This window comes from Halorubrum xinjiangense (genome assembly GCF_049604745.1).
GTDB lineage: Archaea > Halobacteriota > Halobacteria > Halobacteriales > Haloferacaceae > Halorubrum > Halorubrum xinjiangense_A.
This window is the reverse complement of the sequence record NZ_CP187140.1, coordinates 1,482,495-2,373,993: the sequence shown is the minus strand read 5'-3', so window position 1 is coordinate 2,373,993 and position 891,499 is coordinate 1,482,495. Positions and strand designations below refer to the sequence as shown.

At 69.0% G+C, this 891,499-nt stretch carries 879 protein-coding genes, 17 tRNA genes, 3 rRNA genes, 1 other RNA gene and 6 pseudogenes (1 of these 906 running past the window's edge); 480 read left to right on the top strand and 426 right to left on the bottom strand.

Annotation, left to right across the window (positions count from 1 at the left end):
- The 5 genes from ACOZ35_RS13125 to ACOZ35_RS13105 form a co-directional block, all read left to right on the top strand.
- Positions 1-2,301, top strand: the 3' portion of a protein-coding gene (locus ACOZ35_RS13125; protein WP_424013997.1) for a DUF7286 family protein. Its footprint begins 930 nt before the window's first position; only the last 2,301 of its 3,231 coding nucleotides appear in the window; the start codon falls outside the window, past its left edge; its stop codon occupies positions 2,299-2,301.
- A gap of 80 nt (positions 2,302-2,381) precedes the next feature.
- Positions 2,382-2,834, top strand: coding sequence for a DUF5791 family protein (locus ACOZ35_RS13120; protein ID WP_424013996.1), 453 nt, complete (start codon positions 2,382-2,384; stop codon positions 2,832-2,834).
- Positions 2,831-3,733, top strand: coding sequence for an NAD(P)H-binding protein (locus ACOZ35_RS13115; RefSeq protein ID WP_424013995.1), 903 nt, complete (start codon positions 2,831-2,833; stop codon positions 3,731-3,733). Before ACOZ35_RS13120 ends, ACOZ35_RS13115 begins: the two co-directional genes overlap by 4 nt.
- Positions 3,734-3,858: 125 nt before the next feature.
- Complete coding sequence (locus tag ACOZ35_RS13110; RefSeq protein WP_424013994.1) at positions 3,859-5,034, top strand: DHH family phosphoesterase; 1,176 nt, start codon at positions 3,859-3,861, stop codon at positions 5,032-5,034.
- 90 nt (positions 5,035-5,124) lie between these two features.
- Positions 5,125-5,256, top strand: coding sequence for a hypothetical protein (locus ACOZ35_RS13105; protein ID WP_007345815.1), 132 nt, complete (start codon positions 5,125-5,127; stop codon positions 5,254-5,256).
- Between the two features lie 73 nt (positions 5,257-5,329).
- Here ACOZ35_RS13105 and pan1 read toward each other — a convergent pair whose 3' ends face one another.
- Positions 5,330-6,547: a proteasome-activating nucleotidase Pan1 gene (gene pan1, locus ACOZ35_RS13100; RefSeq protein ID WP_424013993.1), complete on the bottom strand. Its 1,218-nt coding sequence runs from the start codon at positions 6,545-6,547 to the stop codon at positions 5,330-5,332.
- Positions 6,548-6,740: 193 nt separating this feature from the next.
- Here pan1 and ACOZ35_RS13095 point away from each other — a divergent pair, with 193 nt between their 5' ends.
- From ACOZ35_RS13095 to rad50, 4 genes are all read left to right on the top strand, one after another.
- Positions 6,741-7,004, top strand: coding sequence for a MarR family transcriptional regulator (locus ACOZ35_RS13095; RefSeq protein ID WP_049931722.1), 264 nt, complete (start codon positions 6,741-6,743; stop codon positions 7,002-7,004).
- 82 nt (positions 7,005-7,086) lie between these two features.
- Complete coding sequence (locus tag ACOZ35_RS13090) at positions 7,087-7,467, top strand: hypothetical protein (protein ID WP_424013992.1); 381 nt, start codon at positions 7,087-7,089, stop codon at positions 7,465-7,467.
- Complete coding sequence (gene mre11, locus ACOZ35_RS13085) at positions 7,464-8,882, top strand: DNA double-strand break repair protein Mre11 (protein ID WP_424013991.1); 1,419 nt, start codon at positions 7,464-7,466, stop codon at positions 8,880-8,882. The genes ACOZ35_RS13090 and mre11 overlap by 4 nt, the downstream gene beginning before the upstream one ends.
- Positions 8,879-11,572, top strand: coding sequence for a DNA double-strand break repair ATPase Rad50 (gene rad50, locus ACOZ35_RS13080; RefSeq protein ID WP_424013990.1), 2,694 nt, complete (start codon positions 8,879-8,881; stop codon positions 11,570-11,572). Before mre11 ends, rad50 begins: the two co-directional genes overlap by 4 nt.
- A gap of 295 nt (positions 11,573-11,867) precedes the next feature.
- On the opposite strand, the gene ACOZ35_RS13075 is transcribed toward rad50, so the two are convergent.
- The 3 genes from ACOZ35_RS13075 to ACOZ35_RS13065 all read right to left on the bottom strand — a co-directional run bounded on the left by ACOZ35_RS13075 (position 11,868) and on the right by ACOZ35_RS13065 (position 13,133).
- Positions 11,868-12,332, bottom strand: coding sequence for a DUF7346 family protein (locus ACOZ35_RS13075; RefSeq protein WP_424013989.1), 465 nt, complete (start codon positions 12,330-12,332; stop codon positions 11,868-11,870).
- 26 nt (positions 12,333-12,358) lie between these two features.
- Positions 12,359-12,838 (bottom strand): DUF7322 domain-containing protein, encoded by a 480-nt coding sequence (locus tag ACOZ35_RS13070; protein ID WP_424013988.1) that lies wholly within the window; start codon positions 12,836-12,838, stop codon positions 12,359-12,361.
- A gap of 121 nt (positions 12,839-12,959) precedes the next feature.
- Complete coding sequence (locus ACOZ35_RS13065) at positions 12,960-13,133, bottom strand: DUF7331 family protein (RefSeq protein WP_424013987.1); 174 nt, start codon at positions 13,131-13,133, stop codon at positions 12,960-12,962.
- A 102-nt stretch (positions 13,134-13,235) separates the two neighbouring features.
- Between ACOZ35_RS13065 and ACOZ35_RS13060 the strand changes: the two genes are divergently transcribed.
- The 6 genes from ACOZ35_RS13060 (at position 13,236) to ACOZ35_RS13035 (ending at position 23,511) form a co-directional block, all read left to right on the top strand.
- Complete coding sequence (locus ACOZ35_RS13060) at positions 13,236-18,584, top strand: DNA polymerase domain-containing protein (protein WP_424013986.1); 5,349 nt, start codon at positions 13,236-13,238, stop codon at positions 18,582-18,584.
- A gap of 146 nt (positions 18,585-18,730) precedes the next feature.
- Positions 18,731-19,654 (top strand): ABC transporter ATP-binding protein, encoded by a 924-nt coding sequence (locus tag ACOZ35_RS13055; RefSeq protein WP_424013985.1) that lies wholly within the window; start codon positions 18,731-18,733, stop codon positions 19,652-19,654.
- A gap of 52 nt (positions 19,655-19,706) precedes the next feature.
- Positions 19,707-21,137, top strand: coding sequence for a Fe-S cluster assembly protein SufB (gene sufB, locus ACOZ35_RS13050; RefSeq protein WP_004598699.1), 1,431 nt, complete (start codon positions 19,707-19,709; stop codon positions 21,135-21,137).
- Position 21,138: 1 nt separating this feature from the next.
- The gene (gene sufD, locus ACOZ35_RS13045; protein WP_424013984.1) at positions 21,139-22,353 is read left to right on the top strand and encodes a Fe-S cluster assembly protein SufD; all 1,215 of its coding nucleotides are present in this window, start codon (positions 21,139-21,141) and stop codon (positions 22,351-22,353) included.
- 185 nt (positions 22,354-22,538) lie between these two features.
- Positions 22,539-23,024 (top strand): ferritin-like domain-containing protein, encoded by a 486-nt coding sequence (locus ACOZ35_RS13040; protein ID WP_424013983.1) that lies wholly within the window; start codon positions 22,539-22,541, stop codon positions 23,022-23,024.
- A gap of 43 nt (positions 23,025-23,067) precedes the next feature.
- On the top strand, positions 23,068-23,511 hold the full coding sequence (locus ACOZ35_RS13035) for a metal-dependent transcriptional regulator (protein ID WP_424013982.1): 444 nt from the start codon (positions 23,068-23,070) through the stop codon (positions 23,509-23,511).
- Between the two features lie 31 nt (positions 23,512-23,542).
- On the opposite strand, the gene prf1 is transcribed toward ACOZ35_RS13035, so the two are convergent.
- From prf1 to ACOZ35_RS13010, 5 genes are all read right to left on the bottom strand, one after another.
- Positions 23,543-24,793 carry a peptide chain release factor aRF-1 gene (prf1, locus tag ACOZ35_RS13030; protein ID WP_424013981.1) on the bottom strand — a complete coding sequence of 417 codons (1,251 nt, stop codon included), beginning with the start codon at positions 24,791-24,793 and terminating at the stop codon, positions 23,543-23,545.
- Between the two features lie 105 nt (positions 24,794-24,898).
- On the bottom strand, positions 24,899-25,159 hold the full coding sequence (locus tag ACOZ35_RS13025) for a glutathione S-transferase N-terminal domain-containing protein (protein WP_424013980.1): 261 nt from the start codon (positions 25,157-25,159) through the stop codon (positions 24,899-24,901).
- 77 nt (positions 25,160-25,236) lie between these two features.
- The gene (gene argS / locus ACOZ35_RS13020; RefSeq protein WP_424013979.1) at positions 25,237-27,045 is read right to left on the bottom strand and encodes an arginine--tRNA ligase; all 1,809 of its coding nucleotides are present in this window, start codon (positions 27,043-27,045) and stop codon (positions 25,237-25,239) included.
- Between the two features lie 546 nt (positions 27,046-27,591).
- Complete coding sequence (locus ACOZ35_RS13015) at positions 27,592-28,527, bottom strand: NAD-dependent epimerase/dehydratase family protein (protein ID WP_424013978.1); 936 nt, start codon at positions 28,525-28,527, stop codon at positions 27,592-27,594.
- Positions 28,528-28,609: 82 nt separating this feature from the next.
- Entirely contained in the window at positions 28,610-29,050 is a 441-nt protein-coding gene (locus ACOZ35_RS13010; protein ID WP_424013977.1) for a DUF302 domain-containing protein, read from the bottom strand.
- Between the two features lie 162 nt (positions 29,051-29,212).
- On the opposite strand from ACOZ35_RS13010, the gene ACOZ35_RS13005 reads away from it, so the two are divergent.
- From ACOZ35_RS13005 to ACOZ35_RS12980, 6 genes are all read left to right on the top strand, one after another.
- Positions 29,213-29,647 carry a helix-turn-helix domain-containing protein gene (locus ACOZ35_RS13005; RefSeq protein WP_424013976.1) on the top strand — a complete coding sequence of 145 codons (435 nt, stop codon included), beginning with the start codon at positions 29,213-29,215 and terminating at the stop codon, positions 29,645-29,647.
- A gap of 101 nt (positions 29,648-29,748) precedes the next feature.
- Positions 29,749-31,041: a M20 family metallopeptidase gene (locus tag ACOZ35_RS13000; protein ID WP_424013975.1), complete on the top strand. Its 1,293-nt coding sequence runs from the start codon at positions 29,749-29,751 to the stop codon at positions 31,039-31,041.
- A gap of 221 nt (positions 31,042-31,262) precedes the next feature.
- Positions 31,263-31,865, top strand: coding sequence for a class I SAM-dependent methyltransferase (locus tag ACOZ35_RS12995; protein ID WP_424013974.1), 603 nt, complete (start codon positions 31,263-31,265; stop codon positions 31,863-31,865).
- A gap of 119 nt (positions 31,866-31,984) precedes the next feature.
- On the top strand, positions 31,985-32,221 hold the full coding sequence (locus tag ACOZ35_RS12990; protein WP_424013973.1) for a sulfurtransferase TusA family protein: 237 nt from the start codon (positions 31,985-31,987) through the stop codon (positions 32,219-32,221).
- Positions 32,218-33,363 carry an NAD(P)/FAD-dependent oxidoreductase gene (locus ACOZ35_RS12985; protein ID WP_424013972.1) on the top strand — a complete coding sequence of 382 codons (1,146 nt, stop codon included), beginning with the start codon at positions 32,218-32,220 and terminating at the stop codon, positions 33,361-33,363. The genes ACOZ35_RS12990 and ACOZ35_RS12985 overlap by 4 nt, the downstream gene beginning before the upstream one ends.
- A gap of 2 nt (positions 33,364-33,365) precedes the next feature.
- The gene (locus ACOZ35_RS12980; protein ID WP_424013971.1) at positions 33,366-34,004 is read left to right on the top strand and encodes a DUF1641 domain-containing protein; all 639 of its coding nucleotides are present in this window, start codon (positions 33,366-33,368) and stop codon (positions 34,002-34,004) included.
- 49 nt (positions 34,005-34,053) lie between these two features.
- Here ACOZ35_RS12980 and ACOZ35_RS12975 read toward each other — a convergent pair whose 3' ends face one another.
- Positions 34,054-34,647, bottom strand: a complete 594-nt coding sequence (locus ACOZ35_RS12975) for a DsrE/DsrF/DrsH-like family protein (RefSeq protein ID WP_424013970.1) — start codon at positions 34,645-34,647, stop codon at positions 34,054-34,056.
- Positions 34,648-34,649: 2 nt separating this feature from the next.
- Positions 34,650-34,895, bottom strand: a complete 246-nt coding sequence (locus ACOZ35_RS12970) for a sulfurtransferase TusA family protein (protein ID WP_424013969.1) — start codon at positions 34,893-34,895, stop codon at positions 34,650-34,652.
- A 247-nt stretch (positions 34,896-35,142) separates the two neighbouring features.
- Here ACOZ35_RS12970 and ACOZ35_RS12965 point away from each other — a divergent pair, with 247 nt between their 5' ends.
- From ACOZ35_RS12965 to ACOZ35_RS12940, 6 genes are all read left to right on the top strand, one after another.
- Positions 35,143-36,336 carry an MBL fold metallo-hydrolase gene (locus ACOZ35_RS12965; RefSeq protein WP_424013968.1) on the top strand — a complete coding sequence of 398 codons (1,194 nt, stop codon included), beginning with the start codon at positions 35,143-35,145 and terminating at the stop codon, positions 36,334-36,336.
- Between the two features lie 8 nt (positions 36,337-36,344).
- Positions 36,345-36,902, top strand: coding sequence for a YeeE/YedE family protein (locus ACOZ35_RS12960; RefSeq protein WP_424013967.1), 558 nt, complete (start codon positions 36,345-36,347; stop codon positions 36,900-36,902).
- Between the two features lie 127 nt (positions 36,903-37,029).
- Positions 37,030-37,491: a YeeE/YedE family protein gene (locus ACOZ35_RS12955; protein WP_424013966.1), complete on the top strand. Its 462-nt coding sequence runs from the start codon at positions 37,030-37,032 to the stop codon at positions 37,489-37,491.
- 12 nt (positions 37,492-37,503) lie between these two features.
- Complete coding sequence (locus ACOZ35_RS12950) at positions 37,504-38,679, top strand: anion permease (RefSeq protein WP_424013965.1); 1,176 nt, start codon at positions 37,504-37,506, stop codon at positions 38,677-38,679.
- Between the two features lie 617 nt (positions 38,680-39,296).
- Positions 39,297-39,461 carry a DUF7512 family protein gene (locus ACOZ35_RS12945; RefSeq protein WP_424013964.1) on the top strand — a complete coding sequence of 55 codons (165 nt, stop codon included), beginning with the start codon at positions 39,297-39,299 and terminating at the stop codon, positions 39,459-39,461.
- Positions 39,451-40,509 carry a sulfite exporter TauE/SafE family protein gene (locus ACOZ35_RS12940; protein WP_424013963.1) on the top strand — a complete coding sequence of 353 codons (1,059 nt, stop codon included), beginning with the start codon at positions 39,451-39,453 and terminating at the stop codon, positions 40,507-40,509. Before ACOZ35_RS12945 ends, ACOZ35_RS12940 begins: the two co-directional genes overlap by 11 nt.
- Positions 40,510-40,632: 123 nt before the next feature.
- On the opposite strand, the gene ACOZ35_RS12935 is transcribed toward ACOZ35_RS12940, so the two are convergent.
- Positions 40,633-42,243: an ABC transporter permease gene (locus ACOZ35_RS12935; protein WP_424013962.1), complete on the bottom strand. Its 1,611-nt coding sequence runs from the start codon at positions 42,241-42,243 to the stop codon at positions 40,633-40,635.
- 116 nt (positions 42,244-42,359) lie between these two features.
- On the opposite strand from ACOZ35_RS12935, the gene ACOZ35_RS12930 reads away from it, so the two are divergent.
- From ACOZ35_RS12930 to ACOZ35_RS12920, 3 genes are all read left to right on the top strand, one after another.
- Positions 42,360-42,929, top strand: a complete 570-nt coding sequence (locus tag ACOZ35_RS12930; protein ID WP_424013961.1) for a gluconate 2-dehydrogenase subunit 3 family protein — start codon at positions 42,360-42,362, stop codon at positions 42,927-42,929.
- Positions 42,926-44,584, top strand: a complete 1,659-nt coding sequence (locus tag ACOZ35_RS12925) for a GMC family oxidoreductase (RefSeq protein WP_424013960.1) — start codon at positions 42,926-42,928, stop codon at positions 44,582-44,584. The genes ACOZ35_RS12930 and ACOZ35_RS12925 overlap by 4 nt, the downstream gene beginning before the upstream one ends.
- 227 nt (positions 44,585-44,811) lie before the next feature.
- The gene (locus ACOZ35_RS12920; RefSeq protein ID WP_424016070.1) at positions 44,812-45,465 is read left to right on the top strand and encodes a dolichyl-phosphate hexose transferase; all 654 of its coding nucleotides are present in this window, start codon (positions 44,812-44,814) and stop codon (positions 45,463-45,465) included.
- A gap of 527 nt (positions 45,466-45,992) precedes the next feature.
- Here the strand turns inward: ACOZ35_RS12920 and ACOZ35_RS12915 are convergent.
- From ACOZ35_RS12915 to ACOZ35_RS12900, 4 genes are all read right to left on the bottom strand, one after another.
- Positions 45,993-48,287, bottom strand: coding sequence for an ArnT family glycosyltransferase (locus ACOZ35_RS12915; protein WP_424016069.1), 2,295 nt, complete (start codon positions 48,285-48,287; stop codon positions 45,993-45,995).
- 139 nt (positions 48,288-48,426) lie between these two features.
- Positions 48,427-49,584, bottom strand: a complete 1,158-nt coding sequence (locus ACOZ35_RS12910; protein ID WP_424013959.1) for an extracellular solute-binding protein — start codon at positions 49,582-49,584, stop codon at positions 48,427-48,429.
- A gap of 39 nt (positions 49,585-49,623) precedes the next feature.
- On the bottom strand, positions 49,624-50,805 hold the full coding sequence (locus ACOZ35_RS12905; protein WP_424013958.1) for an alpha-1 4-glucan-protein synthase: 1,182 nt from the start codon (positions 50,803-50,805) through the stop codon (positions 49,624-49,626).
- Positions 50,806-50,835: 30 nt separating this feature from the next.
- Complete coding sequence (locus tag ACOZ35_RS12900; RefSeq protein WP_424013957.1) at positions 50,836-51,969, bottom strand: lysylphosphatidylglycerol synthase transmembrane domain-containing protein; 1,134 nt, start codon at positions 51,967-51,969, stop codon at positions 50,836-50,838.
- A 121-nt stretch (positions 51,970-52,090) separates the two neighbouring features.
- Between ACOZ35_RS12900 and ACOZ35_RS12895 the strand changes: the two genes are divergently transcribed.
- Together ACOZ35_RS12895 and ACOZ35_RS12890 are read left to right on the top strand one after the other, a co-directional pair.
- Positions 52,091-52,393 (top strand): hypothetical protein, encoded by a 303-nt coding sequence (locus ACOZ35_RS12895; RefSeq protein WP_424013956.1) that lies wholly within the window; start codon positions 52,091-52,093, stop codon positions 52,391-52,393.
- 84 nt (positions 52,394-52,477) lie between these two features.
- Positions 52,478-53,038 carry a rhomboid family intramembrane serine protease gene (locus ACOZ35_RS12890; protein ID WP_424013955.1) on the top strand — a complete coding sequence of 187 codons (561 nt, stop codon included), beginning with the start codon at positions 52,478-52,480 and terminating at the stop codon, positions 53,036-53,038.
- An 80-nt stretch (positions 53,039-53,118) separates the two neighbouring features.
- Here the strand turns inward: ACOZ35_RS12890 and rpsJ are convergent, their stop codons facing one another.
- From rpsJ to ACOZ35_RS12870, 4 genes are all read right to left on the bottom strand, one after another.
- Positions 53,119-53,427, bottom strand: coding sequence for a 30S ribosomal protein S10 (gene rpsJ, locus ACOZ35_RS12885; protein WP_004048854.1), 309 nt, complete (start codon positions 53,425-53,427; stop codon positions 53,119-53,121).
- A gap of 3 nt (positions 53,428-53,430) precedes the next feature.
- A complete protein-coding gene (gene tuf, locus ACOZ35_RS12880; protein ID WP_424013954.1) occupies positions 53,431-54,696 on the bottom strand; it encodes a translation elongation factor EF-1 subunit alpha in 1,266 nt (421 codons plus the stop codon).
- A gap of 243 nt (positions 54,697-54,939) precedes the next feature.
- On the bottom strand, positions 54,940-55,950 hold the full coding sequence (locus ACOZ35_RS12875; protein WP_424013953.1) for a homoserine dehydrogenase: 1,011 nt from the start codon (positions 55,948-55,950) through the stop codon (positions 54,940-54,942).
- Positions 55,947-56,576, bottom strand: coding sequence for an amino acid-binding protein (locus ACOZ35_RS12870; RefSeq protein ID WP_424013952.1), 630 nt, complete (start codon positions 56,574-56,576; stop codon positions 55,947-55,949). The genes ACOZ35_RS12875 and ACOZ35_RS12870 overlap by 4 nt, the downstream gene beginning before the upstream one ends.
- A gap of 415 nt (positions 56,577-56,991) precedes the next feature.
- Here ACOZ35_RS12870 and ACOZ35_RS12865 point away from each other — a divergent pair, with 415 nt between their 5' ends.
- Entirely contained in the window at positions 56,992-57,474 is a 483-nt protein-coding gene (locus tag ACOZ35_RS12865; protein WP_424013951.1) for a DUF3592 domain-containing protein, read from the top strand.
- Positions 57,475-57,577: 103 nt separating this feature from the next.
- On the opposite strand, the gene ACOZ35_RS12860 is transcribed toward ACOZ35_RS12865, so the two are convergent.
- Complete coding sequence (locus ACOZ35_RS12860; protein WP_424013950.1) at positions 57,578-59,767, bottom strand: elongation factor EF-2; 2,190 nt, start codon at positions 59,765-59,767, stop codon at positions 57,578-57,580.
- A 293-nt stretch (positions 59,768-60,060) separates the two neighbouring features.
- On the opposite strand from ACOZ35_RS12860, the gene ACOZ35_RS12855 reads away from it, so the two are divergent.
- Positions 60,061-60,702, top strand: coding sequence for a bifunctional 4-hydroxy-2-oxoglutarate aldolase/2-dehydro-3-deoxy-phosphogluconate aldolase (locus ACOZ35_RS12855; RefSeq protein ID WP_424013949.1), 642 nt, complete (start codon positions 60,061-60,063; stop codon positions 60,700-60,702).
- 250 nt (positions 60,703-60,952) lie between these two features.
- On the opposite strand, the gene polC is transcribed toward ACOZ35_RS12855, so the two are convergent.
- The 9 genes from polC to ACOZ35_RS12810 form a co-directional block, all read right to left on the bottom strand.
- Positions 60,953-66,004: a DNA polymerase II large subunit gene (polC, locus tag ACOZ35_RS12850; protein WP_424013948.1), complete on the bottom strand. Its 5,052-nt coding sequence runs from the start codon at positions 66,002-66,004 to the stop codon at positions 60,953-60,955.
- Between the two features lie 40 nt (positions 66,005-66,044).
- The gene (locus tag ACOZ35_RS12845) at positions 66,045-66,464 is read right to left on the bottom strand and encodes a PPC domain-containing DNA-binding protein (protein WP_424013947.1); all 420 of its coding nucleotides are present in this window, start codon (positions 66,462-66,464) and stop codon (positions 66,045-66,047) included.
- A 238-nt stretch (positions 66,465-66,702) separates the two neighbouring features.
- Positions 66,703-67,089, bottom strand: coding sequence for a NifU family protein (locus ACOZ35_RS12840; protein ID WP_424013946.1), 387 nt, complete (start codon positions 67,087-67,089; stop codon positions 66,703-66,705).
- A gap of 75 nt (positions 67,090-67,164) precedes the next feature.
- Positions 67,165-67,494 (bottom strand): DUF5783 family protein, encoded by a 330-nt coding sequence (locus ACOZ35_RS12835; protein WP_424013945.1) that lies wholly within the window; start codon positions 67,492-67,494, stop codon positions 67,165-67,167.
- Between the two features lie 351 nt (positions 67,495-67,845).
- A complete protein-coding gene (gene hcsS, locus ACOZ35_RS12830; protein WP_424013944.1) occupies positions 67,846-68,070 on the bottom strand; it encodes a halo-CC-star protein HcsS in 225 nt (74 codons plus the stop codon).
- Complete coding sequence (hcsL, locus tag ACOZ35_RS12825) at positions 68,061-68,477, bottom strand: halo-CC-star protein HcsL (RefSeq protein WP_424013943.1); 417 nt, start codon at positions 68,475-68,477, stop codon at positions 68,061-68,063. The genes hcsS and hcsL overlap by 10 nt, the downstream gene beginning before the upstream one ends.
- Positions 68,474-70,426 carry an arsenical pump-driving ATPase gene (arsA, locus tag ACOZ35_RS12820; RefSeq protein WP_424013942.1) on the bottom strand — a complete coding sequence of 651 codons (1,953 nt, stop codon included), beginning with the start codon at positions 70,424-70,426 and terminating at the stop codon, positions 68,474-68,476. Before arsA ends, hcsL begins: the two co-directional genes overlap by 4 nt.
- A 3-nt stretch (positions 70,427-70,429) precedes the next feature.
- Positions 70,430-70,759 (bottom strand): arsenite efflux transporter metallochaperone ArsD, encoded by a 330-nt coding sequence (gene arsD, locus ACOZ35_RS12815; protein WP_424013941.1) that lies wholly within the window; start codon positions 70,757-70,759, stop codon positions 70,430-70,432.
- A 175-nt stretch (positions 70,760-70,934) separates the two neighbouring features.
- Positions 70,935-71,330: a cupin domain-containing protein gene (locus tag ACOZ35_RS12810; protein ID WP_424013940.1), complete on the bottom strand. Its 396-nt coding sequence runs from the start codon at positions 71,328-71,330 to the stop codon at positions 70,935-70,937.
- A 212-nt stretch (positions 71,331-71,542) separates the two neighbouring features.
- Here ACOZ35_RS12810 and ACOZ35_RS12805 point away from each other — a divergent pair, with 212 nt between their 5' ends.
- Entirely contained in the window at positions 71,543-71,938 is a 396-nt protein-coding gene (locus tag ACOZ35_RS12805) for an ArsR/SmtB family transcription factor (RefSeq protein ID WP_424013939.1), read from the top strand.
- 217 nt (positions 71,939-72,155) lie between these two features.
- Here ACOZ35_RS12805 and katG read toward each other — a convergent pair whose 3' ends face one another.
- The 9 genes from katG to rnz form a co-directional block, all read right to left on the bottom strand.
- Positions 72,156-74,285, bottom strand: coding sequence for a catalase/peroxidase HPI (katG, locus tag ACOZ35_RS12800; RefSeq protein WP_424013938.1), 2,130 nt, complete (start codon positions 74,283-74,285; stop codon positions 72,156-72,158).
- Positions 74,286-74,519: 234 nt separating this feature from the next.
- On the bottom strand, positions 74,520-75,947 hold the full coding sequence (lpdA, locus tag ACOZ35_RS12795; protein ID WP_424013937.1) for a dihydrolipoyl dehydrogenase: 1,428 nt from the start codon (positions 75,945-75,947) through the stop codon (positions 74,520-74,522).
- Complete coding sequence (locus tag ACOZ35_RS12790) at positions 75,947-77,599, bottom strand: 2-oxo acid dehydrogenase subunit E2 (RefSeq protein ID WP_424013936.1); 1,653 nt, start codon at positions 77,597-77,599, stop codon at positions 75,947-75,949. The genes lpdA and ACOZ35_RS12790 overlap by 1 nt, the downstream gene beginning before the upstream one ends.
- Before the next feature lie 45 nt (positions 77,600-77,644).
- Entirely contained in the window at positions 77,645-78,631 is a 987-nt protein-coding gene (locus ACOZ35_RS12785) for an alpha-ketoacid dehydrogenase subunit beta (RefSeq protein ID WP_424013935.1), read from the bottom strand.
- Complete coding sequence (gene pdhA, locus ACOZ35_RS12780; protein ID WP_424013934.1) at positions 78,632-79,735, bottom strand: pyruvate dehydrogenase (acetyl-transferring) E1 component subunit alpha; 1,104 nt, start codon at positions 79,733-79,735, stop codon at positions 78,632-78,634. It lies immediately after the preceding gene.
- Positions 79,736-80,067: 332 nt separating this feature from the next.
- Positions 80,068-80,472: a CopG family transcriptional regulator gene (locus tag ACOZ35_RS12775; protein WP_424013933.1), complete on the bottom strand. Its 405-nt coding sequence runs from the start codon at positions 80,470-80,472 to the stop codon at positions 80,068-80,070.
- A gap of 209 nt (positions 80,473-80,681) precedes the next feature.
- Complete coding sequence (locus tag ACOZ35_RS12770; protein ID WP_424013932.1) at positions 80,682-81,347, bottom strand: RPA family protein; 666 nt, start codon at positions 81,345-81,347, stop codon at positions 80,682-80,684.
- A 1-nt stretch (position 81,348) separates the two neighbouring features.
- Entirely contained in the window at positions 81,349-82,275 is a 927-nt protein-coding gene (locus ACOZ35_RS12765) for a replication factor A (protein WP_424013931.1), read from the bottom strand.
- A 741-nt stretch (positions 82,276-83,016) separates the two neighbouring features.
- Entirely contained in the window at positions 83,017-83,946 is a 930-nt protein-coding gene (gene rnz, locus ACOZ35_RS12760; RefSeq protein WP_424013930.1) for a ribonuclease Z, read from the bottom strand.
- Positions 83,947-84,063: 117 nt separating this feature from the next.
- Here rnz and ACOZ35_RS12755 point away from each other — a divergent pair, with 117 nt between their 5' ends.
- Complete coding sequence (locus ACOZ35_RS12755; RefSeq protein ID WP_424013929.1) at positions 84,064-84,342, top strand: DUF7538 family protein; 279 nt, start codon at positions 84,064-84,066, stop codon at positions 84,340-84,342.
- Between the two features lie 295 nt (positions 84,343-84,637).
- On the top strand, positions 84,638-86,581 hold the full coding sequence (locus ACOZ35_RS12750) for an ABC transporter ATP-binding protein (RefSeq protein WP_424013928.1): 1,944 nt from the start codon (positions 84,638-84,640) through the stop codon (positions 86,579-86,581).
- Between the two features lie 48 nt (positions 86,582-86,629).
- On the opposite strand, the gene ACOZ35_RS12745 is transcribed toward ACOZ35_RS12750, so the two are convergent.
- On the bottom strand, positions 86,630-86,968 hold the full coding sequence (locus ACOZ35_RS12745; protein ID WP_424013927.1) for a DUF5789 family protein: 339 nt from the start codon (positions 86,966-86,968) through the stop codon (positions 86,630-86,632).
- Positions 86,969-87,091: 123 nt separating this feature from the next.
- Here ACOZ35_RS12745 and ACOZ35_RS12740 point away from each other — a divergent pair, with 123 nt between their 5' ends.
- Positions 87,092-87,850 carry a creatininase family protein gene (locus ACOZ35_RS12740; protein WP_424013926.1) on the top strand — a complete coding sequence of 253 codons (759 nt, stop codon included), beginning with the start codon at positions 87,092-87,094 and terminating at the stop codon, positions 87,848-87,850.
- A gap of 23 nt (positions 87,851-87,873) precedes the next feature.
- Here the strand turns inward: ACOZ35_RS12740 and ACOZ35_RS12735 are convergent, their stop codons facing one another.
- The 3 genes from ACOZ35_RS12735 to ACOZ35_RS12725 all read right to left on the bottom strand — a co-directional run bounded on the left by ACOZ35_RS12735 (position 87,874) and on the right by ACOZ35_RS12725 (position 89,514).
- On the bottom strand, positions 87,874-88,290 hold the full coding sequence (locus ACOZ35_RS12735; RefSeq protein ID WP_424013925.1) for a DUF5790 family protein: 417 nt from the start codon (positions 88,288-88,290) through the stop codon (positions 87,874-87,876).
- Positions 88,291-88,418: 128 nt separating this feature from the next.
- Complete coding sequence (locus ACOZ35_RS12730; RefSeq protein ID WP_424013924.1) at positions 88,419-88,634, bottom strand: hypothetical protein; 216 nt, start codon at positions 88,632-88,634, stop codon at positions 88,419-88,421.
- Between the two features lie 73 nt (positions 88,635-88,707).
- Positions 88,708-89,514: an aldo/keto reductase gene (locus ACOZ35_RS12725; protein ID WP_424013923.1), complete on the bottom strand. Its 807-nt coding sequence runs from the start codon at positions 89,512-89,514 to the stop codon at positions 88,708-88,710.
- A 151-nt stretch (positions 89,515-89,665) separates the two neighbouring features.
- Between ACOZ35_RS12725 and ACOZ35_RS12720 the strand changes: the two genes are divergently transcribed.
- From ACOZ35_RS12720 to ACOZ35_RS12710, 3 genes are all read left to right on the top strand, one after another.
- A complete protein-coding gene (locus ACOZ35_RS12720; RefSeq protein WP_424016068.1) occupies positions 89,666-90,220 on the top strand; it encodes a DoxX family protein in 555 nt (184 codons plus the stop codon).
- 132 nt (positions 90,221-90,352) lie between these two features.
- The gene (locus ACOZ35_RS12715; protein ID WP_424013922.1) at positions 90,353-92,035 is read left to right on the top strand and encodes a methyl-accepting chemotaxis protein; all 1,683 of its coding nucleotides are present in this window, start codon (positions 90,353-90,355) and stop codon (positions 92,033-92,035) included.
- Between the two features lies 1 nt (position 92,036).
- Positions 92,037-92,807, top strand: a complete 771-nt coding sequence (locus ACOZ35_RS12710; RefSeq protein WP_424013921.1) for a bacteriorhodopsin — start codon at positions 92,037-92,039, stop codon at positions 92,805-92,807.
- A gap of 60 nt (positions 92,808-92,867) precedes the next feature.
- Here ACOZ35_RS12710 and ACOZ35_RS12705 read toward each other — a convergent pair whose 3' ends face one another.
- Positions 92,868-93,947: an Lrp/AsnC family transcriptional regulator gene (locus tag ACOZ35_RS12705; protein ID WP_424013920.1), complete on the bottom strand. Its 1,080-nt coding sequence runs from the start codon at positions 93,945-93,947 to the stop codon at positions 92,868-92,870.
- Between the two features lie 204 nt (positions 93,948-94,151).
- Positions 94,152-94,310 (bottom strand): DUF7317 family protein, encoded by a 159-nt coding sequence (locus ACOZ35_RS12700; protein ID WP_424013919.1) that lies wholly within the window; start codon positions 94,308-94,310, stop codon positions 94,152-94,154.
- Positions 94,311-94,612: 302 nt separating this feature from the next.
- Here ACOZ35_RS12700 and ACOZ35_RS12695 point away from each other — a divergent pair, with 302 nt between their 5' ends.
- A complete protein-coding gene (locus ACOZ35_RS12695) occupies positions 94,613-95,713 on the top strand; it encodes an anthranilate phosphoribosyltransferase (RefSeq protein WP_424013918.1) in 1,101 nt (366 codons plus the stop codon).
- A gap of 86 nt (positions 95,714-95,799) precedes the next feature.
- On the opposite strand, the gene ACOZ35_RS12690 is transcribed toward ACOZ35_RS12695, so the two are convergent.
- The 4 genes from ACOZ35_RS12690 to ACOZ35_RS12675 all read right to left on the bottom strand — a co-directional run bounded on the left by ACOZ35_RS12690 (position 95,800) and on the right by ACOZ35_RS12675 (position 98,595).
- Positions 95,800-96,186 (bottom strand): MarR family transcriptional regulator, encoded by a 387-nt coding sequence (locus ACOZ35_RS12690; protein ID WP_424013917.1) that lies wholly within the window; start codon positions 96,184-96,186, stop codon positions 95,800-95,802.
- Between the two features lie 431 nt (positions 96,187-96,617).
- Positions 96,618-97,457 carry an NAD+ synthase gene (locus ACOZ35_RS12685; RefSeq protein WP_424013916.1) on the bottom strand — a complete coding sequence of 280 codons (840 nt, stop codon included), beginning with the start codon at positions 97,455-97,457 and terminating at the stop codon, positions 96,618-96,620.
- Positions 97,458-97,567: 110 nt separating this feature from the next.
- On the bottom strand, positions 97,568-98,215 hold the full coding sequence (locus ACOZ35_RS12680; RefSeq protein ID WP_424013915.1) for an NUDIX hydrolase: 648 nt from the start codon (positions 98,213-98,215) through the stop codon (positions 97,568-97,570).
- The gene (locus tag ACOZ35_RS12675) at positions 98,212-98,595 is read right to left on the bottom strand and encodes a hypothetical protein (RefSeq protein WP_424013914.1); all 384 of its coding nucleotides are present in this window, start codon (positions 98,593-98,595) and stop codon (positions 98,212-98,214) included. Before ACOZ35_RS12675 ends, ACOZ35_RS12680 begins: the two co-directional genes overlap by 4 nt.
- Positions 98,596-98,730: 135 nt before the next feature.
- Between ACOZ35_RS12675 and ACOZ35_RS12670 the strand changes: the two genes are divergently transcribed.
- The 4 genes from ACOZ35_RS12670 to ACOZ35_RS12655 all read left to right on the top strand — a co-directional run bounded on the left by ACOZ35_RS12670 (position 98,731) and on the right by ACOZ35_RS12655 (position 102,371).
- The gene (locus ACOZ35_RS12670) at positions 98,731-99,687 is read left to right on the top strand and encodes a DUF5787 family protein (RefSeq protein WP_424013913.1); all 957 of its coding nucleotides are present in this window, start codon (positions 98,731-98,733) and stop codon (positions 99,685-99,687) included.
- 34 nt (positions 99,688-99,721) lie between these two features.
- Positions 99,722-100,129, top strand: a complete 408-nt coding sequence (locus ACOZ35_RS12665) for a cyclic nucleotide-binding/CBS domain-containing protein (protein WP_424013912.1) — start codon at positions 99,722-99,724, stop codon at positions 100,127-100,129.
- A gap of 127 nt (positions 100,130-100,256) precedes the next feature.
- The gene (locus ACOZ35_RS12660) at positions 100,257-101,621 is read left to right on the top strand and encodes an LLM class flavin-dependent oxidoreductase (protein WP_424013911.1); all 1,365 of its coding nucleotides are present in this window, start codon (positions 100,257-100,259) and stop codon (positions 101,619-101,621) included.
- 375 nt (positions 101,622-101,996) lie between these two features.
- Positions 101,997-102,371, top strand: coding sequence for a tautomerase family protein (locus tag ACOZ35_RS12655; RefSeq protein WP_424013910.1), 375 nt, complete (start codon positions 101,997-101,999; stop codon positions 102,369-102,371).
- A gap of 12 nt (positions 102,372-102,383) precedes the next feature.
- Here the strand turns inward: ACOZ35_RS12655 and ACOZ35_RS12650 are convergent, their stop codons facing one another.
- Entirely contained in the window at positions 102,384-102,857 is a 474-nt protein-coding gene (locus ACOZ35_RS12650) for a deoxyuridine 5'-triphosphate nucleotidohydrolase (protein ID WP_424013909.1), read from the bottom strand.
- Between the two features lie 275 nt (positions 102,858-103,132).
- Here ACOZ35_RS12650 and ACOZ35_RS12645 point away from each other — a divergent pair, with 275 nt between their 5' ends.
- The gene (locus tag ACOZ35_RS12645) at positions 103,133-105,118 is read left to right on the top strand and encodes an aconitate hydratase (RefSeq protein ID WP_424013908.1); all 1,986 of its coding nucleotides are present in this window, start codon (positions 103,133-103,135) and stop codon (positions 105,116-105,118) included.
- A 675-nt stretch (positions 105,119-105,793) separates the two neighbouring features.
- On the opposite strand, the gene ACOZ35_RS12640 is transcribed toward ACOZ35_RS12645, so the two are convergent.
- From ACOZ35_RS12640 to ACOZ35_RS12600, 9 genes are all read right to left on the bottom strand, one after another.
- Complete coding sequence (locus ACOZ35_RS12640) at positions 105,794-106,447, bottom strand: 30S ribosomal protein S7 (protein WP_017341882.1); 654 nt, start codon at positions 106,445-106,447, stop codon at positions 105,794-105,796.
- Positions 106,444-106,872, bottom strand: coding sequence for a 30S ribosomal protein S12 (locus ACOZ35_RS12635; protein ID WP_006111505.1), 429 nt, complete (start codon positions 106,870-106,872; stop codon positions 106,444-106,446). Before ACOZ35_RS12635 ends, ACOZ35_RS12640 begins: the two co-directional genes overlap by 4 nt.
- 212 nt (positions 106,873-107,084) lie before the next feature.
- Positions 107,085-107,954, bottom strand: a complete 870-nt coding sequence (locus ACOZ35_RS12630) for a DUF7537 family lipoprotein (protein WP_424013907.1) — start codon at positions 107,952-107,954, stop codon at positions 107,085-107,087.
- Positions 107,955-107,998: 44 nt separating this feature from the next.
- A complete protein-coding gene (locus tag ACOZ35_RS12625; protein ID WP_424013906.1) occupies positions 107,999-108,418 on the bottom strand; it encodes a NusA-like transcription termination signal-binding factor in 420 nt (139 codons plus the stop codon).
- Complete coding sequence (gene rpoA2 / locus ACOZ35_RS12620; RefSeq protein WP_424013905.1) at positions 108,418-109,632, bottom strand: DNA-directed RNA polymerase subunit A''; 1,215 nt, start codon at positions 109,630-109,632, stop codon at positions 108,418-108,420. The genes ACOZ35_RS12625 and rpoA2 overlap by 1 nt, the downstream gene beginning before the upstream one ends.
- A complete protein-coding gene (locus ACOZ35_RS12615; protein ID WP_424013904.1) occupies positions 109,625-112,552 on the bottom strand; it encodes a DNA-directed RNA polymerase subunit A' in 2,928 nt (975 codons plus the stop codon). The genes rpoA2 and ACOZ35_RS12615 overlap by 8 nt, the downstream gene beginning before the upstream one ends.
- Positions 112,553-112,558: 6 nt before the next feature.
- Positions 112,559-114,388 (bottom strand): DNA-directed RNA polymerase subunit B, encoded by a 1,830-nt coding sequence (gene rpoB / locus ACOZ35_RS12610; protein WP_424013903.1) that lies wholly within the window; start codon positions 114,386-114,388, stop codon positions 112,559-112,561.
- A gap of 1 nt (position 114,389) precedes the next feature.
- The gene (locus ACOZ35_RS12605) at positions 114,390-115,955 is read right to left on the bottom strand and encodes a DNA-directed RNA polymerase subunit B'' (protein ID WP_007995372.1); all 1,566 of its coding nucleotides are present in this window, start codon (positions 115,953-115,955) and stop codon (positions 114,390-114,392) included.
- Complete coding sequence (locus tag ACOZ35_RS12600) at positions 115,952-116,179, bottom strand: DNA-directed RNA polymerase subunit H (protein ID WP_007995375.1); 228 nt, start codon at positions 116,177-116,179, stop codon at positions 115,952-115,954. The genes ACOZ35_RS12605 and ACOZ35_RS12600 overlap by 4 nt, the downstream gene beginning before the upstream one ends.
- 277 nt (positions 116,180-116,456) lie before the next feature.
- On the opposite strand from ACOZ35_RS12600, the gene ACOZ35_RS12595 reads away from it, so the two are divergent.
- Together ACOZ35_RS12595 and ACOZ35_RS12590 are read left to right on the top strand one after the other, a co-directional pair.
- Positions 116,457-116,529 (top strand) — tRNA-Asp (locus ACOZ35_RS12595).
- Positions 116,530-116,559: 30 nt separating this feature from the next.
- Positions 116,560-116,632: transfer RNA gene (locus ACOZ35_RS12590), tRNA-Asp, on the top strand.
- Positions 116,633-116,944: 312 nt separating this feature from the next.
- On the opposite strand, the gene ACOZ35_RS12585 is transcribed toward ACOZ35_RS12590, so the two are convergent.
- The 3 genes from ACOZ35_RS12585 to ACOZ35_RS12575 form a co-directional block, all read right to left on the bottom strand.
- Entirely contained in the window at positions 116,945-117,949 is a 1,005-nt protein-coding gene (locus ACOZ35_RS12585) for a histone deacetylase family protein (RefSeq protein WP_424013902.1), read from the bottom strand.
- Positions 117,950-118,381: a histone family protein gene (locus ACOZ35_RS12580; protein ID WP_004599099.1), complete on the bottom strand. Its 432-nt coding sequence runs from the start codon at positions 118,379-118,381 to the stop codon at positions 117,950-117,952. It lies immediately after the preceding gene.
- A 98-nt stretch (positions 118,382-118,479) separates the two neighbouring features.
- Positions 118,480-119,991 carry a single-stranded DNA binding protein gene (locus ACOZ35_RS12575; RefSeq protein WP_424013901.1) on the bottom strand — a complete coding sequence of 504 codons (1,512 nt, stop codon included), beginning with the start codon at positions 119,989-119,991 and terminating at the stop codon, positions 118,480-118,482.
- 247 nt (positions 119,992-120,238) lie between these two features.
- On the opposite strand from ACOZ35_RS12575, the gene ACOZ35_RS12570 reads away from it, so the two are divergent.
- A tRNA-Arg gene (locus ACOZ35_RS12570) sits at positions 120,239-120,311 on the top strand.
- 699 nt (positions 120,312-121,010) lie between these two features.
- Here ACOZ35_RS12570 and ACOZ35_RS12565 read toward each other — a convergent pair.
- Positions 121,011-122,846, bottom strand: a complete 1,836-nt coding sequence (locus tag ACOZ35_RS12565) for a cation:proton antiporter (protein ID WP_424016067.1) — start codon at positions 122,844-122,846, stop codon at positions 121,011-121,013.
- A 463-nt stretch (positions 122,847-123,309) separates the two neighbouring features.
- Here ACOZ35_RS12565 and ACOZ35_RS12560 point away from each other — a divergent pair, with 463 nt between their 5' ends.
- Both ACOZ35_RS12560 and ACOZ35_RS12555 read left to right on the top strand, forming a co-directional pair.
- The gene (locus ACOZ35_RS12560) at positions 123,310-123,588 is read left to right on the top strand and encodes a hypothetical protein (RefSeq protein WP_424013900.1); all 279 of its coding nucleotides are present in this window, start codon (positions 123,310-123,312) and stop codon (positions 123,586-123,588) included.
- A gap of 130 nt (positions 123,589-123,718) precedes the next feature.
- On the top strand, positions 123,719-124,414 hold the full coding sequence (locus ACOZ35_RS12555; protein ID WP_424013899.1) for a hypothetical protein: 696 nt from the start codon (positions 123,719-123,721) through the stop codon (positions 124,412-124,414).
- A 42-nt stretch (positions 124,415-124,456) separates the two neighbouring features.
- On the opposite strand, the gene azf is transcribed toward ACOZ35_RS12555, so the two are convergent.
- The 4 genes from azf to ACOZ35_RS12535 all read right to left on the bottom strand — a co-directional run bounded on the left by azf (position 124,457) and on the right by ACOZ35_RS12535 (position 129,327).
- Positions 124,457-125,371, bottom strand: a complete 915-nt coding sequence (gene azf, locus ACOZ35_RS12550; protein ID WP_424013898.1) for an NAD-dependent glucose-6-phosphate dehydrogenase Azf — start codon at positions 125,369-125,371, stop codon at positions 124,457-124,459.
- Between the two features lie 121 nt (positions 125,372-125,492).
- Entirely contained in the window at positions 125,493-125,843 is a 351-nt protein-coding gene (locus ACOZ35_RS12545; protein ID WP_053770178.1) for a cell division protein SepF, read from the bottom strand.
- Positions 125,844-125,921: 78 nt separating this feature from the next.
- The gene (mutS, locus tag ACOZ35_RS12540) at positions 125,922-128,753 is read right to left on the bottom strand and encodes a DNA mismatch repair protein MutS (RefSeq protein WP_424013897.1); all 2,832 of its coding nucleotides are present in this window, start codon (positions 128,751-128,753) and stop codon (positions 125,922-125,924) included.
- Between the two features lie 160 nt (positions 128,754-128,913).
- Positions 128,914-129,327: a hypothetical protein gene (locus ACOZ35_RS12535; protein WP_424013896.1), complete on the bottom strand. Its 414-nt coding sequence runs from the start codon at positions 129,325-129,327 to the stop codon at positions 128,914-128,916.
- 214 nt (positions 129,328-129,541) lie between these two features.
- Here ACOZ35_RS12535 and ACOZ35_RS12530 point away from each other — a divergent pair, with 214 nt between their 5' ends.
- Positions 129,542-130,423 (top strand): methyl-accepting chemotaxis protein, encoded by an 882-nt coding sequence (locus ACOZ35_RS12530; protein WP_424013895.1) that lies wholly within the window; start codon positions 129,542-129,544, stop codon positions 130,421-130,423.
- 90 nt (positions 130,424-130,513) lie between these two features.
- On the opposite strand, the gene ACOZ35_RS12525 is transcribed toward ACOZ35_RS12530, so the two are convergent.
- On the bottom strand, positions 130,514-131,065 hold the full coding sequence (locus ACOZ35_RS12525; RefSeq protein WP_424013894.1) for a DUF7344 domain-containing protein: 552 nt from the start codon (positions 131,063-131,065) through the stop codon (positions 130,514-130,516).
- Positions 131,066-131,263: 198 nt separating this feature from the next.
- Between ACOZ35_RS12525 and ACOZ35_RS12520 the strand changes: the two genes are divergently transcribed.
- A complete protein-coding gene (locus ACOZ35_RS12520) occupies positions 131,264-132,160 on the top strand; it encodes a hypothetical protein (protein ID WP_424013893.1) in 897 nt (298 codons plus the stop codon).
- Positions 132,161-132,218: 58 nt separating this feature from the next.
- Here the strand turns inward: ACOZ35_RS12520 and ACOZ35_RS12515 are convergent, their stop codons facing one another.
- Entirely contained in the window at positions 132,219-132,749 is a 531-nt protein-coding gene (locus ACOZ35_RS12515) for a DUF7344 domain-containing protein (protein ID WP_424013892.1), read from the bottom strand.
- 390 nt (positions 132,750-133,139) lie between these two features.
- Here ACOZ35_RS12515 and ACOZ35_RS12510 point away from each other — a divergent pair, with 390 nt between their 5' ends.
- The 8 genes from ACOZ35_RS12510 to ACOZ35_RS12475 all read left to right on the top strand — a co-directional run bounded on the left by ACOZ35_RS12510 (position 133,140) and on the right by ACOZ35_RS12475 (position 143,119).
- Positions 133,140-134,618 (top strand): VWA domain-containing protein, encoded by a 1,479-nt coding sequence (locus ACOZ35_RS12510; protein ID WP_424013891.1) that lies wholly within the window; start codon positions 133,140-133,142, stop codon positions 134,616-134,618.
- A gap of 131 nt (positions 134,619-134,749) precedes the next feature.
- Complete coding sequence (locus tag ACOZ35_RS12505) at positions 134,750-136,090, top strand: SipW-dependent-type signal peptide-containing protein (protein ID WP_424013890.1); 1,341 nt, start codon at positions 134,750-134,752, stop codon at positions 136,088-136,090.
- A gap of 114 nt (positions 136,091-136,204) precedes the next feature.
- Positions 136,205-137,908 (top strand): SipW-dependent-type signal peptide-containing protein, encoded by a 1,704-nt coding sequence (locus tag ACOZ35_RS12500; protein WP_424013889.1) that lies wholly within the window; start codon positions 136,205-136,207, stop codon positions 137,906-137,908.
- A gap of 216 nt (positions 137,909-138,124) precedes the next feature.
- A complete protein-coding gene (locus ACOZ35_RS12495; protein ID WP_424013888.1) occupies positions 138,125-138,895 on the top strand; it encodes a hypothetical protein in 771 nt (256 codons plus the stop codon).
- Entirely contained in the window at positions 138,892-140,103 is a 1,212-nt protein-coding gene (locus ACOZ35_RS12490; protein ID WP_424013887.1) for a SipW-dependent-type signal peptide-containing protein, read from the top strand. The genes ACOZ35_RS12495 and ACOZ35_RS12490 overlap by 4 nt, the downstream gene beginning before the upstream one ends.
- On the top strand, positions 140,103-141,224 hold the full coding sequence (locus ACOZ35_RS12485) for a signal peptidase I (protein WP_424013886.1): 1,122 nt from the start codon (positions 140,103-140,105) through the stop codon (positions 141,222-141,224). The genes ACOZ35_RS12490 and ACOZ35_RS12485 overlap by 1 nt, the downstream gene beginning before the upstream one ends.
- Entirely contained in the window at positions 141,224-141,955 is a 732-nt protein-coding gene (locus ACOZ35_RS12480; RefSeq protein WP_424013885.1) for a hypothetical protein, read from the top strand. The genes ACOZ35_RS12485 and ACOZ35_RS12480 overlap by 1 nt, the downstream gene beginning before the upstream one ends.
- 366 nt (positions 141,956-142,321) lie before the next feature.
- On the top strand, positions 142,322-143,119 hold the full coding sequence (locus ACOZ35_RS12475; RefSeq protein ID WP_424013884.1) for a ZIP family metal transporter: 798 nt from the start codon (positions 142,322-142,324) through the stop codon (positions 143,117-143,119).
- Between the two features lie 399 nt (positions 143,120-143,518).
- Here ACOZ35_RS12475 and thiD read toward each other — a convergent pair whose 3' ends face one another.
- Positions 143,519-144,367, bottom strand: coding sequence for a bifunctional hydroxymethylpyrimidine kinase/phosphomethylpyrimidine kinase (gene thiD, locus ACOZ35_RS12470; protein ID WP_424013883.1), 849 nt, complete (start codon positions 144,365-144,367; stop codon positions 143,519-143,521).
- 125 nt (positions 144,368-144,492) lie between these two features.
- On the opposite strand from thiD, the gene ACOZ35_RS12465 reads away from it, so the two are divergent.
- Complete coding sequence (locus ACOZ35_RS12465; protein ID WP_424013882.1) at positions 144,493-145,152, top strand: DsbA family oxidoreductase; 660 nt, start codon at positions 144,493-144,495, stop codon at positions 145,150-145,152.
- A 24-nt stretch (positions 145,153-145,176) separates the two neighbouring features.
- Here the strand turns inward: ACOZ35_RS12465 and ACOZ35_RS12460 are convergent, their stop codons facing one another.
- The 4 genes from ACOZ35_RS12460 to ACOZ35_RS12445 all read right to left on the bottom strand — a co-directional run bounded on the left by ACOZ35_RS12460 (position 145,177) and on the right by ACOZ35_RS12445 (position 149,671).
- Entirely contained in the window at positions 145,177-146,043 is an 867-nt protein-coding gene (locus ACOZ35_RS12460; protein WP_424013881.1) for a phosphatase PAP2 family protein, read from the bottom strand.
- Positions 146,040-147,968 (bottom strand): ABC transporter substrate-binding protein, encoded by a 1,929-nt coding sequence (locus ACOZ35_RS12455; protein ID WP_424013880.1) that lies wholly within the window; start codon positions 147,966-147,968, stop codon positions 146,040-146,042. Before ACOZ35_RS12455 ends, ACOZ35_RS12460 begins: the two co-directional genes overlap by 4 nt.
- 127 nt (positions 147,969-148,095) lie before the next feature.
- Complete coding sequence (locus ACOZ35_RS12450; protein ID WP_424013879.1) at positions 148,096-149,286, bottom strand: hypothetical protein; 1,191 nt, start codon at positions 149,284-149,286, stop codon at positions 148,096-148,098.
- An 82-nt stretch (positions 149,287-149,368) separates the two neighbouring features.
- A complete protein-coding gene (locus ACOZ35_RS12445; RefSeq protein ID WP_424013878.1) occupies positions 149,369-149,671 on the bottom strand; it encodes a DUF7091 family protein in 303 nt (100 codons plus the stop codon).
- 115 nt (positions 149,672-149,786) lie between these two features.
- Between ACOZ35_RS12445 and ACOZ35_RS12440 the strand changes: the two genes are divergently transcribed.
- Both ACOZ35_RS12440 and ACOZ35_RS12435 read left to right on the top strand, forming a co-directional pair.
- A complete protein-coding gene (locus ACOZ35_RS12440) occupies positions 149,787-150,218 on the top strand; it encodes an HIT domain-containing protein (protein ID WP_424013877.1) in 432 nt (143 codons plus the stop codon).
- A gap of 75 nt (positions 150,219-150,293) precedes the next feature.
- Entirely contained in the window at positions 150,294-151,133 is an 840-nt protein-coding gene (locus ACOZ35_RS12435) for a ParA family protein (protein ID WP_424013876.1), read from the top strand.
- A gap of 24 nt (positions 151,134-151,157) precedes the next feature.
- On the opposite strand, the gene ACOZ35_RS12430 is transcribed toward ACOZ35_RS12435, so the two are convergent.
- Entirely contained in the window at positions 151,158-151,679 is a 522-nt protein-coding gene (locus ACOZ35_RS12430) for a hypothetical protein (protein WP_424013875.1), read from the bottom strand.
- A gap of 163 nt (positions 151,680-151,842) precedes the next feature.
- Here ACOZ35_RS12430 and ACOZ35_RS12425 point away from each other — a divergent pair, with 163 nt between their 5' ends.
- A complete protein-coding gene (locus ACOZ35_RS12425; protein WP_424013874.1) occupies positions 151,843-152,889 on the top strand; it encodes a transcription initiation factor IIB in 1,047 nt (348 codons plus the stop codon).
- A 326-nt stretch (positions 152,890-153,215) separates the two neighbouring features.
- Here the strand turns inward: ACOZ35_RS12425 and ACOZ35_RS12420 are convergent, their stop codons facing one another.
- Positions 153,216-154,064, bottom strand: a complete 849-nt coding sequence (locus tag ACOZ35_RS12420) for a DUF6293 family protein (RefSeq protein ID WP_424013873.1) — start codon at positions 154,062-154,064, stop codon at positions 153,216-153,218.
- Between the two features lie 128 nt (positions 154,065-154,192).
- Here ACOZ35_RS12420 and ACOZ35_RS12415 point away from each other — a divergent pair, with 128 nt between their 5' ends.
- The 6 genes from ACOZ35_RS12415 to ACOZ35_RS12390 all read left to right on the top strand — a co-directional run bounded on the left by ACOZ35_RS12415 (position 154,193) and on the right by ACOZ35_RS12390 (position 162,360).
- Complete coding sequence (locus ACOZ35_RS12415) at positions 154,193-155,842, top strand: GTPBP1 family GTP-binding protein (RefSeq protein WP_424013872.1); 1,650 nt, start codon at positions 154,193-154,195, stop codon at positions 155,840-155,842.
- Between the two features lie 221 nt (positions 155,843-156,063).
- On the top strand, positions 156,064-157,710 hold the full coding sequence (locus ACOZ35_RS12410) for an ABC transporter substrate-binding protein (protein ID WP_424013871.1): 1,647 nt from the start codon (positions 156,064-156,066) through the stop codon (positions 157,708-157,710).
- A 184-nt stretch (positions 157,711-157,894) separates the two neighbouring features.
- Complete coding sequence (locus tag ACOZ35_RS12405) at positions 157,895-158,890, top strand: ABC transporter permease (RefSeq protein WP_424013870.1); 996 nt, start codon at positions 157,895-157,897, stop codon at positions 158,888-158,890.
- A complete protein-coding gene (locus ACOZ35_RS12400; protein WP_424013869.1) occupies positions 158,890-159,876 on the top strand; it encodes an ABC transporter permease in 987 nt (328 codons plus the stop codon). The genes ACOZ35_RS12405 and ACOZ35_RS12400 overlap by 1 nt, the downstream gene beginning before the upstream one ends.
- Before the next feature lies 1 nt (position 159,877).
- Complete coding sequence (locus tag ACOZ35_RS12395) at positions 159,878-160,999, top strand: ABC transporter ATP-binding protein (protein ID WP_424013868.1); 1,122 nt, start codon at positions 159,878-159,880, stop codon at positions 160,997-160,999.
- Positions 160,996-162,360 carry an ABC transporter ATP-binding protein gene (locus ACOZ35_RS12390; RefSeq protein ID WP_424013867.1) on the top strand — a complete coding sequence of 455 codons (1,365 nt, stop codon included), beginning with the start codon at positions 160,996-160,998 and terminating at the stop codon, positions 162,358-162,360. Before ACOZ35_RS12395 ends, ACOZ35_RS12390 begins: the two co-directional genes overlap by 4 nt.
- Positions 162,361-162,422: 62 nt before the next feature.
- Here ACOZ35_RS12390 and ACOZ35_RS12385 read toward each other — a convergent pair whose 3' ends face one another.
- From ACOZ35_RS12385 to ACOZ35_RS12365, 5 genes are all read right to left on the bottom strand, one after another.
- Positions 162,423-162,920 (bottom strand): hypothetical protein, encoded by a 498-nt coding sequence (locus ACOZ35_RS12385; RefSeq protein ID WP_424013866.1) that lies wholly within the window; start codon positions 162,918-162,920, stop codon positions 162,423-162,425.
- Between the two features lie 70 nt (positions 162,921-162,990).
- The gene (locus tag ACOZ35_RS12380) at positions 162,991-163,389 is read right to left on the bottom strand and encodes a dihydroneopterin aldolase family protein (RefSeq protein ID WP_424013865.1); all 399 of its coding nucleotides are present in this window, start codon (positions 163,387-163,389) and stop codon (positions 162,991-162,993) included.
- Positions 163,390-163,769: 380 nt separating this feature from the next.
- Complete coding sequence (locus ACOZ35_RS12375) at positions 163,770-164,636, bottom strand: ABC transporter permease (RefSeq protein WP_424013864.1); 867 nt, start codon at positions 164,634-164,636, stop codon at positions 163,770-163,772.
- A gap of 3 nt (positions 164,637-164,639) precedes the next feature.
- Positions 164,640-165,545: an ABC transporter permease gene (locus tag ACOZ35_RS12370; RefSeq protein WP_424013863.1), complete on the bottom strand. Its 906-nt coding sequence runs from the start codon at positions 165,543-165,545 to the stop codon at positions 164,640-164,642.
- 7 nt (positions 165,546-165,552) lie between these two features.
- Positions 165,553-166,641, bottom strand: a complete 1,089-nt coding sequence (locus ACOZ35_RS12365; protein WP_424013862.1) for an ABC transporter substrate-binding protein — start codon at positions 166,639-166,641, stop codon at positions 165,553-165,555.
- 303 nt (positions 166,642-166,944) lie between these two features.
- Here ACOZ35_RS12365 and ACOZ35_RS12360 point away from each other — a divergent pair, with 303 nt between their 5' ends.
- Both ACOZ35_RS12360 and ACOZ35_RS12355 read left to right on the top strand, forming a co-directional pair.
- The gene (locus ACOZ35_RS12360; RefSeq protein WP_424013861.1) at positions 166,945-168,012 is read left to right on the top strand and encodes an ABC transporter ATP-binding protein; all 1,068 of its coding nucleotides are present in this window, start codon (positions 166,945-166,947) and stop codon (positions 168,010-168,012) included.
- A gap of 137 nt (positions 168,013-168,149) precedes the next feature.
- Positions 168,150-169,151 (top strand): D-2-hydroxyacid dehydrogenase, encoded by a 1,002-nt coding sequence (locus ACOZ35_RS12355; protein WP_424013860.1) that lies wholly within the window; start codon positions 168,150-168,152, stop codon positions 169,149-169,151.
- Positions 169,152-169,168: 17 nt separating this feature from the next.
- Here the strand turns inward: ACOZ35_RS12355 and ACOZ35_RS12350 are convergent, their stop codons facing one another.
- Positions 169,169-170,404: a PLP-dependent aminotransferase family protein gene (locus ACOZ35_RS12350; protein WP_424013859.1), complete on the bottom strand. Its 1,236-nt coding sequence runs from the start codon at positions 170,402-170,404 to the stop codon at positions 169,169-169,171.
- Positions 170,405-170,622: 218 nt separating this feature from the next.
- A pseudogene (locus ACOZ35_RS12345) lies at positions 170,623-170,721 on the bottom strand (dihydroneopterin aldolase family protein); the annotation flags it as partial.
- A gap of 116 nt (positions 170,722-170,837) precedes the next feature.
- On the opposite strand from ACOZ35_RS12345, the gene ACOZ35_RS12340 reads away from it, so the two are divergent.
- The 8 genes from ACOZ35_RS12340 (at position 170,838) to ACOZ35_RS12305 (ending at position 179,656) form a co-directional block, all read left to right on the top strand.
- A complete protein-coding gene (locus tag ACOZ35_RS12340) occupies positions 170,838-172,157 on the top strand; it encodes an amidohydrolase (protein ID WP_424013858.1) in 1,320 nt (439 codons plus the stop codon).
- A 688-nt stretch (positions 172,158-172,845) separates the two neighbouring features.
- Positions 172,846-174,204 (top strand): DNA primase, encoded by a 1,359-nt coding sequence (locus ACOZ35_RS12335; RefSeq protein ID WP_424013857.1) that lies wholly within the window; start codon positions 172,846-172,848, stop codon positions 174,202-174,204.
- A 119-nt stretch (positions 174,205-174,323) separates the two neighbouring features.
- Complete coding sequence (locus ACOZ35_RS12330) at positions 174,324-175,613, top strand: adenosylhomocysteinase (protein WP_424013856.1); 1,290 nt, start codon at positions 174,324-174,326, stop codon at positions 175,611-175,613.
- Positions 175,614-175,693: 80 nt separating this feature from the next.
- Positions 175,694-175,843 (top strand): hypothetical protein, encoded by a 150-nt coding sequence (locus ACOZ35_RS12325; RefSeq protein WP_424013855.1) that lies wholly within the window; start codon positions 175,694-175,696, stop codon positions 175,841-175,843.
- Positions 175,844-175,896: 53 nt separating this feature from the next.
- Positions 175,897-176,673, top strand: a complete 777-nt coding sequence (gene nucS, locus ACOZ35_RS12320; protein ID WP_424013854.1) for an endonuclease NucS — start codon at positions 175,897-175,899, stop codon at positions 176,671-176,673.
- Positions 176,674-176,803: 130 nt separating this feature from the next.
- Positions 176,804-177,334 (top strand): 50S ribosomal protein L16, encoded by a 531-nt coding sequence (locus ACOZ35_RS12315; RefSeq protein WP_424013853.1) that lies wholly within the window; start codon positions 176,804-176,806, stop codon positions 177,332-177,334.
- A gap of 141 nt (positions 177,335-177,475) precedes the next feature.
- Positions 177,476-179,530, top strand: coding sequence for a DEAD/DEAH box helicase (locus ACOZ35_RS12310; protein ID WP_424013852.1), 2,055 nt, complete (start codon positions 177,476-177,478; stop codon positions 179,528-179,530).
- Positions 179,531-179,585: 55 nt separating this feature from the next.
- Positions 179,586-179,656 (top strand) — tRNA-Pro (locus tag ACOZ35_RS12305).
- Positions 179,657-180,192: 536 nt separating this feature from the next.
- Here ACOZ35_RS12305 and ACOZ35_RS12300 read toward each other — a convergent pair.
- Both ACOZ35_RS12300 and ACOZ35_RS12295 read right to left on the bottom strand, forming a co-directional pair.
- Complete coding sequence (locus tag ACOZ35_RS12300; protein ID WP_424016066.1) at positions 180,193-181,410, bottom strand: DNA cytosine methyltransferase; 1,218 nt, start codon at positions 181,408-181,410, stop codon at positions 180,193-180,195.
- Between the two features lie 152 nt (positions 181,411-181,562).
- Positions 181,563-182,171 carry a beta-class carbonic anhydrase gene (locus ACOZ35_RS12295; protein ID WP_424013851.1) on the bottom strand — a complete coding sequence of 203 codons (609 nt, stop codon included), beginning with the start codon at positions 182,169-182,171 and terminating at the stop codon, positions 181,563-181,565.
- A 213-nt stretch (positions 182,172-182,384) separates the two neighbouring features.
- Between ACOZ35_RS12295 and ACOZ35_RS12290 the strand changes: the two genes are divergently transcribed.
- A tRNA-Phe gene (locus ACOZ35_RS12290) sits at positions 182,385-182,458 on the top strand.
- Between the two features lie 212 nt (positions 182,459-182,670).
- Here the strand turns inward: ACOZ35_RS12290 and ACOZ35_RS12285 are convergent.
- The 3 genes from ACOZ35_RS12285 to ACOZ35_RS12275 all read right to left on the bottom strand — a co-directional run bounded on the left by ACOZ35_RS12285 (position 182,671) and on the right by ACOZ35_RS12275 (position 183,842).
- Entirely contained in the window at positions 182,671-182,964 is a 294-nt protein-coding gene (locus ACOZ35_RS12285) for a DUF7577 domain-containing protein (RefSeq protein ID WP_424013850.1), read from the bottom strand.
- Positions 182,965-183,072: 108 nt separating this feature from the next.
- Positions 183,073-183,243 carry a hypothetical protein gene (locus ACOZ35_RS12280; RefSeq protein WP_424013849.1) on the bottom strand — a complete coding sequence of 57 codons (171 nt, stop codon included), beginning with the start codon at positions 183,241-183,243 and terminating at the stop codon, positions 183,073-183,075.
- Positions 183,240-183,842 carry a hypothetical protein gene (locus tag ACOZ35_RS12275; protein ID WP_424013848.1) on the bottom strand — a complete coding sequence of 201 codons (603 nt, stop codon included), beginning with the start codon at positions 183,840-183,842 and terminating at the stop codon, positions 183,240-183,242. Before ACOZ35_RS12275 ends, ACOZ35_RS12280 begins: the two co-directional genes overlap by 4 nt.
- A gap of 185 nt (positions 183,843-184,027) precedes the next feature.
- Between ACOZ35_RS12275 and ACOZ35_RS12270 the strand changes: the two genes are divergently transcribed.
- Positions 184,028-184,222: a cold-shock protein gene (locus ACOZ35_RS12270; RefSeq protein WP_004599158.1), complete on the top strand. Its 195-nt coding sequence runs from the start codon at positions 184,028-184,030 to the stop codon at positions 184,220-184,222.
- A gap of 185 nt (positions 184,223-184,407) precedes the next feature.
- Here ACOZ35_RS12270 and ACOZ35_RS12265 read toward each other — a convergent pair whose 3' ends face one another.
- Positions 184,408-184,722 (bottom strand): 2Fe-2S iron-sulfur cluster-binding protein, encoded by a 315-nt coding sequence (locus ACOZ35_RS12265; protein ID WP_017341817.1) that lies wholly within the window; start codon positions 184,720-184,722, stop codon positions 184,408-184,410.
- Positions 184,723-184,881: 159 nt separating this feature from the next.
- Here ACOZ35_RS12265 and ACOZ35_RS12260 point away from each other — a divergent pair, with 159 nt between their 5' ends.
- From ACOZ35_RS12260 to ACOZ35_RS12245, 4 genes are all read left to right on the top strand, one after another.
- A complete protein-coding gene (locus tag ACOZ35_RS12260; RefSeq protein WP_424013847.1) occupies positions 184,882-186,003 on the top strand; it encodes a DUF7093 family protein in 1,122 nt (373 codons plus the stop codon).
- A gap of 89 nt (positions 186,004-186,092) precedes the next feature.
- Positions 186,093-186,476 (top strand): DUF5611 family protein, encoded by a 384-nt coding sequence (locus tag ACOZ35_RS12255; RefSeq protein ID WP_149799575.1) that lies wholly within the window; start codon positions 186,093-186,095, stop codon positions 186,474-186,476.
- A 247-nt stretch (positions 186,477-186,723) separates the two neighbouring features.
- Positions 186,724-187,182, top strand: a complete 459-nt coding sequence (locus ACOZ35_RS12250; protein WP_424013846.1) for a universal stress protein — start codon at positions 186,724-186,726, stop codon at positions 187,180-187,182.
- A gap of 90 nt (positions 187,183-187,272) precedes the next feature.
- On the top strand, positions 187,273-188,250 hold the full coding sequence (locus ACOZ35_RS12245) for an ROK family protein (protein ID WP_424013845.1): 978 nt from the start codon (positions 187,273-187,275) through the stop codon (positions 188,248-188,250).
- A gap of 39 nt (positions 188,251-188,289) precedes the next feature.
- Here the strand turns inward: ACOZ35_RS12245 and ACOZ35_RS12240 are convergent, their stop codons facing one another.
- Complete coding sequence (locus tag ACOZ35_RS12240; protein WP_424013844.1) at positions 188,290-189,300, bottom strand: PrsW family intramembrane metalloprotease; 1,011 nt, start codon at positions 189,298-189,300, stop codon at positions 188,290-188,292.
- A 120-nt stretch (positions 189,301-189,420) separates the two neighbouring features.
- Between ACOZ35_RS12240 and ACOZ35_RS12235 the strand changes: the two genes are divergently transcribed.
- The 3 genes from ACOZ35_RS12235 (at position 189,421) to ACOZ35_RS12225 (ending at position 195,329) form a co-directional block, all read left to right on the top strand.
- Positions 189,421-189,813, top strand: coding sequence for a DUF7532 family protein (locus ACOZ35_RS12235; RefSeq protein ID WP_424013843.1), 393 nt, complete (start codon positions 189,421-189,423; stop codon positions 189,811-189,813).
- Positions 189,814-189,815: 2 nt separating this feature from the next.
- On the top strand, positions 189,816-191,273 hold the full coding sequence (locus ACOZ35_RS12230) for a DUF402 domain-containing protein (protein ID WP_424013842.1): 1,458 nt from the start codon (positions 189,816-189,818) through the stop codon (positions 191,271-191,273).
- 183 nt (positions 191,274-191,456) lie between these two features.
- Positions 191,457-195,329 (top strand): glycoside hydrolase family 97 catalytic domain-containing protein, encoded by a 3,873-nt coding sequence (locus ACOZ35_RS12225; protein WP_424016065.1) that lies wholly within the window; start codon positions 191,457-191,459, stop codon positions 195,327-195,329.
- Between the two features lie 36 nt (positions 195,330-195,365).
- On the opposite strand, the gene ACOZ35_RS12220 is transcribed toward ACOZ35_RS12225, so the two are convergent.
- The 3 genes from ACOZ35_RS12220 to ACOZ35_RS12210 all read right to left on the bottom strand — a co-directional run bounded on the left by ACOZ35_RS12220 (position 195,366) and on the right by ACOZ35_RS12210 (position 196,912).
- Positions 195,366-195,701, bottom strand: coding sequence for a NifU family protein (locus tag ACOZ35_RS12220; protein ID WP_007995449.1), 336 nt, complete (start codon positions 195,699-195,701; stop codon positions 195,366-195,368).
- A gap of 160 nt (positions 195,702-195,861) precedes the next feature.
- On the bottom strand, positions 195,862-196,200 hold the full coding sequence (locus ACOZ35_RS12215) for a hypothetical protein (protein ID WP_424013841.1): 339 nt from the start codon (positions 196,198-196,200) through the stop codon (positions 195,862-195,864).
- 97 nt (positions 196,201-196,297) lie between these two features.
- Entirely contained in the window at positions 196,298-196,912 is a 615-nt protein-coding gene (locus tag ACOZ35_RS12210; protein ID WP_424013840.1) for a 2Fe-2S iron-sulfur cluster-binding protein, read from the bottom strand.
- Positions 196,913-197,058: 146 nt separating this feature from the next.
- Here ACOZ35_RS12210 and ACOZ35_RS12205 point away from each other — a divergent pair, with 146 nt between their 5' ends.
- Together ACOZ35_RS12205 and ACOZ35_RS12200 are read left to right on the top strand one after the other, a co-directional pair.
- On the top strand, positions 197,059-197,541 hold the full coding sequence (locus tag ACOZ35_RS12205; RefSeq protein ID WP_424013839.1) for an RNA-binding protein: 483 nt from the start codon (positions 197,059-197,061) through the stop codon (positions 197,539-197,541).
- Between the two features lie 464 nt (positions 197,542-198,005).
- Positions 198,006-198,872: an endonuclease/exonuclease/phosphatase family protein gene (locus ACOZ35_RS12200; RefSeq protein ID WP_424013838.1), complete on the top strand. Its 867-nt coding sequence runs from the start codon at positions 198,006-198,008 to the stop codon at positions 198,870-198,872.
- A gap of 10 nt (positions 198,873-198,882) precedes the next feature.
- On the opposite strand, the gene ACOZ35_RS12195 is transcribed toward ACOZ35_RS12200, so the two are convergent.
- The 11 genes from ACOZ35_RS12195 to ACOZ35_RS12145 form a co-directional block, all read right to left on the bottom strand.
- Positions 198,883-199,650: a DUF1028 domain-containing protein gene (locus ACOZ35_RS12195; protein ID WP_424013837.1), complete on the bottom strand. Its 768-nt coding sequence runs from the start codon at positions 199,648-199,650 to the stop codon at positions 198,883-198,885.
- Between the two features lie 127 nt (positions 199,651-199,777).
- Positions 199,778-200,494 carry an alpha/beta hydrolase gene (locus ACOZ35_RS12190; protein ID WP_424013836.1) on the bottom strand — a complete coding sequence of 239 codons (717 nt, stop codon included), beginning with the start codon at positions 200,492-200,494 and terminating at the stop codon, positions 199,778-199,780.
- A gap of 1 nt (position 200,495) precedes the next feature.
- Positions 200,496-201,110, bottom strand: a complete 615-nt coding sequence (locus ACOZ35_RS12185; protein WP_424013835.1) for a VOC family protein — start codon at positions 201,108-201,110, stop codon at positions 200,496-200,498.
- Positions 201,111-201,320: 210 nt separating this feature from the next.
- Positions 201,321-201,527, bottom strand: a complete 207-nt coding sequence (locus ACOZ35_RS12180; protein WP_424013834.1) for a hypothetical protein — start codon at positions 201,525-201,527, stop codon at positions 201,321-201,323.
- A 76-nt stretch (positions 201,528-201,603) separates the two neighbouring features.
- Positions 201,604-202,428 (bottom strand): hypothetical protein, encoded by an 825-nt coding sequence (locus ACOZ35_RS12175; RefSeq protein ID WP_424016064.1) that lies wholly within the window; start codon positions 202,426-202,428, stop codon positions 201,604-201,606.
- 105 nt (positions 202,429-202,533) lie between these two features.
- A tRNA-Cys gene (locus ACOZ35_RS12170) sits at positions 202,534-202,609 on the bottom strand.
- A gap of 130 nt (positions 202,610-202,739) precedes the next feature.
- A 5S ribosomal RNA gene (gene rrf / locus ACOZ35_RS12165) occupies positions 202,740-202,861 on the bottom strand.
- A gap of 143 nt (positions 202,862-203,004) precedes the next feature.
- Positions 203,005-205,917, bottom strand: a 23S ribosomal RNA gene (locus ACOZ35_RS12160).
- 271 nt (positions 205,918-206,188) lie between these two features.
- Positions 206,189-206,260: transfer RNA gene (locus tag ACOZ35_RS12155), tRNA-Ala, on the bottom strand.
- A 167-nt stretch (positions 206,261-206,427) separates the two neighbouring features.
- Positions 206,428-207,897: ribosomal RNA gene (locus tag ACOZ35_RS12150) — 16S ribosomal RNA — on the bottom strand.
- The 16S, 23S and 5S rRNA genes sit together here with 2 tRNA genes alongside, the layout of an rRNA operon.
- A gap of 523 nt (positions 207,898-208,420) precedes the next feature.
- The gene (locus ACOZ35_RS12145; RefSeq protein ID WP_044965795.1) at positions 208,421-208,750 is read right to left on the bottom strand and encodes a non-histone chromosomal MC1 family protein; all 330 of its coding nucleotides are present in this window, start codon (positions 208,748-208,750) and stop codon (positions 208,421-208,423) included.
- Positions 208,751-209,090: 340 nt separating this feature from the next.
- Between ACOZ35_RS12145 and ACOZ35_RS12140 the strand changes: the two genes are divergently transcribed.
- Together ACOZ35_RS12140 and ACOZ35_RS12135 are read left to right on the top strand one after the other, a co-directional pair.
- Complete coding sequence (locus ACOZ35_RS12140; protein WP_004599199.1) at positions 209,091-209,294, top strand: hypothetical protein; 204 nt, start codon at positions 209,091-209,093, stop codon at positions 209,292-209,294.
- A 96-nt stretch (positions 209,295-209,390) separates the two neighbouring features.
- Positions 209,391-210,446 carry a quinone-dependent dihydroorotate dehydrogenase gene (locus tag ACOZ35_RS12135; RefSeq protein WP_424013833.1) on the top strand — a complete coding sequence of 352 codons (1,056 nt, stop codon included), beginning with the start codon at positions 209,391-209,393 and terminating at the stop codon, positions 210,444-210,446.
- 30 nt (positions 210,447-210,476) lie between these two features.
- Here the strand turns inward: ACOZ35_RS12135 and ACOZ35_RS12130 are convergent, their stop codons facing one another.
- Positions 210,477-213,176: a valine--tRNA ligase gene (locus ACOZ35_RS12130; RefSeq protein ID WP_424013832.1), complete on the bottom strand. Its 2,700-nt coding sequence runs from the start codon at positions 213,174-213,176 to the stop codon at positions 210,477-210,479.
- 105 nt (positions 213,177-213,281) lie between these two features.
- A complete protein-coding gene (locus ACOZ35_RS12125) occupies positions 213,282-213,536 on the bottom strand; it encodes a hypothetical protein (RefSeq protein ID WP_007995502.1) in 255 nt (84 codons plus the stop codon).
- A 421-nt stretch (positions 213,537-213,957) separates the two neighbouring features.
- On the opposite strand from ACOZ35_RS12125, the gene ACOZ35_RS12120 reads away from it, so the two are divergent.
- On the top strand, positions 213,958-214,200 hold the full coding sequence (locus tag ACOZ35_RS12120; RefSeq protein WP_007995504.1) for a ferredoxin: 243 nt from the start codon (positions 213,958-213,960) through the stop codon (positions 214,198-214,200).
- A gap of 406 nt (positions 214,201-214,606) precedes the next feature.
- On the opposite strand, the gene hemB is transcribed toward ACOZ35_RS12120, so the two are convergent.
- From hemB to ACOZ35_RS12105, 3 genes are all read right to left on the bottom strand, one after another.
- Entirely contained in the window at positions 214,607-215,587 is a 981-nt protein-coding gene (gene hemB / locus ACOZ35_RS12115) for a porphobilinogen synthase (RefSeq protein ID WP_424013831.1), read from the bottom strand.
- Between the two features lie 99 nt (positions 215,588-215,686).
- Positions 215,687-215,851: a DUF6757 family protein gene (locus ACOZ35_RS12110; protein ID WP_006114727.1), complete on the bottom strand. Its 165-nt coding sequence runs from the start codon at positions 215,849-215,851 to the stop codon at positions 215,687-215,689.
- Between the two features lie 25 nt (positions 215,852-215,876).
- The gene (locus ACOZ35_RS12105; protein ID WP_424013830.1) at positions 215,877-216,803 is read right to left on the bottom strand and encodes a PHP domain-containing protein; all 927 of its coding nucleotides are present in this window, start codon (positions 216,801-216,803) and stop codon (positions 215,877-215,879) included.
- A gap of 147 nt (positions 216,804-216,950) precedes the next feature.
- Between ACOZ35_RS12105 and ACOZ35_RS12100 the strand changes: the two genes are divergently transcribed.
- Entirely contained in the window at positions 216,951-217,235 is a 285-nt protein-coding gene (locus tag ACOZ35_RS12100; protein WP_008444580.1) for a DUF5789 family protein, read from the top strand.
- Positions 217,236-217,328: 93 nt separating this feature from the next.
- Here ACOZ35_RS12100 and ACOZ35_RS12095 read toward each other — a convergent pair whose 3' ends face one another.
- On the bottom strand, positions 217,329-218,378 hold the full coding sequence (locus tag ACOZ35_RS12095) for a DUF5784 family protein (RefSeq protein WP_424013829.1): 1,050 nt from the start codon (positions 218,376-218,378) through the stop codon (positions 217,329-217,331).
- 125 nt (positions 218,379-218,503) lie between these two features.
- On the opposite strand from ACOZ35_RS12095, the gene ACOZ35_RS12090 reads away from it, so the two are divergent.
- Positions 218,504-218,671 carry a DUF5786 family protein gene (locus ACOZ35_RS12090; protein WP_006629189.1) on the top strand — a complete coding sequence of 56 codons (168 nt, stop codon included), beginning with the start codon at positions 218,504-218,506 and terminating at the stop codon, positions 218,669-218,671.
- 94 nt (positions 218,672-218,765) lie between these two features.
- Here ACOZ35_RS12090 and ACOZ35_RS12085 read toward each other — a convergent pair whose 3' ends face one another.
- Positions 218,766-219,446 (bottom strand): DUF7530 family protein, encoded by a 681-nt coding sequence (locus ACOZ35_RS12085; RefSeq protein WP_424013828.1) that lies wholly within the window; start codon positions 219,444-219,446, stop codon positions 218,766-218,768.
- Complete coding sequence (locus tag ACOZ35_RS12080) at positions 219,443-220,387, bottom strand: NAD(P)H-binding protein (RefSeq protein WP_424013827.1); 945 nt, start codon at positions 220,385-220,387, stop codon at positions 219,443-219,445. The genes ACOZ35_RS12085 and ACOZ35_RS12080 overlap by 4 nt, the downstream gene beginning before the upstream one ends.
- Before the next feature lie 130 nt (positions 220,388-220,517).
- Between ACOZ35_RS12080 and ACOZ35_RS12075 the strand changes: the two genes are divergently transcribed.
- The 4 genes from ACOZ35_RS12075 to ACOZ35_RS12060 all read left to right on the top strand — a co-directional run bounded on the left by ACOZ35_RS12075 (position 220,518) and on the right by ACOZ35_RS12060 (position 223,344).
- On the top strand, positions 220,518-221,432 hold the full coding sequence (locus ACOZ35_RS12075) for an MBL fold metallo-hydrolase (RefSeq protein WP_424013826.1): 915 nt from the start codon (positions 220,518-220,520) through the stop codon (positions 221,430-221,432).
- 102 nt (positions 221,433-221,534) lie between these two features.
- Positions 221,535-222,140, top strand: a complete 606-nt coding sequence (pspAB, locus tag ACOZ35_RS12070; protein WP_424013825.1) for a PspA-associated protein PspAB — start codon at positions 221,535-221,537, stop codon at positions 222,138-222,140.
- Positions 222,141-222,172: 32 nt separating this feature from the next.
- Positions 222,173-222,715: a hypothetical protein gene (locus ACOZ35_RS12065; protein ID WP_424013824.1), complete on the top strand. Its 543-nt coding sequence runs from the start codon at positions 222,173-222,175 to the stop codon at positions 222,713-222,715.
- Positions 222,712-223,344 carry an IMPACT family protein gene (locus ACOZ35_RS12060; RefSeq protein WP_424013823.1) on the top strand — a complete coding sequence of 211 codons (633 nt, stop codon included), beginning with the start codon at positions 222,712-222,714 and terminating at the stop codon, positions 223,342-223,344. The genes ACOZ35_RS12065 and ACOZ35_RS12060 overlap by 4 nt, the downstream gene beginning before the upstream one ends.
- Positions 223,345-223,362: 18 nt before the next feature.
- On the opposite strand, the gene ACOZ35_RS12055 is transcribed toward ACOZ35_RS12060, so the two are convergent.
- On the bottom strand, positions 223,363-224,982 hold the full coding sequence (locus tag ACOZ35_RS12055) for a DNA-directed DNA polymerase II small subunit (RefSeq protein ID WP_424013822.1): 1,620 nt from the start codon (positions 224,980-224,982) through the stop codon (positions 223,363-223,365).
- Positions 224,983-225,114: 132 nt separating this feature from the next.
- Here ACOZ35_RS12055 and ACOZ35_RS12050 point away from each other — a divergent pair, with 132 nt between their 5' ends.
- Positions 225,115-226,188, top strand: a complete 1,074-nt coding sequence (locus tag ACOZ35_RS12050) for a S26 family signal peptidase (RefSeq protein WP_424013821.1) — start codon at positions 225,115-225,117, stop codon at positions 226,186-226,188.
- A gap of 38 nt (positions 226,189-226,226) precedes the next feature.
- Here the strand turns inward: ACOZ35_RS12050 and ACOZ35_RS12045 are convergent, their stop codons facing one another.
- Positions 226,227-228,185, bottom strand: a complete 1,959-nt coding sequence (locus ACOZ35_RS12045; protein WP_424013820.1) for an AAA family ATPase — start codon at positions 228,183-228,185, stop codon at positions 226,227-226,229.
- A gap of 903 nt (positions 228,186-229,088) precedes the next feature.
- On the opposite strand from ACOZ35_RS12045, the gene ACOZ35_RS12040 reads away from it, so the two are divergent.
- From ACOZ35_RS12040 to ACOZ35_RS12030, 3 genes are read left to right on the top strand one after another with little or no spacing between them, the layout of a single operon-like run.
- Entirely contained in the window at positions 229,089-230,366 is a 1,278-nt protein-coding gene (locus ACOZ35_RS12040) for a CaiB/BaiF CoA transferase family protein (RefSeq protein WP_424013819.1), read from the top strand.
- Positions 230,366-231,577 carry a thiolase C-terminal domain-containing protein gene (locus tag ACOZ35_RS12035; protein ID WP_424013818.1) on the top strand — a complete coding sequence of 404 codons (1,212 nt, stop codon included), beginning with the start codon at positions 230,366-230,368 and terminating at the stop codon, positions 231,575-231,577. Before ACOZ35_RS12040 ends, ACOZ35_RS12035 begins: the two co-directional genes overlap by 1 nt.
- Complete coding sequence (locus ACOZ35_RS12030; RefSeq protein WP_424013817.1) at positions 231,574-231,951, top strand: hypothetical protein; 378 nt, start codon at positions 231,574-231,576, stop codon at positions 231,949-231,951. Before ACOZ35_RS12035 ends, ACOZ35_RS12030 begins: the two co-directional genes overlap by 4 nt.
- 87 nt (positions 231,952-232,038) lie before the next feature.
- On the opposite strand, the gene ACOZ35_RS12025 is transcribed toward ACOZ35_RS12030, so the two are convergent.
- Positions 232,039-232,710, bottom strand: coding sequence for a TetR/AcrR family transcriptional regulator (locus ACOZ35_RS12025; RefSeq protein ID WP_424013816.1), 672 nt, complete (start codon positions 232,708-232,710; stop codon positions 232,039-232,041).
- A gap of 110 nt (positions 232,711-232,820) precedes the next feature.
- On the opposite strand from ACOZ35_RS12025, the gene ACOZ35_RS12020 reads away from it, so the two are divergent.
- Complete coding sequence (locus ACOZ35_RS12020) at positions 232,821-234,176, top strand: amidohydrolase family protein (RefSeq protein WP_424013815.1); 1,356 nt, start codon at positions 232,821-232,823, stop codon at positions 234,174-234,176.
- Between the two features lie 63 nt (positions 234,177-234,239).
- Positions 234,240-235,124: a fumarylacetoacetate hydrolase family protein gene (locus tag ACOZ35_RS12015; RefSeq protein ID WP_424013814.1), complete on the top strand. Its 885-nt coding sequence runs from the start codon at positions 234,240-234,242 to the stop codon at positions 235,122-235,124.
- 439 nt (positions 235,125-235,563) lie between these two features.
- Here the strand turns inward: ACOZ35_RS12015 and ACOZ35_RS12010 are convergent, their stop codons facing one another.
- Complete coding sequence (locus ACOZ35_RS12010) at positions 235,564-236,601, bottom strand: TatD family hydrolase (protein WP_424013813.1); 1,038 nt, start codon at positions 236,599-236,601, stop codon at positions 235,564-235,566.
- Between the two features lie 79 nt (positions 236,602-236,680).
- Between ACOZ35_RS12010 and ACOZ35_RS12005 the strand changes: the two genes are divergently transcribed.
- From ACOZ35_RS12005 to ACOZ35_RS11975, 7 genes are all read left to right on the top strand, one after another.
- Positions 236,681-237,742 (top strand): WD40/YVTN/BNR-like repeat-containing protein, encoded by a 1,062-nt coding sequence (locus tag ACOZ35_RS12005; RefSeq protein WP_424013812.1) that lies wholly within the window; start codon positions 236,681-236,683, stop codon positions 237,740-237,742.
- Positions 237,743-238,192 carry a DoxX family protein gene (locus ACOZ35_RS12000; protein WP_424013811.1) on the top strand — a complete coding sequence of 150 codons (450 nt, stop codon included), beginning with the start codon at positions 237,743-237,745 and terminating at the stop codon, positions 238,190-238,192. It begins immediately after the preceding gene.
- A 185-nt stretch (positions 238,193-238,377) separates the two neighbouring features.
- A complete protein-coding gene (locus tag ACOZ35_RS11995; protein WP_424013810.1) occupies positions 238,378-239,019 on the top strand; it encodes an Era-like GTP-binding protein in 642 nt (213 codons plus the stop codon).
- The gene (locus ACOZ35_RS11990) at positions 239,019-239,432 is read left to right on the top strand and encodes a DUF2073 domain-containing protein (RefSeq protein ID WP_424013809.1); all 414 of its coding nucleotides are present in this window, start codon (positions 239,019-239,021) and stop codon (positions 239,430-239,432) included. The genes ACOZ35_RS11995 and ACOZ35_RS11990 overlap by 1 nt, the downstream gene beginning before the upstream one ends.
- Entirely contained in the window at positions 239,433-240,065 is a 633-nt protein-coding gene (locus ACOZ35_RS11985) for an OapC/ArvC family zinc-ribbon domain-containing protein (protein ID WP_424013808.1), read from the top strand.
- 364 nt (positions 240,066-240,429) lie between these two features.
- The gene (locus ACOZ35_RS11980) at positions 240,430-241,611 is read left to right on the top strand and encodes an aspartate kinase (RefSeq protein WP_424013807.1); all 1,182 of its coding nucleotides are present in this window, start codon (positions 240,430-240,432) and stop codon (positions 241,609-241,611) included.
- Between the two features lie 172 nt (positions 241,612-241,783).
- On the top strand, positions 241,784-242,164 hold the full coding sequence (locus tag ACOZ35_RS11975) for a truncated hemoglobin (RefSeq protein ID WP_424013806.1): 381 nt from the start codon (positions 241,784-241,786) through the stop codon (positions 242,162-242,164).
- Between the two features lie 121 nt (positions 242,165-242,285).
- Here ACOZ35_RS11975 and ACOZ35_RS11970 read toward each other — a convergent pair whose 3' ends face one another.
- Positions 242,286-242,759, bottom strand: a complete 474-nt coding sequence (locus ACOZ35_RS11970) for a hypothetical protein (protein WP_424013805.1) — start codon at positions 242,757-242,759, stop codon at positions 242,286-242,288.
- Positions 242,760-242,848: 89 nt separating this feature from the next.
- On the opposite strand from ACOZ35_RS11970, the gene ACOZ35_RS11965 reads away from it, so the two are divergent.
- Positions 242,849-242,938: a hypothetical protein gene (locus ACOZ35_RS11965; protein WP_424013804.1), complete on the top strand. Its 90-nt coding sequence runs from the start codon at positions 242,849-242,851 to the stop codon at positions 242,936-242,938.
- Entirely contained in the window at positions 242,938-243,822 is an 885-nt protein-coding gene (locus ACOZ35_RS11960) for a DUF7089 family protein (RefSeq protein WP_424013803.1), read from the top strand. Before ACOZ35_RS11965 ends, ACOZ35_RS11960 begins: the two co-directional genes overlap by 1 nt.
- A 31-nt stretch (positions 243,823-243,853) precedes the next feature.
- On the opposite strand, the gene ACOZ35_RS11955 is transcribed toward ACOZ35_RS11960, so the two are convergent.
- Entirely contained in the window at positions 243,854-244,432 is a 579-nt protein-coding gene (locus ACOZ35_RS11955) for a DUF7090 family protein (protein WP_424013802.1), read from the bottom strand.
- A gap of 212 nt (positions 244,433-244,644) precedes the next feature.
- Here ACOZ35_RS11955 and ACOZ35_RS11950 point away from each other — a divergent pair, with 212 nt between their 5' ends.
- Together ACOZ35_RS11950 and ACOZ35_RS11945 are read left to right on the top strand one after the other, a co-directional pair.
- Complete coding sequence (locus tag ACOZ35_RS11950; protein ID WP_424013801.1) at positions 244,645-245,217, top strand: magnesium transporter; 573 nt, start codon at positions 244,645-244,647, stop codon at positions 245,215-245,217.
- Positions 245,214-245,789: a magnesium transporter gene (locus tag ACOZ35_RS11945; RefSeq protein WP_424013800.1), complete on the top strand. Its 576-nt coding sequence runs from the start codon at positions 245,214-245,216 to the stop codon at positions 245,787-245,789. The genes ACOZ35_RS11950 and ACOZ35_RS11945 overlap by 4 nt, the downstream gene beginning before the upstream one ends.
- A gap of 32 nt (positions 245,790-245,821) precedes the next feature.
- Here ACOZ35_RS11945 and ACOZ35_RS11940 read toward each other — a convergent pair whose 3' ends face one another.
- Positions 245,822-246,265: a DUF2391 domain-containing protein gene (locus tag ACOZ35_RS11940; protein WP_424013799.1), complete on the bottom strand. Its 444-nt coding sequence runs from the start codon at positions 246,263-246,265 to the stop codon at positions 245,822-245,824.
- Between the two features lie 66 nt (positions 246,266-246,331).
- Between ACOZ35_RS11940 and ACOZ35_RS11935 the strand changes: the two genes are divergently transcribed.
- The 3 genes from ACOZ35_RS11935 to cgi121 all read left to right on the top strand — a co-directional run bounded on the left by ACOZ35_RS11935 (position 246,332) and on the right by cgi121 (position 250,531).
- The gene (locus ACOZ35_RS11935; RefSeq protein ID WP_424013798.1) at positions 246,332-247,009 is read left to right on the top strand and encodes a class I SAM-dependent methyltransferase; all 678 of its coding nucleotides are present in this window, start codon (positions 246,332-246,334) and stop codon (positions 247,007-247,009) included.
- Positions 247,010-247,454: 445 nt separating this feature from the next.
- A complete protein-coding gene (locus tag ACOZ35_RS11930; RefSeq protein WP_424013797.1) occupies positions 247,455-249,917 on the top strand; it encodes an ATP-dependent DNA helicase in 2,463 nt (820 codons plus the stop codon).
- Positions 249,914-250,531, top strand: a complete 618-nt coding sequence (cgi121, locus tag ACOZ35_RS11925; RefSeq protein WP_424013796.1) for a KEOPS complex subunit Cgi121 — start codon at positions 249,914-249,916, stop codon at positions 250,529-250,531. The genes ACOZ35_RS11930 and cgi121 overlap by 4 nt, the downstream gene beginning before the upstream one ends.
- A 98-nt stretch (positions 250,532-250,629) precedes the next feature.
- On the opposite strand, the gene ACOZ35_RS11920 is transcribed toward cgi121, so the two are convergent.
- A tRNA-Gln gene (locus ACOZ35_RS11920) sits at positions 250,630-250,702 on the bottom strand.
- 185 nt (positions 250,703-250,887) lie between these two features.
- On the opposite strand from ACOZ35_RS11920, the gene ACOZ35_RS11915 reads away from it, so the two are divergent.
- Together ACOZ35_RS11915 and ACOZ35_RS11910 are read left to right on the top strand one after the other, a co-directional pair.
- Complete coding sequence (locus ACOZ35_RS11915) at positions 250,888-251,481, top strand: IMP cyclohydrolase (RefSeq protein ID WP_424013795.1); 594 nt, start codon at positions 250,888-250,890, stop codon at positions 251,479-251,481.
- Between the two features lie 111 nt (positions 251,482-251,592).
- A complete protein-coding gene (locus ACOZ35_RS11910; protein WP_424013794.1) occupies positions 251,593-253,698 on the top strand; it encodes a S9 family peptidase in 2,106 nt (701 codons plus the stop codon).
- A gap of 22 nt (positions 253,699-253,720) precedes the next feature.
- On the opposite strand, the gene ACOZ35_RS11905 is transcribed toward ACOZ35_RS11910, so the two are convergent.
- The 4 genes from ACOZ35_RS11905 to ACOZ35_RS11890 all read right to left on the bottom strand — a co-directional run bounded on the left by ACOZ35_RS11905 (position 253,721) and on the right by ACOZ35_RS11890 (position 255,530).
- Positions 253,721-254,095 (bottom strand): helix-turn-helix domain-containing protein, encoded by a 375-nt coding sequence (locus ACOZ35_RS11905; protein WP_424013793.1) that lies wholly within the window; start codon positions 254,093-254,095, stop codon positions 253,721-253,723.
- A gap of 55 nt (positions 254,096-254,150) precedes the next feature.
- Positions 254,151-254,390, bottom strand: coding sequence for a hypothetical protein (locus tag ACOZ35_RS11900; protein ID WP_424013792.1), 240 nt, complete (start codon positions 254,388-254,390; stop codon positions 254,151-254,153).
- Positions 254,391-254,507: 117 nt separating this feature from the next.
- The gene (locus ACOZ35_RS11895; RefSeq protein WP_424013791.1) at positions 254,508-255,194 is read right to left on the bottom strand and encodes a DUF5828 family protein; all 687 of its coding nucleotides are present in this window, start codon (positions 255,192-255,194) and stop codon (positions 254,508-254,510) included.
- A gap of 102 nt (positions 255,195-255,296) precedes the next feature.
- A complete protein-coding gene (locus ACOZ35_RS11890; RefSeq protein WP_424013790.1) occupies positions 255,297-255,530 on the bottom strand; it encodes a hypothetical protein in 234 nt (77 codons plus the stop codon).
- A gap of 179 nt (positions 255,531-255,709) precedes the next feature.
- Here ACOZ35_RS11890 and ACOZ35_RS11885 point away from each other — a divergent pair, with 179 nt between their 5' ends.
- Both ACOZ35_RS11885 and ACOZ35_RS11880 read left to right on the top strand, forming a co-directional pair.
- On the top strand, positions 255,710-256,090 hold the full coding sequence (locus tag ACOZ35_RS11885) for a cupin domain-containing protein (protein WP_424013789.1): 381 nt from the start codon (positions 255,710-255,712) through the stop codon (positions 256,088-256,090).
- Complete coding sequence (locus ACOZ35_RS11880; RefSeq protein WP_424013788.1) at positions 256,083-256,754, top strand: hypothetical protein; 672 nt, start codon at positions 256,083-256,085, stop codon at positions 256,752-256,754. The genes ACOZ35_RS11885 and ACOZ35_RS11880 overlap by 8 nt, the downstream gene beginning before the upstream one ends.
- Positions 256,755-256,815: 61 nt before the next feature.
- Here the strand turns inward: ACOZ35_RS11880 and ACOZ35_RS11875 are convergent, their stop codons facing one another.
- The 4 genes from ACOZ35_RS11875 to ACOZ35_RS11860 form a co-directional block, all read right to left on the bottom strand.
- Entirely contained in the window at positions 256,816-258,672 is a 1,857-nt protein-coding gene (locus ACOZ35_RS11875) for a carbon starvation CstA family protein (protein ID WP_424013787.1), read from the bottom strand.
- A 257-nt stretch (positions 258,673-258,929) separates the two neighbouring features.
- Positions 258,930-259,883 carry an ArsA family ATPase gene (locus tag ACOZ35_RS11870; RefSeq protein WP_424013786.1) on the bottom strand — a complete coding sequence of 318 codons (954 nt, stop codon included), beginning with the start codon at positions 259,881-259,883 and terminating at the stop codon, positions 258,930-258,932.
- Between the two features lie 28 nt (positions 259,884-259,911).
- Positions 259,912-260,208: a hypothetical protein gene (locus ACOZ35_RS11865; RefSeq protein WP_424013785.1), complete on the bottom strand. Its 297-nt coding sequence runs from the start codon at positions 260,206-260,208 to the stop codon at positions 259,912-259,914.
- Positions 260,209-260,331: 123 nt separating this feature from the next.
- Positions 260,332-260,532 carry a hypothetical protein gene (locus ACOZ35_RS11860; RefSeq protein WP_424013784.1) on the bottom strand — a complete coding sequence of 67 codons (201 nt, stop codon included), beginning with the start codon at positions 260,530-260,532 and terminating at the stop codon, positions 260,332-260,334.
- 126 nt (positions 260,533-260,658) lie between these two features.
- Between ACOZ35_RS11860 and ACOZ35_RS11855 the strand changes: the two genes are divergently transcribed.
- On the top strand, positions 260,659-262,008 hold the full coding sequence (locus ACOZ35_RS11855) for a CobW family GTP-binding protein (protein ID WP_424013783.1): 1,350 nt from the start codon (positions 260,659-260,661) through the stop codon (positions 262,006-262,008).
- A 186-nt stretch (positions 262,009-262,194) separates the two neighbouring features.
- Here the strand turns inward: ACOZ35_RS11855 and ACOZ35_RS11850 are convergent, their stop codons facing one another.
- Together ACOZ35_RS11850 and ACOZ35_RS11845 are read right to left on the bottom strand one after the other, a co-directional pair.
- A complete protein-coding gene (locus tag ACOZ35_RS11850) occupies positions 262,195-262,434 on the bottom strand; it encodes a hypothetical protein (RefSeq protein WP_424013782.1) in 240 nt (79 codons plus the stop codon).
- Between the two features lie 163 nt (positions 262,435-262,597).
- The gene (locus ACOZ35_RS11845) at positions 262,598-262,912 is read right to left on the bottom strand and encodes a hypothetical protein (protein ID WP_424016063.1); all 315 of its coding nucleotides are present in this window, start codon (positions 262,910-262,912) and stop codon (positions 262,598-262,600) included.
- 94 nt (positions 262,913-263,006) lie between these two features.
- Here ACOZ35_RS11845 and ACOZ35_RS11840 point away from each other — a divergent pair, with 94 nt between their 5' ends.
- The 4 genes from ACOZ35_RS11840 to thrC all read left to right on the top strand — a co-directional run bounded on the left by ACOZ35_RS11840 (position 263,007) and on the right by thrC (position 265,730).
- Entirely contained in the window at positions 263,007-263,243 is a 237-nt protein-coding gene (locus tag ACOZ35_RS11840; protein ID WP_424013781.1) for a hypothetical protein, read from the top strand.
- 125 nt (positions 263,244-263,368) lie between these two features.
- Positions 263,369-264,046, top strand: coding sequence for a uracil phosphoribosyltransferase (gene upp / locus ACOZ35_RS11835; protein WP_424013780.1), 678 nt, complete (start codon positions 263,369-263,371; stop codon positions 264,044-264,046).
- A 76-nt stretch (positions 264,047-264,122) separates the two neighbouring features.
- Complete coding sequence (locus tag ACOZ35_RS11830; protein ID WP_424013779.1) at positions 264,123-264,338, top strand: DUF7569 family protein; 216 nt, start codon at positions 264,123-264,125, stop codon at positions 264,336-264,338.
- A gap of 108 nt (positions 264,339-264,446) precedes the next feature.
- Positions 264,447-265,730 carry a threonine synthase gene (gene thrC, locus ACOZ35_RS11825; RefSeq protein ID WP_424013778.1) on the top strand — a complete coding sequence of 428 codons (1,284 nt, stop codon included), beginning with the start codon at positions 264,447-264,449 and terminating at the stop codon, positions 265,728-265,730.
- Positions 265,731-265,747: 17 nt separating this feature from the next.
- On the opposite strand, the gene ACOZ35_RS11820 is transcribed toward thrC, so the two are convergent.
- The 3 genes from ACOZ35_RS11820 to serA form a co-directional block, all read right to left on the bottom strand.
- Positions 265,748-267,061, bottom strand: a complete 1,314-nt coding sequence (locus ACOZ35_RS11820; RefSeq protein ID WP_424013777.1) for a hydroxyacid-oxoacid transhydrogenase — start codon at positions 267,059-267,061, stop codon at positions 265,748-265,750.
- Positions 267,058-267,864, bottom strand: a complete 807-nt coding sequence (locus ACOZ35_RS11815) for an N-acyl homoserine lactonase family protein (protein ID WP_424013776.1) — start codon at positions 267,862-267,864, stop codon at positions 267,058-267,060. Before ACOZ35_RS11815 ends, ACOZ35_RS11820 begins: the two co-directional genes overlap by 4 nt.
- Positions 267,865-268,019: 155 nt before the next feature.
- Complete coding sequence (serA, locus tag ACOZ35_RS11810; RefSeq protein ID WP_424013775.1) at positions 268,020-269,624, bottom strand: phosphoglycerate dehydrogenase; 1,605 nt, start codon at positions 269,622-269,624, stop codon at positions 268,020-268,022.
- Positions 269,625-269,793: 169 nt separating this feature from the next.
- Between serA and ACOZ35_RS11805 the strand changes: the two genes are divergently transcribed.
- Both ACOZ35_RS11805 and ACOZ35_RS11800 read left to right on the top strand, forming a co-directional pair.
- A complete protein-coding gene (locus tag ACOZ35_RS11805) occupies positions 269,794-271,092 on the top strand; it encodes a hemolysin family protein (RefSeq protein ID WP_424013774.1) in 1,299 nt (432 codons plus the stop codon).
- A gap of 94 nt (positions 271,093-271,186) precedes the next feature.
- Entirely contained in the window at positions 271,187-272,017 is an 831-nt protein-coding gene (locus ACOZ35_RS11800; RefSeq protein WP_424013773.1) for a DUF7504 family protein, read from the top strand.
- 35 nt (positions 272,018-272,052) lie between these two features.
- Here the strand turns inward: ACOZ35_RS11800 and ACOZ35_RS11795 are convergent, their stop codons facing one another.
- The 3 genes from ACOZ35_RS11795 to ACOZ35_RS11785 all read right to left on the bottom strand — a co-directional run bounded on the left by ACOZ35_RS11795 (position 272,053) and on the right by ACOZ35_RS11785 (position 276,345).
- The gene (locus tag ACOZ35_RS11795; protein WP_424013772.1) at positions 272,053-273,474 is read right to left on the bottom strand and encodes a HEAT repeat domain-containing protein; all 1,422 of its coding nucleotides are present in this window, start codon (positions 273,472-273,474) and stop codon (positions 272,053-272,055) included.
- A gap of 86 nt (positions 273,475-273,560) precedes the next feature.
- Positions 273,561-274,139, bottom strand: coding sequence for an RNA 2',3'-cyclic phosphodiesterase (thpR, locus tag ACOZ35_RS11790; RefSeq protein WP_424013771.1), 579 nt, complete (start codon positions 274,137-274,139; stop codon positions 273,561-273,563).
- A gap of 442 nt (positions 274,140-274,581) precedes the next feature.
- Positions 274,582-276,345, bottom strand: coding sequence for an excinuclease ABC subunit C (locus tag ACOZ35_RS11785; RefSeq protein ID WP_424013770.1), 1,764 nt, complete (start codon positions 276,343-276,345; stop codon positions 274,582-274,584).
- Positions 276,346-276,502: 157 nt separating this feature from the next.
- On the opposite strand from ACOZ35_RS11785, the gene ACOZ35_RS11780 reads away from it, so the two are divergent.
- The 4 genes from ACOZ35_RS11780 to ACOZ35_RS11765 all read left to right on the top strand — a co-directional run bounded on the left by ACOZ35_RS11780 (position 276,503) and on the right by ACOZ35_RS11765 (position 280,567).
- A complete protein-coding gene (locus ACOZ35_RS11780) occupies positions 276,503-278,119 on the top strand; it encodes a methyl-accepting chemotaxis protein (RefSeq protein WP_424013769.1) in 1,617 nt (538 codons plus the stop codon).
- A gap of 163 nt (positions 278,120-278,282) precedes the next feature.
- Positions 278,283-279,674, top strand: coding sequence for a cytochrome P450 (locus ACOZ35_RS11775; RefSeq protein ID WP_424013768.1), 1,392 nt, complete (start codon positions 278,283-278,285; stop codon positions 279,672-279,674).
- Positions 279,675-279,677: 3 nt separating this feature from the next.
- Complete coding sequence (locus ACOZ35_RS11770; protein WP_424013767.1) at positions 279,678-279,863, top strand: hypothetical protein; 186 nt, start codon at positions 279,678-279,680, stop codon at positions 279,861-279,863.
- 455 nt (positions 279,864-280,318) lie between these two features.
- Entirely contained in the window at positions 280,319-280,567 is a 249-nt protein-coding gene (locus ACOZ35_RS11765; protein WP_424013766.1) for a ribbon-helix-helix domain-containing protein, read from the top strand.
- Between the two features lie 37 nt (positions 280,568-280,604).
- Here ACOZ35_RS11765 and ACOZ35_RS11760 read toward each other — a convergent pair whose 3' ends face one another.
- The 3 genes from ACOZ35_RS11760 to mdh form a co-directional block, all read right to left on the bottom strand.
- On the bottom strand, positions 280,605-281,180 hold the full coding sequence (locus tag ACOZ35_RS11760; RefSeq protein WP_424013765.1) for a 2'-5' RNA ligase family protein: 576 nt from the start codon (positions 281,178-281,180) through the stop codon (positions 280,605-280,607).
- Positions 281,181-281,193: 13 nt separating this feature from the next.
- Entirely contained in the window at positions 281,194-281,382 is a 189-nt protein-coding gene (locus ACOZ35_RS11755; protein ID WP_424013764.1) for a DUF7554 family protein, read from the bottom strand.
- 65 nt (positions 281,383-281,447) lie between these two features.
- On the bottom strand, positions 281,448-282,362 hold the full coding sequence (gene mdh / locus ACOZ35_RS11750) for a malate dehydrogenase (protein ID WP_424013763.1): 915 nt from the start codon (positions 282,360-282,362) through the stop codon (positions 281,448-281,450).
- A gap of 132 nt (positions 282,363-282,494) precedes the next feature.
- Between mdh and ACOZ35_RS11745 the strand changes: the two genes are divergently transcribed.
- From ACOZ35_RS11745 to ACOZ35_RS11735, 3 genes are all read left to right on the top strand, one after another.
- A complete protein-coding gene (locus ACOZ35_RS11745; RefSeq protein ID WP_008585365.1) occupies positions 282,495-283,088 on the top strand; it encodes a DUF7474 family protein in 594 nt (197 codons plus the stop codon).
- A 49-nt stretch (positions 283,089-283,137) separates the two neighbouring features.
- Complete coding sequence (locus tag ACOZ35_RS11740) at positions 283,138-284,529, top strand: MFS transporter (protein WP_424013762.1); 1,392 nt, start codon at positions 283,138-283,140, stop codon at positions 284,527-284,529.
- A 65-nt stretch (positions 284,530-284,594) separates the two neighbouring features.
- The gene (locus ACOZ35_RS11735) at positions 284,595-286,439 is read left to right on the top strand and encodes a histidine kinase N-terminal 7TM domain-containing protein (protein ID WP_424013761.1); all 1,845 of its coding nucleotides are present in this window, start codon (positions 284,595-284,597) and stop codon (positions 286,437-286,439) included.
- Here the strand turns inward: ACOZ35_RS11735 and ACOZ35_RS11730 are convergent.
- The 4 genes from ACOZ35_RS11730 to ACOZ35_RS11715 all read right to left on the bottom strand — a co-directional run bounded on the left by ACOZ35_RS11730 (position 286,434) and on the right by ACOZ35_RS11715 (position 289,874).
- Positions 286,434-287,180: a hypothetical protein gene (locus ACOZ35_RS11730; protein ID WP_424013760.1), complete on the bottom strand. Its 747-nt coding sequence runs from the start codon at positions 287,178-287,180 to the stop codon at positions 286,434-286,436. The genes ACOZ35_RS11735 and ACOZ35_RS11730 overlap by 6 nt on opposite strands.
- Position 287,181: 1 nt before the next feature.
- Positions 287,182-287,925 (bottom strand): DNA polymerase sliding clamp, encoded by a 744-nt coding sequence (locus ACOZ35_RS11725; protein ID WP_049932029.1) that lies wholly within the window; start codon positions 287,923-287,925, stop codon positions 287,182-287,184.
- Positions 287,926-287,986: 61 nt separating this feature from the next.
- Complete coding sequence (locus ACOZ35_RS11720; protein WP_424013759.1) at positions 287,987-288,319, bottom strand: hypothetical protein; 333 nt, start codon at positions 288,317-288,319, stop codon at positions 287,987-287,989.
- Positions 288,320-288,458: 139 nt separating this feature from the next.
- A complete protein-coding gene (locus ACOZ35_RS11715) occupies positions 288,459-289,874 on the bottom strand; it encodes a phosphoglucomutase/phosphomannomutase family protein (RefSeq protein WP_424013758.1) in 1,416 nt (471 codons plus the stop codon).
- A gap of 499 nt (positions 289,875-290,373) precedes the next feature.
- On the opposite strand from ACOZ35_RS11715, the gene ACOZ35_RS11710 reads away from it, so the two are divergent.
- The 8 genes from ACOZ35_RS11710 to ACOZ35_RS11675 all read left to right on the top strand — a co-directional run bounded on the left by ACOZ35_RS11710 (position 290,374) and on the right by ACOZ35_RS11675 (position 298,104).
- Entirely contained in the window at positions 290,374-290,940 is a 567-nt protein-coding gene (locus tag ACOZ35_RS11710) for an NADPH-dependent FMN reductase (RefSeq protein WP_424013757.1), read from the top strand.
- Between the two features lie 76 nt (positions 290,941-291,016).
- Positions 291,017-291,388: a rhodanese-like domain-containing protein gene (locus ACOZ35_RS11705; RefSeq protein WP_424013756.1), complete on the top strand. Its 372-nt coding sequence runs from the start codon at positions 291,017-291,019 to the stop codon at positions 291,386-291,388.
- A gap of 161 nt (positions 291,389-291,549) precedes the next feature.
- On the top strand, positions 291,550-292,104 hold the full coding sequence (hjc, locus tag ACOZ35_RS11700; RefSeq protein WP_424013755.1) for a Holliday junction resolvase Hjc: 555 nt from the start codon (positions 291,550-291,552) through the stop codon (positions 292,102-292,104).
- A gap of 71 nt (positions 292,105-292,175) precedes the next feature.
- Positions 292,176-293,141 (top strand): serine/threonine-protein kinase Rio1, encoded by a 966-nt coding sequence (gene rio1, locus ACOZ35_RS11695; protein ID WP_424013754.1) that lies wholly within the window; start codon positions 292,176-292,178, stop codon positions 293,139-293,141.
- Positions 293,142-293,242: 101 nt separating this feature from the next.
- The gene (locus ACOZ35_RS11690) at positions 293,243-293,785 is read left to right on the top strand and encodes a KH domain-containing protein (RefSeq protein ID WP_017343573.1); all 543 of its coding nucleotides are present in this window, start codon (positions 293,243-293,245) and stop codon (positions 293,783-293,785) included.
- A gap of 574 nt (positions 293,786-294,359) precedes the next feature.
- Positions 294,360-296,012, top strand: coding sequence for a thermosome subunit alpha (thsA, locus tag ACOZ35_RS11685; RefSeq protein ID WP_424016062.1), 1,653 nt, complete (start codon positions 294,360-294,362; stop codon positions 296,010-296,012).
- Between the two features lie 428 nt (positions 296,013-296,440).
- Complete coding sequence (locus ACOZ35_RS11680) at positions 296,441-297,097, top strand: lactate utilization protein (RefSeq protein ID WP_424013753.1); 657 nt, start codon at positions 296,441-296,443, stop codon at positions 297,095-297,097.
- A 182-nt stretch (positions 297,098-297,279) separates the two neighbouring features.
- Positions 297,280-298,104, top strand: coding sequence for an alpha/beta fold hydrolase (locus ACOZ35_RS11675; protein WP_424013752.1), 825 nt, complete (start codon positions 297,280-297,282; stop codon positions 298,102-298,104).
- A 383-nt stretch (positions 298,105-298,487) separates the two neighbouring features.
- Here the strand turns inward: ACOZ35_RS11675 and ACOZ35_RS11670 are convergent.
- Positions 298,488-298,561: transfer RNA gene (locus ACOZ35_RS11670), tRNA-Lys, on the bottom strand.
- 105 nt (positions 298,562-298,666) lie between these two features.
- Here ACOZ35_RS11670 and ACOZ35_RS11665 point away from each other — a divergent pair.
- Entirely contained in the window at positions 298,667-300,034 is a 1,368-nt protein-coding gene (locus ACOZ35_RS11665) for a M20/M25/M40 family metallo-hydrolase (protein WP_424013751.1), read from the top strand.
- 65 nt (positions 300,035-300,099) lie between these two features.
- Here the strand turns inward: ACOZ35_RS11665 and ACOZ35_RS11660 are convergent, their stop codons facing one another.
- Together ACOZ35_RS11660 and ACOZ35_RS11655 are read right to left on the bottom strand one after the other, a co-directional pair.
- A complete protein-coding gene (locus ACOZ35_RS11660) occupies positions 300,100-300,762 on the bottom strand; it encodes a DUF7119 family protein (RefSeq protein ID WP_424013750.1) in 663 nt (220 codons plus the stop codon).
- Between the two features lie 122 nt (positions 300,763-300,884).
- Positions 300,885-301,583, bottom strand: coding sequence for an SdpI family protein (locus ACOZ35_RS11655; protein WP_424013749.1), 699 nt, complete (start codon positions 301,581-301,583; stop codon positions 300,885-300,887).
- A 110-nt stretch (positions 301,584-301,693) separates the two neighbouring features.
- Here ACOZ35_RS11655 and ACOZ35_RS11650 point away from each other — a divergent pair, with 110 nt between their 5' ends.
- The 3 genes from ACOZ35_RS11650 (at position 301,694) to ACOZ35_RS11640 (ending at position 303,308) form a co-directional block, all read left to right on the top strand.
- Positions 301,694-302,638, top strand: a complete 945-nt coding sequence (locus ACOZ35_RS11650) for a tetratricopeptide repeat protein (protein ID WP_424013748.1) — start codon at positions 301,694-301,696, stop codon at positions 302,636-302,638.
- On the top strand, positions 302,639-302,938 hold the full coding sequence (locus ACOZ35_RS11645) for a DUF424 domain-containing protein (RefSeq protein ID WP_424013747.1): 300 nt from the start codon (positions 302,639-302,641) through the stop codon (positions 302,936-302,938). It abuts the gene before it with no gap.
- A gap of 73 nt (positions 302,939-303,011) precedes the next feature.
- The gene (locus ACOZ35_RS11640) at positions 303,012-303,308 is read left to right on the top strand and encodes a hypothetical protein (protein ID WP_424013746.1); all 297 of its coding nucleotides are present in this window, start codon (positions 303,012-303,014) and stop codon (positions 303,306-303,308) included.
- 20 nt (positions 303,309-303,328) lie between these two features.
- Here ACOZ35_RS11640 and ACOZ35_RS11635 read toward each other — a convergent pair whose 3' ends face one another.
- The gene (locus ACOZ35_RS11635; protein ID WP_424013745.1) at positions 303,329-304,438 is read right to left on the bottom strand and encodes a pyridoxal-phosphate-dependent aminotransferase family protein; all 1,110 of its coding nucleotides are present in this window, start codon (positions 304,436-304,438) and stop codon (positions 303,329-303,331) included.
- Between the two features lie 195 nt (positions 304,439-304,633).
- On the opposite strand from ACOZ35_RS11635, the gene ACOZ35_RS11630 reads away from it, so the two are divergent.
- The gene (locus ACOZ35_RS11630; protein ID WP_424013744.1) at positions 304,634-307,030 is read left to right on the top strand and encodes an amino acid permease; all 2,397 of its coding nucleotides are present in this window, start codon (positions 304,634-304,636) and stop codon (positions 307,028-307,030) included.
- A 66-nt stretch (positions 307,031-307,096) separates the two neighbouring features.
- On the opposite strand, the gene ACOZ35_RS11625 is transcribed toward ACOZ35_RS11630, so the two are convergent.
- From ACOZ35_RS11625 to ACOZ35_RS11610, 4 genes are all read right to left on the bottom strand, one after another.
- Positions 307,097-307,354: a DUF7561 family protein gene (locus ACOZ35_RS11625; protein WP_424013743.1), complete on the bottom strand. Its 258-nt coding sequence runs from the start codon at positions 307,352-307,354 to the stop codon at positions 307,097-307,099.
- Between the two features lie 427 nt (positions 307,355-307,781).
- Entirely contained in the window at positions 307,782-308,954 is a 1,173-nt protein-coding gene (locus tag ACOZ35_RS11620) for an ABC transporter ATP-binding protein (RefSeq protein WP_424013742.1), read from the bottom strand.
- Positions 308,944-310,743: an ABC transporter permease gene (locus ACOZ35_RS11615; protein ID WP_424013741.1), complete on the bottom strand. Its 1,800-nt coding sequence runs from the start codon at positions 310,741-310,743 to the stop codon at positions 308,944-308,946. Before ACOZ35_RS11615 ends, ACOZ35_RS11620 begins: the two co-directional genes overlap by 11 nt.
- Positions 310,744-310,770: 27 nt before the next feature.
- Positions 310,771-312,021 carry a thiamine ABC transporter substrate-binding protein gene (locus tag ACOZ35_RS11610; protein WP_424013740.1) on the bottom strand — a complete coding sequence of 417 codons (1,251 nt, stop codon included), beginning with the start codon at positions 312,019-312,021 and terminating at the stop codon, positions 310,771-310,773.
- A 157-nt stretch (positions 312,022-312,178) separates the two neighbouring features.
- Between ACOZ35_RS11610 and ACOZ35_RS11605 the strand changes: the two genes are divergently transcribed.
- From ACOZ35_RS11605 to hisB, 4 genes are all read left to right on the top strand, one after another.
- Entirely contained in the window at positions 312,179-312,997 is an 819-nt protein-coding gene (locus ACOZ35_RS11605; RefSeq protein WP_424013739.1) for a hypothetical protein, read from the top strand.
- A 767-nt stretch (positions 312,998-313,764) separates the two neighbouring features.
- Complete coding sequence (gene hisA / locus ACOZ35_RS11600) at positions 313,765-314,505, top strand: 1-(5-phosphoribosyl)-5-[(5-phosphoribosylamino)methylideneamino]imidazole-4-carboxamide isomerase (RefSeq protein WP_424013738.1); 741 nt, start codon at positions 313,765-313,767, stop codon at positions 314,503-314,505.
- Positions 314,506-315,031: 526 nt separating this feature from the next.
- Entirely contained in the window at positions 315,032-315,916 is an 885-nt protein-coding gene (locus ACOZ35_RS11595; RefSeq protein ID WP_424013737.1) for an IS1595 family transposase, read from the top strand.
- 130 nt (positions 315,917-316,046) lie between these two features.
- Positions 316,047-316,643: an imidazoleglycerol-phosphate dehydratase HisB gene (hisB, locus tag ACOZ35_RS11590; protein WP_424013736.1), complete on the top strand. Its 597-nt coding sequence runs from the start codon at positions 316,047-316,049 to the stop codon at positions 316,641-316,643.
- A gap of 23 nt (positions 316,644-316,666) precedes the next feature.
- On the opposite strand, the gene ACOZ35_RS11585 is transcribed toward hisB, so the two are convergent.
- Entirely contained in the window at positions 316,667-316,888 is a 222-nt protein-coding gene (locus tag ACOZ35_RS11585) for a hypothetical protein (protein WP_424013735.1), read from the bottom strand.
- 117 nt (positions 316,889-317,005) lie between these two features.
- Between ACOZ35_RS11585 and ACOZ35_RS11580 the strand changes: the two genes are divergently transcribed.
- Positions 317,006-317,902: a YkgJ family cysteine cluster protein gene (locus tag ACOZ35_RS11580; RefSeq protein ID WP_424013734.1), complete on the top strand. Its 897-nt coding sequence runs from the start codon at positions 317,006-317,008 to the stop codon at positions 317,900-317,902.
- A 28-nt stretch (positions 317,903-317,930) separates the two neighbouring features.
- Here ACOZ35_RS11580 and ACOZ35_RS11575 read toward each other — a convergent pair whose 3' ends face one another.
- From ACOZ35_RS11575 to larE, 7 genes are all read right to left on the bottom strand, one after another.
- Positions 317,931-318,224, bottom strand: a complete 294-nt coding sequence (locus ACOZ35_RS11575; RefSeq protein ID WP_424013733.1) for a hypothetical protein — start codon at positions 318,222-318,224, stop codon at positions 317,931-317,933.
- Positions 318,221-318,874 carry an N-acetyltransferase gene (locus ACOZ35_RS11570; RefSeq protein WP_424013732.1) on the bottom strand — a complete coding sequence of 218 codons (654 nt, stop codon included), beginning with the start codon at positions 318,872-318,874 and terminating at the stop codon, positions 318,221-318,223. The genes ACOZ35_RS11575 and ACOZ35_RS11570 overlap by 4 nt, the downstream gene beginning before the upstream one ends.
- A gap of 71 nt (positions 318,875-318,945) precedes the next feature.
- On the bottom strand, positions 318,946-320,112 hold the full coding sequence (locus tag ACOZ35_RS11565; RefSeq protein WP_424013731.1) for a Brp/Blh family beta-carotene 15,15'-dioxygenase: 1,167 nt from the start codon (positions 320,110-320,112) through the stop codon (positions 318,946-318,948).
- Entirely contained in the window at positions 320,105-320,935 is an 831-nt protein-coding gene (locus tag ACOZ35_RS11560) for a lycopene cyclase domain-containing protein (protein WP_424013730.1), read from the bottom strand. The genes ACOZ35_RS11565 and ACOZ35_RS11560 overlap by 8 nt, the downstream gene beginning before the upstream one ends.
- 139 nt (positions 320,936-321,074) lie before the next feature.
- The gene (gene serB / locus ACOZ35_RS11555) at positions 321,075-321,725 is read right to left on the bottom strand and encodes a phosphoserine phosphatase SerB (RefSeq protein WP_424013729.1); all 651 of its coding nucleotides are present in this window, start codon (positions 321,723-321,725) and stop codon (positions 321,075-321,077) included.
- A gap of 72 nt (positions 321,726-321,797) precedes the next feature.
- The gene (locus tag ACOZ35_RS11550) at positions 321,798-322,001 is read right to left on the bottom strand and encodes a hypothetical protein (protein ID WP_424013728.1); all 204 of its coding nucleotides are present in this window, start codon (positions 321,999-322,001) and stop codon (positions 321,798-321,800) included.
- A 93-nt stretch (positions 322,002-322,094) separates the two neighbouring features.
- On the bottom strand, positions 322,095-323,018 hold the full coding sequence (gene larE, locus ACOZ35_RS11545; RefSeq protein WP_424013727.1) for an ATP-dependent sacrificial sulfur transferase LarE: 924 nt from the start codon (positions 323,016-323,018) through the stop codon (positions 322,095-322,097).
- Positions 323,019-323,149: 131 nt separating this feature from the next.
- On the opposite strand from larE, the gene ACOZ35_RS11540 reads away from it, so the two are divergent.
- Complete coding sequence (locus ACOZ35_RS11540) at positions 323,150-325,189, top strand: MutS-related protein (protein ID WP_424013726.1); 2,040 nt, start codon at positions 323,150-323,152, stop codon at positions 325,187-325,189.
- Positions 325,190-325,265: 76 nt separating this feature from the next.
- Entirely contained in the window at positions 325,266-325,514 is a 249-nt protein-coding gene (locus ACOZ35_RS11535; RefSeq protein ID WP_424013725.1) for a hypothetical protein, read from the top strand.
- 408 nt (positions 325,515-325,922) lie between these two features.
- Here ACOZ35_RS11535 and uvrA read toward each other — a convergent pair whose 3' ends face one another.
- On the bottom strand, positions 325,923-328,874 hold the full coding sequence (gene uvrA / locus ACOZ35_RS11530) for an excinuclease ABC subunit UvrA (RefSeq protein ID WP_424013724.1): 2,952 nt from the start codon (positions 328,872-328,874) through the stop codon (positions 325,923-325,925).
- A 108-nt stretch (positions 328,875-328,982) separates the two neighbouring features.
- Positions 328,983-331,214, bottom strand: coding sequence for a twin-arginine translocase subunit TatC (gene tatC, locus ACOZ35_RS11525; RefSeq protein WP_424013723.1), 2,232 nt, complete (start codon positions 331,212-331,214; stop codon positions 328,983-328,985).
- 230 nt (positions 331,215-331,444) lie between these two features.
- On the opposite strand from tatC (ACOZ35_RS11525), the gene tatC (ACOZ35_RS11520) reads away from it, so the two are divergent.
- The 3 genes and pseudogenes from tatC (ACOZ35_RS11520) (at position 331,445) to ACOZ35_RS11510 (ending at position 333,893) form a co-directional block, all read left to right on the top strand.
- Positions 331,445-332,824 (top strand): twin-arginine translocase subunit TatC, encoded by a 1,380-nt coding sequence (gene tatC, locus ACOZ35_RS11520; RefSeq protein ID WP_424013722.1) that lies wholly within the window; start codon positions 331,445-331,447, stop codon positions 332,822-332,824.
- Positions 332,825-332,911: 87 nt separating this feature from the next.
- Positions 332,912-333,190 (top strand): annotated as a pseudogene (locus tag ACOZ35_RS11515) (MFS transporter); the annotation flags it as partial.
- Positions 333,191-333,737: 547 nt separating this feature from the next.
- The gene (locus tag ACOZ35_RS11510; protein WP_424013721.1) at positions 333,738-333,893 is read left to right on the top strand and encodes a hypothetical protein; all 156 of its coding nucleotides are present in this window, start codon (positions 333,738-333,740) and stop codon (positions 333,891-333,893) included.
- 42 nt (positions 333,894-333,935) lie between these two features.
- Here ACOZ35_RS11510 and argF read toward each other — a convergent pair whose 3' ends face one another.
- From argF to ACOZ35_RS11445, 13 genes are all read right to left on the bottom strand, one after another.
- Complete coding sequence (argF, locus tag ACOZ35_RS11505; RefSeq protein WP_424013720.1) at positions 333,936-334,835, bottom strand: ornithine carbamoyltransferase; 900 nt, start codon at positions 334,833-334,835, stop codon at positions 333,936-333,938.
- 58 nt (positions 334,836-334,893) lie between these two features.
- Positions 334,894-336,057: a [LysW]-lysine hydrolase gene (locus tag ACOZ35_RS11500; RefSeq protein WP_424013719.1), complete on the bottom strand. Its 1,164-nt coding sequence runs from the start codon at positions 336,055-336,057 to the stop codon at positions 334,894-334,896.
- Entirely contained in the window at positions 336,057-337,184 is a 1,128-nt protein-coding gene (locus ACOZ35_RS11495) for an aspartate aminotransferase family protein (RefSeq protein ID WP_424013718.1), read from the bottom strand. Before ACOZ35_RS11495 ends, ACOZ35_RS11500 begins: the two co-directional genes overlap by 1 nt.
- Positions 337,181-338,119 carry an acetylglutamate/acetylaminoadipate kinase gene (locus ACOZ35_RS11490; protein WP_424013717.1) on the bottom strand — a complete coding sequence of 313 codons (939 nt, stop codon included), beginning with the start codon at positions 338,117-338,119 and terminating at the stop codon, positions 337,181-337,183. Before ACOZ35_RS11490 ends, ACOZ35_RS11495 begins: the two co-directional genes overlap by 4 nt.
- Entirely contained in the window at positions 338,116-339,165 is a 1,050-nt protein-coding gene (gene argC / locus ACOZ35_RS11485) for an N-acetyl-gamma-glutamyl-phosphate reductase (protein ID WP_424013716.1), read from the bottom strand. The genes ACOZ35_RS11490 and argC overlap by 4 nt, the downstream gene beginning before the upstream one ends.
- Positions 339,162-340,112 carry a lysine biosynthesis protein LysX gene (gene lysX / locus ACOZ35_RS11480; RefSeq protein ID WP_424013715.1) on the bottom strand — a complete coding sequence of 317 codons (951 nt, stop codon included), beginning with the start codon at positions 340,110-340,112 and terminating at the stop codon, positions 339,162-339,164. Before lysX ends, argC begins: the two co-directional genes overlap by 4 nt.
- 41 nt (positions 340,113-340,153) lie before the next feature.
- Positions 340,154-340,342 carry a lysine biosynthesis protein LysW gene (lysW, locus tag ACOZ35_RS11475; protein WP_004599337.1) on the bottom strand — a complete coding sequence of 63 codons (189 nt, stop codon included), beginning with the start codon at positions 340,340-340,342 and terminating at the stop codon, positions 340,154-340,156.
- A 222-nt stretch (positions 340,343-340,564) separates the two neighbouring features.
- Positions 340,565-342,088, bottom strand: coding sequence for an argininosuccinate lyase (argH, locus tag ACOZ35_RS11470; protein ID WP_424013714.1), 1,524 nt, complete (start codon positions 342,086-342,088; stop codon positions 340,565-340,567).
- A gap of 1 nt (position 342,089) precedes the next feature.
- A complete protein-coding gene (locus ACOZ35_RS11465; protein WP_424013713.1) occupies positions 342,090-343,319 on the bottom strand; it encodes an argininosuccinate synthase in 1,230 nt (409 codons plus the stop codon).
- Positions 343,320-344,056: 737 nt separating this feature from the next.
- A complete protein-coding gene (gene hemL, locus ACOZ35_RS11460) occupies positions 344,057-345,394 on the bottom strand; it encodes a glutamate-1-semialdehyde 2,1-aminomutase (protein WP_424013712.1) in 1,338 nt (445 codons plus the stop codon).
- A gap of 97 nt (positions 345,395-345,491) precedes the next feature.
- Positions 345,492-347,171, bottom strand: coding sequence for an ammonium transporter (locus ACOZ35_RS11455; RefSeq protein WP_424013711.1), 1,680 nt, complete (start codon positions 347,169-347,171; stop codon positions 345,492-345,494).
- A 497-nt stretch (positions 347,172-347,668) separates the two neighbouring features.
- Positions 347,669-348,700 carry a DNA repair and recombination protein RadA gene (radA, locus tag ACOZ35_RS11450; RefSeq protein ID WP_004599342.1) on the bottom strand — a complete coding sequence of 344 codons (1,032 nt, stop codon included), beginning with the start codon at positions 348,698-348,700 and terminating at the stop codon, positions 347,669-347,671.
- Positions 348,701-348,882: 182 nt separating this feature from the next.
- Positions 348,883-349,383: a hypothetical protein gene (locus ACOZ35_RS11445; RefSeq protein WP_004599343.1), complete on the bottom strand. Its 501-nt coding sequence runs from the start codon at positions 349,381-349,383 to the stop codon at positions 348,883-348,885.
- A 146-nt stretch (positions 349,384-349,529) separates the two neighbouring features.
- Between ACOZ35_RS11445 and ACOZ35_RS11440 the strand changes: the two genes are divergently transcribed.
- Positions 349,530-351,740: an ATP-dependent DNA helicase gene (locus ACOZ35_RS11440; protein WP_424013710.1), complete on the top strand. Its 2,211-nt coding sequence runs from the start codon at positions 349,530-349,532 to the stop codon at positions 351,738-351,740.
- Positions 351,741-351,776: 36 nt separating this feature from the next.
- Here ACOZ35_RS11440 and ACOZ35_RS11435 read toward each other — a convergent pair whose 3' ends face one another.
- Entirely contained in the window at positions 351,777-352,136 is a 360-nt protein-coding gene (locus ACOZ35_RS11435; RefSeq protein WP_424013709.1) for a DUF7473 family protein, read from the bottom strand.
- Positions 352,137-352,250: 114 nt separating this feature from the next.
- Positions 352,251-352,811 (bottom strand): TATA-box-binding protein, encoded by a 561-nt coding sequence (locus tag ACOZ35_RS11430; protein ID WP_424013708.1) that lies wholly within the window; start codon positions 352,809-352,811, stop codon positions 352,251-352,253.
- 84 nt (positions 352,812-352,895) lie between these two features.
- On the opposite strand from ACOZ35_RS11430, the gene ACOZ35_RS11425 reads away from it, so the two are divergent.
- Both ACOZ35_RS11425 and ACOZ35_RS11420 read left to right on the top strand, forming a co-directional pair.
- Complete coding sequence (locus ACOZ35_RS11425) at positions 352,896-353,987, top strand: TIGR01177 family methyltransferase (protein WP_424013707.1); 1,092 nt, start codon at positions 352,896-352,898, stop codon at positions 353,985-353,987.
- 105 nt (positions 353,988-354,092) lie between these two features.
- Positions 354,093-355,217, top strand: a complete 1,125-nt coding sequence (locus tag ACOZ35_RS11420; protein WP_424013706.1) for an ORC1-type DNA replication protein — start codon at positions 354,093-354,095, stop codon at positions 355,215-355,217.
- A 21-nt stretch (positions 355,218-355,238) separates the two neighbouring features.
- Here ACOZ35_RS11420 and ACOZ35_RS11415 read toward each other — a convergent pair whose 3' ends face one another.
- The gene (locus ACOZ35_RS11415; protein ID WP_424013705.1) at positions 355,239-355,499 is read right to left on the bottom strand and encodes a hypothetical protein; all 261 of its coding nucleotides are present in this window, start codon (positions 355,497-355,499) and stop codon (positions 355,239-355,241) included.
- Between the two features lie 117 nt (positions 355,500-355,616).
- On the opposite strand from ACOZ35_RS11415, the gene rpiA reads away from it, so the two are divergent.
- Positions 355,617-356,351: a ribose-5-phosphate isomerase RpiA gene (gene rpiA / locus ACOZ35_RS11410; protein ID WP_424013704.1), complete on the top strand. Its 735-nt coding sequence runs from the start codon at positions 355,617-355,619 to the stop codon at positions 356,349-356,351.
- Positions 356,352-356,443: 92 nt separating this feature from the next.
- On the opposite strand, the gene ACOZ35_RS11405 is transcribed toward rpiA, so the two are convergent.
- Entirely contained in the window at positions 356,444-356,611 is a 168-nt protein-coding gene (locus tag ACOZ35_RS11405) for a DUF1931 family protein (RefSeq protein ID WP_004047560.1), read from the bottom strand.
- Positions 356,612-356,915: 304 nt separating this feature from the next.
- On the opposite strand from ACOZ35_RS11405, the gene larB reads away from it, so the two are divergent.
- From larB to ACOZ35_RS11390, 3 genes are all read left to right on the top strand, one after another.
- A complete protein-coding gene (gene larB / locus ACOZ35_RS11400; protein ID WP_424013703.1) occupies positions 356,916-357,677 on the top strand; it encodes a nickel pincer cofactor biosynthesis protein LarB in 762 nt (253 codons plus the stop codon).
- 213 nt (positions 357,678-357,890) lie between these two features.
- Positions 357,891-358,043 (top strand): DUF7563 family protein, encoded by a 153-nt coding sequence (locus ACOZ35_RS11395; RefSeq protein ID WP_004599353.1) that lies wholly within the window; start codon positions 357,891-357,893, stop codon positions 358,041-358,043.
- 109 nt (positions 358,044-358,152) lie between these two features.
- The gene (locus tag ACOZ35_RS11390) at positions 358,153-358,419 is read left to right on the top strand and encodes a GIY-YIG nuclease family protein (RefSeq protein ID WP_424013702.1); all 267 of its coding nucleotides are present in this window, start codon (positions 358,153-358,155) and stop codon (positions 358,417-358,419) included.
- A 16-nt stretch (positions 358,420-358,435) separates the two neighbouring features.
- Here ACOZ35_RS11390 and hisG read toward each other — a convergent pair whose 3' ends face one another.
- Positions 358,436-359,326 carry an ATP phosphoribosyltransferase gene (hisG, locus tag ACOZ35_RS11385; RefSeq protein ID WP_424013701.1) on the bottom strand — a complete coding sequence of 297 codons (891 nt, stop codon included), beginning with the start codon at positions 359,324-359,326 and terminating at the stop codon, positions 358,436-358,438.
- Positions 359,327-359,805: 479 nt separating this feature from the next.
- A complete protein-coding gene (locus ACOZ35_RS11380) occupies positions 359,806-360,201 on the bottom strand; it encodes a hypothetical protein (RefSeq protein ID WP_424013700.1) in 396 nt (131 codons plus the stop codon).
- A 128-nt stretch (positions 360,202-360,329) separates the two neighbouring features.
- On the opposite strand from ACOZ35_RS11380, the gene uvrB reads away from it, so the two are divergent.
- The 5 genes from uvrB (at position 360,330) to ACOZ35_RS11355 (ending at position 366,946) form a co-directional block, all read left to right on the top strand.
- Positions 360,330-362,384 carry an excinuclease ABC subunit UvrB gene (uvrB, locus tag ACOZ35_RS11375; protein ID WP_424013699.1) on the top strand — a complete coding sequence of 685 codons (2,055 nt, stop codon included), beginning with the start codon at positions 360,330-360,332 and terminating at the stop codon, positions 362,382-362,384.
- A gap of 105 nt (positions 362,385-362,489) precedes the next feature.
- On the top strand, positions 362,490-363,020 hold the full coding sequence (locus tag ACOZ35_RS11370; RefSeq protein WP_424013698.1) for a hypothetical protein: 531 nt from the start codon (positions 362,490-362,492) through the stop codon (positions 363,018-363,020).
- Between the two features lie 75 nt (positions 363,021-363,095).
- On the top strand, positions 363,096-363,686 hold the full coding sequence (locus ACOZ35_RS11365) for a hypothetical protein (protein ID WP_424013697.1): 591 nt from the start codon (positions 363,096-363,098) through the stop codon (positions 363,684-363,686).
- A 540-nt stretch (positions 363,687-364,226) separates the two neighbouring features.
- Positions 364,227-365,255 (top strand): ribonucleotide-diphosphate reductase subunit beta, encoded by a 1,029-nt coding sequence (locus tag ACOZ35_RS11360; protein WP_424013696.1) that lies wholly within the window; start codon positions 364,227-364,229, stop codon positions 365,253-365,255.
- A gap of 2 nt (positions 365,256-365,257) precedes the next feature.
- Positions 365,258-366,946: a ribonucleoside-diphosphate reductase subunit alpha gene (locus tag ACOZ35_RS11355; RefSeq protein WP_424013695.1), complete on the top strand. Its 1,689-nt coding sequence runs from the start codon at positions 365,258-365,260 to the stop codon at positions 366,944-366,946.
- 3 nt (positions 366,947-366,949) lie between these two features.
- Here ACOZ35_RS11355 and ACOZ35_RS11350 read toward each other — a convergent pair whose 3' ends face one another.
- On the bottom strand, positions 366,950-368,179 hold the full coding sequence (locus tag ACOZ35_RS11350) for an SPFH domain-containing protein (protein WP_424013694.1): 1,230 nt from the start codon (positions 368,177-368,179) through the stop codon (positions 366,950-366,952).
- A 180-nt stretch (positions 368,180-368,359) separates the two neighbouring features.
- Between ACOZ35_RS11350 and ACOZ35_RS11345 the strand changes: the two genes are divergently transcribed.
- Positions 368,360-369,664, top strand: coding sequence for an O-acetylhomoserine aminocarboxypropyltransferase/cysteine synthase family protein (locus ACOZ35_RS11345; RefSeq protein WP_424013693.1), 1,305 nt, complete (start codon positions 368,360-368,362; stop codon positions 369,662-369,664).
- Positions 369,665-369,924: 260 nt separating this feature from the next.
- On the opposite strand, the gene ACOZ35_RS11340 is transcribed toward ACOZ35_RS11345, so the two are convergent.
- On the bottom strand, positions 369,925-370,734 hold the full coding sequence (locus tag ACOZ35_RS11340; protein WP_424013692.1) for a hypothetical protein: 810 nt from the start codon (positions 370,732-370,734) through the stop codon (positions 369,925-369,927).
- A gap of 462 nt (positions 370,735-371,196) precedes the next feature.
- On the opposite strand from ACOZ35_RS11340, the gene ACOZ35_RS11335 reads away from it, so the two are divergent.
- Positions 371,197-372,441, top strand: a complete 1,245-nt coding sequence (locus ACOZ35_RS11335; RefSeq protein ID WP_050033937.1) for an inorganic phosphate transporter — start codon at positions 371,197-371,199, stop codon at positions 372,439-372,441.
- A 108-nt stretch (positions 372,442-372,549) separates the two neighbouring features.
- On the opposite strand, the gene ACOZ35_RS11330 is transcribed toward ACOZ35_RS11335, so the two are convergent.
- The 8 genes and pseudogenes from ACOZ35_RS11330 to ACOZ35_RS11295 form a co-directional block, all read right to left on the bottom strand.
- The gene (locus tag ACOZ35_RS11330; RefSeq protein WP_424013691.1) at positions 372,550-373,689 is read right to left on the bottom strand and encodes an aminopeptidase; all 1,140 of its coding nucleotides are present in this window, start codon (positions 373,687-373,689) and stop codon (positions 372,550-372,552) included.
- A gap of 128 nt (positions 373,690-373,817) precedes the next feature.
- On the bottom strand, positions 373,818-375,098 hold the full coding sequence (locus tag ACOZ35_RS11325; protein WP_424013690.1) for an RNA-guided endonuclease InsQ/TnpB family protein: 1,281 nt from the start codon (positions 375,096-375,098) through the stop codon (positions 373,818-373,820).
- 204 nt (positions 375,099-375,302) lie between these two features.
- Positions 375,303-376,115, bottom strand: a complete 813-nt coding sequence (locus ACOZ35_RS11320; protein WP_424013689.1) for a hypothetical protein — start codon at positions 376,113-376,115, stop codon at positions 375,303-375,305.
- A 94-nt stretch (positions 376,116-376,209) separates the two neighbouring features.
- Entirely contained in the window at positions 376,210-376,692 is a 483-nt protein-coding gene (locus ACOZ35_RS11315; protein WP_424013688.1) for a hypothetical protein, read from the bottom strand.
- Between the two features lie 68 nt (positions 376,693-376,760).
- On the bottom strand, positions 376,761-378,560 hold the full coding sequence (gene pepF / locus ACOZ35_RS11310) for an oligoendopeptidase F (protein WP_424013687.1): 1,800 nt from the start codon (positions 378,558-378,560) through the stop codon (positions 376,761-376,763).
- A 90-nt stretch (positions 378,561-378,650) separates the two neighbouring features.
- Positions 378,651-379,157, bottom strand: a complete 507-nt coding sequence (rimI, locus tag ACOZ35_RS11305) for a ribosomal protein S18-alanine N-acetyltransferase (protein ID WP_424013686.1) — start codon at positions 379,155-379,157, stop codon at positions 378,651-378,653.
- Positions 379,158-379,264: 107 nt separating this feature from the next.
- Complete coding sequence (locus ACOZ35_RS11300) at positions 379,265-381,007, bottom strand: PAS domain-containing protein (protein WP_424013685.1); 1,743 nt, start codon at positions 381,005-381,007, stop codon at positions 379,265-379,267.
- A gap of 189 nt (positions 381,008-381,196) precedes the next feature.
- Positions 381,197-381,496: pseudogene (locus ACOZ35_RS11295) on the bottom strand (DUF7436 family protein); the annotation flags it as partial.
- Between ACOZ35_RS11295 and ACOZ35_RS11290 the strand changes: the two are divergent.
- A pseudogene (locus tag ACOZ35_RS11290) lies at positions 381,488-383,641 on the top strand (efflux RND transporter permease subunit); the annotation flags it as partial. The pseudogenes ACOZ35_RS11295 and ACOZ35_RS11290 sit on opposite strands and share 9 nt — an antisense overlap.
- An 11-nt stretch (positions 383,642-383,652) precedes the next feature.
- Here the strand turns inward: ACOZ35_RS11290 and ACOZ35_RS11285 are convergent.
- Both ACOZ35_RS11285 and tnpA read right to left on the bottom strand, forming a co-directional pair.
- The gene (locus tag ACOZ35_RS11285) at positions 383,653-384,810 is read right to left on the bottom strand and encodes an RNA-guided endonuclease InsQ/TnpB family protein (protein WP_424013684.1); all 1,158 of its coding nucleotides are present in this window, start codon (positions 384,808-384,810) and stop codon (positions 383,653-383,655) included.
- Positions 384,807-385,223: an IS200/IS605 family transposase gene (gene tnpA / locus ACOZ35_RS11280; RefSeq protein WP_424013683.1), complete on the bottom strand. Its 417-nt coding sequence runs from the start codon at positions 385,221-385,223 to the stop codon at positions 384,807-384,809. The genes ACOZ35_RS11285 and tnpA overlap by 4 nt, the downstream gene beginning before the upstream one ends.
- A gap of 198 nt (positions 385,224-385,421) precedes the next feature.
- Between tnpA and ACOZ35_RS11275 the strand changes: the two genes are divergently transcribed.
- From ACOZ35_RS11275 to ACOZ35_RS11240, 8 genes are all read left to right on the top strand, one after another.
- Positions 385,422-385,494 (top strand) — tRNA-Arg (locus tag ACOZ35_RS11275).
- A gap of 180 nt (positions 385,495-385,674) precedes the next feature.
- Positions 385,675-385,917 carry a DUF7563 family protein gene (locus ACOZ35_RS11270; protein ID WP_006114624.1) on the top strand — a complete coding sequence of 81 codons (243 nt, stop codon included), beginning with the start codon at positions 385,675-385,677 and terminating at the stop codon, positions 385,915-385,917.
- Between the two features lie 112 nt (positions 385,918-386,029).
- On the top strand, positions 386,030-386,335 hold the full coding sequence (locus ACOZ35_RS11265; protein WP_424013682.1) for a hypothetical protein: 306 nt from the start codon (positions 386,030-386,032) through the stop codon (positions 386,333-386,335).
- Positions 386,332-386,808, top strand: a complete 477-nt coding sequence (locus tag ACOZ35_RS11260) for a hypothetical protein (RefSeq protein ID WP_424013681.1) — start codon at positions 386,332-386,334, stop codon at positions 386,806-386,808. The genes ACOZ35_RS11265 and ACOZ35_RS11260 overlap by 4 nt, the downstream gene beginning before the upstream one ends.
- Complete coding sequence (locus ACOZ35_RS11255; protein ID WP_424013680.1) at positions 386,805-387,167, top strand: hypothetical protein; 363 nt, start codon at positions 386,805-386,807, stop codon at positions 387,165-387,167. Before ACOZ35_RS11260 ends, ACOZ35_RS11255 begins: the two co-directional genes overlap by 4 nt.
- Positions 387,164-387,712, top strand: a complete 549-nt coding sequence (locus tag ACOZ35_RS11250) for a DNA N-6-adenine-methyltransferase (RefSeq protein ID WP_424013679.1) — start codon at positions 387,164-387,166, stop codon at positions 387,710-387,712. The genes ACOZ35_RS11255 and ACOZ35_RS11250 overlap by 4 nt, the downstream gene beginning before the upstream one ends.
- On the top strand, positions 387,709-389,325 hold the full coding sequence (locus ACOZ35_RS11245) for a hypothetical protein (RefSeq protein WP_424013678.1): 1,617 nt from the start codon (positions 387,709-387,711) through the stop codon (positions 389,323-389,325). Before ACOZ35_RS11250 ends, ACOZ35_RS11245 begins: the two co-directional genes overlap by 4 nt.
- 481 nt (positions 389,326-389,806) lie before the next feature.
- The gene (locus ACOZ35_RS11240) at positions 389,807-390,646 is read left to right on the top strand and encodes a hypothetical protein (RefSeq protein ID WP_424013677.1); all 840 of its coding nucleotides are present in this window, start codon (positions 389,807-389,809) and stop codon (positions 390,644-390,646) included.
- A 12-nt stretch (positions 390,647-390,658) separates the two neighbouring features.
- On the opposite strand, the gene ACOZ35_RS11235 is transcribed toward ACOZ35_RS11240, so the two are convergent.
- The 9 genes from ACOZ35_RS11235 to ACOZ35_RS11195 form a co-directional block, all read right to left on the bottom strand.
- Positions 390,659-391,057, bottom strand: a complete 399-nt coding sequence (locus ACOZ35_RS11235; protein ID WP_424013676.1) for a hypothetical protein — start codon at positions 391,055-391,057, stop codon at positions 390,659-390,661.
- A 189-nt stretch (positions 391,058-391,246) separates the two neighbouring features.
- Entirely contained in the window at positions 391,247-392,338 is a 1,092-nt protein-coding gene (locus ACOZ35_RS11230; RefSeq protein WP_424013675.1) for a hypothetical protein, read from the bottom strand.
- Positions 392,328-393,098, bottom strand: coding sequence for a hypothetical protein (locus ACOZ35_RS11225; protein ID WP_424013674.1), 771 nt, complete (start codon positions 393,096-393,098; stop codon positions 392,328-392,330). Before ACOZ35_RS11225 ends, ACOZ35_RS11230 begins: the two co-directional genes overlap by 11 nt.
- Positions 393,095-393,664: a hypothetical protein gene (locus ACOZ35_RS11220; RefSeq protein ID WP_424013673.1), complete on the bottom strand. Its 570-nt coding sequence runs from the start codon at positions 393,662-393,664 to the stop codon at positions 393,095-393,097. Before ACOZ35_RS11220 ends, ACOZ35_RS11225 begins: the two co-directional genes overlap by 4 nt.
- 2 nt (positions 393,665-393,666) lie before the next feature.
- On the bottom strand, positions 393,667-393,846 hold the full coding sequence (locus ACOZ35_RS11215; RefSeq protein ID WP_424013672.1) for a hypothetical protein: 180 nt from the start codon (positions 393,844-393,846) through the stop codon (positions 393,667-393,669).
- Positions 393,846-395,501, bottom strand: coding sequence for a hypothetical protein (locus tag ACOZ35_RS11210; protein WP_424013671.1), 1,656 nt, complete (start codon positions 395,499-395,501; stop codon positions 393,846-393,848). The genes ACOZ35_RS11215 and ACOZ35_RS11210 overlap by 1 nt, the downstream gene beginning before the upstream one ends.
- A gap of 123 nt (positions 395,502-395,624) precedes the next feature.
- The gene (locus ACOZ35_RS11205; protein WP_424013670.1) at positions 395,625-396,140 is read right to left on the bottom strand and encodes a hypothetical protein; all 516 of its coding nucleotides are present in this window, start codon (positions 396,138-396,140) and stop codon (positions 395,625-395,627) included.
- The gene (locus ACOZ35_RS11200; protein WP_424013669.1) at positions 396,140-396,403 is read right to left on the bottom strand and encodes a DUF378 domain-containing protein; all 264 of its coding nucleotides are present in this window, start codon (positions 396,401-396,403) and stop codon (positions 396,140-396,142) included. Before ACOZ35_RS11200 ends, ACOZ35_RS11205 begins: the two co-directional genes overlap by 1 nt.
- Positions 396,400-396,810 (bottom strand): hypothetical protein, encoded by a 411-nt coding sequence (locus ACOZ35_RS11195; RefSeq protein WP_424013668.1) that lies wholly within the window; start codon positions 396,808-396,810, stop codon positions 396,400-396,402. The genes ACOZ35_RS11200 and ACOZ35_RS11195 overlap by 4 nt, the downstream gene beginning before the upstream one ends.
- A 113-nt stretch (positions 396,811-396,923) precedes the next feature.
- Here ACOZ35_RS11195 and ACOZ35_RS11190 point away from each other — a divergent pair, with 113 nt between their 5' ends.
- Both ACOZ35_RS11190 and ACOZ35_RS11185 read left to right on the top strand, forming a co-directional pair.
- Positions 396,924-397,133, top strand: coding sequence for a hypothetical protein (locus ACOZ35_RS11190; RefSeq protein WP_424013667.1), 210 nt, complete (start codon positions 396,924-396,926; stop codon positions 397,131-397,133).
- Positions 397,134-397,372: 239 nt separating this feature from the next.
- Positions 397,373-397,633: a DUF7386 family protein gene (locus ACOZ35_RS11185; protein ID WP_424013666.1), complete on the top strand. Its 261-nt coding sequence runs from the start codon at positions 397,373-397,375 to the stop codon at positions 397,631-397,633.
- A gap of 60 nt (positions 397,634-397,693) precedes the next feature.
- Here ACOZ35_RS11185 and ACOZ35_RS11180 read toward each other — a convergent pair whose 3' ends face one another.
- Together ACOZ35_RS11180 and ACOZ35_RS11175 are read right to left on the bottom strand one after the other, a co-directional pair.
- On the bottom strand, positions 397,694-399,049 hold the full coding sequence (locus ACOZ35_RS11180; RefSeq protein WP_424013665.1) for a helix-turn-helix domain-containing protein: 1,356 nt from the start codon (positions 399,047-399,049) through the stop codon (positions 397,694-397,696).
- 64 nt (positions 399,050-399,113) lie between these two features.
- Positions 399,114-399,365 (bottom strand): winged helix-turn-helix transcriptional regulator, encoded by a 252-nt coding sequence (locus ACOZ35_RS11175; protein WP_424013664.1) that lies wholly within the window; start codon positions 399,363-399,365, stop codon positions 399,114-399,116.
- A 380-nt stretch (positions 399,366-399,745) separates the two neighbouring features.
- Here ACOZ35_RS11175 and ACOZ35_RS11170 point away from each other — a divergent pair, with 380 nt between their 5' ends.
- Positions 399,746-400,006, top strand: coding sequence for a hypothetical protein (locus tag ACOZ35_RS11170; protein WP_424013663.1), 261 nt, complete (start codon positions 399,746-399,748; stop codon positions 400,004-400,006).
- Between the two features lie 99 nt (positions 400,007-400,105).
- On the top strand, positions 400,106-401,149 hold the full coding sequence (locus tag ACOZ35_RS11165; RefSeq protein ID WP_424013662.1) for a tyrosine-type recombinase/integrase: 1,044 nt from the start codon (positions 400,106-400,108) through the stop codon (positions 401,147-401,149).
- A gap of 500 nt (positions 401,150-401,649) precedes the next feature.
- On the opposite strand, the gene ACOZ35_RS11160 is transcribed toward ACOZ35_RS11165, so the two are convergent.
- The 3 genes and pseudogenes from ACOZ35_RS11160 to ACOZ35_RS11150 all read right to left on the bottom strand — a co-directional run.
- Positions 401,650-402,180, bottom strand: coding sequence for a DNA-binding protein (locus ACOZ35_RS11160; protein WP_424013661.1), 531 nt, complete (start codon positions 402,178-402,180; stop codon positions 401,650-401,652).
- Entirely contained in the window at positions 402,173-402,865 is a 693-nt protein-coding gene (locus ACOZ35_RS11155) for a nucleotidyltransferase domain-containing protein (RefSeq protein ID WP_424013660.1), read from the bottom strand. Before ACOZ35_RS11155 ends, ACOZ35_RS11160 begins: the two co-directional genes overlap by 8 nt.
- Before the next feature lie 107 nt (positions 402,866-402,972).
- Positions 402,973-403,248: pseudogene (locus ACOZ35_RS11150) on the bottom strand (tyrosine-type recombinase/integrase); the annotation flags it as partial.
- Positions 403,249-403,544: 296 nt separating this feature from the next.
- Here ACOZ35_RS11150 and ACOZ35_RS11145 point away from each other — a divergent pair.
- Complete coding sequence (locus ACOZ35_RS11145; RefSeq protein WP_424013659.1) at positions 403,545-404,366, top strand: SWIM zinc finger family protein; 822 nt, start codon at positions 403,545-403,547, stop codon at positions 404,364-404,366.
- A gap of 37 nt (positions 404,367-404,403) precedes the next feature.
- Here the strand turns inward: ACOZ35_RS11145 and ACOZ35_RS11140 are convergent, their stop codons facing one another.
- Complete coding sequence (locus tag ACOZ35_RS11140; protein WP_424013658.1) at positions 404,404-404,667, bottom strand: hypothetical protein; 264 nt, start codon at positions 404,665-404,667, stop codon at positions 404,404-404,406.
- 367 nt (positions 404,668-405,034) lie between these two features.
- Here ACOZ35_RS11140 and ACOZ35_RS11135 point away from each other — a divergent pair, with 367 nt between their 5' ends.
- From ACOZ35_RS11135 to ACOZ35_RS11125, 3 genes are all read left to right on the top strand, one after another.
- The gene (locus ACOZ35_RS11135) at positions 405,035-405,988 is read left to right on the top strand and encodes a DUF4268 domain-containing protein (RefSeq protein ID WP_424013657.1); all 954 of its coding nucleotides are present in this window, start codon (positions 405,035-405,037) and stop codon (positions 405,986-405,988) included.
- Positions 405,989-406,191: 203 nt separating this feature from the next.
- On the top strand, positions 406,192-408,297 hold the full coding sequence (locus tag ACOZ35_RS11130) for a DUF262 domain-containing protein (RefSeq protein ID WP_424013656.1): 2,106 nt from the start codon (positions 406,192-406,194) through the stop codon (positions 408,295-408,297).
- 216 nt (positions 408,298-408,513) lie between these two features.
- Entirely contained in the window at positions 408,514-409,044 is a 531-nt protein-coding gene (locus ACOZ35_RS11125) for a winged helix-turn-helix domain-containing protein (RefSeq protein ID WP_424013655.1), read from the top strand.
- Positions 409,045-409,065: 21 nt separating this feature from the next.
- Here the strand turns inward: ACOZ35_RS11125 and ACOZ35_RS11120 are convergent, their stop codons facing one another.
- Positions 409,066-410,286, bottom strand: coding sequence for an acyl-CoA dehydrogenase family protein (locus ACOZ35_RS11120; protein WP_424013654.1), 1,221 nt, complete (start codon positions 410,284-410,286; stop codon positions 409,066-409,068).
- Positions 410,287-410,485: 199 nt separating this feature from the next.
- Between ACOZ35_RS11120 and ACOZ35_RS11115 the strand changes: the two genes are divergently transcribed.
- On the top strand, positions 410,486-411,553 hold the full coding sequence (locus ACOZ35_RS11115) for a phosphotransferase family protein (protein WP_424013653.1): 1,068 nt from the start codon (positions 410,486-410,488) through the stop codon (positions 411,551-411,553).
- A gap of 29 nt (positions 411,554-411,582) precedes the next feature.
- On the opposite strand, the gene ACOZ35_RS11110 is transcribed toward ACOZ35_RS11115, so the two are convergent.
- Genes ACOZ35_RS11110 through ACOZ35_RS11080 form a run of 7 tightly spaced genes read right to left on the bottom strand, consistent with a single transcriptional unit; the run spans position 411,583 to position 418,900 of the window.
- Positions 411,583-412,431, bottom strand: coding sequence for an SDR family NAD(P)-dependent oxidoreductase (locus ACOZ35_RS11110; protein WP_424013652.1), 849 nt, complete (start codon positions 412,429-412,431; stop codon positions 411,583-411,585).
- Entirely contained in the window at positions 412,428-414,077 is a 1,650-nt protein-coding gene (locus tag ACOZ35_RS11105) for a long-chain fatty acid--CoA ligase (protein WP_424013651.1), read from the bottom strand. Before ACOZ35_RS11105 ends, ACOZ35_RS11110 begins: the two co-directional genes overlap by 4 nt.
- Positions 414,070-414,783, bottom strand: coding sequence for an ABC transporter ATP-binding protein (locus ACOZ35_RS11100; protein WP_424013650.1), 714 nt, complete (start codon positions 414,781-414,783; stop codon positions 414,070-414,072). Before ACOZ35_RS11100 ends, ACOZ35_RS11105 begins: the two co-directional genes overlap by 8 nt.
- Complete coding sequence (locus ACOZ35_RS11095) at positions 414,780-415,553, bottom strand: ABC transporter ATP-binding protein (protein ID WP_424013649.1); 774 nt, start codon at positions 415,551-415,553, stop codon at positions 414,780-414,782. The genes ACOZ35_RS11100 and ACOZ35_RS11095 overlap by 4 nt, the downstream gene beginning before the upstream one ends.
- Positions 415,550-416,665, bottom strand: coding sequence for a branched-chain amino acid ABC transporter permease (locus ACOZ35_RS11090; protein WP_424013648.1), 1,116 nt, complete (start codon positions 416,663-416,665; stop codon positions 415,550-415,552). Before ACOZ35_RS11090 ends, ACOZ35_RS11095 begins: the two co-directional genes overlap by 4 nt.
- Positions 416,662-417,555 carry a branched-chain amino acid ABC transporter permease gene (locus tag ACOZ35_RS11085; RefSeq protein WP_424013647.1) on the bottom strand — a complete coding sequence of 298 codons (894 nt, stop codon included), beginning with the start codon at positions 417,553-417,555 and terminating at the stop codon, positions 416,662-416,664. The genes ACOZ35_RS11090 and ACOZ35_RS11085 overlap by 4 nt, the downstream gene beginning before the upstream one ends.
- 16 nt (positions 417,556-417,571) lie before the next feature.
- Positions 417,572-418,900: an ABC transporter substrate-binding protein gene (locus tag ACOZ35_RS11080; protein WP_424013646.1), complete on the bottom strand. Its 1,329-nt coding sequence runs from the start codon at positions 418,898-418,900 to the stop codon at positions 417,572-417,574.
- A gap of 202 nt (positions 418,901-419,102) precedes the next feature.
- Between ACOZ35_RS11080 and ACOZ35_RS11075 the strand changes: the two genes are divergently transcribed.
- The 3 genes from ACOZ35_RS11075 (at position 419,103) to ACOZ35_RS11065 (ending at position 421,906) form a co-directional block, all read left to right on the top strand.
- A complete protein-coding gene (locus tag ACOZ35_RS11075) occupies positions 419,103-420,464 on the top strand; it encodes an NAD-dependent succinate-semialdehyde dehydrogenase (RefSeq protein WP_424013645.1) in 1,362 nt (453 codons plus the stop codon).
- Positions 420,465-420,742: 278 nt separating this feature from the next.
- Positions 420,743-421,354: a peptide-methionine (S)-S-oxide reductase MsrA gene (locus ACOZ35_RS11070; RefSeq protein WP_424013644.1), complete on the top strand. Its 612-nt coding sequence runs from the start codon at positions 420,743-420,745 to the stop codon at positions 421,352-421,354.
- A 105-nt stretch (positions 421,355-421,459) separates the two neighbouring features.
- Positions 421,460-421,906 carry an FKBP-type peptidyl-prolyl cis-trans isomerase gene (locus ACOZ35_RS11065; protein ID WP_424016061.1) on the top strand — a complete coding sequence of 149 codons (447 nt, stop codon included), beginning with the start codon at positions 421,460-421,462 and terminating at the stop codon, positions 421,904-421,906.
- Positions 421,907-421,940: 34 nt separating this feature from the next.
- On the opposite strand, the gene ACOZ35_RS11060 is transcribed toward ACOZ35_RS11065, so the two are convergent.
- A complete protein-coding gene (locus ACOZ35_RS11060) occupies positions 421,941-422,318 on the bottom strand; it encodes a YccF domain-containing protein (protein WP_424013643.1) in 378 nt (125 codons plus the stop codon).
- A 268-nt stretch (positions 422,319-422,586) separates the two neighbouring features.
- Here ACOZ35_RS11060 and ACOZ35_RS11055 point away from each other — a divergent pair, with 268 nt between their 5' ends.
- Positions 422,587-423,591 (top strand): Gfo/Idh/MocA family protein, encoded by a 1,005-nt coding sequence (locus tag ACOZ35_RS11055; RefSeq protein ID WP_424013642.1) that lies wholly within the window; start codon positions 422,587-422,589, stop codon positions 423,589-423,591.
- A 130-nt stretch (positions 423,592-423,721) separates the two neighbouring features.
- On the opposite strand, the gene kdgK1 is transcribed toward ACOZ35_RS11055, so the two are convergent.
- From kdgK1 to dgoD, 3 genes are all read right to left on the bottom strand, one after another.
- On the bottom strand, positions 423,722-424,678 hold the full coding sequence (gene kdgK1 / locus ACOZ35_RS11050) for a bifunctional 2-dehydro-3-deoxygluconokinase/2-dehydro-3-deoxygalactonokinase (protein ID WP_424013641.1): 957 nt from the start codon (positions 424,676-424,678) through the stop codon (positions 423,722-423,724).
- A 190-nt stretch (positions 424,679-424,868) separates the two neighbouring features.
- A complete protein-coding gene (locus tag ACOZ35_RS11045; protein WP_424013640.1) occupies positions 424,869-425,723 on the bottom strand; it encodes an SDR family NAD(P)-dependent oxidoreductase in 855 nt (284 codons plus the stop codon).
- A gap of 40 nt (positions 425,724-425,763) precedes the next feature.
- Complete coding sequence (gene dgoD, locus ACOZ35_RS11040; protein ID WP_424013639.1) at positions 425,764-426,915, bottom strand: galactonate dehydratase; 1,152 nt, start codon at positions 426,913-426,915, stop codon at positions 425,764-425,766.
- A 221-nt stretch (positions 426,916-427,136) separates the two neighbouring features.
- Between dgoD and ACOZ35_RS11035 the strand changes: the two genes are divergently transcribed.
- Positions 427,137-427,775 carry a bifunctional 4-hydroxy-2-oxoglutarate aldolase/2-dehydro-3-deoxy-phosphogluconate aldolase gene (locus ACOZ35_RS11035; protein ID WP_424013638.1) on the top strand — a complete coding sequence of 213 codons (639 nt, stop codon included), beginning with the start codon at positions 427,137-427,139 and terminating at the stop codon, positions 427,773-427,775.
- Between the two features lie 56 nt (positions 427,776-427,831).
- On the opposite strand, the gene ACOZ35_RS11030 is transcribed toward ACOZ35_RS11035, so the two are convergent.
- From ACOZ35_RS11030 to ACOZ35_RS11020, 3 genes are all read right to left on the bottom strand, one after another.
- The gene (locus ACOZ35_RS11030; RefSeq protein ID WP_424013637.1) at positions 427,832-427,987 is read right to left on the bottom strand and encodes a hypothetical protein; all 156 of its coding nucleotides are present in this window, start codon (positions 427,985-427,987) and stop codon (positions 427,832-427,834) included.
- A gap of 121 nt (positions 427,988-428,108) precedes the next feature.
- The gene (gene pheT, locus ACOZ35_RS11025) at positions 428,109-429,875 is read right to left on the bottom strand and encodes a phenylalanine--tRNA ligase subunit beta (RefSeq protein ID WP_424013636.1); all 1,767 of its coding nucleotides are present in this window, start codon (positions 429,873-429,875) and stop codon (positions 428,109-428,111) included.
- Positions 429,875-431,434, bottom strand: coding sequence for a phenylalanine--tRNA ligase subunit alpha (locus ACOZ35_RS11020; protein ID WP_424013635.1), 1,560 nt, complete (start codon positions 431,432-431,434; stop codon positions 429,875-429,877). Before ACOZ35_RS11020 ends, pheT begins: the two co-directional genes overlap by 1 nt.
- 122 nt (positions 431,435-431,556) lie before the next feature.
- Between ACOZ35_RS11020 and ACOZ35_RS11015 the strand changes: the two genes are divergently transcribed.
- Positions 431,557-431,862: a HalOD1 output domain-containing protein gene (locus ACOZ35_RS11015; RefSeq protein ID WP_424013634.1), complete on the top strand. Its 306-nt coding sequence runs from the start codon at positions 431,557-431,559 to the stop codon at positions 431,860-431,862.
- Between the two features lie 86 nt (positions 431,863-431,948).
- On the opposite strand, the gene ACOZ35_RS11010 is transcribed toward ACOZ35_RS11015, so the two are convergent.
- From ACOZ35_RS11010 to ACOZ35_RS10975, 8 genes are all read right to left on the bottom strand, one after another.
- Positions 431,949-432,635, bottom strand: a complete 687-nt coding sequence (locus ACOZ35_RS11010) for a peptidase (protein WP_424013633.1) — start codon at positions 432,633-432,635, stop codon at positions 431,949-431,951.
- Between the two features lie 69 nt (positions 432,636-432,704).
- The gene (locus tag ACOZ35_RS11005) at positions 432,705-433,355 is read right to left on the bottom strand and encodes a chromosome partitioning protein ParA (protein WP_424013632.1); all 651 of its coding nucleotides are present in this window, start codon (positions 433,353-433,355) and stop codon (positions 432,705-432,707) included.
- Positions 433,352-434,143 (bottom strand): hypothetical protein, encoded by a 792-nt coding sequence (locus tag ACOZ35_RS11000; protein ID WP_424013631.1) that lies wholly within the window; start codon positions 434,141-434,143, stop codon positions 433,352-433,354. The genes ACOZ35_RS11005 and ACOZ35_RS11000 overlap by 4 nt, the downstream gene beginning before the upstream one ends.
- Before the next feature lie 60 nt (positions 434,144-434,203).
- Positions 434,204-435,010 carry a hypothetical protein gene (locus ACOZ35_RS10995; protein WP_424013630.1) on the bottom strand — a complete coding sequence of 269 codons (807 nt, stop codon included), beginning with the start codon at positions 435,008-435,010 and terminating at the stop codon, positions 434,204-434,206.
- Positions 435,007-435,345 (bottom strand): hypothetical protein, encoded by a 339-nt coding sequence (locus tag ACOZ35_RS10990; protein WP_007995905.1) that lies wholly within the window; start codon positions 435,343-435,345, stop codon positions 435,007-435,009. Before ACOZ35_RS10990 ends, ACOZ35_RS10995 begins: the two co-directional genes overlap by 4 nt.
- A gap of 129 nt (positions 435,346-435,474) precedes the next feature.
- Positions 435,475-435,774 carry a hypothetical protein gene (locus ACOZ35_RS10985; RefSeq protein ID WP_424013629.1) on the bottom strand — a complete coding sequence of 100 codons (300 nt, stop codon included), beginning with the start codon at positions 435,772-435,774 and terminating at the stop codon, positions 435,475-435,477.
- Entirely contained in the window at positions 435,775-439,461 is a 3,687-nt protein-coding gene (locus tag ACOZ35_RS10980) for an LAGLIDADG family homing endonuclease (protein ID WP_424013628.1), read from the bottom strand.
- Positions 439,462-439,586: 125 nt separating this feature from the next.
- The gene (locus ACOZ35_RS10975; RefSeq protein ID WP_424013627.1) at positions 439,587-439,949 is read right to left on the bottom strand and encodes a TRAM domain-containing protein; all 363 of its coding nucleotides are present in this window, start codon (positions 439,947-439,949) and stop codon (positions 439,587-439,589) included.
- Between the two features lie 203 nt (positions 439,950-440,152).
- Here ACOZ35_RS10975 and ACOZ35_RS10970 point away from each other — a divergent pair, with 203 nt between their 5' ends.
- Complete coding sequence (locus ACOZ35_RS10970; RefSeq protein WP_424013626.1) at positions 440,153-442,495, top strand: DEAD/DEAH box helicase; 2,343 nt, start codon at positions 440,153-440,155, stop codon at positions 442,493-442,495.
- 426 nt (positions 442,496-442,921) lie between these two features.
- A complete protein-coding gene (locus ACOZ35_RS10965; RefSeq protein ID WP_424013625.1) occupies positions 442,922-443,707 on the top strand; it encodes a topoisomerase DNA-binding C4 zinc finger domain-containing protein in 786 nt (261 codons plus the stop codon).
- Positions 443,708-443,713: 6 nt separating this feature from the next.
- Here ACOZ35_RS10965 and ACOZ35_RS10960 read toward each other — a convergent pair whose 3' ends face one another.
- The 3 genes from ACOZ35_RS10960 to ACOZ35_RS10950 form a co-directional block, all read right to left on the bottom strand.
- Positions 443,714-444,700: a tyrosine--tRNA ligase gene (locus ACOZ35_RS10960; RefSeq protein WP_424013624.1), complete on the bottom strand. Its 987-nt coding sequence runs from the start codon at positions 444,698-444,700 to the stop codon at positions 443,714-443,716.
- Between the two features lie 84 nt (positions 444,701-444,784).
- Positions 444,785-446,842, bottom strand: coding sequence for a DUF460 domain-containing protein (locus ACOZ35_RS10955; protein ID WP_424013623.1), 2,058 nt, complete (start codon positions 446,840-446,842; stop codon positions 444,785-444,787).
- A 136-nt stretch (positions 446,843-446,978) separates the two neighbouring features.
- Positions 446,979-448,163: a CBS domain-containing protein gene (locus tag ACOZ35_RS10950; protein WP_424013622.1), complete on the bottom strand. Its 1,185-nt coding sequence runs from the start codon at positions 448,161-448,163 to the stop codon at positions 446,979-446,981.
- Between the two features lie 140 nt (positions 448,164-448,303).
- Between ACOZ35_RS10950 and ACOZ35_RS10945 the strand changes: the two genes are divergently transcribed.
- Positions 448,304-448,684, top strand: a complete 381-nt coding sequence (locus ACOZ35_RS10945; RefSeq protein ID WP_424013621.1) for a cupin domain-containing protein — start codon at positions 448,304-448,306, stop codon at positions 448,682-448,684.
- Between the two features lie 30 nt (positions 448,685-448,714).
- On the opposite strand, the gene ACOZ35_RS10940 is transcribed toward ACOZ35_RS10945, so the two are convergent.
- The gene (locus ACOZ35_RS10940) at positions 448,715-449,518 is read right to left on the bottom strand and encodes a succinylglutamate desuccinylase (protein ID WP_424013620.1); all 804 of its coding nucleotides are present in this window, start codon (positions 449,516-449,518) and stop codon (positions 448,715-448,717) included.
- A gap of 109 nt (positions 449,519-449,627) precedes the next feature.
- Positions 449,628-450,191 carry a DUF309 domain-containing protein gene (locus ACOZ35_RS10935; protein WP_424013619.1) on the bottom strand — a complete coding sequence of 188 codons (564 nt, stop codon included), beginning with the start codon at positions 450,189-450,191 and terminating at the stop codon, positions 449,628-449,630.
- Positions 450,192-450,277: 86 nt separating this feature from the next.
- On the opposite strand from ACOZ35_RS10935, the gene ACOZ35_RS10930 reads away from it, so the two are divergent.
- From ACOZ35_RS10930 to ACOZ35_RS10895, 8 genes are all read left to right on the top strand, one after another.
- Positions 450,278-451,159 (top strand): EamA family transporter, encoded by an 882-nt coding sequence (locus ACOZ35_RS10930; protein WP_424013618.1) that lies wholly within the window; start codon positions 450,278-450,280, stop codon positions 451,157-451,159.
- 106 nt (positions 451,160-451,265) lie between these two features.
- Positions 451,266-452,405: an ATP-binding protein gene (locus ACOZ35_RS10925; RefSeq protein ID WP_424013617.1), complete on the top strand. Its 1,140-nt coding sequence runs from the start codon at positions 451,266-451,268 to the stop codon at positions 452,403-452,405.
- Positions 452,406-452,435: 30 nt separating this feature from the next.
- Positions 452,436-452,519, top strand: a tRNA-Leu gene (locus ACOZ35_RS10920).
- Between the two features lie 516 nt (positions 452,520-453,035).
- A complete protein-coding gene (locus tag ACOZ35_RS10915; protein ID WP_424013616.1) occupies positions 453,036-454,361 on the top strand; it encodes a PQQ-binding-like beta-propeller repeat protein in 1,326 nt (441 codons plus the stop codon).
- Between the two features lie 109 nt (positions 454,362-454,470).
- Complete coding sequence (locus ACOZ35_RS10910) at positions 454,471-456,126, top strand: CTP synthase (RefSeq protein ID WP_424013615.1); 1,656 nt, start codon at positions 454,471-454,473, stop codon at positions 456,124-456,126.
- Complete coding sequence (guaA, locus tag ACOZ35_RS10905; protein ID WP_424013614.1) at positions 456,127-457,044, top strand: glutamine-hydrolyzing GMP synthase; 918 nt, start codon at positions 456,127-456,129, stop codon at positions 457,042-457,044.
- Positions 457,045-457,072: 28 nt separating this feature from the next.
- Positions 457,073-457,417 carry a DUF7126 family protein gene (locus tag ACOZ35_RS10900; protein WP_424013613.1) on the top strand — a complete coding sequence of 115 codons (345 nt, stop codon included), beginning with the start codon at positions 457,073-457,075 and terminating at the stop codon, positions 457,415-457,417.
- Positions 457,414-457,689 (top strand): glutaredoxin family protein, encoded by a 276-nt coding sequence (locus tag ACOZ35_RS10895; RefSeq protein ID WP_424013612.1) that lies wholly within the window; start codon positions 457,414-457,416, stop codon positions 457,687-457,689. Before ACOZ35_RS10900 ends, ACOZ35_RS10895 begins: the two co-directional genes overlap by 4 nt.
- A 48-nt stretch (positions 457,690-457,737) precedes the next feature.
- Here ACOZ35_RS10895 and ACOZ35_RS10890 read toward each other — a convergent pair whose 3' ends face one another.
- Entirely contained in the window at positions 457,738-459,441 is a 1,704-nt protein-coding gene (locus ACOZ35_RS10890) for an HVO_2922 family protein (protein ID WP_424013611.1), read from the bottom strand.
- A 129-nt stretch (positions 459,442-459,570) separates the two neighbouring features.
- On the opposite strand from ACOZ35_RS10890, the gene ACOZ35_RS10885 reads away from it, so the two are divergent.
- From ACOZ35_RS10885 to ACOZ35_RS10870, 4 genes are all read left to right on the top strand, one after another.
- The gene (locus tag ACOZ35_RS10885; protein ID WP_424013610.1) at positions 459,571-460,752 is read left to right on the top strand and encodes an amidohydrolase family protein; all 1,182 of its coding nucleotides are present in this window, start codon (positions 459,571-459,573) and stop codon (positions 460,750-460,752) included.
- 509 nt (positions 460,753-461,261) lie between these two features.
- Complete coding sequence (gene ligA, locus ACOZ35_RS10880) at positions 461,262-463,439, top strand: NAD-dependent DNA ligase LigA (protein ID WP_424013609.1); 2,178 nt, start codon at positions 461,262-461,264, stop codon at positions 463,437-463,439.
- 70 nt (positions 463,440-463,509) lie between these two features.
- Complete coding sequence (locus tag ACOZ35_RS10875; protein ID WP_424013608.1) at positions 463,510-464,625, top strand: ATP-binding cassette domain-containing protein; 1,116 nt, start codon at positions 463,510-463,512, stop codon at positions 464,623-464,625.
- Entirely contained in the window at positions 464,622-465,437 is an 816-nt protein-coding gene (locus ACOZ35_RS10870; RefSeq protein ID WP_424013607.1) for an ABC transporter permease subunit, read from the top strand. The genes ACOZ35_RS10875 and ACOZ35_RS10870 overlap by 4 nt, the downstream gene beginning before the upstream one ends.
- A gap of 543 nt (positions 465,438-465,980) precedes the next feature.
- On the opposite strand, the gene ACOZ35_RS10865 is transcribed toward ACOZ35_RS10870, so the two are convergent.
- Positions 465,981-466,054, bottom strand: a tRNA-Val gene (locus tag ACOZ35_RS10865).
- Positions 466,055-466,115: 61 nt separating this feature from the next.
- On the opposite strand from ACOZ35_RS10865, the gene ACOZ35_RS10860 reads away from it, so the two are divergent.
- From ACOZ35_RS10860 to ACOZ35_RS10850, 3 genes are all read left to right on the top strand, one after another.
- Positions 466,116-466,604 carry a DUF192 domain-containing protein gene (locus tag ACOZ35_RS10860; protein WP_424013606.1) on the top strand — a complete coding sequence of 163 codons (489 nt, stop codon included), beginning with the start codon at positions 466,116-466,118 and terminating at the stop codon, positions 466,602-466,604.
- A 97-nt stretch (positions 466,605-466,701) separates the two neighbouring features.
- The gene (locus ACOZ35_RS10855) at positions 466,702-467,118 is read left to right on the top strand and encodes an SHOCT domain-containing protein (RefSeq protein WP_424013605.1); all 417 of its coding nucleotides are present in this window, start codon (positions 466,702-466,704) and stop codon (positions 467,116-467,118) included.
- 132 nt (positions 467,119-467,250) lie between these two features.
- Positions 467,251-467,931 (top strand): hypothetical protein, encoded by a 681-nt coding sequence (locus ACOZ35_RS10850; protein ID WP_424013604.1) that lies wholly within the window; start codon positions 467,251-467,253, stop codon positions 467,929-467,931.
- A gap of 48 nt (positions 467,932-467,979) precedes the next feature.
- Here the strand turns inward: ACOZ35_RS10850 and ACOZ35_RS10845 are convergent, their stop codons facing one another.
- From ACOZ35_RS10845 to ACOZ35_RS10830, 4 genes are all read right to left on the bottom strand, one after another.
- A complete protein-coding gene (locus ACOZ35_RS10845) occupies positions 467,980-469,125 on the bottom strand; it encodes an ABC transporter ATP-binding protein (protein WP_424013603.1) in 1,146 nt (381 codons plus the stop codon).
- Between the two features lie 111 nt (positions 469,126-469,236).
- Entirely contained in the window at positions 469,237-470,178 is a 942-nt protein-coding gene (locus ACOZ35_RS10840; protein ID WP_424013602.1) for a carbohydrate ABC transporter permease, read from the bottom strand.
- Positions 470,175-471,221: a carbohydrate ABC transporter permease gene (locus tag ACOZ35_RS10835; protein WP_424013601.1), complete on the bottom strand. Its 1,047-nt coding sequence runs from the start codon at positions 471,219-471,221 to the stop codon at positions 470,175-470,177. The genes ACOZ35_RS10840 and ACOZ35_RS10835 overlap by 4 nt, the downstream gene beginning before the upstream one ends.
- A 10-nt stretch (positions 471,222-471,231) precedes the next feature.
- A complete protein-coding gene (locus ACOZ35_RS10830) occupies positions 471,232-472,464 on the bottom strand; it encodes an ABC transporter substrate-binding protein (protein WP_424016060.1) in 1,233 nt (410 codons plus the stop codon).
- A 385-nt stretch (positions 472,465-472,849) separates the two neighbouring features.
- Between ACOZ35_RS10830 and ACOZ35_RS10825 the strand changes: the two genes are divergently transcribed.
- The 4 genes from ACOZ35_RS10825 (at position 472,850) to ACOZ35_RS10810 (ending at position 476,655) form a co-directional block, all read left to right on the top strand.
- Positions 472,850-473,899, top strand: a complete 1,050-nt coding sequence (locus ACOZ35_RS10825; protein ID WP_424013600.1) for an AAA family ATPase — start codon at positions 472,850-472,852, stop codon at positions 473,897-473,899.
- Positions 473,896-474,582 (top strand): protein sorting system archaetidylserine decarboxylase, encoded by a 687-nt coding sequence (locus tag ACOZ35_RS10820; RefSeq protein WP_424013599.1) that lies wholly within the window; start codon positions 473,896-473,898, stop codon positions 474,580-474,582. The genes ACOZ35_RS10825 and ACOZ35_RS10820 overlap by 4 nt, the downstream gene beginning before the upstream one ends.
- Positions 474,583-474,681: 99 nt before the next feature.
- A complete protein-coding gene (locus ACOZ35_RS10815; RefSeq protein ID WP_424013598.1) occupies positions 474,682-475,332 on the top strand; it encodes an HVO_2922 family protein in 651 nt (216 codons plus the stop codon).
- A gap of 99 nt (positions 475,333-475,431) precedes the next feature.
- A complete protein-coding gene (locus ACOZ35_RS10810) occupies positions 475,432-476,655 on the top strand; it encodes a DNA primase (RefSeq protein ID WP_424013597.1) in 1,224 nt (407 codons plus the stop codon).
- Positions 476,656-476,750: 95 nt separating this feature from the next.
- Here ACOZ35_RS10810 and ACOZ35_RS10805 read toward each other — a convergent pair whose 3' ends face one another.
- The 5 genes from ACOZ35_RS10805 to ACOZ35_RS10785 all read right to left on the bottom strand — a co-directional run bounded on the left by ACOZ35_RS10805 (position 476,751) and on the right by ACOZ35_RS10785 (position 479,382).
- Positions 476,751-476,966 (bottom strand): DUF7472 family protein, encoded by a 216-nt coding sequence (locus ACOZ35_RS10805; RefSeq protein ID WP_424013596.1) that lies wholly within the window; start codon positions 476,964-476,966, stop codon positions 476,751-476,753.
- 61 nt (positions 476,967-477,027) lie between these two features.
- Entirely contained in the window at positions 477,028-477,219 is a 192-nt protein-coding gene (locus ACOZ35_RS10800) for a hypothetical protein (RefSeq protein ID WP_424013595.1), read from the bottom strand.
- 123 nt (positions 477,220-477,342) lie between these two features.
- Positions 477,343-477,684, bottom strand: coding sequence for a 50S ribosomal protein P1 (gene rpl12p, locus ACOZ35_RS10795; protein WP_424013594.1), 342 nt, complete (start codon positions 477,682-477,684; stop codon positions 477,343-477,345).
- A 16-nt stretch (positions 477,685-477,700) separates the two neighbouring features.
- Entirely contained in the window at positions 477,701-478,747 is a 1,047-nt protein-coding gene (locus ACOZ35_RS10790) for a 50S ribosomal protein L10 (protein WP_424013593.1), read from the bottom strand.
- Complete coding sequence (locus ACOZ35_RS10785) at positions 478,744-479,382, bottom strand: 50S ribosomal protein L1 (protein ID WP_424013592.1); 639 nt, start codon at positions 479,380-479,382, stop codon at positions 478,744-478,746. The genes ACOZ35_RS10790 and ACOZ35_RS10785 overlap by 4 nt, the downstream gene beginning before the upstream one ends.
- Positions 479,383-479,676: 294 nt before the next feature.
- Between ACOZ35_RS10785 and ACOZ35_RS10780 the strand changes: the two genes are divergently transcribed.
- A complete protein-coding gene (locus tag ACOZ35_RS10780) occupies positions 479,677-481,221 on the top strand; it encodes an acyl-CoA carboxylase subunit beta (protein WP_424013591.1) in 1,545 nt (514 codons plus the stop codon).
- The gene (locus ACOZ35_RS10775) at positions 481,221-481,529 is read left to right on the top strand and encodes a hypothetical protein (protein ID WP_424013590.1); all 309 of its coding nucleotides are present in this window, start codon (positions 481,221-481,223) and stop codon (positions 481,527-481,529) included. The genes ACOZ35_RS10780 and ACOZ35_RS10775 overlap by 1 nt, the downstream gene beginning before the upstream one ends.
- A 278-nt stretch (positions 481,530-481,807) precedes the next feature.
- On the opposite strand, the gene ACOZ35_RS10770 is transcribed toward ACOZ35_RS10775, so the two are convergent.
- Positions 481,808-482,059 carry a hypothetical protein gene (locus ACOZ35_RS10770; protein WP_424013589.1) on the bottom strand — a complete coding sequence of 84 codons (252 nt, stop codon included), beginning with the start codon at positions 482,057-482,059 and terminating at the stop codon, positions 481,808-481,810.
- A 292-nt stretch (positions 482,060-482,351) separates the two neighbouring features.
- Here ACOZ35_RS10770 and ACOZ35_RS10765 point away from each other — a divergent pair, with 292 nt between their 5' ends.
- Positions 482,352-484,220: an acetyl-CoA carboxylase biotin carboxylase subunit gene (locus ACOZ35_RS10765; RefSeq protein WP_424013588.1), complete on the top strand. Its 1,869-nt coding sequence runs from the start codon at positions 482,352-482,354 to the stop codon at positions 484,218-484,220.
- A gap of 554 nt (positions 484,221-484,774) precedes the next feature.
- Here ACOZ35_RS10765 and ACOZ35_RS10760 read toward each other — a convergent pair.
- Together ACOZ35_RS10760 and ACOZ35_RS10755 are read right to left on the bottom strand one after the other, a co-directional pair.
- Complete coding sequence (locus ACOZ35_RS10760) at positions 484,775-485,617, bottom strand: 3-keto-5-aminohexanoate cleavage protein (RefSeq protein WP_424013587.1); 843 nt, start codon at positions 485,615-485,617, stop codon at positions 484,775-484,777.
- Entirely contained in the window at positions 485,614-485,856 is a 243-nt protein-coding gene (locus ACOZ35_RS10755; protein ID WP_424013586.1) for a hypothetical protein, read from the bottom strand. Before ACOZ35_RS10755 ends, ACOZ35_RS10760 begins: the two co-directional genes overlap by 4 nt.
- A 118-nt stretch (positions 485,857-485,974) precedes the next feature.
- Between ACOZ35_RS10755 and ACOZ35_RS10750 the strand changes: the two genes are divergently transcribed.
- The 3 genes from ACOZ35_RS10750 (at position 485,975) to ACOZ35_RS10740 (ending at position 487,541) form a co-directional block, all read left to right on the top strand.
- A complete protein-coding gene (locus ACOZ35_RS10750; protein WP_424013585.1) occupies positions 485,975-486,322 on the top strand; it encodes a hypothetical protein in 348 nt (115 codons plus the stop codon).
- A gap of 136 nt (positions 486,323-486,458) precedes the next feature.
- Entirely contained in the window at positions 486,459-486,929 is a 471-nt protein-coding gene (locus ACOZ35_RS10745; protein WP_424013584.1) for a TRAM domain-containing protein, read from the top strand.
- A 126-nt stretch (positions 486,930-487,055) separates the two neighbouring features.
- Positions 487,056-487,541, top strand: a complete 486-nt coding sequence (locus ACOZ35_RS10740; protein WP_424013583.1) for a Tfx family DNA-binding protein — start codon at positions 487,056-487,058, stop codon at positions 487,539-487,541.
- A gap of 24 nt (positions 487,542-487,565) precedes the next feature.
- Here ACOZ35_RS10740 and ACOZ35_RS10735 read toward each other — a convergent pair whose 3' ends face one another.
- A complete protein-coding gene (locus ACOZ35_RS10735; RefSeq protein ID WP_424013582.1) occupies positions 487,566-488,681 on the bottom strand; it encodes a succinylglutamate desuccinylase/aspartoacylase family protein in 1,116 nt (371 codons plus the stop codon).
- A gap of 152 nt (positions 488,682-488,833) precedes the next feature.
- On the opposite strand from ACOZ35_RS10735, the gene ACOZ35_RS10730 reads away from it, so the two are divergent.
- Together ACOZ35_RS10730 and ACOZ35_RS10725 are read left to right on the top strand one after the other, a co-directional pair.
- On the top strand, positions 488,834-489,661 hold the full coding sequence (locus ACOZ35_RS10730) for an MBL fold metallo-hydrolase (RefSeq protein WP_424013581.1): 828 nt from the start codon (positions 488,834-488,836) through the stop codon (positions 489,659-489,661).
- A 59-nt stretch (positions 489,662-489,720) separates the two neighbouring features.
- Positions 489,721-490,824 carry a molybdopterin-dependent oxidoreductase gene (locus ACOZ35_RS10725; RefSeq protein ID WP_424013580.1) on the top strand — a complete coding sequence of 368 codons (1,104 nt, stop codon included), beginning with the start codon at positions 489,721-489,723 and terminating at the stop codon, positions 490,822-490,824.
- A 6-nt stretch (positions 490,825-490,830) separates the two neighbouring features.
- Here the strand turns inward: ACOZ35_RS10725 and ACOZ35_RS10720 are convergent, their stop codons facing one another.
- From ACOZ35_RS10720 to ACOZ35_RS10710, 3 genes are all read right to left on the bottom strand, one after another.
- The gene (locus ACOZ35_RS10720; protein ID WP_424013579.1) at positions 490,831-491,223 is read right to left on the bottom strand and encodes a PIN domain-containing protein; all 393 of its coding nucleotides are present in this window, start codon (positions 491,221-491,223) and stop codon (positions 490,831-490,833) included.
- Positions 491,220-491,432: an antitoxin VapB family protein gene (locus tag ACOZ35_RS10715; RefSeq protein ID WP_424013578.1), complete on the bottom strand. Its 213-nt coding sequence runs from the start codon at positions 491,430-491,432 to the stop codon at positions 491,220-491,222. Before ACOZ35_RS10715 ends, ACOZ35_RS10720 begins: the two co-directional genes overlap by 4 nt.
- Before the next feature lie 69 nt (positions 491,433-491,501).
- The gene (locus ACOZ35_RS10710; protein ID WP_424013577.1) at positions 491,502-493,967 is read right to left on the bottom strand and encodes a DEAD/DEAH box helicase; all 2,466 of its coding nucleotides are present in this window, start codon (positions 493,965-493,967) and stop codon (positions 491,502-491,504) included.
- 345 nt (positions 493,968-494,312) lie between these two features.
- Here ACOZ35_RS10710 and ACOZ35_RS10705 point away from each other — a divergent pair, with 345 nt between their 5' ends.
- Complete coding sequence (locus ACOZ35_RS10705) at positions 494,313-494,756, top strand: DUF5807 family protein (protein WP_424013576.1); 444 nt, start codon at positions 494,313-494,315, stop codon at positions 494,754-494,756.
- A 39-nt stretch (positions 494,757-494,795) separates the two neighbouring features.
- On the opposite strand, the gene ACOZ35_RS10700 is transcribed toward ACOZ35_RS10705, so the two are convergent.
- The 3 genes from ACOZ35_RS10700 to ACOZ35_RS10690 all read right to left on the bottom strand — a co-directional run bounded on the left by ACOZ35_RS10700 (position 494,796) and on the right by ACOZ35_RS10690 (position 499,625).
- Positions 494,796-496,448 carry a long-chain fatty acid--CoA ligase gene (locus tag ACOZ35_RS10700; protein ID WP_424013575.1) on the bottom strand — a complete coding sequence of 551 codons (1,653 nt, stop codon included), beginning with the start codon at positions 496,446-496,448 and terminating at the stop codon, positions 494,796-494,798.
- A 575-nt stretch (positions 496,449-497,023) separates the two neighbouring features.
- Positions 497,024-498,322 carry a homoserine O-acetyltransferase MetX gene (gene metX, locus ACOZ35_RS10695; protein ID WP_424013574.1) on the bottom strand — a complete coding sequence of 433 codons (1,299 nt, stop codon included), beginning with the start codon at positions 498,320-498,322 and terminating at the stop codon, positions 497,024-497,026.
- Position 498,323: 1 nt separating this feature from the next.
- A complete protein-coding gene (locus tag ACOZ35_RS10690) occupies positions 498,324-499,625 on the bottom strand; it encodes an O-acetylhomoserine aminocarboxypropyltransferase/cysteine synthase family protein (protein ID WP_424013572.1) in 1,302 nt (433 codons plus the stop codon).
- Between the two features lie 179 nt (positions 499,626-499,804).
- Between ACOZ35_RS10690 and ACOZ35_RS10685 the strand changes: the two genes are divergently transcribed.
- A complete protein-coding gene (locus ACOZ35_RS10685; protein ID WP_424013571.1) occupies positions 499,805-501,223 on the top strand; it encodes a DHHA1 domain-containing protein in 1,419 nt (472 codons plus the stop codon).
- Between the two features lie 44 nt (positions 501,224-501,267).
- On the opposite strand, the gene ACOZ35_RS10680 is transcribed toward ACOZ35_RS10685, so the two are convergent.
- Positions 501,268-501,567 carry a hypothetical protein gene (locus ACOZ35_RS10680; RefSeq protein WP_424013570.1) on the bottom strand — a complete coding sequence of 100 codons (300 nt, stop codon included), beginning with the start codon at positions 501,565-501,567 and terminating at the stop codon, positions 501,268-501,270.
- Positions 501,564-501,836 carry a winged helix-turn-helix domain-containing protein gene (locus tag ACOZ35_RS10675; RefSeq protein ID WP_424016059.1) on the bottom strand — a complete coding sequence of 91 codons (273 nt, stop codon included), beginning with the start codon at positions 501,834-501,836 and terminating at the stop codon, positions 501,564-501,566. Before ACOZ35_RS10675 ends, ACOZ35_RS10680 begins: the two co-directional genes overlap by 4 nt.
- Before the next feature lie 126 nt (positions 501,837-501,962).
- Between ACOZ35_RS10675 and ACOZ35_RS10670 the strand changes: the two genes are divergently transcribed.
- A complete protein-coding gene (locus ACOZ35_RS10670; RefSeq protein ID WP_424013569.1) occupies positions 501,963-503,186 on the top strand; it encodes an RNA-guided endonuclease InsQ/TnpB family protein in 1,224 nt (407 codons plus the stop codon).
- A gap of 151 nt (positions 503,187-503,337) precedes the next feature.
- On the opposite strand, the gene ACOZ35_RS10665 is transcribed toward ACOZ35_RS10670, so the two are convergent.
- The 3 genes from ACOZ35_RS10665 to ACOZ35_RS10655 form a co-directional block, all read right to left on the bottom strand.
- Complete coding sequence (locus tag ACOZ35_RS10665) at positions 503,338-504,855, bottom strand: molybdopterin-dependent oxidoreductase (RefSeq protein ID WP_424013568.1); 1,518 nt, start codon at positions 504,853-504,855, stop codon at positions 503,338-503,340.
- A gap of 48 nt (positions 504,856-504,903) precedes the next feature.
- Positions 504,904-506,160 (bottom strand): RNA-guided endonuclease InsQ/TnpB family protein, encoded by a 1,257-nt coding sequence (locus ACOZ35_RS10660; RefSeq protein WP_424013567.1) that lies wholly within the window; start codon positions 506,158-506,160, stop codon positions 504,904-504,906.
- Positions 506,161-506,432: 272 nt separating this feature from the next.
- Positions 506,433-506,996, bottom strand: a complete 564-nt coding sequence (locus tag ACOZ35_RS10655) for a HalX domain-containing protein (protein WP_424013566.1) — start codon at positions 506,994-506,996, stop codon at positions 506,433-506,435.
- Positions 506,997-507,140: 144 nt separating this feature from the next.
- Here ACOZ35_RS10655 and ACOZ35_RS10650 point away from each other — a divergent pair, with 144 nt between their 5' ends.
- On the top strand, positions 507,141-507,872 hold the full coding sequence (locus tag ACOZ35_RS10650) for an RAD55 family ATPase (protein WP_424013565.1): 732 nt from the start codon (positions 507,141-507,143) through the stop codon (positions 507,870-507,872).
- Between the two features lie 33 nt (positions 507,873-507,905).
- Here the strand turns inward: ACOZ35_RS10650 and ACOZ35_RS10645 are convergent, their stop codons facing one another.
- Positions 507,906-508,244 carry a helix-turn-helix domain-containing protein gene (locus ACOZ35_RS10645; RefSeq protein WP_017343751.1) on the bottom strand — a complete coding sequence of 113 codons (339 nt, stop codon included), beginning with the start codon at positions 508,242-508,244 and terminating at the stop codon, positions 507,906-507,908.
- 185 nt (positions 508,245-508,429) lie between these two features.
- On the opposite strand from ACOZ35_RS10645, the gene ACOZ35_RS10640 reads away from it, so the two are divergent.
- The 5 genes from ACOZ35_RS10640 (at position 508,430) to ACOZ35_RS10620 (ending at position 511,954) form a co-directional block, all read left to right on the top strand.
- The gene (locus ACOZ35_RS10640; protein WP_137707332.1) at positions 508,430-508,768 is read left to right on the top strand and encodes a hypothetical protein; all 339 of its coding nucleotides are present in this window, start codon (positions 508,430-508,432) and stop codon (positions 508,766-508,768) included.
- A 249-nt stretch (positions 508,769-509,017) separates the two neighbouring features.
- Positions 509,018-509,614, top strand: a complete 597-nt coding sequence (locus tag ACOZ35_RS10635) for an SHOCT domain-containing protein (RefSeq protein ID WP_424013564.1) — start codon at positions 509,018-509,020, stop codon at positions 509,612-509,614.
- Between the two features lie 326 nt (positions 509,615-509,940).
- Positions 509,941-510,522 (top strand): archaellin/type IV pilin N-terminal domain-containing protein, encoded by a 582-nt coding sequence (locus ACOZ35_RS10630; RefSeq protein ID WP_424013563.1) that lies wholly within the window; start codon positions 509,941-509,943, stop codon positions 510,520-510,522.
- A gap of 2 nt (positions 510,523-510,524) precedes the next feature.
- Positions 510,525-511,148 (top strand): archaellin/type IV pilin N-terminal domain-containing protein, encoded by a 624-nt coding sequence (locus ACOZ35_RS10625; protein WP_424013562.1) that lies wholly within the window; start codon positions 510,525-510,527, stop codon positions 511,146-511,148.
- 83 nt (positions 511,149-511,231) lie between these two features.
- Entirely contained in the window at positions 511,232-511,954 is a 723-nt protein-coding gene (locus ACOZ35_RS10620; RefSeq protein WP_424013561.1) for a DUF7500 family protein, read from the top strand.
- A 1-nt stretch (position 511,955) separates the two neighbouring features.
- Here the strand turns inward: ACOZ35_RS10620 and ACOZ35_RS10615 are convergent, their stop codons facing one another.
- Positions 511,956-512,402 (bottom strand): zinc ribbon domain-containing protein, encoded by a 447-nt coding sequence (locus ACOZ35_RS10615; protein ID WP_424013560.1) that lies wholly within the window; start codon positions 512,400-512,402, stop codon positions 511,956-511,958.
- A 196-nt stretch (positions 512,403-512,598) separates the two neighbouring features.
- On the opposite strand from ACOZ35_RS10615, the gene ACOZ35_RS10610 reads away from it, so the two are divergent.
- The 12 genes from ACOZ35_RS10610 (at position 512,599) to ACOZ35_RS10555 (ending at position 525,300) form a co-directional block, all read left to right on the top strand.
- Complete coding sequence (locus ACOZ35_RS10610; RefSeq protein ID WP_424013559.1) at positions 512,599-514,950, top strand: BGTF surface domain-containing protein; 2,352 nt, start codon at positions 512,599-512,601, stop codon at positions 514,948-514,950.
- 97 nt (positions 514,951-515,047) lie between these two features.
- Positions 515,048-515,404, top strand: a complete 357-nt coding sequence (gene cheY, locus ACOZ35_RS10605; protein ID WP_004597560.1) for a chemotaxis protein CheY — start codon at positions 515,048-515,050, stop codon at positions 515,402-515,404.
- On the top strand, positions 515,404-516,594 hold the full coding sequence (locus tag ACOZ35_RS10600) for a chemotaxis protein CheC (protein WP_424013558.1): 1,191 nt from the start codon (positions 515,404-515,406) through the stop codon (positions 516,592-516,594). The genes cheY and ACOZ35_RS10600 overlap by 1 nt, the downstream gene beginning before the upstream one ends.
- Complete coding sequence (locus tag ACOZ35_RS10595; RefSeq protein WP_424013557.1) at positions 516,591-517,178, top strand: chemotaxis protein CheD; 588 nt, start codon at positions 516,591-516,593, stop codon at positions 517,176-517,178. Before ACOZ35_RS10600 ends, ACOZ35_RS10595 begins: the two co-directional genes overlap by 4 nt.
- 150 nt (positions 517,179-517,328) lie before the next feature.
- Positions 517,329-519,275 (top strand): FlaD/FlaE family flagellar protein, encoded by a 1,947-nt coding sequence (locus tag ACOZ35_RS10590; RefSeq protein WP_424013556.1) that lies wholly within the window; start codon positions 517,329-517,331, stop codon positions 519,273-519,275.
- Positions 519,265-519,738: a flagellin gene (locus tag ACOZ35_RS10585; RefSeq protein WP_424013555.1), complete on the top strand. Its 474-nt coding sequence runs from the start codon at positions 519,265-519,267 to the stop codon at positions 519,736-519,738. The genes ACOZ35_RS10590 and ACOZ35_RS10585 overlap by 11 nt, the downstream gene beginning before the upstream one ends.
- Positions 519,739-520,236, top strand: a complete 498-nt coding sequence (locus ACOZ35_RS10580) for a flagellar protein G (protein ID WP_424013554.1) — start codon at positions 519,739-519,741, stop codon at positions 520,234-520,236.
- Position 520,237: 1 nt separating this feature from the next.
- Positions 520,238-520,987: an ATPase domain-containing protein gene (locus ACOZ35_RS10575; RefSeq protein ID WP_424013553.1), complete on the top strand. Its 750-nt coding sequence runs from the start codon at positions 520,238-520,240 to the stop codon at positions 520,985-520,987.
- 71 nt (positions 520,988-521,058) lie between these two features.
- Positions 521,059-522,732 carry a type II/IV secretion system ATPase subunit gene (locus ACOZ35_RS10570; RefSeq protein WP_424013552.1) on the top strand — a complete coding sequence of 558 codons (1,674 nt, stop codon included), beginning with the start codon at positions 521,059-521,061 and terminating at the stop codon, positions 522,730-522,732.
- Between the two features lie 5 nt (positions 522,733-522,737).
- A complete protein-coding gene (flaJ, locus tag ACOZ35_RS10565; RefSeq protein WP_424013551.1) occupies positions 522,738-524,474 on the top strand; it encodes an archaellar assembly protein FlaJ in 1,737 nt (578 codons plus the stop codon).
- A 119-nt stretch (positions 524,475-524,593) separates the two neighbouring features.
- Positions 524,594-524,971, top strand: a complete 378-nt coding sequence (locus ACOZ35_RS10560; RefSeq protein ID WP_424013550.1) for a MarR family transcriptional regulator — start codon at positions 524,594-524,596, stop codon at positions 524,969-524,971.
- The gene (locus ACOZ35_RS10555) at positions 524,971-525,300 is read left to right on the top strand and encodes a hypothetical protein (protein ID WP_424013549.1); all 330 of its coding nucleotides are present in this window, start codon (positions 524,971-524,973) and stop codon (positions 525,298-525,300) included. Before ACOZ35_RS10560 ends, ACOZ35_RS10555 begins: the two co-directional genes overlap by 1 nt.
- 52 nt (positions 525,301-525,352) lie before the next feature.
- Here the strand turns inward: ACOZ35_RS10555 and ACOZ35_RS10550 are convergent, their stop codons facing one another.
- Entirely contained in the window at positions 525,353-526,291 is a 939-nt protein-coding gene (locus ACOZ35_RS10550) for an NAD-dependent epimerase/dehydratase family protein (protein WP_424013548.1), read from the bottom strand.
- A 184-nt stretch (positions 526,292-526,475) separates the two neighbouring features.
- Here ACOZ35_RS10550 and htpX point away from each other — a divergent pair, with 184 nt between their 5' ends.
- Positions 526,476-527,348, top strand: coding sequence for a zinc metalloprotease HtpX (htpX, locus tag ACOZ35_RS10545; protein ID WP_424013547.1), 873 nt, complete (start codon positions 526,476-526,478; stop codon positions 527,346-527,348).
- Between the two features lie 488 nt (positions 527,349-527,836).
- On the opposite strand, the gene rnpB is transcribed toward htpX, so the two are convergent.
- An RNA gene (rnpB, locus tag ACOZ35_RS10540) (RNase P RNA component) lies at positions 527,837-528,188 on the bottom strand.
- Positions 528,189-528,376: 188 nt separating this feature from the next.
- On the opposite strand from rnpB, the gene ACOZ35_RS10535 reads away from it, so the two are divergent.
- Positions 528,377-528,979 carry a TIGR00296 family protein gene (locus ACOZ35_RS10535; protein ID WP_424013546.1) on the top strand — a complete coding sequence of 201 codons (603 nt, stop codon included), beginning with the start codon at positions 528,377-528,379 and terminating at the stop codon, positions 528,977-528,979.
- A gap of 15 nt (positions 528,980-528,994) precedes the next feature.
- Here ACOZ35_RS10535 and ACOZ35_RS10530 read toward each other — a convergent pair whose 3' ends face one another.
- Both ACOZ35_RS10530 and ACOZ35_RS10525 read right to left on the bottom strand, forming a co-directional pair.
- Positions 528,995-530,179 carry a nicotinate phosphoribosyltransferase gene (locus ACOZ35_RS10530; protein ID WP_424013545.1) on the bottom strand — a complete coding sequence of 395 codons (1,185 nt, stop codon included), beginning with the start codon at positions 530,177-530,179 and terminating at the stop codon, positions 528,995-528,997.
- Positions 530,180-530,254: 75 nt separating this feature from the next.
- A complete protein-coding gene (locus ACOZ35_RS10525; RefSeq protein ID WP_424013544.1) occupies positions 530,255-532,006 on the bottom strand; it encodes an Hvo_1808 family surface protein in 1,752 nt (583 codons plus the stop codon).
- Between the two features lie 169 nt (positions 532,007-532,175).
- Here ACOZ35_RS10525 and ACOZ35_RS10520 point away from each other — a divergent pair, with 169 nt between their 5' ends.
- The 16 genes from ACOZ35_RS10520 to ACOZ35_RS10445 all read left to right on the top strand — a co-directional run bounded on the left by ACOZ35_RS10520 (position 532,176) and on the right by ACOZ35_RS10445 (position 543,962).
- Positions 532,176-532,754 carry a cysteine hydrolase family protein gene (locus ACOZ35_RS10520; RefSeq protein ID WP_424013543.1) on the top strand — a complete coding sequence of 193 codons (579 nt, stop codon included), beginning with the start codon at positions 532,176-532,178 and terminating at the stop codon, positions 532,752-532,754.
- Between the two features lie 145 nt (positions 532,755-532,899).
- Positions 532,900-533,451, top strand: a complete 552-nt coding sequence (locus ACOZ35_RS10515) for a hypothetical protein (RefSeq protein ID WP_424013542.1) — start codon at positions 532,900-532,902, stop codon at positions 533,449-533,451.
- Positions 533,452-533,551: 100 nt separating this feature from the next.
- Positions 533,552-533,683, top strand: coding sequence for an HVO_2523 family zinc finger protein (locus ACOZ35_RS10510; protein WP_008441020.1), 132 nt, complete (start codon positions 533,552-533,554; stop codon positions 533,681-533,683).
- 159 nt (positions 533,684-533,842) lie between these two features.
- Complete coding sequence (locus ACOZ35_RS10505; protein ID WP_424013541.1) at positions 533,843-534,808, top strand: phytoene/squalene synthase family protein; 966 nt, start codon at positions 533,843-533,845, stop codon at positions 534,806-534,808.
- A 6-nt stretch (positions 534,809-534,814) separates the two neighbouring features.
- The gene (locus ACOZ35_RS10500; RefSeq protein ID WP_424013540.1) at positions 534,815-535,018 is read left to right on the top strand and encodes a hypothetical protein; all 204 of its coding nucleotides are present in this window, start codon (positions 534,815-534,817) and stop codon (positions 535,016-535,018) included.
- 108 nt (positions 535,019-535,126) lie between these two features.
- Positions 535,127-536,404 carry a histidinol dehydrogenase gene (hisD, locus tag ACOZ35_RS10495; protein ID WP_424013539.1) on the top strand — a complete coding sequence of 426 codons (1,278 nt, stop codon included), beginning with the start codon at positions 535,127-535,129 and terminating at the stop codon, positions 536,402-536,404.
- 247 nt (positions 536,405-536,651) lie between these two features.
- Complete coding sequence (gene phnD, locus ACOZ35_RS10490; RefSeq protein WP_424013538.1) at positions 536,652-537,872, top strand: phosphate/phosphite/phosphonate ABC transporter substrate-binding protein; 1,221 nt, start codon at positions 536,652-536,654, stop codon at positions 537,870-537,872.
- A 1-nt stretch (position 537,873) separates the two neighbouring features.
- Positions 537,874-538,770: a phosphonate ABC transporter ATP-binding protein gene (phnC, locus tag ACOZ35_RS10485; RefSeq protein WP_159369563.1), complete on the top strand. Its 897-nt coding sequence runs from the start codon at positions 537,874-537,876 to the stop codon at positions 538,768-538,770.
- A gap of 1 nt (position 538,771) precedes the next feature.
- The gene (gene phnE / locus ACOZ35_RS10480) at positions 538,772-539,572 is read left to right on the top strand and encodes a phosphonate ABC transporter, permease protein PhnE (protein WP_424013537.1); all 801 of its coding nucleotides are present in this window, start codon (positions 538,772-538,774) and stop codon (positions 539,570-539,572) included.
- A complete protein-coding gene (phnE, locus tag ACOZ35_RS10475; RefSeq protein ID WP_424013536.1) occupies positions 539,569-540,369 on the top strand; it encodes a phosphonate ABC transporter, permease protein PhnE in 801 nt (266 codons plus the stop codon). The genes phnE (ACOZ35_RS10480) and phnE (ACOZ35_RS10475) overlap by 4 nt, the downstream gene beginning before the upstream one ends.
- Positions 540,366-541,049 (top strand): HAD family hydrolase, encoded by a 684-nt coding sequence (locus ACOZ35_RS10470; RefSeq protein WP_424013535.1) that lies wholly within the window; start codon positions 540,366-540,368, stop codon positions 541,047-541,049. The genes phnE (ACOZ35_RS10475) and ACOZ35_RS10470 overlap by 4 nt, the downstream gene beginning before the upstream one ends.
- Before the next feature lie 60 nt (positions 541,050-541,109).
- Positions 541,110-542,312: a mechanosensitive ion channel family protein gene (locus tag ACOZ35_RS10465; protein WP_424013534.1), complete on the top strand. Its 1,203-nt coding sequence runs from the start codon at positions 541,110-541,112 to the stop codon at positions 542,310-542,312.
- A 144-nt stretch (positions 542,313-542,456) separates the two neighbouring features.
- Positions 542,457-542,831, top strand: a complete 375-nt coding sequence (locus tag ACOZ35_RS10460; RefSeq protein ID WP_424013533.1) for a HesB/IscA family protein — start codon at positions 542,457-542,459, stop codon at positions 542,829-542,831.
- A gap of 80 nt (positions 542,832-542,911) precedes the next feature.
- On the top strand, positions 542,912-543,157 hold the full coding sequence (locus ACOZ35_RS10455) for a DUF5816 domain-containing protein (RefSeq protein ID WP_424013532.1): 246 nt from the start codon (positions 542,912-542,914) through the stop codon (positions 543,155-543,157).
- 170 nt (positions 543,158-543,327) lie between these two features.
- Positions 543,328-543,666: a DUF7116 family protein gene (locus ACOZ35_RS10450; RefSeq protein ID WP_424013531.1), complete on the top strand. Its 339-nt coding sequence runs from the start codon at positions 543,328-543,330 to the stop codon at positions 543,664-543,666.
- A gap of 95 nt (positions 543,667-543,761) precedes the next feature.
- Entirely contained in the window at positions 543,762-543,962 is a 201-nt protein-coding gene (locus ACOZ35_RS10445) for a dodecin (protein WP_004597524.1), read from the top strand.
- Positions 543,963-544,080: 118 nt separating this feature from the next.
- Here ACOZ35_RS10445 and ACOZ35_RS10440 read toward each other — a convergent pair whose 3' ends face one another.
- Entirely contained in the window at positions 544,081-544,335 is a 255-nt protein-coding gene (locus ACOZ35_RS10440; protein WP_424013530.1) for a hypothetical protein, read from the bottom strand.
- A 536-nt stretch (positions 544,336-544,871) separates the two neighbouring features.
- Between ACOZ35_RS10440 and ACOZ35_RS10435 the strand changes: the two genes are divergently transcribed.
- The 4 genes from ACOZ35_RS10435 to ACOZ35_RS10420 all read left to right on the top strand — a co-directional run bounded on the left by ACOZ35_RS10435 (position 544,872) and on the right by ACOZ35_RS10420 (position 549,035).
- Positions 544,872-546,167, top strand: a complete 1,296-nt coding sequence (locus tag ACOZ35_RS10435; RefSeq protein WP_424013529.1) for an alanyl-tRNA editing protein — start codon at positions 544,872-544,874, stop codon at positions 546,165-546,167.
- Positions 546,164-547,171, top strand: coding sequence for an AIR synthase family protein (locus ACOZ35_RS10430; protein WP_424013528.1), 1,008 nt, complete (start codon positions 546,164-546,166; stop codon positions 547,169-547,171). Before ACOZ35_RS10435 ends, ACOZ35_RS10430 begins: the two co-directional genes overlap by 4 nt.
- Positions 547,172-547,245: 74 nt before the next feature.
- Positions 547,246-548,430: an acyl-CoA dehydrogenase family protein gene (locus tag ACOZ35_RS10425; protein ID WP_424013527.1), complete on the top strand. Its 1,185-nt coding sequence runs from the start codon at positions 547,246-547,248 to the stop codon at positions 548,428-548,430.
- The gene (locus ACOZ35_RS10420) at positions 548,427-549,035 is read left to right on the top strand and encodes an HAD family hydrolase (RefSeq protein ID WP_424013526.1); all 609 of its coding nucleotides are present in this window, start codon (positions 548,427-548,429) and stop codon (positions 549,033-549,035) included. Before ACOZ35_RS10425 ends, ACOZ35_RS10420 begins: the two co-directional genes overlap by 4 nt.
- Before the next feature lie 27 nt (positions 549,036-549,062).
- On the opposite strand, the gene ACOZ35_RS10415 is transcribed toward ACOZ35_RS10420, so the two are convergent.
- Complete coding sequence (locus tag ACOZ35_RS10415) at positions 549,063-549,443, bottom strand: DUF5822 domain-containing protein (RefSeq protein ID WP_424013525.1); 381 nt, start codon at positions 549,441-549,443, stop codon at positions 549,063-549,065.
- A 126-nt stretch (positions 549,444-549,569) separates the two neighbouring features.
- Between ACOZ35_RS10415 and panB the strand changes: the two genes are divergently transcribed.
- The gene (gene panB, locus ACOZ35_RS10410; protein WP_424013524.1) at positions 549,570-550,376 is read left to right on the top strand and encodes a 3-methyl-2-oxobutanoate hydroxymethyltransferase; all 807 of its coding nucleotides are present in this window, start codon (positions 549,570-549,572) and stop codon (positions 550,374-550,376) included.
- Positions 550,377-550,450: 74 nt separating this feature from the next.
- On the opposite strand, the gene ACOZ35_RS10405 is transcribed toward panB, so the two are convergent.
- From ACOZ35_RS10405 to ACOZ35_RS10395, 3 genes are all read right to left on the bottom strand, one after another.
- Positions 550,451-551,326 carry a lysostaphin resistance A-like protein gene (locus ACOZ35_RS10405; protein ID WP_424013523.1) on the bottom strand — a complete coding sequence of 292 codons (876 nt, stop codon included), beginning with the start codon at positions 551,324-551,326 and terminating at the stop codon, positions 550,451-550,453.
- Between the two features lie 82 nt (positions 551,327-551,408).
- The gene (locus tag ACOZ35_RS10400) at positions 551,409-551,999 is read right to left on the bottom strand and encodes an NUDIX hydrolase (RefSeq protein ID WP_424013522.1); all 591 of its coding nucleotides are present in this window, start codon (positions 551,997-551,999) and stop codon (positions 551,409-551,411) included.
- A 95-nt stretch (positions 552,000-552,094) separates the two neighbouring features.
- Complete coding sequence (locus ACOZ35_RS10395; protein ID WP_424013521.1) at positions 552,095-553,558, bottom strand: DNA polymerase Y family protein; 1,464 nt, start codon at positions 553,556-553,558, stop codon at positions 552,095-552,097.
- 143 nt (positions 553,559-553,701) lie between these two features.
- Here ACOZ35_RS10395 and ACOZ35_RS10390 point away from each other — a divergent pair, with 143 nt between their 5' ends.
- Together ACOZ35_RS10390 and ACOZ35_RS10385 are read left to right on the top strand one after the other, a co-directional pair.
- Positions 553,702-555,489, top strand: coding sequence for a PAS domain S-box protein (locus ACOZ35_RS10390; protein ID WP_424013520.1), 1,788 nt, complete (start codon positions 553,702-553,704; stop codon positions 555,487-555,489).
- A gap of 122 nt (positions 555,490-555,611) precedes the next feature.
- Positions 555,612-556,928 (top strand): MFS transporter, encoded by a 1,317-nt coding sequence (locus tag ACOZ35_RS10385; protein WP_424013519.1) that lies wholly within the window; start codon positions 555,612-555,614, stop codon positions 556,926-556,928.
- 129 nt (positions 556,929-557,057) lie between these two features.
- On the opposite strand, the gene ACOZ35_RS10380 is transcribed toward ACOZ35_RS10385, so the two are convergent.
- A complete protein-coding gene (locus ACOZ35_RS10380; protein ID WP_424013518.1) occupies positions 557,058-558,542 on the bottom strand; it encodes a PAS domain S-box protein in 1,485 nt (494 codons plus the stop codon).
- Positions 558,543-558,691: 149 nt separating this feature from the next.
- On the opposite strand from ACOZ35_RS10380, the gene ACOZ35_RS10375 reads away from it, so the two are divergent.
- Positions 558,692-558,970, top strand: a complete 279-nt coding sequence (locus ACOZ35_RS10375) for a zinc ribbon domain-containing protein (RefSeq protein ID WP_424013517.1) — start codon at positions 558,692-558,694, stop codon at positions 558,968-558,970.
- 81 nt (positions 558,971-559,051) lie between these two features.
- Positions 559,052-559,732 carry a phosphate ABC transporter permease gene (locus ACOZ35_RS10370; RefSeq protein WP_424013516.1) on the top strand — a complete coding sequence of 227 codons (681 nt, stop codon included), beginning with the start codon at positions 559,052-559,054 and terminating at the stop codon, positions 559,730-559,732.
- Between the two features lie 22 nt (positions 559,733-559,754).
- Here ACOZ35_RS10370 and ACOZ35_RS10365 read toward each other — a convergent pair whose 3' ends face one another.
- Positions 559,755-560,612 (bottom strand): 3-hydroxyacyl-CoA dehydrogenase family protein, encoded by an 858-nt coding sequence (locus ACOZ35_RS10365; RefSeq protein ID WP_424013515.1) that lies wholly within the window; start codon positions 560,610-560,612, stop codon positions 559,755-559,757.
- Between the two features lie 213 nt (positions 560,613-560,825).
- Here ACOZ35_RS10365 and ACOZ35_RS10360 point away from each other — a divergent pair, with 213 nt between their 5' ends.
- The 3 genes from ACOZ35_RS10360 (at position 560,826) to ACOZ35_RS10350 (ending at position 564,434) form a co-directional block, all read left to right on the top strand.
- On the top strand, positions 560,826-561,629 hold the full coding sequence (locus ACOZ35_RS10360) for a class I fructose-bisphosphate aldolase (protein WP_424013514.1): 804 nt from the start codon (positions 560,826-560,828) through the stop codon (positions 561,627-561,629).
- On the top strand, positions 561,629-562,522 hold the full coding sequence (locus tag ACOZ35_RS10355) for a class 1 fructose-bisphosphatase (RefSeq protein WP_424013513.1): 894 nt from the start codon (positions 561,629-561,631) through the stop codon (positions 562,520-562,522). Before ACOZ35_RS10360 ends, ACOZ35_RS10355 begins: the two co-directional genes overlap by 1 nt.
- A 100-nt stretch (positions 562,523-562,622) precedes the next feature.
- On the top strand, positions 562,623-564,434 hold the full coding sequence (locus ACOZ35_RS10350) for an acyl-CoA carboxylase subunit beta (RefSeq protein WP_424013512.1): 1,812 nt from the start codon (positions 562,623-562,625) through the stop codon (positions 564,432-564,434).
- A 35-nt stretch (positions 564,435-564,469) separates the two neighbouring features.
- Here ACOZ35_RS10350 and ACOZ35_RS10345 read toward each other — a convergent pair whose 3' ends face one another.
- Positions 564,470-565,018, bottom strand: a complete 549-nt coding sequence (locus ACOZ35_RS10345; RefSeq protein WP_424013511.1) for a DedA family protein — start codon at positions 565,016-565,018, stop codon at positions 564,470-564,472.
- Positions 565,019-565,166: 148 nt separating this feature from the next.
- On the opposite strand from ACOZ35_RS10345, the gene ACOZ35_RS10340 reads away from it, so the two are divergent.
- Together ACOZ35_RS10340 and gfo6 are read left to right on the top strand one after the other, a co-directional pair.
- Positions 565,167-565,700, top strand: a complete 534-nt coding sequence (locus ACOZ35_RS10340; protein ID WP_424013510.1) for a redoxin domain-containing protein — start codon at positions 565,167-565,169, stop codon at positions 565,698-565,700.
- A 42-nt stretch (positions 565,701-565,742) separates the two neighbouring features.
- The gene (gene gfo6, locus ACOZ35_RS10335; RefSeq protein ID WP_424013509.1) at positions 565,743-566,837 is read left to right on the top strand and encodes a D-xylose 1-dehydrogenase Gfo6; all 1,095 of its coding nucleotides are present in this window, start codon (positions 565,743-565,745) and stop codon (positions 566,835-566,837) included.
- A gap of 33 nt (positions 566,838-566,870) precedes the next feature.
- Here the strand turns inward: gfo6 and ACOZ35_RS10330 are convergent, their stop codons facing one another.
- Together ACOZ35_RS10330 and ACOZ35_RS10325 are read right to left on the bottom strand one after the other, a co-directional pair.
- Positions 566,871-567,713 carry an aldo/keto reductase gene (locus ACOZ35_RS10330; RefSeq protein WP_424013508.1) on the bottom strand — a complete coding sequence of 281 codons (843 nt, stop codon included), beginning with the start codon at positions 567,711-567,713 and terminating at the stop codon, positions 566,871-566,873.
- Between the two features lie 468 nt (positions 567,714-568,181).
- A tRNA-Gly gene (locus ACOZ35_RS10325) sits at positions 568,182-568,252 on the bottom strand.
- A gap of 97 nt (positions 568,253-568,349) precedes the next feature.
- On the opposite strand from ACOZ35_RS10325, the gene ACOZ35_RS10320 reads away from it, so the two are divergent.
- From ACOZ35_RS10320 to secY, 26 genes are all read left to right on the top strand, one after another.
- A complete protein-coding gene (locus ACOZ35_RS10320) occupies positions 568,350-569,609 on the top strand; it encodes a PQQ-dependent sugar dehydrogenase (protein ID WP_424013507.1) in 1,260 nt (419 codons plus the stop codon).
- A gap of 167 nt (positions 569,610-569,776) precedes the next feature.
- Entirely contained in the window at positions 569,777-570,643 is an 867-nt protein-coding gene (locus ACOZ35_RS10315; RefSeq protein WP_424016058.1) for a putative RNA uridine N3 methyltransferase, read from the top strand.
- A gap of 4 nt (positions 570,644-570,647) precedes the next feature.
- On the top strand, positions 570,648-571,664 hold the full coding sequence (locus ACOZ35_RS10310; protein ID WP_149797579.1) for a 50S ribosomal protein L3: 1,017 nt from the start codon (positions 570,648-570,650) through the stop codon (positions 571,662-571,664).
- A gap of 3 nt (positions 571,665-571,667) precedes the next feature.
- Positions 571,668-572,414 carry a 50S ribosomal protein L4 gene (gene rpl4p, locus ACOZ35_RS10305; RefSeq protein WP_424013506.1) on the top strand — a complete coding sequence of 249 codons (747 nt, stop codon included), beginning with the start codon at positions 571,668-571,670 and terminating at the stop codon, positions 572,412-572,414.
- Positions 572,411-572,665, top strand: coding sequence for a 50S ribosomal protein L23 (locus ACOZ35_RS10300; RefSeq protein ID WP_424013505.1), 255 nt, complete (start codon positions 572,411-572,413; stop codon positions 572,663-572,665). The genes rpl4p and ACOZ35_RS10300 overlap by 4 nt, the downstream gene beginning before the upstream one ends.
- Before the next feature lies 1 nt (position 572,666).
- Entirely contained in the window at positions 572,667-573,389 is a 723-nt protein-coding gene (locus tag ACOZ35_RS10295) for a 50S ribosomal protein L2 (RefSeq protein ID WP_049897897.1), read from the top strand.
- On the top strand, positions 573,386-573,811 hold the full coding sequence (locus ACOZ35_RS10290; protein ID WP_004599532.1) for a 30S ribosomal protein S19: 426 nt from the start codon (positions 573,386-573,388) through the stop codon (positions 573,809-573,811). Before ACOZ35_RS10295 ends, ACOZ35_RS10290 begins: the two co-directional genes overlap by 4 nt.
- A 3-nt stretch (positions 573,812-573,814) precedes the next feature.
- Positions 573,815-574,279, top strand: a complete 465-nt coding sequence (locus tag ACOZ35_RS10285) for a 50S ribosomal protein L22 (RefSeq protein WP_424013504.1) — start codon at positions 573,815-573,817, stop codon at positions 574,277-574,279.
- Positions 574,279-575,217 (top strand): 30S ribosomal protein S3, encoded by a 939-nt coding sequence (locus ACOZ35_RS10280; RefSeq protein WP_424013503.1) that lies wholly within the window; start codon positions 574,279-574,281, stop codon positions 575,215-575,217. Before ACOZ35_RS10285 ends, ACOZ35_RS10280 begins: the two co-directional genes overlap by 1 nt.
- Position 575,218: 1 nt before the next feature.
- The gene (rpmC, locus tag ACOZ35_RS10275) at positions 575,219-575,434 is read left to right on the top strand and encodes a 50S ribosomal protein L29 (RefSeq protein WP_004597441.1); all 216 of its coding nucleotides are present in this window, start codon (positions 575,219-575,221) and stop codon (positions 575,432-575,434) included.
- A gap of 1 nt (position 575,435) precedes the next feature.
- A complete protein-coding gene (locus ACOZ35_RS10270) occupies positions 575,436-575,894 on the top strand; it encodes a ribonuclease P protein component 1 (protein WP_424013502.1) in 459 nt (152 codons plus the stop codon).
- Entirely contained in the window at positions 575,885-576,229 is a 345-nt protein-coding gene (locus ACOZ35_RS10265) for a 30S ribosomal protein S17 (protein ID WP_004047221.1), read from the top strand. The genes ACOZ35_RS10270 and ACOZ35_RS10265 overlap by 10 nt, the downstream gene beginning before the upstream one ends.
- Positions 576,229-576,627, top strand: a complete 399-nt coding sequence (locus tag ACOZ35_RS10260) for a 50S ribosomal protein L14 (protein WP_004597429.1) — start codon at positions 576,229-576,231, stop codon at positions 576,625-576,627. Before ACOZ35_RS10265 ends, ACOZ35_RS10260 begins: the two co-directional genes overlap by 1 nt.
- Positions 576,628-576,629: 2 nt before the next feature.
- The gene (rplX, locus tag ACOZ35_RS10255) at positions 576,630-576,986 is read left to right on the top strand and encodes a 50S ribosomal protein L24 (RefSeq protein ID WP_004597427.1); all 357 of its coding nucleotides are present in this window, start codon (positions 576,630-576,632) and stop codon (positions 576,984-576,986) included.
- On the top strand, positions 576,983-577,708 hold the full coding sequence (locus ACOZ35_RS10250) for a 30S ribosomal protein S4e (protein WP_424013501.1): 726 nt from the start codon (positions 576,983-576,985) through the stop codon (positions 577,706-577,708). The genes rplX and ACOZ35_RS10250 overlap by 4 nt, the downstream gene beginning before the upstream one ends.
- Entirely contained in the window at positions 577,701-578,225 is a 525-nt protein-coding gene (locus tag ACOZ35_RS10245; protein WP_424013500.1) for a 50S ribosomal protein L5, read from the top strand. Before ACOZ35_RS10250 ends, ACOZ35_RS10245 begins: the two co-directional genes overlap by 8 nt.
- Positions 578,222-578,395, top strand: coding sequence for a 30S ribosomal protein S14 (locus ACOZ35_RS10240; RefSeq protein ID WP_004597423.1), 174 nt, complete (start codon positions 578,222-578,224; stop codon positions 578,393-578,395). The genes ACOZ35_RS10245 and ACOZ35_RS10240 overlap by 4 nt, the downstream gene beginning before the upstream one ends.
- A gap of 2 nt (positions 578,396-578,397) precedes the next feature.
- Complete coding sequence (locus ACOZ35_RS10235) at positions 578,398-578,790, top strand: 30S ribosomal protein S8 (protein ID WP_004047215.1); 393 nt, start codon at positions 578,398-578,400, stop codon at positions 578,788-578,790.
- A 2-nt stretch (positions 578,791-578,792) separates the two neighbouring features.
- Positions 578,793-579,326 carry a 50S ribosomal protein L6 gene (locus tag ACOZ35_RS10230; protein WP_004597416.1) on the top strand — a complete coding sequence of 178 codons (534 nt, stop codon included), beginning with the start codon at positions 578,793-578,795 and terminating at the stop codon, positions 579,324-579,326.
- Between the two features lie 3 nt (positions 579,327-579,329).
- The gene (locus tag ACOZ35_RS10225; RefSeq protein ID WP_424013499.1) at positions 579,330-580,040 is read left to right on the top strand and encodes a 50S ribosomal protein L32e; all 711 of its coding nucleotides are present in this window, start codon (positions 579,330-579,332) and stop codon (positions 580,038-580,040) included.
- On the top strand, positions 580,033-580,494 hold the full coding sequence (locus ACOZ35_RS10220) for a 50S ribosomal protein L19e (RefSeq protein ID WP_215086917.1): 462 nt from the start codon (positions 580,033-580,035) through the stop codon (positions 580,492-580,494). The genes ACOZ35_RS10225 and ACOZ35_RS10220 overlap by 8 nt, the downstream gene beginning before the upstream one ends.
- Positions 580,494-581,051, top strand: a complete 558-nt coding sequence (locus tag ACOZ35_RS10215; RefSeq protein ID WP_424013498.1) for a 50S ribosomal protein L18 — start codon at positions 580,494-580,496, stop codon at positions 581,049-581,051. Before ACOZ35_RS10220 ends, ACOZ35_RS10215 begins: the two co-directional genes overlap by 1 nt.
- On the top strand, positions 581,044-581,691 hold the full coding sequence (locus tag ACOZ35_RS10210; protein ID WP_004597408.1) for a 30S ribosomal protein S5: 648 nt from the start codon (positions 581,044-581,046) through the stop codon (positions 581,689-581,691). Before ACOZ35_RS10215 ends, ACOZ35_RS10210 begins: the two co-directional genes overlap by 8 nt.
- Positions 581,691-582,155: a 50S ribosomal protein L30 gene (locus ACOZ35_RS10205; RefSeq protein ID WP_424013497.1), complete on the top strand. Its 465-nt coding sequence runs from the start codon at positions 581,691-581,693 to the stop codon at positions 582,153-582,155. Before ACOZ35_RS10210 ends, ACOZ35_RS10205 begins: the two co-directional genes overlap by 1 nt.
- Positions 582,152-582,649, top strand: coding sequence for an uL15m family ribosomal protein (locus ACOZ35_RS10200; RefSeq protein WP_121600043.1), 498 nt, complete (start codon positions 582,152-582,154; stop codon positions 582,647-582,649). The genes ACOZ35_RS10205 and ACOZ35_RS10200 overlap by 4 nt, the downstream gene beginning before the upstream one ends.
- 1 nt (position 582,650) lies before the next feature.
- Positions 582,651-584,132: a preprotein translocase subunit SecY gene (secY, locus tag ACOZ35_RS10195; protein ID WP_424013496.1), complete on the top strand. Its 1,482-nt coding sequence runs from the start codon at positions 582,651-582,653 to the stop codon at positions 584,130-584,132.
- Positions 584,133-584,694: 562 nt separating this feature from the next.
- Here secY and ACOZ35_RS10190 read toward each other — a convergent pair.
- Positions 584,695-585,528: a hypothetical protein gene (locus tag ACOZ35_RS10190; RefSeq protein ID WP_424013495.1), complete on the bottom strand. Its 834-nt coding sequence runs from the start codon at positions 585,526-585,528 to the stop codon at positions 584,695-584,697.
- A gap of 189 nt (positions 585,529-585,717) precedes the next feature.
- Here ACOZ35_RS10190 and ACOZ35_RS10185 point away from each other — a divergent pair, with 189 nt between their 5' ends.
- The 3 genes from ACOZ35_RS10185 (at position 585,718) to ACOZ35_RS10175 (ending at position 589,303) form a co-directional block, all read left to right on the top strand.
- The gene (locus tag ACOZ35_RS10185; RefSeq protein WP_424013494.1) at positions 585,718-586,848 is read left to right on the top strand and encodes a tRNA (guanine(26)-N(2))-dimethyltransferase; all 1,131 of its coding nucleotides are present in this window, start codon (positions 585,718-585,720) and stop codon (positions 586,846-586,848) included.
- Positions 586,849-586,900: 52 nt separating this feature from the next.
- Complete coding sequence (locus ACOZ35_RS10180; protein ID WP_424013493.1) at positions 586,901-588,214, top strand: YihY/virulence factor BrkB family protein; 1,314 nt, start codon at positions 586,901-586,903, stop codon at positions 588,212-588,214.
- Between the two features lie 93 nt (positions 588,215-588,307).
- Complete coding sequence (locus tag ACOZ35_RS10175; protein WP_424013492.1) at positions 588,308-589,303, top strand: phosphatase PAP2 family protein; 996 nt, start codon at positions 588,308-588,310, stop codon at positions 589,301-589,303.
- A 132-nt stretch (positions 589,304-589,435) separates the two neighbouring features.
- On the opposite strand, the gene ACOZ35_RS10170 is transcribed toward ACOZ35_RS10175, so the two are convergent.
- From ACOZ35_RS10170 to ACOZ35_RS10160, 3 genes are all read right to left on the bottom strand, one after another.
- Positions 589,436-589,879 (bottom strand): hypothetical protein, encoded by a 444-nt coding sequence (locus ACOZ35_RS10170; protein WP_424013491.1) that lies wholly within the window; start codon positions 589,877-589,879, stop codon positions 589,436-589,438.
- A gap of 216 nt (positions 589,880-590,095) precedes the next feature.
- Positions 590,096-591,073, bottom strand: a complete 978-nt coding sequence (locus tag ACOZ35_RS10165; protein ID WP_424013490.1) for an aldo/keto reductase — start codon at positions 591,071-591,073, stop codon at positions 590,096-590,098.
- Between the two features lie 189 nt (positions 591,074-591,262).
- Entirely contained in the window at positions 591,263-591,457 is a 195-nt protein-coding gene (locus ACOZ35_RS10160; protein WP_004597383.1) for a hypothetical protein, read from the bottom strand.
- A 143-nt stretch (positions 591,458-591,600) separates the two neighbouring features.
- Between ACOZ35_RS10160 and ACOZ35_RS10155 the strand changes: the two genes are divergently transcribed.
- The gene (locus tag ACOZ35_RS10155) at positions 591,601-593,337 is read left to right on the top strand and encodes a cryptochrome/photolyase family protein (protein ID WP_424013489.1); all 1,737 of its coding nucleotides are present in this window, start codon (positions 591,601-591,603) and stop codon (positions 593,335-593,337) included.
- 3 nt (positions 593,338-593,340) lie between these two features.
- On the opposite strand, the gene ACOZ35_RS10150 is transcribed toward ACOZ35_RS10155, so the two are convergent.
- Positions 593,341-593,586 carry a hypothetical protein gene (locus ACOZ35_RS10150; RefSeq protein WP_424013488.1) on the bottom strand — a complete coding sequence of 82 codons (246 nt, stop codon included), beginning with the start codon at positions 593,584-593,586 and terminating at the stop codon, positions 593,341-593,343.
- A gap of 90 nt (positions 593,587-593,676) precedes the next feature.
- The gene (locus tag ACOZ35_RS10145) at positions 593,677-593,856 is read right to left on the bottom strand and encodes a DUF7470 family protein (RefSeq protein ID WP_424013487.1); all 180 of its coding nucleotides are present in this window, start codon (positions 593,854-593,856) and stop codon (positions 593,677-593,679) included.
- Between the two features lie 98 nt (positions 593,857-593,954).
- Between ACOZ35_RS10145 and eif1A the strand changes: the two genes are divergently transcribed.
- On the top strand, positions 593,955-594,245 hold the full coding sequence (gene eif1A / locus ACOZ35_RS10140) for a translation initiation factor eIF-1A (RefSeq protein ID WP_004597376.1): 291 nt from the start codon (positions 593,955-593,957) through the stop codon (positions 594,243-594,245).
- Between the two features lie 454 nt (positions 594,246-594,699).
- On the top strand, positions 594,700-595,611 hold the full coding sequence (locus tag ACOZ35_RS10135; RefSeq protein ID WP_424013486.1) for an ATP-grasp domain-containing protein: 912 nt from the start codon (positions 594,700-594,702) through the stop codon (positions 595,609-595,611).
- Between the two features lie 16 nt (positions 595,612-595,627).
- Here the strand turns inward: ACOZ35_RS10135 and ACOZ35_RS10130 are convergent, their stop codons facing one another.
- Positions 595,628-596,008 carry an Hsp20/alpha crystallin family protein gene (locus ACOZ35_RS10130; RefSeq protein ID WP_004597365.1) on the bottom strand — a complete coding sequence of 127 codons (381 nt, stop codon included), beginning with the start codon at positions 596,006-596,008 and terminating at the stop codon, positions 595,628-595,630.
- Between the two features lie 251 nt (positions 596,009-596,259).
- Between ACOZ35_RS10130 and gap the strand changes: the two genes are divergently transcribed.
- Together gap and ACOZ35_RS10120 are read left to right on the top strand one after the other, a co-directional pair.
- On the top strand, positions 596,260-597,312 hold the full coding sequence (gene gap / locus ACOZ35_RS10125) for a type I glyceraldehyde-3-phosphate dehydrogenase (RefSeq protein WP_424013485.1): 1,053 nt from the start codon (positions 596,260-596,262) through the stop codon (positions 597,310-597,312).
- 99 nt (positions 597,313-597,411) lie between these two features.
- Positions 597,412-598,635: a phosphoglycerate kinase gene (locus ACOZ35_RS10120; RefSeq protein ID WP_424013484.1), complete on the top strand. Its 1,224-nt coding sequence runs from the start codon at positions 597,412-597,414 to the stop codon at positions 598,633-598,635.
- A 44-nt stretch (positions 598,636-598,679) separates the two neighbouring features.
- Here the strand turns inward: ACOZ35_RS10120 and lrp are convergent, their stop codons facing one another.
- The gene (gene lrp, locus ACOZ35_RS10115; RefSeq protein WP_424013483.1) at positions 598,680-599,138 is read right to left on the bottom strand and encodes an HTH-type transcriptional regulator Lrp; all 459 of its coding nucleotides are present in this window, start codon (positions 599,136-599,138) and stop codon (positions 598,680-598,682) included.
- 126 nt (positions 599,139-599,264) lie between these two features.
- On the opposite strand from lrp, the gene glnA reads away from it, so the two are divergent.
- Positions 599,265-600,635, top strand: a complete 1,371-nt coding sequence (gene glnA, locus ACOZ35_RS10110) for a type I glutamate--ammonia ligase (protein WP_424013482.1) — start codon at positions 599,265-599,267, stop codon at positions 600,633-600,635.
- A 708-nt stretch (positions 600,636-601,343) separates the two neighbouring features.
- Here glnA and ACOZ35_RS10105 read toward each other — a convergent pair.
- Positions 601,344-604,505 (bottom strand): adenosylcobalamin-dependent ribonucleoside-diphosphate reductase, encoded by a 3,162-nt coding sequence (locus ACOZ35_RS10105; protein WP_424013481.1) that lies wholly within the window; start codon positions 604,503-604,505, stop codon positions 601,344-601,346.
- 422 nt (positions 604,506-604,927) lie between these two features.
- Here ACOZ35_RS10105 and ACOZ35_RS10100 point away from each other — a divergent pair, with 422 nt between their 5' ends.
- On the top strand, positions 604,928-605,170 hold the full coding sequence (locus ACOZ35_RS10100; protein ID WP_424013480.1) for a hypothetical protein: 243 nt from the start codon (positions 604,928-604,930) through the stop codon (positions 605,168-605,170).
- A gap of 53 nt (positions 605,171-605,223) precedes the next feature.
- On the opposite strand, the gene ACOZ35_RS10095 is transcribed toward ACOZ35_RS10100, so the two are convergent.
- Both ACOZ35_RS10095 and ACOZ35_RS10090 read right to left on the bottom strand, forming a co-directional pair.
- Complete coding sequence (locus tag ACOZ35_RS10095; RefSeq protein WP_424013479.1) at positions 605,224-607,491, bottom strand: CDC48 family AAA ATPase; 2,268 nt, start codon at positions 607,489-607,491, stop codon at positions 605,224-605,226.
- Complete coding sequence (locus ACOZ35_RS10090) at positions 607,488-607,739, bottom strand: Hsp20/alpha crystallin family protein (RefSeq protein WP_424013478.1); 252 nt, start codon at positions 607,737-607,739, stop codon at positions 607,488-607,490. The genes ACOZ35_RS10095 and ACOZ35_RS10090 overlap by 4 nt, the downstream gene beginning before the upstream one ends.
- A 263-nt stretch (positions 607,740-608,002) precedes the next feature.
- Between ACOZ35_RS10090 and ACOZ35_RS10085 the strand changes: the two genes are divergently transcribed.
- The 4 genes from ACOZ35_RS10085 to ACOZ35_RS10070 all read left to right on the top strand — a co-directional run bounded on the left by ACOZ35_RS10085 (position 608,003) and on the right by ACOZ35_RS10070 (position 611,768).
- Positions 608,003-608,773 carry an alpha/beta fold hydrolase gene (locus ACOZ35_RS10085; RefSeq protein ID WP_424013477.1) on the top strand — a complete coding sequence of 257 codons (771 nt, stop codon included), beginning with the start codon at positions 608,003-608,005 and terminating at the stop codon, positions 608,771-608,773.
- 76 nt (positions 608,774-608,849) lie between these two features.
- A complete protein-coding gene (locus ACOZ35_RS10080; RefSeq protein WP_424013476.1) occupies positions 608,850-609,584 on the top strand; it encodes a DUF2391 domain-containing protein in 735 nt (244 codons plus the stop codon).
- 132 nt (positions 609,585-609,716) lie between these two features.
- On the top strand, positions 609,717-610,091 hold the full coding sequence (locus ACOZ35_RS10075; protein ID WP_424013475.1) for an Hsp20/alpha crystallin family protein: 375 nt from the start codon (positions 609,717-609,719) through the stop codon (positions 610,089-610,091).
- Between the two features lie 3 nt (positions 610,092-610,094).
- Positions 610,095-611,768, top strand: a complete 1,674-nt coding sequence (locus tag ACOZ35_RS10070; protein ID WP_424013474.1) for an ABC1 kinase family protein — start codon at positions 610,095-610,097, stop codon at positions 611,766-611,768.
- Positions 611,769-611,798: 30 nt separating this feature from the next.
- On the opposite strand, the gene ACOZ35_RS10065 is transcribed toward ACOZ35_RS10070, so the two are convergent.
- The 3 genes from ACOZ35_RS10065 to ACOZ35_RS10055 form a co-directional block, all read right to left on the bottom strand.
- Complete coding sequence (locus ACOZ35_RS10065) at positions 611,799-612,947, bottom strand: site-2 protease family protein (protein WP_424013473.1); 1,149 nt, start codon at positions 612,945-612,947, stop codon at positions 611,799-611,801.
- Positions 612,948-613,168: 221 nt separating this feature from the next.
- A complete protein-coding gene (locus ACOZ35_RS10060; RefSeq protein WP_004597322.1) occupies positions 613,169-613,429 on the bottom strand; it encodes a DUF7123 family protein in 261 nt (86 codons plus the stop codon).
- Positions 613,430-613,776: 347 nt separating this feature from the next.
- Positions 613,777-614,658: a molybdopterin synthase gene (locus ACOZ35_RS10055; protein ID WP_424013472.1), complete on the bottom strand. Its 882-nt coding sequence runs from the start codon at positions 614,656-614,658 to the stop codon at positions 613,777-613,779.
- Positions 614,659-614,789: 131 nt separating this feature from the next.
- On the opposite strand from ACOZ35_RS10055, the gene pyrH reads away from it, so the two are divergent.
- The 4 genes from pyrH to ACOZ35_RS10035 all read left to right on the top strand — a co-directional run bounded on the left by pyrH (position 614,790) and on the right by ACOZ35_RS10035 (position 618,531).
- Positions 614,790-615,509, top strand: coding sequence for a UMP kinase (pyrH, locus tag ACOZ35_RS10050; RefSeq protein WP_424013471.1), 720 nt, complete (start codon positions 614,790-614,792; stop codon positions 615,507-615,509).
- Positions 615,506-617,239: a lysine--tRNA ligase gene (gene lysS / locus ACOZ35_RS10045; protein ID WP_424013470.1), complete on the top strand. Its 1,734-nt coding sequence runs from the start codon at positions 615,506-615,508 to the stop codon at positions 617,237-617,239. Before pyrH ends, lysS begins: the two co-directional genes overlap by 4 nt.
- Complete coding sequence (locus ACOZ35_RS10040; RefSeq protein WP_424013469.1) at positions 617,240-617,521, top strand: DUF7573 domain-containing protein; 282 nt, start codon at positions 617,240-617,242, stop codon at positions 617,519-617,521.
- Positions 617,522-617,619: 98 nt separating this feature from the next.
- A complete protein-coding gene (locus ACOZ35_RS10035; protein WP_424013468.1) occupies positions 617,620-618,531 on the top strand; it encodes a sensor histidine kinase in 912 nt (303 codons plus the stop codon).
- Here ACOZ35_RS10035 and ACOZ35_RS10030 read toward each other — a convergent pair.
- The 4 genes from ACOZ35_RS10030 to ACOZ35_RS10015 form a co-directional block, all read right to left on the bottom strand.
- A complete protein-coding gene (locus ACOZ35_RS10030; RefSeq protein ID WP_004597316.1) occupies positions 618,515-618,649 on the bottom strand; it encodes a hypothetical protein in 135 nt (44 codons plus the stop codon). The genes ACOZ35_RS10035 and ACOZ35_RS10030 overlap by 17 nt on opposite strands.
- A gap of 116 nt (positions 618,650-618,765) precedes the next feature.
- Positions 618,766-619,065, bottom strand: coding sequence for a DUF5808 domain-containing protein (locus ACOZ35_RS10025; protein WP_424013467.1), 300 nt, complete (start codon positions 619,063-619,065; stop codon positions 618,766-618,768).
- Between the two features lie 105 nt (positions 619,066-619,170).
- Entirely contained in the window at positions 619,171-620,925 is a 1,755-nt protein-coding gene (locus ACOZ35_RS10020; RefSeq protein ID WP_424013466.1) for a bifunctional N(6)-L-threonylcarbamoyladenine synthase/serine/threonine protein kinase, read from the bottom strand.
- A 9-nt stretch (positions 620,926-620,934) separates the two neighbouring features.
- Positions 620,935-621,240: a 30S ribosomal protein S24e gene (locus tag ACOZ35_RS10015; RefSeq protein ID WP_017343861.1), complete on the bottom strand. Its 306-nt coding sequence runs from the start codon at positions 621,238-621,240 to the stop codon at positions 620,935-620,937.
- A 148-nt stretch (positions 621,241-621,388) separates the two neighbouring features.
- Between ACOZ35_RS10015 and ACOZ35_RS10010 the strand changes: the two genes are divergently transcribed.
- A complete protein-coding gene (locus ACOZ35_RS10010; RefSeq protein ID WP_424013465.1) occupies positions 621,389-621,970 on the top strand; it encodes a hypothetical protein in 582 nt (193 codons plus the stop codon).
- An 18-nt stretch (positions 621,971-621,988) separates the two neighbouring features.
- On the opposite strand, the gene ACOZ35_RS10005 is transcribed toward ACOZ35_RS10010, so the two are convergent.
- Genes ACOZ35_RS10005 through ACOZ35_RS09985 form a run of 5 tightly spaced genes read right to left on the bottom strand, consistent with a single transcriptional unit; the run spans position 621,989 to position 625,163 of the window.
- Positions 621,989-622,624, bottom strand: a complete 636-nt coding sequence (locus ACOZ35_RS10005; protein ID WP_424013464.1) for a GTP-dependent dephospho-CoA kinase family protein — start codon at positions 622,622-622,624, stop codon at positions 621,989-621,991.
- Positions 622,625-622,652: 28 nt separating this feature from the next.
- Positions 622,653-622,850 (bottom strand): transcription elongation factor subunit Spt4, encoded by a 198-nt coding sequence (gene spt4, locus ACOZ35_RS10000; RefSeq protein WP_004597310.1) that lies wholly within the window; start codon positions 622,848-622,850, stop codon positions 622,653-622,655.
- Positions 622,850-623,425 (bottom strand): DNA-directed RNA polymerase, encoded by a 576-nt coding sequence (locus ACOZ35_RS09995; protein ID WP_006114408.1) that lies wholly within the window; start codon positions 623,423-623,425, stop codon positions 622,850-622,852. The genes spt4 and ACOZ35_RS09995 overlap by 1 nt, the downstream gene beginning before the upstream one ends.
- Before the next feature lie 21 nt (positions 623,426-623,446).
- Entirely contained in the window at positions 623,447-623,917 is a 471-nt protein-coding gene (locus ACOZ35_RS09990; RefSeq protein ID WP_424013463.1) for a twitching motility protein PilT, read from the bottom strand.
- A 1-nt stretch (position 623,918) separates the two neighbouring features.
- Positions 623,919-625,163: a translation initiation factor IF-2 subunit gamma gene (locus ACOZ35_RS09985; RefSeq protein ID WP_424013462.1), complete on the bottom strand. Its 1,245-nt coding sequence runs from the start codon at positions 625,161-625,163 to the stop codon at positions 623,919-623,921.
- Positions 625,164-625,721: 558 nt separating this feature from the next.
- Between ACOZ35_RS09985 and ACOZ35_RS09980 the strand changes: the two genes are divergently transcribed.
- The gene (locus ACOZ35_RS09980; RefSeq protein WP_424013461.1) at positions 625,722-626,180 is read left to right on the top strand and encodes a DUF5810 domain-containing protein; all 459 of its coding nucleotides are present in this window, start codon (positions 625,722-625,724) and stop codon (positions 626,178-626,180) included.
- Positions 626,181-626,216: 36 nt separating this feature from the next.
- Complete coding sequence (locus ACOZ35_RS09975; RefSeq protein ID WP_424013460.1) at positions 626,217-626,654, top strand: DUF5809 family protein; 438 nt, start codon at positions 626,217-626,219, stop codon at positions 626,652-626,654.
- Between the two features lie 103 nt (positions 626,655-626,757).
- Here ACOZ35_RS09975 and ACOZ35_RS09970 read toward each other — a convergent pair whose 3' ends face one another.
- The 10 genes from ACOZ35_RS09970 to ACOZ35_RS09925 form a co-directional block, all read right to left on the bottom strand.
- Positions 626,758-627,024 (bottom strand): elongation factor 1-beta, encoded by a 267-nt coding sequence (locus ACOZ35_RS09970; RefSeq protein ID WP_424013459.1) that lies wholly within the window; start codon positions 627,022-627,024, stop codon positions 626,758-626,760.
- Between the two features lies 1 nt (position 627,025).
- Positions 627,026-627,205: an HVO_2753 family zinc finger protein gene (locus tag ACOZ35_RS09965; RefSeq protein WP_017343870.1), complete on the bottom strand. Its 180-nt coding sequence runs from the start codon at positions 627,203-627,205 to the stop codon at positions 627,026-627,028.
- 133 nt (positions 627,206-627,338) lie between these two features.
- The gene (locus ACOZ35_RS09960; RefSeq protein ID WP_424013458.1) at positions 627,339-628,574 is read right to left on the bottom strand and encodes a tripartite tricarboxylate transporter permease; all 1,236 of its coding nucleotides are present in this window, start codon (positions 628,572-628,574) and stop codon (positions 627,339-627,341) included.
- A gap of 83 nt (positions 628,575-628,657) precedes the next feature.
- Complete coding sequence (locus tag ACOZ35_RS09955; protein ID WP_424013457.1) at positions 628,658-628,852, bottom strand: 30S ribosomal protein S17e; 195 nt, start codon at positions 628,850-628,852, stop codon at positions 628,658-628,660.
- A gap of 107 nt (positions 628,853-628,959) precedes the next feature.
- Positions 628,960-629,619 carry a DUF447 domain-containing protein gene (locus ACOZ35_RS09950; protein WP_424013456.1) on the bottom strand — a complete coding sequence of 220 codons (660 nt, stop codon included), beginning with the start codon at positions 629,617-629,619 and terminating at the stop codon, positions 628,960-628,962.
- Positions 629,616-630,602, bottom strand: coding sequence for a triphosphoribosyl-dephospho-CoA synthase (locus ACOZ35_RS09945; RefSeq protein WP_424013455.1), 987 nt, complete (start codon positions 630,600-630,602; stop codon positions 629,616-629,618). Before ACOZ35_RS09945 ends, ACOZ35_RS09950 begins: the two co-directional genes overlap by 4 nt.
- Positions 630,599-631,459: a tRNA-dihydrouridine synthase gene (locus tag ACOZ35_RS09940; RefSeq protein ID WP_424013454.1), complete on the bottom strand. Its 861-nt coding sequence runs from the start codon at positions 631,457-631,459 to the stop codon at positions 630,599-630,601. The genes ACOZ35_RS09945 and ACOZ35_RS09940 overlap by 4 nt, the downstream gene beginning before the upstream one ends.
- Positions 631,456-632,496, bottom strand: a complete 1,041-nt coding sequence (gene cofD / locus ACOZ35_RS09935; RefSeq protein WP_424013453.1) for a 2-phospho-L-lactate transferase — start codon at positions 632,494-632,496, stop codon at positions 631,456-631,458. The genes ACOZ35_RS09940 and cofD overlap by 4 nt, the downstream gene beginning before the upstream one ends.
- 610 nt (positions 632,497-633,106) lie before the next feature.
- Positions 633,107-634,369, bottom strand: coding sequence for an isocitrate dehydrogenase (NADP(+)) (gene icd / locus ACOZ35_RS09930; RefSeq protein WP_424013452.1), 1,263 nt, complete (start codon positions 634,367-634,369; stop codon positions 633,107-633,109).
- Positions 634,370-634,469: 100 nt separating this feature from the next.
- Positions 634,470-635,501, bottom strand: a complete 1,032-nt coding sequence (locus ACOZ35_RS09925) for a glycosyltransferase (RefSeq protein ID WP_424013451.1) — start codon at positions 635,499-635,501, stop codon at positions 634,470-634,472.
- 134 nt (positions 635,502-635,635) lie between these two features.
- Between ACOZ35_RS09925 and ACOZ35_RS09920 the strand changes: the two genes are divergently transcribed.
- Positions 635,636-636,529 (top strand): isoaspartyl peptidase/L-asparaginase, encoded by an 894-nt coding sequence (locus ACOZ35_RS09920; protein WP_424013450.1) that lies wholly within the window; start codon positions 635,636-635,638, stop codon positions 636,527-636,529.
- A gap of 44 nt (positions 636,530-636,573) precedes the next feature.
- Here ACOZ35_RS09920 and ACOZ35_RS09915 read toward each other — a convergent pair whose 3' ends face one another.
- Positions 636,574-636,987, bottom strand: coding sequence for an Lrp/AsnC family transcriptional regulator (locus tag ACOZ35_RS09915; RefSeq protein ID WP_137687187.1), 414 nt, complete (start codon positions 636,985-636,987; stop codon positions 636,574-636,576).
- 96 nt (positions 636,988-637,083) lie between these two features.
- Here ACOZ35_RS09915 and carA point away from each other — a divergent pair, with 96 nt between their 5' ends.
- On the top strand, positions 637,084-638,148 hold the full coding sequence (carA, locus tag ACOZ35_RS09910; protein ID WP_424013449.1) for a glutamine-hydrolyzing carbamoyl-phosphate synthase small subunit: 1,065 nt from the start codon (positions 637,084-637,086) through the stop codon (positions 638,146-638,148).
- Positions 638,149-638,330: 182 nt separating this feature from the next.
- Entirely contained in the window at positions 638,331-639,254 is a 924-nt protein-coding gene (gene surE / locus ACOZ35_RS09905) for a 5'/3'-nucleotidase SurE (RefSeq protein ID WP_424013448.1), read from the top strand.
- Between the two features lie 45 nt (positions 639,255-639,299).
- Here the strand turns inward: surE and ACOZ35_RS09900 are convergent, their stop codons facing one another.
- Positions 639,300-639,539 (bottom strand): hypothetical protein, encoded by a 240-nt coding sequence (locus ACOZ35_RS09900; protein WP_424013447.1) that lies wholly within the window; start codon positions 639,537-639,539, stop codon positions 639,300-639,302.
- A gap of 379 nt (positions 639,540-639,918) precedes the next feature.
- Here ACOZ35_RS09900 and ACOZ35_RS09895 point away from each other — a divergent pair, with 379 nt between their 5' ends.
- Positions 639,919-641,691: a glutamate--tRNA ligase gene (locus tag ACOZ35_RS09895; protein WP_424013446.1), complete on the top strand. Its 1,773-nt coding sequence runs from the start codon at positions 639,919-639,921 to the stop codon at positions 641,689-641,691.
- A gap of 78 nt (positions 641,692-641,769) precedes the next feature.
- Positions 641,770-642,099 (top strand): 4Fe-4S dicluster domain-containing protein, encoded by a 330-nt coding sequence (locus ACOZ35_RS09890; protein WP_006114386.1) that lies wholly within the window; start codon positions 641,770-641,772, stop codon positions 642,097-642,099.
- A gap of 367 nt (positions 642,100-642,466) precedes the next feature.
- Here the strand turns inward: ACOZ35_RS09890 and tmcA are convergent, their stop codons facing one another.
- The gene (gene tmcA / locus ACOZ35_RS09885) at positions 642,467-644,770 is read right to left on the bottom strand and encodes a tRNA(Met) cytidine acetyltransferase TmcA (RefSeq protein ID WP_424013445.1); all 2,304 of its coding nucleotides are present in this window, start codon (positions 644,768-644,770) and stop codon (positions 642,467-642,469) included.
- 134 nt (positions 644,771-644,904) lie between these two features.
- Between tmcA and ACOZ35_RS09880 the strand changes: the two genes are divergently transcribed.
- On the top strand, positions 644,905-645,351 hold the full coding sequence (locus ACOZ35_RS09880; protein WP_424013444.1) for a UPF0179 family protein: 447 nt from the start codon (positions 644,905-644,907) through the stop codon (positions 645,349-645,351).
- 24 nt (positions 645,352-645,375) lie between these two features.
- Here ACOZ35_RS09880 and ACOZ35_RS09875 read toward each other — a convergent pair whose 3' ends face one another.
- Positions 645,376-646,101, bottom strand: coding sequence for a nucleoside phosphorylase (locus ACOZ35_RS09875; RefSeq protein ID WP_424013443.1), 726 nt, complete (start codon positions 646,099-646,101; stop codon positions 645,376-645,378).
- 187 nt (positions 646,102-646,288) lie between these two features.
- Between ACOZ35_RS09875 and ACOZ35_RS09870 the strand changes: the two genes are divergently transcribed.
- From ACOZ35_RS09870 to ACOZ35_RS09855, 4 genes are all read left to right on the top strand, one after another.
- Positions 646,289-646,477 carry a hypothetical protein gene (locus tag ACOZ35_RS09870; protein ID WP_424013442.1) on the top strand — a complete coding sequence of 63 codons (189 nt, stop codon included), beginning with the start codon at positions 646,289-646,291 and terminating at the stop codon, positions 646,475-646,477.
- Between the two features lie 96 nt (positions 646,478-646,573).
- Positions 646,574-648,727, top strand: a complete 2,154-nt coding sequence (locus ACOZ35_RS09865) for an Ig-like domain-containing protein (protein ID WP_424013441.1) — start codon at positions 646,574-646,576, stop codon at positions 648,725-648,727.
- Between the two features lie 121 nt (positions 648,728-648,848).
- Entirely contained in the window at positions 648,849-650,192 is a 1,344-nt protein-coding gene (hmgB, locus tag ACOZ35_RS09860; RefSeq protein WP_424013440.1) for a hydroxymethylglutaryl-CoA synthase, read from the top strand.
- A 134-nt stretch (positions 650,193-650,326) separates the two neighbouring features.
- Positions 650,327-650,782, top strand: coding sequence for a 30S ribosomal protein S19e (locus ACOZ35_RS09855; protein ID WP_004597278.1), 456 nt, complete (start codon positions 650,327-650,329; stop codon positions 650,780-650,782).
- A 312-nt stretch (positions 650,783-651,094) separates the two neighbouring features.
- On the opposite strand, the gene ppc is transcribed toward ACOZ35_RS09855, so the two are convergent.
- Positions 651,095-653,797: a phosphoenolpyruvate carboxylase gene (gene ppc, locus ACOZ35_RS09850; protein WP_424013439.1), complete on the bottom strand. Its 2,703-nt coding sequence runs from the start codon at positions 653,795-653,797 to the stop codon at positions 651,095-651,097.
- Positions 653,798-654,021: 224 nt separating this feature from the next.
- On the opposite strand from ppc, the gene ACOZ35_RS09845 reads away from it, so the two are divergent.
- The gene (locus ACOZ35_RS09845) at positions 654,022-654,861 is read left to right on the top strand and encodes a ubiquinol-cytochrome c reductase iron-sulfur subunit (RefSeq protein WP_424013438.1); all 840 of its coding nucleotides are present in this window, start codon (positions 654,022-654,024) and stop codon (positions 654,859-654,861) included.
- 96 nt (positions 654,862-654,957) lie between these two features.
- Positions 654,958-655,293 carry a hypothetical protein gene (locus ACOZ35_RS09840; RefSeq protein WP_424013437.1) on the top strand — a complete coding sequence of 112 codons (336 nt, stop codon included), beginning with the start codon at positions 654,958-654,960 and terminating at the stop codon, positions 655,291-655,293.
- A gap of 36 nt (positions 655,294-655,329) precedes the next feature.
- On the opposite strand, the gene ACOZ35_RS09835 is transcribed toward ACOZ35_RS09840, so the two are convergent.
- The 4 genes from ACOZ35_RS09835 to ACOZ35_RS09820 form a co-directional block, all read right to left on the bottom strand.
- Complete coding sequence (locus ACOZ35_RS09835) at positions 655,330-655,803, bottom strand: hypothetical protein (RefSeq protein WP_424013436.1); 474 nt, start codon at positions 655,801-655,803, stop codon at positions 655,330-655,332.
- Positions 655,800-656,819: a DUF7490 domain-containing protein gene (locus tag ACOZ35_RS09830; RefSeq protein WP_424013435.1), complete on the bottom strand. Its 1,020-nt coding sequence runs from the start codon at positions 656,817-656,819 to the stop codon at positions 655,800-655,802. Before ACOZ35_RS09830 ends, ACOZ35_RS09835 begins: the two co-directional genes overlap by 4 nt.
- A gap of 69 nt (positions 656,820-656,888) precedes the next feature.
- Positions 656,889-657,419 (bottom strand): DUF5817 domain-containing protein, encoded by a 531-nt coding sequence (locus ACOZ35_RS09825; RefSeq protein WP_424013434.1) that lies wholly within the window; start codon positions 657,417-657,419, stop codon positions 656,889-656,891.
- Positions 657,420-657,943: 524 nt separating this feature from the next.
- Entirely contained in the window at positions 657,944-658,792 is an 849-nt protein-coding gene (locus tag ACOZ35_RS09820) for an inositol monophosphatase family protein (RefSeq protein ID WP_424013433.1), read from the bottom strand.
- Between the two features lie 117 nt (positions 658,793-658,909).
- Between ACOZ35_RS09820 and ACOZ35_RS09815 the strand changes: the two genes are divergently transcribed.
- Positions 658,910-659,167, top strand: a complete 258-nt coding sequence (locus ACOZ35_RS09815) for a hypothetical protein (RefSeq protein ID WP_424013432.1) — start codon at positions 658,910-658,912, stop codon at positions 659,165-659,167.
- Between the two features lie 69 nt (positions 659,168-659,236).
- On the opposite strand, the gene ACOZ35_RS09810 is transcribed toward ACOZ35_RS09815, so the two are convergent.
- From ACOZ35_RS09810 to ACOZ35_RS09800, 3 genes are all read right to left on the bottom strand, one after another.
- Positions 659,237-660,811 carry a hypothetical protein gene (locus ACOZ35_RS09810; protein ID WP_424013431.1) on the bottom strand — a complete coding sequence of 525 codons (1,575 nt, stop codon included), beginning with the start codon at positions 660,809-660,811 and terminating at the stop codon, positions 659,237-659,239.
- A 195-nt stretch (positions 660,812-661,006) separates the two neighbouring features.
- Positions 661,007-661,660, bottom strand: coding sequence for a hypothetical protein (locus ACOZ35_RS09805; RefSeq protein ID WP_424013430.1), 654 nt, complete (start codon positions 661,658-661,660; stop codon positions 661,007-661,009).
- Between the two features lie 58 nt (positions 661,661-661,718).
- A complete protein-coding gene (locus ACOZ35_RS09800) occupies positions 661,719-662,477 on the bottom strand; it encodes a hypothetical protein (RefSeq protein WP_424013429.1) in 759 nt (252 codons plus the stop codon).
- A 449-nt stretch (positions 662,478-662,926) separates the two neighbouring features.
- Between ACOZ35_RS09800 and ACOZ35_RS09795 the strand changes: the two genes are divergently transcribed.
- Both ACOZ35_RS09795 and ACOZ35_RS09790 read left to right on the top strand, forming a co-directional pair.
- Positions 662,927-663,514, top strand: coding sequence for a DUF7344 domain-containing protein (locus ACOZ35_RS09795; protein WP_424016057.1), 588 nt, complete (start codon positions 662,927-662,929; stop codon positions 663,512-663,514).
- A complete protein-coding gene (locus ACOZ35_RS09790; protein WP_424013428.1) occupies positions 663,511-664,404 on the top strand; it encodes a hypothetical protein in 894 nt (297 codons plus the stop codon). The genes ACOZ35_RS09795 and ACOZ35_RS09790 overlap by 4 nt, the downstream gene beginning before the upstream one ends.
- Before the next feature lie 23 nt (positions 664,405-664,427).
- Here ACOZ35_RS09790 and ACOZ35_RS09785 read toward each other — a convergent pair whose 3' ends face one another.
- The 3 genes from ACOZ35_RS09785 to priS form a co-directional block, all read right to left on the bottom strand.
- Positions 664,428-665,678 (bottom strand): MBL fold metallo-hydrolase, encoded by a 1,251-nt coding sequence (locus tag ACOZ35_RS09785; protein WP_424013427.1) that lies wholly within the window; start codon positions 665,676-665,678, stop codon positions 664,428-664,430.
- A gap of 64 nt (positions 665,679-665,742) precedes the next feature.
- The gene (locus tag ACOZ35_RS09780; RefSeq protein ID WP_424013426.1) at positions 665,743-666,879 is read right to left on the bottom strand and encodes a hypothetical protein; all 1,137 of its coding nucleotides are present in this window, start codon (positions 666,877-666,879) and stop codon (positions 665,743-665,745) included.
- Positions 666,880-666,889: 10 nt separating this feature from the next.
- Positions 666,890-668,053 carry a DNA primase small subunit PriS gene (gene priS, locus ACOZ35_RS09775; protein ID WP_424013425.1) on the bottom strand — a complete coding sequence of 388 codons (1,164 nt, stop codon included), beginning with the start codon at positions 668,051-668,053 and terminating at the stop codon, positions 666,890-666,892.
- A 608-nt stretch (positions 668,054-668,661) separates the two neighbouring features.
- On the opposite strand from priS, the gene ACOZ35_RS09770 reads away from it, so the two are divergent.
- The 7 genes from ACOZ35_RS09770 (at position 668,662) to ACOZ35_RS09740 (ending at position 673,949) form a co-directional block, all read left to right on the top strand.
- Positions 668,662-668,886 (top strand): hypothetical protein, encoded by a 225-nt coding sequence (locus ACOZ35_RS09770; protein WP_424013424.1) that lies wholly within the window; start codon positions 668,662-668,664, stop codon positions 668,884-668,886.
- A gap of 62 nt (positions 668,887-668,948) precedes the next feature.
- A complete protein-coding gene (locus ACOZ35_RS09765; protein WP_007345373.1) occupies positions 668,949-669,095 on the top strand; it encodes a hypothetical protein in 147 nt (48 codons plus the stop codon).
- 456 nt (positions 669,096-669,551) lie between these two features.
- A complete protein-coding gene (locus tag ACOZ35_RS09760; protein WP_004597247.1) occupies positions 669,552-669,827 on the top strand; it encodes a PadR family transcriptional regulator in 276 nt (91 codons plus the stop codon).
- Between the two features lie 163 nt (positions 669,828-669,990).
- Positions 669,991-671,286: a Glu-tRNA(Gln) amidotransferase subunit GatD gene (gene gatD, locus ACOZ35_RS09755; protein ID WP_424013423.1), complete on the top strand. Its 1,296-nt coding sequence runs from the start codon at positions 669,991-669,993 to the stop codon at positions 671,284-671,286.
- The gene (locus ACOZ35_RS09750; RefSeq protein ID WP_424013422.1) at positions 671,283-672,344 is read left to right on the top strand and encodes an N-acetyltransferase family protein; all 1,062 of its coding nucleotides are present in this window, start codon (positions 671,283-671,285) and stop codon (positions 672,342-672,344) included. The genes gatD and ACOZ35_RS09750 overlap by 4 nt, the downstream gene beginning before the upstream one ends.
- Positions 672,341-672,553: a hypothetical protein gene (locus ACOZ35_RS09745; protein ID WP_424013421.1), complete on the top strand. Its 213-nt coding sequence runs from the start codon at positions 672,341-672,343 to the stop codon at positions 672,551-672,553. Before ACOZ35_RS09750 ends, ACOZ35_RS09745 begins: the two co-directional genes overlap by 4 nt.
- 100 nt (positions 672,554-672,653) lie before the next feature.
- Positions 672,654-673,949, top strand: coding sequence for a DUF6498-containing protein (locus ACOZ35_RS09740; RefSeq protein ID WP_424013420.1), 1,296 nt, complete (start codon positions 672,654-672,656; stop codon positions 673,947-673,949).
- Between the two features lie 5 nt (positions 673,950-673,954).
- On the opposite strand, the gene ACOZ35_RS09735 is transcribed toward ACOZ35_RS09740, so the two are convergent.
- Positions 673,955-674,491 carry an HPP family protein gene (locus ACOZ35_RS09735; RefSeq protein WP_424013419.1) on the bottom strand — a complete coding sequence of 179 codons (537 nt, stop codon included), beginning with the start codon at positions 674,489-674,491 and terminating at the stop codon, positions 673,955-673,957.
- A 139-nt stretch (positions 674,492-674,630) separates the two neighbouring features.
- Between ACOZ35_RS09735 and ACOZ35_RS09730 the strand changes: the two genes are divergently transcribed.
- Positions 674,631-675,641, top strand: coding sequence for a prepilin peptidase (locus tag ACOZ35_RS09730; protein ID WP_424013418.1), 1,011 nt, complete (start codon positions 674,631-674,633; stop codon positions 675,639-675,641).
- Between the two features lie 408 nt (positions 675,642-676,049).
- Here ACOZ35_RS09730 and dnaG read toward each other — a convergent pair whose 3' ends face one another.
- Positions 676,050-677,642 carry a DNA primase DnaG gene (gene dnaG / locus ACOZ35_RS09725; protein ID WP_424013417.1) on the bottom strand — a complete coding sequence of 531 codons (1,593 nt, stop codon included), beginning with the start codon at positions 677,640-677,642 and terminating at the stop codon, positions 676,050-676,052.
- Between the two features lie 177 nt (positions 677,643-677,819).
- Here dnaG and ACOZ35_RS09720 point away from each other — a divergent pair, with 177 nt between their 5' ends.
- The 4 genes from ACOZ35_RS09720 (at position 677,820) to ACOZ35_RS09705 (ending at position 681,529) form a co-directional block, all read left to right on the top strand.
- Entirely contained in the window at positions 677,820-678,092 is a 273-nt protein-coding gene (locus ACOZ35_RS09720) for a DUF3311 domain-containing protein (RefSeq protein ID WP_424013416.1), read from the top strand.
- On the top strand, positions 678,089-679,573 hold the full coding sequence (locus ACOZ35_RS09715) for a sodium:solute symporter family protein (RefSeq protein ID WP_424013415.1): 1,485 nt from the start codon (positions 678,089-678,091) through the stop codon (positions 679,571-679,573). Before ACOZ35_RS09720 ends, ACOZ35_RS09715 begins: the two co-directional genes overlap by 4 nt.
- A 491-nt stretch (positions 679,574-680,064) precedes the next feature.
- Positions 680,065-680,943 (top strand): YqcI/YcgG family protein, encoded by an 879-nt coding sequence (locus tag ACOZ35_RS09710; RefSeq protein WP_424013414.1) that lies wholly within the window; start codon positions 680,065-680,067, stop codon positions 680,941-680,943.
- Positions 680,936-681,529: a cysteine hydrolase family protein gene (locus ACOZ35_RS09705; protein WP_424013413.1), complete on the top strand. Its 594-nt coding sequence runs from the start codon at positions 680,936-680,938 to the stop codon at positions 681,527-681,529. Before ACOZ35_RS09710 ends, ACOZ35_RS09705 begins: the two co-directional genes overlap by 8 nt.
- A gap of 24 nt (positions 681,530-681,553) precedes the next feature.
- On the opposite strand, the gene ACOZ35_RS09700 is transcribed toward ACOZ35_RS09705, so the two are convergent.
- The gene (locus ACOZ35_RS09700) at positions 681,554-683,020 is read right to left on the bottom strand and encodes an MATE family efflux transporter (RefSeq protein ID WP_424013412.1); all 1,467 of its coding nucleotides are present in this window, start codon (positions 683,018-683,020) and stop codon (positions 681,554-681,556) included.
- Positions 683,021-683,305: 285 nt separating this feature from the next.
- Between ACOZ35_RS09700 and ACOZ35_RS09695 the strand changes: the two genes are divergently transcribed.
- On the top strand, positions 683,306-684,748 hold the full coding sequence (locus tag ACOZ35_RS09695) for a HEAT repeat domain-containing protein (RefSeq protein ID WP_424013411.1): 1,443 nt from the start codon (positions 683,306-683,308) through the stop codon (positions 684,746-684,748).
- Positions 684,749-684,811: 63 nt separating this feature from the next.
- Positions 684,812-686,572 (top strand): phospholipase D-like domain-containing protein, encoded by a 1,761-nt coding sequence (locus ACOZ35_RS09690; RefSeq protein ID WP_424013410.1) that lies wholly within the window; start codon positions 684,812-684,814, stop codon positions 686,570-686,572.
- Between the two features lie 37 nt (positions 686,573-686,609).
- On the opposite strand, the gene ACOZ35_RS09685 is transcribed toward ACOZ35_RS09690, so the two are convergent.
- Positions 686,610-688,580, bottom strand: coding sequence for a DHH family phosphoesterase (locus tag ACOZ35_RS09685; RefSeq protein WP_424013409.1), 1,971 nt, complete (start codon positions 688,578-688,580; stop codon positions 686,610-686,612).
- 140 nt (positions 688,581-688,720) lie between these two features.
- On the opposite strand from ACOZ35_RS09685, the gene ACOZ35_RS09680 reads away from it, so the two are divergent.
- The 5 genes from ACOZ35_RS09680 (at position 688,721) to ACOZ35_RS09660 (ending at position 692,659) form a co-directional block, all read left to right on the top strand.
- Positions 688,721-689,236, top strand: a complete 516-nt coding sequence (locus ACOZ35_RS09680) for a Mov34/MPN/PAD-1 family protein (RefSeq protein WP_424013408.1) — start codon at positions 688,721-688,723, stop codon at positions 689,234-689,236.
- Complete coding sequence (locus ACOZ35_RS09675; RefSeq protein ID WP_424013407.1) at positions 689,233-689,685, top strand: adenylyltransferase/cytidyltransferase family protein; 453 nt, start codon at positions 689,233-689,235, stop codon at positions 689,683-689,685. Before ACOZ35_RS09680 ends, ACOZ35_RS09675 begins: the two co-directional genes overlap by 4 nt.
- 98 nt (positions 689,686-689,783) lie before the next feature.
- Positions 689,784-691,187 carry a heme o synthase gene (locus ACOZ35_RS09670; RefSeq protein ID WP_424013406.1) on the top strand — a complete coding sequence of 468 codons (1,404 nt, stop codon included), beginning with the start codon at positions 689,784-689,786 and terminating at the stop codon, positions 691,185-691,187.
- Between the two features lie 91 nt (positions 691,188-691,278).
- Positions 691,279-692,358, top strand: a complete 1,080-nt coding sequence (locus tag ACOZ35_RS09665; RefSeq protein ID WP_424013405.1) for a sensor histidine kinase — start codon at positions 691,279-691,281, stop codon at positions 692,356-692,358.
- 58 nt (positions 692,359-692,416) lie between these two features.
- The gene (locus tag ACOZ35_RS09660; protein ID WP_424013404.1) at positions 692,417-692,659 is read left to right on the top strand and encodes a SelT/SelW/SelH family protein; all 243 of its coding nucleotides are present in this window, start codon (positions 692,417-692,419) and stop codon (positions 692,657-692,659) included.
- A gap of 391 nt (positions 692,660-693,050) precedes the next feature.
- On the opposite strand, the gene ACOZ35_RS09655 is transcribed toward ACOZ35_RS09660, so the two are convergent.
- The gene (locus ACOZ35_RS09655; protein ID WP_424013403.1) at positions 693,051-695,516 is read right to left on the bottom strand and encodes a heavy metal translocating P-type ATPase; all 2,466 of its coding nucleotides are present in this window, start codon (positions 695,514-695,516) and stop codon (positions 693,051-693,053) included.
- A 263-nt stretch (positions 695,517-695,779) separates the two neighbouring features.
- A complete protein-coding gene (locus ACOZ35_RS09650) occupies positions 695,780-695,980 on the bottom strand; it encodes a hypothetical protein (protein WP_424013402.1) in 201 nt (66 codons plus the stop codon).
- A 97-nt stretch (positions 695,981-696,077) separates the two neighbouring features.
- Here ACOZ35_RS09650 and ACOZ35_RS09645 point away from each other — a divergent pair, with 97 nt between their 5' ends.
- The 7 genes from ACOZ35_RS09645 (at position 696,078) to ACOZ35_RS09615 (ending at position 700,982) form a co-directional block, all read left to right on the top strand.
- Positions 696,078-696,254 (top strand): hypothetical protein, encoded by a 177-nt coding sequence (locus ACOZ35_RS09645; RefSeq protein ID WP_424013401.1) that lies wholly within the window; start codon positions 696,078-696,080, stop codon positions 696,252-696,254.
- A gap of 6 nt (positions 696,255-696,260) precedes the next feature.
- The gene (locus ACOZ35_RS09640; protein ID WP_424013400.1) at positions 696,261-696,770 is read left to right on the top strand and encodes a cytochrome c oxidase subunit II; all 510 of its coding nucleotides are present in this window, start codon (positions 696,261-696,263) and stop codon (positions 696,768-696,770) included.
- On the top strand, positions 696,767-698,560 hold the full coding sequence (locus tag ACOZ35_RS09635) for a b(o/a)3-type cytochrome-c oxidase subunit 1 (RefSeq protein WP_424013399.1): 1,794 nt from the start codon (positions 696,767-696,769) through the stop codon (positions 698,558-698,560). Before ACOZ35_RS09640 ends, ACOZ35_RS09635 begins: the two co-directional genes overlap by 4 nt.
- Positions 698,557-698,772 carry a CbaC protein gene (locus ACOZ35_RS09630; RefSeq protein WP_137716686.1) on the top strand — a complete coding sequence of 72 codons (216 nt, stop codon included), beginning with the start codon at positions 698,557-698,559 and terminating at the stop codon, positions 698,770-698,772. The genes ACOZ35_RS09635 and ACOZ35_RS09630 overlap by 4 nt, the downstream gene beginning before the upstream one ends.
- A gap of 118 nt (positions 698,773-698,890) precedes the next feature.
- Positions 698,891-699,274: a thioredoxin family protein gene (locus ACOZ35_RS09625; protein WP_424013398.1), complete on the top strand. Its 384-nt coding sequence runs from the start codon at positions 698,891-698,893 to the stop codon at positions 699,272-699,274.
- A gap of 384 nt (positions 699,275-699,658) precedes the next feature.
- Positions 699,659-700,084, top strand: a complete 426-nt coding sequence (sufU, locus tag ACOZ35_RS09620) for a Fe-S cluster assembly sulfur transfer protein SufU (RefSeq protein WP_017343938.1) — start codon at positions 699,659-699,661, stop codon at positions 700,082-700,084.
- Between the two features lie 91 nt (positions 700,085-700,175).
- Positions 700,176-700,982: an Sjogren's syndrome/scleroderma autoantigen 1 family protein gene (locus ACOZ35_RS09615; RefSeq protein ID WP_424013397.1), complete on the top strand. Its 807-nt coding sequence runs from the start codon at positions 700,176-700,178 to the stop codon at positions 700,980-700,982.
- A gap of 88 nt (positions 700,983-701,070) precedes the next feature.
- Here ACOZ35_RS09615 and ACOZ35_RS09610 read toward each other — a convergent pair whose 3' ends face one another.
- Both ACOZ35_RS09610 and glmM read right to left on the bottom strand, forming a co-directional pair.
- Complete coding sequence (locus ACOZ35_RS09610) at positions 701,071-701,664, bottom strand: type IV pilin (RefSeq protein WP_424013396.1); 594 nt, start codon at positions 701,662-701,664, stop codon at positions 701,071-701,073.
- A 148-nt stretch (positions 701,665-701,812) separates the two neighbouring features.
- Positions 701,813-703,177 (bottom strand): phosphoglucosamine mutase, encoded by a 1,365-nt coding sequence (glmM, locus tag ACOZ35_RS09605; RefSeq protein WP_424013395.1) that lies wholly within the window; start codon positions 703,175-703,177, stop codon positions 701,813-701,815.
- Positions 703,178-703,336: 159 nt separating this feature from the next.
- Between glmM and ACOZ35_RS09600 the strand changes: the two genes are divergently transcribed.
- Positions 703,337-703,927, top strand: a complete 591-nt coding sequence (locus tag ACOZ35_RS09600; protein WP_424013394.1) for a hypothetical protein — start codon at positions 703,337-703,339, stop codon at positions 703,925-703,927.
- A 28-nt stretch (positions 703,928-703,955) separates the two neighbouring features.
- Here the strand turns inward: ACOZ35_RS09600 and ACOZ35_RS09595 are convergent, their stop codons facing one another.
- From ACOZ35_RS09595 to ACOZ35_RS09580, 4 genes are all read right to left on the bottom strand, one after another.
- A complete protein-coding gene (locus ACOZ35_RS09595) occupies positions 703,956-704,564 on the bottom strand; it encodes a DUF7504 family protein (RefSeq protein ID WP_424013393.1) in 609 nt (202 codons plus the stop codon).
- A 43-nt stretch (positions 704,565-704,607) separates the two neighbouring features.
- Positions 704,608-705,000 carry a hypothetical protein gene (locus ACOZ35_RS09590; protein WP_424013392.1) on the bottom strand — a complete coding sequence of 131 codons (393 nt, stop codon included), beginning with the start codon at positions 704,998-705,000 and terminating at the stop codon, positions 704,608-704,610.
- The gene (locus ACOZ35_RS09585) at positions 705,000-705,695 is read right to left on the bottom strand and encodes an RAD55 family ATPase (RefSeq protein ID WP_004597206.1); all 696 of its coding nucleotides are present in this window, start codon (positions 705,693-705,695) and stop codon (positions 705,000-705,002) included. The genes ACOZ35_RS09590 and ACOZ35_RS09585 overlap by 1 nt, the downstream gene beginning before the upstream one ends.
- A 114-nt stretch (positions 705,696-705,809) precedes the next feature.
- The gene (locus ACOZ35_RS09580) at positions 705,810-706,283 is read right to left on the bottom strand and encodes a chemotaxis protein CheW (protein ID WP_424013391.1); all 474 of its coding nucleotides are present in this window, start codon (positions 706,281-706,283) and stop codon (positions 705,810-705,812) included.
- Between the two features lie 102 nt (positions 706,284-706,385).
- Between ACOZ35_RS09580 and cheB the strand changes: the two genes are divergently transcribed.
- The 9 genes from cheB (at position 706,386) to ACOZ35_RS09535 (ending at position 716,462) form a co-directional block, all read left to right on the top strand.
- Positions 706,386-707,480 (top strand): chemotaxis-specific protein-glutamate methyltransferase CheB, encoded by a 1,095-nt coding sequence (cheB, locus tag ACOZ35_RS09575; protein ID WP_424013390.1) that lies wholly within the window; start codon positions 706,386-706,388, stop codon positions 707,478-707,480.
- Positions 707,480-709,819, top strand: a complete 2,340-nt coding sequence (locus tag ACOZ35_RS09570) for a chemotaxis protein CheA (protein WP_424013389.1) — start codon at positions 707,480-707,482, stop codon at positions 709,817-709,819. The genes cheB and ACOZ35_RS09570 overlap by 1 nt, the downstream gene beginning before the upstream one ends.
- The gene (locus tag ACOZ35_RS09565) at positions 709,816-710,634 is read left to right on the top strand and encodes a CheR family methyltransferase (protein ID WP_424013388.1); all 819 of its coding nucleotides are present in this window, start codon (positions 709,816-709,818) and stop codon (positions 710,632-710,634) included. Before ACOZ35_RS09570 ends, ACOZ35_RS09565 begins: the two co-directional genes overlap by 4 nt.
- Positions 710,634-711,848: a HEAT repeat domain-containing protein gene (locus ACOZ35_RS09560; RefSeq protein ID WP_424013387.1), complete on the top strand. Its 1,215-nt coding sequence runs from the start codon at positions 710,634-710,636 to the stop codon at positions 711,846-711,848. Before ACOZ35_RS09565 ends, ACOZ35_RS09560 begins: the two co-directional genes overlap by 1 nt.
- Positions 711,849-712,721 (top strand): CheF family chemotaxis protein, encoded by an 873-nt coding sequence (locus ACOZ35_RS09555; RefSeq protein ID WP_424013386.1) that lies wholly within the window; start codon positions 711,849-711,851, stop codon positions 712,719-712,721.
- Between the two features lie 78 nt (positions 712,722-712,799).
- Positions 712,800-713,513: an HAD family hydrolase gene (locus ACOZ35_RS09550; protein ID WP_424013385.1), complete on the top strand. Its 714-nt coding sequence runs from the start codon at positions 712,800-712,802 to the stop codon at positions 713,511-713,513.
- A complete protein-coding gene (locus tag ACOZ35_RS09545) occupies positions 713,510-714,202 on the top strand; it encodes a class II aldolase/adducin family protein (RefSeq protein WP_424013384.1) in 693 nt (230 codons plus the stop codon). The genes ACOZ35_RS09550 and ACOZ35_RS09545 overlap by 4 nt, the downstream gene beginning before the upstream one ends.
- A 77-nt stretch (positions 714,203-714,279) precedes the next feature.
- On the top strand, positions 714,280-715,251 hold the full coding sequence (locus ACOZ35_RS09540; protein ID WP_424013383.1) for a ribose 1,5-bisphosphate isomerase: 972 nt from the start codon (positions 714,280-714,282) through the stop codon (positions 715,249-715,251).
- Positions 715,248-716,462 carry a carbohydrate kinase family protein gene (locus tag ACOZ35_RS09535; protein ID WP_424013382.1) on the top strand — a complete coding sequence of 405 codons (1,215 nt, stop codon included), beginning with the start codon at positions 715,248-715,250 and terminating at the stop codon, positions 716,460-716,462. The genes ACOZ35_RS09540 and ACOZ35_RS09535 overlap by 4 nt, the downstream gene beginning before the upstream one ends.
- 66 nt (positions 716,463-716,528) lie before the next feature.
- Here the strand turns inward: ACOZ35_RS09535 and ACOZ35_RS09530 are convergent, their stop codons facing one another.
- Together ACOZ35_RS09530 and ACOZ35_RS09525 are read right to left on the bottom strand one after the other, a co-directional pair.
- A complete protein-coding gene (locus ACOZ35_RS09530) occupies positions 716,529-717,164 on the bottom strand; it encodes a hypothetical protein (protein ID WP_424013381.1) in 636 nt (211 codons plus the stop codon).
- Between the two features lie 131 nt (positions 717,165-717,295).
- A complete protein-coding gene (locus ACOZ35_RS09525) occupies positions 717,296-718,357 on the bottom strand; it encodes an asparaginase (protein WP_424013380.1) in 1,062 nt (353 codons plus the stop codon).
- 314 nt (positions 718,358-718,671) lie between these two features.
- Between ACOZ35_RS09525 and ACOZ35_RS09520 the strand changes: the two genes are divergently transcribed.
- The 3 genes from ACOZ35_RS09520 (at position 718,672) to ACOZ35_RS09510 (ending at position 721,732) form a co-directional block, all read left to right on the top strand.
- Positions 718,672-718,893: a hypothetical protein gene (locus ACOZ35_RS09520; protein ID WP_424013379.1), complete on the top strand. Its 222-nt coding sequence runs from the start codon at positions 718,672-718,674 to the stop codon at positions 718,891-718,893.
- 248 nt (positions 718,894-719,141) lie between these two features.
- Positions 719,142-720,800, top strand: a complete 1,659-nt coding sequence (locus ACOZ35_RS09515) for a DUF255 domain-containing protein (RefSeq protein ID WP_424013378.1) — start codon at positions 719,142-719,144, stop codon at positions 720,798-720,800.
- A gap of 125 nt (positions 720,801-720,925) precedes the next feature.
- Positions 720,926-721,732 (top strand): TrmB family transcriptional regulator, encoded by an 807-nt coding sequence (locus ACOZ35_RS09510; RefSeq protein ID WP_424013377.1) that lies wholly within the window; start codon positions 720,926-720,928, stop codon positions 721,730-721,732.
- A gap of 489 nt (positions 721,733-722,221) precedes the next feature.
- Here ACOZ35_RS09510 and mptA read toward each other — a convergent pair whose 3' ends face one another.
- Positions 722,222-723,148 carry a GTP cyclohydrolase MptA gene (gene mptA, locus ACOZ35_RS09505; RefSeq protein WP_424013376.1) on the bottom strand — a complete coding sequence of 309 codons (927 nt, stop codon included), beginning with the start codon at positions 723,146-723,148 and terminating at the stop codon, positions 722,222-722,224.
- A 275-nt stretch (positions 723,149-723,423) separates the two neighbouring features.
- On the opposite strand from mptA, the gene ACOZ35_RS09500 reads away from it, so the two are divergent.
- The 13 genes from ACOZ35_RS09500 to ACOZ35_RS09440 all read left to right on the top strand — a co-directional run bounded on the left by ACOZ35_RS09500 (position 723,424) and on the right by ACOZ35_RS09440 (position 733,924).
- Positions 723,424-723,717 (top strand): 50S ribosomal protein L21e, encoded by a 294-nt coding sequence (locus ACOZ35_RS09500; protein ID WP_006112901.1) that lies wholly within the window; start codon positions 723,424-723,426, stop codon positions 723,715-723,717.
- Position 723,718: 1 nt separating this feature from the next.
- Positions 723,719-724,075, top strand: coding sequence for an RNA polymerase Rpb4 family protein (locus ACOZ35_RS09495; protein ID WP_424013375.1), 357 nt, complete (start codon positions 723,719-723,721; stop codon positions 724,073-724,075).
- A gap of 139 nt (positions 724,076-724,214) precedes the next feature.
- Complete coding sequence (locus tag ACOZ35_RS09490; protein ID WP_424013374.1) at positions 724,215-724,823, top strand: DUF655 domain-containing protein; 609 nt, start codon at positions 724,215-724,217, stop codon at positions 724,821-724,823.
- 49 nt (positions 724,824-724,872) lie between these two features.
- On the top strand, positions 724,873-725,760 hold the full coding sequence (locus ACOZ35_RS09485; RefSeq protein ID WP_424013373.1) for a 16S ribosomal RNA methyltransferase A: 888 nt from the start codon (positions 724,873-724,875) through the stop codon (positions 725,758-725,760).
- Between the two features lie 2 nt (positions 725,761-725,762).
- Positions 725,763-727,028, top strand: coding sequence for a mechanosensitive ion channel family protein (locus ACOZ35_RS09480; protein ID WP_424013372.1), 1,266 nt, complete (start codon positions 725,763-725,765; stop codon positions 727,026-727,028).
- Positions 727,025-727,660 (top strand): HemK2/MTQ2 family protein methyltransferase, encoded by a 636-nt coding sequence (locus tag ACOZ35_RS09475; RefSeq protein ID WP_424013371.1) that lies wholly within the window; start codon positions 727,025-727,027, stop codon positions 727,658-727,660. The genes ACOZ35_RS09480 and ACOZ35_RS09475 overlap by 4 nt, the downstream gene beginning before the upstream one ends.
- A gap of 80 nt (positions 727,661-727,740) precedes the next feature.
- Positions 727,741-728,757, top strand: a complete 1,017-nt coding sequence (locus tag ACOZ35_RS09470) for a 5-methyltetrahydropteroyltriglutamate--homocysteine methyltransferase (protein WP_424013370.1) — start codon at positions 727,741-727,743, stop codon at positions 728,755-728,757.
- The gene (locus ACOZ35_RS09465) at positions 728,757-729,830 is read left to right on the top strand and encodes a methionine synthase (protein ID WP_424013369.1); all 1,074 of its coding nucleotides are present in this window, start codon (positions 728,757-728,759) and stop codon (positions 729,828-729,830) included. Before ACOZ35_RS09470 ends, ACOZ35_RS09465 begins: the two co-directional genes overlap by 1 nt.
- A 225-nt stretch (positions 729,831-730,055) precedes the next feature.
- Positions 730,056-731,447, top strand: a complete 1,392-nt coding sequence (locus tag ACOZ35_RS09460; protein ID WP_424013368.1) for a permease — start codon at positions 730,056-730,058, stop codon at positions 731,445-731,447.
- 123 nt (positions 731,448-731,570) lie between these two features.
- The gene (locus ACOZ35_RS09455) at positions 731,571-732,191 is read left to right on the top strand and encodes a helix-turn-helix transcriptional regulator (protein WP_424013367.1); all 621 of its coding nucleotides are present in this window, start codon (positions 731,571-731,573) and stop codon (positions 732,189-732,191) included.
- A gap of 168 nt (positions 732,192-732,359) precedes the next feature.
- The gene (locus ACOZ35_RS09450; RefSeq protein ID WP_424013366.1) at positions 732,360-732,677 is read left to right on the top strand and encodes a hypothetical protein; all 318 of its coding nucleotides are present in this window, start codon (positions 732,360-732,362) and stop codon (positions 732,675-732,677) included.
- Positions 732,678-732,740: 63 nt separating this feature from the next.
- Positions 732,741-732,986 carry a hypothetical protein gene (locus tag ACOZ35_RS09445; protein WP_424013365.1) on the top strand — a complete coding sequence of 82 codons (246 nt, stop codon included), beginning with the start codon at positions 732,741-732,743 and terminating at the stop codon, positions 732,984-732,986.
- Positions 732,987-733,174: 188 nt separating this feature from the next.
- Positions 733,175-733,924 (top strand): sugar phosphate isomerase/epimerase family protein, encoded by a 750-nt coding sequence (locus ACOZ35_RS09440; RefSeq protein ID WP_424013364.1) that lies wholly within the window; start codon positions 733,175-733,177, stop codon positions 733,922-733,924.
- 9 nt (positions 733,925-733,933) lie between these two features.
- Here ACOZ35_RS09440 and ACOZ35_RS09435 read toward each other — a convergent pair whose 3' ends face one another.
- From ACOZ35_RS09435 to ACOZ35_RS09425, 3 genes are all read right to left on the bottom strand, one after another.
- Positions 733,934-734,863: a DUF7547 family protein gene (locus ACOZ35_RS09435; RefSeq protein WP_424013363.1), complete on the bottom strand. Its 930-nt coding sequence runs from the start codon at positions 734,861-734,863 to the stop codon at positions 733,934-733,936.
- A 68-nt stretch (positions 734,864-734,931) separates the two neighbouring features.
- Positions 734,932-736,197, bottom strand: a complete 1,266-nt coding sequence (locus tag ACOZ35_RS09430; RefSeq protein ID WP_424013362.1) for a GNAT family N-acetyltransferase — start codon at positions 736,195-736,197, stop codon at positions 734,932-734,934.
- Positions 736,198-736,273: 76 nt separating this feature from the next.
- Positions 736,274-737,374, bottom strand: a complete 1,101-nt coding sequence (locus ACOZ35_RS09425) for an NADH:flavin oxidoreductase/NADH oxidase (protein WP_424013361.1) — start codon at positions 737,372-737,374, stop codon at positions 736,274-736,276.
- 113 nt (positions 737,375-737,487) lie between these two features.
- On the opposite strand from ACOZ35_RS09425, the gene ACOZ35_RS09420 reads away from it, so the two are divergent.
- On the top strand, positions 737,488-737,655 hold the full coding sequence (locus ACOZ35_RS09420; RefSeq protein WP_424013360.1) for a hypothetical protein: 168 nt from the start codon (positions 737,488-737,490) through the stop codon (positions 737,653-737,655).
- Between the two features lie 93 nt (positions 737,656-737,748).
- Here the strand turns inward: ACOZ35_RS09420 and ACOZ35_RS09415 are convergent, their stop codons facing one another.
- The 5 genes from ACOZ35_RS09415 to tbsP form a co-directional block, all read right to left on the bottom strand.
- Positions 737,749-738,342: a response regulator gene (locus ACOZ35_RS09415; RefSeq protein ID WP_424013359.1), complete on the bottom strand. Its 594-nt coding sequence runs from the start codon at positions 738,340-738,342 to the stop codon at positions 737,749-737,751.
- A 235-nt stretch (positions 738,343-738,577) separates the two neighbouring features.
- The gene (locus tag ACOZ35_RS09410; protein ID WP_424013358.1) at positions 738,578-739,855 is read right to left on the bottom strand and encodes an aminotransferase class V-fold PLP-dependent enzyme; all 1,278 of its coding nucleotides are present in this window, start codon (positions 739,853-739,855) and stop codon (positions 738,578-738,580) included.
- 165 nt (positions 739,856-740,020) lie between these two features.
- Positions 740,021-740,362, bottom strand: a complete 342-nt coding sequence (locus tag ACOZ35_RS09405; RefSeq protein WP_424013357.1) for a cupin domain-containing protein — start codon at positions 740,360-740,362, stop codon at positions 740,021-740,023.
- Between the two features lie 76 nt (positions 740,363-740,438).
- Complete coding sequence (locus ACOZ35_RS09400) at positions 740,439-742,130, bottom strand: YcaO-like family protein (protein ID WP_424013356.1); 1,692 nt, start codon at positions 742,128-742,130, stop codon at positions 740,439-740,441.
- 98 nt (positions 742,131-742,228) lie between these two features.
- The gene (tbsP, locus tag ACOZ35_RS09395) at positions 742,229-743,050 is read right to left on the bottom strand and encodes a transcriptional regulator TbsP (RefSeq protein ID WP_424013355.1); all 822 of its coding nucleotides are present in this window, start codon (positions 743,048-743,050) and stop codon (positions 742,229-742,231) included.
- 277 nt (positions 743,051-743,327) lie between these two features.
- Here tbsP and glyA point away from each other — a divergent pair, with 277 nt between their 5' ends.
- From glyA to ACOZ35_RS09365, 6 genes are all read left to right on the top strand, one after another.
- Positions 743,328-744,575 carry a serine hydroxymethyltransferase gene (gene glyA / locus ACOZ35_RS09390; RefSeq protein WP_424013354.1) on the top strand — a complete coding sequence of 416 codons (1,248 nt, stop codon included), beginning with the start codon at positions 743,328-743,330 and terminating at the stop codon, positions 744,573-744,575.
- A gap of 92 nt (positions 744,576-744,667) precedes the next feature.
- Positions 744,668-745,078 (top strand): DUF3054 domain-containing protein, encoded by a 411-nt coding sequence (locus ACOZ35_RS09385; RefSeq protein ID WP_424013353.1) that lies wholly within the window; start codon positions 744,668-744,670, stop codon positions 745,076-745,078.
- A gap of 184 nt (positions 745,079-745,262) precedes the next feature.
- Entirely contained in the window at positions 745,263-745,532 is a 270-nt protein-coding gene (locus ACOZ35_RS09380; RefSeq protein WP_424013352.1) for a hypothetical protein, read from the top strand.
- A gap of 94 nt (positions 745,533-745,626) precedes the next feature.
- A complete protein-coding gene (locus ACOZ35_RS09375) occupies positions 745,627-746,628 on the top strand; it encodes an ornithine cyclodeaminase family protein (RefSeq protein WP_424013351.1) in 1,002 nt (333 codons plus the stop codon).
- A gap of 741 nt (positions 746,629-747,369) precedes the next feature.
- Entirely contained in the window at positions 747,370-747,879 is a 510-nt protein-coding gene (locus ACOZ35_RS09370; protein ID WP_424013350.1) for a metallophosphoesterase, read from the top strand.
- A 587-nt stretch (positions 747,880-748,466) separates the two neighbouring features.
- Complete coding sequence (locus ACOZ35_RS09365) at positions 748,467-750,188, top strand: aldehyde ferredoxin oxidoreductase family protein (RefSeq protein WP_424013349.1); 1,722 nt, start codon at positions 748,467-748,469, stop codon at positions 750,186-750,188.
- A gap of 30 nt (positions 750,189-750,218) precedes the next feature.
- On the opposite strand, the gene ACOZ35_RS09360 is transcribed toward ACOZ35_RS09365, so the two are convergent.
- Together ACOZ35_RS09360 and ACOZ35_RS09355 are read right to left on the bottom strand one after the other, a co-directional pair.
- On the bottom strand, positions 750,219-751,871 hold the full coding sequence (locus tag ACOZ35_RS09360) for an ATP-binding protein (protein WP_424013348.1): 1,653 nt from the start codon (positions 751,869-751,871) through the stop codon (positions 750,219-750,221).
- Positions 751,868-752,701 carry a DUF5806 family protein gene (locus ACOZ35_RS09355; protein WP_424013347.1) on the bottom strand — a complete coding sequence of 278 codons (834 nt, stop codon included), beginning with the start codon at positions 752,699-752,701 and terminating at the stop codon, positions 751,868-751,870. The genes ACOZ35_RS09360 and ACOZ35_RS09355 overlap by 4 nt, the downstream gene beginning before the upstream one ends.
- A 90-nt stretch (positions 752,702-752,791) precedes the next feature.
- Here ACOZ35_RS09355 and ACOZ35_RS09350 point away from each other — a divergent pair, with 90 nt between their 5' ends.
- The 4 genes from ACOZ35_RS09350 to ACOZ35_RS09335 all read left to right on the top strand — a co-directional run bounded on the left by ACOZ35_RS09350 (position 752,792) and on the right by ACOZ35_RS09335 (position 755,434).
- On the top strand, positions 752,792-753,160 hold the full coding sequence (locus ACOZ35_RS09350) for a universal stress protein (RefSeq protein ID WP_424013346.1): 369 nt from the start codon (positions 752,792-752,794) through the stop codon (positions 753,158-753,160).
- Positions 753,157-753,729 carry an N-acetyltransferase family protein gene (locus ACOZ35_RS09345; protein WP_424013345.1) on the top strand — a complete coding sequence of 191 codons (573 nt, stop codon included), beginning with the start codon at positions 753,157-753,159 and terminating at the stop codon, positions 753,727-753,729. Before ACOZ35_RS09350 ends, ACOZ35_RS09345 begins: the two co-directional genes overlap by 4 nt.
- Before the next feature lie 50 nt (positions 753,730-753,779).
- Positions 753,780-754,403, top strand: a complete 624-nt coding sequence (locus ACOZ35_RS09340) for an adenylate kinase (protein WP_424013344.1) — start codon at positions 753,780-753,782, stop codon at positions 754,401-754,403.
- 122 nt (positions 754,404-754,525) lie between these two features.
- The gene (locus ACOZ35_RS09335) at positions 754,526-755,434 is read left to right on the top strand and encodes a DUF106 domain-containing protein (protein WP_424013343.1); all 909 of its coding nucleotides are present in this window, start codon (positions 754,526-754,528) and stop codon (positions 755,432-755,434) included.
- A 34-nt stretch (positions 755,435-755,468) separates the two neighbouring features.
- On the opposite strand, the gene ACOZ35_RS09330 is transcribed toward ACOZ35_RS09335, so the two are convergent.
- From ACOZ35_RS09330 to ACOZ35_RS09315, 4 genes are all read right to left on the bottom strand, one after another.
- A complete protein-coding gene (locus ACOZ35_RS09330) occupies positions 755,469-756,512 on the bottom strand; it encodes a carbohydrate kinase family protein (protein ID WP_424013342.1) in 1,044 nt (347 codons plus the stop codon).
- Positions 756,513-756,516: 4 nt separating this feature from the next.
- Complete coding sequence (locus ACOZ35_RS09325; RefSeq protein WP_424013341.1) at positions 756,517-757,779, bottom strand: DHH family phosphoesterase; 1,263 nt, start codon at positions 757,777-757,779, stop codon at positions 756,517-756,519.
- A gap of 84 nt (positions 757,780-757,863) precedes the next feature.
- A complete protein-coding gene (locus ACOZ35_RS09320) occupies positions 757,864-758,328 on the bottom strand; it encodes a universal stress protein (RefSeq protein WP_424013340.1) in 465 nt (154 codons plus the stop codon).
- Positions 758,329-758,905: 577 nt separating this feature from the next.
- Positions 758,906-760,546: a heme-binding protein gene (locus ACOZ35_RS09315; RefSeq protein ID WP_424013339.1), complete on the bottom strand. Its 1,641-nt coding sequence runs from the start codon at positions 760,544-760,546 to the stop codon at positions 758,906-758,908.
- 139 nt (positions 760,547-760,685) lie between these two features.
- On the opposite strand from ACOZ35_RS09315, the gene ACOZ35_RS09310 reads away from it, so the two are divergent.
- Entirely contained in the window at positions 760,686-761,882 is a 1,197-nt protein-coding gene (locus ACOZ35_RS09310; protein ID WP_424013338.1) for a lycopene cyclase domain-containing protein, read from the top strand.
- A 71-nt stretch (positions 761,883-761,953) separates the two neighbouring features.
- Entirely contained in the window at positions 761,954-762,538 is a 585-nt protein-coding gene (locus ACOZ35_RS09305) for a PadR family transcriptional regulator (protein ID WP_424013337.1), read from the top strand.
- A 34-nt stretch (positions 762,539-762,572) separates the two neighbouring features.
- Here the strand turns inward: ACOZ35_RS09305 and ACOZ35_RS09300 are convergent, their stop codons facing one another.
- Positions 762,573-763,376, bottom strand: a complete 804-nt coding sequence (locus ACOZ35_RS09300; protein WP_424013336.1) for an SDR family NAD(P)-dependent oxidoreductase — start codon at positions 763,374-763,376, stop codon at positions 762,573-762,575.
- Positions 763,377-763,517: 141 nt separating this feature from the next.
- Here ACOZ35_RS09300 and ACOZ35_RS09295 point away from each other — a divergent pair, with 141 nt between their 5' ends.
- From ACOZ35_RS09295 to ACOZ35_RS09280, 4 genes are all read left to right on the top strand, one after another.
- A complete protein-coding gene (locus ACOZ35_RS09295) occupies positions 763,518-763,739 on the top strand; it encodes a hypothetical protein (RefSeq protein ID WP_424013335.1) in 222 nt (73 codons plus the stop codon).
- 222 nt (positions 763,740-763,961) lie between these two features.
- Positions 763,962-764,987, top strand: a complete 1,026-nt coding sequence (locus ACOZ35_RS09290) for an ABC transporter substrate-binding protein (RefSeq protein WP_424013334.1) — start codon at positions 763,962-763,964, stop codon at positions 764,985-764,987.
- Entirely contained in the window at positions 764,987-765,790 is an 804-nt protein-coding gene (locus ACOZ35_RS09285; protein WP_424013333.1) for an ABC transporter permease, read from the top strand. The genes ACOZ35_RS09290 and ACOZ35_RS09285 overlap by 1 nt, the downstream gene beginning before the upstream one ends.
- Complete coding sequence (locus ACOZ35_RS09280; protein ID WP_424013332.1) at positions 765,778-766,572, top strand: ABC transporter ATP-binding protein; 795 nt, start codon at positions 765,778-765,780, stop codon at positions 766,570-766,572. Before ACOZ35_RS09285 ends, ACOZ35_RS09280 begins: the two co-directional genes overlap by 13 nt.
- A gap of 68 nt (positions 766,573-766,640) precedes the next feature.
- On the opposite strand, the gene ACOZ35_RS09275 is transcribed toward ACOZ35_RS09280, so the two are convergent.
- Both ACOZ35_RS09275 and ACOZ35_RS09270 read right to left on the bottom strand, forming a co-directional pair.
- The gene (locus ACOZ35_RS09275) at positions 766,641-766,817 is read right to left on the bottom strand and encodes a hypothetical protein (protein ID WP_424013331.1); all 177 of its coding nucleotides are present in this window, start codon (positions 766,815-766,817) and stop codon (positions 766,641-766,643) included.
- A 72-nt stretch (positions 766,818-766,889) separates the two neighbouring features.
- Positions 766,890-767,114, bottom strand: coding sequence for a hypothetical protein (locus ACOZ35_RS09270; protein ID WP_424013330.1), 225 nt, complete (start codon positions 767,112-767,114; stop codon positions 766,890-766,892).
- A gap of 163 nt (positions 767,115-767,277) precedes the next feature.
- Between ACOZ35_RS09270 and ACOZ35_RS09265 the strand changes: the two genes are divergently transcribed.
- Together ACOZ35_RS09265 and ACOZ35_RS09260 are read left to right on the top strand one after the other, a co-directional pair.
- Positions 767,278-768,426: a BMP family lipoprotein gene (locus tag ACOZ35_RS09265; RefSeq protein ID WP_424013329.1), complete on the top strand. Its 1,149-nt coding sequence runs from the start codon at positions 767,278-767,280 to the stop codon at positions 768,424-768,426.
- Positions 768,423-770,795: a methyl-accepting chemotaxis protein gene (locus ACOZ35_RS09260; RefSeq protein WP_424013328.1), complete on the top strand. Its 2,373-nt coding sequence runs from the start codon at positions 768,423-768,425 to the stop codon at positions 770,793-770,795. The genes ACOZ35_RS09265 and ACOZ35_RS09260 overlap by 4 nt, the downstream gene beginning before the upstream one ends.
- Here ACOZ35_RS09260 and deoC read toward each other — a convergent pair.
- The gene (gene deoC, locus ACOZ35_RS09255; RefSeq protein ID WP_424013327.1) at positions 770,792-771,439 is read right to left on the bottom strand and encodes a deoxyribose-phosphate aldolase; all 648 of its coding nucleotides are present in this window, start codon (positions 771,437-771,439) and stop codon (positions 770,792-770,794) included. The two genes, ACOZ35_RS09260 and deoC, sit on opposite strands and share 4 nt — an antisense overlap.
- A gap of 214 nt (positions 771,440-771,653) precedes the next feature.
- Complete coding sequence (locus ACOZ35_RS09250; protein WP_424016056.1) at positions 771,654-772,016, bottom strand: Hsp20/alpha crystallin family protein; 363 nt, start codon at positions 772,014-772,016, stop codon at positions 771,654-771,656.
- Between the two features lie 247 nt (positions 772,017-772,263).
- Here ACOZ35_RS09250 and ACOZ35_RS09245 point away from each other — a divergent pair, with 247 nt between their 5' ends.
- Complete coding sequence (locus ACOZ35_RS09245; protein WP_424013326.1) at positions 772,264-773,604, top strand: aminotransferase class III-fold pyridoxal phosphate-dependent enzyme; 1,341 nt, start codon at positions 772,264-772,266, stop codon at positions 773,602-773,604.
- A gap of 30 nt (positions 773,605-773,634) precedes the next feature.
- Here ACOZ35_RS09245 and ACOZ35_RS09240 read toward each other — a convergent pair whose 3' ends face one another.
- Positions 773,635-774,279 (bottom strand): non-canonical purine NTP pyrophosphatase, encoded by a 645-nt coding sequence (locus ACOZ35_RS09240; RefSeq protein ID WP_424013325.1) that lies wholly within the window; start codon positions 774,277-774,279, stop codon positions 773,635-773,637.
- Between the two features lie 108 nt (positions 774,280-774,387).
- On the opposite strand from ACOZ35_RS09240, the gene ACOZ35_RS09235 reads away from it, so the two are divergent.
- A complete protein-coding gene (locus ACOZ35_RS09235) occupies positions 774,388-774,801 on the top strand; it encodes an SHOCT domain-containing protein (RefSeq protein WP_424013324.1) in 414 nt (137 codons plus the stop codon).
- A 15-nt stretch (positions 774,802-774,816) separates the two neighbouring features.
- Here ACOZ35_RS09235 and ACOZ35_RS09230 read toward each other — a convergent pair whose 3' ends face one another.
- Positions 774,817-775,896: a zinc-dependent metalloprotease gene (locus ACOZ35_RS09230; protein ID WP_424013323.1), complete on the bottom strand. Its 1,080-nt coding sequence runs from the start codon at positions 775,894-775,896 to the stop codon at positions 774,817-774,819.
- Positions 775,897-776,053: 157 nt separating this feature from the next.
- On the opposite strand from ACOZ35_RS09230, the gene ACOZ35_RS09225 reads away from it, so the two are divergent.
- The 5 genes from ACOZ35_RS09225 to ACOZ35_RS09205 all read left to right on the top strand — a co-directional run bounded on the left by ACOZ35_RS09225 (position 776,054) and on the right by ACOZ35_RS09205 (position 780,258).
- Positions 776,054-777,130, top strand: coding sequence for a M20/M25/M40 family metallo-hydrolase (locus ACOZ35_RS09225; RefSeq protein ID WP_424013322.1), 1,077 nt, complete (start codon positions 776,054-776,056; stop codon positions 777,128-777,130).
- Between the two features lie 94 nt (positions 777,131-777,224).
- Positions 777,225-777,299, top strand: a tRNA-Glu gene (locus ACOZ35_RS09220).
- A 137-nt stretch (positions 777,300-777,436) separates the two neighbouring features.
- A complete protein-coding gene (locus ACOZ35_RS09215) occupies positions 777,437-778,861 on the top strand; it encodes an APC family permease (RefSeq protein ID WP_424013321.1) in 1,425 nt (474 codons plus the stop codon).
- Positions 778,862-779,680 carry a universal stress protein gene (locus tag ACOZ35_RS09210; RefSeq protein ID WP_424013320.1) on the top strand — a complete coding sequence of 273 codons (819 nt, stop codon included), beginning with the start codon at positions 778,862-778,864 and terminating at the stop codon, positions 779,678-779,680.
- Positions 779,681-779,793: 113 nt separating this feature from the next.
- Positions 779,794-780,258, top strand: coding sequence for a DUF302 domain-containing protein (locus ACOZ35_RS09205; protein ID WP_424013319.1), 465 nt, complete (start codon positions 779,794-779,796; stop codon positions 780,256-780,258).
- A gap of 21 nt (positions 780,259-780,279) precedes the next feature.
- On the opposite strand, the gene ACOZ35_RS09200 is transcribed toward ACOZ35_RS09205, so the two are convergent.
- A complete protein-coding gene (locus ACOZ35_RS09200) occupies positions 780,280-780,522 on the bottom strand; it encodes a hypothetical protein (RefSeq protein WP_424013318.1) in 243 nt (80 codons plus the stop codon).
- A gap of 93 nt (positions 780,523-780,615) precedes the next feature.
- Between ACOZ35_RS09200 and ACOZ35_RS09195 the strand changes: the two genes are divergently transcribed.
- Both ACOZ35_RS09195 and ACOZ35_RS09190 read left to right on the top strand, forming a co-directional pair.
- Complete coding sequence (locus ACOZ35_RS09195) at positions 780,616-782,520, top strand: helicase C-terminal domain-containing protein (protein WP_424013317.1); 1,905 nt, start codon at positions 780,616-780,618, stop codon at positions 782,518-782,520.
- A 291-nt stretch (positions 782,521-782,811) separates the two neighbouring features.
- On the top strand, positions 782,812-783,003 hold the full coding sequence (locus ACOZ35_RS09190; RefSeq protein ID WP_017344020.1) for a UPF0175 family protein: 192 nt from the start codon (positions 782,812-782,814) through the stop codon (positions 783,001-783,003).
- A gap of 101 nt (positions 783,004-783,104) precedes the next feature.
- Here the strand turns inward: ACOZ35_RS09190 and ACOZ35_RS09185 are convergent, their stop codons facing one another.
- Positions 783,105-784,250 (bottom strand): 60S ribosomal export protein NMD3, encoded by a 1,146-nt coding sequence (locus ACOZ35_RS09185; protein ID WP_424013316.1) that lies wholly within the window; start codon positions 784,248-784,250, stop codon positions 783,105-783,107.
- 141 nt (positions 784,251-784,391) lie between these two features.
- Between ACOZ35_RS09185 and ACOZ35_RS09180 the strand changes: the two genes are divergently transcribed.
- From ACOZ35_RS09180 to ACOZ35_RS09160, 5 genes are all read left to right on the top strand, one after another.
- Positions 784,392-784,745, top strand: coding sequence for a DNA-binding protein (locus tag ACOZ35_RS09180; protein WP_007345291.1), 354 nt, complete (start codon positions 784,392-784,394; stop codon positions 784,743-784,745).
- Complete coding sequence (locus tag ACOZ35_RS09175; protein WP_424013315.1) at positions 784,746-785,339, top strand: DUF7411 family protein; 594 nt, start codon at positions 784,746-784,748, stop codon at positions 785,337-785,339. It abuts the gene before it with no gap.
- A gap of 125 nt (positions 785,340-785,464) precedes the next feature.
- Positions 785,465-785,920: a DUF892 family protein gene (locus ACOZ35_RS09170; RefSeq protein ID WP_424013314.1), complete on the top strand. Its 456-nt coding sequence runs from the start codon at positions 785,465-785,467 to the stop codon at positions 785,918-785,920.
- Positions 785,921-786,046: 126 nt separating this feature from the next.
- Complete coding sequence (gene hisS, locus ACOZ35_RS09165) at positions 786,047-787,369, top strand: histidine--tRNA ligase (protein ID WP_424013313.1); 1,323 nt, start codon at positions 786,047-786,049, stop codon at positions 787,367-787,369.
- Between the two features lie 77 nt (positions 787,370-787,446).
- A complete protein-coding gene (locus ACOZ35_RS09160) occupies positions 787,447-788,523 on the top strand; it encodes a CNNM domain-containing protein (RefSeq protein ID WP_424013312.1) in 1,077 nt (358 codons plus the stop codon).
- 19 nt (positions 788,524-788,542) lie between these two features.
- Here ACOZ35_RS09160 and ACOZ35_RS09155 read toward each other — a convergent pair whose 3' ends face one another.
- From ACOZ35_RS09155 to ACOZ35_RS09130, 6 genes are all read right to left on the bottom strand, one after another.
- A complete protein-coding gene (locus ACOZ35_RS09155; protein ID WP_424013311.1) occupies positions 788,543-789,361 on the bottom strand; it encodes an ABC transporter ATP-binding protein in 819 nt (272 codons plus the stop codon).
- The gene (locus ACOZ35_RS09150) at positions 789,358-790,344 is read right to left on the bottom strand and encodes an ABC transporter ATP-binding protein (protein ID WP_424013310.1); all 987 of its coding nucleotides are present in this window, start codon (positions 790,342-790,344) and stop codon (positions 789,358-789,360) included. The genes ACOZ35_RS09155 and ACOZ35_RS09150 overlap by 4 nt, the downstream gene beginning before the upstream one ends.
- Complete coding sequence (locus ACOZ35_RS09145; protein ID WP_424013309.1) at positions 790,337-791,695, bottom strand: branched-chain amino acid ABC transporter permease; 1,359 nt, start codon at positions 791,693-791,695, stop codon at positions 790,337-790,339. Before ACOZ35_RS09145 ends, ACOZ35_RS09150 begins: the two co-directional genes overlap by 8 nt.
- On the bottom strand, positions 791,692-792,813 hold the full coding sequence (locus ACOZ35_RS09140; protein WP_424013308.1) for a branched-chain amino acid ABC transporter permease: 1,122 nt from the start codon (positions 792,811-792,813) through the stop codon (positions 791,692-791,694). Before ACOZ35_RS09140 ends, ACOZ35_RS09145 begins: the two co-directional genes overlap by 4 nt.
- A 165-nt stretch (positions 792,814-792,978) precedes the next feature.
- Entirely contained in the window at positions 792,979-793,917 is a 939-nt protein-coding gene (gene lipA / locus ACOZ35_RS09135) for a lipoyl synthase (protein WP_424013307.1), read from the bottom strand.
- An 80-nt stretch (positions 793,918-793,997) separates the two neighbouring features.
- Positions 793,998-794,999, bottom strand: a complete 1,002-nt coding sequence (locus ACOZ35_RS09130) for a hypothetical protein (RefSeq protein ID WP_424013306.1) — start codon at positions 794,997-794,999, stop codon at positions 793,998-794,000.
- A gap of 120 nt (positions 795,000-795,119) precedes the next feature.
- On the opposite strand from ACOZ35_RS09130, the gene ACOZ35_RS09125 reads away from it, so the two are divergent.
- Positions 795,120-795,515, top strand: a complete 396-nt coding sequence (locus ACOZ35_RS09125; protein WP_424013305.1) for a dual specificity protein phosphatase family protein — start codon at positions 795,120-795,122, stop codon at positions 795,513-795,515.
- 214 nt (positions 795,516-795,729) lie between these two features.
- Here the strand turns inward: ACOZ35_RS09125 and ACOZ35_RS09120 are convergent, their stop codons facing one another.
- From ACOZ35_RS09120 to ACOZ35_RS09090, 7 genes are all read right to left on the bottom strand, one after another.
- A complete protein-coding gene (locus tag ACOZ35_RS09120) occupies positions 795,730-796,206 on the bottom strand; it encodes a toxin-antitoxin system TumE family protein (RefSeq protein ID WP_424013304.1) in 477 nt (158 codons plus the stop codon).
- Positions 796,207-796,209: 3 nt separating this feature from the next.
- Positions 796,210-796,800, bottom strand: coding sequence for a DUF7342 family protein (locus ACOZ35_RS09115; RefSeq protein WP_424013303.1), 591 nt, complete (start codon positions 796,798-796,800; stop codon positions 796,210-796,212).
- A 56-nt stretch (positions 796,801-796,856) separates the two neighbouring features.
- A complete protein-coding gene (locus tag ACOZ35_RS09110) occupies positions 796,857-797,141 on the bottom strand; it encodes a type II toxin-antitoxin system RelE family toxin (RefSeq protein WP_424013302.1) in 285 nt (94 codons plus the stop codon).
- Complete coding sequence (locus ACOZ35_RS09105) at positions 797,134-797,412, bottom strand: ribbon-helix-helix domain-containing protein (protein ID WP_424013301.1); 279 nt, start codon at positions 797,410-797,412, stop codon at positions 797,134-797,136. Before ACOZ35_RS09105 ends, ACOZ35_RS09110 begins: the two co-directional genes overlap by 8 nt.
- Before the next feature lie 300 nt (positions 797,413-797,712).
- Positions 797,713-798,930, bottom strand: coding sequence for an RNA-guided endonuclease InsQ/TnpB family protein (locus ACOZ35_RS09100; RefSeq protein ID WP_424013300.1), 1,218 nt, complete (start codon positions 798,928-798,930; stop codon positions 797,713-797,715).
- A 134-nt stretch (positions 798,931-799,064) separates the two neighbouring features.
- Positions 799,065-799,136: transfer RNA gene (locus ACOZ35_RS09095), tRNA-Thr, on the bottom strand.
- A gap of 97 nt (positions 799,137-799,233) precedes the next feature.
- The gene (locus tag ACOZ35_RS09090; RefSeq protein ID WP_424013299.1) at positions 799,234-799,899 is read right to left on the bottom strand and encodes a DUF7114 family protein; all 666 of its coding nucleotides are present in this window, start codon (positions 799,897-799,899) and stop codon (positions 799,234-799,236) included.
- 59 nt (positions 799,900-799,958) lie between these two features.
- On the opposite strand from ACOZ35_RS09090, the gene ACOZ35_RS09085 reads away from it, so the two are divergent.
- From ACOZ35_RS09085 to ACOZ35_RS09075, 3 genes are all read left to right on the top strand, one after another.
- A complete protein-coding gene (locus tag ACOZ35_RS09085; protein ID WP_424013298.1) occupies positions 799,959-800,666 on the top strand; it encodes an enoyl-CoA hydratase/isomerase family protein in 708 nt (235 codons plus the stop codon).
- A gap of 89 nt (positions 800,667-800,755) precedes the next feature.
- Positions 800,756-800,826 (top strand) — tRNA-Gly (locus ACOZ35_RS09080).
- Positions 800,827-801,424: 598 nt separating this feature from the next.
- On the top strand, positions 801,425-802,591 hold the full coding sequence (locus ACOZ35_RS09075; RefSeq protein ID WP_424013297.1) for an anion permease: 1,167 nt from the start codon (positions 801,425-801,427) through the stop codon (positions 802,589-802,591).
- Between the two features lie 50 nt (positions 802,592-802,641).
- Here ACOZ35_RS09075 and ACOZ35_RS09070 read toward each other — a convergent pair whose 3' ends face one another.
- Positions 802,642-803,304, bottom strand: a complete 663-nt coding sequence (locus ACOZ35_RS09070; protein ID WP_424013296.1) for an undecaprenyl diphosphate synthase family protein — start codon at positions 803,302-803,304, stop codon at positions 802,642-802,644.
- A 79-nt stretch (positions 803,305-803,383) separates the two neighbouring features.
- Here ACOZ35_RS09070 and ACOZ35_RS09065 point away from each other — a divergent pair, with 79 nt between their 5' ends.
- The 6 genes from ACOZ35_RS09065 to ACOZ35_RS09040 all read left to right on the top strand — a co-directional run bounded on the left by ACOZ35_RS09065 (position 803,384) and on the right by ACOZ35_RS09040 (position 808,591).
- A complete protein-coding gene (locus ACOZ35_RS09065; RefSeq protein ID WP_424013295.1) occupies positions 803,384-803,929 on the top strand; it encodes a hypothetical protein in 546 nt (181 codons plus the stop codon).
- A gap of 60 nt (positions 803,930-803,989) precedes the next feature.
- Positions 803,990-804,460 (top strand): DUF5812 family protein, encoded by a 471-nt coding sequence (locus tag ACOZ35_RS09060; protein WP_424013294.1) that lies wholly within the window; start codon positions 803,990-803,992, stop codon positions 804,458-804,460.
- Between the two features lie 71 nt (positions 804,461-804,531).
- Positions 804,532-805,416: a protein translocase subunit SecF gene (gene secF / locus ACOZ35_RS09055; protein ID WP_424013293.1), complete on the top strand. Its 885-nt coding sequence runs from the start codon at positions 804,532-804,534 to the stop codon at positions 805,414-805,416.
- Entirely contained in the window at positions 805,416-807,008 is a 1,593-nt protein-coding gene (locus ACOZ35_RS09050) for a preprotein translocase subunit SecD (protein ID WP_424013292.1), read from the top strand. Before secF ends, ACOZ35_RS09050 begins: the two co-directional genes overlap by 1 nt.
- A gap of 180 nt (positions 807,009-807,188) precedes the next feature.
- Entirely contained in the window at positions 807,189-807,893 is a 705-nt protein-coding gene (locus ACOZ35_RS09045; protein WP_424013291.1) for a metal-dependent transcriptional regulator, read from the top strand.
- Complete coding sequence (locus tag ACOZ35_RS09040) at positions 807,890-808,591, top strand: TMEM165/GDT1 family protein (protein ID WP_424013290.1); 702 nt, start codon at positions 807,890-807,892, stop codon at positions 808,589-808,591. Before ACOZ35_RS09045 ends, ACOZ35_RS09040 begins: the two co-directional genes overlap by 4 nt.
- 35 nt (positions 808,592-808,626) lie before the next feature.
- Here ACOZ35_RS09040 and rnhB read toward each other — a convergent pair whose 3' ends face one another.
- The 3 genes from rnhB to ACOZ35_RS09025 form a co-directional block, all read right to left on the bottom strand.
- Positions 808,627-809,358: a ribonuclease HII gene (gene rnhB / locus ACOZ35_RS09035; protein ID WP_424013289.1), complete on the bottom strand. Its 732-nt coding sequence runs from the start codon at positions 809,356-809,358 to the stop codon at positions 808,627-808,629.
- A 50-nt stretch (positions 809,359-809,408) separates the two neighbouring features.
- Positions 809,409-809,780: a 30S ribosomal protein S8e gene (locus ACOZ35_RS09030; protein WP_424013288.1), complete on the bottom strand. Its 372-nt coding sequence runs from the start codon at positions 809,778-809,780 to the stop codon at positions 809,409-809,411.
- A gap of 143 nt (positions 809,781-809,923) precedes the next feature.
- Positions 809,924-811,558 carry a potassium channel family protein gene (locus ACOZ35_RS09025; protein ID WP_424013287.1) on the bottom strand — a complete coding sequence of 545 codons (1,635 nt, stop codon included), beginning with the start codon at positions 811,556-811,558 and terminating at the stop codon, positions 809,924-809,926.
- 98 nt (positions 811,559-811,656) lie between these two features.
- On the opposite strand from ACOZ35_RS09025, the gene ACOZ35_RS09020 reads away from it, so the two are divergent.
- The 4 genes from ACOZ35_RS09020 (at position 811,657) to ACOZ35_RS09005 (ending at position 813,814) form a co-directional block, all read left to right on the top strand.
- A complete protein-coding gene (locus ACOZ35_RS09020) occupies positions 811,657-812,055 on the top strand; it encodes an ArsR/SmtB family transcription factor (protein ID WP_424013286.1) in 399 nt (132 codons plus the stop codon).
- Complete coding sequence (locus tag ACOZ35_RS09015) at positions 812,052-812,330, top strand: DUF7521 family protein (RefSeq protein WP_424013285.1); 279 nt, start codon at positions 812,052-812,054, stop codon at positions 812,328-812,330. The genes ACOZ35_RS09020 and ACOZ35_RS09015 overlap by 4 nt, the downstream gene beginning before the upstream one ends.
- Before the next feature lie 97 nt (positions 812,331-812,427).
- Positions 812,428-813,129, top strand: a complete 702-nt coding sequence (locus ACOZ35_RS09010; protein WP_424013284.1) for a helix-turn-helix domain-containing protein — start codon at positions 812,428-812,430, stop codon at positions 813,127-813,129.
- A 139-nt stretch (positions 813,130-813,268) separates the two neighbouring features.
- Positions 813,269-813,814 carry a DUF1684 domain-containing protein gene (locus tag ACOZ35_RS09005; protein WP_424013283.1) on the top strand — a complete coding sequence of 182 codons (546 nt, stop codon included), beginning with the start codon at positions 813,269-813,271 and terminating at the stop codon, positions 813,812-813,814.
- A gap of 131 nt (positions 813,815-813,945) precedes the next feature.
- On the opposite strand, the gene dpsA is transcribed toward ACOZ35_RS09005, so the two are convergent.
- Both dpsA and ACOZ35_RS08995 read right to left on the bottom strand, forming a co-directional pair.
- Positions 813,946-814,494: a DNA starvation/stationary phase protection protein DpsA gene (gene dpsA, locus ACOZ35_RS09000; protein ID WP_424013282.1), complete on the bottom strand. Its 549-nt coding sequence runs from the start codon at positions 814,492-814,494 to the stop codon at positions 813,946-813,948.
- A 79-nt stretch (positions 814,495-814,573) separates the two neighbouring features.
- Entirely contained in the window at positions 814,574-815,440 is an 867-nt protein-coding gene (locus ACOZ35_RS08995; RefSeq protein ID WP_424013281.1) for a carbon-nitrogen hydrolase family protein, read from the bottom strand.
- A gap of 99 nt (positions 815,441-815,539) precedes the next feature.
- Between ACOZ35_RS08995 and ACOZ35_RS08990 the strand changes: the two genes are divergently transcribed.
- The 4 genes from ACOZ35_RS08990 to ACOZ35_RS08975 all read left to right on the top strand — a co-directional run bounded on the left by ACOZ35_RS08990 (position 815,540) and on the right by ACOZ35_RS08975 (position 818,339).
- Complete coding sequence (locus ACOZ35_RS08990; protein ID WP_424013280.1) at positions 815,540-816,208, top strand: DUF7384 family protein; 669 nt, start codon at positions 815,540-815,542, stop codon at positions 816,206-816,208.
- Positions 816,209-816,232: 24 nt separating this feature from the next.
- A complete protein-coding gene (locus tag ACOZ35_RS08985; RefSeq protein WP_424013279.1) occupies positions 816,233-817,189 on the top strand; it encodes an A/G-specific adenine glycosylase in 957 nt (318 codons plus the stop codon).
- Between the two features lie 75 nt (positions 817,190-817,264).
- Positions 817,265-817,663, top strand: a complete 399-nt coding sequence (locus ACOZ35_RS08980) for a DUF5778 family protein (protein WP_424013278.1) — start codon at positions 817,265-817,267, stop codon at positions 817,661-817,663.
- A 49-nt stretch (positions 817,664-817,712) separates the two neighbouring features.
- Complete coding sequence (locus ACOZ35_RS08975) at positions 817,713-818,339, top strand: alpha/beta hydrolase (RefSeq protein WP_424013277.1); 627 nt, start codon at positions 817,713-817,715, stop codon at positions 818,337-818,339.
- A 20-nt stretch (positions 818,340-818,359) separates the two neighbouring features.
- Here the strand turns inward: ACOZ35_RS08975 and ACOZ35_RS08970 are convergent, their stop codons facing one another.
- From ACOZ35_RS08970 to ACOZ35_RS08940, 7 genes are all read right to left on the bottom strand, one after another.
- Entirely contained in the window at positions 818,360-819,604 is a 1,245-nt protein-coding gene (locus ACOZ35_RS08970) for a glycosyltransferase family 2 protein (protein WP_424013276.1), read from the bottom strand.
- A gap of 280 nt (positions 819,605-819,884) precedes the next feature.
- Positions 819,885-820,214, bottom strand: coding sequence for a transcription factor S (locus ACOZ35_RS08965; protein WP_424013275.1), 330 nt, complete (start codon positions 820,212-820,214; stop codon positions 819,885-819,887).
- 447 nt (positions 820,215-820,661) lie between these two features.
- Positions 820,662-821,753 (bottom strand): putative sulfate/molybdate transporter, encoded by a 1,092-nt coding sequence (locus ACOZ35_RS08960; protein WP_424016023.1) that lies wholly within the window; start codon positions 821,751-821,753, stop codon positions 820,662-820,664.
- An 88-nt stretch (positions 821,754-821,841) separates the two neighbouring features.
- Entirely contained in the window at positions 821,842-822,588 is a 747-nt protein-coding gene (locus tag ACOZ35_RS08955) for a hypothetical protein (RefSeq protein ID WP_424016022.1), read from the bottom strand.
- Entirely contained in the window at positions 822,585-823,580 is a 996-nt protein-coding gene (locus tag ACOZ35_RS08950; RefSeq protein ID WP_424016021.1) for a hypothetical protein, read from the bottom strand. The genes ACOZ35_RS08955 and ACOZ35_RS08950 overlap by 4 nt, the downstream gene beginning before the upstream one ends.
- A 116-nt stretch (positions 823,581-823,696) precedes the next feature.
- Positions 823,697-824,533: an RAD55 family ATPase gene (locus ACOZ35_RS08945; RefSeq protein ID WP_424016020.1), complete on the bottom strand. Its 837-nt coding sequence runs from the start codon at positions 824,531-824,533 to the stop codon at positions 823,697-823,699.
- Between the two features lie 3 nt (positions 824,534-824,536).
- On the bottom strand, positions 824,537-825,625 hold the full coding sequence (locus ACOZ35_RS08940) for a beta-ribofuranosylaminobenzene 5'-phosphate synthase family protein (protein ID WP_424016019.1): 1,089 nt from the start codon (positions 825,623-825,625) through the stop codon (positions 824,537-824,539).
- A 168-nt stretch (positions 825,626-825,793) separates the two neighbouring features.
- On the opposite strand from ACOZ35_RS08940, the gene hemC reads away from it, so the two are divergent.
- The 5 genes from hemC to ACOZ35_RS08915 are packed head-to-tail and all read left to right on the top strand — an operon-like array spanning position 825,794 to position 829,214.
- Positions 825,794-826,948, top strand: a complete 1,155-nt coding sequence (gene hemC, locus ACOZ35_RS08935; protein WP_424016018.1) for a hydroxymethylbilane synthase — start codon at positions 825,794-825,796, stop codon at positions 826,946-826,948.
- Positions 826,941-827,837: a uroporphyrinogen-III C-methyltransferase gene (gene cobA / locus ACOZ35_RS08930; RefSeq protein WP_424016017.1), complete on the top strand. Its 897-nt coding sequence runs from the start codon at positions 826,941-826,943 to the stop codon at positions 827,835-827,837. Before hemC ends, cobA begins: the two co-directional genes overlap by 8 nt.
- Entirely contained in the window at positions 827,834-828,595 is a 762-nt protein-coding gene (locus ACOZ35_RS08925) for a uroporphyrinogen-III synthase (RefSeq protein WP_424016016.1), read from the top strand. The genes cobA and ACOZ35_RS08925 overlap by 4 nt, the downstream gene beginning before the upstream one ends.
- 5 nt (positions 828,596-828,600) lie before the next feature.
- Complete coding sequence (locus ACOZ35_RS08920; RefSeq protein WP_424016015.1) at positions 828,601-828,765, top strand: hypothetical protein; 165 nt, start codon at positions 828,601-828,603, stop codon at positions 828,763-828,765.
- 47 nt (positions 828,766-828,812) lie between these two features.
- Entirely contained in the window at positions 828,813-829,214 is a 402-nt protein-coding gene (locus tag ACOZ35_RS08915) for a hypothetical protein (protein WP_424016014.1), read from the top strand.
- On the opposite strand, the gene ACOZ35_RS08910 is transcribed toward ACOZ35_RS08915, so the two are convergent.
- The 3 genes from ACOZ35_RS08910 to ACOZ35_RS08900 all read right to left on the bottom strand — a co-directional run bounded on the left by ACOZ35_RS08910 (position 829,215) and on the right by ACOZ35_RS08900 (position 832,922).
- The gene (locus ACOZ35_RS08910) at positions 829,215-829,910 is read right to left on the bottom strand and encodes a DUF4382 domain-containing protein (RefSeq protein ID WP_424016055.1); all 696 of its coding nucleotides are present in this window, start codon (positions 829,908-829,910) and stop codon (positions 829,215-829,217) included.
- A gap of 593 nt (positions 829,911-830,503) precedes the next feature.
- The gene (locus tag ACOZ35_RS08905) at positions 830,504-831,829 is read right to left on the bottom strand and encodes a 5'-deoxyadenosine deaminase (protein ID WP_424016013.1); all 1,326 of its coding nucleotides are present in this window, start codon (positions 831,827-831,829) and stop codon (positions 830,504-830,506) included.
- Between the two features lie 592 nt (positions 831,830-832,421).
- Positions 832,422-832,922, bottom strand: coding sequence for an HPP family protein (locus ACOZ35_RS08900; protein ID WP_424016012.1), 501 nt, complete (start codon positions 832,920-832,922; stop codon positions 832,422-832,424).
- 113 nt (positions 832,923-833,035) lie between these two features.
- On the opposite strand from ACOZ35_RS08900, the gene ACOZ35_RS08895 reads away from it, so the two are divergent.
- Both ACOZ35_RS08895 and ACOZ35_RS08890 read left to right on the top strand, forming a co-directional pair.
- Entirely contained in the window at positions 833,036-833,530 is a 495-nt protein-coding gene (locus ACOZ35_RS08895; RefSeq protein WP_424016011.1) for a metal-dependent hydrolase, read from the top strand.
- 77 nt (positions 833,531-833,607) lie between these two features.
- The gene (locus tag ACOZ35_RS08890) at positions 833,608-833,874 is read left to right on the top strand and encodes a hypothetical protein (protein WP_424016010.1); all 267 of its coding nucleotides are present in this window, start codon (positions 833,608-833,610) and stop codon (positions 833,872-833,874) included.
- Between the two features lie 38 nt (positions 833,875-833,912).
- Here ACOZ35_RS08890 and ACOZ35_RS08885 read toward each other — a convergent pair.
- Positions 833,913-834,066: transfer RNA gene (locus ACOZ35_RS08885), tRNA-Met, on the bottom strand.
- A 203-nt stretch (positions 834,067-834,269) separates the two neighbouring features.
- Between ACOZ35_RS08885 and ACOZ35_RS08880 the strand changes: the two genes are divergently transcribed.
- Positions 834,270-835,613, top strand: coding sequence for a DUF7115 domain-containing protein (locus ACOZ35_RS08880; RefSeq protein ID WP_424016009.1), 1,344 nt, complete (start codon positions 834,270-834,272; stop codon positions 835,611-835,613).
- A 106-nt stretch (positions 835,614-835,719) separates the two neighbouring features.
- Positions 835,720-836,976, top strand: coding sequence for a mechanosensitive ion channel family protein (locus tag ACOZ35_RS08875; protein ID WP_424016008.1), 1,257 nt, complete (start codon positions 835,720-835,722; stop codon positions 836,974-836,976).
- A 73-nt stretch (positions 836,977-837,049) separates the two neighbouring features.
- Here the strand turns inward: ACOZ35_RS08875 and ACOZ35_RS08870 are convergent, their stop codons facing one another.
- The 3 genes from ACOZ35_RS08870 to mutS (ACOZ35_RS08860) form a co-directional block, all read right to left on the bottom strand.
- Positions 837,050-837,568, bottom strand: a complete 519-nt coding sequence (locus ACOZ35_RS08870) for a hypothetical protein (protein WP_424016007.1) — start codon at positions 837,566-837,568, stop codon at positions 837,050-837,052.
- Between the two features lie 104 nt (positions 837,569-837,672).
- Entirely contained in the window at positions 837,673-839,463 is a 1,791-nt protein-coding gene (gene mutL, locus ACOZ35_RS08865; RefSeq protein ID WP_424016006.1) for a DNA mismatch repair endonuclease MutL, read from the bottom strand.
- The gene (gene mutS / locus ACOZ35_RS08860; protein ID WP_424016005.1) at positions 839,453-842,296 is read right to left on the bottom strand and encodes a DNA mismatch repair protein MutS; all 2,844 of its coding nucleotides are present in this window, start codon (positions 842,294-842,296) and stop codon (positions 839,453-839,455) included. Before mutS (ACOZ35_RS08860) ends, mutL begins: the two co-directional genes overlap by 11 nt.
- Positions 842,297-842,428: 132 nt before the next feature.
- On the opposite strand from mutS (ACOZ35_RS08860), the gene ACOZ35_RS08855 reads away from it, so the two are divergent.
- Complete coding sequence (locus ACOZ35_RS08855; protein ID WP_424016004.1) at positions 842,429-843,004, top strand: DnaJ domain-containing protein; 576 nt, start codon at positions 842,429-842,431, stop codon at positions 843,002-843,004.
- Between the two features lie 27 nt (positions 843,005-843,031).
- Here the strand turns inward: ACOZ35_RS08855 and mobA are convergent, their stop codons facing one another.
- Positions 843,032-843,739, bottom strand: coding sequence for a molybdenum cofactor guanylyltransferase (gene mobA / locus ACOZ35_RS08850; protein WP_424016003.1), 708 nt, complete (start codon positions 843,737-843,739; stop codon positions 843,032-843,034).
- A 149-nt stretch (positions 843,740-843,888) separates the two neighbouring features.
- Between mobA and pdxS the strand changes: the two genes are divergently transcribed.
- Positions 843,889-844,797: a pyridoxal 5'-phosphate synthase lyase subunit PdxS gene (gene pdxS / locus ACOZ35_RS08845; RefSeq protein WP_424016002.1), complete on the top strand. Its 909-nt coding sequence runs from the start codon at positions 843,889-843,891 to the stop codon at positions 844,795-844,797.
- Between the two features lie 337 nt (positions 844,798-845,134).
- On the opposite strand, the gene ACOZ35_RS08840 is transcribed toward pdxS, so the two are convergent.
- From ACOZ35_RS08840 to ACOZ35_RS08820, 5 genes are all read right to left on the bottom strand, one after another.
- On the bottom strand, positions 845,135-845,611 hold the full coding sequence (locus tag ACOZ35_RS08840) for a hypothetical protein (RefSeq protein ID WP_424016001.1): 477 nt from the start codon (positions 845,609-845,611) through the stop codon (positions 845,135-845,137).
- 101 nt (positions 845,612-845,712) lie between these two features.
- Complete coding sequence (locus ACOZ35_RS08835) at positions 845,713-846,120, bottom strand: hypothetical protein (RefSeq protein ID WP_424016000.1); 408 nt, start codon at positions 846,118-846,120, stop codon at positions 845,713-845,715.
- Positions 846,121-846,769: 649 nt separating this feature from the next.
- A complete protein-coding gene (locus ACOZ35_RS08830; RefSeq protein WP_424015999.1) occupies positions 846,770-847,945 on the bottom strand; it encodes an ABC transporter permease in 1,176 nt (391 codons plus the stop codon).
- Complete coding sequence (locus tag ACOZ35_RS08825; RefSeq protein WP_424015998.1) at positions 847,942-848,805, bottom strand: ABC transporter ATP-binding protein; 864 nt, start codon at positions 848,803-848,805, stop codon at positions 847,942-847,944. Before ACOZ35_RS08825 ends, ACOZ35_RS08830 begins: the two co-directional genes overlap by 4 nt.
- Positions 848,802-850,259 (bottom strand): CARDB domain-containing protein, encoded by a 1,458-nt coding sequence (locus ACOZ35_RS08820; RefSeq protein ID WP_424015997.1) that lies wholly within the window; start codon positions 850,257-850,259, stop codon positions 848,802-848,804. The genes ACOZ35_RS08825 and ACOZ35_RS08820 overlap by 4 nt, the downstream gene beginning before the upstream one ends.
- Before the next feature lie 228 nt (positions 850,260-850,487).
- Here ACOZ35_RS08820 and psmA point away from each other — a divergent pair, with 228 nt between their 5' ends.
- Positions 850,488-851,321 (top strand): archaeal proteasome endopeptidase complex subunit alpha, encoded by an 834-nt coding sequence (gene psmA, locus ACOZ35_RS08815; RefSeq protein ID WP_424015996.1) that lies wholly within the window; start codon positions 850,488-850,490, stop codon positions 851,319-851,321.
- A 114-nt stretch (positions 851,322-851,435) separates the two neighbouring features.
- Positions 851,436-851,834 (top strand): helix-turn-helix domain-containing protein, encoded by a 399-nt coding sequence (locus ACOZ35_RS08810; protein WP_049897948.1) that lies wholly within the window; start codon positions 851,436-851,438, stop codon positions 851,832-851,834.
- 153 nt (positions 851,835-851,987) lie between these two features.
- Here ACOZ35_RS08810 and ACOZ35_RS08805 read toward each other — a convergent pair whose 3' ends face one another.
- From ACOZ35_RS08805 to ACOZ35_RS08795, 3 genes are read right to left on the bottom strand one after another with little or no spacing between them, the layout of a single operon-like run.
- A complete protein-coding gene (locus ACOZ35_RS08805; protein ID WP_424015995.1) occupies positions 851,988-852,206 on the bottom strand; it encodes a hypothetical protein in 219 nt (72 codons plus the stop codon).
- A gap of 16 nt (positions 852,207-852,222) precedes the next feature.
- Positions 852,223-852,402, bottom strand: a complete 180-nt coding sequence (locus tag ACOZ35_RS08800; protein WP_424015994.1) for a hypothetical protein — start codon at positions 852,400-852,402, stop codon at positions 852,223-852,225.
- Positions 852,399-852,644, bottom strand: coding sequence for a sulfurtransferase TusA family protein (locus tag ACOZ35_RS08795; RefSeq protein ID WP_424015993.1), 246 nt, complete (start codon positions 852,642-852,644; stop codon positions 852,399-852,401). Before ACOZ35_RS08795 ends, ACOZ35_RS08800 begins: the two co-directional genes overlap by 4 nt.
- A 161-nt stretch (positions 852,645-852,805) precedes the next feature.
- On the opposite strand from ACOZ35_RS08795, the gene ACOZ35_RS08790 reads away from it, so the two are divergent.
- The 3 genes from ACOZ35_RS08790 to ACOZ35_RS08780 all read left to right on the top strand — a co-directional run bounded on the left by ACOZ35_RS08790 (position 852,806) and on the right by ACOZ35_RS08780 (position 855,128).
- Entirely contained in the window at positions 852,806-853,063 is a 258-nt protein-coding gene (locus tag ACOZ35_RS08790) for a DUF7542 family protein (RefSeq protein ID WP_424015992.1), read from the top strand.
- Positions 853,064-853,194: 131 nt separating this feature from the next.
- A complete protein-coding gene (locus ACOZ35_RS08785) occupies positions 853,195-854,043 on the top strand; it encodes a universal stress protein (RefSeq protein WP_424015991.1) in 849 nt (282 codons plus the stop codon).
- A gap of 164 nt (positions 854,044-854,207) precedes the next feature.
- Positions 854,208-855,128, top strand: coding sequence for an acetamidase/formamidase family protein (locus ACOZ35_RS08780; RefSeq protein ID WP_424015990.1), 921 nt, complete (start codon positions 854,208-854,210; stop codon positions 855,126-855,128).
- A gap of 6 nt (positions 855,129-855,134) precedes the next feature.
- Here ACOZ35_RS08780 and ACOZ35_RS08775 read toward each other — a convergent pair whose 3' ends face one another.
- Both ACOZ35_RS08775 and ACOZ35_RS08770 read right to left on the bottom strand, forming a co-directional pair.
- The gene (locus ACOZ35_RS08775) at positions 855,135-857,177 is read right to left on the bottom strand and encodes an ATP-binding protein (RefSeq protein ID WP_424015989.1); all 2,043 of its coding nucleotides are present in this window, start codon (positions 857,175-857,177) and stop codon (positions 855,135-855,137) included.
- Complete coding sequence (locus tag ACOZ35_RS08770; protein WP_424015988.1) at positions 857,170-858,072, bottom strand: HNH endonuclease; 903 nt, start codon at positions 858,070-858,072, stop codon at positions 857,170-857,172. The genes ACOZ35_RS08775 and ACOZ35_RS08770 overlap by 8 nt, the downstream gene beginning before the upstream one ends.
- A 303-nt stretch (positions 858,073-858,375) precedes the next feature.
- Here ACOZ35_RS08770 and ACOZ35_RS08765 point away from each other — a divergent pair.
- Positions 858,376-858,736 (top strand): annotated as a pseudogene (locus ACOZ35_RS08765) (DUF5518 domain-containing protein).
- A gap of 371 nt (positions 858,737-859,107) precedes the next feature.
- Here ACOZ35_RS08765 and ACOZ35_RS08760 read toward each other — a convergent pair.
- Both ACOZ35_RS08760 and ACOZ35_RS08755 read right to left on the bottom strand, forming a co-directional pair.
- The gene (locus ACOZ35_RS08760) at positions 859,108-860,727 is read right to left on the bottom strand and encodes a tryptophan--tRNA ligase (RefSeq protein ID WP_424015987.1); all 1,620 of its coding nucleotides are present in this window, start codon (positions 860,725-860,727) and stop codon (positions 859,108-859,110) included.
- An 88-nt stretch (positions 860,728-860,815) separates the two neighbouring features.
- Positions 860,816-861,613: a TOBE domain-containing protein gene (locus ACOZ35_RS08755; RefSeq protein WP_424015986.1), complete on the bottom strand. Its 798-nt coding sequence runs from the start codon at positions 861,611-861,613 to the stop codon at positions 860,816-860,818.
- A gap of 105 nt (positions 861,614-861,718) precedes the next feature.
- On the opposite strand from ACOZ35_RS08755, the gene ACOZ35_RS08750 reads away from it, so the two are divergent.
- The 3 genes from ACOZ35_RS08750 to ACOZ35_RS08740 are packed head-to-tail and all read left to right on the top strand — an operon-like array spanning position 861,719 to position 864,230.
- The gene (locus ACOZ35_RS08750) at positions 861,719-862,702 is read left to right on the top strand and encodes a substrate-binding domain-containing protein (RefSeq protein WP_424015985.1); all 984 of its coding nucleotides are present in this window, start codon (positions 861,719-861,721) and stop codon (positions 862,700-862,702) included.
- A gap of 2 nt (positions 862,703-862,704) precedes the next feature.
- On the top strand, positions 862,705-863,454 hold the full coding sequence (locus tag ACOZ35_RS08745) for an ABC transporter permease (RefSeq protein ID WP_424015984.1): 750 nt from the start codon (positions 862,705-862,707) through the stop codon (positions 863,452-863,454).
- 23 nt (positions 863,455-863,477) lie between these two features.
- Entirely contained in the window at positions 863,478-864,230 is a 753-nt protein-coding gene (locus ACOZ35_RS08740) for an amino acid ABC transporter ATP-binding protein (protein ID WP_424015983.1), read from the top strand.
- Positions 864,231-864,713: 483 nt separating this feature from the next.
- On the opposite strand, the gene ACOZ35_RS08735 is transcribed toward ACOZ35_RS08740, so the two are convergent.
- The 3 genes from ACOZ35_RS08735 to ACOZ35_RS08725 form a co-directional block, all read right to left on the bottom strand.
- Positions 864,714-865,265, bottom strand: coding sequence for an HIT family protein (locus tag ACOZ35_RS08735; protein WP_424015982.1), 552 nt, complete (start codon positions 865,263-865,265; stop codon positions 864,714-864,716).
- Positions 865,265-866,173: a type II methionyl aminopeptidase gene (gene map / locus ACOZ35_RS08730; RefSeq protein WP_424015981.1), complete on the bottom strand. Its 909-nt coding sequence runs from the start codon at positions 866,171-866,173 to the stop codon at positions 865,265-865,267. Before map ends, ACOZ35_RS08735 begins: the two co-directional genes overlap by 1 nt.
- A gap of 82 nt (positions 866,174-866,255) precedes the next feature.
- Positions 866,256-866,492: a DUF2249 domain-containing protein gene (locus ACOZ35_RS08725; RefSeq protein WP_424015980.1), complete on the bottom strand. Its 237-nt coding sequence runs from the start codon at positions 866,490-866,492 to the stop codon at positions 866,256-866,258.
- Between the two features lie 130 nt (positions 866,493-866,622).
- Here ACOZ35_RS08725 and ACOZ35_RS08720 point away from each other — a divergent pair, with 130 nt between their 5' ends.
- On the top strand, positions 866,623-866,940 hold the full coding sequence (locus ACOZ35_RS08720; protein ID WP_424015979.1) for a CGCGG family rSAM-modified RiPP protein: 318 nt from the start codon (positions 866,623-866,625) through the stop codon (positions 866,938-866,940).
- A gap of 6 nt (positions 866,941-866,946) precedes the next feature.
- Here ACOZ35_RS08720 and ACOZ35_RS08715 read toward each other — a convergent pair whose 3' ends face one another.
- Positions 866,947-868,998: a histidine kinase N-terminal 7TM domain-containing protein gene (locus tag ACOZ35_RS08715; protein ID WP_424015978.1), complete on the bottom strand. Its 2,052-nt coding sequence runs from the start codon at positions 868,996-868,998 to the stop codon at positions 866,947-866,949.
- A gap of 74 nt (positions 868,999-869,072) precedes the next feature.
- Between ACOZ35_RS08715 and ACOZ35_RS08710 the strand changes: the two genes are divergently transcribed.
- The 4 genes from ACOZ35_RS08710 to ACOZ35_RS08695 all read left to right on the top strand — a co-directional run bounded on the left by ACOZ35_RS08710 (position 869,073) and on the right by ACOZ35_RS08695 (position 873,110).
- On the top strand, positions 869,073-869,540 hold the full coding sequence (locus tag ACOZ35_RS08710) for a peroxiredoxin (protein ID WP_424015977.1): 468 nt from the start codon (positions 869,073-869,075) through the stop codon (positions 869,538-869,540).
- 102 nt (positions 869,541-869,642) lie between these two features.
- Positions 869,643-870,785 (top strand): hypothetical protein, encoded by a 1,143-nt coding sequence (locus tag ACOZ35_RS08705; protein WP_424015976.1) that lies wholly within the window; start codon positions 869,643-869,645, stop codon positions 870,783-870,785.
- A gap of 142 nt (positions 870,786-870,927) precedes the next feature.
- Entirely contained in the window at positions 870,928-872,043 is a 1,116-nt protein-coding gene (locus tag ACOZ35_RS08700) for a S49 family peptidase (protein ID WP_424015975.1), read from the top strand.
- Entirely contained in the window at positions 872,040-873,110 is a 1,071-nt protein-coding gene (locus ACOZ35_RS08695; protein ID WP_424015974.1) for a hypothetical protein, read from the top strand. Before ACOZ35_RS08700 ends, ACOZ35_RS08695 begins: the two co-directional genes overlap by 4 nt.
- A 19-nt stretch (positions 873,111-873,129) precedes the next feature.
- On the opposite strand, the gene ACOZ35_RS08690 is transcribed toward ACOZ35_RS08695, so the two are convergent.
- From ACOZ35_RS08690 to ACOZ35_RS08680, 3 genes are read right to left on the bottom strand one after another with little or no spacing between them, the layout of a single operon-like run.
- Complete coding sequence (locus tag ACOZ35_RS08690; RefSeq protein WP_424015973.1) at positions 873,130-874,044, bottom strand: DMT family transporter; 915 nt, start codon at positions 874,042-874,044, stop codon at positions 873,130-873,132.
- Between the two features lie 45 nt (positions 874,045-874,089).
- Positions 874,090-875,136, bottom strand: coding sequence for a geranylfarnesyl diphosphate synthase (gene idsA3 / locus ACOZ35_RS08685; RefSeq protein WP_424015972.1), 1,047 nt, complete (start codon positions 875,134-875,136; stop codon positions 874,090-874,092).
- The gene (locus ACOZ35_RS08680; RefSeq protein WP_424016054.1) at positions 875,133-876,485 is read right to left on the bottom strand and encodes an RNase J family beta-CASP ribonuclease; all 1,353 of its coding nucleotides are present in this window, start codon (positions 876,483-876,485) and stop codon (positions 875,133-875,135) included. The genes idsA3 and ACOZ35_RS08680 overlap by 4 nt, the downstream gene beginning before the upstream one ends.
- A 278-nt stretch (positions 876,486-876,763) precedes the next feature.
- Between ACOZ35_RS08680 and ACOZ35_RS08675 the strand changes: the two genes are divergently transcribed.
- The 5 genes from ACOZ35_RS08675 to ACOZ35_RS08655 all read left to right on the top strand — a co-directional run bounded on the left by ACOZ35_RS08675 (position 876,764) and on the right by ACOZ35_RS08655 (position 880,776).
- Positions 876,764-877,444 (top strand): hypothetical protein, encoded by a 681-nt coding sequence (locus ACOZ35_RS08675; protein ID WP_424015971.1) that lies wholly within the window; start codon positions 876,764-876,766, stop codon positions 877,442-877,444.
- Positions 877,441-878,811 (top strand): hypothetical protein, encoded by a 1,371-nt coding sequence (locus ACOZ35_RS08670; protein ID WP_424015970.1) that lies wholly within the window; start codon positions 877,441-877,443, stop codon positions 878,809-878,811. The genes ACOZ35_RS08675 and ACOZ35_RS08670 overlap by 4 nt, the downstream gene beginning before the upstream one ends.
- Positions 878,812-878,861: 50 nt before the next feature.
- A complete protein-coding gene (locus ACOZ35_RS08665) occupies positions 878,862-879,104 on the top strand; it encodes an LSM domain-containing protein (RefSeq protein WP_424015969.1) in 243 nt (80 codons plus the stop codon).
- Positions 879,101-879,277 (top strand): 50S ribosomal protein L37e, encoded by a 177-nt coding sequence (locus ACOZ35_RS08660; protein ID WP_004596897.1) that lies wholly within the window; start codon positions 879,101-879,103, stop codon positions 879,275-879,277. Before ACOZ35_RS08665 ends, ACOZ35_RS08660 begins: the two co-directional genes overlap by 4 nt.
- A 464-nt stretch (positions 879,278-879,741) precedes the next feature.
- A complete protein-coding gene (locus ACOZ35_RS08655; RefSeq protein ID WP_424015968.1) occupies positions 879,742-880,776 on the top strand; it encodes an LLM class flavin-dependent oxidoreductase in 1,035 nt (344 codons plus the stop codon).
- Between the two features lie 431 nt (positions 880,777-881,207).
- Here the strand turns inward: ACOZ35_RS08655 and ACOZ35_RS08650 are convergent, their stop codons facing one another.
- Genes ACOZ35_RS08650 through ACOZ35_RS08635 form a run of 4 tightly spaced genes read right to left on the bottom strand, consistent with a single transcriptional unit; the run spans position 881,208 to position 885,241 of the window.
- Complete coding sequence (locus tag ACOZ35_RS08650) at positions 881,208-882,287, bottom strand: deoxyhypusine synthase (RefSeq protein WP_424015967.1); 1,080 nt, start codon at positions 882,285-882,287, stop codon at positions 881,208-881,210.
- The gene (locus tag ACOZ35_RS08645) at positions 882,284-882,607 is read right to left on the bottom strand and encodes a ubiquitin-like small modifier protein 1 (protein ID WP_424015966.1); all 324 of its coding nucleotides are present in this window, start codon (positions 882,605-882,607) and stop codon (positions 882,284-882,286) included. The genes ACOZ35_RS08650 and ACOZ35_RS08645 overlap by 4 nt, the downstream gene beginning before the upstream one ends.
- 22 nt (positions 882,608-882,629) lie before the next feature.
- Positions 882,630-883,976 (bottom strand): cation:proton antiporter regulatory subunit, encoded by a 1,347-nt coding sequence (locus ACOZ35_RS08640; protein WP_424015965.1) that lies wholly within the window; start codon positions 883,974-883,976, stop codon positions 882,630-882,632.
- On the bottom strand, positions 883,973-885,241 hold the full coding sequence (locus ACOZ35_RS08635; RefSeq protein WP_424015964.1) for a potassium channel family protein: 1,269 nt from the start codon (positions 885,239-885,241) through the stop codon (positions 883,973-883,975). The genes ACOZ35_RS08640 and ACOZ35_RS08635 overlap by 4 nt, the downstream gene beginning before the upstream one ends.
- Positions 885,242-885,360: 119 nt before the next feature.
- On the opposite strand from ACOZ35_RS08635, the gene ACOZ35_RS08630 reads away from it, so the two are divergent.
- Entirely contained in the window at positions 885,361-886,530 is a 1,170-nt protein-coding gene (locus ACOZ35_RS08630; RefSeq protein ID WP_424015963.1) for an NAD-binding protein, read from the top strand.
- A 30-nt stretch (positions 886,531-886,560) separates the two neighbouring features.
- Here the strand turns inward: ACOZ35_RS08630 and ACOZ35_RS08625 are convergent, their stop codons facing one another.
- From ACOZ35_RS08625 to sdhC, 6 genes are all read right to left on the bottom strand, one after another.
- Positions 886,561-887,196 (bottom strand): uracil-DNA glycosylase, encoded by a 636-nt coding sequence (locus ACOZ35_RS08625; RefSeq protein ID WP_424015962.1) that lies wholly within the window; start codon positions 887,194-887,196, stop codon positions 886,561-886,563.
- Between the two features lie 109 nt (positions 887,197-887,305).
- Entirely contained in the window at positions 887,306-887,533 is a 228-nt protein-coding gene (locus ACOZ35_RS08620) for a helix-turn-helix domain-containing protein (RefSeq protein WP_424015961.1), read from the bottom strand.
- 227 nt (positions 887,534-887,760) lie between these two features.
- On the bottom strand, positions 887,761-889,590 hold the full coding sequence (locus tag ACOZ35_RS08615; protein WP_424015960.1) for an FAD-binding protein: 1,830 nt from the start codon (positions 889,588-889,590) through the stop codon (positions 887,761-887,763).
- Positions 889,591-889,643: 53 nt separating this feature from the next.
- Positions 889,644-890,534 (bottom strand): succinate dehydrogenase/fumarate reductase iron-sulfur subunit, encoded by an 891-nt coding sequence (locus ACOZ35_RS08610; RefSeq protein WP_149797819.1) that lies wholly within the window; start codon positions 890,532-890,534, stop codon positions 889,644-889,646.
- 7 nt (positions 890,535-890,541) lie between these two features.
- A complete protein-coding gene (locus ACOZ35_RS08605; RefSeq protein ID WP_004596874.1) occupies positions 890,542-890,913 on the bottom strand; it encodes a succinate dehydrogenase hydrophobic membrane anchor subunit in 372 nt (123 codons plus the stop codon).
- 1 nt (position 890,914) lies between these two features.
- On the bottom strand, positions 890,915-891,340 hold the full coding sequence (gene sdhC, locus ACOZ35_RS08600) for a succinate dehydrogenase, cytochrome b556 subunit (protein WP_424015959.1): 426 nt from the start codon (positions 891,338-891,340) through the stop codon (positions 890,915-890,917).
- Between the last annotated feature and the right edge of the window lie 159 nt (positions 891,341-891,499).

Below are 891,499 nucleotides of genomic sequence, written 5' to 3'. Positions count from 1 at the left end.
TCCTGGACGGACGCCGTCCTCGGAGCGCCGACGCCGACAGGCACGGGGGACGGAGAGGGGGGAACCCCGGCCTCGACCGGCGACGAGACGGCGAGCGAGGACGCAGCCTTCGATCCGGGCGCGGATCCGACGAGCAGGACCGCGTCGGTCGAGGTCGGGCACGCGGCCGACCGGGCCGCGACCGAGGTCCACGACGACCTCGAATCGATCGTGCGGGCGAGCCACCGCGTCGAGGCGACCGCGGAGACGGAGACGACGCGGGTGGCCGATGGCGGCCCCGTGACGCCGGACCGCCCCCGATCGCTGCTCGACGAACCGTGGCGACGGGTCGACACGTCGCGGACGGAGCATGTCCGCGTGGTCGACGGGAGCGATCTCCGAACGGGGACCGACGGCGAGACGTTGTCGCCCGGCGAGTCGGTGTCGTTCGGCGGCGCGACACGAACGGTCGTCGTCGAGCGCGCCGCGACCGCGACGTGGGAACGGCGGGTCGTCGAGCGCGGACCGAACGGGACGGTACAGAACGTGAGCGTCGACCGCGCCGTGACAAGCGACGAAGCGACGGACCGGTACCGCGTCCGCGTGACGGTGACCGGGACGTACGCGCCGGGCGACGACGCGCCCGACAGGCCGACGGCGACGTTCGGCGCCGCCAAGGGCGGCGACGTCGACGGGCCGGACCTCGCGGACACCCCGGCGGCCGCGAGGGCGGATCTGAACGTCGAGAGTGACGGCGACGTCGACCGGCTGGCGCGCAACGCCGTCGAAGGAGTCGACGAGACGCGGTCGACGGTCGTGTACGGCGACCGGTCGGACGGAGACATAGACCGGATCGCGAGGGACGTCTCGTCGCTGTCCGAGCGCGTCCGAGAGATTGAGACTGAGGCGTCGATGGCCGACGCCGCCGTCGGCGAGTCGACCCCGTACCGGGATCTCGCCGCGACCGTGCGCGACCGCCGGGACGCGCTCCGCGACGCCCCCTCGAGGTACGACGGCGCGGTCGACCGGGGACGCGTCGCCGCCCGCGTCGCGTACCTCGACGCCGTGATCGCGGAGCTCGAATCGGCGTCAGAAGACAGGAAGGCGGCGACCGACGGCGTGCTCGACCGAGTGAACGACGCGTTCGGCGGACCGCCCGTGGGCGAGGTGATCGCCAGCCGCGAGGCCGCCCGCGATCCGGGGACCTACAGCGTCGGCGACGAAGGGCCGGGCGGCGCCGTCACGTTCGCCCCGGAGGGCTCGCCGGGATATCTCCCACGGACCGCGGTCGACGGCGAGCGCGTCGAGGGCGTCGACGGCACGACGACGCGACCGCTCGCGACCCGGAACGTGAACTACGTCACGCTCCCGTACAGCGACGTCTCCGGGGGGATCACCGACCGGATCCTCGGCACCGGCGACACGGTCCGTCTCGGCGTCGCCGGCCGGTCGCTCCTCGCGGCCGACGAGGCGCTCGCGGCGGCCGACGACGACGACCTGCGCGCCGACCGACGCGCGCTTGCCGGCCGGGTCGACGCCTCGCTGCGACGCGTCGACGACGCGCTGGCGGACCGGCTCGCGGCGCGGACCGACCTCTCACGCGAAGAGCGGAACGCGGTGGTTGAGAACGCCGCGGCCGAGTACGACTCGCTCGGCGACAGGGCCGTCGCGGTCGGCGACGGCGAGTATCCGGATCGCGTCGCGAGCGAGGCGGCGCGGGTCGGGTCTCTGTCGAGGGCCGAGCGGCTCGGGCTCGCGGCGCACCTCCGCGTCGAGACGCGCGAAGAGGCGGGGCGAGACGCGGTCCGTGTTCCGGCTCGGTTCGTCGACAAGACGACGGCCGCGTCCCGCACGATTCGCCGGAAGAAGGTCGAGTCGGCGATCGAGGGCCGCGCGAAGGACGCGGTCGCGTCGGTGCCGGACGAGCGCGTGCCGAAGCCCGTCCGGACCGTCGGGGCGGGACTTCCGGTCGCGCCCGTTCCCGGCTACTGGGTGGCGACGGTCAACGCGTGGAACGTCGAGGTGCGCGGCGAGTATCCCCGGTTCGCCCTCCGCGCGAACGTCGGGACGCCCGACCGCCCGTTCGAGTACGTCCGGGAGCCCGGCGCGGTCAGCGTCGAGGTGGACGGCGAGTCCGTCGCGCTCGGGAGGACCGAGCCGGTCGCGTTCGAGACGCGGACGGTCGTCGTCGTCGCCGTCCCCGCCGGGCCACCGGGCGTCGGCGACGTGGACGGGACGCGCGACGAGACTTCCGGCGGCTGGCCGTGCCCGGGAGCGATGAGCCCGACCCCGGGAGCGGGAGACGGCTGTATGGAGACGTGAGGACCCCGCCGATTGGAGCGTCGAACGGTCGGAACGCGGCCGACCGCAGGCGTTTTGAGACGCGGCGACCGAGTGGCGGTATGTTCCACGAGGTCGTCGACGACCGCAGTTCCGGACCCGACGTCGACGCCGACGAGCCGGCGGCGGCGGATCTGCTCGCCGCTTTCGAAGCGATGGTAACGGAGGCGGCGGCGAGCGTCGGGCCCGACCGACTCATCGGCGAGATAGGACTGACCGAGGCGGACGCGACCGCCGTCCGCGACGGGGATGTCGCGGCGCTCTCGCTCGCAGACGGAGCGGCCGTCCTCGCGGCGGCGAACCCGGACCGCGACGCCGACGCGATGGTGGTGGAGGTGCGCGATCACCTGCTGATGGGGATGGCGACCGCCGTCCTCGACGTCGACGCGCTCGCGGCGAAGATCGACGCCGACCTCACCGGCCAGGAGGTCCAGCAGGCGCTGGAGGGGCGGAGCGCGATGACGCTCGGCCAGCTCGCTGAGATCCTCGCGGTCATCGAGCGCCGGAAGCCATGAGGGTCGTCGTCGTCGGCTGCGGCTACGTCGGACTGGCGCTGGCGGCACAGCTCAGCGCCCGCGGCCACGCGGTGACCGGGGTCCGGCGGTCGGACGACGGGCTCGACGCGGTCGACGCCGTCACCCCCGACGTCGAGGCCGTCCGGGCGGACGCGACCGATCCGGCGTCGCTCTCGGCGCTGCCGGACGCGGACGCGGTCGTCTTCGCGGCCAGTTCCGGCGGGCGCGGCGCCGACGCGGCGCGGGAGGTGTACGTCGACGGGCTGGCGAACGTCGTCGACGAGTACGGCTCGCGGGCCGCTCCGCCGGACCGGCTGGTGTACACCTCCTCGACGGGCGTGTACGGCGACCACGATGGCGGCTGGGTCGACGAGGAGACGCCGGTCGAGCCGACCACGGAGAAGACCCGCGTCCTCGCCGAGGCCGAGCGGATCGCGACCGAGCGCGCGGCCGACGCCGGGATCGACGGGACCGTGGTTCGGTTCGCGGGGCTGTACGGCCCGGACCGGTACCGGCTGGAGCGGTACGTGGAGGGGCCGGTGACGGCCGGCTACCTGAACATGGTCCACCGCGCGGACGCCGCGGGATCGATCCGACACCTCCTGGAGGCGGACCGCGCGCGGGACCGCGTCGTCCTGGTCGTCGACGACGAACCGGTCGACAAGCACGCGTTCGCGGACTGGCTCGCGGACGCCTGCGGCGTCCCGCGCCCGGAGAAGCTGTCGAAGGACGAGCGGATCGCTGCCGGCGACCTCTCCGCGGCCGCCGAGCGCCGGATTCGAACGAGCAAGCGGTGTTCGAACGCGCTGCTCCGCGAGCTCGGCTACGAGTTCGACCACCCGACATTCCGGTCAGGGTACCGGGACGCCGTGCGCGCGTACCGGGCACGGAGCGAGTAGCGCGTCTCGACCGGACGCTCGGCCGTATCGGTGCGTAGAAGCCCGATAACCGCCTATTTTCGTCGGTTCCGTTCCGTCGGAACGGTAACGAACCTTCATGTGTCGGGAGCGATTCGCCACTACCCATGCGAGCGATGAGCGCGGTCGGCGACCGGTTCTCGCAGGCGGAGGCCATGGCCCGGGAGAATCCCGAACTCGCCGTCGCCGTGGCGCTCGTCGTCCTGATCGCCGTCGCGGCCGGAGCGGTGGTGCTGCGGTCCCGGCGGACGCCGGGGGTACGGTTCCGCCGACTGCTCGCCGACGAAGACGAGATAACGGTGTTGATGCACCCGAACCCGGACCCCGACGCGATGTCGGCCGCGGTCGGGGTCGCCTCGCTCGCCGCCCAGGTGGACGTCGACGCGACCGTCCAGTACCCCGGCCAGATCCGTCACCAAGAGAACCGGGCGTTCCGGACCGTCCTCGACCTCGAACTGGAGCCGATCGAACACGTGAGCGACCTCGCGGCGGAGTCGGTCGTCTTGGTCGATCACAACGAGCCGCGGGGGTTCGCCGGCGCGGACGGCGTGTTGCCGACGGCTGTCGTCGACCACCACCCGGGGGACGGCGCCGGCGAGTCGTTCACCGACGTGCGGACCGACTACGGCGCGACCGCGTCGGTCGTCGCCGAGTACTTCCAGGACAACGACGCCGTCCCCGTGCCCTCAGACAAGCACGCGAGCGAGACGGCGAGCGCCCTGACGCTGTCGACCGACACGGCGACTGGGCTGCTGTACGGGATCTTGGCCGACACCAAACACCTCACCGTCGGCGCCAGCGAGCCCGACTTCGCGGCGGCCGCCTACCTCTACCCCGGCGTCGACCAGGACCGGCTCGACCGCATCGCGAACCCCGCGGTCGACGCGGAGGTGCTGGAAGTGAAGGCCCGGGCGATCGCGGGACGCCGCATCGAGGGGTCGTTCGGGGTCGCCGACGTCGGCGGCGTGAACAACGTCGACGCGATCCCGCAGGCGGCGGACGAGCTGATCCAGCTCGAGGGGGTCAGCGCCGTCGTGGTGATCGGCGAGCGGGACGGGACCGTCCACCTCTCGGGGCGGTCGCGCGACGACCGGGTCCACATGGGGAACGCGATCGCGGCGGTGTTAGACGACGTCGACAACGGGAACGGCGGGGGCCACTCCCGGATGGGCGGCGGGACGATCCAACCGAACGTCGACCCCACCGGGGAGGGAAAGCCGGAGACCGTCGACCGCGACGCCCTCGCAGACGGGCTGTTCCGGGCGATGGCGGGCGACGTGTGACCGGGACCGACGCGGTGCGGCCGCGCGCGACAGGCGTCCGCGGCGGACACAAGCGTACGGATTTAAGTTCCGGGCGGCGGTTCCTCCGGCATGAACGTCGCTGACGCGCTCGACGACGGGTGGCTCGCGCTCGCCGGCGTCGGCGCCGGTTACGCGCTCGCGGTCGGACTGGTGTTCCTGCTGGTTTTCGTGGTCCCGTACCTAGCCGTCGCGGCGCTGTAGCGCGCGCTTCGGTCGGGAAAATCGAAAAGAGCGACCCGAGGACGGGTCTCAAATCGGAGCGACGCCGACCCGATCAGGCGAACGCCAGCGAGTCGTCGGCGCTCGTCTCCTCGTCCTTGCTGAGCTTCTCGTGGGCCTCGAGGAAGTCGTCGAGCGTGACCTCCGTGCGGTCGTCGCGGATGGCGAACATCCCGGCCTCGGTACACATCGCCTTGATGTCGGCGCCGGAGGCGTCGGGCGTCAGCTCGGCCAGCTCGGCGAAGTCGACGCCGTCGGCGAGGTTCATGTTGCGGGTGTGGATCTGGAAGATGATCTCGCGGCCCTCGGTCTCCGGCTTGGGGACCTCGATGAGGCGGTCGAAGCGGCCGGGGCGGAGGATGGCGGGGTCGAGCATGTCGAAGCGGTTGGTCGCGGCGATGATGCGGACCTCGCCGCGCTCGTCGAAGCCGTCCATCTCGGAGAGCAGCTGCATCATCGTGCGCTGGACCTCGGCGTCGCCCGAGGTCTTCGAGTCCGTGCGCTTCGAGGCGATGGCGTCGATCTCGTCGATGAAGAGGACGGCGGGCTGGTTCTCGCGGGCGACCTCGAACAGGTCACGGACCAGCTTCGCGCCCTCGCCGATGAACTTGTGAACCAGCTCGGAGCCGGCCATCTTGATGAACGTCGCGTCCGTCTCGTTGGCGACGGCCTTCGCGAGCATCGTCTTGCCGGTCCCCGGCGGGCCGTACAGCAGGACGCCGCTCGGGGGCGTGATGCCCACGTCCTCGAACATGTCGGGGTGTTCGAGCGGCATCTCAACGGTCTCGCGGACCTCCTGCATCTGGTCTTCGAGCCCGCCGATGTCGGCGTAGGTGACGTCCGGGGAGTGCTCGACCTGCATCACGCGGGCGCGGACGTCGGTCTCCTTCTCCAGCTTCTTGACCACCGACAGCGAGTTGTTGACCGCGACGCGGTCGTCGGGGTCGAGCTTCTCGCGCATCTCGTCGGTGATCTCGGTGAGCGCCTCCTGGTTGTTCCCGTGCTGTTTGATGACGGCGCCGTCGGGAGTGACCTCCTGGACTGTCGCCACGAACAGCGGGGACTGCTTCAGCTTCTTGTTCTCGTGGGTGAGCCGCTCGAGCTTCTGCTGGTACTTGTTGTTCTCCGCGTTGGCGTCGAGGAGCTTGTCGCGCATCTCCTCGTTTTGGGACTCTAAGACGTCGAGCCGCTCCTGTAAGGAGTCGATTTTCTCTTGTTTCGACGCCGCTCCCTCGTCGTAGGGCATATCGACGTCGTCGACCGTGTCGCTCATTGTGTTTATTAAAGCGTCTCGCGGATAAGAGGCTTCGGGTGGGGGCACGATGAGGGCGTTCCGCCAGCGAAACGGCGAGCGACGGCGGTCTGCGCCCGCGACTATCGGTACCGTTGGTCGCTGTTTTATAACTAGAAATAATTAAAAAGGATAGTAAATATTATCAACTGGCATGACGACGATTGAGACACGCATGAGCACGACCGATGCCGTCACCGCCGACGACGGGACCGCGGACCGCTGGGCGGCCGTTCGCGACCTCCCCCCGAGCGCGAAGCTGGTCGCGAAGGTGCTGGATTACAACGACACGCTGACCCAGAGCGAACTGGCCGAGGAGACGCTGCTCCCGCCGCGGACCGTCCGCTACGCGCTGTCGCGGCTCGAAGAGGAGGACGTCGTCGACTCGCGGTTCTCCTTCACGGACGCGCGAAAGCGGCTGTACTCGCTCGGTATCTAAGCGTCGGACTCTACTCATCTAACCGTCGCGTCGGAGACGACCGTCCGCGACGATTTATACCCGAAACCGCGCCAGTCTTCCCGTGGTCTCGACTACCGCCGTCAAGCGCGCTCTGGCCGCGCTCGCGACGCGCACCGACACCGCGAGACGCCCGTACGTCGCCGTGATCGACGAGGCGGACGCCGCGCGAACCGACCTGCGGCGCGCGGCCGGATTCGTCGACGCCGTCGGGCTGGACCGGCTGGCGGAGGCGGTCGACGCCGCGGACCGCGCGGGCGACGAGGCCGTCGCCGAGCGCGGACGCGACGCGCTCGCGGCGTACCGAGGGTTTCGACGGGCGGCGGGGGGCGACACCGACGAGGACGACCACGGGGGATCGAAGGCGAGCCCCACCCACTCCGACCACTTCCGCTCCGGCCCCGGAATCCCTAAGCCGGACACCGGCCAAGACGCGACCAGATGACACGGGTGATCCACACCGGCGACACCCACATCGGGTACTCGCAGTACCACTCGCCGGTCAGACGCCAGGACTTCCTCGACGCGTTCGAGGCCGTGGTCGACGACGCGGTCGACGACGGCGTCGACGCCGTCGTCCACGCGGGCGACCTCTTCCACGACCGCCGGCCCGAACTGCGGGACCTGATGGGGACCATCTCCGTCCTCCGCCGGCTCGACGACGCCGGCATCCCCTTCCTCGCGGTCGTCGGCAACCACGAGTCGACGCGGGGTGGCCAGTGGCTCGACCTCTTCGAGCGCCTCGGCCTCGCGACCCGGCTCGGCGACGAGCCGGTCGTGGTGGGCGACACCGCTTTCTACGGCCTCGACCACGTCCCCGTCTCGCGGCGCGACGAGCTCGACTACGCGTTCGCCGACCACGACGTCGAGTACGCGGCGCTCGTCGCGCACGGCCTCTTCGAGCCGTTCGGCTACGCCGACTGGGACACCGAGACCGTGCTGACCGAGAGCGATGTCGCGTTCGACGCCATGCTGCTCGGCGACAACCACAAGCCCGACACCGCCGAGGTCGCCGACACGTGGGTCACGTACCCGGGCTCGACGGAGCGGGCGAGCGCCAGCGAGCGCGAGGGGCGCGGCTACAACCTCGTCGTCTTCGACGCCGACGCGGCCGGGGGCGACGACCGCGTCGAGATCCGGCGCCGCGCGCTCGACACCCGCCCGTTCGTCTTCGTCTCCGTCGAACTGCGCGAGGGGGAAGGCGAGTCCCGAGTCCGCGAGCGCGTGCGTGAGCACGACCTCGCGGAGGCGGTCGTCCACGTCGAGATCACCGGCGAGGGCGACCCGGTGACGCCGGCGGCCGTCGAGGAGTTCGCGACCGACGAGGGCGCGCTCATCGCGCGCGTCACGGACAGACGCGAGGTCGACGCCGACGGCGAGGTCGACGTGAGCTTCGCCGACCCCGAGGACGCGGTCCGCGACCGGCTCGACGAGCTGCCGCTGTCGACCGCCGCGCGCGATGTGGAGCGCGCGGTCCGAGAAGACACCGTCCCCGACACCAACGTCCGCGAGACGGTGAAGCGCCGAGTGGAAGAGCGGCTCGACGAGGAGGAAGGCCTCGGCGCGTTCGAGCCGGTCAAGGCGGCCACGGAGGCGGTCGAGACGGACGACGACGCCGCCGTCGACGCCGATAGCGACGAACCGGCCGACGAATCGGACGACGACGAATCGGACGACGACGAATCGGACGACGACGAATCGGACGACGACGAAGCGGACGACGACGAATCGGACGACGACGAAGCGGACGACGACGAATCGACCACTGACGAGCCGGATGCCGAGTCCGATCCCGCGGAGGCGACGGACCCCGACCCGGCGTCGACCGACGGGCAGGTCTCCATGGAGGATTACCTGTGAAGTTCGACCGCGTCCGCCTCGCGAACTTCAAGCCGTACGGCGACGCCGACCTGCGACTGACGGAGGGCGTCACGGTCATCCACGGGCTCAACGGCAGCGGGAAGTCGTCGCTGTTGGAGGCCTGCTTCTTCGCGTTGTACGGGTCGAAAGCGCTCGACGGGACCCTCGAAGACGTCATCACGAACGGCGAGGAGGAGACGGAGGTCGAGCTCTGGTTCACCCACGACGGCGTCTCCTACCGGGTCGAGCGGCGGCTCAGGGCCTACGACGACCGGATCGACCACCAGTGTACGCTCGAATCGACCGACGGGAGCGACGTGACCCGCGACGGCGCACGGGCGGTCCGCGAGTTCGTCACGGAGCTGCTGCGGATGGACGCTGAGGCGTTCGTCAACTGCGCGTACGTCCGGCAGGGTGAGGTGAACAAGCTCATCAACGCCACCCCGCGGGAGCGGCAGGACACGATCGACGACCTGCTCCAGCTCGGGAAGCTCGAGGAGTACCGCGAGCGCGCCGGCGACGCACGGCTCGGCGTCGAAGACGTCCTCGAAAATCGACGCGGCCGGCTCGATCAGCTCGACGAGCAGATCGCCGCGAAGGAGGACCGCGACCTCCACGGGCGGCTCAACGAACTGGAGAGCGAGCTCGGCGAGGTCACCGACGAAATCGACCGGTACGAGACCCAGCGGGAGCAGGCGAAGGAGACGCGCGACGCGGCCGCGGAGACGCTCGAGACCCACGCCGAGAAGCGCGAGAAGCTGGAGGCGGTCGAGGACGAAATCGACGAGATCGAAGCGTCGATCCGGGAGGCCGAGCGAGAGCGCGACGAGCACCGCGACGCGATCCGCGAGGCCCGCGAGCGGATCGACGAGATCGAGGCCGCGATCGACGACCGGCTCGACGACGCCGGCCTCGACGCGGCGAGCGAGGAGGCGATCGCCGACCGCCGCGCGGCGCTCGACGATCAGGAGGAGACGGTCCGCGAGGAGCTCGACGACGAGCGGGTGGGCGCCGAGGCGTATCGAAATCAGGCGACGAACCTCGCCGGGAAGGCCGACGATCGCACCGAGCGCGCCGCAGAGATCGAATCCGAGGCCGACAACCTCGACGACGAGGCGGAGGCGGCGGCCGAGGCGGCCGACGAGCGCGAGGCCTCGATCGAGGACCTTCGCAAGGAGGCCGACGGGCTCCGCGAGCGGTTCGCGGCCGCCGACGCGGATGTCGACCGCGAGGGCGTCGCCGACGAGCGGGACGCGCTGCGCGACGAGCGCGGCGAGGTCCGCGAGCGGATCGCCGAGCTGTCGACGGAGCTGAAGAACGCCCGCGAGCGGGTCGAGGAGGCCGAGGAGCTGCTCGCGGCGGGCAAGTGCCCCGAGTGCGGCCAGCCGGTCGAGGACTCGCCGCACGCCAGCGGGATCGACGAGGACCGCGAGCGGGTGGCGGAGCTCGAAGCCAAACTGGAGACGGCCCGCGAGCGCGAGGAGGACCTCGACGAGCGAATCGCGGAGTTGGACGAGCTCGCGAGCGCCGCGGACCGGCTCGACGAGATCGACGAGCGGGTCGAGACCCTCGAAGAACGGGTCGAAGAGAAGCGCGCGGAGGCCGAACGGAAGCGGGAGTCGGCCGCGGAGAAGCGCGAGCGCGCGGCCGACCTCAGGGAGGAGGCCGAAGAGACCCGCGAGGTCGCCGCCCAGAAGCGCGAGGAGGCGGAGGCCGCCGCGGAGCGCGTCGAGGAACTGGAGGCATCGCTGTCGGCGATCGACGACGCCCGCGAGGCGGTGACGGCGATCGAAGAGCGCTTGTCGGCGATCGCGGACGCGGAAGACGAGATCGAGCGACGCCGCGAGAAGCGGGAGAACCTCGAAGAGGTGAACGACGAACGGCGCGACCGGCTCGCCGACAAGCGCGAGCGCCGCGACGAACTGGCGGACGCCGTCGACGAGGCCGCGGTCGAGAACGCGAAGGAACGGAAAGCCGACGCCGAGCGGTACCTCGAACAGGTCGCCGAGGAGCTCGACCGTCTCACCGAACGGCAGGAGGAGCTCCAGAACGCGATCGGCGGGGTGAAAGGCGAACTCAGCGAACTGGAGGGGCTCCGCGAGGAGCGCGAGGCGCTGGGCGAGCGCGTCGACGCGCTCGAGACGCTCCACGAGGAGACGAGCGAGCTGGAGTCGATGTACGGCGACCTGCGCGCGGAGCTCCGCCAGCGCAACGTCACCGAACTGGAGCGCACACTCAACGAGACGTTCGAACTCGTCTACGGCAACGACGCTTACTCGCACATCGAGCTCGACGGCGAGTACGTCCTCACCGTCTACCAGAAGGACGGCGAGCCGCTCGACCCCGAGCAGCTCTCCGGCGGCGAGCGCGCCCTGTTCAACCTCTCGCTGCGCTGTGCGATCTACCGGCTGCTCTCGGAGGGGATCGAGGGCGCGGCACCGACTCCGCCGCTCATCCTCGACGAGCCGACCGTCTTCCTCGACTCCGGCCACGTCTCCCGGCTCGTCCGGCTCGTCGAGGAGATGCGCGGGTTCGGCGTGCGCCAGATCATCATCGTGAGCCACGACGACGAGCTGGTCGGCGCGGCCGACGAGCTGGTCACCGTGGAGAAGGACCCGCGCTCGAACCGCTCGACCGTCCGCCGGGAGGACGCGGCGGACCTCGACGTCGCGGAACTTGCCGGCGACTGAGCACCACCGTTGCGACTGTTCCCTTTATAAATATCCGACGACGGCAGGAGCGGTAGAAGCCCGCGGGGACACCGCCGCTGAGAGGGACGGCGGCGACGGCTCGCACCTCCACGTCGGCGCGTGCCTGCGAGCGGCCGCCACCGGCGGCCGCGAGGAGCACGCGCGAGGGACGCGGCGACCGAAGCGAAGCGAGGGAGCCGCGAGGCTGGGGAGGCGTGAGGCTCACACTCGGCCGATCGAGGATTCAGACGCGAACGGCCGCAGACCGCCGCGGAGCGCACTTATGAATAGAGTATCAGTCGCCGTCGCGCTCACCAACGGCGCCCTCGTCCGCCGACCCGCCCCGCAACAGCCCCAGCGCCTCGGCCGCGACGCCGGTCGCCTCGTAGCCGCGTCGCCCGGCGACTTCGGCCTCGTCGACCAGTCCCGCCGCGCGGAACTCCGTGATCGTCCCGTGAAGGTCGGACTCGCACATGTCGGCGGCGTCGAGCAGGTCGATCGCGGCGATCGGCCCCTCGTCGACGACCACCGCGAGCAGGCCGAGCGACCGGTCGTCGCGGACCGCGCCGAGCGTCCGCCGGACCGGTTCCGGCACGCCGGAGGCCGCCGTCGCGAGCGGCGATTCCCCGTCGACGACCGAGATCTGGTCGTTGTCGATGTACCGCTCCTCGCCGGTGGCCGGGTCCCGCACGCGGCTCGACTCGGCGGACCGCTTCACGAGGAGGTACGTCTCGCCGTCGCCGTCGCGAACCGTCTGCATGGTCGAAAAGGGGCGGCCCGCGGACATTACGCTTCCGGGGGCGGCGCGTCGGGGTCGGGGTCGACGGCATCCTCGTCCTCCGCGTCGGCCTCGGCGGTTTCGACGTCCGACTCGGCTTCAGCATCTTCGGCGCCTGCCTCGGCTGACGCTGCGGCCTCGTTGGCCTCGTCCCGCGAGCGCTCCCACGCCCGGTACGTCTGGTAGGTCCGGACGCCCGCCAGGAATCCCCCGACGAGCAGCGCCGGGCCGACCCGCGACCAGCCCTCGAAGTACCACACCATCGGGCCGAGCGCGACGAGGAGGACGGCGGCGTTCGCGTAGATGACGGCGACGACGAACGCGCGGAGGGTCCCCTGGTCCACGTCGCTGGCGCCCTCGAAGTCGCCGCCGTCGTCGAACGACTTCACCGAGGGCGCCTTCGGGATGTCGGGCGTCATCTCCCGCTCGGCGTCGGAACTCTCGCCGACGGAGATCTCGCCCTCGTCGTCCTCGTCGAGGCTGAACACGCTCGGGCGTACGCGGCGTCAGGGCAAAGGGGTTCCGTCCGGGTGCGGCGCCGCGGCTACGGGACGAGCGAGATCGGAGCTGAAGAGCGGAGAGGTGAGAAGCCGGGGGCGGAACGCCGCCTCAGAGCGCGTCGGCGAGCCGCACCGTTCGGCTCGCTTCGACCCACGCGAGGGGGTTTGTGGCGTCGAAAATCACCACGTTCCCGTCGTCTTCGTACGACTCCACCTCGGCGTCGACCGCGTCGGAATCGGCCGGACGAGCCACCTGGGGTTCGGAACGTGGGTCCGAAGACATAGACCATGGTAAGTCGTCACACATTATATGCCTTTCCGTGGCGGGATAGCTCGCCGCACCCGAAAGCCGAGTTTTTTAGCCGGGTGACGCCGAAGAGCGGATATGACTCAGTCGGGGCTGTCGGACTTCTCGTCGACCGGGGACGCGGGCGACGGGGCCGACGGCGACACGGACACCGAGCGAGAGGACCTCGCCGCCCAAGAGGCGGCCGTCGTCGCCGGCGGCGGGCGGGGCCACGTCAGCGACGTGGTCGACGTCGACGAGGCGAAGTTCCCGGAGTCGACCGGGACCGTCGAACTGATGATCACCCAGATCGACTACGCCGTCGAGGGGTACGGCAGCGACGAGTACCCGGTCGTCCACGTGTTCGGCCGGCGGCCGGCCGAGAACGTCGAGGACGCCGACCACGACGTCGTCGAACACCTCCGCGTACTGGGCGTCGAACCGTACTTCTACGTTCCCACGGCCGACCTCGATCGCGACCCCGTCGAGGAGTACGACGTGGTGATCGGGACCCGCGAGGAGAATCCGGACGGCGAGCCGTACGAGAGCATCCGCGGCGAGCCGCTCACCCGGATCGTCACCCGCACGCCCCGCGACGTGGGAAACATCCGTGACGACTTCGCGACCAGCTTCGAGGCGGACATCCTCTTCCCGAACCGCTTCCTGATCGACAACGGGATCAACGGCGGGATCCGCGTCGAGGAGCGCCGGCTCGACGACGGGGAGGGGACGATCCAAGTCCACGAGGGGCACCTCGAACCGGCCGAGGTCGACGCCGAGATGCGGGTGAACACCTTCGACATCGAGGTCGACGACCGGCGGGGATTCCCCGAGGACGGCGAGGAGCCGATCATCTGTCTCACCAGCCACGACTCCTACGACGACGAGTACGTCGTCTGGCTGTACGACGCGCCGGAGGCCGAGATCCCGCCGCCCGAGGACCTTCCCGATTACGAGGGGATCGTCGACGAGGGGGCGGAGCTCGACTTCCGGGTCCGCACCTTCGAGGAGGAGGCCGCGATGCTCGACGCGTTCGTCGAGTATATCGCAGAAACCGACGTAGACCTTATGACTGGGTGGAATTTCGAAGATTTCGACGCGCCGTACCTCCTCGATCGGATGGAGGTCCTCGACGACGGGAGCGAGTACGACCTCGACGTCGACCGGCTCTCCCGCATCGGCGAGGTGTGGCGCTCCGGCTGGGGCGGCCCGGACGTGAAGGGCCGGGTCGTCTTCGACCTGCTGTATGCCTACAAGCGGACGATGTTCACCGAGCTGGAGTCGTACCGGCTCGACGCGGTCGGCGAGCGCGAACTCGGCGTCGGGAAGGAGCGCTACACCGGCGACATCGGCGACCTCTGGGAGCAGGACCCCGAGCGCCTCCTCGAATACAGCATCCGCGACGTGGAGCTGTGCGTCGAGATTGACCGGAAGCAGGACGTGATCGCCTTCTGGGACGAGGTGCGCACCTTCGTCGGCTGCAAGATCGAGGACGCGCCGACCCCGGGCGACACCGTCGACATGTACGTCCTCCACAAGGCGTTCGGGAAGTTCGCGCTCCCGACGAAGGGGCAACAGGAGTCGGAGGACTTCGAGGGCGGCGCCGTCTTCGATCCGATCACCGGCGTCAAGGAGATGGTGACGGTCCAGGACCTGAAGAGCCTCTACCCGATGTGCATGGTGACGATCAACGCCGGCCCGGAGACGAAGGTCGACCCCGACGAGTACGACGGCGAGACGTACGTCGCGCCCAACGGGACCCACTTCCGGAAGCAGCCGGACGGGATCATGCGCGAGATGGTCGACGAACTGCTCTCCGAGCGCGAGGAGAAGAAGGCGCTCCGGAACGACCACGAGCCCGGCACCGAGCCGTACGAGCAGTACGACCGTCAGCAGGCTTCTGTCAAGGTTATAATGAACTGCTTCACGCCGGACACCGAGGTCGTGACCCCCGACGGCGTTCGGGCGATCACGGAGTTGGAGGTCGGCGACGCCGTGTACTCGCTCGATCCCGACACGGAGGAGATGGCGGTCAAGACCGTCGAGGAGACCCACGCGTATCCGGATTACCGAGACGAACTCGTCGACATCGAGACTTCGAAGATCGACTTCCGGGTGACGCCGAATCACCGGATGCTGGTCCGGAAAAACGAGACGAACGGGATCACGGAGGACGGGTACAGTTTCGTGGAGGCCGGCGACCTCGATCGGGCGACCAACTACGAACTGCCTCACGACTGGGACGGACCGGACGGAGAACGGATCGACGAGGTCGATCTGACCAAACTCGCCGACGGCGAGTACGAGGTGTGGGTCCGCCCCAGCGTCCACGGTCACACGTTCACCGCCGAGCTCGGCTGGACGCCGCGGCGCGTGCCGAAGGCGGACGTCGGCGAGACCGGCTACGTGTTCACGGCGGCCGAGTTCGAGGAACATCGCGAGTACGTCGAGTCGGTGTGCGAGACGAGCTACGTTCACCGCGAGTCCGGCCGGAAGTGGGTTCCGCGGACCTACGACGGGGACGACTTCCTCGAACTGCTCGCGTGGTACGTCACGGAAGGGAACGTGTACACCTCCGAAGAGAAGCAGTTCGGCGACAACCTTCGCGGCTCCGCGACGACGGTGAAGATCGCGCAGGACGCCGTGGCGGACGGCGGGGACTCCGACCACGAGACGATCGGCGATCTCCTCGATCGGATGGGATTGGACTACTACGTGGACGACCGCAGCTATCAGTTCACCTCGGCCCTGCTCGGGGACCTCCTCCGGGACCGCTGCGGCGACGGGAGCTTCGAGAAGTCGATTCCGGACCGCGTCTTCGAGGCGACGAGGGCGCAGAAACGCGCGTTCTTGGAGACGCTAATCGACGGCGACGGCGACCGGCAGACCGGATCGTGGCGGTACACGACGTCGAGCGAGGAGTTACGGGACGACGTGCTTCGTCTGTGTGCCCACCTCGGGCTCACCGCGAGTTACAACCAGGACAGCGGGAGCTGGCGGATTTACGTCACGGAAGACGCGAAGAACACGCTTCGAATGCACCGGAGCGGAAGCCGAAGCGAGGCCGAAGACGGGGTCTATTGCGTGACCGTCGAGGACAATCACACGCTCCTCGCAGGGCGGAACGGGAAGTTCCAATTTGTCGGCCAGTCGTTATATGGAGTCACGGGGTGGGATCGGTTCCGGCTTTACGACAAAGAGGGCGCAGCAGCCGTCACAGCGACCGGTCGGGAGGTCATCGACTTCACCGAGGAGGCGGCGAACGAGCTCGACCACGACGTTGCGTACGGAGACAGCGTCACGGGCGACAGACCCGTCGTCGTGCGCGATCCGGAGGGTATCGTTCGAATCTTGCCGATCGCCGATCTCTTTGAGCGCTCGGACGCGACTGCGAGCCAGGATCTGATTGTTACCGCCGACGGCGGGCCTGTCGCTTCGGTGTCGGTCGAGAAGGAACGGGGTCGCGTGGACGGGTGGGAGGCGCTTTCGGTGACCGGAGACGGCGAACCGGAGTGGCAGCCGATCGAGCAGGTGGTCCGGCACGAGACCGACAAGCCGGTCGTCAACCTCCAGCATAAGTTCGGAGAGTCCACGACGACCAGAGATCATTCGTACGTCGTTGAAGAGGACGGCAGTCTCGTCGAAACGAAGCCGGAAGACGTCGAAGAGCCGCTTCGGGTACCGGGTCTCCCCGAGGTCGAAACGGTGGAGAAGATCGACGTATACGACGTGTTGAAGGGGTACACACGCGAGTACGAAGACGGTCGAAGCGTCGGCAGCGAGAGCGCGGAGACAAAGGTCAAGCGAGTCCACGCGAACGACGACTGGGTCTGGTTCGGCCACAGCCATCACAATTCGATAGAGAAGAGCATCAAGGTACAGCGATACGTCGACTTGGACTCCGAAGACGGACGGGCGCTCGTGCGGTTGCTCGCCGCGTACGTCACCGAAGGGAGCGCCTCGACGATCGAAACAACCGACACCAGGTTCGGCGCGAGCATCGCTGAGTCCAGAACGGAGTGGCTCGAAGGGCTTCAGGAGGATTACCAGCGTCTGTTCGACGGAGTGACAGCTAGTGTCATTGCGTCGGACACGTCCGGCGAACGGACCGTCGAGTACGGAACCGACGACGGGGATCAGTCGGTAACGTACGACGACGGCACCCACAAGCTCCAGATGATGAACGAACTCTCGGCGGTGTTCTTCCGTGAGTTCGCTGGGCAAACGTCGCGTGGGAAGCGTATTCCGGGGTTCGTGTTCAATCTCCCCGAAGATCTCCAACAGCTCTTCGTCGACGTACTCGTAGAGGGCGACGGCTCACGCGAATTCCCACGGTACTCGGCCGAGTACTGCGAGCGAAACTTCGACTTCGAGACGACGAGCCGAGAACTCGCGGCGGGACTCTCTACGCTTCTCACGCAGCGCGGGGAGAAGCACTCGCTGAAGTACAGGGATAGCAAGGAGAGTTACACGATTCGAACGTGTGATTACTACCGGAGCGGACGGGATCCAGTAGTCGAGGAGGTGGATCACGACGGGTACGTGTACGATCTCAGCGTCGCAGAGAACGAGAACTTCGTCGACGGCGTCGGCGGAGTCGTTCTCCACAACACCGATTCAGTCATGCTGTCCCTCGGCCAAGAGGTGGACAAGGAAGAGGCGATCGAGACCTCCTTCGAGATAGAGGACCACATCAACGAGCGGTACGACGACTTCGCGCGCGACGAGCTCAACGCCGAGTTCCACCGCTTCCAGATCGAATTCGAGAAGCTCTACCGGCGCTTCTTCCAGGCGGGCAAGAAGAAGCGGTACGCGGGCCACATCATCTGGAAGGAGGGGAAAGACGTCGACGACATCGACATCACCGGCTTCGAGTACAAGCGCTCGGACATCGCCGGCATCACGAAAGAGGTCCAACAGAACGTCATCGAGACGATCGTCACGGGCGACGACATCGACGAGGACATGGAGGAGGTGAAGGAGTACCTCGTCGACGTCATCGCGCGGGTGCTCGACGGCGACATGGACCTCGACGAGATCGGGATCCCGGGCGGGATCGGGAAGAAGCTCGATGCCTACGACACCCCGACAGCGCAGGTCCGCGGCGCGAAGTACGCGAACCTGATGCTCGGGACGAACTTCGGGAGCGGGTCGAAACCGAAGCGGCTCTACATCGAGAAGGTCCACCCCGACTTCTGGGCGCGGATGGAAGATGAGGAGGGGCTCGACCCCCAGCGCGACCGCCTGTACGGGGAGTTCAAGCGCGATCCGGACGTGATATGCTTCGAGTACGCCGACCAGGTGCCCGACGAGTTCGAGGTCGACTGGGAGAAGATGCTAGACAAGACGCTGAAAGGCCCCATCGAGCGCGTGATCGAGGCGCTCGGCATGTCGTGGGAGGAGGTCAAGACGGGCCAAGAGCAGACCGGACTCGGCTCGTTCATGTGACCGACGACGAGCTGGAACGCCGCCTATCGAAAGCAGTTTTCGATTGGAAGAAAATTTCTTGGTCGATCTGCGATTTTTGACGGGGAGATGCGTAACCATTAACCCCCTCAACCCCCACCGTCAACGTACGAGGCACGAGAATACACATGGCTACTCTCGAAATCAACGATCTTCACGCACGAGTGGCGGAAGAGGACGGCGAACGCATCCTTCGCGGGGTCGACCTGACCGTCGAGTCCGGGGACATCCACGCGCTGATGGGCCCGAACGGGTCCGGGAAATCGACGCTCGCGAAGGTTATCGCCGGCCACCCCGCCTACGAGGTCACCGGCGGCGAGATCCTGCTCCACCTCAGCGAGGCGGACGTCGCCGACGTCGACGTCGAGCTCGACGACGAGGACTACCACTGGGAGCTGCTGGAGCTTGAGCCGAACGAGCGCGCCGCGCTCGGCATCTTCCTCGGCTTCCAGTACCCCGCCGAGATCGAGGGCGTCACCATGACGAACTTCCTCCGCCAGGCCCTCAACGCGAAGGCCGACGAGCGCGAGGAGCTGTTCGAGGACGAGGACGAGGAGGAGGCCGAGGCCGACGACGACGAGGACGAAGGCTACGAGACCTCCCCGATGGAGGGGCCCGCGGACGACGGCGAGATCGGCGTCGCCGAGTTCCAGGAGATCCTCTCCGAGAAGATGGAGCTGCTCGACATGGACGAGAAGTTCATGCAGCGCTACCTCAACGCCGGCTTCTCCGGCGGCGAGAAGAAGCAGAACGAGGTCCTCCAGGCCGCGATGCTGGAGCCGAGCGTCGCCGTGCTCGACGAGATCGACTCCGGGCTCGACATTGACCGCCTGAAGGACGTCTCGAAGGGGATCAACGCGCTCCGCGACGAGCAGGGCACGGGCATCCTCCAGATCACCCACTACCAGCGCATCCTCGACTACGTCGAGCCCGACCACGTACACGTCATGCTCGACGGCGAAGTCGTCAAGAGCGGCGGCGCGGAGCTCGCCGAGAAGCTCGAGGACGAAGGGTACGACTGGGTCCGCGAGGACGCCTTCGAGGCCGCGTAACCACAAATGGTCACGCGACAGGAATAAACAGGCAAACACGTAACACAATATCATGAGTTCACAACAGGACGACCTCAAGGAGACAGACACCGAGGCCCGCTTCGAGTTCAAGAAGGAGGAGAAGTCCGCCTTCAAAAGCGAGAAGGGTCTCACCGAGGAGACGGTCCGCGTCATCTCGGAGGACAAAGACGAACCGGAGTGGATGCTGGAGCGGCGCCTGCGCGCTCTCGAACAGTTCCAAGAGATGCCGATGCCGACCGACTGGCCCGGCCAGCCGGACCTCTCGGAGGTCGACATCAACGAGATCGTACCGTACATCCGCCCGGACATCGACAAGCGCGGCGGCGCCGACAGCTGGGAGGACCTCCCGGAGGAGATCCAGGACACCTTCGACAAGCTGGGCATCCCGGAGGCGGAGAAGAACGCGCTCTCGGGCGTCGGCGCCCAGTACGAGTCCGAGATCGTCTACCAGAACATGCAGGAGCGGTGGGAGGAGAAGGGCGTCATCTTCTGTGACATGGACAAGGCCGTCCAGGAGCACGAGGAGATCGTCCGCGAGCACTTCATGACGAAGTGCGTCCCCCCGAGCGACAACAAGTTCGCCGCGCTTCACGGCGCCATCTGGTCCGGCGGTTCGTTCGTCTACGTCCCCGAGAACACCACCGTGGAGATGCCGGTCCAGGCGTACTTCCGGATGAACTCCGAGGGGATGGGCCAGTTCGAGCACACGCTCATCATCGCCGAGGAGGGCTCGGAAGTCCACTACATCGAGGGCTGTTCCGCCCCGAAGTACTCGGCGTTCAACCTCCACTCCGGCGGCGTCGAAGTGTTCGTCGGCGAGGACGCCCACGTCCAGTACTCGACCGTCCAGAACTGGTCGAAGAACACGTACAACCTGAACACCAAACGCGCCATCGCCGAGAAGGGCGGGCGCATGGAGTGGATCTCCGGCTCGATGGGGTCGAAGGCGACGATGCTGTACCCCTCGACGATCCTGAAGGGCCGCGGCGCCTCGGACAACCACATCACCATCGCCTTCGCTGGCGAGGGCCAGGACATCGACACCGGCGCGAAGGTGTACCACAACGCGCCGGACACCAAGTCCACCGTCGAGTCCAAGTCGATCGCGAAGGACGGCGGCCGCACCAACTACCGCGGCCTCGTCCACATCGCGGACGGCGCGGAGAACTCCTCGACCGCCGTGGAGTGCGACGCGCTGATGTTCGACAACGAGTCGACATCGGACACGATGCCGTACATGGAGATCAACGAGTCGAAGGTCGACGTCGCCCACGAGGCGACCGTCGGCAAGATCGGCGACGAGGACATCTTCTACCTCCAGTCGCGCGGTCTCGACGACGACGACGCCAAACAGATGATCGTCTCGGGGTTCATCGAGCCGATCACGGAGGAGCTGCCGATCGAGTACGCCGTCGAGCTCAACCGGCTCGTCGAGCTCGAGATGGAGGGTTCGCTCGGATAACATGAGCACGCAAGCAATCGAGAGCCTCTCGGAGGACACGGTACGACGCATCGCCGACGAACGCGACGAGCCCGAGTGGCTCTTAGAGACCCGTCTGAACGCGCTGTCCGCGCTGGAGACGGCCGAGCTGCCCGACGTCATCCAGACGCCGGGCCGCCGCTGGACCGACCTGGAGGCGCTGGACTTCGAAGCGCTCGTCGACCCGCTGAACCAAGCGGACGAGACCGAGCGGACCGCGGGCGACGACGAGGTCGTCGTCCTCCCGTTCACCGAGGCGCTCGACGAGTACGGCGACGTCATCGAGGCGAACTTCGGCTCCGTCCTCGACCCCGAACACAACTACCTCACGGCGCTCTCGGTCGCGCTGTTCACCACGGGCACGTTCGTCTACGTCCCCGAGGGCGTCGACGTCGAGGACGTGACGGTGCGCGCGGAGATGAACTCCCGCTCGCTGTTCAGCCAGACGCTCGTCGTCGCCGAGGAGTCGTCGTCCGTGACGATCCTCGAGTCGATCGAGTCCGGTGACGCCGAGGTCAGCGACGACCGGTACTTCTCGAACCTCGTCGAGGTCGTCGCGGGCGAGAACGCGAACGTCCAGTTCGGCTCGCTCCAGAACCTCGATTCGGACGCGTACACCTACTCGCTGAAGCGCGGCGTGACGGACACGTACGCGACGGTCGACTGGATCGAGAGCAACTTCGGCTCGAAGCTCACCCGCTCCGACATCGAGACCGAGCTCAACGGCGACGGCTCTGAGAGCCAGATCGTCGGGACGTTCTTCGGCACGGACGACCAGCACTTCGACATCAACGCCCGCGTGTGGCACCAGGCCGAGCAGACGACCGCCGACCTCGTCACCCGCGGCGTGCTCGACGACGTCGCCCGCTCCGTCTACGAGGGGGTTCAGGACGTCGGCGAGGACGCGTGGAACACCTCCAGCTACCAGCGCGAGAACACGCTGATGCTGTCGGACGACGCCGAGGCCGACGCGTCGCCGAAGCTGATCATCCACAACCACGACACCGAGGCCTCCCACTCCGCGACGGTCGGCCAGGTCGACGCCGAGGACCTGTTCTACCTCGAGAGCCGCTCGATCGACTCGCGGACGGCCCGGAACATGCTCGTCGAGGGCTTCTTCGTGCCCGTCTTAGAGGAGATCGCCGTCGACGAGTTCCGCGACGACGTCCAGGAGCTCGTCTTGGAGCGCCTCCAGTAGGCCGCACGGTCGTCCTCGCTCGCCCGCTCGTTTTTCACCCGCCCGCTCGTTTTTTACCCGCCGAACGGATTTGTACTCTCGACCCGCCGCGGAGCGGCCGGTGCGCGAGGGGAACGGCTTAAGACCGACGACGCCCGAGTCGGGAGTATGCGAACCCGCGTATCGCGCCGTCTCGGGTGGTCGCGGTGAGCGTGAGCCAGCGGGTCGCCTCCGACGACCAGCTCGCGCGGCTGCTCCAGATCGGAATCGTGCTCGAGGAGGTCGTCGAAGCGCGAACGCACCGCCACTACCAGCAGCTGGACGCCGAGCTCGACGAGGAGGTGGAGACGCTGCTCGCGGACGCCGCCGAGGAGTCCGCAGACCACCGCGAGCGGCTGGAGTCGCTCGTCGAGGGGCTCGGCGTCGACAGCGTCCCGTTCGGCGAGATCGAGTCGCTGGTCGACGCTCGCTACGGGCGGACGCGGCCGGAGGACTTCGACGACGTGTTGTACGACCAGCTGTGCAACGAAGAGACGGCGTACAAGTTCTACGACGACCTCATCGAGGCGATCGAGGACTCCGACGCCGCGTTCTCGATCGACCGCGAGGAGCTGCTCGCCACCCTGACGACGATCCGCGACGAGGAGGCCGAGGGCGTACGCGAGGTCACGGAGGTCATGGAGCGCCGATGAACCGGGCAGACGAGTCGCCGACGAGCGCCGACGGAGGACAGCCGTGAACACCGCAGATCAGTACCTCAAGACGATATACGTCGTACAGGACAGCGAAGACGGCCCCGCCTCGACCGGGTCGATAGCCGACGCGCTCGGCGTCAGCCCGGCTAGCGCCAACGAGATGATCGGCAAGCTCGAAGAGCGCGGGCTCGCGGAACACGAGAAGTACAAGGGCGTCAAACTCACCGACGACGGCATCGTCCGGGCACGGGACGCCCTCCAGACCTACTGCATCATCGAGCGGTTCCTCGCGAACGTCCTCGCGGTCGAGGATTTCCAGGCGGAGGCCCGCGAGCTGGAGGCCGTCATCGACGACACGGTGGCGGAGCGGCTCGACACGATCATCGACCGCCAGCCGGAGTGTCCGGACTGCTTCGACCCCGAGTCCGACGCCTGCGCGTGCCTGGAGGTCGCGGCGGCGCCGGTCGAGCCGGAACAGCAGTAGGAACGGCCGCAGAAAGCCCCGTCAGCGCTCTTTAGACGCCCGTTGAGTACCGCAAAATGCCGGCGATCCCGCCGAACGCGTCGAGCAGCTGTTCGCCCTTCTCGAAGTCCGTGGAGATGAACTTCGTGTCCGTCCCGCGCTGTTCCGCGATGGCCATCAGGTGTTCGATGACGTCCTCGCGTTCCTCGACGTCGGCCGCCTCGCCGCACTCGCTGCACTCGTGGTCGGGCGTCGAGTGGCGGGCGTCGAGCACCTCGTACTCCTCGTGGCCGTTGGGGCACTCGTAGACGACGACGTCGGAGCGGAGGTCCTCGGAGATGAGCAGCCGGTCGACGGAGCCCATGATGAGGTTCCGGCGGGTCTGTTCGAACCCGTAGGTCGCCTCCTCGCCGGTGTTGAGCTTCTCGAAGAACTCCTCCATGTTGCGTTTGTCCTCGACGATCTCCTGGTCGGCGAGTGCCTCGCTGGCGTTGTCGACGAGGTCCTTCAGGCCGGACTCGTCGGTGTAGGCGACGTCGAACTTGCCGAGCACCTTGTCTTGTAGCTCGTGGTGGAGGTAGTCGCCGTCGAGGAACTCGTCTTTCGTCGGCGAGGGGCCGCCGACGAGGATGCCGTCCAGCTCGTGGCGCTTGTCGACGAAGAGGTCGTCGGCCATCCCCGCGACCTCCTGATAGAAATTGTCGATGGCTTCGAGGCGCAGGCGGGCGAACCGCTGTGCGGACTGACCCCCCTTCCGCTGTTTGCCGGGGACGAGCGAGGAGGCGGACTTGACGGGCTCGACGCGTTTCCCCTTCAGCCAGCCGACGTTCGCCTCGCGGCGGTCCAAGACGATGAGCCCGAACAGCCCGGAGTCTTCGAGCATGTGCTCGAGCGGTTCCGTGAGGAACTCCGAGTCGCAGTGGTAGCGGAACGACTCGACGGGCTGCGGGGGCGACTCCAGCGTCCGGGTGACCATGTCGGTCTGCCCGCCACCCGCGTCGATGGCGCCCGAGAAGATCACGATGCCGTTCTCGGGCGGGAAGGTGTCGTAGTAGCGCAGTCGGTCCTTGATAGACGTCAGCGCGTCTTGGACGGCCGTCCGAGTCTGCTTGGACTTGATGTTCGACGCCTCGCTGTGTTCCTGCGTGACGTGGGCCACCACGTCGGAGATCTGCCTGTCTTCGGGGATGTAGATGGTGACGAGCTGGGTGCCGGAGCCCTCGTAGTCTTTGAGCTCCTCGATGACCTTGCGGAACTCGTACTTCCGGCGGTCCTCGTTCGCCTTCTGTGCGTCGCTGCTCATTACCTAGGGTTCGCTCCCGTGCGGGTAAGTAAGCTTTGACCTACGGGCTCTCCCCGGTGAAACGCCCCGCCTCGGCCGTGAGCAACCGCATCAGGGGGTTCGTTCTCAAGCGTAGTGCTCCTCGAGGTAGTCGACGATGTCGTCGCTCTCGTACATCGTGACGCCGCGGTCGGTGTCGACGAGGTACGGGATCTGGTCGTCACCGACCGCGGTGAGCTCGCCGTGGGTCACCTCGTTCGTCACGTCGCCCCCGACGTCGCCGGGAAGCCGCGGGTTGTGCGCGACGTAGGAGACGCCGAGCTCGGAGAGCGTCTCGCGGACCTTCGCGCTGTGCGGGCAGCCTTCCGACTGGTAAAGTTCGAGCATCGGTCGAGGATACGGTCGCCGGAAGAAAACAGTTTGCGGGCGGTGCGAGCGCCGGCGCGGGAGCGTCCCTCCCGGCGCTACATCGACTCCGGGGCCTCGACGCCCAGCACGTCGAGCGCGTTCGCCATCGTGTGTTTCGCGGCCGCGACGACCGCGACGCGGGCGTCGCGCAGCTCGTCGGTCTCAGCGGTCACGACCGGGCACTCGCGGTAGAAGGCGTTGTACGCGTCCGCGAACTCGCGGGTAAACGTCGCGATCGTGTGCGGTTCTAAGTCGTCCGCGGCGGCCTCGATCGCGGCGGGGAAGCGCGCGACCTCCCGGAGGAGGTCGCGGGCCGCGTCGGTTTCGAGCGCGCTCGCGTCCACGTCCAGCGCGTCGAGGTCGACCTCGCCGTCGGCGTCCGCGGTCACGCCCGGCACGTCGATTCCGGCGGCAGCGGCCTCGCCGAGGATGCCGGCGCAGCGCGCGTGGACGTACTGGACGAACGGGGCCGACTGCGCCTCGAAGTCCAAGGCGTCCTCCCACTCGAAGGTGATCGCCTTCGCGGGCTGCTTCGAGACGATGTCGTACCGGACCGCGCCGATCCCGACCTGGTGGGCGATGCGCTCGACGTCCTCGTCGGTGAGGTCGTCGTCGCGGATGCGGTCGTCCATCCGGGACTCGACCGCCTCGCGGGCGCGGTCGATCGCCTCGTCGAGCAGGTCGTCGAGCATCACGCCGGTCCCCTTCCGGGTCGACATCTTCCCGTCGGGGAGGTTGACGTACGAGTAGATGACGTGGCCGAGCCGGTCGGCGTCGTTGCCGAGCAGTTCGAGGGTCGCGTCGAGCTGGTCGGCCTGCAGCTTGTGGTCCTCGCCGAGGACGGTGACGGCGCGGTCGTAGTTGTCGAACTTCCACTCGTGGTGCGCCAGGTCGCGGGTCGTGTAGAGGCTGGTGTCGTCCGAGCGCAGGAAGACGAGGTTCTTGTCGATCCCCCACTCGTCGAGCTCCAGCTGCCAGGCGTCCTCCTCGTAGACGGCCTGGTCGGTCTCCTTGAGCCGCGCAGCGATGTCGTCCGTGGAGCCGTCGCGCATGAACCGCGTCTCCTTGACGAACTCGTCGAACTCCGCGGGGAGGCGGCCGAGGCAGTCTTTCATCCCGCCGAGGACAGTGTTGACGACCTCGCCGACGCGCTCGTACGTCTCCTCGTCGCCGGCTTCGAGCCCCTGAAGGATCGACTGAATCTCTTCCTCCGCGGCCTCGACCGCGTCGGCGTCGGCCTCCTCCAAGAAGGCGTTCCCCTTCCGGTAGTAGCGCACGAGGTCGTACTCGGCGCGGTCGCGCGCGGGCTCCGCGTCGAGGTCGGACTCGTCGAACCGCTCGTACGCCCACGTGAACACCGCCATCTGCCGGCCGGCGTCGTTGACGTAGTAGTGGCGGTCGACGTCGTAGCCCGCGTACTCCAGCAGGTTCGCCACGGCGTCGCCGACGATGGGGTTGCGCGCGCGACCGACGTGGACCGGACCGGTCGGGTTCGCGCTGGTGTGCTCGACCACGACCGAGGTGTCCCGGTCGGGGAGCGCGCCGTAGTCGGCGTCGACCGCGGCCGCGTCGAGCGTGTCCGCGAGGTAGCGCTCGTTCGCGTGGAAGTTGACATACGGCCCCGCGGTGTCGACGCTCGCGACGTAGTCGCTTCCCTCGACAGACACCGCCTCCGCGACCGTCGCCGCGACGTTCGGCGGCGCGTCGCCGACCTCGCCCGCGAGTCGGAAGGCGACGCTGGAGGCGAGCGTCGCGTCCATGTCGTCGGGCGGGCGTTCGATGCCGAGGTCATCGGTCGGGAGGTCGAGCGAGCCGAGCGCATCCGCGAGCGCCGCCTCGACCTCCGACCGGAACTGCCTGAACATACCGTCCGTTCGACGGGCGAGTTAAAAGGCCCTTCCGAAGCGGCTCGGCGGGCGAGACGTGGGATCGGAGGAGACAGAACACCGATTATGCTGAATTGCGGTGGCGCGTGCCGACGAGCGCCCGGAGGGCGCGAGTCGCACGCGCGAGGGAGTCGGTCGCCGAGCGAAGCGACGGCGACCGACGAGGCTGGGGAGGTGTGAGGTGCGGTTGCGGTGCTGTGGGGTGGGACTCAAAGGGGCAGCCGGGAGGCGGGCGCAGGCGACGTAAGCACTGGAGGGAGCGAGCACCGCGAGCGACCGAAGCGCGCAACGAGCGTGCGCCCGCCTCCCGGCTGGGGCTTTGGAGGCACTCACCGCCGATCTGTTCTCAGTTATTTATAAGCGAGCGACGGGAGCTTTGGAGGCACTCACCGCCGATCTATTCTCAGTCATTTATAAATGAGCGGCTGGAGCTTTGGAGGCGACCTCGGTCGGCCGCAGTCAACGATTTATAAATAGTCCTTCCGAACGGCGATTCGGGATGTCACAGCATCCGTCTGCCACTACTTATGAGACAATCTCGTCGATCAGCTCCCGCGCGCTGCGCCGCACGGCCGCGTCGCTCTCGATCGACGGCTCCCACCCCAGGGCAGACAGCTTCTCGATCGACAGGCGCATCTTCGGCACGTCGCCGGTCCAGCCGCGGTCGCCGCCGGTGTAGCTGTACTCGGGGTCGACGCCGAGTTCCTCGCTCACGATGTCGGCGATCCGGGTCACCGAGGTGGTGGTCCGCGTCCCGAGGTTGTACGTGTTCAGGTCGTCGTCCGCGTGCTCGACGACGTGCTGGATGGCGTCGACGCACTCGGAGACGTGCATGTACGACTTCTCCTGGCGGCCGTCGCCGAGGATCTCAAGCTCCGTCGGGTCCTCGTCTAACTTCTCGATGAAGTCGGGGATCACGTTGCCGCGCTGGCGCGGGCCGACGATGTTCGCGAACCGGAACACCCACGACTGAACACCGTAGGAGTGCGCGAACGTCGAGATCAGCGCCTCGTCCGCGAGCTTCGCGGAGCCGTACATCGAGATGGGCTCCATCGGCGCGTAGTCCTCGGGCGTCGGCCGCGGCGCCTCGCCGTACACCGTCGACGAGGAGGTGAACGCGAAGCGGTCGACCCCGACCTCGCGCATCCGCTCCAAGACGTTGTACGTCATCGCGGTGTTCTCCTCGAATAACGCGCGGTCGTCGTCGTAGTTCGTGTCGGTGTACGCCGCGAAGTGGAAGACGACGTCGAGGTCGCCCGTGACCGCGCGGGCGACGGCGTCGGGATCGGTCATGTCCGCCTCGACGAACTCCGCGCTCTCGGGCACCCGATCTCGGGTCCCCTTCGAGAGGTCGTCGGCGACGCGGACGGTCGCGCCGCGGTCGAGCAGCGCGGCGGCGAGGTGGCTCCCGACGAGGCCGGCACCCCCGGTGACGAGGACGCGCGAATCGGCGAGGTTCATACCGGTCGGTCGGCGGTCGCGGATAAGTACGTGTGGAATCGGAACGGGAGTCGAGCGGGACGGGAACAGCGGTGGAACGCGACTACAGGTTCTCGAACGCCTCGTCGACGATTTCACCGGTGTCGGCGACGATGTCCGCCATCTCGTCGTCGTCGGGCGCCATGCCCACGAGCCGGGCGATACGCATGATCGAGACGTGGTAGACGCGCTGGACGCCGGGCTCCTCCTCCCAGATGACGACGTTACACGCCATCAGCGCGCCGAGCTTGTTGTCGGTCGCGTCGAGCGCGCGGTCGGCGACGTCCGGGTTACACGCGCCCAACACGTAGTAGGGGTCGCGACCCGCGTCGACCTTCTCGTTGAGCATCTCGGACGGCGAGAACTCGACGGGGACGCCGAATCCGGCGTCGGTGAACACCTCGCGGACGTGTTCGATCGCCTCCTCGTGGCCCATCTCGAGGGTGGTCTGCTTTTCGCCGATGTCGTCCGGGTCGATCTGACTCGGGTCGATTGGAAGCGTCATTCGTGTACTGTCTTGGGCCTACGTAACAAAGACCCTTCGGATAGCACACCGAGAGATCGGAGAAGCGACCGAGCGACCTCGTCGGGACGGCTTCCGGCAGCAATAGTATTGTGCTATTCGGGAACAACTTTAACTCGCTCTGTCGCCCTACTGTCAGATATAATGACCGGTTCAGTGCGCGGGGACCTCGAACGCGACATGGAGTGTCTGGACCTCTTGGAGTGCGTTCACGGGCTCAACGAGCGGGACCGGGCGGTGTTTCAGGCGCTCCACGGGGCGAACGAGGAGCTCACCGTCGACGACGTGGCGGACCGGCTGGACTGCGAGCGCTCGACGGCGTACCGGTCGATCTCGCGGCTCGTCGAGGCCGGCGTCGTCGCACAGCGGCAGGTGAACTACGATCAGGGCGGGTACTACTACGTGTACCGGCCGCGGGCGCCCGAAGAGGCCGCACGCGAGATGCGGCGGCTGCTCAACAGCTGGTACGCGACCGTCTGCCAGCTCGTTCAGGAGTTCGAAGACCGATACGGCCGGGAGACGGCCGAGCGCGAGGACCGGCCGATTCGGCCCGGTTCCAAGCGCCGGCCCGGTTCCTAGCTCCCGCCCGGTTCCAAGCGCGCGAGCGTCGCCCCGACCGCCGCATCAGTATTGTGAGAAGTATACAAATAAATAAATCGCTGGGGATCGAAGGGACGGGCATGGCCGAAGACACGGGAGCGTCCCGACCGCCGACGACCGACGACGCGCCCGCCGAGTACGTGCGGGCCAACCGCGAGGAGCTGGTCTCGCTGGCCCTCGCAATGCTCGCGGTCGACACGTCGAACCCGCCCGGCGACACGCGCGAGATCGTCGCCGAGATCGAGCGGTTCCTCGACCCGCTTCCGGTCGACATCGAGCGGTTCGCCGTCGACCCGGCGAAGCCGAACCTCCTCGTGCGGGTCCCCGGCGCCTCCGACCGCACGCTGCTGTTCAACGGGCACCTCGACACCGTGCCCTTCGACGCCGACGCGTGGACACGCGATCCGCTCGGCGAGCGCGACGACCGTGACGACGACCGCGTCTACGGCCGGGGCGCGACCGACATGAAGGGCGCCGTCGCGTCATTGCTGTTCGCGATCCAAGCCTTCGCAGCGACCGAAACCGACCCGCCCGTCGACCTCCTGTTCGCCTTCGTGAGCGACGAGGAGGTGGGCGGCGACGCCGGGCTCCCGGCGCTGCTCGACGCGGGGCTGCTCGACGCGGACGCGTGCGTGATCGGCGAGCCGACCTGCGAGGCGGGCCGGCACTCGGTCACGGTCGCGGACCGGGGGAGCATCTGGCTGACGCTCGAGGCGAGCGGCGAGAGCGCCCACGGCTCTCGACCGATGCTCGGCGTCAACGCCGTCGACCGGCTCTACGACGCCGTCGAGACATTGCGCCGGCGATTCGGCACCGAGCGGCTCGACGTCGACGCCGAGATGGAGCCGATCGTCGAGGAGTCGGTCGAGTACTACGCCCCGTCGATGGGCGAGGGGGCCGCGCGGGACCTGTTCCGATACCCGTCGATCAACCTCGGCGTCTTCGAGGGCGGCGACGTGATAAACGCCGTCCCGGGCTCCGCGCGCGCCGAGGTCGACGTGCGGCTGACGGCGGGCGTCCACACGCCCGACGTGCTCGCGGGGATCCGCGAGTGCGTCGCCGACTGCGAGGGGGTCGCGATCGCCGACGTCTCTTGGAGCGTCGGCACCGCCGAAGCACCGGACAGCTCCCTCGTCGAGGCCGTCGCGTCGACGGCGGCCGCCGTCACGGGGGACCGCGTCTTCAGGCGGAGCGCCACGGGCGGCGGCGACGCCAAGAAGCTCCGGAACGCCGGGATCTCGACCGTCGAGTTCGCGCTGGGAACCGACACCGTCCACGCGCCCGACGAGTACGTCCCCGTCGACGCGCTCGTCGACAACGCGGTCGTGTACGCCCGGCTGCCGGCGGCGTGGCGCGCAGAGATCGACCGGTAGCGGGCCACGACGGACGAGACGGCTCGCTCACCACCGACCCGGAGCAGGTGGGAAAGAGTTAGATAGCGAAATAGTTTGCTTATGGGTATGAAAAACAATACTGATGCGACGGACGAACGGCCCCGCGGGGGCGACGGTCGGGATTCCGTAGTCGTCGGAATCGACCGATTCGGCGTTCCGCATCGCTCGCCGCGAGTGAGCGTGTCGGGTGGTCGGTGACGATGGAGCGGTTTCAGAACACCGGCCAGCCCGACTGGGACTGGTGGGGCAGGCTCTGGCCGACGCCGGGGGCGACGCTCCGGGACCTCGGGCTCGGGCCCGGTCAGTCGGTCGCCGAGGTCGGCTGCGGGAGTGGCTACTTCGCGCTCCCGGCCGCCCGGATCGTCGACCCCGCGCCCGTGTACGCGGTCGACCTAGACGAAACGCTGCTCGCCGAGCTCGAATCGCTCGCCGAGCGACAGGCGATCGAGAACGTCGTGCCGGTCCACGGCGACGCCCGGAACCTGACCGAGCTCCTCCCGGAACCGGTCGACGCGCTCGTCGTGGCGAACACGTTCCACGGCGTCGACGACCGCGCCGGGTTCGTCGAGGAGGCGTTCGAGGCGATCGAACCCGGCGGCAGCCTGGTCGTCGTCAATTGGCACGACCGCCCGCGCGAGGCGACGACGGTCGGAGACGAGCCTCGGGGGCCCCCGACGGAGCTGCGGATGACCCCCGAGGAAACGGCGGAGGCCGTCACCCGAGCCGCGGCGTTCGAACTCGACCGGCGGGTCGATCTGCCGCCGTACCACTACGCGCTCGTATTCCGTCGGGAAGAGGGGTGAAATACACGAGACGGCGACTACCGCCGGCCGGCGCGCCCCGAGCACCCACATTTTAGAATAGTGGAATTCTCGCACAAGACTAATAGGCCGCCCCCGTAACTGTCGGGTGTGAGACTGCCATGACCGACATCGAACCCGACGACACCGTCGACGCCAGAGGCGCAGCGTGCCCCGGCCCCCTGATGGACCTCATCGGAGCGATCCGAGGCGCCGAGTCCGGGGACGTCGTCCGACTCCTGAGCGACAGCGAGGGGTCGCTCACCGACGTCCCCGAGTGGGCCGAGGAGGCCGGCAACGAGCTGCTCGCCGTCGAAGAGCTCGACGACCACAACGCGTTCTACGTGGAGAAAGCATGACCGAACGCGTCGTCATCGTGGGCGGCGGGACCGGCGGGTCGGTGCTCGCCAACGACCTCGCCGACCGGCTCGAACCTGAACTCGACGCGGGCGACGTCGAGGTCACCCTGATCAACGACGGTCCCGACCACGTCTACAAGCCGGTCTGGCTGTACGTGCCGTTCGGGCAGCGCGAGCCGGCGGACGGTCGCCGCGCGCTCGACGAGCTGGTCGACGACGCGGTCGACCTCCGGATCGACCGCGTGTCCGAGATCGACACGGACTCCCAGCGGCTCCGGTTCGACGGTTCCGGGCCGTCGATGGAGTACGACCACCTCGTCTTGGCGACAGGGTCGACGCTGGAGCCCGAGCAGATCCCCGGCCTCGCGGAGGGCGGCCACGACTACTACAGCGAGTCGGGCGCGACCGCCCTGCGCGACGAGCTGCTGTCGTTCACGGAGGGCGAGCTCGTGTTGAGCGTGATCGGGACGCCCCACATGTGTCCGGCGGCGCCCCTGGAGTTCGTCTTCATGGCCGACGACTGGTTCCGCGAGCGCGGCCTGCGCGAGGACGTCGACATCACCTACACGTACCCGATCCAGCGCGTCCACGGGAACCCACACATCGCCGAGTGGGCCCGCCCCATCATGGAGGAGCGCGACATCAACGTGGAGACGTTCTTCAACGCCGAGTCGGTCGACCCCGACGCGGAGACGATCACGTCGATGGAGGGGACCGAGCTCGACTACGACCTCCTCGTGTCGATCCCGCCCCACGGCGGCGTCGACCTGATCGAGGAGGCCGGGCTCGGCGACGACGGCTGGGTCGACGTCGACAAGCACACCTTGGAGGCCGAGGCCGCGGAGAACGTCTACGCGCTCGGCGACACCGCCGACACCGGCGTCCCGAACGCGGGCAGCGTCGCCCACTACCAAGCCGGCGTCGTCGGCCAGCGTCTCGCCAGCGAGATCCGCGGGCGCCCGGCGACGGCGACGTACGACGGTAAGACCCTGTGTTTCATCGAGACCGGGATGGACGCGGCCTCGTTCGTCGAGTTCGACTACGAGAACCCGCCGTCGCCCGCGCCGCCCTCGGAGAAGCTCCACTGGTCGAAGCTGGCGTACAACGAGTCCTACTGGCTCACCGCGCGGGGGCTGCTCTGACCATGTCCGAGACGGAAGCCTCCGAACCGGCCGACCTCGAGGCGGCGATCGCGGAGAACCCCGAGGCGGTCGCCGCGTTCGTGGAGCGGCTCGACGCCGTCAACGAGCTGCTGGACGTGCTCTCCTTAGGCGAGAGCGCGCTCGACGACGAGATGGTCCGCGAGCTCTCGGCCACGGGGTCGACGCTCGCGGAGTCCGCCGACGGCCTCGCGACCGACGAGACCGTGGCGCTGGCCGAGACCGTCGGCGAGAACGGCGACGAGCTGCGGGCGGCGCTCGACACCCTGCTGGAACTCCAGCGGAGCGGCACGCTCGACGAGCTGTCCGAGATCGCCGAGGTCGGGTCGCTGGCGACCGCGGCCCTCGACGACGAGATGGTGACGTCGCTGGCCGGCACCGGCGCCGCGCTCGGCGAGGTGGCGCAGACCGCGGCCGACGACGACACGCGCGACGGCGTCGAGACGCTGCTGAAGGGCGTCGGCGAGGCGGAAAGCGAGCCGCCCGAGCGGGTCGGCCCAGTCGGCCTGCTCCGCGGCGCGCGCGACCCGGAGGTCCAGTACGGGCTGGGCTATCTGCTGGCGGTGGCGAGCGCGATCGGCCGCGAGCGCGCCGGCCGCGAGCGCACTGCTACGGAGTCGTAGCGGGAGAACGGGAGTTCGGGAATCGGAACAGCGATTCGTTTTTGTGCGGTTAGACCAGGAGCTGAATGTCCGCCTCGGCCATGTCCTGAAGGGCGGTCGCGGCGCCGACGCCCGTGGTGACGCCGTCGTAGAAGTCGTCCTCGTCGTAGCCCATCAGGTCGATGGTCATCTGGCAGGCCTGGAACTCCACGCCCATGTCGAGGCTCGTCTCGAGGAGCTCCTCGATCGTGGCGGTGTCGTTGTCCGCGATCTTCTTCTCCATCATCTTCGTCGTCACGCGGTCCATGCCGGGGAGCGCGGCGACCGCGTTCGGGACGGGCATGTTCGGGTTGCCGACGGAGCTGAGCTTGAGGTTCTTCGAGCGCTCCTCGTGGAGGATCTCGAGCCCCCAGAACGTGTGGAAGACGGTCACCTCGTAGCCGAACGCGGCCGCGGTGCTGGCGAGGATGAGCGGCGGGTACGCCATGTCGAGCGTCCCCTTCGTGGCGATGATGCTCATCTTCTTGCCGTCGTCCTCGTCGGCGGCCTCGGCGAGCGCGTCCTCGAGCTCGTCGACGCGCGCGGCCAGCTCCGCGCGCGTCGGGACGTCGCCGTCGGTTCCCTCGGGGGCGTCCTCGGCCGCGTCGGGTGTGTCCGACCCCATCGTTACTCCGTCTTGCGGACGTAGTGTTTGTACACGTCGTCGCCTTCCGTCTGGTCGACGAGCTCGACGCCCGCGGTGCCGTCGGCCCAGCCGTCGATGTCGCTCATGCTTCCGGGGTCGGTCGCCAGCACTTCGAGGACCTCGCCCGCGGCGAGGTCGTCGATGGCGGACTTCGTCTTCACCACTGGCATGGGGCACGATGCGCCTTTCACGTCGAGCGTCTCCGCGATGTCGAATTCGGAACTCATTGGGTATCTGCTCCGTCCGTCTGTATTGGAGCTATCGCACAATACCCTCCGGCGGGGTAAAAGATTGTTGGTTCTTGTGAAGGGCACCAACTACTGTATAACGTGAAACCGGTTTAGATGGCCTGTAATCAGTTTGAAAGGGAACTAGAGAATATCTGACGGATATATCCGAGCAGAGTATTGTTTAGAAAGGGAAATACTATGAAAATGCTTTTGTGCGTCGGTCCGGTAGAACCGAGTGCAAAACATGAATGCCGACGACTTTCCGACTCCGGACGTCGACGTCGACTCCGTCGACCCGGACTCGCTCAAAGACCGAATCGACGCGGGCGAGGACGTCACGATCCTCGACACGCGCATGACGTCCGACTACGAGGAGTGGCGCATCGACGGCGAGAACGTCACGTCGATCAACGTCCCGTACTTTCAGTTCCTCGACGACGAGATCGACGACGACGTCCTCGATCAGATCCCCGACGACCGCGAGGTGACCGTCCTCTGCGCGAAGGGCGGCGCCAGCGAGTACGTCGCGGGGACGCTCGCGGAGCGCGGCTACGACGTCGACCACCTCGAAGACGGGATGAACGGCTGGGCGAGGATCTACGAGGCCGTCGAGGTCGAGCGCTACGACGGCGTCGGCACGCTCCTCCAGTACCAGCGCCCCTCCTCGGGCTGTCTCGGCTACCTCCTCTATCACGACGGCGAGGCCGCGATCATCGACCCGCTGCGGGCCTTCACCGACCGCTACCTCGACGACGCGGACGACCTCGGCGTCGACCTGACGTACGCGCTCGACACGCACGTCCACGCCGACCACATCTCCGGGGTGCGCGACCTCGACGCGGCGGGCGTCGAAGGCGTCATCCCCGAGGCCGCGGTCGACCGCGGCGTCACGTACGCGGACGAGCTGACCACGGCCGCCGACGGCGACGCGTTCGCGGTCGGTGACGCGACGATCGAGACCGTCCACACGCCCGGCCACACGACCGGGATGACCTCCTATCTCGTCGACGGGAGCCTGCTCGCGACCGGCGACGGGCTCTTCATCGAGAGCGTCGCCCGCCCGGACCTCGAGGAGGGCGACGAGGGCGCGCCGGACGCCGCGCGCATGCTGTACGAGTCGCTCCAGGACCGCGTCCTCTCGCTGCCCGACGACACGCTGATCGGCGGCGCGCACTTCAGCGACGCCGCCGTCCCGGCCGACGACGGCACCTACACGGCGCCGATCGGCGAGCTCGTCGCGGAGATGGACGCGCTCACGATGGACGAAGAGGACTTCGTTGACCTGATCCTCTCGGACATGCCGCCGCGCCCCGCCAACTACGAGGACATCATCGCGACGAACCTCGGGCAGAACGCCGTCGACGACGAAGAGGCGTTCACCCTGGAGCTGGGGCCGAACAACTGCGCCGCCAGCCAGGACTCGCTCGCGGGTGACTAACGACGCAAATGGTCACTGACCCAGTACTGCTTCAGGCGTTCGCCGAGCTGTTCCCCAACGGGATCAGCCGGTACGCCGTCGGCGGGCTGCTCGTCGGCCTCGGGACCGTCGTCATCTACGTCGGAACCGGAATCCCGGCCGGGGCGAGCACGTTCCTCGAGTCGACGCTGTCGTACGTCTCCGACCAGTCGCGGTTTCAGCGGTACGTCGGCTCGCGGGACTGGCGGCTCGTGTTCACGGCCGGGATCGTCCTGGGCGGGCTCGCGTTCGCCGCGACGTTCCAGTCAGGGCTGGTCACCAGCTCGCTGTACGAGCCCGGAACGACCGGTCAGCTCTACGAGGTCGCCGGCGTGACGCTCTGGACGACCGACGTCCAGCCGTGGCGGCTGTTCTTCGGCGGCATCCTGGTCGGGATCGGGACCCGGATCGGCAAGGGGTGTACGTCCGGCCACGGCGTCTGCGGCGTCGGCTCGGCGTCGAAGACGTCGCTGGTCGGCGTCGCGACGTTCCTGACCGTGGCGATCGGGACCGCGCAGGTCGTCGCCGCGCTGGGGGTGAGCCCATGAGCGAGACGCGAGCGGACCGAGGCGCAAACGGAGTGAGCGCCTCGGAGAGCGAACGGCGAACGCCTGTGAGCCGTGAGGGGCGAGCGTCTCGAACTGCGCGAACGGGAGCGACCGGAGGGAGCGACACGTGAGCGACGACCGACATCCGCTGTTCAAGCCGCTGGTGTTCGTCGGCGGCCTGATCTTCGGGTTCGGGCTCGGATTCAGCCACATGGCGCGGCCGGAGGTCGTGTTGAACTTCCTCCAGTTCGACGATCTGGGACTCCCGTTCGTCATGTTCGGGGCCGCGATCGTCTCCGGGATCGCGTTCGCGCTGCTTCCCCGGATCCGGGACGCCGCGCCCCTCACGGGCGACCCCTACGAGCGCCGGCTGAAGCCGTTCGACCGGAACGTGCTCGTCGGCGGCGCCGTCTTCGGCGTCGGCTGGGGGCTCTCCGGGATCTGCCCGGGCGCCGCGTACGCCAGCCTCGGGGTCGGCAACGTGACCATCCTCTGGGCGCTCGGCGGGATGTTCGTCGGGGCGTACGCGCAGGGGTACTGGCGGAGCCGGAATCAGGCCCGCGACGCCGCCGCGGCGGGCGCGGACTGACACACCCTCCCGATGGACCCCGCTCTCATCGCCCTCTTCGTCGGCGCGGCGCTCGCCAGCCTGTTCATGGCGTGGGTGATCGGCGCCGGGTCGAGCGGCGCGACGCCGTTCGCCCCCGCCGTCGGCGCGAACGCGATCGGAACGATGCGGGCCGCCCTCCTGGTGGGCGTCTTCGGCTTCGCCGGTGCCGTGACGCAGGGCAGCAGCGTCTCGGAGGCCGTCGGCAGCGGCCTCGTCGGCGGCATCAGCCTGCCGATCGCCGGCGTCATCCTCGTGCTCGTCCTCGGCGCGGGGCTGATGGCGGCCGGGATCGCCACCGGGATTCCGATCGCGACCGCCTTCACGGTGACCGGCGCCGTCATCGGCGTCGGCCTCGCGCTCGGCGGGACGCCGGTCTGGGCGAAGTACCAACAGATCGGCGCGGTCTGGGTGCTGACGCCGTTCGTCGGCGGGGGCATCGCGTTCGGGCTCGCCAGCGTCCTCCCGCGGCCCGGCGTCCCCGAGCGGTACAGCGTCCCGGCCCTCGCCGGCCTCGTCGGGAGCGTCCTCGCGAACGTCCGATTCAGCTTCTTGGGTGACGGACCCGAGTCGGGCACGCTCCGTGGCCTCGCCCAGCACACGCTTGGGGTCGACGGGCTCGCGTCGGCGGTCGCGATCACCGGCCTCGCGGCGCTGGCCGTCGCGGCCGTCGTCTGGTGGGACGTGAGCCGCGACGAGGAGGGCGGACTGCGGCGCGTGCTGCTCGCGTTGGGCTCGCTCGTCGCGTTCTCCGCGGGCGGGAGTCAGGTCGGGCTGGCGGTCGGGCCGCTGCTCCCGCTGCTCGACGAAGTCGGGATGGTGTCGACGACCGCCGTCCTCGTCGGCGGCGGGTTCGGGATGCTGGTCGGCTCGTGGACCGGCGCGCCCCGGATGATCAAGTCGCTCGCGCAGGACTACTCCTCGCTCGGGCCCCGCCGCTCCATCTCGGCGCTCGTCCCGTCGTTTCTGATCGCGCAGCTGGCGGTGCTGCTCGGCGTGCCGGTCTCGTTCAACGAGATCGTCGTGAGCGCGATCATCGGGAGCGGCGCGGCCGTCGGCGGGCGGGCGGCGGTGGACGCCCGGAAGATCCTCGTGACGGTGGGGGCGTGGGCGGGCTCGTTCGCCCTCGCGTTCGTGCTCGCGTACGCCGCCGCGGCGCTCCTTTTATAAACAGAACACGCCGCGGCGTCGATTTCTTATAAAGTCCGAGTCTGATGCGGTGGCGCGTGCCTGCGAGCGGCCGATAGGCCGCGAGTCAGCACGCGCGAGGGAGTCGCTGGCTCCCGGAGCGAAGCGGAGGGTGCCAGCGACGAGGCTGGGGAGGCGTGAGGTGCTGTGCGGGGCGGTTCGGGGCGGGACTCAAAGGGGCAGCCGCGAGGTCGCAGTAGGCGACGTAAGCACCGCAGCGAGCGGAGCGAGCGAGGAGCGCAACGAGCGTACTGCGACCTCGCGGCTGGGGCTTTGGAGGCGTTCGCCGTCGATCCGCCATCAACGATTTATAAGCGAGTGACTGGGGCCTTGGAGGTGTTCGCCGCCGATCCACAGCCAGTCATTTATAAACAATCGCCGGAGCTTCCGAGTTTGGCGAGCGCAACTCCCACCGACGGTCCGCGGGCCCTGCGCACACGAAAACCTCCTCATAAGTTATCGGTACTCCGGCCGAGGTTACCGGAATATAGTATTGTACATCAACCCCAAAACCGTTATAGGCACGAGGCCGGTAGGAGAAAGTGAGCAGAAATGTGCCAGAAGCGAAATACCGAACTCGGAAGTGAAAGTGAGAGTCGATGGCAGGATTAGAGATACCCACATGGGACCCGGAGACGGCCCTGCTTATCGGCGCGATCCTCCTGGAAGCGTTCGTGTTGTACGTGGGGTACGGCGGCCTCGAACGGCTCGTCGGCCCCGCGCTGATGCGGCTCCTCGTCGGGGGTGACGCGGATGCTCGATAGCCTCCTCGCCGGCCCCGGAATTCTTGGGACGAGTCCGGAGATGGCGGCGCTGTTCGTCGGGTTCGGCCTCGTCGTCGGCGTCCTGTTCGGGTTCTTCGGTATGGGCGGGTCGTTCCTCGTCACCCCGGCCCTGCTTATGTTGGACTACCCCGCGCCCGTCGCGGTCGGCAGCGGGATGGCGTTCGTCTTCGGGACGGCCGTCATCGCGACGCTGAAACACCACGACCTCGGGCAGGTGGACTACAAGCTCGGCGTGATCATGATCACCGGGACGACCATCGGCATCGAGGTCGGCCGCGCCAGCGTCTACTACCTCGAATCGATGGGGCTCGCCGGCGGCGTCATCAGCGTCGCCTACGTCGTCCTGCTCGGCGGCGTCGGCGCGATGGTCACCCGCGACGCCCTGACGGGCGACGGCGGGGGCGGAATCGACCACGAGGCGGCCGACAAGGACCTCGAAGAGTACGAGATCCCCGAGATCGCGAAGACGATCCAGCGGACGGTCCGGATCCCGCCGATGGTGACGCTCCGCGGCGACGTCCGCGTCTCCGCGTGGGTGATCACGGCCGTCGCCTTCGCGACCGGCGTCCTGTCCGGCTTCCTCGGCGTCGGCGGCGGCTTCATCCGAATGCCCGCGATGATCTACGCGATCGGCGTCCCGGTGCCCGTCGCGGTCGGCACGGACCTCTTCGAGATCGTCTTCTCCGGCGGGCTCGGGAGCTACCTGTACGGGCAGGGCGGCGGCGTCGACCTCGGTATCGTCGTCCCGCTGCTGTTCGGCAGCGCGCTCGGCGCGCGCGTCGGCTCCGCCGCGACGGCCGTCGTCGACGCCGACGGCATCAAGGTGTACTTCGGCGGGATGCTGCTGGTCGGCGCGGTTGCGGTGGGCGTCGGCGAGGTCGGCTCCTACCTCGGCAACCCGACGCTCGAACTGATCGGACTGGTGCTCGTCATCGGCGCGGCGGTCGTCGTCGCGTTCGCGGTCCTCTACACGGCGATCAGCTCGCTCCGCGTGACGCAGCGACAACAGCCGTCCGCCGCGGACTGAGGATTTCTTTCCTCGATCCGGAGGAGCAGAATTGTTTCTATCACACAACAGCAGCGCGAATCCGGTCGCCGTCGCCGCCCTCACAGCCCCGCTTCGCTGTCCTCACAGCCCCGCTTCGCTGCCTCACAGCCCCTCTTCGCCGCCCTCCTGCGTGAGGATGACGACCATCGAGAGCCCGGAGATGACGAGCAGGATGAGCGTCGGGACGACCGCGTACTGGTAGAGCGCGGTCGACTGCGCGCGCCAGATCTGGGTGACGATCGTGTCGAAGCCCGACGGGCGGAGGACGAGGGTGACGGGGAGCTCCTTCATCGTCGTGAGGAACACGAGCGCGGCCCCGGCGACGATCCCGGACCGGGTGAGCGGGTACGTGACCCGGCGGAACGCGCCGGTCGGCGACTCGCCGAGCGTGCGTCCGGCCTCGACGAGCCGGCGGTCGACCTGAAGGATCGACGTCCGAGTGGATCCGACCGCCTGCGGGAGGAACCGGACGACGTACGCGAAGATCAGTAGCGGCAGCGTCTGGTAGATCCACGGCGCGTACCCGGAGCCGAAGTACACTAACGCGAGCGCCAGCACGATGCCGGGCACCGCGAAGCCGACGTACGTCGCGCGCTCGAAGACGACCGCGAGCGGCGAGTCGTGGTTCGCGGCGAAGTACGCGATGGGGATGGCAGCGAGCGCGGCGACGACCGCGGCGGCCGCCGAGACCGACACCGAGTTGAGCACCTGTATCGGCTCGAACGCGAGCGAGGGGCGACGCCCCGCCTCCGAGTTGACCAGCCACAGCCCGAGGATCCACAGCGGCACCAACAGCGCGAACGCGGACACGCCGGCGGGGAGCAGCGTCGCCGGCCAGCGTAACCGCCCGAGCGACACGCGGTCCTCGGTCCGGCCCGCATCGTCGCCGCTCGTCTCCCGGTCCGAGCGGACCGCCCACTCCAAGGTGAGCACGAGGACCACGACGACGAGCAGCTGGAGGGAGAGCAGCGCGGCGTAGTCACGCCCGAAGGCGTTGTACTCGACGTATATCTGCCGGGTGAACACCGGGAGCCGCATGATCGACGGGGTGCCGAAGTCCGAGACCGCGTACAGCGCGGCGAGCAGCGAGCCCGCGGCGATCGCGGGTCGGATCGTCGGGAGCGTCACGCGGTGGAACGCCGCGAGCCGGCCGTGGTTCAGCGTCCGGGCGGCCTCCAGGAGGGTCGTGTCGAACGACAGCAGCGCGGCCCGGGTCGTCAGGTAGACGTACGGGTAGGTGTACAGCGTGATGACGAGGATCGACCCCGAGAGGCCGGAGACCTCCGGGACGCGCTCGACGCCGAGCGGCGCGAGCACCTCGTGGAACTCCCCCTGCGGCCCGAACGCGGAGACGAACGAGAAGGCGCCGACGTAGCTCGGCACGACGAGCGGGAGGGCGGCCGCGACCGACCAGAAGCGGCGGAAGGGGAGGTCGGTGCGGGCCGTGAGGTACGCGAGCGGGACGCCGATCACGATCGAGAGGACGGTGACGCCCGCCATCAGGAGCAGGCTGTTGACGAGCACGTCGGCGGTCCCGGCGCTGAAGAGGAGGTCCGCGGCGCGCTCGCGCTCGACGGCGAGCGCCTCGATGACGAGCCACGCGAGCGGGAACACGAGGGTGGCGGCGATCGCCGCGCACAGCAGCGTGAGCCCGAGCGGGAGCCTGTCGTCGCCGTCGGTCAGCCGGTCGCGGATCCGGGTTCGCAGAGACATTGTGCGGGGATGAGGTCGGGTTGTCGACGCGAGGGCGCGCCGAGCGTTAGGGGTTCCGATCGCCCGGCGAGCGCGCTCCGACGGATATATGAATTTAGGGCCACCTAAACTCTTCCATGGAACTGACGCGACGCGACGCCGCGGCCGCGCTCGCCGCGATAGGCGCGACCGGCGGCGTCGCGCTCGGCGTCCGTCGGGCGACCGGCGAAGGGGGCAGCCGACCGGGAGGCGACGACTCCGACCCCGCGTGGGACGGCGATGGTCCCCCCGGCGACGAGGCGGTCCGGACGGCGATGAGGGCGGTCGCGGAGACGCTTTACCCCGGCGCGGTCTCCGGGATCGACGCGTTCGTCGCGGCGTTCCTCGATGGCCGGCTCGACGGGTCGTCCCACGACGAGGGGATCCGCGCGGCGGTCGCCGAGGTGGAGTCGGCGGCGCGGTCGTGGTACGACGCCTCGGTCGCCGACCTCTCGCCCGCCGACCGCGACGCGCTGCTCCGGGAGCTCGGCGCGGACGTGGCCGAGGAGAACCCGGACGGAACGACCGCGGAGCGGGTGCGCTACTACGTCGTGAACGAGCTGCTGCTCGCGCTGTACTCCTCGCCGACCGGCGGCGAGCTCGTCGGCATCGAGAACCCGCAGGGGCACGCGGGCGGCGCGGAGAGCTACCAGCGGGGACCGCGATGAGCGGCGCCGAGAGCGTCGGGGACGAGCGCTCGGCGGTCGACGGGGACGCCGGCGAGGCGATCGACCGCACCCCGGTCCCCGACGCGGACGTCTGCGTCGTCGGCGCGGGTCCCGCGGGGGCGCTCGTCGCCGACCGACTCGCGGGCGACCGAGAGGTGGTGATCCTCGACGCCGGGCCGCGGTTCGACCCGGCCGACCGCCTCGCGAGACAGGAGCGGGCGATCCGGCCGTCGTACGGCCGACCGGACGTGTGGGGCGTCGGCGGCGCGCGCGACGCCCACGAGAACGCCGGCGACCGGGTCTACCCGCTGAACCACGCCCGCGTAAAGGGCGTCGGCGGGTCGACCCTCCACTGGCAAGGGATGGTGATGCGGCTCCACGAGGACGACTTCAACTCCGCGAGCGAGCGCGGCGTCGGCGCCGACTGGCCCATCGACTACGCGGACCTCCGGCCCTACTACGCCGAGGCGGAGCGCGAGCTGGGCGTCGCCGGCGCCTCCGACAACCCCTACGCGCCGCCGCGCGAGGAGCCCCACCCGATGCCGGCGTTCGAGCCATCCTACAGCGACTCGTTGTTCGCCGAGGCCTGCGAGGAACTCGGGATCGACATGCACTCGGTGCCGAACGCGCGCAACTCCGAGCCGTACGACGACCGCTCGCCCTGCGTCGGCTACGGGACCTGCCAGCCCGTCTGCCCGAGCGGCGCGAAGTACGACGCGACGGTCCACGTGGAGCGTGCCGAGGCGGCGGGCGCGACCGTCATCGACCGCGCGCCGGTCGAGCGACTCGAACACGACGGCGACGACCGGGTGACCGCGGCCGTCTACGCGACGCCCGACGGGGAGCGACACCGGCAGGAGGCGGACGCGTTCGTCGTCGCCGCGGGCGGGGTGGAGACGCCGCGGCTCCTCTTGCTGTCCGCGTCCGACCGGTACCCCGACGGGCTCGCGAACGGCAGCGGCCACGTCGGCGAGTTCTTCATGGACCACCTGTTCGCGGGCGCGGGCGGCACGCTCGACGAGACGACGAGACAGAACCACGTCGGCTTCTACACCAGCGCCTGCGACCAGTTCTACGACGAGGCCGACGCGGAACAGGCCCCGTTCAAGCTGGAGTTCTTCAACTACGCCGGCCCCTCGCCGGTGGAGTCGGCCCTCACCGGCGACGACTGGGGCGACCCGCTCCGCGACCGCCTGCGCGACGAGTACGGCAACCACATCGCGATGGGCGGGCTCGTCGAGCAGCTCCCCGACACCGAGAGCCGCGTGACGCTCGCGGACGACCGCACCGACGACCGTGGGAATCCGGTCCCGCGGATCGAGTGGACCGTCGGCGACCGCGCGCTCGACACGATCGAACGCGCCAACGAGATCCAAGTCGAGATTCTGGAGGAGCTCGGCGCCGACGTGGAGTGGATCGCCGGCCCGGACGCCACCGGCCCCGCCTACCACCACATGGGGACGACGCGGATGAGCGACGACCCGGACGCGGGCGTCGTCGATGCCGACTGCCGGACCCACGACCTGACGAACTGCTGGATCGCCTCCAGCTCCGTCTTCCCCACGAGCGGCGCGATGAACCCCACGCTCACCATCGCCGCGCTCGCGCTCCGCGTCGGCGACAACGTCGCCGACTGGCTCGCAGACGGGTCCTGACGGCCGACTGCCACTATTTTAGGTAAACCTAAAAATTCAAGTGCGTGCGAACGGAGATGCGGGTAATGAGCGACTCAGCGCACGCGACGAACGGGTCCGCGGCCGCGGTCGAGAACGGCAGCGAGGCGGCCGCAACGGGAGATATCGACGCGACGGACGAGGCGGACGCGACGGACACCGCCGCCGACGGCTCGGGACCGTACACCTTCGACGACCTCAGCGTCGTGATGGGGACGTACAACGAGGAGGAGGCCATCGCGACGGTCCTCGAAGACATCGACGAGGTGACCGACGGAAAGGCGGAGATCGTCTGCGTCGACGGCTCCTCGGACCGCACGCCGGAGATCGCCCGGGAACAAGGCGCACGCGTCATCGAACAGGAACCCCAGGGGTACGGCGTCGCCGTCCGCGAGGCGATCCTGACCCCCGACCGCCCGGTCGTCGTCACGACCGACTGCGACGACACCTACCCGATGGAGGCGCTGCCGGAGTTCCTCGAAGCGATCAACGACGGCGCAGACGTGGTGAGCGGCGACCGGCTCTACCACGGCGCGAAGGCGATGCCCGCGTTCAACCGCTTCGGTAACCACGCGTTCGCGGCGCTCGCGAGCCTGCTGATGGGCGAGCGCGTCCACGACACCACCACGGGGATGCGCGCGTACCGCCGCGACGTGGTCGAGGAGATCGGCTGGACCGAGAACACCGGCCTCTCCGCCGAACTCCTGATCCGCCCGCTGATGCGGGGCTACGACGTGCGCGAGCGGCCGATTCACTACGCCGAGCGCCTCGGCGAGACGAAGCTCGACCCGATCGGCGGCGGCGCCGCCATCGCGAAGTCGATCGTCACCGTCTGTCTCGAAGAGCAGCTGCGGCGTTTCTGAGGGCACTTCCCTCCTCGACGCGCCGTCGGACGGCGGTCCGGACGTACACTGTGGGCACAGTGGACCGCCGCCGGCGACGTTTTTACACTCATGAGCGACAGCGCCGATTATTTATAAATAGACGCGGCGGTGGCGCGTGCCGACGAACGCCCGGAGGGCGTGAGTCGCACGCGCGAGGGAGTCGGCCGACCGGAGGGAGGCCGACGAGGCTGGGGAGGCGTGAGGCGCGGTCGCTGTGCGGGGCGGGACTCAAAGGGGCAGCCGGGAGGCGGGCGCAGGCGACGTAAGCACCGCAAGGAGGGAGCGAACGGAGTGAGCGACCGAGTGAGGAGCGCAGCGAGCGTGCGCCCGCCTCCCGGCTGGGGCTTTGGAGGTGTTCGCCGCCGATCTACTGACTGCCATTTATAACCAAGCGGCTGGGGCTTTGTGTTCACCGTCGATCCGCAGTCGGCTATTTATAAGCGAGCGACTGGGGCTTTGGCGGTGTCCACCGTCGATCCGCAGTCGACCATTTATAAGTGATCGATCTATGAATCGCTCGTTTCGGCATCCGTCTCGAAGACGACCCACTCGGGGTGGGCGTCGGGCTCGTTGGGGAGGTACGTCCCCTCATTGCCGCACTCCGTGACGAGCCGGCAGGTCGAGCGCTCGGGCGGCCAGACGACCTCGACGGCGCCATCCTCGGTCGTTCGCACCGTCACCTCCTGCCGGTAGGTGAACGTCGATCCCGCGGGGTCGACGAGCGTCACCGTCACGGCGACCACGTCGCCATCGGGGTCGAACGGCACGGGCTCGGCCGCGTCGGTCCCACCCGCGGCCGCGTCGGCGTCGCTCGCGTCGGCGGCGCCGGGCAGCCGGACGCCCTCGGGCGTCACCGCCCAGTCGACCGCGAGCGAGTCGCCGAGGTCGCTCACCGTGTAGGAGACGTGGTCGGGACCCCCCGGAGCGCCCCGGCGCGGGTCGATCCGGACCTGCGCACGGGCGACGCGGTCCGGCACGCCGACGGTCGTCTCGGCGTCGATCCGGGAGCCCGACCGCCGGTCGAGCACCTCCAGTTTCGGCGTGACCCGGGTCTCCGGGTTCGCGGTCCAGACCCCCTGGTAGCCGTACCGGTACAGCGTCCGATCCGGGTACGCGTCGAGCACCGCGAAGTTCTCGACCGGATCGCGGTCGAGCGCGTACACGACGTCGCCGTCGAGTCCCGGATCGTTCCGGAGGTACTGGAACGGGTGGTTCTGCCACTCGCCGTACGGCGTGGGGAGGAACACCAGCGCGTCCTCGAACGTCGTCTCGTCGAACGGCGCGTACGCCATCTCGTGTTTTTCATCGACCGCGGCGTTCCGCTCCATCGGGTCCGCGGCCGCGTCGACGGCGGCGACGCCCCCACCGGCGACCGCGAGCGCGACGACGACCGCCAGCGCCGCGCTCGCGACCGTCGGCGAGACGCCGCGGGCCACGACCTGGTTGCGGGCTGCGGAGAGCGCGCGAGCGACGGCGGCGACGCCCAGTCCGCCGAACACCGACAGCGGGACGAGCAGGTCGAAGTGGTAGAACGGCCCGAACAGCGACGCGAGCCCGTCGGTCGGGTCGGAGAGGTCGGCGAGCGCGTTGTGGGTCCCCCAGAAGTAGAGGTTCCCGACGACGACCGAGACCGCGACGCCGACGAGGAGCAGCGTCGCCGTCCGCCGGAACGCGGGCGAGCCGGCGGGGCTGGGCGCCTCGGAGGGCGCGCGCTCCTCGTCTACGGCACGGTCGCCGGTCGGCTCGGCGACCACCGGCCCGCGCGGGTCGCCGCTCGTGCGCCAGCCCCAGAGCGCGACCGCGACGCCGACGAGCGCCGCGACCGTCCCGAGCGGGCCGGCCACGAACCACCGGGTCGCAATCTCCTGGAGCGCGTACCGGTTCGACTCCAGCGCCAGCCCGAGCGTGTAATCGACCGAGTGGCCGAGGATGCGCCGCTCGCCGAAGCCGGGACCGTCCATCGGCGCGAACACCTGGTAGGGGAACGTGAGCGGCGACCCGGTCATCTGGACGTTGTACGCGAGCGTGACGCCGACAAACAGGGTGCCGAACAGCGCCGTGAGCCCGTGCCGGCGGATCGGGCCGGGAAGCCCGCGGGACCCGCCGACCGGGAGCGCGCGGCGGCCGAGGGCCGCGAGCGCGCGCGGCGTCGACTGCCCCGTCTCGGCGCCGAAGCGACGGACCGCCGACCCCACCTGCCACAGCGCGTGACCGATGAACGGGGCCGCGAACAGCACCGCGGTGTACGGCCGCGCGAAGAAGGCGAGCCCGATGGCGACGCCCGCGACGCCGGCCGCCCGGAGCGACCGGTCCCGGACGCTCCGGAGGTACGCGACCGCGAAGATCAGGTTGAGGAACGTCGTTGGCGCGTACGGGAGGAAGGCCGACGAGGTCGCGACTGCCATCGGTGACGCGGCGAAGAGGACGGCCGCCGCGAGGCCGGCCCGGCGGCCGACCGCCATCGACCCGAGCAGGTACACGAGGGCGGCGTTGCCGGCGGCGACCGCCGCCAGCGTGACGCGGGGCTCCCCGAACGCGCCCATCGTGACCGCGAACATCGCCGCCGGGACCGGGTTGTACTTCGGGTAGAGCCGCCCGCCGTCCTCGATGAAGAACCACGGGTGGACGGCGTCAGCGAGCGGGCCAGCGTGGAACGCCAGCTGGCCCTCGAGGAGGAGCGCGGCCTGCGTGAGGTAGACCCCCTCGTCGTGGTTCGCGGAGTGGTGCGAGAAGACGGTGGCGGCGATCGCGAACGTCAGGAGGCCGGCCGCGACGGCGACCAGCGCCGCGGCGAGGCTCACCCGGTCGGCGCGGTCGAGCCGCTGACTGAGGCTGGCGGCGAGTCGACGCGGGCGGACGCGCGGTGGAAAGGGTGACACGGGCGGGTGGAGTGTGGCGCTGTGGGCGTGACGGCGGCGTAGTGCGGAGCGCGGCGACCGCTCAGAGCTGGACGCCGGCCTCGCGCATGAGGTCGATCGTCGGTTCGAGGTTGGACAGCTCCGCGAGGTCGATGTCCGGGACGTCCAGCTCGTCGATCGTCGGGAGGTCGCCGATCGGTTCGACCTCCGGGATCAGCGGGTACTCGAAGGTGGAGCGCGCGAAGTAGTCCTGCGCCTCCGACGACAGCAGGTGCCGGACGAAGTTCGCGGCGAGGTCGGCGTCCGAGGCGGTGTCGACGACCGCGGCGCCCGCGACGTTGAACACCGCGCCCGCGTCGCCCTGGGTGAACGCGGTGGCGATCGGGGCCTCCGGGTTCCCGTCGAGCACGCGCTGGATGTAGTAGTGGTTCGTGAACGCGGCGTCGATCTCGCCGTCGGCGATCTCCTGGCACGTGCGGAACTCGTCGGGGTAGGTCGCGGCGCCGCGCTCGACCATCGCCTCCAGCCACTCGCGGGTGGCGTCTTCGCCTTCGAGGATCCGCATCGCGGTGATGAACGCCTGCGCGGAGCCGTACGACGGCGCCCAGCCGAGGTCGCCCTCGAACTCTTCCGGGAACGCCATGATGTCGTCCGGGAGGTCGTCCTCGGAGAACTCCTCCGTGTTGTACGGGATCGTCCGGGCGCGGCCGGAGGTGCCGACCCACTGCTCGGTGCGGAACTCCTCGCGGACCATCCCGGCCACGTCGTCGGGGAGCGCCTGCGTGCGTCCCGCGTCGGCGAGCGCGCCGAGCGCGCCGGCGTTCACCGAGTAGAACACGTCCGCCGGCGACCCATCCCCCTCGTTGACGATCTGGTTCACGAGGTCGGTCGAGTTGTTGTACCGGACGGTCAGGTCGAAGTCGTCGTAGAGGTCGTCGATGTAGTCGACGATCTCGCCGACGAGGAACTCGCCGCGGCCGGAGTAGACGGTGAGCTCGCCTTCGAGCGCCGGCATTTCGGCCATCGACGTGCCGCCGGGAGCGTCCCGGCCGGCGCGGCCGGAACCGATCTGGCCCACGGCCCCGCCGTCGGTGCCGTCGCCGCCGTCCTCGCCGTCGTCTTCCTCGCCGGTCCCGCTACAGCCGGCGATCCCCGCGACGCCGACCGAACCGGCGGCCGCGAGGAACTTCCGTCGTCGAACGTCGCGTCCGTCTCGTCCGTCGGATTCGTGGTTCGTCATGTGTTTTAGGCTTACCTAAACGGTTTTAGTCGTGTCGGTTCAGTCGTCCGCGACCGCCGGCGTCCGGCGGATCGCGTCGAGGCAGTCGAGCCAGTCGCGCATGTACTCGCCGCAGTGGTTGAGGAACGCGCCGTTGTTCCACTCGTCGAACTCGCCTTCCGCGAGCGCGTCGGCCATCTCGGCGAAGACCGCGGCAAACGAGTCGGCGTCTGCGCCGGCCTCGTCGACGACCTCCCAGACGTGCTCGTTCAGCTCCAGCCCAGCGACCTCGTTCGCGAGGTCGTCGAACGTCGAGCGCGGGGCCTTGTTGTGTTCACAGAGCGGACCGCCGTTATAGATCCGCTTGCCCAGCACGTCGCAGGCGCGCTTTAAGAAGAGGCCCGACCAGATGTCGTCGAAGCGGCCCACGTCCCACTCGTTGTCGTCCATCGGCAGCTGGTAGAACGCGGGGATCACCTCGCGGCGGAACGCGAGGTTCATCGAGCAGACGGTGAGGTAGTTGCCGCGCTCGGCGACGAAGTCGCCTTCGAAGTCGTCGGCGGCCGTCCGCGTCTGCGCCTGCCCCTCCAGGTCGCCGTCCATCAAGATTCGGACCGCGTCGAGGTCCGGGACGTTCGTCCACAGGCCCTGCGAGGCGACGACCTCGCCGGCCTCGACATCGACCGCGTCCGTCTCGACCGTCTCGTCCATCGCCGAGTACGGGTAGCCGCGCGGGTAGAGCCCGTGGTCGTCGGCGTTCTGGTAGAGCACGTTCACCCAGTCCTCGTCGGAGCTGACCGATTCGATCGCCCCGCCGAACGCGAGGTTCTCCATGTGACGGCCGAAGTAGTCGGCGTCGTCGTGCGGGAGCGTGTCGTCGTCGATGAAGACGCCGTAGTCGAAGGAGTCGTCGGCCCACATGTACAGCAGGCCGAAGCTCGTCTCGGCGTGGCTCGCGGCCGGGACGACGTGGCCGTACTCCGCGACGCCGTTGGCCTCGTACCACTCCTCGCGGCGGGTGCCGTCGAACACTTCCCCGGAGACGCCGAGGTCGTCCAGCATGTCGCGCATCTCCTCGACGTCGCAGAAGTCCTCGGTGACGAGGACGAAGTGGAGCCGCGAGACGTCGAAACCGTGCTCGCGGGCGTTCTCGACGTACGCGCGGATACACTCGTACTCCCGTATCGTCGGGACGATCACGCAGATGTCGGAGTCGGCCGCGTCGGGTGGAGCGTCGACCATACGCGATTATTTTTAGGCTAGCCTAAAATATTAGCGGTCCGCGGTCGGTCGAGTCGCGGCCGCGTCCGGCTCCCGCTCGGACTCGTCGGGAGCGCCCGTCACGGAGAGGTCGAACGCGGCCGCGACGGCGCCGCCGCCCGCCAGCGTGACAGCGTTTTTCAGCGCGTGGTCGAGCGCCGCCGCGGCGAGTGCGGTCTCGGCCGGAATCGGCGTCGCCGCGACGACGATCCCGGTGAACGCGGCCTCGTACAGGCCGATCCCGCCCTGCGAGAGCGGCAACACCTTCGCGAGGTTCCCGGCCGAGACGGCGAGCGTGCCGACGACGCAGAGCGCGACTGGGTCGACCGCCGCGCCGAACCCGCCGACGAGCGCCGCGAGGACGAGGACCGCCGTCGCGACGTCCGCCCCCCACACGACGCCGCTCGCGAGCGACACCCGGACGAGCGCGCCCGCGTCCGCGGCGACGACGCGGACGGCGGCCCCGAACCGGACCGCGACGTCGACGACCCGCGAGAGCCGGCCGCCGTCGAAGCGGTCGCGGAGGGCGGGCCCGAACCGGCGGTCGCTCCGGGCGACCGCAACGACGCCCGCGGAGAACAGCGCGGCTCCGAGCGCGAGCGCGGCGGCGGCCGCGACCGCTCGCTCCGAGCCGTTCGGCGCCACTGTCCGGCCGTCGAGGAGCAGGACCGCGAGCGCGGCGCCGCCGAGCGCGCCGAGCGCGACCAGGTCGAAGGCGCGCTCGACCGCCAGCGACGCAACCCCGGTCGGGTACGGCACCTCGCGGCGATCGTTCAGCAGGTACGCGCGCACGCCGTCGCCGGCCCGTGCGGGGACGATCAGGTTCGCGGTCTGACTCGCGAACACCGTCGCCGTGAGGAACGCCGTGCGGCATCGGTGGCCCATCGGCGCGAGCACGTCGCCGTACCGCCGGCCGCGGACCGGCCACGAGGCGAGGTAGACGGCGAGCGCCGCGAGGAGGAGCGCCGGGTCCGCCGCGGCCGCCGCCGAGACGACGGCCCCGAGGTCGAGGGTCCGCGTCAGCACTGCGCCGCCGACCGCGAGGACGAGGACCGTCCCCGCGACCGCGAGCGACCCCCGAGGCAGTCGCTCGCGGAACCGAATGAGGCGCTCGCGGAGCCGAGCGACGGCGACGCGCGGATTCATCTATTCGTTTAGGCCGGCCTAAAGAATAAAACGCTGGCGGTTCGGGGTGGCGAGTGGCGGCGGCGCGGTCCGGATCCGGGCCGACGTAACACGTTTGTTCGTGGAAATCGAAATACCGCACATGAACACGAACGAGGCGGCCCCCGGCTCCGCGAGCGACGCCGTACGGATGTGGCTCGTCGAGCGGACCTACTCCGACGACGAGCAGAATATGGTGATCCTCACGTACGCGACGCCGGACGGCGAGCGCTACTTCCGGAAGGAGCGCGCGCTCACCTCCTTCACCGACGTGCGCGACACCACGGCCGCCGTCGACGCGGCGCCGTCAAACGTCGGGGCCGTCGACGACCCCGAGGACCGTGAGCGGTACGCCGCCGAGGCGACGCGGATGGCGAACGCGCACGACCCCGACGACGTGATCTGAGCCGCGGCGGGAGCGTCCGCGACGACCGGCCCGCAACGGTCGGCCCGCACAGCCTTTTCACCGCCCGATTCCAACTCTCGTCCGATGCGCGCCACCCTCGAAACGCTCGGGATCGTTCTCCTCGTCGGCGCCGCGCAGGCCCTCCTCAGCCTCGTCGGCCTCTTCGGGCTCCTCGCGCTGTCCGCCCCCCTCTCCGTCGCCCCGTGGACGCTCGTCACGAGCGTGTACGCGCACGGCTCCGTCAGCCACCTGCTGGCGAACGCCCTCGGGCTGCTGCTCGTCGGGCCCCTCGTCGAGAGCCGGACGACCCGCCCGCGCTTCCACGCGTTCGTGATCGCGACCGGCGCTCTCGCGGGCGTCGCGCAGGTGACCGTCGGCGGCCTGCTCGGTCCTCCGGCAGCCGTGTTGGGGATCAGCGGCGCCGTCTTCGCGCTCGGCGGCTACCTGCTCGCCGGCAACGTCGTGAGCGCGACGCTGTTCGACCGGCTGCGGCTCTCCCCGCGGGTCCAACTGCTCCTATTTGGCCTCGTCGCCGTCGTCCTCACCGCGACGACGGCCGCGCCCGGCGTCGCGCTGATCGCGCACGCGACGGGCGCGTTCTGCGGGCTCGTCGCCGGGCGCGCGAAGCTGCTCGACGCGCGGTAAGGGAGGGTCGGAACCAACCGACGACGCCGTCGCTGGACGGGTCAAAAAACGAAAGGGGTGAAAGAGAAACGCCCTAGCGCTCAGTCTTCGAGAACGATCTCGATGCTGACGTCGTTCGGCACTTGGACGCGCATCAGCTGACGGAGCGCGCGTTCGTCGGCGTCGATGTCGATCAGACGCTTGTGGACGCGCATCTCCCAGTGCTCCCACGTCGCCGTCCCCTCACCGTCCGGGGACTTGCGCGACGGGATCTCGAGCGTCTTCGTCGGCAGCGGGATCGGGCCCGACAGGGCGACCCCCGTCGAGTCCGCGATCTCGCGGACGTCGTCGCAGATGTCGTCGAGGTCCTCGGGGCTCGTGCCGGCGAGGCGGACGCGTGCCTGCTGCATCGATTATCGCTCGTTGACTTCGAGCACCTTGCCGGCCGCGATGGTCTGACCCATGTCGCGGATGGCGAAGCTGCCGAGTTCCGGAATCTCGCCGGACGGCTCGATGCTGAGCGGCTTCTGGGGGCGCACGGTGACGACCGCGGCGTCGCCGGACTTGATGAAGTCCGGGTTCTCCTCGGCGACCTCACCGGACGACGGGTCGATCTTCTGGTCGATCGACTCGATCGTACAGGCGACCTGCGCCGTGTGGGCGTGGAAGACCGGGGTGTAGCCGGCCGTGATGACCGACGGGTGCTGCATGACGACGACCTGCGCCTTGAACGTCTCGGCGACGCTCGGCGGGTCGTCGGCCGGGCCACAGACGTCGCCGCGGCGGATGTCGTCCTTGCCGATGCCGCGGACGTTGAACCCGACGTTGTCACCGGGCTCGGCCTTGGGCACCTCTTCGTGGTGCATCTCGACCGTCTTCACCTCGCCGCCCACGTCGGACGGCTGGAAGGAGACGTTGTCGCCGGTGTTGAGGATCCCGGTCTCGACACGTCCCACGGGGACGGTCCCGATGCCGGAGATGGTGTAAACGTCCTGGATGGGGAGTCGGAGCGGCGCGTCCGTCGGCGGCTCGGACTCCGGCAGGTCGTTAAGCGACTCCAGCAGCGTGTCGCCGTCGTACCAAGGCGTGTTCTCGGACGCCTCGGCGACGTTGTCGCCCTCGAACGCCGAGATCGGCACGAACGTGGTGTCGTCGGTCGCGAAGCGGACCTGGTTGAGCAGGTCCTCGACCTCGCTGATGACCTCCTTGTAGGAGTCCTCGCTGTAGTCGACGAGGTCCATCTTGTTGACGCCGATGATGAGCTCGTTGATGCCCAGCGTGCGGGCCAGGAACACGTGCTCTCGGGTCTGGGGCGCGACGCCGTCGTCGGCCGCGACGACGAGCACCGCGTTGTCGGCCTGCGAGGCGCCCGTGATCATGTTCTTCACGAAGTCACGGTGGCCCGGGCAGTCGACGATGGTGAAGTAGTAGTTGTCCGTGTCGAACTCCTGGTGGGCGATGTCGATCGTGACGCCGCGCTCGCGCTCCTCGGCGAGGTTGTCCATCACGTAGGCGAACTCGAAGCCGCCCTTGCCCTTCTCTTCGGCTTCCTCGCGGTGCTGCTCGATTACGTGCTCGGGGACGCTCCCCGTCTCGAAGAGGAGGCGACCCACGAGCGTACTCTTGCCGTGGTCGACGTGGCCGATGATGGCCAGGTTCTGATGCGGTTTGTCACTCATGGGGTAATCACGCGCTAAGGCGCTCTGTGAGTAAGTTTCGGTTGATTCCACTAAAACGGTTTCGATACGGCCCACAGAGTATCGCGCCGCCGTCCGGCGATTCTCGACAACGCGGGACACGACAGAGCGACACACGCCCCGGTCCGCGGCGACGGAATCGACGGTCAAAGTGGCCTACTCCAGCCGGGCGGGCCGACCTACTCCATCCGGACGGGCCGACCTACTCCACCCGGACGATCCGACCTATTCCAGTCGCCCCACGTCGCCGAGGACCGCACTCGCGGTCTCGGGGCCGCCCGCGCCGCGGCCGGAGATGTTGAGCCGGCCCGCGTGGGTCGTCTCGATCTGAACGATGTTCTGCGTGCCGGACACCGCGAGCGTCCCGTTCTCGGGGACGAGCCGAGGGGCGACCCGCACGGTCTCGCCGGTCGCCTCGCCGATCAGCCGCACCGTTCGGCCGTCCTCGGCAGCGAGCCGGAGCGCGGAGCCGGGCACGTCGCGGATCCCCGAGACGTCGGCGTCGTCGAGCGTGAACTCCCGGGCGTCGGCCGGGTCATCGGCGGCGCCGAAGGATAGCACGTTCGCGAGGATGACGCACTTCAGCGCCGCGTCGGTCCCGTCCACGTCGAAAGAGGGGTCCGCCTCCGCGACGCCGAGGTCCTGCGCCTCCGCGAGCACGTGGTCGTAGTCGAGCCCCTCGGCCGCCATCCGCGTCAGGATGAAGTTCGCCGTCCCGTTGAGCACGCCCCGGACCGCGGTGACGTGGCCGGGCTCGATGTCCTCGACGGTCGACACCGCGGGGATGGCGCCGCCCACCGTCGCCTCGAACCGGATCTCCCCGTCGCTGTCGTCGACGGCCGCCCGCAGGTCGCCGAACCGCTCCGCGACCGGCCCCTTGTTCGCGAGGACCGCGTGGCGGTCGCGCTCCAGCGCGCGAGTCACGTGCGAGAAGCCGGGTTCGGCGTCGCCCAGCGTCGTCGGCGTCGCCTCCACGAGGACGTCGTAGTCGGCCGCCAGCGCGTCGTCGGGATCGTCGTCCCCGACGATCCCGCGTTCCGCCTTCCGCGCCACGACCGCGTCGGGGTCGACGCCGACGGTCCCGTCCGCGCCGCCGCGGGCCCCGCCCGAGCCGCCTCCGTCCGCGACGGTCGCTGAGGAGGAGTCCGCGACCGCGACAACTTCGTGGCCGTACTCGCCCGCCAGCTCGACGACGGAGCGCCCGACCGCGCCCGCGCCGATAACGGCGAGTCTCACGCGTCCACCCCCGTGAGCGGCTCGACGACGCGGAGCTCCTTCTCGTCGGCGAGCTCGCGGACCGCCGCCAGCGCCGCGTCCGTCTCGCCGGCGCGCGCTTCGAGCCGGAGCCGCGCGCTCGACACCTCCTCGGTGCCCTGCGGGGCCGCGAGCGACACGTCGGCGACCGACGCCGACTCGCAGGCCTCGATCCGCGAGAGCGTGTCGGAGAGGTCGGTGTCGATGAGGTGGCCGAACAGGAGGATCGTCACCTCCTCCGCGTACCGCTCGGTACCCGCCTGCATCACGTTCACGCCCTCGCTGCGGAGCGCGTCGACGATCTCCTCGAACCGCTCGGCGGTCGCCTCGAAGTCGACCTCAACCGGGATCCGCCCGCGGGGCGTCTTGTTCCCGCGCTCGTGGTAGATCGACAGGAGGTTCCCGCCGTTGTCCGCGATCGGGTGGAGCGCGGCGAGCAGCTGGCCCGGCTCGTCGACCAGCTCCAGTCGCACCGTGTGCGTCGAGGGGGTCGCGGCCGCGTGACCGCCGTCCGGGGAGGCCGCGTCCGCGCCCCGGGCGGCGGCCGAATCGGCCGCGTCCTCGGCGTCGAGCGCGGCCTCCGGCGTCCCGTCGCGACGGTCGCTCACGCCGCCACCTCCGGCGCCTTGCCGCGACGAGCCAGTCCGAGGCCACGGGTTCGCAGACACGTTCCTGTGCCCGGCGTGGAGCTGTCGCTCGGTGGCTCCGTCGCGGTGCGCCGGGGGGAAGTCGTGCCCGTCTGCATACACGAACGGAGTCGGACGATCGGGTATAAGCCTTCGGCGATGGCAGGCGTTGCCTCGCCCTCGCACCTGTCAACGCGGCGCACGGTCGTGAGACAGTCCGCCGCCGGGCGAGCGAAAACCGCTCGACTCCGAGGGGAAGGTGCGCGCGGGAACCCCCGCACAGTTATGTGTCGGGCGGCTGTCGCGCCGGTGTGAACTCCCTCCCCGCAGTTCGGCCACGGTCGCGACGCCACCGCTCGCGCGGAACCGCCCTCCGCAGCCCCGAGGTGAAGTAGCGATGGGTGACGACGGACTCTCCATCGGCGGTCCGAAGACGAGACGCGGCGCGGTCCTCATGCTGCTGATCGGCCTCGCGGCGACCGGGTACGGCGCGTACGACTACACCCAGCAGTCGAACGCCGTCGCGGACGCCGTCGAGGTCGACGCCGAGATAACCGAACTCGGCGTGGAGTCGACTTCGGCCGGCAGCAGCGCGGACGTCGACTACCGCCCGGTCGTCCGGTTCACCTACGAGTACGAGGGGACCGCCTACGAGAGCGCGAACGTCTTCCCGGCGTCGATCACACAGGACTACGACACCGAGTCGGCGGCCCGGTCGGTGGTCGAAGAGTACGCCGTCGGCGAGTCCGCGACCGCGCACGTCGACCCGTCCGACCCGGACGCCGCGTTCCTGAAGGACCGCACGTCGAACGCGCCGCTCGTCGCGGTCGCGGTCGGACTGGGCTTCGTCCTCGTCGGCGGGCGGTCGGCGATCAGGTAGTCGCGCCGCTGGCGAAGTGGCGTCGGAGCGTCGAAAGAGCGGAAGGAAGCCGCAGCAGGTCGCAGACCGTCGAGAACCGCAGACCGCGAACCGCGTCGTCGACTTAGAAGTAGTCGATCGACTGCGGCAGTTCCAGCTTCATTCCCTTGCGCTCGCGGATCTCCATGATCTTCTCGCGCTGGAGGTTGTCGACGAGCACGCGGAAGCCCGCGTTCTCGGTGTTCCACGAGGCGCGGCCCTCGGTGGCCGAGCGGATGTCGGAGGAGAACCCGATCATCTCCTCGACGGGCGCGATGCCCTCGACGACCATGAGGTCGCCCTCTTGGTACATGTCGTCGACGCGGCCGCGGCGGCCCTGAATCTCACCGGACGCGGCGCCCATGTGCTCCGAGGGGACGTCGATGCGGACGTCCTGAATCGGCTCCAGCAGGCGGACCTCGCCGTCGATCAGCGAGCGGTGGACCGCGTCGCGGACCGCCGGGATGACCTGCGCGGGCCCGCGGTGGATGGTGTCCTCGTGGAGCTTCGCGTCGTGCAGGCGGAACAGCGACCCCTGGACCGGCTCGGCGGCCAGCGGGCCGTCGTCGAGCGCCTCCTGAAGCCCCTCAAGCACGAGCTCCATCGTCTCGTTGAGGTGCTGGATCCCCTTCGTGTCGTCGATGAGGATGTTGGTCCGGTGGATGTCCTCCACGTTCTGGGAGGTGTCCTTGTCCATGCCGGCCTCCTGCAGCGCCTCCCGGCGCTCCAGTTCGGGCATGTCCATCGAGACCTCGCCGAGCTGGATGGCGTCGACGATCTCCTGGTCCATCGGCTCGACGGTGATGTAGAACTTGTTGTGGCGGTTCGGCGACTGCCCCTCGACCTCGCGGGAGTTCTCCTGGGGCTGCTCGCGGAACACGACGATCGGCTCCCCGGTGATGACCGGGATGCCCTGGTTGTCGCGGATCCGCTGGGTGATCACTTCGAGGTGGAGCTCGCCCTGCCCGCTGATGAGGTGTTCGCCGGTGTCCTCGTTGATCTCGATCTGGATCGTCGGGTCCTCCTTGGCGACCTGCTGGAGCGTCTCGATGAGCTTCGGCAGGTCGTCCATGTTCTGGGCCTCGACGGACTTCGTGATGACCGGCTCGGAGATGTGCTCGATCGACTCGAACGGCGTCATCTCCACGGAGGAGACCGTGGAACCGGCGATGGCGTCACGCAGGCCGGTGACCGACGCGATGTTCCCCGCCGGGACGCGGTCCACCTCCTCGCGCTCGGACCCCATGAAGAGGCCGACGCTCTGGATGCGGTTCTTGCCCGCGGTGCCGGAGACGTACAGCTCCTGACCCTTCTCCAGCGTGCCGGAGAAGACGCGGCCCGTCGCGATCTCGCCCGCGTGCGGGTCCATCGAGATGTCGGTGACCATGAAGACGACCTCGCCGTCCTCGTCGACCAGCCGCATCGTGTCGGCCAGGTCGGACTCGGGGTCGCCGCGCCAGATGCGCGGGACGCGGCGGGGCTGGGCGTCGACCGGGTTCGGGAAGTGCTCGCAGACCATGTCGAGCACGACGTCCGAAAGCGGCGTCCGCTCGTGGAGCTCCTGCCGCTGGTCGTTCTGTTCGAGCTCCATGATATCGGCGAAGTCCATGCCGGTCCGCTGCATCGAGGGCATCGAGACGCCCCACTTGTACAGCGCGGAGCCGAACCCGACCGTGCCGTCCTCGACGGAGACGGTCCAGTCCTCGGGGATGTCGTCCATGTTCTCGGCCATCCCGCGGATGAGCTCGTTGACGTCGGCGATGACGGACATCAGCCGCTCCTGCATCTCCTGGGGCCCCTCCTGGAGCTCCGAGATGAGGCGGTCGACCTTGTTGATGAACAGCGTCGGCTTCACGCCCTCGCGGAGCGCCTGCCGGAGCACCGTCTCCGTCTGGGGCATCGCGCCCTCGACGGCGTCGACAACCACTAAGGCGCCGTCGACCGCGCGCATCGCGCGGGTGACGTCGCCCCCGAAGTCCACGTGGCCCGGGGTGTCGATGAGGTTGACGAGGTGGTTGGTGTCCTCGTACTCGTGGGTCATCGAGACGTTCGCCGCGTCGATGGTGATGCCGCGCTCCTGCTCGTCCTCCTTCGTGTCCATCGCGAGCTGCTCGCCCGCGGTGTCCTCGGAGATCATGCCGGCGCCCGCCAGCAGGTTGTCGGAGAGCGTCGTCTTCCCGTGGTCGACGTGGGCGGCGATGGCGATGTTCCGGATGTTCTCCGGGTTGTCCATCAGCCGCTCACATTCCTGAACGATCTTCTTGCGTCGGCCCATTATACCGAGTGTTACCGAAAGGAGGGTCAAAAGGGTAGTGTTTCGTCGCGGCCGTTTCCCGGGCGAGTACCCCCGATCGCCGCCGATTTCGTGTCGATCGGTGTCACGGGGCAGGCGGCGAGGCGGGCGCTCGGTCGCGTCGCCGGCAGTGCCCGCAGTCGCCGGTACCCTCGTGGCCGTCGAACCGGCTGCGCTCGCCCGCACCGGTTGCGCCCGTCCGCATCGCCTGCGCTCGTCCGTACCGCCTGCGGCCATCGCCGCGGCTTTAAGGGCCGACTCGGGTAACTGGGAGTATGAACGAGACGCTCTCACGGCTCGACGACAGCGGCGTCGTCGCGGTGTTGCGCGGAGTGCCGGCCGACCAGCTCATCGAGATCACGGAGGCGCTGCGCGAGGGTGGGGTTACCGCCGTCGAGATCACGGCCGACACGCCGGACGTGGCCGAGAAGCTGGGCGAGGTCACCGGCTCCTTCGACGACGAGGTCGTCGTCGGCACGGGGACGGTCCTCGACAGCGAGACGGCCCGGACCACGCTGATGGCGGGCGCGGAGTTCGTCGTCTCCCCGAGCCTCCACGAGGACGTCATCGAGACGTGCAACCGCTACGGCGCCGTCAGCGCGCCCGGCGTGATGACGCCGACCGAGGCGGTCCGCGGCTACGAGGCCGGCGCGGACTTCGTGAAGGTGTTCCCCGCGAAGACCGTCGGGCCGGCCCACCTCGGCGCGATGAAGGGGCCGCTCGGCCAGATCCCGATGATGCCGACCGGCGGCGTGAGCCCCGACAACGCGGCCGACTACATCGACGCGGGCGCGTTCGCGGTCGGCGCCGGCGGCGCGCTGGTCGACTACGACGCCGCCGAGCGCGGCGACTACGAGGTCATCACCGAGACCGCCCGGGAGTTCACGCGGGTGGTCGAGGAGGCGCGCGGCGACTGACGCGTCGGCGGGGACTCGCGGCCGCGACGCAGCCTGTTTGAATGCTCTGGTATACCATGCCAAACGGCTAACCGCGAGCACCCTCGAGTTGGAGGTGGCTTCCAGCCCATCGACGAGAGGCACACGTGCTTGGAAGTCGTTCCGAGAGCGCTATCACCACCCAACCAGAGTCACTCACCATGACCTCCTGTGGCAAGGAGCCAGACCCCGTCGCCGCGGGACAGGCCACGGCGACGGGGGACTGGGAGCGTCACATGAAGTCCGCGATGCCGGACTGCTTGTTCGTGTCGTCCTCGAAGATCGACTCCAGCGACTGGTCTAACACCTTCAGACGCTGTTTCGTGTAGGGGCGGCAGCCGAACCGCTCGGCCACCTCGATGGCGGTGTCGACGTACTTGCTCACCGACCCCTCGTGGACCGTGAGGTTCACGCGGCCGCCGCACTCGCGACACTCGCCCGTCAGGGGCATTCGCCGGTACTTCTCGCCGCAGTCGAGACAGCGCGTCTCCTGCCGCGAGAACGCCCGGAGGTTGCCGATGATGTCCGGGAGGAAGTGGTACTCGATGACCCGCTCGGCCACGTCGGTCTCGTCGACCGCGCGCAGCTTCCGGGCCAGCTCCAGCTGCGCGTCCATCTTCTCCATCATGTCGCCGAGCGTCTTGTACGCCGAGAGATCCGGCCCCATCGCGATGTCCGTCGTGTCGTGCGTGTGGTCGAACCCGTGGTACTCGCCGTCGGTGCCGAGCGTGTCCTCGCCGATCTGGATCAGGTCTTCGACCTCCTCGGGGTCGGCCAGCTCGCGCGACGCCTCGTACAGCTCCAGCGGGTACTCCCGCACGATGTCGACGTTGTGCGCCTCGTCGTCGATCTCCGAGGGATCGATCCGCGAGGACATCACGAGGGGCGCGTCCATCCGCCCGCCGCGCTGGTCCGGCAGGAATTCTTTCGAGAAGTTGAGAAGCCCGTCCATCAGGAGCATCACGCAGTCCTCGTCACCGTCACACTGACCGGAGTACACGTCGTTCGCGACGAGCGTGTTTGTCTCCTCGACAGTCAGACAGTATGTGGATTCAATGTCGGACTGGACCGTCTCAACAGAGACGACTTCGTCAACCCAAACGTCGCCACCGTCACCGAAGAGTCGCTGTGTTCGGGTGTCGACGCGGTCCAGCACGTCAGTAAGCGTCTCCCCCTTGCGGTCGAGGTGGAATCCGACTCGGTCAGCGAACCGCACGGCGTTCTGTGATGTGACTTTGAGAACCCAGGATTCGAACGACTGCTCACCGTCGTAGAACTCGGCCACCGCACCCGTCTTCGGGGTACGCTCCTCGCGATACACTTTCGTAGCGATACCGAACCGCTTGAGGGCTGCGACTAGGTCGGACTGTAGGTCGTCGCTCACCGTATGTGCGCGAACCTCGACACGTTCGCTAGACGTACTTCCGTCGCCCGAGAAATACGCCGCGAGGAACGTTCGGAGAACCGAGTCCGGTGCGGAGAGCACGCAGTCCGGGATTCGTTTCGTCTCCGCACGACTCCCGGCGTCAAGGACATCCGAGAACAGCGTCGTGACGAGGCGGCTGGAGACAGTAATCTTCCATTCGTTCTCCTCGAACGCCTCAACGTCAAATACGTCGTCAAAGACGTCAATGATCTCGTCGCGTGGCACGTCGTCCGGCGTACAGATTGTCGTCTGGTAAAACGACCCAGCCTCCTGCCGGGTGAACCCTTCTGCAGCGTAGTATCCGAGCATCGTGCCGACTTTCTCGTCGACATCGAACTGACGCGAAATCGAAGCGCTGTCTCGACGGATCCCAAGTGTCACGTCGGTGGGAACGCGTTCGACGACAGTGTCGCGGTCGTACAGTTCGATCAGAACGCCTGCCGAGATGCTGTCGCGAGACACCCAGTTGTACACCGTCGACTGACTAACGTCGAGGAGTTCCGCAACAGGCTTCAGGTAGTTGTCGGCGTCTGTCGCATCATCGAGGAGTTGTTTGAGATTAGACTCGCCGAGCCCTCGGATCATCAGGTCGTCGTTCGAAACGGCGTCCGCGTCGAGGAATTCCGCGAGCAGGTCGAACGTCGCTGTTTCCCCGTCGACCGAGATCTGTTTCGGCGCAGGGAGCGCATCTTCCGTGGTTAACTCTCGGGCCGACACGCGCTCGACTCCATCGCCGGTCCACCGACGCATCGAGTGATCGGGCGTCACCGTCAGCTCCTGTCCACTCTTGGTTTCGACGCGGACGAGGTGGTCGGGCGAGGGATGCTTCGAGAGTGCTTCGACCCGTTGGAGCGTGTCCTCGCCATCCTCAGTTACGGACGGTACGTACACGTCGTCATCGAGTTTCTGGACAAGCGTCCCGAAGTCGTCCTCTTCAGCCGTTTCGGCGTCAAGTCGGTCCTCAACGAGTGTCTCGATGGGGACATAGTGCCACTTTCCGTCTTCGTCCTCGTACCAGATTTTCGTCTCCGGGTGGAAGCAATTCCGCCTTTTCGCGGCGTGAAAGTACGGATGAGCGTATCCGACCGCGGCCGATGTGAAACCTACCACCCTCCCGACAGTTGCGGCGCTCGTGTGCGGCGCCATCCCGAAGACCAGCTCGCCGACGAGGTCGTCGCGCTCGTTGACCTCGTAGAAGCGGTCGAGCCCGTAGAACTGTTCGAGCAGGTCGTCGACGAAGTCGGCGGTCTTGAGCATGTGCTCGGCCGCGCCGTCCGAGAGGACGATGTCCTGGACGCGGAGCTCGACCACCTGGTCGTCGTGGCGCAGCGGCTCGCCGTCGATGTCAGTCTCGTACCCGAGTTCGCGGAAGTGGTCCGCGGTGACGTCGAGCTCCTCGGGCCGGACCGCGGTGACCGGGAGGTCGGTCATGTCGTACCGGACCGTGCCGTCCTTGAACGACGTGACGCCGTTCTTCGCGCGGAGGACGCCCTTCTCGATCGGCTCGGGCGTCTTGTTCCGCGAGGTGAGCCCCTGGACCCCTTTGAGGATCTCGAAGGCGGACTCGCGCTCGCCGACCGTCTCCAGCGCGGAGCGGTACGCGTCGTTGACGTCGACCTCTTGGTACGTCGCGGCCGTCACCTCCCACTCGCAGTTCGGGCACTCGACGCGGCCGGCCTCGTCCGGCTCGCAGACGGTGCCGCAGTCGTTACACTCGTAGTGCGGCTCCGTGTGCGTCTCGCAGTCGGGACAGAGCGCGGCGTAGGTGTGCTCGCCGCAGTCCGGACAGACGCGGTCGGAGACCTCCAGTTCGTGTCGTCCGCGGTGGCCCGTGTCGTCCATGACGTTCGCCGCCTCGGCCACGTCGCGCTGGGGGCCGCCCGCCTCATTGATCGGGAAGAGGGTGTGGACCGCGGGAGACAGGTCGCGGCTCTCGGACTTCTCGGGGCGGCCCATCCGGTTGCCGATCCGGGTCGGGGCGCGCTCGCGGATCTCGAACGGGGCGACCTCGTTGACCGCGCGGATCGCGTTCTCGCCGTCGGCGTACTCGCGGGCCGCGGCCGAGAGGTCGTCCGCATCCCACTCCTTCCGGAGCCCATCGTCGATCCCGAGCGACCGCGCGAGCGGGCGCCACGTTGGGATCCGGAGCGCGTCCGGGGTCGCGGCGTGCTCGATCAAAAGCGACTCCAGCGCGTCCTGGACTCGCTCGGTGCGCTCGATGGCCAGGACGCCCTCGACGACCTCGCCCGCGGCGACCGCGTCGGCGAGCGCCTCGAACGCCTCGACCGACACGTCGTGCCAGAGGTAGGTGTACTCGGGGTGGAGCGGGCAGTCGTACTCGCGCGCCCACGCGAGCGCCTCGTCGACGTCGGGGTGTTCGAGGTCGACGTGCGGGTCGTCGCCCATGGCCTGAACGTCGGCGCCCGCCGCCTCGAACTCCTGGACCCACCACTCGGGGGCGTACGACGCGGGCGCGAGCGGGTGGTTGTTCTCGATGAACTCGCCGTAGTTGACGAGGTACTCGCCAAGGTCGAGCACCTTCTCGACCCCGTTGCGGACCGCCTTCGCCTCCTCGGGGTCGTCGATCCGCCGGACCTCGCCGTTCGCGAGCCGGACCGTCGGCCCCTCGATGGAGTCGACGGGGACGACGCCGTGCGCCTTCCCCGGCCGCTCCGTCTTGATCTGCGTCCCGGCCGCGAGGAAGTCGTCGACGATGTGCATCGTCGCGGGGTGGACGCCGCCGGTCGCGAACCCGTGGTTCCGCGCGCGACCGTACCGGAGGCGGAACCCGCCCGCCTCACTCGGGTGGGTGAACACGGGCCGGCCCGCGATGAGGTCCCGGAGGAACTTCTGTGAGGGCTCCGCGCGGAGCGGCCCCGTCGCGCCCTTGTCGCTGGGATCGTCGGCCTCGGAGGCCGCCTCGCCCGCCCCGCCGTCCGCCCCCTCACCGTCGCCGCCCTCCGCGTCGTCGGCACCCTCCTCGGCTTCCGCGGCGTCGCCGTCGCCCGCGCCGTCCTTGCCGATCGTGCCGTCGATCAGATCCTGGAGCCACGGCCAGTCGACCTCCTCCAGATCGCGGGTGTACCGCTGGATCTTCGGCGCCTTCAGCGCGATCCCCTCGGCGGCGACGAGGCACATCCCGCCGCGCGCGGAGTTGGTGTCGACGCGTTCGAGGTCGCGGAACCCCGAGACCTCCTCGTCGCTCGTCGCCTCCCCGTCGAGCATGATGGGGATGTGCTTGGCGATGAACTTCGACTCCTTGTCCTTCGGCGTGTACTGGAGCCCCGTCTCCTTGTCGTATAAGGCGATCTCCTCGGCGTAGCGCTCGACCTCCTGGTCGCGGGCCTTGTACTCGTCGACGCCGAGCAGCGATCGGGCGTAGTCCGCGACGAGCACCGACAGCGCCTGCGCGGTCCCGCCCGCGGAGCGGATCGGGCCGGCGTAGTAGACGTTGACGAACTCGGTGCCGTCGTCGTTCTCCAGCAGTTCGACCCGGTCGATCCCCTCGATCGGCGCGGCGACGACGCCCTCGGTGAGCAGCGCGACGGCGGTCCGGACCGCCCCCTCGATCTTCCCCTCGCGGGAGTCGTAGTCGCCGACGTTGCCGTCGACGAAGTCGGTGACCAGCTCTAAGGCCGCCTCCTCGCGGGACATCTCCCCTTCCAGGTCGCGGACGCGCTCTGCGACCCCGTCGATCCCGAGGATGTTCTCGACGCGGTCTGCCATGTCGCGCGCGACCGGAATCTCGATTTCGGGCTCCGGGTCGCGGCCCTGCTCTTTGGCCGTCTCCGCGACGTCCCACGCCTCGTCGAGGCGCTCCTCGATCCGCGCGAAGTAGCGCTCGTCGTCCGGTCTCATCGGGCCTCGATCGAGGGAGTCGCGCGGTGCGTTTGGCGGGTCACAGCCAAAGGTCGAGGTCGGTGGCCTCGTCGTGCGAGCGCTCCAGCGGCTCCGCGAACGCGCGCAGGTGGCACTCGCCGGCCCAGACGGTCGCGGAGTCGAGGTGGCCCGCGAGCGCCTGCCCGCTCGGCCGCGAGAGCACGACGTGGGTGTGCGCGAACACGTCGCCCTCCAGAAGCGAGACGTTGCCCACGCAGGCGGCCACCTCCAGCGGCTCGTCGAAGGTGACCGAGCGGTACTCGGTCTCCTCCTGGTCGTAGAACCAGACGTCCGCGTCCTGGACCGCGCCGAGCGCAGTGAACCAGCCGGCCTCGACGTCCTCCGCGCGGGCGAGGCTCTCTATCTCCTCGCGCCAGTCGGCGCCCGTCTCGAACCGCGCGACGTACTCCGCCGTGGGTTCGACCTCGCGATGGTACATAGCAACTCCCCACGGCTGCCGGGGAGAAAAAGGCTTCAGTCGGACCGAGCGAGACCGCCGAGAGAGATTCGATATAGCGATATACAATTTAAACAGCGTCGATGCGGAATCACAGAAGAAACGCCGGAAGAGACGTTAGGAAGCGTCTGACCTGCGAAAACGGCCGATTATCGATAAACAGCGATGCGACTGGCGGAGCGGAGCGAGGAAAGAGAAGAACGTCGCGAGTCGAACCGACTCAGAACGGGGCCTGCGGCCCTTCGTCGTCGCCGCCGTCGTCGCTCGTCTCGCCGGGGAAGGAGGGGGACATCCCGCCGCCGCTGCTGGTGCCGCCGAGGTCGCCGTCGGCGCCCGCGGCCGCGCCGGTGTCGGCGTGGACCGTCTCGATCTCGGGGATCTCCTTGACCATCCGGGACTTGATCGCCTGGATCGTCATCGGAGAGATACCGCAGCCGGAACAGGCGCCGCCGAGCTGGACCGTCACCTCGCCCTTCTCGCGGTCGAGGTGGGCGATGGCGGCGCTCCCGCCGTGCATCTGGATCTGCGGGAAGTTGCGCCGCAGGAAGTTCGTGATCCGCTCGCGGAGTTCGTTTTCCGCGTCAGCCGCGTCGGTGTCCGTGCTCATGCCCGCGAGTTGGCGGGCGGCGGGCTTATGCCTTTGGTTCGGGCGGATCCGGTCGGGATGACACGCCTCGTCGAATCACTCCGGCCGATCGACGCCGAGGGTCCGGTACAGCTCGGACTCGATCCGGTCGACGTACTCCTCGAGCGTTTCCTCGAACGTCTCGTCGTCGACCGCGACGGCGCCGCGAATGCGCTCGCGGGGGTTCTCCGGGAGTTCGACGCGGAACTCGCCGTCCTCGTAGAACGGTTCCGACTCGTTGAGCACGGTCTGGTCGATTCCGTGGATCAGCTCCGAGTCGTACCGGTCGTTCATCTGGTTGAAGGCGTTCTTGTACGCCCGCTGGAGCTCGTTGAAGTAGTGGGCGTACTTGTCCTCGAACTTCTCCGGGTCGAACTCGTCGGCCATGTCGCGAGCGAGGGTCCGGCGGGAAAAAAGCCGGTCGATCGCCGCCGAGACGCCGGATCGGACGGAGAGCCGGAGCGTGTGCTCCGACGAGGGATCCGAACGTGAGCAGCTAATAAATCATATATCGCGATATAGAATTCTCAAGGCGCAGCGATCGGTGATCCCGGAGAGAGGTCTGATGTCCCGCCTGCTCGATAGTATCTACTGTCTCGATGTCGGTCGTGCTCTTTCGCGCGGATTCGTCGCGTTCGCTGAAATACTGGGGGAGGATGTGGAGAGTACTCGTCGACAACACCGTCCGTGGAGCGACGCGATCGGCAGGATCGCCGGGGAGGACCCTACCGACCCCCGCTAACAGCAGCTATCGTCGTCGGCGCCGCAGACGCTGCCGTAGTCAAGCCCGGTCTCGTCGCTGATCGCCTCGTTACACTGCATCACCATGGTGGTGAACGCGAACTCCGAGGCCGACTCTTTCGCCGCCGCGAGTTCCTCGCCGAGCGCCTCGGCGGCCGCGACGACCTCGTCGTCCGTGACTCCGTCCTCGCTGGCGTCCTGACCGGAAGCGCTCAACAGCACCCACCTCCGGTAGACCGCGCGAACTCCTCGCCGATCTCGTCGCTAACCGCGTCGTTCGTCCGCTGGAGCAGTTCGACCAGCGCCGTCTGTGCGGCCTGCTGGCGCTGGATCGTCTCGTTGTTCGACATCTCGGTCTGGAGTTGCTTCAGCTGGGCCATCACCGACTCGTCGAAGCCGCCGCGTTGCATCTGTTGTTGCTTTCGCTGGTACTCGCGAAGCAGCGCCATCGCGTCGTCATCGTTCTGTAACGCCTCGTCAGCCGCGACGAACTGTTGGTACGTCTCCGACTCGGCGAGGGCGTCGAGGAACTCGCGGAGCGCCGCCTCGACGTTGGCTTCGACGTCTTCCTCACCGGGCACGCCCACGCTGTCCTCGGCCGCATCGTCCACATCCTGGGCGTCGCTCACGAGGGCGTCACCTCCGGTGCGTCCGCTTCGGCAACGTCTGCGAGTCCGGTAATCTCCTCGCCGAAGGCGCTGAGTTCGTCGAGCCCGATCGGTTCGTCCTGCCGGAGCGGCGCCAACATCAACGGCGCGTCGAACCGGTCGCGGATCTCCTCGAGATACTGGGCCTGCTGGGCGCGTCGGTTCGCGAAGAAGGCGTTGTCGCCGTACTCCTCGGGGAGGAGGTAGTTGGCGACGACCAGCGAGGTCTCGATGCCGACCTGATCTTCGAGGTCGGCGGCAGCCCGGTACGCTTCCATCATCGGCGTGTACTCGGGGTACATCACGAACGCGAAGGTGCTCTGCTCGGGGTCTTTCATCGTCTCGATGACCTCGTCGTACTGGTCGCCCTTCGCGGGGGCGGCGCCCTTCGTCAGCGAGCCGAGGTCCATGAACCCCTTCCAGTCGGAGGGGAGTTCGAGCAGGCGGAGCGTGTGTCCGGTGGGCGCGGTGTCGAAGACGACGACGTCGTAGCCGTCCTCGTCGAAGTAGCTCACGAACTTCTCTAAGGCGGCCATCTCCTCGGCACAGGGCGACTCCAACTCCTCCTCGACGTTCGCGATCGCGGCGTCGACATCGATCTGGGTGTCTTCTTTGTCCTCGTACATCTCGGTGACGTGGTCGAGGACCTGCTCGCGGTACTCTTCGAGCGCCTGCTCCTGGTCGATCCGCGCCGCGTCGAGGTTCTCTCGGCCGACCGAGGTAGGCTCGTGGCCCACGGGCTCACCGAAGATGTCCTCCAAGTGCGCGGCCGGGTCGGTCGTGACGACGAGCGTCTCGTGGCCCGCCTCGGCGAGCTTCGTCGCCGCCGTCGAGGCGACCGTGCTCTTGCCGACGCCGCCCTTGCCGGTGAAAAAGAGGTACTGCGTCTCGTCGCTTGGCGTCAGTTGATCGACGACTGCCTCGGCGTCCGCCATCGAATCGAAGTCGACCGCAGCGTTAGCGTCCACGTCAGTCGCGGTCCCGACGTCGACGGTCGCTTCCGCGCCGTCGTAGAGGACGCTGCCGACGTCAGCAAGCAGGTCGAGGCCGGCGATCTCGCCGGGCTGGAGCGGGTACGTCGCCGTCGCGTCGGCGTCGAACTCCTCGCGGGCGCGCTCGATGACGGCCTGCTCGTCCGCGCGTTTCCCCTCGAAGAAGGGGTCGTCACACACCGACTCGGGCAGGTAACCGTTGAGGACCAGCAGCTGCGACTCGATCCCGAGATCAGCGAGGTCGCTCGCGCTGCGTTCGACCTCGTCGATCGAGGAGTCCTCCGGCTTGCCGACGAAGGCGAACGAGGTACGCTCGCCGTCCTGGAGCGTGTCGATGGCGCGCTCGTAGTCCTGCTTTTTGTCCTCCATCGAGGCCGCCGGCCCGATACAGGTCGAGCCGCCCTTCTCTAGTTCGGCGTTCCAGTCGGAGGGGAGCTCCATCAGCCGGATGGTGTGGCCCGTCGGCGCCGTGTCGAAGACGACGACATCGTACTCGGGGCTGTCCATGAAGTCGACGAAGTTGTCGAAGGCGGCGATCTCCTCGACGCAGGGGCTGTTGAGCTGCTCTTCGACCGTCCGTATCTCGTCTTCGCCGAGCAACTCGCGCATCGGCTCGATCGTCTCCTGGCGGTACTCCTCGGCGGCGGTGTCCGGATCGATCTCGATCGCCGAGAGGTTGTCGACCCCGTCGATCGCGGTGACCTCGTGGCCGATGGGTTGCCCGAAGATGTCCGAGAGGTTCGGCGCGGGGTCGGTGGTCACCAGCAGCGTCTCGTAGTCGTTGTCGGCGAGCCACGTCGCGGTGGCACAGCTCACCGTGCTCTTGCCGACGCCGCCCTTCCCGCTGAAGAAGACGAACTCCGTCTCGTCGCCGCTCGGTTCGACGATCTCGCGCGCGCTCGTCGCCGTCGACTCCGCCGACCGCTCTATCTGTGACATGTATCAGGCCTCCTGGGGCGTGGCGCTCTCGCCGATAGCGGCGGTCAGTTCGTCGTACGAGAGGTACTCGCCCTCGGCGACGATCTCGCCGTCGACGACCGTGATCGGGAGGATCGACGGGCCGTCCTCCTGTACGCGGTCGTAGATCCGCTGCGTTTCGAGGAACTGGTCGATGTTGTGCTGCATGTTCGCCCGGTTGACTTCGAGGTCGTCGTACGCGTCTTCGAGCTGGTCGAGCGCCGCGCTGACCTCGACGAGTTCGTCGTCGGGGTCGGGACCGCAGACGCCGGTGGAGCAACACATCGCTTCTTCGTACAGGGTGAGTTGGGTCATGATTGGGTCGGGTCGCCGTCGATCGTCTGAGCTATCGTTCACAGCAGGACGCGTCGTCCCGTGCTTGCTGTATCCGATTCATTTGAACAAACTCTCATACAATTATAAACGCTTCGGTCGGATGGCTCCGCGGCGGTCACGTAGTCATGTCAGCTTGAACGGCCGAGAGTTCCGATCAGCCGATGAATCCGTTGGTGGCCCACGATCCCGGTTCGTCGGTACATGACGCGGTTCGGCACTGCGACGCCGGGGCGCTCACGAGGACGAACGCGCTCTCGACGTCACCGTTCCGGATCTGGCGCGTCGCAGTCGGCGGGATCCAGACCGCGTCGCCGGCCTCGAGTTCGACGGATTCGTCGTCGATAACGACGGTGGCTTCGCCCTCCAAGAGGACGTATATCTCCTCGTGGTCCTCCGCGGCGTGGTCGTGCGGCTTGTTCCGCCACCCGGGCTCACAGCGCGCGATCGACACGCCGACCTGCTCGCTGTCGAGCGAGTCGGTAAGCGGCCGCATCGCGCCCGAGACGGTCTCGACGTCGGTGTAGTTGACCCGCTTGTAGGAGACCGTCATGCCGAACACCCCGACCCCGGGGCGGCGAATTCGGCCGGATCGTCGCTCGCGCGTGCCGGGATAGTCGTTGCCGGTCGCCGGACGCCCGCCACGGTTTTCGTGTCCCTCATACGAGAGTTTATTTGAGAGATTACTATATTGTTTTCGCTGTCGGGCTACCCGTCGAGACGACGGTCCGCAACGTTTAATCTCGTCTTAGATCAATTGTCCGTATGTCATCCACCGAGCGTTTACAGCGGTACGTCGCCGACGAGTGCGGCTCCTGTACGGACCAGGATCTCGCCGACCGGTTGGCGGAGCTGGAAGAACTGAACGAGAGCGTTGGCGGGTCCGACTTAGAGACCGACGTCGAGCTGCTGTCGGCGCTCGGCAACGAGACGCGATACAAGATCGTCCGAATGCTTCACGCGGCCGACGACGAGGAGCTGTGCGTGTGCGAGCTCTCGCCGCTCTTGGACGTGAGCGACAGCGCGATCAGCCACGCCCTCTCACAGCTCACCGACGCCGGCCTCGTCACGCGCCGGAAAGAGGGGAAGTGGCGGATGTATCGCGCCACGCCGCGCGCGAACGCGGTCCTCGTGGCGCTCGACGGGTCGCGGTCGCTGTGAACCCGAGATCACGGGTACCGAGTCGCGGAGGGGAGAGTACACGTCGACAGACGGTGTCGACACGGCGCAGCGGGCATGGGAGGCGGTGAGTCGGGTCGACTCTTCTCACAGAATGTCTTCAGAGTGAATAGGAGAGACTGAGCCGAGTGACGAGCAGACCGAGCGGTGAGCAGATCGGCTCGAACGAAAAAGAAAACCGACCGCGACGGCGACCGCGTTACTCGAGGTCGAAGCGGTCGAGCGTCATGACCTCGCTCCAGACCTCGACGAAGTCCTCGACGAACTTCTCCTCGTCGCTCGCGTACACGTCCGCGATGGTGCGGAGCCGCGCGTTCGAGCCGAAGATGAGGTCGGCGCGCGTCGCCTCCCACGCGACCTCGCCGGTGTCGCGGTCGCGGACCTCGTAGAGGTCCTCGGCGTCGGTGACCTCGTCCCACTCGTACTCCATGTCGAGCAGGTTCGCGAAGAAGTCGTTGGTGAGCGTCCCCGGCTCGTCCGTGAACGCCGTGCGGTCGGCGTAGGTCGCGCCCAGCGCGCGCAGGCCGCCGGCCAGCACGGTCATCTCGCTGGCGGTCAGGTTCAGCAGGTCCGCCTTGTCGACCATGAGGTCCTCAACGTCCTCGTCGGCGTCGCCGAGGTAGTTGCGGAAGCCGTCGGCCTCGGGCTTGAGCGCCTCGAACGACTCCTCGTCGGTTTGCTCCGCGGTGGCGTCGACGCGGCCGGGCTCGAACGGCACCTCGACGTCGTAGCCGGCGTCGGCCGCGGCCTGCTCGACGGCCGCGGTGCCGCCCAGCACGATGAGGTCGGCGAGCGAGACGCGGACGTCGTCGGAGCGCGACTCGTTGAACTCGGCCTGAACGTCCTCGAGCGTCGAGAGGACGTCGGCGAGCTGTTCGGGCTCGTTGGCCTCCCAGCTGCGCTGGGGTTCGAGGCGGATGCGGGCGCCGTTGGCGCCGCCGCGCTTGTCGCTGTCGCGGTAGGTGGACGCCGCCGCCCACGCGGTCTTGACGAGCTCGCCGGTCGACAGCCCGGAGTCGAGGAGCGCCTCCTTGAGCTCCGCGACCTCGGCGTCGCCGATGGTCTCGTAGTCGGCCTCCGGCAGCGGGTCCTGCCAGATCATCGTCTCCTCCGGGACCTCGGGGCCGAGGAACCGCTCCGGCGGACCCATGTCGCGGTGGATGAGCTTGTACCACGCCTTCGCGAACGTCTGCTGGAACTCGTCGGGGTCGTCGCGGAACTCCTCTAAGACGGCCCGGAAGTCGTCGTCGTGCTTCAGGGCGACGTCCGTCGTGAGCATCATCACGTCCTCCTTGTCGCCGGGGTCAGCGACGCCGGGCGCGGCGTCGTCGAGCTCGTCGTTCTTCGTGGTCCACTGCCACGCGCCGCCGGGGCCCTTCTCCGGCTCCCACTCGTAGCTGAGCAGGTTGTTGACGTAGCTCAGGTCCCAGACAGTCGGGGTGGCGTTCCACGGCCCCTCGATGCCGCTGGTGATCGTGTCGGGGCCCTTCCCCTCGCCGAACTCGTTGTCCCAGCCGAGACCCTGAAGGTCGATGGGGGCGTCCTCGGGCTCCGGGCCGAGGTTGTCGCCGTCGTCGGCGCCGTGGACCTTGCCGAACGTGTGGCCGCCGGCGATCAGCGCGACGGTCTCCTTGTCGTTCATCGCCATCCGGCTGAACGACTGCCGGATGTTCTTCGCGGAGCCCTCGAGGTCCGGCTCGCCGTTCGGCCCCTCGGGGTTGACGTAAATGAGGCCCATCACGGTGTTGCCGAGCGGCGCCTTCAGGTCGCCGTTCTCGTCGAAGCGGTCGGGAGAGGTCGTCTCGAACTCACTCTCGGGCCCCCAGTCGACGGCGTCGTCGCCCCTGAAATCGTCCTCGCGGCCGCCCGCGAAGCCGAACGTCTCGAAGCCCATCGACTCCAGCGCGACGTTGCCGGCGAGCACGATGAGGTCCGCCCACGAGAGCTTCTCGCCGTACTTCGTCTTGACCGGCTCCAGCAGCCGCCGGGCCTTGTCGAGGTTCACGTTGTCCGGCCAGCTGCTGATCGGCGGGAGGCGCTGGTGTCCGCCAGCGGCGCCGCCGCGCCCGTCGAGCGAGCGGTACGTGCCGGCGCTGTGCCACGCCATTCGGATGAACAGCGGGCCGTAGTGTCCGTAGTCGGCGGGCCACCACTCCTTCGAGTCGGTCATCACGTCTTCGAGGTCGGATTTGACCGCCTCGAGGTCGAGCTCCTCGAACTCCGCCGCGTAGTCGAAGTCCGCGCCGTACGGACCGAGGTCGGCAGAGTTCTGATCGAGTAGCTCTAAGTCCAACTGGTCCGGCCACCAGTCTTGGGTATTACTAGCCATCAAGAAATGGTCGGCCCTCTTCGCAGATAATATTGTCTAATTCGGAGAGAGAAACATGGGGATACCAGAGGGTTTCTATCGAAATTATGAAGTTCTATTTGTGGATCTGCGAAATCGATGCTGGTGACCCTGGCGACGCGTCTCGGAGTTTATGAGAACAGGCGGCGACTGACGAACGGCCGAACAGTTCGGAGAGCGGACAGTTCAGCGGGCGCCCGCGGGAGTTCGGAGCGCTCAGCGGTTCAGCGTGTGGATGGCCTGGCCGCGCGCGTTCTCGGCAGCCTCCATCACGGCCTCCGCGAGCGTCGGGTGGGTGTGGACGGTGGCGGCCACGTCTTCCAGGGTCGCGCCCATCTCGATCGCGAGCGCGACCTCGGCGACCAGCTCCGACGCCTCGGGGCCGACAATCTGTCCCCCGAGGACGAAGCCGGTCTCTTCGTCGGCGACGAGCCGAACGAACCCCTCGGTGTGGCCGGTCGTCATCGCGCGGCCGGAGGCGTTGAAGGGCATCTCGCCGACCGCGGGGTCGAAGCCGGCGTCTTCGGCCTCGCTTTCGGTCATCCCGACCGTGCCGATCTCGGGGTCGGTGAAGACGGCCGCGGGGATCGCCTGCTGGTCCATCGCGGCGGGTTCGCCCGCGATCACCTCGGCGGCGACAATCCCCTCCTTCGAGGCCGCGTGCGCGAGCATCGGGTCGCCCGCGACGTCGCCGACGGCGTGAATATGTTCGACCGCGCTGCGGGTGCGGTCGTCGGTGTCGATGAACCCTCGCTCGTCGGTCTCGGTCCCGGCCTTCTCTAAGTCGAGGCCGTCCGTGACCGGCTTGCGGCCGACCGCGACGAGGATTTTATCGACGCCGTACGACGACTCCTCGCCCTCCTCCGTCTCCGTGTGGAGCAAGTAGCCGCCGTCGGGCGCCTCCGACCACTCGCTGGCTCCCTCGCCGAAGTGGAACTCGACGCCCAGCTCCTCGGCGCGGGTGCGGACGATCCGCTTCACGTCGTCCTCGTAGGGGTCGAGGATGTCGTCGAGCATCTCGACGACCGTCACGTCGGCGCCGAGTTTCGCATACGTCGTCGCCAGCTCCATCCCGATGTAGCCGCCGCCGACGATCCCGAGCCGGTCCGGGACCGTGTCGGCGTCGAGCGCGTCGGCGGAGCTCCAGACGTGGTCCTCGGCGAACTCGAAGCCGGGGATCTGGATCGGCCGCGAGCCGGTCGCGATAATCGCGTGTTCGAACGAGAGCGTCTCGGAGCCCTGCCCGTCGCCGCCGTGCGCGACGCGGACGGTGTCCTCGCCGACGAACGAGGCGGTTCCCTCGATCAGGTTCACGCCGTTCGCCTTGCAGAGCTTCTCGACGCCGCCCGTCAGCTGATCGACGACGCCCTCTTTCCACTCGACCATCTTCCCCATGTCGACGGCGGGGTCCGCGTGGACGCCCATGAACTCCGCGTTGCCCGCCTCGTGGGCGAGCCCGCTGCCCGTGATCAGCGCCTTCGAGGGGATACAGCCGCGGTTGAGACAGGCGCCGCCGTAGGCGTCCTTCTCGACGAGCGTGGTGTCGAGCCCCTCCTGTGCGGCGCGGATGGCGGCGACGTAGCCGCCCGGCCCCGCGCCGATGACCAGTACCTCCGTTCCCGTGGTGACGTCTCCGACGACCATTATTCGTTGAGTAGCAGCAGGGGGTTTTCTAAGTGTTCCATGACGGTGTTGGCGAACTGGGCCGCGATCGCGCCGTCGACGACCCGGTGGTCGATCGACAGGGACAGCGGCAGCGTCGGCGCCGGGACGACGTCGCTTTCTCCGTCGCGCTCGCGCACGACGGGGCGCTCCTCGATGGCGCCGAGGCCTAAGATTGCGGTCTCGGGGTAGTTGATGATCGGCGTGGCGTACTCGCCGCCGATGGCGCCGAAGTTGGTGATCGTGAACGTGCCGCCCTTCATCTCCGCGGGTTTGAGCTTGCGCTCGCGGGCGCGGGCGGCGAGGTCGTTCACCTCGTCGGCCAGCTCGAAGAGCCCCTTCTCGTCGACGTCGTCGACGACGGGGACCATCAGGCCGGCGTCGGTCGCGACGGCGATTCCGAGGTTGTACTCCTTCTTCAAGACGATCTCCTCGTCGTCCTCGCGGAGCTCGCTGTTGAGGTACGGGTGCTCCTTCAGGCCGGCGACGATGGCCTTCATCACGAACGGCATGTAGGTGAGCTTCACGTCCTTCGCCTCGGCCTTCGGCTTCAGCTCCGCGCGCGCCTCGACGAGCGCGTCGACCTCGGCGGTGTCGTGGTGGGTGACGTGCGGTGCCGTGAACTTCGACCGCTCCATCTGCTTGCCGATGGTCCGCCTGACGCCGCGGTAGGGGACGGTCTCGTCGCCCGGAGCTGCGGAAGCGGCGTCCGTCGCGGCCGGCTCCCCGCCCGCGTCGACGGCAGCCGGCTCCGTCTCGGCCTCGGAGGTCGACTCGGCCGCCGCCTCCAGCGCGTCCGCGTACGCGTTCACGGCCTCGGCCGTGACGAACGCCTCGCCGTCGCGGGTCTCGTCGGTCGGCACGTCGTCGAGGTCGACGCCGCGCTCGCGCGCGACCTTCCGCGTCGCGGGGGTCGCGAGCGTCGTCTCGCGGCCCGCGGGCTCGGGCCCGCCGGCGGCGCCGGTCGCCGACGCCCCGTCGGCGGAGCCGCCGGCGCCGCGCTTACTGACGGCGGACTTCCGCCCCTCGGACCCCGTGTCGGTCGGCGTCGGTGCGGGCCGGGGTTCCGGAGCCCCGTCGCCGCCGCCAGCGTCGCCGGATCCGACACCGCCCTCGGCGTGCGCCCGCACGTCCGCCTCGCTCACGCGACCGCCGGGGCCGCTCCCGTCGACCGCGGCGACGTCGACGCCGAGCTCGCGGGCGAGCCGGCGGGCCGACGGCGGCGCGAAGGTGCGCCCAGCGGGCGTGTCAGGTTCGGACTCGACAGACTCCGCGTCGCCCTCGTCGGCGGTCGCGCCGGGCTCCGGCTCGGGCTCGTCGCCCGCGGCCGAATCGGACGCCGATTCGGTGTCAGTTCCAGAGTCGTCGGCCGCCGCCCCGGCGTCGCCGTCCTCGTCGACGCGGAACGAGATGATCACGTCGCCGACGGGGACCATCTCCCCCTCCTCGACGAACAGTTCCTCGACGGTCCCGTCGTAGCTCGACGGGACCTCGACGAGCGCCTTGTCGGTCTCGACCTCGGCGACGGGCTGGTCCTCCTCGACCCGGTCGCCGGGCGCGACCAGCCACGAGACCAGTTCGCCCTCCGCGACGCCCTCGCCGACGTCGGGGAGCTTGAACTCCTTGACGGTCATTCGTTGGCCTCCTCCGTTGTCATAGGTGTATCTCCGGCGGACATCTTAAAATTCGACCGCCTCCAAGATCCCGTCCTCGATGCGCGCCGCGGACGGGAGGTAGTAGTCCTCCAGCGCGTACAGCGGGTACGGCACGTCGAAGCCAGTGACGCGGCCGATCGGCGCCTCCTGATAGAGGAGGGCCTCCTCCTGGAGAATCGCCGTGATCTCGCCCGCGAGCCCGCCGGTCTTGGGGGCCTCATGGACGACGACGGCGCGGCCGGTCTTCTCGAACGCCTCGACGATCGCCTCGCGGTCGAGCGGGGATATCGTCCGGAGGTCGACGACCTCGCACTCGATCCCCTCCTCGCCGAGCGTCTCGGCGGCCTCCAGCGTGGGGCGGGTCATCGCGCCGTAGGTGAACACGGCGACGTCGTCGCCCTCGCGGCGGGTGGCCGCCTCGCCGATGGGGACCGTGTACGGCTCCTCGGGCACCTCCTCGCGGAACGCCCGGTAGATCAGCTTCGGTTCGAGGAAGATCACCGGGTCGGGGTCGCGGATCGACGCCGCGAGCAGCCCCTTCGCCTCGTAGGGGGTCGAGGGGATGACGACCTTCAGCCCGGCCTCGTGGGCGTAGAACGCCTCCTTCGACTCGGAGTGGTGTTCCGGCGCGCGGATCCCGCCGCCGTAGGGCGCCCGCAGCGTCATCGGGAGCGTGAACCGCCCGCGGCTGCGGGTGCGGAACCGCGCCATGTGCGAGACGATCTGGTCGAAGCCGGGGTACATGAACCCGGAGAACTGGATCTCCGGGACCGGTCGCATCCCCATCGCGGCCATCCCGACCGCGGTGCCGATGATGCCCGACTCGGCGAGCGGGGTGTCGATCACCCGATCGCCGCCGAACTCGTCGAAGAGGCCCTCGGTGGCGCGGAAGACGCCGCCGTTCTTCCCGACGTCTTGGCCCATCACGACGACGTCGTCGTCCTCGCGAAGTTCGGTGTGTAATCCGTCTCGTATCGCCTGTACCAGCGTGAGGTTCTGTGTCTCGGTCATTCAATCCTCCAGGAACGCCGCGTCGCCGCGCTCGTCACGCAGCGCGGCGAACTCCTCGTACTGCCGCTCCAGTTCCGGCGGAAGCTCCGCGTAGGCGTGCTCGAACAGCTCCCGCGGCTCGGGGCGCGCCATCGACTCCGCCGCGTCTATCGCGTCCGCGACCTGCGTCTCGACAGACGACTCGATCTCCGCGACGCGCTCGTCGTCGAGGATCCCCTCGTTCCGGAGGTACGCCTCCAGCCGCGGGATCGGATCCTTCGCCTTCCAGCTTTCGACCTCGTCGTCGTCGCGGTAGACGGTCGGGTCGTCGGCGGTCGTGTGCGCGCCGAAGCGGTACTGGACCGCCTCGATGAGCGTCGGCCGCGGCCGGTCGGTCTCGGGGTCGCGTGCCTTCTCCAAGGCCGCCTCCGTGACGCTGTACACCGCGAGCGGGTCCATCCCGTCGACCTGAACGCCGTCGATGCCGTACGCCTCCGCCTTCTGCGCCAGCGTCGCGCTCCGGGTCTGCCGCTCGCGGGGGACGGAGATCGCCCACTGGTTGTTGTTACAGAAGAAGACGGTCGGCGTGTCGAACACGCCGGCGAAGTTGACCCCCTCGTGGAAGTCGCCCTCGCTCGTCGCGCCGTCGCCGAAGTAGCAGATGAACGCGTCGTTCTCGCCGCGGAGCTTCGAGGCCCACGCGGCGCCCGTCGCGTGGGGCACCTGCGACGCGATGGGGACGGCGACCGGGAAGACGTTGACATCCGGCGGCGCGTTGTTGCCGTCCTCGTGGCCCATCCAGTAGAGCAGCGTCTGTTTGAGCGGCAGCCCGTGGACCAGGGCGGCGCCGTGCTCGCGGTACGACGGGATCATCCAGTCGTCCGCGTCGAGCGCGTACGCCGACCCGATCTGGGCGCCCTCCTGCCCCGAGAGCGGAGGATACGTCCCCATCCGGCCCTGCCGCTGGAGGCTCACCGCGCGGCCGTCGAAGTGGCGCGCCAGCCGCATGTGCCTGTACATCTCGACGAGCGACTCGTCGTCGAGGTCGGGGAGATCGCCGACGACCTCGCCGTCCTCGTCGAGGACGCGAACCGTATCGTCGTACGCCCTGTCGAACACGGTCACGGTCGAACCCACCTTCGCATGTTCGATACGTCCACCGCCCGGGTAATATCGTTTTCGTAAATAATTTAGTATAATCAGAAATAGCGGCTTCGCGCTGAGAGACCGTCCATCAGACTGGGAGAGAATCGGACGTTTCTGAACAAACTCCGAGTCGTTCGGCAATATTTTCTCCAACATGGGCGTTTCGTCGGTCAGTAACGGACGAACAGGAAGGTTTTCGCGCGGGGGTCCGCTCGCGGGGAACGCCGGACGCGACTGACAGAGCCGCGGCTCGGGAAACGAAACCGAAACGGCAGAACCGGGGGAGGGGGCGTTCTGGATGGAACGAAACGCTACCCGAGTCGGAACGAGGGCTCGTCGGGCTCGCCGTCGAGGTCCTCCAGCTGGATCACGTCCTCGTCGCCGTCCTCCAGCTGCTCGCGGAGGTAGTTGACGTAGCGCTTGTGCTCTTCGAGCTGCTCGCGGAGGTGCTCGGCCTCGAGCTCCAGCCGCTCGTGCTCGCGGACGAAGCTCTTCGGGACCTCGATCTTCGGGGGGAACGACTCCCCGCTTTCGCCCATGCTGTCCAGTTCGGCCTCCGGGATGACCCGGACCTGACCGTCGTGGGCAACGAGCGTATCCACGTAGTCCCGGAAGACCGCCGACAGGGAGATGTCTCGCTCCTCGGCGATGTCGCGGAGGGTCTCGAACGCGTCCTCGTTGACGCGGAACGAGATCGTCTTGTTCTTGTTGCCCATTATCGGACCGTTCGTTCCGCGGATCACTTAAGCGTTTGTCAGACGGTCGCAAGAATGGAAATCGCGTTCGGGCGCAGAACCGCGCAGAACCGCGCCGAGCGTCGCGAAAAATCGGGAGCGGCGCGTCAGCGGTCCGGCGCGCCGACCGCGTCAGAACGCCGAAACGCCGGCCGCGTCAGGGTTCGGGCGTGCCGGTCGGGTCGGCCGCGTCAGGGTTCGGGCGTCCCGGCCGGGTCGGCCTCGTCCGGGGCGTCGTCGAGCGCGGCGTCGCCGTCGGCGGACTCGTCACCCGCGAGCTCGTCGCCGCTCTCGTCGAGGTCCTCAAGCGCCGACAGCGCGGCGGCCTTGTACGTCTGGGGATCCAGGTCGTACTCCTCGCGGGCCATTCGCGCGTACTCGTTGCCCTCGTCGTCGAACGCGGCGACGCGCTCGACGGTGCGCCGGGCGGTCTCCGCGACCCAGCGGTCGCGGGTGGCGGCGTCGACCTCGGTGATCGACTCGGGGCGGACGGAGACCCGGACCGTGCCGTCGTCGGTCTCGTAGGTCCGGGGTTTCCCCACGACTGCGACGTAGGCCGGGGGCTCCAAGTCCCGGAGTTTGGAAGCGGCTTCCGGCTGGTACTGGCCGGCGTACACGAAGAACGTGCCCGTCGGGTCGACGATGCGGCCGCGCCAGTACTCGCTGTCCTCGCCGACGTCCTCCTTCTCCGTGAGGGTGCCGACGAAGAACACGCGATTCGATGACTCGCCCGTCGGTAACAGCGCGTAGACGGGGGCGCGCTCGTCGTCGGACTCGGTGAACGTGTAGCCGGCGTCGTTGAACTCGGTGGCGAACACGCGCCGGGCGACCTCTCGGGTGGGGGCTGACTGGCTCATTTCAAATCGACCTCGCTTCGATCAGCGCGTTTTCAACGTCGACGGTGCCGGGATCCTCCATCTCGTCGACCAGGACGTACCGGCCGAACGTCGGGCCGGTGACGCGGTAGTAGCGCCCGAGCACGTCCTCGCCCATCTCCTCGGCGACGACGGTGGTGTCGAGCGCGTCCATCGCCATGTCCTTGGCCTCTTCGAGGGTCATGCCGGTGAGCTCCTCGGTGGCCTCGCGGTCGAAGATGACCTCGGTGACGGTCTCGCCGTCGTCGAGGACGCCTTTGATCCGGAGGTCGAACTCGCCTTCGACCTGGCCGTGTTCGGAGCAGCGCCCGTTCTGGAGGACGCGCGTACAGTCCTCCTCGGGGCAGCGCTTGATCAGCCCGGATCCGGACTGGATGTCCACGAGGGCGCCCTCGACGGTGTCGGCGTTGTCGCCGACCTCGATCTCCTCGTCGATCTCGGTGATGCCCGTCGTCCGGTTGAGCTTCACCGAGTAGCTGCCCTCGTACTCGTCGGTGACGACGTTCGAGAGCTCGTACGCCTGCCCCTCCGTCAGCTCGGGGAGGTCGGAGGTCTCGAAGGCGACGAACTTGATCGTGCCCGACTCGTCGCCGAGCAGGCCGACCTGCGAGATGGAGTCGCTCCGGGGCTCCCAGAGGTCGACCAGCTTCACGCGCAGGTCGACCCACTGCTCGTCCTCGTCGATGTCGTTGACGAGGACCTCCTCGCTGCCGCCGCGGCCGAGCTCGTCGCGCTCCATGCCGGCGTCTTCGAGGTAGCTGTTGGTGACGCTCCGGCTCGCCTCGTCGAGCGGCACGCGGTACTCGTCGACGAGCGTCGTCAGCCGCTCCTCAACGTCGTCGGGGTCGACGTCGGTGTGGTCCGAGAACTGTTCCGCTATCGCTTCCGCTTCCTGTCGCAGTTCGCTCATGGGGTGTCTCCGCCTCCGGTCTTGTTTTCAGTGGGAGGCGTACGACGGTTGGTTCCTCATCGTATTAAAACGACGGTGACCGCGGTGAAAGTGAATGAACGACTGGAAGCGGCCGTCTCCCGGTGGTTCGCGGATCGAGGGATCGTGCGGGTGCGACCGCGTCAGACGCGCGTCAGCCACGCGCGGGCTTCGTTTCGAGTGGAACGATCACACGGATCGCAGCCGCACGGGATGAGGACTCGACGAGGGTGCCGAGACGGGGCGGTGGCGCGTGCCTCCGAGCGCCCTGCGGGCGCGAGGAGCACGCGCGAGGGAGTCGGCGGCGACTGAAGGGAGCCGCCGACGAGGCTGGGGAGGCGTGAGGTGCGGTGCGGTCGCTGTGCGGGGCGGGGCTCAAAGGGGCAGCCGCGAGGGCGAAGGCGCGCGACGCAAGGACCGCAGGAGCGAGCGGAGCGAGCGACGAGGACCGCAGCGAGCGCACCGAGCCCTCGCGACTGGGGCTTTGGTGGTGTTCGCCGCCGATCCTCACTCAGTCATGTACAAGTGAGCGACTGGGGCTTTGGCGGTGTCGCCCGTCGATCCGTAATCAACCATTTATAAGCGAACGGCTGGGGCTTTGGCGGTGTCGCCCGTCGATCGGCAGTCGATTATTTATAAGCGAACGGATGAGAGTTTGGCGGCGGTCTCCGTGTCGGTCGCAAAGCCGTCCACGTCGTACTGACCGGTCGGACCGTCAACGTCTCAGTCCGCGTCGGGGAACGGCACCTCGATCAGGTCGCCGTCGTCGGGGAGGAGACACTCGCCGTCGAACTCTTCGCGGGCGTCGCGGCGGATCGGCCGCGCGTCGGCCGCATAGCGTGAGGAGATGTGGACTAAGGCGAGCCGCTTCGCGTTGGCGCGCTCGGCGATCGACCCCGCCTCGCGGCCGGTGGAGTGGGCCGTGTCGCGGGCGCGGTCGGCCATGTCATCGGCGAAGGTGGCGTCGTGGATCAGCAGGTCGGCGTTCTCAGCGGCCTCGACGGTCGATTCGCGCGGGCGCGTGTCCGCGGTGTACACAAGCTTGCGGCCCGGACGCGGCGGGCCGACGACCTGTTCGGGCTCGACGACCGTGCCGTCCTCGGCCTCGACCGACTCGCCCTCGTGGAGGCGGCCGAACTTCGGCCCGACCGGAACGCCGAGTTCCTCCGCCTTCGGGCGGTCGAACCGCCCCGGCCGGTCGTCCTCCTCCAAGACGTACCCCTGCGACACCGTCCGGTGTTCCGTCTCGAAGGCGCGCACGACGTACTCGTCGGTCTCGTAGGCGACCTCGCCGGGGGCGACGGGCTCGATCCGGACCGGGAACGCCGGGTCGTGGCCGACCGCGTGGACGAGGTCGTGGAGGTGGTCGTCGGTCCCCGGCGGGCAGTGGACCGTCAGCGGGTCGGTGCGGTCGTTGAACCCGAGCGTCTGGACGAGGCCTGGGAGGCCGAGGACGTGGTCGCCGTGAAGGTGCGAAACGAACACCCGGTCGACGGCGAACCCGGTGCCGGCGCGCATCATCTCGCGCTGGGTGCCCTCGCCGCAGTCGAAGAGGAAGCGGTCGCCCTCGCGGTTGACGAAGACGGCGCTCGCCGCGCGCTCGACGGTCGGGACGGCGCCGCCCGTCCCGAGGAAGGTGACGCGAAGAGACATGCCGAGTCGTCGGGGCGGCGGTTGTAAACCGGTGTCGATGCGGGGGAGGGAGCCGCCGGCTCGGCCTCGCGGGGAGCCGGCCGACACCCACATGAGTCCGGCCGCCCGAGGGCGACCATGCGAGATCCGATCGCCGCCTTGGTCAAACAGGAGGGGTGGCGCGCGGAGGGCGCGGCCGCCCGCGTCCACTACGAGGGGGGTAACGACCGATACGCGGTGGAGTTCTACGCCGAGACGGCCCGCGTCCTCTACTGGGCCGTCCCAACCGACGACGACGAGGGGGGGACGGCCGCGCCGGTCCCGCGCGACGGCGTCCCGGATCCGCTCCGGCGGCGCGTCCGGGAGGACCTCGACGAGGCCGGGATCGACACCGACGTGGAACAGCGCAAACTCTGAGCCCGTCGCGCGGTCGACAGGTCCGGGGTCATCGGGCAGTCGCCGGGCGGTCGCCGGGCGGTCGCCGGGCCCGCGGACGCCGGTCGGTCGACGGGTCGGCGGCCTCGTACAGCCGCCGGGTTCGACGCGGGCGAGCGCCGCCGATTCTACCCCGGCACGACCGAATGCGTCCCCGCCGTCGACCGCGGCTCGCGAGGGCGAGATCACCCGATCGACCGCTCTTACCGGCGTTTTCTGCCGATGTATTTCGGTTCGAAGGAAACCTATTTGCCGTCCTACCTGATACGACTTTGTGATGAGTGGCGTCGACTGGGAGGAAGACGATCCCTTCGAGGAGCAGCGGGACAAGATCGAGAATCCGATGAAGCGGCTGTTCGTCGAGTACGGCCGCGACTACGCCCCGCAGGTGACGGTGGGCGTCCTCGCCAGCGTCTTCGCGCGGCTGCTCGATCTGCTTCCCCCGCTGATGCTCGGGATCGCCCTCGACGCGATCTTCCGCGGCGAGGCCGCGTTCGACGAGCAGATCCCGCTCGTGTTGCTGCCGGACGCGTGGCTGCCGACGGAACAGGCGGCGCAGTTCTGGTTCACGATCGCGGTGCTGGCCGGCGCGTTCCTCTTCGGCGCCGGGTTCCACTGGGTCCGGAACTGGGGATTCAACGCCTTCGCCCAGAACATCCAGCACGACGTCCGGACCGACACGTACGACCAGATGCAGCGGCTCAACATGGACTTCTTCTCGGACAAGCAGACCGGGGAGATGATGTCCATCCTCTCGAACGACGTGAACCGTCTGGAGCGGTTCCTCAACGACGGGATGAACTCCGTGTTCCGCCTGTCGGTGATGGTGATCGGGATCAGCGTCCTCCTCTTCTGGATCAACTGGCAGCTCGCCCTGGTCGCGCTGCTGCCCGTCCCCGTCATCGCCGGGTTCACCTACCTGTTCATCAAGATCATCCAGCCGAAGTACGCCGAGGTGCGGTCGACGGTCGGGAAGATGAACTCCCGGTTGGAGAACAACCTCGGCGGCATCCAGGTGATCAAGGCCGCCAACACCGAGTCCTACGAGTCCGACCGCGTCGACGACGTCTCCTTCGACTACTTCGACGCGAACTGGGACGCCATCGAGACCCGGATCAAGTTCTTCCCCGCGCTCCGCGTCCTCGCCGGCATCGGCTTCGTGCTCACGTTCATCGTCGGCGGGCTCTGGGTGTTCCAGGGACCGCCCGGGCCGTTCACCGGCGAGCTCTCCGAGGGGATGTTCGTCGTGTTCATCCTCTACACGCAGCGGTTCATCTGGCCGATGGCGCAGTTCGGGCAGATCATCAACATGTACCAGCGCGCCCGTGCCTCCTCCGCGCGCATCTTCGGGCTGATGGACGAGCCCTCGAAGCTGGCGGAAGACCGGGACGCACAGGAGCTCGACGTCGACGATGGACACGTCGTGTACGACGACGTCTCCTTCGGCTACGACGACGAGACCATCGTCGAGGACATCGACTTCGCGGTCGAGGGCGGCGAGACGCTCGCCTTAGTCGGCCCCACCGGCGCCGGCAAGTCGACCGTGCTCAAGCTCCTCCTCCGGATGTACGACGTCGACGAGGGGGAGATCCGGATCGACGACCAGAACGTCAGCGACGTGACGCTGCGGTCGCTGCGCCGCTCGATCGGCTACGTCGGGCAGTCGTCGTACCTGTTCTACGGCACCGTCCGCGAGAACATCACCTACGGCACGTTCGACGCGACCGACGAGGAGGTCCGGGAGGCCGCCGAGGCCGCCGAGGCCCACGACTTCATCCAGAACCTCCCCGACGGCTACGACACGATGGTCGGCGAGCGCGGCGTGAAGCTCTCCGGCGGCCAGCGCCAGCGGATCACGATCGCGCGCGCCGTGCTGACCGACCCGGACATCCTCATCCTCGACGAGGCGACCTCCGACGTCGACACCGAGACGGAGATGCTGATCCAGCGCTCGCTCGACCGCCTCACGGAGGAACGGACGACGTTCGCGATCGCCCACCGGCTCTCGACGATCAAGGACGCGGACACGATCCTCGTGTTGGAGGGCGGGAAGATCGCCGAGCGCGGCACCCACGACGAGCTGCTCGACAACGACGGGCTGTACGCGCACCTCTGGGGCGTTCAGGCCGGCGAGATCGACGAGCTCCCGCAGGAGTTCATCGACCGCGCCCAGGAGCGCACCGCCCGGATCGTCGAGGACGCCGAGAGCGACGACGACTGATCGGGACCGGGGCCGACCGATCGACCCGCTGCCCCGTTCGACGGACTGTCACCGCGGGAGTTCGGTCCACTCGTCCGCGGGCGACTCCGGGGACGCGTCGGCGTGGCCGAGCGCGTCGAGGACCGCCTCGCGGACCTCCGACGGGTTCCGGAACTGCGTCTCCTCGCAGCCTTCGAGCACGCTGTCGAGTCGCGCCGTCGCCGTCGGAGTCTCCACGACCGCGGCGCCGTACTGCTCTATCAGCTCCGCCGCCGTGACCGGGTAGCGGTGCTCGCGGAGCGCCCGCTTCAGCGGACCGAACGTCACGGCGGGAGCCGGATCGTGCGCCTCCGGGTCGTGTTCCGCGTTGTCACCGCTCATGCGGTCGCGATCCACGGGGAGGGCCATAATACCCCGGGAGCGTTCGCTCGACGCTGACCGCCGCGAGCGGCGCGAGCGGCGGCAGACTTCGGCTGCCGCGGCGTCGACAGTGACCGCCGCCTATACGACGCCGGCCGCCGAGGTCCCGGTATGCGCCTCAGCGAGGTCGCCTGGACCGACGTGCGCGACGCCGACGTCGACGTCGCGTTCCTCCCGGTCGGCAGCACGGAACAGCACGGGCCGCATGCCCCGCTCGGCACCGACACGCTGAACGCCGTCGCGGTCGCGGAGGCGGCCGCCGACGCCTACGAGGGGGTTGGCGAAGGGCAGCGAGCGGACCGCGGGGAGGTCGCGATCGCGCCGCCGATCCCGGTCGGCGTCGCCGAGGAACACCGCGCGTTCGACGGGACGATGTGGGTCTCGCCGGAGACGTTCCGGGCGTACGTCCGGGAGGCCGCCGAGTCGCTGGTCTCGCACGGGGTCGACCGCGTCGTGTTCGTCAACGGCCACGGTGGGAACGTCGAGGCGCTCGCGGAGGTCGCCCGCCGGTTCTCGCGCGACCCGGACCACGACGGGTACGGCGTCGCGTTCACCTGGTTCGAGGCGGTCGGCGACCACGCGAGCGACATGGGCCACGCCGGCCCGCTGGAGACCGCGCTGCTTCGCGCGACGAATCCGGAGCTGGTTCGGGAGGAACGCGTCGACGAGGCGAGCGCGGGCGCCGCCGATCGGTGGGGCGAGTGGGTCGCCGGGGTGAACCTCGCGCACGACTCCGACGAGTTCACCGACAACGGCGTCGTCGGCGATCCGCGGGAGGGGGACGCAGAGCGCGGCGCGGAGCTGCTCGACCGCGCGAGCGCGGCGCTCGCGGAGCTTGCGGCGGCGGTCGTCGACCGGGACGCTGCTTAAAAACAGGAAGCGCTGCGCGGGAGCTACTCCTCGTCGTCGCCTTCGTCCTCGTCTGCTGCGTCCTGGAGCGCCCCGCGGATCGCAGGAACGGTGCCGGTGAGCGAGGCTACCTCCTCGGCGGCGTCCTCGATGTCGCCGACCAGCGACTCCAGCTCCTCGATCTCCTCTTTTAAATCGTCGGCGTCCTCGAAGGCGTCGGCGCGCTCGCCGAGGACGTACGCCTTCTTCGCCGAGCGGACGCTGTCGACCGCGTCGCCGGCGTCGAGCGCGGACTTCAGCCCGTTGAGCGCGCCGAGGACGTTGTCCGCGTCCGTCTCCCACACCGCGTCCGGGTCGGGGAGCTGGTCGCGCGCCGCCGCGAGGTGCTCTTCGACCTCCGCGCGGGTCTCCTCGGCCGCCTCGCCGAACAGGTCGTCGTCGTCGAACGTGGACTGGCCCATACCCGAACCGTCGTGCCCGCACCTTTTAAAAACGCGCCCGAAAGCGAAAGTGAAACCGGCGGTGAGGGCGGGTCCGTCGCCGGATCGGGCGGATCTCGCGTTCAGTTTCGGTCCGGCAGAGCGGTCGATCAGATCCGAACGAGCAGCTCCACCGTGATCAGCGTCACGAGGAGGGCGAGAAAGCCGGCAAGGACGGCGAGCGTTCGGAGCTGATCGAACACCGCGTCCGCGTCGGGGGTCGCCGCGAGAAGCGTCGGGCCGTCGCGGGAGGCGGACTCGCTCTCGGGGCCGAGGTCCGCGTCGGGGGCTGGACCGGCGTCCGTCTGGGAGTTCGGATTCGGCACGGTTAGCCGTTCGACCGGAAGCCCCGTTAAACCGACTATGAGGCCCCAATACAGGTATTGATCGCTCCGGAGATCACCCTTGATTCCACGACGCCTCTTCGAAGTCGACGATCCGCTCGTCGCGGTCCAAGGCGTCGATCCGGGCGATCTGGTCGTCGGTCAGGTTGAGCTCGCGGGCGGCCCAGTTCTCCTCGACGTGCCCGAAGTCGGCCGCCTTCGGGATCGGCGCGACCCGGTCCTTCGAGAGCAGCCACGCGAGGCTCACCTGCGCTGGCGTCGCGTCGTGGCTCGCCGCGATCTCTCGGAGGACGTCGACATCGGCGACGCGGTTGCGCGCGATCGGGGAGTAGGCGACGAGCCAGTGGTCGTCCTCGACGGCGTACTCGCGGAGTCGGTCCTGTTGAAGCAAGGGGTGACACTCGACCTGGTGAGCGAACACGTCATGGTCGAGCCGATCGATCGCCTCGTCGAGCTGGTCGGGCCGGAAGTTCGAGAGCCCGATCCGGTCTATCACGCCGTCGTCGACGAGGTCGTCGAGCGCGGGCAGCGTCTCCGCGGGGTCGTAGCTGTTGATCGGCCAGTGGACGTACAGCAGGTCGATCGAGTCGACGCCGAGCCGGTCGCGGCTGGCGCGCGCGGTCTCGACGGCGTCGTCGTACGAGAGGTTGTCCGTCGAGAGCTTCGTCGCGACGAACAGATCCTCGCGGTCGACGTCGCTTCGATCGATCCCGTCGCCGACCGACGCCTCGTTGTCGTATCCCTGTGCGGTGTCGACGTGGCGGTAGCCGGTCTCGATCGCGTGCGCGACGCCGGCCGCGCACTCTTCGCCGTCGGCCAGCTTGTACGTCCCGTATCCGAGTCGGTCGAAGGCGCTCGCCATGTGCCCGCGTGCGGACGGCGACGCCCTCAACGTACCGGTCGCCGCCGAACTGCCGGAGCGACCTCGAACGGATCGCGAGATCGGCCCCATACGGACTGCGCCCCGAGAATCCGCCGTCCTATTTAAGATACCTCCGAGTGTCGGGAGACGTATCTCAATGAAAGAAGTCGCGCTCCGAAGCACGATCGGCGGCGTTTCGGTCGAGGGGAAGCTCCACACGCTCAGCGTCTGGTTCATCCTGGCGCTGCGGCTGATGATCGGCCTCGCGTTCTTCCAGAGCGGCCTCAGCAAGGTCCTCAGCGGCGAGTTCAGCGCCGTGGGGTACCTCCAGAACGCGCCCGCCGCAAACGGTAGCCCGGCCGCCGGTCTGTTCGCCGCGATGGGCGAGAACGCGCTGTTCATCGACTTTGTGAACGTCGCGGTGCCGTGGGGCGAGGTGCTCATCGGCCTCGGCGTGATCGTCGGCCTCCTCACGCGGCTCGCCGCGTTCTGGGGCGCGTTCATGATGCTCCTCTTCTACCTCGGCAACTGGGACATCTCGCACGGCTACATCAACGGCGACTTCGCGTACATGCTCGTGTTCCTCTCGGTCGCCGCCTTCGGCGCCGGGCGGATCCTCGGGCTCGACTCGTTCGTCGAGGAGTACGACGTCGGCGGACAACCCCTCGTCGAGCGGTACCCGTGGACGCGGTACCTCCTTGGGTGAGGCGGGGTCGGTCTCCCGGATCGATTCGACCGCCAACCGCGCGCTGAACGGGCGCAGCGCCGATCGCAGTTATCACCGATAATATTCGGGGAGCAGTTATTATCCCGATACGATCCTTGGCATCCAGTACACATGCAAGAGGGATCGTCCTCCGGCATCCGATCGAGTTACGGCGCGAAGCTCGCGCTGTCGCTGATCGGAGTCATGGGGGTCTCAGTGTCATACGGTGTCATCGTCTACCTTCGCGCGGAGGAGGCGGGCGCCGCGGGCGCAGCGGTGCGCTCCGGGCTCGTCGGGATGACGCTGTTGACGGTGATCGGGCTCGCGCTCATCGGCGTCACCGTCGGATCGAACACGGTCATCTCCCTGCGACAGCTCACGGCCAAGGCCGAGCGGATGGCCGAGGGGGACCTCGACGTGCGACTGGAAACGGGGCGAACAGACGAGATCGGGCGGCTGTTCCGGGCGTTCGACGAGATGCGCGGCTCGCTGCGCTCTGAGATCGCCGACGCGGAAGCGGCTCGCGAGGAGGCGGAGCAGGCGCGACGGGAGGCCGACACGCGCGCCGAGACGGTCGAGCGGAAGGCGACCGAGTACGAGTCGGCGATGCGGGCGCTCGCCGACGGCGACCTGACCCAGCGAGTCGACTCCGACGTCGACAACGAGGCGATGGCGCGCGTCGGCGTCGCGTTCAACGAGATGGCCGACGAGCTGGAGGAGACGGTCGCGTCCGTCGCGACCGTCGCCGAGGACACCGCCGACGTGGCCGGGACCGTCGACGACCGCACGGAGGACCTGCGGGCGACGACCGGGACCGTGAGCGAGGCGGTCGAGGAGATCGCCGAGGGGGCGCGCACCCAGCGCGACGACCTACAGGCGGCGACCGACGAGGCCGAGAACCTCGCGTCGTCGGCCGAGGAGGTCGCCTCCACCGTCACCGACGTGGCGGAGACCGCGGAACACGCGGCCGAGGTCGGCGAGGAGGGCCGTGAGGCCGCCGAGGAGGCGCTCGCGGAGATGGACGCGGTCGAGGAGACGACCGCGGAGACGACCGCAGAGGTCGAGGCCCTCGCCGAGGAGGTTGAGGAGATCGGCGAGGTGGTCGACACCATCTCGGAGATCGCCGAGCAGACGAACCTGCTCGCGCTGAACGCCTCCATCGAGGCGGCCCGCTCCGGCGCCGAGGGCGCCGGCTTCGCGGTCGTCGCCGAGGAGGTGAAGGCGCTGGCCGAGGAGACCCAGAAGTCGGCGAGCGAGATCGAAGCCCGGATCCACTCCGTCCAGGAGCGCGCGGAGACGGGCGCCGACGCGATGGCGCGCACCGAACAGCGGATCTCCGCCGGCGTCGACACCGTCGAGACGTCGATCGACGCCCTCGAACGCCTCGCAGAGGCCTCCGAGCGGACGGACACGAGCATGACCGAGATCACCCGCGCGACCGAGACGCAGGCGGACTCCGTCGACGCGGTCGTCGGCCACGTCGAGGACGTCTCCGCGATCAGCGCGCAGACGGCCAGCGCGGCCGGCGACGTCACCGGGGCGGTCGACGAACAGGAACAGACCCTCGGGGCGGTCGAGACCGCGGCCGGGTCGCTCTCCGACCGCGCGCTCGCGCTGCGCGACGCGGTCGACGACTTCGAGTTCGCGGCCGACGACGGCCTCGGCGCCGTGCCCGGCTCCACCGCCCGCGGCGCCGCGGGCGACGGCGCTGCCGCGGTCTCCGACGGGGGGACGGCGAGCGGCGAGGAGACGGAGTTCGAGTTCTCGCGCGCCGACGGCGGCGACGACGCGCTCGCCGGGGAGGAGGTGAACTGAGATGCTCGTCGACACCGCCGTCTGGGCGTGGATCGGCGCCCTCGCGATGGGCGCCGGGACGGTTCCCCCGCTGTGGGCGTGGTTCTCCCGGTCTTCGGAGGCCGAGGAGTCCCACGCGATCTATTACGCGACGCTCGCCGGGGTCACCGGTATCGCGGCGATCGCGTACCTCCTGATGGCGCTCGGGTTCGGAAGCGTCTCGCTGTCGGCCGGAGAGCTCGACATCGCCCGGTACGTCGACTGGCTCCTGACGACGCCGCTGCTGCTCCTCTACCTCGGCCTGCTCGCGCGGCCGTCCCGGCGCGTGCTCGCCGGGCTGATCGGGGTCGACGTGGTGATCATCGCCGGCGGTATCGCGGCCGCCGCGACGACCGGAACGGTCTCGTGGGTCGCCTTCGGCGTCGCCGGGGTCGCGTACGTCGCGCTCGTCTACGGGCTCCTCGTCTCGCTCCCGCGGTCGGCCTCGGCGGAGGGCGACCGGGTCCGCGCGGTCTTCGGCACGCTCCGGAACATCACCGTGGTGCTGTGGACGCTGTACCCGGTCGTGTGGCTGCTCGCGCCGACCGGATTCGGCCTGCTGACGCCCGCGACGGAGATGCTCGTGTTCGTCTACCTCGACATCGTCTCGAAGGTCGGATTCGTCGTCGTCGCGGTCGCGGGCGCCGACGCGCTCGACCGCCTCGGCGCCGACAGCGGGCCCGACGCGGACGGCGAGTTCGTCGCCGCCGACCCGAGCGCCGAGGAGCGGACGACCGTCCTCGGCGACGACTGAGCCGCGGTCGTTTCTCCCTCTCGGCTTTTTCTGCCGCTGTTTCCTCGCCGCTTTTTCCTTCTACTCGCCGTCCGCGACGAGGTCCTCGTAGCGCGCGCCGGTCTGTTTCAGCGTCTCGGTCGAGTAGAGTCGCTCGTGGTCGAACGGGAGGTGGTCGGCCGCCAGCTCGTCGATCTTCGCGTCGACCGCCTCCGCCTCGCGGCCGTGGATCATCGTGAACAGGTTGTACTCCCAGTCCTGGTCGGGGCGGCGCGGGCGGTGGTAACAGAGGGTGACGTACGGGAGGCTCCCGACGGCCTCACCGCGCTCGTCGAGCTCGTCGTCGGGCACGTCCCAGACCACCATACAGTTGTTCGTGAACCCGGTGACGACGTGGTTGACGATACAGCCGATCCGTTTGATGCAGCCGTCCGCGAGCAGGCGCTCGACCGCCGCGAGGACGTCGTCGACGCTCGGGGCGACGCCGGCGTCCCCGTCGCCGATCTCCGCGGCCACGTCGGCGTAGGGCGTCGCCGACAGTGGGAAGCCGTCCTGGATCGCCAAGAGGAGGTCGGCTTCGAGGGGGCTCAGATCGCCGCGAGCGTTCTCGGAGATGCGGGTGGCGGAGACCGCGGTCTCGTCAAGCGATTCCCTCGCGAACCGGTCCGCGTTGACGACCGGGAACTCCAGGTCGATGTAGTAGTCCGTCAGCATCGGGAGGGCGAGCACCTCGCAGCCGGTGCGTTCCTCGATCTCCGCGAGAATTTCGTCGCGCGTCTCGCGGGAGCCCGCGGTGACGACGAACCACTGGTTCCACTCGTGGTCGCGGCGGTAGTTGTGGTTCACCTGCCGATAGCCGTTGATCACCTCCGCGACCTCGTCGAAGCGGTCCTCGGGGGCGCGCACGGCCGCCAGCGTCGAGGAGCCGATGACCGGGGGGTTGAGCACGGCGCCGAACCGCCGGAACACGCCGCGCTCACGGAGGTCGCGGACGCGGTCGAGGACCGCGTCGGCGTCGACGTCGATTCCCGTCTCGGCACTGATCTCGCGGGCGACCCGCTCGAAGGGGCGCTCCTCGACGGGGAAGCCGCTCTGGTACTCGTCGATGAGGGCCGCGTCGACCGCGTCGAGGTCGGCCCGCCAGTCGGCGTCCAGACTCATTGGCGTGATCAGGGGGCGCGCGTACCTACGGGTTTCGGAGGGCGTCGGTCGTCAGCGGGGAGTCGATCGTCAGCGGGACCGGTATCGGTCGTCGGTGGGGAGTCGATCGTCAGCGGGACCGGTATCGGTCGTCGGTGGGGAGTCGATCGTCAGCGGGACCGGTATCGGTCGTCGGTGGGGAGTCGATCGTCAGCGGGACCGGTATCAGTCGTCGGCGAGAGCCTCGCCCGGCGTCGGCGCGAACGCCCGGGCGCTCTTCTCCAACTGCGCCGTCGAGCAGCCGCCGACGGTCGCGGCCTGTTCGAGCGTCAGCGTGCGGGACCGATACAGCGTAAGCGCGGTGGCGACGGATTTGGACGTCATCGGGTACAATCAGCCAGTAGATGGACATACATATAACTCTAACGCTGTTTGCGACCTGATACAGAATCAAAAGAGAATAGAACAAGTGGACTGTGTTTTCTTTTGGCTAAGAAACGAACGCTCGTGGAGTTATTGATTGTGAACGAGTACCACGGATCCGGCGGGATCGACGCTGTCACCCGGCCTCGCCGCTCGCGCGCGTCGCCTCGGTCGCGCGTAGAGCGACCGGCACCGGCCCGACTCGTTCCCGGTGCGCGGGAGTCGAACGGGGGACTTTTCGTCGGAGAACCCGAACGGCGCGTATGGCTCAGGCGACCCAGGAGTTCGGCGACTGGCCCCTCAAGCGGCTGATGACCGAGGTCTGCGGCTCCGGCCACAAGTCGGCCGACGACCTCACGCGCGCGCAGGCGACCGAGGCGTTCGAGCGCATCCTCGCGGACGAGCCCGACCCGACGACGCTCGGGGCATTCTGGCTCGCGAACCGCTGGAAGCGGAACACGCCCGAGGAGCTCGGCGCATACGTCGACGTGATGTGCGAGCGCGTCGAGTACGCGGAGCCCGACGTCGACCCCGTCGACTGCGGCGCCAACTACGACGGGAAGGGGCGGACCGCAATCTTAGGCGTCGCGGCGGGCGCCGTCGCGGCCGCCGCGGGCACCCCGGTCGTCGTCCACTCCGGGGACCGCGTCCCCACGCAGAAGCAGGACGCGTACAAGCACGTCCTCGACGAGCTGGGCGTCCACACCGAGCTGACGCCCGCCGATTCCGCCGACATGGTCGACGAGACCGGCTTCGGCTTCTACTACCAGCCCGCGTTCAACCCCGCCATCGACGACCTGTTCGACCGGCGCGACATGATGGGCGTCCGCTCGTTCGTCAACACCGTCGAGACGCTGGCGAACCCAGCCGGTGCCTCCGTCCACCTCGGCTCCTTCTACCACCTCGCGTTCGCGAAGAAGGTGGTCGATACGTTCGTGGAAAGCGAGTTCCACGACCTCGACCGCGTCCTGATGTTCCAGGGCATGGAGGGGTACGACGACGTGCGCCCCGGCTACACGAAGGTCGCCGAGTGGGACGCTCACGGCGGCGACGAGGAGGACGACGCGGGCAGCGAGGGCGCCTCCTTCGACGACTTCGAGATCGAGACCGCGGAGTACGGGATGGACCTCGAAGAGGACGACCTCGCGGTCGACGACGTGGCGGTCGAGTCCGCGGAGATCACCGAGGAGGTGCTGGCCGGCGAGCGCGACAGCGCCTTCGCGGACGCGGTCGCGGTCAACGCCGCGCTCCGGATCTACGCGGGCGAGGACGCGGATTCGATCGAGGAGGGCCTCGACGCGGCCCGCGAAGTCATCGACGACGGCTCCGCGTACGACGTGCTGGAAGCGATGCGGGAGTTCTGAGACGGGTCGCTCCAACGACATCTCGTTTTAATCGTCGGCTTCGATCGGAGGATCGAGATAGGCGATCAGGGCGCTCGCGACGCCATCTACGCGTCCTCGTCGTCGAGCCCCTCGACGGGGTCGACCGCGGACTCCATCCACGCGTCGACCTCCTCGTCGGAGAAGCCGCCGTCTCGCGCATCGACCGCGGCGGCGCCGAGCCGGGCCGCCGACGCCGTCGCGTGTTCTGCGTCGGCGATTTTCCAGTATCGACCGCGGTGGCTGACGAGTCCGTGCCGTTCGAGGCGGCTGAGGGTGGGTCCGACGCTTCCCTTCGGGACGTCCACGCCGTCGACGATCTCGCGCTGACGGAACGCCTGATCGGCGTTTTCGAGCAGAAATCGGTGTATCTTCCCCTGCGTCGTGTCCGGTTCGAGGTCCACCGTCGCCTCCTGCTCGTCGATCGTTTGGAAGTCGTCTGCCGAGATCGGCATCGTGTATATCGAATTGTATCTAATTGTATTAAATCGTATCGGCCAACCGTGATCGAACCGGCTGACAAGGAAAGAGTGGATAACTCCCTCGTAAATCCCAGCTGGTCGTTTATAAATGGCTAATAACGGGTCGGCGGTGAACACTTCCAAAGCCCCAGCCGCGAGGCGGACGCACGCTCGCTGCGGTCCTCGTCACTCACTGCGTTCGTTCCTGCGGTCCTTGCGTCGCCTGCGTCCGCCTCGCGGCTGCCCGTTTGAGTCCCCACCCCGCACAGCACCGCGCCTCACGCCTCCCCAGCCTCGTCAGTCGCCCTCGCTCCGCTTCGGGCGACTGACTCCCTCGCGCGTGCGACTCACGCCCTTCGGGCGTTCGTCGGCACGCGCCACCGCATCAGTCCTTTATAAGTGTTCGTCGAGACGCGCTCGCTTCTTTATAAATCGCGTTCGGGTGCCGGCGGCATCGCCCGCTTGTGCGCGCTGCGCTCGTAGAGGTCGACCACGCGGTCGACGGCTTCCTCGGGCACGTCGAGCTCGCGGACCGTCGCCGCGCGCGAGAGGCCGCCGTCGACGTGGACGGCGAGGATGGCGTCGACGGTGTCGTAGTCGAGGCCCATCTCCTCGGCGTCGGTCTGGCCCTCCCACATGCCGGCGGTCGGTTCCTGCATCACGAGGTCGCGGTCGACGCCGACGTGCGCGGCCAGCTGGCGCACCTGCTGCTTGTAGAGGTTGCCGATGGGGTTACAGTCAACCGCCTGGTCGCCGTACTTCGTGTAGTAGCCGGTCATCGCCTCGGCGCGGTTACCCGTGCCGAGGACGACCCGATTCTCCGCGTTGGCGACGAAGTAGTTCAGCACGGCGCGGGTGCGGACGTAGACGTTGCCCGCGGCGGTGCGGTCGTCGGCCGCCTCCGGGAAGGCGTCGAAGAAGGCCTCCGCGATCGGCTGGATCTCGACCAGGTCGTACTCGATCCCGAGGTCGTGAGCGACGCGCTCCGCGTCGCTCATCACGTCCGGGTCGTTCACTGACGAGGGCATCGTGATCCCGTGGAGACCCTTCTCGCCGAGCGCCTCGACCGCGAGGTGGGCGGTGAGCGTCGAGTCGATCCCGCCCGAGAGGCCGAGGACCGCGCCCTCCGCGCCCGCGTCGTCGACGACGTCGCGGATGAACGAAACGATGCGCTCACGGATAGTCTCCAGCTCCTCGTCCGAGAGGCGGAGGTCGAGCGGGGGGTCGTCCGACAGCAACACCGACTGTTCCGGGGTCCGGCTCATGGGGAGACGCAGGGACCGAGGCGACTAATACCTCCCCGTCGGCTCGGGGAACTGGACGCGCGTCGGGTTCCCGGCTCGGACACGGCGGCCGCGGGGGCCGCCGCGGGCGCCTACAACAGGCCCTCGCGTTCGGCGAGGAGGAGTCCCTCCAGCGTCGCGTCGTTCGTCGGCGGCTCTCGAGCTATCTCCAGCGCCTCGTCGACCGGGACCGCACGCGGGGCGAGGAACTCGTTGCTGTCGTGGTCGACGTCGACCGGTTCCAGCCCCTCCGCGAACACGTAGCCGCGCGTGTGGCGCAACACGCCCGTCGAACACCACACCTCCTGGAGCAGCGACGTCGACGACGGCTCGAAGCCGGTCTCCTCGGCGAGTTCGCGCGCGCCCGCCTCGGTGTAGGACTCGCCGGACTCGACGATCCCCGCGGGGAGCTCCAGCTGGGTGTTCCGCACGGTGGGCCGGTACTGCTCGACGAACAGCACCCGGTCGTCCGCGACCGCGACGATCACCGTGGCCGGCGACAGCTCCGCCCAGTAGTACTTCTTCTCCGTCCCGTCGGGCTGCTCGACGCGATCGTAGCCGCCGACGAACCACCCCTCGTCGTACTCGACGACGACCTCTTTCACCGGCCACTCCGGCTCGCCCGGCAGCGAGTGGTTGCGGCCGTCGGCGAACGCGGGGAGGTCGCGGAGGTCGGCGGCCGGCGCGTCCGCATCGTCAGGTCGGTCGCCCGCGTCGGCGTCCGGTTTTTCATCGGTCACGGGCGGACCACCTCCGCGTGGTACACCTCGCCGTCGCGGCGCACCCGCACGCCGGTCTCCGTCGAGGCGTTCGGCACCTGCCGGGTGAGCGCGTCCACCTCGTCGAACGGCGTGTGTGTGAACCACTCCTTCATCCCGTACGGGCCGGTCTGGTACCCCGCGGAGCGCCCGTCCGAACTCTCTATGGCGCCGATCAGGTACGGGTACCGCCGGTCGGAGACGTTGTTCACGTCGGCGGCGGTGTCGTTCGTCTCGATCGGTTCGACCGTGAGGTAGTAGGGGTCGCCGCTGCCGAGGTAGCTTGGGAGCGCGCCGAGCGCGAGCAGCGCGACGACGACCAGGGCGATGGCGATGACGACGTTCCGGGTGACCCGGCGCATAGTCGAAGTTGGAGCCGGCGGGGAATACCGGTTTCGACCGGCAGCGAGGCGACAGCTCCGAGGCGAACGAGAGCGGGACTCGGCGGCGACCGTCGCGGACGACGCGCTTTAGCCCGCCGGGTTCTATCCTCTCGCATGGAGTACCGGTTCGAGCTGGCGCTTTGCGCCGCGGTCGAATCCTCGGACCGCGTCGTCGCTCGCCAGCTCGGCGCGGGCGTCGAGACGCCCGGGACGCGCATCGTCGACGTCTGCCTTTTGTCGCCGGGGCCCGGCTTCGACGACCGCGCCGCGATCAGCGCCGAGCGCATCCCGGATCCCGCCATCGAGGCCGCCGTCGGCCCCGGCGAGGCCGTGCCTGTCGCCGACGCGTTCGACCTCCCGCCGGACCGTGCCGCTGCCGTCGTCGAGCGCGCGGTCGAGGTCGGCTACCTCGAACGCGAGCGTCGGAACGGACGGGATGCCGTGCGCGCGACCGCGCGCTACCCCGAGGACTGGATCGGCGACCTCGTCGCCGTCGAGAACAAGCCCGATCTTGGGACGCCGGGCGACCTGGAAGCGCAGCTGCGCTACGACGCCGCGCTCGGCCTCTTCGACGAGGTGGTCCTCGCGACTGCCTCCTACGTCACCCGCGCGCACCTCAACCGAATTCCGGAGGCGGTCGGCGTCTGGCGGTTCGATCCCGAGACTGGCGAGCGCGAGGTGGTCCGCGAGCCGACCCCGCTCGACCCGGACGCGCCGGGCGTCGAGATCCGCGCGGAGCGCCCCTCCCGGACGGACGTCGCCCTGATCGCCCCCGAGGCGAAGGCCCGCAAGCGGCGGCGGATCGCCGAGCGCGCGTACGGGAAGGGGTGGCGTCCCGAGCCGCCGGCGTGCGCGCACGGCGAGGCGACCGCCGACGGCCGGCCGCGCTGCGCGCACTTCGACCGCGTGGTCGACCCCGGCCGCGAGTGCGGGAGCGGGTGTCCCGCCTTCGAGCCCGCCGACCCGCCGGCAACGGACCGCGAGGGGCTTCGGGACGAGCGGACGGCGTGGGTCGCAAACCCCGAGGGGGACGGCCCGCGCCGCCAGTCCGGGCTCTCGCGGTACCTGTGAGAACGCTTATACGGCGAGGGCGGGTGTTTCAGGTATGGACGAGATCGAAGACGTCTTCGTGGCGCGACTGATGTCGACGGACCTCCACACGGTGACGCCGGACACGCTGGTCGAGGACGCGGCCGCGGTGCTGCTCGAGAACGACATCAGCTCGGTGCTGGTCGTCGACGACGATGGCGACCTCGTCGGAATCCTAACCTCGACGGACTTCGTCGACATCGTCGCGAAGAGCCAGCCGAAGGCCGAGACGACGGTCGAGCGGTACATGACGCGGGACCCGATCACGGCAGGCGCGCAGGACGACGTCGCGGCCGTCGCGGCGACGATGCTCGAACACGGGTTCCACCACGTGCCGGTCGTCGACGGGGAGACGCCCATCGGCATCATCACCACCTCCGACTTTGCCGCGTACGTCTCCTCGCCGGAGTCCGTCTCGGCGTAGCGCGTTCCGCATCGAAGCGGTCGCGGCGGCGGTCGCCGCTGCCGCGGCGTCCCCGCGTCCGTCCGCGACAGCGACAAGTCCCGCCACTTCCTGTGCCCGTATTACTCCGGAGCGCATACCGAGGGCCGTGTCCGATCACCTACATCTCAACCTCTTCACCATGTCCTCGGTCGAGCACGTCTCGCCCGGGTCGTGGCGCTACCCCGGGGACCGGTCGGCGGACTACGCCGACCGCGAGTACTGGACCGAGGTCGCGCGCACCGCCGAGCGGGGCGGGTTCGACGCCGTGTTCTTCGCGGACGTGCGCGGGGTCTATGACGTGTACAGCGACGACCGCGAGACGGCCGTCGAGAAGGCGGTCCAGACCCCCGCGAACGACCCGCAGCTCGTCGTGCCCGCGATGGCGGAGGTCACCGACGACCTCGGCTTCGCGGTGACGCGCTCGACGACGTACACCCACCCCTACCAGCTCGCGCGGGAGTTCTCGACGCTCGATCACCTCACCGACGGCCGGATCGCGATCAACGTCGTCACCTCCTACCTGGAGTCGGCCGCCGAGAACCTCGGACTCTCGGAGCGGATGGACAAGGAGACGCGCTACGACCGCGCCGACGAGTTCCTCGACGTCTGCTACAAGCTGTGGGAGGAGTCGTGGGAGGACGACGCGGTCGAGGTCGACCGCGAGGCCGGCCGGTACTCGGATCCCGACAAGGTCCACGCCATCGACCACGAGGGCGACCACTTCTCGGTGCCGGGGCCGCACGGCTGCGAGCCGTCGCCCCAGCGCACCCCCGTCGTCTACCAGGCCGGCTCCTCCGACTACGGACGGTCGTTCGCCGCGCGCAACGCCGAGGCCGTCTTCGCCAGCCAGCCGACAGAGGAGGGCGTCATCGAGTACATGGCGGACGTGAAGTCGCGCGCGGCCGACGCCGGCCGCGACCCCGAGAGCCTCCGCTTCTTCATCGGCGTGGTGCCGGTCGTCGGCGAGACGCAGGCGCTCGCGGAGGCGAAGTACGAGGAGTACAAGCGGCACGTCGACGTCGAGGCGACGCTCGCGCTTTTGTCCGGCTTCCTCGACATGGACCTCTCCGAGCTCGACCCCGACCAGAAGGTCGAACACATCGAGACGGACGCGATTCAGGGGACGATGAACGCGTTCACGAAGGCCCAGCCCGACCGCGAGTGGACGGTCCGCGAGGTCGCGGAGTTCTGCGGGCTCGGCACCACCTCGCCGACGATCGTCGGCACCCCCGAACACGTCGCCGACGAGCTCCAGCACTGGCACGAGGAGGTGGGCGTCCACGGGTTCAACGTCAAGGAGGTCGTCCGCCCCGACTCGCTCGTCGACTTCGTCGACCTCGTCGTCCCGGAGCTTCGCGAGCGCGGCCTCGTCCCTCCGGCCGACGCCGAGCCCCCGGGCGAGACGCTCCGCGAACGGCTCCGCGGCGAAGGGCAGACGGGGCTCCGCGCGGACCACCCCGCCCGGCAGTAGCGCGCGCGGCCGCCTTCGCCGTCTGAAACCGACGCAGTCATTCGGTTTCGCGGCTCGTATTAGCGAGCTGTTGTGAACGAATTGCCGCTAACTAATACGACAACGCTGCCGCCCCCGGCACGCTTAAGTATCTACCACCGCTTGTTTCAGGTGACGCTTCGCTTGGAGGGCCGAAGCGTCAGCGGGGACCTACAGAACGACACGCCCGTGCCACCTTTTCCCGGCACGGGCGTGCCGTTCGTTCCTTTACTCACCGAGCGAGTCGCTCGCGCAGCCGCGGGCAACGACCGTTCCGCGCGGACGCGCCTCGGACGACCGGCAACCACCACCGACGACCGCCGACAGGGCGAAGTCGCTTCCGTTCGAGTCGTGAGTATGCCGCTCTTACAGTTCGCGACGACGCTGTCGCTGTCGCCCGCCGAGCGCGAGGCGTTCGTCGCGTTCGTCACCGATCGGTACACCGAGGAGATGGAGACGAGCGCCGGCCACGTCGCCGTGACGATCGCGGAACACGAGCCGTCCGCGATGGCGATCGGGCGGGCGGTCGAGGGGCCGCTCCTCTTCTTGGACGCCGAGATCCGCGAGGGCCGGCCCTTCGAGTACAAGCGCGCGTTCGCGCTGGCGGTGATGGAGCGGGCGGTCGAGGCGTTCGGCGTCCCCGAGCCGAACTGCAAGGTCGTGTTCACGGAACACGCCGGCGAGGACATGATGGGGATCGACCGCGTCGGCGGCGACTGGGAAGAAAGGTAGTTCGGACTCCGCTCAGAGGTTCTCCTCTTGGTACGCGCCGTCGTACGTCCCCTCGTGGTCGGCCTCGGCGAGGACAAGCTGCGCGATCCGTGCGCCCGGCTCGATCTCGATCGGGTGGCCCACGTCGAGTCGCCCCTCGCCGACCCCCTCGTAGCCCGCGTCCCACACCGCGGTGTCGAGGGTACAGGCGTTCCGCAGCAGCGTCGAGCGCGGGAGGACGAACCCGATCCGCTCCTCCGGAATTCGCACCGGCTCGCCGTAGCGGACGACGTAGCTCCCGCGTTCGAGCCGGTAGCAGTCGCCGCGGGGCTCCAGCTCCCGCCGCTCGCCCACGCGTTTCCCATCGCGCCCGAGCCGGCCCGGTTCGGTCTGTGCGAACACCGCGTCGACGGTGAGGTCGACGCCGTTCGGCTGTCGCTGCGCGTCGTCGAGGTCGGCGCCGGCCGCCTCCAGCGCCGCCGCGACCGCGGCTCCCGAGTCGTACATGCGCGTCCGGAACCGCGGGCGAGCCAAAACGGTGTCGCACGCGTCGCGCGACGAGGAGGGGCGAATCGGCCGGTTTTGCCGCGACCGTTGAGGCCCCCAATTTCGGGCGTTTCAGGCGTTTAATGTCCTATAATACTCCGCAGGGCTAGGTGTTTCACGGTGCGTGGTACCACGCACAGATAGCCGTGAATGTTGCCGGAGCGGAGGATCTAACACGGTCGATCTTCGGGAAACTCGCGGGTTTTATATCCACGGGAGAGCCATCTTCGGGTGATATGGGACAGACGATTACGGAGAAGATCCTCGATGAGCATCTCGTCGAGGGCGAGCTGACGCCCGGCGAGGAGATCGGCATCGAGATCGACCAGGTGCTGACGCAGGACACGACGGGGACGATGGTGTGGCTCCAGTTCGAGGCACTCGATCTGGACGAGGTCCAGACGGAGCTGGCCGCGCAGTACTGCGACCACCAGACGTATCAGTTCGACTTCAAGAACACCGACGACCACCGCTTCCTCCGCTCCGCGGCCGGCACGTACGGCGCGTACTTCTCCCGGCCCGGGAACGGGATCTGCCACCAGGTCCACAAGGAGAACTTCGCGGCGCCCGGCAAGACGCTGCTCGGCTCCGACTCGCACACGCCGACCCCCGGCGGGCTCGGCCAGCTCGCGATCGGCGCGGGCGGGCTCGACATCGCCGTCGCGATGGGCGGCGGCCCCTACTACGTCGAGATGCCGGAGGTCGTCAACGTCCACCTCGAAGGCGAGCTCCCCGAGTGGGCGACCGCCAAGGACATCGCGCTCCACCTGCTCGGCGAGCTGACCGTCAAGGGCGGCGTCGGCAAGATCTTCGAGTACACCGGCCCCGGCGCCGAGAAGCTCACGATCCCCGAGCGCACCACGATCACAAACCTCGGCACCGAGCTCGGCGCCACCTCCTCGATCTTCGCGACCGACGAGAAGACGAAAGACTGGCTCGCGCGCCAAGACCGCGAAGAGGAGTACGTCGACCTCCAGCCCGACGACGACGCGGAGTACGCGGAGACGATCGAGGTCGACCTCAACGAGCTCGAGCCGCTCGTGGCCGCGCCCTCGATGCCCGACAACGTCGCCCCCGTCAGCGAGTACGAGGGCACCGACGTCGAGCAGGTCATCGTCGGCTCCTGTACCAACGGCGCCTACGAGGACATCCTCCCCAGCGCGAAGATGCTGGAGGGCCGTGAGGTCTCGAAGGGCACCGAGATGATCGTCGCGCCCGGCTCGAAGCAGGCCTCCGAGATGCTGGCCCGCGAGGGCTGGACCGCGGAGATGATGGCGGCCGGCGTCAACTTCTCCGAGGCGACCTGCGGCGCGTGTATCGGTATCGGCCACGTGCCCGCCTCCGACTCCGTCTCGCTGCGCACGTTCAACCGCAACTTCGAGGGCCGCTCGGGCATCGAGGACGACTCCGTCTTCCTCTGCTCGCCCGAGGTCGCCACCGCGGCGGCCATCACCGGCGAGATCGTCGACCCGCGCGACCTTGCGGACGAGCTCGGCGACCTCGAGGCGCCCGGCCTCGAGATGGGGACGAAGTACGGCCCCGGCATGGGCGAGTCCGACTCGGACATCATCTCGCCCGACGAGGCGATCGACGACGGCCTCGTCAAGGGCCCGAACATCGGCGACGTGCCGCTGAAAGACGACATCGACGTGGACGGCGGTGAGGCCCTCCTCAAGATGGAGGATAACATCACCACCGACCACATCATCCCGGCGACGGCGGACATTCTCAAGTTCCGCTCGAACATCGAGAAGCTCTCCGAGTTCACGCTCTCGCGCGTCGACGACACGTTCGCCGACCGCGCGCTCGCCGCCGACGGCGGCGTCCTCGTGGCCGGCGAGAACTACGGCCAGGGCTCCTCGCGCGAACACGCCGCGCTCTGTCCGATGTACCTCGGCATCGAGGCCGTCTTCGCCCAGAGCTTCGCCCGCATCCACAAGGCGAACCTCTTCAACTTCGGGATCGTCCCGCTGGCGATCGACGAGGAGACGTACGAGAAGATCGACCAGGGCGACGACCTCGAGATCGTCGACGACGTGCCCGCGGGCGTCCGCTCCGGGCAGGAGGAGTTCACCGTGAGCGTCAACGGCGAGTGGGAGTTCACCGCCGACCTCGACGCCTCCGAGCGCGAGCGCGACATCCTCGCGGCCGGCGGCAAGCTCTCGTGGGTCAAACAGCAGCACGCCGACGGCGGCTCCGGTGCGGCGCCGGCCGACGACTGAGCGCGCTGTTCCGCGAGACTCAGCAACTCGATTTCCCGCATTTTTTGACGTGTCCGCGCTTTCAGCGGCGGCTGTGTGGATCGGCGAAGTTTCGTCGATCCCGATGTGATCGATTACGGGAGTGAGTATCGCAGATCGGGGGCAGCGGTTCGATATTTAAACGGACGCGACCGACACCGACGATCGCTTATAAGTGGCAGGCGGTGGCGCGCCTGCGAGCGGCCGCCACCGGCGGCCGCGAGCCAGCCCGCGAGGGAGTCGCTGGCGGCGATAGCCGCCAGCGACGAGGCTGGGGAGGTGTGAGGCTGCGGTTGCGGTGCTGTGCGGGGTGGGACTCAAAGGGGCAGCCGCCGAGGACGGTGTAGCCGACGTAAGCACCGGAATGAGGGAGCGAAGCGACCGAGTGAGGAGCACAGCGAGGGTACACCGTCCTCGGCGGCTGGGGCTTTGGAGGTCCTCACCGCAGCAGCGTCAAGAACTTATAAATATCTGACAGAAACATCGCACTCCGATTTATAAACGGCCTCACTCACAACGTACTACACCGATTCCTCTAATCGCTCGCCACCCTCACTCGATCCACACACCGACGCCGACCAGCGCTACAGCTCCGCGGGTGGGTCAAAACGGAAAACCGCGAAAACGCGTCCGGTCGGTCCGACGTCGGAACCGGCGTCAGCGGGCCGCGGCGGCGACGCGCTCGCGCTCCTCCTTCTGCGAGATGGAGTAGGAGCCCTCGACGTCGTAGTCGGCGGCGGCGACGAGTTCGTTCGCGAGCGCCTCGGCGGCGGCGGTCGTCGACTTATACGTCGCGCTGGCGACGGCGTCGGAGATGAAAAGCAGCGCCTGGTCGACGCGGCGCTGGGGCGCGACGTCGACCGCCTTCGGGACGGAGATGCCGCCGTACTTCAGGCGGACGGTCTCCTCGCGGGGCGCGGCGTTCTCGACGGCCCTCACGAGGACCTGGACCGGGTTCTCCTCGGTCCGCTCGTGGACGATGTCGAAGGCGTCGCGGACGATCCGCGTCGCCTGCTGCTTCTTGCCCGTGTTCTCGTCGGTCTGCATCAGGCGGTTGATCAGCCGCTCGACCAGCGAGATCTCGCTTTTCTTGAACTGCTTGGACGCGTGACGGCCCATCGTGTGCGCGATGGGCGTCACGGTCATGTAGCGCTTCGTCGAGGGGTCCTCGTAGGCGATCTCGGTGACGTCCCAGACGCCGAACAGCTTGGCGTTCTCGTTGGCGGCCTCGCTGGAGGCGGGCGCGTCCGGGTCCGGCTCGTCGGCGGCGACGTCCTCCTCAGACGGCGCCTCGGTCTCCTCGCCGCTCATCTGACCGGCTTCTCCGCGTTGCCGCGAACCAGTTCGATCATTGACACGCCGTTGACCTTCTCGACTTTGTAGTTGACGCCGGAGAGGTCGCCCATCGCGCGACCCTTCGCACCGCCGATCCCGGCGATAGTGACCTCGTCGTGCTCGTCGATGAAGGAGATCGCGCCGTCACCGGGACAGAACGCGGTGACCTGCTTCCCGTTTTTGATGAGCTGAACCCGAACGCACTTTCGGATCGCCGAGTTCGGCTGCTTTGCCTCGATGCCGACCTTCTCGAGGACGATGCCGCGCGCCTGCGGGGCACCTTCCAGGGGGTCGGACTTCGTCTTGAGCCCGCGCTCGCGCCGAGCGTACTCGGAGTCGGACCAGCGGCGCTTCTGCCGGTCCTTTTTGAGCTTACGGGCCGCGTACTTGCCGTTCGCCATCGTACGCCTACTTCCGAACGGAGCTACTTAAGCGTCGTCTTTCTCCGTCGCGAAACGCCCTCAGATCCCCCGAGCGGTCCCTCTCGACGGATCTGAGAGTGTTTCACGGATCGGCTCAGTCAAAAACGACGGGCGTTCGCTCCCGCTGAGCCGGTAAGCCGACGAGAGCGCCCGTCGTTTCGGCCGGAGACGCGCCGGAACACCGTCGGGCGTCAGGAGTCGGTCTCCTCGCGTGCCGTCTCGGCCCACTCCGGCTCCGACACCGTCGCGCCGAAGTTGCGGTAGTCGATGTCGACGTCGACGGTCGCCTCCCCGCCGTCGTGGTCGCCCGCCCACGACTGTTCGAGGCGGGGGACGACACCGGACTCGTACACGTGGACCGTCGCCGACGCCGTCTCGACCGTTTCGGGCACGTCTCGGTCACCCTCGAAGGTGTCGGCGGCGAACCGCGCGGTCTCCTCGCCGCGCACCTCGCCCGCCCCGTCGCTCGCGGGGTTCCACAGGTTCAGGCCCTCGTACTCCGTCTCGCCGCTCTCGGTCTCGCTCCCGACGCGGATCCCGGTGACCATCTCCGAGCGCATCGCCGACTCGAGCTCGCCCGACGACCGGTCGACCGCCCGCCGGTCGTACTCCACGCCCGACGGCCGCTCGACCCGAAACAACGCCTCGCCGTCGGCCACGTACAGTTCGGAGACGTCCGGCGTGTCGGTCTCGGTCACCGCCAGTCTGACGTACAGCCGCCGGTTTTCGAGATCGTACCGCGACTCATACTCCTGCGAGGGGAGCCACGGCGTGGGCTCCTCGTCGCCGTCGTGGGTCGTCTCCGCCGTCGAAAACAGCGTCGCCCCGCCCGCCTCGACCGCCGCGTCGGCGTGGCGCGTCGCCAGTGTCTCGACGTCGAGTCCGTCACCGTCGCGCCACGCGGCGTCCGGGAATGGTCGGTCGGCGGTGTCGCCGCCGGCGTCGTCGCCGTCGGCGCTTTCGGTGCCGCCGTCGCCGCTTTCGTCGCTGTCGCCGGAACAGCCGGCGAGTCCGACCGCAGCAGCGGTTCCGAGACCGGCGAGGAGGCGTCTGCGGTTCATGGGTCGACAAGCGGGCCGGCGGGCAAAAGTGCGCGGGTTCGGTTTTAGGTCAGCTGAACGTCGTCGATGTCGTAGTGCCGCTCCGCGAGCCGGCGGGCGGTCTCGATGTTCGCGCCCTCCGCGCCGATGGCGACGCCGCGGTCCGCCTCCGGGACCTCGACGTACGCCACGCGGTCGTTCTGCTCGGAGACGGTGACGGCGTTGACGGCCGCCGGCGCGAGCGTGCTGGCGACGAACGCTTCGGCGGTGTCTGCGTCCTCGACCAGTTCGATCGACTTGTCGAGGCGGCGCTCGGCCTCCGCGACGGTCTCGCCGCCTTGGCCGATCGCGGCCGCCATCTCGCCGGCGGGCACCACGAACACGAGCCGGTCGCCCTCCACGAGGCAGTCGGTCGGCGTGACGCCGGTCAGCTCGTCGAACCGACCGATGTAGCGCCGCGCCTCGTCGGAGAGCTCGACGTACATTAGTCGTCGCTCACGACGCGCGACCCCATCCGGAGGTCGACGTCGCCGGTCCCCATCGAGATGGGTTTGCCGGCGATGACGTTCTCGATGACGCCGTCGAGATCGTCGTACTCGCCGTGGATCGCGGCGTCGAGCAGGTGGTTGACCGTCACCTCGAACGCCGCACGCGCGAGCACCGAGTCCTTGTTGCCGGAGATGCCGTGCCGGCCGATCGACTCGATCTCGCCGTTGTTCGTCATGATGTCGGCGACGAGCATGAGGTGGCGGACGTTCACGTCGTCGAGCCCCTGCTCTTCGAGCGTGTTCTTCGTCTCGTCGATGATCGTCTCGCGGGCCGCCTCGACGCCGAGGTTGCGGTAGATCTCGTGGATGTTGTTACACGTCGTCCGCGAGGCGTCGACGCCCTCGATGTCGAGGGTGTCGCCGAACGCCGACCCCTCGGTGTAGAGGACGAACTCCTCGTCGCCGTCGATCTCCTCTTTGCGGATGACGACGCGCTCGATCTCCTCGATCCCCTTGAACACGATCTCGCGGAGCCGCTCGACCAGCTGGAGCAGCTCGCGGTAGCTCGGCTCGTTGGGGCCGAACTCGATGACCGTGCCGGCCTGTCGGGCGTCGACGCCCAGCGAGTCCTCGATCGTCTCGGCGATGATCTCCGCGACCTCCGTCGGGTCGGAGTGGGTTGGCCACCGCTCAAGCAGGGTGTCGTCGTTCAGATCGATCCGGACCAGCATGTCGGCGACGTTCGTCGACACGTCGCCGAGCGCGAGGATGCGCGTCGCCTCGATCGACCAGACGACCTCGTGGGCCTTCTCGCGGTCGGTCGCGTACTCGCCGTCGAGGTGGACCGTCATCATCGGCGTGTCCGGCGTCTTCCGGGCGTCCACCAGCTCGATGAGCCGGGGGAGCCCCTGGGTGACGTCGATCTCCGCGACGCCGGCGTAGTGGAACGTGTTCATCGTCATCTGCGTCCCGGGCTCGCCGATCGACTGCGCCGAGACCGTCCCGACCGGGTCGAGGGGATCGACACGCGTCTGCTCGTAGCGGTTCACGACGCCGTCGACGATGTCGGTCGCCTGTTCGATGGTGACCTCGCCGGCCTCCTCGGCCTTCCGGTCGAGCGCCTCGTACACCTTCGTCTTGAGCCGGCGGGGGAGCTCGGTCGCCTCCACGACCGCCTCCATGTCGTCAGTGACGCCGTCGTACTCAGTCATCGGACTCCACCCCCGGCCCGCCGGCCTTGTTAAGCCCCGGCCCGGCGTGCTCCGAGAGGTTCGTCGGCGGCTCGCGCTCGCCGAGGAACCGCTCTTTCTCCTCGTCGGAGGCGAACTCCGCGTCGACCACGCGGTCGACGATGCCGTCGACGTCGATGCCGTCCTCCTCGCCGGAGGAGACCTTCACCGGCGAGGTGCCGTCCTCGCCGAACTCGAACTGGACGATGCGGCCCGAGGTGTCCCGGACCGTGCCGTCGTACTGCGCCTCCAGCTCGGAGAGCGCGTTGATGAGCCGGCGCTGGAGGTAGCCGGACTTGGAGGTCCGGACCGCCGTGTCGACGAGCCCCTCGCGGCCGCCCATCGCGTGGAAGAAGAACTCCTGCGGGGTGAGCCCGCCGCGGTAGGAGTTCTCCACGAAGCCGTGGGCCTCCGAGGAGAGGTCGTTGGGCCGGTAGTGCGAGAGCGTTCGGTCCTCGTAGCCGCGGTTGATCCGCTCGCCGCGGACCGCCTGCTGGCCGACGGAGCCGGCCATCTGCGTCAGGTTCAGCATCGAGCCACGCGCGCCCGAGCGGGCCATCACGACCGCCGGGTTGTCGTCACCGAAGTGCTGGTCGGCGATCTCACCGGCCGAGTCGCGGGCCTTCCCGAGCGTCTGCATGATCTTCATCTCCAGCGTCTCGTCGACGCCGCGGCCGGGGAGCGACTCCAGCTCGCCGGCCTCGTACGTCTCGATGAGTTCCTGAACGCGGTCGTAGGCGCTCTCGATCGCCTCGTCGACCTGCTCTTCGGCCTCCGGCGGGATCGACTCGTCGTCGATCCCGATCGAGAACCCGAAGTTCATGATCGCGCGCATCGCCAGCGACGCGATCTCGTTGATGAACACGCGGGCGCGGGTCTCGCCGTACTCCTTGGTGAGCGTGTCGACGACCTCGCCGCCGAACGCGCCGACCGCGTCCTCGTCGATGGTCCCCTCGATCAGCTGGCCGTCCTCGATGACGACGCTGTCGCCGGCCGAGGAGGTAAAGGAGAGGTCGAGATCGTCCGGGAGCAGCTCCGAGAACAGCGTCCGGCCGGTCCAGAACTCGCGGCCGTCGTCGTCGACGCCGTCCGCCTCGGGCAGCTCGTCGACGCGGGTGGCGCGCAGCAGGTCCAGCGCCTGCGTCTCCGTGAACTCGGGGTTCGAGTGGGTGAGCAGGTAGGTGCCGGAGATGTGGTCCTGAATGGCGCCGATGATGTTCCCGCCGAAGCGGGGGCTCAGGATCTGCTCTTGGACGCGCATGAGGACGCGCGCCTCGGCGCGGGCCTCCTCGTTCTGTAGCGCGTGCATGTTCATCTCGTCGCCGTCGAAGTCGGCGTTGTACGGCGGACAGACGACGGTGTTGAGCCGGAACGTCTTGTACGGCATCACCACGACCTCGTGGGCCATGATGGACATCCGGTGCAGCGAGGGCTGCCGGTTGAAGATCACGATGTCGCCGTCGACGAGGTGACGGTTGACCTCCCAGTCGGCCTCGACCTTCTCGGCGAGCTCCTCGCAGTTCTTCTCTGTCACCTTCAGGCGGCGCCCGTCGGGGCGGCGCACGTAGTTGGCGCCGGGGTGGGCCTCGGGGCCGTTCCGAACGTACTGGCGCGCCTCCTCGACGTTGCGCTCGGTGACGTTGAGCGTCTGGGTCATCTCCTTCGCCACGCGGTCCGGGACGCCGACCTCGTTCAGCGAGAGGGTCGGGTCCGGCGAGATGACGGTACGAGCCGAGAAGTTGACGCGCTTCCCGGAGAGCGATCCGCGGAAGCGGCCCTCCTTCCCCTTCAGCCGCTGGCTGAGGGTCTTCAGGGGGCGGCCGGAGCGGTGTCGCGCCGGCGGCGTCCCGCTGATCTCGTTGTCGACGAACGTGGTGACGTGGTACTGCAAGAGCTCCCAGAGGTCCTCGATGATCAGCTGCGGGGCGCCGGCCTCGCGGTTCTCCATGAACCGCTGGTTGATACGGATGATGTCGACCAGCTTGTGCGTGAGGTCGTCCTCGGAGCGCTGGCCGTTGTCCAGCGTGATGGAGGGGCGGGTGGTGACCGGCGGCACCGGCAGCACCGTCAGGATCATCCACTCCGGGCGGGAGTGCTCGGAGTCGATGCCGAGAACCTCGAGGTCCTCGTCCGGGATGTCCTCGAACCAGTCGCGGATGTCCGAGGGCATCAGCTTGTTCATGTCCTCCTCGGTGAGGTCGACCGAGAGCGCCTTCTCGATGGCGCGGCGGTCCTCCTTGCGCGGGCGGAACTCGCCGGCCATGATCTCGTTGACCCGGTCGAGGGCGATGTCGGTCGCGTCGGCGAGCTCCTGCGGCGAGGTGCCCGGGTCGTCCTCCTCCTCGTCGGGCTGCATCGCGGCCGCGATGCGCTCGGAGTAGTCGCCCGAGAGCACGTCCTGGACCTCGTAGTAGGTCGTCGGCTTCTCGTGTTTGATGTCCGCCTGCGGCTCGCCGCAGAACGGGCACGTGGACGCCTTGCGGGCCTGCCGGACGGCGGCCTTCAACACGTCGTGCTCGTCGTCGCCGAGCTCCTTCGCCCGCTCGTAGCGGTCGCGGAACTCGTCGCGCTGGGCCTCGTCTAAGGCGAGCTTCCCGCACTCACGGCACGTCGAGCGGAGCAGCCGCCGGATGAGCTTGGTGAAGCCCACGTGGATGACGGGCGCGGCCAGTTCGATGTGGCCGAAGTGGCCGTTACAGGAGCCGGAGTGGGAGCCGCAGGTCCGGCACTCCAAGCCGGGGTCGATGACGCCCAGTCGCGGGTCCATCAGCCCCATGTCGATCGGATAGCCGTCGTCGTCGTACGTGTCGGCCGTGATCACCTTCGTCGCGGACATGTCCCGGTACGTCTCCGGGTCCATGAGGCCGAAGTCGATCCCGCCGAGCACTTTCGGTGTTTGCATTGACATCTAAATCGCGTCCTCCAGTTCGAGTTTCGGTCGGATGCCGAGAGCGATCATCTCGTCGAGCAGGAGCTTGAACGCGTAGCTGACCTCCAGCTCGTGGATGTCGTCCTCGTCGCCCGTCACCGGGTCGTACACGCGGCGCTGCTCGCGGTCCTCGACGGCGACGAGCCCGGTCTCCGCGGAGACGTGGACCGTCTCGGCGTCCGAGGACTCTAACAGCCGCTCGTTGAGCACCATCGACGCGCCGTGGCCGATGATCGTGTCGCGCTCCATCTCCCCGACGCGCAGCCCGCCCTCGCGGGCGCGCCCCTCGGTCGGCTGGCGCGTGAGCACCTGAACCGGCCCGCGCGAACGGGCGTGGAGCTTGTTCGACACCATGTGGTACAGCTTGTGGTAGAAGATCGTCCCGACGAAGATCTCGGCGTCGATCTTCTCGCCGGTGACGCCGGAGTACATGACCTCCTTGCCGGAGGACTCGAAGCCGTGCTCCTCCAGCTGGTCGCGGAGCTCCTCCTCGTCTTCGCCCTGGAACGGCGTGCCGTCGACCCGCGAGCCGCGCAGCGAGCCGACCTTCCCGCCGAGCATCTCCAGCACGTGGCCGACCGTCATCCGCGACGGCAGCGCATGCGGGTTCATCACGAGGTCGGGGACGACCCCCTCCTCGGTGAAGGGCATGTCTTCCTGTGGCGCGAGGTGCCCCACAACGCCCTTCTGACCGTGTCGGGACGCGAACTTGTCGCCCAGCTCGGGGACGCGCTGGTCGCGCACCTTCACCTTCGAGAGCTTGGAGCCGTCCTCGCCCTCCATCAGCGTCACCGTGTCGACGACGCCCGACTCGCCCGAGCGCATCGTGACCGAGGTCTCGCGGCGCTTCTGGGGGGAGAGCCCGCCCATGTCGTCGGGCTCCTCGAGGAAGCGCGGCGGGCTGGTCTTACCGAGCAGCACCGAGGACTCGTCCACCTTCGTCTCCGGGTTGACGAGGCCGTCCTCGTCGAGGTGCGTGTAGGCGTCCTCGCCGCGGGCGCCGCGCACGTCCTGGTCCGGGATCTCGAAGCGGTCCTCCTGACCACCGGGGTACCGGCGCTCCTCGCCCTCGTAGGTCCGGAAGAAGTGCGAGCGGGTGAGCGCGCGGTCGACGGAGCCCTGGTTCATCACCAGCGCGTCCTCGATGTTGAACCCCTCGTAGGACATCACGGCGACGACGAAGTTCTGCGCCGCCGGCCGCTCGTCGAAGCTGATCTGGTCGGAGGTCTGCGTCTTCACCATCGCCAGCTGCGGGTAGTGTAGGAGGTGCTGACGCGTGTCCGGGCGGATCCGGTAGTTCGCCGAGGGGAGTCCGAGCGACTGCTTCATCATCCCCGCGCCCATGGTAATCCGGGGGCTCGCGTTGTGTTCGGGGTAGGGGATCATCCCCGCGCCGATACCGAAGACGAGCTGCGGGTCGATCTCGAGGTGCGTGTGGTCGTCGGTCACGTCCTCCTCGTCGACGGCGACGAGGATGTCCTCCTCCTCCTCGGCGTCGATGAACTCGACGTAGCCGCGCTCGACGAGGTCCTCGAACTCGACGTCGCCGCGTTCGAGCGCCTCGATCTCCTCGTCGCCGAGGAGCGGTTCGCCGTTCTCGACGACGATGAGCGGGCGACGCGCCCGCCCCGCGTCGGCGTTGACGATGACCTCGCGGGTCCGGTCTTTCACCGAGACGTTCACCATCTCCGAGACGTCGCCGCGGCGGCGCGCCTCGCGGATCTGTTCGGCGAGCTCGTCCGGGTTCTCGTGGGTGCCCACGAGGCTCCCGTTGACGTACACCTTCGCTTCGCGTTCTGCTTGTGCCATGTTAGTCGTCCGCCGTCTGTCGTTCGACGCCCTCGATGCCGGGGATCCCCTCGACACCCATCGACGCCAGTTCTCGTTTCAGCCCCTGTTCGTCCTCGACCGTCTGCGAGAGCTCCATCGCCTGCGCGAAGTTCTTCACGAGCCCGCAGTTCGGCCCCTCCGGCGTCTCGGAGGGACAGATGCGACCCCACTGGGTCGCGTGGAGGTCCCGCGCCTCGAAGTGCGGCTGCGACCGCGACAGCGGCGAGCGCAGGCGCCGGAGGTGCGAGAGCACGCCCATGTAGTCCGTCCGGTCGACGAGCTGGGAGACGCCAGAGCGGCCGCCCACCCAGTTCCCCGTCGCGATCGGGTGTTCGAGCCGCTCAGTCAGCACGTCGGAGCGGACGACCGTGTTGACGGTGAGCTGCCGGTTCCGCATGTTGGCGCGTTCGAGCTGGTACTTCACGTCGCGCGCCAGCTTGTTCAAGGCGGTGCGGAACAGGTCGCGCATGAGGTCGCCGGAGACCTTCAGGCGCTTGTTCGCGTAGTGGTCCTTGTCGTCGGCCTCCCGGCGGTCCAAGGCGAGCTCGAAGCACGCCTCGGCCATCCGGCAGAGGTAGTACGCCTTGTTGATCCGCACGTCCTCCTCGTCGACGCCCTCCTCGTGGAGGTGCGGCAGGAGGTAGCGGTCGATGACGTAGTTCGCCCGCTTGAGCTGGTAGTTCTTCCCCTGGCCGGAGGCGACGCGCTCGCCGAGGGTCTCGATGGCCTCCTCGGTCGTCTGGACCGAGGCCTCCTCTAAGTTCTCCAGCATGAACTTCACGATCTCGGGGTCGTCCGAGACGCGGTGGACGATTTCCTCGTCGGATTCTAAGCCGAGGGCGCGAACCAGCGTCACGAAGTCGATAGAGCCCGAGACGGAGGGGAACGACACTTCGAGCAGCCCCTCGCGGTTGCGCTCGCACAGCACCAGCGCGCGGTAGCCGCGGCGCTGGGAGAACGTTTTGGCGACCTGGATCTCGTCGCCGTACTTCGAGTCGTACTCCGCGAGGATCTTGTTCGGCGCCAGGTCCTCCGAGGTCATCAGCACGCGCTCGGAGCCGTTGACGATGAAGTAGCCGCCGGGGTCGACTGGGTCCTCGCCGATGTCGATGAGCTCCTCGTCGGAGAAGCCCGCCATGTTACACTTGTTCGAGCCGACCATGATCGGCATCCGGCCGACCTTGGTCTCGGTCGTGTCGACGACCTGTTCGGGCTCGTCCTCGCCGCCGCGCACGATGGACATCTCCATGAACACGGGCGCCGAGTAGGTGATGTTGCGGAGCCGCGCCTCCTGCGGGTACAGCAGCTCCTCGGAGCCGTCGGCCTCGCGGACGCGCGGGGTGACCATCCGCACGTCGCCGAGCTCGACGTACACGGGCTCTTGGCCCTCCTTGTCGCCGATGTCCGTCTCGATGGTCTCCTTCTCGTCGACCACTTCCTGCATGCCGCGGTCCAGGAAGTTGTTGAACGAGCGGAAGTGGTGTTCTGCGAGCCGTTCGTCCGAGAAGTATTCGCGTGAAACCACGCGTCGGTCTTGCCTGTTCATGAGACGACCAGTCGGTACACGACCGCCTCGTCGGTCGTGCGGGAGTCGCGAACGATCTTCACCACGTCGCCGACCTCGGCCTCGTCGGGGAGCGCGGGATCAGTGCGTTTGATCTTCGGTAAATTCGTTTTCTTCACGTCGTACTCCGCCAGGACCTCCTCTATCTCATCGTCGTCGAGGAGGACGTGGTCCGGGACGAGTTCGTGTTGGCTTACGTCTACCATGGGTGGTGGTTATTGAAAGAAGCTATCACGAGATACTACAGATACGTATATACGCCAGCGGCATAAGACTTACCAAGCGCTGCCGTGCGCGGCTCACGGAACGGGGGCGTTCGACACTCCCACACACGCGAGGTCGACACAAAAGCATATCGGCCGCGACCCCGATTGCCCGCTCGGCCTCGCGGCCCGGACGCCCCAATTCCCTGTCACCGACCCGCACTCCCGTCAGGGATGACAAGCCTTATTTGCCAGACAGAGGTATGAACTGATGCGACAAGCCCGGATGGTGTAGTGGCCCATCATACGACCCTGTCACGGTCGTGACGCGGGTTCAAATCCCGCTCCGGGCGTCCCCGGTTTCGGGGCGCTGTCGCTTGTTTGCCCGGATGGTGTAGTGGCCCATCATACGACCCTGTCACGGTCGTGACGCGGGTTCAAATCCCGCTCCGGGCGTTTTCGACGAACAATACGGCGAGCGGAGCGAGCCGTTCGTCGAAAACGCTCGCACAGGGATTTGAATCTGAGGACGAGCGAACGCAGTGAGCGAAGTCCTCCGGGTTCAAATCCCGCTCCGGGCGTCTTTCGCTGCCGCAACAACGAACGAGGAGCGGTAGCGACGAGTGAGTACTGCGGCAGCGAAGCGTCGAGGGATTTGAACCAGGGAGTGAAGCGAGTGAAACGAGCGGAACGACCGAGGTTCAAATCCCGCTCCGGGCGTTTTCGACGAACAACACGGCGATCGACAGCCAGCCGCAACGCCGCGACTTACAGGTCCAGTTCCGCCAGCAGGTCGTCGACGAGCGTCTCGGTCTTCGCGTCCGGGTCCTCGTCGGCGTCGACGGGCGTCCGCCCGTCGTACGTCTCGTGGACCATGGAGACGCCCTCGGCGAGCGTGTCGAGGCCGTAGCCGCCCTCCAGCACGTACGCGTCGGCGGCGCCGACGTCGTCGGCGAGCGTCCGGATCCGGTCGGTCAACAGCGCGTACCCCTCCGAGGAGACGCGCATCCGCGAGATGGGGTCGTGGCGGTGCGCGTCGAATCCGGCCGAGACGATCAGGAGATCCGGGTCGAAGCGGTCGACCGCGGGCGCGATCCCTTCGTCGAGGGCGTACAGGTAGTCGGCGTCGCCGGCGCCGGCCGCCAGCGGGAGGTTCGCGGTGGTCCCCTCGCCGTCCCCCTCGCCGATCTCGTCGAGGTCGCCCGTGTCCGGGTAGAGTCCGTCCTCGTGGATCGACGCGTAGAACACGTCGCCGCGGTCGTAGAAGATGTCTTGCGTGCCGTTCCCGTGGTGGACGTCCCAGTCGAAGATCGCGACGCGGTCGGCGAGGTCCTCGTCGAGCGCGGTCTGGGCCGCGACGGCGGCGTTGTTGAAGAAACAGAACCCCATCGCGTCGTCGGTGACGGCGTGGTGGCCCGGCGGGCGACCGATCGCGAACGGCGTCTGTCGGCCGGTTGAGCCGTTAAGCGCCTCGCGGGCGGCCCACTGGGCGAGCCCGGCCGAGGTGAGCGCGGCGTCCCACGTCCCGTCGCTGGCGACGGTGTCGGGGTCCCAGCTCCCGCCGCCGTCCGCCACGAACGACTCCAGCTCGTCGACGTAGTCGGGGTCGTGGACCGCCGTGACCGCCGCCTTCTCGGCAGGGTCCGCCTCGACGTACTCGACGCCGTGTCGCTTCGTGAGCCCGCGACGGATCGCGCGGAGCCGGTCCGGGTTCTCCGGGTGTCGCTCGCCGGTGTCGTGGTCGAGACACCGGTCGCTGTAGCCGAACCGCATCTACTCGAACAACGCGAAGTACGTCTCGATGTCCTCGGCCTGTACCGTCCGTCGGTCCGCGTGGCGGGCCAGCGTTGCGGCCGCGCTCGCGACGTTGTCGGCGTAGTCCTCCAGAATATCGGCCAGCGCGACCCGCGCGTCGACGCCGACCCGGTACCGGTCGTCGATCCGGAGTCGGGCGATCCGGTCGATGGGCGCGACCGGCAGCGTGAGGTCCTCCCGGCTGACGACCTGCTCGACGCCGAAGTCCGCGGCCATCAGCGTCTTCCGGCCGTCCGCGGTCGCCCGCTCGGCCGCGTCGACGGCCAGCTCCGCGCCGTGCGACTGGATCCGTCGCGCGAGCTCCTCGGCGGCGTCCGCGCTGACGCGGAGTTCCCCCGCGTTCCGCCGGATGATCCCGTCGACCGGCGCGAACGGCAACTCGACACTCATACACACAGACGCGTCCGTGTATCGTATAACGCTTTCCGTTACCCGCATCGCCGCCGGATCCGGACGGAGACCGTCGGGGACAGAAGCTGTCGCCCGCGTCAGAAGACGTCGTCCGCGTCGATTGTGCCGTCGCGCTCCGGTCCTCGGACCGTGATCTCCTCCCCGAGCCGGAGGCTCGCGTCGGTGTCGACGGACTTCGTCTGCTGGCCGTCGTCGAGCACGACCGGATCGCCCGTCTGGACCACCGTCCCGGTGAACTCGACGTCCTCGCTCGACCGCTCCGCCGTCGCAGCCGCGGCGCCGCCGCTCGCGCTTCCCCCATCCTCGTCCGCGCCGCTCTCGCCGGCGACGGCCTCGGCAGCCGCCTTCTGTCCGTCCTCGGCGAAGGCGCCGAGCCCGGTCTCGTCCGCGCCGCGGTCGCCCCCGTCGCCGCCGGCGGCCTGGTCTCTCCCGCCGGCGCTCGATCCGGCCGCCCCGTCCGCGACGCCGGCGGCCGCGTCGCTCCCCTCGTCGAGGACCGTGACGGTCGAGCGCCAGTTCGCGGACGCCTCCAGGTCGTCCTGCCAGCCGTCCTGAATCTCGACGTCGGTGAAGACGACGCGGTCGGCCAGCTCGATCTCGCGGTCGGCCTTGTCGCCCCACAGCGCGACGCGGATCTCGCCCGTCTCGTCTTTGATCCGGACGTTGCGGACCTGTCCCTCGCTGCCGTCGTCGCGGTCGAACGTCCGCACCGGATCGGTCTCGATGACCCCGCCGCCGACGTCGACCGTCTCGCCGATCTCGAGGTCGGCGATGTCAGTCGTCTCCGGGACGTACTCCACGTCCTCGTCGACGCGCTCGACGGTGCCGCGGTCGCCGACGTGAAGCTCCAGGTCGCCGTCGCGCTCGCGGACGTAGCCGTCGCCGACCTCGACGACCTCGCCGGCCGAGAACTCCTCGGCGAGGTCGGCCTTGCCGTCCCACAGCGTGACGCGGACGCGGCCCGTCTCGTCACCGACGGTGAGGTTGGCCACGCGCCCCTCGCTGCCGTCGTCGCGGTCGAACGTCCGGATCGAGTCGGTGTCGAGCACCTGTCCGACGAGGTCGACGTCGGACGCGCCGAGCGTGAGGTCCTCGACGCGGTAGGTGTCGAGCACCTGCACGTCGACCTCGGCGTCCTCGTCCGGTTCGACCTTGTCAGCGCTCACTTCGAGCCCGCTGTACCCCTCCTTCGGGCGGCCCATGACGCGGAGGACCTGTCCGACCTCCAGCTCCTCCTCGGCCGCCGCGGCCATGTCGTCCCAGAGCGCGACCCGGACGGAGCCGGAGGCGTCCGCGACGTCGACGTTACAGACGCGCCCCTCCTCGGCCTCCTCGTCGTCGCGCTCGAAGGTCCGGACCTCGCCGATGGCGGTCACCTTCCCGAGGAACTTCACGTCGTTCATCCCCGGCTCGATGTCGGCGATGGTGTCGGCCTCCTCGTCGCGCAGCTCGTGCGCGATGAGCATCGCGGCGGTCTCCTCGTCGGCGAGCCCGCCCATCTGCTCGACCTTGTCCTCGACGGCGGCCTCGAACTCGTCGAACTCGACGTCGGTGTCGAGGTCCTCGTACACCTCCTCTATGGCTCCCATGCTCGTCCCTCCGTGGTCTGCGAGGTCGCGGATAAGCGTTGCCGTTGCCCGGGGTTCGCGCCGGAACCCGACCGGTCGGCGGGGCGACCGACGCGGGTCGCGGTCGCGGCTCGAAGGCGTCTCATAGAGGGTCATGGAGCCCGTCGATACAAAAGGTGTTCATCCCGGCCCGGGGTGCGTGCGGACCGCAGGCACGCGGCCGCCGGACCGTAACCGTCTTAAGTTCTACCGCGATACGTAGAGATGAGTCCTGGTAGGGTAGTGGACTATCCTCTTGGCTTGCGGAGCCAGGGACCGGAGTTCAAATCTCCGTCAGGACGTTCACTTTGCGGCTGTCTCAATTCGTTCGACAGCCGCTGCGTTCACGTCCTGACGTGCCTCACGCTCGCTTCGCTCGCGTGAGACTCCGTCAGGACGTTCTTTAGTCTCAATCTCGCGACGGTTGCGAGCAGTGTGTGGGTCCTGCACGACATACTCAGTCAATTCTTGTTTTGAAGAGCGGTGGCGCGTGCCGACGAGCGCCCTTTGGGCGCGAGTCGCACGCGCGAGGGAGTCAGTCGCCGGAGCGAAGCGGAGGCGACTGACGAGGCTGGGGAGGGTGAGGTGCTGTGCGGTCGCTGTCGGGTGGGACTCAAAGGGGCAGCCGGGAGGCGGGCGCAGGCGACGTAAGCACTGGAGGGAGTGAGCGAAGCGAACGACCGAAGCGCGCAACGAGCGTGCGCCCGCCTCCCGGCTGGGGCTTTGGCGGTGTTCGCCGCCGATCCGTAGTCGGTTGTTTATAAGTAAGTGGCTGGGGATTTGGCGGTGTCAGCCGCCGATGCGTGGTCAACTATTTATAAGAGACCGGCTGGGGGTTAGCCGGCTGTCACCGCCGTGTCTCGGTGCTCTACTTAGAATTGAGCAAGCGGAGAGTGAGCGGAACTCACCGAATCAGCACCGGCCATTTATAAATAGCCGACCGCCAGTTCGACGCACCATACCCTCAGTTCACGAACGGCCCGAACCACCCGCTCTCCGTCTTAATCGTGCGGGTGGAAGCGGTCCATCGCGCGGCGGACCGCGCCGGTGTCGCCGATGAACGTCACGTGGTCGCCGATCTCGAGGACGGTGTCCGCCGAGGGAACGTGGTTTTCGCCGTCGCGGCTGACGACGGCGACGAAGGTGCCGTCGGGGATCTGCGCGTTGAGGTCGCGGATCGTCTTGCCCGCGAGCTCCGCCGAGGTCACCTCGACCTCCTGGACGTCGTGGCTGTCGCCGAGCTCGTTCATCCAGTGGGTGAGCGCGGGCCGCTCGATCTCGTCGTCGATGGCGACCGCGGTCGCCGTCGAGGCGTCGATACCGGTGACCCCGATGCTGTCGAAGGCGTCGACGTTGTCCGGGTCGTTCACCCGCGAGTACACCGAGGCGACATCGAACTTGGTGATCGCGAGCTGACACGCGAGGAGGTTGATGTCGTCGTCGCTCGTCGTCGTGATGAACCGCTTGGCGTCCTCGATGTGGGCGCCGCGCAGCGTCTCCGTGTCGCTGCCGTCCCCCTCGTAGACGGTGTATCCCTCCGAGCGCGCGCGCTCGGCGACCTCCGGGTCCGACTCGACGATGACGACGTACTCGCCCCTGTTCTCCAGTCGCGTGGCGAGCGCCTGGCCGACCCGACCCCCGCCGATGATTATCGTGCGCATTGGTGACACTCCGAGGAACTCACCGATCTGCCGCGCGAGCCCCGCCTCGACGAGGACTGTCGCGAAGATGACCGCGAACACCGTGCCGACGAGCAGCTCGCCGGCGGCGATGCTGCCCGCGAGCTCCAGCTCGATGGCGAACAGCGTCGCCACACTCGCCGGGATTATCCCCCGCGGCCCGACGCTCGCGATGAACAGCCGCTCCGGTCGAGTGAACCGCTCGACGCCGGCGGTCGCGAGGAACGCCCCCAGCGGTCGGAGGACGAACATGATGACGGCGACGAGCGCGACCACGCCGAGCCCGAGCCCCGCGATCGCCTCGACATCGATCAGCGCCGCGAGCGAGATGAAGACGAAGGACAAGACGATCGTCGTCGTGTTCTCCGCGAAGCTCTCGATCTCCTCGCGGTTGTCCAGCCCGAGGTTCCCGAGGAGAATCCCGCTCGTCGCCGCGGCCGCGATGCCCGCCTCCGCGGCGACGGCCTCGGCGGCCGCGAACGACCCGATCGCGGCCGACAACACGAGGAACTGCGACGCCTGGACGTCGCGTTCGGGGACGAGGTCGCTCTCCAGTAGCGCGTAGATAATGACGGTGGCGAGCAGCCCCGCGGCGACCCCGACGCCGAACCGCTGGAGGAACGAAACCACCGTCGCGGGGACACCGAGGTCGTCGAGCAGCAGCGTCTCGAAGATCACGACCGCGACGATCGCGGCCGTCACGTCGTTGACGATCCCCTCGGTCTCCAGCGCGGTCGCGACGTGGTCGCGCACCCGGACCACGTTGAGGATCGGCGTGATGACCGTCGGACCGGTCGCCACCAGCAGCGCCCCGATCAGCAGCGCGATCTCCCACGTGCCGTCCGTGAACGCACGGACCGCCGCCGCGGTGCCGAGGAACATCACGACCGCGCTGATCGTCACCAGCCGCAGCGACACCGTCGACGCGCGTCGGATCCGGTCGATACGGAGCGCGAACGCCCCCTCGAAGACGATGATCGCAACGCTGAGTCCGACGATGATCTCCAGTCCGTCGCCGAACGTTTCCAGCGTGACCAGCCCCAGCAGCTCGGGCCCCAACACCACCCCGATCGCGAGGTAGAAGATGACGCTCGGCACCCGGAGCCGGTGAGCGAGCAGCTGGACCCCGAGCCCCGACACGAGTATCACCGCGATCACCGGCAGCAGGCTACTGGACACGTCTGTCGGCGATACACGCTCCGCCTCCCTTAGTGTACTGGTAGGGCGCCCCGGCCCGCCAGTTCGCCGCGCCGTTCGGACCGCGCCATTGCGTCGCACACACGAGCAACTATTAATTCGGTTCCGTTTCTCGGTGGTATCACGCCCGGCCGGTCCCCCACCGCCGGGTCGAACCCATGACCACCCGCGACCCCACCCCGACGTTCGCCCCCCGCCGGAGCGTCCGGAAACGGGCCCGCGGACCGGTCGCCGCTCTCCTCGGCGCCGTCGCCGCGTGACCCCGACGCGGGGACGGCCGACTCGTCCGCCGTGACGAGCGCCGTCTTCTCCCGGACGCTCCCGAGACCCCGCTCCGCCGCCCGGAGACCGCGCGTGCGGTCGCCGGCGGCCGAACCGATTCCGACCGCGAGGCGGACGCCTCGCTCCCGACCCACATCCAACGATGAATCCGGACCGATCCCCCTCCAGACGCACCGTTCACCCCGATCTGTACGCGAACCCCCACCGGTCGGCCGCCGTCCCGTCGCTTGGCACCGCGATCGCATTCGCGGCGCTGCCGATAGTGACGATTGCGGCCCTCTCGTTCCCGGTCGCCGCCGCGGTCACGCTGGCGGCCCTCTGCGGCGCCGTCGCCGGCGCGGCGCTCGCCCGACGACAGCCGAACGCGGTCAATCGGGCGTTGCGCCTGCCGAACGACGAGGGCGCCGTCCGAGAGGCCTGATCCGGCCGCCGCGGGCGACGACCGCGTTTCCTCGCTGGACTCCCCTCTCCGCTTCCCCGCTGACCTTCCCCCTCCGCTTTCCCGACCCCAGAACTCGCCATTTATCACTCGCCGCCGCCGACCGCGAGGCGTGACCGACTGCGATCCCGGGCAGAATCGAGGCGCGCGCGACGCCCCCGCCGCGTCTGTCGCGGTCACCACCGGCGCCGCGCTGTTCAACGAGGGGGAGTTCCTCGCGGCGCGCGACATCTGGGAAGGAGAACGACGGCCGTCCGACGACGGCGGCAGCGACGCCGAGCGCGACGACGGTGACACTCCCGATGACGTCGAGCGACTGCTCCGGGGGCTTGCCGCGACCGCGGCGGCGACGCACCGCGCGATCGACGGCGACCGATCCGGGGTCGCGGAGCGCGCGGACGACGCCGTGGCGGCGCTGGCGAGCATCACCGATCCGCATGGAATCGCCCTGAGCCCCGTCCGAGAGTGGGCGGAACGACTCGCTGCGGCCCCGGAAAAGGCGGATACGTCGACCGCACCGCGGATTCGGATCGACGACGAGACGCCGGAGTTCGACGATCTGTCGCTCGCCGCGGCCGGGGTCGCGGCGCCGGCGCTCGCGAGGGCGGGCGAGCCGGGCGACCCGAAGGTACTCGCGGCCGCGGCGGAGTTCGCTCGCGAGGAGCGCGGGACGGGACGGACCGAGTTCGCGGAGCTGCTGTTCGCGTACCTCCGGACGCCGGACGCGCGGCCGCAGGTGGCCGCGCGGCTGGGCGATCACGTCGATCGCGAGGAACGAAAGCGGCGCGACGTCGACGGGCTGTTCTAGCGGGGTCGGCGCGAGCGTGCGGACGACCGGTCGCCGAACCGGTCAGGCGTCGTCGCTCGGCGCGTCGGGGTCCGCGGGGAAGTTGGGTTCGGCGGGCGACTCGGGGGCGGGCCGATCGGCGTCCGCCGCGAACGAGTCGTCGTCGTAGCGACCGCCGTTCGTCTCGGTGTCGCCGTCGGATTTGGGTTTGCCCTCGAAAGTGTAGTCGGCGGAGTTGTCGGCGGGGTCGTAGCCGAGCGCCTCGCGGGCGCGCTCGATGGAGTAGTAGCGGCGGTCGTTGTTCGAGATGCCGTACACGATCTCGTAGCCGTAGTCGGCCTGGAGACAGCGGTCGAACAGGTGCGCGCAGTCGCGGTGCGAGAGCCACATCGCCTGCCCGCGCTCGTACTCGCGGGGCGGGTGGTCCTTGGTGAGGTTGCCGATGCGGACGCAGACGACGCTCATGCCGAACTCATCGTGGTAGAAGCGCCCGAGCGACTCGCCCGCCGCCTTCGAGACGCCGTAGAGGTTGCCGGGGCGGGGGAGTTCGCTGCCGTCGAGCCGGTAGTCGTCCTCGGGGCGGTACAGGTCCGGGGTCCGGTCCTCGGTCTCGTACCCGCCGACGGCGTGGTTCGAGGAGGCGAACGCGAACCGCTCGACGCCCGCCTCGGCGGCGGCGCGCATCACGACCTGCGTCCCGTCGATGTTGTTCCGGAGGACAGAGTCCCACGGCGCCGTCTTCCGGGGGTCGCCGGCGAGGTGGATCACCGCGCCGACGTCGGCAACCGCCTCGCGGACGGCGCGCTCGTCGGTGATGTCGGCGACGTACCGGTCGGCGTCGGTGACCCCGTCGGGCACCTTCGCGGCCGGGAGCGGCTCGCGGTCGAGGAGCCGCCAGTCGTACTCGTCGCCGAGACCGCGGAGGATGGCCTGCCCCACCCGTCCGCCGGCGCCTGTCAGCAGGACCGGCTCGTCCATTCGACTCTACGTGGGCGGGAGAACGGCATATATGACACGGTTCGACCGGTGGGACCGAATCGGGTGCGGAAAAGCGAGACGGCGAACGGAGAGACGAACCGAGACCGCCGGAACGCGGCGGCTATAGCTTCTGCCGCGAGACCTTCACGCCGGTCGGGGTGACGATGATCTGGTCGTCGCCCTTCTGGACGATGTCGCCGTCGACCTCCTGGACCACCTGACGGAGCTCGTCGTAGACGTGTTCTATCGTCCGGTCCGACGTGGAGTGGCGGGTGATGTCCGCGATGACGAAGTCGCCGTCGTACACCGCGTCCTTGATCGGGATGACGTCGCTCTGGTCGCCGATCTCGGCGAAGTGTACCTGCGTGCCCGTCTCCGCGTGCGCGTCGGCGAAGTCGTCCGAGTCGAGCTCGACGTAATCGTCGACGGAGCGGCTCCCACTTCCGCCGAGGATCTTGCTCATGATGCCCATACACACCACACGACGAGGTTAGACATTAGTTCTTACGTCAGACGCAGCCTCAATCGGGTGTCCTCGCGTCGGACGGGCTCAGTCGAGCCGCTCTTGCCACTCCTGGACCCGCGAGAGCAACTCCACCGGGGGGGTCTCCGCGATGTCGACGTCGGTCAGTTCCTCGATCACGGCGCGAGTTTCGGGGTCGAGCCGGGCGGCCGCCGCGGCCTCCGCGGTTTCGATGGAGTCGCCCGCGGTCTCCGCGGTTTCGCCGGAGCCGGGCGACCTCGACCCGGCGGTCGCTCCGTTTCGACCCGCCTCCGAGGCCGGGGCGTCTGCCTCCGAAGCCGAGGAGTCTGCCGCCGTCGCTCCGTCCCCGTCAGCGTCCTCCGAGAACGACCCGGACGAGAGGTCGAACACGACCTGCTGCGTACCCTCTGCGCCGTCGTCGCCCGGGCCTGCGCCGTCGCCGTTCCCCCCGCTCCGCGAGCCGCGGGCCTCGATGGCCTTCTCCTCGCGAAGCCGGTCGAGCACCTCGTCCGCGCGGGAGACGACGGGACCCGGGACGCCCGCAAGGTCGGCGACGTGGACGCCGTACGAGCGGTTCGTCGGGCCGTCGCGGACGGTGCGGAGGAACGTCACCTCGCCGTCGCGCTCGTCGACGGCGACGTGGACGTTCGCGACGCGCGGGAGGTGGTCGGCGAGCGTCGTCAGCTCGTGGTAGTGGGTGGCGAAGAGGGTGCGCGCGCGCACCTCGTTGTGGAGGTACTCGGTCGCGGCCCACGCGATGGAGATGCCGTCGTAGGTGGCGGTGCCGCGGCCGACCTCGTCTAAGATCACGAGCGAGTCTTCGGTCGCCGAGTGGAGGATGTTCGACAGCTCCTGCATCTCGACCATGAACGTCGACCGGCCCTGCGCCAGCTCGTCGAGCGCGCCGACGCGGGTGTAGATGCCGTCGACGAGCCCCACCTCGGCCGCGCGGGCGGGGACGAACGAGCCCGCCTGCGCGAGCAGCTGGATCAGCGCGGCCTGGCGCATGTACGTCGACTTCCCGCTCATGTTCGGCCCGGTGACGATGAGGAAGCCGCGCTCGGCGTCGAGCCGGAGGTCGTTCGGGACGAAGTCGGTCGTCCCCTCGACGACGGGGTGGCGCCCGGCCTCGACGTCGAGTCGGCGCTCCGTCGTCAGCTCCGGGCGCGTCCAGTCGTTGCGGGCGGCGTGGGTCGCGAGCGAGGCGAGCGCGTCGAGCTCCGCGACCGCCCGCCCGGCGTCCTGGAGCAGCTCGGCGCGCTCGGCGACGCGCTCGCGCAGCTCCTCGAACAGCTCATACTCCAGCTCGCCGCGAGCCTCCTCCAAGCGGAGGACCTCCCGCTCCTTCTCCGCTAACTCGTCGGTGACGAACCGCTTCGAGTTCTTCAGCGTCTTGATCTCGCGGTAGTGCTCGGGCACCTGGTCAGCCACCGACTTCCCGACCTGAATGTAGTAGCCGTCTGTCTTGTTGCGGTCGACGGTGACGTGGCTGAGGCCGTGCTTCCGCTTCTCGCGCTCGGCGAGCCCGTCGAGCCACGATTTTACCGAGTCGTGGCGCTCGATCAGCTCGTCGAGCTCGTCGTCGTACCCCTCCTTCAGCAGCCCGCCGCCCGTCTTCGCCTTGGGCGGGTCCTCGGCGAGCGCCTCCGCGAGTTCCTCTCGGAGGACGGCCGCGGCGTCGCGGTCGACGCGGTCGAGGACGGCCGCCGCGGGCGAGTCGGCAAGGGCGGTCCCCCCTATTGCGTCGGCGAGGTCCGGGAGCAGCGCGAGCGTGTCGCGGACCGAGAGCAGTTCGCGCGCGCCAGCGCTCCCGCTCGTCGTGCGCGCCGCGAGCCGTTCGAGGTCGTACGCGTCGCCGAGGATCTCTCGGATCCGGTCGCGCGCGAGCGCCGCGGACGCCAGCGCCTCGACCGCGTCGAGCCGGGCCGCGAGCGTCTCGCGGTCGCGCCGCGGGCGGGTGAGCCACTCGCGGAGCAGCCGCCCGCCGGCGGCCGTGACGGTGTGATCGACGGTGTCGAACAGCGAGCCGTCGGCGTCGCCGCGCATCGTCTCCGTGATCTCCAGGTTGCGCTGCGTGGTCGCGTCCACGTCGACCCGGTCGTCCGCGCCGTACGCCGTCAAGCGGGTCATCGAGGCGAGCACGCCCGCACCCGTCTCCTCGACGTACGAGAGGACCGCGCCCGCGGCGCGGACCGCGAGCTCGGAGTCGAGTCCGACGCTATCGGTCGTCTCGCGGCCGAACTGCTCGCGCACCGCGTGCTCGGCGCGCCCGGTCGCGAACGCCTCCGCGTCGAACGCGGTCACGCGCCCCGAGAGGTCCTCGCGGACCGCCCCGAGGAGGTCGTCGTCGTTGCGGACCTGCGGGCCGGGAAGCACCTCCGCCGGGTCGAACCGGTAGAGTTCGGCGCGCAGGTCGCCGCCATCGTCGACCGTCGTGGCCAAGAATCGTCCCGTGGTCACGTCGGCGAACGCGAGCCCGTAGGGTCCGTCGGCGTCGGCGTCCGCGGTCGCGCCGGTCGCGCCCTCCTCCCGCACCACGGCCGCGAGGTAGCGCGCGTCGTCGTCGCTCGTCTCGAGGACCGTGCCCGGCGTGACGACGCGGACGATCTCGCGGGCGTGGTCGCCCCCGTCGGTCTCGTACTGGTCGGCGACCGCGACGCGGTAGCCGCGCTCGACGAGGGCGTTCACGTACGGCGTCAGCTCCGAGAGGGGGACGCCCGCCATCGGGTACGACGAGCCGTGGGAGGACTTCTGTGAGATACTCAGGTCGAGCTCGTCGGCCACTAGCTCGGCGTCGTCCGCGAAGAACTCGTAGAAGTCGCCGCACTGCATCGCGAGGACGTCCGCGTCCGTCTCCGCCTTGAGATCGAGGAACTCCCCGACGATCCCCGTTGCCATATGTCCGTACTCCCGCCGTGCGCGGCTAAAACCCTGCGGGTCCGCGGGCGACGGCAGAGCGTCGGGCTGCGCGCCGCTGCGAGTCGCGAGGCGGCTCGGGGGTGTGAGCGTTCGCCGCGCCGACGGGAAAAGGGGGTGGAGCGTCAGTCGTCGCGTGCCGTTACTGGTCTTTCAGCCACGCCTTCGCCTCCTCGTTGCTCGCGAACGCGCGGAACTCGAAGTCGGGGTCGAGCGAGCTCAGCTGTTTCTCGACCTCCTCCATCTCCATGCTCGCGATCGCGGAGTCGGCGTACACGCCCGCGCCGCGCGTCACTCCCTTGTCGATGAGGTCCGGGACCCACTCCTCGGCGAGCCAGCGCTTGTCGGCGTCGTCGTGTGCGGTCACGCCCGCGGTGTTCACGATGTACTTGTCCGCGCTCCGGTCCGCGATTATCTCCTCCCAGCGGCGAGCGCCCTCGCGGAACGCCTCGCCGGCGGCGTACTCGTCCCACGTGAACACGGGGAGGTCGAGCGCCGCGTCCCACTCGACAGTGTAGATGTCGGTCTCCTCGATCGCCGTTGTCGATGTCGCCATACTTCCGGATCCTCAACACTTCTTGAAAAAGGTAGCCCGGTGATTATCACCCGAGATATTTCGGGGATATCTCCCGTCCGATCGAACGTATACGTTCGCCCACTTACGGCGTTCAGTTTCCGAGATTACTTCCGGATTTTCACGTCTTTCGTCGAGTTATCCGTTCTGGTATTTTCACCGTCAGATTAACCAGCGGCCTGTGGGAGGTGTCCGTATGGCGACCCGATCGGACGGACCCGAGGCGGACGGCCGCACCGAACCCGACATACAGGCGGAGATCGGCGAGACCGTAGAGCAGCTGCTCCGGATCTCGCAGATCGTCTCGAAAGGGTCGAACGAGGTAACGGAGCTGACCGACGAGCAGTCCGCGTCGATGCGAGAGATCTCCGAGGAAGTGTCGAACCTGTCCGCGACGGTCGAGGAGATCGCCGCCAGCGCCGAGGAGGTCGAGACGGTGAGCGAGCACGCACAGGAGCTGACCGAGGAGGGGTGTACGGTGGCCGAGAACGCGATCGACGCGATGGAGACCGTCGAGTCGGCCAACGACGAGGTCTCGGACACCGTCTCGCGGCTCGAAGACCGGATCGGGCGGATCGACGAGATCGTCGACGTGATCGACGACATCGCCGACCAGACGAACATGCTCGCGCTGAACGCCTCCATCGAGGCGGCCCGGGCGGGCGAGGCGGGCGACGGCTTCGCGGTGGTCGCCGAGGAGGTGAAGAACCTCGCGGAGGAGTCACAGCGGAACGCGGAGGACATCGAGGAGCTAGTCGACGAGATCAAAGCCGACACCCACGAGACGAGCGACCGGATCGAGAAGGCGAGCAACGAGGTGCGGACGGGTCTCGACCGCGTCGACGAGACCGTCGACGTGCTCCACGACATCGACGAGGCGGTCACCGAGGCCACGGAGGGCGTGGGCGAGGTGGCCGACGCGACGGACCAGCAGGCCGCCTCCACGGAGGAGGTGTCGTCGATGATCGAGTCGGCGGCCGACACCGCGGACGACGTCGCGGCCGAGGCGGAGCGGATAAAGGCGGCCAACGAGGAACAGGCCGAGAAGATCGACGAGCTGGGCGAACTCGTCGAGTGAGCGGCGGGCCGGGACGCCGGGCGAACGACGGACCGGGAGTCGGGTGAGTAGCCCCCGGGGACGGTGGCGAGGGGCGGCTCGCCGTCGCGTTCAGCCCAGCCGGTTCCGCTTCGTCGACGCCCGGTGAACGAGCCCGGACGCGCCGAACAGGAGCGCGAAGAGCACCGCGTACGCGTACCCGGAAACCGCGCCGAAGGGAACAGTGCCGGCCCACGCCGCCGCCGCCAACAGCCCGCACGTGAGCGCGAGCCCGACGTAGTACTCGCTCCAGAGGATCTCGTTGTCCGAAACGACCTCTAGGTACACCTCCAGTTGCCGGCTCTCCTCGGTGAGCGACACCAGCCCCCGGTCGGACTCGTAGTCGATGAACCCGCTGGACGCCAGCTTCGGCAGGTGCGACTGGTGGAGCGCGGTGTACACCCGCTTGCGCTGTTTGTACGTCACCTCGTTGACCTCGCGGTCGTTCTCCCACGCCGCCAGCTGCTCGGCGATGTCTCTGACGCGGGCGCCGTCGCCGTGCTGTTTCAGATACGTGATCACGTTCCGCCGCCGCCGGTTGCTCAGCGCGGTGAAGACCTCGTCGCGCGACGGCCCCTCTTCGTCGTCCGGCACCGAGTCTGGCGTTTTGAGTTGAAGCGTCATGGGGCCCTCATCGGAGTAATTACTGCGTTAATTGACACCAAAGAACATATCATTTTCTATAATTTTCGAGAATAATCGGACGGCGGGATATGTCGGGACATCGATACCGAGTTTTGAGAGACTCTACCCGCGTTTCTGTGGCTTTCACCGGACGGTAGGAGCTCCATACATACCATCGTTCGGCGCGAACATCGTACGATGACTACGTCACACGACACGAAGAGATCGGACCGGCCGTCGGAACGGCGCGGGCGCCGTTCGCTGGACCGCCTCCGTCGCCCCGATTACACCGGCGCGAACCGTTGTCTCCCCTGTACAGCGGTCAACGTCGGCATCGCCGCCGGGGCGTCGCTCGCCGCCGGCGGGCTGCTCGGCCCCGGCGTCGGCGGCGGGGTCTTCCTCGCCTCGCTCGCGGCGATCTGGCTCCGCGGCTACCTCGTTCCGGGGACGCCGGAACTCACGAAGCGGTACCTCCCGGAACGCGTCCTCGCGCTGTTCGGCAAGGCGCCCGACGGGGCGGGGCAGGGAGAGCGTCCGGTGGGCGACGTCGACCCGGAAGCGTACCTCCTCGACGCCGGGATCCTCGTCGAGACGCCGGCGGGCGACGACTCCGCGTTCGCGCCCGACTTCGCCGCGGCGTGGCGGGCGGCGGTCGAGGCCGACGAGCCGAGCCGCGGCGCGGACCGAAACGGCCCGGACGACCTCGCGGCGCTCGCGGGGCTCACAGGACTCGACCGCGACGCGCTGTCGATCGACTGGCGCGGCGGCGCGGCGTTCGCGTTCGCCGACGGCGAGCGGATCGGCTACTGGGAGTCGCGCCCGGCGTTCAGGGCGGACGTCGCGGCCGACCGCGTGCTGACGGCGACCCGCGACGACTGGTCGGCGCTGCCGCTCGCGGACCGGAGCGGGATCCTCGGCGCCCTCCGGCTGTTCGTCGAGGAGTGTCCCGCCTGCGACGGGACGGTGGCGCTCGAAGAGCGGGTCGTCGAGTCCTGCTGCTCCAGCTACGACGCGGTCGCCGGGCGCTGTGCGGGCTGTGACGCGCGGCTGTTCGAACTTCGGCTGCCGGCGTCGCTCGCGGACGTGAGCGAGTAGCGGCGACGGCGGGCGGAGAAATGCGGGGTGTACGGAGAGGGCTGTTTTTCGAGTCGGGTCACCGCGGCCGAAGCTGTCGCAGCACCGAGAAGCGGTTGACCCACAGCTGGACGGCGCTGGCAGCGGCGAAGGCGCCGAGCGCGAGGCTGGTCCAGAGGACCGGGTCGACGGCCGAGACGAGCGGGACATCGAGAAGCGCGGCGAGCACGACGAGCAGCGACCCCACCGCGAGCGCGCGGTACAGCTCCGACCACGTCGCGCCGCCGGGCGCGAGTATCTCCGTGTAGAGCCGCACGTCGCGCGCGCGCCGCGAGAGCTCGACCGTCTGCGAGTCGCGGTCGTACGTTATCACGCCCGCGTCCGCCAGCTTCGGAAGGTGCGTCTGGACCAGCGACGTGTACACGCTCTCGCGGCAGCGCGTCGGCGGCGGACTCTCCCCGGTCTCGTGACCGGCGACGAGCGTCGACAGCTCGTTGACCGAGACGGTCCCGCCGACGGAGCTGAGCTGTTCGATGGCGCGCCGTCGGCGCTCGTTCGCGAGGATAGCATACACCTGTTCGGCCGGAAGGACGTCGTTTCGGAGTTTCATGAAGTGACCTCCGGGCGGCCGCGCTCGCGGTGCCCGAGTTCTATCGCCGACTGCGTCAGACGGGGGTATATGTATGGGCGCGCTACCGCTCGCGGTCGCCGATCCGGGGGAGGAGGTACGAGATGCCTGTCGGATCCGACGCGGCGAGTACGGCCTTCGTGCCGCGTTTTCGGTCGGAAGTACGACTCTCATACCGTCGGAGATCACCGAGGTAGGGGCGTCGGACCGCCGGTCGAACGCGATCTTTGACCTGCGGCGTGAGTCCTTCTACCGTTTGGAATCTGCCGTTCGACGGTGACGTGGGAGCGCGTAACTAGGTGGGTATCCGTCGGAGGGGGAAGTAACCGATTCGGCTGACCGACGCGGACGGGGGCGAGTCGGGGGGAGACCATGAGCAAAGACACAAACGACACGATCGGACTTTCGCGGCGCAAGGTGCTCGCCGGCCTCGGCGCCGTCGGCGTCGCGTCCGCGGGCGCAGGACTCGGGACGACGGCGTACTTCAACGACACGGAGACGTTTCAGAACAACACGCTCACCGCCGGCGAACTGGACCTGAAGCTGGACTACAAGTCGACGTACTTCGGCGGTCCCGGCCGCTTGGACCACGTCCAGTCGATGGGCTACCCGGACGCCGAGGACCTCGGTGAGGGGACGTACCTGCTCGGACAGGCGCCCTCGCCCGGGGACATGGAGGCTTGGGAGGACCTCGTTCAGGGCGAGGGCAGGGAGTTCGACTTCTGTTCGCCCGAGGCGGACGAGTACCTCGTCAACGGCGACGGGATCCCGGTGTTCACGCTTGAGGACGTGAAGCCCGGCGACTCCGGCGAAGTCACTATCAGCATCCACATCTGTGACAATCCCGCGTTCCTCTACCTCTCGGGCGAGCTGACCGAGAACGCGGAGAACGGGCAGAGCGAGCCCGAGCTGGAAGACGAGGGCGAAGATGCCGACGGGATCGGCGAGCTCGCGGACGCGATCGAGGTCTGCGTCTGGTACGACGAGGACTGCGACAACGTGTACGAGCCCACGGGCACGGGCGAGCGGCAGGAGCTGGAGGTCGCGCTGGTTAGCGACGTCTCCGGCTCGATGAGCGGCTCGAACCTCACGGCGCTACAGGCGGCCGCGACGAGTTTTGTCGGTAACCTCTCCTCGCCGGACGAGGCCGCCGCGATCTCGTTCGGCTCCGGCGCCTCGCTCGACCAGGAGCTGACGACGACCTACCAGGACGTCATCAACGCGATCAACAACTACACCGCGTCCGGCAGCACGAACGTCGCTGGCGGGATCAACGTCGCTCAGGACGAACTCACGAACGGGACGAACGCGACGCCCGGCGCCTCGAAGGTCATGATCGTCTTGACCGACGGCTTCGAGAATATCGGCAACGCTCGGGCGGCCGCCACGGCGGCCAAGAACGCCGGCACGCGTATCTTCGGGATCGGGCTCGGCAGCAGCGTCGACGAGGACCTCGTGGAGGACATCTCCACGTCCCCCGACGACGCGTTCCTCGCGCCCAACCCGGCCGACCTCAACTCCGTCTACGCTGAGATTGCGCAGATCGTCTTGGAGGGCGAACAGAAGATCCTCTCCGGCACGATGAGCGAGGTCTTCGAAGAGCTCACCGAGGGCGTCGCGCTCGACGGCAACCGCCAGGAGGAGGATCGTCAGCCGTACCCCGGCGCGACTACCCAGTGCATCGGCTTCGAGTGGACGCTCCCGGCGGAGGTCGGCAACGAGGTCCAGACCGACTCGGTCATGTTCGACATCGGTCTCTACGCCGAGCAGTCGCGGCACAACGACGACCCGCAGGTGACGTTCAACGGCACGGAGGCGAACAGCACCAGCGCGGGCAACTCGTCGAGCTGAACACGCAACACCGAGCGGAGCCTCTCCGCTCTCCCCCGGGCGACGCGCCCGGTTCCCGGTTCGGCGCCTTCGGGCGGCCGACACGGCGGTTCGCGACCGCCCCCGGGAGTTCCCTTCGGGGATGATACACAATGAACGACGACACAATCGGACTATCGCGGCGCAAGATGCTGGTCGGACTCGGTGCGGTCGGCGTGGCCTCCGCGGGCGCGGGCCTCGGTACCACGGCGTACTTCAACGACACCGAGACGTTCGAGAACAACACGCTGACCGCGGGCTCGCTCGACCTGTTCGTCCACGTCGACTACTCAGAGGACCAAGGTAGCTACGCGCAGTACTCGACGCCCTCGGGGAGCTTCATCAACGGCAACGTCGTGGGACAGCTGGACGACGGTGAAGTCGTCACACAAGAGGGAGACGGCCTGAGCATCCAGGTCTCCGACCTGAAGCCCGGCGACTCCGGCGAGGGCGAGTTCTGCTTCTCGATCGTCGACAACCCCGCGTACATGTGGATGTGCGGCGAGCTGACCGCGAACGACGAGAACGGAGAGACCGAACCCGAGAGTGACGACGACGAGACCCCCGACACGGGAGACCTCGCGGACGCGATGGAGGTGACCGTCTCGTACTGTACGCCCGACGGCGACGGCGGCAACGTCATCGGCGACGAGATCGTCTCCGGCTCGCTGGCAGAAGTCATGCTCGCGCTCCAAGCCGGCGTCCCGCTCTCCGGCGACGGCGACGCGAGCGCGTCGCTCGCCGACCGCCCCGCGTTCGAGGGCGTCACCGAGCCGTTCGTCGAGGGAACGCCGAATATCGCCGAACAGTGCGTCTGCTTCACATGGGAGGTGCCGACGAGCGTCGGAAACGAGATTCAGACGGACTCGGTCATGTTCGACTTCGAGTTCTTCGCCGTCCAGTCGCGGCACAACGACGGGACCCACAACCCCTGCGTCGACGAGACCGTCGTCACCGCGTACGACAACGACTGGAAGGGCCAGACCCTGGGCAACCCCACTGACGGGAACGTCTACACCAGCGTCTCGTTCGGCCAGAACCAGACCGTTCTGAGCTTCGCGTTCGCCGACGACGGCGACGGCGTCGACTTCCTCGACACCGCGGACTACTCCAGCACGAATTTCCCCGTTGCGGTCGACGCGGACGCGGACGGCACCCACGATTGGCAGCTCATCTGGCAGCCCAACGCCGGGTTCCCGGACGCGCCGTTCGGATACCAGCCGAACAACGGCGGGAGCTACGGCGCCGCCGAACCGCTTCCGGCCGGCTTCTCGGCGGCGAAGGTCGGGAACACGATCGTGTTCGGGATTCCGAACAGCGACATCAACTCGACGTTCCGGCTGCTCGGGTACGGCAGCACCGGCGGCGAGGGGCCGGTCGCGAAGGTCAACGACGACCCCGCGGTCGGACCAGACTTCCTCGACAGCAGCGACGCGGTCGAGTTCAGCGACTGACGCGCTGACAACGCCGCTTCGGGCGGCGTGACCGCTCTCCCACACCGGACCACGCGGGCGGCCGGGACGACGGTTCGATTCCGTCGGTGGGACTCCCTTCGGGGATTTACACTCATGACAGACAACAAGAAATTCGACACGATCGGACTGTCGCGGCGCAAGATGCTGGCGGGCCTCGGTGCGATCGGCGTGGCCTCCGCGGGCGCCGGCCTCGGCACCACGGCGTACTTCAACGACACCGAGTCGTTCGAGGGCAACCAGCTGACCGCCGGCCAGCTCGACCTCTTGGTCGACTGGCAACAGACCTACGACTTCGGCGAGGGACGCCAGTTCGTCAGCGCGCACCCGGACCACGACGGCGACGGCGAGCAGTCGGTCAATATCGACGGCGACGTGTTCAGCTACAGCGACTTCCCGGACGAGACCGACCCGGACAGCAACGGGGCGAACCTCCCGGTGCTGACCTGCGAGAACATCCCGCCGCTCTCGGAGGCGGACTTCGGGACGGACCCCGTCACGGGCGAGGAGATGGAGAGCCTCGTCCAGCTCACCGACGTGAAGCCCGGGGACTCCGGCGAGATCACCTTCTCGCTCCACCTCTGTGACAACCCCGGCTACATCTGGATGCAGGCGGCCAACGTCGACGACGACGGCGGCACCGAAACCGAGCCCGAACTGATCGTCGACCCGGACAACATGGGTAACCTCGGCGACGCCATCGAGGCGCGCCTCTGGTACGACGAGGACTGTGACAACGTGTACGACCCGGCGGAGCCGGTCGACATCATGCTGACGCTCGACTTCTCGGGCTCGATGCTGTACGACCAGTTCGGCGGCGTCGTGAGCGAAGACGACATCGCGATCAACGGAACCACCTACAGCGAGACGACGAAGATCGACCTGGTCGAACTTGGCACCCGGCAGTTCATCGACTTCCTCCAGAACTCGAACGCGGACGTTCAGGTCGGTGTCGCGTACTTCGACGGCGAGAAGGGCGGCGACAACGAACCCCGGACCGGGATCTTACAGCCCCTGACCGGCGACCTGTCCGTGGTCGACGGCGCGCTGTCGGGCCTGCGGCAGAAGCTCGCGAACGTCGTGAGCGGCGGCGCAGGCTCGACACCGTCCGACGGCGACGGTGACCCGAACCCGTTCGCGGGCGGCGGTATCGCGACGGGGACGTACATCGGCGAGGGCGTCGACGACGCGCAAGGCGAGCTCGACTCGAACGGGCGGAGCGGCGTCGCGAAGCGGAACATCGTCCTCTCGGACGGCGAATCGTTCAACGGGACGGGCTCGACGACGTTCTCCTCGCCGACCGGCGCGGCCGACGACGCCCGCGCGGCGTCGCCCAACCCCGCGACCGACGTCTACACGATCAACGTGAACGGCAGCGCCAGCACGCTCCTCGCGATGGCCGGCCCCGCCGGCGGGGCGGGCGGCGATCCGCTGTTCTTCAACGACCTTGACGACCCGCTGAACATCCCGACGGTGTTCGGCAACCTCGCGGCGCAGGCGACCCAAGAGAAGATCATCATGGAGGACACGCTCGCGAACGTCCTCGCCGAGCTCGCCGACGGGGACGGGATCCCGCTCGACGGCAACCGCGCGACGCTGTACGACGAGCTCAGCGACCCGGCGGACGACCCGGACCGCGACGCGTTCCGCGGCGACGGTGTGATGCACTGCGTCGCGCTCGAGTGGGAGCTACCCCTCGAAGTGGGCAACGAGGTCCAGGGTGACACGCTCGCCTTCGACCTCGGCTTCTACACCGAGCAGGCGCGCCACAACGACGGTTCGGGGCCGCAGGCGGCCTGAGAGGGCGTCTCGAAGCCCGCTCCGGCGACGACGGCCGACCCTCGCCGGGCGGCCGGACGATCGGGCGACTGCGGGCGGGTACGACCCCCGTACCGTCGGGTACGGTCACCGGACCGGCCGGGTAGGTCGCGCATACATACGACCGCGGTGAGAGTAGAAGAGGCGAGAAGAGAGAGGGAACCGACGACACGGCCGTTCGGAGCCGCAACGACACCAATGACACAGAAAGAATCGAAACTCACGCGGCGGGAGGCACTCGCGGGCGTCGGAGCCGTGGGCTTCGTGACCCTCGGGGCCGCCTCCGGACGATCCACGGGGACTGACAACTGGGACGAGTACACGGACTACACGTACGCCCAGACGGACACGCCGTTGAATCTCCTCGTCGGGTGGCGGCGCACGGTGAACGGGACGGTCGTCGACTCGAGCCCGGTCGGCGCGGTGGACGACGTTGAAGCGGCCGGGATCCGGCTCGTCGACGTCGACAACGCGCTGCCGCACGATTACGGCACCGCGAGCGTCGGCCTCCGGCTCGAGGACCCCGAGGACACCGCCCGCGTGTGGCTGAAGATCGACCCCGGCCTCGACAACCTCGACGACGCGAGCGCCGCCCTCGCGGAGCGCATCACGCTCACGGTCCGACAGGACACCGGGATATTCGGCATCGGCAGCTGCGGCGGCGCCGAAGGCGAGTTCGCGAGCGCCGGCGAGCTGCTCGCCGACGAGACGCTCGCGGAGATCGACGAGTCCGAACTCGCGGACGGGGTCGAACTGCGCCCGGGGCTCCTCGGCGACGGCTGCCTGGGTCCCGGCGAGCAGCGCTGTCTGACCTTCGCGTGGGAGTTCGACGGCGAGGGCGGCAACGCCGGACAGGGCGGCGCGGTCGACTTCCTCGTGGAGTTCGCCGTGGACGAGTGCGGTTCCGAGGGAAACCCCTTCGAGACGAACGTCCTGACGGACGGCGACCCCGCCGGAGGGAGCGCATGACCCCCGGAAACGACGCGGGACGGCGCTCGGGCGGCCTGAGCCGCCGGCGGCTGCTCGCCGGGATCGGCGGCGTCGGCGCGGTCGGGATGGCGAGCGGCCTCGGCACGGGCGCGTACCTCTCGGACCGCGAGACGTTCCCGAACAACGCCTTCGGCGCCGGCGAGGTCGGACTGACGGTGGACGGCGAGCCCACGGACGGGACCGTCACCGTCGGGCCACTCGCGGTCGATCGGACGACGTTCGACGAGCGCCCCCGCCCCGAGCGGTTCGAGGTGGGCGCGTCGGCGAACCCCGTTCGGGTGTGGCTCGCGACTCGCTGCCCCGACGGCGACCCGCTCGGGGACGCCCTCGAAGTCGAGGTCGTCGTCGACAGCGAGTCGGTGACAGGCGGTTACCGCCCCCTCGCCGAGGTCGAGCGCCTGCTCGCGACCGGGATTCGGATCGACGACGGCTGCCTCGAGGCCGGCCCCGACGGGGGTTCGATCGCCGTCGAGGTCGCCCCGTACCTCCCGGCGGACTCGCCCGACGTGGGCGGGGAGACGACCGACCTGACGTTCCACCTGTACGCCGAGCAGTGCCGCCACGTTACGGAGGCGGAGGCGAACGCGCCCGGGGCGAATCCCTTCGCGGAGGTCGTCTGCGAGGAGTTCGAGGAAGAGTGCCTAGCATGCGTCGAGTTCGGGAAGGCGGACGACATCGAGGCGACACTCGCGGTCGGCGACACCCTCCCGCTGGTCGGCCTGCCCGCGGGCGTAGGCGCACACGAGATCGAGATCACTGCGGTCGAGACGAAAGGGGGCGAGGCCGGTGAGACCGTCGGCGCCGGGTTCGCCCTCCGCGGCCCCGACGGGACCGCCGGACCGTCCGTGTGTGCGGTCGAGATCAAGGGCGGGCAGGGGACCGAACGCCACGAGCTCGACCCGCCCGCCACGGAGACGGGAGAGGTCCTGTTCGCGCCGCTGAACCCGGACAACGGCGAGCGATACGGGATCAGTCATATCGTTGTCTTCGTCTGCGCCGGCGACGGCGAGGACGGGCTGAGTGACGAGCGTTCCGGTGACGCCATCAGCGGCGAAAACGTCGACGGCGACACAACTGACGAAAACAGCAGTGGGAAGTCCGGAAACGGGAACGGCGGTGGAAACGGTAACGACAAGCCCGGAAACGACGGCGGAAAGTCCGGAGACGGCGACACGGAGGAGAACTGATGATCAATCTACTCACAGCACCACGGACGAAGCGCGCGGCGAACGTACTCGGGATCGTCCTGCTGATCGCGCTCGTCGCGCCGTTCGCGGTGTACGCGGCCCCCGAGGTCGTCGGCGCCGACGAGAGCTTCGTCGTGCTCACGGCGAGTATGACGCCCGCCATCGCGCCGGGCGACGTGGTGATCGTCGCCGAGCGCGATCCGGCCGCGATCGCCGAGGGCGACGTGATCACGTTCATGCGGGGCACCAGCAACGTGCCGGTGACCCACCGCGTGATCGACGTGGTCGACGAGGGGGGCACCCTCGCGTTCGAGACGATGGGCGACGCCAACGAGGGGCCGGATCCGGGGCTCGTCCCCGCCGGGAACCTCGTCGGCGCCGTGACGCTGACGATCCCGTACATCGGGTACGTGATCCAGTTCGCGGGGACGAGCGTCGGGTTCGTCGCGCTCGTCTTGCTCCCCTTCGGGCTGCTCGCGGTCACTGAGATCTGGTCGATCGTCCGCGGTCGCGACGAGCCCGAGGAACGCGCCCCGACGACGGTCGGCTCGGCCGACGAGTCGGTCGACGTCGAGACCAGCGAGCTGGCGACGGCCGAGACGACCGAGGTGGCCGAAGCGGCCGACGTCGGTCCAGTTCCCGTCGGCACCGCCGCGAGCGGTTCCGGCGGCGTCTCGGTCGACGCGGTCGGCGGCGCGGCGGCAGTACTCGTTGCGGTCGCACCGTACACGGCGTACGTCGCGTTCGAGCTGCGGAGCGCGGTCGCGATCGCGGCCGCGGTCGCGGCCGCGACGCTCCTAGTCGGCGCGCTCGCGATGTGGATGCCGGCGAGCGGCGTCCTCGATCGGAGCGACCCAACCGCGGCGGCCCCGGCGAGCGAATCACCGCCCCCGGCCGCCGCTGACGGCGGGATCACAGCGCCCGGCGCGGAGACCGCGGAGACCGACGCCGAGGCCAACGGAGCCGACGCGGTGGTCGAAGAGTTCGACCAGGAGACCGACGAGACCCATGAGGTCGACTCGGAGGCCGTCGCCGCGGACGCGGAGGGCGTGCCAGCCGAGGACTCGGCATCGGCGCCGACGCCGGCCGCGCGTCCCGACGCCACCGGGGAGGTGGACTGATGGCCGCGAACCGCAGGTTGGTCGCGCTCGTCGCACTGGCCGTGTTGGTGTGGAGCGTCGCGTTCGCCGGCGGGGCCACGGTTGCGGTCCTCTCTGCCAGCGTCGACATGACGACGACGTTCGAAACCCCGGACGAACTGCGCGAGATCAACGAGTCGAGCGAAAGCGAGTTCGCGGTGGCGATCGCCCCCGTCGAGAACGGGACGACCGTTACGGGAGAAAACGGGACGGCACCAGCGGCGAACGGCACGGAGACCGAAGGAAACGCCACGATGCCGCCGACAGACGAAAACGCCACGATGCCGCCGACAGACGAAAACGCCACGATGCCGCCGACAGACGAAAACGCCACGATGCCGCCGACAGACGAAAACGCCACGATGCCGCCGACAGACGAAAACGCCACGATGCCGCCGACAGACGAAAACGCCTCGGTGCCGCCGACGGACGGGAACGCCTCGGTGCCGCCGACAGATGAAAACGTCACCGTGCCGCCGACGGACGAAAACGTCACCGTGCCGCCAACGGACGGGAACGCCTCGGTTCCGCCGACAGACGAAAACGTCACCGTGCCGCCGACGGACGGTACAGAGGTGGAGCAGAACGCCTCGGCGCCGTCGACGGACGAAACGGACTCGGCGCCAGCGACGAACGATACCGAGACGAACGAAAACAACTCGGCGCCGACGGAAGAGAACGGCTCCGCACCAGCGGACGAGAACGACACTTGAACGGAAGAAAACGACACCGCACCGACCGATCCGACGCGGGAGCAGTCGGACCCGTCGAGTGAAGAGACGGTGACGAACGAGTCAGCACCGTCGGGGTCCGGCCACGGAGCCTGAGCGTGCCCTCGCCGAGCCGGCCGCGGGAGCGTCTCGGGAGACGCGGCGTACCGTCCGACGGACGCTGCGCCGCGCCCGGCGCGAAACTCACCGCGCTGTTGCTGCTCGTCGCGTTGCTTCTCCTCGTGTTCCTCGCCAGCATCGTTCGGATGCTGGGCTAAACTCGCCGACTGCGCGGCCGGGATGAGGTTCTCAGCAGGTGACCGCGCCCGCCGGAGTTATGGGCGGTACCGGCGTACGACCACCCGACGAATGGTCGCACTCGACGCCTACGCGTTCGTCTTCGTCGCCGGCCTGATCACGGCGCTGGCGACCGGGATCGGCGCGCTACCGTTCTTCTTTTTCGACGCCATCAGCGACCGCGGGAACGTGGCGCTGTGGGGGTTCGCGTCGGGGATCATGCTCGCGGCGTCGCTGTTCGGGCTGATACAAGAGGGGCTCGCTGAGGGAACGGTCACCGAGATCGGGGTCGGGATGCTCGCTGGCGTCGTCCTCGTCGTCGTCGCGCACGAGGTGCTGATGGACGCCGAAATCGACCCGCGGGAGTACGAGGAGGCGGACTTCAAGAAGCTGCTGCTGATCCTCGGCGTATTAACGGTTCACAGCTTCCCGGAGGGGATCGCGGTCGGCGTCTCCTTCGCGGACCTCGGCCTGGCGGGGGGAACCTCGCTGTTCGGCTTCACGGTCCCGCTCTTGGCCGTGTTCATGACCGTCGCCATCTCGATCCACAACGTTCCCGAGGGGACGGCCATCTCGATCCCGCTGCGGGCGATGGGCGTCTCGAAGTGGAAGATGGTGTGGTGGTCAATCTTCTCTAGCCTCCCGCAGCCGATCGGCGCTGTGATCGCGTTCGCGTTCGTGCGGTACGCCCGCGAGTTCCTCCCGTACGGCTTCGGCTTCGCCGCGGGCGCGATGATCTACCTCGTCCTCACCGAGTTCATCCCCGAGGCGCTCGAAACGGGCGCCGACCTCCCGCACGGCGGCAAGCGGGTCCTCGCCGGCGGCGTCGCGCTCGGCGTCGCGCTGATGATCCCGTTGGCGTACTTATAAGGAGACGATGGTAGCGACGATTACTTATAAATAAAATGCGGTGGCGCGTGCCGACGAGCGCCCGCAGGGCGCGAGTCGCACGCGCGAGGGAGGCCGCGAGCGACCGAAGGGAGCGAGCGGCAGCGAGGCGCGACGCGCCTCTGGCAGCCGGCGGCGCAGCCGCCGGCGACGAGGCTGGGGAGGTGTGAGGCGCGGTTGCGGTGCTGTGCGGGGCGGGACTCAAAGGGGCAGCCGGGAGGGCGGCGCAGGCGATGTAAGCACCGCAACGAGAGAGCGAACGAAGTGAGCGACCGAGTGAGGAGCACAGCGAGCGTGCGCCGCCCTCCCGGCTGGGGCTTTGGTGGTGTTCTCCGCCGATCCGCAGGAGACGGTTTATAAATAGCCACCCGATTCGACGGCTTACTCCTCGCCCAGCGCCGTCGGGTTGACCGCGCCCGGGCCCTTCCCCACGTCGTAGCCGCGCCGGACTGCCTCGGTCATCTCCTCGACCGCGACGCCGACCGCTTCAGGAACCGACTCTCCTCTCGCCAGCCGCGCCGCGATCGCGCTCGATAACGCGCAGCCGGAGCCGTGGGTCGCGTCGGTGTCGATCCGGGGCGTCTCGAAGCGGTCGACGGTCAGCGCTGTCTCACCCCCGCCCGCCCCGTCGGCCCGAACGAGCGTGTCGACGACGACGCCCTCGTCGACCGACTCGCCGTCGAGGTGCCCGCCCTTCACGAGCGCCGCGTCCGCGCCGAGCGCGACGAGCGCCCGCCCGGCCGCCTCGGCGTCGGCCGGGGTCTCCACCGGCTCGCCGGTCAACACCGCGGCCTCGTCGGCGTTCGGCGTGACGAGCGTCGCGGCCGCGATAAGGTCCTCGTAGGCGTCCTCGGCGGCGGGCGAGAGCAGGCGGTCGCCGGTCGCCGCGACCATCACGGGATCGACGACGAGCGGCGCGTCGGCGTCCGCGACCGCCTCCGTCACGCGCGCGACGATCTCGGCGGTCGCCAGCATCCCCGTCTTGACCGCGCCCACGTCGAAGTCGTCGGCGACCGCCGCGTACTGGCTCGCGACGTGGTCGGCCGGGATCGGGTGGACGTCCTCGACGCCGCGAGTGTGCTGCGCGGTCGTCGCCGTCACGACCGACGCGCCGAAGACGCCGTGCGCGCGCATCGCCGACAGGTCTGCCTGAATCCCCGCCCCGCCGCCGCTGTCGCTGCCGGCGATCGTCAGCGCGACCGGCGGGTCGACCGGATCGTACTCGGGCATACGCGGTGGTACAACTTAGTAATATTAATTGGTGGTGGTTCGGTCACGCTCGGCGCCCCTGACTTCCCCCGACCGCCGCCTGCCGTCGCCGAACGACCTTTTCGGCTGCGCGGCGTAACGAGGACATGGCAACCGACTCCGACGCCGCGACCGGCGCCGACGAGAGCGAGGCGATCACCGTCTACTCCGACTACGTCTGTCCGTTCTGCTTCCTCGGGCGGCGGTCGCTCGCGAACTACCAGGAGACGCGCGAGGAGCCGCTCGACATCGACTGGCACCCGTTCGACCTCCGCGCGGGCCAGCGCGGGCCGGACGGCGAGATCGACCACGACGCCGACACCGGGAAAGACGAGGAGTACTACGAGCAGGCCCGGGAGAACGTCCGCCGGCTTCAAGAGGAGTACGGCGCCGACGAGATGGAGCTCGAGCTCGCGACCGACGTCGACTCGCTGCCCGCGCAGATCGTCTCGGTCCGCGTGCGCGAGACCGCGCCCGACGCGTGGCTCGCGTTCGACGAGGCCGTCTTCGACGCGCTCTGGCTGGCTGGGCGCGACATCGGCGACCGCGACGTGCTCGCCGACATCGCGTCGGAAATCGACGGGCTCGACCCCGCCGTCGTCGACGAGGCGCTCGGCGACGACGACCTCCGCGGGCGCGTCACCGACATGTTCGACGCCGCGAGGCGGCAGGGCGTCACCGGCGTCCCGACGTTCGCCTACGAGGGCCACGCCGCGCGGGGCGCGGTCCCACCGGAGCAGCTCGAACGGCTCGTCGAAGGGGTCTGAGGGCGACGAACTCGGAAGCGCCGATCAGTCGCCCGCGCCGGCGCCGGACTCCGATCGCGCCTCGTCCGCGTCGTCGCCCGCTTCGACGGCGTCCTCCCGCGGGTCAACGAACCGGTACGCGAGCGCGACGCAGCCGAACGCGAGGGCGAACCCGGCGACGACGTCCGTGAGCCAGTGGATGCCGAGGTACATCGTCGCTGCGACGACCGAAAGCGAGAGCGGGACCGCGACCGGCGTCCACCGCGGGTACTCCTCGCGGGTCAACACCGCGAACGTCCCCACGGTGACCGCCAGCGAGGTGTGAAGCGACGGAAAGACGTTGGAGGCCACGTTCACCTCGCTCGTCAGCGCCATCACCTCCGGCTGGTTGGTGAAGAGCAGCGGCGTCACTAGGTCCGGTATCCTGTTTCGTGGGCCGTGGGCGAACACCGCCGTGTACAGCGCCAGCCCGATCGCGTAGTTGAGCGCGTACGCGACGAGGACACGTCTGAGCGTCACGGTTCGGGGGAGCGCGAAGTACGCGACCGCCGGGAACGAGAGCAGGAACGCGTAGCCGTAGACGTACACCCACGAGAAATAGGCAGTCAACGCGGGGGACGCGAACGTCTCCTGTACCCACGCGACGAAGTTGCCCTCCAGCGCGTAGATGAACGCCGTCGCCTGGAACCCGAACAGCTCGGAGACGCCCAACAGCGACGGCCGCCCGATCCCGCTGGCTATCAACACGACACAGAGGATCGCGACGACCCGGCGCACGTCCCAGATCCGGTCGCGGAGTTCGCTCCACGTCTCGCGGAGCCGGGCGGGACCGATCACCGCGACGCTCGCGACGGCCAGCATCACCCCGACCCACGCCACGACCGACGTGAGGACGGACAGGAACGGCGTCATTGCCCCCGGGAGAGCAGCCGTCCCTCGTCGTCGAAGCGATACCCGATGTCCCGCAGCGCCGCGCGAGCGGCCTCGACGTCCAGCGACCCCTCGTCGTCGAAGAACGGGTGAACGGGGTCGGTCCCGTCGGTCCACGCCAGCGACGCGGGGACCGCGTCCGGCGACGCCGCGAGCGGGGAGGCCGCCGCCTGCGCGTAGCCGTCGAAGGTGTCCTCGACGATCGCGGACTTGTCGATCAGCCGCGCGACGATCGCCCGGAATCGGGGGTTCGACAGCGGGCTCCGTCGCACGTTGTAGCCGACGTGGTAGAACGCCGCCGACCGGCCGCTCACGAGCCGCGTGTCGTCCGAGCGGCCGATCCGCGGGACCGACTCGGGGCCGAGGTTCGAGACGGTCGCGTCCGCGAGCCCCTCGGCGACCGACTCCACGGCCGAGATGTCCGACGGCAACACCGCGACCCGGATCCGGTCGAAGGCCGGCTTCCCGTGGTACCGGGGCGGGATCCCCGCTCGCGGGTCAGTCGTCTCCTCCGAGCTCTCCGAGTCGCCGTCGGCCGCCGGACGGACGAGGAAATGGTCGGGGTTACGCTCGAAGACGACCGACTCCCCGGCGGTCGCCTCGACGAAGCGCAGCGGGCCGCTCCCGACCGGGTCGGCGTTGTTCGAGACGACCGCCTCCGTCGTTTCGAAGTCGAACTCGAAGCCCCCGATCGTCGCCGCGTTAGTCCGCTCGGACCAGACGTGTTCCGGGAGGATCGGCACCTGGAGCGCCCGCGCGGCGACCGTCTCGTTGACGTCGGGCACCGTGAGTCGGACCGTCGCGTCGTCGAGGACCCGCTCGTCTTCGACGAGGGAGCTCCGCCCGCGGAACCGCGGCGTCGGCACCGGCGTCTCGACGCTCCCCAGCGAGGTGTCCCGGAGGAACCGGTAGGTGAACGCGACGTCGCTCGCCGTCACGGGCTCGCCGTCGTGCCACCGGGCGTCGCGGAGCGAGACGTCGAGGGTGTTCGCGCCGGGGCGCTCCCAGCCGGCCGCCAGCCACGGGACGGTCGACTCGCCGTCCGTGCGGACGAGCGGGTCGTACAACAGGCCGGTGAACGTGCCGTACTTCCGGTACTCCGCGGCGATCGGGTTCCAGTTCTCCGTGATTCGGTCGTCGGTCGTCACCAGCCGGAGGGTGGCACCACCCTCGCCGTCCGCGCCGTCCGCCGTCGTGTTGTCGGCGGTCGTGTTTTCGTCGTCCGCCGTCGCGTTGCCGTCAGTCGTGTTGTCGTCAGTCGTGTTCCCGGCTCCCGACGCGTCGGCGTCGGGGACGGCGTCGAGGCCGAGGAGCCCGGTGACCGACACCGGCTGGCGGTCCTGGGTCCACCCCGCGAACCGGGCCCCCTGGACGGCGGTGAGCGCGTCGGGGAACGCGACGACGGAGAAGGGTTGGAGGTCACACACCGTCTCCTGAAGCGCGTCGACCGCATCCGACCGGTCGCTCCCGGCCGCTCGGCGCTGTCGCTCCAGCAGGTCGTCGACCGCGATCTCCGTGAGCCCGAAGGGGTTCTGCCACCCCGGCTCCGCGACGAACTGCGAGTGCGTCAGCCCGTACAGCGCGTCCGAATCGAACGGCTCCGTCTCCACGAACTGCCCGACGTAGAGGTCGAAGTTCTGGTTGACGAGCACCTTCCGCCACAGGTCGGTCTGCCCGACCGTGTTGAGTCGGACGTCGATACCGACCGCGGTCAGGTGCTCTTCGAGCTGTCTCGCGATCCGGATCCCGTTCGGGTCGCCGTCGGCCGGCGTGGTGTTGATCTCCAGGGTCAGCTGCGAGTGCAGGTCTCGTCCGGCGATGTTCTCCGTACGACCGAGACAGCCGGCGCTGGCGGCCGCGAGGCCGAGTCCGGCGAGCGCCGTCCGTCGACTGATCGGTCGCGTCATCCGTTCGTCTCCACCTGTTTTCCGCCACCGAATATATCTCTTCTGTGCTGTCGCCGCGCCGAGGAGTCGCCTCGCCGCGACGGATCCCGCGCACGCGGCCGGATCGACCGCATCAGATTCGACCGCATCAGATCACGTCCGCCAGCGGGAGCGCGAGCCCGACCGCCCACGCGAGCAGTCCGACGACGGCAACCGGTCGGTCCGCGGCCGCCCGCCCGATCGCGACGACGCCGAGCGCGGCGAGGAGCGCCACCCGGTGGACGATGAGGTCGGGGGGGACCGCCACCCCGAGCGCCGCGAAGTCGGCGACGAAGCCGCCGCCGAGCCCGACGGCGACGGCCAGCGCGGCCGCCTCGGGGGTAGACCGCGGCGCGCGCCAGACGACCAGCGCGGGCAGCCCGAGCGCGAGGACGAGGTACAGCGGCGCCGCGATCGCCTTCGGCGACACGCCGGGGAGCGCCGTCTCCAGCGTCACGCCCGCGAAGCGGACGCCGACGAGGACGACGCCGAGCGTGAGCCCCAGCGTCGCGGCCGCGGCGTGTCGCTCCGCGTCGGTCCGGAGTCGGCCGAGGAGGTCGAGGGCCGCCTCGCGGGTCCGCCGGCGGAGCAGCGCGCCGGCGAGCGCCGCGGTCGCCGCCAGTTCGATCACCGAGAGCCAGCCGTCGCTGCGGCCGCCGTCGATGCCGCGGTACTCACGTCGCACGTCGCTCGCGCGGTTCGACTCGATGAACTCGTCCTCCAGCCGCGTCGCGGGCGCGTCGATATCGGGGACGGTGTGGCGGAGCCGGAACCAGTCGTAGTACTCCTCGTGGGCCTGGACCGCGGTGTAGGCGCCGTCGGGCGACTCGTACGCGCGGAGGTGGTCGCGGACCCCGAGGTACGCCCCGTCGTGGAGCTCGAACGTCTCGGCGAGCCACACGCCGCCAGTCGGCCCCTCGACGTACGAGTAGCGGAGCGAGCTGTGGGCGTCCTGCCAGTCGCGGCCGACGAACTCGCGGATCTGGTCGTCGCCGGCCGTCGCCGCCGCCTCGTCGGGGTCGGTCTTCTGCCAGTCCGCCGCCGCGTCGCCCTCGATCGCGGCCCGGGTCGCCTCGGCGTCGGCGTGGAACAGAACGTTGATCGCGAGCGTTCGTCCCTCGACGGTCCTGGTTCGGCTGGTGTACGGCCAGAGCCGGTAGTCGCCGTCGACCTCGATGAGGCTGTCGTCCGCCACGTCGTCGACCGTCGGCTCCTCGGCAACACCGGCGAAGAACCCGGAGAGGACGAGGCCGACCCCGACGACGACGAGGAGAGCGACGACGACGGCGATCCGTTTCATGCGCCTCACCAGAGGCCCGGAGAACAAACCTGTTCGGGTGGGAGGCAGCGCTACCGCCGGAATATCTCGCGGGTTGCGGCGGTCACCACGTCTCGACGACGCCGTCGCGGACGTCCTCGGCGCACCCCTCGCAGTCGGGGTGGCCGGACTCGAAGCAGGTGGGGCGTCCCTCGGCGTCGACCGGCACGGTCCGGCGCTCCGCGTGACGGCGGCAGACGATGCGGGCCGCGCCGGCGTCGTCGGTCGGGAGGTCGAACCGGGCCGCCGCGGCCGCGTCGCCCTCGGGGTCGTCGCGCCCCTCCGCGTAGGCGCGTCTGGCCTCCTCGAACTGCTTGCCCGCCTTCCGGAGCTGCTGGCGGATGACGCGTTCGAGCCGGTCGTCCATACCGCTTGTTTCGGCGCAGCGGATATAGGTCCGTTGGCGGAGCGGGCAGCGGTCGCCTGCGGTGCCGCCGCCCCCCCGGGAAACCTTGATGAGACGCCCGAGCGATCGCTCGGGTATGTCCGACGACTGCATCTTCTGTTCGATCGTCGCCGGGGAGATCCCGGCGCGCACCGTCTACGAGACCGACGCCGTGCTGGCGTTCCTCGACGCGAACCCCCTCGCGCGCGGGCACACGCTGGTGATCCCGAAGTCGCACGCGCAGCACGTCGGCGACCTCGACGCCGCCCTCGCGAGCGACCTGTTCGACGCCGTCGCGTCGCTCACGCCGCGGATCCAAGAGGCGGTCGACGCCGACGGCGCCAACGTCGGCGTCAACGACGGCGAGGCGGCCGGCCAGGAGGTCCCGCACGTCCACGTCCACGTCGTCCCGCGGTTCGAGGGCGACGGCGGCGCGCCGATCCACGCGGTGGCGGGCGCTCGACCGGACCTCTCGGACGACGAGCTCGACGCCGTCGCCGACGAGGTCGCGGCCGCGATAGACGGGTAGACCGCGACCGAACCGCGGCCCTCGACGCCGCTCGGCTTCGCGATTTTTAAGAACTACCTCCGGCGAGAGCGGCACATGCAGGCGACGACGCTCGCGCTGGTCGGGGCGACCGGCGGCGCGGGGACGACGCGGACCGCTGTCGAACTGGCGGCGATGGGCGCGCGCGACGGCGACGACGTCGCGGTCGTCGACGCCGCGTTCACCACGCAGGGGCTCTCCGAGTACGTGCCCGGCCGGATCGACCCCGACCTCACCGCGCTCCTCACCGAGGATCCGGACGCGGCGCTGTCGGCGGCGGCCTACCCCGTCGCCGGGACCGGCGCAGGCGTCGAGCGGTCGGGGTTCGGCGGGGGGAGCGGAGGCGATGGGAGCGAAGACGATGCGCCGGATCTACCGGGACGCGTCGACGCAATACCCGCGAGAGCGCCCTTCGAACGCGTTGCGCGGGCGAAGACCGCGGAGGCCGGCCGGAAGCTGGAGCGGCGGATCGACGAGGCGGCGACGACGTACGACGCGGTGGTCGTCGACGCCGCACCGGTCGGGTCGAACGAGGCGGTCGCGGCCGCCACGACCGTCGACCGCGCGGTCGCGATCAGGCCGGCGACGGCCCACGGCCGCGACGCGGCCCAGCGGCTCCGCGGGCGGATCGCCGACGTCGGCGGGAGTCTCGACGCGACGCTCGCGGTCGAGCGAGCGGGGTCCGGAAGCGGTGGCGACGAGAACGAGCGCGACGACGACGGGTCCGGGGTCGTTCGCGTGCCGGCGACCGACCCCGAAGTGGCGGCCGCGCCGACAGCGGCGACGGGAGATGATGCGTACGCGCGGGCGATCGCGGCCGCCTACGAGACCGCGTTCGACGCGTCGCTCGGCGTCGAGTTCCCGGATCCGGGGCTCGTCGAGCGGTTCACGCCCTGAACCGGGTCGAAGAGAAATAGACGTTCAACGGAGCCCGTCGCCCGAACCCAGCGCGTCGCCGAGGGGGTCATCGGCGCCGAGCCCCTCGCCGAGCGGCGCGGAGCCGGCGACCTGCGCGTCGACCGCCTCCGCGACGGGCTCGACCGGGTCGTGCGTCTCGACGTACGTCGCCAGCGCGAAGTCGGCCTCGTCGCCGCCGGTGAGCTCGACGGCCTCGCTGCGGGCGGTCCGGCCCGCGAGCCAGTCACGGACGACGTCGCGTCCGGTCGGCGAGAGGGGACAGACGCCCGCGACGCCACAGCGGTGGAGCGCCTTTGCGGCCGTCATCGGGGAGACGCCCGCCTCCCGGGCCGCGTCGCCGACGCTCCGTCCGGCGGTGTAGGCGTCGACGAGCGTGGCGGTTGCCTCGGGCGTGCACGGGAGCGACTCGGCGTGATCCGACAGGCGGTCGACGAGCGGCGTCTCCGTGTCGTCCGCGAGCGCGACCCCCCGATCGCGCTGGCGCGAGGTCACCTCGACCCCGGCCGCGATCTCCGACAGCGTCATGCGAACAGATGGCTCGGGCGGAGGGTTAAAACCACCGTACTGCGGCGCCCTCGACCGTCCGATCACCGACCGATAACCGGTCGGTTGGAGCGGCGCGATCCGGCCGATCGACCGCCGATCCGCCCGGGTTTAAGTAAGGCATCGGGCCGGAGTTCGACGTGTGATGAGTGACGCACGCTCGACCCGCGTTCGTTCGCCCCGGACCGAGACCGACGACGCCGCGACGACGGATCGCGCAGCAACGACAGACCGCACCGCGACCGCCGACCGCGCCGCGACCGCAGAGCGCGCCGCGACGGATCGCTCCTCCGCGGCCGAGGAGTCCGAGACACCGGCGGCCGCCGAGGAGACCGGCGACCGCGAGACGTGTCCCGAGTGCGGCGGTCGCACGCGCGTCGACGGCGCGGAGCGCGTCTGCGCCGACTGCGGGCTCGTCGTCGAGGCCGACCGGATCGACCACGGCCCCGAGTGGCGGTCGTTCGACGACGACGACACGAATCCGAAGCGGACCGGCGCCCCCCTGACGCGTTCCCGACACGACCGCGGGCTCTCGACGGAGATCGGGCGGTCGACGAAGGTGAAGGGCCGCAAGCGCCGGCGGCTCGCCCGGATGCGGACCCAGCACAACCGCGCGCAGATCTCGACGAAGCGCGACCGAAACAAGGTGTACGCCTACACCGAGATCCGGCGGCTCACCGGCATCATGGGGCTGCCCGACAGCGTCCGCGACGCCGCCTGCGCGCTGTTCGACTCCGCGCAAGAGGAGAGCCTGCTCCGCGGGCGCTCGCTGGAGGGGTTCGCGGCCGCCTGCGTCTACGTCGCCTGCCGGACCGCCGACGTGGCCCGCACCGTCGGCGAGGTGTGCGCCGAGGCGAAGGCGACGGAGGAGGAGCACCAGGCCGCCTTCGACGCGATGAACCGCGAGCTCGGCCTCCCGATCGCGCCGAGTGGCCCCGCGGAGTACCTCCCGCGGTTCGCCAGCGACCTCGGCTGCGACCCCGCCGTCGAGCGCCGGGCGGGCGAGCTGGCCGAGCGCGCCGTCGAGGAGGGGATCGCGAACGGCCGCAACCCGGTCGGGGTCGCGGCCGCCTGCCTCTACACCGCGGCCCGCGAGCTCGACGCGGAGTGTACCCAGCAGGAGGCCGCCGACGTGGCCGACGTGACGCCGGTGACCGTCCGGCGGACGTACGTCGACCTGACGGAGGAGTGAATCGGAGAAACACCGACGGGAGAGCCGTCGGCCGTGACGATCCGTCGGGCGGGCGCGGCGGCGTCAGCGCGGGTCGTCGCCGGGCGGAAGCCGACGGCGACGACCGGTCGCCGCGAGAGGGAGCCGCGGCGACCGGGAGCTGATAGCGGACAGGCGGTGTGGAGGGCAGGGAGGGCGCCCCGACCGCCCGGCGGGCGTCACGCATCTGAATCGAGGTTCGGGGGATAATTCTACGTTAGCTATTGATAGTACGGATGGACCGAACAATTCGGTCGAATCGGACGTGTCGCGATTTGCGTCTCGACCGTTTCCTCGAGAGCGCTCCGTTACCGGCCCCCTATCTTGTGTTTGAACGCGAAGAAGACGCGGCGGCCGGTCTCCGTGAGCCGCACGGTGTCGGAGCGGCCGACGTCCTCCAGTTCGACGTAGCCGCGGTCGCGCAGCGGCGAGAGGACGTGCGTCTCTAAGGCGCGGTACTTCGCGGTCCGGCTCTCGCCCGCCTCGCGGAGGAACGTGAGGTCGCGCTCGCGCGCCCACTCGATCAGGTTCCACTTGTCCGTGGTGTGGTTCTCGTCGGTCCGCTCGCGCAGGCGACCGAGGACCGCAACCTGATCCGTCGTCGGCGCGTCCATCGGGTAAATCGGGAGGTCGACGGTGCGCTCGACGCCCTCCGTGAGCGGCTCCTCGCGCCGGTCGTGGCGGTGGCGCTCGGGCTCGACGCTGTACGGGCGCGCGCCGACGATCATACAAGCTAGCGCGACGCCGACCGCGGCGATCCGCGGGCCCGTTGAGACGTTGCCGAAGAGGCGGTCGCCGTCCGCCGCGCTCGCCTGGTGGCGGGCGGCGACCGTCGTCGTCACGCCGAGGGCGTCGTACACGTCCGCGAGCGCGACGGGGATCGGCCGGACGTCGGCGAACTCGGCGACGGTCGTCCACGCGTCGCGCTGGTAGTCGGTGAGCCCGTCGGGGTCGACGCGGGTAGCGTCCGGATCCGGGGCGCTCGCGGCCTCGAAGTCCACGTCGCCGCGGGCCCCCTCGCGGTCGGGGGCGTCGACGAGGAGGTACGCGACGTCGGCGCCGTGGCGGCGGAGGGGTTCGACGATCCGGTCGCGCTCGTGGCCGAGCGGGACCACGTGGACGCGGCGTTCGGCGACGCTGGGGACCGAGGTGTCCATACCCTCGTTGTCAGCGGGGATCGGATAAATAGCCCGCCGGAGCGTTTCCGGAGAGTTGCGAGCAACCACGGGTCGTGGGGTCACATACCACGAAAACCGTTAAGCCCGGCTGTCGCCTACGAGGGGACATGAGCGCTGACCGGTCCGCCCTCCGGCGGGCCATCGAGCGCGGCGAGCGGGACGGCGGCGCCATCGAGTTCAAGGAGCGGCTGACCCGCGAGGTCCACCTGGCCGACGGGCGCATGGAGTCGCTCGTGGCCCAGCTCCGCCACCGGGTCCTCTCCGGCGACGGCGAGGCGACCTACGTCCTCGGCGTCACCGACGACGGGGGGCTCGCCGGGATCTCCCCCGAGGCGTTCTCCGAGACGATGGACGTGCTCTCGCTTCTGGCCGACGAGGCGGACGCCCACATTGCCGACGTCGAGACGTGGAGCGCCGGCTCCGGCGGCGACGGCGACGAGGCGGGGCTGGTGGGGCTCGCGACGCTCCGCGACGGCGGCGTGTTCGAGGCCGACGAGGACCACCTCGTCGTCGGCACCGCGGGCCACGTCGACCACGGGAAGTCGACGCTCGTCGGCACGCTCGTCACCGGGCGCGCCGACGACGGGCAGGGCGGGACGCGCGGCTTCCTCGACGTCCAGCCCCACGAGGTCGAGCGGGGGCTCTCCGCGGACCTCTCGTACGCGGTGTACGGGTTCGCCGACGACGCCGACGAGCCGGTCCGGATGGACAACCCCCACCGCAAGGCCGACCGCGCCGGCATCGTTGAGGAGGCGGACCGGCTCGTCTCCTTCGTCGACACCGTCGGCCACGAGCCGTGGCTCCGGACGACGATCCGCGGGCTCGTTGGCCAGAAGCTCGACTACGGGCTGCTCGTCGTCGCGGCCGACGACGGCCCAACGAAGACCACCCGCGAGCACCTCGGGATCCTCTTAGCGACCGAGCTGCCGACGATCGTCGCGATCACGAAGGCGGACGCCGTGAGCGACGACCGGCTCGCCGAGGTCGAGCGCGAGGTCGAGTCGATGCTGCGCGACGCGGGACAGACCCCGCTTTTAGTCGACCGCCACGGGGTCGACACCGCGGTCGCGGAGGTCGGCGACGGCGTGGTCCCCCTGCTGCGAACCAGCGCGGTGACGAAGGACGGGATCGAGACGCTCGACCGCCTGTTCGAGCGCCTCCCGAAGCGCGCGACGCCCGACCGCGAGACCTTCCGGATGTACGTCGACCGCAGCTACAAGGTGACGGGCGTGGGGGCGGTCGCGTCCGGCACGGTGAACTCGGGGACCGTCGAGACGGGCGACGAACTCCTACTCGGCCCCATGCCCGACGGCTCCTTCCGCGAGGTGGAGGCGCGGTCGATCGAGATGCACTACCATCGGGTCGACAAGGCGACCGCCGGGCGGATCGTCGGCATCGCGCTGAAGGGCGTCGACGAGGCGGAGATCGAGCGCGGGATGGCCCTGGTCCCCCGCGACGCGGAGCCAGACCCGGTCCGCGAGTTCGACGCCGAGGTGATGGTGCTCAACCACCCGACCCGGATCCAGGAGGGGTACGAGCCCGTCGTCCACCTCGAGACCGTCTCCGAGGCGGCGGCGTTCTTCCCGGAGGAGGGCCGGCTGCTCCCGGGGGACACGGGCGAGGCGCGCGTCCGCTTCAAGTTCCGCCCGTACCTGATCGAGGAGGGGCAGCGGTTCGTCTTCCGCGAGGGGTCGAGCAAGGGGGTCGGGACCGTGACGGACACCGGCGGCGACGGGCCGTCGTCGGGCGGGCGCTGAGCGGTCGCCGGGACGCTGCGCGCGCGAGGATCGAACGCTCCGGCCGACGCGTCCGACCGCGGACCGACCGGCGTATTTCGGATCCCGGCAGTCGTTTCTTCCTGATTCGGACGACGTTCGTGGGAAAGAATACGCACAAAATGATGATAAATCAACCGGAGATGACCGTATGGGCAGGGCATCCCAAAATACTTATTAGAGTTAAACAAGAGGACCGTTGTATGCGTCGACAACACACACAACGCATTTCGCGACGAAAGGTCCTCGCCGGCGGCGCGGCCGGCACCTCGCTCCTGCTCGCCGGGTGTACCGGCGGAGGGGACGGCAGCGACGGCGGCGATGGCTCTGACGGGTCCGACGGCGGCGATGGCTCTGACGGGTCCGACGGGTCCGACGGCGGGAGCGCGTCGAGCCTGTACTTCGCGCAGGCGAAGGGACCGCTCGACATGGACCCCGTCGTCATGAACGACGTGCCGTCCGCGCAGATCGCCGGGCAGATATTCGACGGGCTCTACGAGTACAGCGACGGCGTCAGCCTGGAGCCGAAGATCGCCGCGGAGATGCCCACGGTCGAACGCGAGGGCACGCGGTTCATCGTGCCGATCCGGGAGGACGCCCAGTTCCAGAACGGCGACCCCGTCACCGCGGAGGACGTCGTCCACACGATTATGGCGCCGGTCGAGGAGCAGACCGAGAACGCCTCCGAGGTGGACATGGTCGACACCGGGGAGGCGATCGACGAACACACCGCGCAGTTCGACCTCAAGTACCCGTACGGTGCGTTCACGATCGCCATGGCCCGGAACGTGGTCAACGCCTCCGTCCGACAGGAGGACACCGAGGCGTACAACACGGACCCGGTCACCTCCGGGCCATACCAGCTCGCCGAGTGGGAGCCGGAGGGCTACGCGACGCTGGAGCGGTGGGACGACTACTGGGACAGCGACAACCTCCCGGAGATCGGCACGCTCGAGTTCGAGCCGATCGTCGAGCAGACGACGCGGGTCACTGAGCTTGAGACCGGGAACGTCGACATCATCGAGTCGATTCCGCCGCAGCTGTACGAGACGGTCGAGGCGAACCAGAGCGCCACGCTGACCGAAGAACCCGGTATCGGGTACTTCTACCTCGCGTTCAACTGTAACGAGGGCCCGACGAGCGACCCCCTCGTCCGCGAGGCGGTCGACTACTGCGTCTCGATGGACCAGGCGGTCGAGAACTTCGTCGAGCCGGCCGGCGTCCGCCAGTCCAGTCCCTACCCGTCCTCGATCTCCGAGGAGTGGGACTTCCCGACCGACGAGTGGTCGGACATTCAGCACGACCAGGACCTCGAGGAGGCGCAGGCGCTGTTCGAGGAGGCCGGCGTGCCGATGGACTACAACTGGCGGATCATCGTGCCGCCGGACAACAAGCGCGAGCAGATCGGCATCTCCATCGGTGACGGGCTCCAGAACGCTGGCTTCCAGAACGTCGAAGTCCAGCGTCTCGACTGGGGCACGTTCCTCGACACGTACAACACCGGGAGCGCGAGCGACTACAACATGTACACGCTCGGTTGGTCGGGCTCGCCGGACCCGGACACGTTCGCGTACAACCTGCTGAGCCAAGAGACGGAGGGTGTCACGAACGGGACGTTCCACGGCTACGACGAGGCCTCGCAGAAGCTGACGCAGGCTCGCGAGTCCGCCGACCGCGAGGAGCGCCGCCAGCTCTACGTCGACGCGACGACGTCGCTGCTCGAGGGGCGCGTCCACCTCCCCGCGTACAACCTGAACAACTCCTACGGCGTGCGCAACGTCGTGGAGGGCTTCAGCTCGCATCCGATCTCGACGGAGATCCAGCTGGACGGCGCCACCGTGTCCCGGTAACTCGGTCGCCTCGACGGAGCCCGGACCGCCCGCGCTCCGACGACCGGGATCAGCGTGAAACGCCCCTCCGAAGCGGTCGCGGTCACCCTGACCGGCTGCCTGCGGCCCGTATTGGTGTGTCGGCGGGAGCGAAACGGATAAGCGACAGCAAAAACCGAATCGAAGCAACGAGGAATCCACGACAGTGAGTTTACTTCGGTACACACTCCGGCGGCTCGCACAGGCGATACCCGTACTGATAGGTATCGTGACGATAACGTTCTTCCTAGCAAACCAGATCCCCGGCGATCCGGTCGAGATCATGCTGGGGCCGACGCCGGCACAGGAACAGGTCGAGGCGATCCGCGCGCGGTACGGCCTCGATCGCCCGATACACGTGCGGTACTTCGCATACCTCAGTAGCGTCGCGGTGGGCGATCTCGGCCAGAGCATCTACTACGACCGCCCCGTCCTCGAGATGATCATCCTTCGGCTGCCGGTGACGCTGCTGCTCATGCTGTCGGCGTTCGCGTTCGCGGTCATCACCGCGATCCCGCTCGGCGTCATCTCGGCGAAGCGGCGGAACGAGCCGGCCGACCACATCTCACGAATCATCTCGCTCATCGGCGTCTCGACGCCGTCGTTCTGGATCGGGCTGGTGTTGATCATCGTCTTCGCGTTCTACCTCGGGTGGTTCCCCGCGCGCGGGCTCGTCCTCCCGTGGGCCGACCCGTCGACCGTCCGCGGGGCGGCGACGCAGGTGGAGGTGATCCGGCAGACGGCGCACCACCTGTTCTTACCGATGATCGGACTTGGAACGCTTCAGATGGCGCAGATCACCCGCATCGAGCGCTCGTCGATGGTCGACTCGCTTCAGGGCGAGTACGTGAAGCTCGCTCGGGCGTACGGCGTGCCCGAATCGACCATCGTCCGCAAGCACGCGTTCCAGGTCGCACAGCTTCCGGTGATCACCATCATCGGACTCGGGCTCTCGACCGCACTCGGCGGCGCCGTCCTCACAGAGACCGTCTTCGGGATCCAGGGCATGGGGAGACTGATCATCACGGCAATCCAAAATCAGGACTACGAGCTGATCATGGGGACGACGCTCGTGTTCGGGTTCGTCTACGTGATCGGCGTGATCATCACGGACATCACGTACAGCTACCTCGACCCGCGGGTCACCTACGGTGACGAATAATGTCGATTAACAGCGCAACTTCGGACGACGACACGGCGGACGGCGGCGACGAGAGCGGCGGACCCGACGAGGTGGAAGCCCGGGTCGGCCTCCGGTACACCCTGAAACAGGTCCGGCAGGACACGACGGCGCGGATCGGGACCTACATCGTCGGGCTCATGACGTTCGTCGCGCTCTTCGCCGCGTTCGACTACTACGTCCTCGATTACGCGATCGCGGAGGCGGTGCTGTACAACCCCGAGACCGACCCGGGGAACGTCCGGCGGCTGCTCCCGCCGGTCGGCATGGAGAACCAGTTCGGGCAGGGCGTGCTCGAACACCCGCTCGGCACCGACCACCGGGGTCGCGACATCCTCTCGCGGACGATCTACGGGACGCGGATCGCGATGACGGTCGGGTTCCTCGCGACCGCCATCGGCCTCGGCGGCGGCACCGTCATCGGCGCGGTCTCCGGCTACTACGGCGGCTGGATCGACGACGTGCTCCAGCGCGTCACCGAGACCATCTACGCGATCCCGTTCCTCGTCTTAGTCATCGCGTTCATGACCGCGTTCGGACGCGACCTCACGTTCGCGATGATCGGCGTCGGGATCACGGCGATTCCTGTGTTCAACCGGCTCATCCGCTCGCGCGTCGTCTCCATCCGCGAGGAGGACTACATCGAGGCCGCCCGGGCCGCCGGGGTGAAAGACCGGAACATCATCTTCCGGCACATCATCCCGAACAGCTTCGCGCCGGTGCTGGTCCAGGCGACGCTTCAGGTCGGGGTGAGCATCCTCATCGTCGCCGGCCTCTCGTTCCTCGGCTTCGGCGCGCAGCCGCCGACGCCGTCGTGGGGGCAGATGCTGTCCGCCTCGCGCGGGTACATGCTCCCCGCGCCGACGTTCAGCATCTTCCCCGGAATCGCCATTCTGATCACCGTCATCGGCTTCAACATCCTCGGCGACGGTCTGCAGGACGCCCTCGACCCGCGGATAAACAACTGATATGAGCGAACCACTACTCAGCGTACGCGATCTCAAGACACAGTTCTTCACCGAGGACGGCACGGTCCGCGCCGTCGACGGGATCTCCTTCGACGTTCACGAGGGAGAGATCGTCGGCCTCGTCGGCGAGTCGGGCGCCGGAAAGTCCGTCGCGACCTCCAGTATCCTCCGGCTCGTCGACAGCCCCGGCGAGATCGTCGGCGGCGAGATTGAGTTCAAAGGCGAAACGATCTTCGGGCTCGAGGAGGGCGACGACGGCGAGCTGCGCCCGCGCGACGAGATGCTCACCGAAGAGGAGATGCGAAAGCGGATCCGCGGCCGCGAGATCGCGATCATCTTCCAGGACCCGATGGAGTCGTTGAACCCCGTGTTCACCGTCGGGGGACAGCTCCGGGAGTTCATCGAGATCAACCGCGACCTGGAGGCCAAGGAGGCGAAAGAGGAGGCGATCGACATGCTCAGGGAGGTCGGGATCCCGGCGCCGGAGTCGCGGTACGACGAGTACCCGCACCAGTTCTCCGGCGGGATGCGACAGCGCGTGCTGATCGCGATGGCGCTCGCCTGCCAGCCCGATCTGATCATCGCCGACGAGCCGACGACCGCGCTCGACGTCACTGTCGAGGGCGAGATCTTGGAGATGGTGACCGATCTTCAGGACAAGTACGACACGTCGTTCATCTGGGTCACCCACGACATGAGCGTCGTCGCGGAGATCTGCGACCGCGTCAACGTGATGTACCTCGGCGAGATCATCGAGCAGGCCGAGGTGGACGACCTGTTCTACGACACGAAACACCCGTACACGTCGGCGCTGCTCGACTCGATGCCCCGCCCCGACCGGACGGTCGACGAGCTCAGACCGATCCAGGGGGTGATGCCGGAGGCGATCGATCCGCCCGCCGGCTGTCGGTTCCACTCGCGGTGTCCCGAGGCCCGGGAGGTGTGCCGCGAGGTCCACCCCGAGCCGCGGGAGCTGAGCGAGGAGGGCGAGGCGCCGCACACGGCCGCGTGCGTGAAACACGACGCGTTCGACGTGGGGTACGACGAGAGCCCGCCCATCGAGACGCAGGCCACCGGCGGGTTCTCCGCCGGCTTCACCGAGACCGGGGGTGAGGCGGAATGACCGAGGTCGGTCCGCCGGAGTCTGACCCTGAGGCGCTGTTGCAGGTCCGCGACCTCTGCAAGTACTTCGACAACGAGAGCGGGCTGTTCGCCGGCGTCCAGCTCGACGACGAGTTCCCGTACGTCTCGCGGTCGACCTCCGACGTCCGCGCCGTCGACGGCGTGAGCTTCGACATCAAGGAGGGCGAGACGCTCGGGCTCGTCGGCGAGTCCGGCTGCGGGAAGTCGACGCTCGCGCGCACCGTCCTCCGGCTGCTCGAACCGACCAGCGGGAGCGTCTACTTCCAGGGCGAGGACCTCGCGTCGCTGTCCGGCGAGCCGCTGCGGCGGATGCGGAAAAACATGCAGATGATCTTCCAGGACCCGCAGTCGTCGCTCGACCCCCGGATGAAGGTCGGGCCCATCGTCGAGGAGCCGATGAAGGCCCACGACATGCTCGACGAGGAGGGCCGGGAGGCCCGTGCGAAGGAGCTGTTAGAGAAGGTCGGGCTCGACCCGCAACACTACAACCGGTACCCGCACGCGTTCTCCGGCGGGCAGCGCCAGCGCGTGAACCTCGCGCGGGCGCTGTCGGTGAATCCCGACTTCATCGTCTGCGACGAGCCCGTGTCGGCGCTCGACGTGTCGATCCAGGCGCAGGTGCTCAACACGATGGAGGAGCTGCAAGAGGAGTTCGACCTCACGTACCTGTTCATCGCGCACGACCTGAGCGTCATCCGCCACATCTCCGACCGTGTAGCGGTGATGTACCTCGGGAACATCGTCGAGCTGGCCGACAAAGAGGAGCTGTTCGAGAACCCGAAACACCCGTACACCCGGGCGCTGCTCGACGCCATCCCCGTCCCGGACCCGCGGAGCGGCGGGCGGAAAGAGCTGCTGTCCGGCGACGTGCCGTCGCCGATCGACCCGCCCTCCGGCTGCCGGTTCCGGACGCGGTGCCCGGAGGTGATCCAGCCGGACGAGTACGACATGACGGAGGACGCCTGGCGGAACGTCGTGGAGTTCCAGCGGGCGGTCGAGCGCCGGGCGTTCGAGGAGACCGACCCGGACGCCCTCCGGTCGCGGTACTTCGAAAACGCGGTGCCGAGCGGCGACGCCGGCACTCTGCTCGACGAGGCGCTCGGGCACATCGAACGCGACGAGTTCGAGGAAGCCGAGGATATCCTCGTCGAGCGGTTCGCGGACCAGAGCGTCTGCGCGACGACGACGCCCGCCTACGAGGTGCCGTCCGACCTCACCGACGGCCGTCACTACTCGGCGTGTCACCTGCGTCGCGACGAGGCGCTCGCGAGCGCCGTCGACGGACCCGCGGTCGACGACGCGGCCCGCCCCGGGGCGGGAGCGACCGAAGCTGACGACTGAGCGACCTCGTTTTTCGCCGTTCGGTTCGAAAAAGAAGCTGACCGCGGGCCGGCGACTGCCGGCTACCGGATCCGGATCTGCGTGGCGTCCTCGTGGCGCTCGTCGGCGTTGGGGACCGGCACGAACACGGAGATCGTGTGGTCGCCGCGCTCGGCCCGGACCGACCGGTCAAGCCCGTCATCGTCGGAGCGGCGGAACCGCCCGTTCCACGTGACCGTCGCGCGCTTCGTCTCGCCGGCTCGGAGCGACAGCGAGGACTCCTCGGCGGACACGTAGCGCCGCTCGTCGGTGGCCTCCAAGACGCCGTCGACCGCCCACCCCCACAGGCGGCGGGTCGTCGTGGGGACCTCGATCGGGACCGGCAGGCGGTTGCGGATCGCGACGGTGATCGCGACCGGCTCGTCGGGGGCGTACTCGGCGGCGTCGGTGCTGACGGTCACCTCGATCGCTCGCCGCGCCACCGACCGCGGCACGACGCGGCCGAGGGCCTCGGAGAGGTAGTTCTTCGTCTCGTCGAAGCCGGTTCGGTCCGTCCGACCGTCGTGTCGTCTGTCGACCATGTGGGGTCTCTGAAAGCGGGAAATCCGGAGGGTCGGCCGCCGTTCGGCTCGCCGTAGGCGGTTCGCGGTACTAAGCGTTCGGGTCGGCGCCGGGCGAGGAGTCGGCGTCGCCGGAGCCCGGCCGGCCGCCGTCGACCACCTCGACGAGTTTCATCAGGGGGTACCCGTCCTCCATCTCCATCCGTGTGCGGACCGTGACGCCCTCGTAGGCGATCCGCATCCGGACGTCCATCAGCGAGCCGGTGAGCTCGGTGTAGCCGTTCTCGTGGTCGATCGCGTCCGCGACGCGGTCGTCGTGGATCGTCACCTCGACGGCCTCGCAGTGCGGCTGGTTCTCGATCGCCTCCGCCATCGCGGCCTCCAGGCTCCGCGCGCTCGACGGGCTGACGGGCGTGCCGGCGAACTGGTGGTACAGCGAGCCGAACTTGATCCCCGCCTCGAAACACGCCTGCTGGGCGTCGGTTGCCATGGCGGAACGCGGCCGCGGGCGGGCAAGAAGGTTCGGACGGCGGGCGGGAGCGGACGCGGGCCGCGGGTAACCGTCGGCGGCCAGCGGGGACGGTCCGCCGTCGTCGTCCCTGGAGTCGTCGTCGCTCGCGTTGCCACCGTTGCCTAGACCATAGGAGGGGATGACGCACTCCTCACCGTCGACCCGAATCCCATCCCGACGCCGTTCATCGTCACGTCGTACCCGATCTCGGTGGCACCGTACGGTTGGGATTGTACGCGTCGGATTCCACCCCGGTCGGCGTCTCGGCGAGGGGGAGGAGCGGGTTATCGACGCGCGGCGCGTCGGCCGAATCGGTGACCGGACGTGGGCGCCGGAGCGTCGCCGGCACCCTGCCGTGGTCAGATGTACTCGAGGATGTCGCGGAAGTTGATCGCGACGGCCAACGCGGCGCTGATGACCAGCACGATAATCGTCGCCATCGGATCCATCGCCTCCGTGCCCTGGGAGTACACCACCATGCCGTACATCTCCTTCGTGAGCGCGTCCATCGTGCCGCCGACGAAGAAGACGCGGATGAAGTCCTCGAACGAGCGGAGCCAGGCGAACACGAAGCCGGCCGCGATCGCGGGGGAGATGATCGGGAGCGTGACGTCTCTCAGCACGGCGCGGCCGTCCGCGCCGAGGTCGCGTGCGCCCTCCTCGAGCTTGCGGTCGAAGACGGCGAGCCTGGCGACCACCGGCAGGACGATGAACGGCAGCCCGTACACGGAGTGAGCGAGCACGGTCGTCAAGAAGCCGGACGAGAGCCCGACGACGCGGAACAGGATCAGGAGCGAGATCCCCATGATGATCCCCGGCATTAACAGCGGGACGATAACGAGACCCCTGAGCAGCGACTTCCCGCGAAAGCTGTGCCGGGCGATGGTGAAGCCCAGCGGGACGCCGAGCAGCGTCGCGACCGAGGCGGACACCGTCGCCACGAACGCGCTCTGTCTGGCCGCCGTGAGGAGCGACCCGTTGGTGAAGAGGCTGACGTAGTTCTGAAGCGTGACGCCCCCGAGAGGGAAAAGCACCGAGTTCTCGGTGAACGAGAGGACGATGATCTGCGAGAGCGGGAGCCAGAGGAACAGGACGATTCCGATCGTCAGCGCCCACATGCCGTACGAGGCAAAGCCGGAGACGATCCTGTCGACGGAGACGGTCTCCGTGAGGCCGGGGCGGCCGACGAGACGCGATAGCCGGCTGTATTTCTCACGATCCGACATGAGTCACCCCATCGCCTCCAGGCTGGTGGTACGCATCACGATCGCGAACGCGACGATGGTCGGGATGATGAGGAACAGCGACCCCGCCGCGCCGAAGTCGATCGCGTACATCTCGTTTATCCTAGCCGTGAGCACCTCGGCGATCATGAGGAACTTCCCCCGAGCGAGGAACTGGGGCGTGATGAACGTCCCGAGCGCCGGGACGAACACGAAGACACACCCGGTGATGAGCCCCTGTGCCGACAGCGGGATCACGACGTCCTTCGCGATCTCCAGCCGCGACGCCCCGAGATCGCGCGACGCCTCGATGACGCCGTAGTCGATCCCTTCGAGGCTCGAGTACAGCGTCAACAGCATGTACGGGAAGAAGGCGTGGGTGAGCGAGATGATCACCGCCAGTTCCCCGTACTCGAAGGCCCCGACCGGTTCGGAGATGAGGGGCATCGCGACCAGCGCCGAGTTGATCAGCCCCTGGCTGCCGAACAGGGAGAGCCACGAGTAGATGCGCACGATGAAGATGGTGAAGAACGGAACCAAGACCGCGAAAAGCAGGATCTTGAACCGCCGCCCGGAGAGCCGCGTGAGCAGGTACGCGACCGGGTACGCGAGGACGATGGTCAGGAACGTGGTGACGGCTGAGATGCGCAGAGAGAGGATGAAGGAGTCGACAAACGGGGTCTGGAACAGCCCGCTCTCCCCGACGAACAGCTCTCTGTAGTTCGACACCGAGAAGGACCACACCACGTCGTACGAGCTGTTGATCTCGGCGAAGCTCACCATCACGAGGAACGCGGTCGGGACCAGTATCAGCGTGAGCAGCCATCCGACTCCCGGTCCCGCCATGAGCGCGAGCTTCGCCCGCTTGCTTTGCCGTCCGAACGCGTCGTCGAGCTTTTGGATGGTGCTCATCTCGTACTCACGCGTTCTTGACCCGTTGGAACATCTCGATCCACTCGTCGTCTTTCTCGGCGGGCTTGAAGGGGATCATTCCCGCGAGCACACCCGGTTCGATCTGGAGCGACTCCTTCTCGATGTTGTCCATCGCGTCCTGCGAGGTGTTCATGATGTTCCGGTTCTCCGAGAGCGCCGCGCCGGTCTCGGGGCTGATGTACTCGTTTAACACCTGGAAGGCAGCCTCCTTGTTCGAGGAGCCGGCGGTGACGACGGCCCCTTCGAACCATGTGAGCTCCTCTTCTTTCGGCTGGGAGAATTTCACGCTGTCGACGTCGTTCATGATCCCCACGTGGGTGCTGCGGTTCGCGAACGAGACGGCGATGTTCCCGTTCTGGTAGTCCTGCGTGAGCGTCTCCTCGTCGTGGATGAACCCGAGGAGGTTCGGCTTGAACTCGGTCAGCGTCTCCTCGATCGTCGTGAGCTGCTCGTCGGTGAACGAGACGGTGTCGCCCTCGAACGCCTCGGTGTAACCGAGCGCGAGCCCCGTCGCCATGATCGACTTGTAGTAGCCGTCGTACAGCGTGATGCTGCCGGTGAGGTCCACGCCCGAATACTCCTCGCTGAAGAGGACGTCGTAGGAGTGCTCGTGGTCCTCCGGGAGCTTCGAGCTGTCGTAGCCGTACGCGTACCACCCGAACTGGACGGGCATCCCGTAGACGTCGTCGCCGTCGGAGAACTGGCCCTCCGCCGCGCTCTGGAACGTGGGATACAGCGCGTCGAAGTTGGTCATGATGTCCATGTCTACCGGGGCGGCCAGGTCCGCGTCGATGAACCGCGGGACGTACTCGTTGTTCGGGATGACGATGTCGTACTGTTCGCCTCCGCCCGCGTTCACGGTGGAGAACATGTTCGCGGAGCCGTCGGCGACCGAGACCTCCAACTCGACGCCGTCGAGCGCCTCCTCGACCTGATCGTTGACCCCGTCGTATCCGGTCCACGTTAGGATCGAGACCGTCGTTGATCCGCCGCCGCCCATACACCCGGACAGGCCCGCCATACCGGTGACACCGGCCGCGCCCGCCGCTTTGATGAATTGCCGTCTGTCTACCATACGCATCATCGCCTTTTGCCCACATATGATAAATCTACCCCAAGTAACACTGTCATACTGGGTTAATGCCCTTATATTATTCTAACTATGACTTTCTGAGACAGATAAAATGATGTTTGTTTATTTTTATCTAGTGTTTGCTCTCGGCTTACCCGAACAATCAGATTTTATCGTATATGACATAATAATCCGGATATTTGCGACAGTATTTTGCTTATTACGTGCTTAAACCATATGTATTCTCGAATATAATCGTTTTAACTGGACAAAAAGTTAAATACTGTCGGTGTGTTCGGTCGCTGTATGACGACACCAACGACGGCAGTACAGCTCGACGGCGTTCGCAAGGAGTTCGGGGACACGACCGCTGTCGACGGGGTCGACATCGATCTCCGGCACGGCGAGTTCTTCTCACTCCTGGGACCGTCCGGCTGCGGAAAGACGACCACCCTCCGGATGATCAGCGGCTTCGAGACCCCGACCGACGGCTCGATCCGCATCGAGGGCGACGACGTCGTCCACCGGCCGCCGAATAAGCGGAACACGAACCTAGTGTTCCAGAGCCTCTCGTTGTTCCCGCACATGACCGTCGCCGAGAACGTCGGGTATGGACTCAAAAAGGCGGGCGTCGACTCGAGCGAACGCGAGCGTCTCGTCGAGAAGTACCTCGACATCGTGGACCTCTCCGGGTACGGAGACCGCAAGTCGCAGGACCTCTCGGGGGGACAACAGCAGCGCGTGGCCATCGCGCGTGCGCTGGTGAACGAGCCGGACATCCTGCTGTTGGACGAGCCGCTCTCCAGCCTCGACCGTAAGCTGCGCCAGCAGATGCAGGTCGAGCTACAGGAGATCCACGACCGCGTCGAGAGCACGTTCTTTTACGTGACACACGATCAGGACGTGGCGATGAGCATGTCCGACCGCCTCGCCGTGATGAACGACGGCGAGATTGAACAGATCGGGACGCCGAAGGAGATCTACCGCGAGCCGGCGACCGCGTTCGTTGCCGACTTCATCGGCGACACGAACCTCCTCAACGGCGTCGTGGAGAACACGACGCACCCGCCGCGGCTCGAACTTGACGCCGAGACCGACGTGAGCATCGACCTCGGTGACGCCCCGACCAAGGGCAACGTGGTCGCGTCCATCCGTCCCGAAGAGGTCGAGATCACGGAGGCCGGGGCCGGTGCCATCGACGGAACGGTCGTCAATCAGTACTTCCACGGCGACCGCACGAACCTAGTTATTGAACCGCACGACGACTCGCTCCCAGAGCTCGATGTCGCCGTACAGGGCCGGACGAGCGTCCCCGAGTCCGGCGAGGTTTCCGTCGACCTCAACCCCGACGCGATGAGCGTGTACGCCAAGTAGCCCCTCGCTTCGGCCGAGCGCAGTCGCGCGACCGGCGACTGCCGACGGATCACCCGCCGACCGATCGCCCCGGCTGCCGGAACACCGAAGGCAAACTCAGACACCACCATCGATCCGAACGAACGTATGGAACTCACATGAAGGGAAGCACCGACACGATCGCCGACGCCGAGGGGACGGACGTGCTGCTCCACCACAGCGTCTCGGCCGTCTTCGGCGGCGACTTCGTCGAGCGGCTGGCGTCGCGGGTCGACGGCGCGCTCCAGTCGACGGACCGGGTCGAGACGGCGACGACCGCCGAGGAGACTCGCGCGGCCATCGACGACGCGGACGTCGTCTTGACCATCCGGTCGATCAGCGACCAGCTCTCCGGCGGGGCGGCGCCCGACTGGGTCCAGACGCTCAACTCCGGCGTCGACTCATACGACCTCGACACGCTCGCGGACCGCGAGGTCGCGGTGACGAACGCTGCCGGCGTCGCGGCCGAACCGATAGCCGAACAGGTGCTCGGCTACCTCCTAGTCTTCGAACGTCGGATCCACAAGGGGATCCGCCAACAGGAGCGCGACGGCATCTGGCGGCGGTACTCCGCGGGCGAACTCGGCGGGAAGACCCTCGGGATCGTCGGCATCGGCGCCATCGGCACGCGCGTCGCGGAGCTGGCTTCGGTGTTCGACGTGGAGGTGATCGGCACGAAGCGCACACCGGAGACCGCCCCCGACGCCGTCGACGAGGCGTACCCGCCCGAGAGGCTACCTGAGCTGCTCGCCCGGTCCGACTACCTCGTCCTCGCCTGCCCACTCGTCGAGGCCACGCGGGGGCTGATCGGCACCGAGGAGTTGATGTCGATGCGGTCCGACGCGGTGCTCGTGAACGTTGCCCGCGGAGAGGTCGTCGAGGAGTCGGCGCTCGAGCTCGCCCTCCAGCAGAACCGCATCCGCGGGGCCGCCCTTGACGTGTTCGAGAAGGAACCCCTTCCCCAGGAGTCGCCGCTGTGGGACCTGTCGAACGCGGTCATAACCCCGCATATGGCAGGATCGACGCCGAAATACGCCGACCGGGTCGGGTCGCTGTTCGAGGAGAACTACCGGCACTACGCCGCCGGCGACCTCGAGGACCTCCAGAACCGGATCGTCTGACAGCCAAGCGGGGAGGCTCAGTCGTCCGCCTCGACTGTCGGGGCCTCGGTGCGGACCGCGGCCGCCAGCGCTGCGACCCCCTCGTCGATCGAGTCGGGCGAGGCGTGACTGAACGACAGCCGTGCGTTGCGCGTCCCCCCGTCCTCGTGATAGAAGAACGACCCCGGGAGGTACGCCACGCCCTCATCGATGGCGTCGGGGAGCATCCCTTCGGCGTCGACCCCCTCGGGGAACTGGACCCAGACGAAGAAGCCGCCGTCCGGTTCGCTCCACGTCGTTCCCGGCGGCATCCGATCGGCGAGGCTCTCGATCATCCGATCGCGCCGCTCGCGGTAGCCAGCGGTCAGCTCCTCTATCGCCCGGTCGAGCCGGCCGTCCTCGGCGTAGCGAGCGATGAGACCACGGGTGAAGCTCGGCTCACCGCCAGCGTTGATTCGGTCGAACTGTTCGACGAACGACGGCTCGGCGATGATCCATCCGGTCCGGACGCCCGGGGCGATCGTCTTCGAGAACGTGTTGACCCGGATCGCCCGGCCCGTCTCGTCGAGGGCCCGGAGCGGCGGCGGCTCCGTGCCGTCGTACCGGAGCTGCCCGTACGGGTCGTCCTCGAGGATCAAAAAGTCGTACCGCACCGCTAGCTCGAGCAGGCGCTCGCGCCGCTCCGTGGAGAGGGTCACCCCGGTCGGGTTGTGGAAGTTGGGGATAGTGTACAGCAGCTTCGGCAGCGGCTCGCCGGCCATCTCACGCGCGGCGAGGTCGGCGGCGAGCGCCTCGATGTCGAGCCCCGCCTCGTCCATGTCGACCTCCGCGATGTCGACCCCGTAGTTGCGGAAGAGGCGCAGCGCGCCCATGAACGTGGGCGCCTCGACGAACACCGTGTCGCCCGGGTCGAGGACGGTCTGACACACCGTGTCGATCGCGTTCGTCGCGCCGTTCGTCACGTGGATATCCTCGGTCGCGCAGTCGATCCCGCGGTCACGGGCCCGATCGGCGATCACCTCCGGGAGGGCATCGGCGTACTCGCCGCCGCCGTACTGGAGCGCTCGCTCGCCCTCGGCGTCGAAGAGGGATTCGGCCGCCGAGACTAACTCCTCGTTCGGGAACGAGTCCGGATACGGGAATCCGAAGCTCAGCGGGACGGCCTCGGGGTCGCGGATATCCCGCCACGCCCCGTACACGGAGCTATCCATCGTCTCCTGGACGGTCTCGGCGAACAAGTGGTCGAGCCCGTCCGACTGGTCGCGGTCACTCATTCGGGTCGTCTACTGACACCGGTGTGTAGATAATAAATCTATGGGCCGTTTCACCGACAAAACAATCACATATTGATAATATAGTGTCTACACTGAAATTTTATTTCCATTATCAGTGATCGAAGTACAATACTATTCCGATACCAACGTCACACGTGCCGATAGACGGGTCACTTCTCGACAGAGACTGGTTCCATCAGCCGGTAGCCGTTGGTCGTCGTCCGCGTGCTCGACGGACTGACGGGCGTGCCGGTGAACTGGTGGTACAGCGAGCCGAACTTGATTCTCGCCCCGAAACACGTCTGCCGGCCATCGATTCCCGCGGTGGAACGCGGCCGCGGGCGGGCAAGAAGGTTCGGACGGCAGACCGACCGGTCCACGCGCGAGGACGAGGAACCGAAGGCGTTTGGTGCGGCGGGCGGAACGAGCGGACATGAACCAGCTCCGTGTGGGCGGCGGACGAGTGCTCCGGCCCGACGGTCGGGTCGAGCGGGCGGACGTCACGGTCGACCGCGACGAGGGAACGATCCGGGCCGTCGGGGCACCGAGCGAGGTCGACGAGGCGCTCGGCGGGGCGGCCGCCGAGACGCTCGACGCGTCGGGGTCGCTCGTGATCCCGGGGCTCGTCAACGCGCACACGCACGTCGCGATGACGCTGCTCCGCGGGTACGCCGACGACAAGCCGCTCGACCCCTGGCTCCGCGAGGACATCTGGCCGGCGGAGGCCGAGCTGACGCCCGACGACGTCGAGGCGGGCGCCGAACTCGGCGCGCTGGAGATGATCCGGTCGGGGACGACCGCGTTCGCGGACATGTACTTCGCGATGGACCGGGTCGCCGACGTCGTCGACCGCGCGGGGCTGCGCGCGCGGCTCGGCCACGGCGTCGTCACGGTGGGGAAGGACGACGCGGACGCCCGCGCGGACGTCGAGGAGAGCCTCGCGGTCGCGCGGGAGCTCGACGGCGCCGCGGACGGCCGGATCCGCACCGCGTTCATGCCGCACTCGCTGACGACGGTCGGCGAAGAGTTCCTCCGCGAGGGCGTCGCGGAGGCGCGCGAGGCCGGGATCCCGATCCACCTCCACGCCAACGAGACGACCGACGAGGTCGATCCGATCGTCGACGAGCGCGGCGAGCGGCCGATCGCATACGCCGACGACCTCGACGCGCTCGGCCCGGACGACTTCTTCGCGCACGGGGTCCACGTCGACGACTCCGAGATCGACCGGCTCGCCGAGGCCGGGACCGCGATCGTCCACTGCCCGGCCTCGAACATGAAACTCGCCAGCGGGATGGCCCCGGTCCAGCGCCTGCGCGAGGCGGACGTGACGGTCGCGCTCGGCACCGACGGGGCGGCCTCGAACAACGATCTCGACGTGTTCGACGAGATGCGCGACGCCGCGATGCTCGGGAAGCTGGCCGCGGACGACGCGAGCGCGGTCCCCGCGGCGGCCGTCGTGGAGATGGCGACGCGCGGCGGCGCGGACGCCCTGAACCTCCCCGGCGGTCGGATCGAGGAAGGCGCGGCCGCCGACCTCGCCGTCGTCGACCTCGACGCGCCGCACCTGACGCCCGTCCACGACCCGGTCTCGCACCTCGCGTACGCGGCGCGCGGGAGCGACGTGCATCACACGGTCTGTGACGGCGACATCCTCATGCGCGACCGCGAGGTCCTGACGCTGGACGCCGAAGCGGTCCAGGACCGCGCCGCGGACGCCGCGAGCGACCTCGTCGACCGCGTCGAATCGGCGTAGCGCGAAGCGCGAGCGCGACCGAACGCGGACTGTGAAGCCGTCCCACGTCGGCAGTATTTAAATAAAGAACCCGGATCATACGTTCTGTTTATAAATGAACGCGCGGTGGCGCGTGCCGATGAGCGCCCGAAGGGCGCGAATCGCACGCGCGAGGGAGTCGGTCGCCCGGAGCGAAGCGACGGGCGACCGACGAGGCTGGGGAGGTGAGAGGTGCTGTGCGGTGTGGGGCGGGACTCAAAGGGGCAGTCGCGAGGGCGGCGCAGGCGACGCAAGGACCGCAAGGAGGGAGCGGCAGCGACCGACTGAGGACCGCAGCGAGCGTGCGCCGCCCTCGTGGCTGGGGCTTTGGCGGTGTTCTCGGCCGTTCCGTAGTCCGTCACGTACAGCCGAGCGGCTGGGGCTTTGGAGGTGTTCTCCGTCGATCGGAATTTTGCCGTTTATAAATGAACGCACACCTTGTCGAGAGTTATTACACCACCAGCCGATGCGTAAACGACGTATCGCGCGCGAGCGAGGTTCGACCCGAAACCGGGGGCGAACCCGGCACCGATCACGGCCGAAATCGCCACCGGACCCCCGATCTGCCAAAACAAACGCCTCAGCGCCGTTAACCCGGATACAAACCGGATTAAACCGCGTTAAGGGACGTCTCTATTTATACGGTAACAGGGATTGGACCCGAGTGGACATGAGCAAACGCACGACAGCCATCCTACTGATCGCAGTCGTCGCGCTCGGCGCGATGACCGGCGTTGCGGCCGCCGACAGCGGCCTCGAAGTGGTCGTCGACAAGGACGCGGACGGGACATCGACGGTCACGGTGACCGATAACGGCACCGCGGTCGAGAACGCCACGGTCAACGTGAGCGTCGTCGACGCGGAGAACGAATCGTACGCGGGAGCGGGCGAGTACGAGACGGACGCGAACGGCACCGTCGGCCTCGAAGCCCCCGCAGAGGACGTGACGGTCGAGATCACGGCCACCTCGGGGAACGACACCGGCTCGACGACGGCCGACCTCGAAGCCCCTGACGGCCTCGAACTCGACGTGTCGAACACCGACAGCGAGCCGGTCGTCACGGTCACCGACAACGACACCGCAGTGGAGAACGCCTCGGTGAACGTCACGACCGCCGACGAGAACGCCTCCTACGCCGGCACGGGCGACTACGAAACCGACGAGAACGGCACCGTCGGTCTCCCCGCCGCCGAGGAGGACGTGACTGTCGAAGTCACGGCCGAGTACGAGAACGACAGCGTCTCCGAGACGGTCGAGATCGAGGCGCCCGACGGCCTCGAGCTCGACGTGTCGAACACCGACGGCGAGCCGGTCGTCACCGTGACGAACGACGACGAGGCGGTCGAGAACGCCTCGGTCACCGTCGCGCTCGCCGACGACGCGGACGAGAACGCCACCTACGCCGGCGAGGGCGACTACGAGACCGACGAGAACGGCACGGTGACGCTCGCCGCCGCCGAGGAGAACGTCACGGTCGACGTGACCGCGACGTACGAGAACGAGAGCGTCTCGACGACCGCCGACCTCACCGTCGGCGGCGAGGGCGACGAGGCCGACGAGCAGGCGTTCGGCCAGCTCGTCCAGGAGTTCATCGACGGGCTCGAGAACCGCGACGGCGGCATCGGCAGCGCGGTCTCGGACTTCGTGACGGAGAACAACCCCGGTAACGCCCCGGACCACGCGGGCGGCCCCGGCGGCCCTAACGACGGCAACGCCAGCGACGAGAACGAGAGCGACGCGCCCGGGAACGGCAACGGCAACGCGCCGGACCACGCGGGCGGCCCCGACGGCGAGAACGACAGCGACGAGCGCGGCCCGCCGGCCCACGCCGGCCCGGGCGGTGACGACGTGGAAGACGACGACGCGGAAGACGACGACGCAGACGAGGAGGATGTCGAGGCAGACGATGCCGAAGCGGACGAAGCCGAAGAAGAGGACGAGGAAGACGACGCTGAAGACGACGATGAAGACGACGACGACGGCGAGAGCGGCCCGCCGGACCACGCGGGCGGCCCCGGCGGTAACTGACGACGCGGTCCGCAGTTCGGGACGGTAACGCGAGCAACGATCGCTGACGACCGAATTTTCCTTTTCCGGGCGCACTCCGTGTCGGCAGGGTTTAGTGCGCCGTGAGCGAACCGAGAGACATGAGCGAAACCGCGTATTCGCCGGTGTCACAGCACCTCTCGGACGTCGAAGCGGCCCGAGAGGAGGGGCGCCGGAAGATGGACTGGGCGCTCCAGCACATGCCGATTCTCAACGCCCTCCGCGACGAGTTCGTCGACGAGCAGCCGCTCGCGGGCGAGACGATCGCGATGGCGATGCACGTCGAGGCGAAGACCGCGAACCTCGTCGAGCTGCTCGCCGAGGGCGGCGCCGAAGTCGCGATCACCGGCTGTAACCCCCTCTCGACGCACGACGACGTGTCGGCCGCGCTCGACGCCCACGACTCGATCACCTCCTACGCGGTCCGCGGCGTCGACGACGAGGAGTACTACGACGCGATGCACGCCTGCATCGCCCACGGCCCCACCATCACCGTCGACGACGGGATGGACATGGTGAAGCTCGTCCACGAGGAGTACCCCGACCTCATCGACTCCATCGTCGGCGGCGCCGAGGAGACGACCACCGGCGTCGACCGCCTGCGCGCGATGGACGCCGACGGCGAGCTCCACTACCCCGTCTTCGCCGTGAACGACACGCCGATGAAGCAGCTGTTCGACAACGTCCACGGCACGGGCGAGTCCTCGCTCGCGACCATCGCGATGACGACGAACCTCTCGTGGGCCGGCAAGAACGTCGTCGTCGGCGGCTACGGCCAGTGCGGCAAGGGCGTCGCGAAGAAGGCGTCCGGCCAGAACGCGAACGTCATCGTCTGCGAGGTCGACCCCCGGAAGGCCCTGGAGGCCCACATGGAGGGGTACGAGGTGCTCCCCATGACGGAGGCCGCGAAGAAGGGCGACGTGTTCATCACGACGACTGGCAACCGCGACGTGATCACCCGCGAGCATTTCGAGGAGATGCAGGACGGCGTGCTCCTCGCCAACGCCGGCCACTTCGACGTGGAAGTTAACCTCGATCACCTCGACGACCTCGCGGTCGACCGCTACGAGGTCCGCGACGGCGTCGAAGGGTTCGAGATGCCCGACGGCCGCGTCCTGAACGTCATCGCGGAGGGCCGGCTCGTCAACCTCGCCGCGCCCATCGCCCTCGGCCACCCGGTCGAGGTGATGGACCAGAGCTTCGGCGTCCAGGCCGTCGTCGTCCGCGAGCTCGCCGCGAACGGCGACGCGTACGACGCCGGCGTCCACGACGTGCCCGACGAGCTCGACCGCGAGGTCGCGGACATCAAGCTCGCCGCCGAGGGCGTCGAGTACGACGACCTCAGCGACGAGCAGCGCGAGTACATGGGGAGCTGGGAGCACGGGACCTGATCCGGGCCCGACGCAGCCCGACTTACCGAGCGTAGCGCCGCCTTCGACCGGTTTTTGTGCGGCGCGGCCGTACCGATCCCATGAACCTGACCGCAGTGCTTCACGCCGGATTCGGCGTATCGGTTCTGGCCGGGATCCTCGTGTCGGACACGACGCTCCGAATCGCCGCCTTCGCGCTCGGCGCGGTCCTCTTCGTCGCCGGCATCGTCGTGTCGCGGCGAGACGACTGAAACCGCACGCCCAGCGCGCGCCCTTTTTCAGCGACGACCGCCTACGGGGCCCAGTGACAGTCACGAGCGTCCACGACCCGAGCCACCGCGAGGCTCTCTGGGAACTTGAGGACGCCTTCGAGCGCGGCGACCTCGTCAGCCTGTTCGGCCGCTGTACGGTCTCCTACGAGGGACGCGCGGCCTCCGATCTCGGGGCCGGCGACCGGCTGCTCGTGTTGAAGCCCGACGGCGCCGCCTTGGTCCACACCGACGAGGGACGCCAGCCGGTCAACTGGCAGCCGCCGGGGTCGGAACACCACGCCGCGGTGCGCGAGGGGCGGCTCCGCGTGCGCTCAACCCGAATCAACCCCGACGAGACGCTGACGGTGCGCTTCTCGGACGTCCACCAGCTCTCCGCGATGGCCGTGACTGGCGGCCGCGACCTCACCCTCCACGGCAGCGAGGAGGACCTCAGGACCCGAATCCTTGAACATCCCGACCTCGTCGAACCCGGGTTCGAACCCCGCGAGACCGAACGCCCGTCCAGCGCCGGCCCGATGGACATCTTCGGCGTCGACGCCGACGGGACCCCGGTCGTCGTCGAGCTGAAGCGCCGCCGTGTCGGCCCGGACGCCGTGGGACAGCTCGCCCGGTACGTGCGGGCGCTCCGCGAGGAACTGGGGATCGAGCGAGGCGACCTCGGCGACGGGAGCAAGCCCGACGGTGGGAGCAACGACGCCCCCGCAGTCCGCGGCGTCCTCGTCGCGCCGTCGGTCACCGACCGGGCCGCGGAGCGGCTCGCGGACCGCGGGTTCGACCACGTCGCGCTCGACCCGGCGCCGGAGGAGTGAGCCGAGCGGCGTGTCAACGCGACCCTCGATTCGAGGCGGAACGCCGCCGCTGCCCCCGGAGGAGTCGACGAAGCCGCCTCGCTATCGAAGGGTTTATCGCCGCAGCGGCGGCTACATCGGACAAGTAGCCATGTCTGACAAACCCGCCTCTATGTATCGGACGATCGACAAGCCGTCGTACACCCGCCGCGAGTACATCACGGGCATCCCCGGCTCGAAGATCGCCCAGCACAACATGGGCGACCTCTCCGCGGAGCCGGACGACTACCCCGTCCAGATCAGCCTCCGCGTCGAGGAGGAGCTCCAGGTCCGACACGGCTCGCTGGAGAGCGCGCGCCTCTCGGCGAACCGTCACCTGATCAAGGAGCTCGGCGAGGGCAACTACAAGATGACCCTCCGCAAGTTCCCCCACCAGGTCATCCGAGAGAACAAGCAGGCGACCGGCGCCGGCGCGGACCGCGTCTCCGACGGGATGCGCCAGGCGTTCGGTAAGCCGGTCGGCACCGCCGCGCGGCTCGACAAGGACGACGTCGTCTTCACCGCGTACTGCGACGTCGACCAGGCGTCCGTCGTGAAGGAGGCGTTCCGCCGCGCGTACAACAAGCTCTCCCCGCCGTGCCGGATCACGGTCGACCGCGGCGAGAAGCTGCTCGTCTCGTAGACCCCTCGACCCCGACCCCGTCCGTGAGGCGGGTTCTTTTCCCCGAATTCGCGTGATGTAGCCGCGGCGCCGCGCGTCTCCGAACGGGTTCCGGTCCCCGAGCCGAACACCTGAAATACCTCGCTCGCGTACCGCACGGCAGTGTCACAGCAGTTGGCCGAGGTCGAGACGCTGTTCCTCCACGAGGCGCGGAGCGACTACACGGTCGTCGCGAACCGCGACGGCAAGCGCGTGCTCCGCGGGCGGCTCGAACTCAAGGAGACCTCCGCGGGCCCGCGCCCGGGGAAGTTCCGGGTGATCCGCGACGGCGAGGACCACCCCCGACAGCCGGACGAGTTCGTCGACCTCGCCCGCGCGGCCGGCCGGATCCGCATCTCCGAGCAGACCACCCCCGAGAACCGAGCGCGGCTGAAGGAGATGCTCGACGGCTACCAGCTGGAGGCGACGGCGGTCCGGACCTGCCGGCGCTGCGCGAGCGACGGGCGCTACGGGCCGATCACCTCGGAGGACGCCATCGACCACAACGGCGAGCTGATCTGCCGGGACTGCGCCCGCCGGGAGTTAGAGCGGGAGCTGTCGTACAAAGGCGAGTTCACGGGCGCGGCCGAGGAGCGCCTCGAAGAGCTGCTGTACGAGTCGGGCGACTTAGACCGGATCGTGAGCCTGCTCCAGGGCGGACTCGACCCCGATCTTACCAAATACGACGAGGTGTCCGCGAACGTCGACGACGTCTCGCCGGTCCGAACGGAGGACCTCGACCTCCACCCGGACCTCTCCGCGCACCTCCAGGGCCGGTTCGAGGAGCTGCTCCCGGTCCAGAGCCTCTCCGTGCGGAACGGCCTGCTCGACGGCGACGACCAGCTCGTCGTGAGCGCGACCGCGACGGGGAAGACGCTCGTCGGCGAGCTGACCGGGATCGACCGCGCGCTGAAGGGGGACGGGAAGCTGCTCTTCTTGGTCCCGCTCGTCGCGCTCGCCAACCAGAAGCACGAGGACTTCGAGGACCGCTACGGCGACGTGCTGGACGTCTCCATCCGCGTGGGCTCCTCGCGGGTGAACGACGACGGGAACCGGTTCGACCCGGGCGCCGACGTGATCGTCGGCACCTACGAGGGGATCGACCACGCGCTCCGGACCGGCAAGGACCTCGGCGACGTCGGCACGGTCGTCATCGACGAGGTCCACACGCTGAAGGAGGGCGAGCGCGGCCACCGGCTCGACGGGCTCATCTCGCGGCTGAAGTACTACAGCGAGAATCGGATGGAGACGCACTCAGGGTACGACGGCACCCAGTTCGTCTACCTCTCGGCGACCGTCGGAAACCCCGAGTGGCTGGCGAAGAAGCTCCGGGCGACGCTCATCGAGTACGAGGAGCGACCGGTGCCCATCGAGCGCCACGTCACCTTCGCGGACAGCCGCGAGAAGGCGCAGATCGCCGACAAGCTCGTCAAACGGGAGTTCGACACGAAGTCGTCGAAGGGGTACCGCGGGCAGACGATCATCTTCACGAACTCCCGGCGGCGCTGTCACGAGATCAGCCGCAAGCTGCGCTACGATTCCGCGCCGTACCACGCCGGGCTGGACTACGGGCGCCGGAAGAAGGTCGAGCGCCAGTTCGGGAACCAGGACCTCTCGGCGGTCGTCACCACCGCGGCGCTGGCGGCCGGGGTCGACTTCCCCGCCTCGCAGGTGATCTTCGACTCGCTGGCGATGGGGATCGAGTGGCTCTCCGTCCAGGAGTTCTCGCAGATGCTCGGGCGCGCGGGGCGCCCGGACTACCACGACCGCGGCCGCGTCTACCTCCTCGTCGAGCCCGACGGCGTCTACCACGGCTCGATGGACCGCACGGAGGACGAGGTGGCGTTCACCCTCTTAAAAGGCGAGATGGAGGACGTGGCGACCCACTACGACGAGACCGCGGCCGCCGAGGAGACGCTCGCGAACGTCGTCGTGGCCGGCAAGAAGGCCAAGCGCCTCAACGACCGCATGATCGGCGAGGTGCCCACCAAGCACGCACTCGGGAAGCTGTTGGAGTGGAACTTCATCGACGGCTTCGAGCCCACGCCGCTGGGTCGGGGGGTCACCAGACACTTCCTCGCGCCCGACGAGGCGTTCTTCATCCTCGACTCGGTCCGGAAGGGGACCGACCCGTACGACATCGTCGCCGACCTCGAACGGCGCGACGACGAGGAGTGACCGGCGCGAAGCGCAACGAAACCCTTTAGCGGCTCTTCGGGGTACGTAGGAGTACGGGACCGTGGGTTAGTGGTATACTCCGAGCCTTGGGTGCTCGTGACCCCGGTTCGAATCCGGGCGGTCCCACTTCTGCGGCGCGAGCAATTCCGCGAGCGCCGCAGCCGTGGAGCGGATTCGAACCCTGCCGGGCGCGCACAGTGAGCGTAGCGAACGAGCACGTCCGGATCCGGTTCGAATCCGGGCGGTCCCATTCTACTGCTGCGAGCAATTCCGCGAGCGACGGCAACGACTATTTATAAATAACAACTGCGGTGGCGCGTGCCTGCGAGCGGCCGCCCTCGGCGGCCGCGAGTCAGCACGCGCGAGGGAGTCAGTCGCCGGAGCGAAGCGGAGGCGACTGACGAGGCTGGGGAGGCGTGAGGCTGCGGTGCTGTGCGGAGCGGGGTGGGACTCAAAGGGGCAGCCGGGAGGGCGGCGCAGGTGACGCAAGGACCGCAAGGAGCGAGTGAAACGAGCGACTGAGGACCGCAGCGAGCGTGCGCCGCCCTCCCGGCTGGGGCTTTGGAGGTGTTCACTGCCGATCTACCAGCGACTATTTATAAACAAGCCGCTGGAACAGTGGAATCCGTCACCGCACCGCCGATCACTACTTAAAAACGATCTCAGGCCAAATCTGTAAGCGACTGCTGTTCGTACACGTCGGGGTCGGCGGGCGGCGCGTCCCGGATCTCGGGGAAGTACTCCCGGAGTTGGTTCGCCAGCTCCTCGCCGAGGCGGACCGGGACCGCGTTGCCGATCTGTTTCATGACGTCGGTCTTCGTCCCCTCGAACGCGAACTCGTCGGGGAACGTCTGGAGCCGCGCCATCTCGCGGGGGGTGAGGTAGCGGTCCTCGGTCGGGTGGATGAAGACGTTCGTGCTCACCGTCAGCGACGGCTCGTCGGGGTCGAGCCGGCGGAGGTACGTGCCGTACCGCTTGACGATCTCCGGCTCGTGGGGACAGGTATCGGTGTCCTCGCAGTCGCACTGGTACTTCTTCGTCTTGAGGCGGTCGGGGAGGTCGCGGTAGTAGCCGCCCGGCGGGACGTGGCGAATGCGTTCGAGCGTCTTCTCGCCGGTGTCCGCGTACGTCATGTTCGGGAGGTCGTCGGTCGCGTCCGCAAGCGCCTCGCCAGCGGTGCGCCACTGGCCCTCGGGCGTCGTGGGCTCCGGGAAGCGGATCGGGACGTCGCGGTCGGTTCCCATGAAGAAGATCCGGCGGCGCTTCTGGGGGACGCCGTACTGCTCGGCCTCCAGCACGCGGTACTCGCACTTGTAGCCGTGCGCCGCGAACTCGTCGACGATGAGGTCCTTCACGTACCGGTCGTCGCTGGTCTGTCGGTTGATCAGGTCGCGGACGTTCTCCATCAACACCAGCTGCGGTTCGAGGACGGAGACGACGCGGAGGAACTCCTCGAAGAGGGTGTTCCGGCGGTCCTTCTCCATCTCGTCGAGCTCGATCTGCTCGTTGTTGAGCCGGCTGAACCCCTGGCAGGGCGGTCCGCCGATCACGACGTCGATTCCGTCGGGGTCGTAGCCGGCGTCCGCGACCGCATCGCGGATCGCCGGCGCGTCGAGCTCGCGGACATCGCCGTCGAGGAACTCCACGTCGTCGAAGTTGCGGCGGTACGTCTGCGCGGCCGGCCCCCACTCGTCGCTCCCGAGGGCGACGTCGAAGCCGGCTCGTTCGAAGCCTAAATCGAGGCCGCCACAGCCGGAGAAGAAGCCGGCGACGACCGGCGCGTCGGCGTCGTCGCTCGCGGCGCGCGCGCCGTCCGTGTCGGTTACGGCGTCGTCGCTCGCGTCGGCCGATTCAGAGACGGCGTCGCCGTCAGCGCCCACCGACACCACCTCGCCCGGCTGCGGGCGCGCGTGCTCGGTCCATTCGAGACGGGGTTCGCCGCGGGCGCATAAAAACGTCACACCTCGGCCGGCGGGGCCGAAGCTCGTCGCCGTCGCGCCGTCGAGCACCGGGAATCGTCCGACGCCGGCGATCAGGCCCGCCGCTCGCTGATCTCCTCGGCGATGCGCTCGTCGGGGCGGCGGAGCTCGCCGGACTCGACCTCGTAGACGTAGCCGGAGACGGTCGTGTCGTCCGGGATGAACGCGGACTCGCGGAGGTACTCGACCTGCGCGGCGCAGGCCGCGTCGATGTCGTCGGTCATCTTCACCCAGTCGAGGAGATCGGCGTCGCCGATGTTCAGCTCCGGCAGCGACGGGTCGAGGTCCGCCTCGTCGAGGTCGCCCGCCTGCGCTTCGAGGCCCTCGCGGACCGCCTCGTCGGGGGCGCTCATCATCCCGCAGTCGGTGTGGTTGATCACGACGATCTCGTCGGTGTCGAAGAAGTTCGTCGTGAGCGCGGCCGACCGGATCACGTCGTCGGTCACCTTGCCGCCCGCGTTGCGGAACACCTGCGCGTCGCCGAGGTCGATGCCGAGCGTCTCCTCGATCGGGATTCGCTCGTCCATACAGGCGATGACGAGGAGGTTCTCGTCGGTCGGAATCCCCTTGCGTCGCCGGCGCGCCCAGTCGTCGCGCTCGTCGACCGCGGCGTCGAGTTTCTCGTGGTGGGTGTCATGGTCGGCGTGGTCGCGAGATGCCATCAAAAGATCGGAGGGGCGCGAGAAACGGGGCCGTTGCGGAAACCACGATCCGCGCCGTCGCCCCGGATCGGCGGCGATATCGTCCGACGTCTGGGACGCGAATCGGACGCCGAACGGAGCGAGGGCGATCGACGGAAGCGAGCGGGCGGTGTCCGATCGGGGCGCCGCCTTTCGAAATCCTTTTGTCTCGAATCGGCGTTAGTGCGAGTGCGAGCCGCCTTAGCTCAGACTGGGAGAGCACTCGACTGAAGATCGAGCTGTCCCCCGTTCAAATCGGGGAGGCGGCATATTCTGAACCCGCGAGCGACAGCGAGCGTGTGAAGAAACGACGCCGAGCCGATTTGAGCAGACGAGTCGCGAGCCCGAGCGGAGTGAGGGCGAGCGTCTCGGCGAGTTCAAATCGGGGACGGCATGGCTTTTCGACGCGATCTGTATTCGTGAGCGTCGACTGAAGATCGAGCTGTCCCCCGTCCCCGCGAGCGTCGGCTGAAGGACCCGGTCACCCGTTCGGCCCCAGCGGCGCCGCACATTCCCGGCAGTACACGAATCCAGCCGCGTTTTCGGTGCCGCACTGTGGACACGTCAACGGCGCCGCTCCGTCGGCGTCCGAATCCGCCGGCTCCCGGTCGTAGACGGGGTCCTCCGTGTACTGCTCGATCTCGCCCTCGCGCCGCTTACGGCTGCGCTCGCGACCCTCTCGGAAGATCGCGACGAGGGCCCGAATCCCGACTCCCAGCGCGACGAGCAGCAGCGCGCCGGTCGCGACGAGGTAGACCGTGCCGGGGTCGAGCATGGGGCAACTACGGGCCCGAGACGTAGATACTGTGGGGTGACAACATGGGACGCGGACAGACAGCGGCTCCCGGCAGACTGGCCTCGGCTCCGGGCGGCCGACCGCGCCTCACTCGTCGCCGACGAAGACGGTCGCGAGTCGGTCGCCGCAGTGCGGGCAGTTCAGCGTCTGCCACGTGTCCGGGTCGAGGTCGCCGAACGGCTCCGAGCGCCGGGCGTCCGCGACGGCGACGCTCGCGCCGCACGTCCCGCAGTCGTAGGTGTCGGCGGCGTCAGTCATTCCCCGAGCGAGTACAGCGCGGTCGCCGCGAGGATGCCCGCGGTCTGCCCGGCGCCGACGAGTGCGATTCCCGCGACGGTGCCGGTCGGAGAGCCCGCGATCGCGGCGACGGCGGCGCCCGCGACCGAACACGCGGCGGCGACGTGGTGGACGATCGAACGCGGGACCGCCGGGTCGCGCAGGCCGGTGTAGACGAACGCGGGCGCGGGCAGCAACATCCAGCCGTAGAAGGCGACGGCGAGGAGGGCGTCGGCCGGGAGCGCGGCCGCGAGCGCCGGGACGGCCCCGTCGCGCGCGAGGAACCCGGCGACGCCCGCGAGCGTGACCGGGGTGCCCGCGAGGATGACCAGCTTCCACGCGCGGAGGACCCCCGACGCCATGTCGCGCCACGAGGCGACGACGAAGGCGACGAGCAGGACGCTCATGACGACGTGCGCGACGAACAGCGCGTGCGCGGAGACGACGCCGAGGACGGCCCCCGCGGCGACGCCCCACGCCGCCGGGACCAACAGCGCGGGACCGTTCTCGCGGAGCGTCAGGCCGAGACCGCCCGCTCGGTGCGCGTGAGACACACCCGCCGCTTTCGCGGCCGGAACCATAAACGTCGGCGTCGGACGGACCGAGAGAGAACTCGACGGATCGACCAAGCTCCCGATTTGAATCCGTCGTACGGTCAGTGTGCGGTCGTAGAACTGAAATTATTCGAAGACAAACGTTCAGCGAGCGTCGTGGTAACTGTACACTCGCAATTCTTATCCCCGGTCGGGGCTTCTCTATGAACGCAATGGCGACCGGAAAGGTTGATTTCTTCAACGACACTGGCGGCTACGGATTTATTGAGACTGACGACGCGGACGACGACGTGTTCTTCCACATGGAAGACGTCGGCGGCCCGGACCTCGAAGAGGGCCAGGAGCTCGAGTTCGACATCGAGTCCTCCGAGAAGGGCCCCCGCGCGACCAACGTCGTTCGGCAGTAAGCCGATCCGAAAAGGTGGGTCGGTCCGGCTGACGCCGAACGCGACTCTGACACACGGTACCAAACGTTTTCGTCCGCGTCGCGGGCTCACGCTCGCCGCGGCCGTATTTTACTCCCGACCAGCGAACCGCTCGTCGTGTGCGCCGTCGGTTTACAAAAGAATCCGCGAGAGCGTCGCGTCCGCGCTCAGATGTGCTGGCCGAAGAGCCCGCGGCCCTTCGTCACCTCGACGTCGCCCTCGACTTTGGTCTGACAGGCGAGGCGGACGTCGTGGCTCGGGTGGTGCGGCGGGAACCAGAGGCGGGCGCGCTCCTTCTTGCTCGGTTCGCTGACCTCGCCGTCGACCTGGACCGCACAGGAGCCGCACGAGCCAGCGCCGCGGCAGTTGAGCTGCTCCATCTTGCCGTTGTAGACGGAGAGACCGGCCTCTTTGAGCACGTCGCGCAGGTTGGCGCCCTTCTCGCACTCGATTTCCTCGCCCTTGTAGGATACAGTAGGCATGTGGATACACGGTACGCGAGCGATCCACAAAGAGTCTGTGTCCGCGGGCCGCGGCGCGGAACCGAGCGCGGCGACCGCGTCGTCCCGCGATACCGGTCGTGTGCCGAACGTCGGACGCCGACGGGGCGTTTTTTACCCTCGGCACCGCAGGATGGCACAATGGGACTCAGGTGTCTGCTCGGACACGACTTCGGCGAACCCGAACTCCAGCGGGAGCGCGAGGAGGACGGCGACGAGGTCGTCACGACCGTCAAGGAGGTGAAGACCTGCGCTCGCTGCGGCGAGACGCAGATCGTCAGCGAAAACACCGAGGTGACGACGATGGAGCAACTCGCAGACGAGGCGGCCGCCAACGCGGCCGGCGAGAGCGACGCGGGCGCGGCCGCGACGCCGGAAGGCGGCAGCGCTCCGGGCGCCGCCGAAGGGACTCCGCCGGGCTCGGCGTCGGCGACCGTCGACGCGGACGACGCGGGGACCGGCACCGGCGGAGTGACCCTCGACGAGGAGACGGGAGCCGGGAGCGACGACGCGGTGATCATCGACGACGGAGCCGACGACGGGGAGCCCGAGATCGCCGACGCAGGAGCGTCTCCGGAAGCGGGCGGCGCGCCGTCGGACCCCGCCGAGCACCCCGACGCCACGGGCGCGTCTGACGCGTCGAGCGGTCCGGACCCGGCGGACGAGGACGCGGAGCTGTTGGACGCGGGCGAGGAGTCGGCGTCGGATTCGTCCGCCTCCGCCGCGTCGTCCCCGACGGACGCCGCGCCGGAATCCGCGTCGAGCGACGAGCCCGACGCGGAGAGCGACGACGGCGTGATCCTCGACGAGGACGGGGAGGACGCCGACGACAGGGAGCGCGGCGCGTGGCCGTCGGTCGACGAGGGAGACGCCGACGCCGACGGGTCGACCGCCTGGCCCGACCACGGCGGCGAAGACGAGGGGTTCAGTGCGGAGGTCGGCGAGGGCGGCGACGCGGGCGTCGAGTTCGGCGGCGGGCTGACCCCGGAGGCCGCGGATCAGCAGGAGGAGGACGGGGAAGAGACGGAGTACGTCGAGGCCCCCGACGACGCGGAGAGCGTCGCGTTCGACGCCGGCGACGAGGGCGAGACGGGCATTACCCGCGGCGAGAGCCCCGAACTGGAGACGATCGGGGACAACGAGCCGACGGAGTACTACTGTCCCGAGTGCGGGATGGTCCGGGCCGCGCACGGGAGCTCGATGCGCGCGGGCGACATCTGTCCGGAGTGCAAGCGCGGGTACGTCGACGAGCGGCCGCGGTAGACGGAGCGAAAACGGCGTATCGACGGCCGAGCCCGCGCGGAGAGACCGTGACGAAACTGGTTTACGCCGGCCTGTCGAACGGTCGCGGCATGAAGGAGTACAAGATGCGCCGCGGCGAGCATCTGGACGACCGCATGCCGGACCTGAAAGGGTCCATCGAGGAGTACTTCGGCGAAGTCACCGGCACCGAGGAGTGGCAGGGCCACGAACTGTACGTCGTCGCGGACCCCGACAACCCGGTGTTCGACCGGATCGTCGCGGGCGCCGCCGAATACGGGAGCAAGAAGGACAAGCTGGCTGTCCACTTCGAGGAGCGCCCCGCCGAGGACGTCATCGCCGAGGGGAACGCCGACGCCGCCGCGGACGCCGTCGACGCGAAAAACGAGTTCCTCTTGGAGGCGACCGGCCGCGACGCGAAGTCCCGCCGCGACTCGCTGAAGCGCGAAGTCGAGGACGACGCGCCCGACTACTGAGCGGGTCCACCCGCCGTCGGCGCCGCCCTTCTCTCGTCGAGCGCCGCTCGCGACGCCCGTAGCGCCCAGCTCGTCGTATCGGACGCAGCTCGTTCGCGTTATCCGAAGCGCCCCGCTCGTCCGAACGGGGGCGTCCGAGAACGCCGTCTCGCAGGCGGGAGAGTGTCAGGATCGATCGGTTAAATATTTATTCGAATTCGAGTTAATACTTCGCTAGTCTTAACTCGGTGGGAGACGAAAGGCGTGTATGAGCATCGAGACAGTTGTGTTAGCGGTCGGGAGCGAAGACGAGAAACGAACCGAGCGGCTCGCGGAGGAGATCATCGCGCTCGCCGGGCCGGCGGACGCCGAGGTCGTGTTGACCCACGTGTTCGGCGAGGAGGAGTTCGACGAGACCCGCACGAAGCTGGGCTTCGACCCGGACGGCGAGAACTCGACGCCGGACGCGGTCGCGGAGCGACACCGGACCACACGGGATCTCTCGAAGGCGCTGTCGGCGGCCGGCGTGCGACACTCGATCCGCGGCGCGGTCGGCGACCTCGCGGACGAGGTCGTCGAGACCGCGGAGGGCGTCAAGGCCGACCGCGTCGTCGTCGGCGGCCGGCGCCGCTCGCCGACCGGGAAGGCGGTCTTCGGCAGCGCGGCCCAAGAGGTCATGCTCTCGGCGCCGTGTCCGGTGACCTTCGTCCGCGAGACGGCGTCGTAACGCGATTTCGCGAAAACGGTTCGATTCTTTACCCCCGCTCGACCGCCCGAAGCGTCCCGCTTAAGTGAGACGGGTCCGCGCTTACACCCCATGTACTACGTGGGCGTCGATCTCGGGGCGACGAACGTCCGAGCGGTCGTCGGCGACGAGACCGCGGCGGTCCTCGGCTCCGCGTCGCGAGGCACCCCGCGGGGACCGAACGGCATCGCCGTCACGGAGGCCGTCTTGGAGGTGGTCAGGGGAGCCTGTACCGACGCGGGAATCGCGCCGAGCGAGGCGGTCGCCGCCGGGATCGGCTCGATCGGCCCCCTCGACCTCGCAGAGGGGGTCGTCCAGGGGCCCGCGAACCTCCCGGACACCGTCGAGCGCATCCCGCTCGTCGGCCCGGTCGGCCGACTGCTCGACACCGACGAGGTGTACCTTCACAACGACACCATCGCGGGCGTCATCGGCGAGCGGTTCCACTCCGAGCGCAACCCCGACGACATGGTGTACCTCACCATCTCCTCGGGGATCGGCGCGGGCGTGGCCGTCGACGGCAACGTACTCTCGGGGTGGGACGGCAACGCCGGCGAGGTCGGCCACATGACCGTCGACCCGCACGGGTTCATGACCTGCGGGTGCGGGCTCGACGGCCACTGGGAGGGGTACTGCTCGGGGAACAACATCCCGAAGTACGCCCGCGAGCTGTACGAGGAGGACCCGATCGAGACGAGCCTCCCGATCGAGGACCCCGACTTCTCCGCGGTCGACGTGTTCGAGGCCGCGGGCGAGGACACCTTCGCCGACCACGTGATCGACCAGGTCGCCCACTGGAACGCCATGGGGATCGCCAACGTCATCCACGCGTACGCGCCGCTCGTCGTGAGCGTCGGCGGCGCGGTCGCGCTCAACAACCCCGACCGCGTCCTCGATCCCATCCGCGAGAAGCTCCCGGAGATGGTGTTCATCAACGTCCCGGAGGTGCGGCTCACCGACCTCGGCGACGACGTCGTGGTGAAAGGCGCACTCGCGAGCGCCCTGACGGGCGGCACCGGCGACCGCTCGCGGGTCGAGAACGCCCCCTGACGGTCGACGGCGGAACGCAGAAACGAGAGAGATTTCGCCCTACTGCTCGAACTCGTCGAGCTCCGGCTCGACGTCCTCGCCCACCGCGTCGCGCGTGTCGAGGAACGCGTCGCGGTACCGCCAGATCTTTCGGAGGAGGACGTACCCGAACGCGCCCTGGAAGACCACGACGAAGCCGAACAGCGCGACGACCTGCGGGAGGCCGAAGAGCTGCGAGGCGATTCCGGTCACGGGACCCACGAGCGTGTTGTACAGCGCGTGGATCGCCGCCGCGAGGACGAGCCCCTTGACGATGATGGGGCCGCGGTTCTCGGGGTTGAACTTTGCGAGCCCGAGGTAGTAGCCCGCGAACGCCGAGTAGACGACGTGGCCGGGGCCCGCGAGCGCCCGGAGCCCGGCGATGCCGTCCCCGGCGCCGAGCGCCGCGATCCCGACCGTCAGCTCCGCCATGTCGACGGTCTGGGCGATGTACACGAAGTTCTCGATAACGACGAAGCCGAGCCCCGCCATGGCGCCGTAGACGGCGCCGTCGATGACGGCGTCGAACCGGGCGTCGGTGTACGCGTACAACCGCACCGCGAGCAGCTTCACCGACTCCTCTATCGGGCCGACGACGACGAAGAAGAACACGACGAGCCCGAGGAAGCCGAACGGCCGGAAGTACGGCTGGAGCACGCTGTTCAGTATCGCCGCGAACGTCGCGGTGAGAATCGAAAGCAGGAACGTCGCCACGAGGAGCGACAGCGGCTCGGCGGTCGTCACGTCCGAGACGTACACGTACGCGGCCAGGCCGAGCGCGGGGATCACCGAGAGGCCGAGGAGGATCGCGATCGCCGGGTCGAAGAGGAGCCCGACCCCGAATGAGCCGAGGATCGCTAAGAGTCCGACGAAGGCGACGAAGACGACGAGCGCCTTCGCCGAGCGGGTGATGAGCCAGTGTAACGCAACCGACAGCCCGTCGAGGGAGGTCCGCTCCTCCCAGGTCGCGACGTCGTAGAGGTCACGCTCGTCGTCGGCCCGGGACGCGATCGGGTCCTCGTCGGATGGCATGGCTCCCGTTTACCTCCCGGGTGACTTAATTAGTGGGCGGCATCCGAGCGGCAGCCGGCGGTAAGCGGGCGGAAGCGGCGCGGTCGACAGAATTGAAACGGCGGCGCCCAAAGCCGGGGTATGCACTTCGATCCACGGGTCCAGCGCGCCCTCCGAGAGGCCGGGGTGGACGCGGACGCCGTCGCCGACGCCTCGGACCGCGTCGCCGAACTCGTCGCCCGCGACGCCGACCGACTCCGAGCGTTCTTCGACGCGGACGGACCGTTCTACTCGGACATGGAGATGGCCCACAGCGCGTCGGAGACGCAGGAACACGCGACCGCCGACGTCGACCTGTTCACCCACGGGAGCGACCTCCGCGGCTACCTCTCGCTCGACGGGTGGGGCGTTCCGGTCGAGGGCGGACGGATCCTCAGCGAGGGCGACGACGGCGAGCCGGTCGTCATCGAGCTCTCGCTCGGGGACACGGTGAACGACCGGGTGCGGTTCGCGCGCGAGCGCGAGGAGCTGTGACGATGGCGCGGGCCCGCGTCCGCGGCATCTACGCGACGGCGCTCACCGCGCGCCTGCTCGACGCCGGCCACGAGGTCGTCGACGCCTCGCCGCCGATCCGCCGGCGCTTCGACGCCGCGTTCGGAACCGACCCGCCGGACGTCCGGATCGAGACGAGCGGCGACCGGCAGGGCGTCGGCGCGTACGGCGACCCCGACGCGCTCGACGCGGTCCGCGGCCTCCTGACCGACGCCGGCCGCGACGCGCTCGCGTGGGCGGACCCGACGCCGCCCGGCACAGTCCTCGACGGAAAAGTGACGGAGACGCTCGGCGGCGGCGCCGTCGTCGACCTCCGAACCGACGACGACGATACCGCCGAGGGGTACCTCCCGTACGGCGACGTCGACGCCCGGGTAGAGACGGGAGACGCGGTCCGCGTTCAGGTGCGCGAGTCGGCGGCGCCGTGGACCGACCGGCGCCCCGACCTCTCCGGGGCACTCCGGGTCGGCGGTGACCTCGTCGCGCTCGAACCGGGCTCCGGGACGCGGGTCGACGTGCGGGACGACGAGGCCGCCCGCGAGCTGTCGGGGATGCTCGACCTGCTCGACCTCGACCCACCGGACGGGTGGCGCGCGGTGTGGCAGCCACCGGCCGTCGAGGCCGACACGGAGGCGCTGACCGCGGGGCTCGACGCCGCGGTCGACGCCGCCGAGGAGCTGCGCGCGGCGGTCGATCCGGGAGACGGAGACGAAACGGGCCTCGGCGTCCTCGACGACCCGAGCCGGCTCCGCGACGCGCCGGTCGCCGCGCCGAACGCCGGGGTCTGGGTCTGGTTCGGCCGCGAGAGCCGGTTCGGGCTCGACGACGCGCGCCGGACCGCGACCGCGACGATGCCCGGCCACCACCGGGTGAAGGCGGGCGCCGCGGACGCCTCGGCCGGGGTCGACCTCGCGGAGGCGCTCTGCGAGCCGGCCCCCGACGCCGAGTTCCCGTTCGCGGTCGTGGCCGACGCGTTCGGCCCGGCGGAGGGCGACGCGCTCCGGATCGACCACGGGAAGCCGGACGGCCGGCTGATCACCCTCGGCGAGGGGACGGTGACGGGGGTCGACCCCGACGGGACCGTCGCCGTCGAGCGCGAGATGACCGGCGGCGGGACCTACGACGGGCTCGGCGTCGACCGCGTGGCGGGCGACGTCGCCGAGACGAGCCTGAAGGAGGGACGCTGGTGGTACCCGACGACGTACCGCGGCCGCGACGGGACCGTCCGCGGGACGTACGTCAACGTCTGCACGCCGGTGGAACTCTTCCCCGACGCCGCCCGGTACGTGGACCTCCACGTCGACGTGGTGAAACGCCCCGACGGAACGGTCGAGCGCGTCGACGACGACGAGCTCGACGAGGCAGTCGCGACCGGAACGGTCCCCGAGCCGCTCGCGGAGAAGGCGCGAAGCGTCGCGTCAGCGCTGGAAAACGCGTTGTAAGGCGCCCAACGCCCCGAAGAGCGCTTCTGGACTAACTTGTCGACTCGGTCGTTTCGAAATTCAATCACTTCTCTGCGTGACAATAACATTATTATTCATCGCATAGACGGTGCGGACGGAATGAGTGAAAAACGATCACAGCAATCGTTAGGCGGATCGACGCGACGGGGGTTCCTCGGGAGCGTGGGGGCGCTGGTAGCCGCGGCCGCCTACTCGCGGGACGTGTCGGCCGATGACGCCGCGCGGGTGGCCAACGATGCGGACGACCCGGTTCAGACGGTGACGTCGCCGGACGGGTCGATCGCGGTCACGGTCGACGTCGCCAACGGGGTGCCGACCTACGAGGTCGCGCGCGGCGGCGAGACGTACGTCGGGCCGTCGACGCTCGGGTTCGACTTCCGAAACCAGTCGGCGTTCGGCGCGAGCGCCGGCGGCGAGGACGGGCCGGTGACGGTGACCGGCACCGAACGCGAGGCGGCGACCGAAGAGTGGGATCCAGTGTGGGGCGCCTACGACCGAGTTTCAGCCGACTACGAGGCCTTGAACGTCGGCCTCGCGGACGCCGCGGAGGACGGGTCCGGCGGCTCCGACGACTCCGGCGACTCCGACGACTCCGGCGACTCCGACGACTCCGGCACGGCGGAGAACGGCGAGGGCGGTTCCCGGAGCGCGACGCTCCAGATACGCGTCTTCGACGACGGGGTCGGCCTCCGGGTCGTCCTCGGCGAGGGATTCGCGAGTAACTCGGGGAAGGCAGTCGTCGACTCGGAGAACACCGGCGTCGACTTCGCCGACGACTACACCGCCTGGTGGATCGCGAACGCGGTGACGAACCCGCGGTTCGAACAGGAGTACGCGGAGACGCCGCTCTCGGAGATTCCGGGCGGGAGCGACGACCGACAGCCAAACGACACGCCGATGCGGACCGGGGCGCACACGCCGCTCACCGTCGACGCGGGCGACGCGTACCTCAGCGTCCACGAGGCGAACCTCGACGACTACGCGGCCGCGACGCTCGCGCCCCGGAGCGACGACGGCGGGACGGCGTTCGCGACCGAACTCACACCCCTCCCCGACGGGTCGCGGGCGTCGCTGGAGCTGCCGGCGGCGACGCCGTGGCGGACGATCCAGGTCGTCGACCGCCCGGGCGAGCTGATCGAGTCGCAGCTGGTCCCGCTGCTCTCCGACCCGCTCGACGAATCGGCGCTCCCGACCGCCGGGGGCGCGCCCGACACCGACTGGATCGAGCCCCGCAAGTACGTCGGCATCTGGTGGACGATGATCGCGGGCTCGGCCAACTGGGAGTACAAGACCGACGACGAGGTCGCGGGCGACGACGGCAACCCCGCCGCGTACATCCACGGCGCCCGCACCGAGCGGATGAAGCGCTACATGCGCTTCGCGAGCGAGAACGGCATCGACAGCGTGCTCGTCGAGGGGTGGAACGAGGGATGGGACACCTATCCCGGGGACGGCTCCGGCCTAGAGTTCGGCGTGGACGACTCCTACCCCGACTTTGACGTGCGCGAGGTGACCGACTTCGGCGCCGGCCTCCCGGACCCCGTCGAGATGACGATCCACAACGAGACCGCCGGCAACATCCCGAACTACGAGGACGCGGTCCTCGACGGGGACGTCTTCGCGGGCTACGACGACGTCGGCATCAACACGATCAAGAACGGCTACGTCGCGGACCGGGGGCTCGGCATCGACGGGGAGGGGATGGCGGCGACCCACAACCACCACAACCAGCTCGCGGTGAACGACCACCGGCGCGTGATCCGCGAGGCGGCCGCGAACCGCCAGCAGCTGGAGATCCACGAGGGGATCAAGCCGACCGGCGAGATCCGAACCTACCCGAACGTGGCGAACCGCGAGGTGGTGAAGGCGCAGGAGTACGACGGGTTCGGGCAGCTCGGCTCCAACGTCGGCCGCGACCACCACGTGACGCTGCCGTTCACGCGGAACCTCGCCGGCCCGGTGAGCTATCAGCCGGGCATCTTCGACATCACCTTCAACGACGAGCGCGGCGACCAGATCCAGACGACGCGGGCGAAGCAGCTCGCGATGTACCCGACGTACCTCAGCGGCCTCCAGATGGCCGCCGACCGCGTCGAGGCGTACGTCGACGAGACGTTCGCGGTCGGCGAGGCGCTCCAGGCCGCCGCCGGCGAGCTCAACGGGCTCGTCACCGACGACTCGTGGCGGGACGCGTTCGGCACCAACTTCGTCGCCGTCGACCCCAACCGCGCGCCGAGCGGGTCGTCGGTCTCGTTCACGGTCGAAGACGTGCCGAGCGCCGGAACGTACGACCTCCACCTGCGCTACGCGAGCGATGCCGAGGAGAACGCCGGTCGCGTGATCGACGCCGGTACCCCCCGAGCGACCCTGCGCGTCAACGGCGACCGCGAGACCATCGAGCCCGACTTCACCGAGTACTGGGACGACTGGCAGGTGTTCACGACGGAGGTCGAACTCGACGCGGGCGACAACGAGATCGCGATCGAGCTCGACTACGCGCAGGGCGAGAGCGGCTTCACCGGCGACGTCGGCGGGTTCAACCTCAACACGGTCGCCGTCACCGAGGCCGGCGAGCCGTCGCCGGTCCCGGCCGAGTACGAGGGGTACGTCCCCGAGAACGAGAACTTCGACGCCGAGCCGGAGTTCGCCTTCATCGAGTCGGTCCCGGCCGCCGGCTGGGACGAGACGCGCGTCGTGGGCTCCGCGATCGGCGACTACCTCGCGATCGCTCGCCGGCACGACGACGAGTGGTATGTCGGCGTCATGACGGACGGCGACGGCCGCGCGGTCGACGTGCCCCTCGACTTCCTCGCGCCCGGCGATTCGGGCGGGAAGGGGAACGGCAAGGGCAATGGAAACGGGAAGGGCCGAAACGGCCCGAAGTACGTCGCGGAGATCTACTCGGACGCGGTCGGCGCTGGCGTCGACGCGGATCCGACCGGAGTCCGCATCGACGAGGCGGTCGTCACGCCGAGCACGACGCTGCTCGCGTCGCTGGCGCCGAGCGGCGGGACCGCCGTCAGACTGCGCCCGGCGCGGGGCCGCGAGATCAACAGGACCACCGAGTATGAGCGCCCAGAGCAGACGATTTCAGTGTCGATTGCCGACGAGGCAGACCTCGGAGAACAGTTCATCAGCGGAACCGGCTCCAACGACGCCGCGTTCGTCGGCGGAACCACGGTCGAGATCGTCGTCGACGGCGAGGTCGAGGCGCTCGGTAACGTTCGGCTCCCGCCGAATGCGACGGACGAGACGGTCGACCTCGGCTTTAGTATCTCGCGGATCGGGACCTTCGACGTCGTCGTGCGCGAGGCGGATGGCGGGACGGAGCTCGGCTCCGGGACCGTCACGGTGGCGCCCGGCAATCTCGTTGCGGGGTTCACCGATCCCGCGGGCGACGACGACGGACCCGGGGAGTACGTCTACCCGACGAACGACGCGTTCCAGGAGGGAGCCTTCGACCTGCGCTCGTTCCGCGTCCTAGAGACCGACGAGGAGTACCGGTTCGCCTTCGAGGTGGAGAACCTGTACGACGCCTACGGAGGAAATGTCGCGCCGTTCTCGCCGCAGTACTTCGTCGTCTACCTGCGCGATCCGGCGGCCGACAGCGGGCGGACGACGGAGATTGGCGACCTGGGTATTTCGGCAGAGTTCGACGATCGCTGGCAGTACCGCGTTGGCGCGAACGGCTTCGGTGCCGCCGCCGTCGACGAGGCCGGGAACACGGTCGAATCACCGGAGGTTTTCGTCGATGACGGGTCCGGCATCGTAGTCGTCTCAGTGCCGAAAGAGTCTATCGGCGGCCCGGACCTCTCCGAGTGGGAGGTCTGTCCGATCGTCGGATCGGAGAACTTCGGCGCGTTCCGCGACGTACAAGTCGACGCCGGCGGAGATGTCTTCGGCGGCGCGCGCGAAGGCGCCGTCGACAACGCGCCGAGCGTCATCGACCTAGTGACTCCGGACGGGACCAGCCAGTCTGACGCGCTCAGCTACGACGCCGACACGCTCGCGTCGCTGCCGTTCACGCCGCTGTAGAGAGGAGAAGGGACGCGACGGGAGCCCCCGTCGCGTTCAGAAGTGGTTCGCGGATTCGGTCTCGTGTTTCAGCTCGCCGCCGCGGCCGCCCTCGACGGTGGAGGCCCCGTTGTCGCCGGAAGAAGCGGTCCGCACCGTCACGTTGTCGACCTCGTCGAAGTCCATGATGAGGTCGCGGCGGATGTTGTCGGCGGTGATGTTCGAGATGCCGCACCCAGAGCAGGTGCCGCCGAGCTCGACGACGACCTCGCCGGTTTCGGGGTCCGCCTCGCGCACGACGCTCGTGCCGCCGTGCATCTGGATGATCGGCATCTGTCCGACCATCCACTGCTCTACCCGGTCTGCGAGGCTTTCGTCGCTCTCGTCGCTCATTACCTCCAGTACAGCGCCGACGGTATGGAAAGTTGCGGTTTAGGAGCCTCAGAACGCGGCGAAAGGAACTGTATCATCGTCGATGAGACGGTACGGCGCCGGATGGGGCCGTGAGCGGTCGGCAGCGAGCGTCCCCGGTCGCTCCCGCTGGTCGGCGGCGCTACGGATCTCGCTCGTCGCTCCGGTCGGCCGTGTCGCCGGACTGGCTCGGGAGCCGCGTGGGGTCGGCCGCGTCGTCGCCGTTCATCGAGTCGTCGCGTTCGAGCAGGTAGAGGAGCGGGCCGAGCGCGGTCAACACGAGGACGCCGGGCAGGGGCGCGTCGGGCACGAGGATCAGCGTGACGAGGCTCGCGCCGCCGGTGAGGACAACGAGGGCGGCCCACGCCGCCGGCGAGCCGAGGTCGACGCCGACGCGGAGGGCGTCGCGGTAGACGGCCGCGGCGATCAGCGCGACGGCGACGCCCCCGCCGCCGGCGACGAGCGCCGTGGTGACGGACATACGATGGGTTGGGGCGAGACGCGAAAAAGGGTGTCGCGAGCGAGCGTGACCGGAAAAGGCGGAGGGAGGGAAAGAGAGCGCGAACGCGAGGGCGGAGCTACGGCGCTTCGCCGGTCTCGATGCTGAAGGAGTCGCGCGGGTAGGCGACGCAGGTGAGCGTGTAGCCGTCGTCGATCTCGGCCTCCTCGAGCATCTGCTGGTTGTCGTGCTCGACGAAGTCCTCCGAGGGGCCGTCCGTAATCTGGCCGGCACAGGAGACGCACTGGCCCTGGCGGCAGGCGTACGGGAGGTCCCACCCCTCGTCTTCGCCCTGTTCGAGGATGGGCTGGTCATTGGAGAGCTCGACCGTCTCGCCCTGCTTGACGAACTCGACCTCGAAGTACTCCACCTCGTCTTCGGGGATGTCGCCGGGGCCGGAGCTTGCGGTGCCGCCCTCTTCGAGTTCGCCTTCCTCGCCGTCGCCGCCGGCCGGGATGGCGCCGCCGCCGCCACCGCCGCCACCGATCGCGCGGTTACCGGGTTCCGGGAACTCCGTCTCGGGGACCGCGGACGCGCGGTGTTCGAGGACTTCGTCCGAGATGTCGGTCGTGGGCTCCCATCCCGTCCCCCTCACCGAGGTGACGAGGACCATGAGCAGCGTCGCGACCGCCGCGAGCACGATCGCGGGCGGGTTCACGATCGCCGCGAGCACGATCGCCAGTGGGTTAAGCATACGAGGGAATATGGAGAGGTGGATTAAGACCGTTTTGATCGGTCCAACGGGACGAGACCGGGATCGGGGCCGATACCGCGGCGCGATCGGCCGGAGTCACGCCGCGGAGCGGTCCATTTATCGGCCGAGCGGCCGACTGGACGCCCATGGAAGTGAAATCCCGGCACCACCTCCGGAGCGACGAGATCACGGCGATCCAAGAGGCGGTCGCCGACCACCTCGGAGTCGACATCGACGGGGACACCTTCGAGTTCGTCGAGTTCGTCGACGCCGGCTACGAGCTCGTCTTAGTCGACGGCGACCCCGCCGTCTTCTACGTCGACGACGACGAGCCGTTCCTCACCGTCCGGGGCGCGAACAACTTCGACCCGGAAACGGGTGTCGTCACGGTCGACTCCGGCGCGATATCCTTCGTTTCGGACGGCGCCGACGTGATGCGTCCGGGGATCGTCGAGGCCGACGAGGCGATCCGCGCGGGCGACCTCGTCGTCATCGCCGAGGAGACCCACGGGAAGGTGCTGGCCGTCGGGCGCGCGCTGGTCGACGGCGACGGGATGGTCGGCGACAGCGGAAAGGTCGTGGAGTCGATCCACCACGTCGGCGACGACCTCTACGAGTTCTCGGTGTGAGAGCGGGGCGCGACGGCGGCGACTATTTATAAATAGGTCCGCGGTGGCGCGTGCCGGTGAGCGGCCGGTAGGCCGCGAACCGCACGCGCGAGGGAGTCGGTCGCCGAGCGAAGCGACGGCGACCGACGAGGCTGGGGAGGCGTGAGGCTGCGGTTGCGGTGCTGTGGGGTGGACTCAAAGGGGCAGCCGCGAGGCCGCAGTAGGCGATGTAAGCACCGCAGCGAGCGGAGCGAGCGAGGAGCGCAACGAGCGTACTGCGGCCTCGCGGCTGGGGCTTTGGAGGTGTTCGCCACCGATCCACAGTCAGCCACTTATAAGCGAGCGGCTGGAGCTGTAGCGGAGTCCGCCACCGGGCCGCAGTCAACGATTTATAAACAGACACCGGAAGCGGCGTTGACGTCCCGATCGAACGCGTCCCATTCGCTCCGCGCCTTTTAATCGCCTCGCCCGCGACGCCAGACGTAATGACCGCGATCCGGGTGTTAAGCTACAACGTCCGCTACGCCAACCGGGGCGATCACCACGACGCCTGGCACGACCGCCGCGACGCCGTCGCGCGACTCGTCCGGTTTCACCGGCCCGACGTCGCCGCGTTTCAGGAGCCGCTACCGGACCAACGCGACGACCTCCGCGAGCGGCTCCCGAAGTACGAGTTCGTCGGACGCGGCCGAGAAGCGGACGGCGAGGGCGAGGGGTGTCCGGTCGCGGTCCGGAGCGACCGCTGGGAGGTCACCGAGAGCGACACGTTCTGGCTCTCCGAGACCCCCGAGGAGCCCTCGGCCGGCTGGGACGCCTCCTACCCCAGAATCGCGACGTGGGGGCGGGTCCGCGCGGTCGACGGCGACGCGAGACTCCTCGTCGTCAACACGCACTTCGACCACGTGAGCGCGCACGCGCGGCGCGAGTCCGCCCGCCTGCTCCGCGAGCGGGTGCCGGAGATAGCAGCCGCAGGCGAGGGCGGCTCCGACGAGACGCCCCCGGTCGTGCTCGTCGGCGACCTCAACTGTACGCCGGGGTCGGAGCCGCACCGGATCCTCGTCGAGGGCGACGGCTCCGAGACCGACGAGGGCTCCGAAATCGGCGACGGGGCCGCCGGGAAGCCGCCTGAAGACGCCCTCGCGCTTCGCGACGCCGCGACCGAGGCTGACCTCCGGTACGGCCCGGAGACGAGCCTCACCGACTTCGCCCGCCTCATCGACGGGCGCCGGATCGACCACGCGCTCGTCTCGCCCCCGGTGTCGGTCGACACGTTCGCGACGCTCGCTGACCGGGACGACCGCGGCCGATACCCCTCCGACCACTTGCCGATCCTCGCGCGGCTGTCGATGTAGGAAGCGGCCGCTACTCTGCGTCGGCGTCGTCGGCCGCCGTGCCGGCGTCGTCGGCCGCCGCGTCGGCATCGTCGGCTTCCGGCTCGTCTCCGACGTCTTCCTCCTCGGCGTACTTCGCTAAGATCGTCTCGTAGCCGCGCTTGGCGGTCTCGTACGTCTCGCGGAGGTCGGCGACCGGCGTCTCGCTCGCGTCGACCCGGAGGTCGTTGTAGTAGGGGTCGTCCGCGTCCTCCTCCGTGTTCCGCACTAGCAGCGCCGCGGACTGGACCTCGAGGTCTTCCCGTTTGTCGCCGCCCGCGGCGTGGCCCGCCGCGAGGGCGTCGATCAGCCGCTCGGCGAGCGGCGCGTCGCCGTGCGCGTCGGACTCGTAGGCGGCCGCGGTGTCTTCGATCACATCCTTGCCCGTCAGGAGGTTGCCCGCGACGGTGTAGTTCTGCCCCTCGCGGTGGCCGTACCAGTCGTTACACTCGTCGCCGGAGAACGCGAACGTCCCGTCGGCGTCGACGCCGTGGAGCTGGCGCTGGGCGCTCCCCTCGTCGGCGTTTAACAGGGCCTCCAGGGCGTCGTCGACCGCGAGCCCGTCGCCGAGGTACTCGATTCCCTTTCGCCCCAACTCGACGTTGACGAGCGACTGGGTCGCCACCGCGCCGTCCGACGACGCGAAGGGGCACAGCGTGCCGACGCCCGGCAGCCGAGTGGTCACCGCCACGCCGAACCGGATCTGGTCGCCGCCGTCATCGTCGGTGTACCGCTCGCGAACGCAGATGCTGAACGTCACACGCGTACTGGGTCGGCGTCCCGCAAAAGGATGGGTTCAGGGGCCGATGGTTCCGGTTCTCGAACGACACGTCCGGCCGCGCCGTCCCGCTCGCGACTGCGGTCGAGGCCGATAACAGCGAGGCCGACTACGCCAGCGACGCGACCAAATCGGAGACGGCCGCGACCTCGTCGTCGTTGATCCCGTGGCCCATCCCCTCGTAGATCCGCTCGTCGACCTCGGCGCCGAGCGCCTCCAACACCGCGGTCGTCTCGTGGACCCGCTCCTCGGGAATGTGCGGGTCGACGTCGCTACAGCCGAGGAACGCAGGCGTACCGGCGAGCGGCTCCTCGGTGTCCCCCTCCGCTTCGCCCTCGGCGTCAGCGGTCGCGTCCGCGAGGTAGTCGTCGACGGCGACCGTCTCGCCGATCAGTCCGCCGCTGAAGACGGCGAGCCCGCCGTAGCGGGTCGGGTTGCGGGCGACGAACTCGCTCGCGAGACAGGCGCCCTGCGAGAAGCCGCCGACGAGGACGCTATCGCGGGCGATCCCGGCGTCGACCGCGCGGCCGACCGCCGATCCGACCGCCCGAAGCCCCGAGCTCCGACCCGGCTCGTTGTCTTCGACCGGGGCGAGGAAGGAGTTCGGATACCAGGTGTTGCCGGCGGCCGCGGGCGCGAGCAGGGCGACCTCGTGGTCGCCGGCCAGCTGTTCGCCCAGGTCGACGACGCTGCGGGCGGTCGCGCCACGGCCGTGGACGAGCACGAGCGCCGCGTCGGCATCGTCAAGCGGCGTCCCGGCCGTGACCAGCGGCTCGTCGCCGTGGGGGTCGTCGCTCGCGTGCGCCCCCGGAGAACGGTCGGCCATCTCAGACCCCGACGCCGGCGTCGGCGTCGGGCAGGTCGTGTTTGTTCACGGGGAGCCCGAGCTCCTCGAGGGCTCCCTCCATGTGGCGGTCCTGCGCGAAGTCGGCGCCGTCCTCCTCGCGGAGCCGCTGTGCGGTCGCGAGCACCTCGCCCTTCCGGTCGTCGGGGATCTCGTACTTGTCGGCCGACAGCTCGATGACGAGCCCGTTGTTGTCCTGGGTGTAAATCGAGTGGAAGATACCTCGGTCGAACACGTTGTATCCTTTCCCCTCCTCTTCGAGCGCCGCCATTATCTCCCCGTACTCGTCGGGTTCGACGCTGAAACACAGGTGGTGGACGGCGCCCGTGTTGACGCGTTGGCCGCGCGCGGACGCCCGCTCGTCGCTCACGAACACCGTGAGGATCCGGCCGTCGCCGGTGTCGAAGAAGAGGTGCGTCTGCGAGGGGTCATCGAGGTTCGGCTGCCGCAACACGAGCGGCATCCCGAGCAGGTCGCGGTAGAAGGCGAGCGTGTCCTCCTCGTTGCTTCCCCAGACCGTGATGTGATCGGTGCCGCTGGTGTGGAACGGTGCGTCCGGGAGTTCCGACGTGACCGGAGCCGGCTTCTCTTCGCTCATACCGATCGAAAGGCGACCGAGCCGTATAAAAGCGAGAGGGACGGGACGGTGACCGGCTGACACCGGTGTTATCTGGCGGACCACCCCAAGGGGGAGGACTCCGCTCGGGAGCGCCCGGCGGGTCGCCGCCGCCGGCCGTTCGCGTCGTCGAGTCGCCGAGTCGCGAATCTCCGTGAGCGGAGCTGCGCCGTCAGCCGCGGCGGAGCGCCGTCACCGCTGCCAGACGGGCGGCGCGACACCGAGCGCCCGAACGACCACGGGATACGCGACGGCGATAGCCAAGACGATCAGCAGCGACGCTGGGAGCCCGAGCCCGCCGAGGACGCGCTCGACGGCCGCCAGCGCGACGAACATGGCGACGAACATCACCGCCCAGTGGGGGGCGAGCTGTCGCACCGTCTCCGTTGCCGAACTCATGGTGGCGATAGCGGTCCCGACGGGTAGTGACTGTCGGTAGAACGGAGCGAAACCGTACGAAAACGCCGGTCGGCGGTCAGTACCGCGACGGGATAAACGCCATCCCGGCAAGCATGATCGACGACAGGATGGCGAGGACGATGACGCGCGAGAGACCGCTGTTGTACTGGTTGAACCGCTCTACCTCGGTGACCTGCGCCTCGTAGGCCTCGATGTCGGTCGACATCCGAAGCGTCGACGCGTCGGGGAAGTGCGCGACGTACTCCGTGTCGCCGATCGTCACCGTCGACTGCTGTGCGACCTCGACCGTCTCGGTCTCGGTGGTCTCCCACACGAGGACGGCGCCGTCCGACGTCACGTCGTCGACCGTAACCGTCTGCCCGTCGTAGTCGAGCGTCTCACCCTCCGCGTGCGTCCGCTCTTCGGGCGCGGGGAAGTACTCGTCGACGGGCACCAGCGTCCGGTCACCGTTCTCGTCGGTCACCGCGACGTACTCGCCGTCCTCTAGCGTGACCGTCTCGTTTTCGGCATCGTCGTCGGCCTCGAGGATCGCCTGTCGGTCGAGCACCTCGACGAGCGTGAACTGGCTGGCGTTCTCCCCGGGAATCGAAACGCGCCACTCGCGGTCATCGACCGAGACGGTCGACTCGTTCGCCCAGGTTTCGGAGGTCTCCGCCGTGAACTCGCGTTCGAGCGTGCCCGAGATGACCGTCTGGCCATCGTCGTTCTCGCTTTCAGAGATGCCGGCAACGACGTACGTCTCGCCGCCGACATCGATCGAGTCGTTCACCGATGCGTCGACTTCCGGGTTTTCGAGCGCTATCTCCGGACTCTCGGCCGTCGCGGTCAGCGCACCCGCCACGCCCGCGACGGCGAGGAACAGCGCGACAAACACGGCCACAGCGCGTCGTTGCATAGTTCACGCATGGGTCACCCGGTGTTTAACGGTTACTAAGCGGGTCAGTTCGTGGGACCGACCTACCGGTCCGTGTCGAAGGGAATTGAAAGCCAAGGGCCGGATTTGAACCGGCGTTGGGCGGCTCTGCAGGCCGCTGCGTCTGACCGAACTCTGCCACCTTGGCGCCAGCCGAACGTACCGCTGTCGAGCGTTTAAGTTTAGCGGTCGGATGCGAGCGCTGCGGCTCGCTGGGTATGAAAAAAGCCCACGGACGCGCTGTCCGTGGGCTTGGTGGGATGATTCCCGTATGAGTGGGTAGGCGGCGACTCGTGGTTCCCAGAGGATCGCTCACTCCAGTACTTCACGATACGCTGGTAGGCTTAACTTCCGTGTTCGGAATGGGTACGGGTGTTTCCCTACCGCTCTGGCCGCCTTCATGCCGACTCCCGGATTCGAACCGAGACTCTCTGTATCCTCTACAGCGAGACGCCTGTGTCGGTCTGGTTCGATACCAACCGTGTAAATCGTGCGATCCAGTTACCGCCTGAACTCATGCGAGTCGTGGCGCGTCAGCGCCAATGAATGTGGCTCGGTCTGTTAGTGCTCGTGGGCTTAACACCTCGTTGCCTCGGTGCGTACACCCCGAGTCTATCGAACTCGTCTTCTACGAGTGACCTCTGTGGTACCTCTTTTCCATGTGGGTTTCGAGCTTAGATGCGTTCAGCTCTTACCCCGTGTCGCGTGGCTACTCGGCATCTGCCCTTCCGGACAACCGATACACCAGTGGCGACCAAACGTAGTTCCTCTCGTACTATACGTTCGTTCACGTCAGGTACCTCACACCCCCAATAGATAGCAGCCGACCTGTCTCACGACGGTCTAAACCCAGCTCACGACCTCCTTTAATAGGCGAACAACCTCACCCTTGCCCGCGTCTGCACGGGCAGGATGGAGGGAACCGACATCGAGGTAGCAAGCCACTCGGTCGATATGTGCTCTTGCGAGTGACGACTCTGTTATCCCTAAGGTAGCTTTTCTGTCATCTACGGGTCCCATTCCGGAACCTCGTAGGTTCGCTAGACCACGCTTTCGCGTCAGCGTTCCTCGTTGGGAAGAACACTGTCAGACCATCTTGTGCTCTTGCGCTCTTCGCCGGATTCCCGACCCGGCTGAGATGATCTTCGGGCGCGCTCGATATCTTTTCGAGCGCGTACCGCCCCAGTCAAACTGCCCGGCTACCGGTGTACTCCTCCCGGAGTGAGAGTCGCAGTCACCGACGGGTAGTATTTCAATGCTGACTCGGTGGCGTGCTAGCGCACGTACCTGTGTAGCGTCTCCTACCTATGCTGCACATCGGCGACCACGTCTCAGCGACAGCCTGCAGTAAAGCTCTATAGGGTCTTCGCTTCCCCTTGGGGGTCTCCAGACTCCGCACTGGAACGTACAGTTCACCGGGTCCAACGTTGGGACAGTGGCGCTCTCGTTTATCCATTCATGCAAGCCGCTACTGAAGCGGCAAGGTACTACGCTACCTTAAGAGGGTCATAGTTACCCCCGCCGTTGACGGGTCCTTCGTCCTCTTGTACGAGGTGTTCAGATACCCGCACTGGGCAGGATTCAGTGACCGTACGAGTCCTTACGGATTTGCGGTCACCTGTGTTGTTACTAGACAGTCGGAGCGCCCGAGTCACTGCGACCTGCTCCGTAGAGAGCAGGCATCCCTTCTTCCGAAGGTACGGGACTAACTTGCCGAATTCCCTAACGTCGGTTCTCCCGACAGGCCTTGCCTTGCGCTGGCAGAGCACCTGTGTCGGATCTCGGTACGGACATCGCGCTTGCCTTTTCACGGGCCCTATGTACGGCTGACTTTCGCTATCTCGCGTTTCGCTCGCTTCGTGCCGTGACGGCGTCCACGAGTTTCCACGATTTGACCGGGCGAATGCCCGGCTCAGCGTTCCACACGGCGTCGGCGTTTACTGCACGATGGCGCTGGAATATTAACCAGCTTCCCGTCGGTGTAGTCAAGTTGTGGTACACCTTAGGACCGGCTAACCCTCGGCTGAACGGCAGTGCCGAGGAACCCTTGCTCTTCAGGCCGTCGAGGTTCTCACCCGACTATCGCTGCTACTGTGACCAGGATTGTCGTTACTGGACGGTCCACACGAGCTCTCGCCCGGGCTTCCGTCCGACCAGTACGCCAACCTACGCGGTTGCCCCTGTCAAGGGCACGGCCAGGTCTCGGTGGTAGATTTGAGCCCCGATCATTTTGGGCGCCTCAAACCTCGGCCGGTAAGCTGTTACGCTTTTCTTAGCGGGTAGCTGCTTCTAAGCTCACCTCCCGGCTGTTTAGGGCTTGAGACCACCTTCGAATCGCACTTAATCTACACTTTGGGACCTTAACCCGGCTCTGGGTTGTTCCCCTCACGGTACACAGGCTTACCCCGCGCACCGGACTCCCTTCGTCTACAGCGCCTGCGGGTTTGGAGTTCGACAGGATGGCCGACTCCTCTCGGAGGCGGGTCATCCAATCGGTAGCTCTACCCCGCGGGCTACCTCGGAAGAGGTCATGCTTCGACATGTTTCGGTTGGAACCAGCTGTTGCCAGGCTCGATGGGCCTTTCACCCCTACACACGAGTCACGAGAGGATATTGTAGAATACCAACTCTAACAGGCCTCCACGTGGCTTTCGCCACGCTTCACCTTGCTCGCGCGTAGATCGCCTGGTTTCGGGTCGCACCCAATTGACTCCCCGCGCTTGAACACGGTGGCCCTCGCAATGCTGCGGCCGTATCGGTTTCCCTGCGCCTTCCCCGGTTCACGGGTTAGACTCGTCAATCAAGTGCACTCCCTGGGTCGTTTTTCAAAACGCACGACACGACGCCGGCTCGATTCTCTTCCTACTGGAGGATCGCTCCTCGGTCGTTTTGAGAATCGCCTTATACGCCCTGTCGCTCGATCGCCAGCTGATTTCAGGCCCTATTGCACCGCCCTTCTCGGGGTGCTTTTCAGCGTTCGCTCACGCTACTTGTTCGCTATCGGTCTCGAGGAGTGTTTAGCCTTCTCAGGGGATGCCTGAGATGTTCACAGAGGATATCCGACCCCTGCTACTCTGGATTTGACGCCAACGGTACTGTTCTCTCATACGGGGTTGTCACCCTGTTTCACGCTCCGTTCCAGGAGACTTCTGAGAGAGTGTCGCGTTTTGGTTGTCAACCCGAACACCACATTGGTCCGAAGACCTTCGGTTTGGGCTGTGTCGCGTTTACTCGCGGTTACTGACGACATCGCTGTTGCGTTCTTTTCCTGCCCTTACTGAGATGTTTCAATTCAGGGCGTTCCCTATTGCGCGTGGCAATTGTTGAACGGATTCCGATTGGGAGATCTCGTGTTCTTTCCCTCCATGCGGGTCCCACGAGCTTTTCGCAGCTTGGCACGTCCGTCGTCGGCTCTCGAGCCGAGCCATTCACCAGCTGGCACAGTAGCCAGTAGTGTGTCAGCCAACTCTCCGAAGAGAGTGCTGACGGTGTCAAGTGACATAGTGTCACCCGACTGTATATGGTTCACTGACGTTCCACGAACTCGGATGAGTTCAGTGGACGTCTGGATCGCACGTATACACGGTTGTCATTGAATCGCCCCGGGTGTGACGGGGCGTTCGTCGAACCCTTCCCATCCGCGGTTTCCCGGGATGGTGCATCGGTCGTCGTGTCCGAATCGAATCGCGTCTCCCACTTAAGGGGACGGATTCGCTTCGGACGGACATGGACTCACTGGGATTCGAACCCAGGGCATCCTCCTTGCAAGGGAGGCACTCTACCGCTGAGCTATGAGCCCACCTTCCCTGTGGGGAAGGTCTGGTGTGTGTGTGGTGTGAGCCGTGGTCGTTCTGCGGTGTCCAAGCCGGTGGGTGGGCGGACTGTCACAGGCCAATGCGAATGAGTAGTGACCGTCGTGGTGACGGTCGTAAGGTGAGCTCGCCCAGAGGGCGAGTCTCGGGTCGGTGGAGGTGATCCAGCCGCAGATTCCCCTACGGCTACCTTGTTACGACTTAAGCCCCCTTGCGAAGCCCAGATTCGACGTACGAGGTACGCCTCATCCGGACCTCACTCGGGTGCTTTGACGGGCGGTGTGTGCAAGGAGCAGGGACGTATTCACCGCGCGCTTGTGACACGCGATTACTACCGAATCCAGCTTCATGTGGGCGAGTTGCAGCCCACAATCCGAACTACGATCGAGTTTCTGAGATTACCGTCTCCTTTCGGAGTTGGAACCCTTTGTCTCGACCATTGTAGCCCGCGTGTTGCCCAGCACATTCGGGGCATACTGACCTACCGTTGCCCGTTCCTTCCTCCGTGTTAGCCACGGCGGTCCCCCTACTGTCCCCAGCTACCTCGCGGTACTGCTGGCAAGTAAGGGTGCGGGTCTCGCTCGTTGCCTGACTTAACAGGACGCCTCACGGTACGAGCTGACGGCGGCCATGCACCTCCTCTCTGAAACTCGGACAAGGTCATCAACCTGGTCGTCATTATTACAGTCGATGCTGGTGAGATGTCCGGCGTTGAGTCCAATTAAACCGCAGGCTCCTCCGGTTGTAGTGCTCCCCCGCCAATTCCTTTAAGTTTCATCCTTGCGGACGTACTTCCCAGGCGGCCTGCTTAGCGGCTTCCCTACGGCACAGCACCCACTCGTAGTGGGAGCCACACCTAGCAGGCATTGTTTACGGCCAGGACTACCCGGGTATCTAATCCGGTTCGAGACCCTGGCTTTCGTCCCTCACTGTCGGATCCGTTCTCGCGACGTGCTTTCGCCATCGGCGGTCCGTCCAGGATTACGGGATTTCACTCCTACCCCGGACGTACCCGTCGCGCCTTCCGGTCCCAAGCCACGCAGTTTCTACCGGGCGCCCACCTGTTGAGCAGGTGGATTTCCCGATGGACTTGCGCGGCCAGCTACGGACGCTTTAGGCCCAATAAGATCGGCCATCACTTGGGCTGCCGGTATTACCGCGGCGGCTGGCACCGGTCTTGCCCAGCCCTTATTCTGGTACCACCTTACGGTACCGAAAAGCACAGGCGCTATGCCTGTGCACTTGGGATCCCCCTATCGCACTGTCGTGCAGTGTAAAGGTTTCGCGCCTGCTGCGCCCCGTAGGGCCCGGAATCTTGTCTCAGATTCCGTCTCCGGGTTCTCACTCTCATGACCCGTACCGATTATTGGCACGGTGGGCCGTTACCCCACCGTCTACCTAATCGGCCGCAGCCACATCCTTCGGCGCCGGAGCGTTTGGCATACCACTCATTCCAGTGGTGGTATGGTATGCTCTATTAACCTCAGTTTCCCGAGGGTATGGAGCTCCGAAGGGTAGTTTGGCCACGTGTTACTGAGCTATTCGCCACGAGTCTGAACTCGTGCGACTAGCATGGCTAAATCGGATCCCAATAGCAATGGCCTCCGGCAGGATCAACCGGAATGAATATCCTTCGAGCCTGATTCCCGGCTCGAAGGGGGTGTTGGCGGGTGTCAATCTCGTCGAAGACGAGGGTTGACACACCATTGCATTGGTCTGTGTGGTGTCCGGCCCATCCAGCGACTTGGATGACACCGAACGACCACGGCTCACATCAGATCACCGCTTACGCCGGAGCGCAGGGGGCGTGATCCTCATCCTTCGCGGACCTGAACGTACCGGACGACGGGTCATAAACCCATCGGAACGGTACGGGTCCAGCGAAACCGGGCCGGGTTGAACGGCCCGAGTCCGCGTTGCGTTCTTCGCATTTCTTCGAATGCCCGGGTTGTACTTAACCCCGTCGAACTACCGGCGCCACGTCATGCGATTTCATGCCGAGAGAAGCGGGACAACTGACCGGATCGAGTCGAACCGGAGACGAGCCTACCCGGGACGGTATCTCTGTCGCGACAGGGTGATCAACTCCGAGGCGTTCGGGTCGGTCGACAGCGAAAACGAGAGATCGGAACCGGTGCGCCCGAGGGTTACTCGTCGTCGAGGTACTCGATGCCCTGCTTCGAGACGTTGGCCTTGGTGATGTCGTCAAGGTCGTTGAGCCAGAAGTCGTCGTCCGCGTCGTCGACCTCGGGAGCGCCGTCCTTCCAAGCCCACCCCTCGTACTCGTGGACCTTCTGGGTCCCCTTCTCCCGGAGCCGGAGCGTCGTTCGCTCCGCCTCCTCCTCGGAGGGTGCCGGCTCGAGAGTTCGAGCCGCTTTGAGCGCCGCCTGACGCGGCATGTTTCCCGAGAACTCGCTCGGTTCCGATCCGTCCTCCTCTCGCAGGGCAAAGTTTCGCTTACCGTCTTCACGTACCATGGTTTTGCCTCCGTGTGACTCCAGCACACAGTGTGTAATAAATATATCGGGGAAATGAAAGCTGCGCGCCACAATGTTTATATATCACCTCGGCGGCGGCTGGCGATTTGGGACCTCAAAGCGGGAGCGAAGCGGGTGATCGGCGGCGATTCGCGGGGCGTTCAGCGCGCGCGACACGTCGATTCGGGGTTCACGAGGCGATTGTGATCCCTCGAATCACTGGCGGATCGGCCTCGTATGTTCGGCTTTCACCGCGCAGGCGCGCGGCCAACCGGACCCCGAATACGCGTAAACAACACTTATGTGTCTGCTATGGCGAAGTGCGACAAGCACACCCGCGATGGTCCGCAAAAAGAAGCTCAGCCCCAGTGGCGCCAAGGACGACGACGGGGAGTACCACAACGTCCACGTGAACCTCCACGAAGACGAACTCGCCGTCGCCGGCATGGAGATCGGCGACGAGGTGTTCGTCCGAGTCCGAGACGGGAAGATAATCATCCAGAAGGCTGACGCCAACCCGGAGCAGCTCGAACACGACTTCTGACGCGGACCGCGGGATTCGACGTATTTTCGCCGCCGAGCGACCGCCACGCGGACCGCGGTCGGCGGATTGATTGTCGCTCGTGACGAGGCCCAGACGATGGGCGCGTACGACCTGTTGAAGCCAGCACTGTTCCGGCTGCCACCGGAGACCGCACACGGACTGATACACCGGCTGCTCGGCGGCGTTCAGGGGACGCCGGTCGCCGACCGACTCGCCGAGCGGTACGCGGTCGACGACGAGCGGCTCGCGGTCGACGCGTTTGGGGCGGCGTTCCCAAACCCCGTGGGCGTTGCGGCCGGGTTCGACAAGAACGCGCACGTCCCGCGAGCGCTGGCGTCGCTCGGGTTCGGGCACGTCGAAGTGGGCGGCGTCACCGCCGAGCGACAGCCCGGAAACCCGCGCCCGCGACTGTTCCGGCTGAAAGAGGACGAGGCGCTCGTCAACCGGATGGGGTTCAACAACGAGGGCGCCGACAGGGTGGGCGAACGCCTCGACCGCGACCCGCTCCCCGAGGTGCCGGTCGGGATCAACATCGGGAAGTCGAAGTCGACGGCCTTGGAGGAGGCTCCCGACGACTACCTGTACACGTACGAGCGCGTCGCGGACGCGGGCGACTACTTCGTCGTCAACGTCTCCAGCCCGAACACCCCGGGGCTCCGCGAGCTCCAGAACCGCGAGGCCTTAGAGCGCATCCTCGGCACGCTCGCCGACGCCGGCGCCGACCCGTTGCTCGTGAAGCTCTCCCCGGATCTCCCGGAGCCGGCGGTCGAGGACGCGCTCGGCGTCGTCGACGACCTCGGCCTCGACGGCGTCATCGCGACCAACACGAGCACGTCGCGCCCGGACACGCTGCGAAGCCACAACCGAGCCGAGCGGGGCGGCCTCTCTGGGAAGCCGATCGAGTCGCTCGCGACAGAGCGGGTGCGGTTCGTCGCGGAGCGAACCGACGTCCCGGTGATCGGCGTGGGCGGGATCTCCGACGCCACGGGGGCCTACGAGAAGATACGGGCGGGCGCCTCGCTGGTCCAGTTGTACACGGGGCTCGTCTACGAGGGGCCGGGGCTCGCGCGCGACATCAACGAGGGGCTCCTCGAACTGCTCGAACGGGACGGGTTCGACTCGGTCGACGAGGCCGTCGGCGCGGACCTGTGATCGGGTCGAAAACCGAAAGCAAAGAGCGGTCTACGCGTCGTTCCGGACGATGACGACGACGTCGTCCGCCTGAAGCAACTCGCCCTCGCCCTGGTACTGCCGCTCCTCTTCGACCGCGAACTCGTCGTCGACGAGCGTGACGCCCGCGACGTGAAGCTCGTCGCCGTCGATCTCATACTCCTCCTGCGCGAGGGCGGCCTCGATGTCGCCGACCTGGTCGCCGTACTTCGGGCCGACGGTGGCGTAGTCGAGGTCGATACCCGTGATCACCGTCTCGACGGGCGCGTCGCCGTCGGGGTGGACCGCGAGGTCGTCGACGTGCATCACGCCGGTGATGTCGTCCTCGAAGCCGCGCACGTCGGCGTACACCTCGACCGCGTCGAGCGCGGCGGTGAGCGGGAGCTGGTTCTCGCTTTTGTACTTCCGGAGGGCGCCGACGACGGCGGTCGCGGCGGTCCCGGCGTCGCGGTCGGCCTCGATCCCCAGCGGTTCGGGCCAGTCGGCGAGGTGGATCGAGTCGCTCGCGCCGTCGGCGAGGGCGGTCTCCTCCGCGTTTGCGGCGTCAGCACCGGCGGCGGCGTCAGCGGCACCGGCCGCGTCCGGGACGGCGTCGGCGTACATGTCGTGCCACAGCTCCTCGGTGACGTGCGCGAGCAGCGGCGCGAACAGCTTCAAGAACCGACGGTGGGCGGTCCGGAGCGTGTACGCGGCCGCGTCGTCTTCGCGCTGTTTCGCGATCTCGAGGTAGTCGTCGCAGAACGTGTTCCAGAAGAAGCTCCGGAGTTCGTCCCGCGCCTTCGAGAACGCGCGGTCGTCGAGGAGCTCGGTGAGCCGCTCGACCTCGGCGTCGAGTTCGGCGAGGAGCCAGCGGTCGAGCTCGCGCAGTCCGTCCTCGGGCTCGGCCGGGAACGGCTCCGGCGCGAGCGACTCGACGAGCTTCGAGGCGTTCCACAGCTTTCGGATCAGCTTCTCGCCCGCGCGGAGGTCCTTCTCCTTGAACGGGAAGTCGTCGCCGACGGCGGTGCCGGCGGCCCAGTAGCGCGTGGCGTCGACCGGGAACTCCTCGAGGACCGCCTCGGGCTCGACGACGTTGCCGACCGACTTGGACATCTTCTCGCGGTTCTCGTCGAGAACGTGCCCGTTGATCATCGTCTCCTCGAACGGGACCTCGCCGGTGTGCTCGTAGCACTTGACGAGCGTGTGGAACAGCCAGAAGCTGATGATGTCGTGGCCCTGCGGGCGGAGGTCGAACCGGTACAGCTCCGGGCGCTCCATCGTGAACTCCTCGGCCTCCTCGTCCCAGTCCCAGCCCGCATTGATGAGCGGCGTGAGGCTGGAGGTAGCCCACGTGTCGAGCACGTCGTCCTCGGGCTCGAACTCGTCGTGCCCGCACGCGGGGCAGGTGTCGACCGGCGGGTCGTCGGAGAGCGGGTCGACGGGCAGGTCGGCCTTCTCGGCGATGATCTCCTCGCCGCAGTCCTCGCAGTACCACACCGGGAACGGAATGCCGGAGGAGCGCTGGCGGGAGATGAGCCAGTCCCACTGGAGCCCCTCGACCCAGTGTTCGTACCGGGTGAACATCTTCTCGGGCGACCAGTCCATCTCCCGGCCGACCTCGAGGTACTCGTCCGTCTTGTCGAGCATCTCGATGTACCACTGCTCGGTGACGAGGAACTCGACGCTCGTCCCGCAGCGCTCGTGGACGTTGACGGTGTGGGTGATGTCGCGGCGGTCGAGCAGCGCGCCCGCCTCGTCGAGGTCCTCCACGATGGCCTCGCCGGCCTCGTCGGCGTGGAGCCCCTCGTACCCCTCGGCGACGTCGGTCATGTGGCCGGACTCGTCGATGGCGACGCGGAGGTCCAGGTCGTGGACTTGGTACCACTCGATGTCGTTCTGGTCGCCGAACGTACAGCACATCACGACTCCGGAGCCCGTCTCCATGTCGACGCGCTCGTCGGCGATGATCGGCACCTCGTGGCCGAACAGCGGGACCTCGGCGGACTCGCCGACGAGGTCCTGGTTCTCGTCGTCGTCGGGATGGACGAAGACGGCGACGCAGGCCGGGAGGAGTTCGGGGCGCGTCGTCGAGATGGTGAAGGTCTCCCCGTCGGTTCCCGCGACGGAGAACGCGATGTCATTGAAGTGACTCGCCTGCTCGTCGTCCTCGGTCTCGACCTGCGAGATGGCGGTCTCGCACTCGGGACACCAGATCGCGGGCGCCTTCTCGCGGTACTCCCGACCCTGGTCGTAGAGGTCGACGAACGAGAGCTGGGAGACGCGCTGGACGCGCGGCTCGATCGTCTGGTAGGTGTGGTTCCAGTCGACCGACACCCCGAGCGACTGGACGTTCTCGGTGAACTGCTCCTCGTAGTTCGCACAGACCTCGCGGCACTTCGCCTGGAACTCGCGGCGCTCGAAGTCTTGGTGGCGGATGTCGAGTTCGTCCTCCGTCAGGCGCTCGGAGGCGATCCCGTTGTCGTCGTAGCCGAACGGGAAGAACGTCTCCCCGCCGTTCATGCGCTCGAAGCGCGCGACGAAGTCCTGGAGGGTGAACCCGTAGAGGTGGCCCATGTGGAGGCTCCCCGATACCGTCGGCGGGGGCGTGTCGATGGAGAAGACGGTGTTCGGATCGACCGGGTCGTCGGCGGCGTAGGCGTACGTCTCCTCGTCGACCCAGCGCCGCTGCCAGCGCGGCTCGACGGCGTCGGGGTCGTACTCACCACTGGGCATTTCGGTCACACGTTCCGCCGGTTCCCCCTTAACGGCCTCGGTTGTGCGGGACGTCGCCGTGCGCGGGCGCGGTCAGCGGCCTTCAGACCGTGTCGTCGAGGGCCGTCAGACCGTGTCGTCGAGGTCGTGTTCGGCCGCCATCTTCGACGCCTCGGACGCGAACCGCTCGACCTCCTCTGCCGGGCTTTCCCCGAGCGCGTTCTCCTCGACCTCGCGGCCGGCGGTGATCCCGTCGCCCGTGACGAGCCGCTGTTCGGCCAGCTCCTTCGTGTGCATCCGCTCGCCGTCCTCCGTGGCGTAGGTGAGCCGCACGAGTCCCTTCGAGTCGAACTGCCGGTCGACGAGCCAGACCGTAGTCATACGCGGCGATGCGTGCCTGCGACGCTTAAAAAGGACGGTTAGGATATGGGAGATTGAGGCGAGTGGTCGATTCCGGAAAGTGGTTGCGGTGGCGCGTGCCTGCGAGCGCCCGAAGGGCGCGAGTCAGCACGCGCGAGGGACGCGGCGACCGGAGCGAAGCGGAGGGAGCCGCGAGGCTGGGGAGGTGTGAGGTGCGGTCGCGGGGTGGGACTCAAAGGGGCAGCCGGGAGAAGCTCGGAGGCGACGCAAGCACCGCAGCGAAGGAGCGGAGCGGCTGAGCGAGGAGCGCAGCGAGCGTCCGGGCTTCTCCCGGCTGGGGCTTTGGAAGTAGTTACCGGTGACAGGCCGTCGAGTCCGAACCAGCGGGAATCTCACACGTCTCGTCGTCACCGCTTTGTATCGGCTCACCAAACCGGTGGGCATGCACATCGAGTTCGACCGCGACACCTGCGTCGGGATGTACCAGTGCGTCGCCGAGTGGGACGCCTTCGAGAAGAACCTGAACGACGGGAAGGCCGATTTAGCGGGGAGCACCGAGGAAGACGAAGACCTGTTCGTCGTCGAGGTCCCCGACGGCGAGGAGCTCGACGCGAAGTTCGCGGCGCGGTCGTGCCCGGTCGACGCCATCGAAGTGTACGACGACGATGGCGAACAACTGGTGTGAGCGGCTCCGGTCGCTCGATTGGTTTCTTATAAACTAAAGCCGGTGTATCGATCCGGGCGAACGCCACCGAAGCCCCGGCCGGGAGGCGGGCGCACGCTCGCTGCGGTCCTCAGTCGGTCGCTCGCTTCGCTCGCTCCCGCCCTGCGGTCCTTACGTCGCCTGCGCCCGCCTCCCGGCCGCCCCTTCGAGTCCCACCCCGCACAGCACCGCACCCGCACCCTCATACCTCCCCAGCCTCGTCGGCCTCCCTTCGGTCGGCCGACTCCAGCGAGGGACCGAAGGTCCCTCTGGCAGCCGGCGCGTAGCGCCGGCGACCTCGCACGCGCTCCTCGCGCCCGACGGGCGCTCGGAGGCGCGCGCCGAGGTGGATAGTTGAAGAATCGCGTCGACTCCCACCTGATTCTATTTATAAATGGTCGGCCACGTCCTCGGCGAAGTACGTGATGATGAGGTCCGCGCCCGCGCGCTTGAGCGCCGTGAGCGACTCCAGCGCGGTCGCCTCCAGGTCGAGCCACCCCTTCTCAGCGGCAGCGTGGAGCATCGCGTACTCGCCGGAGACATTGTACGCGGCGATCGGGTGGTCGAACTCCCGCCGGAGGTCACTCACGATGTCGAGGTACGGGAGCCCGGGCTTCACCATCAGCACGTCCGCGCCCTGCTCGGCGTCGAGGCGCGCCTCCCGAAGCGCCTCGCGGCGGTTCGCGGGGTCCATCTGGTAGTGCCGGCGGTCGCCGAACGCGGGCGCGCCGTCGGCCGCGTCGCGGAACGGCCCGTAGAAGGCCGACTCGTACTTCGCGGCGTAGCTCAGGATGGCGACCTCCTCGTGGCCCGCGTCGTCGAGCGCCTCGCGGATCGCTCCCACCTGGCCGTCGGTCATCGCGGAGGGGGCGACCACGTCCGCGCCCGCGTCCGCCTGCGAGACCGCGGTGCGCGCGAGCAGGTCGAGCGTCTCGTCGTTCTTGACGGTGAGCGTCGGGTCCGACTCGGCGGTCTCCTCGATGACGCCGCAGTGACCGTGGTCGGTGTACTCGCAGAGGCAGACGTCGCCGATCACGGTGACGTCGGTTTCGGCGGAAATCCGGCGGATCGCGCGCTGAACGACGCCGTCGTCGGCGTACGCCCGGCTCCCGGACGCGTCCTTCGACTCGGGGACGCCGAAGAGGATCACGGCCTCGACGCCGGTCTCGCGGATCTCGGCGACACGGGCGACCGCCTCGTCGACGGGGACGCGCTCGTGGCCGGGCATTGTCTCGATGGGCACGCGCTCGTCGGTCGTGGCGTCGACGAAGACGGGCGCGACGAGGTCAGACGCCGAGAGGTCGGTCTCGGCGACGAGCGGACGAACGCCGTCGGTCCGGAGGCGGCGGGGCCGGTCCGTGAGGTCCATGGAGGGGGTTGGTCCCCCGCGGACTTTTAGCGTTCGTCTCGGTCGCGGGCGACGGGGGCGGGCTCGGAGGTCGCTCGGCGGAGAGGAGCCAGCCGCCGCCTACTCCGAGGACTCGATATCGATCCGGTCGCGGAGCTCCGCGAGCTCGTCCGACTCCGCGAGTTCCTCGACGCGCTGTTTGAAATGGGACTCGCAGAGGCCGACGACCACGCCGCGCTGCTCCGCCTCGTACGTGGCCTCCCGGTCGCAGTAGTGACACCGCATACGTGACACTCGGTTCGGCCCGGGCTTAATCCTGTTCGTCGGGCGCGGCGGCGGGGGAATCCGCACCCCCGAACCCCTCGACCGAGACCGGCTCGGGCAGCCGCTCGCGGACGGGTTCGAACGCCGATTCCGTCAGCCCGGCGACGCCGAGCGTCCGCTCGTGGGCGTCCGTCCCCCCCGTTCTGAGCAGGTCGTTCTCGGCGGCGAAGCGGTCGATCCGCTCGTCGTCGACGGCGCGGCCGTAGGGGTAGAACCGTTCGATCGCGTCAATCGCGGCCGACTCGCGCGCGACGTCGAGCGCCTCGTCGACGCGCCCGTACCGGAACGGATGCGCGAGCCCGACGAGCGCGCAGGCGTCCGCGAGCAGGTCGAGCCCCTCGTCGAGCGGTGTCACGTCGCGCGCGACGTAACACGGACCGTCGTTTCCGATCAGCTCGTCGAATGCCCCGGCGTAGTCGTAGGGCGCGTCAGACTCGTCGATTGCCCGCGCGATGTGCGGTCGGCCCAACCCCTCGCGGGGTTCCAGGTCGAGGTCGACCCCGAGCCGCTCCTCGACCGCGTCGAGGATGGCCGCGCCGCGCTCGCGGCGGTCGCGCTGAAGGCGATCGATCTCCGCGTCGAGCGCGTCGGTGTGTTCGACGCCGTAGCCGAGAAGGTCGAGGCGCTCGAAGCCGGCGTCGACGCGGAGTTCGATCCCGCGGACGATCCGGACGCCGTCGCGCTCGACGACCGGCGCGTCGAGGCCGGGGTGGATCCGGTCGTGGTCGGTGACGGCGACCCAGTCGACGGCCGCCTCGCGGGCGGCCGCGGGCACCTCGTCGAGCGTCAGCGTGCCGTCGGAGACGACCGTGTGCGCGTGGAGGTCGGCGACGACGGGATCGCTGGAGTCGGGGGAATCGTCGAGGACGGCGGAATCAGAAGATTCGGCCGAATCAGCGGAGTCAGCGGGCATAAAGCCGAATAATTGCGCCCGCCACTAAGCCGCGGCGGTCCCGGGAACCACCGGAGCCGGTTCGATATAAGGCGATATAAGGTATCCCCTCCGACTAAGGTCGTACATGGACAATCATTAAGAACCATCGGCGGTTTTCATCTGTTGATGCGCTTGAACGGCGTCGACGACCGACTCGAACGGCACCAGTACCCGACCACCTCTGAGGAGATCATCGCGGCTCACGGCAACGCGACCGTAGAGCTCGCGAACGGGTCCGAGCGGCTCGGCGACGTCTTAGAGCGGTTCGGCGACCAGACGTTCGAGGACGCGGAGGACGTGTTCACCACGCTCCGCGCCGGCGTCTGCCACCGCGGCGTCGGTCGCCGGTTCTACTCGGACCGCGACCCCACGACCGACGCGGAGGAGGGGCCCTCGCCGGTCTCGTTCTGACGCGCCGAACCGCACGGAGTCCGTACCCCTTTCTTTCGAAGCCTAACCGCAGAGCGACGCAACTACCGTCGACGGCGCCAGCGAGCCGCGAGGCTACGAGACCCCGTCGACGACCCCGGAGAGGTCGAGCGGGACCGACCCCTTGCGATACCCCTCTATCGAGCCGTCGGGCTCGGCGCGGTAGACGACCGCGGGCTTGTGTCGGACCGCGGGTTCGGCCTCGCGCACGGCGGCCCACTCGTCGGCGGGAAACGACGAGCAGTCGACGAACAGCGTGACGCCGCCGGCGTGGGCCGCGAGCTGCCCGCTCGTCTTCGTCTCGGCGGTGTCGCGGACGGCCGCCACAGGGTCGTTCGCGGAGCGGCCGGCGGTCGGCTGCGGGCGCGTCACCTCGACGAGGTGGCCGGCGCCCGTCTCCGGGTCCGTCGCGCGGAAGTCGAGCGAGTGGCCCGTCGTCACCTCGATCTCCGGGGTGACCTCGTACCCCGCGTCCGTGAGTATCCGGGCCGCGGTGAACTCGGCGATGGCCGCGCTCATCCGGACGAGGTCCTGCGAAGCGGAGGTGCCGAGCTTCCCGGCCATGACCTCGCGGTAGTCGTCGAGCGTCCCCGGACGGAGCGTCTCCTCGACGAACCCGGTCCCCTCCTCGCGGGTCGCGTCCGGGAACCCGGCCGCGTGGTCGCGGAAGAACGCCCGGCTCGTCTCCGCGCCGTCCTTCGAACAGAACACGGGCAGGAAGTACCACGAGACGTGCGGGTAGTCCGCCAGCCACGGCTCGTCGTCGTGGAGCCCGGCGAGCAGCTCCCGCTGGGCCCACCGCGAGACCGGGTACGGCGCCTCGTCGAACCCGTACTTGTCCGTCCGCCAGAGCTCGCTCGGCGTCTCCGTGTTGCCCAGCCAGTACCCGGCCGGACCGCCCTCGGCGTCCGACGGGGGATCCGCGTCCTCTTCGGTCCAGCAGAACAGCGCGAACGACCCGTCGTCCATGTCGAACCGACGCGCCTCGTAGCCGGGCGGCGGCGCGAACCACGGGTCGCCGGCCGTCGCTCCGAGGTTCTCGTCGAGGGGGCGACCGATCTGCGACCGGACGCGGTCGGCGGTCCACCGACCGGGCGAACGCCTGAAGCGGAGCGGTTGTGCCACGTGCGTTTGGTATCACACCGCGGGGTTAATTGATTCCGGTGGACCGACCCGATCGTTCACGGTTTATGATGCTTTTGCCGACAGGTATATTACAGGAACCGGCCAAGTGTGGGTGTACCATGTCAATGGGTGCCTATGACGAGGCCGAACACGAGCGTCGCGAGAAGAAGACCAGCGAAGTCGACGCCGACTTCGACGCGGAACGGCCCGAGTACTCCGGATCCCTGACCTACGACTCGGGCGACTCCACGGAGGCACTCCTCGACAAGTTCGAAGAGCTTCAAGGCGAGTGACGCGGCCGCGGCGACGCCGCGTCAGCTGACTCCGTTCTCAACGCCGGCAGTTGCTACAGCACTCACGAGCGACAGTACTCGCGAGGGACACCACTCACGAGAGCCAGATCGCCGCGGAACAGACGATCGCGACCGCGAGGACGTGACCGACCACCGCGCCGAGCAGCACGGGCTCCGTGAGCAGGAACGGGACGAGCGCCAGCTGGACGAGCGAGAAGCCGATGTTCTCGGCGTCAAGCCGCCGGACGGTCGCCCGCTCCTCGGGAGAGAGGTCGACGTGGACCGCGCGCCACAGCGCGACGACGGCGCTCCACCAGGAGGTGCCGATGCGGTACGTGAGGTCCCAGAGGACGAGCAGCGTGAGGTAGACGACGGGCAGCGGCGGCTCCGGACCGAACAGCCGGTCGATGAGCGTCGGGCCGGCGGTCACGTCCCACGCGAACAGGTACGTCACCAGCGCGATGAACGCCAGCACGCCCAACACGATCTCGATGCTCGACCCGAACAGCAGGCGCTTGTGCTCCGGCGGGGTCCCGAGCAGCCGGTTCTTCGCGCCCAGGCGGTGCATCTCGACGCTGCCGACCGCCGCGACGACGACCGCGACAGTGCCAGCCGCCACGGCGTCCCACGTCCCGTAGTACCAGCCGAGCCCCACCACGCCGACCTCGAAGATGAGAAACTGGAGCGCGACCGCCAGCGGCCGCGAGATGTTGAGCCCGGGGATCCCGCCGACGAGGCTCTCGTACACCCACGTCTCGCCGTACTCGCGGCTCACGGCGAGACCCCGGGGAGCGCGCTCAGGCGGGATTCCTCGGCCGTCCGCGACTCGGTCAGTGCCCGGGCGACCGCGAGTTCGAACGGCGTGCGCTCGACGGGCACGAACTCCCGGATCCGGTCGTCCTCGACGATCACGGTGTTGCGGAGCCCCTCGACCAGCGACCGAGCGAGGTAGGGGTTCACGTCGGTGACGAGCCGGAGCCACCGAGCCGACAGCTCCGGGCTCAACACCGGGACCCTGACGATCCGGAGCCCGCCGCCGAGCTGTCGCCGTGTGCGCCGGAGGATCTCGGCGTAGGTCAACACCTCGGGGCCGCCGATCTCGAAGGTCTCGCCCGCGGTCTCGGGGACGTCGAGGACGCCCGCGAGGTACGCGACCACGTCGGCTATCGCGATCGGCTGACACAGCGTGTCGACCCACTTCGGGGTGACCATCACCGGGAGCCGCCGCGCGAGCCCGGCGACCACCTCGAAGCTCGCGCTGCCTGCGCCGATGATGATCGCGGCTCGAAGCGTCGTGAGCGCTGGGTCGCCCCCGGCGAGGATCCGCTCCACCTCGCGCCGCGACCGGAGGTGCTCGGAGAGCTCCTCGCGGTCCTCGCCGAGCCCGCCGAGGTAGACGATCCGGTCGACCCCCGCGTCGGACGCGGCCGCGGCGAAGTTGGTCGCGCAGTTGCGGTCGCGCTCCTCGTACCCCGGGCCGCCGTCCATCGAGTGGACGAGGTAGTACGCGGCGTCGACGGTCTCGCCGTCGAGTTCGAAGGCGGGCGGGAGCGTCTCCGGTTCCAGCAGGTCCCCCTCGACCACCAAGACGCCCTCGGGCGCGTCGTAGCCGTCGGCGTCGCGGACGAGCGCGACCACGTCGTGGCCGCGCGCGAGGAGCGTCTGGACGAGCCGGCTCCCGACAAATCCAGTCGCGCCGGTGACGAGCACTCGCATACCGTCCCCTCGGGCGGAGCGACCATAAGCCCCGTCCCGGGCGGACGACCCTCCTCGGGGCCGCGGTCGTCGCGGGCGACGGGGGTTCGCGGACCGATCGCTAGAAGTGCCCCCGGGTCCCTCGTCCGGTATGCGCGCTGGCGAGTTCGAACCGGTCCGCGGCGTCGAGGACCTGTACGTCCACGACACCGGCATGTTCGACACCGACGAGTACGGCGCCGTCTACGTGTACGACGCCGAGCGACCGATCGTGATCGACACCGGAACGGGGGCGAACCGAGAGGCCCTCTTCGAGACGGTCGAGGAGATCGGAATCTCCCGCGAGGAGCTCGCGTGGATCCTCCCGACCCACGCCCACCTCGACCACGCCGGCGGCGCCGGCTACCTCGCGGAGCGCTACCCGAACGCCGAGGTTCGGGTGCCCGAGAAGGGCGTCCGCCACCTCGTCGACCCCGAGGCACTCGTCGCGGGCACCAAGTCGGCGGTCGAGGAGCAGTGGGAGTACTACGCGGAGCCGAAGCCGGTGCCCGACGACCGGATCGAGGGCGTCGCCGAGGGCGACCGGATCGACCTCGGCGACCGCGAGTTCGTCGTTCACGAGGCGCCCGGGCACGCGCCCCACCACGCGGTCTACCACGAGCCCGACGCGGACGTCGTGTTCGCCGCCGACGCCGCCGGCATCTACGTCCCCGAGATCGACGCGGTGACCCCGACGTCGCCGCCGCCGCAGTTCGACTTCGAGCAGTGCCTCGACGACATCCGACAGATCGAGGAGCTCGACCCGGACACGATCTGTTTCGGCCACTTCGGGCCGCGCGACTGCGACGGGGACCTGCTCGGCGAGGCGAAGCGGGCGTACGTCGAGTGGGTCGAGCGCGTCCGACAGAAGCGCGCCGAGCTCGACGACGACGAGGCGGTCGTCGACCACTTCGAGGAAGCGAGCCGCGACATCGACTACTGGAACCCCGAGCGCGCGAAGGCGAACACGAGCCTGAACACGCGCGGCGTGTTGACGTATCTCGATTACGTCGACGACGCGGAGTGAATCGCGGGCGAGACGCGGCGGCGGCGTTGAGCGGCCGGCGAAACGCGACGCGGACCCGCCGAGAGAAACGCCCTAAACCCCGCCGCCCGTAGGCCCGACCAGATGGGCATCTTCGACACGATCCGGGCCGTGCTCGGGACGAGCGCCGAGACCGACGCGACCCGCGAGGCGGACCCCGAGGACCTCTTCGGGATGTCGACCGCGTACATGACGATGGAGGCGGACCTCCGCTACGACCACTGCGGCGAGGCCGCCCTCTGTTTCTCCGGCATGGACAGCACCCGGTTCGATGAGGCGGTTGAGACCGTCGAGGCCATCTTAGAGGCCGGCGAGATAGACACCGGCACCGGCTTCCACCGCCACGAGGACGATCACGGCTACCAGTGGTTCGTCCTCGAGGACGACGACCCGGAGGACCTAGTGACGAGCGTCCACTTCGCGGCCGACCAGTTCATCGAGGAGGGGTTCGGATCGCGGCTGCTCGCGGCCGTGTTCGGCTTCGAGAACGACGACGGCCCGGTCTACTGGATCTACTCGTTCCGACGGGGCGCGTACTACCCGTTCGCGCCACGGGGGACGAACGACCGAAACCAGCGGGTCGAGTTCAAGCTCCAGTCCGTCCTCGACGGCGAGCTCGGCTTAGAGGACGACGAGTCGTACTGGTACCCGCTGTGGCCCGACGCGCCCGGGAACCACCCGTGGGAGTGAGCGGGAGTGAACCGCGAACCACCGGTGATCCGATGAGCGACGAGACGAATCCCGACGACGGATTAGACAGGTCGGACGGATCAGACGGGTCTGGCGGATCAGACGGATCGGACGGATCGGACGCGGTAGGTCGGAACACCCCAAAGAAGCGCCTGCTGCGCGGAATCGCCGTCCAGACGGCGGCCGTCGCCGCGGCGGTCCACCTGCTGTGGGCGTGGCCGCGACTCGGCTCGCCGCCGGACGCGCGCCCCTACTTCTTCCTCGCCGGGAGCGCGCTCGCGGTGGCGGTCGCCGTCGCGACGCTGCGGGCCGGCGAGTACCGGCGGTTGTACGCGCTCGGCGCAGGGACGCTCGGCGCGTTCCTCGGCGGGTTTCTCGCGTGGCACGGGGGCGACGCGGCCGCGGCGCTCGCGGCGGAGCCGCTCGCGGTCGTGGCGGTGATCGTCGAGGTTGTGGGCGTCGGCGCCTACCTCGCGCTGTACCGGCTCGCGCCACCGACAAGCGTCGCCGTCGAGCGTCGACGAGGAGAGGGGGGATCGGACGGAAACGAAGGGAGGGAGGAGGGAGCGCCGTGACCGACGCGTATCGGACGGTTGCCGAGCGCGCGACCGCGCGGTTCGAGGTCCAGGGCTCCGAGTTCCTCGGCCACGTCGCGCCCGTCGACACGGTCGAGGCGGCGGAGGCGTTCGTTGAGGCGGTTCGAGAGGAGTACGCGGACGCGACCCACAACGTGCCCGCGTACCGGGTCCCCGCGGGCGAGCCCTCTGAGCGCACGCCGGGCTCGGAGCCGATGCTCAGAGAGTATTCGTCGGACGACGGCGAGCCGACCGGCTCCGCGGGCAAGCCCGCGCTGAACGTCCTCCAGCAGCGCGAGGTCCGGAACGTCGCCGCGGTGGTGACGCGGTACTACGGCGGGACGAACCTCGGCGTCGGCGGCCTCGCGCGCGCCTACTCGCGCGCGGTGAAGGACGGCGTCGACGCGGCCGGCGTGATCAAGGAGCGACCGCACCGGAGTCTGGTCGTCGAGACGGAGTACGACGACTCGGGGACCGTTCGAGGCGTGATCGAGTCGACGGGCTTCGAGTTCGACGCGGAGTACGGCGAGCAGGTCCGGTTCGACCTTCGCGTGCCGGTCGAGGAGGTTGAGGAACTCCGCGAGCGGCTCAACGACGCGACGAGCGGGCGGGTCGAAATCGATCGCTAACGTCCGTTGACGGCTGAACTACGAGAACTTCCGGACGGTCATGTCGAGAGTGTCCAGATCGAGGATGGGCGCGTAGCCGGCGTCGGGGTCGATGTTGACGGACTTCTGGAAGTCGGTCTGAGCCTGCCAGCAGCCGGAGTTGACCGCGAGCACGTTGTGGTACTTCCCCCAGCCGAGCTTGTGAACGTGGCCGGTGTGGAACACGTCGGGCACGTCCTCGATGACGAGGTAGTCGCGCTCCTCCGGCGCAACGCGGGTGTGGCCGCCGAACTGCGGCGCGACGTGGCGCTTCTTCAACAGCTGGTACATCGCCTTGTGCGGCTCGTCGTAGCTCGCCTTCTCCTCGGGCAGCTCCGCGATCACCTCGTCGAGCGAGACGCCGTGGTACATCAGCACCTCGACGCCCTCGACCGAGACGGTGGCCGGATTCGAGACGATCTGCGCGTCATGGACGTCCATAATCTCCCGGATCTCGTCGTTGAACCCGGGCTGCGGCTCGGCGAGGCGGACCGCGTCGTGGTTGCCCGGGATCATCACGACCTCGGTGTCCGCGGGCACCTCCTTGAGGTGTTCCGCGAAGACCTCGTACTGCTCGTAGATGTCGACGATATCCAGCTCCTCGTCCTGGTTCGGGTAGACCCCGACGCCCTCGACCATGTCCCCCGCGAGCAGCAGGTACTCGACGGGGTCGGCCTCGGGCGTGTGGAGCCAGTCGGTGAAGGAGTGCCACGCGTCGGCCATGAACTCGTCGCTGCCGACGTGGACGTCGGAGATCAGCGCGGCCTGAACGTGGCGGTCGGCGCCGCCGGGGCGATGCGTGCGGGGGACGTCGGGGAAGTGGAGCGAGTCCGCGAAGAGGATGCCCGCGTCGTCCGCGAGCGTCCCCTCGACCGCGACGCACTCGTCTAAGAGGATCTCGTCGACGACGTCGGCGAGGCCCTTGTCCTTCATCACGAGGGCGGGGAAGGTTCCGGTCGTGTCTTCCAGCTCGACCAGCCAGTGACCGGACTTCGTGGAGCGCACGTCGTTGACGAGGCCGATCATCGCGGCGTCGCTGCCGCCCGGCATGTCCGCGATCGCCTCGGCGGGCCGGTGGTTGACGCGCCCGCGCAGGATCTTCGAGAGGCGCTCGTAGCGGTCCCGGAACGTCGTGACGAAGTCGGCGTACTCGCCGGTCCCGGTGCTGCGGCCGGTCATGTCGTTGCCGACCTCTAGGTCGCGCAGGTCTGGGTCCCGAGAGCGTTCGGAACCATCGGTCGCGGCGTCGGGGGTTTCGTTGTCAGCGGTCGGGGAGTCCGCGGGTGAGGAGTCGAGGGTTGCGGAGTCGGTGGCGTCGTTCGTCGCGGCTCCGGAAGCGGCCCCGGTCTCTCGAGATCCGGTGCCCGTAGACCCCTCCGTTTCGACTGGAGATTGTCCGGGTTCGTCCGGGGAGGCGGCGGATCTGTCGGCGTCGCCGATCGCCTCGCGGACGTGGTCGGCGGTGATCCGGAGGGCGTCGTCGGGGGTGCGGTCGACGGCGGCCGCGACAGCGGCGGTCGGATCGGGCGCGCCCGCAAGCAGGGTGACCGCCTCGCGCTCGGCGTTGTAGCCGCGCTCGGCGAGGGCTTTCGCGATCCGGGCGTTCGACTCCAGCGGCACGATACCCGAAAGGAGGGTCGCGGGCAAAACCGTTCCGGAGGCGTCGGGCGGGGGCAGCGAACGGACACGCGAACGAGGGCTGCGTCCGCGGGACCCGGAAGCTTATGAACGGAACTCCCCAAAGACGACGTAATGGACGAAGGGGATCGGCCGACGGACACCGACGGGTCGGCCGGTCGAGACGAGCGGGCCGAAGACCAATCTGGGGCGGCTCCTGACGAATCGGATGATGAGGTTCCCGACCGGTCGGACGACGAGGTTCCCGACCGATCGGAGAATGAAATTCCCGACGAAAACGACTTCGCGGCCTCCGACGGCTCGGAGGACGACCCCGATAGCGAGCGCGAGGTCGACCTCGGGGACGGCCCCGAACCACCCGGGGAAGCCGTTGATTCCGGCGAAGTCGACACCGGGAGCGAAGCGCAGGGCTCACCGGAATCGGTAGGGGGTCCCGCGTTCGAGACAGCGGAGACGACGACGGCGGACGAGTCGCTGTTGTACCGGTTCCGTCACGACCGGGAGGGTGCGCTGATGTGGGTCCGGGAGATGCTGGCGAGCGTCGGCGTCGTCCTCCTCGTCGGCCTGCTGCTGTTCGGCGTCAGCGGCGTGTGGCCCCCCATGGTCGCCGTCGAGTCGGGGAGCATGGAGCCGAACATGCAGGTCGGCGACCTCGTGTTCGTCACCGAGCCCGGCCGACTCGCGCCAGACGCGGCCGAAAACGGCGTCGGCATCGTCACCCACGAGGTGGGCGAAGAGGTCGACTACCGGACGTTCGGGTCCCACGGCTCGGTGATGATATACACGCCCCCGGGGCGGACCGGGTCGCCGATCATCCACCGGGCCATGTTCCACGTTACCGAGGGGGAGAACTGGTACGACCGCGCCGACCCCGAGCACCACAACGCGGTCGACTGCGGATCGCTCGCCAACTGTCCGGCGCCGCACGACGGGTACATCACCCTCGGCGACAACAACGGCGCGTACGACCAGGCCAGCGGCCTCTCGCCGCCGGTCAGGGCCGAGTGGGTGAACGGGGTGGCCCGTCTCCGGGTGCCGTATCTCGGCTACATCCGGCTGATCGCGACGGGGCAGGTGGAGCTGAACGAGGCGATAGCGGGTGCGGTTGGGAGCGGTCTTCCGGCGGCGATGGAGACCGGTCTTCCGGCGACGAGTTCGGCCCTCGCTTCGTCCGCGCCAGCGGTGTAACAGGCGCCTCGACGGCGCGCGTCGGTTTCGAGCTGGCGTCAGTTGTCAAACCGGGCCTGAACGAACGGCTGCGCGTTCTCGATGTCGCCGAGCCGGGAGTCAGAGAGGAGGACCGCCTCGGTCTCCTCGACCGGGACGGAGAGGCCCATTTCCTTCGTCCGGCCGTAGCGGCCCTTCGAGACGACGACCGCGTTGACGATCCCGAGCATGTCGAGCTCGCTGATGAGGTCGGTGACCCGCCGCTGGGTCAGGACGTCGGCGTCGATCTCCTCGCAGAGCCGCTTGTAGATGTTGAACACCTCGCCGGTGTTGATGTTGTGGACGCCGTTCTTTTCGAGGAGTATCACGGCGAATAAGACGATCTTGCTCTGGGTGGGGAGGGTGCGGACGACCTCGACGACGCGGTCGAGCTCGATCTTGTCTTGGGCCTGCCGGACGTGCTTCTCCGCGACGATCTCGGCCTGCGAGCGCTCGGCGAGCTCGCCGGCGGTGCGGAGGAGGTCGAGCGCGCGACGCGCGTCACCGTGTTCCTGCGCGGCGAACGCGGCGCAGAGGGGGATCACGTCGTCGGTGAGCGCGTCGGGCTTGAACGCGGTGTCGGCGCGGTGCTGGAGGATGTCACGGAGCTGGTTGGCGTCGTACGGCGGGAAGACGATCTCTTCTTCGCCCAAGCTCGACTTGACGCGGGGGTCGAGGAAGTCGGTGAACTTCAGGTCGTTGGAGATCCCCATGATCGAGATGCGCGAGCGGTCGAGCTCGGAGTTCATCCGCGAGAGGTTATAGAGGGTATCGTCGCCGCTCTTCTCGACGAGCTTGTCGATCTCGTCGAGCATGATCACGACCACGCGCTCGTGGTAGTCGACCGCCTCGAAGAACGTCGAGTAGACGCGGTCGGTGGGCCACCCCGTCATCGGCACCTCCTCCATCTCGTCGGCGTCGTCCTCCAACGTCTCGATGCGGTCGTCGAGTTCCGCGACCGAGTCGAACTCGGTGTCGGCGAGCGCGGCGGCCGCGTCGCCGTTCGGGGCTCCTTCGGCGTCCGTCGCGTCCGCGCGGAGCCCTTCGAGGCGCTCCAGCCGGTCGGCGATCACCGCCTGGTTCTCCTCGATGAACGTGTTCGCGAGCTGGGCGAGGACGCGGTACTGGGTGTCGGTCACCTCGCAGTTGATGTACTCGACCTCGCAGGGGACGTCGTACTTCTGGGAGGTGGATTCGAGCTCCTGAGAGACGAACTTCGCGGAGGCGGTCTTCCCGGTCCCCGTCTTCCCGTAGATGAGGATGTTCGAGGGGGTCTCGCCGCGGAGCGCGGAGACGAGGATGGTCGCCATCCGGTTGATCTGGTCGTTTCGGTGCGGGAGCTCGTGCGGGGTGTACGAGGGGCGGAGGACCTCCTTGTTCTCGAATATCGGCTCGCCGGAGAGGAGGTCGTCGAACAGCCCCTGGTTGTCCTCGTCGTCGTCGTCGAGGACGACGCCGTCGAAGTCGACGTCGGGCGACGACCGGTCGCGACCGCCGTTGTCGAGCCCCGCCGTTTCGGGTCGAGCGTCGGTCGAGAGGGAGGCCGTGTCGGCGTCCGATTCGATCGGGTCGACGTCCGGCGTATCGAAACCGGATCCGTCGTCGACGTCGGGGTCGGCATCGGGGTCCGTTTCGATTGGATCGTCGGAGTCGGCTTCGGTCGGGCTCTCGGGGTCGGCTTCGGTCGGACTGCCGGATCCGGTTTCGGTTGAGTCGTCGGATCCGGTCTCGGTCGAACCGGTGGGCACCGTTTCGGTTGGAGCGTCGGGATCGAAATCCTCGATGTCGGGGCTATCGGCTTCGGGAGCCTCCTCCCCGGACTCGTCGGTTCCGGAGCCCACGACGACGGAGCCGTCGGGGTCGGAAGTCGACGAGCTGCTCGGCGAGGAGTCCTCGGAGTCGCTACTATGGTCCGATTCGTCGCCGTCGTCCGGGTCGATGCCGCCGTCGGCCCGCGGTGTGTGATCGCCTTCGTCCATGTGAACCCCTCTGTTTCAGGTGGAAACGGTCTGGTATGTCGCTTGAGACACCGTCTCCCGGCGGAAATACGCATTCGCGGTCGGAGTCGAGACCGACCACGTCCAGTTGATACAGTCGAACCAGATGAAGAGACGGTACAAAAGTGTTCCTCTCTGGAGTTGAAACGCCCCCCTCTCACGAACTGTCGGGGCGATCGCGAGGCGGTTCGGGGCGATCAGTGAGACGATCGAACTAATCAAGTAGTCGAGAGGATAGGAACGACGATCGCGAAGGTCTCGTATCGCTTTAACGAGGTCTCACCGTTGTGGCGGGGTTCAACTGCTGATGCGGCTAATCCGTTGGTCAAATGATTCCGTCGTGACTACCCGAACTCGGGTTGGCAGTTCCGTTCGGTGGCTTCGGCTGACCGACTTCGGCGCTCGATTTCGGGCTTCGTCGAGTGGATGCGATCGGGGATACCCCCACACCCCTTTGTTTCGGGTGGAACGGTGAAACAGGGTGGTGGGGGTGTGAGGCGGGAGTTTTGATACCGGTGGATTTATATCATATAGGAAAAAACAGTACCCTCGACAATCCCCAGCAGATTATATTTGTATTGGTGTAGTTGTTTTATTTGTAGATCAGAGAGGAATTATCTGGGAGGATCCGAATCGACCTCGACGACCCGCCTCACCCCCCGACAGGGTACGGGGTTCCACCCGAAACGAAGGGGTGGGGGGCTCCCGAACGACATCCGGGAGACCGACGACCCGTCCTGTCGGTTGACACCCGAGCGCCGGACCGCTCCGATCGACACCGCTGAGCCACCAAATATCACGGTCGACGCCGATAGTTTTACCATCTGGTAAACAAACCGTTCACACAGCTATGAGACGATTCCGCATCCCGAACGAGGTGGTTCGATGACCGATACCGACGAGACCGGCAGCGACGATACGGGCACGGGAGGTCCCGCGAGCAGCGGACGAATCTTGGACGGCGTCACCGTCCTCGACCTCTCGACGTTCGTCACCGGCGGCTTCTGCTCGGCGATGCTCGCGAACCAGGGCGCGGAGGTCGTCAAGATCGAACAGCCCGGCTACGGCGACGCCGTCCGTCACTCCGGCCCGCCGTTCATCAAGGGAGAGTCGCCGTACTACTGGACGCTGAGCTACGGGAAGAAGAGCCTCGAGCTCGACTTGAAGAACGGCGACGCCAAGGAGGCGCTGTACGAGCTCGTCGAGGAGGCGGACATCTTCATCCAGAACTTCCGTCCGGGCACCGCCGAGCGGCTCGACGTCGACTACGAGACGCTCACCGAGTACAACGAGGATCTGATCTACCTTGCGATCTCGGCGTTTGGACAGACCGGCCCGTGGCGCGAGCGCTCCGGATACGACCTCCTCATCCAGGGGATGAGCGGGATCATGAGCGTCACCGGCGAAGCGGACCGCCAGCCCGTGAAGGTCGGCCTGCCGATGACGGACCTGATCACGGCCATGTGGGCCGCCTTCGGCGCGACCACGGCCCTCTACCGCAGAGAGCAGACCGGTCAGGGCGAGTACATCGACCTCGGGATGCTGGAGGCCACCCTGCCGTGGCTCACCAAGCAGGCCGGCATGGTGTTCGCGGGCGAGGAGACGAAGCGCATGGGGACGAAAGACCCCGTCCTCGCCCCGTACCAGACGTTCGAGACGAAAGACGGGTTCATCAACATCTGTATCCTCAACGAGAAGCTCTGGGGCGAGCTCTGCGAGGCGCTCGACCGACCGGACCTCCCGGAGGACGACCGCTTCGAGATGAACGCGGACCGCGTGGAACATCTCGACGAACTCGAAGCCGAGATCGAGGCCACGCTCGCCGACAAGACGACCGACGAGTGGATCGAGGTCATCGCCGAGGACGCCGGCGTGCCGGCCGGCCCGGTGTACAGCGTCGAGGAGGCGCTCAACAGTCCGCAGATCGACGCCCGCGGCACTATCACCGAGATCGAACACCCTGAGCTCGGCGAGGTGCCCGTGATCGAGCACCCGCTCAAGTTCCGCAACGCCGAGAGCGGCTTCGAACTCCCGCCGCCGCTGCTCGGCGAACACAACCGCGAGGTGTTCCGCGAGCATGGCTACTCCGAGGCCGAGATCGACCGCCTCGCGGAGCTGGGCGTGTTCGGCGACAAGGAAGAAGACGCGGACGGCGACGACTGATGGACCAGAGCGCGACCGACTCCGCCGACGTCCGCGTCAGCGGCGTCGGCATGACCCCATTCGAGAGCGACTCCCAGCGCCCGCTCATCGACTTGGCCGCAACGGCCGCCGAGGAGGCCCTCGCGGACGCCGCGGTCGACCCCGCGGACGTCGACGCGCTCCACTTCGGCAACGCCCTCGCCGAGGCGCTCGACGAGAGCGCGGGCCTCACGAACGCGCTCGCGGCCGCCCTCGGCCTCGACGGCGCGTCCGCGGACCGGATCGAGAACACGAGCGCGACCGGCGCGAGCGCCTTCCACCGGGGCGTTGACCGCGTTGAGAGCGGCGCCGCGAGAGGCGCCAAAAACGACGGCACCGACGTCGCGCTCGTCGTCGGCGCCGAGAAGATGTCTGCGGGCGACACGCGGCGCGTCACCGAGGCGATCAGCCGACTCGTCCACCGGCGCGAGTACGCGCAGGGGATCACGCTCCCATCGTTCGGCGGCCTCGCCGCTGGCGCGTACCTCGATCGCCACGACGCGCCCCGCGAGGCGCTCGCCACGGTCGCGGCGAAGAACCACGGGAACGCTGTCGACAACCCCGTCGCGCAGTTCCGCAAGCCGATCGACGTCGAGGACGCGCTCGACTCCCCGGTTGTCGCCGCACCGCTTCGACTGTACGACTGCTGTCCGATGTCCGACGGCGCCGCGGCGGTGGTTCTGACGCGGGCGTCGGACGGAGGGGCCGACGGCGACGAACACCAGGCCGCCCCCCGCGTCGCAGGTACCGCGAGCGCGACCGGCACCCACGCCGTCGCCGAGCGCCCGGATCCGCTCTCGATTGACTCCGTCCGGACCGCGGGGGAGCGCGTCTTCGACCGCGCCGGGATCGGCCCCGACGACGTCGACGTCGCCTGTATCCACGACGCGTTCACGGTCCTCGAACTGATCGAACTCGAAGAGCTGGGCTTCTACGAGCCCGGAACCGCCTGGGAGGCGACGCTCGACGGCGACACCGCGCTCGACGGGGAGCTCCCGGTCAACCCCGGGGGCGGGCTCAAGGCCCGCGGCCACCCGCTCGGCGCGACCGGCCTCTCGCAGATCGTCGAGCTCGTATGGCAACTCCGAGGCGACCTCCCCGAGAGCCGCCGCGTCGACGGCGCGGAGACGGCGTTCGCGATCAACGTCGCCGGGTTCGGGAACAACAGCGTCTGTACGGTGTTGCGCGCGTGATCGACTCGAACGGCGAAATCACCGCAGACCGCGACCTCCCCGCGGACCACGCTTTCGCCTGCGACGACTGCGGCCGACGCTGGTACTACGACCGGCGCCGCTGCCCGGAGTGCGGCCGCTCGGCGGCCGACGCCCCGACGGTTCGACTGGAAACGGGGGCCGTCGTCGCGACGACGACGGTCGAGACCACGCCGCCGGACGTCCGCGCGCCGAACCACCTCGCGCTGGTCCGGTTCGACGAGGTCCAACTGATCGCGCAGGCGGCCGACGCCGACCTGTCTCCCGGCGATCGCGTTCGATTCGACGGCTCCCACCGGCTTCGCGACGAGTGCGAACGGACCGACCCGCGGCTCGTCGCGGTCGAGGAATCGTAACGATCGCAAAAACGTCGCCGTGAATTCAGCTTCGACCGTTTTTGATCGGTTTTCGACCGGTTTCGACTGTTTCGGCTTTTTTCCGACCTACTCGGTCCGTTCCAGCGACTCGAAGATGAACTCGTCCATCGCCTTCCGGGCCTCCTCGGGCGCGTCCTCGTGACCGAGCGAGATCCGGCGCCCGCGCGCGGCGTGGATGACGTCGGTCACCAGCTGGCCCATCCGCTCGGCGTCGACGTCGCGGAAGACGCCCTCCTCGATCCCCTCCTCGACGACCTCGACGATGCTGCCGCGGAGGCGGTCGTAGTGCTCGTTGAACACCTCGCGGTGCTCCCCGTCGTTTTGCGCGTGCGTGTACAGCTCGTGGTACACCTTCATCCGGTCCCAGTGGCTGAACTCCTCGAACTCGGGGCCGAACAGGCACTGGTCGACGCGGGCGCGCAGCTCGGTCCGCGGGTCCGCGTCGCCCTCGACGACCACGCTCCCCTCGTACTGGTCGATGATGTGTTCGAGGAACGAGGACATGAGGTCGTATTTCCCGTCGAAGTGGTAGTGGATCACCTGCCGCGTGAGGTCCATCTCCTCGCCGATGTCGCGCATCCGGAGGTCCTTGTACCCGTGCTTGCTCAGCGCGCGGAACGTCGCCTCCATGATCACCTCCTTGGTATCTTTGGAGGACACCGTCTCCTCGCCGGTGTCGGCGTCGTCGGTCGGGGACTCGGCGGACTCGTTCGCCGATCCGCCCTGTGATTCGCTCATACGGGTACTCCACGTGTGAAGTACATAATACGATTGCTCCGTTTCGCGCTCTCGACCGAATTTACTGCCCGGTAAAGTTTTAACCTCTTGGTCAAATCCTATTATCGAACATGACACAGACGATCGTGCGAAACGGGACCGTGGTCTCGCTCGACCCGGACGTGGGGGAGTTCGACGAGGCCGACGTCCTGATCGAGGACGGGGAGATACTCGAGGTCGGTACCGGGTTATCGGCGTCGAACGCGGCGGAGATCGACGCCGCCGGGAAGATCGTCGTCCCCGGCTTCGTCGACTCGCACATCCACCTCGCGCAGACGCAGGTACGCGGGATCGCCGGCGACTGGTCGCTGATGGGCGAGTACTTCGATCACATGCTCGGCAACATCACCGGGCTGTATCAGCCGGAGGACATGTACCTCGGCGGCCTCTACGGCGCCTTCGAGAAGCTCTACACCGGGACGACGACGGCGCTCGACTGGTCGTACCCGAACACGCTCGAACACGGCGAGCGCGCGGTCGACGCGCTGCAGGACACCGGCCTGCGCGCGGTGTACACCTACGGCCCGCCGGGCGACGACGCGGCGAAGTGGTGGTACGAGAGCGACGTCGGCCTCCCGGAGGAGAATATCCGGAGCCTCCACGAGGAGAAAATTCGCGACGACGACCTGCTCAGCCTCGCGCTCGGGCTCCGCGGCCCCGACTTCTGTACCCCGGAAACCGCTCGCGCGGACCTCGAACTGGCCCGCGACCTAGACGTTCTCTCGACGATCCACATGGGCGCCGCGCTGTGGCCCTCCTCGGAGTACGGCGGCGACTACCAGGGGTTCGGCGCCATCGAGGACATGCTCGGCCCGGACGTCAACGTCGCCCACGGGAACCACTTCAAGCAGGAGGACATCGACCACGCCGTCGAGCAGGGCGTCTCCTTCTCCTCGACGCCGGAGGTCGAGATGCAGATGGGCCACGGCATCCCTGTCACCGGCAAGGTGCTCGAAGCGGGCGGGCGCCCGGCGTGGGGCGTCGACGTCTGCTCGAACGTCAGCGGCGACATGGGCAGCCAGATGCGGATCGGGCTGCAGCTCCAGCGCATGTTCGACAACCAGGCCGTCCTCGAGGGCGACGAGGAGGTCACCGAGGTGAGCATCTCCGCGCGCGACACCTTAGAGATGGCCACCATCGAGGGTGCGAAGGCGCTCGGCCTCGACGACGAGATCGGGACGATCACGCCCGGCAAGCGCGCCGACCTCGTCTTATTCGACGCGGACGACTTCATGACCGCGCCCTGCCACAACCCGGTCCAGACGGTCGTGTTCCAGTCCGATCCCTCGCACATCGACACCGTCCTCGTCGACGGCGAGGTCGTCAAGCGGGACGGCGAGCTGACGAACCCGAAGGTCGACGAGGAGTTCGACCGGTTCATCGCCTCCGGCGAGCGCCTCCTCGACGAGGCCGGGATCGACGTCTAACGCGCGCCGACGCACCTGATTCACCGACCGAACACACCCGTTCAGCGCAGTTCACTCACTCACATGCGAATCGGACAATACCGAACGACGGACGAACAGACACCGTGGACCGGCGTCGCGACCGACGACGGCGTCGTCGACCTCGCTGAGGCCGGCGCCGCCGCCGGAATCCACGTGCCCGACCGAACCAGCGACCTCCTCGCCGACTGGGAGTGGCGCCGCAAGGCCGACCTCGCGGTCGAGTACGCCGAGTCGACCGGCGTCGGTCTCCGCGACCCCGCCGACCTCGAGCGCGCCGCGCCCGTCGACGACCCCCAGAAGGTCGTCTGCGTCGGGCTGAACTACCGCGACCACGCCGAGGAGGGGGACAACGAGATTCCGGACGAACCGGTCCTCTTCTCGAAGTTCCCCACGTCGGTCGTCGGCCCCGAGGACGCGGTCCGCTGGGACCCGGAGTACACCGAGAAGGTCGACTACGAGGCCGAGCTGGTCGCCGTCATCGGCGAGCGCGCCCGCCGCGTCGACCCCGACGAGGCCATGGAGTACGTCGCGGGCTTCACCGTCGGCAACGATGTCTCCGCGCGCGACCTCCAGCACGGCGACGGCCAGTGGGTCCGCGGAAAGAGCCTCGACACGTTCGCGCCGACCGGCCCCGACCTCGTCACGACCGACGAGGTGGGCGACCCCCACGACCTCGACATCTTCGCGGAGGTCAACGGCGAGCGGCTTCAGGAGTCGTCGACCGAGAACCTGATCTTCGGCGTCGACGAGCTGATCTCCTTCTGTAGCCAGGCGTTCACGCTCGAACCCGGCGATCTGGTCTTTACTGGTACGCCCCCCGGTGTCGGCGTCTACCGCGAGCCCCCGGTGCTGCTCGGCGACGGCGACACCGTCACCGTCGGCGTCGAGGGCGTCGGCGAACTGACGACCGAGTTCGAGACGGAGTAGAACGCTCGCGTCGTCGGAGTTTATAAATAATTACTAGCGTCCTGACGCGATCCAAAACCTTCGTCGATCGCTTATAGGTTGTTGCCCGCGGACCGACGGTGAACGCCTTCGGAGTCCCAGTTGATCGCTTATAAATTGCTGACTCCGGATCGGTGACAAACACTGCCAAAGCCCCAGTCGCGAGGGCGGCGTACGCTCGCTGCGCTCCTCAGTCGCTCGCGCTGCTCGCTCCCTGCGGTGCTTACGTCGCCTACGCCGCCCTCGCGACTGCCCCTTTGAGTCCCGCCCCGCACAGCGACCGCGCCTCACGCCTCCCCAGCCTCGCGGCTCACGCTTCGCGGCTTCGCCGCTCGCGTTCGCCGCGTCCCTCGCGCGTGCGGTTCGCGGCCTGTCGGCCGCTCACCGGCACGCGCCACCGCACTACGGACTATTTAAATAGCTATTCGGCCAGCCCGAACACGTCCCGCGGGTTCTCGTACACGACGGTCCGGATGTCGTCGACGTCGATCCCGTAGCGGTACAGCTCGAAGATCGCGCGCTTCACCGCGTACGGGTCCGTGCGCAGGACGTTCGCGGTGTCGGTGTCGATCATGATCCGCTCGGGGCCGTACTCGTCGACCGCGTTCGCCACGTCGGCGGCGTCGACGCCGACGAGCCACGAGTGGCCGATGGTGTAGCTCAGGTAGCAGTCGGTCTCTTCCATGAGATATTGGGTGTTGTTCGCGTCCGCGTGCGAGGCCACGACGCGCTCCTCGTCGAGCCCGGCGTCGCGCGCGGCCTCGACGTCGCGCTCGACTGCTTCCAGCGCCGGGTTCTCGCCGTCGAGGACGGGCTCCGTGCCGAGTCCCGCGTTCTTCTCGTAGCCGGGGGTGACGCCGAGGTCGTCGCGGTACTCGCGTTTCGCCTCGGGGGTGGTGTTCGGCGTGTGAAGCAAGACGGGGAGGCTGTGGTCGGCGGCGAGTTCCATCTGCGCCTGGACGACCGCCTGCTGTTCGTCGACGTCCCAGCGCTCCACGTGCTGGCTCGGCGTCACGCCCGTCTCGCCGACCGCGACGACCTCGTCGAGCGCGCAGTAGTCGTCCATCGCCGCCAGCAGATCGTCGGGGTCCTCGATCCGGACGCCCGTGTGGACGCCGAGGCTCAGCTTCGCCTCGAAGAAGTGGTTGCGTTCGATCGCTCGGCGACGGTTGATCGCGTCGTCCCACAGGAATCGGATGTCGCTGGCCTCGACGGGCTTGTAGGGTGTCCAGTGGTACCCCGACGACACCATCACCATCGACCGGCAGCCGGAGAGGGCGTACCGCTCGCGGTCCTCCCACGAGAGCGTGTGTGCGTGGTTGTGCGGGTCGATCCACGGGATGTTCAGCAGCTCGGTCGGGAGGTCGGCGGCCGACTCGCGGTCGCCGGCTCCGTCCGCGGACGACTCGTCGAGATACGCGGCGTCAGTCGGGCGAACGGTGGCGTGGGGCGCGGGCATGGATTCCCCATCGTCCCCCGGTCACTTAGCGTTTTACAGATTGGTAAAACTTTATTATGCGCCCGACGCACTCTCGGCTATGACACTGTTGATCGGGACAGACTCCGGGCTGTACCGAGCCGACGACGTCCCCTTCGAGCGCGACGAGCTCGACCCCGTCCTCGACTGCGGGGTCGTCACCGCCGTGAAGTCGTGGGACCACACCGAAGGCGTCTTCGTCGCCTCCTCGACGGGCGCGTACCGCTCGCTCGACGGCGGCGAGACGTGGACTGACCTCGAAGTACCGCTCGGCGACCGCTTCTGGCACGCCGGGCAGAGCGAGGTGTGGTCGATCCTCGCGACCGCCGACGGCGCGCTGTACGCCGGCACCAACGACCCCTACATCTTCCGCTCGGTCGACGGCGGCGAGACGTGGACCGAACAGAAGGGGTTCCGCGAACTCCCCTCGCGCGGCCACTGGGAGTCGCCGATCGACCCGCACTACGCTCGCCTCCGCGCGCTTGAGGCGGTCCCCGGCCGTCCCGACCACCTCATCGCGGGCGTCGAGGCCGGCGGGATCCACGTCAGCCGCGACGGCGGCCGCACGTGGTCGGACCACCGCGACGCCATCGTCGACGACGTTCACCAGATCCTTCCGATCTCGGAGGACGTCTGGCTGGCGGCGACCGGCTACCTCGATCACGACTTAGAGAACCTCGGCCTCGGTCACGCGGTCGGCGAGGGCGGCCTGTGGCGCACCACCGACGCGGGCGAGTCGTGGGACCGGATCGACACCGGGAATGACTTCTCGTACATCCGCCGCGTGTTCGTCCACGACGGCCGGGTGATCTTCTGCGGCGGCGAGGAGGCGCCCCCGGCGTGGGTGAACGACGACCACGAGGTTGCCCTCTTCGAGTCGACGAACTTCGGCCGCGACTTCGAGCGCGTCGACTTCCCCGGCGAGCCCCACGAGATAATCGAGACGTGGGCGGTCCACGACGGCGACGTGGTCTGCGGCTCCGGGCTCTTCGACGTCCCCGACGAGCGCGACGACGTGGAGGGCCGGATCATGCGACGCCTCGACGGCGGGGGCGACGACGGACCGACCTACGAGACGGTGGGTCGCGTCGACGCAAACGTCAGCCGGATCGAGGTGGTCTGAATGGCGGACGAGACCGCGTCAGAAGCAAATGCGGACCGGAGTAACGACGCGCCGTCGCTGCTCGGCCGCTCGCTGTACGGCGGCGTCCTCGCGTACATGGCCGTCGACGGCTTCAAGAACAACGACAAGCGCGTTGCCGTCGCCGAGGAGAAGGGCGTCCCGATGCCCGACGTGCTCGTCCCGTTCGTCACCGGGATGCTGCTGTTCGCCAACCTCGGAATCGTCCTCTGGCGGCTCCCGCGGGCAGCAGCGGGCGCGCTCGTCGTCTTCTTCCTCGGGACGACGCCCGCCATCCACGACTTCTGGACGATGGAGGGGAAAGAGCGCCACGGCAACAAGATCAACTTCCTGAAGAACCTCGCGCTGCTCGGCGGCGCCATCGTCTTCCTCGACGCGGCGGGCGAGATCGACGAGGGGCCCGACGCCGCGAGCGAGAGCGACGAAACGTAATCCCGTCTCCGAATTTCGGGTTCGTCCGGCGCCGACGCTCCGGATCGGCGATGTCTGACGCAGTTCTTAAGTGACCGCGGCGAGGATGCTACCGTAATTCCCCGAACGGGCGTCGAGCGTCGGATCGAACGGCGTCGCGGAAACGAACGCGGTGTTCGGGAAAACCACACGGACTGGAGGTCAGGATGGGACTGCTCACGAATCTCAGAGACAGCATATCGCGGGTCACGGACGGCCTGTTCGCGGCCGACGAGCCCAAGCGGATCGGGATCTACGGACCGCCGAACGCCGGTAAAACGACCCTCGCAAACCGGATCGCACGCGACTGGACGGGTGACGCCGTCGGCCCAGAGAGCCACATCCCCCACGAGACTCGCCGGGCCCGCCGGAAGGAGAACGTGGAGATCGAACGCAACGGGCGGACGGTCACCATCGACATCGTCGACACCCCGGGGGTGACGACGAAGGTCGACTACAAGGAGTTCCTCGACCACGACATGGAGAAGGACGACGCCGTCCGCCGGTCGCGCGAGGCGACCGAGGGCGTCGCGGAGGCGATGCACTGGCTCCGCGAGGACGTCGACGGCGTCATCTACGTGCTCGACTCCACGACGGACCCGTTCACGCAGGTGAACACGATGCTGATCGGGATCATCGAGTCGCAGGACCTGCCCGCGCTCATCCTCGCGAACAAGACGGACCTGCCGGGGGCGGACGTCCAGCAGATCGCGAACGCCTTCCCGCAACACGAGACGATTCCGCTGTCCGCGCTGGAGGGCGACAACATGGACGAAGTGTACACCAAGATAGCGGAGTACTTCGGCTGATGCCCGGCCCGAAAGCCAACGTCGACGCCGAGGACGACCCGGACGACGGCGACGACGGCGTCCGGATCGACATGATAAGCGGCGCGCGGATGGAGGGGCTCACGAGCATGGAGAAGATCCGGCTCATCCTCGACGGCGTCCGTGACGGTAACATCGTCATCCTCGAAGAGGGCCTGTCCCCGGACGAGGAGTCGCGGCTCATCGAGGTGACGATGACCGAGATCAGCCCCGACGACTTCACCGGCATCGAGATCGAGACGTACCCCAAGGCCGAGGCGGGCGACCAGAGCTTCCTCGACAAGCTGATGGGCCGCGAGTCGACCCAGAAGCTCACGGTTATCGGCCCGGCGAACCGCATCGAGACCCTCCACAAAGACGAGAACCTCATCAGCACGCTCGTCTCCCGCAAGTAGATGCCCCATCAGTGTACCTCCTGCGGGCGGACGTTCCCCGACGGCTCCAAGGAGATGCTGTCGGGCTGTCCCGACTGCGGCGGGAACAAGTTCCAGTTCAAGCCCGCCGGCGCGACGGAGGAGGCCAGTTCCGGCGGTGACGGAGCCGGGTCCACCGGCGAGGCGGCCGACCCGTCCCCGCCGACTCCCGAGGATCGGCCGGCGCCGACGCCGGACGAGGGCGCCGCCGACCAGACTCCGAGCGACCCCCCGGACGCGACGCCGGACGACGCCGCGAGCGCCGACTCCGCGGCCAAGGCCGACGGCACGGAACAGATCGCAGACCGGAGCGACGAGGACACCGCGCAGGCGAGCGCGCGCTCCGAGGTGGTGTCGCCGGACGAGCTCGACCGCGCGAGCCGCGACGTCGACCCCGCCGAGACGCCGGCGGCCGAGGAGGCCCCCGAGCCCGGCATTGACGCGCTCCGCGACGAGCTGAACGACCAGTTCGAGAGCATCCGCATCGTCAGTCCCGGGCAGTACGAGCTCAACCTGATGGAGCTGTACGACAGACAGGAGTACATCATCTCCCTCCAAGAGGACGGCCGCTACGTCATCGAGATGCCCGACGCCTGGGGCATTCAAGACGAGTAACGCCTCCTCTTCGCTTCCCCTTCGCCTTCCCGCGTCCCCTCGTCTTCCCCGGCGCCTCCTCTTCGCCTCCCCTTCGCCTCCCCTGGCGCGCCCTCACCCACCCCTGACCTGCGATTCCGAAATGCGCTGATCGTTCGTTTTGTTTTCACCCGCTCGCGGCCGCCGCTTCGTGCGGTTCTGCGATTCGGGCGACCCTTGTCGAAGAAGATACTGTTATCCGGCTTCCTCCGCTACGGAGTCGCATGTTAGCCGATCGCTTCCGCAGACCGGGCCGGGACTCCGGCCTCGGTCCGGACCGCGCCGTCGCGCTCGCACCGCGCCGACCGTCTCTCGGAGACCGACCGCACCCCGACGAGGGAGCCGCATGCGCGTAGTCGCCAAGTTCGGCGGCACGAGCCTCGGGAGCGGGGACCGGATCGAGCGCGCCGCCGACTCGGTGGCCAACGCGGTCGCGGCCGGCCACGAGATCGCGGTCGTCGCGAGCGCGATGGGATCGACCACCGACGACCTCCTCGACGACATCACCTTCGAGACTGACGACGCCGACCGCGCGGAGATCGTCTCGATGGGCGAGCGCACCAGCGTCCGCATGCTGAAGGCCGCGCTCTCCGTCCGCGACGTCGACGCCGTCTTCCTCGAACCCGGCCACCCGGACTGGCCGGTGATCACGGACGAGCTCGGCGAGGTCGACGTCGCGGAGACGAAGAAGCGCGCGCGGGAGATCGCCGCCGAGATGGACGGCGTCGTCCCGATCATCACGGGGTTCCTCGCCGAGGACCACGACGGCAACGTCACCACGCTCGGGCGCGGCGGGTCGGACACGACCGCGGTCATGCTCGGCAACTACATGGACGCCGACGAGGTCGTGATCGTCACCGACGTGGAGGGCGTGATGACGGGCGACCCGCGGGTGGTCGAGGGCGCGCGCAACGTCGGCCAGATCACCGTCGACGAGCTTCGCAACCTCTCCTTCCGCGGCGCCGAGGTGGTCGCGCCCTCCGCGCTCTCGTACAAGGACGAGGGGCTCGCGGTTCGGGTCGTCCACTACCAGCACGGCGACCTGCTCCGGGGCGGTACCCGGATCGAGGGCGAGTTCGAGAGCCTGATCGACATGCGCGAGGAGCCGCTGGCGTGTCTCACCATTGCGGGCCGGGCGATCCGCAACCGTCCGGGGATCCTCTCCGAGCTGGCGAACGCGCTCCGCGCCGAGGAGATCAACATCGACGCGGTCGCCTCCGGGATGGACTCGGTCACCTTCTACGTCGACGTCGACGTCGCCGAGACCGCCGAGGCGCTGCTCCACGAGGCGGTCGTCACCGACGAGGCGCTCTCCTCCGTCACCGTCGCCGACCCTATCGCCGTGATCCGCGTCACGGGCGGCGAGCTCCCCAACCAGTCGGGGGTCATCCAGGACATCATCGCGCCCATCGCGGAGGCCGGGATCAACATCATCGATCTCATCACGAGCGCCACCTCCGTCGCGGTGTTCGTCGACTGGGACGACCGCGAGGAGGCGCTCGAGATCGTCCAGGACCGGTTCGACTGAGCGACCCGCCCGCGGGAGACGGTTCGGTCCGGCGAAACGTCGCCCCAGGCCACAGTGACTGCGTTCAGCACGCCACAGGAGACACCACGGCGGTTGACACGCGATCGACCGCTCGGCCGACGCGTAACGCGACTCCGTGAGCTATTTCGTATTTTAGTGTGATACGCCGAGTATGACCGAGGAGACCCTGTACGAACGTCTCGGTGGCCAAGAGGGGATTCGGAGCGTGGTGGACGACTTCTACGACAGGCTTCTCGACGACGACGAGCTGGGGCCGTTCTTCGCCGACGCGGACATGGAGACGCTCCGACGGACGCAAACCGACTTCCTCTGCGAAAAAGCGGGTGGCCCGGAGACTTACGACGCTGCGCCAGTCCGCGAAGCACACCTTCACGTCCCCTTCACACCAGATCACATCCAGAGAGCGATCGAGCTGTTAGACGAGAGCCTCGCGGAGTTCGACGTCCCCGAACAGGACGCGGAGGCAGTCGTACAGGCGGTCGCCGAATACGAACAGGAGCTGTTGGCAAGCCCGGACAGCACCGATCGCTGACGGGTGACAGATCCGACCCGATCGGCCGACACGCGCGCTGTGTCCCGAAGCACCGCTCCCGCGCGTCGGCACCGGCGGGTTTCGACCGAGCCTCGGATTCGGCGGTCGCCGTCTTTGACCTTCACACGCCCTCCTCCGGATCGAATCGGTACCGCGTCGTCGACGCGCCGTCGATCCGCGGTCCCGAACCGGCCGCCACGAACCCGACGGCCTCGGCCGCGTCGACCGCGGTCCCGTCGGTCGGGAGGACGGCCTCGACCGTCATTCCCTCCCGGGTCGCGAACCGCACCGGCTCCTCGAACAGCCGCCGGACGGCGTCCGGGTCGCCCTCGACGTTCGTCACGTGGACGACGCCGTCGCGCACGTCGAACGCGACGAACCCGGCAACCGCGTCGACCGGGGTGTCGGCGTCGTCGTCGGCGCTCCGGCCCGCCTGATCCGCCCCGTCGCCTGCGGCGTCGGCCGGCCCGGCGTCGTCCGTCACCCCGACGCGCACCGACCGGTCGTGGATCATGTCGCGGACGACGCTCTGAGGGCGTCCCGTCATCGACCCCAGGGCCGCGGCGTCGGCCTCGACCGCGTCACGAACTCGCATACCTCCGCACTCTCGCCGGGCGACATAAAATCGCCGCACGCTTGCCGCGGACCGGATGATTTTAACGACCGGCGGACGCAGGAACGCGCATGTCCAACTCAACGAAGATCGTGGTCGGAACGGTCGGCGTCTCGGCCGTCCTCTCGGTGCTCATCATCCTCTCGTACGTCCTCGCCTGATGTTCTCGCCCCGGTCGCTCGACGACGATCTCGCGGCGGTCCGCGACCGGTACGCGCCGGGATCGCCCGTCCTCGACGTCGACTCCGACTTCGAGACGCTCCCGCCGGCCGCCGCGGAGGATCTGGGCCTCTTCGTCGACGCGCTCGACCCCGCGTCGTACCCCGCCGACTGGCTCCCGGCGGAAGTGCCCGATCTCCTCCAAAAGCACGCGGGCCCGGCGTTCACCGTCGGGCTCCCCGGCGACGGGACGGTCGTCCGGACGACCCAGACCGACCCGGCCGCCGTCCTCGTCAAGCGGCGCGCGGAGGGGACCCCCGAGGACTTCCTCGCGTTCCTCGTCGCCGAGCGGCTGGTCCAGATCAGCTGCGAGCCGGCGCCGGGGGCCGTCGGTGGCGGTGACGCCGCAAACTGTGGGGAGTCTCTCGGTCTCCCCGAGTCGTTCCTCCCCTTCTTCGGCGAGCGCTACCGCGACCTCGACGCGGCGATCCGCCGGCCGGACCCGGAGACGGGCGAGTCGACGACGGGGTTCGGCCCGACCGACGTCTTCCAGGTCGCGAACGCCCTGTTCGACGCGTGGGTCGGGCTTCACACCCGCGACGCCTTCGCCTCGTGGGAGGCGGAGCACCCCCGGCTGTTCGACGCGTGGGTCGACGCCGGCGAGCGGCTCTCCGGGCGGCTGGGCGGCCTCTCCGGCGAGGTCGCACGCGGAGAGACCGACTTCCCGAGCGCGACGGAGTACGCCTGCTCGGCGGTGAAACACGACCTCGACCTCCCGGCGCCGTACGGCGCGCTCGACACGACCGCCTACCGGGAGCGCGGGGCGGCCTACGCCGTGGCGTGGGCGGAGAAGACGTTCGCGGCGCTCGTCGACGACGAGGAATAAGGAGTCGCGCGTCCCGCGGCGAAGCGGCCGCTCAGACGTCGACGACGACGTTGCCCTCGCCGTCGAGGTCGATGACGCCGTCAAACAGCTCGCGGAACCGGTCGAGCGTCGCGACCTCGTGGACCTCCTCGGAGAGGTGGAAGATGCCGACCGCGTCGTGCTCGTCGAGGAGTTCGAGGATCTCGGCGGCGGCCTCGTACACCGCGTCGTCGTCGGCGTAGTAGGCCATCTCGGTGAGCGAGTCGACCGAGACGCGCCGCTTCCCCTCGTTCTCGGTGAGGAATCGCTCCACGCGGTCGACGACGCCGTCGAGGTCGTCCGGCGCTGAGACGTAGTAGACGTCGTCGGACGTGCGCCGCGAGTAGCCGCGCTCGACGGAGAGCGTGTCGAGGATGGTCGCCTTCGTCTCGTCGACGTCGTAGTACTCCAGCTTCTGCTCGACCTCGCGCGCGGTGGTCCGCGTCGAGACGACGAGGAAGGCGTCGGTGTCGGTCTTCAGGAAGTCCGTGTCGATCCGGTCCGTCTCGCCGATGCTCGGGTGGACGAGGAGGAGCCCGGTCCCGCCCGGTATCGTCTCCGGCCCGTTCTCGACGGCGAGGGAGTAGTCCATGGGATCGGAACTCGCCCGACGGACTTAACGGTGCGGGCCGGCGCCGTCCGAGACCGTCGGACGCGGCCGGGTCGCTCCCGTCCCGGCCGGCCGGTGTCGTTCTCGTCTTCCACTGACTCCCCCTCCGTTTCGTTTGGAGATACTGATACGCACGGAGCGATCGCCGTGCGCGGCGGTCGGTTTTTTTGCCCCGCCCGCCGTCGGTGCGTTCGATGCCCGGGCACGACTCCGCGCGCGACATCTATCGGCAGGCGCTCCCGGTTATCTCCGTCAGCCTGATCGCCGGGCTGTTCGCGGGGACGATACTCGCCTCCGAGACGATGCGCGCGAACATCGCGGAGGTCCCCGGACTCCTGCTGCTGCTGCCGGCATTCCTCGCTACCCGCGGCGGGGTGTACGGCTCGCTCGGCGCCCGGCTCTCGACCGGGCTCCACCAGGGGCTCATCGAGCCGCGGTTCCGGCCGGATCGTCGGCTCACGAACGCGGTCGTCGCCTCCTTCCTCAACGGGATGACCGTCTCCGTGTTCATCGCGGTCGTCACCTACCTCACGCTCGTGTTATTCGGCGACGGCGGGAGCCTCTTCCAGCTGGTGGGCGTGATGGTCGTCGCCGGGTTCCTCTCGGCGGTGCTGATGATCACCGTGCTCATCGCGGTCATCTTCGTCGGCTACCGCCGCGGGCTCGACCCCGACAACGTCATCGGCCCGGTCGTCACGACGCTCGGCGACGTGTTCGGCGTGTTCTTCCTCCTTGTCGGGGTGGCCGCCGTGGGGGCCGTCTCGTGACCGAGCCCCGGTCGACGGCGGTCGACGAGTGGTCGGTCCGGCGGATCGTTCGGACGATGATCCCGCTTTTGGCCGCGCTGTCGGTGCTTCAGCTCGTCTCCGGGACCGTGCTGGAGACCTACGAGGAGGTCCTCCTGCGGTACCCGGCGCTGCTCGTCTTAGTGCCCGTCCAGATCGGGACGGCCGGCAACCTCGCGTCGATCACCTGCTCGCGGCTCACGACGCAGCTGTACCTAGGGACCTACGAGTTCAGCCCCTCGAACCCCGCGCTCCGGGCGAACGCGGGCGCGGTGTTCGCGCTCGCGGCGACCGTCTTCGGCGCCGTCGGCGTCGCCGCGTGGGCGATCGGGCTCGCGCTCGGCGGGTCGCTCGGGCTCGGCCGGGTGCTGCTGATCTCCTTAGTCTCCGGGCTGTGTCTCGCCGTCCTCGTCGTCGTCGCCAGCGTCGCCGCCGTCGAGGCCTCCTACCGGATCGGGCTCAACCCCGACGACACGACGATCCCCGTGGTGACGAACCTCTGTGACATCGCCGGCGTGTTGATCCTCTTCGCGGTCGTCTCGGTCGTCCTCTGACGCGGACTCGCCGTGCGCGTCTCGGGCCCGGATCAGAACACGCTGTCGGCGGTCGCGGCGCCGACGACGCTGAACACCGCCCCGAGCGAGACGGCCTTCGTGGTCGTCGCCACCACCGCGCCGTCGCCGATGCCTCCCTCGACGAGGAACGTGTGCGGGGCGTCGAACAGCAGCGCGAGCAGGAGGACGGAACCGAACGCGACGGCCATCAGCGAGACGAAGCGGGTTGGGATCCCGACCAGGTCCGGCTCCTCGTCGACGTCGCGGCCGGTGTCCGCCCGGTACAGCGCGGCGTACCCGATCAGGCCGACGAGCGCGGCCGTCACGGCGGCTTGGATCCAGTGCATCCCCGCGGCGAGCACCCACACCTCCTCGGTAACGACGAACGGCCCCGCGAGCAGGAAGCCGCCCACCGACTGCTGGGCGATGTCGGCCACCCGGAAGTTCGGGCGGCGGAGCGCTCGCGGTCGCTTCATACCCACGAGCGGGAGCGGAGCCGGTAAAACACCGCCGTTTTTCAGCGCTGTCCTCCTTCAGCCCGTATGAGCGTTCGCGAGGAGTTCGACGAGTGGGCCGCGAGCGGGAAGGACCGCGGCATGGAGGACCGCCACTGGCACACCGCAAAACACGTCTTGGCGCGGATGCCGGTCGAAGAGGGTGACGCCGTCCTCGATTTAGGCACCGGCTCCGGCTACGCGCTCCGCGCGCTCCGCGAGCGGGGCATCGGGCGGGGGTACGGCCTCGACGGCGCCCCGGAGATGGCCCGAAACGCCCGCGGGTACACCGACGACGACGCGGTCGGCTTCCTCGTCGGCGACTTCGACGAACTCCCCTTCGCCGACGACTCGCTCGACCACGTCTTCTCGATGGAGGCGTTCTACTACGCGGCCGACCCCGTCCACACCCTCGAAGAGGTCCGGCGCGTGCTGAAGTCGGGGGGCACCTTCTACTGCGCCGTCAACTACTTCGAAGAGAGCGAGACGACCCACGCGTGGCAGGAGAACATTTCGGTCGAGATGACGCTGTGGTCGCGCGAGGAGTACCGCGAGGCGTTCCGCGAGGCCGGGCTGTACGTCGCCGAGCAGGACGCGATTCCGGACCGCGAAGTGGAGATTCCGGAGGCTGAGGAGTTCCCCACCGAGGGGTACGACAGCCGCGAGGCGATGGTGGACCGCTACCGGACGTGGGGGACGCTGTTGACGGTCGGCGTGGCACCTTGATCTACGTTTATAAATAGTCGTTGGCGGCGCGGTGATTGCCTCCAAAAACTGAGCAGATCACTTATAAATCGTTGATCGCGGATCGGCGGAGAACACCTCCAAAGCCCCAGCCGTGAGGACGGCGCACGCTCGCTGCGGTCCTCGGTCGTTCGCTTCGCTCACTCCCTGTGGTCCTTACGTCGCCTGCGCCGTCCTCGCGGCTGCCCCTTTGAGTCCCGCCCCGCACAGCACCGCAACCGCACCTCACACCTCCCCAGCCTCGTCGCTCGCTCCGCTCGCGACTCCCTCGCGCGTGCTGCTCGGCCGCAAGGCGGCCTCGCAGGCACGCGCCACCGCGGATCTATTTATAAGAGTACGTCATCGCGGTTGGTCGCAGCCGCGCCTGTTCGCTCTCGCACCGCCCCGTTCCGACGGTTTAAATCGGGTCGGGACCCACGCTCCGGTAATGGAACCGAGTTCGCTCTCCGGGCTCCCCGCGGGCGTCGGCGAGGCGCTCGAAGCGGAGGGCGTCGCGGAGCTGTACCCGCCCCAGCAGGCGGCCGTCGAGGCGGGCGTCGTCGACGGCGAGAGCCTCGTCGCGGCCGTGCCGACCGCGTCCGGCAAGACCCTGATCGCCGAGCTGGCGATGCTCTCCTCGATCGAGCGCGGCGGGAAGGCCTTATATATCGTCCCGCTGCGCGCGCTCGCCAGCGAGAAGAAGGCCGAGTTCGAGCGCTGGGAGGAGTTCGGCGTCACGGTCGGCGTCTCCACGGGCAACTACGACTCCGACGGCGAGTGGCTCGCGAGCCGCGACATCATCGTCGCCACCTCGGAGAAGGTCGACTCGCTGATCCGCAACGGCGCCCCGTGGATCGACGACCTCACCTGCGTCGTCAGCGACGAGGTCCACCTCGTCGACGACTCGCACCGCGGCCCGACGCTCGAAGTGACCCTCGCGAAGCTCCGCAAGGTGAACCCCGGCCTCCAGACGGTCGCGCTCTCGGCGACCGTCGGCAACGCCGACGTCATCGCAGAGTGGCTCGACGCCGGGCTGGTCGAGTCCGACTGGCGACCGATCGACCTCCGGATGGGCGTCCACTTCGGCAACGCGATCAACTTCGACGACGGGAGCCAGCGCGAGGTGCCCGTCGAGCGCGGCGAGGACCAGACCGCCCGGCTCGTCGCCGACGCCCTCGACACCGAGGAGGACGGCCAGGGCGGCTCCTCGCTCGTCTTCGTCAACTCCCGCCGCAACGCCGAGTCGTCGGCCCGGAAGCTGGGCGAGGTCACGGCGCCCCGGCTCACCGGCGACGAGCGCGACCGCCTCCGCGAGCTGTCCGAGGAGATCCGCGGCGTCTCCGACACCGACACCTCCGAGGACCTCGCGGACGCGGTCGAGCAGGGCTCGGCGTTCCACCATGCGGGCCTCGCGAGCGAACACCGCAGCCTGATCGAGGACGCCTTCCGCGACCGCCTGATCAAGTGCGTCTCCGCGACGCCGACGCTCGCCGCCGGCGTCAACACCCCCGCTCGACGGGTGATCGTCCGCGACTGGCGCCGCTACGACGGGGAGTTCGGCGGGATGCAACCCCTCGACGTCCTCGAAATCCACCAGATGTGTGGCCGCGCGGGCCGGCCCGGACTCGACCCCTACGGCGAGGCGGTCCTGCTCGCGAACGACGCAGACACCCGCGAGGAGCTGTTCGAGCGGTATATCTGGGCCGAGGCCGAGCCCGTCCGCTCGAAGCTCGCGGCCGAGCCGGCGCTCCGGACCCACGTCCTCGCGACGGTCGCGTCCGGCTTCGCCGCCACCCGGGAGGGACTGCTCTCCTTCCTCGATAACACCCTCTACGCGGCCCAGACCGACGACGAGGGGCGCCTGGCCGCGGTCACCGACACCGTCCTCGACTACCTCGAAGTCAACGGGTTCGTGGAGCGCGACCGCGACGGCGGGAGCGAGGGCCTCGCCGCGACCGGGATCGGCCACACCGTCTCGCGGCTCTACCTCGACCCGATGAGCGCGGCCGAGATACTCGACGGCCTCCGGACCGTGGCGGACGGGGCAGATTCCGCGGACCCCGCCGAGGACGGCGATTTCGTCCCGGCGGACGGCGCCGACTCGAGCGCCGACGCCGACGCCGACGAACCGGGATTCACGACGTACACGCGAGCGGGCGACGACGAAGAGCTCGAGGCCGACGAGACGGCGGAACCGGACGCCGACGACTCCCCCGCGGTCACCCCGCTCGGCCTCTACCACCTCGTCAGCCGGACGCCGGACACCTACGAGCTGTACCTCAAGTCCGGCGACCGCGAGGAGTACACCGAGGTCTGCTACGAGCGCGAGACGGAGTTCCTCGGCGACGTCCCTTCCGAGTACGAGGACGTGCGCTTCGAGGACTGGCTCGCCGCGCTGAAGACGGCGCGCCTGCTGGAGGACTGGGCGAACGAGGTCGACGAAGACCGGATCGCGGAGCGGTACGGCGTCGGCCCCGGCGACATCCGCGGGAAGGTCGACACCGCCGAGTGGCTCCTCCGCGCGGCGGAGACGCTCGCGAGCGACGTGGAGGGGATCGACGGCGACGTCGTCGTTCAGGTGCGCGAGGCCCGCAAGCGGCTTGAGTACGGCGTCCGCGAGGAGCTGCTCGACCTTGCGGGCGTCCGCAACGTCGGTCGCAAGCGCGCCCGCCGCCTCTTCGAGGCCGGCATCGAGAGCCGCGCCGACCTCCGAGAGGCCGACAAGGCGGTCGTGCTGGGCGCCCTCCGCGGCCGCGAGCGCACCGCCGAGCGCATCCTGGAGAACGCCGGCCGCGAGGACCCCTCGCTCGACGGCGTCGACCCCGACCGGTCGGCCTCCGCGGCGGCGACCGCGGGCGCGGACGCCGACGGCGACGGCGACGGACAGGCGAGCCTGGGTGACTTCGGATGACTGAGCCAGCGGTCGACGCCGACGAGGAACCAGCGCCCGACCCTGACAGTGAGCCGGCGCCCGACCCCGCGGTCCGCCTCGTCCGCGGTACCTTCGCGATCGACGACCTCGACGCGTTCCTCGCCGACCTCGACGGGGTCGCGGAAGAAACCGGTGCGGTGGTCCAGGCGTTCGACGCCGGCCTCGTCGTCTCCGCGACGCAGCTCCGCGAGGCGGCGCGGCTCGCTGCACGAGCGATCGCCCGCGGGGAGGCGGTCGCGCGCGACCCCGGCGTCGAAATACTGCTGTACGCGGCCGGCCGCAGGCAGATCGACCGGGCGCTCGAACTCGGCGTCTCCGAGGGCGAGCGCGCGGCCGTCGTCCTCGTCGCGGACTACGGCGAGGTGCCCGGCACCGATCGCCAACCCGCGGACCTCGACGGAGCGGTCGAGGGGGTCGCGGAACTCGCGAGCGATTCGACCGCAACCATCGACGCAGACGACCTCGAGACTGCGTTCGACGAGGACCGCGTTCGCGAGTTCTACGGCGTCACCGACCGCGAACTCGCCGCCACGACCGGTGACCTCACCGACGTCGTCCGCGAGCGCGTCGCGCTGCTGGATGTCGAGAAGTGACGGGAGTCCGAACCGACGACGGCCACCCCTTCGTTTCGACTGGAAACCGCGGGACGGGGACGCCGCTCCGTTCCAGTCGAAGCGAGACGCGAGAGAAGTAGTCCATCCTGGATTCGAACCAGGGTCGTTGCCCCCAGAAGGCAACAGGATTGGCCACTACCCCAATGGACTGCGCACTTATTGGTAGCCAGTACGTCTTTGTAAGCGTTGCGCGTTGCGGCCGCCGTGCGATCGGTTGACGCTCCCGCGGACGACGGTCTCCGCGTCGCGGGGTCGCCGGACGCCTCGCACCACCTACGGATCGCGTTCGTGGGTACATCGACGCGTTTTACTCGACCCAATCCGCACGAAGCTGTATGTACGTCGGACGATTCGTCGTCGTCGCGCCCGGGATCGGTGGCTACCGCGTCTCCTCGCGCTCGTTCCCGAACCGCCGCATCACCGACCGCGGCGAGACGCTCACCGTCGGCCCGACCCCGGACGCGCCGGACACCGACAACCCGTACGTCTCGTACAACTGCGCGCGAGCGGTCGAGACGCCGGCCGGGGAGCCGCTGGCGGCCCTCGGCAACGGCTCGCATGTCGACCCGATCGCGGAGAAGCTGGAGCGCGGCTACCCCGCCCGCGACGCGCTCGCGTCGGCGCTGCTCGCGCTCGACTACGAGAAGGACGACTACGACACGCCCCGCGTCGCCGGCGTCGTTGACGCGGAGGAGGCGACGATCGGCGTCGTCCGCCGCGACGCGCTGCTTGTCGAAGCCGTCGACGAGCCCACCGTCGTCGCGACCTACGAGACGGACTCGCCGGAGCCGTACGACCTGACCGCGACCGACGCCCAGTCCGCCGCGACCGAACTGCTGGGCGCCGACCTCGAACACCCGGTCTGCGCCGCGGGCGCGACCGTCAACGACGACGGCGTCTCGCTCGCGTTCGACAACGGCGAGGACTGACCGGTCGCGGTTTCGCGGGAGGCCGTCCGGTACGGTGGCCGCGGGGCGCGGAACCGCCGCCCTCCTTTCCGGCTCCCGACGCCTTTTGGCTCCCCCGTCCGACTGACGCGCATGGAGCGCGTCACCGCCGCCGACTACCACGACGTCGCGGTCCCGTCCGACCCCCGGATCTCGCCGGACGGCGACCGCGTCGCCTTCGTGCGCCGACAGCCGAACGACGACGACAGCTACGAGACGACGGTGTACGTCGTCGACGCCACGGGCGAGGACGAGCCGCGCCGGCTCACCCTCCCGGAGGGCTCTGACGCCGAACCGCGCTGGAGCCCCTCCGGTGACCGGCTCGCCTTCACCTCCACTCGGGGCGCCGCCGACGACCGTCAGCAGCTGTGGGTCCTCCCGCTCGACGGCGGCGAGGCCCGTCGCGTCACCGATGTGGTCGGCGGCGTCTCACAGGTCGCGTGGTCGCCCGACGGCGAGCGGATCGCGTTCGTCCAGTCGGTGACCGCCGACGACCACGAGGCCGACCGCGACCTCGCGGTGCCGGACGAGTACGAGCCCGAGGACCATCCCGACCCGCGCGTCATCGACCGGACCGTCTACCGCGCCGCCGAGCGCTACTTCGACGGCCGGCGCCCCGGCGTGTACGTCGTCGACGCGGACGCGACCGTGGGCGGCGTCACCGATCCCGATCCGGCCGAGTCCGGGGCCGTCACCCGAGTAACGGACCGCGACGCCGACTTCGCCGCGCCGTCGTGGGGCGACGCCGACACGCTGTACTACACCGAGGCGGTCGGCGACGACCCCGACGACTCCGTGGAGATCGCGATCCGCGCTCACGACTTCGCGTCCGGCGAGGCCGAGCGCGTCCACACCACGACCGGCTGGGGTGCCGACCTCGCGGCGACCACCGACGGTCGCGTCGCCTTCACGCACGCGGAGCCGGACCAGGTGTCGATGCAGCCGACCGACCTCCGCGTCCTCGACGCGGAATCGGGAGCTGTCACCGACCTCACCGGCGACCTCGACCGCGGCCTCGGCCGCGGGACGACGCCGCAGTGGGGCCCGGACGACGAGACGCTGTACTTCGCGACGCCCGACGAGGGGAAGACGGCGCTGTGGCACGTCCCCGCCGACGGGAGCGCCGAGCCCGAACGCCTGCTTCGGCCCGGTACCGTCTCCGCCGCGACGGTCGGCGGCGAGGCCGGCGCGGGCCCCGAGTCGGTCATCGTCGCGTTCGCCGCCAGCGAGTGGGACCACCCGGGCGACGCGTTCGCCCACGACGCCGCGGCCGACGAGACGACCCGGCTGACCGAGCTGAACGCGGACTACCTCGACGAGCGGGCGATCGGCGAGCCCGAGGAGTTCCGCTTCGAGTCCGACGGCGTCGAGATTCAGGGGTGGCTGCTGACGCCGCCGGAATCAGCTACTGATGCCGACGAGCCGTACCCGCTCGCGGTCGAGATCCACGGCGGGCCGCACGCGATGTGGTCGACGTCCGGGACGATGTGGCACGAGTTCCAGACGCTCGCCGCCCGCGGCTACGCCGTCTTCTGGTCGAACCCGCGCGGCTCGACGGGCTACGGCGAGGAGTTCATACAAGCTATCGAGCGCGACTGGGGCGCGGTCACCACCCGCGACGTGATGGCGGGCGTCGAGACCGTCGCCGACCGCCCGGAGATCGACGCGTCGAACGCGTTCGTCACCGGCGGCTCCTTCGGCGGCTTCATGACCTCGTGGATCGTCGGCCAGACGGACTACTTCCGGGCGGCCGTCTCCCAGCGCGGCGTCTACGACCTCACCGGCTTCTACGGCTCGACGGATGCGGCCTACAAGCTCGTCGAGGGCGACTTCGACACGGTGCCGTCCGACGAGCCCGAGTGGCTCTGGGAGCAGTCGCCGACCGGCCACGCCGACGCGGTCGACACGCCGACTCTCCTGATCCACTCGGAGGACGACACGCGGACGCCGATCTGTACGGCGGAGCTGTACCACCGGATCCTGCGTAAGAACGGCGTCGACACGCGGTTCGTCAGGTACCCGCGCGAGGGCCACGAGCTCTCTCGGTCCGGGGAGCCGGCGCACATCGTCGACCGCATCGAGCGGATCGTCCGCTGGTTCGACGGCTACTCCGACCACCACGACGCCGACCGCGCGCTCGACCGCGACGAGGACGACGGGCTGACCGCGGGTGAGGAGTCGGACGAGGCCGAGGAGTAGGGCCTCGCCCCGCGAAACGGGCTCAGCGCTCGTCGGGCTCGAACGCGTCGATGGCGTCGTGGACGTCCGTCACCCACTCGTCGAGGGCGTCGTGGAGGCGGCGCTTGGCCTCGGGAACCGGGATTGCGGTGTACTGGTAGACGTAGCCGCCGGAGTCGAGCAACCGGCGGCGGCGCTCGACCAACCCCTTTTCTCGCAGGGTCGACAGCGACCGGTTCACGTTCGACCGATCGCGGTCGAGCGCGTCGGCGAGCTCCGAGACGGTGCTGCCCGGGTAGTCGAGCAGTTCGAGGTACGCCCGGCTCTCGTGGTCGCGTACGCCGAAGACGCAGGAGAGGACGTGCTCGAAAGAGGGAGAGGTGTCGCCGACGAGGTCCTCGATTTCGGGATCGCTCATGGCCGTCGATCCGCGCGCGGCGGTGTTAAACCTCCGTCATCCCCGCTCGACGCGGTCACTCCTCGGCGGCGTACCCCATCTGGTCGATACAGCCCCGCATTCCCGACTCGTCCGCGTGCCGATGGAGGTTCGTCGGCGTGTCGCAGTGGTACGTCTCCCCGTCGTAGCGGAGGGCGACCTCGTGGTTGGCGCCGGCGACCTCGACGTCGACGAGGATCCGCCGGCCGTCGTTGAGCGCGTCGATGAGTTCGTCGACGGACAGCTCGCCCGCCTCGACTCGGAGTACCTCGCTCATGGGTGCGATTCGACGGTGGGCGAGTTAAAGACGACCGATGTGTCTCGGCGATTGTAGCGGCCGCGCCGTCGGCGCGGGCGGTGCGCCGGGCGGAGTCGGCGAGGCTCGCGCCCGCTCTCACGTCGTCGTCGAGTCCGGCCCACCCTCCTCGGCCGGCGGCTCGACGCCCTCGGCGGCCGCGACGTCGTCGGTCCGCTTCTCGGTCTCGACGTGCCAGCGGTCGATCTCGGACTCGTACTCGCCGAGGACGTCCGACACCTCACCTTTCAGCTCGTCGTCGTTGACGTTCACCTCGAAGACGAACGTCTCGCCGTCCTCGGCGCGGGCGACCTCCTGGATGTTGGCGCTGACGAGCTCGTTGTCGAAGTAGTACGGCGCCATCTGGGTCATCACGTTCCGGTAGACGGCGTCCTCCACCTTCCGGAGCGCCTTCCGGCTCGCCGAGTCGGCGGCGCGGGCGACGTGCTCGATCGACTCGCCCCAGCGCTCGCGGGCGCTCTCCGTGTCGTTCTCCTCGACCTTCTCGTAGGACTCCGTGAGTTTCTCGCCGGCCGTCTGGAGGTCGTCGCCCGGCGACTGCCCCGCGCGCTCGCCTTTCCCCTCGTCGACGGAGGCCTGCGCCGCGGTCTTCTCCGAGACGTCCTCGTCGATGCGCTCGTGGGTCTTCGGACGCCACTCGTCGAACTCGTAGTAGGCGTCGCCGTCGACGCCGACCTCCCGGAGCGCTAAGGCAATCCGCTCGCCGTGTTCGACGACGTCGCCCCAGTCGCCGCGCACCTTGAAGCCGGAGATGCTCTCTTCCATCGCTTGCTCCCGTTACGACACGAACGCGTATAAGTCTCCCCGACCGCGCGTGAGCGAGCGTCGGTCGAGCGAACGGGACCGGGATGTCCGAGCCTGCGTGTGCTACTTCCCGTAGGAGAGCCGGCGGCCGAGCTCGTCGACCCGGTCCTTGAGGTCGCTGAGGAACCCGCCCGGCGAGATCTGTCGGAACGACGACTCGTCGACCTCGATTCGCTCGCCGGCGAACGGGTCGCGCTCGGCGCGCTCCTCCGAGTCTTGGTCCCCGCTCACGGCGCCCACGACGGTCGACATCGAACACCGTCCGCACGCCTCCGCTTGGATCTCTTCGTCGGACATGGGTATCTCTACCAAATGATCGTGTCCGACAAACTTAAACCCCGGCCTCGGCGTCGCTACGCCGTCTTCTTCGCCGTCGCCGCCGCCATCGGAACCGGCCGACGCCGGCCCGATGTCGGCTCGGTATCGACTCGCCCCGGCCCGACGAGCTTTTCAATCGCTCTGTGGAATTAGTTCACATGGGATACCGCGTCGTCGACGTCGACTCGGTCGACCCGGAGCCGGACCGACCGTGCGAGTGCCGGAAGCTCTCCGAGCCGGGCGGCCTCGACGCCGCGGCGATCAACCGGTTCCGCGCCGCGCCGGGCGAGCAGCTCCCGCTCGCGTACCACTACCACGAGACCCAACAGGAGGCGTTCTACGTGCTCGAAGGCACCCTCTCGGTGGAGACGCCCGAGGAGACCTACGAGGTGCCCGCGGACGACCTGTTCGTCGTCGACCCCGAGAGCCCGCAGCGCGCGTACAACCCGGCGGATGCCGACGGGCCCGTTACTGTACTCGCGATCGGCGCGCCGCCGGCCGACGGCGACGCGGTCGCCTACGATCCGGACGATGAGTGACGCGGCCGAGGGGAGCGACGACGAGACGCGCGAGGCCGCGTCGACCTCGGCGGAGGGCGACGACCGCCGTGACCCCGAGGAACTGCCGGCCGAGATCCGCGAGGCCGTCCCCGACTACGACGACGAGTACCTCGACCGGGTCTCCGACCGGCTGATGTACAGCTACGACCTCGACCGCGACGTCGTCGTCGACGGCGAGCGGTTCGAGCTGACCGCGGAGATGCGGGTACGCAACCAGAAGCAGTTCCTCCACCCGGCGCTGAGCTACGCAGACCACGACATGATGGAGTTCCTGTTCGCTCGGCGCGTCTCGACCCCGTCGGTCGCCGAGCTCGAACGGCTCGTGGAGTTCGCCCACGCGGTGGCCGACGACCGCGTCGAGGGCGACGAGGAGCACTACGGGACGGACGTCACTATCGCGCTCGTCGCGGACCGCGTCCCGGACGCGGTCGCCGAGTTCGTCGACGGGTTCCGCGACCGAACGCTCCTGAAGTTCGGCTACTACGGCCACTACGAAGTGAACCTGATCGTCGTCGCGCCCGACGACGAGGAGCTGGTCGCGAGCGAGGTCGCGGACGTCGCCGGCGCGTTCCGCCTGTGGGAGGCGGTCGCGGAGCCGGACGAGGGGCTCTTCTCGCGGCTCGCGAAGCGGTTCTGGCGGTAACGGTCGGAGCGCACCGAAAAAATACGCGGAGACGGTCCGGAGGCGGGGACAGCCGCCGGCGTCAGTCGTCGCTCGGTTCCGCCGCGGGGCGGTCGCCGCCGCGGACGCTCGTGATGTTGCCGTAGCCGATGCGCACGAGCGACAGCGCGAGGTAGACGAGGACCGCCGCGAGCACGATGCGGACGACCATCGATATCTGGCCACCGATGCCGGTGACGCCGCCCTGAACGAGGTTGACGAAGAACCACTGATACCCCGCCAGGAACGCCAGGGCGATCACGGTGATGACGACCATGATCGCCATCGGCACGCCAGTGCTGACGAGCTGTTTCGTCTCGTCCCAGTTGGCGAGCCAGACCGTTCCGGTGAGCAGCGCGAGCGCGGCGAGCAGCTGGTTCGCGCTCCCGAACAGCGCCCACAGGGTCGCCCACTCGCCGGAGATGACCAGCGCGTACGCGATAAGCCCCTGAATGACTGGGTTCGTGTACCGGCCGCGGGCGAACGAGCCGATGCCGCCGGCGAAGCCGGTCTCGCTCTGGGTCCCTTTCGTTCCGACGATCTCCTCCATCATGTAGCGGCCGAGCCGCGCGGCCGTGTCCGTGGAGGTGAGCAGGAAGCTCACGAGCACCAGCGCCATGAAGGGAGCGCCGTACGCGGTGGGGATGTTCAGGCTCGTGAGGATGATCCCGCCGCCGGTCGCGAAGTTCGGCAGCGCGCCGCCGATACCGCCGGCCGCGGCGTCGGACGCGAACCCGGCGATGGCGAGCGCGGACAGCGCCGTCGCGGCGAGCAGGCCCTCACCGAGCATGCCGCCGTAGCCGATGAGCCGAGCGTCGCTTTCCTTGTTCAGCTGCTTGGCCGTCGTCCCCGAGGAGACGAGCGAGTGGAAGCCGCTGATCGTCCCGCAGGCGATCGTCACGAACAGCATGGGGAACAGCGGGTACGGCGCCCGGCTGTCGACCCCCATGAACCCCTGGAACGGCTGGATACTGCTGTCGACGACGAGCGGCTGCGAGGACGTTCCGAGCACCGTGCCGACGATGATCGCAATCAGCGCGCCGCCCACGCCCGCGTACAGCAGGAACGACGACAGGTAGTCGCGCGGCTGGAGCAGCGTCCAGACCGGGAGCGCGCTGGCGATCACCGCGTATATCAGGATGACGGGCACCCACGCGGCCGTGTTGCCGCCGAGCGCGCCCGCGCCGGGAACCCACGAGCCCGTGCTCCCCTCGAAGAGGACGAACGTGCCCGCGGCGTGGGAGGCGTCGCCCGCCAGCTGGAAGAACGCAAACGGATACTGGATGCCGACCCAGACGCCGGCGAACACGCCGGCGACGAACACGACGGTCCCGGGAATAAACGGTCCGTCGAGCTGGTAGAGGTACACGCCGAACACGACCGCGAGCCCGATGTACACGAAGCTCGCGGTCGCCGCCGACGGGAACGCGTTCAACACGATCCCGACGACCAGCGCGAACACGGCGACGACGAGGATGATCGTGAGGAACGCGAACCACAGCAGCAGGTTCTTGCCACGTTCACCGACGTACTGCCCGACGATGTAGCCGATCGAGCGCCCCTCGTGGCGGATCGAACTCGACAGCGAAATGAAGTCGTGGACCGCGCCCATCAGCGGGTTCCCGATGGCGACCCACAGCAGCGCGGGGACCCATCCCCAGATCGCTCCCGCCGTGATCGGGCCGACGATCGGTGCGCCGCCCGCGATGCTCGAGAAGTGATGCCCCAGTAGTACCGGCTTCTTCGACGGTACGTACTCCTGTCCGTCTTCGTACTTGTGTGCCGGCGTCTCTCGCTCGTCGTCGAGTTCGACGAACTGCGAGAGGTACCGCGAGTACCCCATGTACCCCACGGTGAACGTGCCGAGCACGGCAACGACGATCCAAATTACACTTGTCATTGGTTCCCTCCCTCGTGGTATCGGTTCACTATGTTCAACTTAAACGTTACTTTCGTTCATGATGGTCCACGACAATATCTGCCGGTCGCGCCGAGGTCGCCGCCGAAATCCGGTTTTTTTCTCTGACCTTCTGGTAAAATTCGTGCTATCGGCGCGCCGATCGACCTCGCGCGCGTCCCGCGTCTCTCGGTTCGGTCCGGTGGAAACGCTCTGCCGTCAGCGTGGGCGAGACCGGCGCGCCGCCCGCGTTCCGCGCGTCACGGCTCCACGTCGAGGGAGGCGGCGACGTCGGCGAGCACGTCTCCGCGGACCTCTGTCGTGCGCGACTCGATCTCGGCGACGAGCGGCGGGTCGAACCCCTCGCGGACCTGGGCGAGTCGCTCGCGCTCGGTCTCGACCTTCTCGCGGAGGTAGCGCGCGCCGCGTCCTTCCTCCTCCTCGTCGGGCGAGGGCGTGAGCTTGTTCGCCACCAGTCCGCGGACTCGCAGGTCGCGCTCGGTGAACCCCTCGATCGCCCGCGCCGTCTCGTTGACAGAGAGCTGGTCGGGGTTGAACACGAGGAAGAAGGCGGCGTCCGACCGCATCGTCTCGCCGGCGTACTCGAAGAACTCCTTGCGCCGCTGGAGCCGCTCGATCACGGGATCGCCCTCCATCAGGCGCCGGGGCTCCATATTTCCGACCGCGGCCTTCTCGAACAGGTCGATAGACTGCTTGCGCTTGTACAGCAGGCGGTCGATCCAGTCCCCGAGGAACTCCGGGAGCCCGAGCAGTCGGAGCGTCGAGCCCGTGGGCGCGGTGTCGAAGACGACGCGGTCGTACGGCTCGCTCTCCGTCCGCATCACGTCGACGAACGCGTCGAACAGCGCCGACTCGTACGCGCCGGGCGTTCCGTGGGACATCTCCAGCTGGCGGTTGATCTCCGAGACCATCGCCGCCGACACCTGCTCCGAGAGCGCCTCGCGGATCTCGTCGAGATGCCGCTGCATCTCGTCTTCGGGGTCGATCTCCATCGCGTCCAGCCCGTCGACGCCGTCGACGGATTCCGGCTCGTCGCCGAACTGCTGGTCGAACACGTCCGACACGGAGTGGGCCGGGTCGGTGGAGACGACCAGCGTTCGCACCCCGTCGCGCGCGCAGCGGTGGGCGTACGCACACGAGACGGTGGTCTTTCCGACGCCGCCCTTGCCGCCGAAGAAGACGAACTGCTCCATCAGTCGCGGGATAGGTGTCGTCCCGTCATCAGAAGTGGTACTGCTGGCCCTTCCGCTCGATCAGCGTCTCGCGGTCCCACAGCCGCCGCTCCCACGCCTCGAACTCGTCTTCGAGGTACGGGAGCAGCTCCGCGGTGTAGTATGACACCGGCGAGGGGATCCCGAACGCGTCCGGGAAACACGCGAGCATGAACTCGTCTTCGGTGTCCTCGGCCTCCTTCTCGATCTTCTCGTAGGCCGGGTGCGTGATCATCCCGTGGTACAGGCCCCGGAGCCACTCCTCCAGCGCGGCCCGAAACCTCTCGATCCGGTCGGCTACTGTCATCATCTCTCATGATACTCTTCCCGCGTTAAAACCTGTCGCGGCCGGAGCGCCGCGGTCGCCGTCCACGGTTTGCGGTCCGCGGTATTCGTCCGCGGTGCGGATTCGTCCTTGAAGCGCGAGGCGTCAGGCGGTGTTCCCGTCCGTGAGTTCGCTCGACCCCTCGTCGGACTCGTCGTCGTCCAGTTCCGGTCGGTCCTCGGTGTCGGGGCTCGGCGTGTGGATGTCGTTGCCGAGCGCTCCCCAGACGAGATACAGCATCGCGGCGACCATCAGCACGGTCACCGCGACGCTGACGAACGACACGGCGGAGGCGGACAGAACCATACCGCGAGTTCGACGACCCCTGCCTATCAACGTATCGGCTCGGATCGCCCCGCGGCGGGTCCTCGGCGCCCGGTCGCTCCTGCGCCCCGCCCGGGGGTTCAAGAGCGTCGTGGCCGATCCGATCGTATGGACGACCGCATCCCGGTGACCGTGCTCTCGGGAAGCCTCGGCGCCGGCAAGACGACCCTTTTGAATCACCTGCTCCGGAACGCCGGCGACCGCGACATCGCGGTCCTCGTCAACGACATGGGCGACGTGAACGTCGACGCAGACCTGATCGCGGAGGAGTCCGAGGTCGACGTCGAGGGCGTCACGGAGCTGTCGAACGGCTGTATCTGCTGTGAGCTGCAAGACGACCTCGAAAGCGCCGTGGTGCGGCTCGCGAACGAGCGCTCCTTCGACGCCTTGGTCGTCGAGTCGTCGGGGATCTCCGAGCCGGCGCCGGTCGCGCGGCTGTTCACGACCGAGTCGCGCGCGGCCGCCCGGTACCGCGTCGACGCGCTGGTGACCGTGATCGACACGCGGCAGTTCCTCGACGCGTTCGCCGGCGACGAGACACCGGCGCGACGCGTCGACCCGGACGCGGTGACCGGCGACGAGATTGGGGACGAGAGCGACGAGGCCGACGCCGACCGCCCGCTCTCGGACCTTCTCGTCGAGCAGGTCGAGGTGTCGAACCTCGTCGTCTGTAACAAGGCGGACCTCTGTACCGACGCGGAGATGGACGAGGCGATCGACCTCGTCGGTGCGCTCCAGCCGGACGCGGAGACGATCGTCGCGGAGTTCTCCGCGGTCGACCCGGACCGGATCCTCGATGTCGGGCTGTTCGACGCGGGCGAGCTCGGCGACTTGCCGGGGTGGAAGCGCGCGCTAGCCGAAGCCGACTCGGGAGACGACCACGGGCACGATGGCGACGGTGACCACGGGCACGGCGGGGACGGCGACCACGCCCACGACGGGCACGAACACGACGAGGGTCACGCCCACGACCATCGTCACCCCGACGAGGTGTACGGCGTCACTTCCTTCACCTACCGCCGTCGGCGACCGTTCCACCCGGACCGGCTCGCCGCCGTCCTCCGGGACCTCCCCGACGACGTCGTCCGGTCGAAGGGGACGCTGTGGGTAGCCGGCACCGACCAGCGCCAGCAGGTCGGGCAGGCCGGGCGGTCGGTCCGCGTTGAGGCGCTCGGGCCGTGGATCGCGAGCCTCCCGTCGGTCGAGCGCGACATGCTGCGCTCGAACCGCCCGGACTTGGAGTGGGACGAGGACCACGGCGACCGCCGCACCGAGTTCGTCGTCATCGGCACGGGGGTCGACGAGGCCGCGCTCGTCGACCGGCTCGACGACGCGCTCCTGACCGACGAGGAGCTCGCGGCGCTCGGTGACCCGGGCGTCGGCGACGACCCCGCCGACGCCGATCCCGCGCCGTTTCCGACCGATCAGGGCGATGTGACTGTGCTCCGCGAGCCCTGATCGATCGGTGGGCGATGTGACTGTGCTCCGCGAGCCCTGATCGATCGGTGGGCGATGTGACTGTGCTCCGCGAGCCCTGATCGATCGGTGGGCGATGTGACTGTGCTCCGCGAGCCCTGATCGATCGGTGGGCGATGTGACTGTGCTCCGCGAGCCCTGATCAGTATTAAACCGAGGCGTTCGCGCTCAGCAAGCACAGCCCGGGCCGCTCGCGCGCTCGAACCGCATGGAGTCGCCGCAGTCCGGACACGCCGGCACCCCCTCGTCGTCGCGGTCGAGCCCCTCGTCGTCGACGGCGACGTCGCGGACCCGCACGCCGCAGTCGTCGCACCAGTACGACCCCTCGGAACCGTCGTCGCCGGCGACTTCCGGCGCGCTCCGCGTCGGTCCCGTCAGCGCGCTCGATAGCTTGTCAAAGACGCCCATACGCTCGTCCACGTCGTCACGCTCTATTACCTCCCGGCTGCTGTGCGATTGTGACGCATTAGCGTGGATCGGCGGCGCGGTGGCGCGGTGGCGCGGTGGCGCAGCGGCGTGGCGGCGGGGCGGCGCGGCGGCGTGGCTACGCGGCGAGGGGATCCGATCGGCGTCAAAGCAGCGGGAGCGTGAGCGCGGCCAGCACGACGCCCAGTCCGATCGCCGCGTAGAACAGCCGCTCGACGCGGGGTCCGGGCGGGAGGGGGCCCGCGTCGAGCGCGGGCGCGCCCCGGACCAACTGCCGGTACGCGACCGCCGTTGCGCCGGCGAACGCCGCCCCCGACAGCGCCAGCGCCGCCCGCAGCGCGAACCCGTACGCGAGCCCGTATATCGGGCCGAAGGAGAACGCGACCATGAACGCGAGCCCGACGGTGACGAGGAAGGGAACGGGGTCGATCCGGTTCCCGTGCTTGTTGTGAACACGCATCTCGATCGGCGTGGGGGCCGATACGGTCCGCACGAACAAAACGTCGCGGGCGTCGTGGCGAAGAGCTAAGTGATGCTCCGCCCGGCGTAGGCGTATGACCGACGACCAGCGGGAAACGGCGGAGGAGCGCGACGGGATCCGCGAGGGCGTCGAGGGGTCGGAGGGCGATCCGCGGGTGGTGTTGCTCCTGAACGCCGTCCTCTCGGGGATGTTCGCGTGGACCGCGTTCTGGGGGCTCCAGCTGCTCGACGTCGCCGAGGTCACCGCGACGAACGTCGCCTCCCTCGCGCTCGTCATCTTCGCGCTGACGTACGTCGTCGTGCTGCGGTGACCGCGGCGGCGTGCTCGACGCTCACGCGTCGCCACCCTCACGCGTCGCCCGCTTCCGCGCCGGCGCGCTCCTCGAACCGGCGATTTTCGCCATCTTTTAAGCCGAACGCGGCCAGTCTCCCGACAATGACGATCGAAGACCGCGACGACGCGTACCTCATCACGCACGCGCTGGCGACGGACACCCTCTCGCGGCTGCGCGACGTCGAGACGGAGCAGGTGGCGTTCCGGAAGGGGCTCGTGAAGCTCGGCCGAATCTGCGGCTACGAGATCATCGACGGCGCGATGGAGACGGAGTACGTCCCCGTCGAGACCCCCCTCGCGGAGACGACCGGCGAGCGCGTGAAGGGGCTCGACGACGTGGTGATCATCAACGTCCTCCGCGCCGCGACCCCGTTCGTCGAGGGGCTCCTGAAGGCGTTCCCGCGCGCGAAGCAGGGCGTCATCTCCGCCGGCCGCGACGAGGAGGCCGGAATGACCGCCGACGGCGAGTTCCCGATCACCATCGACTACGTGAAGCTCCCCGAGATCCGGCCGGAGGACACCGTCATCGTCGCCGATCCGATGCTCGCGACGGGGTCGACGATGGTCGCCGTCCTCGACCACGTTCTCGACGAGGCCGACGACTTCGAGGACCTGTTCGTGCTCTCCGCGGTCTCCGCGCCCGCCGGCCTCGTCCGCGTGAGCGAGGCCGTCCCCGAGGCGGACCTGCTGACGGTCGCCATCGACGACCACCTCGACGACGACGGGTTCATTGTTCCCGGCCTCGGCGACGCCGGCGACCGGGCGTTCCGGACCGTCTGAACCGGCGCTGCCGCCCCCGCCGCCGCCCCGGACTCGCCGACGTACTTTTAAGAGCCGGCGCCGCGACCGGTACGACATGAGCGACGCGCCGACGACCGAGCCCTGCGACGCCTGCGGCGACCCCACGACGGACGCGCTCTCGCGCACCGTCCGGCTGAGCGTCGATCGGGCGAACATCGACACCCAACGGCTCTGCCCCGACTGCTTTGCCGACTGGATCCAGCGCTACCAGGACCGCCTCGGCTCCGGCGGGGACGAGGGCGACGACACCTCGGAGATCATCGTCGACTGAGACCGAACCGCTTCGTTCCGGCCGGCGACGACCGAACAGCTTCGTTCCGGCCGGCAACGTCCGTTCCGACCGCCCGTCTTAAGCCGCGGCGGAACGGACCTCGACGTAATGGATCTCGCCATCGACGCCCCGGCCCCGGCGGCGCCTGACTGCGCCGCCGACGGGACGTGGCTCGCCTGCATCGAGTGCGACGAGACGTTCGCCCCCTTCGAGGACGTCCGATACACCTGCGACGAGTGCGACGGCCTGCTCGAAGTGCGGTACGACGACCCGCCGACGTTCGACGAGTTCGGCGCGGGCGCACCCTCCGACGGCCCCGAGCGCGGCGTCTGGCGCTACCGCGAGGGGCTCCCCTTCGACTTAGGCGTCACTCTCCCCGAGGGCGACACGCCGCTGCACCGCGTCCCGCGCATCGAGGAGTCGGTGGGCGTCGACACGCTTCGGATCAAACACGAGGGGATGAACCCCACCGGCTCGTTCAAGGACCGCGGGATGACGGTCGGCGTCCGGGTCGCCAAGGAGCTCGGCGTCGGCGCGCTCGCGTGCGCCTCGACGGGGAACACCTCGGCCGCGCTCGCGGCCTACGGCGGCCGCGGGAACATGCAGACGCTCGTGCTCCTCCCGGCGGGGAAGGTCGCCGCCGGGAAGGTCGCGCAGGCGAGCCTCCACGGCGCCCGCATTCTCGAGGTCGACGGCAACTTCGACGCCTGCCTCGACATCGTCCAAGAGCTGGCCGCGCGCGGCGAGGCGTACCTGCTGAACTCGCTGAACCCGTTCCGGCTGGAGGGCCAGAAGACGATCGGCTTCGAGATCCTCGAGGAGTTCCACGCCGACTACGGCGCGTTTCCGGACCGGATCGTCCTCCCCGTCGGCAACGCGGGGAACACCTCCGCGCTTTATAAGGGGTTCCGCGAGCTCGTCCAGTCGGGCGCGCTCGACGTCGACGAGGTCCCGAAGCTCACCGGCGTCCAGGCCGAGGGTGCGGCGCCGATGGTCGAGGCGATCGAGGAGGGCAACGACAAGGTCCGTCGCTGGGAGGAGGTCGAGACGCGCGCGACCGCGATCCGCATCGGTAACCCCGTCAACGCGCCGAAGGCGATCCCCGGAATCCGGAACACGGGCGGCACCGCGGTCGCCGTGAGCGACGCGGAGATCACCGCCGCGCAGCGCCACCTCGCCAGCGAGGGCGTCGGCGTCGAGCCCGCCTCCGCCGCGAGTCTCGCGGGCCTCAAGAAGCTCCGGCGTTCGGGCGTCGTCGACGACGACGAGCAGGTCGTCTGCCTCACGACGGGGCACCTTTTAAAGGATCCCGACGCCGCCTACGAGGCCGGCGGCGACCCCGAGCCGGTCCCGAACGACGTCGACGCGGTTGTCGACCACCTACGCGACTGATCGGCCGTTCGCGCACGCTACTCCCAGTTGTACAGCGCGTCCCGGAAGACCTCCTCGACGTCCTCCGTCGTCACGGGTCGCGGGTTACACCGGAGCAGTCGCTGCTGGCTCTCCACAGTGCTCTCGGCGAGCGCGCCGACGTCGTCGTCGGTGATCCCCGCGAGTTCGTTGAGCCCGCTCGGGAGCACGTTGAGATCTTGCTGGAGCCGCACGAACTCCTCGCGGGCCTCGTCGGCGGCCTCGCGGGTGCTCATCCCCGAGGTGTCGGCGCCGAGCATCTCTGCCACCTTCGCGAACCGCGGCGGGTCGCTGGCGACGTTGTAGCCGAGGGTGCTCGCGGGCGTGAGCGCCGCGATGGTCTCCCCGTGGTACGTGTGGTAGTTGTTGCCGACGGGGTACGCCATCGCGTGCGCGAGGCTCGCGCCGGCGGTGAGCCCGGCGATCGCGCCGAACAGGGCGCCCTTCAGCATCGCGCCGCGCGCCTCGATGTCGTCGCCGTTGTTGACGACGCGCCGGACGTTCGAGGAGAGCAGGTCGATCGCCTTCTCGCTGAACATCTCCGTGAAGCCGGTGCGGCCGGCGTACACCGGCCGGTCGGCCGGGTCCTCGGGACGGAGCAGGTCGTCGTACCGATGGGTGGTGTACCCCTCGATCGCGTGGCCGAGCGCGTCCATCGCGGTCTTCGCCGTGAGGTCCGGCGGCAGCGTCGTGGTGAGCGTCGGGTCGAGCACCGCGGCGTCGGCGCGGACGTGCGGGCTGGAGATCCCCTCCTTGATGTTCTTTTCCGGCACCGAGAGGATCGCGACCGGCGAGATCTCCGACCCCGTGCCCGCGGTCGTCGGGAGGAGGATCAGCGGCGCGCCGGACTCGGTGAGGTCCTCGCCCGCGCCCGTCGGCGCGGCCACGTAGTCGAGCACGTCGCCGCCGTTCGCGATGACGGCCCGGGTCGCCTTCGCGGTGTCCATGCAGCTGCCGCCGCCCAGCCCGAGGTAGAAGTCGTACCCGTCGTCGCCCATCTCCTCGCGGACGAACGAGATACACTCCCCGACCGCCTCGACGCTCGGTTCGCGCTCGACGCCGTCGTACACGTCGACGTCGAGGCCGTCCGCCGCCAGCTCGTCTGCGACGCGGTCGACGTGGCCGAGCGAGACGAGGTCCGAGTCGGTGACGATCAGCCCGCGCTCGTCGCCGGAGAGCCCGAGCTGCCCGAGCTGGTAGCCGAGCTCGTCGGCCGCGCCCGCGCCGACGCGGACCGCCGGCATCCGGACCTCCCAGACCGTCTCGGGGGAGAGCTCGTGCGGCTCGGCGGAGACGGAGCGCTCGTAGCTCACACCCCCCACCCCGGTTGGATCGCCTCGAACTGCTCGGGATCGTGCCCGAACACGACCTCGGCGTCGTGGCGGCGCTCCAGCTCGCGGATCCGGCTCATGCTCTCGGCCCACTCGGTTTTCCCCCACACGAGGGGGCCGCCGAGGGGCGTCCCCGCCTCGTAGTTCTCGTCCATGTACACCTGATCGCCGGTGAACACGACCGTGCCCTCGGAGTCGAGGTGGATCACGGAGCCGGTGAGCCCGGGCGTGTGGCCGGGGAAGCGGACGAACTCCAGGTCGGTGAAGTGCTCCTCGCGGTCGCGGTGGAGGACCCGCCAGTTCAGGTCGTGGTCGAAGTCGTCGAGGACGTACGCGGCGCTCCCCTCGTCGGTCTTCGCGCTGTAGTAGGCGAACTTCAGCTCCTCCTCGTGGACGTAGACGGGCGTGTCGGTGCCCGCGAAGAACTCCAGCCCGCCGGCGTGGTCGAGGTGGAGGTGGCTCTGGAACACCGCGTCGATGTCGTCGAGCGAGTAGCCCGCGGCCTCCAGGTCGTCGTCGAGGCGATGCTCGCTCGCGTCGTGCGGGTAGAACGCCTGAACGAGCCCCTCCGGCCAGTGGCCGTCGGCGGCGTCGTGGTGCGATCCGGTGTCCCAGAGGATCGTTCCCTCCGGGTGGTCGATGACGAGGTTCCACACCGGAATCTCCCCGTACTCGGTGTCGGGATTCGGCTCGTCGTGGCTCCCGATGGTGTTCGCCTCCATCATGTAGTTCATATCACAGTACAGCCCGCCGCGGTCGATGACGTGGACTTCAGCTTCCACCATACCGTTCGGTATTCATCATAATCGTTCATAAACATGTATGCGCGACGGGGTCGCACCCGACCATGCGGCCGTCACGTCTGCGGCGTGGCCGTCACGCACCCGACGCGGTCGCTACGCACGCGAAACGGCAGAACAGCAGAGTCTCGCGACCGCGACTACTCGTCCGCGCGCCCGTCGGCGCCGTCCAGCGTGATCTCGGTGATCTCGACGACGCGGTCGTCCGCGAGCAGCTCCTCGATCGCGGCGTCGGGAACGGCCGAGTCGAGGTTGTAGACGGTGAGGGCCTCCCCGCCCTGCGTCTCGCGGCCGTTGAACATCCCGGCGATGTTGACGTCGTGGTCGCCGAGGACGGTGCCGATGAGGCCGATGACGCCCGGCTCGTCGGTGTTGCGCGCGACGAGCATGTGGCCGTACGGGACCGCGTCGACGCGGAACCCGTCGATCCGGACGATGCGGGCGTCCTCGCCCGCGAACAGCGTCCCCTCGACCGCGATCTCGTCGTCGCCGTTGCGCACGGTGACGCGGACAAGGCTCTGGAAGTCGTCGGTCTGCCGGGTCTTCGACTCCGTCACCTCGATGCCGCGCTCCTCGGCGAGCCGGGGCGCGTTCACCGAGTTCACCTGCCACTCTAAGGGCTCGAAGACGCCCTTCAGCGCGCTCGCGGTGACGAGGTCGACCTCTTCCGCGGCGATGTCGCCCTCGTAGGTCGTCTCCACCTCGGTGATCCGGCCGTCGAGCAGCTGGGCGGCGACCTTCCCGGCGGTCTCGGCCACGTCGATGTACGGCTCGATCCGCGGGAACGCGCTCTCGTCGACCGAGGGCGCGTTGAGCGCCGTCAGGACCGGCTCGTCGTCGAACGCCGCGAGGACGGCCTCCGCGGTGTCGACCGCGACGTTCTCCTGGGCGGCCTCCGTCGAGGCGCCGAGGTGCGGCGTGAGGACGATCTCCTCGACGTCGAGCAGCGGCGAGTCCTGCGAGAGCGGCTCCTCGGCGAAGGAGTCGAGCGCGGCGCCCGCGAGGACGCCGTCGTCGACCGCCTCGGCGAGCGCGTCCTCGTCGACGATGCCGCCGCGGGCGCAGTTGATGAGATAGCCGCCCTCCAGCTGGGCCAGCTCGGCCTCGCCGATCATCCCCTCCGTCTCGGGGAGGAGCGGGGTGTGGATCGTCGCGAAGTCGCCCGCGGCGAGCGCGTCGTGGAGGTCCTCGACCAGTTCGGCGCCCATCCGGTCGGCGCGCTCCTCGGAGATGTACGGGTCGTAGACGACCAGGTCCATCCCGAGCGAGTCGAGGCGCTTGGCGACCTCCTGCCCGACGCGGCCGAGCCCGACGATGGTGAGCGTCTTGTTGTTCACCTCGGTGCCGAGGAACTCGCCTTTGGCCCACTCGCCGTCGACGAGACGGCCGTGCGCCTGCGGGATCGAGCGCGCGACGGCGAACGTCATCGCGACGGTGTGCTCGGCGGCGGCGCGGACGTTCCCCTCGGGCGCGTTCGCGACGATGACGCCGTGGTCGGTGGCGGCCTCGATGTCGATGTTGTCGACGCCGATGCCGGCGCGGCCGACGATGACGAGCTCGGAAGCCGCCTCGAAGACGGCCTCGTTCACGTCGGTCCCGGACCGCACGATCAGCGCGTTCGCGTCGGCGACGGCGTCGAGCAACGCCTCGCCCTCGCTCTCGTAGTCGGTGACGACCTCGTGGCCGGCGTCTCGGAGTCGGTCCAACCCCGCGTCCGCGATGGGGTCGGTAACGAGTACCTTCATGCCGAAACGCACCCGCGGCGCGGGGTTAACGCTTTCCGAATCGCGCCGTTTTGCCGCCCCGACGGATCCGCGATCGTGTGTGTCGACCCCTCCGTTTCCGGTGGAGAATGCGCGTTCGTGGGTATTCCCACGTCGGTACTCCCTTTTATACTCGGCCGCATGTGGTCGTATGGACTTCACGATCGCGTTCGTCGGCGTCGGCGCTATTCTCGCGCTGACCGCGGTGAGCGCCTTTTTCTCCAGTTCGGAGCTCGCGGTGTTCTCCGTGCCGACCCACCGGATCGACTCGCTCGTCGCGACCGACGTCCCGGGCGCCCGCGCGCTGTCGGCGCTGCGCGACGACTCGCACCGCTTCCTCGTCACGGCGCTTGTGAGCAACAACGTCGCCAACATCGCCGCGGCGTCGGTCGCGACCGCGGTGTTCGTCCGGTTCGGCTTCTCCGGCGGCGAGGCGGCCACGGGGTCGACGCTCGTCACCTCGCTTTTCGTCATCGTCTTCGGCGAGATCGCGCCGAAGTCGTACGCGGTCGCCAACGCCGAGAAGCACGCGCTCCGCGTCTCGCGGATCGTCGTCGCGATCCAGCGCGTCCTCCGCCCCGTCCTGTACGTGTTCGAGGCGCTCTCGGGCGTCGTCAACCGCTTCACGGGCGGCGAGTCCGCGATCGAGTCGTACCTCACCCGCGAGGAGATCGCGACGCTCGTGCGGTCGGGCGAGGCCGCGGGCGCGCTCGATCCCGACGAGGGCGCGATGATCCGCGGCGTCCTCGATCTGGAGACCACGACCGTCGACGCGGTGATGGTCCCCCGGACCGACGTGGTCGCGCTTCCCGACACCGCGACGCCGGCTGACGCGCTCTCGCGGGCCGCGAGCGAGGGCGTCACCCGGATGCCGGTGTACGGCGAGAACCGCGACGACGTGATCGGGGTCCTCGACGTCCGCGACGCGATCCGCGCCGAGGAGACGGGCGCCGACCTCGCGAGCGCGCTCAGCGAGCCGGTGTTCGTCCCCGAGACGAAGCCGCTCGACGAGCTGTTCGCGGAGATGCGCGCGAGCGAGGCGCGGATGGTGGTCGTCGTCGACGAGCACGGCGCAGTCGTCGGGATCGCGACGCTGGAGGACCTCTTCGAGGAGGTGGTCGGCGAGCTTGTCGGGCGGTGGGAGACGGACGCGGTCGATGTCGTCGCACCCGACGCCGCCGTCGTGCGCGGGTGGACCACCGTTTCGCACCTCAACGAGACGCTCGGGCTCTCGCTGCCCGCCGACGCGGGCGCCGAGACCGTGGCGGGCCTGATAACTCGACAGCTCGGGCGGCTGCCGTCGGAGGGTGACCGCGTCGCGGTCGGCGACGTCACGCTCGCCGTCACCGGTGCGACCGCGACCCGGGTCACTCGAGTGCGGGTCGAACACGCCGACGAGAACGGGTTCGTGGCCGGCGCGACGGTCGACGGATCGGTCGATTTTACGTGATCGCCCTCGCCGCGCTCGGTGCGGGTGGCGACGAGAAACAGGTAACACAACACACATGTGCCTCCAACGGGTCCCACGAGGTACGTTCTCGATCATGGTAAGCCGCTGGGCGTGTGGCCGGTGCGGGTTCGTCGCGTGGACGCGGGACCGCTCCGAGATGCGCGAGGTGACGGGGTCGCACCTACTCGCGCACCACTCGGACGCGCTCTCGAAGTCCGACTTCCGCGTGAGCTGGGACTGCCCGTACTGCGCCACGGCCAAGACCGCATACGACACCGACGGCGCGGTCGCCGAGTTCAAGGCGCACCTCCACGACCACGTGGGCGACCGGATCGCCGACGAGGTTCACGTGGCTGACCGGCTCGGGTGGGACGGGGTCGTCCGCGTCGACGCGTCGGCGGCCGGCGACGAGGCCGACCCGCTCCGGACGCACTTTCACGGCGCCGCGGGACTCGTCGTGGCCGTGACGTCGACGCCGGAGCGACTGGTCCGTACGCTCGACGAGCGCCTCACGTCGTGGCCCCGCCGGACGGTGATCGTCACCACCGGCGAGTACGACTTCGAGGCGACGCCCGATGTTGACTTCGAGGGCCTCAACGTCGAGATCGTCGAGCTCGATCCGCGCCTCTCCCCCGACGAGGTCGGCGAGACCGTCTCGCGGATCCTCGACGCCAACCACGAGTCCGGCGAGCGCGTCTCGCTGGAGGTGAGCGTCTTCCACCAGATCGTCGCCTCCTTCGACGTCGAACGGGCGGTGGCGTTCGTCCGCATGCTCGCCGCCCGCCTCGCGGACGCAGGGGGTGTGTTACAGCTGTACGTCGACGCCGACGCGGACCGAAACGTCGCCACCGTCCTGAACTTCCTCGACGAGACGATCGACCTGACGGTCGCGGTCGACGACGATCGGTTCGTTCGCCGTCCCTAAGCGCCGTTTTTCCGACTCACTGCCCCTCCGCCCGGCTACCCCTCGTAGCTCTCCGTGTAGTCCGCGGGCCAGCGAACGTAGACGTACTCGACGTGGCGGTCCGCGGCCGCCTCCACCATCGCCCGCTTGAACCGCCGCAACACCGCTCTGGCGCGCTCGCGCGCGGCCTCGGAGGCGGTCTGGTCGCTCGCGAGCGAGCGAAGCTTTCTCTCGACGTCGACGCCAAGCGTGGACTCGGTCGCGCCGTCCCGCGGGGCTTCTTCGACCGGATCCTCCCCGACTGCGTCCCCCGAGGCGATCCGCGGCAGGTACGCAGCGGCGAGGTCTGCCACCAACCGGTCCCGGTGATCGAGCGCGTCGATCAGCCACTCGACCGCTGGCGACCGGTCGGCCGCGGTCGGGTCCGCGGCTTCGAGGAGTTCGCAGTAGAGCCACGCCGCGTACCGCTTGGTCTCGGGGTCGACGTGCTCTCGCGACCCGGCGACCGCGCTCCTGCTTCCGCCCGCCCGGTCGCCGGCGGTTCGCTCCGTGGCGACCGACCGGAACACGGCGAGGAGGCCGTCGGCTTCGAAGGGCCGCTCGGTGAGGAGGCGGTCGCGCACGTCGCCCGCGGGAACGGCCTCCGCCTCGGCGATCACCGTGGCGATAGATCTCGCGGCCGCCCGCCGAACCGCCTCCGAGGGGTCTCGTAGCGACCCGATCAGCACCCCGGTCGCGTCCCGTCGGTCGAGCGCTCCCAATCGGTCGACGACGGAGAGGCGAAGCTGTTCGTTCCCGCGCCGCGCCGCGAGCGCGAGCAGCTCGACCGCGTCGTCGGTGTCCATCGCGACGAGCGCGTCGGCCGCGGCACCGCGCACGAGGTCGTTCGGCGCGTTCACCAGCGGCCGGACCGCCTCGACCGTCTCGCCGCCGACCCGCGCGTATCCCCTGACGGCCCGGGCGCGGACCCGGGCGTCGTCGTCGTCGAACGCCTCGCGGAGCCGGGGTGCGGCCCCCCCGTCGCCGACCGCCGCCAGTCCGGTCGCCCCGACCATCCGATACGCGGCCCGATCGTGTTCCAGCCACCGGGCGAACGTCTCGGCGGCGCCGCGTTCCGTCTCCCGGCCCGCGTCGTCGCCCGTACCGCTCCGCCGCCGCTGTGCGATCCGCCGCGACAGCCGGTCGACGTGGTCGTCGCCGTGGAAGTACAGCGACTCGATCGCCGCCGCGCGGACGGCCTCGTCGGGGTCGTCGAGCGCGGTCTCGAACAGCCCCTCGACGATCCGGCCCGCGTCGGCGCTCATCGAACTGGAGGGGTTGCCGAGCGCCTCGGCCGCCTCGCGCCGCGTTGACGCGTCGAACCGCCGGTCGAGTCGCGCGAGCGCCGTGGAATCACCGTCGGTCGGACGGTCGCGCTGCCCGGCGCCGCCGCTCTCCGCTGATCCCGTGGCGCTCTCCGACCGCGGCCTGTCGTCCATCTGTGAACCCCTCACCGATCCGGTACGTTAAACGTACGGCCGCGGCTATCACCGGTGAGAATCGACGCCGGTCCGCGAGCCGACCCTCATCGTCCAAGCCCGAACTCCCGGACGGTATCGTACTCGGGTCCCGACTCGGTCAGCGTCGACTCGACCAGCCGGATCTCGTCGACCGCGAATGTTCCGACTTCGGGCTTCCCGGCGTCGAGCGCCTCCCGGACCGCCTCGGCGCCGGTCGCGTTCTCGACGCGCGCCAGCGTGACGTGCGGGGTGAACTCGTGTTCCTCGGGGTCGACGCCGAGCGCAGTCGTCTCCGCTTCGAGGGCCTCGTGGAGCGCGGTGAGTTCGTCGCCACCCCGGTCGACCCCGGCCCAGACGACGGAGATGTACTCGCGGTTCGGGAAGACGCCGAGGCCGCTTACTTCGCATTTAAAAGGATCGACGCCTGCGCGGTCGACGGCGCGCTCGCCGGCCGCGATCACGTCGTCGACGGTTGGGGAGTCACCCTCGGCGATCTCCGCGACCTCGCCGAGAAATTTCATCGTCACGTGCGCCTGTTCGGGGTCGACCGGGTTGATGCCCGGTGCGTCCGCGAAGGGGGCCTGTGCGTTCGCGACGGCGGGCGCGAGGGAGTCCGGAAGGTCGACGGCGAAGAACGCTCGCATGACGAGTGGGTCGTTGTGGATGGCGATTTATAAATAATTGATCGCGGATCGACCGCGAACACCTCCAAAGCCCCAGCCGCTTACTTATAAATCAGCCACCGTGGATCGACCGCGAACGCCTCCAAAGCCCCAGCCGCTCGCTTATAAATCGGCCACCGTGGATCGACGGCGACCACCTCCAAAGCCCCAGCCGTGAGGCGGGCGCACGCTCGCTGCGCGCCTCGCTCAGTCGCTACCGCTCCTTCGCTGCGGTGCTTGCGTCGCCTGCGCCCGCCTCACGGCTGCCCCTTTGAGTCCCGCCCCCCACAGCACCGCAGCCTCACGCCTCCCCAGCCTCGCGGTTCGCTCGGGGCTCCCTGCGGTCGCCCTCGCTCACCGCGTCCCTCGCGCGTGCTCCTCGCGCCCGGTGGGCGCTCGGAGGCACGCGCCACCGCGGATTCGTTTATAAACGTTCGCGGAGCGTGTTGGCGGTCGCGTCGCCGACGCCGTCGACGTCGGTGAGGTCCTCGCGGGAGGCGTCGCGGACGTTCTCGACCGAGCCGAATCTGCGCAGGAGTCGTCGTCGGGTCTGGGGACCGACGCCGGGCACGTCGTCGAGGACGGTCGCCACCTCGTCGCGGACGGTCTGGTGGTAGGAGACGGCGAAGCGGTGCGCCTCGTCGCGCACGCGCTGGAGCAGGTGGAGCTCGGGGGCGTCGTCGGGCCACCGCTGGGTGCCGGTCGGGGTGACGACCAGCTCCTCGGCCTTCGCGAGCGCGACGACGGGGACGTCCCAGCCCGTCTCCGCAAGCGCGTCGCGGGCGGCGCCCAGCTGCCCCTCGCCGCCGTCGATCAGGAGGAGGTCGGGGTCGGGGCGGTCGTCTCGGTCTTCGACCGCGCGCTCGGCGCGCCACCGGACCAGCTCGCGCATGTTCGCGTAGTCGTCGTTGCGGTCGGTGAGCTTCTTCCGTCGGTAGTCGGCGGTCTCGGAGCTTCCGTCGACGAAGCACACGTCGGAGCCGACCACGGCGGTCCCCTGCGCGTGGCTCACGTCGAACCCCTCGATCCGGGCCGGGCGATCCATTCCGAGCCGGTCGCCGAGCGCGCCGACGGGGTCGTCGCGGCCGCCGCGCTTCCGGGCGTTCTTCAGGGCGAGCTCGACGAGCTTCGCCTCGCGGCCGGCGCCGGGGACGCGGACCGCGACGCCTTCGCTCTCCAGCCACTCGACCACCTCCGGGTCGGCGGGCTGCTCGGCGAGGAGGACCGCGTCCGGGAACTCCCGCTCGGCGTAGTACTGCGCGAGGAACGCGGCGAGGACGGCCGCGGGGGTGTTGGCTCCCTGCCCGGAGTCGTCTCTCTCGTCTCCCACTGCCGCCGCGTCCAACTGATGCCGGCTTCGGTCGACCAGCTGGCCGCGCTCGCTGTGGAGCCGGGCAACGCGAGCGGTGTCGCCCTCGACGGCGGCCGCCAGCACGTCGACGGTGCGGTCGTCGGTCCGGTCGCTGACGGCCTCGCCGCCCTCGCCGTGAAACGCCTCGACCGCTTCGAGCCGGTCACGGAGATTCGCGGCGCGCTCGAACTCGTTCGCCTCGGCCGCGGCCTCCATCCGGCGCCGGAGCGGGTCCGCGAGGACGCCGGTCTCACCCTCGAAGAAGCGCCGCGCGGCCGCCACGTCCTCGGCGTACTCCTCGACGGAGATTTCGCCGGTACACGGCGCCGAGCAGATGCCCATCTCGTAGTCGAGGCAGGGGCGGTCGCGGCCCTCGTACTTGTGGTCCGAGCAGCCGCGGAGGCCGTACACCTCTCGCACAGCCTTCACCACGGTTTCGACGCGGCCCACGTCGGTGAAGGGGCCGTACGCGACCGCGCCCGCCTCGGGGTCCCGGGTCACCTCGATTCTGGGGACCTCGTGGTCAGTGAAGGCGACGAGCGGGTACGACTTGTCGTCTTTCAGCCGGACGTTGTACCGCGGGCGGAGCCGCTTGATGAGGTTCGCCTCTAAGAGGAGCGCCTGCGTCTCCGTGTCGGTGACCGCGAACTCGATCCGGTCGGCGCGCTCGACCATCCCCTGGATGCGGCCCGAGCGCGGGTCCGCGTACGACCGCACCCGGTCGCGGAGGTCGAGCGCCTTCCCGACGTACAGCGTCGTCTCGCCGGCCCGGAACTGGTAGACCCCGGGCTCGGTCGGGAGGTCTCGGGCCCGCTCGCGCACCGCGTCGGCGTCCATCGGTCTCGGATCGCCGTAGCCGCCCGACGCCATTGAACGCTGCGGGGGCCGCCCGAGCCGCGTCTCGTCGCCCGCACCCCCCGGCGACAGTCGATTATCAATCGCGAGTACTGGGACCCGCCGTTTATCAACTCGGTTCAGAGAGTTGGAGTAGACTATGACGGGAGTTCGAGGGCTGCTGCGGCGCGCGCTCGGCCGAGACGGGGACTCCCGGTCGGTCCCCGACGGAGGCGTCGTCGTCGAGGACTCGCCGGGAGCGGACGCCGCGACGACCGGGGGCGTTACGTCCGGGAACCCGGACGGGGGAGAGTACAGCGTCGCGGAAACGGACGGCGCGGACCGAACCGGGACCCTGGCCGGCGCCGGCTTCGCCGAGGTGTTCAACGCCACGGGGGTCCCGACGTTTATTCTCGACACCGAGGGGAACGTCGCCGAGTGGAACGCGTCGCTCGCCGCGCTCACGGGCGTCGACCGGGAGGACGCCCTCGGTCACGGCTTCGCCTCGGAGCTGTTCTACCCCGACGGCCGGCGCGCGGACACCCTCGCGGACAAGGTGCTCGACGCGCCCGAGACCGCCGACGACGTGTACGACCTCGAGCGGTGCGGCGGCGCCCGGACCCGCTACCGCGACACGAGCACGATGGTCGACCGTCACGGCGACGAGAAGCACATCGAGTTCACCGCGACGCCGATGTACGACGGCGACGAGCTCGTCGGCGTGACGGAGGTCGTCATCGACCGGACCGAGAACGTGAACCAGCGGGACGCCACGAGCGAGCTGGTCGCCGAGGTCCGAGAGACCGCGGAGGCGATCGGCGAGGGGAACCTCGACGCCCGCGCGAGCCGCCGCGACTCCTTCGATCACCTCAGCGCCGACCTCGTCCGCGTCGTCGACGTCGTCAACCAGATGGCCGAGAACTTAGACCAGCTCTCCTCGGGCGTCCACGAGAAGGCGCGCGACCTCGACGAGACCGTCGAGGAGGCGAGCGAGGCGGCCGCCGACATCGCCGAGAACGTCGACGAGCAGAACGAGCTCTTAGAAGAGAGCGTCTCCGAGATGCAGTCCTTCTCCGCCGGGATGGAGGAGGTCGCCGCGACGGCCGACGAGGTCGACTCCGCCGCGGTCGCGGCGGCCGACGCCGCCGACGAGGGGCTCGACGCCAGCGAGGACGCCCGCGAGGCGACCGAGGACGTCGTCGAGATCGGCGACGAGCTCGTCGAGAGCGTCGGCGCGCTCTCCGAGCGCATGGACGACATCGAGGAGGTCATCGAGGTCATCTCCGACGTGGCCGAGCAGACGAACCTGCTCGCCTTGAACGCCAACATCGAGGCCGCCCGCGCCGGCGAGGGCGGCGACGGCTTCGCGGTCGTCGCCGAGGAGGTGAAGAAGCTCGCCGACGAGACCCGCGGCTACACCGAGGAGATCACGGAGAGCCTCGACAAGCTGCAGGCGCAGTCCGCGGAGACGACGACCGCCGTCGAGCGTTCCCACGAGCGCATCGAGGACGCGGGCACCGAGATCGAGACGGTTCTCGACTCGCTCGAAGAGATCGCCGACGCCGTCGACGAGGCGGCCGCGGGCGTCGCGGAGGTCGCCCGGACCACCGACGACCAGGCCGCGACCGTCGAGGAGCTCACCTCGTCGCTGGAGGCGGTGCGCGAGCGCTCCGACCGCACCGAGGACGCGACCGAGCGCATCGTCGACGCCACCGACGACCAGGAGGCGGCCGTCGACGAGCTGATCGCCCGCGTCGAACGGCTCGACGCGCGGTAACGCTCCGACGCCCCGCGCTCGCCGCGCTCCGACGCCCCGCGCTCGCCGCGCTCCGACGCCCCCCGATCCCGTCCGTTTCTCTCGCCGTCCTTTCTCGCCGTCTTCTCTCGTGCTTCGCTCTCCCCCGCCGAACGTTTAACCCCGCTCAACCCCCAGAAATCGTATGTCCGTTACGCCGCCCGGACCGCTGGGCGACCCCCTGTTCGGCAACGGTCGCCAGTTCGCTGACGACCCGTTCGGCTTCCTTCGCGCCTGCGCCGACAGCTACGGCGACGTGGTGCGACTCGACCTCGGCCCGAGGGAGACGTACCTTCTTACGAACCCCGCCGACGTCGAGCGCGTGCTCGTCTCCGACGCGGAGCGCTACCGCAAGCCGCAGTTCGACGACGCGATGGACGCGCTGCTCGGCGACGGCCTCCTCATGAGCGACGGCGAGACGTGGCGGCGCCAGCGCACGCTGGCGAACCCCGCGTTCCACAACCGCCGGATCGGCGCGCTCGCCGGGATGATGGCCGACCACGCCGAGTCGCACGTCGCGGATTGGGAGGACGGCGACGTCGTCGACATCCAGCTGGAGCTGGCGCGGCTCACCGTGAAGATCATCGTCACGGCGATGTTCGGCGCCGACATCGACGACGAGGAGGTGAAGACGGTCCAGGAGAACCTCGAACCGCTCGGCGCCCGGTTCGAGCCCGACCCCCGCCGGTACCTGATCCCGGACTGGCTGCCGACCCGCGAGAACCGCGAGTTCGACGCCGCCATCGACACGCTCGAATCGGTGATCGACGACATCGTCGAGCGCCGCCGCGGCACGGAGCGCGACCCGAGCGTCGACCCCGCCGGCCCGGACGGGACCGGGGTCCGCGGGCCGCCTGGCGACCCCGACGCCGACCTCCCGATGGACCTGCTCTCCGTCCTGCTCCGCGCCCGCGACCGCGGCGAGCAGACCGACGAGAACCTCCGCGACGAGCTGGTGACGATGCTGCTCGCCGGCCACGACACCACCGCGCTCGCGCTGACGTACACCTTCTACCTCCTCTCGAACCACCCCGAAGCCCGCGGGCGGGTCGAAGGCGAGGCGGAGGGAGCGACCGGTGGCGGCCCCCTGACCGCGGACGCGGTCCGCGACATGGACTACACCGAGCGCGTGCTCAACGAGTCGATGCGGCTCTACCCGCCCGTCTACACGCTGTTCCGCGAGCCCAAGCTCGACGTGAAACTGGGGGGGTACCGGATCCCTGAGGACTCGGCGCTGATGGTCTCCCAGTGGGTGATCCACCGGTCCGAGCGCTGGTACGACGACCCGGAGACGTTCGATCCCGACCGCTGGACGCCCGAGCGGCGCAACCAACGCCCGAGATTCGCCTTCTTCCCGTTCGGGGGCGGCCCGCGCCACTGTATCGGGAAGGCGTTCTCGCTGCTGGAGGCCAAGATCATCCTCGCGACCGTCTGCTCGCGGTTCGAACTCGACTACGAAGGGCCCGACCTCTCCTTACGCGGGTCACTGACGATGCATCCGAACCATCCAGTGCCGATGCGGATCCGCGAGCGCTGAGGGATGGCCGGCGACGAGGCGGAGTCGTACTGCGCCCGCTGCGGCGAACCCCTCTCAAAGGGCCTCGTCGCGGGCGAACAGCGCGCCTGCTGTCTCAACGCGACTCCCATCGCCGGCGTCTGCCCGACGCACGGTCCGGTGGGACCGCACCACGCGATCGAGGAGCCGAACGCGGTCGACGACGCGTAGCCGGTTGCGACCGCCGCTCAGTTATAAACAAGTACTCTTGCGGTCGGCGCGTGCCTGCGAGCGGCCGCCACCGGCGGCCGCGAGTCAGCACGCGCGAGGGAGTCGCGAACGCAGTGAGCGACGAGGCTGGGGAGGCGTGAGGCGCGGTTGCGGTGCGGTCGGGGCGGGACTCAAAGGGGCAGCCGCGAGGACGAAGCACGGCGTAGCAAGCACTGGAAGGAGCGAGCAACGCGAGCGACTGAAGCGCGCAGCAAGCCGCGCGAGTCCTCGCGGCTGGGGCTTTGGAGGTACCGCCAATCGACGGTTAATAGCTTATAACTGGTGGCTGGGGTTTTTGAATTAGTGGCTGCTGACCCACAGTCTGCCGGTCATTTGTCGCGCCACACTCTCCCGAAGACAGATCTGACACAGCCGCCAGTGTAACCATTATTCGTACACAATTTCAACACAGACGTATGTCAGAAGCGAGTTCGCCGCCGGAGAAGACGACGGTCAACACCCGAATGACGGAGTCGTTCCTCGCCGACGTTGACGCGACGTGGACTGATCTCGGCTACAACAGCCGGAGCGAGTTCGTACGCGACGTGCTTCGCGACGCGGTGAAACACCCCGAGTTCGATCGGGCCGACCTCAAGGCGGTCGCCGCGAGCGAGGTCGACATCCAGAAAGGGCGTACCCGCGACAGCGACGCGATCAAAGACTGAACGCCCGACGCGTTCGCCACGAGTGGATCATCTCGATTTATAAATCGACGGTCGCGGCCGTCTCCCGGTACTCCGGGTCCCACACGTCGAGCGCGTGGACACGCCACCGGACCGGGTCGAGCTCGGCGTCGACGAGGTCGGCGACCGCGCCCGGTTCCGGATTCCCACCACGGGCCAGCGTGATATGCGGCACGTACTCGTCGCCCTCGATCCCATCGATCGCGCCGAACGCGGCACAAAGCCGTCGATGAAGCGCAATCAGACCGTCGCTCTCGACCGCCAAGTAAACGACCGGCCGCGACCCCGACCGCGGCGCGTCGAAGACGTCGATTCCGGTCACGGCGACCTCGAAGGGGTCGGTCCCGGCGAGGGGGCGCCGGAGGCGCTCGCGCAGGCGGTCGACGGCCTCCTGTCGAGGTGGTACGTCTCGATCCCTTCCGTGTCCACCTCCCTCGCCCCCCTCGCGCTCCTCGCTTCCCACGTCCGCGACGCCGAACCGTTTACAGACGAGGGTGTGGCGGTCGCGCACGCGGTCGAAGCCCGTTAGTTTCGGGTGGAGATCGCCCGCGAGCTGGTCGACCGCGGGCGGAAGCGGGACGTTGAGGCTGAACACGTCGCGGCCCGCCTCAGATCCGATCGGTGAGGTGCAAGGCGATTACGACGACGAGCGCGATCCCGATCAGCGTCGGGATGGCGTCGAGCAGCCAGAAGGCGATATCGAGGACGGCCCCGACGATCTCCAAGAGAAGCCACACGACGACGAGCAGCAGCACGACCTTCAGGAGGTCGTCGGTGTCGATCTCGGCGCGGTTCATGCTCTGGAGAGCGCGGGCAGCGGTAAAAATCCGATGGCTGGCGGCGAGCGAGTCCGAGAGACGCCTTACGCGATCTTCTCGTACTGCTCGGAGAGCTTCTCGGCGGCCTCGTCGAGCAGCTCCGACTCGTACTCGTCGAGGTCCCACTCGACGACCTCCTCGACGCCGTTCGAGCCGAGTTTCGCGGGCACGCCGAGCGCGGTGTCCTCGTAGCCGAACTCGCCGTCGAGCACGACCGAACAGGGGAGCACCTCGCCGGTGTCGTTGAGGATGGCCTCGACGGTGTGGGCGACGCCGGTCGCGGGCCCCCACTGCGTGGCGCCCTTGCGGCTGATCACGTCCATCGCGGACTCTTGGAGGTCCTCCAGAATCTGCTCTTTCTCGTCGGCGTCGAACGACGGGTCGCGGCCGTTCACGCGCACCTTCGAGAAGACGGGCGCCTGCGCGTCGCCGTGCTCGCCGAGGATCGTCGCCTCGACGTTCTTGACGGGGGCGTCGAACCGCTCGGAGAGGACGTAGCGGAAGCGCGCGGAGTCGAGCCGCCCGCCGAAGCCGACCACCTTGTGCCGGTCGCGATCGCCCGCCTCGTAGAGGTGGCGGTTGAGCAGGTCGACCGGGTTGGAGGTGGTGACGGTGACGAAGTCGTCGTTGTGCTCGGCGATGGAGGCGCCGATATCCTCCATGATCGGCGCGTTGTCGCCGGCCAGATCGATGCGGGTCTGGCCCTCCTTGCGCGGGATGCCGGCCGTGATGACGACGACGTCCGAGCCGGCGGTGTCCTCGTACTCGCCCTGCCGGACGGTCGTGTTCGAGTCGTAGGCGACGCCGTGGTTCGCGTCGGCGGCCTGGCCGATCGTCGTCTCGCGCTGGTCCGGGATGTCGACGAAGACGAGTTCGTCGACCACGTCGCGCAACGCGAGGTTGTAGCCGGCCGCGGCCCCGACGGTCCCCGCCGCACCGATAACGCTGACCTTTGTCATACCGTGTGAAGCCGCGGTCGGACACCGAGTAAACGTTTCGGAACCCCACGAACGTCCGTGCGTATTCCGGCGCGTCGCGCTCGCCGCCCCGTCGCGAAAACTCTAACTCCGGCGGCCGCACACACCCACCCAGTGCCGACGTTCCGCTACCCGTGTCCCGGCTGTCGGACGACCAACAGCCTTCACGACGCCGACTGCGAGTTCGAGGGCGTGAGCTGGCCGACCGTCGAGAAGGCGTACACGGACCTCCTCTCGGTGCTGTCCGCGGAGCCCGACGGCCTCTCGGAGGCGGCGCTGCGGGACGCGATTCCGGCGGACTGGGGCGGGCTCCACAAGGCGGCGCTCGGCGCGCTCCGCCGCGACCAGCGCGTCGTCGAGGACGGCGACCGCCTCCGCCTGCTCACCGCCGCGGAGTTCAAGGAGCTGGTCTCCGAGCCCACCCGCGAGCCAATGCGCACCGTCTACGAGCACGGCTCCGTGCCGGGCTGTCACGACAACGCCGTCTTCGCGATGGTGGCGTGGTACGAGATGGTCGGGCTCTCGTGGCCCGAGACCCGCGAGAACGTGATCGAGTGGCTCCGCGAGTCGGGCGCGTGGGACCGCGGCGGCTTCGAGGAGTCGACCCCCGAAGAACTCGTCGACGCCAAGCGCCACGTGTACGACGAGGGCTACGGCTGGAAGGAGAAGGGCCAGTCGGCGAAGCGCGTCATCGAGCGGCACATCTGAGCGCCCCTCGCGGCCGCCCGCTTAAGTCCCCCCGCACCGTCCCACCGCCGTGGCACACCCGGAAGCCGGTGCGGCGTCGAGCGGGGACGCCGACACCCCCGCCGGCGAGGACGACTCCGACCGACCCCCGGCCGTCGCCAACCCTCGGCGCGCGCTCGCGGTCGTGATCGGCGTCGTGTTCATCGATCTCGTCGGCTTCGGGATCGTGATCCCGATCTTGCCCTTCTACGTGCGGTCGTTCGGCGTCAGCGACGCCTTCATCGGCCTGCTCGCGGCCTCGTACTCGCTCGCGCAGTTCCTCGCGGCGCCCACGCTCGGCCGGCTCTCCGACCGGATCGGGCGCCGGCCCGTCCTCCTCGCGTCGCTCGCGGCCGCCGGCGTCGCGTGGACGGTGTTCGGCTACGCCGGGACGGCGGGGGCGCGGTTCGGCCCCGTCGCGGCGCTCGCGACGCTGTTCGCCTCCCGGACGCTCGCGGGCGCGATGGGCGGCAACATCGCCGCCGCGCAGGCGTACGTCGCCGACATCACGCCCCGGGACCGGCGGGCGGGCGCGCTCGGCCTCGTCGGCGCGTCGTTCGCGCTCGGGTTCGTCTTCGGGCCGGCGATCGGCGGGCTGCTCGCCGCCGACGCCGTCGTCGCCCGCGCCGACGCGCTCCTCCCGGCGTTCGTCCCGGCCACCGCCTACTCCCTCCCGAGCTTCGCGGCGGCGGGGATGAGCTTCCTCGCGGTCCTCGTCGGGTTCGCCTTCCTCGAAGAGCCGACGCGGACGCGACCGGCGGGCGGCGCGGAGGGGTCCCGCGGCCGCCGGACGACTGCGATCGGCCAGTTCCGCGACGCCTTAGCCTCCGCGTCGCTCCGCCCGCTGACGGTCACGTACTTCGTCGTCGCCGTCGCGTTCGCGGGCGTCCAAGTGATGTTCATCCCGTACGTCGCGGACGCGTTCGGCTACGACGCGACGGCCGCGGCGTTCCTCCTCACCTACGTCGGCGTCCTCGGCGCGATCAATCAGGGCGTCCTCGTCGGACGGCTCTCCCGGGTCGTCTCCTCGCGGACGCTCGTCGCGGCCGGATCGGTCGTCCTCGCCGCCGCGCTCGTCGCGATCCCCGCAACCGGCCTCGTCGACCGCGTTGCTGGGGGCGTCGCCCTCGGCGGCCCGGCGTGGCTCACGCTCCCGCTCGTCGCGCTGCTCGCCGCGCTCGCGGCGCTCTCGCTCGGCAACGCCCTCGTCAACGTCTCGCTGGCGACGCTCGTCTCCGCCTCGGCCGACGACGCCGACCAGGGGGCGGCCTTCGGCGTGACCCAGGGCGCGTCGAGCCTCGGACGCACCGTCGGTCCGCCGCTGATGGCGGTGCTGTACACGGTCGCCGTCGCGTCGCCGTTCCTGATCGGCGCGCTGCTGCTCGCGCCCGTTGCGGTCGCGTTTGCCCGGTCGGCCGACTGAGCGCGGGCGGATGACGCCGCCGTCCGCGACAGTTTTACCTCGCGGCTCGCCCTCCGGGCCGACACATGTTCGACGCCGTCCCCGCGTGGCCCGTCGTCGGTTCGTTCGCGGGCGGCGCGGGCGCGGTCTGGCTCGCGTGGGCGATCCGCGAACGCCGCGGTCGCCCCGGCGTCGACTGGTTCCTCGCGGTGTTCGCCGCGCAGGCGACGTGGTGTTTCGCCTACGGGACCGGGCTGCTAGTCGCCGACCCGGCCCTCCGTGCCCTGCTCGAGACGGCGACGTGGCTCGGCATCATCTGGACCGGCGTGACCTTCCTGGGTTTCGCCCTGGAGTACACCGGCCGGAGCGACGTCGTCCGGAGCCGCCTGTTCGCGACGATCGTCGGGTTCGGCCTCCTCTCGACGGCTCTGCTGGTCACGAACTCCCTCCACGGGGCCTTCTGGACCGACTTCGGACGCGCCCCGGCCTTCGGCGTCGAGACCGTCTCGTACGGGTTCGGCCCGTGGGCGTACCTGACGGTCGCCGCGGAGACCGTCCTCGTCGCCAGCGCGGTGTTCCTCCTCGTCGACACCCTCCTGAGCTACGGCCCCCTCTACCGCCGGGAGAGCGCCGCGGTCGCTTTGAGCCCCATTCCGCCGGGGTTCGCCCTGGTCGCGTGGGCGCTGGCGCTCGGGCCGGCCCCGCAGCTCCAGCTCGCGCCGATCATGTTCGTCCCGCACGTGTTCCTCGACGCGTACGCGTTCGACCGCGCGGAGATGTTCGAACGGAACCCGACGACCAGCCGCGCCGCCGAGCGCACCGCCATCGACGACCTCCGCGACCCCATCGTCGCGCTCGGGCTCGACCGTCGCGTCGTCCGGCTCAACCCCGCCGCCGAGGCGGTGTTAGGCGTCGACGCCGAGACCGCCCGCGACCGGCCGCTCGCCGACTTCCTCGACCTCCCGATCGGGGTCGGCGACGGGAGCGCGGACGAACCGAACGGCGGCGAGTCCGGCCACGAGGCGGACGCGAGCGGCGGGTCCCGCGAGACGGTCGAAATCGACGCCCCCGACGGCGCGGGCCGCCGCACGTACGCGGTGTCGGTCTCCCGGCTGACCGACCCGAACGCAACCCACGTCGGCTACACGGTCGTCCTCTCGGACGTCACCGAGCGCGAGCGCCGCCGCCAGCAGCTAGAGGTGCTCAACCGCATCCTGCGCCACAACCTCCGCAACGACGCCGGCGTCGTCCACGGCTACGGCGAGATCCTCCGCGATCGCCTCGACGACCCGGAGCTGGTCCGGATGGCCGACGCCGTCGAGCGCCGCGCGGGCGCGCTGGCCGCGCTCGGCGAGAAAGCTGGAACCGTCGAGCGGCTGCTCGCCGACAACGATCCCGAGGCGACGGACGTCCGCGACCTCTTGGAATCGGTCGTCGGGGACGCCCGCGAGCGCGACGACGCGGCGACGGTCGAACTCGACGTCGAGGTCGCGGCGTCGACCGACGACGCCGGGGACGCCGCCGGAGCGGTCGACTGGACCACGCGCGTCAGGCCCGACGCGCTCCGCGCGGTCGTCGAGAACACCGTGGAGAACGCGCTCGACCACCACGACGGCGAGGGGACCGAGCGCGAGGACGGCGGGACGTGGGTGCGGGTCGCGCTCCGCCGGGAGAGAGACGCCGGCGAGGATGAAGCCACGGGCGACAACCGCTTCGTCCTCACGGTCGAGGACGACGGCCCCGGCATCCCCGACCACGAGGTCGAGGCGGTCGAGTCCGGGCGGGAGACTGCTCTCGAACACGGCTCCGGGCTGGGGCTGTGGGTCGTCGCGTGGGGCGCCGCCGCGGTCGGCGCCGAGGTCGAGTATGAGGATCGAGAACCGCGAGGGACGCGAGTGACGGTGTCGATTCCGGTTGTGGACGATCTATAAGGCGCGCTCCTCGCCGTACGCCTGTGCCTTCAGGCGATCGTAGCGCTCTCGCGAGTCGAGTACCCACTTGTACTCGAAGCCGGGCGGTGGGTTGCCCATCCAGTCGAGGAAAGAGCGGGTCTCTTCGACCCCGAAGCGGATCGTTTCGCGGCCGTACGACGGTGAGAGGCCGACCTCCTCGAATAGGTTTAAAAGGAAATCCTGACGATCGTCTCGGTTTCGTATCCGTATCGATGCTCTGGGTTCGCCGTGTTCCTGAACATCGAGACACCCGTCACAGATGTACCACATCTTCGCGATCCGTGGCGTCAGCGATAGGCTCTCTGGGAACCGCTTCTCTCCGGATCGGTACCATCGACGAAGCGACCGCATGAACGGGTGGGATCGCGATATGACGGTGTACATATCGTGATAGTTCTCAGCCCTCGCATTTGGACTGAACCCCGATTCACGGTTATTCTGTGCCAGTTCCGCTGCCGTCTTTTTTAAGACAACACCGGTACTCAATATCCCCATCTCGTGGTCGAACCACTCCAAAAATTGCTTGTTAACCATCGGGAGACGGAATAGGCCGTGAGAACCGTCGTTCGTCTTTGGAACGGATCCGTCACCCATGAGACAGCCGATGAGGATCTCGCGAAGGTACGTGGGTATCTCGGGGTAGTAACAGCTTCCGCGTGCCCAGTGACTACCGACCCGCTTGAACGACTTTCCGCATCCTGGGCACGTTTCCCTGGGCAATTTACTCGCTCTGAATGCGGGGGGCTAACATATACGTTGCCTGTCCGAGCCCCTCCGCGAACCCGTAGTGGAGCTTGACGGGGAACTCCTCGCCGAGCTCGACGGTGACCTCGGCGTCGGAGGGGATCGCCTTGTTCATGTCCTTCAGGTAGTCGAGGCTGAACAGCGAGTCGGCGGGGCCGGCGGTGAGCGCGATGAGGTCCTCGCGGTCGAGCTTGAGGTTGACGTCGTCGGTGTCGCCCTCGGCCTCGATGAAGAACGCCTCGTCGGTCTCGTCGACGCGGAGGCGGATGTGGTCGGAGACCATGTCTGCGGCCTTGATCCCGCGGTCGAGCTGGGCGCCCTCGACGACGATCTCGGAGGCGAGATCGAGGTCCGGGATGTCCGGCTCTTGGCGGATCGAGTCGGGGTCGATGAGCGCGAGGGTGTAGCTCAGGCCGTCGATCTCGATGTGGAGCTTTCGGGTCTCCTCGTCGAGTTCGAGGTGGATCAGGTCGCCCGAGTTGGCCATGCCGGCGATGTCCTCTAAGCGGGCGAGGTTGACGCCGATGACGCCGCCGTCGGCGTCGTACGACTCGAACGCGGCCGCCTCCAGCGTGAGGTCGACCATGCCGACGTTGGCGGGGTCGACGGCCCGGATGGAGAGCTCCTCCTCGTTCAGGCGGATCTTACACTCGTCGACCAACACGCTCACCGAATCGAGCGCGTCCTGAAACGTCGACGCGCCCACGATGGCCTTGAACATATACGTTCAGCTTGGGCGGTATCACCTAAAAAGGCACCCGATCGGAGCGGCGACCGGCGGCTCAAAGCGTCCGGATGAGACGGGCGACGACGACCGCGAGCGTGACGACGGTTCGCCACGGTCGGAGCCGTTCGAGCCGGTATTCGCGCGCGTCGGATTCGTCCGTCTCGTCGCCCTCGCCGTCCGGTTCGCGGTCGCAGTCGCAGGCCGCGTCGCCGTCGGGCCGGTTGGGCGGCGGGTCGGTGGCGCGGTCCGGTTCCTCCCGCGGGTCCCGGTCGGGCGTCGCCGGCTCGCGGGACGGGTTGGTCGCGTTCTGGTCCGGCGGCTCGTCGCGCTCGGTCGAGTTCGATTCGATGTCGATGCCCTCGGGTGCTGGCAGTGGCTCGTCGAACATATTGTCTCTCGGCCGGGGGAGGCCGTACGCGACGATATGAGGTTAATTTATAAATAAACGAGCCGAACGCAAGGTGGAACTGAAACTCGTCCGGGCCGACGGAGGGATCCGACCGGTCACCGCCCGTCGTTCGTCCCCCTCAAATCAGCGGTTCGACGAGCTCGCGCCCCTCTGCGAGGAGATCGTCGACTGCGCTCTCGGAGTCGGCCTCGGCGTACACCCGCAGCTTTGGCTCGGTACCCGAGGGGCGGACGAGCAGCCACGAGCCGTTCTCCAAGAGGAGCTTGAACCCGTCGAGGGTGACGACCTTCGCGACGGGGGAGCCGCAGACGGACTCCGGGATGTGGTCCTCCAGCTCGTCGAGGACGCCCGCCTTCCGGTCGTCGGGGCAGTCGAGCGACACCTTCCCGGCCGCGATGTGCCCGTGCTCGTCGAGCAGGCGGTCGACGCGTTCGTCGAACGGCTCGGCGGCGTGCGTCGCGGCCGCGAGCAGCGCCATCAGCACGCCGTCCTTCTCGCGGACGTGGCCGCGGAGGGTGAACCCGCCCGACTCCTCGCCGCCGAACAGCGCGTCGTGCTCGCCCATCGCCTCGGCGACCCACTTGAAGCCGACCGGCGTCTCGTACACCTCCTCGCCGTGCGCCTCCGCGATGCGGTCGACGAGGAACGTCGTCGAGACGGTGCGGACCGCCGGTCCGGAGTCGGTCTCTAGGAGGCGGTCGTAGCAGGCGGCGTAGAAGAGGTTCGCGTCGAGGACGCCGCGCTCGGGTGTGACGACCGCGATCCGGTCGGCGTCGCCGTCGTTGGCGATTCCGAGGTCGACGTCGCTGTCGGGGTCCGTGACGCGCTCGGCCAGTTCTTCGAGGTGTTCGGCCGAGGGCTCGGGGGAGTCGCCGCCGAAGGTCACGTCGCGCTCGCAGCGCAGGCGGACGACCTCGGCGCCGGCGGATTCGAGCAGTGCGTCCGTGACGCCGCGCCCGCTCCCGTGCATCGCGTCGTACGCGACGGTGAGTCCGGAGAGGTCGACCTCGTCGCCGCCGTCGCCCCCGGTGCCGGCGACGCGCCCCACGAGGTCGCGGGCCGCGTCGGCGTGGTCGCTCACGAGGTCGACGCGCGAGATCTCGCCGCGCTCCGCTTCGGGCAGGAGGTCGGGCTCTGCGAGCCGGTCGACGACGTCCTCGGTCATATCCGGGAGCGCGGGGGCGCCGTCGCTCGGGATGAACTTCACGCCGTTGTACTCGGGCGGGTTGTGGGAGGCGGTGACCATACACGCGCCGGCGAGCCCGCGATTGACGATGGCGTACGCGATGACGGGCGTCGGCGCGTCGCGCTCGGGGAGGAGTACGTCGAAGCCGTTGCCGGCGAGCACCTCGGCGAGGCTCTCCGCGAACCCCTCCGAGGTCTCGCGGGCGTCGTACCCCACGGCGACCGGTTCGTCGTGGCCCGCCGCGTCGAGGTGGTCGGCGACCGCCTGTCCGACGATCCGCACGCGCTCGTCGGTGAAAGTGTCGAGCGTCGCGCGCCAGCCGTCCGTGCCGAAGGAGATCTGATCCATGTCGACCACGTCGGCGGCGGGGACAATAATGCCCGGTGTCGGTCGCGAGGATTGCGCGAGCAAGCCGCCACCTGCTATTTATAAACGGACTGCGGTGGCGCGTGCCGGTGAGCGGCCGGTAGGCCGCGAGCAGCACGCGCGAGGGACGCGGCGACCGAAGCGAAGCGAGGGAGCCGCGAGGCTGGGGAGGCGTGAGGCTGCGGTGCCGTGCGGGACGGGACTCAAAGGGGCAGCAGGGAGGCGGGCGCAGGCGACACAAGCACCACAGGGAGCGAGTGAAACGAGCGACTGAAGCGCGCAGCGAGCGTGCGCCCGCCTCCCGGCTGGGGCTTTGGCGGTGTTCGCCGCTGATCCACGTCGGTGACTTATAATCCACCGACTGGAATTTAAAAGCACGAAGCGATCCCGAGTGCTGGTAGTAAGCTGACGACAACTGTGATTTCGTCTCTGGATCGCTTCGATCGCCTCCGTTTTTATCATTTGGCTCCCAACCCGGATTATGACCCGAATCGCGGCCGTCTCCGGCAGTCGGAGCGCGGACAGCACCACGCGGGCCGCGCTCCGCGTCGCGCTTCGCGCCGCGGCCGATGCCGGCGCGGAGACCGACCTGATCGATCTCGGCGCCGTCGACCTCCCGCTATACCACCCGGACGAGGACGCGCAGGGCGACAGCGAGGCCCTCAAACGCCGCGTCCGCGAGGCCGACGGCGTCCTCGCCGGCACCCCCGTCTACCGCGGCTCCTACTCGTCGACGTTCAAAAACTTCCACGACTTCTGCGGCTCCGACGAGTACGCGAACACGGCCGTGGGGCTGCTCGCGACCGCGGGCGGCGGCTCCTACGGCGGGACGCTCGAACACCTCCGGTCGACGTTCCGGAACGTCCACGCCTGGACCGTGCCCCACGAGGTCGGGATCCAAGGCGCCTCCTCGAAGATCGAGACGAGCGGAGCCACGGACGCGGCCACCCCGGACGGCGAACCGCGGATCACCGACGAGGACCTCCGCCGCCGCACTGAGCGGCTGGGCCGAGTGGTCCTCGAACACGCCGAACGAATGCGGGAGTGAGGGCGGCGGCGACCGCCGAGCACCGTTCGCGGCCGCAGGCGGCAGGGATTTCCCCCGCGAGCCCGACCCTCCGCCGATGAGTCGCATTCGCCCGGACGAGCTGGACGAGCGCCTCGGGACCGACGACGAGCCGTTCCTGCTGGACATCCGCCCCGCGTCGGACTACGGGAGCGGCGCGATCGAGGGGAGCCGGAACGTCCCCGTCTACGACGACCTCCGGAGCGGCGACGACGCCGCGCTCCGCCGCCAGCTCGACGAGATCCCTGACGACCGCGAGGTCGTCACCGTCTGTAAGATGGGGATCGTCGCCAAGCGCGCGACTCGCGTGCTCGACGAGGCGGGCTACGAGGCGTCGACGCTCGCCGGCGGGATGAGCGGCTGGAACGGGTACGAGCGCGGGTCGCTCGGGTACCGAATTCGGTCGCTGTGGTGGCGGCTGCGCGGGTGACGCGAGGCGCGACGGCGCCGCGGGTGACGCGAGGCTGGCGGCTGCGCGGGTGACGCGAGAACGCGACCCCGCCGCGCGCATGGAGTCGCTCCGCGACCGGGGGCCGCCGACCCGCCGGGCTTTTGCCCGGCTCGCGTCTACGACGCCCATGACCGAACCGGGTGACGACGACCGTGTCCGCTAACCGGAAGGGGGACCGCCGCGAGCGCGAACTGGTGAACGCTTTGGACGACGCGGGGTTCGCCGTGATGCGCGCGCCGGCGAGCGGCTCCGCCACGGAGCGGGAGCTCCCCGACGTGCTCGCGGGCGACGGCGAGACGTTCTACGCCATCGAGGCGAAGTCGAGCGCTGGCGACCCCATCTACCTCACCGGCGAGGAGGTGGAGGCGCTTTTGTTCTTCGCGCGGAACTTCGGCGCGAAGGCCCGGATCGCGGTGCGGTTTGACCGCGAGGACTGGTTCTTCTTCCATCCGGGCGACCTGTACACCACCGACGCGGGCTCGTATCGGGTGAAGAAGGAGAAAGCGCTCGCGGACGGCACCGACTTCCCCGAGTTCGTCGGCGAGACGGAGAAGGTGACGCTCGCGGAGGTCGGCGACGGCGGGACCGGCGACGACGCGGACGCGACCGACCCGGAGACCGAGGAGCGCCGAACGATCTTAGAGGCCGTCCGCGACGGCCACATGCCGGTCGACGACGCGCTCGACGTGCTGTAGCGAGGTCCAAACCCGCTCTGCCGTCCGCCGACCCCCTCGCTTATCCCTCGCGGCACCGAACCCTGCCACGAATGAGCGAGGACTTCGGCCTGCTCGAACCCGCGGACCAGCCCGGCGACGAGTGGGAGCAGCTCGACGTCTCCGACACCGAATCCGACCGGATCGCCCGGCGGCAGGACCGCGAGTTCGACGAGTTCCGCAAGCGGATCAAAGACACCGAGCAGTTCAAGCTGCAGGAGTCGGTGTTCGACGACGCCACGCTCGCGGCCGTCTACAAGCTGGTCCAGGACGGCTACGTCGACGCCTTCGGCGGGCCGGTGTCGACGGGGAAGGAGGCGAGCGTCTTCGAGGCGCTCGGCGGGCAGGCGGGCGAGCGGCCGGAGCCGGGGTCGGAAGCGGCCCGCGGCGGCCCCGAGGGCGTCACGCCCGAGCGCGAGGTCGCGGTGAAGGTGTACCGGATCAACTCCTCGAACTTCCGGCAGATGCGCGACTACCTGGAGGGGGACCCGCGCTTCGACGGGATCGCGAGCGACAAGAAGGCGGTCGTGCTGGCGTGGACCCGCAAGGAGTTCGCGAACCTCGAACGCGCGCGCAAGGCCGGCGTCCGGGTGCCCGAGCCCATCGCGGTCCAGCGCAACGTCCTCGTGATGGAGCTCGTCGGCCACGCCGAGGAGCGCGCCCGCCGGCTGAGCGAGGTCGACGTGGAGAACCCCGAGACTGCCTACGAGGTCGTCCGCGAGTACATGCGCCGGCTGTACGGCGCCGGGCTGATCCACGGCGACCTCTCGGAGTACAACATGATCATCCACGAGGGCGAACTGGTGATCATCGATCTCGGACAGGCGGTGACGGTTCACCACCCGAACGCCGGGGAGTTCCTGGTGCGCGACTGCGAGAACGTGGCGGCCTTTTTCACGCGACAGGGGATCGATGTCGACCCCGACGACCTCCGCGCGTACGTGACGGAACCGGAAGCGGACCCGAGCGGGGAGCCGGGTGGGGAGGCCGACGGGGCTGAAGAGTCCGACGAGGAGTGACTCCGGCGGCGGAGAGCGAAATCCCCGGCGAGAAGAGTCATACTGGCACACACCGCCCGCGGCGGAACACGCTTAAAGGGCTCCACCGGGTACTCCGTGGTATGCAACACGTGACGGTTCCGCAGGACCGGATCGGCGTCGTCATCGGCGCCGGCGGCGAGACGATGCGGGAGATCGAAGAGCGGGCGAACGTGCGGCTCGACATCGACTCGGAGTCGGGGAGCGTCGCCATCGAGGAGCGCGACGACCCCGTGGCGGCGATGGTGGCCCCGGATATCATCAAGGCGATCGGCCGCGGCTTCAAGCCGGAGACCGCGCTGTCGATCCTCGACCACGACCTCCGGACGCTCGATCTGATCGACCTCTCCGAGCACACCCGCAACGACAACGACCTCCAGCGCAAGAAGGGCCGGATCATCGGCGAGAACGGTCGCACGCGGGAGCTCATCGAGGAGCTTTCGGGCGCCAACGTCGTCGTCTACGGGTCGACCGTGGGCGCCGTTGGCCAGCCCGAGGAGCTCGAAGTGGTTCGCCGGGCGGTCGGGATGCTGCTCGACGGCGCCCCGCACGGCGCGGTGTACTCGTACTTGGAGCGCATGTCGAACGAGCTCGACGACGACGTGAGTTTTAACGCACCGCAATAAGTGGAGTTCTGTGCTGGCGTCGCCGCCGTCGTTCGTATATAACTCGTTGTTACTAGCGATGTGGTAAACGCCTCCAAAGCCCCAGCCGCTCGCTTATAAACAGCTGAGAACAGATCCACCGCGAACATCTCCAAAGCCCCAGCCGTGAGGCGGGCGCACGCTCGCTGCGCTCCTCGGTCACTCACTTCGTTCGCTCCCTGTGGTGCTTGCGTCGCCTGCGCCCGCCTCACGGCTGCCCCTTTGAGTCCCGCCCCGCACAGCAACCGCACCTCACACCTCCCCAGCCTCGTCGCTGGCACCCTCCGCTTCGCTCCGGGGCCAGCGACTCCCTCGCGCGTGCGGTTCGCGCCTTGCGGGCGCTCACCGGCACGCGCCACCGCGGTCCGTTTATAAGCAATACACGTCCAGCAGTTGATCTGGAGTTCTATATAAAGGCCCGTGTGAACGCACCGCATGCCGGCCGATACTCCCCCACCGTGTTGCGGTTTCTCACGACCCGAGCGAAGGGTTTATATAGAATCACAAACAATCAATGGTCGTAATGTCACAGCGCCAGCGGATGGGCAATCAGCCCATGATCGTACTTTCCGAGGAGTCGCAGCGAACATCCGGAAAGGACGCTCAGAACATGAATATCACGGCCGGCAAGGCGGTCGCGGAGTCCGTCCGCACCACGCTCGGCCCGAAAGGGATGGACAAGATGCTCGTCGACTCCGGCGGGTCCGTCGTCGTCACGAACGACGGCGTCACCATCCTGAAAGAGATGGACATCGACCACCCGGCGGCCAACATGATCGTCGAGGTCTCCGAGACGCAGGAGGAGGAGGTCGGCGACGGCACCACCTCCGCGGTCGTGGTCGCCGGTGAGCTCCTCGATCAGGCCGAGGAGCTCCTCGACCAGGACATCCACGCGACGACCCTCGCGCAGGGGTACCGTCAGGCCGCCGAGAAGGCCAAGGAGATCCTCGACGAGGAGGCCATCGACGTCTCCGCGGACGACTACGATACGCTCGTCGAGATCGCCGAGACGGCGATGACGGGCAAGGGCGCGGAGAACTCCAAGGACCTCCTCGCCGAGCTCGTCGTCGACGCCGTCCTCGCGGTTCAGGACGACGACGGCATCGACACGGAGAACGTCTCCGTCGAGAAGGTCGTCGGCAGCTCCATCGACGAGTCCGAGCTCGTCGAGGGCGTCATCGTCGACAAGGAGCGCGTCGACGAGAACATGCCCTTCGCTGTCGAGGACGCGAACGTCGCGCTGTTCGACGGCGCCATCGAAGTGAAGGAGACGGAGATCGACGCCGAGGTCAACGTCACGGACCCCGACCAGCTCCAGCAGTTCCTCGACCAGGAGGAGGAGCAGCTCCGCGAGATGGTCGACCACCTCGTCGACATCGGCGCGGACGTCGTCTTCGTCGGTGACGGCATCGACGACATGGCGCAGCACTACCTCGCGCAGGAGGGCATCCTCGCCGTCCGCCGCGCCAAGTCCGGCGACCTCAAACGCCTCGCCCGCGCGACCGGCGGCCGCGTCGTCTCCAACCTCGACGACATCGAGACGGACGACCTCGGCTTCGCCGGCTCCGTCGCCCAGAAGGACATCGGCGGCGACGAGCGCATCTTCGTCGAGGACGTCGAAGAGGCGAAGTCCGTCACGCTCATCCTCCGCGGCGGCACCGAACACGTCGTCGACGAGGTCGAGCGCGCCATCGACGACTCGCTCGGCGTCGTCCGCACGACGCTGCTCGACGGGCAGGTGCTGCCCGGCGGCGGCGCCCCCGAGGCCGAGCTGGCGCTGCAGCTCCGCGACTTCGCCGACTCCGTCGGCGGCCGCGAGCAGCTCGCCGTTGAGGCGTTCGCCGACGCGCTGGAAGTCGTCCCGCGCACCCTCGCCGAGAACGCGGGTCTCGACCCCATCGACTCGCTGGTCGACCTCCGCTCCCGCCACGACGGCGGCGAGTTCGGCGCCGGTCTCGACGCCTACACGGGCGACGTGATCGACATGGAGGCCGAGGGCGTCGTGGAGCCGCTCCGCGTCAAGACCCAGGCCATCGAGTCCGCCACCGAGGCGGCCGTCATGATCCTCCGCATCGACGACGTCATCGCGGCCGGCGACCTCAAGGGCGGCGGCACCGACGACGGCGGCGACGACGGCGGCCCCGGCGGCGCGCCCGGCGGAATGGGCGGCGGCATGGGCGGCATGGGCGGCATGGGCGGCGCGATGTAAGCGAGGTTCTGAAAGAACCTCGATTCCGAGCGGGGAGCGAGCGAGGTCGACCGCAGGGAGACCTCGAAGCGAACGGGGCGCGTCGCCCCGTGAGCGCACGCGACCCGCGAGGTGTGAAGTTCGGCGAGAACTCACACAACCCCCCGATTCCGACCTGACGCCGAACCGCATCGCCTTCCGACCGACCGTCACGTGCCCCTTCGGGCCACGACGACACGCGACTTTTATCGACGACTCGACCCGGGTAGCGTCCCGCTCGTCGCCCGATCGCGTTTCCCGTTTACCCCTACCCCGGACCGCGTTACCGACCCTCACATTCGGCTCGCGCGACACGAGGGTAACACCGGCGTAACCACGGGACGGCGGTGTCCGCGAGCGGTTAAGTGACTCCCGACCCTCCAATCCACGACGAGGTTCTTACGTTCACCATGCCACAGCAGAAGGCCGACTACGCAGACGACACCGAGATCGACGCGGAACTGGACGAGCTTCCCGACGACGCGACCGTCGAGGAGACGGTCGCCAACTTGGAGGAGCGCGGCTTCGACGTGGTCGTCGTCGACGACGCCGACGAGGCGCTGGAGGCCGTGAAGTCCCAGATCCCCGCGGGGGTCTCGGTGATGAACGGGCACTCGACGACGCTCGAAGAGATCGGGTTCGACGAGTTCCTGAGCGGGGGCGACCACGAGTGGGAGAGCCTCCCGGACCAGATCTGGAGCATCGACGACGACGCGGAGCGACAGACCGCGCGGCGCGAGTCGCAGACGGCGGACTACTTCCTCGGCGGCATTAACGCGGTCGCGCAGACGGGCGAGCTCGTCGCCGCCGACCTCTCCGGCAGCCGCATCGGCGCGTACCCGTTCGCCGCGGGCAACGTCGTCATCGTCACCGGAGTCAACAAGATCGTTCCGACGCTCGATGACGCCTTCGACCGGCTGGAGTCGGTCGCGTACCCGCTGGAGAACGAGCGCGCGCAGGAGGCGTACGGCGTCGAGTCCGCGATCGCCAAGCAGCTGGTCTACCGCCGCGAGACCGAGGAGGGCCGGACGACGGTCGTCCTCGTCCGCGAGCAGCTCGGCTACTGAGCGGATCGGCTCACGCTGACGCGACACACGCAGACGCGTCACGCGAGGACACGTCACACGCCGACGCGTCACACGCTTTCTTCCCCCCCTTTCGTCGACCGCGAGCGGCGCCGCTCGCAATTCTGGGTCCCGAACCGCAACCCGTTTTCCCCTCCTCCGAGAACCGCGGCGTAGGTCCCACCATGACGCCCGATCCAGCGGATCTCTCGACGGACGCGTGTACCCTCCCCGACGGACGCACCCTCTCGTACGCGATCGGCGGCGACCCGGACGGCTTCCCGGTCATCGTCCACCACGGCACGCCCGGATCGCGGCTGTTCGGCGCGCTGCTGTCGGCGCTCGCGGCCGAGGTCGGCATTCGAATTCTCGTTCCCGACCGCCCCGGCTACGGCCGTTCCTCGTCGCCGCCGGCGGCCGAGTGGTCGTGGGAGGAGTGGCCGGCCGACCTCGGTGCGCTCCTCGACGCGGAATCGGTCGACCGGGCCGGATCCCTCGGCTTCTCCGGCGGCGGCCCGTTCGCGCTCGCCGCCGCGAGCGACGACCGAGTGACACGAGTCGGCCTGGTGAGCAGCGTCGTCCCCCCGGCCGAGAACGCCCTCGCGACGCTCGCGTCGGTCCCGTTCGCGCTGCGCGCGATGTTCCGAATCTCCGACGTGGTCGCGTCGATCTCCGGACCGAGCACGGTCGTCTCCCAGTACACGGACCGCTCCGTCTCCGACCCGGTCGCCGAGGCGGTGGCGGCCGACTTCCACGAGGCCCTCGCCCCCGGGGCGCGGGCGGTCGAACGCGAGAATCGAGCGTTCGCGAGCGCCCCGCTCGACCCCGACTCGGTCAGTGTCCCGGTCCGCGCCTGGCACGGAACGCGCGACGAGAACACGCCGCTTTCGCCCGTGCGCTCGCTCGTTCAGGAGATGGACGGAACGCTGGAGACCGTCGATGCCGACCACCTCGGCACGCTGCTCGACCGTCGGCGGGCGGCGCTGGAGTGGGCGAGCGGAGCGGAGTGACCGCGGTTTAAATTCGTCTCGCACAGCGCCGCGGCTCGCGATATTGCTCGCGGCGGTGGCAACGGGCCGGGAGGGATCCAGGTGAGCGAAGCAAGCGTGGGTTAGTCGGGCCCGTAACCGAACGAAGTGACGGGAACGGATGCGACGGGATTCGAACCTAAGCCAGAGGTTCCTGCTCGCTTCGCTGCGCGGGCTGCCTCTGGCAGGGTTCGAATCCCTCCCTCGGCACAGCGCCGCCGCTCGCGATATTGCTCGCTGCGAGGACACGGGCCGGGAGGGATTCGAACTACGCCCGGACGTGCTCGCTCACTCCGTTCGCTGCGCACGACCGGTCTCTTCGAATCCCTCTGGCGTTTTCACTGCTCCCGTTGGTCGCAGGAAAACGGGCCGGGAGGGATTCGAACCCCCGACCGTCCGGTTAAAAGCCGGACGCTCTCCCTAACTGAGCTACCGGCCCAGGCGAATCGCAGTAGGGTCAGCCGAGGGATAAACGTTTAGAACCGCGGCAGGGGTCGGCGCCGCCACCCGAAACGGTTTCCCGCCCCCCGCCGTCGCCGCGAGCATGGAGTTCGACATGCGCGCGTTCGCCGCCACCCTCTGCCGGCACCGCTCGACTGCCGGCGAGGAGGCGCCCGCGGCCGCGTTCGTCGCGGAGCGACTCGCCGACCTCGGCTTCGAGACGTACGCCTGGGACGCGGACCCCGCCGTTCTCGCCGACCATCCCTCCTTTCCGGACGACCTCGACGCGGCGGCCGTCGAGGGACGGCGCAGCGTCGCGGGCGTCCTCGAACTGGGCGACGCTGGCGACGGTGACGACGCGGGCGACGCGGTCGGCGAGAACGGCGGCGGCGATCCGGTCCCCACGCTCGTCTTGAACGGCCACCTCGACGTCGTCCCCGCCGAGCCGTCAGAATGGTCGAGCGACCCTTTCGAGCCGGTCTGGCGCGACGGCGCGGACGGAGGCCCGGACGGGGGAACGGGAGCCGACGGCGACAAGTCAGGAGAGACCCTCACCGCCCGCGGCGCGGCCGACATGAAGTGCGGGCTCGCGGCCTGCGTCGGCGCCGCGGTGGCGGTCCGCGAGGGGGTCGCGGACGGCTCGATCGACCTCCCGCCCTCGGGCCTCCGGCTCGTCGTCGAGGCCGTCGCGGGCGAGGAGGACGGCGGCTACGGCGCGGCGACCGCCGCGCTCGCGAACCCGTACCCGTTCGAGCGCGACGCGGCGATCGTCGCGGAGCCGACCGAACTGCGCCCGGTCGTCGCCTGCGAGGGGTCGCTCATGGCCCGGCTGGAGATCGACGGGCGGAGCGCGCACGCGGCCACGCGCTGGCGCGGCGAAGACGTGCTCCCGCGGTTCGAGGCGATCCGGGAGGCGTTCATGGAGTTGGAGGCAGAGCGTAGCGAGTCGGTCGAACACCCCTTATACGGGGAGTTCCCGGTCCCGTGGCCGGTCGTCTGCGGCCGGGTCGAGGCCGGCTCGTGGGCGTCGACGGTCCCGGCGACGCTCGACGCGGAGTTCCGGATCGGCGTGGCGCCCGGTGAGACCGTCGACGAGGTGGAGGCGGCGTTCCGCGAGCGGCTGGAGCGAGTCGTCGCGGACGACCCCTGGCTGCGCGACCATCCGCCTCGGTTCGAGCGGTTCTCGGTCCAGTTCGAGCCCGCGGAGATCGCCGTCGACGAGCCGGTTGTCGAGGCGATCCGCGCCGGCCTCGTCGCAACCGGCCTCCCGGACGTCGAGCCGCGCGGCGCGACCTACGGCGCCGATTCGCGACACTTCGTCGCGGCCGGGATCCCGGCGGTGCTGTTCGGCCCCGGTACCATCGACGAGGCGCACTACCCGGACGAGACGATCGCGTGGAGGGAGGTCGTCCGGGCGCGGGACGCGATCGCGGCCGCCGCGGCGCGGTTCGCGAACGACTACGCGGCGTAGCCGCCGGCGGCTCGGCGGCGGCTCGGCGGCGGCCCGCCGGAGCCGGTCGAGGGGTCGCCGTTCGTCTACCGGTCGTCCGCGAGGTATTCGTCGACCGCGTCGGCGACGATCGCTCCCGGGTCGACGTTCTCCATCGACGCGCGGCGCCGCAGTTCCACGTACGTCTCGGGCGGGAGTTGGACCTGAAGCCGGCCGAGCTCGACGCCCGCGTCGCGGACCGCGGCCTCGATGTCCGCTCCCTCGTTGACCGCGGACGCGACGGCGCGCACCTCGCGGACCGTCAGGTCGCCGTCTATCGCCGCCCACGCGAGCAGGTAGCGGTCCCGCCCGCCGAGCCGCGCGACGTGTTTCGCGGCGCTCGGCGCGATCCGCCCGTTGGCGACCTGCCGGCGGATCGCCTGCGGGAGGTCGTGGACCCGCGCCCACTTGCGGATGAACGCGACGGAGACGTCCTCGCCCGCCCGCTCGGCCGCCTCCTTGTACGAGCCGACGCCGCGGACGAGCGCCGCGCAGGCGGCGGCGCCGCGCAGCATCAGGACGTTGTCGCCGTCGCCGACGTCGCCGGCCGCGAAGCGGGCCACCGTCTCCGCGGCCTCGGCGACGCTGTCGGGGTCGTTCGGGTCGAACCCCACCGCGTCCGCGGCCCGGTCGCCCGTCACCGCCGGGTCCGACCGGACCACCGGCTCGCCGACGGGGGACTGCCGGTCAGCGCGTGACTCCTCGGTCATACACTCCTCTTCGGGGCCGCGGGTATAAACGCCGGGCACCGGGGCGGAATTCGCCCGAGCGCCGGACGGTCCTCGTCGGACGCTCCTCGCCGGCGGTCGGCGCTGGGCGTCTCGCCGGGCTCCTACTTCGCGGTCCGGGGCGCGGCGTCGCCGTCGTCCCCCTCGTCCGCTCCCCTCGCGTACAGGACGTACGAGTACCCGACCGTGATTACGGCGGTCGCGAGCACCGGTCCGACGAGGAAGTAGACGGCGTACTCGCCGGCGAAGAGGCCGGCCACCGCGATCAGCGCCGAGAGCTTGAACAGCCGCGCGCCGAGCGCGTGGGTCCGCTCCCAGACCGCGTCGTCGCTGAGCGTCCAGGGCGTCCGGATCCCGACGAACCAGTTCGGCTCGACGTGCGGGAGCAGCGTCCCGACGTAGTAGAACAGCGCGGCCGCGCCGGCGCCGGCGACCGTCGTCACGTCGACCGCGTAGCCGAGGTTGACGGCGAGCACGGCGAGGTGGAGCGCGACGAGGAACGCCGTGAACACCACGACGAACCGGTCGTAGTGGACCCGGAACGCGGCGATATTTTCGCCAAGGGGGTCGATCCGCGGGAGCAGCGCGAACAACCCGATCAGCCCGGCCGCGAGCCCGGGGACGAGCCACATCCCGGCCGTCCGGGAGAGCGTCCCGGTCGGCTCGCCGGCGGCGTTCCACCGCGTCACCATCCGCGCGGGGAGGTCCGGCGCGACCGCGAGGCTGGCGGCGGCGCCGACGGCGACGAAGAGGGCCGCGACGCCGAACCGGAGCCGCGTGGAGAGTCGGGATTCGGAGGGCATGCGCGTCCAGACGCGCTCCGCGGTGGTAAAAGGTGTTCTCCCGTGAGAGTCTCCCCCGTGGGACGCGGTGCGACGCAACCCTTACGCGTCGTGACCGCCAATCCGCGGGTATGACCGACGAACGCGACGACGACGGCCACGAGTTCTCCTCGGGGCAGGGCGTCGACGCCGACTACGACGCGTTCACGCTGGACCCGCCGGAGCTCGGCGAGGACCCGAGCCGCGTCGACCCCGTCGACTCCCGCGTGCTGACCGAGGAGCTGGACCGCCGGAACATCGGCAGCGAGGACGTCGACGTCGAGCAGCTGATCGACGTCGGCCTCTCGTACATGGGGATCAACCGCTTCGAGGAGGCGACCGAGACGTTCGAGCGCGCCGCCAACTTCGCCGAGGAGGACTCGCTTGAGGCTCAGGAGGCGTGGGTGAACAAGGGCGCCGCCCACGCGCAGTTAGAGGAGTTCGACCAGGCGATCGGCGCCTACAAGGAGGCGCTGCGAATCGACGAGGAGTCCGAGCACGCCGCGACCGCGGAGACCAACCTCGCGTACGCGCTCTGGGAGTCCGGGCAGGGCGAGCAGGCCCTCGAACACGCCGAGCGCGCCGTCGAGACCGACCCCCGCTTCGCGGAAGCGTGGTACAACCGCGGGTTCCTGCTGGTCGAGCGCGGGCTCGCCGAGGACGCGGTCTCCTGTTTCGACAACGCGATCCGGCTCGGCTACCGCGACGCGGGCGTCTTAGAGGAGAAGGCGCGGGCGCTCGAAGAGGCCGGCGAGCACGAGCAGGCCGAGGAGGTCGCCGATCAGGCCGAGGAGCTCCGCCGCGAGACCGAAGAACAGATGATCGAAGAGCAGACCGGCCAGGCGCCCGGGCCGGGCGGGCACCCGCCGCAGGGCGGTCGCGGCGGGCAGGGCGGTGCCGGCGGCCCCGGTGGCCAGCCCGGCGGTCGCGGCGGGCGGGGCGGTGCCGGCGGCGGACAGGGCGGCCGCACCGGGCAGGACGGCGAGGCTGAGGGCCCGGAGCGAGAGCTTCAGGGCGAGGGTCCCGAGGGCTTCTGAATGCTCCTGCGCGAGCGCGAGACCGCCGAGGGACGGCTCGTCTCCGTCTGCGACCCCGACTGCCTCGGCGAGACGTACGACAACGGGCGCGCGACGCTCACCGTCAGCGAGGCGTTCTACGGCGGCGACGACGCCGTCGAGGCGACCGCCGAAGAGGTGGTCGCGGGGCTCCAGCGCGCGCAGGTCGCGAACATCGTCGGCACCGAGGCGGTCGGCGTCGCGGTCGAGGCCGGCCTCGTCGACGAGGAGACGGTCCTGGAGTTCGACGGGACGCGGCACGCGCAGCTGCTCTGGCTGTGAGCGCGGTGCGGCGCCTCCTTCGATTTCGCCGGATTCCGAACCGGCTAAGGGCGCGCGCGACGAGGCGAACCCGATGAGACGACTCACGCGGAGCGAACTGGCGTCGCGGGTGGGGCCGCGGCCGCCCTCGGACGCCTTCTGGCGGCGCGCGATCGACCGGGGAGCGGCCGCGCTCGCCGTCGGCGCGGACGCGGTCGGCGGTGAGGCGGAGAGCGATGAAACCAACGGGGACGAACCGACCGAACCGCTCGCCACTGGCGACATCATCGACGTTGGCGACCGCGCGTTCGTCGTCGTCGGCGCGGAGCGGACGGAGCGTGGTGGGCGGATCTACCGAATCGAACTCGTCGCCGACCGCGACGAGAGCTGAATCAGGGTTGGCTGGCCGGCTTAGAGGTCCGCCACGTCCTCGATGGCGTCGGTGAGCTCCTTTACGCTCTCGACGGTGTGCTCGCCCATGTGGCCGATCCGGAACGTCTCCTCGCCGAGGTCGCCGTAGCCGTTCGAGAAGGCCATGTCGTACTCCTCGTTCACTTCCTCGATGGTCGCGCTCACGTCGATCCCCTGCGTGTTCTCGATGCAGGCGACGGTCTGCGACTCGTAGCCCTCCTCGGGGAACATCGCGAAGTGTTCGTCGGCCCAGTCGTGGACGTACTCCATCATCTCGCGGTGGCGCTCGTCGCGGGCGCGGTGGCCCTCCTCGAGCATGTGTTTCATCTGCTGGCGGTACGCCAACATGATCGGGATCGCGGGCGTCGAGTGGGTCTGGCCCTTCCGGTCGTAGTAGTCGATCGTGCGGCGGAAGCCGCCGTACCACGAGGAGTCGCCCTTCTCGACCTCGCGGTCGTAGGCGTCGTCGCTGACGACGCAGACGGCGAGTCCGGGCGGCATCGCGAACGCCTTCTGGGTGGACGCGAAGATCGCGTCGATCCCGTGGGCGTCGATGTCGACGTAGTCGCCGCCGAGCGAGGAGACGGCGTCGACGGCGAAGTAGGTGTCCGGATATTCTTTGAGGACGTCGCCGATCTCCTCGATCGGGTTGCGGACGCCGGTCGAGGACTCGTTCATGACGCCCGCGACCATGTCGTACTCCGCGTCGGCGGCCTCGACCGCCTCGCGGACGTCCTCCGGCTTGACCGCCTCGCCCCACTCGTACTCCAGGCGGTCGACGTCCTTGCCGAGGCGCTCGGCGACGTTGGCGTAGCGCTCGCTGAAGGCGCCGCAGGTCGGGACGAGGACGCGCTCGTCGACGAGGTTCAGCGTCGTCGCCTCCCAGAACTCCGTGCCGGAGCCGGTGAGGATCACGACCTCGTTGTCGGTGCCGAGGAACTCCTTCGTGTCCTCCACGATGGTGGTGTAGAGGTCGGTCATCCGGTCCATCCGGTGGCCGAACGTCGACTCCGTCATCGCCTCGATGACGTCGTCGCGGACCTCGGTCGGGCCGGGGATGTACAGCGTCTTGTCGTCGTAGTCGTCGCGGTATTCGCGTTTCTTCGTCACGGGATCCACCTGTTGGATCGTACCGGGACGCGTGAGGGTATGGACCTTGTGTTCCGTTCAAAAGGCGCGACCCGCGATCGACTTCGCCCACGGAAACGGCGGTATCGCCGGGATCAAACGCCTTTATAGGAACGGAGATAAGAAAGAGCGTATGACACACGCCCGAAGAGTTACAACCGTCCGAGGTGGCCCGCCGTGAGCGGCGACGAGGAGCTCGCGAAGGACCTGGGCCCGCTCGCGGCGCTCACCATCGGGATCGGGACGATGATCGGCGCCGGGATCTTCGTGCTCCCCGGCACCGCTGTCGCCCGGGCCGGGCCGCTCGCGGCGTTCACCTTCGTCCTCGGCGGCGTGATCGCCTTATTCACCGCGCTGTCGGCCTCCGAGCTGGGGACGGCGATGCCGAAGTCCGGCGGGGCGTACTTCTACGTTAACCGCGCGCTCGGGCCGATGTTCGGCTCCGTCGCGGGGTGGGCGAACTGGCTCGGCCTCGCGTTCGCCTCCGCCTTCTACATGTACGGCTTCGGCGAGTACGTCAACGCCCTCGTCGGGCTCGGTCCGGTCGGCCTCGGCCCGCTGACGCTCGAAGCGGCGCAGGTGATCGGCCTCGCGGGCGCGCTGCTTTTCATCGCGGTCAACTACTTCGGCGCGAAGGAGACGGGCGGGCTCCAGATCGTCATCGTGATGTCGCTTCTGGGCATCCTCGCCGTCTTCACCGTCGTCGGTCTGCTGAACGCCGAGATGTCGTCGCTTCGACCGCTCGCGCCGCCGGGCACGGTGAGCGAGGTGTTACCGGTGACCGGGATCATCTTCGTCTCGTATCTCGGCTTCGTCCAGATCACCTCGGTCGCCGAGGAGATCAAAAATCCCGGGCGGAACCTCCCGCTCGCGGTCCTCGGTTCGGTCGTCATCGTCACGGTCGTGTACGCGATGTTCCTCCTCGTGCTGCTCGCGGCGGTGCCGAACGACCTCGTCGCGAACAACGAGACCGCGGTCGTCGACGCCGCTCGGCTCCTGTTCGGGCAGTACGAGGTGTTCGGCTACTCGCTGGGCGCCGTCGGCGCCGGCATGCTGCTGATCGGCGGGCTGCTCGCGACCGCCTCGTCGGCGAACGCGTCGATCCTCTCGTCGTCGCGGATCAACTTCGCGATGGGCCGCGAGAAGATCGTCACCCCGAAGCTCAACGAGATCCACGAGCGGTTCGGAACTCCTTATAAATCGATCGCGCTCACCGGCGCGCTCATCCTCGTCTTCCTCGTCGCCGGCGGCGTCGAGTCGCTGTCGACGATGGGCTCCGTCCTCCACCTCATCGTCTACGGGCTGCTCAACATCGCGCTGATCGTGATGCGCGAGTCGGAGGTCGAGGGGTACGACCCCGACTTCGAGGTCCCCTTCTACCCGTTCGTCCCGATCATCGGCACGATATCGTCGTTCGCGCTGATCATCTACATCGAGCCGACGATCATCCTGATCTCGTTCGGGCTCGTCGTCTTCGCGGTCCTCTGGTACCTGCTGTACGCCCGCGGGAAGGTGGAGTCCCGCGGCGTGCTCGGGACGTGGATCCTCGACCGCTCCGACGAACTGCCCGAGCAGGCCGTCTCGGCGGCGACGTCGGTCCAGCCGAGCGGCGGCGACTACCGGGTGATGGTGCCGCTCGCGAACCCCAAGACCGAGGAACACCTGATCACGCTCGCGTCCGCCATCGCCAAACAGCGGAACGGGACCGTCGTCGCGGTCAACATCGCGAACGTCCCCGACCAGACCTCGCTGGAGGCCGCGCGGGACCGCGGCGCCCACGAGGCGGCCCACGGCCTCCTCGATCAGGCCCGCGAGGACGCCGAGACGTTCGGCGTCGACGTGGAGACCCACGTCGTGCTCTCGCACCGCGTGTTCGAGGAGGTGTTCGACGCCGCGCGCACCTACGGCGCCGACATGACCGTGATGGGCTGGGGCGAGGACTCCCACGGGGCGCCCGGGCGCGCCGAGTCCGCCGTCGACGAGCTGGCGTACTCGCTCCCCTCGGACTTCCTCGTGTTCCGCGACCGCGGGTTCGACGCCTCGCGCATCCTCGTGCCGACCGCGGGCGGTCCGGCCTCGGACCTCTCCGGCGCCGTCGCGAAGATGCTCCAGACCGAGTTCGACGGCGAGGTCACGCTGCTGCACGTCGCCGAGGACGGCGAGGAGGAGTCCGGCCGCGCGTTCCTCGCCGAGTGGGCCGACGCGCACGACCTCTCGGACGCGACGCTCCGGATCGAGACGGGCGACGTCGAGAACAGCATCGAGCGCGCCGCCCGCGACGCGACGATGCTCATCATCGGCGCCACGGAGAAGGGGCTGCTCTCGCGGCTGGTCGGCGGCTCGCTTGTCCTCCAAGTGCTCGAAGACGTCGAGTGTTCCGTGCTGCTCGCCGAGCGGAAGAGCGAGCGCGGGTTCCTCGACCGCCTGTTCGGCAGCGGCGCGCGGTCGAACGACGTGACCGACACGGCTCCGACGCCCGCCGAGACCGGCGTCGAGCCGGAGCCCACGACACCCGAGATTGACGAGGGATCGGGGTCGGGAGAGGAGTCGGGCGCGGACGAGAAGTCGAACTGACGCAGCGGTTTTCCTTTTAACCGGTCGAGCGCCTAGCGGTGCGGAAGCCGGCCGAACTGCTCCGCGTTACCCCCAGTGCCAGAAGTGGTTGCCGTCGTCCTCGACCGGGTCGGTGCGCTCCCGGAGGTCGGCGACGTCCTCGGCGGTCGGCTCGTGGTCGTCGGGGAGCCGCTCCATACAGTCGAAACAGAGGAAGAACTCCGAGCCGTCGGTGAGTTCGAGCGTGAGTCCCTGCGTCGACTCGAACGCGAAGTTCCACAGGTCGCCGATCCCGCCGGCGATCCGGACGGACCGCTCGCAGACGTCGCACGCCTCGGAGGCCATATGTGTGTTCTACTGGGTCCGTGGGGTAAGGCGTGTCGCCTCGATACGTGTACGACGTTGTTGGTTGGGCAGACGTGACCGGCCGCTACTCGATGAGTGCCGCTTCAGCACCAGTCGTTTATTTATAAATGGCTTCCAGCAATCTCACGGACGACAGCTCCAAAGCCCCAGCCGGAGAGGCGGGCGCACGCTCGCTGCGCTCCTCGGTCGCTCACTCCGTTCGCTCCCTGCGGTGCTTGCGTCGCCTGCGCCCGCCTCCCGGCTGCCCCTTTGAGTCCCGCCCCGCACAGCACCTCACACCTCCCCAGCCTCGTCAGTCGCCTCCGCTTCGCTCCGGCGACTGACTCCCTCGCGCGTGCGGTTCGCGGCCTGTCGGCCGCTCACCGGCACGCGCCACCGCACCGCATTTATAAATAAACGTCGTCGCTCACCGCGATTCGATTTCAATCACGTGCGCGTCTGCCGGGTCGAATCCGACAGTGACCGCGCCGTCGAGGGGGTCCACGGCCCGGACGAGCAGTTCGCGGTCGCCCCAGTCGAGCGTGACACGCGTCGTCTCGCCGAGGAACTCCGCGCTGGCGACGGTCGCGCGGAGGGCGTTCTCGCCCGTGGGGGCGGCGGGCTCGTCGCCCGGCGCTCCTTCGTCCGCGCTCGCGACGCGGAGGTGTTCCGGGCGGACACAGAACGCGATCCGGTCGCCGACTTCGGGGGATCTCGTCGCGGTCGCGTCTTCCTCTCCCTCCTCGTCGCCTCCGATCGCGACGCGGAGCGTCTCGTCGCCGCCGTCGACGTCGACCGCGAGTTCCCCTGCTGCGGGCGCGTCGACCACACTCCCGGCGAACACGTTGTTGTCGCCGACGAACTCGGCGACGAACCGGGTCGCGGGATCGCGGTAGACGGTCCGCGGGGGCGCCACCTGCTCGGGGGTCCCGTCGTTCATCACCGCGACGCGGTCGGAGACGGCCAGCGCCTCCTCCTGGTCGTGGGTGACGTAGATGGTGGTGATTCCCAGCTCGGACTGGATCCGCTTCACCTGCGCGCGGAGCCGCTCGCGGAGGCGCGCGTCGAGCGCGCTCATCGGCTCGTCTAAGAGGAGCACGTCGGGGCCGGGCGCGAGCGCCCGCGCCATCGCGATCCGCTGCTGTTGGCCGCCCGAGAGGCTCTCGGGGTCGCGGTCGGCTGCGTCGGGGAGGTCGACCAGTTCGAGCAGCTCCGCGACGCGCTCGTCGCGCGTCATTCCTTCGGGCGGGTCGGCGAAGTTCAGCCCGTACGCGACGTTCTCGCCGACGGTCATGTGCGGGAACAGCGCGTAGCTCTGGAAGACGACGCCCACGTCGCGGGCCTCGGGCGGGACGCCGGCCATCGACTCGCCGCCGAACCGGACCGTCCCGCTCGTCGGCTCCTCGAACCCCGCGATCAGCCGGAGCGTGGTCGTCTTCCCGCAGCCGGAGGGCCCGACGAGCGTGAAGAACTCCCCCTCGCGCACCCGGAGGCTCACGTCGTCGACGGCGGCCGTCTCGCCGTAGCGCTTCGTCACGCCGTCGAGCTCGACGGCGACGGGTGGGTCGTTCGCAGAACCTGTTGGCCGCTCAGAGCCCACGATGCTCACCTCCCAGCCGCTCGATGACGACGAAGCTGAGGCCGGTGACGACCAGCAGGACGACGCCCATGGCGGTCGCCGGTCCGAGCCGCCGCCCGATGAACCGTTCGATCGCGACGGGCATCGTGTACGCGTCCGCGCCCGTCGCCAGCACGACCGTCGAGGTGAACTCCCCGATCGAGATCGCGAACGCGAACGCCGCGCCCGCGACGACCGCGGGCCAGACGAGGGGGAGCTCCACGTCCCGGATCACCCGCGCCCGCGAGGCGCCGAGCGCCCGGGCAGACTCGACGAGCGAGCGGTCCAGCCCGGCGAGCCCGGGCGACACGGTGCGCACGACGAACGGATACCCCGAGACCGCGTGCGCGACCACGACCGCGACCGCGCCGCTCGCGGCGATCCGCCACCCCGCGATCTCGACGCCGAAGACGAGCCCCCGGAGGAGCCCGAGCCCGACGATGATCCCCGACACCGCCAGCGGCGCCATCGCGGCCGCGTCGACCAGCGTCCGCCCGCGGTACTGGCGCGTGGTCAGCACCGCGACGACGACGCCCATCGGGAGCGCGAGCAGCGTCGCCCCCGTCGCGAAGACCAGGGAGTTTCGGATGGCGGGCCACGGCCGCACCTGGAACGCGGCCCCCGTCTGCTGGCGCTCGACGAGGAACCGGTAGTGGTCGAGCGTGAGCGCGCCGTCACCGCCCGTGACGCTCGCGAGGATCATCGACGCGATCGGCGCGAGGAAGATGACCCCCGCGACGACGATGTACGCGGCCAGCCCCGCCCGCGGCAGCAGTTCGCGGAGCGTCGGGGCGGGCGGGACCAGCGAGCGCCGCGGAAGGGGCCGCGCCCCGCGGGTGCTGGTCGAGTTGCGTGCCTCGTACCGGAGGTACGCGAGGAGGACGCCGAGCGAGATCACGAGCTCGACGATCGCCAGCGCGGCGGCCTCGGCGTAGCTCAGGTCGCGCACGAGCCGGTAGACGAACACCTCGATCGTCGCCAGCTGGAATCCGCCGAGCGCGAGGACGATGGGGAAGGTGCCGAAGGTGAACACGAAGGTGAGCGCCGCGCCCGTGAGCACCGCGGGGTACACCTGCGGTGCGACCACGTCGACGAACGCCCTGACCGGGCCGGCGCCGAGGCTCCGGGCGGTCTCGACCGCGCTCGCGTCCACCGACTCCCACGCCGCGGTCGTCACGCGCGCCACGAGCGGCGCGTTGTAGAACGCGTGGGCGATCACCACCGCTTCGAGGGTGAAGAGGAGGTCGACCGGCGGGAGTCCGACCGCGCTCAGCGCGGCGTTCAGGGTGCCGTTGTCGCCGAACGTGGCGACGAACCCGACCGCGACCATGATCGACGGGAGGACGAACGGGACGATTGTGAGCGAGCGCAGCGTCCGCCGGCCGGGGAACTCGAAGCGCGCGAGCAGGTAGGCGGCCGGGAGCCCGAGGGCGACGCTCGCGATAGTCGAGAGGACCGCTTGGTAGGCGGTGAAGCCGACGATCCCCAGCCGGCGGTCCGGCGAGGCGAGCGAGCGCGCGACCGCGGCCGGCGACTCGCCGGACAGCAGCCGCGCGAGCTCGCCGAAGTAGAACGGGTCGGTGAGGATGTCTGCGAACACCGCGAGGGTGACGGCGCCGTCGACGACGACCGCCTCGATCAGGACGGTCGCGGTCGGATAATAAAAGGCGACGACGAGCGCGGCGCTGGTGAGGACCGCGAGCGCGGTCAGCGCGTGCGACTCGACGCCCTCGCGGAGGCGGCCCGACCAGTTCCCGTCGACGTCCGTCACGCGCTCGATCCCTCGTCGGGCACGCGCTTAGTTCCCGGCGAACTGCCGCTCCCAGGCCTCGACCCACGCGTCGACCGAGCCCTGGAGCTCGTCGTAGGTGAACGTCACCGGGTCGGCCGGCTCCTGGGCCAGCTCGGCGTAGTCGCTCGGCAGCTCGGCGCCGTCGGTCGCCGGGAACGCCACGTTACGCTGGGCGATCTCGCCCTGAACATCCGGCTCCAGCATGAACGACATGAATTCGCGGGCGAGGTCGGGCTCGTCGGCGTCGGCGAAGACGGCCATCCCCTCGGGGTTCGCGTACGCCTGGTCGTTCAGGAAGCGGATCTGGTGTTTCTCGAGGTCCTGGCCCTCCATGTCCGCGAACACCTGGTCGGTGGAGTAGGAGACGACCATCGGGGCCTCTCCCTCGCTCCAGGCCGCGTACGCGTCGTCCCAGCTGCCCAGCACGCGCACGTCGTTTGCTTCGAGGTCCGTCCAGTAGTCGAGGTAGTCGTAGTCGGGGTCGCCGTCCTCGCCCTCGATCGCCTCGCCGTCGCCGTCGCTCGCGACGCCGCCGTCGCCGAAGCGGTTGATCGTGTGGAGGAGGAACGCGCGGCCGGTCGAGGAGGCGCCGGGGTTTTGCGCGATGAGCGCGCCCGCGTGCTCGTCGTCGAGCAGGCCGTCGAACGTCTCGGGCGCCTCCATCGTGGTCCCGTCGTACACGAGGCTCACGTAGCCGGTGTCGTACGGGACCGCCCGGTCGAACGGGTCGAACCGGAGCCCCTCCTTGACCGCGTCGCGGCCGTCGACGTCGCCCGCCTCGGCGAAGAGGCCCTCGTCCAGCTCCTCGTCGACGCGCACGAGGTCCTCCGTGGTGAGGCCGACGTAGAGGTCGGCGTCGATGCCCGCGCCGGAGGCGGCGCGCTCGACGTAGTAGTTCACCTCGTTGTCGGGGGTCGCCCACTCCAGCTCGGCGTCGTACCGGCTCTCGAACTCCTCTTTGAGCCACTCGCCGGGGCTCACGGAGGGCGCGTCGATGAAGCTCGTGTAGGTCGCCACCGTCAGCGTCGGGGTCTCGTCGCCGTCTTCCTCCCCATCCCCGTCGTCGGTGTCGTTTCCGTCGCCCGTTCCGTCCCCGTCGCTCCCGGAGCCGTCGCCGCCGTCGCTCCCGTCGTCGGTCCGCTCGGCGCTACAGCCGGCGAGCGCGACGGCTCCCGCCGTCCCGGCCGCCGTCAGGAACCGTCGTCGGGTGCGTGGCCGGGCGCGTCGCCGCCGCGTCTCGCTCTCGTCGGTAGTCATCACTCGGTTGTTGTACTCGGTGGTTACATAAGGGATCCGTCCGCGTCCGCTGTCTCGTCTCCGAGTGACGTTCCCCGAGCCGCTCCGTCTGCTCTCCCGTAGTGTATGAATACTGTCCCGGCGACACCCATTTACTCCCCGCCGACCACCGGGATCCATGGACGAAAACTCCGGAGCGTGGTCGACGCGGACGACCCGGCGGCGACTGCTCGCCGGCGGCGCGGCGGTCGGGGTCGCCGGCCTCGCGGGCTGTCTCGGCGGGCGCGACGGGCCGGTTCCGGCGCCCGAAGTGACCAGCGACCGGATCGAGGACTGGCGACAGATCGACGAGTCCGAGAGCACGGTGTTCGAGCAGTCGTACGGTCCCGTCACGGTTCGGGCGCGCGAACACACGCGGATCTTCGAGTACGCGCCCGTCGCGGACGCGCTCGCCGAGACGATCGACGCGTCGGGGTCGCCCGTCGTCTTCTTCGCGACGCGGATCGACCTCCGGCCCGCAATCGACCAGCTCCCGGCCGGCGTCGGCCGCGATCGGGTGATGAGCGAAGTCGAGGGGGCCGCGACCGACGCGTTCCGCGCGCAGCTCCGGAACGCCGGCATCGAGAATATCGAGGTTGTCGAGGAGGGGACCACCACCGTCCGGTCCGGCCACACCGCGACCGCGTGGCGGCTGACGGGCGAGTACCCGATCGAGGGCGGGATCCCGCTTCCGACCGGGTCGACCGCGGAGATAGACCGACCCCTCGAGATCGAGGCCCGCCTCGGCGTCTGGCACGACGGGACCGACGTCATCGTCGCCGGCGGCGCGTACCCGGTCGACTCGCTCATCGAGGTCTTCGAGGAGGCGCTGCCCGACTCGATCGACGCCGAGAGCGCGGTGACGCAACTCGCTGACGCCGACACTGCCGAGGCGCTCGCGACCAACCCCGCGGCCTTCGACGAAGACGTTTCGCAGCTGCTCATCTCGGTAGAGTGAGCCGTTCGGGGCACCGGAATTTCCGTTTTCGTTGAAACTCTGTTATTTATAAATAGACGGTGCGGTGGCGCGTGCCTGCGAGCGGCCGACAGGCCGCGAGCAGCACGCGCGAGGGAGTCAGTCGGCCGGAGCGCAGCGGAGGCCGACTGACGAGGCTGGGGAGGTGTGAGGCTGCGGTCCCGCGAGCGACCGTAGGGAGCGAGCGGGAGTACGGAAGTCGCAGCCCGCGCAGCGAACGTAGTGAGCGAGCAGGACCGTCTTCCGGTGGTGCGGTGCTGTGCGGGGCGGGGCTCAAAGGGGCAGCCGGGAGGACGGCGCAGGCGTTCACGAGAGCGGAGCTCTCGTGAGCCAATCAGAACGCGGAGCGTTCTGATGACGACGCAAGCACCGCAGGAACGAGCGTAGCGAGTGACGAGGAGCGTGGTTCGAGAGAGCGGAGCTCTCTCGTCATCACGAGACGCCTTCGGCGTCTCGAACGACAGCGAGCGTGCGCCGTCCTCCCGGCTGGGGCTTTGGAGGCGTTCTCCGTCGTTCCGCGATCAATCACGTATCGCCGAGCGGCTGGGGCTTTGGAGGTGTTCACCGTCGTTCCGCGATCAATCACGTATCGCCGAGCGGCTGGGGCTTTGGCGGTGTTCACCGTCGATCTGTGATTAGCCATTTATCAGCGAGCGGCTGGGACTCTGGAGACACTCAGTTCACCGTTGGGGCTTCCAATCTCATATCGAACCGACTCGTTTAATCGCCGGCCGGGACTGTTCCTCGCTATGAGTCACTTTCCTGAGTTCGAGGTGATCCCCGCCGTCGACGTCCAGGACGGCGAGGTCGTCCAGTTGGTCGGCGGCGAGCGCGGGACGGGCAAGCGCTACGGCGACCCCGTCGCGGCCGCCGAGCGGTGGATCGAGGCGGGCGCCGGCACGCTCCACCTCGTCGACCTCGACGGCGCGTTCGAGGGCGAGCGCGTCAACGCGGCGGCGATCGAGTCGGTGGTCGAGAGCGTCTCCGACGATACCGGCCTCCAACTGGGGGGCGGTATCCGGACCGCCGAGGGCGCGCGCGATCTCCTCGACCTGGGCCTCGACCGCGTCATCCTCGGCACCGCGGCGGTCGAGACGCCCGAGATCGTCGCCGAAATCGACGAGACGCATCCGGACAGCGTCGTCGTCAGCCTCGACGCGAAGGACGGGGAGGTCGTGGTGTCGGGGTGGACCGAGGGAACCGGGCTCGACCCCGCGGAGGCCGCGGCGCGCTACGAGGAGCTGGGCGCGGGCGCCATCTTGTTCACGAACGTCGACGTGGAGGGGCAGCTGGAGGGGATCGACCGGGAGGCGGTCGCGAGCGTCGTCGAGGCCGTGGATATTCCGGTGATCGCGTCCGGCGGGGTGGCGACGGTCGAGGACGTTGTTGCCCTGAAAACGGCCGGCGCGGCCGCGGTCGTCGTCGGCACCGCGCTGTACGAAGGCGAGTTCACGCTCCGAGAGGCGCAGAACGCTGCTGACGAGGTTTAAGAATCGGAATACGGGTTCGTCGTTGACCGTTTATAAATGACTGACTGCGGATCGCCGGAGAACACCTCCAAAGCCCCAGCCGCTCGCTTATAAATAGCTGACAACGGGTCCACCGCGAACACCTCCAAAGCCCCAGCCGCGCGGGCGCCGTACGCTCGCTGCGCGCTTCACTCGGTCGCTCACTGCGTTCGCTCCCTCGTTCCAGTGCTTGCGTCGCCTACGGCGCCCGCGCGGCTGCCCCTTTGAGTCCCACCCCGCCCAGCACCGCACCGCCGGAAGACGGTCCTGCTCGCTCACTCCGTTCGCTGCGCGGGCTGCGACTTCCGTGCTCCCGCTCGCTCCCTGCGGTCGCTCGCGGCGTCCCTCGCGCGTGCTCCTCGCGGCCGCCTTCGGCGGCCACTCGGAGGCACGCGCCACCGCGTTCCATTTATAAAAACGCTCTTCTGTAGGAGATTGTTGATACTGCTGAGCTGTCGCTGTGGAGTCGAAGAGGACAAGGACACCGCGTCAGCGGTGTCCGACACGAATGATTCCGCTGGATGTGTTTGGGTCGGAATCGGTCGCAGCGGACCTGTTACAGCAGGTTCGCTGGCGTGACGGCGTTTCCTGTCCTCGCTGCCGTTCTGACCGAACGGTCAGAAACGGCAGCTATGGGCAGTTTCAGCGGTATCTCTGTAAGGATTGCGGCCGCACGTTCAACGACAAGACCGGCACGATCTTCGCTCACTCGAAGATCGCACTCCGCAAGTGGCTGTTTTCGATCTACGCGTTTTTGCGGTTTAACACGAGTCTCAGGCAGTTACAATGCGAAATCGAGGTCGCCTACAAAACGATTCACAGGCGTGTCGAGCGCTTCGCTGAAGCGCTCGACGCGCCGTCACTCGATCTCCGCGGCCCGGTTGAAATTGACGAGTTCTACGTCTCTGCCGGCTTGAAAGGCCGCGAGCGCGACCAGTGGTCGCGCTCTCGCGGCCTCTCTCGACGCGGGCGCGGAACGTATGATCAAGACAAACCGCCCGTGTTCGTTCTCGTGGATCGTGGCACCGAGCAACGGTACGTTGTGCCGGCGAAATCCGCAGACGAATCGACGATCCGGCTCCTGCTGGCAGACCGCCAGCAGGAGCCTCTCACTGTCTATACAGACGGATTTCGTGCGTACGATCCGCTTACTGAAGACGAGCAATTCGACCGCGAATACGTCGTTCACGGAGACGGTGAGTACGCCGACGAGACGGTCCACGTGAACACCTGCGAGAGCCACGCGTCGCTGGCGCGACGGTGGCTCTCGCCGCATCGAGGCATCTCAAAAGATCGCCTCACACAGTATCTCCGAGCGTTCCAACTCAGACGAGAACTCTACCGCAAACCCGGACGAAAAGCGCTCAAACACGCCGTCAAAGCAACTCTCTGAAATCAACAATGTGCTACACAAGAGCGTATAAAAAAGCTCTCAACGATTCCACCACGTCTGCTGCTCTCTCGCGGACCCCGAACCCCGCCACACCCGCAACCGACTTACGAATCCCCCGCGACGGGCCGGTATGAGCGAGCACGACCGGACCGCGGCCGTCACCCGCGAGACGAGCGAGACGACGATCGAACTCACCCTCGCGGTCGACGGCGACGGCGACAGCGAGGTCGACACGGGGATCGGCTTCTACGACCACATGCTCGAATCCTTCGCCAAGCACGGCCTCTTCGACCTCACGGTCCGCTGTGACGGCGACCTCGCGATCGACGACCACCACACCGTCGAGGACGTGGCGATCTGCCTCGGCGAAGCGTTCGACGAGGCGCTCGGCGACAAACGCGGCATCCGGCGGTACGCCGACCGCCGCGTCCCCCTCGACGAGGCGGTCGCGAGCGTCGTCGTCGACGTCGCCGGGCGCCCGTTCTACGAATTCAACGGCGAGTTCTCTCAGGAGTCCGTCGGGGAGTTCACCAGCGTCATGGCCGACCACTTCGCGCTCTCTTTAGCCCACAACGCCGGGCTGACGCTCCACGCGACGGTCGAGAAGGGCGACAACGCCCACCACGAGGTCGAGGCGCTGTTCAAGGCGCTGGCGCGCGCGCTCGACGACGCCACCCGCCTCGACGAGCGCCGCAGCGACACGCCGAGCACGAAGGGGGAGCTCTGAGGCGACGACGGCGACGCAGTCCCTCACTCGGGCGCGGCGAACTCGTTGTACTCTCCCTGGTGATAGACGAGGTCGCCCTCGTCTTCCAACTCGTGGAGGAGGTCGAACACCTCGCCGTACTCGTGATCGCAGTCGTACTCGACCGCGAGCCGCTGGACGACGACGCCCAGCGTCACCGCTGCCGCCTCGTGCTCCTCGACGATCCGGACCGCGAGCCGCCGCAGTTCCTCAGTCTCCGAGCCCATCGGCTGACCGTTCGACGCGACCGGGGGAAAACGCTCCGGCCGGTCCGCCTCGGCCGTTCACTCTCGGCCGTCCCCCCGCCGATCGCTTATCCCCGCGCGAACCGTTGGCACGGTCGTATGGAACTCGACTGCGAGGGCTGCGCCGGCTGCTGCGTCGACTGGCGGCCGCTCGACCCGGCCGCCGCGGGCTCGGACCGCACCGGGCCGCGTCCCCCGCTCGACGACGCCTACGACCTCGTCCCGCTCACCCGCGACGAGGTCGCCCGGTTCGTCGACGACGGCCTCGGTGACGCCGTGATCCCACGCCTGTTCAGACCGGCCGAGCGCGACGACAGCGTCCGGATCGACGGGGTCGACCTCGCCGCCGTCGACGAGCGCCCTGTCTTCGTCGTCGGCCTCCGGAAGCCCCCGAAGCCGGTCGCGCCGATCGGGACCGATGAGCCGCGCTGGCTCGACGCGTGCGCCTTCCTCGACCCGACGACGCTCCAGTGCCGGATCCACGACACCGACCGCTACCCGCGAACCTGTTCGACGTACCCGGGCCACAACCTCGATCTCGGCGCCGAGACGGAGTGCGAGCGCGTGGAGGCCGCCGGCGGCGGCGACCGCCTCCTCGACGACGAGCCGCCCGACGACCTCCCGGCGCCGCCGTTCGGCCCGCAGGCGCTCGGCGCGACGGTGTTCGCCTACCCCGACCCGGACGACCTCGACGGCGCCGTCGCCCGACTCCGCGACGGCGAGGCGACCCCCGACGACCGCGCGCGCTTCGCCGGCGCCGCCGTCGGCTCCCGACCGGGGTCGCTGTCCGTGAACCGCGAGCGCATGGTCGAGGCCCGAGAGCGCGCCAGAGCGGCCGACTCGTGGGTCGGCCGAGCGATCGAGGCGTGGACCGAGCGCGCCGGCGAGGACGGGGACCGCGTCGCGCTCGACGGCGAGGCCCGCGAGCGTCTCGTCCGCGAGCTGGAGGACGACGCGGGCGCGCCCGGCACGCCGGGCTGGGACGCGGAGAAGTAAGGAACCGAGCCGGTCGACGACTCTCGGCTCACCCGCCCCGCTTCCGATACCAGACGCGCTCGCCGACCGGCGACTCGTCGTCGTCGATCGGCAGTCGGCCTACGAAGAGGTCCCGGACGGCGAAGGTGATCGTGAGTTCGACGGACTCGCTGCCGTCCGATCCCTCGCTTTCGCCTCCAGCCTCATCCGGTTCGCCCGGGTCGCCCGGCCGAACCGTCACGACGCAGTGGCCGTCGCGCTCGCCGATCGACTCGACGACCCCGACAGACCAGCGGTCGACGTGATGCGACGGCTCCCTGGCGTGGACGCGGTCGTGGTTCACCGTCGACTCGCCTCCGGGTCGCGCTCGTCGCCCGGGACCTCCGCGACCCGCCGCACCGCGAGCGCCCCCTCGCAGGTACACTCCTCCTCGCACTTCGGACACTCCGCCGCGGGTCGCTCGATCGGGTCGCGGTGGACCGTCTCGTAGCCGTGCGCGTCGAACAGCTTCTCCGGCGAGTCGTCGCCGCCGTGGTACCACGAGTCCGCGAGGAACAGGTCGACGCCGCGTTCCGCGCCGACCGCGTGGAGCTGTTCGAGCAGCCGGCTCCCGACCCCCCGCCCGGTCGCGTCGCCCCGGACGTACCCCATCTCTAGGTGACCGTACAGCGCCGCCTCTGGGAGCAGGCCGGGGTCGTCGAAGAAGTACATCTCGTCGGCGACGGCCGCCGGGTCGTCGAACTCGCGGAGCGCCATCACGCCGAGGATCGCGTCGTCGGGGGCGGTCTCGCCGTCGCGGCCGCTCTCGCCGTCGCGGCCGCTCTCGCCCTCGTCTTCGGCGCTGCCCTCGACCGCGACCAGCACGTGGTACGTCGGGTCGCCGAGCCCAAGCTCGACGCCGTAGGAGCTCCCCTCGCTGAAGTGCGACGTGATGAGTTCCTCCAGCGGCTCGGCGTCGCCCGGCCGCGGGTCACGGATCGCGATCTCGTCCATCTGTCGAGGGGACGCGTCCCCCGGCCAAGAGCGGTGCGGTGTCGGAACCGGAGCCGGTCCCGTGGTCCCGGTCAGCTCCCCGTGCCCGGCCGCCAGACGCCCTGCCGCCGGTCGAGCCACGCGACGACGACGACGTGCGGCAGCGTCATCGCGGCGATGGCGACGAGCGACACGGCCAGCAGGTCGCCGGCCGCCGCCACGCCCGCGGGGACCGAGACCCCGACCGCGCCAACGACGAGAAATCCACCGAGCGTGAGCGGCGCGGCGTCGCGGCCGAAGCGGGCGAGCGCCCCGACCGCGTCGCCGGCGGACGCCGCGCTCGCCGCCTCGGGGTCGACGAGGACGAGCCGCCCGACGTGCCGGAGCGCGTGCCAGACGGCGAAGTACACCCCGATCGCGAACACCGGCGCCGCGAGCAGGAACCACGCCCACAGCACCGCGAGCTCGCCGACGTCGCGCCGCCAGCCGCCGGGGTCGCACCGCCAGCCGTCGGCGTCGCGGCCGGACTGAACTCGGCGGTAGCCCAGCGCGACCGACGCCAGCGTCGCGGCCGCCATCCCGACGCCGACCCCGATCCGGACCGCGGGCGCGAACAGGGGGTCGACCGCGGTCGCGGCCGCGCCGGCGTCGACGAGGAACAGCCCGACGATCCACTCGGCCACCAGCCGGTACTCCTCGGGGTGCGCGAGCAGGGGAACTCCCATCGGGAGGCCGCCGCGAACGACGAGCGCCAGCCACCGCTCCGCCGACGAGGGCAGGTGGTCGACGCCGGCGATCGCGAGCGTCGCCACGTCGCCCTGCCCCCAGTGGAGCCACGTGAGCGCGATGAACCCGACGAACGCGGCGACGGGCGCGGCGAAGAACGCCGCGACGACCGCGCCGCCGAGGACCGCGTAGACGACCGAGACGACCGCGATCGACCGCCGGAGCGACACGTCCGGCGCGGCCCGGAGGGGAACGAGGTGGTCGACAGCGCCGTGGGCCATCCCGACCGCGAGGGTGCCGAGCGCGAACGTCGCGACGCCGAGTTCGACCGGAAACAGGGGGGTCACGGCGCCGATCGGCAGCAGCGCGGCCAGCGCCAGCGCCGGGCGCCGCGCGAACCACCGGTCGACGCGTTCGGCGGCGGCCGCCGATTCGGGCCGCGCGTCCACGGGGGTCGCTCCGCTGTCGCGCTCGCGGGCCTCCGCGGCACCGGATTCGGTCGCCCTCGTCGACGCCGACGACGCCTCAGTCATCGACCACGTCGGGGTCCGGGTCGGTCGGCGGCTCCGGGCCGGGGACGTCGCGCTCGGTCCCGCCCGACGGCGACGGCTCCGCGACCGACCCCCGTCGGTCCTTCCAGTCGAGCACCCACTCGAAGAGGACGAGCCCGTTGACGGTCATCACGCCCGCCGAGGCGAAGAAGAGCATCTCCTCGATCGGAAGCCCCAGCACGGCGATCCCGGTGGTGAACTCGGCGGAGAGCCGCCACGTCCCCATCGCGATGGCGATCCGGTCGGCGATCCAGAAGTACGCGGCCGGGATCAGCGTCGCCGCGAGCCACATCCGGGGCGTCCGGACGAGGTAGCCGCCGCCGACCGCCCACTGGAGCGCGAAGACGGGGCCGACCCACGCGATCAGGCCGCCGAGGTAGAGGTACGAGGGGTCGAGGGTCACGAGCCAGAGCCCCGCGACGACCATCGCGATTCCCGCGACGACGCCGGCGATCCGCGGTTTCCGGTCGAAGTCGCCCTCGCGGAACGTCGGGTCGAACCCGATCAGGTGGAGCGCGAACCCGGTCACCACCGTCTGGATCGTGAAGAAGAGGTACTCGCCGAGGGGGATCGACAGCGCTCGGACGAGTACCGCGCCGTCGGCGTACGACCACGCCCCCCGCCGGATCATGTAGCTGATCCACGGCGTCGTGTAGAGGTACGCGATGGCGACGAGGATCGCGATGCCGACCGCTGCGCGTCGCCGACGGACAGCCTCGTACCGCGGCGCGAGGTACCACAGCGCCGCGACCACGGGTAGGCTGAAGACGAGGTGGAACTGGAGATACGTCAGCGTCGGTAGCATCGGAACACCCCGGCGAGGACGCTCATGCGATCACGTTCGGTCCGTCGTTCATTAACCCTTGAGCCCAACGTGGTCAGGTATCGGGCGCGGTCGGCGGGGTCGACCGCGCCGCCCTCGACGACCGGCTCCGGTCCCGCGCTCACTCCCCGTCCGCGAGCACGCCGTGCGCCTCCAGTATCTTTCCGAGCCGGTACATGGAGGCGACGACGGAGTCGCAGACCGGCCGCACCGCGGACTTGGGGACGAACCCGACCGCGAGCCCCGCGACCTCCAGCATCGGCAGGTCGTTCGCGCCGTCGCCGACCGCGACCGTCTCCGTCATGGACACGCCCACCTCGGCCGCGAGGTCGGCGAGCGCGTCGTCTTTCGTCCCCTCGATCAGCGGCCCCTCGGCCTCGCCGGTGAGCGCGCCGTCCGCGTCGGTCGGCAGTCGGTTCGCGACGATCGTGTCGACCGAGACGCCCTCGCGGGCGAGCGCCGCCTCGACGCCGCGCTCGAACCCGCCGGTGAGCACGGCGACGTGGTGCCCCTCGTCGCGTAAGCGCTCGATGAGGCGCGCGGCGCCGGGACGGATCCGGACCGCGTCGAACGCCTCCTCGACGTCTGCCGCCGAGAGGCCCTCCAAGAGCGCCGCGCGCTGGTAGAGGCTCTCGGCGTAGCTGAGCTCGTCGTTCATCGCCCGCTCGGTGATCTCGGCGACCTCGTCGGCGACGCCGGCCCGCTCGGCGAGCAGGACCGTCATCTCGGAGTCGGAGAGCGTCCCGTCGAAGTCGAACGCGATGAGACTCATGGGGCTCGTTCGTCGCGGCGGGGCCTTGAAGCGCGCGGTCGGGCGCGAGTGCTACCGGAGCCTCGCCACGCGTCACTCGCCGTCCGCGTCGGCGAGGAACTCCACGTCGCCGGCGATGACCGCGCTCGCGATCACCCCGACGCCGACGAGGACCGCGACCCCGAGGGTCGTCAGCGTCACCGAGACCGCGGACCCGCCGACCGCGACGCCGACGAACGCCCCGACTGCCCCGCCGACGCCGCCGGCGATCACCGCCAGCGTCTGTGCCTCACGCATAGTTGTCGCTTCAGTAACACGGTTTAAAAGCGTTCCTGCCGGGTTCTCTCGGGTGATAACGCGGGACGCGGTTCGAACCCCATCGACCCGGCTTCAGCGCGGGTAGCTCTGGCCGAGGTCGACGCCGTCGGAGCCGTCGTCGTCTGCGCCGTCGGAATCGTCCTCCTCCTCGCTGCCCGGGCTCACGCTCCCGGTCCGGTAGCCAGCCATGTCGAGGGTGACGTACTCGAAGCCGAGGTCGGTGAGGTGCTCGTGGACGGCGTCGGCGAAGGCGGGGTCGAGCGCGCGCTCCAGTTCGTCGGGCGCGATCTCGACGCGGGCGAGGCCGTCGTGGTCGCGCACGCGGAACCCCTCGAACCCCCACTCGCGGAGCACCCGCTCGGCCTTCTCGACCCGGCTCAGCCGCTCCTCGGTCACCTCAAGTCCGGTCGGGATCCGCGAGGAGAGACACGCCATCGAGGGCTTGTCGGCCACGGAGAGGTCGTAGGCGTCGGCGATCGCGCGGACCTCCGCCTTCGAGATCCCGGCGTCCAGGAGGGGGGAAAACACGTCGAGCTCCTCGACCGCGCGGAGGCCGGGCCGGTGTCCCTCGCCCGGGTCGTCCGCGTTTGTCCCGTCGCAGACGGTGTCGATACCAAGGTCCTTGGCCGTCTCGTACATCCGGCCGAGCCGCATCGTCCGGCAGTGGTAACACCGGTCGCCGTCGTTGGCGACGAAGTTCGGGTCGTCGAGCTCGGAGAAGGTGACCGTCTCGTGGCGGATCCCGATCTCGTCGGCGACCCGCTTCGCGTCGTCGAGCTCGGCCGCGGGGAGCGTCTCGCTGCGGGCGGTGCACGCCACGGCGTCGTCGCCGAGCGCGTCCCGCGCCAGCGCGGCCACAACCGCGGAGTCGACGCCGCCCGAGAACGCGACGAGGACTCCGTCGCGCTCGCCGAGCGCGCCGCGGGCGCTCGCCGCTTTCGCCGCCGTCTCGGGTGCGAGCGACCCGTCGTCGGCCGCTCGCGCGTTCTGGCTCATAGCCGGGGTTCGCGGCGGTCGCGAAAAAGCCCGTCGCACGCGGAACCGGGAGCGACCGCTTGGGCCCCGAACCGCTAATCCGCGCCATCGACCCGCACGCTTTAGACCGTTGCCGCGATACCGGCGGGTAGATGGAGTTGGAGGCGATCCCCGGCGTCGGCGCCAAGACGGCCGCGGCCTTACGCGAGCTCGACGACCCGGCCGCGACCGTCGAGTCCGGCGACGTGGCCGCCATCGCCCGCGCGCCGGGCGTCAACGAGGCCCGCGCGGCCCGCATCGCGCGCGGGGCGATCCGCCGCCGCCACGACGACGAGGGTCGCGTGCTGGCCACCGACCGCGCCCGCGAGCTGTACCGGGAGGCGATCGACCTGTTGCGCGAGCGCACCGTCACCGACTACGCGGCGAAGCGGCTGGAGACCTTTTATCCGAGTTCCTCTGCCTCGCGTATCGAGGAGGCGCAGGCGTTCGCGGCCGAGGCGACGGCGCGCGAGCCCGACCCGGCGGTCCGCGAGGCGCTCGCCGACTGCGCGCCCCTCTCGGACCCGCCGACCGTCCGCGTCCGCGACCGCTGCCTCGCGACCGCCGACGCCGAGACGCTCGCGCGCGCCGAGGCCGAGGTGCCGGAGCTCTCGGTCGAGACCGTCGAGGACGCGCGCGACGTCTCCGAGCTCGGCCGCTCGTACGCGTCCGTGATAGTCTTAGACGAGTCGTTCGCCGGCCTCGACGTTGAAGGCGACGTGAGCGTGCGGCCGGACGCCTTGGAGACCCCCGCGGAGACGGTGCCGGAGCGCCTGCTCGCCTTCTTCGCGGAGAACCGCGAGCGGCTGGAGGCGGCCGCCGCGGTCCACGAGGCGGCCGCGGCCGCCGGCGACCCGGTCTCGGGCGGCGCCCCGGCCGACGAGAGCGACTGCGACGCTGACCCTCCGGTCGAGATCGACCGCCTGCGCGACGCGCTCTCGCGGCTCGACGACGACGGCACCATCGCGGGCGACGCGGAGCTGGACCGGCTCACCGCCGCGGTCGACGACCTCGACGCCGCGGTGTCGACGGCGGCCTCGGTCGCCGACGACCGCCTGCGCGAGGCGATCCGCGAGCGCGACGTCACCATCGAGGGGACCGACTTCCTCTCCCTCGTCGAGCAGGGCGCCCGCGTCGACTCCCTCTTGGACCGCGAGCTGGCAGACGAGTACGACGAGGCGATCGACGCCGCCCGCGACCACCTCGCCGACGCGCTCCGCTTGGAGCCCGAAGAGGCGGAGCTCGCCGAGCGCGTCTTCGGCGGCGACCCCTCCTTCCCGGTCGACCACGACGAGAGCGCCGTCTCGCGGCTTCGGACGGAACTCTCCGCGGCCCGCGACCGCCGCGCGGCGAAGCTGAAGGCCGACCTCGCGAGCGACCTCGGCGACCTCCGCGAGCCGGTCGAGGAACTCGTGCGCGACGCCCTCGAACTCGACGTCGAGCTCGCGATCTCGCGGTTCGCCCGCGACTTCGACTGCGCGATGCCCGAGGTGGTCGACCCCGACTCGTCCGATCCGGGCTTCCGCATCGAGGGCGGCCGCTCTCCGCTGCTCGACGTCGACTTCGCGGAGGTCGAGCCCGTCGACTACGCCGTCTCGGGCGCGACGCTGCTCTCCGGGGTCAACTCCGGCGGGAAGACCTCCACGCTCGATCTGGTCGCCCTGGTCGTCGTGCTCGCGCAGATGGGGCTCCCTGTGCCCGCCGAGTCGGCCACCGTCGAGCGGTTCGAGGAGATCCACTACTACGCGAAATCGCAGGGGACCCTCGACGCGGGCGCGTTCGAGGCGACGCTGCGGGACTTCGGCGACCTCGTCGACGGCGCCGACGGCCGGCTCGTCTTAGTCGACGAACTGGAGTCGATCACCGAACCGGGCGCCTCCGCGAAGATCATCGCGGGCATTCTGGAGGCGCTCGACGACCAGGACGCCACCGCCGTCTTCGTCTCGCACCTCGCCCGCGAGATCCGCGACGCCGCGGACTTCGAAGTCGCGGTCGACGGCATCGAGGCCGCGGGGCTCGTCGACGGCGAGCTCCGGGTGAACCGCTCGCCGAAGAAGGGCCACCTCGCGCGGTCGACGCCGGAGCTCATCGTCGAGAAGCTCGCGGACGACCGCGGCGGCGAGTTCTACGGCGACCTGTTGGAGAAGTTCTGAGCGACGCGTCGTCCGCTCTTGACACGTGTGGCGTCACCGCCGGTACGTTCATGTTCCCGCCGTCGAACCCGAAACTATGCCAGCCGTGTCCCCGTTCGGCGTCCTCCTCTTCGCGGCGCAGGTCGCCGTCGGCGTTCAGGTGTCCAGCTTGCTTCCCAACCGTGACCGCGCTCGTCGCGCGGCCGTCGGTCTCGTCGTGGCTGTGCTGGGGCTCTTGGTCCTGTTCCGCTTCGGCGCCATCGCGGCACTCACCGTCGACCTGATCGCGCTCCTCATCGTTGCGAGCGCGACGGGATCGTCCGGTCGTCGCCCGACGGTGGGGTAACGCGCCGCGAAATCGGCTGCGCCGACTCGACTGCATTCGCTTCGTACAGCGACGGCGACAATGACGGCGGGAGTGCTTTGATCAGGCTGTGTACGTGATCTTATATATGTCTGAGCGATACTGCCGACGGTTGTTTATAAATGGACAACGCTGCTGCGGGGCTCTCCAAAGCCCCGGCCGCCCCGCCCCGCACCTCACGCCTCCCCAGCCTCGTCGCTGGCGCGAAACGCGCCAGCGACTCCCTCGCACCGTCGGTTCGCGGCCTGACGGCCGCTCACCGGGGCGCGCCACCGCATAGTTCTTTATAAGTCATGGCCGCCGTCGCTCACGATTGTTTAAATACTGTTTCGTCGCTTAGTTGCGTCTCCGGCGGTCCGAGTAACGGAACCTCGACGGAACGCTCCCGCCTCAGTCGTCGTCGGCTACTGCGGGCTTCCGGCGGTCGTCGCGGGGCCCGTCGAGGTCGACCTTCGGGAGCATGTCGCGCAGGTAGCGCCCGGTGTGCGAGGCGTCCTCGCGGGCGATCTCCTCGGGGGTACCGCTGGCGACGAGCTCGCCGCCGCCGTCGCCGCCCTCGGGGCCGAGGTCGATCACGTGGTCGGCGTTCTTCACCAGATCAAGCTCGTGTTCGATGACGACGACGGTGTTGCCGGCGTCGACGAGCCGGTGGAGCACGTCGATCAGCTTGCGCTCGTCCTCCTTGTGGAGCCCCGTCGTCGGCTCGTCGAGGAGGTAGAGCGTGTCGCCGGTCGCTTGCTTGCCCAGCTCCTCGGCGAGCTTCACGCGCTGGGCCTCGCCGCCCGAGAGGGTGGTCGAGGGTTGGCCGAGCTCCATGTAGCCGAGGCCGACGTCCTTCAGCAGCTTCAGGCGGCGCTCGAGCCCGCGGTGGCTCTCGAAGAACTCGTGGGCCTCCGCGACGCTCATGTCGAGCACGTCGGCGATCGTCTTCCCCTTGTACTCCACGTCGAGCGTCTCGTCGTTGTAGCGGGCGCCGCCGCACTCCTCGCAGGGGACGTACACGTCCGAGAGGAAGTTCATCTCGATCTTCACGGTCCCCTGCCCGCCGCACTCCTCGCAGCGCCCGCCCTTCACGTTGAACGAGAAGCGCCCCTTCTCGTAGCCGCGGCGCTTCGAGAGCTTCGTCTCCGCGAACAGCTCGCGGACGTGGTCGAACACGTCCGTGTACGTGGCGGGGTTCGAGCGCGGCGTCCGCCCGATCGGCGACTGGTCGATGAGCCGCACCGTCTCGACGTCGTCGAGCCCCTCGATCGCGTCGTGCTCGCCGGGGTCGACCGAGGTGTTGTCGTTCATCTCGCGGGCGAGTCCTTTATAAAGAATATCGTTGATCAGCGTCGACTTCCCGGAGCCGGAGACGCCGGTGACGGTCGTCAGCGTGCCGAGCGGGATCGGCACGTCGAGGTCCTTCAGGTTGTGCTGGCGGGCGCCGCGAACCGTCAGCTCTCCGTTTGGTTCCCGGCGCTCCTCGGGCACCGGAATCTCCTTGCGGCCCGCGAGGTAGTCGGCGGTGATCGACTCGTCGGTCGCGACCACCTCGTCGAAGTCGCCCTGCGCGACGACCTCGCCGCCGCGCTTGCCCGGGCCGGGCCCCATGTCGATGATCTCGTCGGCGCGCCGCATCGTCTCCTCGTCGTGTTCGACGACGATGAGCGTGTTTCCGAGGTCGCGGAGCCCCTCCAGCGTGTCGAGCAGCCGGTCGTTGTCGCGCTGGTGGAGCCCGATGGAGGGCTCGTCGAGGACGTAGAGGACGCCCACCAGCCCGGAGCCCACCTGCGTGGCGAGCCGAATGCGCTGGCTCTCGCCGCCGGAGAGGGTCGAGGCCTCGCGGTCGAGCGTGAGGTACTCCAGACCGACCTCCTCCATGAAGCCGAGCCGCGCGCGGATCTCCTTTAAGATCTCTTCGGCGATTTTTGTCTGGCGCTCGTCCAGTTCGTCCTCCATCCCCTCGAAGTGCTCGCGCGCCTCGGCGATCGACAGCTCGTTCACGTCGGTGATCGACGTGCCGGCGACGAGGACGTGCCGCGACTGCTCTTTGAGGCGGGTCCCCTCGCACTCGGGGCAGGTCGTCACGGCCATGTACTCCTCGATGTGGTCGCGGGCGCGCTCGGAGTCGGTCTCGACGTGGCGGCGCTCCAGGTTGGGGATGACCCCCTCGAACCGCTCGGTCTTCTCGCGGGTGCCGTTCTTCGTCGTCCACTCGAAGTGAACCATCTCGTCGGTGCCGTAGAGGAACTGCCGCTGAATCTCCTCGTCGAGCTCCTCGAAGGGCGTGTCGAGGTCGACGCCGAAGTGGTCCGCGACGTTGTCGAGCTGCCGGGAGTAGTAGGTGCGGTCGTAGCTCCACGGCTCGAACACGTGTTTGAGGGGTTTCGAGGGGTCCTCGACCACGAGGTCCTCGTCGACCTCCTTCGTCGAGCCGATCCCCTCGCACTCGGGACAGGCGCCGTACGGGCTGTTGAAGGAGAACGAGCGCGTCTCGATCGCGGAGAACTGCACGTCGGAGTTGGGGTTGCCCAGCTCCTCGGAGAACTCGACGACGAGCCGGTCGTCGCCGTCGGCGTCCGCCGCGAGCGACCCCGTCGAGCGCGCGTTCGACGCGAACGGTACGTCCGCGGGCGGGTCGGGGACGATCAGCTTGAGGGCGCCGTCGGCCTCCTCCAAGGCGGTCTCGACGGAGTCCGTGATCCGCGAGCGGGCGTCGGGCGCCACCCGCACGCGGTCGACGATCACGTCGATCGTGTGGTCGTAGTTCTCGTCGAGGTCGGGGTCGTCGAGTGTGAGGTCGACCGGCTCGCCGTCGACCTCGACGCGGCTGTACCCGTCGCTCACCAGCTCCTCGAATAAATCCTCGAAGGCGCCCTTCTGGTCGCGGACGACCGGCGCAGCGATCTTCGCGCGGGTGTCCTCGGGGAGCTCCAGGATCTGGTTCACCATGTCCTGGGCGGACTGCTCGCCGACCTCCTCGCCGGTGACCGGGTCGTACTGCGTGCCGATCCGGGCGTACAGCAGGCGGAGGTAGTCGTGGAGCTCGGTGACGGTCCCCACCGTCGACCGGGGGTTGTTCGCGGCGTTCTTCTGGTCGATGGAGATCGCCGGGGAGAGTCCCTCGACGGACTCCACCTGCGGTTTGTCCATCTGCCCGAGGAAGTTGCGGGCGTACGCGGACAGCGACTCGATGTAGCGGCGCTGCCCCTCGGCGTAGACGGTGTCGAACGCAAGCGACGACTTCCCCGACCCGGAGAGCCCGGTGACGACGGTGAACTCCTCGCGCGGAATCTGGACGTCGAGGTCCTTGAGGTTGTGTTCCTCGGCGCCGCGGACCTCGATGTAGTCCTTGCTCATTTCTACTCCTATCTTGCGGGCGCGCGCGGGAATACCCGTCGGTCTCGGGGGTCGGTTGTCGTCGGCAGCGGGGGTCGTTCGGCGGGGAGGCCGCCGAACTCGGGCGCCTCAGCGCGTCACGAACTCCGCGGGCGGCGAGAGGTCCCGTCGGCCGCCGAGGGTGACGAGATAGAGGACCCCGATCCCGAGCCCGTACGCCGCCATCAGCGGGATCGTCGCGAGGAACATCGTGATCACGTCGGCGGGGGTGAACACGGCCGCGACGAGCATGATCCCGATCGTCACCTCGCGCCAGCGGGCGCGGAACACGCGGTACGGGACGCCCGCGTTGTTCATCAGAACCATCGCGATCGGGATGTCCGCGAGGAAGCCGATCCCGATCGTGGTGTAGATGACGAGCCAGAGGAAGTCGCTCACCTGGTAGGTGATCACCATGTCGGCGAGGCGCGCGTCGGTGACGAGCCAGCCGATGAGCCCCGGCGCGATGGTCGTGTAGCCGAGCACGAAGCCGCCGATCATGCCGGCACTGAGCGCGCCGGCCCACAGGTACACCTGCGAGATCCGCCCGGCGACGAACCCGCGCTCGCGGAGCGCGGGCCACGCGTAGTAGAGGGCCACGGGGAACGCGGCGAAGATCCCGAGCAACACCGAGAACTTCACCATGAAGATGAGCGCCTCGACCGGGTGGAGCGTGATGATGTTGATTCCGCCCTCGATCTCCGCGGGCACGCGCCGTTCGAGGTCGCCGCGGACGGTGCCGAGGCCGCCGAGGTACAGCCACGTGAACGCGGCCGCCATCACGGCCCCGAAGACGGCGACGATCCGGAACGACCGCGAGCGCAGCGAGTCGAAGATGAACTTGAGGTCCTTGTAGTAGCCGCCGATGTCGTCCTCGGCCGCCTCCTCCTCGCCGTCCGTGAGCTCGGCGAGGAACGTCGAACTCGCGCGGGAGGTCCGGTTCTGCACGGAGCCGACCAGTCCGTCCTCGCCCGCGGCGCCGCCTCCGCCCCCGGCGTCGCCCGCGCCGGCGTCGTCGCTCGCGTCGGCGTCGCCGTCACCGTCGCTCCCCTCGTTCACCTCGTCGAAGCGGTCGAGGATCGCCTGCGCCTTCTCCGGGTCGTCGTCGTCGATCGCGGCCTGCGCCAGCGCGAGCGACTCCTCCTCCTCCATCTGGGCGAACGGGTCCGCGGGGGCCGCCCGGACGCCCGCGGCGTCGAGTTCGCTCACGTCGATGGCGGTCGGGTCGCCGTACTGGTAGCCCGCGCTCGTCGTGTCGAGGTCGGTGTACACCGCCCACAGCGTCGCGACGGCGGCGAACGCCAGCGCCCACAGCGCGGCGTAGATCCCGAGCGCCGTCGCGGGGTCGAGCCCGAGGCCGGCGCCCGGTTCGAGGAAGCGCCGGGTGCTCCCCGCGAGCCGCAGGAGGTCGTTGAACGCGGTCCGCCCGCCGTACTCGTAGAAGCCGTACACGAGCGCGCCGCCGAGGACGGCCGCGCCCCCGACGACGTTCCAGTGGTTCCGGACCGCGCCGGGCACGTCGATCCGGTCGGAGCTCCGCTTCGCCGTGACGACGAGCTTCGCGAGGTAGAGGCTGAACCCGTATAAGGCGACCAGCGGGAACGCCCACAGCAGCTGGGTGAACGGGTCCGGCGGGGAGAAGACGGCGCCGAACACGAAGATGGCGACGACCGCGTAGCGCCACTTGTCGCGGAACGTCTCGTACGGAACGATCTCGGCGTACGAGAGGCCGGTGATCACCATCGGCATCTGCCCGGCGAGCCCGAAGGAAAGCGAGAGGAAGACGATGAACTCGGTCCACATCACGATCCCGTAGGTCGGTTGGATGTCGGCCTCTAGGCCGAACTCCGCGAGGAAGCCGAACATCAGCGGGAAGAAGGCGAAGACGCCGTAGGCGACGCCGGCGGTGAACAGCCCGGCGCCGAGCAGTCCGAGGAGGGCGAGCTTCCAGCGGGCTATCGGCGACTGCGGCCACATGCCGCGGGCGCGGAGCTCGTCGCGGGTGACGTAGATCAGCGGCGGGATCGCGACGATCGCGCCGACGACCAGCCCGATCTTCGCCTGGAGGAGGATCACCTCGAACGGGGTCGTCGCGATGATGTCCGCCTCCTCGGCGACGGCGGCGCTCATGTTCGACTCCGTCACCTCTCGGAGCCGGTCCCAGATGTACGTGCGGAGCGCCCAGAACGTCGCGAGGAAGCCGATCAGAAAGACGACGAACACCTTCTGGAGGTCCTTCTGGATCGACCGAAGGAACGCCTTCGCCGTCTCTTGGCCCTCCGCGATCGACTGTTGGGTGTCCTCGTCGAGGGCGCTCGCCATACGGAGGGCGAAGGCCGTCGCCGTTATCAACCTTTTCGACCGCGGGCGCTCCCGCCGGAGACGCTTCCCGTTGATCCGGCCGACGACGCTTCCCGTCGATCCGGCGGGGACGCTCTCCGCCGCTCCGGGAATCGACGCTCCCGGACGCGCCGGCGAACGGGGCCGATCGACCCCGCGCGGCGCCGCTATCCGAAAAGGTTGATAACCGCCCGGTTTCGTACAGCAACTGAATGGACGACTCGGACCGGTCGCGCGACGACGACTCGGCCGCCGCCGATGGGTCGACCGACGAGGCCGACACCGACGGCGCCGTCGACGAGGGGTCCGAGACCGGCGCGTCCGACGACGGAGCCCCCGATCCCGCCGATCCGGCCCCGGACGGCGACGAGTCCGACGAGGGTTCCGAACCGGATCCGGACCCCAACGGGAGCCTGGATCCGGACGAGGTCGTGGCCGCCGAGGACGCCGCGCGCGCCGAGGCCGTCGGGGAGGACGGAGACGACGCGGGCGAGGGTGAAGCGGACGCGGGCGAGGGTGAAGCGGACGCGGACGACGACGAAGCGGACGCAGACGACGACGAAGCGGACGCGGGCGAGGGTGAAGCGGACGCGGACGACGACGAAGCGGACGCAGACGACGAAGCGGACGCAGACGACGACGAAGCGGACGCAGACGACGACGAGTCCGTCGACGACGAAAGCGACGATTCCGGCGGCGAGGACGAGGAACTGGACGTTGAGAGCGGACGGGTAGACCTCGAGAACGACGCCTCGGCCGACGACACCGAGAGCCTCGGCGACGGCGGCGCCCCCGAGACGGCAGCGGGCGCGGCGACGGCCGCGGACGCCGCGACGGCGACCGACGACGACGAGCCGTTCGAGGGGATCGAGGGCCCCGAGACGGACGAGGAGATGCCGCTGGCGGCCCACATCGAGGAGATGATGCGCCGGCTGGCGGTCGTCTTCCTCATCGGCGGCCTCGCCACTCTCGTCGTCGTCACCGAGTCGACGGAGCTCATCAACTACTTCTGGAGCTACCACATCCCGGCGCCGATGGAGAACCGGCCGCGGCTGTACGGCCCGCTCGAACTCCCGCTCACCCGGCTGAAGGTCGCGGGCCTCGCGGGCGTCGTGGTCGGGCTCCCGGCGTTCGTCTACGAGACGTACCGGTTCATGCGGCCGGGGCTCTACCAGACGGAGCGGCGCTACTACCTCGCGGCGGTGCCGACCAGCCTAATCTTAGGCGGGGTCGGGATCGCGTTCGCGCACTTCCTCGTGTTGCCCGCGATCTTCTCGTATTTCACCACCTACACCGCCGACGCGGCGACGATCGCCTTCGGGCTCGCGGAGACGTTCAACCTGATCGTCATCATGCTCGCGTTCATGGCGATCGTCTTCCAGATCCCGCTTTTCATCATGCTCGCGATCATGATGAACCTCGTCACCCGGCAGTGGCTGGAGGCGAAGCGGCTGATCTTCTGGGGGTCGTTCCTCGGGATCGCGTTCCTCTTCAGCCCCGACCCGACCGGGATGGCGCCGATCATCGTGACGCTGACGATGATCGCGCTCTTCGAGGGGACGCTCGCGATACTGCGCTGGACCGGGAACTAGATCCGGTCGGTGTCGTTTCTGAATCGGATACCGGGTTGACGACGAACATCGTCGAAGCCCCGGCCGATACGCATTTGTCGGCAGCGAAGCGATCCGGGTGATATGGTCCTCGGTCTGTTCAGCCTCTTCGGTCTCGTCGGTCTTCTGATTCCGGCCGCGGTATCGTTCGTGCTGCTCGCGATCACGATGGACCTCGTCACCCGGGAGTGGCTGGAGGCGAAGCGGCTGATACTCTGGGGGTCGTTCCTCGTGATCGTATTCCTGCTCAGCTCGGACCCGACCGGGGTGGCACCAATCACCGTGTCGCTCACGACGATTGTCCTCTTCGAGGTGACGCTCGCTGTACTGCGCTGGACCGACAATTAGACCCGGTTGGTGTCGTTTGTTTGTAAGCCGTTGCCGGTGGCTCCCTGACGGACGCCCCCAAAGCCCCAGCCGCTCGGCGATACGTAGACGGTGACTGATCGACGGCGAACATCCCCAAAGCCCCAGCCGCTCGGCGATACGTAGACGGTGACTGATCGACGGCGAACATCCCCAAAGCCCCAGCCGCGAGGTGGACAGACGCTCGCTGCGCTCCTCGTCGCTCGTTTCACTCGCTCCTGCGGTGCTTACGTCGCCTCTGTCCACCTCGCGGCTGCCCCTTTGAGTCCCACCCCGCACCGCTCCGCACAGCACCTCACGCCTCCCCAACCTCGTCGGCCTCCCTCCGGTCGGCCGACTCCAGCGAGGGACCGAAGGTCCCTCTGGCAGCCGGCGCGTAGCGCCGGCGACCTCGCGCGTGCGACTCGCGCCCTGCGGGCGCTCGTCGGCACGCGCCACCGCCTCGGTGGTTTATAAATAAATGTGGCAAGCAGTATCGTTCACAATTAGCACAGCACGTATTTATATTCAAATGGCAAGTCTCACCGATATGGTCCTCGGTCTCGTCGTTCCGGCCGCTATCTCGTTCGTGTTCGCCGCGCTCGCGGCGTACGTGGGTGCCCTCCGCGCGCTGGAGGTCTACTTCGATCCGAATCAGGACAGCGTCTTCCTCATGGACGACCGCGACCCGCCGCAGCGTCCCTGACGCCGCGGTGACCGCAGTCGGCGGTTCGTACTCGCCGCCGGCTTACTCTCCGCCGAGCAGTTCGACGAGCAGCGCGTTCTGCGCGTGCATCCGGTTCTCGGCCTGGTCCCAGACGAGGGCCCGGTCGGATTCGAGTACGTCGTCGGTGATCTCCTCGCCGCGGTGCGCGGGCAGGCAGTGCATCACCTCGGCGTCGGTGCCGGCGAGCAGATCCGAGTTCACCTGGAACCCGTCGAACGCGGCGAGCTTCTCGTCGCGCTCGTCCTCCTGGCCCATCGAGATCCACACGTCGGTGTAGACGATGTCGGCGCCCTCGATTGCGGCCTCGGGGTCCGTCGTGGGCTCCACGTCCAGCCCGAACGCCGCGGCGCGGTCGAACACGTCGGGGTCCATCCCGTAGTCGGCTGGCGTGGCGACCTCGACGTCGATCCCGGCCATTGCCGCGCCGACGACGAACGACTGCCCGACGTTGTTGCCGTCGCCGACCCACGCGACGGTGGCGTCCTCGCCGACCGTCTCCCGGATCGTGAGCAGGTCGGCGAGCGTCTGACAGGGGTGCGCCTCGTCGGTGAGTCCGTTGATCACCGGACAGTCGGCGTACTCCGCGAGGACCTCGACGTCCGCGTGGTCGAACAGGCGCGCCATCACGCCGTCGACGTACCGGCCGAGCACGCGCGCGGTGTCCTTCAGGGGCTCGCCGTGGCCCAACTGGATGTCGTCGGGCCCGAGGAACATCGCGTGGCCGCCGAGTCGGGTCATCCCCGTCTCGAAGGAGACGCGGGTGCGCGTCGAGGGCTTCTCGAAGATCATCCCGAGCGTCGCGTCCGCCAGTCGGGGGTCGGTCTCGCCCGCCTTCATCGCGGCGGCGCGGTCGAGCAGGGCGTCCAGTTCGGCTGGCGTCACGTCGTCGATGTCGAGGAAGTCGTCGGTGGCGAGTGGCATCGTTGGGTTGAGAGTGTGGTGTCGTTCGAAAACGGTGAGCGTGAGGAGTCGCGGACGGTCAGCGTCGCTTCCGGCAGACCTCGGTCAGCACGTCCACGGCGCGGTCGAGGTCCGGGAGGGGGAGCCGCTCGTCGGGCGCGTGGTCGAGGTCGGAGTTCCCGGGGCCGTAGGTGACCATCGGGCAGTCCCACGCGGCCGCGAAGAGGTTCATGTCGCTCGTGCCGGTCTTCCGGAGCAGGCGCACGTCGCCGTCGGCGCCCCGGATCGCGACGCGGAACGCCCGCGCGAGGTCGGTCCGCGGGCTCTCCATCACGGGCGGCATCGGCTCGCCCCAGTGGACCGACCCGGTCGACAGCTCCGCCTCCGCGAGCTCGTGGACCTCGTCGACCGGGCGCGAGGGCGGGATCCGGAGCTGGACGTCCATCGTCGCCTCCACGGCGAGGCCGTCGTCGCTCAGCCCGCCGTCGACCGAGATGGGCTTCGTCGTCACCTGGTCGAACACGGCGGTCTCACCGTCGTCCGGCGTGAACGCCTCCTCGACGCCGTGCCACCAGTCGATCGCGTGCTGAATCGCGTTCGGCTCCGGCCGCGAGGAGTGGCCCGACTCGCTGGTGTTCACGTACGTCCCTTCGAGCAGGCCACGGTAGCCGAGGGTGATCCCCTGCCAGCCGGAGGGCTCGCCGTTGATCACCGACTCGGGGGCGTCGCGGTCCTCGATGAGGGCGCGCGCGCCGCCGGAGTCGACCTCCTCGCGCACGACGCCCGCGAACGAGACCCCGGTCTTCACCGCCGCGACCGCCATCGAGACGAGCGGGCCCGTCGCGTCGACCGCGCCGCGGCCCCACAGCACGGGCTCGCCGGGCTCGCCGACGCGGACGTCCGAGGGTTCGGGGAGTTCGCCCTCGGGCGGTGCCGGCCGCACCTCGACGGGGATGTCGCCGGGGACGGTGTCGACGTGCGAGGTGAGGAGGACGGCGTCGTCCGCCGGCGCGCGGACGTTCCCGACCTCGTCGATCCACGCCTCGCGACCGTTCGCCTCGAAGAAGTCGACGAGGCGCTCGGCCGCGCGCTCCTCCTCGCCCGACGGCGAGGGGATGGAGACCATGTCGTACAGCAGCTTGCGGGCCGGCGTGTCGCAGGCCGCGGGGTAGCCGCCGCCAGCGACGACGTCGGTGCCGCCCTCGGATCCGGTTTCGGTCTCCCGCTCCTTCCCGGCCGCCATCAGCCGATCACCTCGGCTATCGCGTCGACGACGGCGTCGGCGTGCTCGCGCTCGATCGTCAGCGGCGGCAGCAGCCGCAGCACGGTCCGCCCCGCCGGCAGCGCGAGGATCTGGTGGTCGATCGCGAGGTCGCGCAGCAGGCGGTTCGAGCCGCGGCGCACCTCGACGCCGATCATCAGCCCGTCGCCGCGCACGTCGCGGACGTCGTCGCCGAGGCGGTCGCGGAGCTCGCCGCGGAGGTACGCCCCCATCTCGTCGGCGTGGGCGGCCAGCTCCTCGCGCTCGATCACGTCGAGGGTGGCGCCCGCGGCCGCGGAGACGACCGGCCCGCCGGAGAACGTCGAGCCGTGGTCGCCCGCGTCCTCGGCGATCCAGTCGCGGCACAGCGTCGCGCCGATCGGGAGCCCGCTGCCGAGCCCCTTCGCGGTCGTGAGGATGTCGGGGACCACGTCGTGGCGCTCGGCCGCCCACATCGAGCCGGTGCGGCCGAGCCCGGTCTGGATCTCGTCGAGGATCATCGCCGCGCCGGACGTCGCGGTCGCGACGCGGACCGCCTGAAGATACTCGGTCGAGACGGGGTTGATCCCGCCCTCGCCCTGGAGGGGCTCTAGGATTACCGCAGCGGTGTCCTCGTCGACCGCCTCGCGCATCGCCTCGGCGTCGCCGTACTCGACGAACTCGACGCCGCCCGCGAGCGGGCCGAACCCCTCCTTGTACTTCTCCTTCCACGTCGTCGCGAGGGTTCCCATCGTCCGGCCGTGGAACCCCTGCGTGGTCGCGATGATCTTCTCGCGGCCGGTCGCGTGCCGGGCGAACTTCAGCGCGGCCTCGTTCGCCTCAGTCCCGGAGTTACAGAGCCACACGTTGTCGATGTCACCGGGCGCGACCTCGCCCAGTTGCTCGTACAGCGCCGTCCGCGCCGCGTGTGGGTACGACGCCTGGACGTACATGAGCTCCTCCAGCTGGCTCGTCGCCGCGTCGACGACCTCGGGGTGGCAGTGGCCGACGGGCGTACAGGCGTAGCTGGCGCCGAAGTCGAGGTACTCGGTGCCGTTCGTGTCGGTGAGGTGGACCCCGTCGCCGGAGGCGATCTCGATCGGCTTCTCGGAGAAGACGAAGCCGCTCACGCGGTCTCACCTCCCTCGGGTTCGACCCCGTCCGGTTCATCCGCGTCCTCGGATCCGCCGCCGAGCGCCGACCGCTCGATCGCCGTCCCCTCGCCGCCGAGCGCGGCGACGACCGGGTCACGGACGTTGGCGTCCGCGATCACGACGCGGCCGGATCCGCCTTCGAGCGCCTCCGTCGCGGCCATCACCTTCTTGCCCATGAACCCCTCGGCGGCGTCCTCGACGGCCGCCAGCTCGTCGGGCGTCGCGGCCGAATCGATGCGCGTTTCGGGGTCGTCCGGGTCGGCGTACACGCCCGACACGTCGGTCAGCAGGACGAGGTCGGCGCCGAGCGCGCCCGCGACCGCCGCGGCCGCGCGGTCGGCGTCCGCGTTGACCGGCGTCACCTCGCCGTCGCCCTCGTCGCCCGCCATCGGCGGCGAGACGACCGGGGTGTAACCGTCCGCGAGGAGGTTGGCGAGGAGGTCGGCGTTCACCGACTCGATCTTCCCCGAGTGGTCCCCGCGCCGGATCTTCTTTTTCCCGTCCTCGACGACGCGGACCGCCGACTTGCGCGGGCCCGCGAGGAGCCCGCCGTCGACGCCGCTCAGCCCGACCGCGTCGACGCCGGCCGAGCGGAACTGTGCCGTCAGCTCGGTGTTGAGCTTGCCCGCCATCGCCATCGTGAACGCCTCCATCGTCGCCGCGTCGGTGAAGCGGCCGGTGACGCCCGAGGCGGACTCGACGTACTCGGGCTCGATCCCGAGCCGTTCGAGCGTCTCGTCGACGACCGTCGAGCCGCCGTGGACGACGACGACCGCGCGCCCGTTGGCCGTCAGGTGCGCGACGTCGCCGACCGCGCCGGCCGGGTCGACCGCCTTCGCGCCGCCGACCTTGACGACGACGGGGGGCTCGTCCGTGGACTCGGGCTCGGACTCGGATTCCGCGCCGCTCATGGCGATCCCACCGGGTGGAGCCCGTCAAACTCGAGGCCGGCGGTCTCGGGCAGCCCGAGCGCGACGTTCGCCGCGTGGACGGCCTGCCCCGCCGAGCCCTTGGTCATGTTGTCGATCGCCGAGAAGACGACGACGCGCCGGTTCCCGGGGTCGAGCTCGAAGCCGACCTCGCCGTGGTTCGTCCCGGCGACCGATTTCGGCTCGGGGTAGCGGTAGACGCCGCCCCCGCCGGAGACGATCCGCATGAACGGCTCGTCGGCGTAGGCGTCGCGGTACGCGCCCCACAGGTCCCCCTTCGAGACCGGCTCGTCGGGGAAGACGTGACAGGTCGCGCTCGCGCCGCGCACCATGTCGACCGCGTGGACCGTGAAGGAGACGTCGAGCCCGAGGTACGCCTCGATCTCCGCCTCGTGGCGGTGGCCCGTGGGCGCGTACGGGCGCACAACGCCCGAGCGCTCCGGGTGCGAGGAGGCCGCGCCGCCGCCGGCGCCGCCCTCCGAGGAGCCGACCTTCACGTCGACGACGACCTCGCCCGCGTCGGGGCCGAGCGCGCCCGCGTCGACCAGCGGTTTGAGGCCGAGGATCGTCGCGGTCGCGTTACAGCCGCCGCCGGCGATCAGGTCGGCACCGGGGAGGTTCTCGCGGTTCAGCTCCGGGAGCGCGTACTCCGCGCGCTCTAAGTACTCGGGCGACTCGTGGCCGTCGTACCACTCGTCGTAGGCGTCGGCCTCGGGGAGCCGGAAGTCGGCCGAGAGGTCGACGACCGTGTCGGCGGCCTCGAAGAACTCGTCGATCCGCTCCATCGAGACGCCGTGGGGCGTCGCCGCGAACAGGACGTCGACCGATTCGAGGTCGTCGGGGTCCGAGAAGCGCAGGTCGAGTCCGCGCAGGTTCGGGTGCGAGCGTCCGACGGTCATGTTGTCGGCCGACCGCGACGTCGCCTGGACGACCTCGAAGCTCGGGTGGCCGGCGAGGATCCGCAGCAGCTCACCGCCGGTGAAGCCGGTGCCGCCGACGACGCTCGCGGTGTAGGTGTCGCTCGTCATGCGTTCGCCTCCTCGCTTTCTTCGTCGGCCAGCTCGACCGCCTTCGCCTCCAGCCAGTCGACGACCCGCGCGGGGACGTCGACGTCGGTGGCCGAATCGAGCGCCTTGAACTCGACGGTGTGGTTCACCTCGTGGACGGTGTAGTCGTCCGCGCCGCCCTCGGCGGGGTCGGCGTCTGGGTCGACGCCGGTCTCGGCGGTGTCTGCTTCCGCCTCGACGCCCACCTCCATCAGGTCGACGCCGAGCATGCCGCCGCCGACCGCCTCGGAGGCCTTCTCGACCAGTTCGGTCGCCCGTTCGTCGAGGTCGAACGACTTCGTCTCGCCGCCCTTCGCGGCGTTCGTGAGCCAGTGGTCCGACGAGCGCGTCATAGCCGCGACCGGCTCGCCGTCGACCGCCAGCACGCGGATGTCGCGGCCGGGCTTGTCGACGAACTCCTGGACGTAGAACACCTTGTGTTCGTAGTGGCCGAGTGTCTCTTTGTGCTCTAAGATCGCCTCGGCGGCGTTACGCGAGTCGATCTTCGCCATCAGCCGCCCCCACGAGCCGGTGACCGGCTTAAGGACGCACGGGTAGCCGAACGACTCGATCGCCTCTAGGGCGGCGTCCTTCGTGAACGCGACCTCCGTCGCCGGGGTCGGCACGTCGGCCTCGGCGAGCGCGAGCGAGTTCTTCGCCTTGTCGGCGCAGATGTCGCCCGTCTCAGGGGAGTTCACCACGGGGACGCCGTAGCTGTCGATAAAGCGGGTCGCGTACAGCGACCGGCTCGTGGAGAGGCAGCGGTCGACGACGATGTCGAGGTCGTCGACGGCCGCCGTCGTGGACTCCAGCCCGAACCGCTCCTTGCGCACGTCGATCTTCTCGACCTCGTGGCCCCGCTCGCGGAGCTCGTTGAGCAGGAGCTTCTCGTCCTTCCGGATCCGAGAGTAGAGGATCCCTACGCGCATGTCGACCACTCGCGTGTCGCGGCCGTGGCGGTCGTCGCCATCTACTCGCCCCAGTCCTCCTCGAGCTCGGGCGCCTCCTCCAAGACGACCGGATCGAGCGAGATGACCTCCAGCTCGGTCCCGGTGACCGGACTGTCGATGATCTCGCCGACCTCGACGTCGGCCGGGATCTCGATTTCCTCGCCCGTGATCGGGTCCTCCGCGGTCAGCGTGTCGGTGTCGCTCGTCATCGTGGCAGACACTCGTCCTCGAACGGGCATAAAGGCTTCGAACTTATTGGATAGTTTACATAAAGCGGATCGGTCGCTAACGGGAGCAGCTCGACAAAATAGGGCCGTATCGAGATCGGATGTCAGATCTCGGTAGTAAATATGTCCCCCTACGGGGACGGTCGTCGGCGTCGATCGGGTCGGTCCCGACCGAGCCGACGGTGACCTCGGGCTCGTCGCGGCTCAGACATAGCGATCGACCTCCGCGTCCAGCGCCTCGCTCGCGTCGGCGAGCGCGTCGCGCTCGGCCGCCAGCGCGTCGTCGTTTTTGGCGATCCCGGCCTCGGCGGCGGCGAGTTCGTCGGCGACCGCCTCGGGGGCCGGCCCGCCGGCGGAGTCGCGGCTCGCGGCGCTTTCGGCCGGGTCGAGCGCCGATTCCACGTCCTCGCGGCTCACGTACGCGGAGAGGGGCTCGCCGGTCACCTTTCGAGTGGCCTCGTCAACTTTTGCGGCCGCCGTATCCGGCGAGTCGCCGTCATCGACCGCCTCCGCGGCCGCCGCGACGATCTCGTGGGCGGTCCGGAAGGGCATCCCGCCCATCGCGAGCAGGTCGGCAACCCCGGTGGCCGTCGAGAACCCCTCGCCCGCGGCGGCCGCGAGCGCGGCCTCGTCCCAGTCGGCGGTCGCGACCGCGCCCGCGGCGACCTCCGTCGCCTCGCGCACCTCGCCCGCGATCTCGAAGACGCTCGCGTGGGCGCGCTGGAGGTCGCGGTTGTAGGCGCGCGGGAGCCCCTTCAGCAGGCTCAGCGTGCCGGTCGCCTCGCCGATCGCGTCGCCCGCGACGCCGCGGGTCAGCTCCAGCGTGTCGGGGTTCTTCTTCTGGGGCATGATCGAGGAGGTCGACGAGTAGGCGTCCGCCAGCTCGACGACCCCCTTGTTCGAGAAGACGATCAGGTCCTCCGCGAGCCCCGACAGCGTCGTCGCGAGCGTCGCGAGCGCGTTCGCCGACTCGGCGAGGAAGTCGCGCGCGGAGGCCGCGTCCATCGAGTTGCGGACCGTCCCGTCGAAGCCGAGCAGCTCGGCGGTCCGGTCGCGGTCGATATTGAAGGGGGTCCCCGCGAACGCGGCCGCGCCGAGCGGCGACCGGTTCACCCTGTCGTAGGCGTCGAGCAGGCGTTCCGTGTCGCGCGCGAGCCCGCCCTCGTACGAGAGCAGGTAGTGCGCGACCGTCGTCGGCTGGGCCGGTTGGAGGTGGGTGTACCCCGGCATCACCGTCTCCGTGTGCTCGCTCGCGACCTCAACGAGCGCCTCCCGGGCCGCGACGGTCGCCTCGATCGCGGCCAGCAGGTCCTCGCGCAGGCGGTACCGGATGCAGGTCGCCACCTCGTCGTTGCGCGAGCGGGCGGTGTGCATCCGGCCGCCGTCGGGGCCGACCCGGTCGATGACCGCGGTCTCTATCGCCTCGTGGACGTCCTCGCCGTCGGGCAGCGCGCCGTGGCCGGCGGCCTCGACGTCGTCGAGCGCGCCGAGAACCTCGCCCGCGACCGCGCCGTCGACGATCCCCTGCTCCGCGAGCATGACCACGTGCGCGCGGTCGACCGCGAGGTCCGCCTCGAAGATGGCGGCGTCGGCCGCGAGGCTCGACAGGAACTCGCGAGCGGGGCCGCCGCTGAAGCGGTCGCGGCGGACGGCCGTGTCGCCCCCGCCGGCCGCGCCGCTCGCTTCCGCGTCGGCGTCCATCGCCGCGTCGGGATCGTCGTCGGTCATTCTATTCGGACGCGTCCGTCTCTCCCGAGCCGTCCGTGGCCAGTTCGGGCTTCGAGACGCTCGCCTTCACGTCGTTCGCGAGGCGTTCCTGAAGGCCGTGGTACTTCGCGACGCCCGTCGCGTCGGACTGGGCGATGCCGGCGACGTCCTCGGTGTTGAACGAGGCCATCTCCTCGGAGTAGACCGCGTACTCGGAGTCGCGCGCGACGACGCGGCAGTCGCCGCCGGAGACCTTGACGGTCGCCGTGCCGGTCACCACGTCCTGCGTCTCGTCGACGAAGGCGTCGAGCGCGTCGACGACGGGCGCGAACACGAGCCCCTCGTAGGCCTTCTCGGACCACTCCTGCTCGATCCCCTTCTTGAATGAGCGCTCGTTCTTCGTGAGCACGAGGTCTTCGAGGGCTTGGTGGGCCGTCAGGAGGACGGTCGCGGCCGGGTGCTCGTAGTTCTCGCGGACCTTCAGCCCGAGCATGCGGTCCTCCATCACGTCGGTGCGGCCGACGCCGTAGCCGCCGGCGTACTCGTTGAGGTGCTGGATGAGCGGGACCGGATCCATCGCCTCGCCGTCGACGGCGACCGGGACGCCCTCCTCGAAGGCGATCTCGATGGTGGTCTCGCCTTCCGGCTCCGCGGTCCACTCGTAGATGTCCTCCGGCGGCTCGTAGTCCGGATTCTCCAGCTTGCCGCCCTCGACCGCGCGCGACCAGATGTTCTCGTCGATGGACCAGACGCCGCCGTCGCCGGCCTCGACGGGCAGGTCCTTCTCGGCGGCGTAGTCGATCTCCCACTCGCGGGTGAGCCCGAGCTCGCGCACGGGGGCGATCACTTCGAGGTCGGAGCCGCGCCAGACGGCCTCGAACCGGAGCTGGTCGTTCCCCTTGCCCGTGCAGCCGTGGGCGATGGCGTCACAGCCCTGCTCCTCGGCGACGCCCAGAATGGCCTCGGCGATGACCGGGCGCGCGAGGGCGGTGCCGAGCGGGTAGCCCTGATAGCTGGCGTTGGATTTCACCGCGTCGAAACAGAGGTCTGCGAACTCCTCTTTCGCGTCGACGACGTGGAGGTCGAGCCCGAGCGCCTCGGCGGTCTCCTCGGCCTCGTCGAACTCCTCGGTCGGCTGGCCGACATCGACGTTGACGCCGATGACCTCGTCGTAGCCGTACTCCTCTTTCAGTAGCGGTACGCACACTGTCGTGTCGAGTCCCCCGCTGAACGCGAGTGCAACGCTCGTCATTACCAGAGTACACCCGGCCTACACCCTTAAATTCAGCGGTTTCAATTTTGTAAGAAAACCCGAAAGCGGTCGCTCGCGGAACGCGGAGTCAAGACTCTTCGGAACGGAACGGCGCGAACGCGACGAGGGATGAAAGTTATTGGCCCGAGGGGCCTCGTCGTCGCGCCGCGCCGGAGGCCGGTCGCGGCGGTCGGACGTCTCGTCGCGGTCGCAGGGCTCGTCGGCCTCGGACGAGGTCGCGGCGAGCCGCTGCGGTCATCACCTGTACGTACCCGATCTCCGCTATAAAAGCGTTCCGTAATCCGTGACTGGCAGGGATGAATCGGCGGCGGACTCCTCCAAAGCCCCAGCCGCTCGCTTATAAATAATTGAGTGCGGATCGACGACTGAGACCTCCAAAGCCCCAGTCGGCGAGGCGGGCGCACGCTCGCTTCGCTCCTCGCTCAGTCACTCCGTTCCTTCGCTGCGGTGCTTGCGTCGCCTGCGCCCGCCTCGCCGACTGCCCCTTTGAGTCCCACCCGCCCCGCACAGCAACCGCACCTCACGCCTCCCCAGCCTCGCCGCTCGCTCTCTCCGGTCGCTCGCGGCGTCCCTCGCGCGTGTGACTCGCGCCCTGTCGGGCGCTCGTCAGCACGCGCCACCGCGCCGCTCTTTATAAGCGATCGTCGCTGCGGCGCTCGTATTTAAAAACCGTCTCGACAACGACAACAGTCTCGAACACCGGCTCTTTCCGTCGGTCAGATCGCCTCTCGATACGCCTCCAGCGTCCGCTCGATGTCCTCCTCGGTGTGCGCGTAGGAGGTGAACTGGCACTCGAACTGGTTCGCGGTGAGGAACACGCCCTGCTCTTTCATCTCCTGCCAGAACACGCGCTCCCAACGGTCGGTCGCGGCCGCGGCGACGTCGGCGCCCGTCTTCGGGCAGTGGTCGTAGCGGGCGCAGTCCGGGTTCTGCCGGCAGCCGCCCGCGCAGCAGTCGTCGACGTCGTCGGGCGCGTCGCGGGTGAAGATCGTCTTGAACATCGAGTCGGTGCCGACGACGGTGTACTCCGGCGCGCGCTCGGCGCAGATCTCGGCGATCCCCTCGCGGAGCTTCCGCCCGAGGCGGTTGACGTGTTCGTACACGTCGTTCTCGGCGGCGTACTCTAACCCGGCCTTCCCGGCGGCCATCGTCACCGGATGCCCAGAGAAGGTGCCGGACTGGAACACCTCGCCGGCGGGCGTGAACCCCTCGATTATCTCCGCTTTGCCGCCGATCGCGCCGACCGGGAAGCCGCCGCCGATGATCTTGCCGAACGTCGTCACGTCGGGGGTGACGCCGAACTTCGACTGCGCGCAGCCGAGACCACCGACTCGGAACCCGGTGATCACCTCGTCGAAGATGAGGAGGGAGCCGTAGTCGTCACAGAGGTCCCGCAGCGTCTCGTGGTAGCCGTCGATGGGCATCACGATCCCCTTGTTGGCTAAGATCGGCTCGACGAGGACGGCCGCGATCTCGTCGCCGTGTTCCGCGAACACCTCCTTGGCCGCCTGCGGGTCGTTGAACGGGATCGGGAGGGTGTGCTGTGCGAACTCCTCCGGGATCCCCGCGGTCGACGGGTGCGCATCCCCGGGCGACCCCTCGACGAGCGTCGACTCCTGGGCGCCGTGGTAGCCGCCCTGCATCACGACGATCTTGTCGCGGTCGGTGTGGCCGCGCGCCAGCCGGACCGCCGAGACGGTCGCCTCCGTGCCGGAGTTGACGAACCGGATCGACTCCACGCTCGGGACGTGCCGCGCCACGAACTCCGCGTGTTCGACCTCGACTTCCGTGGGCGCGCCGTACATCGGCCCCTCCGCGACGTGCGACTGAACGGCGGCCTCGACCGGATCCGGGAGGTCGTGGCCGTAGAGGAGGGGGCCGTACCCCATCACCCAGTCGACGTACCGGTTCCCGTCGGCGTCGATCACGTGGCCGCCGTCGCCGCGCTCGATAAAGAACGGGTGCGGCATCGTCGCCCGGACCGAGGAGTTGACGCCGCCCGGCAGCACCGACAGCGCGCGGTCGTACAGTCCGCGCGAGCGCTCGTGATTCATAGCGAACGCTTGGTGCGTCGGGCTGAAAGTAGTTGCCGAACCGGGCGAACCGATTCGGACGCTCAAAAGGAACCGCGTCGGTTCGCGCGCCGTCCGCCTACACCGCCTCCGGGCCGGTCGTGCCGGTGCGGACCTGGAGCGCGTCCTCGACCGGCATGATGAACACCTTGCCGTCGCCGGGCTCGCCGGTCTCGGCGGCGTCGGCGATCGCCTCCGCGACCTCGTCGGCCGGGATGTCGGCGACGACGACCTCCACCTTCACCTTCTGGTGGAGGTCGACGGTGAACTCCTCGCCGCGCCACTGGCCCTTCTTGGCGGGCTGGCTGCCGCGGCCGGAGACGTTCGTCACGGTGAGTGAGGGCGCGTTGACCTCCGCGAGCGCCTGCTTGATGGCCCCGAGCTTGTCGGGGCGGACGACCGCGGTGACCATCTTGATCTCCGCGCCCGCCTCTTCGCCGCCGTCGGCGCGCGGGGAGTCGTTCGTGGTGTCCACGACGGAGGGACCGCCGTCGGTCGCCACCGAGGGCTTGCCGAACTCGGGGTACGTCTCGACGCCGTGTTCGCTGACGTCGAGCCCGTCGCGCTCGTGTTCGGGGGTGACGCGGGCCTGGCCGGCGGCCTTGAACGCGCCGAAGACGACGGCCGTGGCGACCACGGTCCACCCGGCGATGACGGCCACGCCGATGACCTGCGAGACGAGCACGTCGACGGAGAAGCCGTTGATGCTGACGAACGGTAACGCGAGCACGCCGAGGACCCCGGCGGAGCCGTGGACCGGGAACACCGCGCAGACGTCGTCGATCTTCATCCGGTCGGCGACGAACTCGAAGACCAGCGGGAGCTGGAGGCCACAGAGGAGCCCGACCGCGACAGCGCCCCACCAGGTGGCGAGGTTCGCGATGCCGGTCACGCCGACCAGCCCCGCGAGCAGCCCGTTCGCGACGTACAGCGTGTCGACCTTCTTCGAGAGCGCCACCGACGCGAGGGCGGCGCCGACCCCGCCCGCCGCCATGCCGAGCGTCGTGGTGAGCGAGACGCGGCCGACCGCGGCGTAGCCGCCGAGCGCGAGCTCGCCGGACTCCGTGACCGAGAAGACGGTCGCGGTCGTACCCACGTTGAAGCCGTACCAGCCGAACGCCAGGATGAGCGTGCCCAGCACCGCGAACGTCATCGAGTGGCCGGGGATGACGTTCGTGGAACCGTCCTCGGCGTAGCGGTCCATGCGCGGGCCCAGCACGTACGCCGCCGTGAGGCCGGCGATGCCGCCCATGCCGTGGACGATCATCCCGCCCGCGAAGTCAGTGAAGCCGAGCCCAGCGCCGCCGAGGAAGCCGCCGCCCCAGGTGATCCCCGCGACGACCGGGTAGATGACCGCCGAGATGGCGATCGTGTACGCCACGTACGCGCGGAGCTTCGCGCGGCCGGCGACCGCGCCGGAGACGATGGTCGCCGCCGTCATCGCGAAGACGGCGCCGAACAGCCAGCTGTTGACCCAGCCGCCGTCGCCGAGCGCGGCCGCCGCGGAGAAGCCGGCGCCGCCGGCGATCCCCTCGACGCCGAACCCGATCAGGAAGTAGACGAGGACGCCGACGCTCCACGTTAGCAGGTTCTTGGTGAGCTGGTTGGCAACGTTCTTCGCGCGCACCTGCCCCGCTTCGAGCATCGCGAAGCCGGCGTGCATGAAGAAGATCAGGAAACACACCACGGCGACCCACATCAGGTTCACGCCCTCGGCGAGGACGCTCGGGTCGATCGAGGCGAGCACGCCGCCCGTCACGCGTCCGCCACCTCTACTGAACGACTGTCCGGTTCAAACCACGTTTCGCTCGTGTTCATGTGCTGAATCACGTTTCGACTCCCGGGAACGGTTATACATAAACGTTAGAGTTGAGTTTCACAAAAAATCTGCTTGATAATACGGTGCGCGTCCGATATAAGGAGATGTCTATGGAATATAAGGACGTTTCTTCGCGGATTTCGCGGCAATCGTTGCGCTCGAAGCGGACGACCGTTGTGTAAAATTTTTATCTATTCCGGCGCGAATCGTCGTTAGCGCCCTCGATAGAGCCGTGCGCGGTTGGTTCTGGCGAGTATTGCCGCGCCGCCGTCTCGCGATTTGTCGCCGTACGGGCCGTCCTCCGCGAATTCGGGAGGCTGGGGGCTTCTCGATGAAAATTGACGTTCGTCAACCCGATCTCGAATTCGACGGGCGATTCGTTAGATCGGTAGCGGTTCGCCCCGCTCACCGATCGACCGATACCGTCGAAAACTCGATTACTCCGGTTTCAGCCCCTCGTTCTGGACGCGCATCACGGCCTCGCCGTCGGCGAGGTTCGGCGCGTCGACGAGGCGGACGATCCGCTTGTCGCCCTTCGACTTCCGGAGGTAGATCCGGAAGGTGGAGGCGTGGCCGAGGATGTTGCCGCCGATCGCCTGGGTCGGGTCGCCGAAGTAGGAGTCGGGGTTCGACGCGACCTGGTTGGTGACGAGGATGGCGGTGTTGTACAGGTCGCCGAGCCGCATCAGGTCGTGGAGGTGTTTGTTGAGCTTCTGCTGTCGCTCGGCGAGCTCGCCCCGGCCGACGTACTCCGCGCGGAAGTGCGCGGTGAGCGAGTCGACGCAGACGATCCGGATCGGCCACTCCGTCTCCTCGTGTTCGCCGGCCAGCTCCTTCGCCTTCTCGGCGAGGAGGATCTGGTGGTTGGAGTTGAACGCCTTCGCGACGTGGATCTGGTCTAAGAACGCGTCGACCAGGTCCTCCAGCGCCTCCTCGTCGTTCGGGGTGCCCTCGATCTCGCGGCGCTCCATCTCGTCGGCGAGGATCTCGTCGTCGAGCCCGCGGACCATGTCGTCGATCCGCTCCGGACGGAACGTGTCCTCGGAGTCGACGAAGATACAGCCGCCCTCCAGCCCGCCGTTCTCCTTCGAGAGCTGGACGTTGACGGCCATCTGGTGGGTGACCTGTGACTTCCCGGAGCCGAACTCGCCGTACACTTCCGTGATCGACTGGGTCTCGATGCCGCCGCCGAGCAGGTCGTCGACCTCGTCGATCTGCCAGGAGAGCTTGCCGATCTCTTGGCGGCGCTCTAACACGGTCGCGCCTGTCTCGAAGCCGCCGACGTCGGCGGCCTCGCGGGCGGCGTTGATGATGTCGCTGGCGGACGATTCGCCGATATCGGCGGTGTTGGACATCTCACCCGGGCTCGCGACCGCGATCGACTGGTAGCTCTCGAATCCGTTGTCAACGAGCTTGTCCGCGGTCGCTGGGCCGACGCCGGGGAGGTCCTCGAGTTCGTCTTCAGGCATGTACACGTGGCTTGTTCGCCATCCCGTATAAAGACTGGTTTACACCCCAGTGAAAGTGAAAAGCGAGCGGTGTCGCCGCTCGCTAGTGACGTGCTATCTCTCGAACGGGCTCGCCGGAGCGGGCGGGCCGACCGCGCGGTGGAACTGATCCGGTGGTCCGAGAAACTTCGGACTTCGGGCCCTCAGAAGCCGACGCGGCGGACGTAGTCGAGGTCGCGAATCTCCACGAGCAGGTCGCCGGACAGGTCGGCGTCGGTGATCACGTACAGCTTCGGGTCGTCGGTGAACTCCGGGTCCTCGCTCAACACCTGCCGGATCGAGACGTCTCGGTCGGCGAGGATGGAGGTGACTTCGGCGACGATCCCGGCCTCGTCGGCGGCCGCGACCTCGATGGTGAGCACCGTGAGGTCCAGGACCGGCGCGAGGTCCATCAGGCTCGGGATCGACGAGATGTTGGTGAAGATGCGCTTCAGCTCGGGGTCGGCGAGGATCGCGTCCGTCGTCGAGTCCACGACGCGACGGTCGACGTCGAGCTCGCGCGCAATACCGGTGTACGGGATCTCGATCCCGCCGGAGACGACCCGCCCCTCCTCGTTGACCGAGAAGCCGCGCTCCAAGAACAGTCGGATAACCGCCTGCTGGCTGGGTGACCCCTCGAACTTCTCGAGGATCTCGTCGAACATTCGTCTCCCGATGCTCGCCGCGCGCTGTTAAATTGGCGGGTGCGTCGCCGGTGGACGCGTCGCGGTCGTTCGCGACCGCTGCCGGCCCGAACCACTTCCGCTCCGGCACCCGACTCCTTTTGCCCGGTGGCGCCGAACCCCACCCCGTGTCAGAGTCGCCGCACCTGCGGTTCTTCCCGTACGAGGAGCCCTACCCGAACCAGCGCGAGGCGATGGACAGGGTCGCCAACGCCCTGGACCGGGGGCAGGACGTGCTGTTCGAGGGCGCGCCCGGGACGGGGAAGACCCTCTCCGCGCTCGTGCCCGCGCTCGAACACGCCCGCGAGCACGATCGCACGGTCGTCATCACGACCAACGTCCACCAGCAGATGCGGCAGTTCGTCGAGGACGCGCGCGCGATCACCCGCGAGGAGCCGATCCGCGCGGTCGTCTTCAAGGGGAAGTCGTCGATGTGCCACATCGACGTCGACTACCAGGAGTGTCAGACCCTCCGGGACACCACCCGCGAGATGGTGGAGACGGAGAGCGAGGTGCGCGAGCTGGAGTCGCGCCAGCGCGAACTCTTGGCCGAGAGCCGCGAGGGCGACGCGGGCGCCGCGGAGGCCCGCGAAGCGATCATGGAGGAGCTCGACGAGCTTGAGGCCGAAGTCGACGAGTACGAGGCCGCCAACGTCTGCGAGCACTACCGCAACAACCTCACCCGCGACACCGAGGAGTTCTTTTCGTGGCTCTTCGAGGATGTCCGGACCCCCGACGACGTGTACGAGTACGCCGACGAGCGCGAGCTGTGCGGCTACGAGCTGTTAAAGGAGGGGATGGAGGGGGTCGACCTCGTCGTCTGCAACTACCACCACCTGCTCGACCCGAACATCCGCGAGCAGTTCTTCCGGTGGATCGACCGCGACCCGAGCGAGATAATCACCGTCTTCGACGAGGCGCACAACATCGAGGACGCCGCCCGCGACCACGCCACCCGGACGCTGACCGAGAACACCCTCGACGCCGCGCTCGACGAGCTGGCCGACAGCGACGACTCCCGCGCGGAGCCCGCGGAGAACGTCCTCCGGGCGTTTCGCGACGCCCTCGTCGAGACGTACGAGGACGGGCTCGGGTTCGGCGGCGTCGACGAGAACTGGGAGGACGTCTCGGTCGCCAACGACGACCGCCGCGACGACCTCACGCTGGCGTTCCTCCGCAACTACGAGGGGCGGGGGATCGACACCGAGACCGAGCTCGCGGTCCAGCTCGGCCAGGCGATAGACGAGGAGTACGAGCGCCGCTACCGCGACGGGGAGGCGACGACCCGGTCGGAGTCGCAGACGCTCGCGGCCGCCCGGTTCGTCGCGACGTGGATGGACGAAGGGGCGGAGTTCGGCCAGTACCCGGTGGTCTCTGTCCGGCGCGACGCCGGCACCGACGAGGTGTACGGTCGCGCGGAGCTGTACACCTGTATCCCGCGGAACGTCACGAGCGAGCTGTTCGACGAGGTGGCCGCCTCCGTCCTGATGAGCGCGACGCTGCGCCCGTTCGACGTGACCGAGGACGTGCTGGGACTGGAGGACGTCGCGTCGATGGCCTACGAGATGGGCTATCCCGAGGCGAACCGCCGGACGTTCGCGGCCGACGTGCCGCCGCTCTTCGCCTCGGACCGAAACGACCCGGAGACGCAGGAGGCGGTGTCCTCGCTGCTCCGCGACGCGATCCGGTTCACGCCCGGCAACACGCTCGCCTTCTTCCCCTCGTACGCCGAGGCTGAGCGCTACCACGAGCGGCTCACCGGTGCGGGCGGCGGAAAGGACACGAGGGACGGATCCGGTGCGGGAAAAAACGCCGACCTCGGCCCGATCCACCTCGACGGCCCGGGCGTAGACGAGGAGCGGCTCCGCAGCGAGTTCGTCGCGAGCGACGGCGCCGCGCTGTTCACGTCGCTGTGGGGGACGCTCGGTGAGGGGGTGAGCTTCGACGGCGACGACGCCCGCACGGTCGTCGTGGTCGGCGTCCCGTACCCGCACCTCTCGGATCGCACCGAGGCGGTTCAGGACGCCTACGACCGAGCGTTCGCCGACCGCGACCGCTCCCGCGACCCGGGGTGGATGTACGCCGTCGAGATCCCGACGATCCGCAAGACGCGGCAGGCGCTCGGGCGGGTGATACGCGGCCCCGACGACTTCGGTGTCCGGATCCTCGCGGACCGCCGTTACACGACCGCCGACATGGGGAAGTACTCGGTCCGCTCCGCCTTCCCGCCCGAGGAGCGCGAGGAACTGCTCGACGTCGACCCCGAGAAGCTGAAGTTCGCGATGCTGAACTTCTACCAGGACCACGACGCGTACGACGGGCCGCCGCCGTCGCCGTGATGTGGTCGTGTCCGGACCGGACCGGCTCCGGCCGCCCTACCCCGGCATCGACGCGAGCAGGACCGAGACCACGAGCAGGAGCCCGCTGAGCAGCGTCGTGACCACGACGTGGATCAGCGTCATCACGGCCACGGCCCGCCGAGGCTGCTCGTAGCTCCACCAGAACATCGTCCCGTCGACGAGGAGCGCGGCGAGGAGGATGAGCGCCCCGGGGAGGTCGAACGCGTTCCCGACGACGCTTATCACCGCGGGCAGCGGGCCGATGTAGAGGGCGCGCCGCGGGTCGACGTCCCCGAGGACGTTTCGGGCGGCGATGTGCGCGGTCAGCGAGAGGAACAGCGCCAACAGGACGGTCGTCCCGAGCACGGAGACCGGCGTCACCGTCTGTAAGAGCATGGGCGGGCTACGGGACGAGGGGTAAAAGTGGTCGCGGAACGCGCCGACGGTGTCGCGTCCGCGTCGAGGCCGCGACGTTCTCCCGTCCGATGCGGTCCGCTTCGGTCCGTCGCGTTACTCCAGCAGGCCGAGCCCGTTCAGCTCTTCGACGATCACGTCGACGGCGGCCGCGGCGTCCTCGGGGCTCGTGCCGCCGGTGACGACCACCTTGCCGCTCCCGAACAGCAGCGCGACGACGTCCGGCTCGTCGAGCCGGTAGACGAGCCCGGGGAACTGCTCCGGCTCGTACTCGATGTGTTCCAACCCGAGGCCGATCGCGATCGCGTTCAGGTTCAGGCTCTTTCCCAGGTCCGCCGACGTGACGATGTTCTGGACCGTTATCTCCGGGTCCTCGATCGGGATCTGGAGCGCGCGGAGCTCCTCGAAGACGATGTCGAGGCTCTCGTGGACCGCCTCGATCGAGTTCGCGCCGGTGCAGACGATCTTCCCCGACCGGAAGATCAGGGCGGCCGACTTCGGGTCCGTGGTGCGGTAGACGAGCCCGGGGAACTGCTCGGGGTCGTAGTCGGCGCCCTCGAGGTCCATCGCGACGCTCTGGAGATCGAGCTCCTGTCCGATCCCCGTGGACGCGACGACGTTCTCTACGGTGATCGTCTCCTTCGGGTCGGCCGTCATTACCTTCATTCTCGCCCGAACGCCGTAAAAAGGTGGCTGGTCGGAACCGCCACGCTATTGGCGCCGCCGCGCGGAGCCGTCGGCGTGTACTGGCTCGAACTCGCCGGCGAGACCGACGCCTTCGCCGCCCGCGAGGCCGCGACGGCCGCCACCGGCGTCGACCTCCTCGCGCCGGGGATCGCGCGCACCGGCGGGATCGACGCCGCCCACGTTCGCCGGCTCGCGTACACCCGCGCCGCCCACGAGGCGGTCGCCCGGACCGACGCCGACGTCGACGCTGCGGCCGCCGCCCTCCGGGCCGCGTCGCTCGACCGCTCCGGGAGCGTCGCGGTCCGCGCCCGCGACGTCCGGGCAACGTCCGGCGTCTCGACGGAAACGGCCGAGCGCGAGCTCGGCGGCGTCCTCGTCGACCGCGGGTTCGACGTCGACCTCGACGACCCCGACCACGTCCTCCGCGCGCTGTTCGCGGCCGGCCCTCGCGCCGAACACGACGCGGTGGCCGGCGCCGACGGCGGCGACGCGGACTGCTGCGCGCTCGGCTGGGTCGCGGCCGAGGCCGCCCGCGACTTCGCGCCGAACCCCACCGACCGCCCGTTCTTCCAGCCGGGGAGCATGGCCCCGGCGGACGCCCGCGCCTACGCCAACCTCGCGGGCGCCGCGCCCGGGCGAACCCTGCTCGACCCGATGTGCGGCACCGGCGGCCTTCCCCTCGAAGCGGGCCTCGTCGGCGCCGACGCCGTCGCCTGCGACGCGCAGGCGAAGATGGTCCGCGGCGCGCGGGAGAACTTCCGCGAGTACCTCGCTACCCCCGGCACCGACGACGCGCCCGACTGGCACGTCGCGCGCGGCGACGCGACCGCGCTCCCCGTCGCCGACGACGCGGTCGACGGCGTCGCGTTCGACGCCCCGTACGGCCGGCAGTCGAAGATCGCGCGCCACGAGCTCGCCGACCTCGTTGCGGGCGCGCTCGCCGAGGCCGCCCGGGTCGCGCCGCGCGCGGTGCTGGTCGCCGACCGCGACTGGCGCGCCCCCGCCCGCGAGGCCGGCTGGACCGTCGACGCGGCGTTCGAGCGCCGCGTTCACCGGTCGCTGACTCGTCACGTGCTGGTGTTGCGCCGCGGTGACGCGGCGGGGAGCGGAGGGGTTCCGACCGGGATCTCGGCGGAGCGAGAGTGAACGCTCGATCGGCGGAATCGCTCCGATCGACCGCTCGCGCGACAAGTTTCAGTTTCGCCCCGGCGCCGGGCAACGGTTAAGTGCGCGGCCTCTCGTGGTACTCGCATGACCGGGGACGCCGGGGACATGCTCTCGTGGGACGAGTCTGTGTTCCGCGACGAGTCGGTGTTCGAGATCGACCACGTCCCCGAGACGTTCCGCCACCGCGAGAGCCAGCTGGAGAACCTGAAGTACGCGCTCCGCCCCGCGGTCCGCGGCTCCCGCCCGCTCAACACGATGGTCCGCGGCCCGCCGGGGACGGGGAAGACCACCGCGGTCCAGAAGCTGTTCGGCGAGCTGGGCGCCCGCACCGAGGTGCGGACGGTGCGCGTCAACTGCCAGGTCGACTCGACGCGCTACGCGGTGTTCTCCCGGCTGTTCGAGGGGATATTCGAGTACGAACCTCCCTCTTCCGGCATCTCTTTCAAGAAGCTGTTCGGGCAGATCACCGACCGCCTCGTCGAGGAGGACGAGGTCTTGGTCGTCGCCCTCGACGACGTGAACTACCTCTTCTACGAGAACGAGGCGTCCGACACGCTGTACTCCCTGCTCCGCGCCCACGAGGCGCACTCGGGCGCGAAGATCGGCGTCATCGTCGTCTCCTCCGACCTCGGCCTCGACGTGATCGACGACCTCGACACCCGGGTCCAGTCCGTCTTCCGCCCCGAGGAGGTGTACTTCCCCGTCTACGACGCGACCGAGATCTACGACATCCTCGCCGAGCGCGCCAAGCGCGGCTTCCACGAAGGCGTGATCGGCGACGCCGAGTTAGAGCGCGTCGCCGACCTCACCGCCGACAGCGGCGACCTCCGGGTCGGGATCGACCTCCTGCGCCGGGCCGGGCTCAACGCCGAGATGCGCGCCTCGAAGACGGTCTCGGAGGCGGACGTCGAGGAGGCGTACGACAAGTCGAAACACGTCCACCTCTCGCGGTCGCTCCGCGGCCTCTCGGAGTCCGAGCGCGACCTCGTCCGCGTCCTCGCCGAACACGACGGCGAGCGCGCCGGCGCGGTGTACGACGCGTTCAACGACGAGACCGACCTCGGCTACACCCGCTACTCGGAGATCATCAACAAGCTCGACCAGCTCGGCGTCATCGACGCGGAGTACGCCGACGTCGACGGCCGCGGCCGCTCCCGCGAGCTCTCCTTAGCGTACGACGCGGAGGCGGTGTTAGACCGGCTGGAGTGAGCGCGGCCGGGGAGCGACCGATCACTGTCCGGCCTCTCCGCGACCGACCTCGTACCCGATGGCCCACGCCAAGCAGCCGACGAGCATGACTGCGACGAGCGCCGCGTCCGAGTCGAAGAAGGTCTGCGCGACGAGGGATATCCCGCCGACCGAGACGGCGACGAAGAGGCCTTCCGACGGGGCGAACGGGAGTCGGCCGCGCGACCGAAGCGCCGCGGACGCGAACGTCGCACAGAGGACCGCGACGCCGGCGAACTGGAGGAGAGTGGTCATCGTGACCATGGTCCCACGTGGCGCGGTGGCTAAAAATACGTTCGGAGCTGGATCCACGGGCCACTGCGTCGCGGTCCCGCGCCGCTCGCCGACGCCTTTTCAACCACCCCGCACGCAGTCGCCCTCATGAAGACGAGCGGCGGGAGCGACGCGGCGAAGCGACGCGCCGGCGAGTCGGCGGCCGAGGCGGTCTCCGACGGAGACGTGGTCGGACTGGGGACGGGGTCGACCGCGGCGCACGCGATCCGGCGGCTCGGCGACCGAGTCGACGCGGGTCTCGACGTCCGCGGCGTCCCCACCTCCTTCGCGAGCCGCGAGCTCGCCGCCGACTGCGGGATCCCCCGCCTCGATCTCCCCGAGGCGGTCGGCCCGGACGGACCCGGAATCGACCTCGCGATCGACGGCGCCGATCAGGTGGCGACCGGCGCAGGCGGGGACGGCGCCCCCGTCCCCGGCGGCGCGCTGATCAAGGGCGGCGGCGCGGCCCACGCCCGCGAGAAGCTCGTCGACGCGGCCGCGGACCGCTTCCTCGTCGTCGCCGACCCCTCGAAGGAGTCGCCGCGGCTGGACCGATCGGTCCCGGTCGAGGTGCTCCCCGCGGGGCGGACCGCCGTCGCCGCGGCGGTGCGGGACGCGGGCGGCGAGCCGACGCTGCGGCGCGCGGAGCGGAAGGACGGCCCCGTGGTGACCGACAACGGGAACCTCGTGGTCGACTGTGTGTTCGGCGAGATCACCGATCCGGCCGCGCTGTCGGCGACGCTGTCGTCGATCCCGGGCGTCGTCGAACACGGCCTCTTCGTCGGGCTCGCGGACGCGATCCACGTCGGCACGGAGTCCGGCGTCCGGGTCGACGAGGTGTGACCGCGCCGAGACCGACAGTACGGTGGAACGACCGACAGCGCCGCCGCTCGGCGCGCAGCGTCCAAATAAAATGGAACGGAAACGGGTCCGCCTTACAGGTCGCGCGGCTGGACCGTCTTCCGGTCGTTGGCCTCGGCGCGGCGCGCGGCGTCTTCGAGCAGCTCGTCCACTTCGTCGTCCAGCGCGTCGTAGAAGTCCGAAGCGACGTTCTTGTCGTCCAGGGCTTCCTTGACGGCCGCTTTGACAATGAGGTCTGCCATGCGATCGGGCCTACCCGGTGATGGTTAATAAGAGTTCCTGAATTCACCCGCGAGGGGCGCCGTGAAGCCGGTTCGCGGGGGGTTGCGAACACAGTCACTTATAAATCTTGTGAGATTATCGTCTCCGCTCCGGCTCGAACGTGCTCCGAACCGCCCTCGACACCGCCTCGCACTCGCCTCGACCGGGCCGCGTCCCCGTCGCGTGACGCTCAGGGATGCGTTCCGACCCCCGATCGGCTTCGCGCGCGGCGCTCGCCCGCGGCGAACCGACAGGTTCGACCGGCTTCCCCGCCGACGGTTCGCCATGCGAGAGACGTTAGCGGCGCTCGAAGCGGGCGAGATCGGCGTCGAGGAGGCGGAGTCGCGGCTCGCGGGCTACGCGACCACGGACGCGGGGCGGTTCGACGCCGCCCGCGAGCGGCGGCGCGGGATCCCCGAGGCGATCCTCGCGGAGGGGAAGACGCCCGCGGAGGTCGCCGCGCTGGCGACGACGGCGCTCGAAACGACGGGGCGGGCGCTGGTGACGCGCGCGGACGAGGCCACCGCGTCCGCGGTCACGTCGGCGGTCGGCGACGCGGACGCGACGATCGACCGCGACGACCGGATCGGGAGCGTCGTCGCGCACGCCGGCGATTTCGAGCCCCCGTCGCTCGACGCTGCGGTCGCGGTCGTGGCCGCCGGCACCGCGGACGCGCCCGTCGCCGGTGAGGCGGCGGTCGTCGCCCGCGAGATCGGAGCGACGGTCGACCGGGTCGACGACGTCGGCGTCGCCAACCTCGACCGAATCTTAGACCAGCTCGACCGGATCCGCGAGGCCGACGCCGTGATCGTGGCGGCGGGCCGCGAGGGCGCGCTCCCGACGGTCGTCGCCGGCCTCGTCGACGCCCCCGTGATCGCGCTCCCGGTCTCGACCGGCTACGGCGTCGGCGGCGAGGGGGTCGCGGCGCTTTCGGGCGCGCTCCAGTCCTGTTCCGTGCTCACGACCGTCAACGTCGACGCCGGCTTCGTCGCCGGCGCGCAGGCGGGGCTGATCGCCCGCGCGGTCGACGCGGCGCGCGCCGAGTGAGTGGTCCCGTCAGCGCCGGTCGACGCTCGGTCGACCCCCGGCCGACGCCCGGGCGACGCCCGGCCGACGGCCGCGATCACCCTCGCTGACTCCCGCGAGTCTCGGCGTGTTCCGGATCGGATTAAACGGGCGAATACCGGCAGTCGGCGGGCCCGAGAAAGGGTATTAGTTCGTCGAGCTCGTATGGTAGTTGCCGACGCACGTCGGCATCACATGCCACGCTGTGACCACTGCGGGTCGCACGTCTCGGACCGCTTCGCACGCGTCTTCGCGGACGAGCACGGCGACCTGAACGCGTGCCCGAAGTGCTCCGCGAACGCGGGCATCGCCGAGGTGTCCCGAGAGCGGACGCGAACCGGGGACTGACCGGCGAAACGCCGATCGGAGACCGAGCGCACGAAGAGCGGCTGCTCTGTCCCGTCCCCGCCGCGGGCACATCCGCACCCACTTTGCGCTCGCGCCCGGACAACCGGCCGTGGCCGACCACCACGTGTACGTGATCGAGTGCGCCGACGGCACCCTCTACACCGGGTACACGACCGACGTCGAGCGGCGCGTCGCCGAACACGACGCCGGAGAGGGCGCGAAGTACACCCGCGGCCGGACCCCCGTCACCCTGCGTCACGTCGAGTCGTTCGACTCGCGGTCGGCGGCGATGTCGCGGGAGTACGCGATCAAGTCGCTGTCGCGTGCGGAGAAGGAACGGTTGGTCGACGGCGACAGCGGCGACGACGAGGACTGAGAATTTCCGTCCCGCTCTACTCCACGAGCCGTTCGATCTCGGTGACGAGGATCCCTGTCGCGCCCACCGAGCGCAGCTCCGAGATGGTCTCGAACACGTCGCGCTCGTCGACGACGGCGTGGACCGCCACCATCCCGTTGCCGTCCGCGTCGGCCTCGACGTCCATCACGGTCGGGCCGCCGAGCCCGGGGATCACGTCTTTCACCTCGTCGAGCCGGTCTTTCGGGGCGTTCATCATCAGGTAGCGCCGGCCGTCCGCCGCGAGGACGGACTCGAAGGCGGTCACCACCTGCTCGACCTTCGCGTCGCCGACGACGTCCGGGCGGGCGAACAGCCGCACAGAAGAGTCGAGCACGTCGTCGATCACGGCGAGCCGGTTCACCTTCAGCGTCGTTCCTGTCGAGGTGATGTCGACGATGGCGTCGGCCATGTCGACGTGTGGGGTCAGCTCCGTCGCGCCGGTCACGGTGACCACGTCGGCGTCGACGTCCACGCGGTCGAGGTAGTCGCGGGTGACGTTCGGGAACTCGGTGGCGACCGTCTTCCCGGCGAGATCCTCGACGGCCGCCACGTCGCCGTCCTCCGGCGCCGCGAGGACGAGCTTACAGGAGCCGTACCCCAGATCGAGCAGGTCGACGAGGTCGTCGGCCGCCGCGGCCGCGGCGTCGTCCGCCACGCCGCCCGACTCGGCCGCTTGGTCGAGGCCGGTGACGCCGAGGTCCGCGGCGCCGTCGCGGACGTACTCGGGGATGTCGGCCGCCCGCGCGAACAGCACCGTCACGTCCTCGTCGACGGTGTCGGCGTACAGCTGGCGGTCGGCGGTCTCCTCGACGTGGAGCCCCGCGCGCTCGAGGAGCGAGAGCGTCGGCTCGTGTAGGCGGCCCTTGTTGGGGACGGCGATGCGCATACGGAACGCGTCGCGGGCGGAGGGGGAAACGTTTTCGTCCGGCGAGCGAGCGGGTGTCGACGCGAAGTTGATTTATAAACCGTCGTGCGGTGGCGCGCGCCTCCGAGTGGCCGCCGAAGGCGGCCGCGAGGAGCGCGTGCGAGGGACGCGGTGAGCGCTCGAAGAGCGCGAACCGCGAGGCTGGGGAGGTGTGAGGCGCGGTTGCTGTGCGGGGCGGGACTCAAAGGGGCAGTCGCGAGGCGGGCGTAGGCGACGTAAGGACCGCAAGGAGCGAGCGGAGCGAGCGACTGAGGACCACAGCGAGCGTACGCCCGCCTCGCGGCTGGGGCTTTGGAGGTGTTCGCCGCCGAACCGCCATCATCTATTTATAAGCGAGCGGCTGGGGCTTTGGAGGTGTTCGCCGCCGACCCGCTGTTGATCATTTATAAGTGAGCGGCTAGGGCTCTGGCGGTGTTCGTCGTCGATCCACTATCAATTATTTACAAGCGACCCTCGACTGCGTCGAACCTCCTCCCGACCAGCCAGTACGCGACGGGGAGACAACAGGCGAACGCGATCGGCCAGACCGTCAGCTGCGAGATCGGATCGGGCGGCGAGACGAGGCTCCCGGCGACCAGTCCGCCGACGCCGGCGACAGTGACGGTCGCGGCGGACCGCTCCCACCGCGACGGCGGGTACTCGCGGGACCGTCCGCGGCGCCACCACAGCAGGTAGTAGAACAGCACAATCCCCGAGAGTGGTGCGAAGACGCCCCAGACGGCCGGATAGTCGCTTCCGCGGGCGTCCGCGTCGAGGTTGACCCAGACCCCGGACGCGAGCCAGACGAACAGGACGAGGGCGGCGCCGAACGCGACGGCCGGTGTGAGGAGGGACACGGATGTGTGTTCAGCCCGATCGGTAATCGGTCTTCCCCCACGCGGAAGCGTCCGCGCGGGACTGATTTCGTCGCTGCCAGCCACGTAGCCGCGCCGCTCAAGTGTCTCGCCCCCCAACGTTGCGTATCGTGAGCGACGCCGACTCCCCCCTCTCGGAGGACCGCCCGACCGTCGACCGCCCCCTCCGCGTCGACGCCCCGTTTGAGCCCGCGGGCGACCAGCCCGAGGCGATCGAGGGGCTGGTCGAGGGGTTCGAGTCGGGCGCGAAAAAGCAGACGCTGCTCGGCGTGACGGGGTCCGGGAAGACGAACACCGTCTCGTGGGTCGCCGAGGAGTTAGACCAGCCGACCCTCGTGTTAGCCCACAATAAGACGCTCGCGGCCCAGCTGTACGAGGAGTTCCGCGAGCTGTTCCCGGACAACGCCGTCGAGTACTTCGTCTCCTACTACGACTACTACCAGCCGGAGGCGTACGTCGAGCAGACGGACACGTTCATCGACAAGGAGATGTCGATAAACGAGGAGATCGACCGCCTGCGCCACTCCGCGACGCGCTCGCTCCTCACCCGAGACGACGTGATCGTGGTCGCCTCCGTCTCCGCCATCTACGGGCTCGGCGACCCCCAGAACTACCGCGACATGGCGCTCCGCCTGGAGGTCGGCGAGGAGGTGGGTCGCGAGGAGCTGCTCACCCGGCTCGTCGACCTGAACTACGAGCGCAACGACGTGGACTTCACGCAGGGCACCTTCCGCGTCCGGGGCGACACCGTCGAGATCTACCCGATGTACGGGCGCTACGCGGTCCGCGTCGAGCTGTGGGGCGAGGAGATCGATCGGATGCTCAAGGTGGACCCGATGCACGGCGAGGTCGTGAGCGAGGAGCCGGCCGTCATGCTCCACCCGGCGGAGCACTACTCGATCCCGGACGACCAGCTCGAACAGGCGATCGCGGAGATCGAGGACCTGATGGAGAAACGGGTCAGCTACTTCGAGCGGCAGGGCGATCTGGTCGCCGCCCAGCGCATCGAGGAGCGCACCACCTTCGACCTCGAAATGCTCCGTGAGGCGGGCTACTGCTCCGGGATCGAGAACTACTCGGTCCACATGGACGACCGCGAGTCGGGCGACGCCCCCTACACCCTCCTCGACTACTTCCCCGACGACTTCCTCACGGTCGTCGACGAGTCCCACCAGACGATCCCCCAGATCAAAGGGCAGTACGAGGGCGACAAGTCGCGGAAGGACTCGCTCGTCGAGAACGGGTTCCGGCTCCCGACCGCCTACGACAACCGCCCCCTGACGTTCGAGGAGTTCGAAGAGAAGACGGACCGCACGCTCTACGTGTCGGCGACGCCCGGCGATTACGAGCGCGAGACCTCTGACCGGATCGTCGAGCAGATCGTCCGCCCGACCCACCTCGTCGACCCGAAGGTGGAGGTGACGGGCGCGACGGGGCAGGTCGACGACCTCTTAGAGCGGGTCGACGACCGGATCGAGCGCGACGAACGCGTCCTCGTCACCACGCTCACCAAGCGGATGGCCGAGGACCTCACGGAGTACCTCGAGGAGGCGGGCGTCGACGTGGCGTACATGCACGACGAGACGGACACCTTAGAGCGCCACGAGATCATCCGCGACCTCCGCCTCGGCAATATCGACGTGCTCGTCGGCATCAACCTCCTCCGCGAGGGGCTCGACATCCCGGAGGTGAGCCTCGTCGCCATCCTCGACGCCGACCAGGAGGGGTTCCTCCGCTCCACCACGACGCTCGTCCAGACGATGGGGCGAGCCGCCCGCAACGTCAACGGCGAGGTCGTCCTCTACGCCGACGAGGTGACCGACTCGATGGAGGCGGCCATCGAGGAGACCCAGCGCCGCCGCGAGATCCAGCTGGAGTACAACGAGGAACACGGCTACGAGGCGACCACCATCGACAAGCCGGTCAGCGAGACGAACCTCCCCGGCTCGAAGACGGACACCTCGTCGGTCAGCGTCGGCGACGTGGAGAGCGAGGACGAGGCGAAAGCGCAGATCGAGGCGCTCGAAGACCGGATGGACGAGGCCGCGAGCAACCTGGAGTTCGAGCTGGCGGCCGACATCCGCGACCGGATCGCGGAGCTGCGGCGCGCCTTCGAGATCGACGCGGGCGACGAGGGCGTCCCGGCGCCGGCGATAGACGAGTAGCGACCGCCGCCAGCCCGCGCTCCCCCGCCACCGCTGCCGCTCCGATTCTCACGCCGCGTCACCGTGGCAACGGGGTTTTTACCTCACTGTGTCGCAGTCGGGCACGTGTACCGTCGCGCGGTCGTCGCCGGCGCGCTCGCCGTCGCCACCGGCGGGTGCGTCGATCGCCTCCATGACGTCGCCGCGTCGACCCCCCGCGACCTCGGCGTGCGGAGCCGGTACGTCGACGGCAATCCGATGGTCGACGAGCGCAGCGTCCTCGCGCGACCCGAGGAGCTGTTGACGCACGCGGCCTCCTTCCGCTCCGCCTCGTCGGCCCGCGGCGCGCTGAAAGCCGACGCGACCGAGTCCCGCGAGTTCGTCGAGCGCACCGACTTCGTCGACGACGGCGGCGACGCGGTCCTCGTGATCGCCCAGCGACTCACCGCGCCGGAGGTTCGGCTCCGCCTCGGCGGGATCAGCCGCACGGGCGACCACTCGCTCCGGATCGCGGTCGATCAGGGCGGCGTCCGCGGCGAGGTCGAGACCGACGAGCCGGTCGTGAAGACGCTCCTGATGCGACTCACCGACGAGCGCGGCCCGCCGGAGCGCGTGATCGTCGTCATCGGTGACGGGCGCGCCGGGATCACGCTGTAAGGGCGGCCGGTCTAAGGCTCCGCTTCCCGGCTCGGTCCCGCGATCGTTTTGTGATCGGAACGCGTCCGACCCTCCATGTCACTCCGCAGTCGTCTCCTCGGATCGGCCCTCCTCGTCGTCGGCGTCGCGGCGCTCGGTGTCGCCGGAGCGGTCGCGCCCGGGTTCGTCCCTTCGCCGTCCGCGCCCGACGGAATCACGTTCGTCAGCCCCTCGCACGTCTCGCTCCTCGCCGCCCCCGCGCTCCTCGCGGCCGGGTCGGTCCTGCTCGTCGGCGGCGCGGCCGCCGCGGGCGGCACCGAGCGCTCCGCGCGCGCCGCGCTGGTCGCGCCCGCGCTCGGCGCCGCCGCCGCGTTCGCGTTCGGCGTCGGTCTCGTCCTCGCGCCCGCGTCGGTCCCCGAGACGGCGACGAATCCGGCGGCGCACGCGGCCCTCATCGGCCCGGGCAGCGGGATCGCCGCCGGCGCCGTCGTCGGTGCGGCCCTGGCACCGGTGGTTCAGGCGACGATCACGGAGGATACCGCCGCGCTCCTCGCCGGGTCGGTCCTGTTGCTCGCGGCGCTCGCGGCGGGAGCGTCCCTCCCCCTCTCGCTGATCGCCGGCGGCGTCGGCGGCGCGGTCGCCGTCGCCCTCCTCTGGGCGGTCGACCCCGAGCGCTGGCGGCCCTGAGTCCGAGTCCCGATCGCTCGCCGCCGATCATCCTCCCGGTCGCTCGTTTTCGGTCTCCAGTTCGATGTTGCGGTCGGCCTCGCGGGTCGCCGCCTCTTGCTTGGCGAGGTCGGCGTTGTCCGAGTTCACGTTTTGTCGGTCTCTCGCCCGCGCCCGGCTCCGGGTTCGCGCTTCTCGCCGAACTGCTCGGCGGAGCCCTCGCCATTGGACGGGCGTGGGGCTTGACGCCGCCAGTTGGGAACTGTTGCGACCACCCGTGACCGGAGATCACAGCTCAGCACCCGTCTCGGCACCGCCCGTTCGTGGATCGGAGGAACGACTCCGCGCACCTTCTATGAAAGTGAATTTGTTATACTACAATTTTGTTGGTAATACTTATGCCAGTGGAGTCTGTGTGGTCCGATACGGTTCACACGGCTGGACTCACGTTACGCTGTAAGACCGTCTCCCAAGCGACACGACAGCGGTCGGACTCACCGGACTGACGCGCGACAGTGGCAGCGGCAATCCAACGCAATCGGTCACGTTCGAGATGGCCAAATGAGTGAAAGCGACAACGCGAACACAACCACGAGCACAGACGCAGATACAGAGACGGACATCTTCGCGGAGAGAACACAGCTGAAGCCCTACGAGTACAGCGAGTTTCTCGACTACGTCGAGGCGATCCGGAACAGCTACTGGGTACACACGGAGTTTAATTTCGACGGAGACGTCCAAGACTTCAAAGTCAACACGACTCCTGCTGAGCAGACCGTTATCAAGCGGACGATGTTGGCTATCGCGCAGATCGAGGTGCAGGTGAAGACGTTCTGGTCGGATATCTACGAGGAGATGCCCAAAGCCGAGGTCGGGAATGTGGGGATGACCTTTGCGGAAAGCGAGGTGCGGCACATGGACGCCTACAGTCACCTACTCGACGTCTTAGGAATCACGGACGATTTCGAGCAGGTGACTGCGGAGCCGGCGATGAAAAAGCGGATCGAGTACCTCGACGAGTATCTGGAGAAGCGCGAGAGCGACGACGAACGGGAGTACGTGATGAGCATCCTGCTTTTCAGCACGTTCGTCGAACACGTATCGCTGTTCAGCCAGTTCCTCATCATGACGAGCTTCGACAAGCACGAAAAGAAGTTCAAGGGGATCGCGAACGCCGTCGAAGCGACCAGCAAAGAGGAGCAGATTCACGGGCTGTTCGGGGTCGAGCTGGTGGAGACGATCAGAGAAGAGAACCCGGACCTCTTCGATGACGACTTCGAGGAGGACGTTCAGGAGGCCTGTCAGCAGGCCTACGAGGCGGAGACGGAGATCTTGGATTGGATATTCGACGACGGCGAGCTGGAGTTCCTTCCTAGAGCCCATGTCGACGCGTTTCTGCGAGACCGGTTCAATCAGAGTCTCGAAAACGTCGGCGTGGAACCGATATTCGAGACGGACGACGACCTGCTAGAGGAGACGCGCTGGTTCGATGAGGACATTATGATGACGAAGGATAACGACTTCTTCAGCAAGCGGTCGACCACGTACAACAAACACACGCAGAGCGTTACCGCCGAGGACATGTTCTAACAATGGCACAAACAGCACTCGACAGCGTTGCGGAACAGCATACCGAACCGTTCTACTGGCTGAACGAGGACAGTCGGGAGTTCCTCAGAGAGGGATACCTGCTTGAGGGCGTCGAAGCGGAAGAGAGAGTCAGACAGATCGCGGAGCGCGCCGAAGAGATCCTCGGTGAGGAGGGCTTCGCGGACAAGTTCTACGAGTACATGAGCCGCGGCTTCTACAGTCTCGCCAGCCCGGTGTGGTCCAACTTCGGACTCGACAGAGGTCTTCCTATCAGTTGCTTCGGCAGCTACATGGAGGATTCCATCGAGAGTATTCTCTACACCCAAGCCGAGGTGGGTGAGATGACCAAGCAGGGCGGCGGCACGAGCGGGTACTTCGGTGAGCTGCGGCCGCGGGGCAGTCCGATAACGAACAACGGCAAGAGCAACGGGAGTTACAGCTTCACGGAGCTGTTCGATACGATCATCAACGTCATCAGTCAGGGCGAAACCCGGCGGGGGCAGTTCGCCGGCTACATCGACGTCGAACACGACGACTTAGAAGAGTGGCTTAACATCAAAACCGAAGGGGACCCGATACAGGACATCTACTACGGCGTCATCATCGGTGACGACTGGTTTCAGGCGATGGTCGACGGCGACGAAGAGAAGCGAGAGACCTGGGCGAATATCATCGAGACCCGGATCAACATCGGCGTCCCGTATATCATCTTCCGGGGGAACATGAACGAGGGGAAGCCACAGGTCTACAAGGACAAGGAGTACCAGATAAACGCGTCCAACCTGTGTACCGAGATCGCGCTGCCGGCCACGGCGGACGAGAGCTTCGTCTGCTGTCTCTCGAGTATGAACGCTCTCCACTACGACGAGTGGAAGGACACCGACGCAGTGGAGACACTGACGCGGTTCCTGGACGCGGTGATGGAGGAGTTCATCCAGCGCACGGAGGGCGTACGGTTCATGGAGCGCGCCGTCCGGTTCGCGAAGCGACACAGAGCGATAGGGATCGGCGTCCTCGGATGGCACAGCTATCTCCAGAGCAACATGATCCCCTTCGACAGCATGGAGGCGATGGAGAAGAACAGGGAGATATTCCGGACCATCAAAGAGCGGAGCTACGAGGCGAGCGAAGCGCTCGCCGACGAGTTCGGCGAGCCGGAGGTTCTCGAGGGGTACGGCCGGCGGAACACGACGACGATGAGCGTGGCGCCGACGAAATCGAGCAGCGTCATCCTTGGTCAGGTCAGTCCGAGCATCGAGCCGCTGAAATCGAACTACTTCGTGCGAGACGGTGCGAAGCTAAAGTCGACGCAGAAAAACAGATTCCTTCAGGCCATCTTGGCGGAGCGGGGCAAGGACACGCGCGAAGTCTGGGACAGCATCGCGAACAAAGACGGGAGCGTTCAACATCTCGACTGTCTGACGGACGAAGAGAAAGAGGTGTTCAAGACGTTCGCCGAGATACCGCAGATGGCGATCATAAACCAGGCAGCACAGAGACAGAAGTACATCGACCAAGCACAGAGCCTGAACGTCTCGATCGACCCGAGTGAAGTGAGCGTCAAGGAGATCAACCAGCTCTACATCGAAGCTTGGAAGAAAGGGGTCAAGAGCCTCTACTATCAGCACAGCGTGAACGCCGCACAGAAATTCAGTCGAGATATTCTCGAGTGTAGAGCCTGCGAGAGCTGATCGTTACGTCCCCGGCCGCTCGCTTTCGCTCTCCAGTTCGATGTCGCGGTCGGCCTCGCGGGTCGCTTCCTCCTGCTTGGCGAGGTCGACGTCGCGGGCCGTGTCCGCGTCCCGCGTCTCGTCGGTCCGCAGGTCGCTGTCGGCCACGGTGTCGAGCTGTTCGAGGGCGCTCTCGATGTCCTCCAAGCCGAGCAGCTTCTCCGTCTCCTCGTCGAACTCCTTGCTGTCGAGCCCCTCCATCTCTTGGACGTCGGAGCCGGAGAGGGCCTTGCCGTAGCGGCCGACGAGGCTGGTGAGCTCCTGCGGGAGGACGAAGGTGGTCGACTCGCCCTTGCCGATCTCTTCTAAGGTCTCCATGCCGCGCTCGATGATGGCGCGTTCGCCCATCGACTCGGCGGAGCGCGCGCGGAGGACGGTCGAAATCGCGTCCCCCTGCGCTTCGAGGATCTGACTCTGTTTCTCCCCCTGCGCGCGGATGATGTTCGACTGCTTGTCCCCCTCGGCCTGCTCGACGGCGGAGCGGCGTTCTCCCTGTGCTTCGAGGATCATCGCGCGACGGCGGCGCTCCGCGCCGGTCTGTTGCTCCATCGCGCGCTGGACCTCCTGGGAGGGGCTCACCTCGCGGACCTCGACGGCCTCGACGCGGATCCCCCACTCGTCTGTGGGCTCGTCTAACTCCTCGTTGATCCGGTCGTTGATCAGCTCCCGCTGTGAGAGCGTGTCGTCGAGCTCCATGTCGCCGATGACGGCGCGGAGGGTGGTCTGCGCGAGGTTCGAGACGGCGTTCTTGTAGTCGTCGACCTCCAGAAAGGCCTTCTTCGCGTCCATCACCTTGATGTAGACGACCGCGTCGGCCGTCACCGGGGAGTTGTCCCGCGTGATCGCCGACTGGCTCGGGACGTCGATCGTCTGCGTCCGCATGTCGAACGCGTACGTCCGCGAGACGAACGGCGGGATGATGTGGACGCCCGGCTGGAGCAGCTTGCGGTACTCGCCGAAGACGGTGAGCGCCTCCTTGTCGTAGGCGTCGACGATCTCGACGGCGCTGACGACCGTGACGGCCGCCAGCAACACCGCGAGCGCCGCGACGCCGAAGACGAGGCTCTGCCCGAGGAGGGCGACGCCGACGAGGAGGGCGACGCCGAGCGCGAGGTACTGCCAGACCCCGTCCGGGATCTCCGCCAGCAGATCCTCCAGCTCGGCGGACTCGCCGCGCGGACCTTGTGTTCCCATACGTCGAATTACGGCCCGACGCTGTTAACGGTTGCCACGAGATCGCACCTCGAAGCGCTCCCCCGCGGTCAATTCGCCGTTTCGGTCGCCGGATCGGCGCCCTCACCTCGGTCTCCGAGATACCGGAAACGCCGGCACAGGCCGGCCGGCTTTAACTACGCAGCGGCGGAACGGGGATCTATGCCATCCGACGACGGAGACGACGCCCCGAAGTTCAGCACGCGAAGCGTCCACGCCGGCTCCGACCCCGACCCGACGACCGGCGCCCGCGCGACGCCCATCTACCAGACGACCGCCTACCAGTTCGACGACGCTGACCACGCGGCCGACCTGTTCGCCCTCGAAGAGGCCGGCAACGTCTACTCCCGGCTGATGAACCCGACCAACGCCGCCCTCGAAGAGCGGATCGCCTCGCTGGAGGGCGGCGTCGGCGCGGTCGCGACCGCCTCGGGCATGGCCGCGCTCGACGTGACGACGTTCCTGCTCGCCTCCGCGGGCGACAACATCGTCTCGTCGTCGGCGCTGTACGGCGGCACCTACACCTACCTCACCCACTCCGTCGAGCGCCGGGGCGTCTCGACGCGGTTCGTCGACCCGCTCGACTACGAGGGGTACGCCGAGGCCATCGACGAGGACACCGCCTACGTCCACCTCGAAACGATCGGGAACCCGGCGCTGGTCACGCCCGACATCGAACGGATCGCCGACATCGCGCACGACCACGGCGTCCCGCTGTTCGTCGACAACACGTTCGCGACCCCGTACCTCTGCCGGCCGCTCGAACACGGCGCCGACCTCGTCTGGGAGTCCACGACGAAGTGGCTCACCGGCAACGGCACAACCGTGGGCGGCGTCGTCGTCGACGGCGGCTCGTTCCCGTGGGCCGAGCACGCAGAGAAGTACCCCGAGATCGCGCAGGATAACCCCGCGTACCACGGGATCAACTTCGCCGAGCGGTTCGGCGACGCGGCGTTCACGTTCGCGGCGGTCACCCGCGGCCTGCGCGACCTGGGCGACCAGCAGTCGCCGTTCGACGCGTGGAACACGCTCCAGCAGACGGAGTCGCTCCCGCTGCGCATGGACCGCCACTGCGAGAACGCGGGCGTCGTCGCCGAGTACCTCGAGGGCCACGACGAGGTCGCGTGGGTGAACTACCCCGGCTTAGAGAGCCACGAGACCCACGAGGAGGCCAGCGAGTACCTGGAGGGCGGCTACGGCGGCATGCTCACCTTCGGGCTGGAGGCGGGCTACGAGGCCGCGCGGGCGACCGTCGAGGAGGCGGACCTCGCCTCGCTCGTCGCGAACGTCGGCGACTCGAAGACGCTCGTCATCCACCCGGCGTCGACGACCCACCAGCAGCTGACGGACGAGGAGAAGGAGGCCGCCGGCGTCACCGACGACATGGTGCGCCTGTCGGTCGGCATCGAGGACCCCGCGGACATCGTCGCCGACCTAGAGGCCGCCATCGAGGCGGCGACCGAGTAGTTGCGATCCGGCCGTTTCCGACGGTTTGGTTTTGTTGAAATCATCGGGGACTGATAGAACCTCTGTGCGAGATACAGAGGATGTAGTCAGCACGGGGACTGCGTTATTTTCTCAAAACGGATCCTGAATTAGCCGATAGAACGTGCCTGCGAATCGACTATTTTACGACGAAATTAACACGTTGATAGTATCCACGAAGATATTGAGATCACAGTGGGACTGTCTACATTTTCTCACTAAGTATGGTATCATCTCTAAGCTCACTCCGGCGGACGACATTCGACCAGCGTTCCGTCCCGTGGCGCTCCGTCTTCTTCGTCGTTCCGCCAAACGACGTTCTCTGTAACATAGTAATGTGCGGAGCCTTTCCACAAACCAACACCTCCTCCCTTCCATTTAGCGATCAACACGACTAGTGTTCCATCGACGTCGAAGTATGCTACTCTATTATCTTCAGAAGATGATTTTGTTGGAAGGTTTCCTACCAGATCGGCATATCGTTCAATCTCTGAGGTTGAAGTGACTCTCGTTGTTTGGGCACCTGGGTCTGCGGCGCGCTTTAGTGTTGCTCGGAGTCGCTGATCCATGATTTCATCAATTGGGATAAAATCGGGATCTTCTAGCAATGAGTCTTCAGGAACATAAGGATCGTCTGGGTATTTTGGCGTTCCATCGGGGTTAGCTTCAACCGCAGTTAGTTTTAGTACATGATGCTCAACGCTTCCACGGCTGTTGACGGTTATTCGAAATCCACCAGTCAAATACGGTGAGAATCCACGAAAGAACCTCGATACCCCTTGATTTAGTTGTATATCGATATTGAAAGCGACGAACTCTGAATCGCCTTGTTCTTGCTCGGACAGATATGCTTCCTCGTATTCTGTGACAAACTCTGCTGCGGACTCCGTGGTGAGATCCCGTGGCCACCCAACATCGAGATCCTGTGATGTGGGGCACTGATCTGGTAATTCATCCTCATCCTGTGCGTCCGGGTTGGTGATACTTGTACAGCCAGCGAGCCCAACACTAGCGAGAGCCGCTAACACTGTACGGCGGGTGTGAGAAACCATAGACAGCGAGTTCCAGTCAAGAGGTAAGTGTCTTGTTGAAACAATTTCTGCGTATCTTAAACATTAAAAGCGAGACACTCTGTACTGACCGATCACTCTCTCCCGTAGATTGGCCTCAGTTCGTGACACATTCGCGCCCTGTATTCAGCAGCTCTCGAACGAACTCCCTCTTATTTGTCAGAACCGACGTGACCGATACAGAGGCTGTAGTCAACAGACAGACGTCCCGATCTGTCCTGAACGCAAATCGGCTTTCAGACATCGAGCCGTTGATAGCTAGTTTACTGTGTTGTTCATCGGGAGAATGACCACAGCCGGCGCGGTCGGAGTGATCACGGGAGATATTGTCGGTATCGGCACCCGAATGCTACTGTGTCTGTGTTCAGCGCAGAACGTGAACTGGCAGTTGGAACGACCCTCAAAGGTACTAAACCGGTGTCTGACAATATCTATCCTATTACGATGGTGATGATACTGACTGCTGTCGGTATTGTTGTCGCCGCATTCGTTGGGTTCAACATTGGCGGATCGTCCACAGGGGTAGCATTCGGCCCTGCAGTCGGCTCGCGCCTCGTTCGAAAGACGACTGCAGGGGCGTTGTTCGTTGGCTTCGCCTTTCTCGGAGCGTGGACTGTGGGTCGGAACGTTATCGAAACGATGAGCAGCAGTATCGTGCCGGCGATCCAGTTCACGCCCGTTGCCAGTATCATCGTTCTGTTTTTCACCGGCGCGTCGCTGTTGATATCGAACCTCTACGGGGTCCCAGCGTCAACGTCGATGACTGCCGTGGGCGCCATCGTCGGATTGGGACTCGCAACCGGGACTCTCAATCAGGCGTTGATGTTCGTTATCGTCTCCGCCTGGATCGTCTCCCCACTGGTGTGTCTGACTCTCGGAGTCGTTATCGGCCGCTACGTTTACCCGTATCTCGACCGCTACGTCGCGTTCACCACGTTCAACCTCCAGTTCATCCAATTCGACCGATCGAGCACGGTTCCACGGCCGTTCATCAATCCGAACGCATCACCACAGGACATTGTCGGGTCGCTGTTGGTCGTCCTCATCGGCTGTTATATGGCGTTCTCGGCCGGGGCGTCGAACGCCGCGAACGCCGTCGCTCCCCTCGTCGGTCAGGGTGGCTCGCTCACCGTGAATCAGGGTGTCCTCCTCGCGGTGGGGGCCTTCGCGTTGGGTAGTTTCACCATCGCTCGCCGCACGCTCGAAACGGTCGGGGACGACATCACGGAGCTCCCCATTCTCGCCTCACTGATCGTTTCCGTGATCGGTGGAACGGTCATCACCGCTCTCTCGTCGTTCGGGATTCCAGCGAGTCTCGCCGTCAGCACGACGTCAACGATCATCGGCCTCGGATGGGGGCGAGCGAGTCGCATATCGACACTGGCAGAGTTAGTGACGCCGACCCCTGACCGACCGGATGTCGCGGTCTCGACCGGCGCACTGGTCACGTCACGCGCCGAGGACGCCCCTGCCGGCCCGACTATCGGGGACGTTGCCCGAGGCGAGGAATCGGCCGAGAAACCGGATGAAACCCCGAATATTCCAGACATCGGTGCCGAGGGACCGGCAGACATCGACCAGCGAAGCCTCTTCGACCCGGCGGCGGCCAAGCGTATCGTGACGATGTGGGTATTGACGCCGTCGCTGGCGATCATCGGCTCATACCCGGTGTTCGCATTCCTGCTATGAGCCGTACGCGCCCTGTATTTAGCACGCCTCTAAGAACATATCTCCAGTTGAGGATTTCAACAGCGCCGACGGTCCCGCTTTCTCTCGCCGAGCTATCGTCTTCCCGACCTACCCCTCGAACCCCTCTTCCCACCGGAACGTCCCGTTCCGCTGGACGACCTCGCCGTCGACCTCCATCCGGGAGTCGGCGCTCACGTCGGTGATCATGTCGACGTGGACCGCGCTGTCGTTGCCGGACTCGCCTTCGGGGAGACAGGCGTCGTAGGCGCGGCCGACCGCGAGGTGGACGGTGTCGCCCATCTTCTCGTCGAAGAGGATCGAGTCGGTGAACCGGTCGATGCCGCGGTTCATCCCGATGCCGAGCTCGCCCAGCCGGCGGGCGCCGTCGTCGGTGTCGAGGATGTCCCCGAGCGCGCCCTCGCCGGATTCGGCGGCGAAGTCGACGACCTCGCCGTCCTCGAAGACGAGGTGGACGTTCCGGACGCGCGTCGCGTCGATGGTCATCGGCACGTCGAAGAAGACCTCTCCCTCCGTGTCGTAGGGGGCGGTGAACACCTCACCAGAGGGGAGGTTGTGGGAGTCGTACACGACGGAGGCGGCGGAGTTCACCGCGGTGCGGCCCGCGATCGACATCGTCACGTCGGTGTCGGGGGCGCCGTCGCGCTCGGTGACGATCCGGACCTCCTCGCCGGCGTCGAGGATATCTTTCATCTGCGCCATCTCCTCGGCGAGCGACTCCCAGTCGCGGAGGACCGCGTCGTAGACGAACTCTTGATACTCCTCGTAGGCCATCCCGGCCTGCTGGGCGAGCGAGCGGGTGGGGTGGACCGTCGACACCCAGTCGGTGTCCATTCGGGCCTCGCGGACGCCCTGCCGGGCCTTCGCGTACGCCTGTCGCGTCGGGCGGTCGACGTCGGCGGTCGCGGTGGTGTTGCGCCCGCCGCCGATCCGGAGGTAGGCGTCGGCCGCCTCGAAGATCGCGCGGTCGACGGCGGGGTCGGAATCGAAGTCGTCGGCGTCGACCGCGGCGTCGGTTCCGGCCTCGACGCCTTTTAAATAGGCGCGGGAGAGTTCATCGGAGCCGTACAGCGTCGTGACGTTCGCCCCGCGTTCGCCGAGCGCCTCGGCGACCGCGACGCCCAGCTCGTGGGCGTCCTCCGCGACGCTGACGACGACGTCGTCGCCGGCCTCGACCCGCGCGCTCCAGTCGACGAGCACCTCGGCGTGTTCTCGTACGCGTTCGTCCATTATTGGGTGTGTTGCGGGGGAGCGGTAAATCGGTGCCGGGACGGTCGAACCGGTCCCCTTGACATCCTCCCCGCGCTGAAGCGCGAGGATTCCCACGGCACCGCACCGCTGGGTTGGGATATTGTGGTTTACGACGTAACCTGTTCTTGAGGCGCGAACGCGCCAGTTTCCTTGTCAAACAAGAACGTCGATGGCTGTGCCAACCAGCCGTTACTCCTATTCACCGAGAGATTCGGTGAACTCGGAGATACTTTCTGCCGAATGTTCTCAGCCCCGTTCACATCCGCATTCGCCACTGTACCGCACTCATCGCAGACATACAGTCCGCGTTCAACACGGTTCGCGTCACGCTTCCGGCCACAGCACGAGCACGACTTCGAGGTATCCCGCTCAGACACTTGCTCAACCGTGATGCCTTCCATCTCGGCTTTGTATTCGAGGAGGTCGGTGAATCGGTCGAACGCCCACGAGTGTAGGTCAAGATTGCCGTGTTTCCCCCAGTCCTTTGACTCGCCGTTCTCCTCATCCTCACGGACGCCGGAGAGATCGCCCACCACAATCGTTCCAATTTCCTCGTCAACACACCGCTGGACGATATGCTTCGAGAGGGTGTGGAAGTAGTGGGTGCGGCGGGCTGACTTCTTCTGGTTCAGCCGAGTGGTCTGCTCGGAGCCCGAGTCGTCACACCGAGCGATTCGCTTGCTGAAGTAGTAGTCGTCTTGTTTCAAGCAGTTAAGCGGGTACAGCTCGCTGTGACCGTCTTCATAGGCGAGCGCGGCGAAGTTGTTGATCCCGAGATCAACACCGACCGTCTTCTCACCGGGGGCTTCATCCACGTCCATTTCGACCTTACAGACGAAGTGTAGTTCCCACTCGTCGCCCGTCCAGACAATCTTGACTTGTTGGACGTTCTCCACGGTGGAGAGGTCAACGTCGGGGCGAGTCTGGTATTTACACAGGACAAAATCTGACCAATACTCTTTCAGGTTTGATCCCTGTGAGAGTCGGACTCGGTTGTACTGGGTGTCGAGTTTGAACCCTTTCTGCTTGAATGTGACTGTGGAACGCGGGTGTTCGTCGCCGTGTTTGTGGTAGCCGGGCGGGTTCGCTTTCGTATCTCCGTTTTGTCGTTTGCCGTACCAGCCATTGAACGCCTCAGCGAGTTCTTGAAGTACTCGCTGACTTGACTGAGAATGTAGGTCATCATAGCGTTCGTGGCTTTTGAGGTACGTGGTGAGTTCGTTGTGGTTCGGGATGTGATCGATTTCATCCCAGATCCGACTACACGTCCACCGTCCGACGTTCCAGAGTTTCGAGGCGGCGAACCCGAGCGAATCAAGGTCGTCTTGCACCCGCGACTGGTTCCGTATGGAAGCAGTGTAAGTGCGGGTAACGACCTGTTTCGCCATACGTAACCTATGTAGATAATATTACTTGAATGTGTGTATTGGAGCAGCGTGGAATATCCAGCCGTGCCATCGAACGGTGGAGTGTGAAAGGAAGTGTCGGATTCATCCCCGCGCTAAAGCGCGAGGCTTTCTCCTCGATTCTCCGTAAACGGGGCCGCGAAGGGTCCGCGGAGCCGCCGCCGGTCGAGACCGGTCCGCATGCCGTCAGATCAACACCTCGGAGTCGGTGAGGAGGGTCCGCTTCGCTCGCTTGGCTTCCGGTCCCTCCGAAACGATACCGGGTGTGGTGGCCGGCTCATCGAATCGGTCCGGGTCCGGAGAGCGGGAGTCGAGCAGCTCTGCGAACGTCGGCCCCCGCCGTCCGGTGAGATGGATAAAACCGCCGTAACGCCGTTGTTCGATCGGAGTCGTGTCCGGGTCCGGGAACGCCTCACGGATACAGCCGACGCTCTCGCGGAGGTACTCCGCGGCCTCGTGCTGGGAGTACTGGCTGTCCGCGTAGTACTGTTCCCGACCGCGATCCGTGAGGTCCGCGTCCGCGAGCGCGGCGGACTCGTACCGAACCGCGTCCGCGCCGATCTCACCGCTGAGGAAACTGAGATTCACCGTGAAACTGTCGGGGTACCGCAGGATCAACAGAAAGAAGATCTGGTCGTCGACGGTGTAGCGCTCCTGTAAGCGGTAGTAACACTCTAGGTAGTACGCCGCGAGCGCCCCGATCCAGTCGTCGCGTTCCCCGTCGAGATAGGCGGTCGCGACGTCGTAGTACTCCTCGCCGGCGACCTGCTGGAGGCGGTGCTCGAAGCTCCGTCGCATCTCCTCTAGCTCGTCCTCGTACACCTCCGTCAGCGGGACGTCCGGGTCGTCGAGCAGCCGGCTCTTTCGCTCGCCGGCGTCCGCGATTCGACTCATGTTCTCGTGGAGGTCCCGCTCCGCCTCCGCGTCGGGGAGGGGAATTCGGACCGCCTGTCGGCGCAGCATGTCCGCTCCGTCGTCCACCCGGTCGTGCCACTCCATGCCGTCGCCATCGGGACAGGAAGGTATTAAAATCGGCCGGTGGGCGGCGTCGCGTCCCGGTCGAGCGGGCGGTCGCACCTTCCCACCGCGGTCGTCACCCGAACTCCCGGTGAACGGTCGCAAGGAGGCCGACAGCGAGCAGCCCGACGCCGACGAGCCCGCTTCCCAGCTTCGCCAGTCCGAACGGCGGGGTCCGGTCGAGTCGCTCGCGGGAGTACTCCCCGAGGACCCTGTACGACTGCCCGTCGACGCGTAGATTGTCGACCCCGGCGAGGCGGTCCGCGCAGTTCGCGTCGCCGAGCGTCCATCGTCCGGAGACAGAGGTGCGTTCGATCAGGAGGTCGACGGACGCGGGAGCGATCCGATACCCTCGGATTGAGACGTTGCGCCCGTCCGCGAGGGCGACGGCGGCGTCGGCGCATCTCGCGGGGAGATCGGTGGCGTTCATGATCGAGTGCGAGCCGGGACTGGCGGGCGTTCCCGCCCGGAGCGACGCCTGCCAGCCAACGACGCTCACGTCCGCGACGAAGAGGAGGACGAGGAGGGCGCCCGGCACGACGAGGAGCCGACGGTCCATTGCGGCGGGCAGGTAGTTCCGAGCGAAATATAGGCTTTGTGCGACCCGTTTGCGTGCTCGCGGCGACGTTACTCTAAGTCGAGCAGCGTCGCGATCTCGTCGAGGTACTCGTCGTAGACGCTGACGGCGGACTCGATCGGGTCGGGCGACGCCATATCGATGCCGGCGAGTTCGACGACGTCGAGCGGGTAGTCGGAACCGCCGGCCTTCAGCATCTCGCGGTAGTCGGCGGCCGCGGACTCGCCCTCGTCGAGGACGCGCTCGACGATGGCGGCCGCGGCGGAGATGCCGGTCGCGTACTGGTAGACGTAGAAGTCGTAGTAGAAGTGGGGGATGCGCTGCCACTCGCGCTCGATGCCGCCGGTCAGCTCGGCGGGCGCGTAGTAGTCGCCCTTCAGGTCGCCGTACAGCTCGTCGAACGCATCGGGGGTGAGCGCGTCGCCGGCCTCCACGCGCTCGTGAATCTGCTGTTCGAACGTCGCGAACATCGTCTGGCGGAAGAGGGTCGAGCGGAAGCGTTCGAGGTACTCGTCGAGGACGTGCGTCCGGAGCTCGTCGTCCTCGACCGTGTCGAGGAGGTGGTGGGTGAGCAGCGTCTCGTTGACGGTGGAGGCGATCTCCGCGACGAAGATCTCGTAGCTCGCGTCGTGCCACGGCTGGGCGTCGCCCGCCAGCTCGGAGTGCATCGAGTGACCCAGTTCGTGGGCCAGCGTGAACATCGAGGCGATGTCGTCCTGGTAGTTCATCATGATGTACGGCTGGGTGTCGTACGTGCCCGAGGAGAACGCGCCCGAGCGCTTCCCGCGGTTCTCGTACACGTCGACCCACCGCGAGTCGAGCCCCTCGGCCAGCCGCTCCTGGTACGCGTCGCCGAGCGGCGCGACCGCCTCGATCACCCACTCGCGGGCCTGCTCGTACTCCACGTCCGGCCCCTGGTCGCCCGTCAGCGACATGTAGAGGTCGTGGCTCTGTAGCTGGTCGACGCCGAGCGCCGCCTCCTTCAGCTCCGCGTGGCGGTGGAGCACGTCGAGGTTGTCGTCGACCGTGTCGACGAGGGTGTCGTACACCTCGACGGGGACGTTCGAGTCGTCGAGCGCAGCGGCGCGCGCGGAGTCGTAGTCGCGGATCTCGGCGCTCGTGACGTGCTCGCGGACGGCCTTCTCAAGGGAGGTGCCGACCGTGTTGCGGACGTCTTCCCACTCGTCGTAGAACGTCTCGTGGACGCGCTCGCGGAACTCGCGGTCCGGGTTCGTCTGGAGCTTCGTGAAGTTCGCCTGCGTGATCTCGACCTCCTCCCCGTCGGGGTCCTCGACGACGCCGTAGGTCATGTCGGCGTTCGTCAGCATCGAGTAGATCTCGCTCGGCGCGTCGGTGACCTCTGAGAGGTCCGCCAGCACCTCCTCGACCTCGCTCGACCGCGTGTGCGGCTTCTTTCGCAGGACGTCGTCGAGGTAGTGCTCGTACTCGGCGAGGGCGGGCTCGTCGTCGAGGAAGGCCTCCACGTCCGCCTCGGTCAGCGACTGGATCTCCGGTTCGAGGTAGGAGACCGCGCTCGACGCCTCGGAGCCCAGCGACGACGCCTTCGCGGACATCGCCTGGTACTCCTGATTTCGCGTGTCCTCGGCGCTGCGCAGGCGGGCGTAGGTCATCACCTGCTGGAGCTCGCGGAAGATCTCCTCGCGCAGTTCGAGCAGTTCGAGGAGGGTCGCGGCGTCCTTGGTCGCGCGCCCCTCGTAGGCGGCCAGTTCGTCGATCCGGTCGGCGACCGTCTCGTAGGCCGACTCCCACGCCTCGTCGTCGGCGTAGATGCCGTCGAGGTCCCACTTGTACTCGGCGTCGATCTCTGACCGCTCGGGAACCGAACTCATACCGATCGGGTCGGCCTCGCGCACACTAAGCCTTGGCAAACCCCGCGCGGCGGGCCGATAGGCGTGGGAACCGACACCGCCCGTGACGTGTCACCGCGACTCACTTCGCCCGCGGCCGCTCCCGTCTTCCCCATCGGTCCAGGCCGCGAGGTCGACGACGAGCACGAGCGCGTCCTCGCCGTCGGGGTAGTAGCCGCCGACCCGCCGGATCGGGTCGAATCCCTCGTCGGCGTACAGCGACCGCGCGGGGTCGTTCCCCTCGCGCACCTCCAGCCGGGCGACCGCCACCCCCGTCGCGCGGAGCCGGGCCAGCGCCGACCGGAGGAGGGTCCGGCCGATCCCCTCACCGCGGGCGTCGGGGTGGACGGCCAGGTCCTTGACGTGGCCGATGTCGCGGCCGTGGTTCGGCGTCCGGTCGGCGACGACGAACCCGACGACCGCGCCCGCTCGCTCCGCCACGAGGAACGCCGGCTCGTCCAGCAGCCGCTCGAAGGCGTCGTGCGGCCACGGGTCCGAGAAGCAGGCGCGCTCGATCCGGACCACCGCGAGGAGGTCGGCGCGCTCGGCCCGCCGGATCGTGACGTCGGCGACGTTCACGGTCCGGCTTGCCGGCCGCGGGGAATAAACGCGCCGGGTCGGGTCAGGGGCGGGTCGGCGGAGATCCGCGGCGGCGACGCGCAGCCTCCCTCACGCGTCGGGCCCCCTCACGTCTCGATCCAGGGCTCGTCCGGGTCGCCGTCGGCGGGGTCGGGAGCGCACACCTCGAAGCAGGCGCCGTCCGGCGGTCGGAGCCGCCGCCCGTCGGCGAGGTCGACGGGGCCGTCCGCGGGCGCTCGCAGCTCCACGCGCCACCCGTGCGACTCAATGACTTCGCGGACGATGTCGAGCCCGTACCCCGTCCCGTCCGCTCGGGTAGTGAACCCCGACTCGAACACCGACTCCCGGTGGTCGGGGTCGACTCCCGTCCCGTCGTCGGCGACGAGGAACCCCTCGTCGGTGGCGGTGACGAGGACGGTGAGGTCGTCGCCGTCGGACGAGTTGTCGTCGGACGAGTTGTCGTCGGACGAGTTGTCGCCGGTCGCGTCGTTGCCCGCCGGGTCGTCGCCCGACGCGTCGCCCTCGGACTCGTTCCCGCTCGCCCCGGACGCGTCCGGCGTCGCGTGTTCCGTCGCGTTGCGGAAGAGGTTCTCGAGGGCCTGTCGCATTCGGCCGCGGTCGCCGTACACCCGCGCGTCGCGGGCGACGACCAGCTCCGCGTCGTCGCCCCCGGCGGCGGTCTCCCAAGCGTCGCGGGCGACGCTCGCGAGGTCGAACTCCGTGGGCTCGTCCATCCCGGTCCCCTGTCGCGCGAGGGTGAGCAGCTCCGAGACGAGCTGATCGATTCGGTCGACGGCGCGCTCGCCGCGTTCGAGCGGCTCCGTCTCGCCGCGCAGCCGCGCCATCTCGATGGAGCCGCGGATCACGGAGAGGGGGTTCCGCAGGTCGTGCGAGACGATGCTCGCGAAGCGGTCGAGCCGCTCGTTCCGGTCGGTGAGCCGCCGCTCGCGCGCCTTCCGCTCGCTGACGTCGCGGGAGTTGATGAGTAGCTCGCCGACGGGGCTGTCGGCCGGCAGCGACCGCGTGCGCGACTCCAGCCAGGCCCAGTCGCCGTCGGCGGTGCGGTAGCGGTACTCCAGCGTGGGCGCCGCGTCGGGCTCGTTGAGCGCGCGGTAGAACCGCTCGGTCACGCGGTCGCGGTCGTCCGGGTGGACGTAGCCGAGCGGGGAGCGCCCGACCGTCGACCCCTGCTCGTAGCCGAGCACCTCCTCGACGGAGGGGCTCTCGTAGACGACGAGGCCGTCGCCGTCGACGACGGTGACGAGGTCGCTGCCGTACTCGAGGAAGGCACGGTAGCGCTCCGGGAAGGTGCGGTCGGCGTCGACCCGCCGGACCGTGACGATCCGGCCGCCGAACTGCGGGGCGAGCTCCTCGTCGACGACGGACTCGACCCACGCGTACCCCCCGCTCGCGCGGCGGATGCGGTGGGTGACCGTCCGGCTCGTGGCGACCGCGGACAGCGCGTCGGCGACCGGCTCGCGGTCGCTCGGGTGGACGCGGTCGAGGAGGTCGCTCCCGACGAGCGCGCCGCGCTCGACGCCGACCACGTCGGGCACTGACGGCCCGGCGAACAACACCTCGCCGTCCACGGCGACGGCGAGCAGGAACCGGTCGGCCGCGGGGAGCCGCGCTTGCCCCTCAGCGGGCGTCGCGTCGAGGTCTCCCGACGCCCGGTCGGAGTCGGCGGGCGGAATCGGGGCCCGATCGGCGTCGGTGTATCCGTCCGATCGTCCCGTCCGCTCCGCGTCGGCGGTCGGCGCGTCGGCCGCGGCTCGGCCGTCGGTCTCGGAGGCGTCGCCCTCGTCGGCGCCGCGTCCCGGCGTCGACGTGTCGGATGGCCGGAGGGTCACAGTCAGTTCTACCGGCCGTACGGACGCGGGAGGATAAAACCGCACCCCGATGGAATCAACTCTGATAATCGAGGGCGGATAGACAACGGATCCGGGTCCGGCGCGGCCGTCGACGGTCGTAGTCCTCTCGCGGCTCGCGAGAGGCGGTTCCCGTGAGAGGTCGTCTCCGAGAGGCCGTTCCCGCGAGGGTCACACCTCGTCGACGACGGTCCCGTCCGCCCACGCGGCCTCGAAGCCGTCGCGCACGCGGGCGGCGAACCCGCGGTCGCGCAGGTCGAGCATGCCGAACAGTCGGTCTGGCGCGAGGGGGTCGGCGACCTCCAGGCACACCTCCTCGCCGTCGATGAGGTAGAAGTTCCCGTACGCGTCCTCCGTGATCCGCAGCTCGAAGGGCCCCTGCGCGATCGTCAGCGTCGCGCGGTCCTCGTCGACGGCGGCGCGGGCGTCGTCGAACACGCTCGGCGAGATCAGGACGGAGACGTCGACGCCGCGGCCGAGGACCCCGGCTTCGCGACGCTCCTCTCCGACGACTTCAACTCCGAGTCGGGAACGGCCTCCGCGTCGCTCGGCGTCGTCTCCCACTCGTTCCCGGCCTCGGCCGACACGCAGGCGATCCAGAGCGAGGCCCGCACGGTCGCCGAGGAGGCCCCGGGTGACATCACCGCGTTCGGCGGGGGGATAGTCGACGACGAGTTCGAGCGCGTCATCTTCGACTCGCTGTCGATCGTCGTGCCCGCGGCGCTCGCGGTCATCCTCGGCCTGCTGGCGTACGCCTACCGGGACCCCTTCGACTTCGTGCTCGGCGGGATCGCGCTGCTGATGACGGTCGTGTGGACGTTCGGCTTCACGGGGTACGCCGGGATCGCCTTCTCGGAGGTGTTGATCGCGGTGCCGGTCCTCCTCTTAGCGATCGGGATCGACTTCGGGATCCACACGGTGAACCGCTACCGCGAGGACCGCGCGGCGGGCGCGCCGCCGGAGACCGCGATGCGCGGCGCGCTCGGCCAGCTCGTGGTGGCGTACTCGATCATCGCCGGGACGACGATCATCGGCTTCCTCGCGAATCTCACCAGCTCGCTGCCCCCGCTCCGGGAGTTCGGCGTCGTCGCCGGGCTCGGCATCTGTTTCACCCTCGTCATCTTCGTCGGGTTCCTCCCGGCCGCGAAGCTGCTCGTCGACCGCTGGCGCGCCGAGCAGGACCTGCCGGAGTTCGGCTCGCGCCCGCTCGGCGCCGAGGAGTCAGCGCTCGGGCGCTTCCTCCCCCGACTGTCCGCGATCTCGCGGCCCGCGCCCGCGGTCTTCCTCGTCGTCGTCCTCCTGATCACCGCGGGCGCCGCGGGCTACGGCGCGGGCGTCGACACCACCTTCGAGGACGACGACTTCCTGCCGCCGAGCGAGGAGCCGGCGTACATCGACTACTTCCCCGGCCCGCTCCAGCCCGGCGAGTACACCGCGACGGAGACGATCAACTTCCTTTCCGACAACTTCGCCACGAGCGAGGACGACACGGTCACGATCTACGTGGAGCGGCGCATGACCAGCGACAGCGCCCTCCGCAGCCTCGCGCGCGCCGAGCGCGACCCGCCCGACTCGTTCGTCACGGTCGACGGCCGCGCCAGCGCCGAGAGCGTCCAGACCGCGATCGACGCCTACGCCGACGAGAATCCCGAGTTCGAGCAGCTCGTCGAGGAGTCCTCGCTCGACGACGGACGCCCGAACCGGAACCTCGACCGGATCTACGCCGAGCTGCGCGACTCGGGGTACGACGACTTCACCGGCGAGTACCTCGCGGACGACAGCCGGTCGACCCGGATCGTGTACGCCGTCGAGTCCGACGCCAGCGACGCCGAGATCACCGCCGACGCCCGGCGCGTGGCCGACCGCTACCGCGGCGACGCGACCGCGACCGGCCAGATCGTCGTGTTCCAGGCGGTCGCGGACACGATCTTCGACTCCGCCATCGTCTCGCTGGCGGCCGCGCTCGGGCTCTCCGCGGTGTTCCTCGTCATCCTGTTCTGGCTGCTGCTCGGCAGCCCGACGCTGGGGCTCGTCACGCTCGTCCCGGTGACGGTCGCCGTCGCGACGCTCACCGCCACGATGCGGCTCGCGGGCATCCCGTTCAACGCGATCACCGCGACGATCCTCGCGATCACCATCGGGCTCGGGGTGGACTACACCGTCCACGTCGCGCATCGCTTCCACGACGAGTACTCCCGCGGGGGCAACGTCGACGCCGCGGTGGTCACCACGCTCCGCGGCACCGGCGGCGCCCTCACCGGCACGTGGGCGACGACCGCGCTCGGCACGGGCGTGCTCGTCTTAGCCATCACGCCCATCCTCGGCCAGTTCGGGCTGCTCACGGCCGCCAGTATCACGCTCGCGTACCTGGCGTCCCTGATCGTGTTGCCCCCGGCGCTCGTCATCTGGGTCGCCGTCGTCGAGCGCCGCCCCGGACTGCTGTTCGTCGGCCGGCTCCTCGACGCCGCCGACGTGATCTCGACCGGCGAGGGCGACGCGACCGACCGAGCCCGCACCGACGGCGGCAGGGACGAGTCGGTCGGCGACGGCGCAGACGCCTTCGAATGGCAGACCGATCCCCGCCCGCCCGCCGAGGATCCGAGTCAGAAGCGGTGAACTACTCCTGCCTACTTCGCTCGCCTGACGGCTCGCTTCGTTGAGGCAGGGGCTTCCAAGTCGGCTCGCAAGCGTACCGTTGCAGAGGCTTGGTCAGCACCGCTCGGTTCGAGCGCAGGTTCACAGACTGCGCCGAGACTGGATAGCGGGCACGCGATGTCCTTACCCAGTCCTTTCTTTGCGATGTTCGTCGCACCGTTCTTGTCCGCATTGTCGTCTAACCCGCACTCATGGCACAGGTGTCGGCCTTGTCCCTTGCGGGTCGTCGCTTCCTGTTCGCCACACCGCCAACACGTTTGACTCGTCATATACTCGTTCACGGACTTCACCGCGATACCCGCGAACGTCGCCTTATACTCGATGTAGTTCTTGAGCGTATGGTGTGGCATCGAATGGAGCCGACGATTCATCTCCGCTCCGAGGTCTTGGTTCTGGATACCTTCGAGGTTCCCGACCACGATGAGCGCGTTGCGCTCTTTGGCTTCCTCCACGATAGCGCGAGAAATCTTGTGGAGGCGGTCGTTCACTCGGCGGTGTTCTTTCGCCCTGACCGACTGGAGCGTGTCGTAGGCTCCCTTCTCTTGGAGGCGAGTGCGAAGATTGTGATGGTGACGGCGGATACGGCGAATCTCTCGACCGTAGAACTCGGTGTTACGGGAAGGCAACGCCACCGACGTTGCCACCCATCGAATACCGAAGTCCACGCCGATAACACCGTCGTACTCCTCGCTAACTTCCACCTCTTGCCGAACCGTCAGGTGCGCGTAGTAGTCGCCGTCCTCTCGAACGATTTTTGAGTCCTTCACGTCGGCCTCGTCGGGGATCTCGTCGTGCGGTTGAATCGGGACGTTCACGCCACCCCAGACCTGTGAGACGGGGAGTTTCAGCCACCAGTCCGTCAGGTCGGTGTCGTGCTGTTCCACGTCCACGCCAACATCGAACACGTCGTTGCGGATGAACCACGGGTAGTCGTGGTCGTCGCGCAGGTTGTCGGTGTCCACGTAGGCGTCGGCGCATTGTTTCGTGGCCGAGTAGAGGTCGGCGTCTTCGTCACCACGAATGTATCGCTGGAACGCTTCGTACTCGTGGTTGATGGCGTCGAGTTTCGACTGCGTAAGGTCGTCGGTGAGGATTTTCGCCACGACCGTCTTCTCGGCAGTCTGTTTCATTCGTCGTCACGCTCCCGTTGGTTCTCGACGTATTCTTTCAGTACGTCCAGCGATACTTGTCCTGTGCTGATGAGGCAGTACGAGTCTGTCCAAAACGAGTCGCCCCGCAGTTTGTCCTCGATGTGGTCGGCATATTCGTTGCGGATGCGTCGAGCAGACGCGCCTTTGAGGACGTTGATGAATTTGGTAAGGTCGGTCGTGGGGGTGGCTTTGAACAGGAGGTGAACGTGGTCGCGGTCGGCTTCGAGGTTTTTGATTTCGACACCGTAGTTGTCAGCGAACCCGCTCACAACCTCGCGGAAGAAATCTCGGAGTTCTTTGTTGAACACCTCGCGTCGGTATTTCACGACGAGGACGAGGTGATAGTGTAGGGAGTATGTCGAGTGCGCTCCCGTATCGAGGTCGTATTCCATCGGGCTCACTTCTAATGTCAGGCTACTGCCATATAATTCTTTAGTTAGGGTATACAATTTTGCGGAGAACCTAATTTCGTGTCGGCTGTATCCCCGCCCTACTGTGCTACTCGGCCGCTTGGCTCACTGCGTTGCTCCTTGAAGACGAGGACTTAGTCTCGCAAAAGTTAAACACTCCCCGCGGGTACCGGCTCGTGAGGGCGCGTAGCTCAGCGGACAGAGCACTTGGTTCCGGACCAAGATGCCGCGGGTTCAAATCCCGTCGCGCCCGCTTACTCACGAACCGTTTCACGACTAATGCTAATTCTACCGTAGCGACTCGCTACGCGACGGAATCGGACGAATCGGTTCCGTCTAAACCCGGTCCTGAAATCGGGTTGAATACGGCACCGATCGCGACCCCTTCGAGTCGGGCGATCGACCCGACCAACTTCGGGGTGATCTCCGGATGATGGACCTCCGGGTTGAGCCGGACGAGTCCGGTGTCTGTCTGGAGTGCGGGTCGCACCTCCCGCCGCGGTTCGGTCGCGTTCACGGCGACGACGACGACCGCGCTCATCGGTGCCCCGAGTGCGATTCGTGGGTGCGGATTTGTGAGGGAAGCGCCGCCGGGAAAGACGTCGACACGCCGGACCCGCAGACGAGTCCCGCCCGCAACGCCGGCGAGCCGTGGAACGGAGGGCTGTCGGGATGAGCCCGTTCGTCCGCGCGAGCCGACTGTACGACCCGGAACAGGGTCCGCGGTCGAACGTCCTCGACGCTGCCCGGCTCCGCTGGGAACGCGACGCCGAACGGGGGCGGTCGGCGTGAGTCGCGACCGGAACGGCGAGGTCGCCGCGATCTTCACGTCGCACGGCGTTCTCGACGCGGCAACGACGATCCTCGCGGCCCGAGCGGTCGGACCGAGCGCCGAAGCGAATCCGATCGTCCGCGAGCTGCTCGCGATGGGCGAGCTGCCCGCGGTGGTCGCGATGCTCGCGGTCGTCGGCTTGTGTTGCGGTGCGTGGCCCGTCGCCGCGGACGCCTTGGAGGCGCCGGAGTGGGTCGGGCTCGGGATCGCGACGATCGGCGCCGCCGTCGCCGCGGTGAACTTGGTGGTGGTGTTCGCGTGAGTCGCGCGAGCGGTCCCGTCTCGTCGAAGCGAGCGGGCGAGAACGCCGAGGCGGCTGTCCTCGAAGCGGTCGACGGGTTGGCGTACGTCCCCGACGATGAGACCGAACACGTCGATGCTCGCGCCGAGACGCTTGTCGTCCCGTCGCGGTCGCTCCCGTTCGTCGGGATCTGCCTGCTCGAAGTCGGCTCACTTGTCGAAATCAAGAGCGCGATCCCGCGGCTCGCGAGCGGTCGCAGGGGGCGGTTCTACCTCCGGCGCGAGCAGCACGAGCTGCTCCGCGACGCCGGCGGGAGCTACCTCTTCGCGGTGTGTGAGCCGCGGCCCGGCCGCGAGCCGGTCGCGATAAAAGTCGCGCCCGCGACCGTCGTCGACGATGCGATCACCGCGTGGCGCTCCGGCGGAGACGATCGGCCCGAGTGTTCGCAGGTTGCGTGGTCGCGGATCTTCCACCCGAGCGAGGTGGAGCCGTGAGTACCGCCGCCTACGGGCTCCGGCGGCCCGCGGCCCGCTGGGAAGCGGACCGGAAGTACGCGGCGTGTCCGCGGTGTCAGGAGGAGGTGACCGAGACGCTCGGGGCGCCGGCGGTCGCGACGCTCCGGCTCGCGAACCAGAACCCGACTCGCGTCGACGGCGACGCGATCAACGCACGCGGGTACACCTGCGAGGCGTGTCGGTACGTCCTCGCGATCGCGCCGGAAGCCGCGATCGTCGACGTTGACGATCCGACCGACGAGTCCGACCGGACGCCGTGGGTTCGGCTCGGTGCGGTGTTCGTCGACGGCTCGAGGCGGGCGATCGTGGTTCCCCGCCGCGAGGTGAGCTCGCGATGAGCCTGTTCTCTCACGAATTTCACGAGAACAGCTCCGACGAGTTCGGCACGCCACCTGAGTTCGTTCGCCCGCTCGCGGACGCAGTCGGCGGGTTCGATCTAGACCCGGCTTCCGGCGCCGAGACGGTACCCCATGCGTCGACGCGATTCACCGAAGAAGACGACGGACTCAGTCGCGAGTGGTACGGGAAAGTCTGGTTGAATCCTCCATTCTCGGAGAAGACACGCTGGGTTCGGCGGGCTCGGAGCGAGGTCTCGGCTGGCAGGGTCGAGACGGCCGTGATCCTGCTCCCCGTCGACACGAGTACACAGCTGTTTCACGATCACGTTACGTCCGCCCCGGTAGTCTGTTTCGTTGAAGGGCGGCTGTCGTTCGACGGAGGAGATCGAAACCCGAACTTCGGGATACTGTTAGCCGTCTTCGGAAAGGTCTCTGAGGACCTTCTCGACGCTCTCGATCGGAAGGGAACCGTCTACCACGACGAAGACCGTCACGAGCGGGCTCAACAGCAACAGCTCTTCTCCAACGGGGGTGGCGAGCGGTGAAGGCCGTCGAGACGGCCCCGCACGAGTACATGGCGAATTACGTGTACTCCGGGCTCGGGGCGTGGTTCGGCGCCGCTCGGCTCGTCGACGCGACCGGGAGCCGGCGCGGGAGCTTCACGCTCGACGGCGAGAAGTGGCGGGTCACGCTCTCCTATCAGGAGTCCGGGCTCGCGCCGCCCGAGGGCGGCGAGACGCCGGACGGGACGCGCGTCGACTTCGACACGCTCCGGGAGTTCCGGCTGAACGCGGTCGCCGACGACGAGGTCGGCGAGCGGAAGGTGAAGGCGCTCATCCAGCCGCGGTGGCGCGGGCTCCAATCGAAAGAAGGGGGTTCAGTCGCGCGGCCGATGTGGGATCTCGGCGACGCGGTGAACGTGCGGGTGAACGCGTCGAACGTTGAGTTCGACCAGGTGGAGTCGGTTATCCAGCGCGCCGCGGGCGCGGTGACGCTCGATCCGATGTACTTCGAGAGCCGCAACGACGAGTACAGCGTCGTGATCGACGCGGCGCGGTACGTCCGGCTCGACCGGGACGTGTCGGGTGCGATCCACTCTCGCGAGGGGCCGCTCGCGCGGATGGGCCACCTCCTCGAAAGCGACCGCTCGGGGTACCGGAAGGTCGTTCAGGACGACACCGAGCGGGCCGGGTACTACCACACGGTGACTCTCGGGCCGAAGCGGATCCGCGAGGCGTTCCCCGACCACCGAATCCCGAAGGAGTTCAAGCACTACTACGCGCGAAACGCCGAGTCGCTGCCGGACGATCACCCGCTCGCGCACCCGAAGGTCGAAGCCTCGTATCAGTCGAGCCGGTGGGACGAAACGCTCCGGCCGGTTGACCACGCGGAGATCGCCGACGAGCTCGAGGAGGCGATCCTCGCGACGCTGAACGAGGCGGGGCTCCCCACGCAGCCGCTCGACGACGACGGGCCGGGCGGCGGGCGCACGTTCGTCGAAGACACGTACTTCGAGGCGGAGACCGTCGACCGCTCGCGAGTCCTTCCGCTGAACCTCGAACGCGTCGAGAGCGACCAGCGGAACGTAGTCGTCCGGCAGCTCGCTGACGGCCTCTCGCCGGTCGAGTGGGACTCGTTGAAGACACTCGTCGCGGACGGGGGCGACGTGTCGCCGGCGGAGATCGCGGACGAACACGACTGGCACCCGGACAGCGTGCGACGGGGACTCCGGCGGATCGAGGAGATGGTCGTTCGCGAGCAGGGATCGGTTGCGTTGCGGTCCCACCACGTCGCCGAGCAGGTCGTCGAGGCGCTCGACGCGGCGCGTGAGGGCGTGCGGCAGGCGATGGGGACCGCGGCGAACGCGGTTCAGAACGCCGAGCGTGCGTCGCTCGACGAGCGCACGGACGAACTGATCGCGTTCTGCCAAGCGAACGGGATCCACATCGACGAACGCGAGGCGCACCTCCGGGTGCGGATGGGGAACCTCGCGGATGAGTCCTGGTCGGAGCTGGTGACGCGGCTCAAGCGATACTGGGTCGGTGCGGGTCGCGATCCGGAGCGGCTGAAAGAGGCGGTGTCGCACTACCGGGACGCGTCGGGACCGAAGATCCGGCCGGTGCGGAGTGCGTGGGGGAAGGGCCAAACGCTCCGGTAGCGCGGCCCCTCGTGAGTGGCAACACTATCCAGATCCTCTTTTCGCGGCCGTTTTCACCTCGATCGACCCTCTCGACCGGCGGGTTCGCGACGATCTCGACCGCAACACAAGCCCGGATCCGGACTTGACGAGCTGCTCGTCGACGCCGAACCGACGCCGGGGGGTCGGTTGACGGTTAGGGGTGTGGCTAAGGCCACATAGCTAAGGTACCCACCGATCCGCTACCGCAGCCGCTACGCGAAAACTCATCAAAATAATCAAATACGTGGTATTCCGATACTGCTGTGTAACTCAATGACAGATCCCGATGAGCTAATTACGGGGCTGTTCACACTAGCGGTATCCATACTCATACTCGTTGTATTCTACCAGGTATACACCGGAGGTAGCGTCGCGCGGGTTTCAGAGTTCGCAAGCGCGTTAGCAGTCCCATTTATTTTCTTTCTCTTGTTGATATATGTATTAGTCACAGTACTACAAAATGTCTAGTAATGACCCGATCCCTCTTGACGAGGGAAGATTGGAATATCTCCTTGAACTCCAACACCAGAGATACTACCATCTTCAAACGTTAGCAAGAGGTATTCTGGGAAGCGTCATTTCAATAGGTGCTGTTCTTGCTACGCTGATAGCGGCGTTTTATGACTTATTCCCGGGTATAAGCGTCTCACTAGAGGGGTACGGGGAAGTTGCATCTACAGTAGGAATTTCCCCGGTAAGAGTACAAGCAATATTCCTGCTTAATTCAATAATAGTTTACATTCTTTTGTGGTTGGTTGTAATCAGTTTCAAAGAAATTGTTATTAAACTTTCAGAAGTGGTCTTGGGACGTTCCCTATTACCACAGAGTTCGAGACAGTCTGACTATGTCGCCGAATCAAATTGGGGATCTGAGGATAATACATATACAATATTCCTATATTCCTCATTCCAAGCTAATCGTGAGCTAATTGATGAGGCGTACGATCGGCTTATCGCCGGTGGTCTACGAATAGGCGTATTTGTTATACTTCTCACAACTGCTGCCTTCCTTTACGTTAACATCTCTGATCAAAATCTGATTCAAGTTCTGACGTACAATAGTATAATCATAGTTGTCACTGTGTTTCCTGCGTTTGGTCGTGTAGTATTTGGTATTGACTCGCTAGGCGGGAGAGAAAGGTCGTCAACTCTGACTCAGGAGATATTTGAAGAGAATAACCCGAATAGCCGATGGAGTAAAATTACAACTGGAAAGTGGGAAAGCAGACTTATACTAATCATAGTCGGACTAACTATTATTTCATTCTTAATCTACATTCTCACGCTGGCAGGTGTATAGGATCGTAAAATTTCATGGTCGGAGTCTGGAGGCGGATATTTGTGCTTCCCGCGAGTGACTCCGATAGTGCGTTTCACCGGGATTCGTCCAGTTCGTGATCTCTAAGTCCCGAGCGCGGACCGTGCGCGACGACACGACGGTTATCTCTCGTCCCTCTGCTCGGTACCACACGAGCGCGTATCCGCCATCAGCGTCCGCGAGCGTCTCGTGCTGGTCCTCCCAGAACTTGAACGTCGGCCGCACGCCGTTCACCATCGACCCCTTCACGTCCCACGGGTGGCCGTCCTCGTCGCTCGCGTCGAACTTCAGTCCGTCCACGACCGGATAGTCGAGCGTGAGCGGGTAGCGGTCCGTCGCCCACAGCTCGACGAGCTTCCCGTACCGACCGACGATCGCCGGGTCGTAGCTCACGGCGATCCTCGTTTGGGTTGCGGTTGGTCGACGCGCCGATCGGCGTCGACGAACGAATTTCGACCGAACCCCGGCCGCGCGGCCCCCCGCGGATTCGGACCCCCCGCCGCGATCGCACGCGTATAAACAGAGGTATGCGCCGGGTCGGGCGGCTGAATGAATGAGCGAATCCCCGCCGCGTCTGTCGATTCACGCGACGGCATCGTTCACTACCTCGCCGTGGTCGCCGTCCCTGTATTCAGCCATCCGGTCGGAGACCCACGCCGCGGAGTACCCGACGAGGTCGCCCGCCTCGGCGTACGTCATGCCGTGATTCTCGACCGCGCGGATCGCCTTGCTCACCGCCTCCTCGCGCCGGACCGAGTCGGCGTCGACACCCTCGCTCTCGTCGTCCTCGTCGACGAGTTCGATCGCGAACTCGCTCGGCTCGTGTTCCGGGTAGTTCGCGGCCGTGTCGGTCAGACCCTTGTAGTCGCTCCCCTCCTCCCAGTCGTCCTTGCCGCCCTCGCTCTCCAAGAGGCGAGCGCGACCGGGGTCGGACCGCGAGGGCTTCTCGATCGCCAGCGACGCGACCCGCCGAATCGACTTCGCGGTTTTCGTCCGCGTGTGTCCGACGAGCAGGACGCTCCCCCGCTTCGGGTGCGGCCCGTGTTTGGACTCCTTCTTGCGGATGAAGAGCAGCGAGTCCGAGAACTGCTCGGCCGCCTTGTTGCCAGAGCCGAATCCCGAGAGTTCCTGGGCGATCTCGTCGAGGACCGCCAGCACCGGACCCTCGATCTCCGCCATCGCTTCGAGCATCTCCCGGTCGGAGCGCACCACGCGGTCGAAGCCGTCCCACGAGGTGTTTCCGATGAGCGCGCCGCCGGTCCGGATCCGCCACGCCATCGCCACGTCGAGCGTCGTCGCGGTCTTGCCCGAGCCGGGCGCCCCGAACACGAGCCCGATCGCGCCCTCGTGCGCGAGCTCGCCGGCGGCGTCGCGGTACAGGTCGCCGCCCTCGCGTTCCTGTCCGGTGAGCCCGGTCGCGCTCTTCATCTGCGAGACCGACCCGTGTCGCACCGCCTCGTCGATCGTCTCGGTCGCGGCGTTGGAAATGATGAGCCGGCCGATCCGGGTCTCCTCGATCGGTTCGTCGAGCAGCCCGTCGTAGTAGTTGAGGACTGCGAGCGTCCGGCGGTCGTCGACGAGCCCGGCGTACCCGCGGACGTGTTCGCCGGGGTCCTCGCCGCGGAGCGCGCTCGCGAGTTCGGCCGCCGCGTACGCGCCGGTCTTATCGCTCATCGTCCACCTCCAGCGCCTCGGTCTCGTCGAGCAGCTCGAAGCCGATCGTGTCTCCGTGTCCGTTCCGCTCGGTGTCGATGTCGTCTCCCTTCATGCTCTGTGGTTTCAGGTCGTCCGGTAGTTCCTCGTCGAGGACCGCCGAGACGGTCGCACCCTCGTCGTCGAACGACGGCGTGAGGGTCGGATCGAGGATCGCCTCTTGGTCCTTGAGCCGACGCTTGTCGAGCTTCCGCGCGATCGACCGGAGCCGACGCTTGAGGCGTCGTGCCTCCTGTGCGTCGGGCTCGAACTCTTCGCGGAGCTCGGCGACCGCTTCGAGCGCGTCGACGACCTGGACCTCGCCGGCGAGCTGCGACCCGGCCACGGACTCCCGCCAGTTCGCGACGGCGACGTTGTCCTCGGGTCGGTACTCACGACATTCGTAGACGCGCTTCGCGACGGGCCACTCGAAGAGGCTCCCGGCGTGTACGTCCATGTCCGCGAACTGATCCTCGCTGAGTTCGTAGACGGCGCCGCCGGTGTCGTCGTTCGCCTCGAACGCGACGAGATAGATCCCCTCCTCTTCGGGGAGTAGATCGACGACGTAGCCCCCGGCGACGTACCCACCGATCGCGATCGCGACCGCGGCGGTCGCAACGACGCCGGCGCCGTCGATCTCCCACGGATAGGGATACCGACCGCTTTCGGCGCCGGCGATGAACAGCAACACAACCCCACCGGCGAGAATCGGTCGGTCGCGGGCCGCTTTGACCGGATTCATAGTACCCTCTCGACCGATTTCTCTTCATCCTCGCGGCGGTTCTTGACCACGCGGAAGGTGAGACCGGCACCGCCGATGCCCGACAGGAGAATGAGGATCTGGGCTCGTTCGTAGCTGATCGGCGGTCGGTTCGGCGTCGTCTGCCCCGTCGAGACGTACGCGAACCGATTGTTCGCGATGCTGCCCGGCGTGGTCATGGTGACGGCCGCCTGTCCGGCTCGAAGCGGGACCGAGACGAACACCTCGGTCTGCCCCTCCGGGAGCCGGTGCTGGTAGATGCGGCCGGAGCCGGTGCCCTCGCCAAACTGAACCGCCTCGGTGAGGGTGATACGCGTCGACTCGTCCGTCTCGAATAGCAGCCTGAACCCGCCGCGGTCGCGATCGTACTCCCACTCGACGAGCCGGGTGTCGGCGTCGATCTCCTGCGCGTAGGTCTCGGGCTCGCCGACATCGACGGACGTGTTCGTCTCTAAGCCGGGACCGCCGTCGTCCTGCGCGGCGGCGCCGCCGACCGCAACACAAGCCGCGAGGCTCACCGCAACACAAAAAATCAGGATACTGCGCATGATTAGACCCCCGGAATCACCGACCGGATCGTGCTCTCGACGAACCCCCACGCGAGTCCGATCGGGTCGTAGCCGAGGGCCACCATGACGATCCCGATGAACACCGCCGCGGTGCCGAATTTCAGTATCGGCTCGACGACGAACGATAGGATCGACAGGTACGGCGCGAGAGGGTTGATCATCAGCTGTTACCTCCCTGTCCGAAGAGCGCGTACACGACGCCCGCGCCACCGACTACGGCCGCGATGAGTCCGACGTTGGGCGAGTTCCCTTCGAACCAACCGGCGCCGGCGCCGCCGGTGCTCTGCGATTCCTCGTACTTTTCGATGAGCTCCTGATTCTGCTGCTCCAGCTGGTCCCACTCTTCCTGCGTGATGTAGTTCGAATCGCTCTGTGGCTCCGACGACTCGAAGGACGCGCTCGACGTCTGCTCGCCGGTCTGCTGGTTCACGATCGACTCGACGGTGAACTGCTTAGAGAGGTTCAGCGTCTCGTACTGAGTCTGGTCGGCGCCAGAAACGTACTCGACCGAATCGACCTCGGTGATCGCCGTCTCTAGCTCCGAGCTCGCGTCGTACGAATAGGTCCCGTCGCCGTTGTCGGTCCAATCGGCCGCGGGCACCGAAACGGTCTCTCCGGCGGTCGTGGTCACGTTCAGGACCGTCCCCTCGTACGGCTGTGCGGTGAGGGTGATCGTCCCGCCGTCGACGCCAGTCTCGTAGGCATCCCATGTACCGGAGAGTTGACTCACGTCGGCCGTGAGGTAGATGTCTCCGGCGAAGGTGCTCGGGTCGTACGTCGCCCCGGATTCGATAGGCCCGTCCGACTTGTCGGTGAGCCCGATCGTCCCCGAGAGGGTCGCACCGGTTTCGGTGATCGTGAGTGTGACCTCGCGCTCGGAGTCGATCGGGATGTTCAGGGCGGCAAGGTCCGCGATCGCCTGCGCCTCCGACTCTTCCGACGAGAGCATCGCCGCCCGCTCGCGGGGCGTGATGAGCTCGGTGATTTCAATCTCGCCGCTTTGGACCTCGGAGTAGACGGACGAGACCCACGTCGTGATACCATCTCGGACATTTTGGAACTTGGTTTCTATCTCGTCCCAGATGGGGCCCCAGTCAGAGTACGCGAGGTGGTTGAAGTTCTCTCCATCGGAGTAGCGAACAGGAAACGATTCGACCCGGTTCTCGGGCTGGTTTCCCCAACTGTAATCTTCGTTGAGCGGACTCCAGTCGTTTCCCCCGTAGTTGGTTGTGAGATTTATCCGAGTGACGGTGAGGGTAGTTCCATCAGGGAGGGAGTGATCGGTAGTCGGGAACTCGAAACCCTGAAAGGTCCAGTCAGAGCCGTTGTCGCTGGTGAAGATAGTTCCGCCATTGGCCCACGAAGGACCGATGGCGGAGAGATCCGTATCAGCATGATTCGAGAACGCGGTTACGATGTTGCTGAACTCAGCTACGGACTCATTCCACGTCTTGAGGAGGTTCTTTTTGACAGTTGTTTCGTAACTGTCGATGGCAGCGGAAGCCGCGTCGAGAACAGCGGACTCGGTAGAACCAGCGTTAAGCTCCTCGATGGCGGCGATCTTGGCCTCAGTGTAGGCGTTGTTGTTGACGCCGTCGAGGATGTTTCGGTTATCGACAATTGTGCTGGCGTTAGTGGAATCTCGCGTCCTAACAGTCTGGTAAGACTGCTGCGCGAGCGCGTCGGCAGTCAGCCCCTCAGCAGGAGCGTCAGACCCGAGAATCTCGTACTCGCGGAGCGCCCACCCGAGGGCGACCGGCGGACTCACGGCGGCGAGCATCGCGGTCTTACCGACACTCCCCCAGTCGATCGCCACGGCCGGTCGCGCGGTCGAGCCGAGCGCACCGACGCCGGCGGCGGCGCCGACGCCGACCGCCGTCGTCCGCAGCAGCCCCCGACGAGTGAGTCGGGGCAGATCTGGTTGTGTTGCGGTCATGGGTCAGTCCTCGCGACCGACGAGCCAGACGACGACCAACACGACCGCGACGGTCCCGAGCGCTCCGGTCCCGCCGCCAAGCCCGATTCCGGCGCCGCCGCCCATCCCGACAGTCCCCCAGTTGACCGTGTCGACGAGCGAGGCGTTCCCGCCCGTCGACGCGGTGATGTGGATCGAGTCGTAGGTCTCCCGGTCGGAGTCGGTGAGCGTCACGTTCGCGGACTCTGTCGTGTTCTCGGCGACCGAGAGCGTCGTCTCTTCGAGCACGGTCCCGTTTCCGGGCGTCTCGGTCCCGTTGAGCCCTTCAAACGTGACGTTCACGCTCACCGGGCCGCTTCCGTTCATGTCGTCGATGCCGACGACATCGACGTAGGCGGATTCGGTGTCGTTCGTCACGTCGATCGTGTCGTTGACCAGCTCGCCCGAGCCATCCTGTCCGGCGACCCCGCCCGCAGCGAGGCCGACGCCGACGAGCGCGACGAGCGCGACGGCGAGGGCCGCGATTGTGTTGCGGTTCATCAGTCGTCCCCGTCCCCGCGAATCCGGTCGACGACATCCGGCACGTCGTAGAACCCGGCGTGATCGGCGAGCGTGATCACGCCAGCGACGGCGACCGCGCCGTAGACGACAGTCGCGGCGGTCGGCGAGCCGAGCGCGGTGCCGAGCTCGGCGACGGCGTTGTAGTCGAAGAACTCCAGCAGGCCCCAGTTGACCGAGCCGATCGAGGTGAGGATCCAGATCACTCCCGCGATCGTGTCCTCCCCGTCCCAGATGGAGCTCATAGCATCCACCCCAGAGCGAACTGCCCGGTCGTAACCGCGATCACGTAGAGGAGGCCCCACAGATCGGAACTCTGGAAGAAGCTGCCGACCGTGTCAGGGAGCGCGACGAACGCGACCGGAAGGACGAGCGTCCCCACGGCCGCGGCCATGTACCAGCCCTGTAGCCCCTGAATATCGTCCGAGAGGGACTGAAACTCGGTGTTGTCGTTGGTGATGATGACCCCGACAATCGACGCGTAGCCGAGAACCCACGCGGTCGAGAGGCCGATCCCCCCGAGCGTGAACTGTGTCGCTGTAAAGTCCACGTCGAACAGTTGGAACGATGCGATACCGACAAGCATGAACGCCGAGGCGAGCCCCGCCACAACGAGGGCGGCGTCGACGGCGTCGAATTCCATTTTCGCCATGCGAGCGGCCGGGCCACGGTGATCCCCATATACTCCCGCATTCAGTACGGTCTACGGTCGTCACGTGTCACCTTGAGGTATCTTTAAGTGAACCACCGTGCCCGCGAGGGTCGATGGGATTCAAAAGTCTCGTCGACCGCGACGGCAGCGGAACCGTAACGATCGACAAGCAGCACCTCGAACTCGATGGACTAGTCGCCGACGACGGCTCGATCAAGGAGGCCGACGCTCACACGCAGCGCGTCGGAGAGCGCGCGTACCTGGTGCGCTTCCCGGAGGACGGCGAAGTGCCGAGTCTGTTAGAGCTCGTGGGGCGAGCGTGAAACCTCGTGGAAGGGGGTTCTCGACGCGACCCCGTGGGGTCCGACGTGGATGTATTCACAATCCGCGATCTATGTACTTCATTCGGCGCGGTCGGGGCGTGAGGTACATAGAAATCGGCCGGGTTGCGAGTGGCGGCCGCGGTGATCGTGGTCGATCCGTTGGTACTACTTCAACACGAACCGGTTCAGTCACTCTAGAACGACGGGATCTCGACCCCCGTACATACGGTGCGGTATAAATGAGCCGTCGAACCAGCCTCAAGATTACCGACGAACGCGAACGGCAGCTCGAAAAGGCGAGCGATATCGTGGCGAGTGGTCCCGACGACGACCCGCCGATGAGTGTTGTAATTGACGCGGCGCTCGCTCACCTAGTGGAAAGTGAAGAGAATATCCGAGAAGCACGTCAAAAATACAACCCTAACACTATCCAAGAGCTGTGTAATACCTCTGTAATCGGTCTACAATACCGTACACGAATTGATCATCGTTGGCGATGATTTCTGTTATCAGGGGGATAGAACTAGAAACCAGAAGATTATCTGCGGATTACCGCGTAACTAATCAATGCGACTTTCTATGTCTTTTAACAGGTCCTCTATCTGATACAATTTCTTGTTTGGAATACTGTCAATAAACGAGTCCCAATCATATCTTTCTTCTATTCGTCTAATGAATTGTTCCACAAACTCTCTACTAGTAATATACTCGCTATAATCTTGACGGGGATATGTATAGTCCACCTGTATATCCAGAGTCGTATACACCGATATTTTAGAATTATCGACATCTGATCCGCCCATTCTCCGATCGTGGTTTGATTCTGGATGATCTTGGGGTAATCCGGTTCTAGTTGAGAACCATTGAATATCGATCAATAATTCAAACTGATCCTCCAGAGAAATAGTCATACTTGAAAAATCCTCAGATACTGTGAGTGCCGAACTCTCAGGAAGCCAGAACCCCATTTTGTCTACGTCAGGAATATATGTCGATTCTTTTCTATTTTCAAGCACATCCTCAACACTAACCGGTAATTCTGATATTATGTGATCGTCATCCTGATCCTTCTCATAGTTGATCAGATCAGGTCCAAAAATCTCAAACTCAAATTCCGGTTCAACACCCTCCTCCTCTATCCTTCCGGACATCTCTTCGCTGGCATGAGCATGTGGAAGTGTGTATAAATCTGATAAGATAGCCATCAAGAAAATCCTTTGAAATAGGTCAGAGGAAACTTCATGTATTTCATCGTCGCCATCGTCATTTGTAATCAAATCATGAAGTTCTTCTTCACCTTGATTAACCATATGGTAGATTGAATTTAAATTATACTGATATGACGGGGTGGGCTGAATCTCCACCGGTGTGAATTCATCAGAATGAGTATATACAACCCTTGACTCCATTTCTGTTTCCAAATCAGGACTACCCTCAAATAATGTTACTAGCTCCCCGTCAGATACTAAACGTGTAGAATCTCCAGCTCGTATTCTATACTCTCTCTTCCGTATCTTACCATCTCTACTCTCAACTATCGCAACGGGGGGTAGGCTGGTTCTCTGATCTATATTTAAGACAAGTACAGAACCCTCTGACAGGTCACCACGATCAGAAGAATAGAACTCATGCGAAAAAGTAACTGACGGGCTACATCGAGAGCTAACAATTTCGGAAATCGTCCCAAGGCACTGTTCCTCAATCAAACCTGCGCCCTCAGGTTCTTTTTGATCATCCACTCCAAAAACAATTTTTCCACCACGGTGGTTTGCAAATGCCACCATGTGTTTTGATATCTTGTATCTGTTTTCTCCATCGGGCTCAGTAAGAAGTGTTGAACTCTTGAAATCCAATTTGTCATTCTCATCAGATTGTAATAAACCCCATAGCGTCTCGTTCTTGACAAGAATTGCCATAATAGTGAATCGGTAGCATGGCTAATAAATCTTGATCGTGCGAGTCGATGAATCCTGATTCAGGTTAATTAAAATCCTCTGCGGTGAGATTTCCTGTTAAATAGGCACGACCGCGGTCACTGATCCGGTAGTATCCTGACCCTTCTGATTCAATTAACCCCGCTTTTTCCAACTTTCCAACTCGACGTGAGATCCAATTACGAGTGTAATCGAGGTTTTTCGCGATAACCGCAGGCGTCAAAATAAGATCCGATTCGTCAAGAAGTTCGAGAACTCGATCGTCGGTCTGATTCATCCAGTCAACCCGCGGGCGCATACACTTCGGTCAAACGGATGTATATAACAAATACCGATACGTCTCGGAGTAGCTAGTATATCGTATATAGTAGAACACGATTCAGTGGGTTAAAACTAAGTTCCGGCCGTACTTTTCCAAGGGCACGGAAGCACTCTCGCGGACCCGTCGCTCTCCGATGGGTCCGGCTCGCAGGAAAGCGGACCCCGCTGCTGGAGACAGCGGGCCCGCGCGGGCTTCCGTGGGGTAGCACGAAAGCCATGCTCGACCACTACGCGCCGGGGTTTGAAATTCCCGATCGACTGAGGAACCGCAACACAATCGCCGGACATGACCACTTTCAGTTTCACCGCCCGCGTCAGGATCTTTTCTTTTTAACACCGTCCCCTCGGTCGGAATCGATGCCTCCGAAAGAAGTTGTGCGGATCGAAGACCGGCAGGATAGGTGGCGGTACGTCTGTCCCCGCGGCCACCGCTCGTGGGAGCCGACGAATCACCATTTCTGGTGTCGCAACTGCGCCGCAAGCGACGATTACGACGGCGTGTTTCAGACCCTCCGCGACCGCAAGACCGACGCCGAGTTGACCCGCGATCGGGTGCGGCTCGTGACGCCGGTTGGTCCCTACGACCAAGATCTCGACGGCAAGGAGGGGTCCGCGTGAGCGACGAGAGCGGACACGCCCGTCGGATCGCCGAGCAGCTCGCGATGTACGACGACGAGGACGGTGAGGACGACGAGACCGATGAGCCGGAGGAGTCCGATGAGTGACGAACTCGAACCGATCCCGCCCGAGCGCGCCGTCGAGATGCACCTCGACCGGATGAAAGAGGATCGCGCCGAGTGGACCCGCACGACCCACCAGAGCGAACTTCGGCCGTTCGTCGAGTGGTGTCGCGAAGAGGGCGCGATCGACAATCTAAACGAACTCTCCGGCCGAGACCTGTACGAATACCGGATCTGGCGCCGCGAAGGAGGGTACAGCAACAGCAAGGTCGACGAGCTCGCGAAGAAGACCCTTCACTCGAACCTCTCGACGTTGCGGTCGTTACTCAAGTTCTGCGGGGAGATCGAGGCGGTCCCGTCGGACCTGTACGAGAAGGTGCCGCTCGTGAAGCTCACCCGCGAGGACGAGGTGAGCGACTCCTACCTTCGACCGGAGCGGGCGGCCGACATCGTCGAGTACCTCTCTCGGTACGAGTACGCGAGTCGTGACCACGTAGTCTGGGCGCTAATTTGGCACACCGGAGCGCGCCTCGGCGCGGTCCGGTCGCTGGATCTTCAAGATCTCGAACTGGAGGGAAACAAGCCCTCGATCGGATTCGTTCACCGCCCAGAGACAGGTACCCCGCTCAAGAACGACGCCGCGAGTGAGCGGGTCAACCGGATCAGCCGCCGGATCGCTCAGATTCTACAGGACTACATTGACGGTCCGCGGACGGACACCGTCGACGACCACGGCCGGAACCCGCTCGTCACTACCGACGCGGGCCGGATCGCGGCCGGGACCATCCGGAAGGCGTTCTACCGATGGACTCGCCCGTGCTTCATCGGGAAGGAGTGCCCGCACGACGAGGATCCGGACTCGTGTAAGTTCGCGACGTTTCGCCACGTGAGCGGGTGTCCGTCCGCTCGGTCGCCCCACGACGCACGCAAGGCGCGGGTGACGAAGTATCGGAACGACGGCGTCCCTCGAGGTGTCGTTTCGGATCAGCTCAACGCGAGCGAGGACGTTCTCGACAAGCACTACGACCGCGCTTCGGAGCGCGAGAAGGCAGACCGCCGCTGGCGGATTATACAACAATGAGTGTCACACAAATTCAAGCCGATTACAGCGGGATAACTACGGGACTCAAGTCCCGTCGCGCCCGTTCCTTCGCTTCGCTCAGTCACGGGCGCGACTGGCTCCACGCTCGCTCACTCCGTTCGCTCGCGTGGATCCCGTCGCGCCCTTTTGTATCTAAATGAAGTGAGGACGAAAACGGCAACAGGGATTTGAACCCTGCCAGTCGCAGCCCGCGCAGCGAAGCGAGCAGGACCGTCTGGCATTGGTTCAAAATCCCGTCGCGCCCGTTCCTTCGCTTCGCTCAGTCACGGGCGCGACTGGCTCCACGCTCGCTCCCTTCGGTCGCTCGCGTGGATCCCGTCGCGCCGTATCGCTCTACCCGACGGATAGCAACAGGTGGGCTCGTAAAATCGTCACAGCGCCGGCTACTCGTCTTCGAGAGCGTCGTAGACATCTCGGTTCGCATTGCGGTCGTCCGCTGCGACCCGCCGAACCAGTTCCCGCCGGATGTCCTTCATCGCCTAGCCGCCACCTCTCGGCTGTCGAGTGTCGCAGACACAGACGCCGCCTTCCCGTATCTGGTCCGTGACGTACTGGTGAACGCTGCGAGAAAGCGCATACAGACTATCTGCTTGCTTCTCGGTGGGCCGCTTGCCGCCGTAGTAGCTGTCCGTCCTGTTGTCGTCGTAGAGTCCTCGAAGCTCCCGTGTCGCCCTCCGTGAGAGCAGGCCGAGATCTGCCGCTCGGTCGTAACAGCGTGTGTGGTCGTGGAAGTCATCCAGCTCGTCACCGCCGACTGCGAGGGCGTAGGCCTCGATAGACCGCTCGGTCGCCCCGAAGCAAAGTTCGATGACAGCGGTGTAGTGCCCCTCCCCGTCGATTCGTGCGACCGCGTCTAGCAGCCGACACGCCTTCGTAAGCTGTGTCTTCCAATTGTCGTCGGTCGCGATCGCGTCCTCGCGGTTCGGGACGCCGAACCCCTCCTCGTTGAACGCGTCGATAGCCGCATCGAGAGCCGTGCGAATATCTTGCGGATCGGACTCCTCACTCATCGAGGTCACCGTGGAAGACCATGTTCCGGACCGTCTGGAACTTCTCCGTCTCGTGGATTACGATCCCGTCGCTGAGCACGTCCCGTATCTCGGAGATGTACTTCGGGACCGCCTGAAGCGCCTCGACGTCGATCTCGTATTCGTATCGGCCGCTCTCGAACTCCTCGTCCTCGAGCGCCTGTTTGACCTCGTTCGCCGCTCGCTGGTTTGCCATCCGGTCTTCCTCGACGAGCACCCAGAGGTCGATGTCGCTCCGCCGGTCCGCTTCGCCTCGCGCGACGCTACCGTACAGAACGATCCCGATCACGCCGTCGAGTTCGCCGCGGAGTTCGGTTGCTGCTGCTCTCACCGGTTCTTGGAACTCAGCCTGTGGAATCTGTAGATAGGGATCATCCGGGACGTGGAGCCGCTCGGGGTTGATTCGGACCCATCGCGTGTTGCCCTCGCGTCGTTCAACGACGAGATCGCTTTCGGAGAGAACGGTTACCGCCTTGGAGACGCTCGGCTGCGAATAGTCGACGGCCTCGACGAGGTCACTAATCGAGAACTCCTCAGTATGATGGCGAGATAAAAAAGAGAGGACTGTGTCTGTGGCCGTACTGCCGAATAATTCTCCACTTTTGGCCGGTATGTCGAGAAGTATCTGTAACCCGTCTTCGGCCACAATATTCGAGTTACTTTTCATAGCAAAGGATCTATTTCCCCATACATTTAAACTTTATATGAATAACGCGACTCGATTTATCATAGATAGTTCTGTGAGAGAGTCAGCGACAGCGCCCGAGAGTGCCTCTAGATGTCGTCGAGGTATTCCCTCCGTTGTTCCATCTTTTCTTTTTGCGAGCGCTGGTCGTAGTGCTGGTCGATAACGTTAGGCGTCACGTTCGCCCGGTCGCTGACCACCGTCTCGGGCACGGCACTCTGTAGGTAGTGTGTGATCGCTCCACGACGGAACGGATGCGGACTAACGCTAGACGGACACTTCGATGCTGCGCGACTCACCGTGGCCTCACAATTGGCCGGGTCACGGTCGTGTGGACATGTTTGGCCGTACTCGCACGGACGGGTACCACAACGAGTCAGCCATCGCTCCAATCTCGATACTACACCAGTGTAGATGTTGCTATGATGAGACGAGAGAGTGATGTCAGAAATCTCTTTTTCAGGACGCTATTTTCGACCGTCTCACGCCTGAAAGGTCTAGCCGTTCGACAGTCGAACCAGCACCCGTCATGCCAGTATCGTTTTAATCGCATGACTGCGACGGGGTAGCAGCTTCTTTCAGAGAGAGCGTTACGATTTTGAACGAAGGTGAGGCTCATGTGTCGACTTTTCAGGATCGCGACAGAACACTGCTCACATCCATGGACCTGACGAAGGGAGCAGTTCGGGAGATCTGTACTGACGCGGTTTTCGAACGCGGCGAGAGGTACCTCGCTAAGGACCGCATCCTTGATATTCATCGCATTGACACTACTGTCACCGCCGTCGTGACCGGCAGCCGTCAGTACGACGTGCGTGTCGACCTCGCGGTCAACGGCTTCGATCCGTGGTGCGACTGCCCGTATCACGGACCGGAGGCGTGTAAGCACGTCGTCGCCGTGTTGCTTCGATGCGCGGACGACTGCCCTCCGGACGAGGGTGATCGGCTCGACGCCGCACTCGAGGCTGCCGATGCCGACGACCTGCGGGGGTTCCTCCGGGAGACACTGGCGACCGACGCTGCCGTCCGCGAACGCTTCTTCGCCCGCTTCGGTGAGTCACCGACGCGATCGGTCGAGGATCTGCGCGCTGCGATCGACCGAGAGTTCGAGGAAACGAACCCCGACTACTTCGTCGTCTTCGAGCCGATCGATTTCTCGGAGTGGTTCGATCTCGCGGGCGAGTATCGTGATCAGGGGCGATACGCGTCGGCGGCAGCAGTGTATCGCGCCCTCGTCGAATCGCTCGACGAGAATATGGAGCGCGTCGACGGGGCGTACGACCACTTCTCGCAGCGGTTCACGCGAGCACTTGACGGGTACGTCGACTGCGTGGCGGCCGGCGATCCCGACGCTGAGGAGGCCGCCGACGCAGTCGCGTTTCTCGAGGACCGGACGACATCCGGAACGTCGTTGCTCAGCGAGCACTTCGAGCGCGCAGCGACGGAGTTGGAGGAAGCGCTCACTGAGCGGCGAGATCAGTAATCCTTCGCTATCCTGCTTTTTGCCGCGCTTCAGTTGTTCACTCTCCGAGCGCGTCGACGACGTCTTCGATCGTGTAGAGACGCACATCGCTGCGATCGGCGGCAGCTTCGCGGACGCTATCCGTAAACCCGCTCCGGGAGAACAGCGCGTATTCGACGGTCCGCGTGCCGCCACCCGACGGCTGCCACCGGAGTTCCTCGACGTGCGTCTCCAGTGACGCCAGCGCGCTGTAGTCGAGTGGCGATTCCTGATACTCGCACTCGCCGACGACCAGCGTGTCCTCGTCGCCGAACGCCTTCATACGCCCCCGTTTTTAGGTATTACATATAAAGCCCCCGTGTCCTACATGTCTTCTTGTCTAGCAAACGGGGTGCCGTCCTGAATTCTGTCATTGGCTCTCTTACGGTTCTACTGCGCTTCGGCTGGAAGATGGGGACGGGGAGAGGGGGGTGCGTCCAGCAAACTTCTGAGATACTCAACGGTAAACCCAGTCCCGTAACAACGAAACATGATTCCAGAACCGTCTCTACAGCAGAAACAGAGGTCGTATTCATTGTCTTCAGATCAATCTTCTCCGGGACGGGGGAATGCGTCCGGCAACGAGTCACAGCGGATTACGCTCTGAGAGCAGAATGACCTTTTATCAGAGCTCCCGGGAAAGCGTGTCTATGGATCGGAACGTCTCGCGAATCCACGAACACGACCTTCGTTCGGTGTGGGAGAACGAGGAGCGAGATTTCACCAAATGGTTGACAGAGAACATCGACCTCCTCGCGTCAGCGTTGGGGATAGAGATCGAAGACGCACGAGCGGAGGAAGCCGTTGGCGACTTTTCGGCCGACATCGTCGCACGGGAGATGAATACGGGCGAGACCGTCGTCATTGAGAACCAGTACAATCGGACTGACCACGATCACCTGGGCAAGCTCCTGACGTACTCGTCCGGAAAGGACGCCGGGTTCACGATGTGGCTCGCCGAGGAGTTTCGGCCGGAACACCGGAGCGTGCTCGAATGGTTGAACGAATCCGGGCCGAAAGGCGCGAAATTCTTCGCGATCAGACCCCGCGTTGTGAGTATCGAAGGCTCCGAAGAGCGTGGGTTCGAATTCGAAATTGTCGTTGAGCCTAACGAGTGGGAACGAGAAGTTAGCAACGAGTCTCTGTCCGACTTAGAACAAAACTACCAGCAGTTCTTCGCCGAGATGGTCGGGGCCTACTCCCAGAGACGCCCGAATTGGTACAAGCTCAAGCCCGGGCCTCGGAGCTATCTGACGTTCAGCGCTGGTATTTCGGGAGTTCGACTTGGATGGGCGTTCCATCAGGGACCGGAGTTCTCGGTTGAACTCTACATTTCCACGTCGGATAAGGAACGCAACGAGGAGATATTTGAGGCGTTAAAACGAGAGCAGGCGGATATTGAGACGAATCTAGGGGTTGAGCTGGAGTGGGAACGCTTGCCCGAGAAACAAGCATCTCGGATCAAGCAGGCGGAAGGCATTGACGGGGCAATTACCGAATTGACCGCTGACCAGCAAAACTCCCTAGTTGAGTGGGGAGTGGATGCGATGGACAACTTCCAAGAGGAGTTCGAACCACGTATTTCCGCGCTCGGATCCAACTGATTGCTGACTCTACTGTTGTAACGGCTCGCTGCGTAGGTGCCCCACACTCCCACCGTCTTGTCGGACGCACCCCCCTCTCTCCCCAGATACTACCCTGACCCATTGGCTCTGCTGAAACTTGTAATCAGAAATCATGGTCGGTTTCCACATCTACAGAGAGTGACAACCACGATTTATACTGGCCGGCACACCACCGTCCCACCATGGAAACCCGCACGGTCCATCTCGACTCCCTGTTGACGGACGGGTTGTTTGATATCCCGAGCTACCAACGCAGCTACTCGTGGACCGAGCCCCAGCTCACGGACCTGTTTGAGGACCTCCTGTACCTCCCGGAGGAGAAGTCGCATTTCTTCGGAAACATCATCCTTCGCAAGCAGGACACCCAGTTCGAGACGGACCGTCGCCGTCGGTTTGATAAGTACGACGTCGTGGACGGCCAACAGCGCCTGACCTCGGCGATCATCTTCCTGTACGTCGCGTCGGAGTTCGACGACACGATCGAAGCGACGCTCGACGAGGATAACCTCCTCTTCCCCGTCGAGGAACGACCGCGATTACTTCCACAGGATCAGGACTCCGAGTACTTCCGTGACGGACTCCTCGGCTCCGCATCCATCGACCCGGAAACGCCGTCACAGACGCGTCTCAAGGCTGCCGCGGACTTCTTCACGGAACAGTTTGCGGAGCTCGATGACCCTGAGGCCGTCGCCGATCTCGCAGAGACGCTCCGGTACGACTGCCGGATCAACGTCGTCGAGATCGATGACGGCTCCGAGGCGGCCTCGATCTTCGAGAGTCTCAACGACCGCGGCCGACCGCTCTCGACGCTCGACAAAACGAAGAGCTTCCTGATGTACATGGACGACCGCTCCAGCAACCAGGGCGCTCTCGAAACCAAGATCAAACAACGGTTCGGGAGTATCTACCGGGACCTGTTCGTTTTCAACACCGGCCATGATCGGGTGAACGACTTCGATGAGGACAGCTTCCTTCGGTTCCACTGGGGCATCTACGACGGCTATGACTCTGACGAGTATTTCAACGGGTTCGAGACGCTGAAAGACCGGCTCCGCGAGCGGTTCCGCGCCGGCGAACTCGATGCCGTCCAGTCGGAAATCGACGCGTACGTCCAAGACCTCCGTGAGGCCGCGACGGCGTTTTCAGCGATACTCCAGCCGGATGTCCCGGATTCCGTTGAACCCTCGCTCACGCGACTCCTAGAGCTCGGACGACTGGCGAACGTCCTCCCCGTCCTGATGGCGTCGTATCTGAACTTTGCCGACGATGATCCCGAGGGCTTCGCAGCCGTCGTCGACGCGTGTGAAACGCTCGTGTTCCGGATGTACGCAATTGACTCACGGCGTTCGGACACGGGCCGGGGTCGACTCGTTCGCCTCGCTCACGACGTTCACACGACACCGTCGTTCGATCCCGAGACCGTCGTCGAACGACTCGACTCGATCACGCAGCGATACACGGACGACGACCGGTTCGAGCGCCAACTCCGCGATCCGGACTTCTACCAGAGCACGTCGAGTCGAGACACGAAGTACCTGCTTTATCACTACGGACAACAGGTCGAATCCGAGGCCGGCGAGGAGGTCATGACGAGTCCCGGGCATATCCTCTCGACCGAGTTCCAAGTCGAGCACATTCTCGCTCGAAAGCTGCCCGCCGATGCGATCCCCGAGAGCCTCGTCGGCGAGTTCGACGAACACGTCCACCGCCTCGGGAACCTCACGCTCGCCAGTCGGTACTGGAACGGCTCGTACGGTAATCTGCCGTTCGCCGAGAAGAAACACGCTAGCGGCGGACGCGAGAAGGAGTACGCCTCCTCGTCGTTGCGCGTCCAGCGGGAACTTGCGGCGTTCGACACGTTCGGGAAGTCGGCTATCAACGAGCGGACCGACACGCTCGTCGGATTCGCGCTCGATCACTGGTCGATCGATCCTGCGTCTCCCGAGCCGGATTCAACGGATGCCCCTGATGAGTTCACCGGGTGGTTCCCGCCTGATTTCTTCGACCGCCTCACCAGCAAACAGGCGGCGATGTTCCGCGTGCTGTACGCCGCCGAAGAGCCGTTGCTCACCGACGACCTGCTTGAACGGATGGAAGACGAGTACGGCGAGACGGTCGGTGGCAGTAGCGGTCTCTCAGGCATTCTCGCCGGGCTGACGTCGAAACACTCCAAGGAGTTCCGCAACTCGATCATGTCCACGTCGTGGGTAGGAGATCAGTTCGAATGGGTCCTCACGCTCGACTCTGCGCAACGAGAACAGTTCGAAGCCGAGATGGATCTGAACTGAGCTCGCGTCCTCTTTGCGGACTGTCGAAAACATTCGAGGGACTCACGGATCCGGGTCATCCCAACTGCGGCTGTGTGACCTGACTCTCTCCGCTCAGCACCGTCACCAGCCAGGTGGAGTGGGCGTTCCCCCGACTACCGCGAACAGCGCCGCCCGGGCGTCGCCGAGCGCAGCCCAAATACTGATTACCGTGACGCGTCCACGCATACGGAGGGAATGCCCGAGAAACAGCCGCGTCCCGACTGGAACCTCTCCGAACGGGACACGATAATCCTCCAAGAACTCGCACGCGACCCGCAGCTCACCTCCCGGAAGCTCCGAGACCTCCTCGAGGAGGAGCACGACATCGACGTCTCTCACGTGACCGTCAGCGAGTCGATCCGACGGATGCGCGAGGACGGCGTGTTCCGCGAGGCGCTCGTCCCCAACGAGGAGCACCTCTTCTTCTCGCTGTTCGAGTTCCAGTTCAACCCGGAGGGGTTCGAGGAGAACTGGCGGGACGCGCTCGAACACATCCGGTCGAGCCGCCACACGTTCATGTACTTCCTCTCGGACGGCGACTACCAGTGGAAGACCATCATGATGTTCAAAGACCGCGAACAGGAGTCGAAGTGGATCCACGACTTCTACAAGGAGTACGGCGAGCTCATCGCCAACCTCCGCAACTCCGTCGTGACGAACGTCCTCAAGTTCGGGACGGACCCCGAGCTGTTCGAGGTGTTTCAGGAAGACGGCGACGAGGCGTGACCGCCGACCGCGACCCGCGGCTTAGTCGAACTCGCCGAACCGAGTAACCGTCTCCAACTCCTCCGTCGGCGGGTCCTCGAAGGCGTCCCGGGCGATCGACCGCCGGTGGACCTCGTCGGCGCCGTCGACGATCCGGAACTGCCGGACGTTCTCGTGGAAGCGCGCGATCGGCAGGTCGTAGGCGATCCCGTTGCCGCCACAGAACTGGAGCGCGTCGTCGATCGCCTCTTGGGTCACGTTCGCCGCGAACGTCTTCGCCATCGCCACCTCGATGCGCGCCTCGTGGCCGTCGGCGATCCGCCCGGCGGCGTGCCGCACCATCGTGCGGGCGGCGTGGAGCTCGGTCCGGCGGTCGGCGATCCGGAACCGCGGCCCCTGCTTCTCCGAGAGCGGCTCGCCGAACCCCTCCCGCTCGGAGAGGTAGGCGGTCGCGATGTCGAGCGCGCGGTCGGCCATCCCGGCGTACCGCATACAGTGGGTGAGCCGGGCCGGACCGAGCCGCTGCTGGACCAGCGTGAACCCCTCGTTCTCCTCGCCGAGCGTGTTTTCCACCGGGACGCGGACGTTATCGAACCGGATCTCCGCGTGGGTCGTCCCCACCAGCCCCTCGCCGAGGTGCGGGATGTTCCGGACGATCTCGACGCCGTCGGCGTCGGCGGGCGCGAGGATCACCGAACAGCCCGCGTACGGGTGCGCCTCCTGGTCGGTCCGCGCGAACGTCAGGAACACGTCGGCGTCGAGCCCGCCGGTCGTCCACCACTTGTGGCCGTCGATGACCCACTCGTCGCCGTCCTTCTCCGCGGTCGTCCCCAGCATCTTCGGGTCCGACCCCCCGCCCTGCATCGGCTCGGTCATCGCGAACCCGGAGTCGATCTCGCCGGCCGCGAGCGGGCGGAGCCAGCGCTCCTTCTGCTCGTCGGTGGCCGCGATCTCGAGGGTGTGCATGTTCCCCTCGTCCGGCGCCGCACACCGGAGCGCGGTCGGGCCGAGCAGGCTCCGCCCCGCCTCCTCGAAGACGGGCAGCATCTCGCGGAAGCCGAGCCCGAGCCCGCCGTACTCCTCGTCGACCTGCGGCGCGTAGATCCCCTCGTCGCGCGCGGCGTCGCGCAGCGCCTCGATCTCCGCCGGCGGGATCGGCCCCCGGCCGAGCCACTCCCGTTCCACCGGCAGCACCGTCTCCTCGACGAACTCCCTGACGGCGTCGGCGACCTCCGGGCCGCGTCCGATGTCGTCGTACTCCATACCGACTCTTGTTTAGCAATGTAAATAGTGGTTCCGGCTATTCTCCCAAAATTCTATATTACGCGAAACTGATCCCCATTGTACTGAAAAATAGATTTACAATGTTAGTCGAATATGCGACAACCGATGAAAGCCGTTCGGGCATAGTTCAGTCGGCCGCCGTCGCCTCCAGCCGGCGTCGAACGGGGGGAGATCGGCCGTGACCGACGCGGACTACCTCGACAGGCTGGTCGACGCCGACGCGCTCGGCGAGTACCTCGCGGCCGAGTTCGGGCCGGCGGACGCGTTCGACGTCGAGCGACACGCCGAGGGGCACTCGAACGAGACGCTGTTCGTCACGTGGGGCGACCGCGAGCTGGTCATCCGGCGGCCGCCGCCCGGCGAGACGGCCGACACGGCCCACGACGTGCTCCGCGAGCACCGCGTCGTCGACGCGCTCGGCGACACCGGCGTCCCGGTCCCCCCGACGCTGCGCGCCTGCGACGACGCCGCCGTGCTCGGGAGCGACTTCTACGTCATGGAGCGGGCCGACGGCGACGTGTTGCGCGACGCCGAGCCGGAGCGGTTCGCCGACCCGCCCGCCCGCGAACGGATCGGGACCGAACTCGTCGACACGCTGGCGGCGATCCACGCGGTCGACTACGAGGCGGTCGGCCTCGGCGAGTTCGGTCGCCCGGCGGGGTACACGGGCCGGCAGGTCGAGCGCTGGACGGACCAGCTCGAGTGGGCCTTCGGGATGACGGAGTCGGTCAGGGAGGTGCCCGACCTGGTCGCCGTCGGCGAGTGGCTCGCCGACAACGTCCCCCGCGACCACCCGGAGACCCTCGTCCACGGCGACTTCAAGCTCGACAACGTGATGTACGGGCCCGGGACGCCGCCGGAGGTGGTCGCCGTCTTCGACTGGGAGCTGTCGACGCTCGGCGACCCCCTCGCCGACCTCGGCTGGCTGCTGTTGTTCTGGTACGACGAGGGCGACCCGGACCCCGCGATGCCCGATCTGATGTCGACGTTCACCGCCCGCGAGGGGTACCCGACGCGCGCCGAGCTGATCGACCGATACGAGTCGGCGACCGGCCGCGAGTTCGCCCACGAGCGGTTCTACCGCGCGCTCGCGGCGTACAAGATGGCCGCGCTCGGCGAGATGTTCCTCGCGCGGCACCTGAACGACGACAGCGACGACCCGCTCTACCCGAAGATGGAGACGCAGGTCCCCGAGCTCGCGGCGCGGACGCTCGCGTACGTCGAGGGCGAGACGGAGCGGCTGTAAGGTCCCCGGGAACTACGACCGCCGACGGCTCACCGCGCCGTCCAGCCGCCGTCCGCGGCGAGCGTCTCGCCGGTGACAAAGCTCGCCGCGTCGCTCGCGAGGAAGACGACCGGGCCCGCGATCTCCGTCGGCTCGGCGAAGCGGTCGAGCGGCGTCCGGTCTAAGATCGACTGCCGGAGCCGCTCGTTCTCCTGGAGCGTCTCCGTGAGGTCGGTCGCGACGTAGCCGGGGGCGACCGCGTTCACCCGCACGTCGGGCGCCCAGTCCATCGCCGCGCTCTTCGTCAGCCCGACGAGCCCGTGCTTCGACGCGACGTACGGGTGCTGTTTCGGGAGGCCGACCTCCCCCGCCACGCTGGCGACGTTGACGACGCTCCCCTCGGCCTCGCGCAGGTGCGGGCCGGCGGCCCGGAGCGTCCGGAACGCGCCCCGAAGGTTCACGTCGAGGACGCCGTCGACCGCGTCCGACTCGACCTCGGTCGGGTCGCCGAGCGCGTCCCCCGGGTTGAACCCGGCGTTGTTGACGAGGACGTCGAGCGACCCGAACGCCTCGACGGTCTCTTCGACCAGCGCCTCGACGTCGTCGTCGTCGGTCACGTCGGCGGTGATCCCGCGCGCCTCGACGCCCAACTCGCGGGCCTCCTCGGCGACGGCCTCGACCTCCGCGGCCGTCCGCGCCGAGGGGACGACCGTCGCCCCCGCGGCGGCCAGCCCGAGCGTGATGGCGCGCCCGATCCCGCGCCCGCCGCCGGTGACGACGGCGACCTTCCCCGAGAGGTCCGGAAGCGCGTCTGCGGGCGTCGCTTCGCCACCGATCGGTGCCGTCCCGCCGTCGGTCGGCGCCGCGTCCTCGGTCGGCGTCGCGTCGTCGCCGCTCATTCGCCACCCCCGTTGCCCGGCGCGTACGGGAGCTCAGGCTCCTCGACGGTCTCCCGGAGCGTCTTCTTGTCGAACTTCCCAGTTGCGGTCTTCGGGATCTCCTCGCGGAACCGGACGTCGTCCGGGAGCCACCAGCGCGGGAACTCCTCTTCGAGGAACGCCCGGATACCCTCCACGTCGAGCTCGCGGCCCGCCTTCGGCACGACGAACGCCAGCGGCCGCTCCTGCCAACGCTCGTGGGGCGCCGCGATCACGACGGCCTCGGCGACGTCGTCGTGCGCCATCAGGGCGTTCTCCAGCTCGATGCTGGAGATCCACTCGCCGCCGGACTTGATCACGTCCTTGGCGCGGTCGACGACCTCGACGTACCCGTCCTCGTCGACGGTGACGATGTCGCCGGTGCGGAGCCACCGAGCGCCGCCGTCCTCGGCCGCGACGAAGTCCGACTCGTTGGCCTCCGGGCGGTTGTAGTACTCCCCGACGACCGTGGGCCCTCGGACGAGCAGCTCGCCGAACGCCTCGCCGTCCCAGGCGATCGGCTCGCCGTCGTCCCCGACGACCCGCATCTCCAGCCCGGGCGAGAGCAGCCCCTGTTTCGCCCGCTTGTCGAGCTTCGCCTCGCGGTCGCCGTCGGCGGTCCTCGAGGTCGGCCGCGAGACCGAGCCGATGCTCATCGTCTCGGTCATCCCCCACGCGTGTTCGATCGTCACGTCGTGTTCGTCCTCGTACCGGCGCATCACTTCCCGGGGCGCGGCGCTGCCGCCGACGACGATGCGCTCCAGCGACGAGAGGTCGCCGCCGTGCTCGTCCAAGTGATCGAGCACGTCGATCCACACCGTCGGGACGCCCGCGGTGAGCGTCACGCCCTCCTCTTCGATCAGCTCGACGAGGTCGGCGGGGTCCGGGGAGGGTCCCGGGTACACCTGCTTCGCGCCCGCCATCGTCACGGCGTACGGGAACTCCCAGGAGTTCACGTGGAACATGGGGACGACCGGCATCACCACGTCCTCCTCGGCGATGTCGAGCGCGGCGGGCGTCATCACCATCATCGCGTGGGCGTACAGCATCTTGTGGGTGTACTCGACGCCCTTCGGCTTCCCCGTCGTCCCGGAGGTGTAACACATCCCAGCCGGGTCGTCCTCGGAGAGCGACGGCCACGATTCCATCGGGTCGGCGTCCGCGATCAGCTCCTCGAACGACGACAGCGGCAGGTCCGCCTCCGTCTCCGGGACCGCGTCGTCCATGACGACGACCTCGCGGACGCCGTCGATCCGGTCCCACAGCCGGTCGAGGACCGCCACGGCGTCGCGGTCGACGATCAGCACGTCGTCCGCGGCGTCGTTGATGATGTACTCGACGTTGTCGTCCTGCAAGAGCAGGTTCACCGTGTGGAGCTGCGCGCCGGAGAGGGGCACCGCGTAGTACGCCTCGAGGTGGCGGTGGGTGTTCCACCCGAGCGTCCCGACGCGGTCGCCGGGCTCGACGCCGAGGTCGGCGAGCGCGGCCGCGAGCCGGCGGACGCGATCGCCGAAGTCGGCGTAGGTGTAGCGGTCGACGCCGTCGTGCGTGCGCGAGACGACCTCCGTCTCCGGGAAGAGCCGCGTCGCCCGCCAGAAGAACGGGCGGAGGGTGAGCTCCTCAGGCATCGGCGGTCCCCACGGAGAGGTACGTCTCGAGGAGGTCCTCGCGGTCCCGGATCTCCTCAACGGTGCCGTCGAAGACGATCTCGCCGGTGTCCATGATGTACCCCCGCTCGGCGAGGTCGAACGCGAACTCGACGTTCTGTTCGGTCAACAGGACGGTGACGTTCTGGTCGACGACCGTCTGGACGATCTCCTTGAGGTCGTCGACGATCACCGGCGCGAGCCCTTCGGTCGGCTCGTCTAACAGCAGCACGTCGGGGGCCTGAACGAGCGCGCGGGCGACCGACACCATCTGCTGTTCGCCGCCGCTGAGGTTCCGCCCGTTGCTGCCGCGGAGGTCGTCGAGCGCCGGGAACAGCTCGTACATTTCCTCGACCGGTCGCGGGTCGCTCGCCAGGTTGTGCGCCAGCCGGAGGTTCTCCTGGACGGTCAGGGTGGGGAACACCCGGCGGTCCTCCGGGACGAGCGAGATCCCGAGCCCGTTGATCTCGTCGGACGACAGCCCTGCGATCTCCTCGCCGCGGTACGTGATCGACCCCGAGCGCGGCGGCGACGCGCCGACGATCGAGCGCATCGTCGTCGTCTTCCCCGCGCCGTTGCGCCCGAGCAGCGACACCACCTCGCCCTCGTCGATCTCCAGTGAGACCCCGTGAAGCACGTGGCTGTTCCCGTAGTACGTGTCGATGTCGTCGACCGTGAGTATCGTCATACGCTATCACTCCCCAGGTACGCCTCGGTCACCCGTTCGTCCGTCAACACGTCCTCCGGCGTCCCGTCCGCGAGGATCGACCCCTCGGCGAGCACGACGATCCGGTCGGAGATGTCGGTGACGACGTCCATGTTGTGTTCGGTCACGACGAACGTGGCGTCGAGGTCCGCGTCGAGCTCGCGGATCAGCGAGACGATCTCCGTGACCTCCGTCGGGTTCATCCCTGCGGTGGGCTCGTCCATCAGGAACACGTTCGGCTCGATGGCGAGCGCCAAGGCGATCTCGACGGTCCGTTTCTCCCCGTGGCTCAGCGTGTCGCAGGGCGTGTCCGCGATGTCGGTGAGCCCGGTGAGCTCCAACAGCTCCTCGACGTCGGCCTCGACCGACTCGTCGCCGGTCGCCCGCGAGCGGAAGTCGAGCCGGGTCCCCTCGTGGCTGATCCGGGCGACCCGCACGTTCTCGCGCACGGTGAGCCCCTCGAAGATATTCGTGATCTGGTACGACCGTGAGAGCCCCGCCTGCGCCACCTCGTGCGGCTCCGCGTCGGTGACGTCGGCGAGCTCGTCTCCCTCCCCGCTCCGGAGCCATATCGACCCCGACGTGGGTTCGAGTACGCCCGTCAGCAGGTTGTAGAACGTCGTCTTCCCGGCCCCGTTCGGGCCGATGATGCTAGTGATACTGTCGTCGTCGATCTCGATGGAGACGTCGTCGACGGCGGTCAGTTGGCCGAACTGTTTGCGGAGGTCTTCGGTCTTGAGGACGGTCGTCACGAGTTATCACCTCTGTCAGCGCGCGCGTTGTCGTCGCCCGATTCGGCTCCGTCGCCGTCTCCGTCTCCGAACACTCGGTCCCGGAGCAGCAAGAGGCCGCCGACGGCGCCCTGCTTGAAGAACAGCACGACGGCGATGAGCAGCGCGCCGAAGAACAGCTCCCAGTACGCCTCGAGCGCCGGGAAGCGGCTGATCGCCCACCGGATGTACAGGAAGATGAACGCGCCGACGACCGGGCCGTAGAAGTAGGTCGCGCCGCCGATCACGGTCGCGATGACGGCGATCGCGCTCGTCGACCAGTGCGTGAGTCCCGGAGACGCGACGCTCGCGAGTCCGGCGCGCAACACGCCGGCGATCCCGACGACCGCCGCCGAGACGATGAACGTCATCCACCGGTGGTGACTGACGTCGATCCCGAGCGCGGCCGCGCGGTCGGGGCTCTCGCGGATCGCCTTACAGACGGCCCCGAACGGGGAGTTGACGACGCGCCACACCCCGTACGTCGCCGTCACCACGGTGAGCGCCGAGATGACGTAGTAGATCCGTCGACCGCCGATTCGGATGCTGAAACCGCCGAGATCGACGGTTCCAAGCAGGACGATCACCCCGTCGGTCCCGTTCGTCAGCCCTGCCGGGTCCTGGATGATAAGCGAGTAGCCCAACATCCCGAACGCGAGGGTGATCAGCGCGAAGTAGATCTCCTCCAACCGGACGCTGAGCCACCCGACGGGCACGGCCACGGCGACGACGAGCGCGAGGCCGACGACGCCGCCGATGACGAACGTGACGAGCGGCGAGATCCCGGCGCCGACGACGTCGGCGATCACCGGGCCGAGGTCCCGCAACACGATCGCGATCCCGTACGCGCCGCCCGCGTAGAACAGGCCGTGACCGAACGAGAGCAGGCCCGTGTAGCCGTACAGCAGGTTGAAGCCGAGCGCGAACAGCGCGACGACGAGGAAGTCGGTGAACAGGTACACCTGGAACGGCGGCGCGAAGGCGATAAGCACCAGCGCGACGGCGCCGAGGAGGCCGAACCGCTCGCGGGTCCACCCCTCGGCGACCGCCGAGCCGAACTGGCTCACCCGGCCGCCGGTGTCGGTCGCGCTCATTCGCCGATCCCCCCGAACAGGCCCTCGGGACGGATCAGCAACACGATCACCATCGCGAGGAACGGGATCGCGATGCTGCCGGCGCTGATGAACTGCGGGCCGAGGCTCTGCATCATGCCGATGAGCATCGCGCCGACGAAGGCGCCGCTCATGGAGCCGAGTCCGCCGATGACCACGACGATGAACGCGTCGATGATCACCTGATCGCCGAGCGCCGGACTGGTCGACTGGAGCGGCGCCGAGAGCGCGCCGCCGAGCCCGGCCAACACGCTACCGAGGAAGAAGACCCCGGTGTAGAGCCGCGGCACGTCGACGCCGAGCATGGCCGCCATCTCGCGGTCCGAGGAGGTCCCCCGGACCAGCGAGCCGAAGTACGTCCGCGTGATGAACAGCCACAGCGCGACGAGCACCCCAACGGCCAGCCCGATGACGACCAGCCGGTACGCGTTGAACGTGCTCCCGCCGAGTGCGACGGAGAAGTTGAACACGTCCGGCGGGTCGATCGAGTACGACCCCGACCCCCAGATGAACCGGACCGCCTCGTGGATCACGAGCACGAACCCGAACGTGACGATGAGCTGGTCAAGGTCCGAGTCGACTCGGTCGTACAGCCGGCGGATCGCCGAGAACTCGATCGCGGCGCCGACGACGCCGACGGCGAGCGCCCCGACCACGACGGCGATCCAGAAGTTGTCGATGACGTTCGAGACGACGGCGAGCGTGACGTACGCCCCGAGCATGTAGAACCCGCCGTGCGCGAAGTTGAGCACGCCGAGCACGCCGAAGATGAGACTCAGTCCGACGGCGATCAGGAAGAGCCGACTGCCGAGGCTCAGCCCGATGACGACGTCGGAGATACCGATCAGTGGAACGAGTGATGTGAAACTCATGAAGACGGCGACGGGCTTAGATACCCGTCGGGAGGTCAGAGTCGCCGAGCGCCTCCGACAGCACGTCGGGACCCGCCTCGTATCGGTTCACGGGGTCGAGCACGTTGCTCTCCCACTCGTCGTCGTACGTGACGGTCCCCCAGATGGACGCGACCGTCGCCTGGTTCGTCTCGCTGAACTGGTAGTCGCCGACCGGGCCCGAGTGCTCCATGCCGGTGAACTCGTCGACGAGCGCGTCGGGCTCCGTGCTCCCGGCCGACTCGATCGCCTCCTTGTACAGGTAGAGCGCTCGATACGCGCCCTCTGCGTTGTACGTCGGGAGCGACTCGTACTCCTCGTAGTACGCCTCGCGGAACGAGTTGTTCGTCTCGGTGTCGGGGACGAACGGGTCGTACCGAGTGGAGGCGTACTCACCCTCCGGGAGCGGACTGCCGTCGCTCGGGAGGTCCGTCCCCATCCCGACGCTGAACAGCGTGTGGTCGATCTGGTCGAACCACCCCGCGCTCTCGGCCTGTCCGATGAACGTCGTGAGGTCGGCTCCCCACAGCGGGGTGAGTACCGCGTCGGGGTCGGCGTCGAGGATGGAGCTGATAAAGGGCGTGTAGTCGCTCGTCGCCAGCGCCGGGAACTGCTCGGCCGTGAACTCGGCCTCGACACCGAGCCCGTCGCAGTACGCCTGGAAGTAGTCCCAGGTCTCGTACCCGAACGCGTAGTCCGGGCCGATGGTGGCCCACTCGGTGGCGTCGAGCTCTTGGGCGATGCGCGCGGCCCCGTAGATGTCCTGTGCGAGGCTGTTGGAGTCGCGGAACACGTACTCGTTCCCGACGGAGTCCTCGTGTTCGCCCTGCGGCGAGGTGACGAACGGGGTCGCCGCGTGCGTGATCATGAGCGGCATCTGGAGCTGCGATATCTGCGGCGCGACGGCCTGCGCGACGCCGCTGGAGTCGAGCCCGAACAGCCCGTCGACGTTGTCCTCCTGAACGAGGCTGCGGATCTGCTGGATCGCCGTGTCGCCGCTCGCCTCGGTGTCGCGGACGAGCACCTCGACGTCCCGTCCGTCGATACCGCCGTTGTCGTTGATCTCCGACACCGCGAAGTCGATCCCGCGTTCGGCCTCCTCGCCGTACAGCGACGCGAACCCGGAGAGGATGTTCGCGGCACCGAGCGTCACGGGACCGCCGTCGCCGCCGCCCCCGCCCGAACAGCCGGCGAGCGCGACCGCCGTCCCCGCGCCGGCGGCCTGTAGGAACCGTCGCCGGCGGACTGGTGACTGGCTTACCGAACTCGTCTCCGTATCGTTGTTCCGGTTATGCTTGTTTCCGGAACGCCCACCTTCGGTTTCCATTGTTAACAATCGTCCGTGAGTGTCGCTCACTACATAAATGTGTAGGTCCGTGACACACGCGCATCTGTTTTTCCCGCATCACGTCCCCGACAGCCGCCTCAAAACGGATCTGAACCGCTCGCAACATTCGCGGACTCCGTCGCTCGCGGAGCCACCGGCGTGACCAATGTTAATATGCCTGTGTACCGTTCTCGTGTCTCACATGGACGTCGTGAATCCGGCGACTGGGGCGCGTATCGAGACGTACGACGAACACGACGCGGCCGACGTCGAGGCGGCGGTAGCCCGGTCGGTGCGGGCGTTCGAGGACTGGAAGACCCGCCCGATCCGGGACCGCGAGCGGCTCCTCGCGGACGCGGCAGACGTGCTCAGAGCGAACAAGCGGGAGTACGCCGAGACGATGACGGCGGAGATGGGGAAACCGATCTCGCAGGCGGTCGGCGAGATCGAGAAGTGCGCGTGGGTCTGTGACCACTACGCGGAGCACGCGAGCGCGTATCTCGAGGCGGACCACCACCCGAGTCCGCCGGGCTCGACGGTCAGGACCGACCACGAGCCGCTCGGGCCGGTCTTGGCGGTGATGCCGTGGAACTTCCCGTTCTGGCAGGTGTTCCGCTTCGCCGCGCCGTACCTCACCGCCGGGAACGTCGGGATCCTCAAGCACGCGTCGAACGTGCCCGGCTGCGCGCTCGCCATCGAGGAGGTGTTCCGCGAGGCCGGCTACCCCGAGGACGTCTTCCAGTCGCTTTTGATCCCGTCGGACCGCGTCGACGACCTCCTCACGGACGACCGGGTCCGGGCCGCGACGCTCACCGGAAGCGGCCCGGCCGGGCGCGCGGTCGCGGCGAGCGCCGGCGATCAGCTCAAGAAGACCGTCCTCGAACTCGGCGGGAGCGACCCGTTCGTCGTCCTCGACGACGCCGACGTCTCCTCCGCGGCCGAGACGGGCGCGTGGGCGCGGAACCTGAACGGCGGGCAGTCGTGTATCGCCGCGAAGCGCTTCGTCGTCCACACCGACGCCTACGACGAGTTCCTCGACGCGCTGGTCGACGAGGTCGACGCGCTCGTCGTCGGCGATCCGACCGATGAGGCGACAGATGTCGGGCCGCAGGCGCGAGCGGACCTCATGGAGACGCTCCACGAGCAGGTCGCCGCGAGCGTCGACGCGGGCGCGACGCTCGTGACCGGCGGCGAGCCGCTCGACCGCGAGGGGGCGTTCTACCCGCCGACCGTCCTGACCGACGTCCCCGAGGGGTGCCCCGTCGACACCGAGGAGACGTTCGGACCGGTGGCAACGGTGTACGAGGTCGACGACGAGGCGGCGGCGATCGCCAAGGCGAACGACACGGAGTTCGGGCTCGGCGCGAGCGTCTGGACCGAGGACCGCGACCGCGGGGAGCGCGTCGCGAGCCGCATCGACGCGGGCTGCGTGTACGTGAACCAGCTGGTGAAGTCCGACCCGCGAGTTCCGTTCGGCGGCGTTGGGGACTCCGGCTACGGACGGGAACTCTCCGAGGCGGGGATCAAGGAGTTCGTCAACCGCAAGACCGTGTGGGTCGAGTAACGGGAACCAACTTGAATCGTCGCCGTCGACGAAACGGGGACACTCCCGACGAGGAGACCGCTCACCGCCCCTCGACCGCTCCGGTGCTCGCGGCCGATGCGCCGCGAGCATCTCCGAAACCGACGAGAGCCGAACTCAACGGCCCAAAGACGCTACTCCGCTCCGCCTAGCAGCGACACACGGCAACACGCAACATATACGTCTGCGAGCCCGACTGCGAGTGGATGCGGCCCGATCCGCGAACCGCCCTGCGACGACTCTACAGGCAGCTAGCACCCATGGACCTCACAGCAACACACATCCGAGAGTACGATCGCCGTGCGATAGACAGCAACGAGACCGAGACGGCGACGTTCGGACTCGGGTGCTTCTGGGGCCCGGACGCCCGGTTCGGCGCCGTCGACGGCGTGGTCCGCACTCGCGTGGGCTACGCCGGCGGGACCTCGCGCGACCCGACCTACCACTCGTTGGGGGATCACACCGAGGTGGTCCAAGTCGACTTCGACCCCGACGCCCTCACGTACCGGGACCTGCTGACACGGGTCTTCGAATCCCACAACCCCAACCGCCAGACCGGAGACACGCAGTACCAAAACGTCGTCCTCACGGCGACGGCGGCCCAGCAGGCGACCCTCGACGAGTTCCTCTCGTCACGAGGGCTCACCGCCGACGGGATCGGCACGCGGATCGAGCAGCTCTCGCGGTTCTATCCGGGCGAAGACTATCACCAGAAGTACAAGCTGCGGTCCGCCTCCTCGCTTATGGACGCGTTCGACGCGGCGGGATACGGCGACGAGGCGTTGCGGGAGTCACCCATCGCCGCCAAGCTGAACGGTTACGCCGCCGGACACGACGTCGCGGTGGTCGAGGAGCTCCCGGCGTCCGGCTGACGCCGTCGGCCGTCGGTTCTCACGGCGCGGCCGATGTCCGCAGATGACACAGGCTTTCCGTGTGGCACTCCTCGTGTCCGTATGTCGATAACTACTGGCGACTCCGTGACGCTTGAGTACACCGGCCGACTCGACGACGGCACCGTCTTCGACACCTCCAAGCAGTCGGTCGCCGAAGAGGCGGGCCTCGCCGAGGCCCAGCCCGACCGCGAGTACACGCCGCTAACGGTCGACGTGGGTGCCGGACAGGTCATCGAGGGAATGGAGGAGGGGCTCGTCGGGTTGGAAGCCGGCGAGACGGACACGCTGACGATTCCGCCGGAGGAGGCCTACGGGCAGCCCAGCGACGAGCACGTCGAGGAGTTCGAGACCGACGAACTCCGGGAGCTGCTCGGCGGCCAACTGCCCGAGGAGGGCGCGTACCTCGAGGCCCAAGACGGCAGCCAGGGCGAAGTCGTCCACGTCGACGAGGAGGTCGTTCGGGCGGACTTCAACCCGCCGCTCGCCGGGGAGACGCTGACGTTCGACGTCGAAATTCTCGAAGTCAACTGAGTTCGAACTGTCCCCCCCCGCGTGCCCGACGGACCTACCCGTGGAACCGGTACAGCGACGTGACGTACGGGAGCCGGTTGAGCATCCAGACCGCGACCGGTAGCCCCACGACGGTCATCGCGAGCGCCGACGCGACGTTCGCCCACAGCAGGCTCAGCCACCACCCGACGAGGACGAAGTAGACCGCACGGACGACGAACGACCGCTGGCCCCGGGCCGTGTCGGGATCCGAGAGCGACCGCGGCTCCGCGAGCGTGAGCACCGTCGGCACGAGGTTGATCAGCTTGATACCGACGGGAAGGAGGACGACCGTGACGTTGAGCAGCCACGCGACGTTGACGACGATCGGCGTCGCCCACCAGCCGACGAAGACGAACCACAGCGCGCGAACGAGCAGGGACCGTTGTGCCATTGCTCTCGATAGACGCTCAACGGATAAACCCGTGTCGTCGGTCGCCACTGCCGCGAACCGCAAACACCGCCGATGCCGACATTTGCGGGTACGCGCGCTCCGGGTGAATTCCCCAGCGACGTGTCCGGTGCTCCCCGGGGAGGCCGATCGCCCCCGGCCGTTTCACGGCGCTTGCCGACGCGTCAAGGGACGACGGCGATCGTCGTCCCCGCCACCGTCGAGCCCATCGACCCAAACCGACTTGCCCGGGGGACGCGTCGCTCCGCCCATGCCCGCCTCATGGTCCGGATCGACGAGCCTCGAATTCGGCGTCCTCGGCACCGCGGGGATCGCCCGCAAAGCGGTGATTCCGGCGATCGCCGCCAGCGACCACGCGGTCGGCGCGGTGGCGTCCCGCGACGCCGACCGCGCGGAGCGGTTCGCGGCCGAGAACGCGATCCCCCGAAGCTACGGCTCCTACGAGGCGCTCCTCGAGGACGACGCGCTCGACGCGGTGTACGTCCCGCTCCCGAACGGGGCCCACGCCGAGTGGACGAAACGCGCCGCGGACGCCGGCCTGGACGTCCTCTGCGAGAAGCCGCTGGCCGCCGACGCCGACGAGGCGCGTTCGGTGGTCGACCACTGTAACGAGCGGGGCGTCACGCTGATGGAGGCGTTCATGTACCGGTACCACCCGCGCACCGAGCGCGTCGTCGCGCTCGCGGCGAACGAACTCGACGACGTCCGCACGGTGACGGCCACCTTCCGCTTCCCGCTGTACGACCGCCCGAACGACGTCCGGCTCGACCCCGACCTCGCGGGCGGGTCGCTGATGGACGTCGGCTGTTACCCCGTCTCGCTCGCCCGGACGATACTCGGAGAGCCCGACCGCGCCTACGCCCACGCCGGCGACACCCGAGACGCCGGGGTCGACACGGAGCTCGCGGGCGTGTTAGCGTACGGCGACGGCCGCTCGGCGCGGGTCGCGTCCGGCTTCGACACCCAGTTGGTCCAGCGCTACCGCATCGACGCGACCGACGGCTGGGTCGAGGTCGAGCGCGCGTTCGACGCCCCGACCGACGAGCCCGTCGAACTGGAGTACGAGATCGACGGGCGGCACGGCGTCGAGACGTTCCCAGCGGTCGACCAGTACCGGCTTCAGGTCGAGCACTTTGCCGACCGCGTCGCCGACGGGACCGCCCCGCTCATCGACGGGCAGGAGGCGATAGCGAACATGGAGGTCATCGACGCGCTCGCCGAGAGCGCCGCCGACGGTGGCCCCGTCGACCTCTGAGCGCGGGCGAACGCGACCGTCGGATAACAGTTTTCGGACTCCAGTCGGTACGTTCCTAGCGCCGCCGCCCGGTCTACCGGTCGATCCCGCCCTTACCGGTCGATCCCGTCCTCACCGATCGATCCCGTCCTCACCGATCGATCCCGCCCTCGCCGTCGATGACGTCGCGGACCTCCGCCCGCGTCGTCACCGCGAGGTCGCCGTCGGTGGTGCGTTTCAGCGCCGCCGTCGCCGAGCCCCACCGGAGCGCCGCGGGGAGGTCACCGCCGCGTAGCCGCTCCGCGACGAAGCCGGCGACGAACGCGTCGCCGGTGCCGATCGCGTCGAACGTCTCCGCCTCGTACACGTCCTGCTCGTACACCGAGCCGTCGTGGAGCGCGACCGCCCCCTCCAGGCCGCGGGTGACGACGACCGTGTCGAAGCCGAACTCCGTGGCGAGCCCGTGCGCGATCTCGACGGCGCCGCCCTCGCGGCCGAGCACCTCGCGGGCGTCCCGCCGCGGGACGAACAGGGTGTCGACGTGCTCGAACAGATCCTCGTAGGCCGCCCGCGCCGTCTCCGGGTCCCACAGCTTCGCCCGGTAGTTCAGATCGAACGAACGCGTGGTCCCCGCCTCGCCGGCGGTCCGCAACAGCGCGGTCGTCGTCTCCGCGGTCGTCTCCGAGAGGGCTGGCGTGATCCCCGTCGTGTGGAACCACTCCGCCTCCGCGACGGCGTCGGTCGGCAGCTCCTCGGGCTCGACGGTCGTGATCGCCGCGTCGGCGCGGTCGTAGATCACGTTCGTCCCCCGGGGCTCGCCGCCGTGTTCGAGGTAGTAGGTCCCCACCCGGCTCTCGTCCGCGTCCGCCCACGCGACGCCCGGGCGGACGCCGTGGCTCCGCAGCTCGGTCACGATCCGCCGGCCGAGCGGCGAGTCTGGCAGCTTCGAGAGCCAGCGGGCGTCGGCGCCGAGCCGCGCGGCCCCGACGGCGACGTTGCTCTCCGCGCCGCCGGCTTGGACGGTCAGGTCGCGCGTCGTCTCCAGCCGCTCGCCGCGCGGCGGCGACAGCCGGAGCATCGTCTCGCCGAACGTGACGAGGTCAGTCATCGGGGCCACCCCGCGCCGGAGGTCTCGAACGGGTTCATACCCGGTGCTACGCTCGGCCGATTATAAAGAACGAGTGGAATACCCGCGCCTTCAGGCGGCGGCGGATGAGGGGGTGATCGCCGTCGACCGGCGCGGGCGGTGGCGACGCGCTCCCCGCTTACGCCGCGCCTCTCAGCGCCGCGGCGTCCGCCTACTCCGCGCCTTCTCGCGCCCGGTAGTCCGGGAGCGTGTCGTCTTGCATCACCGCGCCGCGGCCGCCGTCGACGAGCAGCGCGGCGCCCGTGACGAACGCGGCGTCCTCGCTCGCGAGGAAGGAGACAGCGCCGGCGACGTCGGCCGGCGTGCCGATCCGCCCGGTCGGGTGGATCGACTCGACCTCCTCGAACCGCCCCTCCGGCAGCTCCTCGCGGGTCCGCTCGATTTCAATCCAGCCGGGGACAACCGTATTCACCCGGACCCGAGGGCCGAAGTCGACCGCGAGCGACCGCGTCATGCCGTTGATCCCCGCTTTGACGGCGTTATACGGGAAGTGCGCCGGCATCGTCGCGTACGCGTGGTTCGACGAGACGTTGACGATCGCCCCGCGGTCCATGTGTTCGAGGGCGGCCCGCGCGGCCAGCCAGTACGCGCGGAAGTCCGTCTCGACGACGAAGGCCCAGTCGTCGAGCGTCGCCTCGTCGGCGGCCGTCTCCGTCTGGACGCCGGCGTTGTTGACGAGCACGTCGACCGAGCCGTAGCGCTCCGCGGCGGCCTCCGCCAGCGCGGCCACGTCGTCCGGGTCGCGCATGTCGGCGCGGACGAACGTCGCGTCGCCGGTCGCGGAGCCGTCGGCTGCCCCCGCTCCGCTCCGCTCCGTGATCCGGTCGGCGACGGCCTCCCCCGCCTCCACGGAGCGCCCGCTGACCACGACGTTCGCCCCCTCGGCGGCGAGCCGCTCCGCGATCCCGGCGCCGATCCCCCGCGTCGACCCGGTGACGATGACGGTCTCGCCCGCGAACCGCCCGGGGACCGCGCCCTCGGTCGGCGACTCGCGTCGGCGGGTCATCGGTCGCCCCCCGGTCGCCGTGGTTCGGTCGCCATCGGGATCACCACTCCGCGACGGAGCCGTCGTCGTGGCGCCAGACGGGGTTGTGCCAGTCGACGTCTTTCTCGGCCTGTTCGCGGACGTGTTCCTCGTCTATCTCGATTCCCAGCCCGTCGCCGCCGGGGATATCGACGAAGCCGTCGCGGTACTCGAACACGGACGGGTCGGCGAGGTAGTCCAGCACGTCGCTCGTCTCGTTGTAGTGGATGTCGAGCGACTGCTCCTGAATCAGCGCGTTCGGCGTGCACGCGTCGACCTGGAGGCACGACGCGAGCGCGATCGGCCCGAGCGGACAGTGCGGCGCGACCGACACGTCGTACGCCTCGGCCATCGACGCGATCTTCTTCAGCTCGGTGATCCCGCCGGCGTGCGAGACGTCCGGCTGGATCAGGTCGACGGCGTCAGTCTCGAACACCTCCTTGAACTCCCACCGCGAGTACATCCGCTCGCCGGTCGCGATCGGAATCGTCGTCGACTCGCGGATCGACGAGAGCGCGTCGTTGTGTTCGGGCAACACCGGTTCCTCGATGAACATCGGGTCGTACGGCTCCAGCGCCGCCGCGAGCCGACGCACCATCGGCTTCGACACGCGGCCGTGGAAGTCGACGCCGATGTCGACCTCGTCGCCGACAGCCTCCCGGACGGCCGCGATCCGGTCGGCCGAGTCGGACACCGCCGACGGGTTGTCGATCGGCCGCAGCTCCGCGGTGGCGTTCATCTTCAGCGCCGAGAAGCCGGCGTCGACCTTCTCGCTCGCGGCCTCCCCGACGTCTGCCGGCCGGTCTCCCCCGATCCACTGGTAGACGCGGATCCGGGCGCGCGCGCGGCCGCCGAGCAGCTCGTGGACGGGCGCGCCGAACTGCTTCCCCTTGAGGTCCCACAGCGCCTGGTCGATGCCGGCGATGGCGCTCATCAGCACGGGGCCGCCGCGGTAGAAGCCGCCGCGGTACATCGCCTGCCAGTGGTCCTCGATCCGCGTCGGGTCCTCGCCGAGCAGGTAGTTGTCGAGCAGCTCCTCGACGGCTGCGACGACCGTATGCGAGCGCCCCTCCACGATCGGCTCTCCCCAGCCGACCCTCCCGTCGCTCGTCGTCAGCTTCAGGAACAGCCAGCGGGGCGGCACTTCGAACAGCTCGTAGTCGGTGATGTGCATGGTGAGTTGGGGTAACTCCGAACCGGTCCGGCGGCCGCAAGACTCGCGTGCCGTCCGTCGCGGCGGGTCGCACGTTCCGTCACCCCCCGGCGGCCGACGCGGACCGGTCCGTCGCCACGGTCGTACTTGCCCGTCCGTCTCTTAAATAGGAGGTGTGTGCGGCCGCGCCGCGGGCGTCCCCACACGGCCGATTTAATACCCCCGGCAGGCAGGTACCAGCCATGCGAACCGACCGACTCGACCGGATAACCGAGGGCGGCGTGATCGCGATCCTCCGCGGCGTCGAGCGTGACGACGCGGTTGCGGTCGCGGACGCCGTCGTCGACGCCGGCGTGACGGCGCTAGAGGTGACGGCGGACACGCCGAACGCGATGTCCTCCATCGAGGCGATAGCCGAGCGCACCGACGACGCGCTGGTCGGCGCCGGGACCGTTCTCGACGCGGAGACCGCGCGCGCGGCGCAGCTCGCCGGCGCGGAGTTCCTCGTGACGCCGACCGTGAACCACGGCGTGATCCGGACGGCGAACCGCTACGGGACCCCGGTCGCCGTCGGCGCGTACACGCCGACCGAGGCGATCGAGGCCTACGAGGCCGGCGCCGACGCGGTGAAGGTGTTCCCCGCGAAGACCGGCGGCCCGGACCACGTCGCGGCGATCGGCGGCCCGCTCCCGCAGGTCCCGCTCGTGCCGACCGGCGGCGTCGGCGCGGACAACGCGGACGAGTACGTTCGGGCGGGCGCGGTCGCGGTCGGCGTCGGCAGTTCGATCGTCGACGACGAGGCGATCGCCGACGGCGACTTCGACGCGATCCGGGAAAACGCGCGCGCGGTCGTCGAGGCCGTCGCTGCGGCTCGGGAGTGACCGCTCCGCGTTCCGCCCCGACGGCCTCGGCGGCGACGCCGCCGCGCGCGACGCCTCTACCGCGCGGGCGACCGATTCTCGTCGACGGCGTCGGGCGACGGGGACCGAACCGCGTCCCACCCGCTGATACAGGCCTCACACAGGTAGTACGCGAAACCGTCGACGTCCCGGTGCGCGAGCGTGGCGTCGACACCGCATCTCTCGCAGTTCATGCCCGCCGAGTACGCCAAGACGGTTATATGTCTTCTGCTCGCGGTCGGATTCGTGATGATTCGTTACGGAACCGCCGAAACGGAAGTTCCCTTGGGGCGGCGTCCCGCCCGCCTCGGCGGGTCAGCGTAACGCGTCGAGGTCGAACTCGAAGGCGGCGACCGGCACCTCCAGGTCGTGTTCGACGAGCACCGCCGGGTGGAGCTCGCCGATCACGCCGACGCGCTCGCCGTCGATCTCGACGTCGGCGGCGCGTCCCTCGATGAACGAGGGGTGTTCGGTCCGCGGGGTCGACAGCTCGGCGCCGAAGTCGTCGCACAGCGCCTGGAGGCGCCCCTTCGCGGCCTCGTAGGAGGCGTCTCGCCGGGCGACCGCGCCGGCGACGTGGCGGGACTCGGCGACGTTCGCCTCCTCGGCGTCGTCGCGCTCGGCGACGAAGCCGACCTCGGCGACGTCCTGCGGGTAGGCGTTGTGCGTGTTCCGCTCCAACAGCATGACGAGCGACGGGAGCGCCCAGGTTCGGAGCTGGGTGTACTCCTCGCTGTACGGCTCCGTGATCTCGACGGGGTCGCCGCCGCCGAAGACGCCGTCCTCGTCGGCCGCAACCGCGGCGCCGCCGGTGCCCGCCTCGACGTTCATCCGGTCGTAGTTCTCCGTCCCGCTCGTCATGTGGAAGTTCAGCAGGTCCTCGAAGCCGAGGCCGACGAGGCTCGTCCGGACCGCGTCCTCCAGCCGCGAGCGCTCGTGGCGGCCGCCGACGGTGCCCACGTCGGGGTAACGGGGCTCTAAGTTGTCGAATCCGTACGCGCGCCCCACGTCGTCGACGAGGTCGAGCGGGTGGAGCACGTCGACGCGGTACGGCGGAATCGACACCTCGTAGGTCACGTCCTCGTCGAGGGTGTAGTCGGCGTCGAGCCCGGCGCGCTCGAAGCAGTCGACGACCTCCTCGGGCTCGAAGTCGACGCCGAGCAGCGTCTCGATCCGGTCGTGTGAGACGGTCTTCTCGTCGACGTCGAGGTTCGGGCGGACGAGTTCGCGGCCGTACTCGCTCGGGTGTGTCGCGCCGTCGGCGTAGTTCACCTTGACCTCCTCGATCGTCGCACCGCGGGCCGACAGCGCGTAACAGATAATCGTGCACATCCGGTCGATCGTCCACTGGTCGGTGCCGGTGAGCTCGACGAACAGCTCGCGGGAGCCGGTCGTCACCTCGGTGCGCTTCCCGTTGATCACCGGCGGGAACGAGAAGAGACCAAGCTCGTCGTAGATCGCCGGGTAGCGGTCCAAGTCCTCGACGAGGTCGGCGTAGGTCGTCCCCGTGTCGTGTTCCGCCAAGACCTCGTTCGGGGTCAGCTCGTCGTTCGCGTCCAGCGGGACGAACGTGTCGCCGTCGGGGTCGACGCCGCGGTAGGTGATCGACGGCTCCGCGCCCTCCTGGAGGGGCGCGCCCTTCACCATCGCGAGGTCGTGGATGCCGATGGCACCCTTCGCACGGCCCCGGCCCATCGTCGCGTGGAGCTTCTCTTGGAGCTGGATCAGCGACTCCAGCCCCGCCTCGTCGAGGTCGAGGCCGCGAACCACGGCGCCGGTGACGTACGGCCGCTCGTCGGGCACCGACTCGTCCACTTCGATGGTCCACTCGGGGTCGTTCGTGTTCGGCACGTAGACGCCGCGAGCGTCGCCGTAGTGGTAGCGCAGCGAGCGCGCGACCCCCTCGACGGAGAGCCGGTCGAGGCGGTCGGGCGCGAACTCGAACTGGAACATGCCGTCGTCGGTCTCGCCCTCGAACTCCAAGCCGAGCCCGAACAGGTCGTCTTTCAGCTCCGCGTCATCCTTCTCCTCGTGGCCGGTGAGCTCGCGCAGCTCGTCGGGGTCGACGTCGACGACGGGCATCAGTAGCTCACCTCCGCGTTCCGCAGGAAGTCGATGTCGGCTAAGGTCCCGTGGAGGTCGCGGATGTCCTCCGCGCCGGTGGTGAGCATCGCGAGCCGCTCTAAGGCGAGCCCCCACGCCATCACGTCGCAATCGACGCCGAGCGGGCCGGTGACCTCCTCGCGGAAGACGCCGGAGTTACCGATCTCGATCTCCTCGCCCGTCTCGGGGTGCTCGCCGAACAGCTCGAAGGAGGGCTCCGTGTAGGGGTTGTAGTGCGGCTTAAAACGGATGTCCGTAATTCCAAACTGCCGGTAGAACTCCTCGAAGGTGCCCATCAGGTCGCGCACCGAGAGGTCCTCGGCCATCACCCACCCCTCGATCTGGAAGAACTCGAGGAGGTGCGTCGGGTCGAGCGTGTCGTTGCGGTACACCTTCTCGACCGAGAAGTAGCGCTGGGGCGGCTCCAGCTCGGCGCCAGCGACCCCGGAGAGGTAGCGCATCGACAGCGACGTGGTGTGGCCGCGTAAGGCGACCTCGCGGGCGAAATCCTGCGACCATGGCGAGTGGTAGCCGTCGCCGTCGATCCCCCAGCCGTCGCGATGGGCCGCCTCGACGCGGGCCATCAGCTCGTCGGGGATCCCCTCCATCGGGTCCACGTCGAGCGCGAACCGGTCCCAGTGGGTCCGCGCCGGGTGGTCTTGGGGCATGAACAGGCAGTCGTTGATCCAGAAGTCGGCGTCGGCGTGGGGGCCCTCCATCTCCTGGAACCCCATGCCGACCAACACGTCCTTCACGCGGTCGGCGGTCCGGCGGAGGACGTGCTTCCGGCCGCCGCGGGCCGTCTCCGCGTCGGCCTCAACGTTGTACTCGGCGAACTCCGCGTCGCGCCACTCGCCGCTGGCGAGGAGTTCGGGCGTGAGCGCGCCGACCGTCTCGGTCGCTTCCACGCCGGTCATCAGCGCGTCGACGCCGTCGTCGGTGAGCCGGACCGTCCGCGTGACCGACTCGCCGACCGCCACCAGCCCGCGCGAGTCCAGCTGGTCGATCACCGCCTCGTCGACGCCGAGGGCGTCCGCGTCGAGACCCTCCCCGTCGGGGGCGTCGGTGTCGAGACCCTCACCGCCGGCGTCAGCGAGCGCGGCGAGCGCCGTCGCCTCGGGGTCGGCGTCCGGGTCGGCGTCCGGGTCGACCGAGAGCTCGCCGCCGTCGACGCTCCCGAAGCCCTTCCGCGCGAAGTTCGCGAGGGCGATGTCGACCTCGGGGCCCTCTAGCCCCGACTTGCCGATGACCTCGCCCATCGAGGCCGGCTCGGCGTCGGCGCCCGCGTCGAGCCCGGCACGGTAAAGCCGCGTCTCGGGGAGCCCCGCATCGACGTAGGTCCGTCCCTCGTCGGTGAGTGCGAGCGTCTCGTCGGTCACCGACCCGACCTCGACGAGGCCCTCGTCGGCTAGGTCGAACGCCGAGCCGGCGACCGTCTCCGGCTTCAGGTCGGTCTCCGCGGCTATCTCCGCCACCGTTCGTTCGTCCGTCGCGCTCGCGGCCTCGAGGACCGCGAGCTGTCGTTCCGGGAGTCGCATTCGAGTTGTCTCTACACGCGTGCGGCTGGTTGGTAACGGTTCCGGGACCGGGACGCCGCGAGCCAATCATTTCTGATAAATTGAACGACTCATTTATACGAGGTTTCGACGAAGGATCCGGTATGAGCAGCGTCCCGACCGAAGCGACCGACTCCCGCTCGACAGCCGAGACGGCCCGCGTCCGTCACGGCGACGGCGGTCCCAGTCCCAGTCTCGCCGTCGTCGAGGCGATTGCCGACCTCGCGGGCGTCGATTCCGCCGACCTCGACGAGGCGGGCGTGGTGCTGTACGAACACGTCGACCCCGACGCGCTCAACGCGCTCGTCGCCGGCCGGTCCAACCCCGACGTCGACGTTTCGCTCACCGTCGCGGGTTACGACGTCCGCGTCGGTCCGGAGTCCGCCGTCGCTCGGCGCTCGCGGGACTGACCAGTCGCCGGCTCGACTCTGTCCTTCCGCCCGCTACTCCTCGTCTGCTGCCTTCGTCCGCCACTCCTCGTCTGCTGCCCTCTTCGCTACCCTTCGTCTGCCGCCTGCTCGCGCAGCCGCGCGATCCGATCGCCGAGCGGCGGCTGGACCTCGAACCACGTCGACCAGTCGCCCGTTTGCGGTTCGACGCCGCGGCGCTCTGCGACGCGTTCGAACGCGTCGGCGACGCGGTCGGCCCCGACCGCGTCGGCCGCACGGGCGTCCGCCGCGTACTGGACCCGGCGGCCGGCCCAGAAGGAGGTGATCCCCACGGCGATGACGGCGGCGAAGCCGGACTCGAACGGGACGAGCGTCGTGACGACCGCCGCCAGCGTCGCCAGCACGGCGCCGACGGCGACGGCGCGGAACTCGGCGTAGTACGTCGCGACCCGCCCGGCCTCCGCCGCGAGCAGCCCGACCGCGACGTCCTCGTCGAGGTCGGTCAACACGTCCGCCGTGAGGAACAGCACCCGCCGGCCGGGCGGTCCCCGGACCGAAACCTCGGCGGGACCGGCGGCCGCAGATTCCTCGCTGTCGCCGTCCCCGTCGACTGACTCGACCGCGATCCGGTCGACGCCGAGTCCGCCGGGGTCCGCCAGCGCCGCGATCTGCGCGCGCTCCGCGTCCGTCGGCTCCCGGAGGTCCCGGAAGCGGTCGGCCGCGTACAGCGGTCCCACCGAGACCGCGAGCGCGGCGAGGACACCGATGCCGACGACGAGCGCGACCCTGATCATCGCTCTCGGCGACGGGACGACCGGAGTAAAAAGGCGCGGTGTCGCGACGGAGTTCCCGCTTTCCCACCCTCACTTCGGAACGCGCCGCGCGAGCGCCCTAACCGCCGCCGCGGCCTCGCTGTCGGGGGCGGCCTCGACGACCGGCCGCTCCGCCTCCACGGACCGGCCGACGCGGGGGTCGGCCGGGACCACCTCGACCGGGGCGCCGAGGGCGTCGCCGATCGGCTCGACGGGCGGCCGCTCTGTCACGCGGTTGACCGCGCAGCCGACCAGTCCGGCGTCGAGCTCGCGGGCGAGCTCCCGGGTACGGATCGCGTCCGCCAGCGCGAACGCCCGCGGCGAGACGACGAGGAGGCAGGCGTCCGCGACCGCCAGCGGCACGCCGGCGTCGGCGCGGCGCCCCGCGGGGCAGTCGAGGACGACGGTCCCGAACTCGCGCTCGACCGCGGCGACCGCCCCCTCCAGCCGCGTCAGGTCGGCCGCCCGCGCGCCGGCCAGCGTCCGCCCGCACGGGACGATGTCGACCGGTCCCGCCCGAACCGTCTCTATCGGGTCCGCCGCGCCGGCGAGCACGTCGTGGAGGTCGGGGCCGCGGCCGTCCGGCAGGTCGGCCATCCCAAGGTCGGCGTCGACGACGACCCCGTCGAGTTCGGCGGCGACGTTGTACGCGAGCGTCGTCTTCCCGACGCCGCCCTTCCCGCCCGCGACCGCGAGGATCACGCCAGCGCCTCCAGCGCCTCGGTCGGGACCTCGCTCTCCTCGGCGCGCTCGGCCAGCGCCGCGGCGCGGTCGCGGACCGCCTTCAGGCGCTCGGCGTCGGCCGCGATGCGCTCGTCGAGCCCCGCCACCGCGTCGAGGCCGCCGGCCTCCTCGACGACCGCCGTCGCCGTCGCGAGGTCGGCGCCGGTCAGCCGCTCCGCCCGCTCGATCCGCGCCTCGACGGCCGCGAACCACGCGTCGATCTCGTCGGGGTCCGCCGCGTTCGGTGGCGACTCCGGTCCCTCCGGCCGGTTCGAGTCTCCGTCAGGGTCGGTCGCTTCCTCGTTTTCGGGATTCCCTTCGGCGTCGCGGTCGCCCGTCTCCGTGTCGCCCCCCTCGTCGTCGATGACATCGTCCGCTTCCGCTCCGGCAACCGCGCGCCGCGGGGGACGATACGATTCGAGGTCTCGCACCGCCGCCCGTGCGAGGTCGGACTCGCTCTCGGCCGCCGTACGACCGTCGTCTGTCTCCTCCCTCACGGGCTCGACGTCCGCGATTTCGACCGGTGGGTCGACGGGGTCGGCAAGCGCAGCGAACCCGAACGCCGCGCGCTCGCCCGGGTCGATCACCGCTGTCACGCCCTCGGCGTCCCAGCCGGACTCGGGGACGCCGCCGCGTCGCGGCGGGAGAACGGGGTCGTCCAGCCGGCTCTCGATCCGGACGCGCCGCGGGACCGCTCCGTCGTTGCGCACCCGGACGCCGACGAGCGACGCGTCCCCCTCGCGGTCGACGGACCAGTCGAGTTCCATGCGCCGGGTGCCGCGGAATCGTATTTAAGCATCGGGACGGACTCGCCGCCGCTGCCGGATTCAGCGCACGTCGGACGCGCCTCGGAGGCGAACGTCCCTCGCTCGGAGCAGCGACCGCGCGCTCCGTTCGGACGCCGCGACCGCTCGGGCCGCGTCCCCGCACAGTTCGACGACGCCGTCGAGCGCCGCGATCCTGACCGCCGCGAGCGACGCCGCGATCGGGTCCCCGTCGTACGCGCCCGGTCCCGCACCGGCAGCGCTCGGATCGCCGCCCGGGACGACCGCGAGCGCGCGTCGGAACGCCGGATACACCGCCTCGGCGAGTTCGCGGCGAGCGGTCCGCCGCCGATTTCGGAGCCGGTCGCGGAGCCGCAGTCGTCGCCGTCGCTCGTCGCGGTTCCGGGCCGCCTCGGCTCGCGCACGTTCGAGCGCCTGTTCGGCGGCGATCGCCTCCGTCTGCGCGGCCGACAGCTCCGCGGCCGCCGCCTCCAGGTCGTCGAGCGTCTCGTCCGCCTCGGCGTCGACCGCGCGGCGCGCCCGGGCGTCGCCGCGCAGCGCAGCGACCCGCTCTTTCAAGCGCTCGGTCTCCCCGGTCGTCTCGGCGACCCGCCGGCGCGCCGCCGTCAGGTCGACGGGTTCAATCTCGATCGCCGCGAGTTCCGCCTCGATCTCGTCGATCTCCGCCGCGACCGACGCGGTCCGTCCCCGCGAGCGCGCGGCCGCCGCGAGCTGTCGTCGGAGCCCCGCCTCGGTGGGGAGCCGTCCGAGCACCGCGCTCGGTTCCGGCGGATCCTCGACGGCGGTTGTCCCGTTTTCCTCGACCTCCCCGCGCTCCGATTCTGACGGGGTCGATCTCCCCCCGGTCACAGCTCTCGGCCGCGCATGGCGTCCGGGTCCGGATGCTCCGTCCCCGCCGCGAAGGCGGCGTACGGCGTCGACTTCGCGGACCGGTCCGCGTAGGCCGCGGCGGCCTCCCGGACCGGCTCGTCGACGGCGACGAACTCGTTGAACGGCTCGGTGCGCTCTATCTGGACGTCGCCGCCGTGCGACTCCCGCAGCCGCAAGGCGAGGAAGGCGGCGTACACCGTCTCGTCGAACAGCGCGGCGCGGCCGAACCGCCGGGCGACGACCGACTCGTGGCGACGACACAGGTTTCGGAGGCCGGTTCGGGCGGCCGCCGAATACGTCACGACCAGCAGCACGCCCGCCGGTGGTCGATCTCGGAATTTAGCCGTTCCGGACCGGAACGTTTCAGTCGGCGTCAGCGACGGCGGGGCGGTTCGCCTCTCGCGACCCCGCGATCGCCGATCAGAACTGCTCGACCTCGGACGTTAGAACCGCTCAACGTCGAATTCGGGTCCTTCGACCTCGTCCGAGTCGCTCTCGCCGTCGACCCCGCTCGCCGCGAGGACGCGCTCGCGTGCGGCCGGTTCCGACGGCGCGACGACGACGGTGCCGTCGACGGGGTCGTCGCCGACCGCGCGGAACACGTCGCCGTCGCCGTCGAACTCGGTCGCGTACGTTCGGAGCACGGCCGCGACGCGCCGCTCCGTGGCCGCGAGGTCGGCGTCGCCGTTCTCGAACTCGCGGAGCGCGTCCTCGACGTTCCGTATCGCGGAGATGCGGTCCATCTACGTCGTCCGGAGGTGGCCCTGCTTGGGCTCGTACACCTCGCCTTTCGTCCGGAGCTTCTCGATCTCCTGTTCCGCCTTCCCCGGGTCCATCCCGATCTCGCCCGCGCGGTCGAGCACCTCGTCGACCGGCGCGCCCTCCTCGTACTCCTCTTCGATTTCGGCGATGAGTCCCTTGATGTTCTTGATGCGGTCGCGCTGGCTCTTCGAGGTGCCCGTCTCGACCACGTCGGCGTCGAACTGCCCCGTCTCCGGGTCGACGCCGATGTCCTTGAGACAGGACTCGACGATATCGGTCGCGCGGTCGGCGTCCTCGCGCTCGACGGTGTCCGAGAGGCGGACCCGCGCGCTCGCCTCCGAGAGTCGCACCATCGCCTCCAGCTTCCGGGCGGTGACCGGCACCGGCGCGTCCTCGTCGGCGCCCTTCGAGCGGAGGTCGACGTAGAACTCCTCGATGAGCTCTTTCGCCTCCTCTGTCATTGTCGGGAAGCAGGAGCGCTTCGCGTGGGCGATGTACTTGCGCAGCAGCTCCGAGTCGATCTCCGGCGCGACCTCCTCGGTCACCTCCGCGACCTGCTCGGACGTGAACTCCGAGCTCGCCAGCTCTTCTCGCTGGGTGTTGAGCTCGCCGGCGTAGTTCGTCTTGATGATGTGTTTCGCCAGCCGAGAGTCGTGTTCCGGGTCCGGGCTGTCCGTCACCGTGAAGATGAGGTCGAATCGCGAGATGAGCGCCGGCTCCAAGTCAATCTGCTCGCCGATCGGCTCGTACTGGTCGAACCGGCCGTACTTCGGGTTCGCGGCGCCGAGCAGCGAACACCGCGCCTTGAGGGTGGCGTTGATCCCGGCCTTCGAGACGGAGATCTTCTGCTGTTCTAAGCCCTCGTGCATCGCGGAGCGGTCGCTCGAATCCATTTTATCCAGCTCGTCGACAGCGGCGATACCCTTGTCGGCCAAGACGAGCGCGCCGGCTTCGAGCGACCACTGTTGGCCGTCGCCGAAGTCGTCCCTCACGGCCGCGGCGGTGAGCCCCGCCGCTGACGACCCCTTCCCGGACGTGTACACCGACCGGGGTGCGATGTTTTCTACGTACGAAATCATCTGTGAGTTGTGCGAGACGACGCCGTTTCCAAGATACGTATGCGTGTCTGCGACCTCCAGATCGTAGACCCACTCGTAATCCGGCTCGACCGATTCGATCGACTCGATCCGGTCCCAGTGAACGTCGTTCGTACACAGACGATCGAGTTCGGAGATGTCTTGGCTGACGGATAATGCCTCGTCGAGACGATCCAAAATCACGTCCTTTGCATCCGCGGTCTGTCCACCGTCGGGAGCGACGTCGTTCCGCTCATAGTAGCTGATCGCGGTTTGAGAGACGTCCATACCCTCCGAGAGTACCTTCTGAGAGATGTTCAGTTCCTCTCGTAGCGTCTCGACTGCCTGCCAGTCACCGTCCAGCAGCTCTCCGCGCTTCTCCCGAAGCCAGTCTAAGCGGGTTTCGAACGTGTCGACAACCGCTCTCAGACTCGCTCTACTCGGATTCCTGTCGCCGCGTTCGTAGTGTTGATACGTCGGACGCGGCATTCCGATATCGAACTGTGACAACGCAAGCGCCTCGCGGATCTGCCGGAGATCGTCACTTAGTCCCGGAATCACATCCGTGTTTGTGTTCTCTGGAACGTCGTCGAACGCTTTCGAGGCCGTCGCTTTGCGATCGGTAACGAATCCAATTTCGTCGACGTATTTGACGAAATCTCGTCCACTGATGCGCAGTCGGTGGCTGTCGTTGTGTCGTTTCCGAAGATGGCTCTGGATCCCGAACGCGAGGAGTAACGTCTGTACTCCGGTCAGCAGTTCTCTACTCATCGAGGAAACCGTGATTTCGCGTTCTTTGGGTGAGACTGTCCCCTCGCTGTCAACGTACGCCTGTAGGAATTCCTTCTTGTTCTCCGGACTCGCCCGTTTGAGACAATCGGGGACGAGTTGATTCTCAGAGTTTTTGAGAATTGCCGGTTCGAGTTCTCTGAGGAACCGGACGAACTCCAACGAGGAACAGCGGACGATTTCGGCAGTCTCATGATCCCATTTCTCTAGACGGGACCACCGAACGCCCAACTCGCGGAAGCAGTTCTCCACGTCCGTCAGTATCTCTTCGTCGACGTTCGTAACCTCGGTAGCGGCACTCGATCCCGAGAGATAGGTGTGGCCCTCTGCGATGATATAACCGAGGAGTCGAGCCAGAGTGGGATCGACTCGGGTGGGCGGCGTGAACGAATTCGCGTTGTAGGCTTCGACCTGCTGGAACGAAACATCAAGCGAATCATCCCAATCCGCGTCGATGTTTCCGGGGACCGCAATGAGGTCTCCTTCCGCCAATTGATCTGCCCGTCGGGGAGACAATCCTCTGTTCAACTGTTTGAACAACGGGTGCGACGGTGTTACTTCTACTTCGCGCCCCGATGCCATCGAAATTCTGTACATCCTATCCGGCGCTTCTCGTTTCCAGACTTTTGTCGCGGTCCCAGTCTCGACGGCCCCCGATTCGGTTACTGTTTGAACGCCGATATCTACCGGTTCGTATACCCCGTCGTCGACCTCTATCGGGTCTTCGAGGCTTGACTCTACTATATCCCCGATTGCCCGTTCCGTTCCGTCAGCAAGTGTCACTCCGGTATCATATTTTTGACACTTACCCGTTCCGGGGTCACCGATCAGGAGCATGTGGAGGTCGCCGCGGATCCGTGAGCCGTCGGGGAGGTGTTTGGTGACGCCGGAGAACAGCTGGAGGATCATCGCGAGCTTCTCCTCCTCGTAGCCGTAGATGGCCGGCGCGATGGAGCCGACCATCGCCTCGTAGATATCGTCGCGCTCGGAGAGCTCGATGATGTCGCGTTTGTCCGCCTCGGTGATGTCCATGTCCTCGAACTCCTCGTCCTCGATGGCGATGGAGACGCCGTCCATGTACAGATCGAAGATGGCGGACTTCTCGTTGCCCTGCTCGACCTGCTCGATGTGGAGGACGCCGACGCAGGTGACGTGGTCGCCGGGGCTCACCTCGCCGGTGATGTCGTCGACGATGTCGACGTCGATCGACTGGGGGGTCTCGCCGCCACGGAGCCCCTCGGGCGACTCCTGGATGCGGAGCTTCTGGGAGTCGACGAACTCGGACTGGTCGAAGTTGACGCGGAAGGGGCCCTGTCGCTCACAGCCCTGACACTCGTGGGGCTCCTGAAAGCCGCCGTCGCTCTGGGGGATGTACGTCATCGTGCCGCAGCGCTGGCACTCGAATGCGGCCTCGGTCACCTTCGGGCGGACGTCGGTGGCCTTGCGGACGATCCCCTGGATGGAGACGAGCTTGCCGATGTGGTCGTCGTGGACGCGGATGCCGCGGATGTCGACGCTCTCGGGGAGGTCCTCGATGCGGACGTGCGCGCGGCCAAGGCTGACGTCGGCGGGGAGGTCGTAGAGCCGCAGCGCCTCCTCGGCGTACTCGCGCATCTGCTCCGGCTTGTTCAGGAAGTCCTCGGCGAGGTCGCGGTCGAACTGAAAGAGGTCGTCGTAGGAGACGTACAGCGAGCGCTGCTCGTTGGGGTACCGCTGCGCGAGCTGCCCGATCTCCTCTCTGTAGTAGTTGCGATAGAACTGAATGAACCGCTCCGTGAGGTCCTGGGTGCCGGCCTGAGCCATTGCGACACCACTTCGTCGGCATCACGTATGAACCTCCGGTTCGGAGCGGACGTGGTCGCGCGGCGGGGGTGTGAAGCCCCGTCACGCTCTCGCCACGCCCCCGCCACGCCCCCTTCACACCCCGACTACGCGCGGCCGACGAACGTCGCGTCGGCGGAGGTGCGCCCCTCGTTGAAGGAGAGCACCTTCGCGCGGATCACGTCGCCCGGTTCGAGCCCGCCGGGGATGTCCTCGGTGAAGAGGACGAACCCCTCGACCTTGCCGACGGCGACCTCCTCGCCGGAGTGGTGGTCGGTGAGCTCGGTGACGCCGAACTCGTAGGTCTCGCCGATTTCGACGGGCGCGTCGCGCTCCTGGGCGGCCTCGTGGGCGCGTTTCGATTCGCGTGCCTCGGCGGACGGACCGCGGAGGCGGCGGACGAGCACGAACAGCGCGAGCAGCGCGACCGCGACCGCGATGCCGACGACGACCGGCGACGATGGGATCATACCCGTGCGGTCGGCCGCGGTCACCTAAACGATGTGGGTCCGCGGCGACGCTGCGGCGCTCGGCGGCCTCGCGATCTCGCCGCTCGTGCGGCCCGATTCCCGCCGCGGCCGTATGAGAAACGCCTTTGCCCTCGAAGCCCCCCTCTCGATCCGATGCGACACAGCCGCGGTTCCCGACGGCTCGCGCACGGGTGTGGTGTGCCGTGAAGGTCGCGGACGCGGTGCCGGAGTTCGCCGACGCCTTCGGGTTCGACGAGTTCAACCGGATGCAGCGGGAGGCGCTCCCGGGCATCTTGGAGACCGACCACAACGTGGTCGCCTCGGCGCCGACGGCCTCCGGGAAGACGGCGCTCGCCGAGCTCGCAATCTGTAAGACGCTCGCCGCAGGCGGGACCGCGCTCTTCGTCGCGCCGCTGCGCGCGCTCACGAACGAGAAGGAGAGCGAGTGGGAGCGCTTCGAGGAGCTGGGCTACTCCGTCTACGTCGTCTCCGGCGAGCGCGATCTGAACCCGCGCCGCGCCGAGCGCGCGGACGTGCTCGTGACAACCCCCGAGAAGGCGGACAGCGCGACGCGGAAACACGACTCTGCGCGCTACTCCTTTATTACCGACGTGGACTGCGTCGTCATCGACGAGGTCCACCTGCTCGACTCCGAGAAGCGCGGCGCGGTGCTGGAGGTGACCGTCTCGCGGCTCCGCCGGCTTCAGGATCCCCGCGTCGTCGCGCTATCGGCGACGATGCCGAACATCGACGACGTCGCGGAGTGGCTGGACGCGCCCGCGGAGACGACGTACGCCTTCGGCGACGAGTACCGCCCCGTCGACCTCGAGACCGGCGTGAAGACGTACTCGCACGGGTCGAACGCGTTCGCCGACAAGTACCGGCGGCTCTACCGCGCGCTCGACCTGGCCGAGCCGCACGTCCGCGAGGACGGGCAGGCGCTCGTGTTCGTCTCCTCGCGGCAGGACACGGTCCAGGCCGCCAAGAAGGCGCGCGACGAGATCACCGAGCGCGACATCCCCATCGACTCGCGGGACGACTACGACTTCCACAACGAGGCGAAGGAGCTCACCAACGACACGCTCCGCCAGTCGGTGACCGACGGCGTCGGCTTCCACCACGCCGGGCTCGGGAAGGACGACCGCGACCGCGTCGAGGAGTGGTTCAAGCAGGGGAAGATCAAGTTCCTCTTCTCGACGTCGACGCTCGCGTGGGGGGTGAACCTCCCGGCGCGCTGCGTCGTCATCCGCGACACGAAGTACCACGACCCGCTGGAGGGGGAGACGGACATCTCGCCGCTGGACGTGCTCCAGATGCTCGGGCGCGCCGGCCGGCCGGAGTACGACGACGTGGGGTACGGCTGGGTGGTCTGCGACCGCGCGGACGCCGACAAGTACCGCAAGCTGTTGCGCGACGGCAAGGAGATCGAGTCGCGGCTCGCGGCCGACCTCGAGTCCCACCTCAACGCAGAGATCGCGATGGGGACGATCCGCGGGCTGGAGGACGTGATGGCGTGGTTAGAGACCACCTTCTACTACGTCCGCGCGAAGTCGGAGCCTGACGAGTACGACTTCCCGACGCTCCGCGACCGCGTGCGCGACACCCTCGAATCGCTCGTCGACGACGGGTTCGTCGCGGCCGACGACGACCTCGCGATCGAGCCCACGGGGCTCGGTCGGCTCGCCTCGAAGTACTACCTCCGGCTCGACACCGCGCGCCGGTTCCGGCGCCTCGCGGACCGCGAGACGCTGACGGTCGATTCCGTGTTAGAGACCGTCGCCTCGGCCGGCGAGTTCGACTCCGTCTCGGCGCGCTCGGCCGAGTCGGACGCGATCGACCGTATCCTCCACGGCCGCGACACGGACTTGGAGGACGGCCACCGCAAGGTGTTCGCCATCCTGCTCGCGGGGATGGCCGACTCGATCCCCTCCGACCTTCGGTCGGACGCGTGGGTGATCCGGCAGAACGCGCTCCGCCTGCTCGCCGCGCTCGCGGAGTTCCTCGACCGCTTCGCCGGCCCGCGGGCCGCCAACCTCGCCCGCCGCGTGGAGGCGCGCGTCGAGCACGGCGTCTCCCGCGAGGCGGTCGCGCTCACCGCCATCGAGGGGGTCGGCTCCGGCCGCGCCGAGCGCCTCGCGGACGCCGGCCTCACCTCCCCCGCCGACGTCGTCGACGCCGGCGCGAGCGAACTCGAGAACGCCGGCATGAGCGCCTCGGTCGCGGAGCGCATCGTCGAGGCCGCGCGCGACTGCCCCCGGATCGACGTCGACTGGGGCGACTTCCCCGAGGCCATCGCCGTCGGCGAAAACGAGATGTGCGAGGTCGCCGTGACCGCCGTCTCCGGGAGCGCCCGCGCGGGGATCCGCGTCACCGTCAACGACGTGGAGATGACCGCGACGACGACGTACCTCGACGGCGAGGCGACGGTCCCGGTCGGCGTGTTCGGCACCCCCGACGCCGACGAGCTGGAGTTCACAGTCGAGGTCGTCTTCCCGGACCTCCCGCTGCTGCCGGTCACGGCCACGCGAACGGTTCGCGTGGAGTAGCGACACCTGCGGAGCCGTGGCGCGTGCCGACGAGCGCCCGACAGGGCGCGAGTCGCACGCGCGAGGGAGTCGGGCGGCCGGAGCGAAGCGGAGGACGGCCGACGAGGCTGGGGAGGCGTGAGGTGCTGTGCGGTGCGGGGCGGGACTCAAAGGGGCAGTCGCGAGGACGAAGCTCGGCGACGGAAGTACCGAACGAGGGAGCGCAAGCGACCGAGTGAGGCGCGCAACGAGCCGCGCGAGTCCTCGCGACTGGGGCTTTGGCGGTGTTCGTCATCGATCCAGTATCGATCACTTACAAGCGAGCGGCTGAGCCGTTCGAGCGATCCGCCAGCTCGTCCCATCATCAGTATTCACCGCCACCCGCCGCGTATCCCTCTTAAAACCAAGCAACGACCGCTTTTCACCCATACCGCGGCCACCGGTCCTATGCCGCAACGACTCCGCGTGCTCGCCGGCGACTGCGTAGTGACCGACCGCGGCGACCGCACCCGAACCCATCGGGGGCGCGTCGTCGTCCTGATCAAGCCCGACGACACGACGCTCGTCCACGACGCCGACGGCTACCAGCCCGTCGCGTGGCTCACTCGGCCGGAGAGCGTCGTCGTCGAGGGCGACGGCGACGGGTTCACGGTCACCGCCCGCGACGGCTCCCGACAGCTCCGGGTGGTCGCCGAGGAGGCGACCGCATGTCGGGCGCTCCCCGTCACCGAGGCGGGCGTTCCGGTCGGCACGTGCCCCGAGGACGGCGGGCCGCTCGTGCGCTCGCGCGGCGACGTGGTCTGTCTCGACTGCGAGGCGCGCTGGGGGCTGCCGGCGGGCGCGAGCGTCACGGACGCGACCTGCGACGACTGCGGGCTCCCGAAGATCCGCGTCGAGCGCGGCGAGCCGTTCCACCTCTGTCTCGACCCCGCGTGCGACCCGATGGAGGACGCCGTCAGCGACCGGTTCGACAGGGCGTGGAGCTGTCCGGACTGCGAGGGCGACCTCCGCGTCCGCTCGGCGCCCGGCCGCGTCTACCTCGGCTGCGAGCACTACCCGGACTGCGAGACCACCTTCTCGTTCCCGGCGGGCGTCGTCGTCGACGAGTGCGACTGCGGGCTCCCCGTCTTCGAGACCGCGGCCGGACTGGGCTGTCTGGACGGGACCTGCCCGCTCGACGGGCGAACGACAGAGGGCGAAAAGACCGAATCTCCGGATCCGAACGCCGGCTAACGTCGACTACTCGGCGAGCTGCTGGCGCCCCGGGGCGATGAGGCGGTCGAGGTACTCCGCGAGCGCGCCCTTCGCGTCCGCGGGGTGGAGCTCGCCGGACTCCAGGTCGGCCTCCAGGTCGTCGTAGGCGTCGTACTCTAAGTTCCCGCCGTACTCCTCGGGCCGCTCGACGGTGACCGCGTCGAACCGCGGGAACACGTGGTACTCGAACACCTGGAGGACGGGGTTGTCGCGCTCGGCGCCCTCGTCGGTCGGCTCGGGGTCGGCCGTCGGCGGGCAGTAGGCGTCGTTCACCTTCGACTCGATGTCCTCGCGGGAGTCCTCCATCGAGATGGTGACGCCCTCGCTGGAGGACATCTTTCCGCGGCCGGTGCCGAGGTCGGCGATCAGCGGCGTGTGGAGGCTCGTCGGCGGCTCGCGGTCGATGCTCGGCAGCACGTCGCGCGCGAGCATGTGGACCTTGCGCTGTTCCATCCCGCCGACCGCGAGGTCGACGCCGAGGTACGGGATGTCGAGCGCCTGCATCAGCGGGTAGACGGCCTGCGACACCTTCACGGAGTCGCCGGAGGTGATCTCGGCCATCGCGCGCTCGGCGCGGGCGAGAGTGGTCTCTAACTCAAGGGCGTGGAGGTCGAGGGTGTAGTCGTCGTCCAGCTGGAAGTCCGAGCCGAGGACGAACTGCGTGTTCGACTCGTCGAGCCCGTAGGCGATGAACTGGTCGCGCATCCGCTCCGCGGTGTGGCGGATCTCCTCGAACGACCCCTTGTCGTTGAGGTAGGCGTGCACGTCGGCCAGCAGTACGGTCACCTCGAAGCCCGCCTCCTGGAGGTCGATCAGCTTGTTCGCGGTGAGCATGTGACCGATGTGGAGGACTCCCGAGGGCTCGTAGCCGACGTACGCCCGCTTGCCTTCGGGGTCGTCGGCCAGCGCCTCGATCTCCTCTTCGGTGACCACCTCGGCCGCGTTCCGGGTGATCAGCTCGTGAGCGTCCATACGTCCGACTGTGCGTTACCGGACATATGACTTCTGGATGCGTGGTGAGCGCTCACGCGCTCCGCTGTGGCCGCGCTCGTCGATCTACTCCTCCGTCTCGGGCAGCGTCCGCCCCGCCCGATGTTCGGAGATGATCCGGTCGATCCGCTCGGCCTTCTCGTCGCGCCGGCGCTCCTCGGCCTCCTCCTCCCAGTCGTCGAGGGCGGCGGCGAGGTCCTCCTCGCTCGCGACCGCCAGCTCGTCCACCTCGCGGACCGGCACCGCGTCCGCGGGCACCACCGGAACCCCGCGCTCGAACAGCACCGCGTCCGCGACGTCCGAGAGGTTTCCCTCGCCGCGGATCACCGCCCGCGGCTCCGTCTCCGCGAGGCGCTCGGCGGTCCGGCGCCCGGCCCCCGACGCGTCCCGGAGGAACACCACGTCGCCGGCGACGAGCCCGTACGCCTCGTCGGCGGCGTCGAGCGCGTCGAGCGTGAACTGCTCGACGACCTTCACGCTCACGAGCCCCTGGCCCTCCGCGACGTCGCCGAAGTTCGAGTGGTCGAGCCGCCACAGTTCCTTCAGCGTTTCCACCTTCCGTTCGAGGTCCTCGACGCGCTCTTGGGCCTCGTCGCGCTCGCGCTCCAGCCGGTCCGTCTCGCGCTCCAGCCGCGAGACCGCACGGCGGGTGCGCGCCTCGATGCGCTCCTCGCGTTTCGCCTCCTCTAACTCGCCTTCCAGCTCCGCGATCCGCTCGTCGCGCTCGTCGAGGTCGTCCTCCAGCGACTCGGCGTGTGACTCCAGCCGGTCGACGCGCTCGCGGAGCCGCCGGATCGTCTCCTCCTCCTCGGTGCGCTCGGGCTCCGTGGGATCCCCCTCGTCGCCGTCACCGTCGCCGCTCCCGCCATCCCCGCTCCCGTCGTCCTCGCTCAGGTCCGCAATGACGGCCTCGACAGACGACCCGCCCGCGACGACGCCGGCGATCACCGCCTCGCGGTCGAGCCGCGGCGGGGTCTTCGCCGCGATCCGCTCGAACTGGTCCTCGTGGTCGTCGTAGGCGTACAGCGCAGCCGCGAGCGCGTCGCGCTCGTGGTCGTTGTCGTAGCTCGCTTCTCGGGTTCGGTGGAGCTTCTCGTCCACCGGGAGGTCCGTCGTGGGCTGCCAGCCCGCGGCGTCGAACGAGCGTCGGAACTTCTCGACGGTCTCCGGCATCGGCTCGACGTCGGCGGCGACGATGATCGGGCGGCCCTGCTCGACGATCCACTCGGTCACCTCGGCGGTGTCGCCGGTCCGCGAGGAGTAGAGCGCGTGGACGGTACCGTCGAGGCCGACGACCGCGGCCGCGGTGGTGGTGCCGGGGTCGATCCCGACGATGACGCGGTCGCGACGCTTCACGAGGGGCTCGTACTCGATGCCGTCGCGGCGCTCGCGCTCGACCTCGACGCGCACGTCGCCGGCCCGCGAGTTCGAGACGGGGATGTCCTCCGGGCGCGCTTCGACCGTGAACGTCGCGTTCGCGTAGCCGCCGTACTTCTCGGTCACGTCGCGCTCGAAGTCGAGGTTCGCCTCCTTCAGCTTCGACTGGACCTGTCGCGTCCGCTTCCGGACGTTGCCGTGGATCCGTCGGGTGTAGCGGTCCTGGCTCCACCCGCCCTTTCCGGTCGAGCGCCCGCGAGACACCTTCACCCGCGTCTCGTCGGTGAACGCGGTCACCTCGTGGCCGACGTTGGCCGCGGCGAGCCGCGCGGCCGCCTCGGCCTCCTTCATCGGCTCCTTCCCGTAGGGGATTCCGTGGCGCGAGGCGACCCGCGACAGCGGCTCCGGGCGCTCTGCGCCCGTCACCTGAACGAGCCGGGTGCCGTCCGGCAGCGACCGGAGGAAGTTGACGAGCTCCCCTTTGTCCGCCGCCAGCTCGTAGGCGTTGTCCGTGGCGACGTAGAGGGGCTCGCGGTCGTCGATCAGGCGGCAGAGCTTCCGGAAGGAGACCACGTCGCGGGTGACCCGGGCCATCGGGCCGTCGGCGTCCGGCGCGTCCGGGTCGTCCTCGTCGACCGGATCGAGGATGACGAGCGCGTAGGAGGGGCTGTCGCCGCGGACGTCCCCGCTGTGGACGTCGACGCCGAACACCGGCCGGTCGCGGGCGCGGATGGTCCGGGTTGTCACGGGCCGAGGTAGGTCGTTGCCGCGTATATACCCCACGCCGGGGGAGGCGACCGCTCGACGTCGAGTCGGCGATCGGTCGGAGAATAGGTACCGAATCGGCGATCGGTCAGCGGATCGGCGCTGAGTCGGCGAGCCCTCAGAGAATTCTCGGCTCGTCGCCCGCCCCCTGCTGCCGGCCGCTGATGATCCCCGGCGTGCCGCCGGTCTGGATGATGTTGAACGCGGTCATCAGGTCCGACCGCGAGATGAGGCCGACGAGCTCGCCGTCGGCGTCAACCACGGGGAGGCGCCCGACGCCGTGTTCCTGCATGGTCTGGAGCGCGGTCAGGGCGTCGGCGTTCGGGTCGGCCGCGACGAGGTCGGTCGCCATCACGTCGTCGACCTGGTAGGCGTCGCGCTCCACCTCGCGGACCGAGCGGGCGTCCTCTAAGGTGACCATCCCGACGAGCTCGTCGCCGTCGAGGACGGGGTAGCCGGTGTGGCGCTCCTCGAACATCCGGCTCATCAGGTCGGCGACGGAGGTGTCCTCCGACACCGTGTGGAGGTCCCCGCGGGGCGTCATGATGTCCGTGACGGTGACGCCCTCGAAGGCGGCCTTCAGGGTCGTCTGCTGCGCCTCGCCGGAGGCGGCGATGTAGATGAAGAAGGCTAACACGATGAGCAGCAGCTGGAAGGTGAACAGGCCGATGACCCCCATCAGGAACGCGAACACCTTCCCCACGGAGGCGGCCCGCTGGGTCGCCTGCGCGTGCGGCTGGTTCCGCGCGAGCAGCGCCCGGAGGACCCGCCCGCCGTCCATCGGGAACGCGGGGAGCATGTTGAACACCGCGAGGACGATGTTCAACAGCGCGAGGTAGCCGAACACGAAGAGGACGGCGTCGGAGCCGCCCGCCCCGACGAGGACGACCCCGTAGCAGGCGACCCCGACCGCGACGCTGACCACCGGGCCGGCGATCGCGATCCAGAATTCGTGTTTCCAGTCCTCGGGGAACTCGGTGAAGCTGGCGAGCCCGCCGAGCAGCCACAGCGTGATCGACTCGATCTCGTAGCCGTACCGCATCGCGACCAGCGAGTGACCGAACTCGTGGAGCAACACGCCGACGAACAGCCCCACCGCGGCCGCCAGCCCGAGCAGCCACGGGGTGTTCCCGGCCGCGACCGCGCCCGCGTCGATCCCGAGCCCGGCGACTTCGTTCATCACCTCGGCGATCTCTACCACCTGTCCGCCGATGAGGTACGCGAACAGCGGTAAGACGATCAGAAAGGTCCAGTTGAGCCTGATCGGAATGCCGAACGCCCTCCCGACCTTGATTCCACGCATGCCCTCGGGTTCGGCCGGTGACCGGTTAAGTCACCGGGTCCCGATAGCCCTCGGTTACGTCACCGGGTCCCGATAGCCCTCGGTTACGTCACCGGCCCGGCCGGTGATCGGTTAAGTAGGCGGCCCTCGTCACGGACGCCATGAGCGACCCAGCCCACACCGATCCGGTCGTGAAGCGCGGCGACGAAATCGCGGCCGAGCCCGTCGACGCAGCCGAGGGGCTCTCGAAGGGCGTCCTCCTCGACGAGTCCGACGGCGCCCCGAACTTCGCGATGCGCCGGTTCGAGCTCGCGCCGGGCGCCGAGGTCCCCCGCCACACCAACGCGGTCGAACACGAGCAGTACGTCCTCGCCGGCGAGTACGTCGTCGGCGTCGGCGACGAGGAGCACGTCGTCTCGCCCGGCGACGCGCTCCTCATTCCCGCGGGCGCCGAACACTGGTACCGAAACGAGGGCGACGAGCCCGGCGCGTTCATCTGCGTCGTGCCGAACGGCGACGACACGATCGAACTCGTCGAGTAGAAATTCAGTTGCCCGACCCCGGTGCGCCGACTACTCCAGCGTCCCGACGCGGTCGGCCACGTAGCCGAACTGGTCGCGGTAGCCGTTCGGGGACAGCAGCACGGGGTAGAACGGCTCGTCGGCGAGCAGCGGCTCGCCGTCGGCGGCCGCGAACCGCTCGCCCGACTCGACGCGCTCGAAGTTGCGCGCGAACACTTCGTAGGTGTCTGCCGTGGGCTTCGGGATCCGCTCGCGGAGCCGGAACACCGAGACGTCCTCGCGGCCGCCGGCGTCGAGCACGTCGTCGGCGCCGGGCGCGGAGATGGCGCCGGTCGCGGCGAGGAACGCTCGGGCGAGCCAGTAGGCGTTGTCGGCGGCGGCGTCGGAGCCCTGGAGCCCGGCCTCCACCTCGAGGGTGTGCGGGTGTTCGATGAGCCGGCCCTCGGTGAACGCGTCCGTCTGGATCACGGCGTCGACCGGGAGGTGCGGCGCGACCGCACGTGTCACCTCGTCCATCGAGTCGATGACGGCGAACGGCTCGGCGTACGACTGCGTCGAGTGGATCGCGAGGGTCGTACACCCCTCCAGCGCGTCGACGAGCTCGGCCGCGAGCCGCACCTCGTGGGCCGCCGCGTCGCGGTTGCCGGGGAACACCCGGTTGAGGTCGGCGTCGAGGTACCGCTCGCCGGCGTCGAGCGCCGGCTCGTTGGCGACGACCAGCCGCACCGGCCGCTCGGGTTCGAGGTCGGCGTCGAGCAGGCGCTCGACGGCGCGGGCGCCGCAGGGCTCGTCGCCGTGGATCGCGCCGACGACGGCGACCTCGGGCTCCCCGTCGCCCAGATCGTGAACTTCCATACGACACGCAGGTGCGCGGCGGATAAGTGGCGTTCGGATCCGGGACGCCGGGGAATCGCCCCCGCCGCCCGCGTCGTTCCGCTCGACGTCTCCCTGCCGACGGATCCCCTCAGTTCCCCTCGTTGACGCGCTCCGCGTACTCGTAGTCCGCGGGGTACGCCGGCGGGCGGGCGTCGTCGAGGGTGATTCGCCAGCCGTCGACCGCGCTCGGCTCGTCGAGCGCTGCCCGGAGGGTCTCCCTGATGTCGTCGACGTCGACCCCGTAGAAGTCGCCCGGGATGCCGTCGAGGTATTGGAGGGCCGTCTCGAACAGCGACCGCATCCCGTCGTCGTTCTCGAAGTCGACGTGCTTGTACGCGCCGGCCGCGACTTGGACCATCCCGTGGAGGAAGGCGCTCTCGGCGGTGCCGCTGCCGTAATTATACCACTCGCTCTCGAAGCAGTCGTGGCTCTCGTGGTAGGCGCCGTCGTTGAACAGCCGCACGCCGTGTTCGGTCGCGCGCCGCAGGGTCGCGTGCTCCCAGTACCCGCCGAGCGCGCGCGCGTCCGGCGGACTGCCCGACGACCCGTCCTCGTCGCCCGCTGCGGACGAGTCGGGTCGGTCGCCCGCGTGCCACCCGGTCGGGTTCCCGAGCGGCGGAGCGACGCCCGGGTCGCGGGTATGGTCGTCCATGTGCGGGGCGTTCACGCGGGAGCGACCTAACCGTTTCGCGGACGGATCGAACCCTTCTTTCCCCCGGTCGCGCTCGGAGCGAACGAATGGACGCCGGACTCCTCTTCGCGCTCGCCGCCGCCGTCGTCTGGGGGACGTACCTCTTCGTCCTCAAGCGCGCCTTCTCGGAGTATCCCCCGGCGGCGCTGACGGTGACGATAAACGCCGCGGCGCTCGGGTGGTTCCTCGCGGGGACCGGGCTCACGGTCGGCTTCGGCGACGCCGCGGCCGGGCTGTCCGGGCTCGTCGTCCCGCGGCGGTTCGCGGTCGTCGCGGTCACGAGCCTCGCGACGGCCGCGGCGTTCGTCCTCTTCTTGCGCGCCATCGAGAACGGCGCGGTGTCGTACGTCGCGCCGATCAACAAGGTGGTCCCGATGTTCGTCCTCCCGCTGGAGGTCGGGCTGCTCGGGCAGGTGCTGGCGCCGATCCAGGTCGCCGGCGTCGTCGTCACCACGCTCGCGGTGTACGTCGCGAACTACGAGCCGGGCAGCTTCTTCGCGCCGTTCGTCCGGGCCGCCCGATCGCGACCCGCGCAGCTGGCGCTTGCGAGCGCGGCCTGCTATGCGGTCGGCGACGTAGGCAAGCGGGTCGCGCTCCAAGAGCTCGCGATTCCCGGCACGCTGTGGGTGCCGCTGCTGCTCGCTGGCGTCGCCGTCGTGCTGCTCCCCGCGGCGGTCCGGAATCCCATCGAGGTGAGCCGAGACGACCTCCCGAAGTTCCTCGCGGTCGGCGCGCTCGTCGCGCTGGGCGAGCACCTGACGACGGTCGCGTTCGCGGCGCTGCCCGCGAGCGTCGCCTCCCCGGTGATCAACACGCAGGCGATCGTCGCGGTCGTCCTCGGGGGCGTGCTGCTCGGCGAGCGCCACTTCCGGCTCCGGCTCGTCGCGGCCGTCCTCGCGGTCGTTGGCGTCGCGATGATCGCGGGCTGAGACGGCGCGCGGGCCGGGCGGGGCGCGAGACGAGACCGTGCCCGCCTCGACCGTCACGCCTGCCGCTACCCGGGAGACACTTGCCCGTTCGGCCCGTACCGATCGTATGAACTCCTCGCCGGAGCCGCACCCGATCGACCACGCCGAGTCGATCGTGAACGCGCTCGGCGACGGCGCGTACGTCCTCGACGCCGACCGGACCCGCGTGTTCGTCAACGACCGCCTCCGCGGGGTGACCGGGTTCGACGAGGCCGTCCTCCACGGCGACCACCCCGAACGACTCGTCGAGGAGGGGTACTGGAGCGAGGAGACGGGCGACCGCTACCGAGCGGCGGCCGACCGCGTCCTCGCCGGCGAGGTCGACGACGAGCGCGTCCAGCTCACGACGACGCTCGCGGACGGCCGCGAGATCACCACCGAGACGCGGCTGACCCCGATCGAGCGCGACGGCGCGGTCGTCGGCGCGGTCGGCGTCATCCGCGACGTCACGGACCGGGTCGAACGCGAACGCGAGCTGGAGCGGCTCAACGAGCGGCTCGAACGCCTCGCCGGCTTCCTCTCGCACGACCTCCGGAACCCCCTGTCGGTCGCCCGCGGGTACGTCGACCTCGCGCGAGAGACCGGCGAGACGGAGCAGCTGGATGCCGCTGAGAGCGCGTTTAGCCGGATCGAGTCGATGATCGACGAGGCGCTGGTGATGGCCCGCGACCCCGACGAGATCGAGACCGCGGCCGAGGCGGTCGACCTCGCGGACCTCGCGGCGGACTGCCTGGAGTCGGGCGACTTCGGCGACCTGCCGGCCGATCCCGACCTCGTCGTCGAGGACCCCGGACCGGTGGCCGGCGACCCAACCCTGCTCCGGCGCGCCGTCGGCAACCTCATCGCCAACGCCTTCGACCACGGCGGCGACGACCCTACCGTCCGGATCGGCGTTAACGAGCGGGGGGTGTACGTGGCCGACGACGGCCCGGGACTTCCGGACGACGCGGCGACGGCCTCCGACACCAAATCGGTCTCTGACGACGCGACGGCCTCTGACGCGACGACCTCCGACGCTGCAACCTCCGACGCCGCGGACCCGACGACCGACCTGATCGAGTTCGGCGTCACCCGCGGCGGCGGCACCGGGATCGGACTCGCCATCGTCGAGCGCGTCGCGGCCGCGCACGGCTGGACGCTCGAAATCGACGAGTCCGCCGAGGGCGGGTTCCGCGCGACGCTGGTCGGCGCGGAACCGACGCCATAAAGTCGGGGCCGAGCCAATCCCAGTCCGCGTGCGAGGGTAGCCAAGCCCGGAAACGGCGGCGGATTCAAGCTCCGCTCCTGTAGAGGTCCGTGGGTTCAAATCCCTCCCCTCGCATCGCCGGGGTCCGCCCCCCGTGATGCGGAAGACGCTCTCGGAGCGTTCTTCCCTCGCAAAACTTCACTCAGACCGCTTTTAGCCGTCAGTCTCGCCAAGCCCGGAAACGGCGGCGGATTCACGCTCCGCTCCTGTAGAGGTCTCGTGAGCGAGCGACGCGAGCGAACGAGAGCACGCGAGTCGCAGCCGGCGAGCGAAGCGAGCCGGACCGTCTCGCGGTGGTCCGTGGGTTCAAATCCCTCCCCTCGCATGAGCGCGTCCACAACGCGCGAATGCATCAGGGGGGAGGATTTGAATCAGGGAGCGCCTCTGGCGCGACCGTGGTTCAAATCCCTCCCCTCGCATCGCCGGGGTCCGCCCCCGTGATGCGGAAGGGCGCTCTCGGAGCGTTCTTCCCTCGCAAAACTTCACTCAGACCGCTCCTTCGACCAGCCGCGGCCGTGTCGCGTTCGTCGACTCCGCTCCGGCTCGGTCCGAGCGACGTAGATTTTTATCCTCACCCGCGAACCGGTTCCCATGAGAGAACGGACGCGTCGCGACCTGCTCCGCGTCGCCGGCGGCGTCGGCGTCGCGGGACTCGCTGGTTGTAGCTCGCTTGGCGGCGACTCGCCGGCCGACGGTGACTCGCCCGCTGCCGGCGCCGGACCGGCGTTTGACGGCGTCGAACTGCCGCTGGATCTCGCTGCCCGACCGCAGTCGTCCGACGGGCTCGCGTCGCAGTTCCGACAGGGGCTCCGGAACCACGGCCACATCGACGCGACGATACCCGAGACCGTCGAGGTGCGGTGGTCGGTGCCGGCGAACCGGGGCGAGCACTCCGCCTCGAAGGGCAGTCCGATACAGACGCCGTCGGGCGACATCCTCGTCGCCGACGACACGGGCCGGATCCAGTCGATCGCGGTCGACGGGACGACGAACTGGGCGACGAACCTCTCCGACGCCAAGTGGGGGAGCCACGGCACCCCCGCGATCGCCGAGGGGTCGGCGTACGTCGGCACCTACGACGGCGTCGTCTCCGCGGTCTCGGTCGCGAGCGGCGAGATCGAGTGGCAGACCGATATCGGCGACGCGGCCGCCGCCAGCCCGACGTACCACGACGGAACGCTGTACGTCGCCGTCGAGTTCACGCCGCCGAGCGGCGCCGTCGTCGCGCTGGACGCCGAGAGCGGCGACGAGGTGTTCCGTGACGGCCGGCCGACCGACCACCCGCACTCGACTATCGCGGTCGACCTCGACCGCGACCGCTTCCTGTTCGGCGCCAACGACGGCCGCGTCTACGCGTGGTCCTTCGCCGACCGCGAGCGCGCGTGGACCTTCGACACCGGCGGCGACGTCAAGGCGCCGATCGCGGTCAGCCGCGGTATCGCGGTCGTCCCGTCGTGGGCCGGCACCGTCACCGCCGTCGACGTCACCGACGGCTCCGGGCTCTGGGCGTTCGAGACGGACGAGTCCGTGTCGCCGTCGGACGAGCCCGACCCGATCCGCACGGGCGGTGTCATGTGCGCGCCCGCGGTCCACGACGGGACGGTGTACGTCGGGAGCCACGACACGAACGTCTACGCGATCGACCTCGCGACCGGCGAAGAGCTGTGGTCGACCCCGACGGACGGGTGGATCACGGGGAACGTGACCGTGACGAACGGACACGTCCTCGTCGGCTCGTACGACGAGCACCTCTACGCGCTCGATCGCGAGGACGGCTCGGTGACCTGGGCGATCGAGGGCAACGGCGAGGTGACCAGCGCGCCGTTCGTCACCGACGACGGGATCTACTACACCGAGCGCGCCCCGGAGGACACCGACGAGCCCGGTATGTGCTACCGGCTCGCCGCGCCGGAGTGAGCCGGCCGCCCCACGGGCGGTCGGGCGGGCGCCTCGGCGAATAATCACGAACGTCCACCCGAAACGGAGGGTCCGAAACGGTTTTGCCGCCCCCTGACGGACGGTCGATATGCCAGCAGATCCCGACACGGGGTACGACCCCTCGCTGGGTCGGAAGTTCGTGTTCGTCACGGGCGGTGTGATGTCCGGGCTGGGGAAGGGCATCACGGCCGCCAGCACCGGGCGCCTTCTCGCCAACGCGGGCTTCGACGTCACCGCCGTCAAGGTGGACCCGTACCTCAACGTCGACGCCGGGACGATGAACCCGTACGAGCACGGCGAGGTGTACGTCCTCAAGGACGGGGGCGAGGTCGACCTCGACTTAGGCAACTACGAGCGCTTCCTCGGCACCGACATGACGTTCGACCACAACGTCACCACGGGGAAGACGTACGAGCACGTCATCGAGCGCGAGCGCGCCGGCGACTACCTCGGCAAGACCGTCCAGATCATCCCGCACGTCACCGACGACATCAAGCGGCGCATCCGCGAGGCCGCCGAGGGCTCGGACGTCTGTCTCGTCGAGATCGGCGGGACGGTCGGCGACATCGAGTCGATGCCGTTCCTCGAGGCGCTCCGCCAGTTCGCCCACGAGGAGGACGAGGAGGACATCCTCTTCACCCACGTCACCTTGGTCCCCTACTCGAAGAACGGCGAACAGAAGACGAAGCCGACCCAGCACTCCGTGAAGGAGCTGCGCTCGATCGGACTCCAGCCCGACATCCTCGTCGGGCGCTCCGAGGACCGGCTCGACCCGGAGACGAAAGAGAAGATCGCCTTATTCTGTGACGTGCCCACGGACGCCGTCTTCTCGAACCCCGACGTCGAGGACATCTACCACGTCCCGCTGATGGTCGAAGACGAGGGGTTAGACGAGTACGTAATGGAGCGGCTCGGCCTCGTCGACGAGGCGCTCCCGAAGGAGGAGCGGTCGACCGAGTGGCGCGACCTGGTCACCCGCGACCGCGAGGAGGAGATCGACGTGGCCTTGGTCGGCAAGTACGCGCTCGAGGACGCGTACATGTCGATCCACGAGGCGCTGAAACACGCCGGGATCCAGACCGGCACCGAGGTGAACGTGCTGTGGGTCGACGCCGACGAGACGCGCGAGGAGCACGAACAGCGCCTCGCCGAGGCCGACGCCGTCGTCGTCCCCGGCGGCTTCGGCTCCCGCGGCACGGACGGGAAGATCGAGGCGATCCGCTACGCCCGCGAGAACGACGTGCCGTTCCTCGGGCTCTGTTTAGGCTTCCAGATGGCGGTCGTCGAGCACGCGCGCAACGTCCTCGGGCTCGACGGCGCGCACTCCGCGGAGATCGACCCGGACACGCCCCATCCCGTCATCGATCTCCTCCCCGATCAGTACGAGACGGAGGACATGGGCGGGACGATGCGGCTCGGCGCCCACGAGACCGACATCGAGCCCGGCACGCTCGCGGCCGCGGTGTACGGCGCCGACTCCTGTACCGAGCGCCACCGCCACCGCTACGAGGTGAACCCCGAGTACATCGACGCGCTGGAGGCGGACGGCCTCGTCTTCTCCGGGCGCGCGGACAACCGGATGGAGATCCTCGAACGCCCGGACCACCCGTTCTTCTTCGGGACGCAGGCGCACCCCGAGTTCCGGTCGCGGCCGGACCGCGCGAGCCCGCCGTTCGTCTCCCTCGTCGAGGCGGCGCTGGGATCGACGGACACAACCGAGCGGAACGCGGACGTGAGGCTATAGATGGTCGAGACGGAGGAATTCATCGCGGAGGCGAAAGCGGAGATCCGGGAGGCGATCGGCGACGCGAACGCCGTCATCGCACTCTCGGGCGGGGTCGACTCCTCGGTCGCGGCGACGCTCGCGTACGAGGCGGTCGGCGACCAGCTCACCCCCGTCTACGTCGACACGGGGCTGATGCGGAAGGGGGAGACCGACGAGATCCGCGACACGTTCGACTTCATGGAGTCGCTGCGGGTGATCGAGGCGCAGGACCGGTTCTTCGACCGGCTCGCGGGCGTCACCGACCCCGAGGAGAAGCGCCACGTCATCGGCGAGGGGTTCATCGACGAGTTCGAGACGGTCGCCCGCGACGTCGGCGCCGACTACCTCGTCCAGGGGACGATCTACCCCGACCGCATCGAGTCGGAGGGGAACATTAAGTCGCACCACAACGTCGGCGGGCTCCCCGAGGTCGTCGACTTCGAGGGGATCGTCGAGCCGGTCCGCGACCTCTACAAGGACGAGGTGCGCGAGGTAGCCCGCGCGCTCGGCTTAGAGGAGATCATCTCCGAGCGCATGCCGTTCCCCGGCCCCGGGCTCGCCGTCCGGATCGTCGGCGAGGTCACTCCCGAGAAGGCCGACGTCGCCCGCGAGGCGACTCACGTCGTCGAGGAGGAACTGGAGGAGTACGACCCGTGGCAGGCGTTCGCCGCGGTCCTCGGCAAGGCGACGGGCGTCAAGGGCGACAACCGCGTCCACGGCTGGGTGGTCGCGGTGCGCTCCGTCGAGAGCCGCGACGGGATGACCGCCCGCGCGCAGGAGCTCGACTGGAGCACGCTCCAGCGGATCCAGAGCCGGATCACCGGCGAGAACGAGAACGTGGCGCGCGTGGTGTACGACGTGACCCACAAGCCCCCCGCGACGATCGAGTACGAGTGATGACGCGGAACACCACGGAGACCGACGGATGACGGTCTCGAACGCGATCGTCGCCGGGCCCGACGAGCACGGTCTCGGCGAGGAGCTCGCGGCGCTGGGCGTCGAGATCGTCCGCATCGACGGGCTCGTCACGGCGACGAAGCTGGAGGACGCCGAGATCGCTGACGCCGACCTGTTCGTCCTCACCGACGTCGAGGAGGCCACCGGGATCCCGGTCGCGAAGGAGCTGAACCCCGACGTCCGGATCGTGACGTACGCGAGCCGGTCGCTCCCGCAGTTCGTCGCGACCGTCGCCGACCTCGCGGTCGACCCCGACCTGCTCGGTCCCGAGACGGTCGCCGAGGAGCTGCTGGCTGACGACGGCGAGCCGTGAGCGCGGAAGACACGGAGGCGACCGTCCCGGTCACCCTCTACACCCGCGAGGACTGCTCGCTGTGCGTCGTCGCCCGCGAGACGATCGAGTCCGTCGCGGCCGACCTCGACGGCGTGACGGTCGATCTCGACGAGGTCGACGTCGACACCGACCCCGAACTGGCCGAGGAGTACGGCGAGCGCGTCCCGTACGTGCTCGTCGACGGCCACCCGGCGTTCAAGTACGAGGTCGACGAGCGCGAGCTGCGGCTGAAGCTCTTGGCGGCGACCTGACCGAAAAACACCGACCGTCTTCAATCGAAAAATCGACCGTATTACCCCTTACTCGCTCGCGTCGACCGTCTCTGTCTCCGCACCGGGAGCGTTCCGCTTCACCGACGTGATCCCGTCGACCGCGTTCGGCCGGGAGGCGTACCCTTCGCCGGAGTCCGCGACGATGTTCCCGTTGCGGTGGCGGAGCCGCCAGCGCCAGTCGCCGCCCGCGTCCTCGTATATCTCGAAGGCGGCGCTGCCGACGTCCAACACGTCGGCCTCGGAGGCGTACTCGCGTATCCGACCGATCGCGTCCCGCGCGTTCGACTTGGAGGCGTACCCCTCACCGGGGTCGGCGATGATGTTCCCGTTGTCGTGGCGGAGCCGCCAGCGGTACTCCCCGGCGGCGTCCTCGTATAGCTCAAAGGCCGCGTTCGAGCTCCCGCTCTCCGTCTCCTCGCCGTCGACTTCGAGGGCCGCCTCGGCGGCGTTCGATCGCACGCTGTCGAGCCCCTGCCGGGCCTTCGACCGGGAGGAGTACTCCTCGCCGGAGTCAGCGAGGATGTTGCCGTTCTCGTGGATGAGCCGCCAGCGCCAGTTACCGTTCACGTCGCGGAACATCTCGAAGGCGGTCGGGTCGACCTGGAGGTAGTCCGCGGCGGCGACGTGCTCGCGGATCCGGCCGAGCGCGCGCTCCGCGTTCGACTTGGAGGAGTACCCCTCGCCGGAGTCCGAGATGATGTTCCCGTTGTCGTGGACGAGCCGCCAGCGCCAGTCGCCGCCCGCGTCCTCGAACAGTTCGAAGGTCGCCTTGCTCGCGATTTCCTCGTCGTCGCTCGGGACGGCCACGTCCGGCTCCGCGGCGTCTTCCGGCTCGGGACCGTCGTCGTCGGCGACCGCTTCGGCCTCCGCGACGGGCGTCTCGATCCGGAGGAGGCCCGCGCCGAGCGCGTTCCGCCGCACGCTGTGGAGCCCCTGCTGGGCCTTCCCGCGGCTGCTGTACCCCTGGCCCGACGTCGCGATGACGTTGCCGTTGCGGTGGCGGAGCCGCCAGCGCGGCTTCCCGCTCGCGTCCTCGAACAGCTCGAACCGGGCCTTGCTCTCGCGCAGCGACGCGGCCGCGGCCTCCGCGGCCGTCCGTTCCTCGCGGGCCGCTTCGAGGTCCGATTCGGTCGACGTCAGTTCCTCTCGGGCGGTCGCCAGCTCGGACTCGGTCGACTTCAGCTCCTCGCGGGTCGCGTCCAGCTCCTCGCGGGTCGACTCCAGCTCCGCGGTCGTCTCTTCGGCCGCGTCGGTCGCCGCGGCCGCCTCGCCCCGCATCCGGTCGTAGTCCTCGTAGACGGGGTCGGAGAGCAGCGGCACGACCGTCCCCGCGAGTCCGATGAGGAACAGGCCGACGCCGTAAACGGCGATTATCGTCGTCTCGCCGGTGGTGGTGGACCAGCCGCCGGGGAAGATGTTCACGAACCACACCACGCCGAGGACGCTGACGGCGGTTCCGAGGTACCCGAGATACGTCCCCGTCCGGCGGAGCGGGAACCGGATCACGGCGCCGAGCATGATGAACGGCGGCGCCAGCGCCGCCAGCGCGTACCCGATGCCGCGGGTTGTCGTCGCCGAGTCGGTGAGGAAGAACACGACGACGCCGGCGAGGCCGAGCAACACCCCGAACCCGAACAGCCAGTAGCCGTTCACCTCGTCGGTCGTCGTCGGCGTTCCGATCCGTCGCTCGTACAGTCCGCCCTCTTGGGTTGGTTGGTCATCACTTGCCATACTCGGGTCAACTCCGGCTATCCGTTTATAAGTAGGGGCGGTAGGCGCGGTTTCGGTCGGCCCCCGCCCGACCTGCTCCCGACTTCCGCGACCCGAGCGTTTACCATCTCAAGGATCCCTCGTGGTGGTATGTACGTACTGCGAGGCGGTCGCGTGGCGGACGTCGCGGTGACCCGCGAGGCCGACGTGGCGGTCGCGGACGGCGAGGTCGTCGCGGTCGGCGAGCCGGAAGCGGTCGACGAGGCGGTCGCGGCGCGCGACGGCGAGTCCACCGAGGTCGACGTGGGGGGACAGGTCGTCGCGCCCGGGCTGATCGACGCGCACGTCCACGTCATGATGGACGGGCGCCCGGACGTCTCGACCGCGGTCTCGGACAGCGACTACACCGCGAGCTACCGGGCCGCGAGCAACCTCGAAGCGGCCGTCTCGGCCGGCGTCACGACCGTCCGCGACCTCGGCAGCCGCGGGACGCTCGCGCTCGACGCGGGCGAGGCGGTCGCCGCCGGCAAGATCGACGGCCCGCGCGTCCTCGCGTGCGGCCGCAACGTGATCATGACCGGCGGCCACGGCAACTGGTTCGGCCGGGAGGCCGACGGTCCCGCGGAGGTGCGGAAGGCGGCCCGCGAGCAGCTGAAGGCGGGCGCGGACGTGCTCAAGTGTATGGCCACCGGCGGCGTGCTCACTGAGGGCGCGGTGACGGGCGCCCCCGAACTGACGCCCGAGGAGCTTGAGGCGTTCACCGACGCGGCCGCGCCGACCGACACGCCGACCGCGGCCCACGCCCACGGCGAGGTGGGGATCAAAAACGCCGTCGAGGCCGGCATCTCCAGTATCGAGCACGGGACGTTCATGGACCGCGAGGCGGCCGAGATGATGGCCGAGCGCGGCACCTACTGGGTGCCGACCGCGAGCGCGCTCCGCGGCATCGTCGACAACGGCGTCGAGGCCGGCATCCCCGAGGACGCCGTCGCGAAGGCCGAGGACGCCGCCGACCGCTTCGACGACGCGTGGGACCACGCCCTGGAGGCCGACGTTCCCATCGCGATGGGCACCGACGCGGGCACGCCGTTCAACTTCTTCGAGGAGATTCCCCAGGAATTGGCGTACATGGTCGACTACGGCCTCTCGCCCGAGCGGGCGCTGGAGGCTGCGACGGTTAACGCCGCGGACCTGCTCGGGCTCGACGACGTCGGGCGCGTCGCGGAGGGGTATCAGGCCGACCTCGTCGTCCTCGACGCCGATCCGACCGAGGATGTTGAGGCGTGGCAGGACCCGGACGCGGTGTTCGCGCGCGGCGAACGCGTGGAATAGGAGAATTCAGTCTGGTCTGAGCCTTATAAGCGACCGACGGCGTCGCAGTCGAGGGTTGATATCCGAACGGCGATTCTGCGATGGGCGATTCGAAAAGCTCAGCCGTTCGCTTATAAATAGCCGTTAGCGGATCGACGGCGAACACCTCCAAAGCCCCAGTCGCGAGGACGTCGCACGCTCGCTGTGCTCCTCACTCGATCGCTCACTTCGTTCGCTCCCTCGTTGCGGTGCTTGCGTCGCCTGCGACGTCCTCGCGACTGCCCCTTTGAGTCCCGCCCCGCACAGCAACCGCACCTCACACCTCCCCAGCCTCGTCGGCCGCCCTCCGCTTCGCTCCGGGCGACCGACTCCCTCGCGCGTGCTGCTCGGCCGCAAAGCGGCCTCGCAGGCACGCGCCGACCGCACCACGCGTTCATTTATAAATTGTCTCGCCGCCGCCGATCTGCGTCCCCGGCCGCGGAGCGAGTCGAACGGTCGCTTTTAACCCGAGTAGCCGCAAGGATCGGTCGATGACGAGCGCGCAATCCGGGTCGTCGGCCCGGCACGCGGACCCGGACGAGAACCCCTACGTCGAGGACCCGCCGACCGACTTCGACCCGGTCGCCGACCTCTCCGCGGACGAGGCCGCCGAGCAGGCCGAACTGCTCCGGGCGGCGGTCCGCGAGCACGACCACCGGTACTACGTCGAGGCCGACCCCCTCGTCTCGGACGAGGAATACGACGTGCTGTTCGCCCGGCTGGAGGAACTCGAAGCCGCGTTCGACCTCCCGACCGAGAACTCTCCGACCCGCCAGATCGGCGGCGCACCGCTCAACGCGCTGGAGACCGTCGAGCACGTCGCGCCGATGCTCTCCATCGACAACGACACCGACGCCGCGGCGGTCCGCGAGTTCGACGAGCGCGTCCGCGAAGGGCTGGCCGACGCGGCCGACGCCGGCGACCTCGACGGCTTCGACCCGGCCGACCTCGCGTACGTCTGCGAGCCGAAGTTCGACGGCCTCTCGATCGAGGTGATCTACGAGGACGGGGAGTACGTCCGCGCGGCCACCCGCGGCGACGGCCGCGAGGGCGACGACGTCACCGAGCAGGTCCGGACGATCCGTTCGGTCCCCGGCCGCCTGCGCGGCGACGACCACCCCGACCGGCTCGTGGTCCGCGGCGAGGCCTACATGCCCCGCGACGCCTTCGAGGCGTACAACGAGGCCCTGATCGAGCGCGGCGAGGAGCCGTTCGCGAACCCGCGCAACGCCGCGGCCGGCACGCTCCGCCAGCTCGACCCCGCGGTCGTCGCCGAGCGCCCCCTCGACGTCTTCTTCTTCGACGTGCTCGCGTGGGAGGCGGGCGACGGCCCGGAGCGCCCAGCGCGCCACCGCGACGCGCTCGACGCGTTCGCGTCGCTCGGCCTCCGCCGGAACGACCGGGTGGCGATCGTCGACGACATCGAGGCCGCGATCGACTACCGCGACGAGATACTCGCCGCCCGCGACGACCTGAACTACGCGGTCGACGGCGTCGTGATCAAGGTCGACGCCCTCACGCACCGCGAGGCGCTCGGAAGCACGTCGCGCGCGCCGCGCTGGGCGTTCGCCCACAAGTTTCCGCCGCGGACCGCGACGACGACCGTCGAGGGCGTCACGGTCCAGGTGGGACGCACCGGACGACTCACGCCCGTCGCGGAGCTCGCCCCCATCGACGTCGGTGGCGTCACCGTCTCGCGCGCGACGCTCCACAACCCGGCCGAGATCGAGGCGATCGGCGTCAACGTCGGCGACCGCGTCCGGATCTATCGCGCCGGCGACGTGATCCCCTACGTTCCGGAGGTCGTCGAGAAGCGCAGCGAGGGGACCTACCAGTTCCCAGACGAGTGCCCCGTCTGCGGGGCCGCAATCGAGCGCGACGGGCCGCTCGCGTTCTGCACCGGCGGGCTCGGCTGCTCGGCGCAGCTCGATCGGGCGGTCGAACACTGGGCGCGACGCGACGCGCTCGACGTGGAGGGGCTCGGCCCGGAGCGCGTCGAACAGCTCCGCGAGGCCGGCCTCGTCGAGTCGCTCCCAGATTTATACGACCTGACCGCCGAGGAACTCGCCGACTTGGAGGGGTGGGGCGAGACGAGCGCCGAGAACCTGATCCGCGAGCTCGACGCGACCCGGAACCCGCCGCTCGACGACTTCCTCGCCGGGCTCGGGATCCCGGACGTGGGCGCGACGACCGCCCGCGCGCTCGCCGCGCACTTCGGGACGCTCGACGCGCTTCTCGACGCCGACGAGGACGCCCTCCGCGAGGTCGACGACGTCGGCCCCGAGGTGGCCGAATCGATCCGGACGTTCCTCGACACCGAGGAGAACCGCGCGGCGATCGACGGGCTCCGCGAGCGCGGCGTCGACCCCGAGCCGTTCGAGACCGACGCGGGCGACGGAGCGACCGACGCGCTCGACGGCCTCACCTTCGTGTTCACCGGCTCGCTGTCCGTCCCACGGAGCGAGGCCCAGGCGCACGTCGAGGCGCGCGGCGCGAACGCCACGTCGAGCGTCTCCGGGAACACCGACTACCTCGTCGCGGGCGAGAGCCCCGGGCAGTCGAAGCGCGACGACGCGGCCGCCGAGGACGTGCCGGTCGTCGACGAAGATGGGTTCGCCGACCTGCTCGCGGAGCGTGGCGTCGGCTGGCCGCCGGGCGACGACGAGTAGCGCCGCGACGAGCGGGCGACGCTCGCCCGGACCCGCAACCCTTTATCAAGCCACGCCGGAACCGAAGGGTATGACCGCCATCGAGCTGCGGGGCGTGACCAAGGAGTTCGCCGAGGTCACGGCCGTTCGCGACCTCGATCTCACCGTCGAAGACGGCGAGGTGTACGGGTTCCTCGGGCCGAACGGCGCGGGCAAGTCCACGACGATCGACATGCTCTTAGACCTCGTCCGCCCGACCGCCGGGACGGTCCGCGTCCTCGGCGCCGACGTCGCGACCGACGGGGTCGAAATTCGGCGCCGGACGGGCGTGCTCCCCGACGGCTTCTCGGTGTACGATCGGCTTTCGGGTCGGAAACACGTCGAGTTCGCCGTGGAGTCGAAGGACGCGGACGACGACCCGGACGCGCTCCTCGACCGCGTCGGCCTCGCCGACGCGGCCGACCGCTCCGCCGGCGAGTACTCGAAGGGGATGCGCCAGCGGCTCGCCCTCGCGATGGCGCTCGTCGGCGAGCCGGACCTGCTGATCCTCGACGAGCCCTCCTCCGGCCTCGACCCGGCCGGCGCGAAGGAGATGCGCGAGATCGTCCGCGCCGAGGCCGAGCGCGGCGCCACCGTCTTCTTCTCGTCGCACATCCTCGAACAGGTCGACGCCGTCTGCGACCGCGTCGGCATCCTCCGCGACGGCGAGCTCGTCGCCGAGGACTCCGTCGAGGGGCTCCGCGAGGCCGTCGGCGGCGAGGAGACGCTGGAGGTCGCGGCTGCGGGCGCCGACGACGACGCGGTGGCGGCGGTCCGCGCGCTCCCCGGCGTCTCCGGCGTCACCCGCGACGGCGACGAACTGGTGGTGAACTGCGCCAGCGACGCGAAGACGGACGTCATCGCCGCGCTGGAGGACGCCGGCGTCGCGGTCGCCGACTTCCACACCCGCGAGGCCTCGCTGGAGGACCTCTTCTTAGCGTACACGGAGGGCGACGCGGCGAGTTCCGAGGCCGCGACCGACCCCGATTCGACGGATTCCGCCGCGACCGACGACGGCGTGACAGATGCCGATTCGGCGGACGCCGATGTGACGGACGACGGTGTGACAGATGCCGATGCGACGGATGCCGACGCGACGAACGATAGCACGACGGGCGCCGATCCGCCGGCCGACGACGAGTCGGCGGCGGAGGAGGTGGACCGATGAGCCTCACCGCCATCGCCCGGAAGGACTTCCGGGAGACGGTCCAGTCGCGCGGCATGATCGCCCTGGTGGTGCTGTTCTCGCTGCTCGTCGCGGCGTTCGCGTACGCCGTGCGGCCGACCGGCCAGAGCGAGCAGTTCGCCACGGAACTGCTGTTGAGCGCCTTCGTCGGACGCTTCCTCGTCACAACGCTCGTCCCGCTCGTCGGCGTCGTCGTCGGCTACAACGCGGTGAGCGGCGAGCGCGAGTCCGGCTCGCTGAAGCTCCTCCTGTCGCTGCCGCACTCGCGGGCCGACGTAGTCCTGGGGAAGGTCGCCGGCCGCGGCGCGGCGCTCGCGCTCGCGGTGTTCGCCGGCTTCCTGCTGCCCGCGCTGGTGTTGATCGCTGCGCCGGTCGCGTTCAACGCCGGCGCGTTCCTCGGCTACACCGTGTTCGCGGCCGCGCTCGGCGTCGTGTTCGTCGCCATCTCCGTGGGCTGCTCGGCCGCGTCGTCGACGCAGCGCCGGGCGCTCATCGGCGGCGTCGCGATATACGTCCTCTTCGTCCTGCTGTGGGGCCCCCTCACCGGCCAGCTGGTCGGGGCCGCCGGTTCGGTGATCGACGCGCTGCCCGTGTCCGCGGCCCAGATCGACGTGTTCCTCCGGGTCTCGAACCCGACGACCGCCGTCGAGGCGCTGTCGAACGCGTTCCTCGGCGGACAGCTGTTCAGCGGCGACACCCTGAACCAGCAGCTGTCGGCGGCCGCGATGTTGGTCTTCTGGACGCTCGCGCCGCCGCTCGCCGGGCTGTTAAAGTTCGACGCGGACGATCTGTAAGGAATCGGCTCGCGAAATCGTTCGGCACAGGAAGTGGGCTCGGGCGGGTTCGAACCGAAATCGGACGTGCTCGCTCGCTTCGCTCGCTGCGCGCGACCGATAGGGTTCGAACCACACCCCTCCGTTCCTGCGGCTCGCGAAATCGTTCGGCACAGGAAGTGGGCTCGGGCGGGTTCGAACCGAAATCGGACGTGCTCGCTCGCTTCGCTCGCTGCGCGCGACCGATAGGGTTCGAACCACGCCCCTCCGTTCCTGCGGCTCGCGAAGTTGCTCGCCGCAGGAAGTGGGCTCGGGCGGGTTCGAACCTCGGTCGCTCCCGTTCGCTCGCTCCGCTCGCTCACCTCCCGCTCCCTGATTCGAACCCGCCCTCAAACACGCACGTTGCTGTCGCTCGCGGAGTTGCTCGCGACAGCAACAGTGGGCTCGGGCGGGTTCGAACCGAAATCGGACGTGCTCGCTCGCTCCGCTCGCTGCGCGCGACCGATAGGGTTCGAAACGCGCCCTCGCAGACATTTCTGTGACTCACTTCGTTCGTCCCAGAAATGGGCTCGGGCGGGTTCGAACCGCCGATCTCAGCCTTGTAAAGGCCGCGTCATAACCAGCTAGACCACGAGCCCTCACCCGTTTGAACCCGCCGAGAGCGGAAAACGATTTCCTTCCGCGACGCGAACCCCGACCGTGAACCGCCGCCTCGTCGGGGTCGCGGCCGCGCTCGCGCTCGTCGCCCTCCTCGGAGTCGCCGTCGCTGCCGCGAACCCGGCCCTCCTGATCACCGGCTACGACACGACCACGGTCGAGGCCGTCGACGGGGAGACGGGCGAGTCGCTCGCGACCGTCGAGGCCCGAGTCGCCGACGGCTTCGTGAAGCAGTACGTCGGGCTCTCCGCGACCGACGAGCTCGAGAACGGCGAGGGGATGCTGTTCGTCCACGGCGACTCCGCGGAGCGCGCCTACGTGATGCGCGACATGGAGTTCGCGCTCGACATCGTCTTCGTCGACGGAAACGGGACGGTCACGACGATCCACGAGGCCGAACCGGAGTCGCGGCCGCTCACGCGCTACGAGGGGACCGGGCGGTACGTCCTCGAAGTGCCGCGCGGGTGGAGCGACCGCCACGGCATCGAGGCGGGCGACCGGCTGGTGATCGAGGACCGCGAGGGGGCGTGACGATCGCCGCGGCTCGCCGCGGACCACCGCGCCCCGCCGCGGACCACCGTGCCCCGCCGACGAAACCGCTTTCCGCCTCGCAGGCGTCGCTGCGACCATGACCGGACTCGCCCACCGGGTCGCGTGGAACCTCCGCCACCGCTGGCGGCGGGTGTTCGCGCTCTGCGTCGTCGGCGCCGGCGTCGCCGCCCCGCTCCTCACCGGCCTCTGGTGGACCCTCCCGCTCGTGTGGTTCTTCGGCCTCGTCATCCTCCTCCCCGTCCTCCACACCCTGACGAAGCCCGTCCCGGACGACGACCCCGACGAGCGCGAGGACGCGACCGGCGACCCCGCGCTCGACGCCCTGCGCGAGCGGTACGCCAACGGCGACATCGACGAGCGGGAGTTCGAGCGTAAGCTCGACCGCCTGCTGGAGACCGAAGACGCCGAGACGGTCGCCGATCCGGGCGACGGCGACGTCACCGACCGCGTCCGCGAGGGGGTCCGACGCGAGATGGAGCGGCTCCGAGAGTGACCGCCCCGCGCCTCGCGCCGCGGGCGCGACCGACACCGTTTTGCGGACCGGCGGCGACGCGGTCGAACGTGTTCGAACCGACCGACAGCCGGCGGACGCGCGGGACCGCCGGGCCGCCGCGGGGTGCGTGAGATGTTCCTCGAAGCCCTCCGTTACCCGTTCGCCGACCGAGCGCGGCTGGACGGCACCGCGACGTGCCTCGCGGCGCTGTTCGTCGCCGGCGCCCTCCTCCGGATCGCGGTCCGCCTCTGGCCCGACTGGGCGCTCGCGGCGCCGCTCCTGCTCGCCGTCGGCCCGCTCGCCGTCTTCCTCGGCCTCGTCGGCGGCGTGCTCGCCGGCGACGGATTTCCACCCGTCGCGACGAGCACGACGGCGCGGCTCGCGGGGCGGCTCTCCGGCGTCGCCGCCGTCTACCTCTCCCCGGCGGTCGTCACCGTCGCCGGCGTCGGCTACGTCGTCGCGGCCGGGCGGGTCCCGAGCGCGCTGAGCGGCGTGGGGCTCGCGACGCTCTCGACCGTCGCGCTGCTCGTCACCGTCGTCTGCGCGTACCTCTTCCCGTCGGCGGCCGCCGTGAGCGTCCGCGAGGGGCTCCGCGCCGGCCTCCGCCGGGAGGCGCTCACTGGGACCGCCTCCAGCTCCTACTTCCTCGCGTGGGTCGGCGCGACGGTCCTCGTCGTCGTCGCGTGGACCGCGCTCGCGGCGACGGCAACCCGGAGCGTCGCGGCGCTGCTCGCCCTCAGCTGGAGCGCGTACGCCCACGTCGCCGCCGCGGCGCTGCTCGCCGACGGCGTCGACCGGACGAAGTACTGGTGAGTCGGCGCGAGGGAACGCTTCGAAAAAACCCGCAACGGCGCGCGCCGTTCAGAGGTCGATCTGGTCGGCCGCGTCCTTCATCGACCGGTTGTGGAGCGCCTCGCCCGTGCTCCGGTCGAAGAGGTGGATCGCGTCCTCCGGGATCCGCGCGGTCACCGTGTTGCCCTCGCTGACCTGGTTGAACCCGTCTATCGTCGCGACGAGCGTCGACGCGTTCTCGGGGTCGACGTCGGGGTCGAAGTGGAGGTACACCGTGTTCTCGTCGCCCATCGGCTCGACGACGTCGACGATGGTCTCGAACTCGTGGTCGCCGGCCTCGTCGACGAGCTCGACGGCCTCGGGGCGGATCCCGAAGACGAGGTCGGTCGCGTCGCCGAGGTCCGCCCGGACGTCCGCATCGATCGGGTACTCGAAGACGTCGCTCACCAGCCGGTCGCCCTCCAGTGTCACGTCGAAGAAGTTCATCGACGGCTCGCCGAGGAAGCTCGCGACGAACTGGTTGGCCGGCTCGTGGTAACACTCCAGCGGCGTCGCGATCTGCTGGAGCTCGCCGCCGTCGAGGATGGCGATCCGGTCGCCCATCGTCATCGCTTCCGTCTGGTCGTGGGTGACGTACACCGTCGTCACGCCGAGGTCGTTCTGGAGCCGCTGGAGCTCGGTTCGCATCTCCGCGCGGAGCTTCGCGTCGAGGTTACTGAGCGGCTCGTCCATCAGGAACACCTCGGGGTCGCGGACGATGGCGCGGCCGAGCGCGACGCGCTGCTGTTGGCCGCCGGAGAGGTCGCTCGGCTTCCGGTCGAGCAGGTTCGAGATGCCGAGCATCTCGCCCGTCTCCGAGACCATCTGGTTGATCTCGTCGTCCGGGAGGTCCGTCGACTCCTCCAGCCCGAACGACATGTTCTGTCGGACGCTCATGTGCGGGTAGAGCGCGTACGACTGGAACACCATCGCGATGTCCCGGTCCTGTGATTTCACGTCGTTGACGACGCGGTTGTCGATGCTGAGCGTGCCGGCGGTGATCGTCTCCAAGCCGGCGATCATCCGGAGCGTCGTGGACTTCCCGCAGCCGGAGGGACCGACGACGACGAGGAACTCGCCGTCGTCGATCGACATCGAGACGTCGTCGACCGCGACGATCTCCTCGTCTCCGTCCTGGAACGTCTTCGTTATCGAGTCGAGTTCAAGCGTTGCCATGTCTTTGTGTTGTGGTCGGTGTCGTGTGGTCGTTCGCGCGCCGCGCCGCCTCGCAGTCTGGCCGCCGTCGTTCCGGGCGACGGCTGCCGCCGGCCGATGTCGACGTTCGGGTCACGCCGCCACCCCCTCGGCGAACTCCTCGCCGAAGAAGATGTACACCGCCAGCGTCGGCAGCGCCGCGAAGAACGCCCCGGCCATCCGGAGCGCGAAGTCCTGCCCCTCCAGCGAGGTCCCGAGGCCCGCTAAGATCAACACGACGGGCGCCGCGGGGCTCGACTCCGTCGAGACGAGCACCAGCGTGAACAGGAGGTCGTTCCAGATCTGGGTGAACTGATAGATGAGGACGACGGCGAACATCGGGCCCGACAGCGGGAGGACGATCCGGCGGTACACCCGACGGAGCGTCGCCCCGTCGAGGCGGGCCGACTCGATCATCTCCTCGCTCATCGTCTTGTAGTACGTCCGGAACAGGAGCGTACAGATCGGGATCCCGTAGGCGACGTGGGTGATCACCAGCTCGACGATGCCGGCGTAGTCGTTCGAGACGCCGAGCGCCCAGACGAACGACAACACCTGGTCGAGCTGGGCCCACTGCGACCAGAACTGGGTCAGCGGCACCAGCACGGCCTGGTACGGGATGAAGATCCCGGCGATGATCAACATTAGCACCACCGCCTTGTACGACTTCTTCCAGGTCGGGATCGTCAGCCCGTACGCCGTAACGCTCCCGACGACCGCCGAGATGACCGTCGCGGGCACGGCGTACAGCAGGCTGTTCCCCATCCCGCGAAGCAGGGCGTCGATCGCCGTCTGCCACTTCTCGAAGGTGAATCCGGACGGTCCCGGCGGCGCGAACGGCGCCGTCTCGATGATCGCGGTGCCGGTCTTGAACGACGTCACCAGTCCGGACTCGATCGGGACGAGGTAGAACGCCGCCGCGAAGAGCAAGACGACGTACAGGCCGGCGTCCTCAGCCGTCATCTGGTCGAGGGTCCGGCGCAGTCGCGCCGTCTTCGTCGCGCCGCCGTCGGTTCGAGGTTCTGTGTCGCTCATAGGTTATCCCTCCGGTATTCGTAGACGAGGTACGGGCCGATGACGGCGAGCGCCATCCCGAACAGGACGATCGCGATCGCCGCCCCGTACGCCCAGTTGAGGTTCGCGTACGCCTCGCGCACCATCTTCGTCGCGAGGATGTCGGCGCCGTTCGGCGGCCGGTACCCCCCCGTCAGCGAGTAGAGGAAGTCGAACGCCTTCATGCCGAACACCATCAGCACGACGGCGGCGCTGATGGTCGCGCCCTTCAGCTGGGGAATGATCACGCGCCAGTACATTTTCAGGGTCGACGCGCCGTCGACCTTGGCCGCCTCGTAGTGCTCCCTCGGAATCGCGCGCAGGCCCGCGAGGTACACGACCATCGCGTACCCCGAGAACTGCCACATCAACGCGAAGATGATCGCGTAGAGGACGATGTCCTGATTGCCGAGCCAGCTCACCGGCCCGAGGCCGAACGTCCCGATGACGTTGTTGGCGATCCCGTTGTTGTAGTTGTAGATCCACAGCCAGAACTGGGCCGTGACCACGAACGAGAGGCTCATCGGCAGGAGGTAGATCGTCCGGAACGAGTTCTCGAACCGGATCCCCCTGTCGATCAGGATGGCCAGCAGGAGGCCGACGACGAGCGTTCCCGCCGTGAACAGGATGAGCAGGATGAGCGTGTTGACCGCGGCGTCGATGAACCCGGAGTCCGCGAGCGCCCGGGTGTACATCTCGAAGTCGAGGTCCGAGTAGTCCGGGGCGTTCTCGAAGCGCTGGTAGTCGGTCAGCGAGATGAGGAGGTTCCAGATGACCGCACCGTAGACGAACAGGCCCATCAGCAGGAACGGGGGGAGCCAGAATATCGACGACTCCATGAAGTCGCTCCCGAACCGCCGGTCTAGGGCCGCTTTGAGGCGCGTCGTCGCGTCTCTGTCCGGCTCCGTCGGCGGGTCGGCGGTGGGGCCGTCGCTCACGACGCCCCCGTCGGCGCGGACCTCGTCCCCGTCGTCCCCCGAGGAGGGCCTGATCGTCCGGTACAATCGACGGTAAAAATCGAGCATCTGGTCGTGCTCAGTTCGACACCGCGTCCAGGAAGCCCGTCGTCGCCGCGTCGACGTTGTACGGGCCGGTGAACTCCGAGGAGATGACGTCGTTGAGCTCCGTCATCGTCTCGGAGGGGACGCCGAGCCCGTGCTGGAGGTTCGGCGGCCGGTACTCCGCGTTCGCGAAGTCCTCGGCCGTCTCCTGGAGGTACGGACCGAACTCCTCCATGCTCACGTCGGTGCGGGTCGGGATCGAGCCCTTGTACTGGTTGAACGCGATCTGCGCTTCGGGGCTGCCGACGAACGCCTCCCAGGTCTTCGAAGCCTCGGGCGTCGGGTTTTCGGCCGGGTAGATGAACGAGTCGAAGTGGAGCGTGTACATCCCCTCCGTGCCGGGGAACGTCTTGAAGCCCCAGTCGTCATCGTAGTCGAAGTCCTCGGCGTTCCGGAACGCGCCGGCCGCCCAGTTGCCCTGATGGATGAAGGCTGCGTCGCCGTTGATGATGTTCTGGTTCGACTCGGTCAACGCGATCGAGGACGCGTCGTCGCTGATGTAGTTCTCCAGCATCTCCGCGGTCGTCTCGAACGCCGACCGGACGGCCTCCTCGTCGCCGTTGCCCTCGAGGAAGTCCATGTACGGCTGGTAGCCGTTCTCGCCCAGCATCACCGCGCCCCACAGCTGGGTCGTCGTCCAGGTGCCCGCCATCGCGTGGGTCATCGGGATCGCGTCGGTCTCGGTCGAGACCGTCTCCAACGCGTCGATGAACGCCGCGGGGCTGTCGAGCGAGTCGACGTCGACGCCCGCGTCCTCGACGACCGAGACGTTGTAGAAGAGGCAGTTCAGCCGGTGGGAACCGAGCGGCACGGCCCGGTAGCTGCCGCCCTGCTGGTGGAGTTCGACGGCCTCCTCGACCATCGCGTCCTCGAAGCCGTTCTCCTCCCAGACGTCGTCGACGCTGCCGAGGACGCCCTCGTAGCGCTCGAGGTTCGGACCGGGCCACCCGGCGAACGACCCCGGCGGGTCGTCGCTCTGGAGCCGGTTCGCGACCACGGCGTCGAGGTTCTGGTTGCCGCCGCCGCCGATGGCGTTCATGTTGAGGCCCGTGTCGGAGTGCGCCTCGTTGAACGCCTCCTCGAGCGCGTCGGCCGCCGCGGCGCCGTCCCCGCCGGTCCAGCCGTGTAGTACTTCGACGGGGTCACCGCCGTCACCGCCGTCGCCACCGTCGCCGCCGTCACCGCCGGAACAGCCGGCGATCCCCACGGTTGCGAGGCTCCCGGCGCCGGCAACGTAGTGGCGACGGGTGAGTCCACTCTCCGAATCGGCACTGTTGTCACGTGACATGTGTTCGCAAATTCGGCAGGCCTGTACTTAACGATTGATGTTCATTTACTCAAAATACTATTAAAAACTCAGAACGGATGAGAACGGTGGATAGCATTTCTAACCGGTTTTACGAGAGTAACCTCGGCTATCGGGCTCCCGTCGACACCCCATTTCTAAACGATTTACAGGGGGGCGATCGTAACGAAATGGCCGCGGTCGCGACCGGCTCGGGATGTGCACTTCCTGCCGATCCCGGGGGTGGCTCGCCGTCTCGGCGCGCCGACCGACCGATTCTTGAGCGCCCGGACCGGACCCACACGGCATGGACGGACCGCTGTGGATAGACACGCACGCGCCCGACCTCGACGAGATCCGGCAGGACGAGGCCCGCGACCGCCTGCGCCGGGCCGTCGACGAGCCGATGAACCTCGTCGTTCAGGGGCCGCCGGGGGTCGGCAAAACCGCGGCGGCGCGGGCGCTCGCCGACGCCTCGCACGCCGACCCGGACGCCGACCTGATCGAGATCAACGTCGCCGACTTCTTCGGCCGAACGAAAAAGGAGATCCGGACCGACCCGCGCTTCGAGGGGTTCCTCGCGGGGCGGAGCAGCATGGCAAAACGCGACATGATAAACCGCGTGCTGAAGGAGTCCGCGTCGTACGCGCCGATGTCCGGCGAGTACAAGACGATCCTCTTGGACAACGCGGAGGCGATCCGCGAGGACTTCCAGCAGGCGCTGCGTCGCGTGATGGAGAAGCACCACCGGACCACCCAGTTCGTGATCGCGACCCGCCAGCCCTCGAAGCTCATCGCCCCGATCCGGTCGCGCTGCTTCCCGGTCCGCGTGCGCTCGCCGACGACCGACGAGACGATCGACGTCCTCGAGACGATCTGCGACCGCGAGGGCGTCGAGTACGACGCCGACGGGCTGGAGTTCGTCGCCAGCGCGGCCGGCGGCGACCTCCGCGAGGCGATCCTCTCGGCGCAGGCGACCGCGGTCGAGGGCGACGAGATCACCATGTCGACCGCCTACGAGACGCTGGGCGAGGTCGGCGACGACGACGCGCTCCGCGAGGCGCTCGCCGACGCCCGGAGCGGCGACCTGAAGGACGCGCGCTCGACCCTCGACGACCTCCTCGACGAGGGGTACGACGGGCAGGAGCTGCTCCGCGAGACGCTCCGCGTCGCCCGCGCCGGCTCCGAGTACGGCGGCGACGACCTCGCGCGGCTCCACGCGCTCGCGGGCGAGGCCGACCTCGACATGTCCGACGGGCTCCACGACACGACCCACCTCGTCCACCTGCTCGCGGCGTGGGCGGCGGGCCGGACAGAGCTGTCGCCCGAACTGCGGGACGCGGAGGTGGCGCCGTGAGCCGGAGCCCGCCGCTCTCGCGGCTCCTCCCGTTCCCGGTCGTCGACGCGGCGTGGGACTTGGCGCTCGTCCCGGCGCTCGCCGGTGCCGTCGCGCTGCCCGTCGCCCCGCCGGTCGGCGCCGCGCTCGTCGCGCTCGCGCTTGGGGTCCTCTGGTTCCACCGCGACCCTGAGCGCGACCCGCCGACGGGCGAGGAGACGGTCGTCTCCCCGGCCGATGGCACCGTCTCCGTGGTGCGCGAGGAGGGCTCGCGGCTCCGCGTCGGCGTGTTCATGAACGTCACCGACGTCCACGTCAACCGCGCGCCGCTCGCGGGCGAGGTCCGCGAGGTGCGTCACCGCCCCGGCGCGAACCGCCCGGCGTTCGACAAGGAGTCGGACCGCAACGAGCAGGTCGCGATCGACTTCGGCGAGTACGAGCTGCTCGTCATCGCGGGCTGGTTCGCCCGGCGGATCCACCCGTCCGTCGAGGCGGGCGACCGCGTCGAGCGCGGCGACCGCGTCGGCCACGTCTCGTTCGGCTCCCGCGCCGACGTGGTGTTGCCCGCGGCCGTGACCCGCGAAGACCTGCTGGTCGCCGAGGGCGACAGCGTGCGCGCGGGCGAGACGATCATCGCGGAGCGGCCGGACGACGACGCGGAGCCGTCGGACGCCGACGCGGAGCGGTCGCGCAACGGGAGCTGAGCTCTCCGTCGCACGGTGGAAGGGAAGCTCGCCGCCGCGCGACCGACCCGACCGAGTCGGGCCATACGCTTTTGTTTCGAGCGCGAGACCGTTTCGCTGATGTCAGACGAGATCATCCACGAGTCAAAGCGGTCGCGGACCCGACAGGGACTGGCCACGTACCTCCGCCGGATCGCCCGGGCGCTGGGGCGCGGCGAACCGGTCCCGGTCGACGACGCCGGCACGGTGACCGTCGACGCGGGTGCGACGGGCGACGTCGAGGTCGAACTCGAACGCGAGGACGGGACGGTCCACTTCGAGATCGAGATGGAGTGGCCAGACGAGGCGGCCGCGGTCGACGAGGACGCGGCCGCGAGCAAGGCCACCTTCGAGCTGTACGCCGACAGCGCCGACCAGTTCCGCTGGCGGCTCCGCCACGACAACGGCAACATCATCGCCGACGGCAGCGAGGGCTACGCCGACAAGCGCGACGCGAAGTCCGGGATCGAGAGCGTCCAGCGGAACGCGCCGGGCGCGCACGTCGTCGACGTCTCCCGCGACGAGGAGGCCCCTGACGAGGGGGGCAGCGACGCGACGTTCGAGCTGTACCGCGACAAGGCGGACGAGTACCGCTGGCGACTCGTCCACGAGAACGGCAACATCATCGCCGACGGCGGACAGGGGTACGCCTCGAAACAGAAGGCAAAACAGGGGCTCCGCAGCGTCAAGTCGAACGCGCCGGGCGCGGCCGTCGAGGAGACGGACGAGTAGCCGTCGAGGAGCCGTCGCCGGCCGGCTCTCGTCCCTCGCCGGCCCGACCGACCGCGGACCGCACCGCTTATTCGCCGGCCCTCACTACCTCGGGCCGACATGGACGCGCTCGACGCCAAGTACCCGTTCTTCGCGAGCGCCCGCGAGGCGGTCGCCGAGGCCGCGGTGTCGCTGCCGGAGCTCGTCGCGGCCGACGCCCCGGCCGTCGACCGCGCCCGCGAGCGCGTCGAGCGCGCCCTCCTCGAGGGGACCGTCGCCGCCGAGAGCGGCGAGTTCCCCGGCGAGTCGGCGGCCGACACGCAGGCGGAGCTGCTCTCGTACCCCATCGCGCGGATTCTCGTCTCGCTGCTCGACTCCGAGCCCGCTATCGAGAAGTACGCCGCCGCGGAGGCGGCGACCGCCATGGAGCGGGTCCGCCGCGACCTCGAGACCGACGACGAGCTGCGGTCGGTGTCGTCCGCGACGGTCTCGCTCGACGACCTGCTCGCCGAGTTCGACCTCGCGGACGCCGTGCGCCCCGACGCGACCGCGCCGGCCGGCGTCCGCGGCGGCGCGGGAGGCGGGACGGCGGGAAGCGGGACGGCGGGAAGCGGGACGGCGAGCGGCGCGACCGGAGGTGGTCCCACCGGGAGCGGTTCCGGACGCGACCCCGACCACTACCGGATCGACGTCGGCCCGTACCTCCGGCTCACCTCGCCCGAGTGGGGCGACTCGTGGCGGCTCGTCAACCGCGCGCTCGCCAACGGCGCGGTGCGCGTCTCCCGCGAGGAGCTGCTCTCGGCGCTGGAGGCCGCCGTCGAGGCGCGGGTCGCCGAGGGGCTCCCCTTCGAACTGGGCGCCGACGAGGAGATCGCTGAAGCGTTAGAGTCGCGCGTCGCCGACCTCCGGCGGCTGCTCTCCGAGCGGACGTACGCCGAGCCGCCGGACGTCGTCGCCCCCGCGCTGTTCCCCCCGTGTATGACGAACCTGATCGAGAAGGCCGAGCGCGACGCCGCGCTCTCCGCGGCCGAGTCGTTCGCGCTGATGGCGTTCCTCGTCGGCATCGGCATGACGCCCGACGAGGTCGTCGCCTTCTGCGCGGACACGAGCCTCGACGCCGAGGGGATCCGCTACCAGACCGAGTACCTGACCGACGATCGGGGAACCCAGTATCCCCCGCCCACCTGCGAGACGCTCGCGAACTACGGGATCTGCCACAATGAGGACGACCACATGCAGGTGGCGGCCGACCCCCTCTCGTACTACGAGAAGCGGGTGGCCGCCGCCGACGACGTGACCGACTGGCGGGACGGACGCGAGGCTGCCGAGGCGGAGGAAGACTGAGGGGACGGGCGCGAGACTGCCGGGGCGGAGGAAGCGTAAACGCCGCGTGTCGGACGCGGAAGACGACCGAAAAGAGCGGCGACGGCCTGGGCGGCTTACGACTCGTCTTTCGCGCGCATCAGGTACGTCCCGACCCCGGCCATGAGGAGGACGAACCCGGCCAACAGCGCGACAAGCGCGATCGCCCCCGCCTCCGGGAGGACCGTCGACCCGCCGAAGGTGACCCCGATGGCGATCAGCCCGACGATGAACATCGCGGCCGCCGCCAGCGAGACCGTGATCTGCCGACGGAGCTCCGCGTCGATTTCCATGAGTGCGGCTTCCCGTCGCCGCTAAAAAAGGACTTCGATGAGCGCCCCGCCCGCCGGCCGCTCACGTCGCCAGGTGCGTGATGTCCCGCCGCAGGGTGTACCCCTGCGGCACGCCGACGATCTTCAGACACTCCTCGCACAGCACCCGCTCGTAGTCGCGGTTGGTCTCCTTCTCCAGCAGGGAGACGTCCGCGAGCGGGAACACCGACTCGCACCGGTCGCACTCCGCCTTGTCGCCGTCGACGATCTTCATCGCCTCCCCGTTTCTGCGATCGATATATAAAATCGCGGACGGCGTTATCACTCCGGATACTGACGCGTCGCGAAAAATCGGTGATCGGTCGACGGGGTCTGCGTCGGGGAGTCGCGCGCCGGCTCAGCCGAAGAGCTCGCCGAGCCCTTCGCCGCCGTCGCCCTCCTCCTCGTCGTCGTCGTCCGCCTCGTCGGCGGCCTCGTCCTCGTCGTCGTCATCGTCGTCGTCGTCCGCCTCGTCGGCGGCGGCGTCCGCGGAGCCGCCCGCGGACGCGCCGGCGGCCGGGGCCGCGGCGGCCGTCTCGATGGCCTCCTCGATGTCGACGTCCTCCAGCGCGGCGACGAGCGCCTTGACGCGGGACTCCTCGACGTCGACGCCGGCGGCTTCCAGCACGCCGGTGACGTTGTCTTCGTTGATCTCTTCGCCAGTCTCGTTCAGGATGAGCGCAGCGTAAACGTATTCCATTGGTGTGTACCTCGTGTTATCCGAACATCGCGCCGAGTCCTTCCCCGCCGTCGTCGCCGTCGTCGTCGTCGGCGTCGTCGTCGGTGTCGGCCGTCTCGGCGTCTTCCGTGTCTTCGTCCGCCTGTTCCTCCTCGTCGGCGTCGTCGGCCGCCGGCTCCGCCGCCGGCGCGGCCTCGACGCCCTGGAGCTCCTCGGGGAGCGCCTCCTCGTCGTCGATCTGGGTCGCGAGCGCGCGCAGCTGGGCGTCGGCCTTCCCGATCAGGTCGGGCACGACGTCCGGGCTCTCGATCTCCGCGAACAGGCCGACGGACTTCGCCTCGCCGGACCCCTTCGCGAGAAGGGTGCCGGCGGTGGCGGCCGTCGGGTACGCGGCGTTGACGGAGAGGTTGCGCGCGGCGGCCGCGGCGGACTGGATGTCCGCGCGGTACTCGTCGACGTCGAGTTCGAGCTCGTCGGGCTCGAACAGCACGCCCTCGGAGTAGACGGCGCGTAAGTCGAGGCCGACCTCCTTGGGCTCGATGCCGAGCTCGACGAGGACGTTCGCGAGGTCGTTGTCGACGACCTCGCCCTCCTCCAGCACGGTCGAGTCCTCGGTGACCTTGATCGAGCCGTCCTGAATGCGGGCGGCCGCGCCCACGGTCTGGAGCTCGCCGACGAACGGCCCCGGGTCGACGCCGGTGTCGCCCTCGGGGATCACGATGTCGTTGGGGGCCACCTCGCCCTCGTTGATCGGGGCGGGGGTCTTCGAGGCTTCGAGCTGCTTGAAGAGGCCGAACGGGTTGTCGTTGGTGCCGACGAGCGCCACCTGGCCGCTGACGTACTCCGTCAGCTCCTCGACGCCGTCGTCGACCTCCTCGAGCGCCCGGTTCGTGAGCGTGTTGCGGCTCATGCGGACCGCGGCCGAGCCGTGGAGCTCCCGGCGCATGGCCTGGAGCTGCCGGCTCGGGATGCCGGCCACGCCGACGATCCCGACGGACTGGTAGGAGTCGATGAACTCGACGAGTTCGGCGACCTCCTCGCGTTTCCACTCCGGGATCGTCTCGGTCTTGCGGACCGAGCTCATACGGGCACCTCCTTCGCGGGACCCATCGTGGTCTTCACGTAGATCCCGTCGATGTTGAGCGGGCCCTTCTCGAGGTTCGCTTCGAGCCGCCGGATGATGACGTCGATGTTGTCCGAGATCGCGTCGGCGCCCATGTCCTCGGCGCCGACGCGGGTGTGGAACGTGCGCCGGTCGCGCGACCGGAGCTGCACCGTGTTCTTCATCCGGTTGACGGTCTCGACGATGTCGTCGTCCGGCTGCAGTGGGGTAGGCATCTTCCCGCGCGGACCGAGGACGGTACCGAGGTACCGACCGATGTCCTGCATCAGGTTGGCCTCCGCGACGAAGAAGTCGGTCTCGTCGGCGAGGTCCTTTGCGCGGTCGTCGTCGTCTCCTAAGTCTTCGAGGTCGTCGCTGTCAAGCACTTCGTCAGCAACTTCCTCTGCGCGGACGGCGGTTTCGCCCTCCGCGAAGACGACGATCTGTGTCTCCTGCCCCGTTCCAGCCGGCAGCACGACGGACTCGTCGATACGGTTCGACGGATCGTTGAGGTCGAGGTCTCGCAGGTTGATCGCGATGTCCACGGTCTCGCGGAAGTTCCGCTCGGGCGCATCGTCGAGTGCGAGGGTTACGGCCTCTTGTATTGTGTCTGCCATTTTCACCTCCGTAGTACGCAGGTCGCTCCTACGGGTCAGTGAAACAGGCGAAGCCTGTCTCATCGGAGAGTGGTCCATCGGAGGTTTAAAAGCGTCGAACCGCCCTTCCCCGTGTGAACCGGAGGCAGGGCCGCTCCGCGGCGGTCACGCCGTCGAGCGCGGTTCCTCCTCCGGCCGGCGGTTCTCCGGCCCGCCATTCGACGGGCGTCGAACGCCAAAACGTCGGATAGGGGAACCCTTTTGACGGCGCTCGCCGACGCACGAGGTAATGACGCAGGGTGGTCCGCTGTGACGATGGACGACCGTATCGAGGACCTCCGGGAGCGCCGCGAGCGCGCGGCGAAGGGCGGGGGCGAAGAACGGATCCAGTCGCAACACGACAAGGGGAAGATGACCGCCCGCGAGCGGATCGACTACTTCCTCGACGACGGAACCTTCCACGAGTTCGACCGGTTCCGCACCCACCGCAACCACACGTTCGGGATGGAGGAACAGCAGATCCCGGGCGACGGCGTGGTGACTGGCTACGGTGAGGTGAACGGCCGGAAGACGTTCGTGTTCGCGCACGACTTCACCGTCTTCGGCGGGTCGCTCGGCGAGGTGTTCGCCGAGAAGGTGTGCAAGGTGATGGACAAGGCGATGGACGTTGGCGCGCCCGTCGTCGGCCTCAACGACTCCGCGGGCGCCCGGATCCAGGAGGGGGTCGCCTCGCTCGGCGGCTTCGCGGAGATCTTCCGGCGCAACACGGAGGCCTCGGGCGTGATCCCCCAGATCTCGGCGATCATGGGCCCCTGTGCCGGCGGCGCGGTGTACTCGCCCGCCATCACGGACTTCACGTTCATGGTGAAAGACACCTCGCACATGTTCATCACCGGGCCGGACGTCATCGAGACGGTCACCGGCGAGGAGGTGAGCTTCGAGGAGCTGGGCGGCGCGGTCACTCACTCCTCGACCTCCGGCGTCGCGCACTTCGCGGAGGAGAGCGAGGAGGACGCGCTCGACAACATCGCGCGCCTGCTGTCGTACCTCCCCGCGAACAACGTGGAGGACCCGCCGCGGGTCGAGCCGTGGGACGATCCGGAGCGCGCGGACGACGAGCTCGCGGAGATCGTCCCCGACGCGCCCCGGAAGCCGTACGACATGAAGGACGTGATCGGCAGCGTGGCCGACGAGGGCTCCTTCTTCGAGGTCCACGAGAACTTCGCGAAGAACATCGTCGTCGGCTTCGCCCGCCTCGACGGCCACTCGGTGGGGATCGTCGCGAACAACCCCCGCGTGAACGCCGGCACGCTCGACATCGAGGCGAGCCAGAAGGGCGCGCGCTTCGTCCGCTTCTGTGACGCGTTCAACATCCCCATCCTCACCTTCGAGGACGTGCCCGGCTTCATGCCCGGCACGGACCAGGAGCACAACGGGATCATCCGCCACGGCGCGAAGCTTTTGTACGCCTTCTCCGAGGCGACCGTTCCCCTCCTGACCGTCATCACCCGGAAGGCGTACGGCGGCGCCTACTGCGTGATGTCGTCGAAGCACATCGGCGGCGACGTCAACTACGCGTGGCCCACCTCGGAGATCGCGGTGATGGGGCCGAAGGGCGCGGTCAACGTCCTCTACCGCGAGGAGCTGGCCGAGGCCGACGACCCCGACGCGCGCAGACAGGAGCTCATCGACGAGTACCGCGAGGAGTTCGCGAACCCCTACACCGCCGCGGACCGCGGCTTCGTCGACGACGTCATCGAACCGACCGAGACGCGCGCGCGCCTCATCCAGGACCTGAAGATGCTGAAAGGGAAGAGCTCGGACCAGCCCGCGAAGAAGCACGGCAACATCCCGATCTGATGGCGGTCGACGACGAGCCGGCCGATTCCGGGACGACCGCCGAGGAAGGGATCTCGCTCGCCGGCCTCTCGATCCCCGACGACGCCGGCGACGACGAGGCGGCCGCCATCGCCGCCGCGGTCGCCGCGCACCTCCGGGACGGCGAACTCGCCGCCGCGGCCGCCGCGAGCGACGCGGACGACGGGCGCGAGGAGGACCGCTGGGGGCTCACCGACCGGATCGGCCGACTCCACCGCCGTCGGGTGCGCGTCCCCGCCGACGCGCCCGCGGACCCGTGGACCGCGGCCGCGCGCAGCGACCGGTTCTGAGCCGCGGGCACGACGCGCAGATCTCCGCAGCCGCGTCGCGCTGGTTTTTCTGGTTTGGTCGACTCACCCGTCGCTAGTCGCGTAGTCGATACGTCGAACCGAGCCGCCGGACGCGGAGACGTCCGGCCGCGTACATTCCCCCGACAGCGCGGCGTCGAACCGTCGCGCCGTCGACCCGGCCCTGCCGCAGGGCGCGTCCGGAGACACGTCCGCTGACATATATACCTGTGGTAACGTCTCTCGCGGATGCCTTGGTACCCTCTCCCGCGGCCGCTCGCTCAGCGCGTCCCCTCGTCGCCGGCGTCCTCCCCCGCGGTCGCGGCGGGCGACTCGTCGCCGTCACCGAGGCTCGTCGGTCCGCTCCGGTTACCCAGCAGTCGGTTGAGGACGACCGGGACGACGCCCACGAGGACGACGAGCGCGCCGACTCGAACCAGAAGTGACGCGTCGGTCGCGACCGTGAGGCCGAGGTAGACGGCGGCGCCGACCAGCACCGAGGGCAGCACGTACGGGTTTCCCGCGTCGAGCATATCTCATCGTGGCGCCCGCGACCCCCTTAACCGTCCCGGACGGGCCGAGTTCTCGCCTCGGCGCGGACCGAGTTCTCGCCTCGGCGCGGACCGAGTTCTCGCCTCGGCGCGGACCGAGTTCTCGCCTCGGCGCGGACCGAGTTCTCGCCTCGGCGCGGACCGAGTTCTCGCCTCGGCGCGGACCGAGTTCTCGCCTCGGCGCGGACCGAGTTCTCGCCTCGGCGCGGACCGAGTTCTCGTCTCGGTACGGACCGACAGAGTTTGGTAGCAGTTCGTGGAAGAACCGACAGGAATGTTCGATAAGGTTCTCGTGGCGAACCGCGGCGAGATCGCGGTCCGGGTGATGCGCGCCTGTGCGGAGCTGGGCGTTGACACCGTCGCCGTCTACAGCGACGCCGACAAGCACGGCGGTCACGTCCGGTACGCGGACGAGGCGTACAACGTCGGGCCCGCACGCGCGGCCGACTCGTACCTCGACGGCGAGGCGGTCGTCGAGGCGGCGCGCTCGGCCGGCGCCGACGCGATACACCCCGGGTACGGCTTCCTCGCAGAGAACGCCGACTTCGCGGCCCGCGTCGAGGCCGCCGACGGGATCACGTGGGTCGGCCCCGAAAGCGACGCGATGGAACGGCTCGGCGAGAAGACCCACGCGCGCCGCGTGATGGACGACGCCGACGTGCCGATCGTCCCCGGGACGACGGAGCCGGTGACCGAGGTCGACGCGGTGACCGAGTTCGGCGACGAGCACGGCTACCCCGTCGCGATCAAGGCGGAGGGTGGCGGCGGCGGCCGCGGGATGAAGGTCGTCGAGAGCGCCGAGGAGGCGGAGGAGGCGCTCGAATCCGCCAAGCGCGAGGGTGAGGCGTACTTCTCGAACGACTCGGTGTACCTCGAGCGGTACCTCCAGACCCCCCGCCACGTCGAGGTCCAGATCGTCGCGGACGATCCGGACGGCTCGGTGACCGAGAGCGACGTCGTCCACCTCGGCGAGCGCGACTGCTCGCTCCAGCGCCGCCACCAGAAGGTGATCGAGGAGGGCCCCTCCCCCGCGCTCTCCGACGAGCTGCGCGAGAAGATCGGCGAGGCCGCCCGCCGGGGCGTCGCGGCTGCCGACTACACCAACGCCGGGACGGTCGAGTTCCTCGTCGAGGAGGACCCCGACCGCGACCCGTCGGAGCAGCTCGGCCCCGACACGCCGTTCTACTTCCTCGAAGTGAACACGCGTATTCAGGTGGAACACACCGTCACGGAGGAGCTGACGGGGATCGACATCGTCAAAGAGCAGCTCCGGGTCGCCAGCGGCGAGGGCCTCTCCGTCTCGCAGGACGACGTGGCGCTTGATGGCCACGCGATCGAGTTCCGGATCAACGCCGAGAACGCCGCAAACGACTTCCAGCCCGCCAACGAGGGGTCGCTGGAGACGTACGACCCGCCGGGCGGGATCGGCGTCCGCGTCGACGACGCGCTCCGGCAGGGCGACGAGCTCGTCACCGACTACGACTCGATGATCGCGAAGCTGATCGTGTGGGCCCCGGACCGCGAGGAGTGTCTCGCCCGCTCGAAGCGCGCGCTCGCGGAGTACGACCTGGAGGGCGTCGTCACCATCGTCCCGTTCCACCGACTGATGCTCGACGACGAGCGCTTCGTCGACGGGACGCACACGACGAAGTACCTCGACGAGGAGCTCGACCGCGAGCTGGTCACCGAGGCGCAGGAGAAGTGGGGGACCGAATCGTCGTCGAGCGGCGGCGACGACGAGGAGGTCACCGAACGCGAGTTCACCGTCGAGGTGAACGGGAAGCGCTTCGACGTCGAACTGGAGGAGCGCGGCGCGCCCGCGATTCCGGTGCCGGAGAGCGGGAGCGGCGGGGGCGGCGGGCAGCAGCGGCCCCCACAGGCGAAATCCGACGACGGGGGCGACGATTCGGGCGTTGACGTCGCGGAGGGCGGCGAGGCCATCGACGCGGAGATGCAGGGGACGATCCTCTCGGTCGACGTCGCGGAGGGCGACGAGGTCGCCGCCGGCGACGTGGTCTGCGTTCTGGAGGCGATGAAGATGGAGAACGACGTGGTCGCCGAGCGCGGCGGCACCGTCACGAGCGTCCACGTCGGCGAGGGCGACAGCGTCGACATGGGCGACGTGCTGATCGTACTGGAGTAAGATCACGCGTTCTCCGGACGCGATCGTTTATAAGTGCTCGACGGTTCTGGAGTGAGCGGATCCGAATTCTCAATCGCCTATTTATAAATCAACGCTAACGGATCGACGGAGAACACCGCTAAAGCCCCAGCCGCTCGGTTATAAATCGCTGCTGACGGATCGACAGTGAACACCTCCAAAGCCCCAGCCGTGAGGTGGGCGCACGCTCGCTGCGCTCCTCAGTCGTTCGCTCCGCTCACTCCTTGCGGTGCTTGCGTCGCCTGCGCCCACCTCGCGGCTGCCCCTTTGAGTCCCACCCGACTGCGACCGCACCGCAGCCTCACGCCTCCCCAGCCTCGTCGGCCTCCCTTCGGTCGGCCGACTCCCTCGCGCGTGCGACTCGCGGCCGCCGGTGGCGGCCGCTCGCAGGCACGCAGGGAGGCGCGACGCGCCTCTTGCAGCCGGCGGCTCCGCCGCCGGCGACGCCACCGCGTCGTTCATTTATAAGGAATCGTCGCCGTCGCTCGTCCCGTTTAAATACCGTATTGCTGTCGAGGGTCGCTCGCGCACTCCCGTTACCGACCGCGCAGCCCAAGCAGCTCCCGGGTCTGCGCCGGCGTCGCTACGGGCCGGCCCAGTTCCTCCGCGATCCGCGCCGCTCGTGCCACCAGCTGCTCGTTCGTCGCGAGCTCGCCCCGCTCGTAGTACCGGTTGTCCTCCAGGCCGACCCGGACGTGGCCCCCGAGCAGCAGCGACTGGGTCGTCATGGGAAGCTGATGGGGACCGAACCCGATCACGTTGAACTCGACGCCCTCGGGCAGCGCCTCGACCCGGTTCACCAGGTTCCGGGGGTGCGGCGGCGACGTGGTCCCGCCGCCGAACAGGAAGTTGAGGTACGGCGGGTCCTCAAGATCGTCGAGAATCGCCAGCGACTCGTTGAGATGGCCGTCGTTGAACACCTCCAGTTCGGGCTTGATCCCTCTTTCTTTCATCTCCGCGTGGAGCGACGACACAAGCTCGCGGGTGTTCTCCGAGGTGAGCCGATCGTAGCGGTTGAGCGGCCCCATGTCGAGCGACGCCATCTCGGGGGCGGGGTCCGTCCGCAGCGGCTCGTGGCGCAGCGCGTCCGGGGCGGCGGTCCCCCCGGTCGAGTGCTGGAGGACGGCGTCGTCGGTGGCCTCGCGGACCGCGTCCGCCACTTCCTGAAAGCGCTCGGCCGAGAAGGCGCGCTCCCCGTTGTCGCGGCGCGCGTGGAGGTGGAGCACGCTCGCGCCCGCCTCCTCGCAGGCCGCCGCGGCCGCCGCGATCTCTTCGGGCGTCTCCGGGAGGTCCGGGTGCGCCTCCTTCCCGTGGACGCCCCCCGTGAGCGCCGCGGTGATGATCGCCGGCTTCCCGTCGAGGTAGTCGTCGTAGGTCATCGGTCGGCGTCGGGCGTGTCGCGCTCGGCCGACTCCGAGTTCGGCGACGTCGCCGCTGATTCCGGTTCCTCGTAGAACTCGCAGTCCGTCGCGGGGTCGAGGTCGTACCGCGCGTTACAGATGTCCGCGCGCATGGGCTGGACGAACGACTCCGTCACGGTACAGAACGCGCGGGCGGCCTCGAACGACTTCCCGTCGCCCTCCTCGCGGTACGCCAAGTGCTGGCACGTCTCGTCCATGGCGGACGGAGGTGCGGAAGCTGCTTGAAACCACGCGTCGGGACCCCCGATCCGGTTCGCCCCGATCCGGGCCGATCCGACCGACGCTGTTTAACCGAACGCCCGAGAACGGGTGGCCATGGAGCCGGTCGACGACTGGCGGTCGGCGATCGCCGAGGCCGGGGAGCTGACCGGCCCGATCGCCGCCGCCATCGTCGAGGCCCACGGCGACCGCGGACAACGCGCCATCGAGGCGGTCGGCGAGGGACGCGTGAAGCGCTACCGGGATTTCACCGTCGTCGTGGGCCACGAGGACGAGTACGTCGTCGAGGAGGGGGAGTGCAACTGCGCCGACGCGACGTACAACCTCGACGCCGACGACCCCGACCAGCGCTGCTGGCACGCCATCGCGGTCGACGTCGCGGACGCGCTCGACGCCGTCGACCACCACGACATGTGGTACTCCGAGGTCCGCGAGTTTCTCTGAGGCCGACGGGGGTAGCATCCTCTCCGTTGTCCTCCTCTCGAAGCTGCCGCCGCTGAGCCGCGTGAATCGCCCGTTTTCACGAATTTCGGCCTGAGAGTCGAAAACGTTTACAACGGCGGCCGGTCTCCCCTACGGTATGGCGGACTGTCCACTCGCCGACGACTGCCCCAGCTTCGACGAACGCATTCAGGGGATGGGGTGTCAACACTACGGCAACAAAGGCGGCGCGGAGTGGTGTAACCACTACGACATGCCGATCTACGAGCTGAAACAGCAGCCGGTCCAGCCCGGCGAGGCGGTCGTCGTCGAGGTCGACGACATCCACGAGAGCGGCGCCGGCGTCGGCCGCACCGACGACGGGTTCATCGTCCTCGTCGACGGTCTCCTCCCTCCGGCGCGCGCCGAGGTCAAGATCCACCGCGTGAAGTCCAGCCACGCGACGGCGGAGGAAGTGATCGAGCGCCTCCCCGACGACCCGGAGGCGGAGGAGGGAGACGACGAGGCCGCCGACGGCGACGCGGCGGACGACGAGGACGAGGAGCGCACCCGCCGCGACCGCACGGACCGCGAACGGCTCGGCAGCCGCGAGAACTTCTGGGGCAAGTGACGGCGTCCCGGGGGAGCCTCACCCCACGGACAGTCCGGACGCCGTCGATTTCTCGGGCGCCCCGCGCCCGTTCTCGACCCCGCGCGAAACCGCCGTTTTTTGAGCGACCGGCCCGTCGGTGACCACATGGCCGCAGACGACGGGCGACCCGACCCCGCCGACGTCGACGCCGACTCGATCCTAGAGCGAGCCGGCTTCGACGCCGACGAGAGCGTGCTCACCCGCCGGCAGGCGGAGGTGCTGTCGCTCCGCGAGCGAGGGCTCCGGCAGTCGGACATCGCCGACCGGCTCGGCACCTCGCGCGCGAACGTCTCCAGCGTCGAGGCGAGCGCCCGCGACAACGTCGAGCGCGCCCGCGAGACGGTCGCGTTCGCCGAGGCGCTGTCGGCGCCGGTCCGCGTCGAGATCGAGGCAGGGACCGACCTCTACGACGCGCCGAAACGCGTGTACGACGCCTGCGACGAGGCGGGCGTAAAGGTGAACCAGACCGCGCCCGAGCTGATGAAAACGATCGGCGACCGCGCGGGCGACGCGGTCCGCGGCCGCGAAGTCCGCAGCCGCCTCTTCGTCACGGTCGCCGCGGACGGACAGATCCGCGTTCGGCGGCCGTAGCGCCGGGACTCCGACGGCCTCGACTCACGCCTCGTCGATCCGCTCCGCGACGCCGACCAGTGTCGCGCCCGCGGTGACGGTCGCCTCCCGGGCGACCGAGTACGCGATCCCGTCGCGGTCGGCGCGCGCGACCTGGAGCGTCTCGAACGTCGTCGGGTCGAACACCTCGCCGACCCGCTCGCCCTCCTCCACCCGGTCGCCGACGGCGAGGTCGGGCTCGGGGACGAACAGCCCGGAGTGATCGGCGATCACGCGCCCGAGGTGGTTGCGCGCGACGACGCCGTCCCACGGATCGGGCTCTCCGTCGAGCAGCCCTCCGTGGCGCAGCGTGCCGATCATCCCCGCCACGCCCGCCTCGACCGCTTCGGGGACGATCTCCTTGCTGTGGGCGAGTTCTGGCGTGATCGTCGGAATCCCCTCGCGCGTGGCCGCGACCCGGAGCTTCCCGGCGAAGCCGCGCTCGTTCCACTCCGTGTCCGCGTCGTCATCAGAACTCGACGAGTTCTGATTGGCTCGCAAATCTTCCGATTTGCGATCGTCCCCAGCCGCCTCCGCGAGCAGGAGATCGGTGCCAAACGCCTCCGCGAGCCCCCGGCAGGCGTCGTCGCCGCGCATGTACACCGTGTGCGTCGCCATCGACGGCGACCCGGTGTGGAGGTCGACGATCGCGTCCGCCTCGCCCGCGAACGCCCAGAGCCGGGCCGCCATCCGCTCGTGGAGCGACCCCTCCCGATCGCCGGGCCAGCAGCGGTTCATGTTCGGCTGCCGCGAGTCGAGCGACTCCGGCGTCGTGTACGAGACGTGATCGAAGGTGAGCGGGTCCGCGACGGGCACCGTGACGAGCGTGCCGGCGAGGTCGGCGGCCGTCTGCCCGGGTCTGTCCCCGGTTTCGTCCCCGTCGCCGGACTCGACCGCGTCCCCGACGAGTCGCTCGTGGAGCCGTCGGAGAACCGCGGTCCCGTTCACCTCCCGCCCGTGCTGGGCGGCCTGCGTGTACACCACGGGCGCGTCTCCCGGCGCGTCGAGTTCGGGGCCGTCGTCGCCGTCGACGAGTTCGCCCTCGCCGTACGCGTGGACGGTCGTCCGGATCGGCACGCCCGAGGGGAGCCGCGCGAGGGTGAGGGTCCGACTGGTGTGCATGGTTCGGATCCGGGCGGCTCGGAGTTATACCTCGGGGGTGTGATCGGAGTGCGACCGTGGCGCGGTCGCGGCGATCCCCGGACCCCGTCGCTCCCCGGATTCTGCCGCTCCCGACCGCGGACGCTAAGGCCGTGGCCCGCGGAGCGCGATCCATGCGGGTCACCCTCCTCGGGACGGGCGACACGACGGGAACGCCGACCGTCGGCTGCGACTGCGACACCTGCGAGCGGGCCCGCGAGCGCGGGGTGTCGCGGTCGCGCTTCTCCGTCCACGTCGCCAACGAGCGCACCGGCGAGTCGCTGCTCGTCGACTTCAGCCCCGACTTCAGACAGCAGTTCCTCGCGGCCGACGTTCCCCTCCCGGACGCCGGGCTCGTGACGCACATCCACTTCGACCACCTCGACGGGCTCGGCAACGTCTACCGGCTCGTCGACGGGCTCCCCGTCCACGCGCCGAACGAGACCGACCCCGCGACCGACGAGAGCGTCGCCGAGACGATCCGCGACAAGTACGACTACCTCGAAGACCGGATCGGCGTCCACGCCCGCGACCCGTTCGAACCGTTCGAGACCTGCGGGTTCGAGGTGCGGTTCGTCCCCGTCGACCACCCGCCGCTCCTCTGTTACGGCGTCGTCGTCGAGGATCCGGAGACTGGCGCGAAGCTCTCGCTCACCGGCGACACGAGCTACGATATTCCAGAGCGCTCCCGCGAGGCGCTCGCCGACCCGGACTTGCTGCTCGCGGACGCCATCGTCCCGGCCTCGCTCTGTGAACACCACCCGATCGGCGGGCGCCACGAGGGGCCGGACGGCGTCCCGCGGACGTTCGGCACGAAGCATATGACCCGGGAGGGCGCGCTCGCGCTCGCGGACGACCTCGACGCCGACCGGACGCGGCTCGTCCACCTCGCGCACTTCTACCCCGCCGACGAGGCGTTCGAGGAGCCGCTCGCGGTCGACGGCGAGGTCTACGACCTGTAGCGAGCACGATGCCCTCGCGAGCTGTACCCTTTTGGCTCGCTAGCACGTACCACGCGTAGATGGCCGCGAAGGACCGACTCCGGACCGCGCTCGACCGCTTCGAGCCGCCGCCGCGCGCGGTCGACTGGTCGCTGTTCGCGTTCGTCGTCGCCGAGGCGGCCACCGGGCTGGTCTCGTTCACCGTCGGCGTCCCGGAGGGCTGGCCGCTGTTCTGGCTCCACCGCGCGCTCGGGGTCGGGATCGTCGCGCTGCTCGCGTGGAAGCTCGCGCGCGTCCGCCGCCGGCTCACCGACCCAAACCTGTGGCGGCGGTCGACCGCGCTCTCCGTCCTGACGCTCGTCGCCGCGGTCGGCGCCATCGGAACCGGCGTCGCGTGGGTGTTCGGCCTCGACGTGCGGATCTCCTACTGGACGCTCCTCTCGGTCCACGTCGGCTTCGGCCTCGCTTTGGTCCCGCTCGTGGCCGCGCACGCCGCCACCCGGTTCCGGCTCCCGCGCCGCGTCGACTTCGAGCGCCGGCGGACCGCCGTCCGCTACTTCGCGCTGCTCGCCGCCGGCGGCGCGACCTACCGGATCCAGCAGGGAGTCAACGACGCGCTCGACACGGCGGGCGCCGACCGCCGGTTTACCGGCTCGCAGCCCCGCGAGGGAGCGGGCAACGCCGCCTTCCCGATCACCTCGTGGGTCGCCGACGACCCCGACCCGATCGACCGCGACGACTACCGGCTGGCGGTCGACGGCCTCGTGCGCGACCCCGTCGAACTGACGGCCAACGAACTGGCTGCGGACCACGAGACGGAGGCCTTGCTCGACTGTACGAGCGGCTGGTACACGGTCCAGGAGTGGGGCGGGATTCGGATCGGCGACCTGCTGGAGGCGGCCGGCGGGGTCGGCTCCGACAGCTCGGACCGCGAGCCCGCGTACGTCCGGTTCACGTCCGTCACGGGATACCGATGGAGCCTCCCGATCGAGGAGGCCGAGGAGGCGCTGCTCGCGACGCACGTCGGCGGCGAGCGACTGAGCCACGGGCACGGGGCGCCCGCGCGGCTGGTCGCGCCCGACCGGCGGGGGTTCCAGTGGGTGAAGTGGGTGACGCGCGTGGAGGTCCGGTTGGAGTACGACTTCGGGCAGTGGGTGGTGACGCTGGTGAGCGGGTTCGACTGAGCCTCTTCAGACGAAATCGACATCGAGTGCGTCACGAATCCCATCGACGTCGAAGTCGGTGTCCGATACGGCAAGCCGTTCGTCCTGTGCGACGGCGGCCCCCGCGATGAAAGCGTCGCGGGCTGCGAGGGGATCTTCCCGATCACGGAGCGCGTCCTGAAGCACCGCCGCTTCACGAGCGACTACCGCCGACGTGTCGATCACATCAATCCAGTCCAGCGCCTCGTCGACCGCGCCGAGGTCCGTCGACCCCGTCTTGAACACCTCTCCTTGATACACTTCGAACAGCACGAGCGGCGGGGCGACCGCGCGCTCGTCGGCGTGAGACTCGACATATTCGACGGCGGGGGATCGTCCCGCGAGGTAATCGATGAGGACGCTACTGTCGTACAGGGTCACCGCGAGTCAACCCCGCGTTTCATCTCCCGGCGTTTCTCTCGGGCGCGCTCCGGCGCGTCGCTTCCCTCCCACAGACCAGCCCCAGACCGGATATCCTCGCGGCGCTCGCGAAGCAACCGCGTAAGCAGGTCGTCGAAGGTCTCGTCGTCACCTTTCAGTGACGCGAGCGCGGCGTGTGTCTCCTCGTTGACGCGGATGCTCTTGCTCATGTCTGCTCGTATACTACCTCGTATACAATATCCTTTCGCCGCCGTTGTCGTTCGTACCGTCGATCAAAGCTACTCGTACTCGCTCCCGACGACCTCGCGGATGCGCTCCGCGGTCACCGGGCCGACGCCGTCGACCTCCAGCAAGTCGTCCTCGGGCGCGGTCATCACGGCCTCGACGGTGCCGAAGTGCTCCAGCAGGGTGCGCGCCGTCACCGGGCCGATGTCGGCGATGGAGGAGACGACGTACTCCTGCTGTTCGGCGCGGGTCTTCGTCGTCTTCTCGCCGTGGACGCTCACCTCGCGGTCGCGCGTCTCCTGCTCCCGTTTGGCGATGGTCGCGAGCAGTTCGGTGGTGTCCTCCTCGCCTTCGGTGCGGAGGACGCTCACGTCGAAGTCGACCGCGAGCGACGCGAGCGCGCCGCGGATCGCGTTCGGGTCGATGTCGCGCTGGCCGTAGAGGTTCGTCCCCTCGACGACCATCACGGGGCGGGCGTACGCGCGGGAGAGCTCGCCCACCTGCTCGAACATCGACCGGTCGGAGTCGAGCATCGAGTCGACGAAGTCGGCCGCCGACTTGCGCTCGACGGCGACGCGGTCGGAGAGCACGTAGTCGCCGACCGCGAGCGTCTCCAGCCGGGTAACGAGCCCGTCGCGCGTCGAGAGGTCCTTCGCGATGGAGGAGTCGAGCTCGCGCTGGTCGACGACGACCTCGACGCCCTCGTCGACGCCGGCGGTGGCGACGACGCCGTCGTCGCCCTCGTTCTCGTCGGCGTCGCTCGCTCCGGCTTCCTCGTCCTCCTCCTCGTCTTCACTCCCGCGCGCCTCCGCCGCGAAGTCGGTGAGTCCGGCGCCGTCGTCCTCGCTGGCGTCGCTGTCCGCGTCGATTTTCTCCGCGTTGTCGTCGACTTCGGCGTCGCTTTCCGTGTCGCCATCGCCGCCGGACCCCCCGCCGAACGCGTCGAGCCCGGCCTGTCCGTCGTCGCCGACGGAGTCTTCGATGTCGTCGGTGGCCTCCTTCAGCTCGGCGAGCTGGCTGGCCATCTTCTTCTCGCGGCGGCGGGAGATCCAGAAGAACGCCTCGTCGCGGGTGTCCTCGGCCATCAGGACGACCACCTTCCCCTCGGCCTGGCGGCCGGTCCGGCCCTTGCGCTGGATCGAGCGGATCGCGGTCGGGACGGGCTCGTAGAAGCAGACGAGGTCGACCTCGGGGACGTCGAGCCCCTCCTCCGCGACGCTCGTGGAGACGAGCACCTCGAACTCGCCCGCCTTGAACTCGTCGAGCGTCTCCTGCTGCTGTTTCTGGCTCATCCCGTCGGAGCCGTCCTTGTCGCCCTGCCCGACGAACTTCCGGACGTCGAAGCTCGCGGAGAGGAACTCCACGAGCGCCTCGGCGGTGTCGCGCGACTCCGTGAAGAGGATGGCGCGCTCGCCGCCGTTGATGCCGAGCGTCTCGGCCAAGAGGATCCGGGCCTTCGAGAACTTCGGGTGGAGCCCGTCGAACGACTCCGCCTTCCGCATCGCTTCTCGCACCTTGGGGTCCGCGACCATGCGCTGGCTCGCCTTCGAGGCGCCCGACGAGCGCGCGGCCTCGCGCTGGCGCTCGAAGTAGCGCCGGACGGACTCGACGGACTGCGTCTCGACCAGCTCGGTCGCTCGCCGGAGCTTCATCACCTCGGCGTGGGTGCTCATTCCCTTGTACCCGTCCGACTGGTCGTTGTCCATCATCTGTTTCAGCTGCCCCCGCATCTTGTTGAGGTCCTTCTGCGAGAGGTCGGGGTTCGTCGTGTTCGTCACCCCGAGCTGCTTCAGCTTCTCCAGCCGGTCCGTGATCACCTCGTTGAGCGCGTCACGGATGTCGAGGACTTCGTCGGGGAGGGTGACCTGTTCCCACTGGACGTCGGTGTCGTGGGTGTACTCGCCGACGTCGGCGTCCGCCTCTGTCATCACCTCGACGTTGACGAGCCCGAGGTTCTCACAGACCGTCTCGATCTCCTCGGTGTCGCCGCCGGGCGAGGCGGACATGCCCGTGACCAGCGGGTCGGCGGCGTCGGCGTGGTAGCGCTCCGCGATGTAGACGTACGCGTAGTCGCCGGTTGCGCGGTGGCACTCGTCGAAGGTGAGGTGGGTGACGTCGGAAAGCGAGATCCGGTTGCCGACGAGGTCGTTCTCGACGACCTGCGGCGTCGCGATCACGATCCGGGCATCGTCCCAGAGCGCGGCGCGGTCGTCGGGCTTCACGTCGCCCGTGAACACGACGATCTCGTCGTCCGGAATCGAGAGCGCCTCGCGGTAGAAGTCCGCGTGCTGCTGGACGAGGGGTTTGGTTGGGGCTAAAAAGAGCGCCTTCCCGCCCGCCTCGTGGAGGCGCTCGGCGGTGACGAGCAGGCTGACCGTCGTCTTGCCGAGGCCGGTCGGGAGACAGACGAGCGTGTGTTCGTCGGCGGCGGCGTCCGCCAGCTGGAGCTGGTAGCGCCGTCGCTGGAGGAAGTCGTCGACGAGCAGGGGTCTGTCGATCCCGGCGGCCTCGGTCGCCATCGGCGGCTCTTGGCCGGCACCGGCCTAAAGCCTTCGCGAACCGGGGTGAAAGTTATGCGTCGCCGGAGCGCTCCTCTCGGAGCTCCTCGGGGACGTCCTCGTCGACCAGCTGCGCCCACTCCGCGAGCCGGTCGCCGGATCTGGTCTGCGTACTCATCACGCGACGGATCTCCGTGGTGCGTATTAACAGTTGCCCCAATTCTACATGATTTAACATCGATCCGGGGGGAGTCGGGGCTCCCCGCTCGGCCGCGACACGCATGCCGTCTCCGCTCAGCTCGACACGCACCGGTTCCGCTCGGGCCGACACGCACGCCTTTTACCGCTCACGCGCCTCCGGCCGGCATGAGCAACCTCGACGAGTTCCTCGCGGGCGAGCGGCTCGACGACGTGGTCTTCTACGTGAGCGACGCGTACCTCGACGACGACTCCCGGCTGCGCGAGGTCGGCACCGAGACCGACGGCGGCGTTCGGATGATTCTCGACGGCGAGACCGGACGCTCCGCGTTCCAGGCCGGTACGGGCATGGGCGCGATGGAGTTCGCGAAGACGGCGATGGACGCGGACGGGGAGATCGCGCGCTCGCTCGACGACGGGACGTGTCCGTTCGCGGACGCGGACGACGCGGACGACGACCACGCGATCCGGTTCGTCTTCGCGTTCGCGGAGGCGCAAAACGAGGAGGTCGGCGGCCTCTACGCCGAGGGCGACGTGGTCCACGCGTACGCCCACTGTACGTGCGGCGAGAGCTACTCGCACAAGTGGGTCATCGGCGACCGCGACGACTGAAAAACGGCTGCGCGATCGGCTGTCGCGCTGATTCTTGCGCTACTCCTCTTCGGGTGCGTCGTCTTCCGGGACGGCCCCGTCGACGAGCGACTGGTCGCCGTACTGCTCGCGGAGGTCCTTCTTCGAGAACTTCCCGGTCGCGGTCTTCGGTACCTCGTCGATGAACTCCACCGCGTCCGGCACCCACCACTTGGGGTACTCCTCGCGGAGGCCGGTCTCGATCCGCTCAACGATCTCCTCGCGGTCGACGCCGTCGGCCACGACGACGAACGCGACGGGCCGCTCCTGCCAGCGCTCGTGGGGTACGCCGACGACGGCCGCCTCGCTGACGCCGTCGTAGGCCATGATCGCGTTCTCTAACTCGACGCTGGAGATCCACTCGCCGCCCGACTTGATCACGTCCTTCGTCCGGTCGACGAGCTGCATGTAGCCATCCTCGTCGACGGTGACCACGTCCCCGGTCTTCAGCCAGCCGTCGACGAACTCCTCCTCGCTCGCCTCGGGCCGGGCGAAGTACTCCTTCGTCACCCACGGGCCGCGGATCCGGAGTTCGCCGAAGTCCTCGCCGTTCCACGGCACCTCCTCGCCGTCCTCGTCGATGACCTCGAACTCGAGGCCGGGGGCGACGAGCCCCTGCTTCGAGCGCTTGTTCACCTGCGTGTCGTAGTCGGCGTCGCGCAGGTCGCTCTTGAGGTGCGAGACGGTGCCGATCGGCGACAGCTCCGTCATCCCCCACGCGTGGAGCACCTCGACGTCGCGCTCGTCGTACCACTCGATCAGCGCCTGCGGCGCCGCCGCGCCGCCGATGATCACGGTGTCGAGCGTCGAGAGGTCGACGTCGTTGCCCCCCTCGATGTACTCGCGCAGGCCGAGCCACACCGTCGGGACGCCCGCGGAGATGGTCACGCCCTCCTCTTCGATCAGCGCCGCGAGGTCCGACGGGTCCGGCGAGGGACCCGGGTAGACGTGCTTCGCGCCCGCGGCGGCCGCGGTGAACGGCATCCCCCACGCGTTGACGTGGAACATGGGGACGACGGGCATGACGACGTCGGAGTCCTCCATCGGGATCCCCTGCGGCGTCTGGGAGGCCATCGTGTGGCTCCACAGCATCGACTGGGTGTACTCGACGCCCTTCGGCCGCCCCGTGGTGCCGGAGGTGTAACAGAGGCCGGCGGGCTGGTCGTCGTCGAGGTCGGGCCAGTCGTAGTCCGTCGAGTGGTCCGCGATGAACTCCTCGTAGGCGGGCGCGTCGAGCGCGTCGATCCCCTCCGAGCCCATGGCGACGAAATCGACGTCCTCGAACTCCTCCGCCCCGTCGGCGGCGCCCGCGATCTTCTCGGCCAGCGACGGGTCGACGAAGATGATCTCGTCGTCGGCGTCGTCGACGATGTACTGGATGTGTTCGTCGGGCAGCAGCGGGTTGATCGTGTGGAGCTGCGCGCCCGTGTTCGGGACGCCGAAGTACGTCTCGAAGTGCCGCGTGTGGTTCCAGCAGAACGTTGCGACGCGGTCGCCGCGCTCGATCCCGTAGTCGTCTAAGGCGTTCGCGAGCCGGGCCGTCCGGTCGGCGTACTCGGCGTAGGTGTGCCGCGTGCGCCCCTCGTGAGTGCGCGAGACGATCTCCGTGTCCGGGTACAGTCGTTCCGCGCGCCACATGAACGGTCGCAGGGTCTGAGCGTGTCCGCCTGGCATACCTTACACACCACGAGGTCGGGAACTATGAACGTTATCATGATTGATCGTGAATCTTCTGAGAGAACGACATTCCCGCGCCGGTCGTTTGCTTATAAACAGTCGTTGTCGGATCGACGGCGAATGCCTCCGCAGTCTCAGCCGCTTATTTATAAACCGTTGAGAACGGATCGACGGCGAACACCGCCGAAGCCTCAGCCGCTTATTTATAAACCGTTGGGAACGGATCGACGGCGAACACCGCCGAAGCCCCAGCCGCTCGGCCGTACGATTGTGACCCTTATAAATCGGCGCTGGACACGAACACCGCCGAACCCCAGCCGCGACGGCTCGGTGCGCTCGCTGCGGTCCTCGTCACTCGCTTCGCTCGCTCCTGCGGTCCTTACGTCGCGCGCCTTCGCCCTCGCGGCTGCCCCTTCGAGCCCCGCCCCGCACAGCACCTCACGCCTCCCCAGCCTCGTCGGTGGCCCTCCGCTTCGCTCCGGGCCACCGACTCCCTCGCGCGTGCGATTCGCGCCGCGGTGCGGCGCTCATCGGCACGCGCCACCGCACAGGCGCTATTTAAAAAAGGAAGTTTATCCTCGAAAGAGGCTCGCGTGGACGGGTGCGTGGTCGGAGTCGGGTCGTGGGTCGTCGCCGTCGTCGCCGCCCTCGTCGGAGACCGCGCGGCCGTCGACGCCGTCGGCGAGGAAGTCCCGGACCGGCGGGCCGACGTGTTCCGGCTCGACGAGGAACGCGTCGTGGCCGTGGTCGGAGTCGACCACGTGGTGCGCGACCGGGACCCCGGACTCGCGGAAGGCGTCGGCGAGGGAGGCGGACTGCTCGACGGTGAAGTGCCAGTCGGCGGTGAAGCTCATCAGGAGGGTTTCGCCCTCGAAGGCGGCGAGCGCGTCGGCGTCGGCACCGTGGCCGGCGGCGAGGTCGTACTCGTCCATCGCGCGCGTGAGATAGAGGTAGCTGTTCGCGTCGAAGCGGTCGCCGAACCCCTCCGCCTGGTAGTCGAGGTACGACTCGACCTCGCGGTACGGGAAGAAGCCGGCCGTCGGCTCCGGCGGCAACCCGAGGTCGCCGTCCTCGCGCGTCAGCGAGTCGCGGCCGGCCGACCGCCGCCCGAACTTCCGCTCCATCGACGCCTTCGAGAGGTACATGATGTGCCCGATCTGGCGGGCAATGGCGAGCCCCTCCGTCGGGTCCGGCCGGTCGTCGCCGTAGTAGTTCCCCTCGTTCCAATCTGCGTCAGCGCGGATCGCGCGGCGCGCGACCGCGTCGAGCGCGAGGCACTGCGCGTCGAGCCGCCCGGCGGTCGCGATGGCGACCACGCGGTCGACGTCGTCGGGGTACCGCTTCGCCCACTCCAAGGCGTTCATCCCGCCGACGCTCCCGCCGACGACGGCGCGGAGCCGCCCCACGCCGAGGTGGTCGAGCAGGCGGCGCTGCGCGCGCGCCCAGTCCTCGACTTGGACCGGCGGGAACGCGGTCCCCCAGCGGTCGTGGTCGGGCTCCTCGCGCAGGTCGAGGTCCGCGGGCCGCTCGCTGGCGGGCCCCGTCGTCCCGTAACAGGAACCGGGGACGTTCGCGCAGACGACGTAGTACTCGGTCGTGTCGATCGCCTTCCCCGGGCCGACGACGTCGTCCCACCACGCGCGGGCCTGCCCGGCCTGTCCGGCCCCGGCCGTCGACGTGTCGCGCTCCGGTTCGGGGGAGCGTGCGACGTTCTGACTGCCGGTGAGCGCGTGGCAGATCAACACGACGTTGTCGCCGTCGAACTCGCCGTGGGTCTCGTAGGCGACCTCGAAGTCGGGGACCGACTGTCCGCACTCGAAGGTGAACTCGCCGAGCGAGGCGACCCCGTGGTCGGTCGGGACGGCGCTCATCTCAGTTCACCTCCCCTTCGCTCGCGGCGCGCTCGCCCGCGGCCAGCCCCGCGTCGAGGTCGGCGATCACGTCGTCGGCGTCCTCGATGCCCACCGAAAGCCGGAGCATCTCCGGGTAGACGCCCGCGTGCCGCTGTTGCTCCGCGTCCATCTGCGCGTGCGTCGTGGAGGCCGGGTGGATGACGAGCGTCTTCGCGTCGCCGATGTTCGCGAGGAAGCTGGTCAGGTCGACCGACTCGCAGAAGGTCTTCGCGGCCTCGTACCCGCCGTCGACGCCGAACGTGACCATCCCGCCGAAGCCGTCGAGGTACTCGGCGGCGTTATCGTGGCTCCGATGATCCTCGAACCCGGGGTAGCTCACCCAGTCGACGCGGTCGTCGCCGCGGAGGAACTCGGCCACCCGCCGCGCGTTCTCGCAGTGGCGCTCCATCCGCAGCGGGAGCGTGTTGAGCCCCTGAATCGTCTGCCACGCGTCGAAGGGGGACTGCTGGCCGCCGGTCGGGCGCACGCCGCGCTGGCGGACGACGTTGGCGAACGCGGCGTCGCCGAACCGCTCGACGAAGTCGATGGGATAGGCGGGCGACTCGCCGTCGAGCTCGTCGTAGTCGGCGTCCGGGTGGCCCCACGGGAACTGTCCGCCGTCGACGACGACGCCGCCGACGGTGGTGCCGTTGCCCGTGATCCACTTCGTCGTCGACTCCCAGACGACGTCCGCGCCGTGTTCGAATGGGCGACAGCAGTACGGCGTCGCGAAGGTGTTGTCGACGACGAGGGGAACCGCGTGCTCGTGGGCGATCTCGGCGAGCCGCTCGAAGTCGGGCGTGACGAGCGAGGGGTTCGCGATCGTCTCGACGTGGACGAACGCGGTGTCGTCGTCGATCGCGTCCGCGTACGCCTCGTAGTCGAGCGTGTCGACGAGCCGCGACTCGATCCCGCGCCGGTTCGCGATGCTGGTGAGGTACGCCGCGGTCCCGCCGTACATCTCGGAGCTGGCGACGACGTTGTCGCCCGCGCTCGCGAGGACGGTCGTGATCGCGTCGAACGCGGCCATGCCCGAGCCGGTCGCGACCGCGTCCGACCCGCCGGCGAGGTCGGCGATCCGCTCTTCCAAGACGTTCACCGTCGGGTTCGACAGCCGGGAGTAGACGTGGCCCTCCGCCCGGAGCGCGTACAGCTCCGCCGCCGTGTCCGCGTCGTCGAAGACGTACGACGTGGTCTGGTGGATCGGCGTGGCGCGGGCGCCGGTCGTCGAATCGGGCTCGGCGCCGGCGTGGAGACTCCGGGTGTTGAACCCACGTGTCATGGTTGTTGCTCATACGTCTGCGCACATCTATAACCGTCAGTTACGGCAATTGATGCCCCTTCGGCAGCGACGCGGACGCGCCGGGGCCGGCGGCGCCGCGGGATCGACGCCGCCGCGCCGGTCCGCGCCCGTCGCGCCGAAGCGTGCGTTTATGCCCGATCGGGCGCCAACCGGTGGTAATGGCAGTCGCCGCTCCAGTTCCCGACCTCGCAGACCGCGCGACCGACTGCGCCGACCGCCTGCGTGAGGCCGGCCGGGTGCTGCTCGCGTCGCATATCGACGCCGACGGGATCACGAGCGCCGCGATCGCGTCCACCGCGCTCGCGCGGGCCGGGATCGATCACGAGGTCGTTTTCGAGAAGCAGCTGGACGCCGACTCAATCGCCGGCATCGCCGCACGCGAGTTCGACGTGGTGCTCTTCACCGACTTCGGCTCCGGCCAGCTCGACGTCATCGCCGATCACGAGGAGCGCGGTGACTTCGTCCCCGTGATCGCCGACCACCACCAGCCCGCCGACCGCGACACGCGCTACCACCTCAACCCGCTGTTGGAGGGGATCGACGGCGCGAGCGAGCTGTCGGGTGCCGGCGCGAGCTACCTCCTCGCCCGCGCGCTGGAGGGCACCGACGGGGACAACCGCGACCTCGCCGCGCTCGCGGTCGTCGGCGCGGTCGGCGATATGCAGGACTCCGACGGCGCGCTGGTCGGCGCCAACGAGTCGATCGTCGCCGACGGCGTCGACGTCGGCGTCCTTGAGGCCCGGACCGACCTCGACCTGTACGGCAGACAGACTCGGCCGCTCCCGAAGCTCTTGGAGTACGCCTCCGACGTGAAGATCCCGGGCATCTCGAACGACGAGGCGGGCGCTATCTCCTTCCTCACCGACCTCGACGTCGACGTGAAACGCGACGGGGAGTGGCGGCGCTGGGTCGACCTCGACGCCGAGGAGCGGCAGGCCCTCGCGTCGGCGCTGATGCGCCGCGCGGTCGCCTCGGGCGTCCCCTCCGACCGGATCGAGGCGCTCGTCGGCACCTCCTACACGCTCGTCGACGAGGAGCCCGGCACCGAACTGCGCGACGTCAGCGAGTTCTCCACGCTGCTCAACGCGACCGCGCGCTACGAGCGCGGCGACGTCGGCCTCGCGGTGTGTCTCGGCGACCGCGGCGACGCGCTCGCGGAGGCCAGACGGCTGCTCCGCACCCACCGGCGGAACCTCTCCGAGGGGCTCCAGTGGGTCAAAAACGAGGGCGTCACCCACGAGGACAACCTCCAGTGGTTCGACGCGGGGTCGCGCATCCGCGAGACCATCGTCGGCATCGTCGCCGGGATGGCGGTCGGCTCCCCCGCGGTCGACCGCTCGAAGCCGGTGATCGCCTTCGCGGAGGAGAGTGCCGAGGAACTGAAGGTGTCCTCGCGCGGCTCGCACGCGCTCGTCCGGCAGGGACTTGATCTGTCCGCGGTGATGCGCGAGGCGAGCCAGGCCGTCGGCGGCGACGGCGGCGGGCACGACGTTGCCGCGGGCGCGACCATCCCGATCGACGAGCGCGATGCGTTCCTCGCCGAGGCCGACCGGATCGTCGGCGACCAGCTCTCCTGAGCGCTCGCCGTCCGCGGGGACAGGGTCGCGAGGACGCCGCTCGGTCACCGAACCGTCGCGTAGGTAAGCAGCGCGACGGCGAGCAGTTCGAGCACGCTCATCCCGAGCACGACCCGCCCGACTAACGGGTCCATCGCGTACAGCGTCCGCATGTTCGCGAAGAAGAAGGCCACCGAGACCAGGTTCTCGACCAGCAGCACGGCGCTGAAGCCCACGAGCCCCAACAGGAGCGTCGACCCGAACTCGCGGTAGTTGCGGATCCATATCGTCGCCAGCACCGCCAACAGCGCGCTGTTGACGATCCCGATCAGGACGGCGAGCCCGGTCGGCGACGCCGGGTTCATTCGGCGTCCACCTCCGCGGTGATCTCCTCGAACGCGTCCGTGTGACGCTCGAAGCGGTCGGTCAGGAAGTAGAGCTTGCCGTAGTCGTGGTCGCTCGGTTCAACGACGTCGTGGTCTCGTAACATCTCGAGGTGGTGGGTGATCGTGTTGTAGTCGACGTCCAGTGCCGCCGCGAGTTCGTTCGCGTTCCGGGGGCGAGCGCGGAGTTCCCGGACGATACGGACCCTGTTGGCGCCACCGCGGCTCGCGACGAACAGGTACCACCTAATACAGCGAGGGAGTCCCGCCGTTCACGGCGGGCGGGAATCGCGCCATGAGCAACACCCAACCGCAAAACACTATGCTAACCAACTCCCCAATTTATATAAATACATAGCACCACATGTGATGTGTAGATGGAGCTTCAACGTACCGCTGTCGTGAAACTCTCCGTTCCCAACGACCGCCGGGACGACCTGAAGGAAACAATGGATACCTTCAGGAACGCCGCCCAGCGGTTCGCTGATCGAGGATGGGAGGGCAACAACGACGGGTACGTGATTACCTCTCGCTCCCAGCTTCAACCATACCTCTACGACGACATCCGAGATGAAACCGGATTGCACTCTGACCTCTGTGTTGCTGCGGTCAACCATGCCGCCGATGCACTTCGTGGCGTCGTTGAGCGCATGAAAGAGGGTGAGAAAGTTTCCAAGCCGGTGTTCACGTCGAACACGACCGTTTACAATACCAGTGCAATCAGCTATTTTGATGGGTATTGTACGCTTGCCGCCTACGGCAGTGGTCGTGTAAAAGCCGAATACGTCTATCCAGACGATTCCATTCAGGCTGAGTACATGGAATCAGACGAATGGGACAAACAGGGGGCGAAGCTCCGATACGACCAGCAGACAGATACCTACTACCTCCACGTCTCAGTCAAGCAGGAACGTGACGACACGCAGGAAGAAGCCGAGGGCCGAACAGTCCTTGGCGTGGATCGCAACGTGGACGGGTATCTCGCTGTGACCAGCTCTGGTGTGTTCATCGGTAACGCAGACCTATTGAATCACAAACGCCGCGAATACGAACGTCGACGCGGCAACCTACAACAGACCGGAACGCGATCAGCCCATCTCACAATCCAGTCGATTGGTGATCGCTTCGCCAATTGGAGCGAGAACTATCTACACTATGTGTCGAAAGAGGTAGTTACTGAGGCTGTCGCCAACGGGTGTGAGACAATTATACTGGAAGACTTAGAGAATATCCGAGAGGGGATGTCGGATCTCTCAAAGTTCCAGCAGTGGGCGTTTCGAGAGCTATCGCGGAAGATAACCTACAAGGCGAAAGCTGAAGGAATCACTGTTGAAGTGGTGAATCCAGCCTACACAAGCCAGCAGTGTAGTCATTCCGAGTGTGGGTTCACACATGAGGATAACCGCGACGGCGATGAGTTTGTGTGTCAGAAGTGCGGCAAAGAGCTCCACAGCGACTACAACGCGGCGCGAAACATAGCAGCGCGGTATCTCCGGAATCGGCGTAAGTCTGGTTCCGGAGGGGCAACCAATCACCTTGCCCTGAAGTCAGGAACAGTGAATGGGAGCGGCGATTTCACGCCCACCGTATCACGCGGGTAGACCGGGAGTTCACTGACAAACCCCGGCGTTTACGCCGGGTGTAGGTGATAGGGCCTTCTCCATTTGGCGTACTGGTGTGTTGAGCAGGTGATAAAAGTCGTTTCGACCCGAGCGGTCGCTCCGCGCTCGTCTCCGAACGGACGCGGCCGCGTCAGCCGACCGTCCGACGCACCCACCCTGACGCGCCGCTCGGGACCGAGCCGGACTCCTCCTCGGTCTGTCGCGTCCCCTCGCCGTCGACCGCGCGGACGACGACCTCGTGTTCCCCGTCGGGTTCGAAGACGTGGCGCCACTGCCGCCAGACGTCCGCGTCGGGCAGCGGGTCGGAGAGCTCGGCGTCGATCCACGAGTCGCCGCCGTCGGTCGACACCTCGACGCGCTCGACGCCGGGCGTGCCGGCGTACGCGTGGCCGGCCAGTTCGATCCGGCCGTCGTCGAGCTCCGTGACCCCCTCGTCCCAGAGCTTGGCGACGGTGGTCACCTCGCCGGTCCCCTCCCAGCCGCGCTCCTCCCAGTAGCCGTCGTCCTCGACGTTCAGCAGTTCGATCTCCGAGAGCCACTTCACGTTCGTCTCGCCCCAGTGGCCCGGGATCAGCACCCGGACCGGGTGGCCGTGGCTGGTCGGGAGCTCCTTCCCGTTCATCCCCCACGCGAGGAACCCCTCGGCGAGGGCGTCGACCGGGAACTCGACGTAGTACCCGTCCTCGCCGCGCAGCATGGCGCAGTTACAGTCGCCCTGCGGGTCGACGGACTCCAGCAGCGGCCGGATCGGCGTTCCCGTCCAGACGGCGTTCCCGATGCGGCGGCCGTTCAGGTCCTCGCCGACGCACCGCAGCGTCACCGCGCGGTTCTCGACGGGTCGGTCGATCAGCTCGTCGAAGTCGACTGTCCGCTCGCTCCCGGTCTCGCCGGTGAACGTCACCGACCACTCGTCCGCGGTGACCTCCGGGTCGAACTCCGCGATGTCGACGTTGTAGAACTCGCCGATCGGCGTCACCATGCCCTGAAGCTCGTCGCTCTCGAACGCCAGCGCGGCCGAGTCGAGCTCCTGGAGCTGCGCGGCCGCGCCCTCCGACCGCGGGGCGTCGGGGAGGGGCTCGTCGTCCGATGCGAGCGCCCGCCGACCCACCGCGGTCGCGGCGACGAAACCGAGCGCCCCGGCGACGACTCCGAGGGTCCGGCGGCGCACCGCGTCGACGACGGCCGGCGCGTCCCTCGCAGTGCCGGTGTCGCCTCCGGAGGGGGTCGCGGACGACGGCAGCCACCCGATCCCGACGACGGCCGCCGCGGGCAGCGCTGCGCCCAGCGCGCCGAGCGAGATCCCGGTCAGCCCCGCGGCGAGCAGCCAGGATCCCCCTCCCGCGACCGCGGCGCCGACCGCTCGCCGGTCCGTGCGCGTGGCGAGCCGAAGGCCCGCGAACGCGACCGCGCCGAACAGTCCGACGGCGATCGCGACCGCCAGCGCGATGTGGATCAGGTGCCCCGCGCCGCCGAGGGTCTCGATCGTCGCCGTCACGATCGGTCCGGGAGTCAGGTTGACCACGGTCTGGTCGATCGGCCTGACGACGAACGAGGGCGTCCACCCCGCGACGAGGTACGAGCCGGCGATCGCGGCCGCGCCGGCCGCCGCGGCGAGGAGCGTTTCCCGGCGCTCGGTAACGTTGATCACGATTAGCGTTAGGGCCACAGTCACGTCAACAACCCCACCCTACTTCGCTCACCCTGATGGGTTCGCTCGTTGAGGGAGGGGCTTGTCCGTGAGCTCAGCCTCGAACCCGTCCGGGTGGGCGGTGAATCCGCCACTTGGCGTCACTGTTCCAGACTTGAGGGCGAGTTGACTGTCGCCCGTCCGCCGAGACGACTGTTGGCCTCGACGGACATACCGTATCCCGATGTTCTTCGCCGCGTTGTAATCCGCGTTCGCTCCCGACTCACACTTCACGCACCGGAACTCCGTGCGAGTCGCGCGATTCTCGTCTGCCGTGAATCCACACTCGGCGCACCGTTGCGATGTGTATGCCGACCCCACTTGCTTCACAGAGATGCCGACTGCTTCGGCTTTGTACTCCACTTGCTCGTACAGCGTTCGGAACGCCCACTTGTGCCCCCACGACGCACCCGTTCGGTCGCGGATGTCAGTCAAGTCCTCAAACGCAATCATGTCGCACTCGTATCGGAGTGCTTCGTCTACGATGGCGTTCGATGCTTGGTGAACCACGTCACGAACGTATCGTCGTTCGCGTCCACTTGATTGTTCGAGCGTTCTGTGGGCGCTTCGCGTGCCTGTCTGTTGGAGTCCCGCACGGACTTTCTCGAATTCGCGGAGGTTGTGTGAGAGTTCGCGCCCATTGATGAATCGTGCTGTGCTGGTGACGGCGAGGTTTTCAATACCGAGGTCGACCCCGAGAACCGTTCCGTCCTCGGCGGTGTCTCGCTCGGTGTCGGTTTTGGGTCGGCGGAAGCCGATGTGTAAAAAGTAATCGTCGTCACGAGCCGTGAGTGTGGTTTCCGTGACGCTCCAGTGGTCGGAGCCAAGGTACTGCCGTTGGTAGCCATCCTCGGCTTCAGGGAGCGCAAGTTCACATCGGACGCGACTCTCCGTCGTGGAGAGTGACACTGTATCGTCATCGAACAGCGTCATCGTTCGAGTGTCGTATTTTATCGTGGGGGCGGTGAACGTGGGTTTGCTGGCCTGTTTGCCGTTCGAGCGGCGTTCGAGACAGCCGGTGATGGCTTGGGCGGCTTGGTGGGTGGCGAGGATCGCGTGCTGACTCCCGAGGTCGGTGTGTTCGCGCACGTCGTCGTAGGCGAGGGGTTGTACGTCGCTCTTGGCGTTACACTTTCCCCACGCCATGTCCGTGGCGAGTTGGCACCCACGCTTCCACTCGGAGATGGTTTCCTCAAGCAACTCGCGTTGCTCATCGTCTACCGAGAGACGAGTGATTGCCGTCCGACGCACGTAGTCGTCTGCCACAGTTTCAATGTGTATGAGCGGCTATTTATAAGCTGGTGTTTATTACAGAAACGAACGCGCTCCTCCCCTCCCTACTCGCTCCCTCCGGTCGCTCCTTGAGGAAGGGGACTCCGCGCTACCGCTTCAGTTGAACTGCGGCCTCGGCCGAAACCCGCTACAGTACCGTCGGCGTCGCCGGAGTACACACTTCTGTGACGGCGGGAAAAGCGATCGGAGTGAGCGCCGCGAAAAACCGCGTCGAGGCGGGCGACGTCGAGACGGACGGCGCCGCGTCAGGCCTCGCCGAGGTCGCGGAACATCGCGCGGTAGTCGTCGGTCGACAGCGACTCGCCGAGGTCGTCGATGTCGGCGTCTAACTCCTCCAGCCGGTCGACGAGGTCGGCGTACGCGTCGTTCCCCTCGCGCTGTGCGGCCGGCTTCTGCGAGCTCAACACGGCGCGCTTGCTGGCGAGCGCGGCGGCCTCCTGAACGAGGTCGTCGTACTCGCTGCGGGTCAGGAGGGTGTCGATGGCCGCGAGCAGCTTCGTGCGGCTCACCGGCTTGGTGAGGTACAGATCGAACCCCATGTCGATGATGTCGAAATCGGGTTCGACCGCGGTGACCATCGCCACGCGGCAGTCGTACCCCTCCCCGCGGATGTGGTCTAAGACGTCGTCGCCGCTCCCGTCGGGGAGGCGGCGGTCGAGGAGCACCACGTCGACGGCGGCGTCGACCCGGTCGATCGCCTCGGCCGCGGTCTCGGCGACATCGACGTCGTACCGCTCCTCTAAGAAGCCGGCGTACAGCGCCGCGATGTCTGGCTCGTCCTCCACGACGAGTATCGACGGGTCGCTCACCGTCGACCACCGCCGGGAGCGACCGGACACGCTTCACCGGGCATACACGAACGGGCGGTGTGTCGAGAGATAAAACTGTCGCCGTCCGTTCGCCCGATGTCCTGAACCGTCTTTTATATACTCCGGCCGCCAAGGGGGAGACGAATGTCAGAACTCGTCTCCACCGGGGTCGAGGGGCTCGACTCCATTCTCACCGGCGGTATCACCGAGCGGTCGACGGTCCTCGTCTCCGGCAACCCGGGCACCGGCAAGAGCATCTTCGGGATCCAGTACCTCCATCACGGCGTCTCCGAACACGACGAACGCGGCGTCTACGTCTCCTTCGAGGAGGACGAGGCCGACATCCGCGGTGCGGCCGAGTCCGTCGGCTTCGATGGGTTCGACGAGATGGTCGACGACGGTGACATCGTCATCCTCGACAAACGCGAGATGTTACGGGAGACCGACTTCTCGACCGCGGTCGACCGCCTGCTCGACACGGTTGAGGACGGCGACTTCGACCGGCTCGTCCTCGACTCGCTGTCGATGTTCCAGCTCTTCTTCGACGCCGAACAGGAGAAGCGCACCTACCTGCTGAAGTTCTCGGACATCCTCAAGGCGAACGGACTCACCTCGCTGCTCATCAACGAGCAGGGCGCCGTCTTCCCCGACACCGAGGTCGGCTTAGAGAACTTCCTCACGGACGGGAACATCTACTTCATCCAGACGCCGACCGACTCCGGCGTCAACCGCTACGTCTGGGTCGCGAAGATGCGGAAACAGGACATCGATACTGACATCTTCCCGATGGAGATTGGACAGGGCGGGATCACGGTCCACGAGCGCGCGGGCGGCTTCTCGATGATGGGCGGCTCCGACAACCAGCCGTCGTTCTGACGCCGAGAGGGTGCCGGCCGGCCAGCCGCCTCGTCACTCCCGCGACGAGAGGTCGCGCCAGACGTCGTCGAGGCGGTTCTTCACCGCCGACCGCTCCTCCACCTCGACGGTGAGCCCGTCGCGGAAGTCGACCTCCACCCCGTCGACCTTCCGGCGGTACACCTTCACGCGCCGGTGTTCGTCCGAGAGCGGCCGGTCGTGTAGCTCCAGCAGATCCGCCTCCTCCAACTCGTTGATCCGTCGGTAACACGTCGCGATCGGGACGTCCAGCTGGTCGCTGAGGTCCTGCGCCGACTTCGCCTCGCCGGTCGCCGTCAGGATGTCCGTGTTGTATTTGTTACCGAGTACGGTGATCAGATCGTCCCCCACCATTCACGTTATCGATATTGATTTTTCGGACTTATAATGGTACCGGTGATTGTCTCGATCGACGAACGTCCCGATTCGGCGTGCGGGACGGGAGCGCGACCGCTTTGCCGGTCCGAGCCTCCGAACCGTGTTATCGCCGCTGATACCCGCCACCGTGGGTTTATTATCCGCGTTCGAGCAGGACGGGTATGGAGCTTATCGAGGGGTTGTACCTGATGACGACCACCGTGCTGGCCGGCGCGAGCGCGACGCTGGTCGCGTTCGCCGTCGCGGCGTATCGGTCGTCCGGCCGCACGGCGATGGCGTACCTCGCGGTCGGTTTCGGACTCGTCGTCGTCGCGGCGGTCGGCACGCCCGCGGCCGCCTTCCGAACCGGGTTCGGCAACGCCGAGGCGCTGCTGTTGATCAACACCGGACTGTTAGCGGCGTCGATGGCGCTCGTCGCCGGGAGCCTCGCCGTCTACGAGCCGGGGACGCGGGAGTTCGTCATCCCCGAGTCGGAGCTGTCGCGACTGCGCGACCGCTGAATCGGTTGCGATCCAGCCACCCCTAACCGGGGATGCCCCGTTACTTTCACGCGTCGCGGTCGGACCGGCTTCGAGCCGACTCCACCGCGAACGGGCGCTTACCCCGCTCCCCGACGGCCTTTTGATTTCTCGTCCCGTAGCGATCTCGATGACAGATCGCTGTCGGAACGGGACCGCGATCGCGGGCGTGCGAACGGCTCCGCGACGGCGCGGACCGGCCGAACCGCCCCGGCGCCCGGGACGCCCGCGATGACGACCGCCGACGCCGGAGGCGACCGCTCGACGGTCGCTCGGCTCTCGGACCTCCTCGCGCGCGCCGGCGTCGGCGCCGGGGTCACGGTGCTCGTGAGCGTCCTGCCGGTCGTCGGCCTCGTCGCGCCCGCGGTCGGTGCGGGGGTGGCAAGCTGGACCGACGAGTCCGCGACCGCCCGCGGCCCGCGGATCGGCGCCGCGACGGGCGCGCTGGTCGCGTTGCTGTCGCTGCCGCTGACATTCTTCGCCGTCTGGGTCGCCGCTATGGTATCGCCCGCGGCGACCGTCGGTGTCCTCGCGCTCACGCTGCTCGGCGCGGCGTACGTCGTCGGCAGCGGCGCGCTCGGCGGCTACCTCGGGGACCGGATCGCGGCGGAGCGCGACGCGTCGCCTCCGGCCCCCGACCGCGTGACCGCCGACGGCGCGGAACCGACGACCCCGGTCGAGCGCCTCAAACACCGCTACGTCGACGGCGAGCTCTCCGACGCGGAGTTCGAGCGCCGCCTCGACCGACTGCTGGCGGCCGACCGCGAGCGGGACCGTCCCGAGACGCGGTCCCGCTCCGAGTCGACAGCGCGCGAACGCGAGCGCTAACGGGCCTCTGTGCCCCTGACGGGACGCCTGAAAATCCCGTCAGACGCTTTATCTGTCGATTTGACCGGCGATTCGCTCCGCCACCGACTGTCCGACACCGAGACGTGCTATTGGCCCCCTCGTCGTTCCTGACAGATCCAAAACTGATACCGCTGCGCCGATTTCGTTGATATCTTCTGTAACTACTAGCGCACAAATAATGTTAAAACCGCAAGAAGGCAGCTGTTTATCAGTACGGATAACCGGGTACGTGATCTTAAGTAGGAAATCCTCATCTCCAACGATAACGCCCGCCGGGCAGGCCGGGGGCCGACGCAACACAACCAATGTTCGAAACCATACTGGACGAGGAAGAGCGCGGTCAAGTGGGGATCGGGACCCTCATCGTGTTCATCGCGATGGTGCTGGTGGCGGCGATCGCCGCCGGCGTCCTGATCAACACGGCCGGATTCCTCCAGACGCAGGCAGAAGCAACGGGCGAAGAGAGTACAAGTCAGGTGAGCGACCGGCTCCAGATCGTGAGTACGTCTGGTGACGTTGACACTAATCAAGAGATTGAGAACGTGACGTTCGTCGTCGCGACGTCGCCTGGCTCTGGCGCAGTGGACCTTAATCAGACCAGTATTGAATTCGTTGGTGAACAAGGCCAAGATCGATTCGAAATCGACTGGAGTGAGGTTGGAACAGGTATCATCGGAGCCAACGAAGGCGTTCTGACCGATAGTAGTGATCGAGCTGCATTAGAATTTGACTTCGATTCCACCTCTGGATTCAGTAGTTACGGTGCTTCCCTGGGTGAAGACGAGTCGGTGACTGTAACCTTCACTACTGCATCGGGTGCTTCAACAGTCAAAGAGATCCGTGTTCCGACGACAATCACGTCTGATGATAGTTCAGTGAGGCTGTAACAATGTTCGAAGCAATACTCAACGAGGATGATCGTGGCCAAGTGGGGATTGGAACTCTCATCGTGTTCATCGCGATGGTGCTGGTGGCCGCGATTGCCGCTGGTGTCCTGATTAACACTGCTGGGTTCCTTCAATCACAGGCGGAAGCGACTGGTCAGGAGAGTACTGATCTCGTGTCTGACCGGATCGAAGTTGTGAGTACAACCGGAATCGTTACTGGTAACGCTGATAATGGCAATCTAGACAGCATTAGAGTTGTTATCACGACCGCTCCGGGCGCAGATGATATTGATCTTAATGAGACGGTTATTCAGGCTGTCGGTCCTCAGGGTGAAGAGACACTGACTCTGGCAGATAATATTGACGGTTCTACGACCGCTGGTTATTTCAACATTGACGATAGCGAAATTAACAGCCAAGGTAGTGCCGTACTAAACGACGCAAACGAGGAGACAACTATTATCCTTGATCCCAGTTCCTCTCCGTTTGGTGACGGGGCAGGGACTGTGTTCGGTGAGGGTGACAAAGCAACTCTTGACATAATTTCCCCTGCGTCTGCGGTGACACAGGTCGAACTTCGATCGCCTGACCTATACAATAACGACAACGGAGCGGTCCGGCTCTAACGAGCCACGCACAGCGCAGTAACCAGTTCGCGGCGGCTCGGCCGCCCGCAACACCTATTTTTCGGCGTGCGCTACCACGGCTCATGAGTGACGACGACGCGGTACCGGCCGATCCGGAGGAGCTCGACTTCACCGACGATGAGAACGTCGTCGAGATCGGGGAGGGCCGCTACGTCGTCGGGACGAACGGCCGCCCCAACGTCGGCCGATCGCGGGGGCAGCGCCGCGCGCCACCCGACGACGACTCCGGCTTTACCGCGGCCGACCCGACGAACGCGTCGGAGCGGCGCCCCGCCGGCGACGATCCGCGGGCGAGCGCGGCCGGGCCCGGCGTCGGCGAGCGCGGCCAGCAGGGCGGCGGGCAGCCCAGCGGACAGCAATCCGGCGGGCAACCGCCGCCAGACGCTGCGCAGGGACAGCGTAGAAGCCAGGCGGCGACGGGCGGCAACGCAGTCGACCGACAGGCGGTGAGCCGGTGGCTGGCGAACTCCTTCGACGGCGACGGGTTCGACTACGGCATCGACGCCACGCTCCACGCGGACGGCGACACCACCCGCCAGCGGATGGTGTCGAACGACGTGACGGCGACGTTCGACACGCTGATATCGTGGTTCGCGTCGAACGCCGGCCCGAGCTCGCCGACGCCGGAGGCGATCGGGCTGCTGCTCGCGGCCTCCGAGACGACGGTGGACATTCCGCCGGTGATGATAAAGCGGTTCGCGGCGAGTCAGGGGCTCTCCGCGAGCGACAGTATCGGCGACTTGGTGCGCGCCGCCGAGGACGCGGGCGGATTCAGAATCGAGTGAGTCACAACAGCACGAACAGCACGATCCCGATCAGCGCGAACACCGCGTAGATCCCCGCCATCACTTCACGCTTCAGCGGACTCCCGAGCGGCTCCGCGGTGAGCCGCCGAATCGGCGGTAAAATTGCGATCCCGGCGAGGATCAGCGGCCACGACTCCGGGGCCGGCACCCGCGTGAGCGCAACGACGACCGTCCCGTAGCCGAGGACGTACGACCCTCGCCGCCAGAGCTGCTCGCGGTCGGTCAGCTCCTCCTTCGACGGGAACGCGTCGGTACCCCCCGAGCCGCCGTCGCCGGACTCGCCGCCGCCCCCCGCGACCTGCTCCGCCTGTCGCTGAACGTACTCGTCGAGCTCCTCGGCCGCGTCCTCCGTCTGCGGGGCGCCGCACTGCGCGCAGTACCGCGCGTTGTCGTCGACCGGAGCGTCACAGCGGGGACACGATGGCATCTTGGCGTGGATCGGGCGCCGCCCGGGCTTAATTCTTCGGACCCCGGACTCCGCTCGCATCGGACAGTTTTGTGCTATATTCTATGTAAATTGCGCATTTGATAATTTGACGAACACGCTTTAGTTGGTTACTTGGAAAGTAATCAGTAATAGCGCACAAGCTGTCTCTTAGCTTTATCAAACTACCCCAATGACAATGAAACACGACGGCTCAGCCAACACGTCTTGTACACATTCAACGACTTCTAGCACTGAGGAGGTGACTGACGCTGAATCGAGCTGGCCTCAAATTGACTGGTCAAACATATCCTGTATTCAATCTGGCGCGACTGGATGCTTACTCCTCGTTGTACTCGTTATTATCCTCATCACGGTTCCACCTGTATCAGGCGACCACGCAGACACGTCTTCACCGATCAGTCATGAAACATCCATATCGACTTCGGCTAACTCTCTTAGCCCAGTATATTCCCCGAACCAACAAGCGATTAGCGGTGAATTCACACAATCGACTTACACCGGGGTTGCGGGCGATCCAATCGAAATCACTCACGGGTTCGATCCAGATGGGGATACATACCTGCTAATTGGCGGAAATCGAATTAGTGATACTGGCCAGCCAGTCGGCTTTGTTGATGTTATCAAGCTCGATGGTACGTCGACAACAATAAATACGAGACTAATTGGAACGGATGAATCTACTGTGGAAAGCTGCGGACTTGAACGGGTCTCCTGTGATTTGGAGTTCCGTGATACGAATGGGAACGTAATCGCTGATAGCCTCTCCAATCTTAGCGCATCCTCTGGTGCGACCGGGGCTGGTGGGCTTGTGCGCCCACTGGTACCGCAGCGATACCGTCTCGCGATTACTGACGGGAAGTTTACAGTAGACGACTCCGGTGTGGTGACACCGACCGCGGCTGCGGATCAGGCAGACCTCGTTCTGAAGAAGCCAACGCTTCGCAATAGCGTTGAAGTGTCCACTAGCATTGATCCGGCAATAGTTAACGAGGATATTAATACGGAATCACTTGCTGAACTTCGTGAAAATGGACTTGACCGGACCACGGTAACGGAAGGTAATCATGTTATACTTGGGTTTGAATCGACCGGCATCTGGGGCGCGCTATCGTACTTTGCCGCAGATTCGGACTCAGTTCAAGCAGGAGAACCAATAAACGCCCAAGCGCTATCCGACCTGATAGCGGCTGAAGAGGGTGTTTCCCTTCAGATTCAACAGACGAACCCAACCGGAAACGAACCGCGATCAGAACTTGACCTATCACAGACGGATACAAACGATGTGACACTCATCTTAGCGGACGGAGATAAACTGAATACCCCAGATGCCCCCAGCCAATTCTATCTTGTGTTAAATACGGGTGATGACGGCCCGTTTACTCACAATCCTGAACCGGGTGATACGTTCGCTGTTGAGTTCGCGCTTGAGGGGGTAGAAGGAGACCGATACCGGTTCAACACCACAAATCGCTCAACATTGCCGGCAGCATTCGATCCTGTGAGGAGTGACGGCGAGCGCTCAGAACAGTTCCCCTACTGGGGAACCAGCGACGATGGAATGCGCGCAGAGGCATCATTCACGATCCGAGAGCGGTTCGTCCGATACAATCATGTTTCCGACGAGGGTGAAATCCTCGTTGAAGCTGAAAATGGACGCATCTCAGGAACCACCTCACTATTGCCAGCTACCGAAACCTCCGCAACACTAGTAAATGATGCTAGCGATGCTCCATATCGGAAGGAGTCTCAGTTACAAATATCTGATGATAACTTCAGTGTCAATTTTGACACTGATGGACTGGCTCCCGGAACACGTCTCAATTACAACCTGTACCAAGGATCAATTCATCGTGACAGCAGAACAGCTGTGATTGTTGGTGATAGTAATAATCCGGATCGGCTTGTGATTGAAAATGCCCCAAAAAACGTTACAGTTACCGAGGGTAGGAACCTATCAGCGATTGGTGCTACGGCGCGTAATATCGGTGGACTCCCCGGTAAGGGAGAATTGACGCTCACGGTCAACAACGGAACTGTTTCCGGGTCGTGGGGTGTCCGACTTGATCCAAACAAGTCCCAGTCATTCAAATTCAGCTCGGTGACCCCCGACCTCGATCCGGGAACCTACCCGTTCACCCTTCGACTCGACGGCGACACCCACGGCGGGACGCTGACCGTTGAGGAGGACCCGGCGACGACGACGATCGACGACGACGCGACCGACGCGGACGGGAACGAGACCGACGTCGACGGCGACGGCAGTGAGGCAGACCCCGACGGCGAAGGTGACGGTGCCGACGAGGGTGACGGCAGCGACGAGGCCGACGAGGATGAGGCCGACGACGGCGACGAGAGCGACGACGGTGACGATGGGACCGACTCGCCCGGCGCGGATTCTGACGGCGACGCGCCCGCCGACGAGGGGTCCGACAGCGTGGGGATGCTCCCGCTCCCGTTCGGCACCCGCGAGGCGTTCGGCGGGACCGTCCTCGTCGGCGCCGTCCACCTCCTCGGTCACTGGGTGTGACTCTGTCGGCGGGGACCGGCCGCGCCCCACTCCGTTCTCATCGCTGAGAACCGCGGGGGAGCGATTAAGTGTTCGCTGTGCCCCGCTTCAGACAACAATGGCTACGCGGGTACTCATCGCCGACGACTCGGAGTTCATGCGGAACCTCCTCCGAGAGATCCTCGAAGGCGAGTTCGAGATCGTCGGGGAGGCGGAGAACGGGGTGGAAGCGGTCAACATGTACGAGGAGCACGGGCCGGACCTCGTGATGATGGACATCGTGATGCCGATCCGCGACGGGATCGAGGCGACGACGGAGATCTTAGAGGAGAACCCCGACGCGACGGTGATCATGTGCACCAGCGTCGGCCAGGAGGAGAAGATGAAGGCGGCGATCAAGGCCGGCGCGGAGGGGTACATCACGAAGCCGTTCCAGAAGCCGAACGTGCTCGACGCCATCGGTTCGGCGGTATAATGCGCGTCGACGTCCGCGCGCTCGGCGCCTGTAACCGCCTCGCGGAGCGGGGGGCCAAACAGGCCGCCGGCGCGCTCTCGGACCTCACCGGGACCGACCTCGCGGTGGAGGTGACGGGCGCGAGCGTCGCCAGCGGCGAGGACCTCGCCGAGTCGTTCGCGGGTCGAGAGTCGATCGGCGTGAGCGTCGGGCTCCGCGGCGGGCTGGACGGCGAGGCGGTCCTCGCGTTCGATGCCGCGAACGTCGACGCTCTACTTTCGCTGCTCCCCGGGGGGCAGTCGATGGAGCGGAGCGCGGTGACGGAGGTCGGCAACATCGCGCTGGGGGGCTTCCTCGACGGCTGGGCGAACTACCTCGGGAAGGCGATCGACATGTCGCCGCCGCGCTACTTCGAGGCCGACGGCGCGGCGGTGTTGCCCGACGGCGCGCTCGCCGGCGACGGCGTGTTCCTCTTCGAGAGCCGCCTCGACGCGACGACGACCGACCTCGACTTCTCCATCTACATGCTGCCCGATTCGGGCCCGTTTCGCGACCTCATCGTCGGGAAGACGGCGCCCGCGGCGACGGCCGGCGGCGAGGCGGACGGCGGCACGTCCAGCACAGCGGTGCCGTACGAGTCGCTGTCGACGTTCTCGTCGCTGGCGAAGAAGGGGTCGGCCAACGCCGCCGACAACATCGCGATGATGACCGGGTTAGAGACCAGCGTCGACGTGAGCCGGCTCCGGTTCGTCCCGCTGGCGGACGTGCCCGCGGAGGTCGGCACCGAGCCGCACGCGGGCACGGTGTTCGAGCTTCAGGGGGAGCCGAGCGGCTACCTCGCCATCCTCTTCGAGGAGTCCTCGGCGGCGGCGGTCGCGGACGCGATGCTCCCGATGGACCCCGACGAGCCTCTCGGCGACATGGCCCAGAACGCGCTCTGCGAGCTCGGCAACGTGATGACGAGCGGGTTCATCGACGGGTGGGCGAACGTCCTCGGCACGTCGATCACTCACTCGCCGCCGGAGTTCGTTCACGACATCGGCGCGTCGACGATCAGCCCGCTCGTCGCGAAGCTGAGCGAGCGGCAGGACTACGGGTTCGTGATCGACACCGCGATCCAGACGGAGGGGATCCAGGCGCGGTGTGACGTGTACGCGCTCCCCGACGAGCGCGAACTGGCCCGGGCGCTCGACCGGCTCTCGGGGTCGTGACCCGCTCGCTCTCCGACGATCGGCCGGACGAGCCGGCGGACCGAACGGAGAGCGGCGGGGACCCGGTCGCCGACGCCGAGCCCGCGGCCGTCACCGGTGGCGCGATTCCCGACGACCCGGGCCGGATCAAGGTCGGCGTGGGCGAGCTCGCGGTCACGAGCGACGACGCGGTCCTGACGACCAGCGGGCTCGGCTCCTGCGTCGCGGTCGCGCTCGTCGACGAGCGGGCGGGCGTCCGGGGTCTCCTCCACGCCATGTTGCCCGCGGGCGAGGGCCGCACAACGGCCGTCTCGCGGCCCGCGAAGTACGTCGACACGGGGATCGACTCGCTGATCGGGGAGCTCGACGACGCCGGCGCCGACCCCCTTCGCTTGGAGGCGCGGGTCGCCGGCGGCGCCGAGATGCTCGACCTTACCGACGCGGTCGGCCCGCGGAACGTCGAGCGCGTCGGCGAGGTGCTCGACGCCGCGGGCGTCCCGGTCGTCGCCAGCGACGTCGGCGACGCAGTGGGGCGGACGGTCCGGTTCGGGCCGGACGGTCGGCTCGTCGTCCGGGCCGCGGACGGCTTCGAACGAGCGATCTGACCGTCGATCGGAAGCTGATTCGTTTTCGATTACCCCCAGAATTCTCCGTCCTCACCCGACCAACCGCCGAGAACCGCACCGCGCGGTGCTTTCTCATGGCTGATATTTTGAGGGGTGAATTGAAGTGTGTTCTGCGGGTCGTACACGGTAATGGGCCTCGAACTACCGGTGTGGGGAGCTCCAACCGCCGCCTGGGCAGTCGCCACGCTGGGGCTCGTCGGTGCGAGCGTCCTCGACAGGTTCCTCGACGACGACGGATCCGACGACGACGGTTCCGGAGGTATGGACGGCGACGACGATCCCTTCGGCGGCGACATGGGTGGCGGAGGGATGGGTGGCGGCATGGGCGGCGGCGGTGGCGGCGGTGGCGGCGGCGACGGCTTCGACGACTTCGACGGCATGGACGAGTGGGACGACGAGTTCGACGACGGCGGTGGTGGCGGCGGCGGCGCGGCCACCGACGAGCTGGAGAACCGGCTCGACGAGCTCGAAAACGAGGTCGCGTCGCTCTCCTCGACCGTCTCAACGGTCCGCTCGGAGAACGAGGAGATATCGAACGCCGTCGACGACATCGAGGAGGACGTCCGCAACCTCCTCGACATCTACGAGATGGTCACCCGCGGCATCAACCCGTTCGTCGACGACGGCGGCGGCTTCGACAGCGTCGCCGGCGGCGGCGAGGGCTCGTTCGGCATCTTCGACGACGAGGACGGCGGCGAGGAGGAGGACCTCGACGAGGACGTCGCGAACGCCGACGCGGACGGGTTCTTCGACGACGACCTCCTCGACGAGGAGGAAGAGGCCGACGGGTTCGACGACCTGGACGACGACGCGGACGGCGACGACGAGTTCGACGACCTCGACGGCGACGACGGGTTCGACGACCTCGACGACGAGTTCGACGAACTGGACGACGACAGCACGGACGACGCCGCGTCCGAGACCGAAACGGCGGACGACGGAGACGACATGAACGACGATGGAAAGAGTTTCAGCGAACTGAAAGAAGAGTACGACTCCGGGGAGGCCGACTGGGCCGAGGAGGGCGACGACGCCGCGGACGAGGACCCGTTCGAGGACGGGGACGACTCGTTCGACGACCCCGGCGACGAAACCGACTCGTTCGACGACCCCGGCGACGAAACCGACTCGTTCGACGACGCCGACGACGGCTTCGGGGGCGACGACCTCGGCGGCGCCGAGGACGACGGCCTCGACGGGTTTGACGAACCGGCGGACCCCGAACCGGCGGCCGACCCCGAGCCGGCGGCCGACCCCGAACCGGCGGGCGGTACCGATCCGGAGCCGGTACCCAACCGTCAGCCCGGCGGCGACCCCGCCGAGGCATCCGGCGGCTTCGAGTACGTGGGGAAAGACGACCTCTCGGGAGGGAACGGCCGCGGCAAGCCGTACCTCACCGAACTCCCGGGCGACTACGTCGGCGACCTCCTCGTGATGGAGTGGCTGGAGTTCCTCGTCTCCGAGAGCGACGTCACCGACGCGGTGCGCGCGATCAACTACTACGAGCGGATCGAGTGGATCGGTCCCGACGCCGCCGGGCGGCTCCGGGACTTCCTCTCCGGGTTCGGCACGATAGACCGCAACCTCGTCGATCGGCCGGGCACCGACCGGCTCGTTCGCGAACACCACACCCGCAGCCTCCGGTACGTGACCCAGCTCAACGGCACCAGCAGCCACACGGTCCTGTTGGACCGCTGGGACGACCTCGCCGGCGGCTCGCTCGTCGGCGGCGGGCCCGTCAACGGGCGCCGCGGCGGTCGGCGGGGCGGACGCGTCGATTCCGGGCGCAACGGTCGCAACGGTCGCAACGACCGCAACGATCGGCCGGAATCGAAGCGGAACGGTCACGACGAGCCCGGCCGGCGGGACGCGCCCGACCGCGAGCGACGGACGAACGGCGCGGACCGCGACCCGGCGGAGCGCGACGGCGCGGGACGCGAGGCGGACACGGACCGACGCGACGGCCACCGCGACGACCGGCGCGACCGGAACGGTTCCACGCGACCGATGAACGACCCGAATCCCCGTTCCGACCGCGCCGATCCGGCCGACGGAGGGTGGGGAGATGGGCGTTAGCGTCTCCGCGTCCACGGCCATCATCGTCGCGGGGCTGTTCTTCGCGTTCACGACGTTCTACCCCGTGGCGGCCAACGGGCTCGACCGCGTCTCCGACGCCCAAAACGGCATCAACGAGCGCGCGCTCGAGCGGCAGAACACCGACTTCGCCGTGACGAACGCGACCTTCGACGCCGACACCGAGACCCTCACCGTCAACGCCACCAACGAGGGCTCGGTCGGCCTCGTCGCGGACGACGCGACGCTCGTCGTCGGCAACGAGTACGTCGACGTGGGCGGAGCCAACGCGTCCACGACCGTCGACGGCGACGGCGACACGGCGCTCTGGCTCGGGGACGAGACGCTTTCGATCACCGTCACACAGGACGACACGGCGACGACGATCGGGGACGGCACCCGCGTCGTCCTCGTCGTCGAGTCCGGCGTCCGCGACGCTGAGACCGTGACGGAGGTGAGCGCGTAGATGGCCAGCGTTCCCGTCTCCCACCTCATCTTATTCATCGCGAGCCTGGTGATCGCCGCCGGCGTCGTCGGCACGATCACGACCGGCGTCGACCGCGTGAGCGCGGCCGTCGACGACGCTGGCCTCGACGCGACCGAGCAGCTCCGAACTGACGTGACGATCATCTCGGACCCCAGCGCGGGGGTGTACAACGCGAGCGGCGACCAGAACGTCACGCTGTTGATAAAGAACACCGGCACGTATCGGTTGGCGCCCGTCGGCTCCGACCTCGACGTCGTCTTCGACGGCGCGTACGTCCGGCCGGGCGCCCTCTCCGGGGAGCTCGTCTCCGCGGACGGCGCGAACGCGTGGAGCCGCGGCGACGTGTTGCGGCTCACGATAGACGTGAGCGAGATCGAGGGCCGAGACGGCGGGCTCGTCGACGGCGACCACCGCGTCTACCTCTCCGTGAACGGCGACGAGGAGCTGTTCCAGTTCCGCGTGGAGGGGGGTAACTGAGATGCCCCACGACAACCTCCTCTCCCTCGGTCTCGGCGACCGCGACCGGCTCAACAAGGAGCTGGGCGGCGGCATCCCCCGCGGCAGCATCGTCCTCATGGAGGGCGACTACGGCGCGGGTAAAAGCGCCATCTCCCAGCGGTTCGCCTACGGCCTCGTCCAGGAGGGCGCCTCCGTGACGATGATGTCGACGGAGCTCACCGTCCGCGGGTTCATCGACCAGATGCACTCGCTGGAGTACGACATGGTGAAGCCGCTCCTCCAAGAGGAGCTGCTCTTTCTCCACGCCGACTTCGACTCCGGCGGCGCGTTCTCCGACGGCGACGGCGAGCGCAAGGAGCTGCTCAAGCGGCTGATGAACGCCGATGCGATGTGGAACTCCGACGTTGTCTTCCTCGACACGTTCGACGCCATCTTCCGGAACGACCCCACCTTCGAGGCGCTGGTTCGGAAGAACGAGGAGCGGCAGGCTGCCCTGGAGATCATCTCCTTCTTCCGCGAGATCATCTCGCAGGGGAAGGTGGTCGTGCTCACCGTCGACCCCTCGGCGGTCGACGACGACGCGATCGGCCCGTTCCGGTCGATCGCGGACGTGTTCCTCCAGCTCGAGATGATCGAGGTGGGCAACGACATCCGCCGGCAGATCAACGTGAAGCGGTTCGCGGGCATGGGCGAACAGGTCGGCGACACGATCGGGTTCTCGGTCCGGTCCGGAACCGGAATCGTCATCGAGAGCCGCAGCGTCGCCTAACACATGACCCGCCGACGCACAGCCGGTCCGCGCGCGCGGACCGCGACCACCACGACGACCGGGCGTAGGACATGACCGAACACGGCACCGCCAAACCGTCCGAAGAGCTCCGAAAGGCGGCCATGCGGCGGCCGCACCTCCTGGAGCACCTCCGCGAGTTCAAACAGATCACCGGGGAGTTCCCGCAGTTCATCGAGGAGCCGAAAGACGAGTACGAGTCCGCCCGGCCGAACGTCATCTACCCGGTCGGCGGCCCCATCTACAGCCACATCTACGGCGACCTCGGCCAGGACACGAAGTACTACGCCATCGAGCCCGAGGTGTCCGGCCCGCAGGCGGAGATCCTCAACGAGGTGAAAAACCGGCTGCTCACCGTGAGCGGCCAACACAGCGCGCCGGAGAACGAGGCGGAGTACGACGACCTCATCGAGGAGCTGTTAGAGGAGGTCACCCACGTCGACGACACCGCGACCGGCTTGCGCCGCGGGCTCTCGAAGATCCGCAACTTCGGGAAGCTGTCGGTCACGGAGGAGACGTACGAGAACATCCGCTACCGGCTCAACCGCGACATCGTCGGGCTCGGCCCGCTCGAACCGGTGATGCGCGACCCGGCCAACGAGGACATTCACGTCATCGGCCCCAAGGAGTGTCACGTCGACCACGGCACGTTCGGCATGCTGGAGACGACCGTCGACTTCGGCACGCCGAAGGAGTTCGACAACTGGCTGCGCAACATGGGCGAGCGGATCGGCGACCCGCTCTCCGACTCCGACCCCATCGTCGACTCCACGCTGCCGGACGGGTCGCGTATCAACATCATCTACTCCGACGACGTCTCGCTGAAGGGCTCCTCGCTCACGATTCGGCAGGGCGAGGAGGTCCCGCTGTCGATCAACCAGATCACCAACTGGGGGACGCTGTCGCCGCAGCTGGCGGCCTACCTCTGGCTCTGTCTGGAGAACGAGCAGACGGTGTTCGTCGTCGGGGAGACGGCGTCCGGGAAGACGACGACGCTGAACGCCATCCTCTCGTTCATTCCGGACGACTCGAAGATCTACACCGCGGAGGACACCGCCGAGGTCATCCCGCCGCACAGCACCTGGCAGCAGCTGTTGACCCGCGAGGGCGGCGGCGAGGGCTCCTCTGACGTCGACATGTTCGACCTCGTCGCCGCCGCGCTGCGGTCGCGCCCCGACTACATCATCGTGGGCGAGGTCCGTGGCGCCGAGGGGCGCATGGCGTTCCAGGCGGCCCAGACGGGACACCCGGTCATGCTGACGTTCCACGCGTCCGACATCGTCTCGATGATCCAGCGGTTCACCTCCGAGCCGATCAACGTCCCGGAGACGTTCATGGACAACGCCGACGTGGCGCTGTTCCAGAACCGCGTGAAACAGGGCGATCAGGTCCTGCGCCGCGTGACGAGCGTCCAAGAGATCGAGGGGTACTCCAAGGAGATGGAGGGGGTCGTCACCCGCGAGGTGTTCAGCTGGGACCCCGTCGAAGACGAGATCGTCTTCCAGGGGATGAACAACTCCTACGTGCTCGAAGAGCAGATCGCGACCCTGCTGGGATACGCCGACACCCGCGACATCTACGACGACCTCGACTTCCGCGCGGAGCTGATCGAACGGATGATCCAGGAGGGAATCCTCGGCTACCACGAGGTCAACGACGCGATCAACGCCTTCCAGCGTGACGGGGTCGAGGGGCTCCCCTTCGACATGCACCGGAACACGAGGTAGCGACGATGGCCGTGAAACGGATGGGCGACGGGCTCGCGACGGCCGCGCAGCTGACCTCCGAGGTGCTGGAGTCGTACGAGCAGCTCGACATCTCCAAGGGGAAGTACGTCGGCCTCGTGTTGCTGCCGGCCCTGTTCGTCTTCCTCGGCAGCGTCGTCGGCCTGGTCGCGCTCCCGCTCCCCTTCGCCGCCCGGGTCCCGATCCCGATGTTCGGCGGGCTCATCCTGTTCGCGGCCGTCATCTACCCGAAGATCTACCTCTCCAGCCTGGAGACGAAGATCGACAACCAGCTGCACCTCGTGATGACCCATATGACGGTGCTATCGACGACGAACATCGACCGGATGGAGGTGTTCCGGACGCTGGCGAAAGAGGAGGAGTACGGCGTCGCCGCCGAGGAGATCGGCCGCGTCGTCCACCTCGTCGACACGTGGAACCAGAGCCTCGACGACGCGTGTCGCCGTCGGGCCCAGGAGGTCCCCTCCGACGCGATGGCCGACTTCTTCGACCGCCTCGGCTACACGATGGGCGCGGGGCAGTCGTTAGAGGAGTTCCTCGTCTCCGAGCAGGACGTCATGCTCGCGCAGTACGAGACCCGCTACGAGTCCGCGCTCTCGAACCTGGAGGTGATGAAGGACCTGTACATGTCGATGATCCTCTCGATGACGTTCGCCTTAGTGTTCGCCGTCGTCCTCCCGATCCTCACCGGTAACGACCCGACCGCGACGGTCGCGGCCGTCATCGTCCTCTTCGTGTTCGTCCAGCTCGGCTTCTACGCGATGATCCGCGCCACGTCGCCGTACGACCCGATCTGGTACCACCCGGACGAGCGGGCGCCCGGCGACCTGAAGCTGTGGGGCTCTTTGATCGGCGGCGGCGGGCTCTCGCTTTTACTCATCGGGATCACGGCCGCCGGGATGTTCGGATACGGTCCCGGCCTCCCCGGCCTCCTCTTCTTCCTCGACGACGTCCGGCTGCCGCTGTACTTGGCGGTTCCCATCTCGCCGCTGATCATCACCGGGGTGATCCTCCGGAGCGAGGAGCAGGCGATCACAGCCCGCGACGGCGAGTTCCCGTCGTTCGTGCGCGCGCTGGGCGCGACCGAGAGTGCGAAGCAGTCGACGACCACGGACGTCCTGACGACGCTGCGCGACAAGAACTTCGGCGAGCTCTCCGAGGCCATCGAGCGGCTCTACCGCCGGCTCAACATGCGGATCAGCACCGAAGGCGCGTGGCGAGCGTTCACGCGCGACACGCGCTCGTACCTTATCCAGAAGTTCTCCGAGATGTACCTCGTCGGGCGGCGGATGGGCGGGGACCCGAAGATGCTCGGCGAGCTGATCTCGAAGAACATGAACGCCGTCAACCAGCTTCGCGAGCAGCGCCGGCAGGCGGCGATGACGTTCATCGGCCTGCTGTACGGGATCACCGCGGCCGCGACGTTCGCCTTCTTCATCGGGCTGGAGATCGTCGCGATCTTAGCCGACCTGACCGCTGACTTCGGGCTCGACCAGATGGACATCGGCCAGATCGTCTACCCCGGCGCCTACGACATCCCGCTCATCGAGTACCTCCTCCTGACCGTCGTCCTGTTCAACGCGGCGCTCTCCTCGCAGATGATCCGCCGGATCGACGGCGGCAACCCCGCGAACGGCTACATCCACTTCGTCCTCCTGACGTGGCTCGGCGCGGGCACCGCCATCGCGACGCGAACGCTCGTCAACGCAATCCTGTCGATCTGAACCGTGGGGTCGGCGTCGTCGATGTTACCGTCGATGCCTCGCGACGCGCGACGAGCGGACTCGACATGACGGCCCACAATATTATGACGGACACTGACGTACGGTTACGTACGTTTACAATGCCGGTCGACTTCGACAGCTACCGTCCGAGCGATCTCCCGGACGAAGACACCAACGGGCGCCGAATCCTCGAGTTCCTCGCTCGGAACCCGGAACTGGGATTCCGGCCGAGCGAGCTCGCGGAGGAACTCGACATCCCCCGCGGAAGCGTCGGCACGACGCTCAGGCGACTCGAACAGCGGGGGCTCGTCCGGCACAAGGGCGAGTACTGGGCCATCAACGCCGAGGCGTACGACGCCCACACCGCGGCCCAGATCGGTCTCCGCGCGGTCGCGGACGCGTTCGCGGGCGACGGCTACGACCGCACCGACGACTGGGACGCCGACCTTCCGGACATCGACGCGGACGAGTCGGGAGACGAATCGACCGACGGCTGATGTATCGACGCGGAACCGTCGTCGTCGCGTCGGACCCGTTCGGCAACGCGCCGCGGCGGCCCTACCTGATCGTCAGCGACGGCTCCCCCCCGTTCGCGGGTGAGCAGTACATCGGTGCCGGTATCTCGACGAAGGAGTACGACGCGTCGGTCCCGCTCGCCGGCGCGTTCGTCGAGGGAGGGCTCGATCGAGAGTTGTTCGTCGCCCCGTGGGCGGTCGTGTCGCTGCGCGAGGCGACCGTCGACCGGGCGGTCGCTCGGGTCGAAGGCGAGATCACCGAGACGACAGTTCGTCGGATGGCGCGGTTCGTCGGCTATTCCGACGAGTGAGGTGCCGTTCGATCGAATATCTGTTTGGTAACGTGAGGGAGAACCCTCGGATCTATCCCTCGAACAACGTCGGCTCCTCGACCGCCGCGTCGGCCGCGTCGCGCCACGAGCGCGACGGCGTCCACCCGAACAGCTCCTCCGCCTTCTCGATCGCGTAGGCGCCGCGGTCGTCGCCTTCGGCGAGTTCGCTCTTGTCGACCGCGCAGTCGTCCGGGATCTCCCCGTACGACTCCCGAAGGAGGTCGAGCAGGGGCCGGCCGAGCGCGTTGTCGGCCGCGACGCAGTTGACCGCCTCGTGGGTGCTCGGGGGTACTGCGGGGTCGTCGCCGAGCAGGTCCGCGAGCGCGGCCGCGACGAGGTCGGCGACGTCGCGGGCGTCCACGTACGACCAGAAGTTGCCGGCGCCCGCGTCGAGGTCGGACACGTACTCCTCCGCGCGGCAGGCGTAGTCGCCGGGGTACTGGATCCACGACGGGCGGAGCGAGACGGCGGGGACGTCGTGGCGGCGCGCGACCGCGCCCGCCGCCGCCTCCGCGGTCACTTTCGAGAGCCCGTACGGGTCCTCGGGGCGGAGTGGGTGGGCCTCGGTGATCGGTAGCTCGTCCGGGAACGGCGTCGGGTCGGCGAAGAAGAAGCCGTAGGCGCCGTCGCTGGAAGCCTGGACGATCGGGGCGTCGGCCCGGCCGGCCGCGTCGAGGACGTGCTTCGCGGCGAGCGCGTTCGTCTCGAACACGCGCCCCTCGGGGTGGGTGCCGGCGACGGGGATCGCCGCCCAGTGGACGACCGCGTCGGGGTCGACGGCGGCGACGACGTCGAGCGCCTCGCCGCGGTCGGCGAGGTCGGCCGTGCGGAACGAGACGTTCGGGGCCGGGTCGACGCCGAGTCCGGGGTGGTCGTAGTCGACGACGACGATCTCGTAGTCGCCGGCGAGGCGGTCGACGACCCAGCGCCCGGAGGCGCCGCGGCCGCCGGTGACGAGGACAGTCTCCATGCGGACGCCTCGCGCAGCGCGGGCAAAAGGCCGTTGTTCGACCCCTTCGGTGTCGCTTTCGTCGCGACCCCGGCCCCGGGCTCGTCGTGTCCGCGGCCCACGTCTCGTCGCGCCCGTGACGCCGGTCGACCCCCCGGCTTCCCGCTCCGGCAGGCTTTAACGCGCCGAACGGTAATCTCCGGGTATGGATTGGAAGACAGATTGGGGGTTGCGTGGACGGATGGGGTTCACGATGTTCCTCCTCTTCGCCCTCTACGTCGTGTTCATCGGCGTCCTGATCGAGGTGTTCAACGTCGGGATCATCTTCACGCTCGCGATGTTCGGGATGTTCTCGCTCGCCCAGTACTTCTTCAGCGACAAGCTGGCGCTGCGGAGCATGGGCGCCCGCGAAGTCGACCCTGACGAGTACCCCGACCTCCACCGCCGGGTCGAGCGCCTGAGCCAGCAGGCCGACCTGCCGAAGCCGACCGTGGCGGTCGCGAACACGCAGGTGCCGAACGCGTTCGCGACCGGCCGGAACAAGAAGAACGCGACCGTCGCGGTGACGACCGGCCTCTTGCAGAGCCTCGACGAGGACGAACTCGACGGCGTCCTCGCCCACGAGCTCGCCCACGTGAAGAACCGCGACGTGATGGTGATGACCATCGCCTCGTTCCTCTCGACTATCGCCTTCTTCATCGTCCGGTGGGGATGGCTGTTCAGCGGTGACAACCGACAGGGCGCGCCCGTCATCGTCGCGATCCTCGTGTCGATCGTGGTGTGGGTGATCTCGTTCCTGCTCATCCGCGCGCTCTCGCGGTACCGCGAGTACTCCGCCGACCGCGGCGCGGCGCTCATCACCGGGCAGCCCGGCGCGCTCGCTTCGGCGCTGATGACGATCGACGGCCGGATGGATAAGGTGCCCAAGGAGGACCTCCGCGAGGAGGCAGAGATGAACGCGTTCTTCATCATCCCCATCAAGTCCGGGTTCGTCGGCCGGATCGCCTCGACGCACCCGCCGACGGAGCGCCGGATCGAGAAGCTCCGCGAGCTCGAAAAGGAGATGGAGACGGCCTAAGACGGATTTGACGTAGTAGTTTTAGTCGGCTATTTATAAGTCGTTGAGCGTGGGTTGGCGACGAATACCGTCGAAGCCCCAGCCGCTCGCTTATCAATCGTCGCAGGCGGATCGACGACGCATACCGCCGAAGCCATAGTCGCTCATTTATAAGTCGTTGAGAGCGGATCGGTGACGAAGGCCGCTGAAGCCCCAGCCGGGAGGGCGGCGCACGCTCGCTGCGCGCCTCACTCGGTCGCTCGCGCTCCCTCGTTCGGTGCTTACGTCGCCTGCGCCGCCCTCCCGGCTGCCCCTTCGAGTCCCGCCCCGCACCGCACAGCACCTCACGCCTCCCCAGCCTCGTCAGTCGCCCTCGCTCCGCTTCGGGCGACTGACTCCCTCGCGCGTGCGGTTCGCGCCGCGGTGCGGCGCTCACCGGCACGCGCCACCGCACCGCCGTTTGCTTATAAATGATCGCGGGACAGTCGCGTCGCTCGTCGGTGTGAGCGGACTGAGGGGAGTAAGCCCCCTTCGGTTCGTCCCGACATTCGGCTGAGCGTCCGCGCCGTGGCCGGACTACCTTGTGGCGCGGACTTGCACCGGCGAGGATTCGCCGTTCCATCCGTTCCCGCCCGTCTGTAACGTGGTAAAGCCACGCTAACGTGGCAAACCCACGTGCCCTCTCCGGGTTAACTCCCTTCCCTTGCGGGTCGGTTCGCGCAGATCATCGGTCGGGGCGGGGGGTGTCGTTGCTGTTCCAGAGCCAGCCGTCTCCGACTCCGGGCGTGTGCCCGGTCGCCCGTCCGGCCGGTGGGGGGACTTTCCTCATGCCAATGGCACGGGAGTCGGGCTCCCTCTGTCCGCTCTGTCCTACCGCCCGCCGGCGAATAAGCGGTTCGGTCGACGGCGTCTTCGGGCGGGTCTTCGGGCGGATCTTCGGCGGGTCTTCGGTGGGTCTCCGGGCCCGGTAGCGACGGCTTTCGGGAGAGACGCCGCGAGCGCGGCGTGTAAGGGAAGCGTTCAAGTCGTCAGAACTGTAATAGACTCTCATGTCCGAGGCTCAGACCGTTCAGCTGTCGTACGACGACGGTGCACGAGCGGTCGAACTCGCGCGGGAGGCGGTCGAGTCGTTCGTCCGACACGGGCAACGCGAACAGCCCGGCAGCATGCGAGAGGCGTTTTACGCTCGCACCGGCGCCTTCGTCCGACTCGAATCAACTCGGGGCCGCGGTCGCCTCCGCGGCTGCGCCGGCGCGTGGGACACCTCCGACCAGCTCGGACACGCCATCGTCGAGGCCGCCATCAAGGCGGCCTCGGGCGACTCCTGCGGCTCCGAGGTGGAGCCGAAGGAGCTCGACAACATCACCGTCTCCGTGTTCGTCGTCTCCAACACCGTCCTCACAAACGACCCCGCCGAGGATCTCAAGGTCGGCACCCACGGCGTCGCCGTCGACAGCGGCAACGCCCACGGCTGGCTCTACCCGACGGTCCCCGTCGAGAACGGCTGGTCGGCCGCGGAGTTCCTCTCGCGCACCTGCCGCAAGGCGAAGCTCTCGCCGACCGCGTGGCAGGAGGAGGACACGATGGTGACGCTCATCGAGGGCCAGGTGTTCCGAGAGCGCGCCGACGGCGGCGCCGTCGAAGAGCTGTAGTCAGGTACGCGACTCTTACTGCGCCGAATCGCCGTTCGCCTGCCCGTCCGTTCTATACCCGACCGCCTCCGCGTCCGCGAGCGCCCGCTCCGTCGCCGCCGACAGGTCGAACGCGTCCTCGGCGACGACCTCCCCGTCGCGGATCACGGGCTCGAAGAGCGACTCAGCGCCCTCAGGACCCGAGCGGTCCGCGAGCCCGACCGCGTGGGCGCCGTCGGCGGTGCGGTAGACGTCCTTCGCGCCCGAGAGCTTCCCCCGCTTGGCCGCCGGCTCGCCGTCGACGGCGACGATGTCGAGCGCGAAGTCGACCGGGTCCGCGTTCGAGACGTACCCGCCGACGCCGAACCCGTCGACGACGTCGCGCAGGCCGCGGAGGTCCGCGGGGCCGAGCCCGCCGGAGACGTACACGTCGACGTCCTCGTGGCCGCGCGCGTCGAGTTCCCACTGGACCTCCCGGATGATGTGCCGGAAGTCGCCGCGCCGGGAGCCGGTCGTGTCAAGGCGGACGCCGTCGAGGTCGTCGCCGAGCGTCTCGACCGCGCGGAGCACCTCGTCGACCTCGTCGGAGTAGGTGTCACACAGCGCGATCCGGGGCGCGTCAGCGGGGACGCCCTCGTCGTAGGCGCGCCAGGCGGCCTCCTGCTCTCCGCGCCCGAAGCAGATGGCGAGCGCGTGCGGCATCGTCCCGGACGCCTCCCGACCGATCAGCTCGCCGGCGGCGACGTGCGAGAAGCCGTCGAACCCGCCCACCAGCGCGGAGCGCTCGACCGCCGCGGTCATCGCGGGGTGGACGTGGCGCGCGCCGAAGGAGAGTATCTGCGACTCAGGGGCGGCTACCCGGCAGTCGAGCGCCGCCGTCGCCATGCCGGACGCGTGCGAGAGGAAGCCCAGGAGCGACGTCTCCAGCCGCGCGAACGCGAGGTACGGCCCCTCGATCCGCATCACCGGGCCGCCGTCGAACAGCCGGCCCTCCGGGACCGCGTCGACGTCGACGTCGCGGCCGGCGAGCAGCTCGACGGCGTTGCCGAGACCGGTGAACAGCTCGAACTCCCCGTCCGGGAACTGGTCCGCGGTCACCTCGGCGACCACGCGGGGGTTCCGCCCGGCCGCCTCCAGCGCCGCCTCGGTCCGCTCGAAGTACGCGTCGGTCGCGCGCCCCTCCCGGACCGCGGCCGCGTCGACGATGTCGAACTCGCTCATGCCCGACGGTTCGGCCGCGGGGACGAAAAGCCACCCGTGTCGCGGCGGGGCGTGCCGATCTCCCAGCGGGTCAGTTCACGCGGCTCTCCGAGCGAACAGTCCGAGCGCCGCGACGATGGCGACGAGCGCCGCCGCGACGCCGAATCCAGGCGTGCTGTCGTCGGTGTCACCGCTTCCGTTTCCACCGTCGGTACCGTCGCTCCCGCTATCGTCGTCGGTACCGTCGCCGTCGTCGGTGTCGTCGTCGGTGCTGTTGCCGTCGTCGGCTCCGCCGTCGCTTCCGTCGTCGCCGTCGTCCCCGTCGGCGTCCGGGAGCGTGAGGTCGGCGTCTGGGCGGAGTTCGAGGACGCCCTCCGGGGAGGGCGCGTGCGTTATCGTCACGCTCGTCCCGTCGCGCTCGACGCCGTACGCGCCGGGGAAGTCGCTCTCCGAACCGATCTCGTACACGGACCCCTGCGCGTACTCGCCGTCGCCGTGCGCGGTCAGCATCCGCACGTAGGCGTCGCGGAACGCGGCGGCGTCCGACTCGGTCTGCCACTCGGTCGCCCAGACGTAGCCGTCGCGGTCGCCGTTCCGGTAGGGATACAGCTCGTCGCCGGCCCACCCGGCTGTCACCGGGTGCGCGTAGTTGTAGGTCGCGCGCGTCTCGAGCTGGGCCTCCGCGTCGAGGTGGATCCGGACGTTCTGCCGGACGGTCGCGCCGGGCTCTAACACGGCGTGCCGGTACTCCAGGCTCTGGTACCAGAACATCACGAACATCGACGCCTCGCCCGCCGTCTCCGCGCCGTCGACGCCCTGGTCCGGGTAGGTCTCCCAGCCGCCGGTCGCCGCGTCCTCGAACGTGACGTTGCCCTCCTCGTAGTCGGGCTCCCGGTGGATGACCTCCGCCGTCGACTCCGGCGGGTCGTTCATCGTCTCGTTGACGGCCGCCCACCCGCCCTCGTCGCGAAGTTCGCGGACGTACAGCGCGCCGTCGCCGTACGGCTGGAGGACGGTCTGGAGGATGCCGAAGTTGAAGTCGGCGCCGTCGCCGCCGCCCCCGTCGCTCTCGGGGGCCTCGGCGCAGGTCCAGTTATCCGCGCAGCGGGCCGCGTAGCGCTCCTCGACGTGGACCGCCTCCCCCTCGACGATCCCGTCGACCGCGAGGTCGCCGTCCTGCGTCGCGCCGACGTAGCGCGGGTCGGTGAGGTCGTGGTACTGGTCTTGCATCGCGTGGAGCAGCTCGTGTGCGAGCGTCGAGGGGTCGATGTCGGGGGACTCGCCGTCGGGGACGACGATGACGATCCGGTCCTGGGACGGCGAGTAGAAGCCGGAGACTGCGCCGCCGAACACCGAGTCGATCTCCTCGTTGGCGTCCGTCTCGTCGCCGACGACGAACAGCGCCTCCCACACCCCGTCGTTCCAGCGCCGGAACGCCTCGGAGCTGTTGCCGCCCGCGGTGTCGTTGGCGTACTCGCTCCGGGTGACCGTCTCGACCGGGACGTCCTCCTTGAAGGGGCGCTGTCGGACGTGTTCGACCCGGGCCATCGTGAGGTCGGTCAGGGCCTCCAGCTGCGTCTCGTTGAGTCCGTCTGTCTCCTCGAAGTCGACCGACTCCTCGTAGTGGGTCCCGTTCCAGCAGCCCACCAGCTCGGTGCCGTCGCCGGTCCCGCACTCGTCGGCCGACGCGGAGGGCGTCGCGCCCGGTGCGATCGGTCCGCTGCCGGACGCGGCGGGGACCGCACCGGCGTCCGGAGCGGCGGCGACGCCGGCGGTGAGGGCGACACACAGGACGGCGACCGCGGCGACGGCCGCGGCCGCGGTCGAGAGGGTGAGAACCCGTCGCATATGGACCGTATCGGACGCGCCGGTAAGTAGTTTGTCGGTTCCTTCGGCGCCGCGGCCGGCGGATTTTTCGGCGCGGGTCGACGCCTCGCGGCGGCGGTCGGGCGCCACACGCCCGTCGCCGTCCCGCAAGGGGGCGACGGTTTTTGACCGCCGGGCGGTAACCGCCGGTATGGCGTTCGATCCGACAGCAACCGCGGTGGTCGTCGTCGACATGCAAAACGGGTTCTGTCACCCGGACGGGAGCCTCTACGCCGAGCCGAGCGAGGCGGCCGTCGAGCCCGTAACGGCGCTCGTCGACCGCGCCCGCGAGGCCGGCGCGAGCGTGGTCTACACCCGCGACGTCCACCCGCCCGAGCAGTTCGACGAGACCCACTACTACGACGAGTTCGACCGGTGGGGCGAACACGTCGTCGAGGGGTCGTGGGACGCCGAACTCGTCGACGACCTCGACGTGCGCGACGACGACCACGTCGTCGAGAAGCACACCTACGACGCCTTCTATCAGACCGATCTGGAGGGGTACCTCGACGCGCACGGGGTCGACGACCTGTTGATCTGCGGGACGCTCGCGAACGTCTGCGTCCTCCACACCGCCGGCAGCGCGGGGCTCCGGGACTACCGCCCGGTCGTCGTTGAGGACGCGCTCGGCTACATCACCGAGGAGCACCGCGAGTACGCCGTCGACCACGCCGACTGGCTGTTCGGCGAGACGGCGACCCGCGACGAGGTCGCGTTCGCGTCCGGGTAGTCGCGGCCGACGGTAGTCGCGGCCGACCCGTCACCGTCCGCACGGTCGCGGACTCTCACCGACGGCGAACGTTCCGGATTTCCGTAATTATCGCGCGCGGAAATCGGCGTGTAACCCTTTTTACCGCTCGCCGGAACCGCGAGGTATGGACATCTCTCGGCGGGGCGTGCTCGGCGGCCTCGGCGCGGTCTGCGCGGTCGGCGCCGTCGGCTTCGCGGGCGCGGCGACGGTGACGGACGGCGAGACGGTCGGCGGGCTCGGCGGCGGTGCGGGACCGGCTGGCGGGGGTTCGGAGGAGGCCGACGACGGCCCCGAATCGGCCGCGGTCGACCCGGACGCGCCGTTCGAGGCGCGGCTGACCAGCGACGACGGGACGGACGCGCCCCTGTTCGACGCGAGCGACCTCGACCGCGTCAAGGGCGTCTTCGCGGAGGAGGGCGAATACCTCGTTCAGGTCGTGCTCCCCGACGCGGGCGTCGACTCGTTCCGGACCCGGCTCGACGAGGCCGGCGCGACCGACGACCCGGCGGCGTTCGTGGTGTCGATGACGCTCGACGGGACCGAGGTGCGGCGCGTCGAACTCGACCGGGAGACCGTCGACGCGCTCACCGGGTCGGACTGGGAGGGCGTGTTGACGCTCCCGTTCGGCGAGGAGCGGGTGGCTCGGTCAGTCTACGACCGCTTGGCCGACAGCTGATCGATTTCGGGACCGACCGACTCCGGACGGCTGACTGGTCAGGTGTCGCGCCGGCTCGCCCGTCGGACAGTGTTTTGACTATCGGGCGCATAGCCCCGCCGTGAGCGACGAATCGGGGAACGACGGCGGCCGCCCGTGCCCGGTCTGTGAGACGCCGATGTACCACCGGCACTGCAAGTACGTCTGCCCGGCGCACGGCGTCGTCTACGACTGTAGCGACACCTTCTACTGAGCTCGGTTCCGCTCCGCGCCCTCCGGGAGCCGCGGGAATTAACAGGGGTGACCGAGAACCAGACTGGGTCGTGCGAACTGTTATGTTCTTGGAGGCCGACCTTTCTTCCATGATGGGCGACCCGTACGTGACCCTCCACGCCGACCTTCCGAGGTCAGCATGGTAGAGCAAAAACAGGTTGCCCGGAGCAAGCGGATCCAGCGCCGCACCGGGAAGACGTTCCACGTCGCCACCCGGCTGCTGCCCCAGCGGATCCGCCATCCGACGTACGTGCTGTACGGCTTCTTCCGTATCGCCGACGAGGTCGTCGACGCCGAGGACACCGGAACGCCCGCCGAGCAGCGCGCGGAACTCGACCGGCTCCGGGCCGCCGCGCTCGGCGAGGAGCCGACCGACGACCCCGTCTTAGAGGCGTTCGCCGAGGTGTGCGAACGCAACGACATCCCCGACGAGGATGTCCACTCGTTCGTGGACGCGATGGCGAGCGACATCGACACCGACCGCTACGAGACCTACGCGGACCTGGAGGCGTACATGGACGGCTCCGCGGCCGCAGTCGGGCGGATGATGACGGCCATCATGGACCTCGATCCGGAGGAGGAGGCCGAGGCGCTCCCGCACGCCACGAAGCTCGGCGAGGCGTTCCAGATGACGAACTTCCTCCGGGACGTCCGCGAGGACGTCGTCGAGCGCGACCGGATCTACCTCCCCTTGGAGACGCTCCGGCGCCACGGCGTGAGCGAGGAGCAGATCCTCGAGTTGGAGTTCGACGACAGCGTCGCGGCCGCGATCCGCGAGGAGATGGCCCGCACCGAGCGGCTCTACGAGGAGGGCGTCGCGGGGATCAAGTACCTCCCCGAGGACTGCCAGCTCGCGGTGCTGCTCTCGGCGGTGCTGTACGTCGACCACCACCGCCTCATCCGGAACCGCGACTACGACACCGTCTCGGCCACCCCCGAGCTGTCGCTCACCCGGAAGCTGTCGCTGCTCGTCCGCACGCGCTGGAAGTGGCAGTGGAACAAGGACCCCGAAGCGGTGTTCTACGACATGTGTACCGACTTCGAGCCCCGCCGCGACCGCCACGGGCACGGCCCGCACGGGACGGGCGTTCCGCAGACGGACTGAGCGGCCGTGGACCGCTCCCGGTTCGTCTCGCTCGCTGTCGCCGCCTTCGGCCTCGTGTTCGTCTCCTTCCTCCTTCGCGGTGTGACCCGGCTGGTGGCGCCCTACGAGGTCGCCGTGTCGGCACCGGTCCTCTTCGCGGCGGCCGCGCTCTTAGCCGCGCTCGTCGTCCTCGCCGTCCTCGACGTGACCGGGATCCGTCGGCTGGGGTGAGTCGACGGCGGGCCGAGTCGCTCGGCTCGCGCCGTTCGGCTGAGTCGCCCGGATTTCGCGCTTCGGCCGAGTCGGAACGCCCTTGCCCCGCCGTCCCCGACAGCGCGTATGGACGTACGAACCGTCGCGGACCTCTCGCCGGCCGAGCGTCGCGCCCTCTTCGAGCGCGACGCTGGCGTCGAGGGGGTCCGCGAAGACGTGCGGGAGATCGTCGAGCGGGTCCGCGAGGAGGGCGACGTCGCGGTCCGCGAGTTCGCCGAGGAGTTCGACGGGGTCGCCGTCGGCAACGTCGACGTGACGGACGAGGCGGCGCGGGCGCACGACGAGCTGGCGGACGCGGACGACCCGGTCCTCGACGCCGTTCAGGAGGCCGCCGCGAACGTCCGCGAGTTCCACGAGCGGCAGCGCCCCGAGGACTGGCGCGACGACTTCGGCGGCCGGGAGCTGGGGCGGCGCTTCCGCCCGATCGACCGCGTCGGGGTGTACGTGCCCGGCGGCGCGGCCGCGTACCCCTCCAGCGCGCTGATGGGGATTGTCCCCGCGGACGTCGCCGGCGTCGATCACGTCGCGGTCGCCACGCCGCCGGCGGAGGATCTCAACCGGGTCACCCTCGCGGCGATCCACGAGGCGGGCGCTGACGCGGTGTACCAGGTCGGCGGCGCGCAGGCCATCGGCGCACTCGCCTACGGGACGGAGACCGTGACGCGGGTCCAGAAGGTTGTGGGGCCGGGCAACAAGTGGGTCACCGCGGCCAAGTCGATCGTCCAGGGAGACGTCGAGATCGACTTCCTCGCCGGGCCGAGCGAGGTGCTCGTCCTCGCGGACGAGACCGCCGACCCGGACCTCGTCGCGGCCGACCTCGTCGCGCAGGCCGAACACGACCCGAACGCGTCGGTCGTCGCGGTCACCGACGACGCCGCCCTCGCCGAGGCGGTCGCCGAGGTGGTCGACGCGCAGGCGGCCGAGCGCGAGCGCGAGGAGACGATCCGGGCCGCGCTCGACAACGACGCGTCCGGCGTCCTTCACGCGCGCTCGATGCCCGAGGCCGTGCTGTTCGCCGAGGAGTACGCCGCGGAACACCTCTCGATCGTGGCCGACGACGACGAGGCGCTCCTCGATCGGATCACCAACGCCGGCTCGGTGTTCCTCGGGCCGTACTCGCCGGTCGCCGCGGGCGACTACGCGGCCGGGACGAACCACGTGCTGCCGACGAACGGCGGCGCGAAGCGGTACGGCGGGCTCTCCGTCGACACCTTCCTCCGGTCGTCGACGGTCCAGCGGCTCGACCGCGACGCCCTCGACGACCTCTCCGACACGATCACGACGCTTGCGGAGGCCGAGGGGCTGGAGGCGCACGCCGAGAGCGTACGGAAGCGGTTCGAATAGGCCGAGCGGCCGTTCGCCCGCCGGCCGATCTCGTCTCTATCCACTGCTCGACCTCGTCTCTGTCCGCCGGATCTCGTCTCGCCCCGGGATCCGTCTCCGGAGCGATATGTACCGATTTATATGTCACAATTCCTCTCGTAGCGGTCCGAACGGTACGTTCCGCTCGGGACGGACACGTGCCGGTACCATCGGCCATATTCGGCTCATAGCAGCCTTCTTACCCCGGAAAACGGCCTGTCTACCCGTAATGGTGGACGACACCGGCGGACGGCGCGAATCGAGCTCCAGACGGCGGTTCCTCGTGGCCGGCGGCGCGGCCGCGATCACCGGACTTGCGGGCTGTTCCGGGGGGACCGGCGGCGACGGCGGCTCCGGAGGAGGCGGCGCCTCCAGCGGCACGAACTCGGCCTCGGGCGACGGGGGTTCCGGGGAGTCCGGCGACCCGCTGCTGGCGGAGGCGAGCGCGTTCGACCCTGAGAGCCCGAACTGGGAGGAAAACAACTATCGCTCGACGCCCCTCATCGACGCGGGATACGAGCGCGGGAGCCGCGCGGACCTCGAGAGCATGGGGAGTCGCGAGGTCGACGAGGTCCCGCACGGCGAGCCGGTCCGGGAGACGCCGGACGACGAGAGCGAGTGGCTCGAACCCGACACGCTCGTGTTCACCGAGAGCCCGAGCGAGGACGTCCAGGGCCGCTACGAGGAGGACTTCCAGGCCGTCTTCGACCGCATCGAGGAGGAGACGGGTCTTCCCGTCGAGTACAACCGCGTCAACAGCTACGCCGCCTCAGTGGAGGCGATGCGCTCCGAGCGCGCCCACATCGCGAACTTCTCCACGGGGACGACGTGCTTCGCGGTCAACCTCTGTGGCGCGGTTCCGTTCGCCGCCGGCATCGCGCCGGACGGCTCGTTCGGCTACCGGCTGTTCGCGACGACGCGGGCCGACGCCGACGGCATCCAGAGCGTCGAGGACTTCGCGGACGACGACGTGCGGATGGCCCACGCGGAGCCGGCGTCCAACTCCGGCCACCAGGCCCCATCCGCGCTGTTCGACCAGTATTTCGACGTGACGGCTGACGAGGATTACGAGGTCAACTTCTCGGGAGGTCACTCCCAGACCACCCGGGGCATCGCGGCCGGCGACTACGACGCCGGCCCGATCTGTTCGACCTGCTTCCTCGACACGGTCGAGGCCGACAGCAACCTGAGTTTCGACGACTTCAAAGTCGTCTGGGCGTCGGACCCGTTCCCCAACGGGCCGGTCGCGTACCGCTACAACCTCCATCCCGACATCCAGGAGGGGATCCGGAACGCGTGGCTCGACTCCGACTTCGCCGACACGGCGTACGCCGAGCGGACCGGGTACGAGGAGTACGTCCCCATCGAGTACCGCCGGCACTGGTACGACATCATGGTCATCCAGCGGTACAACGGCGTCGAGTACACGCAGGGCGCGCTGAGCGAGTGAGATGACGCTCGACGTAACCGACCTGCGGAAGACCTACGAGAGCGGCGACGAGGCGCTGAGGGGCGTCGACCTCTCGGTCGGCGGCAGCGAGACGACCGCGATGATCGGCCCGAGCGGTGCCGGGAAGAGCACCTTCATCAGGTGCGTCAACCGGCTCACGGAGCCGACCGCCGGGACGGTCGAACTCGACGGCACCGACCTGACCGCGCTCGACGACGACGGCCTCCGCGAGGCGCGCCGCGACATCGGGATGATATTCCAGGAGTACAACCTGGTCGAGCGGCTCACCGTGATGGAGAACGTGTTGACCGGGCGGCTCGGGTACGTCTCCGCGTGGCGCGCGTTCCGCCGGGACTTCCCGCCCGAGGACGTCGAGCGCGCCTACGAGATCCTCGAACGCGTCGGCCTCGGTGACATGGAGAACAAGCGCGTCGACGAGCTGTCGGGCGGCCAGCGCCAGCGCGTCGGCATCGCCCGCGCGGTCGTTCAACAGCCCAAGATCCTCCTCGTCGACGAGCCGACCTCCAGCCTCGATCCCGAGACGTCGAACACGGTGATGCGGCTCCTCACGGAGATCGCCGCCGAGCGCGGGGTGCCCGTGCTGATCAACATCCACGAGGTGGACCTCGCGATCGAGCACGCCGACCGGATCGTCGGACTCCACGACGGCGAGGTCGTCTTCGAGGGGGCCACGAACGAACTCGGCGACGACGCGCTCGACCGCGTGTACCGCGGCGGCGACCCGCCGGAATCGCGCGACTCGACCGCGGCCGGGAGCGACGCGACGGTGACCGACGGCGCGACCAGTGACGACGCCGCGAACGACGCGGTCGTCCGGGACGGCGTCGTCTCGGCGGACGGTCGCGCCCCGGACAGGACGACCTCGGGTGGTTCCTGAGATGGCGACGGAACGGCGCACCTGGCGGCGACCGACGGCGTTCGGCCGCCGGGAGTTCAAGTGGGCGGCGTACCTCGCGGTCGTCGGTTTCTTCCTCTGGTCGGCGTGGGGGATCGGCGCCGACCCGGCGCGGATCGCCCGTGGGATCGGTCGGGGAGCGACGCTGCTGGGCGACTTCTTCCCGCCGGAGGCGACCCCGCGACAGGCGCAGCGGATCGTCGACAAGATGGTCGAGAGCGTCGCCATGGCGATGATATCGACGGTCACTGGGATCGCGATCAGCGTCCCGGTCGCGTTCATGGCCGCCGAGAACCTCTCGCCGAAGCCGCTGTACTACCTCAACCGCGGGTTCATCTCGCTGTCGCGGGCGCTCAACGCGATCATCGTCGCCATCCTCGTCGTGAAGGCGGTCGGGCTCGGCCCGCTCGCCGGCATCATCACGATCACGTTCAAGACGGTCGGCTTCTTCGCGAAACTGCTCGCGGAGGACTTAGAGGACATCGATATGGGGAGCGTCGACGCGGTCCGCGCGACGGGCGCCTCGCCGGTCCAGACGCTGGCGTACGGCGTCATCCCGCAGATAATCCCGCGGTTCGCGGGCCTGTCGGTGTACCGCTGGGACATCAACATCCGCACCTCGACGGTCGTCGGGATCGTCGGCGCCGGGGGGATCGGCTCCGTGCTGCTCACCGCGTTCAACCGGTACTCCTACCAGTACGTCTCCGCCATCCTCGTGGCGATCATCGCGGTCGTCCTCGTCGCGGAGGGGGTCAGCGCGGTCGTCAGACGGAGGTACCAATGAGCGAGGTCGACGCCGCGCGCTCGTGGCGGCGGTTCGACCGGCGCCGCCGGATCGGTCGGTTCGTCGGGGTGCTCGCCGCGCTCTCCGTCTTCGTCGCCTCGTGGCGCTTCCTCGACATGGGGATCACGAACGTCGATACTGTCCCGCGCGAGATCCGCGACCTCCTCACGCGGATGTACCCGCCCGACCTGGCGTACACGCCGGAGATCGTGAACCCGCTCGTCGAGACGCTCCACATCGCGGCGCTCGGGACGCTCGGCGCCCTGGTGCTCGCGCTCCCGGTCGCGCTGCTCGCGGCGGAGAACACGACGCCGAACGCGGCCACCTACTGGCTCGGAAAACTGATCGTCACCGTGAGCCGGTCGGTGAACACGATCATCTGGGCGCTGATCTTCGTCGTGGTGTTCGGCAGCGGTCCCCTCGCCGGCGCGGTCGCCATCGCCTTCCGGTCCGTCGGCTTCCTCGGAAAGTTGCTGGGCGAGGAGATAGAGGAGATCGACTTCGGGCAGGTCGAGGCGGTGCGCGCCGCGGGCGCCTCCCCGACGCAGGTGCTGCTGTACGGCATCGCCCCGCAGGTGAAGCCCGCGCTCGTCGGCCTCAGCGTCTACCGCTGGGACATCAACGTCCGCGACTCGACGATCCTCGGGTTCGTCGGCGCCGGGGGGATTGGCGTCCAACTGTTCCGCGCGGTCAACGCCTTCGCCTGGCAGTCCGTCTCCATGATCCTGATCGTGATCCTCGGTGTCGTGCTCGCCAGCGAGGCCCTCTCCGCGTCCGCACGGCGGATGACGCGATGAGCGCCGTCGACGACGGCGAGGCGGTCCTCCTCGACATGGACGGCGTGGTTCTCCAAGGCAGGGGGACCGACCCCGCGATCCGCTCGCGCGCGCTCGACAACGCCCTCGACGACCGCGGGCTGACCGCCTCGGGGTCGCTTCGGCGGGCCCTGGTGCGCGCCACTTACGACGACGAGTTCCGGGCCGCCTGCGAGGAACTCGGTGTCGACCCTCCGGAGCTCTTCCGCGCGCGAGAGGAGCGGACCGCGACACGCGCCATTGAGCGCCTGTCGGCCGGGATGCGGCGCCTCCACCGCGACATCGACGCGCTCGACGCGCTGGCCGACCGCGCGCCGCTCGCGCTCGTGAGTAACAACCACCACCCGACCGTCGAGTTCGTCGTTGACCACTTCCGGCTCGACGCGTTCTCGTTCGTCCGCGGCCGCGACCTCGGTCCAGAGGGGTTCCGGCGCCGTAAGCCGGACCCGCACTACCTGAACGAGGCGCTCGACGCGCTGGACGCGACGGGCGGCGTCTACGTCGGGGACCGCGCGACCGACGTGATCGCCGCCGAGCGCGCCGGACTCGACAGCGCGTTCCTCAGACGCGACCACAACGCGTCCCGCGACCTCGACGTCGAGCCGACCGTCGAGATCGGGAGCCTCCGCGAGCTGGTCGGCCTCGTCGAGACGACGCCGTGACTCGGTGAGCGACGCCTCCCCCGCAGAAACGGTTATCTCGCACAGCGTCGTCTCGAAGGCATGATACCGTCGCTCGCGGCGCTGTTCGAGGGGTTCTCGGCGGTCGAGGCGACCGTCGCGGTCCTCGCAGTGTCGATCGTCGCCGCCGTGGGGATGGAGTTCGTCGTCCTGCGAGTCGCTCGACGGGTCGTCTCGACCACCGACTCCGCGTACGACGACATCGTCATCTCCTCGCTGCGGGCGCCGCTCGTCGTCACCGCCGCGCTCGCCGGCGTGTTCGTTCTCACGCAGGTCCCCGCGGTGCGGGCGTCGGTGATCGTGGAGCCGCGGCTGCTCGACGCGGTGTTCGGGCGGCCGTCGCTGTCGGTGATCGTCCTCGTCTGGGCATACGCGGCCAACACCGCCGTGAACCGGCTTGTCGCGGCTGTCAACGAGGAGGGCGGCCGGTTCGACTTCGCGCCCGTCTTCTCGAACGTGTGGACGCTCGCGGTGCTGGTCGGGAGCGTCGGCACCCTGCTGTGGCTGTGGGGCATCGAGATCACGCCGCTGCTCGGTGCGGCCGGAGTCGCGGGCATCGCGGTCGGCTTCGCCGCGAAGGACACGGTGGCGAACTTCTTCGGCGGGATCGCGCTGTATTTCGACGACACCTACAAGATCGGCGATTACATCGTCTTGGATGACGGCACCGCCGGCACCGTGATCAAGGTCGGCGTGCGCTCGACGACGCTGCTCACCCGCGACGAGGTGCTGGTGACGGTGCCGAACGCGGCGCTCAACGCCGCGAAGGTGACGAACGAGTCCGCGCCCCAGCGACGCCGGCGCATCCGAGTTCCCATCGGCGTCGCCTACGGCACCGACGTGGATGCCTTCGAGGCGCTCGCCATGGAGGTTCTGGCCGCGGAGCCGCTCGTCCTCGACTCGCCGAAACCCCGCGCTCGCTTCCGGTCGTTCGGCGACTCCGCGCTCCAGTACGAGCTCCTCTGCTGGGTCAACGGCCCGACCCGCCGACGCCGCGCGCAACACGAGCTCAACCGCGCGCTGTACGTGGCGCTCGGCGACGCCGACATCGAGATCCCCTACCCGAAACGCGACGTGATGGTCACGGAGGCCGCCGCGTCCTCCCGGGCGTCCTCCTCCTCGGCGTCCTCCTCCTCCTCCTCTCCGGATCCCGAATCCCCCCGCGATCCGGCGGCTGACCCAGAGACCGGCCTCGACTCGGACGCCGACGCGGCGACTCCCGGCTCCCGTGCGGAGACGCCGTGAGCGCATGGAGACGCTGTGAGCGCATGGAGACGCCGTGAGCGCATGGAGGCGCCGTGAGCGCGAGACCTTCGATACTCGAGACGGCCGACCGAGCGGCCCGGGCCCGCCGGCAGGGTTTTGAGTGTCCGTACCGAACGCGTTCGCATGAGTACCGAACCGGCCGACACCGAGACCGAGGGGAACGACCCGGCGATCGAGGTAACGCCGGACGCCGCGGAGGAGGCGCTCTCGCTCCTCGACGGCGAGGGGCTCGACACCGACATCGCCGGACTGCGGCTGTTCGTCCAGCAGGGCGGCTGCGCGGGGCTGTCGTACGGGATGCGCTTCGACACCGAACCGGAAGACGACGACCTCGTCGTGGAGCACCACGGGCTCCGCGTGTTCGTCGACCCCGCGAGCAAGAACTACATCGGCGGGAGCACGCTCGACTACGAGCACGGGCTCCAGGCGGCCGGCTTCGAGGTCGAGAACCCGAACGTCGTCTCGGAGTGCGGCTGCGGCGAGTCGTTCCGGACGTAGCGAGTCGCGGTCCGAGCCGTCTCCCTTCTCGTCCGCTTTCGAGTCCGCCGCTTAAGTCGCTCCGCCGGGTAGCGGTAGCCATGACTCTGGAAGCGTCGACGACGCCGAGCGGCGAGCGGGTGTACACCGACCGGTCGCGCACCGAGCGCGGCGCGGACGGGCCCTTCTACCTCGTGTTCGAGGACGAGGCGGGCGAGTCCCGCTGGGGGTTCCGCTGCGGCAACTGTGAGTCGTTCGACACCGCGATGGACACGATGGGCCGGATCCAGTGTACCGAGTGCGGCAACCTCCGGAAGCCGGACGAGTGGGACGCGGCCCACGAGTAAGCCGCCGGCGGCGGGTGGGAGCCGGCCGTGAGCGCGCCTTCGGCGGCGAGTGGGCTCGCGGCGACGAGCCGCTCTTGCGGTTCTCTGTACAATTCCGGGCGGTGCGTCCGATTCTCCACGAGCGAAATCGTGAGAAACTTTATCACGGATGGTGCCGAACTTCGAGGTAGATGGCCACTGCGAGCATCCCCCCGACGACCGAGGCCAGAGACGTCTTCCGCGAACTGGGATACACCGTCTCCGACGGCGGACGAGAGTTCGTCGCGGAACGCAAGTGGCGGCGCGTGTTCGTGACGGTGCTGTGCATGGATGACGACGAGCTCGACCCGTATCTCGCAGACGGGGGCGACGCGGCGCGGCTCCGGTGTTTCGTCACGTGGCGCGACCGCGCCGGCGATCTCCAGGAACGGCTCGTCTCCTCGAAACCTCCCTACGACTGGGCGGTCATCGGTATCGACCGCGACGGCGAGGACTTCGCGGTGATGGAAGGCGCACCCGGCAGCCCGTAACGCGCGGCGAGTCCGTAGCCGGACCCGAGCCCGTCCACCTGCGCCCTCCGCAGACGCCCATTTTTATCCCCCCGTGCGTCCTACCAGCACGCGACATGGTGTTCAAAAAGATCACGCTGATCGGGACGAGCGACGAGAGCTTCGACGCCGCGGCCGACGAGGCCATCGATCGCGCGGAAGACACGCTGGAAAACGTCTACTGGGCGGAAGTAGAGGAGTTCGGGGTCGAGCTTCAGGGGGACGCCGAACGGGAGTACCAGGCCGAAGTCGAGGTCGCGTTCGAGCTCGAAGGCTGAGCGAGACGCGGTTTTTACGTGTTATTTATCAGTGATCGCGAGTCTCGGGTAGTCGGCGCTGTTAGTGTTTGATTCTGGTCCCGGTCGCGTTCGCGCGCCGGATCTCCAAGCACGGACACTACGCCCAGTGTGTGAGATACAGCAGGTAGAGACTCGATCCGGTCACGACCGCTCCGGCGAGGGCGAACCCCGCGGCTTCGGCGGCGGACGCCGCGTACAGCGCGAACTGGAACAGTTGAATCCCAACCAACACCGTGAAGATGGAGAGCAGCGTCCAGAGGACGGTCCCGACGAGCGTCCGGGCCGTGCTGGTGACCTCCTCGCGGACTATCGCGCGTATCTGTTCCTCGTTCGGTTCGTCGGAGGGCGACATATCATCCCGTGCGTTGGCCGGCAAAAATAAACTATCGACGGGTGGCGTGTCGCTCATTTATAATTGATTGCGGATGGGCGGTGAACACTCCCGAAGCCCCAGCCGCTCGCTTATAAATCGTTGCGGGCGGATCGACGACGAACACTCCCGAAGCCCCAGCCGGGAGGCTGTACGATGGGGAAGTTTATAAACGACCGATCGACACGAACACCGCCGAAGCCCCAGCCGGGAGGCGGCCTGACGCTCGCTGCGCTCCTCACTCGGTCGCTCACTCCGTTCGCTCCCTCGTTTCGGTGCTTGCGTCGCCTCAGGCCGCCTCCCGGCTGCCCCTTCGAGTCCCGCCCCCGCACCGCACAGCACCTCACGCCTCCCCAGCCTCGTCGGTCGCCGTCGCTCCGCTCGGCGACCGACTCCCTCGCGCGGTGCTGCCTCGCGGCCGCCAGTGGCGGCCGCTCGCAGGCGCGCGCCACCGCGGTTCGTTTATAAATGCTCGCGCGGCGGCCACCTATTTATCCGCCCGCGCCCACGACCCGGCAATGACCGCTTCACGCGCGCCGGCCGAGCCGACGGTCCGGGAGTTCGAAGCGACGGTCGACCGCGTCGACGGCCGCGAGGTCGTCCTCGACGAGACGTACTTCTACCCCGAGTCGGGCGGCCAGCCGGCCGACAGGGGCACCCTCGACGGCCACCTCGTCGACGACGTGGTCGAGCGGGCGGGAGAGGTCGTCCACGTCCTCGACCCCGACGCGGACGTCGACTTGGCGCCCGGCGACGAGGTCACGGGGATCATCGACGACGCGTTCCGCACGTACTGCGCCCGAGCGCACACCGCCTCGCACGTGCTGTACGGGGCCGCGCGCCGGATCGCCGACGACCTCGGCTACGCCGGCTTCGACATCTCCGAAACGAAGGTCCGCGTCGACCTGACGACCGCCGAGCCGCTGGGCGACGACGACCTGATCGAGTTGGAACGGCTCGCCAACCGCGCCGTCTGGGACTCGCTTCCCGTCTCGTGGGACACCCACTCGGCCGACGAGGCCCGTGAGATCGACGGGATCGCGTTCAACACGAAGACCGAGGAGGGCGCGATGAGCGGCGGCGATGCGGTCCGAGTCGTGACGGTCGGTGGCGGCGCGGACGCTGGGGGCGACGCGCCCGTTGGAGGCAACCCGGCCGCGGACCCGGACGCCGACCCCTGGGACGTCGCCGCCTGCGGCGGGACACACGTCGAGAACACCGCGGAGATCGGCCCGATCGCGGTCTTGGAACGGTCGAACCCCGGCGAGGGCGTGACCCGCGTCGAGTTCGCGGTCGGCCCGACGGCCATCGATGAGATCGGCGCGGTCCACGCCGCCGCGCTCGACGCCGCGACGACGCTCGACGCGCGCGTCGCCGACCTCCCGGACGCGGTCGCACGCCTCAGCGACGAGGCCGACCGACTGGAGGCGGACCTCCGGGAGGCCCGCGAGGAGCTGCTCGCGGCCCGTCTGCGCGACCTCCCGGTCGTCGAGGTCGACGGCGCGCGCTGGGCGGTCGGCACCGTCGACGACGCCGACCCGAACGAGCTCCGGGAGCCGGCGACCGAGGCGGTCGGGAGCGAGACCGACCTCGACGCCCTCGCCGCGGTCGGGGCCGGCGACGCGCCGTTCGTCGTGGTCGCGGTCGGCGACGCAGCGGACGGTGACGCGGCCGCCGAAATCGACGCGGGCGAGGTCGTCGGCACGGTCACCGACGAGTTCGGCGGCGGGGGCGGGGGCGGCCCGACGTTCGCGCAGGGCGGCGGCCTCGACGCCGACCCCGACGCCGTCGCGGCGTGGCTCCGCGAGCGATGACCGGAAAACTGGGTCCCGAGTCGCTCGCGACGGCGCTCGCGGCGACCGGCGCGGCCGACTCGGCGGTGACGCAGGGGCCGGCCTACGGCGAGGACGCGGCCGCGATCGACCTGACCGGCGCGGGCGAGACCCTCGTCGTCGCGGCCGACCCCCTGTCGCTGGCGGCCGAGTCGGTCGGAACGCTCGCGGTCCACGTCGCGTGTAACGACGTCGCCGCGAGCGGCGCCGACCCGCGGTGGCTCACGCACACGCTCTTTTTGCCGGACGACGACCCCGACCGCCTCCGGACCGTCGTCGACCAAGTCGACGCGACCGCTCGCGACATCGGCCTGTCGGTCGTCGGGGGCCACACCGAGGTGCTCGACGCGCTCGACCGCCCGCTCTGCTCGATGACGGCGATGGGGACCACGGACCGCTTCGTGTCGAGTGGCGGCGCAGAGCCGGGCGACCGGCTCCTGCTCACCAAGGGCGCGGCGATCGAGGCGACCGCGATCCTCGCGACTGACTTCCGCGAGGAGTGCCTGGAGGCCGGGGTTTCAGCCGCGACGCTCGACGCCGCCGCCGATTTCCTCGACGAGGTGAGCGTCGTCCCCGACGCGGCCGCGGTCCGCGACGCCGCGACCGCGCTCCACGACCCGACCGAGGGTGGCGTGGCGACCGCGCTCGTCGAGATGGCCTCCGCAAGCGGAGCGGCCTTCGCCGTCGAGCGCGACGCGGTCCCGGTCCGGCCCGAGACGCGGGCCTGCTGTGACGCGCTCGGCGTCGACCCGCTCGCGACGTTCGGCTCCGGCGCGCTGCTGGCGGCCGTCCCGCCGGAACGCGTCGACGAGGCGCTCGACGCGCTCGACGCGGCCGGGATCGAGGGCGCGGAGATTGGCGTCGTCGAGGCCGGCGAGAGGGAGGAGGCGGCAGAGGGAACCGTCCGGATCGACGGCGAGCCGCTCGCGGAGCCGCCCCGGGACGAGCTGTACCCGCTGTGGGAGGCGCGCGAGGCGGGCGAGTAGAGGGTGCCGGCGGCCTCCGAGCCCCGACCCCGCCGATCGCGCACCTTTTTCGGTGAGGGACCGAAGGCGGTGACATGACCGGAGCACGCGTCGGATCGGCGCTCACCGACGAGCAGGCGGCGGTCCGCGACCTCGTCAGGGAGTTCGCGGCCGAGGAGGTCCGGCCGACCGCGGCCGAGGCCGACGAGACGGAGACGTTCCCGGAGGCGGTGTGGGACGGGCTCGCGGAGCTCGGCCTCACGGGGCTGACGGTCCCGGAGGAGTACGGCGGGTTCGGCGCCGACGAGACGACCTACGCGGTCGCCAACGAGGCGCTGGCGCACGGATCGCTCGCGGTCGCGACCGCCCTCTCCGTCCACTGCCTCGCCACCTCCTGTATCGCCGAGTTCGGCACGGAGTCGCAGCGCGAGGCGTGGCTCCCGGAGATGGCGGAGACCGGCCGCCCGGTCGGGATGTTCTGTCTCTCCGAGCCGCAGGCGGGGTCGAACCCTGCCCAGATGTCGACGACCGCGACGTACGACTCCGAAGCGGACGAGTACGTCCTCAACGGCGAGAAGCAGTGGATCACGAACGGGCAGCGCGGCGGCGTGGCTATCGTCTTCGCGAAGGCCGCGCGCGGGGACGGCGACGGCGATTCCGACGACCCCGACGACGCGATCACCCAGTTCCTCGTCCCGGCCGACACCGACGGGTTCGAGGTCGGCAAGAAGGAGGAGAAGCTCGGCCTCCGCGCGTCGGACACGACCGGGATCACGTTCGACGACTGTCGGGTCCCGGCCGAGAACCGGCTCACCGAGGAGGGGAAGGGACTCTCGGCGGCATTTCGGACGCTCACCGAGGGGCGGATCGGCATCGCGGCGCAGGCGGTCGGGGTCGCGCAGGCCGCGCTCGACGAGGCGAAATCGTACGCCGAGGAGCGCGAGCAGTTCGACCGGCCGATCGGCGACATCCAGACGATCCGGCACAAGCTCGCGGAGATGTCGACCGACGTGTCGGCCGCGCGGCTGCTCGTCCGCGAGGCGTGTCGGCAGGCGGAGGCGGGCGAGGACTACCGCGTCGCCGCCTCGAAGGCGAAGTACCGCGCCAGCGAGGCCGCGATGTCGGTGACGAACGAGGCGGTCCAGATCCACGGCGGCTACGGCTACACGACCGAGTTCGACGTCGAGCGCCTCTACCGCGACGCGAAGATCACGGAGATATACGAGGGGACGACCGAGATCCAGAAGACGATCATCGCCCGGGGGGTGTTCGGCGAGTGAGCGACGGGGACCCGGAGTCGACGACGGCCGGCTCCCGCCTCGCCGGCTACGACGCGGTCGTCTACGACCTCGACGGCACCCTCGTCGAGCTCGCGGTCGACTGGGACGCGGTCGCGGACGCGGTCCTCGACGTCTACGCCGAGCACGCGCTCATCCCGCCGACCGAGGAGCTGTGGGACCTGCTCGGCGCGGCCGACGACTACGGGATCCGCGACGAGGTCGAGGCGGCGATCGCGGACCACGAGCGCCCCGGAGCCCGCGAGTCCGCGCTGCTCCCGCTCGGGGATCGACTGACCGGAATCGCGGCTGGCGCCGACGCCGGTTCGCATCCCCCCGCGGGCGTCTGCTCGCTCAACTGCGAGGAGGCGTGTCGGATCGCGGCCGACACTCACGGGCTCGACGACGCGCTCGTCTCGGACGCGATCGTCGGCCGGGACACCGTCGAGACCCACAAGCCGGACCCGGCGTCGCTGCTCGCGGCGATCGATCGACTCGGCGCGGCCCCTGAGAACGCGCTGTTCGTCGGCGACTCACAGAGCGACGCGGTCACCGCCGAGCGCGGCGGCGTCGACTTCGCGTGGGTCTCGGACCTGCTCGCGGAGTAGCGCGTATAAAAAAGCCGCCGCGCGCGTTCAGCCTCGTTTTTCTGCTTCGTTCGTCGTCGGATCGCCATCCTCGGTCGGCTCTGCGTCGTCATCCGTAGCGTCGTCGCCCGTAGCTGCGTCGTTGTCGTCCGAGTCGATTTTCTCGTCCGCGTCGTCGTCCGTCGCTGCGCCGCCGTCGCCGGCCTCGGCCCGCTTCGCGTACAGCGCGACGGCGACTGCGGTGACGAACCAGATGGGGGCACCGACCCGGACCGCGAACGCGGCGCGCGCGCCCCACGACTCCAGCGTCACGAGCGTCGACAGCAGGGCCGCGGCGGGGGCGCCGACGAGGATGGTGACGACGAACGTCGTCTGCATCACCCACGCGTAGTCGATCCCCTCGTACTCGGCCCGCTCGACTGGTTGCACGCGACGGACTCCGCGGCGGAGCGGCAAATCGGTGGCGGTCGCCGCCGCGCCACCGCGCGGCCGCGACGCCGCGCTCGCTTTCCGGTTCCCGACGATTTTACGGCGGCGCGCGGGTGACTCCGAGGTATGACCACGACGCGGGGACTCCGGGACGCCGAGGATCCGATCACGATGCTGACCGCCTACGACGCCCCGACGGCGGCGGTCGTCGACGAGGCCGGGATCGACGTCGTCCTCGTCGGCGACAGCATGGGCAACGCCGCCTTAGGCTACGACTCCACGCTCCCCGTGACGTTCGACGAGGTCGCGAGCCGGACCGCGGCGGTCGCGCGCGCCACCGAGGACGCCTTGGTCGTCGCCGACATGCCGTTCCTCTCGTTCGGCGTCGACGAGGCGGAGTCGGTGCGCAACGCCGGCCGCCTGCTGAAGGAGGCGAACGCGGACGCGGTGAAGATCGAGAGCGGCCCGCACACGGTCGAGACGACCCGGCGGATGACGGAGGTCGGGATCCCGGTGATGGCGCACCTCGGCTTGACGCCCCAGCACGTGAACCGGCTCGGCGGCTACACCCGGCAGGGAACCGAGCAGGAGGCCGCCGAGGAGATTATCGACCTTGCGGGCGACCACGTCGACGCCGGGGCGTTCGCGCTCGTATTGGAACACGTCCCCGCGAACCTCGCGGGCGCGGTGACCGAGGCGCTGGAGATTCCGACGATCGGCATCGGCGCGGGCCCCGACTGCGACGGCCAGGTTCTCGTGATCAATGACGCGGTCGGCCTTGGCGAGTGGTCGCCGCCGTTCGCGAAACGGTTCGGCGACGTGCGCGGGGAGATGGTCGACGCCGTCGAGGCGTACGCGGAGGCCGTGACGAGCGGCGAGTTCCCGGCCGAGGAGCACTCGCACGTCGAGGAGACCCTCGACGATCTGTACTGAGCCGCGGAGCGCCGACGCGGTCGCCTCGTCGAAGCCGATCGGCGTCGCGTCGAGTCCCTTTCGCCGCGTCTCTTTTAAATCGGAACGGCTCCGAGCACCGCCGGCAGGTCGCTCGGGTCCACCTGCGTCACGGTGACGTAGAGGACGGTGAAGATCACGGCGTTGTGGAGACCGTGGAGCAGCGCCGGGACGACGAGGTTCTCGGTATACTCGTACACCGCGCCGAACACCAGGCTCGGCACGAAGAGGATGACGACGGTCGTCAGCCGCGCGGAGAGGCCGCCGGTCAGCGCCATCACGTGGATGGTCGCGAAGATGGCCGACGCGAGCGCGATCGACGGGGCCGCCGGCAGCGACTCGCGGAGCCGCCCCTGGACGACGCCGCGGTAGAGGATCTCCTCGCAGGGGCCGATGACGAGGAACGAGGCCGCGATGAAAAGCGGGATGATCGCCGGGTTCCCCATCGCCAGCTCGGCGCTCTGGTTCGCCGCCGTCTCCGTCCCGAGCAGCTGGACGATCGTCGAGATCACGAGGATCAACACGAGGATCACGACCCAGCTGCCGAGGACGATCCCGATCTCCTTGAGGCTCGGGACCCGGACGCCGAGGTACGAGACGATCCCCTCGCGGTCGAGGCCCCGCCACGCGAGGTAGCCGAGGGCGAGTCCGCCGAACGCGACGTACTGGCCGAATATCAGCGTGAGCGCGACGCTCGCGACCAGTGACAGCCCGCCGACAAAGGCGTCGATCGCGAAGATGGCCACCCCGCTCGCGAGCGCGATGACCGGCCCGAGCACGCCGAGGAGCAACGCGGTCGCGACGGCGATACCCGGCGATCCGCCGGTCCGGTCGGGCCCGCCCGCGTCGTCGACGGCGTCCGGTCCGGCGCCGTCGAACTCCTCGGAGACGCCCCCGTCCGAAACCGGGTCGCCGCTGGAGGGATCTGTCATTGCCCGGAGTACGACCCGCCCGGCAAAATGGTTGTCCGTGTCGGAAGCCGCGCGGGCCACGTCGCGGATGCGTGCGCCGCGGTCACCGATGGAGGAGCTCGTACCACAGCACCGCGGTGACGGCCCGCCCGTCGCGGAGTTCGTCATCGACGACCGCGGCGAGCAGGTCGTCATACGGCACCGTCTCGACCGCGATCGACTCATTGTGGTCCAAGTCGCGCTCGGCGGTCGGCTCGCAGCCGGTCGCCAGCACGTGGTGGTGGACCGCGTTCGCCATCCCGTTCGTCGGCTCGACGGTCGTCAGCCGCTCGAACGAGTCCGCCTCGTACCCCGTCTCCTCGGCGAGCTCGCGGGCCGCGGCGAGCTCGATCGCGTCGTCGCTCGCCTCGCCGTTCGCGTTCGCTTCTCCCTCGTCCGCCGGCTCCATCGTCCCCGCGGGGATCCCGCGGTTCACCCGGCCGACCGCCTGCCGCCACTCGTCGATGACGACGACGTCGCCGTCGGGCGTCAGCGGGAGCACCACGACCGCCGGCGGCTCGTCGACGTAGTGGAACCCGTCCGTCTCGCCGTTCGGGAACCGGACTTCGTCGCGCCGCACGTCGAAGCCGGGACAGGCGTAGTCGATGTCGGTGTCGAGGGTCTCCCACGAGAGATCGGCGGCTGAATCGTCCATGGATCGCGGTCGTCGCTCGTCGCGTAAATACCCGACACCCGCGCTCGGGGGTCACGCCCGCGAGGCGGTCGCCGCGACCCGGTCGCCCCGCCCCGTCACTCCCAATCGCCGAGCGACGCCTGTCCCTCCTCGGTTCCCCGTCGCTCGCGGTCCGCGATCGATCCGGACTCGTCGCCGTCGCGGTCCGGCGGCCCGTCGACCCAGTCCGTGAGCTTGCCGCCGTCGCCGCGGTCGCTCTGATCTCCCCGGCCTTCGCGACGCTCTCGGCCGGCACCGCCGCCGTCGCCCGCGTCGAACCCGCCGAGCGTCGCCTGGTCGGTCTCGGCGAAGTCGAGCTTGGAGACGCGCACGCCCAGCTTGCGGACCCGCGCGTCGTCGAACTCGGTGAGGAGATCGAGCGCCACCTCCTCGACGAGGTCCGGGTCGTCGACCGGCCCGGGGAGGCTCCGGGCGCGGGTGTTGACGTCGAACGGCGGCTCGACCGCCTTGATCCCGATGGTGCGGTAGAGGCAGCCGCGCTCGCGGGCGCGGCGGGCCACGTCTGCGGCGAGCGCGGAGACCGTCTCTCGCTTCGTCGACTCGTCGGCGGTCGTCGGCAGCGCCGACTCGCGCGAGAGGCTCTTCGGGAGGCCGGTCGGCGTCACCTCGCGGTCGTCGTCGCCGGCGGCGCGCCGGGAGAGCTCCGGGCCGCGCTCGCCCAGCGCCTCGGCGAGGCGGTCGCGGTCGGCCGCGGCTAGGTCGCCCGCGGTCTCGATCCCCCGGTCCGCGAGCGTCTCCTCCGTCACGGGGCCGACCCCGTGGACGTCGGCGGTCGGCAGCGGCGCGAGGAACTCGGCGACCGACCCCGGCGGCACGACGACGAGGCCGTCCGGCTTGTCGGCGTCGCTGGCGACCTTCGCGGCCGACATGTTCGGCGCGACGCCGACGCTCGCCGGCACGCCCGCCTCGCGCTCGATACGGTCTTTCACGTGCCGGGCGTACCCCTCCGCGAGCGTCCGCGCCTCGGCGGGCCCGGCGGCGCCGCTCGGCGGCGGAGATTCGGGGTCGGTGTTGTCGTTGGCCCCGCCGACACCTCCCGCGACCGCCCACGAGGTCCGGTCGGTGACGTCGAGGTACGCCTCGTCGATGCTCACCTCGCGGCGGGTGTCCGCGCAGTCGCGCAGGATCTCCTTCACCTCGCCGGCCACATCCTCGTAGAAGTCGAGGTCGACAGGGAGGTACCGGCCCGTCTCCTCCGGGTCCGGCGCGTCCGGATCGTCGGGGTCGGCGTCGGCGCGGCGGGGGAGCAGCTCCAGCGCCTTCGAGATGGGCATGGCGCTGTCGACGCCGAACTCGCGGGCCTCGTAGCTCGCGGTCGCGACCGCGCCGATCGAGTCGCCCGGCTCGTACCCCATCCCGACCACGACGGGTTCGTCCGCGAGGTCGGGGTGTCGCAGCCGCTCGCAGGAGGCGTAAAAGCAGTCCATATCGACGTGGCAGACGACGCGGTCGACCGCGTCGTCGTCCTCGTCGCCGGCGCCCGGGAGCGTCTCCCCGGCACCGGGCGTCCCCCCGGTCATCGCGTTCGGGTCCGCGCTCTGCGGCCTTAAGAACCAGCCACGCGGGCCGGAAGTGGACGCGGAGCGCGCTCGGCGTCGCACGCGGATCCAGATACGATAGCCGGGGCGGTAGTCGTTTATTCCGTGCGCCCCTGTCTTCCCGCATGCCCGGAGCGATCGACGTGCTACACGTCGACGACGACCCCTCGGTCCTCGACCTCGCGGAGGCGTACCTCGAGCGGGAGCTCGACGCGGTGGCGGTGACGAGCGTGACCGACCCGGAGACCGCGTTGGAGCGGCTCGACGAGGCCGCATTCGACTGCGTCGTCAGCGACTACGACATGCCCGCGATGGACGGGCTAGAGTTCTTCGAGACGCTGCGCGAGCGCCACCGGAAGGTGCCCTTCGTGCTGTACACCAGCAAGGGGTCGGAGGAGATCGCGAGCCAGGCGCTCAACGCCGGCGTCACCGGCTACTTCCAGAAGGGCGGCCCCGAGCAGCTCCGTCGGCTCGCGAACCGCGTCGACCAGGCAGTCGAGGAGCACCGGACCAAGGAGATCGCCGACCGCTACTCGACGGTCATCGAGGCGCTCGGCTACCCCGTCTACGTCGTCGACGAGACCGGGGAGTTCCGGTTCGTCAACGAGCCGTTCGCCGAGCTCACCGGCTACGACCGCGAGGAGATCATCGGGCGGACCCCCGGATTCATCAAGGACGACGCGGCCGTCGCGGAGGCCGAAGACCGGCTCGGTACGATCCTCTCGGACGACGGCCCAGACGTCCAGCACTTCGCGGTCGACATCGTCCCAAAGGAGGGCGACCCGATCCCCTGTCGCGACCACATGGCCGCGCTGCCGTACGAGGGGGACTCCTTCGACGGGAGCGTCGGTATCCTCCGCGACGTCTCCGACGAGCGCGAGCGCCGCGAGGAGCTGGAGACGAAGACCCGCGCGCTCGACGAGGCGCCGGTCGGGATCACCATCACGGACCCCGCACAGGAGGACAACCCGATGGTGTACGTCAACGACCGGTTCGTCGACATGACGGGGTACGACCGCGAGGAGTCGATCGGCGTCAACTGCCGGTTCCTCCAGGGGCCGGACACAGAGGAAGAATCAGTCCAGGCGCTCCGCGAGGCGATCGACGCCGAGGAGTCGACGAGCGTCGAGCTGTTGAACTACCGGAAGGACGGCACGGAGTTCTGGAACCGGGTGAGCGTCGCCCCGATCTGCGACGCGGACGGCACCGTCACGCACTGGGTCGGCTTCCAGGAGGACATCACGGCGTTCAAGGAGCGCGAGGCCGCCCTCGAGCGACAGAACGACCGGCTCGACTCCTTCGCGAGCATCGTCTCGCACGACCTGCGTAACCCCCTCAACGTCGCGCAGGGGCGCGTCCAACTCGCCCATGACGCGGCTGACGGCGAGGACGAGAGCCTGTCCGCCGCGCTCGACGCGCTGGATCGGATGGAATCGATCGTCGAGCGCACGCTCACGCTGGCGCGGGAGGGGGAGACGGTCGGCGACCCCGAGCCCGTCGACCTCGCGGCGGTCGTCACCGACAGCTGGTCGACCGTCGACACCGCCGACGCGACCCTCTCCGTCGAGACCGAGCGCGAGGTGCTCGCCGACCCGGACCGCCTCCGGAACCTCTTCGAGAACCTGATGCGAAACGCGGTTGACCACGTCGGCCCGGCCGTCTCGATCCGCGTCGGCGACCTCTCGGACGGCTTCTTCGTCGAGGACGACGGGCCGGGGATCGACCCCGAAGTCGCCGACTCCCTCTTCGAACCCGGCGAGAGCGGCACCGCGGGCAACACCGGGTTCGGGCTCGCGATCGTCCAGGAGATCGCCTCCGCGCACGGCTGGACCGTCGAGGCGACGACCGGCGAGGAGGGTGGCGCGCGCTTCGAGGTTCGCGGGATCGACAAGCGGACGCCGGCGTCGCGCTGAGCGGCCGGTTCTCCGTCCGCCGCGCTGAGCGGCCGGTTCTCTAACCACCCCTGCTCGCCCGAAAGCGGATCGACTCCCCCCGTTCCCAAGCGCCTTTATCCTCCGTTTCGAACTACAGGTGGATGGGCTCGCTCTCCAGCATCGCCGAGACCGACCGTCGCGTGATCGTGTTGGCGCTCGCGCGGATGGTCGGAGCGGCCGGGAACTCCTTCCTCATCGTCGTCCTCCCGCTGTACATCACGAGCGACGTGGTCGACATCGAGGGGCTGCTCGGCACGGAGGTCGGGGTCGGCGCGGCCGCGGTCACGCTGACCGAGCCGCTGCTGATCGGGGTCGTCCTCTCGCTTTTCGGCTTCCTCAACAGCCTCTCGCAGCCGTTCACGGGGCGGATCTCGGACCGCGTCGGCAGGAGGCGCCCCTTCGTCCTCGCCGGAATATTACTCCTCGGCACCGCGAGCGGGCTGTACACGATCGCGACGAGCTACCCGGCGCTGGTCGCGCTCCGCGCGATCCAGGGACTCGGCGCGGCGCTCATCATCCCCGCGACGGTCGCCCTGGTGAACGAGTACGCCGCGAGCGACTCCGACCGCGGCGGGAACTTCGGGGTGTACAACACGTTCCGGCTCATCGGCTTCGGCTTCGGCCCGGTCCTCGCGGGCGCCGTCGTCGAGGCGGGCCCGTACGACCTCTCAGCCGTCGGCCTCCCGGTCCTCGACGGGTTCGACGCGGCCTTCGTCGCGGCCTGCGCGGGGGCGTACCTCAGCTTCACGCTCGTGTTCTTCCTCGTCCGGGACGCTGACGTCGAGGCCGAGGCGGGCGACGACGTCTCGATCCGAGTCCGCGGCGAGGATCGCCTGCTTGACCCCGTGTTCACGCTGGGGCTCGCGACGGTCGCGATGGGCGCGTGCATCGCGCTGTTCGCGACGCTCCAGAACCAGGTGAACGTCCGGCTGGACCAGGCCCCGATCTGGTTCGGCGCGCAGTTCGCGGCCGTGACGATCGCCAACGTGATCTTCCAGGTCCCGGTGGGGCGCGCCAGCGACCGGATCGGCCGGCGACCGTTCCTGCTCGCCGGGTTCGTCCTGCTCGTCCCCACGACCCTCCTCCAGGGGATCGTGACGGAGCCGGCGCTGATGATGCTCGTCCGGCTCGGGCAGGGGATCGCGGTCGCGTGCGTGTTCGCCCCGTCGCTCGCGCTCGCCGGCGACCTCGCGCGTGAGGGGGAGTCCGGGACCACCCTCTCCGTGCTCACGATGGGGTTCGGCTTCGGCGTCGCCTTGGGCCCGCTGGCGTCCGGCTGGCTCTACGGCTTCGGCTTCGTCGTCCCCTTCGCGGTCGGGGCCGCGGCCGCCGCAGTCGCCCTCGTCGGGGTGTTCACGCAGGTGGAGGAGACGCTGGACGTCGACGACGAGCCCGCAGCTGCGGCGGGCGCGGACTGAGCGAGGGCGGGAGGGCGACAACGAGGGCGGGAGGGCGACAACGAGGGCGGGAGGGCGACAACGAGGGCGGAGGGCGACAACGAGGGCGGAGAGCGACAACGAGGACGCGGATCGCACGGCGCAGTCCCCTCACTGATTGAGATCAACGTCGGTGAACTCGAACCGCGCGCCCCCGTCGGCCCCCTCGACGATTGCGACCTGCCAGCCGTGGGCCTCGGCGATCCGCTTGACGATGGTCAACCCGAACCCCGTCCCGTCGCTTTCCGAGGTGTATCCGTGGTCGAACACGTCCCCGCGAACGTCCTCAGGTATCCCCGGGCCGGAGTCTTCCACGTAGATCCCGTAGTTATCGATCCGGCCGACACGGACGGTCACGCCCGGCCCGCCGTGCTCGACTGCGTCGCCGGACTCCGTCCGGCTGTCACCGGGCGGAGCCCGGTTGCCCGAGGGACTTCGTCCCTCGCTGCTCGTGGAACCGTGTTCCACGCTGTTTCGAAACAGGTTCTCGAAGACGTGTCGGAGCCGACTCTGGTCGCCGACGATCGTGATCTCGTCTTCGATCTCGATCGTCGCCCCCTCCGTGCGGACGTTTTTCCAGCAGCTGCCGACCAAATTCGTTAGATCGAACGGTTCCAACTCCGAGACGACCCGGCCCTGTCTGGCGAGGGTGAGCGTGTCGGAGACGATCTCCTCCATCCGGTCGAGCGACCTCGTGATCGGGCCGAGGTGCTCGCTGTCGCACTCGACGGCGAGCAGCGCCGCCCGCCCCTGCGCGACGTTGAGTGGGTTTCGCAGGTCGTGAGACACCACGCCGGCGAACTCCTCTAACTGCTCGTTCTGGCTCCGCAGCTGTCGCTCCTGTTTGATCCGCTCCGTGATGTTTCGCGTGATTCCGATGATCTGAACCACCTCCCCGTTCGTGACGATCGGCGTGAGCACCGTCTGCCAGAAGCGCGCGCCTGTCTCGACGCGGAGCTCCTCCTCGTACGAGATCGGTTCGCGGGCACGGACGCACCGGCGGTAGTTCGCGTTGAGATCCGCCGCGATGTCCGCGCCGAACACGTCGGTCGGCGTCTTTCCCCGGACCTCGTCGGTCGTGATCCCGGTCTGTTCTTCGTAGGCCCGGTTCAACCGTTCGAAGCGAAACACGGGCTCCGCGTCTCCGGACTCGACGGTGAGGAAGAAGATACTGTCCTCGACGCTACCGAGGAGGGTCCTGTACTCCGCTGCGAGCCCCCGAAACCGTTGTTCCTGCCGCTTTCGCCGGGAGATGTCGCGGCTGTTCACGAGGATCCCGTCGATGTCCGGGTCGTCGAACCGATTCTGGAGGGTCGCCTCGATCCAACACCACGACCCGTCGGCTCGCCGAAACCGCGTCTCGATTGTTTGGGTGTCGCTCGGGTCGACCATGATGGCCTCGATGGCGTCGGCGACGGCGTCGCGGTCGTCGGGATGTTGGTACTCGTATCCGACCTCTCCGATCAGCTCCTCGGGCTCGTAGCCGAGCGTCTGCGTGACCGAAGGGCTCACGTACGTTATCGTCCCCTCCGAATCGATGATCGTCGGGATGTCCGAGGATTCCTCGATGAGCTTCCGATGTAAACCCCCTCCCATATGCGTGATACGGTTGGTCGAGATATAAATAGGCGCCACGGGCCGGAGACGCCGGCACCGACGACCGCATCCTCCGTATCCCGCGGCCGTTTCCCAGCAACCGCCACGTAGTCAACAGAGCCAAACCGATCACGACCGAAGCGCCTCGCGTGCCGAGCGACCGCCTCCGCTGCGTCGACTGCCGCGAGCCGATCCCCGCCGACGCGCGGATCTGCCCGCACTGCCGCACGATCCAGCCCTCGCCGCTGCTCGACGTCGGCGTCGTCGTTGCCGGCGTCTTCGCGCTGCTGTTCGGCGTCGTCCTCGCGGTTATGACGGTGGGAACCAGCCGCCTCCTCGGCTTTCTCCTCCTCGTCGTCGGCTTCGGACTGGCCGTCGGCGGCTACACGCGGTACATCGACCGGCAGGCGGCGAGTCGGGCGCGATGAAAGCGGTCGCCCCCCTTGGGGCGCGCTTCCCGTCGCCCTCGCTGCGACAATTTAAATACCAGCGACCGCCACGATACCCACATGCTCTCCCCACTTACCGGCGGCTTGGTGTTCGCGGGGCTCGCGCTCGCGTTCGTCGGCGCGGCGGTCTCCGTCTACGCGGTGACGCTGACGGGGCTGCTCGTCGGCGCCGGCGCCGGCTACCTGTTCGCGCCGAACGTCGTCGGCCTGGTCGCGGTCGACGGGCTGGCGATCACCGCCGGCGCGGTCGCGGTCGGCGGGCTCCTTGGCGGCTTCCTCGCGTACGCCGGACTCTCGTTCGCGGTGCTGGGGATCGGGGCGGTCGTCGGCGGCTTCGCCGGCCGGTTCGCGGTGGGTCCCTTCTACGCGGCGGACGCCGCGGGGATCGAGGGGACGGCGCTGCTCGTCGGCGCGACGCTCGCGGGCGTCGCGGTCGGCGCGCTGTTCGGGTTCGTCCTCACCCGGACGACGCTCGTGGTCTCAACCGCTCTCATCGGCGCGGCGGTCGCCTCGCGGTCGCTCAGGCCCGCGGACTTCCAGGCCGCGGCCGCGGAGACCACCGTCGAACCCCTCCTCTTCGACCTCTCGGCGCCCGCGTTCCTCGCGGTGTTCGTCCTCGGGGCGCTCTCGCAGCTGGGGCTGTTCAAGTTCGGCTACGTGACGAAGCTGGTCGGGATCCTGCCCGGCGCGCGCCGGTGGACGGCGGACGACAACCGCGACGGCAACGCGGACGCGGCCTGATTCGCTCCGGCGCCGGCTACCCTTATTCGTACTCGTAGAACCCGCGACCGGTCTTCTTCCCGAGGTCGCCGGCCTCGACCTTGCGCTTGAGGAGGTAGGCGGGCTTGTAGCGGTCGCCGAGCTCCTCGTGGAGCGTCTCGCTGGCGTCGAGCGCCACGTCGAGACCGATGTGGTCGGCGAGTTCGAGCGGCCCCATCGGGACGTTCGTGCCGAGCTTCATCCCGCGGTCGATGTCGGTCTTGTCCGCGACGCCCTCGTCGTACGCGCGGATCCCCTCGTTTATCCACGGCATCAGGATGCGGTTGGTGACGAAGCCGGGCTTGTCGTCGGCCTCCCACGTCTCCTTGCCCAGATCTTCGGCGAAGGCGTGCGCGAAGTCGACGACCGCGGGATCGGTGCGCTCGCCCACCACCACCTCGACGCCGTCCATGATCGGGACTGGGTTCATGAAGTGGAGGCCGACCACGTCGCTCGCGCGGTCGGTCGCGCTCGCGATCGTCGTGATCGACAGCGTGGAGGTGTTCGTCGCGAGGACGACGTCGTCGTCGGTGACGCGGTCTACGTCGGCGAACACCTCGCGTTTCACGTCGAGATCCTCGATCACGGCCTCGACGACGAGGTCGGCGGCGGCCAGGTCGTCGAGGTCGGTCGTGCCCGTAATTCGGTCGCGGATCGCGTCCGGTTCCTCGTCGAGCGCGTCCTTCCCGGCCAGCCGGTCGAGGCTGTCCGCGACGCTGTCGAGGCCGCGCTCGACGTACTCGGCCTCGACGTCGCGCATCACCACGTCGTAGCCCGCGGTCGCCGCGACCTGCGCGATGCCGTTGCCCATCGTCCCGGCGCCGACGACGCCGACGACCTCGACCTCGGAGAGTGCTCGCATGCGGACCGCTGCCGCGCCGCGGGTGGTAAGTATTGCGAAACCCCGGCCCGGGCGCGTCCCGCGCAGAGAAATTAACAATTTGAGTAGTAATTAGTGATACCGAATGATCCTCCGATACCCGACTTGAAACGCCGCTCAATCGGCCGTTTAGTTTCTTTACGCCCGACGATTCCACCGCAGGCCTTTTTATGTATGTAACGGAACTACGAACTGATGCTTCCTCACGCCGCCGACGACATCGAGCGCGACGGTAAATCCCTGATCCTCGCGTACGACCACGGGCTCGAACACGGGCCGGTCGACTTCGAACCGAACCCGGACACGGCGGACCCGGAACGGATCTTCGAGCTCGGCACCCACGAGGCCGTCACCGCGCTGGCCGTCCAGAAGGGGCTCGCGGAGGCGTACTACCCCGACTACGAGGACGAGGTAAACCTCCTGTTGAAGCTCAACGGGACCTCGAACCTCTGGATGGGAGAGCCGAACAGCGCGGTCAACTGTACAGCGGAGTACGCGGCTGAACTGGGCGCCGACGCGGTCGGGTTCACCGTCTACGGCGGGTCGAACCACGAAATCGAGATGGCCGAGGAGTTCCGCGAGGCGCAGGAGGGCGCCCGCGAACACGACATGGGCGTCGTCATGTGGTCGTACCCCCGCGGCCAGGGGCTCCGCAACGACGGCAGCCCGGACGTCATCTCCTACGGCGCGCGGCTCGGCCTGGAGCTCGGCGCCGACGTGGTGAAGGTGAAGTACCCCGGCTCCGCCGAGGCGATGGGCCACGCCGTCGAGATGGCCGGCCCCGCGGACGTCGTCATGTCCGGCGGAACGATGCGCGACGACAAGGCGTTCCTCCGGAACGTCTCGAACGCCATCGACGCCGGCGCGACCGGGATCGCCGTCGGCCGGAACGTCTTCCAGCGCGACGAGCCCGAGCGCATCCTCGACGCGCTGGAGGCCGTGATCTTCCAGGAGGTCGAGCCCGACGAGGCGCTGGCGATCGCCGAGAGCGAGGACTGATGGCGTCCCCGGACCCGACCGTCGCGGCCGTCTTCGACGCGGTCGCGGCGACCGCCCCCGAGATCCGCGACGCGCTCCCCGGCCGCCGCGTCGAGAGCGGGACGGAGAACGCCTCCGGCGAGTCGGTGCTTGCGGGCGACCTCTACGCCGACGAGCTGCTCGGCGAGGCGATCACCGCGGTCGACGGCGTCGGCTCGTTCGTCAGCGAGGAGCGCGAGACGGCGGTCGACGCGGGCGGTGCGGTCGGGAGCGGGCCGGACGACGCCTACGCGGTCGCGATCGACCCCCTCGACGGCTCCTCGAACCTGCGGTCGAACAACGCGATGGGGACCGTCGTTGGGATCTACGACGCCCCGCTGCCCGCGAGCGGCCGCGACCTCGTCGCCGCCGGCTACGTCCTCTACGGCCCGATCACGACGATGGTCGTCGCCGACGAGGCGGGCGTCCGCGAGGAGGTTGTCGCGCGCGACGGCGACGGGGTCGACCGGTCGGTCGTCGAGGCCGACCTCTCGCTGCCGGAGACCCCGACCGTCTACGGGTTCGGCGGGCGCGTCCCCGACTGGCCCGCCGACTTCCGGGCGTACGCCCGGGCGGTCGAAGACGAGCTGAAGCTCCGCTACGGCGGCGCGATGGTCGGTGACGTGAACCAGGTGCTCACCTACGGCGGCGTCTTCGCGTACCCCGCGCTCCGGAGCGCGCCGGCGGGCAAGCTCCGGCTCCAGTTCGAGGCGAACCCCATCGCGTACATCATCGAGCGCGCCGGCGGCGCCTCCTCGGACGGAACCGGCTCGATCCTTGACGTCGAGCCCGAGGCGGTCCACCAGCGCACGCCGCTGTACGTCGGCAACGAGGCGCTGATCGAGCGGCTGGAAGCCGCCGTCGACGGGGACTGAACCGGACCGCACCGTCGCCCCGAGGCTCGGTCCGTCGTCCGACGCCCGCCGCCGATCTCGCATGGAAAACTGTTTAGGACTCTCCGCAAATCTTGCGTCCATGAAAGTCCACGTCGGCGCGGCGGCGACCCCCGAGGAGGCCGAGGCGATCGCGCAGTCGCTCGCGGAACACCTCGGCGTCGGCGTCGACGTCCACATCGAGGGCGAGGAGACGCCGCTCGCGAGCGCCGAGCCGTCCGAACCGAGCTACCCGCTCGACGACGACCTCGGGCCCACGGACCGCGAGCGCGACCTCCGCGCGGAGATCGCCGACATCCGCGAGGGCGGCCCGGAGAAGTACCGCGACCGGCTCTCCGAGCAGGGGAAGCTGTTCGTCCGCGACCGCCTCGACCTCTGGTTCGGCGGCGAGGACGGGACGCGGGGCGCCGGCGACGCGAGCGCGGCCGACGGCGACCCCGCGGGCGTGAAGTTCGAAGACGGGAAGTTCGCCGCCTTCGACGACTGGCACCCCGACGCGCCCGCCGGCGAGGACGGGGAGCGCAACGAGGCGGGCGGCGACCGCCTCCCGGGCGACGGCCTGCTGACGGGCGCCGCGGCGTTTGAGGGGCGCGACGTCCACTTCATGGCCAACGACTTCACCGTGAAGGCGGGGTCGATGGCGTCGAAGGGCGTCGAGAAGTTCCTCCGGATGCAACAGCGCGCCCTGAAGACGGGGAACCCGGTCCTCTACCTGATGGACTCCTCCGGCGGGCGGATCGACCAGCAGACGGGCTTTTTCGCCAACCGCGAGGGGATCGGGAAGTACTACTACAACCACTCGATGCTCTCCGGCGCGGTGCCGCAGATCTGCGTCCTCTACGGGCCCTGTATCGCCGGCGCCGCCTACACGCCCATCTTCGCGGACTTCACCGTGATGGTCGAGGGGATGTCCGCGATGGCGATCGCCTCCCCGCGGATGGTCGAGATGGTCACCGGCGAGGAGATCGACCTGGAGGACCTCGGCGGCCCGCGCGTCCACGCCGAGGAGTCCGGCTCCGCGGACCTGATCGCGCGCGACGAGGAGCACGCCCGCGAACTGGTCGCGGACCTGATCGGCTACCTCCCGGATCAGGCGGGCGAGAAGCCCCCGAGACGCGAAACGAAGCCGCCGAAGTTCTCGCCCGAGGGGATAGACGAGCTGATCCCCGAGGCGCCGAACCGCCCGTACGACGCCCACGACCTGATCGACCGGATCGCGGACGCCGAGTCGGTTTTCGAGCTGAAAGAGGGGTACGGCCCGGAGATAGTCACGGCGTTTTGTCGGATCGACGGGCGCCCGGTCGGCGTCGTCGCCAACCAGCCCACTGAACGCTCCGGCGCCATCTTCCCGGACGCCGCGGAGAAGGCCGCGGAGTTCATCTGGACCTGCGACGCCTACGAGATCCCGCTGTTGTACCTCTGTGACACGCCCGGTTTCATGGCCGGCTCGCAGGTCGAGAAGGACGCCATCTTAGAGAAGGGGAAGAAGATGATCTACGCCACCTCCTCGGCGACGGTCCCGAAACAGACCGTCGTGGTCCGGAAGGCGTACGGCGCGGGCATCTACGCGATGGGGGGGCCCGCCTACGACCCCGAGAGCGTCATCGGGCTTCCCTCGGGCGAGATCGGGATCATGGGCCCCGAGGCCGCGATCAACGCCGTCTACGCCCGGAAGCTCGCCGAGATCGACGACCCCGAGGAGCGAGCGGCCGAGGAGCAGCGCCTGCGCGAGGAGTACCGTGAGGGGATCGACGTCCACCGGATGGCCAGCGAGGTCGTCATCGACGAAATCGTCCCGCCCTCGGACCTCCGCGCGGAGCTGGCCGCGCGGTTCGACTTCTACGAGGACGTACAGAAGGATCTGCCGGACAAGAAACACGGGACCGTTCTCTGAGCCGTACAGGCGCGAAACGGCCGATTTCGGCCGAATTACAGCGAGGCGACCAGATCGCCGCCGAACAGCCCGACCGCGCTCTCGAAACCGAGCGCGACCGCCAACCCGATCCCGAGAAGCGCGCCCGCGTACGCGACAGACCCGACCATCGACGCGACGGCGAACCGCGAGGTAGACACCGACGAGCCGCTCGCGCTGGACAGTGCGAGCCACCCGCGCGTCCCGGGGACCGCGTTCGAGGCGGCGATCGCCGGGAGCCCCCACCGGTCGAACCAGCGGTTCGCCCCGTCGAGGCGAGACGCTCCGACCGGGACCACCCTGAACTCCGTGGGGTCCACGTCGAACCGGCGGACGGCGACGAAGACGAGGATCTGGCCGACCGTCGCGCCCCCCACCGCCGCGACAAACACGGGCAACACGGCGACCGCCTCGACGCCAGCGGCGACCACCGCCGCGACGAACAGCGTCCGCGCGGGCAACACCTTCCCCACGAGGGCGCCTTCGAGGGCGAAGACGACGAAGACCGCGGCGGCACCGTAGGTGCCGACGAGGGCGAGCGCCGTCTCTACGTGGGGTTCGATCACGACTCATTTCGGTGGCCCACGCGTATAAGACTTCCACCGAGACTGCTGCTAACACCCGCCAAGACGACAGTTATTCCGTGTTTCGGGAGAGTCCGCACCGCAACGCTCGGGAGTGGCCATTTATGCCGTCACGCACGCACGTGTCTCCATGATCGGTGTCGGCGACACGGCCCCCGACTTCATCGCGCCCGCGGTCAGCGGTGAGACCGCGACCGAACTGGAGCTGTTTCGGCTCGTCGAGGCGCACGACGCCGCCGTGCTCTGTCTCGCGCCCGCAACGTTCGTGCCCGCGTGTACGGCCGAGTTCGCCGCGGTCCGCGACGCCGGGTGGGGGGACCGCGACGACCTCGCCGTCGTCGCGCTCACCGGCGACTCGCTGTACGCCGGGTTCGCGTACGCCGACCGGTTCGACCTCCCGTTCCCGGTCGTCGCCGACTTCCACGGCGGCGTCGCAGAGTCGTACGACCTCCTCGCCGGGTCGTGGGAGGGCCACTCCGACATCCCGCGCCGCGCGACGGTCGTGATCGACGGCGACTGGACGGTCCGGTTCGCCGAGGCGACGGACGACCCGCTCGACCGCGCCGACCCCGCGCCGGTCCAGCACGCGACGGAGACGCTCCGGGAGGTCGGGGTCGACGTCGACCGTCCGCGGGTGGCGTACGACGGGCCGTGGGAGCGGTGACGTCGCCGGGGTTATTTGACCCGCGCGCGCCGAGGGGTCGGCATGGAAGCCGCCTTCGCGGAGTACCTCGACGAGTTCACGCGCCGGGACTGGGAGACGCTCGATCCGGGCGCCGTCACCGACCCCGTCCGGATCGCGGTCGTCGGCCTCGGCTGGTTCGCCCGCGAGTGGGCGCTGCCCGGGATCAAGCGGTCGGCGTACACCGAGGCGACCGTTGTCACCGACGTCGACGCGGACGCGGTCGAAGCGGTCGCGGCCGAGCGCGACCTGACCGGGGTCACGCCCGAGGAATTCCGGTCGGGCGCCGTCGCCGACGAATACGACGCGGTCTACATCGCCACGCCCAACGCCACCCACCTGGAGTACGTCGAAGCCGCCGCCGGGCAGGGGAAGGCGGTCCTCTGCGAGAAGCCGCTGGAGGTGACGCCGGACCGCGCCCGTCGGCTCGTGAGCGCGTGCCGCGACGCGGACGTGCCGCTGATGGTCGGCTATCGGATGCAAACCGACCCCGCCGTCCGGCGGCTCCGCGACCTGCTCGACGCGGGCGTCGCCGGCGAGGTGACCCACGTCCACGCGACGATGTCGCAGACGATGCTCGGCGAGCTCGGCAGCGACACGGACCAGTGGCGGCTCGACCCGGAGCTGTCCGGCGGCTGCGCCGTCATGGATCTGGGCGTCTACCCGCTCAACACGACGCGGTTCGCGCTCGGCGAGGACCCGGTCCGCGTCTCCGGGCGGACCCGGTCGGAGCACGAGGCGTTCGCCGACGTCGACGAGCACGCCACGTTCCGGCTGGAGTTCCCCGGCGACGTGGACGCGCTGTGTACGGTGAGCCAGAACGCCCAGCACGCGAGCCGGCTGGAGGTCACCGGCACGGACGCCCGGCTGATTCTCGACCCGGCGTTCTACGAGCGCGAGGACCGCGGGTTCGCGGTCGTCCGCGACGGCACGCGGGTCGACGTCGACTTCGACCAGGTCCACCAGATCGAAGAGGAGTTCGCGTACTTCGGCCACCAGCTGCTGGCGGGCGAGCCGTTCCACCCGGACGGCGAGCACGCGCTCACGGACATGCGCGCGCTCGCCGGCGTCTACGAGTCGGCCGAGACGGGGAGGCCGGTCGATCTCGACGGTAACTGAGACGCGGCCTGAGCCGGGGAGATCGCGAGCCCGTTACTGCTCGATCCCGTACACGTCGCTCGTCCAGTCGCGGGCGGGGGTGTCGTACACCGGCGCGTCGCGGTCGCGCTCGTCGAGGCGCCGCCGGTCGGCGTCGTCGAGCTCCCAGTCGGTCTCGGCGTTGGCCCGGACGTGGTCCGGGGTCGACGACCGCGGGAGCGGCACGACGCCGTTATCGATCGCCCACTTGACGACGACCTGCGCCGGGTGCTTGTCGTACTTCTCCGCCAGCTCGGCGACGACCTCGTCGCCGAACACGTCGGTCCGCGCGAGCGGGGCCGCGGCCTCGATCACGGTGTCGGACTCGCGGCAGTAGTCGACGAGGTCCGGGCGCTGGAACCACGGGTGGAACTCGATCTGGTTGACCGCGATGGGGACGTCGGAAATGTGGTGCGCGCAGCTCAGCTGATACGCGCTGAAGTTGGAGACGCCGACGTCACGGACGAGCCCCCGCTCGCGCAGCTCTGCCATCGCCCGGAGCGTCTCGCGCAGTGAGATGGCGGGGTTCGGCCAGTGGATGAGGTATAAGTCGAGGTAGTCGGTGCCGAGCCGGTCGAGCGACGCCTCGCACGACTCGATCACCGACTCGTAGTTGAGGTTCTTCGCGAGCACCTTCGAGGTGAGGAACACGTCGTCGCGGTCGACGTCGCTCGCCGCGAGGGCGTCCCCAACGGCCGCCTCGTTGTGGTACCCCTCCGCGGTGTCGATGTGCGCGTAGCCGGCGTCGAGCGCCGCGCGCACGCTGTCGGCCGTCTCGCCGTCGTTGAGGTCGTACGTGCCCAGTCCGAGCGCCGGCAGCTCCGCGCCGCTCGGGAGCGTCTTCGTTGGTACGGTCACACCGGAGTGGTTCGGTGGATCGCCGATTGAAACTACCGGTCGGGGAACCCGCCTCGGTCGCGGTTCCCGGCGACCGAGTGAGGTATTTAAACCGCAGATCCTGTTGCTCGACCGCTTATAAATGATAGGCGGTGGCGCGTGCCTGCGAGGCCGCCTTGCGGCCGAGCAGCACGCGCGAGGGAGTCAGTCGCCGGAGCGAAGCGGAGGCGACTGACGAGGCTGGGGAGGTGTGAGGTGCGGTTGCTGTGCGGTGCGGGGCGGGACTCAAAGGGGCAGCCGCGAGGGCGAAGCACGGCGACGCAAGCACCGCAGGGAGCGAACGAAGTGAGCGACCGAGGAGCGCAGCGAGCCGCGCGAGCCCTCGTGGCTGGGGCTTTGGAGGTGTTCGTCGCAGCTCCGTCGTCCATTTATAAATAACTGATAGCGTTCAAATCTCTCTCGGTGATTTTGCTCACTTCGTTCGCAAAATGCACCGGCCGAGATTTGAACTCGGGTTGCAACCATGGCAAGGTTGCGTGATACCACTACACTACCGGTGCGTGCTTCGCATTCGATCGTAGCCCGGGTCGAAGATATAAGGGTTCCGAACGACGGTCGGCGGAAGGGTCATCGGTGCCGCGTTCTCACCTGTGAACGATGACCGACGGGCCCGACCGCGCAGACAGACGAACCGTCCTCCGCGTGACCGCCGGCCTCGCCGGAGGCGCTTCCCTCCCCACGCTCGCCGGCTGCCTCGGTGGAAACGGCGACGACGGGACCGATGCCCCCGGTGAAGACCCGCCGCCCGACGACGGCGCCGATGTGGACTATGAGGTCGAGACCGTCGCCGAGGGGTTCGAGAACCCGTGGGGGCTCGCCTTCCTGCCCGACGACGGCCGCCTGCTCGTCACCGAGCGCCCGGGGCGGCTCTCGCTCCTCGACCCCGCGGACGGGACCGTCGAGGAGGTCGCGGGCGCGCCCGAGGTGTTCGCCGAGGGTCAGGGCGGCCTGCTTGACGTCGCGGTCCACCCCGACTACCCGGACGATGCGCGTGTGTACCTGACGTACTCGGCGGCGAACGACGCGGGCGAGGCGGCGACGCACGTCGGGGCCGGCCGGCTCTCGCTCGACGGCGGTGACGCGCCGACCCTGCGGGAGTTCGAGCCGATCCGCGTCGCCGAGCCGTTCCGCGACACGAACCTCCACTTCGGCTCGCGGGCGACGTTCGGGCCCGACGGCGCGCTGTTCGTCACGGTCGGCGACCGGCGCGACACCGACTTCGGCCCGGACCACGTCTCGCAGGACCGCTCGAACGAGCTGGGCGCGACGCTGCGGCTGACGCCCGACGGCGACGCGCACCCGGAGAACCCCTTCGTCGACGATCCGGACGCAGCCGACGCTATCTACAGCTACGGCCACCGCAATCCGCAGGCGATGGCGGTGCGACACGAGACCGACGCAATCTGGCAGTGCGAGCACGGCGAGGAGGACGGCGACGAGATCAATGTCATCGAGCGCGGGGGCAACTACGGATGGCCTGTCGCCAGCGAGGCGTGTCGCTACGGGACCGACGACCCCGTCGCGCCGGGCCACGACGAGCGCGACGACGTGATCGCGCCGGTCCACTACTGGCCCTGCGGCTCCGGGGGGTTTCCGCCGAGCGGCGCGGTCTTTTACGACGGCGACGCGTTCCCGGAGTGGCGGGGAGACCTCTTCGCGGGCACGCTCGCGGCGCGGTATCTCGGACGGTTCACGGCCGACGGCGACGGCCGCGACGCGACCGTGACCGAGCGCGACCCGCTGCTCGACGACCGGGAGTGGCGCATGCGCGCGGTCGCGGTCGAGCCCGCCACCGGCCACCTCTACGTCGCGGTCGACGACGGCGACGCGCCGGTCGCTCGGATCGTTCCGGAGTAGCCCGGTCGGGAGCTGATCGGACCGCGGTCGCCGACCGTGTGATCGACTCCCTTGATCCACGGGACCGAAACGCCCGCCAGCCCCCGTGTGAACGCGGCACAGCCGGAAATCGGGACCGCTATCCTTTTACGGTGGCGTCCGGAATCGAAGAGTACAGTCTCGCCACGATGCGTACCGAAGACGGGCTCACGATCTGTGTTCCGTCTTCGCTCGTCCGGGAAGCCGAAGACGACCGCGAGGCGACTCGCAAACTCGGCTACGTCGCCCGTGCGGCGGCGGTGTTCCGGGCGGATCGGCTCGTCGTCTTCCCCGACCGGGAAGGCGATGGCCGACGGGGCGGGGAGTACGTCCGCACCGTGCTGGGGTACGCCGCGACGCCGCCGGAGCTCCGGAAGGACCTCTGGGGGCAGCGCGACGAACTCCGGTACGTCGGCGTACTCCCCCCGCTCCGCGTGCCGTGGCGGACCGGCTCGACCCCTAGCGGGGAAGAGTCGAAAACACAGGGACTCGTGACCGAGGTCGGACCTGAAGGCCGCGTCCGGGTCAATTCCCCGCTGCGGGAACACCCGATCTCCCTGCTCGTTCCCTCCGGAATGGAGGTCGAGCAGGGGGAGCGCGTCACCATCAGGGTCTCTTCGAGAGAACCGGTCCGCGCCCGCATCGCCGGGAAGCCCGAGGAGGGGTTCCAGGTCGTGGCCGCGGACCTGTCGGAAGCGCTCGCCGGCGACGGACTGGCCGTCGCGACGTCGCGACACGGAGCGGAACTCTCCGTCTCGCGGCTCGGCGACCTCGTCTCGGACGCCCACGAGGCCGGCGGTTACACCGTCGCCTTCGGGGCGCCCGAGCGGGGGCTTCCGGAGATGCTCGGGCTTTCGCCCGACCGCATTCGGGCGGCCGTCGCCGACGGCCGCTCGGTCGAACCCGATCCGGGGTTCGACCTCTGGCTGAACACGATCCCGGCACAGGCGAGCGAGGTCGTCCGGACGGAGGAGGCTCTGTTCGCGACCCTCGGCTCGCTCACACTCACGGAGTAAACACATGCCACAACCAAGCCGACCACGAAAAGGCTCGCTGGGCTACGGCCCGCGGACCCGCGCTGACAGCGAGGTGCCGCGCATCCGTTCGTGGCCAGAAGACGACGGGGCCCCTGCGCTGCAGGGATTCGCCGGCTACAAAGCCGGGATGACCCACGTCATGATGGTCAACGACGAGGCGAACTCGCCGCGTGAAGGGATGGAAGAGGCCGTCCCCGTCACCGTCGTCGAGACGCCGCAGATGTACGCCGTCGCCGTGCGTGCCTACGAGAACACGCCGTACGGACAGAAGCCGGTCGAAGAGGTCTGGGCGACCGAGTTCCACGAGGAGCTCGACCGCGCGCTCGACCTACCGGCCGAGGAAACATTCGAGGAGGACGCCGACGAGCTGCGCGCGCTACTCGACGACGACGTCGTCGACGACGTGCGCGTCATCACGCACACGGCCCCCTCGGACCTCTCGAACGTCCCCAAGAAGAAGCCCGACGTCATGGAGACGCGCGTCGGCGGCGGCTCCTTAGAGGAGCGCGCCGACTTCGCGCTGGACCTGGTCGCCGAGGGCGGCGCCCACGAGTTCGGCGACGTCTTCCGCGCCGGTCAGTACACCGACGTCTCCGGCATCACGAAGGGGAAGGGGACGCAGGGTCCCGTCAAGCGCTGGGGCGTTCAAAAGCGGAAGGGCAAACACGCCCGCCAGGGATGGCGGCGCCGGATCGGCAACCTCGGTCCGTGGAACCCCTCCCGCGTCCGCTCCACCGTGCCCCAGCAGGGCCAGACCGGCTACCACCAGCGCACCGAGCTCAACAAGCGCCTCATCGACTTCGGCGAGGGCGACGACGCCTCCGTCGACGGCGGCTTCGTCAACTACGGCGAGGTCGACGGCGAGTACGCGCTCATCAAGGGTTCGCTGCCCGGCCCGGACCAGCGTCTGCTGCGGTTCCGCCCGGCCATCCGGCCGAACGACCAGCCGCGCCTCGACCCCGAGGTCCGGTACGTTTCCACCGAATCCAACCAGGGATAACCAATGAACGCAACAGTACACGACCTGGACGGCGACGAGGCGGGCAGCATCGATCTGCCGGCCGTCTTCGAGACCGCGTTCCGACCGGACCTCATCGGTCGCGCGGTCGGCGCCGCTCAGGCAAACCGGAAGCAGGCCTACGGGGCCGACGAGTTCGCCGGGCTGCGGACGCCCGCCGAATCGTTCGGCTCCGGCCGCGGGCTCGCGCACGTGCCACGTTCCGAGAACGTCGCCCGTCGCGTCCCGCACGCCGTGTCGGGCCGCGCCGCGCACCCGCCGAAGGCCGAGAAGGACCAGACGAAGAGCCTCAACGACAAGGAACGACAGTTCGCGATCCGGTCGGCCATCGCGGCCACGACCGACGCCGAGCTCGTCGCCGAACGCGGCCACGCGTTCGACGATGACCTCGACCTCCCGCTCGTCGTGAGCGACGAGTTCGAGGACCTCGAGAAGACCCAGGAGGCCCTGGGCGTGCTCGAAGCGGTCGGCGTCGACGCCGACATCGCACGCGCCGAGGAGGGCCGCTCCGTCCGCGCCGGACAGGGGAAGGCCCGCGGTCGGAAGTACCGCCAGCCGAAGTCCGTTCTCGTCGTCACCAGCGAGGAGCCGTCGCGCGCCGCCCGCAACCTCGCGGGCGTCGACGTCGCGACCGCTCGCGAGGTCAACGCGGAGGACCTCGCGCCCGGCGCGCACCCGGGCCGACTCACGCTGTGGACCGAAAGCGCCGTCGAGGAGGTGGCGGACCGATGAACTCGATCATCGAGCATCCGATCGTCACCGAGCAGGCGATGAACGAGATGGACTTCAACAACAAGCTGCTGTTCCTCGTCGACGTGGACGCGACCAAACCGGAGATCGAATCCGAGGTCGCCGACCGCTACGACGTGGGCGTCGTGAACGTGAACACGCAGGTGACGCCGCAGGGCGAGAAGAAGGCGATCGTCACCCTGTCCGCGGACGACGACGCGACCGAAATCGCCTCGCGCATCGGGGTGTTCTGAGATGGGACGACGAATTCAAGGACAACGGCGCGGACGCGGCGGCCCGACGTTCCGGGCCCCCTCCCACCGTTACAAGGCGGAACTGTCGCACAAGAAGCTCGAAGACGTGGACACGATCACCGGCGAGATCGTCGGGATCGAACACGACCCGGCCCGCTCGGCCCCCCTCGCGGAGGTCGAGTTCGAGGACGACGACCGTCGGCTCGTGCTCGCGCCGGAAGGCGTGCGCGTGGGCGAGACGATCCAAGTCGGCGTCTCGGCCGAGATCAAGCCGGGCAACACGCTCCCGCTGGCGGAGATCCCCGAGGGCGTCCCGGTCTGTAACGTCGAGAGCAACCGTGGGGACGGCGGGAAGTTCGCGCGCGCCTCCGGCGTGTCGGCGACGCTTCTCACCCACGACCGCGATGTCGCGGTCGTCCAGCTCCCCAGCGGCGAAGTGAAGCGACTCGACCCCCAGTGCCGCGCCACGATCGGCGTGGTCGCGGGCGGCGGCCGGACGGAGAAACCCTTCGTCAAGGCCGGCAACAAGCACCACAAGATGAAGGCGCGCGGCACCAAATACCCACGCGTGCGCGGCGTCGCGATGAACGCCGTCGACCACCCCTTCGGTGGCGGTGGTCGCCAACACCCCGGCCAGCCGAAGTCCGTCTCGCGGGACGCCCCGCCGGGACGCAAGGTCGGTGACATCGCATCCAAGCGCACCGGACGAGGTGGCAACAAATGAGTTCAGATTACCGAACCGGCCGCGAGGGCAAGGAGTTCGCCTACCGCGGTCACTCGCTCGACGAGCTGCAGGAGATGGACGTAGACGAGGTCGCGGAACTGCTCCCCGCACGCCAGCGGCGAAGCATCGTTCGCGGACTCGGCACCGAACAGCAGAAGCTGCTGGAGACGGTGCGGAGCCGCGACAAGGAGACGACGGCGGACGACCCGATCCGGACGCACCTGCGCGACATGCCGGTCCTGCCGGAGTTCGTCGGCGTCACCTTCGCCGTGTACAACGGACACAGCTTCGAGCGCGTTCAGGTCGAGCCCGAGATGATCGGACATTACCTCGGCGAGTTCCACCTCACGCGAAGCACCGTCGAACACGGTCAGGCCGGCATCGGCGCGACCCGGTCCTCGAAGTTCGTGCCCCTCAAGTAACCCATGGGAATCAACTACAGCGTCGAGGCCGACCCGGAGACCACCGCCAAGGGGATGCTCCGCGACCGGCCCATCAGCGTGAAGGACAGCAAGGAGATCTCCCGAGAGATCAAAGGCGAGACGGTCGCCGACGCGGAGGAGTTCCTCCACGAAGTGATCGACGAGGAGACTTCGGTGCCGATGCGCCAGCACAACGCCGGCGCGGGTCACCGCTCCGACATCGACGGCTGGGACGCGGGACGGTACCCCGAGAAGGCCGCCAAGGACTTCCTCAAGCTCTTGGAGAACGTCAAGAACAACGCCGACGAGCAGGGGTTCGACGGCGAGGCGATGATTATCAAACACGTCGCCCCCCACAAGGTCGGCGAGCGACCCGGCCGGAACCCCCGCGCCGCGGGCGCGACGGAGTGGAACACCACTCTCGCGGACGTCGAACTGATCATCGAGGAGCCGGAGGCTGACAACTAATGGCTGACGAACACCAATTCATCGAGGACGGCCTTCGCCGTTCCCAGATCAACGAGTTCTTCGCGGATGAGCTCGGCCGCGCCGGCTACGGCGGGATGGATGTCGCCCAGACGCCGATGGGCACGCAGATCGTCCTGAAGGCCGAAAAGCCCGGCATGGTGATCGGGAAGGGCGGGAAGAACATCCGCAAGATCACCACCGAGCTCGAGGAGCGCTTCGACATGGACGACCCGCAGATCGACGTTCAGGAGGTCGACGAGCCCGACCTGAACGCCCAGATCGTCGCGGACCGTCTCGCGAACGCCCTCGAACGCGGCTGGTACTTCCGGAAGGCCGGTCACACGACGATCGACCGGATCATGGACGCGGGCGCGCTGGGCGCCGAGATCGTCCTGTCCGGGAAGGTCACCGGCGCGCGTTCGCGCGTCGAGAAGTTCAACCGCGGCTACATCAAGCACAACGGCGAGCCCGCCGAGGAGGTCGTCGACCACGGCCAGGGCGTCGCCGTCATGAAGCTCGGGACGATCGGCGTCAACGTGAAGATCATCCCGCCGGGCGCGACGCTCCCGGACGACTTCGAGGTCCGCGAGGACGCCGAGGTCCCGGAAGTCGAGCAGGCGGCGGTCGACGCCGACGAGGGCGCCGAGTCGCTCCTCGAAGAAGAGCCCGAGGAGGTGCCCGACGTGGGCGACGACGAGGACGTCGACGTCCCCGACGAGGACCCTGCGGAGGTCATCGACGAGCAGGTCGTCGAGGAAGTCGTCGAGGAGACGCAGGAGACGGGCGCCGAGGCGACCGACGTCGCCGCGGAGGAGCCGGTCGACGAGGACGTCGAGGCCGACGAGCTCGACGAGCTCGACGAAGAGATCGAGTCCGAGGCGGCCGACCTCGTCGCGGAGATGGAAGCGGCCGACGAGGAAGACGAGGAGGACGAGTAATATGGCGATCCTCTACACCGACGAGATCCGCGACATGACTGCGGCGGAGCGGGAGGTCGAACTCGAGGAGCTCGAGACCGAGCTGCTAAACTCGAAGGCGCAGCGGGCGGCCGGCGGCATGCCGGAGAGCCCGGGCCGCGTCAACGAGCTGAAGAAGACCATCGCGCGGATCAAGACGATCCAGGCGGAAGAAGGCGACTTCGACGACGAACAGTAAGATGATCTCCCCCGACAACATCGTTCGACACGAGCTCGTCGGCCTCCCGGTTCGGGTGGTCGACGCCGCCAGCGACGCCCACGTGGGCATCGCCGGTCGCGTGCTCGACGAGACGTTCGGCACCCTCGTGGTGCGAACGGGGTCGGGGGACAAACGCGTGCCCAAATCGGGCGCGACGTTCGAGTTCGGCGTCGTCGAGACGCCGACCGCTCGCACAGATGAAGCCGCCGGCGACGGAGCGTCGCCGGGGTCCGCGTCCCAACTCGGGTCGGATACTACGGGGGTCCGCCCCCGTCAGTCTGGCCCGTCCGGGTCCGAAAGCGTCGTCACCGGTGACGGCGCGGGTCCGGCGAGCCGACGAGGCGAGTGCAAAGACGCGGTCTACGCGACGGTGGATGGCGATCGGTTGCGGCATCGGCCCGCCGAACGCACCGAACGAGGTGCCACACAATGGCGATAGGAATCGACGTACCCACGCCTCCGGAGCCAGACAACCCGGAGGATTACGACTACGAGAAGTGCCCGTTCTACGGGCAGCTCTCCGTCCGCGGCCAGACCCGCGAGGGGACGGTCGTGTCGACGGATATGGCAAAGACCGTCATCGTCGAGCGAGAGTACGACGTGTTTGTACCGAAATACGACCGGTACATGAAGCGTCGCTCGCGCATCCCGGCTCACGTGCCGGGCGTGCTCGACTCGCTCGAAGTCGGTGACGAAGTGAAAATCGCGGAGACGCGACCGCTCTCGAAGACGAAGTCCCACGTCGTCGTCGAGAATCTCTCTGGTGATCAGTGATGGAGGCGCTCAAGGCCGACGTCACACAGGGGCTCTCGAAGGGCTCGCTCATCACGTGCGCCGACAACACCGGCGCCCGTGAGCTGAAGGTCATCTCCGTGTCGGGCTACTCCGGCACGAAGAACCGCCACCCCAAGGCGGGGATCGGCGACAAGGTGACCGTCTCGGTCACGAAAGGGACCCCGGAGATGCGGCGGCAGGTGCTGGAGGCGGTCGTCGTCCGCCAGCGCAAGCCGATCCGCCGTCCGGACGGCACGCGTGTGAAGTTCGAGGACAACGCGGCCGTGATCATCGACGACCTCGAGGAGCCGCGGGGCACGGAGATCAAAGGCCCCGTCGCCCGCGAGGTCGCCGAACGATTCGGGAGCATCGCCTCGACCGCGACGATGATCGTCTAACTATGACGAAACAGCCACGCAAACAGCGAAAACGGTCGGAGACCGCGCCGCTCCACGAGCGGCAGAATCAGGTCCGGGCCACCCTCACCGAGGATCTCCGCGAGGAGTACGGACAGCGGAACGTCCGCGTCAACGCCGGCGACACCGTCGAGGTGCTTCGCGGCGACGCGGCCGGCACGGAGGCCGAGGTCGTCTCCGTCGACCTGTCCGCCGAGCGGATCACGGTCGAGGACGTCACCGTCGAGAAGGCGGACGGGGAGGAGGTTCCCCGCCCCATCCCGGCGAGCAACGTCCGGGTGACCGAACTGGACCTGGAAGACGAGCGCCGGGAGGCGCGGCTCCAGGAGGATAACGAATGACGCGACACCAGAAGCGACTGTCAGTACCGAACTCCTGGCCGGTCGAGCGCAAGACGGACACGTTCACCGTGAAGGCGGGCGCGGGCCCGCACGGCGAGGCGGGCGTTCCGCTCGTCGTCCTGCTGCGGGACGTGCTCGGCTACGTCGACTCGACGAAGGAGGCGCGCTACGCGCTGAACAACGACTCGATCCTCGTCAACGGGGACGCCATCTCGGACGAGCAGCGTCCGATCGGGATGTTCGACATCCTGGCGTTCCCCGAGCGCGGGGAGTTCTTCCGCGTCTTCCCCGACGAGGGTGGTCGGCTCGCGCTGACCCCCGTCGACGAGGAGGCCGCGGGCAGCCGGCTCGGGAAGATCACGAACAAGACCGTCGTCCCCGGCGGGGTCGTCCAGCTGACGCTCCACGACGGGACGAACGTCCGCGTCGACGACGACGCGGACTACGACACGAACGACTCGATCGTCGTCGACAACGAGACGAAGGAGATCGTCGCCCACTTCGAGTACGAGGAGGGCGCCCTCGTCACCGCCGTCGCCGGCCAGCACGCCGGCCACATCGGCGAGATCGACGACATCGACGTGACGCTCGGCTCCGGCGACAACACCGTGACCGTCGCCAGCGACGACGGCGGCTACGAGACGGTCGAGGAGTACGTCGTCGTGATCGACGAGAACTTCACCGACGACGACGCCGACGCGGCGGGTGATTCGGATGAGTGAAGCCGAGAGCGCCGACCACGAGATGCGGGAGCCGTACCTCGAGAAGGTCGTCGTCCACATGGGCGTCGGACAGGGCGGTGAACCCCTCGCCGACGCCGAGGAGATCATCGAGGAGATCACGGGCCAGCAGTCGGTCCGGACCACCTCGAAGCGCACCATCGCCGAGTTCGGGATCCGCAAGGGCGACCCGATCGGCGTGAAGGTGACGCTGCGGGGCGAGGACGCGCACGAGTTCCTCGAGACCGCGCTGGAGCTGGTCGAGATCGGCCGGAGCCAGTTCGACGACACGGGTAACCTCAGCTTCGGGGTCGAGGACCACACCGACTTCCCGAGCCAGGAGTACGATCCCAACACCGGGATCTACGGCCTCGACGTGACGACCACGATCGTCCGTCCCGGCTACCGCGTCTCGAAACGCGACAAGGCGACGGGGACCATCCCCGCTCGCCACCGGATGACAGCCGAGGACGCGGCCGCGTTCCTCGAAACGAACTTCGACGTCGAGGTAACCGAATGAGCGAAGCGAACAACGACACGGGCGAGCACGCCGCGAAGCGCACCGACTCCCGGCACACGTGCCGGCGGTGCGACCGCGAGCAGGGACTCGTCGGCAAGTACGACATTAACCTCTGCCGGCAGTGCTTCCGCGAGGTCGCCCGAGACATGGGATTCGAGAAGTACAGCTGATCATGACGGGAAACGATCCATTCACCAACGCGCTCGCCGGCATGGACAACGCCGAGAGCGTTGGCCACCTGTCGTACACGGTAGAGCCCGCTTCGAACATCATCGGCTCCGTCCTCGAGGTCCTCTACGACCGCGGGTACGTCGACGGCTTCGAGTACGTCGACGACGGGAAAGCCGGGAAGTTCGAGGTCGAACTGAAAGGCGCGATCAACGAGTGTGGCGCCGTCAAGCCCCGCTACTCGGCGGGAGCCGATGAGTTCGAAAAGTGGGAGAAGCGATACCTCCCCGCCCGTGACTACGGGACGCTCATCGTCACGACGAGCCACGGCGTCATGAGCCACTACGAGGCCCGCGAGGAGGGCATCGGCGGCCAAGTGATCGCATACGTCTACTAACAATGAACAGAGTCGAAATCGAGATTCCGGACGACGTCTCCGCCGAGACCGATCACCTCGAACTCACCGTCGAGGGGCCCAACGGGAGCGTCACGCGACGCCTCTGGTACCCCGACGTCGACGTTTCGATCGAGGACGGCGCGGTGGTCATCACCTCCGAGAACGAGGACGCGAAGACCAACGCCACGGTCGGCACCTTCGAGAGCCACGTCGCCAACATGATCCACGGCGTCACCGAGGGCTGGGAGTACGCGATGGAAGTGTACTACGCCCACTTCCCGATGCAGGTGAACGTGGAGGGCGACGAGGTCGTCATCGAGAACTTCCTCGGAGAGAGCGCCGCGCGGCGCACCCCGATCCGCGGAGACACGGACGTACAGGTCGACGGCGAGACGGTCACGCTGACGGGCTCCGACAAGGAGGCCGTCGGGCAGACCGCCGCCGACATCGAACAGCTGACGAAGGTGACCGACAAGGACACGCGCGTCTTCCAGGACGGCGTGTACATCGTCGAGAAGCCCACCGGAGGTGCCTAACCAATGGCAGACGAACTGGAAGACATCAGCGGTGTCGGTCCCTCGAAGGCGGACGCGCTTCGCGAGGCCGGCTACGAGACGGTCGAGGACGTGAAGGCCGCCTCCCAGTCGGAGCTCTCCGAGGTCGACGGCATCGGCAACGCGCTCGCCGCGCGTATCAAGGCCGACGTCGGCGGACTGGAGGTCGACGAGGAGGCGGACGCGGAGATCGAAGACGAGACGGACGAGGAGGAAGAGGCCGACGAGGCCGACGCCGACGAGACCGTCGAGACGGAGCTTCGCCCCCGCGGCCACGCCGACAAGACGCCGGAACTGGACGACGAGACCGCTCGCGCGCTCGCACAGAAGCACCGCGAGGGGAAACCGCAGTTCAACCGGCAGGATTACCACAAGAAAAAGCGGATCCCGACGTCGTGGCGCAAGCCGCGCGGCGGGCTCTCCAAGCAGCGCCGCCGCATGAAGTCGAAGGGCCCGGTCGTCGAGGCCGGCTTCCGCTCGCCGAAGGCGTCGCGCGACCTGCACCCGAGCGGCTTCGAGGAGGTCCGTGTGCACAACACGGACGACCTCGAGGGCGTCGACGGCGACACGCAGGCGGTGCGTATCGCCTCGAAGGTCGGCGGTCGCAAGCGCGAACTGATCGAAGACGAGGCGGAGGAGCGCGGCATTCGCGTGCTGAACCCGACCTACGTCGAAGTGGAGGTCAACGATGAGTGATCTGAAGGCGCAGAAACGGCTCGCAGCGGACGAGCTCGACGTCGGCAAGCGCCGCGTCTGGCTCGACCCCGACGCACAGGAGGAGATCGAGGACGCGATCACCCGCGAGGACGTCCGCGAACTCATCGAACAGGGAACGATCCGCGCGAAAGACGAGAAGACGAACTCGCGCGGTCGCGCCCGCGAGCGCGCCGACAAGCGCTCGTACGGACACCAGTCCGGCGCCGGTACCCGCAAGGGTCGCTCCGGCGCGCGGCAGGACACGAAAGACGACTGGAAGGCGCGCATCCGCGCACAGCGGGCTCGCCTGAAGGAGCTTCGCGACGAGGAAGACGTGCTCGACGCCTCCGAGTACCGCACGCTCTACAACAAGGCGAGCGGGGGAGACTTCGAGGACGTCGCCCGTCTCGAGGCGTACATTCGGACGCAGTACGGTTACGAGGTGACGGACTAATGGCGACAGGACCACGATACAAGGTGCCGATGCGGCGCCGCCGCGAGGTCCGGACGGATTATCATCAGAGGTTGCGCCTGCTGAAATCGGGCAAGCCTCGCCTGGTCGCCCGGGTGAGCAACGCTCACGTCAGGGCGCAGCTGGTGACCCCCGGACAGGACGGCGACGAGACCCACGCGGCCGCCTCCAGCGAGGAGCTCGGCGAGTACGGCTGGGACGCCCCCACGGGCAACCTCCCCAGCGCGTACCTCACCGGCTTCCTCGCGGGCGCCCGCGCAGTCGACGCCGGCCTCGACGAGGCCGTCCTCGACATCGGGCTCAACACGGCGACGCCCGGCAACAAGACGTTCGCGGTACAGGAAGGAGCGATCGACGCGGGCCTCGAGATCCCGCACAACGACGACGTGCTGGCCGACTGGTCGCGCACGCGCGGCGAGCATATCGCCGACTACGCCGAGCAGCTCGACGAGCCGCTGTACAGCGGTTCGTTCGACGCCAGCGAGCTACCCGAGCACTTCGATTCCGTGCTCGAGACAATCCAGGAGGACCATGAGTAGACACAACGACGGCTGGGAGCCGCGGACGCGACTCGGCCGCAAGGTACAAGACGGGGAGATCTCGTCGATGGAACAGGCGCTCAACTCCGGCCTCCCGCTGAAGGAGGCGGAGATCGTCGACCAGCTCCTCCCGGGGCTCGAAGACGAGGTGCTGGACATCAACATGGTCCAGCGCATGACCGACTCCGGCCGCCGCGTGAAGTTCCGCTGCGTGGTCGCCGTGGGTAACCGCGACGGCTACCTCGGCTACGCGCAGGCCCGCGACGACCAGGTCGGCGGCGCGATCCAGAAGGCGATCGACGTCGCGAAGCTGAACATCATCTCGGTCGACCGCGGCTCCGGCTCCTGGGAGGACCAGCCCGGCGGCACCAACTCCCTGACCCGCACGGCGAAGGGGAAGGCCGGCTCTGTCACGGTCGAGATCAAGCCCGCCCCGCAGGGGCTGGGCCTCGCGGCCGCGGAGACGGTCCGCAACATCTTGGAGCTCGCCGGCGTCGAGGACGCTTGGACGAACTCCGACGGCAACACGCGCACGACGGTGAACCTCGCGAAGGCGACGTTCAACGCCTTAGAGAACGCGGCGCAGTCCCGCACTCCGCAGCACGCGCGTGAGGTCCACTACGACGAGGTGAGCGAGTGATGCAGGCGATCGTCCAGCTCCGCGGCGACGTCAACCTCGAGTACGGCGTCGAGGACACGCTCGACATGCTGAACGTCGGGCGCGTCAACCACGCGACGTTCGTCCCCGAGACGGACTCGTACCGCGGCATGATCACGAAGGTCAACGATGTCGTCGCGTTCGGGGAACCGAGCGTTGAGGCCGTCGCGCGAACGATCGCGCGGCGCGGCGAGCCCGAAGAGGGCTCGGCCGACATCGACGACGAGTGGATCGACGACAACACCGACTACGCCGACCTGGAGGCGCTGGCCGAGGCGCTCGTCGACGAGGAGACGACCCTGCGCGAGCAGGGCCTCTCGCCGACGCTGCGGCTCCACGCCCCCCGCGGCGGTCACGAGGGAATTAAACACCCCGTGATCGAGGGCGGCGAGCTCGGGAAACACACCACCGAGGAGATCGACAGTCTCCTGGAGGCAATGCGATGACGAGCAAGAAACGACGACAGCGCGGCTCTCGAACGCACGGCGGCGGCACGCACAAGAACCGGCGCGGCGCCGGGCACCGCGGCGGCCGCGGCGCGGCCGGTCGCGCGAAACACGAGTACCACAATTACGGCCCGCTCGGCAAGCACGGGTTCAAGCGTCCCGAGGACGCCCAGACGGAAGTCCTCGAAGTGAAGGTCCAGAAGCTCGACGAGGACGCGGCGCTGTACGCCGCGGACGGCCTCGCCGAGGAGGACGGCGACGCGTACGTCTTCGACGCGCGCGACGTCGTCGAGGACGGCCACGAGGCGGACGTCGTGAAGGTGCTCGGCGGCGGGCAGGTCCGGCGCGAGCTTCGCGTCACGGCCGACGCGTTCACGGCCGGCGCGGTCGAGCTCATCGAGGAGGCCGGCGGCGAGGCGACGCTCTCCGAGCGCGCCGAAGAGCCCGCTGACGAACCGGAAAACACTTCCGACGACGAGAACGACGAGGCGTAACATGAGCTGGAAGGAGGCCGCCGAACCGGTGCTCTCGCGGATGCCCGTCGTGGAGCGGCCCGCGGGACACGTCCCGTTCAAACGGAAGCTCACGTGGACGGCCGGAGTCCTGATCGTCTACTTCTTCCTGACCAACATCAACCCGTTCGGGTTGGCGGTCGGGCAGGGGTCGGACTTCTTCGGGCAGTTCCGGTCGGTGCTCGCCGGCTCGTCCGGGTCGCTGTTACAGGTCGGTATCGGACCGATCGTCACGGCGTCCATCGTCCTCCAGCTGTTGGGCGGTGCGAACCTCCTCGGGCTCGACACGGAGAACGACCCGCGTGACCAGGTCCTCTATCAGGGCCTCCAGAAGCTGCTGGTGGTCATCGTCACCGCCCTCACGGCGGCGCCGATGGTGTTCACCGGCGGGTTCCTTCCGGCCGACGACGCGGTCGCGAGCGCGCTCGGGATCGGCACGTTCGGCGTGCAGGCGCTGATCTTCGCGCAGATCTTCGTCGGCGGCATCCTCATCCTGTTCATGGACGAGATCGTGAGCAAGTGGGGGGTCGGCTCCGGCGTCGGGCTGTTCATCATCGCGTCGGTGAGCCAGCAGATCGTCGGCGGCTTCTTCAGCTTCTCCGCGCTCGGCGCGTCCGGGTTCTTCGCGAGCTGGTACGGCGTCATCGTCGGGACCGTCCCGGCATCGATGTCGCCGTTCACGGCGGAGGGGCTTCAGAACCTGCTGTTCGATCCGGGGAACATTCTGGCGCTTTTCACCACGGTGTTTATCTTCGGGATCGTCGTGTACGCGGAGTCGGTCCGCGTCGAGATCCCGCTGTCGCACGCCCGCGTGAAGGGCGCCCGCGGACGCTTCCCGGTGAAGCTCATCTACGCGTCCGTCCTGCCGATGATCCTCGTTCGCGCACTGCAGGCGAACATCCAGTTCCTCGGCCAGATCCTCTCCTCGCAGTGGGCGGGGATGCCGGCGTTCCTCGGCGAGTACAGCGAACAGGGTCAGCCCATCTCCGGGCTGTTCTACTACCTGAACCCCATCCAGAGCCGTGAGCAGTGGATGTGGTTCTTAGGCGAGATCCCGGCGTCCGTCGAACCGTGGATGATCGCGGTCCGGCTCGGCGTCGACCTCACGTTCATGATCGTCGGCGGCGCCATCTTCGCGATCTTCTGGGTCGAGACCACCGGCATGGGGCCGGAGGCGACCGCGAAACAGATCCAGAACTCCGGGATGCAGATCCCCGGGTTCCGCCGGAACCCGCAGGTCGTCGAGAAGGTCATGGAGCGGTACATCCCGCAGGTGACCGTCATCGGCGGCGCCCTCGTCGGGCTGCTCGCCGTGATGGCGAACCTGCTCGGCACCATCGGTCAGGTCTCCGGAACCGGGCTGCTGCTGGCGGTCTCTATCACGTACAAGCTGTACGAGGAGATCGCCGAAGAGCAGCTGATGGAGATGCATCCGATGATGCGCCAGATGTTCGGCAACGAGTAAGAACAGTTCCGGAACGCACCGGGCGTTCTCGGCGTTCTTACGCTGTTTTATCGCAACACCGTCGCCTGTTCAGCGTGTAGTTCCAGTCCGAACAGCGGCTATCGATCCGCGCTCGCTCACGTGGCGTTTGATAGCGCCATTACGGATGTTCCGTGATCGCTCCGAGCTGGAACAGCCGTGCGTCATCGCGCTCGGACACAGCTTCTCGAACAGACTGTCCCATTTCGGGCGAATACGCTGTTTTCGGTGTTTCTCTCTACGCCGTCCGACGTCCATCGAACCTCGGCGGTGCGGTCTGCGATCGAGAGGAAAGCCGTAGTCAAGCGGTGCGTCCGCGGCCTCACAGGAGCCTTCGCAGTAATTAGCGGCCGTCCCGCGTCTCTGGATCGACATCGGTCTGGGAGTCGCTCAGACGGTGATCGTTCGCGGGAAACGCTCGAGCAAAAGCACGATTTCGCGTTGTTCGGTTGCGTCCGACCCGCCACTCCGTGTCGACCTCGCTCCGACCGTTCTCCGTGTGGGGTCGCTCGCTGCGCTCCCAACCGTTCACGGACGGGTCGACCTACGACCCGCTCGACCGCTCGTCGTCGTCCGCGTCTTCGTCGCCGTCGCCGACTTTCTCCTCGACCGTTTTCTCGACTGTCTCCTCAACTTTCTCGTCGACTGTTTCCTCCACCGTTTCCTCAACTTTCTCGCCGACAGTCTCTTCAACGGTCTTCTCCACTGTTTCTTCGACCTTCTCACCGACGGTCTCCTCGACTGTCTTCTCCACCGTTTCCTCGACGGTTTCGCCGACCTTCTCTTCAACAGTTTCGCCGACCTTCTCCTCGACGGTTTCACCGACTTTCTCTTCAACGGTTTTTTCGACCGTCTCGCCAACCGTCTTCTCGACGGTTTCACCCACGGTCTCCTCGACTTTCCCCGTGACCTCCTCGCTGACGGTGTTGCTGACGTCGTCGGCGACCTCGCTGACCTCCTTGTTGACGGTCTCGCCGACGCTCTTTTCGACCTCCTTGCTCACGGTCTCCTCGACCTTGTCGCCGACCGTCTCCTCGACGGTCTTCTCGACCTCCTTGCTCACCGTTTCCCCGACCGTCTTCTCGACCTCCTTGTTGACGGTCTCGCCGACGGTTTTCTCCACTTCCTTGTCGACGGTCTCGCCGACGCTCTCCTCGACCTGCTTGCCGACCTGGTCCGCGACCTCGCGGGTCATCCAGTCCGGGTCGAACCGGGCCATCTTCCAGACGACGTGGATCACGTACGAGGCGAACACCCCGATCCCGAACGCGATGGCGACGTTGTTCACCTGGAACGTCGCGATGAGCACGATCGACAGAGCGATCAGCGCGCCGTACGCGATGTCGGTTATCGCGTCCACCCGCGCCGGACTTACCATCCTCGTCCCTCCGTGTCGCCGTCGACTGCGCCGCGTCCTCGCGTGGCGTCTCCGTTCATACGTCCACGTTCCGAGCCGACGGCGTAAAAGCCTCCCATTGTCGCCGCCGCCGACCGCCGCGTTCGACGCTCCCGAGGCTCGCCGGCTCCGGAGCGCGGTCCTTTTAGCCCGGATGACCGAAGCGAGCCTATGGACATCGAAGAGGGCGGACTCACCGTCTCCGTCCCCGAGGCCCGCGACGGCGCCAGCGAGGGCACCGGCGGCGGCGTCTTCTTCAACCCGACCCAGGAGCTGAACCGCGACGTGACCGTCGCGACGCTGCGAGCCTACCGCGACCGCGAGCCGCGCGCGGCCTCGTACCTCGACGCGATGGCCGCCTCGGGGATCCGTGGCGTCCGCGCGGCGGCCGAGGGCTACGACGTGACCTGCGCCGACGTCGACGACGAGGCGGTCGAGCTCGCCGCCGCGAACCTCGACGCCAACGGCCTCGACGGCGAGGCGGTCCACCGCGACGTCAACGCCTTGTTGTACGACGAGGGCCCGTTCGACGTCGTCGACCTCGATCCGTACGGCACGCCGATCCCCTTCGCGGACGCGGCGTTCGCGAACGGCCGCAACCTGGTCTGCGTCACCGCCACCGACACCGCGCCGCTCTGTGGCGCCCACCTCAACAGCGGGATCCGCAAGTACGGCGCGGTGCCGCGCAACACCGACTACCACCCGGAGATGGGGCTCCGAACGCTGATCTCTGCCTTGGTCCGGACCGCCGCGCGCTACGACAAGGCCGCGACGCCGATCCTCTCGCACGTCTCCCGGCACTACGCGCGGACCTACCTCGAACTGGAGTCGGGCGCCCGCGCGGCCGACGACTGCCTCGACAACGTGGGGCACGTGGACCACTGCGAGGACTGCCTCTGGCGCGAGGCGACGCCCGGACACATCGCCGACCCGGTCGACGCCTGCCCGGAGTGTGGGAGCGAGCGCGTCCTCACGGCGGGCCCGATCTGGCTCGGCCCGGTCGCCGACGCCGACTTCGCGCGTGCCGTCCGTCGCGAGGTGACAGACGACATGGGCGAGGCGAAGCGCGCGCGCAAGCTGCTCGGCACCGTCGCGCGCGAGCTCGACACTCCCACGCACTACGACCAGCACCGGCTGTACAAGGAGTGGGGCGAGCCCGCTATCGGCATGGACGAGTTCGTCGAGCGCCTCCGCGGCGCCGGCCACGAGGCGAGCCGCGCGCACTACCGCGGCACGGCGGTGAAGAGCACGGCGTCGATCCCCGAGATGCGCGCGGCGGTCCTCGGCGACGACGCGGACTGACGGATCCTAAGGTACCCTCCCGTTTTAGTCGCGGTCGGCCGAAACGCGTGACGTGTCTCGACACTCGCGCACCGCGCTCGGCACGGCCCGGGGCGTCGCCGACCTCGCGATCGACCGGCAGGTGACGTTCCTCGCGGCCGCCATCGCCTACTACGCGTTCGTCTCGCTCGTCCCCGCGCTCCTGCTGCTCGTCGTCGTCGCCACCGCCGTCTTCGGCGAGACCATTGCCGCGGAGTTGGTCGCGTCGACCGGAGACTTCCTCACCCCGGCCGGCGAGGAGGCCGTCGTCGACGCCGTCTCCTCGGCCGGCGGGCGGACCGGCGCGAGCCTGCTCGGGCTCGGCGTGCTGCTCTGGTCGACGCTGAAGGTGTTCCGCGGGCTCGACACGGCGTTCGTCTCCCTCTACGGCGGCGACGAGCCGCCGGGATTCCTCAAGCAGGTCGCCGACGCCGCCTCGGTCGTCGTCGCCGTCGGCGTCGGTATCGGCGTGATGGTCGCCGTCGGCGCGTTCGTCGCGGCCGCGGACGCGCTTCCACTGGTCGAGGCGGCGAGCGTTCTCGCCTTACCTCTCTTCCTCGCCGCCGTCTTCCTCCCCATGTACTACATCCTCCCGCAGCCGTCGATCGGCGTCCGCGAGGCGCTGCCGGGCGCGGCGTTCGCGGCGGTCTGCTGGACGCTGCTCCAGGCCGGCTTTCAGGTGTACGCCGCTGGCGCCGCGCAGTACCAGGTGTACGGCGTCATCGGCGGGGTTCTCCTTCTGGTCACCTGGCTGTACCTCGCGGCCGTCGTCGTCGTCCTCGGCGGCGCGATCAACGTGGTGTTCGCGGGGCGGGACGACGACGGCGACAACTTCCGCGCCGGCGGGCCGGGGGGCCCCGTCACCCCTTCGGACGACGCCGCGGACCGGCAGTTACAACAGGACCGCGACCGACCCACGGGTATGAACGGCGAGTCGGATCCCGACGGGGACGACGGCGAGCGGCCGCGCGGCGCGCCGGACGTCGCCGCCCTCGAAGCGGAGGTCCGGGAGCTGCGGTCGCAGCTCGACGAGTTCGAGGACGACGTGGAACGCCGCACGGTCGACAAGCCCGAGGTCGAGTCGGAGCTGAAGCGGTACGTGCGCTCGCGGATGCGCCGGGGCCACGCCCGCGGCTGGGGCCCCTACCTCGTGTTGCTGTACGGAACCGTGCTGACGCTCGCGGCGCTAACGTCGCTCGACGGGATCTACGCGATCGGCGCCATCGTCGTCCTCGGACTGTCGACGCTCGGCCTCTACACGATATTCATCGTCGTCGGCATCGGCCTCAACCTGATCGAGACGCCCGGCAAGGCGCTCGACTACGCCCGCCGCCGCGGCGATGACTGACGCGGCGATAACTGACGCCGTGACGCCCGCGTCGGCGCCGGCCGAACCGACGGCGACGCCCGCGCCGGCGACGACTCTCGGGGTGATCGAGGCGTGACTAGATTCGTCGCCGCCGAGCGCGGGCTCGGCGAGTTCGCCGTCGTCGATGCGCTCCCGGAGTTCGTCGTCGTCGTCTTCGCGGCCGTCACCCACCTCGCGGACCCGTGGTTCCTCTTCGCGCTGCTCGCGGTCGGCTACTGGTTCGCGAGCGAGGAGGTCGCGGGGTCGCCGCGCCGCGCCGGCGCCACGGCCATCGCGGCCGTCACCTGCGCGTACGCCGCGACGGCGCTCGGCAAGGCGTGGTTCGCGGTCCCCCGGCCGCCCGGCGCGATGTCCCCCGCCGACATCCCGACGTGGCTCCCCGCGCTCCTGTCCGGCTGGTACGAGGCGCAGGTGCTCTCGGACGGGTTCGGCTTCCCGAGCGGCCACGCCACCGGCGGCGCGGCCGCGTATCTCGCCTTAGCCCTCTTATACGACCGATTCTGGACGGACCGCGCCCGTTACCTCGCAGCCGGCGCGGTCGCCGTCGCCATCGCGGCCTCGCGGGTGGTCATCGAGGTTCACTACCTCGTCGACGTGCTCGCGGGGCTGGCGGTCGGCGCGGGGACCGTCGTCGTCGCGCTGTGGCTCGCCGGCGACCCGCGCGTGCGGCGCTCGGCGAGCGCGGAGACGACGGACGCGGCGGCCGGCCCGACCGCCGCGCTGAACCCCGCCCCGGCGTTCCTGCTCGCAGCGGTCGTCTCGACCGGCGCGCTGGCCGTCGCGGTCGCGGGGGGACACACCGGAGAGGTGGTCGAGGCGGGGATCGGGATCGCCACCGGCGCCGGCGGCGCGGTCGGCTGGCGGCTCGTCGACGGCGACGAGCCCGCGGTCCCGGTCAGGGTCGCGGTCCCCGCCCTCGCGGTCACCGGCGGGCTCTGGGTCGGCGCGTACGCGCTTGCGGGAACGCTCCCTGTGACGCTCGTCGCCACCACCGCCGCCGTGGTCGCCGTCGTCGCGCTGCCGGCGCTGCCGGAGCGGATCGGAGCGATGAGCGGCGCCCGGAACTGAGTCGTTTTTCGAGCGGTCGTCGCGGTTCACTCCCGCACGGTCGTCGCGGTTCTCTCCCGAGCACGCACCGTCGTCGACCGACGAGCGCGGCGCTAACCGGGCTGCGGAAAACGGGGAGAGAACGCCGCCGAATCAGTCGTCTTCGAGCGCCTGCGCGATGCGCTGGAGCTGACGGGTCGCGTCGCGGACCTCGTCGCGGAGTTGGCGCACCTCGCGGACGAGCTCCTCGTTGCCGCCGTCGTCGCCGCGAGCGCCCTGCTCGCCCTGTGCGCCAGGACCGCCGCCCATCCCGGGCGGGCCGCCAGCGCCGCCGGGACCGCCGCCGCCGCCCATCATGCCGGACATCATCTGCGCGAAGGGGTTGCCGCCGCCACCGCCGCCCATGCCCGGCGGGCCGCCGCCGCCCATCATCTCCTCGGGCTCGGGCCGGTCGCCCTCCTCGCGCTCCTGCTCGCGTCGCTCGCGGATCTCCTCGACGCGCTCGCGGAAGGACTTCTCCTCGCCGTCGCCGTCGGCGGCGTCGCCCTGTTCGCCGGCCTCGCCGTTCTCGGGGTCGGTGGCGTCGTCGTCTGCCATGGGCAGGCATTCGGCGGCGCCGCCGAAAAGGGTTGTCGTGGCGCCCGCGACGGAGTGTTTATAAGTCGCCGGCGAGCGCGCTGCGGTCGTCTCGCGCGGTCGTCTCGCGCGGTCGTCTCGCGCGGTCGTCTCGCGCGGTCGTCTCGCGCGGTCGTCTCGCGCGGTCGTCTCGCGCGGTCGTCTCGCGCGGTCGTCTCGTGCGGTGGCTCCGTTGGGTCACTCGTGACCGGAGACCCGGACCGGCTCGTAGGGCTCCTCCAGCCACTCCAGATCGGAGTCAGAGAGGTCGATATCGAGCGCCTCGACCGCGTCTTCGAGGTGTTCGATGCTCGTCGTGCCGACGATCGGGGTGTCGACCGACTCCTTGTGGAACAGCCACGCCAAGGCGATCTGGGCCATCTTCACGCCCTTCTCGGCGGCGAGTTCCTCGACGCGCTCGTTGACGGTCGGGCCGCCGCCCTCGCGGTAGGGGTGCGCGTAGAGGTGCTCTTCGGTCTGCCCCCGGAGCGTCGCGTCCACGTCCTCATGCGGGCGCGTCAGGTAGCCGCGCGCGAGCGGGCTCCACGGCATCACACCGACGTCCTCCTTCTCGCAGAGCGGGAGCATCTCGCGCTCCTCCTCGCGGTACGCGAGGTTGTAGTGGTTCTGCATCGTCGCGAACCGCTCATACCCCTCGCGCTCGCTCGCGTGAAGCGCCTCGGCGAACTGGTGGGCCCACATCGAGGAGGCGCCGATATACCGCACGTCGCCGCGCCGCACCGCGTCGTCGAGCGCGGCCAGCGTCTCCTCGATCGGCGTCTCGTCGTCCCAGCGGTGGATCTGATAGAGGTCGATCGTGTCGGTGCCGAGGCGATCGAGGGAGTTCTGAAGTTCCTGTTCGATCGCTTTCCGGGAGAGGCCGCCCGAGTTCGGGTTCGACTCGTCCATCTGGAAGTACCCCTTCGTGGCCACGACGAACTCGTCGCGGTCGTACCCGTCGAGCGCCTCGCCGAGGACGCGCTCGCTCTCGCCGTTCGAGTACATGTTGGCGGTGTCGAAGAAGTTCACCCCGAGGTCGATCGCGCGCTCGACGAGCTCTTTGCCTTCCTCCTCGTCGAGGACCCACTCGCGCCAGTCCGAGTCGCCGAAGCTCATGCAGCCGAGACAGATCTTCGAGACGGTCATCCCGGTGTTCCCGAGGGTCGTGTACTCCATACGCCGATCAGTTCGAGGCGGGACAAAAAGCTACGCGCGGCGGCGGGGATCGCAGGGAGGTCGGCCGGATTGACGGTGATCGCAGGGAGGTCGGCCGGATTGACGGTGATCGCAGGGAGGTCGGCCGGATTGACGGGGAGGGGGACCGCGGGGAGTCAGGCGGGTCGAAGGCGCGGCGGCGGCGAGGCGTTAGTCGCGGAACGACGCGGTGTACACGAGGAACGCGCCGGTGAGGATGACGAACGCGAGGAAGGTGACGAGCGCGAGCACGTTCGCGACCGGCGCGAGCGATGCGAGGAAGGGTTCGCCGGTCGAGTCGAGCACTAAGACTGCGAGGAGGGCGGCGATCAGGCCGAGCAGCCAGTTCGTGAGGATCTCGTCCATGGCTCGCCCGACACGCGGGGGCGACAAAAAGCCGCGGATGCGGCGGCGGTGCGGAGGGGTCGGCGGCGATGCGGAGGAGTGGAGACCACGGTCGCCGCGCGCGCGCCGTCGGAGCTATGGCGCTGGCGCCCCTGAGTCCTCCTGTGAGCGATCGGACGACCTGCTGGCTGCTTGGCGACCAGCTCAACCCCGACCTCGACGTCCTCGACGCGGCCGACGACGTGCTGCTGATCGAGGCGCACGGGTTCGCCGACCGGAAGCCGTACCACGCCCACAAGCTGACGCTCGTGTTCTCGGCGATGCGGCACTTCCGCGACGAGCTCCGCGAGCGCGGCCGCGACGTGACGTACGTGCGGGCGGCGTCGTTCGGCGAGGGTCTCGACGAGTTCTTCGCGGAACGAGACGGGGCAGAGAGAGAGGGCGACGGCGGCTCGGGCGACGGCGACGGCCCGCGCCTGCGGCTCATGCGCCCCGCGAGCCACGGCGCCGGCGAGCGGCTCCGCGAACTGGTCGCCGAGCGCGGCGGAACCCTCGAACTCGTCGACAACGAGCTGTTCTGGACGACGCCGAGCGACTGGCGCGAGTGGGCCGGCGAGGAGGAGACGGCGATCAGACCCGACGGGGCCGCAGAGCGCACCTACAGGCAGGAGAACTGGTATCGGCACGTCCGCCGCGAGACGGGCGTGTTGATGGACGACGGCGAGCCGGTCGGCGGCGAGTGGAACTACGACGACCAGAATCAGGAGACGCCGCCGGACGACTGGCAGCCGCCCGCGCGGCCCGCGTTCGAGCCGGACGAGCTGACGCGTGAGACCCACGCGTGGGTGTGCGAGCGGTTCGACACGTGGGGAAACGACTCGCTCGACGGGTTCGCGTGGCCGGTCACCCGTGACGAGGCCCGCGAGGCGCTCGACCGGTTCGTCCGCGAGGGGCTCCCCGCGTTCGGTCGGTATCAGGACGCGATGGTCGGCGGCGAGTCGTTTTGCTCGCACTCGCTGCTCTCGCCGTCGATCAACCTCGGGCTACTCGACCCGCGCGAGCCGGTCCGGGCGGTCGAGCGCGCCTACGCGGAGCGCGGGGTCGAACCGGGCGGGTACGATCCGGCCGAACACGGAAGGGGCGGCGCGGCGTCGACGTCGCTCGACGACTTCGGGGGCAGCGCGGGCGACGACGGGGGCGACGGCGCCGGGGAGGAGACGGACGCGGCGGCGGACAAGGCGCCCGCCCCCGTCCCGCTCAACGCCGCGGAGGGGTTCGTCCGACAGGTGATCGGCTGGCGTGAGTTCGTCCATCACGTCTACCGCGAGGCGATGCCGGAGTTGGCCGACGCGAATCAGCTGTCACAGGAGCGGGACCTCCCGCCCGCCTACTGGGACGGCGAGACGGACATGCGGTGCCTGTCGGAGGCCGTCGGCCACGTCCGCGAGTTCGGCTACGCCCACCACATCGAGCGGCTGATGGTGTTGTCGAACTTCGCGTTAGTGTACGGAGTTGACCCCGCGGAACTGAACGAGTGGTTCCACCTCGGCTTCGTCGACGCCTACCACTGGGTGACGACGCCGAACGTCGTCGCGATGGGGTCGTTCGGCACGGACGTGCTCTCCTCGAAGCCGTACGCCTCCTCGGGGAGCTACGTCAACCGCATGAGCGACCACTGCGCGGACTGCCGGTACGCCGTCTCGCGGACCACGGGCGAGGGCGAGTGCCCGTTCAACGCGCTCTACTGGGACTTTCTGAAGGAGAACGAGGAGACGCTCCGGGGCACCGGCCGGATGGGACTGATGTACTCACACGTCGACGACAAAGACGACGCGGAGTGGGAGTCGATCCGCGAGCGCGCGGACCGCGTGCGCGAGCTGGCGGCCGATGGGGAGTTATAGGCGTTACTCGCCGCTCGCGAGCCGGCGCAGCCGCGGGAGCGCCTGCTCGTAGCCGAGCCCGACGACCCCGACGTACAGCGCGAGCAGTCCCATGCCGACGGCCCAGGCGCCGAGCACGAGGTCACCGCCCGAGACCGCGGAGAGGCCGAACTGTTCGAGGACGACGCCGACCGCGGCGGCCGCGCCGGCGCCGAGGGTGACGGCGAGGAGTTCGACGAGTTCGACCGCGACGGCAGGTACTTCGACCATACCCGAGGGGAACGGTCGGCGAGTATGAGTCTTTCGGGAGCGCGGTGGCCGGCGCGGTCGACTCACAGAGCGGTGGCCGCCGCGCTCGGCTCACTTCAGCCCGAACGAGCGCATGGCGGTGTCGACGAGCCCCTTCGCGATCAGCGCGAGGCCGGCGAGGAGGAGCATTACCGCGCCGGCGATGACGGGATCACGGACGGCGATGATACCGACGGCGACGAAGACGAGGAGGACGCCGGCGATGCCTTCGAGACCGAGCGTGTCACGCATGTCGGGCGGTCGCCGGCGAGCGGAGTTAAAACGGGAGGATGTCGACGCCGACGGAGAGCGGCCCTTTTATTTCCGCGAACGCGTATCACCGCGTACGCATGAGCAACGGAGACGGCGGCGGTCGGAACGACCTCCGGATGCCCGACGACGACGAGGTGTTCGCGGAGGTCGTCGAGATGCTCGGCGCGAACCGCGTCAAAGTGCGCTGTGCGGACGGGAAACAGCGAACCGCGCGCATCCCCGGCCGGATGCAAAAGCGGGTGTGGATCCGCGAAGACGACATCGTCCTCGTCGAGCCGTGGGACTGGCAGGACGAGAAGGCCGACATCTCGTGGCGCTACGAGAAGAGCGAGGCGGAACAGCTCCGCGAGGAAGGCCACCTCCAATAAGTTGTTGAACGCGGATCGATCGGAGATATCGTCGGAGTCTCAGCCGCTTATTTATAAATGGCTGACTGTGGACTGGTGGTGAACGCCGCCAAAGCCCCGGCCGCTCATTTTTAAATCGTTGCTGGCGGATCGACGGCGAACACCTCCAAAGCCCCAGCCGGGAGGCGGGCGCACGCTTGCTGCGGTCCTCGGTCGCTCGCTTCGCTCGCTCCTGCGGTCCTTGCGTCGCCTGCGCCCGCCTCCCGGCTGCCCCTTTGAGTCCCGCCCGGCACAGCAACCGCGCCTCACGCCTCCCCAGCCTCGTCGCGGCCGCTTAAAAGCGGCCGCGACTCCCTCGCGCGTACTCCTCGCGCCCGAGGGGCGCTCGTCGGCACGCGCCACCGCGTGTCGTAACGTGTCGCTGCCGTCGCGCGGCTCTCCCCGTTTTTAAGTCCGAACAGTTCCCAGCGACGCTATGCTCCGGCTCGCGATGACCACCGACGCGGAGACGTTCGAGCGCGTGCGCGAGCCCCTGGCAGACCGCGGCATCGAGGTTGGTCACGTCCGAGCGAAAGAGCGGGCGCTCCGGGTGTCGGGCGGGGAGGGTTCCGGGGAAAGCGCGAGTTCGCCCGCGGCCGACCCCGCCGAGTTCGACGGCTTCGACGTCGGCCTCGTCTACCCGACCCGCCTGATGGAGGGCGCGGTCGTCGACGAGCGGCTCGGCGTCCCGTGGGTGAACGGCCGCGACGCGGTCGTCGCCTCGCGCAACAAGGCGGGCGTGCTGGCGCGGCTGTCGGCCGCCGGGCTCCCGACGCCGAAGACGACGCTCGTGTCGAACCCCGTCGACGAGTCTGTCGTCGTCGACGCTGTCGAGGCGTTCTCGTACCCCGTCGTCGTGAAGCCCAACTCCGCGACGCGCGGGGTGGGCGTCGCGACCGCGACCGACCTCGACTCGCTTTTGGGCGTCGTCGACTACCTGAACCTGATCCACGACTACCGCGCGACCGGCGACAAGTCGTTCCTGATCCAGGAGTTCCTGCCGGACGCGCGCGACTACCGCGCGATGGTCGTCGACGGCGCGTACGCGGGGGCGGTCGAGCGCGTCCTCGACGACGACGCGCTCGCGGCCGGCCGGTGGAAGCATAACGTCCACCGCGGCGCGACCGCGCGCGGCGTCGAGTTGGATCCCGAGGCGCGCGACCTCGCCGAGCGCGCGGCCGAGACGCTTGGGATCGACTACCTCGGCGTCGACCTGCTCGCGACCGACGACCGGCTCGTCGTCAACGAGACGAACGCGCGCCCGACCGTCGACGCCGCGACGAAGTACGCGGACGACTTCTACGACCGGTTCGCGGCGCTGATCCGGCGGACGGCGGAGCGGGAATAAGAGAGAGTGGGCCGCCTTAGACCAGGTCGATCGACGCGCTGTCGTCGTCGCGGTCGAACGAGACCTCCAAGACGCCGTTGTTGAACGTCGCGTCCGCGGAGTGCTCGTCGACGGGCGCGGGGAGCTCGACCGTCTCGTCGTACTCGCGCCGGTCGGAGACCGCGGAGATGGTGAGCGCGTCGCCGTCGCAGCGCAGCGAGAGGTCGTCCTTCGAGACGGCGGGGAGGTCGGCGACGAGACGCACCGACTCCTCCGTGGTGTACGCGTCGACGTGGGTGTCGGAGCCGAACCCGGCGTCGTCGGCCGACGGGGCGTCGCCGCTGGCCATCTCGTTCATCATCCGCTCGATCTCCTCGAAGAAGTCTCCGAACGGATCGTCGCGGTCGTCTCTGTCCATACCTTCCGTGAAGTCGGTGACCCCGATAAGCCTTCTGTCGGTCGCCGTTTCGGCCGCTATCCGCTCCGCGCCGAGGGTCGCCGAGGGGGCGCCGAGGGAGCGCCGAGGGAGCGCCGAGGGAGCGCCGAGCGACGCGGGCCGGCCGAGACCGACGACGATCGCCGACACCGACCGTAACAAATTCGAACGATTATGACGGTCTCGGCGCGACTGGGCCGGATTTAAGTAGTTGCGGCTCGCTTTTTTCGAACATGAGTAAATCGTATCTGTCTGCCGGTGACGACGTAAGCGACGACGAGGTCGTGCGGGTGGGGCTCAACGGCTTCGGTCGCATCGGGCGCAACGTGTTCCGCGCGGTGTTAGAGAGCCCGCGGATCGAGCTCGTCGGGATCAACGACGTGATGGACTTCGACGACATGGGGTACCTCGCGAAGTACGACACCGTCATGGGCCGGCTCGACGGCGTCGAGCGCGACGGCGACGAGCTGAGGATCGGCGGCACCTCCGTCCCGCTGTTCAACGTTCAGGACCCCGCCGACCTCCCCTGGGACGACCTCGATGTCGACGTCGCCTTGGAGTGTACGGGTATCTTCCGCACTCACGACGACGCGAGCGCGCACCTCGACGGCGGCGCCGACACCGTGATCATCTCGGCGCCCCCGAAGGGCGACAAGCCGGTCAAACAGCTCGTCTACGGCGTCAACCACGACGAGTACGAAGGCGACGACGTGATCTCGAACGCCTCCTGTACCACGAACTCCATCACGCCGGTCGCGAAGGTGCTCGACGCGGAGTTCGGCATCGACGCCGGCACCCTCACCACCGTCCACGCCTACACCGGCTCCCAGAGCCTCATCGACGGCCCGATGGGCAAGCGCCGCCGCGGCCGCGCGGCCGCCGAGAACATCGTGCCGACCTCGACGGGCGCCGCGGGCGCCGCCCAGAAGGTCCTCCCGCAGCTCGAGGGGAAGATCGACGGGATGGCGATGCGCGTCCCGGTCCCGACCGGCTCCATCACCGAGTTCGTCGTCAGCCTCGACGAGGACGTCACCGCGGAGGAGGTCAACGCCGCCTTCCGCGACGCCGCCGACTCCGGCCCGCTCGCTGGCGTCCTCGGCTACACCGACGACGAGGTCGTCTCCTCGGACATCGTCGGCCTCCCCTTCTCCAGCTACGTCGACCTCCAGTCGACGAACGTCATCGCCGGCGGGAAGCTGGTGAAGATCCTCACCTGGTACGACAACGAGTACGGCTTCTCGAACCGGATGCTCGACATGGCCGCGTACGTCCAGGACGAAGCGTAGGCGGCAGGCGCAGGTCACGCTGTTGACGGTGAAGTTCCCCGACGGCAACGTTCCCTCGAAGCGTCATCTCTTAAATAGCTCATCGACGACCATTCACCCATGCCCACCTTCGACACCATCGACGACATCCCGACCGACTCGCGCGTCCTCGTCCGACTGGACCTCAACTCCCCCATCGAGGACGGAGCACCGCAGGACAACCGCCGGTTCGAGCGCCACGCCGAGACCGTCCGCGAGCTGGCCGACGCCGGTCACCGCGTCGTGCTCATGGCCCATCAGGGCCGCCCCGGCCGCGACGACTTCACGTCGCTCGCCGGCCACGCGGAGATCCTCGCCGACCACGTCGGCCGCGACGTGGCGTTCGTGGCCGACACGTACGGCGACGAGGCGCTGGACGCCATCGACGCGCTCGGCGCGGGCGAGATCCTCCTCTTGGAGAACACCCGGATGTGCGAGGACGAGCTCCCGGAGGAATCGCCCGAGGAGAAGGCCGAGACGGCGTTCGTCGAGACCCTGGCCCCGCACTTCGACGCGTACGTCAACGACGCCTACTCGGCGGCGCATCGGAAACACGCCTCGCTGGTCGGCTTCCCGCTCGTCCTCCCCGCGTACGCGGGCCGCGTGATGGAGACGGAGTACGAGGCGAACACCGCCATCGCGACCCGGGAGTTCGACGGCCCCGTCACGATGGTCGTCGGCGGGACGAAGGCGACCGACGTGATCGGCGTGATGGACGCCTTAGACGAGAAGGTGGACCGCTTCCTCCTCGGCGGCGTCGCGGGCGAACTGTTCCTCCGCGCCGCGGGCCACCCGGTTGGCCACGACGTGGGCGACATGGACCTGTTCGACGAGCAGTGGGAGGCGAACCGCGAGCTGATCGAATCGGTCCTCGACGAGCGCGGCGACGCGATCCGCCTCGCGACCGACCTCGCGTACGAGGGGGACGACGGCGAGCGCGCCGAGGTCGCCGTCGACGACATCGACGAGAAGGAGACCGGGTACCTTGACGTGGGCACCGCGACGGTCGACGACTACGAGCCGGCGATTCGCGAGTCCGATGCCGTCTTCGTGAAGGGCGCTCTCGGCGTCTTCGAGGACGAGCGGTTCGCGGACGGCACCGTCGGCGTCCTCGAGGCCATCGCGGCGACGGACTGCTTCTCCGTCGTCGGCGGCGGCGACACCTCCCGGGCCATCGAGATGTACGGGCTGAGCGAGGAGGACTTCTCGCACGTCTCCATCGCGGGCGGGGCGTACATCCGCGCGCTGACGGGCGAGCCGCTCCCGGCGGTGGAGGTCTTAGAGGCAGCGGCGAAGCGGCAGTAGAAGGGCGGAAGCGGTCTCTAAGCGGGGCGGGGCGTTCGGCCGAACTACTCCTCGACGTCGAGGTCGAACTGCTCGTTTTCCGTGACCGCGTTGAGGACGACGCTCGTGTTCGACTCGCGGATGTCCGCGTCCGTGAGGATCGACTTGATCTGGTCGTTCATCCCGTCTGTGTCGGTGAACTTCCCGATGGCGATCACGTCGTAGTCGCCGGTGACCTCGTAGACGCTCACCATCTGTTTCTCTTGGCGCAGCTTCTCGGTGACGTCGGGCAGCGCGCTCCCCTCGACCTTGAGCTGGAGTACGGCCGTCACGTCGTAGCCGAGCTTGTCGTAGTCGACGACGGGGGTGTACCCCCGAATCACGCCCTCCTCTTCGAGGTCGCGGAGGTGGTTCGAAACGGTCGTCACCGAGACGTCGAGATCGTCGCCCAGGCTCCGGAGGCTCGCGCGTCCGTTGCTGAGCAGCGAGTTGATAAGCTTCGCGTCGAGGTTTTCGTACGTCATCACACCCAACCACGCTTTCAAGGGTTTATAATTTTACGAACGTCCAGCATTTTTGCCTGACCGGCGGTTCATGCGCCAAGCGATAAGGCCTTTATACTGGCAGATAACGAATCAAGCGTCCAGAACATGACGGACGAACACGCGAAACCGGACGGCGGCCTCACGGCCGAGGAACAGGCGGTACTCGACGAGATCGAAGAACAGAACATCGATTTCCTGCGGCTCCAGTTCACCGACATTCTCGGCGTCGTGAAGAACGTCTCCGTGCCCGCCCACCAGGCGGAGAAGGCGTTCACCGAGGGAATCTACTTCGACGGCTCCTCCATCGAGGGGTTCGTGCGCATCCAGGAGTCGGACATGCGGCTCGTCCCCGACCCCGACACGTTCGCGGTGCTCCCGTGGCGCAGCGATGGCAACGGCGACAGCGGGGCCGCGCGGCTCATCTGTGACATCGTGACCACGGAGGGCGAGCCGTTCGCCGGTGGTCCGCGCCAGGTCCTCAAGAGCGTCCTCGAGGAGGCCGAAGAGATGGGCTACTCCGTCTCCATCGGTCCGGAGCCCGAGTTCTTCCTGTTCAAGACCGACGACGAGGGGAACGCGACGACGATCCCCCACGACAACGGCGGCTACTTCGACCTCGCACCGAAGGACCTCGCGAGCGACGTGCGCAAGGAGATCATCTTCACCTTAGAGAAGATGGGCTTCGAGATCGAGGCCTCCCACCACGAGGTCGCCGAAGGGCAACACGAGATCAACTTCAAGTACGACGACGCGCTCACGACCGCGGACAACATCGCGACGTTCCGCGCCGTCGTCCGCGCGGTCGCGAGCCAGCACGACCTGCACGCGACGTTCATGCCCAAACCGATCGCCGACATCAACGGCTCGGGCATGCACAGCCACATCTCGCTGTTCGACGAGGACGGCAACGCCTTCGCCGACGGCGACGACGAGTTCAACCTGAGCGAGACCGCCTACGAGTTCATGGGCGGCATCCTGAACCACGCGCCCGCGTTCACGGCCGTGACGAACCCGACCGTGAACTCCTACAAGCGCCTGGTGCCCGGCTACGAGGCGCCCATCTACGTCGCGTGGTCCGACACGAACCGCTCGGCGCTCGTCCGCGTCCCGGACGCCGCGGGCGTCTCCGCACGCTTCGAGGTCCGCAGCCCCGACCCGTCCTGTAACCCCTACCTCGGCCTGGCGTCGCTCATTGCCGCCGGCCTCGACGGGATCAAGACCGGGGCCGACCCCGGCGACCCGGTCCGCGAGGACATCTACGAGTTCGACGACGAGAAGCGCGAGGAGTACGGCATCGAGACGCTCCCGCCGAACCTCGGCGCCGCCGTCGAGGAGCTGGAGGAAGACGAGGTGCTGCAGGAGGCGCTCGGCCCCCACACCTCCGAGAAGTTCGCCGAGGCGAAGTCCCAGGAGTTCAGCGAGTACCTCACCCAGGTGTCGCAGTGGGAGGAGGACCGCTACCTGGAGACCTTCTGAGGCGACGGCGCGGCCCGACTTTTCGGTCTCTTTCTTTCCGGCTTTCTCTCGTGCTGTCCGGTTTCGCTTTGTCGCGCGTTTTTCGAGCGGGAGCGGTTCGTCTCTCGACGAGCGCGTGAACTCAACGACCGATCGGTTGCGGGAGTGAATGTTGTAGTTCGTCAGCAACGTTGTGGTATTTAAATACTGATCAGCGACGACGCTGATAGCTTATAAACTGCTGTGCGGTGGCGCGTGCCTGCGAGGCCGCCCCGCGGCCGAGCAGCACGCGCGAGGGAGTCGGCCGCCCCGGAGCAACGCGGAGGGCGGCCGACGAGGCTGGGGAGGTGTGAGGCTGCGGTGCGGTCGCGGTCGGGTGGGACTCAAAGGGGCAGTCGCGAGACGGGCGCAGGCGACGTAAGCACCGCAGCGAAGGAGCGGTAGCGACTGAGCGAGGAGCGCAGCGAGCGTGCGCCCGTCTCGCGACTGGGGCTTTGGCGGTGTTCACCGCCACTCCGCAGTCAATTATTTATAAGTGAGCGGCTGGGGCTTTGGAGATCGCCACCGTGGCGTTGCCGACAACTTATAAACAGCCGCCAGCAACAGCACAGTTCGACTTATAAACGGTCGATCAGCCGAATCGATCAACGTATTCCCGGTATCGATCGCGTTCGTCCGAATCGCAAAAAACCGCGTCGTCGACCGCTCGTCACCGCCGGTTCGGCCCGTCTAACACTCCGACCAGCCGCACGACTCGCACGTCTTGCAGCCCTCGGAGTAGTAGAGGTTCATGCCGCCGCACTCGGGGCACTCGGGCGACTCGCCCGCCGCGATGAGCTCCTGGGTCGAGTCGTCGGCGCCGGCGGCGTCGTCTTCCGCCGCCGGCCCGGGAGCGCCCGCGCTCGGGGCGTCGGTCGCCGTGCCGGCGTCGACCGCGCCGCCGTCGGTCTGGCTCGGGGGGCTCGTGCCCGCCGCGCTCTCCTCGACGTCGTCGAGGCTCTGCTGTTGGGGGATCCCCTTGTCGACGTCGTCGTCGAGGTAGCGCCGCAGCGCGGTGCCGATGGCGTCCGGGATCGACTGGATCTGCTCGCCTTTGTCCCAGGCGACCTTCGGGCTCCGGGTGCCCTGGAGCTCGTCGACGATCTCCTCGGGGTCGACGCCGGAGCGCAGCGCCGTCGAGATAACCTTCGCGAGCGCCTCCGTGAAGGAGTTGGTGTAGCCGCCGGAGTGGCCGATGTTCGCGAACAGCTCGAACGGCAGCCCGTTCTCGTCCTCGTTGATGGTGACGTACAGCTTGCCGTAGCCCGTCTCGACGCGCTGCGTAACGCCGTTCAGGGAGTCGGGACGCGGGCTGCGCTCGCTGTAGTCGATCCGGGGCTGCTCCGTCGTTTCGAGCAGGTCCGAGATCTCCGCGTCGATCGCGGCCTGGACGTCCTCGTTGTCGAGGAACGCCTCGATCCCGCCGAACACCTCGCTGATCTGCTCGACGATCGTCTCGGCCGCCTCGCTCTCGTCGGCGAACTCGGTGTTCTGCGCGCGCGTCGTGAGCACCTGCTTCGAGCGGGTGCCGTCGCGGTAGTAGGTGACGCCCTTCCCGCCGTTCTCGTAGATGTACTCGAAGACCTCCTTGGCGTCGCCCAGCGTGGAGTCGTTGGGCGCGTTCACGGTCTTCGAGATGGCGGAGTCGACGCCCTTCTGGCAGGCGACCTGCACGCCCGCGTGGTCCTTCGCGGAGAGGTCGCCGGTGACGACGAACAGCTCGCCGATCGCGTTCGGCACGGTGTCGAGCCCCTCGACGCCGTCGAACTCGTTTGCGGCCATCTGCTCCTGCGCCTCGCGCTTGACGGCGTCGACGTCGACGTCGTTGGCCTCCAGCGTGCGCAGGAAGTAGTCGTCGAACTCGACGAGCATCTCGTCGCCCTGGACGTCGTCGGAGACGTTCTTGTAGTAGGCGACGTTGTAGATGGGCTCACAGCCGCCGGTCGTGTTGCCGATCATCGACGTCGTGCCCGTCGGGGCGATCGTCGTCGTGTTGTGGTTGCGGACCGGGAAGCCGTCTTCCCACTCGTCGGCGTCGAGGCCGGTGTAGTGCTCGAACCAGTCGCGGTACTCGGTCGGGTCCGCGTACTTCGAGTCCTCCCAGTCGTTGAACGTCCCGCGCTCCTCGGCGAGCTCGTGGGAGGCCAGCTTCGACTCGTGGTTGATGTGAGTCATCAGCTGGCGGGCGATCTCGTTGCCCTCCTCGGAGCCGTAGCGGACACCGAGCTGGATGTACAGCTGTGCGAGCCCCATGATGCCGAGTCCGATCTTCCGCATGTCGCGGACCTTCTCTTCGATCTTGTCGACCGGGAAGTCGGACATCGTGACGACGTTCTCTAAGAATCGCGTGCCGTACGCGATCCGGTCGTCGAACTCCTCGAAGTCGATTGCCTCCTCGAGGAAGGCGTCGATCGCGGCCGCCTCGGAGTCGTACTCGTCGGCGTGCTCTTCGGACCAGACGCGCCAGTCCGGCGCGTCCAGATCCGCCAGCGTCGAGAGATTGATGTGGCCGAGGTTACAGGCCTCGTACTCCTCCAGGGGCTGCTCGCCGCAGGGGTTCGTCGCGAGGATCCGGTGATCCGGGTTCTCCTCGACGTCGAAGGAGTGCTGTTTGTTGATACGTTCGAGGTAGACGACGCCCGGCTCGCCGTTCTCGTGGGCGCCCTCGATCATGTCGTCCCAGATCTCGGCGGCCGGGATCGAGAGCTCCTCGCCGACCTCGACGTGCTCGCCGAGCCCGAACATGTCGTAGAGCTCTTTCGTCTCCGGCGTCGCGACGTGGGCCTCCCCGGTGCGGGGGTTGGTGAAGGTGAACTCCTCGTCGTTCCGCAGCGCGTCCATGAAGTCGTCGGTGACGCCGACGCTGATGTTGAAGTTCGAGAGGTGGCCCTCGACGGCGTTCCGGAGGTGTTCCGGCACCTTGCCGTCGTCGTCGATGAGATCGCGGGCCTCCTCTAAGGCGTCCGCGAAGGAGTTGTGCGTGAAGTCGTCGGGGTCGTTCAGGCGCAGCGTGTGGGCCAGCGAGACGTCCTTGTTCTTCGCATGGATGAACTGGATGACGTCCGGGTGCGAGATGCGCATGACGCCCATCTGGGCGCCGCGGCGCGCGCCGCCCTGCGCGATCGTCTCGCACATCTGGTCGAACGTCCGCATGAACGTGATCGGGCCGGAGGCGATGCCGCCGGTGGAGCCGACCGAGTCGCCGTAGGGACGGAGCTGCCAGAAGGCGTACCCCATGCCGCCGCCGGACTGGAACACCTCGGCCGCCTCCTTGGCGGTCTGGTGGATGTCGGTGATGTCGTCGCCCGGCGAGTCGACGAAGCAGGCGGAGAGCTGCTGGAGCTCGTCGCCCGCGTTCATCAGGGTGGGCGAGTTCGGCATGAAGGAGAGCGACTCCATCCCCTGCCGGAACGTCTCGGCGGTCGCCTCGACGTGGTCGCGCACGCTCTCGGGAAGCTCGGGGACGACCGTCTCGTACGAGAACTTGTTGACGTTGTGGGCGGTGAGCGCGGTCTCCGCGTCGTCCGCCGCGGTCGTGCCCGCGCCGAAGACCTCCTCGGCGAGCTCGTCGCGCCGGGGGTGGTCGGGCTTCAGCTGGTCGGGCGTGACGGTGACCTCGACGCCCTGCTTTTCGGCCTCGAAGACCGCCTCCGCGAGCGCGACGTTGCGCGCGACGCGGTCGAATAGCTCCTCCTGATCCTCGATCGGTTCGCCGTCCGCGTTCTTCCGGAGGTAGCGCGCGGGCAGGATGTTCTCGTAGGCGTTGCCCGTGAGGCGCTCCTCCATGGTGTCGCCCGTCGTTCGTTTGATCGGCAGTTCGACTCCGTCGGCGGAGACGCCGTCGCTGCTCATTCGGCGGCCACCCCGCTGGCTTGGCGTGGGATATGGATCATCTGTAGTGTTGGTGTACTGGCGAGGCGGGCCCTTGTAGGTTCGGATGTTCGGACCCGCCCGGCATCTACATGTCCGATTCGGTATGTAACGTCGGACCGGGGCGTCTGACGCTGAATCCGGTACGTCGGTACGAAAGGGACTCCGGACACATAAGCGTAGGTAGACCGGAGTGAAACTGAACTCCGACCGAATAAAACGGGAGACCGGAGCCGTCTCCCACCGGAACAGAAGGGGGGTTGCTCGGTGGTGGTTTCGCCGTCGGTGCCGGGTGGCGGCGCCTCTGTGATGGCCGTGCGACCGAGCGCGCATCCGAATACGGCGCGGGTTTGCCCCACACCTATCAGAATTCGTACCCGGAACGTCCCTCGTCCCACAAGCTTATGCCCGGCGTCGCCGTGGGCGAGGACATGACCGCCTCATCACTCGCGCTCGCGGGACTCATCGCGCCGGCACAGGCCGCGCTGCTCGGCAGTCAGGTCGGCCAGCTGCTGGTCGCCCTCGTCGCCGTCGCGCTGATAATCGTCGTCGGCAAGTTCGTGTTGAAGCTCGCGTGGCGGCTCGTCACGATCGGCATCGTCGTCGTCGCCGTTTTCTACCTGCTGTCGACGCTCGGTCTGGTCTGAAAAAATCGCCGCGGGCGAGAACCGCTCGCCCACCGGAACGGACGGCCGCCGCTCTACTGGAACGCGGCGCCCGGCTCGGCTTCCGTGCGGTCGACCTCCGACCGCTTGAACTGCTTTTCGATCTCCTCGTAGCGCTCGCGGGTCTCGGGGGTGACGCTGGGGTTCACCTCGCCCAGCGCGTCCTCGAAGTGCTCCATCGTCACGCGGACGTTGCCGACGGACTCGCCGACCTCCTCGCGCGTGACGCTGCCGATGAACTCCCGAGAGGCGTTCATCGACGCCTCGCGGGCGACCGCCTCGATGTCGGCGCCCACGTACCCCTCGGTCTTGCGCGCCAGCGCGTCGAGGTCGACGTCGTCCGCCAGCGGCTTGTTCCGCGTGTGGACCTCGAAGATCCGGCGGCGCGCCGTCTCGTCCGGGACGGGCACGTGGACGTGTCGGTCCAAGCGGCCGGGGCGCAGCAGCGCCGAGTCGATGAGGTCGGGGCGGTTCGTCGTCGCGATGACGACGACGTCCTCCAGCGATTCGAGCCCGTCGAGCTCCGTCAGCAGCTGGGAGACGACGCGCTCGCCGACGCCGGAGTCGCCGGAGTTCTTCCCGCGCTCGGTCGCGATCGAGTCGATCTCGTCGAAGAACACGATCGTCGGCGCGTTCTCGCGGGCCTTGCTGAACACCTCGCGGACGCCCTTCTCGGACTCGCCCACGTACTTGTTCAGCAGCTCGGGCCCCTTGATCGAGATGAAGTTCGACTCGCTCTCGTTGGCGACGGCCTTCGCGAGCAGGGTCTTCCCCGTGCCCGGCGGGCCGTACATCAGGACGCCCTTGGCGGCCTGCATGTCGAGCTCCTCGAACACCTCGGGGTACTCCAGCGGCCACTGGACCGTCTCGCGGAGCCGCTCTTTGGTGCCCTCGAGGCCGCCCACGTCGTCCCAGGTGACGTCGGGGACCTCCACGAACACCTCCCGCAGCGCGGAGGGTTCGATCCCCTTGATCGCCTCCTTGAAGTCGGACTCGGTCACCTGAATGCTGTTCAGCACGTCGGCGTCGATCTCGTCGCTTTCGAGGTCGATCTCCGGGCGGATGCGCCGCAGCGCGTGCATCGCGGACTCCTTCGCCAGCGACTCAAGGTCGGCCCCGACGAACCCGTGGGTGTTCTCGGCGTACTCGTCGAGGTCGATGTCGTCCGTCAGCGGCATGTTCCGCGTGTGGACCTGAAGGATCTCCTTGCGGCCGTCGCGGTCGGGGACGCCGACCTCGATCTCGCGGTCGAAGCGGCCGCCCCGTCGGAGCGCCTGGTCGATGGCGTCGACGCGGTTCGTCGCCCCGATGACGACGACCTCGCCGCGCTCTTCGAGCCCGTCCATCAGCGAGAGGAGCTGGGCCACGACGCGGCGTTCGACGTCGCCGCCGGCCTCCTCGCGCTTGGGCGCGATGGAGTCCAGCTCGTCCATGAAGATGATCGACGGCGACTCCTCGGACGCCTCCTCGAACACCTCACGGAGCTGCTCTTCGCTCTCGCCGTAGTACTTCGACATGATCTCCGGGCCGGAGATCGTGTGGAAGTTCGCGTCGATCTCGTTGGCGACCGCCTTCGCGATCAGCGTCTTCCCCGTGCCCGGCGGGCCGTGGAGCAGGACACCCTTCGGCGGGTCGATGCCGAGGCGCTTGAACAGCTCCGGGTGCCGCATCGGCAGCTCGATCATCTCGCGGACCTGCTCGAGCTCGTCGTCGAGCCCGCCGATGTCCTCGTAGGTGACGTCGGGGCCCTCGCCGGTGCCGCCGGCGGCCTCGCCGCGGTCGGCGAGCTCCTCGGCGGAGATCTCGGAGATGCTGATCTCCGTCTCGTCGGTGATGACGACCGTGCCGCCGGGGCTGGTCTCGGCGATCTTCATCGGCACCGCCTGCGACTGACCGCCCATCAGCCCGAAGCCGAGGGAGGTCCGGATCGTCTGCCCCTCAGTGACGGGCTGTCCGGAGAGCTTGTCGCGGATGAACGGGGCGATCTGGCCCCGTACCCGCAGCTGGCTCGGGAAGGCGATCGTCACCGCGTCCGCGCGCGAGACGTCGACGTCCTCGACGGTGACGCGGTCGTCGATCCCCACGTCGGCCTCCTGGCGGAGGCGGCCGTCGATGCGGATCACGCCGGTGCCGTCGTCCTCGGGGTAGCCGGGCCAGACGCGAGCGATCGCCGCTCCGTCCGAGCCCTCGACGCGGACGATGTCCCCGCCGGAGAGCCCGAGCTCGTCGGCCGCGACGCGGTCGATCGCCGCGAGGCGGCGACCGGCGTCCTTCTGTTTCAGCGGCTTGACGGTGAGCTTCATCGCTCGCCCTCCACGGTGAGGACGCCGTTGTTCACGGCCGCGTCGGCGGCCGTTCCGGGCAGCTCGAACTCCGATTCGACCGGCCCGTCCGGTCCCTCCACGACGACGATCGCCGTCTCGCCGACGGTGTCGACGGTGACGGTCTCGTCGTCGACGCCGAGATCGGCGGCGACGGTCCAGGCGTCGTCGTACTCATACCGGCGCAGCAGCGCGCCGTCCCCGGTCGATCGGGTCTGTATGTGATTCATCCTAACTACGAGTTAGTCGCGCAAGTATATAAACTTGACGCTCAAAATCGCATGACGTGAGTGTTTCTTCGGTACATCGGTAGTGTAGCGGTTCGGGCCCGATCTTCCCCCATCGGCCGTCGTCCGGCGGCCGGCGCCGCGCCCCGTCTCCACTTCGGATCGCGGGGCGCCGAGCGCGCCCCGTTTCCACTTCGGATCGCAGGGCGCCGATCGCGAGTCGTTCCCCTCGGGCGTTTATACCGCTCGGCGCCGAACCGCCGGCTATGGAACGGGTCACCCACGACGGCCGCGAGACGGCGTCCCGCCGCTTCGACCGCGGCGGCGACGGACCGACGGTCTGTTTCGTCCACGGCAGCGGCGGTACGAAGGACGTCTGGAAGTCGCAGGCGCGGATCGCCGACCGGTTTCCGGGCGTCGCCGTCGATCTCTCCGGGCACGGCGACAGCGACGACGTCGGGACGCCCGCCGGGCGCGAGACGTTCGACGCCTACGCGGACGACGTCGTCGCGGTCGCGGAGGCGACGGACGCGACCGTCCTCTGCGGCAACTCCCTCGGCGGCGCGGTCGCGCTGTGGGTCGCCTTAGAGCGCGACCTCGCGCTCGACGGCCTCGTCCTCGCGGGCACGGGCGCGAAGCTCGCGGTGGCCGAGCCCCTCCGCGACGCGCTCGCTGACGACTTCGACCGGGCCGTCTCGCTGCTCCACGAGCCGGATCGGCTCTTCCACGACGCACCAGCCGAGTACGTCGAGCTGTCGGAGGCGTCGATGCGCGCGTGCGGGCGAGCCATCACCGAACGGGATTTCCTGACGTGCCACCGCTTCGATGTCCGGGACCGCCTCGACGCGGTCGACGTCCCGGCGCTCGCGCTCGTCGGCGCGCACGACGGGCTCACCCCGCCGGCGTACCACGAGTACCTCGCCGGGGAGATTCCGGACGGGGAGTGGACCGAGCTCCCGGACGCAGCCCACCTCGCGATGCTCGAACGGCCGGCCGCGTTCAACGAGGCGCTCTCGGAATTCCTCGGCCGGATTTGAGCGGCCGACCGCGGTGCCGGGTTCCCGGGCGCCCGCGAGGGTATCCTTTTAGGTCGCTCGCGCGTCGCGGGGGCACATGGTCGACAGCGACGAACGGGACGCGGGTCGGGCGAGCGACCCCGACGGACGGGACGGCCCGAGCGACGCGAACGGGCCGGACGGGACGGGAGCCTCGACCGATCCCGCGCACGGGCCCACGGAGCCGGACCTCGACGACCTGCTCGCGAAGCTCGACGCCCTGAGCGACACCGTCGACGAGGGGCACGAGCGCGAGAAGGTCAGGCAGACCATCTCGCTCGTCGAGCGGATGCCCGGGACCGGCGCGCTCGCCGAGCGGATCACCAAGTACACCTCCCGGGACCTGGCCGAGTCGTTCGTGGGGGCGGTGCTGTTCGCGCTCCCGCTGCTCGTCGAGGGCGGCGTCTTCGAGATCGCCGCCTGGTTCGCGGCGACCACCGTCGCCGGCGTCCCGGTCCTCCTGATCGGGCACGTCGGGTTCATCTTCCTCGCGACCGCCGGACTCCTCTACTTCGCCGACTTCCGGCAGATCACGATCAGACACCCGATCTTCGGACTCATTCCCCGCCGGTACGCCGGCGTCCTCCTCGTCTCCCTGACCACGTCAGCGACCATGCTGCTGTTCTGGGGCCGACTCCACGAGGGAGACCCCACCGCGCTCGAACGGCTCGGTCGGATCGCGGTCGTCTGGGCCGCGGCCGCGTTCGGCGCGGGGCTGGGCGACATCCTCCCGGGCGAGTCGCAGGGCGAGGACCTCGGGAAGTTCGACCTCGACATCAGGGACGACGACTGAGCCGAGGCCGGCGACCTCGACGACCCGATTCGGGGTCACCGGCCGCGACCGCGGTCGAGAGCCCGCCTCGGATCCTGCGATCGGACCCCGTCTTTCCACAGGTTTTTCGCCGCGGCGGCCCTATCTCCCTCTATGTCAGCGCTACGCGACGCGCTCCGGGACCTCCCGGACGCGGTGTTTGCGGACTTACTCGAGTCGGACGAGGGGTACGTCCTCGTCGTCGACCTCCCGGGCGCGACCGCCGAGACCACCGAGGTGCTCGTCGAGGACGGGCGCATCGACATCGAGGGGCGCCGCGAGAAGGCCGTCCCCGAGGGGTTCGAGTACGTCCGCGAGGACCGCCCGCTGTTCCTCGACGCGGAGCTTCCCCTCCCGAGCGACGCCGACGGTGCGGGCGCGGACGCCGAGATCGACCGCGGCGTCCTCGAAATCACGCTGCCGAAGCGGGCACGAGAGGCCTCGCGGACCATCCCCGTCGACGACGCGGACGACGAGGGCGACGCCTGACGGGTGGTCACGCTGGTCAACCTTCGCGCCTACTGGCGGTTCGTCGTCGTTCTGCGGCGGTTCTCGCCGCTCATCGTCGCCTACTGGCGTGACAGCCGCCGCTACTTCCTGTTCGGCGGGAGCCGCGAAGTCGACGCCGAGACGCAGCGCGAGCGCGCGGCGGTGCTGCTCGACATCCTGCTCACGCTCGGCCCGACGTTCATCAAGCTCGGGCAGATCCTCTCGACGCGGCCGGACATCCTCCCGCCGGCGTACATCGAGGTGTTGGAGGGGCTCCAAGACGACGTGCCGCCCGCGCCGTGGGAGGAGTCGAAGGTCGTCCTCGAAGACGAGTTCGGCCCGGTCGACGAGACGTTCGACGACTTCGATCGCGACCCGATAAGCGGCGCGAGCCTCGGGCAGGTGTACACCGCGGAGTACGAGGGGACCCCGGTCGCGGTGAAGGTGCGCCGCCCGGGGATCGAGTCGCTCGTCGAGGCCGACCTCCGGACGATCCGCTGGTCGATCCCGCTCGTCAAGCGGTTCACCGGCGCCGGCCGCGCGTTCTCCCTCGAGAACCTCGCCGACGAGTTCGCGAAGACGATCCGCGAGGAGATGGACTACGAGCGCGAGCGGACGATGCTCGAGGAGATCCGCGGCAACTTCGCGGACGAGGACCGGATCCGGATCCCGGAGACGTACGAGGCGGTCTCCGGGCCGCGCGTGCTCACGATGGAGTACGTCCCGGGCACGAAGATCAGCGACATCGACGCGCTCGACGAGGCGGGCCACGACCGGACGGAGATCGCGGAGACGCTCCAGGAGGTGTACCTCCAGATGATCATCGAGGACGGCGTGTTCCACGCCGACCCCCACCCGGGGAATCTCGCGGTCGCGGACGACGGCGCCGTGATATTCTACGACTTCGGGATGGCGGGCCGGGTCGACCCGTTCGTCCAGGAGAAGATCGTCGAGTTCTACGTCGCGGTCGCGCGGCAGGACATCGACGCCATCCTCGACACGCTGATCTCGATGGGGACGCTCTCGCCGGAGGCCGACCGCGAGGTGATGGGCAACGTGATGGAGCTGGCCATCGCCGACGCCAGCGGCGAGGACATCGAGCAGTACCAGGTGAACCAGATCATCGAGCAGGTGGAGTCGACCATCTACGAGTTCCCGCTGCGGCTCCCACCGAACCTCGCCTTGGTCCTCCGCGTCGCCACCGTCGTCGAGGGGGTCTGCGTCACCTTGGACCCCGAGTTCGACTTCATCTCGACGGCGACCGACTACCTCCGCGAGGAGGGGTACTACGAGCAGACCGCCCGCGACCTCGCCGAGGACGCCGGTCGACAGGTGCAAAAGACCACCGAGGCGCTCTTTACCGTCCCGCCGAAGGCCGACGAGTTCCTCGACCGCGCCAACCGCGACGACCTGACGGTCAACGTCGTGCTGGAGGACGACACGAAGGTCTTAGAGAAGCTGGCGATGCGGATCGCCTACTCCGTGCTGCTCGCGGTCGGCGTCCTCTCGGCGACGATCCTCTACTCGTTCGCGGAGAACTGGCGGCTCGCGCTCGTCGTCCTCGCGTTGGCCGCGCCGCTCGCGATCGCCCTGTACCGGTCGTTCCGGAAGAAGCGCGGGCTCCGGACCACGCCCCAGTTCACCAGGCAGGGGATGAAGAACCGGCGCGACGACTGAGTCGCCCTCCACGTCTCAGTCGCCGCGGCGTCACGCGCCGACGACTTGGATCGGCACGAGGAGGAAACAGAGCGCGCCGACGGCGAACGTGGCGAGGCCGACCGCGAGCCGCGGGAGTCCCACCCCTCCCTCGTCGGTCGGGTCGGCCGGCCCGTTGAACGCGATCACCGTCGCGAACACGCCCCAGAACGCCCACAGTCCGACGGACTCGTTCAGCCCGAGCCCCCGCCAGAAGTGGAGGTACGCGGCGATACCGAACAGCGCGACCGGGACGAGCGCCGCCACCGTCTCCTGTCGCGGTCCGAGCATCGCCCGGACCATGTGGCCGCCATCGAGCTGGCCGACCGGGAGCAGGTTCAGGAGGGTGAAGAACATTCCCACCCACCCGCCGATCACGACCGGATGGGCGGTGAGCCGCGGGTCGCCGTAGCTCGTCGGCTGGCCGAGGACGCCGGCGATGAGGTCAAGGAGTGGCGGGTTGTTGAACCGGATCACTGAGCTGGACGAGCTCGCGAGCTCCGCCGGCACCTGAATTGGGTCCAAGGAGAGGCCGATGGCGGTCACGACGACCGTCGCGACCAGCCCCGCGATCGGGCCCGCGGCGCCGATGTCGAAGAGGACCTTCCGCGAGGGCATCCGTCCGCGGATGCGGATCACCGCGCCGAGCGTGCCGAACGGGAAGATGAAGGGGATGACGTACGGCAGCGAGACGGGGACGCCGTGGTAGCGCCCGGCGGCGTAGTGGCCGAGCTCGTGGGTCATCAGGACGCCGAGGACCGCGGCGGTGAACGGCCACGCCTGAAGCAGCGAGAGGGGGTTCGACTGGATCTCCGAGAGGGGGACGTAGTACCAGCCGTACGCGCCGACGAACAGCGTCGACAGCACGGTGGCCGCGAACATGGCGACGTTCACCCACGGGATCCCGTCACGCCCGCGGTCGAACGGTGTCGCGACGACGACGTGGCCGTCGTCGACGACTTCCACGTCGACCTCGTAGCCCGCCTCTCGGAAGTGCGGAGTCAGCTTCCGCAGCAGCGTCCGCTCCGGGACGTACGACTCGCCGCGGTATCGCACGCGGCCGTCTTCGCGACGGACCTCGTCGATCCGGAAGAACGTCCGGAGGGGCTCCGGACGCGGCGCGCCGTCGCCGGCCGCCGCCGCGTCCTCGTGTTCTGGCATCGGCTCGTCGTAGCTGGTCGGCGAGTATAAACCCCGCGTCGGCGGGTGAGCGAACCGGAAACGGGGGACCGGCAGTCCGCTCGGTTCGCGGGGCGGACGCGTGCGCGGTCAGAAAGCGCGAGTCGGGGACCGAACCGCGGGCGTCGGTGCGGTGGTGGGCGTCAGTGCGGTGCCTCGCGTCGGAGCCGGTGCTGCGGCCGTCGGTCGTCGGAGCGGGTGCGTCAGGCGGGCTCGACGCGCCAGGTCGTCGCGCCCGTGTACGACCACTTCTCGACGGTGAGCTCCGTCGCGGAGTCGCGGAGCTTCACCATCAGGGCGCCGATCTCCTTCGGCGAGAGGTCGACGTCCTCGGAGATGAACTTCCCTTTGAAGTACATCTCGCCGTCTTGCGCGCGGTCGAGCAGGTACTGCTTCAGCCGCTCTTCCTTGCTGCGGTCGTCGTTCGCGCTCGCGTTCGTGGAGGGGTTCGCTGTCGCGCTCATGGTACACTCCACGCTTGCCGCCGAAGGGTGTTATAAAGGCGACACCGTTGGGCGACGTTCAGGGGGTTTCAGGGCGTTTCACCGAACTTGCCGGGGTAAAACGTGTCTGACGGACTCTTTAAAACCGTTCTAGAACGCCGTAGATATTTTATAATCCGTTTTGCGGCCGTTTCTCTCACAAACCACTCGGGAGGCGAGTCACTCGTCGCCGCCGCGTTCGTCCGACAATTACCAGCAAAATAGGCCGCTTAACGCCGGCTCGGAGCGGCCGCGCGCCCCTCGCGCGCCCCTCGCGCGGTCGTCTCGCCGGTCGGCGCCGGCCGCGATTGCGTCCCCGACACCGCCGCTTAGTCGCGCCGGTGGACCCAGAACGTCTCCGACTCCGTCGCCTCCTTCTTGAATATCGGCACCTCGTCTTTCAGCCGGTCGATCCCGTCCTCGACCGTCCGGAACGCCTCCCGGCGGTGCCCGGCGAGGACGACGACGAACACGATGTCCTCGCCCGCCTCGATCACGCCCGTCCGGTGGTGCATCCGTACCTCGAAGACGCCGTCGCGGGCCTCGAGCTCGTCGGCGATGTCGCCCATCCGCGCCTCGGCGACCCCCTCGTACTTCTCGAACGCGAGGTGCGTCGTCCGGTCGTCGTCCGGGTCGTCGCGGGCGCGCACGCGACCGGTGAACGTCGCGATGGCGCCCGACCGCTCCGCGTCTGCCGACGCCTCGACGCGCCGTACGAGCGTCTCGCGGGTGATCCACGGCTCCGCGTCGTCGAGGTCGGCGACGAGCGCGTCGAGGTCGACCTCGTCGGGGGCACGCGCGGTCGCGAGGACCGTTCCCGGCACGCTCTCGGGGTCCGGATTGGGACTGAGGAGGACAGCGGGCACGCGCAGCCGCGACTCGCCGAGCGCCAGCAGGTAGTCGTGGTCGGGGGCGAGCCCGTCGAGCAGGTCGTCGAACCCCTCGACGCTCCCCCGGCCGCGCCAGTTCCCGTCCGCGTCGAACGCGATCTCGGTGTCGGCGTCGGGGCGACGCTCGGGGGCGACGACCTCGCCGTCGACGACCCCGCCGTCGGCGGCCGGATCGGCCGGATCGCCCGAGTCCGCCTCGCTCCGTCCCCCGCCGTTCGGGCCGGCGTCGCGTTCCATGACGGCGACCCGCCCGTCCAGCCGCGCCGCGAGCCGCCGCGCCAGCGCCGAGGCGCCGTCGCCGACGATCGATATCGGTCGCATATCCGAGAGCGGGCCGCGACCGGCTTAGGCGTTTCCCGGTCATCCCGTCGGGTCGAATTCGCTTCACGCACCGGTTCCGGCGCGTCCGGGCTTGACAATCCTTAAGACCGCGACAGGGGTACTCGTCAGCAATGAGAGTCGTCGTTTCTGTCGGCGGGAGCGTGCTCGCGCCGGACCTCGACCCCGAGCGCGTGGCCGCCTACGCCGAGGCGATCGAACGGCTGGCCGCCGACGGCTGCGAGGTCGGGGTCGTCGTCGGCGGTGGCGGCGTCGCCCGCGAGTACATCGAGACGGCCCGCGAGATCGGGGCCAACGAGGTGGAGCTCGACCGGCTCGGCATCGGGACGACCCGGCTCAACGCCCGGCTCCTGATCGCCGCGCTCGGCGACCGCGCGAGCCTCGCGCCCGCGGTCGATACCGAGGAGGCGGCCGCGGCCCTCCGCCGCGACGAGGTGGCGGTGATGGGCGGGGTGACGCCGGGACAGACCACCGACGCGGTCGCCGCCGCGTTCGCCGAGTCGGTCGACGCAGACCTGCTCGTGTACGCCACGAGCGCCGACGGCGTGTACGACGCCGACCCCAACGCCGACCCCGACGCGACCCAGTTCGCGTCGCTGTCGCCGGCCGAGCTCGTCGAGGTCGTCCTCCCGATGAGCCGCAACGCGGGCGCGTCCGCGCCCGTCGACCTGCTCGCCGCGAAGCTGATCGACCGGGCCGGCATCCGGTCGATCGTCTTAGACGGCACCGACCCGAGCGCCGTCGTTGACGCCGTGCTGCGCGGCGACCACACGGGGACCGACGTGATTCCCGTCGACGGCGAGGAACCGGAGTACTGGACGGGGGAGCGATGAGCACGGACGACTCCCCGCACATCCTCTCCGAGCAGACCGCGCTCGACGAGGTCGACGAAGCTGAGGTCGACGAAGCGGCGACCGACGACGGCCAGGGCGCGGCCGAGGAGTCCGCCGGGACCTTCCACGCCTTCTGGGCCGACGTCGTCGCCGACGAGATCGAAAGCCGAGACCCCGACGACCCGATCGTGATCAAGGGCGGCGTCTCCCCCTCCGGCGTCGCGCACCTCGGCAACTTCAACGAGATCATGCGCGGCTACTTCGTCGCCGAGGTGCTGCGCGACCGCGGCCACGAGGTCCGGCAGGTGTTCACCTCCGACGACAAGGACCCGCTGCGGAAGGTCCCGCGCAAGCTGGCGAACGCGGACGGCGAGATCGTCGGGCTCGGCGAGGTCGACGCGGGCGCGCTCGGCCGCAACCTCGGCAAACCGTACACGGCGATCCCGGACCCGTTCGGCGAGGCCGAGTCGTACGCGGCCCACTTCGCGGGCCTGCTGAAGGCCGACGCCGACCGCCTGAACGTCCCCGTCGAGATGCTCTCGAACACCGATTTATACGCCGACGGGACGTTTGACGACGCGGTCAGGACGGTCCTTGGCGACGTCGAGCGCGTCCGCGAGGTGCTCTCGCCGTACCAGGACAAGGTCGACGACGAGTACGTCCCCTTCAATCCGGTCTGCGAGGCGTGCGGCAAGGTGACGGAGACGGTGACGGCGATCGACCTCGACGCGGAGACCGTCGACTACGTCTGTACCGACATGGACGCCGGCGGCAACACCATCGAGGGCTGCGGCCACGAGGGGACCGCGACGTTCCGCGAGGGGAAGCTCCCGTGGCGGCTGGAGTGGCCTGCCCAGTGGGGCGTCCTCGGCGTCGACTTCGAGCCGTTCGGGAAGGACCACGCCGAGGGGTCGTGGCCCTCCGGCGTCGATGTCGCGCGGAACGTCTTCGGCGAGGAGCCGCCCGTCCCGATGGTGTACGAGTGGTTCACGCTCAACGGCGAGGCGTTCTCCTCCTCCGAGGGCAACGTCGTCACGGTCCAGGAGCTCCTGGAACTCCTCGAACCCGAGGTGTTGCGCTACTTCTTCGCGCTCCACCCGAAGAAGGCCCGCGACCTCGACGTCGAGCGGCTCGACCAGCTCGTCGACCGCTTCGACCGGTTCGAGCGCGCCTACTTCGGCGAGGTCGACGACGCGGACCTCACCGCCTTCGCCAAGCGCGCCTACCCGTTCGTCGTCGGTCGCCCCGACGACCCGCCGACGGAGAAGCCGATCCGGCTCCCCTACACGTTCGCGGCGGTCCTCGGGATGGTCGACGACCCCGACTTCCGCGAGCGCCTCGCCCGCGACGAGGGGCACATCCCGGACGACGCCGACGACGACGCGGTCGACGCCGCGCTCGCCCGCGTGGAGCAGGCCCGGAACTGGGCCGAGCGGACCGAGAACGAGTACGACTACCGCCTCCAGACTGACCTCCCCGCAGTCGAGTTCGACGAGGACGTCGCGGCCGCGCTCGACGACCTCGCCGACTTCGTCGCGGCCGGCCACGACGGCGAGGAGATCCAGGGGGCGATGTACGAGACTGCCCGTGACCACGATGTCGAGGTGAGTGACTTCTTCGCAGCGGGCTACCGCCTCTTCTTCGACGACACGCAGGGGCCGCGGCTGGGGGAGTTCTTGGGCGAACTGGAGCGCGACTACGTCGTCGACCGGCTCCGACGGGAGGCGTAGATGTCCGAGGACCGCTCGCTCGACGACTTCGCCGCGGCGGACGACGCCGACGGTGAGTCTTCGGAGGCCGGTTCCGGCGACGTGGCGGGTGACGCCGCCGATCCCGACGGGACGGACGGTGACACCGCTGACGGCCCCATCGACACCGCCGACGTCGACCCCGCGGTCGCCACCTCGACGTGGCACGCGGACGGCGCGGCGTGCGACCGCTGCGGCGAGCGGGTCGAGCGCCGCTGGCGCGACGAGGCGGATTTCGTCTGCGCCGACTGCGCGTCGTGGTGACTGTCTTTCTGCGGTCGGGGGCGACAGTCAAAATTTAAGCCGGCGGCCGTCGAGGAGTTGCTCGCGAAGAAAATTCGGCGAGTAAAAGTTAAATATAAATGACGTTTAACTCGGAACTGATATACGGGCGGTCCGCGGCCGCTCTCACGGCGGCGTACCTCTGTCTCGGTGTGCTGTTCGCGGTCGCGGTCGACCTTGCGGTCGCGTCGGCGAGCGGGACCGCGGCGGGGTGGACGCCGACGCGCCTCGTCGGGGACTGGCTGCTCGTCGCCGGGTCCGGCGGACTCCTCTACGGCGCGGTCACGCACCACCGGCGGCGGGCGGAGACTGCCCGGCGGGACCTCGAAACCTCCAATCAGCAGCTACAGGTGTTGAGCCGGGTGTTCCGACACAACGTCCGCAACGATCTCAACGTGATCCAGGGGTACACCGACCTGCTCGCCGACCGGATCGACGACGAGCGGAGCCGGGAGTGCCTAGAAACTATCCGAGAGACGACCGACGACGTCGTCGCGATCAGCGAGAAGCTCCGGGTGATCGAGGACGCGTCGCCCGAACCGCCGGACGGTCGCGTGAACCTCGTCGACGCCGTCCACGAGGCGATCGGGGTCGTCGAATCCGACGGCGCCGCGGTCACGGTCGAAACCCCCTCCGAGGCGTGGATCCGCGCCGACGACTCCGTCGAGTTCCCGATCCGCGAGGTGTTCGAGAACGCGGTCACCCACAACGACGGCTCGACGCGGCGCGTGGCGGCGACGATCCGCGAGAACGGGACGACCACCTGTCTGGAGGTCACCGACAACGGTCCCGGGATCCCCTCGGACGAGCGCGCGGTGTTACAGGCGGAAGAGGAGACGCCGCTCTCGCACGCGAGCAGCATCGGGCTGTGGCTCGTCAAATGGATGTGCGAGACGCAGGGGGGGACCGTCAGGTTCGAGGCGACGGACGACGGCACCACGGTCCGGCTCCGGTTCGAGTCCGCGGCGGCACCCGCTACTCGAGCTCGGTGATCGTCACGGCGTACACCGCGCCGCAGTTCCCGCATTCGACGTGGACGCCGCGGCTGGTCTCGCCGCGGGTGAACTCGGAGATTTCCTCCGAACACGAGCACTCGAACTGGACTTTCACTACCCTCTCTAGGTGCTGCTGATATTTAAAAGAATCCGACGCGGAATCAACGGCGAAAACCGGCGATCGCGGTACCACTCCGCACGGATCCCCCGATTGGGGTGTCGCGGTCGCCGTCAGTCGTCGTCGACGATCACTTCGACGGGGCCGTCCCCGTCGTCGGCCTCCTCGTCGTGCCCGCCCGACGCGTCTGGTCCGCCGGACTGTTGCTGCTGGTAGTAGAGCCCGCCGGCGACCGCGAGGACGATCCACGACCGCCAGTTTGCGAGGTTCAGCGTGTAGCCGATGCCGAACGGCTTCTCGACGAGCATCCCCTTGCCGGGCTGCCAGTACGACGACAGCAGGCGCCCGAGGCTCGGGCGCTCGAAGTTGTACGGGATTCCGAGAATTTCTCCCGACGACGGTTTGTCTCCCATGTCCGCTACTCTGTCCGCTGGCACCATAAATCGTGGCGCCATCGGACGCCGATCTCGGCGGGGGACCGCCCGTGGCGACGCCGCGGCCGGCGGCTCCACTCTTCGTCAGCGATACCGGCCGCGGTCCGCCACGTCGCGAAGCCGTTCGAGGACCTCGCCGTCGCCGACCGCCCCGTATCCCGCCTCGAACGCCGCGATCAGCGGGTCGGGGTCCGTCGCGGTCGCCCGGATCGACCCCTCGAACACGTGGAGGTCCATCGCGTGGTCCTCCACGTGACCGGTGTGGTAGCCGAGTCCGAAGTCGATGAGGTACGTCTCCGGTGCGGGGTCGCCGTCCCCCTTGCCGGCCTCCGCCTCGATTCTGTCGGGCGACACGCGCACGTTCCGCGTCGTCGGGTCGCCGTGGACGATCCCCGCGCCGTGGAGCCGCGCGAGGTGGCGGCCGACCGCCTCCGTCGCGCGCTCGTCGAGGGCGGTCGCGAGGTCGTGCTCGCCGACGTACTGGAGCGTCAGCGTCGCGGTCGCGAGGTCGACGTCGGACACGAGCGGCGTTGGCACGCCCGCGCGCCGCGCCTCGCTCGTCAGCCGCGCCTCCGCGACGGTCCGGTCCCGTCTGAGCGTCCGGTCGAGTTCGGGGTGGCGATACGACTTCGGCACCCGGCGCTTGATCACCCGACGGTCGCCGCCGCTCCCGGCGACCGTGACGGTCGCCTCCGCGCCGCGGCGGTCCGCGTCCGGGTCGCGCGACGCGCCGCCCGACCCGCTACCCGCGCCTCCGCGCGCGACCGACTCGCCGTCTCGCCACGTCACCGGTACCTGGTCCGGCCGGAAGTTCGGGTCGACCGCGGACTCCGAAATGGCGATACTGTCCCCAGCGGCGGCCATCTTCGCGCCCAACACGGCGATCATCCCGGCGTTGTCGCGGAGGAAGCGCGGCTCGGGCGCGTGGAAGTCGGCGCCGCGGGCCTCGCACATCGTCGCCAACATCTCCCGCAGGCGGTCGTTCTGGGCGACGCCGCCGCCCAGCACGAGCTCGTCGGCGCCCGTCAGCGACAAGGCACGCTCCGACACCTCCGTGAGCATCGCGAACACGTGCTTCTGGAGCGAAAAGCAGATCTCCTCGACGGGGACGCCGTCGTCCGCGGCGTCGTTGGCCGCCGAGCTGATCCCCGAAAACGAGAAGTCCATCCCCTTGACGACGTACGGCAGATCGAGGAGGTCGGCGCCGGCGGCCCTTCCGTCACCTTCACCGTCGCCTGCGGCCCCCCCACCCTCGGCCGTGCTTCCGCCCGCGCCCGCCGCGAACTCGGCCGCCGCCGCCTCCACCTTCGGGCCGCCGGGGTGGCTCCAGCCGACGTGGCGCGTGAACTTGTCGATCGCGTTGCCAACGCCGGCGTCCATCGTCTCGCCGAGCACGCGGTAGCGCCCGTCGTGGTAGCCGAGCAGGTGCGCGTTCGCGCCCGAGGCGTTCAGACAGACCGGGTTGTCGAAGCCGGACTGATGGCGACCGATCTCCAAGTGCGCCACCATGTGGTTGACGCCGACGAGGGGCACGTCGAGCGTCCCGGCGAGCGACCGCGCCGCGGTCCCGACGATCCGGAGGCAGGGGCCGAGCCCGGGGCCGCGCGAGAAGGCAACCGCGTCGACCGCGTTCGAGCCGTGTTCCGCCTCGGCCGCGGTCAGCACCCGGTCGACGACCTCGGGGATCGCCTCCGACATGTGTTCGGCGGCCTCGCGCGGGTGAATGCCGCCGCTGTCCGGCTCGTAGGGGTCGGATTCGATGAGAACGGAGTCGGTCTCGGCGTCATACAGCGCGGCGCTGGCGCACCACGCGGTACCCTCGATGCCGAGAACGCGCATCCAGTGGCGTTAGGCTTCCTCGGCGTCCGCCTCTTCGCCGCCGATCTTGTTGCGTTCGAGCATGTGGTCCTGTTCGACCTCTAAGGCGTCGGCCGCGGAGTCGTACACTTTCGCGTAGCCGATCGTCTTACGCATGCCGAACTTGGTGTCGAGCTCGTGGACGACGACCTCCTCGGAGTCCTTGTCGAGCTTGGCGGCCAGCGAGTCGCGGACCGACAGCCGCGAGGGGGTCGCCTCCTCGTGAGTCGTCTCGAAACGGATGTCCGTGCGGTGCAACATCGGGTTCTCCTCCTCGGAGATGATATCGACGTCCATGGTTCAGTTGGGCGTATATCCCCTCGAAAGCTGTAAAAGGATTTCGAAGCGGGGGTGACACCGCCGAACCGCTCGCCGACCGTCGACCGAGCGCCCCTTCGATGTCAGGGTTTCCCTTCTTTGGACCGTGGGTTCAATTACCACGCGGATGCCCGACGACTCCCGATTCGATCCCACGGACCGCTCGGAGTACGAGCTCGTCCGGGCGGGGAACGTCATCGTCCCGCTGTCGCCGGTCCGGAAGGCCCGGATCTGCGCCGGCATCGCGCTCCTTGGGTCGCTCGCCGCGCCGGTCGTCGCGACGCTGCCCGCGGCAGTCCGCGAGGCGGGCTTCGCCGGACCGCCGACCCGGACCCCGCTCGGCGTCGCGGCGATTGTCCTGGTCGGCGCCGTCGCGGCCGCCGGGGCCGGCCTCGGCCTCGTCGCGCTCCATCGACGCCTTGAGCGCGGCCCCGAACCGACCGGCGACGACGTCTGGTCGGTCCTCGCCGTCGAGGACGTGCTCACGGGGATCGGGTTCGTCACCGGCGGCCTCGGCGTCGTCGTCGGCCTCGCGCTGCTGGCAAGCGGTCACTGGGGCGTCGACGCGCTCGACGCCCTCCGCCGAAGCGGCGTCGAACCGTACGTCTCGGGTCCGAGGTTCCCGGTCACGCCGCGGCTGACGACCGCGGTCGCGCTGACGGCTGGCCTCACGGTCCTCGCCGCGACAGTCGCCGTCGACGGCCGGTGACGCCGATCGCTCGGTCACTTACTCCGCGTCCGCTCCGTCGAACCCGTCCGGGTCGCCGCCGAGAAGCTCGTACGCGGCCGCGGTGTCGCCGGTCAACCCCTCGAACAGCTCTCGCGCCTTCCGTCGGGTCTCGGGCGTGATCGCCACGCGGACCATCCCCTCGCCGGGCTGGCCGTAGACGACGGTCGACCCGAGCGGCGCCGCCAGCATCGCCGGCAGCGCCGCCAGGTCCTCCTCGCCGGTCACCTCGATCGTCACCGGCTCGCCGGCCGCGAGCGCCTCCGCGATCGCGTCGAGCAGCGCTGCCGACAGCGCTGCGGCGGGGTTCTCGACGGTAATGCGTCGCTCTTCCGTAGAAGAAAGTGCGGTCGCTATCTCCTCCCGGACCGCCTCGCGCTCCGTCTTCCCGTCGACCAGCGCTGCGTCCGGGACGCGGCCGGCCTCCCGGAGGTGATACGTGACCACGTCGCCGACCGCGATCAGCCGCGGGGGGCCCTCGTCCGGGGAGCCGTGTCGCTCGCGGGTCTCGTCGACGGCTTCTAAGAGCGCGTTGGCGTCGGTCGTCACCGGCCCCAGCGGCTCCTTGAACGCGTCGCGCAGCGATTCGGGCAGCGTGAGAAGCGGGTCGGACGGGTCGTCGGGTGAGTCGGTCATCGGTTTCGTTCGGCCGCTGTCCAGCCGGTTAGCGGACCTTGAGCGCGTACGCGCCCGCCTCGGAGACGTTCATCTCCTCGGCGATCTGGCTGTCCGCGGGGTCGGTGATGATGACGTACCCCGCCCAGTCCTCCGTCAGCGACGACGACCCGCAGAGCGCGCAGGTCTGGGCGTCGGGGTCGTTGACGTGGTGGCACTCCCGGCACGCCAGGCGGTCCTCGGCCATCAGTCGGCCTCCTCACCGGTCTGCTCGCGGTGTTTCCGCTGGCCCTCCAGCCAGTCGTGTTTGCCGAGGCCGGGCTGTTTCGCCGTGAGCCCGATCTTCGAGTCGCGGGGGTTGCGCTCGTCGATGCTCTTGGTGACGACGCGGACGCGCACGGCGTCGTCGACCCCGAGCGTCTTGTCGGAGTCCGACGAGGCGAGCTGCTGGTTCGCGCCGTCGAACGTGAGGTACTCGTCGGTGATCTGCGAGACGTGGAGCAGCCCGTCCACCGGACCGATCCCGACGAAGGCGCCGAACTCCACCGTCTCGACGACGGTGCCGTCGGCGACCTCCTGCATGTCGGGGTCGTAGGTGAGCGCGTCGAACTCCGCCTCGTAGTAGACGCCGGGGCGGTTGTGTAACACTGCCCCCTCGCCGATGTCGTGAACCTCGATGACGCTCACGACGCTGCCGACATCCTCGTCCATCCGTCCTTCCAGCTTGTCCTGGAGCAGGGCCTTCACCCGCTCGTCGGTGACGTCCGCCAGGTGCTTCGGCGGGACCTCGACCGTGTCCTTGAGTCGAACTCGTTTGTACATGTTGTTGGTTGTCCGCGGCCGCTAGGGTTCCGTTATCGCCAGTGTGTTCCGACCCCTTAAACCGATTACTGGTGCGTCCGCCTCCAGCACCCGGTTCGTGAGGGGTCCGTCGACCGTGACGACGGCGTCGACCCGGCCGGCCGCGGCCAGGGCGACGAGCGCGTCGTCGGCGTACGATTCGTCCGTCTCCACCGCCTCCGCCCGCTCCGCGAGGTCCGCCCCGACGCTCGCGGCGGTGGCCTCCGCGCCGTTGCCGCTCTGAAGGCCGTCGAGTTCCGCGATTACCGCCGTCGGCACCACGGCCTCGTAGCCGCCGAGGAGCCGGTCCAGCTCCTCGAACAGCCGCAGGTCGGCCTCGACCGGCGCCATCAGCGCGCTCGCGTCGAGCGCGACGACCGGGACGCCGCCGGGGCCGTCCCCCGAGAGGTCCTCGGTGCGGGCGTCGCCCGCGGCGGTTGGCTCCGGACCGTCCGCGCGGGCGTCGTCGGCCACGCTACGTGAGCGTCCCGACGCCGATGAGTCGCCAGCGCGCGCCGACGCGCCGGTTGATCGCTATCTGTGCGCCCTCCTCGGCGCAGACGGGCCGCTTGAGGCTCACCTCGCACTCGCCGTCGCGTGCGCTCGTCACGGCGCCGACCGTCGTCGCCGTGCCGACCGTGAGCATCAGCGGCTCGCCGGTGCTGATCTCCTCGATGTCGCTCTCGCCGCTCTCGTCGTCCTCCTTGCCGACGACGCGGTCGAGGAGGTCGACTTTCATCTCGAACTCCTCGCGGGTCGGCGGGAGCGTCCCCGGCTCGCCCGCGACCTGTCCGGCGAGCGCGTCGCCCTTCGTCAGGCTCGGGTCGAGCCCGGTGCCGACGCCGAGGAGGCCGCCCGGGTGAGCGGTCTCGACGTCACGGTTGCCCGCCTGAAGCGACCGGACGGTCGTCTCGAGGGGTCGCCACTCGGTCTGGCCCTCCTCGTCGACCTCGCGGCCCGGGCGGATCTCTAGCCCGTCGCCGACCGACAGCTCGCCGCTGACGAGCGAGCCGCCGACGACGCCGCCCTTGAGGTCCTCGGCGCTCGCGCCCGGCCGGTTGATGTCGAACGAGCGGGCCGCGTACATCCGGGCGCTCTCGCCCGGGTCGCGGTCCGGCGTCGGGATCTCCGTCTCGATGGCGTCGATGAGCAGGTCGAGGTTGACCTCCTGTTGGGCCGAGACGGGGACGATCGGCGCGTCCTCCGCGACGGTGCCCTCGACGAACTCCTGGATCTGCTCGTAGTTGTCGACGGCGCGGTCGCGGTCGACCAAGTCGACCTTGTTCTGTGCGATGACGATGTTATCGATCCCGATGAGATCGAGCGCCATCAGGTGTTCTTCCGTCTGGGCCTGCGGGACGTCCTCCGTCGCGCTGACGACCAGGACCGCGCCGTCCATGATCGAGGCGCCCGAGAGCATCGTCGCCATCAGCGTCTCGTGGCCGGGGGCGTCGACGAACGACACCGTCCGGATCGGCTCGCTCTCGGAGCCGTCCTCGCACTCCTCGTCGACGGTGTAACACTCGGGTGCGTCGACGCCGGGACAGCGTCGGAACGTCGCGTCCGCGTACCCCAGCCGGATCGAGATACCGCGTTTCATTTCCTCGCTGTGCTGGTCGGTCCACGAGCCGGACAACGCCTGTACCAGCGTGGTCTTCCCGTGGTCGACGTGACCGACGAGACCGATGTTCACCTCCGGTTGTGTGTTGGCTTCAGTCACTGTTGAACCTCCTAACGGAGTAGTCTTGTGCGAATTTCGCCCCGTGCGAGTGATAAAGTTGCTGTTATAGCCGCGAGAGCGGCCGCGGGCGAGGCGGCGACAGCCCGTTTCGACCACAGGCGGATCCGCGTCACGCTCCCCCGACGCGGGGAACTGCTCTTCCTCCGCGGATCGATGCGCACTCCTCGCGAGTACGGCAAATTCGCATATCTACAATACCGAATAAAATGGTATAGTTACTCGCTAACTATCCGTGCGATGGCCGAGATCAACGTATGGCGTATAACCGAGAGCACGTCGAAGAGTTCGTTTGCGAGGACTGTCAAGTGACTCATGCGGGGACCCCGACTCAGCACTCGTCCGGCGGCCACGAGTTCGAACCGCCGGCATCCTGCGGTGCGTGCGGCGGGACCGAGTTCGTCCCGACCGAGGACTGGATCCATCACTTCGAGTGAGGCGCGACTCCGGTGGCCGAGCGTCGCGGGTCGCTGTGGCTGTCGGGTCTCCTCGTCGACGTTCGACGCCGATTTACGCCTCACGCGTCAACTTGGGCGCATAATGGGATACGCGTGCCCCGTCTGCGAGACCCCGCAGCGCGACGGCGAACACCTCGCGCACCACCTCGCGTTCACGGCGATGCTTCACGGCGGCGACCACGAGGCGTGGCTCGACGAGCGCGTGGCCGACTGGAGCGAGCGAGAGCCCGCAGAGCTCGCGGCCGAGGTGACCCCGCACGCCGACGACGCCGAGTACGACGAGGTGTTCGAGGACACCGTCCCCCGCGGCCGCCCGGACGTCGGGATGGGCTCGGGCGACGGCGCGGCTCCCTCGGGGCACGATCACGCGCACGACCACGATCACTCCGACTCTTCACCCGGGGCCGGCGTCCCGGACCCCGACGCTGTCGACGACCCGGCGGTCGCCGAGGCCCTCCGCGAGGCGCGCGAGATGACCCGGGAAGCGCGAGACGAGCCGAGCGGCGACGACCGCGACACCGACGCCGATACCGACGCGTAGCGGAACGCCCTTCCCCGCCCCCGGCCAACCGCGCGTATGGAAACCAGAGGCACGTTCGCCCCCGAGACGCGCGCCGAGGCGCTCGAACGGTACGAGGAGGTCGGCCCCGTCGCGCAGGTGGTCGTCCGCGAGGCGACGAAGGCGATGTCGTTCGACGCCGACGAGTACGACGAGCGCGTCACGCCCGAGGTGATCCGGACCGCCCGCGACGCGACGTTCGCCGAGATGCTCGCGGTCCACGTCGGCGAGGGCGACGAGTTTGACGAGTGGCTCGCGGACAGCGAGTTCGACGACGAGGACGTGGTCCGGATCGGCTCTGAGAACGTCGACAACGTCGTTTGGCACCCGATCCCCTTCGCGGACACGGTGATCGCGGCGACCTACCAAGAGGAACCGGATGCGGCGGCCAGCACGCTCCGACGCAACGCCTTCGGGCGCGTGTACCGCGAGGAGTTCTACGAGTCGGGGCGGTAGGCGCCCCATCGAGAAACGGCGAACTGAGAGCTCACGAACCGAACGAAACCGCAGAATCGGACCGCGAGCGTCGCCGACGGCGACGCGCTACGGGGTCGACGCCTTACAGGCGACCGACGTTCTCGACCGCGACGGACTCGACGTCCTCGACCTGCGAGAACGCCTCTTCGACGGCCTCCGTGCCGCCCGCGCCGTCGGGGACGATGACGGTCGGGAGGAGCGCGACAAGTCCGAACGCGACGTCGTCGCGCTGGAAGCCGCGGATCTTGGCGCCCTCGGGGAGCGCCTCCTCAAGACGGTCCTGGAGGTCGTCGAGGTCGACCTCGGGGCTGTTCGGCATGACCTTGATCTTGGCGGCGACGTCGCCCATCTTACGGCCCCCGGAAGCCGCAGTCGTGGCACTCGTAGAGGTTGCTCTGCTTCCGGCACTTCGCGCACCGGTAGATGGTGGCGCCGCAGTCCGGACAGGAGAACCGCGCGGCGTTCATGCCGGACACCTGGATCCCACAGGAGACGCACTGCGGAGTGGCTTGAGAGTCGCTCTGGCTCATACACGTACCTACCGGCGGCGACTTTTAACCGTTGTTCTTTCCGCCGGAACGCGCCGTGCGCCCCGGTACCGTGCCGCTCGGCGGACGCGATCCCGGCGGGCCGCGAGGGCCACGCAGGCGCCGCTGCCGCCGGTCACCCGATCATCAGCGGGCCGATAAGGACGCCCATCAGGTGGACGCGCCGCGCGCCGACCCGCGGTGGGACGAGCCCCAGCGCGCCCGCGACGAGGAGAACGCCGACGCCGAACCCCCCGGCGAACGCGTACGACACGAGCGCGAGCAGTCCCAACACGCCGATCGAGAGCCGGGTGTAGTCGGCGTTCCCGACGATCCGGAGGTACGGGTCACCGACGAGCACGACCAGAGCGAACCCGAAGCACGCGGCGGTCGCGGCCGCGACGACCAGCATCGGCAGCGCGAACGGCACGCCGGCCCGGTCGATCGCGACGGTCACGCCCGTTCGCGGCGTTCCGAGCGCCACCAGCGCGAACAGCGCGAATATCGTGTTCGCCGTGCTCGCGCCGCTCGTCGCCACGACGAACCCGCGGTCGGCCGAGGCGCGCGGCACCGCGGGCATCGCGGCCACGGCGGCGATGGCGGCCGAGACGCCCGGCACGTACCCCACCACCGCGCCGGCGAGCGAGCCGGCGCCCGCGCTCGTCCCGAGGTCGCGCGCCCGCATCGCGATCCGCGGGTCCGCCTGTGGCGGGACGCCCTCGCCGCCGAGCGCGTCGACGAGGACCGGGACGCCGAACAGCCCGGCGAAGAGCGGCGCGAGGACGCCCCCGGTCGACAGCGGCGCCGCGGGGTCAGCGTCGAGCGTCGCGAAGCCGAGCGCGGCGCTCGCGAGGAAGACGACGAGTCCGCCGACCGCGGCCCGGCGCGACGATTCGGTGAGGACGAGCAGTGCGACGACGCCCCCGAGCAACAGCGGCAGGTGCGCGCGCAACGTCGGGTACCACCGCACCATCAGCCACGTGATCGGCACCGCCAGCGGCACCGCGAGCGCGACCGCCAGCCCGGATCCGACCGCGGAGAGGCGGACCGCCTCTCGACCGCGGCCCGCGATCACCAACCGGTGGCCGGGAAGCGCGGCGACCGCAGTCGCGGCGTCGGGCACGCCGAGCACGAGCGCGGGGACGATGTCGAGAAACGAGTGGACGACGCCGGCGCCGAGCATCGCGACGCCGACGAACAGCGGGTCGGCCGGCACCGACGGCGCGAACCCCGCCAGCAGCAGTGCGAAGTTGTTGGCGTGGAGCCCGGGGACCAGCCCGCTCGCGGTCCCGAGCGCGACCCCGCCGAGGAGGAATGCGAGCGCGCCCGCAGCGAACGTCGGGTCGACCACCGGCCGCACGAGCGCGTCCATCGAAGGGGATGGTCGCGGCTCCGGACTTAACGTGTCGGGCGGTCGCGACGGGCCGTAGAATCAGTGTGATTCGAACCGAGCGGTTAGGCGTGCTTCGCCGCCTGCGCCTTCTTCTGAGTGACGTAGCCGGCGATCCGGTTCCGGACGCCCTTCGACTCGACGGTCGTCAGGGTCGTGACGCTCTCCTTGTTCGTCTCGAAGTCCGTGTTGAACGAGTCGGGATACTGCTCCAGCAGGACGTTCCCGAGCTGCTTGATGTACTTGGGTTTGATGGCCATACCGAGCGGTACCGGCGGCCCGAACTAAAAGGGTTCGTTCCGCCGCGAGCGGCCGCGAGGCGGGGTCGCGGCCTCCGAAACGAGGTCGGCCCGACCGCGCCGTCGCGTCACGACCCCTCCCGTCGCTCCTCGTCGCGCTCCCGCCACCCGGTCGCCTCGTCGATGCGCGCGAACGCCTCGCGCTCGGCCGGGCCGCCGCAGCGCTCGACCACGTCGGCGAAGTAGCGGAGGCGGTCGAGCAGTTCGGCGGTCTCGAACGCCGGCACGTCCAGCCGCGACGCGGCCACCGTGGCGTCGACGACCGCGCCGAACCCCCGGTTCACCGTCGGCACGCGCTCGGCCACGACCGCCGACTCCACCGGCGACAGCTCCCACGTCCGAATTGTGGTGTCGCCCTCCGTCTCGGCGTCGACCTCCTCGGCGTCGACCTCGACCCACGCGTCGGCGCTCGGGAGGACCGGATCGTCGACCTCGCGGACCGTCAGTGCGGCGTCGACGAACGCTCGGGGGTCGACGGTGAACTGGACCACGCCGCCCCCGCGCTCGGCGAAGTTCCGCCACGTGCGGGTGCGGCCGTAGGTACGAGCGGTGACGGGACCGTCGGGCTCCCCGTCCGCATCGGTCTCGGGCGCGTGGAGTCCCAGCGCCGCGACGTTCCACCGGTCATTCGGCCCGAGCGTCGTCACGACGGACTCGGTGACACCTCGCAGCGGGACCGGCCAGCCGTCGGGAGCGACGCCGAGGTATTCCCTCTGCTCGTCGCTCACGGCGCCACCTCCGCGCCCCGCCGGAGCGCGACGAACAGTGCCGCGCAGGTGAGGTCCGCGGTCGTCCCGGGGTTAATTCCCTCCGCGACGAACGCCTCCGCCAGCGACTCCGCGGCGTCGAGGTCGGCACCGTGGACGGTGTCGGCGTCGACCGCGGAAACGTCTCCAGTTGGGGCCGTCGCGATCGCCCTCGACCCCAACGTCTCGGCCGCCCGCCTGCTCGTCTCACGCGCCGTCTCCGTCCCCCGAGTCGACGCGACGAGGGTGTCAGGCTCTGCTGCGAGCAGTCCGAGGAACGCCCGCGCGGCCCGGTCCGCCAGCGGCCCCTCGTCGGTCAGGATCCACTCGGCCGCGCGGAACGTCCGGTGGAACCCCTCTATCCACTCGGCGGCGTTGCGGTCGGGGACGCGATCCGAATCCGCGGGATCGGCCGACAGCGCCAGCACGTCTCGCAGAGTCATTCCCCGCCCGCGGAGCGCGGGCTCGGCGTCGCCCCCGCGGCGCACGTCGAGGTCGTCCGCGCCCGGCGGCGGGTCGTCGACCGCGACGTCGACGGCCTCGAACGCGCGGTAGAAGGCGACCGCATCGTCGACGGTCGTCGCCCGACAGACCGCATCGAGGCCGTCAGAGGAGAGTTCGCGGTCGGGGTCCGCGGCTGCCCGGACCAGCGGAACCAAGAGCAGCAGACAGCCGAACTGCGTGTTCGTGCCGGCGCGGTCGGCCATCCCCGCCACGGCGCGCTCGAACGCCTCGCCGACGCCGGGGGGGCCGCCCGCGGTCGACCCCGCCTCCGCAGCCAGTTCGAGTCCCGACCGCGCGCCGACCGCGCCGCCGAGGAACGCCTCGAACCGTAGGTCGTCGAGGTCGCGGCGCCGGTCGACGTTTCCGGGTTTCGGCGTCCCCGCGACCTCCACGAGGAGCGCGAGCGTCGCGTCGTCGACGGGGTCGGTCGTGCCCCTCCTGCCGGCCTCGTCCCGGCTCACGGCCACGCCTCCGATTCGGGACCCGCCTCGCGGCCGCGCCGGCGGAGCCGCCCCGCCCGCCACTCCTCCACCGCGTCCGCGACGCGCTCGAGGACCGGCGGGTCCTCCGTCGGGCGCCCCACGCTCACCGCGTCGGCGCCGTGTCCCGCGTACTCGGTGACCGTCTCGCGGCCGCGGACGCCGTTGTTGGCGACGAGCGTCAGGTCGGCGAGGTCGTCCGCGTCGTCACTCACGGGTGCCGCGTCGACGGCCGCCGCGAGGTCTGCGATCACCGCCTCGGAGTCCATCGCGTCGACGTGGAGCCAGTCCGCGCCGGTCGCGGCGACGCGCTCCGCGACGGCGACGAGGTCGACGCCGGGCACCTCGGCGCGGACCTTCACGCTCGTGGTCGCGCCCGTCTCGGCCGCGGCGGCGACGTACCGCGCGAGGCGGTCGGGCTCGCGGAGCAGCGACTCGCCGCAGCCGACCGCGCGCAGCTCCGGCTGCCGGCAGTGGGCGTTGACCTCGCAGACGGCGCCGCGGTCGGCGCAGATTTGGGCCGCTTCTCGGACCGGCTCCGGCGTCGCGCTCCGGACGTTGAACCCGGGACGGACCGGGGCGTCAGCGAGCGCGTCGAGCTGGTCGGCGACGAAGGCGAGCGGGTCGGCTGACAGGAACTCGGACCGGCCGCGGTCGACGAGGTCGCGGGCGGCCGCCCGGCTGGCCGGGTCGAGCGCGACACCGCCGAGCAGCGCGACGTCGACGTGCTCGGCCGCGGCGTGGGCCCACTCCGCGTCGGCGGCGCCGCTGAGGCTCGCGGCGACGAGGAAGGGTTCGCCGCCGGCGGGCGCCTCGCTCCCGTCGGCGCTCCGGGTCACTCCGCGCCCTCCCGCGGCGGCTGTGCGTCCGCCGCGTCGTCGGCGACCGCCTTCAGCGCGCGCTCGCAGGCGCGAGTGACGCGCTCGGCGTCGTCCGCGTCGCCGATCCGCGTGTCGGTGCGCTCGACGTGGCAATCGGGGAGTTCGGTCGGATCCTCGTCGTCGAGGACAAACGCGTCCGCGAAGGGATAGGAGTCGGCCACGCCCGCGGTCGAGGGATCGCGGCCGATTCCCGCCATCAGCTCCGCCGCGGGACCCGAAAACACCTCGTCGCCGACGAACGGCGAGACGGCGACCACGGGCGTCTCCCGGAGCGCGCGCTCGAAGCCGGGCAGCGCCAGCATCGGGCCGAGGCTCGTCACGGGGTTCGATGGGCCGATCACGACCGGGTCGGTGAGCGCCTCGAACACGGCGTCGGTCGGCTCGGCGTCGGCGGCGCCCCGGAACTCCACGTCGGCGACGGGCGGTTCGCCGCGGCGCGCGACCCAGTACTCCTGGAAGTGGAGCGTCTCGCCGCCCTCGGTGTGGACCAGCGTCGCGACCGGGTCGTCGGACATCGGGAGGAGGTCGACGTCGAGGTCGAACGCGTCCGCGAGGACCCCGATCGCCTCGGTGAGCGACTTCCCCTCGTCGAGCAGGCTCGTGCGCGTGAGGTGGACCGCGCGGTCGCGGTCGCCGATCTCCATGAACTCGCCGACCGCCGAGAACCGTCGCCAGCGGGCGATCTCTCGGCCCGCGGTCTGCGCGTCGTCGTTGAGGTAGCGGGGGGCCGTTCCGAGGCCGACCTCGTCGGCGAGCCGCCGCAGCTCCTCGTGAGTCGCGGTCGTGTCGCCGTCGATCCCCCACCACGTCTCGCGGTCGAGGACGCCGCCGCCCGCGAACAGCACGGTGTCGACGTCGGGGCAGACGAGGTGGCCGCCGAGCTCGACGTCGTCGCCGGTGTTGGCGACGACCGCGGTCTCGTCCGGGCCCCACACCCGGGCCGCGCCGTCGAGGAGCTTCGGCGTGCCCGTCCCCCCGGCGAGGAAGGTTACCATACCGGCGCAAGGCGACCCCCGGATTTGTATCCTCGCCTCCGCCGTCGACGAGCCAGACCGGAGCGAGTGCGAGGATGCTATTTATAAACAACTGACGACGCGCCGTCGATCCTCGCAGCCGGCGCGTGCCTCCGAGCGCCCATCGGGCGCGAGGAGCACGCGCGAGGGAGTCAGTCGCCGGAGCGAAGCGGAGGCGACTGACGAGGCTGGGGAGGCGTGAGGCTGCGGTGCTGTGCGGGGCGGGGTGGGACTCAAAGGGGCAGCCGCGAGGGCGAAGCACGCCGACGTAAGCACTGGAAGGAGCGAGCGGAGCGAGCGACTGAAGCGCGCAACGAGGCGCGCGAGTCCTCGCGGCTGGGGCTTTGGAGGCGTTCGGCATCGATTCGCAGTCACCGATTTATAAGCGAGTGGCTGGGGATTCGGAGGTGTACGCCACTGATTTGCGGTATCTCATTTATAAGTGAGCGCCCGGATATCCGGCCGCGGTCGCTACGACCTCCTAAAAACCCGATTCGACGGAATACACCTGGTAGTCGACGCCGAAACGAGATCTGAAAAATGTCGAGACCGATCAACCCGCGATCCGCCGAGATCCGCCCTTATATACGCCTTACGCGAGCTCGTCGATCTTGTCGACGACGGCGTCTGCGAACTCGCTGGTCGCGAGCTTCTCGCCGCCCTCGATCTGCCGGTGGAGGTCGTAGGTGACCTTCCCGGAGGCGATGGTCTCCTCGACGGCGTCGCGAACGAGGTCCGCGGCGTCGTCCCAGCCGAGGTAGTCGAGCATCTCGCGGCCGGAGAGGATCATCGCGGTGGGGTTCACCTTGTCCTCGCCGGCGTACTTGGGCGCGGAGCCGTGGACCGGCTCGGCGAGACAGCGGCCGTGGCCGCGGTTGATGCCGGGCGCGATGCCGAGGCCGCCGATCTGCGCGCCGGCGGCGTCGGACATGTAGTCGCCGTTGAGGTTCATCGTCGCGATGACCGAGTACTCGTCCGTACGGGTCAACAGCTGCTGGAGCATGTTGTCCGCGATGCGGTCGTTGACGACGACGGTGCCCTCGGGCTGCTCGCCGTCGTACTCGTCCCAGAGCTGGTCCTCGGTGATGACGTCCTCGCCGTACTCCTCTTCTGCGACCTCGTAGCCCCAGTCGCGGAAGGCGCCCTCGGTGAACTTCATGATGTTCCCCTTGTGGACGAGCGTGACCGAGTCGCGGTCGTTGGCGAGCGCGTAGTCGATCGCCTCGCGGATGAGGCGCTTCGAGCCGAACTCGGAGATGGGTTTGACGCCGAGTCCGACCGGACCGTCGTGGATGACGTCGGCGATATCCATGTCGTCTTCGAGGAAGTCGCGTACCTGCTCGGACTCGTCGGTGCCGGCCTCCCACTCGACGCCGGCGTAGACGTCCTCGGTGTTCTCCCGGAAGGTGATCATGTCCATCTCCTCGGGGTTCTTGACCGGCGACGGGACGCCGTCGATGTAGTAGGTCGGGCGGACGTTCGCGTAGAGGTCGAGCGTCTTGCGGAGCGCGACGTTCAGCGAGCGGAACCCGGCGCCGACGGGGGTCGTCAGCGGACCCTTGATCGCGACGCGGTGGTCGCGGATCGCCGAGACGGTGTCCTCGGGCAGGTTCTCGTCGTACATCTCTCGGGCGCTGGAGCCGGCGTAGACGCGCATCCACGCGATGGAGCGGCCTGTCGCCTCGGCGGCGGCGTCGAGTACCTGCTGTGCGGCCGGCCCGACGTCGGTGCCGATTCCGTCGCCGTGGATGATCGGGACAATCGGGTTGGACGGAACGTTCAGCTCGCCGGTCTCCTCGTCGGCGAGCGTGATGGCTTCGCCGTCGTCGGGGACGTCGACCTTATCGTAGCTCATGAACGTTCGTGGATTCTTGTGGGCCCCTAAAGTGCCTGCCGTTTTCGGCGTGAGCGTCGCGCTCGCAGCGTTTGCCGGTTCTCTCCGGCGGCTCCCGGACTCAGACCGGTTCGACCTCGACGTCGAACATCGACCGCCAGCGATAGCGCCGCCCGCCCCAGACGAACGTTCGACGAGCGAACGCGTACGCCATGAGCGGCGGCGCGATCAGCACGCCGGGCGCCGCGAGCAGGAACGTCGCGCGCCGGATCCCGAACCGGGCGTAGACCGCGCCCGCGAGCGCCGTGACGAGCCCCACGCCCGCGACCGGCGCGAACAGACACAGCGCGGCCATCGTGACGCCGAGGAGGACGTTGAACGCGGTCGCCCGCGGCGCGTGGTACCGCGTGATCGCAAGGAAACGGACGAACCGCTCCAGCGACCCCCGGAGCGAGCCGCCGGCCCGGACGTAGCGCGTGCGGTCCGCGGCCGAGACGTCGAGGTGCTCGGTGAGCGTCCCGTCGTCGCTGACGGTCCGCCGGAGGTCCCGCAGGAACGCCGCCTCGCCGTCGCGGAGGTCGTCGCGTTCGAAGATCACGGCGCCGCCCCACGCGATCCCCGCGGCCGACACCGCGAGCGTCCCGCCGATCACGTAGGCGGGCTCGAACAGCCGCGCGAGAGGGTCGAGCCCGACGAATACCGGCACCTCCGTGATCGGGCCCCGCCGCTCGTAGTCCGCGTCGAGCGTCGCCAGCCAGTCGGCGGGATGGTGGAAGTCGTCGTCGGTCCAGGCGATCCGGTCGTTCGCGGCCGCCTCCATTCCGGCCGCGATGGCGTTCGCTTTCCCCGAGCAGCCCTCCGGCTCGCCCGCGACCACGAGCCGGACGCGCTCCGGCAGGTCGTCGCGCCGGTCTGCGACGGGGTCGTCCGGCGAGTCGCAGATCACGAGCAGCTCGTCGGCCGCGGCGTCGCGGTCGCCGTCGCGGTCGCTGTCGGCGTCCGCGTCGTCTCCGTCCTCAGTGCCGCCGAACGCCTCGGGACCGCGGAGCTGGTCCGCCACCTCGTCGCAGGCGTCGGTCCAGCGGACGGTCGGCAGCAGGACCGACACCGGCGTCGAACTCGCCGGAGACGCGGTCGGTTCCGAAGCGGTCACGCGGTGCGATTCGGGCGGACGGATTATAAACGCCGGCGGGAATCGGTTTCGGGTCAGGCGGCGGGCGACCGTTCGGCCCCAGCGGTCGCCGCCGGCTTCCGGACGCTTATGTGGCCGCCGCGGGAGCCTCCGGTATGCGAGTCATCGTCCACGGCGGCGCCGGCGGCGCGCCGGACGACCCGGAGCCCAGACAGGCGGTCCTCGACGAGGCGGCCGCGCGCGGCGCCGACACCGCCTCGCCGCTCGACGCGGTCGAGTCCGCAGTCGGCGTCCTCGAATCGGACCCCCGGTTCAACGCGGGCGTCGGCGGCGCGGTCCAGTCGGACGGCGTCGTCCGCACCGACGCCGGCGTGATGACCTCGGACCGCGCGGTCGGCGCGGCCTGCTCGATGCCGGGCGTCGAGCACGCGGCGAGCGTCGCCCGCGTCGTTCACTCGGAGACGCCGCACATCTTCGTCTCGGGCGAGCACGCGGTCGACCTCGCCGCCGACTTCGGGGTCGAGACGGGCGTCGACCTTCTGACGGACGAGAAACGCGAGCGCTACGAGGCGGAGGACCCGCCGCGGGGGTCGCCGCGCGAACACCTCGACTGGCTCGCCTCCCGGTTCGGTTCGGGCGACGACCAAGCTGGGGAGCGCTCTGAGAGCGACGCACCCGACCACGACACCGTCGGCGCGGTCGCGACCGACGGCGAGACGTTCGCGGCGGTCACCTCCACGGGCGGCCGGTCGTTCGCGCTCGCCGGGCGCGTCGGCGACGTGCCGCAGGTCGGCTCGGGCTTCTTCTGTACCGAGGCCGGCGGCGCGAGCGCGACGGGCGCCGGCGAGGACATCGCGCGCGTCACGCTCTCGCGGCGCGCCGTCGACTTCCTCGACGACGGTTTCGACGCGCAGGCCGCGGCGGACCGGGCGATAGACGAGTTCGAGGAGATCACGGATTCGGGCGCCGGCGTGATCGTCCTCGGCGACGGGGGAGCGGGGAGCGCGTTCAACACGGAAGGGATGCAGACGAGCGTGGCAGAGAAGTAACCGGAGGCCGGCAGCCGGCGAGGTCCTCGGGCGGCCAGTTTCGCCTACCCCAGCCGCTCGTCAAGAATGAGCCGCGTCTTCGTTGACTTGACCTCGTCCATCTCCCGCGCCTGCGTGATCAGTTCGTTGACCGCGCGCGTGTCGACCGCGTCGACGACGAGGACGATGTCCTCCTCGCCGGAGACCTGCCAGACGAAGTCGACCTCCTCCCACTCGACCATCCGCTGGCCGACCGCGTCGGTGTTGACGTTCATCTCCACCGAGATCTCGATCATCGCTTTCACGTTGCCGGTGCGGGTCGTGACCGTGAACCGCTCGATCACGCCCTCGTCGGTCATTCGGTCGACGCGGTTGCGCACGGTCCCCTCGGAGGTCCCCACCCGGTCCGCGATCTCCGTGTATGGGGTCCGCGCGTCCCGTCGCAGGATCGAGAGGATCCGTCGGTCGAGGTCGTCCATACCGGTCCGTCTCGGTCCCCGGCCTTACCCGTTACGAATATCGTAACGAACCTTCGAACGACGCATTTATTATCCTTTGCGCGTACGTTTCTCGTAATGTCGGACGCCTACATCGCGCTGGCCGACGGACGCGTGCTCGAAGCGCGCGCCCGTGCGCCGGGGCGGACCCGCGGCGAACTGGTGTTCACGACCGCGTACACCGGCTACGAGGAGTCGCTCACCGACCCCTCCTACGCCGAACAGGTGCTCACCTTCTCGTACCCCCTCATCGGGAACTACGGCGTCCGAACCGAGCGGTTCGAGTCCGAGTCGGTCCAGCCCCGCGCGGCGATCGCCCGCGAGCTGACCGACGACGTCGCCGACTGGCTCGCCGAGGAGGGCGTGCCGGCCGTCGACCACGTCGACACCCGCGAGATCGTCACCACCGTCCGCGAGGAGGGCGCGATGGCCTGCGGGATCGCCGCCGGCCCGGACGCGACCCCCGAGGACGCGGTCGAAGAGATGGAGGCGTGCAAGCCGATGAGCGACCACGTCGACATCGGCGCGCAGGTGTCCGTGACGGAGCCGACCGTCCACGAGAGCGCCGACGGCGACGTCGACGTGGCCCTGCTCGACTGCGGCGCGAAGGGCTCTATCATCTCCTCGCTCACCGAGCGCGGCGCGGACGTCCACGTCCTCCCGTACGACGCGACCCCCGAGGACGTGGCCGCCGTCGACCCCGACGTGCTCTTCGTCTCGAACGGCCCGGGCGACCCGGAGAACTTCGTCGCCGCGCAGGAAGTGGTCGACGAGTTCGCGGGCGACCTGCCGCTGGCCGGCATCTGCCTCGGCCAGCAGGTGATCACGAGCGCGCTCGGCGGCTCGACGGAGAAGATGGCGTTCGGCCACCGCGGCGTCAACCAGCCCGTCAAGGACCTCCGCACCGACAAGGTCGTGATGACCACCCAGAACCACGGCTACACGGTCGCCGACACCGGCCCGCTCGAGGTGACGCAGGTGAACGTCAACGACGACACCGTCGAGGGGCTCGACAGCGAGGAGCTGGACGTCATCACCCGGCAGTACCACCCCGAGGCGAACCCCGGCCCGCACGACTCGCTCGGCTTCTTCGACGAGGTGCTCGACCTGGCGACCTCGTCGCGTCGCGTCGCGGCCGACTGAGCCGACGGCCGGCGCTCCCCGTTTTCCGCGGTTCCGCTGCCCTCCGACTGACCACTCGGAGTACCACCCGGTCGACGCCCGCGACGTTCGTTCCCCGCGTCTCCTCGACCCGCCCTCCGCTCTCCGTCCGCTCTCCGCCTCGTACCGGCGACGTTTTCTCCCGTCACCTCGCACAGTGACGCATGCCAACCGAGATCCTGCTCACCAACGACGACGGGATCGACGCCGTCGGGATCCGGGCACTCGCGGACGCGCTTTCGCGCGACTACGACGTGACGGTCGTCGCGCCCGCGACGAACCAGTCCGGCGTCGGCGGCGCGCGCTCGTGGTGGGAGACGACGGTCGACTACACCGAGACGGACCGCGGCTACGCGGTCGAGGGGACCCCCGCGGACTGCGTCGCGGTCGCGGACGTCGCTCTCGGGCTCGACCCCGACGTCGTCGTCTCCGGCTGTAACCACGGCCCCAACATCGGCGCGCACATCCTCGGGCAGTCCGGCACCGTCGGCGCCGCGATGGAGGCCTCCTTCCTCGGCACGCCCGCGATCGCGGTGTCGCTGTACGACCGCGGCAACCTCCCCGTGCCGCCGACGCTCGACAACGGCGACTTCGCGGTCGCCGGGGAGGTTGTCGCCGACCTGATCGACCGCGCCGAGGCCGGGAGCCGCGGCGCCGACGGAGCGGGCGACGACGGCCTCGAACTCCCGTTCGGCGCCGACGTGCTGAACGTCAACGTCCCGGCGGCGGACGACGAGGCGGCGGCGAACCCCACCTACCGGCTGACCGAGCCCGCGCGCGGCTTCGACGTGATCGAGTTCCGCCCGGGCGAGGAGGGCCCGGACGACGAGAACGCCCCGGAAGACGAGAACGTCCCCGAGGGCTGGGAGTTCAACGAGCGGCGCGGCGAGATGGGGATGGAGCTGCGCGACCGCTTCTGGCGCGAGTTCCTGCGCGGCAACGTCCCGGACGATCCCGGCTCGGACCGCCGCGCGGCCGTCGAGGGCGAGGTGAGCATCTCGCCGCTGTCGAGTTCCCGGTCCGTCGCGGGCGAGAAGGCAGGCGAGCTCGTCGAGCCGGCTCGGGGCGCCGAGACGGGCGCTGACTGACGGGGGCGGCGCAGTCGGGTCGAAGAGCGGAGATGACGGCGGACCTCAGCGCCGCCGCGGCGGCCGCCGCCCGCTGCCGGCGAACTCCTTCGCGAGCCGTCCGAGGTACCAGACGACCACGAGGCCGAGGAGGAGCCCGACCCCCGCCGCGGCCAGCAGCTGTATCGGTGACGGGTCCAACTGGAGGGCGATAAGCGGCGGCGAGGCCGTGACGATCGCAAGCAGCACGAGCTTGATCTTCCGGTTCCCGGCCTTCCGCTCCGCCTCGGAGATGGGTCCTACCACCGCGATCCACCCCGCGTTCCGACGGCTCCCGACACGACGCTCATGCGTTCACCACGCTCCCGGCGACCATCAAGGCGACGAACCGGTTCGGGTCGCCGGCGCTCTTCGCCCCCTCGACGCGGCGACGGTCGGCGCGCGACGCCGGCCTCCACGCGGCGACCGATCGCTCTCCTGTGTTCCGCTCGTTCAAAAGCGTCTCGACCGTTCACGCCGGTAGCGGGTTGTTACCGCCGTGAACGGTCTGGGTCGTTTAAGCCCGTCCGAGCGCTCGTGTCGGGTGCCCCTACCCGCTCCGGATCGCTGCCGCGGCGACCCTCCGGGACTCGCCCCTCCCCGCCGTTTCGCGGCGTTTTTGACCCGACCCCGACAAGCGACGCGCATGGACGACGAACTCCGCGAGCGCGTCGCGGCGGCCGGCGAGGCCGCGGCGCTTTTCAACGCGCTCAAACACGGCAGCGACCCGGACGTGGGCGCGATCATGGGCCCGATCATGGGCGAGAACCCCGAGTTCCGCCCGCACGGCGACGAGATTCCGGGCGTCCTCGCGCCGGTCGTCAACGAGGTCGGCGAGATGGACGAGGCCGAGCGCCGGGAGCGTCTCGGCGAGCTCGCGCCCGAGAAGCTCGCGGAGCTGGAGGCCGACGACGAGGCGGACGACCGCGTCCTCCCCGACCTCCCGAACGCAGAGGACGGCGAGGTCGTGATGCGCGCCGCGCCGAACCCGAACGGCCCGTGGCACGTCGGCCACGCGCGCATGCCCGCCGTCATCGGGACGTACAAGGAGCGGTACGACGGCGAGTTCATCTGCCGCTTCGACGACACCGACCCGGAGACGAAACGGCCCGATCTCGACGCGTACGACGCCATCCTCGAGGACATCGAGTACCTCGGCTTCGAGCCGGACCGCGTGCTGAAGGCGTCTGACCGGCTTGAGACGTACTACGACCACGCCCGCGAGCTGATCGACCTCGGCGGCGCCTACACCTGCTCGTGTTCCGGCGACGACTTCTCCGAGCTGAAGAACGCGGGCGAGGCGTGCCCCCACCGCGAGAAGGATAGCGAGACGGTCCGCGAGGAGTTCGAGGCGATGGTCGACGGCGAGTACGACTCCGGTGAGATGGTTTTGCGGGTGAAGACCGACATCGAGCACAAGAACCCCGCGCTGCGCGACTGGGTCGCCTTCCGGATGATCGACACCCCGCACCCGCGCGAGGAAGCCAGCGAGTACCGCTGCTGGCCCATGCTCGACTTCCAGTCGGGCGTCGACGACCACCTCACGGGCGTCACCCATATCATCCGCGGCATCGACCTCCAGGACTCCGCGAAGCGCCAGCGGTTCGTCTACGACTACTTCGACTGGGAGTACCCCGAGGTGCTCCACTGGGGCCACGTCCAGGTCGACGAGTACGACGTGAAGCTCTCCACGTCGACGATCAAGGAGCTGATCGAGGCCGGCGAGCTAACCGGCTGGGACGACCCGCGCGCGCCGACCATCCAGTCGATGCGCCGCCGCGGGATTCAGGGGCAGGCCCTCGTCGACTCGATGACGGAGCTGGGGATGTCCACCTCCGACGTCGACCTCGCGATGTCGTCCGTCTACGCGAACAACCGCGACCTAGTCGACGACGAGGCGAACCGCTACTTCTTCGTCCGCGACCGCGAGGACGACCCCGCGGTCGAGCTGCCGATCGTCGACGGCGACGCGCCCGCGCCCGAGGCCGGCCACCCGCGATTCCACCCCGAACACCCGGATCGAGGCGAGCGCGAGGTGCCCGCCGGTCGGGTCGTCGTCGAGTCCGGCGACCTCCCGCCCGAGGGCGAGCGCGTCTGGCTCAAGGGGTACGGTCCCGTCCGCTACGAGGGCGACCAGTTGGCCTTCCTCGACGCCGACATCGAGATCGTCCGCGAGGGCGACGTGGACGTGATCCACTGGGCGCCGGCCGACGAGGGGATCGAGACGCTCCTCCGGACGGTCGACGGGGACGTGCGGGGGGTCGCCGAGCCCGCGCTCGCGGAAGTGGATCCCGACACGGTCGTCCAGTTCGTGCGCGTCGGCTTCGCCCGAATCGACGCGTTCGACCCCGAGGCGACCGACGAGGAAGACGGGCCGAACGGCTCCGAGGACCTGCTGGCGTACTACGCGCATCCGTGAACCGAACTCGGCCCACTCGGCCGACCGAATCCGTTCGTCGGGGAGTTTAAACCCGCGACCGGCGAAGCGAGGGCAACGATGGCCATCGACTCGAACTTCGAAGTGAACCGCGAGCGGGTCGGCGAGGAGGACGGCGTCGCCGTCTGGGGCCCCGTCGAACCGCCGGAGAAGCAGGGGATCCGCGGCACCCACGTCGCGGTCGACTTCGACATCTGTCTCGCGGACGGCGCCTGTCTGGAGGACTGCCCGGTCGACGTGTTCGAGTGGGTCGACACCCCCGGACACCCGGAGTCCGAGCGGAAGGCGAATCCGGCTGATGAGGACCAGTGTATCGACTGTATGCTCTGCGTGGACGTCTGCCCCGTCGACGCCATCGACGTCGATCCCGGCCGCGAGAATCGTTTATAAATAGTCGTTGTCGGTGTAAGGGCGGTCTCCGTCGTCTGAGCTGATTTTATAAATAGTAGAGTCCAAATCGGCGGTGAACACCCCCAAAGCCCCAGCCGGGAGGCGGACGCACACTCGTTGCGCTCCTCGCTCGTTCGCTCCGCTCACTCGCTGCGGTGCTTACATCGTCTGCGCCCGCCTCCCGGCTGCCCCTTTGAGTCCCACCCCGCACCGCTCCGCACAGCACCTCACACCTCCCCAGCCTCGTCGGCCTCCCTCCGCTTCGCTCCGGTCGGCCGACTCCCTCGCGCGTGCGACTCACGCCCTTCGGGCGTTCGTCGGCACGCGCCACCGCGGACCTATTTATAAATAGTCGTCGCCGTTCTGCTCAGTCGCTTATAAACCGCTCTCGTTCCTCGCGCGCGAACTCGGTCCCGTACCGCTCGACGACGGGGACGAAGGCGTCGCCGAGCGCGCGCATACACGCGCTCGTCGAGACGAAATCCAGCTCCGCAGCGACCTCTTCCCACGGCCGCCCCTGAAGCACCTTCCGGACGAGCAGGCGCTCCTCCCGGTCATCGAGGCCGCTGCCGTCACCGCCGCTCCCCTCGATCAGCGTCGCGAGCGCGAGGTCCCGGAACGCCCCGGGCGCGGTGTCGTACATCCCCGGGCCGACCGACGCGCCGACGACGGAGCGCCACTCGGTCTCGGTGAGGTCGACCGGGGTCGGGGCGGAACACGCCCGCAGCGCGCCGCGGACCACGTCCGGGTCGACGTCGCGGTGCGCGTCCGAGAGCCCGTCGCGCTCGCGGTCCCGGAAGGCGACCGCGTGGCGGTCGAGCAGGTCGCGGCCGGCATCGGTCTCCGGGCGGAGCATGATCGCGGAGTACTCGCCCGAGGCGTCGTTACGGCTCGTCGAGAGGTGGACGGTGCGGTAGCCCGCTCGCCGCCAGAAGCGGAGCAGGCGCGGCGTCGCGCCGTAGCCGACCGAGAAGTAGTCGAGTCCCTCGCCGTCCTCCTCGCGGCCGCCGCCGAACTCCCCGTGGACCTCGTCGAGCAGCCGCGACCCGAACCCCGCGTCCCGGAGCGCGTGGTGGGTCGCGATCCGGACCGTCCGCAGGCCGCGCGGCGCGGCGGCCGCCTCGTCGCGCAGCTGGCTCGTGAGCACGTCCGGCACCATGTTCCCGCGGACGCGCTCCCCCTCGTACATCCCGCGCCGCGTCTCGCTATCGAGCCCGCCCTCGCGCGCGAGCAGCGCGACCGCGACGACTCGGCCGTCCGCGACGAGCGCCCGCGCGACGAGGTTCGGCGCGTCGAGCAGCCGCGCGAGGTCGTTCGGCTCGGTCCGGTAGTGCGCGGCGACGAGCAGCCCGAACGCCTCGCCGAGCAGCGTCTCGTCCGCGAGCAACTCGTCCGGGTCAAGCGCGCGGTACGTCGACTCGTCGACCGACGCGTCCGCGACCGCCGCGTCGACCGCGGGGCGGGCGTCCAAGAGGAGCGCGCGCGACGCCCACCCCTCGACCGGGTCGTTTCGCGCGTAGCGGATCGGCTCGTCGAGGCGGATGTCGCTGACCGCGAACCGCGAGCCGAGCAGCCGCTCGCGGAACCGGACCGCGAACCCGCGTCCTGCTCCCTCGTAGCCGTGGACCGTCGTGCAGAACGCGACCGCGGGCGCGTCGAGGAACCCCTCCAGCAGCCGCACCGGGAGCGCCGCCGCCTCGTCGACGATTGCCGCGTCCGCCTTGTCGGCGGCCTCCGCCGCGGCCGCGGGCGGGAGGTACCGGACGTGACCGCCCGCCGGCGTCCGGAGGTCGCGCTCGCTCGCGTCGTCTTCGGCGGTGTCGCCGCTCGTTTCTCCGCAGATCAGCTCCCGGGCTCGCGCGAACACTTCCGCCGCGTTCCGGAACGCGGGCGCGGTGACGAGCACGTCGGCGCCCCCGAGCGCGAGCGACCCCGCCGCGAGCCCGGCCGCGCTCGACTTTCCGCGTCCCCGGTCCGACTCGACGACGACTGCGGAGCCGGAGTCGGCGAGCGCCTCGAACGCCCGCAGCGCCCGCGCCTGATCGTCCGTGAGGCAGGCGCCGTACGCGGCCGCGGGGAACGTCGCCCCCGGCGGTGCGCTCGGAGCATCACGGTCGCCGGCCTCGTCGCGCCCGTCTATCTGCCCCTCGGTGAGTCCGTCGCGTTCGAGGGTGTCGGCGCCGGCTTCGTCCCCGAGCGCGACGACCGCGATTCCGGGGTGCGTCCGGAGCGTCGCGATGAGGCGCTCGCGGAACCGACCCGTCACGTCGTCGATACCGAAGGGCGGCACGGCGAGCGAGTCGTCGAAGCGGTCGCGGATCGCCGGCCACTCGTCGAGCGCGGGGGTCAGGAGGATCAGGAGTCCGCCGCCGTCGACCGCGCCGACGGCGCGGCCGAGCGCGTTCGGGACGAACTGCTCGTGGCAGTCGAGGACGACCGCCTCGCGGGTGCGCCCCAGCAGCTCGTCGGCGTTCCGCGGGCGCGTTTCGTCGAACCGGAACCCCTCGCGCGTCGAGACGAGCGAGACGTCCCCGTTGTTGACCCCGAGCGATTCGACCGCGTCGTAGGCGGCGTCGACCCCGCGGTCGCGGTCGCCCGCGAGCACGAGGACGCGCCGCTCGTTCGCTCGCTCGGCCTCTGCGCGCAGGTCGCGCGCGACTCCCGCGATCATCTTCGGTCGTCGTTGCCGAGGCGCGCGCATGTGTCTTGCCCTCCGGACCGCCGCCGTCGCGCCCGTCCACGGATGGACCGGGCGACGCCCGCGAAGGCGGGAGGCTTACGGACGCTCGGCGCGTCGCTCCGGGCATGACCACGGTCACGCTCATCGGGACCCGGCTCGCGGACGTCGGCCGCGAGTTCGTCTACGAGGGGGAATCGGCCGACTGCGAGGGGTGTCCCTACCGCGGCCAGTGTCTCAACCTCTCTGAGGGCACCCGCTACCGGGTGACCGGGATCCGCGAGAACGCGCAGACGCTCGACTGCGCCGTCCACGACACGGGCGTCCGCGCGGTCGAGGTCGAGCCCGCGTCGGTCCCCGCGAACGTCCCCTCGAAGCGCGCGTACGCCGGGAGCAAGGCGTCGCTCGCGGGCCCCTGCCCGCACACCGAGTGCCCGAGCCACGGCTACTGCGTCCCCGACGGCGCCGACTTCGACGAGGAGCGCGTCATCGATCAGGTGCTCGGCGAGCCCCCGCACGAGACGTGCGCGCTCGACCGCGACCTGACGCTCGTGGAGTTCCGCGCGGAGGACTGAGAAATCGACGTATCGGCCGTCCGCTTACAGCGCGGTGACCGCGTTCAGCGTGATCCGGATCGCGCGCTCGACGTTGTCCTTCGCCTTCTCCGGTAGCTCGTCGTCGGAGTCCGCGCCCTTCTGGGTCCCCGCAACGAGGTTGCCGTCGACGGTGCAGATGGCGCCGGCGGCGAGCCCCTTGCGCCGCGCGAGCGAGAAGACGGTCGCGGCCTCCATCTCGATCGCGAGCAGGTTCGCGTCGTTCCAGTCGTCGACGTACTCGTCGTCCTCGTTGTAGAACGCGTCGTCGGAGACGATCGGGCCGACGTGGATCTCCTCGTCGTTGTCCTCGGCCGCCTCGACGAGCCCCGTGAGCACGTCGTAGTCCGGGACGGCCGGGTACACCTCATCTTCGTACCGCTTGCTCGTCCCCTCCTCCTTGGCCGCGCCCGTCGCGACGACCATGTCGCCGACCTCCATGTCGGCCTGTAGCGCCCCGCAGGTGCCACACCGGACGAACGTCTCGACGCCGACCCGCGAGAGCTCCTCCACGGCGATCGCGGCCGACGGGCAGCCGATCCCAGTCGAGCAGATCGTGAGGTCGGTCCCCTCGTAGCTCGCATTCACGATCTTGTACTCACGGTTCTGTGCGACGACCTCGCTGTCGTCGCACAGATCCGCTATCCGGTCGACGCGCCCCGGGTCGCCCGGGATGACCGCGATGTCGTGTACGTCGCCTTCCTCGACCAGCAGGTGCGGCTGTTTCGCCATACGAGCGGGGACAGCCGCCGCGCGCAAAAACGGACCGGTCGGCGGGCCGGAGATGGCCCGCGAGACGAATTTAATATCGCGCTATAAGATTTATGAACGGGTCGAGACGCCATCGGTCCCCGCTCGATGAAACCGACGGCTTCGGCCGGATCGGCCGATTTATCGCTCGACGACCCCCAGTTCGCGTATGCCCGACGCGAACGCCTCGCTTGCCTCGACGCTCGGCGCCCTCACGGCCGCGTTCCTCGTCGTCACGCTGGTCGCGGGGACGCTGTTCGGCTTCAACTGGACGCAGGCGGTGCTGCTCGGCGGGTTCGCCGGCGTCGTGGCCGTCGTGTCTGCGTGGCTGACGGATCGGCGGGCAGGCGGTGAGTGAGCCCCTCCTCACCTCGGGCCGACCGCGCCCGCCCGAGTATCGCGACTGAGAGGGCGGACGGAGGCTTTTATACCCGCTCGGCGTCGACATCAGACAATGCGATTCAGTCGCGACCGTCGGGGCCAGTCGGTCGTGGTCGGGACGGTGATCCTGTTCGGCTTCCTGATCCTGGCGCTGTCGCTGTATCAGGTACAGGTGGTCCCACAGGAGAACGCTGACGTCGAGTTCGAACACAGCCAGCAGGTTGAGGGAGAGTTCCTCGACCTACGGAACGCGGTCGAGAGCGCGAGCAGCACGGGTGACGGCCGATCGACGTCGTTGAAGCTCGGAACGCGGTATCCACAGCGAACGTTCGCTCTGAACCCGCCGCCGGCGTCGGGTCGGCTGTCAACGACCGAACCGAGGCCTCTGCGCATCGAGAACGTGACCGTGAACGACGGCGGCAACGTCGGTGCGTACTGGGCGAACCGGACTAACGAAACCGCAACCGGAGACACCATCACCTTCGACACGCGCTCGCTACGGTACTCTCCCGGCTACAACGAGTTCCGAGACGGCCCCGACCTCGTCTACGAACACTCTCTCGTCATTGCCGAGTTCGATTCCGGCATCCTCGGTCGGAGCGGACAGACCGCGGTGAATAGCGACCGGAATCGGATCCGCTTAACCGCGTTGGACGGGAGGGTATCAGAGTCGGGCGTCCGACGCACGAGCCTCGACCCGGAGACGCTGTCGGAGAACCGGCGCTCGGTGAGGCTGAATTCGACCGGCGGCGATCCGATCGTCGTCGAACTGCCGACCGACGTGTCGATGGAGCGGGCGGACAGCCTCGAACAGCAGTGGCGCGACCGCTTGGGTGACGACGCCGAAAGTGTCGTCGCTGCGGGTGGAACCGTTCGGATCGAACTGAACGGCACTAACGGGTACCGGCTCGAGCTCGGGAAGGTCGGCCTCGGGAGCGACACCACCGGGACGAACGAATCAGACGGATACATCACGCGGGTTTCGGCGGCTGACGGCGTCGCTGTCGCGGAGGTCAGGGACCGGTATAACAACCCAGTCGAGGGTGCGGAAGTCGATATTTCGGTCGATGGTACCACCGTGGAGACGGTGCGGACCGACGCCGACGGCCGCGTCAGCTACGAGGTCACCGACGTTTCGGACGTCGAGATGACGATCAACGACGGAACCGATACGTGGGACTCCATACTGCTCGAGAACGTCGGTGCCGGCGTCCCGGACGGGGGCGGTGGCGCCGAATCGCTCCTCGTCGCGCCCGAGGAGGCCGTCGCGTTCAACGGGCCCGGCTCTGGTGAACGGGGTGGGTTCCAACTGGACGTCGAGAACCAACACGATACGCAAGTCCGAATCACCGACGTAACGGTTCTTCCTGAGGATCCGAGACTCGACGGGTTGTCAGATAAGGCTGATGCCACCGGACCGGGACGGTCCGAGCTGAACGTGGAGTCGGAAAACGGCGCTGTTGGCAACAAGGAAGTTCTCCTCCGCGATTGGGAGTACACGTTCGTCCCGAACAGCGGGCTCCAACTGAACCTACAGTCCGGTCCCGAAAAGCGAGCGTACGATACGGTAAGCGGAGAATACATCGACGCCGAAACGGACTTCTCCGGCGTGGAGGTCCCGCTGAATTCCGGGGACGGTGCCACGATCACGCTGGCGGAGTTCTACGAGGTTGAGCAGGGCGGTGCGACCGTCGTCGACGTCGTCGGAGATACGTTCAGCGTGACGGTCGGATACAAAATCGACGGCGAGCGGCGAACGAAGCAGTTCGTCACGACGGTCGTAAACGAGGTGACACAGACGGACTCCCTGACATACAATGGCGATGCGACGACGATCGGAAGCGGGAACGCGGGCGTCGAGTTCAGCGTTTCGAACACTGGTGACGAGACGGTCGACATCGATTCGGTGGAGATAGAGTCGACCACGTCCCCGGACGCGACGATATTACGAAACGGAACCGGTAACGGGCAGCAAGTGATTACCGTCTCGGGAACAAATGAGGGGAGCTTTGAGGTCGGGAACGACGGATATTCGTTCGGCGAGGTGGCTACTCTCTCCGCGAGCGTCTCCGTCCCGTCCGGAGCCGAGGCTACGATCTCGTTAACGCGGTTCTTCGACGGTGGAGCGACAGGAAATGATAATTATATAGATATGTCTGGGGAGAGCGTCACCGTCACGCTAACGCTCAGCGACGGGACCCAAGAGACGTTCACCGTTAGCACCTGACCGCCCGAGGTGAGAAATCCGACTACGGGTACTGGCGTCGCGATCCAACGCAGTCAAATCACGACGATCGACGTAATCCACCATCGACAAAGCCATATGCCGGCCGTATGAACGACCGTGTATGACCGCAGTCGGGATCGACGGCATCGAGATCTGGACCGGGAAGCTCAAGCTCGACCTGCCGGGCACGTTCGCACCGGAGAAGGGCGACGACCCCGAGAAGTACACGAAGGGGCTCGGGCTCAACAACTCCTCGTTCCCCGACGTGTACGAGGACATCGTCACGATGGGGGCGAACGCGGCGAAGGGGCTGATGGACCGGAAGGGGCTCGTTCCCGAGGACATTGGCCGGATCGACGTCGCCACCGAGTCGGCGTTCGACCACTCGAAGCCGGTGTCGACGTACATCGCGGGCTGCCTCGAACAGGTGTACGACGGCGACTTCACCCACGCCAACAAGGGGGAGCGCAAGTTCGCCTGCCTCGCCGGCACACAGGCCATTGACGACGCGTACAACTGGATCCGAGCGGGCCGGAACCGCGACCGTCCCGCGATCGTCATCACCACGGACACGGCGCTGTACGCCCGCGGCGACCCGGGCGAGGCGACGCAGGGCGCCGGTGCCGTCGCGATGCTGATCGACGAGGACCCCTCCGTCGTCGAGCTGTCGACCGACCAGGGGTACGGCTCGAAAGACGAGACGGACTTCCTCAAGCCGAACCAGCAGTTCCCCAGCGTCGACGGGAAGCGCTCGGTTCAGGTGTACCTCTCCCGGATGCGCGAGGCCCTGGAAGACTACGAGTCCGTCACCGACGACATCGAACTGGAGGACTTCGCGTACGCCCCGTTCCACACCCCGTTCCCGGGGATGGTCCGGAAGGCGGCGCTGTTGGCGTACCGGCACGTCATCCGCGACACGGCCCACGAGGATGCCTTAGCCGACGAGATCGGCCGCCAGCCCCGCGAGGACGAGTACGAGGACCGCGAGGCGTACGAGGAGGCGATCCGCGGGTACATGGACGAGCTGAAGACCACCGAGCAGTACCAGACGTGGTACGACACCGCCGTCGAGCCGACGCTCGGTCTCTCCCGAGAGGTTGGGAACTGGTACACCAGCTCCGTCCACATCGCTCGCGTGAGCGCTCTGCGCGACGCGCTGGAGCGCGACCGCGAGTTCGTCGGCGACACGCTGCTCGTCGCCTCCTACGGCTCCGGCGCGCAGGCCGAGATTCACGCCGAGACGATCCGCGATGGATGGCGAGCCGAGATCGAGGGGCTCGACATCGACGCCCAGCTCGACGCCCGCTACGACCTCGCGTGGGACGAGTACGAGGACGTCCACGACGTCCACGAGTACGACATGGACGTCGAACGCGAGATCGAGGAGTTCACCCAGCCCGACGGTGAGTTCGTCTTCACCGGCTGGGGCCGGATGAACGAGCGGAAGTACGAGTACGTGGAGTAACCTCGCGACCCCTGCGTTCGGCCGCGCGCCGATCCGCGAGTCGCCCGCAGCGGCCCGCAACCCCGTGAAAACGGCTCACACGGGCCGTACGCGATACGATGGTTTTAAACGACGCTGGCGTGAATCGACACCCAATGGTAACCATCTACGACGTGCCGGCCGACGACCTCATCGAGGCCGTCGCCGCGCGACTCGAGGACCGCATCGACGAGCCCGACTGGGTCGAGTTCGCCAAGACCGGCGCCGGCAAGGAGCTCCCGCCGGAGCAGGACGACTTTTGGTACGTCCGCTCCGCGAGCCTGCTGCGCAAGGTCGCCCAGAACGAGCCCATCGGCATCGAGCGGCTCGCGACCGAGTACGGTTCGAAGAAGCGCGGCTCGAACCGCTACGTCGTCCGACCCGGCGAACACGAGGGGGGCTCCCGCAAGCTCATCCGCTCGTCGCTCCAGGCGCTCGAAGAGGAGGGACTCGTCACCACCGCAAGCGGCGAGGGCCGCCGCGTCTCCGACGAGGGCGAGGCATTCCTCTCCGAGGTCGCGACCGAGGTCTTCGAGGACCTCGACCGGCCGGAACTCGAACGCTACGCGTAGACCGCTTCTTCTGCTCGTTTTCCTCGAAGTTCGGTAGCTGTCGCCCCGCACAGCCCCGCCGAGACGCCTGATCCGCGGCGTTTCGTCGTCGGTTCCCGTTACTCAGCAGTTTCCGCCGATCCTTCAAAATATATCTTATACCGCTATATAGAATTCTTCGGCGCCGCCATCCCCGGTCCGTTCGGACGAGCGCCGTGCCGTCGGCTTCAGCGTTCGAGCGAACGAGGGAGGCGAGGCTACCGCGTCGGAGATCGGCGAAACGGAAAGAGAGATCGCGGGCGGTGTCCGCTCGGTTCGACTGACTCGGCCGCGCTATCCGGTGTTTTTCATCCCGGCGGCGATGCCGTTGACGGTGAGCCGCAGGGTGCGCTCCTCCTCGTCCGTGCGGTGGGTGCGCCCGAGCAGGTTCGCCTGAAGGAGGTTCAGGGGATCGACGTAGGGGTTCCGGCGGTCGAGGCTCTCCTCGAGCCACTCGCGGCGGAGCAGCCGGTCGCGGCCGCTGATCGCTAAGACCAGTTCGCGCCCGCGCTCGTATTCGCCGACGAGCTCGGGGAAGAAGCGCTCGCGGAGGTCGTCGTCGGCCAGGTCGGCGTACTCGGCGGCGATCTCCGGCTCGGTGCGCGCGAGCGCCAGCGAGGCGTTATCGAGCGTGGTCCGGAAGAACGGCCACTCGTCGAACATCTCGCGGAGGGTTTCCATCCCTTCCTCCTCGCCGACCTCGTCGAGGTAGGCGTCGATGCCGGAGGCGATCGCGTACCAGCCGGGGAGGATGAGGCGGGTCTGGGTCCACGAGAACACCCACGGGATCGCGCGCAGGTCCTCGACGCTGCGGTCGCCCGAGCGCGAGGCGGGCCGCGAGCCGAGATTGAGGTCCTCGACGACGCTGATCGGCGTCGCCTGCTCGAAGTAGGAGACGAACCCGTCCGTGTTCAACAGGTCGCGGTACGTCTCCCGCGCCGCGGGCGCCATGATCTCCATCGCCTCCACCCAGCGGTCGGGCACGTCCTCGACCGGCTCCTCGTTCGCCTCCTTCCGGGCGCGGATCTGCGCGTCGAGCATCTGTTCGAGCTCGCGCTCGGCGATCTGCGGGTTGGCGTACTTCTCGGCAATGGCCTCGCCCTGCTCGGTGAACTTCACCTGGCCGGTGACGGTCTCGTTCGGCAGCGCGAGCAGCGCCTCGTTCATCGGGCCGCCGCCGCGCGAGATGGAGCCGCCGCGGCCGTGGAACAGCCGGAGGGTGACGTCCTCCTCGCGGCAGAACCGCGCGATCCGTCGCTGGTTCTCGTAGAGGTCCCAGTTCGCGGCGAGGAACCCGTTCTCCTTGTTGGAGTCGGAGTAGCCAAGCATGACCTCTTGGACCTCGCCGCGGGCCTCCAGCGCGGTCGCGTACGCCTCGTTCTCGAAGAGGGTGCCGAGGATGCGCTCGGCACCGTTGAGCGCGGACTCGGTCTCTAAGAGGGGGACGACGTCGACCGCGCAGTGGTCCGGCAGGGAGACGACGCCGACCTGATCGGACAAGAAGAGCACCTCCAGCACGTGGCTGGGCTCCTCCGTCATCGAGATACAGTAGGTGTCTATGGCCTGCTGGCCGTACTCCTCCTGCCACTCCGCGAACGACTGGAACCGTTGGAGGACGCGCTCGGTCGTCTCCGAGACCTCGCCGGGTTCCTCGACGTCGACGACCGGCTCCTCTTGAAGGATCGCCTCGGTGAGGAAGTCGACGCGCTCGGACTCGTCCATCCCGGCGTAGTCGACGCCCTCGACCGCGACCGCCTCGGCGACGGCCTCGGTGTGGTTCTCGCGGTGGTCGCGCAGGTCGAGCGACGCCAGCGTGAGCCCGAACGTGTCCACCTGCCGGCGGAACGGCTCGACGAAGGATTCGAGCACCGACTCTTGGCCGTCCTCGCGCAGCGACTCGGCGATGACGTCGAGGTCGTCGAGGAAGGCGTCGCCGTCGGGGTACTCGCCCGGGCGAACGTCGTTGACGCGGTCGAGGCGCTCGCGCATCAGCCGGAGCTTCTGGCGGTACGGCTCGTCGGGGTAGCGCTCACGCGCCTCCTCGACGACGGTCGGGAACCGCTCGGCGTCGGCCGCGAGCGACCGCGCCAGCGCGTCGCCGTCGGCGTACCGGTCGCCGTCCTGACTCAGCACCGCGGAGAGCCGCTTACAGCGGTCGCGGTACTTCTCGACGGCGATCTCGCGCTGGCGTTCGAGCGTCTCGTCGGTCACCTCGGGGGTGACGAACGGGTTGCCGTCGCGGTCGGAGCCCGCCCACGAGCGGAACTCGAAGAGCTTCGGGCAGTCGACGTCGTCGTACTCCTTCGAGATGGTCTCCTCGAACTCCTCGTAGGCGTCGCCGACGACGTCGAAGAGGGTGTTTTCGAGGTACCACTGGACGTTTCGCGCCTCGTCTTCCGGCTCGGGCGCCCGCTGGCGGACCTGGCGGGTGCCCCACAGGCTGGTCACCTCGGCGGTGACGTCGCGCCAGACGGCGCGGCGCTCGCGGTCGGTGAGGTTGCGCTCGTCGAGCTCGCCCAGGTGGTTCGCGATGGAGCGGAGCTTGGACTTCACGGTCGACCGCCGAGCCTCTGTCGGGTGCGCGGTGAACGTCGGCTCGATGAGCACGTCGGCGAGCAGCTCCTCTAACTCGTCGGCGTCGACGCCGGCCTCGGCGAACTCGGCGATCGTCGCGTCGAAGGAGTCGTGGAGGGCGGTCCCGTCGTCGGCGTTCCGGACCGCGCGGACGCGCTCGCGCTCCTCGGCGAGGTTGATCAGCTCGAAGTAGGTCGTGAACGCGCGGGCGACGACCTCCTCGCGGGTCGTCGAGAGGTCGCCGACCGCCTCGTGGAGGGCGTCGCGGTTCGTCGCGTCTCCCCGACGGTAGTCGATCGCCGCGTTCCGCAGCGTCTCGACCGTCTCGTACGCCTCGGTCGAGGCCTGCGCGGCCAGGACGTCTCCCACCAGCGCCCCGAGTTCCCGAACGTCCGTCCGCACGTCCCGATTGTGCAACTTCATACCACGCATACTGCGGTCGCGGTCGGTTAAAACCGCGGTCTGAACGAAGGTTTGCCTCGGTTCCGAGTTAATACGTTCACGAACGTTCCTGTGTGACCGGCCCCGAGACGCCGCGGCCGGCGGTCCCCCGACTCGAGGCGTCGGTGTTGCCCGACGAGCGCCCCGATTCTCGCGCCGGTGGAGGGTTCGTCACCCTTTTTACCGATCCAACCGCAGGTGCGTGTATGAGTGCGTCCGACAAGTATCCGTCTGAGTCCGGGCGGCGACGCTTCGTGAAGGGCGTCGTCGGCGGCGCGGCCCTCGCGGGGGTCGGCGCGATGGGGTCGGCGACCGTGAACACCCTGACGACCGCCGGCGGGGTCGGCGGCGGGTCGACGATCGCGAAGACGATCGCACACACCGGCGGCCCGGCGCCCCGCGGGCTCCCGCAGATCCCGGTTCAGGTCACCGACGACGGCTACATCGAGGGGATTTGGCCCGAGACGACCACCGTCACCCAGGAGGGACAGGAGATCGAGGTCGCCCAAGAGGACCTCGGCGGGGAGACCTACGCCGGCGCGTGGTTCCAGTACTGCGGCGTCGAGTCCCAGGAGAACGTCCAGCCGAACTTCGAGTCGGACAACCTGTTCCGCTCCGCGAGCGGCCCGCCGTACGACTGGCAGGCGGACACCTACTCGGGCGGCGACCGGATCCACATCGACGACTTCTCGGACTACACCGAGTGGGGCAACGGGGTCGGCAGCGACGGCGTCGGTAAGCCGGCGTCGGTCACGTGGCGCTCCGAGGACGCCGAGACGAACCTCAACGCGATCGTCATCCGCTCGCCGGAGATCGAGGAGGCGGCCCAGAACGACGAGTGGCTGCAGGCGTCGACCGACCAAGGGTTCATGGCGTACCTCAACGTCTGTACGCACTTCTGTTGCATCCCGGGCTACAAGGTGTTAGAGGAGTCCGCCCGCTACGACGCCGCCGACGGGACCTACTGCGTCTGCCACCAGTCGACGTACGACCCGTTCACCATCGAAGAGGCGCTGTTCATCGCCCGGCCCCGGCCGGACGAATAACGCGTCTGTCGCGGTTCTGTCTTTCCTCTCCGCTTTCCCGATCCGCAGTCGATGGTCCCCGCCGCGCTTTTCACGCCGCTCGCCCGAGGGACCGACATGAGCGACGACAACCCCGCAGACGCCGACGCGTCCGCCGGCGACGAGTTCGAGACGGAGCTCGCCCGCGCCCGCGACCTCCTCGACGGCGACGACATCGACGCGGTCCACGTCGGCGTCGTCCGCGACGGCGAGGTCGACACCACGTTCGCCCAGCGCACCGACGACGACGCCGACGGCGCCGGGCTCCGGGCGCTCGCGCTGCTCGCCGCGCACGTCAGACTGGTCGCGGGCGAGGCGGGCGTCGAGCCCTCCACCGTCGCCGGCGACGCCGCGACGCTCGCGGGACAGGTGGAACAGATCCCGGCCAGCACCGACCAGATACCCGACGAGTAGCGGCGCCCCCCTCCTCCTTGGTCCGTCCTCGCGCGATTACCGCTCGGCGCCGTCGGACTCCGTCGCGCGGATCCGGCGGAGCTGGTGGGTCACGCCCGCGAGCGCGACGAGCAGGACCGCGAGGTTGAACACGGCGAGCGCCACGGACTGGTAGGCCGGGTCGAACCACGTGCGGATCGCGTTCCCGGACTGGCTGTAGAAGCCCCAGCCGGCCACGACCGCGAGCAGCGACAGCGCGGCCAACCCCACGCGGTCGAGCAGCCCGCGGAGGTCGTCGGTTGAGAGGCGGTCGAACCCCGAGGCGTCGACCGGCTCCGTCCATTCATTCGCATCGGTGCGGTCGGCGTCCGTCTCCGTGCGCTCGGGAGCGGTCGCCGTGCGTTCGGAGTCGGTCGCCGTGCGGTCGGTCGCGTCGGTGTCGTCTGTCATGGGCTGTGGTGGGTCGCGGGTGTGGTCGCTGTCGTCGGTCGCCTCGTCGGCCGGGCCGTCGCGCGGCTCTCCGTCCGTCATCGTCGCCTCCGCGCGGTCAGCGCTGCGACGACGAGCGCGACGAGCGCGACGAGCGGGCCGAAGCCGGGCGTCGAGCCGTCGCTGGCGCCGCGGTCGGGCGCGCCGTCGGCGCCGTCACTGGCGTCGCCGCCCGCGCCGCCCTCGTCGCGCTGGAAGTCCTCGACGGAGAACTGTACGTCGCGGACGGTCTCGTTGGCGGTGATGGTCTCCTGCGGGTTCAGGTTCGCGACGCCTTGCGTCTCGTCGACGAGCACGTCGTCGTCGAACAGCGCGGCGTCGACGTAGTAGTTGTAGCCGGCCGGCACCTCGACGGTCGTGGTCACGGTGTCGGTGCGGCCGGGGCGGACGGTGCCGACCGTTTCCGTCGCCTCAGCGGCGATCACGTTCGACTCGGCCTGCCGGAGGTAGAGGCGGAGGTCGACGTCGTCGCTCGCCTCGTCGCCGCGGTTCGTCACCGAGACCGACGCCGACAGCGTCGCGGTCTCGTTGTCGGCCTCGACGACGCTCACCGCGACGGTCGGCCAGACGGAGCCGTCGGTGAAGCCGACCTGCGTGTCCGCGTAGTCGGGCGTGAGCGCCGCGACGCCGGCGACGCGCGTGGTCTGCTGCTCGCGGCGCTGGCCGTCCGCGAAGACGACCGTCTCGATGCGGTAGCCACCCTCGCGCTCGACGTTCACGGTGCCGTTGACGGTGCGTTCGCCGTCGAAGTCGACGTCGCCGACGTCGACGGTGGTCTCGTCGACGAGGAGGCCGGACTCGGCGCCGATCGCGCGGTGGCGGACGGTGACGTTCTCGACCGCCGAGCCGCGGTGGCGGAGGTCGGTGCCGAGCCGGAGTTCGGCGGTCTCCCCGCGCACCTCGCCGGGCGCGACGGTCGCGCCGGCGACGTCGATCCGCCCGGGCGGCTCGTTGGTCTCGCGCGGGTCGCTGATGGCGCCGGGCGCGGCGACGGCGCCGACCGCGCTCGCGACGAGGAGGGCGGCTGCCGCCGCCAGGAGGGCCGTGCGGGTGTCCATATCCGACCCCTCACAACCGCGATATAAGTGCTTTGTCCGGAACGGAGCCTGAGCCGCGTCGCGCCGGACTCAGAGGACGCGGTACCGTCCGTTCGACTCGGTCACCTCGCCGCGGCGCGCGAGGCGAGTCAGGATCTTGCGGGCCGCGTCGGCGGGAACCCCCTCAGCCGCGGCGCGCTCCACGACCGCTGACTCGGTGGGGTCGTCGACACCCTTGACCGCGTCGCGAACGACCTCGGTTCGGCTCCGCGAGCCGTCCCCGCCCCCTTCGGCGCGCGAGGCGGCCTCGTCGACGGCGTCGGCGTCGATCCCGGCCGATTCGAGGTACTCGCGGTCGTCGATGCCGGCGTCCTCGACCGCGGCCTCCAGCTCCGACACGTGGTCAACGTCGGCGAACGCCGCGCTGTCGCCGCGTTTCTTCGCGAGTAGGGCAGACCGCGCCTGCTGGGCGGCCGCGCGGTCCTCGGACTCGAAGAAGCGCTTGAGCTTGGCGGTCCGGTGAGTCTTGCCGCACCGCGAGCACTGCGCCGTCTCGCTCGTCTCGGGGTCCGTGACCAGCCACATGTTGGCGCACTCGTTGCAGCCGACGACCGCGTACATGCGACGAAATTTGCCGGCCCCGGATTTGAACCCTCGCCTCGCGGGCGGGGCTGTGTTCTCGAATACATCATACCACGCTGTGGCGCGTGCCTGCGAGCGGCCCTTGGCCGCGAGCAGCACGCGCGAGGGAGTCGGTGGTCCGGAGCGAAGCGGAGGACCACCGACGAGGCTGGGGAGGCGTGAGGCTGCGGTGCTGTGCGGGGCGGGACTCAAAGGGGCAGCCGCGAGGGCGAAGCACGGCGCAGCAAGTACCGCAGCGAGGGAGCAGCAGCGACCGAGCGAGGAACGCAGCAAGCCGCGCGAGCCGTCGCGGCTGGGGCTTTGGAGGTGTTCGTCGTCGATCCGTTAGCGTCGATTTATAAACGAGCGGCTGGGGCTTTGGAGGAGTTCGCCGCCGATCCGAAATTAGTGATTTATAAGCGAGCGGCTGGGGCTTTGGAGGTGTTCTCTGCCGAGGGATCGCCAGCTCCGTCTCACCGATCGGCGTTTTGGCATCGACCGGCGACAGCCACGATTCCCATTTATCAGTCTGATTCAATCTCGTTCGCGGCTGCCAGCACCTCGTCGTGGAGGGCGCCGTTCGAGGCGACGAGCCCGTTCGAGTCGTGCCGCCACCGGTCCCCCGCCAAGTCCGTCACGCGCCCGCCCGCCTGCCGAATGACGAAGACCCCCGCCACCGTGTCCCACGGGTTCGCGCGGAGGTTCGTGATCGTCCCCTCCAGCCCGCCGGCCGCGACGGTCGGGAGGACCACCTGCGCGGCGCCGAGCCGGCGCATGTCGCCGAAGCGCGTCACGATCGCCTCGCAGGCGCGGGCGTACTCGTCGCGCGCGTCGTACGCCCACCAGATCGTCGGGTCGACGGCGGCCTTGCGGGGCTCGCTCACGTCGCTCACCGCGATCGGCTCGCCGTTGCGGTACGCGCCGGTGGCGTCGGCGGTGTAGGTGTCGCCGAGCGCGGGCGCGACGACCGCGGCCGCCACGGGCTCGCCGTCGACGACGGCCGCGACTGCGGTGGCCCACACGCGGATGTCCCGGACGTAGTTGTTCGTCCCGTCGATGGGGTCAATCACCCACGCGGCGCCGTCGTCGGGGACGGTCTTGCGCTCGTCCTCCTCCTCGCCGACGATCGCGTCGTCGGGGAACGACTCGCGGATCGCCTCGATGACGGTGCGCTGGGCGGCGCGGTCGGCCTCGGTCACCACGTCGTCCTCGCCTTTCGTTTCCACCGCGATGTCGCTCCGGAAGCGCTCGTTCGCGACCGCGGCGCCCGCCTCCGCGGCGCGCACCGCGACGGCCGCGCGCTCGGCGACGTCGTCCGCGCGGTCCGCGACGGAGGGCACGGCCTCGTCGCCGCGCTCGTCTGCGTCGGTCATGGCCCCAGTCGACGCCCCCGACGCGTATAAACGTCGGTTCGACACAAGCGAGAATCCGAAATTAACTCAGTTTCGAATCCGAGTACCTTTAAGTGGGTCGGAGCGGATGGATCGAGTATGGAACCAGAGGAAGCGGTCCGTCAGCTCGAGTACACTATCGACGCCTCGCTCGACGAAATCGGTCAGCGTGCCGCCGCGGGCTACCGGCCCACCTTCGAGCGCGTGGCCGAGCGCGCGGACGGGTCCGCGGTGTACGACCTCGCGGGCGAGCTCTCCGCCGAGGTCGTCGACGGCTCCTGTCCCTCGCCGGCGGAGGCGAACGCGGTCGCCGAGCGCGTGCTCGACGACTGGGCGTACACAGACGGCGGGGAGTAGGCGAAGGCCGGCCTCGCGGTCTGTTTCTTTCCTTATTCACTCGCGATCCCGATCCGCCTCTCACGGCGATCACCGCGGCGCGCGCCGAACCAGGAACAGTGTCGCGAGGATGATCCCGACGAGCGCCGCGAGCCCCGCGACATCACTGAGATCGAACTCGGACAGTTCCGGGCTCGTTTCGTCGCTGTCGCCCCCTGACCCGGAATTACTGTTGTCTCCTACTCCGTCCCCATCAGTGAGCTTGGTTCCGTCGTCGCCCGAGCCGTCCGCTCGGTCCGTTACCGTGGCGGATCCGAGGGTCGGCCCGTCGTCGGTCGCTCCCGTCTCGACCGCGTCGCCCACGAGAACGAGGTCGTACTCCCCGGGCTCGTCGAACCGGACCACTGTCGACTCGGTCGCGGTCCCTCCGGGTTCGGTATCGACCATGACCGCCTCCCCGCTCACAATCCCTTGCCCGTCGCCGGTCTCGACCCGAATTTCGGCGTCGCTCGCGGGAACCGGCCCGAGGTTCTCGACGTCGACCGAGAGCGTCAGTGGTTCGCCCGTCACGACTCGCTCGTCGGAGAGGCTCGCGGCGGTCGGAACCAGCGCCGGGCGCTCGACCGCGACCGCGAACGCGGAGAAGCCCGCGGCGGCGGCCCGGAGCCGGACCGCCTCTCCGGTGTCGTCGACGACGGTCATTTCGGCGCGCTGCCAGCCCGCGTCGGTTTCCCGGTAGACGGCGACTCGTCCGGGGGAGACACCCGCCGCGGCGAGTCGATCGCGGTCCACGACGATTTCGGCGGTGGCCCGTTCGATCGGCTGGTCGGGCTCCGCGAACGCGACCGCGTAGTACCCCAGCGGGTCGACGCCGGGCGGTAACGGGTCGACGTCCGCCGGGCGGTCGCTCGTTCCTCGCACAGTGAACCGGACGTCGCCCGGTGACTCCCGGACGAACCGGAGCCGGTCGAGGCGGACTGCGTGGTCGCCGACGCGGAGCCCTCGTAGGTCGACCTCGGTCTCGGCCCCGCCGACGACCGACAGGAGTTCCACCTCCCGGACGCTCGGGGAGGGGCGCGTAACCGAGACGACCGGATCGGCGGTCGGGCTCGGTTCATCGCTCTCGTCGGTCGGGTCGTCCCCGGGATCGTCTCCCCCAGCCGGATCCTCCGGCTCCGCGACCCGCGCGTGGACCGAGATTTCGTCGATAAGTCGGTCGCCCGGCGCGATCTCGGCGACGCGAGTGTCGATCCGCACGCCGACCGGAACGGTGTCGTCCTCGGGCGAGAGCCGCGCCGTGCGTTCGGGGCTCTCGATCGCCTCGCCGTCGACGACGAAGGTGACGCCCGTCCCCTCGTGTTCGATCCACGCCTCGGCGGTCGCGTTCCCGTCGTAGGTGATATAAAAGAGCGCGTCTTGGGCGGCGACCGCGTCGACGTTGACTCCCTCGGCGTCGATCCGGGGGTTGTCGTCGGTGATATCGATCGCGAGCTCGTCGTTTTCGTCGAGGTAGGCGTAGGGGTTGTCGCCGGGTTGGAGGGCGACGTCGTCGGTGGTGGGATCGTTGGGACCGTCGAGGACGACCGCGCCGGTGGAGACCGCGAGGAGGACGGAAACCGTAACGACAGCGAGCGCGAGGAAGGCAGCCGATCCTCGGGACGACATTACTGATTATGATCTATCTATAGGTACCAAAGTAATCGGTCCTCGATGGAATGTCGAGCGGGCGTTTGAGAAATCCGTTTATATACGATTTGGATAATCAATACGCCGATCTACCACCACTCAAGTTCAGTGAGTATGATGGGTTTTGTTCGATCTGAGAGCTTATTAATAAAATAGGGAGGGTAGGTAACGAGACTACTGCGAGACCGACGTATTACCGTTGTCACTAACTGCCTCGCCTGCAGTAACCGAGAGACTGCCCGTGATTTCGTCTCCGAGCGTATCTTTATCCGGGGGAGCGTAGATGAGGAATGACACCCCACACGCTTCGCCCGGAGCAAGATCTATCTTTTTGCTGCTGTCTACCTCCTCGTCGAGCAGGCCCTTCTGTTCCCCATTATTATGAGCCTCGAACCAGAATCCGGTTTCGATATCGTTACTCGGATCCAGTTCGTAGTCAACCTCGAGCGTTTGGTCGTTATCGGTTTGGTTCGCGATGAGGAAGGCCGAACCGAACTCATCGGAGCTGTTTCTCGTCGAGGGCTCGTCTTTTTTGAACGGGAACCCGGAACCCGACAGGTCGCCGCTGCTCGACATCGGAGCCGTGGCGTTTGAATCATCAACGAAGAAGCCGAACTGATAGATCGACCCTTGGTTGATGCCGTTTCCGTCTCCGGACAGCTCGATTGTCAACTCACCGCCATCGTCGTGTACCCCACTGACATCGGGATTCGGGACAAGGCCAAGGAGGGCATTCGAGTCGTTGACGATCTCGATATCGGCGCCACGAGTGACCTGTGCGGCCGAGAACGCGCCCGTGCTGACGGCCGTCGCAGCGCCTGTTGTCACCGCCCCGAGTCCGAGGAGGAGTGTTCTACGATTCATCGCGTGAGGTCACTTGGTTAATCTATGCACCGGTAACTTCGCCCTGTGCTTCACCCACTTCAATTACGAGTTCCGCATTAAGATCATTACCCTCAACACTGGGTTCAACATCCTCCGCCACGGCTAGAATCGAAACAAAAACACGATCCCCGGAGTTAACCTGCATGGAACTTGCGAATCCATCAGGGTTGCTCGTAATTGGTTGTGCCGCCGCTGCCGCACTATCAGTACCCCCTGTCGATTCGGATCTGAAGACCATTGCCGCGGTGAATTCCTCCTCTTGAGGCACTTCGTCCGCGTCGATGCCGAAAGTCATATCGTAATCTTGATCCGATGCGTTTCGGACCGCGAATGCTGGATCTTCTGAGGCAGGTTTATCTACACCTTCCCCTTCCCCGTACAGAATCTTGTCGGCCGTAGTCGGCCCGGGAATACCATCGTTAGCGGAATCGAGATTTTGGAGCGCATTTTGTCCCTGCTCACCGATCGAACCGACTTGGTAGATCGAGTTGGGGTTGATACCATTCCCCCCCTCGTCACTATCGAAACTGATGTACAGCTGGCCGCCTTCATATCCGACGCGGTCGTCAACCGTGCTATCAGTAACGCCCTCTACCTCATCACCGGGAACGAGTTGAATCAGCGCGTTCTCGTCAGAGCTGACTTCAATGTTAGCTTCACGACCATCGATCTGTGCCGCACTGAACGCACCAGTCCCCATTGCGGCTGCCCCGCCAGCAGCGAGCGATCCGAGTCCGATCACGAATTTGCGTCGTTCCATGTCGTATCTCACCTGTGTTGGCGCACCCCCGCAATCCGGACGTCCGGGCCGGGAGCGCTCGGATAACCCATACGGGTGTTGGTACTTCGTTATGATATTCTCGACAGGATCACGCGTCGGGCTCGATGCGCGATGTGAGCGACTCGATACGAGACAATCACCCCTCGTGAGCCGCATCGATCCGACCCTGAAACCAATGTGGGCCGCTTGTACTCCGATATGAAATGTCTGATTGGTCCCACAACGACTCCCTGAAGGGCCCCGTATTCGATACGGTTTTGTTTCAATCACGTATCAAGAAACGACGATTCGAACGTATTAATATCAGATTTCACAAATTAACAGGTTAACTATCCAACCTATTTATGATAGATTCTCACACACGGAACAAGTGGATACTGCCGGTTCCGGACGGGGTCCGGCGGATCGGAATCAGGGTGACCACATCAATGCTCTCCGCAGCTTCCACCACACACGCGGTAGACCGGAACGGAGGTGAACTGTCCGAAGACGAGATATTCGAGGTACTGTCGAACCGGCGGCGCCGATTCGTCATTCACGCGCTCAAGCGCGCCGAGGGACCGGTCGAGGTCTCCGAGCTCTCCACGCACGTCACGGCGTGGGAACACGGCGTCGACCCGGAGGAGGTCCAGTACGAGGACCGCCGGAACGTGTACAGCACGCTCCAGCGCACGCACCTGCCGAAGTTAGAGGAGAAGAACGTGGTGACGGTCCACGAGGAGGAGAACCTCGTCGAGCCGACGCCCGAGCTAGAGGCGCTCGACATCTACGTCGAGGTGCTCCGGAGCAAGGAGATTCCGTGGAGCCTCTACTACGTCGGGCTCGCGGGCGTCGCCGCCTCGCTCCTCCTCGCCGTCGCCACCGGGACGCCGGGGTTCACCGGGCTCGAAGCGATCGACGTCGGTGTGTTCACGGCTACCGTCTTCGGCATTTCCTCGGTCGCCCACCACGTCATCGGCCGCCGAGCGCGCCTCGGAAACACCGAGAAACCGCCCGAGATCCGCCGGCGAGAATGAGCACCGCGACCCGGACGTCGACGGCCCGGGTGCGGCCGCTCCGCGCGCTGAGCCTCGTGCTCGCGTTCACGGCGGCGGTCGGGCTGGTCTTCGGCACCGCCGGGTTCACCGCGATGGAGGCCGACCGCGGGCTCGCGGTCAACGTCACCGACGACGCAAGCGCGTACCTCGGCTACGAGACGGTCACCGACGAGATCCGCGACGGCGAGCCCACTGCGGTCGTCGAGTACCGCAACCAGTTCGGCTCCGACCTCGACGAGTTCGACGTCGACGTCTCGATCGCGGACCCCGAGTCGACTGACGCGAGGATCGACTCGGTCGAAACGCCCTCGTCGTTGGGCAGGGGATCCGCCGCGCCGGTCACCGTCACCCTGAGCTGCTCGGCGGAAGAGCCGGTCGATCTCCTGTTCCGCGCCGACGGGAACGGCGGCGGCGTCAGCGTCTCGCTGGATCGCACCCACACCGTGACGTGCGTCCCGAAGGGCCCGACGGTGACGGGAGTCGAGTTCAACGACGGCGCGAACGGGAACGTCACGGTCGAGAGCGCGGACGGATACGTCGATGCGACTGTGTGGATCGCGGAGAACCCGCCCACCGACGGCGTCGACGAGCTCAGGGAGGTGACGACGTTCGGCGGAGATGACCGGCTCGACACCTCCAAGAAGCTCCGTTCGCAGGTCGACGACACGCCCGGTAACTGGAAGATCGCCGCTGTCGAGTTCCCCGGACAGAACGTCACCTACGTCCACCCGGGCTGGGACGCCGGCAGCCACAAGGATCCCTCGTCCGGTGACGGCGTCGAGTACGAGGAGGCCGTCGACGAGGAGTTCCTGCTGAACGCCTCGGTCGATGGCGACGAGGTCGTCTACGACAGCGGGGACGGCGACTGACCCCGTCTCCCGGTTCGCTCCTTTTATACCTCGATCCGCTCCCCGATCTCTGGCGCACTCGCGTCGAACCCATCCCCCCGCAGGTCGTCTGCGAATGCCTCGCAGCGGTCGCCGTGGTTCACCAACACCTGCGCATCTCGATACGCGTCCAGGAACGACTCCAACCCCTCGCGGTCGGCGTGCGCGGAGAAGTCGTACGACTCGACCCGCGCGCTCACCGGCTGAACGCGCCCGTTCAGCTCCAACTGCCCGCGCTCCTGTAGCTCGCGGCCCGGCGTCCCCTCCACCTGGTACCCCGTGAGCGTCACGAGGTTCGTCGGGTTCGTCCGGATCTCCGGGAGGTACGTGTGAACCGGACCGCCTGCGAGCATCCCCGAGGTGGTGACGATGAGCGCGTTCTCGGCCGCGATCCGCTTCCGCTGCCCGTCGCGGCCCGTGACGACGCGAGCCCTCCCGACCGCCTCGTCGAACGCGTCCGCGTCGCGCAGGAACGACGGATACTGTCGCAGCATCTCCGTCACCGCGACGCCCATCCCGTCGACGTACGGCGTGAGCCCGTGCGCGGCCGCGACGAGGAGCAGCTCCTGCGTCCGGCCGATGGCGAACGCTGGCGCGACGACCGTCCCGCCCTCCCAGAGCGTCCGCTCGACGCTGTCGGCCCACGCCGACTCCACCGTCGCGCGGTCCTCGTGGATCACGTCCGCGTACGTGGACTCGCAGACGACGACGTCGGCGTCGGGCCGCGCCGTCGTCCCCGCGACTAGCCGCTGGTCGTCGGTGTGGAAGTCGCCGGTGTACAGCAAACGCGTCTCCCCGTCGTCAATGAGGACGTGCGCGGAGCCCGGGATGTGGCCGGCCGAGAACAGCGTCACCTCGTATCCACCCTCATCGATCCCGCCCGCGACCGGGAACGGCTCGCCGTAGCCGTGCCGGTGCTCCACCTCGCCCAGCCTAGCGACGTGTTCGGCGCCGAACGGGCACAGCGGGCTGTTGCCGTGGAGCTTCAGCGTGTCCTCGGCGAGCGTCCGCGCGAGCTCGCCCGTCGGCGGCGTCCAGTGGATCGGCGGCCGTCGGTCGCCCTTCAGCAGCGCGGGGACCGCGCCGACGTGGTCGAGGTGGCCGTGCGAGACGACGACCGCCTCCGGCTCGGGGTCGCGAACCGGGTACTGCGGCGGGTCCGCGGTCATGAGCCCGTAGTCCAAGAGGAGGGTGTCGTCGACGAGCAGGGCGCTCCGACCGACCTCGCGGGCGCCGCCGAGGAACTCCAACTCCATCGGGGCGCCGTAGCCGCCGGCGGCGTTAGTGTCCGTCGGTCGGGGCGGGCGCCATCGACCGCGGTCAGTCGATGCGCTCGGCGGCGTCGCGCTGGACCAGCGGGTCGGCGTTCTCGACCGGAAGCGAGACGACGTCCTCGCTCGCGAGCTCGTACTCCCGCTCGTCGACGCCGAAGATGGCCCCGACGTCGCGGGTGATCCGAACCGTGGCGCGCTCGGTGCCCGCGTCGGGTTCCGGGCCGGTGTCCGGCTCGCCGCCCACCGTCGTCTCCGGGATCGGTCCGCCGTCCGTCGTCGCTCCGGGGTCCGACGCCTCGTCCGACTCGCCTGCGGGGCGGTCGGCAGCGACGCGGTCCGGTTCGTCGCTCGCGCCGTCGTCCGCGTCGACGCCGACCGCTCCCGGGGGCGCGGGCTCGGGCGGGACCGGCGTCGGATCGTCCTCGCCGTCGGGCGCGGGGTCTTCGGTCGATTCCGGGGCAGTGGGAGCCGCGTCGCTCTCGTTGGGGTCGGTCGGATCGGGCGTCTCTGCCGGCTCGTTCGGCGCGGGCGGCGCGTCGGCGGACGACTCCGACTCGCCGCCGCCCATCGCACCGGCGAGCGCGTCCGATGTCGCGGATCCCTCGTCGGCGTCCGCCGCTCCGGCATTCGGCTCCGTCGGGTCCGCGCTCGTCCGATCCGTCGCGGTCGGCTCCGCTTCGGCCGGGGACGCGTCGGCTTCGGGTGTCGGATCGCTCGGCGCCGGGTCGCGCGACCCCGCGGCGCCGGCGGAGACCGAGGGCTCGTCGGCGGTCTGGGTATCGTCCGGGATCGGCGACTCGCCCGCGAGCACGTCGAGGACCTCCGACTTGTTCGCGGTGATGCGCTCGACGAGGTCGTCGAACAGCTTGCGCTCCTCGGTCGTCATCCCCTCCTCGTCGACCGACATGTCGGCCGCGGCGAAGGAGGCGAGCTTGACGACCTTGCCGACCCGACGCTCGTACAGCGCCTCGGCGACCTCCTCGGCGGTCTCCACCTCGTCGGAGAGCCGGCGGACGTCGTCGTCCGCGAACGGGTTTTCGACCTGCTCGGCGCGGCGGTCGCGCGCGGCGCGGAGGTCCGCGACGTACGCGCCGACGTCGTCGTAAAACGAGTCCCGCAGGTGCTGGAGGCTGTCCTTCCGGCGCTCCTTCGCCTGCGCGGACCGGAGTTCGTCGAGGTTCATCTGTGGTCGGTCATCGTTCGGGGGCTTTCCGCGCCTCGCCGCGGGCCATCAGGAACGCTCCCGCGAACTCGGGCACGGTGTTTCTACCGGATTCAACTCTGACGCGCTCGCCGTTTAATTCTACCGTCCGATCCGCGTCCGTCTCGATCCGGATCTCGCGCCCGACGAACCGGTCCGGGACCGCGTCCCGGAGCGGGTCGAAGTCGGCGAGTTCGTCGCGGTCGAGCGGCGTGACGACCAGGGCGGAGCCGCCGTGGAGCGTCCCCGGGAGCCGGATGAGCCGCCGCGTGTCGGTGGTCACCGGCTCGTCGATCGGCGCGGCGTCGGTGGCGGCGACGCGCGACGCGAGCGCGGAGACGAGCCGTCGCACGCCCGGCCCGCCGGCCTCAACGTTGCCCTCGCGCACCGCGGTCGGGTTCCGGTCGAACGCGCCGAGGATCGTCTTCGCGCGGCCCTCGCCGATCCCGTCGAGCTCCATCAGGCGCTCGCGGGCGGCCTCGTCGTCCATCTCGCGGAGGTCGTCGGCGTACTCGATCAGGGCGTCGTGGACGCGCGCGCCCCACCCGCCCTCGGTCCGGAGGACGCGCTTCGTCGTCCCGCGGTCGGAGACGGTCCGGATCAGGTTGTCGGTGTCGAGGTCGATGGCGCGCACGTAGTCGACGATCTCGCGGCGCGCGTCGCTGTCTAACTCCCGGACGCTTTCGTCGCGGACGTGAACGTGGTAGCCGCGGCCGCCCGAGAAGACGACGGTCACGTCCTCGAACGCGAAGTCGTCGTCGATGAAGTCCAACAGCCGCAGGAGGGCGTCCTTACACTCCGCCAGCATCTCCGGATACGAGGTGGTCTCCGGGTCGACGCCGGGGAGGTGATCGGCGTCGAGGTCGAAGACGAGGTCGGCGTTCCGCCACCCCTTCTGTCCCATCGTCGCCGCGCCGGGATTGTCGTAGCGCGCGGCCGAGAAGTAGGCGTGGCGGGGCGCGTTGTCCGCGAAGAACGTGTCGACGTCGCCGAGGTCGAACAGCGACTGGTGGCGGACCATCGTCGTCCCCGACCCGGGGGTCCACGGGATGTGGCCCCACTCGCGGAGGTTCGCGTCGGGCGGGAGCGACAGCGAGACCGACCGGTAGTAGTCGCCGAACCGCCCCCGGAGGTACTCGCGGGTCCGGTCGTCCATCGTCTCCTCTCGTACCCGCGGTCGACGTATCAACGTTACCGTTCGCCCGCGACCGCAACGACACTCGTTTATAAATGAACGAGGCGGTGGCGCGTGCCTGCGAGCGGCCGCCATCGGCGGCCGCGAGTCAGCACGCGCGAGGGAGTCAGTCGCCGGAGCGAAGCGACGGCGACTGACGAGGCTGGGGAGGTGTGAGGTGCGGTTGCGGTGCTGTGCGGGGCGGGACTCAAAGGGGCAGCCGCGAGGGCGAAGCACGCCGACGTAAGCACTGGAAGGAGCGAGCGAGTGAAACGAGCGAGCGACTGAAGCGCGCAGCGAGGCGCGCGAGTCCTCGCGGCTGGGGCTTTGGAAGTGTTCTCCGCTGTTCGAGAGTCAGATACGTACTGCCGAGCGGCTGGGGCTTTGGAAGTGTTCTCCGCTGTTCGAGAGCCAGATACGTACTGCCGAGCGGCTGGGGCTTTGGAGGTGCTCGCCGCCGATCCACTATAACTTGCTTATAAACAACTGGCTGAGATTCTGCCGGGATTCGGTACTGAAATCACCTATCGCCGCCGCCCGTCGACAGTATTTTGCTCGGCGGATTCGTCGACGGCACACGGCTGGTCCCCATGCTCGACGAGATATTCGACGTAGTCATCAGCGAGATCGCCAAACTGGTCCCCGATGTCGTGTGGGGCGCCATATTTCTGGTAACCGGTGCCCTGACGACGATGACCGGCGTGACGATGCTTCTTGAGATGACGACGCTCAACGGGTCGCCGCGCCTCGGTGGACTACTGACCGCCGTCGGCGTGCTGCTGATAGCCGGGCCTCTCGTCGCCTGGTACCGATAACCCTCGACCGCCCGGATCCCCTCGGCCACAACACTATCCGAGACGGCTCCGTATCGCTTCGCATGCGCTCCGAAGAGGAGGTCAGAGAGCAGTACGAGTTCCTCCGCGAACAGCTGGACGACGAGGAGATGAACCACCGCGGCGTCGAGGAGCTGTTCACCCACTACAAGCGCGCGCTCGGGTGGGTGTTAGAAGAGGAACACATGTGAGCGACGTACGACACGTTTATCACTCTCTACGGTGTACAGTCGGGTGACGCTTCGTCTGGAGGGCCGAAGCGTCAGCGGGGACCAATCGGCAGGCCTGACGCGGCTTTTTTCCGCGTCGGGCGTGCCTTCTTCCGACACTCAACCACGTAGCGTCCCGCTTGTCGTGTCACGCCCGAGCGAACGCGCTTTCTACGATCTCCATTCCCACGATCCGGATTCTCACGTTCCCGATTCCCGCGATCCCGACCGTCGAGCCGCATGTCCTCGCATCCGCACACGTATCAGACGCCGAAAACGACGCCCGGCCGCGGAGACCTGACCCGCCTCGCGTGCGAGTTACGGAACTGACAGAACGGAGGCGTCTGTTACGGGGGCGTAGGGGACGGCGCGTGGTCGTACGAGGACTAATATAACGGTATATTTATTTATTCTCGACAGGTATGTACAGTCAGTTGTATGTACGACCTCACAGGTTTTCAGCGTGACCTGCTTTACGTGATCGCGGGGCTCGACGAGCCGCACGGGCTGGCCATCAAAGAGGAGCTCGAAGAGTACTACGAGAAGGAGATCCACCACGGCCGCCTCTACCCCAACCTCGACACGCTCGTCGAGAAGGGGCTCGTCGAGAAGGGCCAGCGCGACCGCCGCACCAACTACTACACGCTGACCCGCCGCGGGCGCCGCGAGATCGAGGCCCGGACCGACTGGGAAGCCGAGTACATCGAACACTGACCCGGCCGCCCGTCGCTCCCGCGATCGACCGATAGCCGCCGCCCTCCCTCACTTCCGCACTCCTCTTCTCACCCGAACCACCTCCGTGTCGACTTCCGGCGGAGCGCCGCGCGCGCCGCCGCGAACGGTTGGATTCAAGTCCGCCCCGGCGGAACCCGGTCGTATGCAACCGGGAGATCGCGTCCGCGTCGAGCGCGGGGGCGTCACCAACGAGGGCGTACTGCTCCCCTCCACGACGCGCGACCACCTCGTCGTCAAGCTCGACGGCGGCTACAACGTCGGTATCGACCGCGAGGAAGCCGACGTCGAGGTGCTGGAGTCCGGCGTCCGCGAGGTCGACCCCGCGGCCGACGACGACGACGGCGACGCCGCCTCGGAGATCACCTTCGACGAGGACCTGCCCACCGTCTCGCTCATTTCGACGGGCGGGACCATCGCCTCGACCGTCGACTACCGGACCGGCGCGGTCACGGCCCAGTTCGACGCGGAGGACGTCCTCCGGGCCGTCCCCGAGCTCGCCGGGCGCGCGAACTACCGCGGCCGCGTCGTCGCGAACATCCTCTCGGAGAACATGGAGCCGTCCATCTGGCGCGACCTCGCCGACGCGGTCGCCGAAGAGATCGAGGCGGGCGCCGACGGCGTCGTCGTGATGCACGGCACCGACACGATGCAGTACTCCGCGTCCGCGCTCTCCTTTATGCTCGACTCTCCCGTCCCGATCGTGTTCACCGGGAGCCAGCGCTCCGCGGACCGCCCCTCCTCCGACAACGTGATGAACGCGGTGTGCGCCGTCGAGGCCGCGAAGGCCGACCACGCCGAGACGCTCGTCTGTATGCACGCGAGCCCCTCCGACGACGCCTGCGCGCTCCACCGCGGCACGCGCGTCCGCAAGAACCACACCTCTCGCCGGGACGCCTTCGAGACGGTCGGCACCGCGCCCCTCGGACTGATCGACTACGAGGCCGCCGCCGAGGCGGGCGCCGAGGGCGACGCCGCCAACGCCGCGATCGAGTGGAACCGCGAGCCGCTCCCGCGCGGGAGCGCGGAGCAATCGGTCGACCTCGCGCCCGACCTCGACGGCGACGTCGAACTCGTCAAGTTCACGCCCGGGATGGACCCGGCCGCGTGGGACTACCTCGACGACAAGGACGGCGTCGTGATCGAGGGTACCGGGCTCGGCCACGTCCACACCGACCTCATCCCGCGGATCGAGGAGCTCGTCGAGGGCGGGGCCGTCGTCGCGATGACGAGCCAGTGCCTCGACGGGCGGGTCTGCGACCGCGTGTACGACACCGGCCGCGACCTGCTCGACGCGGGCGTCGTCGAGGCCGGCGACACCCTCCCCGGCACCGCGAAGGTGAAGCTGATGTGGGCGCTCGCGAACCGCTCGGACCCCGCCGAGGCGATGGGCCGCGACCTCGCGGGCGAACTGACCGAGGAGTCGCAGCCCTGGCGATGACGGGATCGGAGGGGCCGGCACCCGACGCCGACTCGGCGCCCGCCCCCGTCGTCCGCGAGGCGCGCCCCGCCGACGCCGACGCGGTCGCGGCGTTCACGCGGGACACGTGGGGCGAGCGCCACGACGACTACATCCCACGGGTGTTCCCCGACTGGGCCGAGTCCGACGACCCGAAACGCGGCACCTTCGTCGCGACGCTCCCCCCGGAAGCCGCCGACCCCGCCGGCCTCGACGACCGCGAACCGGGCGACACGCACGTAGAGGGCGAGGGCGACGGCGCCGCCGACGCGGGCGATCCCGAGGCGGTCGTCGGCTGTATCCAAGGTGTCCTGCTCTCTGAGTGGGAAGCATGGGGACAGGGGATCCGCGTCGACCCCGCGGCGCGCGGCCACGGCGTCGGCACCGCGCTCTCGCGCGCCGCGCTCGACTGGGCGCGCGAGCGCGGCGCGACCGTCTGCCGCAACATGGTGTTCTCGTGGAACGTCATGGGGCTCGGCCAGTCGCGCGCGGTCGGCTTCGAACCGGAAACCGAGTTCCGGTTCGCGGAGCCGGAACCCGACGCGGACGCGGTCGACGACGGGGACGTTGGCTTCGACGCCCTCGACGACCCCGACCCGGACGCGGCGTGGGCGTTCTGGAACGACAGCGACGCCCGCGACCACCTGCGCGGCCTCGCGCTCGACCCCGACGAGTCGTGGGCCTGCTCGCAGCTCACCCGGGAGCGGCTCGCGACCGCGGCCGCCGAGGACCGGCTGCTCGCGGTCGCCGACGCCGACGCCTTCGCCGGCTTCGCGGTCCGGACCCGCGTGACGGAGCGCGAGGTCGACGGCGAGACCACCCGGACCGCAACGTACGGGATCGCCGCGTGGCGCGACGTCGACGCGGCAGGCGCGCTGTTCGACGCGGTCGCCGCCGACGCCGCCGCGGCCGACGCCGACGGCGCCCGCGCGCTGATCCCCGAGTCGGTCGAGCACGTGAGCGACGCCGCCGCGAACCGCGTGTCGGTCGCGGCCGAGCCCGACTTCGTGATGTGCGCGGACCTCACCGGTGGGCCGTGACCCTCTTCGGCGTCGCCCTCCCGTGGTCGCTCCCGCTCACGCTCGTGATCTACGGCGTCGTCGTCGCCGCCGCGGTGTGGATCTACCGCGACGCGAAGGCTCGCGGGAGCCGCTACGCGGTCCTCTGGGCGCTCTCGACGCTCCTCTTCACCATCCTTCCGGTGTTGGCGTACCTGTACCTCCATCGCGACGCCGGCCCGGCGCGCTGAATCGGTCGCGTTTCGCGTCGAACCGGACGGATCGGTCCGGTATCGTGCCGTGCCGACCGCCCCAGACCGCTTATGTGCGACGACCAGAAACGACCGGCGGATGCCCGCCCTCCCCCTGACCGATAAGGTTCGCGCGCTCGGTCGCGGCCGCCGGCCGCGCGCGCTCTCGGTCGCAATCGCCACCCTGCTCCCGCTCGTCGGCGTGGTCGCGCTCGGCTGGAACGCGGCCGCGCTGATGGCGATGTACTGGTTCGAGCTCGGGATCGCGTCCTTCTGGGCCGTGGTCCGCGCGCTGTTCGCCGGCCGGCCGTCCGAGATCGACCGCGAGATGTTGATCTCCGGGCCGCTCGCGCAGCGACGCGCCGGACTGTCGATCCCGCGGACGGCCGTTCGGATCCGGCTCTCCTCGCTGCTCGTCCTCCCGTTCGTCGTCCCGGTCCTCGCGGTCGTCTGGGCGGTCGTCGGCGCGCTCACGGTCGGTGTCGTCGCGGACGGGGGACTGCGTCCGGCCGCGCTCGACACCGTGACGCTCGCGGTCCTCGCCCTCTTCGTCGGCGAGGGGGCGACGACGCTCGTCGAGTACTTCGGCCGCGGCGAGTACCGCGACCACAGCGCGCAGACGGCGATCCGGGGGGTGTTCGCCCGCGGTGCGGCGATCTTCCTCGGTGCGCTGATCACGGTGACGCTCGTCGGCGCAGCGACGCTGAACGGCGACGCGCCGCTCTCCGCGCTCGACCCCGACGCGGTCGGTCTCCCCCTCTTGCTCGGGATCGTCGTGGTGAAGTTCGCCTTCGACCTCGCGAGCCTCTACGGCGACCGGCTGGCGGCGTTCGACGAGTCGTCGGCGCTCGACCTGGGCCTCTCGTACGACCCGCCGCCGGCGGAACCGGTCGACGGCTCCCTCGTGGAACCGGCCGAGACGGTCCGCCAGCCTCGCCGCGCTCGCCTCGCGGGAGCGCTGACGACGCCGCTCGGCCACCCCGGACTCTGGTACCTCGGCGGGCTCGGTGCGCTCGCCGGGGCCGTGTTCGCGATTGGCGGCAACTGGCCGACGGCCGCCGTCCTCGCCGCGGCCGCGGTCGCGCTCCCGCTTGGCTTCGCCGCGCTCGACCACGAACTCCGGTACGGGCTCGTCGAGTACCGCGCCGGCGACGACGCGCTCGTCGCCTACGATCGGCTATTCGACACCGCGCTGTGGCGCGTTGAGCCGTGGGACGAGACCGACCTACGGGTGGAGCGGGGCCGACTCGACCGACGGCTCGGCACCGAGACCGTCGTGATCGAGCTCCGCGACGACGAGTACCGGATCCCGGGGCTCGCCGACCCCGAGCCGATCCTCGACGTCTTCGACAGGGAAGCGGATCGGCCGGAGAGGTCGGACCGAACGGACGACTGAACCGGTCAGCTCTCCGCGTCGTCCGCCTCATCTCGCCCGTACAGCGGGTGCGTGTCCCCGACGAGGCGCTTGAACGCGAGGATGACGGCTGCGTGGAAGGCGACGAGGACGGTCACGCTCGCGACGATAATCGCCACCTCGGCGGGCGTCGAGAGCAGGCCGAGCGAGACGATGAGCGTCGTCGCGCACGCCGGTGGATGGACCGTCCCGGTCGCGATCATCGCCCAGCTGGTCGCCACGAGCGAGGCGACCGCGCTCGCGGTCAGCCGGAACCCCTCGGGCGAGAAGGCGGGCGGCGTCGCCGTGAGCGCCGCGCCGTCCGCGACGAACGTCCACGCCGCCAGCCCGGCGAGCCCGCCGATAAGGTGCCCCCCGACCACGCGGACGGCGCGCTCCCGCTCGCTCCGCCGGTCGAACGCGAGAACGAACGCGGAGGGGCCGAGGCTCGGGAAGACGAACGGCTGGCCGGTCGCCCACGCGACGAGGCCGAGGACGGTGAACAGCAGCCCGGCGTAGAGGCTCGTCCCGAGGCGGCGGCGCATTGCGACCCGGTCGGCGGGCGACTCACAAAGGGTCGGCGGATCGCACGCGGTACACCGCGGACCGGGCGAGGGGGTCGGCGATATCGCTCACGATAGCCGAACCCGAACGCCTAATTGGTCCCGTCTCGCCCGTGGAGACATGTTCGCGACGCTGCCGGACCTCCTCCGACTGCTCGTCGTCCCGGTCTTCGCGTGGGCGGCGATCCGGGACGTCCGGACCCGGCGCCTCCCGAACCGGCTGTGGCCGCCGCTGTACCTGTTCGGCGCGCTGCTCTTGGTCTGGGAGGCCGTCTCGCTGTGGCCGTTCGCCGGGTTCGACGGCCGGATCTTTCTCGTGCGGGCCGCGATCAGCCTGCTGTTCGTCGCGCCGCTCGGCTACGCCTTCTGGTACCTCGGCGCGTTCGGCGGCGCCGACGCCAAGGCGATGATCGCGCTCGCGCTGGTCTTCCCGACGTTCCCGGCCTACGAGGTCGCCGGGCTCGCCTTCCCGATCGTGGACACCCAGCTCGGGGTGTTCTCGCTGACGATCCTCACGAACGCGGTCCTGCTCGGCCTCGCGTACCCTATCGGGCTCGCCGTCAGCAACCTCGTCCGCGGGGAGGTTTCTACCAGCATGTTCCTCGCGCGGCCGGTCGCGACCGACTCGCTGCCGGACCGCCACGGGCGGGTGTTCGAGGACCCGGACGGCCCCTCCCGAGGCGGTCTCGACCTCGACGCGCTCCGGATGTACCTCCGCTGGCGCGGCCTCGCGCTCGCGGACCTGCGAGCGGACCCCGACGGGCTCCGCGACCCCGACTCGGTCGGCGAGACGTTCGACCCGACCGACGGGGGGACCCACGTCGGCCCGCGGACGGACGGGGGTCGCGCGGTCGATGCGGAGGCGGACGCCGACGCGGAGACGACCGCCGACGCCGACCGCGACTTCGACGACCCCTGGGCGGCCGAGCGCTTCCTCGACGACATCGACCACGGCGCCTACGGCACCGACGCCGCGACGCTCCGCGACGGTCTCGACGTCGTCGCCCGCGAGGACCGCGTGCTGGTCTCGCCCGGGATGCCGTTCGTCGTCCCGATGACTCTCGGGCTTATCGTCTCGTTGACGTTCGGCGACGCGCTGTTCGCGCTCCTCGGCGCGCTCGGGCTGGTGTGAGCTGACACCGACGACGTGATTTATAAATAGACGAGGTGGTGCGGTGGCGCGTGCCTGCGAGGCCGCTCTGCGGCCGAGCAGCACGCGCGAGGGACGCGGTGAGCGCTCGAAGAGCGCGAACCGCGAGGCTGGGGAGGTGTGAGGTTGCGGTGCGGAGCGGTGCGGGGTGGGATTCAAAGGGGCAGTCGCGAGGCGGGCGCAGGCGACGTAAGCACCGCAACGAGTGAGCGGAGCGAACGAGTGAGGAGCGCAGCGAGCGTGCGCCCGTCTCGCGGCTGGGGCTTTGGAGGCGTTCTCCAACGATCCGCAGTCTCCTATTTATAAGTGAGCGGCTGCCAACGTGGCAGCGTTCGCCGCCACTCTGCTGTCAATTACTTATAAACAAACGACGCCGACCGCATCGTCTCGTCAGCTTCCGGCCCAGACGTCGTCCGCTGCGAGGACCCGCGTCCCGGCCGGGCGCTTCACGAACTCACCGAGGTCGCGGCCGACCAGGTCGCCGACACCGCGCTGGGCCGCGACGTCGAGCAGCCGCTGGTCGACGGTCCCGTCGACGACGACGGCGTGCGGCGCGGGCTCGGCGCCCTCGACCGCGTCGAACGCGTCCGCGGCGTCGACCTCGTCCAGGACGTCGAACTCGTCGCCGAGGAGCCGCGCGCGGCCGGTCGCCCCGTCGACGACCTCGCCGACGTGCGCCGCCATCGACTGCGGTTCGTCGGGCTCGTCGGAGTCGTCGGTCTCGTCGTCGTCCTTCGCCTCGGCGGCCTCGTCTACGTCGACTTCGGCGCCGTCGTCGATCGGCTCGGGTTTGGCTTCATCGGCCCTGTCGACCGGCTCGACGTCGGTATCACCGACGGAGTCCGCGCCGGAATCGTCGTCACCGTTTGCGTCGGGCTCGACGCTTGCCCGCGTCTCGTCCTCGTCGGTCGGCGTCGACTCCGGCTCCGGCGCTTCGCTCGCACCGCCGGATGGGAGCGGATCGCCGGTCTCGGCCGTCGTGTCGGACGCTTCCGACTCGGACGGCTCCTCCTCTGACCCGAGTTCAGGCGACGTGGTCGTCTGGGCCGACGGTCCTACCGAATCTCCCTCGGAAGAGTCGCCCGGGACCGCCCCGCCGTCGCCGACGCGGGCGACCGATCCGGGGTCGTCGCCGTCGGCGATCTCCTCGTCGCTGGCGGCGGCTCGGAGGTCGGCGGCGTCCGCGAGGCTCGCGTACGGGACCTTCCCGCGGAGCGCCTCGAAGACGGCGTCGCGGTCGAGGTCCTCGACGGACTCGCCGGGCGGTGCGAACGCGACGTAGTCGACCTCGCCCACCTGCGCGAGCTCGCGGAGGATGAGCTCCCCGCCGCGGTCGCCGTCGAGGAAGGCGGTGACGGTCCGGTCGGCGGTCAGGTCCGCGACCGCCTCGGGGACGTTCGTTCCCTCGACCGCGACAGCGTTTTTGATCCCACAGTCGAGCAGCGTCAGCACGTCCGCGCGCCCCTCGACGACGATGACGGCGTCGGAGTCGCCGACGCGCGGCCCGGCGGGGAGCCCCCGGTAGTCGACGATGCCCTCGACGCGGGCGGCGTCGCGGACCTCGTCTAACACGTCGCTGCTCGCGAGGCTCGTCTCGTCGAAGCCGCCGGCGATCAGCTCCTTCGCGCGCTCGACGACCTCGCGGCGCTTGGCCGCCCGCACGTCCTCGATGCTCGTCACCTCGACCGAGGCGTGACAGGGGCCGATGCGATCGATGGTTTCCAGCGCAGCCGCTAAGATGGCGGTCTCGACCTTGTCCAGGCTCGACGCGACGGTGACCTCGCCGAACGACTGGCCGTTCTCGGACTCGACGGAGACGTCGATCCGGCCGACGCGCGAGGACTCCTGGAGGTCCCGGAGGTCCAGCTCGTCGCCGAGTAACCCCTCCGTCTGCCCGAACACCGCCCCGACGACGTCGCTCCGCTCGACGACGCCGTCGGCCGCGATGGTGGCGTGTATCAGGTATTTTTCTGTGTCTTTCATGAGTGGTGAATGGTGATGTCGGGCGGTAGCGCCCGTCCGTGTATGGTTGCGTTCCTCGCGGAAAATAGCTATCGCCACGCTCCTCCGGCGGGGGTTGTCGAAGAAAATATCTCTTCAACACACAGCTTCGAACTTATTCGATAAGTCTTAGTGTTCATAGACGTATCATTATCCCACATGACGCGCTCTCGGAGCGATCTCGTGTGGATACCGACGTTCGCGATACTCGTGGCGTTCGCGGTGCCGTGGCCGCTGTGGGGTGTCGACCGCGTCGTCGCGGGGCTGCCGGTCTGGATCTGGTGGCACGTGGCGTGGCTGGGGCTGTGCGCCGCCCTGTTCGCGCTGTTCGTCCGGAGCGGCGCGTGGGAGCGCGGGATGGGGCGGCGGCCGGGCGACGACGTTGCTGCCGGCCGCGATCCGTCGAAATCGCCCGGGGGTGACCGCCGGTGACGCTCGGCGTCTCGCTCGGCGTCGTCGTCGGCTACCTCGTCGTCGCGCTCGCGCTCGGCCTAGTCGCGTACCGCGTCTCGGAGACGACCGCCGAGGACTACTACCTCGCGAGCCGCTCCATCGGGACGCTCGTGCTGCTGTTCACGACGTTTGCGACCCTGTTGTCCGCGTTCACCTTCTTCGGCGGCCCGAACCTCGCGTACGCGGCAGGCCCCGAGTGGCTGATCGTGATGGGGACGCTAGACGGCGTCTTATTCGCCGTGCTGTGGTACGTGATCGGCTACAAACAGTGGCTGATCGGCGCCCGCAACGGCTACGTGACGCTCGGCGAGATGCTCGGCGACCGGTTCGGGTCGACCGGGCTGCGCGCGCTGGTCGCGGGCGTGAGCCTGCTCTGGCTGTTTCCGTACGTGATGCTCCAGCAGATGGGCGCCGGCGAGGCGCTCGTGGGGCTCACTGACGGCGCGGTCCCCTACTGGGGCGGCGCGGCGCTCATCACGGGGTTCATGATCCTCTACGTCGCGGTCGCGGGGCTCCGCGGGGTCGCGTGGACGGACACCCTTCAGGGGCTGTTCATGCTCTCTATCGTCTGGGTCGCCGCGGCGTGGGTCGTCTCGGCAGTCGGCGGCGTCGGCGCCGCGACCGAGGGGATGTTGGCCGCGCGCCCTGAGTTCGGGAGCTTCGGCGGGGGGACGTACTCGGTCGGGTTCATCGTCTCCACGGCGATCACCATCGCGTTCGGGGTGACGATGTTCCCGCAGATCAACCAGCGGTTCTTCGTCGCGAAGTCGGGCGAGGTGTTGAAGCGGTCGTTCGCGCTGTGGCCCGTCCTCGTCCTCCTGCTGTTCCTCCCCGCGTTCATGCTCGGCGCGTGGGCGGCCGGCATGCCGATCGAGGTGCCGGAGGGTGCGAACGTGCTGCCGGTCGTGTTGAACGAGTACGCGCCCGCCTGGTTCGCCGCGCTCGTCGTCGCGGGCGCGATGGCCGCGATGATGTCCTCGTCGGACTCGATGCTCCTCTCGGGGTCGTCGTACTTCACCCGTGACCTGTACCGCCCGCTCGTCGACGCGAACGCCTCCGAGCGGCGCGAGGCGTGGATCGCGCGGATCGGCGTGGCGGCGTTCGCGACGCTCGCGTTCGTCGCGAGCCTGTTCCGCCCGGGGACGCTGATCGAGGTCGGTGACACTGCCTTCTCCGGGTTCGCGCTGCTCGCGTTCCCCGTGATCTGCGCGCTCTACTGGCCCCGGACGACGCGCACGGGGATGATCGCCGGCGTCGCGGTCCCGCAGGTCGCGTACCTCGCGGTGGTGCTCTCGGCGGTCGTCGGCGCCGTCCCGACGCTCCCCCGGACCGTCCTCGGCGGCTGGGACGTGGCGCTCGGGCTGATGCTCCTGTCGGGGGCGCTGACGGTCGGCGTGTCGCTGGTCACCGCCCCGACCGAGGAGAGCGATGCCTCGCGGTTCGCGGTGGTAAGTGATTGAACAGAGCTGCGTTGGGGCGGTATTCTCCCACGGTTCGTAGCCCTCTGCTGACGGACCTGCGGTGAACATCGCCACCACTCCAGTCGATCGTTTATAAATGACTGATCGCGAATCGGCGGCGAACACCGCCAAAGCCCCAGCCGGGAGGCGGGCGCAGGCGACGCAAGCACCGCAACGAGGGAGTGAACGAAGTGAGCGACCGAGTGAGGAGCGCAGCAAGCGTGCGCCCGCCTCCCGGCTGCCCCTTTGAGTCCCGCCCCGCACCGCTCCGCACAGCACCTCACACCTCCCCAACCTCGTCGGGCGCGTCCTTCGGGCTCCCTCCGGTCGCCCTCGGCACGCCCGACTCCCTCGCGCGTGCGACATCGCGGCCTACGGCCGCTCGTCGGCACGCGCCACCGCACTCTTCGGGTGAAAATAGCGTCGCCGAACCGTTCCCGCCGCGCCGAAGCCGGCGAAAGCCAAAAGACCGTCTCGCCCCCACAGCGCGTATGAACGAGCCCGGTACCGAGGGCGTGCTGTTGGACCAGGAGACGCTCCGCGGTCGGCTCGACGACGCGCCTCCGTGGCTTCAGGAGCACTACCGCACCTTCCGGGAGTCGATGCTCGGCGAGCGCGACGGGTCGCCGTTCCCCTGCTACTTCGGCATCGAGGTCGAGCGCGAGGGAGACCTCCTCTACGCCGCCTGCGAGTCGACGACGGATCCCGCCGCGCTGCTCCGGCTGCGCGACGTGCTCCTCGAATACCTCGACACGTATCCGGACCACGCCGACCGCGCGCCGCTCGCGGTCTTTTTTAAGCCGCCGGCGGGCGACCGCGGCGAGGCGCACTATCACGAGCGGCTCTGGCACGTGCTGGAGTTCCTCCACGTCCACGACCCGGCGCCGTGGCCAGACGACATTCCGACCGACCCCGACACGCCGCGCTGGGAGTTCTGCTTCGGCGGCGAGGCGCTGTTCCCGACCTCGCGGGCGCCCTTCTACGACGACCGGAAGAGCCGGTACTCGCCGGTCGGCCTGGAGATCACCTTCCAGCCCCGCACCGTCTTCGAGGGGCTCACGGCCGACACCGAGGCCGGCGAGCGCGCCCGCGAGACCATCCGCGACCGCATGGGCGACTACGACGGCGTTTGTCCCCACGCAGACCTCGGCGACTGGGGCGCCGAAGGCGACCGGGAGTGGAGACAGTACCTCTTCCGCGAGGACGACGACGCCAGCCCCGACGCCTGTCCCCTCGAACCGACCCGCGAGCACCCGAAGGCGCCCGAGTCCCTGCTCGAACCCGGGGCGTGGCGTCGGTTCGCGGACGACGCCGAGGCGGGCGAGCTCGACGCGGACGCCCCCGTCACCGCGGGGCCCGGCGATGACTGACGACCCGGCGACCGACGACGCGGCGCGCGCCGCGACCGTCCCCGACGGCGCCGTCCTCCTCCTCGTCGACTTCCAGACCGGCTTCGACGAGCCGGGGTGGGGCGAGCGCAACAACCCCGACGCCGAGGCGGTCGCGGCCGCGCTCCTCGTCCGCTGGCGCGCGGCCGACCGACCGGTCGCGCACGTCCGCCACGCCTCGACGGAGCCGGATTCCCCCTTACGCTCGGACGCCCCCGGCTTCGCTTGGAAGCCGGAGACGGCGCCCGTCGACGGGGAGCCGACCTTCGAGAAGTCGGTCAACGGCGCGTTCCTCGACTCGGGGCTCGACGAGTGGCTCCGCGAGGCGGGCCACGAGTCGCTCGTCGTCTGCGGGCTGACGACCGACCACTGTGTCTCGACGACAACGCGCGAGGCCGAGAACCGCGGCTACGACGTCCGCGTGGTCGCCGACGCGACCGCGACGCACGCCCGCGAGGCGCCCGACGGCGAGCGGATCGACCCGGAGACCTCCCACCGCGTCGCGCTCGCGCACTTGGACGGCGAGTTCGCGACGATCGTCGAGAGCGCCGACCTACTCGCGGACTGACGGGGGTCCCGCCGTCGCCCCCGCTCAGTCGTCGGCGGCGTCCGCGGCCTCCGCGTTCCCGCCGCTCGCGCGCTCGGCGGCGTTCGCGAACATCCCGCGCCGCGTCGTGTACAGGAAGTAGCCGCCCAGTCCGAGGAAGCCGACGACGTTCGAGGCCGCGACCGCCCAGAAGACGGCCTCGACGCCCCACCCCAGCCCCGGCGTCACGGTGACGCCGAACGCGCCGAACGTCGTCGCGACCGGGACGGCCGCCACCGCGATCGGGAACCGGACCGCCCAGTACTTGATCAGGTCGGCGACGAGGGAAGTCCGGGTGCGGGAGGCGCCGTTGAACCCCGCCAGGAGGGTGTACGTGCCGCCGAGCGCCCAGTAGGAGGCGCCGAGGAGCCGGAGGTACGTGACCGCGAGGCCCCGCCCGTCGGCGGTGAGCTCCGGCGCGAGCAGGTCCGCGATCTCGCCCGCAAAGAGGAACTGGACGGCGCCCAGCGCGAGTAACCCGGCGACGATCATCCCGGTGCCAACCGTGGTCGTCCGGCGGGCCCGTGCGGGGGCGTCTGCGCCGAGGTTCTGCCCGATCATCGACTGGGCGGCCTGCTGTACCCCGAGTGCCGGGACGACTGCGAGCGTCGCGACCCGGGCGCCGACCGTGTACGCCGCGACGCCCGCCGCGCCGCCGGCGATCGCCACGAGGCCGACGACGAGGACGCGAACCAGCTCGCTCACGCCGCGCTGGCCGCCGAGCGGGAGGCCGACCGCGACGACCTCGCGGACGGTCGCGGGGTCGAACGCGAACGCCTCACGGGTGAGCCGGAAGGTGTCGCGGCCGATTCCCGCGGCGTACCCGAGGATCCACAGGAGGCCGGCGACACCCGCGAGCGCGGTGCCGAGCGCGGCGCCGGCGACGCCGAGGCGGGGGACGGGACCGACCCCGAAGATGAGCACCGGGGCGGCGACGAGGTTGACGAGGACGCCCACGAGGCTCACGTGGAACACCGCGCGCGTGTCCCCGTACGCCGTGAAGCAGTTCTCGACGGTGTCGCCGACCGCGCCGACCGGGAGGACGGCGATCACGATCGCGAGGTACGTGGCAGTCGTCCCGGCGAGCGCCGGATCCGCCCCCAGTAGCGCCACGACCTCCTCGGCGTAGACGACCACGGGGATCGCGACCGCCGCGGTGACCGCGAGCGCGACGAGCGCGCCGTTGACCGCGACGCGGCGCGCGCCCGCCTCGTCCTCGTCGCCGGCGCGCTGCGCGACGAGTATTTGGGTCCCGACCGCACCGACCACGACCGTCGCGCCGAGCAGCGACTGGACCGGGAGGCTGAGCCCGACGGCGGCGACCGCGTCCTCGCCGACCCGCCCGAGCCAGAACGTGTCGACCAGCGCGTTGGCGACGTACACGACGTTCTGCGCGACGAGCGGCGCGGCGAGGACGAGCAACACGCGCCCGACCGGCCCGTCAGTGATCGCCTCGCGGTCGACGTCCAGCATCGAATCGTTTCGACGTAGTGTTGAGAAATTAAAAGTATACTGGTGGTGAAATGCTCGTCGCGCCGACCATCCGCCGGACCCCCAAGGGCCGCGCCGGCGGTCCCTGCCCGACCGGGCCGGCGTCGTCCTCGTCGCCCGCGTCGACGGCGGCGCGATCCGGACGCCTCCGGATGTCGCCGGGATCCGGCCGCCTCCGGGCGTCGCCGGGATCCGGCCGCCTCCGGCCGTCGCCGCGCCGCCGCGAAGGGAAACCTCTTAATGGACTACACACGGAGTTCGTGGTATATGAGCAACGGCGACGACGACCCGGCCGACGCCTCCGAGGAGGCCGACGCCGCGGACGACGGCGGGGACGCCGGCGAGCAGACGGAGACGGCCGCCCCGACGCTCCCCGATGACGCGACCGAGGAGTCCCTGAACGAGTACCTCGACGAGATCGCCGACCGCTTGGAGGACGCCGAGACGGAGGCCGACCTCGACGACGTCGAGGCGCTCTTGGACGACGCCGAGACCGGTATCGAGGAGGCGGACCTCCCCGAGCCGGACGAGGACGACGAGGACGCCGACGACCCCCGCGGCGACCTCGTGGATCGCGTCGCGGAGCTCCGCGAGGGCGTCGAGGAGGCCCGCGGCCCCTACGGCGAGGACGTCGTCGACGCGATCGAGACCGCCGCCGGGCGGGTCGAGGAGACCGAGTGGACCGAGGACGGGCACGACGACGCCGCGGCCGCCGTCACGTCGTTCGTCGGTGAGGCCGCCGACGCGATCGACGACGCGGCACCCGACGCCCTCGACGAGGCCGACGAGGATCCCGAGGCGCTGCTCGACGAGGCCGCGGACGGCGAGGAGACCGCCGCCGCGGAGCCGATCCCCGTCGACCAGCTCACCGCGGCGCTCGACGCCGTCGCCGCGGCGGTCGCCGAGCCCGGCTTCGACGCCGACGAGGACGCGGACGTGATCGCCGCGCTGCTGGCGGCGACCGACGACCTGGAGGCCGACCTCGACGACGCCGAGGAGTGGGACGACCTCGAGACCCACGAGCAGCTCCGCGCGCAGGGGTACTACGACGTGCTCGGCCACTACAAGGACTTCCCGGTCGAGTGGGCCGCGCTGAAGGAGCACGAGGCGCAGGGGAACGTCGACATGATCCTGCTCGCGCTCGACTCGCTGCAGTCCGAGTTCATGGAGCGCCACTGCCTGGAGGCGTTCGAACGGATGGGCAAGCGCGGCAAGACCGAGGCGTCCGTCGAGGAGATCCTCGGCCGCGCCGAGAAGCGCGACCGCCCCGCGATCCGGATCCTCGGGAAGATGGCGGCCGAGGAGGCGACCGACACCCTCGTCGAGTACGTCCCCGAGGAGTCGAACCCGCAGCTCCAGAAGGCCGTCTTCAAGGCGCTCGGCGAGATCGGCGCGGCGGAGGCCGTCCAGCCGCTCGCGAACCAGCTCGACCCCGACGCCGACACCGACGACCTCGTCCGCCCGCACGCTGCCCGCGCGCTGGGCCTGATCGGCGACGCCCGCGCTGTCGATCCCCTTGCCGACGCGCTCAAAGACGACCCCTCGGACGACGTCCGCGCGGCCGCTGGCTGGGCGCTCCGCCAGATCGGGACCCGCGAGGCGCTCGAACCGGTCGCCGAGTACGCCGACGAGCGCTCCTTCGTCGTCTCGACGGAGGGCGAGAAGGCGCAGCAGGCGCTCGACGAGGCCGAGCCCGCGCCGACGGCCTGAGGCGCACTCCTCTCCCCGCAGCGGTCGCGAACCCTTTTACCCGATACCGGCGCCACGCTCGCCGTGTCACCCCGCCGTCCGAGCCGCCGGTCTCGCGTCGCCGCGCTCCTCTTACTCGTCGCCGCGGCGAGTGTCGCCGGCTCGCTTCCGGCCGCGGCCGCCCCGGTCGGCGCCGCCGCCCCGGTCGACGCTGCCGCCGCCCCGGTCGACGCTGCCGCCGCCCCGACCGACGAGGTTGAGCCCACCGCGGCGAACGACTCCGCCGCCGCCGACCGCGAGCCCCGGATCGTCGGGCTGTACCCGAACCCGACGACCGCGGAGAACCGCGGCGAGTACCTCGTCGTCTCCCTCCCCGAGCGCGGGAACTGGTCGCTCTCCGACGGCTACTACGACGCCCGGATTCCGGCGAACGCCAGCGGGACCGTGACCTTGTCGACCGAGCCGAACCGGACCGCCTCGATCCTCGCCGGCGACTCGGGGACGGCCGCCGCGGTCGCGGACCGGCGGCAGATTCGCCGCCTGACCGACTACTTCCCGCTGTCGGCGTCGGGCGACCGGATCGAACTCCGCCGGAACGGGACGGCGGTCGACGTCGTCGCCTACGACCGCGCTCGCGAGGGGTACCGCTGGCGCGCCTCGTGGGGCGAGTGGCGTCCCCGCGGCTACGAGCCCCGCTCGCCGGAGTCGACCGCGGACGCGGCCGTGACGCCGTTCGTCCTCCCCGACAGCCCGGGAGTCCCGGTCGAACCACTCCGGGCCGCGGACGAGCGGCTGTTCGTCGCCGGCTACACGCTGACCTCGGAGCGGGTCGTCGAGGCGCTCGTCGCGGCTGCCGACCGCGGAGTCACTGTACGCGTGCTGCTGGAGGGGTCGCCGGTCGGCGGATTCTCGGCGCGGAGCGCGGCGCTGATCGACCGGCTGACGGCCGCCGGCGTCGAGGTCCGGATCCTCGACGGCGAGGTTGAGCGGTTCCGCTTTCACCACCCCAAGTACGCGGTCGCGGACGACCGCGCCGTCGTCCTCACGGAGAACTGGAAGCCGTCGGGGACGGGCGGGCGGAGCAACCGCGGGTGGGGCGTCGTCGTCGAGAACGGGAGCGCGGAGGCGGCCGGGGTCGACGGCGACAAGACCCCGGCGGACGACCTCGCGGCGCTGTTCCGCGCCGACTTCGAGGCCCGAGACGCGCGGTCGTGGCGCGCCTTCCGCAAGGACACGGAGTTCCACGACGGCGGGCGCGCGAACGGCTCCTATCCGACGCGGTTCGACGCGCCCGCGGAGCCCGCGGCGGCCAACGTGACCGTCCTGACCGCCCCGGGCAACGCCGCCGACCGGATCGTCGCGCGGATCGACGCCGCCGACGAGCGGGTCCTCGCGGTCGTGCCACGCGTGGGGGGGCCGAACGATCGGATCGTCCGCGCGCTCCGGCGCGCGGCCGACCGCGGCGTCGACGTTCACCTGCTGCTCTCGGACGCGTGGTACGACCGGGAGGCGAACCGGAACCTCTCGAAGCGGCTCGCGGGCGAGCCGATCGCCGTCGACCTCGCCGAGCCGCGCGGGCGGTTCGGGAAGGTCCACGCGAAGGGGCTCGTCGTCGACGACACCGCGGTCGTCGGCAGCCTCAACTGGAACCCGAGCGCGGAGACAAACAACCGCGAGGTGCTGCTCGCGGTAGAGAACGAGTCGGTCGCGGACTTCTACGCTCGCGCGTATGCGGCGGACTGGCGCGGCGGCGGGATTCAGCTCCCGATCGCCTTCGTCGGCGGGTTCGGCGTCGCGCTCGCGGGGGCCGGAGCCGTCGCCCGACGGGAGATCGCGTTCGGCTGAAAAGCGGTTCCGTGCGGGGTCGTCGCCGCCGTCGCGGTCAGTCGTTGAGCGCGATCGTCGACGAGAGCGCCTCGTCGATCTCCGCGCTCGCCATCTTCTCGACGAGCGCCTCGATCACTTCGCTCCGGCGTCCCTTCACGAACTTGATGGAGCCGACGACGAGGTGGCCGCCGCCGGAGACGCCGGCCTCGGGCAGCTCCGCGTTCAGCTCGGTCACCATGTTCGGGATGTCGAGCCGGACGCCGTCCGAGCGGAGCACGCAGAAGTCCGGGCCGTAGCCGATGGTGATGACGGGGTCGCCCGTCTCTTTCACCTTCGTGTCGTGGAGCTCGCCGGTGGTCTTGCCCGGCGCGGGGTAGGTGAACCGGTGGGCGTACTCGTCTAAGTCGATCCGGTAGAGGTGCGCACCCGAGGCGAGCCGCTCGTGTTCGACGTGGTCGTCGACGGCGTCGAGCTGGCGCTCCACGTCGCGCTCGGCGCGCTCGGAGAGGAATTCCACGAGCTCCTCGTGCCGTTCCTCGTCGTCGCAGCCGACGTTGAGGGCGTCGTTGACGAGCGTCTTCCCTTCGGAGTAGCGGAGCCAGTGGGCGGCGTAGTCGAGCGCCTCGCCGATGTCGAGGAGGTCGGACTCGTCGTAGCCGGCGCCCTCGGCGAGCGCGACGTAGTCGTCCATCGCCTCCGCCTTCGAGCGGTCGGAGAGGCCGGCGACCGCCGGCACGTGTTCGAGCTCCTCGGTGAGCGACGGGTCGATCAGGCGGGCGAGCTCGACGCACATCATCCCGGTGGTGACCCGGTAGTCCTCGCCGTGGAGGTAGGGGTTGACGTGGGCGTCGAGCAGCGGCTCAACCGCCTCGGGGTCGGGGTGGTGGTGGTCGACGGCTGCGATGGGGATGTCGTAGTGCGCGAGGTTCTCGTAGGCCGGCACGTCCTCCTCGGTCGACCCGTTGTCTAACATTAGGAGGAACGGGAGCTTCTGCCCGTGGCGGGCGCGGCCCTCCAGAGCGAAGTTGAGGTCGCGGGTGACGTCCTCCATCTCGTAGTAGGGCGCCTTGCTCGGGAGCCGCTTGAACAGGTGGCGCGGCGAGTCGGGGTCACCGTGGACCTCCTCGATCAGGTTCTCGACGGCGAGCTGGACCGGGATCGCGGCGCACATCCCGTCGCCGTCGGCGTGGTGGCGGACGCGGATCGGGCGGCCGGCGAGGACGGTCCGGCGGAGCAGCCGCGCCAGCTCGCGGAGGTCCTCGTGGATCGGCTCGAACGCCTCCCACTCGACGAGGGGGTCGACGTCGGCGGGCTCGGCGCGCTCGTCGAGGGCCGCCTCGAAGCGCTCGCGGGCCTCGGCGGCGCGATCGTCGGGGAGCCGCTTCAGCGAGTCGACCTCGAGCTGGAGCGCGTTCTCGCGGCTCTCGATCGTCCCCGCGACGTGGACCATGTCGCCGACCTCGACCTCGGGGTACGCCCGGACGCCGGCGGACTCGAAGGCCGCACAGGAGAGGACGCCGGAGGCGTCGGCAACGGCGAAGATAGTGGGGCCGCCCGTCTGTTTCGCCTGGACGACCTCGCCCTCGACGGTCACCTCGTCGCCGGGAGTCAGGCCGCGGACCCGCGAGACCGCCGGCTCGTGGGCGACGGTCTCGGTGCGGTAGTCGTCGGGGTCGACGTCGTCGAACGCGACGTCGCCGTTCTCCTTCACTTCGGTGAGCCGGACGATCAGCCGGTCGCCGACGGCGTAGTCGCCGTCGAGGTTCGACTCGTGGACGAGCCCGCTCAGGGCGTCGGAGAGGTCGACGAACACGCCGTAGTCGACGACGCCGTTGACCTCGGCGTGATACAGGGCGTCGACCTCGGCGTCTTCGAGAGTGCAGTCCGGTGCCAGGTCGTAGACGGTCGGGCGGTCGTCGGTCGCGTGATCCGACCGGTCCTCGACCGTCCCCTCCGCCGCGTCGGCGTCGGGTTCGGGGCTCGAATCGCCCCGCGTGCCGGAATCCCCGGCGGTGTTTTCGCTCATGGACAGTCCTCGGGAACGGCCGGTGTTAAGCCTGTTCTCTCGGGGCTCGGGGCTCCGGACGCCGTCCCGGTAACGCGCGAGGAGCGTCTCGCGTCCCGCGGTCCGGAACCCCTATGAGGCGACGGCGACTTGTCTCGTTCATGCGACTGTTCCGCTCGGACGAGCTCCTCGGGATCGCCCGAGAGACCCTGGATTTCGTGCTCGAGGCGAGCGAGGAGACCCACCCCAACGAGTACATGGGGTTCCTCCGCGCGGACGACGCCCGGAAGCTGGACCTCGACCGGGACGGACAGGTGATCACCGACGTGCTCGTCATCCCGGGGACGGAGTCGAGTCCGACGAGCGCCAGCGTCCGCACCCACATGAAGCCGAACGACATGCGCGCCGTCGGGTCGGTCCACTCGCACCCGAACGGCGCGCTGCGCCCGAGCGACGCCGACCTCGCGACGTTCGGACAGGGGAAGGTCCACATCATCGCCGGCGCGCCCTACGGGTGGGGCGACTGGAAGGCGTTCGACAACGAGGGGAACCAGACCACCCTCGACGTGCTCGACGTGGAGGTCCCCGACGAGCACTTCTTCGATTTTACCCAGGCGGACATCGATCGCGAGCTGGACGACCGCGACTCCGGCGGCTTCCTCTCGTGGTTCCGATGACCCGGGTCGTCTCGCAGGGGACGTTCGACCTGCTGCACCCCGGCCACGTCCACTACCTGGAGGACGCGGCGACGCACGGCGACGAGCTCCACGCCATCGTCGCCCGGCGCACCAACGTCACGCACAAGCCCGCTCCCGTGTTGTGCGCCCGCCAGCGGCGCGACATGGTCGAGGCGCTCGACGCGGTCGACGAGGCGCACCTCGGCGACCCGGAGGACGTGTTCGTCCCCATCGAGCGGCTCGACCCCGACGTGATCGTGCTGGGGTTCGACCAGCACCACGACGAGGCCGACATCGCGGCCGCCCTCGACGCGCGCGGCATCGACTGCCGGGTCGAGCGCGCGTCGGGCCGCGAGCCGAAGTACGAGGACGAGCTGCTCTCCAGCGGCGACATCGTCGACCGAATCTTACGCGAGCGCGGCGAGGACGGCGACACGACGGACTCGTAAGTCCCAGCCCGGCGGACCGCTCGAACTCTTCCCGCGCGCGGCCTCGGACGGGGGCGGAAGCGCGGCATCTAAATGGACTGACTCCCAAACCGAGGTGAGTGAACATCCCCGACAAGTTCCCCGCGGTGTTGGCCGCGGCCGCGATGGGCGTGTACCTGCTCGTCGTCGTTGGCGCCACCACCTCCCTCACGGAGGCGGCGACCGCTTGCGGCGGCTGGCCCGCCTGCGGGAGCGGCGCCGCCCTGCCCACGGAGACCGCGGGGTGGATCGCGCTCGGCCACCGCGTCCTCGCGGTCGTCGTCGGCCTCCTCGTCGCCCTCTCCGCCGCGCTCGCGTGGCGCGAGGGCGCCGACCGCCGGGTCCGGGTCGCGCTCGCGGCCGCGCTCGTCGTCTACCCCGCCCAGGCCGGCGTCGGCGCGCTCGTCGCGCTCGGCGACCTGCCCGCCGCGCTCGGCTCCGCCCACCTCCTCCTCGGGATCGGCATCTTCGGCGCCGTCCTCGCGGCGCTCGCCTGGTGGCTGGAGGCCGAGACGGGGAGCCCGGACGACGCCCCCGACGACTTCGAGCCCGGAACGGACCACCTCCCGCCGGTCGAGGAGGCGCCGGAGCCGGAGATCCCGTCCGCGACGCTCCCGCGGCTGAAGGCGACCGCGGCGGCGTACTTCCGACTGATGAAGCCGCGGCTGATGTGGCTGCTCTGTCTCGTCGCCGCCGCGGCGATGGCGCTGCGGGGCGGCCCCGGCTTCACCCCGTACGCGGTCGCGGCGACGCTCGCAGGCGGCGCGCTCTCGATCGGCGCGTCCGGGACGTTCAACCACGTGTTCGAGCGCGACGTGGACAAACGGATGCAACGCACCAGCGACCGGCCGCTCGCGACCGACCTCGTCCCCGTCTCGCACGCGCTCGCGTTCGGCGGCACCCTCGCGCTCGTCTCGCTCGCGCTGTTCTGGACGGTGAACCCGCTGACGGCCGCGCTCGGGCTGATCGCGATCGTCTTTTACAGCGTCGTGTACACGCTCGTCCTCAAGCCGAACACGGTTCAAAACACCGTCATCGGCGGCGCGGCCGGCGCGCTGCCGGCGCTCATCGGCTGGGCCGCGGTCACGGGCGAGGTCGGCGGCGGCGGGCTGCTGCTCGCCCTCGTCATCTTCCTGTGGACGCCCGCGCACTTCTACAACCTCGCGTTAGCGTACAAGGACGACTACGAGCGCGGCGGCTTCCCGATGATGCCCGTCGTCCGCGGCGAGACCGCGACCCGCCGGCACATCCTCTGGTACCTCGGTGCGACGCTGGTCGCCGCGGTCGCGCTCGCCGCGGCTGCCGACCCGCTCGGCGCGCTGTACGCTGTCGTCGGCGTCGGCGTCGGTGCCGTCTTCCTCTGGACGGTCGTCCAGCTCCACTACGAGCAGACGGAGAGCGCGGCGTTCCGCGCGTTCCACGCCTCGAACGCCTACCTCGGCCTGCTGCTGTTCGCCGTCGTCTTCGACGCGCTGGTCGTCTGAGGGGCGTTTCGGCGGGGGCGTCAGAGATATTGGATCTGATAGCCGATCGGGCGTGGTTTATATACCTCCGCGAGAGAGCCGACACAATCGAATGGACGACACGACGAGTGCGGCCGCACGTTCGCTGTGGCCCGTCTGGGGGCTCAGCGTCGTACTTCTCCTGTTACTCGTCGTCGAGGCCGCCACGGTCCTGGTCGGGGTCGTGCCCGTTCCCGGCGGGTACTGGGTCGGGTTCGTCTCCTCGCTACTGGTCGTGTTCGGCGTCGGCTACGTCGTCTACTGGATCCCGGGCTCCGACCTCTCGCCCGCGCGGTACCAGCGGATCAACCGCTGGTGGGTCGCGGGCGCGTTGGGATACCTCCTCGTCAACGTGGGATTCATGGCGACGCTCCCGACGGAGTCCGCGTTTCAGGTGTTCGGCTGGATCCGCTGGGCGATCGGCTTCGGCGGCGGTATCGGGCTGCTCATCGGGCTGTTCGAGGCGAGGGCGATCGAACGCGAGGTCGCCGAGGAGCGGAGCCGCGTCCGACAGGCCGAACTCCGCCGCGAGCGGGACCGCCTCGAGGAGTTCGCGAGCGTCGTCTCCCACGACCTTCGGAACCCCCTCAACGTCGTCCGCGGTCGGGTCGACCTCGCCAAGGAAGCCCACCCGGACGACGAACACCTGGCGGCGGTCGAGCCGGCCCTCGACCGGATGGACGAGATAATCGAGGAGACGCTGACGCTCGCCCGCGAGGGGAAGATCGTCGACGACGCCGACGACGTGGACCTCGCCGACTGCGTCCGCGAGTGCTGGTCGCGCGTGGACACGGCGGACGCGACGCTCAGCGTGGACGGGTCGCTGACGGTGCGGGCCGACCGCGACCGGCTGTCGCACGTGTTCGAGAACCTCTTTCGGAACGCGATCGAACACGGCGGCAGCGACGTGACCGTCCGGGTGGGTCCGCTCGGCGAGGACGGGTTCTACGTCGAGGACGACGGCGTCGGCATCCCGGAGGAGGATGTCGATCGGGTTCGCGAGACCGGGTTCACCTCGTCGGCCGACGGGACGGGCTTCGGCCTCGCGATCGTGGACCGGATCGTCGAGGCGCACGGGTGGGAACTCCGGATCGACGACGGAGCGGAGGGCGGGACGCGGTTCGAGATCAGCGGCGTCGATCGGCGGTCGTAAGGGTCGGCGAGCGAGACGCGGCTCTATTTAAGTTCGTTCGGCACGAACCGGGGGACGTATGACACGCGTCGAAATCGAGTACTGCGTCCCCTGTGGCATGTTGAACCGCGCGCAAGACGTCTCCGAGGCGATCCTCAAGCAGTTCGGCGAGGGCATCGACGAGGTCGCGCTGGTGACCGGCGACGCGGGCGTGTTTGTCGTCCGCGCCGACGACGAGGTCGTCTTCGACAAGGAGGAAGACGAGTACGACGTCGACGCCATCGTCCGCGCGGTCAAGCCGTACGTCGGCGCAGCGGCCTAATACGCAGTCGTTTATTTTTAAGCGACATCGCACGGATCGACGAGTAGTGCCGCCAAAGCCCCAGCCGCTCGCTTATAACTGGGTGGGCGCGAGTCGACGACAAAGACCTCCAAAGCCCCAGCCGGGAGGCGGGCGCACGCTCGCTGCGCTCCTCAGTCGCTCGTTTCACTCGCTCCCTGCGGTGCTTGCGTCGCCTGCGCCCGCCTCACGGCTGCCCCTTTGAGTCCCGCCCCGCACCGCAACCGCACCTCACGCCTCCCCAGCCTCGTCGATGGTCCTCCGCTTCGCTCCGGACCATCGACTCCCTCGCGCGTGCGACTCGCGCCCTGCGGGCGCTCGTCGGCACGCGCCACCGCCCATTTTTAAATCTCCTTGCCCGTCCCGCCGTGCCTCAGTCGTCCTTATAAACGGGGCGCGCGGAGTTCGTCACCACGAGGAGGCTGCTCGACGCCATCGCGAGCGCGGCCAGCAGGGGGTTGAGGAGGCCGGACAGGGCCAACGGGATCGCGGCCGCGTTGTAGACGAACGCCCAGCCGAGGTTCTGCTTCAGGCGCCGATTCGTCCCGCGCGTGACGGCGAACAGCTCCGGGACCGCCGAGAGCCGGTCGTCGAGCAGGACCGCGTCGGCGGCGTCCGCCGCGAGGTCCGTCCCGGAAGCGATCGAGATCCCGAGATCGGCCGCGGCGAGCGCGGGAGCGTCGTTGCTCCCGTCGCCGACCATCGCCACCGAGCCATCGGCGCCGAGCCGCCGGACCGTCTCGGCCTTCGCCTCCGGCGGCACCTCGGCGAACACCTCGTCGACCGCGGGGTGGTCCGCGAACTGCGCCGCGGCCGCGGGCGCGTCGCCGGTGAGCACGACGACGCGCCGCCCGTCCGCGTCGAGATCGGCGACGACCGCCTCCCACCCCTCACGCACCTCGTCGCCGACGGCGAGGACCCCGCGCACGCGGCCGTCCCAGCCGACGTAGACGGGGACGTTCCCGCGGTCGCGGGTGTCCCTTCCTGCCTCGCGCAGTTCGTCGGAGACCGGCCATTCGCGCTCGTCGAAGAGGTCGGGGTGGCCGACGACGACCTCGTCGCCGTCGACGCGCCCCGCGACTCCGCGGTCGAAGACGTCCACATCGGTCGCTGCGGGAGCGTCGAGCGCGTCGATCTCGGCTGACGGGCCGTCGCTCGGATCTGCGGTGGCCGCGGCGCCCCCGTCGGTGGCCGCGTCGTCCGCTGCGCGGCCCCCATCGGCCGCGGCTCGTTCCTCGCTCCCGCCCGTCTCGTCTCCCAGCACCCCCGCGACGATCGCCTCGGCGACCGGGTGGACCGAGGCGCGCTCGACGGCGGCCGCCCGCTCGCGGACGCGGTCGACCGAGGCCCCGTCGTCGGCGGTCGCGTCGAGCAGCCGCATCTTGCCGTCAGTGAGCGTGCCGGTCTTGTCGAAGACGACGGTGTCGACGTCGGCGGCCGACTCGAAGACGGCGTCTGAGACGACGACGATGCCCCGCTTCGCCGCGTCGCGGATCCCGGCGGCGACCGCGAGCGGCGTCGCCAGCCCGAGTGCGCACGGACACGAGACGATGAGCACCGTCAGTCCGACGAGCGCCGCGTCGATCGGCGCCGAGCCCAGCGCGAGGGTGGCGGCGGCGCCGACGGTCGCGACCGCGACGACGAGGGGGACGAACACCGTCGCCAGCCGGTCGACGAGCCGCTGGATCCCGGACCGCGAGCTCTGGATCTCCCAGAGCAGGCGTACGAGGGTGTCGAGGGTGTTCGCCGCGTCCTCGCCGACCTCGATCACGACGGGCGAGTCGGTGACGACGGTGCCCCCGCGGACCGGGTCGCCCTCGCGTTTCGTCGCCGGGAGCGACTCGCCCGTGACGAGTGCCTCGTCGACCGCGGCGGTCCCCTCGGCGACGGTCCCGTCGAACGGCACGCGCTCGCCGGGGCGCACGAGGAGGCGGTCCCCGGGGTCGACCGCGTCGGCGTCGAGGGGCTCGCCCGCCTCGGTCCGCACGGTGCGCTCCTCGGTCGTCGTCAGGTCGGCGAGCATGCCGGTCGCCCGCCGCTTGATGATCGACTCGTAGTGGTTGCCGGCGGTGACGACGAGGATGACGGCGATGGTCACGTCGAAGTAGAGGTCGGTCCGCCCGACGAGTAGCGCGAGCGTGCTGTACGCGTACGAGCTCGTCGCCGCGAGCGACACGAGGAGGTCCATGTTGGGCTGTCGCGCCCGGAGGCTCACGTACGCGCCCCGCAAGATTGGGTAGCCGGTGTAAAACAGCACGATCGAGGCGAACAGCCAGATCTGCGCGAAGAGGTAGGTGCCCGAGACGCCGCCCAGCTCGATGATCGGCTCGTAGCCGAAGTAGGTCGGGTACAGGAAGAGCACGTACCACAGCATCGCCATCATCCCGAAGAAGCCGCCACCGATCAGGAACCGCACCACCGCGTCGTCCTCCTCCGCGTTCGGGTCCGCGCGGTCGCTCGCCGAGTAGCCCGCGACCGAGAGCCGGTCGGGGAGATCGTCCGCGTCCACGGTCTCGGGGTCGTAGTCGACCCGGATCGTGTCGGTGGCGTAGCTCGCCTCCGCGGCCGCGACCCCGTCCTGCTCGCCCGCCGTCATCTCGAGGAACGACTCGCAGGTCGCGCAGTGCATCCCGTCGACGTGGAGGAACGTCGTCTCGCCGTCGAACTCTTCGCCCGGGGTCGCGTCCGGCCGCCGCTCTTCGAGGTCCTCGAGGTCCTCGGCGTCGTCGAGCGAGCGCGCGACGGCGAGACACCCCCGGCAGCAGAACTCGCCGTCGACGTCGGAAGCGGTGTGCGGATCGTCCCCGACCGGGAGATCGCAGAGTGTACAGCCTGTCATACGTGGTCCATTCGGGTTCTCTTCGAGCGGTCCGCGGACCGGGGGTGGTGGTCCCGCGGCCTGTTCGGGCCGACTACGCGTGTTTGGGCCGACTACGCGTGTTTGGGCCGACTACGCGTGTTTGGGCCGACTACGCGTGTTTGGGCCGACTACGCGTGTTTGGGCCGACTACGCGTGTTTGGGCCGACTACGCGTGTTTGGGCCGACTACGCGTGTTTGGGCCGACTACGCGTGTTTGGGCCGACTACGCGTGTTTGGGCCGACTACGCGTGTTCCGGGTCATCCGCGTCGCCACCGACTCCCGGGAAGCTCCCGCCGGTCGCGATCCGGAGGCTCGCCCAGATGAGCAGCACGTTCACCAGCGTGATCGCGACGAAGATCTCCGCCCGATCCGCGATGAACACAACCGCGGGAACGAGCCCGCCGAGGACCAGGAGTACGCCCTGTTGGATCGAGAAGTCCATACCGTCCCCTATCGGCCGCCGAAAATATATAACACCCGTGTTTTCAGGGTTCGAGAACGGGTGGATCTTATATACTTCTTTGTTGTTAACCCCGCCTATGGGCCAAAACGAGACCGCACACGCTCCGACGGACGACGTGAGCGGTGAGACGGAGGAGTTCGACCCGATCGGGACCCTCTCGCTCATCGCGATCTACTTCGTCATTCTGGTGCTTTCGTGGGTGTACATCTACTACATCGAGTTCCTCGGACGAGATCTCGTCGTCGTGGGGTGATCACGGATGCACATCCACAACTACGAGAAGATCTGGCTGGCCGCGTCGGTGCTGCTGATCCTGTTCCTCCTCGGCTCGGTCACCTACGGCGCCGTCGGTCCCGGCGTCGCGATGGTGAGCGACAGCGAACCGGCGATCGACGCCGGCGCGTTAGACGAGGACGACAGGTTCTCGGAGCCCCGGGTCGAGCAGGTGGGCGAAAACGAGTACGAGGCGTACGTCGTCGCTCGGCAGTTCGGGTTCCAACCGGATCCGATCGTCGTGCCCGCGAACAGCACGGTGACGTTCTACGTCACCTCTGCGGACGTGATACACGGGTTCGAGGTCGCGGGCACGAACGCGAACACGATGGTCGTTCCCGGCGAGGTCTCGGAGATTACGGTCAAGACCGACGAGCCGGCCGAGTACGGGCTCATCTGTAACGAGTACTGCGGCGCGGGCCACCACGTGATGGAAGGGAAGGTGAACGTCGTGAGCCAAGCGGAGTTCGAGAGCAGCGGGGGTGACGGCGAATGAGCGAGGCCATCGAGGCCGAGCAGACCTTCGCGAACAAGTTCCCCGAGGAGGCGCGGATCGTCCGGGCTGCGCTGCTCGGTTCGTTCCTCGCGCTCACGCTCGGCGCGGTGTTCGGGATCATCCAGACGCTCCACCGGACCGGCGTGTTCCGCGGGCTCATCGACTCCACCGACTACTACACCTCCCTCACCGCACATGGGGTGTTCCTCGCGATCAGCTTCACGACGTTCTTCCTCGTCGGCCTGTTCACGTGGGCGGTCGTGCGGAGCCTCGACCGGCCGCTCCTCAACACCAAGATCACGTGGACGTGGTACGGGCTGATGGCCGCCGGGATGACGATGACCGGCGTGTCGATCCTCGCCGGTTTCGTCGACTCCATCGATATGAGCGCGGACGTGTTGTTCACGTTCTACGCGCCGCTGCAGGCGCACCCGATGTTCTACGCCGGGCTCGCGGTGTTCATCGTCGGGTCGTGGATCGCCGGGGCCGACTTCTTCCGGACGTGGCTCGCGTGGAAGCGCGAGCACCCGGACGAGCGGATCCCGCTCCAGACGTTCATGGTGTTGACGACGATGGCGATGTGGTACATCGCCTCCTCGGCTGTGGCCGCCTCGGTGCTGATCTTCCTCCTGCCGTGGTCGCTCGGTCTGATCGACCAGGTGAACCCGACGCTGACCCGGACGCTGTTCTGGTTCTTCGGCCACCCGGTCGTCTACTTCTGGCTGATGCCCGCGTACCTGCTATGGTACACCGTCCTGCCGAAGCTGGCCGGCGGGCGGCTGTTCAGCGACCCGCTCGCGCGGGTCGTGTTCGTGCTGTTCCTGCTCCTCTCGACCCCCGTCGGGATCCACCACCAGTACCTCGACCCGGGGATCGCGGAGGGGTTCAAGTTCATCTCGATGACGAACACGATGTTCCTCCTGCTGCCGAGCCTGCTCACCGCGTTCACGGTCGTCGCGAGCGTCGAGTACGGCGCCCGTCAGCGCGGCGGGAGCGGTCTCCTCGGCTGGCTCACCGACCTCCCGTGGCGCAATCCCGCGTTCACGGGGATGATGCTCGCGGGGCTGATGTTCGCCGCCGGCGGGTTCTCCGGGATGGTGAACGCCGGCATGAACATCAACTACATGATCCACAACACGATCTGGGTGCCGGGCCACTTCCACCTCACCGTGGGGACCGCGGTGGCGCTCACGTTCATGGCCGCCACCTACTGGCTCTGGCCGCAGATCACCAACAAGCCGATCTACAGCCGGACGATCGGGCTGGTCCAGGTCGTCGTCTGGTTCATCGGCATGGCGCTGATGTCGAACGCGATGCACGCGCAGGGGATCTTAGGCGTCCCGCGCCGCACCGCGGAGCCGGAGTACTCCGGCTTCGACTACCCGACGATGTTCGGCGGGTTCGAGGAGCTCAATATTCAGATCGCCATCGGCGGGACGCTGCTGTTCGTCTCGACCGTCCTGTTCATCGGGAACCTCGTACTCACGATGGGGAACCCGAAGGTCTCGGGGCTCGCGGACCCGCTGCCGCCCGCGCTGTCCGGCCCCGACGACTCGCCGAAGGTGCTCGATAACCTCCGGCTGTGGGTCGGCATCGCGCTGACGCTCGTCGTCCTCGCGTACGCGCTCCCGCTGGCGGCGATCATCCAGCGCGGCGGGCTGCTCGGTCCCGGCGTCGGCACGTATCCGGTGTGGCTCACGCCGCTGCTCGACGCGCTCGCGAACGCGGCGGCGACGCTGCTCGGCGCGGTCGGCGACGCGTCGGCCGCGCTCGCCGAGGTGGTCCGATGAGCGTGGACATCAGCCGCGGCGGCCTGCTCGTGACGCTCGCGATCTTCGGCGTGATCGTCTACGAGATGCGGACCGTGCTCGACTTCGTCGGGATCGAACTGCCGATCATCCCGTACATGGCCGCCGTCTTCGTCCTCGCCGGCGCCTCGGTCTGGTACGTCACGCTGAAGGGCGGGTGGCGCACCGAGCCCGAGGGCGACGAGCCGGCGTAGGGACGCGATTTCCGACGCGCAGACCTCTTTTCCTTCCCTTTTCGTTCGTTTCTCGTCTCCCGTCGCCGTCGAGTTCGCCGACAGAAGGGGTTATCCCCGCTCGCGCCCAATAATGCGTATGAGATCCAATACTGTCTCGAACGAGGCCGACGGCTCCGAGGCGCCGGCCGGTGCGAACCGCCCGGTCTCGCTGTCGGACGAAGCCTCCCTCGACGCCTTCGTCGGCGACGCGGACGCCGCGCTCGTGGAGTTCTATACCGACGGCTGCGGCATCTGCGCGAGCATGGAGCCGGTGATCGGGAACGTCGCCCGGGGCGTCGAGACCGACCTCGCGGTCGGGCTGGTGAACCCCCGCGACGACCCGCCGCTGGTCGAGCGGTTCGACGTGCGGAGCGTCCCGCTGTTCGTCCTCTTCGTCGACGGCGAGCCCGTCGCGCGGCGCGCCGAGGGGTTCATTCCGGGCGAGGACCTCGCGGCGTGGGTCGAGGAGCACGCGGCCTGATCGAGGGCGATACCTCGCCTCGAACTCGTCTCAGGACCTCGTTGGCTCGACGACGAACCGCTCCGAAGCCCCAGTCGCGAGGCGGGCGCACGCTCGGGGCGGTCCTCGCTCGTTCGCTCCGCTCACTCGCTGCGGTCCTGCCGTCGCCTGCGCCCGCCTCGCGACTGCCCCTTCGATTCCCGCCCCGACCGCACCGCAACCGCGCCTCACACCTCCCCAGCCTCGTCGGCCTCCCTACGGTCGGCCGACTCCCTCGCGCGTGCGACTCGCGGCCGCCGGTGGCGGCCGCTCGCCGGCACGCGCCGCCGCACGTGCCGTTTTCGTTTATAAATGGTCGCGCTCGACGGAACCCTTTTGAGCCGGACCGGCGTACTCGGAGGCAGTATGGGACTGGGCTCGGACATGTACCGGCAGCAGATCCTCGACCACTACAAGAACCCGCGCAACTACGGGGAACTTGAGGATCCGGACTTCACGCACGTCGGCGAGAACCCCTCCTGCGGCGACACGATCCGGATGGACGTCCAACTCGACGACGACGAGGAGACCGTCGAGGCGGTGCGGTTCACCGGCGACGGCTGCGCCATCTCGATGGCCTCCGCGAGCATGCTCTCCGAGCGGCTCCACGGGATGCCCGTCGACGAGCTCGACGCGCTCGACACCGACGACGTCACGGAGATGCTCGGCGTCGACATCTCGCCGATGCGCGTGAAGTGCGCGGTGCTGGGACGACAGGTCGCGCAGGACGGCGCCAAGATCCACCGCGGCGAGCTCGATCCGGACGAAGACCGTACGGTCACCGAGGAGTAGCCGCTCGGCTCTCGTTGCGGCCGGTTCGCGCCGCGGACCCGCCCGTCCCGAGCCCACCGGACTTTTGCCCGCGAACCACGTTCGTCCGCCCATGAGCGACGGCTTCGACAAGGAGGCGGAACGAGAGAAGCTCCGCGAGAAGTTCGCGGAGGACGAGAAGAAGCGCGAGCACACCCAACAGATGTCCGAACTCCTCCTCAAGGGCGCGACGATGACGAACCGCCACTGCGGGGAGTGCGGCGACCCCATCTTCCGGTACGACGGCCGCGAGTTCTGTCCCACCTGCGGGAACGAGGCCGGGGGCGCGGCCGAGGCAGGTGAGGCCTCGTCCGAGGTAAGTGGGGATTCGGCCGAGGCGGGCGAGACTTCGCCCGAGGTAGATAGAGATTCGACGGAGGCGGGTGACGCTCCCGTCGTCGAGACCGGAACGTCGGCGGACGCGGACGCCGCGGGCGTCGACTCGGCGGCCGAGAACGGTGCGGTCGACTCGGGCGCGAACGAACCGGCCCGGTCGCGGTCGCCCCCGTCGACCGCGGCCCCGCGGGGATCGACACCACCGCAGGAGTCGGCGCCCTCGCAGGAGTCGGCGCCCTCGCGGGAGTCGGCGCCCTCGCGGGAGTCGGCGCCCTCGCAGGAGTCGGCGCCCTCGCGGGAGTCGGCGCCCTCGCGGGAGTCGGCGTCGCCGCGGAGATCGTCGCCGCAGCGGTCTGAGCCGCAGCAGTCGGCCCCGTCGCGGTCGGCCGACGACGACGAGGGGGTCGGCGCCGCCCGCGCGTCGCTGACGCGGACGCTGACGCGGTTCGCGCGTGCGGCCGAGGAGACAGACGACCCGCGGCGCGCCCGCGACCACCTCGAAGCGGCTCGCGAGGCGGCCGAGGCGCTCGCGGCGCTGGACTGAGACGCGGCCACCCCTCTGTCGGATGTGGGGCGCGAATCCCGCGCCCGCCGCCCACTCACCGACCCGGCGCCGAGTCCGTCGGCACGCGTCACGCGAACGTCAGCGTTTCGTCCGTTATGTCGATGTCGCTCGGGTCTCCGTTGAATATGCCGTACTCGCCGGAGGTGCCGATCTGTTCCCGGTAGAGAATCGACCCCGACGGTTCGTGGACCATCTGGAGCCGGATCCGGTCCTCGTCGGGATAGTTACCGGTGTCTCCGGCCAGGCGACACGCCACGTTGACGTCCGAACAGTCGAGTCCCTCCGGAATCGTGTCGCCGCCTTGGTTGTTGTGTACGACCGTCAACCCGACCGTTTCGCCCGGCCTCAACGACCGATCGAGCGTCCCCGTGACCCGCTGATCGCCGTGGTCGAGGTAGACCACGATCTCGTCGGCGTCCACGGTTTCACCGCCGTTGTTGGTGAGTTCGAGGTCCCAGCGGAACTCGTCGTACTGCGGCGCCGACGCGGGCTCCTCCTCGAAGGTCAGTTCGAGGGCGGCGAAGGTGGGTTTCTCTCCGAGATCGTCGACGACCCCGAGCGCGAACACCCCGATAACCCCCGCGAGAATGACCGTGATTGCGACGAGCAGCACCACGCCGACGACCGGCGAGACCGCGCGTTCGGAGCCCCACTCGTCCATTGCCAACACGTACGCGCCACGGTGGAAATAACAATTGCGTTTCAGGTCACGTCGACGACATTCGAGCGGGCGAGCGCCGGTCGTCGCGGCCCCACCGCGCACGCCGAACCGATTCCCGTTGCGCCCGCGTCGACGTACGGATATCGCTTTACCGGCCGCTCTCGACGGCGACGCGCATGTCTTGGGCGAGCCGCTCGGCGCGGTCGGCGTCGGCGGACTCGGCGTAGATCCGGATCTTCGGCTCGGTGCCGGAGGGGCGGACGAGCACCCACGCGTCGCCGTAGTCGAGGCGGTAGCCGTCGGTCGTGTTCGGCTCCGCGTCGGCGGTCTCGACGTACGCGCGGGCGGCCGAGAGCATCTCAGCGCGCTCGTCGTCGTCCTCGTACTCCACGTTCTCCCGCACGAAGTGGTAGTCGCTGTACGGCGCGACGACCTCGCTGACGGGCGCGCCGTCGGCGTCGGCGAGTAGTTCGAGGAACCGCGCGCCGATGTACGCCCCGTCCCGCGAGAGCCGGTACGGCGGGAAGAAGACGCCCCCGTTGCCCTCGCCCGCGATGGGGACGTTGACTCCCTCCTCGTGGAGTTCGCGGGTGCGGGTGATGATGTTCGTCGCGCCGATGGGCGTCAGTTCGAGGTCGGCGTCGTTGTCGGCGCAGACGTCGACGAGCCGCTGGGAGACGTTGACCGCGCTGACGACCGCGTCGTCCGGTTCAAGGCAGGCGTCGGCCATCGCGGCGAAGGAGGTGTCGCCGTCGACGAACTCGCCGGTCTCGTCGACGAAGACGGCCCGGTCCGCGTCGCCGTCGTGCGCGATCCCCACGTCAGCGTCGGAGGTCGCGACGAGCCGCTGGAGGTCCTCCAGGTTCTCCGGGACCGGCTCCGAGTCGCGGCCGGGGAAGTGGCCGTCCGGCGTCGCGTTGACGGTCAGCACCTCGCAGCCGAGTTCGCGGTAGATCCGGGGAGAGGTGACCGAGGCCGCGCCGTGGCCGGGGTCGACCGCGACCGTGAGGTCGGCGTCGGCGACCGCCTCGCGGTCGATCGCGCCGATCAGCTGGTCGACGTAGTCGTCGACGGCGCCCTCGACCGGCGTCGTCGCGCCCGCCGCCCGCCAGTCGGCGTGGTCGTACTCGTCGTCGAGGACGCGCCGCTCGATCCGCTCTAACACGTCGACGGAGAGCTCCACGCCGTCGTCGCCGACGAGCTTGATCCCGTTGAACTCCGGCGGGTTGTGCGAGGCGGTGACGAGGACGGCCGGAATTCCGGCCGACTCGCAGTAGTTGCCGACCGCCGGCGTGGGGACGACTCCAAGGCGGTCGACGTCGCACCCGACCGCGGCGAGCCCGCTCGCGGCCGCATTCGCGAACAGCTCGCCGGTGGTTCGCGTGTCGCGCGCGACGGCGACGCGGTCGGCGTCCCACACCGTCCCGGCCGCCTTCGCGATGTCGAGGACGAGCGCCGGCGTGAGGTACCGCAGCGCGACCCCGCGGATGCCGCTCGATCCGAACAGCTCCATGCGAGGGCATCCGCCGGCCGAGGGGAAAGCGGTTCCGAACCGCCGCGGCCGAGAGGCGGCGGCGACGCGCGCAGAGCCCGCCCCGCCCCGACGAGACCGGACCCCGCCCCGCCGCGACGACGCGTGCGGTTCATGCCGGTGGCGCCCGTTCGCCTCGATATGGACCACACGCGACGCGACGCGCTCGTCGGAAGCGCGCTCGCCCTGTCCGTCGCGACGGCGGGCTGTCTCGACTTCGCCGCGGGCGACGGACCGCAGGGCCCCGAGGGGACGCCGGCGACGCTGACCTGCGAAGACGACGGGTTCGTCCGCCTCGAACGGCCGTTCGAGGGGTCGGTCGCCGAGACTCTCGTCGAGACGGACGAGACGACGGTGGAGCTCTCCACCGAGGGGACGACCGAGACGTACGGCCAGTCGCTCCGGCTCGTCCTCCGGAACACCGGCGACGCCCCGACGTCCACGCTCGGCGAGTCCGCCTACTCGATCCAGCGCGAGACGGGCGAGGGGTGGCTCGACGTCCGCGGATCGAAGACGGGCGAGGCGGTCGAACTCCCGCGGAGCGAGTCGTCGCTCGACACGAGTTCGGCGTACTCCTGGGATATCACGCTGACCGAGTCGGGCATCGCGGACGCGGTCGACGGCGTCGACCTGGCGGTCTGTCCGCCGCTCGGCGCCGGGACCTACCGATTCGTCTACTGGGGGCTCGTCGACGCGCCGCCGATCGGCGCGGCGTTCGAACTGGTCGGGTGAGGCTTCGGTTCGCCCCGCCCGCAAAGACTCAGAACGACTGCCAGTCGGAGGGTTGGCCGACGCGGCCGCGGACGCGGAACTCCCGCTCGTCGTCCTCGACGCGTGTCTCAACGACGACCTCGAACGGCTCGTGGAGGGTGTGGACGACCTGCTCGTCGTGGGCGGTCGAGCCGACGACGCCCACGAACGGCCACCCCTCGCCGGAGGTCTGCGAGGTCATCACCCGGGTGAACCGGTAGATGCGCTCTGGGTCCCAGTACATCAACAGCTGCGAGAGCGAGTAGACGCCGACGGCGCGGTCGCGGCCCGTCGAGGACTCGACGATATCGGTGAACTTGATCCCGATGTCCGTGAGGTTGCCCGCGCTCGCGACGTACTTCGTCGTCGGCGTGTCCTCGCGTTTGTCGCCCTGCTCGTGGGTGACGCAGTCGATGACGATCACGTCGTCGCCGCTTTTTCCTGTCAGCTCCTCGTAGTCGTCGCGGACCTTCTCCGCGGTCTGCCCCGTCGAGATGACGACCGGGCCGTCGGCCCACGCCGAGAGCAGCCGGTTGAACAGGTCGTACTTCCCGCTCATCGGGGGACCGCTGATGAGGACGCTGTCGGCACCGCGGACAGCGTCGGGAAGCGCGGTCATGGTGAAAACGTGAGAGAGTGTGGGGTAAAACCCTTCCGAGGGATCACTTTCGGAGCATGGAGGGGAGGTCGAGCGACGACGGCGGCCCCTCCCGCGGCCCGTCGGTGAGTGTCAGTTCGCGTATCGCACCGGGGAGCGCGGCGGGGACCGGGGACTCGCGCGGCTCCCCGGCGCCGTCGACCAGTGACCGCCAGACGGCCTCGTCGTCCGGGTCGTCTCGCTCCGACTTCGCCTCCAGCGCCTTCGTCCGTCCCTCGTCGTACGCCAGTTCCACGATGCTCTGGTCGTAGCTCCCCGGGAACGCCTCCAGTACCCGGTCGAGCTCCTCCGGTCGGGCGCTGTCGACGCCGGCCGCGACGCCCAGCGCGAAGGCGCGCTCGACGGCCTCCTCCCGCGAGAGGTCGTCCCACTCCGTGCCGAACGTCCGGTCGTACATCAGTGGGTCACCGTCGCTGCCGAGCCGACGCGGAGCCCGCCGTCGGTGAACTCCACGTCCTGGATGTCGGTGTCGACGTTGGTCCCCCGCATCTTCAGCACCTGAACCCCACGCTGCATTCCCTCGTCTTCGAGGTAGTTGTGCATAAAGACGACGCCGTGCGCGAGGTAGTGCTCCTCCGAGTAGGCGCTCGGGTCGGTCATCTCGGAGATCAGGAGCGTCGTGGCGTCGGTCCGCTTCAGCGAGGAGAGCAGCTGGATCATCGTGTCCTCGTCGTCGTCGAGGAGGAACCGCAACAGCATCGTCGAGTCGAAGACGACCCGGTCGATGTCGCGGGAGTTGATGAACCCCGTGAGGCGGTTGGTGACGCCGGAGCGGTCGCGGCGGTCGCCGGGGAGCCCGAAGAATCGCCGCCCGTCCGACGAGAAGGAGTCGAGGAAGGTGACGCGGTCGGAGTCGAGCGCGCGGTCGAACCCGAACTCGTAGCCGCTCATGTCCTCGCGGATCCCCTCCTTGGTTTCGTGCATGCTGATGTAGAGGACATCCTCTCCATTTCGGGCGCCCTGGGCCGCGAACTGTGAACAGAAGGTCGTTTTGCCGCTCCCGGGCGGACCGCTGACCACGTACAGGCGGTCCTCGGGGAACCCGCCGTCGACGAGGTCGTCGAACCCCGGGACGCCGCTTGAGACGCGCATACGAAGAAAACCCCTCGGACGGCTGATAAGCGTTGGCACCCGGTTCTCACCCGTGAGAACCGACGCGGTCCGCGACGGTCGGCGTCGCTCCGGCGGTCGGACGTTTCCCCTCGACTACGCCTCCGAGCCCTCAACGTCGTCGAGGTCGGCGGCGAGCGCGTCGTCGACGTCCGGCGAGACCCACACGACGAACCGGTCGTCGGACTTGACGATGCCGCGGACGCCCTCGTCTTCGACCGTCGTGCTCTGGTCGACGTCCTCGGGCGAGACGTCGCGGACCTGGAACACCTCGTCGACCATCCAGCCGACTGTCCCGCCCTCGTCGATTTCGGCGTCGTCGAAGACGACGATCCGCTCCCGGGGGCCGTCCTCGTCGATGTCGAACAGCGTCTTCGGGTCGACGATCGTCGTCGTCCGCCCCCGGAGGTCCATCACGCCCTCGACGTGGGCCGGCGAGTTGGGGATCCGCGTGAGCTCGCCGGCGTCGACGATCTCGTCGATGACGCCGATGTCCAGACAGTACGTCCCGTCGCCCAGCCCGAACTCCAGCACCTTGGTCGGTTCGGCCTCCGCCTCTGTTGCTGCCATGCCCATAGCTGTGGCGAACCGACAAATAATCGTGTCCCCTGAATTATCAGGGGTGATTACTGGGTCCGTGGATTTATGCTGATTCTGCGCCCGCCCTGATACATGAGCAGGACGACGGATCGGCGCGGCGGTCGGGACGGGTCGCCGCGGGTGGTGGTCGTCGACGACTCGCCGTTCATGCGGGGACTGATAGGCGACCTCCTGAGCGACGCCGGGGTCGCGGTCGTCGGCGAGGCGGGGGACGGAGAGGAGGCGCTCTCGGTGGTCGCCGAGACGCGCCCCGACGTTGTGACGATGGACGTCGAGATGCCCGGCATGGGTGGGCTCGAAGCCGTCGAGCGGCTGATGGAGGAGACGCCGACGCCGGTGTTGATGCTGTCGGCGCACACGGACGAGGGCGCGGAGGTCACCTTCGAGGCGCTGGACCGCGGAGCGGTCGACTTCTTCTCGAAGCCCGGCGGCGAGGTGTCGACCGGCGTCTCGCGGGAGTCAGAGCGCCTCGTCGAGGCGGTGCGCTCGGTCGCGGACGCCGACCTCGACGCCGCGACCCGCGAGCGCGACGACCCGAGTTCAGCGGCGTCGCGCTCGCCGGACGCCGGGTCCGAAGCGGACGCGGCCGACGTCGACGAGCCGCTGACCGTGGTGATCGCGGCCTCGACCGGCGGGCCGAACGCGGTCGAGCGCGTGCTGTCGGCGCTGCCGATGGCCGACTGCCGCGTGGTGATCGTCCAGCACATGCCGGAGGCGTTCACCTCGCGGTTCGCGGACCGGCTCGACGCCGCCTCGGCGTACGACGTGCGGGAGGCCAGCGACGGCGCGCGGATCGGCGCCGGCGAGGCGATCGTCGCCCGCGGCGGCAGCCACACCCTCATCGACAGCTACCGCTCCGGGCGGCTCCGCGTCAAGCTCGACGAGGACGACGACACCCACACGGTCACCCCTGCGGCCGACGTGACGATGCGCTCCGCGGCCGAGGTGATCGACGACCCGCTCGTTGGCGTCGTGTTGACCGGGATGGGCTCGGACGCGGCCGAGGGGATCCGCGCGATGGCCGACGCCGGCGCGCGCACGCTGGCGCAGAGCGAGGACACCTGCGTCATCTACGGGATGCCGAAGCGCGCGGTCGAGACGGGCGGGGTCGACGCGGTGTACGACCTCGACGACGTCGCCGGCGCGATTGTGGGGGGTGAGGCCTGATGGACTCCCACCGCGCCGCGTTCGTCGCCGAGGCCGAAGACGGGATCACGGACCTCAACAACGCGCTGCTCGCCCTCGAAGCCGACCCCGAGGACACCGAGGCAATGGACGACGTGTTCCGCGTCGCCCACACCTTGAAGGGCAACGCCGCGGCGATGGGGTACGAGGACGTCTCCGACTTCGGACACGCGCTCGAAGACCTGCTGGACGCGGTCCGGCAGGGCGACCGCGAGGTGACGCCCGAGCTGATGGACCTCCTCTTCGAGGGCGTCGACGCCGTCGAGTCGATGGTCGAGGAGATCGCCGACACCGGCGAGGTGTCGACCGACCCCTCCGACCTCGAATCGCGCCTGCGCGAGATGGAAGAGCACGGTACCGTCGGCGGGGACGAAGCTGGGAGCGAGGCGTCCGGCGGCGACGATGGCGACGCCGAGAGCGAGGCGTCCGGTGAGGACGGAGCCGCCGACGCCGGCGACGAAGGCGATGCCGACGACGCGCCCGACGTCTCGGTGCCGGAACCGCCTGCGGCCGCAGCCGATCTGCCCGACCCGGTCGCGTACGCGGACGTGACGATCGGCGACGCACAGATGGCGGGTGTCGACGCGGCGCTCGTCCTTCAGGCGCTCGACGAGCAGTTCGACGGGCACGCGACCGACCCGGCCCCGGAGGCGCTGGAGGACGGGGAGTACGACGAGTCGTTCGATGCCTTTGTCGGCGGCGCCGACCCCGAGGTCGTCGCCGAGGGGCTCCGCGCGCTCACGCAGGTCGAGGCGGTCACCGCAGTCGCGGCCGGCGACGGCGAGGACGACGGTGACGCGAACGCCGAATCAAGCGACTCGAACGCCGAGTCGGCCGACGCGGACGCGACGGCCGACGACGAGTTCGAGTCCGCCGAACCGACGGATCCCGAGAGCGCCGGAGTGGAACCGACCGACGCCGCTGGCGACGAGGCCGATCCGTCGGATACCGCTCCCGACGCTGACGACGCCGACGGTTCGGATTCGGCGTCGAGCGATTCGGATTCGGAGTCGGACGAATCTGGCTCGAAGTCGGACGATTCCGGTTCGAAGTCGGACTCCAAGTCCGGCGACGAGATCAAGTCGATCCGCGTCGATGTCGACCAGGTCGACGAGCTGTACGGGCTCGTCGAGCAGCTGGTGACGAGCCGGATCAAGCTCCGGCGGGAGCTGGAGGCCGCCGACGCCGAGTCGGACACGTTAGACGAGCTCGACAAGCTCGCCTCCAGCCTCCAAGACACGGCGATGGACATGCGGCTCATCCCGTTCTCGCAGGTGTCCGATTCGTTCCCGCGGCTCGTCCGCGACATCTCGCGGGACCTCGACAAGCGGATCGACTTCGAGATCGAGGGCGACGACGTGGAGCTCGACCGGACGATCCTCACGGAGATGCGCGACCCGCTCGTACACGTCCTGCGGAACGCGGTCGACCACGGGATCGAGTCGCCCGAGGAGCGCGAGGCGGCCGGCAAGGACCCGACTGGGCACGTCGAGCTCACGGCCGAGCGCGAGCGCGACCACGTCATCATCGAGGTCGCGGACGACGGCGCGGGGCTCGACCCCGACCAGCTCCGCGACAAGGCGGTCGACGAGGGCGTCAAGAGCCGCGAGGCGGTCGAGGCGATGGAGGACGACGAAGTGTACGACCTCGTGTTCCACCCCGGCTTCTCGACCGCGGAGGAGGTCACCGACGTCTCAGGCCGCGGCGTCGGGATGGACGTGGTCCGGACGACCGCGCGCGACCTCGACGGCTCGGTCTCCGTCGAGAGCGAGCCCGGCGAGGGGACCACGGTCCGTTTCCGGCTCCCCGTCACCGTCGCCATCGTGAAGGTGATGTTCGTCGACGTCGGCGGCACGGAGTACGGGATCCCGATCAAGTCGATCGCGGAGGTCGCCCGCGCCGACGACGTCGAGGAGGTCCACGGCGACGAGGTCGTCAGACACGAGGACGACCTCTACCCCGTCATCCGGCTGAACGAGCGCCTCGGCGAGATCGACGCGAACGCGGCCGAGGCGTCCGCGGCCGCGGCGTCTGCTGACGAGACCCCCGCCGCCGACGGCGGCGTCGCGGTCGACGAGGGGACCGACCCCGCCGGACCGGGAACCAACGACGGCAGCGCGGGCGCGACCGACAACGGAATGCTCGTCCGGATCCGCGAGGAGACGCGGCAGGTCGCGCTTCACTGCGACGCGGTGTTAGACCAGGAGGAAGTGGTTGTCAAACCCCTCGACGGTCCGCTCTCGGGGACGCCCGGCCTCAGCGGCACGGCCGTCCTCGGCGACGGGGACGTCGTGGCCGTGCTCGACGTGGTGAGCCTATGAGCGGCTCGGCGGACGACGGCGAGACGGCGTTCGAAGGCGTCCTCCGGCAGATCGACGACACGGTCCCGTTCGAGCCGGGGTACTACAACGAGTCGTACCTCGACCGCCGGATCACGGCGCGGATGCGCCGACGCGACACGGAGTCGCACGCCGAGTACGAGCGCATCCTCCGCGAGGACGCCGACGAGCGGCAGGCGCTGATGGACGCGCTCACGATCAACGTGACGGAGTTCTTCCGCAACCCGGAGATGTGGGACGTGCTCCGCGACGTGTTGCGCGAGCGGACCGCGGAGCAGCGCCGCGTCCGCGTCTGGTCCGCGCCGTCGGCTGACGGCCGCGAGCCGTACTCCGTCGCAATGCTGGCCTGCGACGACCGCGAGATAGACGAGTCGCGCGTGGAGGTGCTCGGCTCCGACATCAGCGAGGAGGCGCTCGACAACGCCCGCGAGGGCGTCTACCACACGACGCGGACGACCGACATCGCCGAGGAGCTCGAACCCCTCTCGGACCCGGATCGCTACGTTGAGCGCGACGGGGACACGTTCCGCGTCCGCGAGGCCCCGCGCCGGCTCGTGACGTTCGAGACCCACGACCTGATCCGCGACGGCGCCCGCGACCCCTTCGACGTGGTGTTGTGCCGGAACCTGCTGATCTACATCGACGTCGACCACAAGGCAGCCCTCTTCGACACGCTGGAGGCGTCGCTCGCCGACGACGGCGTCCTCGTGTTGGGGATGACCGAGAGCGTCCCGCCGGACCGCAGCGACCGCTACGAGCCGATCGACAAGCGACGGCGGGTGTTCGGGAGGCGCTGATGTCGCTGTACCAGCACGCACGGGACGGGAACGCGGAGCGCCTCCGTGACGCGCTCGGCAGCGACAGCGCGGCCGTCCGGCGCCGCGCCGCGGAGTTCCTCGGCGAGATCGGCGAGGAGGGCGACCAGCCGACGATCGACGGGCTGCTCCGCGCGGCGACGACGGACGACGACCCCGAGGTCCGCGGCGCGGCGGTCGACGCGCTCGACGAGATCGGCGAGGCGGCGCTCGAACAGCTCCTCGAGGAGCTCACGGGCGGCGGGAGCGACGGCGAGGCGGAGTGGGTCACCGCGCGCAAGTTCGCGCGCGCGCTGAAGGCCGACCGCCCGGAGCTCCGGATGGCGGCGGCGAACGCGCTCGGGCGCCTTGACGACGCGAGCGGCCTCCAGGCGCTGGTCGGCGCGCTCGACGACGACGACGCCCGCGTCCGGCTCCGGGCGGCGCAGGCCTGCGGGACGTTCGCGGACGCCCGCGCGGTCCCCGGCCTGCGCGAGCGGCTCGACGACGAGGACCCGCGGGTGCGCCGCGCCGCCGCCAACGCGCTGGGGACGATCGGGACGGACCAGGCGCTGTCGCCGCTGCTCGACCTGCTCGACGACGGCGACGAGTCGATCCGTCGGATCGCGGCTGGCGCGCTCGGGAAGGCCAGCACCCCGGAGCCGGTCGAACCGCTCGCGCGGGCGCTCGGCGACGAGAGCGCCGTCGTGCGCAACGCGGCGGTGTACTCGGTGATCGAGCTGCTCTCGAACGTGCCGACCCAGCAGAGCCACGCGGTCCGCGACCAGGTGGTCTCGGAGCTGAAGGCGGCCGACGACGCGACCGTCGTCGAGCCGCTCGTCGAGATCCTCACCGACGGCCAGCAGTCCCGCCAGCGCCGGAACGCGGCGTGGATCCTCGGTCGGGTGGCCGACCCGGACACGGCGACCGCGGTGGAGGCGCTCGCGGACGCGCTCGCGGATGACGACCCGCAGACCGCGCAGTTCGCGGCCACGAGCCTCAAGAGTCTCGGTGGGCCCATCGTGGAGGACCGCCTGCTCGACAAGCTGGGGCCTGAACACCCGGAGGAGGCCCGCGCGAAGGCGGTGTTCGTCCTCGGGCAGATCGGCGGGCAGGAGACGCTCAACCGCCTCGAAGAGTACGCCGACGACGACAGCCAGGCCGTCAGAAAGCGCGTGTTCTCGGCCGTCTCGAAGCTGCGCGCGGGGGGTCCGTAAATGGCGCAAGAGGAAGGCGAGTACAAGATCACCGACACGCAGGCGAAGTTCGCGGTCGCGGTCCGCGAGGGCCGGAAAGTGAGCGACGTCTCGTGGACGCCGGGACGTGTCCTCCTCTCGAACCGGCGGCTAATCTTAGCCGGCAACGACGGGAAACGGACCGTCCCGCTGTCGAAGCTGGAACGGCTCGGCGGCCGGCACGACGCGAACCAGACGGTCGCGCGCGTCTCCAACTACGTGAGCTTCGACCTCGGCGAGCAGGTGCTGCTCGTCGCCGCGAAGGACCACGAGCCGTTCGAGCGCGACGTCTACCGCGCGCTGCTCGACCAGAAGACCGTGATGGCGAAACACCCCGCCATCGAGGGGGGCGTCGTCACGGACGCCGAGTGGGAGCAGGCCCGCGTGAAGATCGACGAGAACGGGCTCAATGCGGCCTTGGAGCGCGGCGCCTTCGTGAAGTTCGACCTCGACGACATCAGCGGGCTCGACGCGGCGAAGCGCACCGTCAACGGCGACAAGAAACCCGTCATAGAGGTGTCACACACCGACGACGAGGGGACGAGCATCGAGACGCACGTCGCCGGCGACCCGAGCCGGATGCGGTTCGTCGAGTCGTGGCTCCGGAAGGGCGAGGAGCGGTCGTCGACGAACGTCGACCTCTCCAGCCGCGACCGCGAGGTGCTGATGGCGCTGTACTCCGGCGTCTCCCCGTTCGAGATCCCCTCCTTCCTCGGGATGGACGTTGACGACGTCGAGGAGACGTTCGAGCGGCTCGTCGACCTCGAGGTGGTCGAGGAGGTCCGGATCCGCCGCGAGGTCGCGCTCAACTCCCGCGGCCGCAACATCGCCAGCGAGGCGATGAACGAGCAGTAGCGGCGCTCGCCGGGCGTCGGCGACCGCGCCGCCGCCTCGTCGAACCACGCTTAAGTCGTCGCCCGGCGGAGTACGGGCATGAGCTACGAGGCAGTCCTTTTCGACCTCGACAACACGCTGTACCCGTACGCCCCCTGTAACGAGGCGGGCAAGCGGGCCGCGCTCGACGCCCTCCGCGAGCGGGAGTACGAGCTGGACCGCGACGCGTTCGACGAGCTGTACGCGACCGGCCGCCGGGAGGCCAAACGCGAGACGCGCACCACCGCGGCCTCTCACGACCGCCACGTCTACTTCAAGCGCGGGCTGTACCGGCGCGCGGGCGAGCCCGACCCCGCGAGCGCGCTGGCGGCCGGCGACGCCTACTGGAACGGCTACCTCGCGGCGATGTCGCTCTGTGACGGCGTCGAGGCGGTCCTCGACGCCCTCGACGCGGCGGGGACCGACGTCGCGATCGTGACGAACCTCACGACGCGGGTTCAGCTGCGGAAGCTCGTGCGGCTCGGGCTCGACGACCGGATCGACCTGCTCGTCACCTCCGAGGAGGTGGGCCGCGAGAAGCCGAGCACGCTCCCCTTCACGAGCGCGCTCGCCGAGCTCGACTGCCCCCCGAGCGAGGCGCTGGCGGTCGGCGACAACGTCGACGCCGACGTCGCCGGCGCGAACGCCGTCGGGCTCGACTCGGCGCTGTTCGTCGCCGACGGCGACGCGCCCGCCGACGCGGACCTCTCCGAGGCGCAGCGCCCGGACCACCGGCTCGACGCGCTCGCCGACCTGACGGAGGTGGCGGCGTGACCCGTGACGGCGCCGCTGGCGGTCCCGACTCCGACGCGAACCCCGACCTCCTGCGCGAGGCGCGCGAGGCCGTCGTCGAGTACGCGCCGGCGCTCGCGGACCTGACGCCCGGTCGAACCGGCAACCTGAGCGTTCGCGACGGCGACGCGGTCGCGGTCACGCCCACCGGCGTCCCCTACGACTCCTTCGACGCCGCCGACGTGCCCGTGGTCTCGCTGGAGGGCGAGCGGCTGGCCGGGCGGATGGCGCCGTCGAGCGAGGTGCCGATGCACACGGGCATTTATCAACACGACCGGCCGGGCGCGATCGTCCACACGCACTCGCCGTGGGCGACGACGATGGCGACGCTCCATCAGAAGCTCCCGCCGATCCACTACATGATCGCCGCCGTGGGCCGGGAGGTCCCGCTGGCGGACTACGCGCCGTACGGCACCGAGGAGCTGGCCGCGAACGTCGTCGCCGCGATGGCCGAGGCCGACTCAGATGCTGCGATCCTCGCGAACCACGGGCTCGTGGTGACCGGTCCCGATATCGAGACGGCGGTCGAGAACACCCACCACGTCGAGGACATCTGCCGGCTCTACCTGCGCGCGTCCGCCGTCGGCGAGCCGCACGTCCTCACGGACGAGCAGATGGCGACGGTGGAGGAGCGGTTCGAGAGCTACGGGCAGCAGCCGGACGCGGAGTAGGGTGGGAATCGCCGAGCCGGCCGGCGGCTCCGCCAGTCGGCCGGTTTTATAAATACACGGGCGGCTACCGGATCGGTATGACAGACACCGAGCCGGCGCCGGCGGTCCGCGAGACCGCCGAGTCGATCGCGACGATGGAGATCCGCGGCGCGGCGACCATCGCGTCCGCGGCCGCGGAGGCGCTCGCCGAGCAGGCGGAGGCGGCGGCCGAGGCGGACGCGACCGCGAGCGACCCCGAGGCGTTCCGCGCGTCGCTGCGCGCCGCGGCCCGGTCCCTCCGCGAGACGCGCCCGACCGCGGTGTCGCTGCCGAACGCGCTCCGGTACGTCCTCCAGCGCATGGAGGGCGACTCGGTCGACCGGCTCCGCCGAAGCGTCGTCGACGCGAGCGAGGCGTTCGTCGACCAGCTCGACCGCGCGCAGGAGGACCTCGGACAGGTGGGTGCGAACCGCCTCGCGGACGGCGACACGGTGATGACACACTGCCACTCCACCGACGCCCTGGCGTGTATCGAGGCGGCCGTCGAGCAGGGGAAGTCGATCTCGGCGGTCGTCAAGGAGACGCGCCCGCGCCAGCAGGGGCACATCACCGCCGAGCAGCTCCGCGACGCGGGCGTCCCCGTCACGCTCATCGTCGACTCCGCGGCGCGGCGCTACCTCGACGAGGTCGACCACGTCGTCGTCGGCGCCGACTCGATCGCCGCGGACGGCGGCGTCATCAACAAGATCGGCACCTCGGGCCTCGCGGTCAACGCCCGCGAGCGCGGCGTCCCGATCATGACCGCAGCCCAGACGATCAAGCTCCACCCGGAGACGCTGACGGGTCACACCGTCGAGATCGAGATGCGCGACGAGGGCGAGGTGATCGACCCCGAAGCTCGCGAGGCGATCGGCGAGATCGGCGTCGAGAACCCCGCGTTCGACGTGACGCCGCCGCGGTACATGGACGCGATCGTCACCGAGCAGGGGCAGTTCCCCCCGGAGAGCATCGTGACGCTGATGCGCGAGCTGTTCGGCGAGGGCGCCGCGGAGCCGTGGGCGGAACCATGAGCGGCCGCGACGACCCCGCGGGCGACGGCGATGGATCCGACGACTGGGACGAGACGGTCGCGGAATGGGACCGCGAGGTCGACGAGTGGGAAGGAGACGCCCGCGAAGACGGCGGCGATAGGACCGCTGCTTCCGCCGATAACGCCGCTGCTTCCGCCAATAACGCCGGCGACGGCGATAACGCCGCCGCTCCCGCCGGCGACGACGTCGATCCCGCGGTCGACCGCGACCCCGACCTAACCCCCGACGACGCCGACCGCGTGCCGAAGGTCGTCTCGGCGGGCCACATCAACTGGGACGTGACGATCCACGTCGACAGCCTGCCCGAGCCGGACGGGGAGACGCGGATCGACCGGCTCGAACAGTCCGGCGGCGGCAGCGCCGCGAACGTCGCGGTTGGGCTCGTCGACCTCGGCGGTCAGTCGGTCGTCTACGGCAGCGTCGGGGGCGACGAGTCGGGCGCACTCGCGCTGCGCGAGCTCGCCAGCGCCGGCGTCGACCCCGGGCAGGTGCTGGTCGACGCCGACGAGCCCACCTCGGTGAAGTACGTCATCGTCGACGGCGGCGGCGAGCTGCTCATGCTCGCGAACGACGGCGCCAACGAGTCGTTCTCCGCGGCCGGGCTCGACCGCGACACGCTCGCGGCCGCCGACCACCTCCACCTGACCGGGCAACAGCCCGAGACCGCGGCGGCGCTCGCGACGGCGGCCGCGGAGGCGGGCGCGACGCGGAGCTTCGACCCCGGCCGCCGCGTCGCGGACCGCGAGTTCGACGCCGCGCTCCACGCGAGCGACGTGCTGTTCTTAAACGATCGCGAGGCCGACGCGCTCGAAGCGGCGACCGACGTCGATCCGTGGGAGCCGGACGACCGCGTCGTCGCGATCAAGCTCGGCGACGAGGGCGCGACGGTGCGGACGCCGCACGGCAGCGTCTCGCATCCGGGGTTCGACGTGGATCCGGTCGACACGACCGGCGCCGGCGACGCCTTCGCGGCCGGGTTCCTCGCCGCCGCGCTGCGCGAGCCGGAGATCACCGGCGACGGGTTCTCGCACGACCCGCGCGACTACCAGGTGCCGATTCTGGTCGGCAACGCCTGCGGCGCCGTCGCGACCGAGTCGGTGACCGCGCGGACCGACCTCTCGTGGGACCGTGTCCGTGAGACGATGGGCGAGTCGCCGGAGACGGACCTCCTCATCGAGGTCCGCGCCTGACGCAATCGGCGCCCGTCGGCCGCACTCTCCGTCGGGCCGGGCGCCGTCGCGAAGCCGGTTCAGGTTTCAGATCTCGTCCGTGTCGCGCACGGTCCCCGTCTCGCCCCAACCGTCGGTGACCGAGAGCTTCGCGGAGTCGGGGAGCGGGTCGCTCGTGACGCGGAGCAGCGCGGCCGAGTAGGTGATCGCCTCGCCGCAGACCACGTCCTCGCCTTCCGCCCCCCGAACCGTCGCGTCCGCGAGGAGGGTCCCGTCCTCGACCGCGATCCCGTCGAACGCGATCTCGTCGTGACAGGTATCGGGACCGACGGACTCGACGTAACAGAGCACCGACTCCGCGAAGTCGGTCTCCTCGACGAACGCGCGGGCCTCCTCGGGCGCCTCGTCGAGCAGCCACGAGGCGTCCCCCGCTTCGGCGATCAGCACGCAGAAGCCGCGCCGCTCGGTTCGGTCCCATCCCGGGCCCGAGAGGGCCGAACCGACCTGCTGTACGGCCGTCGTCACGTCGTCTGCGGTGCCGTCGGCACCGTCCTCCCCGTCGGTCCCGTCGCTGTCACCTCCGTCTCCCCCGTCGTCGCCGTCGCCCCCATCCGTCCCGCTCCCACCCGGGCCGAGATCGCCGGCACCGGTACACCCCGCGAGCGCAGCGCTACCGGCGGCGGCGACGCCGTAGAGGGCGGCACGTCGCGTGAACTGAGTCATACCTCCCAGTACGCGGCCGACGCATAAGGCCTTCGTGTAAACGCAAACGCCCGTCTGACCCATCTCGGCGGGCGGTCTCGCCGTCGCTCGCGTCGGCGTGCCGTGGTCGGCTCACCCCGCACGCGGCCGTCTCACGCCGGCGCGAACAGCGCCTCGATCCCCTCGTCGTCGAGGTCGGCCGCGAGACTGAGCGCGAGCGCGACGCGCGCCTTCGCGGCCGGGAGGTCGCCGGCGAACGTCACCCCGCGGTCCGCGAGCGTGACGGCGCCGCCCGGCGTCCCGTACACCGGCTCCGTCGGCCCGGCCGGCGGTCGCCCGGCGACGACGACCGGAACCCGCTCGACCGCCTCGCCGATCGCGTCGCCGAGCGCGCCGGTGACGTTCCCGAGGCCGGTCCCTTCGACGACGACTCCGCCGACGCCCGCGTCGAGCGCGCGTTCGAGCGCCCCAGCGCCGACGCCAGTCCCCGAGTGGACGACCGGGACCTCGGGCACGTCTGCGGGGCCCTCGATCGCGTCCGCGAGCGGGTCGACCGCGACGCCGCGCTCGGGCGCCCGGACGAGGCGGGAGGCCGCGCGGGTGAACGTCGCGACCGGTCCCGTCCCCGGCGAGGTCATCGTCGACAGCGCGTTGCTGTGGCCCTTCACGACGTCGCGGGCGGCGTGGAGCTCGTCGTCGAACGCGACGTGAACGCCCGGGGCGAACCGGTCGTCCGCGGCCGCCCGGACCGCGAGCGCGAGGTTCGCGGGCACGTCGCTGGAGGGCTCGTCGAGCCGGCGCTGCGCGCCGGTGACGACGACCGGCGCGTCGAGGTCGGTGAGGATATCGAGCGCGAACGCGGTGTCCGCCAGCGTGTCCGTCCCGTGGGTGACGACGACGCCGTCGGCGCCCTCTCTCACCGCGTCGCGCGCGGCCGTCGCCGTCGCGAGCACGTCCCGCCAGCGGACGTCGAACCCGGGCTGTGAACACACCTCCCCCGTCGTCACTCGCGCGTGGTCGGCGACGGCCGGCACCGCCGCCACGAGGTCGTCGCCGGTTTTCTCGGGGGCTGCGCCGTCGTCGCCCGGCTCGGAGGCGATGGTGCCGCCGCAGGCGACGACCGTCACCCGCGGGCGGCCGCCGTCGGTGCGCGGGGCCGCGTCGTCTGGATCCCTCCGGTCCTCGCGTCGGTCGCGGCGATCGGTCTCGGTCATACCCCACCTCGCTGCCCGACGGACAAATCGGTTGGTGCCGCGGCAGTCGTCCCGCGCCGCGCGCGTCGGTCTCCGAGCGTCACCCGCCGCCGGGTTCCGGCGGTCCACAGGGGCTAGGTCGCTTCGGAACGCCCGGATTGCCCCGAGACTGTCGGACCACCGCCGATCCCGAAACAAAGGGTTAGCTGGCTCGATAAACAATTAAAATATTTCTGAGGCGGTTTTAAAATGTCCCGATCAACCGAGAAATGTGGTGAAATTCGTCGAACCCTCGTCGGGCTATATGTGGTCCCCCGTCGTACGGAGAGGTGTCCATGTCAACCCCCGCTCCCACCCAGATCGCCTCCGGCGAACGGCTCGCCGGGCTGATGACCGGCACCGTCAAGGCCGCCGCCTTCTGGGCGGCCATCGCCATCCCAGCGACGTACCCCGCCCTGCTGTACTCGGGGCTCGACGGCGGCACCGGACAGCTGTTCGTCGTGCTGCTGGTCGCGAACGCCCTCGCGCTCGCGCTCGGCCACGACTACAAGCGCTGACCGTCGACACCTGACCGCTCGCCGAGAGCCGATCCGAACCGCCCTCCGATCGCCGACGCGTCGCGTGGACACCGGCGCTTCGCCCTCCGCCCTCCACCTCTGTTCGCTCTCCTCTGCTCTCCCGCCCTCCGCCCTGCCGCCTTCTCGCTCTCCCGTCCTCCTGCCTTCCCGCCCTTCCTCCGGTTTCGTTCCTCCCCCCAGCGTCCCGCTCTCGAAGCGCTTACCCCCGCCCCGATCCGACTGGGCGTATGAGCGACGAGACCCGCGTCGAGTGGCGCGACTGGGGCCCCGAGGCGTTCGCCGAGGCCGACGAGCGCGACCGCCCGGTGCTGCTCTCGCTGTCGGCCACCTGGTGTGAGGGCTGTCACGAGATGGACGCGATCACCTACGCGGAGCCGCGGATCGCGGCCAACGTCAACGAGGGGTTCGTCCCCGTCCGCGTCGACGTCGACCGCCACCCGCGGGTGCGCGAGCGGTACAACATGGGCGGATTCCCGACGACCGCCTTCCTCACGCCCGAGGGGAAGCTGCTGACGGGCGCGGGCTACCTCGACGTCGACGGGATGCGGCAGGTCCTCGAATCGGTCCGAGAGATGTGGGCCGACAAGGGCCGCGATGCCGGGCGCGTCCCCCGCGCCCTCGACGCCGACCTGCCGCCCTGCGGCGAGGTGACCGACGAGATAGAGAGCCACCTGGCGGGCCAGCTGGAGGCGAAGTACGACGCCGAGAACGCCGGCTGGGGGACGGACGCGAAGTTCCCGCTCCCCCGGACCGTCGAGTTCGCGCTGAAGCGCGACCGGAACCGCGCGCTCCGGACGCTCGACGCGGTCCGCGACCACCTTACCGACGATGTCGACGGCGGGTTCTTCCGGTACGCGGGCACCCGCGACTGGGGCGACGTGGCCTACGAGAAGCCGCTCGACACGAACGCCGCGGTGACTCGGGCGTTCGCGAACGCTTTCCTCTACACCGGCGACGAGGCGTACCTCGACCCCGCGCTCGACGCCGTCGGCTTCCTCACCGACGAGCTCTGGACCGGCTACGGCGTCGGCGGCAGCCTCGGGCCCGGACTCGGCCGCGCCTACTACGCCGCGCCGGCCGAGGACCGCGCCGACCTCGACGAACCGCGTCGCGACCTGACGGTGTTCGCCGGCGGCAACGCACTCGCCGCGGACGCGTTGTTCGCGGTGGCCGGCTACACCGACGACGAGCACGCCCGCGAGTACGCCGACCGAATCCTCGACGGCCTCGAACGCGACCTGATCGACGCCGACAGCGGCGAAGTGACCCACTACCGCGGTAGCGACGACGCCGGCGAGTCGGACCTGCTGGAGGACGCCGCCCGCGTCATCGGGGCGTACGTCCGCGCCGCCGGCGTGCGCGGCGAGGGAGCCGACGTCGCCCGCGCGGTCGCGGATCGGGCGATAGACCGGCTTCACGTCGACGGGTCGTTCGTCGACGGGCCGCGCTCGGGGCCGGGGCTGCTCGACCGGTCGTTCCGCCCGCTCGACGCCAACGTCGAGATGGCGTCGTCCCTGCTCGACCTGGCGGCGCTCACCGGCGAGGAGCGCTACCGCGAGGTCGCCCGGGAGACAGCCGAGGCGTTCGCCGGCGCCACCGAGCGGCTGAGCGTTCAGGTCGCCGACTACGGGAGCCTCGCCGGACGGCTCCGGCGCGGGACGACCGTCATCGCGGTCGGGACCGAGCCCGGGAGCGACCTCCACCGCGCCGCGTGGCGGGTCGCTGACCACGAGAAGGTGATCGCGCCGAACGCCCACGAGGCCGACGCGCCGGCGCCGCGGACGGTTCCCGAGGGGACGGCGGTCGTCCTCGCCGGCGACGGCGCCTCCGAGCCGGCGGAAACGCCGGACGAGTTGATGGAGCGGGTCGGGGCCACGCTGGCCTGACGCTCGGAACGCGCTGGACCGACGCGAGGTCGATGTCAGCGTCGCGGCCCGCGGTCGCGCCCGACGCGACGGTCCGGATCGTAAACGGGCGACGCGTTTATACGGGTGCCGCGGCATTCGCGGGTATGGCATCTCTCCGCGACCTGGGGCTCTCCGAGTACGAGGCCCGGGCGTACCGCGCGCTCCTCCGGACCGGGCCGACGACGGCGAAGGACCTCTCGCGGGCCAGCGAGGTCCCGATGGGGCGGATCTACGACGTGCTCAACAGCTTAGAGCAACACAACCTCGTTCGCAGTCAGGCCGCGAGCCGACCGAAGAAGTACGTCGCGGTCGAGCCGGACGCCGCGCTCGACCGCCTGCTCGACGAGAAGAAGGAGGAGCTGCGGACGCAGGCCGAGCAGTACGAGTCGGTGGTCGACGAGCTCTCGACCGAGCTCGACGCGGGCGAGCCGGTCGACGGCCAGTTCTGGACCGCGGCGGTCGGCGCCGAGGAGGCGACGGACCTCCTCTTAGAGCGGATCGCCGCCGCGGAGCGCCGGGTCGTCGTGGTCGCGGGCGCGCCCGCGACCGGCTTCGATCTCGGTACGATCGGCGAGCGCGTGACCGCCGAGCTGGAGGCCGCGCTCGACCGGGGCGTGGAGATCCGGGTGCTGCTGTCGCCGGCGACGGTCGACGAGCTCCCGCGGAGCGTCGGCCGCCGGTACACCTCGGAGCTGGCCGACATGGAGGGGTTCGAGGTCCGGACGATCCCGGGCGTCGACGGGACGTTCAACGTGTTCGACGAGATAGAGGTGTGCATCGAGGTGCCGCACCCGCTGTCGGCGGACGAGCCGTTCGCGATGATTGACGTGAAAGACATCGAGTTCGCGACGAGTGTCAAAGACCAGTTCGAGCCGCGCTGGGCCGAGGCGGAGCCGCTGACGTTCGGATAGGGGTAGCAACGACTGTATATAAACGGCGGTGCGGCGGCGCGTGCCGACGAGCGCCCGTAGGGCGCGAGTCGCACGCGCGAGGGAGTCGGTGGTCCGGAGCGAAGCGGAGGACCACCGACGAGGCTGGGGAGGTGTGAGGCTGTGGTTGCGGTGCGGTCGGGTGGGGCTCAAAGGGGCAGTCGCGAGGCCGCAGTAGGCGACGTAAGCACTGGAAGGAGCGAACGGAGTGAGCGATTGAAGCGCGCAACGAGCGTACTGCGGCCTCGCGACTGGGGCTTTGGAGGTGTTCGTCACCGATCAGGAAGCATCTACGTATAGCCGAGCGGCTGGGGCTTTGGAGGCGTTCGCGGCCGATCCGGTATCGATTATTTATAAGCGAGCGACTGGGGCTTTGGCGGTCTTCACCGCACCACTACTGTCTACTTATAAATAGCCGAAAACAATACCCAAATTCACTTAAAAAGGCTCAGCGGCCGCGACAATCCGCACCTATCGATCGAGTTCGTCTCGCAGGTCGCCCAGCCGGACCTCGCGCTCGGCGTGGGCGTTGTGCTGGTGGATCGACTCGTCGTTCGACTGCTTCATGTGGATCACGGCCTCGTCCGAGAGGTGACCGAACTCGTCGACGGTCCCCTCAGCGAGCGCGCGGACGCAGTCCTCGACGAACTTCGCGTCGGCGTGGGCCTCGTAGGTCATGTGGTCCTCGTCGGGCCGCTTTGCCATGTTGTAGATCCGCGCGCTCATCGAGTCGCGGGCGACGTCGATCACGTCCCGGAGGTCCACGTCCGGGTGCCCGTCGGTCGTGATCGTCAGGGTGGCGTGGCCGCGCTGGGAGTGGCCCGGCTGCGGGACGGCGTCGAGGAACTCCTCGGTCGTTTCCTCGTCGACGCCGAGCTGGGCGAGCTTGTCGCGGGCCCGCGACTCGCTCATCCCCTGCGAGCAGGGGCAGACGGTCATCCCCGTCACTTCGGCGCCGATCTCCTCGCGGGTCCCGTCTTCCGTCGCCTCGGCGCTGGCGACGATCGTCGCCGTGCTCTGCGTCTCGATGCCGGACGCCGGCGTGTCCTCGCGGGTGACCAGCTCCGCCGACATCGACACCTCGGCGGTGGTGGTGTAGTCGTGCTTTTCGAGGAGTCGCTCGGCGGCGTCGCCGCAGACGTCCTCGACGCGGTACGCCTCCTCCCGGGTGATGTCCTCTAAGATCTCGTCGACCGTCGCGAGGTTCCGCGACATGTCGATCCCCTTCCGGCCGCTCGGGAGGTCGACGAACACCTCGAACTCCGCCATGAGGACGATCGGGCGTTTGTCGCCGCGCGCCAGCTTGACGAGCTTCTCCACGCCGGTGACGCCAACCTGCGAGAGCCCGACGGTGACGTCGGGCGACGAGGCCTGTACGTCCGGCAGCTGATGACTCATTACGAACATGATAGGGACTGTCGGGATTAGCCCTTTCGGAAGGGGGAGGTGCGTCTGGTAGTCGCGCGCGTGCGAGTCGGCCGCGCGGGCGCCCGACCGATGAGGCGTGCGGAGGGAACCGCTGGAATCGCGGGACCACCGGAATCGCGGGTCGCCGGAATCGCGGGTCGCCGGAATCGCGCTGATCCGCCGATCAGCGCGTGTGTGAGGGCTCCACGTCCTGCGGACCGTAACGCACGATTTATAACGGCGGCAGCGGAAGGTATCCCAAGACCATGCCGAGTTCCAATGGGCCGCAGAAGGCGACTCGCGACAAGCTCTCGAACAAACCCCGCAACCGCGGCACCTCCCCGCCGCAGCGAGCGATCCAGGAGTTCGACGAGGGGTCGCAGGTCCACCTCAAGATCGACCCGAGCGTCCCCAAGGGGCGCTTCCACCCGCGCTTCGACGGTCGGACCGGCACCGTCGTCGGCAAGCAGGGCTCCGCGTTCAAAGTCGAGATCCCGGACGGCGGCAAGACGAAGACGCTCATCGTCACCGCCGCCCACATGCGGGCTCAGCAGAACTGAGATGACCATCTTCAAAGAGAAGCTCGACGAGGAGTACGTCACCACCTCCGAGGCGAAGGAGATCCTCGTGGAGATCGAAGACAAGCGCGCGGAAGACGAGGACCGCGACCTCCGCTACGAGCTGGCTCGCGCGATCGAGCACGTCAACCGGTTCGCGAAGCTCGACGCCGACGAGTCCCGCGAGCTCGTCGAGGAGCTGGCCGAGCTCGACCAGATCGACGTGCCGACCGCGGTGAAGATCACCGACCTGCTCCCCGAGGACCGCACCGAGCTCCGCTCGGTGTTCGCCCAGGAGCGCTACTCGCTCGACGGCGAGGAGCTCGACGAGATCCTCAACGTCGTCGCGAAGTACGCCTGACCGCAGCCCGCGCCGATTCGCACGATCTTCTCTCCTCCCCTCCCGAGCCCTGCGCTTCCGTTCCCGACTCGCCAGATTTCCCGCCGCGACGTCCCGTCTCCCCAGCGGTTTTTTCACCGCTCGGAGCGATAAACGATACATGAACCACGCCGACGGCGACGGGACGCCGGCCGACGATCAGAGCGGGGGCGACGCCGCCGCAGACGACGGCCCGACCGCCGTCCTGCTCGACGTGCTGCCGAACGGGCGCCCCGACGACGACCGCCCGCAGTCCAGTAAGTCGCCGGTGGCGTACGGGCTCGGCGTCGATTCGTTCGCGCTGTACGAGCTGACGCTCGCCGACGACGCGGACGTCTCGGTGGGCGCCCAGATCGCGCTGGACGGCCCGGACGTCGGCCGCTACCGCGAGGTGTCGTTCGACGACCTCACCCGGAACGCGGCCGCGGAGATCGAGTACGCCGCGGAGGCGATCGTCGGGGCCGACGAGGAGCGCTTCGTCGATTTCTACAACGAGGCGGGGCCGATCACCCTCCGGCTCCACCAGCTGAACCTGCTGCCGGGGATCGGCAAGAAGCTGCGGAACGACCTCTTAGACGAGCGGAAGCGCGGGCCGTTCGAGAGCTTCGACGACGTCGAGGAGCGCATCTCCGGGCTCCACCGCCCGCGGGAGGTGATCCTCGAACGGATCGTCGAGGAGATCCGCGAGGACGACCTGAAGTACCGGACGTTCGTCGGCCGCGAGGACTGAGCCGCTCCCGAAACGAGGCTTTTACCCGAACACCGCGTGTACCCCGGCTATGACCGACTCATCGACGGGTGAGGGCGCCGCGTACGGGAGCCGCGACCCCGACGCGCTCGCGAGGCGGGCCGGCGCGCGGGCGGACCCCGACCGCGACCAGCACTTCCTCGTCGACGACCGGGTCCTCGACCGGATCCCCGGCTACCTCCCCGAGGGCGCCGACCCCAGTCACCTCCTCGAGATCGGCGGCGGCGCGGGCGCGCTCACCGACCGCCTGCTGGCGACGGCGAGCGACGCCTCGGGGCGCCTGACGGTGATAGAGCGCGACGCCGCCTTCGCCGAGTTCCTCAGCGAGGAGTTCGCGGCCGCGGTCGCTGACGGGCGCCTCGACGTGGTGGAGGGCGACGCGCTCGACGTCGAGCTCCCGTCGTTCACCGCCTGCGTCGCCAACCTCCCGTACGGGGTCTCCTCGGAGATCGCCTTCCGGCTGCTCCCGGAGAAGAAGCCGCTCGTACTGATGTTCCAGGCGGAGTTCGCCGACCGGATGGTCGCGTCCGCCGGCGAGTCCGAATACGGCCGGCTCTCGGTGTCGGCGCAGCACTACGCCGACGTGGAGATCGTCGAGCGCGTCCCGAAGGAGGCGTTCGACCCACAGCCGGCCGTCGAGAGCGCCGTCGTGCGCTGTACTCCCCGCGCCCCCGACTACGCCGTCGGCGACGAGGCGTTCTTCCTTCGGTTCGTGAAGGCGCTGTTCACCCAGCGTCGCAAGACGGTGCGGAACGCGGTGCGGAACACGGCGCACATCTCCGGGCTCGACGACCCCGAGGCGGTGGTCGACGCGGCCGACGAGGAGCTGCTCGCCAGCCGTCCCGGCACGCTGGAGCCGGCGGCGTTCGCCGCGCTGGCGGAGCTGGCCCGGGAGCGCGGGTCCCCGACGGAGGCGTGACGATGACGGGCTGGATCGGCGTCGTGACGGAGCTTCAGCGCGCGCTCGCGGGCAACTTCGAGCGGTTCGCCGCCTCCGTCGGGATCGTCGCCGCCGTGGTGGCGGTCCGGCTCCTGACGGGGCGGCTGAAGAACGGGGACAGGGACCTCTCCTCCTCGCAGCGGCTCCTGCTGTCGGCGACGGTCGGCGTCGCGACCGCGGCCGGCGCGCTCACGCTGATCGCGGTGTGGGACCGGAGCGGCGCCCTCTTCGAGGCCGCGCGGTCGGCGCTGACCGCCAACCAGGTGTCGAACGTCGTCCTCGCCGTGATCCTCCTCGCGATCGCGTACGCGCTCACGGACTTCCTCGGCGGCGTCATCCGCGAGATCGGCGCCGAGAGCGCGTCGATCTCCCAACACCAACAGGAGGTGATCCTCCGGATCACGCAGCTGACCGTCTACACGACCGCGCTGGTCGCGGTCGTCGGGCTGTTCACCGACAACGTCGGCAGTCTCCTCGTCGGCGCGGGGTTCCTCGGGATCGTTGTCGGGATGGCGGCGCGGCAGACGCTCGGCGCGATCCTCGCGGGCTTCGTGCTGATGTTCTCGCGGCCCTTCGAGGTCGGCGACTGGGTGGAGATCGGCGACCACGAGGGGACCGTGACGGAGATCTCGATCATGAGCACCCGGATCCGGTCGTTCGACGGCGAGGTGATCACGATGCCGAACGACACCGTTCGCTCGGGGTCGATCGTCGACCGCACGCGGCGGAACCGCCTGCGGATCGAAGTTGAGGTCGGCGTCGACTACGACACCGACGTCGAGCGCGCGGCCGCGGTCATCGAGGAGGCGGCCGCGGACGTCGAGGACGTCGCCGAGATGCCCGAGCCGAACGCCGTGACGAAGCGGTTCGACGACTCGGCGGTCGTGTTGGGGCTCCGCTACTGGATCCGGAACCCGAGCATGCGGAAGCGCTGGCGCACTCAGACCGCCGCGATGAACGCGATGAAGGGCGCGCTCGAAGACGACGGGATCGTCATCCCGTTCCCGCAGCAGACGCTCTCCGCCCGCGCAGAGGGCGCTTCCGGCCCACAGTTGGACGCGTCGGTCGAGGGACGCGCGGCGACGCGTAGCGGGTCCGAAACCTCCGGTGACGTCGGCGCGGACGACGCCGAGGCGGACGACACGGACAGCGGCGCGGACGACACGGACAGCGGCGCGGACGACGCCGAGGCGGACGACACGGACAGCGGCGCGGACGACGCCGAGGCGGAGGGCGACGACCAATGACCGGGGATGGTGACGGACGCGACGGCGGGGACGAGAGCGACGGTGGCGACGAGCGCGATGCCGACCTCGCGCAGCGACGCGGCCTCGACGAGGTCACGGTCTACCAGCCCGCCGAGGACTCCGGGCTGCTCGCGGAGGCGGCGGTCGCGGAGGCGCACGGTCGCGTGTTGGAGGTCGGGACGGGGTCCGGATGGGTCGCCGCGCAGGTGGCCGCCGAGCGCGACCTCGACGTGGTCGGCAGCGACCTCAACCCGCACGCGGCACAGCAGGCCCGCGAGCGGGGCGTCGAGGCCGTCGTCGCCGACCTCCTCTCGCCGTTCCGCGCGGACGCGTTCGACGCGGTGTGTTTCAACCCGCCGTACCTGCCGACCGACCCGGACAACGAGTGGGACGACTGGATGGAGCACGCGCTCTCGGGCGGCGAGTCGGGCCGCGAACTCATCGAGCCGTTCCTCGCGGACGTGGGGCGCGTGCTCGCGCCCGACGGCGTCGTCCTGCTCCTGGTCTCCTCGCTCACCGGGTACGACGAGGTGCTCGCCCTGGTCGAGGACGCGGGGTTCGACCACGAGCCGGTCGTCGAGGAGTCGTTCCCGTTCGAGACGCTCACGGTGCTGGCGCTGCGGCGGGCGTAGCGCTCCGTCGCGCACTCAATTACTTTCGGACATAATTCGTATTAGCAAATATTATACGACGGCATATCTAACGGACGGTGATGACCGAACGTGTCGCGGCGACGCCGGGGCTGTATCCGCTCCCGGACCGGGCGAAAGAGACGCTCTCCGACCTGAAGGGCCACCAGAAGGGCGACCTCCTGAGCGGCGACGAGAGCGAGGCGATCGTCGCAGAGTACGACGAGGTACGCGCCGAGTACGTCGACCACCAGCTGGACGCCGGCCTCGACCTGATCTCCGAGGGGCAGGGCCGCTGGGACGACATGATCGCGCACCCGCTGACCGTCAGCGACGCCGTCGAGACCGGCGGGATCGTGCGGTACTACGACAACAACAACTTCTACCGCGACCCGCGCGTCGTCGACGATCTCGGCTTCTCGGGCGACGTGGCGAACGAACTGGAGACGGCCGCCGACCTGCTCGCCGACGCCGACGGCGCGGCGGACGCGTCGCTCGCGGCGACGCTCCCCGGCCCGTACTCGCTCGCGGACCTCGCGACGGACGAGCACTACGGCGACGAGGCCGAGTTCCAGGCCGCCATCGCCGAGTTCCTCGCGGGCGAGGTTGAGGCGTTCCCGGCCCACGAGACGCTGTTCCTCCCCGAACCGTCGCTCGTCACGAGCCCGCCCGCCGAGGGCGAGGAGTCGGCCGCGACGGACGCGATCGCGACGGTCGCCGACGCGACCGACGCCGACGTGGTCGTCCAGACGTTCTACGGCGCGCTCGGCGAGAAGCTGTACGCGCACCTCGTCGACGAGGCGGGCGCCGACGCGCTCGGGCTCGACCTCGTCGCCGGCGACCGCGACGACACCGTCTACAACGTCCAAGAGTTCGGCTCGACCGACTCGCTCGCGCTCGGGCTCGTCGACGGGCAGAACACGCTCGTCGAGGAGCCGGAGACGGTCGCGGAGCGCGTCGAGTGGTTCGAAGATCAGATCCCTCTCGAGGGGTTCGACCGAACCTACCTCACGCCGAACACCGAGCTGTTCTACCTGCCGACGAACAAGTACCGTGAGAAGCTGAACGCGCTCGCCGCCGCCGCGGAGGTGCTCGACTGATGGTCCGAAACCCCGAAGCCAACCGCGACCAGTTCCGCCCGGACGACCACCCGAACGACACGTTCCTGCTCTCGACGGTCGTCGGCTCCTACCCGAAGCCGAAGTGGCTCAACCGGGCCGACGAGCTGGTCGACGACCCGGACTCGAAGTTCGACGCGTCGGACCTCGAGGAGGCGCACGACGACGCCTGCCGGCTCATCACGCACGAGCACGAGCGCGCCGGGCTCGACACCGTCGTCGACGGCGAGATGCGCCGCAACGAGATGGTGGAGTTCTTCGCCGACCGCATCGACGGCTACGAGTTCAACGGCCCCGTGAAGGTGTGGGGGCACAACTACTTCGACAAGCCGAGCGTGGTCGAGGAGGTCACCTACGACGAGCCGTGGCTCGTCGACGAGTTCGAGTTCACCTCGAACGCCGCCGAGCGTCCCGTCAAGGTCCCCATCACGGGCCCGTACACGCTCGGCTTCTGGGCGTTCAACGAGGCGTACCCCTCCACCGAGGAGCTCGTGTACGACCTCGCCGACCTGGTCAACGAGGAGGTCGAGAAGCTGGTCGAGGCGGGCGCGCGCTACATCCAGATCGACGAGCCCGCGCTCGCGACGACGCCGGAGGACCACGCCATCGTCGGCGAGGCGCTCGAACGGATCGTCTCGGGCATCGACGAGGACGTCCGCATCGGGCTCCACGTCTGTTACGGCGACTACTCGCGGATCTACCCCGAGATCAACGACTACCCGATCGACGAGTTCGACGTCGAGCTGTGTAACGGCGAGTACGAGCAGATCCCGACGTTCGAGGACCCCGAGTTCGAGCCCGACCTCGCCCTCGGCGTCGTCGACGCGCACACGGCCGAGATCGAGCCCGTCGAGGAGATCAAAGAGAACATCCGGCAGGGCCTCCGCGTCGTCCCGCCGGAGAAGCTCACCATCTCGCCCGACTGCGGGCTGAAGCTCCTCCCGCGCGACATCGCGTACGGCAAGACCGAGAACATGGTGACCGCGGTCCGCGAGATCGAAGCCGAGATCGATTCCGGCGAGATCGACCTCGACGATCCGCTCGCGGACGACTGAATCCGGGGACCGCACGCGGACGCGGCGGCTCCGACACGACATCCGCCGCGTCCGGTCTGACGCGTCTCGGGGATCGCGTCGACCGCGAGGTCCGCGATGAGCGGGTTTCTGGTTCGCTATCCAAACTCAGCCGTCTGAAAGCTTTCGATCCCACAGTCTCTGCGGCGTCTTGGGCGAGGTATTCTAAGGGAAACCGCAATAGATTCCCCCTCCGATCATTCAACCATGGCAGCGATACTCGACGGCGTCCTCGAATCCCTCCGTATCGGTGTCGGGTTCCTCTGGACGGCGGCGTGGGCGATCATCATGGGGCTCACGGTCACGAGTCTCGTTCAGGTGTACGTCTCGAAGGAGCGAATGGCGCAGGCGCTGGGCGACGGCGACTTGCGCGGTCTCACGAAGGCGACGGTGTTCGGCGCGGCGAGCAGCGGCTGTAGTTTCGGGGCCGTCGCCATCGGGAAGGGGCTGTTCAAAAAGGGCGCCCACGCGGTGAACTTCCTCGCGTTCATGTTCGCGTCGACGAACCTCATCGTCGAACTCGGGCTGATGATACTGCTCCTGCTGGGGTGGGAGTTCCTCCTCGCGGAGCTGCTCGGCGGCCTGATCCTCATCGCCGTCATGGCCGCCATCGTCCACCTCACGCTCCCCGAGACTCTCTTCGACCAGGTCCGAGAGACGCTTACCGAGCGCGACCGCGAGTCGGGGGTCAGCGAGGACCCAACCTGCGGAATGGAGGGAACGAAAGCGCACACCCTCACGACCGACGGCGGGGAGACGCTGCGGTTCTGCTCGGAGGGGTGTCTGGAGACGTACCGTCAGCAGACGTCCGGCCGCGGCGGGTGGCGCGACGAACTACGCTCGTGGGGCGGCTGGTACAAGGTCGCCAACCAGTACCGCAAGGAGTGGTCGATGATCTGGAAGGACATCGTCGCGGGGTTCCTCGTCTCCGGGTTCGTCATCGTCTTCGTGCCGCAGCGGGTGTGGAACGCCCTGTTCATTCAGGGAGACGGGCTGCTCGTCACCGCCGAGAACGCGGTCATGGGCGTCGCCATCGCGGTCGTCAGCTTCGTCGGGAGCATGGGAAACGTCCCGTTCGCGGTCGCGCTGTGGGGCGGCGGCGTGAGCTTCGCCGGGATCATCGCGTTCGTCTACGCCGACCTCATCACGATCCCCGTCTTGAACGTCTACCGGAAGTACTACGGCTGGAAGGTCATGCTGTACATCTTCGGCGTCTTCTTCGTCACGATGGCGTTCACCGGCTTCCTCATGGAGCTGCTGTTCGACGCTCTGGGTATCGTCCCCGACCTCGCGGGCGGCGAGACGGCGACCGAGCAGACGTACTTCGAGCTCAACTACACGTTCTATCTCAACCTCGTCGCCTTCGCGCTCTCCGGGTTCCTCCTGTACGTCTATCGGCGCGGCCTCGGTGCGCCCGGGCAGTACCGCGACCCGGTCTGCGGCATGCGGACCGGCGACGAGGGGTCCAGTGCGTCCCACGAGGGGGTGACGTACCACTTCTGCTCGAAGGCGTGTAAGCGGGCGTTCGAGGCGGATCCGGGGGAGTTCGCCGATGGGCACCCGGAGATCCGGAGTCGCGGCCACGACCATGACCACTGACGACTTCGACGGGGCTCTCTGCGAGGCGGGCCCCGCTGTTCCGGTTCCGATCCGCAATCATGACACTCGTCGCCCTCGAACTAACGGTATGAACAGTCAGACGCCGCGATCGAGGGCCGTCGAATGAACCGACGTCGAGCGGACGCCGTCGTCGGTGTGCTCCTCGGGTTCGTCTTCTTGGCCGGCGGTGGGCTGACCTGGCGAGCGTATCGACAGCGCCGCAACCTCGACCAGTCAATGGGGTCGATGATGGACTCGTCGATGGGGTCGTTACACGGACCGGACCCCCTCTGGTACGCGGTCGGAACGCTGCTGGTCGCGGGCGTGATCGGCGCCGTCTACCTCCTGGCCCGTGACGAGTTCACCGCATCGAGAGCGACCGACCCGGCGGCGGGCGGTACTCCGGATCAGCCGCCGACGGAGTCCGGCGCGTCGACGGAGGCCGCTCCGTCCGCGGAGGACGGCGACGGCTCGCAGCCGACGTCTCTCAACCCTGAGTCCGACCCGCAGGCGCGCGTCCTCGATCTCCTGCCGGACGACGAACGGCGCGTCCTCGAACCCGTGTTGGATTCTCCGGGAATCACCCAGATCGAACTCCGGGATCGGTCCGATTTCTCGAAGAGCAAAGTGAGTCAGACGGTGAGTTCGCTCGAAGAGCGCGGACTGCTGTATCGGGAGCGACAGGGCCGGACCTACCGCGTGTATCCGAGCGACGAGCTTCGGCAGCAACGGTCGGACGGGTAGCTGCTGGCCGGTGGACTCCCCGCCGTCCGAATTCGGCGAGTATGAACGGTCCTCGGAAAATAAAACGCTTAGATGGCGTTATGAACGCTCTCAAACGCTTTCCAGATTGCGTTCACGTCCACGACCCTAACTCGGGCCCCGCCGTATGAGCAGTTGAGGCGAAAGACAATGACCGACCGAAACATCGGACGATGGCTGCTCGTGGCGCTCGCGGTCGCCGGACTCGCATTCGCTGCCCCGGTAGTCAGCGCACACGGAGACGAACCGGTCCGGGAGAACGAGACGGCGGCCGACGGGACGCCGATCGACGGCGAGATGGCAGAGCGGGCTGCCTGGATGGAGCGCCACATGACCGGTCAGATGGGCCCGAACGCCGTCGACGAGATGGAAGCTCACATGGGCGTCACCGTCGAGGAGATGGTCCGAGACATGCCGGACGACGATCATCCGGCCGTGGGGATGAACGGACGGGGGTACGGTTGTTAACGGTCACCGTTCGACTCGATTGCCAGGCATAGGGCCGTTCAAAGAATCCACTCACCGGTCACAATGACACACGACATCGACGCCCTCGGATGGACGATTCGCCGAATCGCGACGCTCGCGGTCCCGCTGTTGATCGCCGCGACGGGTACCGCGGCCGCTCACGGAAGCGGCGGCTACGGCGGCGGCATGATGGGCGGTTGGGGTCTCTTCGGCGGTGCGATGGGGCTCTGGGGGCTCCTCTGGATGGGGCTGCTGATTGCCGTCCCGCTGTATCTCGTATACGTGCTCCTCGACAGGAGTTCCGGGTGAAACGACACCTGACCGACTCCGGTCCTCCGTGAGCGCCGTGCCCACGGTGGACTCCCGACGAACAGTTCACGCGGCGGCGCCGCAAACACGAGCGATCGGAATGATCCGCTCTCGCTGTAGATTAATTTTACACACTAATTAGTGAATAGAATAGAGATACATAACACGCCGCCGCACCCACCGCCGACATGGAGATCGGTCTCACCGTCGGCGACGACCTCGACCGCCTCGCGGCGTCGCCCGCGCGGTTCGACTTCTGCGAACTCGGCGTCGGCGAGCCGACGCTCGTCCCGGGCGAAATCGACCCGGAGCGGCTCGCGGACGCGCTCGCCGGCCGCGATCTGGTCGTCCACCTCCCGTACGGCCAGCGGCTGGCGACGTACGTCCCTGAGGTGAACGACGCCATCGTCGACTACCAGCGCCGCCTTTTAACTGTGGCCGGCGACCTCGGCGCCCAGAAGGCGGTCCTCCACGCCACCTCCGCCGACCGCGACGACGTCGACTTCCGGGAGACCGCGGGCGAGCAGCTCCGCCGGGTCGCCGACGCCGGCCGCGAGGTGGGCGTCGAGGTCGTCGTCGAGAACGTCGGCCACCAGCACGCCGGGCTCCAGCTCTCGGTCCTCGGCGACCTCGCCCGCGAGACGGACACCCCGATCTGCTTCGACGTCGGCCACGCGTACATGGAGGGCGGCAACAAGGCGATACGGCGGTTCCTCCGGAGCCACGGCGACCGGGTCTCGCACCTCCACTGTCACGACGTCCGCCGCCGCGGCGACACGCACCTCCCGGTGGGCGCCGGCGAGGTCGACTACGACCTCGTGGAGTCCGAACTCGCAGGATTCGACGGAACCGTCGCCGTGGAAGTGTTCACCGACGACGAGACGCTCCTCATCGATTCGGCCGAGCGCGTCGCCGACCGGCTCGGCGCGTCGTTTTAAAATAGCGACTTAGTTCGCCCGGTCGTCCGGATTCTTGGGGTCGTCGGCGTTCGGGCCCTCGTCGTCGCCGCCGTCGGCGTCAACGTCATCAGCGTCCGCGTGGCCCGCTCCGTCCGCACCGCTCTCCGCGTTGTCGCCCTCGCCGGGAGCGTCCCCGACCTCGCCGGGATCGTTCTCACCCGCGTCCGGATCGACCTCGTCGCCGTCGATCTGGCGCTTTATCGACTCCAGCTCGGACTCGACGTCGACCTCCGGCGGGTCGTCGGCGTCGCCGGACGCTCCGTCTTCGGCGCCGTCGTCTCCGCTCTCGCCGGGGTCGGTCACGTCGATCTGAACCGGGCTCCCGTCGTCGCGCTCGTCGGAGCGCATCTCGCCTCGATCTCGGCCTCGATCGCTCCGGTCTCGCTCCCGGCCCGCGTCGTCTCGCCGATGGTCACGGTCCCGCCCGAGTCGCCGGTCCCGCGCCGTGTCCGCCTCTCGGCGCCCCTCGTCGATCCGAGACTCGATCTCCGCGGTGAGGTCGCGCGCGTCGGCGATAATCGAGCGGGAGGCGGCCTCCTCGGGGAGGTCGGCCTCCGAGAGCGCGGTCCGGAGCTCCGAGAGCGACCGGGCGAGTCCGGTCGTCGCGCCGTCGCGGACATCCGCGAGGCGGTCGCCGGCGCCCGCCGCGCCCTCGACGGCGCTCCGGCCGGGGTCCGCGAGCCGGAGGGTCCCCTGAAGCAGTTCGAGCGACTTGATCGTCGTCTCCAGCAGGGCGATCACCGTCGGGATGGTGTACTGCTCGGTGAACCGGACCAGCTCCGAGAGCCGGGGCGGCCGCGGGGGCCCGCGGCGGTCGCGCTCGGTCTCGCGGAGGTCGGCGCGGAGCTCGCTCAGCACGTCCTCGAGCTCGTCGAGCCGCTCCTCGAGGTCGTCGTCGTGTGGGTCGCGGGAACTCATGCTGCGTCGTAGGCGGTCCGCGGATAAAAAGCCCTGCCGGGCCGCGGAAGCGGCTCCGCGCGGAGCCCTCAGAACCCCTCGCGGAGGTGCGTCGTCCGCGGCGGGAACAAAGCACGGAGATCGTCGGTGGTCACGGAATCGACCGCGAGCCCCCCGTCCCGAATGACCTCGTCGACCGACCGGTAGCCGACGTACAGCTGCGAGAGCGCGCCCATCTCGACCGCGGCGTCCGCGTTACCGGTCTCGGAACCGCTCTCGTCGCCCGCTCCCGCGCCGTCGCGGCCCCCTCCCTCGCCGCCGTCGACCGGCTCGACCGCCACCGCGCCATCCGCGACCTCGACTCGGAACGTCCGGTCGTTCCAGTCGACGAGAGGGTCGGCGACCGACAGCGAGAACGCGGCCTCGACCGCCGGGTCGGGGCCAAACGCTTCGAGCGCGGCGGCGACGTCGACGAGGCGGACCATCGGCCCGGTGCGGACCTCGCAGTCGACGGCGCGCGGGTCGTCGACGAGGTCAAGGAGAGGCGCGTCCGGCGGGGCGCGGATCCGGACCTCGTCGACCTGCGAGTCGTGGTTGCGGAAGAACCGCAGCAGCTGGAACCACGCCTCGTCGTCCGCGACGGCGACGTCGGTGACGCGCAGTATCGGGTCGTCCGCGTCGTCCGGCTCCTCGAAGCTGTACGCGCAGACAGCCCGGAGCTCGCCGTCGCGCTCCCAGCCGTAGACGAACGGGTCGGTCTTCCACCCTTGGAGGGTCCGCTCGCGCCACCACTCCTCGGTCCAGTCCATCGTCAGATCGTAGCGGTCGGCCGTCGCCGCGAGGACCGGTTTCACAGACTCGTAGTCGCCCTCGCCGAGCCGGCGGAAGTGCCCGGCGTCGTCGCCGTCGGTCGCGACCAGGTCGTCGACGAACCCCAGCTGGGCCGGCGGCGCGGTCAGGTGCGGGTATCGGCTCGCGGTCGCCCAGCCGTAGTTGGCGTAGAAGGGATACTCGAAGGGCCACAGCGTCGAGACGGACACGCCGCGCTCGCGGTACTCCGCCAGCGACTCTCGGAGCATCCGGCCGACGTTCCCTCGCCGACGATGTTCCGGCGGGGACGCGACCGCGGAGAGGCCGGCGACCTCGCGGTCCGCGCCGCGGATCCGCAGCGAGAAGTAGTGGTGCGCGCAGACCGCGACGGGGTCGTCGCCGTCGAACAGCCCCCGCCTGTCGGCGATGGTGTCGTGGTCGTCCGCCGCCTCGGGGTCGTACGGGCCCTCCGTCGGGGAGAAGGCGTATCGCATGAACGCGTCGAACTCGTCGCCGCGCTCGTCGGGGAACGGTCGGTACTCCATACGCGGTCGGCTCGCGGGAGCCGAATAAGTCTTCCCGGAGCGTGCGGGGGAGTACCGCCCTCGTCGGCGACCCGCCTCAGTCGAAGCGCCCGCGGCGGTACTGGACCGGCCACTCGGCCTCCTCGCCGAGCTCGTGGGCGGCCTCCAGCGGCCAGTACGGGTGTCGGAGCATCTCGCGGCCGAGCGCGACGAGGTCCGCCCGCTCGTTTCGGACCAAGGCGTCGGCGTGGGTCGGCTCCGTGATCCCGCCGACCGCGGCGACGGGCACGTCCGTCCCCTCGCGGATCGCCTCGGCGTAGGGAACCTGGTAGCCCGGCCCCGCGTTCGGGATCTCCTGGTCAGGGTGGATCCCGCCGCCTGAGACGTCGATCAGGTCGGCGCCGGCCTCGGCGAGCAGCGGGGCCACCCGCACCGAGTCGTCGACGTCCCACGAGTCGCGGTCGGGGAGCCAGTCCGTCGCGGAGATGCGGACGAAGACGGGCTTCCCGTCGGGCCACACCTCGCGAACGGCTTCGACGACCTCACGGAGGAGCCGAGTCCGATTCTCGAAGCTCCCGCCGTACTCGTCGTCGCGGTCGTTGGTGACGGGCGAGAGGAACTGGTGGAGCAGGTAGCCGTGGGCCGCGTGGACCTCCGCGACCTCGAAGCCGATCTCGTTCGCGCGCTCCGCCGCGGCCACGAACGCGTCGATCACCTCGTCGATCCCGTCGTCGTCGAGGCGGCGGGTGTCGGCCAGTCCGCTCTCGTCGACGTTCGGGTGCGGATACGGCTCGTCGCTCGCGGAGACGGTCTCCCAGCCCTCGGGCTCGTCGGCGGAGATGGGACCGCTGCCCTCCGCCGGCGGCCGGTGGGAGGCCTTCCGACCGGCGTGGGCGAGCTGGATCCCCGGCGTCGCGCCCTGGGATTTGACGAACTCGACTATCGGTTCGATCTTCTCGGCGTGCTCGTCGGACCAGATCCCGAGGCAGTTCGGCGTGATGCGGCCGCGGGACTCGACGGCGGTCGCCTCCGTCATCACGACCCCCGCGCCGCCGGCAGCGCGGGCGCCGAGGTGGACGCGGTGCCAGTCGTTCGCCAGGCCGTCCTCGGCCGAGTACTGGCACATCGGCGACAGCATCACGCGGTTTCGGAACTCGGTGTCGCGAAGCGTGAGCGGTGTAAACAGCGTGTCAGTCACGGGTCAGTGAACGGCCGCCGCGCCGTAAGTCCCACCGATCCCCCGCGCGGATCGCCGCCTGTAGTTTAGGCCGACCGAAATCTATAACACCGCCGGCCTCTGACCGGGTAGTAATGACAACGGGAGACCGGATCGAGCGGGACGCCGAATCGGTGGCCGACGAGCGGCCGACCGTCGCCGCGACCCGCTGCTCGCAGGAGCGGACCGTCTTCGCCGAACAGGGCAACACCGACGCGTGGATCGCGACCGACCTCACGGTCGATCTCGATCTCGAACGATAACGCGAAAATCTGCCGACCCCGCTGACGCCGCCTCCTCCACAACTCCGCGTTCGACGCCTCCTCCACCCTCCGCGTTCGCCGCTCAGTGAGGTCTCACTCCTCGGAGCGCAGCGTCTCGCCCGACGTTCCGGGCGTGCGCGGCGTGGACGCGGATCTCGCGTCCGTCGTCACCTCGCGCTCTCGCCGCTCGTCGACGAGCGCGCGGATCCGGTCGAGGATCGCGTCGAACCGGCCGCGGTCGGACCCCTTCTCGAAGTAGGCGTCCGCGCCGGCGCCGAACGCCGCCGCCTCGCGTTCCTCGCCCGGACACGTGGTATGGAAGACGACGGGGAGCCCGTGGCCCGCCTCGCGTAGCCGTTCGGTGAGGGCGACGCCGTCGCCGTCGGGGAGCCGCTGTTCGGTGACGACGCAGTCAACCGGAACGCGCTCGCCGTCGACTTCGACGCCCGTCTCGACCGCGTCGAGCGCGTCCGCGAAGCGCTTCACGGAGCGGACCCGGACTCGGTCGGTGAGCCGCGCCGCGAACGCCTCCAAAAGCTCCGCGGAGCGCGCGTCGGGCTCGACCTGGAGGACGGTGATCGGCGCGTATCGCGCCCCCGTGGCTCCGGTTGCGGTCGGTTCTGATCGATCGGCGGCTGCGTTCGTGTCCGCGCGTGCGTCTGACGGCGGGGATGTGTGGTTTGTCATGCGTTTTGATGGCGGGCGACGACTCGGCGAGAAACGACTTACTACTTCGGTGGTTATTTTCTCTGGAGAATAGTTACCGCGGCGACGGGATAATAATTGCGCGTTCACCGTTGTCACGGCCCTCAAACCCGACTATAGCGTGATTCAGCGAGAAACTGCCGGACGGGAGGGCGTCGACGATGGCTCGTTCGAAGGGTCTCCGGTCGCGACGACGAATCTGCCGTGAGCGGGCCGCTCAGGCGAACAGGTCCCGCGCCTCGCGGACCGCGTCGATCAGCGCGTCGACCTCCTCGACGGTGTTGTAGAAGTAGAAGGAGGCGCGCGCTGAGGCGGCGACGCCCATCTCGTCGTGGAGCGGTTGGGTGCAGTGGTCCCCGGCGCGGATCGCGACGCCGTAGTCGTTGAGGATACTGGAGAGGTCGTGAGCGTGGACGCCCTCGACGTTGAACGCGACGAGGCCGCCGCGGTCGTCGCCCGGCGGGCCGTAGATCTCCACGCCGCCGAGCGCCTCGAGCTCGTCGTAGGCGTACTCGGCGAGCAGGTCCTCGTGGGCCTCGATCCGGTCCATCCCGACCTCTTCGAGGTACTCGATCGCGGCCGCGAGGCCGATCCCCTGCGCGATCGAGGGCGTCCCGGCCTCGAACTTCCACGGGAGGTCCTCCCAGGTGGAGTCCTCGAAGGAGACGCGGCGGATCATGTCACCGCCGTAGAGGTAGGGTTGCATCCCCTCTAAGATCTCCTCACGGCCGTAGAGGGCGCCGATCCCGGTCGGGCCGCACATCTTGTGGCCGGAGAAGGCGAGGAAGTCGACGTCCAGTTCCCCGACGTCGACGGGGCGCGTCGGCACCGACTGCGCGGCGTCGGCGAAGATGTACGCGTCGTGATCGTGGGCCATGTCGGCCAGCTCGCGGATCGGGTTCACGGTGCCGAGCGTGTTCGACACGTGGACGACGGACACCATCTCGGTGTCGTCGTCGATGAGTTCGGCGGCGTGGTCCATGTCGAGCCGCCCCTCGTCGGTGACGTCGACGAAGCGCACGTCGGCGCCCGTCCGCTTGCCGATCTGCTGCCAGGTGACGAGCGAGGCGTGGTGCTCCATCTCGGAGAGGACGACGTTGTCCCCGGGACCGAGCTCCTCGAGGCCCCAGGCGTACGCGACGAGGTTCATCGCCTCGGTCGTGTTCTTCGTGAAGACGATCTCCTCGCGGCCCGCGGCGCCGATGAAGTCGGCGACCGCGTCGTGGGCCTCTTCGTAGGCGACGGAGGCCTCCTGGCTCAGCTGGTGGATCCCGCGGTGGACGTTGGCGTTGTAGCTCCGGTAGTAGTCGGAGATGGCGTCGACGACCGGGTCAGGCGTGTGCGAGGTCGCCGCGTTATCGAGGTAGACGAGGGGAGTGTCGTCGCCCTCGCCCTCTCCCGCGGTCTCCGGATCCCCGCCGACCTTCCGATCGAGGATCGGGAAGTCGGCGCGGAGCGCCTCCACGTCGAACGGGTACTGTTCTTGAACTCCCATTACCCGTTGTCGGGCCCCGAACACTAACACACCTTCGGTCCGGTACGTCTTGCCCGTATCGCTGACGCACGGGATCGCGCGATCCGCGGGGGCTCGCGCCCGGAATCGACTCGGCCGGCCCGCCCCGAATTCGACTCGGCCGGCCCGGCCGGGACTGCCGGCCGCCTACTCCTCCCCCCAATCAGGGTTCGCCCGCGGCGGCGAGAAGATGTCGAAGCCGACGACCGGCTCGTCGGTGCGGTTCTCGGCGGCGTGCGGCTCGCCGCCGGGGATCACGTAGGTGTCGTCGGGGCCGACGACGCGTTCGTCGCCCTCCGAGAGGAACGTCAGCCTGCCGGCCGTGATCACGCCGATCTGCTCGTGCGGGTGGTCGTGTTCGGGCACCGTCTCGCCCGGTTCGATCTCGAACCGCTGGATGCTCATTCCCTCACCGACGGCGCCCTGCGTGAGGAACACGCCGTCGACCGCTTCGACCGCCTCGACGTCCGCGTCGGGTACGACGTCCATACGCCCTCCCGCGACCCGGAGGCACCTAAACCCGCGGGACGGAGGGGCCCCCCTCGTCACGAGAACGAGACGCCCGTCACGGGAACGGGTGGTACGGTCGGTCGAGCGCGGGCTCGAACCCCATCGACCGCGGCACCTCGCTCGCGCGGTCGCCGAAGAACGGTTCGCCGGTGAACAGCGGCTGCGCGCCCGGGACCAGCACGCGGACCGCCTCGAAGCCAAGACTCGCGAGGTCGCGCGTCGTCACCCGGGCGACGTAGGGGTCGAGCCCAACGCCCTCGACGCGCTCGACGACGGCCGAAAGCTCCTCGGCTCCCGACAGCGCCGGCTCGCCCAGCCCCTCGGCCGAAACGGTCGCGTCCGGGTCGAAGAACGCCGCCGTCTCCGCCGGGAAGTCGGCGTGGTGACCGATCGCGGCACCCTGCTCGTCGGCCGTCTCCCGGCCCATCGAGCGGAGCTCGGTCCAGTTCTGCAGCGCCTCGGCGAGCGCGCTCCGCGCCGCCGCGGCCGGGTCGAGGTCGGCGCCCGACCCCGCGGCGAACCGTGGCCAGTCGCCCTCGCGGCTGACCCCGACCGCGACGACCGGCACGTCGACGTCGGTCGTGACGAGCAGCGGGGTCACCGACAGCGACTCCGCGCGCGCCCGCTTCTCCAGCTCGGTGAACCCGGGGTCGTCGAGGTCGAGCCCGAGCGGCTCCGTCGTGGAGTACCAGCTGGTCATCGTCGCGTCGCGCTCGATCGCCTCGTAGAGCCCGGAGAGCGCGGCGTCCGGTCCGGAGCTTCCGAGCCCGAGCCCGGTCGTGATCGGCGGGCGATACCGGTTCTCCGGCGGCGGGAAGTGAACGAACTCCGCCGGGAGGCTCGCGGTCTCGCCCGTCCCGAGGCGCTCCCCGCGGGCCCACGGGAGTCGGTCGTCGCGGTCGTACGCCTCGGCGCCCTCGGGGCGGACGAACGCGTCCGGCGTGACCGGGTTCGGGACGTTCGCGGCCGGCGCGCGCGTGAACTCGGCCTCGCGGTAGACGCCCGCCGCGTACCGCTCTAACCCCTCGCCGAGCGCCTTCATGAACGCGGCGTCCCAGTCGGCGGCCGCGCCGCCGCCGAAGTCGGCCGCGTCCGCGTCGGAGAAGGGCGTCGTGTCCGCGACCCGCGCGACGTAGTACGGCAGCGGGAACGACTCCTGTTCGCCGACCTCGTTCAGGGCGCCGATCCGGGGGTCGACGGCGCGCTCCGCGCGGTCAATCGCCTCGTCGAGGTCGCGGTCGCTGTGATCGCGCGGGAGCGCGTCGCCGGGGTCGGCGCCGCAGCCGCACCCGGGCGCGGGCAGCAGCGTCCGCTCGGCGCCCGGCACCTCGGCGACGGTGTCCGCCACCGGGTCGCCGGCGAGCAGGCGGATCGCCCGTCGCCCGGCCACCACGCCGGCGTAGCGCACGGCGGACCGGCGGCCGGTGGGCGCGTCGGCCGGCTCGGCCCCGCCGCTCTGGACGCGGGCGCGCAGGCAGTCGTAGCAGGCGTCGTCGAAGACGGTCACCGCCGCGTCGAGGTCGGCGAGGGGGATGCCGCCGAGCCCGCCCACCTCGACGGCGATCCAGCGGTCGAGCAGTTCGTTCGCGGTCGCGAACGCCGACGACCCCGCGGTGTCGACGACGACCGCCAGGTCGAACCCGTCGAGTAACTCCGGCTCGACGGGCATCGCGTTCACGTCGACGTCGCCGAGCGCGGCCTCGGTCGCCTCGACCGCGGGCCCGTCGCCGACAAGTCCGATATCCATACCCGGTCGACGCGAGGCGGCGAAAAAAAGCCGCGGGGTCCGCCGCGGCCGGCGGGGCGCGGGAGAGCGGAAGCGGAGCGAGCGTTCAGGGGGTGTGCTCAGGCGGGCGTCGCGGCCATCATCTCGGCGGCCTCGGCGGCCAGCTCCGCGGCGTCGACGCCCTGAAGGCGCTCGTCGCCGAGCTTCAGGCGGAGCCGCGGTCGGCCGACGTCGATCGGGACCTTCTCGGTGTCGATGATCCCCAGGTCCTCGAGGCGCGTCTTCGTCCGGGAGAACGTTGCCTTCGAGGCGATACCGACGTCTTCGCCCCACTTCGAGATGTCATAGAGGAGCACGTCGTTCTTCGCGGCGACGAGCAGCGAGACGGTCACCTCGTCGAGGTCGGCGCCGTCGCCGCGCTCGGTCGCGTCGAGGACGGCGTCGAAGTCGGCGCGGGCTTCCTCGCCGATCTCCGACTCCATCGTCTCGCGAACCCGGCTGATCGCCGGCGTGCGGAGCGTGTACGGCTCCGCGTCGTCGAACGCGCCACGGTGGGAGTCGTACACCTCGTCGACGAACTCGTCGTCGTCGGTCGAGAGCGCGGCGACGCCGTCACCCGCGGTGACCAGGGCGACGACCCGGGACGGGGAGACGAACAGCGCGTTGTCGACCTCCCCGTCGAGCACCCGGAGGTCCAAGGCGCCGTCGGCGACGAGGTCAGCCGCCCGGGACGCGACGACGAAGTCGTCCATGACATCCTTGAGCGTGCGCTCGTCGGCGAGCATCGACAGCGCCGGGAGGTCGTCCCGCCCGACCGCGGTCTCGACCAGCGATACGATCGTCTCCGCGGAGGGGTCCACGACGAGGAGCTCGTCGTCGCCCCCGGCGAACGCCGCTTCGAGCGCCGCCTCGACGTCGGCCGCCAGTAAATTCGACACCATTTATCACTTCGTATAAAAGTCGGTTGCGTATTTAATATTAACGGGATTCATGGATCGAACAACGCACGCAGCGGGCCTCAAACTATCGAAAACGGCCGATGAGCCGCGTCGGAAATTGGCCCTTGTCTCGGGGGGTCGCTCTCGGGCCGGCGGTCTTCGCTCGGGAGTTCGCTCTCCGATCGACCGACCGTCGGTGCGGGGCCGCGTCCGCGGACGGAGCGCCGGCAGTTCCGCCGGCGACGGAAGGATTAATGCGCGGTCGCGCCCGCGTTCGCACATGGACCACGAGCACGTCCGGGAGGTCGACCCGGCGGTCGCCGACGCGCTGGCGGGCGAGCGCGACAGACAGGAGCAGACGCTCGCGATGATCGCGAGCGAGAACCACGTGAGCGAGGCGGTACTGGAGGCGCAGGGGAGCGTCCTCACCAACAAGTACGCCGAGGGCTACCCCGGGTCGCGCTACTACGCCGGCTGCGAGTACGCCGACGAGGTCGAGGAGCTGGCGATCGAGCGCGCGAAGGATCTGTGGGGCGCCGACCACGTCAACGTCCAGCCCCACTCCGGCACGCAGGCGAACCAGGCGGTGTACTACTCCGTCCTCGAACCGGGCGACAAGATCCTCTCTTTGGACCTCAACCACGGCGGCCACCTCTCGCACGGCCATCCCGCGAACTTCACGGGGAAGCTGTACGACGTCGAGCAGTACGAGGTCGACCCCGAGACGGGGTACATCGACTACGAGGGGCTCCGCGAGGCCGCCGAGGAGTTCGAGCCGGACATTATCGTCTCGGGCTACTCGGCGTACCCGCGCACGGTCGACTGGGAGGAGATCCAGGCGGCCGCCGACTCGGTCGACGCCTACCACCTCGCGGACATCGCGCACATCACCGGGCTCGTCGCCGCCGGCGTCCACCCCTCGCCGGTCGGCGTCGCCGACTTCGTCACGGGCTCGACCCACAAGACGATCCGCGCCGGCCGCGGCGGGATCGTAATGTGCGACGAGGAGTTCGCGGACGACGTCGACAGCGCCGTCTTCCCCGGCGGGCAGGGCGGCCCGCTGATGCACAACGTCGCCGGCAAGGCGGTCGGCTTCAAGGAGGCCTTAGAGCCCGAGTTCGAGGAGTACGCGCAGAACGTGGTCGACAACGCCGAGGTGCTCGCCGAGACGCTGCAGGACCACGGGCTCTCCTTAGTCTCCGGCGGGACGGACAACCACCTCGTGTTGGCCGACCTGCGCGACTCGCACCCGGACCTCTCCGGCGGCGACGCGGAGGACGCGCTCGCGGCCGCGAACATCGTCCTCAACGGGAACACTGTCCCCGGCGAGACGCGCTCGCCGTTCGACCCCTCGGGGATCCGCGCGGGCACCGCCGGGCTCACGACCCGCGGCTTCGACGCCGACGCGATCGAGGAGGTCGGCGACCTGATCTACCGCGTCGTTGACAACGTCGACAGCGACGACGTCATCTACGAGGTCGGCGAGCGCGTCGTCGAGCTCTGCGAGGCGCACCCGCTGTACGAGTAGCGGCATACCGGCCGGCGACGTCGCAGTCGGCGGTGCTCGACCGCCCGACCGAATCCGTGCGTACAAAGTAGGGGGGAGCCTGACGGGTCGGTATGGCCGACTCGTCGTTCCTCGCAACACGCCTCGATCGCGCCGCCGTTCCCCTCGCGGTCGGCGACCTGATCGCGCTGATCGTCCTGTTGACGATCGGCGCGATCAACCACAGCAGCGTCGAGTTCCTGTCGTCGAACCCGCTTTATCTGCTCGAAGTGTTCGCGCCGTTCCTGATCGCGTGGGCCCTGATCGCGCCGCTCGTAGGGGCCTATTCCGCCGGCGCCGTCGAGACCGCGAAGTCGTCGGTCCCGCTCGTGATCCGGTCGTGGATCCCGGCCGCCGTCGTCGGGCTGGCACTCCGCGCGTTCGTCTTCCGGGGCGGCGCCGCGCCCGCGTTCGCCGTCGTCATGCTCGTGCTCGGCTCCCTCGCCCTCGGCGGCTGGCGGGCGCTCTACTTCCGGATCCGGTAGCGCTCTCGTCCGATTTCGGCGCTCGAAAGCCGTTCCTTCCCCCTTTTGGCGGTCTCGACCCGCGTCGACGACACCTCGGGCCGCCTCATAAGTTATGCGTTACATCGACGTGTTCACGAACGAACCGCCTCCGAACCGCGGGAAAAATTTAATATGGATTTCCACGTTAGTATTCAACGGGAGCATGACTGGATACTACGACTACGTCCTTGGGCTCATCCCGGTAGCGCTGATCGGTGTGACCGCCTCGCTCACGCTGGTCGGGTTGTCCGTAACGTCGGCGCTCCCGTTCGGCGCCGTCGCCGCGGGGACGGTGATGGCTCACGCGATGTTCGTCCGAAATCCAGTCGCGAGCGGCGCGTCCACGGGGCGCTCCTTCGACGATGACGCCGGCGAGCGCTCCGCGGCAGGCGGCTCGGCGGCGGGGGGTTCCGCCGCGGGCACCGCCGACTGACGGTCCTGCGGTCCGTTCCGCGCGGTCCCGGTCGCCGCCGCGACCGATCGCCGCGTCCTGTACCGTTTAGTCCCCGCGCCCCGAGTGGGCGGGTATGACGGACGCCCTGTTCCTCACGAGTGCCGAGGTCGACGACCTCGCCGAGCCGGCCGACTACGTCGCCGCCGTGCGCGACGCCTACCGGCAGGTCGGCGAGGGAGCGCCCGCGGAGCCGCGGACGAAGCTGTTCAACCGCGAGCCGCCGGGGATGTTCACGACCTACGCCGCCGTCCTCCCGGAGACGGGCGCGATGGGCGGCTACTCCTACTCCGCCGGCTTCGGCGCGGAGGACGCCTGGTTCATGACGCCGCTGTTCGACGCCGAGTCGGGCGCGCCGCTCGCGCTGCTCGACGGCGCATCGATGAACCCGTTTAAAACGGGTGCTGCCGGGGCGGTCGCGGTCGACGCGCTCGCCCGCGAGGACGCGACCGAGCTCGCCGTGATCGGCAGCGGCGCGCAGGCGCGCGGGCAGGTCGCGACGACCGCGACGGTCCGCGAGTTCGAGGCGGTTCGGGTGTTCTCGCCGACTCCGGAGAGCCGAGAGTCGTTCGCCGCCGACTTCGACGACCGCCTCGACGCCGACGTGTCGGCGGTCGGGAGCGCGAGCGACGCGCTGGCTGGCGCCGACGTGGTCGTCACCGCGACGACCGCGAGCGATCCCGTGATCGCCGACGCCGACGTGGAGCCGGGGACCCACGTCACGGCGATGGGCCAGTACCACCCGAAGAAGAACGAGCTCCCGCCGGAGCTCGTCGCGCGGGCGACGTACGTCCCCGACCTCCGAGCGCGCGCGACGCAGGACGCGGGCTCGTACCTCGCCGCGGTCGCGGCCGGCCTGATCGAGGAGGGCGAGGGGATCGCGGCCGACCTCGGCGAGGTCATTGCGGGCGACCACCCCGGCCGGACGAGCGACGAGGAGGTGACCGTCTTCGACTCGGGCGGGACCGGCGTCGAGACGGTTGCGGCCGCGCATATGCTTTATAAACGAGCGAGCGAGAAAGGGCGCGGGAAGACCATCGACTTCGCGCCAGCGAGCGAGGCGCTGACCGGGGAGTAGTCGGAAACAGCTCTGTTACGATCCTAACCGGTGATATATCCTTGGAGCCGTGCTGAATACCGAGCGCGAGTCGGTAACTGAGAATTAAAACGGTTTGTGTGGTTATCCGAGCCCGATTTCCTTGTGACGCTTGTAAAGATAGGCCACACCGGCCGGAATCGTGATTAGTTGCACGGCAGAAAACACAAACGAACCCAAGTGTAGTATGGCAACGCCACCCCACAGCACTCGGTTTGGTATCCAGTCGCTGTCTTTCTGACGGAGTGTTCTGGCATCGAGATAGATGCAGAGCGAGTACAGTGGGGCTAGAAGGCCTCCGATTAGAACGGTCGCTGCTACCGAGAGCAAGGAGAATAAGAATAGCAAACCAGTTTCTGGACTGGAGGGCACGAGGCTTGGTGGAGAACCGGCCTGTGGTTCGCTCACTAACTGAAGAATACCGTACGAGGCCTGTACTAACACAAAAACCACGATGAAGAACGCGACGCCATACCACCATGGTGAATTGGAGGGCTTATTGGAGGACCTGCCGGGCGACTCTTCGGACATAGGCTATGTTTGAGAGCGTGATTGTGGCAGGTCATGTAAATTGTGGAATGAGATCTCTGACTCGATACTAACGCTGACTATATCCTCTGTATCTCGCACTCCGATTCCATCAGATCTTAAGGATTTCAACAGAGCCTCGGAAACCATTTCGAGGCACCGGAATTCAAGTGCCGCGCCCGCCTCCCGGCGCACATGCTCATCGGCATCGTCTCCGACACACACGACGACCTGGCCGCGGTCGAGGCGGCCGCCTCGCTGTTCGAGCGTGAGGTGGTCGACGCGGTCGTCCACTGCGGCGACTTCGTCGCGCCGTTCTCCGTGACGCCGTTCGACGCGGACTTCGCGTTCCACGCCGTCCGCGGGAACAACGACGGCGAGTGGGCGGTCGAATCGACGGTGGAGGAGTTCGGCGAGTACCACGGCGAGGCCGCCGCGCTCTCGTTCGATGGTGTTGCTGTCGCGGTCACCCACGGCACCAGCGACCTCGTCGTCGACGCGCTCGTCGACTGCGGCGACTACGACTACGTGTTCCACGGCCACACCCACGCGCACGGCGTCGAGGCGCGCGGCGAGACCGTCCGCGTGAACCCGGGCGGGCTTCCGATTCCGGTCGAGGGCGCGGACGACGCGTTCCGCGTCGCGACGCTGGAGACGACGAAGTCTGGAGCGGACGCGGTGACGCACCACGTCCTCGACGAATAGGGAACGTGCGTGACGCAGGTCAGTCGTTTATAAGTGGAATCCCGATACGGTGTCGGGTATTTATAAGTAATCGTCGACTCTGCGATGAAGGCCGCCAAAGCCCCAGCCGCTCGCTTATAAATGTCTGCCAGCAGATCGACGGCGACCGCCTCCAAAGCCCCAGTCGATCGTTTATAAATCGTTGCTCCTAGATCGACGGCGACCGCTTCCAAAGCCCCAGCCGCGAGGGCTCGGTGCGCTCGCTGCGCGCCTCGGTCGCTCGCGCTGCTCGCTCCCTGCGGTGCTTACTTCGCGCGCCTTCGCCCTCGCGGCTGCCCCTTTGAGTCCCGCCCCGCACCGCACCTCACGCCTCCCCAGCCTCGTCGGCCTCCCTCCGGTCGGCCGACTCCCTCGCGCGTGCTGTCGCCGGCGCTTCGCGCCGGCTGCCAGAGGGACCTTCGGTCCCTCGCGACTCGCGGCCGCCGAGGGCGGCCGCTCGCAGGCACGCGCCACCGCGCCGTTCTTTATAAGCCATCGCGCCGTCGCGAACTGATATTTAAACCACAGCTACCCCGAGTTTTATCGCCGCTCGCTCGCTCAGTACGCCCATGAGACACGCACAGGGGCCGCTCCTCACGATCGACCTGACGGAGCGGACCGCGTCGACGGAACCGATCGACGACCGGCTCGCGTCGTTCGTCGGCGGCCGCGGGCTCAACACGTCGCTCGCGTACGACCGGATCCCGTTCGATGCCGACCCGCTCGGCCCGGAGAACCGCCTGTATCTCTCCACGGGACCGATGCAGTACTCGACGACCTCCTACACCGGCCGGATGGCCGCCACGGGCCTCTCGCCGCTCACGAACGGGTTGCTGTCGTCGAACGCGGGCGGGTTCCTCTCGCGGAACTTCACCGGCGCGGGGTACGCCGCGGTCGAGCTCGTCGGCGCGAGCGACGACCTGCTCGCGGTCCACGTCCGCGAGATCGGTGAGGACGGCGAGCCTGACGTGACCTTCGAGGAGGTCCCGGACCTGGAGGAGACCGAGGTGTCGGCCGTCTCCGACCGGTTCGCCGAGACGCGCGACCTGGAGCCGGAACACGTCGCCTGTGTCGGCCCCGCGGGCGAGAACGCGGTCCGGTTCGCGTCGATCATGACCTCGGACACGCGGGCGTTCGGGCGCGGCGGGCTGGGCGCCGTCCTCGGGTCGAAGGGCGTGAAGGCGCTCACCTTCGACGGCGATTCCGATGCCGAGATCGACCTCGACTGGCCCGACGAGGCGGGCGAGGTCCACCGCGAGGCGGCCACCTCCGACTCGATCATGAAACGGCAGGGGACGACGAGCGTGACGGAGCTCGCCAACGAGGTGGACGCACTCCCCTCCTACTACTTCGCGGAGACCTCCTTCGAGGGCGTCGAGGGCATCTCCGGCGACCGCGTCGAGGAGAAGAAGTACAAGAAGGGGACCTGCTCGCAGTGCGCGTTCGCCTGTAAGCTCCCCACGCGCGACGAGGAGACCGGCGTCGAGACGGAGGGCCCGGAGTTCGAGACGGTGATGGCGTTCGGCTCGAACGCGGGCGTCGACGACGTGGTCGACGTGATGCGCGCGAACGAACTGTGCGACGAGCTCGGGATGGACACCATCTCCTGTGGCGACGTCGTCTCGATGTTCCTCCAGAGCGAAGACGAGTTCGGCAACGCGGGGCTCGTCCGCTCGCTCGTCGAGCAGATCGCCTACCGCGAGGGCGTCGGCGACAAGCTCGCGGAGGGCGTCCACCGCGCCAGCGAGGAGTTCGGCGCCGAGGACTGGACGGTGAAGGGGATGGAGTTCTCCGGCCACGACGGCCGCGCGCTCAACGGTCAAGGGCTCGCGTTCGCGACCGCGAACCGCGGCGCCGACCACATGTATGGGGAGTTCTACCCCTACGAGTATCCGCTCGTCGACCCCGACGACGCGCTCGACCCCGAGGGGTTAGAGGGGAAGCCGCCGAAGCTCGTCGCGAAGGAGAACCGCAACGCGGTCCTCGACTCGGCGGTGATCTGCAAGTTCTCGCGGGGCACCGTCACGGACGACCGGCTCGCGGCGCTGCTCGACGCCGACTACGACGACCTCCAAACGCTGGGCGCCCGGATCGTCGAGTTGGAGCGCGCGTTCAACAACGCCCGCGGCTTCGACCGGAGCGACGACACGCTTCCGTACGCCGACGCCATCGAGGGGTTCGACGCGGCGCTCTCCGAGTACTACGCGCTCCGCGGCTGGAACGACGACGGCACCGTCCCCGACCACGGTGACGGGCTCGACCCGGCGAGCGCGGCGCCCGCCGACGACTGAGCTGGCTTCCCTCCTCTCCTCGCCGCTCGCCTACTCGCCGCCCGACTCGACGGCGACGCCGCGGAACTCGAAGCGGGCGCCGCCCGTCTCGCCCTCGGCGAGTTCGACCGTCCACCCGTGCGCCTCCGCGACCTCGGCGACGATCTTCAGGCCGAACCCGGTCCCCTCCGGGTCCGACGTCATGCCCGCCTCGAACACCGCCTCGCGGTCCGCGGGGTCGATCCCGGGGCCGTCGTCCGCGACGTAGAAGCCGTCGCCGTCGGGGAGCGCGCCGACCGTAACGGCGACGTCGGGGCCCGCGTGGGTGACCGCGTTGACGAAAAGGTTCTCCAGCGCCTGCCGCAGGCGGCTCCGGTCGGCGGCGACGACGGCGTCCGTCTCGACCGACAGCGTCGCCGACTCGGTGTCGGCTGTCTCCCAGCACTCCGCGGCGAAGTCGGCGAGGGGGACGGACTCAGTCTCGTCGATACCGGTACCCTGTCGGGCCAGCGCGAGCAGGTCCTCGATGAGCGCGTCCATCCGGTCCAGCGAGCGCTCCACCGCGTCGATCTCCTCGATCTCTATCGACTCGTCCGCGAGGCGCTCGGTGACGATTTCGAGGTTCCCGGCGGCGACGTTGAGCGGGCTCCGCAGGTCGTGCGAGACGAGGCTGGCGAACTCCTCTAACCGGTCGCGCTCGCGGGCCACCTCCGCCTCGCGCCGACGGAGCTGTCGCTCCCGCTCGATGCGGACCAGCACCATCGTCACCGTCGCCGCCCAGACGCGCGCCACCGCGAGGTCCGAGTCGTCGAAGGCGTCCGCGGTCGTGGCGCCGACGTTCAACACGCCGTATCGGCCGAGCGGGACGACGAGCTCGCTGCGGATCGTCGCGTCGTCGCTGTACCGGTCGGGGTCGTCGCCCACGTCCGCCACGTAGGTCGGCTCGCCGCTCTCGAAGACCTCCCAGGTGATGCTCTGCCCGTCGGCGTGGAACGTCGGGTGGTCACCGACGACCGCGTCCGCGGTGTCGGTCCAGACGACGGGTTCGAGCGCGTCCCGCTGCTCGTCGTACAGCCAGATCGCGGCGATCGGGTGGCCGAGCACGTCGTCGACGTACGACACCGCCGCCTCGGCGGCGGCCTCCCTGTCGGTCGTCTTCAGCAGCTCCCTGGTCGCCTCGTGGAGCGATTCGAGCGTCTCCGTGCGGCGCCGGAGCGCCAGCTGTCGCGTCCGCTCGTTCGAGACGTCGATGGCGGTGACGATCGCGTACGGCTCGCCGTCGAGCTCGAAGGCCCCGACGCTGACGCGGACCGGAACCGCGACGCCGTCGCCGCGGCGCACGACGAGCTCGAACCCGTCGGCGAGCGACCGCGACTCGCCGGCGCGCACCGTGTCGATCAGCGCGTCCACGTCGTGGCCGTCGTCCGCCCCCTCGGCGCTCGTCGCGTCCCGGGAGGTCGCGGAGTCGACGGCGTCGTCGCCCGAGTCGGTCTCGAGAGCCGCTATCGACGCGGACTCGTCCCACTCCACCCCGGCCGGGTCCTCGAACACGTCGGTGACCGATCGGCCGGAGAGGCCGTCCGGATCGAGCCCGAACACGGCCTTGACGCTCGGCGTGCCCGCGCGGACGACACCGTCGCCGTCGACGACGAGGGTCGGGTCGGGGGTCGCGTCGATCGCCTCCGGGAAACGGTCCAAAGTCACTCCTCGGCCGGCTCGTGGACGTGCCCGCACTCGGGGCAGCGCACCTCCTCGCCGCGGAGGTCCGCCGAGGAGGCGCGCACGTCGCGCATCACCTCGCTGATCTTGTCTTCGGCCTCCAGCTCGTCGGCGACCGCGAGGTCGACGCCCTCGACCTCGAGGAGGAACTTCGCGACCTCCGTCACCTCGTACATCATCTCGTCTAAGTCCTCGGCGGTGAAGAATCCGGACATCGCCCCGTAGAGGAACGTCGCGCCCGCCTTCGTCACCTTCTCCTCGAAGGAGTAGCGCGCCTGGTTGACCGCCTGCGGCGTGTACGTGTCGGTCATGAAGGGGACGAGCTCGGGAAGGTTCTCGCCGATCTTCGTCATTTCGACGCCGGTCTCGGTGCGGAAGTCGGCGCAGAGCCGCGCGATCGCCCACTCGCGGGCCGTGATGTACGTCCGGTCCCGGAGGAACTCGTTGACGCGCTCGTAGCGCGCGCCGTCCATCTTCTTGAACCGCTCGTACTTTTGGACATCCCGCGGCACGTCGTTTTCGGGCTCCCCGTCGGGGGCGCCGTCGGTCGCGGTCGTCTCCTGTTCGTCGTCGGCCGCGTCCTCAGCGTCGGCCGCGGTCGCGTTCCGTCCCTCGTCGGTCGAATCTCGCACCTCGGCATCGGCCGCGGTCGGCTCCGCGTCCGGTGTCTCTTCGTCCGTTCCGTCACCCGCTCGGGAGTCGGGCTCCCCGTCACCGCCCTCGGCGGGGGACCGGTCCTCGGGCGGGGACCGATCCGCGGCGGAGTCGCCGGCCTCGCCGGCCGAGTCGGCCGCCGAACCGGTGTGATCGCTCATACCTCTGAAACTCCACGGGCGGGCAAAAGCCTTGTCGGTGGTCGCCCGCTCGGAGATCCACTTTTGTACCGTCGCGTGGACGGATGGGGCATGAAGGTGCTCTGCGGGATCGGCGGCAGCGACGACTCGTTCCGCGCGCTCGACCGGACGGTCGAACGGGCGGCGGTCGCGAACGACGACCTGACGATCGCCGTGGTCGACAACGAGGACTCCTCGGTGTCGCCCGACGAGGTGATGGAACGCGCCCGGACCGCGGTCGACGAGGCCGAGATCGACGCCGAGGTGCGACGCGTCGGGGGCGACCCCGGGAGCCGACTGGTGGAGATCGCCGAGACCGAGGGGTTCGAGGAGATCGTCTTGGGCGGCGGCCACACGAGTCCGATGGGGAAGATCACGATCGGGTCGATCGCGGAGTTCGTCCTGCTGAACGCGAAGACGTCGGTCACGCTGGTCAGATGAGCGACCGAGGCTACCCGAACGCGGTAGCGGACGAGTTCCCGCCGCCGCCGACCGCGTTCACCGACCGCGAGGACCGCGAGATCGAGGTCCGGCCGTACGAGGGGGACGACGGGGCGCGCGAGGCGCTCGTCGAGATGTACGACGCCTTCGACCCCGCCGACCGCGCGCAGGGGATCCCGCCGGGCGGCGAGGAGCGCATCCGCGAGTGGCTGTCGGCGATCCTCGCCGACGACTGCTACAACGTGATCGCCTGGTGCGGCGATGACGTCGCAGGCCACGCGACGCTCGTCCCCGACGGCGACGCCTACGAGCTGGCGATCTTCGTCCATCAGGAGTATCAGCGCGCCGGGATCGGCACCCACCTCATCCGCGGGCTGCTCGGGCACGGGCAGGCAAACGGCGTCGAGAAGGTGTGGCTCACGGTGGAGCGGTGGAACCGGGCCGCGGTCTCCCTGTACAAGAAGATCGGCTTCGAGACCTCCGACGCCGAGAGCTTCGAGCTGGAGATGGGGTTGCGGCTTCACGCGGGCGACGACGAGGACGCCGATCCGGACGACGCCGACGAGTAGCGTTGGCCGGAATCTTCAAGCCTTTAGGGGCGGCCCGCGACCGCTCCGGTATGAGCCACCGAATTCTGCTGTTGGGGGCGCCCGGCGCCGGAAAAGGGACGCAGAGCGCGAAGCTGGCCGACGAGTACGGCGTCGAACACGTCACGACCGGCGACGCGCTCCGCGCGAACAAGGAGATGGAGACGGAGTACGGCACGCCGAAGTCGTTCATGGACGCGGGCGAACTGGTGCCCGACCCGGTCGTCAACGAGATCGTCGAGGCCGCGCTCGACGACGCCGACGGGTTCGTCCTCGACGGCTATCCGCGCAACCTCGAACAGGCCGAGTACCTCTCTTCGATTACGGACCTCGACGCCGTCATTCTCCTCGACGTTGACGAGGAGGTCCTCGTCGACCGCCTCACCGGCCGCCGGGTCTGCGACGACTGCGGCGCGAACTACCACGTCGACTTCCAGCCCCCCGAGGAGCCGGGCGTCTGCGACGAGTGCGGCGGCGAGCTGATCCAGCGCGAGGACGACACCGAGGAGACCGCCCGCGAGCGCCTCCAGGTGTTCTACGACAACACCGAACCGGTCGTGGACCACTTCCGCGACGAGGGCGTGCTCGTCGAGGTCGACGGCGAGGCAACCCCGGACGAGGTTTTCGCCCGGATCCGCGACGTCGTCGAGAGCTAATCTGCGTCGCTGTCGAGAGCTGATCCGCGTCGCTGACGGCGGTCGGTCCGCGCCGCTGTCGAGAGCTGATACGAGCGGCGATCCTGCAAGGTTCTTAACCGTCGACCGCTAACCGGCCGCTAATGAGTAAAGTCGAACGGCGAGTCCGCTCGCTGGTCCGCGATGACGGCGAGATGCGGGACGCCATTCAAGTCGTCCTCGACAACGCCAGCGGCGGCGAGGTCCGTTGGGTCGACGTTCGCGACGAAATATCGAGCGGGCAGTGGGGCCGGCTCATCGAGAAGGAGATCCTCATCGACGGCGAAGAGGGGTTCGCGCTGGCCGACCGCGAGGGGATCGAGGCCGGCTTGGAAGATGACGACGATTCGGGCGGGAGCGACGTGGAGACGCCCGAGACGACCACCTGGTCGAAGTGGGACAAGCTCGCCGGGGTGGCGACGCTCGGCGCGTTCGTCGGCTACGCGGTCCCGCCGGTTAGGAACGCGATCGCCGGCGCCATCGACGTCGTCCTCGGCCCGCTCCTCAACGTGGTCCCCTTCTACGTCGTGATCATGGTCATCGCGCTCGGGACGGGGCTGTACTCGACGCTGCTGCGCGCCGGGCTCATGGACATGGAGAAGATGGGCGCGTACCAGGACCGGATGAAAGACATTCAGGAGCGTCGGAAGGAGGCAGAGAAGCGCGACGACGACGAGGCGCTCGACGAGATCCAAGAAGAGCAGATGGAGGCGATGGGCGACCAGCTCGGCATGTTCAAAGAGCAGTTCCGCCCGATGGTGTGGATCATGTTCCTCACCATCCCTGCGTTCCTCTGGATGTTCTGGGTGATCGGCTACCGCGGGTCGGAAGCCGCGTACCCGGCCGTCGCGGACCAGGCGCTCGTCGTCCCGCTCGCGGGCACCGTCACGTGGGACACCGGGATCGTCGGCCCGATCCAGATGTGGATCCTCTGGTACTTCCTCTGCTCGATGGCGTTCACGCAGCTGGTCCAGAAGAGCCTCAACATCGAGATGTCGCCGTCCTCCTCGTAGACGGCGCGCGCTGATTCTCGGCTCGCGTTTTTGCCTACTCCCGCCCTTCGAGGAACGCCGCTACCTCCTCCCGCGACGGAATCGACCCCATCCCGCCGACCGACCGGACCGACAGCGCGCCGGTCGCGTTGCCGAACGCGAGCGCCTCCCGGAGGGTATTCTCCTTGTCGCTCCCGGAGGCGCCCCGGGAATCCCCCGCGAGCCGCGAGAGCAGCCCCGCGGTGAACGCGTCGCCCGCGCCCGTCGCGTCGACGGCCTCGACCGTGAAGCCGCCGTGTCGGACCGTCGCGGCGCCCCACGGTGCCGCGTCCGAACTGACCGCGAGCGCGCCGTTGCTCCCCAGGGTGACGACCGCGGTGTGCGGCCCGAACCTGAGCAGGTCGCGGGCCAGCTCTGTCCCCTCGCTCGTCGAGAGCCCGGCCGCCGCCACGTCCTCGTCGCTACACAGTACCACGTCGCTCTCGGCGACCGCCTCGCGGACCGCGGTCGATACCGCCCCTTCCGCGCCGTCCGGGACGAGGTCGGGCCGGTAGTTCACGTCGAACGAGACCGGACTGCCGGCGGCTCTCGCCGCCGACAGGAGTTCGCGGGTCGCCGCTCGACCCCGCGGGTGCGTCAGCGCCACGCCGCCGAGGTGGACCCACGACGGAGCGCCCGTGGCGTCGGTCGCGTCTCCTGCGTCTCCCGCGTCTCCCGCGTCGGCCGCCGTCAGCGCCTCGACAGGCACCTCGTCGGGATCAAAGCCGAACGTCGCGTCCCGGTCGCCGTAGAATCCGAACCGGGGACCGTCGGAGTCGGGCGGCGACACCACTGCGAGCGTCGTCTTCCCGTCCACGCGCTCGACGTGCGTCTCGGGAATCCCCTCGGCCGCGAGCGTCTCGGCGAGGAAGTCGCCGAACGCGTCGCCGCCGAGGCGCGTCCAGAACGCGGGCGGCGAGCCGAGCCGCGCGAGCCCGACGGCGACGTTGGCCGGCGCGCCGCCCGCTCGGTGGGCGTAGCCGTCGACCTCGCGGAGCGTCTCCCCTGCGTCCGGCACGAAGTCGACGAGCGTCTCGCCGGCCACGAAGACGTCCGCCATCGACCTACTCGGCCGCCGCGGCCCCGTCGGCGTCGCTCTCCTCGGCCGCGACCTCCTCGGCGACCGCCTCGAACGCCGCGAGGATGACGCGTTTACACGCCTGGCCCTCGGTGCTCCAGTGGTGGGCGTAATCGAGCATGTCGTCGTAGATGTCGGGCTTGCAGCCCGCCGCCTGCGGGTGGCCGCCGCCGTTCACCCGCCCGGCGACCTCGTGGGCGTGCCGGAAGTCGTCCGAGCCGCGGATCGAGGCCGACCCGGCGGGCTTGACGATCAGGGCGGCGTCGGCGCCCGCCTCGCGGAGCCGCTCGGCGACCTCGTTCTGCGAGCAGCGGCCGTAGGTGACCGCGACGCGCCAGTCGCCGACCTCGTGAGTGACCGCGCGGTCGACAGCGAGGTCGATTCTGGCCTCCTTCTCGACGCGGCGGTCCTCGACGAACGACCGCACCGTCTCGGGGAGGTCGACGCCGTACGCGCCGATCACGGCCGCGTACTCCTCGGCGCCGGCCCAGTAGGAGTAGTCTGCGAGGTCGTCGGAGCGCGGGTCCTCCTTGATCCAAAGGTCGTGGTCGCGCGTGACTTCGGCGAGCTCGGCCCAGCGGTCGTCGAACGCGTGCTCCAGCGAGCGGAGCGTCACGTCTGCGGTACACTCCTCGTCGGAGTCGCCGACGACGAGGTCGACGCCGGCGTCGCGGACCGCGGCCGCGGTCTCGTCGTCCCACTGGTGGTGGTCGAACCAGCGGATCGCGTCGGTCGACTCCGCGAGCGCTTCCAGCGGCTCCGCGATCCACTCGTAGTCGTCGGGACAGAGGTCGCAGATGAACAGGTCGATGCCGTCGTCGGCGTACGCCTCGACGCGTTCGAGCGCGGTGTCGATCGAGTACGGGCCCGCCGAGAGCAGCCCGACCGGGGACTCTGCGTGGGCGTCATCGAGGGGGTCGTCGTCTTCCTCCTCGTCGTCAGCGTCGTCGTCCGCTGCCGTTTCGTCTTCCTCCTCGTCGTCATCGTCCGCCAGCCGCGCCGCGATGGCGTCCTCGAAGGGGTCGACGTCGAGCGCGGCGTCGTACGTCTCGCGGATCATCGCCGCGCAGGCGAGGCCGTCGGCGTCGCCGTCGGCGATCACGACCGCCTCGCTGCCCTCGATCGTCTCCTTCGCTCGGCGCTCCGCGCGCTCGTCGTCCAGTGAGTCGGGGTAGAAGAACCCCTTCCCCGGCAGCTTCGTGTACCGCGACCGGGGAGAATCCCCCGTCTCGATGAGGTCGTCGTCCATACCGTCGAGGCGGGCGGCAGCCGGAAAACTCCGCCGCTCTCGCGGCGAGCGGCGGGGACGTCGCGGTCGTCGCCCTCGCGGCGCTCAGATCGTGGTCCGCCGTGGGTCCTCCTCGGTCAGCTGTCGCACCGTCAACACGGGGACCGGGCAGGTCCGGACGACGCGCTCGGCGACGGAGCCGATGAGGAAGCGGTTCTCGCCGTGGCGCCCCCGCGTGCCCATCGCGACGAGGTCGGCGTCGACCGACCGCGCGTACGCGTCGATCTCCGAGGCCGGGCGCCCTTCGCGGACTTCGATCGTAACGTCGAGGTCGCCGTCGCGGTCGTGTGCCGCGTCGGAGACGCGGTCGAGCGCGTCGCGCCCCTCGTCGTCGAGCGCGTCGCGGAGGTCCTCGCGGACCGTGTCAGGCGACGACTCCACCTCGCCGGCGTCGACGACGTACACCGCGTGGACCTCGGCGTCGAACCGCGCCGCCACGTCGACCGCGACCGAGACGGCCCGTCGGACGCTGTCGGAGCCGTCGGTCGCGACCACGATGGTGTCGAACATGGACGCTCGTTCGCCGTAACGGCACCTAAAACCCGGCGGTCGGTGGAGGGGACCGCGGCCGGTGGACGCGCCGGCGTGGCGATGATGGGTTTATAAATGACCAAACAGGACGGCGGCGGCGCGTGCCGACGAGCGCCCGAAGGGCGCGAGTCGCACGCGCGAGGGAGTCGGCCGACCGGAGGGAGGCCGACGAGGTTGGGGAGGCGTGAGGCTGCGGTGCTGTGCGGGGCGGGACTCAAAGGGGCAGCCGTGCGGCGGGCGCAGGCGACGTAAGCACCACAACGAGGGAGCGGTAGCGACCGAGTGAGGAGCGCAGCGAGCGTGCGCCCGCCGCACGGCTGGGGCTTTGGCGGTGTCGTCCGTCGACTTGGTAGCAGCCATTTATAAGCGAGCGGCTGGTGATTTGGAGGAGTATTCTGCCGATCTACTGGTAGCTATTTATAAAGGGCCGCTTGGAATTTGAAGAGGTACACCGCTGATCGGTGGTCAAATATTTATAATCGAGCGGCTGGGTTTTGGCGGTCTTTACGTCCGAACCGCTGTCGACTATATAAAAAGTCCCGCCAGTCAGGCTACGTTACGCCAGGAAGACGTGTCGCGGTCGGTCGGCGAGCACGTCGCGGCCCCACTGAACAGTCTCGGAGAACTCGTCGGAGCGGAAGAATTCCATCGCGTCCTCCTTCGCGTTCCACTGGCTGGCGATGAACATGTCGTTCTCGTCTTCGACGTTCACCATTAGGTCGGTCTCGACGTGGCCGTCCATCTCCCCCAGCAGGTCGCCCACGTCGTCGAACGTCTCGACGAACTCAGTCTGGTAGTCGGGCTTGACGGTGTAGAACATCCCCATCGTGCCGAAGCCGGACTCCTCGCCGGCGCGCGCAACGATGTCGGGCAGCTCCGAGAGGAAGCCGCCCGCGGTCTCCGCCGCCGACGCGGTGTCCCAGATGGAGACGACGGCGGCGCGGTCGGTGTGGCGTCCCTCGTACACCGCGGTCTTGACGTGGGTGCCGTAGTGGTCGAAGTTGCCGCGGAGGCCCTCGACCTCGTCGAACAGCTCGTCCACGTCGGCCTCGCTGTACAGCACCGTGGCGTACACGTCCTCGCCGTGGGGCTTCCCGGCGTAGATATCGAGGTCCGCGAGCTCGCCGCGGATGTCCTCGTCCGACGCTCCGTCGCCGTGGCCACCGTCGCCGCCGCTCTCATCCCCGCCGTGTGGGTGGTCGCCCTCGCCGCCGGCCTCGCCGTCGCCGTGCGGATGGTCGCCGTGCGCGGGACCGCCGCCCGAACCCGAGCGGTCGTGGCCCTCGCCGTGGCCCCCGTGGGCGTCGTCGCCGTGGTGACCGCCCTCGCCGTGATGGCCGCCCTCACCGTGGCCGCCGCCCTCGCCGTGGCCGCCGCCCTCGCCGTGGCCGCCGCCCTCCGCCTCGGGGTCGCGCCCGGTCGGGACCGTCTCGCCCGCGAGGAAGGCGTCGAGGTCGCGCGGCGGGAACCGGCGGCCGACGTAGAAGTCGCCGAACTCGCCGTACCGCGAGGAGGCGGGGTCGAACCGCATCTCGTAGACGATGTCCTTGATGTCGGTCGGGTCCGCGCCGAACAGCGTGACGCCCCACTCGTGGTCGTCGAAGCCGACGGAGGAGGCGATCACCTGCTTGATCTTCCCCGCGTACTCCTTGCCGACCTCGCCGTGGCCCGCCATCAGGTCGGCGCGTTCCTCGAACTCGAGGTCGTACCAGTTGTGCTCCTCGCCGCGGCGCTTGCTCATCGGGTAGAAGCTGACGTACTCGTCGTCCGGGATCTCGGGCTTCAGCTTCCCCTCGATGTACCGGCGCAGCCCCTCGTCGACGGCGTCGGCGCCCTCCTCGAAGTAGTCGTCCGAGACGTACCCGGACACCTCGGTGACGGAGACGTACGACGTCTCCCGTTCGGTGAACTTCGCGAGCGCGGTGTCCTCGAAGCGGCGCTCGATCGCGGACAGGTCGTCGAGCGACGGCCGGAAATGGAGGAAGAGGAGGTCGGCCTTGTGCCCGAGCACCGAGAACAGCGCGGACTCGCCCGCGTCGGCGTCGGCGACCAGCTCGCGGTGTTTCAGGAAGGCCTCGCCCTCCTCGATCGCTCGCCGTCGCTCGGACTCGGGCGCCTCGCGCCAAGCGTCCCAGTCGATCGAGCGGAAGTCGTGCAGCGAGAACCACCCTTCGGCGGTCTGTGGAGCCTCGACCATACGCCGACTTGGGTCGCCGCGACTTAGGGGTTTGCGGGTTGCCGCCGCGTCGCCGGGGTCGAAGTCGTTTCGACGATCTGAGTGGTCCGGCCGCTGAAACGTCCAATACAATTAATCGTGGGTAGCGCGTTGGTAACGTATGGCAATCGCTCGGCACGAACGCGGATTCCGGGCGGACCTGCGGGCGTTGCTCTCGCAAGTCCACCCGGTGTTCATGTTACCGCCGCTCGCGGCCTCGTGGTTCGGCGCGGCCGTCGCCGGCGAGTTCGCGCTCTCGGCCGGCGCGATTCACATGACCGCGATCTTCTTCGCGGTGTACACGGCGCACGTGAAGGACGGCTACGTCGACTTCCACCGGCGCGGCGAGGACGACGACCACCCGATGACGGTCCGCGGCTGTCGCCTCTCCCTCCTCGCCGCCGGCGTCGGCTTCGCCGCCTGTACGCTCGCGCTCGGCCTGCTCGTCGGCCCGGGCGCCGCGCTCGTCACCCTCCCGACCTGGTTCGTCGGGTACCTCCACGCGCCGCAGCTCGACACGAACCCGCTCACCACGACGCTGGGGTACCCGACCGGCATCGCGCTCGCGCTGCTCGGCGGGTTCTACGTCCAGACGGCCGCGGTGAGCGCGACGATCGTCGGCTTCGCGCTCGTCTTCCTCGTGACGCTCGCCGGGGTGAAGATCATCGACGACGAACAGGACTACGCGTACGACAGGTCGATCGACAAGCGGACCGTCTCGGTGCTGCTCGGCCGCCAACGAGCCCGAACGCTGGCGTTCTCCCTGCTGATGGCCGGGCTCGTCGGCGTCCTCTGGGGCACGGTCGCCGGGCTGTTTCCCCCCTCGGCGCCGGCCGCGGCGCTCGCGTTCGGCTCGGTCGCGCTGGTGGCGAGCCGGGCCGGGCCGACGATCGCGACGATGCTCCTGATCCGCGGCGCCTACGTCTTCTTAGCCCTCCTGCTCGTGGCCGTCTGGTTCCGACCGCTCTCCGGCACCCCGCTCCCGGACATCACCGTCTTCGGGCCGTACACGTACCTCGCCACCGAGGTCGCTTTCGGCGCGGTCGCGTTCGCCCTGCTCCGGTACGCCGGCGCGCTCCGCGAGGCGGCCCGGACGATCGCCGCCCTGTACCCGATCGCGTACCTCTGGGACTGGTACACCTTGGAGGTCGGCGTCTTCGAGATCACGCTGCGCACCGGGTACGACCTGTTCGGGATCCCGATCGAGGAGCACCTCTTCATGATCGTCGTGCCGGCGCTCGTCCTCGGGATCCACGAGACCATCCGGACGCTCTCGACCGAGTCGGCCGACGCGTCTGGGAGCGATCCGAGCGACTGACCGGACTCGCGGTCCGACAGTGTATCGCCGCGATCGAAACTCTTTCACGACGACTCGGAGACGTAGAGACGATGCGGAAAAGCGGCCCGCCGAAAGGACTGATCTCGTATCTCGTGTTGGAGCTGCTCGACGAGCGACCCCGGTACGGGTACGAGCTGCTCGGCGAGATAACCGACATCAGCGGCGGCCACTGGGAGCCCTCCTACGGCTCCGTCTACCCCATCCTCTACAAGTTCGAAGAGGAAGGCGTCGCCGAGCGCGTCGAGCGCGCGGACGAGCCCGACCGTAAGTACTTCGCGCTCACCGACGCGGGCCGCGAGGAGCTCGCCGAGAAGCGCCGCGAGATCGGCGGCGAGGCGAGGGAGTTCGGCGACGTCGTGCTCGGCTTCTATCACCTGTACGCCGCGCTCGCCACCGACGACCGCTTCGAGGTCGACGACGCGGACGCCGACTGGGGGTACTCGGAGCGGTACAGCGCGTGGATCGTCGAGCAGATGATCCGCCACCACGAGCGCGACTTCGGCGAGTTCGAGCGGATCGACGCCTCGCCCGAGGAGTTCTACGCGGCGGCGGACGGCTCGGACGCCGCCGACGCTGAGGGGTCGGAAGAAGCGTCCGGCGCCGAGGGGTCCTCGTCCGGGGCGGCCGACGACTGACGCCGGACGAGCCGCCCGCGGCGGAACGAGCCCCTCACCGGTGGAGCAGTCGCCACAGGAGCCCGCCTGGGAGTCCGGAGCGCACGAGCCGGTCGTACAGCCGGTCGGGGAGGACGCGCGCGAGACGCGGCAGCCACCGCGCCCGGCGGCTCACCCGGTAGCGCGTTTCTGGCCGCTCCGCCGTCACCGCGGTCACCACGCGCTCGACGACCGTCTCGAGGTCGGTAGCGGCCGGCGAGTACCCCTCGAACTCGCGGTAGGCGTCGGCGTAGGGGCCGTCGCTGTTCGCCTCTTCGACAGCCGCCGCGGCCCGCTCGTTGAACCCGGTCGGGACCGGTCCGGGTTCGACCAGCGCGACGTCGACCCCGTGGGGCGCGACCTCGCGGCGGAGCGCGTCGACGTAGCCGTCGAGGCCGGCCTTCGCGGCGCTGTACGCGCCGTGGTACGGCAGCGCGACCGACCCGACCATCGACCCGACGACCACGATCCGGCCGCCCCGCTCGCGAAGCGTCGGGAGCGCCGCGGAGACCGTCACATGGACCGCGGTCAGGTTCGTCTCCAGTTGCCGCCGGAACGCCTCCGCGGAGGTGTCCTCGACCGCAGCGATCTCGTAGCCCCCGATACAGGAGACGACCGCGTCGAGGGGGCGGTCGGCAAGCAGGTCGCGGACGGCCGCCTCATCGCGGAGGTCGACGACGGCGGTCTCGATCGCGTCGGGCAGGGCCGCGAGCCCCGCCGCGTCGCGGTCGACCCCGAGGACGTCGTGACCGGCGGCCGCGAGCGAGCGCGCGACGCCTCCGCCGATCCCGCCCGCCGCGCCCGTCACGAGAACGTGCATGCCGGAAATTCGCGGCCCGGTCAGTAGACGGTGGCGGTTCGCGTCGCCGTCGGTGCGTCGGCGCGTCGGCGCATCGGCGCGATACCGATGACTGACGACGCGCCCGAAGGCATATATCCGCCACGGGCGATTGTCGGCGTAATGTCCACCGACGAGCCGTCCGTCCCGATCGTGTGCGACGAGTGCGAGACGGAGACCCGCGTGCCGCTCGACGACCTCGCGGACGCGCTCGAGAAACACAACGCCCAGAAACACGACGGCGAGGAGGTCGCGGAGGTCGACCCGGCGATCAAAGACCGCCTCGCCGACCTCGTCGCCGAGGACTTGGGCCTGTTCGACGAGGAGGCGCCGGACGGTCAGTGAGCGAGCGTCCGTGGCAGGCTTCCGGACGGCCGGGTGCGACCCGACCGCAGGAACCGTAACAGCAACATTTGCGTCGTTCGGTGACGCCGAATATTCCATGGTCGCCCGTAATGGCTGGTTTGAGGGCTGTATGCGGCTAATTAGCTGTGTGTCGGCGTCATTGGAACGCGCTTCCGTTGCTGGTGACGCGAGGGTGTTGCCCGCCGAGGCCCTTCTGTGTGTATGTACGAATCAACGCGGACAGCGTCGCGGCGGTCGTTCCTCGCGGCCGCGGGCGGAACCGCGACGGTTGGCCTCGCCGGCTGTCTCGGCGGCGGTGGCGGCGGACTCGACGAACTGACGGTCGCGCACATGCCGATCTACCCGGACCTCCAGTGGTACGTGATGGAGGGCGAGGGGTACTTCTCAGAGATCGACGCCGAGGTCACCGGTCAGGAGTTCGGCAACGGGCCGGACATCGTCCAGGCGCTCGGCGGCGGGGACATCGACGTCGCGATGTTCGGGATCGTTCCCGCGATGATCGCGATCGACCGCGGTATCTCGGCGCAGGTCACCGCCGCGAACATCCGCGAACCGATGGGGATCATGGCCGAGGAATCCTTCCACGAGACGTTCGAACAGGAGGGCGCCGACGCCTTCGCGACGTGGGAAGAAGAGCAGGGCGAGCCGTTCACCTTCGGCACGTTCCCGCAGGGGAGCGTCCCGGACGTGCTGCTCCGCTACTGGCTCCGTGACGTCGGCGTCGACGTCGAAGCGAACGACAGCGTGGAGGTCATCGAGATCAACGGCGCCAGCTCGGTCTGGCAGGCGATCGCCAACGACGAGATCGACGGTACCTCGATCATGGAGCCGGTGCCGACCATCGCGCAGGCGGAGGAGTCGTCCGTGACGATGCTCCGGACCGCGGCCGAGGTCCTACCCGGCCAGCCCGCCGCCGTCACGCTGATGAGCGACGCGGTGCGGGACTCCCCGCTCGCGGCGCAGTTCCTCGAACAGCACGCCCGCGCGACCGAGTTCATCGACGAGAGCCCGGACGCGACCGCGGCCCACGTCGAGGAGGGGATCGGGATGCCGGCCGACCGCGCGCGGACGGCGCTCGACTCGCCGCTGTCGAACTTCATCACTGACCCCAACGAGATCACGGACGCGACGCAGGTGTTCTCCGAGTTCGCGGCCGGGAACGGCCAGATCGACGAGCAGCTGTCGACCGACGCCATCTTCGACCTCGAGGTGTACGACTCGCTCTGATGGCGACCGAAACCGCATCGCCGGTCGGCGGGGACGGCACGGCCGCGAGCGTCGGGGTCGGCGACGGCCGGCGGCTGCTCCGCGGGGCGGTCGGGGTCGCGGCGTTCCTCGTCGTCTGGCACGCCGTCTCGCTGACGCAGGACCCGTTCGTCCTCCCCTCGCCGGTCGCGGTCGCGGGGGCGTTCGCGAGCGAACTCGCCTCGGGCGACATGACGACGGCGCTCTACCGGAGCGTCCGCCACTGGATCCCCGGCACGATCGCCGGGACCAGCCTCGGGGTGGCTGCCGGCGTCGCGTTCGGCTGGAGCGGCCTGCTCGACGACCTGACGGCGCCGCTCGTCCGGACGCTGCGCCCGGTGCCGCCGCTCGCGCTCATCGGCTTCGCGATCGCGTGGTTCGGGATCAACGACTGGGGCGCCGCGTTCATCATCGCGGTCGGCGCGTTCTGGATCAACTTCTACGCGGCGTACGGCGCCGTCGAGGGGGTGAGCGAGGACCTCCTCGACGTTGGCCGGACGCTGGGCGTCCGCGGCGACCTCGACGCGGTCCGCTCGATCGTGCTGCCGGCGTCGATGCCGGGGATCCTGACCGGGATCCGGACCGGACTGGGTCGGTGTTGGATGCTCGTCGTCGCCTCGGAGATCTTCGGCGTCCCCGGGGTCGGTCGCGAGATCATCCGCGCCAGCAACAACCTCCGCGTCGACCGGGCGATCGCGTACATCCTCGTGTTGAGCCTGATGTACCTGCTCGTCGACGTGGCGTTCCGCGCGGTCGAACGGAGGGCGTTAGCGTGGCGGGCGTGAACGGCGCTCCCTCTCCCGATCCCGAGGCGGCGAGCGTCGCCCTCGACGGAGTCGGCAAGACGTATCCCGGCGACGGCGAGGGGGGATCGGTGCGCGCGCTCGACGATGTCTCCTTCTCGGTCGGGGACGGAGAGTTCGTCTGTCTCGTCGGTCCCTCGGGGTGTGGGAAGACGACGCTGTTCCGGATCGTCGCCGGGCTCACCGAGGCGACCGACGGCCGCGTCCTGCTCGACGGCACCGAGGTTACGGGCCCGACGACGGACATGGGCGTGGTGTTCCAGGAGTACCACCTGTTCCCCTGGCTCACCGTGGCGGAGAACGTCGGATTCGGCCTCGAACGGAGCGACCGCTCGCCCGCCGAGCAGGAGGCGCGCGTCGACGAGATGCTCGACCTCGTCGGCCTGACGGAGTTCCGCGACACCTACCCGAAGTCGCTGTCGGGCGGGATGAAACAGCGCGTCGCCATCGCCCGGTCGCTCGCGGTCGACCCGGACCTGCTGCTGATGGACGAACCGTTCGGCGCGGTCGACGCCCAGACCCGCGAGATGCTCCAGCGCGAGCTGCTCGACGTGTGGGCCTCGACGGGGAAGACCGTCCTCTTCGTCACGCACGACGTCGCGGAGGCGGTGACGCTCGCGGACCGGATCGTCGTGATGGCCGCCGACCCGGGTCGCGTCCGCGATATCGTCGACGTCGACGTCGAGCGCCCGCGCGAGCGCGGCGACGCCGCGTTCGCCGAGTACGTCGGCCGCGTGCGAGAGCTGATCGGGGCCGGGCCGTAGCGGATCCGGAATCGGAGCCGAACCGTTACCGGCCCGGCGCTCCCGCGCGGCCGCTCCGGGTACTCCGGCTACGCTTCTTCGTCGTTTCCGTCGTCCTCGACGCTCTCTGACAGCTCGTCGACGTGGGTGCGAAGCATCGCCACCGTCGCGTCCGCGTCGGCGTACCCCTCGTCGTAGTCGTCGAGCGCGGCCGCGGCGCTGTCCAGGAAGCGTTCCACCGCCGCGTCAGTCGACTCGTCGGTCATGCGAAACTGTCCGCCCGCGAGCGGTTTATGTCTCCCGGCGTCGAGGCCGTGGCCGCAGAACGAGTCGCTCCCTCAGCGCCGACGGAGCGCGTACGTCGTGTAGCCGACCGCGACGACGAGCGCGGCGGAGAGCAGCGTGCCGAAGACGGCGGGCGACGCGGTGACGTAGTCGCCGAACGGGTCGGTCAGCGCGAACACGGCGACGATGAGCGCGACGGAGATGGCGATCCCGACCGCGCCGAACGCTTTGAACGCCGCGTCGAGGTCGAAGCGAGGCGATCCCGGTTGGTGGCTCATACCCCCTCGTACGCGCTCCGTATATAAACCTACCTGAGCGGATTCTCACGTCGGTGGAACGGCGGCGGCGTCCCGGGCCCGCGACGACGAACTTCTGGGTTTACTATTGGTGTTGATAATTTGCTCCGAGCGCTTTTATCTCCCTCAGGCCGACGCCGATGAGATGACAGAAACGCGGACGAAGACGCTCTCTCGCCGGCGAGTCGCTGTCGGTCTCGGCGGTGCGCTCGCGGGCGCAACAGCAGGCTGTCTCGGCGGTGATAACTCCGGGACGGCGTCGATCGATACGAACGAGACGGCGACCGAAGAGACGGACGACGTATCGGACGCGGCCGACGCCAGCGCGACGGTCGGCATGATCTACGCGCTCGGCGGGCTCGACGACCGGTCGTTCAACGACGCCGCGAACAGGGGCATCCAGCGCGCTCGACTCGACTACGACGTGGCGTTCTCGAACGAGGAACCGGCATCGATGCCGGACTTCGAGACCACGCAGGCGACGCTGTCGGCCTCGGAGTCTCCCGACTACGATCTGATCTGCTGTATCGGCTTCCTCCAGGGGGACGCGCTCTCGACGGTCGCGGAGGAGTACCCGGACCAGCAGTACGCCATCGTCGACTCGGTCGTCGACCGCGACAACGTGGCGAACTACGTGTTCCGAGAACACGAGGGGTCGTTCCAAGCGGGCCATTTCGCCGGGCTGGTGACGAGCCGCGACCTCTCCGTGGGTGCCGGCTCGACGCGCCCGGACGAGCGGGCCGTCGGCTTCGTCGGCGGCGTTGACTCGGACCTCATCCGCCGGTTCGAGGCCGGGTACCGCGCGGGAGTCGACCACGCGCCAACCGACGTGTCGGTGCGCTCCACGTACGTCGGCGCCTTCGACGACCCCGAGGCCGGATACGCCGCCGCCGCGGAGATGTACGAAGGAGGGGCCGACGTGGTGTATCACGCGGCGGGCGGCAGCGGGCTCGGCGTGTTCCAAGCCGCACAGGAGTACGGCCGGTACGCGATCGGCGTCGACTCGGACCAGTCGCGGAGCAACCCGCGCTACGCCGACGTGATCCTCGCGTCGATGGTGAAACGCGTCGGGACCGCCGTCTACGACGCCACCGAGCGGACGATCAACGACTCCCTCGAGACCGGCTCGACGACGGCCCTCGGACTCGCTGAGGACGGCGTCGCCCTCGTTTACGGCACGTCGCTCGGTCCGGTCATCCCCGACGACGTGCGCGCGGCCGTCGCGGAGTCCGGCGAGCGGATCACCAGCGGCGACCTGACGGTCCCGTCCGAGCTGGAGGAGTCCGACCAATGACAGACCGGCTGACCGACCGACTGGCGCGGGCCGTCGGCGGGCTCCTCCCGGACGCGGTTCGACGCCGGTACGCCGCCAAGTTCGCGCTCGCGTTCCTCGTCGTCGCCGCGGTCGTCGTCGCGGGCGGCGCGTTCACCTACCTCCAGACTGAACAGACCGTCGAATCGGACGCGACGGCGCAGCTGGCCGAGACCAGCGGCCTCCAGGCCGACGCCATCGGATCGTGGACCGAGCGAATGAGCACGGAAACCCGGTCGATGTCGGCGGCCGACGCCCTGCGTTCCGACCGACGGGCGCCGGCGTACGTGCTGTTGAAAGACCAGCTCCTGTCGGACGACATCGTCAGCATCCACCTCGTCGACGCGAGCGAGGACCGAGTGGTGGCCAGTACGGAACGGCCGCTTGAGGGGCGCGCCCCGAGCGAGTTGGACGCCCCGTGGAGCGACGCCGACGTGCCGGAAGGGGTCGGCGAGGACGACCGCGTCTGGCGGTCGGTCCGCTCGTACCGGTCGCCCGTGCTCAACGACCGACCGGTGATGGCATTCGCCAGCTCCGTGCCGCGGGCGGACGGCCGGTACCTCGTCGTTGTGACCCGGATTCAGCCGCAGCTTGAACGGATCCAGAACACCGACACCGGCGAGGAGACGACGATCCTCAACGCCGCCGGACAGACAGTCCTCGACATCGACCGGACCGTCGACGGGGAGCGACACGCCGACAAAGTCGAGGCGATCCGGCAGGGCAACGCGACGACGGCGAGCCAGATCGGCGACGACCGGGTGTACGCGTACGCGTCCGTCCCGGACACCGACTGGGTGGCGGTGACGAGCGTCGACCAGTCGACGGCGTTCGCGGTCCGGAACGACGTCGGCAACTCCGTGTTGCTCCTCATCTTGCTCACTCTCGCGTCGCTGGGCGCCGTCGGCGTCGTGTTGGGGAGCCGGACCGTCATGCCGCTCGCCCGGCTCCGAGACCGCGCGGAGCAGATCGAGTCCGGAGAGCTCGACGTCGACCTCTCGACCGGCCGGATCGACGAGATCGGCCGCCTGTTCACGAGCTTCGGCGCGATGCGCGACGCGCTCCGCGAGCGGATCGCTGAGGCCGAGACCGCCGCCAACGAGGCCGAGGAAGCGCGGCGGGAGGCCGAGGCCGTCACCCGCGACATGGAGGCCCGCGCGGCCGACTACAGCGAGGTGATGGGCGCGGTCGCGGACGGCGACCTCACCCAGCGGATGGACCCCGACGCTGACCGGGAGGCGATGCGCGAGATCGCCTCGGAGTTCAACGGCATGGTGGCACAGCTCGAACGGACGACCGCACGGGTCGCCGCCTTCGCCGGCGAGGTCGACTCGGCGAGCGCGGACCTCGCGGCCGGCGCCGACGAGGTCGAGACCGCGAGCGGGACCGTCAGCGAGCAGATCCAGGAGATCGCGGATGGCGCGGTGCGACAGGACGAGCGGCTCGACGCGGTGAGCAGCGAGATGAGTGACCTCTCCGCCAGCATCGAGGAGGTGGCGTCGTCGGCCGCGTCCGTCGCCGAGACGGCCGAGGCCGCCGCCGAGCAGGGTTCGAGCGGCCGCGAGGCCGCCGCCGAGGCGCTCGCCGAGATGGACGCGATCGAGGAGCGCTCCGCGGCCGCGGTTAAGCAGATGGAGTCGCTCGACGAGCGGATGGACGAGATCGACGAGGTCGTCGAGTTCATCACCGACGTGGCCGAGCAGACGAACATCCTCGCGCTGAATGCCTCCATCGAGGCCGCCCGCGCTGGCGAGGCGGGCGAGGGCTTCGCTGTCGTCGCCGACGAGGTCAAGGACCTCGCCGAGGAGACGCAGGAGGCCGCCGCCGAGATCGAATCGCAGATCGAGGCCGTCCGCGAGGAGGCCGACGAGACCGTCGACGACATCCGCGAGACGAACGCGCGGATCGACGAGGGCTCCGACACCGTTCGGGAGGCGTCGTCGTCGCTCGAAGCCGTCGTCGACGCCGTCGAGGAGACGAACCACGGCGTTCAGGAGATCAGCGAGGCGGCCGAGGACCAGGCCCGGTCGACCCAGCGCGCGGTCGAGGGGGTCGAAGACGTCGCCGAGGTGAGCGGCGAGGTCGCCGCCGGCTCCGAACAGGTGTCCGCCGCCGCGGAGGAGCAGACCGCGACCGTCGCCACTATCGCGCAGAACGCCGAGCGGCTTCGGGGGCAGGCCGAGTCCCTCTCCGAGTCGGTCTCGGCCTTCGAGGTCGACGTGGACCCGGACGATATCGAGGACACCGACCTCGGCGACGACGCGAGCCGGCCGGACGCCGACGACCCGGCGCCGGGCGACGGTCTCGCCGCCGACGGCGACGGCCGGAACGCGTCGCCGGACGACCGCTAGTCTCCGCTTTCGGGGTGTCCCTCGACGATTTCGACGCCGGAGGAGGCGCCGATCCGGACCGCGCCCGCGTCGAGCATCGCCGTCGCCTCCTTGTAGGAGCCGACGCCGCCGGACGCCTTCACCGGGAGGTACTCGCTCATCAGCTCCACGTCGGGGACCGTCGCGCCGCCGTCGGCGAAGCCGGTCGAGGTCTTCACCATGTCGGCGTCGGCGGCGACGGCGGCCTCGCAGGCGCGGCGCTTCTCGGCGTCGTCGAGCAGCGCGGTCTCGATGATCACCTTCACCGGGACCGGCACGGCCGCGACGACGTCGGCGAGCTCGTCGGCGACCGCGCCGTCGTCGCCCGCCTTCAGCCGGCCGACGTTGATCACGAGGTCGATCTCGTCGGCGCCCGCCTCCCATGCCGCGACCGCTTCGTCGCGTTTGACCTCGGGCGCGTGCTGGCCGTGCGGGAACCCGACCACGGTGGCGATCGCCTCGGGATCGGCCTCGTACGCGACCGCCTCGGTGACGTAACACGGCGGGATACAGGCGTTCATCCCGTGGGCGGCGGCCTCGTCGAGAACGGTCCGCACGTCGGCCGGGGTCGTCTCCGGGCCGAGGACGGTGTGGTCGATGCTGGCGGCGAACTCCTCGCGGTTCATGCCTCGTCCGTGGCGGCGGGCGATAAAAGGCGTGCGGGGTCGGCGCGCTCCTCTCCGAGACGATCCGAGCGGTCGAAAAGCGGGAATGCGGTCGAAAAGCGGGAATGCGGTCGAAAACGGAGTACGGAACGCGGGTAGGGGCGACCGGCACCGCGCCGGTCGCTTGGCATCGGGGTGTCGGAGACCGAGGGGGTCGCGACCGAGAGTACCGCGGTCAGCCCTCGATTTCGATCTCAGTGCCGGAGACGGCGCCCTCGACGGTCACGGGGAGCCGGACCGTCAGGATGCCGTTCCGGTACTCGGCCTCGATGCCGTCCTCGTCGATCGCCTTCGGGAAGCGGAACCGCCGGTGGTACGTCCGGCGGGTCCCGCGGCGCTCGTCCTCGTGTTCGCCGGCGACGTTGAGTACGCCGTCGTTCCACGAGGCGGTGATCTCCTCGGGGTCGAACCCGGGGAGCTCGACCGAGAGGACGAACTCGCCGTCCTCCTCGTACAGTTCGTAGTCGTTGCTACCGGATTCGAGCAGTCGGCTCGGGAAGTCGAGTCCTTGCGTCCACGTGTTCGCCGGTTCGAGCATGGGCATTGCTGACCACCTCGAACTCGGTTACAACTAGGGTTGCGATTCTATAAAAATCTGACGTATTATGCTACTATGTCGCATTCCGTCTTCGATCGCGTATCCGAACCGAACGCCCGCCACGTGGTGCCGCGCCGACGAATGAGGGCCAGTGCCGCGGCCGACACGGGGCGAACGATCGTTGGAGAATTCTCCAACGATCGCGCGACCGCCCCGGATTTATTTCACCCGCGTGCCACCACGGCACATGGATCGCGACACCGCCACGCCCGCCGTCGCCGACGTCCCCGGCGAGCGCGCTCGCGAGTGGGTTGACTACCACCACGAGTCGGCCGCGCCGAGCACCTACGTCTACGAGTTCGTCTGGGACCGCACCGCGCCCGCCGAGGGGCCGTTCTGTACCGACGTCGACGGCAACGTCCTCATGGACTTCACCAGCCACGTCGCCGCCGCGCCGCTCGGGTACAACAACCCGCTGATCATGGACCGGCTCGAGGAGTTCGACCTCGTCGACCCGCTGAAGATCGCCGGCCAGGACTTCTACGCCGCGGGCGGCCCCTCGCCGGACGACGGGATCCCCGGCTCCTCGGGCCTGATGGACCGCCTGACGGACCTGACGAGCCACTACGACATGGACACCGTCTTCCTCTCGAACTCCGGCGCGGAGGCGGTCGAGAACGCCATCAAGATCGCCTACGACGCCTCCAACGGCGCGAAGTACGCGATAACCTTCGACGGGGCGTTCCACGGCCGGACGCTGGGCGCGCTCTCGCTCAACCGATCGAAGTCCGTGTACCGCCGCGACTTCCCGGAGATCAGCGGCGTGACCGAGATGCCGTACTGCGACGACCGAACCTGCTCGCCCGAGACCTGCTCGTGCGGCTTCTTCGCGGACGGCGTCTCGCGGCTCCGGAAGAAGCTCGATCCGGAGCGCGGGAACGTCCACCCGGACGACGTGGCGTACCTGATCATGGAGCCGATCCAGGGCGAGGGGGGCTACCGGTTCCCCTCGGAGGCGTTCACCGACGAGATCGCGGCGCTCGCCGCGGAACACGACATCACCCTGATCGCCGACGAGATCCAATCGGGCGTCGGGCGCACCGGCGAGATGTGGGGCTCGGACCACTACGCGTACGACCCCGACGTGATCGCGAGCGGGAAGGGGCTCCGCGTGGGCGCGACCGTCTCGCGGAGCGATGTGTTCCCCGAGGAGACCGGTCGCCTCTCGTCGACGTGGGGCGCCGGCGACCTGATCGCCTCCGCGCAGGGCGCGCTCACGCTCGACGCCATCGAGGAGGCGGACCTCATGGACAACGCCGTCGTCCGCGGCCGACAGTTCAAGGAGACGATGCGCGACGCCGACCTCGACCCCGTCGAGGACGTCCGCGGAAAGGGGCTGCTGCTCGCCGTCGAGTTCGACACGAAGGAGCGCCGGGACGCGGTCGTCGAGAACGCGTTCGAGCGGGGCCTCCTCACGCTCGCGTGCGGCCACAAGGTGCTCCGAATTCTCCCGCCCCTCGACGCCACCGAACGCGAGATCGGCCTCGGCTGCGACCTCCTCACGGCAGCGATCGAGGACGCGGCCTGAGCGCTCGCTTCGCCTCGGAAGCTCGACCGCCTACCGGTCCGCGTACCACTCCGCGAACTTCTCCAAGGCGCGGCCGCGGTGCGACACCGCGTTCTTCCGGTCGGTGTCCATCTCCGCGAACGTCTCGCCGTCGTGTTCGAAGATCGGGTCGTAGCCGAACCCGCCGTCGCCACGCGGCGCGACGATCCGGCCCGGGACGTACCCCTCGAACAGCTTGACCGGGAGAGGGTCAGTCCCGTCGGGGTCTCCCCCTCCATCCTCCCCGTCCGGGCCCGCCGCCGCGGCCGCGTCGCGGTCGCCCCGGTCGACGGGGTCGGGGCTCGCGGCGAACCCCTCGCCGTCGCAGTAGCCGAGGACGCACCGGAAGGCGGCGCGGCGGTCGTCGAGGTCGGCGGCGATCTCGTGGACGCGCTCGACCCCGAGGGTGTCCTCGACGTACGAGGAGTAGGGTCCGGGGAAGCCGTCGAGCCCCTCGACGAACAGCCCCGCGTCGTCGACGAGGACCGGCGCGTCCGCGTGCCGGAACGCCTCGCGGGCGCCCTGCGCCGCGATCGGGCCGAGCTCGTCGGCCTGGACCTCCGTGTAGTCGAAGTCGAGCCGCTCCACCGAGCCGTCAGGGAGGTACCGCTCCGCCTCGCGCACCTTCCCCGGGTTCGTCGTCACGTACCTGAGCACGGATCGCCGTGAGCGCGCCCGCGACGAATAGCCGTCGGTCGCGTGCGACGGTGAAAATCCGTCCGACCCGGCAGTACGTTTTTGTCAACGCGACAGAATTCGTGGCGTATGGCCCTCCCCACGTTCGAGAAGAAGCGACTCATCGGTCTCATCGGGATCCTCTCGTTCGGGCTCACGGCGCTTTTCGCCGTCATCATCCCGGGCCCGCTGGAGGCGCTGATCCCGGCGACGTTCATCACCGGGTTCTTCCTCCTCATCCCGCTGGTGTTGCTGCTCGGCGAGGAGTTCCCGCTCGTCGCGTCCGGCGACGAGTCGGCGGGCGCGTCGAGCGGGATCGAGGAATCCGCCGACCGGCCGGTCGCGGCGCTCCGCGAGCGGTACGCGACCGGCGAGATTGACGAGGCGGAGTTCGAGCGGAAGCTCGACCGGCTGCTCGCGACCGAGGACCTCGACGAGCGGTTCGACCGAGTCGACTCCGACCGGGGTGGAGAACGCCGAGAGCGCGACCTCGAACTGGAGTGAGTCGCCGCGCGCCGCTCAGGGGTCGACGCGGACGAGCCACGCCTCGGGGTCGTCGATCTCCGCGGCGGTCGGCAGGTTCTCGGCGCGCTCCCAGACGGCGCCCGCGGCCTCGATGCCGCGCGCGTCGGCGACGTGCCGGAAGAAGGCGGCGCCGCGCTCGTACTGCCGCCGCTTGAGCCCGAGTCCAAGCAGGCGCTGCGCGAGCCGGCGGACGGGGCCGCCCCCGCCGCGGCGCTCGTCGAGCTTCCGCCTGAGGTCCGCGTACTCGCCGTCGAACGCGCGGTCCATCAGCACCTCGGCGTACCCCTCGACCGCGGTCATCGCGGCCTGCAGCTCCGCGAACGCGTCCGGGTCGAGCCCGCGGCCCGCGCCTCCCGGGCCGCCGACCATCCCCTCGACGCCGCGCTCGACGCGCGACTCCAGGTACTCCGGCAGCCACGGCGCCGCGCCGAACTCGGCGGCGTGAGTCACCTCGTGGAACGCGATCCACCGGCGGAACCGGGGGTAGTCGACGTCGAGCGCGCTCGCGACCGCGACGATGTTCGGGTGGACGAAGTAGAGCCCGTGGTCGGCGTCCGGCTCGTCGGCCAGCAGGAGTGGGTCGTACTGGCCGAGGACGTTCCGCGCGAGGAAGCCCAGCGCGAACGCCATCGAGCCCGTGTTGGCGACCCGCGAGAGATCCTGCGCGAAGGCGGCCCCGGGCGCGGGTCCGACCGGTCCGGGCGCGCTGTCCGGCATCACGTCCAGCGAGTCGGTTCCGGAGTTCCCGACGGATCCGGCCTCCTCGCCGTCGCCGACCGCGGCCGCCTCGATCGGGTCCATCACGCGTCGGAAGGTGCCGACGCTCGCGTCGATCCAGTGGTGGCGGTTCTGCACCTCGACGGTGTCGGGCACATCGAACTCGATCCCCGCGACTTCAGCGAGCCGCGAGCGCGCGTCGCGGACGTCGGCGGCGTACCCCGCGCGCTCCGCGTCGGAGAGCGCGATCGATCCGGGGTCCGTGGCGTCCTTCGCGGCCGCCGCGGCCCGGTCCCAGTCGACGACGCCCGGCCCCTCGGCCTCGGCGACGGTCCGGACGCTTCGGAGGATGTCCATACAGATCGGACGGGCGGCCGCCCCAAAGCGCTTGTGTCGACTGGTCCCCGGGCCGGCGGACTCCCGGCGGGTTCCCGTACCCGCGGACTCGCCGAGGGCCCCGGCGTCGAGCGCCGACACCGACGTTTTCTTGGCGGCCGCCCCACAGCCTCGGAGCATGGACGACGAGCGCAGAGCGTTCCTCGACGACCTCCTCGCGACGCCGAGCCCCTCGGGCTTCGAGACGGCCGCCCAGCGGGTCTGGACCGACTACGTCCGCGAGTTCGCGGACTGGGTCGACACCGACGCCTACGGCAACGCCGTCGCGGTCCACGAGGGCGACCCCGACGCGCCGGCGATCGCCGTCACCGGTCATGCCGACGAGATCGGGTTCATCGTCCGCGACGTGCTCGACGACGGCTTCCTCCGCATCGGGCGGATCGGCGGCTCCGACCGCACCGTCTCGAAGGGCCAGCACGTCACGGTCCACGCCGAGGAGCCGGTCCAGGGCGTCATCGGGCAGACGGCGATCCACCTGCGGGACGAGGCCGACGACGAGTACGAGGACGTCGCGGCCCAGTTCGTCGATATCGGCGCCGCGGACGCCGACGAGGCGCGCGACCACGTCGAGGTCGGCGACCCCGTCACGTTCTCGACCGGCCTCCGTGACCTCGTCGGCGACCGGATCGCCGCACGCGGGGTGGACAACCGGGCGGGCGCGTGGGCGGCCGCCGAGGGGCTCCGCCGCGCCGCCGCGGCCGACATCGACGCGACCGTCTACGCGGTCTCGACCGTCCAGGAGGAGGTCGGGCTCCAGGGCGCCCGAATGGTCGGGGTCGACCTCGACGACGTCGACGCGTTCGTCGCGGTCGACGTCACGCACGCCACCGACAACCCGGACGTCGACCGCGAGCGCCGCGGCCCGGTCGAACTCGGTGCCGGCCCGGTGATCGGTCGCGGCAGCGCGAACCACCCGGTCCTCGTCGATCTCGCGCGCGAGGCGGCCGACGAGGCCGGCCTCGAGGTCCAACTCCAGGCGGCCGGCATCCGCACGGGCACCGACGCGGACGCGTTCTACACGGCGCGGGGCGGCGTGCCCGCGCTCAACGTCTCGATCCCGAACCGGTACATGCACACGCCGGTCGAGGTGATCGACACCGGGGACCTCGACGCGGTCGCCGACCTGCTCGCCGCGATCGGCGCGGCAGCGGGCGATCTCGACGCGGCGAAGTCGCCGTTCGCCGTCGACGTCTGAGCGCGGCTCGCCACGACAAACCGGGGCACGGCGGCGTCGAAACGGAACTGTTTTACTATCGTCTTTCCTACCGTAGATTGCGACGAACGGACGTGCTCTGGTGGTGTAGTCCGGCCAATCATATCACCCTCTCACGGTGATGACCTGGGTTCAAATCCCAGCCGGAGCATTTCTTCGACGACGCAACTAACCGACGAGAGCCGACTCCGTTTTTCCGGTCGCGCCCGCCGAACCGCGTCGCCCGGCTCCGGTCGGGCCGATCCGCCTCCCCACACTTATCCGACGGCCGGCCGTCCTCGGGCACACATGCCCGACGAGCCGAGCGGCCGCAACCTCGACGGCGACGCGCCGGTCGCGGAGTCGGTCGTCGAGACGGAGTCGGCCACGATCACCGACGACGCCGAGCTCGAGCGGACCATCGGGTTGACCGGCGGCCTCGCGATCGGGATCGGGACGATGATCGGCGCCGGGATCTTCGTGTTCCCCGGGCTCGCAGGCGGGGAGATCGGCACCGCGGCGACCGCCTCGTTCGCGGTCGGCGGGGTGATCGCGCTCCTCGTCGCGCTCCCGACTTCCGAGCTGGCGACGGCGATGCCGCGGAGCGGGGGCGGCTACTACTTCATCTCGCGGGGGCTCGGGACGCTCGCCGGGACCGTCATCGGGCTGTCGCTGTGGCTCGGGCTCGTGTTCGCGACCGCCTTCTACCTCGTCGGGCTCGGGTACTACGCGCTCGACGCGCTCGCGCAGGTTGGGATCGCGGTCGGCGCCGGCTCGGACGCGATCGTGTCGGTCATCGCGGTCCTCGCCGGGGTCGCGTTCACCGTCCTGAACGTCACGGGCACCGAGAACGCCGCGAAGCTCCAGAACGGGATCGTCGCGCTCCTGCTCTCGATGCTCGTCGCCTTCCTCGGGTTCGGCCTGCTGGAGGCGTTCGGGCTCGTCGCCGTTGACACGCCGCCCGGGGAGGCCACGAGCGTCTGGGGAGCCGCGCCGATTCTCTCGGTGGCCGCGCTCGTGTTCACCTCCTACCTCGGGTTCGCGCAGGTGGCGACGGTGGCCGGGGAGATGAAAGATCCCGGTCGGAACCTCCCGCTCGCGATGGTCGGCTCCGTCCTGATCGTCACGGTCCTGTACGTGTTGACCATCTTCGTCGCGACCAACATCTTCACGCGGGACGCCCTGCTCGCCGCCGGCGAGACCGCGATGGTCGAGGTCGGCCGGGCGCTGCTCGGGCCCGCCGGAGCGCTCGTGATCATCGTCGGCGGGCTCCTCGCGACCATGTCGTCGGCGAACGCCTCGATCCTCAGCACCTCGCGGGCGATCTACGGCGTGTCGAAGGACGCGCTCCTCCCGCGGTGGGCGAGCCGGATCAACCTCCGGTACGGCACGCCGCACGTCGCGCTCGGCATGGCCGGCGGCCCCGTCGTCGTCCTCGCGGCGACCGGGCAGGTCCAGCTGCTCGCCGAGGTCGCCTCCTTCCTCCACCTGATCATGTACGGGCTGATGTGCGTCGCGCTCGTCGCCATCCGCCGGGACCGGCCCGAGTGGTACGACCCGGACTTCGTCGTGCCCGGGGGGCCCATTATCCCGGTCCTCGGCGCGCTCGCCAGCTTCGGGCTGATCGCCTTTATGAACCGGCTCTCGATCCTCGTCGGGATCGCGGTCATCGCCGCCACGGCCGGGTGGTACTTCTATTACGCCCGCGACGTGTCGCTCAAGGGGGCCCTGTAAATGACACGCGTACTCGTACCCGTCGCGGTGCTCGAGGGAGGGAGCGTCTCGCCCGGCTTAATATCGCTGCTCGGCGCCGTCGACGTGACCGTGCTCGGCTATCACGTCCTGCCGGAGCAGACGCCGCCGGACCAGGCCCGGCTCCAGTTCGAGGAGCGCGCGACGTCCGCGCTGGAGGGAATCAACGAGGACTTCCGGGCCGCGGGCGGCGCGGCCGACCACCGGCTCGTGTTCACGCACGACCGCGAGCAGACGATCGAGCGGGTGACCGACGAGGTCGACGCGGACGCGTTCGCCGTCCCGGGCACGACCGGCGACGTCGACCGGATCCTGGTGTCGCTCTCCGGCGACGTCGACGCCGACCGGATCCTCTCGTTCGTCGAGGCGCTCGTCGGCGACCGCGACATCGGCGTCACGCTGTTTCTCGCAGCCGAGGAGCGACCGCCAGCCGGCGGTGACGCGACGGACGCCGACGCGTCCGAGAAGACCGATCCCGGCGGCGCCGGCGACGCCGCCGCCCGACTGGAGGTCGCGGCTGATCGGCTCCGCGAGACGGGGCTCGACGTGGACACGGCGCTGGCCGCGGAGGGCTCGCCGTTCGACGCGCTGATCGACGCGGTCCCGGGCCACGACGCGGTCGTGATGGGCGAGCGCGCACCCTCGTTCCGGTCGTTCGTGTTCGGCGAGGAGAGCGACCGGGTCGCCGCGGCCTCGGTCGGCCCCGTTCTCGTCGTCCGCGACCGCCGAGCGGACGACGAGGATGACGCGGACGCGACGCCCGAAACGGACGGGGACGCGACGCCCGAAACGGACGAGTAGGCCGGCCACCGAACGCGTCCGTTTCCGCCGGGAGCCGGCGTCTCCCGTCGAAGATAGCGGCAGGTCTTGAACGGCGAGACGAGCTTTTACGCGGTGGGATTCGAGGAGTTCGCATGAGCGACGCCGCACTCCCCGCGCCCACCGCCGACGAGGCGCTCCACACGACCGTCGACCTCTCCTTCGATGACGCGGTGCCGTTCGTCCAGCTCGAACACGAGCTCGCCGACTTCGAAACGGTGCGCGTCACGCGCCTCGACGAGATGATCGAGGGGATGCTCGGCCACGACGACGTCGAGCGGACGGCGCTGATCGTCGTCTGTCACCCTGAGATCGCGTACGACGCCCTCCGGATCGACCCCACGCTCGCCGGCATGTTACCGTGTACCACCGTCGTGTACGAGCGCGCCGGCGACGACCGCGTCCACGTCCACCACGTCTCGGCGACGAAGGCGATCCGCGACCTCGGCTGCGCCTCGGCCGCCGGCGTCGACGAGGACGCCGTCGAGAACCTCGTGGCGAAGACCGGCGAGCTGATGGCTATCGTTTGGGAGAACATCGAGACGCACGGGCGAGAGTGAACTCGCGGCTGCCGCCGACCCCTACTGTTCACTCGACCGATTCAGCCGCCAACGGATCACCGCTGCGGCGAGGAGGACCGTTCCGAACGTGACCGCCCCGGAGATGAGCGCGCCGCGCGCGCTCGTCGCCCCGGTCGCGAACGCGCTCGCGGAGGCGGAGCCGCCGATCACCGCCGCTCCGCCCGCCAATCCGCCGAACCCGATACAACAGAGGCTCAGCAGGCCCACGGCGGACAGCGACCCCAGAACCCCGTCGTCGTTCATCGCTCTCCTGCCGCTATCGGCGCCAACCACGAATAGCTGTCGCGGCCGCAGCCTAAGCGAGGGTTTAATTCCGCCAGCGCGCGAGGGCGTCGTGTGGACCCGAGCCGGATCCCCGCCGAGTTCCCCGCGCCGAGCTTCCGCGGGGCACAGGAGCAGGCCCTCGCCGACATCCGCGACGCGTTCGCGTCCGGCAACCGGGTCGTGCTGGTGCGCGCGCCGACGGGCAGCGGCAAGTCGCTGCTCGCCCGCGCGATCATGGGCGCGGCTGAGACCGCGGGCGAGGCGGCCCCCAGCGAGGCGACCGGCGCCTACTACACCACCCCGCAGGTGTCGCAGATCGACGACGTCGAGGCCGACGACTTACTCGACGACCTGGCGGTGATCCGCGGGAAGTCGAACTACGACTGCGTCCTCCCGGGCGAGCACGACACGCCCGTGAACCGCGCGCCCTGCGCGCGCCAGCAGGGGTTCGACTGCTCGATCCGGCACCGCTGTCCGTACTTCTCCGACCGCGCCATCGCCTCCGGAAACCGCTTCGCGGCCATGACGCTGGCGTACTTCATGCGCACCGCCGGCTCCGAGGTGTTCCGGAAGCGCGACGTCGTCGTGATCGACGAGGCGCACGGACTCGCGGAGTGGGCCGAGATGTACGCCACCATCGAGATATCCCCCGAGCGCGTGCCGGTGTGGGACGACGTCGGCGTCCCCGATGTCGCGGCCGACGCCGGCGCCGAGGAGGACCCCCTCGACCGGACCGCGCGGTTCGTCGAGAGCCTCCGCGACGTGGCGATCCGCGCGAAAGACGAGCTCGTGGGGCGCCCCGAGCTCGACCGCGAGGAGGTCGCCCGGCGCGACAGACTTCAGGAGCTCATCAGCGAGCTCGGCTGGTTCCTCGAAGACTACCGGGACGTAGAGTCGCCGACCACGTGGGTCGTCGACCAGTCGGGCGGCGAGGGCTCCCCCATCGACATCAAGCCGCTCGACCCCGCGCGCTACCTCAGACACACGGTGTGGGACCGGGGGAACCGGTTCGCGCTGCTGTCCGCCACCATCCTCTCAAAGGAGGCGTTCTGTCGCGGCGTCGGCCTCGACCCCGCCGACGTCGCCCTCGTCGACGTTGAGCACACGTTCCCGCTCGCGAACCGCCCGCTGTACGACGTGACGCAGGGGTCGATGACGTACGAGCACCGCGACGAGACGGTGCCGAAGATCGCTCGCCTCATCGTCCGGCTGATGGCCGAACACCCCGACGAGAAGGGGCTTATCCACGCGCACTCGTACGACATCGCCGAGCGGATCACGGAGCGCCTCGGCGAGTTCGGCGTCGCCGCGCGCGTCAGGCGGCACGACCGACAGAACCGCGACGCCGAGCTGGAGGCGTGGAAGGCGAGCTCGGACCCGGAGGTGTTCGTCTCCGTGAAGATGGAGGAGGCGCTTGACCTGAAAGGCGACCTCTGTCGCTGGCAGGTGGTGTGTAAGGCGCCGTACCGGAACACGAACGACTCGCGGGTCGCCCGGCGGCTGGAGGACGGCCAGTGGGCGTGGTACCACCGGACGGCACTGCGCACCGTCATCCAGGCGTGCGGGCGGGTCGTCCGCGCGCCCGACGACTACGGCGCGACGTACCTCGCCGACGACTCCCTCCTCGACCTCTTCGAGCGGGCCGAGGCCGACACGCCCGACTGGTTCCGCGACCAGGTCGACGCGATGACGACCCCGTCGCTGCCGGCGTTTGACCCCGAGGTGGCGCTGGCCGGCATCGACGCGTCGCCGTCCGGCGGCGCGGGGGCGGGACGGCGGCGGAGTCGCCGCTCGGGCGGGTCAGAGAGCGGAAACGCGGGGCACTCGTCTCGCGAGGAGGGCGGCTCGGTCGCCACCGACGGCGACGCGACCGCCGACAGCGGAACGACAGGCGACGAGTCGGTCAAGACCCGCTCCGAGCGGGACGCGGAGCGACGGCGGGACCACCCGCTGTCGGACGTGTGGGGCGACGGCTGACGAGGGGGCGACGGCGAGGGGGCTACCGCGAGGCGGCCGTCACAGCAGCGAGACGCCGTACGCGACCATGGAGCTCACCATGAGAAACGCGAAGAACAGCGCCATGACCTGTTGTCTGTCCATGCCGCCGTGTCGACCGCAGAACCGTATAACTCCTGCGGGCGAGGGGCGGTGGTGCGAATCATATTATCAACCCCGTGCCGATCATCCGTCAATATATATCGTATAAGGTGTATCAGGGCCCTCCATGAAGTAGTAACCTTCATAATCCCTCACGCGACTACTGGATGTATGGCCACGAACGGGCTGTCGAGTGCGCTGACGCTGTACGGTGCGCGAACCCTGACGCTGTCGCAGGCGGCCGCACAGGCAGGGCTCAGCGAGGCTGAATTCATCGAGCAGCTCGAACGCCGCGGCATCGAAGTAACCGAGTCCGAGCGCGCCGCGGCGCTCGGCCGCGAACAGCCCGCCCGCGCCGACTGAGCGTCTCCCGTCCCCGCTGACGACGTCGACGCGTAGACCCGGTTTTTCAGCCCCTTTCAACGAACGATCAGTTCTCCAGCCGAAACGATCCCCGAGGAGCGTCAGTCTCGACTCGGTGCCGACTCCGCGGTCGGTTCCGTCCCCTCCTCCGGCACGAGGTGGACGTCGCCGCCGTGTTCGAACGCGAGGACCGCGTCGGCGTCGTCGTCGACGAACGCCGGGTTCGGGACGGTCTTCGCCTCGTAGGTGACGGGGTCGAGCACTTGGATCGCGTTTTCGTCCTCGACGGTCACGACCGTCGTCTCCGCCGCGTCGTCGCGGGTGCCGAGCCGGGTCGCTTCGGGCGCCTCCCCGTCCGCGAACGCGGAGGTGTATTCCGCACCGGTCGCGAGGCGCACGCCCCGAAGGCGGTCGGCGACGCCGGTGACGAGGACGGGGCCGTCGCCGTCCTCGGGGTCGATTATCTCGCCTTCCGCGTACTTCGGCAGCCGGACCGCGAAGGTGACGCGGTACACCTCGTTGCCGTCGCCGTCCTCGGTGACGAGCGTCGGGTACGACTCGAAGCTCCCGCCGAGCGACTCCGTGATCCGCGTCGCGACGTTCTGCGCGAGCCGGTTGGAGGAGAGCTTGATGTTCGGCCCGTCGTCGGTCTCTTTCACCTCGGTGATGAACGCCTCGCGGTCGCCGTCGGCCTCCTGATCGGCCACGTACGTCTCCGCGATGTCGAGCGCCTCGGCCCGCTCCGCGGGCGTGAGGTCGCGCTCGTCGGCGCGGACCTGGACGATCCCGGCGTAGTACCCGCCCGCGATGCGCCCGCAGCGGTCGCAGGTCCCGCGCGAGATTTTCACCGGGACCGTGACCTCTGCGGACCGGAGGGTGCCGCGAACGACGCCGGAGAAGCGGCAGTGCATCCGGACCGTGTTCTCGTCGACCTGCTCCGGCTCGACGCCCCACTCGACGTCCGCGGCGTCGACGTGGACGCCGAGCGCCTCCGCGACCTCGTCGACCGCGACGTCGGTGTAGTCGCGCGCGCCCACGTCGCGCCACGACTCGCCGCGCCTGACGGCGCCGCAGCCGGAACAGACCAGCACCTCGATCCGGTCGGGCGCGTCGACCAGATCGAAGTCCTCGAAGTAGCAGTCGTCACAGAGCAGCGCGTCTCGCCCGCGCGGCTCGCCCGGAAGGGGGTCGCGCCGCTCGGGGACCGGGTCGCCGCAGCGCGGACAGAACTCCCGCGACTCGCTCATTGGCGGCGGCTACGCCGAGGATCCGTTTAAACGGCGCGGACCGCCCCCGTCGGCGTCGACGGTCTGGACCGCGGTTCCGGCCGGGGTGCGCGGGTCGCGACCTCCGAAATGGTTTTTCGCACGGACCGAGAACAGGCGTGTATGAGTGGCAACCCCGACGACGAACGGCTCGAGGAACTGCGCGAACAGAAGATGGAGGAGCTCCGCGAGCGACAGGGCGGTGAGGGCGACGCCGCCGAGGCCCAACAGGAGGCCCAGGAGCGCGCCGAGGCCCAGCAGGAAGCGGTGTTGAAACAGCACCTGACCGACGGCGCGCGCCAGCGGCTCAACGCGGTCGAGATGTCGAAGCCCCAGTTCGGCGAGAAGGTCAAAAAGCAGGTCGCCGCGCTGGCACAGAGCGGGCGGATCCAGGGACAGATCGACGAAGACCAGATGCGAGACCTGCTCAAAGAGCTCCAGCCCGAACAGAAGAGCTTCGACATCCGCCACCGGTAGATGGAGCTCGCGCTGCTGTACAGCGGGGGGAAAGACTCCTCGCTTGCCGCCCACCTGCTCGACCGGTTCTACGACGTCCGCTGTGTCACCGGCAGTTTCGGGCTCACGGACGACTGGGAGCACGCCGAGCGGGCGGCCGCCGAGCTCGGGTTCCCGTTCGAGCGCATCGAGCTCGACCGCGACGTGGCCGAGAGCGCCGCCGAGACGATGGTTGCGGACGGCTACCCCCGCAACGGGATCCAGCGCGTCCACGAGCACGCCTTAGAGACCATCGCCGCTCTCGACGTCGACGCCATCGCGGACGGCACGCGCCGCGACGACCGCGTCCCCACGGTGTCGCGGGCGCAGGCGCAGAGCCTCGAAGACCGCAACGGCATCGACTACATCTCCCCGCTCTCCGGGTTCGGCCGCCACGCCGTCGACCAGCTCGTCGACGCCACCTTCGACGTCCAGCAGGGGCCGAGCGAGGAGGTGCCGAAGGCGGACTACGAGGACGAGCTCCGGACGCTCATCGCCGACGAGTACGGCGACGCGACCGTGGGCGACGTGTTCCCGGACCACGACCAGACGTACGTCCACGGCCGGACCGACTGACCTCCGGCTGCCCCCTCTTCCGCGGCGGCCGGTTGCTTGGCGGGCGGCTCCGTCCGCGGTCGGCGAGTTCGCGTCGGTCCGGAACCGCCGGAACTACTTTCGACCTCGGGGGCGTATCGTCGCGTATGTCATCCGAACGAGTCGTCGACCTGCTCAAGACGGCGTACGCCGACGAGATCGAGACCGTGATGAACTACCAGACGAACGCGATCGTCCTCGACGGCGTCCGCGCCGAGGAGATCAAAGAGAGCCTGAAACAGGACGTCCAAGAGGAGCTCGGCCACGCCGAACAGATCGGACAGCGGCTCAAACAGCTCGACGCGCGCCCGCCCGGGTCCGCCGAGTTCACGGCCGGCCAGGAGTCGCTCCAGCCGCCCGAGGACTCGACGGACGTGTTGGCCGTCATCAACGGCGTACTCGACGCCGAGGAGGATGCGATCGCGACGTACCGGGACCTGATCGACGCCGCCGAGGAAGCCGACGACCCGGTCACCGAGGACCTCGCCGTGACGCTCCTCTCGGACGAGGAGGCCCACCGGACGGAGTTCCGCGGGTTCCAGAAGGAGTACCAGCGCGACTAGTCGGGGCGAGGCGCCGCGCTTCGTCGCCCCCCGGGCCGCGCGTCACCGACCGCGACTCCCGCAACGAGTCAGCGAACCCCGCCCCGAAAGGATGCTTTCAAGCGGGCGCTCGCCGAATCGACACCCATGTACGACGGCCTCAAGGGATTCCGAGATTTCTACCCCGGCGAGCAGTCCGCTCGCCGCGAGGTGACCGACGCGATCGAGGACGCGGCGGCCAGGCACGGCTTCCGGGAGATCGCCACCCCCGCCTTAGAGCGGACGGAGATGTACGTCGACAAGTCCGGCGAGGAGATCGTCGAGGAGCTGTACGCCTTCGACGATAAGGGGGGCCGCGGGGTCTCGATGACGCCGGAGCTCACGCCCACCGTCGCCCGGATGGTCGTCGCGAAGGGTCAGGAGCTGTCGAAGCCGATCAAGTGGGTCTCCACCCGTCCGTTCTGGCGCTACGAGCAGGTCCAGCAGGGCCGCTTCCGCGAGTTCTACCAGACGAACATCGACGTGTTTGGCTCCTCGGCGCCCGAGGCCGACGCCGAGGTGCTGGCGGTCGCCGCCGACGCCCTGACTGACCTCGGGCTCACCGGTGACGACTTCGAGTTTCGCGTCTCGCACCGCGACATCCTCGGCGGGCTCGTCCGCTCGCTCGCCGCGGACCCCGACGCGGTCGACACCGCGGCCGCGATCCGCGCGGTCGACAAGCGCGCGAAGGTCGACGACGCCGAGTACGTCGGACTCCTCTCGGACGCCGGGCTCGCCCGCGATACCGCGCGCGACTTCGACGACCTCATCTCGGGCGTCGAGACGGTCGACGACCTCGACGCGGTCGCCGAGGCTGGCGACGAGTCCGTCGAGGACGCGGTCGAGAACCTCCGGAACGTGCTGGCCGCGGCCGACGACTTCGGCGCGGGCGAGTTCTGCGAGGTGTCTTTGACGACCGCCCGCGGGCTCGACTACTACACCGGCGTCGTCTTCGAGTGCTTCGACTCCACCGGCGAGGTTTCCCGCTCCGTCTTCGGCGGCGGGCGCTACGACGACCTCATCGAGAGCTTCGGCGGCCAGCCCACTCCCGCGGTGGGCGTCGCGCCCGGCCACGCCACCCTCAAGCTGCTCTGTCAGCGCGCGGGTGTGTGGCCCGACGAAGAGCTCTCGACCGACTACTACGTCCTCTCGGTGGGCGACACGCGGAGCGAGGCGGCCGCGCTCGCCGGCGACCTCCGCGCGCTCGGCGACGACGTGGTCGTCGAGCAGGACGTCTCCGACCGCTCGTTCGGCGCGCAGCTCGGCTACGCCGACTCGATCAACGCCGAGACGGTCGTCGTCGTCGGCGAGCGCGACTTGGAGAACGGCGAGTACACGGTGAAGGACATGGCGAGCGGCGACGAGACGACGGTCCCGGTCGACGAGTTCCCGCCAGAGTCGGGGCTGCCGACGTACGAGGACTACGCGTAGGCTCCGAGTCCCCGTCCGCTCTCGCGTTGTCACCCGTTCTCGACCATTTTTAAGTTCGAGCCGAGATCGGTGAGACGATGATCCCGCTTGCGACGGCGATGCCGCCGACCGAGGTCGCCCTCCGCGTGGCGGCCGGCGTCGCCCTCATCCTGATCAACGCGTACTTCGTGGCGATCGAGTTCGGCCTGACGCGCCTGCGGCAGTACCCCGAGTCGGAGATGGACACCCCCGGACTGCGGCGCGCCTGGGAGATGACCGACGACCTGGAGTTCTACCTGACGACCTGTCAGGTGTGGATCTCCGGGACGAGCATCGCGCTCGGTATCGTCGCCGAGCCGGGGCTCGCCGCGCTGTTCGCCCCCATATTCGAGAACACGGCGTTCGCGTCCGCCGGCGCGGGCTCGCTCCTCGGCTTCTTCATCATCAACATGGTCCACCTGACGCACGGCGAGCAGACGCCGACGTACCTCGGCGTCGAGCGCTCGAAGCAGGTGGCCCAGTACGGCTCCCGGCCCCTCTACTGGTTCGCGTGGCTCATCTCGCCGCTGATCAAGTTCGGCGACTGGGTCGCGAAGGCCACCCTCGGCCTGTTCGGCGTCGAGATGACCGGCTCGTGGACCGAGGCCGAAGAGGAGGTGTTGGAGACGCGCGCGGAGCTCCGCAACCGCCTCGGCTCGATGATGGAGGAAGTCGAGCTCCCCGAGGAGCGCCGCGAGGAAGTCCTCAACGCGCTCGATGTCGACGAGCTCGCCGTGCGGGAGGTGCTGACGCCGGCCGACCAGATCGTCTCGCTGTCGACAACCGTCTCCGCCGAGGAGAACCTCAACCGAATCCGCGACACCCCCCACAGCCGCTTCCCGCTCGTCGGCGACGACCCGAACGAGTTCGAGGGGATTGTGTACGCCCCCTCCATCGTGAGCCGCTTCGACGAGCTCCGGGACGGCGACCTGACGTTCGCGGACGTCGCGGCCCCGCCGATGACGGTGTCGGCGGACGCGAGCGTCAGCGACGCTTACGACCGGTTCCAGGCGGAGTCGCAGGAGCTCGCGCTGGTGATCGAGGACGGCGAGGTCGTCGGGCTGCTCACCGCGACCGACGCGATGGAGGCGGTGATGGGCCAGCTTGAGGACCCGCTGGACGCCGGAAATCTATAGCAGAACGGCGCGGTGGCGACTATCCGCCGAGGAAGTCGCGGCGCACGTCCTCGTCGTCGAGCAACACGTCGCCGCGGTCGGTGTAGCGGTTCTCGCCGTTCACCAGCACGTAGCCGCGGTCGCACCGACGGAGCGCCTCCTTCGCGTTCTGCTCGACCATCAGCACCGCCGTCCCGCTCTCGTTGATCCGGTCGATCCGGTCGAACATGTCCGAGACGAGGTCGGGCGCGAGCCCCGCCGAGGGCTCATCGAGCAGCAGGAGGTCGGGGTCGAGCATGAGCGCCCGCCCCATCGCGACCATCTGCCGCTGGCCGCCGGAGAGCGTCCCCGCCTTCTGCTCGCTGCGCTCGCGGAGGATCGGGAACCGGTCGTAGATCGTTTCGATCTGGTCTTCGGGCACCTCGTCGAGGATGTACGCGCCCATTTCGAGGTTCTCGCGGACGCTGAGCCCGGGGAACACGTTGTCGTTCTGCGGGACGAACCCGATCCCCTCGCGGATGATCTGCTCGGGCGCGAGCCCCTGGATCGACTTCCCCTCGAACTCGACGGTGCCGCCCATGTGGGTCGTGAGCCCGAAGACGGTCTTCATCACCGTCGACTTACCGGCCCCGTTCGGGCCGACGATGGTGACGTACTCCTCGTCGGCGACGTCTAAGACCACGTCGGAGAGGATCTGGAGGTCGCCGTAGCCGGCGTCGAGGTCGCGGATGCGCAGTATGGCGTCCCCGTCGACCGTGTGTTCGGTGCCGGCATGGGCAGCCGCTTCGTCGGCGGCGCCCGTCGTGTCCTCATCGGCGGCGCCCGTCGTGGCCTCCTCGTCCGCGGCGTCGGCGGTCATAGGTCCTCCCCCAGGTACGCCTCGATGACCCGCTCGTCGTTCCGTATCTCGTCGCCGGTCCCCTCGGCGAGCACGCTGCCCTGATGCATGACGATGACGCGTTCGCAGTTGTTCATGATGACGTCCATGTCGTGTTCGACGAGCAGGAAGGTGTAGCCGTCCGCGCGCAGGTCGTGGATCCGGTCTAACAGCTTCTCCTCTAAGGTCGGGTTGACCCCGGCGAGCGGCTCGTCGAGCAACACCATCTCGGGGTCGGTCATCAGCGCGCGGGCCATCTCCAGCAGCTTCCGCTGGCCGCCGGAGAGGTTCCCCGCGTGCTCGTGTGCGAGGTGGTCGATCTCGAAGAACTCCAGCGTCTCCCAGGCCCGCTTCCGGAGATCGGTCTCCTCTGCTATCACCCCGCCGCGGAGGCCGGGCGTCACCGCCCGGATCGCGGACTCGCCGAGCTGGCCCTGCGGCGCGAGCATGAGGTTCTCCAAGACGGTCATCTCGGAGAGCTCCCGGGCGATCTGGAACGTCCGGACGAGTCCCTTCCGCGCGATCTGATACGGTTTGCGCCCGGTGATGTCCTCGCCCTCGAAGTACACCTTGCCGGCGGTCGGCTCGTGGACGCCCGTGATACAGTTGAACGTGGTCGACTTCCCGGCGCCGTTCGGGCCGATGAGCCCGGTCAGCGACCCGGCCTCGACCTCGAAGGAGGCCCCGTCGACGGCGGTGACGCCGCCAAACCGCTTGACCAGCCCCTCCACGCGGAGCGGGGGCGCCCCCGAGGGGACGTGTTTCGCCGCCTCCTCGACCGCGCTGTCGTTCGCCTCCGGTTCGTCGTCGGGTCCGTCCGCCGCCGCGACGGTCTCGGGCGCGCCGAGCTCTCCCGGATCGGCGGCGTCGTTCGCGTCCGCGACGTCGGCGGCGTCGGACGCGTCGTCTATGTCAGTGGCGTCGTTCGCGTCGCCGCTGTCGTTCCGATCGGGTGCGTCACTCATCGGACTCACCTCCGGTCGGTCGCTCCGAGAGGTCGACGGCCGCGGCCGTCTCGATCCTGTCGCCTAAGATCCCCTCCGGCCGCCGGTGGATGATGAACACGAGCACCAGTCCGAGGAAGACGAACTGGAGCGGCGCGATGTTGTCGGTCGCGTACGCGAGGAACGACACCGGGTCCAGCGAGACGACCGCGTCGGCGAACGACGAGGGCGTCTCCGCGTCGATGAGCCCCCGAACCGTCCCGCCGACGCGCCGCGGCCCCTCGAACAGCACCGCGGCGAAGACGATGCCGCCGAGGACGGAGCCGGTGTTCGACCCGGACCCGCCGATGATCACCGCGATGAACACGTAGAAGGTTAAGAGTGGCCGGAACTGCGGGGTCGGCGAGACGTTGCCCTGGCTGCCGAACCAGAGGATGCCGGCGAGCCCCATCAGCGCGCAGCCGATGACGAACACCTTGATCTTCACGAGGTTCACGTCTTTCCCGAGCGAGTTGGCGACGAGCTCGTCCTCGCGGATCGCCTTCATCGTCCGGCCGAACGGCGAGCGGCCGAGGCGTTCGAGGATGAGATAGAACGCGACGAGGAACGCGGCGAGGACGGCGATGTACCCCCAGCCGATGAGGATCGGGTGCGAGATGCCGAGCCCGTCGTTCCCGAAGACGCCGAAGACGAGGTCGCCGAGCGGCGTCGGGTTCCCCGCCTGCCCGTCGACCAAGAACAGCCCGCGGACCGGGTTGTCCGGCATCCCCATCCCGCGGCCGCCGCCGGTGCCGGCGCCGATCGTGTCGCGCAGGAAGTTGTCGAAGGCGCTCGACTGGAGCGACAGGCGGATGATCTCCGAGAGGCCGAGCGTCACGATGGCGAGGTAGTCGGCCTTGAGCCGGAGCGCCGGCAGGGCGGCGATCAGGCCGAGCAGCGCCGCCATCCCCATGCCGGCGACGATCCCGACCGGGAGCGGTAGCCCGAGTCCGGGCGGGCCGAACGCGGGGTCGGGCGACCGGACGACCATCCCCATCGTGTACACGCCGACGGCCATGAAGCCGGCGACGCCGATGTTGAACAGGCCGGTGTACCCCCACTGGAGGTTCAGTGCGAGCGCGGTGAGCGCGTAGACGAGACCGAGGAACGTCAGCGTCTCCATGAGTCCGACAACGCTGTTGAGCCCGTCGGTGAATGTCAACAGCGTCGCGGCCGCGTAGATCACGAGCAGCGTCCCGGCGACGAGGGCGAGGTCGCTCTCTCGGGCGGCCTCGACCACTGCCGCCGTCGCGCTCTCGGGCGGGTCGGGCGCGTCGGGCGCGCCTTCGGACGGCCCGGACGCGGAGCCGTCGGGGGCGTTCGCGTCGCTCATGTGGTGGTCACCCCCCCGAACAGCCCCTCGGGACGCAACAGCAGCATGAGGATCATCACGCCGAACGCCGCGGCCTGGTTGAAGTCCGAGGGGATCCAGATCGTCGACGTGGTGAACACGATCCCGATGACGAGGCCGCCGGCGATGGCGCCGTAGACGGAGCCGATCCCGCCTAAGATTACGGCCGCGAAGATGAGGAGGAGGAGCAGCCAGCCGAAGTCGAACTGGATCGTCCCGCGGAGCAGCACGTAGAGGTAGCCGGAGGCGCCGGCGAGTCCACCGCCGATGATCCACGTGGCGGTGACGACGCGCTCGGCCGGGATCCCCGTGATGAGCGCGAGGTCCTTGTTGTCGGCCATCGCGCGCATCGCGGTGCCGAGCTTCGTGTGCTGGAGCATGCCGTGCATCGCGAGCATCAGCCCGACCGCGGCCACGAGGATGGTGAGCTCGTGGGCGTTCACCGAGAGCCCGAGCGGGCCGAACGCGAGGTTCGACGCGTCGACGCTGGCGGTCACGCCGCGCCGGTCGGAGCCGTAGGCGAACTGGAGCAGATAGCGCACGATGAGCGCCGCGCCGATGGAGGCGATCAGCAGCGAGATCCCGTCGCGGTCACGCATCGGCTTGTAGAACGCGCGGTCGAGCGCCACCGCGAGCAGCGCGGTGACGACGAACGCCGCGAGCAGTCCGACGAGGATCGCGCCGGGCGTCGTGAGGATGTGCGCGCCGATGTCGCCCGGCGAGGCGCTCCCGGCGTCGCGGACCGACAGGAGCGCCCGGACCGGCACGTCGCCGAAGCCGGCGATCAGGAACGCCACGCCCCAGCCGGAGAACGCCCCGACGCTGACGAGGTCGCCGTGCGAGAAGTTCGCGAACGAGAGGATGCTGTACGTCATCGAGAGTCCGATGCCGGCGAGCCCGATCACGAGCCCGATAACGACGCCGTTCCAGAGGTTCGAGCCGAGCCGGTCGACCGATATCGACCCCCCGATCGGGCCGAGGCCGACTCCCGCGAGCTTTGCCGCGAGGTCGACGAGGAGCAGGCCGCCGAGGAGGGCGACGAAGAGAAGCCCCGGCCGGGCCCGCGCCGAATCGACGATCGACGAGTCAGTTGTTCCCATGTGTACGTCTCACTGACGCAGGGTGAGTCACCGAGAGGTAAATAACTCGCTGTTCGGACAAAAAGTCGAGACCTCGAAACCGCCTGACAGCTGTGACCGGCCCGCCGGAGTTGTCGGAGTCGCGCCTCGGCGTTTTATCGCCCGCCCGCGACGGTGGGGTACGCGTCAGTCGCCGCCCGCGGCCCGCGCGTGGCGCCGCGCGTCCTCGGGCGACCGGCCCTCGCGCACCAACGCCTCGACGAACAGCTCGCCCGCCTTGTACGAGGACCGGACCATGGCGCCCGACGCACAGTAGAGGAAGTCGAACTCCTCTTCGGCGACCCGCCGCCACGTCTCGAAGACGTCCGGGTGGACGTACTCGAACACGTCGAGGTGCGAGCGCGAGGGCTGGAGGTACTGCCCGAACGTGACCACGTCGACGCCGACCTCGCGGAGGTCCCCGAGCGTTCGGTACACCTCGTGGTCGTACTCGCCGACGCCGAGCATGAGGCTCGTCTTCGTGTGGATGTCTGACTCGCGGTCGACCCGGTCGAGCACCGCGAGCGACTGCTCGTAGTTCGCGCGGCGGTCCCGGACCGGCCACTGGAGCCGCTCGACCGTCTCGACGTTGTGGGCGATCACGTCCGGCTCCGCGTCGATGATGCGGTCGATCGCCTCGGGGTCTCCCTGGAAGTCAGGGATGAGCGTCTCGACGAGTATCTCCGGGTCGCGGCGCTTGATCGCGCGGATCGTCTCGGCGAAGTGCGCCGACCCGCCGTCCGCGAGGTCGTCGCGGTCGACGGACGTGAGGACGACGTAGTCGAGCCCGATCTCCGCGACGGCGTCAGCGACGTTCGCCGGCTCGTCGGGGTCGAGCGGCTCCATCCCGCCGGTCTCCACGTCACAGAAGTTACACCCGCGCGAGCAGCGGTCGCCCATGAGCATGAACGTCGCCGTTCCCGGCCCATCGTTCCCCGACCAGCACTCGCCCATGTTCGGGCAGTTCGCCTCCTCGCAGACCGTGTGGAGGTCTCGGTCGCGGAGGGTGGACTTGATCTCGGTGAACCGACTCCCGGACGGCGGGCGCGACTTCAGCCAGTCCGGCTTCCGGCGGCCGCGTTGCATGCTCGACCCTTGGCGTCCGAGCGCAAAAGGGTGCGGGTCGGCGGGGGGTGGGCGCCGTGGATCCGACCCGCCCCGCCAACCTACGCCTCGGGAACGAAGACGTTCATCGACGGCGTCTGGATCCCCTGGAACTTGTTCTTCCAGTTGTACGCGATGTTCAGCACGCGCCGCCGGTTTCCGGGCGGCCCCGTCACGACGCTCACGGAGGTGCCGTTCTCCGGAATCTCGACGCGCGTGTCCTCCCACTCGAAGCCGGCGAGCAGCTCCGAGGGATTCTCGACCGTCACCGTTCCGCTGTTCTTGTTCACCTCGTAGAGGCGATAGGAGTCGGTTTCGAGCAGCCGCTTGATCTCGGCGAGGTCGTCGTCGAAGTGCTCCCGCAGCGCGTCGGCGGTGTGGTAGCCGCAGACGATCAGGTGCGCGAACGTCTCGACGTTGCGCTGGTTCTGCTCGGCGTCCCGGAGGTGGTCGAAGTACGCCAGCTTCTCCTCGCGGTCGAGTTCGAGGATCTCGTTGACGATCCGGGCCGCCTCGCGCTGCGTCTCCGTCGCCTCCGGGTCCGCGAGGACCTCGTCCGCCCGCGACCCCGTGTTCTGTCCCCGCGACACGTCGATGACGTTCTTGAGGTGTTTCGCGCGGTCGTACACCGCCGACTTGTACGACCAGTCGCGGACGTCGTCCGGGTGGTCGTCGAACTGCCGGAGCAGCGCCTCGCGGTCCTCGGGGAATCCGATCTCCTCGCGGAAGTCGCTCCACGCCGCCGCGTCCTCGAACAGTTCGAACTGCGTCAGGGTGTCCTGCCCGAGGTTCGCTCGCGTGCCGCCGCTGGCGACGAACTTCGCTTCGAGGAACGTCTCTTCGCCGTCGACCTCGACGATGAGGTCGCCCAGCGAGTCGTAGGAGTTGCCGGCGTGTCGCACCGCGGTCCGGTCCGGGAAGTCGCGTCGGATCCGCTCGGCGAGGGCCTTCGCGAGGTCGGGTTCGCCCTGCTCTTCGAGGTCCGCGTCCGGCTCCGCGTCGTTCGCGAGCTGCGCCGTCAGCTTCTCCGTGGCCTCGACCCAGCCGCGCTCGTGTTTGCCCATGTCGCGTGTCGGTCGGGGAGGGGGATAAAAACGGTGTACGGCGGTGAACTCGATGAGGGCGCCGGTGTGCGGGAGCATTTAACAGCGCGTGCCGATAGACGGACAACAGCGTGTCTCACGATGGACAAGGTGACAGCGGGACTCTTCGTCGGGACCGTCTCCGACGCTGAGGACGAGTCCCTCCTTCGGGACCGCGGCATCGATGTCGTCGTCTCTCTCACGCACGAGGACCCGGACACCGGACCCGTCGCTCGCGTCGACATCCCAATGTTGGACGGGCCGCAAAACGAGTACGAGGCGTTCGTCGACGCCGCGGAGACGGTCGTCGAGCGGCGCAACGCCGGGCAGCGCGTCCTCGTCCACTGTTCGGCCGGCGCCTCGGCAGCGATGGCGCGCCTGACGGACCGCGACCTCGACGAGGCGTTCGAGCAGGTGTCCGCCCGGCGGCCCGAGGTCGACCCGCACGACGCGCTGATCCGGCGGGCGGCGACGTTCGCGACGCAGGAGCGGGAATGAAGCGCGACGTCGCAGGAAGCGCTTAGGCTGGGATTACGCGTGAACACAGTCTAAGCAAAAATAATTCGGTGTGGCACAGATATAAATCGGTAGGCCCAGTGGGCTGCTGTACGGAGACTCTCACGCATGGACCTCACAGACATCCCCGACGATGCATACGACGGTGAGGAGTCCCCGCCTGATCTCGACGATCTGGAATCCCTTGACACACTGCTCAGGGAGGGTTGCTCCCGGCGTTGAGCGGCACGTACGAGTCCGCGTGGTAGGCCACCCGCCACAGTTTGCAGACGGCGCGGGTGACCAGCTCCTCGGGAGACTGCGTGATACAGGACGCCTCGACCGCGTCGGGGTCTGCACTCGCGTCCGGGGGCGGGTGGTAGTGTTCCGGCCCGGTGGCGTGAACGTAGTCGCCGCCGTGGGGATGGTTTCCCCACCGGAGGTTCACGCCCGTGGGGTCCGTGTAGTGGTACTTGTAATCGCCTCGCGTCGTCCACGTCACGTCGATGCGGGCCTCCTCGGCGTCGCGGAGGCCGTCCGCGAGTTCGACTTCGAGCACGGACGGACTGAGGTAGTCGTCGAGGCGAGCCGTCGCGAGCGGCTCCATCTCCTCGATAGTGTCGCGGATCGCGAGCAGCGCCGGGCGGTCGGTCGCTCCCCGGAGGGCGTGGGCCTCGTCCCGTGGCTCCGGCATGCGTTATACGGGGACACCGCCGTCGCCGGGGCTGCGGTCGTCGTCGACGAACCGCTCCGCGTTGCCGATCGAGAGGGCCGCGTTCGCGAACGCGAGGTTCCGCCGCAGCGTCTTCCACTCGCGGATCGCCTCCGGGTCGGGGCCGTCCGACTCGGACTCGGACGCCGCGAGCGCGTGGTTCGTCTGGTCAACGGCCAGCTCCTCGGGGGACTCGACGCCGTACTCCGACTGGAACTCGCCGAGCCGCGTCCGCATCTCCCGTATCCGAGCGACGAGGTCGTCGGTGGAGACGCGTTCGAGGATCTCCGCGGCCTGCTCGACGACCAGCGACTCCGGCGAGCGCCGGTACAGCGTCCCGCCGTGGTCGCCGTTCGCCGTCTCGACGAACCCCTCCGTCGCGAGCGCGTTCAGGTGTTTTCGGGCGGTCTTCGGCGCGGTTCGTGCCTCCTCCGCGATCGTCTCGGCCGAGGCAGGGCTGTACGTGTGCTTGATGACGTGCCGGATGCGTTCGTACGGCGTCGTTTCGGCCTCCCACTCGGCGCCGACCGCCTCGTTGACGTCCGCGAACTCCTCCGGTGGGCTTCCGTCGTCCATGCGATCACACTAGATATGAAGGAATATAGTAGTTCGGAGAGGATCATATTGCTTCCTCAATCGTCGTCAGCGGTGTACGCGCCGCCCCGACGCTTGATACGGGCGACGACGAGCCGCCGGCCATCTCGCCGGAAGCTCACGGAGAGCCGGAACTCCCCCACACGTATCTTCTTGTACGGACTGTTCTGGAGCGGTTCACCGTAGTCGGGCGGGTCGCGCCACGGCGAGTCGACGATCTCGTCGAGCTTGTCGAGGACTCGTTCTTGATCGGCGGGCGGGAGTCCGTCGAGGTCGTCTTCGGCCGTCGCGGAGAGTTCCCACGTCCACCCGTCGTCACTCATCCGTGCCGAACCGCTCGCGGGCTTCCTCGGCGCTCGTCGTCCGTCCCTCGCGGATGTCCTCCTCGGCTTCGAGCAGGGCGACGAGTTCGTCGCGGTCGAACGTCGGGAACTCGACGGCGTCCCGAAGCGTGTACCGGATGAACTCGCTCCGACTGTTGAACCCGCGCCCCTGCCACGTGTCGTCGATCTGTTCGAGGAACGACTCGGTGAGTTTGAAATTCACCGTGGCAATGTCATCGCCGCCGTCGTCGTTCGTGGTCGCTTCAGACATATAGACGTAATACGCTGGTCTTACCGATAGTCGTTTCGGCGGGATCACACCCCTCCTACGTCGCCATCATGGAGAGTCACATCGGGGAGTGCTGTGTGTACCAAAAGAAGGGTACGTCGCGGGACGGCGAGGGGTATTCTGTGTAGCGAGGGGGAGCGACTCACAAACGAGTCTCGCTGAAACGAGTTGAACGACGGGAGGCGTAAGGAAAGCGAACGCCGAGAAAGCCTAGGCCGAGATGTCAACCGTCCCGCGAATGATGACGCGAAACTTGTCAGTGAACTCTGCCTCCATCGACGGTCAGTCGCTCGGGACGAATCCCCGATTCGGCGTCACGGTTCCTGACTTCAGGGCGAGTTGACTGTCGCCCGTCCGCCGAGACGACTGTAGGCCCCGACGGACGTATCTCCATCCGACGTTCTTCGCGCCGACGTAGTCCGCGTTCCCCGTCTCACCACACGATTGGCACTCGAACTCCGAGCGCGCGATTCGGTTCCCTTCGCTCGTGTGACCGCATTCCGGGCACCGCCGACTCGTGTTCTCCGGTGACACGTACACGACACGGAGCCCCTCCGCGTCCGCTTTGGACTCTACCATGTCCACGAGCTGTCGATGCGCCCACTGGTGGAACTCCTTCACCCGAGGCGCACGGTCTCGGATGTGCCGGAGGTTCTCGAAGGCGATGTACTCGCAGTCGTATTCAAGCGCCTCGTCGATGATGTCGTTGGCGACCTCGTGAAGCGTGTTCCGGACGTGTCGCGATTCCCGCCCACTCATCTGTTGAATCGTTCGGTGCGCGGACTGTGTACCCGTCCGTTGGAGCCGACCGCGGATCCGCTCGAACTCTCGGTGTCGGTGCCGGAGTTCGTCACCGGATGCGAAGCACGCTGTCGAGGTGGTCGCGATGTTTGCGATACCGAGATCGACGCCGAGAACTGTCCTGTCCTCGGTGTCATCCCGTATTTCGGCTCGTTTCTTGGGCTGGGGTTTCCGGAACCCCAAGTGAATGTAGTACCCACCATCGCGCCGTGAGAGTGTGGATTCGGTGATCTCCCACGCCTCGCTGTCGAGGTACTGGTATTGGTATCCGTTCTCGTCGTCCGGCAGCACGAGTTCACATCGGATACGGTCTCCGACTGTAGAAAGAGAGACGGTTCCGTCGTCGAACAACGTCATCGTGCGCGTGTCGTACTTCACCGTGTCTGCCGTGAACTCCGGCGGAGAGGTGGCGTAATCCTCTTCGAGAGCTTCGATATCGTCGATGCCGCTGAGTGCCGCTGCGGCTTGATGAGTGGCGAGTATCGTGTGTTGGCTCCCGAGACGTGTCTCTTCTCGCACCTCGTCGTAGGCGAGCTTTTGAAGACGTGTTTTCCGCGCTTCATTTGCTCTCCATCCGATACGACTGCTGATGTTACAGGCGCGTTTCCACTCAGAGATGGTGGTGTCGAGCAGCGTTCTCTGCTCGCTGGTGAGAGTTAGGCGAGTAATTGCGGTACGTCTCAGGTACTCGTCCGCCACGTCTCTCGATACCGCAGTATGGTACTTAGTGATTATCTCGTGTCACGGGAACTTCACTGCCCTCACCGAGTTCGCTGATCAGAACTCTTCGCGAAACGTACTCTCGAGGACGTGAAAGTGAGGAGAATAAGAAAAGCCTGAGGGGGGATTTGAACCCCCGGTCTCGTCCTTACCAAGGACGCGCTTTACCGCTAAGCTACCCAGGCACGCAAACTGTCGTTGGCCGGATCCGACTTTATGAGTTTCGATTCCCCGGCGCGGCGTCGGGGGATCTCGGAGCCGGCCCGGACCGCCCCGCACCGATCAACTATCCGTCGCGCTGACGGCGCGGTCGGAGATGTCGGCGATGCGGTCGGCGGTCGCCTCCGGCAGCGCGCGGCCGGCGGGCGGGAACTCGCCGTCGCAGTCGGCGGCGAGGTCGCGGGCGTACGCGAGCAGCTCCTCGGGCGGGTCGCCGCCGACGGCGGTGGTGCCGGCGACGACCGCGAGTTCGAGCGCGTCCACCTCCAGGTTGCGGTCGAGCCCGGCCGCCGTCTCGGGGTCCATCCCCTCGCGGTCGCGTAGGGTCTGGTCGCGGCCGAACGCGCGCACCACGTCGACCGCGGGGCGGGCGGCGTCGGTACACGCGAGCAGCGAGAAGCCGCGGGAGACGAGCACGTCGGCGGCGAGGATCTCCATGTCGGCGTCGATGTCGGCCGCGGCGGTCGCCGCCGTCACCCACGGCTCCTCGCGGGCCACCGTGCGGGTGAGCCGCAGCCCCTCGTAGATGAGCTGCACGCCCGCGGCGCGGTCGGCCACGTCGCCGAGGTCGACGTCCGGCTCCAGCGCGCGGGCGGTGACCAGCGCCAGCACGCCGGGGGTCACCGCCGCGTCGAGGAGCCGGTCGTCGAGGGCCTCGCGGAGCTGTTCGGGTTCGACGTCCGCGAGCGCATCGCGCGCGGCGTCACGCGCTCGCGCGGCATCGTCCATTGCCGTTCGGTAGACGAGCGAAGGGCAAAGACCTTTGGAAACGAACGGGATTCCGTCTCGTGATCCGAACCCGAACCGACGGCGACGTGCGCGTCGTCACGCTCGACCGCCCCGAGGCGCGCAACGCGCTCCGGCCCGACGATCTGACTGCCCTCCGCGAGGCGTTCAACGGGGCGGAACGCGAAGCGAATCCGCCGGTGACGCTCCTCCGCGGCGCGGGCGACGCCTTCTGTGCCGGCGCCGACCTCGACGCTGTCGCCGCGCTCGACGACCCGGAATCGTTCGCGCGGCGGGGGCAGCGCGTCGCCGCCGCGATCGAGGCGTCGCCGTCGGTCGTGGTCTGCGGGATCGACGGCCCGGCGCGCGGTGGTGGGGTGGAGCTGGCGCTGGCGGCCGACGTCAGGGTCGCGACCCCGCGGGCGACGCTCGCCGAGCCCGGCGTCTCCCTCGGCCTGTTCGGCGCCTGGGGCGGGACGGTCAGGCTCCCGCGCGTCATGGGCGAGGGCGACGCGCTCGACTTCGCGCTCTCGGGCCGGGTCCTCGACGCGGAGGCGGCACTGCGGACCGGGCTCGTCTCGCGCGTCGTCGACGACCCGCGCTCGGTGGCCGACGAGATCGCGGCCGGCGAGGCCGACGCGCTCGCGGCGATCAAACGGCGCATTCGGGATCGACGCGACGACGAGACGCAGGAGGGTGCGGAGGCCGCGGCGTTCGCCGACCTTCACGACGCGCACGCGGCGGAGATCGCTCGACGGAGAGGGGAGTGAGCCGGGGTGTCGAGGACGGTCGCGCCGCCGCGCCGTCCCGATGTCAAAGACTTAAGTGAGTCTCCGACCAACCCCGAGATGCGAAGCACGCACCGGTAGTGTAGTGGTATCACGCAACCTTGCCATGGTTGCAACCCGAGTTCAAATCTCGGCCGGTGCACCTTTTCGAACGCAGTGAGCAAATCACCGAGAGTGATTTGAACGCTATCAGTCGCGCGCAGCGAACAGGCGAGCGAAGCGAGCCGTGAGCGAGCACGTCTGATTCTGAGTTCAAATCTCGGCCGGTGCACTCCTTTCAGTCGTCTCCGCTGCGAACACCGCCAGAGTCCCGGCTGTTTGTTTATAATCGCATCTGGACTAGCCCGCCGCGAACACCGCCAAAGCCCCAGCCGGGAGGACTCGCGCGGCTCGTTGCGGTGCTTGCGTCGCCGTGCTTCGTCCTCCCGGCTGCCCCTTTGAGTCCCGCCCCGCCCCGCACAGCACCTCACGCCTCCCCAGCCTCGTCGCTGGCACCCTCCGCTTCGCTCCGGGAGCCAGCGACTCCCTCGCGCGTGCGACTCGCGCCCTTCGGGCGCTCGCCGGCACGCGCCACCGCATCGTTCGTTTATAAATAACTCACACCGGCACCCACCGTCATTTAAATGCCGTACACGTTCGCGTCCGTCTCGCTCGTTACCTCTCCGCGAGCGTCGGGCGGGCGGCGCTGACGCGGACGGACCCCGTCCGTTTAACAGCGCGTGTGTCCTCTGTTCGCGTATATGGTTGAGATTCTTCTTCTCGTCGGCGTCGCGGTGGCGGCGTTCGTCGGATACAACATCGGTGGGGCGACGACGGGGCCGGCGTTCGGACCGGCCGTCGGCGCGGACGTGATATCGAAGGCGGGCGCGGCGGCGCTGATGTCGGTGTTCTTCTTCGTCGGCGCGGGGACGCTGGGCCAGCGCGTGGTGACGACGCTGGGCGAGGACCTCGTCACCGGCGCGAACGTGTTCACACTGGAGACGAGCATCATCGTGCTCTTCTTCATCGGCGGCGCGCTGTTCGTCGGCAACTACGCCGGGGTCCCGGCGTCGACGTCGATGACGGCGGTCGGCTCCATCGCGGGGCTGGGCATCGCGACGAACACCCTCGACTGGGCGGTGATGGGCGAGATCGCGATCTGGTGGCTCGTCGCGCCGATCATCGGGTTCTGGGTGTCGGGCGTCGTCGGGCGCTACTTCTACTCCGCAATCGACCGCTGGGTGGCGATCGAGAGCACCGACGGCGCGCTGTTCGAGTTCGACCGCTCGGGGCTCATCCCGCGTCCGGTCCTCGGCCCGAACACGACGCGGCGCGAGCTGACGGGCGGGATCATCGTCATCGCCATCGGCTGCCTGATGGCGTTCTCCTCGGGCACCTCGAACATCGCGAACGCCATCGCGCCGCTCGTCGCGCTCGACAACGTGGAGATGACGCCGATGATCCTTCTCGGGAGCGCCGCTGTCGCGCTCGGCGCGTTCACCATTGCCCGGCGGACGCTCGACACGCTCGGCAACGACATCACCGACCTCCCGCTGACGGCCGCCATCGTCGTCGCGGTCGTCTCCTCGGGGATCGTCATCAGCCTCTCGGCGGTCGGCATCCCCGCCTCGTTCGTGATCATCGCGACGATGTCGATCGTCGGGCTCGGCTGGGGCCGCGCGACGCGCACGGTGACCGTGCGACAGGGGATCAAAGGCGAGAAGCAGCCGAAAGTCTCGGTTGGCGCGCTGACGGCCGACGAGATGCCGGAGATCGGCGAGGGCGACGCGAGCGACATCCCCTCGGCGTCGGACCTGTTCAATCCGGCCACGAGCGCGCGCGTCGTGCTGATGCAAAACGTGGTCCCGATCCTCTCGACGGTGGGCGCGCTGGTGACGTTCACCGCGCTCTTCGCGTTCGTCTGGTAAGCGGCCGTCGGAGCCCTGATCGGGGCCCGCTGCCTGCCGAGCGGCGCCCGCTACCTGCCGAACCGACGCTGCCGGTCCTGATAGTCCAACACGGCGCGGAGGTACTCCCGCCGGCGGAAGTCGCGCCAGTTCACGTCGGTGAAGTAGAGCTCGGCGTACACCGACTGCCAGATGGCGAAGTCGGAGAGCCGCTCGGCGCCGGTCTTGATGACCAGGTCGGGCTCCTCGGGGAACAGCAGCCGCTCCGCGACGTCGGTCTCGTCGATGGCCTCGGGCGGTATCTCGCCGGCCGCGACGTCGCTCGCCAGTTCGCGGACCGCGCCCGCGAACTCCGCTTTGCCGCCGAGCCCGACCAGGATTCGGACCGGGGCGTCGGCGGCCTCGCCCGCCGAGTCGCCGGCCTCCGTCGGCGCGTCCGGGCTCCCCTGCTCCGGCGAGCCGTCGTCGGGACCGCGGACCACCGTCTCCGCCGGCGCGTCGAGGCGGCGCAGCTCCCGAACGAGCGTTGGGGCGACCGCGCGGTCGAGGACGGAGACGGAGACGGTGACGCGCTCTGCGCCGTACTCGAACGCCCAGCCGATCGCCGACGAGAGCGTGTCGAACGCGCCGTCGGCGAGGAGGTCGCGCTCGGTGAGCACCAAGGCGACGTGCGGCGGCGGCTCGGCGTCGTGGAGGCGGTGGCGCGTCGCGAGGTAGGCGTCGTAGAGACCCACGTGGGGAGGATCCGGTTGCGCCTATAAATGGCTTCCCGCCGACGAGGGGTTTAATTCGCCGACGTGCCTACCGCCGGTGATGGCAGACAGCTACCGCGGGGTGTTCGGCGCGATCCCCTACGCGTTCCGCGCGACCGAGTCGTGGACCATGCGCGCGTACGCCGCGCTCGGCGCGCTGGCGGCCGGGTTCGTCGCGCTCGTCGTCACGCTCGCCTTGGTCGTCTGGATGGGCGAGACCGTCTCGGCGCAGGGGGGGACGTTCCTCTTCTCGCGGTCGCTGTTCGTGGTCGCCGGGCTCGGCGCCGTCGGCCCGCTGCTCGCACCGATCCTGTTCGTCGCCCGCCGCCACCGCCGCGGCGACCGCGTCGCGGACACGTACGACCGGTGGATGGGGGTCGCCGGCTTCCTCTTCCTGCTCTCGCTGTACCTCGGAATGGTGATATCGGCGCCGGAGGGCCTCCGGGACCCGAGCGACTCCGTCCTCGTCAACGCGCTGTACGCGCTCCCGCAGCTGGCCGGGTTCGTCCCGCCGGTCGCGGCCGCGCTCGCCGTCTTCGCGACCCACTTCCGGCTCCGCGGCGGGTCGGACGAGGACGCGCCGGCGGACGGCGACGTGGCGACATAGGCGCGAATCATCGGCGGCGGCTCGAAAGCCGGAAGTCGCCCGAGCGACTACCGGGACGCAATGACCGATGAGAAGGAGAGCACGTTCCTCGTCACGCACGTCGAGAGCGACTCGGCCGTGCTGAAGGACGTCCACGACGGACAGGTGCACACGCTGAGCTCGAACCCCGGCCTCGACGTCGACGACGCCGTCGAGGCGACCGTCGCCCCCGACCCCCCGATGGAGGTCACCTATCAGGTGATCGAGGTCGCGGAGCGCCGGTCGCTGTCGATCGGGGAGAGCCCGGAGCCGCCGACCGTCCACGAGCGCGAACTGGCCGCCGAGACGCCAACCGGGGAGCTCGCTCGGGAGGAGCGCGCGGGCGTCGGCGAGGTCCACGTGCTGACGCCGCCGGAGTCGGAGACGGAGGCGGCGGTCGCCGACGTGATCGACGACCGCGAGGGGACGCTCTCGCGCGCGGCCCGGCTGGGCGTGAACCGGGTCGAGATCCGGTCGGAGCCGGGCGTCGTGGCGGTTCGCTACCTCCCGTAGCGAGGGCGACCGAGGCGCCGCGGCCTCGCAGATAAGAAGGCTTATTCGCGCACGCGGGGGAAGCGGTGTTTATGGTAGCGATCGAGGTGCCGAAAGTCAACTACACCGACTACTCGAACCGGCAGCTCGCGGCGGTGCCGCTCGCGTTCCTGGTCCTCGCGCTGGCGATCATCGGCGGCTGGTTCGTGGCCACCGGTGCGCCGGCGAACCTTGGACTGGAGTTCACCGGCGGCGTCGAGCTGCGAGTCGCGGACGAGGGGAACGGCGACGTCGAACAGCAGATTCAGACGGCCTTCGATCGAGAGCCTGACTCGGTCCGGACGATCCCCGGCGACGACGTCGTCGTCGTCACGTTCCAGGCGGCCGAAGACGACCCGGAGGGGCTCGCGAACGATCTCCAAGACCAGGCGGAGGCGGCCGGGCTGACCACGACCGCGGTCGACCAGGTGTCGCCGAGCTTCGCGAGCGACACCGCGCGGACCGCGCTCTTCGGCGTGGCGCTCGCGTTCCTCGGGATGAGCGTGCTCGTGTTCGCGCTGTTCCGGACGTTCGTCCCCTCGCTCGCGGTCGTCGCGTCCGCGTTCTCCGACCTCGTCATCCCGATCGCCGCGATGAACCTCCTCGGCATCGAGATGACGCTCGGAACGATCGCGGCGCTTCTGATGATCATCGGCTACAGCGTCGACTCGGACATCCTGTTGAACGACTCCGTGCTGCGGCGGACCGGCGAGTTCTACGAGTCGGTCAGCCGGGCGATGCGGACCGGGGTGACGATGACGCTCACCTCCATCGCCGCGATGGTCGTGATGGCGGTCGTCGCCTCGGTGTTCGGCGTCGGACTCCTCCGTGACATCGGGATCATCCTCTCGGTCGGGCTGTGCGCCGACCTGATGAACACGTACCTGTTGAACGTCTCGCTGCTTCGCTGGTACAAGTTCGAGGGGGTGGCCCGGTAATGCTCGAACCGATCAAGAACAACTGGCGGATCCTGCTGCTGGTCGTCGTCGTGCTCGGGTCGACGGTGGCGCTGTTCGGGCCCGGGTTCGGTCCGGAGCCGGCGCCCGGCGAGAGCGCGAGCGAGGCCAAACAGGGGATCACGAACCTCCAGTACGGGCTCGACCTCGCAGGCGGCACGCGCGTCCGCGCGCCGCTTTCGGGGTACACTGCCACCGACGTGGCGCTTGAGGGAGAGAGCCCAGAGGCGGTCGCGGAGGCGGTCGCAGCCGAGTTGGACAACGCCTCGACGCGGGACGTCGGCGTCGTTCCCGACGAGAGCGCCGTGGAGGTCACGGAGACGTCCGTGACCGAGTCCCAGTTCCGCGCGGCGATGGACGCCGCCGGCTACGAGTACGGCGGGATCCGCTCGGGCGTCACTCAGGAGACCCGAGACGCGACGATGGAGATCATCCAGGGGAAGATCAATGAGGCGGGCCTCTCCGGCGGGAGCGTCCAACAGGTCCAGTCGATCACCGGCGAGTACTTCATCCTCGTCGAGGTGCCGGGCCAGGGCCGCCAGGAAGTGATCGACCTCCTCGAGGAGCGCGGGACCGTCCGGATCGACATCGCGTACCCCGACGGGAACGGCACCGCCGTTCAGGAGGGGGCGCTGATCCAAGACGACTTCGAGGAGATCGGGACCGCGGCACAGAGCGACCGCGGCACCGGCGCGTACGTGCCAGTCACCGTGCGCAACACCGCCGACAGCGGCCAGTCGCCGGCACACAGCTTCCAGGACGCGGTGACCGAGCGCGGCTTCGCCGACGCGTATCAGAGCCAGGCGGACCGATGCGGGTACGACTCAGAGACCGGAGAGCTCGGGAACTCGAACCCGTGTCTCCTGCTCGTCGTCGACGGCGAGGTCGTCAACTCCTTCGGGATGGACCCGAGCCTCGCCGACAGTATGGCGCAGGGGTCGTGGGCTGAAACCGGGAACTTCCGGCTCACGACCGGGGAGTTCACCGAGGCGCAGACCATCTCGCTGAACCTCCGCGCCGGCGCGCTCCCGGCCGACCTCGACATCAGCGGCGAGGGAACCTCCTCGTCCATCTCGGCCTCGCAGGGGGAGAACTTCCGGACGTACTCGCTCATCATCGGGGTGCTCTCGGTGTTCGCCGTCGCCGGCATGGTGTTCCTCCGCTACCGGGAACCGCGGGTCGCCCTGCCGATGATCGTCACGGCGCTGGCCGAGGTGTACGCGCTGCTCGGCTTCGCGGCGCTGCTCGGCTACCCGCTCGAACTCGCGGTGATCGCGGGCTTCATCGCGGTGGTCGGGACCGGGGTCGACGACCTCGTCATCATCGCCGACCAGGTGATGAGCGAGGGCGACGTGAGCTCCCGGACGGTGTTCAACTCGCGGTTCCGTCAGGCGTTCTGGGTCATCGGCGCGGCCGCGGCCACGACCATCATCGCGATGTCGCCGCTGATGGTGCTGTCGCTCGGCGACCTCTCCGGGTTCGCCATCTTCACCGTCCTCGGTGTGCTGATCGGCGTGTTGATCACCCGCCCCGCGTACGGCGACATCCTGCGCCGCCTGCTGACGGTCAGGTAAGTCGAGTCGGCGTCGCCCGCGACCGCCCGTTTTCCGGCCAAATGTGACGTTCGATCAGTTGTCTCGCGCAGAGAGCGCCGTTTTTCTCGTTCGTGATCCCGAAGGGGCCGCCGCTGGGGCTCCGTCGGAAACTGAACGACGACCCGACAAACTATTAGTTTAGTCCGATCGAAAACGACTGTGCCCACCGACGCCGTCGAAGATTATCTCAAGGCGATCTATCGGATCGAGTCGCGGTCGGGGCCGCCCGTCTCGACCTCGCAGATCGCGGAGGCGCTCGACAAGACCCCCGCGACCGTGACGAGCATGGTGGAGACGCTCTCCGAGCGGGGCCTGCTCTCCCGCGAGAAGTACAAGGGCGTCGAGCTCACGCCAGCCGGCGAGGTCGCCGCGCTGGAGGTCGTGCGGCGGCACCGCCTCATCGAGGCGTTCCTCGCCGAGCAGTTGGACTACGAGCCGACGGAGGTCCACGACGAGGCCGACGCGCTCGAACACCACGTCAGCGAGGAGTTCACCCGGCGCGTCGAGCGCCTCCTCGACTACCCCGCGGCCGACCCGCACGGGGACCCGATCCCCCCGGCGGACCTGTCGACCCCGGAGGACGCCGGAACCGCGCTCCTCGCGGCTTTAGATCCCGGCGAACGCGGAACCGTCGCCCGGATCAGCGACCGCGACCCCGACGTGTTGGAGTTTCTCGTCGACGCGGGGATCACCCCGGGGACGACCGTCGAGGTCGTCGACGTCACCTCGTTCGGACTGGTCACCGTCCGGACGAGCGACGGTGACGAACACGGGCTGCCGGAGGCGGTCGCCGACCGCGTGTCCGTCCGCCGCGCCGCGGAGTCGAGCGCCGCCGGCGACGGGCAGGAGGCGAGCGACGCATGACCGGCTACCTCGAGATCCTCGTCGTCGCGTTCGCCGCCCAGCTCGCGGTGCTCCCGGGCGAGAAGGTCCAACTGATGATCGCCGGGCTCGCGACGAAGTACGACCCGAAGATCGTCGTCGCTGCGGCCGGCTCCGCGTTCGCCGGGTGGACTGCCGTCGAGATCGCGTTCGGGCAGGCGCTCCAGTCGGCGCTGCCGCCGCTCGTGCTCAACGTCGTGACGGCGATCCTGTTCTTCGTCTTCGCGGTGCTCCTGTACCGCTCTGCCCCGCCCCGCGGGACGAGCCCCGAAGCGGAGCGGACCGACGGCGGGATGGCCGCGTTCGACGACCTCTCGCTGCCGGGGCGGCTCGACCGCTACTCGGGGTCGCTCGGCGGCTTCCTGCCCATCTTCGCGCTCACCGCGACCGGCGAGTTCGGCGACAAGACCCAGCTCGTCACGATCGGCTTAGCCGTCCAGTACGGCGCGACCTCCGCTATCTGGTTCGGGGAGATGCTCGCGATCATCCCGGTGAGCCTCGCGAACGCGTACTTCTTCCACAAGTTTGCGGGACGGGTCGACATGCGGCTCGCGCACCTCGGCTCCGCGCTGCTGTTCGCCTTCTTCGGCGCGGACACCGTGTTGGCGATCACGACCGGCTTCTCGGTGTGGGAGACGTTCGTCGGGGCGGTCGGCGGCCTCGTCTCCGGGCTGTTCTGACGCCGTCTCGACGATGAACGTGGTTTCCGTCCGCTTCAGAACTCGTTTAACGCCGACTGCTCGGCGGCCGCGAGAAGGTCGTCGCAGGTCGCCCACGACCGGCGGGCGCAGTCGGGGAGGTCGCCCGTTTCGGCGACGTACTCACGGAGGAACGCGCGGGTCGCCGGGTCGCTCGGGTAGCCGCTCCCCAGATCGTCGTACTCGGGATACGCGGCGTTGATCTCGGCCATCGCGGCGTCGCGGACCACCTTGGCAACGACGCTCGCGGCACCCACGACGGGGTCGTCCTCGTCGGCGCCGTGGGCGGCCGTCACGTCGACGGTGGGGAGGCGGTGGGTTTCCTCGGTGGCTCCGTTTTCATCGTCCCCCGCGGCCGCTTCGCTCCCCTCCGCCACGAACCGCGCCAGCCGCTCCGCGAACCGCTCCTCGCTGGTGTCGCCCGCGTCGGCGACGACGCGGACCGGTTCGGCGACGCCGGCGGGGAGATCCGCAAGTGCGTCGCGGACCGCCCGCGCCTGCCCGCGGACGGTGAGCGTGTTCATGTCGGTGTCCGGGCGATCGATCTCGGCGGGTTCGACGCGGGCGATGCCGACGGCGACGTCGGGGTCGCTCCTGAGGGCCGCGGCCATCTCCTCGCGCCTGGCCGGCGCGATCTGCTTCGAGTCGTCCACGTCGGCGGGCAAGCTCGTCGGGTCGGTGATCACCGCCGCCGCGACCATCGGTCCGAGCGCGGGTCCCTTGCCGGCCTCGTCGACGCCGAGGTACACGCGTGGCTGGTGGACGTGCGAGGGGAAATACCTTCAGAAAGGGTGGGACCTCAGTCGAGCAGGACCGCGTTGACCTGGCCGGTCTGGCCGGGGCGGGAGGTGACGCGGGCGCGGCCGGCGGACGTCTCGATGACGGCGCCCTTCGTGATGATGTTCCGGCGGGCGTAGTTGACGTTCGCGGGGTTGTCGACGACGTTCTCGATCTCGGCCTCGCTGACCTCGCCGCCCTCGGCGACCTGCGCGACGTTCGTCGAGAGCGCGCGGACCTTCTTGTCCGTGCCGCGGGCGTCGATGTACTGGAGTCGCGTCTCGCCGACCGTGGTCTCGGCGGGCTCGCGGCCGAGCTGGTGGCGCTTCTTGTTCGAGGCGTGCTTGAGTCGGCCGCCGGTCCGCTTGCGCGCGGAGCGTCCCTGGTCTTTCATACGGGTACGAACAGCCAGCGAATACTTGAAGCGTTCGACTCGGCCCGGCGGGAACGGGGGCGCGAGGGGGACCAACGCGGCGAGACGGAACGGCGGAGCGAGCCGAATCGGCGCCGCGAGCCAAATTCGCGAAGTGAGCCGGCTCAGGCGAACGCGCGCTCGAACGCTCGGACCCCCTCGTCGGTGCCGGCGACGACGAGCTCGTCGCCCGGCTCGATCCGCGTCTCCGGGCCCACGTCGGTGACGAGGCCGTCGCCGCGCTCGACGGCGATGACGGTGCAGCCGGTGGTCTCGCGGACGGCCGCCTGCCCGATCGTCCGGCCGACCAGGGCGCGGGCCTCGCTCCTGACGACCTCGACGTGGGTGTCCAGCGAGAGCACGTCGCGGTCCGTGAGCACGGCCGACGCCGACATCCGACCGGTCACCGTCGAGAGGGAGAGCACGTAGTCGGCGCCGGCCCGGTGCATCTTCGGCACGCTCTCGGGGTCTTCGACCCGTGCGAGCAGCTCCACGTTCGGCGCCAGATCGCGGACCACGAGCGTCGAGAACTCGGCCGTCGTGTCGTCGGGGAGGGCGAGGACGACGGTCCGCGCGTCGTCGACGCCGGCCGCCCGCAGCGTCTCCGGGTCGGTCGCGTCGCCGACCACGTCGATCGCCTCGCCGCCGTCGTGGTCGACGACGGTCACCGGAAGGTCGGCCGCTTCGAGGGCTTCCACGACGGTCTTCCCTACTTGGCCGTACCCGATGACGACGGTCTCGCCCGCGCCGAACCGGCGGGCCGCCGAGTTGGTCAGGTCGACGAGCCGCTCCACCTGCCCCTCGGTCCCCGAAACGAGGAGAACTGTCCCCGCAGACAGCGTCGCGTCCGGCGGCGGCGCCGCCTCGAACGCCCCGTTGAACCACGCGCCGATCACGTCGACGCCGGTGCGCTCGCCGATCCGGCTCCCCGCGAGCGTCGACCCGGCGAGGCCGCTCCCGTGGTGGATCGACACCTCCGCGATCCGCAGGTCGCCGACTGCGACCGCCTCGTCGAGGTCGGTCCGCACCGCCGTCGTCACCTTCGAGGCGAGGCTCTCGCCGAGCAGCGACCGCGGGGAGAGCACCTCGTCCGCACCGGCGAGCCGGTGGTACCGCTCGCGGCTCGGGTCCTCGACGACGCTTATCGCGCGGACGTCCGTCGACAGCTCCTTCGCGGCGAGGACGATGCTCGCGTCCACTCGGTCCGACAGGTCGGTGACGAGCGCACGCGCGTCCGTCAGCCGCGCGCTCGAGAGCCCGTCGGTCGTCTCGGGGTCGGCCCGGATGACCGTGTGGCCCGCCTCGTACAGCGCCAGCGCCCGGTCGGGGTCGGGCTCGACGACCACGTACGGCACCGCCTCCGACTCGAACTCGTCTAAGAGCGCGTCGGAGCGCGTGGTGTCGGAACAGACCACGACGTGTCCCTCAGCGTCGCCCTCCAGCGACCGGGGGACGGTCGTCGCGAACGCGGACTCGAGGAGGGGGGTCGCCACCACCGGGAGCGCGCCGATGAGCAGCATCATCCCGACGAGGTCCATCACGGCGACGAACGCGTGCATCTGCTGGCTCTGCCACGAGGACGAGTCGCCGCCGAACCCGGTCGTCGTGAACATCTCGATCGCGAACTGGAACGACTCGATCAGAGTTCGGGGATCGCCCTCGAAGACGCGCATTCCCCACCGGTAGGCGACGGCGGTGAACGTGAGCATGACGCCGAGAAAGACCGCGTACAACACGACCCGCCGCTTCCACGTGTCCATCGAGCCGCGATACGTCGCGGCCGTACAAAAACGGGGGGACTCTGCCGGCGTCGGACCGAAGTTCGATGGTTTAAGTTCCGGGGGCCGAACCGTCACGCATGGTGCGGGACCCGTCGCGAGACCCGGAGCCGCCGTCGGTCGACGAGGTGCTCGACGCGCTGGCCGACGACGCGGCCCGTCGGATCGTCGCGGCGCTCACCGAGCCGAAGACCGCGAGCGAGCTCTCCGAGGAGTGCGACATTCCCCTGTCGACGACCTACCGGAAGCTGGAGAAGCTCACCGACGCCTCCCTGCTGTCGGAGTCGACGGATATCCGGCGGGACGGACAGCACACGACGCGGTACTCGGTGTCGTTCGACGCCGTCACCGTCACGGTCGACGACGGCGGCGAGGGCGACGCGGACCGGCGCGAGTTCGACGTGGAGTTCTCTCGGCCGGAGCGGACCCGAGACGAGCGACTGGCCGACCTGTGGTCGGAGCTACGAGAGGAAACATGAACCCCTACATCGACCTGACTATCATCGCCGCAAAGACCGCCATCCTGGTGCTCGGTGGCAGCATCACCTACTACGCGCTCCGCGCGTACGACCGGACCGGCGACCGCTCGCTGCGGGAACTCGGCGTCGGCTTCGGCATCGTCACCGTCGGGGCGCTGTTGGGCGGCGTCTCCCACCAGATCATCGGCGCCGACCTGGCGGTCGGCATCGCCGTCGACGGCCTCCTCACGGCGGTCGGGTTCGCGGTCATCGTCTACTCGCTGTATCTGGAGTGAGCCGCGTCCCGCGGTCGGCCGCGCGACGGCGGCCGTCGCAGCTTTCGACGCGCGTCGAACGGTACCCTTTTGCGGCGCTCGGCCGTCCGTCCACGGCATGAGCGACGCACGCGAGGAGCTCTCCCGCCGGATCGCCGGCGAGATAACGCTGAGCGACGACCCCGGAGCGACCCTCCGGAAGTGGCGGACCGACTTCGACGTCTCGCAGACGGAGCTGGCCGAGCAGCTCGGCGTCTCCTCGTCGGTCGTCTCGGACTACGAGAGCGGTCGGCGCGAGAGCCCGGGGATCGGCGTCGTCCGCCGCACCGTCGAGGGGCTGCTCGACATCGACGAGCGCCGCGGCGGCGGGCGGCTCCGACAGCACGCCCGGGTGCTCTCGGCCGGGTTCGAGAGCGACATCGTCCACGACCTCCGCGAGTACTCGACGGCGGTCCCCCTCGAAGAGTTCTACGAGGCGATGGGCGCGACGGAGATCGTCCGCGGTGACCACGACCACGTCAACGGCCACACCGTCATCGACTCGATCCAGGCGATCACGCGGCTCTCCAGCGAGGAGTTCTACCGGCTGTACGGCCAGTCGACGAACCGCGCGCTCGTGTTCACGCGGGTGACCCGCGGCGAGTCGCCGCTCGTGGCGCTGCGGGTCGTGAGCCCGACGCCGAACGCGGTCGTGCTCCACGGGATCGAGGACGGCGACCTCTGGGACCACGCCGCCGACCTCGCCCGCGTCGACGGCGTCTCTCTGGCCACCTCGAACCGCGACCTCGACGACTGCCTCGCCGACCTCCAGGCGCTGTGAGGCCGCTGCGAATCGGGCGGTCGACCGAACCACGGCGGTCGATCGAACTGCGGCGGTCGATCGAACCGCGGCGACCTCCCGAACCACGGCGGCCTCCCGAACCGCGGCCCTGAAACCGCCGGCGCTCGTCGGTCCGGTCATGACCGAGGACTACGCCGAGCGGCTCCGCGCGAACCGCCGGGAGAAAGATGAGTTCTTCGACGACCACCCGCAGTCGCCGATCCCGCCGGAGCAGCGCGACGAGTTCGACGGGCTCGACTACTTCCCGCCGAATCCGGACTACCGCGTCGAGGCGTCGGTGACGGTCCACGACGACCCCGAGCCGGTCGAGATGGAGACGACCGCGAGCAACCCGGTCCGGTACCTCCGGGTCGTCACGTTCGCGTTCGAGGTCGACGGGGAGGAACACACCTTGGCGGGCTACCGACAGGAGGGCGACGACGGGGCGATCTTCGTCCCCTTCCGCGACAAGACGACCGGTCAGCAGACGTACCACCAGGGACGGTACATGGAGCTGGCGCCCGAGCGGGACCTCGACGACGGCGACAGCGTCACGATCGACTTCAACCTCGCGTACAGCCCCTTCTGCGCGTACAGCGAGACGTTCTCCTGTCCGCTCCCGCCCGAGGAGAACTGGCTGGAGATCGTGATTCCCGCCGGCGAGCGGGCGCCGGATCTCGAGTAATCGAGCGGACGCTTTTCCTCGACTGAGCGGAGGGTCTACTGCCGACGTCGGCGCTGCTCGTCGGTGTCGAAAAAGCGAAAATCGAAGAATCGGACGCCTGAACGGCCCGAAAGCAGTCCGTCGCGGTCGGCTTACTCGAGCGTCTCGCTCGTGACGAGCGTGTCGTCTTCGAGGTAATGCTCGATGTGGTGGCCGTGTTCCTCGACATCTTCGAGGATCTCGCGGAGCTGCTCTTCGGTGTTGTAGTCGCCGAGGTTGTTGGCGAGCTGGATGTGCTCGCGGAGCTGCTCGGTGATGTCGCCGAAGATCTCGAGGTCGTGCTCCAGCGACGTCCGGATGTCGTAGGCGTCGGCGTCCTCGGGGGTCACCGGCGCGTGCTCCTCGTAGTTCGCGCCGCCGGAGAGCGGCACGCCGCCGAGCGCCTGCGCGCGTTCGGCGAGCACGTCGGCGCCCTCTTCGAGGTCGGCCGCGACCTCGCCGAGGTACTCGTGGATGTCGAAGAACTCGGCACCCTCGACGAGCCAGTGGTGTTTCTTGACCTGGTGATAGAGGACGTACGTCGCCGCGAGGTCGCTGTTGAGCGCGTCGACGAGCTGTTCGGCCTTCTCTTCGGGGACGCGGAGCGCTTCGCTCTCGTGAACGTCGCCGTATCGCTGACGGGCCTGCTTCTGGGTACTCATTCCAACTTTACATACGCGCGCGACCCACTTAATAGCTCCTACTGAGAAAACTACTTTTTCAATATACAAAAGAATATTTTCAGCTCTCGCCGACAGCCCCCACCAGATCCCGCTGTGCGGAGAGCGTCTCGCGGTCGAGCGTCGCGGTCAGCGTCGTCGGTTCCCGACCGAGTTCGGCGGCGACCGAGCCGTCCGGTCGCGCGACGAGGGAGTTGCCGGCGTACGTCGACTCGTCGACCGCGCGCCCGCCGCCCGAAGTCCCGGTACGTCCGGCGCCGACGACCCACCTGACGCCGTCGAGCGCGCGGGCGCGACACAGGAGCCGCCAGTTCGCGGCGTGGTCGGCGGGCCACGCGCCCACGACGACGAGCGCGTCGACCGCGCGCTCGGCGAACCACGCGCTCTCCGCGACGAAGTTGAGGTCGTAGCAAGTCAGCAGTCCGGTCGGTCCGCCGGGCGTTTCGACAATGACGCGGTCGGTTCCGGGTTCGACCCACTCGCTCTCCTCGTCCCACAAATGTCGCTTGCGGTAGACAGAGAAACCGTCGCAGTTGGCGGTCGCGGTCCGGCCCGGCCCCGGATCGGAGTCGTCCCCGGAGCGTTCGGGCGCAGGAACGTACGCGGTCGCGTTGTACACGGCCCCGCCGTCCCGCTCGGCGTAGCCAGCGATCACGGCCGCATCGGCCGCCTCTGCGATGGATTCGAGCCGCGTCCGCGCCGTGTCGCGTGAGAGCGCGGCCTCCTGGAGTCGCTCGTTGGCCGCGAATCCCGTGAGCGCGTACTCGGGGAACACCGCGAGGTCGACTTTGCTCGAGAGGTCGGCCGCTCGGCGCCGGAGTCGGTCGACGTTCGCGTCGACGCGGAGGTCGTCGACGGCGACCTGCGGAACGGCGACGGTCGGCTCGTCGGCGGGTCGGCCGCTCGGGTCGGCGGATCGGTCGCTCACGCCCGCTGCTTCGTCGCGGGCGACCAATAACGCCGGGGGTCGGGGAATCAGCACGCCTCGGCCGCAAGGAGGATACGGCCGGGGCGCCGACCGACGCACATGACCTTCGCCGACCTGTTCGAGCGCGCGGCCGCGCTCGACGGCGACCTCGACGAGGCGGACGTACGCCGCGCGCTCGACGACGTGCGCTCGGCGCCGAACGAGGATGACGACGGCAGCGACAGCGGCGACGCCTCCACCGACGGAGACGCGGTCGCCGACCCCCTCGACCCCAGTCCGGCCCGCGTCGTCGCCGACGCGGACGCGCTCGCGGCGGACCTCCTCGTCGGCGGCGCCGCCCGCGACGCGCTCGACGCCCTTCGGTCGCACGCGTGGACGACGCTCGTCGCCAGCGACCCGCTCCTCGACGACGCCGAAGCGGTGATCGCGTCGCTCGTGGACCCCGATCTGGCGGCGGACTGGCGGGCCGCGGTCGAGGCGTGGCGCGAGCCGGTCGCGCAGCCGCCGGACGATCACCCCGCGCTGGCCTCCGCCTACCGCGGCGGCGCGATGCAGATCGTGAGTCTCGACCCCTCGCTGACCGGGCCGGGGGCCGCCGCCGGACTGCGCGACCGCCTGCCCGTGAGTGTCCGGGAGCCACGCGCGTTCGCGACGGTGTTCGACCCGGCGAAGCTGTATCCGGACGCCGTGGGCGGGGAGTATCCCGGTCCCGACCGCGACCCGCGAACGATGGAGTCGGTCCGCGCGGACGGGGACCAGCACCGATAAACCGCCGCCGGCCGGACCGGGGATATGACCGATTCGGACGGTGCCGCCGCGGAGGCGGGCGACGACGCCGCGGAGTCGCCGGCGCTCCCGGCCGACCTCGACGCGGTCCGCGACGCGCTCGTCGACTGGTACGAGGCGGACCACCGCGAGTTCCCGTGGCGCCGCACGGAGGACCCCTACGAGATCCTCGTCAGCGAGGTGATGAGCCAGCAGACCCAGCTCGACCGCGTCGTGCCGGCTTGGGAGGACTTCCTCGACGAGTGGCCGACGACCGCCGACCTCGCCGCGGCCGACCGCGCTGACGTGGTCGCCTTCTGGTCGGACCACTCCTTGGGGTACAACAACCGCGCGAAGTACCTCCACGAGGCGGCCGGACAGGTCGAAGACGACTACTGCGGGGCGTTTCCGGAGGACCCCGAGGGCCTGAGCGACCTGATGGGCGTCGGGCCGTACACCGCCAACGCGGTGGCGTCGTTCGCGTTCAACAACGGCGACGCCGTCGTCGACACCAACGTGAAGCGGGTGCTGTACCGCGCGTTCGACGTCCCGGACGACGACGACACGTTCGAGCGGGTCGCCTCCCGGCTCATGCCGCCGGGCGAGTCGCGGGTGTGGAACAACGCGGTCATGGAGCTCGGGGGCGTCGCCTGCGGGAAGAAGCCCCGATGCGACGAGGCGGGCTGCCCGTGGCGCGAGTGGTGTCACGCCTACCAGACCGGCGATTTTACGGCCCCAGACGTACCCGAACAGCCGAGCTTCGAGGGGAGCCGCCGGCAGTTCCGCGGCCGGATCGTCCGGCTCCTCGGTGAGCACGACGAGATGGAACTGGACGCGCTCGGCCACCGGATCCGCGTCGACTACGCGCCGGACGGCGAACACGGCCGCGAGTGGCTTCGCGGACTCGTTGACGACCTCGCGGACGACGGGCTGGTCGAGGCCGACGCGAGCGGAGACGGCGTCGTTGTGTCGCTCCGCCGCTGAGTCCCGGTCGTGCTCGCGCTCAACGCCGCCCCGAGAACCGTCACCCGTTTATTACGGGAGCCGGAAGGGAGACGCATGAGCGAGACCGTCGATTCGGACCTGTACACCCGCACGAAGGCGTTACTGGAGCCGGGCGACATCGAGCTGCTCGGCTGTATCGTCCACACGACCCTCGACGGTCAGCAGGACCTGGAGATGCACGAGCTGACGGTCGCCGTCAACGAGGTCATCGCCGACCACGCGGGGAAAGGCGAGACGTACATCGAGGCGGGCAACGACGACACGAACTTCTCGTCGAACCAGTTCCAAGGGCTGACGCTCGACGGCGAGGAGTTCGTCTGGGAGTGCCAGCAGCTGTTGCGGGACGGCGCCTTCGACATCGTGTTCTACTACGAGGCCAACGTCGACCAAGAGGCGCTCGCGGCCGATCTCGCTGATCTCGACGACGTCGACCGCGTGACGCAGGTGCCCTGAGGGGGAGCGACGGCGACCACCGAATCCGAACTCGCCACATCTGAATCCCGTGAGCGACACCATTCTGATCCCCGGCGGCCGCGACGTGCGCGCCACGCTCGACACCGCAGCGAGCGACGGCGCTCGGAGCGACGCGGTCGTCGTCGCCTGCCCCCCGCACCCGCAGCAGCGCGGCCACCGCGGCGACGAGCGACTGAGGGCGGTGAGCGACGCCCTGACCGACCGCGGAATCGATTGCCTCCGGTTCGACTACGGCGACTGGGACGAGGGGTACGGCGAGACGACCGACGCGGACGCGGCGGTCGGCTGGGCGCTCGACCGCTACGACCGCGTCGGACTGTTCGGCTTCTCGTTCGGCGGCACGGTCGCGCTCGTCGCGGCCGCGTCGCGGCCCGAACTGGCTGGGGTCTGCGCGCTCGCCCCGACCGCGCGCCTGAACCCCGACGTCGACGCGGTCGCGGCGCTCGACGACCTCGCGGACCGCGGGATGCCGGTACGGGTTCTGTACGCGACGCGCGACTCGACAGCCGACTGGAAGCCAGTGATCCAGCGGGCGGATGAGTTGGGCGTCGAGACGGTCGCGTTCGAGTCGGACCACTTCTTCGTCGGGCGGAGCGGGGAGGTGGGCGAGGCGGCCGCGGCGTTTCTCGGGCCGCGGCTTCGCGACGATTTATAAACGGCAGCGCTTCGCCCGGTCTACTCGCTGCCGACCTTCGTCGTCACCCGGAACGTCTCGGGCGGGCTGACGATGCCGGCGACCGTCCCCATCGAGTGGACGACGGTGATCAGCGGGGCCAGCGGGACCGCCAGCGCCCACTGGCGGTGGTCGTCGCCGTAGTAGCCGACGCCGAGGAGGAACCAGCCGAGCGTACACAGCGCCAGTCCCATCGACGCCGCGAAGAACAGCCCGCTGTAGGCGATCGTCACGCTGAGCAGCGACAGCGGGACAACGAGCAGGGTGACGATCGGCGAGAGCGCCCACGCGTAGTTGCGGACTCGCGTCAGCAGCTCGTACCGGAACGGGAGCATCGCCGATGCCTGGAGGTTTCCGGCGGCCCAGCGGCGGCGCTGCTGGACGATCTCGTACAGCGAGGGCGGCGCCTCATTCCGGCAGACCGCGTCCGACAGCGCGAACGTCACGTCGGACTCGGCGAACGCGGCCCAGACGAACGCGGTGTCCTCGACGAGCGTCTCGCGGTCCCACGTCGTCTCGTCTTCCACGTCGGACCGGACCGCGATGCCGCCGCCCCACGCGAACAGCGGGATCGAGAGGCGCGCGAACGCGCGCTGTTCGATCTGGACGCCCATCCGGTACATGTCGGCCAGGTAGCTGAGGTTCGACCCCGTGAGCCGTGGCTTCTCGCGGAGCTGGACGATGTCCGCGTCCGGGAGGCCGTCGAGCGACTCGACGATACTGTCCTCGTCGAGATACAGCACGAACTCTCGCTGACACTCCAGCGCCTGCCGCGCCCACTCCTGGGCGCGCCCCTTCCGGACCGCGTCACACGCGAACTCGTCCGGGACGACGTGGACGGTCGCCCCGCGCACGTCGATGTCCGACTCCGCGATCACGTGGACGTCGTCGAGCCCCTCCGGCAGGGAGTCGACGGTGTCTTGGACGACCTCGGCGGCGTCGACGGTCATGATGCGGACCTGGATCTCGTCGAGGCCGTACTCGTTGGGCGGCGCCTCGTAGCCCGCGCCCACGACCCCCGTGAGCACGAACCAGACGAGCGCGGTCGCGCCGAAGAGGAGCGTCACGCCCCAGAGCGCGATCCCGAGCAGCGATCCGAGTCCGCCGTCGGCGACGGCGGTGGTTGCCGCCGCCTGCGCGGGAGCGGTGCCCGGGCCGGAGACGACCGTCGGTGCGAAAAGCGTCGCGAGGCCGCCGACGACCAAGGCCAGCGTCACCGCGACCAGTGCGATACGTTCGGTGTTCATCGTGTCTCCCCCTCCCGCGCCGAGCCGTATGAACCGTCCAAACGCTACAGGGGAATTCAGTCGTATTTCGACCGGATTCACGCGCTTAATCCGATGTAATCCGAGATAATCGACGGACTGCGACGCTATGGTGCGTGTTAGTGTGGCTCGTGGTGACGGATCTGTACTTCGCGGATCGAGCCCTCGATCGGCCCGGGTGTTCGCGGCGCGCGCGTCGGCGGTCGTCGATCAGCTCCGCTGCCAGCCGCGCGTCGCCGTGGGGTCCCCCGCGCGATCGCGGTCAGTTGTACCCGCGCCAGCGGTGGCCGCACTCCTTACATTTAAAAAAGCGCGTCGGCGGCTCGTCCGCGGCGCCGGTCTGTTTGATCGTGTACCACGCCTCGCCGTGGCCGCACTCGTCGCAGACGATGTCGGTCGCAGTCGGCTTCCCCTCGAAGTTTGCGCCCTCCTCCGTCTCGATCACCTCGTCGCCGGTCTGTTCGGTCGTCGACTCGAACTCGGCGGCGAGCGCCTCGTCGCGCTCGGTCGTGGCGCCGCAGTCGTCGTTTTGACACACCATCTCCCCGTCGCGAGAGACCATCATCGAGCCGCAGTCGTCACAGAACTGCATATACTCGTTTGGTACGTGATTGAGCGGTTTAGGTTCGGCGGGTATGTTCGAATACGCGGTGTACGGTGTCGGATATTTATAAATAGGTGTCAGTAGATCGTCGGTGAACACCTCCAAAGCCCCAGCCGCTCGCTTATAAATTACTGAGTACAGAACGACGAACACCTCCAAAGCCCCAGCCACGAGGGCGGCGCACGCTCGTTGCGCTCCTCGCTCGTTCGCTCCGCTCACTCGCTGCGGTGCTTACGTCGCCTGCGCCGCCCTCGCGGCTGCCCCTTTGAGTCCCACCCCGCACCGCAGCCTCACGCCTCCCCAGCCTCGTCAGCCGGCCTCCGCTTCGCTCCGGCCGGCTGACTCCCTCGCGCGTGCTGCTCGCGGCCTGTCGGCCGCTCGCAGGCACGCGCCACCGCATCTCCCCTATATAAATGGGCTCCTCTCACTGGCCCGCTATTCGCCGATCCGCTCCCACGCGAGGTGGGCCGCGATCCCGACCAGGAACGCGATGCCGAGGTTGGTGGCGAGCGCGAGGAGACCGATCCCGACCGAGAGCGCGCGGTTCCCCGAATCGGTGACGTTGCGCGCCAAGGAGACGGCGACGATCGCGAGCAGGGCGCCGAGCATCGCCAGCGGGAACGCCGCGATCAGCGCGGGCGTAGCGAACAAGGCGGCGACGAGGTAACCGACGCCGAGGATGACGTTCGCGCCGCCGGTGCGCGCGCCGAACGCGTACTTGCCGGCCACCCCGTCACAGCCGTGACACATGGGGATCCCGCCGAGGGGGACCGCGACCAAGTTCGTGATTCCCATGCTCGTCGACAGCTCGTCGGGGGTGACTTCCGCGTCGAGCAGGTCGGAGAAGAGGAGGGAGGTCGCCAGCGCGGCGTTCCCGATGGTCATCGCCAGCTGCGCGGCCACGCCGTCGAACGTGGCCCGCGTGAGCGCCCCACCGAACGCCGGCGTCGGGGGCGCGCCGGGCAGCCGTGGCGCCGGGATTCCGGCGACGACGAGCGCGGTGGCGATCCCGAGGAGCGCGACGGCCAGCGCGCTCGCCTTCCCGTGGCCCGCGAGCGCGAACGTGGCTGCGATCGCGACCCCGACGAGCGCGACGAGCGGGTCGTCGACCGCGAGTTCGATCCCCGTCTCTAGGAGGACGAGCCCGACCGCGAACTGGACGCCGCGGATCACCGGCTCGCCGATCCAGCGCTCGACGTACGCGAGCGTTCCGGAGAGTCCGATCGCGAGGAGGAGGCCGCCGAGGATCACCCCGGCGAGCGCGAGCTCGGCGTAGGTGAGCGCGCCCGCGATCGCCAGCGCCGCCAGCGCCTTCATCGGTTCGACGGACACCGGGAGGCCGTACCGGACGCCCCAGACGATCTGGCACGACCCGAACGCGACGAGCGCGTGCGGCAGCGACACGTCCGTCAGCAGCGCCAGCGCGACGACGAGCGGGATGACCGTAATCGAATCCCCTATCGCACCGGTGACTGCCCCCGACCCGAACTCGACGGACCGTCGACCCTGCGATTCGGACGATATCACGCGATAAGCGCAGTATCGGCCGGTCGGGCTTGAACGTGTTCAGAAATCGCTGGCGGATGCTCGATCGCCCGGACGAAACTTATACCAATTACTCGCCGTCGAAGGCGGGGTCCTCCGCGTCGATCATCGGGCAGTTCCGGACCCGGAACCGCGAGAAGTCGACCGACTCGACGATCTCGGTCCCTTCGTGGGTGCAGGCCGTCTCCGGCGGCGCCGTGAAGTGCGGACAGCGTTGGCAGTAGCTCCGCTTGTCGACCACGCGCTCGTCGCCGGTCGTCCTCGGGCCCGGCGTCGGTCCCGCGGTCCCGGAATCGGACGCCCCCACGTCGCCGGCCGCACCGCCCTCGGCGGCGTCGCCGAACTCGGTCGCGTCGGCGCCGATCGAGCTCCCCTCGTCGAGCGCCTCCCACACGTCCTCCTCGCCGACGTTGCCGGTCCCCATCGACTCGAAGGGATCCTCGTCGGTCGGGGAGCCGGCGGCGTCGCCGTCCAGTTCGGCGAACGGGTCGTCCGCCGGGGCGCCCGGTTCCGGGTCTCCGTCGGCCGACGCGTCGTCGTCGGTCGCTGCGGAGCCCCCTCGGGTCCCGATATCGACGCCGTCGGAGCCTCGGGCGTCGTCTCGGCCCGCCTCGCCGTCGTCGTCGATCCCATCGCCGAGCGCCGCGAACGGGTCGTCGACTTCGTCCGCGTCGGGCTCGTCGAGGCCGTCGTCGGCCTCGCCGCTCGGTTCGTCGCCGCTCGGCTCATCGCCGAACAGCTCGTCGCCGAAGGGGTCCGCTTCCGGATCCTCGTCGCCGTCGGACCGGTCGCCGTCGGACCGATTGCCGTCGGTCATCGGCGGTCCCCGTCCGGTCCGCCGTCGCTCGCGGCGGTGCTCGTCCGGTCCGTCGTCCGGCCCATCTCGTCGCGGTCGTCGTCCGCGACGTCGCCGTCGATGGCGGGCGCATCGCCGACGAGGAGCTTCGACGTGCCGAGGAAGCCGGTGTTCGGCTCCAGGTCCTCGAACCGGCGCCCGCAGTGGGGACACTCCGGCGCCGACAGCAGCCCCAGTTCGACGCCGCCGCCGCAGTGGTCGCAGTCGGCGGTCCGCACCCCGTGCCGGTTCGCCGTCCGCGTCAGCGCGTCGAGGCGCTCGCGGTCCGCGCGATCGCGCTCGGCCGCGTCGAGGCGGCGCTTGACCCTGACGACCGCGTTCGCGACCCGCGAGAGCTTGTCGTCGATCTCGGTCAGGTCGTCCGCGGAGATCCCGGCGAGGTCGGACTCCACGTCGTCGAGGCGATCGTCGACGCCGTCGACCCGTCCATCTACCTCGTCGACGCGTTCGTCGACCCCGTCGAGTCGGTCGCCGAAGCCATCCAGTCGGTCGCGGACCGCGTCCAACTCGTCAAGCCGGGCGTCGAGCGCGTCCAGTCGCTCGCCGAGGTCGTCGACCCGGTCCGAGGAGGGCGCGTCGGCGACGGCGGCGTCGAGCCGATCCAGTCGGCCGGCGATCTCTTCCAGTTCGTCGGCGAGGTCGTCGAGCCGCGCCGCTCCCTCCGCGTCGGCGGCGCCTCCCTCCCCGGCGCCCCCCTCGGCGGCGTCGAGCGACTCCACCTCGCGGTAGAGGTCGACGAACCGCTCGCGGAGGTCGGCGACCTTCTCGTCCAGCTCCGCGTCGAGGTCGTCGAGGCGGGCCTCGATCGCCGCCACCTCCTCGGCGTCGGGGACGTCGATCCCCTCGGACTCCGCGAGCGCGACGAGCGCGCGCTTGAGGAGCTCCTCGCGGCTCACGCCGGCGTCCTCGGCCGCCGCATCGAGGGCGGCCGCCGCCGGGTCGAGGTCACTCATCGCGGATCCTCCGTCATCTACCTGCCGTTGAGCGGCGAGGCTTAAGTAACCTGTCGCGCCGTTCTCCGGAACGATACTGGGCGACAATGGGCCGGGGCGGGGTCGGAACGCGGTCGCTACCGGATCTTCCGCACGTCGCTGATGTCGAACCCGCCCTCGTGGATCTCGGTCTCGAAGCGGACGATGTTCTCGGCCTCCAGCCGCGAGAGCACGCCGCGGAACTCGCGGACGAACATCGTCCGGGCGCGCTGGGAGCCGCCGCTCTCCCAGGAGAACTGGAGCGTTCCGCCCGCGGCGTCCATCAGGGTGCCGAACTCGCGGTCGCGGAGCGCGTCGGTGTTCACCAACACGAGGACCAGGGCGTCCCACTCGTAGGCGGCCTTCTTCAGCCCCTTCATCACCATGGCGACGTCGCTCCAGTCGGTGTCGTCGGAGACCATTGAGACGAGGTCGGTGACGGAGTCGATACAGACGAGGCTCCCCTCGCCGTGCTCCGAGAGGTAGTCGCCAAACGCGGTGAGCACGTCCTCGTACTCGCCGCGGTCGCCGAGCTCGGTGATCGAGGCCGTCGCCGTCTCGTACCAGTCGCGCGGCACGGGCGACAGCTGGAAGTACTCCGGCGAGAGGTCACGGAAGGAGATCTCGTCGACCGCCGCGTCGACGATCTCGTCGGCCATCGTGTACCCCATCTCTCTCGTGATCGCCTCGGTGTCGGCGGTGAAGGAGATGTAGTGGACCGACTCGGGCAGCGTCGCGTCGTCATCGACGTCGCCGTAGTAGAGGTCGAACAGCTCCTCGTCGGCGCCCGCCAGCGCGTTCATCGCCGCGCTGGTGTAACAGAACTCCCGGGCGCCAGCGCCCGCCTCGCCCGCGAGCAACACGACGCTGCCGGACGGCGCGCCGCCCCCGAGGATCGAGTCGAGGCGAGCGACTCCGAACGGAACACTGGACATGGCTTACGCCCCGTCGCCGCAGGGTTTAGTGTTACCCCTCTCCGGGTCGTCCGCCGGCGATTCCGCCCCGCTCTCCGCGTCGATCTTCGCCCCCTCGTTCGCCGCCCGGACGACCGACACCTCGCCGCCGACGCCGGCCGCGTCGAGCGCGCGCTCGCCGGCGTCGAGGGCCGCGTCCGCGCGGGCCGCGTCTGTGACGCCGTAGACCGTCGGCCCCCACGAGGACTGCCCGGCGCCGAACACCGACGCGTCGCCCGAAAGCGTGTCGACGACCTCGCCGACCGGCGGCCGGTACACGCCGCCCTGCTCGTCGGCGTACCACGCGCCGTTGAGCCGGCCAATCTCCGCGACGGCCGCGCCGAACGCCTCCGCGTTGTCGGTCGCGATCGCGGGGAGAACGCGCCGGGTGACGATCCCGCCGATCCGGTCGGCGAGGCCCGGCTCCGCGCGCTCGACCGCGGTCCGCATCGCGTCGTCCTCGGCCGTCCCGCTCCGGCCGGCGTCCGCCTCTGGCTCGACGAGCAGGAACCGCCAGTCGTCCGGGACGGCGTGGCGCGCGGCCACCGGCGGGACGGTCCACTCGCCGTCCGCGGGGCGGTCGGTCGTGAAGCGCGCCGTCGGGTGGCCGGCGTCGAGGACGAACCCGCCCGCCTCGAACGTCGCGACGCCGACCCCGGAGCGCCCGCCGCGGCCGAGCGCCGGAGCGCGCTCGCGCACCCGCGCCGGCTCGCCGTGGGCGGTCGCGACCGCCGCGAGCGTCGCCGCCGCCAGCTGCGTCCCGCTGCCGAGGCCGGCGTGTCGCGGGAGCGACTCGCGGACCGCGACCCGGGCGCCGTCGACGCCGATCAGGTCGGCGGCCGTAGTCGCGTACTCGCGGGCGTCGTCGCGCACGCTCGGTGCGGAATCGGCCGAGCTCGTGGGGTTCCCGTCCGCCCCCTCGACCGTCACGCTCACTCCCGAGGCCGGCTCCGCGTCGACAACGACGCGAGGGCTGGCGAGCCCGACGCCGAGCGCGCCGTACAGCCGCTCGTGCGAGAGGCTGAGGTTACAGAAGCCGAAGTGGAGCCGCGCCCCGGCGCTCACGCGTGCCATTTCGTCTCCGAGTTCGGGACGGACTGATAAAGGGGACATGACCGTGGCGGGAGTTGCCTCGGACCCGGCGAGCGGACGCGTGAACCCCGCGAACGGGACGTCCGATCTCGCGGTCGCGGAGGCGGCCGAACTGGTGCGCTTTTGAACGCGGGGGACCTCCGTTCGCGTATGACCGAAACGCTCAGGCTCGCGACCCGCGGGTCGGACCTGGCCCTCCGGCAGGCCGAGACCGTCCGCGAGGCGCTGTCGAGCCGGCGCCGCGACGTCGAACTCCGGCAGGTGGAGACGCGCGGCGACCAGATCCCCGACGAACTGATCCACCGCCTCGGGAAGACGGGCGCGTTCGTGCGCGCCTTAGACGAGGAGGTGCTCGCCGGCGACGCCGACCTCGCGGTCCACTCCCTGAAGGACCTCCCGACCGAGGAGATGGACGATCTCGTCGTCGCTGGCGTCCCCGAGCGCGCGCCCTCTGGCGACGTGGTCGTCCACCCCGAGGGGCTCGGCATCGAGGACCTCCCCGCGGGCGCCGTCGTCGGCACCGGCTCGCTCCGCCGGGGCGCGCAGATCCGGGCGGCGCGCCCTGACCTCACCGTCGAGCCGATCCGCGGCAACGTCGACACCCGGCTGGAGAAGCTGCTCGCGCCCGGGCTCCAGGCGGAACACGAGCGGCGCCTGATCGCCTCCGGTGAGGGGGCCGCGCTGACGGCGGAGGGCGACGAGGATGGCGACGCGGATAGCGAGGGCGACGAAACAGACGCCGACGAGGTCGACGAAGAGTTCGAGCGGAGCGTCGAGGAGTGGTTCGACTCGCTGTCGGACCTCGAACGCGCGGCGATGGAGCGGAAAGTCGAAACCGAGTACGACGCGGTCGTCCTCGCCGAGGCGGGGCTCCGCCGCTCGAACCTCTTCTACGAGGTGGAGACGACGCGGCTCCCGCGCGAGGAGTTCGTCCCCGCGGCCGGGCAGGGCGCCATCGCGGTCACCGCGAGCGATCCCGACGTGATAGAGGCGGTCCGCGACGCGGTCGACCACCCGCGGACCCGGGTCGCGGTCACCGTCGAGCGGACGGTCCTCGGCGAGCTCAACGGCGGCTGCGTGGCGCCGATCGGCGTCTCCGCGATGGTTCAGGGCGAGCACATCCACGTTCGGGCGCGGGTGCTCTCGACCGACGGCACCGAGGAGGTCGCCGACACCCGCGACCTGCCGATCCGGTCGCACGCGACCGCTGCCGCGGAGTTCGCCGCGGATCTCGCAGACCGCGGCGCCGACGATCTGATCGCCGAGGCGCGCGAGGAGGCGGAGACCGGGGAGGACGATGACTGAGGGCGACTCCGGCTCCGGTCCGAGTCCCGGATCGGCCGCGGACGAGCCGCCGACGCGCGGCCACGAGGACACCGTCGGCACCGTCTTCCTCGTCGGCTCCGGCCCGGGCGACCCGGATCTGCTCACTGTCAAGGCGAAGCGGCTGATCGAGTCGGCCGACGTGGTCCTCCACGACAAGCTCCCGGGCCCGGAGATCCTCGGCGAGATCCCCGAGGCGAAACGGGAGGACGTGGGGAAGCGCGCCGGCGGCGAGTGGACGCCCCAGGAGTACACGAACCGGCGCATGGTCGAGCTGGCCCGCGAGGGGAACCGGGTCGTCCGGCTGAAGGGCGGCGACCCGTTCGTCTTCGGCCGCGGCGGCGAGGAGGCCGAACACCTCGCCGACGAAGGAGTTCCCTTCGAGGTCGTCCCCGGCGTCACCTCGGCCATCGCCGGCCCCGCGGTCGCCGGCATCCCGGTGACGCACCGCGACCACGCCTCCTCCGTCTCCTTCGTCACGGGCCACGAGGACCCGACGAAGGACGAGTCGGCGGTGAACTGGGACGCGCTCGCGGCGACCGGCGGGACCATCGTCGTGCTGATGGGGGTCGGGAAGCTGCCGGCGTACACCGCCGCGCTCCGCGACGCCGGCCTCGACGGCGACACGCCCGTCGCGCTCGTCGAGCGCGCCACTTGGCCCGACATGCGCGTCGCCACCGGCACGCTCGACACCATCGTGGACGCCCGCGACGAGGCGGGGATCGAACCCCCGGCGATCACCGTGATCGGCGACGTGGCCGCGACCCGCGACCGTGTCGTGACCTTCCTCGAAAACACCGGCTCGGCACCCGTACAGTCGGCGAGCGAGGATACGGAAGACGACGGCTCAGCTGGAGGTGACGAGACGTGACCGGCGACGGGGCCCGCAAGCCGCGCGTGGCCGTCTTCCGTCCCGACGACGAGCGGATCGAGTCGGCAGTCGAACTTCTCCGGTCGCTCGGCGCGGAGCCGGTCGCCGACCCGATGCTCGAGGTCGAGCCGACTGGCGCGGTTCCGGCCGACTCGCCGCTCGTCGTGCTCACGAGCAAGACCGGCGTCGAGCTGGCCGCCGAGGCGGGCTGGGAGCCCGGCGACGCCGACCTCGCGGCTATCGGCCCCGCCACCGCGGCGGCCGCCCGCGAGGCTGGCTGGACGGTCGACGTCGTCCCCGAGGAGTACACCTCTGCCGGGCTCGTCACCGCGCTCGAATCTCGCGTCGCGGGCGAGCGCGTCGTCGTCGCGCGCTCGGACCACGGCAGCGACGTCCTCCTCGACGGGCTCCGCGAGGCCGGCGCCGACGTGATCGAGACCGTGCTGTACCGGCTCACGCGACCGGCCGGCGCGGGCGACGCCGCAGAGCTGGCCGCGGCCGGCGACCTCGACGCCGCCGCGTTCACCTCCTCGCTGACCGTCGACAACTTCCTCGCGGCGGCCGCGGACCGCGGCGTCGAGGACGCGGCCCGCGCCGGGCTGGCGGACGCGGTGGTCGGCGTCATCGGCCCGCCGACCGCGGAGACGGCCGCGAACCGCGGCGTCGACGTCGATGTCGTCCCCGACGAGGCGTCGTTCGAGGCGCTCGCGACCGCGGTCGTCGACGCGCTCGACGTGGAGTCGGCTCGGGACGTCTGAGTGTTGTGGCCGACGAGGACCACGACGCGGACCGCGGCTCCTTGGCCGAATCTCTTTCGTTGATAACCGACATCGCTGACCACGGTGCCGACGGCCGCCCGCAGCTACCGGCGCAGATGGAACGTCAACCGGATCGCGCTGACGACTGGCGTAATCGAATATCAGATTAGATATTTTGAGGGTGTAATTTATACCTCAGTACGTGATAGGATGTGCCATGGAACCGAGCGAGCGCTGGCTGCTGCGGGTCGAGGACGACGTCCTCGTCGTCGAGTTCCCACACGGGACTGGACTGAGCCCCGCGGACGGCGAAGCGCTGCTCGATCGGTGGCGGGGCGCGACGGACCCCAACACCGTCAACGCCATCGTGATCGTCGTGCGGACGAGCCGCCCGTGTTCGGACGCCGGCCGCCGGGCGCTCCGCGAGTCCGCGCAGATCGCGGTCGCCCGCGGCGTCGACCGCTTCGCCGTCGTCGGTGAGCGGTCGAAGCGTCGGTACCTCAAGCGGACCATCGACGTCGAGGGGGTCGACACCGAGGCGTTCAACGACGACGACGCCGCGCTGCGGTGGGCAAAGTGCCCGTCCGCAGCCCCCTCGTCCGTCGAGACCTCCTCGTAGTCAGTTCCCCGTCTCGGTCCCGTTCTCCGTGTCGTCCGTCTCGTTACCACCGGTAGCGTCGTCCTCCTCGGCGTCGTCCGTCGTCTCCGCATCGTCGTCCTCGTCGTCGGAGTCGTCCGCGTCCGAGTCGCCGTCTTCGGACTCCGCTTCTTCGTCGTCTCCGTCTTCCTCCTCGTCATCCTCGTCGTCGTCATCGTCGTCGATCTCGTTGACGTCGACGTCGCGGCCCGCGACCCCGCTGCCCGAGATCACGGGTTTGAGGATGTAGCCGTTGTTCTTCCCGCGCTTGACGACGTTGATGTCGAAGACGAAGCTGACCGGCTCGTCGGGCGTGACCTCGAACGCGTTCGTGATCTGGAGCTTCTCGCTCGGGAGCTTCACGTCGACCGTCTCACCGTCGACGACCCCCTCGACTGCGGAGACCTCAAGCTCGATCTTCTCGTAGCTTCCCGCCGGGATCTCGCCGTCGAACACCGCGATCGCGTCCTTGTCGATCACCTGCGTGAGGTCGACCGTCGCGCCGTCGAGTTCGACGACGGTGAAGCCGCGGCCTCCGTCTTCATCCTCGTCATCGTCTTGTTCGTCGTCTGCGTCCTCGTCGTCGTCATCCTCTGCTTCGACGGTTTCCTCGTCGTCCCCGCCGTCATCGACGTCCGTCTCGTTCGCGTCGTCGTCTTCGTCCGCCGTCTCGTTCAGGGACTCGTCGTCTTCGCCGGTCGCCGTGGCGTTCTGATCGTCGTCCGATTCCTCCTCGTCGTCCCCGTCGGCTTCTTCCTCGTCTTCCTCGTCCTCCGCATCTTCTTCGTCGTCCTCGTCGTCGTCCTCATCCCCCGCCTCGAAGACCCGCGCCCGGTCGAGGGTGACGTCCAGCCGATCGAAGTCGCCGATGTCGGCCGGCGCGTCGCTGATGAGGAGCCGGAAGTTACCGGTGAGCGTCTGGGAACCGTCGGAGCCGTCCGGGCCGTCGGAGCCGTCCGACGACGGGAGAGGTGCGTCGCCGGCGCAGCCGGCGAGCAGCGTCGCGCTCGCGCCGGCGCCGAGGGCTACGAACTCACGCCGGCGGACGCCGTCGGCGGACGCATCTGTCGCGTCCGCCGCGCGGCCGTCGCCTGTCGTTCGCGATCCGTCGTCGCCTGTCGTCCGCGATCGGTCCGTCATAGTGAGTGAACGAACGGGCCGCGGACGGGTATAAATGAGAGATACTCCGTCCGAATTTGTGCGGATAAAGCCGGTTTAAGCGGCGAGCGCGGCGGTTCGGGAGGGGAAGCGGCGATCTCGACGATTGCGGGCTACAGTTTGGCCGTCTCGATGCCGGCCGCCTCGACCACGCGCTCGGCGTGGCGCGTCGCGCGCTCGCGGACCGCCGCCGCGTCGATCCCGACGTGCTCGTCGTCCGCGTAGCGGACCGCGCCGTCGACCATCGCGAAGGTCACGTCGTCGCCGTGGGCGGCGTACACCAGATGGGAGAGCGGGTCGTGGATCGGCGTCGCTCGGGTGATGTCGGTCGTGAGTCCGATCACGTCGGCGCGATGGCCCTCGCGCAGCGCGCCGAGGCGGTCGAAGCCGGCGGCGCGGGCGCCGCCCTCGGTCGCCATCTCCAGCACGGTCGCGGCCGGGAGCCGGGTCGGATCGCGGGCGTCGACCTTGCCGAGCAGGCTCGCCTGCCGCATCTCGGTGAAGGGGTCGAGGGTGTTGTTGCACGGCGGGCCGTCGTTGCCGAGCGCAACCGTGATGCCGCGGTCGAGGTAGTCCTGGACCGGGGCGATCCCCGACGCGAGCTTCATGTTTGAGGAGGGGCAGTGGGTGACGACCGTGTCGGTCTCGGCGAGCACCTCGCGCTCGCGCTCGTCGGTGTGGACGCAGTGCGCGAGCGTCACGTCCGGCCCCGTCAGCCCGACCTCGTCGAGCCAGAGGACGTTGCGCCTCCCCGTGTCGGCCTCCACCGTCTCGATCTCGTCTTCGTTCTCGCTGGCGTGGGTGTGGATCGTCACGCCGTCGTATCGGTCGGCCAGCTCGCGGCAGCCGCGCAGGCAGGCCTCCGTGCAGGTGACGGCGAACCGCGGGGTGACCGCGTACCGGACGCGGCCGTCGGCGGCGCCGTGGTATCTCTCGATAAGATCCTCGCTCTCCGCGAGCGCGGCGTCGGTTTCCTCGATGAGTCCGTCTGGCGACTCCTTGTCCATCAGGACCTTCCCGAGCCGCGCGCGGATCCCCGTCTCGATCGCGGCCTCGAACGCCTCCTCGGCGTGGTTCACGGAGAGGTGGTCGACGACGGTTGTCGTCCCCGACTCGAGACACTCCAAGTACCCCAGCTCGGCCGCGGCCCGCGTCGCCTCGGCGTCCATCGCCGCCTCCATTGGAAGCACGGCGTCGAACAGCCAGTCGAGGAGGGCGGCGTCGTCGGCGATCCCCCGCCCCAGCGACTGGACGGAGTGAACGTGGCCGCCGACGAGGCCGGGCGCGACGAGGTCGAACTCGCGCCGCTCGTGGTCGGGGTAGCTGTCGCGGAGGGTGGCCTCGTCGCCGACCGCGGCGATCGTTTCCCCCTCGACGACGACGGCGCCCTCGGGGATGACGGTCTCGGAGTCGGCGACGACGGTTCCGGCTATCAGCATGTCCGTCCGTTCCTGACGGTCGACCGGTAAGAGGCTGTCCGTTCGTGACCTCCCGATCCCGACCGTTCGCCGCTACCGGCCGAGCCACCGGAGAGACGGCGGAGCAGCCCGCCAGCAGCGACGCAGTATTTAAACACGAACGAGCGGCCGCGGGAATTGCTTATAAACCGCGGTGGCGCGTGCCGGCGAGCGCCCGAAGGGCGTGAGCCGCACGCGCGAGGGAGTCGCTGGCGCCGTCAGCGCCAGCGACGAGGCTGGGGAGGCGTGAGGTGCGGTTGCGGGGCGGGGCGGGTTGGGACTCAAAGGGGCAGCCGGGAGGACGCCGCAGACGACGTAAGCACCGCAGTGAGTGAGCAAAGCGAACGAGCGAGGAGCGCAGCGAGTGTGCGGCGTCCTCCCGGCTGGGGCTTTGGAGGTGTTCATCGCGGATCCACTGTCACCCATTTATAAGCGAGTGGCTGGGGCTTCGGCGGTGTTCGCCGTCGATCGATAGTCACCCCATTTATATGCGACCGACTGGGGCTTTAGACGTGTTTACCGCCAGTCTGTGGTCGGCTACTTAAAAACGCCTCTCAGGACGATACGCTCCGTCCTATTCTAGTCGGCGGTCGCGGAATGCGCGGATAACGTCCTGCCGCGCGATGATCCCGACGAGCCGACCGTCCTCGTCGACCACAGGAACACGATTAATATCCGGGTCGTCCCCGACGAGCAGGTCCAGCACGTCGTCGACGTCGGCGTCCGGCGTCACCGTCGCCACGTCGGTGCTCATCACCTCGGAGATGGGCCGATCGGCGTTCCGGATCAGGTCGACGCCCAGATCGAGGTCGGCCCACGGCCGCTTCACTTGGTAGGAGAGCGTGTCCACGAACGGGGGGAGCCCGATCGGGATCCACAGCGTCTCGTCCTCGGGTTCGAACAGGTCGACGAGGTCGGACTCGGTGACGACCCCGACCACCCGCTCGTCGTCGTCGACGACGGGGAATCCGCTGAACTCGTAGCGGGCGAACCGCTTGAACACCTCGGCGACGTCGTCGTCGGGCGACACCGTCTTCACGTCCGGTTCCATCAGGTCGCGGGCGGTCAGCGTCATACCGGACGGTCACGGCGGGAGGCCGTAGGCGTTTCGCCCGGAGGCGCGGCGGGACGTGCGACGCGCTGGGCCCCGACACAACGGACTTAGGGACCGGGCACGCAGTCGTTCACATGTACCGCAAGGGGCACGTCGGGGCGTCGCTCGTCGTCTACGCCCCATTCGGATTCCTCGTCACGGTCCTCGCCTCGATAGAGGTCGGACTCGTCGGCGCCGCCGGCGTCGCTTCGCTGGCGATGGTCCCCGACCTCGACACCCGCGTTCCCTTCGTCAAACACCGGGGGATCACGCACACCGTCTGGTTCGCGCTGCTCGTCGGCGTCGCCTTCGGGGCCGTCGGGGTGGCGGTCGGCCTCCAGCGCGGAGTCGTCGAGGCGCTCCTCTTCGGCGGCGCCGGGTTCCTGTTCGGCGCCGTGACGATCGTTTCGCACCTCCTCGCGGACGCGCTCACGCCGATGGGAATTCGGCCGTTCGCGCCCGTGAGGGACGCCGAATACACGCTCGACCTGTTCACGGCGGCGAACCCGCTCGCGAACTACGCGCTGTTGGGGCTAGGCGTGGTCGTCATCACGGTTGCGCTCGTCGCCGGCGAAGCGGTTCCGGTGTGAGAGGAAGTCCGACAACTCGGTATCCGCTTCTTACTGTCCGCGCGAACTTATTTCCGAGAGAGTGACGATCTGATACTATGGTTATCCCGACCGATATCGGCGCCCTCCCGCTAGCCGGGCTAGCGCTCCTCGGCGTAACGTTCGCGACCGCCTCGCTCCAGTCGCGCGGCCGACTTCCGTTCGCTGTCCCCGAGGGAGCGTACACTTCCGTCTCGATGGGCGCGGTGTTCCTCGTCGCGCAGTTCGCCGTCGACTCGACGTGGAAGACCGTCGCGGTCCTCTTCGTCGGGAGTTTCGCGTGGGCGACCGGGTACGAGACCGGACGGAGCGAACGCGAGCGGTGAGCGCCGCTACCGGGACGAAGCGCTTCAGAACTGTTGTATGGCCGGGGTGGGCTCCGAACCCACGATCTCCGCATGTCCCAGGTCCGAGGCTCGGCGGAGCCACGGGAAGGACGCGGACGCTTCCAAGGCGTCACCGCACCGAATCTCCGAACCCTATGAGTGCGGCGCTATGTCCAGCTAAGCCACCCGGCCTCACCAGTTCGTACCGCGATGAGACTCTTTAACCTTCCCATCCGTCGGGAGGTTGTGAACCGATCGCAGATCGCCGCGGGCGGCCGCTTCCGAGGACGATACGGCCCCGGAAACGCGACCGGTCCGGACCGCGACGAACGCGTGCGCCCCGCGCTCGCGGCCGACCCAGCGGATTTATGCCGGGCGCGGCGTATCCCCGGCGTATGAGCCTCCCCGAACTGCTCGCGGCGACCGTCGGCGACGAGGACGTCGTCGCCGAGGTGCCGCTGGGCGGCGACGATCGACTCGCGGTCACGCCCACCCGGACCCTCGTCTTCCGCGGCGACGGGCTCCTCTCCGACGAGTCCGTCGACGAGTACGGCCACGACGTCGAGCGGATCGAGGTCTCGACGGGCCGCCGCAAGGCGAAGATCACCCTCGGGTACGGCCTCGACGGCGACGAGACGCTTTCGGTCCCCGCCAAGCGCGTCGACGACGTCCTCCACCCGGTCCTCGCCGGCGTCCTCTCCGCGAGCGGCGTCACCGGCCCCGGCGAGACGGTCGTGCGCACCTTCCGCTTCTCCGAGCTCACCCTCATCGTCACCAGCGAGCGGCTGGTCAAACACGTCGGCTCGGCCGTCTGGGACGCCGACTTCGAGGAGTTCCACTTCGAGGACCTCACCGGCCTTGACTTCGAGGAGGGGACCGTCGCCACCGCGGTCGTCCTCGTCCACGACGGCCGCTCGGAGCGGTTCAAGGCCCCCAACGAGTCCGCACGAGCAGTGCGGGAGACGCTCGCCGACGCGGTGTGCTCGTTCCACGGCGTCGACAGCTTAGAGGAGTTCCGCGTCGCCGCCGCCGAGGCCGAGGAGTCGGCCCCGGACGCCGAGCCGAGCGGCACGACCGACTTCGGCGAGGGGCCCGACCCGCTCTCGGCGTCCCCCGCCGCGGACGCGGAGGCCGAGGCCGACGGGCTCGAAACGGAACCGGACAGGGCGCCCGACGCCGCCGATCCGGGTGCTGCGGCGCCGCAGTCGACCGAATCGGCTGTCGGGTCGACGGCTGAGTCGGGTCCCGAGTCCTCGGAAGCCGACGACGATCCGCTGGGTGCGGACCCGCTCGCAAGTGACGCGAGCGTCGACGACGCAACGGCGGACCCGCTCGCAAGTGACGCGAGTGTCGACGACGCGACGGCAACGGAGTCTCCGGACGCGGACGCGACGGAGTCCGCGTCGACCGCCGAGGGGATCGAACGAGGGGCCGACGACGAGCCGGCGTCGACGGTCGACGCCGAGGCGATCGCAACGGACGCGGGGGTCGCCGACTCAGCGACTGGGGACCCCGTCGCCGACGCCGATGCCGTCGCGCCCGAGGCCGACGCCGACGGGCCCGTTCCCGGGGACGACGCGTTCGACGGGTCGCCGTTCGAGAGCGCCGGCGTCGAGGACGCCGACCTCGCGAGCGAGGTCGCCGCGCTGCGGCGCACCGTCGAGGCGCAGTCCGAGCGACTCGACCGGCAGTCCGCGCTCATCGAACAGCTGATCGAGGAGCTTCGCCGGGGTCGGTGACGGACCGCCTCGCCCCCGCGGTCCGCTCCCCCGGAGCGGCCGTCCCGATTCTCTCGGCTGAGACTCGCGTCGGATCCGTTATCCGATCGGCGGCGAACCACCGACCGTGATTGGCGGACTTGGCGCCCGGGCCGGCGCGGTGTTGAGCGACGTCTCCAGCACCGAGGGTCGGCTGGCGGTCACCGCCGCCATCGCCCTCGGGACGCTCGCGGTCGGGTGGTTGCTGTTACCGAAGGCCGTCCGCGCCGGCGAGCGGACCGCCTCGGACTGGATCGAGCGGCTCGTCGACGATCGCCTGGCGGAGTCGACCGAGGGCGCGATCGAGACGCTCCGAGACGGCGTCCCGTCGTCGTTCCTCCTACGACTCGCGGTCGGGCTCTTACAGATCGGGCTGTTCGCGCTCGCGGGCGTCGCCGTGCTGACGCTGTGGGGACAGTTCGGACTCGTGGTCGCGGTGTTACCCGTCGCGGAGAACGCCCTCACGGTCGGCGCGCAGGTCGTCGTCTCGGCGGTGCTGCTCGGCGGCGCCTACATCGTCAGCGACGTGATAGAGACGTACGTCGCCGACCTGTCGGCCGACAGCGACCGGATCACCGCCCATCAGGAACAGCTCCTCACCCGGCTCGCGCAGGTCGGCCTGCTCGTGCTCGCCGGCATCACCGTCCTCGGCGTCTGGGGCGTGAACCTCGGCGGCCTCCTCGTCGGCGCGGGCTTCCTCGGGATCGTCCTCGGGATGGCGGCCCGGCAGACGCTGGGGTCGCTCCTCGCCGGCTTCGTGCTGATGTTCTCGCGGCCGTTCGAGATCGGCGACTGGGTGGAGATCGGCAACGAGGAGGGGTTCGTCACCGACATCACGATCATGAACACCCACATGCGCAACTTCGACGGGGAGTACGTCGTGGTGCCGAACGACCTCGTCGCCAACCAGGCGATCACGAACCGGAGCCGCGAGGGGCGCCTCCGGATCCACATGGAGGTGGGGATCGGCTACGACGACGACCCCGACGAGGCGGCCGGGATCGCCGAGGACGTTCTCTCCGGGATCGACACGATCGCGAACAACCCCGAGCCGTACGCGATCCCCTCCGGGTTCGGCGACTCGGCGATCCTCCTCGATCTCCGGTTCTGGATCGACCCGCCGACCCCGCAGGCGCGGTGGCGCTCCAAGGCGACCGCGGTCGAAGAGATCCAGGGCCGGTTCGCCGACGCCGGCATCTCGATCCCCTACCCGCAGCGGACGGTCACACGCCCGCCCGAGACGGCGGAAGCGGACGAGACCGTCGAGCGCGTCGAGCGGACCGACGAGGCGGTCGAGCGGGCAGAAGAGCCGGTCGACGGCCGCCAGCGCGACAGCTCCGTCTAACCACTCCGCGACGCGGCTCCGTCTGACTTCCTCGCCCGACGGCTCCGTCCAACCTCCCCCGACGCGGTCGCCCTTACCGGTTCGACGGCCCGGTGTAGCCGCTCGGCAGCTCCGAGCCGCGGCCGGTGAACAGGCGCTCGAACCGCTCGATGCGCTCTAAGACGTAGCTGAGCGCCGCCGTAAGCGAGTCCGCGCCGATGGACAGCAGGTGGCGCGCGCCCTTCGTGCGGTCGGCGTGATAGAAGCTGATCTCGCCTTCCGGCTCGGTGTTCCGCTCCGGCATCACCACCAGGTCCTGTCTGCTGGGGTCGTGCCGGAAGACGAGGACGTCGGTGAGCGAGTCCGTGCCGTAGGTGACCACGTCGTGGAGCACGCTCCACTTCTGTGGCGTCTCCTCCGCGAGCGCGTCCGTATCGACGACGTTCCGCATCGTCGTCGCCGTCGAGACGCCCTCAAGCCCGGACCCGCGTCGCTCCCGAAGCCACGCGAGGATCCGCTCGACGACGTCGCGGAGGCCGTCGGGGCCGGAGAACCGGCCGGCCGACCGCTCCTGCGGCAGCGACCCCCGCGTCACTTCGGTCCGCTCTCCCATGCGAGTACCCCCGGTCCCATCGTGTTAATAGATACCGGTCGGGGCCCTCACCCGTTTCGCCGTCGGGCCACCGGTTCGCGGCTCGACGGCCCTCGATCCGCGACTCACCGGTCTCGACCGAATCCCGCCGCGAACGTCGCCTCGTCGACGGCGAGGACGGTCGGCCGGCCGTGGGGACAGGCGTACGGGCGGTCGCACTCCCCGAGGCGGTCGAGCAGGTCCCGGAGGTCGCCGTCGGCGAGTCCGGCGAAGTCGCCGCGCTTCAGCGACGGGTGGCACGCGAGGTCCGCGAGCAGGTCGTCGCGCGCGTCCCGCGCCGTCTCCGAGTTGTTTCCGGAAACGGCTGCGAGCGCGTCGCGGAAGGCGTCCGCGTCCGCCGTCCGGCCGAACGGCGCGGGGACGGTCCGCAGGCGGCGCGTACCGCCGCCGAACGCCTCGGTCTCGAAGCCGAGCGCGGCGAGGTCGTCCGCGTGCGCCCTCGCGGCCGCGGCCTCGTCGGTCGACAGCGAGACGGTCGCCGGCGGGTCGAGCGTCGCGGTCGGCACCGGGTCGCCGTCGAACGCGCGGGCGAGCCGTTCGTAGTTCACCCGCTCGTGGGCGGCGTGGCCGTCGATCACGAGCAGTTCGTCGCCGGCCTCGACGAGGACGTACAGGTCGCGGAAGACGCCGAGCGGCTCGGCGTCCGCGAACGCCCCGTGGCGCGAGCCGTCGCCCTCGCCGACCGGGTCGAGCGCGGAGCCGAGGTCGGTTGCGACGTCCGCGGAGCGCCGGAGGTCCGCGCCCGTGAGCGCGTCCTCGACGACCGACGCGACCGCGTCGGCGACCGCGTCGGCGTCGCGGAGTCCCACCTCGCGCTTGGCAGGGTGGACATTCGGGTCGACGCGGGCCGGCGGGAGCGAGACGTCGACCGCGGCGACGGGCTCGCGGCCGTCCGGAAGGAGCCGCCCGTAGCCGTCGCGGACCGCGGCCGCGAGCCGGTCGTTCCGGACCGGGCGCCCGTTGACGGAGACGCGGACGTGGTCGCGGGTGGCCCGAGTCACGGACGGGTACGCCAGCGCGCCCGAGACGCGGACCGAATTCGACCCTACATCCACGCTCGCATTCACGGTCGTCGACCGGCTCGCCGTGTCGCGGTCGTAGACGGCGAGGAGCGCGTCCGTGCGGTCGGTCCCGGGGGTCGACAGCGTCGCCGACCCGTCGTGGTCGAGCGAGAACGCGACCGACGGGTTCGCCAGCGCGTAGTCGGCGACGAGCGAGGAGATCCGCGCGAACTCAGCGTCAGCGCCCGCGAGCGACTCCCGGCGGGCCGGCCGGGTCGCGAACAGATCCTCGACGACGACCGTCGTTCCGCGGGCGCGGCCCGCGGGCTCGACGTCGATGTTCGTCTCGTCTGGGGCCGCAGCGGTCCCCGCGGTCCCGTCGACGACGACTCGGGTGCCGACCCCGTCGCCGGGGCTCGTCACGAGTTTGAGCCTGGCGGCCTCGGCGATCGCCGCGAGCGCCTCGCCGCGGAAGCCGAGCGACTCGACCCCGACCGGGTCACCGTCGGGCGCCAGCTTGCTCGTCGCGTGCCGCTCGACGGCGCGGGCCGCGTCCGCGCGAGTCATTCCTCGGCCGTCGTCCGCGACACGTATCCGGTCGGTGCCGTCGCCGTCGACGGCGATCTCGACCCGGGAGGCGCCTGCGTCGAGCGCGTTGTCGACGAGCTCGCCGACGACCCGCGCCGGTCGCGTCACCACCTCTCCGGCCGCGATCCGGTCGACCGTCTCCCGGTCGAGCCGGCGGACGCGACCCTCGTCGTCGGCCGCGTCGCCGCGAGCCTCGGCGGCGTCCCCGGTGTCCGAGCCGGCGCCCCCGCTCGCCGCGCCGCGACCGCGGTCTCGTTCACCCGTCATCGTCGACCTTCGACTGGAGGTCGTGGAGGGCGTTCAGCGCCTCGATCGGCGTCATCCGCGCGAGGTCGAGGTTGCGGAGTTCCGCGGCGAGGTCAGGGGGCGCGCCGGCGGCGGTTCCCTTGTTTGCGTCCGTCGTCGTCGGCTCTGTCTCGGTCGGAGCGTCGCCCGCCTCCGGACCGCCCTCGTCTCGCTCGTCTGCTGCCTCTTCCGCGAGGAACTCCTCCAGCGACGCGTCGCCGTCGCGGTCCGCGTCGTCCTCCGGATCTCCCTCGTCCGTCGCCCCCTCCGCACCGGTCTCAGTCCGGCCCGCCTTCCGGTCCCTGTCAGCCTCCTCCGCGGCGACGAGGTCGCGGGCGCGGTCGACGACCGGGCCGGGGACCCCGGCGAGCTCCGCGACCTCGACGCCGTACGACGACGAGGAGGCGCCGGGAACGACTCGGTGGAGGAACGTCACGTCGCCGTCCTCGCGCGTGGCGGTGAAGTGGAGGTTGAAGACGCGCTCGCGCTCGTCCGCGAGGTCCGTGAGCCCGTGGTAGTGGGTCGCGAAGAGGGCTGTCGCGCCGAGCTCGTCGTGGAGGAACTCGGCGGCCGCGCGGGCGATGGCGCGGCCGTCGGTCGTCGCGGTCCCCCGCCCGACCTCGTCGAGGAGGACGAGCGAGTCGGCGTCGGCGTCGTGGAGGATCTCCGTCAGCTCGCTCATCTCGCGCATGAACGTCGACTGCCCGCCCGCGATGTCGTCGGAGGCGCCGACGCGGGTGAAAAGCCGGTCGAAGACGGGGAGCGTGGCGGCCTGCGCGGGGACGAACGAGCCCGTCTGCGCGAGCACGACCGCGAGCGCGACCGACCGCATGTACGTCGACTTCCCGCTCATGTTCGGGCCCGTGATCACGGCGACCGAGCCGCGCGGGAGGTCCGCGTCGTTCGGCACGAACGACTCCTCGGTGCGCTCGACGACCGGGTGTCTGCCGCCCTCAATGGCGACGCCTGCGTCGGGGTCGTCGCGCAGTTCGGGGCGGACGTAGTCGCGCTTGACCGCGACCGCGGCGAGCGACGTGAGCGCGTCGAGTTCGGCGAGCGCGTCCGCGAGCCCCTGGACCCGCTCGGTCTCCGCGGCGACGCGCTCGCGGACGTCGACGAACAGCTCGTACTCCATGGCGTCCGCGCGCTCCGCGGCGCCGACGATCTCCTCCTCGCGCTCCTTCAGCTCCGGCGTGACGTAGCGCTCGCTGTTCTTCAGCGTCTGCCGGCGCCGGTAATCGTCGGGGACCTTCTCGACGTTGGCGTCGGTCACCTCGATGTAGTAGCCGTGGACCTGGTTGTGGCCGACCGACAGCGAGTCGATCCCGGTGCGCTCGCGCTCGCTGGCCTCCAAGTCCGCGACCCACTCGCGGCCCTCGCGTTCGGTGGCGCGGAGGTCGTCGAGGTCGTCGTCGAACCCCTCGCGGATCACCCCGCCTTCGGTGATCTCTTGGGGCGGATCGGTCGCGATCGCCCCGTCGATCAGCTCGCGGACCTCGGTCAGCTCGTCGAGGCGGTCGCGGAGGTCGCGGAGGTGGTCGGTGCGGGGGAACTCGTTTTCCGAGTCGACAGCACCCTCCGCTCCGGCGAGCGTCGCCTTCAGCTCCGGGACGACCGCGAGCGTCCGGTGAAGCGAGCGCAGGTCCCGGGCGTCCGCGCGGCCCCGCGAGACGCGGCTCACCAGTCGTTCGAGGTCGTAGGCGGTCGCGAGCGCGTCGGCGACCCCCTCGCGTGCGAGGCTCCGGTCGGCGAGTTCGCCGACCGCGTCGTGGCGGCTCCGGATCGCGTCGGCGTCGACGAGCGGGCGGCGGAGCCAGCGCTCTAAGCAGCGCCGGCCGAGCGCGCAGTTCGTCTCGTCGAGCGCGTCGAACAGCGTGTCGCTCGCGCCCAGCCCGCGGTTCTCGAACAGCTCTAAGCTGCGCTGGGCGGCCGCGTCGAGCCGAAGGCGGTCGCGGGGGTCGTACCGCCGAATTCTGGTGACGTACGCGAGCGGACCGTCGTCGCCCTGCGTGTACTCGGCGTACGCGAGCACGGCACCGGCCGCCCGAAGCTCAGCGTCGGCGTCGAACCGCCGGTCGGGGGAGGGAAGGTACGGCTCCAGCCGCTCGGTCGCCGTTCGACGGTCGAAGGCGTTCGCGTCGTAGTCGTGGGTCGTCCAGCCGCGCTCGGCGTCGCTCGGTTCGAAGTCGGGGGCGTCCGGGCCGGCGATGAGCTCCGCCGGCGCGATCCGGTCGAGTTCGCCCGCGACGGCGTCCGCGTCGCCCGACGTGACGAGGCACTCGCCGGTCGAGACGTCGACGGCGGCGAGGCCGACGCGGCGGTCGCGGGCGCCGGGCGCGTCGCTCTCGCCGCCGTCACTCTCGTCGGCCGCCACCGCAGCTACGTAGTTCGTCGTCCCCGATTCGAGGAGGTCGTCCTCGACGACGGTGCCGGGCGTGATCACCTCGGTGACGGCGCGGTCGACGAGGCCGGACGCCTGCTCGGCGTCCTCGACCTGGTCGCCGAGCGCGACGCGGTAGCCCGCGTCGAGCAGCGATTCGAGGTAGGGGGCCGCGTTGTCGATGGGGACCCCGGCCATCGGGTAGTCGCCGGTCGAGTCGGACCGCTCCGTCAACGTCACCTCGCAGACCCGGGCCACGGTCTCGGCCGCCTCGCAGAACGCCTCGTAGAAGTCGCCGACCTGGAATAAGACGAGGGCATCCTCGTGGGCGGCACAGAGGTCGGCGTACTGCGAGAGCATCGGCGTGAGCTCTTCGCGGGCGGCCGCGATCCCAGGCGGCAGCCCGGTCACCGTCTCTCGGTCCGCCGGTTCCATACCCCGTATCCGGGCGGCCGCGGGCATAAACGGTGCGGAGCGACGCGCCCGAGTGGTCCCGAATGGTCTCGGATGGTCCGCGCCCCCTGGCCGTGGCGAGAGCCTTACGGTCCTCCGCCCCCGAATACGGCTGTGACGAACCGAACGATCGTCGTGGGGCTCGCCGGCGCGTTCGTCGGCATGACGGCGCTGCTCCTGATCGGCGGGGTCGTCCTCCACCCGATCGCGCTGGCGCTGGCGGTGCCGTTCGGCGCCGTCTCCTACTTCCTCTGGTACCACGCCAGCGGGCGCCTCCACGACCAGGCGCGGCGGTCGGCCGAGGCAGCGGGCCCGACGGAGCGCGAGCGCGCCAGACAGCGCGCCCGCGCCGAGGCAAACCGGGAGCGCGCGTACCGCGCCGCCGGCACCGACGGCGGTCGCGGCGCCGGCGGGGGACGGCGGGCCGGCGCTCGCGGCAGGGGCGGACCGGGTGGACAGGGCGGTCCCGGCGGAACCGGGCCCCGAGACCCCCGCGACCGCGCGCCAGCGGCCGACAGGATGAGCGAGCGGGAGGCGTACGAGACGCTCGGCCTCGATCGGACGGCCGACAGCGAGGCGATTCGCCGGCGATACCGCGAGCGCGCGAAGCGGCTCCACCCGGACGGCGAGGACGGCGACGAGGAGGGGTTCAAGCGGCTCAACGAGGCGTACGAGGTTCTGAAGAACTGATCGACGGTTCGCTGTTTCTGCTGACTCTCACTCTGCGCCGAGCGCCGCGGCGACCGCCCGCTTGGCCTCGTCGAGTTCGGACTGCGTGTTGACGTTCGTGAACGTGCGCTCGGTCGTTAACGACTGGATCGCCTCGTCGTCGACGACGACCGCCTCCAGTTGGTCCACCATCGCCAGCACCTTCCGGTCGCCCCGGTCGAGCGCGCGGTCGCAGGCGGCCGCGGCCGGCTCGGTCGCGTAGACGGCCTGCGTCGTCTGGTACCAGCGGTCGTCGAGCCGCGGGACGACCGCCTCGGCGGCCTCCTCTGCGGCCTCGAATCCTGGCTCCGCGGCCTTCTCCCGCACCGCCGCGAGGAACGTGGGGTCGACGAACGGCATGTCGCAGGCGACGACGGCGGCGTAGGGCTCGCTCGCCGCCCGGCAGGCGTTCCGGATCCCCGCTAGCGGGCCTAGGTCCGGCTCCTCGTCGAGCGCCCAGCGGACCGGGAGGGGGACCCCCGACAGGGCTCGCTCGATCGCCTCGCGCTGGTCGGGGCGGCAGTTGACCACGAGCTCGTCGACGACGGGGTCGCCGCCGCTCGCGCGGCCGGCGCCGGGCGGGACCGGGTCGTCGGTCCCGGCGAGCCGGTCGGCGACGCGGCGGATCATCGGCACGTCGGCGATCGGGGCGACCGCCTTGTCGGCGTCGCCGAAGCGCGTCGAGCGGCCGCCCGCGAGGATGGCTCCGGTGGTCACGCCCGCGGCTTGGACGGCGGGGGACTTCGCGGTTGCGGTGGTGACGACCCGGCGGGAATCCCGTCTCGGTTCGATCCGCGAACGACGCGCTCGCCCGTCTCTCCGCCCGAAAGCGACCCGTTAAGTGGCCGGCGATCTAACCGATATTCATGCCAGAGGCCACGGATCTCGAGGAGCTGAAGCGGGGGACCGAGCTGGTCAAGCGCGGCTTCGCGCAGATGCAGAAGGGCGGCGTGATCATGGACGTCGTCAACCGCGAGCAGGCCCGCATCGCGGAGGACGCCGGCGCGGTCGCCGTGATGGTGCTCGAACACGTCCCGGCGGACATCCGGAAGCGCGGCGGCGTCGCGCGGATGCCCGACCCCGAGCGCGTCCCCGAGATCATCGACGAGGTGTCGATCCCGGTGATGGGGAAATCGCGGATCGGCCACCGCAAGGAGGCGGAGATTCTGGAGTCGCTCGGCGTCGACATGATCGACGAGTCCGAGGTGCTGACGCCCGCCGACGACGAGTACCACACCGACAAGCGCGACTTCACCTCCCCGTTCGTCTGCGGTGCCCGGAACCTCCCCGAGGCGCTCCGGCGCATCCGCGAGGGCGCGGCGATGATCCGGACGAAGGGCGAGGCCGGGACCGGCGACGTGAATCAGGCCGTCAAACACCAGCGCACCATCAAAAACCAGATCCGGACGCTCACGGGCCTCAACTACGAGGAGCGCGAGAAGTGGGCCCGCGAGCACGGCGCCCCGCGCGACCTCGTCCACGAGACGGCCGAGGCCGGCCGGCTCCCGGTCGTCAACTTCGCCGCAGGCGGCATCGCGACGCCCGCCGACGCCGCCTTGATGATGTACCACGGCTGTGACGGCATCTTCGTCGGCTCCGGCATCTTCGGCGCGGAGGACCCCGAGGCGATGGGCACCGCCATCGTCGAGGCCGTCAACAACTGGGACGACCCCGACGAGCTCGCCCGGATCGCGAGCGGCACCGGCAAGGGGATGAAGGGTCAGTCCAACGAGGACATGGAAGAAGAAGAGAAGCTGCAGGGCCGCGGCGTTTAAGTAGGAGTTTTTGGCAGCGCGGCGACTTTTTATAAACAATATTGCGGTGGCGCGTGCCGACGAGCAGCCGTTAGGCTGCGAGTCGCACGCGCGAGGGAGTCGACCGCCCGGAGCAACGCGGAGGGCGGTCGACGAGGCTGGGGAGGTCTGAGGCGCTGTGCGGTCGCGGTTGGGTGGGACTCAAAGGGGCAGCCGCGAGGCGGGCGCAGGCGACGTAAGCACCGCAGCGAGCGGAGCGAGCGAGGAGCACAACGAGCGTGCGTCCGCCTCGCGGCTGGGGCTTTGGAGGTGTTCGTCGTCGATCCCGAGTCCGCTATTTATAAGCAACCGACTGAGCTTATCGAGACGCGCTCGTTCGCGTCGAGAGTCGGCTACTGGCCACGCCGACCGTGTACCCGACGAGTCCGACGACGACGGCGATCAGCAGCCCGTATTTGGCCCCGTATTCGAGCCCGCCGAGCAGCTCCGCGCGCGCAGATTCGTACCCGTACCCCAACATTCGCGGGTGATTGTACCGCGTCGACTCCGCCCAGCCACCAGTGACGTAGCCGACGAGCGGCGGGAACGCGAACCACCAGAGACCGACGAGCCACAGCGACCCGACCGTCGGGACGAGACCTGCGCCCGCGAATCCCGCAGCGACAGCGATCCCGAGCGTGACCGCGATCCACCAGAGGGAGAGACCGACGTCCAGTCCGAGCGCGAATCCGAGGGAGGCAAGCAGGAGGAGTCCGCCCACCGCCAGCGCGAGCAACTCCCTCGCCGGGGAGGTGCCGACGACGTGCGGGGAGGAACCCACTTTTTCGAGGATCATGCCCGGCAGGTGCGCCGTCGCGCGCAAAAGCCGTTTGGGGGCTCTGGATTCATCGAGGCTCGACGAGAACGTTCCACCGAAAAAGTCGACCGGAGAGCCGCTCAGCGTGTGTCGTCGTCGTACACCCACGCTCCGACGATCTCCTCGTCGCCGTCCCGGCGCCAGCGGATCGTCACGATGTCCGGGAACCGGATCGGAATCTGTACCGCTTCCCCGTCTATCGTGTCGCCCGGTCCGAGGTCGTCGTCCAACTCGGCCCAGGCGACGGTGTCGGACTCGCCCGCCTCGTAATCGGTGCTGACGTTAGTGACGAACACGTCCTCGGCGCGGAGCCGCTCCGTCCCGCCGGTGTGTTCGATGGTCAGTCGGTTCGGCGCGTCGTCCGCGCCCTGATACTCGAAGGCGAAGCAGGCGAACTCCTCGCAATCCGTCAGTTCGCGGTACCCGAGGGCGCCGAACCCGACCGCTCCCGCGCCGACGAGGAGGACGGCCCGCCGCTTGGGGGACATAGCCTGCCGCACACAACGGCGACAAATAGGCGTTCGGACGTTCATACTGTTTATAAATCGTTGACAGCATCTCGGCGAACTCTTCCGGATTCCCAGCCGCTCGCTTATAAATAGGTGCCAGCGGATCGACGACGAACACCGCCAAAGCCCCAGCCGCTCAGCGATACGCAGACACCACTGACACGAACACCGCCAAAGCCCCAGCCGCTCGGCGATACGCAGACACCACTGACACGAACACCGCCAAAGCCCCAGCCGCTCGGCGATACGCAGACACCACTGACACGAACACCGCCAAAGCCCCAGCCGCTCGGCGATACGCAGACACCACTGACACGAACACCGCCAAAGCCCCAGCCGCGAGGAGGCCGCACGCTCGCTGCGCTCCTCACTCGGTCGCTCACTTTGTTCGCTCCCTCGTTGCGGTGCTTACGTCGCCTGCGGCCTCCTCGCGGCTGCCCCTTTGAGTCCCGCCCCGCACCGCACAGCAACCGCACCTCACGCCTCCCCAGCCTCGTCGGTGGCCCTCCGCTTCGCTCCGGGCCACCGACTCCCTCGCGGGCGGCTCGCGCCCTGCGGGCGCTCGCCGGCGCGCCGTTCGTCTTTTAAATAGCACGGCGCAGTGCGGCTGATCGACCGCCGTGCGGAGTCAGTTCCGCAGCGCCTCGACCGGCCGCTCGTTGGCCGCCTTCCAGGCGGGGTACGCGCCGCTGACGAGTCCCACGCCGACGCCGAACACGAGCGCGAGCAGGAGGTAGTAGCCGTTCGTCGGGTCGAGCACGAGCGCGGCGTCGACCGCGGGCGTCGCGAGGACGAGACCCGCGACGAGCAGGACCGTGAGCAGCGTACCCGCTGCGGCCCCCGCCGCGCCGATCAGCCCGGCCTCCGCGAGCAGGACGCGCAACACGTCACGGCGCGCAACGCCCACCGCGCGCATCACGCCGATCTCCTGTCGGCGCTCAACGGTGCTCATCAGCATGACGTTGAGGATCGAGACGCCGGCGACGACGAGGGAGATGGCGCCGAGCCCGAGCAGGAACGTCGAGAGCAAGTCGAAGAACTCGTTGATCTCGTCGACGAGGGCGGCCAGCTCGAACAGCTCCACCCGCTCTTCGCGGGCGTTCACCTCCTCGCGGATCGCGTCCGCAGCCGCCCGAGCCTCCGCCCCGGAGTCGGAGACGACGAGCGCCTGCGCGTAGCCGTCCGCCGAGAACGCCGACTCCGGGAGGAAGACGGCGTCGTCGGGCGCCACCGGGCTGAACGTCTGGCTCTCAACCAACACCGCGATCACCCGCACCTGCGAGCCCGCGATCTCGACGGTGTCGCCCGCGCCGGCGCTCAAGTCCTCCGCGATGCCCGCGCCGAGGATCGCGCCCTGCCGGTGGCGCTCGGGGAGTCGACCCTCCGCGGCCTCGTACGCCAGCGCGGGCTCCTCGATCCCGTACACCGTCGCGAACGTCTGGTCGCCCTGCCGCGCGACCGTGGCGCTGTCGGAGTACAGCGGCACCACGGCCGGCTCGCCGACCGCGCGCCGGATCGAGGCGACGTCCGCGTCCGAGAGCGATTCAACGCCCGCGTCGGCGTTCGGGGAGACGACGACCTGCGTGCCGATGTCGCCGATGGCGTCGTCGGCGCCAAGCGCCAGCACGTTCCCGAAGATGCCGAGCGCCGCGACCGCGAGCACGCCGATACAGACCCCCAGCACCGCCAGCACCGTCCGCACGCGGTTCCGTCGCAGGTTCCGCGAGGCCATCGACACCGCGGGGCGCCAGCCGCGGAGCCAGCCGGCGAGTCCGCTCGCCGTTCGACCGTCGCCGTCGCTCATCGGTCGTCCTCCTTCTTCCCCTTCTTCTCCTCCGGCAACTCGTCGGCCGGCAGCCCGTCGCTCGGTAGCCCGTCGCTCGGCAGCCCGTCGCTCGGTAGCCCGTCGCTCGGCAGCCCGCCGTTCGGCAGTCCGTCGCTCGGCACCCCACCGGTCATCTCCCCGTCGGTGAGGTCGACGACGCGGTCGGCGTACTCCTCGACGAGCGGGTCGTGCGTCACCGCGACGACGGCGACCCCCTCGGCCTTGACGCGCTCGAACTCCGCGAGGATCGCCTCTCCGGTCTCGGTGTCGAGGTTCCCCGTCGGCTCGTCTGCGAGCAGCACGGCGGGCTCGTTGATCAGCGCGCGGGCGATGGCGACGCGCTGCTTCTGTCCGCCCGAGAGCTCGCTCGGCTCGTGGTCGAGCCGGTCGCCGAGCCCGAACCGGTCGAGCAGGTTCGCCGCCCGGTCTGTCGCGTCGCCGGGGTCGAACGCGGTCGGCATCGCGACGTTCTCGACCGCGGTCAGCGTCGGCAGCAGGTGGAAGTCCTGGAAGACGAACCCGATCGACTCCTTGCGCGCCCGCGTCCGCTCCGCGACGGAGAGGTTCGTCACGTCCGACCCGTCGAGCAGCCGCTGTCCCGCGGTCGGGTCGTCGAGCAACCCGAGCACGTTCAGCAGCGTCGACTTCCCGGAGCCGCTGGGGCCGACGACCGCGACGAACTCGCCGGGCCGGACCGCGAAGTCGACGTCGTCGAGCGCGACGACCGGCTCGCCGCCCCCGCTCGTGTAGCGCTTGACGACGCCTCGGAGCGCGACGCCGTAGTCGTCGCTCGGAGCGTCGTCGACCGACGAGCGGTCGGCCGGGACGTCCCCGCTCACGGCGCCGACCCGTCGCGTCGCCGACCCGTCGAGCCGCCGATCCGTCCGGTCCTGACTGCGATCCCGACCGCCCCGGCGAGGCCGACGAGCGCGAGGCCGCTCGCGACCGCGCCCGCGGTGCCCACGCCGCCGGCGCCGATCCGGCCGAGCGTGCCGCCGCTCTCGTCGTCGTCGCCGGGTTCGGGCGCCGCCACCGTCAGCGTCTCCGTGTATCGGACGCCCCGCTCGGTGTAGGTGACGCGGATCGGGATCTCGTCGGCGACGGAGGCGTTCACCGCGGTCGACAGGTCGAAGCCGACGAAGTCGCTCGCGCCGAGCGTCCCGACGAAGTATTCGCCGCCGGTCGGCGTCTGTTCGACGCCGGGCGCGTCGCCGACCGAGACGACCGCGCCCGTCATCTCCCCGTCGCCCGCGTTACCGAGGTTGGCGTCGACGACGAGCCTCCCGTCTTCGCCCTCGCGGACCGTCGCGTCGGTCACGGTCGGCGTCGCCTCGCGGACCGGGTACGTCACTGTCGACTCCGCGGTGCGGTCGGCGCCGCGGTCGTTCCGCTGGTCCGTGTCGGCGCGGAACGCGGCGGTGACCGTCACGTCCGACCGCCGATCGAGCGGCCCGAGGTCGACGATCACGCGCCGCTCCTCGCCGGGCGCGACGTCCTCGACGACGAACGGGCCGACGTCGACCGTCTCCGCGTCACCGCCGTCGCCGGATCCCGCGTCACCGCCGTCGCCGGATCCCGCGTCACCGCCGTCGACCGCGGTCCCGACGGCGCGGAGGCTGACGCGGTCGGCGGTCGTCGTACCGGTGTTGACCACGGTCACCTCGACGGGCGAGTCGGCTATCGGCGGCGACTCGCCCTGAGCGCCGGAGTCGCCCGTGTCGAGGCCGCCCCCGCCGCCGAAGATGCCCTGGATACCGCCGACGCCGAGGTCGCCGGCCGAGGCCTCGCCCTCGTCGTCGCTCCGGAGGTCCTCGGGGTCGAGCGCGCGGGTCCGCAGATCGAGCGCGACCTCGGTTGGCTGAACCTCGATCACGGTGTCGCGGCTGACGGTCACGAACTCGCCGCTCGTCGACTGGTTCGCGACCGCCTCGACGGTGAGCCGTTTCTCGCCCGGCTCCTCGAACGCCGTCCACAGCGTCGCGTCGAGCGAGTCGCCCGCCGAGAGGGCGCCGACGCCCGAGACGCTGTCGAGCACGTCGCCGTCGGCGTTCCGGACGCGGACCTCGGTGACGTTCGCCGCCGCGTCGCTGCCGCCGGAGTTCGAGACGGTGACGTTCAGCGCCGTCCGCTCGCCGACGGTCGGGTCGCTCGGCGACGCCCCGACCTCGCCGACGGTGATCCGCGCGTCCGGTACCGCCGCCGCGCCGCCGACCGCGAACGCCCCGCCGACCGCCGCGAGGATCGTCAGCGCGGCCAGCAGCGCGGCTGTGGTTCGTGTGTGCGTCAATGTCATATCTCCTAAGCGACCGTCGAGGATATATCCGTCGGCGACGGAAGCGCTCCGTTGCGTCGCGACGGACGCGACGAGAACTCCTTCAGATCTCGTTCGGCGACCGCCGGGGCGACGGAACTCGCGGTTTCGGCGGCCTCCGAGACGTACCGGTTACGGATGCTTTTTCAACGGCCCGACGTAAGTGGCGGTAATGAGCGAACGCGACACCGCGCGAGCGGGTGACCGACGATGATGGGGAACAACGACCAGCAGGCGTACGACCGCGGCACGTCGCTGTTCTCGCCGGATGGGCGCATCTACCAGGTCGAGTACGCCCGCGAGGCGGTCTCGCGCGGCGCGCCGAGCGTCGGCGTCCGGACGACCGACGGCGTCGTCTTCGTCGCGATGTCTCGCCCCTCCTCGTCGCTGATGGAGGCCGAGAGCATCGAGAAGCTCCACAAGCTCGACGACCACGTCGGCACCGCGAGCGCGGGCCACGTCGCCGACGCCCGCCAGCTGATCGACTTAGCGCGCCGCCAGTCGCAGGGGAACCGCCTGCGCTACGGCGAGCCGGTCGGCGTCGAGACGCTGACGAAGTTCATCACCGACCACATCCAGGAGAACACCCAGCGCGGCGGCACGCGTCCCTACGGCGCCGCGCTCCTCATCGGCGGCATCGACGACGGGGAGCCGCGCCTGTTCGCCGCCGACCCGTCGGGCACCCCCAACGAGTGGAAGGCGACCGTCATCGGCGGCGGCCGCCAGGATATTCAGGGCCACCTCGAGGAGGAGTGGCGCGACGACCTCTCCCTTTCGGACGGCATCGAACTCGCCGTCGCGGCGCTGGCCGCTCACGACGACGAGTTCGAGCCCTCGGACCTCGCGGTCGCGACGGTGACCGAGGCCGACGGCTTCCGGACGGTGCCGGTCGAGGAGGTCGCGGCCGCGTTCGAGGCGGCGGGTCTCGACGCCGACGACGAGGAAGACGCGAACGACGGCGAGTCCGAGGCAGACGACGCGGACGGCGACGAATCCGACGCGGACGGCGACGAATCCGACGCGGACGGCGACGAGTCCGAGTAACGACCATTCTCGGAGGCGTCGAGGCCGCGACCGGCGGCTATCCGCTTCGTGTGCGCGATTGTACGTCATACACACAACACTTATGACGGCGGAGACCCTCTTTTACGGTGTAAAATGCCCGATTCGATGTCCGAACAGCTCCAACGGGACATGGAGTGCGAGGGGTTACTCGAGTGTTTCCACGGCCTGAAGCAGTTGGACAAGGACTGCTATCAGGCGCTCGTATCGTCCGACGAGGCGCTCACGATCGACGAGGTCGCGGAGCGCGTCGACCGGGAGCGCTCCACCGCCTACCGCGCGGTTCAGCGGCTCCTCAAGGCCGGCTTCATCCAGAAGGAGCAGATCAACTACGAGCAGGGCGGGTACTACCACGTGTACCGGCCGACGGACCCGTCGCAGATCGCCGACGACATGCAGCGGATGCTCAACGACTGGTACGCGAAGATGGGCCAGCTCATCGGCGAGTTCGAGGAGAAGTACGAACAGCCCGAGCGCGCCGCCGTCAAGAACTGATCGGGACCGACCGTTCGGTCGACCTCAGTCTCGCCGGACGGAGCGCGGCGTGAGCGCTGCCCGTGTCGATATTGTGCCGGTTCTTCCGTAGAGAACGAGGATACCGACCGGATTCTCGTTCAGATTGCGGGGGTGGATCGTGTGATGTCGGGCTCAGTTCCCCTGTCGCTGTTCCGCGTATACGAGGGTCCGTCGGCAGTCGGGACACACGTACGGGACCGGTGTGAGGATCTCGTCCGCTCGGAGACCGCTGAGAAATCCGTCGTTCGACGCTTCGGAGACGATAGCGAGCGACCCTAGGGCGTCGCTCCCTTGGAACTCCATCTCCTCTAGCGGTTCCTCGCAGTCTGGACAGATCCTTTCAGCGGGCACGTGTGCGATTTGCCCACTACTTTCGAAAAATATTTTGATCCGTCAACGCGCGGTCCGGGGGCGCTACGCTCACTCTGATCCGGGCGTCTTCGGAGGACGGCCTCACTCCGTCGGTGACGTGGTCGAGGTCAGTTACCGTGGCGAAGCCCGTCGGATCGTCGCTGGAGGCGACCGCCCCGGTCTCGTCCGTGATCACTCCTCCTTGCGGACGTAGTGCGTGTACACGTCGTCGCTCTCCCCCTGTTCGACGAGGGTGACGCCGTCGGTACCGGTCGCCCACCCGTCGATGTCGCTCACGCTACCGGGATCGGTCGCGACGATCTCCAACCCCTCACCGGGGGTGAGGTCGTCGATCGCGCTCTTCATCTTCACGTCCGGCATCGGGCAGCTCAGTCCTTTCACGTCCAGCGTCTCGGCGACGTCGATTTCGGTTCTCATGGGCAGATTGCTTGTGCGTAGGAGACAGTACTCATCAGCAGCATTTTAATAGTGTATGTATTTTCCAATACTGTGTGTGGCCGAGCGGGCCCTCGACGCCGAATCGATCGGATCGACCGCCGATGGCGGCACTTACGGTCGTCGGGGCCGAAGTGAAACCTATGTCAACGACCGTTCGCGTTCGCTGTACCGACTGCGCATACGAGGACTCGTTTGCCTCGCTCCGGCGGGCGCGGACCGCGCTCGACGACCACGAGCGCACGACGAGCCACGCCGTCGACTGGGAGATCGGCGGATTGGCTCCCGGCGTCGAGCGCGCAGGCGACGACGCCGGCGTCTGCGGCCGGGAGGGGTGTGAGAACCCGGACTCGCCGCTCCTCGATCGCGATCCGTCGGCCGCCTCGGACCCGTCCGCCTGACTCCGGTCGACCGTCGCGAGCGACCGCTCACCGGTCACGCATCCGGGAAAGCGTGATCGTCGAGAGGGGTGAGAGATATTTGTGTATTGTACAACGAAAACAATATTACTGGCGGGGGCGAACGGGTAAGTATGCGTATTGTATTCGCGACGGACCTATCGGACGCGAATGAGGCAGCGATCGAGTCACGGACCTGCCTCGAGTGCCTCGACAACATCGGCGTCACGGAGGTTCACCTGCTGACGGTCGTCCCGGACAACGTCTCCAGTGGCCTGCCGGGGATGGAGGCCGCCACCGACGCCAAAGAGGCGCTCGCCCCGCAGCGGCGCGTGTTCGAGCGCGCGGGGTTCGACGTGGAGACGCACGTCGCGCGCGGGACCCCGCACCGGCGCATCAACGGCTTGGCTGAGCGGGTCGTCGCCGACATGATCGTCGTCGGATCGCGAGGCCAGTCCCCGCTCCGGAACCGACTCGTCGGCGGCACCGTGCGTAACGTTGCGCGGACGGCGGTCAGGCCGCTGCTCGTCGAACGGATCGAGAAGACGCCGGACGGCCACGCGGTCAAGAAGGAACACCTGTTCCGGGACGTGCTGTACGCGACTGACTTCTCCGAGAACGCGGCACGCGCCTACGACTTTTTCCCGGCGCTGACGGGCGCGACGGAGCGGGCGTCCCTGCTTCACGTCGACCGCCGTGGCGATACGGAGTCGATGCGGGACGCCGCGGAGCGGCTGGACGAACTGGCGGCGGACCTCCGGGATCGGATGGGGATCGACGTCGAGACCAACGTTCGGTCGGGGAACCCGGTCGAGGCGATCACGGCCGAAGAGGAGCGCGTGGGCGCGACGACGACGCTTATCGGCGCGCGCGGGACAAGTCGGCTCCGGCGCCTCCTTCTCGGGAGCACCGCGGAATCGATCGTCGCGCGCGGGACGAACAACGTCCTGCTCGTCCCGCCCGAGACGACGCCGTCACGGTGACTCGGTGCGGTGACGTTGCCGCGGTGACTCGGTGCGGTGACGTTGCCGCGGTGACTCGGTGCGGTGACGTTGCCGTGGTGACTCGGTGCGGTGACGTTGCCGTGGTGACTCGGTGCGGTACCGCCGGCCGAGGTTTTTGTCAACGGAGCGTCCAAGACGACGTGATGACACGCGAGACGATCACACATCGCGACGGCCACGTCTACGAGTTCGGCCCGGAGATGGACCCGGTTTACGAGGCCGCCGACGGCGAGTCGCTGACGATCGAGACGAGAGACAGTCTGAACGGCGAGATACAGGAGGACGACGACCTGCTCGACGCGATTCCGGAGGAGGTCAACGCCGCGACCGGTCCGATCGCGGTGGCGGGCGCGAGCCCGGGCGACGTCCTCGCGGTGGAGATCGAAGAGGTGCGCGTCGCCGAAGACCGCGGCCGCGTGCTCACCGCGCCCGGGTTCGGGCTGCTCCAAGACGACCCGGAGATCGACCACCCCGCGACGCGGATCACCGAAGTCGACGGCGAGGGGGCCGCTGGGGAAACGATCGACTTCGAGGGGATCGACGTTCCCATCGAGCCCGTGATCGGGACGATCGGCGTCGCCACGGGCGGCGAGACAATTTCGACGCTCACGCCCGACGACCACGGCGGCAATCTCGACACGACCGACGTGACCGGCGGGACGACCGTCTACTTCCCGGTGTTCCAGGAGGGTGCGATGCTGGCGATGGGCGACGCGAAGGCCGCGATGGCCGACGGCGAGATGTGCGGGACCGGCGCGGAGATCGCGGTCGAGATCGACGCGACGCTCTCGGTGATCGAGGACCCCGCTGTCTCCCCGGACCGACCCATCCTCGACACCGGCGACGCGGTGAAGACGCTTGCGAGCGCCGAGACGATGGGGGAGGCGGTCGAACTGGCGAACGGCGACATGCTGGACCTGTTGGCGCACGACCACGGCTTCTCGCGCACCGACGCGTACCTCTTCTCCAGTCTCGTCGGCGGTCTGGAGATCAGTCAGGTGGTTGACCCGCAGGTGACGGCGCGGAACGCGGTGCCGAGCGAGTACCTCTCGCTGCCGTTCTGATCGAGCTCAGCGCTCCGAGCGCTCGGCGAACCGCCGCGCGGCGTCGCTCAGGCCGGGATCGGTCGCCGTCTCGGTCTCGTTGCTCTCGGCGGTCTCACCGGCCTCGGCGGTCTCGCCGGCCTCGACGCTCGCCGCGTTCTCCTCGCGGTCGGCGGCTGCCTCGTCGTCTTCGGCGGTCGCGCCGTCGGCGTCCCCGAACGCGGACTCGTCGCCGGCTTCGACGGCCGCCCCGTCGCCGACTTCGGCCGGGTCGGCGTCCGGCGGGTAGTTCAGCTCGGCGGGCGGGACGAAGACGCGCTCGACGGCGCGGACGATCTCGTCGACCTGGTCCTCGTCGAGGCGGTCGGCGTATGCCTCGCGGACGAGGTCCGGGACCGCGTAGGCGTAGCTGCCGCGGCCGGCGTGGCGGATGAGCCCCGCGCGGCGGATCGGTCGGTGGCGGCTGTAGGCGTGCCCGGAGTCGCCGTCGCCCCCGGCGTCGATGTGGGCCGCGACGGGGTCGCTGGCGCCCTCGCGGCGGTAGTGGCGGAGCATCCCGCGCGAGAGCTCCGGGAGGGACTCGATCCGCGAGCGGAGCTCCTCGATGACCGCCTCCCGGGTGCCGAGTTCGATCGCGTCATCGAACCGGAGCGCGCTCTCGGCGACGTCGTCGCGGGTGACCGGGTCGACGTCGTCCGGCGGGCCCTCTTTCGCCTCGGTCGCGGGATCGGTGGTAGAGGGGTCTGCGGCCTCGGCGTCCGCGGCGTCGGCGTCCGCGGCATCGGCGTCCGCGCCGTCCGCGTCCGTGGCGCTGCCGTCGTCGATCTCGGCGCCGCCGTCGGCGGCCGAGGCGCCCGATTCGCTCGCGGGCTCGGTCCCCGATTCGTCTGCGTCCGCGGCGCCCTCTGCGCGCTTCTCGGTCGCGGCGACGGCCTCGTCGTACGACTTGAGCACGGACTGGTCGTCGTCGTCGTCGGGGGCGGCGTCGGGTCGCTCAGGGATTCCCGCGGCCCGGCCGCCTCCACCGCCGCGGTACGGCGCCTCGGCCTTGCCCAGCAGCGCCTGCGCGAACTGGTCGGCCATGTCGCTCAGGTCGCGGGCCTCCTCCAGCTCGCGTTCGAGGTCGGCGATCCGCCGGTCCTTCTTTTCCAGCTCCTGTTTGAGGTCGGCGATCTCGGACTCGCGGCGCTCCTCCTCGTCGGAGATGGACTGGAGCTCGCCGACGAGGTCGCTGGAGACCGACTTCAGCTCCGGGCGCTCGAAGTCGTCGAGCCCCGGGGTCGCGCCCGCGTCGAACGTCTCCTTGCGGTGGAACTGGATCCGGCGGATCGACTCGTCCCAGTCGGTCATCAGGAACGCCTCGCCGTCGCCGAGATCCTCGACTGCGCTCGCGTACTTCGAGCCGAGGATGCGCCCGACGACCTTCGTGTCGTTGTCCCACGTGAGCCGGTGCCAGCAGAGCCAGTCGCACTGGGTGATGAAGTCCTTCTTGACGTCGGCGGGACGCTGGCTAATCCCGACGATGCCGAGGCCGTGTTTGCGCCCGCGCTTGCCCACCTTGATCAGCATCTTGCCCGTCTCGTCCATCCCGCCGCCCTCGGGGATGTACTCGTGGCACTCCTCGATGACGAGCAGGAAGGGCTTCTTCAGCCGCTTCTCCTTCGCGAACAGCTGTTTGACGACTTCGAGGAGGAGCTCGTTCGCGGTCTCCTCTTCGAGGTAGCCGGAGACGTCTAAGATGATCGGGACGTTCTGCTCTAAGGCGAGGTTCGCGAGCTTCTCGGCGTGTTCAGGGGAGACGACGATGTCGCACTCGTCGTCGGCGCCGGCGTGGAGGATCTCGTACTCCTCTTTTAAACCATAATATTCACCGTCTACGTCAACGATGAGAATACCAAGCGCCGAATCGAGGAGTTTCTCGGCGACGACTGAGGCGGTATTGCTCTTCCCCGAGCCGGATTTGCCTGTTATAAATCCTCGTCCGGTGAGCAGCTCCACTACTGGAAGTGAAATTTCTGTATCCTGTTCCTGATCGACGCCGACGGGGATCTGTTGTTGAGCGTCAGTCATCTTGGTTCTCGTTCGGCGGCTCAATGGTGTTGTGACACGAACGACAGAGCGTTACGAGGTTATTCAACGTGTTCGCGTCTTCAGGAGACTGAAACGTACGGATCGGTGTTTTATGATGAACGTCTAACCCGATGTCAGTTCGACTCCTGTGTTCGGTCTGCGTGATACCGCATCGCTGACATTCGTAGTCGTCTCGACGAAGGGCTTTCCGCCGCTGTTTCGCCCAGTTGTCGCCGTAGTACTCGTCTACACCTCCCTTCCAGCGATGGTGTAGTTCTCCGGGCTGTGAGCCGACCGTCCGGGTCTCAATTCCGTGGTCGTGTAACCATTCATGGACTGTAGACGGGGCACAGTCGAGTTGCTCTGCTATCGCGTACGTACTCATTCCGTCCGCGAGGTACATCGACCTGAGCTTCGATTCGTTCTGAAGTGCTTCCGGCGTCTCCGGATTGTACGACCGCGTTTCAATGTCGTGGCGATGTATCCACACCTCTATCGCTTGCCGACCACAGCCGAGTTCCGAGGCGACTTCGTCCATCGTCATCTCCGATTCGACGTACAGTTCACGCAGTGTCTCCTCGTCGTGCCACGGCCGTTCCGGTTGCGTCCGACTCGTGTCGATCCCGAATTCGGTTAGCCAGTTGTGAACGGTCGCCTGACTACAGTTCAACTCGTCTGCGATGTCGGCTTCGCTCATTCCCCGTTGACGGAGAGAGCGAAGCCGGTCCTCGTCTTTCCAAGGCTTAGATTTCTCGATATCGTGCTTTTTTAGCCAGTTTTCGACCGTCTTGCGGCTACATCCAAGCTTCTCTCCCATCTCCCTCGTCGTGAGGTCCTCCTCAATATACAGCGACCGGAGATTGTCCGCGTCCCTCCACGGGGTTCCTTCGCTCATTTCAGGCGCACTGTTCGCCCGTGAATGAGATTCCCGTTCATGCTGGGTACTGTTCATGTGATCTTATATAATTCCTCAGAGAGTTGGAACGTCCCGGGTTCCGCCGTCGCGTCGCCGCCGATCCCCTCGCTGACGTCCGCGACGTGGATCGTCTCCTCCTCGCTCATACCCGTGAGAGGTGGCGCCCGCCTCATAAACTATCGCCTCGCTCGCCGGTCGGCCGCGTCGACCGCGAGCGGAGCGCGACCGAGCCGCGTTCCGCGGTCCGCAAGACGTATGCCGCCACCGGGAGTCTAACCCCGCATGGACACCGAGAACACCCTCCTCAACGCGGTGGTCGGCGCTATCGCGTCGGCCCTCCTCTCGTTTACCGGTATCTCACCGCTCCTCGGCGGCGCGGTCGCCGGATATTTAAATGGCGACGACGGGGCGGGTCGGCGCGCTCTCCGGCGCGATCGCGTCGATCCCGATCGTCGGGCTGCTGCTGCTCGTACTGCTTTTATTCCCCTTCTTCGGGTTCTTCGGCTTCCCGATTGAGGCCGGGATCGCGGCCGGCGGCGTGTTCATTTTCGGGGCGATCATCGTGATCGCCGGCGTCGCCTACTCCGTGGTACTGAGCGCGCTCGGCGGCCTGCTGGGCGTGTACGTAAAAAACGAGCTGTAAGTCGGTCGCTGTTACTTATAAATAGTTGCTGGCGGACCGGCGACGAACACCGCCGAAGCCCCAGCCGCGAGGACAGCGCACGCTCGCTGCGCTCCTCACTCGGTCGCTCACTACGTTCGCTCCCTCGTTCCGGTGCTTGCGTCGCCTGCGCTGTCCTCGCGGCTGCCCCTTCGAGTCCCGCCCCGCACCGCCCAGCACCGCACCTCACACCTCCCCAGCCTCGTCAGTCGCCGTCGCTTCGCTCCGGCGACTGACTCCCTCGCGCGTGCTGCTCGGCCGCGGGGCGGCCTCGCAGGCACGCGCCACCGCAACAGTCTATCTATCAAAAGAGCGCGTGAGAATCGGCTCGCGACGCCGATCGGCGCCCGCCGTCAGTGCTCGCCGCCGGTGCCGCGCCGGTCGGAGTCGAGGTCGATGTCGAGGTCGTCGAGAAGTTCTTCGGCCTCCTCGCGCTTCTCTTGGTGGTCTTCGAGGAACTCGCGCATGAGCTCGGCCGCCTGCTCCTTACAGCCGCCACAGAGGCGCTCGCCGTTGACGCATTCGGAGTAGACGGTCTTCGTGAGCTCGTCGTCGTCGCCCGCGAGCAGGTATGCGTACAGCTCGTAGACGGGACACTCGTCGGCCTCGCCCCCGAGTTCGCGCTGCTCCTCGGCGGTGTCGCGGCCGCCCGTGGTCGCCGCCTTCACCTTGTCGTAGCCGTCCTCGGGGTCGTCCAGCAGCGAGATGTGGCTCGCGGGGATAGAGGAGGACATCTTCCCGCCGGTGAGCCCGGTCATGAACCGGTGGTAGATCGAGGAGGGCTGCCGAAAGCCGAACCCGTCGTGGTCGATCTCGACCTCGCGGGCGACCGACTCGGCCTCGTCGCGGGTGAGCTCGAACGCGTCGACGTGGCCCTCGAACACGCGCTTCTCGCCGTCGACCGCCTCGATGAGGGCCTCGAACGCCTCGTCGGTCGCGTTGCGGTCGAAGAAGCGCACGCGCGGACGGAGCGGCTCCTTTCCGCCGGCTTCGAGCTTGTCGAGCGCGCTCGACTTCGCGGCCGCGAGGTCGACGCTCTCGCGGTCGCTCTCGGGCGGCTCGTAGTCGGCGAGCCACTCGGCGGCGTCCTCGCAGCGCACGTCGGTGTCGTCGACGTCGGCGGCATCACCGTCCTCTGCGCTCCCGGCCGCGAGCGCGTCGTAGGCGGCCCGGACCAGCTGCCGCTCGTCGTCGTCGAGCTCGAAAGAGGCGAACGCCTCGGTCACCTTGAAGTAGCGCACCCGGGTCGCCAGATCGCGGGTGAGCCGGACGTGGGGGTCCTGGTCGGGGCCGACCGGGATGACGGTGGGCTTCGGCTCGTCGACGAGCTGCGGGTAGAGGATGTCCGCGGTCTGGGTGATCACACTCTGCATGTGCGAGATGTTCGTCTCGCCGTCGAAGCCGTAGATCGCCTCGAACTCCGAGAAGTTCGCCTTCGAGCCGAGCTCGAAGCCGAGGTCCTGCACCGCCCGGTTGTCAGACTGGCGGTACAGCTCCCCCTCCTCGGCGTCGAAGCCGAGCGCGAGCAGCGAGAGGAGGTAGTTGCGCGCGTGCTCGTCGATTTCGTCCCACGACATCCCCCTGGCGGAGTGGGCCTCCAGGTCGGCGATCAGCCCGAACGCGTCGCCGCCCTGCCGTTGGTGCCAGATTATTTCGTCGAACACGAGCTTGTGGCCGATGTGCGGGTCGCCGGTGGGCATGAACCCCGACAGCGCCGCGAACGGCTCGTCGTTCGCCATCGCCTCGGCGACCGCGTCGTACTCTCGATGGCCGAAGATGACGCCCCGGCGCATCAGGTAGTGCGGGTCCGGCACGTCGTCGTCGACCTCGTCGAACGCCTCGATGCCGAACTCCGCGAAGAGATCCGCGTAGTCGCCAACCGACGCCGACCCCCACGGGTCGAGCGCGACGTCCTCGGTCGGCTCGTCCGCGCGCTCGGTCCCGCCGTCCGTGCGGGGGGTGTCCTCGTTCATACCCTCTCTCCCGTCGGTCGACGCAAAAACCGTTCGCTTGCGCGGGAGCGATTGTCACGGGACACCGGTCCGAGGCGAGCCGGCGAAGTCAGCGCCGATCCGTCTGCGGCACCAGCCGCGTCGCGGTCGCCTTCCACCGGATCGAGACCGGGTCGCCGGGAGCGAGGCCGAGCCGCTCGATGCTCTCCGCGGTGATCAGCGCGGCGACTTCGGTGTCGGAGACACCTGCCGCTCCCTCGTCCGCCGCCCCGATCGCGATTCGGAGCGTCGACACCGTCTCGCCGGGGTCGACAGCGGAGACTCGCCCGTCGAGGCGGTTCCGCGCGCTCGTCGCGTCCGGGTCGACCGCGTCGGCCGCGTCGTTGACGGTGACGGCGTCGGCGCCGATTCGGACCTGAACCGCGTCGCCGATGGCTATTTCACTGTCTCCGCGGCTCCCGCCGCCGCCCGCACCGCTCCCGCCGTGGAGTCCGGATATCTCTCCGACCGCGGTGTCGACCACTGCGAGCTCGCCGTCGACGGCGGTCACGGTGCCGTCGAGCACCGTCTCCGGCACCGCCGCGGTCGCCGCGAGGACGGCCTGGAGCCGGTCGTAGCGGTCAAGGAGGTCGCGACCCGAGTCGGCGAGCCGGCTCCCGCCGCCGCCCTCGCCGCCCCGTCGGCGCTCGACGAGCGTCCCGTAGGCGTCCTCCAAGGTCTCGATCCGCGAGAGGGCGCGGGCGCGCGAGCGCCCGAGGTCCGAGGCCGCGCCCGCGACCGACCCCGCCGCGTCGACCGCGCGCAACAGGGCCGCGTCGCGGCCGTCGAACTCGACGCCGTCCTCGATGAGCGCGGCGCGCCCGCGACCCGCTGCCGCGTTCGGCCCGGGTTCGGTCGGCTCTTCCATGGTCGGAAGGTGCGTCCCGGTCGTGTTGGCGTTTTCGCCCCGCAGGCGCCTCGCCGTTCCCCACAGCACGTAACCTATATGTGGCACCGACCCACCGTTGTATCTATGTCGATACAACGGCGCGAGCTCCTGGCCGCGCTCGGCGCCGGGACGCTCGCGAGCACGGCCGGCTGCTCGGCTGTCGGGGGCAGTGAGGGCGGAGGCGGCGGGGGAAGCGGAGACGGCGGTAAAAGCGAGGGCGACAGCGAGAGCGGTCCCGGCGTCGCCGGCGAGACGCTGACGCTCACGACGACGACGAGCACGTACGACACGGGGCTCTTAGACGAGATCCACACCGACTTCGAGGAGATGTACAGCGTCACCGTCGACGCCGTCGCGCAGGGTACCGGGGCGGCGTTAGAGACCGCGCGCAACGGCGACTCGGACATCGTGATGGTCCACGCCCGCGGGCTCGAAGACGAGTTCCTGCGCAACGGGTACGGGGTCAACCGCCGCGACCTGATGTTCAACGACTTCGTGATCGTCGGCCCGGAGAGCGATCCGGCGGGGATCGAGGGGACGTTCTCGGCGACCGAGGCGCTCACGGCGATCGCCGACGCGGGGGCGCCGTTCGTCTCCCGCGGGGACAACTCCGGCACGCACACCAAGGAGCTGAACCTCTGGGAAGCGGCGGGGGCCGAACCCGGCGGCGACTGGTACCAGGAGATCGGCGCCGGGATGGGCGAGGCGCTCAACAACGCGAACCAGCAGGACGCCTACACGCTCTCGGACCGCGGCACCTTCATCTCGCAGCGCTCGGAGGTCGATCTCACGGTCCTCGTTCAGGGTCCGATCGAGGACGGGCCGGAGATCCTCGCGAACCCGTACGGGATCATGGCGGTCAACCCCGCGGTCCACGACGACGCGAACTACGACCTCGCGATGGCGTACATCGGCTGGATCACCAGCCCGGCCGTTCAGGACGCCATCTCGGAGTACCGGGTGAACGGCGAGCAGCTGTTCTTCCCGCGGGCCGTCACCGAGAATCCCGACTTCCAGCAGTACGTTCCGGAGGGTTGGAGTAACGAGAGCGACGACTCGAACGCGTAACCGTGCCGATCGAGCCGACCGTCCAGCTGGTTCCGGCGCTGTTCGAGCCGACCGCTCGGCTGGTCCCGGGGTTGCTCGACGTCTCGTTCAGGGACGGGTACGTCGGGAGCGTCATCGCCGTCTCGCTGTACGTGAGCCTCACCGCGGTGGCGCTGAGCACGCTCGTCAGCGTGCCGGCGGCCGTCGTGATCGGCCTCGCGGAGTTCCCGGGCAAGGGGTTCGTGAAGTCGGTCGTCAACACCGGGATGGGGTTCCCGAGCGTGGTCGTCGGGCTGGTCGTGCTGTTCGCGGTCTCCAACCAGGGGCCGCTCGGCTCCCTCGAACTGATCTTCACCCGCGAGGCGATGATCCTGTCGCAGTTCGTCCTCGCGACGCCGCCGATCACGGCGATCAGCCTCGCGGCCGTGAGCGGCGTCGACGACGGGGTCCGCGACGCGGCCCGCGTCCTCGGCGGGACGCGCGTCGACGTGGCGCTGGTCGTGATCAAGGAGGCCCGGTACGGGATCGCGACCGCGGTGCTGGCCGGGTTCGGCCGCGCGGTGAGCGAGGTCGGTTCCGTCCTCATCGTCGGCGGGAACATCACGAGCGCGGACGGCATCTCGAAGACGCGCACGCTGACCACCGCGATCCAGCTCGAGGCGCGGCAGGGCCAGTACGAGACCGCATTGGTGCTCGGCGCCGTGCTGGTCGCGCTCGTGTTGACCGTCAACGCGGTCGTCGTCCGCTTCGGCGATCGGGGGGTGGCGGGATGACGCGTCGGGGGGGTGACAGACTGATGCTCCGCGCGAGAAATGTGTCGCGGTCGTACGGCGACGAGACCGTCTTCCGCGACCTCTCGATCGAGGTCGACGCCGGCGAGGTCGTCGCGGTCATCGGCCCCTCCGGCGTCGGCAAGACGACGCTCCTCCGGACGCTCGCGCTCTCCGCGGAGCCGGACGAGGGAAGCGTGACGCTCGGCGGGACCGACGCGTGGGCGGTCGACGAGGCCGAGCGCCTCGCGCTGCGCCGCCGCGTCGGGATGGTGTTCCAGGAGGCGAGCCTCTTCGACGGGACGGTCGCGCGCAACGTCGAGTACGGGCTCCGCGTCCGGCGCTCGTGGAGCGACCGGATCGCCTCGATGTTCCGCCCGAGCGGCGACGCCGACGCGGTCGACGAGTCCCTGGAGGTCGTGGGGCTCGCCGACAAGGTCGACCAGCCCGCCGAGTCGCTGTCGGGCGGCGAGGCCCAGCGCGTCTCCTTCGCCCGCGCGCTGGCGTACGACCCCGACGCGCTGCTGCTCGACGAGCCGACCTCCGACCTCGACCCGCGGAACACCGCCGTCATCGAGGAGGCGATCGGCGAGGCGAAATCGCGGGGGATCGGCGTCGTCGTCGCGACCCACGACATGCATCAGGCCGAGCGGGTCGCCGACCGCGTCGCGGTGCTGCTCGACGACGGGATCACGGAGATGGGGCCGACGGAGGCGATCTTCGAGGACCCCGAAAATGAGCGCACCCGGAAGTTCATCTCGGGCGAACTGGTGTACTAATAAATGCCGAGGGGTGACGGGAGCCGAGTCGGATCCCGCGATCTGAGATAGGTGATCGACGACGCTGCGGCGAATACCCCCAGAGCCACGATCGTTCAGTTATAAATAACCGCCTACGGATCGGCGGAGAACACCGCCAAAGCCCCAGTCGCGAGGACTCGGGGGCCTTGCTGCGCTCCTCGCTCACTTCGTTCGCTGCGGTGCTTGCTGCGGCCGCCTTCGCCCTCGCGACTGCCCCTTTGAGTCCCGCCCCGCCCAGCACCACTGGAAGACGGTCGCCTCGCTTCGCTCGGCGCTGCGTCTTCCGTACTCCCGCTCGCTCCCTCCGGTCGCTCGCGGGACCGCAGCCTCACGCCTCCCCAGCCTCGTCGCTCACGCCCTGCGGGCGTTCGCGACTCCCTCGCGCGTGCGACTCGCGGCCTTCAGCCGCTCGTCGGCACGCGCCACCGCACCGTTTGTTTATAAATAATGGATGCCGCCGCTTCAGACGTCGAAGTCGAGTTCGACGGCATCGCCCGCGTCGACGTCGCCCGAATCGACGACGTGCTCGTCGGCCGCGAATCCCGCGTGGAGGTGCTCGTAGGTGCGCTCGATTGCTTCCACGATCACCTTCGTGTCGCCGGTGACGGGCATGAAGTTCGTGTCGCCGCTCCACCGCGGGACGACGTGCGTGTGGAGGTGGTCGATCGACCCGCCGGCGGCGTCGCCGCCGAGGTTCTGGCCGGTGTTGACGCCGTCGGGGTTCATATCTCGGCGGAGCGCGTCGAGCGTCGCCGCCTTCAGCCTCGCATGATCGAGGAGAGTCGCGTCGTCGAGGTCGGTCGGGTCCTCGACGTGTGCGTCCGGGATGATCATCGCGTGGCCGGGGTTGTACGGCGCGTTGTTCAGGAGGACGTAGTTGTGCTCGCTCCGGGCGACGACGCGCGCCTCGCGGGCGTCCTCGCGCTCGGGCAGGACGCAAAACGGGCAGCCGTCGATGGGGTCGGCGTCGCGCTCCACCCACTCGATCCGCCACGGCGCGAAGATCTGGTCCATCAGTCGTCGAAGCCGTGGATGCCCTCGGTCGTCACCTCGACGCCGTCCCCGGTGACCAAGAGGGTGTGCTCCGCCTGGCTCACGAGGGCGTCGTCGTCCTCCTTCAGGACGGGGTACCCCTTGATCGCGTTCGCCTGCTTGAGGCGGCGGAGCGCCATCTCGGCGCGGTCCGTCTCCAGCCACCGCGCCGCGAACGGGAGGTCGTCGAACGCCTCGATCTCCTCGAGCGCCTGCCGCGCCCGCCGGTCGCGCACGCTCGCGGATCCCTGCTGCTCGAAGATCTCCTCGACGGTCCCCTCGCCGACCTTCCCGCGGCCGTCGGTGGCGAACGGCTCAATGGCGACCGCCTGGCCCGGCTCCAGTTCGACGGAGCGGTCGACGCCGCGGTTCGGCACCGTCGGCCCGGTGTGGGCGTCGTACCGCTCGACGCCGTGCCCGGAGAGGTTGAGGACCGGCGTGTAGCCGTATCCGCGGATTACGTCCTCGATCGCCTGCCCGACGACGCCGACCTCGACGCCCGGGCCGGCCTCGTCGAGCGCGGCTTCGAGCGCCATCTCGGCGGCTTCGACGAGTTCGGGGGTGCCGGTGTGATCGACCGTCACCGCGGCGTCCGCGATGTAGCCGTCGACGTGGACGCCGACGTCGAGGCACACCATCTCCTCGCCGAACTCGGTGTCGTCGTCGCGGCCGGGCGTCGCGTGCGACGCCTCCGGGTCGACGCTGATGTTGACCGGGAAGGCGAGGCCGGCTCCCTGCTCGCGGACGAAGTCCTCCGTCCACTCGGCGACCTCGAGGTGGGTCCGGCCCGGTTCGACCATCTCGCGGGCCTCGTTCACCGCCTCGACCAGTACCGCGCCGGCCTCGCGGTAGCTCTCGACCGCGTCCTCGTCCAGAGGTCCGTAACTCATGGATCCGGGTTCGGCCACCGCGCGCAAAGAGGTTGCGGAGGGCGGTCGATCGCTCTCGGGAGGGCGGTCGATCGTCTCCCCTTCAGGTGTTGGTGATCTCGACGTACCACTCGTCGTCGGCCGGGTTCGCCGTCTCGTGGGCGAACCCGTGCTCCGCTAACACGTCGTACAGCGGGACCGGCTCGAAGCTGTTCACCAGACACAGCGACTCCCCGTCGTCGAGGCCGTCGAGCGCGGCCATGATGTCGCCGAACGGTTCGCCGTCTATCTCGCGGGCGTCCAGCCGCTCGTCCGCGTCGTCGAACGGGTCGGGGCTCATAGATCGCTCGTGGCGTCCCGCGGTGGTATAGTTCCTCCCGAATCGGTTCGGGAGGATCGTTCGTGCGCCGGACATCCGCGCGAACATGTTCGCTCGAAGACGTACGGGGCCGGACCGCGTCCGATCGAGTATGTCGAGTACACCCTCGGACCACGATCACGACCACGGCGCGGACCCGGTGACCGACCACGTCCACGAGAACTCGTGGTCCGCAAACCTCGAAGGCCCCGAACACGCCGACGACCGCGACCTGCTCGTCCGGCAGGCGATCGAAGCCGTCGAGCACACGGCCGCGGGCAACCACGTCAACCTCGTCACCCACGGCGACCACGGCCACCCCGAGGCGTACCTCGTCGACGCGCTCGAGGCAGAACTCGGCGGCGACGTCGACTGGGAGTACGTCGAGCAGTGCGGCTGCGGCGGACACGTCGTTCGCGTCCACGTTTAATCCGACCTATCCGCTTTCGCCGGCCGCCCGCGGGAGCCACATTCGCACCACCGTCCCGGTCGGCTCGCGGGTGCCGATCTCGAGGTCGCCGCCGGACTCCGTGACGATCCAGTGGACGAGCCAGAGGCCGAGCCCGCTCGCGTGTTCGAGCGCCGTCTCCCGCGCCTCCGAGAACACCGTCCGCTCGACCGGCGGGATCCCCGGTCCGTCGTCGACCACGTCGATCCGGAACCGGTCGCCGTCGGCGACGACCGTCGCTTCGACGTGCGGGTCGTCGCCGTCGTTGTGGACGACGGCGTTCTCCAACACGTTCCGGATCGCCGACTCGAGCAGTTCGTCCGCGGCGACGACGGCCGACTCGGGAGCGGTCACCGTCACCGTCGCGTGGGGGAACGACGACTCCAGCGACTCGCAGAGCCGGCCGACGAGCGGGGTCAGGTCGATCTCGGTCCGGCTCGCGTCGCTGTGGAGCGCGACGTCGATCTCGCGGGCCTGGTCGCTGAGGTGGGTCAGCGTCCGCACCTTCCGGTCGATGATGTCGAGGTAGGGGTCGCCCTCCTCGTCGACGTGGTCGCGGAGCAGGTCGGCGTACCCGCCGATGACGTTGGTGTCGTTTTTCAGGTCGTGTCGGAGCACCCGGTTCAACACCTGAAGCCGCTGTTCGTACCGCCGGGCGTCCGTGACGTCGGTGGCGGTGATGACGACCTCGCGCGTGTCGGCGAACAGCCGCTCGATCACCGTCTCGAACCGGCGCCAACTGCCGTCGGCGCACGCGATCCGGTGCGTGAGCGACTGCGGTTCGGCGCTGTCGAAGGCGCGCTCGAAGGCCTGCTGTGCCTCGCGTCGGTCCTCGGGATGGACTAGGTCGATGACCGGGCGCCCCTCGACCTCGTTCGCCTTGTGACCGATCAGCCGCTCTATCGACGGGCTCACGTACCGGAGCAGGCCGTCCTCGCCGCAGACCGCGATCACGTTCGGCGACTTCTCGATGAGCGCGCGGTAGCGCCGCTGAAGCGTCTCCCGCTCGGTGACGTCGCGGAACAGCAGGACCGTCCCGCCGCGGGCTGTCCCCGGCCCGGTGATGTCGTGGACGTCGACCGTCAGGAACCGCGGCGCGCCGTCGCCGTCGACCGTCACGCGGAACTCATCGTCGGTCGCCGCCTCCGCCACCGCGTCGGCGACCGCCGGGACGTCCGCGAACGCCTCGTCGGCGTGGACGCCGAGCTCCGCGTCCGGGAACAGCGCCGTGGCCGGGTCGTTGTTGTCGACCACCCGGCCGTCGGCGTCGCAGACGACGACCCCGTCGGAGAGGTTCGCGAACACCGCGTCGCGGGCGATCGGCGAGACGTCGAGCAGCCGGTACCGGAACACGACCCACGCGAGCAGCGCCGAGGTCCCGCTGAAGGCGATCGGCGTGAAATCGACTACCCCGCTCTCCGGTCCGATGAGCCCGGCGATGCCGGCCGCGCCGAGCGCCAGCGGCACGACGCCGGCGACGAAGAGGGCGGCGGCCTGCCGGCGGAACACGCCGTCGCGGGAGACCGCGGCGTAGCCGAGGACGGCGTAGGTGAACAGGTTGACCGCGTAGGAGTAGCCGACGAACCCGAGCAGCGCGGGCGTCGGCGCGTACTCCAGCACCCGGAAGCCGCCGGCGTCGACGAGGACCGGATCGGCGTAGAACAGCGGGTCGACGCCGACCGTCCAGACGGCACCCGCGACCGCGACGGGGACCACCCAGAAGAGCGCGAAGCGGCGGCGGTCGAGCCACGCGGTCCGGTCGACGTATGAGAGGACGAAGGCGGGCCAGGCCACCGCCAGCCCGGCGGAGCCGAGCCAGACGAAGCGGTTGAAAAACAGCGTGAGATCGAGCGACGCCGCCGACAGCTGGGCCGCGTACGCCAGCGACCAGACGCCGGCGGTGCCCGCCACGCCGACGAAGCTCCGCAGGAGGGCGTGGCCGCCGCGCGAGCGGTTCCCGAACGCGTACGCGGCGAACGCGAAGGACGCGACGGCCGCGACCAGCAACGGAGCCGTGTACGGCGTCGGTTGCCACGCCATCGATACCGGTAGGATGCGAGAGCCCCGTAAAAAGGGACCGAATCCCCTAACCCGTTTGAGAAGAGTGAGTCCGTATGCTCGAACCGGGCGACTCCGCACCCGAGATCACGCTCACCGACCACCGCGGCGAGACGGTCGACGTCGACCCGGCCGCGGCCAGTCACACCGTCGTGTACTTCTATCCCCGCGCCGACACGCCCGGCTGTACCGCCGAGGCGTGTAGCTTCCGCGACGAGTGGGACGCGTTCGAGGACGCCGACGTCGCCGTCGTCGGGATCAGCGACGACCCCGTCGAGGACCTCGAACCATTCGCCGCGGAGTACGACCTCCCCTTCACCCTCCTCTCGGACCCCGACGGCGAGGTCGCGAGCGCGTACGACTCCTACGGCGAAAAGCAGATGTTCGGGAACACCTTCGATGGCGTGTTCCGGAACACGTACGTCCTTGACGACGCGGGGACCGTCGTCTTGGCCTACGAGGGCGTCTCCCCCGAGGACCACGCCGTCGAGATACTCGAGGACATCCGCGCGCTCGACGACTGAAGGCGGACCGTTCGTCCGTGAGCGAACTGACCAACGGCGAGCGGAAGCCACCGACGGCCGCCACCCGGTAGTATTATTACTTGTCATGAGACAGGTGAAACGATGCCCTCCAAGCGAACGTTCGCGAAGCGCCTAGCGGCGCTCGCGGCGACCGGGCTGGGAGTCGGCGGACCGATCGAAGCCTTGACCGCCGAACCGCCGCCCGACGCGACCCTCGCGGTCGAACCGGCCGCGACCGGCGCCGGAGCGAGCGGCGGCGACCCGACGGACGACGACGCGACGAGCGGCCGCGACGGCGCGAGATCGGACGGACCGCAATCGGCGGTCGCCGCCGGGACGTACGACCCGGCCGCGGCCGCGTCGAACGGCGTCGACACCGTCGTGACCGGCCGGGTCGACCCCGCGGTCCTGACGGCGACCGGCCTGCCGAGCGGGGTCGGGAGCCGACTCCGGCGACTACTCGACCGATACGAGAGCGTGTCGCTCGCCGCGATGCGGCAGGCGACCGGCGGCGCCGCGCTCACCGCGGACGGGCCGGAGGGGTGCGCCGTCGCGGTCGGCGACGTCGACGCGGCCGCGCTGGCCGCCGAACTCGACGCCGACCCCGAGGTGGCTCGCGAGGCTGACGACGGCTCCGGATTCACGCGGTTCCGGGCGCGGAGCCTCGGCTCGGCTGTCGGCGTGGCCTCGGACGAACTCGTGGCCGCGTACGGGCCGACCGCTGCCGTCGCCGCGGCGCACCGCGACGCCGGAATCGGTGGGGGCGCCGACGGCGGAGCGCGGCGGCGAGCGGGCACGAGCGCGAGCTACGGCCCTCTCCCCTCGCTGCTCGGGGGCGACGCGACGGTGTGCGTCGACCTCGGGCCCGACGCCCGCGAGCACCTCCACGACCTGCTCGACGACGCGCCCGACGAGCTTCGAACCGCGGTCGACGCCTCGGGCGCGGTCGGGGCGTCACTCCGCGTGACCGACCGGGAATCCGCCACCGGAGACGCGGACCCGGGTGAGCCGACCGTCGCGCTGCGGTACGGCGCGGTCGCGGACCCTCGACGCCTCGACAGGGAGACCGCCGAGGCGGTCGCGCAGGCCGCCCGCGAGGGCGAGACCTCGCTTTCGGACGCGAGCGTCACCCGACACGGGCGGACCGTGATCGTCGACGGCGCGGCCGACGGCGACCTCTTCGCCGCCCACGCCTCGCTGTTCGACGGGACCGTCGGCGACCCGATCGAGGTGGCCGACGCGTGAGCGACGCCGTCGCTCTCGCGATCGACGGCGCCGACCCCGAGAGCGCCGCAGCCGTATCGACTTGTGACCGACGCGCGAGCGAACCCACGATGACGACGAGAGACCATACGCCACGACAGCGGTATCGAACGAGGACGAGCCGATGAGTTCCGAGGACTCGCCTTCGAGGACACCCGACGAACCGACGGACGACGCGGAGCCGGCGGCGGCTTCGACGCCTGTCGCAGAGCGGTCGACGCCGAACGCCCCACGGACGTCTCCGGACGACGCGTCCGGGTCGCCCCTCGACCGGATCGAGACCCGACACGCGGTCGGGGTCGCGGCGATCCTCGCGGTGGCCGCGGGGCTGCTCGTCGCGCCCGGCGTGTACGGCGCCGTGACGGGACCCGACGGGACGGTCGCCGTGATCGAGATCGACGGGACGATCGACTCGGCGACGGCCCAACACGTCGAGGACAACCTCCGGGACGCCCGGACGAACGAGTCGATCGAGGCGGTCGTCCTGGAGGTCGACAGCGGGGGCGGCCTGCCCGCGCAGAGCGAGCGAATGTACGCGGCCGTCGACCGCACCGCGTCGGTGATGCCGGTGTACGCGGCCGTCGACACGCTGGGCGCGTCCGGCGCCTACCTGGCGATCGCGCCCGCCGACCGGATCTACGTCGCGCCCTCCGCGCAGGCCGTCGGCAGCGTCGGCGTCGCCGGCACCGCGCCGGCCCCGAGCGGTCCGAACGCGGGGACGACCGGCCCGGACAAGGCCGGCAGCGACCCGGACACCCAGCGCGAGCGCCGACAGACGCTCGCGAACCTCTTCATCGCGAACGTGATCGAACAGCGCGGCGACGAGATCGAGATGGACCGCGAGGCGATCGCCCACGCCGACGCGTACCTCGGCACCGAGGCGGTCGAGAACGGCTTCGCGGACGAGTTCGGCTTCGTCGACGGCGCGGTCGCCGACGCCGCCGCGGAGGCGGGGATCGACGACTACGCGGTCGACACCCGACGCACGGAGAGCCGCATCCCCGGCGGGCTCTCGCTTCTGGAGCGCGACAACGGGACGGTCGTCGTTGCCGAGGGGTCGGACGACGAATTCGGCGACGGGCTCATCCTCGCGGTCGCGCCGGCGGCGTGGGACGAGACCGTCGGCGACGACGTCGTCATGACGAGCTACACCGGGCGGCTGCCGGCGGACGGCGACGAGGCCGCGGGGACGACGAACGACGAGGATTCAGCCGCGGCGAACGGAGGTGAGGGCGAATGAGCGTCGACCTGCGAACGACGGTCGGCGCGTTCGCGCTGGTCTTCCTCGCGATCGTCGGCGTCGCCGCCGTCGGCGGAGTCGTTCTCGACGGCGCGCCACCCGAGACGGAGGCGGTCGCGGACGACCACTGGCAGGCGGACGCGGTCGAGCCCGAGACCGTCAGCGAGGGCGGCGATGTCGAGATGGAGAGCACCGAGCCGTCGAACACGGTCGTTATCCACCTCGGTGGCGGCGGTACCGGGCTCGGCGGTGGGACCTCTATCCTGCCGATCGAGGGCGGAGACCGGCCCGCGGAAGCGGACATTGGCTCGCTCGGCGGCGTTCAGCGTGGCGTCGCGCCGCTCACCGCCGCGCTCGTCGAGAACGGCCACGAGGTCCGCTTCTACGCCGGGCCCGCGAGTCGTGAGCCCCTTCCGTCGCTCCTCTCGGACGCGGACGCGTTCGTCACCACCAGCCCCGGCGCGCTGTCGGGGCCCGACGCCGACGCGGTCGAGACTTTCGTCGACGCCGGCGGCCGGACGCTCGTCGCGAGCGACCCGGGCGGCGCAGGCGCGCTCACCGAGTTCGGCTCGCCGTTCGGCGTCTACGGCGAGGCGGGCTACGTGTACGACATGGAGAACAACGACGCGAACTACCTCAGCGTGCTCGTCGAGCCGACCGGGCCGGGGACGCTGACGGAGGGCGTCGAGGAGGTCGTCCTCCGCGGCGCCGCGCCCGTGGGCACGGCCGACGGACCGGCGGCGCTCGCGACCGCGGAGACGTCGCGGCTGTCGACGACCCGCGAGGCCGGCGCCTACGGCGTCGCGGTCAGAAGCAACTCGCTCGCGGTGGTGGGCGACTCCAGCTTCCTCGAACCGGAGAACGCCGGGCGCGCCGACAACGGCGTCCTGATCGGCAACGTCGCGGACTTCCTCGTGACGGGCGAGACCCCCGACGTGTCGTTCGGCCCGGCGACCGGTCCGGGCGGCGCGGTCCCGCCGGGTAGCGCGGTTCCGCCGGGCGCGACGGCGCCGCCGCCAGAGCCGTCGGGAAACGAGACCGACCCGTCCGGGAACGCGACCGCGTAGCCGGCCGGAACCCGCTTTTTTAGCCCGGGAACCGAATCTCGGCGGCTGCGTCGGCGATCTCGTGCCGTTTCAACAGTCCGAACCCGAGGACGATGACCGCGAAGCCAGCGACGGTGAACGGTGTGACCGGCTCGGCGAGCAGCAGGGCGCCCGCGACGGTCGCCACGATCGGCACGACGTACGAGACGAGGTTGATCTCGAAGGGGCCGAGCCGGTCGAGCAGCGTGAAGTAGATGGTGTACGCAACCGCCGACGAGAGCAGTCCGAGGAACGCCAGCGCGACGAGCGCGCGCGGGGCGGCGGCCGGGAGCCGCTGGCTCTCGCCGATACCGAGGCTGAGCGTGTGGATGGCGAGTGCGCCGAACCCCATCGCCCATCCGGTGAGCGCCACGCTGGAGAACGATGTCTCCACGGTCCGGAGGCCGACGCTGCCGACCGCGACGGCGATGACGCCGATCGCGATCAGGCCGACGCCGACCGCGACGCCCCCGCCGAGGTTCGCGGGGTCCGGCTGCGCGACGAGGCCCACGCCGAGGAACGCGAGAACGACGCCGACCGCGCCGCGCGCGTCGAGGTCCGACCCGCCGACCCAGACGGCCGCGACCGCCGCGGTCGCGATCGGGACGAGGCTGTAGGTGATGGAGGCGATGCCGCTCGTCGTGTACTGCTGGCCGACGAACAGCAGGGAGTTGTTCGCGGCCACCGAGAGCCCGCCGCTGAACCCGATCGCGGCGAGGTCGCCGCGGGTCCGCGGGAACGGGCTATCCTGCGTGAGCAACACGTACGAGATCAGCGCCAGCGCGGCCACGTCGAACCGATAGGCGGCGTACAACACCGGCGGGTAGTAGTCGAGGCCGACCTCGATGGCGACGAAGGATCCGCCCCACAGCAGGGCGAGCGCGAAAAACAGCGCGACGTCTCGATACCGTGACACGGTCGACCGAACGCGCGCCGGGGGTAAAGCGGTGTTCGTTCGCTCTCAGTAGCCGCGGACGATGAGGTAGTCCGCGAGGTCTTCGAGCAGGCTCCGGGAGCCGCTCTCGGGGAGGAGCTCGAGGTGTTCCTTCGAGCGCTCGGTGAGGTCTTCGGCGGTGTCGCGGGCGTATTCGATGGAGCCGACCTCTTCTAACGCCGCGACCGCGTCGTCGATGGCCGCCTCGGTCACCTCGGCGGGCGTGTCGGCGTCGACGAGGCCGTCGACGTCGACTCCCTGCTGGCGGGCGTGGAGGGTGATGAGTGTCTCTTTCCCCTCCACGAGGTCGGAGCCGCGCTGCTTGCCGAGATCCTCGGAGGGAACAGTCAGGTCGAGTACGTCATCTTGGATCTGGAACGCGCGCCCGGAGTCGATCCCGTACTGGTATAAGGCGTCGACGACGTCCTCGTCGGCGCCGAGCAGGAGCGCGGGCGTCGCCGCGGACGCGCCGTAGAGGACGGCGGTCTTCAGCTCGACCATCTCCAGGTACTCCTCGGGGAGGATGTCGTCGCGGCTCTCGAAGGCGACGTCGAGCGCCTGCCCCTCGCAGATCTCGGTGCAGGTCGACGCGAGCATCCGCATCGCTTCGAGCCCGTGTTGCGGATCCGCGCCCGTCTCGGTCATGAACTCGAACGCCTTCGAGTAGAGCGTGTCGCCCGCGAGGATCGCCGTCGAGACGTCGTACGCCTCGTGGACCGCGGGGACGCCCCGACGCAGGTCGTCCTCGTCCATGATGTCGTCGTGGATCAGCGTGAACGACTGGATCACCTCGATGGCGACCGCGGCCCGCATCACGTCGACCTCGTCGCCGTCGAGCGACGGGAACGCGCGGAAGTCGGCGCCCATCGGCTCGGTGCCGGTGACCGCCTCCGCGGCCAGCGTCGTCACCGTGGGGCGGAGCCGCTTCCCGCCCGCCTCGAGGATGTACCGGGTCGCCTCGTACAGCCGCTCGGGCTCTTGGACCGGCAGCTCCTCGTCGATAGCGGCGTTGACGAGGTCACGCCGCTCGCGGATGGCTTCCAACACCCGCGCCTCCTTCGTCTCGCTCGTCATTCGGCGAGCTGGATGACGCTCCCGTTCTGCGTGACGTGGATGTCACGTCCGAGCTTGTACCCCTGCGACGTCGCGAGGTTCACGTACGGCGAGCGCCCCTCCAGCGTCTGGTGGCCGGGGATGAGGTGCTGCGGCTGGAGCGCCTGAAGCATCTCGTAGTGGCCCTCCTCGCGGAGGTGGCCGGAGACGTGGATGTCGTCGTAGAGGCGCGCGCCCTGCATCCGGAGCAGCTGTTCGCTCTGGTAGCGCTGCCCCTCGTTGGTGGGCTCCGGGATGACGCTCGCGCTGAAGACGACCTTGTCGCCGTCGTCGATTTCGTACGGCGTCTCGCCGCGGCCCATGCGGGTGAGCATCGCGCGCGGCTCGCCCTGGTGGCCCGTCACGATGGGGAGGAAGTTCCCCTTCCCCTCCTTCATGATCCGCTTGAACGCGCGGTCGACGGACTTCCGGTGTCCGTACATGCCGACGTCGCCCTGGAAGTCGACGAAGTCGAGCCGCTCGGCCGTGCCGGAGTACTTCTCCATCGAGCGACCGAGCAGGACCGGCTGGCGGCCGATCTCGCGAGCGTACTCGACGAGGGTCTTCACGCGGGCGATGTGGGAGGAGAACGTGGTGGCGATGATGCCGCCCGTGTAGTCCTCCATCGATTTGAGCGTGTCCTCGACGTGCTTTTTCGCGTACGACTCGGAGGGCGTGCGGCCCTTCCGGCCGGCGTTCGTACAGTCCTCGATGTACGCGAGGACGCCCTCGTCTTGGCGGCCGATCTCGCGGAACCGCTCCATGTCGATCGGGTCGCCGATGACGGGGTCGTGGTCCAGTCGCTTGTCAAGGCCGTAGACGATCGCGCCCTCGGGCGTGTGGAGGACCGGGTTGATCGCGTCGATGATGGAGTGCGTGACGTTGACGAACTCCATCTCGACCTGCTCGGAGTCGCCGATCGCCATCGAGGCGCCCGGCTTCATCTTCACGAGGTCGTTGTCGACCTGGAACTTCCCCTCGTCTTCGATCTGCTGGCGGACCAGCTCGATCGTGTACGGCGCGGAGACGATCGGCGCGTCGTAGCGGTGGGCGAGCTTCGGGATCCCCGCAATGTGGTCGAGGTGACCGTGGGTGGGGACGATCGCCTGAACGTCGCCCTCCAGTTCGCTCATGACCCGGTCGTCCGGGATGGCGCCCATGTCGATCAGGTCGAGGCTGTGCATGCTTTCGGTCTCCACGTTGTCGTGGATGAGGACCTTACTGAGGTTCAGGCCCATGTCGAAGATGACGATGTCCTCGCCCGCTCGGACCGCCGTCATCTGTCGACCGACCTCTTCGTAACCGCCGAGTGTCGCAATTTCGATTTCCATGGTGTGTTCGTGTCTGACGCCGTGGTCGGCGCCGGTCACTGAAACCCCGCAAGGAGCCGTCGGCGCACCGTCGTACCGCGCGTCGTTGAAGGCCCCGCTACGGCCGAGTCGTCGCGACTCACCGTGTCCCGCGGGAGTGTGGTACATCGGCGTACTCTCGCCCACGTTAAAAACTCCCGGGTTCGGCCGTGCGGGGGCGTTCATGCCCGAACGCGGCGACGACGGGACTCTCCGGGAGTCCCACAAAGCGTTTCACGCTTTCGGGCGAACTGTCGACGATGGCAGACGTTCCCCGCCGGCGAGCCCTCCTCGCGGCCGCGTCAGGGATCACCGCCCTGGCTGGCTGCGCCGGCAGCGAGACCGCATCGAACAGCTATCCGGTCCGGAACGAGCGGCGGATCGAAGACTACGAACTCGAGAAGACGCGCGACGAGGACGGCGGCGCGCTGGTCATCGAGGACGACGACGCGCCGGTTACCGAGGACGACGAGACGCCGTCGGTCTCCGCCGAGGAGCGGGCGCTACAGCGGCGGCACGCCTATCGCGTGTTGGTCTCCGAGGACGACCTCGCAGCGGTCAGCTTCGCCGAGACGTCGGCGGGCGAGCGCCTCCGGTCGTTCTGCGCCGAGACGGACTTCGACGCCGAGTCGGTGTATCTCCTCTCGATGCCCGTGGGAGCCTGCCGGGACGTCCGGCTGGAGTCGGTGTCCGTCGAGCGGGACGACCTCGCGGAGGGCGACCTCCACCCGCGCGCCGACTTCTGTCGGGCGTACCGTCCGGCGGACGTCGAGTGCGACCCGGAGGCGACCCACACCGTCGGGTTCGCGATCCGGATCCCCGTTGCGGCCGATCACTCAAACGGAAGCGGACGCGGCATGGGAAGCTCCTGTCGACACGGGGAGCCGCCGGCCGTGTTCAACGCGTCGGCCTCGTCCGGAACCGACGGTGATGAGGCGTGACCCGCGGGTCGGGTTCGGATCGCGCATGGGATTCACGCCGCCAGTTCCTTGCGGGGGCGGCGGCGGCCGGCACGGCGGCGCTCGCCGGCTGCTCCGGACTCCCGTTCACCGGCGACGAGGAGCGTCAAGAGGCGCCCGTGTCGCTCTCCGCCGACGCCGTCGGATCGATCGACTGGCCGGCGTCGCCGTTCCCCGTGACAGTTCCCGCGTCGCTCGCGGACGCCCACGAGGCGCGGGCCCGCGGGCTGCTCGACGACGTGCCGGTCGAGCCGGAACTCCCCAACGCGGCGGTCGCGACGGCGATCGGCGACGACCGCGAGCACGCGATGCGGCGCGTGGAGGCCGAGACGGCCGACGGCTGGCCGGTCGACGCCCTCTCCGCGTGGCGCCGGCGCCGGGAGGACGCCGCGGAGGTCCGGGCCGCGTACCGCGCGGCCACCGGGACCGACGACGGGTCGGAACTCGCCGCCCGGCGACGCGCGGTGCGCGAGGATCGCGCGTCGCTCGCGGGGGATCTGGAGTACCGAGCCGAGTCGCCGACGGCGGCGGTGCTGGCGTACGAGCCCGTCGAGTCGCTGCTCGCGGAGTGCGCGCGGCACGTCCGACCGCGCGTGACGTACCCCGCCGATCCGGTCGCCGATCCCTTCCGGGCCGGCGAGGCGGTGAGCGGCGTCGAGCGCGCGAGTGCGGCCGCGGCCGACGCCGAGGGGCTCCGCGAGGCGTACCTCGACGAGCGCGGGGGCCGCGACGGGACGGCGCCGCGGTGGGCGTCGCTGGTCGCGGCCGCCGAGGGACTGCGGGGGTCGGTGAGTCGGACCCGTTCGACCGTCCGCGAGCGCACCGGCGGCGAGGAGCCGTTCGCCGACGAGGACCTGAGCGACACGGTCGCACAGGAGCTGGTCGCCGTGGCCGAGCTCGGGGTTGGGTCGACGGCTGAGGACGTCGAGCGCGCAACCGACGCCGGCGAGTACGCCACCGCCGTGGTCGAGGCCGGCATCGCGCTGGCCGAGTGCGAGGCGTACCGGCGGGCCGTCGACGAGATCCGCGACGGCGAACACCGGGAGTACCCCACGGAGTCGTCTGTGCGGTCGGCCGCGGAACGGGCGCGAGCGACGGTGGGCGAGGTCGTCGACCGCGACGACCCGCTTGCGACGCGGCTCGTCCGGCCCGGGCTGGAAATAGTCGGCTACGTCGCCGACCGGATCGAGCAGGGGTACGGCTCGGCGCGACGGAGCCAGGCGGAACTGGCGTACGCTGACCTGTACGCGAGCGCGGTCCCGGCGGTTACCGAGTTCGTTCGCGAGCGGCTGGAGCGAGGGTCGGTCGGAGGTTCCGAAGAGACGTTCGTGTCAAACCGACCGGCCTGAGGGCCTGCGTCCCGGTATTTTTATTACCGCGACGGGCGGCGATACGGACAATGAGTGGACGACCCCTCGACGTGCTCGAAGCGTCGCTCGAGGACCCCGTGACGGTACACCTGAAGGACGGCACGACGTACTACGGTGTGCTCGGCGGTTACGACCAACACATGAACGTCGTCATCGAGCCGGAGGCCGACGTGGACGACCGCGTCGACGACGATCTCGACGGCGAGTTCGCGGTCGCGATCGAAGACACAACGATTATACGCGGCGATAACGTCGTCACCATCAAAGCATGACCGGCGCAGGTACGCCCTCTCAGGGAAAAAAGAACAAGACGGTTCACGTGAAGTGTCGACGCTGCGGCGAGAAGTCCTACCACATCAAGAAGGAGCGCTGCTCCTCGTGCGGCTTCGGCGAGTCCGCCTCCCGGCGCGACTACGCCTGGCAGTCGAAGACCGGCGACAACTGAGCCGCAATTTCTTCGGTTTCTTCTCGCTTTTATTCGCGTAGCTGTGCGTTTATAAATAGAGAATCGAAGCCAGCGAACACCTCTATGACCCAGCCGCTTGCTTATAAATAGCGGATCGCGGATCGACGGCGAAAACCTCCAAAGCCCCAGCCGGGAGGCGGGCGCACGCTCGCTGCGCTCCTCACTCGGTCGCTACCGCTCCCTCGTTGCGGTGCTTGCGTCGCCTGCGCCCGCCTCCCGGCTGCCCCTTTGAGTCCCGCCCCGCACCGCTCCGCACAGCACCTCAGGCCTCCCCAACCTCGCGGCTCCCTCCGCTTCGCTCCGGTCGCCGCGTCCTGCGCGCGTGCTGTTCGGCCGCGGGGCGGCCTCACAGGCACGCGCCACCGCCCGGGTCCGTGGTTTCGATTCCCCGAACACCCCGCCGGCGAGCCAACCGTTAACCGGGTCAGTCGCCCAGCGGAGGTATGGACCTCTCAGTCGTCGACCTCTCGCCGGTCCCCCGGGGCGGCACCGCGGCGGACGCGTTCGAGAACACGGTCGACGCCGCGCGCCACGCCGAGCGACTGGGCTACGAGCGCTTCTGGGTCGCCGAACACCACGGGATGGGCGACCGCCTGGCGGGCACCACCCCCGAGGTGCTGCTCGGCCGCATCGCGGGCGCGACCGAGTCGATCCGGATCGGCTCCGGGGCCGTGCTCATGAACCACTACGCCCCGTTCAAGGTGGCCGAGTCGTTCGGCGTCCTCGACGGGCTGGCGCCCGGCCGCGTCGACCTCGGAATGGGCCGCGCCAACGGCTCGCCCGCCTCCGACCGCGCGCTCGGCACGGACCGGCGCGTCGAGAACCCGAACGAGGACCACCGCGAGCGGATCACCGCGGTCGTCAACCACCTGCGCGACGAGTACCCCACCGAACACCCGTACAGCGACCTGTCGGTGCCGGGATCTGACGAGGGGCCGGCGGTCCCGTGGATGCTCGGATCGAGTCCGTCGAGCGGCGAAATCGCGGGCGAGCTGGGCCTCCGCTACTGCTTCGCCGGGTTCATCCGCCCCGGATTCGCCGAGCGCGCGTTCGCGGCGTACCGCGAGGCGTTCGACCCCGAGGGTGGACTCGGGGAGCTCGACGAGCCGCGAGGGATGGTCGCGGTCAACGCGGTCGCGGCCGAGACGGACGAAGCGGCGGCCCGGCGTCGCGCGCCCGCGGAGGCGACGTTCCGGCGGATGCAGCGCGGCGAGCTGGGCGACGAGACGCCCACGGTCGAGGAGGCGGTCGACGAGCTCGGCGGGGCGCCCGAGCCGACGCCCGCGACGCTCGACGACGACGAGTGGCCGCGCGCGATCTCCGGGAGTCCGGAGACGATCTCGGGGCTGTTGGAGCAGTTGGCCGACCGCGTCGGCGTCGACGAGATGATGATCCAGCACACCGTGCCGGACCACGACGACGCCTTGGAGTCGCACGCGCTGCTCGCCGAGGCGATGGATCTAGACGGTCGAGAGTAGGTCGGTCTCGGTGGGATGGACGGTCTCTACTGCTCTCTCAGACGGCGAAACCGACCGACGGTGACGGATACCGCCGGAGCCTCAGCCGCTCGTTTATAAATGACTAACCGTGGATCGGCGGAGAACACCTCCAAAGCCCCAGCCGCGAGGGCTCGCGCGGCTCGCTGCGGTCCTCGTCGTTCGCTTCGCTCACTCCTGCGGTCCTTACGTCGCCGTGCTTCGCCCTCGCGACTGCCCCTTTGAGTCCCACCCCGCACCGCGCAGCACCGCACCCCACGCCTCCCCAGCCTCGTCAGTCGCCTCCGCTTCGCTCCGGCGACTGACTCCCTCGCGCGTGCTGTCTCGCGGTCGCCGGGGGCGACCGCTCGCAGGCACGCGCCACCGCAGATCGGTTTATAAGCAATGACCCGGTCAGGGCCGCACTCGTCGTCTTACTCCACGCGCTCGCGGGCCGCGGCGATAAGCATCGGGAGCATCACGGTCGCGTCGCCGTAGACCGAGGCGTTGCGCGCGTCCTTCTCCAGTTTCCCCCACGAGCGCGCCTCTTCGAGGCTCGCGCCGGAGAGCCCGCCGGTCGCCTCGGGGTCCATCGTGATCTGGACGGCGTAGTCGTACGCGCGCGGCGTGACGAGCATCGTCTGGAGGGTGAAGTTCTTCGGGACGCCGCCGCCGACGAGCAGGCAGCCGGCGTCGTCGGCCTCGAACGCGAGGTCGGTGAGTTCGGTCATGTCGGCTAACGCGTCGAGCGTGAAGTCGGCGGTCTGGGCGTACATCCACGCCTGAAGCCCCAGCACGGAGTCTTGGACCGCGGGACAGTAGATCGGCACGTCGCACTCGTAGGCGGCGGCCGCGACCCCCGGCCCCTCCGGGACGTCGTCGCGCTCGTTCACTTCGGCGTTCGCGCGGCCGAGCTCGCGCGTGAGGTCCGCGATGGAGACGGCGTCGGTCCCCTCCGCGTCCGGGTCGGCCTCCAGCGCCGGGAACACCTCCTCGCGGAGGTGCCCCTCGAACTCTGCGAAGTGCTCCTGCGGGAGGTAGACGTTGTAGATGCGGTCGACCCCCTCGTCGCGGAGCCCCTCGTCGTGCTCGCGGGGAGTCTTCTCGGGGTCGTGAGTGCGCCCGTGGTGGTGTTTCCCGCCGATGGCCTCGATGGCGTCGTGGGTGAGGTTCGCCCCGGTCGTCACCAGCGCGTCGACGTAGCCGTCCCGGATGAGGTCGGCGACGATTCGGCGCATGCCGGCAGGGACCATCGCGCCCGCGAGCGAGAGGAACACGGTGCAGTCCTCGTTGTCGAACATCTCCGCGAGCACGTCGCCCGCCTCGTTGACCGCGGCGGCGCCGATCCCCGCGTCTCCGTAGCCGTCGACGAGCTCGCTCACCGTCATCCCGGCGGTCGCGCGGGTGTGGCCGACCGGGTCCTCGCCGAACTCCTCGCGGTGCGGCTCGTGGCCGCCGTGATCGTGTCCGTCACCGTCGCCTGCCCCTCCCGTCCCCTCGTCGCTGTCGGTCATGGCTCCGGATGGGGCCGGCGCGCGTTTGAAACGACCGATCGGCCAACGGCCCCGCCGCTCACCGGCGGGAACAGCGCGAGTTCGTCGCCCGCTTCCAGCGTCGCGTCGAGCCCCTCGTCGTGGCGGACGCTCCGTCCGTTCCGGAGGACGTTGATGTGGTCCGCGACGGTCCCGTCCTCCATGACGCGGTCCCGGAGGTCCGGATGCGCGTCCAGCAGCGCGTCGAGCGCGTCACCGACCGTGTCGCCCGGCTCCGCGTCGACGGTCACCGCGCGGTCGCCCGCGATCTCCGCGAGGTCGGCGAACAGCTTCCACTCCATGGCGGATCCCCGCGCGGACGACTCAAGAGCGTTGCGCCCCGTCGGGATCGGCGGGGTCGTCTGCGTCCGCCGCGTCGGCGTCGTTGGAATCGATTTCGCCATCGAGTCCGGCCTCCGCGTCGAGCTCAACCTCCGCGTCGATGTCGTCGAGTTCGGCGTCGCGCGTGGCCGCGGACGGCGTCTCGGCACCACCGTCTGGCCCGTCAGCGTCGGCCGGCGATGCGGCGGCGGCCTCGAACCGACGGATCGCGTCCGGCCTGCCGACGAGATACACCAGGTCGCCGGCGCCGAAGGCGTACGCGCGCGGCGGGATCGGCTGGACGGGCCCCTCCGCCGGGCGCACCGCGGCCACGACGGCTCCAACCTCGCCGACGGTGCTCCCGTCGAGGTCGCTCCCGGCGCCCACCGCGACCGAGGCCATCGTCTCGTCCGCGGTCCGCAGCAGCGAGGCGAACTCGCGGTCAGCCTGCGGCTCCGCGGGAAGCGTTACGAGGCGGTAGCCGCCCTCGTCGGTCAGCCGCTCGGCGTCCGACTCGTCGAGCGCGACGGTGACGGCGTCGCCGGCGACGCCGCGCAGCTCGCCGGTCGCGACGCGCTTCGGCTCCGGGTCGTCGCGCCACAGCTGGACCGTGTCGCCGACGGTGGCGTTGTTCGGCGGGTCCGCCGCGACCGCGACCGCCGCCGACCCCGGCGCGAGCGTCGGGCCGAGCCCCGCGGCCCGGGAGCCGACCGCGAAGTACTCGACGGTCCCGTCCTCGCCGAGGTCGGCGTCGACGTAGCCGACCCCGTACTCGTCTTTGATCCGGGCGACGAGCCGTTCTCGGAGCTCAGCCGCCGAGAGCTTCCGCGGGAACAGGAGGGTCGTCTCCGCGAGCTCCGCCTTCTTCTCCGGCGAGACGGGGTCGTACGTGTCCATGTCGCCGATCTCGTCGGCCGGCGGGAGCGTCACCGCCGTGAACCGGCCGACCGCGCGCACGACCCCGCTCAGCTCGCCCTCGAGCTGCTTGGCCCCGGAGAGCGCGAACACGTCGACCGCGAGCCGGTCGCCCGCGTACCGGCCGACGGGGGCCATCACCGCCGCAACGCCGAGCGAGACGAGGTTGAAGAACACGCTCTCGGGCGCCAGGAGGGCCGGGTTGTCCCCGATCGCGACCGACCCCAGCGAGGTCGTGTTGAGGTATAAGGCGACGACCGAGACGCCGATCAGGCCGGTCACCCCCTCGGGGATCTCCGTGCGGAAGTACCAGCGGTAGGCCAGCGCCGCGCTCCCGGCCACGAGGGCGGCGACGACCGCGAACGTGACGAGCGTGACCGCCGCCTCCCGGGGCCGGGCGAAGCCGACGTCGACGGCGGCGAGCGAGAGGCTCACGCGGCCACCTCCGCGAACCGGTCGAGCGCGTCGCGGCTCCCGACGACGAACAGGTCGTCGCCCGCCGACAGCGACTGCGAGCCGTCGGGCGCGATCGTCCACGACTCGTGGCGGGCCGCGAGGACCGCGACGTCGTACGCCTCGCGGATCTCGGCCTCGCCGATCGTGTGGCCGTCGAGCGGCCCCCCGGCGACGACGGAGACCTTCCGGAACCGCTTCCCCGCTCGGCGCAGCAGGGCCGTGAGCTCGTATTCCCGACGAGTGCCCCGCGACAACACCAGCACGCGCCCGCGGTCGGCGCGGAGGAGCGCCGCCGCCTCCGAGCGGTCGAGCGCGAGCGTCACGCGCCCCTCGCCGCCGGTCGTGGTTGGGGCGGTCGCCGCCGGCGGGGGGGCGACGGTCTCCTCGCCGCCGTCGGTCCGAGCGTCGTCGTCCGGATCCGGGTCGTCGCCCGCGGCTGGGGCGGGTTTCGACGCCGCGCCGGCCCCCGGCTCCGGCTTCCCGCTCGACCGGGCGGCGATCACGGCGCCCTCGGCGTCGAGCTCGGGGGTGATCACGCGGACCACGTCCCCGCGAGCGATCCCGGTCGGGACGAGCGCCGACACCGACACCGCGCGCTTCCCCGCGGGCACGCGCTTCGAGAGCGCGCCGGTCGGCGGCGCGGCCGACACCGTCGCTCGCGCCTGCTCGTCGATCCGGACCGCGACGTCGGCGAGGTCGAGCTCGGTCTGGAGGCGCTCGCCGAACCGGTCTTCGAGCTCCGCGAGCGGGAGGTCGGCGGGGAACGTCCAGTCGCCGTCGAGGATCGCGCGGCGCGTGTCGGCCGGCAGCGGTGGGTACCCTTCCATATCGTTCACTTCGCCGGCGACCTCGACGGAGACGCGCCCCCGGCCGCCGACGAGCTCGATCACGTCGGTCGAGAGCGTCCGGTCGCGGAGCTGCTTGAGCGAGATGCGCTTGGGGACGCTGGCGCCGAGCCGGTCCCCCTGCGCGTGGGCGTACATCGAGAGCATCAACACCACGACGATCGCCGTGAGGATCGCCGGCGCGCGCTCCGACGACCGGATCGTCTCGTCGTTGAGCGCGAGCAGCCCGCCGTTGACCCCGGCGATCGCGAGCGACAGCACGACGACCCCGAGCCCGGGGATCGTCACGTCCGTCACGTATTTGAACACGAACCCGAGGGTCCCGGCCACCAGCGCGGGAACGATCCCGGTGATGACGCCGAGGTAGATTCCGAAGACGATCTCGACGGGAAGCGACATACGCCACCCAACCGACGGGCGGGTTAAACGTGTGTCGACGGGGGAGCGGGTCGCGCCCGGGACCGTCGGCCTCGCGGTCGCCTCGCGGGGTTTAAGTTCGGTCTCGGCCACCCGGAGATATGGAGCTGACCCGGGACTGGGTGACCGTTCGGGCGTCGATCCTCCTGACGTTCGCGGTCGCGGTGTTGTCGATCCTCGCCGGGCTCGCGCAGATCGGCGGGCTGGGGGTCTCCGGGCCGCTCGCCCCGTACGTTCCGGATGTCTACCGCCAGACTGTCGGCTTCACGGGGACGATAACCGGCTTCTCGATGCTCGGCAGTGGCTTCGCGCTGAAGAACGGCTATCGGGTCGGCTGGTACTCGACGGCCGTCCTGCTCCCGCTGACCGCGATACAGGGACTGATGCAGGCGTCGGTGCTGTCGTTCCCGCTGGTGGCGCTGTCCGTCCTGTCGCTGCCCGCGCTCTTGTACAACCGCGGGCGGTTCGACAGGAAGTTCTCCCCGTCGCCGACGCAACTCGCCGCTGGCGCGGCGCTCGTGACCGCGGTCTCCTACGGGACCGTCGGCTCGTACGCCCTCAGAGACCAGTTCGAGGGAATCGAGACGATCGTCGAAGCGTTTTACTTCACCGTCGTCACCGCCTCGACGGTCGGCTACGGCGACATCCATCCGGCCTCGGACATCGCGCAGCTGTTCGCGCTCTCTTCGCTCGTGATGAACGTCGCCGCCTTCGCGGTGGCGCTCGGGGTCCTCCTCACGCCCGCCATCGAGGCGCAGCTCTCCAAGGCGCTCGGAAAAATGACCGACAGACAGATCGACCTCCTCGACGACCACGTCCTCGTGCTCGGCTACGGGGACCTGACGGAACCGATTCTCGAAGAGCTCGCCGCCCGCGACGGCGTCGAGTACGCCGTCGTAACGCCCGACGAGACCGCCGCGAGGCGGCTCGCCGACCGCGACATTCCGGTGTTCACCGCGGACCCCAGCGACGTCGACCCGCTCGAACGAGTCAACATCGGCGGGGCCCGCGCGGTCGTCGCCGCCACCGAGGACGACGCGCGCGACGCGCTCGCCATCCTCACCGCCCGTCAGCTCAACCCGGACGTGCGGATCGTCGCGGCGGTCACGCAGCGTGAGAACGTCGACAAGCTCCGGCGAGCCGGCGCCGACCAGGTGATCTCGCCGACGACGCTCGGCGGGCACATCATCGTCGACTGCGCGTTCGGCGCCGACAGCAAGGACGCGACCGAGGGAGTCCTCGACGACATCGACCTCGACTCAGACGACTGAGCGTCGCGGCGGGGGACCGAAACCGACCGCTCAGCGGCTCTGGCGTCCTTTCGTCTGTCGATAGTCCCGGCTCAACACGTTCTCGCGCATGTGATCGCGGAAGGCGTCGGCCTCGTCGTCGGTCATCTCCGCCGGCTCTTTCATCGGCACCAGCTCGAACCCGCGCCCGCGGATGGTCGTCGCGTGTTCGGCGTCCACATCGAAGGAGTCCGGCCGGCGGGTCGTGTACTCGACGGCCAGCTCGCGGAGGGGTCGCTCGCCGACCGGCACGATGATCTGGGGGTTTATCATCCGGATCTCCGCGTTGAGGAACGGCTCACAGGTCTCCGCTTCCCAGTCCGTCGGCCCGCGGTCGGGGTGTCGACACCGCGTCAGGTTCGTGAAGAATATGTTCTGGACGTCGGGCTCCGCGGCGTCCGGCTCCGAGCGGACGAAGCCGAGGTCGCCGAAGATCGACTGGACGCGCTCGCCGCCCCCCTCGCCGGTGAAGGGCACGCCGTTGCGCTCGGCGGCCTCGGTCGGCGCCGTCCCGACCACGAGGAACTCGGCGCCGACGTCGCCGTAGCCGTGAACGACGCGGTCGCGGGCGCCGCACAGCTCCTCGCAGTTCTCGCAGTCGGGGTCCATCGCGAACGGGTTTTCGAACTCCGTCTGGTTCGCGTCCACGGTCGACGTGGGCGCTCCGCCACCCTAAACGCTCCGCTGTGGTGGACGGGGCGACGAGAGAGAAGCGGCGTCGCGAGGCGCCGACCTGCGCGTCGAGAAAACGGCCGCGTCAGTTGGGGACGTAACAGTCGCCGTCGCAGTCGACGAGCCCCTCCTTGCGGAGGGTCTTCAGGATGCTGTATAAGGAGAGCTTCTTCATCCCGAGCGACTCGCCCATCTCAGAGACCGTCGCGTCGCCGTTCGTGGTCAGATAGAGGTACACGAGCTTGGCTCGGGGGGACTGGAGCTCCGTGGGCAGCGCGCGGGCCGCTGCGGACGCGGTTTCCGTGTCGATCATCTTGTCCGATATGTTGGGTTCGACGATAATAAATCCCCCATTCAACAGTCGTCGAAACTACCTCAAATCGCCGAAGAGCGTCTAAAAACGCAAAATTCCTTATATTCGAGCGGGCAACGTCGATCGACGAACCGCAAATCGACGCGTATCGACGTTCGATTTCGACCGTCGACGGATAGGAAACCGTTAACGATCCGGATCGATCCGGGGAAAGCAGGCCGGCCGGCTCAGTACGAGCGGCTCTTCGGCTCGTACGTCTTGTTCTCGCCCTCGAGGACGACCGGCTTGTACCACAGCTCCGGCTCGCCGTCGTTCCACGAGATGAGCGTGTGTTTCAGCCACTCCTCGTCTTTGCGCTCCTGGTGTTCCTTGCGCCAGTGGGCGCCCCGGAACTCCTCGCGGGCGAGCGCGCCCATCGTCAGCGCCTCCGCGATGTCGAGGATGTTCCGCGTCTCGATGGTGTGGATGAGGTCGGTGTTGAACGTCCGCGACGGGTCCGACACCGCGACGTCCTTGTACGCCTCGCGGGCCTCGCGGAGGTCCGCCAGCGTCTCCTCCAGCCGGCCCTCCTCGCGGAACACGTTGACGTTGGCCGTCATCGTCTCCTGGACCGCGGAGCGGATCTCCGCGTGGTTGCGACCCTTCCGCGAGAGCAGCTCGTCGACGCGCGCTTGCGCCCGGTCGACGGCGCTCCCGACGACGCTCTCGGCGTCGGTCGCCACGGCGCCCCCGTCGGCCGCGGCGGGGTCCGAGCCGTCCGTCTCGCCGACCTCGACGCCGAACTCGTAGTCGGCCGGCTCCCAGTCGCTGGACCGGCCGGTCGTGACCTCGGCTTCGCCCATCTCCTCGCCGGCGGCGTGGCGGCCGGCCCGCTTGCCGAAGACGATGAGTTCGGGCAGCGCGTTGCCGCCGAGGCGGTTCGCGCCGTGGACGGAGGCGCAGGCGCACTCGCCGGCGGCGTACAGCCCGTCGATGACGGTCTCGCCGAACTCGTTCGTCTCGATGCCGCCCATCGCGTAGTGCTGCCCGGGCTTGACCGGCATCGGCTCCGTGAGTCCGTCCGCGCCCTCGAAGTCCTCCGCGAGGTGGAGGATGTTCTCCAGCCGGTCGAGGATGCGCTCCTCGCCGAGGTGGCGCATGTCGAGGTGGACGTACTCGTCCTCGATGCCGCGCCCCTCGTTGACCTCGGTGAGCTCGGCGCGGGAGACGACGTCGCGGGAGGCGAGCTCCCCGTCGTTGTTCGCGTAGCCGTGCTCGAACATGAACCGCTCGCCGTCCTCGTTGTAGAGGATTCCGCCCTCGCCGCGGACGCCCTCGGAGATGAGGACGCCGGTCGACGGCAGCGTCGTCGGGTGGAACTGGATGAACTCCATGTCCTCCATCGGGACGCCGGCGCGGTACGCCATCGCGACGCCGTCGCCGGTGTTGGCGACCGCGTTGGTGGTGTGGTCGAACACCTGCCCCATCCCGCCGGTCGCGAGGATGACGCCGTCCCTGGCGCGGAAGCCGCTGATCTCGCCGCTCTGGATGTCGTACGCGACCACGCCGTGACACGTCCGCTCCGCGGGGTCGTCCTCGTCGGTGACCGCGAGGTCCATCACGTGCCACTCGTCGTACACCGTAATGCCTCGTTTGACCACCTGCTCGTACATCGTGTGGAGCATCTGGTGGCCGGTCTCGGCGCCCGCGTACGTCGTGCGCGGGAACGAGAGGCCCCCGAACGGCCGCTGGGAGACGCGGCCGTCGTCCTCACGGGAGAACGGCATCCCCCAGTGTTCGAGGCGAATAACCTCCTCGGGGCTCTCCTGACAGAGCGCCTCGACCGCCGGCGCGTCGCCGAGGTAATCGGACCCCTTCATCGTGTCGTACGCGTGGTCCTGCCAGGAGTCGGCGTCGCGCAGCGCCGCGTTGATTCCGCCCTCCGCCGCGCCCGTGTGCGACCGGACGGGATGGAGCTTCGACACCATCGCCACGTCCGCGCCCGCTTCCTGTGCCGCGATCGCCGCCCGGAGTCCCGCCCCGCCGGCCCCGACGACGACGACGTCGTGTTCGTGCATTGTTGGTATGTAATTTCGTAGGTTCCGGAGTCCCTTGATACTGTCTGTCGGGTTTACCAGAACTTCAGGTTGTTTTTGACCGCCTCGCGCTTCAGCTCCTGGATGTGCTCGGTGAGGGGGATGTCCTTCGGGCACACCTCAGTACAGGAGAACTGCGTCTGGCACCGCCAGACGCCGTGCTCCTGTTCGATGATCTCCAGCCGCTTCTGTTTGATCTCCTCGCCCTCGCGCTCGTCCATCGCGAACCGGTACGCCTTGTTGATCGCGGCCGGCCCGAGGTACTCGTTGTCGCCCGCGGCGATGTTACACGAGGACATACACGCGCCACACCAGATGCAGCGCGTGGACATCTTGATCTTCTCGCGGTTCTCCCGGTCTTGGCGCTGCTCTTCGAGCTCGCCGTCCGGGTACTCGTTCGTCTGGAAGTACGGCTCGACGGCCTCCATCTGGTCGTAGAAGTGCTCCATGTCGACGACGAGGTCCTTCGTCACCTCGGCGTGGGGGAGCGGCTCGACGCGGACCGGCTCGTCGAGGTCCGAAATCTGCGTCTTACACGCCAGCTTCTGGCCGCCGTTGACGAACATCGCGTCCGAGCCGCACACCGCCTGCCGGCAGGAGTGGCGGAACGTGAGCGAGGAGTCGTACGTGTCGCGCGCGTACATCAGCGCGTCGAGGACGGTCATCCCCTTCGTGAACGGGACGTGGAACGTGTCGAACCGCGGCTCCTGTTTCCCCTCGACCTGCGGGTCGTAGCGGAACACCTTCAGCTCGACCGTGCTCTCGTCGGCGGCGGCCTTCTCGGCCTCCTCCTCCTGTCGCTGCTCGCGGCGCTCGGCCGCGCGGCGACGCTTCTCGGCGCGGCGCTCGTCGCCTTTCGAGGCCGGCTCCGTCTCGGCGTCGGCCTCGGTCGATTCCTCGGTCTGCTTCGGAATTTGCGTGCTCATGGTCGGTTCAGTAGAGTCCGATGCCCGCCCAGGCGTTCGCGGTGCGGATTCCCTGGGCGATCAACACGACGCTCGCGGCGACGAGCGTCCACTTGATCACGGTGCGTTTCGTGCCGGTGAGCCCCTGGTTGACTAAGGCGTTGTAGACGCCGTTGACCCCGTGGAACGTCGCGGTCACGAGGAAGAGGATCATCAGCGAGTAGTAGCTCAGCTGCTCCATCCGAGCCGAACTGGCGAGGAACGACACCTCGTCGGCGTGGTGGACGAAGTGGAGCAGGAAGAAGTGGAACGCCAACACGACCAGCAGGAACACCGCCGTGACCCGCTGGAGGAACCACATGCGGCCGCCCGACTGGAACGAGGAGTAGCGCTCGGCCATCTCAGAACGCCCCCGCGAGGAACGTCGGAACGGACGCGACGGTGATCGCTCCGGTGAGGATCAGCGACGCGTAGAAGCTCTTGTCCTGTGCGTCCAGCCCGATGCCGAGGTCGGTGAGGAGGAGCCGGGTCCCGTTGAGCATGTGGAAGACGGCGACGGCCAGCAGGCCGACTTCGAGGATGCGCACGAGCAGCAGCCCTTCCAGCGAGACGATGGTCTGGGTGTACACGTCGTTTCCGGCGGCGATCGCCGCCTCGCCGGCGCCGGCGGCCGGAATCCCCGTACTCAACACGGCGATGTGCGTGAACAGGTACCCGATGAGCACCCATCCCGTGAACTTGTGGAAGATCCACGCCCACATCCCCGCCTCGAACTCCCGCCAGCGGCCGAAGTCCTCGATGAGGCCTCGATTGTACGACTGACTCATACCTAACGGTTCTGAACCGGGGTCGTATAGTAGTTACTAACACGGCGTTGCTCGCTCCGGCGTCCCGGAACTCGGCCGCCTCTCGGGGGCGAGGCGGACACCCCCGAGCAGAGCCCGTGCGACGGCGTTTCCGTGCGACGGCGTTTCCGTGCGACGCCG

Bases quoted from the DNA above. Each gene is read 5' to 3' on its own strand.
- ACOZ35_RS13120 (WP_424013996.1), top strand. From the start codon at position 2,382: ATGTTCCACGAGGTCGTCGACGACCGCAGTTCCGGACCCGACGTCGAC.
- ACOZ35_RS13115 (WP_424013995.1), top strand. From the start codon at position 2,831: ATGAGGGTCGTCGTCGTCGGCTGCGGCTACGTCGGACTGGCGCTGGCG.
- ACOZ35_RS13110 (WP_424013994.1), top strand. From the start codon at position 3,859: ATGCGAGCGATGAGCGCGGTCGGCGACCGGTTCTCGCAGGCGGAGGCC.
- ACOZ35_RS13105 (WP_007345815.1), top strand. From the start codon at position 5,125: ATGAACGTCGCTGACGCGCTCGACGACGGGTGGCTCGCGCTCGCCGGC.
- pan1 (WP_424013993.1), bottom strand. From the start codon at position 6,547: ATGAGCGACACGGTCGACGACGTCGATATGCCCTACGACGAGGGAGCG.
- ACOZ35_RS13095 (WP_049931722.1), top strand. From the start codon at position 6,741: ATGAGCACGACCGATGCCGTCACCGCCGACGACGGGACCGCGGACCGC.
- mre11 (WP_424013991.1), top strand. From the start codon at position 7,464: ATGACACGGGTGATCCACACCGGCGACACCCACATCGGGTACTCGCAG.
- ACOZ35_RS13075 (WP_424013989.1), bottom strand. From the start codon at position 12,332: ATGCAGACGGTTCGCGACGGCGACGGCGAGACGTACCTCCTCGTGAAG.
- ACOZ35_RS13065 (WP_424013987.1), bottom strand. From the start codon at position 13,133: ATGTCTTCGGACCCACGTTCCGAACCCCAGGTGGCTCGTCCGGCCGAT.
- ACOZ35_RS13060 (WP_424013986.1), top strand. From the start codon at position 13,236: ATGACTCAGTCGGGGCTGTCGGACTTCTCGTCGACCGGGGACGCGGGC.
- ACOZ35_RS13055 (WP_424013985.1), top strand. From the start codon at position 18,731: ATGGCTACTCTCGAAATCAACGATCTTCACGCACGAGTGGCGGAAGAG.
- sufB (WP_004598699.1), top strand. From the start codon at position 19,707: ATGAGTTCACAACAGGACGACCTCAAGGAGACAGACACCGAGGCCCGC.
- sufD (WP_424013984.1), top strand. From the start codon at position 21,139: ATGAGCACGCAAGCAATCGAGAGCCTCTCGGAGGACACGGTACGACGC.
- prf1 (WP_424013981.1), bottom strand. From the start codon at position 24,793: ATGAGCAGCGACGCACAGAAGGCGAACGAGGACCGCCGGAAGTACGAG.
- ACOZ35_RS13025 (WP_424013980.1), bottom strand. From the start codon at position 25,159: ATGCTCGAACTTTACCAGTCGGAAGGCTGCCCGCACAGCGCGAAGGTC.
- argS (WP_424013979.1), bottom strand. From the start codon at position 27,045: ATGTTCAGGCAGTTCCGGTCGGAGGTCGAGGCGGCGCTCGCGGATGCG.
- ACOZ35_RS13015 (WP_424013978.1), bottom strand. From the start codon at position 28,527: ATGAACCTCGCCGATTCGCGCGTCCTCGTCACCGGGGGTGCCGGCCTC.
- ACOZ35_RS13010 (WP_424013977.1), bottom strand. From the start codon at position 29,050: ATGACGCTTCCAATCGACCCGAGTCAGATCGACCCGGACGACATCGGC.
- ACOZ35_RS13005 (WP_424013976.1), top strand. From the start codon at position 29,213: ATGACCGGTTCAGTGCGCGGGGACCTCGAACGCGACATGGAGTGTCTG.
- ACOZ35_RS13000 (WP_424013975.1), top strand. From the start codon at position 29,749: ATGGCCGAAGACACGGGAGCGTCCCGACCGCCGACGACCGACGACGCG.
- ACOZ35_RS12995 (WP_424013974.1), top strand. From the start codon at position 31,263: ATGGAGCGGTTTCAGAACACCGGCCAGCCCGACTGGGACTGGTGGGGC.
- ACOZ35_RS12990 (WP_424013973.1), top strand. From the start codon at position 31,985: ATGACCGACATCGAACCCGACGACACCGTCGACGCCAGAGGCGCAGCG.
- ACOZ35_RS12985 (WP_424013972.1), top strand. From the start codon at position 32,218: ATGACCGAACGCGTCGTCATCGTGGGCGGCGGGACCGGCGGGTCGGTG.
- ACOZ35_RS12980 (WP_424013971.1), top strand. From the start codon at position 33,366: ATGTCCGAGACGGAAGCCTCCGAACCGGCCGACCTCGAGGCGGCGATC.
- ACOZ35_RS12975 (WP_424013970.1), bottom strand. From the start codon at position 34,647: ATGGGGTCGGACACACCCGACGCGGCCGAGGACGCCCCCGAGGGAACC.
- ACOZ35_RS12970 (WP_424013969.1), bottom strand. From the start codon at position 34,895: ATGAGTTCCGAATTCGACATCGCGGAGACGCTCGACGTGAAAGGCGCA.
- ACOZ35_RS12965 (WP_424013968.1), top strand. From the start codon at position 35,143: ATGAATGCCGACGACTTTCCGACTCCGGACGTCGACGTCGACTCCGTC.
- ACOZ35_RS12960 (WP_424013967.1), top strand. From the start codon at position 36,345: ATGGTCACTGACCCAGTACTGCTTCAGGCGTTCGCCGAGCTGTTCCCC.
- ACOZ35_RS12950 (WP_424013965.1), top strand. From the start codon at position 37,504: ATGGACCCCGCTCTCATCGCCCTCTTCGTCGGCGCGGCGCTCGCCAGC.
- ACOZ35_RS12945 (WP_424013964.1), top strand. From the start codon at position 39,297: ATGGCAGGATTAGAGATACCCACATGGGACCCGGAGACGGCCCTGCTT.
- ACOZ35_RS12940 (WP_424013963.1), top strand. From the start codon at position 39,451: ATGCTCGATAGCCTCCTCGCCGGCCCCGGAATTCTTGGGACGAGTCCG.
- ACOZ35_RS12935 (WP_424013962.1), bottom strand. From the start codon at position 42,243: ATGTCTCTGCGAACCCGGATCCGCGACCGGCTGACCGACGGCGACGAC.
- ACOZ35_RS12930 (WP_424013961.1), top strand. From the start codon at position 42,360: ATGGAACTGACGCGACGCGACGCCGCGGCCGCGCTCGCCGCGATAGGC.
- ACOZ35_RS12925 (WP_424013960.1), top strand. From the start codon at position 42,926: ATGAGCGGCGCCGAGAGCGTCGGGGACGAGCGCTCGGCGGTCGACGGG.
- ACOZ35_RS12920 (WP_424016070.1), top strand. From the start codon at position 44,812: ATGGGGACGTACAACGAGGAGGAGGCCATCGCGACGGTCCTCGAAGAC.
- ACOZ35_RS12910 (WP_424013959.1), bottom strand. From the start codon at position 49,584: ATGACGAACCACGAATCCGACGGACGAGACGGACGCGACGTTCGACGA.
- ACOZ35_RS12905 (WP_424013958.1), bottom strand. From the start codon at position 50,805: ATGGTCGACGCTCCACCCGACGCGGCCGACTCCGACATCTGCGTGATC.
- ACOZ35_RS12900 (WP_424013957.1), bottom strand. From the start codon at position 51,969: ATGAATCCGCGCGTCGCCGTCGCTCGGCTCCGCGAGCGCCTCATTCGG.
- ACOZ35_RS12895 (WP_424013956.1), top strand. From the start codon at position 52,091: ATGAACACGAACGAGGCGGCCCCCGGCTCCGCGAGCGACGCCGTACGG.
- ACOZ35_RS12890 (WP_424013955.1), top strand. From the start codon at position 52,478: ATGCGCGCCACCCTCGAAACGCTCGGGATCGTTCTCCTCGTCGGCGCC.
- rpsJ (WP_004048854.1), bottom strand. From the start codon at position 53,427: ATGCAGCAGGCACGCGTCCGCCTCGCCGGCACGAGCCCCGAGGACCTC.
- tuf (WP_424013954.1), bottom strand. From the start codon at position 54,696: ATGAGTGACAAACCGCATCAGAACCTGGCCATCATCGGCCACGTCGAC.
- ACOZ35_RS12865 (WP_424013951.1), top strand. From the start codon at position 56,992: ATGGGTGACGACGGACTCTCCATCGGCGGTCCGAAGACGAGACGCGGC.
- ACOZ35_RS12860 (WP_424013950.1), bottom strand. From the start codon at position 59,767: ATGGGCCGACGCAAGAAGATCGTTCAGGAATGTGAGCGGCTGATGGAC.
- ACOZ35_RS12855 (WP_424013949.1), top strand. From the start codon at position 60,061: ATGAACGAGACGCTCTCACGGCTCGACGACAGCGGCGTCGTCGCGGTG.
- polC (WP_424013948.1), bottom strand. From the start codon at position 66,004: ATGAGACCGGACGACGAGCGCTACTTCGCGCGGATCGAGGAGCGCCTC.
- ACOZ35_RS12845 (WP_424013947.1), bottom strand. From the start codon at position 66,464: ATGTACCATCGCGAGGTCGAACCCACGGCGGAGTACGTCGCGCGGTTC.
- ACOZ35_RS12840 (WP_424013946.1), bottom strand. From the start codon at position 67,089: ATGAGCACGGACACCGACGCGGCTGACGCGGAAAACGAACTCCGCGAG.
- ACOZ35_RS12835 (WP_424013945.1), bottom strand. From the start codon at position 67,494: ATGGCCGACGAGTTCGACCCGGAGAAGTTCGAGGACAAGTACGCCCAC.
- arsA (WP_424013942.1), bottom strand. From the start codon at position 70,426: ATGTCACAGATAGAGCGGTCGGCGGAGTCGACGGCGACGAGCGCGCGC.
- arsD (WP_424013941.1), bottom strand. From the start codon at position 70,759: ATGACCCAACTCACCCTGTACGAAGAAGCGATGTGTTGCTCCACCGGC.
- ACOZ35_RS12810 (WP_424013940.1), bottom strand. From the start codon at position 71,330: ATGACGGTCTCCTACAAGCGGGTCAACTACACCGACGTCGAGACCGTC.
- ACOZ35_RS12805 (WP_424013939.1), top strand. From the start codon at position 71,543: ATGTCATCCACCGAGCGTTTACAGCGGTACGTCGCCGACGAGTGCGGC.
- katG (WP_424013938.1), bottom strand. From the start codon at position 74,285: ATGGCTAGTAATACCCAAGACTGGTGGCCGGACCAGTTGGACTTAGAG.
- lpdA (WP_424013937.1), bottom strand. From the start codon at position 75,947: ATGGTCGTCGGAGACGTCACCACGGGAACGGAGGTACTGGTCATCGGC.
- ACOZ35_RS12790 (WP_424013936.1), bottom strand. From the start codon at position 77,599: ATGACCGTCAAGGAGTTCAAGCTCCCCGACGTCGGCGAGGGCGTCGCG.
- ACOZ35_RS12785 (WP_424013935.1), bottom strand. From the start codon at position 78,631: ATGACCGAGACACAGAACCTCACGCTGGTACAGGCGATACGAGACGGA.
- ACOZ35_RS12775 (WP_424013933.1), bottom strand. From the start codon at position 80,472: ATGGGCAACAAGAACAAGACGATCTCGTTCCGCGTCAACGAGGACGCG.
- ACOZ35_RS12770 (WP_424013932.1), bottom strand. From the start codon at position 81,347: ATGAGCCAGTCAGCCCCCACCCGAGAGGTCGCCCGGCGCGTGTTCGCC.
- ACOZ35_RS12765 (WP_424013931.1), bottom strand. From the start codon at position 82,275: ATGAGCGAACTGCGACAGGAAGCGGAAGCGATAGCGGAACAGTTCTCG.
- rnz (WP_424013930.1), bottom strand. From the start codon at position 83,946: ATGTCTCTTCGCGTCACCTTCCTCGGGACGGGCGGCGCCGTCCCGACC.
- ACOZ35_RS12755 (WP_424013929.1), top strand. From the start codon at position 84,064: ATGCGAGATCCGATCGCCGCCTTGGTCAAACAGGAGGGGTGGCGCGCG.
- ACOZ35_RS12750 (WP_424013928.1), top strand. From the start codon at position 84,638: ATGAGTGGCGTCGACTGGGAGGAAGACGATCCCTTCGAGGAGCAGCGG.
- ACOZ35_RS12745 (WP_424013927.1), bottom strand. From the start codon at position 86,968: ATGGCCCTCCCCGTGGATCGCGACCGCATGAGCGGTGACAACGCGGAA.
- ACOZ35_RS12740 (WP_424013926.1), top strand. From the start codon at position 87,092: ATGCGCCTCAGCGAGGTCGCCTGGACCGACGTGCGCGACGCCGACGTC.
- ACOZ35_RS12735 (WP_424013925.1), bottom strand. From the start codon at position 88,290: ATGGGCCAGTCCACGTTCGACGACGACGACCTGTTCGGCGAGGCGGCC.
- ACOZ35_RS12725 (WP_424013923.1), bottom strand. From the start codon at position 89,514: ATGGCGAGCGCCTTCGACCGACTCGGATACGGGACGTACAAGCTGGCC.
- ACOZ35_RS12715 (WP_424013922.1), top strand. From the start codon at position 90,353: ATGCAAGAGGGATCGTCCTCCGGCATCCGATCGAGTTACGGCGCGAAG.
- ACOZ35_RS12710 (WP_424013921.1), top strand. From the start codon at position 92,037: ATGCTCGTCGACACCGCCGTCTGGGCGTGGATCGGCGCCCTCGCGATG.
- ACOZ35_RS12705 (WP_424013920.1), bottom strand. From the start codon at position 93,947: ATGAGTCTGGACGCCGACTGGCGGGCCGACCTCGACGCGGTCGACGCG.
- ACOZ35_RS12700 (WP_424013919.1), bottom strand. From the start codon at position 94,310: ATGACGTCCAAATCCGTCGCCACCGCGCTTACGCTGTATCGGTCCCGC.
- ACOZ35_RS12695 (WP_424013918.1), top strand. From the start codon at position 94,613: ATGGCTCAGGCGACCCAGGAGTTCGGCGACTGGCCCCTCAAGCGGCTG.
- ACOZ35_RS12690 (WP_424013917.1), bottom strand. From the start codon at position 96,186: ATGCCGATCTCGGCAGACGACTTCCAAACGATCGACGAGCAGGAGGCG.
- ACOZ35_RS12685 (WP_424013916.1), bottom strand. From the start codon at position 97,457: ATGAGCCGGACCCCGGAACAGTCGGTGTTGCTGTCGGACGACCCCCCG.
- ACOZ35_RS12675 (WP_424013914.1), bottom strand. From the start codon at position 98,595: ATGCGCCGGGTCACCCGGAACGTCGTCATCGCCATCGCCCTGGTCGTC.
- ACOZ35_RS12670 (WP_424013913.1), top strand. From the start codon at position 98,731: ATGGAGTACCGGTTCGAGCTGGCGCTTTGCGCCGCGGTCGAATCCTCG.
- ACOZ35_RS12665 (WP_424013912.1), top strand. From the start codon at position 99,722: ATGGACGAGATCGAAGACGTCTTCGTGGCGCGACTGATGTCGACGGAC.
- ACOZ35_RS12655 (WP_424013910.1), top strand. From the start codon at position 101,997: ATGCCGCTCTTACAGTTCGCGACGACGCTGTCGCTGTCGCCCGCCGAG.
- ACOZ35_RS12650 (WP_424013909.1), bottom strand. From the start codon at position 102,857: ATGTACGACTCGGGAGCCGCGGTCGCGGCGGCGCTGGAGGCGGCCGGC.
- ACOZ35_RS12645 (WP_424013908.1), top strand. From the start codon at position 103,133: ATGGGACAGACGATTACGGAGAAGATCCTCGATGAGCATCTCGTCGAG.
- ACOZ35_RS12640 (WP_017341882.1), bottom strand. From the start codon at position 106,447: ATGAGCGGCGAGGAGACCGAGGCGCCGTCTGAGGAGGACGTCGCCGCC.
- ACOZ35_RS12635 (WP_006111505.1), bottom strand. From the start codon at position 106,872: ATGGCGAACGGCAAGTACGCGGCCCGTAAGCTCAAAAAGGACCGGCAG.
- ACOZ35_RS12630 (WP_424013907.1), bottom strand. From the start codon at position 107,954: ATGAACCGCAGACGCCTCCTCGCCGGTCTCGGAACCGCTGCTGCGGTC.
- ACOZ35_RS12625 (WP_424013906.1), bottom strand. From the start codon at position 108,418: ATGTACGTCGAGCTCTCCGACGAGGCGCGGCGCTACATCGGTCGGTTC.
- rpoA2 (WP_424013905.1), bottom strand. From the start codon at position 109,632: ATGACTGAGTACGACGGCGTCACTGACGACATGGAGGCGGTCGTGGAG.
- ACOZ35_RS12615 (WP_424013904.1), bottom strand. From the start codon at position 112,552: ATGCAAACACCGAAAGTGCTCGGCGGGATCGACTTCGGCCTCATGGAC.
- rpoB (WP_424013903.1), bottom strand. From the start codon at position 114,388: ATGGCACAAGCAGAACGCGAAGCGAAGGTGTACGTCAACGGGAGCCTC.
- ACOZ35_RS12605 (WP_007995372.1), bottom strand. From the start codon at position 115,955: ATGAACAGGCAAGACCGACGCGTGGTTTCACGCGAATACTTCTCGGAC.
- ACOZ35_RS12600 (WP_007995375.1), bottom strand. From the start codon at position 116,179: ATGGTAGACGTAAGCCAACACGAACTCGTCCCGGACCACGTCCTCCTC.
- ACOZ35_RS12585 (WP_424013902.1), bottom strand. From the start codon at position 117,949: ATGCGGTTCGGCTACAGCGACCGGTGTCTCGACCACGACACCGGCGAG.
- ACOZ35_RS12580 (WP_004599099.1), bottom strand. From the start codon at position 118,381: ATGAGTGTCGAGTTGCCGTTCGCGCCGGTCGACGGGATCATCCGGCGG.
- ACOZ35_RS12575 (WP_424013901.1), bottom strand. From the start codon at position 119,991: ATGGGAGCCATAGAGGAGGTGTACGAGGACCTCGACACCGACGTCGAG.
- ACOZ35_RS12560 (WP_424013900.1), top strand. From the start codon at position 123,310: ATGAATCCGGACCGATCCCCCTCCAGACGCACCGTTCACCCCGATCTG.
- azf (WP_424013898.1), bottom strand. From the start codon at position 125,371: ATGGACGAGCCGGTCCTGCTGACAGGCGCCGGCGGACGGGTGGGGCAG.
- ACOZ35_RS12545 (WP_053770178.1), bottom strand. From the start codon at position 125,843: ATGGGCATCATGAGCAAGATCCTCGGCGGAAGTGGGAGCCGCTCCGTC.
- mutS (WP_424013897.1), bottom strand. From the start codon at position 128,753: ATGGCAACGGGGATCGTCGGGGAGTTCCTCGATCTCAAGGCGGAGACG.
- ACOZ35_RS12535 (WP_424013896.1), bottom strand. From the start codon at position 129,327: ATGGCGACATCGACAACGGCGATCGAGGAGACCGACATCTACACTGTC.
- ACOZ35_RS12530 (WP_424013895.1), top strand. From the start codon at position 129,542: ATGGCGACCCGATCGGACGGACCCGAGGCGGACGGCCGCACCGAACCC.
- ACOZ35_RS12525 (WP_424013894.1), bottom strand. From the start codon at position 131,065: ATGACGCTTCAACTCAAAACGCCAGACTCGGTGCCGGACGACGAAGAG.
- ACOZ35_RS12520 (WP_424013893.1), top strand. From the start codon at position 131,264: ATGACTACGTCACACGACACGAAGAGATCGGACCGGCCGTCGGAACGG.
- ACOZ35_RS12515 (WP_424013892.1), bottom strand. From the start codon at position 132,749: ATGAAACTCCGAAACGACGTCCTTCCGGCCGAACAGGTGTATGCTATC.
- ACOZ35_RS12510 (WP_424013891.1), top strand. From the start codon at position 133,140: ATGAGCAAAGACACAAACGACACGATCGGACTTTCGCGGCGCAAGGTG.
- ACOZ35_RS12505 (WP_424013890.1), top strand. From the start codon at position 134,750: ATGAACGACGACACAATCGGACTATCGCGGCGCAAGATGCTGGTCGGA.
- ACOZ35_RS12500 (WP_424013889.1), top strand. From the start codon at position 136,205: ATGACAGACAACAAGAAATTCGACACGATCGGACTGTCGCGGCGCAAG.
- ACOZ35_RS12495 (WP_424013888.1), top strand. From the start codon at position 138,125: ATGACACAGAAAGAATCGAAACTCACGCGGCGGGAGGCACTCGCGGGC.
- ACOZ35_RS12490 (WP_424013887.1), top strand. From the start codon at position 138,892: ATGACCCCCGGAAACGACGCGGGACGGCGCTCGGGCGGCCTGAGCCGC.
- ACOZ35_RS12485 (WP_424013886.1), top strand. From the start codon at position 140,103: ATGATCAATCTACTCACAGCACCACGGACGAAGCGCGCGGCGAACGTA.
- ACOZ35_RS12480 (WP_424013885.1), top strand. From the start codon at position 141,224: ATGGCCGCGAACCGCAGGTTGGTCGCGCTCGTCGCACTGGCCGTGTTG.
- ACOZ35_RS12475 (WP_424013884.1), top strand. From the start codon at position 142,322: ATGGTCGCACTCGACGCCTACGCGTTCGTCTTCGTCGCCGGCCTGATC.
- thiD (WP_424013883.1), bottom strand. From the start codon at position 144,367: ATGCCCGAGTACGATCCGGTCGACCCGCCGGTCGCGCTGACGATCGCC.
- ACOZ35_RS12465 (WP_424013882.1), top strand. From the start codon at position 144,493: ATGGCAACCGACTCCGACGCCGCGACCGGCGCCGACGAGAGCGAGGCG.
- ACOZ35_RS12460 (WP_424013881.1), bottom strand. From the start codon at position 146,043: ATGACGCCGTTCCTGTCCGTCCTCACGTCGGTCGTGGCGTGGGTCGGG.
- ACOZ35_RS12455 (WP_424013880.1), bottom strand. From the start codon at position 147,968: ATGACGCGACCGATCAGTCGACGGACGGCGCTCGCCGGACTCGGCCTC.
- ACOZ35_RS12450 (WP_424013879.1), bottom strand. From the start codon at position 149,286: ATGAAACGGATCGCCGTCGTCGTCGCTCTCCTCGTCGTCGTCGGGGTC.
- ACOZ35_RS12445 (WP_424013878.1), bottom strand. From the start codon at position 149,671: ATGGACGACCGGCTCGAACGCGTCATCCGCCAGCAGCTCCGGAAGGCG.
- ACOZ35_RS12440 (WP_424013877.1), top strand. From the start codon at position 149,787: ATGTCCGACGACTGCATCTTCTGTTCGATCGTCGCCGGGGAGATCCCG.
- ACOZ35_RS12435 (WP_424013876.1), top strand. From the start codon at position 150,294: ATGCAGGCGACGACGCTCGCGCTGGTCGGGGCGACCGGCGGCGCGGGG.
- ACOZ35_RS12430 (WP_424013875.1), bottom strand. From the start codon at position 151,679: ATGACGCTGTCGGAGATCGCGGCCGGGGTCGAGGTGACCTCGCGCCAG.
- ACOZ35_RS12425 (WP_424013874.1), top strand. From the start codon at position 151,843: ATGAGTGACGCACGCTCGACCCGCGTTCGTTCGCCCCGGACCGAGACC.
- ACOZ35_RS12420 (WP_424013873.1), bottom strand. From the start codon at position 154,064: ATGGACACCTCGGTCCCCAGCGTCGCCGAACGCCGCGTCCACGTGGTC.
- ACOZ35_RS12415 (WP_424013872.1), top strand. From the start codon at position 154,193: ATGAGCGCTGACCGGTCCGCCCTCCGGCGGGCCATCGAGCGCGGCGAG.
- ACOZ35_RS12410 (WP_424013871.1), top strand. From the start codon at position 156,064: ATGCGTCGACAACACACACAACGCATTTCGCGACGAAAGGTCCTCGCC.
- ACOZ35_RS12400 (WP_424013869.1), top strand. From the start codon at position 158,890: ATGTCGATTAACAGCGCAACTTCGGACGACGACACGGCGGACGGCGGC.
- ACOZ35_RS12395 (WP_424013868.1), top strand. From the start codon at position 159,878: ATGAGCGAACCACTACTCAGCGTACGCGATCTCAAGACACAGTTCTTC.
- ACOZ35_RS12390 (WP_424013867.1), top strand. From the start codon at position 160,996: ATGACCGAGGTCGGTCCGCCGGAGTCTGACCCTGAGGCGCTGTTGCAG.
- ACOZ35_RS12385 (WP_424013866.1), bottom strand. From the start codon at position 162,920: ATGGTCGACAGACGACACGACGGTCGGACGGACCGAACCGGCTTCGAC.
- ACOZ35_RS12380 (WP_424013865.1), bottom strand. From the start codon at position 163,389: ATGGCAACCGACGCCCAGCAGGCGTGTTTCGAGGCGGGGATCAAGTTC.
- ACOZ35_RS12375 (WP_424013864.1), bottom strand. From the start codon at position 164,636: ATGTCGGATCGTGAGAAATACAGCCGGCTATCGCGTCTCGTCGGCCGC.
- ACOZ35_RS12370 (WP_424013863.1), bottom strand. From the start codon at position 165,545: ATGAGCACCATCCAAAAGCTCGACGACGCGTTCGGACGGCAAAGCAAG.
- ACOZ35_RS12365 (WP_424013862.1), bottom strand. From the start codon at position 166,641: ATGGTAGACAGACGGCAATTCATCAAAGCGGCGGGCGCGGCCGGTGTC.
- ACOZ35_RS12360 (WP_424013861.1), top strand. From the start codon at position 166,945: ATGACGACACCAACGACGGCAGTACAGCTCGACGGCGTTCGCAAGGAG.
- ACOZ35_RS12355 (WP_424013860.1), top strand. From the start codon at position 168,150: ATGAAGGGAAGCACCGACACGATCGCCGACGCCGAGGGGACGGACGTG.
- ACOZ35_RS12350 (WP_424013859.1), bottom strand. From the start codon at position 170,404: ATGAGTGACCGCGACCAGTCGGACGGGCTCGACCACTTGTTCGCCGAG.
- ACOZ35_RS12340 (WP_424013858.1), top strand. From the start codon at position 170,838: ATGAACCAGCTCCGTGTGGGCGGCGGACGAGTGCTCCGGCCCGACGGT.
- ACOZ35_RS12335 (WP_424013857.1), top strand. From the start codon at position 172,846: ATGAGCAAACGCACGACAGCCATCCTACTGATCGCAGTCGTCGCGCTC.
- ACOZ35_RS12330 (WP_424013856.1), top strand. From the start codon at position 174,324: ATGAGCGAAACCGCGTATTCGCCGGTGTCACAGCACCTCTCGGACGTC.
- ACOZ35_RS12325 (WP_424013855.1), top strand. From the start codon at position 175,694: ATGAACCTGACCGCAGTGCTTCACGCCGGATTCGGCGTATCGGTTCTG.
- ACOZ35_RS12315 (WP_424013853.1), top strand. From the start codon at position 176,804: ATGTCTGACAAACCCGCCTCTATGTATCGGACGATCGACAAGCCGTCG.
- ACOZ35_RS12295 (WP_424013851.1), bottom strand. From the start codon at position 182,171: ATGGCATCTCGCGACCACGCCGACCATGACACCCACCACGAGAAACTC.
- ACOZ35_RS12285 (WP_424013850.1), bottom strand. From the start codon at position 182,964: ATGCTCGACCCCGGCACGGTCTACCTCGTCGCGACCGGCGCGCTGCTG.
- ACOZ35_RS12280 (WP_424013849.1), bottom strand. From the start codon at position 183,243: ATGACTGACGCCGCCGACACCTACGACTGCGGGACGTGCGGCGCGAGC.
- ACOZ35_RS12275 (WP_424013848.1), bottom strand. From the start codon at position 183,842: ATGGTTCCGGCCGCGAAAGCGGCGGGTGTGTCTCACGCGCACCGAGCG.
- ACOZ35_RS12270 (WP_004599158.1), top strand. From the start codon at position 184,028: ATGGCGACCGGAAAGGTTGATTTCTTCAACGACACTGGCGGCTACGGA.
- ACOZ35_RS12265 (WP_017341817.1), bottom strand. From the start codon at position 184,722: ATGCCTACTGTATCCTACAAGGGCGAGGAAATCGAGTGCGAGAAGGGC.
- ACOZ35_RS12260 (WP_424013847.1), top strand. From the start codon at position 184,882: ATGGGACTCAGGTGTCTGCTCGGACACGACTTCGGCGAACCCGAACTC.
- ACOZ35_RS12255 (WP_149799575.1), top strand. From the start codon at position 186,093: ATGAAGGAGTACAAGATGCGCCGCGGCGAGCATCTGGACGACCGCATG.
- ACOZ35_RS12250 (WP_424013846.1), top strand. From the start codon at position 186,724: ATGAGCATCGAGACAGTTGTGTTAGCGGTCGGGAGCGAAGACGAGAAA.
- ACOZ35_RS12245 (WP_424013845.1), top strand. From the start codon at position 187,273: ATGTACTACGTGGGCGTCGATCTCGGGGCGACGAACGTCCGAGCGGTC.
- ACOZ35_RS12240 (WP_424013844.1), bottom strand. From the start codon at position 189,300: ATGCCATCCGACGAGGACCCGATCGCGTCCCGGGCCGACGACGAGCGT.
- ACOZ35_RS12235 (WP_424013843.1), top strand. From the start codon at position 189,421: ATGCACTTCGATCCACGGGTCCAGCGCGCCCTCCGAGAGGCCGGGGTG.
- ACOZ35_RS12230 (WP_424013842.1), top strand. From the start codon at position 189,816: ATGGCGCGGGCCCGCGTCCGCGGCATCTACGCGACGGCGCTCACCGCG.
- ACOZ35_RS12220 (WP_007995449.1), bottom strand. From the start codon at position 195,701: ATGAGCGACGAGAGCGACGAAAGCCTCGCAGACCGGGTAGAGCAGTGG.
- ACOZ35_RS12215 (WP_424013841.1), bottom strand. From the start codon at position 196,200: ATGTCCGTCACCACGGCGCTCGTCGCCGGCGGCGGGGGCGTCGCCGTC.
- ACOZ35_RS12210 (WP_424013840.1), bottom strand. From the start codon at position 196,912: ATGCTTAACCCACTGGCGATCGTGCTCGCGGCGATCGTGAACCCGCCC.
- ACOZ35_RS12205 (WP_424013839.1), top strand. From the start codon at position 197,059: ATGGAAGTGAAATCCCGGCACCACCTCCGGAGCGACGAGATCACGGCG.
- ACOZ35_RS12200 (WP_424013838.1), top strand. From the start codon at position 198,006: ATGACCGCGATCCGGGTGTTAAGCTACAACGTCCGCTACGCCAACCGG.
- ACOZ35_RS12190 (WP_424013836.1), bottom strand. From the start codon at position 200,494: ATGGCCGACCGTTCTCCGGGGGCGCACGCGAGCGACGACCCCCACGGC.
- ACOZ35_RS12185 (WP_424013835.1), bottom strand. From the start codon at position 201,110: ATGAGCGAAGAGAAGCCGGCTCCGGTCACGTCGGAACTCCCGGACGCA.
- ACOZ35_RS12180 (WP_424013834.1), bottom strand. From the start codon at position 201,527: ATGAGTTCGGCAACGGAGACGGTGCGACAGCTCGCCCCCCACTGGGCG.
- ACOZ35_RS12145 (WP_044965795.1), bottom strand. From the start codon at position 208,750: ATGGTACGTGAAGACGGTAAGCGAAACTTTGCCCTGCGAGAGGAGGAC.
- ACOZ35_RS12140 (WP_004599199.1), top strand. From the start codon at position 209,091: ATGGTCCGCAAAAAGAAGCTCAGCCCCAGTGGCGCCAAGGACGACGAC.
- ACOZ35_RS12135 (WP_424013833.1), top strand. From the start codon at position 209,391: ATGGGCGCGTACGACCTGTTGAAGCCAGCACTGTTCCGGCTGCCACCG.
- ACOZ35_RS12130 (WP_424013832.1), bottom strand. From the start codon at position 213,176: ATGCCCAGTGGTGAGTACGACCCCGACGCCGTCGAGCCGCGCTGGCAG.
- ACOZ35_RS12125 (WP_007995502.1), bottom strand. From the start codon at position 213,536: ATGACTACGGTCTGGCTCGTCGACCGGCAGTTCGACTCGAAGGGACTC.
- ACOZ35_RS12120 (WP_007995504.1), top strand. From the start codon at position 213,958: ATGCACATCGAGTTCGACCGCGACACCTGCGTCGGGATGTACCAGTGC.
- hemB (WP_424013831.1), bottom strand. From the start codon at position 215,587: ATGGACCTCACGGACCGGCCCCGCCGCCTCCGGACCGACGGCGTTCGT.
- ACOZ35_RS12110 (WP_006114727.1), bottom strand. From the start codon at position 215,851: ATGCGGTGTCACTACTGCGACCGGGAGGCCACGTACGAGGCGGAGCAG.
- ACOZ35_RS12105 (WP_424013830.1), bottom strand. From the start codon at position 216,803: ATGCCCGCTGACTCCGCTGATTCGGCCGAATCTTCTGATTCCGCCGTC.
- ACOZ35_RS12100 (WP_008444580.1), top strand. From the start codon at position 216,951: ATGCGCTTGAACGGCGTCGACGACCGACTCGAACGGCACCAGTACCCG.
- ACOZ35_RS12090 (WP_006629189.1), top strand. From the start codon at position 218,504: ATGGGTGCCTATGACGAGGCCGAACACGAGCGTCGCGAGAAGAAGACC.
- ACOZ35_RS12080 (WP_424013827.1), bottom strand. From the start codon at position 220,387: ATGCGAGTGCTCGTCACCGGCGCGACTGGATTTGTCGGGAGCCGGCTC.
- ACOZ35_RS12075 (WP_424013826.1), top strand. From the start codon at position 220,518: ATGCGCGCTGGCGAGTTCGAACCGGTCCGCGGCGTCGAGGACCTGTAC.
- pspAB (WP_424013825.1), top strand. From the start codon at position 221,535: ATGGGCATCTTCGACACGATCCGGGCCGTGCTCGGGACGAGCGCCGAG.
- ACOZ35_RS12065 (WP_424013824.1), top strand. From the start codon at position 222,173: ATGAGCGACGAGACGAATCCCGACGACGGATTAGACAGGTCGGACGGA.
- ACOZ35_RS12050 (WP_424013821.1), top strand. From the start codon at position 225,115: ATGGACGAAGGGGATCGGCCGACGGACACCGACGGGTCGGCCGGTCGA.
- ACOZ35_RS12045 (WP_424013820.1), bottom strand. From the start codon at position 228,185: ATGGACGAAGGCGATCACACACCGCGGGCCGACGGCGGCATCGACCCG.
- ACOZ35_RS12040 (WP_424013819.1), top strand. From the start codon at position 229,089: ATGACCGATACCGACGAGACCGGCAGCGACGATACGGGCACGGGAGGT.
- ACOZ35_RS12035 (WP_424013818.1), top strand. From the start codon at position 230,366: ATGGACCAGAGCGCGACCGACTCCGCCGACGTCCGCGTCAGCGGCGTC.
- ACOZ35_RS12025 (WP_424013816.1), bottom strand. From the start codon at position 232,710: ATGAGCGAATCACAGGGCGGATCGGCGAACGAGTCCGCCGAGTCCCCG.
- ACOZ35_RS12020 (WP_424013815.1), top strand. From the start codon at position 232,821: ATGACACAGACGATCGTGCGAAACGGGACCGTGGTCTCGCTCGACCCG.
- ACOZ35_RS12015 (WP_424013814.1), top strand. From the start codon at position 234,240: ATGCGAATCGGACAATACCGAACGACGGACGAACAGACACCGTGGACC.
- ACOZ35_RS12010 (WP_424013813.1), bottom strand. From the start codon at position 236,601: ATGCCCGCGCCCCACGCCACCGTTCGCCCGACTGACGCCGCGTATCTC.
- ACOZ35_RS12005 (WP_424013812.1), top strand. From the start codon at position 236,681: ATGACACTGTTGATCGGGACAGACTCCGGGCTGTACCGAGCCGACGAC.
- ACOZ35_RS12000 (WP_424013811.1), top strand. From the start codon at position 237,743: ATGGCGGACGAGACCGCGTCAGAAGCAAATGCGGACCGGAGTAACGAC.
- ACOZ35_RS11995 (WP_424013810.1), top strand. From the start codon at position 238,378: ATGGGACTGCTCACGAATCTCAGAGACAGCATATCGCGGGTCACGGAC.
- ACOZ35_RS11990 (WP_424013809.1), top strand. From the start codon at position 239,019: ATGCCCGGCCCGAAAGCCAACGTCGACGCCGAGGACGACCCGGACGAC.
- ACOZ35_RS11985 (WP_424013808.1), top strand. From the start codon at position 239,433: ATGCCCCATCAGTGTACCTCCTGCGGGCGGACGTTCCCCGACGGCTCC.
- ACOZ35_RS11980 (WP_424013807.1), top strand. From the start codon at position 240,430: ATGCGCGTAGTCGCCAAGTTCGGCGGCACGAGCCTCGGGAGCGGGGAC.
- ACOZ35_RS11975 (WP_424013806.1), top strand. From the start codon at position 241,784: ATGACCGAGGAGACCCTGTACGAACGTCTCGGTGGCCAAGAGGGGATT.
- ACOZ35_RS11970 (WP_424013805.1), bottom strand. From the start codon at position 242,759: ATGCGAGTTCGTGACGCGGTCGAGGCCGACGCCGCGGCCCTGGGGTCG.
- ACOZ35_RS11965 (WP_424013804.1), top strand. From the start codon at position 242,849: ATGTCCAACTCAACGAAGATCGTGGTCGGAACGGTCGGCGTCTCGGCC.
- ACOZ35_RS11960 (WP_424013803.1), top strand. From the start codon at position 242,938: ATGTTCTCGCCCCGGTCGCTCGACGACGATCTCGCGGCGGTCCGCGAC.
- ACOZ35_RS11955 (WP_424013802.1), bottom strand. From the start codon at position 244,432: ATGGACTACTCCCTCGCCGTCGAGAACGGGCCGGAGACGATACCGGGC.
- ACOZ35_RS11950 (WP_424013801.1), top strand. From the start codon at position 244,645: ATGCCCGGGCACGACTCCGCGCGCGACATCTATCGGCAGGCGCTCCCG.
- ACOZ35_RS11940 (WP_424013799.1), bottom strand. From the start codon at position 246,265: ATGAAGCGACCGCGAGCGCTCCGCCGCCCGAACTTCCGGGTGGCCGAC.
- ACOZ35_RS11935 (WP_424013798.1), top strand. From the start codon at position 246,332: ATGAGCGTTCGCGAGGAGTTCGACGAGTGGGCCGCGAGCGGGAAGGAC.
- ACOZ35_RS11930 (WP_424013797.1), top strand. From the start codon at position 247,455: ATGGAACCGAGTTCGCTCTCCGGGCTCCCCGCGGGCGTCGGCGAGGCG.
- cgi121 (WP_424013796.1), top strand. From the start codon at position 249,914: ATGACTGAGCCAGCGGTCGACGCCGACGAGGAACCAGCGCCCGACCCT.
- ACOZ35_RS11915 (WP_424013795.1), top strand. From the start codon at position 250,888: ATGTACGTCGGACGATTCGTCGTCGTCGCGCCCGGGATCGGTGGCTAC.
- ACOZ35_RS11910 (WP_424013794.1), top strand. From the start codon at position 251,593: ATGGAGCGCGTCACCGCCGCCGACTACCACGACGTCGCGGTCCCGTCC.
- ACOZ35_RS11905 (WP_424013793.1), bottom strand. From the start codon at position 254,095: ATGAGCGATCCCGAAATCGAGGACCTCGTCGGCGACACCTCTCCCTCT.
- ACOZ35_RS11900 (WP_424013792.1), bottom strand. From the start codon at position 254,390: ATGAGCGAGGTACTCCGAGTCGAGGCGGGCGAGCTGTCCGTCGACGAA.
- ACOZ35_RS11895 (WP_424013791.1), bottom strand. From the start codon at position 255,194: ATGGAAGAGAGCATCTCCGGCTTCAAGGTGCGCGGCGACTGGGGCGAC.
- ACOZ35_RS11890 (WP_424013790.1), bottom strand. From the start codon at position 255,530: ATGTCCGACGAAGAGATCCAAGCGGAGGCGTGCGGACGGTGTTCGATG.
- ACOZ35_RS11885 (WP_424013789.1), top strand. From the start codon at position 255,710: ATGGGATACCGCGTCGTCGACGTCGACTCGGTCGACCCGGAGCCGGAC.
- ACOZ35_RS11880 (WP_424013788.1), top strand. From the start codon at position 256,083: ATGAGTGACGCGGCCGAGGGGAGCGACGACGAGACGCGCGAGGCCGCG.
- ACOZ35_RS11875 (WP_424013787.1), bottom strand. From the start codon at position 258,672: ATGACAAGTGTAATTTGGATCGTCGTTGCCGTGCTCGGCACGTTCACC.
- ACOZ35_RS11870 (WP_424013786.1), bottom strand. From the start codon at position 259,883: ATGGAGCAGTTCGTCTTCTTCGGCGGCAAGGGCGGCGTCGGAAAGACC.
- ACOZ35_RS11865 (WP_424013785.1), bottom strand. From the start codon at position 260,208: ATGACAGTAGCCGACCGGATCGAGAGGTTTCGGGCCGCGCTGGAGGAG.
- ACOZ35_RS11860 (WP_424013784.1), bottom strand. From the start codon at position 260,532: ATGGTTCTGTCCGCCTCCGCCGTGTCGTTCGTCAGCGTCGCGGTGACC.
- ACOZ35_RS11855 (WP_424013783.1), top strand. From the start codon at position 260,659: ATGGACGACCGCATCCCGGTGACCGTGCTCTCGGGAAGCCTCGGCGCC.
- ACOZ35_RS11850 (WP_424013782.1), bottom strand. From the start codon at position 262,434: ATGGGCGTCTTTGACAAGCTATCGAGCGCGCTGACGGGACCGACGCGG.
- ACOZ35_RS11845 (WP_424016063.1), bottom strand. From the start codon at position 262,912: ATGCGTGTTCACAACAAGCACGGGAACCGGATCGACCCCGTTCCCTTC.
- ACOZ35_RS11840 (WP_424013781.1), top strand. From the start codon at position 263,007: ATGACCGACGACCAGCGGGAAACGGCGGAGGAGCGCGACGGGATCCGC.
- upp (WP_424013780.1), top strand. From the start codon at position 263,369: ATGACGATCGAAGACCGCGACGACGCGTACCTCATCACGCACGCGCTG.
- ACOZ35_RS11830 (WP_424013779.1), top strand. From the start codon at position 264,123: ATGAGCGACGCGCCGACGACCGAGCCCTGCGACGCCTGCGGCGACCCC.
- thrC (WP_424013778.1), top strand. From the start codon at position 264,447: ATGGATCTCGCCATCGACGCCCCGGCCCCGGCGGCGCCTGACTGCGCC.
- ACOZ35_RS11815 (WP_424013776.1), bottom strand. From the start codon at position 267,864: ATGGTGGAAGCTGAAGTCCACGTCATCGACCGCGGCGGGCTGTACTGT.
- serA (WP_424013775.1), bottom strand. From the start codon at position 269,624: ATGAAGGTACTCGTTACCGACCCCATCGCGGACGCGGGGTTGGACCGA.
- ACOZ35_RS11805 (WP_424013774.1), top strand. From the start codon at position 269,794: ATGGACTTCACGATCGCGTTCGTCGGCGTCGGCGCTATTCTCGCGCTG.
- ACOZ35_RS11800 (WP_424013773.1), top strand. From the start codon at position 271,187: ATGGTAAGCCGCTGGGCGTGTGGCCGGTGCGGGTTCGTCGCGTGGACG.
- ACOZ35_RS11795 (WP_424013772.1), bottom strand. From the start codon at position 273,474: ATGGACGACAGGCCGCGGTCGGAGAGCGCCACGGGATCAGCGGAGAGC.
- thpR (WP_424013771.1), bottom strand. From the start codon at position 274,139: ATGCGAGCGTTCTTCGCCGTCGACCTTCCGGACTCCCTCGCGCCCGCC.
- ACOZ35_RS11785 (WP_424013770.1), bottom strand. From the start codon at position 276,345: ATGGACGCCGACGCGGTGCGCGAGCGGGCCCGAGACCTCCCGACCGAG.
- ACOZ35_RS11780 (WP_424013769.1), top strand. From the start codon at position 276,503: ATGACGGGAGTTCGAGGGCTGCTGCGGCGCGCGCTCGGCCGAGACGGG.
- ACOZ35_RS11775 (WP_424013768.1), top strand. From the start codon at position 278,283: ATGTCCGTTACGCCGCCCGGACCGCTGGGCGACCCCCTGTTCGGCAAC.
- ACOZ35_RS11770 (WP_424013767.1), top strand. From the start codon at position 279,678: ATGGCCGGCGACGAGGCGGAGTCGTACTGCGCCCGCTGCGGCGAACCC.
- ACOZ35_RS11765 (WP_424013766.1), top strand. From the start codon at position 280,319: ATGTCAGAAGCGAGTTCGCCGCCGGAGAAGACGACGGTCAACACCCGA.
- ACOZ35_RS11755 (WP_424013764.1), bottom strand. From the start codon at position 281,382: ATGAACCGCGCCGAGATCGACACCGACGACCTCCTGAAGGTCGTGCTG.
- mdh (WP_424013763.1), bottom strand. From the start codon at position 282,362: ATGACAAAGGTCAGCGTTATCGGTGCGGCGGGGACCGTCGGGGCCGCG.
- ACOZ35_RS11735 (WP_424013761.1), top strand. From the start codon at position 284,595: ATGTTCGACGCCGTCCCCGCGTGGCCCGTCGTCGGTTCGTTCGCGGGC.
- ACOZ35_RS11725 (WP_049932029.1), bottom strand. From the start codon at position 287,925: ATGTTCAAGGCCATCGTGGGCGCGTCGACGTTTCAGGACGCGCTCGAT.
- ACOZ35_RS11720 (WP_424013759.1), bottom strand. From the start codon at position 288,319: ATGTTCGACGAGCCACTGCCAGCACCCGAGGGCATCGACATCGAATCG.
- ACOZ35_RS11715 (WP_424013758.1), bottom strand. From the start codon at position 289,874: ATGGATCAGATCTCCTTCGGCACGGACGGCTGGCGCGCGACGCTCGAC.
- ACOZ35_RS11710 (WP_424013757.1), top strand. From the start codon at position 290,374: ATGACCCGAATCGCGGCCGTCTCCGGCAGTCGGAGCGCGGACAGCACC.
- ACOZ35_RS11705 (WP_424013756.1), top strand. From the start codon at position 291,017: ATGAGTCGCATTCGCCCGGACGAGCTGGACGAGCGCCTCGGGACCGAC.
- rio1 (WP_424013754.1), top strand. From the start codon at position 292,176: ATGAGCGAGGACTTCGGCCTGCTCGAACCCGCGGACCAGCCCGGCGAC.
- ACOZ35_RS11690 (WP_017343573.1), top strand. From the start codon at position 293,243: ATGCAACACGTGACGGTTCCGCAGGACCGGATCGGCGTCGTCATCGGC.
- thsA (WP_424016062.1), top strand. From the start codon at position 294,360: ATGATCGTACTTTCCGAGGAGTCGCAGCGAACATCCGGAAAGGACGCT.
- ACOZ35_RS11680 (WP_424013753.1), top strand. From the start codon at position 296,441: ATGCCACAGCAGAAGGCCGACTACGCAGACGACACCGAGATCGACGCG.
- ACOZ35_RS11675 (WP_424013752.1), top strand. From the start codon at position 297,280: ATGACGCCCGATCCAGCGGATCTCTCGACGGACGCGTGTACCCTCCCC.
- ACOZ35_RS11665 (WP_424013751.1), top strand. From the start codon at position 298,667: ATGGAGTTCGACATGCGCGCGTTCGCCGCCACCCTCTGCCGGCACCGC.
- ACOZ35_RS11660 (WP_424013750.1), bottom strand. From the start codon at position 300,762: ATGACCGAGGAGTCACGCGCTGACCGGCAGTCCCCCGTCGGCGAGCCG.
- ACOZ35_RS11655 (WP_424013749.1), bottom strand. From the start codon at position 301,583: ATGCCCTCCGAATCCCGACTCTCCACGCGGCTCCGGTTCGGCGTCGCG.
- ACOZ35_RS11650 (WP_424013748.1), top strand. From the start codon at position 301,694: ATGACCGACGAACGCGACGACGACGGCCACGAGTTCTCCTCGGGGCAG.
- ACOZ35_RS11645 (WP_424013747.1), top strand. From the start codon at position 302,639: ATGCTCCTGCGCGAGCGCGAGACCGCCGAGGGACGGCTCGTCTCCGTC.
- ACOZ35_RS11640 (WP_424013746.1), top strand. From the start codon at position 303,012: ATGAGACGACTCACGCGGAGCGAACTGGCGTCGCGGGTGGGGCCGCGG.
- ACOZ35_RS11625 (WP_424013743.1), bottom strand. From the start codon at position 307,354: ATGGCCTCCGAGGCGTGCGACGTCTGCGAGCGGTCCGTCCGGATCGCC.
- ACOZ35_RS11610 (WP_424013740.1), bottom strand. From the start codon at position 312,021: ATGACTACCGACGAGAGCGAGACGCGGCGGCGACGCGCCCGGCCACGC.
- ACOZ35_RS11605 (WP_424013739.1), top strand. From the start codon at position 312,179: ATGGACGAAAACTCCGGAGCGTGGTCGACGCGGACGACCCGGCGGCGA.
- hisA (WP_424013738.1), top strand. From the start codon at position 313,765: ATGAGTCACTTTCCTGAGTTCGAGGTGATCCCCGCCGTCGACGTCCAG.
- ACOZ35_RS11595 (WP_424013737.1), top strand. From the start codon at position 315,032: ATGATTCCGCTGGATGTGTTTGGGTCGGAATCGGTCGCAGCGGACCTG.
- hisB (WP_424013736.1), top strand. From the start codon at position 316,047: ATGAGCGAGCACGACCGGACCGCGGCCGTCACCCGCGAGACGAGCGAG.
- ACOZ35_RS11585 (WP_424013735.1), bottom strand. From the start codon at position 316,888: ATGGGCTCGGAGACTGAGGAACTGCGGCGGCTCGCGGTCCGGATCGTC.
- ACOZ35_RS11580 (WP_424013734.1), top strand. From the start codon at position 317,006: ATGGAACTCGACTGCGAGGGCTGCGCCGGCTGCTGCGTCGACTGGCGG.
- ACOZ35_RS11570 (WP_424013732.1), bottom strand. From the start codon at position 318,874: ATGGACGAGATCGCGATCCGTGACCCGCGGCCGGGCGACGCCGAGCCG.
- ACOZ35_RS11565 (WP_424013731.1), bottom strand. From the start codon at position 320,112: ATGACTGAGGCGTCGTCGGCGTCGACGAGGGCGACCGAATCCGGTGCC.
- ACOZ35_RS11560 (WP_424013730.1), bottom strand. From the start codon at position 320,935: ATGCTACCGACGCTGACGTATCTCCAGTTCCACCTCGTCTTCAGCCTA.
- serB (WP_424013729.1), bottom strand. From the start codon at position 321,725: ATGAGTCTCATCGCGTTCGACTTCGACGGGACGCTCTCCGACTCCGAG.
- ACOZ35_RS11550 (WP_424013728.1), bottom strand. From the start codon at position 322,001: ATGCGTGAGGCACAGACGCTGGCGGTGATCGCCGGCGGCGTCGGCGGG.
- larE (WP_424013727.1), bottom strand. From the start codon at position 323,018: ATGAGCCAGAACGCGCGAGCGGCCGACGACGGGTCGCTCGCACCCGAG.
- ACOZ35_RS11540 (WP_424013726.1), top strand. From the start codon at position 323,150: ATGGAGTTGGAGGCGATCCCCGGCGTCGGCGCCAAGACGGCCGCGGCC.
- ACOZ35_RS11535 (WP_424013725.1), top strand. From the start codon at position 325,266: ATGCCAGCCGTGTCCCCGTTCGGCGTCCTCCTCTTCGCGGCGCAGGTC.
- uvrA (WP_424013724.1), bottom strand. From the start codon at position 328,874: ATGAGCAAGGACTACATCGAGGTCCGCGGCGCCGAGGAACACAACCTC.
- tatC (WP_424013723.1), bottom strand. From the start codon at position 331,214: ATGGCGAGCGCCCTCGACGAGGACACCCAACAGTCGATCGCGGAGGGC.
- tatC (WP_424013722.1), top strand. From the start codon at position 331,445: ATGGACGACTCGGACCGGTCGCGCGACGACGACTCGGCCGCCGCCGAT.
- ACOZ35_RS11510 (WP_424013721.1), top strand. From the start codon at position 333,738: ATGGTCCTCGGTCTCGTCGTTCCGGCCGCTATCTCGTTCGTGTTCGCC.
- argF (WP_424013720.1), bottom strand. From the start codon at position 334,835: ATGCCACTCGCCACCGACGACTTCCTCGACATCGACGACGTGACGCCA.
- ACOZ35_RS11500 (WP_424013719.1), bottom strand. From the start codon at position 336,057: ATGGCGGCCGGGAAGGAGCGGGAGACCGAAACCGGATCCGAGGGCGGC.
- ACOZ35_RS11490 (WP_424013717.1), bottom strand. From the start codon at position 338,119: ATGAGCGGCGCGGAATCCGAGTCCGAGCCCGAGTCCACGGACGAGCCC.
- argC (WP_424013716.1), bottom strand. From the start codon at position 339,165: ATGACGAGCGACACCTACACCGCGAGCGTCGTCGGCGGCACCGGCTTC.
- lysX (WP_424013715.1), bottom strand. From the start codon at position 340,112: ATGCGCGTAGGGATCCTCTACTCTCGGATCCGGAAGGACGAGAAGCTC.
- lysW (WP_004599337.1), bottom strand. From the start codon at position 340,342: ATGACGAGCGACACCGACACGCTGACCGCGGAGGACCCGATCACGGGC.
- argH (WP_424013714.1), bottom strand. From the start codon at position 342,088: ATGACCGACGACGATCCCGACGCGGCGATGGACGCCGACGCGGAAGCG.
- ACOZ35_RS11465 (WP_424013713.1), bottom strand. From the start codon at position 343,319: ATGACGAGCGTTGCACTCGCGTTCAGCGGGGGACTCGACACGACAGTG.
- hemL (WP_424013712.1), bottom strand. From the start codon at position 345,394: ATGAATCACGAGCGCTCGCGCGGACTGTACGACCGCGCGCTGTCGGTG.
- radA (WP_004599342.1), bottom strand. From the start codon at position 348,700: ATGCCTGAAGACGAACTCGAGGACCTCCCCGGCGTCGGCCCAGCGACC.
- ACOZ35_RS11445 (WP_004599343.1), bottom strand. From the start codon at position 349,383: ATGTTCGACGAGATCCTCGAGAAGTTCGAGGGGTCACCCAGCCAGCAG.
- ACOZ35_RS11435 (WP_424013709.1), bottom strand. From the start codon at position 352,136: ATGCTCTTACAGACGGTGACGCCGGTCTCCGTGCTCGGGACGACCGTC.
- ACOZ35_RS11430 (WP_424013708.1), bottom strand. From the start codon at position 352,811: ATGACGGCCGACCCGAAGGAGACGATCACCGTAGAGAACGTCGTCGCG.
- ACOZ35_RS11420 (WP_424013706.1), top strand. From the start codon at position 354,093: ATGACCGGGGACGCCGGGGACATGCTCTCGTGGGACGAGTCTGTGTTC.
- ACOZ35_RS11415 (WP_424013705.1), bottom strand. From the start codon at position 355,499: ATGGTCACGATGACCACTCTCCTCCAGTTCGCCGGCGTCGCGGTCCTC.
- rpiA (WP_424013704.1), top strand. From the start codon at position 355,617: ATGAAGACGAGCGGCGGGAGCGACGCGGCGAAGCGACGCGCCGGCGAG.
- ACOZ35_RS11405 (WP_004047560.1), bottom strand. From the start codon at position 356,611: ATGGCAGACCTCATTGTCAAAGCGGCCGTCAAGGAAGCCCTGGACGAC.
- larB (WP_424013703.1), top strand. From the start codon at position 356,916: ATGCGAGAGACGTTAGCGGCGCTCGAAGCGGGCGAGATCGGCGTCGAG.
- ACOZ35_RS11395 (WP_004599353.1), top strand. From the start codon at position 357,891: ATGCCACGCTGTGACCACTGCGGGTCGCACGTCTCGGACCGCTTCGCA.
- hisG (WP_424013701.1), bottom strand. From the start codon at position 359,326: ATGCGCATCGCCGTCCCCAACAAGGGCCGCCTACACGAGCCGACGCTC.
- ACOZ35_RS11365 (WP_424013697.1), top strand. From the start codon at position 363,096: ATGTCACTCCGCAGTCGTCTCCTCGGATCGGCCCTCCTCGTCGTCGGC.
- ACOZ35_RS11360 (WP_424013696.1), top strand. From the start codon at position 364,227: ATGAGTGAAAGCGACAACGCGAACACAACCACGAGCACAGACGCAGAT.
- ACOZ35_RS11355 (WP_424013695.1), top strand. From the start codon at position 365,258: ATGGCACAAACAGCACTCGACAGCGTTGCGGAACAGCATACCGAACCG.
- ACOZ35_RS11350 (WP_424013694.1), bottom strand. From the start codon at position 368,179: ATGGGAACACAAGGTCCGCGCGGCGAGTCCGCCGAGCTGGAGGATCTG.
- ACOZ35_RS11345 (WP_424013693.1), top strand. From the start codon at position 368,360: ATGCCATCCGACGACGGAGACGACGCCCCGAAGTTCAGCACGCGAAGC.
- ACOZ35_RS11340 (WP_424013692.1), bottom strand. From the start codon at position 370,734: ATGGTTTCTCACACCCGCCGTACAGTGTTAGCGGCTCTCGCTAGTGTT.
- ACOZ35_RS11335 (WP_050033937.1), top strand. From the start codon at position 371,197: ATGGTGATGATACTGACTGCTGTCGGTATTGTTGTCGCCGCATTCGTT.
- ACOZ35_RS11330 (WP_424013691.1), bottom strand. From the start codon at position 373,689: ATGGACGAACGCGTACGAGAACACGCCGAGGTGCTCGTCGACTGGAGC.
- ACOZ35_RS11325 (WP_424013690.1), bottom strand. From the start codon at position 375,098: ATGGCGAAACAGGTCGTTACCCGCACTTACACTGCTTCCATACGGAAC.
- ACOZ35_RS11320 (WP_424013689.1), bottom strand. From the start codon at position 376,115: ATGGAGTGGCACGACCGGGTGGACGACGGAGCGGACATGCTGCGCCGA.
- ACOZ35_RS11315 (WP_424013688.1), bottom strand. From the start codon at position 376,692: ATGGACCGTCGGCTCCTCGTCGTGCCGGGCGCCCTCCTCGTCCTCCTC.
- pepF (WP_424013687.1), bottom strand. From the start codon at position 378,560: ATGAGTTCGGTTCCCGAGCGGTCAGAGATCGACGCCGAGTACAAGTGG.
- ACOZ35_RS11285 (WP_424013684.1), bottom strand. From the start codon at position 384,810: ATGAAACAGACTGCCGAGAAGACGGTCGTGGCGAAAATCCTCACCGAC.
- tnpA (WP_424013683.1), bottom strand. From the start codon at position 385,223: ATGGAATACGACCTCGATACGGGAGCGCACTCGACATACTCCCTACAC.
- ACOZ35_RS11270 (WP_006114624.1), top strand. From the start codon at position 385,675: ATGGACCTCCGGGTTGAGCCGGACGAGTCCGGTGTCTGTCTGGAGTGC.
- ACOZ35_RS11250 (WP_424013679.1), top strand. From the start codon at position 387,164: ATGAGCCTGTTCTCTCACGAATTTCACGAGAACAGCTCCGACGAGTTC.
- ACOZ35_RS11240 (WP_424013677.1), top strand. From the start codon at position 389,807: ATGTCTAGTAATGACCCGATCCCTCTTGACGAGGGAAGATTGGAATAT.
- ACOZ35_RS11230 (WP_424013675.1), bottom strand. From the start codon at position 392,338: ATGAGCGATAAGACCGGCGCGTACGCGGCGGCCGAACTCGCGAGCGCG.
- ACOZ35_RS11225 (WP_424013674.1), bottom strand. From the start codon at position 393,098: ATGAATCCGGTCAAAGCGGCCCGCGACCGACCGATTCTCGCCGGTGGG.
- ACOZ35_RS11220 (WP_424013673.1), bottom strand. From the start codon at position 393,664: ATGCGCAGTATCCTGATTTTTTGTGTTGCGGTGAGCCTCGCGGCTTGT.
- ACOZ35_RS11215 (WP_424013672.1), bottom strand. From the start codon at position 393,846: ATGATCAACCCTCTCGCGCCGTACCTGTCGATCCTATCGTTCGTCGTC.
- ACOZ35_RS11205 (WP_424013670.1), bottom strand. From the start codon at position 396,140: ATGAACCGCAACACAATCGCGGCCCTCGCCGTCGCGCTCGTCGCGCTC.
- ACOZ35_RS11200 (WP_424013669.1), bottom strand. From the start codon at position 396,403: ATGAGCTCCATCTGGGACGGGGAGGACACGATCGCGGGAGTGATCTGG.
- ACOZ35_RS11195 (WP_424013668.1), bottom strand. From the start codon at position 396,810: ATGGCGAAAATGGAATTCGACGCCGTCGACGCCGCCCTCGTTGTGGCG.
- ACOZ35_RS11190 (WP_424013667.1), top strand. From the start codon at position 396,924: ATGGGATTCAAAAGTCTCGTCGACCGCGACGGCAGCGGAACCGTAACG.
- ACOZ35_RS11185 (WP_424013666.1), top strand. From the start codon at position 397,373: ATGAGCCGTCGAACCAGCCTCAAGATTACCGACGAACGCGAACGGCAG.
- ACOZ35_RS11180 (WP_424013665.1), bottom strand. From the start codon at position 399,049: ATGGCAATTCTTGTCAAGAACGAGACGCTATGGGGTTTATTACAATCT.
- ACOZ35_RS11175 (WP_424013664.1), bottom strand. From the start codon at position 399,365: ATGCGCCCGCGGGTTGACTGGATGAATCAGACCGACGATCGAGTTCTC.
- ACOZ35_RS11170 (WP_424013663.1), top strand. From the start codon at position 399,746: ATGCCTCCGAAAGAAGTTGTGCGGATCGAAGACCGGCAGGATAGGTGG.
- ACOZ35_RS11165 (WP_424013662.1), top strand. From the start codon at position 400,106: ATGAGTGACGAACTCGAACCGATCCCGCCCGAGCGCGCCGTCGAGATG.
- ACOZ35_RS11160 (WP_424013661.1), bottom strand. From the start codon at position 402,180: ATGAGTGAGGAGTCCGATCCGCAAGATATTCGCACGGCTCTCGATGCG.
- ACOZ35_RS11155 (WP_424013660.1), bottom strand. From the start codon at position 402,865: ATGAAAAGTAACTCGAATATTGTGGCCGAAGACGGGTTACAGATACTT.
- ACOZ35_RS11145 (WP_424013659.1), top strand. From the start codon at position 403,545: ATGGACCTGACGAAGGGAGCAGTTCGGGAGATCTGTACTGACGCGGTT.
- ACOZ35_RS11140 (WP_424013658.1), bottom strand. From the start codon at position 404,667: ATGAAGGCGTTCGGCGACGAGGACACGCTGGTCGTCGGCGAGTGCGAG.
- ACOZ35_RS11135 (WP_424013657.1), top strand. From the start codon at position 405,035: ATGGATCGGAACGTCTCGCGAATCCACGAACACGACCTTCGTTCGGTG.
- ACOZ35_RS11130 (WP_424013656.1), top strand. From the start codon at position 406,192: ATGGAAACCCGCACGGTCCATCTCGACTCCCTGTTGACGGACGGGTTG.
- ACOZ35_RS11125 (WP_424013655.1), top strand. From the start codon at position 408,514: ATGCCCGAGAAACAGCCGCGTCCCGACTGGAACCTCTCCGAACGGGAC.
- ACOZ35_RS11120 (WP_424013654.1), bottom strand. From the start codon at position 410,286: ATGGAGTACGACGACATCGGACGCGGCCCGGAGGTCGCCGACGCCGTC.
- ACOZ35_RS11110 (WP_424013652.1), bottom strand. From the start codon at position 412,431: ATGAGCGGCGACGACGCGACGCCGACCGAGGACGCGGCGCCGACCGAC.
- ACOZ35_RS11105 (WP_424013651.1), bottom strand. From the start codon at position 414,077: ATGCCTGAGGAGCTCACCCTCCGCCCGTTCTTCTGGCGGGCGACGCGG.
- ACOZ35_RS11100 (WP_424013650.1), bottom strand. From the start codon at position 414,783: ATGACGATACTCACGGTCGACGACATCGACACGTACTACGGGAACAGC.
- ACOZ35_RS11090 (WP_424013648.1), bottom strand. From the start codon at position 416,665: ATGAGCGCGACCGACACCGGCGGCCGGGTGAGCCAGTTCGGCTCGGCG.
- ACOZ35_RS11085 (WP_424013647.1), bottom strand. From the start codon at position 417,555: ATGAGTTTCACATCACTCGTTCCACTGATCGGTATCTCCGACGTCGTC.
- ACOZ35_RS11080 (WP_424013646.1), bottom strand. From the start codon at position 418,900: ATGGAAACCGAAGGTGGGCGTTCCGGAAACAAGCATAACCGGAACAAC.
- ACOZ35_RS11075 (WP_424013645.1), top strand. From the start codon at position 419,103: ATGGACGTCGTGAATCCGGCGACTGGGGCGCGTATCGAGACGTACGAC.
- ACOZ35_RS11070 (WP_424013644.1), top strand. From the start codon at position 420,743: ATGGACCTCACAGCAACACACATCCGAGAGTACGATCGCCGTGCGATA.
- ACOZ35_RS11060 (WP_424013643.1), bottom strand. From the start codon at position 422,318: ATGGCACAACGGTCCCTGCTCGTTCGCGCGCTGTGGTTCGTCTTCGTC.
- ACOZ35_RS11055 (WP_424013642.1), top strand. From the start codon at position 422,587: ATGCCCGCCTCATGGTCCGGATCGACGAGCCTCGAATTCGGCGTCCTC.
- kdgK1 (WP_424013641.1), bottom strand. From the start codon at position 424,678: ATGACTGACCTCGTCACGTTCGGCGAGACGATGCTCCGGCTGTCGCCG.
- ACOZ35_RS11045 (WP_424013640.1), bottom strand. From the start codon at position 425,723: ATGACCCGCCGACGCGAGTCGCCGACCGAGGGCGCGGTCCCCGGGCGG.
- dgoD (WP_424013639.1), bottom strand. From the start codon at position 426,915: ATGCACATCACCGACTACGAGCTGTTCGAAGTGCCGCCCCGCTGGCTG.
- ACOZ35_RS11035 (WP_424013638.1), top strand. From the start codon at position 427,137: ATGCGAACCGACCGACTCGACCGGATAACCGAGGGCGGCGTGATCGCG.
- ACOZ35_RS11030 (WP_424013637.1), bottom strand. From the start codon at position 427,987: ATGAACTGCGAGAGATGCGGTGTCGACGCCACGCTCGCGCACCGGGAC.
- pheT (WP_424013636.1), bottom strand. From the start codon at position 429,875: ATGCCCGTCGTCGACGTCGACCCCGACGAGCTGCGCGAGCTCACCGGC.
- ACOZ35_RS11020 (WP_424013635.1), bottom strand. From the start codon at position 431,434: ATGCGACTCCCGGAACGACAGCTCGCGGTCCTCGAGGCCGCGAGCGCG.
- ACOZ35_RS11015 (WP_424013634.1), top strand. From the start codon at position 431,557: ATGAGCAGCGTCCCGACCGAAGCGACCGACTCCCGCTCGACAGCCGAG.
- ACOZ35_RS11010 (WP_424013633.1), bottom strand. From the start codon at position 432,635: ATGATCAGGGTCGCGCTCGTCGTCGGCATCGGTGTCCTCGCCGCGCTC.
- ACOZ35_RS11000 (WP_424013631.1), bottom strand. From the start codon at position 434,143: ATGGAACTCGACTGGTCCGTCGACCGCGAGGGGGACGCGTCGCTCGTC.
- ACOZ35_RS10985 (WP_424013629.1), bottom strand. From the start codon at position 435,774: ATGGACCGCATCTCCGCGATACGGAACGTCGAGGACGCGCTCCGCGAG.
- ACOZ35_RS10980 (WP_424013628.1), bottom strand. From the start codon at position 439,461: ATGGCTCAGGCCGGCACCCAGGACCTCACGGAGCGGTTCATTCAGTTC.
- ACOZ35_RS10975 (WP_424013627.1), bottom strand. From the start codon at position 439,949: ATGATCCCATCGTCGCCGGTCGTCGTCGGCATCGCGGTCGCGGTCGCG.
- ACOZ35_RS10965 (WP_424013625.1), top strand. From the start codon at position 442,922: ATGCCGCAACGACTCCGCGTGCTCGCCGGCGACTGCGTAGTGACCGAC.
- ACOZ35_RS10960 (WP_424013624.1), bottom strand. From the start codon at position 444,700: ATGGACGCTCACGAGCTGATCACCCGGAACGCGGCCGAGGTGGTCACC.
- ACOZ35_RS10950 (WP_424013622.1), bottom strand. From the start codon at position 448,163: ATGCGTGGAATCAAGGTCGGGAGGGCGTTCGGCATTCCGATCAGGCTC.
- ACOZ35_RS10945 (WP_424013621.1), top strand. From the start codon at position 448,304: ATGAGCGACCCAGCCCACACCGATCCGGTCGTGAAGCGCGGCGACGAA.
- ACOZ35_RS10940 (WP_424013620.1), bottom strand. From the start codon at position 449,518: ATGGAAGTTCACGATCTGGGCGACGGGGAGCCCGAGGTCGCCGTCGTC.
- ACOZ35_RS10935 (WP_424013619.1), bottom strand. From the start codon at position 450,191: ATGGACGACCATACCCGCGACCCGGGCGTCGCTCCGCCGCTCGGGAAC.
- ACOZ35_RS10930 (WP_424013618.1), top strand. From the start codon at position 450,278: ATGGACGCCGGACTCCTCTTCGCGCTCGCCGCCGCCGTCGTCTGGGGG.
- ACOZ35_RS10925 (WP_424013617.1), top strand. From the start codon at position 451,266: ATGAACTCCTCGCCGGAGCCGCACCCGATCGACCACGCCGAGTCGATC.
- ACOZ35_RS10915 (WP_424013616.1), top strand. From the start codon at position 453,036: ATGAGAGAACGGACGCGTCGCGACCTGCTCCGCGTCGCCGGCGGCGTC.
- ACOZ35_RS10910 (WP_424013615.1), top strand. From the start codon at position 454,471: ATGCCAGCAGATCCCGACACGGGGTACGACCCCTCGCTGGGTCGGAAG.
- guaA (WP_424013614.1), top strand. From the start codon at position 456,127: ATGGTCGAGACGGAGGAATTCATCGCGGAGGCGAAAGCGGAGATCCGG.
- ACOZ35_RS10900 (WP_424013613.1), top strand. From the start codon at position 457,073: ATGACGGTCTCGAACGCGATCGTCGCCGGGCCCGACGAGCACGGTCTC.
- ACOZ35_RS10890 (WP_424013611.1), bottom strand. From the start codon at position 459,441: ATGGCAAGTGATGACCAACCAACCCAAGAGGGCGGACTGTACGAGCGA.
- ACOZ35_RS10885 (WP_424013610.1), top strand. From the start codon at position 459,571: ATGTACGTACTGCGAGGCGGTCGCGTGGCGGACGTCGCGGTGACCCGC.
- ligA (WP_424013609.1), top strand. From the start codon at position 461,262: ATGACGAGCGCGCAATCCGGGTCGTCGGCCCGGCACGCGGACCCGGAC.
- ACOZ35_RS10875 (WP_424013608.1), top strand. From the start codon at position 463,510: ATGACCGCCATCGAGCTGCGGGGCGTGACCAAGGAGTTCGCCGAGGTC.
- ACOZ35_RS10870 (WP_424013607.1), top strand. From the start codon at position 464,622: ATGAGCCTCACCGCCATCGCCCGGAAGGACTTCCGGGAGACGGTCCAG.
- ACOZ35_RS10855 (WP_424013605.1), top strand. From the start codon at position 466,702: ATGACCGGACTCGCCCACCGGGTCGCGTGGAACCTCCGCCACCGCTGG.
- ACOZ35_RS10850 (WP_424013604.1), top strand. From the start codon at position 467,251: ATGTTCCTCGAAGCCCTCCGTTACCCGTTCGCCGACCGAGCGCGGCTG.
- ACOZ35_RS10845 (WP_424013603.1), bottom strand. From the start codon at position 469,125: ATGGCAACGCTTGAACTCGACTCGATAACGAAGACGTTCCAGGACGGA.
- ACOZ35_RS10840 (WP_424013602.1), bottom strand. From the start codon at position 470,178: ATGAGCGACACAGAACCTCGAACCGACGGCGGCGCGACGAAGACGGCG.
- ACOZ35_RS10835 (WP_424013601.1), bottom strand. From the start codon at position 471,221: ATGCTCGATTTTTACCGTCGATTGTACCGGACGATCAGGCCCTCCTCG.
- ACOZ35_RS10825 (WP_424013600.1), top strand. From the start codon at position 472,850: ATGGACGGACCGCTGTGGATAGACACGCACGCGCCCGACCTCGACGAG.
- ACOZ35_RS10815 (WP_424013598.1), top strand. From the start codon at position 474,682: ATGTCAGACGAGATCATCCACGAGTCAAAGCGGTCGCGGACCCGACAG.
- ACOZ35_RS10810 (WP_424013597.1), top strand. From the start codon at position 475,432: ATGGACGCGCTCGACGCCAAGTACCCGTTCTTCGCGAGCGCCCGCGAG.
- ACOZ35_RS10805 (WP_424013596.1), bottom strand. From the start codon at position 476,966: ATGGAAATCGACGCGGAGCTCCGTCGGCAGATCACGGTCTCGCTGGCG.
- ACOZ35_RS10800 (WP_424013595.1), bottom strand. From the start codon at position 477,219: ATGAAGATCGTCGACGGCGACAAGGCGGAGTGCGACCGGTGCGAGTCG.
- rpl12p (WP_424013594.1), bottom strand. From the start codon at position 477,684: ATGGAATACGTTTACGCTGCGCTCATCCTGAACGAGACTGGCGAAGAG.
- ACOZ35_RS10790 (WP_424013593.1), bottom strand. From the start codon at position 478,747: ATGAGCTCGGTCCGCAAGACCGAGACGATCCCGGAGTGGAAACGCGAG.
- ACOZ35_RS10785 (WP_424013592.1), bottom strand. From the start codon at position 479,382: ATGGCAGACACAATACAAGAGGCCGTAACCCTCGCACTCGACGATGCG.
- ACOZ35_RS10780 (WP_424013591.1), top strand. From the start codon at position 479,677: ATGGACGACCGTATCGAGGACCTCCGGGAGCGCCGCGAGCGCGCGGCG.
- ACOZ35_RS10775 (WP_424013590.1), top strand. From the start codon at position 481,221: ATGGCGGTCGACGACGAGCCGGCCGATTCCGGGACGACCGCCGAGGAA.
- ACOZ35_RS10770 (WP_424013589.1), bottom strand. From the start codon at position 482,059: ATGCTCGACGCGGGAAACCCGTACGTGCTGCCCTCGGTGCTGGTCGGC.
- ACOZ35_RS10765 (WP_424013588.1), top strand. From the start codon at position 482,352: ATGTTCGATAAGGTTCTCGTGGCGAACCGCGGCGAGATCGCGGTCCGG.
- ACOZ35_RS10760 (WP_424013587.1), bottom strand. From the start codon at position 485,617: ATGACCTACGACGACTACCTCGACGGGAAGCCGGCGATCATCACCGCG.
- ACOZ35_RS10755 (WP_424013586.1), bottom strand. From the start codon at position 485,856: ATGGACGAGACGTGCCAGCACTTGGCGTACCGCGAGGAGGGCGACGGG.
- ACOZ35_RS10750 (WP_424013585.1), top strand. From the start codon at position 485,975: ATGGAGCCGGTCGACGACTGGCGGTCGGCGATCGCCGAGGCCGGGGAG.
- ACOZ35_RS10745 (WP_424013584.1), top strand. From the start codon at position 486,459: ATGGCGGACTGTCCACTCGCCGACGACTGCCCCAGCTTCGACGAACGC.
- ACOZ35_RS10740 (WP_424013583.1), top strand. From the start codon at position 487,056: ATGGCCGCAGACGACGGGCGACCCGACCCCGCCGACGTCGACGCCGAC.
- ACOZ35_RS10735 (WP_424013582.1), bottom strand. From the start codon at position 488,681: ATGCACACCAGTCGGACCCTCACCCTCGCGCGGCTCCCCTCGGGCGTG.
- ACOZ35_RS10730 (WP_424013581.1), top strand. From the start codon at position 488,834: ATGCGGGTCACCCTCCTCGGGACGGGCGACACGACGGGAACGCCGACC.
- ACOZ35_RS10725 (WP_424013580.1), top strand. From the start codon at position 489,721: ATGGCCGCGAAGGACCGACTCCGGACCGCGCTCGACCGCTTCGAGCCG.
- ACOZ35_RS10715 (WP_424013578.1), bottom strand. From the start codon at position 491,432: ATGAGCAAGAGCATCCGCGTCAACGAGGAGACACACGCCGCGCTCGCG.
- ACOZ35_RS10710 (WP_424013577.1), bottom strand. From the start codon at position 493,967: ATGGCGACCGAGGCCGCCGGGATCGACAGACCCCTGCTCGTCGACGAC.
- ACOZ35_RS10705 (WP_424013576.1), top strand. From the start codon at position 494,313: ATGAGCAACCTCGACGAGTTCCTCGCGGGCGAGCGGCTCGACGACGTG.
- ACOZ35_RS10700 (WP_424013575.1), bottom strand. From the start codon at position 496,448: ATGCCAGGCGGACACGCTCAGACCCTGCGACCGTTCATGTGGCGCGCG.
- metX (WP_424013574.1), bottom strand. From the start codon at position 498,322: ATGAGCGCCGTCCCGACCGACCACGGGGTCGCCTCGCTCGGCGAGTTC.
- ACOZ35_RS10690 (WP_424013572.1), bottom strand. From the start codon at position 499,625: ATGACACGTGGGTTCAACACCCGGAGTCTCCACGCCGGCGCCGAGCCC.
- ACOZ35_RS10685 (WP_424013571.1), top strand. From the start codon at position 499,805: ATGGCAGTCGCCGCTCCAGTTCCCGACCTCGCAGACCGCGCGACCGAC.
- ACOZ35_RS10680 (WP_424013570.1), bottom strand. From the start codon at position 501,567: ATGAACCCGGCGTCGCCGACCGGGCTCGCCGTCCTGATCGGGATCGTC.
- ACOZ35_RS10670 (WP_424013569.1), top strand. From the start codon at position 501,963: ATGGAGCTTCAACGTACCGCTGTCGTGAAACTCTCCGTTCCCAACGAC.
- ACOZ35_RS10650 (WP_424013565.1), top strand. From the start codon at position 507,141: ATGTCAGAACTCGTCTCCACCGGGGTCGAGGGGCTCGACTCCATTCTC.
- ACOZ35_RS10645 (WP_017343751.1), bottom strand. From the start codon at position 508,244: ATGGTGGGGGACGATCTGATCACCGTACTCGGTAACAAATACAACACG.
- ACOZ35_RS10640 (WP_137707332.1), top strand. From the start codon at position 508,430: ATGGAGCTTATCGAGGGGTTGTACCTGATGACGACCACCGTGCTGGCC.
- ACOZ35_RS10635 (WP_424013564.1), top strand. From the start codon at position 509,018: ATGACGACCGCCGACGCCGGAGGCGACCGCTCGACGGTCGCTCGGCTC.
- ACOZ35_RS10630 (WP_424013563.1), top strand. From the start codon at position 509,941: ATGTTCGAAACCATACTGGACGAGGAAGAGCGCGGTCAAGTGGGGATC.
- ACOZ35_RS10625 (WP_424013562.1), top strand. From the start codon at position 510,525: ATGTTCGAAGCAATACTCAACGAGGATGATCGTGGCCAAGTGGGGATT.
- ACOZ35_RS10620 (WP_424013561.1), top strand. From the start codon at position 511,232: ATGAGTGACGACGACGCGGTACCGGCCGATCCGGAGGAGCTCGACTTC.
- ACOZ35_RS10615 (WP_424013560.1), bottom strand. From the start codon at position 512,402: ATGCCATCGTGTCCCCGCTGTGACGCTCCGGTCGACGACAACGCGCGG.
- ACOZ35_RS10610 (WP_424013559.1), top strand. From the start codon at position 512,599: ATGAAACACGACGGCTCAGCCAACACGTCTTGTACACATTCAACGACT.
- cheY (WP_004597560.1), top strand. From the start codon at position 515,048: ATGGCTACGCGGGTACTCATCGCCGACGACTCGGAGTTCATGCGGAAC.
- ACOZ35_RS10600 (WP_424013558.1), top strand. From the start codon at position 515,404: ATGCGCGTCGACGTCCGCGCGCTCGGCGCCTGTAACCGCCTCGCGGAG.
- ACOZ35_RS10590 (WP_424013556.1), top strand. From the start codon at position 517,329: ATGGGCCTCGAACTACCGGTGTGGGGAGCTCCAACCGCCGCCTGGGCA.
- ACOZ35_RS10585 (WP_424013555.1), top strand. From the start codon at position 519,265: ATGGGCGTTAGCGTCTCCGCGTCCACGGCCATCATCGTCGCGGGGCTG.
- ACOZ35_RS10580 (WP_424013554.1), top strand. From the start codon at position 519,739: ATGGCCAGCGTTCCCGTCTCCCACCTCATCTTATTCATCGCGAGCCTG.
- ACOZ35_RS10575 (WP_424013553.1), top strand. From the start codon at position 520,238: ATGCCCCACGACAACCTCCTCTCCCTCGGTCTCGGCGACCGCGACCGG.
- ACOZ35_RS10570 (WP_424013552.1), top strand. From the start codon at position 521,059: ATGACCGAACACGGCACCGCCAAACCGTCCGAAGAGCTCCGAAAGGCG.
- flaJ (WP_424013551.1), top strand. From the start codon at position 522,738: ATGGCCGTGAAACGGATGGGCGACGGGCTCGCGACGGCCGCGCAGCTG.
- ACOZ35_RS10560 (WP_424013550.1), top strand. From the start codon at position 524,594: ATGCCGGTCGACTTCGACAGCTACCGTCCGAGCGATCTCCCGGACGAA.
- ACOZ35_RS10555 (WP_424013549.1), top strand. From the start codon at position 524,971: ATGTATCGACGCGGAACCGTCGTCGTCGCGTCGGACCCGTTCGGCAAC.
- ACOZ35_RS10550 (WP_424013548.1), bottom strand. From the start codon at position 526,291: ATGGAGACTGTCCTCGTCACCGGCGGCCGCGGCGCCTCCGGGCGCTGG.
- htpX (WP_424013547.1), top strand. From the start codon at position 526,476: ATGGATTGGAAGACAGATTGGGGGTTGCGTGGACGGATGGGGTTCACG.
- ACOZ35_RS10535 (WP_424013546.1), top strand. From the start codon at position 528,377: ATGTCCGAGGCTCAGACCGTTCAGCTGTCGTACGACGACGGTGCACGA.
- ACOZ35_RS10530 (WP_424013545.1), bottom strand. From the start codon at position 530,179: ATGAGCGAGTTCGACATCGTCGACGCGGCCGCGGTCCGGGAGGGGCGC.
- ACOZ35_RS10525 (WP_424013544.1), bottom strand. From the start codon at position 532,006: ATGCGACGGGTTCTCACCCTCTCGACCGCGGCCGCGGCCGTCGCCGCG.
- ACOZ35_RS10520 (WP_424013543.1), top strand. From the start codon at position 532,176: ATGGCGTTCGATCCGACAGCAACCGCGGTGGTCGTCGTCGACATGCAA.
- ACOZ35_RS10515 (WP_424013542.1), top strand. From the start codon at position 532,900: ATGGACATCTCTCGGCGGGGCGTGCTCGGCGGCCTCGGCGCGGTCTGC.
- ACOZ35_RS10505 (WP_424013541.1), top strand. From the start codon at position 533,843: ATGGTAGAGCAAAAACAGGTTGCCCGGAGCAAGCGGATCCAGCGCCGC.
- hisD (WP_424013539.1), top strand. From the start codon at position 535,127: ATGGACGTACGAACCGTCGCGGACCTCTCGCCGGCCGAGCGTCGCGCC.
- phnD (WP_424013538.1), top strand. From the start codon at position 536,652: ATGGTGGACGACACCGGCGGACGGCGCGAATCGAGCTCCAGACGGCGG.
- phnC (WP_159369563.1), top strand. From the start codon at position 537,874: ATGACGCTCGACGTAACCGACCTGCGGAAGACCTACGAGAGCGGCGAC.
- phnE (WP_424013537.1), top strand. From the start codon at position 538,772: ATGGCGACGGAACGGCGCACCTGGCGGCGACCGACGGCGTTCGGCCGC.
- phnE (WP_424013536.1), top strand. From the start codon at position 539,569: ATGAGCGAGGTCGACGCCGCGCGCTCGTGGCGGCGGTTCGACCGGCGC.
- ACOZ35_RS10470 (WP_424013535.1), top strand. From the start codon at position 540,366: ATGAGCGCCGTCGACGACGGCGAGGCGGTCCTCCTCGACATGGACGGC.
- ACOZ35_RS10465 (WP_424013534.1), top strand. From the start codon at position 541,110: ATGATACCGTCGCTCGCGGCGCTGTTCGAGGGGTTCTCGGCGGTCGAG.
- ACOZ35_RS10460 (WP_424013533.1), top strand. From the start codon at position 542,457: ATGAGTACCGAACCGGCCGACACCGAGACCGAGGGGAACGACCCGGCG.
- ACOZ35_RS10455 (WP_424013532.1), top strand. From the start codon at position 542,912: ATGACTCTGGAAGCGTCGACGACGCCGAGCGGCGAGCGGGTGTACACC.
- ACOZ35_RS10450 (WP_424013531.1), top strand. From the start codon at position 543,328: ATGGCCACTGCGAGCATCCCCCCGACGACCGAGGCCAGAGACGTCTTC.
- ACOZ35_RS10445 (WP_004597524.1), top strand. From the start codon at position 543,762: ATGGTGTTCAAAAAGATCACGCTGATCGGGACGAGCGACGAGAGCTTC.
- ACOZ35_RS10440 (WP_424013530.1), bottom strand. From the start codon at position 544,335: ATGTCGCCCTCCGACGAACCGAACGAGGAACAGATACGCGCGATAGTC.
- ACOZ35_RS10435 (WP_424013529.1), top strand. From the start codon at position 544,872: ATGACCGCTTCACGCGCGCCGGCCGAGCCGACGGTCCGGGAGTTCGAA.
- ACOZ35_RS10430 (WP_424013528.1), top strand. From the start codon at position 546,164: ATGACCGGAAAACTGGGTCCCGAGTCGCTCGCGACGGCGCTCGCGGCG.
- ACOZ35_RS10425 (WP_424013527.1), top strand. From the start codon at position 547,246: ATGACCGGAGCACGCGTCGGATCGGCGCTCACCGACGAGCAGGCGGCG.
- panB (WP_424013524.1), top strand. From the start codon at position 549,570: ATGACCACGACGCGGGGACTCCGGGACGCCGAGGATCCGATCACGATG.
- ACOZ35_RS10405 (WP_424013523.1), bottom strand. From the start codon at position 551,326: ATGACAGATCCCTCCAGCGGCGACCCGGTTTCGGACGGGGGCGTCTCC.
- ACOZ35_RS10400 (WP_424013522.1), bottom strand. From the start codon at position 551,999: ATGGACGATTCAGCCGCCGATCTCTCGTGGGAGACCCTCGACACCGAC.
- ACOZ35_RS10395 (WP_424013521.1), bottom strand. From the start codon at position 553,558: ATGACCGGGGGGACGCCCGGTGCCGGGGAGACGCTCCCGGGCGCCGGC.
- ACOZ35_RS10390 (WP_424013520.1), top strand. From the start codon at position 553,702: ATGCCCGGAGCGATCGACGTGCTACACGTCGACGACGACCCCTCGGTC.
- ACOZ35_RS10385 (WP_424013519.1), top strand. From the start codon at position 555,612: ATGGGCTCGCTCTCCAGCATCGCCGAGACCGACCGTCGCGTGATCGTG.
- ACOZ35_RS10380 (WP_424013518.1), bottom strand. From the start codon at position 558,542: ATGGGAGGGGGTTTACATCGGAAGCTCATCGAGGAATCCTCGGACATC.
- ACOZ35_RS10370 (WP_424013516.1), top strand. From the start codon at position 559,052: ATGCTCTCCCCACTTACCGGCGGCTTGGTGTTCGCGGGGCTCGCGCTC.
- ACOZ35_RS10365 (WP_424013515.1), bottom strand. From the start codon at position 560,612: ATGCGAGCACTCTCCGAGGTCGAGGTCGTCGGCGTCGTCGGCGCCGGG.
- ACOZ35_RS10360 (WP_424013514.1), top strand. From the start codon at position 560,826: ATGCTTCCTCACGCCGCCGACGACATCGAGCGCGACGGTAAATCCCTG.
- ACOZ35_RS10355 (WP_424013513.1), top strand. From the start codon at position 561,629: ATGGCGTCCCCGGACCCGACCGTCGCGGCCGTCTTCGACGCGGTCGCG.
- ACOZ35_RS10350 (WP_424013512.1), top strand. From the start codon at position 562,623: ATGAAAGTCCACGTCGGCGCGGCGGCGACCCCCGAGGAGGCCGAGGCG.
- ACOZ35_RS10340 (WP_424013510.1), top strand. From the start codon at position 565,167: ATGATCGGTGTCGGCGACACGGCCCCCGACTTCATCGCGCCCGCGGTC.
- gfo6 (WP_424013509.1), top strand. From the start codon at position 565,743: ATGGAAGCCGCCTTCGCGGAGTACCTCGACGAGTTCACGCGCCGGGAC.
- ACOZ35_RS10320 (WP_424013507.1), top strand. From the start codon at position 568,350: ATGACCGACGGGCCCGACCGCGCAGACAGACGAACCGTCCTCCGCGTG.
- ACOZ35_RS10315 (WP_424016058.1), top strand. From the start codon at position 569,777: ATGCGTACCGAAGACGGGCTCACGATCTGTGTTCCGTCTTCGCTCGTC.
- ACOZ35_RS10310 (WP_149797579.1), top strand. From the start codon at position 570,648: ATGCCACAACCAAGCCGACCACGAAAAGGCTCGCTGGGCTACGGCCCG.
- rpl4p (WP_424013506.1), top strand. From the start codon at position 571,668: ATGAACGCAACAGTACACGACCTGGACGGCGACGAGGCGGGCAGCATC.
- ACOZ35_RS10300 (WP_424013505.1), top strand. From the start codon at position 572,411: ATGAACTCGATCATCGAGCATCCGATCGTCACCGAGCAGGCGATGAAC.
- ACOZ35_RS10295 (WP_049897897.1), top strand. From the start codon at position 572,667: ATGGGACGACGAATTCAAGGACAACGGCGCGGACGCGGCGGCCCGACG.
- ACOZ35_RS10290 (WP_004599532.1), top strand. From the start codon at position 573,386: ATGAGTTCAGATTACCGAACCGGCCGCGAGGGCAAGGAGTTCGCCTAC.
- ACOZ35_RS10285 (WP_424013504.1), top strand. From the start codon at position 573,815: ATGGGAATCAACTACAGCGTCGAGGCCGACCCGGAGACCACCGCCAAG.
- ACOZ35_RS10280 (WP_424013503.1), top strand. From the start codon at position 574,279: ATGGCTGACGAACACCAATTCATCGAGGACGGCCTTCGCCGTTCCCAG.
- rpmC (WP_004597441.1), top strand. From the start codon at position 575,219: ATGGCGATCCTCTACACCGACGAGATCCGCGACATGACTGCGGCGGAG.
- ACOZ35_RS10270 (WP_424013502.1), top strand. From the start codon at position 575,436: ATGATCTCCCCCGACAACATCGTTCGACACGAGCTCGTCGGCCTCCCG.
- ACOZ35_RS10265 (WP_004047221.1), top strand. From the start codon at position 575,885: ATGGCGATAGGAATCGACGTACCCACGCCTCCGGAGCCAGACAACCCG.
- ACOZ35_RS10260 (WP_004597429.1), top strand. From the start codon at position 576,229: ATGGAGGCGCTCAAGGCCGACGTCACACAGGGGCTCTCGAAGGGCTCG.
- rplX (WP_004597427.1), top strand. From the start codon at position 576,630: ATGACGAAACAGCCACGCAAACAGCGAAAACGGTCGGAGACCGCGCCG.
- ACOZ35_RS10250 (WP_424013501.1), top strand. From the start codon at position 576,983: ATGACGCGACACCAGAAGCGACTGTCAGTACCGAACTCCTGGCCGGTC.
- ACOZ35_RS10245 (WP_424013500.1), top strand. From the start codon at position 577,701: ATGAGTGAAGCCGAGAGCGCCGACCACGAGATGCGGGAGCCGTACCTC.
- ACOZ35_RS10240 (WP_004597423.1), top strand. From the start codon at position 578,222: ATGAGCGAAGCGAACAACGACACGGGCGAGCACGCCGCGAAGCGCACC.
- ACOZ35_RS10235 (WP_004047215.1), top strand. From the start codon at position 578,398: ATGACGGGAAACGATCCATTCACCAACGCGCTCGCCGGCATGGACAAC.
- ACOZ35_RS10230 (WP_004597416.1), top strand. From the start codon at position 578,793: ATGAACAGAGTCGAAATCGAGATTCCGGACGACGTCTCCGCCGAGACC.
- ACOZ35_RS10225 (WP_424013499.1), top strand. From the start codon at position 579,330: ATGGCAGACGAACTGGAAGACATCAGCGGTGTCGGTCCCTCGAAGGCG.
- ACOZ35_RS10220 (WP_215086917.1), top strand. From the start codon at position 580,033: ATGAGTGATCTGAAGGCGCAGAAACGGCTCGCAGCGGACGAGCTCGAC.
- ACOZ35_RS10215 (WP_424013498.1), top strand. From the start codon at position 580,494: ATGGCGACAGGACCACGATACAAGGTGCCGATGCGGCGCCGCCGCGAG.
- ACOZ35_RS10210 (WP_004597408.1), top strand. From the start codon at position 581,044: ATGAGTAGACACAACGACGGCTGGGAGCCGCGGACGCGACTCGGCCGC.
- ACOZ35_RS10205 (WP_424013497.1), top strand. From the start codon at position 581,691: ATGCAGGCGATCGTCCAGCTCCGCGGCGACGTCAACCTCGAGTACGGC.
- ACOZ35_RS10200 (WP_121600043.1), top strand. From the start codon at position 582,152: ATGACGAGCAAGAAACGACGACAGCGCGGCTCTCGAACGCACGGCGGC.
- secY (WP_424013496.1), top strand. From the start codon at position 582,651: ATGAGCTGGAAGGAGGCCGCCGAACCGGTGCTCTCGCGGATGCCCGTC.
- ACOZ35_RS10190 (WP_424013495.1), bottom strand. From the start codon at position 585,528: ATGGTAAGTCCGGCGCGGGTGGACGCGATAACCGACATCGCGTACGGC.
- ACOZ35_RS10185 (WP_424013494.1), top strand. From the start codon at position 585,718: ATGGACATCGAAGAGGGCGGACTCACCGTCTCCGTCCCCGAGGCCCGC.
- ACOZ35_RS10170 (WP_424013491.1), bottom strand. From the start codon at position 589,879: ATGGCAGACGACGACGCCACCGACCCCGAGAACGGCGAGGCCGGCGAA.
- ACOZ35_RS10165 (WP_424013490.1), bottom strand. From the start codon at position 591,073: ATGGAGTACACGACCCTCGGGAACACCGGGATGACCGTCTCGAAGATC.
- ACOZ35_RS10160 (WP_004597383.1), bottom strand. From the start codon at position 591,457: ATGGACGAGATCCTCACGAACTGGCTGCTCGGCCTGATCGCCGCCCTC.
- ACOZ35_RS10150 (WP_424013488.1), bottom strand. From the start codon at position 593,586: ATGGTCGAAGTACCTGCCGTCGCGGTCGAACTCGTCGAACTCCTCGCC.
- ACOZ35_RS10145 (WP_424013487.1), bottom strand. From the start codon at position 593,856: ATGCGTGACACGCTCGGTCTCGAAGGCATCGCCGGCGTCCTCCTCGTC.
- eif1A (WP_004597376.1), top strand. From the start codon at position 593,955: ATGAGCAACGGAGACGGCGGCGGTCGGAACGACCTCCGGATGCCCGAC.
- ACOZ35_RS10135 (WP_424013486.1), top strand. From the start codon at position 594,700: ATGCTCCGGCTCGCGATGACCACCGACGCGGAGACGTTCGAGCGCGTG.
- ACOZ35_RS10130 (WP_004597365.1), bottom strand. From the start codon at position 596,008: ATGGACAGAGACGACCGCGACGATCCGTTCGGAGACTTCTTCGAGGAG.
- gap (WP_424013485.1), top strand. From the start codon at position 596,260: ATGAGTAAATCGTATCTGTCTGCCGGTGACGACGTAAGCGACGACGAG.
- ACOZ35_RS10120 (WP_424013484.1), top strand. From the start codon at position 597,412: ATGCCCACCTTCGACACCATCGACGACATCCCGACCGACTCGCGCGTC.
- lrp (WP_424013483.1), bottom strand. From the start codon at position 599,138: ATGACGTACGAAAACCTCGACGCGAAGCTTATCAACTCGCTGCTCAGC.
- glnA (WP_424013482.1), top strand. From the start codon at position 599,265: ATGACGGACGAACACGCGAAACCGGACGGCGGCCTCACGGCCGAGGAA.
- ACOZ35_RS10105 (WP_424013481.1), bottom strand. From the start codon at position 604,505: ATGAGCAGCGACGGCGTCTCCGCCGACGGAGTCGAACTGCCGATCAAA.
- ACOZ35_RS10100 (WP_424013480.1), top strand. From the start codon at position 604,928: ATGCCCGGCGTCGCCGTGGGCGAGGACATGACCGCCTCATCACTCGCG.
- ACOZ35_RS10095 (WP_424013479.1), bottom strand. From the start codon at position 607,491: ATGAAGCTCACCGTCAAGCCGCTGAAACAGAAGGACGCCGGTCGCCGC.
- ACOZ35_RS10090 (WP_424013478.1), bottom strand. From the start codon at position 607,739: ATGAATCACATACAGACCCGATCGACCGGGGACGGCGCGCTGCTGCGC.
- ACOZ35_RS10085 (WP_424013477.1), top strand. From the start codon at position 608,003: ATGGAACGGGTCACCCACGACGGCCGCGAGACGGCGTCCCGCCGCTTC.
- ACOZ35_RS10080 (WP_424013476.1), top strand. From the start codon at position 608,850: ATGGTCGACAGCGACGAACGGGACGCGGGTCGGGCGAGCGACCCCGAC.
- ACOZ35_RS10075 (WP_424013475.1), top strand. From the start codon at position 609,717: ATGTCAGCGCTACGCGACGCGCTCCGGGACCTCCCGGACGCGGTGTTT.
- ACOZ35_RS10065 (WP_424013473.1), bottom strand. From the start codon at position 612,947: ATGCCAGAACACGAGGACGCGGCGGCGGCCGGCGACGGCGCGCCGCGT.
- ACOZ35_RS10060 (WP_004597322.1), bottom strand. From the start codon at position 613,429: ATGAGCGCGACAGCGAACCCCTCCACGAACGCGAGCGCGAACGACGAC.
- ACOZ35_RS10055 (WP_424013472.1), bottom strand. From the start codon at position 614,658: ATGCGACCGATATCGATCGTCGGCGACGGCGCCTCGGCGCTGGCGCGG.
- pyrH (WP_424013471.1), top strand. From the start codon at position 614,790: ATGAGAGTCGTCGTTTCTGTCGGCGGGAGCGTGCTCGCGCCGGACCTC.
- lysS (WP_424013470.1), top strand. From the start codon at position 615,506: ATGAGCACGGACGACTCCCCGCACATCCTCTCCGAGCAGACCGCGCTC.
- ACOZ35_RS10040 (WP_424013469.1), top strand. From the start codon at position 617,240: ATGTCCGAGGACCGCTCGCTCGACGACTTCGCCGCGGCGGACGACGCC.
- ACOZ35_RS10035 (WP_424013468.1), top strand. From the start codon at position 617,620: ATGACGTTTAACTCGGAACTGATATACGGGCGGTCCGCGGCCGCTCTC.
- ACOZ35_RS10025 (WP_424013467.1), bottom strand. From the start codon at position 619,065: ATGGGAGACAAACCGTCGTCGGGAGAAATTCTCGGAATCCCGTACAAC.
- ACOZ35_RS10020 (WP_424013466.1), bottom strand. From the start codon at position 620,925: ATGCGCGTTCTCGGCATCGAGGGTACCGCGTGGTGCGCCAGCGCCGCG.
- ACOZ35_RS10015 (WP_017343861.1), bottom strand. From the start codon at position 621,240: ATGGACGTCGATATCATCTCCGAGGAGGAGAACCCGATGTTGCACCGC.
- ACOZ35_RS10010 (WP_424013465.1), top strand. From the start codon at position 621,389: ATGCCCGACGACTCCCGATTCGATCCCACGGACCGCTCGGAGTACGAG.
- ACOZ35_RS10005 (WP_424013464.1), bottom strand. From the start codon at position 622,624: ATGACCGACTCACCCGACGACCCGTCCGACCCGCTTCTCACGCTGCCC.
- spt4 (WP_004597310.1), bottom strand. From the start codon at position 622,850: ATGGCCGAGGACCGCCTGGCGTGCCGGGAGTGCCACCACGTCAACGAC.
- ACOZ35_RS09995 (WP_006114408.1), bottom strand. From the start codon at position 623,425: ATGTACAAACGAGTTCGACTCAAGGACACGGTCGAGGTCCCGCCGAAG.
- ACOZ35_RS09980 (WP_424013461.1), top strand. From the start codon at position 625,722: ATGGGATACGCGTGCCCCGTCTGCGAGACCCCGCAGCGCGACGGCGAA.
- ACOZ35_RS09975 (WP_424013460.1), top strand. From the start codon at position 626,217: ATGGAAACCAGAGGCACGTTCGCCCCCGAGACGCGCGCCGAGGCGCTC.
- ACOZ35_RS09970 (WP_424013459.1), bottom strand. From the start codon at position 627,024: ATGGGCGACGTCGCCGCCAAGATCAAGGTCATGCCGAACAGCCCCGAG.
- ACOZ35_RS09965 (WP_017343870.1), bottom strand. From the start codon at position 627,205: ATGAGCCAGAGCGACTCTCAAGCCACTCCGCAGTGCGTCTCCTGTGGG.
- ACOZ35_RS09960 (WP_424013458.1), bottom strand. From the start codon at position 628,574: ATGGACGCGCTCGTGCGGCCGGTGGTCGACCCGACGTTCGCTGCGGGC.
- ACOZ35_RS09955 (WP_424013457.1), bottom strand. From the start codon at position 628,852: ATGGCCATCAAACCCAAGTACATCAAGCAGCTCGGGAACGTCCTGCTG.
- cofD (WP_424013453.1), bottom strand. From the start codon at position 632,496: ATGGTAACCTTCCTCGCCGGGGGGACGGGCACGCCGAAGCTCCTCGAC.
- icd (WP_424013452.1), bottom strand. From the start codon at position 634,369: ATGAGCTACGATAAGGTCGACGTCCCCGACGACGGCGAAGCCATCACG.
- ACOZ35_RS09920 (WP_424013450.1), top strand. From the start codon at position 635,636: ATGCGAGTCATCGTCCACGGCGGCGCCGGCGGCGCGCCGGACGACCCG.
- ACOZ35_RS09915 (WP_137687187.1), bottom strand. From the start codon at position 636,987: ATGGACGACCTCGACCGACGGATCCTCTCGATCCTGCGACGGGACGCG.
- carA (WP_424013449.1), top strand. From the start codon at position 637,084: ATGTCGGACGCCTACATCGCGCTGGCCGACGGACGCGTGCTCGAAGCG.
- surE (WP_424013448.1), top strand. From the start codon at position 638,331: ATGCCAACCGAGATCCTGCTCACCAACGACGACGGGATCGACGCCGTC.
- ACOZ35_RS09895 (WP_424013446.1), top strand. From the start codon at position 639,919: ATGGACGACGAACTCCGCGAGCGCGTCGCGGCGGCCGGCGAGGCCGCG.
- ACOZ35_RS09890 (WP_006114386.1), top strand. From the start codon at position 641,770: ATGGCCATCGACTCGAACTTCGAAGTGAACCGCGAGCGGGTCGGCGAG.
- tmcA (WP_424013445.1), bottom strand. From the start codon at position 644,770: ATGATCGCGGGAGTCGCGCGCGACCTGCGCGCAGAGGCCGAGCGAGCG.
- ACOZ35_RS09880 (WP_424013444.1), top strand. From the start codon at position 644,905: ATGACCACGGTCACGCTCATCGGGACCCGGCTCGCGGACGTCGGCCGC.
- ACOZ35_RS09875 (WP_424013443.1), bottom strand. From the start codon at position 646,101: ATGGCGAAACAGCCGCACCTGCTGGTCGAGGAAGGCGACGTACACGAC.
- ACOZ35_RS09870 (WP_424013442.1), top strand. From the start codon at position 646,289: ATGCCCGACGCGAACGCCTCGCTTGCCTCGACGCTCGGCGCCCTCACG.
- ACOZ35_RS09865 (WP_424013441.1), top strand. From the start codon at position 646,574: ATGCGATTCAGTCGCGACCGTCGGGGCCAGTCGGTCGTGGTCGGGACG.
- hmgB (WP_424013440.1), top strand. From the start codon at position 648,849: ATGACCGCAGTCGGGATCGACGGCATCGAGATCTGGACCGGGAAGCTC.
- ACOZ35_RS09855 (WP_004597278.1), top strand. From the start codon at position 650,327: ATGGTAACCATCTACGACGTGCCGGCCGACGACCTCATCGAGGCCGTC.
- ppc (WP_424013439.1), bottom strand. From the start codon at position 653,797: ATGAAGTTGCACAATCGGGACGTGCGGACGGACGTTCGGGAACTCGGG.
- ACOZ35_RS09845 (WP_424013438.1), top strand. From the start codon at position 654,022: ATGAGTGCGTCCGACAAGTATCCGTCTGAGTCCGGGCGGCGACGCTTC.
- ACOZ35_RS09840 (WP_424013437.1), top strand. From the start codon at position 654,958: ATGAGCGACGACAACCCCGCAGACGCCGACGCGTCCGCCGGCGACGAG.
- ACOZ35_RS09835 (WP_424013436.1), bottom strand. From the start codon at position 655,803: ATGACGGACGGAGAGCCGCGCGACGGCCCGGCCGACGAGGCGACCGAC.
- ACOZ35_RS09830 (WP_424013435.1), bottom strand. From the start codon at position 656,819: ATGGACACCCGCACGGCCCTCCTGGCGGCGGCAGCCGCCCTCCTCGTC.
- ACOZ35_RS09825 (WP_424013434.1), bottom strand. From the start codon at position 657,419: ATGTACGCGGTCGTCGGCTGCAACGAGTGCGCCAACATGTGGCTGGTC.
- ACOZ35_RS09820 (WP_424013433.1), bottom strand. From the start codon at position 658,792: ATGACCGACGCAGACGAGCGCGGCGACGAGGCCGTGCCCTCCGTCGCG.
- ACOZ35_RS09815 (WP_424013432.1), top strand. From the start codon at position 658,910: ATGGAACCAGAGGAAGCGGTCCGTCAGCTCGAGTACACTATCGACGCC.
- ACOZ35_RS09810 (WP_424013431.1), bottom strand. From the start codon at position 660,811: ATGTCGTCCCGAGGATCGGCTGCCTTCCTCGCGCTCGCTGTCGTTACG.
- ACOZ35_RS09800 (WP_424013429.1), bottom strand. From the start codon at position 662,477: ATGGAACGACGCAAATTCGTGATCGGACTCGGATCGCTCGCTGCTGGC.
- ACOZ35_RS09795 (WP_424016057.1), top strand. From the start codon at position 662,927: ATGCTCTCCGCAGCTTCCACCACACACGCGGTAGACCGGAACGGAGGT.
- ACOZ35_RS09790 (WP_424013428.1), top strand. From the start codon at position 663,511: ATGAGCACCGCGACCCGGACGTCGACGGCCCGGGTGCGGCCGCTCCGC.
- ACOZ35_RS09785 (WP_424013427.1), bottom strand. From the start codon at position 665,678: ATGGAGTTGGAGTTCCTCGGCGGCGCCCGCGAGGTCGGTCGGAGCGCC.
- ACOZ35_RS09780 (WP_424013426.1), bottom strand. From the start codon at position 666,879: ATGAACCTCGACGAACTCCGGTCCGCGCAGGCGAAGGAGCGCCGGAAG.
- priS (WP_424013425.1), bottom strand. From the start codon at position 668,053: ATGGACGACCGGACCCGCGAGTACCTCCGGGGGCGGTTCGGCGACTAC.
- ACOZ35_RS09770 (WP_424013424.1), top strand. From the start codon at position 668,662: ATGCTCGACGAGATATTCGACGTAGTCATCAGCGAGATCGCCAAACTG.
- ACOZ35_RS09765 (WP_007345373.1), top strand. From the start codon at position 668,949: ATGCGCTCCGAAGAGGAGGTCAGAGAGCAGTACGAGTTCCTCCGCGAA.
- ACOZ35_RS09760 (WP_004597247.1), top strand. From the start codon at position 669,552: ATGTACGACCTCACAGGTTTTCAGCGTGACCTGCTTTACGTGATCGCG.
- gatD (WP_424013423.1), top strand. From the start codon at position 669,991: ATGCAACCGGGAGATCGCGTCCGCGTCGAGCGCGGGGGCGTCACCAAC.
- ACOZ35_RS09750 (WP_424013422.1), top strand. From the start codon at position 671,283: ATGACGGGATCGGAGGGGCCGGCACCCGACGCCGACTCGGCGCCCGCC.
- ACOZ35_RS09740 (WP_424013420.1), top strand. From the start codon at position 672,654: ATGCCCGCCCTCCCCCTGACCGATAAGGTTCGCGCGCTCGGTCGCGGC.
- ACOZ35_RS09735 (WP_424013419.1), bottom strand. From the start codon at position 674,491: ATGCGCCGCCGCCTCGGGACGAGCCTCTACGCCGGGCTGCTGTTCACC.
- ACOZ35_RS09730 (WP_424013418.1), top strand. From the start codon at position 674,631: ATGTTCGCGACGCTGCCGGACCTCCTCCGACTGCTCGTCGTCCCGGTC.
- dnaG (WP_424013417.1), bottom strand. From the start codon at position 677,642: ATGAAAGACACAGAAAAATACCTGATACACGCCACCATCGCGGCCGAC.
- ACOZ35_RS09720 (WP_424013416.1), top strand. From the start codon at position 677,820: ATGACGCGCTCTCGGAGCGATCTCGTGTGGATACCGACGTTCGCGATA.
- ACOZ35_RS09710 (WP_424013414.1), top strand. From the start codon at position 680,065: ATGAACGAGCCCGGTACCGAGGGCGTGCTGTTGGACCAGGAGACGCTC.
- ACOZ35_RS09705 (WP_424013413.1), top strand. From the start codon at position 680,936: ATGACTGACGACCCGGCGACCGACGACGCGGCGCGCGCCGCGACCGTC.
- ACOZ35_RS09700 (WP_424013412.1), bottom strand. From the start codon at position 683,020: ATGCTGGACGTCGACCGCGAGGCGATCACTGACGGGCCGGTCGGGCGC.
- ACOZ35_RS09695 (WP_424013411.1), top strand. From the start codon at position 683,306: ATGAGCAACGGCGACGACGACCCGGCCGACGCCTCCGAGGAGGCCGAC.
- ACOZ35_RS09685 (WP_424013409.1), bottom strand. From the start codon at position 688,580: ATGAGCGAAAACACCGCCGGGGATTCCGGCACGCGGGGCGATTCGAGC.
- ACOZ35_RS09680 (WP_424013408.1), top strand. From the start codon at position 688,721: ATGCGACTGTTCCGCTCGGACGAGCTCCTCGGGATCGCCCGAGAGACC.
- ACOZ35_RS09675 (WP_424013407.1), top strand. From the start codon at position 689,233: ATGACCCGGGTCGTCTCGCAGGGGACGTTCGACCTGCTGCACCCCGGC.
- ACOZ35_RS09665 (WP_424013405.1), top strand. From the start codon at position 691,279: ATGGACGACACGACGAGTGCGGCCGCACGTTCGCTGTGGCCCGTCTGG.
- ACOZ35_RS09660 (WP_424013404.1), top strand. From the start codon at position 692,417: ATGACACGCGTCGAAATCGAGTACTGCGTCCCCTGTGGCATGTTGAAC.
- ACOZ35_RS09655 (WP_424013403.1), bottom strand. From the start codon at position 695,516: ATGACAGGCTGTACACTCTGCGATCTCCCGGTCGGGGACGATCCGCAC.
- ACOZ35_RS09650 (WP_424013402.1), bottom strand. From the start codon at position 695,980: ATGGACTTCTCGATCCAACAGGGCGTACTCCTGGTCCTCGGCGGGCTC.
- ACOZ35_RS09645 (WP_424013401.1), top strand. From the start codon at position 696,078: ATGGGCCAAAACGAGACCGCACACGCTCCGACGGACGACGTGAGCGGT.
- ACOZ35_RS09640 (WP_424013400.1), top strand. From the start codon at position 696,261: ATGCACATCCACAACTACGAGAAGATCTGGCTGGCCGCGTCGGTGCTG.
- ACOZ35_RS09635 (WP_424013399.1), top strand. From the start codon at position 696,767: ATGAGCGAGGCCATCGAGGCCGAGCAGACCTTCGCGAACAAGTTCCCC.
- ACOZ35_RS09630 (WP_137716686.1), top strand. From the start codon at position 698,557: ATGAGCGTGGACATCAGCCGCGGCGGCCTGCTCGTGACGCTCGCGATC.
- ACOZ35_RS09625 (WP_424013398.1), top strand. From the start codon at position 698,891: ATGAGATCCAATACTGTCTCGAACGAGGCCGACGGCTCCGAGGCGCCG.
- sufU (WP_017343938.1), top strand. From the start codon at position 699,659: ATGGGACTGGGCTCGGACATGTACCGGCAGCAGATCCTCGACCACTAC.
- ACOZ35_RS09615 (WP_424013397.1), top strand. From the start codon at position 700,176: ATGAGCGACGGCTTCGACAAGGAGGCGGAACGAGAGAAGCTCCGCGAG.
- ACOZ35_RS09610 (WP_424013396.1), bottom strand. From the start codon at position 701,664: ATGGACGAGTGGGGCTCCGAACGCGCGGTCTCGCCGGTCGTCGGCGTG.
- glmM (WP_424013395.1), bottom strand. From the start codon at position 703,177: ATGGAGCTGTTCGGATCGAGCGGCATCCGCGGGGTCGCGCTGCGGTAC.
- ACOZ35_RS09600 (WP_424013394.1), top strand. From the start codon at position 703,337: ATGGACCACACGCGACGCGACGCGCTCGTCGGAAGCGCGCTCGCCCTG.
- ACOZ35_RS09595 (WP_424013393.1), bottom strand. From the start codon at position 704,564: ATGACCGCGCTTCCCGACGCTGTCCGCGGTGCCGACAGCGTCCTCATC.
- ACOZ35_RS09590 (WP_424013392.1), bottom strand. From the start codon at position 705,000: ATGTACGACCGGACGTTCGGCACGGAGTGGGACGACCTCTCGCGGGAG.
- ACOZ35_RS09585 (WP_004597206.1), bottom strand. From the start codon at position 705,695: ATGCGCGTCTCAAGCGGCGTCCCGGGGTTCGACGACCTCGTCGACGGC.
- ACOZ35_RS09580 (WP_424013391.1), bottom strand. From the start codon at position 706,283: ATGGCAGCAACAGAGGCGGAGGCCGAACCGACCAAGGTGCTGGAGTTC.
- cheB (WP_424013390.1), top strand. From the start codon at position 706,386: ATGAGCAGGACGACGGATCGGCGCGGCGGTCGGGACGGGTCGCCGCGG.
- ACOZ35_RS09570 (WP_424013389.1), top strand. From the start codon at position 707,480: ATGGACTCCCACCGCGCCGCGTTCGTCGCCGAGGCCGAAGACGGGATC.
- ACOZ35_RS09565 (WP_424013388.1), top strand. From the start codon at position 709,816: ATGAGCGGCTCGGCGGACGACGGCGAGACGGCGTTCGAAGGCGTCCTC.
- ACOZ35_RS09560 (WP_424013387.1), top strand. From the start codon at position 710,634: ATGTCGCTGTACCAGCACGCACGGGACGGGAACGCGGAGCGCCTCCGT.
- ACOZ35_RS09555 (WP_424013386.1), top strand. From the start codon at position 711,849: ATGGCGCAAGAGGAAGGCGAGTACAAGATCACCGACACGCAGGCGAAG.
- ACOZ35_RS09550 (WP_424013385.1), top strand. From the start codon at position 712,800: ATGAGCTACGAGGCAGTCCTTTTCGACCTCGACAACACGCTGTACCCG.
- ACOZ35_RS09540 (WP_424013383.1), top strand. From the start codon at position 714,280: ATGACAGACACCGAGCCGGCGCCGGCGGTCCGCGAGACCGCCGAGTCG.
- ACOZ35_RS09535 (WP_424013382.1), top strand. From the start codon at position 715,248: ATGAGCGGCCGCGACGACCCCGCGGGCGACGGCGATGGATCCGACGAC.
- ACOZ35_RS09530 (WP_424013381.1), bottom strand. From the start codon at position 717,164: ATGACTCAGTTCACGCGACGTGCCGCCCTCTACGGCGTCGCCGCCGCC.
- ACOZ35_RS09525 (WP_424013380.1), bottom strand. From the start codon at position 718,357: ATGACCGAGACCGATCGCCGCGACCGACGCGAGGACCGGAGGGATCCA.
- ACOZ35_RS09520 (WP_424013379.1), top strand. From the start codon at position 718,672: ATGTCAACCCCCGCTCCCACCCAGATCGCCTCCGGCGAACGGCTCGCC.
- ACOZ35_RS09515 (WP_424013378.1), top strand. From the start codon at position 719,142: ATGAGCGACGAGACCCGCGTCGAGTGGCGCGACTGGGGCCCCGAGGCG.
- ACOZ35_RS09510 (WP_424013377.1), top strand. From the start codon at position 720,926: ATGGCATCTCTCCGCGACCTGGGGCTCTCCGAGTACGAGGCCCGGGCG.
- mptA (WP_424013376.1), bottom strand. From the start codon at position 723,148: ATGAGTCATCAGCTGCCGGACGTACAGGCCTCGTCGCCCGACGTCACC.
- ACOZ35_RS09500 (WP_006112901.1), top strand. From the start codon at position 723,424: ATGCCGAGTTCCAATGGGCCGCAGAAGGCGACTCGCGACAAGCTCTCG.
- ACOZ35_RS09495 (WP_424013375.1), top strand. From the start codon at position 723,719: ATGACCATCTTCAAAGAGAAGCTCGACGAGGAGTACGTCACCACCTCC.
- ACOZ35_RS09490 (WP_424013374.1), top strand. From the start codon at position 724,215: ATGAACCACGCCGACGGCGACGGGACGCCGGCCGACGATCAGAGCGGG.
- ACOZ35_RS09485 (WP_424013373.1), top strand. From the start codon at position 724,873: ATGACCGACTCATCGACGGGTGAGGGCGCCGCGTACGGGAGCCGCGAC.
- ACOZ35_RS09480 (WP_424013372.1), top strand. From the start codon at position 725,763: ATGACGGGCTGGATCGGCGTCGTGACGGAGCTTCAGCGCGCGCTCGCG.
- ACOZ35_RS09475 (WP_424013371.1), top strand. From the start codon at position 727,025: ATGACCGGGGATGGTGACGGACGCGACGGCGGGGACGAGAGCGACGGT.
- ACOZ35_RS09470 (WP_424013370.1), top strand. From the start codon at position 727,741: ATGACCGAACGTGTCGCGGCGACGCCGGGGCTGTATCCGCTCCCGGAC.
- ACOZ35_RS09465 (WP_424013369.1), top strand. From the start codon at position 728,757: ATGGTCCGAAACCCCGAAGCCAACCGCGACCAGTTCCGCCCGGACGAC.
- ACOZ35_RS09460 (WP_424013368.1), top strand. From the start codon at position 730,056: ATGGCAGCGATACTCGACGGCGTCCTCGAATCCCTCCGTATCGGTGTC.
- ACOZ35_RS09455 (WP_424013367.1), top strand. From the start codon at position 731,571: ATGAACCGACGTCGAGCGGACGCCGTCGTCGGTGTGCTCCTCGGGTTC.
- ACOZ35_RS09450 (WP_424013366.1), top strand. From the start codon at position 732,360: ATGACCGACCGAAACATCGGACGATGGCTGCTCGTGGCGCTCGCGGTC.
- ACOZ35_RS09445 (WP_424013365.1), top strand. From the start codon at position 732,741: ATGACACACGACATCGACGCCCTCGGATGGACGATTCGCCGAATCGCG.
- ACOZ35_RS09440 (WP_424013364.1), top strand. From the start codon at position 733,175: ATGGAGATCGGTCTCACCGTCGGCGACGACCTCGACCGCCTCGCGGCG.
- ACOZ35_RS09435 (WP_424013363.1), bottom strand. From the start codon at position 734,863: ATGAGTTCCCGCGACCCACACGACGACGACCTCGAGGAGCGGCTCGAC.
- ACOZ35_RS09430 (WP_424013362.1), bottom strand. From the start codon at position 736,197: ATGGAGTACCGACCGTTCCCCGACGAGCGCGGCGACGAGTTCGACGCG.
- ACOZ35_RS09420 (WP_424013360.1), top strand. From the start codon at position 737,488: ATGACAACGGGAGACCGGATCGAGCGGGACGCCGAATCGGTGGCCGAC.
- ACOZ35_RS09415 (WP_424013359.1), bottom strand. From the start codon at position 738,342: ATGACAAACCACACATCCCCGCCGTCAGACGCACGCGCGGACACGAAC.
- ACOZ35_RS09410 (WP_424013358.1), bottom strand. From the start codon at position 739,855: ATGGGAGTTCAAGAACAGTACCCGTTCGACGTGGAGGCGCTCCGCGCC.
- ACOZ35_RS09405 (WP_424013357.1), bottom strand. From the start codon at position 740,362: ATGGACGTCGTACCCGACGCGGACGTCGAGGCGGTCGAAGCGGTCGAC.
- ACOZ35_RS09400 (WP_424013356.1), bottom strand. From the start codon at position 742,130: ATGGATATCGGACTTGTCGGCGACGGGCCCGCGGTCGAGGCGACCGAG.
- tbsP (WP_424013355.1), bottom strand. From the start codon at position 743,050: ATGGTGTCGAATTTACTGGCGGCCGACGTCGAGGCGGCGCTCGAAGCG.
- glyA (WP_424013354.1), top strand. From the start codon at position 743,328: ATGGACCACGAGCACGTCCGGGAGGTCGACCCGGCGGTCGCCGACGCG.
- ACOZ35_RS09385 (WP_424013353.1), top strand. From the start codon at position 744,668: ATGGCCGACTCGTCGTTCCTCGCAACACGCCTCGATCGCGCCGCCGTT.
- ACOZ35_RS09380 (WP_424013352.1), top strand. From the start codon at position 745,263: ATGACTGGATACTACGACTACGTCCTTGGGCTCATCCCGGTAGCGCTG.
- ACOZ35_RS09375 (WP_424013351.1), top strand. From the start codon at position 745,627: ATGACGGACGCCCTGTTCCTCACGAGTGCCGAGGTCGACGACCTCGCC.
- ACOZ35_RS09370 (WP_424013350.1), top strand. From the start codon at position 747,370: ATGCTCATCGGCATCGTCTCCGACACACACGACGACCTGGCCGCGGTC.
- ACOZ35_RS09365 (WP_424013349.1), top strand. From the start codon at position 748,467: ATGAGACACGCACAGGGGCCGCTCCTCACGATCGACCTGACGGAGCGG.
- ACOZ35_RS09355 (WP_424013347.1), bottom strand. From the start codon at position 752,701: ATGAGCGATCACACCGGTTCGGCGGCCGACTCGGCCGGCGAGGCCGGC.
- ACOZ35_RS09350 (WP_424013346.1), top strand. From the start codon at position 752,792: ATGAAGGTGCTCTGCGGGATCGGCGGCAGCGACGACTCGTTCCGCGCG.
- ACOZ35_RS09345 (WP_424013345.1), top strand. From the start codon at position 753,157: ATGAGCGACCGAGGCTACCCGAACGCGGTAGCGGACGAGTTCCCGCCG.
- ACOZ35_RS09340 (WP_424013344.1), top strand. From the start codon at position 753,780: ATGAGCCACCGAATTCTGCTGTTGGGGGCGCCCGGCGCCGGAAAAGGG.
- ACOZ35_RS09335 (WP_424013343.1), top strand. From the start codon at position 754,526: ATGAGTAAAGTCGAACGGCGAGTCCGCTCGCTGGTCCGCGATGACGGC.
- ACOZ35_RS09330 (WP_424013342.1), bottom strand. From the start codon at position 756,512: ATGGCGGACGTCTTCGTGGCCGGCGAGACGCTCGTCGACTTCGTGCCG.
- ACOZ35_RS09325 (WP_424013341.1), bottom strand. From the start codon at position 757,779: ATGGACGACGACCTCATCGAGACGGGGGATTCTCCCCGGTCGCGGTAC.
- ACOZ35_RS09320 (WP_424013340.1), bottom strand. From the start codon at position 758,328: ATGTTCGACACCATCGTGGTCGCGACCGACGGCTCCGACAGCGTCCGA.
- ACOZ35_RS09315 (WP_424013339.1), bottom strand. From the start codon at position 760,546: ATGGTCGAGGCTCCACAGACCGCCGAAGGGTGGTTCTCGCTGCACGAC.
- ACOZ35_RS09310 (WP_424013338.1), top strand. From the start codon at position 760,686: ATGGCAATCGCTCGGCACGAACGCGGATTCCGGGCGGACCTGCGGGCG.
- ACOZ35_RS09305 (WP_424013337.1), top strand. From the start codon at position 761,954: ATGCGGAAAAGCGGCCCGCCGAAAGGACTGATCTCGTATCTCGTGTTG.
- ACOZ35_RS09300 (WP_424013336.1), bottom strand. From the start codon at position 763,376: ATGCACGTTCTCGTGACGGGCGCGGCGGGCGGGATCGGCGGAGGCGTC.
- ACOZ35_RS09295 (WP_424013335.1), top strand. From the start codon at position 763,518: ATGTCCACCGACGAGCCGTCCGTCCCGATCGTGTGCGACGAGTGCGAG.
- ACOZ35_RS09290 (WP_424013334.1), top strand. From the start codon at position 763,962: ATGTACGAATCAACGCGGACAGCGTCGCGGCGGTCGTTCCTCGCGGCC.
- ACOZ35_RS09285 (WP_424013333.1), top strand. From the start codon at position 764,987: ATGGCGACCGAAACCGCATCGCCGGTCGGCGGGGACGGCACGGCCGCG.
- ACOZ35_RS09275 (WP_424013331.1), bottom strand. From the start codon at position 766,817: ATGACCGACGAGTCGACTGACGCGGCGGTGGAACGCTTCCTGGACAGC.
- ACOZ35_RS09270 (WP_424013330.1), bottom strand. From the start codon at position 767,114: ATGAGCCACCAACCGGGATCGCCTCGCTTCGACCTCGACGCGGCGTTC.
- ACOZ35_RS09265 (WP_424013329.1), top strand. From the start codon at position 767,278: ATGACAGAAACGCGGACGAAGACGCTCTCTCGCCGGCGAGTCGCTGTC.
- ACOZ35_RS09260 (WP_424013328.1), top strand. From the start codon at position 768,423: ATGACAGACCGGCTGACCGACCGACTGGCGCGGGCCGTCGGCGGGCTC.
- deoC (WP_424013327.1), bottom strand. From the start codon at position 771,439: ATGAACCGCGAGGAGTTCGCCGCCAGCATCGACCACACCGTCCTCGGC.
- ACOZ35_RS09250 (WP_424016056.1), bottom strand. From the start codon at position 772,016: ATGCTCGAACCGGCGAACACGTGGACGCAAGGACTCGACTTCCCGAGC.
- ACOZ35_RS09245 (WP_424013326.1), top strand. From the start codon at position 772,264: ATGGATCGCGACACCGCCACGCCCGCCGTCGCCGACGTCCCCGGCGAG.
- ACOZ35_RS09235 (WP_424013324.1), top strand. From the start codon at position 774,388: ATGGCCCTCCCCACGTTCGAGAAGAAGCGACTCATCGGTCTCATCGGG.
- ACOZ35_RS09230 (WP_424013323.1), bottom strand. From the start codon at position 775,896: ATGGACATCCTCCGAAGCGTCCGGACCGTCGCCGAGGCCGAGGGGCCG.
- ACOZ35_RS09225 (WP_424013322.1), top strand. From the start codon at position 776,054: ATGGACGACGAGCGCAGAGCGTTCCTCGACGACCTCCTCGCGACGCCG.
- ACOZ35_RS09215 (WP_424013321.1), top strand. From the start codon at position 777,437: ATGCCCGACGAGCCGAGCGGCCGCAACCTCGACGGCGACGCGCCGGTC.
- ACOZ35_RS09210 (WP_424013320.1), top strand. From the start codon at position 778,862: ATGACACGCGTACTCGTACCCGTCGCGGTGCTCGAGGGAGGGAGCGTC.
- ACOZ35_RS09205 (WP_424013319.1), top strand. From the start codon at position 779,794: ATGAGCGACGCCGCACTCCCCGCGCCCACCGCCGACGAGGCGCTCCAC.
- ACOZ35_RS09200 (WP_424013318.1), bottom strand. From the start codon at position 780,522: ATGAACGACGACGGGGTTCTGGGGTCGCTGTCCGCCGTGGGCCTGCTG.
- ACOZ35_RS09190 (WP_017344020.1), top strand. From the start codon at position 782,812: ATGGCCACGAACGGGCTGTCGAGTGCGCTGACGCTGTACGGTGCGCGA.
- ACOZ35_RS09185 (WP_424013316.1), bottom strand. From the start codon at position 784,250: ATGAGCGAGTCGCGGGAGTTCTGTCCGCGCTGCGGCGACCCGGTCCCC.
- ACOZ35_RS09180 (WP_007345291.1), top strand. From the start codon at position 784,392: ATGAGTGGCAACCCCGACGACGAACGGCTCGAGGAACTGCGCGAACAG.
- ACOZ35_RS09175 (WP_424013315.1), top strand. From the start codon at position 784,746: ATGGAGCTCGCGCTGCTGTACAGCGGGGGGAAAGACTCCTCGCTTGCC.
- ACOZ35_RS09170 (WP_424013314.1), top strand. From the start codon at position 785,465: ATGTCATCCGAACGAGTCGTCGACCTGCTCAAGACGGCGTACGCCGAC.
- hisS (WP_424013313.1), top strand. From the start codon at position 786,047: ATGTACGACGGCCTCAAGGGATTCCGAGATTTCTACCCCGGCGAGCAG.
- ACOZ35_RS09160 (WP_424013312.1), top strand. From the start codon at position 787,447: ATGATCCCGCTTGCGACGGCGATGCCGCCGACCGAGGTCGCCCTCCGC.
- ACOZ35_RS09155 (WP_424013311.1), bottom strand. From the start codon at position 789,361: ATGACCGCCGACGCCGCGGACGAGGAGGCCACGACGGGCGCCGCCGAT.
- ACOZ35_RS09150 (WP_424013310.1), bottom strand. From the start codon at position 790,344: ATGAGTGACGCACCCGATCGGAACGACAGCGGCGACGCGAACGACGCC.
- ACOZ35_RS09145 (WP_424013309.1), bottom strand. From the start codon at position 791,695: ATGAGCGACGCGAACGCCCCCGACGGCTCCGCGTCCGGGCCGTCCGAA.
- ACOZ35_RS09140 (WP_424013308.1), bottom strand. From the start codon at position 792,813: ATGGGAACAACTGACTCGTCGATCGTCGATTCGGCGCGGGCCCGGCCG.
- lipA (WP_424013307.1), bottom strand. From the start codon at position 793,917: ATGCAACGCGGCCGCCGGAAGCCGGACTGGCTGAAGTCGCGCCCGCCG.
- ACOZ35_RS09130 (WP_424013306.1), bottom strand. From the start codon at position 794,999: ATGGGCAAACACGAGCGCGGCTGGGTCGAGGCCACGGAGAAGCTGACG.
- ACOZ35_RS09125 (WP_424013305.1), top strand. From the start codon at position 795,120: ATGGACAAGGTGACAGCGGGACTCTTCGTCGGGACCGTCTCCGACGCT.
- ACOZ35_RS09120 (WP_424013304.1), bottom strand. From the start codon at position 796,206: ATGCCGGAGCCACGGGACGAGGCCCACGCCCTCCGGGGAGCGACCGAC.
- ACOZ35_RS09115 (WP_424013303.1), bottom strand. From the start codon at position 796,800: ATGGACGACGGAAGCCCACCGGAGGAGTTCGCGGACGTCAACGAGGCG.
- ACOZ35_RS09110 (WP_424013302.1), bottom strand. From the start codon at position 797,141: ATGAGTGACGACGGGTGGACGTGGGAACTCTCCGCGACGGCCGAAGAC.
- ACOZ35_RS09105 (WP_424013301.1), bottom strand. From the start codon at position 797,412: ATGTCTGAAGCGACCACGAACGACGACGGCGGCGATGACATTGCCACG.
- ACOZ35_RS09090 (WP_424013299.1), bottom strand. From the start codon at position 799,899: ATGGACGATGCCGCGCGAGCGCGTGACGCCGCGCGCGATGCGCTCGCG.
- ACOZ35_RS09075 (WP_424013297.1), top strand. From the start codon at position 801,425: ATGGTTGAGATTCTTCTTCTCGTCGGCGTCGCGGTGGCGGCGTTCGTC.
- ACOZ35_RS09065 (WP_424013295.1), top strand. From the start codon at position 803,384: ATGGCAGACAGCTACCGCGGGGTGTTCGGCGCGATCCCCTACGCGTTC.
- ACOZ35_RS09060 (WP_424013294.1), top strand. From the start codon at position 803,990: ATGACCGATGAGAAGGAGAGCACGTTCCTCGTCACGCACGTCGAGAGC.
- secF (WP_424013293.1), top strand. From the start codon at position 804,532: ATGGTAGCGATCGAGGTGCCGAAAGTCAACTACACCGACTACTCGAAC.
- ACOZ35_RS09050 (WP_424013292.1), top strand. From the start codon at position 805,416: ATGCTCGAACCGATCAAGAACAACTGGCGGATCCTGCTGCTGGTCGTC.
- ACOZ35_RS09040 (WP_424013290.1), top strand. From the start codon at position 807,890: ATGACCGGCTACCTCGAGATCCTCGTCGTCGCGTTCGCCGCCCAGCTC.
- ACOZ35_RS09030 (WP_424013288.1), bottom strand. From the start codon at position 809,780: ATGAAAGACCAGGGACGCTCCGCGCGCAAGCGGACCGGCGGCCGACTC.
- ACOZ35_RS09025 (WP_424013287.1), bottom strand. From the start codon at position 811,558: ATGGACACGTGGAAGCGGCGGGTCGTGTTGTACGCGGTCTTTCTCGGC.
- ACOZ35_RS09020 (WP_424013286.1), top strand. From the start codon at position 811,657: ATGGTGCGGGACCCGTCGCGAGACCCGGAGCCGCCGTCGGTCGACGAG.
- ACOZ35_RS09015 (WP_424013285.1), top strand. From the start codon at position 812,052: ATGAACCCCTACATCGACCTGACTATCATCGCCGCAAAGACCGCCATC.
- ACOZ35_RS09010 (WP_424013284.1), top strand. From the start codon at position 812,428: ATGAGCGACGCACGCGAGGAGCTCTCCCGCCGGATCGCCGGCGAGATA.
- ACOZ35_RS09005 (WP_424013283.1), top strand. From the start codon at position 813,269: ATGACCGAGGACTACGCCGAGCGGCTCCGCGCGAACCGCCGGGAGAAA.
- dpsA (WP_424013282.1), bottom strand. From the start codon at position 814,494: ATGAGTACCCAGAAGCAGGCCCGTCAGCGATACGGCGACGTTCACGAG.
- ACOZ35_RS08990 (WP_424013280.1), top strand. From the start codon at position 815,540: ATGACCTTCGCCGACCTGTTCGAGCGCGCGGCCGCGCTCGACGGCGAC.
- ACOZ35_RS08985 (WP_424013279.1), top strand. From the start codon at position 816,233: ATGACCGATTCGGACGGTGCCGCCGCGGAGGCGGGCGACGACGCCGCG.
- ACOZ35_RS08980 (WP_424013278.1), top strand. From the start codon at position 817,265: ATGAGCGAGACCGTCGATTCGGACCTGTACACCCGCACGAAGGCGTTA.
- ACOZ35_RS08970 (WP_424013276.1), bottom strand. From the start codon at position 819,604: ATGAACACCGAACGTATCGCACTGGTCGCGGTGACGCTGGCCTTGGTC.
- ACOZ35_RS08965 (WP_424013275.1), bottom strand. From the start codon at position 820,214: ATGCAGTTCTGTGACGACTGCGGCTCGATGATGGTCTCTCGCGACGGG.
- ACOZ35_RS08955 (WP_424016022.1), bottom strand. From the start codon at position 822,588: ATGACCGACGGCAATCGGTCCGACGGCGACCGGTCCGACGGCGACGAG.
- ACOZ35_RS08950 (WP_424016021.1), bottom strand. From the start codon at position 823,580: ATGAGTGACCTCGACCCGGCGGCGGCCGCCCTCGATGCGGCGGCCGAG.
- ACOZ35_RS08945 (WP_424016020.1), bottom strand. From the start codon at position 824,533: ATGTCCAGTGTTCCGTTCGGAGTCGCTCGCCTCGACTCGATCCTCGGG.
- ACOZ35_RS08940 (WP_424016019.1), bottom strand. From the start codon at position 825,625: ATGGCACGCGTGAGCGCCGGGGCGCGGCTCCACTTCGGCTTCTGTAAC.
- hemC (WP_424016018.1), top strand. From the start codon at position 825,794: ATGACCGAAACGCTCAGGCTCGCGACCCGCGGGTCGGACCTGGCCCTC.
- cobA (WP_424016017.1), top strand. From the start codon at position 826,941: ATGACTGAGGGCGACTCCGGCTCCGGTCCGAGTCCCGGATCGGCCGCG.
- ACOZ35_RS08915 (WP_424016014.1), top strand. From the start codon at position 828,813: ATGGAACCGAGCGAGCGCTGGCTGCTGCGGGTCGAGGACGACGTCCTC.
- ACOZ35_RS08905 (WP_424016013.1), bottom strand. From the start codon at position 831,829: ATGCTGATAGCCGGAACCGTCGTCGCCGACTCCGAGACCGTCATCCCC.
- ACOZ35_RS08900 (WP_424016012.1), bottom strand. From the start codon at position 832,922: ATGACGCTGACCGCCCGCGACCTGATGGAACCGGACGTGAAGACGGTG.
- ACOZ35_RS08895 (WP_424016011.1), top strand. From the start codon at position 833,036: ATGTACCGCAAGGGGCACGTCGGGGCGTCGCTCGTCGTCTACGCCCCA.
- ACOZ35_RS08890 (WP_424016010.1), top strand. From the start codon at position 833,608: ATGGTTATCCCGACCGATATCGGCGCCCTCCCGCTAGCCGGGCTAGCG.
- ACOZ35_RS08880 (WP_424016009.1), top strand. From the start codon at position 834,270: ATGAGCCTCCCCGAACTGCTCGCGGCGACCGTCGGCGACGAGGACGTC.
- ACOZ35_RS08870 (WP_424016007.1), bottom strand. From the start codon at position 837,568: ATGGGAGAGCGGACCGAAGTGACGCGGGGGTCGCTGCCGCAGGAGCGG.
- mutL (WP_424016006.1), bottom strand. From the start codon at position 839,463: ATGACGGGTGAACGAGACCGCGGTCGCGGCGCGGCGAGCGGGGGCGCC.
- mutS (WP_424016005.1), bottom strand. From the start codon at position 842,296: ATGGAACCGGCGGACCGAGAGACGGTGACCGGGCTGCCGCCTGGGATC.
- pdxS (WP_424016002.1), top strand. From the start codon at position 843,889: ATGCCAGAGGCCACGGATCTCGAGGAGCTGAAGCGGGGGACCGAGCTG.
- ACOZ35_RS08840 (WP_424016001.1), bottom strand. From the start codon at position 845,611: ATGATCCTCGAAAAAGTGGGTTCCTCCCCGCACGTCGTCGGCACCTCC.
- ACOZ35_RS08835 (WP_424016000.1), bottom strand. From the start codon at position 846,120: ATGTCCCCCAAGCGGCGGGCCGTCCTCCTCGTCGGCGCGGGAGCGGTC.
- ACOZ35_RS08830 (WP_424015999.1), bottom strand. From the start codon at position 847,945: ATGAGCGACGGCGACGGTCGAACGGCGAGCGGACTCGCCGGCTGGCTC.
- ACOZ35_RS08820 (WP_424015997.1), bottom strand. From the start codon at position 850,259: ATGACATTGACGCACACACGAACCACAGCCGCGCTGCTGGCCGCGCTG.
- psmA (WP_424015996.1), top strand. From the start codon at position 850,488: ATGATGGGGAACAACGACCAGCAGGCGTACGACCGCGGCACGTCGCTG.
- ACOZ35_RS08810 (WP_049897948.1), top strand. From the start codon at position 851,436: ATGCCCGATTCGATGTCCGAACAGCTCCAACGGGACATGGAGTGCGAG.
- ACOZ35_RS08795 (WP_424015993.1), bottom strand. From the start codon at position 852,644: ATGAGAACCGAAATCGACGTCGCCGAGACGCTGGACGTGAAAGGACTG.
- ACOZ35_RS08790 (WP_424015992.1), top strand. From the start codon at position 852,806: ATGTCAACGACCGTTCGCGTTCGCTGTACCGACTGCGCATACGAGGAC.
- ACOZ35_RS08785 (WP_424015991.1), top strand. From the start codon at position 853,195: ATGCGTATTGTATTCGCGACGGACCTATCGGACGCGAATGAGGCAGCG.
- ACOZ35_RS08780 (WP_424015990.1), top strand. From the start codon at position 854,208: ATGACACGCGAGACGATCACACATCGCGACGGCCACGTCTACGAGTTC.
- ACOZ35_RS08775 (WP_424015989.1), bottom strand. From the start codon at position 857,177: ATGACTGACGCTCAACAACAGATCCCCGTCGGCGTCGATCAGGAACAG.
- ACOZ35_RS08770 (WP_424015988.1), bottom strand. From the start codon at position 858,072: ATGAGCGAAGGAACCCCGTGGAGGGACGCGGACAATCTCCGGTCGCTG.
- ACOZ35_RS08760 (WP_424015987.1), bottom strand. From the start codon at position 860,727: ATGAACGAGGACACCCCCCGCACGGACGGCGGGACCGAGCGCGCGGAC.
- ACOZ35_RS08755 (WP_424015986.1), bottom strand. From the start codon at position 861,613: ATGGAAGAGCCGACCGAACCCGGGCCGAACGCGGCAGCGGGTCGCGGG.
- ACOZ35_RS08750 (WP_424015985.1), top strand. From the start codon at position 861,719: ATGTCGATACAACGGCGCGAGCTCCTGGCCGCGCTCGGCGCCGGGACG.
- ACOZ35_RS08740 (WP_424015983.1), top strand. From the start codon at position 863,478: ATGCTCCGCGCGAGAAATGTGTCGCGGTCGTACGGCGACGAGACCGTC.
- ACOZ35_RS08735 (WP_424015982.1), bottom strand. From the start codon at position 865,265: ATGGACCAGATCTTCGCGCCGTGGCGGATCGAGTGGGTGGAGCGCGAC.
- map (WP_424015981.1), bottom strand. From the start codon at position 866,173: ATGAGTTACGGACCTCTGGACGAGGACGCGGTCGAGAGCTACCGCGAG.
- ACOZ35_RS08725 (WP_424015980.1), bottom strand. From the start codon at position 866,492: ATGAGCCCCGACCCGTTCGACGACGCGGACGAGCGGCTGGACGCCCGC.
- ACOZ35_RS08720 (WP_424015979.1), top strand. From the start codon at position 866,623: ATGTCGAGTACACCCTCGGACCACGATCACGACCACGGCGCGGACCCG.
- ACOZ35_RS08715 (WP_424015978.1), bottom strand. From the start codon at position 868,998: ATGGCGTGGCAACCGACGCCGTACACGGCTCCGTTGCTGGTCGCGGCC.
- ACOZ35_RS08710 (WP_424015977.1), top strand. From the start codon at position 869,073: ATGCTCGAACCGGGCGACTCCGCACCCGAGATCACGCTCACCGACCAC.
- ACOZ35_RS08705 (WP_424015976.1), top strand. From the start codon at position 869,643: ATGCCCTCCAAGCGAACGTTCGCGAAGCGCCTAGCGGCGCTCGCGGCG.
- ACOZ35_RS08700 (WP_424015975.1), top strand. From the start codon at position 870,928: ATGAGTTCCGAGGACTCGCCTTCGAGGACACCCGACGAACCGACGGAC.
- ACOZ35_RS08695 (WP_424015974.1), top strand. From the start codon at position 872,040: ATGAGCGTCGACCTGCGAACGACGGTCGGCGCGTTCGCGCTGGTCTTC.
- idsA3 (WP_424015972.1), bottom strand. From the start codon at position 875,136: ATGACGAGCGAGACGAAGGAGGCGCGGGTGTTGGAAGCCATCCGCGAG.
- ACOZ35_RS08680 (WP_424016054.1), bottom strand. From the start codon at position 876,485: ATGGAAATCGAAATTGCGACACTCGGCGGTTACGAAGAGGTCGGTCGA.
- ACOZ35_RS08675 (WP_424015971.1), top strand. From the start codon at position 876,764: ATGGCAGACGTTCCCCGCCGGCGAGCCCTCCTCGCGGCCGCGTCAGGG.
- ACOZ35_RS08665 (WP_424015969.1), top strand. From the start codon at position 878,862: ATGAGTGGACGACCCCTCGACGTGCTCGAAGCGTCGCTCGAGGACCCC.
- ACOZ35_RS08660 (WP_004596897.1), top strand. From the start codon at position 879,101: ATGACCGGCGCAGGTACGCCCTCTCAGGGAAAAAAGAACAAGACGGTT.
- ACOZ35_RS08655 (WP_424015968.1), top strand. From the start codon at position 879,742: ATGGACCTCTCAGTCGTCGACCTCTCGCCGGTCCCCCGGGGCGGCACC.
- ACOZ35_RS08650 (WP_424015967.1), bottom strand. From the start codon at position 882,287: ATGACCGACAGCGACGAGGGGACGGGAGGGGCAGGCGACGGTGACGGA.
- ACOZ35_RS08645 (WP_424015966.1), bottom strand. From the start codon at position 882,607: ATGGAGTGGAAGCTGTTCGCCGACCTCGCGGAGATCGCGGGCGACCGC.
- ACOZ35_RS08635 (WP_424015964.1), bottom strand. From the start codon at position 885,241: ATGTCGCTTCCCGTCGAGATCGTCTTCGGAATCTACCTCGGCGTCATC.
- ACOZ35_RS08630 (WP_424015963.1), top strand. From the start codon at position 885,361: ATGGAGCTGACCCGGGACTGGGTGACCGTTCGGGCGTCGATCCTCCTG.
- ACOZ35_RS08620 (WP_424015961.1), bottom strand. From the start codon at position 887,533: ATGATCGACACGGAAACCGCGTCCGCAGCGGCCCGCGCGCTGCCCACG.
- ACOZ35_RS08615 (WP_424015960.1), bottom strand. From the start codon at position 889,590: ATGCACGAACACGACGTCGTCGTCGTCGGGGCCGGCGGGGCGGGACTC.
- ACOZ35_RS08610 (WP_149797819.1), bottom strand. From the start codon at position 890,534: ATGAGCACGCAAATTCCGAAGCAGACCGAGGAATCGACCGAGGCCGAC.
- ACOZ35_RS08605 (WP_004596874.1), bottom strand. From the start codon at position 890,913: ATGGCCGAGCGCTACTCCTCGTTCCAGTCGGGCGGCCGCATGTGGTTC.
- sdhC (WP_424015959.1), bottom strand. From the start codon at position 891,340: ATGAGTCAGTCGTACAATCGAGGCCTCATCGAGGACTTCGGCCGCTGG.